747 protein-coding genes, 1 tRNA gene, 3 rRNA genes, 19 pseudogenes and 1 riboswitch (2 of these 771 cut by a window edge) are annotated in these 922,746 nt (G+C 74.0%); of the genes and pseudogenes, 288 read left to right on the top strand and 482 right to left on the bottom strand.

Going from position 1 to position 922,746, the window contains the following annotated elements; genetic code table 11:
* Positions 1–1,981, bottom strand: partial view of a LuxR C-terminal-related transcriptional regulator gene (locus O7618_RS09905; protein WP_278105731.1) — the 5' portion only. Its footprint begins 779 nt before the window's first position; only the first 1,981 of its 2,760 coding nucleotides appear in the window; the start codon lies at positions 1,979–1,981; the stop codon falls past the left edge of the window.
* A gap of 466 nt (positions 1,982–2,447) precedes the next feature.
* Here O7618_RS09905 and O7618_RS09910 point away from each other — a divergent pair, with 466 nt between their 5' ends.
* Positions 2,448–3,170 (top strand): hypothetical protein, encoded by a 723-nt coding sequence (locus O7618_RS09910; protein ID WP_278105732.1) that lies wholly within the window; start codon positions 2,448–2,450, stop codon positions 3,168–3,170.
* A 16-nt stretch (positions 3,171–3,186) separates the two neighbouring features.
* Here O7618_RS09910 and O7618_RS09915 read toward each other — a convergent pair whose 3' ends face one another.
* Positions 3,187–4,005, bottom strand: coding sequence for a TIGR04222 domain-containing membrane protein (locus O7618_RS09915; RefSeq protein WP_278105733.1), 819 nt, complete (start codon positions 4,003–4,005; stop codon positions 3,187–3,189).
* A 167-nt stretch (positions 4,006–4,172) separates the two neighbouring features.
* On the opposite strand from O7618_RS09915, the pseudogene O7618_RS09920 reads away from it, so the two are divergent.
* The 5 genes and pseudogenes from O7618_RS09920 to O7618_RS09940 form a co-directional block, all read left to right on the top strand.
* Positions 4,173–4,658 (top strand): annotated as a pseudogene (locus O7618_RS09920) (GNAT family N-acetyltransferase); the annotation flags it as partial.
* 30 nt (positions 4,659–4,688) lie between these two features.
* Entirely contained in the window at positions 4,689–5,084 is a 396-nt protein-coding gene (locus O7618_RS09925; RefSeq protein ID WP_278109957.1) for a cupin domain-containing protein, read from the top strand.
* 68 nt (positions 5,085–5,152) lie between these two features.
* The gene (locus O7618_RS09930) at positions 5,153–5,719 is read left to right on the top strand and encodes an isochorismatase family protein (RefSeq protein WP_278105734.1); all 567 of its coding nucleotides are present in this window, start codon (positions 5,153–5,155) and stop codon (positions 5,717–5,719) included.
* A 119-nt stretch (positions 5,720–5,838) separates the two neighbouring features.
* Entirely contained in the window at positions 5,839–6,357 is a 519-nt protein-coding gene (locus tag O7618_RS09935; RefSeq protein WP_278105735.1) for a DUF2087 domain-containing protein, read from the top strand.
* Positions 6,354–6,863 carry a GNAT family N-acetyltransferase gene (locus O7618_RS09940; protein ID WP_278105736.1) on the top strand — a complete coding sequence of 170 codons (510 nt, stop codon included), beginning with the start codon at positions 6,354–6,356 and terminating at the stop codon, positions 6,861–6,863. The genes O7618_RS09935 and O7618_RS09940 overlap by 4 nt, the downstream gene beginning before the upstream one ends.
* 178 nt (positions 6,864–7,041) lie before the next feature.
* Here the strand turns inward: O7618_RS09940 and O7618_RS09945 are convergent, their stop codons facing one another.
* Positions 7,042–8,058: a YafY family protein gene (locus tag O7618_RS09945; protein ID WP_278105737.1), complete on the bottom strand. Its 1,017-nt coding sequence runs from the start codon at positions 8,056–8,058 to the stop codon at positions 7,042–7,044.
* An 82-nt stretch (positions 8,059–8,140) separates the two neighbouring features.
* On the opposite strand from O7618_RS09945, the gene O7618_RS09950 reads away from it, so the two are divergent.
* Together O7618_RS09950 and O7618_RS09955 are read left to right on the top strand one after the other, a co-directional pair.
* Entirely contained in the window at positions 8,141–9,127 is a 987-nt protein-coding gene (locus O7618_RS09950; protein ID WP_278105738.1) for a tyrosine-type recombinase/integrase, read from the top strand.
* 29 nt (positions 9,128–9,156) lie between these two features.
* Positions 9,157–9,996: an LLM class flavin-dependent oxidoreductase gene (locus tag O7618_RS09955; RefSeq protein WP_278105739.1), complete on the top strand. Its 840-nt coding sequence runs from the start codon at positions 9,157–9,159 to the stop codon at positions 9,994–9,996.
* 1 nt (position 9,997) lies between these two features.
* Here the strand turns inward: O7618_RS09955 and O7618_RS09960 are convergent, their stop codons facing one another.
* Positions 9,998–10,366 (bottom strand): VOC family protein, encoded by a 369-nt coding sequence (locus tag O7618_RS09960; RefSeq protein ID WP_278105740.1) that lies wholly within the window; start codon positions 10,364–10,366, stop codon positions 9,998–10,000.
* A 36-nt stretch (positions 10,367–10,402) separates the two neighbouring features.
* Positions 10,403–11,530, bottom strand: a complete 1,128-nt coding sequence (locus tag O7618_RS09965) for a PQQ-binding-like beta-propeller repeat protein (protein WP_278105741.1) — start codon at positions 11,528–11,530, stop codon at positions 10,403–10,405.
* Between the two features lie 108 nt (positions 11,531–11,638).
* Here O7618_RS09965 and O7618_RS09970 point away from each other — a divergent pair, with 108 nt between their 5' ends.
* Positions 11,639–12,097: a hypothetical protein gene (locus tag O7618_RS09970; RefSeq protein ID WP_278105742.1), complete on the top strand. Its 459-nt coding sequence runs from the start codon at positions 11,639–11,641 to the stop codon at positions 12,095–12,097.
* Positions 12,098–12,100: 3 nt separating this feature from the next.
* Here O7618_RS09970 and O7618_RS09975 read toward each other — a convergent pair whose 3' ends face one another.
* From O7618_RS09975 to O7618_RS09985, 3 genes are all read right to left on the bottom strand, one after another.
* On the bottom strand, positions 12,101–12,775 hold the full coding sequence (locus O7618_RS09975; RefSeq protein WP_246412247.1) for a thymidine kinase: 675 nt from the start codon (positions 12,773–12,775) through the stop codon (positions 12,101–12,103).
* Positions 12,776–12,882: 107 nt separating this feature from the next.
* Positions 12,883–14,277, bottom strand: coding sequence for an MFS transporter (locus tag O7618_RS09980; RefSeq protein ID WP_278105743.1), 1,395 nt, complete (start codon positions 14,275–14,277; stop codon positions 12,883–12,885).
* Between the two features lie 19 nt (positions 14,278–14,296).
* A complete protein-coding gene (locus O7618_RS09985; protein ID WP_278105745.1) occupies positions 14,297–15,064 on the bottom strand; it encodes a glycerophosphodiester phosphodiesterase in 768 nt (255 codons plus the stop codon).
* Between the two features lie 22 nt (positions 15,065–15,086).
* On the opposite strand from O7618_RS09985, the gene O7618_RS09990 reads away from it, so the two are divergent.
* Both O7618_RS09990 and O7618_RS09995 read left to right on the top strand, forming a co-directional pair.
* The gene (locus tag O7618_RS09990) at positions 15,087–15,335 is read left to right on the top strand and encodes a hypothetical protein (protein WP_278105746.1); all 249 of its coding nucleotides are present in this window, start codon (positions 15,087–15,089) and stop codon (positions 15,333–15,335) included.
* Complete coding sequence (locus tag O7618_RS09995) at positions 15,328–15,696, top strand: DUF4180 domain-containing protein (protein WP_278105747.1); 369 nt, start codon at positions 15,328–15,330, stop codon at positions 15,694–15,696. Before O7618_RS09990 ends, O7618_RS09995 begins: the two co-directional genes overlap by 8 nt.
* 93 nt (positions 15,697–15,789) lie before the next feature.
* On the opposite strand, the gene O7618_RS10000 is transcribed toward O7618_RS09995, so the two are convergent.
* Positions 15,790–16,632, bottom strand: a complete 843-nt coding sequence (locus O7618_RS10000) for an SDR family NAD(P)-dependent oxidoreductase (protein WP_278105748.1) — start codon at positions 16,630–16,632, stop codon at positions 15,790–15,792.
* A gap of 41 nt (positions 16,633–16,673) precedes the next feature.
* The gene (locus O7618_RS10005) at positions 16,674–17,444 is read right to left on the bottom strand and encodes a lysophospholipid acyltransferase family protein (RefSeq protein ID WP_278105749.1); all 771 of its coding nucleotides are present in this window, start codon (positions 17,442–17,444) and stop codon (positions 16,674–16,676) included.
* A 174-nt stretch (positions 17,445–17,618) separates the two neighbouring features.
* Between O7618_RS10005 and O7618_RS10010 the strand changes: the two genes are divergently transcribed.
* Complete coding sequence (locus tag O7618_RS10010; RefSeq protein WP_278105750.1) at positions 17,619–19,031, top strand: cytochrome ubiquinol oxidase subunit I; 1,413 nt, start codon at positions 17,619–17,621, stop codon at positions 19,029–19,031.
* Positions 19,032–19,044: 13 nt separating this feature from the next.
* Positions 19,045–20,043: a cytochrome d ubiquinol oxidase subunit II gene (cydB, locus tag O7618_RS10015; RefSeq protein WP_278105751.1), complete on the top strand. Its 999-nt coding sequence runs from the start codon at positions 19,045–19,047 to the stop codon at positions 20,041–20,043.
* A gap of 75 nt (positions 20,044–20,118) precedes the next feature.
* Here cydB and O7618_RS10020 read toward each other — a convergent pair whose 3' ends face one another.
* From O7618_RS10020 to O7618_RS10030, 3 genes are all read right to left on the bottom strand, one after another.
* Complete coding sequence (locus tag O7618_RS10020) at positions 20,119–20,805, bottom strand: hypothetical protein (protein WP_278105752.1); 687 nt, start codon at positions 20,803–20,805, stop codon at positions 20,119–20,121.
* Between the two features lie 70 nt (positions 20,806–20,875).
* Positions 20,876–21,340 carry a peroxiredoxin gene (locus O7618_RS10025; protein WP_278105753.1) on the bottom strand — a complete coding sequence of 155 codons (465 nt, stop codon included), beginning with the start codon at positions 21,338–21,340 and terminating at the stop codon, positions 20,876–20,878.
* A gap of 75 nt (positions 21,341–21,415) precedes the next feature.
* A complete protein-coding gene (locus tag O7618_RS10030; protein ID WP_278105754.1) occupies positions 21,416–22,249 on the bottom strand; it encodes a patatin-like phospholipase family protein in 834 nt (277 codons plus the stop codon).
* Between the two features lie 75 nt (positions 22,250–22,324).
* On the opposite strand from O7618_RS10030, the gene O7618_RS10035 reads away from it, so the two are divergent.
* A complete protein-coding gene (locus O7618_RS10035; protein WP_278105755.1) occupies positions 22,325–23,053 on the top strand; it encodes an SDR family oxidoreductase in 729 nt (242 codons plus the stop codon).
* 50 nt (positions 23,054–23,103) lie between these two features.
* Here O7618_RS10035 and O7618_RS10040 read toward each other — a convergent pair whose 3' ends face one another.
* Together O7618_RS10040 and O7618_RS10045 are read right to left on the bottom strand one after the other, a co-directional pair.
* A complete protein-coding gene (locus O7618_RS10040; RefSeq protein WP_278105756.1) occupies positions 23,104–23,229 on the bottom strand; it encodes a hypothetical protein in 126 nt (41 codons plus the stop codon).
* Positions 23,226–23,837: an MFS transporter gene (locus O7618_RS10045; RefSeq protein WP_278105757.1), complete on the bottom strand. Its 612-nt coding sequence runs from the start codon at positions 23,835–23,837 to the stop codon at positions 23,226–23,228. Before O7618_RS10045 ends, O7618_RS10040 begins: the two co-directional genes overlap by 4 nt.
* Positions 23,838–23,965: 128 nt before the next feature.
* On the opposite strand from O7618_RS10045, the gene pdxY reads away from it, so the two are divergent.
* The 4 genes from pdxY (at position 23,966) to O7618_RS10065 (ending at position 28,236) form a co-directional block, all read left to right on the top strand.
* Positions 23,966–24,817 carry a pyridoxal kinase PdxY gene (gene pdxY, locus O7618_RS10050; RefSeq protein WP_278105758.1) on the top strand — a complete coding sequence of 284 codons (852 nt, stop codon included), beginning with the start codon at positions 23,966–23,968 and terminating at the stop codon, positions 24,815–24,817.
* A gap of 109 nt (positions 24,818–24,926) precedes the next feature.
* Complete coding sequence (locus O7618_RS10055) at positions 24,927–25,379, top strand: helix-turn-helix transcriptional regulator (RefSeq protein WP_278105759.1); 453 nt, start codon at positions 24,927–24,929, stop codon at positions 25,377–25,379.
* 5 nt (positions 25,380–25,384) lie between these two features.
* Entirely contained in the window at positions 25,385–25,798 is a 414-nt protein-coding gene (locus tag O7618_RS10060; RefSeq protein WP_278105760.1) for a VOC family protein, read from the top strand.
* Positions 25,799–25,875: 77 nt separating this feature from the next.
* Positions 25,876–28,236 carry an excinuclease ABC subunit UvrA gene (locus O7618_RS10065; protein ID WP_278105762.1) on the top strand — a complete coding sequence of 787 codons (2,361 nt, stop codon included), beginning with the start codon at positions 25,876–25,878 and terminating at the stop codon, positions 28,234–28,236.
* A 69-nt stretch (positions 28,237–28,305) separates the two neighbouring features.
* Here O7618_RS10065 and O7618_RS10070 read toward each other — a convergent pair whose 3' ends face one another.
* The gene (locus tag O7618_RS10070; protein WP_278105763.1) at positions 28,306–29,169 is read right to left on the bottom strand and encodes an aminoglycoside phosphotransferase family protein; all 864 of its coding nucleotides are present in this window, start codon (positions 29,167–29,169) and stop codon (positions 28,306–28,308) included.
* Between the two features lie 93 nt (positions 29,170–29,262).
* On the opposite strand from O7618_RS10070, the gene O7618_RS10075 reads away from it, so the two are divergent.
* From O7618_RS10075 to O7618_RS10085, 3 genes are all read left to right on the top strand, one after another.
* A complete protein-coding gene (locus O7618_RS10075; RefSeq protein WP_278105764.1) occupies positions 29,263–30,258 on the top strand; it encodes a tyrosine-type recombinase/integrase in 996 nt (331 codons plus the stop codon).
* A 68-nt stretch (positions 30,259–30,326) separates the two neighbouring features.
* Complete coding sequence (locus tag O7618_RS10080) at positions 30,327–30,635, top strand: hypothetical protein (RefSeq protein WP_278105765.1); 309 nt, start codon at positions 30,327–30,329, stop codon at positions 30,633–30,635.
* 68 nt (positions 30,636–30,703) lie between these two features.
* Positions 30,704–31,162: an HNH endonuclease gene (locus tag O7618_RS10085; RefSeq protein ID WP_278105766.1), complete on the top strand. Its 459-nt coding sequence runs from the start codon at positions 30,704–30,706 to the stop codon at positions 31,160–31,162.
* Between the two features lie 14 nt (positions 31,163–31,176).
* On the opposite strand, the gene O7618_RS10090 is transcribed toward O7618_RS10085, so the two are convergent.
* Both O7618_RS10090 and O7618_RS10095 read right to left on the bottom strand, forming a co-directional pair.
* On the bottom strand, positions 31,177–31,575 hold the full coding sequence (locus O7618_RS10090; RefSeq protein ID WP_278105767.1) for an NUDIX domain-containing protein: 399 nt from the start codon (positions 31,573–31,575) through the stop codon (positions 31,177–31,179).
* 203 nt (positions 31,576–31,778) lie between these two features.
* Positions 31,779–32,756 (bottom strand): aldo/keto reductase, encoded by a 978-nt coding sequence (locus O7618_RS10095; protein ID WP_278105768.1) that lies wholly within the window; start codon positions 32,754–32,756, stop codon positions 31,779–31,781.
* Between the two features lie 92 nt (positions 32,757–32,848).
* On the opposite strand from O7618_RS10095, the gene O7618_RS10100 reads away from it, so the two are divergent.
* Together O7618_RS10100 and O7618_RS10105 are read left to right on the top strand one after the other, a co-directional pair.
* Positions 32,849–33,451, top strand: coding sequence for a TetR/AcrR family transcriptional regulator (locus O7618_RS10100; protein ID WP_278105769.1), 603 nt, complete (start codon positions 32,849–32,851; stop codon positions 33,449–33,451).
* 226 nt (positions 33,452–33,677) lie between these two features.
* Positions 33,678–34,217 (top strand): DUF1062 domain-containing protein, encoded by a 540-nt coding sequence (locus O7618_RS10105; RefSeq protein ID WP_278105770.1) that lies wholly within the window; start codon positions 33,678–33,680, stop codon positions 34,215–34,217.
* 157 nt (positions 34,218–34,374) lie between these two features.
* Here O7618_RS10105 and O7618_RS10110 read toward each other — a convergent pair whose 3' ends face one another.
* A complete protein-coding gene (locus tag O7618_RS10110) occupies positions 34,375–35,100 on the bottom strand; it encodes a dienelactone hydrolase family protein (RefSeq protein ID WP_278105771.1) in 726 nt (241 codons plus the stop codon).
* A 119-nt stretch (positions 35,101–35,219) separates the two neighbouring features.
* Here O7618_RS10110 and O7618_RS10115 point away from each other — a divergent pair.
* From O7618_RS10115 to O7618_RS10125, 3 genes and pseudogenes are all read left to right on the top strand, one after another.
* Positions 35,220–35,648: pseudogene (locus O7618_RS10115) on the top strand (nuclear transport factor 2 family protein); the annotation flags it as partial.
* Complete coding sequence (locus tag O7618_RS10120) at positions 35,649–36,428, top strand: class I SAM-dependent methyltransferase (RefSeq protein ID WP_278105772.1); 780 nt, start codon at positions 35,649–35,651, stop codon at positions 36,426–36,428.
* Complete coding sequence (locus tag O7618_RS10125; RefSeq protein ID WP_278105773.1) at positions 36,425–36,976, top strand: hypothetical protein; 552 nt, start codon at positions 36,425–36,427, stop codon at positions 36,974–36,976. The genes O7618_RS10120 and O7618_RS10125 overlap by 4 nt, the downstream gene beginning before the upstream one ends.
* A gap of 43 nt (positions 36,977–37,019) precedes the next feature.
* On the opposite strand, the gene O7618_RS10130 is transcribed toward O7618_RS10125, so the two are convergent.
* The 3 genes from O7618_RS10130 to O7618_RS10140 form a co-directional block, all read right to left on the bottom strand.
* On the bottom strand, positions 37,020–37,637 hold the full coding sequence (locus O7618_RS10130; RefSeq protein ID WP_278105774.1) for a hypothetical protein: 618 nt from the start codon (positions 37,635–37,637) through the stop codon (positions 37,020–37,022).
* 49 nt (positions 37,638–37,686) lie between these two features.
* Positions 37,687–38,127, bottom strand: a complete 441-nt coding sequence (locus tag O7618_RS10135) for a VOC family protein (protein WP_278105775.1) — start codon at positions 38,125–38,127, stop codon at positions 37,687–37,689.
* 69 nt (positions 38,128–38,196) lie between these two features.
* Complete coding sequence (locus O7618_RS10140) at positions 38,197–38,412, bottom strand: hypothetical protein (protein WP_278105776.1); 216 nt, start codon at positions 38,410–38,412, stop codon at positions 38,197–38,199.
* On the opposite strand from O7618_RS10140, the gene O7618_RS10145 reads away from it, so the two are divergent.
* Entirely contained in the window at positions 38,405–38,692 is a 288-nt protein-coding gene (locus O7618_RS10145; protein WP_278105777.1) for a hypothetical protein, read from the top strand. The two genes, O7618_RS10140 and O7618_RS10145, sit on opposite strands and share 8 nt — an antisense overlap.
* A 48-nt stretch (positions 38,693–38,740) precedes the next feature.
* Here the strand turns inward: O7618_RS10145 and O7618_RS10150 are convergent, their stop codons facing one another.
* Positions 38,741–39,097, bottom strand: a complete 357-nt coding sequence (locus O7618_RS10150; protein WP_278105778.1) for a hypothetical protein — start codon at positions 39,095–39,097, stop codon at positions 38,741–38,743.
* 36 nt (positions 39,098–39,133) lie between these two features.
* Complete coding sequence (locus O7618_RS10155) at positions 39,134–39,613, bottom strand: DUF1992 domain-containing protein (RefSeq protein ID WP_278105779.1); 480 nt, start codon at positions 39,611–39,613, stop codon at positions 39,134–39,136.
* 98 nt (positions 39,614–39,711) lie between these two features.
* Here O7618_RS10155 and O7618_RS10160 point away from each other — a divergent pair, with 98 nt between their 5' ends.
* On the top strand, positions 39,712–40,116 hold the full coding sequence (locus tag O7618_RS10160) for a DUF1232 domain-containing protein (RefSeq protein WP_278105780.1): 405 nt from the start codon (positions 39,712–39,714) through the stop codon (positions 40,114–40,116).
* 3 nt (positions 40,117–40,119) lie between these two features.
* Here O7618_RS10160 and O7618_RS10165 read toward each other — a convergent pair whose 3' ends face one another.
* Entirely contained in the window at positions 40,120–40,668 is a 549-nt protein-coding gene (locus tag O7618_RS10165; RefSeq protein WP_278105781.1) for a GNAT family N-acetyltransferase, read from the bottom strand.
* A gap of 100 nt (positions 40,669–40,768) precedes the next feature.
* On the opposite strand from O7618_RS10165, the gene O7618_RS10170 reads away from it, so the two are divergent.
* Positions 40,769–41,419 carry a LysE family translocator gene (locus tag O7618_RS10170; protein WP_278105782.1) on the top strand — a complete coding sequence of 217 codons (651 nt, stop codon included), beginning with the start codon at positions 40,769–40,771 and terminating at the stop codon, positions 41,417–41,419.
* A 13-nt stretch (positions 41,420–41,432) separates the two neighbouring features.
* Here O7618_RS10170 and O7618_RS10175 read toward each other — a convergent pair whose 3' ends face one another.
* On the bottom strand, positions 41,433–43,424 hold the full coding sequence (locus O7618_RS10175) for a beta-galactosidase (RefSeq protein WP_278105783.1): 1,992 nt from the start codon (positions 43,422–43,424) through the stop codon (positions 41,433–41,435).
* 114 nt (positions 43,425–43,538) lie between these two features.
* Between O7618_RS10175 and O7618_RS10180 the strand changes: the two genes are divergently transcribed.
* From O7618_RS10180 to O7618_RS10195, 4 genes are all read left to right on the top strand, one after another.
* On the top strand, positions 43,539–45,872 hold the full coding sequence (locus O7618_RS10180; RefSeq protein ID WP_278105784.1) for a TIM-barrel domain-containing protein: 2,334 nt from the start codon (positions 43,539–43,541) through the stop codon (positions 45,870–45,872).
* Between the two features lie 83 nt (positions 45,873–45,955).
* Positions 45,956–47,173, top strand: a complete 1,218-nt coding sequence (locus O7618_RS10185) for an ROK family transcriptional regulator (RefSeq protein ID WP_278105785.1) — start codon at positions 45,956–45,958, stop codon at positions 47,171–47,173.
* A gap of 238 nt (positions 47,174–47,411) precedes the next feature.
* A complete protein-coding gene (locus O7618_RS10190; RefSeq protein WP_278105786.1) occupies positions 47,412–49,820 on the top strand; it encodes a glycoside hydrolase family 3 C-terminal domain-containing protein in 2,409 nt (802 codons plus the stop codon).
* The gene (locus O7618_RS10195; protein ID WP_278105787.1) at positions 49,817–50,827 is read left to right on the top strand and encodes a LacI family DNA-binding transcriptional regulator; all 1,011 of its coding nucleotides are present in this window, start codon (positions 49,817–49,819) and stop codon (positions 50,825–50,827) included. Before O7618_RS10190 ends, O7618_RS10195 begins: the two co-directional genes overlap by 4 nt.
* Before the next feature lies 1 nt (position 50,828).
* Here the strand turns inward: O7618_RS10195 and O7618_RS10200 are convergent, their stop codons facing one another.
* Positions 50,829–51,272, bottom strand: coding sequence for a hypothetical protein (locus O7618_RS10200; protein WP_278105788.1), 444 nt, complete (start codon positions 51,270–51,272; stop codon positions 50,829–50,831).
* A gap of 228 nt (positions 51,273–51,500) precedes the next feature.
* Here O7618_RS10200 and O7618_RS10205 point away from each other — a divergent pair, with 228 nt between their 5' ends.
* The gene (locus tag O7618_RS10205) at positions 51,501–51,809 is read left to right on the top strand and encodes a recombinase family protein (protein WP_278105789.1); all 309 of its coding nucleotides are present in this window, start codon (positions 51,501–51,503) and stop codon (positions 51,807–51,809) included.
* Here the strand turns inward: O7618_RS10205 and O7618_RS10210 are convergent.
* The 5 genes from O7618_RS10210 to O7618_RS10230 all read right to left on the bottom strand — a co-directional run bounded on the left by O7618_RS10210 (position 51,803) and on the right by O7618_RS10230 (position 56,225).
* A complete protein-coding gene (locus O7618_RS10210) occupies positions 51,803–52,444 on the bottom strand; it encodes a hypothetical protein (RefSeq protein WP_278105790.1) in 642 nt (213 codons plus the stop codon). The genes O7618_RS10205 and O7618_RS10210 overlap by 7 nt on opposite strands.
* Positions 52,445–52,530: 86 nt before the next feature.
* Positions 52,531–52,986 (bottom strand): hypothetical protein, encoded by a 456-nt coding sequence (locus tag O7618_RS10215; protein WP_278105791.1) that lies wholly within the window; start codon positions 52,984–52,986, stop codon positions 52,531–52,533.
* 416 nt (positions 52,987–53,402) lie between these two features.
* The gene (locus O7618_RS10220) at positions 53,403–54,227 is read right to left on the bottom strand and encodes an SDR family NAD(P)-dependent oxidoreductase (protein ID WP_278105792.1); all 825 of its coding nucleotides are present in this window, start codon (positions 54,225–54,227) and stop codon (positions 53,403–53,405) included.
* Positions 54,224–55,534, bottom strand: coding sequence for an NAD(P)-binding domain-containing protein (locus tag O7618_RS10225; RefSeq protein WP_278105793.1), 1,311 nt, complete (start codon positions 55,532–55,534; stop codon positions 54,224–54,226). The genes O7618_RS10220 and O7618_RS10225 overlap by 4 nt, the downstream gene beginning before the upstream one ends.
* Before the next feature lie 55 nt (positions 55,535–55,589).
* Positions 55,590–56,225, bottom strand: a complete 636-nt coding sequence (locus tag O7618_RS10230; protein ID WP_278109958.1) for a TetR/AcrR family transcriptional regulator — start codon at positions 56,223–56,225, stop codon at positions 55,590–55,592.
* A 56-nt stretch (positions 56,226–56,281) separates the two neighbouring features.
* Between O7618_RS10230 and O7618_RS10235 the strand changes: the two genes are divergently transcribed.
* From O7618_RS10235 to O7618_RS10245, 3 genes are read left to right on the top strand one after another with little or no spacing between them, the layout of a single operon-like run.
* The gene (locus tag O7618_RS10235) at positions 56,282–57,625 is read left to right on the top strand and encodes an MFS transporter (RefSeq protein WP_278105794.1); all 1,344 of its coding nucleotides are present in this window, start codon (positions 56,282–56,284) and stop codon (positions 57,623–57,625) included.
* A gap of 12 nt (positions 57,626–57,637) precedes the next feature.
* On the top strand, positions 57,638–58,801 hold the full coding sequence (locus tag O7618_RS10240) for a hypothetical protein (protein ID WP_278105795.1): 1,164 nt from the start codon (positions 57,638–57,640) through the stop codon (positions 58,799–58,801).
* A 59-nt stretch (positions 58,802–58,860) separates the two neighbouring features.
* Positions 58,861–59,451 (top strand): pyridoxamine 5'-phosphate oxidase family protein, encoded by a 591-nt coding sequence (locus O7618_RS10245; protein WP_278105796.1) that lies wholly within the window; start codon positions 58,861–58,863, stop codon positions 59,449–59,451.
* A gap of 7 nt (positions 59,452–59,458) precedes the next feature.
* On the opposite strand, the gene O7618_RS10250 is transcribed toward O7618_RS10245, so the two are convergent.
* Positions 59,459–60,940: a peptide MFS transporter gene (locus O7618_RS10250; protein WP_278105797.1), complete on the bottom strand. Its 1,482-nt coding sequence runs from the start codon at positions 60,938–60,940 to the stop codon at positions 59,459–59,461.
* A 197-nt stretch (positions 60,941–61,137) separates the two neighbouring features.
* On the opposite strand from O7618_RS10250, the gene O7618_RS10255 reads away from it, so the two are divergent.
* Positions 61,138–61,479 (top strand): RNA polymerase-binding protein RbpA, encoded by a 342-nt coding sequence (locus tag O7618_RS10255; RefSeq protein ID WP_046564157.1) that lies wholly within the window; start codon positions 61,138–61,140, stop codon positions 61,477–61,479.
* A gap of 71 nt (positions 61,480–61,550) precedes the next feature.
* Here O7618_RS10255 and O7618_RS10260 read toward each other — a convergent pair whose 3' ends face one another.
* From O7618_RS10260 to O7618_RS10300, 9 genes are all read right to left on the bottom strand, one after another.
* Positions 61,551–62,069 (bottom strand): FxsA family protein, encoded by a 519-nt coding sequence (locus tag O7618_RS10260; RefSeq protein WP_278105798.1) that lies wholly within the window; start codon positions 62,067–62,069, stop codon positions 61,551–61,553.
* Between the two features lie 55 nt (positions 62,070–62,124).
* Positions 62,125–62,901, bottom strand: a complete 777-nt coding sequence (locus tag O7618_RS10265) for a polyprenol monophosphomannose synthase (protein WP_278105799.1) — start codon at positions 62,899–62,901, stop codon at positions 62,125–62,127.
* Between the two features lie 24 nt (positions 62,902–62,925).
* Positions 62,926–64,464, bottom strand: a complete 1,539-nt coding sequence (gene lnt, locus O7618_RS10270) for an apolipoprotein N-acyltransferase (protein WP_347405413.1) — start codon at positions 64,462–64,464, stop codon at positions 62,926–62,928.
* A gap of 542 nt (positions 64,465–65,006) precedes the next feature.
* A complete protein-coding gene (locus O7618_RS10275; RefSeq protein WP_278105801.1) occupies positions 65,007–66,341 on the bottom strand; it encodes a glutamate mutase L in 1,335 nt (444 codons plus the stop codon).
* A 22-nt stretch (positions 66,342–66,363) separates the two neighbouring features.
* The gene (locus tag O7618_RS10280; protein WP_278105802.1) at positions 66,364–66,762 is read right to left on the bottom strand and encodes a hotdog domain-containing protein; all 399 of its coding nucleotides are present in this window, start codon (positions 66,760–66,762) and stop codon (positions 66,364–66,366) included.
* Complete coding sequence (locus tag O7618_RS10285; protein WP_278109959.1) at positions 66,759–67,511, bottom strand: OAM dimerization domain-containing protein; 753 nt, start codon at positions 67,509–67,511, stop codon at positions 66,759–66,761. Before O7618_RS10285 ends, O7618_RS10280 begins: the two co-directional genes overlap by 4 nt.
* Before the next feature lie 53 nt (positions 67,512–67,564).
* Positions 67,565–69,124 carry a lysine 5,6-aminomutase subunit alpha gene (locus O7618_RS10290; RefSeq protein ID WP_278105804.1) on the bottom strand — a complete coding sequence of 520 codons (1,560 nt, stop codon included), beginning with the start codon at positions 69,122–69,124 and terminating at the stop codon, positions 67,565–67,567.
* Positions 69,121–70,692 (bottom strand): amidohydrolase family protein, encoded by a 1,572-nt coding sequence (locus O7618_RS10295; RefSeq protein ID WP_278105805.1) that lies wholly within the window; start codon positions 70,690–70,692, stop codon positions 69,121–69,123. The genes O7618_RS10290 and O7618_RS10295 overlap by 4 nt, the downstream gene beginning before the upstream one ends.
* A gap of 4 nt (positions 70,693–70,696) precedes the next feature.
* Positions 70,697–71,746 (bottom strand): zinc-binding alcohol dehydrogenase, encoded by a 1,050-nt coding sequence (locus O7618_RS10300; RefSeq protein WP_278109960.1) that lies wholly within the window; start codon positions 71,744–71,746, stop codon positions 70,697–70,699.
* A 173-nt stretch (positions 71,747–71,919) separates the two neighbouring features.
* Here O7618_RS10300 and O7618_RS10305 point away from each other — a divergent pair, with 173 nt between their 5' ends.
* Positions 71,920–73,308: a lysine 2,3-aminomutase gene (locus O7618_RS10305; protein WP_278109961.1), complete on the top strand. Its 1,389-nt coding sequence runs from the start codon at positions 71,920–71,922 to the stop codon at positions 73,306–73,308.
* Positions 73,309–73,425: 117 nt separating this feature from the next.
* Here the strand turns inward: O7618_RS10305 and O7618_RS10310 are convergent, their stop codons facing one another.
* Positions 73,426–73,620, bottom strand: coding sequence for a CsbD family protein (locus tag O7618_RS10310; protein WP_278105807.1), 195 nt, complete (start codon positions 73,618–73,620; stop codon positions 73,426–73,428).
* 207 nt (positions 73,621–73,827) lie between these two features.
* Here O7618_RS10310 and O7618_RS10315 point away from each other — a divergent pair, with 207 nt between their 5' ends.
* Positions 73,828–74,439 (top strand): histidine phosphatase family protein, encoded by a 612-nt coding sequence (locus tag O7618_RS10315; RefSeq protein WP_278105808.1) that lies wholly within the window; start codon positions 73,828–73,830, stop codon positions 74,437–74,439.
* Here the strand turns inward: O7618_RS10315 and O7618_RS10320 are convergent.
* Genes O7618_RS10320 through O7618_RS10330 form a run of 3 tightly spaced genes read right to left on the bottom strand, consistent with a single transcriptional unit; the run spans position 74,369 to position 76,302 of the window.
* Positions 74,369–74,875 carry an Lrp/AsnC family transcriptional regulator gene (locus O7618_RS10320; protein WP_278105809.1) on the bottom strand — a complete coding sequence of 169 codons (507 nt, stop codon included), beginning with the start codon at positions 74,873–74,875 and terminating at the stop codon, positions 74,369–74,371. The two genes, O7618_RS10315 and O7618_RS10320, sit on opposite strands and share 71 nt — an antisense overlap.
* A gap of 59 nt (positions 74,876–74,934) precedes the next feature.
* Positions 74,935–75,150 carry a DUF433 domain-containing protein gene (locus O7618_RS10325; RefSeq protein WP_278105810.1) on the bottom strand — a complete coding sequence of 72 codons (216 nt, stop codon included), beginning with the start codon at positions 75,148–75,150 and terminating at the stop codon, positions 74,935–74,937.
* 9 nt (positions 75,151–75,159) lie between these two features.
* On the bottom strand, positions 75,160–76,302 hold the full coding sequence (locus O7618_RS10330; protein WP_278105811.1) for an acyl-CoA dehydrogenase family protein: 1,143 nt from the start codon (positions 76,300–76,302) through the stop codon (positions 75,160–75,162).
* Between the two features lie 247 nt (positions 76,303–76,549).
* Between O7618_RS10330 and O7618_RS10335 the strand changes: the two genes are divergently transcribed.
* The 15 genes from O7618_RS10335 to O7618_RS10405 all read left to right on the top strand — a co-directional run bounded on the left by O7618_RS10335 (position 76,550) and on the right by O7618_RS10405 (position 95,966).
* On the top strand, positions 76,550–77,026 hold the full coding sequence (locus O7618_RS10335) for a hypothetical protein (RefSeq protein ID WP_278109962.1): 477 nt from the start codon (positions 76,550–76,552) through the stop codon (positions 77,024–77,026).
* Positions 77,026–78,477 carry a hypothetical protein gene (locus O7618_RS10340; RefSeq protein ID WP_278105812.1) on the top strand — a complete coding sequence of 484 codons (1,452 nt, stop codon included), beginning with the start codon at positions 77,026–77,028 and terminating at the stop codon, positions 78,475–78,477. Before O7618_RS10335 ends, O7618_RS10340 begins: the two co-directional genes overlap by 1 nt.
* A complete protein-coding gene (locus tag O7618_RS10345) occupies positions 78,474–79,802 on the top strand; it encodes a VWA domain-containing protein (protein WP_278105813.1) in 1,329 nt (442 codons plus the stop codon). Before O7618_RS10340 ends, O7618_RS10345 begins: the two co-directional genes overlap by 4 nt.
* 13 nt (positions 79,803–79,815) lie before the next feature.
* Positions 79,816–80,928: an AAA family ATPase gene (locus O7618_RS10350; protein WP_278105814.1), complete on the top strand. Its 1,113-nt coding sequence runs from the start codon at positions 79,816–79,818 to the stop codon at positions 80,926–80,928.
* The gene (locus O7618_RS10355) at positions 80,925–83,747 is read left to right on the top strand and encodes a DUF5682 family protein (protein ID WP_278105816.1); all 2,823 of its coding nucleotides are present in this window, start codon (positions 80,925–80,927) and stop codon (positions 83,745–83,747) included. Before O7618_RS10350 ends, O7618_RS10355 begins: the two co-directional genes overlap by 4 nt.
* A 201-nt stretch (positions 83,748–83,948) precedes the next feature.
* The gene (locus O7618_RS10360) at positions 83,949–84,329 is read left to right on the top strand and encodes a YccF domain-containing protein (RefSeq protein WP_278105818.1); all 381 of its coding nucleotides are present in this window, start codon (positions 83,949–83,951) and stop codon (positions 84,327–84,329) included.
* A gap of 193 nt (positions 84,330–84,522) precedes the next feature.
* On the top strand, positions 84,523–85,245 hold the full coding sequence (locus O7618_RS10365; RefSeq protein WP_278109963.1) for an FkbM family methyltransferase: 723 nt from the start codon (positions 84,523–84,525) through the stop codon (positions 85,243–85,245).
* Positions 85,246–85,470: 225 nt separating this feature from the next.
* Entirely contained in the window at positions 85,471–86,472 is a 1,002-nt protein-coding gene (locus O7618_RS10370; protein WP_278105819.1) for a LacI family DNA-binding transcriptional regulator, read from the top strand.
* A 122-nt stretch (positions 86,473–86,594) separates the two neighbouring features.
* Positions 86,595–88,274 carry an ABC transporter substrate-binding protein gene (locus tag O7618_RS10375; RefSeq protein WP_278105820.1) on the top strand — a complete coding sequence of 560 codons (1,680 nt, stop codon included), beginning with the start codon at positions 86,595–86,597 and terminating at the stop codon, positions 88,272–88,274.
* A gap of 86 nt (positions 88,275–88,360) precedes the next feature.
* Positions 88,361–89,494 carry an ABC transporter ATP-binding protein gene (locus O7618_RS10380; RefSeq protein WP_278105821.1) on the top strand — a complete coding sequence of 378 codons (1,134 nt, stop codon included), beginning with the start codon at positions 88,361–88,363 and terminating at the stop codon, positions 89,492–89,494.
* Positions 89,491–90,468 carry an ABC transporter permease gene (locus O7618_RS10385; RefSeq protein ID WP_278105823.1) on the top strand — a complete coding sequence of 326 codons (978 nt, stop codon included), beginning with the start codon at positions 89,491–89,493 and terminating at the stop codon, positions 90,466–90,468. Before O7618_RS10380 ends, O7618_RS10385 begins: the two co-directional genes overlap by 4 nt.
* 3 nt (positions 90,469–90,471) lie before the next feature.
* The gene (locus tag O7618_RS10390) at positions 90,472–91,506 is read left to right on the top strand and encodes an ABC transporter permease (RefSeq protein ID WP_278105824.1); all 1,035 of its coding nucleotides are present in this window, start codon (positions 90,472–90,474) and stop codon (positions 91,504–91,506) included.
* Positions 91,503–92,510, top strand: coding sequence for an ABC transporter ATP-binding protein (locus O7618_RS10395; protein ID WP_278105825.1), 1,008 nt, complete (start codon positions 91,503–91,505; stop codon positions 92,508–92,510). The genes O7618_RS10390 and O7618_RS10395 overlap by 4 nt, the downstream gene beginning before the upstream one ends.
* A 34-nt stretch (positions 92,511–92,544) precedes the next feature.
* Positions 92,545–93,954, top strand: a complete 1,410-nt coding sequence (locus O7618_RS10400; protein ID WP_278105826.1) for a GH1 family beta-glucosidase — start codon at positions 92,545–92,547, stop codon at positions 93,952–93,954.
* 128 nt (positions 93,955–94,082) lie between these two features.
* Complete coding sequence (locus O7618_RS10405) at positions 94,083–95,966, top strand: lectin (protein WP_278105827.1); 1,884 nt, start codon at positions 94,083–94,085, stop codon at positions 95,964–95,966.
* A 21-nt stretch (positions 95,967–95,987) separates the two neighbouring features.
* On the opposite strand, the gene O7618_RS10410 is transcribed toward O7618_RS10405, so the two are convergent.
* Entirely contained in the window at positions 95,988–97,229 is a 1,242-nt protein-coding gene (locus O7618_RS10410) for an ROK family transcriptional regulator (RefSeq protein WP_278105828.1), read from the bottom strand.
* A 118-nt stretch (positions 97,230–97,347) separates the two neighbouring features.
* Between O7618_RS10410 and O7618_RS10415 the strand changes: the two genes are divergently transcribed.
* Both O7618_RS10415 and sthA read left to right on the top strand, forming a co-directional pair.
* The gene (locus O7618_RS10415; RefSeq protein ID WP_278105829.1) at positions 97,348–98,694 is read left to right on the top strand and encodes a glycosyl hydrolase family 18 protein; all 1,347 of its coding nucleotides are present in this window, start codon (positions 97,348–97,350) and stop codon (positions 98,692–98,694) included.
* A 167-nt stretch (positions 98,695–98,861) separates the two neighbouring features.
* Positions 98,862–100,265: a Si-specific NAD(P)(+) transhydrogenase gene (gene sthA, locus O7618_RS10420; protein WP_278105830.1), complete on the top strand. Its 1,404-nt coding sequence runs from the start codon at positions 98,862–98,864 to the stop codon at positions 100,263–100,265.
* A 4-nt stretch (positions 100,266–100,269) separates the two neighbouring features.
* Here the strand turns inward: sthA and O7618_RS10425 are convergent, their stop codons facing one another.
* The 7 genes from O7618_RS10425 to O7618_RS10455 form a co-directional block, all read right to left on the bottom strand.
* Positions 100,270–101,244 carry a DUF4034 domain-containing protein gene (locus O7618_RS10425; RefSeq protein WP_278105831.1) on the bottom strand — a complete coding sequence of 325 codons (975 nt, stop codon included), beginning with the start codon at positions 101,242–101,244 and terminating at the stop codon, positions 100,270–100,272.
* A 140-nt stretch (positions 101,245–101,384) separates the two neighbouring features.
* Entirely contained in the window at positions 101,385–103,172 is a 1,788-nt protein-coding gene (locus O7618_RS10430; RefSeq protein ID WP_278105832.1) for a gamma-glutamyltransferase family protein, read from the bottom strand.
* A gap of 11 nt (positions 103,173–103,183) precedes the next feature.
* A complete protein-coding gene (locus tag O7618_RS10435) occupies positions 103,184–104,170 on the bottom strand; it encodes an ABC transporter ATP-binding protein (RefSeq protein WP_278105833.1) in 987 nt (328 codons plus the stop codon).
* A complete protein-coding gene (locus tag O7618_RS10440; RefSeq protein ID WP_278105834.1) occupies positions 104,167–105,177 on the bottom strand; it encodes an ABC transporter ATP-binding protein in 1,011 nt (336 codons plus the stop codon). The genes O7618_RS10435 and O7618_RS10440 overlap by 4 nt, the downstream gene beginning before the upstream one ends.
* Positions 105,174–106,055, bottom strand: a complete 882-nt coding sequence (locus tag O7618_RS10445; protein WP_278105835.1) for an ABC transporter permease — start codon at positions 106,053–106,055, stop codon at positions 105,174–105,176. The genes O7618_RS10440 and O7618_RS10445 overlap by 4 nt, the downstream gene beginning before the upstream one ends.
* Positions 106,052–106,996, bottom strand: a complete 945-nt coding sequence (locus tag O7618_RS10450) for an ABC transporter permease (RefSeq protein ID WP_181568308.1) — start codon at positions 106,994–106,996, stop codon at positions 106,052–106,054. Before O7618_RS10450 ends, O7618_RS10445 begins: the two co-directional genes overlap by 4 nt.
* Complete coding sequence (locus O7618_RS10455; RefSeq protein ID WP_278105836.1) at positions 106,993–108,531, bottom strand: ABC transporter substrate-binding protein; 1,539 nt, start codon at positions 108,529–108,531, stop codon at positions 106,993–106,995. Before O7618_RS10455 ends, O7618_RS10450 begins: the two co-directional genes overlap by 4 nt.
* A gap of 167 nt (positions 108,532–108,698) precedes the next feature.
* On the opposite strand from O7618_RS10455, the gene O7618_RS10460 reads away from it, so the two are divergent.
* Both O7618_RS10460 and O7618_RS10465 read left to right on the top strand, forming a co-directional pair.
* Positions 108,699–110,327, top strand: a complete 1,629-nt coding sequence (locus tag O7618_RS10460) for an acyl-CoA dehydrogenase family protein (RefSeq protein WP_278105837.1) — start codon at positions 108,699–108,701, stop codon at positions 110,325–110,327.
* 2 nt (positions 110,328–110,329) lie between these two features.
* The gene (locus tag O7618_RS10465; protein ID WP_278105838.1) at positions 110,330–111,151 is read left to right on the top strand and encodes an MOSC N-terminal beta barrel domain-containing protein; all 822 of its coding nucleotides are present in this window, start codon (positions 110,330–110,332) and stop codon (positions 111,149–111,151) included.
* Between the two features lie 238 nt (positions 111,152–111,389).
* Here O7618_RS10465 and O7618_RS10470 read toward each other — a convergent pair whose 3' ends face one another.
* Both O7618_RS10470 and O7618_RS10475 read right to left on the bottom strand, forming a co-directional pair.
* Positions 111,390–113,402 (bottom strand): tetratricopeptide repeat protein, encoded by a 2,013-nt coding sequence (locus tag O7618_RS10470; protein ID WP_278105839.1) that lies wholly within the window; start codon positions 113,400–113,402, stop codon positions 111,390–111,392.
* Positions 113,403–114,187: 785 nt separating this feature from the next.
* Positions 114,188–114,784 (bottom strand): GNAT family protein, encoded by a 597-nt coding sequence (locus tag O7618_RS10475; protein WP_278105840.1) that lies wholly within the window; start codon positions 114,782–114,784, stop codon positions 114,188–114,190.
* A 33-nt stretch (positions 114,785–114,817) separates the two neighbouring features.
* Here O7618_RS10475 and O7618_RS10480 point away from each other — a divergent pair, with 33 nt between their 5' ends.
* Positions 114,818–116,038: an aminotransferase class I/II-fold pyridoxal phosphate-dependent enzyme gene (locus O7618_RS10480; protein ID WP_278105841.1), complete on the top strand. Its 1,221-nt coding sequence runs from the start codon at positions 114,818–114,820 to the stop codon at positions 116,036–116,038.
* Positions 116,039–116,056: 18 nt separating this feature from the next.
* Here O7618_RS10480 and O7618_RS10485 read toward each other — a convergent pair whose 3' ends face one another.
* Positions 116,057–116,623, bottom strand: coding sequence for a DUF664 domain-containing protein (locus O7618_RS10485; protein ID WP_278105842.1), 567 nt, complete (start codon positions 116,621–116,623; stop codon positions 116,057–116,059).
* Positions 116,624–116,718: 95 nt separating this feature from the next.
* On the opposite strand from O7618_RS10485, the gene O7618_RS10490 reads away from it, so the two are divergent.
* Positions 116,719–117,708, top strand: coding sequence for a WYL domain-containing protein (locus tag O7618_RS10490; RefSeq protein WP_347405365.1), 990 nt, complete (start codon positions 116,719–116,721; stop codon positions 117,706–117,708).
* Positions 117,709–117,821: 113 nt separating this feature from the next.
* Here the strand turns inward: O7618_RS10490 and O7618_RS10495 are convergent, their stop codons facing one another.
* Genes O7618_RS10495 through O7618_RS10520 form a run of 6 tightly spaced genes read right to left on the bottom strand, consistent with a single transcriptional unit; the run spans position 117,822 to position 122,541 of the window.
* Positions 117,822–118,634 carry a hypothetical protein gene (locus O7618_RS10495; RefSeq protein ID WP_278105844.1) on the bottom strand — a complete coding sequence of 271 codons (813 nt, stop codon included), beginning with the start codon at positions 118,632–118,634 and terminating at the stop codon, positions 117,822–117,824.
* Positions 118,635–118,682: 48 nt separating this feature from the next.
* Entirely contained in the window at positions 118,683–118,994 is a 312-nt protein-coding gene (locus tag O7618_RS10500) for an NIPSNAP family protein (RefSeq protein WP_278105845.1), read from the bottom strand.
* A gap of 20 nt (positions 118,995–119,014) precedes the next feature.
* Positions 119,015–119,785, bottom strand: coding sequence for a TetR/AcrR family transcriptional regulator (locus tag O7618_RS10505; RefSeq protein ID WP_278105846.1), 771 nt, complete (start codon positions 119,783–119,785; stop codon positions 119,015–119,017).
* Positions 119,786–119,820: 35 nt separating this feature from the next.
* A complete protein-coding gene (locus tag O7618_RS10510) occupies positions 119,821–120,636 on the bottom strand; it encodes an ABC transporter permease (protein ID WP_278105847.1) in 816 nt (271 codons plus the stop codon).
* A complete protein-coding gene (locus tag O7618_RS10515) occupies positions 120,633–121,604 on the bottom strand; it encodes an ATP-binding cassette domain-containing protein (protein ID WP_278105848.1) in 972 nt (323 codons plus the stop codon). The genes O7618_RS10510 and O7618_RS10515 overlap by 4 nt, the downstream gene beginning before the upstream one ends.
* A 58-nt stretch (positions 121,605–121,662) precedes the next feature.
* Positions 121,663–122,541, bottom strand: a complete 879-nt coding sequence (locus O7618_RS10520; protein WP_278105849.1) for an alpha/beta hydrolase — start codon at positions 122,539–122,541, stop codon at positions 121,663–121,665.
* 97 nt (positions 122,542–122,638) lie between these two features.
* On the opposite strand from O7618_RS10520, the gene O7618_RS10525 reads away from it, so the two are divergent.
* Positions 122,639–124,594 (top strand): BTAD domain-containing putative transcriptional regulator, encoded by a 1,956-nt coding sequence (locus tag O7618_RS10525; RefSeq protein ID WP_278105850.1) that lies wholly within the window; start codon positions 122,639–122,641, stop codon positions 124,592–124,594.
* On the opposite strand, the gene O7618_RS10530 is transcribed toward O7618_RS10525, so the two are convergent.
* Complete coding sequence (locus O7618_RS10530; protein ID WP_278105851.1) at positions 124,563–125,354, bottom strand: hypothetical protein; 792 nt, start codon at positions 125,352–125,354, stop codon at positions 124,563–124,565. The genes O7618_RS10525 and O7618_RS10530 overlap by 32 nt on opposite strands.
* 118 nt (positions 125,355–125,472) lie before the next feature.
* Here O7618_RS10530 and O7618_RS10535 point away from each other — a divergent pair, with 118 nt between their 5' ends.
* From O7618_RS10535 to O7618_RS10560, 6 genes are all read left to right on the top strand, one after another.
* Positions 125,473–126,861 carry a pyridoxal-dependent decarboxylase gene (locus O7618_RS10535; RefSeq protein ID WP_278105852.1) on the top strand — a complete coding sequence of 463 codons (1,389 nt, stop codon included), beginning with the start codon at positions 125,473–125,475 and terminating at the stop codon, positions 126,859–126,861.
* A 26-nt stretch (positions 126,862–126,887) separates the two neighbouring features.
* The gene (locus O7618_RS10540; RefSeq protein WP_278105853.1) at positions 126,888–127,493 is read left to right on the top strand and encodes a hypothetical protein; all 606 of its coding nucleotides are present in this window, start codon (positions 126,888–126,890) and stop codon (positions 127,491–127,493) included.
* Positions 127,494–127,597: 104 nt separating this feature from the next.
* Positions 127,598–127,999, top strand: a complete 402-nt coding sequence (locus tag O7618_RS10545) for a YbaB/EbfC family nucleoid-associated protein (RefSeq protein ID WP_278105854.1) — start codon at positions 127,598–127,600, stop codon at positions 127,997–127,999.
* Positions 127,986–128,306 (top strand): type VII secretion target, encoded by a 321-nt coding sequence (locus O7618_RS10550; protein ID WP_278105855.1) that lies wholly within the window; start codon positions 127,986–127,988, stop codon positions 128,304–128,306. Before O7618_RS10545 ends, O7618_RS10550 begins: the two co-directional genes overlap by 14 nt.
* The gene (locus tag O7618_RS10555; RefSeq protein ID WP_278105856.1) at positions 128,303–129,448 is read left to right on the top strand and encodes a WXG100 family type VII secretion target; all 1,146 of its coding nucleotides are present in this window, start codon (positions 128,303–128,305) and stop codon (positions 129,446–129,448) included. The genes O7618_RS10550 and O7618_RS10555 overlap by 4 nt, the downstream gene beginning before the upstream one ends.
* Positions 129,448–129,732 (top strand): hypothetical protein, encoded by a 285-nt coding sequence (locus tag O7618_RS10560; RefSeq protein WP_278105857.1) that lies wholly within the window; start codon positions 129,448–129,450, stop codon positions 129,730–129,732. The genes O7618_RS10555 and O7618_RS10560 overlap by 1 nt, the downstream gene beginning before the upstream one ends.
* Before the next feature lie 73 nt (positions 129,733–129,805).
* On the opposite strand, the gene O7618_RS10565 is transcribed toward O7618_RS10560, so the two are convergent.
* The 6 genes from O7618_RS10565 to O7618_RS10590 form a co-directional block, all read right to left on the bottom strand.
* The gene (locus O7618_RS10565) at positions 129,806–130,411 is read right to left on the bottom strand and encodes a hypothetical protein (RefSeq protein WP_278105858.1); all 606 of its coding nucleotides are present in this window, start codon (positions 130,409–130,411) and stop codon (positions 129,806–129,808) included.
* Positions 130,408–131,076: a hypothetical protein gene (locus tag O7618_RS10570; RefSeq protein ID WP_278105859.1), complete on the bottom strand. Its 669-nt coding sequence runs from the start codon at positions 131,074–131,076 to the stop codon at positions 130,408–130,410. The genes O7618_RS10565 and O7618_RS10570 overlap by 4 nt, the downstream gene beginning before the upstream one ends.
* A complete protein-coding gene (locus tag O7618_RS10575; RefSeq protein WP_278105860.1) occupies positions 131,015–133,861 on the bottom strand; it encodes a protein kinase in 2,847 nt (948 codons plus the stop codon). The genes O7618_RS10570 and O7618_RS10575 overlap by 62 nt, the downstream gene beginning before the upstream one ends.
* 9 nt (positions 133,862–133,870) lie before the next feature.
* On the bottom strand, positions 133,871–134,461 hold the full coding sequence (locus O7618_RS10580) for an SAVMC3_10250 family protein (protein ID WP_278105861.1): 591 nt from the start codon (positions 134,459–134,461) through the stop codon (positions 133,871–133,873).
* A gap of 99 nt (positions 134,462–134,560) precedes the next feature.
* Positions 134,561–134,830: a hypothetical protein gene (locus O7618_RS10585; RefSeq protein ID WP_278105862.1), complete on the bottom strand. Its 270-nt coding sequence runs from the start codon at positions 134,828–134,830 to the stop codon at positions 134,561–134,563.
* Positions 134,827–135,027 carry a hypothetical protein gene (locus O7618_RS10590; protein WP_278105863.1) on the bottom strand — a complete coding sequence of 67 codons (201 nt, stop codon included), beginning with the start codon at positions 135,025–135,027 and terminating at the stop codon, positions 134,827–134,829. The genes O7618_RS10585 and O7618_RS10590 overlap by 4 nt, the downstream gene beginning before the upstream one ends.
* A gap of 244 nt (positions 135,028–135,271) precedes the next feature.
* On the opposite strand from O7618_RS10590, the gene O7618_RS10595 reads away from it, so the two are divergent.
* Together O7618_RS10595 and O7618_RS10600 are read left to right on the top strand one after the other, a co-directional pair.
* A complete protein-coding gene (locus O7618_RS10595) occupies positions 135,272–136,162 on the top strand; it encodes a helix-turn-helix transcriptional regulator (RefSeq protein WP_278105864.1) in 891 nt (296 codons plus the stop codon).
* Positions 136,155–136,355, top strand: a complete 201-nt coding sequence (locus O7618_RS10600) for a DUF397 domain-containing protein (protein WP_278105865.1) — start codon at positions 136,155–136,157, stop codon at positions 136,353–136,355. The genes O7618_RS10595 and O7618_RS10600 overlap by 8 nt, the downstream gene beginning before the upstream one ends.
* Here the strand turns inward: O7618_RS10600 and O7618_RS10605 are convergent, their stop codons facing one another.
* The 3 genes from O7618_RS10605 to O7618_RS10615 all read right to left on the bottom strand — a co-directional run bounded on the left by O7618_RS10605 (position 136,356) and on the right by O7618_RS10615 (position 137,998).
* A complete protein-coding gene (locus O7618_RS10605; RefSeq protein ID WP_278105866.1) occupies positions 136,356–136,802 on the bottom strand; it encodes an NUDIX domain-containing protein in 447 nt (148 codons plus the stop codon).
* 17 nt (positions 136,803–136,819) lie between these two features.
* Positions 136,820–137,173, bottom strand: a complete 354-nt coding sequence (locus O7618_RS10610) for a hypothetical protein (protein ID WP_278105867.1) — start codon at positions 137,171–137,173, stop codon at positions 136,820–136,822.
* A gap of 96 nt (positions 137,174–137,269) precedes the next feature.
* Positions 137,270–137,998, bottom strand: coding sequence for a TauD/TfdA family dioxygenase (locus O7618_RS10615; protein ID WP_278105868.1), 729 nt, complete (start codon positions 137,996–137,998; stop codon positions 137,270–137,272).
* Between the two features lie 182 nt (positions 137,999–138,180).
* Between O7618_RS10615 and O7618_RS10620 the strand changes: the two genes are divergently transcribed.
* On the top strand, positions 138,181–138,516 hold the full coding sequence (locus O7618_RS10620; RefSeq protein ID WP_278105869.1) for a nucleotide pyrophosphohydrolase: 336 nt from the start codon (positions 138,181–138,183) through the stop codon (positions 138,514–138,516).
* A 127-nt stretch (positions 138,517–138,643) separates the two neighbouring features.
* Positions 138,644–140,551, top strand: coding sequence for a DUF2075 domain-containing protein (locus O7618_RS10625; RefSeq protein ID WP_278105870.1), 1,908 nt, complete (start codon positions 138,644–138,646; stop codon positions 140,549–140,551).
* An 11-nt stretch (positions 140,552–140,562) separates the two neighbouring features.
* Here O7618_RS10625 and O7618_RS10630 read toward each other — a convergent pair whose 3' ends face one another.
* Positions 140,563–141,096 (bottom strand): DUF6817 domain-containing protein, encoded by a 534-nt coding sequence (locus O7618_RS10630; RefSeq protein ID WP_278105871.1) that lies wholly within the window; start codon positions 141,094–141,096, stop codon positions 140,563–140,565.
* Positions 141,097–141,188: 92 nt separating this feature from the next.
* Here O7618_RS10630 and O7618_RS10635 point away from each other — a divergent pair, with 92 nt between their 5' ends.
* Together O7618_RS10635 and O7618_RS10640 are read left to right on the top strand one after the other, a co-directional pair.
* A complete protein-coding gene (locus tag O7618_RS10635) occupies positions 141,189–141,920 on the top strand; it encodes a class I SAM-dependent methyltransferase (RefSeq protein ID WP_278105872.1) in 732 nt (243 codons plus the stop codon).
* Positions 141,921–142,045: 125 nt separating this feature from the next.
* Positions 142,046–142,381, top strand: a complete 336-nt coding sequence (locus O7618_RS10640; RefSeq protein WP_278105873.1) for an arginase family protein — start codon at positions 142,046–142,048, stop codon at positions 142,379–142,381.
* On the opposite strand, the gene O7618_RS10645 is transcribed toward O7618_RS10640, so the two are convergent.
* Positions 142,315–142,788 carry an NUDIX domain-containing protein gene (locus tag O7618_RS10645; protein WP_278105874.1) on the bottom strand — a complete coding sequence of 158 codons (474 nt, stop codon included), beginning with the start codon at positions 142,786–142,788 and terminating at the stop codon, positions 142,315–142,317. The genes O7618_RS10640 and O7618_RS10645 overlap by 67 nt on opposite strands.
* Before the next feature lie 130 nt (positions 142,789–142,918).
* Between O7618_RS10645 and O7618_RS10650 the strand changes: the two genes are divergently transcribed.
* Together O7618_RS10650 and O7618_RS10655 are read left to right on the top strand one after the other, a co-directional pair.
* Positions 142,919–143,863: a sugar phosphate isomerase/epimerase gene (locus tag O7618_RS10650; RefSeq protein ID WP_278105875.1), complete on the top strand. Its 945-nt coding sequence runs from the start codon at positions 142,919–142,921 to the stop codon at positions 143,861–143,863.
* 69 nt (positions 143,864–143,932) lie between these two features.
* On the top strand, positions 143,933–144,562 hold the full coding sequence (locus O7618_RS10655) for a class I SAM-dependent methyltransferase (RefSeq protein WP_278105876.1): 630 nt from the start codon (positions 143,933–143,935) through the stop codon (positions 144,560–144,562).
* 138 nt (positions 144,563–144,700) lie between these two features.
* On the opposite strand, the gene O7618_RS10660 is transcribed toward O7618_RS10655, so the two are convergent.
* Together O7618_RS10660 and O7618_RS10665 are read right to left on the bottom strand one after the other, a co-directional pair.
* The gene (locus tag O7618_RS10660) at positions 144,701–145,210 is read right to left on the bottom strand and encodes a pyridoxamine 5'-phosphate oxidase family protein (protein ID WP_278105877.1); all 510 of its coding nucleotides are present in this window, start codon (positions 145,208–145,210) and stop codon (positions 144,701–144,703) included.
* A gap of 443 nt (positions 145,211–145,653) precedes the next feature.
* Entirely contained in the window at positions 145,654–146,652 is a 999-nt protein-coding gene (locus tag O7618_RS10665) for a LacI family DNA-binding transcriptional regulator (RefSeq protein WP_278105878.1), read from the bottom strand.
* Between the two features lie 379 nt (positions 146,653–147,031).
* On the opposite strand from O7618_RS10665, the gene O7618_RS10670 reads away from it, so the two are divergent.
* The 5 genes from O7618_RS10670 to O7618_RS10690 all read left to right on the top strand — a co-directional run bounded on the left by O7618_RS10670 (position 147,032) and on the right by O7618_RS10690 (position 151,769).
* Positions 147,032–148,183, top strand: a complete 1,152-nt coding sequence (locus tag O7618_RS10670; RefSeq protein ID WP_278105879.1) for a Gfo/Idh/MocA family oxidoreductase — start codon at positions 147,032–147,034, stop codon at positions 148,181–148,183.
* Positions 148,180–149,343, top strand: coding sequence for a dihydrodipicolinate synthase family protein (locus tag O7618_RS10675; RefSeq protein ID WP_278105880.1), 1,164 nt, complete (start codon positions 148,180–148,182; stop codon positions 149,341–149,343). Before O7618_RS10670 ends, O7618_RS10675 begins: the two co-directional genes overlap by 4 nt.
* Positions 149,340–150,179 (top strand): sugar phosphate isomerase/epimerase family protein, encoded by an 840-nt coding sequence (locus O7618_RS10680; RefSeq protein ID WP_278105881.1) that lies wholly within the window; start codon positions 149,340–149,342, stop codon positions 150,177–150,179. The genes O7618_RS10675 and O7618_RS10680 overlap by 4 nt, the downstream gene beginning before the upstream one ends.
* Before the next feature lie 182 nt (positions 150,180–150,361).
* Positions 150,362–151,528: an SGNH/GDSL hydrolase family protein gene (locus O7618_RS10685; protein ID WP_278105882.1), complete on the top strand. Its 1,167-nt coding sequence runs from the start codon at positions 150,362–150,364 to the stop codon at positions 151,526–151,528.
* 37 nt (positions 151,529–151,565) lie between these two features.
* Entirely contained in the window at positions 151,566–151,769 is a 204-nt protein-coding gene (locus O7618_RS10690; protein ID WP_278105883.1) for a GNAT family protein, read from the top strand.
* Positions 151,770–151,808: 39 nt separating this feature from the next.
* On the opposite strand, the gene O7618_RS10695 is transcribed toward O7618_RS10690, so the two are convergent.
* From O7618_RS10695 to O7618_RS10705, 3 genes are all read right to left on the bottom strand, one after another.
* Positions 151,809–152,078 (bottom strand): GlsB/YeaQ/YmgE family stress response membrane protein, encoded by a 270-nt coding sequence (locus O7618_RS10695; RefSeq protein WP_278105884.1) that lies wholly within the window; start codon positions 152,076–152,078, stop codon positions 151,809–151,811.
* Positions 152,036–152,599 (bottom strand): hypothetical protein, encoded by a 564-nt coding sequence (locus O7618_RS10700; RefSeq protein ID WP_278105885.1) that lies wholly within the window; start codon positions 152,597–152,599, stop codon positions 152,036–152,038. Before O7618_RS10700 ends, O7618_RS10695 begins: the two co-directional genes overlap by 43 nt.
* A 79-nt stretch (positions 152,600–152,678) precedes the next feature.
* Entirely contained in the window at positions 152,679–153,011 is a 333-nt protein-coding gene (locus O7618_RS10705) for a YciI family protein (RefSeq protein ID WP_278105886.1), read from the bottom strand.
* 367 nt (positions 153,012–153,378) lie between these two features.
* Between O7618_RS10705 and O7618_RS10710 the strand changes: the two genes are divergently transcribed.
* A complete protein-coding gene (locus O7618_RS10710; RefSeq protein WP_278109964.1) occupies positions 153,379–154,419 on the top strand; it encodes a cellulose binding domain-containing protein in 1,041 nt (346 codons plus the stop codon).
* A 390-nt stretch (positions 154,420–154,809) separates the two neighbouring features.
* Here O7618_RS10710 and O7618_RS10715 read toward each other — a convergent pair whose 3' ends face one another.
* The 3 genes from O7618_RS10715 to O7618_RS10725 all read right to left on the bottom strand — a co-directional run bounded on the left by O7618_RS10715 (position 154,810) and on the right by O7618_RS10725 (position 158,224).
* Positions 154,810–156,663, bottom strand: coding sequence for a beta-propeller domain-containing protein (locus tag O7618_RS10715; RefSeq protein WP_278105887.1), 1,854 nt, complete (start codon positions 156,661–156,663; stop codon positions 154,810–154,812).
* Between the two features lie 152 nt (positions 156,664–156,815).
* On the bottom strand, positions 156,816–157,112 hold the full coding sequence (locus O7618_RS10720) for a MoaD/ThiS family protein (protein ID WP_278105888.1): 297 nt from the start codon (positions 157,110–157,112) through the stop codon (positions 156,816–156,818).
* The gene (locus tag O7618_RS10725) at positions 157,109–158,224 is read right to left on the bottom strand and encodes an exo-alpha-sialidase (RefSeq protein WP_278105889.1); all 1,116 of its coding nucleotides are present in this window, start codon (positions 158,222–158,224) and stop codon (positions 157,109–157,111) included. Before O7618_RS10725 ends, O7618_RS10720 begins: the two co-directional genes overlap by 4 nt.
* A gap of 164 nt (positions 158,225–158,388) precedes the next feature.
* On the opposite strand from O7618_RS10725, the gene O7618_RS10730 reads away from it, so the two are divergent.
* Complete coding sequence (locus O7618_RS10730; protein ID WP_269692026.1) at positions 158,389–158,808, top strand: MmcQ/YjbR family DNA-binding protein; 420 nt, start codon at positions 158,389–158,391, stop codon at positions 158,806–158,808.
* 143 nt (positions 158,809–158,951) lie between these two features.
* Positions 158,952–160,640, top strand: coding sequence for a serine/threonine protein kinase (locus O7618_RS10735; RefSeq protein ID WP_278105890.1), 1,689 nt, complete (start codon positions 158,952–158,954; stop codon positions 160,638–160,640).
* A 1-nt stretch (position 160,641) separates the two neighbouring features.
* Here the strand turns inward: O7618_RS10735 and O7618_RS10740 are convergent, their stop codons facing one another.
* Both O7618_RS10740 and O7618_RS10745 read right to left on the bottom strand, forming a co-directional pair.
* Entirely contained in the window at positions 160,642–161,280 is a 639-nt protein-coding gene (locus tag O7618_RS10740) for a GNAT family N-acetyltransferase (RefSeq protein ID WP_278105891.1), read from the bottom strand.
* 29 nt (positions 161,281–161,309) lie between these two features.
* The gene (locus O7618_RS10745) at positions 161,310–161,885 is read right to left on the bottom strand and encodes a TetR/AcrR family transcriptional regulator (protein ID WP_278105892.1); all 576 of its coding nucleotides are present in this window, start codon (positions 161,883–161,885) and stop codon (positions 161,310–161,312) included.
* A 148-nt stretch (positions 161,886–162,033) separates the two neighbouring features.
* Here O7618_RS10745 and O7618_RS10750 point away from each other — a divergent pair, with 148 nt between their 5' ends.
* Both O7618_RS10750 and O7618_RS10755 read left to right on the top strand, forming a co-directional pair.
* Positions 162,034–163,053, top strand: a complete 1,020-nt coding sequence (locus O7618_RS10750) for an aldo/keto reductase (RefSeq protein WP_278105893.1) — start codon at positions 162,034–162,036, stop codon at positions 163,051–163,053.
* 26 nt (positions 163,054–163,079) lie between these two features.
* Positions 163,080–163,499 (top strand): ASCH domain-containing protein, encoded by a 420-nt coding sequence (locus O7618_RS10755; protein ID WP_278105894.1) that lies wholly within the window; start codon positions 163,080–163,082, stop codon positions 163,497–163,499.
* Between the two features lie 30 nt (positions 163,500–163,529).
* On the opposite strand, the gene O7618_RS10760 is transcribed toward O7618_RS10755, so the two are convergent.
* The 4 genes from O7618_RS10760 to O7618_RS10775 all read right to left on the bottom strand — a co-directional run bounded on the left by O7618_RS10760 (position 163,530) and on the right by O7618_RS10775 (position 166,497).
* Positions 163,530–164,471, bottom strand: a complete 942-nt coding sequence (locus O7618_RS10760; RefSeq protein WP_278105895.1) for an inositol-3-phosphate synthase — start codon at positions 164,469–164,471, stop codon at positions 163,530–163,532.
* A 111-nt stretch (positions 164,472–164,582) separates the two neighbouring features.
* Positions 164,583–165,710, bottom strand: coding sequence for a CoA transferase (locus O7618_RS10765; protein WP_278105896.1), 1,128 nt, complete (start codon positions 165,708–165,710; stop codon positions 164,583–164,585).
* Between the two features lie 94 nt (positions 165,711–165,804).
* Positions 165,805–166,176 (bottom strand): VOC family protein, encoded by a 372-nt coding sequence (locus O7618_RS10770; RefSeq protein WP_278105897.1) that lies wholly within the window; start codon positions 166,174–166,176, stop codon positions 165,805–165,807.
* Positions 166,177–166,194: 18 nt separating this feature from the next.
* Positions 166,195–166,497 (bottom strand): DUF5988 family protein, encoded by a 303-nt coding sequence (locus O7618_RS10775; RefSeq protein ID WP_278105898.1) that lies wholly within the window; start codon positions 166,495–166,497, stop codon positions 166,195–166,197.
* A 349-nt stretch (positions 166,498–166,846) separates the two neighbouring features.
* Between O7618_RS10775 and O7618_RS10780 the strand changes: the two genes are divergently transcribed.
* Positions 166,847–168,247, top strand: coding sequence for an acyl-CoA synthetase (locus tag O7618_RS10780; protein ID WP_278105899.1), 1,401 nt, complete (start codon positions 166,847–166,849; stop codon positions 168,245–168,247).
* A 7-nt stretch (positions 168,248–168,254) separates the two neighbouring features.
* Here the strand turns inward: O7618_RS10780 and O7618_RS10785 are convergent, their stop codons facing one another.
* The 6 genes from O7618_RS10785 to O7618_RS10810 all read right to left on the bottom strand — a co-directional run bounded on the left by O7618_RS10785 (position 168,255) and on the right by O7618_RS10810 (position 172,097).
* Positions 168,255–168,887, bottom strand: a complete 633-nt coding sequence (locus O7618_RS10785) for a dihydrofolate reductase family protein (protein WP_278105900.1) — start codon at positions 168,885–168,887, stop codon at positions 168,255–168,257.
* 124 nt (positions 168,888–169,011) lie between these two features.
* Positions 169,012–169,488, bottom strand: coding sequence for a hypothetical protein (locus O7618_RS10790; protein WP_278105901.1), 477 nt, complete (start codon positions 169,486–169,488; stop codon positions 169,012–169,014).
* Positions 169,489–169,506: 18 nt separating this feature from the next.
* Positions 169,507–170,535: an FUSC family protein gene (locus tag O7618_RS10795; protein ID WP_278105902.1), complete on the bottom strand. Its 1,029-nt coding sequence runs from the start codon at positions 170,533–170,535 to the stop codon at positions 169,507–169,509.
* Between the two features lie 100 nt (positions 170,536–170,635).
* Positions 170,636–171,013: a sensory rhodopsin transducer gene (locus tag O7618_RS10800; protein WP_278105903.1), complete on the bottom strand. Its 378-nt coding sequence runs from the start codon at positions 171,011–171,013 to the stop codon at positions 170,636–170,638.
* Positions 171,010–171,801: a D-arabinono-1,4-lactone oxidase gene (locus tag O7618_RS10805; protein ID WP_278105904.1), complete on the bottom strand. Its 792-nt coding sequence runs from the start codon at positions 171,799–171,801 to the stop codon at positions 171,010–171,012. Before O7618_RS10805 ends, O7618_RS10800 begins: the two co-directional genes overlap by 4 nt.
* A complete protein-coding gene (locus O7618_RS10810) occupies positions 171,711–172,097 on the bottom strand; it encodes an FAD-binding protein (protein WP_278105905.1) in 387 nt (128 codons plus the stop codon). The genes O7618_RS10805 and O7618_RS10810 overlap by 91 nt, the downstream gene beginning before the upstream one ends.
* A gap of 119 nt (positions 172,098–172,216) precedes the next feature.
* Between O7618_RS10810 and O7618_RS10815 the strand changes: the two genes are divergently transcribed.
* The gene (locus O7618_RS10815) at positions 172,217–172,954 is read left to right on the top strand and encodes a zf-HC2 domain-containing protein (RefSeq protein WP_278105906.1); all 738 of its coding nucleotides are present in this window, start codon (positions 172,217–172,219) and stop codon (positions 172,952–172,954) included.
* 88 nt (positions 172,955–173,042) lie between these two features.
* Here O7618_RS10815 and O7618_RS10820 read toward each other — a convergent pair whose 3' ends face one another.
* Together O7618_RS10820 and O7618_RS10825 are read right to left on the bottom strand one after the other, a co-directional pair.
* Positions 173,043–173,609, bottom strand: a complete 567-nt coding sequence (locus tag O7618_RS10820) for a sigma-70 family RNA polymerase sigma factor (RefSeq protein ID WP_278105907.1) — start codon at positions 173,607–173,609, stop codon at positions 173,043–173,045.
* A gap of 158 nt (positions 173,610–173,767) precedes the next feature.
* Entirely contained in the window at positions 173,768–174,241 is a 474-nt protein-coding gene (locus tag O7618_RS10825) for a molybdenum cofactor biosysynthesis protein (RefSeq protein WP_278109965.1), read from the bottom strand.
* Positions 174,242–174,380: 139 nt separating this feature from the next.
* Between O7618_RS10825 and O7618_RS10830 the strand changes: the two genes are divergently transcribed.
* On the top strand, positions 174,381–175,631 hold the full coding sequence (locus tag O7618_RS10830; RefSeq protein ID WP_278105908.1) for a hypothetical protein: 1,251 nt from the start codon (positions 174,381–174,383) through the stop codon (positions 175,629–175,631).
* Here the strand turns inward: O7618_RS10830 and O7618_RS10835 are convergent.
* The 5 genes from O7618_RS10835 to O7618_RS10855 form a co-directional block, all read right to left on the bottom strand.
* Positions 175,612–176,694: a PIN domain-containing protein gene (locus O7618_RS10835; protein WP_278105910.1), complete on the bottom strand. Its 1,083-nt coding sequence runs from the start codon at positions 176,692–176,694 to the stop codon at positions 175,612–175,614. The genes O7618_RS10830 and O7618_RS10835 overlap by 20 nt on opposite strands.
* A gap of 36 nt (positions 176,695–176,730) precedes the next feature.
* Positions 176,731–176,958: a hypothetical protein gene (locus O7618_RS10840; RefSeq protein ID WP_278105911.1), complete on the bottom strand. Its 228-nt coding sequence runs from the start codon at positions 176,956–176,958 to the stop codon at positions 176,731–176,733.
* A 189-nt stretch (positions 176,959–177,147) separates the two neighbouring features.
* Complete coding sequence (locus O7618_RS10845) at positions 177,148–178,737, bottom strand: DHA2 family efflux MFS transporter permease subunit (RefSeq protein ID WP_278105912.1); 1,590 nt, start codon at positions 178,735–178,737, stop codon at positions 177,148–177,150.
* A 361-nt stretch (positions 178,738–179,098) separates the two neighbouring features.
* Positions 179,099–179,677, bottom strand: a complete 579-nt coding sequence (locus O7618_RS10850) for a DUF305 domain-containing protein (RefSeq protein WP_278105914.1) — start codon at positions 179,675–179,677, stop codon at positions 179,099–179,101.
* A gap of 275 nt (positions 179,678–179,952) precedes the next feature.
* Positions 179,953–180,711, bottom strand: coding sequence for a lytic polysaccharide monooxygenase (locus O7618_RS10855; protein WP_278105915.1), 759 nt, complete (start codon positions 180,709–180,711; stop codon positions 179,953–179,955).
* Between the two features lie 226 nt (positions 180,712–180,937).
* On the opposite strand from O7618_RS10855, the gene O7618_RS10860 reads away from it, so the two are divergent.
* Complete coding sequence (locus O7618_RS10860; protein WP_278105916.1) at positions 180,938–183,016, top strand: cellulose binding domain-containing protein; 2,079 nt, start codon at positions 180,938–180,940, stop codon at positions 183,014–183,016.
* 8 nt (positions 183,017–183,024) lie between these two features.
* Here the strand turns inward: O7618_RS10860 and O7618_RS10865 are convergent, their stop codons facing one another.
* The gene (locus tag O7618_RS10865; protein ID WP_278105917.1) at positions 183,025–183,876 is read right to left on the bottom strand and encodes a phosphatase PAP2 family protein; all 852 of its coding nucleotides are present in this window, start codon (positions 183,874–183,876) and stop codon (positions 183,025–183,027) included.
* Between the two features lie 74 nt (positions 183,877–183,950).
* Positions 183,951–185,588, bottom strand: a complete 1,638-nt coding sequence (locus O7618_RS10870) for an MDR family MFS transporter (RefSeq protein ID WP_278105919.1) — start codon at positions 185,586–185,588, stop codon at positions 183,951–183,953.
* A gap of 120 nt (positions 185,589–185,708) precedes the next feature.
* Here O7618_RS10870 and O7618_RS10875 point away from each other — a divergent pair, with 120 nt between their 5' ends.
* Positions 185,709–186,311, top strand: coding sequence for a TetR family transcriptional regulator (locus tag O7618_RS10875; RefSeq protein ID WP_278105920.1), 603 nt, complete (start codon positions 185,709–185,711; stop codon positions 186,309–186,311).
* 6 nt (positions 186,312–186,317) lie between these two features.
* Here the strand turns inward: O7618_RS10875 and O7618_RS10880 are convergent, their stop codons facing one another.
* The 3 genes from O7618_RS10880 to O7618_RS10890 all read right to left on the bottom strand — a co-directional run bounded on the left by O7618_RS10880 (position 186,318) and on the right by O7618_RS10890 (position 189,937).
* Positions 186,318–187,004, bottom strand: a complete 687-nt coding sequence (locus O7618_RS10880) for a class F sortase (protein WP_278105921.1) — start codon at positions 187,002–187,004, stop codon at positions 186,318–186,320.
* Between the two features lie 7 nt (positions 187,005–187,011).
* Positions 187,012–187,797, bottom strand: coding sequence for a hypothetical protein (locus tag O7618_RS10885; protein ID WP_278105922.1), 786 nt, complete (start codon positions 187,795–187,797; stop codon positions 187,012–187,014).
* An 85-nt stretch (positions 187,798–187,882) separates the two neighbouring features.
* On the bottom strand, positions 187,883–189,937 hold the full coding sequence (locus O7618_RS10890) for a protein kinase (protein ID WP_278105923.1): 2,055 nt from the start codon (positions 189,935–189,937) through the stop codon (positions 187,883–187,885).
* Between the two features lie 91 nt (positions 189,938–190,028).
* Here O7618_RS10890 and O7618_RS10895 point away from each other — a divergent pair, with 91 nt between their 5' ends.
* The 3 genes from O7618_RS10895 to O7618_RS10905 all read left to right on the top strand — a co-directional run bounded on the left by O7618_RS10895 (position 190,029) and on the right by O7618_RS10905 (position 194,370).
* The gene (locus O7618_RS10895) at positions 190,029–191,345 is read left to right on the top strand and encodes a low temperature requirement protein A (protein WP_278105924.1); all 1,317 of its coding nucleotides are present in this window, start codon (positions 190,029–190,031) and stop codon (positions 191,343–191,345) included.
* A gap of 47 nt (positions 191,346–191,392) precedes the next feature.
* On the top strand, positions 191,393–192,457 hold the full coding sequence (locus O7618_RS10900) for an SRPBCC domain-containing protein (RefSeq protein WP_278105925.1): 1,065 nt from the start codon (positions 191,393–191,395) through the stop codon (positions 192,455–192,457).
* A 182-nt stretch (positions 192,458–192,639) separates the two neighbouring features.
* On the top strand, positions 192,640–194,370 hold the full coding sequence (locus O7618_RS10905; protein WP_278105926.1) for a cellulose binding domain-containing protein: 1,731 nt from the start codon (positions 192,640–192,642) through the stop codon (positions 194,368–194,370).
* A 57-nt stretch (positions 194,371–194,427) separates the two neighbouring features.
* Here the strand turns inward: O7618_RS10905 and O7618_RS10910 are convergent, their stop codons facing one another.
* Positions 194,428–195,978 carry a pectate lyase gene (locus tag O7618_RS10910; RefSeq protein ID WP_278105927.1) on the bottom strand — a complete coding sequence of 517 codons (1,551 nt, stop codon included), beginning with the start codon at positions 195,976–195,978 and terminating at the stop codon, positions 194,428–194,430.
* Between the two features lie 407 nt (positions 195,979–196,385).
* Between O7618_RS10910 and O7618_RS10915 the strand changes: the two genes are divergently transcribed.
* Genes O7618_RS10915 through O7618_RS10930 form a run of 4 tightly spaced genes read left to right on the top strand, consistent with a single transcriptional unit; the run spans position 196,386 to position 201,254 of the window.
* Positions 196,386–197,129 (top strand): TnsA-like heteromeric transposase endonuclease subunit, encoded by a 744-nt coding sequence (locus O7618_RS10915; protein ID WP_278105928.1) that lies wholly within the window; start codon positions 196,386–196,388, stop codon positions 197,127–197,129.
* A 59-nt stretch (positions 197,130–197,188) separates the two neighbouring features.
* Positions 197,189–199,171 carry a Mu transposase C-terminal domain-containing protein gene (locus O7618_RS10920; RefSeq protein ID WP_278105929.1) on the top strand — a complete coding sequence of 661 codons (1,983 nt, stop codon included), beginning with the start codon at positions 197,189–197,191 and terminating at the stop codon, positions 199,169–199,171.
* Positions 199,168–200,223, top strand: coding sequence for an ATP-binding protein (locus tag O7618_RS10925; RefSeq protein WP_278105930.1), 1,056 nt, complete (start codon positions 199,168–199,170; stop codon positions 200,221–200,223). The genes O7618_RS10920 and O7618_RS10925 overlap by 4 nt, the downstream gene beginning before the upstream one ends.
* Complete coding sequence (locus O7618_RS10930; RefSeq protein WP_278105932.1) at positions 200,220–201,254, top strand: hypothetical protein; 1,035 nt, start codon at positions 200,220–200,222, stop codon at positions 201,252–201,254. The genes O7618_RS10925 and O7618_RS10930 overlap by 4 nt, the downstream gene beginning before the upstream one ends.
* Here O7618_RS10930 and O7618_RS10935 read toward each other — a convergent pair.
* Genes O7618_RS10935 through O7618_RS10950 form a run of 4 tightly spaced genes read right to left on the bottom strand, consistent with a single transcriptional unit; the run spans position 201,251 to position 204,511 of the window.
* Positions 201,251–202,639 carry a hypothetical protein gene (locus tag O7618_RS10935; protein WP_278105934.1) on the bottom strand — a complete coding sequence of 463 codons (1,389 nt, stop codon included), beginning with the start codon at positions 202,637–202,639 and terminating at the stop codon, positions 201,251–201,253. The two genes, O7618_RS10930 and O7618_RS10935, sit on opposite strands and share 4 nt — an antisense overlap.
* Entirely contained in the window at positions 202,636–203,145 is a 510-nt protein-coding gene (locus tag O7618_RS10940; RefSeq protein WP_347405414.1) for a SigE family RNA polymerase sigma factor, read from the bottom strand. Before O7618_RS10940 ends, O7618_RS10935 begins: the two co-directional genes overlap by 4 nt.
* 17 nt (positions 203,146–203,162) lie before the next feature.
* Entirely contained in the window at positions 203,163–203,522 is a 360-nt protein-coding gene (locus O7618_RS10945) for a hypothetical protein (protein ID WP_278105935.1), read from the bottom strand.
* A gap of 35 nt (positions 203,523–203,557) precedes the next feature.
* Positions 203,558–204,511 (bottom strand): DMT family transporter, encoded by a 954-nt coding sequence (locus tag O7618_RS10950; protein WP_278105936.1) that lies wholly within the window; start codon positions 204,509–204,511, stop codon positions 203,558–203,560.
* Here O7618_RS10950 and O7618_RS10955 point away from each other — a divergent pair.
* From O7618_RS10955 to O7618_RS10965, 3 genes are all read left to right on the top strand, one after another.
* Positions 204,510–205,901, top strand: coding sequence for a PLP-dependent aminotransferase family protein (locus O7618_RS10955; protein ID WP_278105937.1), 1,392 nt, complete (start codon positions 204,510–204,512; stop codon positions 205,899–205,901). The genes O7618_RS10950 and O7618_RS10955 overlap by 2 nt on opposite strands.
* A 171-nt stretch (positions 205,902–206,072) precedes the next feature.
* Complete coding sequence (locus O7618_RS10960; protein WP_278105938.1) at positions 206,073–207,116, top strand: RNA polymerase subunit sigma-70; 1,044 nt, start codon at positions 206,073–206,075, stop codon at positions 207,114–207,116.
* Positions 207,117–207,149: 33 nt separating this feature from the next.
* A complete protein-coding gene (locus tag O7618_RS10965) occupies positions 207,150–207,596 on the top strand; it encodes a DUF6069 family protein (protein WP_278105939.1) in 447 nt (148 codons plus the stop codon).
* A gap of 443 nt (positions 207,597–208,039) precedes the next feature.
* On the opposite strand, the gene O7618_RS10970 is transcribed toward O7618_RS10965, so the two are convergent.
* The 7 genes from O7618_RS10970 to O7618_RS11000 all read right to left on the bottom strand — a co-directional run bounded on the left by O7618_RS10970 (position 208,040) and on the right by O7618_RS11000 (position 221,653).
* Positions 208,040–212,326 (bottom strand): discoidin domain-containing protein, encoded by a 4,287-nt coding sequence (locus tag O7618_RS10970; RefSeq protein WP_278105940.1) that lies wholly within the window; start codon positions 212,324–212,326, stop codon positions 208,040–208,042.
* Between the two features lie 97 nt (positions 212,327–212,423).
* On the bottom strand, positions 212,424–215,294 hold the full coding sequence (locus O7618_RS10975) for a discoidin domain-containing protein (protein ID WP_278105941.1): 2,871 nt from the start codon (positions 215,292–215,294) through the stop codon (positions 212,424–212,426).
* Positions 215,295–215,457: 163 nt separating this feature from the next.
* Entirely contained in the window at positions 215,458–217,083 is a 1,626-nt protein-coding gene (locus O7618_RS10980; protein WP_278109967.1) for a glycoside hydrolase family 13 protein, read from the bottom strand.
* 58 nt (positions 217,084–217,141) lie between these two features.
* Positions 217,142–218,029: a carbohydrate ABC transporter permease gene (locus tag O7618_RS10985; protein ID WP_278105942.1), complete on the bottom strand. Its 888-nt coding sequence runs from the start codon at positions 218,027–218,029 to the stop codon at positions 217,142–217,144.
* Between the two features lie 3 nt (positions 218,030–218,032).
* Complete coding sequence (locus O7618_RS10990) at positions 218,033–218,992, bottom strand: sugar ABC transporter permease (protein ID WP_278105943.1); 960 nt, start codon at positions 218,990–218,992, stop codon at positions 218,033–218,035.
* Positions 218,993–219,049: 57 nt separating this feature from the next.
* On the bottom strand, positions 219,050–220,426 hold the full coding sequence (locus tag O7618_RS10995) for a sugar ABC transporter substrate-binding protein (RefSeq protein WP_278105945.1): 1,377 nt from the start codon (positions 220,424–220,426) through the stop codon (positions 219,050–219,052).
* 222 nt (positions 220,427–220,648) lie between these two features.
* Positions 220,649–221,653, bottom strand: coding sequence for a LacI family DNA-binding transcriptional regulator (locus O7618_RS11000; RefSeq protein ID WP_278105946.1), 1,005 nt, complete (start codon positions 221,651–221,653; stop codon positions 220,649–220,651).
* Positions 221,654–221,827: 174 nt separating this feature from the next.
* Here O7618_RS11000 and O7618_RS11005 point away from each other — a divergent pair, with 174 nt between their 5' ends.
* Complete coding sequence (locus tag O7618_RS11005; RefSeq protein WP_278105947.1) at positions 221,828–223,855, top strand: glycosyl hydrolase family 28-related protein; 2,028 nt, start codon at positions 221,828–221,830, stop codon at positions 223,853–223,855.
* A gap of 293 nt (positions 223,856–224,148) precedes the next feature.
* On the top strand, positions 224,149–224,634 hold the full coding sequence (locus O7618_RS11010; RefSeq protein WP_278105948.1) for a hypothetical protein: 486 nt from the start codon (positions 224,149–224,151) through the stop codon (positions 224,632–224,634).
* A 317-nt stretch (positions 224,635–224,951) separates the two neighbouring features.
* Here O7618_RS11010 and O7618_RS11015 read toward each other — a convergent pair whose 3' ends face one another.
* The 4 genes from O7618_RS11015 to O7618_RS11030 form a co-directional block, all read right to left on the bottom strand.
* A complete protein-coding gene (locus O7618_RS11015) occupies positions 224,952–225,761 on the bottom strand; it encodes a SigB/SigF/SigG family RNA polymerase sigma factor (RefSeq protein WP_278105949.1) in 810 nt (269 codons plus the stop codon).
* Positions 225,762–225,912: 151 nt separating this feature from the next.
* A complete protein-coding gene (locus tag O7618_RS11020; protein WP_278105950.1) occupies positions 225,913–226,473 on the bottom strand; it encodes a GerMN domain-containing protein in 561 nt (186 codons plus the stop codon).
* Positions 226,470–227,819 (bottom strand): HAMP domain-containing sensor histidine kinase, encoded by a 1,350-nt coding sequence (locus O7618_RS11025; RefSeq protein WP_278105951.1) that lies wholly within the window; start codon positions 227,817–227,819, stop codon positions 226,470–226,472. The genes O7618_RS11020 and O7618_RS11025 overlap by 4 nt, the downstream gene beginning before the upstream one ends.
* Positions 227,816–228,490, bottom strand: a complete 675-nt coding sequence (locus tag O7618_RS11030; protein ID WP_278105952.1) for a response regulator transcription factor — start codon at positions 228,488–228,490, stop codon at positions 227,816–227,818. Before O7618_RS11030 ends, O7618_RS11025 begins: the two co-directional genes overlap by 4 nt.
* Before the next feature lie 150 nt (positions 228,491–228,640).
* On the opposite strand from O7618_RS11030, the gene O7618_RS11035 reads away from it, so the two are divergent.
* From O7618_RS11035 to O7618_RS11055, 5 genes are all read left to right on the top strand, one after another.
* A complete protein-coding gene (locus tag O7618_RS11035; RefSeq protein WP_278105953.1) occupies positions 228,641–229,012 on the top strand; it encodes an STAS domain-containing protein in 372 nt (123 codons plus the stop codon).
* Between the two features lie 9 nt (positions 229,013–229,021).
* Positions 229,022–229,336: a hypothetical protein gene (locus O7618_RS11040; RefSeq protein WP_278105954.1), complete on the top strand. Its 315-nt coding sequence runs from the start codon at positions 229,022–229,024 to the stop codon at positions 229,334–229,336.
* On the top strand, positions 229,333–229,869 hold the full coding sequence (locus O7618_RS11045) for an STAS domain-containing protein (protein ID WP_278105955.1): 537 nt from the start codon (positions 229,333–229,335) through the stop codon (positions 229,867–229,869). Before O7618_RS11040 ends, O7618_RS11045 begins: the two co-directional genes overlap by 4 nt.
* Positions 229,870–229,892: 23 nt before the next feature.
* The gene (locus tag O7618_RS11050; RefSeq protein ID WP_278105956.1) at positions 229,893–230,180 is read left to right on the top strand and encodes a BON domain-containing protein; all 288 of its coding nucleotides are present in this window, start codon (positions 229,893–229,895) and stop codon (positions 230,178–230,180) included.
* Between the two features lie 142 nt (positions 230,181–230,322).
* Entirely contained in the window at positions 230,323–231,753 is a 1,431-nt protein-coding gene (locus tag O7618_RS11055) for a cellulase family glycosylhydrolase (protein ID WP_278109968.1), read from the top strand.
* 57 nt (positions 231,754–231,810) lie between these two features.
* Here the strand turns inward: O7618_RS11055 and O7618_RS11060 are convergent, their stop codons facing one another.
* Entirely contained in the window at positions 231,811–232,713 is a 903-nt protein-coding gene (locus O7618_RS11060) for a diiron oxygenase (protein ID WP_278105957.1), read from the bottom strand.
* A 47-nt stretch (positions 232,714–232,760) separates the two neighbouring features.
* Between O7618_RS11060 and O7618_RS11065 the strand changes: the two genes are divergently transcribed.
* The 4 genes from O7618_RS11065 (at position 232,761) to O7618_RS11080 (ending at position 235,321) form a co-directional block, all read left to right on the top strand.
* Positions 232,761–233,468 (top strand): TetR/AcrR family transcriptional regulator, encoded by a 708-nt coding sequence (locus O7618_RS11065; protein WP_278105958.1) that lies wholly within the window; start codon positions 232,761–232,763, stop codon positions 233,466–233,468.
* Positions 233,465–233,722 carry a DUF4873 domain-containing protein gene (locus O7618_RS11070; protein WP_278105959.1) on the top strand — a complete coding sequence of 86 codons (258 nt, stop codon included), beginning with the start codon at positions 233,465–233,467 and terminating at the stop codon, positions 233,720–233,722. Before O7618_RS11065 ends, O7618_RS11070 begins: the two co-directional genes overlap by 4 nt.
* A gap of 65 nt (positions 233,723–233,787) precedes the next feature.
* Positions 233,788–234,420 (top strand): YdcF family protein, encoded by a 633-nt coding sequence (locus O7618_RS11075; RefSeq protein WP_278105960.1) that lies wholly within the window; start codon positions 233,788–233,790, stop codon positions 234,418–234,420.
* A gap of 97 nt (positions 234,421–234,517) precedes the next feature.
* Complete coding sequence (locus tag O7618_RS11080; RefSeq protein WP_278105961.1) at positions 234,518–235,321, top strand: glycosyltransferase family 2 protein; 804 nt, start codon at positions 234,518–234,520, stop codon at positions 235,319–235,321.
* Here the strand turns inward: O7618_RS11080 and O7618_RS11085 are convergent.
* The 4 genes from O7618_RS11085 to O7618_RS11100 all read right to left on the bottom strand — a co-directional run bounded on the left by O7618_RS11085 (position 235,220) and on the right by O7618_RS11100 (position 240,789).
* Positions 235,220–237,787, bottom strand: a complete 2,568-nt coding sequence (locus tag O7618_RS11085) for a discoidin domain-containing protein (RefSeq protein ID WP_278105962.1) — start codon at positions 237,785–237,787, stop codon at positions 235,220–235,222. The two genes, O7618_RS11080 and O7618_RS11085, sit on opposite strands and share 102 nt — an antisense overlap.
* A 230-nt stretch (positions 237,788–238,017) precedes the next feature.
* Complete coding sequence (locus O7618_RS11090) at positions 238,018–238,425, bottom strand: GNAT family N-acetyltransferase (protein WP_278105963.1); 408 nt, start codon at positions 238,423–238,425, stop codon at positions 238,018–238,020.
* Between the two features lie 225 nt (positions 238,426–238,650).
* The gene (locus O7618_RS11095) at positions 238,651–239,598 is read right to left on the bottom strand and encodes a hypothetical protein (RefSeq protein WP_278105965.1); all 948 of its coding nucleotides are present in this window, start codon (positions 239,596–239,598) and stop codon (positions 238,651–238,653) included.
* A gap of 117 nt (positions 239,599–239,715) precedes the next feature.
* Positions 239,716–240,789, bottom strand: a complete 1,074-nt coding sequence (locus O7618_RS11100; RefSeq protein ID WP_278105966.1) for a DUF4037 domain-containing protein — start codon at positions 240,787–240,789, stop codon at positions 239,716–239,718.
* 62 nt (positions 240,790–240,851) lie between these two features.
* On the opposite strand from O7618_RS11100, the gene O7618_RS11105 reads away from it, so the two are divergent.
* Positions 240,852–241,775, top strand: a complete 924-nt coding sequence (locus tag O7618_RS11105) for a 5'-3' exonuclease (protein WP_278105967.1) — start codon at positions 240,852–240,854, stop codon at positions 241,773–241,775.
* 220 nt (positions 241,776–241,995) lie between these two features.
* Here O7618_RS11105 and O7618_RS11110 read toward each other — a convergent pair whose 3' ends face one another.
* Together O7618_RS11110 and O7618_RS11115 are read right to left on the bottom strand one after the other, a co-directional pair.
* Positions 241,996–242,928, bottom strand: a complete 933-nt coding sequence (locus O7618_RS11110) for an MHYT domain-containing protein (RefSeq protein ID WP_278105968.1) — start codon at positions 242,926–242,928, stop codon at positions 241,996–241,998.
* A 165-nt stretch (positions 242,929–243,093) separates the two neighbouring features.
* Positions 243,094–245,874: a DEAD/DEAH box helicase gene (locus O7618_RS11115; RefSeq protein WP_278105969.1), complete on the bottom strand. Its 2,781-nt coding sequence runs from the start codon at positions 245,872–245,874 to the stop codon at positions 243,094–243,096.
* An 86-nt stretch (positions 245,875–245,960) separates the two neighbouring features.
* Here O7618_RS11115 and O7618_RS11120 point away from each other — a divergent pair, with 86 nt between their 5' ends.
* Positions 245,961–246,725, top strand: coding sequence for an HAD-IA family hydrolase (locus O7618_RS11120; protein WP_278105970.1), 765 nt, complete (start codon positions 245,961–245,963; stop codon positions 246,723–246,725).
* Positions 246,726–246,752: 27 nt separating this feature from the next.
* Positions 246,753–247,679, top strand: coding sequence for an EamA family transporter (locus O7618_RS11125; RefSeq protein WP_278105972.1), 927 nt, complete (start codon positions 246,753–246,755; stop codon positions 247,677–247,679).
* Here the strand turns inward: O7618_RS11125 and O7618_RS11130 are convergent.
* From O7618_RS11130 to O7618_RS11140, 3 genes are all read right to left on the bottom strand, one after another.
* The gene (locus O7618_RS11130; RefSeq protein ID WP_278105974.1) at positions 247,642–248,568 is read right to left on the bottom strand and encodes a diacylglycerol kinase; all 927 of its coding nucleotides are present in this window, start codon (positions 248,566–248,568) and stop codon (positions 247,642–247,644) included. The genes O7618_RS11125 and O7618_RS11130 overlap by 38 nt on opposite strands.
* A 92-nt stretch (positions 248,569–248,660) precedes the next feature.
* Positions 248,661–249,311, bottom strand: a complete 651-nt coding sequence (locus O7618_RS11135; RefSeq protein ID WP_278105975.1) for a fasciclin domain-containing protein — start codon at positions 249,309–249,311, stop codon at positions 248,661–248,663.
* Positions 249,312–249,412: 101 nt separating this feature from the next.
* Positions 249,413–250,111 (bottom strand): hypothetical protein, encoded by a 699-nt coding sequence (locus O7618_RS11140; RefSeq protein WP_278105976.1) that lies wholly within the window; start codon positions 250,109–250,111, stop codon positions 249,413–249,415.
* Positions 250,112–250,255: 144 nt separating this feature from the next.
* On the opposite strand from O7618_RS11140, the gene O7618_RS11145 reads away from it, so the two are divergent.
* Positions 250,256–251,140 carry an ABC transporter substrate-binding protein gene (locus O7618_RS11145; protein WP_278105977.1) on the top strand — a complete coding sequence of 295 codons (885 nt, stop codon included), beginning with the start codon at positions 250,256–250,258 and terminating at the stop codon, positions 251,138–251,140.
* A 255-nt stretch (positions 251,141–251,395) separates the two neighbouring features.
* On the opposite strand, the gene tatC is transcribed toward O7618_RS11145, so the two are convergent.
* The 5 genes from tatC to O7618_RS11170 all read right to left on the bottom strand — a co-directional run bounded on the left by tatC (position 251,396) and on the right by O7618_RS11170 (position 255,162).
* On the bottom strand, positions 251,396–252,349 hold the full coding sequence (tatC, locus tag O7618_RS11150; protein WP_278105978.1) for a twin-arginine translocase subunit TatC: 954 nt from the start codon (positions 252,347–252,349) through the stop codon (positions 251,396–251,398).
* Positions 252,350–252,370: 21 nt separating this feature from the next.
* Complete coding sequence (gene tatA / locus O7618_RS11155; RefSeq protein WP_278105979.1) at positions 252,371–252,715, bottom strand: Sec-independent protein translocase subunit TatA; 345 nt, start codon at positions 252,713–252,715, stop codon at positions 252,371–252,373.
* 185 nt (positions 252,716–252,900) lie between these two features.
* Entirely contained in the window at positions 252,901–253,149 is a 249-nt protein-coding gene (locus O7618_RS11160; RefSeq protein ID WP_278105980.1) for a hypothetical protein, read from the bottom strand.
* Between the two features lie 10 nt (positions 253,150–253,159).
* Positions 253,160–254,167 (bottom strand): YafY family protein, encoded by a 1,008-nt coding sequence (locus O7618_RS11165; RefSeq protein ID WP_278105981.1) that lies wholly within the window; start codon positions 254,165–254,167, stop codon positions 253,160–253,162.
* Entirely contained in the window at positions 254,164–255,162 is a 999-nt protein-coding gene (locus O7618_RS11170; RefSeq protein ID WP_278105982.1) for a WYL domain-containing protein, read from the bottom strand. Before O7618_RS11170 ends, O7618_RS11165 begins: the two co-directional genes overlap by 4 nt.
* Positions 255,163–255,267: 105 nt before the next feature.
* Here O7618_RS11170 and O7618_RS11175 point away from each other — a divergent pair, with 105 nt between their 5' ends.
* Both O7618_RS11175 and O7618_RS11180 read left to right on the top strand, forming a co-directional pair.
* Complete coding sequence (locus tag O7618_RS11175) at positions 255,268–256,257, top strand: cation diffusion facilitator family transporter (protein ID WP_278105984.1); 990 nt, start codon at positions 255,268–255,270, stop codon at positions 256,255–256,257.
* Positions 256,258–256,300: 43 nt separating this feature from the next.
* On the top strand, positions 256,301–257,386 hold the full coding sequence (locus O7618_RS11180; RefSeq protein WP_278105985.1) for a DUF3866 family protein: 1,086 nt from the start codon (positions 256,301–256,303) through the stop codon (positions 257,384–257,386).
* A gap of 13 nt (positions 257,387–257,399) precedes the next feature.
* Here the strand turns inward: O7618_RS11180 and O7618_RS11185 are convergent, their stop codons facing one another.
* The 8 genes from O7618_RS11185 to arc all read right to left on the bottom strand — a co-directional run bounded on the left by O7618_RS11185 (position 257,400) and on the right by arc (position 265,634).
* A complete protein-coding gene (locus O7618_RS11185) occupies positions 257,400–257,624 on the bottom strand; it encodes a hypothetical protein (RefSeq protein WP_278105986.1) in 225 nt (74 codons plus the stop codon).
* A 60-nt stretch (positions 257,625–257,684) separates the two neighbouring features.
* A complete protein-coding gene (gene pafA / locus O7618_RS11190) occupies positions 257,685–259,043 on the bottom strand; it encodes a Pup--protein ligase (protein WP_278105987.1) in 1,359 nt (452 codons plus the stop codon).
* A gap of 131 nt (positions 259,044–259,174) precedes the next feature.
* Positions 259,175–260,008 carry a proteasome subunit alpha gene (prcA, locus tag O7618_RS11195; RefSeq protein WP_278105988.1) on the bottom strand — a complete coding sequence of 278 codons (834 nt, stop codon included), beginning with the start codon at positions 260,006–260,008 and terminating at the stop codon, positions 259,175–259,177.
* A 64-nt stretch (positions 260,009–260,072) separates the two neighbouring features.
* A complete protein-coding gene (gene prcB, locus O7618_RS11200; protein WP_278105989.1) occupies positions 260,073–260,912 on the bottom strand; it encodes a proteasome subunit beta in 840 nt (279 codons plus the stop codon).
* A gap of 173 nt (positions 260,913–261,085) precedes the next feature.
* Entirely contained in the window at positions 261,086–261,292 is a 207-nt protein-coding gene (locus tag O7618_RS11205; RefSeq protein ID WP_181568146.1) for a ubiquitin-like protein Pup, read from the bottom strand.
* A 107-nt stretch (positions 261,293–261,399) separates the two neighbouring features.
* The gene (gene dop / locus O7618_RS11210) at positions 261,400–262,917 is read right to left on the bottom strand and encodes a depupylase/deamidase Dop (RefSeq protein ID WP_347405366.1); all 1,518 of its coding nucleotides are present in this window, start codon (positions 262,915–262,917) and stop codon (positions 261,400–261,402) included.
* A gap of 158 nt (positions 262,918–263,075) precedes the next feature.
* Positions 263,076–263,651, bottom strand: a complete 576-nt coding sequence (locus O7618_RS11215; protein ID WP_278105990.1) for a hypothetical protein — start codon at positions 263,649–263,651, stop codon at positions 263,076–263,078.
* Between the two features lie 201 nt (positions 263,652–263,852).
* Positions 263,853–265,634: a proteasome ATPase gene (arc, locus tag O7618_RS11220; RefSeq protein WP_278105991.1), complete on the bottom strand. Its 1,782-nt coding sequence runs from the start codon at positions 265,632–265,634 to the stop codon at positions 263,853–263,855.
* A 177-nt stretch (positions 265,635–265,811) separates the two neighbouring features.
* Between arc and O7618_RS11225 the strand changes: the two genes are divergently transcribed.
* On the top strand, positions 265,812–266,105 hold the full coding sequence (locus O7618_RS11225) for a ferredoxin (RefSeq protein ID WP_091058143.1): 294 nt from the start codon (positions 265,812–265,814) through the stop codon (positions 266,103–266,105).
* Between the two features lie 55 nt (positions 266,106–266,160).
* Here O7618_RS11225 and O7618_RS11230 read toward each other — a convergent pair whose 3' ends face one another.
* The 3 genes from O7618_RS11230 to O7618_RS11240 all read right to left on the bottom strand — a co-directional run bounded on the left by O7618_RS11230 (position 266,161) and on the right by O7618_RS11240 (position 268,882).
* Positions 266,161–266,733 carry a hypothetical protein gene (locus tag O7618_RS11230; protein ID WP_278105992.1) on the bottom strand — a complete coding sequence of 191 codons (573 nt, stop codon included), beginning with the start codon at positions 266,731–266,733 and terminating at the stop codon, positions 266,161–266,163.
* A gap of 149 nt (positions 266,734–266,882) precedes the next feature.
* Positions 266,883–267,827 (bottom strand): tRNA (adenine-N1)-methyltransferase, encoded by a 945-nt coding sequence (locus O7618_RS11235; protein WP_278105993.1) that lies wholly within the window; start codon positions 267,825–267,827, stop codon positions 266,883–266,885.
* Positions 267,824–268,882 carry a M50 family metallopeptidase gene (locus O7618_RS11240; protein WP_278109970.1) on the bottom strand — a complete coding sequence of 353 codons (1,059 nt, stop codon included), beginning with the start codon at positions 268,880–268,882 and terminating at the stop codon, positions 267,824–267,826. Before O7618_RS11240 ends, O7618_RS11235 begins: the two co-directional genes overlap by 4 nt.
* Positions 268,883–269,047: 165 nt before the next feature.
* On the opposite strand from O7618_RS11240, the gene O7618_RS11245 reads away from it, so the two are divergent.
* From O7618_RS11245 to O7618_RS11265, 5 genes are all read left to right on the top strand, one after another.
* On the top strand, positions 269,048–269,965 hold the full coding sequence (locus O7618_RS11245; RefSeq protein ID WP_278105994.1) for a PD-(D/E)XK nuclease family protein: 918 nt from the start codon (positions 269,048–269,050) through the stop codon (positions 269,963–269,965).
* Between the two features lie 78 nt (positions 269,966–270,043).
* Entirely contained in the window at positions 270,044–270,832 is a 789-nt protein-coding gene (locus tag O7618_RS11250; RefSeq protein WP_278105995.1) for a sensor histidine kinase, read from the top strand.
* Positions 270,833–270,857: 25 nt separating this feature from the next.
* The gene (locus tag O7618_RS11255) at positions 270,858–271,541 is read left to right on the top strand and encodes a response regulator transcription factor (protein WP_278105996.1); all 684 of its coding nucleotides are present in this window, start codon (positions 270,858–270,860) and stop codon (positions 271,539–271,541) included.
* 257 nt (positions 271,542–271,798) lie between these two features.
* Complete coding sequence (locus tag O7618_RS11260; RefSeq protein ID WP_278105997.1) at positions 271,799–272,566, top strand: ABC transporter ATP-binding protein; 768 nt, start codon at positions 271,799–271,801, stop codon at positions 272,564–272,566.
* Complete coding sequence (locus O7618_RS11265; protein WP_278105998.1) at positions 272,566–275,115, top strand: ABC transporter permease; 2,550 nt, start codon at positions 272,566–272,568, stop codon at positions 275,113–275,115. Before O7618_RS11260 ends, O7618_RS11265 begins: the two co-directional genes overlap by 1 nt.
* A gap of 52 nt (positions 275,116–275,167) precedes the next feature.
* On the opposite strand, the gene O7618_RS11270 is transcribed toward O7618_RS11265, so the two are convergent.
* The 3 genes from O7618_RS11270 to O7618_RS11280 form a co-directional block, all read right to left on the bottom strand.
* On the bottom strand, positions 275,168–275,806 hold the full coding sequence (locus O7618_RS11270) for an HAD family phosphatase (protein WP_278105999.1): 639 nt from the start codon (positions 275,804–275,806) through the stop codon (positions 275,168–275,170).
* Between the two features lie 115 nt (positions 275,807–275,921).
* Positions 275,922–276,671, bottom strand: coding sequence for a neutral zinc metallopeptidase (locus O7618_RS11275; RefSeq protein ID WP_278106000.1), 750 nt, complete (start codon positions 276,669–276,671; stop codon positions 275,922–275,924).
* Positions 276,672–276,755: 84 nt separating this feature from the next.
* Positions 276,756–277,253, bottom strand: a complete 498-nt coding sequence (locus O7618_RS11280) for a hypothetical protein (RefSeq protein WP_278106001.1) — start codon at positions 277,251–277,253, stop codon at positions 276,756–276,758.
* Between the two features lie 73 nt (positions 277,254–277,326).
* Here O7618_RS11280 and O7618_RS11285 point away from each other — a divergent pair, with 73 nt between their 5' ends.
* The gene (locus tag O7618_RS11285; protein ID WP_278106002.1) at positions 277,327–278,142 is read left to right on the top strand and encodes a class I SAM-dependent methyltransferase; all 816 of its coding nucleotides are present in this window, start codon (positions 277,327–277,329) and stop codon (positions 278,140–278,142) included.
* Between the two features lie 13 nt (positions 278,143–278,155).
* On the opposite strand, the gene O7618_RS11290 is transcribed toward O7618_RS11285, so the two are convergent.
* On the bottom strand, positions 278,156–278,335 hold the full coding sequence (locus O7618_RS11290; protein WP_269692131.1) for a hypothetical protein: 180 nt from the start codon (positions 278,333–278,335) through the stop codon (positions 278,156–278,158).
* A gap of 274 nt (positions 278,336–278,609) precedes the next feature.
* On the opposite strand from O7618_RS11290, the gene O7618_RS11295 reads away from it, so the two are divergent.
* Positions 278,610–279,269, top strand: a complete 660-nt coding sequence (locus O7618_RS11295; protein WP_278106003.1) for an HNH endonuclease family protein — start codon at positions 278,610–278,612, stop codon at positions 279,267–279,269.
* A gap of 28 nt (positions 279,270–279,297) precedes the next feature.
* On the opposite strand, the gene O7618_RS11300 is transcribed toward O7618_RS11295, so the two are convergent.
* Positions 279,298–279,714: a MarR family winged helix-turn-helix transcriptional regulator gene (locus O7618_RS11300; RefSeq protein WP_278106004.1), complete on the bottom strand. Its 417-nt coding sequence runs from the start codon at positions 279,712–279,714 to the stop codon at positions 279,298–279,300.
* Positions 279,715–279,776: 62 nt separating this feature from the next.
* On the opposite strand from O7618_RS11300, the gene O7618_RS11305 reads away from it, so the two are divergent.
* The 4 genes from O7618_RS11305 (at position 279,777) to O7618_RS11320 (ending at position 282,626) form a co-directional block, all read left to right on the top strand.
* A complete protein-coding gene (locus O7618_RS11305; RefSeq protein ID WP_278106005.1) occupies positions 279,777–280,559 on the top strand; it encodes an alpha/beta hydrolase in 783 nt (260 codons plus the stop codon).
* A gap of 141 nt (positions 280,560–280,700) precedes the next feature.
* Entirely contained in the window at positions 280,701–281,339 is a 639-nt protein-coding gene (locus O7618_RS11310) for a MerR family transcriptional regulator (RefSeq protein WP_278106007.1), read from the top strand.
* 16 nt (positions 281,340–281,355) lie between these two features.
* Positions 281,356–281,691, top strand: coding sequence for a YnfA family protein (locus tag O7618_RS11315; RefSeq protein ID WP_278106008.1), 336 nt, complete (start codon positions 281,356–281,358; stop codon positions 281,689–281,691).
* 5 nt (positions 281,692–281,696) lie between these two features.
* Positions 281,697–282,626 (top strand): alpha/beta hydrolase, encoded by a 930-nt coding sequence (locus tag O7618_RS11320; protein ID WP_278106009.1) that lies wholly within the window; start codon positions 281,697–281,699, stop codon positions 282,624–282,626.
* Positions 282,627–282,692: 66 nt separating this feature from the next.
* On the opposite strand, the gene O7618_RS11325 is transcribed toward O7618_RS11320, so the two are convergent.
* A complete protein-coding gene (locus tag O7618_RS11325) occupies positions 282,693–283,514 on the bottom strand; it encodes an alpha/beta fold hydrolase (protein WP_278106010.1) in 822 nt (273 codons plus the stop codon).
* Positions 283,515–283,548: 34 nt separating this feature from the next.
* Positions 283,549–284,277 carry a DUF4097 family beta strand repeat-containing protein gene (locus tag O7618_RS11330; protein WP_347405367.1) on the bottom strand — a complete coding sequence of 243 codons (729 nt, stop codon included), beginning with the start codon at positions 284,275–284,277 and terminating at the stop codon, positions 283,549–283,551.
* Positions 284,278–284,434: 157 nt separating this feature from the next.
* On the opposite strand from O7618_RS11330, the gene O7618_RS11335 reads away from it, so the two are divergent.
* From O7618_RS11335 to O7618_RS11345, 3 genes are all read left to right on the top strand, one after another.
* Positions 284,435–285,196, top strand: coding sequence for a helix-turn-helix domain-containing protein (locus O7618_RS11335; protein ID WP_278106011.1), 762 nt, complete (start codon positions 284,435–284,437; stop codon positions 285,194–285,196).
* Between the two features lie 155 nt (positions 285,197–285,351).
* Complete coding sequence (locus O7618_RS11340; RefSeq protein WP_278106012.1) at positions 285,352–286,026, top strand: HAD family hydrolase; 675 nt, start codon at positions 285,352–285,354, stop codon at positions 286,024–286,026.
* A gap of 333 nt (positions 286,027–286,359) precedes the next feature.
* Positions 286,360–286,590, top strand: a complete 231-nt coding sequence (locus O7618_RS11345; protein ID WP_278106013.1) for a hypothetical protein — start codon at positions 286,360–286,362, stop codon at positions 286,588–286,590.
* A gap of 121 nt (positions 286,591–286,711) precedes the next feature.
* On the opposite strand, the gene metH is transcribed toward O7618_RS11345, so the two are convergent.
* Positions 286,712–290,227, bottom strand: a complete 3,516-nt coding sequence (gene metH, locus O7618_RS11350; protein ID WP_278106014.1) for a methionine synthase — start codon at positions 290,225–290,227, stop codon at positions 286,712–286,714.
* Positions 290,228–290,467: 240 nt separating this feature from the next.
* On the opposite strand from metH, the gene O7618_RS11355 reads away from it, so the two are divergent.
* Together O7618_RS11355 and O7618_RS11360 are read left to right on the top strand one after the other, a co-directional pair.
* A complete protein-coding gene (locus O7618_RS11355) occupies positions 290,468–291,337 on the top strand; it encodes a PAC2 family protein (protein WP_089157832.1) in 870 nt (289 codons plus the stop codon).
* A 119-nt stretch (positions 291,338–291,456) separates the two neighbouring features.
* A complete protein-coding gene (locus O7618_RS11360; RefSeq protein WP_278106015.1) occupies positions 291,457–292,248 on the top strand; it encodes a GntR family transcriptional regulator in 792 nt (263 codons plus the stop codon).
* Between the two features lie 162 nt (positions 292,249–292,410).
* Here O7618_RS11360 and mshC read toward each other — a convergent pair whose 3' ends face one another.
* The 4 genes from mshC to O7618_RS11380 form a co-directional block, all read right to left on the bottom strand.
* Complete coding sequence (mshC, locus tag O7618_RS11365; protein WP_278106016.1) at positions 292,411–293,649, bottom strand: cysteine--1-D-myo-inosityl 2-amino-2-deoxy-alpha-D-glucopyranoside ligase; 1,239 nt, start codon at positions 293,647–293,649, stop codon at positions 292,411–292,413.
* 67 nt (positions 293,650–293,716) lie between these two features.
* Positions 293,717–294,535, bottom strand: coding sequence for an SCO1664 family protein (locus O7618_RS11370; protein ID WP_278106018.1), 819 nt, complete (start codon positions 294,533–294,535; stop codon positions 293,717–293,719).
* Entirely contained in the window at positions 294,532–295,119 is a 588-nt protein-coding gene (locus O7618_RS11375) for a DUF3090 domain-containing protein (protein WP_278106019.1), read from the bottom strand. The genes O7618_RS11370 and O7618_RS11375 overlap by 4 nt, the downstream gene beginning before the upstream one ends.
* 97 nt (positions 295,120–295,216) lie before the next feature.
* Positions 295,217–295,933 (bottom strand): MSMEG_4193 family putative phosphomutase, encoded by a 717-nt coding sequence (locus tag O7618_RS11380; protein ID WP_278109972.1) that lies wholly within the window; start codon positions 295,931–295,933, stop codon positions 295,217–295,219.
* Positions 295,934–296,565: 632 nt separating this feature from the next.
* Here O7618_RS11380 and O7618_RS11385 point away from each other — a divergent pair.
* Positions 296,566–297,141 carry a hypothetical protein gene (locus tag O7618_RS11385; RefSeq protein ID WP_278106020.1) on the top strand — a complete coding sequence of 192 codons (576 nt, stop codon included), beginning with the start codon at positions 296,566–296,568 and terminating at the stop codon, positions 297,139–297,141.
* A 59-nt stretch (positions 297,142–297,200) separates the two neighbouring features.
* Here the strand turns inward: O7618_RS11385 and O7618_RS11390 are convergent, their stop codons facing one another.
* Positions 297,201–298,037: an undecaprenyl-diphosphate phosphatase gene (locus O7618_RS11390; protein WP_091058234.1), complete on the bottom strand. Its 837-nt coding sequence runs from the start codon at positions 298,035–298,037 to the stop codon at positions 297,201–297,203.
* Positions 298,034–299,086 carry an LLM class F420-dependent oxidoreductase gene (locus tag O7618_RS11395; protein ID WP_278109973.1) on the bottom strand — a complete coding sequence of 351 codons (1,053 nt, stop codon included), beginning with the start codon at positions 299,084–299,086 and terminating at the stop codon, positions 298,034–298,036. Before O7618_RS11395 ends, O7618_RS11390 begins: the two co-directional genes overlap by 4 nt.
* Before the next feature lie 164 nt (positions 299,087–299,250).
* Between O7618_RS11395 and O7618_RS11400 the strand changes: the two genes are divergently transcribed.
* Together O7618_RS11400 and O7618_RS11405 are read left to right on the top strand one after the other, a co-directional pair.
* Positions 299,251–300,222: an aldo/keto reductase gene (locus O7618_RS11400; protein ID WP_278106021.1), complete on the top strand. Its 972-nt coding sequence runs from the start codon at positions 299,251–299,253 to the stop codon at positions 300,220–300,222.
* A gap of 100 nt (positions 300,223–300,322) precedes the next feature.
* On the top strand, positions 300,323–300,514 hold the full coding sequence (locus tag O7618_RS11405) for a DUF5703 family protein (RefSeq protein WP_091058244.1): 192 nt from the start codon (positions 300,323–300,325) through the stop codon (positions 300,512–300,514).
* Positions 300,515–300,569: 55 nt separating this feature from the next.
* Here O7618_RS11405 and O7618_RS11410 read toward each other — a convergent pair whose 3' ends face one another.
* Both O7618_RS11410 and O7618_RS11415 read right to left on the bottom strand, forming a co-directional pair.
* Positions 300,570–301,223, bottom strand: a complete 654-nt coding sequence (locus O7618_RS11410; RefSeq protein WP_278106022.1) for a hypothetical protein — start codon at positions 301,221–301,223, stop codon at positions 300,570–300,572.
* 60 nt (positions 301,224–301,283) lie between these two features.
* Positions 301,284–302,603: a M20/M25/M40 family metallo-hydrolase gene (locus tag O7618_RS11415; protein ID WP_278106023.1), complete on the bottom strand. Its 1,320-nt coding sequence runs from the start codon at positions 302,601–302,603 to the stop codon at positions 301,284–301,286.
* 130 nt (positions 302,604–302,733) lie between these two features.
* Here O7618_RS11415 and O7618_RS11420 point away from each other — a divergent pair, with 130 nt between their 5' ends.
* Genes O7618_RS11420 through O7618_RS11430 form a run of 3 tightly spaced genes read left to right on the top strand, consistent with a single transcriptional unit; the run spans position 302,734 to position 304,643 of the window.
* Positions 302,734–303,351: a hemerythrin domain-containing protein gene (locus O7618_RS11420; RefSeq protein WP_278106024.1), complete on the top strand. Its 618-nt coding sequence runs from the start codon at positions 302,734–302,736 to the stop codon at positions 303,349–303,351.
* Positions 303,352–303,400: 49 nt separating this feature from the next.
* A complete protein-coding gene (locus O7618_RS11425; protein WP_278106025.1) occupies positions 303,401–304,387 on the top strand; it encodes a LysR family transcriptional regulator in 987 nt (328 codons plus the stop codon).
* 19 nt (positions 304,388–304,406) lie between these two features.
* Positions 304,407–304,643, top strand: a complete 237-nt coding sequence (locus tag O7618_RS11430; RefSeq protein ID WP_278106027.1) for a hypothetical protein — start codon at positions 304,407–304,409, stop codon at positions 304,641–304,643.
* Between the two features lie 254 nt (positions 304,644–304,897).
* Here the strand turns inward: O7618_RS11430 and O7618_RS11435 are convergent, their stop codons facing one another.
* The 3 genes from O7618_RS11435 to O7618_RS11445 form a co-directional block, all read right to left on the bottom strand.
* Positions 304,898–305,248 carry a DUF3140 domain-containing protein gene (locus O7618_RS11435; RefSeq protein ID WP_278106028.1) on the bottom strand — a complete coding sequence of 117 codons (351 nt, stop codon included), beginning with the start codon at positions 305,246–305,248 and terminating at the stop codon, positions 304,898–304,900.
* Positions 305,248–305,421 carry a hypothetical protein gene (locus tag O7618_RS11440; RefSeq protein ID WP_278106029.1) on the bottom strand — a complete coding sequence of 58 codons (174 nt, stop codon included), beginning with the start codon at positions 305,419–305,421 and terminating at the stop codon, positions 305,248–305,250. Before O7618_RS11440 ends, O7618_RS11435 begins: the two co-directional genes overlap by 1 nt.
* Positions 305,422–305,482: 61 nt before the next feature.
* Positions 305,483–308,035 carry an ATP-dependent Clp protease ATP-binding subunit gene (locus O7618_RS11445; RefSeq protein WP_278106031.1) on the bottom strand — a complete coding sequence of 851 codons (2,553 nt, stop codon included), beginning with the start codon at positions 308,033–308,035 and terminating at the stop codon, positions 305,483–305,485.
* A gap of 114 nt (positions 308,036–308,149) precedes the next feature.
* On the opposite strand from O7618_RS11445, the gene O7618_RS11450 reads away from it, so the two are divergent.
* From O7618_RS11450 to O7618_RS11470, 5 genes are all read left to right on the top strand, one after another.
* Positions 308,150–308,527: a hypothetical protein gene (locus O7618_RS11450; protein ID WP_278106032.1), complete on the top strand. Its 378-nt coding sequence runs from the start codon at positions 308,150–308,152 to the stop codon at positions 308,525–308,527.
* Between the two features lie 182 nt (positions 308,528–308,709).
* Positions 308,710–308,970 carry a hypothetical protein gene (locus O7618_RS11455; protein WP_030504016.1) on the top strand — a complete coding sequence of 87 codons (261 nt, stop codon included), beginning with the start codon at positions 308,710–308,712 and terminating at the stop codon, positions 308,968–308,970.
* Positions 308,971–308,980: 10 nt separating this feature from the next.
* Complete coding sequence (locus O7618_RS11460) at positions 308,981–309,859, top strand: hypothetical protein (protein ID WP_278106033.1); 879 nt, start codon at positions 308,981–308,983, stop codon at positions 309,857–309,859.
* A complete protein-coding gene (locus O7618_RS11465; RefSeq protein WP_278106034.1) occupies positions 309,852–312,524 on the top strand; it encodes an FtsK/SpoIIIE domain-containing protein in 2,673 nt (890 codons plus the stop codon). Before O7618_RS11460 ends, O7618_RS11465 begins: the two co-directional genes overlap by 8 nt.
* Positions 312,521–313,192 (top strand): hypothetical protein, encoded by a 672-nt coding sequence (locus O7618_RS11470; protein WP_278106035.1) that lies wholly within the window; start codon positions 312,521–312,523, stop codon positions 313,190–313,192. Before O7618_RS11465 ends, O7618_RS11470 begins: the two co-directional genes overlap by 4 nt.
* Positions 313,193–313,245: 53 nt before the next feature.
* Here the strand turns inward: O7618_RS11470 and O7618_RS11475 are convergent, their stop codons facing one another.
* On the bottom strand, positions 313,246–314,520 hold the full coding sequence (locus O7618_RS11475; protein ID WP_278106036.1) for a cupin domain-containing protein: 1,275 nt from the start codon (positions 314,518–314,520) through the stop codon (positions 313,246–313,248).
* A gap of 3 nt (positions 314,521–314,523) precedes the next feature.
* Positions 314,524–314,826, bottom strand: coding sequence for a hypothetical protein (locus tag O7618_RS11480; RefSeq protein ID WP_181568094.1), 303 nt, complete (start codon positions 314,824–314,826; stop codon positions 314,524–314,526).
* A 191-nt stretch (positions 314,827–315,017) separates the two neighbouring features.
* Here O7618_RS11480 and O7618_RS11485 point away from each other — a divergent pair, with 191 nt between their 5' ends.
* Positions 315,018–315,761: a PIG-L deacetylase family protein gene (locus O7618_RS11485; RefSeq protein WP_278106037.1), complete on the top strand. Its 744-nt coding sequence runs from the start codon at positions 315,018–315,020 to the stop codon at positions 315,759–315,761.
* 49 nt (positions 315,762–315,810) lie between these two features.
* Here O7618_RS11485 and O7618_RS11490 read toward each other — a convergent pair whose 3' ends face one another.
* From O7618_RS11490 to O7618_RS11535, 10 genes are all read right to left on the bottom strand, one after another.
* Positions 315,811–316,239, bottom strand: a complete 429-nt coding sequence (locus O7618_RS11490) for a DUF2267 domain-containing protein (RefSeq protein ID WP_278106038.1) — start codon at positions 316,237–316,239, stop codon at positions 315,811–315,813.
* Positions 316,240–316,244: 5 nt separating this feature from the next.
* The gene (locus O7618_RS11495) at positions 316,245–316,430 is read right to left on the bottom strand and encodes a hypothetical protein (RefSeq protein WP_278106039.1); all 186 of its coding nucleotides are present in this window, start codon (positions 316,428–316,430) and stop codon (positions 316,245–316,247) included.
* A gap of 105 nt (positions 316,431–316,535) precedes the next feature.
* The gene (locus tag O7618_RS11500; protein ID WP_278106040.1) at positions 316,536–317,405 is read right to left on the bottom strand and encodes a DUF72 domain-containing protein; all 870 of its coding nucleotides are present in this window, start codon (positions 317,403–317,405) and stop codon (positions 316,536–316,538) included.
* 29 nt (positions 317,406–317,434) lie between these two features.
* Positions 317,435–317,833, bottom strand: a complete 399-nt coding sequence (locus O7618_RS11505) for a TraR/DksA C4-type zinc finger protein (protein WP_278106042.1) — start codon at positions 317,831–317,833, stop codon at positions 317,435–317,437.
* A gap of 187 nt (positions 317,834–318,020) precedes the next feature.
* Positions 318,021–318,650: a uridine kinase gene (locus O7618_RS11510; RefSeq protein ID WP_278106043.1), complete on the bottom strand. Its 630-nt coding sequence runs from the start codon at positions 318,648–318,650 to the stop codon at positions 318,021–318,023.
* A 101-nt stretch (positions 318,651–318,751) separates the two neighbouring features.
* A complete protein-coding gene (locus tag O7618_RS11515) occupies positions 318,752–319,357 on the bottom strand; it encodes a winged helix-turn-helix domain-containing protein (RefSeq protein ID WP_278106044.1) in 606 nt (201 codons plus the stop codon).
* A gap of 293 nt (positions 319,358–319,650) precedes the next feature.
* Entirely contained in the window at positions 319,651–320,238 is a 588-nt protein-coding gene (locus tag O7618_RS11520; protein ID WP_278106045.1) for a winged helix-turn-helix domain-containing protein, read from the bottom strand.
* Positions 320,239–320,290: 52 nt separating this feature from the next.
* Positions 320,291–320,782, bottom strand: a complete 492-nt coding sequence (locus tag O7618_RS11525) for a rhodanese-like domain-containing protein (RefSeq protein ID WP_278106047.1) — start codon at positions 320,780–320,782, stop codon at positions 320,291–320,293.
* Between the two features lie 50 nt (positions 320,783–320,832).
* Positions 320,833–321,285 carry a cysteine dioxygenase family protein gene (locus O7618_RS11530; RefSeq protein WP_278106049.1) on the bottom strand — a complete coding sequence of 151 codons (453 nt, stop codon included), beginning with the start codon at positions 321,283–321,285 and terminating at the stop codon, positions 320,833–320,835.
* Positions 321,286–321,384: 99 nt separating this feature from the next.
* Positions 321,385–321,762, bottom strand: coding sequence for a signal peptidase I (locus O7618_RS11535; RefSeq protein WP_278106050.1), 378 nt, complete (start codon positions 321,760–321,762; stop codon positions 321,385–321,387).
* Positions 321,763–321,831: 69 nt separating this feature from the next.
* Between O7618_RS11535 and O7618_RS11540 the strand changes: the two genes are divergently transcribed.
* Both O7618_RS11540 and O7618_RS11545 read left to right on the top strand, forming a co-directional pair.
* A complete protein-coding gene (locus O7618_RS11540) occupies positions 321,832–322,224 on the top strand; it encodes an ankyrin repeat domain-containing protein (protein WP_278106051.1) in 393 nt (130 codons plus the stop codon).
* 49 nt (positions 322,225–322,273) lie between these two features.
* The gene (locus O7618_RS11545) at positions 322,274–323,221 is read left to right on the top strand and encodes a DUF3500 domain-containing protein (RefSeq protein WP_278106052.1); all 948 of its coding nucleotides are present in this window, start codon (positions 322,274–322,276) and stop codon (positions 323,219–323,221) included.
* Here O7618_RS11545 and O7618_RS11550 read toward each other — a convergent pair.
* From O7618_RS11550 to O7618_RS11580, 7 genes are all read right to left on the bottom strand, one after another.
* Positions 323,199–323,957, bottom strand: a complete 759-nt coding sequence (locus O7618_RS11550) for a class I SAM-dependent methyltransferase (protein ID WP_278106053.1) — start codon at positions 323,955–323,957, stop codon at positions 323,199–323,201. The two genes, O7618_RS11545 and O7618_RS11550, sit on opposite strands and share 23 nt — an antisense overlap.
* Before the next feature lie 347 nt (positions 323,958–324,304).
* Positions 324,305–324,802: a DUF2231 domain-containing protein gene (locus O7618_RS11555; protein ID WP_278106054.1), complete on the bottom strand. Its 498-nt coding sequence runs from the start codon at positions 324,800–324,802 to the stop codon at positions 324,305–324,307.
* A gap of 76 nt (positions 324,803–324,878) precedes the next feature.
* The gene (locus O7618_RS11560; RefSeq protein ID WP_278109974.1) at positions 324,879–325,619 is read right to left on the bottom strand and encodes a GAF and ANTAR domain-containing protein; all 741 of its coding nucleotides are present in this window, start codon (positions 325,617–325,619) and stop codon (positions 324,879–324,881) included.
* Positions 325,620–325,804: 185 nt separating this feature from the next.
* Positions 325,805–328,099 (bottom strand): accessory Sec system translocase SecA2, encoded by a 2,295-nt coding sequence (secA2, locus tag O7618_RS11565; protein WP_278106055.1) that lies wholly within the window; start codon positions 328,097–328,099, stop codon positions 325,805–325,807.
* Positions 328,100–328,152: 53 nt separating this feature from the next.
* The gene (locus O7618_RS11570; protein WP_278106056.1) at positions 328,153–329,898 is read right to left on the bottom strand and encodes an ABC transporter ATP-binding protein; all 1,746 of its coding nucleotides are present in this window, start codon (positions 329,896–329,898) and stop codon (positions 328,153–328,155) included.
* A 52-nt stretch (positions 329,899–329,950) separates the two neighbouring features.
* Entirely contained in the window at positions 329,951–331,039 is a 1,089-nt protein-coding gene (locus tag O7618_RS11575) for a zinc-binding dehydrogenase (RefSeq protein ID WP_278106057.1), read from the bottom strand.
* Entirely contained in the window at positions 331,032–332,051 is a 1,020-nt protein-coding gene (locus tag O7618_RS11580) for a Gfo/Idh/MocA family oxidoreductase (protein ID WP_278106058.1), read from the bottom strand. The genes O7618_RS11575 and O7618_RS11580 overlap by 8 nt, the downstream gene beginning before the upstream one ends.
* A 244-nt stretch (positions 332,052–332,295) precedes the next feature.
* Between O7618_RS11580 and O7618_RS11585 the strand changes: the two genes are divergently transcribed.
* The 5 genes from O7618_RS11585 to ctaD (O7618_RS11605) all read left to right on the top strand — a co-directional run bounded on the left by O7618_RS11585 (position 332,296) and on the right by ctaD (O7618_RS11605) (position 337,950).
* A complete protein-coding gene (locus tag O7618_RS11585) occupies positions 332,296–333,276 on the top strand; it encodes a glucosyl-3-phosphoglycerate synthase (protein WP_278109975.1) in 981 nt (326 codons plus the stop codon).
* A gap of 28 nt (positions 333,277–333,304) precedes the next feature.
* Positions 333,305–334,459, top strand: coding sequence for a glycosyltransferase (locus tag O7618_RS11590; RefSeq protein ID WP_278106059.1), 1,155 nt, complete (start codon positions 333,305–333,307; stop codon positions 334,457–334,459).
* Positions 334,460–334,559: 100 nt separating this feature from the next.
* Positions 334,560–335,012, top strand: coding sequence for a DUF4383 domain-containing protein (locus O7618_RS11595; protein ID WP_278109977.1), 453 nt, complete (start codon positions 334,560–334,562; stop codon positions 335,010–335,012).
* Between the two features lie 114 nt (positions 335,013–335,126).
* Positions 335,127–335,858: an ATP-binding protein gene (locus O7618_RS11600; RefSeq protein WP_278106060.1), complete on the top strand. Its 732-nt coding sequence runs from the start codon at positions 335,127–335,129 to the stop codon at positions 335,856–335,858.
* An 88-nt stretch (positions 335,859–335,946) separates the two neighbouring features.
* Complete coding sequence (gene ctaD, locus O7618_RS11605) at positions 335,947–337,950, top strand: cytochrome c oxidase subunit I (protein WP_278106061.1); 2,004 nt, start codon at positions 335,947–335,949, stop codon at positions 337,948–337,950.
* Positions 337,951–338,076: 126 nt separating this feature from the next.
* On the opposite strand, the gene O7618_RS11610 is transcribed toward ctaD (O7618_RS11605), so the two are convergent.
* Together O7618_RS11610 and O7618_RS11615 are read right to left on the bottom strand one after the other, a co-directional pair.
* Positions 338,077–339,216: a SigB/SigF/SigG family RNA polymerase sigma factor gene (locus O7618_RS11610; protein ID WP_278106062.1), complete on the bottom strand. Its 1,140-nt coding sequence runs from the start codon at positions 339,214–339,216 to the stop codon at positions 338,077–338,079.
* Between the two features lie 226 nt (positions 339,217–339,442).
* A complete protein-coding gene (locus tag O7618_RS11615) occupies positions 339,443–340,855 on the bottom strand; it encodes a hypothetical protein (protein WP_278109978.1) in 1,413 nt (470 codons plus the stop codon).
* A 163-nt stretch (positions 340,856–341,018) separates the two neighbouring features.
* On the opposite strand from O7618_RS11615, the gene O7618_RS32190 reads away from it, so the two are divergent.
* Positions 341,019–341,414 (top strand): CDGSH iron-sulfur domain-containing protein, encoded by a 396-nt coding sequence (locus O7618_RS32190; protein ID WP_347405368.1) that lies wholly within the window; start codon positions 341,019–341,021, stop codon positions 341,412–341,414.
* Here O7618_RS32190 and O7618_RS11625 read toward each other — a convergent pair.
* Together O7618_RS11625 and O7618_RS11630 are read right to left on the bottom strand one after the other, a co-directional pair.
* On the bottom strand, positions 341,411–343,168 hold the full coding sequence (locus tag O7618_RS11625) for a thiamine pyrophosphate-binding protein (RefSeq protein WP_278106063.1): 1,758 nt from the start codon (positions 343,166–343,168) through the stop codon (positions 341,411–341,413). The genes O7618_RS32190 and O7618_RS11625 overlap by 4 nt on opposite strands.
* Positions 343,161–344,285: a Vms1/Ankzf1 family peptidyl-tRNA hydrolase gene (locus O7618_RS11630; protein ID WP_278106064.1), complete on the bottom strand. Its 1,125-nt coding sequence runs from the start codon at positions 344,283–344,285 to the stop codon at positions 343,161–343,163. Before O7618_RS11630 ends, O7618_RS11625 begins: the two co-directional genes overlap by 8 nt.
* Positions 344,286–344,429: 144 nt before the next feature.
* On the opposite strand from O7618_RS11630, the gene O7618_RS11635 reads away from it, so the two are divergent.
* The gene (locus tag O7618_RS11635; RefSeq protein ID WP_278109979.1) at positions 344,430–344,978 is read left to right on the top strand and encodes a hypothetical protein; all 549 of its coding nucleotides are present in this window, start codon (positions 344,430–344,432) and stop codon (positions 344,976–344,978) included.
* 47 nt (positions 344,979–345,025) lie between these two features.
* Here O7618_RS11635 and O7618_RS11640 read toward each other — a convergent pair whose 3' ends face one another.
* Positions 345,026–345,373 carry a DUF3817 domain-containing protein gene (locus tag O7618_RS11640; protein ID WP_278106065.1) on the bottom strand — a complete coding sequence of 116 codons (348 nt, stop codon included), beginning with the start codon at positions 345,371–345,373 and terminating at the stop codon, positions 345,026–345,028.
* Between the two features lie 224 nt (positions 345,374–345,597).
* Here O7618_RS11640 and O7618_RS11645 point away from each other — a divergent pair, with 224 nt between their 5' ends.
* Entirely contained in the window at positions 345,598–347,076 is a 1,479-nt protein-coding gene (locus tag O7618_RS11645) for a glutamate--cysteine ligase (protein ID WP_278106066.1), read from the top strand.
* A 57-nt stretch (positions 347,077–347,133) separates the two neighbouring features.
* Here the strand turns inward: O7618_RS11645 and O7618_RS11650 are convergent, their stop codons facing one another.
* From O7618_RS11650 to O7618_RS11670, 5 genes are all read right to left on the bottom strand, one after another.
* Positions 347,134–347,772, bottom strand: a complete 639-nt coding sequence (locus O7618_RS11650) for a hypothetical protein (protein ID WP_278106067.1) — start codon at positions 347,770–347,772, stop codon at positions 347,134–347,136.
* Between the two features lie 167 nt (positions 347,773–347,939).
* Positions 347,940–348,548 (bottom strand): DUF6518 family protein, encoded by a 609-nt coding sequence (locus tag O7618_RS11655; protein WP_278106068.1) that lies wholly within the window; start codon positions 348,546–348,548, stop codon positions 347,940–347,942.
* Positions 348,549–348,585: 37 nt separating this feature from the next.
* Positions 348,586–349,233, bottom strand: coding sequence for a maleylpyruvate isomerase family mycothiol-dependent enzyme (locus O7618_RS11660; RefSeq protein ID WP_278106069.1), 648 nt, complete (start codon positions 349,231–349,233; stop codon positions 348,586–348,588).
* Positions 349,234–349,304: 71 nt separating this feature from the next.
* Positions 349,305–350,423: a helix-turn-helix transcriptional regulator gene (locus tag O7618_RS11665; RefSeq protein WP_278106070.1), complete on the bottom strand. Its 1,119-nt coding sequence runs from the start codon at positions 350,421–350,423 to the stop codon at positions 349,305–349,307.
* The gene (locus O7618_RS11670; protein WP_278106071.1) at positions 350,413–350,577 is read right to left on the bottom strand and encodes a hypothetical protein; all 165 of its coding nucleotides are present in this window, start codon (positions 350,575–350,577) and stop codon (positions 350,413–350,415) included. Before O7618_RS11670 ends, O7618_RS11665 begins: the two co-directional genes overlap by 11 nt.
* Positions 350,578–350,800: 223 nt before the next feature.
* On the opposite strand from O7618_RS11670, the gene O7618_RS11675 reads away from it, so the two are divergent.
* Both O7618_RS11675 and O7618_RS11680 read left to right on the top strand, forming a co-directional pair.
* Entirely contained in the window at positions 350,801–352,156 is a 1,356-nt protein-coding gene (locus O7618_RS11675) for a hypothetical protein (RefSeq protein ID WP_278106072.1), read from the top strand.
* A gap of 40 nt (positions 352,157–352,196) precedes the next feature.
* Positions 352,197–352,679, top strand: a complete 483-nt coding sequence (locus O7618_RS11680; protein ID WP_278106073.1) for an NUDIX hydrolase — start codon at positions 352,197–352,199, stop codon at positions 352,677–352,679.
* A gap of 152 nt (positions 352,680–352,831) precedes the next feature.
* On the opposite strand, the gene treZ is transcribed toward O7618_RS11680, so the two are convergent.
* From treZ to glgX, 3 genes are read right to left on the bottom strand one after another with little or no spacing between them, the layout of a single operon-like run.
* A complete protein-coding gene (gene treZ, locus O7618_RS11685) occupies positions 352,832–354,565 on the bottom strand; it encodes a malto-oligosyltrehalose trehalohydrolase (protein ID WP_278106074.1) in 1,734 nt (577 codons plus the stop codon).
* Positions 354,562–356,862 (bottom strand): malto-oligosyltrehalose synthase, encoded by a 2,301-nt coding sequence (gene treY / locus O7618_RS11690; protein ID WP_278106076.1) that lies wholly within the window; start codon positions 356,860–356,862, stop codon positions 354,562–354,564. Before treY ends, treZ begins: the two co-directional genes overlap by 4 nt.
* Before the next feature lie 2 nt (positions 356,863–356,864).
* Positions 356,865–358,985: a glycogen debranching protein GlgX gene (gene glgX / locus O7618_RS11695; RefSeq protein ID WP_278106077.1), complete on the bottom strand. Its 2,121-nt coding sequence runs from the start codon at positions 358,983–358,985 to the stop codon at positions 356,865–356,867.
* A gap of 290 nt (positions 358,986–359,275) precedes the next feature.
* Between glgX and O7618_RS11700 the strand changes: the two genes are divergently transcribed.
* Positions 359,276–360,673 carry a glycosyltransferase family 4 protein gene (locus tag O7618_RS11700; RefSeq protein WP_278106079.1) on the top strand — a complete coding sequence of 466 codons (1,398 nt, stop codon included), beginning with the start codon at positions 359,276–359,278 and terminating at the stop codon, positions 360,671–360,673.
* Between the two features lie 181 nt (positions 360,674–360,854).
* On the opposite strand, the gene O7618_RS11705 is transcribed toward O7618_RS11700, so the two are convergent.
* From O7618_RS11705 to O7618_RS11720, 4 genes are all read right to left on the bottom strand, one after another.
* Positions 360,855–362,138, bottom strand: a complete 1,284-nt coding sequence (locus O7618_RS11705; RefSeq protein WP_278106080.1) for a citrate synthase — start codon at positions 362,136–362,138, stop codon at positions 360,855–360,857.
* A 153-nt stretch (positions 362,139–362,291) separates the two neighbouring features.
* On the bottom strand, positions 362,292–364,334 hold the full coding sequence (locus tag O7618_RS11710) for a sulfatase-like hydrolase/transferase (protein WP_278106081.1): 2,043 nt from the start codon (positions 364,332–364,334) through the stop codon (positions 362,292–362,294).
* Positions 364,327–365,742: a methyltransferase domain-containing protein gene (locus O7618_RS11715; protein ID WP_278106082.1), complete on the bottom strand. Its 1,416-nt coding sequence runs from the start codon at positions 365,740–365,742 to the stop codon at positions 364,327–364,329. Before O7618_RS11715 ends, O7618_RS11710 begins: the two co-directional genes overlap by 8 nt.
* Positions 365,743–365,746: 4 nt before the next feature.
* Positions 365,747–365,923: a hypothetical protein gene (locus O7618_RS11720; RefSeq protein ID WP_278110243.1), complete on the bottom strand. Its 177-nt coding sequence runs from the start codon at positions 365,921–365,923 to the stop codon at positions 365,747–365,749.
* A gap of 152 nt (positions 365,924–366,075) precedes the next feature.
* Here O7618_RS11720 and O7618_RS11725 point away from each other — a divergent pair, with 152 nt between their 5' ends.
* On the top strand, positions 366,076–366,474 hold the full coding sequence (locus O7618_RS11725) for a VOC family protein (protein WP_278106083.1): 399 nt from the start codon (positions 366,076–366,078) through the stop codon (positions 366,472–366,474).
* 91 nt (positions 366,475–366,565) lie between these two features.
* On the opposite strand, the gene O7618_RS11730 is transcribed toward O7618_RS11725, so the two are convergent.
* From O7618_RS11730 to O7618_RS11750, 5 genes are all read right to left on the bottom strand, one after another.
* Positions 366,566–367,282, bottom strand: coding sequence for a helix-turn-helix domain-containing protein (locus O7618_RS11730; protein ID WP_278106084.1), 717 nt, complete (start codon positions 367,280–367,282; stop codon positions 366,566–366,568).
* Between the two features lie 88 nt (positions 367,283–367,370).
* Positions 367,371–368,594, bottom strand: coding sequence for a dolichyl-phosphate beta-glucosyltransferase (locus O7618_RS11735; protein ID WP_278106085.1), 1,224 nt, complete (start codon positions 368,592–368,594; stop codon positions 367,371–367,373).
* A 3-nt stretch (positions 368,595–368,597) separates the two neighbouring features.
* The gene (locus O7618_RS11740) at positions 368,598–370,856 is read right to left on the bottom strand and encodes a glycosyltransferase family 39 protein (protein WP_278106086.1); all 2,259 of its coding nucleotides are present in this window, start codon (positions 370,854–370,856) and stop codon (positions 368,598–368,600) included.
* A 45-nt stretch (positions 370,857–370,901) separates the two neighbouring features.
* Positions 370,902–372,431 carry a HAMP domain-containing sensor histidine kinase gene (locus tag O7618_RS11745; RefSeq protein WP_278106087.1) on the bottom strand — a complete coding sequence of 510 codons (1,530 nt, stop codon included), beginning with the start codon at positions 372,429–372,431 and terminating at the stop codon, positions 370,902–370,904.
* Positions 372,409–373,164 (bottom strand): response regulator transcription factor, encoded by a 756-nt coding sequence (locus O7618_RS11750; protein ID WP_278106088.1) that lies wholly within the window; start codon positions 373,162–373,164, stop codon positions 372,409–372,411. Before O7618_RS11750 ends, O7618_RS11745 begins: the two co-directional genes overlap by 23 nt.
* A gap of 112 nt (positions 373,165–373,276) precedes the next feature.
* On the opposite strand from O7618_RS11750, the gene O7618_RS11755 reads away from it, so the two are divergent.
* Together O7618_RS11755 and O7618_RS11760 are read left to right on the top strand one after the other, a co-directional pair.
* Positions 373,277–374,170: an SDR family oxidoreductase gene (locus tag O7618_RS11755; RefSeq protein ID WP_278106089.1), complete on the top strand. Its 894-nt coding sequence runs from the start codon at positions 373,277–373,279 to the stop codon at positions 374,168–374,170.
* On the top strand, positions 374,167–374,964 hold the full coding sequence (locus O7618_RS11760) for an alpha/beta fold hydrolase (protein WP_278106090.1): 798 nt from the start codon (positions 374,167–374,169) through the stop codon (positions 374,962–374,964). The genes O7618_RS11755 and O7618_RS11760 overlap by 4 nt, the downstream gene beginning before the upstream one ends.
* 6 nt (positions 374,965–374,970) lie before the next feature.
* On the opposite strand, the gene O7618_RS11765 is transcribed toward O7618_RS11760, so the two are convergent.
* Positions 374,971–375,195, bottom strand: a complete 225-nt coding sequence (locus O7618_RS11765; protein ID WP_278106091.1) for a hypothetical protein — start codon at positions 375,193–375,195, stop codon at positions 374,971–374,973.
* A gap of 136 nt (positions 375,196–375,331) precedes the next feature.
* Here O7618_RS11765 and O7618_RS11770 point away from each other — a divergent pair, with 136 nt between their 5' ends.
* Positions 375,332–376,279, top strand: coding sequence for a serine/threonine-protein kinase (locus tag O7618_RS11770; protein ID WP_278106092.1), 948 nt, complete (start codon positions 375,332–375,334; stop codon positions 376,277–376,279).
* Between the two features lie 76 nt (positions 376,280–376,355).
* Positions 376,356–376,784, top strand: coding sequence for an OsmC family protein (locus O7618_RS11775; RefSeq protein ID WP_278106093.1), 429 nt, complete (start codon positions 376,356–376,358; stop codon positions 376,782–376,784).
* A 9-nt stretch (positions 376,785–376,793) separates the two neighbouring features.
* Here the strand turns inward: O7618_RS11775 and O7618_RS11780 are convergent, their stop codons facing one another.
* Complete coding sequence (locus tag O7618_RS11780; protein WP_278106094.1) at positions 376,794–377,744, bottom strand: endonuclease/exonuclease/phosphatase family protein; 951 nt, start codon at positions 377,742–377,744, stop codon at positions 376,794–376,796.
* A gap of 330 nt (positions 377,745–378,074) precedes the next feature.
* Here O7618_RS11780 and O7618_RS11785 point away from each other — a divergent pair, with 330 nt between their 5' ends.
* Entirely contained in the window at positions 378,075–378,914 is an 840-nt protein-coding gene (locus tag O7618_RS11785; protein ID WP_278106095.1) for a hypothetical protein, read from the top strand.
* Positions 378,915–378,953: 39 nt separating this feature from the next.
* Here O7618_RS11785 and O7618_RS11790 read toward each other — a convergent pair whose 3' ends face one another.
* The 5 genes from O7618_RS11790 to O7618_RS11810 all read right to left on the bottom strand — a co-directional run bounded on the left by O7618_RS11790 (position 378,954) and on the right by O7618_RS11810 (position 383,239).
* The gene (locus O7618_RS11790; RefSeq protein WP_278109980.1) at positions 378,954–379,367 is read right to left on the bottom strand and encodes an ATPase; all 414 of its coding nucleotides are present in this window, start codon (positions 379,365–379,367) and stop codon (positions 378,954–378,956) included.
* Positions 379,368–379,485: 118 nt separating this feature from the next.
* Positions 379,486–379,932, bottom strand: coding sequence for a response regulator (locus O7618_RS11795; RefSeq protein ID WP_278106096.1), 447 nt, complete (start codon positions 379,930–379,932; stop codon positions 379,486–379,488).
* Between the two features lie 70 nt (positions 379,933–380,002).
* Entirely contained in the window at positions 380,003–380,350 is a 348-nt protein-coding gene (locus O7618_RS11800; RefSeq protein WP_278106097.1) for an STAS domain-containing protein, read from the bottom strand.
* A 76-nt stretch (positions 380,351–380,426) separates the two neighbouring features.
* Complete coding sequence (locus O7618_RS11805) at positions 380,427–381,479, bottom strand: cobalamin B12-binding domain-containing protein (RefSeq protein ID WP_278106098.1); 1,053 nt, start codon at positions 381,477–381,479, stop codon at positions 380,427–380,429.
* The gene (locus O7618_RS11810; RefSeq protein ID WP_278106099.1) at positions 381,476–383,239 is read right to left on the bottom strand and encodes a PP2C family protein-serine/threonine phosphatase; all 1,764 of its coding nucleotides are present in this window, start codon (positions 383,237–383,239) and stop codon (positions 381,476–381,478) included. Before O7618_RS11810 ends, O7618_RS11805 begins: the two co-directional genes overlap by 4 nt.
* Before the next feature lie 251 nt (positions 383,240–383,490).
* On the opposite strand from O7618_RS11810, the gene O7618_RS11815 reads away from it, so the two are divergent.
* A complete protein-coding gene (locus O7618_RS11815) occupies positions 383,491–383,826 on the top strand; it encodes an STAS domain-containing protein (RefSeq protein WP_278106100.1) in 336 nt (111 codons plus the stop codon).
* 43 nt (positions 383,827–383,869) lie between these two features.
* The gene (locus O7618_RS11820) at positions 383,870–384,217 is read left to right on the top strand and encodes an STAS domain-containing protein (RefSeq protein WP_278106101.1); all 348 of its coding nucleotides are present in this window, start codon (positions 383,870–383,872) and stop codon (positions 384,215–384,217) included.
* 76 nt (positions 384,218–384,293) lie between these two features.
* On the opposite strand, the gene O7618_RS11825 is transcribed toward O7618_RS11820, so the two are convergent.
* Positions 384,294–384,605: a hypothetical protein gene (locus O7618_RS11825; RefSeq protein WP_278106102.1), complete on the bottom strand. Its 312-nt coding sequence runs from the start codon at positions 384,603–384,605 to the stop codon at positions 384,294–384,296.
* A gap of 185 nt (positions 384,606–384,790) precedes the next feature.
* Between O7618_RS11825 and O7618_RS11830 the strand changes: the two genes are divergently transcribed.
* From O7618_RS11830 to O7618_RS11840, 4 genes and pseudogenes are all read left to right on the top strand, one after another.
* Positions 384,791–385,762, top strand: a complete 972-nt coding sequence (locus O7618_RS11830) for a DUF2267 domain-containing protein (RefSeq protein ID WP_278106103.1) — start codon at positions 384,791–384,793, stop codon at positions 385,760–385,762.
* Positions 385,763–385,848: 86 nt separating this feature from the next.
* Positions 385,849–386,301: pseudogene (locus O7618_RS32195) on the top strand (fused MFS/spermidine synthase); the annotation flags it as partial.
* A 94-nt stretch (positions 386,302–386,395) separates the two neighbouring features.
* Complete coding sequence (locus tag O7618_RS32200) at positions 386,396–386,635, top strand: hypothetical protein (RefSeq protein ID WP_347405369.1); 240 nt, start codon at positions 386,396–386,398, stop codon at positions 386,633–386,635.
* Between the two features lie 144 nt (positions 386,636–386,779).
* Positions 386,780–387,874 carry an AI-2E family transporter gene (locus O7618_RS11840; RefSeq protein WP_278106104.1) on the top strand — a complete coding sequence of 365 codons (1,095 nt, stop codon included), beginning with the start codon at positions 386,780–386,782 and terminating at the stop codon, positions 387,872–387,874.
* An 8-nt stretch (positions 387,875–387,882) separates the two neighbouring features.
* Here the strand turns inward: O7618_RS11840 and O7618_RS11845 are convergent, their stop codons facing one another.
* Positions 387,883–389,184 (bottom strand): NAD(P)/FAD-dependent oxidoreductase, encoded by a 1,302-nt coding sequence (locus O7618_RS11845; RefSeq protein WP_278106105.1) that lies wholly within the window; start codon positions 389,182–389,184, stop codon positions 387,883–387,885.
* Between the two features lie 668 nt (positions 389,185–389,852).
* Here O7618_RS11845 and O7618_RS11850 point away from each other — a divergent pair.
* Positions 389,853–390,020, top strand: coding sequence for a hypothetical protein (locus O7618_RS11850; RefSeq protein WP_278106106.1), 168 nt, complete (start codon positions 389,853–389,855; stop codon positions 390,018–390,020).
* Positions 390,021–390,033: 13 nt separating this feature from the next.
* Here O7618_RS11850 and O7618_RS11855 read toward each other — a convergent pair whose 3' ends face one another.
* The gene (locus tag O7618_RS11855) at positions 390,034–390,561 is read right to left on the bottom strand and encodes a GNAT family protein (RefSeq protein WP_278106107.1); all 528 of its coding nucleotides are present in this window, start codon (positions 390,559–390,561) and stop codon (positions 390,034–390,036) included.
* A gap of 458 nt (positions 390,562–391,019) precedes the next feature.
* On the opposite strand from O7618_RS11855, the gene O7618_RS11860 reads away from it, so the two are divergent.
* Together O7618_RS11860 and O7618_RS11865 are read left to right on the top strand one after the other, a co-directional pair.
* Positions 391,020–391,670 carry a C39 family peptidase gene (locus O7618_RS11860; protein WP_278106108.1) on the top strand — a complete coding sequence of 217 codons (651 nt, stop codon included), beginning with the start codon at positions 391,020–391,022 and terminating at the stop codon, positions 391,668–391,670.
* Positions 391,671–391,846: 176 nt separating this feature from the next.
* Positions 391,847–393,538, top strand: a complete 1,692-nt coding sequence (locus O7618_RS11865) for a glycosyltransferase family 2 protein (protein WP_278106109.1) — start codon at positions 391,847–391,849, stop codon at positions 393,536–393,538.
* A 10-nt stretch (positions 393,539–393,548) separates the two neighbouring features.
* On the opposite strand, the gene O7618_RS11870 is transcribed toward O7618_RS11865, so the two are convergent.
* The 4 genes from O7618_RS11870 to O7618_RS11885 all read right to left on the bottom strand — a co-directional run bounded on the left by O7618_RS11870 (position 393,549) and on the right by O7618_RS11885 (position 396,313).
* Positions 393,549–393,842: a DUF6510 family protein gene (locus O7618_RS11870; protein WP_181568030.1), complete on the bottom strand. Its 294-nt coding sequence runs from the start codon at positions 393,840–393,842 to the stop codon at positions 393,549–393,551.
* Between the two features lie 16 nt (positions 393,843–393,858).
* Positions 393,859–394,614: a ferredoxin reductase gene (locus O7618_RS11875; RefSeq protein WP_278106110.1), complete on the bottom strand. Its 756-nt coding sequence runs from the start codon at positions 394,612–394,614 to the stop codon at positions 393,859–393,861.
* Position 394,615: 1 nt separating this feature from the next.
* Positions 394,616–395,215: a sulfite oxidase-like oxidoreductase gene (locus tag O7618_RS11880; protein WP_278106111.1), complete on the bottom strand. Its 600-nt coding sequence runs from the start codon at positions 395,213–395,215 to the stop codon at positions 394,616–394,618.
* A gap of 63 nt (positions 395,216–395,278) precedes the next feature.
* Positions 395,279–396,313 (bottom strand): TerC/Alx family metal homeostasis membrane protein, encoded by a 1,035-nt coding sequence (locus O7618_RS11885; protein ID WP_278106112.1) that lies wholly within the window; start codon positions 396,311–396,313, stop codon positions 395,279–395,281.
* A 245-nt stretch (positions 396,314–396,558) separates the two neighbouring features.
* Between O7618_RS11885 and O7618_RS11890 the strand changes: the two genes are divergently transcribed.
* Positions 396,559–397,716: a CaiB/BaiF CoA-transferase family protein gene (locus O7618_RS11890; protein ID WP_278106113.1), complete on the top strand. Its 1,158-nt coding sequence runs from the start codon at positions 396,559–396,561 to the stop codon at positions 397,714–397,716.
* A gap of 350 nt (positions 397,717–398,066) precedes the next feature.
* On the opposite strand, the gene O7618_RS11895 is transcribed toward O7618_RS11890, so the two are convergent.
* The gene (locus O7618_RS11895) at positions 398,067–398,474 is read right to left on the bottom strand and encodes a DUF2267 domain-containing protein (protein WP_278106114.1); all 408 of its coding nucleotides are present in this window, start codon (positions 398,472–398,474) and stop codon (positions 398,067–398,069) included.
* 143 nt (positions 398,475–398,617) lie between these two features.
* Here O7618_RS11895 and O7618_RS11900 point away from each other — a divergent pair, with 143 nt between their 5' ends.
* On the top strand, positions 398,618–398,887 hold the full coding sequence (locus tag O7618_RS11900; protein WP_278106115.1) for a DUF2795 domain-containing protein: 270 nt from the start codon (positions 398,618–398,620) through the stop codon (positions 398,885–398,887).
* Positions 398,888–399,174: 287 nt separating this feature from the next.
* Here O7618_RS11900 and O7618_RS11905 read toward each other — a convergent pair whose 3' ends face one another.
* From O7618_RS11905 to O7618_RS11915, 3 genes are read right to left on the bottom strand one after another with little or no spacing between them, the layout of a single operon-like run.
* Positions 399,175–400,146, bottom strand: a complete 972-nt coding sequence (locus O7618_RS11905; RefSeq protein WP_278106116.1) for a pirin family protein — start codon at positions 400,144–400,146, stop codon at positions 399,175–399,177.
* 16 nt (positions 400,147–400,162) lie between these two features.
* A complete protein-coding gene (locus tag O7618_RS11910) occupies positions 400,163–400,996 on the bottom strand; it encodes a hypothetical protein (protein WP_278106117.1) in 834 nt (277 codons plus the stop codon).
* Positions 400,997–401,026: 30 nt separating this feature from the next.
* Positions 401,027–401,371 carry a MazG-like family protein gene (locus O7618_RS11915; RefSeq protein WP_278106118.1) on the bottom strand — a complete coding sequence of 115 codons (345 nt, stop codon included), beginning with the start codon at positions 401,369–401,371 and terminating at the stop codon, positions 401,027–401,029.
* Positions 401,372–401,463: 92 nt separating this feature from the next.
* Here O7618_RS11915 and gdhA point away from each other — a divergent pair, with 92 nt between their 5' ends.
* Together gdhA and O7618_RS11925 are read left to right on the top strand one after the other, a co-directional pair.
* A complete protein-coding gene (gdhA, locus tag O7618_RS11920) occupies positions 401,464–402,795 on the top strand; it encodes an NADP-specific glutamate dehydrogenase (protein ID WP_278109981.1) in 1,332 nt (443 codons plus the stop codon).
* 118 nt (positions 402,796–402,913) lie between these two features.
* Complete coding sequence (locus O7618_RS11925; protein WP_278106119.1) at positions 402,914–404,302, top strand: hypothetical protein; 1,389 nt, start codon at positions 402,914–402,916, stop codon at positions 404,300–404,302.
* On the opposite strand, the gene O7618_RS11930 is transcribed toward O7618_RS11925, so the two are convergent.
* On the bottom strand, positions 404,266–405,012 hold the full coding sequence (locus tag O7618_RS11930; protein ID WP_278106120.1) for a DedA family protein: 747 nt from the start codon (positions 405,010–405,012) through the stop codon (positions 404,266–404,268). The genes O7618_RS11925 and O7618_RS11930 overlap by 37 nt on opposite strands.
* Positions 405,013–405,077: 65 nt before the next feature.
* Here O7618_RS11930 and O7618_RS11935 point away from each other — a divergent pair.
* Positions 405,078–405,740, top strand: a pseudogene (locus O7618_RS11935) (phosphotransferase); the annotation flags it as partial.
* 215 nt (positions 405,741–405,955) lie between these two features.
* Here the strand turns inward: O7618_RS11935 and O7618_RS32205 are convergent.
* The 5 genes and pseudogenes from O7618_RS32205 to O7618_RS11955 form a co-directional block, all read right to left on the bottom strand.
* A complete protein-coding gene (locus O7618_RS32205) occupies positions 405,956–406,570 on the bottom strand; it encodes a hypothetical protein (protein ID WP_347405436.1) in 615 nt (204 codons plus the stop codon).
* 85 nt (positions 406,571–406,655) lie between these two features.
* Positions 406,656–407,207: pseudogene (locus O7618_RS32210) on the bottom strand (serine/threonine-protein kinase); the annotation flags it as partial.
* Positions 407,208–407,281: 74 nt separating this feature from the next.
* Entirely contained in the window at positions 407,282–408,130 is an 849-nt protein-coding gene (locus tag O7618_RS11945; protein WP_278106122.1) for an SAM-dependent methyltransferase, read from the bottom strand.
* Between the two features lie 91 nt (positions 408,131–408,221).
* Positions 408,222–409,109: a helix-turn-helix transcriptional regulator gene (locus tag O7618_RS11950; protein WP_278106123.1), complete on the bottom strand. Its 888-nt coding sequence runs from the start codon at positions 409,107–409,109 to the stop codon at positions 408,222–408,224.
* Between the two features lie 101 nt (positions 409,110–409,210).
* On the bottom strand, positions 409,211–409,468 hold the full coding sequence (locus tag O7618_RS11955; RefSeq protein ID WP_181568014.1) for a DUF397 domain-containing protein: 258 nt from the start codon (positions 409,466–409,468) through the stop codon (positions 409,211–409,213).
* A 224-nt stretch (positions 409,469–409,692) separates the two neighbouring features.
* Here O7618_RS11955 and O7618_RS11960 point away from each other — a divergent pair, with 224 nt between their 5' ends.
* On the top strand, positions 409,693–410,328 hold the full coding sequence (locus O7618_RS11960; RefSeq protein WP_278106124.1) for a GGDEF domain-containing protein: 636 nt from the start codon (positions 409,693–409,695) through the stop codon (positions 410,326–410,328).
* Between the two features lie 130 nt (positions 410,329–410,458).
* Here O7618_RS11960 and O7618_RS11965 read toward each other — a convergent pair whose 3' ends face one another.
* The gene (locus O7618_RS11965; protein WP_269692240.1) at positions 410,459–410,953 is read right to left on the bottom strand and encodes a type II toxin-antitoxin system PemK/MazF family toxin; all 495 of its coding nucleotides are present in this window, start codon (positions 410,951–410,953) and stop codon (positions 410,459–410,461) included.
* A 76-nt stretch (positions 410,954–411,029) separates the two neighbouring features.
* Here O7618_RS11965 and O7618_RS11970 point away from each other — a divergent pair, with 76 nt between their 5' ends.
* Positions 411,030–411,626 (top strand): DUF4291 domain-containing protein, encoded by a 597-nt coding sequence (locus O7618_RS11970; RefSeq protein ID WP_278106125.1) that lies wholly within the window; start codon positions 411,030–411,032, stop codon positions 411,624–411,626.
* Positions 411,627–411,765: 139 nt separating this feature from the next.
* Here the strand turns inward: O7618_RS11970 and O7618_RS11975 are convergent, their stop codons facing one another.
* The gene (locus tag O7618_RS11975; protein WP_278106126.1) at positions 411,766–412,503 is read right to left on the bottom strand and encodes a class I SAM-dependent methyltransferase; all 738 of its coding nucleotides are present in this window, start codon (positions 412,501–412,503) and stop codon (positions 411,766–411,768) included.
* A 112-nt stretch (positions 412,504–412,615) separates the two neighbouring features.
* On the opposite strand from O7618_RS11975, the gene O7618_RS11980 reads away from it, so the two are divergent.
* Both O7618_RS11980 and O7618_RS11985 read left to right on the top strand, forming a co-directional pair.
* Positions 412,616–413,236: a hypothetical protein gene (locus O7618_RS11980; RefSeq protein WP_278106127.1), complete on the top strand. Its 621-nt coding sequence runs from the start codon at positions 412,616–412,618 to the stop codon at positions 413,234–413,236.
* An 88-nt stretch (positions 413,237–413,324) separates the two neighbouring features.
* On the top strand, positions 413,325–414,542 hold the full coding sequence (locus tag O7618_RS11985) for a serpin family protein (protein ID WP_278106128.1): 1,218 nt from the start codon (positions 413,325–413,327) through the stop codon (positions 414,540–414,542).
* Here the strand turns inward: O7618_RS11985 and O7618_RS11990 are convergent.
* The 4 genes from O7618_RS11990 to O7618_RS12005 form a co-directional block, all read right to left on the bottom strand.
* The gene (locus O7618_RS11990; protein WP_278106129.1) at positions 414,488–415,045 is read right to left on the bottom strand and encodes a DinB family protein; all 558 of its coding nucleotides are present in this window, start codon (positions 415,043–415,045) and stop codon (positions 414,488–414,490) included. The two genes, O7618_RS11985 and O7618_RS11990, sit on opposite strands and share 55 nt — an antisense overlap.
* A gap of 36 nt (positions 415,046–415,081) precedes the next feature.
* Complete coding sequence (locus O7618_RS11995) at positions 415,082–415,237, bottom strand: hypothetical protein (RefSeq protein WP_278106130.1); 156 nt, start codon at positions 415,235–415,237, stop codon at positions 415,082–415,084.
* Positions 415,238–415,388: 151 nt separating this feature from the next.
* Complete coding sequence (locus O7618_RS12000; RefSeq protein WP_278106131.1) at positions 415,389–415,520, bottom strand: hypothetical protein; 132 nt, start codon at positions 415,518–415,520, stop codon at positions 415,389–415,391.
* A gap of 5 nt (positions 415,521–415,525) precedes the next feature.
* Positions 415,526–415,984: a TetR/AcrR family transcriptional regulator C-terminal domain-containing protein gene (locus tag O7618_RS12005; protein WP_278106132.1), complete on the bottom strand. Its 459-nt coding sequence runs from the start codon at positions 415,982–415,984 to the stop codon at positions 415,526–415,528.
* Between O7618_RS12005 and O7618_RS12010 the strand changes: the two genes are divergently transcribed.
* On the top strand, positions 415,944–416,087 hold the full coding sequence (locus tag O7618_RS12010) for a hypothetical protein (protein WP_278109982.1): 144 nt from the start codon (positions 415,944–415,946) through the stop codon (positions 416,085–416,087). The two genes, O7618_RS12005 and O7618_RS12010, sit on opposite strands and share 41 nt — an antisense overlap.
* A gap of 144 nt (positions 416,088–416,231) precedes the next feature.
* Here O7618_RS12010 and O7618_RS12015 read toward each other — a convergent pair whose 3' ends face one another.
* The 11 genes from O7618_RS12015 to O7618_RS12065 all read right to left on the bottom strand — a co-directional run bounded on the left by O7618_RS12015 (position 416,232) and on the right by O7618_RS12065 (position 445,449).
* Positions 416,232–421,721: a non-ribosomal peptide synthetase/MFS transporter gene (locus O7618_RS12015; RefSeq protein WP_278106133.1), complete on the bottom strand. Its 5,490-nt coding sequence runs from the start codon at positions 421,719–421,721 to the stop codon at positions 416,232–416,234.
* Entirely contained in the window at positions 421,721–424,837 is a 3,117-nt protein-coding gene (locus O7618_RS12020) for an amino acid adenylation domain-containing protein (protein ID WP_278106134.1), read from the bottom strand. The genes O7618_RS12015 and O7618_RS12020 overlap by 1 nt, the downstream gene beginning before the upstream one ends.
* Positions 424,834–425,022, bottom strand: a complete 189-nt coding sequence (locus tag O7618_RS12025) for an MbtH family NRPS accessory protein (RefSeq protein ID WP_278106135.1) — start codon at positions 425,020–425,022, stop codon at positions 424,834–424,836. The genes O7618_RS12020 and O7618_RS12025 overlap by 4 nt, the downstream gene beginning before the upstream one ends.
* 1 nt (position 425,023) lies before the next feature.
* Positions 425,024–425,977, bottom strand: coding sequence for a TauD/TfdA family dioxygenase (locus O7618_RS12030; RefSeq protein ID WP_278106136.1), 954 nt, complete (start codon positions 425,975–425,977; stop codon positions 425,024–425,026).
* A gap of 32 nt (positions 425,978–426,009) precedes the next feature.
* Positions 426,010–431,466, bottom strand: a complete 5,457-nt coding sequence (locus tag O7618_RS12035; RefSeq protein WP_278106137.1) for a type I polyketide synthase — start codon at positions 431,464–431,466, stop codon at positions 426,010–426,012.
* A gap of 36 nt (positions 431,467–431,502) precedes the next feature.
* Positions 431,503–435,003, bottom strand: coding sequence for an amino acid adenylation domain-containing protein (locus O7618_RS12040; RefSeq protein WP_278106139.1), 3,501 nt, complete (start codon positions 435,001–435,003; stop codon positions 431,503–431,505).
* Positions 435,000–437,306: a lantibiotic dehydratase gene (locus O7618_RS12045; RefSeq protein ID WP_278106140.1), complete on the bottom strand. Its 2,307-nt coding sequence runs from the start codon at positions 437,304–437,306 to the stop codon at positions 435,000–435,002. Before O7618_RS12045 ends, O7618_RS12040 begins: the two co-directional genes overlap by 4 nt.
* Complete coding sequence (locus O7618_RS12050) at positions 437,303–440,449, bottom strand: thioesterase domain-containing protein (RefSeq protein WP_278106141.1); 3,147 nt, start codon at positions 440,447–440,449, stop codon at positions 437,303–437,305. Before O7618_RS12050 ends, O7618_RS12045 begins: the two co-directional genes overlap by 4 nt.
* The gene (locus O7618_RS12055; RefSeq protein ID WP_278106142.1) at positions 440,446–443,913 is read right to left on the bottom strand and encodes an AMP-binding protein; all 3,468 of its coding nucleotides are present in this window, start codon (positions 443,911–443,913) and stop codon (positions 440,446–440,448) included. The genes O7618_RS12050 and O7618_RS12055 overlap by 4 nt, the downstream gene beginning before the upstream one ends.
* Before the next feature lie 327 nt (positions 443,914–444,240).
* Positions 444,241–444,636 (bottom strand): DUF2267 domain-containing protein, encoded by a 396-nt coding sequence (locus O7618_RS12060; RefSeq protein ID WP_278106143.1) that lies wholly within the window; start codon positions 444,634–444,636, stop codon positions 444,241–444,243.
* Positions 444,637–444,855: 219 nt separating this feature from the next.
* A complete protein-coding gene (locus tag O7618_RS12065; RefSeq protein WP_278106144.1) occupies positions 444,856–445,449 on the bottom strand; it encodes a hypothetical protein in 594 nt (197 codons plus the stop codon).
* A gap of 97 nt (positions 445,450–445,546) precedes the next feature.
* Between O7618_RS12065 and O7618_RS12070 the strand changes: the two genes are divergently transcribed.
* Complete coding sequence (locus O7618_RS12070; RefSeq protein WP_278106145.1) at positions 445,547–447,715, top strand: molybdopterin-dependent oxidoreductase; 2,169 nt, start codon at positions 445,547–445,549, stop codon at positions 447,713–447,715.
* A 175-nt stretch (positions 447,716–447,890) separates the two neighbouring features.
* Entirely contained in the window at positions 447,891–448,595 is a 705-nt protein-coding gene (locus O7618_RS12075) for a CBS domain-containing protein (protein WP_278106146.1), read from the top strand.
* Between the two features lie 105 nt (positions 448,596–448,700).
* Here O7618_RS12075 and O7618_RS12080 read toward each other — a convergent pair whose 3' ends face one another.
* Genes O7618_RS12080 through O7618_RS12095 form a run of 4 tightly spaced genes read right to left on the bottom strand, consistent with a single transcriptional unit; the run spans position 448,701 to position 451,082 of the window.
* On the bottom strand, positions 448,701–449,618 hold the full coding sequence (locus O7618_RS12080) for a hypothetical protein (protein WP_278106147.1): 918 nt from the start codon (positions 449,616–449,618) through the stop codon (positions 448,701–448,703).
* Positions 449,551–450,045, bottom strand: coding sequence for a hypothetical protein (locus tag O7618_RS12085; RefSeq protein ID WP_278106148.1), 495 nt, complete (start codon positions 450,043–450,045; stop codon positions 449,551–449,553). The genes O7618_RS12080 and O7618_RS12085 overlap by 68 nt, the downstream gene beginning before the upstream one ends.
* Positions 450,042–450,863, bottom strand: a complete 822-nt coding sequence (locus tag O7618_RS12090) for a sugar phosphate isomerase/epimerase family protein (RefSeq protein ID WP_278106149.1) — start codon at positions 450,861–450,863, stop codon at positions 450,042–450,044. The genes O7618_RS12085 and O7618_RS12090 overlap by 4 nt, the downstream gene beginning before the upstream one ends.
* Entirely contained in the window at positions 450,864–451,082 is a 219-nt protein-coding gene (locus tag O7618_RS12095; protein WP_278106150.1) for a hypothetical protein, read from the bottom strand.
* A 130-nt stretch (positions 451,083–451,212) separates the two neighbouring features.
* Here O7618_RS12095 and O7618_RS12100 point away from each other — a divergent pair, with 130 nt between their 5' ends.
* The 5 genes from O7618_RS12100 (at position 451,213) to O7618_RS12120 (ending at position 455,969) form a co-directional block, all read left to right on the top strand.
* Positions 451,213–451,962 (top strand): hypothetical protein, encoded by a 750-nt coding sequence (locus tag O7618_RS12100; RefSeq protein ID WP_278106152.1) that lies wholly within the window; start codon positions 451,213–451,215, stop codon positions 451,960–451,962.
* Positions 451,963–452,024: 62 nt separating this feature from the next.
* Positions 452,025–453,416 (top strand): extracellular solute-binding protein, encoded by a 1,392-nt coding sequence (locus tag O7618_RS12105; protein ID WP_278106153.1) that lies wholly within the window; start codon positions 452,025–452,027, stop codon positions 453,414–453,416.
* Positions 453,413–454,372 carry a sugar ABC transporter permease gene (locus O7618_RS12110; RefSeq protein ID WP_278106154.1) on the top strand — a complete coding sequence of 320 codons (960 nt, stop codon included), beginning with the start codon at positions 453,413–453,415 and terminating at the stop codon, positions 454,370–454,372. The genes O7618_RS12105 and O7618_RS12110 overlap by 4 nt, the downstream gene beginning before the upstream one ends.
* Complete coding sequence (locus O7618_RS12115; protein ID WP_278106155.1) at positions 454,372–455,238, top strand: carbohydrate ABC transporter permease; 867 nt, start codon at positions 454,372–454,374, stop codon at positions 455,236–455,238. The genes O7618_RS12110 and O7618_RS12115 overlap by 1 nt, the downstream gene beginning before the upstream one ends.
* 128 nt (positions 455,239–455,366) lie before the next feature.
* On the top strand, positions 455,367–455,969 hold the full coding sequence (locus tag O7618_RS12120) for a class I SAM-dependent methyltransferase (protein ID WP_278106156.1): 603 nt from the start codon (positions 455,367–455,369) through the stop codon (positions 455,967–455,969).
* 33 nt (positions 455,970–456,002) lie between these two features.
* Here O7618_RS12120 and eccB read toward each other — a convergent pair whose 3' ends face one another.
* Positions 456,003–457,385, bottom strand: coding sequence for a type VII secretion protein EccB (gene eccB / locus O7618_RS12125; RefSeq protein ID WP_278106158.1), 1,383 nt, complete (start codon positions 457,383–457,385; stop codon positions 456,003–456,005).
* Positions 457,386–457,523: 138 nt separating this feature from the next.
* Here eccB and O7618_RS12130 point away from each other — a divergent pair, with 138 nt between their 5' ends.
* From O7618_RS12130 to O7618_RS12165, 8 genes are all read left to right on the top strand, one after another.
* Positions 457,524–457,793, top strand: a complete 270-nt coding sequence (locus O7618_RS12130; RefSeq protein ID WP_278106159.1) for a metal-sensitive transcriptional regulator — start codon at positions 457,524–457,526, stop codon at positions 457,791–457,793.
* A 128-nt stretch (positions 457,794–457,921) separates the two neighbouring features.
* The gene (locus tag O7618_RS12135; protein ID WP_278106160.1) at positions 457,922–459,322 is read left to right on the top strand and encodes an MBL fold metallo-hydrolase; all 1,401 of its coding nucleotides are present in this window, start codon (positions 457,922–457,924) and stop codon (positions 459,320–459,322) included.
* A 74-nt stretch (positions 459,323–459,396) separates the two neighbouring features.
* Positions 459,397–459,984: a rhodanese-like domain-containing protein gene (locus O7618_RS12140; protein WP_278106162.1), complete on the top strand. Its 588-nt coding sequence runs from the start codon at positions 459,397–459,399 to the stop codon at positions 459,982–459,984.
* Positions 459,981–460,877, top strand: coding sequence for a sulfite exporter TauE/SafE family protein (locus tag O7618_RS12145; protein ID WP_278106163.1), 897 nt, complete (start codon positions 459,981–459,983; stop codon positions 460,875–460,877). Before O7618_RS12140 ends, O7618_RS12145 begins: the two co-directional genes overlap by 4 nt.
* On the top strand, positions 460,816–461,424 hold the full coding sequence (locus O7618_RS12150) for a class I SAM-dependent methyltransferase (RefSeq protein ID WP_278106164.1): 609 nt from the start codon (positions 460,816–460,818) through the stop codon (positions 461,422–461,424). Before O7618_RS12145 ends, O7618_RS12150 begins: the two co-directional genes overlap by 62 nt.
* A gap of 82 nt (positions 461,425–461,506) precedes the next feature.
* Entirely contained in the window at positions 461,507–462,217 is a 711-nt protein-coding gene (locus O7618_RS12155; RefSeq protein WP_278106165.1) for a spermidine synthase, read from the top strand.
* A gap of 72 nt (positions 462,218–462,289) precedes the next feature.
* Positions 462,290–462,469 carry a hypothetical protein gene (locus O7618_RS12160; protein ID WP_278106166.1) on the top strand — a complete coding sequence of 60 codons (180 nt, stop codon included), beginning with the start codon at positions 462,290–462,292 and terminating at the stop codon, positions 462,467–462,469.
* A gap of 54 nt (positions 462,470–462,523) precedes the next feature.
* On the top strand, positions 462,524–464,233 hold the full coding sequence (locus tag O7618_RS12165; protein WP_278109983.1) for a long-chain-fatty-acid--CoA ligase: 1,710 nt from the start codon (positions 462,524–462,526) through the stop codon (positions 464,231–464,233).
* 8 nt (positions 464,234–464,241) lie between these two features.
* Here the strand turns inward: O7618_RS12165 and O7618_RS12170 are convergent.
* From O7618_RS12170 to O7618_RS12185, 4 genes and pseudogenes are all read right to left on the bottom strand, one after another.
* Positions 464,242–464,706 (bottom strand): annotated as a pseudogene (locus O7618_RS12170) (response regulator transcription factor); the annotation flags it as partial.
* Positions 464,707–465,065: 359 nt separating this feature from the next.
* Positions 465,066–465,806: pseudogene (locus tag O7618_RS32215) on the bottom strand (histidine kinase dimerization/phosphoacceptor domain-containing protein); the annotation flags it as partial.
* Between the two features lie 19 nt (positions 465,807–465,825).
* Complete coding sequence (locus O7618_RS12180; RefSeq protein ID WP_278106167.1) at positions 465,826–466,554, bottom strand: ABC transporter permease; 729 nt, start codon at positions 466,552–466,554, stop codon at positions 465,826–465,828.
* Between the two features lies 1 nt (position 466,555).
* On the bottom strand, positions 466,556–467,449 hold the full coding sequence (locus O7618_RS12185) for an ABC transporter ATP-binding protein (protein WP_278106168.1): 894 nt from the start codon (positions 467,447–467,449) through the stop codon (positions 466,556–466,558).
* A gap of 209 nt (positions 467,450–467,658) precedes the next feature.
* On the opposite strand from O7618_RS12185, the gene O7618_RS12190 reads away from it, so the two are divergent.
* Positions 467,659–467,895, top strand: coding sequence for a hypothetical protein (locus tag O7618_RS12190; RefSeq protein ID WP_278106170.1), 237 nt, complete (start codon positions 467,659–467,661; stop codon positions 467,893–467,895).
* A gap of 62 nt (positions 467,896–467,957) precedes the next feature.
* Positions 467,958–469,049 carry a winged helix DNA-binding domain-containing protein gene (locus O7618_RS12195; RefSeq protein ID WP_278106172.1) on the top strand — a complete coding sequence of 364 codons (1,092 nt, stop codon included), beginning with the start codon at positions 467,958–467,960 and terminating at the stop codon, positions 469,047–469,049.
* Positions 469,050–469,150: 101 nt separating this feature from the next.
* On the opposite strand, the gene O7618_RS12200 is transcribed toward O7618_RS12195, so the two are convergent.
* The 4 genes and pseudogenes from O7618_RS12200 to O7618_RS12215 all read right to left on the bottom strand — a co-directional run bounded on the left by O7618_RS12200 (position 469,151) and on the right by O7618_RS12215 (position 471,815).
* Positions 469,151–469,507 carry a hypothetical protein gene (locus O7618_RS12200; protein ID WP_278106173.1) on the bottom strand — a complete coding sequence of 119 codons (357 nt, stop codon included), beginning with the start codon at positions 469,505–469,507 and terminating at the stop codon, positions 469,151–469,153.
* A gap of 28 nt (positions 469,508–469,535) precedes the next feature.
* Positions 469,536–470,192, bottom strand: coding sequence for a hypothetical protein (locus O7618_RS12205; protein WP_278106174.1), 657 nt, complete (start codon positions 470,190–470,192; stop codon positions 469,536–469,538).
* 18 nt (positions 470,193–470,210) lie between these two features.
* Positions 470,211–470,860, bottom strand: a pseudogene (locus tag O7618_RS12210) (class I SAM-dependent methyltransferase).
* A gap of 1 nt (position 470,861) precedes the next feature.
* Positions 470,862–471,815 carry a LysR family transcriptional regulator gene (locus tag O7618_RS12215; protein ID WP_278106175.1) on the bottom strand — a complete coding sequence of 318 codons (954 nt, stop codon included), beginning with the start codon at positions 471,813–471,815 and terminating at the stop codon, positions 470,862–470,864.
* Positions 471,816–471,906: 91 nt separating this feature from the next.
* Here O7618_RS12215 and O7618_RS12220 point away from each other — a divergent pair, with 91 nt between their 5' ends.
* Entirely contained in the window at positions 471,907–473,145 is a 1,239-nt protein-coding gene (locus O7618_RS12220; RefSeq protein WP_278106176.1) for an MFS transporter, read from the top strand.
* Entirely contained in the window at positions 473,142–473,519 is a 378-nt protein-coding gene (locus tag O7618_RS12225) for a HEAT repeat domain-containing protein (protein ID WP_278106177.1), read from the top strand. The genes O7618_RS12220 and O7618_RS12225 overlap by 4 nt, the downstream gene beginning before the upstream one ends.
* A gap of 75 nt (positions 473,520–473,594) precedes the next feature.
* Here the strand turns inward: O7618_RS12225 and O7618_RS12230 are convergent, their stop codons facing one another.
* Genes O7618_RS12230 through O7618_RS12250 form a run of 5 tightly spaced genes read right to left on the bottom strand, consistent with a single transcriptional unit; the run spans position 473,595 to position 476,789 of the window.
* Entirely contained in the window at positions 473,595–474,200 is a 606-nt protein-coding gene (locus tag O7618_RS12230) for a GNAT family N-acetyltransferase (RefSeq protein ID WP_278106178.1), read from the bottom strand.
* A 54-nt stretch (positions 474,201–474,254) separates the two neighbouring features.
* Complete coding sequence (locus O7618_RS12235) at positions 474,255–474,863, bottom strand: class I SAM-dependent methyltransferase (protein WP_278106179.1); 609 nt, start codon at positions 474,861–474,863, stop codon at positions 474,255–474,257.
* Positions 474,864–474,872: 9 nt separating this feature from the next.
* The gene (locus O7618_RS12240) at positions 474,873–475,178 is read right to left on the bottom strand and encodes an OsmC family protein (RefSeq protein ID WP_278106180.1); all 306 of its coding nucleotides are present in this window, start codon (positions 475,176–475,178) and stop codon (positions 474,873–474,875) included.
* Positions 475,179–475,214: 36 nt separating this feature from the next.
* Positions 475,215–475,859, bottom strand: coding sequence for an alpha/beta hydrolase (locus O7618_RS12245; protein ID WP_278106181.1), 645 nt, complete (start codon positions 475,857–475,859; stop codon positions 475,215–475,217).
* Positions 475,860–475,892: 33 nt separating this feature from the next.
* Positions 475,893–476,789: an aminoglycoside phosphotransferase family protein gene (locus O7618_RS12250; protein ID WP_278106182.1), complete on the bottom strand. Its 897-nt coding sequence runs from the start codon at positions 476,787–476,789 to the stop codon at positions 475,893–475,895.
* Positions 476,790–476,811: 22 nt separating this feature from the next.
* Here O7618_RS12250 and O7618_RS12255 point away from each other — a divergent pair, with 22 nt between their 5' ends.
* From O7618_RS12255 to O7618_RS12265, 3 genes are all read left to right on the top strand, one after another.
* Positions 476,812–477,417, top strand: coding sequence for a YdeI/OmpD-associated family protein (locus tag O7618_RS12255; protein WP_278106183.1), 606 nt, complete (start codon positions 476,812–476,814; stop codon positions 477,415–477,417).
* 77 nt (positions 477,418–477,494) lie between these two features.
* Positions 477,495–477,689 carry a DUF4240 domain-containing protein gene (locus O7618_RS12260; protein WP_278106184.1) on the top strand — a complete coding sequence of 65 codons (195 nt, stop codon included), beginning with the start codon at positions 477,495–477,497 and terminating at the stop codon, positions 477,687–477,689.
* A 351-nt stretch (positions 477,690–478,040) separates the two neighbouring features.
* The gene (locus tag O7618_RS12265) at positions 478,041–478,376 is read left to right on the top strand and encodes a hypothetical protein (protein ID WP_278106185.1); all 336 of its coding nucleotides are present in this window, start codon (positions 478,041–478,043) and stop codon (positions 478,374–478,376) included.
* A gap of 4 nt (positions 478,377–478,380) precedes the next feature.
* Here O7618_RS12265 and O7618_RS12270 read toward each other — a convergent pair whose 3' ends face one another.
* Positions 478,381–478,917 (bottom strand): ATP-binding protein, encoded by a 537-nt coding sequence (locus O7618_RS12270; RefSeq protein WP_278106186.1) that lies wholly within the window; start codon positions 478,915–478,917, stop codon positions 478,381–478,383.
* A 73-nt stretch (positions 478,918–478,990) separates the two neighbouring features.
* Here O7618_RS12270 and O7618_RS12275 point away from each other — a divergent pair, with 73 nt between their 5' ends.
* Positions 478,991–479,398, top strand: coding sequence for a nitroreductase family deazaflavin-dependent oxidoreductase (locus O7618_RS12275; protein WP_278106187.1), 408 nt, complete (start codon positions 478,991–478,993; stop codon positions 479,396–479,398).
* Positions 479,399–479,423: 25 nt separating this feature from the next.
* Here O7618_RS12275 and O7618_RS12280 read toward each other — a convergent pair whose 3' ends face one another.
* The 12 genes and pseudogenes from O7618_RS12280 to O7618_RS12340 form a co-directional block, all read right to left on the bottom strand.
* Positions 479,424–480,104 carry an AAA family ATPase gene (locus O7618_RS12280; RefSeq protein ID WP_278106188.1) on the bottom strand — a complete coding sequence of 227 codons (681 nt, stop codon included), beginning with the start codon at positions 480,102–480,104 and terminating at the stop codon, positions 479,424–479,426.
* 4 nt (positions 480,105–480,108) lie between these two features.
* Positions 480,109–480,828 carry a GNAT family N-acetyltransferase gene (locus O7618_RS12285; protein ID WP_278106189.1) on the bottom strand — a complete coding sequence of 240 codons (720 nt, stop codon included), beginning with the start codon at positions 480,826–480,828 and terminating at the stop codon, positions 480,109–480,111.
* A 42-nt stretch (positions 480,829–480,870) separates the two neighbouring features.
* The gene (locus O7618_RS12290; protein ID WP_181567959.1) at positions 480,871–481,089 is read right to left on the bottom strand and encodes a hypothetical protein; all 219 of its coding nucleotides are present in this window, start codon (positions 481,087–481,089) and stop codon (positions 480,871–480,873) included.
* 497 nt (positions 481,090–481,586) lie between these two features.
* Positions 481,587–482,777: a helix-turn-helix transcriptional regulator gene (locus O7618_RS12295; RefSeq protein WP_278106191.1), complete on the bottom strand. Its 1,191-nt coding sequence runs from the start codon at positions 482,775–482,777 to the stop codon at positions 481,587–481,589.
* Between the two features lie 136 nt (positions 482,778–482,913).
* Positions 482,914–483,561, bottom strand: a complete 648-nt coding sequence (locus O7618_RS12300) for an AIPR family protein (protein WP_278106192.1) — start codon at positions 483,559–483,561, stop codon at positions 482,914–482,916.
* A gap of 10 nt (positions 483,562–483,571) precedes the next feature.
* Entirely contained in the window at positions 483,572–484,573 is a 1,002-nt protein-coding gene (locus tag O7618_RS12305) for an AIPR family protein (RefSeq protein ID WP_278106193.1), read from the bottom strand.
* A 147-nt stretch (positions 484,574–484,720) separates the two neighbouring features.
* A pseudogene (locus O7618_RS32220) lies at positions 484,721–485,921 on the bottom strand (acyl-CoA dehydrogenase).
* A gap of 16 nt (positions 485,922–485,937) precedes the next feature.
* Positions 485,938–487,407: an ATP-binding protein gene (locus tag O7618_RS12320; RefSeq protein ID WP_278106196.1), complete on the bottom strand. Its 1,470-nt coding sequence runs from the start codon at positions 487,405–487,407 to the stop codon at positions 485,938–485,940.
* A gap of 66 nt (positions 487,408–487,473) precedes the next feature.
* Entirely contained in the window at positions 487,474–488,646 is a 1,173-nt protein-coding gene (locus tag O7618_RS12325) for an alanine--tRNA ligase-related protein (RefSeq protein ID WP_278106197.1), read from the bottom strand.
* A 242-nt stretch (positions 488,647–488,888) separates the two neighbouring features.
* Positions 488,889–490,322 carry a glycosyltransferase gene (locus O7618_RS12330; RefSeq protein WP_278109984.1) on the bottom strand — a complete coding sequence of 478 codons (1,434 nt, stop codon included), beginning with the start codon at positions 490,320–490,322 and terminating at the stop codon, positions 488,889–488,891.
* Between the two features lie 174 nt (positions 490,323–490,496).
* Complete coding sequence (locus tag O7618_RS12335) at positions 490,497–491,636, bottom strand: acyl-CoA desaturase (RefSeq protein ID WP_278106198.1); 1,140 nt, start codon at positions 491,634–491,636, stop codon at positions 490,497–490,499.
* A gap of 12 nt (positions 491,637–491,648) precedes the next feature.
* Positions 491,649–492,740 (bottom strand): ferredoxin reductase, encoded by a 1,092-nt coding sequence (locus O7618_RS12340; RefSeq protein WP_278106200.1) that lies wholly within the window; start codon positions 492,738–492,740, stop codon positions 491,649–491,651.
* Positions 492,741–492,825: 85 nt separating this feature from the next.
* On the opposite strand from O7618_RS12340, the gene O7618_RS12345 reads away from it, so the two are divergent.
* The 11 genes from O7618_RS12345 (at position 492,826) to O7618_RS12395 (ending at position 504,775) form a co-directional block, all read left to right on the top strand.
* Entirely contained in the window at positions 492,826–494,055 is a 1,230-nt protein-coding gene (locus O7618_RS12345; RefSeq protein WP_278106202.1) for a helix-turn-helix domain-containing protein, read from the top strand.
* A gap of 133 nt (positions 494,056–494,188) precedes the next feature.
* Positions 494,189–495,193 carry a nitroreductase gene (locus O7618_RS12350; RefSeq protein ID WP_278106204.1) on the top strand — a complete coding sequence of 335 codons (1,005 nt, stop codon included), beginning with the start codon at positions 494,189–494,191 and terminating at the stop codon, positions 495,191–495,193.
* Positions 495,194–495,230: 37 nt separating this feature from the next.
* Positions 495,231–495,971, top strand: a complete 741-nt coding sequence (locus O7618_RS12355) for a serine/threonine protein kinase (RefSeq protein WP_278106206.1) — start codon at positions 495,231–495,233, stop codon at positions 495,969–495,971.
* 768 nt (positions 495,972–496,739) lie between these two features.
* A complete protein-coding gene (locus O7618_RS12360; protein ID WP_278106208.1) occupies positions 496,740–498,053 on the top strand; it encodes an aminotransferase class I/II-fold pyridoxal phosphate-dependent enzyme in 1,314 nt (437 codons plus the stop codon).
* Complete coding sequence (locus tag O7618_RS12365; protein ID WP_278106209.1) at positions 498,050–499,228, top strand: MFS transporter; 1,179 nt, start codon at positions 498,050–498,052, stop codon at positions 499,226–499,228. The genes O7618_RS12360 and O7618_RS12365 overlap by 4 nt, the downstream gene beginning before the upstream one ends.
* Positions 499,225–500,193 (top strand): sulfotransferase, encoded by a 969-nt coding sequence (locus O7618_RS12370; RefSeq protein ID WP_278106210.1) that lies wholly within the window; start codon positions 499,225–499,227, stop codon positions 500,191–500,193. Before O7618_RS12365 ends, O7618_RS12370 begins: the two co-directional genes overlap by 4 nt.
* Positions 500,190–501,029 (top strand): SDR family oxidoreductase, encoded by an 840-nt coding sequence (locus O7618_RS12375; protein WP_278106211.1) that lies wholly within the window; start codon positions 500,190–500,192, stop codon positions 501,027–501,029. Before O7618_RS12370 ends, O7618_RS12375 begins: the two co-directional genes overlap by 4 nt.
* 31 nt (positions 501,030–501,060) lie before the next feature.
* Positions 501,061–501,900 (top strand): class I SAM-dependent methyltransferase, encoded by an 840-nt coding sequence (locus O7618_RS12380; RefSeq protein ID WP_278106212.1) that lies wholly within the window; start codon positions 501,061–501,063, stop codon positions 501,898–501,900.
* Positions 501,901–501,914: 14 nt separating this feature from the next.
* Complete coding sequence (locus O7618_RS12385; RefSeq protein WP_278106213.1) at positions 501,915–502,793, top strand: family 3 encapsulin nanocompartment shell protein; 879 nt, start codon at positions 501,915–501,917, stop codon at positions 502,791–502,793.
* 12 nt (positions 502,794–502,805) lie between these two features.
* The gene (locus tag O7618_RS12390; RefSeq protein ID WP_278106214.1) at positions 502,806–504,086 is read left to right on the top strand and encodes an FAD-dependent oxidoreductase; all 1,281 of its coding nucleotides are present in this window, start codon (positions 502,806–502,808) and stop codon (positions 504,084–504,086) included.
* Positions 504,083–504,775: an aspartate/glutamate racemase family protein gene (locus O7618_RS12395; protein WP_278106215.1), complete on the top strand. Its 693-nt coding sequence runs from the start codon at positions 504,083–504,085 to the stop codon at positions 504,773–504,775. Before O7618_RS12390 ends, O7618_RS12395 begins: the two co-directional genes overlap by 4 nt.
* Here the strand turns inward: O7618_RS12395 and O7618_RS12400 are convergent.
* On the bottom strand, positions 504,772–505,641 hold the full coding sequence (locus O7618_RS12400) for an alpha/beta hydrolase (protein WP_278106217.1): 870 nt from the start codon (positions 505,639–505,641) through the stop codon (positions 504,772–504,774). The two genes, O7618_RS12395 and O7618_RS12400, sit on opposite strands and share 4 nt — an antisense overlap.
* 145 nt (positions 505,642–505,786) lie before the next feature.
* Between O7618_RS12400 and O7618_RS12405 the strand changes: the two genes are divergently transcribed.
* Positions 505,787–505,957 (top strand): hypothetical protein, encoded by a 171-nt coding sequence (locus tag O7618_RS12405; RefSeq protein WP_278106218.1) that lies wholly within the window; start codon positions 505,787–505,789, stop codon positions 505,955–505,957.
* A gap of 16 nt (positions 505,958–505,973) precedes the next feature.
* On the opposite strand, the gene O7618_RS12410 is transcribed toward O7618_RS12405, so the two are convergent.
* Together O7618_RS12410 and O7618_RS12415 are read right to left on the bottom strand one after the other, a co-directional pair.
* On the bottom strand, positions 505,974–506,237 hold the full coding sequence (locus O7618_RS12410; protein WP_278106219.1) for a hypothetical protein: 264 nt from the start codon (positions 506,235–506,237) through the stop codon (positions 505,974–505,976).
* 20 nt (positions 506,238–506,257) lie between these two features.
* A complete protein-coding gene (locus O7618_RS12415; RefSeq protein ID WP_278106220.1) occupies positions 506,258–508,039 on the bottom strand; it encodes an N-acetylglutaminylglutamine amidotransferase in 1,782 nt (593 codons plus the stop codon).
* A gap of 157 nt (positions 508,040–508,196) precedes the next feature.
* On the opposite strand from O7618_RS12415, the gene glnA reads away from it, so the two are divergent.
* Positions 508,197–509,621, top strand: a complete 1,425-nt coding sequence (gene glnA, locus O7618_RS12420; protein WP_278106221.1) for a type I glutamate--ammonia ligase — start codon at positions 508,197–508,199, stop codon at positions 509,619–509,621.
* 101 nt (positions 509,622–509,722) lie between these two features.
* Positions 509,723–510,835, top strand: a complete 1,113-nt coding sequence (locus O7618_RS12425) for a glutamate--cysteine ligase (protein WP_278106222.1) — start codon at positions 509,723–509,725, stop codon at positions 510,833–510,835.
* A gap of 18 nt (positions 510,836–510,853) precedes the next feature.
* Here the strand turns inward: O7618_RS12425 and O7618_RS12430 are convergent, their stop codons facing one another.
* Complete coding sequence (locus O7618_RS12430) at positions 510,854–511,681, bottom strand: PIG-L family deacetylase (protein ID WP_278106224.1); 828 nt, start codon at positions 511,679–511,681, stop codon at positions 510,854–510,856.
* Positions 511,682–511,754: 73 nt separating this feature from the next.
* Here O7618_RS12430 and O7618_RS12435 point away from each other — a divergent pair, with 73 nt between their 5' ends.
* The gene (locus O7618_RS12435) at positions 511,755–512,471 is read left to right on the top strand and encodes a hypothetical protein (protein WP_278106225.1); all 717 of its coding nucleotides are present in this window, start codon (positions 511,755–511,757) and stop codon (positions 512,469–512,471) included.
* Between the two features lie 148 nt (positions 512,472–512,619).
* Here the strand turns inward: O7618_RS12435 and O7618_RS12440 are convergent, their stop codons facing one another.
* The 14 genes and pseudogenes from O7618_RS12440 to O7618_RS12495 form a co-directional block, all read right to left on the bottom strand.
* Positions 512,620–513,999, bottom strand: coding sequence for a cellulose-binding domain-containing protein (locus tag O7618_RS12440; RefSeq protein ID WP_347405370.1), 1,380 nt, complete (start codon positions 513,997–513,999; stop codon positions 512,620–512,622).
* 60 nt (positions 514,000–514,059) lie between these two features.
* Entirely contained in the window at positions 514,060–514,230 is a 171-nt protein-coding gene (locus O7618_RS32225; RefSeq protein WP_347405415.1) for a glycoside hydrolase N-terminal domain-containing protein, read from the bottom strand.
* A gap of 40 nt (positions 514,231–514,270) precedes the next feature.
* Positions 514,271–514,459: pseudogene (locus tag O7618_RS32230) on the bottom strand (twin-arginine translocation signal domain-containing protein); the annotation flags it as partial.
* Positions 514,460–514,638: 179 nt separating this feature from the next.
* Complete coding sequence (locus O7618_RS12445) at positions 514,639–515,622, bottom strand: nitroreductase (protein WP_278106226.1); 984 nt, start codon at positions 515,620–515,622, stop codon at positions 514,639–514,641.
* 1 nt (position 515,623) lies between these two features.
* Entirely contained in the window at positions 515,624–516,706 is a 1,083-nt protein-coding gene (locus tag O7618_RS12450; protein ID WP_278106227.1) for a GNAT family N-acetyltransferase, read from the bottom strand.
* Positions 516,703–517,143, bottom strand: a complete 441-nt coding sequence (locus tag O7618_RS12455) for a DUF4188 domain-containing protein (protein ID WP_278106228.1) — start codon at positions 517,141–517,143, stop codon at positions 516,703–516,705. The genes O7618_RS12450 and O7618_RS12455 overlap by 4 nt, the downstream gene beginning before the upstream one ends.
* A gap of 2 nt (positions 517,144–517,145) precedes the next feature.
* On the bottom strand, positions 517,146–518,699 hold the full coding sequence (locus O7618_RS12460; RefSeq protein ID WP_278106229.1) for a phenylacetate--CoA ligase family protein: 1,554 nt from the start codon (positions 518,697–518,699) through the stop codon (positions 517,146–517,148).
* A gap of 113 nt (positions 518,700–518,812) precedes the next feature.
* Positions 518,813–518,920 (bottom strand): annotated as a pseudogene (locus tag O7618_RS12465) (IS982 family transposase); the annotation flags it as partial.
* A 184-nt stretch (positions 518,921–519,104) separates the two neighbouring features.
* Positions 519,105–519,854, bottom strand: coding sequence for a DinB family protein (locus O7618_RS12470; protein ID WP_278106230.1), 750 nt, complete (start codon positions 519,852–519,854; stop codon positions 519,105–519,107).
* A gap of 120 nt (positions 519,855–519,974) precedes the next feature.
* Complete coding sequence (locus tag O7618_RS12475) at positions 519,975–520,184, bottom strand: DNA-binding protein (protein WP_278106231.1); 210 nt, start codon at positions 520,182–520,184, stop codon at positions 519,975–519,977.
* Positions 520,185–520,481: 297 nt separating this feature from the next.
* The gene (locus O7618_RS12480) at positions 520,482–520,868 is read right to left on the bottom strand and encodes a hypothetical protein (RefSeq protein ID WP_278106233.1); all 387 of its coding nucleotides are present in this window, start codon (positions 520,866–520,868) and stop codon (positions 520,482–520,484) included.
* A 10-nt stretch (positions 520,869–520,878) separates the two neighbouring features.
* Positions 520,879–521,856, bottom strand: a complete 978-nt coding sequence (locus O7618_RS12485) for a DUF3800 domain-containing protein (RefSeq protein ID WP_278106234.1) — start codon at positions 521,854–521,856, stop codon at positions 520,879–520,881.
* An 86-nt stretch (positions 521,857–521,942) separates the two neighbouring features.
* Complete coding sequence (locus tag O7618_RS12490; RefSeq protein WP_278106235.1) at positions 521,943–522,311, bottom strand: barstar family protein; 369 nt, start codon at positions 522,309–522,311, stop codon at positions 521,943–521,945.
* 95 nt (positions 522,312–522,406) lie between these two features.
* Positions 522,407–522,697, bottom strand: a complete 291-nt coding sequence (locus O7618_RS12495) for a hypothetical protein (protein WP_278106236.1) — start codon at positions 522,695–522,697, stop codon at positions 522,407–522,409.
* 212 nt (positions 522,698–522,909) lie between these two features.
* Between O7618_RS12495 and O7618_RS12500 the strand changes: the two genes are divergently transcribed.
* The 4 genes and pseudogenes from O7618_RS12500 (at position 522,910) to O7618_RS12520 (ending at position 526,552) form a co-directional block, all read left to right on the top strand.
* On the top strand, positions 522,910–523,326 hold the full coding sequence (locus tag O7618_RS12500; RefSeq protein ID WP_278106238.1) for a hypothetical protein: 417 nt from the start codon (positions 522,910–522,912) through the stop codon (positions 523,324–523,326).
* Positions 523,327–523,375: 49 nt separating this feature from the next.
* Positions 523,376–523,567 (top strand): annotated as a pseudogene (locus O7618_RS12505) (polyprenyl synthetase family protein); the annotation flags it as partial.
* A gap of 115 nt (positions 523,568–523,682) precedes the next feature.
* Positions 523,683–524,387, top strand: a pseudogene (locus O7618_RS32235) (polyprenyl synthetase family protein).
* Between the two features lie 197 nt (positions 524,388–524,584).
* The gene (locus O7618_RS12520; protein ID WP_278106239.1) at positions 524,585–526,552 is read left to right on the top strand and encodes an acyl-CoA dehydrogenase; all 1,968 of its coding nucleotides are present in this window, start codon (positions 524,585–524,587) and stop codon (positions 526,550–526,552) included.
* Between the two features lie 6 nt (positions 526,553–526,558).
* On the opposite strand, the gene O7618_RS12525 is transcribed toward O7618_RS12520, so the two are convergent.
* Positions 526,559–527,407, bottom strand: coding sequence for a hypothetical protein (locus tag O7618_RS12525; RefSeq protein ID WP_278106240.1), 849 nt, complete (start codon positions 527,405–527,407; stop codon positions 526,559–526,561).
* Between the two features lie 174 nt (positions 527,408–527,581).
* On the opposite strand from O7618_RS12525, the gene O7618_RS12530 reads away from it, so the two are divergent.
* Positions 527,582–528,025, top strand: a complete 444-nt coding sequence (locus O7618_RS12530; protein WP_278106242.1) for an OsmC family protein — start codon at positions 527,582–527,584, stop codon at positions 528,023–528,025.
* 286 nt (positions 528,026–528,311) lie between these two features.
* On the opposite strand, the gene O7618_RS12535 is transcribed toward O7618_RS12530, so the two are convergent.
* From O7618_RS12535 to O7618_RS12550, 4 genes are all read right to left on the bottom strand, one after another.
* The gene (locus O7618_RS12535) at positions 528,312–528,698 is read right to left on the bottom strand and encodes a hypothetical protein (protein ID WP_278106243.1); all 387 of its coding nucleotides are present in this window, start codon (positions 528,696–528,698) and stop codon (positions 528,312–528,314) included.
* A gap of 98 nt (positions 528,699–528,796) precedes the next feature.
* Positions 528,797–530,743 carry a TetM/TetW/TetO/TetS family tetracycline resistance ribosomal protection protein gene (locus O7618_RS12540; protein ID WP_278106244.1) on the bottom strand — a complete coding sequence of 649 codons (1,947 nt, stop codon included), beginning with the start codon at positions 530,741–530,743 and terminating at the stop codon, positions 528,797–528,799.
* Positions 530,744–530,938: 195 nt separating this feature from the next.
* Complete coding sequence (locus O7618_RS12545; RefSeq protein WP_278109985.1) at positions 530,939–531,994, bottom strand: glycosyl hydrolase 53 family protein; 1,056 nt, start codon at positions 531,992–531,994, stop codon at positions 530,939–530,941.
* Positions 531,995–532,091: 97 nt separating this feature from the next.
* Positions 532,092–533,060 carry a cellulose binding domain-containing protein gene (locus O7618_RS12550; RefSeq protein WP_278106245.1) on the bottom strand — a complete coding sequence of 323 codons (969 nt, stop codon included), beginning with the start codon at positions 533,058–533,060 and terminating at the stop codon, positions 532,092–532,094.
* A gap of 243 nt (positions 533,061–533,303) precedes the next feature.
* Here O7618_RS12550 and O7618_RS12555 point away from each other — a divergent pair, with 243 nt between their 5' ends.
* The 3 genes from O7618_RS12555 to O7618_RS12565 all read left to right on the top strand — a co-directional run bounded on the left by O7618_RS12555 (position 533,304) and on the right by O7618_RS12565 (position 534,992).
* Complete coding sequence (locus tag O7618_RS12555; protein ID WP_278106246.1) at positions 533,304–533,483, top strand: hypothetical protein; 180 nt, start codon at positions 533,304–533,306, stop codon at positions 533,481–533,483.
* Positions 533,480–534,091, top strand: coding sequence for a DedA family protein (locus tag O7618_RS12560; RefSeq protein ID WP_278106248.1), 612 nt, complete (start codon positions 533,480–533,482; stop codon positions 534,089–534,091). The genes O7618_RS12555 and O7618_RS12560 overlap by 4 nt, the downstream gene beginning before the upstream one ends.
* 187 nt (positions 534,092–534,278) lie before the next feature.
* Positions 534,279–534,992, top strand: a complete 714-nt coding sequence (locus tag O7618_RS12565; protein WP_278106249.1) for a 4'-phosphopantetheinyl transferase superfamily protein — start codon at positions 534,279–534,281, stop codon at positions 534,990–534,992.
* A 71-nt stretch (positions 534,993–535,063) separates the two neighbouring features.
* On the opposite strand, the gene O7618_RS12570 is transcribed toward O7618_RS12565, so the two are convergent.
* The 3 genes from O7618_RS12570 to O7618_RS12580 form a co-directional block, all read right to left on the bottom strand.
* Positions 535,064–537,847, bottom strand: coding sequence for a LuxR family transcriptional regulator (locus O7618_RS12570; protein ID WP_278106250.1), 2,784 nt, complete (start codon positions 537,845–537,847; stop codon positions 535,064–535,066).
* A gap of 221 nt (positions 537,848–538,068) precedes the next feature.
* Positions 538,069–539,796 (bottom strand): 2-isopropylmalate synthase, encoded by a 1,728-nt coding sequence (locus tag O7618_RS12575; protein WP_347405371.1) that lies wholly within the window; start codon positions 539,794–539,796, stop codon positions 538,069–538,071.
* Between the two features lie 27 nt (positions 539,797–539,823).
* Positions 539,824–540,216 (bottom strand): hydroxyisourate hydrolase, encoded by a 393-nt coding sequence (locus tag O7618_RS12580; RefSeq protein WP_347405372.1) that lies wholly within the window; start codon positions 540,214–540,216, stop codon positions 539,824–539,826.
* Positions 540,217–540,386: 170 nt separating this feature from the next.
* On the opposite strand from O7618_RS12580, the gene O7618_RS12585 reads away from it, so the two are divergent.
* Positions 540,387–540,551, top strand: coding sequence for a hypothetical protein (locus tag O7618_RS12585; protein WP_175441373.1), 165 nt, complete (start codon positions 540,387–540,389; stop codon positions 540,549–540,551).
* Between the two features lie 86 nt (positions 540,552–540,637).
* Here O7618_RS12585 and O7618_RS12590 read toward each other — a convergent pair whose 3' ends face one another.
* The 5 genes from O7618_RS12590 to O7618_RS12610 form a co-directional block, all read right to left on the bottom strand.
* Positions 540,638–543,751: a BTAD domain-containing putative transcriptional regulator gene (locus O7618_RS12590; protein ID WP_278106253.1), complete on the bottom strand. Its 3,114-nt coding sequence runs from the start codon at positions 543,749–543,751 to the stop codon at positions 540,638–540,640.
* A gap of 382 nt (positions 543,752–544,133) precedes the next feature.
* Positions 544,134–545,906 (bottom strand): biotin carboxylase N-terminal domain-containing protein, encoded by a 1,773-nt coding sequence (locus O7618_RS12595; protein ID WP_278106254.1) that lies wholly within the window; start codon positions 545,904–545,906, stop codon positions 544,134–544,136.
* A 25-nt stretch (positions 545,907–545,931) separates the two neighbouring features.
* Positions 545,932–546,903 (bottom strand): beta-ketoacyl-ACP synthase III, encoded by a 972-nt coding sequence (locus tag O7618_RS12600; protein ID WP_278106255.1) that lies wholly within the window; start codon positions 546,901–546,903, stop codon positions 545,932–545,934.
* On the bottom strand, positions 546,900–548,639 hold the full coding sequence (locus O7618_RS12605; protein WP_278106257.1) for a fatty acyl-AMP ligase: 1,740 nt from the start codon (positions 548,637–548,639) through the stop codon (positions 546,900–546,902). The genes O7618_RS12600 and O7618_RS12605 overlap by 4 nt, the downstream gene beginning before the upstream one ends.
* A gap of 34 nt (positions 548,640–548,673) precedes the next feature.
* Entirely contained in the window at positions 548,674–549,444 is a 771-nt protein-coding gene (locus O7618_RS12610; protein WP_278106258.1) for an alpha/beta fold hydrolase, read from the bottom strand.
* 217 nt (positions 549,445–549,661) lie between these two features.
* Between O7618_RS12610 and O7618_RS12615 the strand changes: the two genes are divergently transcribed.
* Positions 549,662–550,615: an ATP-binding cassette domain-containing protein gene (locus O7618_RS12615; protein WP_278106259.1), complete on the top strand. Its 954-nt coding sequence runs from the start codon at positions 549,662–549,664 to the stop codon at positions 550,613–550,615.
* Positions 550,616–550,631: 16 nt separating this feature from the next.
* Positions 550,632–551,387 (top strand): ABC transporter permease, encoded by a 756-nt coding sequence (locus O7618_RS12620; protein WP_278106260.1) that lies wholly within the window; start codon positions 550,632–550,634, stop codon positions 551,385–551,387.
* Positions 551,388–551,450: 63 nt separating this feature from the next.
* Here O7618_RS12620 and O7618_RS12625 read toward each other — a convergent pair whose 3' ends face one another.
* The 4 genes from O7618_RS12625 to O7618_RS12640 are packed head-to-tail and all read right to left on the bottom strand — an operon-like array spanning position 551,451 to position 584,558.
* On the bottom strand, positions 551,451–553,037 hold the full coding sequence (locus tag O7618_RS12625; protein ID WP_278106261.1) for an acyl-CoA carboxylase subunit beta: 1,587 nt from the start codon (positions 553,035–553,037) through the stop codon (positions 551,451–551,453).
* Positions 553,038–553,050: 13 nt separating this feature from the next.
* On the bottom strand, positions 553,051–563,670 hold the full coding sequence (locus O7618_RS12630; protein ID WP_278106262.1) for a type I polyketide synthase: 10,620 nt from the start codon (positions 563,668–563,670) through the stop codon (positions 553,051–553,053).
* A gap of 35 nt (positions 563,671–563,705) precedes the next feature.
* On the bottom strand, positions 563,706–568,445 hold the full coding sequence (locus O7618_RS12635; protein WP_278106264.1) for a type I polyketide synthase: 4,740 nt from the start codon (positions 568,443–568,445) through the stop codon (positions 563,706–563,708).
* Positions 568,446–568,463: 18 nt separating this feature from the next.
* Positions 568,464–584,558 carry a type I polyketide synthase gene (locus tag O7618_RS12640; protein ID WP_278106265.1) on the bottom strand — a complete coding sequence of 5,365 codons (16,095 nt, stop codon included), beginning with the start codon at positions 584,556–584,558 and terminating at the stop codon, positions 568,464–568,466.
* Between the two features lie 217 nt (positions 584,559–584,775).
* On the opposite strand from O7618_RS12640, the gene O7618_RS12645 reads away from it, so the two are divergent.
* On the top strand, positions 584,776–585,996 hold the full coding sequence (locus tag O7618_RS12645; protein ID WP_278106266.1) for a cytochrome P450: 1,221 nt from the start codon (positions 584,776–584,778) through the stop codon (positions 585,994–585,996).
* A 51-nt stretch (positions 585,997–586,047) separates the two neighbouring features.
* Here O7618_RS12645 and O7618_RS12650 read toward each other — a convergent pair whose 3' ends face one another.
* The 9 genes from O7618_RS12650 to O7618_RS12690 all read right to left on the bottom strand — a co-directional run bounded on the left by O7618_RS12650 (position 586,048) and on the right by O7618_RS12690 (position 708,067).
* Positions 586,048–595,896 carry a type I polyketide synthase gene (locus O7618_RS12650; protein ID WP_278106267.1) on the bottom strand — a complete coding sequence of 3,283 codons (9,849 nt, stop codon included), beginning with the start codon at positions 595,894–595,896 and terminating at the stop codon, positions 586,048–586,050.
* A gap of 25 nt (positions 595,897–595,921) precedes the next feature.
* On the bottom strand, positions 595,922–604,378 hold the full coding sequence (locus O7618_RS12655; RefSeq protein ID WP_278106268.1) for a type I polyketide synthase: 8,457 nt from the start codon (positions 604,376–604,378) through the stop codon (positions 595,922–595,924).
* Positions 604,379–604,395: 17 nt separating this feature from the next.
* Complete coding sequence (locus tag O7618_RS12660; RefSeq protein WP_278106269.1) at positions 604,396–638,067, bottom strand: type I polyketide synthase; 33,672 nt, start codon at positions 638,065–638,067, stop codon at positions 604,396–604,398.
* Positions 638,068–638,259: 192 nt separating this feature from the next.
* Positions 638,260–661,854 carry a type I polyketide synthase gene (locus O7618_RS12665; protein ID WP_278106270.1) on the bottom strand — a complete coding sequence of 7,865 codons (23,595 nt, stop codon included), beginning with the start codon at positions 661,852–661,854 and terminating at the stop codon, positions 638,260–638,262.
* Between the two features lie 37 nt (positions 661,855–661,891).
* Positions 661,892–687,088, bottom strand: coding sequence for a type I polyketide synthase (locus tag O7618_RS12670; RefSeq protein ID WP_278106271.1), 25,197 nt, complete (start codon positions 687,086–687,088; stop codon positions 661,892–661,894).
* Positions 687,089–687,127: 39 nt separating this feature from the next.
* Complete coding sequence (locus O7618_RS12675) at positions 687,128–703,882, bottom strand: type I polyketide synthase (RefSeq protein ID WP_278106272.1); 16,755 nt, start codon at positions 703,880–703,882, stop codon at positions 687,128–687,130.
* Positions 703,883–704,068: 186 nt separating this feature from the next.
* The gene (locus tag O7618_RS12680) at positions 704,069–705,937 is read right to left on the bottom strand and encodes a hypothetical protein (protein WP_278106273.1); all 1,869 of its coding nucleotides are present in this window, start codon (positions 705,935–705,937) and stop codon (positions 704,069–704,071) included.
* The gene (locus tag O7618_RS12685) at positions 705,922–706,686 is read right to left on the bottom strand and encodes an ABC transporter ATP-binding protein (RefSeq protein WP_278106274.1); all 765 of its coding nucleotides are present in this window, start codon (positions 706,684–706,686) and stop codon (positions 705,922–705,924) included. Before O7618_RS12685 ends, O7618_RS12680 begins: the two co-directional genes overlap by 16 nt.
* 136 nt (positions 706,687–706,822) lie before the next feature.
* Positions 706,823–708,067, bottom strand: a complete 1,245-nt coding sequence (locus O7618_RS12690) for a cytochrome P450 (protein WP_278106275.1) — start codon at positions 708,065–708,067, stop codon at positions 706,823–706,825.
* A gap of 141 nt (positions 708,068–708,208) precedes the next feature.
* On the opposite strand from O7618_RS12690, the gene O7618_RS12695 reads away from it, so the two are divergent.
* Positions 708,209–709,147 (top strand): phosphotransferase, encoded by a 939-nt coding sequence (locus O7618_RS12695; protein WP_278106276.1) that lies wholly within the window; start codon positions 708,209–708,211, stop codon positions 709,145–709,147.
* A gap of 128 nt (positions 709,148–709,275) precedes the next feature.
* Here O7618_RS12695 and O7618_RS12700 read toward each other — a convergent pair whose 3' ends face one another.
* Together O7618_RS12700 and O7618_RS12705 are read right to left on the bottom strand one after the other, a co-directional pair.
* Positions 709,276–710,034, bottom strand: a complete 759-nt coding sequence (locus tag O7618_RS12700) for an alpha/beta hydrolase (protein ID WP_278106278.1) — start codon at positions 710,032–710,034, stop codon at positions 709,276–709,278.
* 244 nt (positions 710,035–710,278) lie between these two features.
* The gene (locus O7618_RS12705) at positions 710,279–711,292 is read right to left on the bottom strand and encodes an SDR family oxidoreductase (RefSeq protein WP_278106279.1); all 1,014 of its coding nucleotides are present in this window, start codon (positions 711,290–711,292) and stop codon (positions 710,279–710,281) included.
* A gap of 150 nt (positions 711,293–711,442) precedes the next feature.
* On the opposite strand from O7618_RS12705, the gene O7618_RS12710 reads away from it, so the two are divergent.
* Complete coding sequence (locus tag O7618_RS12710; protein WP_278106280.1) at positions 711,443–713,215, top strand: glycoside hydrolase family 15 protein; 1,773 nt, start codon at positions 711,443–711,445, stop codon at positions 713,213–713,215.
* 5 nt (positions 713,216–713,220) lie between these two features.
* Here O7618_RS12710 and O7618_RS12715 read toward each other — a convergent pair whose 3' ends face one another.
* From O7618_RS12715 to O7618_RS12800, 18 genes are all read right to left on the bottom strand, one after another.
* A complete protein-coding gene (locus tag O7618_RS12715; RefSeq protein WP_278106281.1) occupies positions 713,221–713,661 on the bottom strand; it encodes a PPC domain-containing DNA-binding protein in 441 nt (146 codons plus the stop codon).
* Positions 713,658–714,017 (bottom strand): hypothetical protein, encoded by a 360-nt coding sequence (locus O7618_RS12720; protein ID WP_278106282.1) that lies wholly within the window; start codon positions 714,015–714,017, stop codon positions 713,658–713,660. The genes O7618_RS12715 and O7618_RS12720 overlap by 4 nt, the downstream gene beginning before the upstream one ends.
* Position 714,018: 1 nt before the next feature.
* Positions 714,019–715,107 (bottom strand): enolase C-terminal domain-like protein, encoded by a 1,089-nt coding sequence (locus O7618_RS12725; protein WP_278106284.1) that lies wholly within the window; start codon positions 715,105–715,107, stop codon positions 714,019–714,021.
* Complete coding sequence (locus O7618_RS12730; RefSeq protein WP_278106286.1) at positions 715,104–718,181, bottom strand: FAD-binding and (Fe-S)-binding domain-containing protein; 3,078 nt, start codon at positions 718,179–718,181, stop codon at positions 715,104–715,106. Before O7618_RS12730 ends, O7618_RS12725 begins: the two co-directional genes overlap by 4 nt.
* Positions 718,178–719,944 (bottom strand): thiamine pyrophosphate-binding protein, encoded by a 1,767-nt coding sequence (locus O7618_RS12735; RefSeq protein WP_278106288.1) that lies wholly within the window; start codon positions 719,942–719,944, stop codon positions 718,178–718,180. Before O7618_RS12735 ends, O7618_RS12730 begins: the two co-directional genes overlap by 4 nt.
* A gap of 143 nt (positions 719,945–720,087) precedes the next feature.
* Positions 720,088–720,579, bottom strand: coding sequence for a YetF domain-containing protein (locus O7618_RS12740; protein ID WP_278106289.1), 492 nt, complete (start codon positions 720,577–720,579; stop codon positions 720,088–720,090).
* 16 nt (positions 720,580–720,595) lie between these two features.
* Entirely contained in the window at positions 720,596–720,778 is a 183-nt protein-coding gene (locus O7618_RS12745) for a hypothetical protein (protein WP_278106290.1), read from the bottom strand.
* Between the two features lie 56 nt (positions 720,779–720,834).
* Positions 720,835–722,289 (bottom strand): cation:proton antiporter, encoded by a 1,455-nt coding sequence (locus O7618_RS12750; protein WP_278106291.1) that lies wholly within the window; start codon positions 722,287–722,289, stop codon positions 720,835–720,837.
* 122 nt (positions 722,290–722,411) lie between these two features.
* Complete coding sequence (locus tag O7618_RS12755; RefSeq protein WP_278106292.1) at positions 722,412–723,824, bottom strand: proton-conducting transporter membrane subunit; 1,413 nt, start codon at positions 723,822–723,824, stop codon at positions 722,412–722,414.
* The gene (locus tag O7618_RS12760) at positions 723,821–725,302 is read right to left on the bottom strand and encodes an NADH-quinone oxidoreductase subunit M (RefSeq protein ID WP_278106293.1); all 1,482 of its coding nucleotides are present in this window, start codon (positions 725,300–725,302) and stop codon (positions 723,821–723,823) included. The genes O7618_RS12755 and O7618_RS12760 overlap by 4 nt, the downstream gene beginning before the upstream one ends.
* 3 nt (positions 725,303–725,305) lie before the next feature.
* Positions 725,306–727,225, bottom strand: a complete 1,920-nt coding sequence (locus O7618_RS12765) for a proton-conducting transporter membrane subunit (protein ID WP_278106294.1) — start codon at positions 727,223–727,225, stop codon at positions 725,306–725,308.
* Positions 727,222–727,527 carry an NADH-quinone oxidoreductase subunit NuoK gene (gene nuoK / locus O7618_RS12770; RefSeq protein WP_278106295.1) on the bottom strand — a complete coding sequence of 102 codons (306 nt, stop codon included), beginning with the start codon at positions 727,525–727,527 and terminating at the stop codon, positions 727,222–727,224. The genes O7618_RS12765 and nuoK overlap by 4 nt, the downstream gene beginning before the upstream one ends.
* On the bottom strand, positions 727,524–728,045 hold the full coding sequence (locus O7618_RS12775; RefSeq protein ID WP_278106296.1) for an NADH-quinone oxidoreductase subunit J: 522 nt from the start codon (positions 728,043–728,045) through the stop codon (positions 727,524–727,526). Before O7618_RS12775 ends, nuoK begins: the two co-directional genes overlap by 4 nt.
* A gap of 1 nt (position 728,046) precedes the next feature.
* On the bottom strand, positions 728,047–728,970 hold the full coding sequence (locus tag O7618_RS12780) for a complex I subunit 1 family protein (protein WP_278106298.1): 924 nt from the start codon (positions 728,968–728,970) through the stop codon (positions 728,047–728,049).
* Entirely contained in the window at positions 728,967–730,079 is a 1,113-nt protein-coding gene (locus tag O7618_RS12785; RefSeq protein WP_278106300.1) for a hypothetical protein, read from the bottom strand. The genes O7618_RS12780 and O7618_RS12785 overlap by 4 nt, the downstream gene beginning before the upstream one ends.
* The gene (locus tag O7618_RS12790; protein WP_278109986.1) at positions 730,070–730,393 is read right to left on the bottom strand and encodes an NADH-quinone oxidoreductase subunit A; all 324 of its coding nucleotides are present in this window, start codon (positions 730,391–730,393) and stop codon (positions 730,070–730,072) included. Before O7618_RS12790 ends, O7618_RS12785 begins: the two co-directional genes overlap by 10 nt.
* Positions 730,394–730,488: 95 nt before the next feature.
* Positions 730,489–732,168: a cytochrome c oxidase subunit I gene (gene ctaD / locus O7618_RS12795; protein ID WP_347405373.1), complete on the bottom strand. Its 1,680-nt coding sequence runs from the start codon at positions 732,166–732,168 to the stop codon at positions 730,489–730,491.
* A 115-nt stretch (positions 732,169–732,283) separates the two neighbouring features.
* Positions 732,284–733,858 carry an ANTAR domain-containing protein gene (locus O7618_RS12800; RefSeq protein WP_278106301.1) on the bottom strand — a complete coding sequence of 525 codons (1,575 nt, stop codon included), beginning with the start codon at positions 733,856–733,858 and terminating at the stop codon, positions 732,284–732,286.
* Positions 733,859–734,147: 289 nt separating this feature from the next.
* On the opposite strand from O7618_RS12800, the gene O7618_RS12805 reads away from it, so the two are divergent.
* Entirely contained in the window at positions 734,148–735,335 is a 1,188-nt protein-coding gene (locus O7618_RS12805; protein ID WP_278106303.1) for a hypothetical protein, read from the top strand.
* Between the two features lie 18 nt (positions 735,336–735,353).
* On the opposite strand, the gene O7618_RS12810 is transcribed toward O7618_RS12805, so the two are convergent.
* The 3 genes and pseudogenes from O7618_RS12810 to O7618_RS12820 form a co-directional block, all read right to left on the bottom strand.
* Positions 735,354–736,565: a cation:proton antiporter gene (locus tag O7618_RS12810; protein ID WP_278106304.1), complete on the bottom strand. Its 1,212-nt coding sequence runs from the start codon at positions 736,563–736,565 to the stop codon at positions 735,354–735,356.
* Positions 736,566–736,620: 55 nt separating this feature from the next.
* Positions 736,621–737,024, bottom strand: a pseudogene (locus O7618_RS12815) (ChaB family protein).
* 46 nt (positions 737,025–737,070) lie between these two features.
* Positions 737,071–737,370 carry a hypothetical protein gene (locus O7618_RS12820; protein ID WP_278106305.1) on the bottom strand — a complete coding sequence of 100 codons (300 nt, stop codon included), beginning with the start codon at positions 737,368–737,370 and terminating at the stop codon, positions 737,071–737,073.
* 404 nt (positions 737,371–737,774) lie between these two features.
* Here O7618_RS12820 and O7618_RS12825 point away from each other — a divergent pair, with 404 nt between their 5' ends.
* Both O7618_RS12825 and O7618_RS12830 read left to right on the top strand, forming a co-directional pair.
* Entirely contained in the window at positions 737,775–738,926 is a 1,152-nt protein-coding gene (locus O7618_RS12825) for a low temperature requirement protein A (protein ID WP_278106306.1), read from the top strand.
* 66 nt (positions 738,927–738,992) lie between these two features.
* Positions 738,993–739,673, top strand: a complete 681-nt coding sequence (locus O7618_RS12830) for a hypothetical protein (protein WP_278106307.1) — start codon at positions 738,993–738,995, stop codon at positions 739,671–739,673.
* 284 nt (positions 739,674–739,957) lie between these two features.
* Here the strand turns inward: O7618_RS12830 and O7618_RS12835 are convergent, their stop codons facing one another.
* The 3 genes from O7618_RS12835 to O7618_RS12845 form a co-directional block, all read right to left on the bottom strand.
* On the bottom strand, positions 739,958–741,991 hold the full coding sequence (locus tag O7618_RS12835; protein ID WP_278106308.1) for a glycogen debranching N-terminal domain-containing protein: 2,034 nt from the start codon (positions 741,989–741,991) through the stop codon (positions 739,958–739,960).
* The gene (locus tag O7618_RS12840) at positions 741,988–742,368 is read right to left on the bottom strand and encodes an SCP2 sterol-binding domain-containing protein (RefSeq protein ID WP_278106309.1); all 381 of its coding nucleotides are present in this window, start codon (positions 742,366–742,368) and stop codon (positions 741,988–741,990) included. The genes O7618_RS12835 and O7618_RS12840 overlap by 4 nt, the downstream gene beginning before the upstream one ends.
* 72 nt (positions 742,369–742,440) lie before the next feature.
* Positions 742,441–743,235 (bottom strand): GNAT family N-acetyltransferase, encoded by a 795-nt coding sequence (locus O7618_RS12845; RefSeq protein ID WP_278106310.1) that lies wholly within the window; start codon positions 743,233–743,235, stop codon positions 742,441–742,443.
* 164 nt (positions 743,236–743,399) lie between these two features.
* Between O7618_RS12845 and O7618_RS12850 the strand changes: the two genes are divergently transcribed.
* On the top strand, positions 743,400–744,863 hold the full coding sequence (locus tag O7618_RS12850) for an MFS transporter (protein WP_278106311.1): 1,464 nt from the start codon (positions 743,400–743,402) through the stop codon (positions 744,861–744,863).
* A gap of 4 nt (positions 744,864–744,867) precedes the next feature.
* On the opposite strand, the gene O7618_RS12855 is transcribed toward O7618_RS12850, so the two are convergent.
* Positions 744,868–745,743, bottom strand: coding sequence for a L,D-transpeptidase family protein (locus O7618_RS12855; protein WP_278106312.1), 876 nt, complete (start codon positions 745,741–745,743; stop codon positions 744,868–744,870).
* Positions 745,744–745,857: 114 nt separating this feature from the next.
* Here O7618_RS12855 and O7618_RS12860 point away from each other — a divergent pair, with 114 nt between their 5' ends.
* Both O7618_RS12860 and O7618_RS12865 read left to right on the top strand, forming a co-directional pair.
* Positions 745,858–747,066, top strand: a complete 1,209-nt coding sequence (locus O7618_RS12860) for a DUF2254 domain-containing protein (protein ID WP_278106313.1) — start codon at positions 745,858–745,860, stop codon at positions 747,064–747,066.
* Between the two features lie 66 nt (positions 747,067–747,132).
* Positions 747,133–747,513, top strand: a complete 381-nt coding sequence (locus O7618_RS12865) for a hypothetical protein (RefSeq protein WP_278106314.1) — start codon at positions 747,133–747,135, stop codon at positions 747,511–747,513.
* 3 nt (positions 747,514–747,516) lie between these two features.
* On the opposite strand, the gene O7618_RS12870 is transcribed toward O7618_RS12865, so the two are convergent.
* The 3 genes from O7618_RS12870 to O7618_RS12880 are packed head-to-tail and all read right to left on the bottom strand — an operon-like array spanning position 747,517 to position 748,643.
* Positions 747,517–747,942, bottom strand: coding sequence for a hypothetical protein (locus O7618_RS12870; RefSeq protein WP_278106315.1), 426 nt, complete (start codon positions 747,940–747,942; stop codon positions 747,517–747,519).
* Positions 747,943–747,956: 14 nt separating this feature from the next.
* Positions 747,957–748,340, bottom strand: coding sequence for a DUF1330 domain-containing protein (locus O7618_RS12875; protein ID WP_278106316.1), 384 nt, complete (start codon positions 748,338–748,340; stop codon positions 747,957–747,959).
* Between the two features lie 33 nt (positions 748,341–748,373).
* Positions 748,374–748,643, bottom strand: a complete 270-nt coding sequence (locus tag O7618_RS12880; protein ID WP_278106318.1) for a BON domain-containing protein — start codon at positions 748,641–748,643, stop codon at positions 748,374–748,376.
* A gap of 212 nt (positions 748,644–748,855) precedes the next feature.
* Between O7618_RS12880 and O7618_RS12885 the strand changes: the two genes are divergently transcribed.
* From O7618_RS12885 to O7618_RS12910, 6 genes and pseudogenes are all read left to right on the top strand, one after another.
* Positions 748,856–749,878, top strand: coding sequence for a trypsin-like peptidase domain-containing protein (locus O7618_RS12885; RefSeq protein WP_278106319.1), 1,023 nt, complete (start codon positions 748,856–748,858; stop codon positions 749,876–749,878).
* Positions 749,879–749,964: 86 nt separating this feature from the next.
* Positions 749,965–751,260 (top strand): low temperature requirement protein A, encoded by a 1,296-nt coding sequence (locus tag O7618_RS12890; RefSeq protein WP_278106320.1) that lies wholly within the window; start codon positions 749,965–749,967, stop codon positions 751,258–751,260.
* A pseudogene (locus tag O7618_RS12895) lies at positions 751,239–752,281 on the top strand (Rieske 2Fe-2S domain-containing protein). The gene O7618_RS12890 and the pseudogene O7618_RS12895 overlap by 22 nt, the downstream one beginning before the upstream one ends.
* Before the next feature lie 46 nt (positions 752,282–752,327).
* The gene (locus O7618_RS12900; protein ID WP_278106321.1) at positions 752,328–752,816 is read left to right on the top strand and encodes a hypothetical protein; all 489 of its coding nucleotides are present in this window, start codon (positions 752,328–752,330) and stop codon (positions 752,814–752,816) included.
* A gap of 31 nt (positions 752,817–752,847) precedes the next feature.
* Positions 752,848–752,973 (top strand): hypothetical protein, encoded by a 126-nt coding sequence (locus O7618_RS12905; protein ID WP_278106323.1) that lies wholly within the window; start codon positions 752,848–752,850, stop codon positions 752,971–752,973.
* A gap of 115 nt (positions 752,974–753,088) precedes the next feature.
* Positions 753,089–754,795: a protein kinase gene (locus tag O7618_RS12910; RefSeq protein WP_278106324.1), complete on the top strand. Its 1,707-nt coding sequence runs from the start codon at positions 753,089–753,091 to the stop codon at positions 754,793–754,795.
* Positions 754,796–754,815: 20 nt separating this feature from the next.
* Here the strand turns inward: O7618_RS12910 and O7618_RS12915 are convergent, their stop codons facing one another.
* Both O7618_RS12915 and O7618_RS12920 read right to left on the bottom strand, forming a co-directional pair.
* Positions 754,816–755,916, bottom strand: a complete 1,101-nt coding sequence (locus O7618_RS12915; RefSeq protein ID WP_278106325.1) for a PP2C family protein-serine/threonine phosphatase — start codon at positions 755,914–755,916, stop codon at positions 754,816–754,818.
* A complete protein-coding gene (locus O7618_RS12920; protein ID WP_278109987.1) occupies positions 755,909–756,697 on the bottom strand; it encodes a potassium channel family protein in 789 nt (262 codons plus the stop codon). Before O7618_RS12920 ends, O7618_RS12915 begins: the two co-directional genes overlap by 8 nt.
* Positions 756,698–756,738: 41 nt before the next feature.
* Between O7618_RS12920 and O7618_RS12925 the strand changes: the two genes are divergently transcribed.
* Positions 756,739–757,302: a MarR family transcriptional regulator gene (locus tag O7618_RS12925; protein ID WP_278106326.1), complete on the top strand. Its 564-nt coding sequence runs from the start codon at positions 756,739–756,741 to the stop codon at positions 757,300–757,302.
* Here the strand turns inward: O7618_RS12925 and O7618_RS12930 are convergent.
* Entirely contained in the window at positions 757,274–758,596 is a 1,323-nt protein-coding gene (locus tag O7618_RS12930; RefSeq protein ID WP_278106327.1) for a cation:proton antiporter, read from the bottom strand. The genes O7618_RS12925 and O7618_RS12930 overlap by 29 nt on opposite strands.
* A 220-nt stretch (positions 758,597–758,816) precedes the next feature.
* Here O7618_RS12930 and O7618_RS12935 point away from each other — a divergent pair, with 220 nt between their 5' ends.
* Positions 758,817–759,704, top strand: a complete 888-nt coding sequence (locus O7618_RS12935) for an ABC transporter ATP-binding protein (protein WP_278106329.1) — start codon at positions 758,817–758,819, stop codon at positions 759,702–759,704.
* Complete coding sequence (locus O7618_RS12940; protein ID WP_278106330.1) at positions 759,701–761,329, top strand: hypothetical protein; 1,629 nt, start codon at positions 759,701–759,703, stop codon at positions 761,327–761,329. Before O7618_RS12935 ends, O7618_RS12940 begins: the two co-directional genes overlap by 4 nt.
* Positions 761,330–761,386: 57 nt before the next feature.
* Here O7618_RS12940 and urtE read toward each other — a convergent pair whose 3' ends face one another.
* The gene (gene urtE / locus O7618_RS12945) at positions 761,387–762,079 is read right to left on the bottom strand and encodes an urea ABC transporter ATP-binding subunit UrtE (RefSeq protein WP_278106331.1); all 693 of its coding nucleotides are present in this window, start codon (positions 762,077–762,079) and stop codon (positions 761,387–761,389) included.
* On the bottom strand, positions 762,079–762,258 hold the full coding sequence (locus O7618_RS12950) for a hypothetical protein (protein ID WP_278110245.1): 180 nt from the start codon (positions 762,256–762,258) through the stop codon (positions 762,079–762,081). Before O7618_RS12950 ends, urtE begins: the two co-directional genes overlap by 1 nt.
* Between O7618_RS12950 and O7618_RS12955 the strand changes: the two are divergent.
* Positions 762,241–763,707: pseudogene (locus O7618_RS12955) on the top strand (RelA/SpoT family protein); the annotation flags it as partial. The gene O7618_RS12950 and the pseudogene O7618_RS12955 sit on opposite strands and share 18 nt — an antisense overlap.
* A gap of 140 nt (positions 763,708–763,847) precedes the next feature.
* On the opposite strand, the gene O7618_RS12960 reads toward O7618_RS12955, so the two are convergent.
* Both O7618_RS12960 and O7618_RS12965 read right to left on the bottom strand, forming a co-directional pair.
* Positions 763,848–764,282: a hypothetical protein gene (locus O7618_RS12960; protein WP_278106332.1), complete on the bottom strand. Its 435-nt coding sequence runs from the start codon at positions 764,280–764,282 to the stop codon at positions 763,848–763,850.
* A gap of 67 nt (positions 764,283–764,349) precedes the next feature.
* A complete protein-coding gene (locus tag O7618_RS12965; protein ID WP_278106333.1) occupies positions 764,350–764,493 on the bottom strand; it encodes a hypothetical protein in 144 nt (47 codons plus the stop codon).
* A gap of 35 nt (positions 764,494–764,528) precedes the next feature.
* On the opposite strand from O7618_RS12965, the pseudogene O7618_RS32240 reads away from it, so the two are divergent.
* From O7618_RS32240 to O7618_RS12980, 3 genes and pseudogenes are all read left to right on the top strand, one after another.
* Positions 764,529–765,085: pseudogene (locus O7618_RS32240) on the top strand (site-specific integrase); the annotation flags it as partial.
* Positions 765,086–765,598: 513 nt separating this feature from the next.
* On the top strand, positions 765,599–765,955 hold the full coding sequence (locus O7618_RS12975; protein ID WP_278106335.1) for a hypothetical protein: 357 nt from the start codon (positions 765,599–765,601) through the stop codon (positions 765,953–765,955).
* A 20-nt stretch (positions 765,956–765,975) separates the two neighbouring features.
* Entirely contained in the window at positions 765,976–766,620 is a 645-nt protein-coding gene (locus O7618_RS12980; protein ID WP_347405416.1) for a nucleotidyl transferase AbiEii/AbiGii toxin family protein, read from the top strand.
* 47 nt (positions 766,621–766,667) lie between these two features.
* Here the strand turns inward: O7618_RS12980 and O7618_RS12985 are convergent, their stop codons facing one another.
* Both O7618_RS12985 and O7618_RS12990 read right to left on the bottom strand, forming a co-directional pair.
* Positions 766,668–767,138: a UPF0158 family protein gene (locus tag O7618_RS12985; RefSeq protein ID WP_278109988.1), complete on the bottom strand. Its 471-nt coding sequence runs from the start codon at positions 767,136–767,138 to the stop codon at positions 766,668–766,670.
* Positions 767,139–767,292: 154 nt separating this feature from the next.
* Entirely contained in the window at positions 767,293–768,522 is a 1,230-nt protein-coding gene (locus tag O7618_RS12990) for a DUF6880 family protein (RefSeq protein ID WP_278106337.1), read from the bottom strand.
* Positions 768,523–768,582: 60 nt separating this feature from the next.
* Between O7618_RS12990 and O7618_RS12995 the strand changes: the two genes are divergently transcribed.
* On the top strand, positions 768,583–768,825 hold the full coding sequence (locus O7618_RS12995) for a hypothetical protein (RefSeq protein ID WP_278106339.1): 243 nt from the start codon (positions 768,583–768,585) through the stop codon (positions 768,823–768,825).
* Positions 768,826–768,945: 120 nt separating this feature from the next.
* Here the strand turns inward: O7618_RS12995 and O7618_RS13000 are convergent, their stop codons facing one another.
* The 10 genes from O7618_RS13000 to ald form a co-directional block, all read right to left on the bottom strand.
* Complete coding sequence (locus O7618_RS13000; protein ID WP_278106340.1) at positions 768,946–770,088, bottom strand: hypothetical protein; 1,143 nt, start codon at positions 770,086–770,088, stop codon at positions 768,946–768,948.
* Between the two features lie 340 nt (positions 770,089–770,428).
* Positions 770,429–770,502 (bottom strand) — tRNA-Pro (locus tag O7618_RS13005).
* 168 nt (positions 770,503–770,670) lie between these two features.
* Complete coding sequence (gene der / locus O7618_RS13010) at positions 770,671–772,053, bottom strand: ribosome biogenesis GTPase Der (protein ID WP_278109989.1); 1,383 nt, start codon at positions 772,051–772,053, stop codon at positions 770,671–770,673.
* 23 nt (positions 772,054–772,076) lie between these two features.
* Positions 772,077–772,757, bottom strand: a complete 681-nt coding sequence (gene cmk / locus O7618_RS13015) for a (d)CMP kinase (protein ID WP_278106341.1) — start codon at positions 772,755–772,757, stop codon at positions 772,077–772,079.
* A gap of 172 nt (positions 772,758–772,929) precedes the next feature.
* Positions 772,930–773,700 (bottom strand): pseudouridine synthase, encoded by a 771-nt coding sequence (locus O7618_RS13020; RefSeq protein WP_278106342.1) that lies wholly within the window; start codon positions 773,698–773,700, stop codon positions 772,930–772,932.
* A complete protein-coding gene (gene scpB, locus O7618_RS13025; protein WP_347405417.1) occupies positions 773,687–774,514 on the bottom strand; it encodes an SMC-Scp complex subunit ScpB in 828 nt (275 codons plus the stop codon). Before scpB ends, O7618_RS13020 begins: the two co-directional genes overlap by 14 nt.
* A 265-nt stretch (positions 774,515–774,779) precedes the next feature.
* Entirely contained in the window at positions 774,780–775,829 is a 1,050-nt protein-coding gene (locus O7618_RS13030; protein WP_278109990.1) for a segregation/condensation protein A, read from the bottom strand.
* Between the two features lie 92 nt (positions 775,830–775,921).
* On the bottom strand, positions 775,922–776,845 hold the full coding sequence (locus O7618_RS13035) for an AAA family ATPase (protein ID WP_091070788.1): 924 nt from the start codon (positions 776,843–776,845) through the stop codon (positions 775,922–775,924).
* 169 nt (positions 776,846–777,014) lie between these two features.
* Positions 777,015–778,001: a site-specific tyrosine recombinase XerD gene (locus tag O7618_RS13040; RefSeq protein ID WP_278109991.1), complete on the bottom strand. Its 987-nt coding sequence runs from the start codon at positions 777,999–778,001 to the stop codon at positions 777,015–777,017.
* Positions 777,998–779,113 carry an alanine dehydrogenase gene (ald, locus tag O7618_RS13045; RefSeq protein WP_278106345.1) on the bottom strand — a complete coding sequence of 372 codons (1,116 nt, stop codon included), beginning with the start codon at positions 779,111–779,113 and terminating at the stop codon, positions 777,998–778,000. Before ald ends, O7618_RS13040 begins: the two co-directional genes overlap by 4 nt.
* Before the next feature lie 291 nt (positions 779,114–779,404).
* Here ald and O7618_RS13050 point away from each other — a divergent pair, with 291 nt between their 5' ends.
* Entirely contained in the window at positions 779,405–779,656 is a 252-nt protein-coding gene (locus O7618_RS13050) for a TM2 domain-containing protein (RefSeq protein WP_278106346.1), read from the top strand.
* Between the two features lie 65 nt (positions 779,657–779,721).
* Here the strand turns inward: O7618_RS13050 and O7618_RS13055 are convergent, their stop codons facing one another.
* The 13 genes from O7618_RS13055 to O7618_RS13115 form a co-directional block, all read right to left on the bottom strand.
* The gene (locus O7618_RS13055) at positions 779,722–780,327 is read right to left on the bottom strand and encodes an NUDIX hydrolase (RefSeq protein WP_278106347.1); all 606 of its coding nucleotides are present in this window, start codon (positions 780,325–780,327) and stop codon (positions 779,722–779,724) included.
* Positions 780,324–782,054, bottom strand: a complete 1,731-nt coding sequence (locus tag O7618_RS13060) for a CTP synthase (protein WP_278106348.1) — start codon at positions 782,052–782,054, stop codon at positions 780,324–780,326. The genes O7618_RS13055 and O7618_RS13060 overlap by 4 nt, the downstream gene beginning before the upstream one ends.
* A gap of 213 nt (positions 782,055–782,267) precedes the next feature.
* Complete coding sequence (locus O7618_RS13065) at positions 782,268–784,685, bottom strand: hypothetical protein (RefSeq protein ID WP_278106350.1); 2,418 nt, start codon at positions 784,683–784,685, stop codon at positions 782,268–782,270.
* Entirely contained in the window at positions 784,685–785,818 is a 1,134-nt protein-coding gene (locus O7618_RS13070; protein WP_278106351.1) for a glycosyltransferase family 4 protein, read from the bottom strand. Before O7618_RS13070 ends, O7618_RS13065 begins: the two co-directional genes overlap by 1 nt.
* Positions 785,815–787,512: a lipid II flippase MurJ gene (locus O7618_RS13075; RefSeq protein WP_278106352.1), complete on the bottom strand. Its 1,698-nt coding sequence runs from the start codon at positions 787,510–787,512 to the stop codon at positions 785,815–785,817. The genes O7618_RS13070 and O7618_RS13075 overlap by 4 nt, the downstream gene beginning before the upstream one ends.
* 1 nt (position 787,513) lies before the next feature.
* Entirely contained in the window at positions 787,514–788,377 is an 864-nt protein-coding gene (locus O7618_RS13080) for a hypothetical protein (RefSeq protein WP_278106353.1), read from the bottom strand.
* Between the two features lie 62 nt (positions 788,378–788,439).
* Positions 788,440–789,381, bottom strand: coding sequence for a copper transporter (locus O7618_RS13085; protein ID WP_278106354.1), 942 nt, complete (start codon positions 789,379–789,381; stop codon positions 788,440–788,442).
* Between the two features lie 27 nt (positions 789,382–789,408).
* Positions 789,409–790,587, bottom strand: a complete 1,179-nt coding sequence (steA, locus tag O7618_RS13090) for a putative cytokinetic ring protein SteA (RefSeq protein WP_278106356.1) — start codon at positions 790,585–790,587, stop codon at positions 789,409–789,411.
* 118 nt (positions 790,588–790,705) lie between these two features.
* Positions 790,706–792,463 carry a DNA repair protein RecN gene (recN, locus tag O7618_RS13095; RefSeq protein WP_278106357.1) on the bottom strand — a complete coding sequence of 586 codons (1,758 nt, stop codon included), beginning with the start codon at positions 792,461–792,463 and terminating at the stop codon, positions 790,706–790,708.
* 563 nt (positions 792,464–793,026) lie between these two features.
* Entirely contained in the window at positions 793,027–793,911 is an 885-nt protein-coding gene (locus tag O7618_RS13100; protein WP_278106358.1) for an NAD kinase, read from the bottom strand.
* Complete coding sequence (locus tag O7618_RS13105; RefSeq protein WP_278106360.1) at positions 793,908–794,756, bottom strand: TlyA family RNA methyltransferase; 849 nt, start codon at positions 794,754–794,756, stop codon at positions 793,908–793,910. The genes O7618_RS13100 and O7618_RS13105 overlap by 4 nt, the downstream gene beginning before the upstream one ends.
* Before the next feature lie 23 nt (positions 794,757–794,779).
* On the bottom strand, positions 794,780–795,028 hold the full coding sequence (locus O7618_RS13110) for a hypothetical protein (RefSeq protein WP_278106361.1): 249 nt from the start codon (positions 795,026–795,028) through the stop codon (positions 794,780–794,782).
* Positions 795,025–795,498: a hypothetical protein gene (locus tag O7618_RS13115; RefSeq protein ID WP_278106362.1), complete on the bottom strand. Its 474-nt coding sequence runs from the start codon at positions 795,496–795,498 to the stop codon at positions 795,025–795,027. The genes O7618_RS13110 and O7618_RS13115 overlap by 4 nt, the downstream gene beginning before the upstream one ends.
* Before the next feature lie 112 nt (positions 795,499–795,610).
* Here O7618_RS13115 and O7618_RS13120 point away from each other — a divergent pair, with 112 nt between their 5' ends.
* The gene (locus O7618_RS13120; protein ID WP_278106363.1) at positions 795,611–795,946 is read left to right on the top strand and encodes an SCP2 sterol-binding domain-containing protein; all 336 of its coding nucleotides are present in this window, start codon (positions 795,611–795,613) and stop codon (positions 795,944–795,946) included.
* 12 nt (positions 795,947–795,958) lie between these two features.
* Here O7618_RS13120 and O7618_RS13125 read toward each other — a convergent pair whose 3' ends face one another.
* The 7 genes from O7618_RS13125 to tyrS all read right to left on the bottom strand — a co-directional run bounded on the left by O7618_RS13125 (position 795,959) and on the right by tyrS (position 806,857).
* Positions 795,959–797,014 carry an HAD-IIA family hydrolase gene (locus tag O7618_RS13125; RefSeq protein WP_278106364.1) on the bottom strand — a complete coding sequence of 352 codons (1,056 nt, stop codon included), beginning with the start codon at positions 797,012–797,014 and terminating at the stop codon, positions 795,959–795,961.
* The gene (locus tag O7618_RS13130; protein ID WP_278109992.1) at positions 797,011–798,009 is read right to left on the bottom strand and encodes a Replicase polyprotein 1ab; all 999 of its coding nucleotides are present in this window, start codon (positions 798,007–798,009) and stop codon (positions 797,011–797,013) included. The genes O7618_RS13125 and O7618_RS13130 overlap by 4 nt, the downstream gene beginning before the upstream one ends.
* A 35-nt stretch (positions 798,010–798,044) precedes the next feature.
* The gene (locus O7618_RS13135; RefSeq protein ID WP_278106365.1) at positions 798,045–799,568 is read right to left on the bottom strand and encodes a hypothetical protein; all 1,524 of its coding nucleotides are present in this window, start codon (positions 799,566–799,568) and stop codon (positions 798,045–798,047) included.
* 202 nt (positions 799,569–799,770) lie between these two features.
* A 5S ribosomal RNA gene (rrf, locus tag O7618_RS13140) occupies positions 799,771–799,887 on the bottom strand.
* A 75-nt stretch (positions 799,888–799,962) separates the two neighbouring features.
* Positions 799,963–803,071 (bottom strand): 23S ribosomal RNA (locus tag O7618_RS13145).
* A gap of 378 nt (positions 803,072–803,449) precedes the next feature.
* Positions 803,450–804,964: ribosomal RNA gene (locus tag O7618_RS13150) — 16S ribosomal RNA — on the bottom strand.
* Together the 16S, 23S and 5S rRNA genes form the textbook arrangement of a ribosomal RNA operon.
* 609 nt (positions 804,965–805,573) lie before the next feature.
* Positions 805,574–806,857 (bottom strand): tyrosine--tRNA ligase, encoded by a 1,284-nt coding sequence (tyrS, locus tag O7618_RS13155; protein ID WP_278109994.1) that lies wholly within the window; start codon positions 806,855–806,857, stop codon positions 805,574–805,576.
* A 102-nt stretch (positions 806,858–806,959) separates the two neighbouring features.
* Here tyrS and O7618_RS13160 point away from each other — a divergent pair, with 102 nt between their 5' ends.
* The 4 genes from O7618_RS13160 (at position 806,960) to O7618_RS13175 (ending at position 809,319) form a co-directional block, all read left to right on the top strand.
* The gene (locus O7618_RS13160; protein ID WP_278106366.1) at positions 806,960–807,349 is read left to right on the top strand and encodes a PaaI family thioesterase; all 390 of its coding nucleotides are present in this window, start codon (positions 806,960–806,962) and stop codon (positions 807,347–807,349) included.
* Positions 807,350–807,420: 71 nt separating this feature from the next.
* Positions 807,421–808,647 carry a divalent metal cation transporter gene (locus O7618_RS13165; RefSeq protein WP_278106367.1) on the top strand — a complete coding sequence of 409 codons (1,227 nt, stop codon included), beginning with the start codon at positions 807,421–807,423 and terminating at the stop codon, positions 808,645–808,647.
* A complete protein-coding gene (locus tag O7618_RS13170; protein WP_278106369.1) occupies positions 808,644–809,015 on the top strand; it encodes a hypothetical protein in 372 nt (123 codons plus the stop codon). Before O7618_RS13165 ends, O7618_RS13170 begins: the two co-directional genes overlap by 4 nt.
* Positions 809,002–809,319, top strand: coding sequence for a PRC-barrel domain containing protein (locus O7618_RS13175; protein WP_278106370.1), 318 nt, complete (start codon positions 809,002–809,004; stop codon positions 809,317–809,319). Before O7618_RS13170 ends, O7618_RS13175 begins: the two co-directional genes overlap by 14 nt.
* Positions 809,320–809,406: 87 nt before the next feature.
* Here O7618_RS13175 and O7618_RS13180 read toward each other — a convergent pair whose 3' ends face one another.
* On the bottom strand, positions 809,407–810,777 hold the full coding sequence (locus O7618_RS13180; protein WP_278106371.1) for a hemolysin family protein: 1,371 nt from the start codon (positions 810,775–810,777) through the stop codon (positions 809,407–809,409).
* A gap of 186 nt (positions 810,778–810,963) precedes the next feature.
* On the opposite strand from O7618_RS13180, the gene O7618_RS13185 reads away from it, so the two are divergent.
* Positions 810,964–811,578 carry a TetR/AcrR family transcriptional regulator gene (locus O7618_RS13185; protein ID WP_278106372.1) on the top strand — a complete coding sequence of 205 codons (615 nt, stop codon included), beginning with the start codon at positions 810,964–810,966 and terminating at the stop codon, positions 811,576–811,578.
* 84 nt (positions 811,579–811,662) lie between these two features.
* The gene (locus tag O7618_RS13190) at positions 811,663–813,183 is read left to right on the top strand and encodes an FAD-dependent monooxygenase (protein WP_278106373.1); all 1,521 of its coding nucleotides are present in this window, start codon (positions 811,663–811,665) and stop codon (positions 813,181–813,183) included.
* Between the two features lie 6 nt (positions 813,184–813,189).
* On the opposite strand, the gene O7618_RS13195 is transcribed toward O7618_RS13190, so the two are convergent.
* Both O7618_RS13195 and O7618_RS13200 read right to left on the bottom strand, forming a co-directional pair.
* Complete coding sequence (locus tag O7618_RS13195; protein WP_278106374.1) at positions 813,190–813,816, bottom strand: hypothetical protein; 627 nt, start codon at positions 813,814–813,816, stop codon at positions 813,190–813,192.
* A 10-nt stretch (positions 813,817–813,826) separates the two neighbouring features.
* Complete coding sequence (locus tag O7618_RS13200; protein ID WP_278106375.1) at positions 813,827–814,330, bottom strand: GNAT family N-acetyltransferase; 504 nt, start codon at positions 814,328–814,330, stop codon at positions 813,827–813,829.
* 132 nt (positions 814,331–814,462) lie between these two features.
* Here O7618_RS13200 and O7618_RS13205 point away from each other — a divergent pair.
* The 4 genes and pseudogenes from O7618_RS13205 to O7618_RS13220 all read left to right on the top strand — a co-directional run.
* Positions 814,463–815,758, top strand: a pseudogene (locus tag O7618_RS13205) (PEP/pyruvate-binding domain-containing protein); the annotation flags it as partial.
* A 38-nt stretch (positions 815,759–815,796) separates the two neighbouring features.
* On the top strand, positions 815,797–816,042 hold the full coding sequence (locus O7618_RS13210; RefSeq protein WP_278109995.1) for a glycine radical domain-containing protein: 246 nt from the start codon (positions 815,797–815,799) through the stop codon (positions 816,040–816,042).
* Positions 816,039–816,800 (top strand): pyruvate formate-lyase-activating protein, encoded by a 762-nt coding sequence (gene pflA / locus O7618_RS13215; protein ID WP_278106376.1) that lies wholly within the window; start codon positions 816,039–816,041, stop codon positions 816,798–816,800. The genes O7618_RS13210 and pflA overlap by 4 nt, the downstream gene beginning before the upstream one ends.
* A gap of 29 nt (positions 816,801–816,829) precedes the next feature.
* Positions 816,830–817,027 carry a hypothetical protein gene (locus O7618_RS13220; RefSeq protein WP_278106377.1) on the top strand — a complete coding sequence of 66 codons (198 nt, stop codon included), beginning with the start codon at positions 816,830–816,832 and terminating at the stop codon, positions 817,025–817,027.
* Here the strand turns inward: O7618_RS13220 and O7618_RS13225 are convergent.
* The gene (locus O7618_RS13225; protein ID WP_278106378.1) at positions 817,003–817,473 is read right to left on the bottom strand and encodes a cyclic nucleotide-binding domain-containing protein; all 471 of its coding nucleotides are present in this window, start codon (positions 817,471–817,473) and stop codon (positions 817,003–817,005) included. The genes O7618_RS13220 and O7618_RS13225 overlap by 25 nt on opposite strands.
* A 212-nt stretch (positions 817,474–817,685) precedes the next feature.
* Here O7618_RS13225 and O7618_RS13230 point away from each other — a divergent pair, with 212 nt between their 5' ends.
* The gene (locus O7618_RS13230; protein WP_278106379.1) at positions 817,686–818,564 is read left to right on the top strand and encodes a universal stress protein; all 879 of its coding nucleotides are present in this window, start codon (positions 817,686–817,688) and stop codon (positions 818,562–818,564) included.
* A gap of 297 nt (positions 818,565–818,861) precedes the next feature.
* Here the strand turns inward: O7618_RS13230 and O7618_RS13235 are convergent, their stop codons facing one another.
* Positions 818,862–819,965, bottom strand: a complete 1,104-nt coding sequence (locus O7618_RS13235) for an LLM class flavin-dependent oxidoreductase (protein ID WP_278106380.1) — start codon at positions 819,963–819,965, stop codon at positions 818,862–818,864.
* A gap of 173 nt (positions 819,966–820,138) precedes the next feature.
* Between O7618_RS13235 and O7618_RS13240 the strand changes: the two genes are divergently transcribed.
* The 5 genes from O7618_RS13240 (at position 820,139) to O7618_RS13260 (ending at position 822,225) form a co-directional block, all read left to right on the top strand.
* Positions 820,139–820,348: a type II toxin-antitoxin system HicB family antitoxin gene (locus O7618_RS13240; RefSeq protein ID WP_278106381.1), complete on the top strand. Its 210-nt coding sequence runs from the start codon at positions 820,139–820,141 to the stop codon at positions 820,346–820,348.
* A complete protein-coding gene (locus tag O7618_RS13245) occupies positions 820,345–820,569 on the top strand; it encodes a type II toxin-antitoxin system HicA family toxin (protein WP_278106382.1) in 225 nt (74 codons plus the stop codon). Before O7618_RS13240 ends, O7618_RS13245 begins: the two co-directional genes overlap by 4 nt.
* 56 nt (positions 820,570–820,625) lie before the next feature.
* A complete protein-coding gene (locus O7618_RS13250) occupies positions 820,626–821,240 on the top strand; it encodes a DNA-3-methyladenine glycosylase (RefSeq protein WP_278109996.1) in 615 nt (204 codons plus the stop codon).
* 119 nt (positions 821,241–821,359) lie between these two features.
* On the top strand, positions 821,360–821,785 hold the full coding sequence (locus O7618_RS13255; protein WP_278106383.1) for a DNA-binding protein: 426 nt from the start codon (positions 821,360–821,362) through the stop codon (positions 821,783–821,785).
* Between the two features lie 86 nt (positions 821,786–821,871).
* Entirely contained in the window at positions 821,872–822,225 is a 354-nt protein-coding gene (locus tag O7618_RS13260; RefSeq protein WP_278106384.1) for an MmcQ/YjbR family DNA-binding protein, read from the top strand.
* 40 nt (positions 822,226–822,265) lie between these two features.
* Here the strand turns inward: O7618_RS13260 and argH are convergent, their stop codons facing one another.
* The 8 genes from argH to argC are packed head-to-tail and all read right to left on the bottom strand — an operon-like array spanning position 822,266 to position 830,769.
* Entirely contained in the window at positions 822,266–823,729 is a 1,464-nt protein-coding gene (gene argH, locus O7618_RS13265) for an argininosuccinate lyase (protein WP_278109997.1), read from the bottom strand.
* An 8-nt stretch (positions 823,730–823,737) separates the two neighbouring features.
* Positions 823,738–824,949 carry an argininosuccinate synthase gene (locus O7618_RS13270; protein ID WP_278106385.1) on the bottom strand — a complete coding sequence of 404 codons (1,212 nt, stop codon included), beginning with the start codon at positions 824,947–824,949 and terminating at the stop codon, positions 823,738–823,740.
* Positions 824,946–825,461, bottom strand: a complete 516-nt coding sequence (locus tag O7618_RS13275; protein ID WP_278106386.1) for an arginine repressor — start codon at positions 825,459–825,461, stop codon at positions 824,946–824,948. The genes O7618_RS13270 and O7618_RS13275 overlap by 4 nt, the downstream gene beginning before the upstream one ends.
* The gene (gene argF, locus O7618_RS13280; RefSeq protein WP_278106387.1) at positions 825,458–826,384 is read right to left on the bottom strand and encodes an ornithine carbamoyltransferase; all 927 of its coding nucleotides are present in this window, start codon (positions 826,382–826,384) and stop codon (positions 825,458–825,460) included. Before argF ends, O7618_RS13275 begins: the two co-directional genes overlap by 4 nt.
* Positions 826,381–827,664, bottom strand: a complete 1,284-nt coding sequence (locus tag O7618_RS13285) for an acetylornithine transaminase (protein WP_278106388.1) — start codon at positions 827,662–827,664, stop codon at positions 826,381–826,383. The genes argF and O7618_RS13285 overlap by 4 nt, the downstream gene beginning before the upstream one ends.
* Positions 827,661–828,602 (bottom strand): acetylglutamate kinase, encoded by a 942-nt coding sequence (gene argB, locus O7618_RS13290; protein WP_278106389.1) that lies wholly within the window; start codon positions 828,600–828,602, stop codon positions 827,661–827,663. Before argB ends, O7618_RS13285 begins: the two co-directional genes overlap by 4 nt.
* Complete coding sequence (gene argJ / locus O7618_RS13295; protein WP_278106390.1) at positions 828,599–829,771, bottom strand: bifunctional glutamate N-acetyltransferase/amino-acid acetyltransferase ArgJ; 1,173 nt, start codon at positions 829,769–829,771, stop codon at positions 828,599–828,601. Before argJ ends, argB begins: the two co-directional genes overlap by 4 nt.
* Complete coding sequence (argC, locus tag O7618_RS13300) at positions 829,768–830,769, bottom strand: N-acetyl-gamma-glutamyl-phosphate reductase (protein ID WP_278106391.1); 1,002 nt, start codon at positions 830,767–830,769, stop codon at positions 829,768–829,770. Before argC ends, argJ begins: the two co-directional genes overlap by 4 nt.
* Positions 830,770–830,942: 173 nt before the next feature.
* Here argC and O7618_RS13305 point away from each other — a divergent pair, with 173 nt between their 5' ends.
* Positions 830,943–832,715 carry a beta-1,3-glucanase family protein gene (locus tag O7618_RS13305; protein ID WP_278106392.1) on the top strand — a complete coding sequence of 591 codons (1,773 nt, stop codon included), beginning with the start codon at positions 830,943–830,945 and terminating at the stop codon, positions 832,713–832,715.
* Between the two features lie 109 nt (positions 832,716–832,824).
* Here the strand turns inward: O7618_RS13305 and pheT are convergent, their stop codons facing one another.
* The 17 genes from pheT to rpe form a co-directional block, all read right to left on the bottom strand.
* The gene (gene pheT / locus O7618_RS13310) at positions 832,825–835,407 is read right to left on the bottom strand and encodes a phenylalanine--tRNA ligase subunit beta (RefSeq protein ID WP_278106393.1); all 2,583 of its coding nucleotides are present in this window, start codon (positions 835,405–835,407) and stop codon (positions 832,825–832,827) included.
* Positions 835,408–835,433: 26 nt separating this feature from the next.
* On the bottom strand, positions 835,434–836,495 hold the full coding sequence (pheS, locus tag O7618_RS13315) for a phenylalanine--tRNA ligase subunit alpha (RefSeq protein ID WP_278106395.1): 1,062 nt from the start codon (positions 836,493–836,495) through the stop codon (positions 835,434–835,436).
* Positions 836,496–836,669: 174 nt separating this feature from the next.
* Positions 836,670–837,551, bottom strand: a complete 882-nt coding sequence (locus O7618_RS13320) for an RNA methyltransferase (RefSeq protein ID WP_278106396.1) — start codon at positions 837,549–837,551, stop codon at positions 836,670–836,672.
* A 32-nt stretch (positions 837,552–837,583) separates the two neighbouring features.
* Entirely contained in the window at positions 837,584–837,976 is a 393-nt protein-coding gene (rplT, locus tag O7618_RS13325; RefSeq protein WP_030335718.1) for a 50S ribosomal protein L20, read from the bottom strand.
* A 32-nt stretch (positions 837,977–838,008) separates the two neighbouring features.
* Positions 838,009–838,203, bottom strand: coding sequence for a 50S ribosomal protein L35 (gene rpmI, locus O7618_RS13330; protein ID WP_007075851.1), 195 nt, complete (start codon positions 838,201–838,203; stop codon positions 838,009–838,011).
* Positions 838,204–838,221: 18 nt separating this feature from the next.
* Positions 838,222–838,890, bottom strand: a complete 669-nt coding sequence (gene infC, locus O7618_RS13335) for a translation initiation factor IF-3 (RefSeq protein WP_278106397.1) — start codon at positions 838,888–838,890, stop codon at positions 838,222–838,224.
* Positions 838,891–839,215: 325 nt separating this feature from the next.
* Positions 839,216–839,689: a PH domain-containing protein gene (locus tag O7618_RS13340; protein WP_278106398.1), complete on the bottom strand. Its 474-nt coding sequence runs from the start codon at positions 839,687–839,689 to the stop codon at positions 839,216–839,218.
* Complete coding sequence (locus O7618_RS13345; RefSeq protein WP_278106399.1) at positions 839,686–840,648, bottom strand: DMT family transporter; 963 nt, start codon at positions 840,646–840,648, stop codon at positions 839,686–839,688. The genes O7618_RS13340 and O7618_RS13345 overlap by 4 nt, the downstream gene beginning before the upstream one ends.
* Positions 840,645–841,490: an ATP phosphoribosyltransferase gene (gene hisG / locus O7618_RS13350; protein WP_278106400.1), complete on the bottom strand. Its 846-nt coding sequence runs from the start codon at positions 841,488–841,490 to the stop codon at positions 840,645–840,647. Before hisG ends, O7618_RS13345 begins: the two co-directional genes overlap by 4 nt.
* 43 nt (positions 841,491–841,533) lie before the next feature.
* Positions 841,534–841,806, bottom strand: coding sequence for a phosphoribosyl-ATP diphosphatase (locus O7618_RS13355; RefSeq protein WP_347405374.1), 273 nt, complete (start codon positions 841,804–841,806; stop codon positions 841,534–841,536).
* A 646-nt stretch (positions 841,807–842,452) separates the two neighbouring features.
* Complete coding sequence (gene ribH, locus O7618_RS13360) at positions 842,453–842,950, bottom strand: 6,7-dimethyl-8-ribityllumazine synthase (RefSeq protein WP_278106402.1); 498 nt, start codon at positions 842,948–842,950, stop codon at positions 842,453–842,455.
* Positions 842,951–842,954: 4 nt separating this feature from the next.
* Positions 842,955–844,238 carry a bifunctional 3,4-dihydroxy-2-butanone-4-phosphate synthase/GTP cyclohydrolase II gene (locus tag O7618_RS13365; protein WP_278106403.1) on the bottom strand — a complete coding sequence of 428 codons (1,284 nt, stop codon included), beginning with the start codon at positions 844,236–844,238 and terminating at the stop codon, positions 842,955–842,957.
* The gene (gene pnuC / locus O7618_RS13370) at positions 844,235–844,933 is read right to left on the bottom strand and encodes a nicotinamide riboside transporter PnuC (protein ID WP_278106404.1); all 699 of its coding nucleotides are present in this window, start codon (positions 844,931–844,933) and stop codon (positions 844,235–844,237) included. Before pnuC ends, O7618_RS13365 begins: the two co-directional genes overlap by 4 nt.
* The gene (locus O7618_RS13375; RefSeq protein ID WP_278106405.1) at positions 844,930–845,526 is read right to left on the bottom strand and encodes a riboflavin synthase; all 597 of its coding nucleotides are present in this window, start codon (positions 845,524–845,526) and stop codon (positions 844,930–844,932) included. The genes pnuC and O7618_RS13375 overlap by 4 nt, the downstream gene beginning before the upstream one ends.
* A 2-nt stretch (positions 845,527–845,528) precedes the next feature.
* On the bottom strand, positions 845,529–846,590 hold the full coding sequence (gene ribD, locus O7618_RS13380; protein ID WP_278106406.1) for a bifunctional diaminohydroxyphosphoribosylaminopyrimidine deaminase/5-amino-6-(5-phosphoribosylamino)uracil reductase RibD: 1,062 nt from the start codon (positions 846,588–846,590) through the stop codon (positions 845,529–845,531).
* Positions 846,591–846,760: 170 nt separating this feature from the next.
* Positions 846,761–846,933: riboswitch (FMN riboswitch) on the bottom strand.
* An 81-nt stretch (positions 846,934–847,014) separates the two neighbouring features.
* Positions 847,015–847,971 (bottom strand): response regulator, encoded by a 957-nt coding sequence (locus O7618_RS13385; RefSeq protein WP_278106407.1) that lies wholly within the window; start codon positions 847,969–847,971, stop codon positions 847,015–847,017.
* Position 847,972: 1 nt separating this feature from the next.
* Positions 847,973–848,653, bottom strand: coding sequence for a ribulose-phosphate 3-epimerase (rpe, locus tag O7618_RS13390; protein WP_278106409.1), 681 nt, complete (start codon positions 848,651–848,653; stop codon positions 847,973–847,975).
* A gap of 262 nt (positions 848,654–848,915) precedes the next feature.
* Between rpe and O7618_RS13395 the strand changes: the two genes are divergently transcribed.
* Positions 848,916–849,803: a septum formation family protein gene (locus tag O7618_RS13395; protein ID WP_278106410.1), complete on the top strand. Its 888-nt coding sequence runs from the start codon at positions 848,916–848,918 to the stop codon at positions 849,801–849,803.
* A 76-nt stretch (positions 849,804–849,879) separates the two neighbouring features.
* Positions 849,880–850,770 carry a septum formation family protein gene (locus O7618_RS13400; RefSeq protein ID WP_278106411.1) on the top strand — a complete coding sequence of 297 codons (891 nt, stop codon included), beginning with the start codon at positions 849,880–849,882 and terminating at the stop codon, positions 850,768–850,770.
* Between the two features lie 42 nt (positions 850,771–850,812).
* Here the strand turns inward: O7618_RS13400 and O7618_RS13405 are convergent, their stop codons facing one another.
* From O7618_RS13405 to pyrR, 19 genes and pseudogenes are all read right to left on the bottom strand, one after another.
* Positions 850,813–852,561 (bottom strand): M28 family peptidase, encoded by a 1,749-nt coding sequence (locus O7618_RS13405; protein WP_278106412.1) that lies wholly within the window; start codon positions 852,559–852,561, stop codon positions 850,813–850,815.
* 139 nt (positions 852,562–852,700) lie between these two features.
* Positions 852,701–854,119, bottom strand: a pseudogene (locus O7618_RS13410) (transcription antitermination factor NusB); the annotation flags it as partial.
* 136 nt (positions 854,120–854,255) lie between these two features.
* Positions 854,256–855,182 carry a methionyl-tRNA formyltransferase gene (gene fmt / locus O7618_RS13415; protein ID WP_278109998.1) on the bottom strand — a complete coding sequence of 309 codons (927 nt, stop codon included), beginning with the start codon at positions 855,180–855,182 and terminating at the stop codon, positions 854,256–854,258.
* Positions 855,183–855,187: 5 nt separating this feature from the next.
* Positions 855,188–855,748 carry a peptide deformylase gene (def, locus tag O7618_RS13420; protein WP_278106414.1) on the bottom strand — a complete coding sequence of 187 codons (561 nt, stop codon included), beginning with the start codon at positions 855,746–855,748 and terminating at the stop codon, positions 855,188–855,190.
* Positions 855,749–855,959: 211 nt separating this feature from the next.
* The gene (locus O7618_RS13425; RefSeq protein ID WP_278106415.1) at positions 855,960–856,925 is read right to left on the bottom strand and encodes an AAA family ATPase; all 966 of its coding nucleotides are present in this window, start codon (positions 856,923–856,925) and stop codon (positions 855,960–855,962) included.
* 229 nt (positions 856,926–857,154) lie between these two features.
* On the bottom strand, positions 857,155–859,170 hold the full coding sequence (locus O7618_RS13430; protein ID WP_278106416.1) for a primosomal protein N': 2,016 nt from the start codon (positions 859,168–859,170) through the stop codon (positions 857,155–857,157).
* A 65-nt stretch (positions 859,171–859,235) separates the two neighbouring features.
* Positions 859,236–860,426 carry a methionine adenosyltransferase gene (gene metK, locus O7618_RS13435; protein ID WP_278106417.1) on the bottom strand — a complete coding sequence of 397 codons (1,191 nt, stop codon included), beginning with the start codon at positions 860,424–860,426 and terminating at the stop codon, positions 859,236–859,238.
* Positions 860,427–860,523: 97 nt separating this feature from the next.
* Complete coding sequence (gene coaBC, locus O7618_RS13440; RefSeq protein ID WP_278106418.1) at positions 860,524–861,732, bottom strand: bifunctional phosphopantothenoylcysteine decarboxylase/phosphopantothenate--cysteine ligase CoaBC; 1,209 nt, start codon at positions 861,730–861,732, stop codon at positions 860,524–860,526.
* Positions 861,733–861,746: 14 nt separating this feature from the next.
* Positions 861,747–862,013: a DNA-directed RNA polymerase subunit omega gene (gene rpoZ, locus O7618_RS13445; protein WP_025617742.1), complete on the bottom strand. Its 267-nt coding sequence runs from the start codon at positions 862,011–862,013 to the stop codon at positions 861,747–861,749.
* A 52-nt stretch (positions 862,014–862,065) separates the two neighbouring features.
* The gene (locus tag O7618_RS13450) at positions 862,066–862,599 is read right to left on the bottom strand and encodes a guanylate kinase (RefSeq protein WP_278106420.1); all 534 of its coding nucleotides are present in this window, start codon (positions 862,597–862,599) and stop codon (positions 862,066–862,068) included.
* Between the two features lie 25 nt (positions 862,600–862,624).
* Positions 862,625–862,942, bottom strand: a complete 318-nt coding sequence (gene mihF, locus O7618_RS13455) for an integration host factor, actinobacterial type (RefSeq protein WP_013285515.1) — start codon at positions 862,940–862,942, stop codon at positions 862,625–862,627.
* Positions 862,943–863,119: 177 nt separating this feature from the next.
* Complete coding sequence (gene pyrF, locus O7618_RS13460) at positions 863,120–863,956, bottom strand: orotidine-5'-phosphate decarboxylase (protein WP_278106421.1); 837 nt, start codon at positions 863,954–863,956, stop codon at positions 863,120–863,122.
* Between the two features lie 73 nt (positions 863,957–864,029).
* Positions 864,030–865,304 carry an adenosylmethionine--8-amino-7-oxononanoate transaminase gene (locus tag O7618_RS13465; RefSeq protein ID WP_278106422.1) on the bottom strand — a complete coding sequence of 425 codons (1,275 nt, stop codon included), beginning with the start codon at positions 865,302–865,304 and terminating at the stop codon, positions 864,030–864,032.
* 114 nt (positions 865,305–865,418) lie between these two features.
* On the bottom strand, positions 865,419–866,438 hold the full coding sequence (locus O7618_RS13470; RefSeq protein WP_278106423.1) for a quinone-dependent dihydroorotate dehydrogenase: 1,020 nt from the start codon (positions 866,436–866,438) through the stop codon (positions 865,419–865,421).
* A gap of 70 nt (positions 866,439–866,508) precedes the next feature.
* Positions 866,509–869,856, bottom strand: a complete 3,348-nt coding sequence (gene carB / locus O7618_RS13475; protein WP_278106424.1) for a carbamoyl-phosphate synthase large subunit — start codon at positions 869,854–869,856, stop codon at positions 866,509–866,511.
* Positions 869,849–870,991, bottom strand: coding sequence for a glutamine-hydrolyzing carbamoyl-phosphate synthase small subunit (gene carA / locus O7618_RS13480; RefSeq protein ID WP_278106425.1), 1,143 nt, complete (start codon positions 870,989–870,991; stop codon positions 869,849–869,851). Before carA ends, carB begins: the two co-directional genes overlap by 8 nt.
* A complete protein-coding gene (locus tag O7618_RS13485; protein ID WP_278106426.1) occupies positions 870,988–872,265 on the bottom strand; it encodes a dihydroorotase in 1,278 nt (425 codons plus the stop codon). Before O7618_RS13485 ends, carA begins: the two co-directional genes overlap by 4 nt.
* The gene (locus O7618_RS13490; RefSeq protein WP_278106428.1) at positions 872,262–873,188 is read right to left on the bottom strand and encodes an aspartate carbamoyltransferase catalytic subunit; all 927 of its coding nucleotides are present in this window, start codon (positions 873,186–873,188) and stop codon (positions 872,262–872,264) included. Before O7618_RS13490 ends, O7618_RS13485 begins: the two co-directional genes overlap by 4 nt.
* Positions 873,185–873,769, bottom strand: coding sequence for a bifunctional pyr operon transcriptional regulator/uracil phosphoribosyltransferase PyrR (gene pyrR / locus O7618_RS13495; RefSeq protein WP_278106429.1), 585 nt, complete (start codon positions 873,767–873,769; stop codon positions 873,185–873,187). The genes O7618_RS13490 and pyrR overlap by 4 nt, the downstream gene beginning before the upstream one ends.
* 286 nt (positions 873,770–874,055) lie before the next feature.
* On the opposite strand from pyrR, the gene O7618_RS13500 reads away from it, so the two are divergent.
* A complete protein-coding gene (locus O7618_RS13500; RefSeq protein WP_013285505.1) occupies positions 874,056–874,544 on the top strand; it encodes a helix-turn-helix domain-containing protein in 489 nt (162 codons plus the stop codon).
* A gap of 61 nt (positions 874,545–874,605) precedes the next feature.
* On the opposite strand, the gene nusB is transcribed toward O7618_RS13500, so the two are convergent.
* Genes nusB through aroB form a run of 4 tightly spaced genes read right to left on the bottom strand, consistent with a single transcriptional unit; the run spans position 874,606 to position 877,161 of the window.
* Positions 874,606–875,016, bottom strand: a complete 411-nt coding sequence (nusB, locus tag O7618_RS13505; protein WP_174534511.1) for a transcription antitermination factor NusB — start codon at positions 875,014–875,016, stop codon at positions 874,606–874,608.
* A gap of 23 nt (positions 875,017–875,039) precedes the next feature.
* Complete coding sequence (gene efp, locus O7618_RS13510) at positions 875,040–875,597, bottom strand: elongation factor P (protein WP_091067144.1); 558 nt, start codon at positions 875,595–875,597, stop codon at positions 875,040–875,042.
* A gap of 41 nt (positions 875,598–875,638) precedes the next feature.
* A complete protein-coding gene (aroQ, locus tag O7618_RS13515; RefSeq protein ID WP_278106430.1) occupies positions 875,639–876,088 on the bottom strand; it encodes a type II 3-dehydroquinate dehydratase in 450 nt (149 codons plus the stop codon).
* On the bottom strand, positions 876,085–877,161 hold the full coding sequence (aroB, locus tag O7618_RS13520; protein WP_278106431.1) for a 3-dehydroquinate synthase: 1,077 nt from the start codon (positions 877,159–877,161) through the stop codon (positions 876,085–876,087). Before aroB ends, aroQ begins: the two co-directional genes overlap by 4 nt.
* 63 nt (positions 877,162–877,224) lie before the next feature.
* Here aroB and O7618_RS13525 point away from each other — a divergent pair, with 63 nt between their 5' ends.
* Together O7618_RS13525 and O7618_RS13530 are read left to right on the top strand one after the other, a co-directional pair.
* Complete coding sequence (locus O7618_RS13525; RefSeq protein WP_278106432.1) at positions 877,225–877,725, top strand: DUF2243 domain-containing protein; 501 nt, start codon at positions 877,225–877,227, stop codon at positions 877,723–877,725.
* Positions 877,722–878,501: a cytochrome c oxidase assembly protein gene (locus tag O7618_RS13530; protein WP_278106433.1), complete on the top strand. Its 780-nt coding sequence runs from the start codon at positions 877,722–877,724 to the stop codon at positions 878,499–878,501. Before O7618_RS13525 ends, O7618_RS13530 begins: the two co-directional genes overlap by 4 nt.
* Here O7618_RS13530 and O7618_RS13535 read toward each other — a convergent pair.
* From O7618_RS13535 to O7618_RS13590, 12 genes are all read right to left on the bottom strand, one after another.
* Complete coding sequence (locus O7618_RS13535) at positions 878,491–879,000, bottom strand: shikimate kinase (protein WP_278106434.1); 510 nt, start codon at positions 878,998–879,000, stop codon at positions 878,491–878,493. The two genes, O7618_RS13530 and O7618_RS13535, sit on opposite strands and share 11 nt — an antisense overlap.
* A gap of 55 nt (positions 879,001–879,055) precedes the next feature.
* Entirely contained in the window at positions 879,056–880,234 is a 1,179-nt protein-coding gene (aroC, locus tag O7618_RS13540) for a chorismate synthase (RefSeq protein ID WP_278106435.1), read from the bottom strand.
* Positions 880,235–880,399: 165 nt separating this feature from the next.
* Positions 880,400–881,200 carry a shikimate dehydrogenase gene (locus O7618_RS13545; protein ID WP_278106437.1) on the bottom strand — a complete coding sequence of 267 codons (801 nt, stop codon included), beginning with the start codon at positions 881,198–881,200 and terminating at the stop codon, positions 880,400–880,402.
* Positions 881,200–882,423 carry an endolytic transglycosylase MltG gene (gene mltG, locus O7618_RS13550; RefSeq protein ID WP_278106438.1) on the bottom strand — a complete coding sequence of 408 codons (1,224 nt, stop codon included), beginning with the start codon at positions 882,421–882,423 and terminating at the stop codon, positions 881,200–881,202. Before mltG ends, O7618_RS13545 begins: the two co-directional genes overlap by 1 nt.
* Positions 882,407–882,880: a Holliday junction resolvase RuvX gene (gene ruvX / locus O7618_RS13555; protein ID WP_278106439.1), complete on the bottom strand. Its 474-nt coding sequence runs from the start codon at positions 882,878–882,880 to the stop codon at positions 882,407–882,409. The genes mltG and ruvX overlap by 17 nt, the downstream gene beginning before the upstream one ends.
* A gap of 67 nt (positions 882,881–882,947) precedes the next feature.
* On the bottom strand, positions 882,948–885,629 hold the full coding sequence (alaS, locus tag O7618_RS13560; RefSeq protein WP_278106440.1) for an alanine--tRNA ligase: 2,682 nt from the start codon (positions 885,627–885,629) through the stop codon (positions 882,948–882,950).
* The gene (locus O7618_RS13565; RefSeq protein ID WP_278106441.1) at positions 885,626–885,931 is read right to left on the bottom strand and encodes a DUF6167 family protein; all 306 of its coding nucleotides are present in this window, start codon (positions 885,929–885,931) and stop codon (positions 885,626–885,628) included. Before O7618_RS13565 ends, alaS begins: the two co-directional genes overlap by 4 nt.
* 31 nt (positions 885,932–885,962) lie before the next feature.
* Complete coding sequence (locus O7618_RS13570) at positions 885,963–886,424, bottom strand: DUF948 domain-containing protein (protein WP_278106442.1); 462 nt, start codon at positions 886,422–886,424, stop codon at positions 885,963–885,965.
* Between the two features lie 143 nt (positions 886,425–886,567).
* Entirely contained in the window at positions 886,568–887,197 is a 630-nt protein-coding gene (locus O7618_RS32245) for a hypothetical protein (protein WP_347405418.1), read from the bottom strand.
* A gap of 2,540 nt (positions 887,198–889,737) precedes the next feature.
* Complete coding sequence (locus O7618_RS13580; RefSeq protein ID WP_278106444.1) at positions 889,738–891,228, bottom strand: replication-associated recombination protein A; 1,491 nt, start codon at positions 891,226–891,228, stop codon at positions 889,738–889,740.
* Between the two features lie 74 nt (positions 891,229–891,302).
* Complete coding sequence (locus O7618_RS13585; RefSeq protein ID WP_018785054.1) at positions 891,303–891,515, bottom strand: hypothetical protein; 213 nt, start codon at positions 891,513–891,515, stop codon at positions 891,303–891,305.
* Positions 891,516–891,577: 62 nt separating this feature from the next.
* Positions 891,578–892,147: a GNAT family protein gene (locus O7618_RS13590; RefSeq protein ID WP_278106446.1), complete on the bottom strand. Its 570-nt coding sequence runs from the start codon at positions 892,145–892,147 to the stop codon at positions 891,578–891,580.
* 26 nt (positions 892,148–892,173) lie between these two features.
* Here O7618_RS13590 and O7618_RS13595 point away from each other — a divergent pair, with 26 nt between their 5' ends.
* Together O7618_RS13595 and O7618_RS13600 are read left to right on the top strand one after the other, a co-directional pair.
* Positions 892,174–892,413 carry a hypothetical protein gene (locus O7618_RS13595; protein ID WP_278110246.1) on the top strand — a complete coding sequence of 80 codons (240 nt, stop codon included), beginning with the start codon at positions 892,174–892,176 and terminating at the stop codon, positions 892,411–892,413.
* Positions 892,329–892,595 (top strand): GNAT family N-acetyltransferase, encoded by a 267-nt coding sequence (locus O7618_RS13600; RefSeq protein ID WP_278106447.1) that lies wholly within the window; start codon positions 892,329–892,331, stop codon positions 892,593–892,595. The genes O7618_RS13595 and O7618_RS13600 overlap by 85 nt, the downstream gene beginning before the upstream one ends.
* Positions 892,596–892,878: 283 nt before the next feature.
* Here the strand turns inward: O7618_RS13600 and O7618_RS13605 are convergent, their stop codons facing one another.
* The 6 genes from O7618_RS13605 to O7618_RS13630 form a co-directional block, all read right to left on the bottom strand.
* Complete coding sequence (locus tag O7618_RS13605; RefSeq protein ID WP_278106448.1) at positions 892,879–894,255, bottom strand: MFS transporter; 1,377 nt, start codon at positions 894,253–894,255, stop codon at positions 892,879–892,881.
* On the bottom strand, positions 894,252–894,863 hold the full coding sequence (locus O7618_RS13610; RefSeq protein ID WP_278106449.1) for a helix-turn-helix domain-containing protein: 612 nt from the start codon (positions 894,861–894,863) through the stop codon (positions 894,252–894,254). Before O7618_RS13610 ends, O7618_RS13605 begins: the two co-directional genes overlap by 4 nt.
* A 71-nt stretch (positions 894,864–894,934) precedes the next feature.
* Positions 894,935–895,744, bottom strand: coding sequence for a sugar nucleotide-binding protein (locus O7618_RS13615; protein ID WP_278106450.1), 810 nt, complete (start codon positions 895,742–895,744; stop codon positions 894,935–894,937).
* Between the two features lie 66 nt (positions 895,745–895,810).
* Positions 895,811–897,616, bottom strand: a complete 1,806-nt coding sequence (aspS, locus tag O7618_RS13620; protein WP_278106451.1) for an aspartate--tRNA ligase — start codon at positions 897,614–897,616, stop codon at positions 895,811–895,813.
* Between the two features lie 156 nt (positions 897,617–897,772).
* On the bottom strand, positions 897,773–898,819 hold the full coding sequence (locus O7618_RS13625; protein ID WP_278106452.1) for a S1 family peptidase: 1,047 nt from the start codon (positions 898,817–898,819) through the stop codon (positions 897,773–897,775).
* A 213-nt stretch (positions 898,820–899,032) separates the two neighbouring features.
* Positions 899,033–899,506 carry a helix-turn-helix domain-containing protein gene (locus O7618_RS13630; protein ID WP_278106453.1) on the bottom strand — a complete coding sequence of 158 codons (474 nt, stop codon included), beginning with the start codon at positions 899,504–899,506 and terminating at the stop codon, positions 899,033–899,035.
* Positions 899,507–899,562: 56 nt separating this feature from the next.
* Here O7618_RS13630 and O7618_RS13635 point away from each other — a divergent pair, with 56 nt between their 5' ends.
* Positions 899,563–900,072, top strand: coding sequence for a PaaI family thioesterase (locus tag O7618_RS13635; protein ID WP_278106455.1), 510 nt, complete (start codon positions 899,563–899,565; stop codon positions 900,070–900,072).
* A gap of 114 nt (positions 900,073–900,186) precedes the next feature.
* On the opposite strand, the gene O7618_RS13640 is transcribed toward O7618_RS13635, so the two are convergent.
* The 3 genes from O7618_RS13640 to O7618_RS13650 are packed head-to-tail and all read right to left on the bottom strand — an operon-like array spanning position 900,187 to position 903,275.
* Positions 900,187–901,122, bottom strand: coding sequence for an acyl-ACP desaturase (locus O7618_RS13640; RefSeq protein WP_278106456.1), 936 nt, complete (start codon positions 901,120–901,122; stop codon positions 900,187–900,189).
* 51 nt (positions 901,123–901,173) lie between these two features.
* Positions 901,174–902,508, bottom strand: coding sequence for a histidine--tRNA ligase (gene hisS / locus O7618_RS13645; protein WP_278106457.1), 1,335 nt, complete (start codon positions 902,506–902,508; stop codon positions 901,174–901,176).
* A 47-nt stretch (positions 902,509–902,555) separates the two neighbouring features.
* On the bottom strand, positions 902,556–903,275 hold the full coding sequence (locus tag O7618_RS13650; protein ID WP_278106458.1) for an MBL fold metallo-hydrolase: 720 nt from the start codon (positions 903,273–903,275) through the stop codon (positions 902,556–902,558).
* Positions 903,276–903,531: 256 nt separating this feature from the next.
* Here O7618_RS13650 and O7618_RS13655 point away from each other — a divergent pair, with 256 nt between their 5' ends.
* Both O7618_RS13655 and O7618_RS13660 read left to right on the top strand, forming a co-directional pair.
* Positions 903,532–904,383: a peptidylprolyl isomerase gene (locus O7618_RS13655; RefSeq protein ID WP_278106459.1), complete on the top strand. Its 852-nt coding sequence runs from the start codon at positions 903,532–903,534 to the stop codon at positions 904,381–904,383.
* A 63-nt stretch (positions 904,384–904,446) separates the two neighbouring features.
* Entirely contained in the window at positions 904,447–905,283 is an 837-nt protein-coding gene (locus O7618_RS13660; protein ID WP_278106460.1) for a peptidylprolyl isomerase, read from the top strand.
* Between the two features lie 62 nt (positions 905,284–905,345).
* Here O7618_RS13660 and O7618_RS13665 read toward each other — a convergent pair whose 3' ends face one another.
* The 8 genes from O7618_RS13665 to ruvC form a co-directional block, all read right to left on the bottom strand.
* The gene (locus O7618_RS13665; RefSeq protein WP_278109999.1) at positions 905,346–907,787 is read right to left on the bottom strand and encodes a bifunctional (p)ppGpp synthetase/guanosine-3',5'-bis(diphosphate) 3'-pyrophosphohydrolase; all 2,442 of its coding nucleotides are present in this window, start codon (positions 907,785–907,787) and stop codon (positions 905,346–905,348) included.
* A 256-nt stretch (positions 907,788–908,043) separates the two neighbouring features.
* The gene (locus O7618_RS13670; RefSeq protein WP_278106461.1) at positions 908,044–908,610 is read right to left on the bottom strand and encodes an adenine phosphoribosyltransferase; all 567 of its coding nucleotides are present in this window, start codon (positions 908,608–908,610) and stop codon (positions 908,044–908,046) included.
* Positions 908,611–908,700: 90 nt separating this feature from the next.
* On the bottom strand, positions 908,701–909,888 hold the full coding sequence (gene secF / locus O7618_RS13675; protein WP_278106462.1) for a protein translocase subunit SecF: 1,188 nt from the start codon (positions 909,886–909,888) through the stop codon (positions 908,701–908,703).
* Position 909,889: 1 nt separating this feature from the next.
* A complete protein-coding gene (secD, locus tag O7618_RS13680) occupies positions 909,890–911,821 on the bottom strand; it encodes a protein translocase subunit SecD (protein WP_278106463.1) in 1,932 nt (643 codons plus the stop codon).
* A gap of 224 nt (positions 911,822–912,045) precedes the next feature.
* On the bottom strand, positions 912,046–912,390 hold the full coding sequence (yajC, locus tag O7618_RS13685) for a preprotein translocase subunit YajC (protein WP_278106464.1): 345 nt from the start codon (positions 912,388–912,390) through the stop codon (positions 912,046–912,048).
* A 137-nt stretch (positions 912,391–912,527) separates the two neighbouring features.
* Entirely contained in the window at positions 912,528–913,592 is a 1,065-nt protein-coding gene (gene ruvB, locus O7618_RS13690; RefSeq protein ID WP_278106465.1) for a Holliday junction branch migration DNA helicase RuvB, read from the bottom strand.
* Positions 913,589–914,191 (bottom strand): Holliday junction branch migration protein RuvA, encoded by a 603-nt coding sequence (gene ruvA, locus O7618_RS13695; RefSeq protein WP_278106466.1) that lies wholly within the window; start codon positions 914,189–914,191, stop codon positions 913,589–913,591. The genes ruvB and ruvA overlap by 4 nt, the downstream gene beginning before the upstream one ends.
* Positions 914,188–914,718 carry a crossover junction endodeoxyribonuclease RuvC gene (ruvC, locus tag O7618_RS13700; protein ID WP_278106468.1) on the bottom strand — a complete coding sequence of 177 codons (531 nt, stop codon included), beginning with the start codon at positions 914,716–914,718 and terminating at the stop codon, positions 914,188–914,190. Before ruvC ends, ruvA begins: the two co-directional genes overlap by 4 nt.
* Positions 914,719–914,900: 182 nt before the next feature.
* On the opposite strand from ruvC, the gene O7618_RS13705 reads away from it, so the two are divergent.
* Together O7618_RS13705 and O7618_RS13710 are read left to right on the top strand one after the other, a co-directional pair.
* A complete protein-coding gene (locus O7618_RS13705; RefSeq protein WP_278106469.1) occupies positions 914,901–915,683 on the top strand; it encodes a 3-hydroxybutyrate dehydrogenase in 783 nt (260 codons plus the stop codon).
* 14 nt (positions 915,684–915,697) lie between these two features.
* Positions 915,698–917,617, top strand: a complete 1,920-nt coding sequence (locus O7618_RS13710; protein WP_278106470.1) for a helix-turn-helix domain-containing protein — start codon at positions 915,698–915,700, stop codon at positions 917,615–917,617.
* 6 nt (positions 917,618–917,623) lie between these two features.
* Here the strand turns inward: O7618_RS13710 and O7618_RS13715 are convergent, their stop codons facing one another.
* The 6 genes from O7618_RS13715 to O7618_RS13740 all read right to left on the bottom strand — a co-directional run.
* On the bottom strand, positions 917,624–918,232 hold the full coding sequence (locus O7618_RS13715; protein WP_278106471.1) for a TetR/AcrR family transcriptional regulator: 609 nt from the start codon (positions 918,230–918,232) through the stop codon (positions 917,624–917,626).
* 11 nt (positions 918,233–918,243) lie between these two features.
* Complete coding sequence (locus O7618_RS13720) at positions 918,244–919,809, bottom strand: MFS transporter (RefSeq protein WP_278106472.1); 1,566 nt, start codon at positions 919,807–919,809, stop codon at positions 918,244–918,246.
* Between the two features lie 201 nt (positions 919,810–920,010).
* Complete coding sequence (locus O7618_RS13725) at positions 920,011–920,652, bottom strand: transcriptional regulator (RefSeq protein ID WP_278106473.1); 642 nt, start codon at positions 920,650–920,652, stop codon at positions 920,011–920,013.
* Positions 920,653–920,727: 75 nt separating this feature from the next.
* Positions 920,728–921,732, bottom strand: a complete 1,005-nt coding sequence (locus O7618_RS13730) for a branched-chain amino acid ABC transporter permease (RefSeq protein WP_278110001.1) — start codon at positions 921,730–921,732, stop codon at positions 920,728–920,730.
* Between the two features lie 53 nt (positions 921,733–921,785).
* Positions 921,786–922,667, bottom strand: coding sequence for a branched-chain amino acid ABC transporter permease (locus O7618_RS13735; protein ID WP_278106474.1), 882 nt, complete (start codon positions 922,665–922,667; stop codon positions 921,786–921,788).
* A gap of 1 nt (position 922,668) precedes the next feature.
* Positions 922,669–922,746, bottom strand: partial view of an ABC transporter substrate-binding protein gene (locus tag O7618_RS13740; protein WP_278106475.1) — the 3' portion only. The gene runs 1,179 nt beyond the window's last position; only the last 78 of its 1,257 coding nucleotides appear in the window; the start codon falls outside the window, past its right edge — the gene reads right to left on this strand; it ends in the stop codon at positions 922,669–922,671.

Here is a 922,746-nt window from a genome sequence, read left to right on the forward strand (position 1 = left end):
GTCGGGTGGCGGCGTCCAGGACGGCGGTCTCGGCGAGCTGGCGGGCCGCGGCGGGGCCCCGACGCCAGGCCACCGCGATGGCGCGGTGCGCCCGGGCCATCCCCACGAGCGGTTCCACCCCCATCGCCACGGCCACCTCCTCGGCGTCCTCGCCCTCGCTCAACGCGCGGTCGAGGCTGCCCAGCCGACACGTCACCGCGCAGCGGCCGACCAGCAGCCACGGGGTCAGCGCGACCAGGCCGGCGCGGCAGCAGATCTCCAACGCCCGGTCGAGGTGGTGCAAGGCGGACCGGTCCCGCTCCAGCAGGTGCTCGGCCCAGGCGAGCAACGCCAGCAGGTCGGGGTGCCGGGCGAGTTCGTCGTCGGCGAGCGCGTCCACCTCGGACGACGCTCGGCCCAGCGCCTCCTCGGCCGGGAAGCCGCAATCGACGTGCGCCGCGACGAAGCAGCGGACCACCGCGGCCGTCGTCCGGCACCCGGGCTCGTCGAGTTGGTCGGCGAGCCGGCCCAGGTCGCACGCGTGCTGGCCGGCGCCGGCCGCGCCGCACAACGCGCCCGCCACCGCGGCCTCCACGGTCAGGTCGAACCGCGCGCGCGTCCCGGCCGGCGCGTCGAGGCGCGGCAGCAGCAGGGCGTACGCGTCGAACGGCCGCCCCAGCAGGCGTTCGACGCGGGCTCGCGCGACGAGCGCCCGCACCTGCTGGTCCTCCTCCGGTAACTCCCGGCGGCTCAGATCCTGCAACAGCGTGCGGGCCTGCCGCAGCCGACCCGCGCCGACCAGCGCGTCCGCGGTGGCGAAGTCCAGGCGGATCCGGCGCCTGTCGCTCGGCCCGGCGTCGGGCAGCAGCCGGCGTACGCCGGTCAGCCACCGGATCGCGTCCAGCCGTGGCGTCCGCGCGCTCTCCGCCGCCTCGATCAGCGCGTCGGCGGCCGCCGGATCGGCGCACTGCCCGCCGGCGCACAGGTGCTCGGCGTAGCGCGTCACCGGGTGGCCGAGGTCGCGCAGGATGCCGGCGGCGACGGCGTGCAGGGCGCGCCGCCGGCCGGGGGACAGCGAGCGGTAGACCACCGCCCGGTCGACCTCGTGCCGGAACCGCAGGGTCGGTTCGAGCGCCGGGTCGGTGCGCAGCAGATCGGCGGCGACCAACCCGTCCAAGAGGTCACTGGTGGCGGCGGGGTCCCGACGGGCGAGCGCGCCCGCGAGCGTCGGCTCGAACCCCTCCGCGCACACCGAGACCGCCTCCAGCATGTGCCGCTGGTCGGCCTCGAGCGCGTCCACGTCGAGCTGGACCGCGGCGGTGACCTCGAACGGCAACTCGTCGGGCAGGCCCCGCTGCGCGGCCACCGCGCCGTCCAACGCCTCGGGTCGGTAGGCCAGCACATAGCGGGGTACCCCGCCGGAGAGGCGGTGCACGCGTTGCCCGGCACGACCGTCCGGCAGCCCGAGCAGCGCGGCGACGCCGGCCGGGTCCAGCGGCGACAGGGGGAACGTGCGGCGGTTGAGTTGCACGACGCCGCCGAGCGCGGCCGTCGCCCAGCCGGCCATCTGTCGCGGCCGGTACGTGACGACCAGCAGCAGCCCGGCCGGCGGGGCCTGCGCGAGCCGGGCGAGCAGCGCCGCGACCGCCGGCGGTGCCAGGTGCAGGTCGTCCAGGAGCACCACCACCGCGCCGGCGACCGGACCCGGCAGGTGCCCGGCCGGCGCGGCGGTCGGCTCCACCAGCGCGGTGAGCAGTGCGCCTGCCCGCTCGCTGTCGCGGCCGGCCGCGGCGAACGCCGGCACGGCGGCCTGCCCGGCCCGGACGGCCAGTTCCCGCAGCAGGCGGGTCTTCCCGCAGCCCGGGTCGGCGACGAACTCCAGCATCGACGGCTGCCCGGCACGCGCCGCGCACAGCGCCCGGTCGAACAGGTCGAGCGCGCAGTTACGACCGATCAGCGGCTCCAGAGGTCCGCCGGACGACGCCGGCTCGACGCCGGTCACCGGCGCACCGCTGGCCGACGCGCTTCGACGCGACGAGGTCGGGCGACGCCAGGTGACATGGTCCGGTCGAGCATCAGCCGCCCCCAGTCTCGCCCCTTGTGGATCGCCCGCCCGGCTGCGCGGTGCCGTCGTCGGGTCGAGCGCCCGCTGTCACTCTACGAGCGTGAAACAACTGTGACGATCGCGAGAGTGGCTCGATCTGGCCGTCTTGGAAGAGGAATCGCCGGTGGTCAGCCGACCACGTCAGGTTTCCGGTCGGGGCCACTCAGCGCGCCGCCGCGCTCGCGTTTAGTTCACCCCACTGTCGGGTTTTCCCTACTGTCGCATCGGTGGGCTTCGCTTACCGTCGACTGCGGCGGGTGCGACGCCTACGTTGGGGGAACGGTTCATGACGATGCATGGTCCATCCTGTCTGGACAGTCCACCGGAGATCGAGGTCGAGAGGGGAACGCCTGATCGGTGGCTTGTGTTCCGATGCCTGCTGCCCCCGCGCGCCGCGGTGGCCGACGCGTTCGTGACGCGGGGGATCGGCCCGCTGCTGCGCGAGTTGCAGGCCGTCGGAGAGTTGTCCGGCTGGTCGTTCACCCGCCAGTCGCCGCGGGTCGTCGACGTCCACCTGCTCGGTGGCACGCCCGGGCTGCTGGCGGCGCGGTTGGCCGGCCTCTGCGCGGCGGTCGGCGCGCAAGGGCCGATGCGTCTTCCCCAGCTCGCCGGGCCGCCGACGCCCGATCTCCGGCTGGTCGACGTGGCGGTGGAGCTGATCGGGATGACACCGGACCGGCCGGCCCGGCTCGGCGCCGCCGTCGACCTGACCATGGTGGCGGCGGTGCGCACCTGTCCCGCGCTGCGGGTCGCCGACGCGCCCGTCGTGACCGGCGCGCGGGACGTCACGGTGGTGTCCCCGGCCCGGTGGCGGCGGATCACCGCCGCGCTGGCCACCGAGCGGCACCCGCTCACCTGCTGGTCACGACTGCTGGACACGCACCGGCACGCGCCCGGCTACGACGGCGCCGCGGCGTTCGGCATGGTGCACCTGCTGCACAACCAGCTCGGCCTGACCGAACGCGACGAGCAGCGGGTGCACGCCGGGCTGATCCGGTCGATGTCCCGGCGTTCCGGCGGCCCGCGTCGCTCGCCGCGCTGGCACCAGGGCGTCGTACCACCGGGGGCGGTCGGCCGGCGCGGCTGAGGGGACCCGGGGGCCGTCAGCGGCGCGCGGGCCGGCGCTCGGGGCGCGGGCGGTCGCGCTCCGGGTCGACGCCGACCTGCACGGCGAAGGCCGGGTCGACGGCGAGCAGCGGCCGGGGGCCGAACAACGCCATGGCGGTCAGCAACGCGTCGGTGTCGCGCCCCTGCCAGACGGGGCGGCGCTCCGGATCGAGGTCGGCGTGCTCGCGGCGCAGCCGGCGCAGCAGCCGGCGGGCGGCGGCGCCGGTCTCGGGCACCTCGGTCAGCCACCAGCCGCCCAGCGCGGTGGCCAGGCAGCACAGGAGCAACCCGACGACGGACGCCGGGCCACCGGCGGTGCGCCCCTCGACCGCGCTCTCCACGAGCCGGGTCACGCCGACGGCGGCGACCGCGAACAGGGGCAGGGTGCCCAGGGCCACCCGCCGCCGTTGCCCGGGGGTGAGCAGCCAGCCGTCGCGGGCCAGCCGGGCGACGCTGCGGCGCAGCGCCCGGCCGACGTCCGGGTCGGCGAGGACCGCGGCCCAGGTCTGCGGGCGGCGCAGCGCGGTGTGCAGGGCGCGGACCAGCCCGGGCGCGCGGGGCGGCGGCGGGCCCTCGGCCCGCAGGGTGGCGAGTTCACCGACGGTCACCCCACCGGCGCGGCGCAGCGCGGCCACGCCGACCTGACAGGCCAGCAGCGCCCGATCGGTGAGGTACGCCAGTTCGACCCGGTCGGGCGTCGCGCCGCGGGCCCGGCGTCCGGTCAGCTCCCGCACCGCCACGGCGACCGCGACGGCCACGACCACCGCACCCAGGTAGTCGAGGAGGAAGAGCGACCCGCTGACACCCCAGAGCATGGCGACAAGTATGGCCCGACGGGCCGGGCTGGTGATCAGGAGGCGGCACGGGATCCGCCGCCGTCGGCGGGGATTCGGCCATCTACCGACGACGGCCCGGGTGAGGAGGCTGCGCTGCCCCGCAATGCGGTGGCGGGACGGTTCCGGCCGACGCTACCGTGCCGGCGATGCGCATCCGTGACTGCACCGACGCCGACTGGCGGTCCGTCTGGCCGATCGTCCGGGACGTCGTCACCGCCGCCGACACGTTCGTCTACGACCCGGCCTGGCCGGCCGAGGTGGCGCGCGAGGTGTGGCTGGAACGGCCGCCGGGGCGTACCTCGGTGGCGGTGGACCACGACGGCGCGGTGCTCGGCACCGCGAAGATGGGTGCCAACAAGCCCGGGCCGGGCTCGCACGTGGCGACGGCGAGCTTCATGGTCGCCGCCGCCGCCCGCGGCCGGGGCGTCGGACGCGCGCTGTGCGAGGACGCGCTGGCGTGGGCGCGTCGGCAGGACTTCGCCGCCATGCAGTTCAACGCCGTGGTGGAGACGAACGTCGCGGCGGTGGCGCTCTACCGGCGGCTGGGCTTCACGGTGGTCGGCACCGTGCCGCAGGCTTTCGCCCATCCGCGCGCGGGGCTGGTCGGCCTGCACGTCATGCACCGGTTCCTGGGACCGTCCACGGTGCGCGAGGATGGCCTGATGAGCGCTGAACCGATCGAGCTGGCCGCCGCCCTGGCGCGTTTCGACCAGCTGTGGAGTCCCCGGATCGTCACCACGGTCAACGACTACGACGTGCGGATCGCCAAGGTGGCCGGCGAGCACGTCTGGCACAGCCACGACCACACCGACGAGTTCTTCCTGGTGCTCGACGGGGAGCTGCGCATCGCGCTGCGCGACGGCACCGACGGCGGGCAGCGCGAGGTGACGCTGCCGCGCGGCGCGGTGTTCGTGGTGCCGCGCGGGGTGCCGCACCGGCCCTACGCGCCCGACGGCGCGTCGATCCTGATGTTCGAGCCGTCCGGCACGTCCAGCGTCGGCGACCGGCACGACGCGGTGCCCGGGCACGTGGACGCCACCACCGGGCACCGCCTCTGAGCCGGCCCGGAAGTGTCGGGGGGCGCGGTTAGGTTCCGGGCGACGACAGCCGCCGAAGGAGTCCCGCCATGACCACGATCGCCGACCGCCCGCACACCGCCCTGCTCGTCATCGACGTGCAGAACGGCGTGGTGGGCGACGCCCACGACCGCGACCGGGTGATCGCCAACATCGCCGCCCTGGTCGAGCGCGCCCGCGCCGCCGGCGTCCCGGTCGTGTGGGTGCAGCACCACGCCGACGACCTGCCCGCCGGCAGCGAGCCCTGGCAGATCGTGCCGGAGTTGACGCGCCGCGACGACGAGCCGCTGGTGCACAAGGCATACGGCGACTCGTTCGAGGACACCGACCTGGAACGGGTGCTCGCCGGAGCCCGGGTGGGGCGGCTGATCGTGACCGGCGCGCAGACCGACGCCTGCGTCCGCTCGACGTTGCACGGCGGGTTCACCCGCGGCTACGACGCCGTCCTGGTCGCCGACGCGCACACCACCGAGGACCTGTCCGGCTACGGCGCGCCTCCGCCGGCGCAGGTCATCACGCACACCAACCTCTACTGGGGCTTTCAGAGCGCCCCGGGCCGCACCGCCGGCACGGTCGACACCGCCGACGTCGACTTCGCCGGCGCCGTCGCGGCCTGACCGCCGCGCCCCGTCGTCGGCGTGCGGCGGCCGGAAACCACGTCCCGTCCGCAGCCTGCCGGCGACGCGGCCGGGAAAACGCCTCGCTGTCCGGCCGTGCCGCTGGCAGGCTGCCGGCCATGACCGCACAAGCTCTGGCGGGGGCGCTCGCCGACGAGCGTCGCCGTGTCGTGTTCGCCGCGATCGTGCTCGGCGCCCGGGACGTGCCCGCCGTGGTGGCCCGCACCGGCCTGCCCGCCCGGGACGCCGCCACCGCGGTGCGCCGGCTCACCGACGCGGGTGTGCTGGCCGACGACGACGCCGGGCTGCGGGTCGACTCCGAGCGGCTGCGCGAGTTCGCCCGGGCCGCCGCGCCGTCCCCGGCGGCCGACCCGCGCCAGACCATCCTGCGCACCTTCCTGCGCGACGGCGCGTTGACCCGGCTGCCGGCGCAGCGCGGTCGGCGGCGGGTGCTGCTGGAGCACATCACCGAGCGCACCTTCGAGCCGGGGCTGCGCTACCCGGAGCGGGCGGTGGACGACGCCCTGCGCCCGTGGTGCGCCGGCGGCGAGGCCGACCACGTCACGCTGCGCCGCTATCTGATCGACGACCTGCTGCTCACCCGCGAGCACGGCGTCTACTGGCGGACCGGCCCGTGACCGGCTGGACGACCGGCCTCGCCCGGCCGGACGACCTCGACGCGGGCGTGCTGCTGCGCGAGTACCTGGCGGAGATGGTCCGCCGCTGGTACGGCCGGCCCGAGCGCCCCGGCGAGGTGGACGCCGCGCTGGCCGAGATGCCCAGCGACGACCTGGCCCCGCCGACCGGGCTGCTGGTGCTGGCCTGCCGTGACGGCCGGCCGGCCGGCTGCGCCGGGTTGCGGTGGCAGCCGGGGTGGGCGGAGCTGACCCGGGTCTACGTGCGTCCGGCGCGCCGGGGCGCCGGTGGCGGGGCCGCCCTGCTCGCCGCCGTCGAGGCGTACGCGGGCGACGCCGGGGCGGACCGGATCCGGCTGGACACCCGCGCCGACCTGGTCGAGGCGCGCGCCCTCTACGCCCGGCACGGCTACCGGGAGATCCCGGCGTTCACCGCCGGCCCGTACGCGCAGCACTGGTTCGAGAAGTCACTGCCGGCGCGAGTTGACGACACGTCGGGGGCGCGCTAAAACAGAAGCCGGAAGTTGAGTCACCCCGACTCAAGAAGAGACCTTGGACCAGGAGAACCGAGGAGGCAGGGGCCATGCTGATGCGTACCGACCCGTTCCGCGAGATCGACCGGATCGCCGAGCAGTTCTTCGGCACCACCGCCCGGCCACCGGCAGCTCACCACCGCCTGAGCGCGCCTCACGCCGACGCGGGGGAGGCCGGCTCGCCGCCGTCCCCCGCTTCGGCGGGATAGAGCCGGGTCAGCGCCTGCGCGGTCGCGGTGAACCGGTCGCGCAGCTCGGCCGGTGCCAGCACCTCCACCTCGGCGCCGAGCTTGAGCAGCTCACCGTGGGCGTGCCGCACCGACTCGATCGGCACGGTGGTCTCCAGCCAGCCGTCCGGCCCGGGCTCCCCGGCCGCCGCCCGGGCGCCCCGGCTCATCTCCGGCGGGAAGACGTACGGCATGAACTCCAGCGCGGCCACGGTGAGCCGGATCCGGGCCTCGTCGCGGTAGACGTCCCGTTCGTAGCGGGCGGTCCATTCGCGCCAGTAGCCGGCCAGGTCGAACCCGTCGGGCCGGTCGAAGCCCTCGTCGGTGACGCTCGCGTCGAGCACCGCGCCGACCCGGTAGGTGCGCACCTCGTCGTCGCAGCCGGCGACGAGATACCACCGGCCGGCCTTGAGCACCACGCCCAGCGGCGCGACCAGCCGGGTGACCTCGCGCGGGGCGCGCCAGCGCCGGTAGCGCAGCTCCACCAGCCGGCCGGCCCACACCGCGCCGGCCAGCGTCTCCAGGTGCGGCACCGGCTCGGGGCGCCGGAACCAGCCGGGCGCGTCCAGGTGGAACCGTTGCCGGATGCGGCCGCTGCGGTCGGCCAGCTCGTCGGGCAGCGCTGCGCGCACCTTCAGCTCGGCGGCGGTCATCGCGGAGGCCAGGCCCAGCTCGGCGGCGGGCCCGGGTAGGCCGGCGAGGAACAACGCGTCGGCCTCCGGCCCGGTCAGCCCGGTGAGCCGGGTACGCCAACCCGCCACCAGCCGGTAGCCGCCGGCCGGGCCCCGGTCGGCGTACACCGGGACACCGGCGGCGCCGAGCGACTCGACGTCGCGGTAGACGGTGCGCACCGACACCTCCAGGGCCTCGGCGAGTTCCCCGGCGGTCATCCGCCCCCGGGTCTGCAGGAGCAGCAGCAGGGAGACCAGCCGGCTGGCGCGCACCCGCTGACGGTAACCCGCGCCGGAAAACCTTCTCGGGCGCGCCTCGTCGCGAAACGCCCCAGCGACTGAGAGCCTTTCTCACATGCTGCGTCCCGAGGTGCTGCCCCGCGCGCGTCCCGCCCTGCCCGGCGGCCCGACCGACTTCACCGAGGCGTGGCTGCGCAACCGGCGCCTGTCCGAGCACACCCGCGACGCCTACCGGCGCGACGTCACCGGCTGGCTGCGGTGGTGCGCGGAGCGCGGCGTGGAGCCGCTGCGGGTCACCTTCCTCGACGTCAACGCGTACGGCCGGGATCTGGAGTCCACCCCGCGCGGGCGCGACGGGCGTCCGCTCACCCCGGCCACCGTGGCCCGCCGGCTCTCCGCGCTGTCCAGTTGGTACGACTTCCTGGTCAAGCTGGGCGCGGTGCCGGCCAACCCGGTCGTCGCGGCGGACCGGCCCCGCATCGACCGGGACCACTCGGCCACCGTCGGTCTGAGTCCGGAGGAGGTCGACGCGCTGCTGGCCGCCGCCGAGGCCGACACCGGCCCGACCGCGGCCCGCAACCGGGCCGCGCTGGCGCTCCTGGCCGACCTGGGGCTGCGCGTCGGCGAGCTGGTCTCGCTGAACCTGGCCGACCTGGGCGCGGAGCGCGGGCACCGCAGCGTCCGCTTCGTCGGCAAGGGCGGCAAGGTACGCCGCCGCGCGCTCACCCCCGGCACCGCGTACGCGCTGGACGCCTACCTGGCCGAGCGGGCCGCCGCGCAGGGCGTGACGGTGCCGGAGCTGACCGGTCCGCTGCTGGTCACCGCCACCGGCGGGCGGCTGGACCGGCACGCGGTGTTCCGGCTGGTGCGCCGCCTCGCGCAGAGCGCCGGGATCGCCGCCTGGGCGCGGCTGTCGCCGCACTCGTTGCGGCACGCGTTCGCCACCACGGCCCGCTCGGAGGGGGTGCCGCTGGAGGACGTGCAGGACGCGATGGGGCACGCCGATCCGCGCACCACCCGCCGCTACGACCGGGATCGGCACAACCTGGACCGCGACCCGGCGTACGCGATCTGGGCCGCCCGCGCCCGCCGCCGCGGCTGAGCGTCGCACCCCGGCCGTAGGGTGCCGGCATGCGACACGGCTTGGAGATCCCCTGCGGCGGCGCCTCGGTGGCGGACCTGGTGGCGCTCGGCGAGCTGGCCGAGCGTGCCGGCTGGGACGGGGTCTTCCTGGAGGACTACCTCGTCCATCACGCCGGTGACGACCCGCCGACCTGGGACCCGTGGCTGGTGCTGGCGGCGGTGGCCGGGCGCACCGCGCACGTCCGGTTGGGCACCACGGTGACCGCGTTGCCGCGGCGTCGGCCGGCGAAGCTGGCCCGGGAGGTGCTCACCCTCGACCACCTCTCCGGCGGCCGGGCGGGCGTCGCGGTCGGGGTCGGCGATCCGGCCGACCGGGGGCTGGCCGCGTTCGGCGAGCCGACCGACGTGAGGACCCGCGCGGCGATGCTCGACGAGGGCCTCGACCTGCTGGTCGCCCTGCTCGGCGGCGAACGGGTCACCCACCGGGGCGTGCACTACCGCGCCGAGGACGTGGCGCTGCGACCGCCGCCGGTGCAGTCGCCCCGGGTGCCGGTCTGGGTCGGCGGCAGCACCCAGGCCAAGGCGGTGCTGCGGCGGGCGGCCCGGGCCGACGGGATCGTGCCCTACAAGCTCACCGACACCGACGGCTGGTCCGACTTCACCGCCGACGAGGTGGCCGCCCTGGTCGCCGCGCTGCCGGCCACCCGCGCCGACGGCGAGCCGTTCGACGTGGCCGTCGGTGGCCGGCGGCGGCGCGCGGACGAGCGCGCCGAGCGGGCCTACCTGGCCGAGTTGGCGGCGGCGGGCACCACCTGGTGGCTGGAGTACGTGCCGGCCGGTGACCCGGCCACGATGCGGGCCGCGATCGCCCGCGGCCCGCTGCGCTGAGTCAGTCCTTGCGGCGCGGGCACAGGCAGAACGGCTGCCCGATCGGGTCGAGCAGCACGGTCCAGCCTTCGCCGGGCTGGTGCTCGGGGCGGGTCGCGCCGGCGGCCAGCAGGTCCTTCTCCGCCAGCGCCACGTCGTCGACGACCAGGTCGAGGTGGTAGCGCTTGGCGCCGCTCTCGTCCGGCCAGGCCGGCGGGGCGTACCCGGGCACCAGGCCGAAGCCGATCGAGGTGCCACCGGAGACGATCATGGTGTATTCGGCCTGGCTGTGGGTGATCTCCCAGCCGAGGGCGTGGGCGTAGAAGGCCGCGTGGGCGGCCGGGTCGGAGCTGTCCAGGTTGACCATCGCGAGGTCGGCGTGCGTCGTCATGTCGGGGAGTCTGCCGGGGGTACCTGCCATCTGCTGTCAGGTACCTGCGGCGGATCGCAGGGTCAGCCGGCCGTCGGGGCCCCGACACGCCAGCGCGTCGGCGACCAGGTGACAGTCGCGGGTTCCGGCGGGCAGCGTGCCACCCGGGCGGGGACCGTCGGACCCGACGTCGACGGCCGAGACGCGGCCGTCCCCGCCCGGGCGCAGCAGCACCTGCCGTGTCGCGTCGCGGTCGCCGGGCACCGGCCGCCAACCGGCCCCACCGGGCCACCGCCACACCTGCGCGCCGGTTCCCGGGTCGAGCGCCCGCCGGTCCGCGAGCCCGACCAGGCAGAGCACCCGGGGACAGCCCGGCGCGGGCGTCTCACCGACCGGCAGCAGCCGCTGCCAGCGCGGGGTGAGTGACGGCAGGTCGTATCCGCTGAGCGTGGTGCCGCCGGGCCCGGGGTGCCGCAGCACCAGGTGGTCGCCGACGACGACCGGGTTGTCCGGCGCGTATCCGGCCGGCGGCAGGCGGGTCTCGGCGATCGCCGCCCCGTGGCGGACGTCGTGCACCCGGGCCAGTCCGCTGTCGTGCACCACGACGATGCGCCCCGGTGACGTCGCGAGCACGGCGGTCGACGGCACCGGTGTCGACCAGCGGTCCGCGCCGGTGGCGAGGTCGACGCCGCGTACCGTGCCCTGGATCCGTTGCCCGGGGTCGGCGACGCTGCGCACCTCGGTGACCGCCACCGCGGCCGCGCCGGCCACGTCGACCCGGTCGGGGCGGCGCCAGCGCAGCTGCCCGGTGTCGGCCGTGTAGGCCGAGGTGCCGGTCACCTGGCGGGCGGTGTCGCGGGTGGTGACCAGCACCAGGTCGCCGACGGACGCGGCGGACCACGCGCCGGCGGGCGCCGGGACGCGCCAGGTCGTCCGGCCGGTGGGGGTGTAGCCGGTCAGCGTCGTCGGGTCCACGACCAGCAGCAGCCGGCCGGCGGCCAACAGCGTGGCCCGGGCCGGCAGCGGTGGCCCGCTGGTCGCCTGCGGTGCCGGCGCGGCGGCGGCGCCCAGCAGCAGGCACCCGGCGAGCGCCGGTGCCAGCCGCCACCATCGGGTCGGTCGTGGCGTCGGCGCGGGTGCCGGCCGGTCCAGCTCGATCACCGGTCCGGGACGGTCGGGTGTCATCCGGGCTCCTCGCGACGGGTCGCCCGACGGTAGACGATGCGCGGTCGCGGGGGCGACTGCGGCACAACCGGCTGCGGGCCGGCCGCGGTTTGCCTACCGTCGGTGGTGATGGGCAGGGAGCAGGTGTGGCACCGGCCGGCCCGGCGTCGCCGGCCGATGCGCGCGGGTGTGCTGGCCGCCGGGCTGGGGCTGGGCACCTGCCTGATCGGGGTGGCCGGGTTGGCGGTGTGGAACGCTCAGGTGGTGCTGCAGGCCGGCGGGCCGGTGCGGAAGGCCACCGACGGGTTCTTCCGCGACGTGGCCGCCGGTGACACCGACCGGGCGTACGGGCGGCTGTGCGCCGAGGCGCGCAGCCGGTGGAGTCAGGCCGGGTTCGGCAGTTGGGTGCGCACGCCGCCGTTGGTCAGCGGCTACGAGATCGTCGACGTCTCGGTGACCACCCGGGCCGGGCGTCCGCGCGCCACGGTGGTGGTGCGCCTGAACCGCGACGGCGGCGGCAGCGAGGAACGCGAGCTGCCGGTGGTGTCGGAGGACGGGAGTTGGCGGGTGTGCGGGGATCCGTTCTGACGCTCAGGCGCGCGGGCCGAGGTCGCCGGAGCGGTAGTGCCGCCGGCACAGCACCTGGTAGCGCACGTCGGCGGTGTCGACGGTGTCGCCGATGACGACCTGCGCGCCCTCGCGGACCACCCGGCCCTGCACCACCCGGGCGTTGAGCAGACCCTCGCGCCCGCACCAGCAGAGCACCTCGACCTGGATGCGGGCCACCTCGTCGGCCAGTTCGAACAGCCGCTGCGCGGCCGGGAACAGGCAGGAGCGGAAGTCGGTGGCCAGGCCGAAGGCGTAGACGTCGACGTCGAAGCGGTCGACCAGCTCGGCCATCTGCTCGACGTGCTCCAGGTCGTAGAAGGACGCCTCGTCGCAGATCAGGTAGTCCACGCGTACCCCCTCGGCCCACGCGGAGCGGACCAGGTCGCGCAGGTCGAGGCCGTCGGTGACCTCGATGGCCTCGTGGGCCAGGCCGATGCGGGTGGTGACCTGCGGGCCCAGCGAGCGGTCGATGCGGGTGGTGACCAGGCCGCGGCGGCCCTGCCGGGCGTGGTTGTAGTTCATCTGCAACGCCATGGTGGACTTGCCGCAGTCCATCGGCCCCCAGAAGAACTTCAGCGCGGCGGCGTGCAGGGGGCGGCCGTCGACGCCGCGGGCGGCGGCGCAGCCACCGGCGCGGTCGTCGCCGGGCCCCGGCAGGGGGCGGGCCAGGCAGGTCGGAGCGGCAGCGGCGTCGTCGGTCACGTCGGGGCAGCCTAGCCGATCGACGCCGCCGCATACCGGCCGCGATGATCGGCCGGGCCGGGTCAGAGCACCCGGGGCGGGGTGTTGCCGGCGGCGAGGATGGCCTTGCGCATCGGCACGGCGGCCAGCAGCGCGAAGCCGACCACGAAGAAGATCAGCAGGGAGACCAGGCCGACCCGGTAGGACGAGGTGAGCTGGAAGACCAGTCCGAAGGCGAGCGGGCCGAGCCAGCTGGTGCCCTTGTCGCTGATCTCGTAGAAGCCGTAGTACTCGCCCTCCTTACCGGCGGGGATGAGTTGGCTGAACAGCGACCGGCTCAGCGCCTGGCTGCCGCCGAGGACCAGGCCGATGCAGCCGCCGAGGACCATGAACGGCACGGGCGCCTCGGCGGGTAGCCGGAACGCCGCGATGATCACGCCGGTCCAGAGCACCAGCGACAGCAGCACGGTCTTCCAGGCGCCGATGCGCCGGGCCAGGGCGCCCAGGGTGAGCGCGCCGCCGAACGCGAGGAACTGCACCAGCAGGATGGTCACGATCAGCGTGCTCTGCTCCAGGCGCAGCTCCTCGGTGCCGTACTGGCTGGCGAGGGTGATGACGGTCTGGATGCCGTCGTTGAAGACCAGGAAGGCGAGCAGGAAGAACAGCGTCAGCGGGTACGCCTTGATCTCCCGCAGGGTGCGCCCGAGCTGCCGGAAACCGTCGGTGAGCACGTTCGCCCCGGCGCCGGTCACGGCGGCGACGCCGGGGTGCTCGCGCAGCCACCGCAGCGGCAGCAGGGTGAACGCCGCCCACCACACGCCGGCCGAGACGATCGACCAGCGGGCCAGGTCGAGGGTGCGCTGGGCGTTGCCCTCCTCGCTGAGCACGGTGACCGCGACCAGGTTGAGCGCGAGCAGCAGCCCGCCGCCGAGGTAGCCGATGGCCCAGCCGCGGCTGGAGATGCCGTCGCGGTCGTCGGGGCCGCCGAGCTGCGGCAGGAACGAGTTGTAGACCACCACGGCGGCGCCGAAGGCGATGTTCGCAATCAGGAACAGCGCGCCGCCGAGCAGGTAGCGCTCGCCGGTGACGAACGCGAAGGCGATGGTCGCGCCGGCGCCGGTGAACGCGGCGGCGGCGAGCAGCCGCTTCTTGTGCGCCGACCGGTCGGCGATCGCGCCGACCACCGGCAGCACGAACACGGTGAGGAAGACCGACAGCGAGATCAGGTACGGGTAGTAGGAGCCGGCGGCGACGCGGATGCCCAGCGGGTGCACCACGCCGTCGCACGTGTCGGCGCCCAGTTCGCAGCCGGCGGCCAGTTCGGTGACGGTGGTCAGGAACGGCCCGAGGAAGACCGTGATGACGGTGGTCTGGAACGCGGAGTTCGCCCAGTCGTAGAAGTACCAGCCGGTGCGTTCGCGGCGGGTGCTACCCGGTCGCGCGGGCTCGGCGACGGCGGGGGTGACTGGATCGGCCATCGGGCGGTCCTCGAGTGGCTCAGGCGGCCCAGTGGCCGCGGCTGCGGTAGACGTCGCGGAGCACGCCGACGTGATCGGTCATGATGCCATCCACTCCAAGATCAAGTAAGTGGTGCATCTGGGTGGGTTCGTCGATCGTCCAGACGTGCACCTGCAACCCGATCCGGTGGCAGTAGGCGATCAACCGCCGGTCGACCACCGGGATCGGCCCGTACGAGACCGGGACCTGGGCGGCGACCACGGACGGCGGCAGCCGCAGCGCGCGCCCGTGCAGCGAGGCCATCCGCAGCCGGGCCACGCCGCGCATGCCGAGGCTGGTGGCGACCGTCGGGCCGGCCAGGGCGCGCAGCCGGGTCAGCCGGGCGTCCGAGAACGAGGCCAGCAGCACCCGGTCGGCGGCGCCGGCCCGGCCGACCGCGGCGACGGTGGGTTCCGCCCCGCCGTCGGCCTTGACGTCGATGTTGAACCGGACCGCCGGCCAGGCGGCGAGCACCTCGTCGAGGCGGGGCACCACGGCGGCGCCGCCGACGCGTACCGAGGCGAGGTCGGCCCAGCGCAGGTCGGCGATGCGCCCCGGCTCGCCGGTGACGCGGCGCAGCGTCGGGTCGTGGAAGACAACGGGCACACCGTCGGCGGTGGCGTGCACGTCGGTCTCCACATACCGGTAGCCGAGCGCGACGGCGCGGGCGAACGCGGCGACGGTGTTCTCGTCGCCGTCGGCCGCGCCGCCGCGGTGGGCGAAGGCCAGTGGCGCGGGCGCGTCGAGGTAGCCGTGACGGGGCTGCACGCCGGCAGTATGCCGGGCGCGGATGGTGGGCGGGTGTCCGGCCGGCGCAATTCCCTATCCTTCCCTGAAGCGGCTCGCCACGCTGGTGCTCGCCGGCGTCAACACCCACCACGACCCGGACCGCCCGCTGCGGGTGCGCACGGTCCACGACGAGGAGCGACACCGCATGACGATCGTGATCCTGGGCGACCTGGCCGCCACCGCCGACCTGCTGCGGCTGCTCGACACGGTGCTCGACGGCGACAACGAACTGCGGGCCGACCATGGCTGACGAGGTTCGGCAACTGGGCGGGGTCACCGTGCTGCTGTGCGACCCGGCCGGCCCGCCGATCGCCACCGAGGCCGACGCGCTGGACCTGATCGGCGCGGCGTTCCTCGGCGCCACCGTGGTGGCGGTGCCCGCCGAGCGGCTCGACCGGAGCTTCTTCGCGCTGGGCACCCGCTTCGCCGGCGAGGTCATGCAGAAGTTCGTCAACTACCGGCTGCGCCTGGTCGTGGTCGGCGACATCTCCGCACACCTGGCCGCGAGCGGCGCGCTGCGTGCACTGGTCGCCGAGTCCAACCGCCACGACCAGGTGTGGTTCGTGCCCGACCTGTCCACCCTCGACGCCCGCCTGGCCGCCACCCCGTAGCCTCCCCGCGATCTTGCGCTTCCGGCCCTCGTTCGAGGCGGGTTTGTCCGATGCGTCCGGGCAGCAAGTGCAAGATCGCGGAGTCTGGGGCGCTCAGCGCAGCCAGCCGGCGGTCAGGGCGGTCACGCCGAGGCCGTCGGTGTCGGCCAGCTTGACCGCGACGAACTGGCGGGCTGCGGCCGAGGTCTGCACCCGGGGCGCGGGTTCCGGGTCGGTGAGCGTCGCCACCACCGCCGCGGCGGCCTCGGTGGGGGACTGGGCGGCGGCGAACGCGGCGGTGCTGCGATCGAGGTACGCCCGCAGCGCCGGTCCGTACGGCCCGGCGGCGGCGACGGCGGCGTCCGGGTCGAGCCCGACGTTGGCGACGAACTCGCTGGCCACCGCGCCCGGCTCGACCACGCACACGCTCACGCCCACGGTCGCGGCCAGCGGGGCGAGGGACTCCATGAACCCCTCGACCGCGAACTTCGCCGCGCAGTACGCCTCGTTGAACGGCTGCCCGACGACCCCGCCGACACTGGTGACGGTGATCAGCCGCCCGTTCGCGGCGCGCAGGTGCGGCAGTGCGGCGCGGGTGACGTGCAGGACGCCGAAGAAGTTGACCTCCAGCACCGCCCGGACGTCGTCGACGGTCTCCTGCTCCAGCGTGCCGACGTGGCCGGCGCCGGCGTTGTTGACCACCGCGTCGAGCCGGCCGTGGCGGGCCACCACGTCGGCGACGCAGGCGGCGACCGAGTCCTCGTCGACGACGTCGAGCCGGCGTACCTCCAGCAGGTCGCCCACCCCGGCGGCGTCGGCGGCCTCGCGCAGCGCGCCGGCACGCCCCGGGTCGCGCAGCGTGGCCACGGTACGCCAGCCGGCGCGGGCCGCGCCCACGGCGGTGGCCAGGCCAATGCCGGTGGAGGTGCCGGTGATCAACACGACGGGTGCGTCCACGCCCGTCACTGTCTCACCCCGGTGGCGTGGGCGCGCCGGGTTCAGCCGGTTCGGTGCCGTCGGTGCGCGCGACTCGGGTCGACCGGGCGGCCCGGGTCGACGTGGCGCGGCCGGTCCGGCTCGTGCGGGCGCAGCGGGGCCAGCGTGTCGGTGATCGCGTCGATGATCCGGTCGGTGGCGTGCCGGGCCGCGCCGGGCACGCCGGGGAGCAGGTCGCGCAGAAGCACCGGGGCGCCGAAGTGCACCCTGATCACCGGGCGGCGGCGCAGCGCCCGGGCCAGGCCGCGCAGCATCCCCTTCGGGGCGCGGTAGGGCAGCACCTCGTGCGAGCCCCACTGGGCGACCGGGACGACGGCGGCGCCGCTGGCGAAGGCGAGCCGGGCGGTGCCGGTCTTGCCCCGCTCGGGCCACATGCCGGGGTCGAGGCCGATGCGCCCCTCGGGGTAGACCAGCACCACCGAGCCGCCGGCGACGGCCGCGGCGGCGATCTCCAGCGAGCGGTGCACTCCGGTGGTGCCGCGGTCGACGCGGATGTGCCCGGCGCGGCGCATCAGCGCCCCGATGACCGGGGCGCGGAACAGCCCGCCGGTGGCCATGATGCGGGGGGCGACCCGCCGGAGGTGGCAGGCGGCGGCGAGCACCACCGGGTCGAACGGGCTGATGTGGTTGGCCGCCAGGATCAGCGGCCCGCGACGCAGGTCCGTCGGCACGTCGCCGGTGACCTCGAGGCGGCCGATCAGCGCCACGACGGCGCGGGCGAGCGTCTGCGCGCCGCGCCACAGCAGTGGCGCGTGCCAGGGGGAGGTGTCCATCAGTGGTGGATGGTCGCACGTCCCGGAGTGATCCCGGAGCCCGGGACGGGCCCTCCGGCAAGGTGATCAGGGTCATTGGTCCCGGGTCGGTTCGGGCCGTGTGGCCCTCACGTTTCCTCTACGACGACGAGTAGTATTTACTACGTCTCGTAGTATGAAGGCTGGGGGTTACAGGTGGACGCGTTGGACGTCGCCCGCTGGCAGTTCGGTGTCACCACCGTCTACCACTTCTTGTTCGTGCCGCTGACCATCGGCCTGTCCGTGCTGGTCGCCATCCTGCAGACGATGTGGCACCGCACCGGCAACGAGCGCTACCTCAAACTCACCAGGTTCTACGGCAAGCTCTTCCTCATCAACTTCGCGATGGGGGTGGTCACCGGCATCGTGCAGGAGTTCCAGTTCGGCATGAACTGGAGCGACTACTCCCGCTTCGTCGGCGACATCTTCGGCGCGCCGCTGGCCATCGAGGCGCTCGTCGCGTTCTTCCTGGAGTCCACGTTCATCGGGCTGTGGATCTTCGGCTGGGACCGGCTGCCCAAGCGGCTGCACCTCGCCGCGATCTGGGCCGCCGCGATCGGCACCAACCTGTCGGCCTACTTCATCCTCGCCGCGAACTCGTTCATGCAGAACCCGGTCGGCTTCCGGATCAACCCGGACAGCGGCCGCGCCGAGCTGACCGACTTCGTCGCCGTGCTCACCAACAAGGTCGCCCTGGTCACCTTCCCGCACACCCTCGCCGGGTCGTTCCTGGTCGCCGGATCCCTGGTGGTCACCGTCGGGCTGTGGCACGTGATGCGCAACCGCGGCAGCGCCGACACCGGCGCCTACCGCTTCGCCACGAAATTCGGCTCCTGGGTGGTGCTGGTCTCCTCGGCGCTGGTGATCCTCACCGGCGACATCCAAGGCAAGATCATGACCGAGGTGCAGCCGATGAAGATGGCCGCCGCCGAGGGCCTCTACACCACCGAGAGTCCCGCCTCGTTCTCCGTGCTCACCGTCGGCAGCCTCGACGGCAGCCGCGAGGTCTTCGCCCTCAAGATCCCGTACCTGCTGTCGTTCCTCGGCACCGGCGACCCGAACGGCACCGTGCAGGGCATCAACGACCTACAGGCCCAGTACGCCAGCCAGTACGGCCCCGGCAACTACGCCCCGATCATCCCGGTCACCTACTGGAGCTTCCGCTTCATGATCGGCTTCGGGCTGGCCGCCGCCGCGATCGCCCTGCTGGTGCTCTGGAGCCAGCGCAAGGGCCGCACCCCCACCAGCCGCTGGCTGCTGCGCGCCGGCCTGGTCATGCCGGTGCTGCCGCTGCTCGCCAACTCCTTCGGCTGGATCTTCACCGAGATGGGCCGCCAGCCGTGGATCGTCTTCGGCGAGATGCTCACCCGCAACGGCGTGTCCCGCAGCGTCTCGCTGACCGAGGTGCTCACCTCGTTCACCGCCTTCACCCTCATCTACGCCACCCTCGCGGTGATCGAGTTCAAGTTGCTCGTCCGCTACGCCCGCGCCGGCGTACCCGACGTCAGCGACCAACCCGCCGACGACGACACCGACGACGCCGAGCGCCCGCTCGCGTTCGCCTACTGACCCGGAGCGCACCGTGGAACTGACCACCGTCTGGTTTCTCCTCGTGGCCGTGCTCTTCACCGGCTACTTCATCCTCGAAGGCTTCGACTTCGGCGTCGGGATGCTGCTGCCCGTGCTCGGCCGCGACGACCGCCAACGCCGCGTCCTGATCAACACCATCGGCCCGGTCTGGGACGGCAACGAGGTCTGGCTGATCACCGCCGGCGGCGCCATGTTCGCCGCCTTCCCCGAGTGGTACGCCACCCTCTTCTCCGGCTTCTACCTGCCGCTGCTGCTCATCCTGCTCGCCCTGATCGCCCGCGGCGTGGCCTTCGAATACCGGCACAAGCGCACCGAGGCGTCCTGGAAACGCCGCTGGGACCAGGCGATCTTCTGGGGTTCGGCGGTGCCGGCGGTGCTGTGGGGCGTGGCGTTCGCCAACATCTTCCGCGGCGTGCCGCTGGACGCCGACCACGAGTACGTCGGCGGCCTGCTCGACCTGCTGCACCCGTACGCGCTGCTCGGCGGCCTGACCACGCTCGGGCTGTTCCTCACCCACGGCGCGGTGTTCCTCGCGCTCAAGACCACCGGCGACATCCGCGACCGGGCCGGCGCCCTCGCCGTCAAGCTCGGCGCCGGCACCGCCGTGGCCGCGGTGGCGTTCCTCGGCTGGTCGCTGACCATCCGCTCCAGCGCCGCCGCCGTCGTGCTCGCCGCCGGCGCCGCCCTCGCCCTGCTCGGCGGCCTCGCCGCGGCCCGGGTACGCCGCGAGGGCTGGGCGTTCACCGGCACCGCCGTGGCCATCGCGCTGGCCGTGGCCACCCTCTTCGCCGCGCTGTTCCCGAACGTGCTGCCGTCCACCGGTGACCCGGCCGGCACGCTCACCGCCGTCAACGCCGCGTCCACCCCGTACACCCTGAAGATCATGACCTGGGTGGCGATGGTGTTCACCCCGATCGTGCTCGCCTACCAAGGTTGGACCTACTGGGTGTTCCGCCGCCGAATCGGGGTACAGAACATTCCGCAACACTGATGGACCTGTGGGCGCAGGGGTACGCGGGGCCGGTGCGAGGGGGTCGCACCGGCCCCGCGGGGTGTCCGGAGCAGCTCAACGCGCCTCGCGCAGCTCCGCCAGCCGCGCCTCGATCTCGGCCAGCTCGGCGCGCAACTTCTCCGCCTGCTGCTCCGCCTCGGCCCGCTCGGCGGCCAGGATCTGCTCCACCGCCTCCTGCACCCCCGGCACGTCCACCAGCGCCACCATCCGCAGCGCCTCCGCCGGCTTCACCACGTACGGCCGGGCCAGCGCCTTCGTGCCCTGCTGCGCGGCGACCGTCCACTCACCCTCGGCGTAGGCCAGCGTCACCGTCAGCCCGGCCGGGCTCTTCGGCTTCGCCGCCTTCACCGCCCGCTTCGCCGGCTTCGGCTCCGCCGCCTGCTGCTCCTCCCGGCGCGGGGCCGGCACCCGCGGCGTGTCCAGCACGAACTCCGGCTCCGCGACCGCCGGCACGCTCGCCGGCGCCGGCGCCGGCTCCGGCTTCGCCTCGGCGGCGGGCCGGCGCCCGGCGCCCTTCGGGCCGATCGCCACGTCGGCGGGGGAGAAGGGCAACTCGTCGCGGCCGAAACGCACCACCACGAACTCCTCCGACGCCGCCGGGTCGGTCAACTCCACCACCTGCCCGAGCTGCCCGGCCATCTGCCCGGCCGCCTCGGTGAACACCACCCGCGGCTTCCGGCCCGCCGCCAACGACTCACGGATCTGCTGGACCTCGTCAGTGGACAAACCCTGGACCGCCATCACGCCACGCCCTCTTCCGTACACCTGTTTGATGCAGCCTTGATACCAGTCGGGGGCGACAGCGCGACGATCAGCCCCCGAGCGCGCGCAACGCCGCGTCGGCGTGCTCGTTCATGCTCAGCTCGCTGTGCACCACGGCCAGCACCCGCCGGTCCGCGCCGATCACGAACGTCATCCGCCGGGTGCTCAACGCGCCCAGCGGCAGCCGCCGCCGCACCCCGAACGCGCCGGCCACCTCGCCGTCGACGTCCGACAGCAACGGATAGTCGAAGTCGTGCCGGCGGGCGAACTCCGCCTGCCGGTCCACCGGATCCCGGCTGATCCCCACCCGCGTCGCGCCCAGCGCCGTGAACTCCGCCGCCAGGTCCCGGAAGTGGCAGCTCTCCGCCGTGCACCCGCGGGTCATCGCCGCCGGATAGAAGAACAGCACCACCGGACCGGCGGCCAGGAACTCCGACAGCCGCCGCGGCGTGCCCGTCTGGTCCGGCAGCGTGAAATCCCCGACCAGGTCACCGACGCTCAACCCTTTACTCATGGCACGAGGATAGGTAGACATCGCCGAGGCTGCGGTGCGGCGCTCGGCGACCCGCGCGCCGCCGCCGGCCACCCGTCACGCCCAGACGGCCGCCACCTCATCGGCCACCGCCGCGGCCTGCGCGAACCCGGCCCGCGCCGACGCCGCCCGCCGCGCCGGGTCCAGCACGTTGCGGCCGATCGCCGTGCGGGCCGCGCGGTCCGGTGACACCACAGCCACCCGCGCCCCCACCTCCCGCAGCGCCGCGACCTGCGCCGGCAGCCGCGGTGTCGGGCCCACCGCCGCGACCGTCGGCGCCAGCACCACCACCCGCGGGTACCCGGCGGCCAGGTCGGCGTTCACCGGTGAGCGGACCCCGCCGTCGACGTAGCGGCGCTCACCGATCGTCACCGGCGGCCAGACACCGGGCACCGCGCAACTGGCGCCGACCGCGTCCACCAGCGGCACCCCGGCGTCGGCGTCGAACACCACGAACTCGCCGGAGGCGGCGTCCACGGCGGTCACCAACAGCCGCGCCGCGGGCCACTGCGGCGACGGCAACCGCGCCGCGATCACCGCGCGCCGTGACTGCTCCGACGGGGTACGCGCCGACAACGCCATCGCACCGACACGCGCCCGGGCCCGCGCCGCGTCCCGACCCCGCGCGCCGGCCCACGCCCACCGCGCCAGCACCCCCAGGCCGAGCCGCGCCGGCACCTCGTCGCGCGGCGGCCGCAGCTGCGCCTCGTACAACTCGGCCAGCGGCGTGCCCGAACGCACCTGCGCCCCGACCACCGACCCGGCCGACGTGCCCACCACCAGGTCCGCCTCGTCCAGCGGCAGCCCGCGTGCGGCCAGCCCGGCCAGCAGGCCCAGCTCCCAGGCCACCCCGGTGACCCCGCCGCCGCCCAGCACCAATGCCCGCCCCATGTGACAGTCCTCTCCATCCCCGGTGGTCCCGCCCACGGTAACGTCGCCCCCACCACCGGGGCAGGAGAGAACACATTGACCTGGGTCACCATCGTCACCGGCGGCGGGCGCGGCATCGGCGCGGCCACCGCCCGCCGGCTCGCCGCCGACGGACACGACCTCGTCATCGGCTACCGCACCGACCACGCCGCCGCCGAAGCCGTCGCCGCCGACGTGCGCGCCGCCGGCCGCCGCGCCGTCACCGTCGCCGCCGACACAGGCGACCCCGAGCAGGTCCACCGGCTCTTCACCGCCGCCGAACCGCTCGGCCCGCTCACCGGCCTGGTCAACAACGCCGGCGTCACCAGCCCCATCGGCCCCTTCACCGACCTGCGCGCCGAGGACCTGCGCGAGGTCGTCGACGTAAACCTCGTCGGCTACGTCCTCTGCGCCCAACAGGCCGCCCGCCGGATCAGCGCCGGCGGCGCCATCGTCAACGTCTCCTCAGCCGCCGCGACCCTCGGCAGCCCCGGCGAATACATCCACTACGCCGCCGTCAAGGCCGCCACCGACACCCTCACCGTCGGCCTGGCCAAGGAACTCGCGCCGCACGGCATCCGGGTCAACGCGGTCGCCCCCGGCATCATCCGCACCGACATCCACGCCCGCTCCGGCGTGCCGGACCGCCCCGACACCGCCGCCGGCCGCATCCCGCTGGGCCGCGCCGGCGAACCCGACGAGGTCGCCGGCGCCATCGCGCACCTGCTCGGCCCCGACGCCACCTACACCACCGGCGCGGTCCTGCGCGTCGCCGGCGGCCTGTAGAGAACGGCGGCGGCCCGGGGGAGCCCCCCGGACCGCCACCACCACCGTCGTCAGTTCGTGAACAGCTTCGCCGCCGTGATCAACGTCTGCACCACGCCGTACCCCAGCAGCACGGCCACCACCAGCCACGACACCACCAGGCGGACCTGCTGCCCGCCACCGCCACGCTCGTTCACGATCCGCTCCGCTCCGCCGTCACCGGCTGCCCGTCCGCCACCTCGTCCCGGCCCGACGCCGGCTCGTGGAACCGCTGCGGCACCGGCCGGATCAGCAGGTTCGCCACCAGCCCCACCGCCAGCACCCCGACCATCGTGAACAACGCCGGCCGGTACGCCGACGCGGTCAACGACCCCGGCTCGCCCTGCGCGTCGAGGAACGCGTTGACGATCAGCGGCCCGGCCACCCCCGCCGCCGACCACGCCGTCAACAGCCGACCGTGGATCGCGCCCACCTCGAACATGCCGAACAGGTCCCGCAGGTACGCCGGCGCGGTCGCGAACCCGCCGCCGTAGAACGACAGGATCACGCACGCCAGCAGCACGAACAGCGCGGTCGCGCTCTGCCCCACCAACGCCAGCAGCAGGTACAGCACCAACCCGACACCCAGGTACACCACGTAGATCTGCTTACGACCGATCACGTCCGACGTCGAGGACCACACGAACCGGCCGGCCATGTTGAACAGCGACAGCAACCCGACGAAACCACCGGCCGCCGCCACCGACACCGCCGACGTGCCGTTGTTCCGGAAGAAGTCCTGGATCATCGGGCTGGCCTGCTCCACCGCACGCTGCGCCCAAACCCACCCCGCGCCCGACGGTCGAAACCCTGAGCCGAACGGTCACCCCCAACCCCGCACGTCACCCGACAACCACCCCCCGTGACCAGCACCGCAGATGCGACGATGAGCCCGTGAAGATCCTGTCCATCCAGTCCTCGGTCGCCTACGGCCACGTCGGCAACTCCGCCGCCGTGTTCCCCCTGCAACGCCTCCGGCACGAGGTGTGGCCGGTGCTGACCGTGCACTTCTCCAACCACACCGGCTACGGCGCCTGGCGCGGCCCCCTGCTCGCCCCCACCGACGTCGCCGACGTCATCGCCGGCATCGCCGACCGCGGCGTCCTCGGCACCGCCGACGCCGTGCTCTCCGGCTACCAGGGCGACCCCGCCGTCGGCGCCGTCATCCTCGACACCGTCGCCCAGGTCAAGGCCGCCAACCCCACCGCGCTCTACTGCTGCGACCCGGTCATGGGCGACGTCGGGCGCGGCATGTTCGTCCGCCCCGGCATCCCCGAATACCTGCGCGACACCGTCGTCCCGCGCGCCGACATCGTCACGCCCAACCAGTTCGAGCTGGAGTTCCTCGCCGGCCGCCGCACCGACACCCTCGACGACCTGCTCGCCGCCGTCGACGCCGTGCGCGCCACCGGCCCCGAACACGTCCTGGTCACCAGCGTCCTGCACGGCGACCTGCCCGCCGGCCCCCTCGAGGTCGTCGCCGTCTCCTCCCACGGCGCCTGGGCCGTCACCACCCCGCTGCTGCCGATCAGCCCCAACGGCGGCGGCGACGTCACCGCCGCCCTCTACCTCGCCCACCTCGCCACCACCGGCTCACCCGAGACCGCCCTGGAACACACCACCAACTCCATCTACGCCGTCCTCGAGGCCACCCTCGCCGCCGGCACCCGCGAACTGCAGATCGTCGCCGCCCAGGACGCCATCGCCGACCCACCCACCCGCTTCACCGCCCGCCGCCTGCGCTGACGCCGCCGGGGCGGGTGCGGGGTCCGCCCCGCCCCGAACCCGCCGCCCCCTGCCGAAACGCCGCCCCGGAAGGTGGCCGACCACCCCACCCACCAGCAAAGATGCACCCGTGCACCCCGACGACCCCGCATTCGCCCAACGACTACGCGACCTCACCCGACTGCGCCGCGTCCGCGACCGCATCGACCGCGAATACGCCCGACCCCTCGACGTCGAAGCCCTCGCCCGCGGCGAACACATGTCCGCCGGCCACCTCAGCCGCCAGTTCCGCCAGACCTACGGCGAATCCCCCTACGCGTACCTCATGACCCGCCGCATCGAACGCGCCATGGCCCTGCTGCGCCGCGGCGACCTCACCGTCACCGACGTCTGCTTCGCCGTCGGCTGCCAGTCCCTGGGCACCTTCAGCACCCGCTTCACCGAACTCGTCGGCGAACCACCCAGCGCCTACCGCGCCCGCCACGCACCCCCCACCCCCGAACCACCCACCTGCCTCACCAAACACGCCACCCGACCGATCAGGAATCGAGAAGCCCGACCCGCGCCACCCCCACTAGCGTGACCACCATGACGATCACCATCCACTACACGTTCCTGCCCCACACCGACGCCGACGCCGCCCTCGCCTTCTACCGCGACACCCTCGGCTTCGACCTCCGCAACGACGTCGGCCACGGCGACACCATGCGTTGGCTCACCGTCGGCCCACCCGAGCAGCCCGAGACCGGCATCGTCCTGCACCCCCCGGCCGTCGACCCCGGCATCACCGACGACGAACGCCGCACCATCCACGAACTCATCGCCAAGGGCAGCTACGGCGCGCTCACCCTCGCCACCGACGACCTCGACGCCCTGTTCGACCGCCTCCAGGCCAGCGGCGCCGACGTCGTCCAGGAACCCACCGACCAGCCCTACGGTGTCCGCGACTGCGCCTTCCGCGACCCCACCGGCAACCTCATCCGCATCAACCAGCGGCCCTGAGACCCGCCCACGATGACCGACACCCCCGCGCCCACGGCCGCTGGCTGGACTGAACCCCACGACCGGACGGAGACCCCATGACCACGGCCCACGCCGACAGCCACGACGTCATCCGCGTCCACGGCGCCCGCGAGAACAACCTGCGCGACGTCGACGTCGAACTGCCCAAACGCCGCCTCACCGTGTTCACCGGCGTCTCCGGCTCCGGCAAGAGCTCACTGGTCTTCGGCACCATCGCCGCCGAGTCGCAACGCCTCATCAACGAGACCTACAGCGCTTTCGTCCAGGGCTTCATGCCCACCCTGTCCCGACCCGAGGTCGACATCCTCGAAGGCCTCACCACAGCCATCATCGTCGACCAGGAACGCATGGGCGCAGACCCCCGCTCCACCGTCGGCACCGCCACCGACGCCAATGCCATGCTGCGCATCCTCTTCAGCCGCCTCGGCCGACCCCACATCGGTCCACCCAACGCCTACTCGTTCAACGTCCCCTCCGTACGCGCCGCCGGCGCCATCACCGTCGACCGCGGCCCCGGCAAGACCCAGACCAGGAAAGGCACCTTCAACCGCCTCGGCGGCATGTGCCCCCGCTGCGAGGGCCGCGGCAACGTCAACGACATCGACCTCACCGTCCTCTACGACGCCGACCGCAGCCTCAACGAGAGCGCCATCACCATTCCCGGCTACAGCATGGACGGCTGGTACGGCCGCATCTTCCGCGCCAGCGGCATGTTCGACCCCGACAAACCCATCCGCGACTACACCGAACGGGAACTGCACGACCTCCTGCACAAGGAACCCACCAAGATCAAGGTCGAGGGCATCAACGTCACCTACACCGGCCTCATCCCCGCCCTCCAGAAATCCATGCTGGCCAAGGACGTCGACGCCATGCAACCGCACATCCGCGCCTTCGTCGAACGCGCCGTCACCTTCACCACCTGCCCCGACTGCGACGGCACCCGGCTGGCCCCCGAAGCCCGCTCCTCCAAGATCAACGGCATCTCCCTCGCCGACGCCTGCGCCATGCAGATCAGCGACCTCGCCACCTGGCTCCGAGACCTCGACGAACCCTCCGTCGCCCCCCTGCTCACCGCGCTGGGGGACACCCTCGACTCCTTCGTCGAGATCGGCCTCGGCTACCTCAGTCTCGACCGACCCGCCGGCACCCTCTCCGGCGGCGAGGCCCAACGCACCAAGATGGTCCGCCACCTCGGCTCATCGCTCACCGACGTCACCTACGTCTTCGACGAACCCACCATCGGCCTGCATCCGCACGACATCACCCGGATGAACAACCTCCTGCTGCGCCTGCGCGACAAGGGCAACACCGTCCTGGTCGTCGAACACAAACCGGAGACCATCGCCATCGCCGACCACGTCGTCGACCTCGGCCCCGGCGCCGGCGCCAACGGCGGCGCCATCTGCTACCAGGGCACCGTCGCCGGCCTACGCGCCAGCGACACCACCACCGGCCGTCACCTCGACGACCGCGCCACCCTCAAGGACACCCCGCGCACACCCACCGGCACCCTGCCCGTGCGCGGCGCCCGAACCCACAACCTGCGCGACGTCGACGTCGACATCCCCCTCGGCGTCCTGGTCGTCGTCACCGGCGTCGCCGGCTCCGGCAAGAGCTCCCTCATCCACGGCTCCCTGGCCAAGCGCGACGACGTCGTCAGCGTCGACCAGAGTCCCATCCGCGGCTCCCGCCGCAGCAACCCGGCCACCTACACCGGCCTGCTCGACCCCGTCCGCAAGGCCTTCGCCAAGGCGAACGGCGTCAAACCCGCCCTGTTCAGCGCCAACTCCGAGGGCGCCTGCCCCACCTGCAACGGGGCCGGCGTCATCTACACCGACCTGGGCATCATGGCCGGCGTCGCCAGCACCTGCGAGGACTGCGAGGGCAAACGGTTCCAGGCCGCCGTGCTCGACTACCACCTCGGTGGCCGTGACATCAGCGAGGTCCTCGCCATGCCGGTCAACCAGGCCGAGAAGTTCTTCGGCGCGGGCGAGGCCCGCACCCCGGCCGCCCACACCATCCTGGACCGCCTCGCCGACGTCGGACTCGGCTACCTCACGCTCGGTCAGCCACTGACCACGCTGTCCGGAGGGGAGCGGCAACGACTCAAGCTCGCCACCCGGATGGGGGACAAGGGCGGCATCCACGTCCTCGACGAGCCGACCACCGGTCTGCACCTGGCCGACGTCGCCCAACTGCTCGGCCTGCTCGACCGGCTCGTCGACACCGGCAAGTCCGTGATCGTCATCGAACACCACCAGGCCGTCATGGCGCACGCCGACTGGATCATCGACCTCGGCCCGGGCGCCGGACACGACGGCGGCCGGATCGTCTTCGAGGGCACCCCGGCCGACCTGGTGGCCGCCCGGTCCACGCTCACCGGCGAGCACCTCGCCGACTACGTCGGGGCGTGACTTCGTCGCCCCTCACCCCAGTTCGATAATCTACATTATGTCAAGTAAACCGGATCCGGGCTCCCCGCCTCACCGCGCCACCGGATCGTCGAGCACCGCCGCCAGCACCCGCGCCGGCTCCTCGTGCGGTTCCCGCGCCAGCGTCACCAACGCCTTCCACAACGCCCACCCGCGCGCCCGCCGCCACGCGTCCGCCGGCAGGTCGACCGCGTCGCGGAACACCGCGCGCTCGGCGCCGACGCACCACGTCCACGCCGGCACCAGGTCACACGCCGGGTCGCCGACACCGCACTGCCCGAAGTCGATCACCGAGGCGAGCCGCCCGGCCACGACCAGCAGGTTGCCGGCGGCGACGTCGCCGTGGAACCACACCGGCGCCTGCGGCCAGGCCGACGTGAGCGCCTCCGCCCACACGGCCCGGCAGGCGTCGGCGTCCACCCGGTCATCCAGGACCTCCAGGGCCCACTCGACGTCGTCGCCGTAGACGCTCGGGTGGCAGCCCCGGAAGGCCGAGTGCCGGCCCGCTGCCGGCCCGCCCGCCGTCGGGACCCGGCGCAGCGCGGCCAGCAGGCCGCCGAGGTCGCGGGCCACGGCGGCGCGGTCGAGGTTGCCGACGGACGCCAGGGTGTCGCCGGGCAGCCACCGGCGCACCGACCAGGGGTACGGGTAGCCGGCGTCGGGCGCGCCGGTGGCGACCGGTTCGGGTACGGGCAGCGGCAGGTGGCGGGCGAGGATCTGCAGGCACCGGTCCTCCTTGGCGACGGCTGCGGCGTAGCCCTCGGCGCTGGGTAGTCGGACCACCAGGTCGTCGCCCAGGCGGAAGGTCCGGTTGTCCCACCCCTGCCGGGCCACGGCGCTGACCGGCAGGGGTGCCCAGTGCGGGAACCGTCGGGCGACGAGGGTGCGGACGAGCGCGGCGTCGATCTCCACCATGGGCCCAGTCTGCGCGACCCGGCAGGCGTCTTGTCGATCGCGCTCCCCCGGAGCGGCGGCCTGGCGGGAACGCGAATCATGCATAATATCTCTATGCATGACAAACCGGACGAAGTGGTAGGAACGCTGATCGAGGAGTTCCTGACCGCCCGGGCCACCCGCAAGCCCTCTCCCCACACCCTCGCCGCGTACCGGCGGGACCTCAACGCGGTGGTGGCGCTGGTCGCGGCGGACGACGACGCCACTCCCCTCCCTCCGCACCGACTGCCGGTCGACGCCCTCTCCCCCCGGGTGATGCGCGCCGCGTTCGCCCGTTTCGCCGCCCCCCGCGCCGCCGCCTCCGTGCACCGGGCCTGGTCCACCTGGAACAGCTTCTTCATGTTCCTGGTGGCCGAGGGCGTCGTGGCCGGGAATCCGATGCCGGCGGTGGGACGCCCGCGCACGCCTCTCCCCCGACCCAAGCCGCTGCGTGGCGAGGACACGCCGGAGGAGTTGCTGGCGGCGGTGGCGCGGGCCGAGGGCCGCCAGCGTGACCCGTGGCCGGAGCGGGACCTGGCGGTCCTGGCACTGGCGCTGTGCGCGGGCCTGCGGTTGTCGGAGCTGCTGGCGTTGCGGGTGTCGTCGGTGGCCGGTCGGGACGGTGAGCGGCGCGTCGATGTGGCGGGCAAGGGTGGGCGGCCGCGCACGGTGCCGATCGAAACGGGTGTGGACCGGGTGCTGGTCGGCTATCTGGCGAGCCGGCGGGTGCGGTTCGGGGGGCGCAGCGTGCGGCCGGACGGGCCGTTGCTGGTGGACCGGGCGGGTGAGCCGTTGCGCCGGGGCGGGTTGCAGTATCTGGTGGAGTCGTGCTTTCGGCGGGCGGGCATCGGTGACCGGGTGCCTCGGGGCGCGCGGTTGCACGCGTTGCGGCACACGTTCGCGACGCGGCTGGCGGAGGACGGTGCGGGCGCGGCGGAGATCATGCGGTTGCTGGGGCATGCGTCGTTGGCGTCGTCGCAGACGTACATCGAGGTGACGGCGGGTCAGCAGCGGGCGGCGGTGGCGGCGAACCGCACGAACCGGGCGTTGTCGGGGTTGCGGGGTTTCTAGGCGGTCAGGGTGTGCGTCGTGGTGGTGCTTGCGGGTTTCCTTGTCTTGGGCGCCGGGAAGGCTCCGGTATGGCTGAGACATTCGTGAGCGAAGACCTGAGGACGCTGCGGTCGATGGCGCGCGGGGCCGGGATTCCGGATGCCGAGCGTCTGTCGCACGACGACCTGGTGGAGGTGTTGCGCCGGGCGGGTCTGGCCGACGGCACCCAGGACGACTGGCCGGATCAGCCGATCGAGGATCCGGCGCACCTGGCTGGGCTGCCCCGCAGTTCGCTGCGGCAGGGTGACGAGAGCACCGGTGGTCGTGCCGCCGAGGAGGCGATCGGCGCCCGGCCCGGCGAGGACGGCTCCGAGATCGACGACCGCACCGAACGCTGAGCCGGCGCGTGGGCCGCCCTCCGGTACGGGGCGGTCCGCGCGCCGCGTCGTTCTCGTATTCTCCCGGCATGCTGTCGCAGGTGACCGGACTGTCCCGACACTTCAGCGAGGAGTCCCTGCGGGCCTACCTCCTCGGCCGGGCCGAGCGCTCGCCCACCGGCTGTCTCGTGGTGCGCGGCTACGGCAGTCGGCGCGGGGTGCACCAGAAGCTCGCCGGTCGTGCCTGGGCGCACATCGCCGCGTTCGTGGTCTTCGTCGGGGGCTACCGACCGGATCTCGACGTCCATCACACCTGCGGCGTCCCCGACTGCATCGAGCCGACCCACCTGCGGCAGCTCAGCCACGCGGACGCCTGCCGGGAGCGCCGGCAGCAGCCGACGTGCCGCAACGGCCACGATCGGGAGACCGATCCCCTGACCGGCCGGTTTCGCGGGGTGTGCCGGCGCTGCAACGGCGACGCGCAGCGGCGGTGGCGCGAGCGGCGCGCCGTCGAGGTGGCCGCAGCCCGTTCCGGATGCCGGCGTTGACGGTCGATGCGCGGTCAGCGGAGCCCGGCGTCGCGACGCAGGTGCTCGAAGATGATCCGGTCCACAGGTGAGACGCGGTGGCGGTCGGCGTAGGTGAGCCAGACCAGCTCGGCGATCTCGGCCGCCGGTCGTAGGGTTCCCCGGTAGTCGGCGGTGTAGCAGCGCATCCGCACCACGGCTCCGTCCGGATGGCCGTGTGCCTGGGCCTCGAAGGCGCCGGCGAACGCGGCACTGCCGGTGTCCACGTCGACGCTGAGTTCCTCCCGGACCTCACGGACGAGCGTGTCGAGGTCGCTCTCCCCGGCTTCCCGCTTGCCGCCGGGGAGGTAGAAGACGTCTTTGCCGTGGGAGCGGGTGCTGAGGATCGCGCCGTTCTCCGTCCGGAGCCAGGCGATCTTGTCGATGACGTTCACGGCCGAAGGTTAGCGGGCCCGGTACACCAGCCTGATTCCTTACGCACAAGAACTGTCATTATGATGCAAGCCCCACTTGTCCATAATGTCCGTCCAAGTTGGTGGAATATCGTAATCGGTAATCCAGTAATTCGGGTGCACGCCGTCGCCGAGCCGGGTGGTCCCGGGTCAGGATGCGTGGTGTTGGCCGTTCACCGGTGGTGTCACGGTGCTGCGGCTGGCGGCATCAGCCGGGTGACGGTGTGTTCGGGCAGGCTGGCCGCCAAGCCCGCGAGGTTGGTCTCCAACTGCTCGACCGAGCGGGGCCCCAGGACGACCGAGGTGATCTCGGATCGGCCGCCGAGCCACGCGAGCGCGACGGTCGGCGTAGGGGTCCCCAGTTCGGCGGCGACGGCGGCAACGTCCTCGGCGATGTCGAAATGCCGTTCGGCGAGCAGACCGCTCACGAAGGTCCGAGCCATCGGGCTGGGCATGGCTGCCCACTCGGCGAGTCTCGAACCCTCGGCCGGCGCAACGCCTCGGTGGTATCGCCCGGCGAGCAGTCCGCTGCCGAGTGGACTGTAGGCGAGGATGCCGAGGCCGTGCCGTCGGCAGGTGGGGACGATCTCGCCCTCGATGGCGCGTGCGATCAGGGAGTAGTTGGCCTGCAGGCTGATGAAGGGCGTTGCGCCCACGCGCTGCGCCGCCCATTGGGCCCCGACGATCCCCGCTGCCGTGAAATTGGAGCAGCCCAGGTAGCGAACCTTGCCCGAGCGGACGAAATCATCGAGGACGGCAATGGTTTCCTCGGCCGGGGTGTCCGGGTCGGGGACGCGGCACTGGTACAGGTCGACGTAGTCGGTGCCCAGGCGGCGCAGGCTCGCCTCCAGGGCGCGGGTCAAGTGCGCCCGGGACAGGCCGCGGTCGTTGGGACCGCCGCCCTGCGGCACCCCCGCCTTGGTGGCCAGGACGACCTCGGCGCGGTGGTGCGCGATTGCCCGTCCCACGATTTCCTCGCTGGTGCCGCCCCGGTAGGTGTCCGCGGTGTCGATGAAGTTGTGGCCGGCGTCGAGGAATGCGTCGACGACTCGCCGCGCCTCGGCTTCCGGAGTCGGGGCCTGCGGATCGCTGCCGAAGTTCATCGTGCCCAGGCATGCCCCGGAGACGCGGAGGCCCGACCGGCCCAGTGTCGTGTGCCGCATGGCCGCCCTCGTAGAATCGGAACTGTGATTCCGTTTGAATATATGGAACCTGGATTCCGCTTGTCAACGCCGCCGGACGTTGCGGGGCGGGCATGATGCGTGCCGACGCGGCGCGCAACCGCGCACGAGTCCTGGCCGCGGCCGAGGTCGTGCTGGGTGAGCAGGGGCCGGCGGCCCGCATGGACGAGATCGCCCGGCGCGCCGGAGTCGGCGTCGGCACCGTCTACCGCCATTTCGCCACCAAGGAGGCCTTGTACGCGGCCATCATCTCGGCTCGGGTGGAACTGCTTCTGCAGGCGGCCGCCCGGTTGCGGACGGCCGCCACGCCGAAGACCGCCTTCTTCGACTTCTTCACGCAGATCGTGGCGGACGCGGCGGGCAGGAAGTCGCTGACCGACGCGTTACGAGGCGCCGGCGTCGATCCCAAGGCGGAGCAGTCGGAGCAGCGAACGCGCATGCGCGCGGCGTTGACGGAACTCCTGCACGACGCCCAGCGCGTCGGTGCGGTGCGCCCCGACATCGATGTGCCCGAGGTGCTCGCCCTGCTGCGGGGAGCCAGCCTCGCCGCCGAGACCGGCGACTACCCAGGCCCGGTTCTCGACCGCGCTCTCGCAGTCCTGTTCGACGGCGTGCGGCCGCCCACAGCCCGACCCTCCGGCGGAAACCGGTTGAGCCGTGCGGCCGAACTCCCGTAGGTTCCGCTCGACCTATCGCGTCGAGGACAGAGGACACACCGCATGACCCCGCCTGCTCTCCAGATCTGACACGTTCCACCGCTCACCGGTAGCCGACGCCCCGCGTCGGTTCCGCCGGGCTGCCCCGCGCACCCGGTCATGCGGCGTTCGAGGTCGCGCGTAATCGGCCTCGTGTCAGGTCTAGAGAGATCAGGTCTTGAAACTCATGTCCTCACAACCTCATATCGTGCTGCCCTGGGTCGTTCACCGAACCCGGCTGCCGCTGCTGTCGTGGCGGTGCGTGGACTGCCCCTCGGAGTCCGCCACCACCGGCGCCGGACGGTTCCGGGTCAACGCCAACGGCAAACTGCTCGACGTGTGGCTGCTGGTCCGCTGCATGCGCTGCGACCGGACGAGCAAACTCACCATGTACGAGCGCACGCCGGTCGGCTCGTTCGATCCGGTCGAACTGCACGGCTACCACGTCAACGACAGTCGGCTGGTGGCGTCCACACTGCTGGATCCGGCGCTGGCCCGGCGCAACCGCTTCACCCTCCACTGGACGGACGCCTGGCGGTTGGACGCCGCGCCGACGCCGCTCGACGAGGCGTGGCCGGTCCGGGTGGAGGTGGCCTTCCGCGATCCGGTACCGGTACGCCCGGACCGGCTCGTCGCGCGCGGGCTCGGCCTCAGCAGGCCCGAGGTCCAGCGGCGGGTCAAGTGCGACGTGCCGATGCGGCGGTCCAGGATCGCCGGCTTCACCTTCACGCTGATGTCGGTGCGGTAGCGGGCATCCGGTCGCGGCGGGCACCCGGCCCGCCGCGACCGGTCAACCCTGACCGTCGTTTGCGGCGCACGGTAGCCGTTCGACTCGGGATTCGGCTGGTCCCGCTTCTCCGGTCGGCCTGCATGAAACGAGAACACGAGCAACCAGCAGGGCCGTGTCACTGCGTCACGGGCAGGCACTCGTCGAGCAGAGCGACGACGTCGCGCCAGGCCCGCCGCGCGTGCTGTGGGTGGTAGCCGACGCCGGGGACCACCGGGTGGTCGACGGGCGGGTGGTGGAAGGCGTGCAGGGCGCCGCCGTAGACGACGAGGCGCCAGTCGACGCCCGCGGCCTGCATCTCGTCGACGAACGCGTCCCGTTGCGCGGGTGGCATGATCGGGTCCTCCGATCCGACCCCGACCCACACCGGGCAGCGGATGCGCGCCGCCTCGCCCGGTCGGCCCGTGGTCAGTGCGTTGACTGTCCCGATCACCCGCAGGTCGACGCCGTCGCGCCCGAGTTCCAGCCCGATCGCGCCCCCGGTGCCGTAGCCGACGGCGGCGATCCGCTCGGAATCGGTCCGCGCTTCGGCGCGCAACACGGCGAGCGCGGCGTGGCCGATCTCCCGCATCCGCTCGGGGTCGGCGAGCAGCGGCAGGCACCGGGCCAGCATCTCCTCGGGATCACCCAGATGGCGCCCGCCGTGCAGGTCGAAGGCGATCGCCACGTATCCCCGCTCGGCGAGCGCATCGGCCCGGCCGCGCTCGACGTCGCTGAGTCCCGTGCCCTCGGGCCCGAGCAACACCGCTGGTCGCCGGTCGACACCGGCCGGGAGCGCGAGATGCCCGATCATCGTCAGGCCGTCGGCCGAGTACTCGACCGCACGTGTGGTGACCGCCGTCATCGCACTGAGCGTAGTGACCGTCGAGCCCGGTCAGAACGGGTTTCGCCGCTGGCAGAACAGCGCACAGGCGCACCGGACAACCGGGACCTCCACTACGGTGGCAGCAACAACGCCGATCCACTCAGGAGGCAGCGGTGCCGGTGTCGTCGCGTGAGGTCGTCGAGCGGGTGCTGCGCGCCGGCCGGGAGCAGGACGTCGAGGCGTTCGTGGCCCTGATGGCCCCCGAGGGGTACATCGAGTGGCCGTTCCGGCCGGCGGGTGTGCCCGGCCGGGTGCAGGGGCATGCGGAGCTGCGGCGGCACCTGACCGAGGCGGCCAACGCCCTGGTCACGATCGACGAGCACCGCGACCTGGTGCTGCACGAGAGCACCGACCCCGAGGTGGTCGTCGTGGAATACGAAGCCCGTGGCACCGTGGTCGCGACCGGTGCGCCGTTCGAGCAGACCGTGATCGCGGTGTTCCGGGTCCGCGACGGCCTGGTCGTGTCCTACCGCGACTACATCAATCCGCTGCGCCTGCTCGCCGCGCTCGACGAGGGGAACGTCTGAATGGACCAGGACGAGCACGACCGGCACTCCTCGTCGTTCGGTGCGGCGGCCACCGCGTACGCCGAGCACCGCCCGGACTACGCGCGCGACGCGGTTCGGTGGGCGCTGGAGGCGGCGCCCGGTCGGCGGGTGCTCGACCTCGGCGCCGGCACCGGCAAGCTGACGGCCACGGTCGGCGCGGTCGGCGCCGACGTCACCGCCGTCGAGCCGGACCCGGCCATGCTGGGCGAGTTGCGCCGCGCCCTGCCCGACACGCGGGCGCTGCCGGGCAGCGCCGAGGCGATTCCGCTGCCGGACGCCGCCGTCGACGCCGTGCTGGCCGGCAACGCCATGCACTGGTTCGACATGGCGGTGGCGGGCCCGGAGATCGCCCGGGTCCTCGCCCCCGGCGGCGTGCTGGCCGGGCTGTGGAACGTGCTGGACGACCGGGTCGACTGGGTCGCCGGGCTGGCCGAGGTCAGCGGGAGCGCGGCCGTCGGCCCCCGGGACACGCCCGCCGGTTGGCGGGTCGGGACGGCGCGAATGCACCTGCCGGGAAACGGCGCGCCGGCCCGGTTCGGCGCCCCGGAGCGGGCCGAGTTCCCGCACGGGCAGCGCCGCAGCGCCGACTCCCTGGTGGCGACGCTGGCCACCAGGGCGGGGATGCTGGTCATGCCGGAGCCGCAGCGGGCGGCCGCGCTCGACCGGATCCGCGCGTTCCTGGCGAGCCGCCCGGAGACCGCGCACGGCGAGTTCACCCTGCCCATGCTGACCTGCGTGCTGCGCGTGCGACGGCGGTGAACGGCGCGGACGTCCGTTCGGCCGCCACGGCGATGGCCGGCGCGCTGTTGCCGGCCACCGGCCGGGACTGGACGGTACGCGCGGGTGACCTGGACTGGTCCTGCTGGACCACCGCCGCGCACGTCGCGCACGACCTGGTCGGATACGCCGGCCAGGTGGCCGGCCGTCGCACCGACGGCTACCTTCCGTTCGACCTGCGGGTCCGTCCGGACGCGCCGCCCGCCGAGGTGCTGGCGGTGGCGGTGGCCGCCGCCGGGATGCTCGCCGCCGACCCGGCCGACCGGGGCTGGCACTGGGGTCCGTGCGACCCGGGCGGGTTCGCCGCGATGGGCGTGGCGGAGATCCTGCTGCACACCCACGACGTGACCCGCGGCCTCGACCTGGCCTGGTCGCCGCCGGGCGGGCTGTGCGCGGCGGTGGTGCGGCGGCTGTTCCCCGACGCGCCCGCCGGTGACCCGGTGCCGGTGCTGCTCTGGCTGACCGGCCGCGCCCCGCTGGGCGGCCGACCGCGCCGGAGGGGCTGGACCTGGCGCGCGGCGCGCGGCTGAGCGCGACCCGCCAGCCCGTGCTCCTGGCCTGTGGCTACGGTGCTCACACGTCGGCGGTCGGCCTTCGCCCAGGCATTGCTGTCCGCCGCATGCCGACGGCGAGGATCCGCGCGTAGCCCACCACGCCGGCCAGCAACAGCACGAGCCCACTGACGACGTCGGCGACCCGGTTCGGCCAGGGCAGGAACGCGGGGGTGGTGAACCGACCGACGACGAACGGTTCGAGCACCGCGCCGAGCGGGACGACGAGGCGGGCGGCCACCCCCCACGGATCCGCCCGGTGGGCGATCGCGCCCACCGGGCCGAGCGGTCCGCCCACGACCACGGCCCCCGCCAGCCAGAAGAGGTTGCCCGCCCAGACGCCCCGATCGAACATCCCGAACGCCGTCCACACGCCGTAGTGGACGACACAGGCGGTGAGCAGGGCGACGACTCCGGCGGCGACGGCCGGCGCGGGGCGGCGGACGAGCCACCCGGAGACCACTGCCAGCCCGGCCCAGACCGTTCCGGCGTTGACCAGCTGGCTCAGGGTCAACCGGCTGGCCAACAAGGTGTCCGCCCGGCCTTCGAGTTGGCCAGCGTTCGTCACGTTCGAGGCCGGCGACACCAACGCCAGCACACTCGCGGCGACGACGACCAGGCACCACCCCCGTCGAGTCATGGCCAGAGGGTACGCAGGCGCAGCCCGCCGCTGCCGGTGGGCGTACGTCTCAGGTCAGCTGCTCGGCCAGGGCGAGGATGATGCCGCTCGGCCCGCGCAGGTAGCAGAGCAGGAAGCTGTCCTCGAAGCGGGTCACCTCACCGACGAGTTCGCCACCGAGGGGCCGGAGCCGGGCGAGCGTGGCCTCGATGTCGTCGACGGCGAACATGACGCGGTGCAGGCCCAGCGTGTTGGCCGGGGTGACCGCCGGCTCGGGGGTGATCGACGTCGGGGCGTGGTAGGTCGCGAGTTCGAGCCGGCCCGGCGCGTCCGGGATCCGCATCATCGCGATCTCGCTGCGCATGTCGGACAGCCCGACGACCCGGCCCGCCCAGTCACCCTCGATCGGCATCCGGCCTTCCAGCTCCATGCCGAGCGCGGTGAAGAAGGCGACCGCGGCGTCGAGGTCGTCGACGACGATGCCGACGTTGTCCATCCGGTGAATCGTCACGCCCTGAGGATAGGACCGAGGTACGACATCACCGGCACGCCGAGCCGCGCGGGTGCGCCAAGACCGTCGTCACGTTCGCGGCCAGTCCGCGAAGGCCTTGCGCAGCCGGTCGATCTCCGAGGGCGCGAGGCGGTAGAGCGTGAAGACGGCGTCGGGAAGACGGTCGAGCCGTCGGAGGGCGTCGTGGGCCTCGTCTTCGGTGAGATCGGGGTCGGCGCGCTGGCCGAGCGCGATCAGGTCGGATCGGTCGTAGCGGTCGAGGACTGCCGCGACGTCGATGTTCACGAGGCTGAGCCCGAGTGATCATGGCAGCCACCTTGGTGCCGATGAGATCGCCGAGGTGCAGGACAGGTCCGATGTCGAGCACGACGGGAGTGTTGGTCCGGGCGAAGCGGACGAGCTGCACCCGGACGGCCTCGGCGTCGTGGCGAACCTCGAACTCGACCATGTCCTGGTCGAACCCGTGGAAAACCTCATCCAACTCGGTGGGATCTGCGACGCTCTCGACCTGGTAGCCAGCGTCGCAGAGCGGCGAGGGCGAAGCCGTGGTCGGCGGCCGCGGTGAGTGCGATCCGGGCGACATCGTGCTGAAACGGGTCGGGGATCAGCGGCATCAGGCCGCGATGTCCCGGACGCGGAGCATCGGGTGGCGCTGCTCCCAGGCGCGGCGGACGCCGCGAGGCAGATACAGCGTCGACCAGAGTCGGATCAACGTCGGCCCGTGCAGCCACGTACGCAGCTCATCGGTGCGGACGGCTTCGGTCAGCACCGTCTCGTACATCCAGGGCAGCAGCCCCGGGCGGTCGAGGTCGACATGCCGGTCGGACTGCCAGAACAGCCGGTGGGGCAGCTCGACGACGCCGGCGGTGGGACCGCGCAGCTCGCGGAGGTCGTCCGCCACGACCACACGGCGCCTCGGACGGGCCATGTGTGGTGTGCTCGCACCTCGGACGGAACCGGTCGGGTCCATGGAATCAAGAATAACCCGGTCGACCTGCCGTCGGGCTCAGCGACGCCACCAGCGCCACCGGCGACGAGCTCGCGCGGGCCGCACGGCCGGCACCGGCACCGGCACCGGCACCGGCGGGATCGTCGCGGCCCGGCGGCGGTCGGCGCGCCACCGCAGCACCGCCTCGTCGACGTCGACCGGCCGGACCACCACGCGGGGTCCGGTCGGGGTGCGCAGCCAGGCCACCACCTCGGCGTTGAGCACCGCCACGTACGACCGGACGGCGTCCTCGGTGGGCAGGTCACGCAGTTCGGCCGGGAGTTGCTCGATGCGGCGGCGCAACCGCAGCGGGGTGGGCAGCATCAGGTCGGACGGGATCTGCTCCCGTTCCATGAGGCCGCGGATCCACCAGCCCTCGTCGTAGGGCTCGTCGCGGCCCGGGATCGGTCTGCCGGCGCCCGGCAGGTTGTCGAACTCGCCGCGTTCCTGGGCGGAGCGGATCTGCGCCTCGACCGCGGCCTCCCAGCCGTACGTCATCGCCGTCACCTCCGGTGTCCACCGTATCCGCCGGTTGTCGTCTATGGTCAGCGCCGGACGGTGCCGGGGTGTTCCCCGGCGCCCACGGAGGGGGCGGCGTGCGGGACTGGCTGGTCGGCCTCGGGGTGGGGGTGCTCTGCCTGGTGGGAAGTTGGGCGCTGCTGGTGTTGCTGGCCCGGCGGCTGCCGCCGGGGATCATGCGCGATCTGGCCGCTTTCCTGCCTGACTGTCTGACCGTGGTGCGGCGGTTGCGCCGGGATCCGCGGGTGCCGCGCCGGGCGCGGGTCGCGATCGTGGTCGCGGGCGTCTGGCTGGCCAGCCCGATCGACCTGATCCCGGAGTTCCTGCCGGTGATCGGCCCGCTCGACGACATCGTGGTGGTCGCGCTGGCGTTGCGCTACGCCGGGCGGCAGGTGCCCCGGCAGGTGCTGCTGGACGCGTGGCCGGGCGAACCGCGGCTGCTGCTGCGCCTGCTCGGCGACGCCGGGGGGCGTGCCGGGTGAGGGTCAGGGCCGCAGGCGTTCGTGCCGGTGGCCGTCGCGGGGGAACGGCGGTCGGGCCGGCATCACCTCGGCGAACGCGTACCCGCTCTTCTCCGCGACCCGGCAGGAGGCCGGGTTGTCGATCTGGTGGAACAGTTCCATCCGGGCCAGGCCGGCGGCGGCGAAGCGGGCGAACGCCCAGCCGGTGACCGCGTCGACGGCCCGGGGTGCGACGCCGCGCCCGCGCGCCGGCGCGGCGGTCCAGTAGCCGACCTCGGCGGACGGTCGCCCCGGGCGGACGTCCTTGAGCACCACGCAGGCCACCAACCGCTCCCCCGTCGTGGTCTCCTCCAGCACGGCGAAGCTGAACCGGCGGTCCGCCGCCCAGCCCTGCCGGCTGCGGCGCAGGAACGCCCGCGCCTCGCCGCGGTCGGTCACCGGGTAGCGGGTCGAGGCGCGCAGCACCGGGTCGCGGTAGGCCGCCAGGAGCGCGTCGGCGTCACCGTCGCGGAACGGGCGCAGCAGCAGGCCGGGTGCGGACCCGGTGGCGGCGGCGGACAGCACGACGGACACCCCGCCAGTGTCGCGCGTCACGTGCTCCGGGCGCGACCCCGCACCCGTCAGCGCGCCCGGCGGCGTAGGGTCCGGGCAGGGTCGACGGCGGGGAGGCGGCATGGTGACGCTCGGCGCGGTGGTGGGGATCGCCCTGGTGGCGCTCGGTCTGGTGCTCACGCCCGGGCCGAACATGGTCTATCTGGTGTCGCGTTCGGTCACCCAGGGCCGTCGCGCCGGTCTGGTGTCGCTGCTCGGGGTGGCGGTCGGTTTCCTGGTCTACCTGGGTGCCGCGGTGGCCGGCATCGCCACCGTCTTCGTGCTGGTGCCGCCGCTCTACACGGCGGTGAAGCTGGCGGGCGCGGCCTACCTGCTCTGGTTGGCCTGGCGCACGCTGCGTCCGGGCGGCCGGTCGGCGTTCACTCCGGCGCCGCTGCCACCGGACCGCCCCCGGCGGCTGTTCACCATGGGCCTGGTGACGAACCTGCTCAACCCGAAGATCGCCATCCTCTACGTGTCGTTGCTGCCGCAGTTCGTCGACCCGGCGCGCGGGCACGTGGCGGTGCAGAGCCTGCTGCTGGGGTTGACCCAGATCGGCATCGCGCTCACCGTGAACGCGCTGATCGTGCTCAGCGCCGGCGCGGTCTCGGCGTTCCTGACCCGCCGGCCGGGCTGGGCCCGCGTGCAGCGCTACGTGATGGGTACGGTGCTGGCCGGGCTCGCGGTGCGCATCGCCGCGGACCGCTCCCGCGCCGCCGTCGCCACGCCCTGACCCGGTACGCGCGTCAGCGCGGTGTCTCGCGCAGCACCGCCACGCCGCCGGGCGGCACGGTGACCTCGTCGTCGACCGGCTTGCCGGTGAGCAGCTCGTGCCCGGCGGCCGGCACCCGCTGCGGCCGGTCGGTGTGGTTGAGCAGGAACAGCAAGCTCCGTTCGCCGCCGCGGCGGCGGACCGCCTCCACGCCGGGCGGCGCCGCCGGGCAGGTGGCGGCGACGCCGGCGAGTCGGGCCGCGTCGGTGAGCAGTCGGCGGTAGGTGTCGTCGTCGGGGCGGGTGGAGACGTACCAGGCGCGGGCGTCGCCGATCCGGTGCCGGGTGACCGCGGGTCGGCCGTCGAGCACCCCGCCGATGTACGCGGTGACCTGTTCGGCCCCGGCCAGGTGCACCGTCTCCGACCAGATCCGGCCGAATCCGCCGCTGGTCAAAGGCGTCCGTTCGTCGTCGGCGAGCGGGTGGAACTCCTCCACCCGCACCCCGAGCAGGTCCCGGTAGGCGCCCGGGTGACCGCCGAGGCGGATGCGGGCGTGCTCGTCGGCGACCCCGCTGAGCCAGGTGACCAACAGGTGCCCGCCGGCGTGGACGTGCCGGCGCACCCAGTCGGCGGTGGCGTCGGAGACCAGGTAGAGCGCGGGCAGCACGAGCAGCCGGTACCGGTCTAGCGGGTCGCCGGGCGTCACCAGGTCGGTGGTGATGCCGGCGTGCCACAGGGCCCGGTGCGCGGCGGCCACCTCGCCGGGGTGGTCGAGGCCGGCGCGGGGCATCCCGGGGTGGCGCAGCGCCCAGCCGCTGGCCGCGTCGTGGGCGACGGCCACCCGGGCGTCGATCTCGCCCGCCTCGGTCCCGTCGAGGCGGGCGAGGGCCGCGCCGAGGGCGGTGGCCTCGCGGAACACCCGGGTGTCCGCGCCGGCGTGCGACACCACCGCGGAGTGGAAGCGTTCCGCGCCGCCGGCCGGGGCGCGCCACTGGAAGAACATCACCCCGGCGGAGCCGCGGGCGACGTGTGCGAGGCTGTGTCGGGTCATCCGGCCCGGTTCCTTGGTGTGCATCCGCCCGGTGGTGTGGATCTGGTCGGGGGCGCTCTCCATCAGCAGCCAGGGCGCGGGCCGGCCGGCGCCGTGGCGGGCCCAGCCGCGGGCGCGGTCGGCGGCGAGCGCGGTCTGTTCCTCGGCGCCGCCGTCGACGCGGTCCGGGTAGTGGTCGACGGCGACCAGGTCGACCTCGCGCGCCCACCGGGCGTGGTCGACGGGCACCCAGTCGCCGAGCACGTAGTTGGTGGTGACCGGCACCGCCGGGTTGGCCGCGCGCAGCACGTCGCGCTGCTCGGTGTACGCCGACAGCAGTTCGTCGGACCAGAAGCGGCGAAAGTCGAGCAGGTGGCCGGGGTTGCCCAGGTACTGGGTGGCGCGGGGCGCGCCGACGTGTGCCCAGTCGCTGTAGTGCTGGCCCCAGAAGCTGGTCGCCCAGGCGTCGTTGAGCGCGGGGAGGTCGCCGTGCCGGTCGGTCAGCCAGCGGCGGAACGCCGTGTCGGCGTGCGCGCAGTGGCAGATGGTGCCGTACTCGTTGTGCACGTGCCACAGCGCCAGCGCCGGGTGGTGGGCGTAGCGGGCGGCGAGCGTCGCGGCGATGCGGCGGGCGGCGGCGCGGTAGGCGGGGGCGGCGGCGCAGTAGGTGTCCCGGCTGCCGTGGTGCAGCCGGGTGCCGTCGGCGGTGACCGGCATCGCGTCCGGGTGGGCGTGGGTGAACCAGGGCGGCGGCGACGCGGTCGGGGTGGCGAGCGCGGCGCGGATGCCGCCGGCGTGCAGCAGGCCCAGCACCTCGTCGAGCCAGCCGAAGGTGTAGCGGCCGGGTGCGGGTTCCAGCCGGGACCAGGCGAACACGCCGACGGTGACCAGGTTGACGCCGGCCGCGCGCATCAGGGCGACGTCCTCGCGCCAGACCTCGGGGGGCCACTGCTCAGGGTTCCAGTCTCCGCCGTACCACAGCGCTTTAGTTGGCATCCCGGCCAAAGTAGGAACAGGTGAGAGGGAAAGTCAATGGGCCCGATCATTGACAGTTAGTTGTGGTTCCAAAGAAACTGGCGGTGCCGCCCGGGTCGCCGCGAGGAGACGCCCATGCCGTACCGCCCGCCGCTGGTCCCCTACGAGACGTTCGTGGCCGACCCGCCCGACCTGCCGGTCCGCGCCCCCGGCGAGCAGGGCGCCGACGACGTGCTGCGGGCCGAGGTGGCCGCGACCGACCCGCACGGGGTCACCCTCACCGCCACCTGCGCCTCCGGCCGCACACTCGTCGCGCGGGTCGAGGCCGCCGGGGACGGGATCCTGCGGGTACGCCTCACCGACGACCTGTCGGTGCGCAGCCGCTCCGCGCTCGCCATCGCCCTGACCCGGCCCGCGCCGCACCTGGCCGAGGTCACCGTCGACGACGTGTACGCCTGGGTGGACGCCGGCGCGGTGGTCGCCGAGATCCGCCTCGACCCGTGGGGGTTGCGGTTCCTCGGCCCCGACGGCCGGCTGCTGGTGGCCACCGACGCCGGCACCCGGGACATCAGCGGCCGGCGGCGCACGCTGCCGCTGGGCCGCTCCACCTCAGACGGCGAGCCGGCCGCCTGGCACGAGAGCTTCGTCGCGCCCGGCGACGAGCGCTTCGTCGGCTTCGGCGAGAAGTTCACCCCGCTGGACAAGCGCGGCCAGCGCCCGCTGATGTGGAACTTCGACGCGTTCGGCGGCGAGTCCGACCGCTCGCACAAGAACGTGCCGTTCTACCTGTCCGACCGCGGCTACGGCGTGCTCGTCGACAGCGGCCTGCCGGTGCAGTTCGACGTCTGCGCCAGCACCCACAGCAGCGTGCAGCTGCTGGTCCCCGACGATCTGCTCGACTACTACGTGCTGGGCGGTCCGACCCCGGCCGAGATCCTCGACCGGCTCGACGCGCTGACCGGCCGGCCCTACCTGCCGCCGCGTTGGGCGTTCGGCGCCTGGATCTCCTCCGGGTTCTTCCCGGACAGCGAGCAGCGGGTCCGGGAGCGGGCCCGGCTGATCCGCGAGCGGGACGTCCCCTGCGACGTGCTGCACCTGGACTGCTACTGGCAGGTCGCCGGCCGCTGGTCGGAGATGCGCTGGGACGAGCGGGCGTTCCCCGACCCGGCCGGGATGCTCAAGGACCTCACCGAGCAGGGCTTCCGGGTCTGCCTGTGGATGAACCCCTACCTGATGACCGGCAGCCCGCTCTACGCCGAGGCGGACGCCGCCGGCTACTTCCTGCGCCGCCCGGACGGCGGCACGTACGTCGCGGACACCTGGCACGGCAGCTATCCGGTCTGCGCCATCGTGGACCTGACCAACCCGGCGGCGGTGCGCTGGTTCCAGGGCCTGCTGCGGCCGTTGCTCGCCCAGGGCGTCGCGGTGTTCAAGACCGACTTCGCCGAGGCGGTGCCCGCCGACGCGGTGGCGCACAACGGGATGACCGGCGTCGAACTGCACAACGTCTACGCGTTGCTGTTCAACGACGTGGTCGCCGACGTCACCGAGGAGGTGGCCGGGCACCGCACGGTGTGGGCGCGCTCGTCCTACCTCGGCGGGCAGCGGCACAGCGCCCAGTGGAGCGGCGACGTCAACGCCACCTGGCCGGGCATGGCCAGCACGCTGCGCGGCGGGTTGTCGCACGGGCTGTCCGGGGTGCCGTTCTGGAGCCACGACACCGGCGGCTTCCACGGCACGCCGGAGCCCGACCTGTATGTGCGCTGGACCCAGTTCGGCGCGCTGTCGCCGCTGGTCCGGCTGCACGGCACCACCAGCCGGCTGCCGTGGGACTTCCCGCCGGAGACGGAACGCCACGCGGTGGCCGCGTTGCGGCTGCGCTACCGGCTGTTGCCCTACCTCTGGTCGGCAGCCGTGGACGCCGCCCGCACCGGCAGCCCGATGATGCGGGCGCTGCTGCTCGACACACCCGACGACCCGACCGCCTGGGTCACCGACCTGCAGTACCGCCTCGGCGCCGACCTGCTGGTCGCGCCGGTGCTCGACGCGTCCGGGCGACGCGCCGTCTATCTGCCCGAGGGCGACGACTGGCTGGACGCGGCCACCGGGCGGCGCCACACGGGTGGCCGCCACCTGCGGGTGTCCGCGCCGATCGACCGGCTGCCGCTGTACGTGCGACGCGGGGCGCTGGTGCCGGTGGTGGCGCCCGCGCCGAGAGTGGCCGACGGCCCGTTCCGGGACGTCACGCTCGTCGCGTGGGGCGGCACCGACGGGGTGACGGTGGTGCGTGACCCCGACGGCGACACCACGGTCACCGCCATCTGCGACGGCGACACGCTGCGGGTGCGGGTGGACGGGCCACTGGACGTCCGCCGGGTCAGCGTGGTCGGCGACGACCCGCCGCGACGGCTGGTGCTCGACGGCCAGCCGGTGCCGGTGACCCCGTTCGAGCCCTGGTTCGGCGGCTGAGCCGCGCCCGGACGGGGGGCATGGCCCATTTAGTTTAAGCTGTAGCCGAACCCGACGGCCGCGGCGCAGGAGGCGGGCACCACGTGATCAGCATCGACCGGTCGTTGCGGACGGCCGACCTGGGTGACGTGCGGGTGGCCAACCGCGCCGTCGTGCTCCGGCACGTCCGGTTGCACGCCCCCTGCTCGCGCGCCGACGTCGCCGCGCAGACCGGGCTCAACAAGGCCACCGTCTCCAGCCTGGTCGGCGAGCTGATCGAACACGGTCTGCTGCGCGAGACCGGGCTGACCGAGAACCGGGTCGGCCGCCCGGCGACCATGCTGGTGCTCGACGGCTCCCGGCATGTCGGGCTCGGCCTGCAGATCGGCGCCGACGAACTGGTCGTGGTCGCCGCCGACCTGGCCGGCGCGCCGCTGCTCACCTGGCGGCGCGCCTTCGCCGCCGGGACGGCCGGCCCCGAGGAGACGGTACGCGCGCTCGCCGCGCTCACCCGCCGGGCGGTCACCCGGGTCACCGGCGCGGGCCGCACCGTGCTCGGCCTCACCGTGGGCGTGCCCGGGCCGGTCGACGCCGACGGCGTCGTGCCGGCCGCGCCCGCGCTGGGCTGGCGCGGCGTGCCGCTCGCCGCCGACCTGCGCCGCGCGCTGCGCGACCCGGGCTTCCCCGTCGGCGTCGACACCGACGCCAACCTCGCCGTCTCGGCCGAGCTGCGCCACGGCCCGTACGCCGGCACGGCCGACCTGGTGCACCTGACCGGCGGGCTGGCCGTCGGCGCCGGCCTGGTCAGCGGCGGCCGGCTGCTGCGCGGCGGCCGCGGCTTCGCCGGCGAGATCGGCCACCTGCCGGTGCGCGCCGACGGACCCGCGTGCCACTGCGGCCGGCGCGGCTGCCTGCCGGCGGTGGCCGGCGTGGACGCTGTGGTACGCCGCCTGCTGCCCGACGCCGCGGCGGACGGCCCGGTCACCGACTACCTGCCGGAGATCGAACGGATCCAGGCCCTCGCCCGCGCCGGGGACGCCGCGGTACGCGACGGGCTCACCGGGATCGGCCGCCACCTCGGGCACGCCGTGTCCGTCCTGGTCGATTTGCTCGACCCGGAGGTGGTGGTGGTCGGCGGTCACCTGGCGACGCTCGCGCCGTGGCTGCTGCCGGCCGCCCGCGCCGAGGTGGCCGCCGGGGCGTCCAGGCCGCCGGCCGCGGTCCGGCTGGAGGCCAGCACGCTGGGTTCGGCCGCCAGCGCGCTCGGCGGCGCCACCGCCGCACTGGCCACCGTGGAGGCCGGGCAACTGCCCGCCGTCTGACCCTTGACCCGCACCGCCCTCGGGTGCCAACCTCGGTAGCGCCGCCGGCGGGCCGGGCACCCGTGGGGCGGCGTATCTTCCGGCGGTTGTCGAAGCGCTTCACCAGCGCTCCGGGCCGACCTCCGCCGGCCGACCACCACCCCCTTCTCTCCCGCGTGCGCGCCGCCGACCAGCAGCCGGCCCGTCGAAGCGCTTCGACGGACGGCGGGCGACCGCACGCCCACCGGAGGCGCCCGCCATGACCGACCGCACCCACCACCGCCCCGACGACCTGCTGACCCGCCTCACCCTGGCGGAGAAGCTCGGCCTGCTGCACCAGTGGCAGGCGCCGGTGCCCCGGCTCGGCCTGCCGGCGTTCCGCACCGGCACCGAGGCGCTGCACGGCGTCGCCTGGCTCGGCGAGGCCACCGTCTTCCCGCAGGCCGTCGGCCTTGCCGCCAGCTGGAACCCGCAGCTCGTCCGGGCGGTCGGCGCCGCCGTCGGCGACGAGGTGCGGGCCAAGCACCGGGCCGACCCGCGGCGCGTCGGCCTCAACGTGTGGGCGCCGGTGGTCAACCCGCTGCGCGACCCCCGGTGGGGTCGCAACGAGGAGGGCTGGTCCGAGGACCCCTGGCTCACCGGCCGGCTCGCCACCGACTACGCGTTCGGGCTGCGCGGGGAACACCCCACCCGGCTGCGGACCGCACCCACGCTCAAGCACTTCCTCGGCTACAACAACGAGACCGACCGGGCCGTCACCTCCAGCAACCTGCCGCCGCGGGTGCTGCACGAGTACGAGCTGCCGGCCTTCCGCGCGCCGCTGGCCGCCGGCGCGTCGGTCGCCGTGATGGCGTCGTACAACCTGGTCGACGGCGTGCCGGCGCACCTGAGCCCGCTCATCGACGGCAAGCTGCGCGGCTGGGCCGACGACGAGGTCATGGTGGTCGGCGACGCCGGCGCGGTCGGCAACATCGCCGGCGTGCAGGCGCACCTGCCCGACCACGTCGCCGGGTTCGCCGCCGCGCTGCGCGCCGGGGTGGACAGCTTCACCGAGGACGACGAGGACCCGGGCCCCACCGTGGAGCGGCTCACCGAGGCGCTGGCGCGCGGGCTGATCGACGAGTCCGACGTGGACCGGGCGGTCCGGCGGATCCTGTCGGTGCGGCTGCGCCTGGGCGACCTGGACCCGCCCGGGCACGACCCGTACGCCGACGTGGTGAACTGCCCCGCCCACCGGGAACTCGCCCGGGAGGCCGCCCGCCAGTCGATCGTACTGCTCGGCAACGACGGGCTGCTGCCGCTCGCCCCCGAGACCCGCGTCGCCGTGCTCGGCCCGCTCGCCGACACCGTGCTCACCGACTGGTACAGCGGCACCCTGCCGTACGCGGTCAGCGCCTACGACGGGCTGCTCGGGCGGCTGCGCGAGGTGACCAGCCACCCCGGCACGGACCGGATCACGCTGCACGTCGCGCACCGCGCGGTGCGCTGCGCCGAGGGCGGGCCGCTGACCCTCGACGGCGCGACGCCCGCCGAGTTCGATGTGGTCGACTGGGGCGACGGCGTGCTGGCGCTGCGCGCGGTCCACAACGGCCGGTACGTCGGCGCGGACGACTCCGGCGCGCTCGTCGTCGACCGGCCCGGCCCGGGCGGCTGGGTGGTCCGCGAGACATTCCGCCTGCGCCACCGGCCCGACGGCACGGCTCTGCTGCACCACCTCGCCAGCGGCCGGTACGTCGGCGTCGACCCGGACGGCCGGCTCAGCGTCGCCACCGGTGATCCCGCCGCGTTCACCGTGCGGCTGCGCGTCGACGGCGCGGCCGAGGCCGCCGCGCTGGCCGCCGCCGCCGACGTGGCCGTGGTGGTGCTGGGTAACCACCCGATGGTCAACGGCCGGGAGACCGAGGACCGGGTGGACCTGGCGCTGCCCGCCGGCCAGCTCGACCTGCTGCGCGCCGTGCACGCCGCGAACCCGCGCACCGTGCTGGCGCTGACCAGCAGCTACCCGTACGCGGTGGGGTGGGCCCGCGAGCACCTGCCGGCGGTGCTGTGGAGTGCGCACGGCGGGCAGGAACACGGCAACGCGCTCGCCGACGTGCTGCTGGGCGCGGAGGATCCGGGCGGCCGACTCACCCAGACCTGGTACGCCGACACCGCGGAGCTGCCCGACCTGCTCGACTACGACGTGATCGGCGCCGACACCACCTACCTCTACCACCGGGGCGAGCCGCTGTACCCGTTCGGCCACGGCCTCAGCTACGCCGAGTTCGACTACGCTGACCTCCGGTTGAGCACTGCCACGGCGCACGTCGGCGAGGAGGTGGCGGTGAGCGTCGAGGTCACCAACACGGGCCGCCGCCCGGGCACCGAGGTGGTGCAGCTCTACACCCGGCAGCGGCGTTCCCGGGTCAAGCAGCCGTTACGCCAGCTGCGCGACTTCGCCCGGGTCACCCTCCATCCGGGCTGCGCGGCCCGGGTGACGCTGCGGCTGCGTACCGCTGATCTGGCCTGGTGGGACGAGACCCGCGCGGCCATGGTGGTGGAGGACGCGACCCACTCGGTGCTGGTCGGTCGTTCCGCCCGCGACGTCCGGCTGGTCGGCGCGGTCACCGTGACCGGCGGCGGCGAGCGGAGCACCCCCGCGGCGCGGCGTTCCGGGGCGGCACGGTGAGCGGCCGGGGCGGCGAGCAGGTCACCATCGCGGACGTGGCCCGGCACGCCGGGGTGGCGGCGAGCACCGTGTCCTACGTGCTCAGCGGCAAGCGCGCCATCTCGGCCACCACCCGCACCCGGGTGCTGGCCAGCGTGCGGACCCTGGGCTACCACCCGAACGCCGGCGCGCGCGCCCTGGCCAGCCGCAAGGCCAACGTGATCGCGTTGGTGCTGCCGCTGCGCACCGGAATGCAGGTGCCGGTGGTGATGCGCTTCGCCACCGCGGTGGTCACCACCGCCCGCGGCTACGACCATGACGTGCTGCTGGTCACCGCCGACGAGGGCCCGGCCGGGCTGCACCGCATCGCCGGGAGCGCGCTCGTCGACGGGGTGCTGCTGATGGACGTGGAACTCGAGGACTCCCGGGTGCCACTGCTGCGGGAGCTGGCGCTGCCCGGGGTGCTGATCGGGCACCCGGCCGACAGCACCGGCCTGGCCTGCGTGGACCTGGACTTCCGCCGTGCCGGTGAGCTGTGCGTGGAGCACCTGGCCGCCGCCGGGCGCCGGCGGATCGTGCTGCTCGGCGCCCCGGCCGCCGTCTACGACCGGGGCACCGGCTTCGCCCACCGAACCCGCTCCGGGGTGCTGGCCGCGGCCGACCGCCTCGGCGTCGACGCGCTGACCCGGCCCTGCGAGGAGAACCCGGCGGCGGTGCGCCGTGACCTGGCCGCGCTGCTCGACGCGCACCCCGACGTCACCGGCCTGGTGGTGCAGAACGAGTCGGCGGTCGGGCCGGTGCTGTCCGAGCTGCCGCTGCTGGGCCGCCGGGTGCCGCAGGACGTCTCGGTGGTCGCGGTCTGCCCCGACGAGCTGGCCGAACCGTCCGCGCTGACCTGCGTGCCGGTGCCCGCCGAGGAGATCGGCCGGCAGGCGGTGACGCTGCTGATGCGCCGGCTGCGCGACGAGCCGGTGCCGGAGGTGACCCTGCTGGAACCCCGGCTGACCGTACGCGACACCAGTCGGTGAGTCACCCGCCCTGCAGGAGGAGCAGGAACGGCGGGCCGAGGTTCGCCACGGTGCTCAGGTTGGCCGCCAGGACCACCAGCGCGGCCACCGCCGGCACGGCGGGGAGCAGGCCGAGCCACCTGCGCCGGCGCCAGGTCACCACCGACCGGCCGGCCAGGACGGCGGCCAGCAGGCCGACGAGCGCGGCCTTCACCACGTGCCACCGCACGTACTCGTCGAGCATCACGTTCAGGGCGGGTGACGTCGGGCCGTGCTCGGCCTGGTCGCCCGCCTGGGCCAGCACGGCGGCCAGGTGGTCGTCGGCGGGACCGGACGCCAGGGCCGGCAGCAGCGTGCCGAACGGCGACACCGCGCCCTGCACGTTGGCGATCAGCAGCACCGCCACGGCGAGCGCGAGGGCGCCGAGCGGCAGCCGGAGGCGCGGCAGCCGGTGGGCGGCCGCCACCAGCGCCGCGAGCAGCGGCAGGGCCCGGCCGTAGCTTCCAGCGAAAAACCAACGCTAAGGAGTTGATCTAGGCGAGTGGGGGAGGCGTGGCCCCTCTGGGATCGCCGATCCAACGCAGCATGTGGCCGGCACCCACCGCCCGGGTGCCGGCCGTGCTGCGCGTCGTTGACGGTGGTGCGGCAGAGGTAGTCGCTGCACGAGAAGCTGGACACCACCACCGCCGGGGGCATGTTCGTCTTCCACGTCTTCGCCGCCCTGGCCGAGTTCATCCGCACGATCATCGTGGCCAACACCAACGAGGGCCTGGCCGCCGCCCGCGCCCGCGGCCAGCGCCTCGGCCGGCCGCCGGCGATGACCCCAGAGAAGGTCGCCTACGCGATGCAGCTCCTGACGGAGCCGGACCGGTCGATCTCGTCAATCGCAAAGCTGCTTGGGATCTCCCGCAGCACGCTGTACAAGGCGCTGCCCGAGCTCGTCCCGCCGCAGATGGCCCGGGAGCGCCTGGCCACGCAGATCGCCGCCCTGCCGGCTCAGTGAGTGGTGGTGAGTCGTTCGGATTCAGGCAGCATGCGTAGCTGTGCGGCCAGAACGGCGTCTCGCGGTCCCGTGACGATGACTAGCGAGTCCTCAATGTGGCCCCCGCATGCGGCCAGTGGGGCTTCGCTGGACATGTCGGGGCACGCGAGGTAGAGCCATGCAGGTTCGCGCTTGCCGTCTATAATCAGAGTCTGGGTGCCGGTGGGCTCGGGCGGATTGTTGGCGTCGAGCCGATCGATGAATTGCGATGGCGGTGGGCCGCTGCCCCACGGTGGCGCACCTCGGCGCCCGGCGAGGGCCAGTTGATAATTGATCAGCGTCGCCCAGAGGTGATGCACGATCGAGGCGCCTCCGGTGGCGTCGCGGACGGTTGTGACGTCGACACTCGTCTTATCGTGGAGTTCGTGCCCGACGCGGACTTCGACTGGTCGGGCGCGTCCCAGATCGCGGGCGACACCGTGCGTGTCGATGAGGGTCGTCTCGCTGTGCCGACCGACGAGGTGAGCGCGGTAGCGCGGCGCCTCCAGCATGGCGAATCTCGTCCCGAGCCAGCCGTAGATCTCCTGGGGCGTCGGCGTGGTGGTCCATGCCGCACCGGTCTGGCTGTGATCTGACGGTTCGGGGACATGCGCCATGCTGGAGGCCTTCCTCACGTCGTTCGTACACGCGTCATGGGTTCCCGCTCATGCGTGGCGGCCCCTGCCGCTGCACTCGGGTGGGACTACAAGTATGCGCTGGCGGAGGGACCGTGGGAGTAGCAGATGGTGCCGTTGGCCAGGGTGGCGATGCTGCCAAGCAGCACGTCGGCGTAGGCGTAGCCCGCGCCGCTGGAGGTGAAGCCCTTGGTCTTCGCCCAGAAGTGCGTGGGCGTGGACGGGTCGTTCCAGCTCTTGGTGCTGGACCCGTAGTTGTCGATCACGCCGACTTTCCAGTTCGTGTAGACCGCGCCCGGCCAGCCAGACCGGATGGAGTAGCCGGTATAGATGGACGTGTAGTGCTTCTTGGTGTCCACCGCCGTGAAGTAGACGAACGAACTGCCGCACTCGCCGGGCAGCTCGTTGAGAGTGGTGAACTCACCCTTCTTCACGGCGTACTCGACACCCTTGCTGTCGACCCGCACTTCGTAGCCGTTGGCCTCGGCGATCTTGTGGTCGACGCCGACACGCTTCAGCGGCATGACGACGTAGGTGGAGGTCGGGTCGGGCTGTGCAGCCGGCGCGGCCGCCTGGGCAACCGCAGGTGACAGCCCGGCGGCCAAGGCCATACCGGCCACTACCACGGCAGCACGTAGACTTGCTCGGAACCGCATAGGTCCTCCTTCTGACGGGGGCTGGACATTGCGGCGGATGCGGTGGCTGCGGTGCCCAATCACCGCAGCCACCCGCGCATCCGGGCCTGACCTTCGTATCAGACCATCGACAAGTCCCGCTGCCCCCCGGTGATCCGCGTCGTAGAGCCGCGTAGTTCCAAGACGCGAGGACCTCGCGCAGAGTGGTCAGCTACGCCGAAGGGAACGTGCAATTTGCGATCAGTGCACGGCACCGGGACGCGCAGAGGCTGTCCGGGCGGCGCAGCGCGTCGGGGGCGTGCAGGCTACCGCCGGGCGTCGCGGTGTCGCCGGAGCATCCCGGCGGCCAGCGCCGCGCGGTCCAGGTCACCGGCGGCGACGCGCTTGGCGACGGTACGCCGCACCAGCCGGTCGGCCAGCGCCGGCGCGTGCCGGGCCAGCGCCAGCTCGACGCGCCCCCGCCGGGTGGTGGCGACGTCGCGGGGCGCGCGTCGGGCGGCGGCGGCGCACAGGATCGCCGCGACCACCCCGTCGACCGGTTCCGGCCGGGACACGCCGTTCAGCGACAGCCCGGCCGCCACGGTGCTGTCGTGGATCGGTGAGGCGACCATGCTGGGGTAGACGACGCTGACCCCGACGTGCGTGCCGACCTCGTGGCGCAGCGCGTCGGCGTACGCGACCAGGGCCCGCTTGCTCACCCCGTAGGCGGCGGCCAGGGGCAGCGGCAGCACGGCCATCCGGCTGGCCACGAAGATCACCCGTCCGCGGGCGGACTCCAGGGCGGGCAGCGCCGCGGCCGTGGTCCGCCAGGCGGCGAGCAGGTTCACCTCCAGTTGCCGGCGGACCACCTCGTCGGGGGCCAGCTCGGCGGGGGCGGGTCCGCCGACGCCGGCGTTGTTGACCAGCAGGTCCAGCCCGCCGAGCCGGTCGACGGCGGCGGCCACGGCCGTCGGCGTGGCCGCCGGGTCGGTCAGGTCCACCCCGAGCACCGGCGGGGTGGCGTCGGCGTCGGCGTGCAGGTCCAGCCCGACCACGTGCGCGCCGGCGGCGGTCAGCGCGTCGCCGAGGCGGCGGCCGAAGGTGCCCCGCGCGCCGGTGACCAGCACCCGCCGGCCGGCCAGCGCGCTCACCGCGTCGTTGCGGCGCGCCGCCGCCCGCCGGCCAGCTCCCGGCGCAGCTCGGCCAGGTATGCGTCGAAGTCGACCCGCATGTGCGGACGGCGCTGCCCCCACCGGGCGGTGGCGGCGCGCAGCTCGGCGGCGCAGGCGGCGGCCTGCCGGGCCGGCTCCGGTGGCGCCCAGGTGCCGGCCAGGCGCGCGGCGACCAGTCGGGCCTGCGCCTCCAGCAGCGGGAACGCCGCCCCGGTGGACTGCATCAGCCCGACGAACGCCAGGCCGGGGGCGTCCAGGTGGAACACGTGGCGGTACAGCGGCAGCCGGTCGGCGCCGTTGCCGAGCAGGTCCGGGTCGAGGAACGGCACCCGCACCCGGTAGCCGGTGCACCAGATCACCAGGTCGATCTCGTCGGTGCGGCCGTCGGTGAACTCGACCCGACGCCCGTCGAGGCGGGCGATGCCGGGGCGCGGCTCGATGTCGCCGTGGGTGAGCCGGGACAGCAGCGCGTCGGAGAGCGTCGGGTGGTCCTGGAGGAAGCCGTGCGCCGGCGCGGGCAGGCCGTAGCGGGTGGGCGGGCCGACGGTGGCGGTGAGCATGCGCTGGCTGATGCGTTGCCGCAGCCGCCACGGCAGCCGGCGGGCGAGGGCTCCGTTGAGCGTGTCCGAGGGGCGCCCGAGCAGGTACTTGGGCACCACCCAGATGCCGCGGCGCAGCGACAGCAGCGTCCGGTCGGCGGCGTGCGAGGCGTCGACGGCGATGTCCATGGCCGAGTTGCCACCGCCCACGACCAGCACCCGCCGGCCGGCGAGCTGCTCCGGGCCCCGGTAGTCGTGGCTGTGCATCTGCGCGGCCACGCACTCGCCCGGGTAGGGCTCGGGCAGGTGGGGCACCCGGTTGTGCCCGTTGGCGACCACCACGGCCTCGACGTCGACCTGCACCGGCCCGCCGGGGCCGGTGGCGTGCACCCGCCAGCCGTCGCCGGCGCGGGTGACCCGCTCGACGGTGTGCCGCAGCCGCACCGCCGCGCCCAGGTCGAACCGGTCCGCGTAGGCGGCGAGGTAGCCGGCGACGCGGGTGTGGTCGGGGTAGTCGGGCCAGTCGGCCGGCATCGGATGGTCGGCGAACTCGGTGCGCCCCCTGCTGGTGTTCAGGTGCAGCGTGCGGTAGGCGGGCGAGCCGGGCGCGCCGTAGACCCACAGGCCGCCGACCGTGCCCGCGGTCTCGAACGCCACCGCCGGCACCCCGGCGTCGGCGAGCGCCTTGAGCGTGGCCAGTCCCGCCGCGCCCGCGCCGACGACCGCGACCCTCGGTGATGCCACCATTCCCGCCCCCCTAATCCAACGACCGCTGGATAATCCCCGGCGGGCGGGGCCACGGTCAAGGGGCGGCCGGCGGGTAGAGCCCGTCGAGCAGCCGGTGCACGAACGCGCGGAACTCCCGCCGCTCGCGGGCCGCCGAGCCGGTGCGCGCGGCCAGCGCCACCACGTGCCCGTGCACCGCCCAGACCAGGCTGCGCACGGTGACGTGCGGGGTCGGCTCGACGAGCGCCCCGGCCTCGGCGGCGGCGGCGAGCAGCCGCTCGACCTGCCCGTACAGCGGGGCGGCGTAGCGCTGGTCCAGCTCGGCGTGGCGCTGCGGCTCCAACCAGCGGCGCAGCCACAACGCGGTCGTCTCCGGCCGGTCCTCGAGGAAGTCGACGAACACGTCGACCAGGTCGTGCAGCGCGTCGGTCGGTCCGGCCGCCAGGGCGGCGCGCGCGCGTTCCCCGGCGGCCTCCAGGGCTCGCCGTTCGGCGCTGAACACCCGGGCGAAACAGGCGTCGTAGAGCTGCGCCTTGGCGCCGGTGTGATGGGCGACGGTCGCCACGTCGACGCCGGCCGCGGCGGCGACGTCCCGGACGCTCACCGCGTCGAAGCCCCGCTCGGCGAAGAGCGTGGTGGCGGCGGCGAGCACCAGGTCGCGGGTGGGTCGCTGGTCGTCGCGGCGGGGCCGGCCCGGCCGGCGGCGGGGCATGGTCATCCGGCCATTGTTCCCCCTACAATCCAGCGACCGTTGGATTGGGGGTGGCGATGACCGCTGTGGCGCCGCGACGCGAGGCCGTCGCCCTACCGCGGGGCCCGCTGGTCGGGTTCGCCGCCGGTTCGCTGGGCATGGGCGTGTGGGTCACCGTGCCCGGCCTGCTGCTGCTCTACTTCCTCACCGATGTCCTCGCGGTCGCGCCGTGGCTGGCCGGGCTGACCCTGCTGCTGCCGAAGGTCGCCGACGTGCTGCTGCACCCGTGGATCGGGCACCGCTGCGACGTCGAGCAGGCCCGCCGCGGCCACCGGCGGCGGCTGCTGCTGGCCGGCTGCGCGTTGCCGGTGGCGTTCGCCGCGCTGTTCGCGGTGCCCGGCGGCCTGAGCGGCGCGGGCGCGGCGGCCTGGGTGGCGGTGTTCTTCGTGGCCGGCAACCTGCTGTTCGCCGCCTACCAGGTGCCCTACCTGGCGACCCCGGCCGACCTGCGGATCGGCTACCACGAACGGACCCGGCTGATGGCCTTCCGGATGGTGGTGCTGACGCTCGGCATCCTGGTCTCCGGGCTGCTGGCGCCGCTGCTGACCGGCGGCGACGACGCCACCCGGGCCGGCTACCTGCGGATGGCCGTGCTGCTGGCCGCCGGCATGCTCGCCGCGATGGCGGTCGGGGTCGCCGGAATCGGCCGGCTGCGCCGCACGGCGCCCGCCCCGGCGGCCGGGCACGGCGCGGGCGGGTGGCGAGCGCTCGCGGCGAGCCTGCGCGACCGGCAGTTCCGCCGTCTCGCCGGGGCGTACCTGGCCATGTCGACCACCACCCACCTGGTCCTGGCCGGGGTGCCCTACTACGCCGAGTACGAGCTGGGTCGCGCCGGGCTGACCACGGTGCTGGTCGCCGCGTTCGTCGCGCCGGCGCTGCTGGTCACCCCGGTGTGGCTGGCGCTGGCCCGGCGCGTCGGCAAGCAGCGGGCCCTGCTCGGCGCGCAGGTCGCGTTCGCCGCCGGGTCGCTGGTGCTGGCGGTCGGTCGGCCGGCCGGGTCGCCGGTGCTGGTCGCCGCCGTGGCGGTGCTCGGGGTGGCGTTCGCCGGCATGCAACTGCTGCCGTTCTCGATGCTGCCCGACGTGATCCGTGCCGCCGGCGCGGCACGCGCCGGCACCTACACCGGGGTGTGGACCGCCACCGAGGCCACCGGCGCCGCGCTGGGCCCCTACGCGTACGCGTTGTGCCTGGCCGCCGGCGGTTTCGTGGCGTCCGGCGCCGGGCAGACAGTGGTCCAGCCGGCGGGTGCCCTCGCCGCGCTGCGTTACGGCTTCGGCCTGTTGCCGGCCGCGGTGATGGTGCTCGCGGTGCTGGTGCAGCGCCGATACACCCTGGACGGCGCCGCGCGCGACGAGCACTAGACTTCGCCCCCGATGGACGCCGAGCCCGCCACCGAGACCCGCCCCTGCGCCCACTGTGGCCGCGAGGTGCCGCAGCGCGCCGGCGCCGGCCGCCCGTTCCGCTACTGCCGGGACAACGACGGCGCCTGTCAGCGGGCCGCCCGCAACTCGCGGATGCGTCACCGAAACTCCCCCGGCCTGCCCGGGCAGGTGGCGCGGACCTGGGAGGCGGTGGACCGGCTCGACCAGGTGGTGGAGACGCTCACCGAGGCGCTGCACGCCGAGCTGTCCCCGGCCGGGGTGGAGCGGCAGCTCGCCGAACTGCGTGCCGAGACGGCCGCGCAGGTCGCCGCCGCGCACGCCGAGCGCGACGAGGCCCGCCGCGACGCCGAGGACGCCGCCGCCTCGGCCGCCCGGGACCGGCAGGACACCCGCGCCGCGTTGGCCGAACGCGACACCGCCGCGCAGCGGGCCGAGCGGGCGGACGCGTCGGCCGCCGCGGCCGCCGAGCGGGCCGCCGCCGCCGAGACCGCCCGGGACGCCGCCCGCGCCGAGGCGGGCGCCGCGCAGGCGTTGCGGGTGCAGGCCGAACGTGACCGCGACGCCGCGCGCGTCGAGCTGCGGACCGTGCGCGCCGAACGCGACGCCGAGCGGCAGCGGGTCGCCGAGCTGACCGCCGAACGCGACGCCGCCCGCGTCGACGCCGAACGCGCCACCCGCTCCGCCACCGAGGCCCTGGACCGGGCGCACCGCCTGCGCGCCGAGGCCGACGAGGCCCGCGCCGACGCGCAGGCCGCCCGGGCGCAGGCCGGCGAGGACCGCCGCGCGGCGCGGGCCGCCGTCGAGCGGGCCGCCGCCGAGGCCGCGGCCGCGCGGCGGGCCGTCGCGGAGCGGGACCGCGCCGAGGCCGCCCGCGTCGACGCGGTGGCGGCGGCCGACGCGGCCCGCGCCGAGGCGACCGAGGCGCTGCGCGCCGAGGTGGCGGCCCGGTCCGCCGAGCGGGAGGCGCTGCGCGCCGAGCTGGCCGAGGCTCGGCGGGCCACCACCACCGCGCAGGCCCGCGCGGACGACCTGGCGGCGCGCCTGGCCGCCGCCGAGACCGACCGGGACACCGCGGCGCGCCGCGCCGGGCAGCTCGCCGACCAGGTCAGCGACCTGGCCGGCGCGTTGGCGTCGCTCGGGTCGCGCGCCGGCTGAGCGGCCACGGACCGGGACGGGGCAGCGCGGAGCCGCCGGGCCGGGCGAGGATCGACGGCATGGGAAAGACGTACGAGCGCATCGACGGCCGGTTGCGGGAGTTCATCGAGGCGCAGCCGATGTTCTTCGTGGCCACCGCCCCGCTGGCCGGCGACGGCACGGTCAACCTGTCCCCGAAGGGCCTGCGGGGCACCCTGGCGGTGCTCGACGAGCACACCGTGGCCTACCTCGACTTCGCCGGCAGCAACGCCGAGACCATCGCCCACCTGCGGGAGAACGGCCGGGTCACGCTGATGTGGTGCGCGTTCGCCGGCCCGCCGAACATCGTGCGGGTGCACGGGCACGGCGAGCCGGTGTTCCGCGACGACCCGCGCTGGCCCGACCTGCTGCGGTACTTCCCCGACGTCGACCCGGGCCCGCACGGGCTGCGGGCGATCATCGTGGTGCGCGCCGGCCTGATCCGCGACACCTGCGGCTACGCGGTGCCGCTGATGAGCTACGACACCGACCGCGACCTGCACGGGCGGCGGTTCGCCCGGGAGGACGACGCGTCGCTGTCGGCCTATTTCGCCGGCAAGGAGCACGTGGCGCACAGCATCGACGGGCTGCCCGGCCTGCCGTTGCCGTTGCCGCCCACGCCGGCGCGGTGACCCGCCGTCAGTGGATGCCGGCCATCAGGCCGCGGATCTGCCGGGTGAACATCACCGCGGCCAGGCCCAGCAGCACCGACGCCAGCCCGAAGGTGAGGAAGTAGGTCGACTGCGACCAGCTCTGCGCCAGCCGGGCCACCTGGCCGCCGACGGCGTCGCCGACGGCGGTGGCGAGGAACCACAGGCCGAGCATCTGGCTGGCATATTTCACCGGGGCCAGTTTCGTGGTGGCCGACAGGCCCACCGGGCTCAACGACAGCTCACCGGCGACCTGGATCGCGTAGACCGCGACGAGCCACCACGGTGAGACCAGGTCGCCGCCGACGGCGGCGCGCGCGGCGGCGGCCATCAGCACGAACGACAGGCCGTTGAGCACCAGGCCGACGGCGAACTTCGTCGGCGTGGACACCCGGTGGCCCAGCTTCAGCCACAGCCACGCCGCCAGCGGCGCGCCGATGATGATCAGGATCGGGTTGACCGACTGCAACCAGGACGCCGGGAAGGTGAACCCGCCCACGTTCCGGTCGGTGCGGTCCGCGGCGAAGATGTTCAGCACCGACCCGGCCTGGTCGTAGATCAGCCAGAACGCGGCGGCGAAGACGAACAGCCACACGTAGGCCTTCATCCGGAGACGTTCGGTGTCGCTGATCTCCCGGTCGGTGAGGATCCGCGCGAAGTAGCCGACGGTCACCAGCACGGTGAGCACGGCGAGCAGGTTGACCACCGTGTCGACGGTGAACCAGCCGGCCACCAGCAGCACGAGCAGCGCCAGCGCCAGCACGCCGACGGCGATGCCGGCGCGGGTCAGGGCGCGACGCCGGTCGGCGCCCAGCAGCGGGTCGGCCGGCCGGGCCCCGGCGTCGCCGAGGTTGCGCCGCCCGGCCACGTACTGCAGCACGCCGAAGGTCATGCCGACGGCGGCCGCGCCGAACCCGAGATGCCAGTTGATCTTCTCGCCGAGGAAGCCGGTGATCAGCGGGGCGATGAACGCGCCCAGGTTGATGCCCATGTAGAAGATGGAGAACCCGGCGTCGCGGCGCGGCGAGTCCCGCTCGTACAGGTCGCCGACCATGGTGGAGATGTTGGGCTTGAGCAGCCCGGTGCCGAGCACGATCAGCGTCATGCCGGCGAACACGCTCCACCCGGTGGGGATCGCCATCACGTAGTGCCCGGCGGCGATCACCACGCCGCCCCACAGCACGCTGCGCCGTGCCCCGATCAGCCGGTCGGCGATCCAGCCGCCGGGCAGCGCCATCAGGTAGACCATGGCGTTGTAGGTGCCGTAGACGGCGTTGGCGGTGGACTCCCCGATGCCGAGGCCGCCGTCGGCGACCGCCGCGGTCAGGTACAGCACCAGGATGGCCCGCATGCCGTAGAAGCTGAACCGCTCCCACATCTCGGTGAGGAAGAGGGTGGACAGCGCCCGCGGGTGACCGAAGAACGTCTTCCCGGCAGGCGGTCGGGCTCCGACCGGCGCGTCACTGCTCATCGTCACCTCCGGCACGCGTGGTGGGTAACATCCCCGGTGACGGGCGAAACACTCCACCGATCCGGCCGGCTGTCGTGGCCGGTTACCCTTGAGCGTCCCGACCCGCGTACGGCCCGGCCGGCGTGGGTGGGGAATGGCCGGGCGGTGACCGGCCGTTACACCTGAGGACCAGCACCACGAACGAGGGGAAGTCGATCATGGGCGAGCGTATGCTGCGCGGTAGCCGGCTGGGCGCGGTCAGCTACGAATCCGACCGCAACACGGAGCTCGCGCCGCGTCAGACCCGCGAGTACCTGTGCGCCAAGGGCCACCAGTTCGAGGTGCCGTTCGCCGTCGACGCCGAGGTCCCCACGACCTGGGAGTGCAAGTTCGACGGCAGCGTCGCCCGGCTGGTCGACGGCAGCGAGCCGGAGCAGAAGAAGGCCAAGCCGCCGCGTACCCACTGGGACATGCTGCTGGAGCGGCGTTCGATCGCCGAGCTGGAGGACATCCTCGCCGAGCGGTTGCAGGAGGTCCGCACCCGCCGCGGTCGCGCCTGAGCCACCTGACACGTCGAAGCGCCCCCGGGATCACCCGGGGGCGCTTCGTCACGTTCGGGCGGGTTTCGGCCTCAGCGGTCCACGATCTCGCCCTCGATGGCCGGGCCGGGCTGCGGCGACCCCGCCGGCGGCTGCGCGGTGGGAGTCGGCGTCGGCTGCGGCGCGCCCGGATAGACCCGAACCCGCCGCGGGCCGAACAGGTCACCGGCGACCATCGACGACACCCGCCGCTCGGTGGTACGGCGCACCCCGCCGGCGGCGAGGCGGCGCAGCGGCGGCACCAGCAACAGCAGGCCCACCACGCCGCTGACCAGGCCGGGCAGCGCCAGCAGCAACGCACCGGCCAGCCCGACCAGACCGTCGGTGACCTGCGCGCCGGGCGGCTGGCCGGCCTGCGCGGCGGCCCGGAACCGCCGCCACGCCCGCATGCCCTCGCGGCGCAACAGCACCAGACCCAGCAGCGACGCGGCGAACACCAGCAGCAGCGCCGCCCCGAACCCGACGGCCCGCCCGACCAGCACGAAAACGGCCAGCTCCAGCAGCGTCAGCAGCAGCAGAGCCGGTGGTACGAATCTGAGTCCTCGGCGCATCTCACCCCATCCGCCCGGTGTGTCGTCACGCCCCTCCAGCATGACACGTCCGCGCTCACGGCCACCGGGCCAGCGCCCGTGGGCGGCCCCGCACCGCCGCCCGGCGGTCCCGCACCCCCCACCGGGTGACCCGCCACAACGCCTCCGCCACGATCAGCGGACTCATCTTGCTGTCGCCGTGCTCCCGCTCGGCGAACGTGATCGGCACCTCGACGATGCGCACCCCGGCCCGGTGCGCCAGCCGCGACAGCTCCACCTGGAACGCGTAACCCTGCGAGCGCACCGAGGCCAGGTCGATCGCGTCCAACGCCGCCGACCGGTACACCCGGTAGCCGCCGGTGGCGTCGCTGACCGGCATGCCCAACGCCACCCGCGCGTACAGGTTGCCCACCCGCGACAGCAGCAGCCGCCGCCACGGCCAGTTCAGCACCCGCGCGCCGCGCGCCCACCGCGAGCCGATCACCACGTCGGCGTCGCGGGCGGCGTGCAGCAACGCCGGCAGGTCCTCCGGGGCGTGCGAACCGTCGGCGTCCATCTCCACCACCGCGTCGTAGCCGCGCTCGCGCGCCCACGCGAAACCGGCCAGGTAGGCCGCGCCGAGGCCGCCCTTGCCGGGCCGGTGCAGCACCTGCACCTGCGCGTCGGCGCCGGCCAGCGTGTCGGCGATGCCGCCGGTGCCGTCGGGGCTGTTGTCGTCGGCGACGAGCACGTCCACCGCGGGCGCCGCGGCGCGGACCCGGGCGACGACGCGGCGCACATTGTCCGCCTCGTTGTAGGTGGGGATGACCACGAGGACCCGCCCCACCCCGGGATGGCCGTCTGCCGCACCCACCGTCGCACCGCCCCTCTCGTCGGGTCAGCCGGGTGTGACCTCCCGGCGGCGGCGGCGGGCCACGGCCGCGCCGGCCAGGGCCACGACCGCGAGGGCCGCGAGCGCCACCTCCGGCCACACCCCGACCGTGGTGGCCGGGGTACGCCCGTCCCCGAGTCGCATCTGCCGCACCACCACCTCGGCGGTGTTGAACCCGGTGGCACCGTCTACCCGCCCGTCGGGGGTAACGAACCCGGACACCCCGACCGTCGAGGACATCAACGCGGCGCGGCCGTGCTCGACGGCGCGCAGCCGCACCATGGCCAACTGCTGGCGGGCCTCGGCCACGTCGAACGTGGCGTTGTTGGTCTGCACCACCAGCAGCTGCGCCCCGCCGGTGACGGTGTCGCGGACGATGCCGTCGTAGGCGACCTCGAAGCAGATCACGTCGCCGAGGGTGGCCGGGCCGGCGTCCAGCACGCCGGGACGTTCGCCGGGGACGAAGTCGGAGCGCACCCGGTCGACCTCGGCGCTGACCTTGCGGGCGATGGACCGCAGCGGCACGTACTCGGCGAACGGCACCGGATGACGCTTGGTGTAGACCTGGCTCAGGTCGGCGCCGCTGCCGGGACGCCACAGCAGGCCGGCGTTGCGGACCTCCCCCTCGCCCGGGCCGAGCAGCACCGCGCCGACCAGGATCGGCGCGTCGATCGCGTCGGCGGCCTGGGAGATGCGGTACCCGGCGCCGGGGTTGCGCAGCGGGTCGATGTCGCTGGAGTTCTCCGGCCACACCACCAGGTCGGGGCGCACCTGGCCGCCCCGGTCGACCCGGTCGGCGAGTTCCAGGGTCGCGTCGACGTGGTTGTCGAGCACCTTCTGGCGCTGGGCGTTGAAGTCCAGGCCGAGCCGCGGCACGTTGCCCTGCACGATCGCCACGGTGACGGTGTCACCCGCGCCGCGTACCCCCGCCGGGACGGCCGGCCCGGCGGCGAGCAGCGCCGCCGCCGCGGCGGCCAGCCCCGCGATGGGCCGCCACTGCCCGGCCGGCCGGCGCCAGTCACGCCAGGCCGCGGCGAGCAGGATCCCCCCGGCGAGCGCGACGGCGAACGTGACCAGCGGGGCGCCGCCGAGCGCCGCCAGGCGCAGCAACGGCGAGGTGTCCTGGCTGAACGCCAACCGCCCCCACGGGAACCCGCCGAACGGGGTGCGGTCGCGCAGCGCCTCCTGCCCGACCCACAGCACGCCGGTCAGCAGCGGCCACGCCGCCCGCCACCGGTCGACAAGCGGCGACACCCAGGCGCTGGCGGCGCCGAGCAGCGCCAGGTAGCCGGCCTGCAGCAGCGACAGCAGCGCCCATGGCAGCGAGCCGGTGTGCAGGTTCGTCCACTCCAGCAGCGGCGCGAACAGCGCCACCCCGGCCAGGAACCCCAGCCCGGCGCCGGCGCGCAACCGCCGCCGGTGCGCCGCGGCGGCCAGCAACGCCACCCCGACCGGCGCGAGCGGCCACACACCGTACGGGGGGAACGCCGCCAGCAACGCCAGCCCGGCCGCCACGGCCACCGGCACGGCCACCGGCAACGGCAGCGGACGCCCACCGGTGTGCGGGCGTGCCCCGTCGGTGGCACGCGGCTGGTCCTGCTCGAGCGTCGTCACCGGCACCTCACCACGATCACGGGCCGAAGGCTACCCGGCGGGGGCGCCTGCCGACCCGCGGGCGGCCCGGAGACGGAAATCGGGGCGCGGCCCAAGCCGCGCCCCGATGCTCCCAGGCCCTTCCCGGCCGGTGGGGCGAGAGTGATCGGCGCCGACCTTCGGACCGACCGGACGTGGACTGGCTGCCCCCGCCTGGCCGTTGTCTACTGGCCGTTCCTCACACCCTGCCCGTACACCGGTAACCGCGACCGGTTCGCGCCGCCCCGCCGACCCCCGCCCGCTGGACCTGGCCGCCGCAACCTTTCGGTCGCTCGGCCAGCGGACGAGAGGACGAAACGAACAACAGCCGCTTCCCGTGGTAGGACTCAAAGACGGTACGGCGTGCACCCCCGCCGCTGTCAACCCGCCCCGGCCTGTCGTGTGTTGCGCCACGGCGTGTCGCGTCGGCGCGTCTCGATGGGTGGACGGCCGGGTCAGGTGCCCAGATGCCGGCGCAGCACCCCGCCGGCCGCGTCCGGGTGCTCGGCGGCGAGCAGCCCGGCGGCGGCCAACACGTAGTCGACGTCCACCACCGGGCGGGCCGCGCGCGGCAACGGCCACCCGCCGGCGTGGTCGGTGAGCACCGCGTCGAGCACCACACCCGCGTCGGCCGCGTCGGCGTGGCGCAGCACCCCGCCGGAGCCGACCAGCAGCCGCACCTCCCGCAGGTCCCGCCCGGCGCGTTCCCCGGTGGCCGCGCCCCGGGCGTGCCGGCGCACCGCCACGGTCGCGGCCAGCGCCGCGATCCGCCGGTCCGCGGCCCGGTCGGCGTCCCCGCCGGGCAGGAAACCCGGGTCGGCGGCCCGGACCGCCGCCGCCGCCGTCAACACCTCCTGCTCCCCCGCCGCCAGCAACCGCTCCTCGGCGGCGGCGCGCACCACCCCCGGCGCGGACCACCGCGTCCCCAGGTCCCCCTCCACGGTGCGGGCCCGCCACAGCGTGCCGGTGACCTCCCGACCCGGACCCTCGGCCCGCTCGTCGGGGGTGAGCACCGAGTACACGTCGGTGGTGGCCCCACCGACGTCCACCACCGCCAGGTCACCGCCGACGGTGTCGGCGAGGACCTCCACGCCGGTGAGCACCGCGTCCGGGGTGGCGGCGCGGACCAGCCGCGCGAACCGGGACCCCCGCGACAGCCTCTTGCCGCCGATGACGTGCCGCAGGAAGACCTCCCGGATCGCCGCGCGCGCCGACGCCGGCGCCAGCACCCCGATGCGCGGCAGCACGTTGTCCGCCACCGTCACCGGCACCCTCGCCTCGGCGAGCAGCGCGTGCAGCCCGGCACGGGCGGCGACGTTGCCCGCCAGGACCACCGGCACCCGCCAGCGGGCCCGCGCCAACCGCGTCGCGTTGTGCGTCAACGTGTCCGCGTCACCACCGTCGGTGCCGCCGACGAGCAGCACCACGTCCGGGCGGGCCGCCCGCAACGCCGCCAGCTCCGCCGCGCCGAGACGCCCGGCCGCCACGTGCACCACGTTCGCCCCCGCCGACAGGCCCACCCGCCGGCCCGCCTGCGCGGTGACCAGGGGCTCGTAGCCGATCACGGCCAGGCGCAGCCCGCCACCGGCCGACGAGCACACGTACCAGGGCACCTCACCCACGCCGGCCGACGCGGTGGCCGCGCCGACCGCGGCGTCCAGGCCGTGCAACACGTCCGTGCCCACCGTCGTCGGCGCCGACGCCGCGCCGACCAGCCGGCCGCCGTCGAGGTCGACCACCGCCGCCTTCGTGTACGTCGACCCGACGTCGGCGCACACCGCGGCCCTCACCACGCGGCGCCGTCCTTCGCGCTCACGCGGTCGGCGGCACGACCACGGTGCCGGTCGCGGTGACCGCCACGATCGGCGGGTCCAGCACCTCCGCCGCCGAGTCACCCTGGTCCGGGCGACCCCGGCACACCACCGCGCAACTCAACTCCAGCGTCCGGCTGCGCGACCCCACCCGCACGACCCGCGCGGTCACCTCCACCACGTCACCGGCGCGCACCGGCGCGGTGAACCGCACGTCCGCGTAGCCGGCGAACAGGCCCTCGTCGCCGTCGGTGCGGATGCACACCTCGGTGGCCACGTCGCCGAACAACCCCAACGCGTACGCCCCGTCGACCAGGTTCCCCGCGTAGTGCGCGTGCGCGTACGGCACGTACCGGCGGTGCACCACGGTCAACCCCAGCCGGGGATCCTGCTCGCTCAACTGCCCGTCCTCCTGGAAGTGATCAACGCGTGCACGAGGTAGCTGGCCACCTCACCCGGAGTGGTGCCACGACCGAAGATCCGGTCCACGCCCAACTCACCGGTCATCGTCTCGTCGAAGCGCGGCCCACCCACGATCAGCAGCGGCCGCTTCCCGGCCGGCATGGCCTCCCGGAACGCCGCCGACATCTCCCGCGTGTTGTGCAGATGCGCGTCGCGCTGCGTCACCACCTGCGACACCAGCACCGCGTCGGCCTTCTCCTGCCGGGCCGCCTCGACCAGCTCCGGCACGCTCACCTGCGCGCCCAGGTTGCTGACCTTCAACTCCCGGTAGTACTCCAGGCCCTTCTCCCCGGCGATGCCCTTGACATTCAGGATCGCGTCGATGCCCACCGTGTGCGCGTCGGTGCCGATGCACGCGCCCACCACCGACAACTTGCGGCGCATCTTCTGCTTCACCACCGCGTTGACCTCCTTGGCCGACAGCAGCGGGAAGTCCCGCTCCACCACCTGCACCTTGTCGAGGTCCACCAGGTGGTTCACCCGCCCGTACACCACGAAGAAGGTGAACCCGTCACCGATCGGCTTCGCGTGCACCAGCATCGCCGGGTCCATGCCCATCTTGTTGGCCAACTGCACCGCCGCGCCCTCGGCCCGCTTGTCGTGCGGCACCGGCAACGTGAACGACACCTGCACCATGCCGTCACCGGTGGTGTCCCCGTACGGCCGCACGACCGTCTTCTCGCTCATGCCGCGCTGGCCGGGCATGCTCTCACCGCCCTCGCTTCGCTCGGTGCGCTCGCTCATGCCGGCTGCTCCAGGATCTCGGTGGCCGGGTTGAAGTAGTCGTCGGCGTGCCGGGCCACCCCGTCGAGGCCCTTGCCCCGGTCCGCCGGCCGCTTCATGATCCCGAACGTGCCCTCGGCGATCGCCGTCAACAACGACTGCTCCCCGATGCGCTCCAGCAGCTCCACCGCCTCGCCGAGCACCCGGTGCGCCCGCTGCTGGACGAACCCGCCCGGCGCCGGCACGAAGTCCTCGTACAGGCCGCCCGCCGCGCCCAACACGTACCGGACGTTCTGCAACGCGATGTCCCGGTCCGACAACCACGGCGTCACCACCGCCTCGGTCATCATCCCCACCAACAGGATGCCCTGCCCGGTCATGGCCCCCACCAGGTTGAAGAACCCGTCGAGCAGGTTGCCCCGGAACACGTCACCGGTCATGTGCTTCGTCGGCGGCATCCACTTCAACGGCGCATCCGGGAACAACTCCCGCGCCAACAACGCGTGCGCCAACTCCAACCGCAACGACTCCGGCACATCCGGATTGATCTCGAACGCGTGACCCAACCCCAACAGCCGGTCCGCCAACCCCGCCTCGTGCGCGAAGAACTCGTTCAACAACTGCGACACCGTCACCGTGTGCGCCTCGTCCACCGCGTCCGCGGTGGTCAGATAGTTGTCCTCACCGGTGTTGATGATGATCCCGGCCCGCGCGTGCACCTGCCGGGAGAACCGCTGGTCCACGAACGTGCGGATCGGGTTGATGTCCCGGAACAGGATCCCGTACATCGAGTCGTTGAGCATCATGTCCAGCCGCTCCAGGCCGGCCAACGTCGCCATCTCCGGCATGCACAGCCCCGACGCGTAGTTCGTCAACCGCACGTACCGGCCCAACTCCTTCGACGAGGAGTCCAACGCTGCCCGCATCAACCGGAAGTTCTCCTGCGTGGCGTACGTGCCGGCGAACCCCTCCCGGGTCGCCCCCTCCGGCACGTAGTCCAGCAACGACTGCCCCGTCGACCGGATCACCGCGATCACGTCCGCGCCGGCGCGCGCCGCCGCCTGCGCCTGCGGAATGTCCTCGTAGATGTCGCCGGTCGCCACGATCAGATAGATCCACGGCCGCTGCTTCGGATCCCCGAACCGCCTCACCAGACGATCCCGCTCCGCGCGCCGCCTGTCGATCTGCCGAACCCCCGCCGCCACCGCCCGACGCGACGACCGCCGCGCCGCCGTCGCGGCCTTCGCCGTCGGCACCTCGAACCGCACCGACCCGGCCGCCGCCTTCTGCGCCAGCAACGTCACATCCGCGATGCCCTCGCGCGCCAACGCGTCGAACACCGGCAACGCCACCCCGTGCCCCAGCCCCACGTCGGCCACCACGGCGTCCACCAGCCGGTTCACCCACGGAATGCCGTCCGGGTCGGCGCCGGACGCCCCGGCCAACCGCAACACCGCCCGCTCCACCGACACCGTCGTGTGGCTGCGCGCCAGATCCACCACCGGCTGCCCCGCCCGACGCGCCAACTCCCGCGCCCGCGCCACCAGCGCCGGATCCAACCCAAGCTTGCCCGTCACGAAGAACCTTCCTGATAGATCACGTCACCCCGCAACACCGTCGCCCGGCACACCGGCAGCGGAGTCGGATCATCCGCACCCCGCAGCTCCGGATCCTCGGCCTGCAACACCGGCAGACCCCGCTCCACCCCCGCCGGGGAGTCCCACACCGCGAACGTCGCCGGCGCACCCAACGCCAGGACCCCCTCGTTGTCCAGGTGCACCGCCCGCCACCCGCCACGGGTGTGCGCCGCGAACGCCGCCCGCACACTCATCCGCTGCGACGGGTTGTGATGCGCCGCCGCCGCCCGCACCGACCCCCACGGGTCCAACGGCGTCACCGGCGAATCCGACCCGAACGCCAACGCCACACCCACCCCGTGCATCGCGCCCATCGGATTCGACTCCAACGACCGGGACAGGCCCAACCGCGACTCGTACATCCGCCCCGAACCGCCCCACAGGCGGTCGAACGCCGGCTGCACCGACGCCACGATCCCGTACTCCACGAACCCGGCGATCAACCGCTTGCTCATGATCTCCGCGTGCTCCACCCGGTGCCGCGCCGCCCGCAACCGCTCCGTGCCCAGCTTCCGCGCCGCCTCCGCGAACCCCGCCAGCACCGTCCCGATCGCCGCGTCCCCGATCGCGTGGAAACCGCCCTGCATCCCGTGCGCCGCACAGTCCAACAAATGATCACGAACCTGCTCCGCCGACACGTACCCGTGCCCACACGCCCCCGGCTCACCGTCCAGGTACGCCGCCGACACGTGCGCCGTCCGCGACCCCAACGCCCCGTCCGCGAACAGGTCACCACCCGCGCCCACCGCACCCAGGTCCCGGGCCCGCGCCGCACCCAGCAGCTCACCCCAGTACCCGTACACCTCCGGCACCCCGTCGCCGGACACCGCCAACAACCCGGTGAAGTCCTCCTCATCGGAAATGTCCGGACCACCGCACTCGTGCACCGCCGCGATGCCCAACGACGCCGCGTGCGCCAACGCCCGACGCTGCGCCGCCACCCGCTGCGCCCGCGTCACCGACGTGAACGCCGCCGCCCGCACCACGTGGTGCGCGTCCCGACGCAGCCACCCCGACCCGTCGAACCCGGCCGCGCCCGCCGCGTCCGGGCACGCCGCCAGCAACGCCGACGACACCAACGCCGAATGGATCGACGCCTGCGACAGGTAGACCCGCCGTCCCCCCGCCGCCCGGTCCAACGCCGCCGCGTCCGGCAACGCCGCATCCGCCCAGCACGACTCGTCCCACCCGTGCCCCAGCACCACCGCGTCGCCCGGCAACCCGCCCGCGAACGCCGACACCGCCGCCACCAGCTCACCGGCCGACCGCACCGCCGACAGGTCGAGCCCCGACAACGCCAACCCGGTGTCCGTCGCGTGCACGTGCGCGTCCACGAACGCCGGCGTCACCAGCGCGCCGCCCAACTCCACCACCCGGTCGGCCACCGGCGCGTCCGCGTCCGCGCCCAACCAGGCGATCCGCCCGTCCCGCACCAACAGTGCCGTCGCGCTCGGCTCGGCCGGACAGTGCAGCACTCCACCGCGATACAGCGTCGAGGGGTTCGTCATGGCCTCAGTCTGCCGTCAGCCGCGCCTCGAACAGACCACGCACCCCCGGCTCGGACCGCAACAACTCCAACGCCAGCTCCGCGTGCCCCGGCACGAACCCGTTCCCCACCAGCATCGTCACGTCCGCCGCCAGCCCCTCCGCGCCCAACGCAGCCGCCGCGAAACTGGTCGCCATCGAGAAGAAGATCACCGTACCGCCGTCCGCCGTGGCCAGCACCGCGCCGTGCTCACACCCCGGCACGTCCACGCACACCACCGTCACGTCCGCCGGCGCGCCCAACGCCGTGGTCACCGCCGTGGACAACCCCACCGGGTCCCGCGCGTCCGCCAACGCCACCGCGTCGGCCAACCCGGCCGCCACCAGCGCGTCACGCTCCGCCGCCACCGGCACCACCCCGACCGTACGAGCCGCGCCCGCCCGCCGCGCCGCGGCCAGCGACAGCGAGCCGCTCTTGCCGGCCCCGCCGATCACCGCCACCGACACCGGACGCCGATCACCCGCGCGGTCCCGCCGCGCCGCCTGCTCGGCCACCACCCGCGCGGTCAGCGCCGGCGCCCCGCACACGTCCAGCACCGCCAGCGACAACTCCGGGTGCAGATCCGCCGGCAGCACCGCGGCGATCGAGCGGGCGAACAGGATCGCGTACCCGTCGCACGGCACCTGCTCGCTGCGCCCGTCCCAGCGGGCCAGCCCGTCGGTGACGGTCAGCGGCGTCAGCGTCAGCGACACCAGCGTCGCCACCCGGTCCCCCGGGCGCAGCCCCAGCGGGGAGCGCCGGCCCGCCTCCTCGACCGTGCCGATCAGCATGCCGCCGGAGCCGGTCACCGGGTTCTGCATCTTCCCGCGTGTCGAGATGATCTCCAGCACCTCGGCGCGGACCTTCTCGCCGTCGCCGCCGTGCTTCTCCGCCAACTGCCGGAAACTCGCCGCGTCCAGGTTCAGCCGTTCCACCCGGATCCGCACCTCGTTCGCCGCGATCCGCGGGTCGGCGTCCAGCCGCCAGGCCGCCTGCGGCAGCACTCCCACCGGTTCCACGACTCGGTGCAGACCCACCGGTGACGTCACGCCGACCCCCTATGTCCAGCCGCCCGAACCCCCGGCCAGGGTCCGCGTCGCGGGAAAACTTACGGCAGACTAATTTTTTCACCGCAGATTTTCCAGTAGCCTTCGCAACGTTGATCAAGCAGTACCGCTGACGAGGAGGGGCCGTGACCCAGACCCAACCGGTGGAGACCATCCCGACGCCCCGCTCCACGCCGGTCGCCGTCCCCGCCGCCGGACAGCCCTACGAATACCGGCGCACCCCGCTGGTCGAGCCCGACTGGACCCGCTTCCCCGGCTGGCGTCACGTCACCCGGGAGCAGTGGGAGAGCGCCCAGTGGCAGCGGGTCAACTGCGTCAAGAACATCAAGCAGCTCCGCACCGTGCTCGGCGACCTCGTCGACGAAACCTTCTACGCCGACCTGGAGGCCGACCAGAAAGCCCTGGCCACCATGTCCATGCTGGTGCCGCCCCAGATGATCAACACGATGGTGCCGTTCGCGCCGATGACCACCGAGGCGCTGCTCGCCGACCCGGTCCGCCGCTACATGATCCCCGTCGCCTCCGACCGGCGCACCGACTGGCCGTCACACCCCTACGCCAGCCGCGACAGCCTCCACGAGCACGACATGTGGGTCGCCGAAGGGCTCACCCACCGCTACCCCACCAAGGTCCTCGCCGAACTGCTCTCCACCTGCCCGCAGTACTGCGGGCACTGCACCCGCATGGACCTGGTCGGCAACTCCACCCCCGCCGTCGACAAGCTCAAGCTCACCCTCAAGCCGGTCGACCGCTACGACGCCCACATCACCTACCTCAAGGCCCACCCGGGCGTCCGCGACGTGGTCGTCTCCGGCGGCGACGTCGCCAACGTGCCCTGGCGCAACCTCGAGTCCTACCTCATGCGCCTGCTCGAGATCGAGACCATCCGCGACATCCGGCTCGCCACCAAGGCCCTCATGGGCCTGCCCCAGCACTGGCTGCAGCCCGACGTCGTCGAGGGCCTGGAACGCGTCGCCCGCACCGCCGCCCGCCGCGGCGTCAACCTGGCCATCCACACCCACGTCAACCACGCCCAGTCGCTGACCCCGCTGGTCGCCAGGGCCGCCCAGACCGCCCTCGACGTCGGCGTCCGCGACGTCCGCAACCAGGGCGTGCTCATGCGGGGCGTCAACGCCACCAGCGCCGACCTGCTCGACCTCTGCTTCGCACTCCAGGGCGAGACCGGCATCCTGCCGTACTACTTCTACATGTGCGACATGATCCCCAACGCCGAGCACTGGCGCGTCCCGGTCTGGCACGCCCAACAGCTCCAGCACGACATCATGGGCTACCTGCCCGGCTACGCCACCCCGCGCATCGTCTGCGACGTCCCGTTCGTCGGCAAGCGCTGGGTGCACATGCTCACCGACTACGACCGTGAGCGCGGCATCTCCTACTGGACCAAGAACTACCGCACCTCGATCGAGTCGGCCGACCTGGAGGCGCTGAACAAGCGCTACGCCTACTACGACCCGATCGACACCCTGCCCGAGGCCGGTCAGTCCTGGTGGCGCGCCCACCGCGACGACTGACAGCCGCGCCACCCGTCGCCCCCGCCGCCGACCCGGCCGCGGGGGCGACCGCGTTCCCACCCTCCTGACGCACGCCGGCGGGCCACCGGGGTTTCCGGTGGCCCGCCGATCGTGCGATCACTTCTCGAACGCGTCCTTGACGTCGCGGCCGGCCTGCTTCATGTTCTCCCCGGCCTGCTTGGCCCGCGCGGTGCTCTGCTCGCTGGCGCCCTCGGCCCGCAACCGCTCGTTGTCGGTCACGTCGCCGATGCGCTCCTTGGCCATGCCGCTCATCTCCTGGGCCTTGTTCTTCGCCTTGTCGGTGAAGCTCATGTCGCCCTCCTCGTCCGGCTGAGCGTTGCTCTCGCCGCGTCCCCGGTGTGTCTGCGGTGAAACGTCATGTGGTCGGGCACAACCGCTAAAGCGTCCTAGGACGATAGGTCGACGGCGTGTTCTCGCCGGAAGCGGCCGGCACGCCCTGAGGTGCCGTCACGGTGAGTGACACCGGCAGCCTCGTCGGCGGCATGGTTGACTGGGCTGGTGAACGAGATTCTGCTGGTCCGGCACGGCGAGACCACCTGGAGCGCCAGCCATCGGCACACCTCGTACACCGATCTGGAGCTGACCGCCGACGGCGAGCGACAGGCCCGGGCGCTCGTTCCCCTGCTGGCCGGCAGGCGTTTCGTGCGGGTGCTGTCCAGCCCCCGGCAGCGCGCCACCCGCACCGCGCACCTGGCCGGGCTCACCGTGGACGCCACCGATCCCGACCTGGCCGAGTGGAACTACGGCGACTACGAGGGACGCACCACCGCCGCCATCACCGAGGAACGCCCGGGCTGGACGATCTGGACCGACGGTGGCCCCGGTGGCGAGTCACCGGAGCAGGTGGCCGCCCGCCTCGACCGGGTCCTCGACCGGGTCGCCCCGCTGCTGGAGCGCGGCAGCGTCGCGCTGGTCGGGCACGGGCACAGCCTGCGGGTGCTCGGGGCGCGCTGGATCGGGCTGCCGCCGTCGGCCGGCGGGTCGCTGCGGCTCGACACCGCGACCCTCAGCGTGCTCGGGCACGAGCACGGTCGGCGGGTCATCCAGCGGTGGAACCTGCCGGCTCCGACGCCGAGCGGGAACGCGCCCGACCGGGCAGCTCGGCACTGATCTTCGGCGGCCGGTTCTCATAGGGCGTGGAGAGCACCACAGTGGTGCGGGTGGTGACGTTCGCGGACGTGCGGATCTCCTGCAGCAGCCGCTCCAGGTCGGCCGGGCCGGCGACCCGCACCAGCAGGAGGTAGAAGTCCTCCCCCGCCACCGAGTAGCAGGAGTCGATCTCGGGCAGGTGGGCCAGCCGCTCCGGGGCGTCGTCGGGCTGCGACGGGTCGAACGGCCGGATCGCCACGAACGCGGTCAGCGGCAGTTCCAGCGCCTCGAACGAGACGCGCGCCGAATAGCCCTTGATCACACCGCGCTGCTCCAGCCGACGGACCCGCTGGTGCACGGCGGACACCGACAGGCCCACCCGTTCGGCGAGGTCCGTGTACGACAGCCGGCCGTCGCCGGTCAGCGCGGCGACGATGGCGCGGTCGATGTCCTCCACGCGGTGCAACCTACCGGAGATAGCGCTCCCAGGGCGTACCCGCCCCGCCGTGGTGACGCTCAGCGGGCCGTGCGGTCGCGGACCGCGTCCGCGGCGTAGTTCAGCACCTCCGCCAGGTCGTCCTCGTCGAGGAACGGCAGGTCGGTGAGGATGTCCGTGACGGACATGCCGTCGGCCATCATGGCCAGCAGCGTGGCCACGGGGATGCGCGACTGCCGCACGCAGGGCGCACCGCCCATGACGTCGGGGTCGACGGTGATCCGGGGGAAGGTCACCGCGACAGGTTAGCCCTTGGCCAGCGCGCGGGAGATGACCAGTCGCTGGATCTGGTTGGTGCCCTCGACGATCTGCAGCACCTTCGCCTCGCGCATGTAGCGCTCGAGCGGGTGGTCGGCGACGTAACCGGCGCCGCCGAGCACCTGCACCGCGTCGGTGGTCACCCGCATCGCCAGGTCGGTGGCGAACAGCTTCGCCTTCGCCGCCTCGATCGAGTACGGTCGGCCGGCGTCGCGCAACCGGGCGGCGGCGAGCAGGAGCGCCCGGGCCGCGGAGATCCCGGTGGCGTGGTCGGCCAGGTTGAACCCGAGGCCCTGGAAGTCGATGATCGCGCGGCCGAACTGCCGGCGCTCCCGGGCGTAGCCGACCGCGTAGTCCAGCGCCGCCTGCGCCAGCCCCACCGCGCATGTCGCGATGCCGAGGCGTCCGGAGTCCAGCGCGGACATGGCGATGGTGAAGCCGGCGCCCTCACCGCCGATCAGCCGCTCGGCCGGCACCCGGGCGTCGTCGAAGGCGATCTGCGCCACCGGCGAGGCGTGCAGGCCCATGGTGCGCTCGGCGGCCTGCGGGTGGATGCCGGCCGTGTCCCGGTCGGCCAGCAGGCAGGAGATGCCCTTCGGGCCGGGCCCGCCGGTGCGGCAGAAGATGTTGTAGAAGTCGGCGACCCGGGCGTGGGTGATCCACGCCTTGGTGCCGGTGACCACGTAGTCGTCGCCGTCGCGGACCGCCCGGGTGGTCAGCGAGGCCGCGTCCGAGCCGCCCTGCGGCTCGGAGAGGCAGTATGCCCCGAGCAGTTCCCCGCCGATCATGTCGGGCAGCAGCTTGCGCTGCTCGTCGGTGCCGAACTGGGCCAGGGGGTAGCAGGAGAGCGTGTGCACGCTGACCGCCTCGGCCACGGCCAGCCAGCGGCTGGCGAGGATCTCCAGCACCTGGAGGTAGACCTCGTACGGCTGGGCGGCGCCGCCGTGCTCCTCGGCGTACGGCAGGCCGAGCAGGCCGGCCCGGCCCAGGGTGCGCAGCACCTCGCGGGGGAACTCGGCGCGCTCCTCGAAGCCGGCGGCCTTCGGGGCCAGCTCCCGGTCGGCGAGCTCGGTGGCGAGGCCCAGCAGGTCGTGGGCCTCGTCGGTGGGGAGGATCCGGTCGACGTCCATAGCGCGATGAGCTCCGTGGGGTGGGTGAGCCGGTGCGGCGTCCGGGTGCGGACCCCTGAAGCTTAACGGTCGTTTGGTTGCCGGTGGGAGCCCGCGCTCCTGTCGTACCCGTGGTCCATGATCCTTGTCGTCACAGCGGCACGGATCACGGGCCGGCGACGGCGTTCCGGCGTGCCCGGAGGCGGCCGCCGGCGGGGAGGTCGAAACGATGACGGAGCCCACCGACGCCTCCCGGCGACGGCGGAGTGTGCTGCGGGTCGCGCCCGCCGCGCGGGCCCGCAAGCTGGCCAAGGTGCCCTTCGTGGAGCTGGCCGACGGGCGGCTGCAGGGGGTGGTGTCCAGCGGGTCCGACGTGGAGCGGGTCTACGTCTCCTCGGTCACCGCCGGCAGCCACGCGGTCAACTGCAGCACCAACAACAACCGGCCCTGCGGCGGCCTGCGGGGCACCGCGCTCTGCACGCACCTCTACCAACTGGCTCACGAGGCGCTGCGGCAGTACGGCGTGGAGCAGGTCGCCCGCTACCTGCAGGTGGACGTCGGTGACGGCGAGGGCATCAGCGTCGGCAGCCAGCTGCTGGACCGCACCGACGCGCGGCACGAGCCCGGCCCGGCGGCAGTGGTGTTCAGCCGCTTCCTGCGCCACCTGGCCTACCTGGAGGTCCCGCCGAGCGCCGCGCCGGTGCCCGAGCTGCACTGGTTCCCGGCCACGGCGGGGGTGCGCTGATGCTCGCCGCGCAGCTCGCCCAGCTCCACGACGACGCGCCGGCCGGGCTGGCCGAGGCGCTCGCCGTCGTCGACGGCGTCGACGACACGCTCACCCACGGCCTGGCCCGCGTCGGCGAACCGGACGCCGCCGCCTGGGCGGCGCTGGCCGACGCGGTCGGCGGCACCCCGCTGGCCGACCGCGCCGGCGAGGCGGTGCGCGCCGCGACCATCGGCGCGCTCACCGAGGAGCACCTGGCAGTGCTCGCCGGCGCCCGGGCCGCGCTGCTCGGGTCCGTCCACGACGCGCTGCTGGAGCGAATCGACACGGCGCTGCACCGGTCCCGCTCCCCGTGGACCACCGCGAGCACCGGGACCGACGCGCCGTCGGGTGTCACGCCGGCGCCGCACCCGACGACGGGCTCGTCGAGCGGGGCCGCGCCCGCCCGGGCCGGGGCCCGGGCCTGGCTGCACGAGCTGGCGCTCGCCGGCTGGCGCGGCGCCGACCACGAGCTGCTCTCCGGTGCCGCCGCGCCGGTGGAGGCCGCGCTCGCCGAACCGGCGCTGCGCCGCCTCGCGGTACTGCTCGACGGCCTCGCCGCCGAGCTGCGCGCCGGCCTGCCGGTGACCGACCCGGCGCGTCTGCCCGCCCGCCGGTGGGCCGACCTGTGGACCCGGGCCGTGCTGCTCGCCGCCGGCGCCTCCGCCGCCGAGGCCACGCCGCCCGAGCCGGTGTCCGGCCGGCTGCTGCCGCTCGGCGTCGACGTGCACGACCACGACACCGCGTTCCAGGCTCAGCTGCACGCGGTGCTCGAACCGGCCGGTGGCGGCGCGCCCCGGCTGGTCCGGGTCACCGTCGGCGCGGCGAAGGTGGCCACCATCGTCGGCCCGGCCGGCTGGCGGCTGCTGGAGGCATACCCGGTGCTGCTCAAGGCGCTCGCCGAGCGGCGGGGCTTGACCGTCACCGACGTTCCGGCGCACGGCGGCGACCTGCACTGGGTCGACGCCCGCGCGGAGCTGGCCGAGCCGGCCGACCCGTTCGCCACCGCCCGGGTGCTGCTCGCCGGCGCGACCGCCGCCGCCACCCCACCGCTGCAGCGGCACCCCGCCGCGATCGCCGAGCCGGTCCTGGTCGAAGGCCGGGTGGTCCGCGACGACGGCGGCGGCCTGACCGTCGACCTCGACGGCGCGGTGATCCCGCTGGCCGTCGACCGGCTGCCCGCGGCCGGTCCGCTCACCCCGGCGCTGCTCGCCGCCGCCACCGCCTGCCTCGGCCTGCTCCGCTGGGACGACGGCCGCTGGCAGCTGCAACCACTGGCGGTGCGGGCCACCGTCAAGCGGCAGGCCGTCGAGGCGCACAACGGCGACTGGGCCGGCGGCGTCACCGACCCGAAGGTCGCCAAGGCCGAGGCCAGGTCGGGCGACGCCGTGGCCGTGCTGCGCGAGCGCGCCGGACGGTTGCTGCGCCGATGACCGACGACGACCGCGCCCACGCCAACCGCCGCCAGGTGCTCTACTGGCGCCTGCTCGCCCGCCTGTTCAGCCCCGACGAGCAGCCCGCACTCGAGTCCGCGAGCGTCGCCGTGGTCGACGACCTCGGCCTGCCCGCCGCGCTGCTCGACCCGGCCGTCTCCGTCGACACCGTCGTCCAGCGCTTCCCGGCGCTCGCCGACGAACTGCGCGACCTGCTCGTCGCCGCCCCGGAGACCCCGGCCGGCGCCGGTCCGTTCCGCCCGGCCGACGCCGAGGTACGCCGCGCCGCGCTGGCGTCCAAACTCCTGCTCAACGTGTTCGCCACCGGCGCCGGCGAGGTCAGCGCCGGGCAACTCGCCCGCTGGCAGTCCGACGCCGGCTGGTTCGAGCAGGCGTGCGGCGTCCCCCCCGGTGAGCTGCGCCGCGACGGCGCCGGCCTGGGCGCCACCCTCGCCGGGCTGGAGGGCGATCTGGTGCGCCGGATGCGGCTGCGGGAGGTGCTCGCCGACCCGACACTGGCCGCCCGGCTCACCCCGAGCATGTCCCTGATCGAGCAGCTCCTGCGCGACAAGGCGAACCTGTCCGGGGTGGCGCTGGCCAACGCCAAATCGCTGATCCGTCGCTACGTCGACCAGGTCGCCGAGGTGCTGCGCACCCAGGTGGCCCAGGCCACCGTCGGCACGGTCGACCGGTCGGTGCCGCCCAAGCGGGTCTTCCGCAACCTCGACCTGGACCGCACGATCTGGCAGAACCTGACCAACTGGAGCCCGGACGACGAGCGCCTCTACGTCGACCGGCTCTACTACCGGCAGACCGCGCGGCGCACCACCCCGGCCCGCCTGATCGTGGTGGTCGACCAGTCCGGCTCGATGGTCGACTCGATGGTCAACTGCACCATCCTCGCCTCGATCTTCGCCGGGCTGCCCAAGGTCGACGTGCACCTGATCGCGTACGACACCCGGGCGCTGGACCTCACGCCCTGGGTGCACGACCCGTTCGAGGTGCTGCTGCGCACCAACCTCGGCGGCGGCAACGACGGCCCGGTCGCGATGGCGCTGGCCCGTCCCAAGATCGTCGAACCGCGCAACACCGTGCTGGTCTGGATCTCCGACTTCTACGAGTTCCACCGCTCGCAGCCGCTGTTCGACGGCATCGAGGCCGTGCACCGCTCCGGGGTGAGGTTCATCCCCGTCGGCTCGGTCAACAGCTCCGGGCACCAGAGCGTCAACCCGTGGTTCCGGCAGCGCTTCAAGGACCTGGGCACGCCCGTCATCTCCGGCCACATCCGCAAGCTCGTCGTCGAGCTGAAGAACTTCCTCACCTAGGAGAGCACCCCTGATGTCCGACATGCTCCGCGCCCCCGCCGAGGTCAAGTACGCCGACGAGCTGGCCTACCTGGAATCCGTCGACACCGGGCCGAAGCCGTTCTCCTGGCGGCTGAGCCCGCGCATGGTCCGGTTGTTCGTGCTCGGCTCCGAACGCGCCGACGGCCTCGACCGGGAGATCCCGCAGAAGTGGTTCGGCGACCGCAGCTTCGTCGAACGCAGCATCGTCACCCTCGCCTCCGACCGGGGCCTGCTGCTCATCGGCGACCCCGGCACCGGCAAGAGCTGGCTCGCCGAGCTGCTCTCCGCCGCGATCTGCCGCAACTCCACCCTCGTCGTGCAGGGCACCGCCGGCACCACCGAGGACCACATCAAATACTCCTGGAACGTCTCCATGGTCATCGCCCGCGGCCAGTCCCGCGAGTCGATGATCCCCTCGCCGATCATGACCGCCATGGAGCAGGGCGTCATCGGCCGCTTCGAGGAGCTGACCCGCTCCACCAGCGACGTGCAGGACGCGCTCATCTCGATCCTGTCCGAGAAGTACGTCTCCATCCCGGAGCTGGCCCACGACAACATCGTCTTCGCCCAGCCCGGCTTCTCGATCATCGCCACCGCCAACAGCCGCGACCGCGGCGTCAACGACCTGTCCTCCGCGCTCAAGCGCCGGTTCAACTTCGTCCGCATCCCGGTCGTGACCAACAAGCGCAGCGAGGCCGAGATCGTCCGCTTCCGCACCGAGGAGCTGCTGCGCCGGCACCGCATCGAGCTGGAGGTGCCCCCCACCCTGCTCGACATCCTGCTGCAGAGCTTCGCCGACCTGCGTGCCGCCGCGTCCGCCGCCACCAGCGACGACGAGAAGCTGGAGTCGGCGCTGTCCACCGCCGAGCAGATCGGCGTGCTGGAGGACGCCGTGCTGCACAGCCAGTTCTTCGGCGACCGCACCCTGCGCGCGGCGACCCTCGCCGGTTCCCTGGTCGGGTCGCTGGCCCGCCGCAGCCCCGAGGACCTGGCCATCCTCAACAAATACCTGCACGGCGTCGTCGAGCCCCGCGCCAAGGCCGACGGCGGCGACTGGGACGGCTTCCTCGACGGCGGCCGCCAGGCGATCGCGTCCCTGGCATGACCGCGCCCGCCCCGACCAACCTGTTCGGCGCGCTGCGCGAGCGGCTCACCGACGCCGCCGCCGCGTTCGCCGGCTCGCCCGACGCGCTCGCCGGGATCCTCGCCGGCATGGTCGACGACGTCGACCGGGCGCTCGGCGAACGGCTGGAGATCTTCCCGGTCTGCCACCACTCCCCCGCGTCCGCGCTGGCCATGGTCCGACGGCTACGTGCCCGCCCACCCAAGGTCATCTATCTGGAACTCTGCGAGGACCTGCGTCCCCTCCTCGACGAGCTGCGCAACTGCCGCCTGCCGGTGGCCGTGCAGGCGTTCGCCACCGAACTCGACGGCTTCCCCGCCGAGTGGAGCCCGCTGAGCGTCATCGCGCCCGTCACCGAGGCCTCCGCGGAATACCAGGCCATCGCGTACGCGCTGGACACCCCCGGCGTCGAGTTGGTGCTGGTGGACCGCTCCACCGACCACGTCTACCAGTGGACCCCGCGCGACGGCGTGCCGGTCGGCAGCGACCCGGCCCCGAGCGCCGACGAGGAGGCCGCGCTGCACGGCGACGCGGTCGGCGTGGAGATCGGCGACCTGCGTCCCCGCTTCGCCGAGCTGGAGTCCTACCTGCTGCACCACGGCAAGGTGCGGCACTGGTCGGAGTGGTGGGACCAGTACGTCGAACGCCCCCTCGCCGACGCCGACCACGACACCTACCGCCAGGTCATGGTGCTCATCGGCAGCCTGTTCCGCCGGCTGCGTCCGGCCCGGTCCGCCCGCGACGACCGGGACGAGGACCGGGAACGCCACATGTGGACCCGGATGCGCCAGCACCTCGCCGCCACCGGCGTCGACCCGGCCGACTGCCTCCACGTCTGCGGCGCCTTTCACGCCGCCAGCGGAGTCGAACAGTTCGGCCTCGACTCCACCGCGCCGGACTTCCCGATCAGCCCCCGGACCGGCACCCGCTGGCGCTACGGCCTCATCCCGTCCAGCCACTCCGCCATCGAGGCGCAGTTCGGGCTCGCCCCCGGCACCGTCTCCATCGCCGCGGCCAACTGGACGGCGGCGATCGGCCGGGCCCGGGTCACGCCGTTCCGGCTGGCCGGGCAGCAGACCGGGAAGAAGGGGCAGCGCCGCCGCGCCGGCGCCGCGACCACTCCGCCCGACGCGACCACCGACCGGCTCACCGGCTTCCTCGCCGCGCCACCCGCGCTCGACACGCTCGACGAGGCGGAGCTGCGCGGCTGGTGCGTCGACATCGTCCGGCTCGCCCGCCGCAACGGATACCTGGCCAGCACCGCCGACGCGATCGCCGTGTTCGAGACCTCGATCCTGCTGGCCAACCTGCGCAACCGGGCCCGGCCCACGCCGTACGACTTCGCCGACGCCGCGGTCACCTGCATCGAGAAGGACGTGGTGCCCGGCCGGCGCGACGTCCGCCGCCTCTGCGAGATCCTGCTCGGGGGCGACCGGATCGGCCAGGTCGGCTACGACTCGCTGCCGCCGCTGGCCCGCGACGTCCTCGACCGGCTCCGCCCGCTCGGCCTCGACCTCGAACGGCGCACCGTGCAACGCGCGCTGCTCGACCTGCGTGGCGACCCGGCGCTGGCAGCCTGCTCCGACCTGCTCTGGATGCTGCGGCACCTGCTGCCCGCCGACGCGGTGCGTCCGATCATGGGCGAGCGCCGCCTCGGCCACCGCTCCACCCAGGAGAGCTGGGATCTCGCCCTCGGCCGCAACCAGCGCGCCCTCATCGAGCTGGGCTACGAGGGCGTCACCGTCGAGCAGGTGCTGGAGCAGCGGCTGCGACGCGTGGTGCGCGGCCCGGACGCGACCGCCGCCGGCGCGCTCGCCGCCGTCGAGGACGCCATCCGCCTGCTCGACAGCCCCCGCCTGGTCGACGAACTCGGGGCCTGGGCGGTGGAGCTGCTCGCCGCCGAACGCACCGTCGACGACGCGCCCGAGGTACTGCGCCGCATCCGCCGGCTGCTCGCGCACCACCGCCCCACCGCACCGACGCTGCCCGCCTGGTGCCGGGCGTTCGTCACCACCGGCTACGCCCACTACTGCACGCTGCTGCCCAGCGCGTTCGTCGACGAGGCGACCGGCGTCCGCCAGGTCGGCGCGATGCTCGGCTTCCTGTTCAGCATGGAGAGCCTCGCGCTGTCGCTGGGCTGCGACCGGTCGCAACTCGAACTGGCCGTCGCCCAGGCCCATCCCGAGGCGCCGGCCAAGCTGGCGCTGCTCTGGGCGGCCCACCACCACCTCGGCCTGCTGCCGCTGGCGCGGCTGCGGGAGCGCTGCGCCGACCTGCTGGCCAACCCGCTCGTGGTGCCGGCGTTCCCGCACTATCTCTCCGGGTTCGTGCACGCCCTCGACCCGGTGCCGGGGCTGACCCCGTTCGTGGTCGAGACCATGTCCGCGGCGTTCGCCGGGCTGCCCGACCCGGCGCTGCTGCCCTGGCTGCCCACGCTGATCACCACGCTGCGCGAACACGGCCCGGAGCTGGTGCCGCTGCTGGTCCGCGAGGCCGAACGCACCTTCCCTGCCGCGTTGCCCGCGCTGGACGGCTGGACGCCCCCGTGGGCCGCCGGGCCCACCGAGTCGACGCCGGCACCGGATCCGGGCGCGCCGGGCGGCCCGCTGGCCGGCATGCTGCTGGCACACCCGGAGACGGTGGACGCGCTCGCGGCGTTGCTCGGCTGCGACGCGCCGTGGCGCTCCCCCGCCGCGCCGGTTCCGCCGGTGAGCGACGGGGGCTCACGGCTTCTCGCCGGGTATCCGGGCACCGCCCACGCCGTGGCGGACCTGCTGTCGCCGGGTCTCAGCGCGGGGTGACCAGGGGCTGGCTGTCGTCCACGAAATAGGAGGAGAGCATCCGGGTCTCGTCGTCGCCGACGTTCCGGGCGTTGTGCACGACGCCCGGCGGAATCAGGAAGGGTTGGCCGGCTCCGACGGGGAGAGCGGGCCGCGACCCCGACGCTAGACGGGAACGTCGGGGCCTTCGGGGCACTTGCCGGCGACAGGCACCATGGAGTGGTGATCCGCTTCCTGCTGAACCTGTTGTGGCTCGTCTTCGGCGGCGGTTTCGTCCTGGCCCTGGGCTACGGCGTGGCCGCCCTGATCTGCTTCGCCCTCGTCGTCACCATCCCGTTCGGCGTCGCCTCGCTGCGCCTCGCCTCGTACGCGCTGTGGCCGTTCGGCCGTACGCTGGTCGCCAAGCCGGGCGCCGGCGTGCCGTCCGGGTTGGCGAACGTGCTGTGGGTGGTGCTGGCCGGCTGGTGGCTGGCCCTGTCGCACATCCTCGCCGGAGTCGCGCTCTGCGTGACGATCATCGGCATCCCGTTCGGGGTGGCCAACTTCAAGCTGGTCCCGGCCGCGCTGTGGCCGCTCGGCCAGGAGGTCGTCGCGACCTCCTGACATCCCTCCCGGAGACGCACCGCCCTGCTGTCGCTGCGCCGCTCCGGTTCGGTCACCTCCCCTAATGCATCCTAGGAGGATAGCGTGATGGTCGGGAAGCGCGAATGCGGCTCGCGCCCACCGAGGGGTGACTAGCGTCGGTGGGGTGGCGAGTCCGGACGGGGTGATCGCGGCGCTCAAGGCGGATCCGGCGATGTCGGGCCTGCGCCGGTCGCTGGACTTCTACCACGGCGACCCGGCGCGTGCGGCGGCGCTCGACGCGTTCTACGCGCCCTTGGTCCGCACCGGCGACCTGGTCGTGGACGTGGGGGCGCACGTGGGTGACCGGCTGGCCAGCTTCCGCCGGCTCGGGGCCCGGGTGGTGGCGGTCGAGCCGCAGCCGCTCTGCGCCCGGGCGCTGCGCGCGCTGCACGCCGGCGACGACGCGGTGACCGTGGTGGAGGCGGCGTGCGGACGGTCCGCCGCGCCGGTGCGGCTGCACGTGAACTCCGCGAACCCGACCGTCTCCACCGCCTCCCCCGGGTTCGTCCGGGCCGCCGGGCACGCCGCCGGCTGGGCGGGCGAGACCTGGGACGGCGAGATAGAGGTGGCCGGCACCACGCTGGACGCACTGATCGACGCGCACGGCGTGCCGGCGTTCGTCAAGATCGACGTGGAGGGCTTCGAGGACGTCGTGCTGGCCGGGCTGAGCCGTCCGGTCCCGGCGCTGTCGTTCGAGTTCACCACCATCGCGCGGGACCTGGCCGGGTGCTGCCTGGACCGGCTCACCGCGCTCGGCTTCACCGCGTTCACCGTGGCGCTCGGCGACGAGATGACGTTCGCGCTGCCGGGCTGGCGGCCGGCCGCCGAGGTCGCGGCCTACCTGGACGCGCTGCCGCACGAGGCGAACGCCGGCGACGTGTACGCGCGGAGCTGACGCTCATCCACCTCGGACGGCCGGCGCCGGACCGCATCGATGCTGCTCACCGGCTTGATCGACATCTCCGCTGCCCGGCCAATTTTTTCAAGAGTCGAACTTAGCCATGTTTTGTTATCGCCCCGTTATTGACGTGACCGGCGCCACTTCGGTTGACTGCCACGGAACCGCTACCGCAACCGGTTCCGAAACACCCCCCACATCCCTGCGACCCGGGAGCGTCACGTGCCGATCACCATCGCCGACGTCGCGACCCGGGCCGGGGTGAGCAAGACGACCGTGTCCCGCGTACTCAACGGCAAGGGCGAGGTGCACATCCGCACCGCCGATCGGGTCCGCGCGGTGATCAGCGACCTGGGCTACGTGCCGAGCGCCCGCGCGGTCGGGCTGGCCCGCGGGCGTACCCGGGTGGTCGGCATGCTGGTGCCGGCGCTGACCTGGCCGTGGATGGGCGAGGTGCTGCAGGGCGCGGCCGACGCGGTCGAGGCCGAGGGCTACGGCATGCTGCTGTTCACCTGCACCCACGGCGACGAGTCGATGCGACGGTTCGCCTCCCAGGTCTCCGCCAAATCCTTCGACGGCCTGCTCGTCGTCGAGCCGGAGGGCACCCTCGACTACATCACCGGGCTACACCGGCGCGGCCTGCCGGTGATCCTCATCGACGACCGCGGCCACCAGCCCGGGTTCCCGTCGGTCCGCACCACCAACGAGGACGGCGCCCGGGCCGCCGCCGCGCACCTGCTCTCCCTCGGCCGCCGCCGGCCGCTGGTCATCACCGGCCTGCGTCGCTTCGGCTGCACCCGGGAACGGCTCGCCGGTTTCGCCGGTGGATTCGCCGACGCCGGCGTACCCATCGCGCCGGAACGGGTGGTGGAGGGCGACTTCACGTTCGAGTGCGGGCGCGCGGCGGTGCGCCGGCTGCTCACCGACGGGGTGCCGTTCGACGCGGTCTTCGCGCACAACGACCTCTCCGCCGCCGGCGCGCTCCAGGCGCTGCGCGACGCCGGCCGGCGCGTCCCGCAGGACGTGGCGGTGGTCGGCTTCGACGACCTGCCGCTCGCCGGGCACACCCATCCCCCGCTCAGCTCGGTGCGCCAGCCGCTGCGGGAGATGGGCACGGCCGCCGCCCGGCTCCTCATCGCCCACCTCACCGGCACACCGCTGCCCGACACCCCGACCGTCATCCCGACCGGCTTCGCCGCCCGCGCCTCCACCCGCGTCACCTGAGCAGTCACCCCGCCGCACCCGGCGACCACGCCGGCGGGCAGCCAGCCCGCCGGTGCACCACCGCACACCCTCCATCCACCACATCCCGCCCGAGGACCGCGGGACCACCGAGGGAGACCTCCATGAGAAGACGGCAACTCCTCGCCGTCGCGCTGGCCGGCGCGATGGTCACCACCACCGTCGCCGCCTGCGGTGACAGCCCGAACGCGAACAAGAAGAGCGGCCAGGCCGCGACCGTGCTGAACGTCGGCATGCCCAACGGCCCGCAGGCGGAGAACAACAATCCGTTCCTCACCACCTCGGCCGCCGCCTCGCTGGGCTACCGGTGGCAGATCTACGAGCCCCTGATGATGTGGAACCCGGTCAAGCCGGCCGAGCCGTTCAAGCCGTGGCTGGCCACCAAGGCCGAGTGGTCGGCGGACTACAAGTCGGTCACGGTGACCATCCGCGACAACGCCACCTGGTCCGACGGGCAGAAGGTCACCGCCGAGGACGTCGCGTTCACCTACAACCTGGTCAAGAAGTTCCCGGCGCTCAACGACCAGGGTGTGCCGTACACCGACGCGACCGCGAACGGCAACGACGTCACCATCACCATGTCCAGCCCGCAGTTCGTCAACCAGCAGAAGGTGCTGTGGCGGGTGCCGATCGTGCCGAAGCACCTGTGGGAGAAGATCGCCGACCCGACCACCGACCCGGTGAAGCAGCCGATCGGCAGTGGGCCCTACACGCTCAAGTCGTTCACCCCGGCCACCACCACGCTGACCGTGCGCGACAAGGGCTACTGGCAGGACGCGCCGAAGGTGAAGGAGTTGCGCTTCACCTCGTACACCGACAACAGCGCGCAGACCACGGCGCTGGCCAACGGCGAGTCGGAGTGGAGCTTCGTCTTCATCCCCAACTACCAGACCGTGTTCGTGGCCAAGGACCAGAAGAACCACAAGGTGTGGGCGCCGCCGGTGCTGGGCATCCACGGCCTCTACCTGAACACCACGAAGAAGCCGTTCGACGACCCGACGCTGCGCAAGGCGATGAACATGGTCGTCGACCGGTCGGACATCTTCACCACCGCCGAGGCGGCCTACTTCCACCCGGAGGTCAAGAGCGTGACCGGCCTGCCCAGCCCGGCCGGTGACTCGTTCATCGCGCCGGAGTACCAGGGTCAGGAGCACAAGGTCGACGTCGAGGGCGCCAAGGCGTTGCTCACCGGCGCGGGCTACAAGCTCGACGGCACCACGCTCAAGGACAGGACCGGCAAGCCGGTCACGATCAAGCTGACCGACCCCGCCGGCTGGTCCGACTACCAGACCAGCCTGGAGATCGTGAAGGACAACCTGTCGAAGATCGGCATCGCGGCGACCATCGACAAGGCCAACCAGGACGCCTGGTTCCGCAACGTGGAGCAGGGCAACTTCGAGGCCACCTTCCGCTGGACCGAGAGCGGCGCCACGCCGTACGACATCTACCGCACGATCATGGACGGTCGGGTGCTGAAGCCGATCGGCACCCCGTCGCCGGCCGGCAACTTCGGTCGCTTCAACAACCAGGCGGCGACGGACGCGTTGGTCTCGTACGCCAACGCCACCGACGACGCCACCCGCACCACCGCCATGGCCACCCTGCAGAAGATCTTCGTCGAGCAGACGCCGATGATCCCGGTCGGCGCGGACAACATCGGCGGCGCGTACAGCGCGAAGAACTGGACCGGCTGGCCGGACGACTCGAACCCGTACGGCGCCCTGCAGCCCACCCAGCCGAACGCGCTGGACGTGGTGCTGCACCTCAAGCCGACCGCCGGCTGACCCGGCGACACCGCCCCGGCCGGCACACCCGCCGGCCGGGGCGGCGGGCCCGCCCTCATCCCGGCAACCTTAGACAGGAATTCGGCATGACGACGACCGAGAGCGCCCCGGCGCCGGCCGACGAGGTGGTGCTGGAGGCCGTCGGCCTGACCAAGCACTTCCCGGTCCGCCGGCGGCTGCGCGACCTCCTCTCCCGGACCCCGACGGTGGTGCACGCCGTCGACGACGTCTCGATCGCGCTGCGCCGCGGCCGGGTGACCGCGCTCGTCGGCGAGTCCGGCTCCGGCAAGTCCACGGTCGCCCGGCTGCTGGCCCAGCTCTATCCGCGCACCGGCGGTGACATCCGGCTGCACGGCACCTCGACCCGGGTGCGCGGCGGTCGCCGCTTCCGGGCGTACGTGCGGCGGGTGCAGTTGATCCTCCAGGACCCGTTCGCCTCGCTGAACCCGGTGCACACGGTCCGCTACCACCTGACCCGGTCGCTGCGCATCCACGGCAACGCCGGCTCCGGACCGGACGGGCTGGAGAAGGCGCTGGCCGAGCTGCTCACCCGGGTCAGCCTCACCCCGCCGGAGCGCTACCTCGACGCGTTTCCGCACGAGCTGTCCGGCGGCCAGCGCCAGCGCGTCGCGATCGCGCGGGCACTCGGCGCCGACCCCGAGGTGCTGCTCGCCGACGAGCCGGTCTCGATGCTCGACGTCTCGATCCGCCTCGGCGTGCTCAACCTGCTCCAAGACCTCAAGGACCGGCTCGACCTGGCCGTCCTCTACATCACCCACGACATCGCGTCGGCCCGCTACTTCGCCGACGAGACGATCGTGATGTACGCCGGTCGGATGGTCGAGGGCGGCGACAGCGAGACGGTCACCCAGCGGCCGGCCCACCCGTACACCCGGTTGTTGACCGACTCGGCGCCGGACCCGGAACGGATCACCGGCGCGGTCGCCGACGCCGCCGCGGCGGCGGCGGCCGAGCGGGGCCATGGGGAACCGCCGAGCCTGATCCACCCGCCCACCGGCTGCCGGTTCCATCCACGCTGCCCGCACGCCATGCCCCGGTGCACCAGCGAGCTGCCGCCGCCGATCCCGGTCGACGACCGGCCGGGGCACTGGGCGGCGTGCTGGCTGTTCGACCCGCCCACCGTCGCGGCCAAGAAGACCGCAACCGCCGCGGCGACCCCGCCGGCCGGCGCCACCGCCGGGCAGGAGGCGGCCAGATGAGGTTCCTGCTGCAACGGGTGGCGTTCTACCTGTTCACCGCGTGGGCGGCGATCACGCTCAACTTCTTCATCCCGCGGATCGTGCCGGGCGACCCGGTGCAGTCGCTGATCTCCCGCAACCAGGGCCGGATCAGCGCCGACGCGATCGCGTCGCTGCGGGTGCTGTTCGGGCTGGACTCCGACCGCAACCTGTGGGAGCAGTACGTCGCCTACTGGGGCCAGCTCCTGCACGGCGACCTGGGGTTGTCGTTCACGTTCTTCCCCGCGCCGGTGTCCGAGGTGATCGGGAACAGCCTGCCGTGGACCGTCGGCCTGGTCGGCGTCACCACGATCGTCAGCTTCCTGCTCGGTACCGCGCTCGGTGTGGGCGCCGGCTGGCGGCGCGGCTCGTGGATCGACGGGCTGCTGCCGGCCACCACGTTCCTCTCCTCGATCCCCTACTTCTGGCTGGGCCTGGTGGCGATCGCGTTGTTCGCCGGCCCGGGCAGCTTCTTCCCCTCCTCCGGCGGCTACGAGCCGGGGCTGGTGCCGGCGTTCGACGCGTACTTCCTCCCGAGCGCGTTGCAGCACAGCATCCTGCCGGCGGCGACCATCCTGGTCTCGTCGATGAGCGGCTGGATCCTCAGCATGCGCAACATGATGGTCACCGTCGCCAGCGAGGACTACATCACCGTCGCGCACGCCAAGGGGCTCTCCGAGCGGCGGGTGGCGCTCAGCTACGCCGCCCGCAACGCGCTGCTGCCCAACGTCTCCGGCTTCGCGTTGTCGCTGGGCTTCATCGTCGGCGGCACGTTGCTCGTGGAGATCGTCTTCTCCTACCCGGGCCTGGGATTCCAGCTCTTCCAGGCCGTCGGCAGCAAGGACTACCCGCTCATGCAGGGCATCTTCCTGATCATCACGATCTCGGTGCTGGTGGCGAACCTGCTCGCCGACGTGGCGTACCTGCTTCTCGACCCGCGGACCCGAAAGAGCTGAGCGATGACACTTTCCCCGTCCAGCATCGACCAGGTCACCCCCGGCCAGGGGGCGGTGGCCCAACCGTCGGCCCGGGCCCGACGCCGCCGGTTCCGCTTCGTCGCCAACGCCAAGGCCGCCACCGGCCTGACCATCCTCGGGGGGTACGCGCTGCTGGCGGTGATCGGGCCGTGGATCGCGCCGTACGACCCGGACGCGCGCAGCGCCGACGTGCTCCTAGCCCCGTCGTCCCGACACTGGTTCGGCACCACCCACCTCGGGCAGGACATCTTCAGCCAGATCCTGGTCGGCGCGCGCAGCGTGATGGTGGTGGGACTGATCGCCGGCGTGCTGGCCACCATCCTGTCCATCCTGATCGGCGTGTCCGCCGGCTACCTGGGCGGCGCGGCCGACGAGAGCCTGTCCGCGCTGTCCAACGTCTTCCTGGTGATCCCCGCGCTGCCGCTGATCATCATCGTGGCGTCGCTGGTCGACCAGGCCGGTGACCTGCTGGTCGCGTTGATCATCGGGCTCACCTCGTGGGCGTGGGGCGCCCGGGTGCTGCGCGCCCAGACGCTGTCGCTGCGTCGCCGCGACTACGTGGAGGCGGCCCGGGCCACCGGCGAGCGCACCTGGCGGATCATCGGGTTCGAAATCCTGCCGAACCTGACCGCGATCATCGCCTCCGGCTTCGTCGGCACGGTGATCTTCGCGGTCATGTCGGAGATCACTTTGGCGTTCATCGGGATCTCCTCGGTCAGCTCCTGGAACTGGGGCACCATCCTGTTCTGGGCGCAGGGCCAGCAGGCGCTCGCACAGGGCGCGTGGTGGTGGTTCGTGCCGGCCGGGCTGGCCATCGCGCTGCTCGGCACCGCGCTCGCGCTGATCAACTTCGGGATCGACGAGTTCGTCAGCCCCCGGTTGCGCACCGGCGGGCGGGCCCGGATCCGCACCGCCGACGGCCGCACCGTGCGGATGCGGGTCGGCTTCACCCCGGTGCTGGCCCCGAAGGCAGCCCCCGTGCCGATGCAGGACACCCGGAAGGACGTCCCGTCATGAGTGACCAGGTGCTGGAGATTCGTGGACTGTGCGTCGACTACGGCGTCGGCGCGGACGCGGTGCACGCGGTCCGCGACGTCGACCTGACGCTGTACCGCGGCGAGGTGCTCGGCCTGGCCGGGGAGAGCGGTAGCGGCAAGTCCACCCTGGCGTACGGGCTGACCCGGCTGCTGCCCCCGCCCGGCGTGGTGAGCGGCGGCCAGGTGATCTACCACCCGGCGGACGGCCCGCCGGTGGACGTGCTGACGCTCAGCCCGGCCAGGCTGCGCGAGTTCCGCTGGGCGGAGACGTCGATCGTCTTCCAGGGCGCGATGAACTCGCTCAACCCGGTGCACAAGGTCTCCACCCAGCTCCTCGACGTGATCAAGGCACACGAGCCGAGGAGCACCGCGGCGGGCCGGCGGGCCCGCGCGAAGGACCTGCTGCGCCTGGTCGGCATCGCCACCGACCGGCTGGACAGCTATCCGCACCAGCTCTCCGGCGGCATGCGACAACGCGTCATGATCGCCATGGCGCTGGCGCTGGAGCCGCAACTGGTCATCATGGACGAGCCGACCACCGCGCTGGACGTGGTGATGCAGCGGCAGATCCTCGGCCAGCTCGCCGAGCTGCGCGAACGCCTCGGCTTCGCGGTGCTCTTCATCACCCACGACCTGTCGCTGCTGGTGGAGTTCTCCGACCGGATCGCCATCATGTACGGCGGCCGGATCGTCGAGGAGGCCCCCGCCGCCCGGCTCTACCGCGAGCCGCTGCACCCGTACACCGAGGGGTTGCTGCACTCGTTCCCGGCGTTGCGCGGGCCGCGCCGGGAGCTGGCCGGCATCCCCGGCTCCCCGCCCGACCTGCGCGCCATGCCGGCCGGTTGCGCGTTCCACCCACGCTGCCCCAGGGCGTTCGACCCCTGCGACGAACGGCTTCCGGTGCTGGGTCCGCCCGGCGTCGACGATCCGACGCGGGCCGTCGCGTGCTGGCTGCACCCGGCCGTCGCACCTCTGCCCCGCTGAGAAGTCCGAGCCCACCGCTACCGCGAGGAGAACCATGGACACCGACCTCAACCGCCCGGGCGTCGACCAGGCCGACCCGATCGACACGCTGCCGCCGACCTTCCGGTGGGGGGTGGCGACGTCGTCCTACCAGATCGAGGGCGCGGTGGCCTCCGACGGCCGCACCCCGTCGATCTGGGACACCTTCTGCCGGGTCCCGGGGGCGGTGGCGAACGGCGACCACGGCGACGTGGCCTGCGACCACTACCACCGGATGCCGCAGGACGTGGCGCTCATCGCCGACCTGGGGCTGGACACCTACCGGTTCTCGGTGGCGTGGCCGCGGGTGCAGCCGGGCGGGCGCGGGCCCGCCAACGCCGCCGGGCTGGCCTTCTACGACCGGCTGGTGGACGAGCTGCTCGGCCGGGGCGTCGACCCGTGGGTGACGCTCTACCACTGGGACCTGCCGCAGGAGCTGGAGGACGCGGGCGGCTGGCCGAACCGGGACACCGCGTACCGCTTCGCCGACTACGCGGAGCTGGTCTTCGGCGCGCTCGGCGACCGGGTCCGCACCTGGACCACGCTGAACGAGCCGTGGTGCTCGGCGATGCTCGGCTACGCGTACGGCGACCACGCCCCGGGCCGGCGGAACCTGGGCGACGGCATCGCCGCCGCGCACCACCTGCTGCTCGGGCACGGGCTGGCCACCCAGCGGCTGCGGGCGGCGGCGCGGTCGCCGATCGAGCTGGGCCTGACGGTGAACCTGTCCACCGCCGACCCGGCCACCGACAGCGCGGCGGACCGGGACGCGGCGCGGGCCGCGGACGGGCTGGGCAACCGGCTCTACCTGGACCCGGTGCTGCGCGGGTCGTACCCGCAGGACGTGATCGACGACCTGGCGGCCGAGGGGGTGCGCATCCCGGTCGAGGACGGGGATCTGGACGTCATCGCCACGCCTGTCGACGTGCTGGGCGTGAACTACTACTTCGGGCAGGTGCACTCCGGGGTGGACGAGCAGGGCCGCGAGCGCGACGACGACGGCCGGCCGGTGCGCCGGGTGGTCCGCCGGGACCTGCCGCGCACCGCGATGGACTGGGAGATCGTGCCGGAGTCCTTCACCGACCTGCTGGTCCGGCTGCACCGGGACTACCCGGGCGTGCCGATGGTGATCACCGAGAACGGCGCGGCGTTCGACGACAAGCCCGACGCCGACGGGTTCGTGGCCGACGACGACCGGGTGTCCTACCTGACCGAGCACCTGCGGGCGGTGGCCCGGGCCCGGCAGGCGGGCGCGGACATCCGTGGCTACTTCGCCTGGTCGCTGCTGGACAACTTCGAGTGGGCGTACGGCTACGACAAGCGCTTCGGCATCGTGCGGGTGGACTACGACTCGCAGCGCCGCACCCCGAAGCGCAGCGCGTTGTGGTACCGCGACACCGTGCGACGGGTGCGCGGGCAGGGCTGAGGCGACCGTTCGGGGCGGCCGCGCGGGAGTCCCTCCCAGGCGGCCGCCCCTTTTTTTCATGTCTTGACACAAGGCCGGAACAACGGTTCGCTCATTCGCGGATGTCAATCCATCAGGAAGGAGCATCCGTGTCCCCCACCACCGCTGCCCGCCACGCCGGCCGCGTCGCCCTGACGCTCTGCCTCACCGCCGGCGCCCTCGTCCCCACCACCGCGGCCCACGCCGCCGGCGAGACCGTCGACGTCTGGCTCACCACCACCTCCGACGCCGGCGGCCGGACCGTCACCCGCGGGCTGCAACAGCAGAGCCCGCTGAGCTTCGCCGCGACCAGCCCCGGCGCCACCCGCACCATCACCGTCGACGAGAACACCCGCTACCAGCCGTTCGAGGGCGCCGGCGCGTCCATCACCGACACCACCGCGTACCTGCTGCGCGGCGGTCCGGTCAGCGCGGCCACCCGGGACGCGGTGATGCGCAAGCTGTTCAGCCCCACCGACGGGATCGGGCTGTCGTTCGTGCGCAATCCGATCGGCGCGTCCGACCTGTCCCGCCCCGGCAACGTCTCCCTCGACGACACCTGCTGCGACCTCGGCGACTTCGGCGCGAACGGCTACGACACGAACGTCGAGCTGCTCACCGCCCAGGCCCGGCAGCTCAACCCGGCGCTGCGGGTGATGGTGGTGCCGTGGAGCGCGCCCGGCTGGATGAAGGACAACGGCCGGATGGACCACATGGGCTGGCTGAAGTGGGAGCACTACGCCACCTACGCGCAGTATCTGGTGAGGACGATCCAGGCGTACGCGGCGCGTGGCGTCACTGTCGACTACCTGTCGGTGCAGAACGAGCCGAACTGCTGCCAGTCCGGCAACCCCACCGCGATGGACTACCCGGGCATGAGCTGGAACGCCTCCGGCCTCACCGAGCTGACCAAGAACTTCGTCTACCCGGCGTTGCGGGCCGCCGGCCTCACCACCAAGGTGCTGGTGCACGACTGGAACTACGGCGACTACGGCACGATCGGCTCCGGCCTGCTGGCCGACAGCGCGGTACGCACCGACCCGCTGTTCGGCGGCATCGCCTGGCACGGCTACTTCGGCGACCCGGCCGTCGGCAGCCAGGTGCGGGCCCAGTATCCGGCGGTGCCGCAGTACAGCACCGAGCACTCCGGCGGCACCTGGATCACCAACCAGCACAACGAGGACATGGCCGACATCGTCAGCTACGCCCGGAACTGGAGCCGCAGCGTGGTGAAGTGGAGCCTCGCGGTCAACCAGAACATGGGCCCGCACAACGGCGGCTGTGGCACCTGCACCGGCCTGATCACCGTGCAGGAGGGCGGCGCCCGGGCCGGCCAGGTCGACTACACCGTCGAGTACTACACCACCGGGCACCTCACCAAGTTCGTCCGGCCGGGCGCCACCCGGATCGACTCCACCGCCGACGCGACCGTGCCGAACGTCGCCTACCGCAACCCGGACGGCTCCAAGGCGCTGCTCGCGCACAACGGCGGCACGTCGGCGCAGTCGGTGAAGGTGGTGTGGGGGGGCCAGTCCTTCACCTACTCGCTGCCGGCCCGCACCACCGCCACGTTCACCTGGTCCGGCACCCCGTCCGGCGGCGGCACCGCGCCCACCGGCCCGGTCACCGGCATCGGCGGCAAGTGCCTCGACGTCACCGACAACGCCACCGCCGACGGCACGCCGGCGCAGATCTGGACCTGCACCGGCGGGGCCAACCAGCGCTGGACCCGGGCCGCCGACGGCACGCTGCGCGCGCTCGGCAAGTGCCTGGACGTGGCCGGCGGGGGCACCGCCGACGGCACCCGGGTACAGCTGTGGACCTGCAACGGCAGCGCCGCCCAGCAGTGGACCTGGACCGCCGGGCGGGACCTGGTGAACCCGCAGGCGAACAAGTGTCTCGACGTCACCGGCAACACCGCCGCCGACGGGACGAAGACCCAGGTGTGGAGCTGCACCGGCGGCGCCAACCAGAAGTGGACCCTGCCGTCCTGAGCCGACCGGCCGGGCCGCCGCTCAGCGGCGGCCCGGCCGTCGCGCGGGCGCGGGTCGGACCGCCGGTTCGCGGGGCACGCCGCCGTCGCGCAGCAGCCGGGTCATCGGCAGGGTGGCCGCGCCCATCGCGACCGCGTCCGGGCCGAGCCGGCACAGCTCGATCGAGGTCTGGGCGTACGGCTGGCGCAGCGCGTGCCGCGCGGTGGCCTCGCGGATCGCCGGCAGGTGCCGTTCGCCCAGGGCCAGCCCGGCCCAGCCGCCGAGCACCACCCGCTCCGGGTTGAACAGGTTGACCAGGTTCGCCACCCCGGCGCCCAGGTAACCGACCGTCTCGTCGATCACCTTCGCGGCGGTGCGGTCGGTCGCGCGCAGCAGCTCGCCGAAGGCGGTCTCCTCGTCCCCGCCGGCCGCCGGGCGACCCCGGTTCGCCTGCCGGAACCGGTCGAGCACCCCCTCCGCCCCGACGTACGCCTCCAGGCAGCCGAGGTTGCCGCAGCGGCAGCGCCGGCCGCCGTACACGATGGTGGTGTGGCCCCACTCGCCGGCGCTGCTGTGCGCGCCGCGGTAGCCGACGCCGTCGGCGACCACGGACGCGCCGACACCGGAGCCGACCAGGGCGACCACCGCGTGCCGGACGCCGCGACCGGCGCCGAACCACATCTCGGCCTGCCCGAGCGTCTTGGCGCCGTTGTCGACGTGCACCGGCACGTCGGTGCCGGCGCGCAACATCGCGCCGAGCGGTACGCCGTCCCAGCCCAGGGTCTGGGCGTGCACCACGGCGTCGGCGGTGCGTTCGACGGTGCCGGAGACGGCGACGCCGAAACCGAGCACCGCGCCCGGGTCGACGCCGGCCTGCTCGGTCACCGCGGCGAGGCCGTGCCGCAGGTGTTCGGCCACCCGTGCCGGGTCGGGCTCGGCGGTGGCGATCGGATACTCCGCCTTGGCCAGCGCGGTCATGCTCAGGTCGAACAGCTCGACCTGCACCCGCGTCTCGCCCACGTCGGCGCCGACGAGGTAGCCGTAGCCGGGCGCGACGCGCAGCAGCACCCGGGGGCGACCACCGTCGGACTCGACCGAGCCGGCCTCCTCGACCAGCCCCTCGGCGATCATCTCGCCGACCAGGTTGCTCACGCTGGCCAGGCTCAGCGCGGTGGACTGGCCCAGCTCGTGCCGGCTGAGCGGCCCGTCCAGCCAGATCCGGGTGAGCAGGACCGACCGGTTGGCCCGGCGCATGTCGCGCACCGTGGTGCGTCTGGCGTCCACGTCCGCCGCCGTCCTTCCCGCATTTTCACGCCCTGAACGAAGTGCTGACAGACTACTGCGCATTTACATTTAACAAAGTTAACTGCTAGCCTCCGGCGCATCGACGAGGAGGTATGAGATGCGACTCGGACGTTCGATGACCGCCCTGCTCGGTGGCGTCGCGCTGCTCGCCGCCACCGTGGCCCTGCCCGCGACCGGCGGCGCCACGCTCGCCGGCAGCACGGCCGCCCTGGTCGCCTGCGACGCGCCGGCCTGGGCCGAGGGCGTCACCTGGAGTGCCGGCAGCCGGGCCACCTTCGGCGGCCGGCTCTACCAGGCGCTGGTGACGCACACCCCGCCGGTCGGCGCGGGCTGGACGCCGGCCGCCGTGCCGGCGCTCTGGACCGACCTCGGCGCCTGCTCCGGCGGCACGCCGTCGCCGAGCCCGACCACCCGACCGCCCTCCCCCACACCCAGCCCCACCCGGACCTCGACGCCGACCGCCACGCCCAGCCCGACCGCACCGGGCGGCGAGACCTGCGCGTTGCGGTCCCGGCCGACGGGCAAGGTGCTCCAGGGCTACTGGGAGAACTGGGACGGCGCGGCCAACGGCGTGCACCCCGGCCTCGGCTGGATCCCGATCACCGACTCCCGGATCACCGGTCACGGCTACAACGTCGTCACCGCCGCGTTCCCGGTCATCCGCGCCGACGGCACCGTGCTCTGGGAGGACGGCATGGACGCCGGCGTCAAGGTGCCCACCCCGGCACAGGTGTGCCAGGCCAAGGCGGGTGGGCTGACCGTGCTGCTCTCCATCGGCGGCGCCGCCGCCGGCATCGACCTCAGCTCCGCCGCCGTCGCCGACCGGTTCGTCGCCACCGTGGTGCCGATCCTCAGGCGGCACAACTTCGACGGCATCGACATCGACATCGAGACCGGGCTGACCGGCAACGGGAACATCAACCAGCTCTCCCCGTCGCAGGCCAACCTGATCCGGATCATCGACGGCGTGCTGGCCCAGATGCCGGCCGGCTTCGGGCTCACCATGGCGCCGGAGACCGCGTACGTCACCGGCGGCAGCGTCACCTACGGCTCGATCTGGGGCGCCTACCTGCCGATCGTCAAGAAGTACGCGGACAACGGCCGGCTCTGGTGGCTGAACATGCAGTACTACAACGGCTCGATGTACGGCTGCGCCGGCGACTCGTACCCGGCCGGCACGGTGCAGGGCTTCACGGTGCAGACGCAGTGCCTGAACAACGGGCTCACCGTCCAGGGCGTCACCATCCGCGTCCCCTACGACAAGCAGGTACCCGGCCTGCCGGCGCAGCCCGGCGCGGGTGGCGGGTACCTGGCCCCGTCGCTGGTGGGCCAGGCCTGGCGATCCGTGCCGGGGCTCAAGGGGCTGATGACCTGGTCGATCAACTGGGACGGGTCGAAGGGCTGGACGTTCGGCGACACCGTCCGGGGGCTCCAGGGCCGCTGAGCACACGGATCCGCGTCACCGGCCCGGCACCTCGGCGGGCCGGTGACCGGAGTTCACCGGGCCGCCTGCTCCGATCGCACCAGCTCCATCAGCCGTCCCACCGAGTTGGCGCCGGCCGAACTCTCCCCGACTGGCGCCCGGGCGCACACCCTGCCAGGCTGGCCCTCGTGTACGACTACGACCTGCTGGTGCTGGGATCCGGGCCGAGTGGACAGAAGGCGGCCGTCGCCGCCGCCAAGCTGGGGCGGCGGGTGGCCATCGTGGACCGTCGCGACATGCTCGGCGGGGTGTGCATCAACACCGGCACCGTGCCGTCCAAGACCCTGCGCGAGGCCGTCCTCTACCTGACCGGGCTCAGCCAGCGTGACCTCTACGGCAGCAGCTACCGGGTCAAGGAGGACATCACGGTCGCCGACCTGGCGGCCCGTACCCAGCACGTGATCAACCGGCAGACCGACGTCATCCGCAACCAGCTCGCCCGCAACCGGATCGCGATGATCACCGGCACCGGCCGGTTCGCCGACCCGCACGCGGTCTGGGTCGACGCCGGCTCCGGCCGGGACGAGCGGATCACCTTCGACAAGGCGGTCATCGCCGCCGGCACCCGCCCGGCCCGCCCGGACAGCGTCGACTTCGACGACCGGACCATCGTCGACTCCGACGGCGTCATCAACCTGCAGGCAGTGCCGCGCAGCATGGTGGTGGTCGGCGCGGGCGTGATCGGCATGGAGTACGCGTCGATGTTCGCCGCGCTCGGCACCAAGGTGACCGTGGTCGAGCGTCGCGAGCGGATGCTCGACTTCTGCGACGAGGAGATCGTCGAGTCGCTCAAATACCACCTGCGGGACCTGTCGGTCACCTTCCGCTTCGGCGAGGAGGTGGCCTCGGTGGAGCAGCACCGCACCGCCGCGCTCTGCGTCCTGCGCAGCGGCAAGAAGATCGTCGCGGACACGGTGATGTACTCCGCCGGCCGGCAGGGCCAGACCGACGACCTCGCGCTGGAGGCGGCCGGCCTCACCGCCGACCACCGGGGCCGGATCCAGGTCGACGCCGACTACCGCACCACGGTCGAGAACATCTACGCCGTCGGCGACGTGATCGGCTTCCCGGCGCTGGCCTCCACCTCGATGGAACAGGGCCGCCTCGCCGCCCAGCACGCCTGCGGCGAACCGGCGCGTGCCATGCCGGACCTGCAACCGATCGGCATCTACACCATCCCGGAGATCAGCTTCGTCGGGAAGACCGAGGACGAACTGACCGACAGCTCCACCCCGTTCGAGGTGGGCATCGCCCGCTACCGCGAACTGGCCCGGGGGCAGATCGTCGGCGACTCGTACGGCATGCTGAAGCTGCTCGTCTCGCCGGAGGACGGACGCCTGCTCGGGGTGCACGTCTTCGGCACCGGAGCCACCGAGATCGTCCACATCGGGCAGGCCGTGATGGGCTGCGGCGGCACTGTCGACTACCTGCTCGACGCGGTGTTCAACTACCCGACGCTGGCCGAGGCGTACAAGGTGGCGGCGCTGGACGCCGCCAACAAGATCCGCAACATCACCCGGATCGACGGCTGACCGCTCAGGGCAGGTTCTCGCGCACCCAGTCCCGGGAGCGGACGAACGCCGCCACCGGCTCACCCACGTACCCCCAGGGCCACTCGCTGACCTGGTCACCGAGCAGGTCGAAGACGCGGGCGGCGGTGTCGAACTCGTGCGCCAACTCCAGGGCGAGCGCGAACAGGCCGGCCCGGGGCGCCAGGCCGGCGCCGGGCCGGAACGTCGGGTGCAGGATCGACCTCTCGGCGGCGGCCACCAGCTCGGCGCCGACCTCGTCGGACCGCATGTAGGCGTCGTCCTCCTCGGCCGGCAGCTCCAGCCACTTCTCGATGTGCGCGGCGGCGATCAGCGCCGGCAGCATGCTGCCCTCCGGCGCGCTCGCGGTCGCCTCCCGCGCCAGGGAGAACATCGCCTCCTCGGTGCCGAACCACTTCGGGCAGAGGTACTGCAACCGGTGCTCGTGCGCCACCTGGTGGCCGGGGTGCCGGGTGACCACCGCGTCGAAGCGGGCCGCCGCCTCGTCCCTGTCGACCTGGCGGGCCCGGGAGGTGGCGACCAGCCACGCCCGGGCGGTCACGTCGTCCGGGTCCCGGTCCGCCACCTCGTCGAGCAGGTTCTCCGCCACCAGCAGCCGCTTGCGGAACTCCCGGAACTGGTCCTGGCCGGTGTGCTGGGCGCGCTTGTTGCCGCGCGCCTCCCATGCCCAGTAGAACGCGTGGCAACCGCGCACCAACACCGGCAGCGTCGAGTCCGGCTCCGCCGCGACCCACTCGCCGATCCAGTCCTGCACGCCGTCGACCCGACCGGCGGCCTCCATCAGGTACGCGCGACCGTCCGGGTCGGCGACCGGGGTCAGCACGTCACGCGCGGCCCGCCAGTCTCGTGCCTCCAGCGCGTCGACGAGCGCCCGCGCCACCGGATCCCCGAACGCCGGATCCACGACCGGCCCGCCCACCCGCTCCCGCGCTCGCCCCCGAATCCGCTGGAACAACCCCACGACCTTCTCCTCCCCCGTGACGCGACCGCGAAAGCGTAACCGCCCCGGCCCGATCCGTCGATCATGGAGTTGCGGCCCCTCGACGGCCCGAGCTGCCCGCTTCGCCGGGGCGGCAACCGCACGATCGACGAGTACGGGGATCAGCGGCCCGCGGCGTAGCCCTGGGCGCCTCGGGGGTTTGCGGCGGCCGACAGGACGCCGGTGCGCGGGTCGCGGGTCACCGCGCAGAGGCGGCCCAGGCTCCACGGGTCGGACCGGCGGACGAGGTGGCCCCTCGCGCGCAGGCCGATCAGCACCTCGGGGTCGAGGCGGTCCTCCACCACCAGGACGCCCGGCTCGACCTCGCGCGGATAGAACGACGCCGGCAGGCTGGTGGTGTGCCACGCCGGCGCGTCGATCGCCGCCTGCAACTCCTGCCCGCCGGCCAGGTGGCGCAGCAGGAACAGCAACTGCCACTGGTCCTGCTGGTCGCCGCCGGGCGTGCCGCAGGCCAGCACCGGCTCGCCGTCGCGCAGCACCAGCGTCGGGCTCAACGTGGTACGCGGACGCCGGCCCGGCCGCAGCGACGACGCGAGCCCCTCCTCCAGCCAGCACATCTGCAACCGGCTGCCCAGCGGGAAGCCCAACTCCGGGATGGTGGGCGAACTCTGCAACCAGCCGCCGCTCGGGGTGGCGGAGATGATGTTGCCCCACCGGTCGACCACGTCGACGTGGCAGGTGTCGCCGCGGGCCACCCCGTCGGCCCGCACCGTGGGCTCGCCCGTGGTCGGGTCCTGCGGGCCGGCCCGGCGGGCGGCGTGCGTGTGCAGGTGCGCCGGGAGCCGGGGTGGCGTGCCCGCCGGGCTGCCCGGGCGCAGCTCGGTCGACGCGCGCCCGCCGATCAACCCGGCCCGGGTGCGCGCGTACTCCGGCGACAGCAGCGCCTCGCCCGGCACGTCGGTGTCGCCGTACCACGCCTCCCGGTCGGCGAACGCCAGTTTGAGCGCCTCGGCCTGGGCGTGGATGCCGTCCGCCGTGGACGGGTCGAGCACCCGAGGGTCGTCGAGCGCGTCGAGCGTCGCGAGCGTCTGCAGCAGCACCGGGCCCTGGCCCCAGAAACCGGCCTTCGCCACCGTGTGCCCGCGCCAGTCGAGCGTCACCGGTTCCTCCCAGCCGGCGGACCAGCCGGCCAGGTCGTCGCCGGTGAGCACGCCGGGATGCGGGCAGCCGCTGGAGTCCCGGAACGGCAGCCGGCTGAACCGATCGATCGCTTCCGCGACGAACCCCTCACGCCAGGCGTGCCGGGCCGCCTCGATCTGCGCCACCCGGTCCGCGCCGGCCGCCCGACCGGCGTCGACGAGGCGGCGCAGCGTCCGCGCGTACGCCGGGTTGGTGACCATCTCCCCCGGCGCGGGCGGGCGGCCGGCGCGCAGCCAGAGTCGCGCGGAGGTCGGCCAGTGCTCGGTGAACAGCGACCGGACCCGGTCGATGGTCTCCCCGGCGGCGCCGACCAGCGGATGGCCGGCGGCGGCGTAGCCGATCGCCGGCGCCAGCACCTCGTCGAGGGAGCGGGTGCCGTGATCGCGCAGCAGGAGCAGCCAGGCGTCCACCGCGCCGGGCACCACCGCGGCCAGCGGGCCGGAGCCGGGCACCAGATCCAGCCCGAGCGACCGGAAGTGCGCGATCGTGGCGCCGGCCGGGGCCGGGCCCTGGCCGCAGAGCACCCGAGGGGTGGGCTCGGCGGCCGTGGCCACGATCGCGGGCACCTCACCGGCCGGACCGTTGAGGTGCGGCTCGACCACGTGCAGCACGAACCCGGCGGCCACCGCGGCGTCGAAGGCGTTGCCGCCGCGCTCCAGCACGCCCATCGCGGACTGACTGGCCAGCCAGTGCGTCGAGGAGACCATGCCGAACGTGCCGCGCAGCGTGGGCCGGGTGGTGAACGTCATCGCCGTCGATCCTACGCCGGGTCGGCGGCCTCGCCGTGCAGCGGAAACAGGCAGGCGGCGTGCTGGTCGGGACCAACCTCGGTCAGGGCCGGATCGGTCTCGGCACACTCGGCGCGGGCACGCGGGCACCGGGTCCGGAACCGGCAGCCGCTGGGCGGGTCCACCGGGCTGGGAATGTCGCCGGAGAGCACGGTGCGGCGGCGTTCCCGCTCGACCCGCGGATCGGCCACCGGCACCGCCGACAGCAGCGCCGCCGTGTAGGGGTGCGCGGGCCGCCGGTAGATCCGCTCCGGCGGACCGGTCTCCACGATGCGGCCCAGGTACATCACCGCGATCCGGTCGCTCATGTGCTCGACCGCGGCCAGGTCGTGCGCGATGAACAGGTAGGTCAGGCCGAGGTCGCGTTGCAGGTGCCGGAGCAGGTTCATGATCTGTGCCTGCACGCTCAGGTCCAGCGAGGCGATCGGCTCGTCCAGGACGATCAGATCCGGCTCGCCGGCCAGCGCGCGGGCCACCCCCACCCGCTGGCGCTGCCCGCCGGACAGCTCGTGCGGATGCCGGCCGGCGGTGTCCGCGCGCAGGCCGACCAGGTCCAACAGCTCGGCCACCCGGTCCCGGCGGGCCGAGGCGGACCCGGCCAGCCGGTGCACGTGCAGCGGCTCGGCGATGCTGTCGCCGACCGTGCGGCGCGGATCGAGCGACGCCTGCGGGTCCTGGAAGACCATCGCCACGTGCCGGCGCATTCCGCGCAGGCGACGCCGGGACAGGCCGGTCACGTCGGCGCCGGCCACCCGGACGCGTCCGGCGGTCGGGTCGACCAGCCGCAACAGCGCCAGGCCGGCGGTCGACTTGCCGCTGCCCGACTCGCCGACCAGGCCGAGCGTCTCGCCCCGGCGCACCGCGAGGCTGACGCCGTCGACCGCGCGGACCACACCGGCCGGGGTCGGGAAGTGCACCATCAGCTCGTCCAGCTCGGCGACCACGTCCGCCGCTGTCATGACGTCTCTCCCGGATAGAAGGTACGGACCGTGTGCCCGGGGCCGACCGGCGTCAACGGAGGCAGCTCGTGCCCGCACCGGGGGTCGGCGCGCACCGGGCAGCGTGGCCAGAACACGCAGCCCGGCGGCAGGTCAAGCGGGCTCGGTGGCGCACCCGGGATGGCCACCAGGTCCTCGCCCCGGCGCGCCGGGTCCGGTCGGGCCGCGAGCAGAGCCCGGGTGTACGGGTGCGACGGCGAGTCGAACACCGCGTCGACCGGGCCCTGCTCGACGATCCGGCCGCCGTACATCACCGCGACGGTGTCCGCGATGCCGGCGACCACGCCCAGGTCGTGGGTGACCCAGACGACCGCCGTGCCGAGCCGCTGCTGCAGGTCGGCGACCAGCTCGACGATCTGCGCCTGGGTGGTGACGTCGAGCGCGGTGGTCGGCTCGTCGGCGATCAGCAGGTCCGGCTCGCACGCCAGCGCCATGGCGATCACCACGCGCTGGCGCATGCCGCCGGAGAACTGGTGCGGGAACGCGTCCACCCGCTGCGCGGCGGACGGGATGCCGACCAGGTCGAGCAACTCCACCGCCCGCTCGCGGGCGGCGCGGCGGGTCAGCCCGAGATGCGCCTCGGCCGCCTCGGTGACCTGCCGGCCCACCGGCAGCACCGGGTTGAGCGACGTCATCGGGTCCTGGAACACGAAACCGACGTGCCGGCCGCGCAGCCGGCGGCGGCGGTCCTCCGGCAGCGCGGTCAGCTCGGAGTCGAGCAGCCGCACCCGGCCGGTCACCGTCGCCGCCCGCGGCGCCAGCCCGGTCGCCGCGAGCAGGGTCATGCTCTTGCCGCTGCCGGACTCGCCGACCAGCGCGAACGTCTCCCCGGCCCGGACCTGCCAGGACACCCCGGCCACCGCGCGCGCCGGGCCACGCCGGGTGCCCACGGTGACGGTGAGGTCCTCGACGGAGAACACGGTCTTCCCGCTCGTGCCGGCATCGAGCCTGCTGATCTGCTCGCTCATGGGGTGCTCCTGCGGGCCTCGCTGACGGTGAGCTGACGCGGGTCGAGCACGTCGCGCAGCGCGTCGCCGACCAGGTTGAAGGCGAGCACGGTCAGGAAGATGGCCGCGCCCGGGAACACGCCCAGCCACCAGGCGTCGGTGACGAAGCCGCGCCCGTCGAACAGCATCCGCCCCCAGGCCGGCGCCGGCGGTTGGATGCCCAGGCCGAGGAAGGACAGCGCCGCCTCGGACAGGATGGCGAACGCCAGCGACAGCGACGTCTGCACGATCAGCGGCGCGGCGATGTTGGGCAGCACGTGCCGGCGCATGATGCGCAGGTCGGACGCGCCGATGGAGACGGCGGCCCGGACGAAGACCTGCTCGCGTACGGACAGCACGCCGGCGCGGGTGATCCGGGCGAAGATGGGTGTGTAGACCACGCCGATGGCGACCATGGCGGTGAGCAGGCCGGGGCCGAGCACCGCCACGATGGCCACCGCCAGCAGCAGCACCGGGAACGCGAACAGCACGTCCATGCAGCGCATCAGCACGCTGTCCAGCCAGCCCCGGTAGTAGCCGGCGAACAGCCCGAGCGTCACGCCGGCGACCAGCGCGATGCCGACACTGACCACGCCGACCTCCAGCGACACGCGGGCCGCGACCAGCACCCGGCTGAGCACGTCACGGCCCAGCTCGTCGGTGCCGAACAGGTGCGCCCCGCTCGGCGGTCGCAGCATCGCGTCCACGTCGACGTCGTTGACCCCGGCCGGGGCGAGCCACGGACCGGCGACGCCCACCACGACCAGCAGCAGCAGCACGAGCGCCCCGCCGACCGCGAGCGGGTCGCGCCGCAGCGCGTCCAGGACTCGGCGGCCGGTGCTCTCCGCTCCGCCGCTCACTTGACCGTGATCCTCGGGTCGAGGCGGGCGTAGAGAATGTCCACCAGCAGGTTGACCAGCAGGAACAGCGCCGCGACGAGCAGCACCGCGCCCTGCAGGACGGGATAGTCGCGGGCCTGCACGGCGTCGAAGGTGAGCCGCCCGATCCCCGGCCAGGCGAACAGCACCTCGATCACGATCACGCCGCCGAGCAGGCTGGCCAACTGCACCGCGACCACGGTGACCACCGGGATCAGCGCGTTGCGCAGCACGTGCCGCAGGATCACCACCCGGTTGCGCAGCCCCTTCGCCTCGGCGGTGCGCACGTAGTCGGCGGAGAGGACCTCCAGCACCGAGGAGCGGATGAACCGGGTGAGGATCGACGCGGTGACCAGGCCGACGGTCACCGCCGGCAGGGCCACGTGGCTGGCCCACCGGCCGGGGTCCTCGGTCAGCGCCACGTAGCCCGACGGTGGCAGCCAGCCCAGCACGCCGGCGAAGAGGATGATCCCCATGATGCCCATCCAGAAGTCGGGCACCGAGACGCCGAACTGGCTGAACACGCGCGCCGCGTGGTCGACCGCCGAGCCGCTGCGCACCGCCGCGACGATGCCCAGCGGGAACGCCACCAGCAGGGCGAACAGCACCGCGGTGACGGCCAGCGACAGCGTCGCGGGCAGCCGTTCCAGCACGATCCGGCTGACCGGCTGGCCGGTGCGGAAGCTGACCCCGAGATCACCGGTGAGGGCGTGGCCGAGATAGCTGGCGTACTGCACCGGCAGCGGCTGGTCGAGGCCGGCGCGGGAGCGCAGCGCCTCGTACGTCTGCGGGTCGAACCGGGTGCCGAGGGCCACCCGGACCGGGTCGCCCGGGACCAGTTGCAGCAGCAGGAAGACCACCAGGGTCACCCCGAGCAGCACGACCGCCGACTGGAGGACCCGCCGCAGGACGAAGCGGGTCACTTGCCGAGGGCGACCGAGCGGAACCGGATCGCCCGGTCGCTGCGGACGTCGTAGCCGGAGACCTTCTTCGACCAGCCCTGCACCACGTCGGGGTTGTAGAGGTAGAGGTAGCTGGCGTCGTCGACGATCAGCTTCGCCGCCTGCTCGTACGCCTGCTTGCGGGCGTTCTGGTCGGTCTCGGTGCGGGCGGCGTCGAGCAGCTTGTCCACCGCCGGGTTGGCGTACTTGTGGAAGTTGAACGTGCCGCCGCTGTGGTGCTGGGCGTAGTAGAACTCGTCCGGGTCGACGTTGCCCAGCCAGCCGAGCATGAACCCGTCGAAGTTGCCCTTCGCCTGCTCGTCGAGCCACTGGGCGAAGTCCAGCGTACGGATCTTCACGGTGATCCCGACGTCCTTGAGCTGCGCGGCGATCACCTGGGCGGCGGTGACCGTCTCCGGGTATTCACTGGTGACCATCAGGTCCATGGTGAGGTTGCCGACGCCGGCCTGGCCGAGCATCTGCTTGGCCTTGGCCGGGTCGTGCGAGTAGGGCGCGTAGTCGTAGTAGAACGCGCTGTTCTTCGGGATGGCGGTCTGGTTGACCGTGGCGAGACCGAACTTGGCCGCCTTGGTGATCGCCTCCCGGTCCAGGGCGTAGCCGATCGCGCGCCGGACCTCGGGGTTGTCGAACGGCTTGCGGGCCTCGTTGAGCGCCACGTACCAGTAGTCGGTCGACGGCGCCGACTTCACCACCGGGTCGTCGCCGTCCTGCAACGACTTCACCTGCTGCGGCGGCAGGTTGTCGGTCCACTGGACCTGGCCGCTGCGCAGGTTCTGCAGCGCCACGGTGGGGTCCTTGACGAAGGTGAAGGTGACGCCGTCGAGCTTCGGCTTGTCGCCCCAGTAGGAGTCGTTGCGGACCAGCTTGATGCTGTCGCCGGAGGTGTAGCCGGCCACCTTGAACGGGCCGCTGCCCACCGGCGCGGTCTTGACCTTGCCGGACTCCACGTTGGACTTCTCGACGATCGCCACGCCCTTGAAGCCGCCGAGGTTGGCCAGCAGGTTGGGCGTGGGCGCGCTGAGCGTCACCACGACGGTGGTCGGGTCGGGGCCGGTCACCGACTTGACGGTGGCGAACTTGTAGGCGGTGTTCAGCTTCTGCTTGATGATCCGCTCGTAGGAGTAGACGACGTCCTCCGAGGTCAGCGGCGACCCGTCGGAGAACGTCACCCCGTCGCGCAGGGTGAACGTCCAGGTGAGCTGGTCGTCGCTGGTGGTCCACTTGGTGGCCAGGGACGGCACCATCTTCAGGTCGGCGTCCGGCTCGACCAGGGTGTCGTAGACGTTCTCCAACACCTGGAAGCTGTAGTAGGCCGAGGTCTTGTGCGGGTCGAGCTGGTCCGGTTCGCCGCCGATCGCGGCGTTGAGGACGCCCCCCGCGCCTCCGGCACTGCCGCCGTCGCCGACGTCGACGCTCTCGCCGCCGGTGCATCCGGACAGGACACCGACCGCGAGGGTGAGTGCCGCGCCGATCACGCCGAGCTTGTTCCTGGACATTGGCCCCCCTGCCGCTTTCCGAACAAAAGAAAGTTTCGGCCACTCTTCTCGCCGAGCGGGATGATGTCAAACGAATCGAGCCGAATCGACTGGTCGAGCGCGGTTGCCGGCCGCCGCTGAACGGTGGTTCAATCCACCTTCCGCCACCGCGTGCTGGGAGTGCCGCCGTGACCACACACGAGGTCGTCAACCAGGTCCCACCGCTGGTCGGCCACGACACCGCCGACGACCCGGCGCTGCTCGACGGCCTGGCCCGCGAGGGCGCCGGCTGGGCCGCCGCCGGGCTGCACGACCTGGGCCGGCTGGCCGGCGGCGAGGCGGCCGCCGAGCACGGCCGGCTCGCCAACGAGCACCCGCCGGTGCTGCGCACCCACGACCGGTACGGCCACCGCGTCGACGAGGTGGAGTTCCATCCGTCCTGGCACGAGCTGATGCGCACCGCGGTCGGGCACGGCCTGCACGCCGCGCCGTGGGCCGACGACCGGGCCGGCACGCACGTGGCCCGCGCCGCCGGCTTCTACGTCTGGCGGCCCGACGCCGGCCACGGCTGCCCGATCTCGATGACCTACGCGGCGGTGCCGGCGCTGCGGCACAGCCCCGAGCTGGCCGCGCGCTACGAGCCGCTGCTCACCAGCACCGAGTACGACTTCGGGCTGCGCCCGCCGACCGGCAAGCGCGGCCTGCTGGCCGGCATGTCGATGACCGAGAAGCAGGGCGGCTCGGACGTGCGCGCCAACACCACCACCGCCCGGCCCGAGCCCGACGGCAGCTACCGGCTGCTCGGGCACAAGTGGTTCACCTCCGCGCCGATGTGCGACCTGTTCCTCACGCTCGCCCAGGCGCCGGGCGGGCTCACCTGCTTCCTGGTCCCCCGGGTGCTGCCCGACGGCGCCCGTAACCCGATGCGGCTGATGCGGCTGAAGGACAAGCTCGGCAACCGCTCCAACGCCTCCGCCGAGGTCGAGTACGAGCACGCGGTGGCGTGGCGCGTCGGCGACGAGGGTCGGGGCGTACGCACCATCATCGACATGGTCAACCTGACCCGGCTGGACTGCGTGATCGGCGCGGCGGCCGGCATGCGTCAGGGCGTCACCACTGCCGTGCACCACACCACCCACCGGCGGGCGTTCGGCCGCTACCTGGCCGACCAGCCGTTGATGCGCAACGTGCTGGCCGACCTGGCGGTGGAGTCCGAGGCGGCCACCGTGCTGATGATGCGGCTGGCCGGCGCGACCGACCGGTCGGCGCGGGGCGACGCCGGCGAGACCGCGTTCAAGCGGCTCGCCCTGGCCGTCGGCAAGTACTGGGTGTGCAAGCGCTGGCCGGGGCACGCCGCCGAGGCCCTGGAGTGCCTGGGCGGCAACGGCTACGTCGAGGAGTCCGGCATGCCGCGGCTGTTCCGCGAGTCGCCGCTGAACTCGATCTGGGAGGGCTCCGGCAACGTCGCCGCGCTGGACGTGCTGCGCGCGCTCACCCGCGAGCCGCAGGTGCTGGCCGCGTACGAGGCGGAGGTGGCCGCCGCCGCCGGCGCGGATCCGCGCCTCGACGCCGCGGTCCGGCGGGTGCGCGACGAACTGGCCGACCCGGGTGACCTGGAGTTGCGGGCCCGGCGGGTGGTGGAACGCCTCGCGCTGGTGCTGCAGGGCGCGCTGCTGGTCCGCCACGGCCACCCCGCCGTCGCCGACGCGTTCTGCGCGGCGCGCCTCGACGGCGACCACGGCCAGGCGTACGGGACGCTCCCCGCCGGGGTCGACCTCGCCGCGATCATCGACCGGGCCACCCCGAAGGTCGGCTGAGCGTGCGACTCGTCTCGACGCACGTCCACCCGGTGAAGTCCCTCGCCGGGGTGGACGTCGACCACGCCACGGTCGAGCCGTGGGGGCTGCGCCACGACCGGCGCTGGGTGCTCCTGCAACCCGACGGCGCGGTGCTGACCGCCCGCACCGCGCCCCGGATGCTCGGCCTGACCGCCACGCCCGGGACCGGGTCGATCACGCTCACCGACCGGCACGGCGCGTCGCTGACCGTGACCAAGCCGGTGGCCGGGCCACCGGCCGGCACCACGCTGTCCCGGCTGGACACGCTGCGGCTGGCCGCCGGTGAGGCGCACGACTGGCTCTCCGACCGGCTGGGCCAGCGGGTGCGGCTGGGCTGGCTGGACGACCCGCGACGCCGGCCGGTCTCCGCCGCGCACGGCGGCCGACCGGGTGACCCGCTGAACCTCTCCGACGCCGGCCCGCTGCTGCTCGCCACGCTGCCGTCGCTACGCCGCCTGCGTGACTGGATCGTCGAGGGCGCGCTGGAGCGGGGCGAGCCGGCGCCGGACCCGCTGCCGATGGCGCGGTTCCGCCCCACCGTCGTCCTCGACGGGCCGGTCGAGCCGTTCGCCGAGGACGGCTGGACCCGGGTCCGGATCGGCGCGGCCGACTTCCGGGTCGCCGAACGCTGCGACCGCTGCCAGCTCACCCTGATCGACCCGGAGACCCTCACCCGAGGCAAGGAGCCGATCCGCACGTTGGCGCGGCACCGGCGGCAGGACGGGAAGACCTGGTTCGGGATCCGGCTGATCCCGGTGACCACCGGGGAGATCGCCGTCGGCGACCCGGTGGTCGCCGGCTGACGGCGGTGGCCGGCCGGCGCGGTCGCCACGGTCAGCGCGGCGGTGGCGACCGGCACCAGCGTCAGCGTCGTCAGGTCGCGCATCGGCAGGCTCCTCCCCGCGCGCCGGGCGCCGGTGCCGCTCCCTCGCTGACCAGGATCGAGATCCTCCACGACACCGCACGCCGGCACCGGACGGCGATCGCTCGCCGGGTCACCCCCGTTCGACCCGGACGCTACCGACGGTCGCTAAGAATCCGCTAAGTGCCGGCGGGCACGGAGGCGTCGTCGATCCCGGCACGCGCCCGGGCCTGCTCCTCGGCCTCCCCGATCCGGGTGGCGATGTCGAGCGCCTCGCGGTGGCAGCGCAGCGCGGCGGCGTGGTCGCCGGCGGACCGGTGCGCCTCTCCCAGGGTGTTCCACGTTTTCGCCCGCAGGTCCGGGCCGAGGTCACGGGCGATCTCCACCGCCTCGGCGGCGGCCCGCACCGCCTCGGTGGGCCGACCCGTGCGGGCATAGCTGAACGCCAGGTTCGCCAACGCGTTGGCCTGACCGGGCCGGCTCCCGGTCCGGCGTTGCCAGGCCAACGCCCGCAGCGCGTACGGCACCGCCTCGGCGTGCCGGCCCAGCCGGGCGTGCAGCAGACCGACGTTGTTCTCCACGCGCGCCAGGCCGGGCCCGCCGACGACGCGTTGCAGCGACAGCGCCCGCAACGCCTGCGCCAACGCCTCCTCGTCCCGGCCGGCGAGGTGCAGGTCGACGCTGAGGCCGCTCAACGCCGACGCCTCCCACTGGCCGTCGCCGGCGGCGCGGAACAGCACCACGGCCCGCCGGTACTCGGCGATCGCGTCCCGGTGCCGGCCGAGCCGGCGGAAGACCATGGCGAGGTGGTGGCGGGTGGTCGCCTCACCGACGGCCTGGCCGAGGCGGACGTGGCGCTCCAGCGCGTCGCGGAGCAACTCCAGCGACCGGTCCGTGCGGCCGGCGGTGTCGTGGGCCTGGCCCAGCGCGGTGAGCGTGTACGCCTCGGCGACCGGGTCGTCGAGGCCGCGGGCCGCCTCGGCGGCGGCCCGCAACGTCGCCAGCGCGTCGTCGACCTGGCCACGGCGGACCAGGTAGGGCTGGAGGAGGTGCACCAACACCACCGCGTTGCGCCACGCCGGCAGGTCCGCGGCGCCGTGGATCGCCGCCCGCAGGTTCGCGAACTCGGCGTCGAGCCAGCGCAGCGCCGCCTCCTCGTCCCCGAAACCGGGCACCGGCGCCACCGGCTCCGGCACTCGCCCGACCGGCGGCAGCGGGAAGCGGCGGATCAGCCGGGTGGCCCCGTCGGCGGTCGCCACGTACCAGTCGACGAGCCGCCGCCGCGCCGCGGCGGCCTCGTCCGGCGTCGCCGCCACCTGCCGGGCGGCGTAGCGGCGCAGCAGGTCGTGCAGCTCGTGGCGGCCGGGCCGCACCTGCTGCACCAGGTGCTCGTCGAGCAGCGCCTCCAGGTCCCGCTCGGCGTCCGCCGGGTCGTCACCGACCAGCGCCGCCGCCAACGCCGCGGTCACGTCGTCGCCGAGGTGCACGCCGAGCAGCCGGAACAGCCGCTGCCGGGCGGCCGGCAGCGCCCGGTACGACAGGGCGAAGACGTCCTCGACGCCGCGTGCGCCGACGGTGAACTCGGCCAGCCCGCGGTCCGGATCGCTGAGCCGGGCCAGCAGGTGCGCGACCCGCCACGCCGGTCGCCCGCGCAACCGCCGCCCGGCGACCGCGACGGCCAGCGGCAGGTGCCCGCATCGGCCGGCGAGCTCCTCGACCGAGGCCGGCTCGGCGGCGACCCGGTCCGGGCCGAGCAGGCCGGTCAGCAGCTCCCGCGCCTCCGCCGGGCTGAACACGTCGAGCACGATCACGCACGCGCCGTCCATGGCCAGCGCGCGCCGGCTGGTCACGATCACCAGGCACCCCGAGGCGGCCGGCAGCAGCGGCGACACCTGGGCCTCGTCCGCGGCGTTGTCCAGCACGAGCAGCACCCGCCGGTCGGCCAGCCGATCGCGCAGCAACGTCGATCGGTCGTCGACGGACTCGGGGATCGCCGACGCCGGCACCCCGAGCCGGCGCAGCATCGTTTCCAGCACCGCGCCGGGGGCGGCCGGCGTCGACCCGGCACTGAACCCGTGCAGGTCTAGATAGAACTGTCCGTCCGGGTAGTCGGCGGCGAGGCGGTGCGCGGCGTGCACCGCGAACCGGGTCTTGCCCACGCCGGCCATGCCCTCGACGGCGACGATCGACACCGCGCCTGGTGAGGCGCCGCCCGCGGCCCGACTCACCGGCCAGGATGCGCCGATGCAGGTCCTGGGTCGGCCCGGCCGGCTCGATGCCCAGCTCCCGGACCAGCCGCCCGCACAGCTCCCGGTAGGCGTCCAGCGCGTCGGCCGGCCGGCCGAGCCGATCGTGCACGGTCATGAGCTGACGGTGGAAACGTTCGTCCAGCGGTCGCTCGCCGATCAGCGCGGTCAGCTCGGCTACCAGCCCGCTCAGCCGGCCGTCGGCGAGGCGCGCGTCGACCAGCTCGGCGGCGGCGTCCAGGCGCGCCTCGTGCAGCGTCGCGGCGGTCGACTCGACCGACCGGCCGGTCAGGCCGCTGAACGCCGGCCCGCGCCAACGCGCCAGCGCCGCCTCCAGCAGGCGCAGCGCGGCCGCGTTGTCACCGGTCGCCCGCGCCGCCGCCGCCGCGGCCACCTCGTCGGAGAACTGCCGCACGTCCAGCCCGCCGGGCGCGGTGTTGAGCTGGTAGGCCGACGGGCGGGTGACGATCGGGGCGGCGGCCCGGCCACCGGGCGCCAGCCGGCGGCGCAGCTCGGAGATGATCCCCTGCACCTGCACCCGGTAGGAGCGCGGCGGCCGGTCCCGCCACAGCTCCGCCACGAAGCCGTCGACCGGGACCGGCTGGTCGACGTGGCACAGCAGCAGCGCCAACGCCACCGCGTGCTGCGGCCCGCCCAGCGCGACCGGCTCGCCGCGACGCTCGACGGTGAGCGGCCCGAGCACGCGGAAGTAGGGCTCGCCGCCGGCCGGATCATCTGCGGGGGCTGGCACGTCGGAAACCTACCAACGCGTCCCGGCCCGCCCGCCACTCCTCGGCCAGCACGGCGAAGACGAACTGGTCGGCCCACTCGCCACGGAACCGGTAGCTGCGCACGTGCCAGGCCTCCCGCCGGAAGCCGAGCCGGGTCGCCAGCCGGGCGGACGGCTCGTTGCCGGCGTGGCAGCGGGCCGTCACCCGGTGCAGCCCGAACTCCCCGAAGCCCCAGTCCAGCACCGCCGCGGCCGCCTCGGTGGCGAGGCCACGGCCGCCGTGGTCGGGGTGGAAGACGTAACCGAGTTCGGCGGTGCGGTCGGCCCGGCTCCGCCACACCAGCTCCACGGCGCCGACCACCAGGGCCCCGGAGACGGCGGCCAGCGTCAGGCAGTCGCCCTCCGCGCGCAGCGCGTCCTCGCCCGCCATCGCGGCCACCGACGCCCGGGACTCCTCCCGGGTACGCGGCTCCGCGCCGAGCATCCAGCGGACCACGTCGGGACGGCGCTGCCAGGCGTGCACGTCGTCGAGGTCGTCGAGGCTGACGGGGCGCAGCAGCAGTCGTGGCGTACGCAGCGGGTAGCTCGGGTGGGCCATCGGGCGATGGTAGGGCCCCCTACGGTGTACCCCATGGGCGTTTCCGTCGGCGACCGCAATCCGCTCACCCAGCTCACGCTCGACCAGCTCCGTCGGCGCACCAGCGTGAAGTGGCGGCTGCACCCGCCGGACGTGCTGCCGCTGTGGGTCGCCGAGCAGGACGTGCCGTTGGCGCCGCCGGTGGCCGAGGCGCTGCGCCGCGCGGTCGACCTGGGCGACACCGGCTACGCGTACGGGACGGCGTACGCGGAGGCGCTCGGCGGGTTCGCCGCCCGCCGCTGGGACTGGGCCGACTTCCCGGTCGCGCGCAGCACGCTCGTGCCCGACGTGATGATGGGCGTGGTCGAGGTGCTGCGGCTGGTCACCGACCCGGGCGACGCGGTGGTGGTCTGTCCCCCCGTCTACCCGCCGTTCTACGCGTTCGTCACACACGCCGACCGCCGGCTGGTCGAGGCCCCGCTCGGGCCGGACCTGCGGCTGGACCTCGCCGCGCTGGACGAGGCGTTCCGCGCGGCGCGCGCGGTCGGCGACCGGCCCGCGCTTCTGCTCTGCAATCCGCACAACCCGACCGGGGTGGTGCATCGCGGCGACGAGTTGGCGGCCGTCGCCGGGTTGGCCGCGCGGCACGGCGTGCGGGTGGTCTCCGACGAGATCCACGCCCCGCTGGTGCTCGCCGGGGCGCGGTTCACCCCCTACCTGACGGTCCCCGGCGCCGACGACGCGTTCGCCCTGGTCTCGGCGTCGAAGGCGTGGAACCTCGCCGGCCTGAAGGCGGCGTTGGCGGTGGCCGGGCCGGCCGCCGCGGCCGACCTGGCCCGGATGCCGGAGGAGGTCAGCCACGGCCCCAGCCACCTCGGGGTGCTCGCGCACACCGCCGCGTTCCGCGACGGCGGGCCCTGGCTGGACCTGCTGCTCGACGGCCTCGACGCCAACCGCGCGTTGCTCGGGTCGCTGCTGGCCGAGCACCTGCCCGAGGTGTCGTGGCGCCCGCCCGAGGGGACCTACCTCGCCTGGCTGGACTGCACCCGCCTCGACGTGCCCACCGAGGCGCCGGGCGACGGGCCGGGAGTGGCCAGTGACCTGGCCGGCCCGGCGCGGATGTTCCTCGACGACGCCCGGGTGGCGCTCAGCTCCGGGCACGTCTTCGGCGCCGGCGGCGTCGGCTTCGTGCGTCTCAACTTCGCCACCTCGCCGGCCATGCTGACCGAGGCGGTGACCCGGATGGGCCGGGCGACGCGGTCACCCGCCGCCTGAGGAGACGCCGGCACCGGTTCAGGTGGTGGCCCGCCGGTCGAGCGTCTCGCGCAGGATCTCCGCGTGGCCGGTGTGCTGGCGGGTCTCGGCGATGACGTGCGTCAGCACCGCCCGCACGCTCATGACCGTGCCGGGCTCGTGCCACGGCGCCTCCGGCACCGGCTGTGCGGCCGACAGGTCGTCGATGCCGGCCACGATCTCCTCGGTGCGGGCGGCCACCCGGGCGTATCGGTCGAGGATGGTGGGCAGCGTGTCCTCGGGCAGCATCTGGAACGTCCGCTCCCGGTCGACCAACCACTGTGGCAGCTCACGCGCCGTGCCGCCCATGATGTCGGGCCAGGTGACCCCGTCGGGCAGGGTGAACGTCATCGTCGCCGGGCCCTCGACCACGAAGCGCAGCCAGGCTTCCTCGCCGGAGGCCACATGCTTGAGCACGCCGCCCAGGCAGAGCGCGCTGACGGTGGGACGCGCGCCGGCCTGGGCGTCGGTGAGGTCGCGCACCGTCGCGGTCAGCGCGGCCCGGGCGGTGGCGAGCGCCGCGAGCAGGTCGGCACGCTCGTCGCGGGTCAGGGTGGGGACGGTCATGGTCGTCGGTTCCTTCCGGTCCGTTTCGGGTACGGGCACACGCTCGCGGCAGCAGCGGTCAGGATGTGTCCGCTACTGCTGGCAGAATGCGTGCCATGCCGACCACCTCCGCACGACTGCTCTCCCTGCTGTCCCTGTTGCAGGCGCGTCGGGACTGGCCGGGCGCGGTGCTGGCCGAACGGCTCGGCGTCAGTCCGCGCACCGTGCGCCGTGACGTCGACCGACTGCGCGAGCTGGGCTATCCGATCGTGAGCGCCAAGGGACCGGACGGTGGCTACCGGCTCGGCGCCGGCTCGGCGCTGCCACCGCTGCTCTTCGACGACGAGCAGGCCGTCGCGCTCACCGTGGCGTTGCAGACCGCCGTCACCACCGTCACCGGCATCGAGGAGGCCGCCGCGCGGGCGCTGACCACGGTGCGGCAGGTGATGCCGGCGCGGCTGCGGCACCGCGTCGACGCGCTGCGAATCGTCGCCGTGCAACGGGCCGGAGCCGCCACGAAGCCCCGGGTCGAGCCGGCGTTGCTGATGACGCTCAGCGCCGCCGTGCACGCCCGCGAGGAACTGCGCTTCGACTATCCACCCGCGCCGACGGTCGTCCCGACCGACGGGGCGCCGCCGCCGCGCCGGACGCAACCGCACCACCTGGTCACCTGGGGCGGGCGCTGGTACCTGGTCGCCTGGGACCTGGACCGGGCCGACTGGCGCACGTTCCGCGTCGACCGGATCCGCCCGCGTACGCCCACCGGGCCGCGGTTCGCGCCCCGCGAGCTGCCCGGCGGGGACGTGGCCGCATTCGTCGCCGGCCGGTTCACCGGGGCGACCGGCCCCGGCGACTGGCCGTGCCGGGGCGAGGTGATCCTCGACCTGCCCGCCCGCACGGTCTCCGCGTGGACCCGCGACGGCGTCGTCGAGGAACTCGGCCCGGACCGGTGCCGGCTGGTGCTGGGCGCCTGGTCCTGGCCGGGCCTGGCCGCCGTGCTCGGCCGCTACGACGCCGACATCGAAGTCGTCGGCCCACCCGAGCTGCGCACCGCCTTCGCCCACCTGTCCCGCCGCTACGCCCGGGCCGCCCATCCCCCACCCTGACCCCACCCCGCGCCCGGCCCGGCCCGGCCCGGCCCTCTTGCACGTGCCGCCCCGGCACAAGGACTTTCCCGGCAGACCGCGGGCCGAAAGTGCAAGATCTGCGAGGAGGGGGGTCAGCGGTGCGGGGGCGGTCGGTTCGTCGCGCGCCAGGACGGCCAGCCGTGCGGCCACGTGTCGGGCCAGTCGTCGCCGCTCCGGCCCGGGCCGGCCGGAGCGCCGGGCTCGCGCCCGACCACCTCGCGGGCGAGGCGCTCGGCGACGTCGGCGACATCCGCTGCGGACAGGTACGCCCAGCGGTTCAACCACGGCGCCAACGCCTCGTCGACCAGCGCCACGCTCCGCGCTACGGGCAGCCCGGCGGCGGTGAGCAGCCAGGTGAGCAGCCTGCTCGACGGCCCGAGCCAGCAGTCCGGGTCCTCGGCCCAGGCCGAACCGGCGGTCAACAGCTCGCCGAACGCCGTCTCCCACGCCGCGAGGGCCTCGTCCGGCCCGGCGAGCGCCGCCTCCCGCAGCGTCGGCAGCAGCCGGTCGAACCGTTCGGCCACCTCCTCCAGCCACTGTCGCCGGTCCACGATGGCCGCGGCTACCCGGGCCAGCGTCTCCGGTCCGGAGGTGATGATCTGCGAGAAGTAGTGCCAGAGCGACCGCGGACCCCAGTGCCAGCCGTAGGCCCAGGGGCCGTAGTGGTCCATCAGGGCGTCGGTCATCGCCGCGTTCCAGGCGGCGGCCAGCCGGTCCGCCTCGCGGGACGCGGCCCAGGCGGCGTCGTCGAGACGTCGGCGGGGGCGCGGCGCGGGAGCGGCGGGCGGCACCGGCGGCACCGGCGGCGCCAGCCGTCGCACGACATCGGCCGCCTCGGCGGCGTCGAACGGGTGCCGGGCGGGGTCGACCTCCGCCCGTTCGTCCAAGCGAGGCCAACTCGTCATCGCCGCCAGTCTAGGGCGGCCCACGCGCTCGCGAGGCCCCGAACGGTCTCAGACCGTGGGGAGGAGCGGTCGCATGAACGTGCGCTCGTAGCGCAGGACGCAGCCCGACTCGTCGCGGATCCGGTCGGCGGCGACGAACTCCGGGTCCGTGCCGAACCGCGCCCGGTAGCGCTCGTACGCCGCCAGGCTCTCGAAGCTGAACAGCGCCTCCGCCCGGTCGCTGGCCCCCTCGGCCGGCAGGAAGTAGCCGTGGTGCACGCCGCCGTGCCGTCGCACCAGCTCCATCCAGGCGCGGGCGAACCGTTCGAACGCCCCGATCTGCCCGGGATCGATGGTGTAGTGCACCACGCAGGTGATCATGCGAGCACCATAGCGGCCCGTCAGCCGCCGGCCGCGCGTTCGGCGACCACCACCGAGATGCCGTCGAGCACCCGCTGGAGGCCGAACTCGAACGCGTGGTCCGGCCCGTACGCGGCGCCGTGCGCCAGGCCGGCGGCGGTGCCGACCCGGGCGGCGAGCGGATAGCTGCCGGTGGCCATGAACTTCTCCAGCCAGGGCGCGTGCGTCTGCCACCACGCCTCGTCGGTCATCCCGGTTTCCCGCTCCAGCTCGACCACGTCGAGCGCGGCGCGGGCCGCGCTCTTCGCGTGCCCGAGCACGAGCGTGAGCACGGCGTCCATCTCCACGTCGTCGAGGCCGATGTCCGCGACCGCGTGCAGCTCGTGGTCGTACTTGGCGAGCACGTTGGGGCCGAGCACCGGCCGGGTGGTCTCGGCGCGCAGCAGCCACGGATGGGCGCGGTAGAGCGCCAGGTTGTCCCGGGCGATGCGCTCCAGCCGCCCGCGCCAGCCGCCCGGCATGTCGGCCGGGCGGGGCAGGTCGCCGAGGACGGTGTCGACCATGACGTCGAGCAGTTCGGCCTTGCCCGGCACGTAGGTGTAGACGGACATGGTGCCGACGCCGAGCGCCTCACTGACCCGGCGCATGGTGAGCGCGTCGATGCCCTCGGCGTCGGCGATCTCGACGGCCGTCCGCACGATCCGGTCGACGCTGAGACCGGGCCCGGCGCCGCGGCTCGCCGGCTCCCGGGTGCGCCAGAGGATGGCCAGGCTGCGGGCGGGGTCGGCCTTGCGCCTGCGGTCGGTCGACATGGTGTCGTCATGCTACCGCCCCCCACCGGTGAGGCTCAGCCGCCCAGCGCGCGGTAGCGGCGCAGGGACAGCGGCACGAACACGGCGACCAGCGCCAGCGGCCAGAGCACGGCCAGCAGCGGGTGGTGCGCGGCCACCCAGCCCTCGCCACCCCAACCGGGGTTTCCGAACAGTTCCCGGGTGGCGCCGACGGTCGCCGACAGCGGGTTCCACTCGGCGACCGCGCCGAGCCAGGCGGGCATGGTCGACGGCGCGACGAACGCGCTGGACAGGAAGCCGAGCGGGAACTCCAGCGTCTGCACGGCGGTCACCGCGCCCGCGCCTTTCGTGACCAGGCCGAGGTAGATGCCCACCCAGGTCAGCGCGAAGCGCAGCAGCAGGATCAGCCCGAGCGCGGCGAGCGTGTCGCCGGGGCCGCCGTGCGCGCGCCAGCCCACGGCCAGGCCGGCGAGCAGCATGACCGCGAGCGTCACCACCGCGAACAGCATGTCGGCCAGCGCCCGGCCGAGCAGCGGGGCCAGCCGGGACACCGGCATCGACCGGAGCCGGTCGGTGATGCCGCGTTCGGCGTCGGCGGAGACCGCCATGGTGGTCTGGCTGATGCCGAAGAGCATGGTCATGGCGAACATGCCGGGCATCAGGAACTCCCGGTAGCTGCCGCCGCCGGGCACCTGGAGCGCGCCGCCGAACAGGTAGGCGAACATCAGCAGGATCAGGATGTTGAAGGCGAGCGCGCCGGCCAGCGGGCCGGGGTCGCGACGCCAGTGCGCGAGCGCCCGACAGGTGAGGGTGCGGCTGTCGCCGGCCAGGGACGGGCGGCCCGGCGGCGAGGCGACGGTGGCGGCGCTCACGCGGGCACCTCCACGATGGCGTCGACCCGCTCGGCGGGCCGGCCGGTGAGCCGGAGGAACACCTCGTCGAGGGTCGGCCGGCGCAGCGCCACGTCCGTCACGGTCACCCCGTCGGCGTCGAGCGCGCGCAGCACCCCGGTCAACGCGCCGGCCCGGTCGTCGACCTGGGCGCTGACCGCGCGGCGGTCCGGGTCGACGACCGGCTCGGCGGTGGCCACCCGGCGCAGCCGGTCCGCTGCCGTGGCGAGGTCGCGGGCGTCGCGGACGACCAGATCGATCCGGTCACCGCCGAGCCGGGACTTGAGCGCGTCCGGGGTGCCCTCGGCGATGACCCGACCGGCGTCGAGCACGCAGATGCGGTCGGCGAGCTGGTCGGCCTCGTCGAGGTACTGCGTGGTGAGCAGCACGGTGGTGCCGGCCCGGACCAGGTCCCGGACCGACTCCCACACCTCGTTGCGCCCGCGCGGGTCCAGAGCCGTGGTGGGCTCGTCGAGGAAGAGCACCGACGGTGTGCGGATCATCCCGGCGGCCAGGTCGAGCCGCCGGCGCATCCCGCCCGAGTACGTCCGCACCGGCGCGCCACCGTCGTCGGCGAGCCCGAACCGCTCCAGCAGCTCTCCGGCGCGCCGGCGGGCCTGCGCCCGGCCGAGGTGGAACAGTCGACCGAGGATCACCAGGTTCTCCCGACCGCTCAGCGCCTCGTCGAGAGCCGGACGCTGCCCGACCAGGCCGATGCGGTAGCGCACTTGGTCGGCCTGGCGGGCCACGTCGAAACCGGCCACCTCGGCCCGGCCGGCGTCGAACCGCAGCAGCGTGGCCAGGATCCGTACCGCCGTGGTCTTGCCGGCGCCGTTCGGGCCGAGCAGCCCGCAGACCGTGCCGGGTGGCACCCGCAGGTCGAATCCGTCCAGCGCGGCCGTGTCGCCGTACCGCTTGCACAACCCTTCCGCGATGATCGCGTGTTCCACCGGGTCGCCTCCTCCGTGGTGTCCTCGCCCTATCGTACAACGTACGATAGGGCGTACGCTACCGCTTCAGGAGCGCCCGCAGCGCCTCGGTGACCTCGGCCGGGGCCGCCTCGGCCAGGAAGTGCCCGGCGGTGGTGGTGCGGTGCTCCAGGTCCGGGGCCCAGGCCCGCCACACCGCCTGCGCGTCGTAGCCGAGCGCCGCGCCCCAGTCCTGCTGGATCACGGTCACCGGCATGTCCAGCCGTCGCCCCGCGTCCCGGTCCGCCCGGTCGTGCGCCACGTCGATGCCGGCCGAGGCCCGGTAGTCGGCGACGATCGAGTCGACCGCCTCCCGGGAGGCCCGCAGGTACTCGGCACGCACCTCAACCGGCACGGCCGCCGGGCCGGTGCCCCAGGCGTCGAGGAAGTAGCCGAAGAACGCGTCAGCGCTTGCCGAGATCATCCGCTCGGGCAGGCCGGGCGGCTGCGCCATCAGGTAGAGGTGGAAGGCCACCGCCGCCGACGCCCCGTGCAGCACGTCCCACATGTCGAGGGTGGGCAGCACGTCCAACGACGCCAGGTGGGTGACGACGTCCGGATGGTCCAGGCCGGCGCGCACCGCGACCAGCGCGCCCCGGTCGTGCCCGGCCAGCGCGAACCGCTCGTGACCGAGCGCCCGGGCCAGCGCCACCACGTCGGCGGCCATGGTCCGCTTCGCGTACGTGTCCTCGTCGTGCGCGGGCGGCTTGTCGCTGGCGCCGTACCCGCGCAGGTCCGGGCAGATCACGGTGTGGTCGGCGGCCAGGTCGGCGGCGACGTGCCGCCACATCAGGTGGGTCTGCGGGAAGCCGTGCAGCAGCACGACCGGGCGGCCGCGGCCGCCCACCGCCACGTTCAGCGCCACACCGTCGGCGACGGTGACGCGCCGATAGTCGAATTCTGGAATGCCGATGCTCATCTCGGTGCCTCTCTGCGTCGTCGTACCGGTGAAGCGTCGCGCCGCCGGATGAGCAACCGATGAGCGCGGTACGGTGGCCCGGGTCGAGGAGGGGTCGGTGCAGGTCAGCTTCGGGGTGCTCGGGCCGGTAACGGCCTGGGACGGTGACGGCGCGCCGGTCGACCTGAGGGGGCCCCGGCACCGCGCGGTGCTGGCCCGGCTGATCGTGGCCCGCAGCCGGGTGGTGCCGGTCGACCACCTTGTCGACGACCTGTGGGCCGACCCGCCGGCGGGCGCGGTCGGCGCGGTCCGCACGTTCGTCGCGGCGCTGCGCCGCCGGCTGGAACCGCGGCGGGCGCCGCGCGAGCCGGCCCGGCTGCTGGTCACCGACGGACCGGGGTACGCGCTGCGCGCCGCCGGCGACACCGTCGACGCCTGGCGGTTCGCCGACACCGTCGCCGCCACCACCGACGCGCTGCCCCGACCGACGCTCGACCGGCTCGACGCCGCGCTGGGCTGGTGGCGCGGCCCCGGGTACGCCGGTCTCGACCAGCCGTGGGCGCGTGCCGAACGGGCCCGCCTCGACGAGCTGCGACTGACCGCGGTGGAACGGCGCGCCGAGGCGCTGCTCGCGCTGGGCCGGGCCACCGACGCCGTCCCCGACCTGGACGCGCACGTGGCGGACCACCCGTGGCGGGAGGACGGCTGGCGGCTGCTGGCGCTGGCCCTCTACCGCGCCGGGCGGCAGGCCGACGCGCTCGCGGTGCTGCGCCGGGCCCGGGAGCGGCTACGCGACCAGCTCGGCCTGGACCCCGGCCCGCGCCTGCGCCGGCTGGAGACCGACCTCCTGCGCCAGACCGACCCGGAGCCCACCGGACCGGGGCGGGTGTGGGCGGAGGCCGCCGCGGCGTACGAACGCAGCGTGGTGCCCGGGGCGCGGGCCCGGCTGGAGTCCACCGTCGGGCTCCTGCGCAGCCTCGCGGTGACCGGGCCGGGTGGCCTGGAGGCGGCCCGCGACCAGCGGGTCGCCGCCATCGACGCGGCCGAGCAGCTCGGCGACCCGGACCTCACCGCGCGGGTGATCGGCGGCTACGACGTGCCGGCGATCTGGACCCGCGCCGACGACCCGGAGCAGGCGGCCCGCGTGGTGGCGGCGGCGGAACGGGCGCTGGCCGGCCTCGGCCCGGACGCGCCGGAGACGACCCGCGCCCGGCTGCTCGCCACCGTCGCCGTCGAGTCCCGCGGCCTGCCGTCGACGCGCGGGCCCGACGCGGCCCGCCAGGCCGAGGCGATCGCCCGACGGCTGGCCGACCCGGCCCTGCTGGCCCAGGCGCTCAACGGCGTGTTCATGCAGACGTTCCACCGTGCCGGGCTGGCCGCCGAGCGGGATGCGACCGGCGCCGAACTGGTCGAGCTGGGCACCCGGCACGGCCTGGCCCCGGTCGAGATCCTCGGGCGGCTGATCCGCATGCAGGCGCGCGGCGCGCTGGCCGACCTCACCGCCGCCGACGCGCACGCCGACGCGGCGGACCGGCTCGCCGCCCGGCACGAGTCGCCGCTGACCGGCGTGTTCACCGCCTGGTACCGGGCCATGCGCGTCGCCGCGGCCGGCGCGCCGTACCCGGAGGCGGAGGCCGCCTACCGGACGGCCGCCGGTCGCCTGGCCGGCTGCGGCATGCCCGGCGTCGAGCGGGGCCTGCTCCCGCTGGCGCTGCTCTGCCTGCGGGTGTGGCACGACCTCCCGGCCGACTTCCCCGACGACACCGACTGGGGCCCGTACGCGCCGTGGGCCCGGCCGCTCGTGCTGCTCGCCGCCGACCGGCGCGCCGACGCCGCCGCCGCGCTGCGCCGGACCCCGCCACCGCCGCGCGACCTGCTGCTGGAGGCGCTGTGGGCGCTCACCGGCCGGGCCGCGGTCGCGCTCGACCACCGGGCCGCGATGCGCCGCGTCCGCGACGCGTTGGCGCCGGCGGCGCCCGAGGTGGCCGGCGCCGGCAGCGGGATGCTCACCGCCGGCCCGGTCGCCGTGCACCTCGACCGGCTCACCGCCGCCCTCGGGGAAGCGTCCGACTGACGTCCTCGCCCGGTGCCCGCCGCGCCGGCGTACCCGCGAGTCGTCGGGGCGTTTCCTCCGGCCACCGCCACCAGATGCCGTAGGCGCACTCGGGGTCCGGCCGCCGCAGGGTCAACGCGTAGACGACCTTTCCCGCCGCCTGGTCGGCGCTGGGCCGGCATCGGGTGCGGGCGACCTCCTGACGACTCGACCCCGACCGCGTTCTCCGCCACACCACGTGCCACGCCTCGGCCGGCGCGTCCGCGTGGTCGAACTGCACCCGTACCGACAGCTTCCCGACCGGGCGTTCCTCGCAGCTCTCCCGGTAGTACGGCTTCATCGGCGCGTAGGCATCCTCGAACACCTGCCTGATGCCGACGCTCACCCGCCGGCCGCGGGCCAGCGGGCCGAGCAGATACAACCACCGGTAGACCCGCCCGTCCTCCTCGGCGACCGCGCCGTCGAGCAGCCGGTGTTCCGGGAACAGCGACGTCGCCTCCTCGACCGTGCGGTTCTGGCCGCTCCAGTGCGAGCGGATGCCGACCAGGCGGATCTGCCGCGTCGCCCGGACTCGTTGCTGTCGCGTGTAGGCGTAGCGGTGGTGGGAACGACCGTCGGCCCCCTTGACGCGCGTGACGACCAGCGACCCGTCGAGTTCCTCGATCAGGAAGTCCGGCGAGACGCGCGGGTGTGCTGTCCAGCAGTCTCCGCAGACCCATCGGCCCTCCCCCGGTGTGCCATCTCGTCGGCGGGAAAGCCACCGACGGTCCGATCCATCCACAGAAACCCAGGAGTTCGTGGGTGAGCCAGCGGTCACGGGGGTCACTCAGCACTCACTCCGAGCACACCCGGCTACCGCCGACGCGCCCGGCCCCGCGACCTCCGGTTAGGGTGCGGCGATGGACGAGCTGCGGGAGCTGTTCCGGCGGGCCGCCGAGCACGCCGCCGACTACCGGCGGACACTTGCCGAACGGCCGGTCGGGGTGCCGGTCGACCAGGCCACCCTGAACCGGGCGTTCGCCATCGAGCTGCCGGCCACGCCCACGCCGCCTGAGCAGGTGCTGACGGAACTGGTCGCCGCCGCCGAGCCGGGGCTGGTCGCCACCGCCGGCCCGCGCTACTTCGGCTTCGTGGTCGGCGGCGCGTCCCCGGCCGCCACCGCCGCCGACATGCTCGCCGCCGGCTGGGACCAGATCGCGTTCAACGCGGTCACCTCGCCCGCCGCGGTGGCCGCCGGCACCTGGCTCAAGGACCTGCTCGGCATCCCGGCGACCGCGTCGGTCGGCTTCGTCACCGGCGGCCAGGCCGCCAACACCGCCGGACTCGCCGCCGCCCGGCACCAGGTGCTCGCCGACGCCGGCTGGGACGTGGAACGGCGCGGGCTGCTCGGCGCGCCGCCGGTGCGGGTGCTCGCCGGCGCCGAACGGCACGCCACCGTGGACCGGTCCCTGCGCCTGCTCGGCCTCGGCACGGACGCGGTGACGGAGGTGCCCGCCGGCCCGCAGGGCGCGATCGACCCGGAGGCGCTGGCCGCGGCGCTACGCGGCTCCCCCACCGGGCCGACCGTCGTCTGCCTCCAGGCGGGCAACGTGAACACCGGCGCGTTCGACGAGCTGCGCACGGCGTGCGACCTGGTGCACCGGCACGGTGGCTGGGTGCACGTGGACGGCGCGTTCGGTCTGTGGGCCGCCGCCAACCCGTCCACCCGGCACCTGGTGGACGGCATCGAGGCGGCCGACTCGTGGGCCTGCGACGGACACAAGTGGCTGAACCTGCCGTACGACATCGCGTTCGCGTTCTGCGCCCGGCCGGACGTGCACGCGGCGGCCCTGTCGTACGCGGCCGCGTACCTCGTGGGTTCCGGTGGGGTGCCGGCGGGCGCGGACCTGACCGCGGAGTCCTCGCGGCGCGCCCGTGGCTTCGCGGCCTGGGCGGGCCTGCGGGAGCTGGGCCGCGACGGCGTGGCCGCGCTCGTCGAGCGCTGCTGCGCGCTGGCCCGCCGGGTCGCCGACGGGCTGACCGCGGCCGGGTTCGAGGTGGTCAACGACGTGGTCCTCAACCAGGTGCTGGTCGGCTTCGGCGACGACGCGGCCACCGACCGGGTGGTCGCCGCGACGCAGGCCGACGGGACGTGCTGGGTGGGCGGCACGACGTGGCGGGGGCGGCGGCTGATGCGGATCTCGGTGTCCAACGCGACCACCACGGAAGCGGACGTGGACCGGTCGGTGGCCGCGATCAGCCGGCTGGCCCGCCGGACGGGCGAGGGCATGCTTCACTCACGGCCGTGACGTGGCGACGGGCAGCCTCCGCGGCGGTGGCGTTTGTGGTGATCGTGGCGGCGGCCGGCGGATGGAACTGGTGGCACCAGCGACCGCCCTACGGGCCGGAGGCACTCCACCTCCGCTCGTCGTTGGAATTCGTCACCTACGACGAGGCGCAGGCCGCGCTCGGTTCGGCGTACCAGGCGCCGGTGGCGTCCGGCGGTGACCAACTGGTGCTGGGCCGGGTGTCCTGGCAGCCGCCGCCGGCACCGCTGGACGGCGGATACTTCGCGCTCTTCCTCATCGACAAGCGCAGCGACCTCAAACCGCCGGTGTTCGCGGTGTCCGCGCCGCAGGAGAGCGTCGGCATGGGCAGCGCCGGGGTGGAGAACAAAATCCCGGACCGCTACCCCTGGTTACGCGGCGCGGGCGATGTGCAGGTCGGCGAGCACGATTGGCGGAACGGCGGAAGCCGGCTGGCGATCGGAGACGCCCGGGCTTCACCGGTGACGTTCGTGGCGCTCTTTCCGCGCCTGTACAGATCGCAGCGCGAGTTCCCGATCGCCACCGCGCCGGTGACGCTGCCCGACCTGCTGCTGGCGCTCGTCTACCTGGGAGCCGACGACCAAGTCTACTGGGCACAGCGGCTGCAGGGCTGACCGCGGTCCCTCCCGCCGTCCGAGATTGCCGCAGGACGGGACATACACTCAGCGCCACCGGTTGGTAGCGTAGCGGTCACCGATGTCCCCTGGGGAGGGTGGCGATGTGGGCGGACGAGGCCGCACTGGACGCGGCGGGTCGCCGCCTCGACGAGTGGGAGTCGGGCCTCGCCATGCAGGCCGCGCGGGCGAAAGCCCTTTCCGCGCGCACGCAGGCGCTGACCGGCTCCGCCCGCAGTGACGACGGCCTGGTCGAGGTGACAGTGGACGCCGCCGGGCTGCTGGCCGACCTGCGGCTCGACGAACGCACCCGGAAGCACTCCGCCGCACACACCGCCCGGCAGGTTGTGGCCACCACCCGGGCCGCGTGCGCCGACCTGCTGCGCCGGCTCACCGAGGCGACCGCCGAGACGCTCGGTGCGGACGACCCGGCCGCACGGGCCATCGTCGAGTCCCACCGGCGGCGGCTCGACCCCGACCAGGGCCCGCCGGATGCCCGGCGGTGAGGTCCTCCAGGTCGACCCGGACGACCTGACCGTCCACGCCGCCCACCTGGATCGCTGCGCCGACAGCATCGACACCGCCCGCCAGGCCGGCCAGGACGTCCGGCTCGGCCACGACGCGTACGGGCAGCTCCGCCAGATCGTGCCGCTGCTCCTCGACGGCCTCCAGCGCACCCTGGTCGACGGCGTGGCCACGGCGGCCACGGCGGTCCGGGACACCGCCGGCAAGGTCCGCACCAGCGCCGAGCGCTACCACGCCTCCGACACCCACGCCGCGCACCTGCTCGACCAGGTGCGGAACCGCCGGTGACCACCAACCCGCTGGTCGCCGGCGCGGCGGACACCGGGCCCAGCGCCTGGGCGGGCATCTGGATCTGCGAGGACATCGAACTCATCGCCCACGGCGTCCGCACCGGCAGCTGGATCGACGGCAGCCTCGGCGTGGTCAGCGCCGGCCTGGACGCCCTCGCGATCGGGTCCGACCCGGTCAGCGCGCTGCTGCAGTACGGCATCGCCTGGCTCATCGAGCACGTCAAGCCGCTCAGCGAGGCCCTCGACTGGCTCGCCGGCGACCCCGCCGAGATCACCGCGCACGCCCAGACCTGGCGCAACGTGGCGGCTTCGCTGCGCGAGGACGCCGCCGACCTGGCCCACGCGGTCCGCACCGAGGTCGCCGGCTGGACCGGCACCGCCGGCATGGGATACCGGCTCTGGGCCCACGAGCAGCAGCAGGCCATCACCGGGCTGGCGCAGGGCGCCGAGGCGCTGGCCGCGATCACCGAGGGCGCCGCCGGCCTGGTCGCCGCCGTCCGGCTGCTGGTCCGCGACGCCGTCGCCGCCTGCGTCGCCCGCCTGATCGTGTACGCCACGGAACTGGTTGCCAGCGCCGGGCTGGCCACGCCGCTGGTGGTGGAACAGGTCACCACGACGGTGGCGTCGTGGGGGGCGCGGATCGCGCGGTTGTTGCGGGGGTTGTTGACGAGTCTGCGGCGGCTGATGCCGGAGGTGCGGCGGCTCGGCGAGCTGATCGAGAAGCTGAAGCAGGCATTGAGCCGGTTGCGCCGAGCCGAACCTGATCCTGGCGATCTCAACCGGGTGCGGGGAAGAGGACGTGGACCTCGAATGCCGATGAACATGGAATCGGTGCAACGGATCGCGGCCAAGTACGGTATCGAGGTGTCCGGCATCCAGTTCAATGTCAACAACCGGATGTCCGGGGTGTGCGGGGTGACCAGGCCAGATCAGTCGGTCATGCTGTGCCGAGAAGCCTTCCGCAGCGAGGAGGATCTCGCAAGAACATTGGAACACGAACGGTTTCACGTGTCAGAACTCCGGGAGGGACACCCGTATCCCAGAGATCACGAAGAAGCCGCCGCATTCGAGGATCGCGCCTACGCCCATGAGGAACAGTGGTGGCGAAATCAGTCGGTCAGACCCGAGGAAGTGGATTGATGGCGACATTCGAAGAGTGGCTGGACGCGTACGAAATCTTCTACCGCACGTTGCCGACGAGGCCGGAGCTACCGTGCCCGAACTGCGGCCACCAGACGCTAAGCATGGTGTTCACCGGTCCACCAGGTGCCGGATACGGTTACGTCTCGTTCTGGTGTGACACCTGCCTCGAGGGCATCCACCTGTCGCGGGCCCCGATTCCAGCCGGCGTGACAGCGCGCTCCATCGATGCGCCCGCAGCGGATCGCCGCAGCGGCATCCCCAACTACCGCCTGGTGACGTAGCGACGAGTCACGTTCACCGTCAACGGGTGACCGGCGACGACGACCTGACCGGCCTGCTCACCGGCTGAGCAGGTCACGGCGCGGGCGGGATGGAGACCCCGTTGTCGTCGAGTAGTGACCCGTCCAGCGCGCGATCCGTCTCGACGGCGGTCAGCGACACCGTCACGTCGCCGTCGCCGGTCGGGAAGCGGGTGAAGTTCAGCAGGATGAACCCCAACCGCTTGTTGCCCCGCACGGCGTCGTCGAGGGGCCTGGTGTTCACGCCCTCGACGAGCCACTGGTAGAGCGGCTGCGCATCCTCCTGCCGCCACCCCTTCAACCCGCCGTGGTGAACCGCCAGGGTCAGCTTCTCGGCCAGGTATCCGGGATCGCAGACGCTGGTGATCGAAAGTTCGAGCTTCTCGAACCGGTGTTCCGCCCCGAAGCGCCACAGGGCCTGCACCTTGCGGACACCCGGGGTCAGCGGCCGGCCGAGGAACATCCAGTGGTACGCGTCCAGGAAGGGTGCGTCGTCCTTGAGCCAACTCTTCCCATCCCGCTCCAGCACGACCCAGGGCGCCGGGATCTCGTTGAACTCGTCGGTCCACACGATCTCCGGGATCTCCCAGGTCTCCAGCCAGGACCGGACCTGCTCCCGGTTGGCCACGAACTTCGCCCGCAGGTCGGATTTGGACGTCATCGATCACTCCCGTGGTCCCAGTCGAGGCCCCAGACCCGGACGTTGCCCTGGTGGTCCCCGGTGACGATGGTGCGGAAGGAGGCGTCGGCGCGGATCGCGTTCACCCGGACGGGGTGACCGTGCAGCGATCGGATCCGGCGCCGGGCGCGGAGGTCCCAGACGTCGACGGTCTCGTCCCCGCCGTCTCCCGCCACGGCGAATCGGCCGTCGGAGGAGACCGCCACCTCCTCGGTCCCGTAGCGGAGATCGGGCTCCGCGAGGGCCCGCCCGTCGAACACCACCTCTCCGGTCGCGGTGTGCCAGACCACGAAGCCCGCCATCCCGGCGAGGACGGCGAGGCGACGGGAGTCGGCGAAGGCCAGGTCCGCCGACGAGCTGTGCCTGACCCCGTCGAGGCGGTACAGCGGGCGCCGGCGCTCCGGCCGCCACGCGGTGAGGCGGGTCATCTCGGCCAGCAGCAGCACGCCGGAGGCGAAGCGGATCTCGGTGTGCGAGTGGACGTCCGGGAAGGTACGCACCACCTTCCCGGTGTCGATCGACCGGACCTGCACGCTTGTCGTGTCGCCCGTCTCCAGGTGCACCGCGACGGAGCGGGACTTCTCGTCAGCCGTGACGCCGTGGATCGTCCCGGCACCGGTGCGGATCTTCGCGACGCAGGGCCGCATCCGCCAACGACCACACCGTCGCCAGCCCGTATCCGAACCCGACCGTCAGCAGATCACCGGAGATGTCGAGCGTCGTCTCCCCCTCGTCGCGGGGCAGGGCGCCGGCGACCTTGAGACGCGGCTCGAACGTCGCGGTGTCGTGGCACGCGACGGACCCGTCCGCGTAGCCGATGACCAGGTCGCGCCCGGCCCGGGCGAAGTGCAGGCTGCGGGCGGGGTTCCGCTTCTCGACCACCGAGCCCGCCTTCTCCAGCGTCTCCAGGTCGAAGATCTCCACCTCGTCGATGTTCGCGGGAAAGGCGAACAGTCGCCCGTTGTCGCTGACGTCGAAGGCCCCGTGGGCGAGCATCACGTCGGACAACTCCTGCTCCACCCAGATGCCGGCCAGTCCGGTGCGTCGCCGGTCGCGGCCCGCCTCCCGGGCGGCCCGCCGCAGCCGCGGATGGCGCGCGAAGCCGGGAATGGTCCTGGCCTCGCGGACGGCGTCGGTGGCGCGCTGCCCCTCCCCGGCCGAGATCATCCCTTCGATGCGCGCCATGACCTGGTCGAACGCTCGCTCCTCGGAGGCGAGGGCGCCGACCGGGCGAGGCGGCGCGTACGCCCAGGGGGCGAGATGCCCGGGCAGCGGCATCGGCAGGCGCGACAGCGAGGTCCGGCCGCGGTAGCCGTCGCGTTCGGCGATGACGGCGTATCCGCAGTCGCCGCTGAACGCGGTCGCGTCGCGATGCGACCCGCGCTTCCAGTCCTTCGGGAAGGTACGGACGCAGCGGCGGATGGCCAACTCCAGGACCTGGAGGTCGCCGGTCCCGGGGTCGAGCAGGGCCCAGCCGGCCCGGCCCGAGACGCCGAGTACGTCGTATCCGAGGAGCCAGGGAACCTCCCACCGGCGCGGCTCGTCCCAGACCCGCATGTCCACCGTCATCATGGACCGGACGCCGAGCCGCAGGACCATCGACCCGTCCGTCGCCAGGGCGATCCTCCGGTCGTCATCGCCCATCCCGTCGGACGGCATCTGCAGGCCGCGCATCCGCGTACGCCGCAGGGGCCACCACTGCTCCACCCGGCGATCGGCGTCGGTGCCGCCCAGTGAGGCGGAGACGCACACCTCGGCGTCCCGGGCGAGGATCACCCGGGTGACCCGACCTTCGTGGGGTTGGATGTCGGCGACCGGCTCCCACGTCTCGGTGCGGAAGACGAGGACGCGACCGTCGGCCGTGCCCACGGCCGCGAAGCCGCCCTCCGGACTGAGCGCCACGGCTGTTCCGCCGCCCAGCCGGCCGTCGATCTCGGCGGTGCCGTCGGTGAGGCGCCACCGCTCGACCACGGTGTCCTGGTAGCAGACGAGGACCCGCGAACCGGCGTGGTCGATCGCGACGTCGACGGGTGTCCGACCGGAATCGGCGAGTTCGCCGACCACCCGGCCGGCGAGGGCATCCCAGATCCGCACCCGGCCCGACGCCTCGGCCACCACCACATGCGTCGCGTCGTCATCGCAGGCCATCGCCACGACCTCGCCGGGGAACTGCCCGAACGTCTCGAGCGTGCCTCTCGGCGTCAGTTGGGCGCAGCGCTCGCGGGCAGCGGTGATCTCGGGTGAGCCGGGATGCTTCCGGTCCGCCTCGGCCAGGTGCCTCGCGGCGAGGACGCCGTCGCCGCGTTCCAGGTGGACCATCGCGGCGAGATGGTCGGCCTCCCACGAGTCGCCGGTGGCACGCAACTCCGACAGCAGGGTCTCGTCGGTGACGAGCCCGTCGGCCCACCGGGTGAGCCCGTGGTTGTAGACCGCGCGGACGTTGTGCGGATCGATCGCCTTCGCCTGATCGAACAACTCGATCGCCCGGCGCTGCTCGCCGAGGTCCCACAGCGACAGCGCCTTGTTGGACAGTCCGTCGGCCTTCAGCGACGGCGGGACCTGGCGGGAGCGCGGGTAGGGGCTGCCCGTGCGGTCCGCGTACACGGCGGTGAGGACGGCCTCCACCTCGGCGGTGTCGTCGATCCGCGACCGGGGGTCGCGCGCGAGGCAGCCCGTCAGCAGGTCACGCAGCGCCGCCGGAAGATCGGCACGCAGCGCCGCCAGCGCGTCCGCGCCGTCGTGGCCCCACTCCCAGAGCCGACGCCCGTGCAGCAGTTCGATCACGGTCAGCGCCCAGGACCACAGGTCGCTGGCCCGACCGATCCGGCCGTCCGGATCGACCTGCTCCGGGGAGCAGTACTGCGGCGTGAACCCGCCGAGCGTCGCGTACGCGGTCTGGGCGGATCCCTGCGGATCCTGCGGAACGTGCGCCTTCGCCTTGGCCGTGCCGAAGTCGGTCACCCGGGCGGTCTCGCCGTCGTACATGATGTTCGAGGGTTTGATGTCCTGATGCACCAGGCCCGCGGCGTGGGCGTGCCCGATTCCGCGCAGCGTCTGGATCGCGACGTCGAGCGCCGCCGGGAGGTCGCGACAGCGACCCGCCCGCACCGCCGCGGTCAGGTCGCCGCCGGCGACCCATTCGGAGAAGATCACCGGGTACGCGCCGACGCGCCGCACGTAGGCGCAGCCGACTACGTTCGGATGGGGATCGAGATCGGTCCAGGCCTGCGCCTCCTGGGCCAGCAGGTCAAGGATGCCGGACGCGGTGGCCAGGTCGGGTCGCGGCGTCTTCACGGCGAGGTCGACGTTCCACCCGAGGTGACGGGCGCGGTAGACGAAGCCCATGCCACCGGTCTCGACCACCTCGTCGATGCGGAACGTGTCGAGGACGGTCTCCCCCGGCCGCCACCGGATCACGTCCCCCGCGTCCACCCCGAGGCCCTAGTCGGCGAGCGCCACGTAGATCGGGCTGCCCAGCAACGCGCCGTTCGGTCCCGACTTCTCGGCCAGCCGCTTGGCGACGAACTCGACCGGTTGCGTCGGCCCGGGGAGCCCGTCCCCGATCTGTGCCAGCGCCTCGTGAAGGCGCTCGTCGTCGAACTCGCCCGGCTCCGGGTGCAGTTCCTGAAGCTTGCGGAACAGGTATGGCGGCACCGAGCCGCGCGGTTCGGCGTCGCCGCCGCCGATCACGTGCGACGCCGACCCGCCCAGCACGATGACCTGGTCGTCGAGCGTCCCCGCGAAGACCACGATGCCGGCGGTGGGGAACACCTGCCAGCGCATCGGCAGGCAGGCCTGGAAGTAGGGGCCCGGCTCGAACGCGGTGCCGATCTGGTCGGCGTCCTGGAGGTGCCGGATCACCTTCTCCAGCTTGTCGAGGTCGTGGCGCTCCGGCCGGACCGCCTTGCGGCTGTAGCGGAGGACCTTCAGATCCACGGCCAGCTCGGTCTCGTGCTGCGCGGCGGGGGTGACCTGCGCCGCGAGGAGCCCGAGCTTGAGGTGCGACAGGTAGAGGTAGTACTTGAGGGTCAAGGCATGCTCCGGTGGGAGGGAGATGGCCTCCTCCAGCCTACGTGGCGGGTGCTCGCGCCGCCGCCCGCCGCGGTGCCGTCCGGACTCCGGCCCCGGCCGTCACCGCTCCGACCTTCGGGCACCGAGGAGGCGTCGGGAGCAGGGTCCGTCGTGGTCGGTGCCGAGCAGGCAGCGCCGACCGTTCGCCATCGGCGCGTCGCAGAAGACCCAGTGGCGTACGTTCTGGTCGTCCTCGACCGACACGGTGGTGCCGCCCGGTTCGGCGCGCGGCAGCACGAGCATCCAGCGGCCGACCACCCGGGCCAGGCGCTGTGCGGCGGGCAGGTCGGCGGCGACGATCGGCAGGTGAATGACGTACCGCTGGGTCACCGGTCGTCTCCCCGCGGCTGGTCCGCCTCGCGCCGCGACAACGCGTAGCGGGCGACCGCGGCCTCCCGGCGGCTGGCCGCCAACGCGTCGTGGACGACGGCCAGCTCACCGGAGACCCGTTCGAGGTAGGCGTACACCTCGCGCGGGTCGAGGCGCCGGCGTCCGAACCCGGCCGGCGTGAAGCGGCGCTCACGCACCTGCCACGGCAGAAGCCTGGGGTACGCGGCGGTGCTCCCCCGTGTCGTACGCCGAATGCCGACGATCATGTGCTGGCCTTCTCCGAGCCCGACTCCTGGTGGCCAGGATGGGACGCTCATCCCCTCTTGCGCAACATTCCATCCCGCATTTCTCCCGAGAGGCATTGACCTTCTTTACTGCAACCTATAGACGTTTCAAAGCATCATCACTCAGCGTTGCACAGTGGAACCGGGGAGTGCTCGAATGGCGGAAGACATCGGATCGACCGTGCCGCGCCGGCAGCTCGGCCGGCTGCTGCGCCAATACCGCACCGAGGCCGGCGTCACGCTCGACGCCGCCGCCGAGGCGCTCGAATACAGCCGGCAGAAGATCTGGCGCATCGAGTGCGGCATGGGCGCCGTCCGGGTGCTCGACGTCAAGGCGATGTGCGAGCTGTACGGGGTGTCCGACGAACTGGCCGACGCGATGAAGGGGCTGGCCGCCGAGACGAAGTCGAAGGGTTGGTGGCACGCGTACGGGGACGCGGTGCCGAGCTGGTTCGAGCTGTACGTCGGCCTGGAATCCGCCGCCGCCAGCCTGCGTCAATATCAGGAGACGGTCATTCCCGGGCTCCTGCAAACCCACGAATACATCCGCGCGCTGGCCCGCATCGACCAACCGGCGGCGACCGACGAGGAGCGCGAGCATGCCGTCCAGGTGCGCCTGCAACGGCAGAACCTGCTGAGCCGCCGTCTACCACAACCGCCCACCCTGGACGTGATCCTCTCCGAAGCCGTGCTCCGGCGGCGGGTCGGCGGGCTGGGCGTCATGACCGGACAACTCGCCGGCCTTCTCGAAGCGTCCGAGAAGTCGAACGTCTCCGTCCGCGTGGTGCCGCTGTCGGCCGGGCCGCACCTCGGCGCGGTCGCCGGGTCCTTCGTCATCCTCGACTTCCCCGCCGCCAAAGGCGGCCGAGCCGCGCCGGAACCGTCGGTCGTCTACTGCGAGTCGCTGACCGGTGCGCTCTACCTCGACAAGCCGACAGGGCTAAGGGCTTACGAGGAGGCGTTCGCGAACGTGGCTCAACTCGCGCAGAGTCAGGCAGAATCAAGGGACACGATCAAGCGGATCATCGGGGAGCTGCGCCATGACTGACCTGACCGGCGCCGCTTGGCGCAAGAGCACCCGCAGCGGCGGCAACGGTGGCGAGTGTGTCGAGGTCGCCACCAACCTGCCCGGCCTCGTCGCCGTCCGCGATTCGAAGGATCCCGAGGGACCCGCCCTCACCTTCACCCCGCAGACCTGGACCGCCTTCCTCAGCGGCCCGGTGCGCGGCGAGCGTCGCTGATCACGACGCCGAGGCCACGCGTTCACGCCACCGGGCGATGGTCCGCTTGTACGGCTGAGGCATGTGCAGGCCGGGCACCTCGTCATACTCGAACACGCCCAACTCCTTGTGCTCCGCGGAGTAGACGAGTTCTTCGTCGCCCGCGTACACGGCCCCGAAGCTCACGATGAAGACGTGCCGCTGTGGTGTGATCTCGTAGACCCACGCGTCGATGATGTCGACGCCGGTGACGGTGAGGCCGAGTTCCTCGGCGACCTCACGGCACACCCCGTCCTCGGGCGTCTCGCCGACCTCCAGCTTGCCGCCGGGCAGCTCCCACTCGTCGCGCTCGTTCTTCAGCAGGGGCACCCGGCCGTGGTGGTCGACGACCAGCTTCACGGAGACGGGAAGCTGGTATTCGACGTACCCGGGGTTGCGTTCGACGAGGTACGGCGGACGATCGGTCATGCGGGCAGCCCTCCAGGTCAGTCTCGGGCGATCAGTATTGCGGCGACGTCGTCGGCACGCTTGAACCGACCGCTCACCGCGCCGGCGTCGGCTTCCACGTCGCGGATCAGCTTCTCCAGGTACGGCAGCCCGCGGTCGCACGCGTCGGCGACGACCTCCGGCCAGCCCGGGTAGAGCTGGTAGTCGGTGACCAGCCGGGCGAAGCCGTCGGTGCACAACAGGATGTGGTCGGTTTCCGCCCAGGTACCCACCACGCCGTGTGGACGAAGCACCCGGCGAGGATGCCCGGAGAAGATCGACTCGATGTCACCGGAGGTCATGGTGTAGAGCCGGCGCTCGTGCATCGCCGCCGTGACCCGCCGAGCGTCCACCTCGCCGGCTCCGACGGCTGCCGCCTCCCGCCGGTCGAGGACAACGCACTGCTCAGGCGGGACCGGTCGGCAGCCGGCATCGCTCCCGACCTGGATCTAGGAACTCGCAATCGAGAACCCCCTGTTCAGCCAGGCGTACGGATGGTCGGGTGTGAACCGGGCGAGGAACCGCACCAGGCGACGGCCACCGGTGAAGGCCGTCCGGCCATGCAGGAAACGGTGGTTGTGGACGAGGTAACCCTCGCCGGCGGCAAGCTCCAGAGTGAGCGTCTCTTCGATGATCAGGCGACGCAACCGCTTCAGCACGTCCGGTCTTCCGCGCGGGGCCGCTACCTGGTCGTCGCGGTATCGGAGGCGGGTGAGGCTCGCTGCCACCTCGATGACCGGACGCTCGACCGAACCGTCAGCCGGCCTCAGTCGCAGCTCCACCAGCGTGCTGTCGTCGAAGTGGTGGCGTAACCGTGTCAGCACGCGGGCGCCGTCGACCAGGGTCGTCACCCCGCCTGATCGGGACGGTGAGGTCATCAGCGCGGCGAGCACGCTCGGGGGCTCCGCTTGCACGCTGCGGTCGGTGTGCGGGTGCAGAGCCGACCGGGTGAACCCGGCCTCGGACTCCGCACGCTCGATGCGGTGATGCGGCGTGATGACCGTCAGACCTCCGACCGACTGGTGCGGGTGGTCGACCGGTTCCGTCCACCCGCGCAGAAAAGCAGCGACTTCGTCGGCAGTCGAGTTGCGGATCAGGATAACGCCGTCACGGCCGATAGCGCTCGGCACCTGGTCAGGGCCCACCTTCGCAAGGGACTCCACTCTCAGCAGCCGCACGACGTTCCCCTGCCAGCCATATGAATCGACAATCATACGAGTCTTGAGCCGCCGGCTGGTCGCTGCGAATCGATCGCCTGGTGCCATACCCGGGCGGTCTGGAGCTGAAGTGCTGTTGTGTGAGATCGCGACGCGTCATTGCAAATCGGGTCGTACGCCCCCGGCCGTGCCAGACTGCCGAGGTGGACGACCTGACGGCCCGCGTACGGGCGATCGCCGAGGAACGTGACTGGCAGCAGTTCCACACTCCGAAGAACCTCGCCATGGCTCTCGCCGGCGAGGTCGGTGAGCTGGTCGCCGAGTTCCAGTGGCTGACGCCTGAGCAGGCTGGCGTGGTGATGGACGACGCCGAGGCGGGCGCGCGGGTCCGGACGGAGATCGGCGACGTCATGATCTACCTGACCCGCCTGGCGGATGTCCTCGGCATCGACCTGAGGGAGGCCGCCCTCGCCAAGTTGGCCGAGGTCGCGGTCCGCTATCCCGCCGAAGAAGTCAAGGGCTCCGCGAGCAAGCGATAGCGGAGCGTGCGAGGAGATGATCTCTTCGCTACAGTCCACCCGTACAGGCGCGTAACGACGGGCTTCCGGCCGCGGCCGGACATGCCCCCCATGCGCACGATCATTTCGTGCTGCCCGGGGGCAAGTGTTGTCAGCGTTCCGCACCTCCGCCGACGGTCTGCTCCGCTATCGGAACCGTGGCGACCTCGCCGATCGGATCGCGGAGCGCATCGGGCACAACGTGGGAGCCGCCGAACGACGATCCTGGGACCGCAGCCTGGCCGTGCTCGGGCAGGACCTCGTCGATGCCGGTCTCGGGCAGGTCGAAGTGCTGGTGGAGTACCAACTCCCGTTGACCAGCAAGCGGATCGACGTGGTTCTCGCCGGTACCCATCCGAGGGTCGGCGGCGACTCCTACGTGGTGGTCGAGCTGAAGCAGTGGTCCCGAGTCGAGTCCTACGAGGGATCCGCGCGGCTCGTCCTGGTCGAGCACGCGTCCGGTCCCCGGTTACACCCCGGCGTGCAGGTCGAGGACTACTGCGAATACCTGACCGACTTCCTCGGTGTCCTCTCGCACGGCCGCAGCCCGATCGCCGGTGTCGCCTACCTGCACAACGCGGTCGATCGCGACGTGGCCGACCTGTACGAGCGCGAGCCGACCGAGCTGAGCCGGATCTTCACCGGCCAACGTCGCGGCCAGTTCCTCGACCACCTCCGCAGCCACCTCGCGCCCGCATCGGGAGCGGCCGCCGCCGACCGCTTCCTCACCAGCTCCGTGCGCCCGAGCAGGCACCTCCTCTCGTACGCGGCGGCGGAGTTGAAGGAGCGGACTCACTTCACGCTGCTCGACGAGCAACGTCTGGCGTACGAACTGGTGTTGCACGCCGTGGAGCGGGCGCGCAGCGCGGACCGCAAGTCGGTCGTCGTGGTGTCCGGCGGGCCCGGCAGCGGCAAGAGTGTCATCGCGTTGTCCGTGCTGGGTGAGCTTGCCCGGCAACAGCGCGCGGTCATGCACACCACCGGCTCGCGGTCGTTCACGCAGACGCTTCGCCGTTACGCGGGTAAGGGCTCGACCCGGTTGAGGAATCTCTTCGGATACTTCAACAGCTTCATGGCGGCGGAGCGGAACGGCCTCGATGTGCTCATCTGCGACGAGGCGCACCGGATCCGGGAGACCTCCGTCAACCGGTTCACCCCCAGGGCCACCCGGGACCGGGCCCGCCCGCAGATCGACGAGCTGATCGCCGCGGCGCGCGTGCCGGTGTTCCTGCTCGACGAGCACCAGGTGGTCAAGCCCGGAGAACTGGGCAACGTCGAGGTCATCTCGGCGCATGCGAAGAAGCTCGACCTCGACGTCGAACTGGTGTCGCTGCATGACCAGTTCCGCTGCGGCGGCAGCGACGCGTACGAGGGGTGGGTCCTCGATCTGCTCGGCCTCGACGGCGGTGAGCCGTCGGTGTGGGCTGGCGACGGACGCTTCGACCTTCGGGTGGTGGGGTCTCCTCAGGAGATGGAGGCATTCCTGAGGGAAAAGCAGTCGGCCGGGGAGACGGCTCGCATGTCGGCCGGATACTGCTGGCCGTGGAGTGATCCGCGCCGGGATGAGTCACTGGTCCCGGATGTTCAGGTCGGCGACTGGGCGCGTCCGTGGAACGTCAAGAGTGACCGCAGTGTCGGAGAGGCGCCGGGCAGCGCGTTCTGGGCCACCGATCCCCACGGCTTCGGGCAGGTGGGGTGCGTCTACACCGCCCAGGGATTCGAGTACGAGTGGTCCGGCGTCATCATCGGACCGGATCTCGTCGCGCGAGATGGGAGGCTGGTCACCCAGCGGGCGGAGTCCAGGGACCCGGCGTTCCGGAGCCGTAAGGCACTCGGTGACGCCGAGGCGGACCGCCTGATCCGGAACACCTACAAGGTGCTGATGACCCGAGGCATGCGCGGCACCCTGCTCTACTCGACGGACGCCGAGACGCGGGACTGGCTGAGATCACTGGTCCGGGTGGAACGCGGCCTGGAAACGATCTACGAACGAGCAGCGCGCCCGCCGACTGTCTGACTAGCGGGCGTCTATCCGGCGAGCACCCGCCGTACCTCGCCGCGCACGGCCGCGGACGCCGCCGGCGACCAGACCGCGAACAGCTTCCGCAGGTACGCCACGTGCGCGTCCGACACCGACGCCAGGTGCTCGACCACGTCCAGCTCGTTGACGATGCTCAGATCCACCAGCGGAGTCAGCCGGTCGGCGCCCACGCTCACGACCCGCCCGGTGAAACGGTCGTACACCGTCCCGGTGGTGGCGAGCTGCTGCCACGACCGCTTCCGGTCGCACGAGCCGTACAGGTAGACCAGGTCTTCGGCATCGACTCCGATCAGGTCCCGCAGCGGACCGCGGTCGGTGTGGTCGAGCAGCGCGACGTCGAAGCCGTCGGTGCCGTAGGCGGCGTGCGCCAGCCCGGCCAGCTGCACGTCCGGTGCCTGGCCCAGTTCGGCGAGGCGGTGCCGCACCCGGCACAGGTGGGGGTAGAGGGTACCGCCGGGATGGTCGATGCTCTCGGCTCCCCGGTCGCGGAGCCACGCGCGCACCTCGACGTCGGCGCTCATGGTCCGACCCTAGGTGCGCGGGGCATCCCACGGCGTGAGCGGTTCGTCACAACGCTTGCCCCACGCTCCGGCTGGAGCGTTGGCTCGACGACATGGCTCGCATCGCGTACGACGACACCGACGCGGAGGCCTTCGCGGCGACGCGTCACCTGACCGACGACGGGCTCGCCGCCTGGCGGCACGCCGTCACGCGACACCTCGCCCCGGAACCGGGCATGCGCCTGCTCGACCTGGGCTCGGGCACCGGGAGCTGGGCCCGGGCGTTCACCGCCTGGTTCCCGAGCCTCGACGTCGTCGCGGTGGAGCCGTCGGCGGCGATGCGCGCCCGTAGCCTGGTCCGGCCCGTCCTGGCCGGTGACGCCGCGCGCATCCCGCTCGACGACGGCAGCGTCGACGGCGCGTGGCTCTCCACCGTCCTCCATCACGTGCCCGACCTGGCCGCCGCGGCACGGGAGCTGCGTCGGGTGGTGCGGCCGGACGCCCCGGTGCTGGTCCGGTCGGCGTTCGCCGGGCGACACGAAGCGATCACACTGTTCCGCTTCTTCCCGGAGGCGATCCGGGTACTCGACACCTACCCCGCGATCGCCGACGTCGAGTCGGCGTTCGCCGACGCCGGTTTCGCTACCGCCGCGGTCGAGCCGGTTCCACAGGTGACCGCGCCGTCGCTGCGGGAGGCGGCGGTCACGCTGCGCCGGGAGGCGCACACTCCGCTGCAACTGATCACCGACGACGAGTACGCGACGGGCGTCGCGCGCCTCCGCGCGGCGGCTCGGGTCGACACCGGGCCCGTTGTCGACGCGCTCGACCTGCTCGTCCTGCGGTGACCAGCAGAATGCCGGTTAGGGTGGGTCGTGGACCCTCGCACGTGGACAGTCATCGGTGCGCCGTCGAGCGCGGGCGCCCACACCCCCGGTGTCGAGCGCGCGCCGGCCGCCCTGCGCGGGAGTTGGTGGCGGAGCTGGGGCTCGCCTACGTGCCGGCGGACGAGGTGCACGCCGACCCGGTCGCGGCGGCGCGCCGGGCCCGGGCGGTGGCGGAGGCCGCCGCCGAGACGTTCGTGGTGCACTTCGACGTGGACGTGTTGCGCTTCGTGGACGCGCCGTTGGCGGACGTGCCGGAGCCGTTCGGACTGGATCTCGCCGAGGCGGCCGCGACGCTGGCGGAGCTGGTGACGAGCCCGCGGTTCGCCGGGCTGTCGGTCACCGAGATCAACCCGGATCACCTGCCGGACGGCGAGGCGCTCCCGGCGTTCGTGCGGGCGCTGGCCGGGGCGTTGGCGGGCTGAGCTCCGGCCAGGTGCATCGGCAGCACCTTCGCGGCGCTGACCGCCAGCTCCCGATCGAGCACCTTGTCGCGGGGCACGAAGACCATCGCCTGGCCCTCGCCGAGCACCACGTCCTCCTGCCGGGCGTCGGTGTCGCCGCGGAAGACGTACACGGTGACGGTGTGCGGGAAGCCCTCCTCGTGGGGGCGCGGGCCGCTCCAGAACAGGTGCAGCTCGCCGGCGGTCAGGCCGGTCTCCTCCAGCAGTTCGCGGCGGGCGGCCTCTTCGGGCGTCTCGCCGGGCTCGATGCTGCCGCCCGGCAGGCTCCACTGGTGCGGTGAGACGGGCGCGTTGCCGTCCCGGTGCTGCAGGAGGACCGCGCCGGTCCGGTCGACGAGCAGGACGAGGGCGACGTCATAGAAGGCCACGGTCCGAGCATGCCACGCCATGCCTTTCTTCTAAGCGCGACAGAAGTTTAGACAAGAACAACGAAAGATATGGACACATCGACATGTCTTTTGTAGCGTCGGGCGCAGACCGGCCGAGAGGAGAACCGTCATGTGTTACGGATTCGACGGGGAGGGCGCGCTCCGGCAGTCCCTCGACCGGCGCAACCTGCTGCGCGGCTCGCTGGCGGCGCTGGCCGGCGTCGGGCTGGCCGGCGGGCTCGGCGCGACCGCGGCCCAGGCCGGCGGCGGGCACCACCACGGCCGCCGGCACGTGCCGAAGGAGCTGATCAGCCTCCAGCTCTGGACCGTCCGCGACGCGCTCAACGGCTCACCCGGCTACGACGCGACGCTGACCCACCTGGCCCGGATCGGCTACCCCCGGGTGGAGCTGGCGCTGGGCTACTTCGGCCGCACCGCCGCGCAGCTCCGCCGCTTCCTCGACGGCATCGGCATCAGGGCCAGCTCCAGCCACGACGGGATCGCCGCCGACACCGCCGGCCTGGCGCGAAAGATCGCCGACGCCCGTACGCTGGGCCAGCGGTTCATGGTGGTGCCCTACCTCAATTCCGACCGCGAGGACGACTGGAAGCGCTGGGCGGAGCAGATGAACGTCGAGGCCGCCGCCGTGCGCCGGGCCGGCCTGCGCTACGGATACCACAACCACGCGCACGAGTTCACCATCGACTTCGGCAACGGCCGGCGCCCGTGGGACGTGCTCACCGAGGAGCTGGACCCCCGGCTCGTGCACCTGGAGATCGACATCTACTGGGCGGTCACCGGCGGCATCAACTCCGGCGACGGTGTGCGGGACCCGGAGGGCTTCACACTCGACGTCATCCGCTCCGCGCCGCAACGGGTGCTGCAATACCACGTCAAGGACCGCGACCCGGCCACCGGCGACATGGCCGACCTGGGCACCGGCATGATCGACTTCGCCCGGATCTTCCGGAGGCACCCGGTGCTGGAGTACATCGTGGAGAACGACACCCCGGACGTGACGCCGCAGCAGACCGCCGCCGTCGGCTACCGCTACCTGCGCCGCCTGACCTACTGACGTCCCCACGGCCGCCGTCGGACGTGGCAGGCTCGGGTGGTGGTCGCGCACCGACCGAGGGGGTACGCGATGACCGACGAGCCGGATGTCGTCCACTACGACCGCCTCTACCGCGACACCAGCGACACCGGGCGTCCGCCGTGGGAGATCGGCGGCCCGCAGCCGGCGCTCGCCGCGGTGCTCGACACGGGGGTACGCGGCCCGCGCGTGCTCGACGTCGGCTGCGGCACCGGTGAGCTGGCCCTGGCGCTGGCCCGCCTCGGCCACGACGTCACCGGCGTCGACCTGTCGCCGGTGGCGATCGCGCTGGCCAAGGCCAAGGCCGCCGCGGCAGGGTTGCCGGTGCGCTTCGAGGTGCAGGACGCCACCCGCCTGCCGGTTCCGGAGATGCCCTACGACTCGGTGTTCGACTCCGGACTGCTGCACACGCTGGACCGGCGCGGGGCCGCGGTCGGCGACTACCTGGCGCTGCTGCCGCGCCTGACCGCGCCCGGCGGGACCGTGTTCGTGCTGGTGGTGTCACCGGAGGCGGGCGGCGGCTGGGGCCTGGACGCCGACGCGCTGCGGTCGGCGTTCCCCGAGCAGACCTGGACGCACACCACTGTCGAGCCGATCAGGGTGCTGGCCACGGTCGAGGGCGCAGAGCTGCGTCTGCCCGGCAATCTGCTCCGCACGACGCACTCCCCCACCCGCCCCTAGCGGGCGAAGTCCGAAGATCGACTCCATCTCGGCGAGGATGCTGCGTCGGGCCGGCGCCGAACCCGCCACTCCGGCGAGAGGGAGTGGATCTTCGCCCATGATCGGGCACGGGTGGCCAGGTCGTGAATGCGGGCGGCGTCAGCGACGCCAGATCTGGCGCGGCGCGTAGCCGTCGCGGCGCAGCCAGTGTTCGGTGTAGACGACGCGCTCCGCCTCGACGAGCACGAGCGTCTCCTGGGGCGGCTCGGTCAGCGGCCGGCCCCGCTCGGCGTGCTCGTTCTGCCAGCGGAACGCCGACCAGTGGTGCGCGTGGTCCGGGTGGTCGGGGGCGAGCACCCGCGCGGCGCCGAACACCTGGGCGCCGCGGCTGCTGGCCAACCCGACCAGCGGCGCGAACACGCCGACGGACACCCGCGGGTCGGTGGCGATGTTGCGCATCTTCGGTGAGCGCGGCGCGGCCGTGAACATCAGCGTGAAGTCCAGCGGGTAGTAGCGCACCGGGGTGGCCAGTGGCCCGTCCGGCCCGGCGGTCGCGAGGACACACATGTTCTGCGAGGACAGCAGGTTGAGGATGCGTTCCTCGAGGCGTTCCCGGTCCAGCTTCCTCGTCGGCGTCGGCTCGGCCAGCCACGGATTCGTCAGCGGCACGCCGCGTCCTCGATCATGGCGGCACCCTACCGGGCCGGGTCAGGCTCGGGCGAGCACGTCCACGGCCGGCTCACGCACCACCGACTCGTCCACGTCCACGCCGACACCGGGGCCGGTGGGCACGGTCGCGAGCCCGTCGTGGATCCGCACCGTCTCGCCGGTGGCGTGGGACGAGGTGAGGAACTGCCGGCCGGGAGGTCGACCGGGGTGTCGATGCCGTGGGCGGCGAACAGGTGCAGCGAGGCGGCCGACCCGAGGTCGGAGTCGGTGAGCCCGGAGCCCATAAGCCGCACCCCGGCGTGCGGCCGGCGCAGCCCGGCGACGTCGTTGGCCGGCAGCGGCTGCTCGAACGCGGTGACGTCGAGGCCGGCCAGGCGGGGGGCCATCCGCAGCGCGACAGCGGACGTCTCGACGCGGTCGACGGTGAGGCCGGCGAGCGTGCTTCACGAGCCCACCTTGGCGGTGCTGGCGCGGACGACGACCTCGCCGGTCAGGCGCACGATCCGCCGTCGGCTGCCGGTGTTCTCGGTGAGCGCCAACTCCATCACCTTCTCGCCGATCTCGCGCAGCGGCAGCGCCACGGTGGTCAGCGGCGGGGTGAGGTCGCGGACGATCGGGATGTCGTCGAAGCCGGCGACCGAGACGTCGCCGGGCACGCAGAGCCCGCGGTCGCGCAGCGCCGCGTACGCGCCGATGGCCATCACGTCGGTCAGCGCGAACACGCAGGTGGCGTCGAGGCCCCGGTCGAGCAGCTCGGTCATCGCCTGGTAGCCGCCGTCGCGGGTGAACGGCCCCTCGACGACGGCTGCCGGGTCGAGCGGGACACCGGCGGCGGTCAGTTCGTCGCGGAAGCCGGCGAGGCGGTCGGCGACGGTGGTGAGCGCGCGGGGGCCGGCGAGCACCGCGAAGCGGCGGTGGCCGAGTTCCAGCAGCGCGCGGGCCATTGCGGCGGCGCCGGCGCGGTTCTCCGGGAGCACGCTGTCGACCTTGAGGCTGCGGTGCCGGCTGACCACGGCGACCCGACCGCCGCCGTCGAGGTAGGGCTTCAGCTCGGCCTCCATGGCCCGCTCCCAGCGGGCGTCCTCGAAGCCGGAGCCGACCAGCAGGATGGCCGGGGCGCGTTCGGCGCGCAGCATCGACACGTACGCGATCTCGCGTTCCGGGTCGCGGAACGTGCTGGCGAGCATGACCAGCAGGTCGTTGGCGCCGGCGACGCGCATGACGCCGTCGGCGATGGCCGCGAAGTAGGGGTCGGTGACGTCGTGGCAGATGACGCCGACGGTGCGGTGCGAGGCGCCGGCCAGCGCGCGGGCGTGCGCGTTCGGGGTGTAGGCGAGTTGGGCGGCGGCGGCGAGGACACGGTCGCGCAGGTGCGGGGTGACCCGCATGCCGTTGAGCGCGCGGGAGGCCGTGGCCAGCGAGACGTCGGCGGCTCTGGCCACGTCTTCCAGGGTCACGTGCGTCCGTGGCTGCATCGGTTTCCCCCTGCGGGACGTCTTGACCGGCTTGTTTCTGCGTGGTTACCGTAGCATCCTGAAAGCGCTTACTGAAAGCGCATTCAGGGCCGAGTCCCCGACCCCACCGGGGTCGGGGGCCTGCGGATGACGGAGGGTCATGGCCGCGCAGAGCGCCATCGAGCAGCCCGGACGGACCAGCCCGCCCGGACTGGCGGCCCGCCGCGGTCCTCGCGGCCATCCTCGTGCTCTGGTGGGCGAAGGTGCTCACCGACCAGACCCCCGTCTTCGCCCGCGCCACGGGACGCATCCGCGACCTGCTGGGCGCGACGACGTCCGCCGACTGAGCACTGGGAAGGACACACACGTGGACCGCACGTCTATCGGGATCATCCTCAACGGCGTGACCGGACGGATGGGCTACCGGCAACATCTCGTCCGGTCCCTGCTCGCGATCCGCGAGCAGGGCGGACTGCCCGCCCGCGACGGCAGCCGCATCTGGCCGGAGCTGACCCTGGTGGGCCGCAACGAGGCCCGACTCGCCGAGATCGCCGCCCGGCACGGGCTGACCTCGTACACCACCGACCTGGAGGCGGCGCTCGCCGACGACGCCCACCAGATCTACTTCGACGCGCAGGTGACCGCCGCGCGGGAGAAGGCGATCCGGTCGGCGATCGAGGCCGGCCGGCACGTCTACACCGAGAAGCCGCTCGCCGCGAGCCTGGCCGGGTCGCTGGAGCTGGCCCGGCTCGCCGCCGCCCGGGGCGTCAAGAACGGCGTGGTGCAGGACAAGCTGTTCCTGCCCGGCCTGCGAAAGCTCAAGCGGCTGGTCGACGGCGGCTTCTTCGGCCGGATCCTGTCGGTGCGCGGCGAGTTCGGCTACTGGGTGTTCGAGGGCGACTGGCAGGACGCGCAGCGGCCGAGCTGGAACTACCGCGCCGAGGACGGCGGCGGCATCACCGTCGACATGTTCCCGCACTGGCACTACGTGCTGGAGCAGATCTTCGGCCGGGTCACCGCCGTCACCGCGGTCACCGCCACGCACATCCCCGAGCGCGTCGACGAGAACGGCGTCGCCTACCAGGCGACCGCCGACGACGCCGTGTACGGCATCTTCGAGCTGACCGGCGGCGTCATCGCCCAGATCAACTCCTCCTGGGCGGTCCGCGTCCACCGGGACGAGCTGGTCGAGTTCCAGGTCGACGGCGTTCACGGCAGCGCGGTCGCCGGGTTGCGCGACTGCCGCATCCAGCACCGCGGCACCACCCCGCTGCCGGTGTGGAACCCCGACCTGCCGGTCACCGAGCCGTTCCGGGCGCAGTGGCAGAGCGTGCCGGACAACGCCGACTACGACAACGGGTTCAAGGCGCAGTGGGAGGCGTTCCTGCGGCACGTCGTCGACGACGAGCCGTTCCCGTGGGACTTCCTGGCCGGCGTGCGCGGCGTGCAGCTCGCCGAGGCCGGCCTGCGGTCCGCCCGCGAGGGCCGGCGGGTCGAGATCGAGGAGATCGACAGGTGAGCGTACGGATCATCCTGCCCACCGCCGGCGGCGGTGCGGAGACGCTGAGCCTGCGCGAGCCGGCCGGCTGGCAGCGGCCGGACGCGCCGCCGACCAGCCGGATCGCGTACGCGGCGGCGCACGTGGTCGCCGACCCGTACGCCGACAACGCGCCGGACGCCCCGGCGCGGCTGGACTGGGACGCCACGCTCGCGGTGCGGCGTGACCTCTGGTCCTGGGGGCTCGGGGTGGCCGAGGCGATGGACACCGCGCAGCGCGGCATGGGGCTGGACTGGGCGGCCACCCGGGAGCTGATCCGGCGCAGCGCCGCCGAGGCGGTCACCTGCGGCGGGCGCATCGTCGCCGGGGCGGCAACCGACCAGCTCACCGGCGTGCCCGACTCACTCGACGACGTCGTGGCCGCGTACGCCGAGCAGGTCGCGTTCGTGCAGGAGTGCGGCGCGGTCGCGGTGGTGATGGCCAGCCGGCACCTGGCCGCGCTCGCCACCGGCCCCGACGACTACCTGCGCGTCTACCGGCGGGTGCTGGGCTCGACCGGCGCGCCGGTGGTGCTGCACTGGCTCGGCGACATGTTCGACCCGGCGCTGACCGGTTACTGGGGCTCCACCGACCTGGACGACGCCACCACGACGTTCGTCGCGCTGGTGCACGCGCACGCCGACGTGATCGACGGGGTGAAGGTGTCGCTGCTCGACGCCGGCCGGGAGGTGCGGCTGCGCGAGTTGCTGCCGCCCACCGTGAAGGTCTACACCGGCGACGACTACCACTACCCCGAGCTGATCGCCGGCGACGGCGAACGGTCCAGCCACGCCCTGCTCGGCGCGTTCGCGGCGATCGCCCCGGCCGCGTCGGCGGCGCTGCAACGGCTCGACGCCGGCGACCCGGCCGGCTTCCGGGCCATCCTCGACCCGACCGTGCCGCTGTCCCGGCACGTCTTCGCCCCACCCACCCGCTACTACAAGACCGGCATCGCGTTCCTGGCCTGGCTCAACGGCCGGCAACCCGGCTTCACCATGGTCGGTGGCCTGCACGGCGGGCGCGGCGTCCCGCACCTGGTCGAGGCGTTCCGGCTGGCCGACGCAGCCGGGCTGCTGCTCGACCCGGAGCTGGCCGCCGCCCGGATGCGCGGATACCTGGCCGTGGCGGGGGTGACCGGATGACCGCCGACCCGCGGCTGGCGAAACTGTCGCTCAACCAGCGCACCACCGAGCGCTGGTCGGTCCGGGAGGCGGTCGACGGCTGCGTACGCGCCGGCATCGGCGCGATCGGGCTGTGGCGCGAACCGGTCGCCGAGATCGGCGTACCGGTCGCCGCGAAACTCGTCGCCGACGCCGGGCTGCGGGTGTCGTCGCTGTGCCGGGGCGGGTTCCTCACCGCCGACGGCGAGCGCGCACGCACCGAGGCGCTGGCCGACAACCGCCGCGCCATCGACGAGGCCGCCGGGCTGGGCACCGACTGCCTCGTGCTGGTCGTCGGCGGGCTGCCACCCGGCTCTCGCGACCTGCGCGGCGCGCGGCAGCGCGTCGCCGACGTGCTCGCCGAGCTGGCCCCGTACGCGGGCGAACGCGGGGTGCGCCTGGCGCTGGAGCCGCTGCACCCGATGTACTGCGCCGACCGGGCGGTGCTGTCCACACTCGGGCAGGCCCTCGACCTGGCCGAGGCGTTCCCGACCGAGCAGGTCGGCGTCGTGGTGGACACGTTCCACGTGTGGTGGGACCCGGACGTGTGGCGGCAGATCGCCCGGGCCGGGCCACGGATCGCCAGCTTCCAGGTCTGCGACTTCCTCACCCCGCTCCCGGCCGACGTGCTGCTCGGGCGCGGCATGATGGGCGACGGGCACATCGACTTCCCGCCGCTGCGCCGCGCCGTGCAGGCGGCCGGCTACACCGGGGACACCGAGGTGGAGATCTTCAACGCCGAGGTGTGGGCGACCGACCCGGACCAGGTTCTCGCCACCATGGCCGAGCGCTACGTCGAGCTGGTGCTGGCGGACTGATGCGGGCTCGCCGGGGCAGATCTGGCGCTCACCGGCGAGGGCCGCTTCGACGACACCTCGCTGGGCGGCAAGGTGGTGGGCGTGCCGAACCGGACCGCTGGCTGCGCGAGGCCGGCCGCACGAGTCCGGCCTGTCGGACGAAACGGGTGGCCCTCCTGATCACCGTTGGGCAGGATCGGATCATGACATCCGCGCACCCCTCGATCACCACGCCGATCACCGCCGCCCTGCTGCGCGGCGCGCTCGACCTGGAACGCACCGCCCAGGGTGTGCTGCCGCACCGGCTACCCGCCCGGGCGCGGGCCCAGAACACCGACCCGCAGGTGACGATGGCCGAGACGATGCCGTCCGGCGTGCGCCTGGTGTTCCGCACCCGCGCCACCGTCGTCGAGCTGGACGTGCTGCCCACCAAGATGGTCTACCAGGGCGCCCCGCCGCGCCCGGACGGCCGCTACGACCTGCTCGTCGACGGGCGGCTGGGCGGCCAGGCCACCGCCGACGGCGGCAGGGTGCTCACCATCGACCTCACCACCGGCACCACCACCGTCGACGCCGGTCCGGTCGCCGTGGTGCGCTTCGTCGATCTGCCCGCCGCCGACAAGGAGGTGGAGATCTGGCTGCCGCAGCGGGAGATCACCGAGCTGGTGGCGTTGCGCACCGACGCGCCGGTCGAGCCGGTCGGCGACCGGGGCCGGCGGGTGTGGCTGCACCACGGCAGCTCGATCAGTCACGGCTCCGACGCGGAGAGCCCCACCGGCACCTGGCCGGCGATCGCCGCCGGACTCGCCGGCGTGGAGCTGGTCAACCTCGGCTTCAGCGGCAGCGCGCTGCTCGACCCGTTCACCGCCCGGGCCATGCGGGACACCCCGGCGGACCTGATCAGCGTGAAGATCGGCATCAACCTGGTCAACAGCGACGCGATGCGGCTGCGCGCGTTCACCCCGGCCGTGCACGGCTTCCTCGACACGCTGCGCGACGGCCACCCGGACACCCCGCTGCTCGTCGTCTCCTCGATCCTGTGCCCCATCCAGGAGGACACGCCCGGACCGGGCGCGGCCGACTTCAGCACCGGCGCGCTGCGGTTCGTCGCCACCGGCGACCCGGCCGAACAGGCCGCCGGCAAGCTCACCCTGCGGGTCATCCGCGCCGAGCTGGCCCGGATCGTGTCGCAGCGGGCCGCCGAGGACCCGAACCTGCACTACCTGGACGGGCTGCGACTCTACGGCGAGGCGGACTTCGCCGAGCTGCCGCTGCCCGACCAACTGCACCCCGACCCGGTCGCGGACCGCCGGATCGGCGAGCGCTTCGCGGCGCTGGCGTTCGGCCCCGGCGGCCCGTTCGCCGTCTGACTCCGGCGGGCGGGGCATCGGCTGGCGGGTCCGGGCGTTGCTCTGCGACTACCTGTTCAGCCACTCTCCGGCGCAGCACATCCAGGGCGGCGCCCACGCCGAGAGCGCCGCGGAGCAGCGCTCGCTGGAGAAGGCCGGCTTCCAGCTCGAGGGAGTCGTGCGGGCCGGCGAGTCCCGGGCCGGCGCCGGGCGCGACGGCTGGCTCTACAGCCGGCTGCGCGACGACCCGTCACCGCTGTGACGGGTCGTCGCGCACGGTCGGGGTGGCGTCAGTTCGGGGTCAGATGCGTCGGCGGCCGTAGGTGCCGGCGACGATGGCCACCCCGATGGCGGCGAAGACGACCTGGATCAGCAACTCGATCCAGTCGATGCCGCTGGTGTCGGCCACGTCCAGCGCGCCGGCGACGGCCGTGCCCAGCAGGGCCGCCACCACGCCGATGACCAGGGTGAGCCAGATCGGGATGTTCTGCTTGCCCGGCACGACCAGGCGGCCCAGGGCGCCGATGATCAGACCGATGATGATGCCGGAGATGATGCCGCCGACGTGCATGATGGTCGCCCTTCCACGGGGTGGTTGTCGTCGACTGGCTGATTGCCCAGGGCAACGGAAGACGAAACCGGGTCGGCCGGACGGTCGCCGGCGGGCGGTGCCGGATCGTCGGGCAGGGCGGCGAGGACGCGCCGCCGCAATAGTTCGTACTGCTGCCGGCCCCGCCGGGGAGCACCCGGGGGGCGTCGCCGCACCTCGGCGCCGACCACGACCTCCCCGGGGTGGAACTGGTCCGCCGTGAGGTCCACCTCGTCGCCGTCGGGCAGCCGGTTCCAGTAGTGGTAGCCGACCTTCGTGTCGCCGACGAAGACCTCGCCGAGGACGAGGTCGCCGCCGAGGAGGTCCTGGACGACGAGTGCGGTGACTCCGCACTGTCCACGGGCCGGGTTGCCGGGGTGCCAGTGCGGCAGGTCGTGCGGATCGCAGGTGTCCGCTGTCCAACTCGCCCGCACCACCGGCCGCAGCCGCGCCAGGTCGGTCGTCGGACGATCTTCTCGGGTGCCACTCTCTCCGGACGTCATCCGTGCAGGGTGAGCCCTGCACCGGGTCGAGGGTCAAGCCGGCACCGCCCGTCACGTCGATCGTGCGGGCACGGTCGGCTCAGGGTGTCTCGCGCAGCGGCCACACCTCGACCACGCCGTGCGCGACAGCGCACGGCGTGCCCGCCACCAGGGCGATCGCCTCCTCCATCGACGCCGCCTCGATGACGGCGAACCCGCCGATCGGAAGCCCCGAGGTCAGGAACGCGCCCTCCCGCACCTCGACGCCCGCGCCGTCGGGGTTGCGCACCTGCGCCGGTGACCCGGCCACGCCCATTTGCACGCCGGCCGCCCGCAGCCGTTCGTCGTGCGCGTGGGCGGAGTCGCGCACCGCGGGATCGGTGCGGTCGTAGCCCTCCTGGTCGCCGTACCCGATGGTGATGAACGTCGGCATGGGCCGGTCCTCTCGTCGCGTGCGCGGTCCTCGACCTGCTTACCACGCGCGCGGCCGGCGCGGCGCGCGTCAGCCGCCGCGGTCGCGTACGCGCCTGGCGATCCTGCGCAACGCGGACCGCCGACGCCATCGACCTCCTCGTCGGCGTCATCCGATCATTGATTGACAACGATATCGAAGCGTCCGTAGCGTGGAGTGAGCGAGTGCCGAGGGCAGGCTCTCGCCACCGCCGGTGTCCGGGTCCCGGCCGATCACCCCCTCACCCACCGTGTCGTGCGCCGAGGTGGTCGTGGCGACGCGGGGGGTCCACCACCCGGAGGCACCGATGATCCGAAGATTTCGACTGTTGAGCGCCGCGACGGCCGCCATGGCGGTCCTCGTCGCCGCGGCGACCCTCGCCACCGGCCCGGCCAGCGCCGAGTCCAACGGCGGCGTGCGGGTGATGCCGCTCGGCGACTCCATCACCGACGGTTTCAACGTCCCCGGCGGCTACCGGATCGAGCTGTGGCGGAGGCTGGCCGCGGACAACTACCGGATCGACTTCGTCGGCTCGCAGTTCAACGGCCCGAGCAGCCTGGGCGATCACGACCACGAGGGTCACTCCGGGTGGACCATCGCCCAGGTCGACGCCAACGTGGTCACCTGGCTGCGGGCGACGAACCCTCGCACCGTCCTGTTGCACATCGGCACCAACGACATGTACGGCGACACCAGCGGCGCGCCGTCCCGGCTGGCCACGCTGATCGACCGCATCACCACGACGTCGCCCACCACCGAGGTCTTCGTCTCGACGATCGTCCCCAAGTCCGGCGCGGACAGCCAGGTCCGCGCGTACAACGCCGCGATCCCCGGCATCGTGAAGAGCCGGGCCGACGCCGGGCGGCGGGTGCACCTGGTGGACATGTACGCGGCACTCACCCTCAGCGACCTGGCCGACGGGGTGCATCCCAACGCCGGCGGCTACAACAAGATGGCCGCGGCCTGGTACAACGCGCTGCGCTCGGTGCCCGGCAGTATCAGCGACGGCACCCCGCCGCCCACCACCACGCCACCGACGACTCCGCCGCCGACCACGCCGCCACCCACGGGCGGCGGATGCCGGGTCGCCTACACGGTCAACGCGTGGAACATCGGTCTCACCACCGCGGTCACGATCACCAACACCGGCGGCTCGGCCGTCAACGGCTGGGCCCTGGCGTTCACCCTGCCCGGCGGACAGACCATCACCGGCGGCTGGAACGCCACGTACGCGCCGACGAGCGGCGCGGTGACCGCGCGCAACGTCTCCTACAACGCGACCATCGGCGCGGGCGGCTCGATCGACATCGGCTTCCGGGCGACGCACACCGGCAACACCGGCAAGCCGGCGTCGTTCAGTCTCAACGGCGCCCCCTGCTCGATCGGCTGAGCGCGACCGGGGCGGTGGCCGTCCGGCCACCGCCCCGGCCCGGCGTGTCCCTCGGGCCGGCTCGCCGGTCACCGTGAAGGTCCGGGTACGCCCGACGTTGTCGACCGAGCCGAAGCCCACCCGACCCGAGATGAACGTGGTGTCCTTCGCGGTCATCAACGGATCCTGGTGACCGTCGACGTGGACGGCGATCTCGCCGGTGGCGGGCAGGTGCACCACCCGCACGTGGTGCCACTTCGCGTCGGTGACCGCCGGGTTGGCGCCGCGGGAACACCCGTTCGACTGGTGGTCGACGCGCTCGGGGAAGTCGTTGGGTCCACTCCGCCGGGATACCGCCACATCGCCGAACCGGCGACCCGACCCGCCCCGGCGGGTCGGTGACCGGGCGGGTCAGGTCGTCGGCACCCAGGCCAGCGTGGTCAGGCCGGTCAGAGCGGTGGCCTTCAGACCGGCGTCGGAGACCGTCCAGAGCACGTCGCCCACCACCAGCGACCGGCGGATCCGCATGCTCCACTCCGCGCCGTCGGCCAAAGACGGCGGATGCGCGATCCGGCCGGCCACGGAGAACCCGCCCGCGCCCACGCGCAACGCCAGCACCTCGGCGCCGGGCGCGCCCCGGGCGCCCTCGCCGCCGGCCCGGTCGGTGACCACCCCCGGCCGCATCACCGGGAGCACCACCAGCTGCGCCGGTGACCACCAGAGGAACGCGTGCGGGTCGAACTCCGCATCGGACCAGCCCTGCGCGACGTGGTGCTGGGCGACCCGGGTCGGTCGGGCCGGGTCGGCGACGTCGAACAAGGACACCTGCAGGCCCTGGATCCGCCCCCGGTCGGTCGCCTCCTGCCCCACCCCGAGCAGCCGACCGTCGCCGGCCGGATGCAGGTACGACGAGTAGCCGTTGACCTTCAACTCGCCGGTCAGCCGGGGCGCGGCCGGATCCCGCAGGTCCAGCGTGTAGAGCGGGTCGGTCTGCCGGAACGTCACCACGAAGCCGGTGGGGCCGAGGAACCGCACCGCGTAGATCCGCTCCCCCTTGCCCAGACCGGTGACCTTGCCGACCTCGGTGAGCCGCGCGCCGTCGGTCCGCAGCACGTGCACGCCCGAGACGGAGTCGTCGCCGCTGCCCCACCGGTCGCCGCCCGTGGTGGTGGCCACCCGCAGGTGACCGTCCCACTCCGACAGCGCGTACTGGTTGATCAGCCGGCCCGGCACCCTACCGGCGGCGACGTAGCGCGGCGTGCCCGCACCGACGTCGAACTGGTAGATCTCGGTGGAGTCGTCCGCCCGGGTCGCCGGCCGGAGCGGAAGCCGCCAGCGGTTGTCGTTGGTGAGGTAGAGCCGCGGGCCGCTGCTGTAGACGGTGTCCCCGTCGGCTGCCACGGTCACCGGGTCACCCGTGCCGAGAGCAGCCGCGCCGAGGTCGAAGCTGAGCACGGTGACCAGCGACGCGCCGGAGAACCCGGCCGGCCGGCTGAGCCGGTCGCAACCGACCCGCCCGGAGGCGATACGGCCACCCTCGCGGACCTGGTAGCGGGGCAGCCAGTCGTCGAGCGTCGCCTTGTCGATCACCGCCCGGTTGGCGGCGGTCCGCTGCGCGTCCGTGCCCTTCGCCGGCTGCGGGAACACCATCCGCGGCGCGGAACGGACCACCACCCGGGTGGTCGCGCCGACCTGCCGGGCGTCGACGAGGCGCCCGTCGACCTGGTAGTCGCCGACGATCCTCGGCGCGCCGGCCAGGTCGACCAGCACCAGCCGGGCCCGCGGGGAGCCCGGCGCCGGGCGGCGCTTCGCCGCGACCGGCGCGGTGACCCACCGGTCGGGCAGCAACACCAGCGCCCGGTCGCCGTGCAGCAGCAGGTTGGCCTCGCCACCGGCGTACCGCTGCTGTTCGGTAGTCGGGTCGAGCGCCAGCCGGCCGGTCAGCCGACGGCTCGCCGGGTCCACCACGGACAGCGTGCCGCGGGAGACCGTGACGATCCGCCGGCCGTCGGTCTTCACCAGGTCCGGCTCGTCCACCCCGGCCTCGTGCACCGTGGTGCCGGAGAAGCCCGCCGACGGCGCGCCCGCCGCGTCCTTCACCGCCCCGCCGACCGCACCGGCCCGCTCGGCCGCCGCGTACGGCAGGATCCCGGCGTCCGCGCCGAGGCCCCACGGACCCACGGCCGCCTTCGCGGCGGACCTGAGCTGCCGCAGCGCCTCGTCGCAGGAGTCGAACGCGACCAGCCGCAGACCGCCGGCCGGCACGCCCCGATCGTGGGGCGGCGGCGCGGCGGGTGCGTGCGTGGTGCAGCCGGCCAGGGTCAACACGGCGACCGCTGCCCATCCGACGGTCCGGGCTCTGCCACCAGTCATGAAGCGTCAGACGTGGCCGACGCCGCCCCGGTTCCCCCCGGCGGTCAGCCGCCGGCCATCGCGCCGAGCACGATGAGCGGCTCCTTGCCGGTGACCACCTCCTCGGGCAGCGGCGAATCCGGCGACTCGTTCGACAGGTCCAGCTCGCAGGCGTAGAAGCGGACGAACGGGCGGCGCTCGCCGCTGTGCCGGTCGCGGATCGTGCCCAGCAGCATCGGGTACGCGGTCTCCAGCGCGTCGAGCACCTCACGCTGGGTGGGCGGCCCGGCGACCTCGACGCGGACCTCGCCGCTGACGTGCGCCAGGTTCTTCAGGTGCGCTGGCAGCACGACCCGGATCACGGCAGCACCTGGACCTCGACCGACAGCACCGCCGGCAGGTCGCGCACGATCGGCGCCCAGCTGTCGCCGCCGTCCGCCGAGTGGTAGACCTGCCCGCCGGTGGTGCCGAAGTAGATCCCGCACTCCTCGTGCGTGTCGACGGCCATCGCGTCACGCAGCACGTTGACGTAGCAGTGTTCCTGCGGCAGCCCGTTGGTCAGCGGCTCCCACTGCTCGCCGCCGGTGCGGCTGCGGTAGACGCGGAGCTTGCCGTCCGGCGGATAGTGCAGCGAGTCGCTGGTGATCGGCACCACGTAGATCGTCTCCGGCTCGTGCGCGTGCACCGCGATCGGGAAACCGAAGTCGGTGGGCAGGTTGCCGCTGACCTCACGCCAGTTCGCGCCCGCGTCGTCGGTGCGCATCACGTCCCAGTGCTTCTGCATGAACAGCGTGTCGGGCCGGGACGGGTGCTGGGCCAGGCGGTGCACGCAGTGCCCGACCTCGGAATCCTGGTCGGGGATCTCCCCCGAGCGCAGCCCTTTGTTAATCGGCAGCCAGCTCGCGCCGCCGTCGTCGCTGCGGAACGCGCCCGCCGCCGAGATCGCCACGTAGATCCGGTCACGGTCCGCCGGGTCCAGGATGATCGTGTGCAGGCACATCCCGCCGGCGCCGGGCTGCCAGCTCGGGCCGGTCGGGTGCTGGCGCAACGCGGTCAGCTCGGACCACTTCTGGCCGCCGTCGGTGGAGAGGTAGAGGGCGGCGTCCTCCCCGCCGGCGTAGACCGTGTCCACGTCGTGCCGGGACGGCTCCAGGTGCCAGATCCGCTTGAACTCCCACGGCCGGGGGGTGCCGTCGTACCAGAGGTGCTCGCCGACCTCGCCGGTGTAGGCGAAGTCGTTGCCCACCGTCGTCCAGTTCTTGCCGCCGTCGTCCGAGCGCTGGATGAGCTGCCCGAACCAGCCACCGGACTGCGACGCGTAGAGCCGGTCCGGCTCGACCGGGGAGCCGGTCAGGTGGTAGACCTCCCAGCCGCCGAAGTGCGGCCCGTCGACCGTCCAGTCGGCGCGCCGGCCGTCCGACGTCAGGATGAACGCGCCCTTGCGCGTGCCGACAAGTACTCGTGTTGATGTCACGTCTCGTCCTTCCGTTCGACCGTTCACCAGGTCCGACCGTGCGCCGCGCCGAAACTCATCGCTGTCGTACTCCCCGGGTACGACAATCGACGTCCGCGCCGGTGGCGGCAAGGCCGCCGCGCCGGCCGGCGGAGGTTGTCGGTGGGGGCGGTTAACCTGCGCGCATGACCGGGCCCGGAGACGTCCCACAGCCCTACCTCGACCGGCTGCGACCGGTCTGCCTCGGCCTGCCCGAGACCTACGAGGAGCCGGCCTGGGTGGGCACCCGCTGGCGGATCCGAAAGCGCACGTTCGCCCACGTGTGCACCGTCGACCCCGACCACCAGGCGGCCTACGCGCGCGCCGCGGGGACCGACGAGCCGATCTGCGTGCTGACGTTCCGCTCCCCCGGCGACGAGATCGCCGGGCTGGTCGCCGCCGGCCCGCCGTTCTTCAAGCCGGACTGGGGCCCCGACGTGGTCGGCCTGGCGCTCGACGACGAGACCGACTGGGCCGAGGTCGCCGAGCTGCTGACCGAGAGCTACTGCGTGCTCGCCCCCAAGAAGCTGGTCACGCTGGTCGCGCGCCCGCATCCCCCGGGCTGACCCACCCGCCGGGGGGATGCGGCGCGCCTCCGTTTCCCGCTACCGTGTGCGGGGTAGCACTGCCCGCAACCCGGGCCGGTCGCCGCGGTGGTCCCGGGGGCAGGGACCGATGCGGCCACGAGACCGTCCGGGGGGGGGTGAGCGTGCGGGTTCTGGCGGGGCGTTACCGGCTGGTCGATCAGATCGGTCGGGGCGGAACGGCGACCGTGTGGCGCGCCGTCGACGAACTGCTCGGCCGGACCGTCGCGGTGAAGCTGCTCGACTCCGACGCCGCCGACGACCGCTGGTGGCGGGCCGCGGTGCGGGAAGAGGCACGGGCGGCCGCTCGGCTGAACCATCCGAACGTGGCCATGGTCTACGACTACGGCGAGGCCCGAGTCGCCGGGTTGCGCCGGCTGCCGTACCTGGTGCTGGAGTACGTCGAGGGCGAGACGCTCGCCGACGCGCTGCGCCGCGACGGGGCGCTGGACTGGTCGCAGGCGGTCCGAATCTGCGCGGAGATCGCGGCCGGGGTCGCCGCCGTGCACGCCGCCGGGCTGGTGCACCGCGACCTCAAGCCGGGCAACGTGCTACTCCCGCCCGCCGGGCCGAAGCTGGTGGATCTCGGTATCGCGCTCGCGGTCGGCGCCGACACCGTCAACGGCCGGGGCGAGATCCGCGGGACGCCCCGCTACATGGCGCCGGAGCAACTGCTCGGCGGGGTCGCGGTGCCGGCCAGCGACGTCTACGCCCTCGGCCTACTGCTCACCGAGTGCCTGACCGGACGCCCGCCGGTGCGCCCCGACCAGCCCGAGCGCCAGGACCACCTGGCCGTGCTCCCGGTCGACGGCGTGCCGGAGGCGGTCGACGAGTTGCGTCGCGCCTGCCTGGCGCCCGAGGTCGAGGACCGGCCGACGGCCGAGGAGGTGGCCCACCGGCTCGGCGGGACCGTCGCGATCCCGCCGGCGCGGATGCGGCCCGCCGTCGCCGGCCCCCCGGCTTTCCCGCCGACGGTGGTCACCGGGTCCGCGCGCGCACGACGTCGCCGGGCGCTGCTGGTGGGCGGCCTGCCGGTCGTGCTGGCGGGCGCGGTGCTCGCCGCCCAACTGCCCGGGCTCTCCTCGACCGGCGACGCCGCCGAGGGAGCGACGGAGCCGCCGTCCGCCGCGCCGTTCGGTTGCGCCGTCGCCTGGTCCGCCGACCGGGCGACGGACGGCACGTTCGGCGCCGACGTCAGCGTCGAAGTCACCGGGCCGCGACCGGCCGGCGAGCCGGTGTTGTCCTTCCGACTCCCGCCCGGTCAACAGCTCACCGCGCCGCTCGACCGTTGGCAGTCGGGCCGCCAGGTGCGTCTGCCGGTGGCGGTGGACCCGGCCGGCACGACGCGGCTTCCGCTGCGGGGCACCTGGAGCGATCGCGGCGGGACCGTCGCCGACTCGTTCGCGATCGGCGGCGTGCCGTGCCGGCGATCCACCGTCGTCACCATCGGAGACTCCCGCTCCGCGACCGGCCCGGACCGACCCTGGGCGCCCCCGCCCACCGAGCCGGTACGGGACGAGGGACCGCCGGCCGGCGGCGCGCCGGGACGCGACTCCGACCCACCCACGGCCGGTCCCCGGCCGTCCGGCTCGCCGAGCGGCGCCGACCCGTCGCGGTCGGCCACGCCGTCGCCGTCCAGCAGCCCGTCGAAGTCCGCCGAACCGTCGGAGTCGGCGACACCGCCCCGGCCGACCGCGGACCCGACCGAAACGACCGACCCCGATCCGCCGACGACGTCACCGACCGCGCCCGACGGTGAGGCGGCGGAGTCGACAGCCGCGACGCCGGACGGCGGCGCGGGCGTCCGGGCCTGAGTCAGCCCAGCTTTTTGCGCAGCGTCTCGAACGCCAGGTCCGGGCGGCGTGGCACGCCGAAACGCTCGTCGCCGTACGGGAACGGGCTCAGCTCGCCGGTACGCACGTAGCCGCGCCGCTCGTACCAGGCGATCAGGTCGTCGCGCTGGACGATCACGGTCATCCGCAGCTCGCCGGCGTGCCAGCTCTCGCGGGCGTACCGCTCGGCCTCGGCCAGCAACTCCCGGCCCAGCCCGCCGCCCTGGTGCCGCGGGTCGACCGCGAACATGCCGAAGTAGGCGTGGTCGTCGCGCCGCTCCACCTGGCAGCAGGCGATGAGCCCACCGTCGCGCTCGGCCACCAGCACCACGCCCCCCGGGCCGGTCACCGCCGCGGCCACCATCTCCGGGTCGGTGCGCTGCCCGTCGAGCAGGTCCGCCTCGTGGGTCCAGCCGGCCCGGGCGCGGTCCCCCCGGTAGGCCGACTGGATCAGGTCGACCAGGGCGGGCACGTCGGCGGGTCGAGCGGTGCGGGTGTGCATCGTGTTCTCCACGGTCGAGGCGGCGTACCGGGCCAGCGTACGCAGGCCGCCGCCCCGGCATGGCGCGGACCCGACGGTGGCGGGACGGCCGGGACCGGCGCGGGCGGCGGTTGCCGACACCGGGCTGAGGCGCCCGCCGACCGGGATGGTCAGCCGCGCGCCCGCAGGCCGGCGAGGAGCAGGCCGACGAGCCGGCGCGCGTCGTAGCGGGGGTCGGTGTCCGCGCCGATGCAGAGGTTGCCCACGGCGCGCAGCAGTTGGTAGGCGTCCACGTCCACCCGGATCTCACCGGCGGCCCGAGCGGCGTCGAGCAGTTCGGCGCAGACCGGCACGAGGCGATCGACGAAGTAGGCGTGCAGCGCGTCGAACTGGGCGCTGTCCGCGCGGAGCGCGGCGGCCAACCCGTGCTTGGTGGCCAGCAGCTCGACGAACTGGTCGATCCACCCGGTCAACGCGGCGTACGCGGTGGTCGACGCGGCCAGGCAGCCGGCGCCGGCCTCGGCGCACGCCTCGACCTGGTGCCGATAGACGGCCACCACCAGGTCCGCCCGGTTCGGGAAGTGGCGGTAGACCGTGCCCACGCCGACGCCGGCCGCGGCGGCGATGTCGCGTACCGGGGCCTCGACGCCGGACGCGACGAACACCGCCGCGGCGGCATCGAGCAGCGCCTTCTCGTTGCGTCGGGCGTCGGCCCGCCGGCGGGCCTGCCCGGTGGTGTCGCTCACACCGTCCGTCCTCTCCCTGAGTACGTGTGGGCAAACGGAACCGTGTTCCGTATAGTTACCGGAGCAACGTTCCGTCTAGCCATGGTGCCAGCCGGGACGACCCGTCACCCACTCAGGGCCGCCCACTGCGGCCGCCGAAAGGAACACCATGCGGTACCGCACTCTCGGCCACACCGGCGTGCAGGTCAGCACGCTGGCGCTCGGCGCCATGAACTTCGGCCCGATCGGGCACATCACCCAGGACGAGGCGACCGCGCTCGTCGACACCGCCCTCGACGCCGGGATCAATCTGATCGACACCGCCGACGTGTACGGCAACGGCGTCTCCGAGGAGATGGTCGGCAAGGCCCTCGCCGGCCGCCGGGACGACGTGGTGCTGGCGACCAAGGCCGCCCTGCCCATGGGCGAGGACCGCAACCAGCGGGGCGGCTCACGGCGCTGGCTGGTCACCGCGCTGGAGCAGAGCCTGCGCCGGCTCGGGGTGGACCACGTCGACCTCTACCAGATCCACCGCTGGGACCCGGCCACCAGCGACGAGGAGACCCTGTCGGCGCTGACCGACCTGCGCCGCGCCGGCAAGATCCGCTACTTCGGCACCTCCACCTATCCCGCCCACCGGCTGGTCGAGGCGCAGTGGACGGCCCGCGAACACCATCTCGGTCGGTACGTCACCGAGCAGCCCAGCTACTCGATCCTGCAACGTGGCGTCGAGTCGCACGTGCTGCCGGTGACCGAGCGCCACGGGCTCGGCGTGCTGGCCTGGAGCCCGCTGGCGTCCGGCTGGCTCTCCGGCGCGATCCGGGCCGGCCGCGAGATCGCCACCCACCGGTCGGCGTTCATGCCGCAGCGCTTCGACACCACCGTCCCGGCCAACCGGGCCCGGATGGACGCCGTGGAGCAGCTGGCTGCGGTCGCCGACTCCGCCGGGCTCACACTGATCCAGCTCGCGCTCGGCTTCGTCACCGCGCACCCGGCGGTGACCGGCGCGATCATCGGCCCTCGGACACCGGAGCACCTGTGCGCGCAGCTCGCCGCCGCGGACACCGTGCTCACCGGGGACGTGCTCGACGCGATCGACGCGATCGTCGCCCCCGGCGTCGACCTGGCGCCGGACGAGAAGAACGACACCCCGCCCGCCCTGCTCGACCCGAAACTACGTCGCCGCTGACCCGCGGCGCGGCTACGCTGCCTGCCGTGACCGTCCCCGAGCTGCCGACCTACGAGTTCGCCTTCCCCGGGCCGCTGCGCGACCAACTGGTCGCCGCCGTGCTCGACGGGACGAAGACCAGCACCACCGGCCTGCTCCAAGATCTTGAGATCGAGGGCGAGGCCATGCCGGAGGTCGGCACCCGCTTCGCGGTGATCGACTCCGCCGGCCGGCCGGTGGCCGTGATCGAGCTGGTCGAGGTCCGCGTCGCCCGGATCGGCGACGTGGACCTCGACCACGCCCGCGACGAGGGCGAGGGCTACGCGTCGATGGCCGACTGGCGTGCCGGCCACGAGAACTACTGGCACGGCGCGGACTACCGTGGCTGGCTCGGCGACCCGGCGTTCACGATCGACGACGACACGCCGGCCGTGCTGGAGCGGTTCCGGCTCGTCGAGACGCTCTGACCGAGGCGTTCGGAGCGGGCGCGATCACGTTCAGACCGCCGGACCCGGAGGCGACTTCAGCAGGGACTCCGCCTCGGGAAGGTGCCCACCTCGGCCCGCGCGCAGGGCCACCGCGGCCATCCGGACGAGGTCGATGTTCACCCCGGCCGCGCCGCTCGGGTCGTGCACCGTCAACCGCAGGTCCAGGCTGACCGCCGTCCCGCCCCCACCCTGCGCCTCGATGTTGACGTGCGCGACCTTCCGCGATCCCAGGTGCGGCAGGTAGCCCAGTGGTGCCAGGTGCACCCGGTCGGATCCCAGCGCGTTCAACTTGGACCGGTGTTTCGTGTCCGGGTGCTCGGCCAGGTTGCGGAAGTCCTCCGTGCCGCCGAGGTTGACCTGGTAGGAACTGGTCAGGGTGAGGCCGCGCTCCGCCAGCAGGCGCAGCAGCGCGTGGTGGACGACGGACGTGCCGAACTGACTGGCCAGATCGTCCCCGATCAGGGGCAGGCCGGCCTCGGTGAACCGGCCGAGCAGTGCCGGGTCCCGGGCGATCGGGTCGGACGTGGTGTTGACGAAACCCACCCCGGCCAGGAGCGCCGCCTCGGCGTAGGCGCGTGCGGTGTCCGGCCGGCCGCTCGGCGCGGAGTAGAGCAGGACCTCGGCGCCGGTCAGCGCGTCGGCCACCCGGTGGACCTCCGTCGAGTCGACGAGGCCACGCTGGACGAGCACACCGGACGGTGCCAGGTCCGCGCCCAGGCGGGGGAAGTTGTTGGGTGGCAGGAAGATCGCCTCGTGCAGGTCCCGGCCCACGCGGACCGGCGAGGTGGCGAACGCCGCGACGACCTCGACCGCGTCCACGCCCAGCCCGGCGACCTCGGAATGGCGGACGCCGGTCAGGCTCCCCGTCCGCCGGTGCAGGTCGATGCCCTGCACCAGCGCCGAGGTATTGTTCCCGACGCCCACGACGGCGACCTTCACGCTCTCGATCATGCCGGGCAGGCTACCCGCGGGCCGCCGCAGATTCCGCCCCTGCGCCCGCCGCGGCCGGGTGGGCACGACATCGAGTGGACTTGAGGCGAGCCCGGTGGACCGCGTCGTGTCTCACTCCCCCGCGAGCCAGGCGCGCAACTCGGTGCCGTGCTCGTCCAGGTCCGGCGGGGGCAGGTCGTAGCGGGGCGGGCTGGCCGACAGGCCGATCGGATGTCGGACGCCCGGCACCCCGCCGACCGTCACCACCGGGTCGAGCCCGAGCCGCTGCGCCAGCGCCACCCCCTCGGCGACCGAGTTGATCGGGCTGCACGGCACGCCCGCCGCGCGCAGCTCGCGGAACCAGTCGGCGCTGCCGCGCCGGGCCAGCGCCGCGACCAGCAGCGGCCGTAGGGCGTCGCGGTGCGCGGTGCGGTCGGCGTTGTGCCGGAAGCGGAGGTCGTCCGCCAGCTCCGGCACACCCAGGACCAGGCAGAGGGTACGGAACTGGGCGTCGTTGCCGGCGATCACCACCAGCTCGCCGTCGGCGGTGGGCAGCGGCTCGTACGGCGTGATGCTCGGGTGGGCGTTGCCGCTGCGGTGCGGCGCCACTCCCCCGGCGACGTACGCGGCGGCGTGGTTGACCAGCCCGGACAGGGCCGACGAGAGCAGGTCCACGGTGACGTGCTGCCCCCGGCCGGTCCGGCCCCGGTCGTGCAGCGCGGCCAGGACGCCGATCGCGGTGTGCAGCCCGGCGATGACGTCGAAGACGGCCACACCGGCCTTGTACGGCGGGCCGTCGGCGTCCCCGGTGAGGCTCATCAGGCCGGCGGCGGCCTGCACCATCAGGTCGTAGCCGGGCAGGTCGGCGCCGGCGGCGGCGCCGAAGCCGCTGATCGACGCGTACACCAGGGCCGGATTGCGGGCGGTGAGCGTGTCGTGGTCGAGCGCGTAGCGGCGCAGCGCACCGGGGCGGAAGTTCTGAATCAGCACGTCGGCCCGGTCGGCGAGCCGGTGGGCCAGCACCAGGTCGTCGGCGTCGGCGAGGTCCAGCACCACCGACCACTTGTTGCGGTTGACCGCGAGATAGTAGGTGGACACGCCGTCGCGGACGGGCGGCCGCCAGTCGCGGGTGTCGTCGCCGCCGGGCGCCTCCACCTTGACGACGTCCGCGCCGAGGTCGGCCAGGAGCATGGTGGCGTAGGGCCCCGCGAGGATCCTGGAGAAGTCGGCGATGAGCATCCCGCGCAGCGGTCCCGACATGTGTTCGTGTTCCTCTCGCCGGTCGCGTCGCCGCACCGGCCAGGACGGCCCCGCCGCCGTCGCCGGCGGCGGGGCGTCCGTCGATGACGGCGGACTAGGTCGTGTTAGCCCCGGGCACCGCCCAGCGCAGGCCGGCCGGGTCCCGCAGCACCACGCCCACCGGTGGGCCGCCGTTCGTCGCCTCCAGCGTCGCGCCGGCGGCCAGCGCGCGCTGCACGAGCAGGTGCGGGTCGGGCGGCGTGAGCGACCTCGGGACGTCCCCGCCCTTCTCGGCCGGGCGGTCGGACCACTCGCTCACCGTCAGCCGGTGCCCGCCGACGAGCAGTTCGGCGTGCACGACCCGCCCGTCCAGCAGGCATTCCCGCTGCACCGGCTCGGCCTCGAAGACCTCCGCGTAGAACGCGGTCACCGTGGCCACGTCGGTCACCGCCAGGTGCGCATCGTCGCGCAGTTCCCCGACCCCCATCGCGCTACCGCCTCTCCCTCACTCCGCGATCCGGGTACGACCGGTCCAGCGGAACACCGCCGGCACGCCGTCGAGGGCGACCGCCGGGTCCCGCTCGAAGTGCTCATAACCCCCGTAGTACCGAACCTTGATCTTCGATTCGACCGTGGACACCCGCTGGTTGCGCAGCTCGGCCGGCAGCATTGCCGGCCCGCCCTCCAGCACCGCCTCGACGACGCCCGCGGCGTCGGCACCCACCTGGGCCGTCCAGTCGCTCCGGTCGTCGCCGTCGACGAGGGAGCCGGCCCGGACGGCCGGAGCGGGATTGATAGAAGCTGTCATGACACGACCTCCGTCGCTCGTCGTTCAGCCTCGCCATGCGCGCGCAATTGCCGAACGCATTTGTCGAGCGGATCACCGCCGCATTCCGCCGAAACGGAAGGAATGGCCCTGCACCGGTGGCCGGCGGCGATCTCCTGTGCAATTCGAACGTAATCGGGGTCACAATTCCGAAGAACCCTTAGACACCCCCTAACGCGAACTGTCAGCCGAGGCCGCGCCGGACGCGCCGGCGGGAACACGTCGCCGGGCGGTAGGGGCCGGACACGCCGTAGGGGTGGCCGCCCGCTCGCCGACGCCGCTACGGTCGGGACGTCCGAGGTCGGCGCCGGTCGACCCGAGAGAGGGCGCCGTGCCGCTGCTGACCTGGCTGGACGAGTCCACGGACGAGCGTCCCGACGCGGTCCGCGTCGACGACCGGTCGCTGTCCTGGGTCGAGCTGCGCCGGGCGGCCGCCGCGGTCGCCGACGACCTGGGTGGCGTACGCCGGGTCGCGGTGTCCGCCACCGCGAGCCTGGAGACCGTGGTCGGTGTGGTCGGCGGGCTGCTGGCCGGCGCGGCGGTGGTGCCGGTGCCGCCGGACGCCGGGCCGGTGGAACGCGACCACATCCTGCGCGACTCCGGGGCCGAGCTGCTGCTCGGGCGGCACGACCCCGACGGCGCCGCCACCCCGACCACCCTGCCCGTCGACCTGGCCCGACGCTCGGACACCCGCCACCGGGAGCCGGAGCCGGCGGCCCCCGCGCTGATCCTCTACACCAGCGGCACCACGGGCGCGCCGAAGGGCGCGGTGCTGTCCCGCCGCGCGATCGCCGCCTGTTTGGACGGGCTCGCCGACGCCTGGGCCTGGACTCCCGACGACCTGCTCGCGCACGGGCTGCCGCTGTTCCACGTGCACGGGCTCGTCCTCGGGGTGCTCGGCCCGCTGCGCCTCGGCAGCCGGCTGCACCACGTCGGGCGGCCCCGCCCCGACCGGTACGCGGCCGCGGGCGGCACGCTCTACTTCGGCGTACCCACGATCTGGTCGCGGATCGCCGCGGAGCCGGCGGCGGCGCGGGAGCTGCGCGGCGCCCGGCTGCTGGTGTCCGGCAGCGCCGCGCTGCCGGAGCCGGTCTTCGCCGCGCTCGCGGACCTGACCGGCCATCGGCCGGTCGAGCGGTACGGGATGACCGAAACCCTGATCACGGTGAGCGCCCGGGCCGACGGGCCGCGGCGGCCGGGCACGGTCGGCGTGCCGCTGCCCGGCGTGCGCACCCGGGTGGTCGACGAACGTGGGAGCGCGCTGCCCGCCGACGGCGCGGCCATGGGCGAGCTCCAGGTGCGCGGCGACACGCTCTTCGACGGCTACCTCGACCGGCCGGACGCCGACGCGGCCACCCGCACGGCGGACGGCTGGTTCCGCACCGGCGACGTGGCCACCGTCGGGCCGGACGGCTGGCACCGGATCGTCGGCCGGGCCGCCACCGACCTGATCAAGAGCGGCGGCTACCGGATCGGCGCCGGCGAGGTGGAGGACGCGCTGCTGGCCCACCCGGGCGTGCGGGAGGCCGCCGTCGTCGGCACCCCGCACCCCGACCTGGGCCAGCAGATCACCGCGTACGTGGTGGGCGACGGCCTGGGCGAGGCCGAGCTGATCGACTTCGTGGCTCGGCAGTTGTCCGTGCACAAGCGACCCCGCCAGGTGCGGCTGGTCGACGCGCTGCCCCGCAACGCCATGGGCAAGGTGCAGAAGAGCCGGCTGACCGAGGCGTGACGCGGCGTCAGACGCCGCGGTCCGGCGCGCCCATGTCGCCCGTCGCGGGCGTGCCGTCGGCGAGCCCGTAACGCAGGTAGACGGTGCCCTTCGAGTTGGCCACCGGCGGTTCGAGGAGGGTGACGTTGGCGGGCACCGCGCCGCCGTCGAACACCTTCTTGCCCACGCCGAGCACGATCGGGTGCACCCAGAGGTCGATGCGGTCGAAGAGCCTCTCCCGTAGCAGCGTCTGCACCAGGTTCAAGCTCCCGACGACCTTCACGTTCTCGTGCCGGTCCCGCACCTCGCGTACCGCCCTCGCCAGGTCCGGGCCGAGCTGCGTGGAACCCTGCCACGACAGGTCGGGGCGGCCACGGGAGGCCACGTACTTCGGGATGCGGTTGAAGAGCGCGGCGATCTCGTTGTCCTCGCCGCCCTCCTGGTGCGGCCAGTAGGCGGCGAAGATGCCGTAGGTCCGCCGGCCGAGCAGGAGCGCGTCGGTGCCCTGGTACGCCGTCATGACCTGCGCCCCGGAGACCTCGTCCAGCAGCGGCGCCTGCCAGCCGCCGAACGGGAACCCCAGCGGGTCCTCGTCCGGGCTGCCGGGCGACTGCGCCACGAAGTCCAGGGTGGTGAACAGCTCGATCTGGATGACGCCCATGCGGTGCTCCCGTTGAGTTCGGTTGTCTCAGTCGCAGGGCAGACCGCCGCCCCGCGCCGAACTCATCGCCCCGGGTTTCCGCCCCGCGCCGGCTCGACCGCTCCCGCCGGGCGTCGCCGTCGCCCTAACCGGATGCCAGTTGCTCCCGCCGGCGGTCCAGGCCGCGCCGGATCAGCGTGCCGTAGCCGTCGTCGCCGAGCGCGCCGATCCTCGCCTCCGCGTGCCGCAGGTGCTCGCGGGCCCGGTCGAGGTCGCCGAGCTTACGGTGACACTCCGCCAGGTTGAGGTGCAGGGACGGATAGAGCGCGGCCACCGACAGCGGCACCCCCGACTCGGCCACCCGGGCGTCGGTGAGCCGGCCGGCCGCCACGAGCGCCCGTTCGTCCCAGCGCAGTTCCTCTCGGACGTCGTCCTGCACGTCGGCCATGGCGTGCGCCAGGACGCAGACGTGCAGCGGATCGCCCCGCTCACCGCCGATCTCACCCCAGACCCGGGTGAACAGGTCGCGCGCGGCCTCCCGCTCACCCCGCTGGTGGTGCAACTGCACGCCCTCGTTGATGCGGGCGAGCGTGGCGTCGTCGATCGTCGGCTGCTCGGGCACGGCCCATGTTAGGCAGAGTCAGCGGGCCGCGGCGGCCCGGCGGACCAGGCGGCGCGCCTCGTCCGCCGGGACGCCGGTGGCCCGCAGCACGTCGTTGGCGGCGGTGCGCAACTGCGAGACCACGATGGTGCCGGAGAAGCCGATCTCCTGGCGGCACGCCGCGCCCGCCTCGCGGACCGCCCGCAACACCCGGTCCCGGGCCTCCACCGGCTCCCGCGCCGCGAGGAACTCCCGGTGCAGCAGCCGGATCGCGGCACCGAAGTGCTCCAGCGCGGCCGGCAGGTCGGATGGCACCGGCTCGTCGTCGCGCAGCGCGGCGCCGACCGGGCGGACCAGCGCGCGACTGTTGCGGAACGCCCGGTCCAGGTGCTCGGCGCCGCGCCGGTACGCGTCCAGCGCGCGCCGGCGCCGCCAGCGCACCGGGGAGAAGCGGACCACCTCGTCGGCGGCGCTCACCAACTCGTCGATCCGGTCGAGGTCCGGCTCGGCGGCGCGCATCCGGTGCAACACCTCGCCGGCGGCGCGCACGTCCCCGCGGGCCAACGCCTCGGCCGAGGCGGTCATCTCCCGGGCGAAGGTGTCCAGTGCCGGGTCGGCGACCCGACGCCCGGTGCGCAGCGGGTTGAGCGGCGCGATGACCAGCACCACCAGCAGGCCGACCGCGCCGCCGACCAGCGCGTTGATCGTCCGGGGCAGTTCCAGGTCCGGCGAGACCGGGGTGAGCGTGGCGACCAGCACCGCCGTACCGCCGGCCTGGGTGACCAGCGCGCCGGTGCCGCGCACCAGCACCGCCGCGGTGACCGCCAGGAAGACCACCACGCCGGTCTGCCACGGGCCGGTGCCCAGCAGGCGGATCAGCGCGTCCCCGATGACGATGCCGAGGACCACGCCGACGATCAGCTCGACGGTGCGCCGGGTGCGGTTGCCGAGTGACGCGGCGATGACACCGACGGCCGCGGCGGGCGCGAACGTCGGGTCGGGGTTGCCGAGCACCTCACGGGCGACGAGCCAGGCCAGCGCCGCGGCCAGGCCCGCCTGGACCGCCACGATGAAGTACGTGCGCGGCCGCTCCCGGCCGCCCCGCCCCGCGTATCCGGTCGCCGGCTCCTCGCATGCGCCGGGGTACCCGACGGCACGCGGTCGAACCTCACCCCGGGTACGCCATCGTGCCGGTCAGCGCCACCAGACCCGGCAGTCGGGTGTCCTGGCGCAGGAACTGCACGACCACCGGCACCGGGGAACGCAGCACGCATCCGTACGGGCGGTCCAGCCGCACCGCCTCCGGGTCGATCAGATCGTTGACGCGCACGTGCCGGATCCGGCGGGCGGGGACCAGGATCCGGTACGGACCGACCGGCTCGGCGTCCTCGTAGTAGAGGTCGAGCGTCAGCTCGGCGTCGTCCTCGCCGGCGTTGAGGACGCAGAGCTGGTCGAAGCCCGTGAACTCGGGCTCCGTCCCGTGGGCCGGGAACGGCACGTGCCCGCCGGGCACCACCCAGACCCGGGCGCCGATCGGCGCGGTCACGACTCCGCCAACAGGCGGGCCAGGTCGGGTGCGAGGAACACCCCGTCCGGGTCGAGCCGGCGGCGGACCGCCTGGAAGTCGTCCCAGCGGGGATAGCGGGGACGCAGCTCCCGCGCGCCGAGCCAGTGCTTCTTGCCCCAGTGCGGCCGGCCGCCGTGGTGCCGGAAGACGGCCGCCATGTCGTGGAAGTACTCCTCGTGGGGCAGGGAGGTGTTCTGCAGGCAGGCGATCGTGGTGGTGGGCCGGCCGTAGGCGGTGCTGAGCCAGATGTCGTCCGGCGCGATGGTGCGCACCAGCACCCGCCAGCCGGCCACCCGCCGGTGCCGCTCCCGCACCCGGCGGCGTACCTCCGCGAAGCAGGCTGGGAACGCCTCCGCGGGCAGCATGTACTCGATCTCCTCGAACCGCAGTTCCCGGTGCCGGGGGATGGTGCGGTGGGTCGGCCCGACCTGATCACGCCGGGGCGTGCCCGCCGGCGCCCGCTCGGCGAGGTGGTCGAGCGTCCAGTCCAGGCGCGCGCACCAGGACCGCCGGTGCAGGTCGTAGCGCGGCTGCACGTCGAGGGTGACCTGGGTGACGACGCCGAGCGCGCCGAGCGAGAGCCGGGCGGCCGGCAGCAGGTCCGGGTTGCGCTCCGCGTCGATCTCCAGCACCTCGCCGGTGCCGGTGACCAGGCGTACGCCGGTGAGCTGGGTGCTCAGGTTGCCGAAGCCCAGCCCGGTCCCGTGGGTGCCGGTGGCGGTGGCCCCGGCGATCGACTGGTAGTCGACGTCGCCCAGGTTGTCCATGGCCAGGCCGGCGTCGTAGAGGCCTCGCCGAGCGCCTTCAGCTTGGTGCCGGCCCAGGCGGTGGCGAGCCGGCCGTCGTCGGAGATCACCCCGGCGAGCCGGTCCAGCCCGAGCAGGATCCCGTCGGTACGCACCAGCGGGCTGGACGAGTGGCCCGAGCCGACCGGCCGGATCGTGACCCCGGTGTCCCGGGCACGGCGCACCAGCGCGCACACCTCGTCCTCGTCGGCGGGCTCGGCCCACTCCGCGGGCGTGAAGGAGAGGCTGCCGGACCAGTTCACGAACGCGCGTGTCACCCGGTCCCCCTCCCCGGCGCGGCGGCCCGGGCCGGGTACCCGCGCCCGGCGACCGTAGTCACCGGCGTGCCGGGCACCCCGCCGGGAACCAGGCGGGAAGTCCGGACGACTATCCCTACATGGCGTGTGAGCAGTGGCGGGAGATCCTGTCGGCCCAGCTGGACGGTGAGGCGTCCCGAGCCGAGACCGAGGCGGCCGAGGCGCACCTGAGCGGTTGCGCCGGGTGCCGGGGCTGGTTCGACTCGGCCGCGGCGGTCACCAGGCGCGCCCGTACCCAGCTCGCCCCGCGGGTGCCCGACCTGGTGGCGTCCGTGCTGGCCGCCGCCCCGCCGCCCCGACCGAGCCGCCGCCAGCGGGTGGTGTGGGGGCTGCGCACGGCGCTCGGCCTGCTCGGCGCGGTGCAGCTGGTGCTCGGCCTGGCGCAGATCGGGCGGGAGGCGGTGGTGACGCACGCGCACACCTCCGGCCAGCACCTCTGGCACGAGTCGGCGGCCTGGAACGTGGCGGTCGGCGCCGGTTTCCTCTACGTCGCGCTGCGCCGGTCGACCCCGTCCGGGTTGCTGCCGATGCTCAGCGCGTTCGTGGCCACGCTGGTGCTGCTGTCGGTGAACGACCTGATCACCGGGCAGGTGGCGGTGACCCGGCTGGTCAGCCACGGTTTCCTGCTGGTCGGCTGGGCGGTGATGCTGGTGCTGTCCCGGCCCGGCCTGCGGCCCGGCGACACGCCGCCCGGCCAGCGCCGGTCGTCCGGCTCGCGCTGGGCGCTGCGCACCGAGGAGCCGGCCCCGCCGGCGCCGCTGCGGCTGGTGCCGCCCGGCCCGTACACCGCGCAGGCCCGCGACCGACGCGCCGCCTGACGCCCGCCGTACCCCCGGTGCCGTGACCGCCGCGCGGCCCGCCTGGGCGGACGCCGCGGTCCGGTCGGCGCGCCGCCGTCGCGGCGGCTCAGCGGGCCCGGCGGCTCCGGGTCTCGCCGGCCCAGGCCGCGACCAGGTCCTCGCGGGCACGGGCGACGCGCGACCGGATGGTGCCGACCGGGCAGCCGCACACCTCGGCGGCCTCGGCGTAGGAAAGGCCCAGGACCTGGGTGGCGACGAACGCCTCGCGCCGGTCCGGGGCGAGCCCGGCGATGAGCGCGCGTAGCGCGACGGCGTCGTCGCCGCCGGCGGTGACCGCACCGGCGGCCTCGGCGGCGCTCTGCCAGTCGGGCAGCGCGGCGACCCGGGGGCGGACGGTCGCGGCGCGGACGTGATCCACGGCCACCCGGCGGGCGATGGTGAAGATCCAGGTGCGGGCCGAGGACCGGCCGGCGAACCCGGGCAGGCTGCGCAGCGCGCGCAGGAACGTCTCCTGGGCCAGGTCGTCGGCCTCGGCAGGGCCGGCCAGGTGGGCGAGGAACCGCCACACCGGGCCCTGGAGCGCGCGGACGAACGCGGCGGCGGCGAGCTGGTCACCCCGACCGGCCCGGTGTGCCCACCGGGTCACCTGTTCGTCGTCGGCGTCCGGGCTCATCCGCGGCCGGCCCGCCGGTTCGGCACGGTCATGCCGGACGGTACGGATGCGGGCGTCGCTCGGTTCATCCTGGCGTCCTCTCCGTCACCTCGTCGCCGACCGGCGATCGGTGACCCCGAGGTTGGTCGGCCGGCGGCCGGGGAAAGTTCCCGGACGCGTCAGTCGCCGACGGTGACCGAGACCGGACCGACCCGCAGGACGCCGTCGGTGAGCGGCTCGCCGCGTACGCCGGCGCGGCGGCGCAACGCCTTCCAGGTGCCGGGCGCGACCACCACGTCCAGCCAGGCGCAGGGCGGCGCGGCCCGGTGCACGCGCAGGCTGACCGGACCGTCGCCGGAGTCGAGGGTGAGCACCCGGCCGACCAGCTCGTCGACCGGTACGCCGCTGGTCAGCACGTTGCGGCGGAGCTGGGTGAGGTCGACGCCGGCGGGCAGCGACTCCTGTGCCACCAGCGTGACGCTCGCCGTGCGGTGCGCGGGCCGGCCGAAGTAGCGGTCACCGACGACGCCCAGACCGGCCCGGAGCCGCACCTGTTCGACCAGCTCGCCGAACGGCGCCGGGGCGGGTCCGTCGGCCGGGCGGCCGACGTAGCGGTGCACCGGCGAGGCCAGCAACTGGACGATCCGCGGCAGGGACCGAGTGTAGGCGTGCGCATAACGCCACCAAAGCGGATGATAGCCACACTCACGTGTCCGCGTGCCGGTGGCCGGCGTTGTACCGGGCGTGACGGCGAGACGACCCGACCCGCTCGGGTCCCATCCGACGCGACGATTGGCCTGGGCGCGACGCGAGAACGAGCTCCGGCGCCGGGCGTACGAGACGGCGGCACGCGACTGGCGGCGCCGCGCGGACCACCTCGACCGGCTGCGCATCGAGGCGGACGGCTTCCACGGCTGCGACCTGCCCGGCGGCGCGCTGCCGGCGCCGCTCGACGACGGCGAGGTCGTCTACCGGATCCTCCCCGTGGCCGAGCTGGTGGAGGCCGCCGCCCGGCACCTGGCCGGGCTGCCCGCGCCCGGCCGGACACTGGCCGGGCACCTCGAGCCCGGAGACGGCACGCTGCCGGCCGGGCTACGGGTGGTCGACACCGGCGCCGCCGTGGTGACCGACCGGCGGGTGACCTTCGCCGGTCGGGACGGTCGCCGCGACTGGGCCCTGGGTGACCTGCTGGCTCCCGGGCACCATCCCGACCGGCCGGTGACGCTGCTGCACCGGGCCGACGGCACGCCGCCGTCCGGGCTGCGGATGCCGGCGGCCGGCGCGGCCAACGCCCGCTTCTACCTGACGCTCGCCCACGCCGACGCGACCGGGTCGAGGGACGCGGTAGCCGCCGACGTCGAGGCGCTGCGCGCCGCTCACCGGGCCGCCCGGCCACGACCGCCCCGTCCGCTCGGCCCGGGCGACGCCCCGCCGGACCGGGTGCCGTCGGGGCGGCTGGTGGCGGCCGGTGTCGCGATGGCGGCCGTGCTGCTGGGGGTGACCTCGGCCGGCACCTGGCCGGCCACCGCCGGGCCGAACCAGCCGGCGGCCCTTGCCGCCGTACCCACGCCGGCCGGGACCGACGGCGGGATCGCGCCGACTCCCTCCGGGAGCCCGATCGGTCGCCGGGCGTCCGACGATCCCCGGCCTCCCCGCGCCCTGCCCCGGCCGAACCGCGCGCCCGCCCGCACCGCACCGGCCGGCGGAGCGGGTCGGAACGGTCCACCGGCCGCCGGACCGGACGGCAGCGGACTCCCGACCGCCCGACCGGGGCGGACGGCTCCGCCGGCCGGCCACGACCGGTCGTCGGCGCCGACGCCGCCACCGGCCGCGCCCACCGCGCCGGCACCGAGTCAGGTGCCGCCGTCACCCGCCGCGCCCAGCCCGACCGTCGACCCGAGCGCGACGGCCGGGCTGAGCCCGCCGCCCGTGTCGGGCCCGACCGCCGGAACCGGCCCGGCCGGGCCGGGCCGCCTGGCAGAGTCCGGAGCCGGTCGCGGGCTGTCCGCCGGAGCGGCTCCGGTCAGGACGGCTGCGGGCTGAGCAGGTAGTCGCCGTCGTCGGCGCTCCACCGCAGCCCCACCGCCCCGTCGGTGGCGGCCGCCTTGCAGAACTGCAGGAAGCTGCGGTAGCCGAGCTTCTTCTCGCTGAAGTCCGGCCGGGCGCGCCGGAGCTGGTCCTTCAGGCCGGACAGCGCCACCGCGCCGCCCTCGCCGGCGAGATCCAGCACCACGGAACGGAGCAACCCGAACGCGACCTCCCGGTCGCCCCGTTCGGGCAGCGACACCTCCGGGTCACCCTTCGCCGGGCCGGCGGCCAACTCCACCACGTTCGACGCGGCGAGGTGCCGCAGCAGTTCACCGAAGGTACGGAAGCCGTAGTCGGATTCGCTGAACGTCGGGTCCTTGCGCAGCAGCGCGCGCTTCAGGCCGGACGCGGTCACCTCGCCGCTGGAGCTGCCCTGCATGCCGGCCACGGTCTGCACGAGCAGGACGGCCAGCGTGTCGACGTCGCGCGACGGCTCCTCCTCGACCGGGGCGGTCTCCGCGACCGGCTCGGGCGCCGGTTCCACCGGCGACGGCCCGCTCGACCGGGCCGGACGCGTCCGGCGGGCCGCGGGCGGCGGCACGTCCACCCCTTCGAGGCGGTCGTAGTAGAGGAACTCGTCGCAGGCCGGGGGCAGCAGGGCCGAGGTCGACTTCTCCACCCCGACACCGATCACCCGCTTGTTCAGCTCGCGCAGCTTGTGCACGAGCGGGGTGAAGTCGCTGTCACCGGTGCAGATCACGAACGTCGAGATGTAGCCCCGCTCGAACGCCAACTCGACCGCGTCCACTGCCATCTTGATGTCGGCCGCGTTCTTGCGCGAGAAGCCCATCCGCTGCGGGATCTCGATGAGTTCCACGTGCGAGCGGGTGAGCATCCGCCGGTCCTCGTCGAAGTACGACCAGTCCGCGTAGGCCCGGCGTACCACCACCCGGCCGCGTTCGGCGAGGGCGTCGGCGATCGGACGGAAGTCGAACGGCCGACCGCCGTGATGGTCGCGTACACCAAGCGCCAGGTTCTCGTAGTCGAGGAACAGCGCGATCCGGTCTTCCTGATCCACGCCGGCCAGCCTAGCCGGGCCGGACCGTCACGCCGGTCACCGCCGCCCGGGGTCGCGGTAGACGGTCTCCCGGCGGGCCACCCGTTGGATCGCGTAGCTGGCCACCAGCAGCAGCAGGGCGAGCACCAACTCGATGCCCGCGACCGTACCCCTGGCGACGGTGAGGCCGAGCAGCAGCAGGATCAGCCCGACCACGGCCAGCAGCCCGGCGAGCAGCAGCCGCCCGCGCCGTCGCGCCGACCGGTCCGCGCCGCCTGCGCCCACCCTGCCCGCCTCTCGCCACTGTCCTCCACCGAGCCTACGGCGCGGCCCGGTGCGAGGGTGGCGGATGCCGAACGTCGCCCGGCCCCGGCAGCACGGGCGCGCGCCGACCGGCTCGGACGGGACAGCGCCGCTCGACACGCCGTGGGGCCGACCGCCGGTGGCGGTCGGCCCCACGGGAACGGGCGAGGATCAGTGGATCGGCACCGGCACCGGCCGCTGCTCCTCGCCCGGCTCGCCGTCGAGCAGGTGCGACGGCTCACGCCGGCGAGGCAGGAAGGCGGCCGGGATGAACGTGAGCAGCACCAGGCCGAACGCCACCCAGAACGTGGTGGCGAACGAGCCGGCCGCGAAGTCGAGCCCGCGCTCGATCAGCGACGGCGGCACCGGGAGCTGCTGGGCCAGCTCGGGCTGCTGCTGCACGCCGATGGCGAGCTGGGCCTCGGTGACCGGGGCGCCGGTGCCCGGGTCGGTCACGCCGGGGATCACCCGCGAGCCGTTCAGCTCGCTGGTGAGGATCACCGACATCACCGCCGCGCCGACCGACCCGCCGATCTGCTGAAGAATGTTGACAAGCGTCGATCCTCGGGCCACCTCCGCCGCCTGGAGCGTCTTCAGCGCCGAGGTCATGATCGGCATCATGGTGCCACCCATGCCGAGCCCCATCACGAACAGCGAGCCGCAGAGCAGCAGGTAGGACGTGTCGGTGCCGAGCTGGGTGAAGGTGAAGAAGCCGGCCGCGATGAGCACCAGCGCGAACGGCACGGTGCGGCCGACCGGCACCCGGTCGGCCAGCATGCCGGCGATCGGCATGGTGAGCATCGCGCCGATGCCCTGCGGCGCCATCAGCAGGCCCGCGGTCAGCGTCGTCTCACCCCGGACCTGCAGGAAGTAGCTCGGGAAGAGCAGGCCCGCGCCCATGAACGCGATGATGAAGACGAACAGGGTCAGCGCGGCGAGGGTGAGGTTGCGGTTGCGGAACAGCCGCAGGTCGAGCAGCGGGTGCCGGGGCCGGAACGAGTAGAGCACGAAGGCGACCACGAGCGCGGCGCCGACCAGCATGGGCAGCCAGACCTCGGTGTCGGCGACCGTGCCGGCCTCCGGCAGCGACGAGACGCCGTAGAGGAACAGGGCGAGGCCGGGCGACAGCATCAGCATGCCGAGGAAGTCGAAGGACTCGGACGGCTCGGGGGCGTCCTTCGGCAGCGCCAACTGGGCGTAGATCAGCGCGACCAGGCCGATGGGCAGGTTGATCAGGAAGATCCAGTGCCAGCTCGCGGTGTCGATCAGCCAGCCGCCGAGGATCGGGCCGCCGATCGGGCCGAGCAGCATCGGGATACCGAGGACGGCCATCAGGCGGCCGATCCGGTGCGGGCCGGCGGCCCGGGTCATGATGGTCATGCCGAGCGGCATGAGCATGCCGCCGCCGAGGCCCTGGACCACCCGCCAGGCGATCAGCTCGCCGATGGAGTCGGCCGTGGCGCACAGCCCGGAGCCGATGGTGAACAGCGCCAGCGCCACCATGTAGAGCCGTTTGGTGCCGAACCGGTCGGCGGCCCAGCCACTGAGCGGGATCACCGTCGCCAGCGCGAGGGTGTAGCCGGTCATGGTCCAGGCGACCCGCGCGTAGGACGCGTCGAACTCGCTCTGGAACGTCGGGATGGCCACGCTGACGACGGTCACGTCGAGGATCGACATGATCGCACCGAGCACGACGACACCGGCCACCTTGAGCACCGCGGCGTCGAGTTTGTTCGATGTCGCGACGGGTTGCTGGGTCACAGACAGTCTCCTGGTTCCGGTCCGGTCCGAGGGGTGGCGGCGCCGCGCGCACGCGGGGCGCACGGGGGGACGTGCGGCGGGACGACGTCCGGCGAAAGCCTAGTCACAGCCTGCGACATCGCGCGGCCGGTTTTCCTCGGAGGCGAACACCCCCGCCCCCCGCCGCGCCCGGCACCGGCCCCCACCGAGCCGCCTCCCCGAGCGGAAGACCCCGATCCGCCCTGTTTCGCCACTCCCCCGCCCGTGCCCCTGCCCACCGGCCGCGTGACGAACGTCATGCCCCCGCTCTCCCCGCCCGGTCCCGCCCACCTCGTCGTGCGTGGACTCGTGGTCGTGCGACGCAGGTCCGAGGTCGACCAGGTCAGCTCCGGGGCGCCGCGCGCAACGTCGCCATGAGGGCCACCTCGGCGGTGCGGGAGCGGTCGATGCGGGCGGCGAGGTCGCGTACCCGATCGCTGGTGCCGGCGGCGACCTGGGCGCGGGCCAGGGCGGCGGCGGTGCGCTGGTGCGCGGCGAGCACGTCGAGCAGCACCCGGTCCGCCTCGGCGGCCGGTGCGGCCCGCAGCCGGGCCAGGCCGGCGACGGCGTCGCTGTGTCCGGAGTGGTCGTGGCGCGCGGCGGCGGCCGCCGCGGACGGGCCGGCCTCCCGCAGCCAGCCGCGCATGGTGGCCAGCTCGTCGGTCTCGGTGGCCCGGACGGCGGAGATCAGGGTGCGGACCTCGGGATCGGTGATCCGGTCGAGCCCGAGGTCGACGATCTCCAGCGTCTGTGCGGTGTGCGCCACCATCATCGCGAGGAAGAGCGCGTCGATGCCGCTGGTCGTGTCGGCGACGGCCGGCGCGGGCCGGGGCGTGGCGGGTGCCGGCGACGAGCCTCCGCAGCCGGCCACGCCGGCGGCGAGCAGGGCGGCCAGCAGAGCGGCGGCGAACGGGCGGCGCATGTCGGTCCTCCGGTCGGGTCGGGTGTGATTCGCGGAACCCCGCGATCACAGGGACGCCACGGCGGCCGCGTGGCACGCCGCGAACAGCGTGTCCGCCGGGCGCGTCGGACGGCCGGGCGGGACCGGCCGACCGTCCGACGCGGGTCTCGCACCCGACGCCGGCCGCGAGCCGGACCGCGCCTGCCGAGAGGCGGCCGTCCGCTCCGGCGCGCCGGAGCGGACCGGCGCGGCGACACGGCGGCCCGATCCGGCGCGGCGGTCGCCGGCGGCGACGGTCAGATATGCTGCCAGAGCGCCGGCACGTTCGGCGGCTCCCAACCGGCGATCGCGGTGTGCGCCTGGCGGCAGCGGTAGCCGAGGCCGGCGTAGGTGACCGGGTCGCCGACCTGGTAGGCCCGACCGGCGGTCCAGGTGCCGCCCGGCGCCGGCGTGCCGGTCGGGGCGGGCGAGCCGGTGGGCGTGGGTGACGGCGCGGCGGTGCGGGTGGGCGACGGGGTGGGGGTGGGGCTCGGGTTGCCGCCTCCACCGCCGATCTGCAGGTCGACGCAGGAGTAGAACGCGTTGGCGGTGTCGGAGATGTTCCAGACCGCGAGCAGCTTCTGCCGCCCCGAGAAGCCGCCCAGGTTGACGGTGTGGGACACGGTGGCGTCGGGCTGGCGGCCACCGCCGTCGACGACCGCGACCCGGGTGCCGCCGATCCAGTACTCCCAGTTGGCGGTGGCGTGCCGGGCGGTGTTGACCCAGGTGAACGTCACGGTGCTGCCGACCGAGGTGGCCGGCCAGTTGCGGCTGTCGTCGTTGAGCACCGCGAACTGGGGGATGTTGGCGTGACAGGTCTTCAGGCCCTTGGGTCCCTCGACGCTCTGCGGCTCGTACCTGATCTGGCCGCAGTCGGGCACCCGGCCCTGGGCGCAGAGCGCCTGGCGGCTGGGGGGCGAGGAGACGTAGCCGTGGGCCTGCGCGGGCGCGGCGAGCGCCAGCGTGGCGGTGACCGCGCCGGTGGTGAGCAGGGGCAGGGTGACTCTTCGACGCATGGTGGCAACTCCTTCGGGGGGAACGGAAGGTGTCACGAACATAAATTAAACCTTGTTAACAGTAAAGACTCCTATCTATAAATTAGGCCTTGAGCCGGCCGCGTCACGCGTGGAATTCTGATCGGCACGCGGAGCCGATCGTCGTCCCAGGGCACCCGGACGCCGGCCGGCATCCGGGAGGGGCGGCGGCACAGACCCGGGCACCCCGCCTCTCGAAGGAACCCCCATGAGGAGATCCCTGCCCCGCGCGCGCCGCTGGACCACGTACGCGGCAAGCCTGCTGCTCGTCACCACCGCGCTCGCCACCGTCGAACCGCCCGCCGCCGGCGCCGCCGTCGACCCGGTCACGGTGACCGTGAACGCCCGCGCCGGGCTGGCCACCGTGCCGGACACCGCGCTCGGCGTCAACCACGCCATCTGGGACGCAAAACTCGGCAGCCCCGAGACGTCCGACCTGCTCAAGGCCGCCGGCGTGCGGATGCTGCGCTACCCCGGCGGCTCGTACGCCGACATCTACCACTGGAAGACGCACACCGCGCCCGGCGGCTACGTCGCGCCGGACACCGACTTCGACACGTTCATGGCCGCGGCCCGGCGGGTCGGCGCGCAACCGATGATCATCGCCAACTACGGCACCGGGACCCCCGCCGAGGCGGCCGACTGGGTGCGGTACGCCAACGTCACCAAGGGCTACGGCGCGAAGTTCTGGACCGTCGGCAACGAGAACTACGGCAACGGCCACTACGGGTCGGCGTGGGAGGCCGACGACCACGCCGACAAGAGCGCCACCCAGTACGCCAAGCTGGTGATCGAGTACGCCGACGCGATGAAGGCGGTCGACCCGAGCGTCAAGATCGGCGCGGTGCTGACCATGCCCGGCAACTGGCCCGACGGGATCACCGCCGGCGCCGACCCGGGCCCGTGGAACCGGACCGTGCTCTCCCTCGCCGGCGAAAAGATCGATTTCGTGGACGTGCACTGGTACCCGGGCGGCACCGCCGCCGAGTCGCTGACCCGCACCAACCAGCTGCCCGACGCCGCCTGGCTGCTGCGTGAGCAGATCTCGCGCTACGCCGGCCCGGGCGCCGACCGGATCGGGATCAGCCTCACCGAGCTGAACGTCGACGCCGGCCGGACCACCCAGCCCGGCGCGCTGTTCCTCGCCGACGCCTACAGCGGCCTGCTGGAACAGGGCGTCTTCACGGTGCAGTGGTGGAACGTGCACAACGGCATCGGCACCGTCTCCGAGGTGGCCGGGCAGACCGACTACGGCGACTTCGGGCTGCTCTCCAGCGGCGGCTGCAGCAGCGACGGCGACGTGTGCGAGCCGGCGTTCAACACGCCGTTCGCGCCCTACCACGCGCTGTCCATGATGAACCTGTTCGCCCGCCCCGGCGACCAGTTCGTCCGGGCCGGCACCGACCAGCCGCTGGTCAGCGCGCACGCGGTGCGCCGGCCGGACGGCGGCCTCGCGGTGCAGCTGCTCAACAAGGACCCGGACACCGCCCACCCGGTGACCGTCGACTACGCCGGCTTCACCCCGGCGGACGAGGCGCCCACCGTGCACACGCTGACCAACGGCGCGAGCGCGGTGAGCACCGGCCGCTCCGGCAGCGCCACCACCCGCACGCTGCCGCCGTACTCGTTGACCACGCTGGTGCTGCGACCGGCCGGCAGCACCGCCGGGCGGCCCGGCGCCCCGGGACAGCCGACGGCGAGCGCGGTGACCGACCGCGCGGCGACCATCGCCTGGCCAGCGGCGACCGCGGGCGCCGCGCCGATCGCCAAGTACGAGGTGTACCGGCAGTTCGGCGCGGTCAGCGAGCAGCTCGGCGAGACCGCCGGCACCTCGTTCACCGCGCGCAACCTCGAACCGGGGGCCCGCTACACGGTCAACGTGCTGGCCCGGGACACCGCCGGCCGGGTCTCCTGGTCGTCCCCGCCGCTGACGTTCGCCACCGGCAGCCCGGCCACGAGCGGCTGCGCGGTGCGCTTCCACGAGGACACCGACTGGGGCAACGGCTACGTGGCGACCGTCGAGGTGGTGAACACCGGCCCGGACGTGGTGGACGGCTGGACGCTCACCTGGACCTGGCCGACCGGCTGGCAGCAGGTGAGCAGCGGCTGGAACGCCACCTGGACGCAGACCGGCACGGAGGTCCGGGTCACCCCGACCGCCGACAACCGCCGACTCGCGGCCGACGGCGGGAGCACCAGCGTCGGATTCGTCGGCGCGTACGGCGGGCCGAACGTGCCGCCGGGCGTGTTCCGGCTCAACGGCACGGTCTGCACCGTCCGTTCCTGAGCCGTAGCTCAGCCCCGGCCGGGCGGCCGAAGTCGGGCGTCGGCCGCCGTCGGGACCTTCCCGGTCCGGCGGCGGCCGGCGCGGCGCGGCGGCGGCACCACGTGCGGGCGCGGCGGCCCGGCCACCGGCGGGGGTGGCGACGCCTCCGGCGCGACGGGTCGGGGCAGCACGGCCAGGATCACCGCGAGCAGGGCCACCGCGACCACCCCGTCGAGCCAGTAGTGGTTGCCGGTGGCGACCACTACCACGGCGGTGACCAGCGGGTGGGCCAGCCAGAGCCAGCGCCACCGCCCGGCGGTCACCGCCACCAGGGCCAGCGCCACCGCGAGCGCCCAGCCCACGTGCAGCGACGGCATGGCCGCGTACTGGTTGCTGAGCTGGTCGGCCTCCGGCGGTCCGTAGACGCTGGGGCCGAAGCGGCGGCCGGTGTCCACCAGGCCGGTGACGGCGGTCAACCGCGGTGGCGCGAGCGGGACGCAGACGTGCAGCACCAGCGCCGCCGCGGTCAGCACCGCGAGGGCCCGCCGCAGCCGCAGGTAGTGCGCCGGCCGGCGCAGATGGAGCCAGACCAGGCAGAGCACGGTGGCCGGGAAGTGCACGTAGGCGTAGTAGCTGTTGGCCAGCCGCACCGGCAGCTCGTGCGCCAGCAGCGGCGCCTGCAGCAGCGCCTCGTCGGGCAGGCGCAGCAGGCGTTCCACCCACCAGATCCGCTCACCGTTGGCCAGCGCGGTGCCGGCCCTCCCGGCGATCAGTTGCCGGCCCGCCTTGTAGGCGAGGAAGAGCACGGCGACCAGCGCCAGTTCGCGGGCCGCGCGGCGTACCGCGCCGGCCCGCGTGGACGTGGTCTCGGTGACCTGCACGGGCTCCTCCTTCGGTGCCTCCCGACACGGACCAGGGCCGCCGCCGAGGTCGGCGGCGGCCCTGGGGTACGGCCTCAGCGGCGGGCGTGTTCCGCCCGGCCGGCCGGGTCGGCGCTGACCCCGTCGAACGCGGGCGCCCCGTCGACCGCGTCGGCGCCCACCGCCACCGAGCGACCGGTGTCCGGAAGATCAAGGCTGGAGCGAAGGGTAACGGGGCGCAGCAACAGCGCCGCCACGACGCCGACCACCGCGATGGCGGCCGAGATGAGGAAGATGTGCCCGGTCGCGTCCCCGTACGCGGCCCGGACGATCTGCCGCACCGGCTCGGGCAACGCGTCGAGGTTGAGCGTGCTGCCGCCGCCGCCGGTGGTGGGGATGCCGGCCGCGGCGAGGTCGTGGGTGATCCGGTCGGTGACCCGGCGGGCGAGGACCGCGCCGAGCACCGACACGCCGATGGTGCCACCGAGCGAGCGGAAGAAGGCCACGCTGGCGCTGGCGGCGCCGATGTCCTTGAGCGCCACCGTGTTCTGCACCGCGAGCACCAGGTTCTGCATGGTCATGCCGACACCGACGCCGACGATGAACATGGCCACCCCGACGATGACCAGCGAGGTCTCGTGGTCGACGGTGCCGAGCAGGGCGAAACCGGCGACCAGCACGATCGAGCCGGACACGATGTAGGGCTTGATCTTTCCGCTGGCGGTGATCATCCGGCCGGCGACGATCGAGGAGATCAGCACGCCGGCCATCATCGGGATGGTGAGCAGGCCGGCCTCGGTCGGGCTGTAGCCGCGGCCGATCTGGAAGTACTGGCCGAGGAAGACCGCGCCGCCGAACATCGCCATGCCGACCGCGAGGCTGCCCAGGATCGCCAGCGCGGTCGTGCGCTCGCGGACGATCTGCAACGGCACCACCGGCTCGGCGGCCCGCGACTCGACCCAGACGGCCGCCGCGAGCAGCAGCACCGCGCCGCCGACCATGGCGGCGGTCTGCCAGGAGAGCCAGGCGAACGAGTCGTCGACGAAGGAGATCCAGATCAGCAGCACACTGACCCCGGCGGGGATGAGCGCGGCACCGAGATAGTCGATCTTGACGTTCCGCCGGCGTACGGTGGGCAGGTCGAGCGTGATCTGGAGCAGGAACAGCGCGATGATCGCGACCGGCACACCGACGAAGAAGCACCAGCGCCAGCCGAGCCAGGAGGTGTCCACGATCAGGCCGCCGAGCAGCGGACCACCGACCGTGGCGAGCGCCATCACGCCACCCAGGTAGCCGTTGTAACGGCCGCGCTCCCGCGGCGGGATCATGGCCGCGATGGCGACCTGGACGAGCGCCTGGAGGCCGCCGACGCCGATGCCCTGGAAGGCCCGGGCGGCGATGAGCTGGCCGGCGCTCTGCGAGAAACCGGCCGCGACGGAGCCGGCCAGGAAGACCACGATGGCGACCTGGATCAACAGCTTCTTGTTGAACAGGTCGGCGAGCTTGCCCCAGATCGGGGTGGTCGCGGTGGCGGTCAGCAGGGTGGCGGTGACCACCCAGGTGTACTGCGTCTGCGAGCCGTCGAGCGCGCCGATGATCTTCGGCAGGGCCGTGGAGACGACGGTGCTGCTCAGCATGGCCACGAAGAGCACGAGCAGCAGCCCGCTGAGTGCCTCCAGCGTCTGCCGCCGGCTCATGGGCGCGACCTCGGCCGTCGCGGTGGGTGCGCTCATCGCGCGTCCTCCAGGTGTGTCGAATAGGGTGACCCCTTGGTTGCCTCAAGCAATCATCGGCAAATCTTGCTCAACAGGCAAGTTTGCCCATTGGGAAAAGGATCACCTACGCTGGTCGCCATGGACGAGTGCACCGGCCTGCGGGAGCGGAAGAAGGCGGCCACCCGCCTGGCGCTGCACGAGGCCGCCCTGCGCCTGGCCGCCGAGCACGGCCCCGACCGGATCACCGTCGAGGCCATCGCCGACGCCGCGAACGTCTCCCGGCGCACCTTCTCCAACTACTTCTCCGGCAAGGAGGAGGCGCTCTTCCACGGCGACACGGTGCGGCTGCGCCGGCTGCTCGAGCTGGTCGCGGAGCAGCCCGCCGAGCTGCCGCCGTGGACCGCGCTGACCCGGGCCGCCATGCTCCAGGCCGACGAGAGCTACGACGACCCGGCCGAGCCCTGGCTGAACCGACGCCGGCAGTTGCACGGCCACCCGAGCCTGGCCGCCCACCAGGTCGGCGCCTACGCCGCCATCGAACGGGACCTGGCCGCCGAGATCGCCCGCCGGCTCACCGGCCCCGACGCGCCGGTGCGGTCGCGGGTGCTGGCGGCCACGTTCCTGGCCACCCTCCGCGTCGGGGCCCAACAGTGGATCGAGCACGCGGACGCACCGCTGCGCGACGTGTTGCGCGACGTCCTCGCGCACGCCACCCCGGCCGCATCCGACCACGCCCCCTGACGCCGCCTACCGGGCCGGCTCCGCCCGGGTAAGCCGCGCGTACACGATGACGTTGTCCCGGTAGCTGTCCCGCTTCCGGTCGAACTCACCGCCACAGGTGATCAGGCGCAGCGCCGCGTGGTCGGTCGGGCCGTAGACGTCGTCGCTGGGGAACCGGTCCTTCGGGTACTGCTCGACCCGGGTGACCACGAACGTGGCGGTGCTGCCGTCGCGCCGCTGCACGCTCAGCGGCGTGTCCGGACGCAGCCGGGCCAGGTCGAAGAAGGAACCCTCGCGGCCCTTCCAGTTCACGTGCCCGGCGAGGACCGCCGGCCCGAGCGAGCCCGGTGTCGGCGCCCGGGTGAACCAACCGACGTCGGTCGCGCTGTCCGGCACCTGCATCGCGCCGTCCGGACGCAGTCCGAGCGGGACGATTCGCGCCTCCACCCGCAGGCTCGCGATGTGGATTCGCACCGGCGGGGACGAGGCCATCAACGGCCCACTGGTCAGCTCCCCGGCCCGCCCGACGGGGCGCGGCGCCGGCGCCTGGCCGGACGCCGCCGGGCGCGGCGCCTCGGGCGGGGCGTCGTCCGCGCGGGACGCCGCCAGGCCGACGACGACCGCGGCGGCGAGGGCGAGCAGGCCGGCCCCCACCGCGAGCGCGGCGCGCTGACGGCGGGGGTCGGTGGCCGTACGGTCCTGCGGGTCACCCACGACCGACTCAGCCCTGCCGGCCGAGGCGACGCCGCGCCGCGACCAGGCCGAACGCGCCGAGCAACGCCAGCCCACCCGCGACGTATCCGGCGACGGGGGTGGCCTCGGTGCTGCCGTCCCCGGTGGCCACCCCGCCGGCCGGCACGGAACCCGCGGCGGCGCCGCTGACCATGCCGCAGGTGGCCGGGTCGGTGGCCTCCTCCGGGATGCCGTTCACACCGACCGACCTGGCGAACGTGGACTCGCCGAGCGCCGCCATGTCGTACGTGCCGTTGCGGTTGGCGTCGATGCCGTGCTGCACCAGGTGCAGGTCCTTGAGGTGGGCGACGGTGCCGGCCGGCAGGTCGGCGGCCGGGATGACCCGGTCGTAGGTCAGCTTGCCCTGGGCGTCCGCCTTCGGCATCCGGTCCACCGCCAGTCCACTGGCCCGGGTGGTGTCCCCGGTCGTGGTGAGCGAGATGAAGATGTCGCCGTACATCTTCAGGCCCTCCTCGGTGCTGACGTAGCCGTCGCCGTCGGCGTCGGCGGACTTGTCCGGGCAGTGGAAGTCCATGCCGTCGACCGCGCCGTGGATGTGCTGCGCGTGCGGGGAGTTCGGGGTCATCCCGGTGGAGGTGATCCGCACCCGCAGGTCACCGCCCTCGGTCGCGGTCAGCGTGGCGGTGCCTTCGGCCCCGGTCTCGTTCAGGTCCAGCAGGGCCACCCGGACGCTCTCGTCGGCGTGCGCGACGCCGGGGAAGCTGAGTACGAGCGCCGCCGCCGGCAGCGCCAGCAGGGTTCGGGACAGTCTCACGGCTTTCTCCTCGTCGCCGGTCCCGGCACCGGCGCCGGGACGTGTCAGGCATTCGGAGCGGCCGGGCGACCGGATGGGTGGCCTCTCACGCGGGGCGGCGGAAGCTGCCCTGCACCACCCGGTACACCTCCTGCTCCGCCGCCCACCGGTCGTCGGCGGTCACCCACACCAGCCGCTGCCGGCTGCCCGCCCCGGCGCCGTTGGCGACCAGGCGGCGGGCGTGCAGGCGGCCCTCGGGACCGTCCCAGGTGTACTCCCACTCGGCCGCGCCACCCGGCCGGATCACCGGGCCGATGCTGATCCGCTCGTATCCGGGCAGCCCGCCGGCCGCGCGCAGCCGCTCGGCCTCGCGCCGCCACAGCCCGCTCGGGTCCGCCACCCGGCCACCGCCGACCTGCACCGCCAGCACTCGCGTCCCGACCGGGCCGCGCAGGCAGACGACCCCGCCGGCGGTGTCGCGGGTCCAGCCGGCCGGCAGGGCGACCGCGAACCCGGTCCGGTCCCGGTGCCACACCCACCCGGCCGGCAACCGACCGCTGCCGCTGGGCGCGCGGCCGGCGGTCACCGGCGCCGACACGGACGGCCGACCGAGGCAGGGCGCGCCCGCCGCGAGGCTGTTCGGTGTCGGGTGCGCCCCGGCCGGCGGCGGACTCACCGCGCCGGGCGTCGGGCCCGGTGGTGCGGAATCGGCCGCCGTCGGGGTCGGGCCGGTCGCGGCGGCCCCGGCCGCCGTCGAGGCCGAGCCACCCCTGGTGCCGTCGGACCACTGCCCGAGCGCGGTCCGCACGCCGGCGACCGCCACCCCGCCGGCCGCCGCCAGCGCCACCACCACGGTGGCCAGGGCGGCCGCGGACCGCCACCCGGCACGCCGGTCCGGCCCGCCGGCCGACACGCGGAACGGGAGGACATCACGCCCCGGTACGGGCGGCCGGCGGACGTCGTGGCCCCCGCCCGGCAGCACCTGCGTCACGTCGCCGCCCGCCGGAGCCGGCGCCGTGTCACCGCCCCACAGAACCTGGGTGACCTCCGACTCCGGCGGCAGCGATCGCATGACGTCCGCCGCCGCCAGAGCCTGCGTGACGTCCGCCGCCAGTAGCGCCTGGGTGACCTCCGCGCTCGACGGCATCGGCCGATCGGCCTCCGCCATCGGCAACGCCTGCGTCACCTCTCCGAGCGGCGTCGACCGGGTGACATCCTCCGCCGTCGCCGGCTGCGGCTCGCCCGCGTCGATCTCGGGCGACCGCGACGGCTCGGCCCTCGGCGTCCGGTCCGCTCCCGCGACGGGACGGGGCGGCGGGCGCAGCCGGCCGAGGCCACGACGAGCATCCAGGCCGGCGACCCGGCGCAGCATCCGGACCGCCTCCCCCGCGGTCAGCCGCTGCCGCTCGTCCCGGGCGAGCAGGCCCGCGACGACCGGCGCGAGCGGCCCGGCGCGGCGCATCCGGTCCGGCGGCTCGGTCGCCATCGCCGACAGCGTCGCCATCGTGCCGGCACGTCGGTAGGGCGGCCGCCCCTCGACCGCCGTGTAGAGCGTGGCGCCCAGCGCCCACAGGTCGGCGCCGGGCGAGGAGACCCCCCGGCGGACCCGCTCCGGCGCCACGTACTGCGGGGTGGCCGTGATGCCCCATGACCGGCTCAGCGCCGCCGCGCCCTCGACCGCCGCCACGCCGAAGTCACCGAGCAGCGCGTGACCGGCGGCGGTCACCAGCACGTTGCGCGGGGTCACGTCGCGGTGCAGCACCCCGACCCGGTGGGCCGCGCGCAGCGCCTCCACCAGTTCGACGCCGATGCCGGCCACCACCCGGGGCGGCAGCGGGCCGTCGTCGGTGACGATCCGGTGCAGCGACCGGGACGGGACGTACTGCATGACGATCCAGGGCCGCCCGTCGGCGGTGATGACGTCGTGCACGCGTACCACATTGGGGTGGTCCAGGCGGGCCGCGGCCCGCGCCTCGCGCAGGGTGCTGTCGTGCAGCTCGGCGGTCTCCCGCGGCGACGCGCCGGCCCGGGGCAGCACCTCCTTGACCGCGACGTCGCGGTCCAGGAGTTCGTCGCGGGCCAGCCACACCCGCCCCATGCCCCCCTGGCCGACGCAGCGCACCAGGCGGTAGCGCCCCACACGCTCGAGATGGTCCGTCACACAGGTGATTCGGCGCCGACCCGGCTGCGGATGGGGTGACCCGCCCACCGATTTCGATCCGGCCCCTGAGCTGGGCTGACACACTCTCTCGGTGGGCGGCGACCGGTGGCGCAAGGGGCTCGGGCCCGCGGCGCGGGTCGCCCCCGCCACCCGGGTGGACAAGTTCGAGATCTTCTTCGACCTCGTCTTCGTGGTCTCCTTCTTCATCATCACCCGGGCGACCGCCGCCAACGTGACCGTGCGGGAGCTGCTGCACGCGCTGCTGGTGCTCGCGGTGCTGTGGTGGTGCTGGGTGGTGCACAGCGCGGTGGCGGCCCGACTGCGGCTGGGCGAGGGCTTCGTGCCGGTCCTCATGGTGGTCGGCATGATCGCGCTGTTCACGTTCGCGCTGGCCCTGCCGCAGACGTTCGGCGACCAGGACAAGGGCGCGGCCGGCCCGATCCTCGTCACGGTCAGCTACGTGGTGATCCGGATCGTGCACACCTCGCTCTACTGGTACGCCACTCGCGACGACCCGCCGGCCCGCCGCAAGGTGTGGCTGTTCCTGCCCGAGGTGCTGCTCTCCACCTGCCTGCTGCTGGTCGCCGCGCTGCTGCCGTCGCACGTCGACCCGGACACCGGGCCGTGGCTGGGCGACGGCCTGTGGATCGCCGTGGTGGCGGTCCAGTACAGCAGCGGCCTGCTGGCCGGCACCGACGGCTGGAAGATCACCTCCGCCGAGCACTGGACCGAGCGGTACGACCTGATCCTGATCATCGCGCTGGGTGAGTCGGTCATCTCGGTGGGCGTCGGCGGCAACCTGCTCGGCAAGCCGGTGACCTGGCCGGCGATCCCGGCGGCGATCTGCGGGATCCTCTTCACCGCCGCGCTCTGGTGGGCACACTTCGACATGATCGGCCCGGCGGCCCGGATCGCACTGCACGCCGCCCAGGGCCATCCGAGGGTGGCCATGGCCCGCGACGCGTACGCCTATCTCTACCTGCCGATGATCGCCGGGGTGATCCTGTTCGCGATCGGGGCCGAGGAACTGATCCGCACCGTCACCGACCCGGCCGGGGGCGTGGCGGAGCGGGGTCACGGGCCGGCGGTACCGCTGCTCTTCGTCGGCGTGATGCTCTATCTCGCCGCCAACATGGCGTTCCAGTGGCGCACGTTGCGGACGGTGTCGTGGACCCGCGTCGGCACCCTGGTGGTGCTGGCGGCGGCGCTGCCGGTCGGCCGGCACCTGCCGGCGCTCGGCGCGCTCGCCCTGGTCACCGTGATCTGCGTGGCGCTCGTCGCGGCCGAGCTGGTGATCTTCGCGGACGCGCGGGCCGCGCTGCGCCGGGTGGTGCACCACGAGCGGTTGAGCGCGGAGGAGAGCGAGGCGGCCTGGCGGGCGCGGTGGCACGACAGCGAGTCGGACTGACCCGACCACGACGGCCGGCCGGGCGAGGAGGGCCGTAGAGTCTCCGGGTGATCGAGATCACCACCGAGGTCGACCTGTTCCACCCGCCCGCCCGCATCTGGCAGGCGCTGACCGAGCGGGCGCTGCTGGCCAAGTGGTTCGTCGAGAGCACGCCCCGGGACGACCGCTGGGTGCTGGCGACCGCGGAGCTGCCCGGCTACGACGCCGACACCGAGGTGGAGGTGGTCGAACTGCGGGCCCCGCGGCGGCTGGTGGTGCGGTGCCGGGAGTCGGGCCGGGCCACCCGGCTGGCCTGCGACCTGACCTCCACGGCGCACGGCGCACGGCTTTCGGTGCGCGAGGTGCTGGAGGAGGGTGACTGGGACGCGGACGCCCGGGCCGAGCAGCACGAGCGGGCGCTGACCGGACGGCTGCCGGCGATCCTCGACTGGCTGGCCTTCCAGGAGGTGGACCTGCGCCGCGCCGAGGGCGGACTGACCGCGGAACTGCCCGTGGTCGCGCTGCCCGGGCCGGGCGGCGCCCGGTCTCGCCGCCGGGTGCTGCTGGCGGCCGGTGCGGTGACGGTGCTCGCCGCCGTCGGCGGCGCCGCGCTGTGGACGACCCCGGGCACGCCGCCCGCGCCGGCCGGGCCGCCGCCGTCCACCCCGCCGCTGGTCATGCCCGCGACGACGGTCGCGTCGCCGCGGCCGGCGACGACCGCCCGGCCCACGCCGAGCCCCAGCCGGCGCAGCGCCTCCCGCTCGCCGTCGGCGTCTCGCTCCCCCAGTCGTACGCCGAGCCCGCCGCCACCGCCGGCCGCCGTGCCGCTGACCGCGACCTACGAGACGGTCACCGACCGGGTCTTCGGCTATCGGGGCGAGGTGGTGCTACGCAACCCCGGCCCGGCACCCCGCGCGGGGTGGACGGTGACCGTGACGATCGGCGACGGCGCCACCGTGGGCGCGGTGGCCGGGGCCGAGTCGATGCAGGAGGGGTCGGTGGTCACGTTCACCGGCGACGCGCTGCCGCCGGACGGGTCGACCACCATCCGGTTCGACGTCCGCGACCCGGACCCGCTGCACGACGCTCCCGAATCGTGCGCCGTCGACGGCGGCCCCTGCACCACCCGCTGACGCCCCGCACCGGACACGCGCGACCCGCCGGAACCGCGAGACATCGGCGCCCGTCATCACGAAAATTCTCCCGTTGAGCACATGGGAGCGCTCCCGTAACATGCCTGATGCGGCTGTTAACGTTCACATTACAATCACGTCCGCGAATGTTCGAGGCCGCCACCACCACAGGAGGAAGCGTTATGTCTATATCCAGAGCCGTCAATGTCGGCCTGGTGTCGGCCGGCGTCGCGTTGCTCGCCTCGGCGGGCGTCGTCGCGGCACTGCCGGCCGGCGCCGCGGCGGCGGGCTGTTCCGTCAAGTACACCGTGTCGTCCCAGTGGGGCGGCGGCTTCGGCGCCGAGGTGACCATCACCAACCTCGGCGACCCACTGTCGAGCTGGACGCTGACCTGGTCCTACGGCGCGGGCCAGACCGTCACCCAGGCATGGAACGCCACCGTCACCCAGAGCGGTGCGGCCGTCACCGCCCGCAACGTCAGCTACAACGGGTCCATCCCCACCAACGGCACCACCTCGTTCGGCTTCAACGGCGCCTGGACCAGCAGCAACCCCGCCCCCACCAGCTTCGCGCTCAACGGGGTCACCTGCACCGGCGGCACCACCACCCCGACCAGCTCACCGACCGGCTCCCCCACGCCCACCCCCACCCCGACGTCGTCACCGTCCACCCCGCCCCCGGGCGGTCCGGCGGACATCACGGTGAACACCGCCACGAAGTACCAGACCGTGGACGGTTTCGGCGCGGCGGTGTCGATCTGGGGTGGCGCGTGGTCGACGGCCGAGACGCAGACGCTGGTCGGGCTCGGTCCCAACCAACTCGGCCTGTCCATCGTGCGCACCGGCCTCTCGCCGGTGTCGAGCGAGTGGTCGACGCAGGTGAGCGCGTTGAAGACGGCGAAGTCGTACGGGTCGAACGTGAAGATCATGGCGTCGCCGTGGACGGCGCCGGCGGCCTGGAAGACGAACAACAGCCGGACCAACGGCGGGAAGCTGAAGACCGACTACTACGACGACTACGCCAACCATCTCAACAGCTACGTCCAGTACATGCGCAACCAGGGCGTGACGATCGACGTCACGTCGGTGCAGAACGAGCCCGACTGGCACCCGGACTACGACTCGATGGACTGGAGCGGCACCGAGCTGCAGACCTTCGTCCGGGAGCAGGGCGCGAAGGTGCAGAACACCAAGTTGATGGTCGCCGAGGCGGTCAACCTGAACTACGGCTACACCGATCCGACGCTCAACGACGCGGCCGCCCGCAACAACATCGGCTACATCGGCGGGCACCTCTACGGCACCGAGGCGTCCGGCCGGCTGAAGCCGTACCCGCTCCCGCAGCAGTACAACAAGCCGGTGTGGATGACCGAGTGGAACCTGCACGAGGCCGACGGCAGCGGCTCGAACATCTGGGGCAACCCCAGCAACGCGGCGGCCTGGAACGAGACACTGGACGACATCATGCGCACCGTGCACAAGTCGATGGAGTCCAACTGGAGCGCCTACGTCTGGTGGTACGGCAAGCGCTACTACTCGTTCATCGGTGACGGCGAGGCCGCGTACGGCACGACAGCCGGCGCGCCACTCAAGCGCGGGTACGCGTTCTCGCAGTTCGCGAAGTACGTCCGCCCCGGCTACCAGCGGATCGGGCTGACGAAGAGCGCGAAGGCGTCGCCGCTGGAGGTGACCGCCTACTCCGGCGACGGCAAGGTCACGCTGGTGATCCTCAACCGCTCGACCAACGCGGTGAACAACGCGGTCATCCAGGCGCCGCAGAACGTCAGCAGGGCCGAGTACATCGCCACCTCGCAGAACGCGAGTGCGGCGAGTCAACCGGTCGGCGTGAACGGGAACCAGGTCTCCGTGAGCGTCGGCGCACGCAGCATCTCCACCGTGGTGCTCACCCTCTGAGGGAGGGCACACCGGGCGGGGGCGGCTGGCACGGCCGCCCCCGCCTCGCTCTGCGGATCAGCCGGCGTACGTCTCGAACTCGCCGACCTTCGGCGTACCGTTCGAGCTGTTGATCTTGAAGTTGATCTTCTTCAGCGAGGTCGCGGCGAAGCTGGTGGACCCCGCCCCGCTCCCGGAGGCCAGCACGGCCCCGGTGTCGTTGTTGACGAGCTGCCACGACCCGATCGAGCCCTGGGTGCCGGAGGGCTCGCGGATGACCACCCGCGACACCGTGGTGGCCGACCCCCACTTGATCGAGATGGTGCCGGTGGACCCGGACGGTGACCAGTACGTGCTCAGGCTGCCGTCGCGCACGTTTCCGTAGCTGGTGCCGCCGGCCTTGCTGGAGCCGTCGGCGCCGGCGCCGGAGGCGAGGCTCAGGTTGGTCCCGCCGGGCGGCGGCGGGCTGGTGGTCGTCGGCGGCGGCGTGGTCGGCGCGGGCGTGGTGGGCGGCGGCGACTGCGGCGCGCAGGCGCCGTTCGACACCTTCAGGCCGGTGTTGGCGCCGGCCGTCTGCCGGACGATGTCCGGCACGCAGCTCGCCCCGTCCAGCCGGTACGAGTACGGAATGCCCACCGTGGTGGTGGACGTCGGGTTCGGCCCGGCCGGGTAGTTCTCGTTGCCCGGCGCCGACCAGGTGACGTTGTCGAAGATGTTGCCGCCGACCTGCCAGGTGCCGCGCTCGTTGGTGTAGAACGTGCCGAGCACGTCCTTGGAGTTGCGGAAGTAGTTGTTCTCCACCTTGGCCCGGGCGCCGGCGCGCGAGTTGATGCCGGACTCGTGCAGGGCCGAGTAGTGGTTGTTGAACATGTGCGCGACGCCGCCGCGCAGCAACGGCGTGCGCGAGTCGATGTTCTCGTAGAGGTTGTGGTCGAACGTGATGAAGCCGTTCGACCGGTCGCTCTCGCTGGAGCCGATGAGCCCGCCCCGGCCGGAGTTGCGCAGGATGCTGTAGGACAACGTCACGTACTGGGTGTCGTCCTTCATGTCGAAGAGGCCGTCGAAGCCCTCCGCCTCCCCGCCCGACGCCTCCAGCGTGACGTGGTCCACCCAGATGTTGCGGACCGTGCTCTCCATGCCGATGGCGTCGCCGCCGTTCGAGGTGGGCGAACCCGACTTCTTCACGTTCCGCACGGTGACGTTCTGGACGATGATGTTGCGGGAGTCGCGGATGTGGATGCCGATCTGGTCGAAGACCGCGCCGCCGCCCACCCCGATGATGGTGACGTTGCTGATCTGCTTCAGCTCGATCACGCCGGCCGCGGTGTTGCAGCTCGGTCCGGAGACCTTGGCGGTGTTGCCGTGGTTGATGGTCCCGGAGACCTCGATGGTGATGGGGGTGCTGCTGCTGGCCCGGTTGCACAGCGCGGTGTGGATCGCGGTGCCGGTGGTGGCGCGTACCGTCTGCCCGCCCGCGCCGCCGGTGGTCCCGCCGTTCTGGCTCGCGAAGCCGGTGGCGGTCCCGGCCGCCGCCGAGGCCTGCGGGGTCGGCACGGCCACGGCGACCGCGACCCCCACCACCGCGGTGGCCACCGTGGCCTGAAGTCGTAGTGCGACTGGTCGTCTCATTGACGCCTCGATTCGTTTTCGCGCACGCCGGATAGACCGGCTGTCGCCGAACGGGAAATGTGGATTGCCGCGACGCGGTCCGACGCGTCGCCGGCGGCGTGTCATCCATTCGCGGTGCCCGGCCCGCAAACGAAACATCGATGTGACGCAATCGTAAGAAAGCGCTTTCGCTCGGGGCAAGGGCTGGCGTTTGCAGGTTTTTTGCACTGGCCGGGTGGCCGGGGACGGCGCGGAGCCGCCCCCGGACCGGTCACCGACAGGCCCAGCGCACCGGCCGGACCTGGCTGTCCGTTGCCAGCGAAGTTGAACTCCTTGCCATCGAATCTGGTTCGGATGGATTTTCTGCCACTACAGTTGGCCCACCCCGGTGATCGAGTCTGGAGTGGATGGTGGGATTGGCTCGGTCTGTGGCGGTGGAGCCCGGCCAGCAGGAGGTGGTGCTGGAGTTCGTCGGTGCCGCCGGGCGGCAGCGTGAGCCGTTGCTGGCGTGCCGGGCGATGGCGTTCGAGGACGTTGAGCCGGTGCGGCGTTTCCGCTGGTCGAGGGGTCGGCGGGATTTCGCCGGGTGGTGGTGGTCGGCCACGACGGGCCGGCACGTGGGCTACGAGTCCTGGCTCGAACGTGACCATGTGATGTTGCTGGACTTCGACCAGGAGGTGGTGGGTGTCGCGTCGCAGCCGTTCTGGTTGCACTGGTCGGACGGGACGCGGTCGCGTCGGCACGCGCCCGACTACTTCGCGCGGAGCGTGGACGGGACCGGCGTGGTGATCGATGTGCGGCCGGACGAGCGAGTCGCACCTGCTGACGAAGAGGCGTTCGCCGTGACGGCGTGGGCTTGCGCGCAGGTGGGGTGGGAGTTCCGCCGGGTTGGGGTGCTACCTGGTGTGTTGCTGAGTAACGTGCGGTGGTTGTCGCGGTATCGGCATCCCCGGTGCGGCCAGGACATCGATCTGGCGGACCGGTTGGGTGAGGTGTGTCAGCGGCCGAGGCCGTTGTTCGAGGCCGCCGCGGAGGTCGGTGACCGGCTCGCGGTGCTGCCGGTGCTGTTCCACCTGCTGTGGTGGCGGGTGCTTCGGGTTGATCTGGAGATCGAGTTGTTGCATCCGGGCAGCCTGGTGAGCGTCGCCGCCCAGGGCGGGGCCCTGCGGTGACCGGGCGGGGAAGGTTGGGGCCTGGTGATCGGGTCCGGGTCGACGGGGCGGTGTTGACGGTGGTCGGTGTCGCGGGGCCGGCGGTCCGGCTGGCCGATGCGATGGGCGTGGTCAGCACGGTGCCGTTGGCGGTGTTGCAGGCGTCACCGGGTTTCGCCGTGGTCGGCGCGGGAGCGCCGGCGGTGGTGCCGGCGGCTGGCCAGTTGGAGGATGTCCCGGCTGCCGTGCTCGAGCAGGCGCTCTGGTGGGAGCAGCACATTCTGGAAGTGCTGCATGGCCGCCGTCGTGACGGTGACGTCGGCGAGGGGCCGCGTCCGGAGTATGACCCGGTGGTGCAGTCGCTGGCCCGCAGGGAGCGGGCGAAGGTGGCCGAGCTGAACGCCGCTGGTTGCCCGGCGGCGATTAGTACGGTGCGTCGGTATCGGCTGCGTTATCAGGCGCAGGGGTTGTTCGGGCTGGTTGATCAGCGGGCGGCGCGGCGCACGCCGGTGTTCGGGCGGGTGGACGAGGCGGTGGTGGAAGCGATGCGCGCGGCGATCGCCGAGACCACGGACGCGTCCTCACGCACGGCCGGTTTCGTGCTCTGGCGCACCGAGCAGCTGCTCGCCGCCCGCGGTGATGCGGTGGTGGTGCCGTCGCAGCGCACGCTCTACCGGCTGTTCGACAAGCTCGCCGCGGGCAAGCACGTGACCGGGGCTGCGCGCACCCGCCGGTCGTTGGCCAACCGCCCGGACGGGCCGTTCGGGCAGGTGACGGTTTCCGCACCGGGTGAGCTGATGCAGATCGACTCGACCCCACTGGACGTGCTGGTCCTGCTCGATGACGGGGTGGTCGGCCGGGTGGAGCTGACCGGCATGATCGATGTCGCGACCCGCACGGTCACCGCCGCGGTGTTGCGTCCGACGACGAAGGCGGTGGACGCGTCGGTGCTGCTGGCGCGCACGGTGACGCCCGAGCCGATGCGTCCGGGGTGGGTCGACGCGCTGCGGATGTCCCGTTCGGTGCTGCCGCACCAGCGGCTGCTGAGCATCGATGAGCGGCTGGAACACGCCGCTGCCCGTCCGGTGATCGTTCCGGAGACGATCGTGTGTGATCACGGCAAGGTGTTCGTGTCGCACAACTTCCGGGCGTCCTGCCGGTTCCTGGGGATCAACTTCCAGCCGGCGCATAAGGCAACGCCGACCGACAAACCCCACATCGAGCGGATGCTGGCGTCGGTCGCGACCGGGTTCACGCAGTTCGTCGCCGGTTACACGGGCGCGAACGCCGAACGTCGCGGACGCAAGGTCGAGGACGGACCGTTGTGGTCGCTGCTTGAGCTGCAGGAACTACTCGACGAGTGGATCGTCGCGGCATGGCAGAACCGGCCGCATGACGGCCTGCGGGATCCGGTCAGCCCGGGGCGGGCGTTCACCCCGAACGAGAAGTACGCGGCGCTGATCGAAGCGGCCGGCTACGTCCCGGTGGCGCTGTCCGGCGCCGACTACATCGAGCTGCTACCGGCCCGCTGGCAGGCGATCAACGCCTACGGCATCCGAATCAACTACCGCACCTACGACGCCGAGGCGCTCAACCCGCTGCGCGGGCAGCCCTCCGGGGTGACGGCCAAGAACGACCGGTGGGAGATTCACTACGACCCTTACGACGTGTCCCGGGTCTGGGTGCGTGACCCGGCCGGCGGCTGGATCCGGGCGGGCTGGAAACACCTGGACAGGGTCATCAGTCCGTTCGGGGAACTCGCCTGGGACCACGTCCGCAAGGGCCTGCCGGAGGCCACCGAGGCCGAGCTCGCCGACGCGGTCAACGCCCTGCTGCAACGCGCGCATCGCGGACCGCCTGAGTCTTCCGCTGCTGCCGCGCCCTCGCGGCGAGACAGGCGGGTCGTCGCCCGCACCCGCGCCGCGACCCCTGCCGTCCCTCTGCCGTCGCCGCCCTTCGACGGCGCTCAGGACGAGGCGGACGGCGAGGACACCGGCCCGATCGCCCCGGTGATCCCGCTGGGAGTGTTCGACGCTCACGAGGAAGCGAAGAAACGCTGGTGACCGCCCGGCCCCAAAACTCCGACGACGGCACGCACCGGCAGCTGACCACCCTGGCCGGCTGGCGGGCGTTCGTGCAGGAGGCCCCGGTCGCGTCGAAGTTGCTCCCTGAGCGGGACTGGAACCAGCTGTCCGACCACGATCGCCTGACTTACGACGAGCGGCGCCTGAACTATCACGCCTACCTGCTGGTGGTGGCCACACCCACGATCCGGCAGGTCATCACCGAGGGACGCCGCCTTACCTACCTCAACCGCAACGCCCACTCCGGCCGCAGCGGACTGATCCTGTCCGGGGCCGCCCGCACCGGCAAGACCACCGCCCTGACGCAACTGGGCAAAACCCTCGACGTCATCCACCGGGGACGCCGCCCTGAATCCGCCGGTGACATTCCGACCGTCTACATCACCGTCCCACCGGCCGCGACGGCGAAGATGATCGCGATCGAGTTCGCCCGGTTCCTCGGCCTGCCCACGGCCCCACGAGCGAACATCACCGACATCATCGAGGCCGTCTGCGGGGTCTGCATCGACGCGCGCACCGCTCTGATGGCCGTCGACGAGATACACAACCTCGCCCTGGCCACCCGCACCGGCGCCGAGGCCTCCGACATGCTCAAGTACTTCTCCGAACGCATCCCCGCCACATTCGTCTACGCCGGCATCGACGTCGAACGCGCCGGTCTGCTGGCCGGCACCCGCGGCGAGCAGATCGCCGGACGCTTCAGCATGATCCGCACCGAGGCGTTCGCACCCGGCGAGCACTGGACCGGGCTCATCGCCGTCCTGGAAGACAGCCTCCGCCTGCACCGCCACCACCCCGACACCCTCACCGGCCTGGGCGACTACCTGCACCAACGCACAAGCGGCATGATCGGCAGCCTGCTGAGGCTCATCCGCGGCGCCGCGGTCCAAGCCGTCCTCGACGGCACCGAACGCATCACCCGCCGCAGCCTGGACTCCATCCAGATCGACATCGCCGCGCAGACCGCCGCCAGCAGGGCCACCCGCAGACCCCGCCAGCCCGCGAGCAGGCAAACCGCCCCGATCCCATGAGCCGCGACACCACGCCCGACCGTCCGCAGCGGCTACCCCGGCACGTTGCGCTGAGCCCAGGGGAAAGCCCAGAGTCGTTCCTGCGGCGTCTAGCCACCGCCAACCACCTGCGCCCCAGCTACCTGCGCACCTATCTCAGTTCCACGCCGGGAACCGTTGGTGGTCTCCAGGTCTCACGCCTGGCGGCCGTGACAGGCCGCACGACCGACGAGCTCACCCGGGTGATGCCCGCCCTCCGACCGGCAGCGCCCGGCCCCCCACTGCGCACACCGCGGCCAACCGACGCGACGCCCGTCACGCGGGAACCCCACGATCCGGCGGGCCTGCCCTCGGCCCTGCGCCGCGCAGCCGGCGCAGACGAAACCGTCAACCGACTGAGCAGGCAATTCGCGGTCCCGCGACGCACGATCATCCGAGCGCTAACGAACCAGACCGGGCCCCGCCACCACAACCGCAGCCCATGGAACAACCCCGTGCTGAACCACGTCGCCGGCCACCTCGACCACCTCATCGCCCAGAACCCGACGGCGACGATCTGGTCGATCTGGCAGCAGCTGCAAGCCGAGCAGGCCCTGACGGTCTCCTACTGGACCGTCCGCAACTACGTCAACCGCGCCCGCGCTGACCCCGCCGACACCGCATCCGCCCAATTCCTACTCAGCAGAGCCGAACTGTTCACCGCGATTCGCGCACACGCAGCCGGCCACGACCTCATCACCGCACTGGCCAGCCAGTTCCTCACCGACCCCGCAGTCGTCGAGCAAGCCCTCACCGGCCGGGCACCGGAACCAGCCACACCAAAAGCGCAGAGCACCTACAGCAACCCCATCCTGGATCGGCTCCGCCCCCACATCGACCAGATGATCACCACCGAACCAGACATCACGATCGTGTCCATCTGGCAGCGCCTCGTCGACGACCACCACGCCGAGACCTCGTATCACACCGTCCGTGACTACGTCTCCCGCGAACACCGCCAGCACTCCATCGGCAGCCGAACCCGTCAACGACCGAACCCGAACGCTCCCTAACCCGGTCGCAGCGCGACGGCCAACACCACGATCAGGTTCAGATTCGGTGGCACAGATCTCAAGCCCGACGGCCACATCTGAGCACGCGAACCAACTTCTTTGCCATCGAAGATGAACCGTCCCTGGTCACGACGACCAACACGGTTCAACTTCGCTGTCAACGGACACTGGCCGTCGGACTCGAGCCTCCCGCCGAGCACCCGCCCGTCGTCGCTGAAGGCGGTCACCGCGCCCTGCCGCTGCCCGCGCCACCCGTCCGGCACCGGCAGCCTCACCGACCCCGCGTCGGTGAGCACACCGGGGACGTCGTCGTCGACCCAACCCGCCATCCAGCCGCGACCGTTGCCGGTTCCCGCCCAGAATCGGCCCTCCAGCACGTCCGCCCGGCCGGTCCGCAGGTCGATGCGCACCGGGTACTCGCGTACGCCGCTGCGCGGGACCACCTCGGTGAAGCGCTCGGCCAGGCCGGTCACCCAGCCACCGGACAACGACAGGGACAGGAACTGGGTGGCCGTACCGCCCGGCACCGTCGGCAACGGCAGCACCTCCGGCCGGGCCGCACCCGGTCGCCACACCACCGCGCGCGTGCTCTGGTCCCGCTTCCCCTCGGACAGCACGCCCAGGATGGTGCCGTCGTCGTCGATGCCGACGGCCGAGCCCTCCCACCGCGGGCCGGGCAGCGGCAGGTCGACCGGCCGACTCCGGTACGAGTCCCACACCACCGGCACCTGCCTGGCCGCCGGGTCCAACCTGTCTCCCGGGCTGCGGTAACCGACGATCCGACCGGCGTCGTTGACGGCCAGCGCCGCCCGGGACGTGTCACCGGGCAGCGCGACGACCTCGCCGTCGCGCACCGCCCACGCCCGCGACGTCGGGCCGGCCACCACCGACGAGCCCACCGCCAGTTCGGCCCGGTTGACGGCCGCGAGCCTCTGCAACGAGCCCGGCAGCTCGACCTCCCGGACCCGATCCCCCGTCCAGATCAGCAGGCCGAAATCCGTCACCTTCGACCCCTGCTCGGCCCGCCGGCCGACCAGCCACCGGCCGTCCGGGTCGCCACCGGTGACCGCGCCCTGTCCGTCGCCCGGCACGGGCAACAGCGTCGCCGCGCACACCCCCTGCCACGGACCGGTCGGCGCCGTCGTCGACCGGCCGGCGCTCGCGGCCGGCGCGGGCGCCTTTCGCCCGTCCGCGCCCAGCACCGCCGGCAGCGCGGCCACCGCCAGCACCCCCAGCGCGGCCGCACCGGCCGCCGCCACCCGCCGGTTGCGCCGCCGCCGGCGAGCCTCCCGGATCGCCCCCGGCAGGTCGATCCGGTACGGGCCGGCCGGCTCGTCGTCCAGCCACCGCAGCCGATCGGCGACCTGGTCATCATCGATCCTCATGCTCCCCGCCCCTTTCCCGTCCAGCCGGCCATCTCGCGATCCCCGAGCAGCCGTCGCATCGCCGCCAGCCCGTGCGAGGTCTGGCTCTTCACCGTGCCGGGCGAGCAGCCCAACGTCCGAGCCACCTCCTCCACCGGCAGGTCGTGCAGGAAACGCAGCACTAACACCGCCCGCTGGCGGGGCGGCACCCGGGTCAGGGCGTCACGCAGCACGGTCTGCTCCTCCACGCCCCGGTCATGGGTGGCCCGCACGTCGGGCGGCCCGCCGAACAGGTGCACCCGCCACCAGCCGCGCCGCCGGGTGTCCACGAAGTGCCGGACCAGCACCGTGCGGACGTACGCGTCGAGCTGCTCGACCTCACCGATCCGTTTCCAGCGCAGGTAGAGCCGGGTTGCGGTTTCCTGCACCAGGTCATCGGCCAGATCGCGGTCGCCGCAGAGGCCGTACGCGAGCCGCCGCAGTGCCCGGTAGGCGTGCCGTGACGTACTCGATGTATTCCTGATCAGACGCGTCCGGCATCCGGTTACCTCCCTGGGGTCCACCGTTCCAGACGCCACCGGCCCGGGATCGGTTGTATCGCGCCGCCGCTCTCGCCGATCGCGGACTTGTGGTGCCAGTTCTCGCGGTATGGGGCCTCTGCGAGCAGCCGGTGCGACCACGCGCCATGCAGCCGCAGCCGCAGGCCCGCGGCGGCGAACCCCTCCCGGGTCACCCACCGCCGCACCACCACCGCGCCGAGCGCGGGCATCATCGCCACCGGCAGCTGGACCAGCGGATTCACCAACGACCAGCCCATCACCCACCGGGCGAGGAAGAGGCACGGCCACGTCCCGCCGAACGCGACGACCAGAAAGACGACGATTCCGCGCACCCGAAGTGACATGCACTGAGCTGATCATCGCGAGGGCGGCGGAGGCACTACCGCTGGGTGGCCCGTTCGGGGTGGGCCTGGGCGTACCCCGGTGGTCGTGCGGTACCGCCGCGGGTGCGCTGGATGAGCACGACGCAGGCCAGCACCGCCGCCGCCACCGCGACGGCGGCCGGGGTGACCGCCTCACCGAGCAGCAGCGCCGACCAGAGCAGCGTGAGCACCGGCTGGGCGAGCTGGATCTGGCCCACCCTGGCGATGCCGCCCCGGGCCAGGCCGGCGTACCAGGCGAAGAAGCCGAGGAACATCGAGACGACGGTCAGGTAGCCGAACGCGGACCAGGCGGCGGCGCCGCCGGCGCGCGGCGGGTCCGCGACGGCGGCCACCGCCGTGATCGGCACCGTGACCGGCAGCGAGAGCAGCAACGCCCAGCAGATCGTCCGGGCGCCGCCCAGCTCGCGGGCCAGCACACCGCCCTCGGCGTAGCCCAGGCCGCACAGCGCCACGGCGGCCAGCAGGAACACGTCGGCCGGCGACAGCGCGCCACGCATCGCGCCACCGGCCGCGAGGAACGCGAGCACCAACGCCAGACCGGCGGCGCTGGCGATCCAGAACAACGGCGGCGGCCGTTCGCCGGCGCGCAGCACGGCGAACACGGCGGTCATGGCCGGCAGCACGGTGACCACCACCGTGCCGTGCGCGGCGGTCTGCGTGGTGAGCGCGAGCGAGGTGAACAGCGGGAAACCGACGACCACGCCGAGCGCCACGATCGACAGTCGCCGCCACTGCGCCCGGGTCGGGCGCGGCGCACCGGTCAGCCGCAGGTACGCCGCCGCGAGCAGGGCCGCGCCGACGGCCCGTCCGAACGCGACGAACCACGGGTCGAGGTCGTGCACCGCGAGGCGGGTGGCCGGCAGCGACATGCTGAACGCGACCACCCCCACCGCGCCGAGCGCGACGGCCGTTATCGTCCTGGGCGAAGTAGCGCTACTCTGTTCCGTCATGAATGATGGTAGCGCCGTCGACCGCGTTGTCCAGCACCTGCGCGCGTTCGTGACGGCCGGCGCACCGGGCGCGCGACTGCCGTCGGTACGCGAGCTGACCGCCCGCCACCGCGTCTCGCCGGTGACCGTCGCCGAGGCGACGCGTCAGCTCGTAGCCCAGGGCCTGGTCGAGACGCGGTCCGGTCGCGGCTCGTTCGTGGCGGCCCGCCGGCCGGAGCGGGCGGCCCGCGACCTGTCCTGGCAGACGGTCGCGCTCGGACCGCGACGGGCGGGTGAGGACGACATGCAGGCGTTACTGGCGTTACCGCCTTCCGGCGCGATCCCGTTGACCGGCGGCTACCTCGACCCGGATCTCCAGCCGGCCGCCGCGCTCGGCGCGGCGCTCGCCCGCGCGGCGCGGCACCCGGCGGCGTGGCAGCGCGGCCCGGTGGAGGGGCGCGCCGACCTGCGGTCCTGGTTCGCCCGCGCGGCCGGCGGCGGCCTGCGCGCCGAGGACATGGTGATCTGCCCGGGTGGGCAGGCCGCGCTCGCCTCCACGCTGCGGGCGCTCACCACGCCGGGGGACGCGTTGCTCGTCGAGTCACCCACCTATCTGGGCGCGCTGGCCGCCGCGCGCGCGGCCGGGTTGCGGGTGGTGCCGGTGCCCGCCGACACCGAGGGCGTACGCCCCGATCAGCTCGCCGCCGCGTTCACCCGCACCGGCGCCCGGCTGTTCTACTGCCAGCCCTTGCACGCCAACCCGCACGGCGCCACCCTCTCCCCCGCACGGCGCGCGGATGTCGCCGCGGCGGTTCGTGACGCCGGAGCGTTCCTGATCGAGGACGACTACGCCCGCGACCTCACCGTCGACGGCGAGGCGCCGCCACCGCTGGCCGCCGACGACCCGGACGGACACGTCGTCTACCTGCGCTCGCTGACCAAACCGGCCGCACCCGGCCTGCGCATCGCCGCGCTCGGCGCCCGGGGGCCGGCCGGGGCGCGACTGCGCGCCGCCCGGCTGCTCGACGACTTCTTCGTCGCCGGGCCGCTGCAACAGGCCGCGCTGGAGTTCCTCACCGCACCGGCCTGGGACCGGCACCGCCGTACCCTCCGCCGGGAGCTGCGGTCCCGCCGCGACGCGCTGCTCGCGGCGTTGGACCGGCACCTGCCGGCGCTCACCCCGCGCGACGTGCCCCGGGGTGGCCTGCACCTCTGGGTGCGGCTGCCGGCCGGTGCGGACGACGTCGCGGTGACCGCCGCGGCCGCCGCGGCGGGCGTCACCGTCTTCCCCGGCCGCCCCTGGTACGCCGCCGAGCCACCGGCGCCGCACCTGCGCCTCACCTACGCCGCCGCCGCGGCGGATCAGATGGACGAGGCGGTCCGCCGGCTCGCCACCGCTGTCGAGCGCTGACGCCCCCGGTCACCCGGCGCCACCACCGCCGCGCCACCCACATGCCGGGGCCACCCGGCCGTCCGGTCGGGCGGGTCACCGGTGCGTTCCGTCGGGCACAGTGGTCGCCGCCGGCGACCACGTCGAGCGGGTGCGCCGCCTGCCCGGGGCCGGATGAGCGGTTGACCAGTTGTGCCCGCTCGCCGACCCGGTGATGAGTTCTCCGGCCCACGGCAGTCATACCTTCGACGGGACACCACGAGGCGGAAGGACGACCGGATGGGTGAGATCGACGAGTCGGCGTTCTCGGGGCTGGCCGAGCGCCACCGGCGGGAGCTGCACGTGCACTGCTACCGGATGCTCGGCTCGTTCGAGGACGCCGAGGACACCGTGCAGGAGACGTACCTGCGGGCCTGGCGGCGACGGGAGACCTACCAGGGGCGGTCCACGTTCCGGGCCTGGCTCTACCGGATCGCCACCAACGCCTGCCTGGACCTGCTCGCCCGGTGCCGGCCGGAACCCGCGACCGGTGGCGAGGTGCGCTGGCTCCAGCCCTATCCGGACCGGCTGCTCGACGAGCTGCCCGCGGCCGGCGCCGACGAGCCGGAGACGCTCACCGTGGCGCGGGAGACCATCGAACTGGCGTACCTGGTGGCGGTGCAGCACCTCGCGCCGCGCCCCCGGGCCGTGCTGATCCTGCGCGACGTCCTCGGCTGGCCGGCGAAGGACGTCGCGGAGCTGCTCGGCGACTCGGTCAACTCGGTGAACAGCGCGCTGCAACGGGCTCGCGCCGGCATGCGCGAGCACCTGCCCGCCGGGCGGCAGGACTGGACCGGCGGCGACGGCGACGCCGGGACCCGTGAGCTGGTCCGCCGCTTCACCGACGCCAGCGTGGCCACCGACATCGCCGGGCTCACCGCGATGCTGCGCGACGACGTCCGGTGCGCGATGCCGCCCACCCCGGGCCTGCACGTCGGCCGAGACGCGGTGGTGAAGGACTGGGTCGACGACGGCTTCGAGGGCATGACCGGCCTGCGCGGCGTCCCCACCGCCGTGAACCGGCAGCCGGCCGTCGCCTTCTACCACTGGCGGGAGCGCGAGGGCGCGTACCTGCCGCTGACGCTCGACGTCCTGCGCGTCACCGGCGGCGCGATCACCGAGATCTTCACCTTCCACGCCGACCGGTTCGCCGGGCTCGGCCTGCCGGAGCGGCTGCCGGCGGACGGCTCCGAGTAGCGCTCCCCCGGCACCGACCACGGAGGTCCTGACATGACCGGCACCACCCACACCACCGACCCGGCACCGGACCAGGTCCGCCGTGCCCACCGGTTCCGCCGGCTCGCCGGCGCCGCGCTGCTCGCCACGCCGGTCGCGGTGGCGGCCACCACGACCGCCGCCGCGCTCGCCCGGGCCGCCGGCGTCGACTTCGCGATCCCCGACGGCGGCGAGTACATCCCGTTGCCCGGTTTCGGCGTGCTGACCGGTGTCTTCTCGCTCCTGGGCGTGGTGATCGCCGCCGCCCTGCTGCGGTGGAGCGCCCACCCCGCCCGGCGGTTCCTCTGGACGGCGGTGACGCTGACCGCGATCTCGCTCGTCCCGCCGTTCCTGGTCGGTGCCGCCCCGACCACCGTGCTGACCCTGCTCGTCCTGCACCTGATCCCCGCCGCCGTGATGATCCCGACCCTGACCCGAGCCCTTCCCACCCGTCCGGACTGACCCGTTCACCTCGGCATCTGGCCGCTCGGCCGGCGCGAGCCCGTTCACCTCGGCATCTGGCCGCTCGGCCGGCGCGAGCCCGTTCACCTCGGCATCTGGCCGCTCGGCCGGCGCGAGCCCGTTCACCTCGGCATCTGGCCACTCGGCCGGCGCGAGGCGTTTCGCCCGGACCAGGGCCTCCGCCGCGCGCTCGGCGTCACCCACCAGGAGGGACGCGCTCACCGGTCACGACGCCACCGCCGATCCGGCACGGCACGCGTCGTGTCCCCCACCGCGCGGCGCGGATGGGCAGGACCGACGGTCATTCGGCGTCGATGAGAGACCAGTCTCGGGCGAGTTCGATGCGCCGCAGGTCGGCGATGCTGGCCGGTGGAAAGTCCGGCCAGGGTGTGAGAAGGGGCCCCTTCTCTACCGGAGGCGTTAAGAAGGGGCCCCGCCTTACCTCAGTTGCGGGTGATGGTGAATGTGCTCGTGGTGTTGCGGATGTCCTGGGCGTTGTCGCTCAGGCGCAGGTTGGTGAACGTGGCCGAGCCGACCGCCGGCCCCTGCCCCGCCTCGGGCATCTCGTTGACCCAGATGCCGATGCCGGACTTCGCGTCGAACGCGTCGCCGCTGCGCCGCGCCCCCGAGATGGAGACGTTGGTGAGCACCGTGTCGGTGATCGGGTTCTCCGGCTGGCTGCCGGTGTACTTGGTCTGGAACATGATCCCGGAGTAGGTCGGGTCGACGATGTCCACGTCGTTGACCCGGATGCCGCGGAACTCCTTGGACGCGGAGAACAGCCACATCGCCGGGAACGTCTGCGCGCCCCAGAAGTGCCCGCCGGAACGGATCAGCGAGATGTTCTCGAACCGGGTGGGCGGGCTCGCGCCGAACCCGACGAACGGGTAGCCGAAGTCCAGCGAGCTGATGGTGATGCCCGAGTACGTCAACTGGTCGGCGATGTAGAGGTTGCGGAAGATGTTGTCGTAGCCGCCGTACACGGCCAGGCCGGCGGCCCGCCAGGTCAGCGTGGCGGTCAGGTTCTCGAACACGTTGCCGTGGTTGCCGCCGGAGCCACCCTGGTCGGTGGCGGAGAACAACGCGAACGCGTCGTCGCCGTTGGACCGGCCCTCCGTGTTGGTGACCAGCGCGTTGGTGCTGCCGTTGGTCATGTTCACCCCGTCGGCGAAGGTGTTGCGGAACCGGCTGTCCCGAATGGTCAGCCCGTCCACGCTCACCCCCCAGTAGGCGCAGACGGTGTGCTCCACCCAGACGCTGTCCAGCGTCAGGTCGTCCACGTCCTTCAGCTCACCCCACACCTTGCCCGGGCCGTCGATCCGGTTGGTGTAGTTGCCGAAGAACGCCAGGTGGGCGAAGGTCGACCCGCTGGCCGATGACTCCACCCGGAAACCGGCGTCGGTGTTCTGCTGGTTCGTCGGCGTCTGGAAGCGGGTGTACCACATGCCGGCGCCGACCACCTTCACCGCCTTGCCGTACACCTGGAGCTTCTGCGCGGTCTCGTAGGTGCCGGCGGGCAGGTAGACGCCGACCAGGGTGTTGGTGGTGTCCATCCGCACGGCGTCCAGCGCGTTCTGCACATCCTGGTGGCTGAACCCGGTCGGCACCTTGTAGCGGGCCGGATCCGGGTTGGCTCGCGGCGACACCAGTTCGGTGTTGACGAAGTCGATCGCATAGGTGGTGCTGTTCGCCGGGTCCTTCTGGAGCCGGATCCGGCTGCCCGCCGGGACGGTGGCGTTGAGCAGCACGTTCGCCTCGTCGTAGAGGTGCCGGGGCGCGCCCGCGCTGGGCGAGTCGCTGGGGGCGGCCTCGGCGCCGTAGAGCCAGATGTGCTTCGAGGTGAGGCTGATCGGCTTGTGCAGCACCCCGTTGACGTAGACGTTGAGCGTCGAGTCGATCCCGCCGCCGCCCGGCGCGTCCGGGATGGAGAAGCGGGTGACCAGGGCGTTCGCGGCCGACTTGGTGGTCCACTCGACGTACGCGCCGGTGGTGTTGAGGGTGACCGCCCGCCGCCCGGACGCCTCGCCGGCCAGGTCGCCGATGGTGCGGTTCGGGCCGATGACCTGCGCGCCGCCGCCGACCGAGCCGTCCTCCGCCTCGTACGCGTCGTAACCCAGGTTGGCCCCGCGACCGACGAACAGCGGCCGGTCGCTGGTGTTGTTCTGCCGCTTCACCGGCAGCTCGTTGGCGTCGTCGGCGAGCACCACCCGCACGGTGTAGCGGCCGTTGGCGGCGGTCCAGGTGCCGAGCGACACCGGGCCGGCGGTGGCCCCGGCGGCGATCGTGCCGGAGTACGCCCCGGTCAGCGTGCGGACGACGGAACCGGAGTCGTTGAGCACGGTGAGCGTGATGCCGTGCGCGCCGCTCGCCGAGGCGATAGTGCCCTGGTTGCGCAGCGTGACCGCGAAGCTGACCGTGGCGCCGGCGGCCGGAGTGCCGGGCGACCAGGTCACCGCGGAGGCCACCAGGTCGGAGCTGGCCACCGGGCTGACCGTCAACGCGGTCGGGTTGGTGTAGGAGTTGTTCGCCTCGTTCTGCTCGGTCACCGTGTTCGACTCGTCGACCTTCGCGGTGAGCTGGTAGCTGCCGGCGTTCCGCGCACCGATGCTCGCCGAGACGGTGCTCGACGCGCCGGCCGCGAGCGCGCCGACGGCGGCGGTGCCGACCTTGGTCGTACCCAGGTAGAGGTTGACGTCGGTGGCGGCGGACGCGGCGGTGCCGGCGTTGCGCACGGTGGCGGACAGCGTGATCGCGTCGGTCTCGACCGGCGCGGTGGGCGAGGCGGTCAGGGCGGTGACGGTGAGGTCCGGGTTGGGCGCCGGGACGCCGATCACCTGGAGTTCGGCGACCTGGCCGTTGGACGAGCCGGAGTTCGCGGTGAACTGCAACCGGACGTCCGCGGCGGTCGCCGAGACCGGGACGGTCACCGTGTTGCCGGTGTTCGGGTTGAAGGAGTACGTCGCGGAGCCGACCAGGCTGGTGAACCCGGACGCGGACTGCTCCCGTCCGAGCACCTGGAACGTCTGGGTGCGCGCGCCCCAGGACGGGTCCGGGTTGAGCTTGACCACGACCGCGCTGATGCTGGCGTTGGCGCCCAGCGCGACGGTGAGCGTGCTCGGGTACGCGCCGGGCGCGCCCTCCCAGTAGGTGGCGACGTCGTTGTCGACCGCGTTGGCCGCGTTGAACACGTGCACCACGGACGAGGCGGTGGCCGGCTTGCCGACCGCCAGGTTGGTGCCGCCGGTGGTGGTGCCGGTGCGGGTCACGGTGTTGCTGTTGGCCGACACGTTGCCGGCCGCGTCGCGGGCCCGCACCTGGTAGGAGACGGTGGCGCTGTCCGGCTGGCTGTCGGTGTACGTCAGCGTGGAGCCGCCGACCGTGGTGCGCAGCGACCCGTTGGCCCAGACCTCGTAGCCGGTGACGCCGACGTTGTCGGTGGCCGCCGTCCAGGTCAGCTTGATCTGCCCACTCGCCGGCTGGGTGTAGGCGAGGTTACCGGGCGCGGTGGGGGCGGTGGTGTCGCCGGTGTTGCCGGTGCGGGTGACGGTGTTGCTGTTCGCCGACACGTTCCCGGCGGCGTCGCGGGCCCGGACGTAGTAGGACACGGTGCTCCCGGCCGGCTGGGTGTCGGTCCAGGTGAGCGTGGTGCCGCCGACGCTGGTGCGCAGCACGCCGTTGGCGTACACGTCGTAGCCGGTGACGCCGACGTTGTCGCTCGACGCGGTCCAGGTGAGCCGGACCTGGTCGGTGGCCGGCTCGGTGAACGCCAGGTTGCCCGGCGCGCTCGGCGCCTGGGTGTCCCCGGTCGCCGCGCCGTAGATCTCCAGCTCGGAGAGCTGGCCGGCGGGCCAGGCGCTGTTCGCGGTGAACAGCAGCCGCAGGTAGCGGGTGGAGGCGGTGGGCACGGTGACCGTGACCGTGTTGCCGCCGGCCGGGTCGAACGCGTACGACGCGGACGCGACGAGCGTGCTGAACGTGGAGCCGTTGGTGCTGCCCTGCACGGTCAGCGTCTGGGTGCGCGCGCCCCAGCCGGTGGGCAGCCGCAGCACCAGTCGGTTGACGCTGGCGGCGGCGCCCAGGTCGGCCTGGATCCACTGCGGGAACGCGTTGTTCGGGCTCTCCCAGTAGGTGGCGGCGTTGCCGTCGTTGGCGTTGCCGGCGGCGTACACGTCGGAGTGGCCGCTCTCGGTCATGGTCTTGCCGGTTGCCAGGTTCGTCGACGAGCTGGCGGTGCCGTAGACCTCCAGCTCGGCGAGCTGGGCGGCGGCCCAGCCGGTGTTCGCGGTGATCACGACGCGCAGGTAACGGGCGGTGGCGGCGGCAAAGCCGAGCGTCACCGTGTTGCCGGCGGCCGGGCTGAACGAGCGGGCGGCGGAGGCGACGACCGTGGTGAAACCGCTGCCGTCGGCGCTGGCCTGCACGGACAGCGTCTGGTTGCGGGCCTCCCAGGGGGCGGGCAGCTTGAGCACCACCTGGTCGACGGCGCGGCTGGTGCCGAGGTCCACCTGGGCCCACTGGGGCAACGCGCCGCTGCTCTCCCAGTAGCTGCTCTGGCTGCCGTCGGTCAGGTTGGCGGCGGCGTAGGGGCCGTTGACGCTGCTGGCGGTGGCGGTGCGGCCGGCGGCGAGGTTCGGGCCGCCGGCGGCCAGGGCCGGTGGGGCGGGCGCCGCGGTGACGGCCAGGCCGACCGCGGCGAGCACCGCGACCATTCTGGTACGGAATCTGGACATGGTGGACGGACACCTTCTTCCGGGGGAGGTGGAGAGGCGTTGACGGGGGTGGGGGATGTGGTGCGGCGGGGACCCGGGCGGGTCCCCGCCGCGCGGGTCAGGAGGCGTAGACCTCGAACTCGGAGAGCTGGCCGGCCGGCCAGCCGGTGTTGCCGGTGAAGGTCAGCCGCACGTAGCGGCGGTCGCCGGCGGGTAGCGCCACCGACACGCTGTTGCCGGACGCCGGGTCGAACGCGTAGCCGGCCGCCGACTTGAGCGTGGTGAACGATGAGCCGTCGGTGGAGCCGAGCACGGTCACCGTCTGAGTGCGGGTCTGCCAGGCCGCCGACGGTGGCAGCTTGAGCACCACCCGCGCGACCCGGCGGGCGCTGCCCAGGTCGACGGTGACCGACTGCGGGAACGCATTGTTGGCGCTCTCCCAGTAGGTGGTCGCGTTGCCGTCGACGGTGTTGCCGGCGCCGTAGACGTCGGCGTGACTGGTCTCCGCGACCGGGCGGCCGGCGGCGAGGTTGCCGGTCGGCGGCGCGGTGGTCGGCGGCGGGGTGGTGGTGGGCGGTGGGGTGGTGGTGCCGTCGCCGTACACTTCCAGCTCACTGAGCTGGGCCGCCGGCCAGCCGGTGTTGCCGGTGACGGTGACCCGGACGTATCGGCGGGCGCCCGACGGCAGCGCGATCGACACGCTGTTGCCGGACCCGGGGTCGAACACCCGGCCCGCCGAGGCGGCGAGCGTCGAGAACGACGAGCCGTCGGTGGAGCCGAGTACGGAGAGCGTCTCGGTCCGGCGTTCCCAGCCGGCCGGAAGCTTCAGCACCACCCGGTCGACGGTGCGGGACGCGCCGAGGTCGACGGTCAGCGACTGCGGGAACGCGTTGTTGGCGCTCTCCCAGTAGCTGGCCGCGTTGCCGTCGACCGCGTTGCCGGCCGCGTACACCTGGTTGACGCTGGTGGCGGTCGCCGGCCGACCCAGGGCCAGGTTCCCGCCGGCCGGCGGCGGGGTGGTCGGGGGCGGCGTGGTCGGCGGCGTGGTGGTCGGCGGGGTCGAGGTCGGCGGCGTGCTGGTGGGCGGCGGGCTGGACGGGCCGTTGCCCCACTGCGGCTGCGGCCACGGACCGCAGTACGGGGTGGCCGTGTACCAGCCGGAGTTGCCGGCGCCCTGGGTGATCTGGAAGCCGCTGCCCACGCAGTTGTGCATCGGGTTGGCCTGGGCGATGTTGGTGGCCCGCACGTTCGTGAAGCTGACCTGGCTGGGCGCCTGCACCTGGAGCGCGTAGGTGCCGGCGCCGTCGATGCGGACGTTGCTGAACGAGATGCCGCTGGTCTGCCCCTCGATCCAGTGCAGCGCCGCGTAGGAGCTGTCCAGGATGTCGGTGTCGGTGACCCTGATGCTCGCGCCCTGGATCGGCTCGTTGAGCGCGGAGAACCAGATCGCCCCCACCCCGAAGTTCCAGTTGTAGTCGGAGTTGCCGTTACGGATCAACGTGTTGCGGGCGACCGTGATCGTGCCGGCCACCGCGGTCGGCCCGTTGACGCCGGGATAGCGGTTCGCCACATGGATGCCGCCGCCGTTGGTCACCGAGTCGGCGGTCACGTTGTCGGCGATGGTGATGTCGCGCCCGCCGTACGTGACCAGGTGGTTCGCCAGGATCGTCACGCCGATGGTGTTGTGGGTGAACGAGTTGCCGACGTTCGGCACGCTCTGCGCCCACATGGCCAGCGCGTCGTCGCCGGTGTTGCGGACGAACGTGTTGGTCACCGTGGAGTTGGTGACCCCCCAGTGGAAGTTCACCCCGTCGGCGGTCTGGTCCAGGATGCGGCTGTTGCGGATGGTGAAGTTGTCCATCGGGCCGTCCATCCAGGCGCCGACCTTGGTGTGCTGCAACCACAGGTTGTCCACCACCGAGGCGGTCATCGCGCCGCCGAGCGCGTTCACCTGGTCCTCGTCCACCCGCTCGCGGATGTCGCCGATGATGGCGAAGTCCCGCAGCGTCACGTTGCGGCTGGGCCCGCCGGCCTCGTGCGAGCGGATCCCGCCGGAGTAGCCGCCGCCCGGCACGTACTTGCCGTAGATGCCGGCGGCCCGCTTGCGGTCGGTGGGGTGCCGGCCGCCGAGCACCGAATACCACGGCCCGGCGCCGCGCAGCGTCACCCCGTCGACCACCACGTGGTCCCAGAGCGTGAACGTGCCGGACGGGATCCACACGGTCTTCCCCTGCGCCTTGCCGGCGTCCACCGCGGCCTGGAACCTCGCGGTGGAGTCGGTGGCGCCGGTCGGGTCCGCGCCGAAGTCGGTGACCACGTCCAGGACTCCGGACGGCTTGGCGATCGGCGCGCCGACCAGTTCGAAGTCGGCCAGGTCGATGGTGAACGTGGGCGACTGCGCGGTCGAGGAGACCTGGAGGCGGATCTTCGTGCCGGCCGGGTAGGTGGTGCCGAACATGGCCCGGGTCTCGTCGTAGAAGTGGTGCGGGTTGGTGTCGCCCGGGTTGTTGTTGAACGGGTAACCGCCGTAGTACCAGCCGTACCGGGAGGTGACCGGAACGGCCTTGACCAGCGTGCCGTTCGCGCGCAGGTCGATGCTGGCGTCCCGGCCCGTGCCGGCGGCGCTGTCCGGCAGGCTGTAGCGGAACGTGACGGCGTTCGCCGGGGCGGCGAGCGTGAACTCGACGTACTCCCCGACCGCGTCGAGGGTGACCGCCTCCCGGCCGGACGCCTCGGACGGCAGCGTGCCGTAGCGCCGGTCGGGGCCGATCTTCGTGCCGGTGTGCGCGACCTGCTCCGCCTCCTGCTCACGGAACGGCACGGTGGCGCCGCGGCCGGCGATGTCGAACGGGGACAGGCCGGCGGCGTGCGCCGGGGTGGCGGTGGAGGTCAACGCCACGACGGTCAGTGTCGAGGCGGCGAGCGCGGCGGCGGCCAGGGCCGCCAGCCCGGTACTGCGGTGGCGATGCGCGGTGCGGTGCTCGGCCATGCGGGGTGTGCTCCCTTTCGTCGGTGGCCAGGTCCCCCGTTGCGGCGGTGCTCCTTGCTCCTTCCTCTCCTCCCCAGGTGCGGCGCGGTGGCGGCCGGGACGGGCCGCCGGTGTCGGTGCGGCGACGCCGGCGGCGGGACGGGGCCGCCGGCGTCGCCGCGGTTCAGACCGATCGGGTACGCAGCCAGACCGCGGTGTCCGGTGGCAGTCGGTCGTCGTCGAGCGGCCCGCTGGTCAGCAGCAGTCCCTCGTGCGCGGGCAGCGGCACGGCCTCGTCGCCGAGGTTGACCAGGCAGGTGAAACCGGGCTCGCGGGCGAACGCGAGCACCCGTTGCGGCGCGGGCAGCCAGGTCAGCGCGCCGTCACCGAGCGCGGGCTCGGCCCGGCGCAGCGCCAGCGCCGCCCGGTACAGCTCCAGCATCGAGTGCGGATCGCCGGTCTGGGCGCCGGCCGTGCGGTCCTTCCAGTCCGCCGGCTGCGGCAGCCACGGCGCGGCGGACGCGCCCTCGGGGCTGAACCCGAACGGCGGGTCGTCGCCCTGCCAGGGCAGCGGCACCCGGCACCCGTCGCGACCCGGGTCGACCCGCCCGGAGCGTTCCCACATGGGGTCCTGCCGCAGCTCGTACGGGATGTCCTCGACCTCCCAGAGCCCCAGTTCCTCGCCCTGGTAGACGTAGGCGGCGCCGGGCAGTGCCAGGGAGAGCAGCGCGGCGGCCCGGGCCCGGCGGGTGCCCAGCTCCAGGTCGGTGGGGATGCCCTCGCGCTTGGCGGCGAAGCTGAACGTGGTGTCCGCCCGGCCGTAGCGGGTGACGTGCCGGGTGACGTCGTGGTTGGACAGCACCCAGGTGGCCGGCGCGCCGACCGGGGCGTGCGCGGCCAGCGTGCCGTCGATGCTCTCCCGCAGCGCGGTGGCGTCCCAGGCGCAGCCGAGGAAGTCGAAGTTGAACGCGGCGTGCAACTCGTCCGGGCGCAGGTAGTGGGCGAACCGCTGCCGGTCCGGCAGCCACACCTCGCCGACCAGCGCCCGCTCGCCGGGGTAGCTGTCGGCGATCCGCCGCCAGGCGCGGTAGAGGTCGTGCACGCCGTCCTGGTCGCGGAACGGGTGCGGCCGGTCCGGGTGGACCTCGGGCAGCGTGCCGTCCTTGACCAGCAGGCCGGCCGAGTCGATGCGGATGCCGTCCACGCCCCGGTCGAACCAGAACCGCAGGATGTCCTCGAACTCGGCGCGGACCCGGGGGTGGTCCCAGTTGAAGTCGGGCTGCTGCGGGGCGAACAGGTGCAGGTACCAGTCGCCCGGGGTGCCGTCCGGGTCGGTGGTGCGGGTCCAGGTGGGCCCGCCGAACTCGCCGGTCCAGTCGGTGGGCGGGAGGTCGCCGCCGGGGCCGCGCCCGGCGCGGAACCAGAACAGCTCCCGTTCGGGCGCGTCCGGCCCGCCGGCCAGCGCCGCTTGGAACCACGGGTGCGCGTCCGAGCAGTGGTTGGGCACCACGTCGACGATGGTCCGGATGCCCAGCGCGTGCGCCTCGGTGATCAGCGCCTCCACCTCGGCGAGTGTGCCGAAGACCGGGTCGATGTCGCGGTAGTCGGACACGTCGTAGCCGGCGTCGGCCATCGGCGACGGGTACCAGGGGCTGTACCAGATCGCGCCGACGCCGAGCGCGGCGAGGTGGTCCAGGCGGGACCGGATGCCGGCGACGTCGCCGATCCCGTCGCCGTTGCCGTCGGCGAAGCTGCGCGGGTAGACCTGGTAGATCACCGCTGAGCGCCACCACGGGCTGCTGTCGACGATGGACACGGGCACCTGCTTTCTGCGGGTCGGTTCTGATGCGGCGGGCGGCGGCGCCCGGTCAACCCTTGAGGCCGCCGGTGGTCAGGCCGGACATGATGTTCCGTTGGAAGATCAGGAACAGCACGACGGTGGGGATCGCGGCGATGACCGAGGCGGCGATCACCACGTTCATCGGGGTGCCGCCGGCGAAGGCGTAGATGCCGACGCTGACCGTCCGCGTCTCCGGTGACGGCATGACCAGCTTCGGCCAGAGGAAGTCCTTCCAGACCGCGGTCACCGCGAAGATGGCGACCACGCCCAGGATCGGGCGGGACATCGGCAGCACGATCGACCAGAGCGTGCGCAGCGGCGAGGCGCCGTCCATCACCGCCGCCGACATCAGGTCCTCCGGGATCGAGTCGAAGAACCGCTTGAGCAGGAAGATGTTGAACGCGTTGGCGACCAGCGGCAGCCAGATCGCGAACGGCGAGTCGAGCAGGTTGACGTGCACGATCGGCAGGTCGATAACGGTCACGTACTGCGGGACGATCAGCACCATGGCCGGGATCATCAGCGTCGCCAGCATCATGCCGAGGATCAGCCCGCCCAGCACCGGGCGCAGCTTCGACAGCGCGTACGCGGCGGCGGTGTCGAACACCAACTGGAACAGCACCGCGCCGGTGGCGTAGTAGAACGTGTTGAACAGCAGCTTGGCCAGGGCGAGGTTGTTCCAGGCGTCGACGTAGTTCTGCGGCTGCGGGTCGCGCGGGAACAACGACGGCGGAGTCTGCGCGATCTCCTGGCCGCTCTTGAGCGCGCCGGTGACCATCCAGTAGAGCGGGCCGAGGAAGACCAGCGTGAACGCCACCACGACGACGGCGAGCACGGTCCAGTAGAGGATCCGGCCGCGACCGCGCCGCAGTTGCGCCGGTGAGATGAGGGTACGGGTGGTGGAGTCGGCGGCCATGTCCTAGTCCTGCCTCGCGGTCAGTCGCACGTAGACGGCGGAGAACCCGGCCAGCACCACCAGCATGATCACGCCGAGCGCGGCGGCGCCGTTGAGGTCGTTCTGGAAGAAGCCGTGCTGGTAGATCAGGTAGGCCACCGAGGTCGCCGAGTCCTGCGTGCCGGCGCCGTTGGCGAGGATCAGCGGCTCGATGAAAAGCTGCATGGTGGCCACGATCTGGAGCATCGCCAGCAGCGCCAGGATCAGCCGGGTCTGCGGGATCGTCACGTTGACGATCCGCCGCCACACGCCCGCGCCGTCGATCTCGGCGGCCTCGTACAGCTCGCCGGGGATGTTCTGCAACGCGGCGAGATAGATCAGCACGGCGCCGCCCATGTTCATCCAGGTCGACGCCAGCACCATGGCCGGCATCGTCATGGTCGGTGACTGCATCCACTCCGACGTGGGCAGTCCGAGCGCGGTGAGCACCGCGTTGAACAGTCCCGCCTCGCTCGGGTCGTACGCGTAGAACTTGAACAGGAACAGCGCGGACGCCGGCGGCAGCATCACCGGCAGGTAGACCAGCACCCGCAGGTAACCCTTGGCGTGGCGCAGCTCGTTGAGCAGGATCGCCACGAAGAACGGCACGGCGTAGCCGAGCACGAGCGCCAGCCCGGTGAAGACGAACGTGTTCTTCCAGGCGGTCCAGAAGCTCGGATCGGCCATGATCCGGAGGTAGTTGTCCCAGCCGACCCAGGTGGTCTCGCCGCGCCGGGTGCGCTGGAAGCTCATCACCACGCCGCGGACCATCGGATACCAGGAGAAGACGGCGAAGCATGCGACCGCGCCGATCAGGAACGTGTGCCCGGTGAGGTTGTCCCGTACCTTCCGGCCGAGCCCGGCCCGACGCGCGGCGACCTGCCGCGTCGGCGGTGCGGGACGGCCGGGCCGGCGGGTGGCACCCGGGGCGGTGGTGAGCGCCAAGGCGACTCCTGCGGTAGGGGGTGGGGGCCGGTCGGGGCCGGCCCCCACCCGGTCGGGTCAGCTTCCGGCGGCCAGGAGCTGGTTGACCTTGTCCTCGGCGGTCTTGAGCAGGCTGTCGATGTTCGCGTTCGGGTTGGTCAACACCCCGGACATCGCGGCGTCGAGCACCGCGTAGATGGCCTGGGCGTTGCGCGGCTCACCCTTGATCGGCACCGGGTTTGCCTCGAAGACCGCGAAGTTCGTGGTGTCCACGTTGGCGTTGGCCTTGCGCAGGTCCAGTTCCTGCTTCTGCGCGTCGCTGCCGTTGGTGAACAGCAGCGGCTGGGGCAGGCCCACCGGGTAGTTCTGCGGCTTGGCCCGGGCGTAGTCGAACTGGCCCTTGCCCGGGGTGAGCTTCTGGTAGGCGATCCACTTCAGACCGGCCTTCACCTGCTCGGGCGACAGGCCCTTCTTGAAGAAGTAGCCCTCGCCGCCGCCGAGCGTCGCCTTCGCCGGCCCGTCCTGGCCGGGCAGCGGGCCCATCGCCCAGTCCTGGTACTTGCCCTGGAACTGCGTGACGATCGCCTGGGTGGCGTCGGGTGCGCCGATGAACATGCCGACCTTGCCGGCGCCGGCGTTGGTCAGCAGGTCCCCCCACTGCAGGAGCTGGCGGCTGCCCATGCTGTTGTCGCCGTAGCGCATGTCCTTGAGGTTCTGCAGGACCTGCTTGCCCGTCGGGTTGTTGAAGTCGGCCTTCTTGCCGTCGGCGCTGAGCACCTGGCCGCCCTGCGAGTAGAGCAGCGAGGTGAAGTGCCAGCCGCCGGTGTTGCCGGCGCTGTACTCGGAGTAGCCGGCGACACCGCCGCCGAGCGCGGAGATCTTCTTGGCCGCCGCGCGCACCTCGGCCCACGTCTTCGGCGGGTTCGCCGCGTCGAGCCCGGCGCGCTGGAACAGCGCCTTGTTGTAGACCAGGCCCATCGAGTAGTTCTTCACCGGCACGCCGTAGAGCTTGCCGCCGTCGGTGAAGACCTCCTTGAGCGCGGGGTCGACGCTGTCCCAGGTGGGGATGGTGTCCTTGCCGACGTGGTCGGTGATGTCCATCGCCTGACCGGAGTCCAGCACCTGCTGAAGGTCGGTCATGTAGCCGTAGAAGACGTCGGTGACGGTGCCGCCGGCGAGGCGGGCGGTGAAGTCCGGCGGGTTGTTGCACTGCTCGCCGACGCTGACGCTCTTGACCACGATGGTCGGGTTCTGCCGCTGGAACTCGGCGACATCGTCGTTCCAGTTCTTCAGCAGCTCCTTCTGCGCGCCGACCGGCTGGCAGTCGACCGTGATGGTGACCTTGCCGCCGGCGTCGGCGGAGTCGTCGCTCTTGGTGGAACACGCCGCGAGGCTGAGCCCGAGGCCGGCCGCGAGCGCCGCCGCCGCGACCTTCCGGTACTGCGGTACGGACATCTGTCCATCCCTTCGGGAACGGGTTATCGAGGACCTTCACTGATCTGCGGAGACCGCTGGTGAGTGGAGTCAATGTAGCGATGCCGACTCTTTACGGCAAGGTTTCAACCTGATGACGAAAGAACACGACTTTGCAACGGCTGATCGCGACGGCGGCCTCCCCCGGGCACAAAGAAGGGCCGCCGACGCGGAAGCGGTCGGCGGCCCGGTGGGGCGGGAGGGTCAGGCGGCGCGGGGAGCGGGGGCGGTGGAGCCGCGTACCACCAGCTCGGGCTCGAAGAGCAGCTCGTCGTGGAGCACGCCGGCCCCCTCGATCTGGGTGACCAGCAGGTCGACCGCGGCCTGGCCCATCGTCTCGATCGGCTGCCGCACGGTGGTCAGCGGCGGGTCGGTGCAGGTCATGAACGCGGAGTCGTCGAAGCCCACCACCGACACGTCGGCCGGCACCGCGCGGCCGAGCCGGCGGGCGGCCCGGATGGTGCCCAGCGCCAGCACGTCACTGGCGCAGACGATGCCCGTCACGCCGCGCTCGATCAGTTTGGTGGCGGCGACCCGGGCGCCCTCCATCGAGAAGCTGGAGCGCTCGACGTAGCTGCGGTCCTCGCCCCAACCGGCGGCCCGGACCATGGCGTGCAGCTTGCGCCGCGACGGCACGTGGTCCTCCGGGCCGAGCACCATGCCGATCGTCTCGTGCCCGAGCGAGCGCAGGTGCCCGTACGCCTGCTCGACGGCGACCGCGTCGTCGGTGGACACCCGGGGGAAGCCCAACTCCTCGACGCCGGCGTTGACCAGCACGACCGGCAGGCCCCGGTCGATCAGGCGGCGGTAGTGCTCGTGCGACGCGTCGGCCAGCGCGTACGAGCCGCCGGCGAAGATGACGCCGCTGACCTGGTGGTCGAGCAGCATCTCCACGTAGCCGGACTCGGGCACGCCGCCGATGGTGCGGGCGCAGAGCGCCGGGGTGAAACCCCGTTGGGCGAGGGAGCCGGTGACCACCTCGGCCAGCGCCGGGAAGATCGGGTTCTGCAGCTCCGGCAGGACCAGGCCGACCAGCCGGGCGCGCTCCCCGCGCAGCTTCGTCGGGCGCTCGTAGCCGAGCACGTCGAGCGCCGTCAGCACCGCCGTGCGGGTCGCCTCGGACACCCCGCCCCGGCCGTTGAGCACCCGGCTCACTGTCGCTTCGCTGACGCCCGCCTTGCGGGCCACCTCGGTCAAGCGTTTCGTCACGGCGGCAATCGTACGTCAGATTCTTGCAAGAAATGAACAGCGGATCGGTCCGGATCTGGTCAGCCCGGCGCGCCGGATACTCGAAAGATCTGGGCATATTGATGCTTGAATGACGACAGAGTTCAGGAATAACATGGCCGCCACCGTCCAATCCCCGAGAAAGTGGGTGCTCCGATGCAGCGGAGCGTTCCCGGCCCGGCGGGCCGTCCGTCCGTACCGAAACTCCTCGCCGCCGTGGCCACGGCCGCCGCCCTGATCGTCCCGCCGGGTGCCGCCACGGCGTCGCCCGCACCGGCCGGCCCGGCCGTGGTGACGACGCGGGCCGCGCTCGACCCGGCGCTGGTCGCCGGTCGCGGCGCCCGGGTCGACTACCTGGAGCAGGAGGCCGAGCACGCCCGGACCACCGGCACGGTCATCGGCCCCGACCGCTCCGCCTACACCTTGGCCGGCGAGGCGTCCGGCCGTCGTGCCGTGCGCCTGCTCCCCGGGCAGTACGTCGAGTTCACGCTGCCCCGCGCCACCAACGCGCTGACCGTGCGCTACAGCATTCCGGACGCGCCGGGCGGCGGCGGCATCACCGCGCCGCTGCGGGTGGCGGTCGGCCGGGCGCCCGCGCGCACCATGACGCTCACCTCGCAGTACGCCTGGCTCTACAACCAGTACCCGTTCACCAACGACCCCGACGCCGACCTCCTGCACCCGGACTGGTGGATCACCGAGTGCTCCTGCGTGCCGGCGGCCACCACGCCGACGCCGGCGATCGGCAAGCCGTTCCGGCCGCACCACTTCTACGACGAACAGCGGATGCTGCTCGGCCGGACCCACCGGGCCGGCGAGGTCGTCCGGCTGACCGCGCCCACCGGCACGGCCGCCGCCTGGACGGTGATCGACCTGCTGGACACGCATCTGGTCGCGCCACCTGAGACGGTTCCCCGCGCGGTCAACGTGCTGGCCTTCGGCGCCGACCCGACCGGTCGGAAGGAGTCCGCCGACGCGTTCGACCGGGCCGTGGCCCACGCCCGGCGGGCACACCGCCCGCTCTACCTGCCGCCGGGCACCTACCAGGTCAACCGGCACATCGTCGTGGACGACGTGACCATCGCCGGCGCCGGCAGTTGGTACACCGTGGTGAAGGGACGCGAGGTCGCCCTGGACACCCCCGCCCCCGACGGCTCCCGGCACACCGGGGTCGGCTTCTACGGCCGCGACGTCGCCGACGGCGGCAGCCGCGACGTGCACCTCTCCGGCTTCGCGATCGAGGGCGACGTCCGTGAGCGGATCGACACCGACCAGGTCAACGGCGTCGGCGGCGCGCTCAGCCACAGCACGATCGACGGTCTCTACCTGCACCACACGAAGGTCGGCATGTGGTTCGACGGCCCGATGACTGGGCTGCGCGTCACCAACACCGTGATCGCCGACCAGATCGCCGACGGGCTCAACTTCCACACCGGCGTCACGCACTCCTCGGTCACCGACACGGTGGTCCGCAACAGCGGCGACGACGCGCTGGCCATGTGGTCGGAGGGCACCGCGAACGCGTCCAACACGTTCGCGTACAACACGGTGCAGTCACCGGTGCTGGCCAACGGCATCGCGCTCTACGGCGGCGCCGACCTGACCGTCGCGCACAACCTGATCGCCGATCCGGTCCGCGAGGGCAGCGCCATCCACCTGGGCGCCCGCTTCGGCGCGGAACCGTTCGACGGCCGGATCCGGGTCACCGGCAACACCACGGTCCGGGCCGGCACCTACGACCTGAACTGGAACATCGGCCTCGGCGCGATCTGGTTCTATGCCCTGGACCGCAGCATCGACGCCGACGTCCAGGTGGTCGGTGACGCCTACCTGGACAGCACCTACAACGCGATCATGCTGGTCAGCGACTGGCCGGTGAAGGACAGCGTCCGCATCGACGGCGTCGCCTTCCGCGACGTCCGGGTGGACGGGACCGGCACGTCCGTGGTCAGCGCGCGGGCCGCCGGCGGCGCGAGCTTCGCCGACGTCGACGCGCGCAACGTGGGCGCGGTCGGGGTGAACAACTGCGGCTCGTTCCACTTCACCCCGGCCGGTTCGGAGTTCCGGCTGACCGACCTCGGTGGCAACGACGGCGGCTGGCTGGCCCCGTGGCTGCTGCCCAACACCATCACCTGCGACGACCGGCCGCCGGTGGTGCCGCCTCCCCCGCCGTCCGCCTGGTGACCTGGGGCGCGACCGGGCGTCCGGTCGCGCCTCCGGACTCGCGCGACTCCCCCTCGGGGAGGTGGCCGATCGGCATCGATCCCCCACCTCCCCGGGGCCGCGGCCCCCGTCAGGCCGATGATCCGTCTCCGGGTGGGTCCGTCCCCGCACCGTCTCCGCCGCCGACCGCCCGTTCGGCGCTGGTCCCTGTCGACGCGGTGTGCGTGTCGACGTCGAGGCAGGCGTCGAAGACGGGCTCCGGGTCGGCCCGGACGGCCGTGGTCAGCCCGATGCGCGGCAGACTACCACCGTAGATGTCCGCTGTCACCGACCTGTCCACCCTGGCCCTGCTGGGGCATCCTCATCGCATGGCCGCACCTCACCGCCGCTACGAGCCGATCATGTCGCCGCTTCCCGATCCGGCGAGATGGCGCATGTGGATGAGCGCGCTGGTCGGCGCACTCTTGCTGCTCTTCGCGCTGCTCACCGTCGGGCAGGCGCTGTATCTCAAGACCAACGGGGTGACCGCCCAGGCGACGGTCATCGACGCGGGCGGCGGTCGAGCTGCCTTCGTGCGCGTACGGCTCTCGTCGGGCCGCGAGGCGGATCTGTGGGCTTGGGCCGGGTCACCGAGGATCGGTCAGACGATGAGCGTCGTGTACCTGAAGGACCGGAACTGGGCCAAGGACGCAGGCGTGTTCGCGCCGACTTGGCGCCTGTGGCTGGGCTTTGGGATGGCCCCCTGGTTCCTCGGAAAGGCCCTGTTCGACCGTACCCGGTCCCGAGCCGGGCGGGCATGACCCGGTGCCGGAACTCGCCGCCCCCGGCATCACCGGCCAGTAGCAACGCGCCGTTGCCGCGGCATGGGCTGCCTGACCCAGCCGTCGCCGGTTACCCGCGCCCACGTCGTCGGCGGTTGGTCGCCGACGTTTCCGCTGTCCGTGCCTCGTGACGCCCGCGGGCCGAGGAGCGGTATCTCCCGGCAGAGGAGCCGGCCCATGGGTGGAACACCGCGACCGCCACCGGCGGTGCCGGTGGCGGTCGCGGTGCGAGCAGCGGTGTTAAAAGGGGGCCCCGCCTATACCGCAGGCGTTAAGTAGGGGCCCTTCCTTACCTCTCAGGCCTCGGTGAGCTGGCCGCGCAGCTTGGTGAGCGCGCGGGCGAGCAGCCGCGACACGTGCATCTGGGAGACACCGACCCGGGTCGCGATCTCGCTCTGGGTCAGGTTGCCGTAGAAGCGGAGCGTGAGGATCTTCTGCTCGCGCTCGTCGAGCGTCGCCAGCGCCGGGCCCAGCGAGGCGCGCAGGTCGGCCAGCTCGTACTCGTTGTCCTCGGTGCCGAGGGTGTCGCCCAGCTCGGTGGCGCTGTCGCCGTCGCCGATCGGGGTCGAGAGCGAGACCGCGTTGTAGGCGCGGGCACCCTCCAGGCCCTCCAGCACCTCTTCCTCGGTGACGCCGAGGTGGGCGGCGATGTCGGCGACGGTCGGGGCCCGGTTGAGCGTCTGGGTCAGCGAGCTGTTCGCCTCGGAGATGCGCAGCCGCAGCTCCTGGAGGCGGCGCGGAACCCGGATGTTCCAGGTGCGGTCGCGGAAGTGGCGCTTGATCTCACCGAGGATGGTCGGGATCGCGAAGCCGGCGAAGTCGACGCCGCGCGAGGCGTCGAACCGGTCCACCGCCTTGATCAGGCCCAGCGCCGCCGTCTGCGCGAGGTCACCGGCCGGCTCGCCACGGCCGCTGTAGCGGGCGGCCAGGTGGTTGGCCAGGGGCAGCCACGCCTCGATGACCTGGTTGCGCAGGGCGGCCCGTCGGGGGTGGTCCGCCGGCAGTTCGGCGAGCGCCGCGATCAGCTCGCTGGCGCGGTTCTCCTCACCGGTCTGCGGCGCGCGGTGCACCTCGGTGACGGACGGTGCCGTGGTCATCGTGGTCATGCTGCCCTTCCTGTCCTCGGAGAACGGGGTGGACTCCCACACCGGTCGTGGGAGCAACACTAGACCAAAGGCCACCGGCAAATCAACCGAACGGCCGATGGATGTTTAACCACAAAACCGGACATCTGCCTGCGCGGATCGGAAGTCGCGGTCAACGTGGCATCAGCGGCCGGTAGTCGGCGGCGGTGAGCGGCAGCGCCGAGACGCTCCCGTCCGCGCGCGGCACCTCCAACGGCTGCCCGTCACGCCGGAACGCGACGCTGTCGACGTCCGGGCGCTGGGTGAGGCTGCACACGATCTGGCCGAAGGCGAGCACCTCGTCGTTGCGGCGGGCGTCCTGCCCGGCCTGCCGCACGTCGACGGTGGCGAGGTTGCCGGCCAGCGTCGCGCCGGCCACCACGACGGTGCCCGGCAGCGCGGTGGCCAGTCCGCTGCGACGCTCCGCGCTGTCCGGACCGGCCAGCAGGTGCTGGAGGTGGGCGTCGACCTCGGGCAGGCCGTCGACCCGGCGGTTGACCACCGCCAGCCCCTCGTCCCGCACGAAGCAGAACGGCTCACCCACCCGCCCGTCGGGATCGGCGGTCGAGGTACCCGCCGGCGTCGGGAAGCGGCCGGGTGGCTCCCGCACCAGGCGGGGCTCGTCGTCGACCGGGACGCCGCAGCCGGCCAGCAGGACGATTCCGAGCAGCGCCGGCACCAGACGTCGCCTCATCGGACCGCTCCCGGCAGCTCGACCCGGAACCGTGCGCCCGGATTCCGGTCCCGCACCGCGGCCGTCCCGCCGTGCGCGGCGGCGTGCTGGGCCACCAGGGCGAGCCCCAGGCCGGTCCCGTCGGTGCCGGCCCGGGCGTGCGCCGCCCGACCCCGGACGAAGCGGTCGAAGATGACCTCCCGGTCCGCCGCCGGCACGCCCGGACCGTCGTCGTCGACCTCCAGCACGCCCACTCCGTCCACCGCGTCGAGGCGGACCGCCACCGGCCCGCCGCCGTAGCGCTCGGCGTTCTCCAGCAGGTTCAACAGGACCTGGGCGAGCCGGCGCCGGTCGACCCACCACCGGTGCGGGACCCCGTCGGCGACGGTGACCAGTCCCTCCGGCAGCGACCGCTCGCGGCAGGCCGCCCGCGCCAACTCGGCCACGTCGACCGTCTCGCGGTGCGCGGGCTGCTCGGTGCGGGCGAGCTGGATCAGGTCGTCGACCAGACGCTGGAAGCGGGCCACCTCGTCGGCGACCAGGCCCGCCGCGGTCGCGGTGCGCTCGTCCTGGTGCTCCTTGCGACGGTTCAGCACGCTCGCCGCCGCGGCCAGCGTCTGCAGGGGGGAACGCAGCTCGTGGCTGACGTCGGCGGCGAAGCGCCGGTCCCGGTCGATCCGCCGCACCAGCTTGTCCACCATCTCGTTGAACGAGCTGGACAGCCGGGTGAGGTCCGGGTCGGTGGTCGGATCGAGCCGGGTCGCGAAGTCGCCGGCCGCGATCCGCTCGGCGGCGTCGGCGACGGCGGTGAGCGGCCGCAGGCTGTTGCGGGTGGCGTACCAGCCCAGAGCGGCGCCGGCACCGGCGATCATGATGGCCACCGCGGTCAGCGCCAGCCCGACCACCTGAAACGTGTCCTCCACCTCGCGCAGCGAGGTCAGCTCGTAGTAACCCAGCTCACCGGGGAGCGGCACGCCGACCAGCAGCGTCGACTGCCCGTCGAGACGGATCCGCTGCACGGCGGGCTGCCCCTCGGCGACCACGCGTTGCAACTCCACCGGCACCGAGCCGGCGCCGACGTCGGCGGTGCGGGCGTACCAGCCGGTGCGCCGGTGCAGCAGCGGGAGCCGGGCGCTGCCGGTGTCCAGCGAGCGCAGCACCGCCACCACGTCCGGGGTGCCGGTGTCCAGGCCGGAACGGACCACCGCGGCGTCGTAGTACGCGGCCCGGACCGCGGCCCGCTCCCGCTCGTCGAGCAGCGAGCGGCGGGTCAGGTCGTACGAGAAGAGGGCCATCAGCGCGGCGAGCAGCAGGGCCCCCACGGCGAACGCGGCGGTGACCCTGGCCCGCAGTCCCGGTCGGCTCATCGTTGCAGCTTGTAACCGAGGCCGCGGAGGGTGACCAGGTGGCGGGGATTGGCCGGATCCGGCTCGATCTTCTGCCGCAGCCGCCCCACGTGCACGTCGACCAGCCGCTCGTCGCCGGTCTCGTAGCCCCACACCCGGCTCAGCAACTGCTGGCGCGACAGCACCCGGCCGGCGTGCTCGGCCAGCTCGCAGAGCAGCCGGAACTCGGTGCGGGTCACCGGCACCGGCTGGCCCGCGCGACGTACCTCGCCGGCCTCGGCGCTGATCTCCAGGTCGCCGAAGAACTGGGCGGGCGCGGGGCCGGCGACGGTGCGTGCCCGCCGGCGCAGGGCTCGCAACCGGGCCGACAGCTCCTTGATCGCGACCGGCTTGACCACGTAGTCGTCCGCGCCGGCCTCCAGCGCGGCGACGATGTCGTGGGTGTCGTCGCGGGCGCTGATCACCACGACCGGCACGTCGTCGTCGCGGCGGAGCTGGCGGATACAGTCGAAGCCGTTCATGCCGGGCAGCATCAGGTCGACCAACACGTAGTCGGCCGGGTTCTCCCGCTGCCGGCGCAGCCCCTCCTCGGCGGTCGCCGCCCCGGCGGCGTCGTAGCCCTCCTCCTCCAGGGCGAGCTGCAACGCGAGCCGGATGCGGTCGTCGTCCTCGATCACCAGTACGGCCGTCATATGGGCATCATGACCGGCCGACCACGGGTCGCCCAATCGCGTCGGCCGTTCCCGGTTTTTGTCATCGAACCGTCATCCAACCGTCCGGTGACCTCCACGGTCGCCGCACAGAGTGGGAACGCCCCCGGAACCCGTCACGGAAGCGACCCGATGACCAGCGACCTGCCGCCCTCCCCGCCGAACTCCACGGTCCCGCACGTGCGGGTGGAGATCACCGAGGAGTTGGGCCTGGACGGGCTGCCGGAGGTCGCGCACGTGCTCGACCAGGTCCTCGCGCTACGTCCCCGCGCGGTGACGATCGACCTCGCCGGGTGCCGCCAGCTGGACGCCGCCGCGATCGGGCTGCTGCTGGACGTGCACCGCCGCCTGGGTCGACGTGGCGGGACCCTCACCCTGAGCAACCCGCACCCCCGGATTCGGCGGGTCCTGGCCACCGCCGGGATCGGCACGACAGTGCCCGTCGTCGACTCGCCCCGTCCGGCCGCCCGCGGCCGGGCCCGGGTCACGTCCGCCGGGCGCTGAGGAGGCGTGGTGACCGTCAGCACGCTCGTCGGAGCGCTCGTCGTCGGGCTCGCGATCGGGGCCGTGGGCCGCCTGGTGATCCCGGGCCGCAAGGCCGCCCCGGTGTGGCTGACCCTGGCGCTCGGCGTGGCCGCCGCGCTGCTCGGCGCGATCGTGACCGGGTTGGTCGACCGTCGCCCGGCGGGTTCACCGCTCCTGCCCCTGCTGGTGCAGTCCGGCTTCGCCACGGTGGCGGTCGTCCTGGCGGTGCTCGCCGCCGGGCGCTCGGCGGCCGACCGGCAGGCGCCCCACGACCCGGGCGCGCGGCGGAAGGAGGAGGTGTGACGGTCGTACCGGCGGAACACCTGATGATGCTCATCTGCGACGGTTGCGGTGACAGCGTCACCGGCACCGGCACCACCCTCCCCGACGCCGAGGTGGTGTGGACGCTCGTCTTCGAACACGACTGGGTCGGCTCACCGTTCGCCTCCGGGCCGCACCACTGCCCCCGGTGCAGCGTCCGCGCGGCGGTCGACGACGACGGCCTGGGCATGGACGACCTGGAGCAGGTCGGCGGCCCCCGGACGGCCACGGAGGAGACCTCCGCCGAGGGGGTACGCCGGGCGCTGGCCGACCGGTTGGTCCGGGGCGACCGCGTCCTCGTCGACCTCGCCGGGCTCGAGGTGATCGACTCCGCCGGCCTCGGCCTCCTCGTCCGCGCCCACCAGGAGGCCCGGCGCGACGGCCGGCAGCTCTGCCTGGTGGCGCCGTCGCGGTTCGTGCTCACCGTGCTGCACACCATGCGGCTCGACGGCGTCTTCGGCGTCGTCGAGGACCGCGTCCGCGCGTCGGGTGCCGCGACCTGCGGGCGGTCATGACCGAAGAAGAAGGAGCCTCCGGAGTGATGATGCCCTGGCCGTACCCCGAGTTCCCGTTCACCGGCGGGGCGGAGCCCGACGACGCGGACGTGCGGCTCTCCTCGCTCGTCGCCCAGCGGCTCAGCGCCGACTGGACCACCCGGCGGCAGCAGATCACGGTGACCGTGCAGAACCGGGTGGTGATCCTCGCCGGTCTGGTGGCCGATCCGGAGACCCGCCGGGTCGCCGCCGAACTGGCCTGGGACGTGCCGGGCGTGTTCGACGTGTGCAACGCGGTACGCCTCTACGGCGGTCGCCGAAGCCGGCGCTGAGCTCGCCGACGGCGGTTGCACGTATCGGCATCCGCCTCTACCCTCGGCGTGGGAGCGCTCCACCGAGCGCCACGTCGGACTTTCCGGGCAGGTTGACGACGGGCACCGTCCGATCATCACCCACCAGATGGGACCTTCCCGTATGTTCTCGATCCCCCGGCCGTCCCGGCGGCACCTACTCGTCGGCAGCGCCGTCGGCGCGCTCGCCCTGGCGGCGACGGCCGTCCTGCCGACGACGAACGCGATGGCGGCGACCGGCTGCGCCGTCACCTACACCACCAACTCCTGGCAGGGTGGCTTCACCGCCAACCTGACGATCAAGAACCTCGGCGACCCGGTGAGCAACTGGACGCTCGGCTTCACCTTCCCCGACGGCGGCCAGCGGCTCGTGCAGGGCTGGTCGGCCACCTGGCAGCAGAGCGGCTCCGCGGTCACCGGACGCAGCCTGGACTACAACGGGACGCTCGGCACCGGAGCCAGCACCACCGTCGGCTTCAACGGGTCGTGGACCGGGTCGAACCCGAGCCCGACCTCGTTCACGCTCAACGGCACGGCCTGCACCGGCGGCACCACCACGCCGCCGACGACGCCGGCGCCCACCACTCCCCCGCCCACCACGCCGCCGCCGACCGGCACCACGCCGGTGGCGATCAACGGGCAGCTGCGGGTCTGCGGGGTCAACCTCTGCAACCAGTACGGCCGGCCGATCCAACTGCGGGGCATGAGCACCCACGGGTTGCAGTGGTTCGCCAACTGCTACACCGACACCTCGCTCACCGCGCTGGCCGACGACTGGCGGGCCGACCTGCTGCGCATCTCGATGTACGTGCAGGAGAAGGGCTACGAGACCAACCCGTCCGCCTTCACCGCCCAGGTGAACACGCTCGTCGACAAGGCCGAGGCCCGGGGCATGTACGCGCTGATCGACTTCCACACGCTGACGCCCGGCGACCCGATGTACAACCTGGAGCGGGCCAAGACGTTCTTCGCCACCGTGGCCGCGCGCAACGCCGCCAAGAAGAACGTGATCTACGAGATCACCAACGAGCCCAACGGGGTGAGCTGGTCGACCATCCGCAGCTATGCCGAACAGGTCATCCCGGTGATCCGGGCGGCCGACCCGGACGCCGTGGTCATCGTCGGCACCCGCGGTTGGTCCTCGCTCGGCGTGTCCGAGGGGGGCAACTCCGACGAGATCGTCAACAACCCGGTCCGGGCGGAGAACATCATGTACACGTTCCACTTCTACGCCGCGTCGCACAAGGACAACTACCGCAACGAGGTGCAGCGGGCCGCCTCCCGGCTGCCGCTGTTCGTCACCGAGTTCGGCACGGTGACCTACACCGGTGACGGCGCGGTCGACACCGCCAGCAGCAACGCCTGGCTCGACCTGCTCGACCGGTTGAAGATCAGCTACGCGAACTGGACGTTCTCCGACGCGGCCGAGGGCAGCGCCGCGCTGCGGCCGGGCACCTGCGCGGCGGGCACGTTCACCGGCCCGTCGGTCCTCACCGAGTCCGGCGCGTACATGCGCGACCGGATCCGCACCCCGGACGCCTTCCCCACCTCCTGACCGGGCGGGCCGGCGGCGACCCTCCCCCCTTCGGGTCGCCGCCGGCCCGCCCCCGCCTCAGGGCGCGATCAGGCCGGAGCGCCGCCACAGCGCGCGACCCGGGCCGGCGATCAGCCCGAGGTCGCCCAGGTGCTCGGCGATCCGCTGGGCCGACCAGCGCAGCGTGGCCTGCCAGTGCGGGTTGCTCCGGGCCGCGGCCAGGCCGACCGCCGGCGCGATGCCGACCGCCGCGTACGCCCGCGGGTTCACCAGCCGCCGGCTGATCGAGTGCGCGGCCCGGCCGATCACCAACCGGGCGTAGGCCAGCGCGACCGGGCCGGCCGACTCGACCTGGCGGGCCAGTTCGTCGCGGGCGAAGCGGACGTGCCGGGCCTCCTCCACCACGTGGATGCGCGACACCATGCGGATCAGCGGCTGGACCGACTCGTCGGCCATCGCCTCGCGCTGGAACGAGTCGAGGATCTCCTCGGCGATCAGGATGGACGCGTACATCTGCGGGCCGGTCGCGGTGGCCTTGAGCCAGCGGCCGAGCAGGTGGTCGACCGGGTCGGCCCGGTAGACCGGACACCCCATCGCCTCGATCAGCCGACCGAACATGATGGAGTGCCGGCACTCGTCGGCGACCTCGGTGAGCGCGTACTGGGCGTGCCGGCTGGTCGGGTCGGCGTCGTAGTAGTGCCGGATCAGCATCTGCATCAGGATCGTCTCGAACCACAGCCCGGCGCTGGCCGCGCCGGCCACCTCGTGCTTGGTCAGCTCGATGCGCTGGTCCTCGGTCATCGCCGCCCACAGCGACGTGCCGTAGAGGCTGCTGCGCCGAGGCGGCATCCAGTAGGCGCCCGGAACCGGGGGCGCCGACCAGTCGAGGTCCACGAGCGGGTCGTAGCTGGTCCGCACCGAGGCGGTGAGGAGGCGGTCGGCGACCGCCTCGCGGGGGAATCCGGCCGGCGTCCGCTCCATGACCCCTCCAGTTGACGTAACTTCCGGTAACTGTTACGAGTGGTAGCATGCGACGCACCTCCACCGATGTCAATGGCCCCGAGGACCCGCCCGAGCCGCCGCGCACCGGTCGGCGCGACCGCTGGGCCGGTCACCGCGAGCAACGCCGGCAGGAACTGATCGGCGCCGCCGTGCAGGCGCTGCTGCGGCACGGCCCGGCTGTCGACATGGACCAGGTGGCGGCCACCGCCGGGGTCAGCAAACCGGTGCTCTACCGCTACTTCGCCGACCGGGCGCAGCTCTGGCTGGCGGTCAGCGAAGTGGTCGCGGCGCGCGTGGTGGACGCCATCGCCCCGGCCGTCGCCGAGGTCCGCGAGGAGCGCGCGCTCGTCGAGGCCACCATCGACGCCTACCTGAGCGTGATCGAGTCCGAGCCGTCGCTCTACCGCTTCCTGGTGCACGAGGCCGGTCACCCCGGCATCCAGCAGGTGGTCACCGGCACGAGCCGGCAGGTCGCCACCGGGCTGGCCCGGGTGATCGGCGACCGGCTGCGCGCGCTCGGCCTCGACGCCGGGCCCGCCGAGCCGTGGGCGTACGGGCTGGTCGGGTTCGTGCAGGCGGTCGGCGACTGGTGGACCACGCACGGGCAGCCGATCCGCCGGGAGGCGCTCACCGACTACCTGACCACGCTGCTGTGGAGCGGCATCGAAGGGGTCCGGCGCGGCGCCGACCTGCCGCCGGAGCTGACCCGCGCGCACGAGCGGATCGAGCGGTGAGCTGGCAGGGCCCCGCCGAGGTGGCCGGCACGCCGGTGCGGCTGCACGCGTCCGGCCGATGGGAGCCGGTCGACGGCCGCTACCACTGGGCCGGGCGGATCGAGCCGGAACCCCGGGTGGCGCGGCTGCTGCGCGCCGGCCGGCGCGACGTCGAGGTCCGGATCGGCGACCGGGTCGCCCGCGCCCGGCTCACCGAGGTCGACCCGTGGGGCGGCGTGCGGATCACCGGCACCGGCCCTCCGCCCTGGGTGTGAGGCGGGGGCCCCTTTTAACAGACGTCTGTTAAAAGGGGCCCCCGCCTCACACCTAACCTGGGAGCATGATCGCCACCGTGCTGCTCGTCTTCGGTCGCGGGGTGGTGGCCGACGGCGGTGGTTACCGGCTCACCACCGAGAGCGTCGCCCGCACCCATGCCGCGATCGCCTACGTCCGGACGCACGCGGCCGAGTTCCGGGCCGCGGCCGACGCGCGGGTGGTGTTCACCGGCGGCTGGCCGCACGGCCCGGCCGGTCTGCCCGACCCACCGGCACGGCACCGTGAGGGCGAGCTGATGCGCGCCCTCGCCCGCGACGCCGGCCTCGACGGGTACGCCCGGCTGGACGCCGAGACCCGCTCCCGCACCACGTTGCAGAACCTCGCGCTCACCGTGCAGGACGGGCTGCTCGGCACCGCCCGGTTCACCCCGGCGCATCCGCTCGGCCTGGTCTCCCACCCCTGGCACCTGCCCCGGATCCGGCTGCTCGCCGGCCGCGCCTTGGGCCTGCGCGGCGCGGATCTGCTGGACGTGCCGGTGACCGGTCCGGACCCGGTGCCGGCCCGGCGGGAGCGGGCGGCCCGGGTCGCCTGCCGGCTCGGCTACCTCGGCCTGCGTACCCCGGAGGCGCTGTTGCGGCGCGAACGCGGGCTGACCCGTGCGGCGCACCGGGTCGGACGGCTCCTCGGCGGTCGCTGACCACGATGGATTCGCGGACCGGCCCGGGGGGTACGAGTGCGCGATCGACCCGGCGGGCGTGCCGACGGGCGACACCACCCCGGGAGGTTCCGTGATCGTGCTGGTGCCGGTGTACCGACCGGGTGACCGGCTGCCGCCGCTCGTCACCGACCTGACCGCCGCGGTGCCCGGGGCGTCCGTGGTGATCGTCGACGACGGCAGCGGCCGGTCCGCGACCGCGGTGCTCGACGCGGCCCGCGCCCGTGGGGCCACCGTGCTGCGCCGCCGGGTCAACCGGGGCAAGGGCGTGGTGCTGCGCACCGGTTTCCGGTACGCCACGACGCACCGCCCTGGTCCGGGGGTGGTGTGTGTGGACGCGGACGGCCAGCACGAGGTGTCCGACGTGGTCCGGGTGGCCGAGCGGATGCGGGACACCGGCGCGCAGACGCTCGGCGTGCGCCGGTTCGACGGCGAGGTGCCGGCGCGCAGCCGGTTCGGCAACGCGGCGACCCGGGCGGCGTTCCGGCTGGCCGCCGGCCGCGACGTACGGGACACCCAGACCGGCCTGCGCGCCTACCCGGCCGGGCTGCTGGGCTGGCTCGCCACGATTCCCGGCGACCGGTTCGAGTACGAGATGAACGTGCTGCTGGAGTCGGCCCGGGCCGGTCTACCGATCGAGCAGGTCGACATCGCCACCCGCTACCACGCCGACAACTCGGGGTCGCACTTCTCGGCGCTGGCCGACTCGGTGCGGATCTACCGGTCGCTGGTCGGCCACGCCGCCGCCCGGGTGTTCAGCCCCGGGCGGCGGCGGGCCGGGTCAGGGATAACTGACCACGTTGACCGGGACGGTGGCGGTGCCCTGGGCGGCGGCGCCGGTGTCGTTGATGACGTGGGTGATCGACCCGTTGCCGCCGAGTGAGACGGTGAGCAGGTCGTGGAACCGCACGCCGGCCCGGGTGGGCGCCTCGAAGGCGTGGTAGGCGGCGATGGTCGGGTCGACGTTGAAGTAGCAGTAGCTGCCCATCCCCCAGCCCTCGAACGAGGTGACGCTGTCGGCGACCTTGAACGCCGCGTAGCCGACCCGTGCGCCGTTGGTCCAGGCCGCCGCGTTCGGCGGGTCGTACGGCAGCTCGTTCTGGAAGAAGATGGTCCGCCCGTTCTCGCCGTTCCAGATCACCTCGTGCTTCTGGTAGTGCTCGACGAAGAGGCCGAGCGCGGTGACGTTGTCGCCGTTGACGATCAGGCCGGTGTCGGCGGTGTTCACGGTCCAGCCGATGCCGGCGCCGTGGTCGCCGCGCCAGGCCCAGATGTGGTCGATCAACGCGTCGTCCTGGTTGACCACCAGGCTGGTGGTGGCCTTTCCGGCGTGCGCGCCGCCGATGCGGAAGAACACGTCCTGGATCGACGTGGGGTCGGCGGTGTGCCGCGCCGCCGACCCGGCCGGGCCGACCTGGAGCAGCACCGGCGAGTTGACCGCGCCGGCGTCGAACAGCAGCCCGGCCAGGCGCACGCCGTCGACGTCGGCGACGGTCATCGGCACCACGCCGTTCTGCGGCACCAGCGTCGGGTAGCCGATGCCGAGCACCACCGTGCCGGGCCGGTTGACCGCGACGGTCTGGTCGACCGCGTAGACGCCCGGGGTGAACAACAGGTTCAGCCCCTGGGCCAGGGCGGCGTTGATGGTCGCGGCCGAGTCGCCGGGTTTGGCGACGTAGAACTGGCTCAGCGGGATCGACGTGCCCGCGGTGGCACCGCCCGACCAGGACGCCCCGACGGCGTTGGTCCGGGTCGACGGGACGAACACCTGGTAGGCGCCGGCGGCGTCGAGGTAGAGGTAGGGCACGTCGCGGCTGACCGGCGTCTGCGCCAGCGTGGTGTACGGCGGGTTCGGGAAGCTGGTGGCGGGCGCGCCGACCACACCGGAGTTGGTCACGTTCCAGACCGCGTTGAGGTAGCCGCCCACGTTGCTGTCCCGGGTGTACCACTGCTGCTGCGAGTAGGGCTGGACCACGCCGGTCACCCGGCTGTCGGCGATGTAGCCGCCGCTGGCCCAGCCGTAGCCGTTCGGGGCCAGGTTGAGGTCGCCCTGGATGTCCATCCGGCGGAACGGCGCGGCCTGCGACACCGCCCAGCGGGTGAACCCGGCCGACGGGAAGACCTGCATGTTCGACGCCGAGCGCCAGAAGTTCTGGGTGGCGTTGCCGTTGAACCAGCCGGCGTCCACCGTGACGTCGCCGTGGATGCGCACGTCACCGGGGTTTCGGCCGAGCCCCATGATCGAGGTGTAGAAGCCGATCTGCGCGTTGATGCCGGAGTAGTCGCCCGGCTTGAACATCAGCGCGTACCGCTGGGTGCCGAACTGGTTCGACTCCTGGGTGCGGAAGACGGCGTCCAACTGGCTCTGGATGCTGGCGGCGGACATCGACGGGTCGAACGTGATGACGTTGGGTCCGAGCGACCCGCCGCCCGGCACGGTGCCGCCGCCGGTGGTGTTCACGGCGACCTCCCACAGTGAGTAGCCGTAGCCGGTGGCCCGCGTGGTGCCGTACACCCGCAGGTAGCGGCCAGAGCCGCTGACCGTCACCGCGTCGGTGCCACCGTCGCCGGTGGTGGTGCCGAACACGGTGGTCCAGGTGGCGCCGTCGGTCGAGGTCTGGATCTGGTACGCCCGCGCGTACGCGGCCTCCCAGGTCAGCACCACCCGGCAGACGCTGCGGACGCTGCCCAGGTCGATCCGGAGCCACTGCGGGTCGGCGGCGGCGCTGGCCCAGCGGGTGCCCGGGTCGCCGTCGACCGCGGCGGAGGCGGGGGTGCCGGCGTTCTCGGTCGACGAGGCGGTGGCCGGCCGGCCCCGCGCCGCGTTGGTCGTGGTGTCGCAGCCACTGCCGCCGCCGGTGCTGCCGTAGACCTGGAACTCCCAGAGCGAGTAGCCGTAGGCGGTGGCCCGCGCGGTGCCGTACACGCGCACGTAGCGGCCGGTGCCGCTGACCGTCAGGTCGTCGGTGCCACCGTCGCCGCTGGTGGTGGCGAAGACGGTGGTCCAGGTGGCGCCGTCGGTCGAGGTCTGCACCTGGTACGCCCGCGCGTACGCGCCCTCCCAGGTCAGGCTGACCCGGGAGACGGTGGCGGTGGCGCCGAGGTCGACCTGGATCCACTGGGGATCGGCGAACGCGCTGGACCAGCGGGTGCCGGTGTTGCCGTCGGTGGCGTTGGACGCCGGGGTGCCGGCGTTCTCGGTGGAGGAGGCGGTGGTGGGCCGGCCCTGCGACAGCAGCGGGTCGGCGGCCCGGGCCGGGCCGGGTGGCGCGACGAGCGCCACGGCGGCGAGCAGGGCGGTCAGCGCGGCGAGCAGCGGCCGGCGGCGTCTGGACGGTACGGGTGACATGGGCATCTCCGGGACGGGTGGAGTGCGGGTCGGGGGTTCCGGGCGTGTCGTGGTGCCTGCCCGTGCGCAGGACCCTCCCGGTACGCAGCGGCGTGTGTCAATTCCCGCGGCACCGCTCCACCGCTTTTTTCGCGCCTTGTGAAAAGTCCGGAACTAAGACCGCCCGGCAGTAGGTGCCGGTTGGCTGACGCGGGCCCACAGCGAGGGGCATGCCGACGGCCGGTGGCAGGTCAGCGGCTGAGCGTGATCCAGTAGCGGCGGACCCGGACGTGCCCGGTGTCGAGGATTCCCTGGAGCACGCCGCCCTGGCTCTCGATGGTGCGCGCGGAGGGACGCTCGCCGTAGCCGATCTGGCCCAGGTCGTCGTCCTGCCAGTGCCGCATCGCGATGCCCCCGAGCACCTGCCCGTCCTCGACGATCCACCGGCACGAGGCGTGCCGCTCGTCGGGGCACGGCGCCCCGGCCCCGTGGTCGAGCCAGAGACGCCGCCGCACCCAGTCGGCGAAGCCGTCGGGCGAGTCCAGGTCGTCCTCGGGGCCGATGCCGAAGCCATTCTCGTGCAGACCGGGTCCCCAGTCGTCGCGGCAGTCCTGGAAGGCGACATACAGGCTGGTGGTGGGCGATATCAGAGTAGGCATGCGAGCCACCGTAGCCACGATCCGGGCCGCCGGCGATCCGCTCGAATCCACCGTGGATCATGCCCACGGGCCGCCTCTGCCTTCGGCGAGGTCATTCGCTTGGGGGGAGCACGTACGCACTCGCCCGGGCGACCCCCGGGGGTCTCAGGTCGGGTGAGTGACCACTTGCGAGGCAGTGCACCCCGGCGCGCCAGGGCTGAGCATGAGCGAGATGAGTGATCTGCATCACCAACACCGACCACGTGCCGGATGTACCCGGCGGTGCCGCACCGCCCGCGACGCAAAGGGGGTGACGTGTCGTCGGTTTACGGTCAGCAGGACCACGGTCCCGGCGACTGGCAGGATTCCGGCGAACTCGCTGTCCAGGAGCCAGAAGACCTGTACCACCAGCAGTTCCATCATCAGAGCAACCTCGAACAGGTTGGTTGCTGACCGGCCACGGGTCGAGCGCCACAGCCCGAGGACCGCGAGCACGAACGCGGTGGACGCGAACGTCGCATAGATGACGTTGGGCAGGTTCGGATCCCGGGACAACAGCACGAGCGGGCGACCCAGCGAGAAGAGGGTGAACACCGCGATCGCCGGTGCGGTCCAGCGGCGAAGCAACGGCCGTTGGCAGAAGTCGGCAAGCGCCGTCCGCCATTGCTCGCGGATGCGCGTCGGCCATTCACCGCCCGTCGGCGAGCCGGCGTGGCCATCTGCCGTCCGCTGCGCCGCGTTGACGAGTCGCTCCCGTTCGCTCAGGGGCCGGCGGTTGACACCGAGCCGTACCACGGCGTAGGTCGCGACGAGGACGGCGTAGATGATGGCGGCGACGGGTTCGTAGAAGTAGTTGTTGTCGGCGGTGAGAAATTTGCCGACCTCGTCGATGAACAAGCCGAAGCCGGCTCCGGCCACGACAGCGGCGGCATTTCTCACCGCGACGCCGAGGAACAGCATGGACATCAGGTGGGCGGCGAGCATCCCGAGGCCGCCCCACAGCACGTGCGCGACGTGCAGTCCTCCGCCGCCGACCTGCGGATAGCCGGTCATGTGCAGGAACGCCCGGGTCACCAGGATGGTGAGCACCGCCGCGACGAGAAACAGCGTGAACCGGTCCGCGCCGCCCTCGTCCCGGACCGGTCGACCGGTCCAAAGTGGGTTGTCGGAGGCTGTGGACGCGGGCGTGGTCACCCCCTCATCCTGGCCCGGGGCCCGGTCCCGGGCATCCGGAAAGCACCCCGACCGTCCCCCATGGCACCCACTAGGGGCACCCGACCGCGGTAGCCAGCAGGCCGCCGTTCCGCGCGGTCAGTCCGGCAGCACCGCCGCCGCCACCCGGCGCGCCCGGCCCGGCTCGGTGAGCACGTCGACGTTGTCGACGTACTGGTCGACCGCGCCCACCGGAGGCCGGCCACGCAGCTCCGGATCGCTGATCGCGGCGCGCAACGCCTCGACGAACCGTCCCGCGTGCAGCACCAGGAACGGCCGGTCGTGGAACGGCCGCGCGGCCGGCTCCACGGGCCCGGCCAGCCCGGTGTCGTTGGTCCAGCCGGCCAGCGTCTCCAGCGCCCGCACCAGGCCGGCCTGCCGGGCCGCCCAGTCGCCGCCGCCGAGCGCGACGCCCAGCGCGTCCACCACCGGCCCCGCCGCGGGCAGTCCGGCGAAGACCGTGCCCAGCCACTTCGGGTACGGGGGCCAGCGGCGGTGCAGCAGCAGGCCGAGGCGCATCAGGTCGCCGGCCAGCCCGGCCGCGACCACCCGGCTGCCCACCTCGTCGCCGACCTCGGCACAGCGACCGGCCAGGTGCTCGGCCTGCGCCACCCGCTGCCAACCCGCCGCCAGCACGTGACGCCAGACGTCGTCCGGATACCACGCCAGCCGGGCCCGGACGGCCGTGAGCGCACCGCCCAGCCCGTCGTGGAACACCGCTCCTGCGGTCAGCTCCGCCAGCCGTTGCGTCGGCGTGGCCAGCCAGTCCGCCGTGGACAGGCCGGCGCGCGGGTCGACGCCCAACCGTTGCCGCAGCCACGACCCCAACTCGTCGACGCTCACCCCGTGCCGGTCGCCGTCCGCGCGGACCACGCCGAGGCGGACCGTCGGGCCACCGGCGAACCGGGCCGGCCAGCCGAGGAACTCCGCCGGCAGCGCCGCGTCGAGCGCCGCCCGCACCGCCGCGATCCGCGTCTCGTCCGCCACGAAGAGCTGGGTCCGGGGCCCCCAGTCGTGGTCGGTGGAGCGGGGCGTGTCGAGACCGAACAGCTCGGAGCCGCCGTCGAGCAGACCGGCGGAGTACGGCAGGCCGGGCGACCGCCGGGCCAGCAGCGGGGCCACCACCTCGTCGTGGAACCGGCGGGCCAGGACCAGACCGGGTACGAACGTCACCCGACCAGTCTGCGCAACCGCCGTCCCCCACCTCGTCCCAGGGGTGTGCCACCCTGTTGCGCGTGGCACACCGACCCCCGATCCTGCTGATCGACTCCCCCAGCCTCTACTTCCGCGCCTACTTCGGCATTCCGGAGTCGGCCGCGAGGACCGACGACGGCCAGCCGGTCAACGCGGTGCGCGGCTTCCTCGACATGCTCGCGCAGCTGGTACGTACCCGCCGGCCGGACCGGATGATCTGCGCGCTGGACCACGACTGGCGGCCGGCGTGGCGGGTGGAGCTGCTGCCGTCGTACAAGGCGCACCGGGTCGCGCCCGAGGGCGGCGAGGTCGTGCCGGACACGCTCTCGCCGCAGGTGCCGATGATCCTGGAGGTCCTCGATGCGCTGGGCGTCCCGGCGGTCGGCGCCACCGGCTACGAGGCCGATGACGTGCTGGGCACGCTCTCGGTGACCCAGCCCGGCCCGGTCGAGGTGGTCTCCGGCGACCGCGACCTGTTCCAGCTCGTCGACGACGCGCACCCGACCCGCCTGCTCTACGTCGGTCGGGGCGTGGCCAAGCTGGACGACTGCGACGACGCCGCGGTCCGCGCCCGCTACGGCGTGCCCGCCGCCCGCTACGCCGACTTCGCCGCGCTGCGCGGCGACCCCAGCGACGGCCTGCCCGGCGTGCCCGGCGTGGGTGAGAAGACCGCCGCCCGGCTGATCGACCGCTACGGCGGGCTCGACGGCATCCTGGCGGCGCTCGACGACCCCGGGTCCGGCTTCGCCCCCGGACTGCGCGGCAAGCTCGACGGCGCCCGCGACTACCTGGCCGTGGCGCCCAAGGTGGTTCGGGTCGCCACCGACGTGCCGCTGCCCGGGCTGGATCCGGCGCTGCCGACGTCCCCCGCCGACCCCGACCGGCTGCTGGAGCTGGCCCAGCGGTGGAACCTGGCCGGCTCCTGCCGCCGCCTGGTCGACGCGCTCGCCGCCCCCCGCGCCTGAGGGGCGGAGCCGGCCGGCGGCGGCGCGGCTCATCCCCGCCGAGACCCGCCCCAGCTGAGAACCGCCCGAGCCGAGGCTTGTCCCAGCCGCGCCCAGGCTGTCGCGGTTCCCGATACCGCCACCTCGCCGCACCGGCGACCTGATTCCGGACGGGACGACGTCGACGGGCAGGTGCGTCGAGCGCGGAAGGCCGGACTGCGGCAGCGGTCTCGCCGCCGGCTCAGTTGGGGGGGTCGGACTTGCGGCGCGACGGGAACTGGGCACCGGGCTGTGCCAGCGTCGAGCGGGCGCGCAGGCCCACCGGGTCCGGCGCGGGCTGCTCCGGCGCCACACCGGGGGCGCGCAGGCCCACCGGGTCCGGCGCGGCCTCGGGCACCGGCGTGGCACCGTCGAGCCGGGCAGCCACGTAGGCGGCTCCGGCGCGGTCGTCGTCGGACGGCGCGGCGAGCAGCGCGTAGACCAGCACCACCACGCTGAAGATCACGGCGAGCACGATCGGCACCAGCAGACCGCTGACCTCGGTGCCGGTGGTGGCGCCGCGGCCCTCGTGCAGGTGCACCGACAGCGCGCTCGTGCCGGTGAAGTGCATGCCGTTCACGGCGACGCCCATGACCAGCGCGGAGGCGATGATGGCGACGCCGCGCCGGACGGTCATCGCCAGCCAGAGCGCCACCGTGGCGGCCACCAGCGCGATGACCACGGACAGCGCCACCCGCAGCGGGTCGTAGCCGAGCGAGCCGTCCAGCCGCGTGGCCGCCATTCCGGTGTAGTGCATGGCGGCCACCCCGGCGCCGGTGAAGAAGCCGCCGGCGAGCAGCCGGATCGCGGTGAGTCGGCCGGTGCCCACGATCGCCAGGCCGATGCCGACCGCGCCCACCGCGATCACCGTGCTGGCCGCGGTCAGCGGCACGTCGTAGCGGATCCGGGTGCCGCCGACGGCGAAGCCGAGCATGGCCATGAAGTGCATCGCCCAGATGGCGGTGCCGCCCAACGCCCAGGCCGCGAGCAGACCCCACCAGGCGCGCTGGCCGGCGCCGGTGGCGGTCCGGATACGGCCGGCGCAGACCAGGCCGAGCGCCGAGCCGAGCACGGACAGCGCGTAGCTGAGCGCGGGTGTGATCCACCCGTACTCAAAGTGATTGATCTCGCCCACGGTGACCTTCCCCCGATCCGCTACCGGCGCGTAACCGTCGCGCCCGGGCAATGATCCGGCAGGGCCCGACCAGGCACGACACCACCCCCTGACAGTTCCGGGGGGTGGTGTCGTGATGACGCGGCGATGCGTCGGTTCTCCCGTGGCGGTGACCGAAAGTGATCGTCAGGCGGAGGCGTGGTAGGCCAGGACGCCCCGGTTGACGGCCGAGATCGCCTGCCGGGCGGTGGACCGGAGCTCGGTCGAGGCGCCGCCCGAGTCCGCGATCTGGCCCAGCAGGTCGACCACCTGCCGTGCCCACCTGACGAAGTCGCCGGCCGGCATCTCGCCGTCGATCTGGTGCCCGCTGGCGAGCACCTTGGCGAGCGCCTCGCCGCGCGCCCAGCGGTAGATCGGCCAGGCGAAGCCGAAATCCGGCTCGCGGGTGACCGTCAGCCCGCGCGACGCCTCGTCCGCCTCGATGTCGCCCCACAGCTTGAGCGTCTCGTCGACCGCGTCGCCGACCGCGCCGCGGGGCAGCGACGCCCGCTCGTCCAGATCACGCCGCGCCTCGAAGACCACCACCGACACGGCGGCGGCCAGTTCGGCCGGGGAGAGCCCGTCCCACACGCGCCGGCGCAGGCACTCGGCGACCAGCAGGTCGGCCTCGGTCCAGATGCGGGCCAGCATCCGGCCCGCGTCGGTGACCCCGCCGTCGGCGGCCAGGTAGCCGCGCGCGGTCAGCAGCGCGACGATCCGGTCGAACGTGCGCGCCAGCGAACCGGTGCGCCCGCTCACCCGCTGGCGCAACTCCTCGGTGTCGCGCTCCAGCCGACGGCGGCGCTCCGCCCACCGGGCGTGCTCCTCCCGCTCCGGGCAGGCGTGGCAGGGATGCCCGCGCAGCTCGACACGGAGCTGGCTGAGCCGGTGATCCTCCCCCACCGCCTGACGGGAGCGCCCGCCGCGTCGGCCGCCGTGCCGGTCCAGCCCGGTGCCGCTGACCGCGGCGGCCAGGTCACGCCGGGCCGCCGGCGACCGGTGGTTGAAGTGCTTCGGCACCCGGATCCGGGTGAGCACCTCCGCCGGGCTGGTGAAGTCGCCGGGGGTGACCCGGCCGGCCCACCGGTCCTGGGTGAGCACCAACGGGCGGGGTTCGCCGAAGCCGCCGGTGGCCGGGTCGAGCACCACGGCCAGGCCGGCCCGCCGCCCGGACGGCACCCGGATCACGTCGCCGACCCGCAGCCGCTCCAGCGAGGCGACGGCCGCCGCCTTGCGCTGGGTCTGCCCCTGCCGGGCGATGGCCCGCTCCTGGTCGGCGATGGCCACCCGCAACGCGAAGTACTCGTCGAAGTCGCCCTGGTGGCAGGCGGCCTCCGCGCCGTACGCCTCGATCGTCTCGGTGTTGCGCTGCACCTGCCGGGCCAGGCCGACCACCGACCGGTCGGCCTGGAACTGCGCGAAGGAGGACTCCAGCAGCGCCCGGGCCGGCTCCGCTCCGACGCTGCCGACCAGGTTGACGGCCATGTTGTAGGACGGCCGGAAGCTGGAGCGCAGCGGATAGGTGCGGGTGGAGGCGAGGCCGGCCACGTGGCGGGGGTCGGTCTCCGGTGACCAGACCACCACCGCGTGGCCCTCGACGTCGATGCCCCGCCGACCGGCCCGGCCGGTGAGCTGGGTGTATTCACCGGGCGTCAGGTCGACGTGGGCCTCGCCGTTGAACTTGACCAGCCGCTCCAGCACCACGCAGCGGGCCGGCATGTTGATGCCCAGCGCCAGCGTCTCGGTGGCGAAGACCGCCTTGACCAGGCCGCGGACGAACAGCTCCTCGACGACCTCCTTGAACGCGGGGAGCATGCCGGCGTGGTGGGAGGCCAGGCCGCGCTCCAGGCCGTCGAGCCACTCCCAGTAGCCGAGCACGGTCAGGTCCTCGCCGGGGATCGCGGTGATCCTCGACTCGACCACCTGACGGATCTCCGCGCGCTCCTCCGCGGAAGTCAGCCGCAGCCCGGCGGCGAGGCACTGCTGGACGGCGGCCTGGCAGCCGGCCCGGCTGAAGATGAACAGGATCGCCGGGAGCAGCCCCTCCCGGTCCAGCCGGTCGACGATGTCGGGACGCATCGGACCGCGCCACCGGGGGCCGCGCCGCCCGCCTCCGGGGCCCGCGGAGCGTCCCTCGCCCAACTCCAGCCGGCGCACCGTGTCCCGGGTGTAGCGCAGCAGCTCGGGATGCACGTCGTGCTTACGAGCCGCGTCGGCGTCGTGGAACAGGTCGAACATCCGCTTGCCGACCAGCATGTGCTGCCAGAGCGGCACCGGCCGGTGCTCGGAGACCACCACCGTGGTCTCCCCCCGCACCGTGACCAGCCAGTCGGCGAACTCCTCGGCGTTGGACACGGTGGCCGACAGCGACACCAGCGTCACCGACTCCGGCAGGTGGATGATCACCTCTTCCCACACCCCGCCGCGGAACCGGTCGGCCAGGTAGTGGACCTCGTCCATCACCACGTAGGCCAGGCCCTCCAGGGTGGCCGAGCCGGCGTAGAGCATGTTGCGCAGCACCTCGGTGGTCATCACCACCACCGGCGCGTCGCCGTTGATCGCGTTGTCGCCGGTGAGCAGGCCGACCTGCTCGGCGCCGTAGCGGTCGACGAGGTCGTGGTACTTCTGGTTGGACAGCGCCTTGATCGGGGTCGTGTAGAAGCACTTGCGCCGCGGCGCCGGTGGGTCGCCGGCCGGCGACCCACGCAGCGCCAGGTGCACCGCGAACTCGCCCACCACGGTCTTGCCGGCGCCGGTCGGCGCGCAGACCAGCACCCCGCTGCCCCGTTCCAGGGCCTCGCACGCCTCGCGCTGGAAGTCGTCGAGGTCGAACCCGAGATCGCGGGAGAATTCGTCCAGGGCCGGGAAGGCGGAGGCCTGCGCGGCCCGGCGGCGCGCCGCGGCGTACCGCTCGGCGGGGCTCGACATGCATCCAAGATTAATCGGTACCGCCGACGACCACCGGTCAAGGCCATCCGGCAGGGCGGTCGGAGCGGGTCGGTAGGGTGCACGACGTGCCGGACCGTACCGAACTGCCCCACGCCTCGCGCGGCGCCGACGACGCCGTCCGCCCGAGCCCGTCCCGCCGGCCGGTGGAGGCGGTGCTCTTCGACTTCCACGGCACCCTCGCCCAGGTGGAGGAGCCGCTGGCATGGGTGCTCGCCGCCGCGGCCGCCTGCGGGGTCGAGCTGGACCGGATCCGGGCGACCTCGCTGGCCGACCGCCTGCTCACCGCCGGCCGCGCGGGCGGCCCGCTGCCGGCCCGGGTTCCGCCCCGGCTGGCCGAGCTGTGGGCCGACCGCGACCTCTACCCGCACGCCCACCGGGGCGCCTACACCGGGCTGGCGGAGACCGTCGACACCGGCATCGACGGGTTCGCCGACGCGCTCTACGAGCGGGTGCTCGTCCCCGAGGGCTGGCTGCCCTACCCGGACGCCGCCCCGGTGCTCGACGCGCTGCGCACCGGCGGGGTGAAGGTGGCGGTGGTCAGCAACATCGGCTTCGACCTGCGCCCACTCTTCGCCGCCTGGGGACTCGACGGGCTGGTCGACGCGTACGCGCTGTCGTACGAGGTGGGTCGCTGCAAGCCGGACCCGGGCATCTTCCTGCGCGCCTGCGGGATGCTCGGCGTCGACCCGGAACACACCCTGATGGTGGGCGACACCCCGGCCGACGCCGGCGCGGTGTCGGCCGGCTGCGGGGTGCTGGTGCTGCCCGCCGCCGACGCCGGCCGCCCGAACGGGCTGGGCGCGGTGCTCGACCTGGCCGGGGTCGGGTGACCGGCGGTCCCGACTAGGGTCAGGGGCGTGACCGCAGCCCACCCCTTTCCGCTCCCCGCGTCGGGCCGGCTCGGCGGGGTCGCGCTGGTGCTCGGCGGGGCGCTGTCGGTGCAGTTCGGTTCCGCGCTGGCCGCGCTGCTGTTCCCGCGCACCGGGGTGGCCGGCGCGGTCACGCTGCGCCTGACCCTCGGCGCGCTGCTGATGCTCGTGGTGTGCCGACCCCGGTTGCGCGGACACGGGCGGGCCGGATGGGCGGCGGTGGTCGCGTTCGGGCTGGCCCTGGCCGGCATGAACTCGATCTTCTACCAGGCGATCGAGCGGATCCCGCTCGGCCCGGCCGTCACGCTGGAGGTGCTCGGCCCGCTGGCGCTGTCGGTGGTCGGCGCCCGCCGGGCGGCGGCCTGGTGCTGGGCCGCTCTGGCGCTGGCCGGGGTGGCCCTGCTCGGGCAGGGCGGGTTCGACCGCCTCGACCCGCTCGGCGCCGCCCTCGCGCTGCTCGCGGGCGCTTTGTGGGCGGCGTACATCGTCTGCTCGGCCCGGGTCGGCGCGCGGTTCCCCGGTGCCGACGGGCTGGCCCTGGCCCTCGCGGTGGCCGCGCTGGTCACCCTGCCGATCGGGCTGGTCGACGCCGGCGGCCGGCTGGCCGACCCGGCGGTGCTGGGGCTCGGCGCCGCGCTGGCGCTGCTCGCCTCGGTGCTGCCCTACAGCCTGGAGCTGGCGGCCCTGCGCCGGCTGCCCACCGCGACGTTCGCGGTGCTGACGAGCCTCGGCCCGGCGGTCGCCGCGCTGGCCGGCTGGCTGGTGCTCGGCCAGGCGCTGCACCCGGTCGAGGTGCTCGCCATCGCGCTGGTGGTCGCGGCGAGCGTCGGCGCGGTCCGAGCCGCCACGCCCCCACCGCCGGTCGGGCCGCCGACGCTCAGCGAAGCAGCCGCAGCGCCGCCGGCACGGCGGTGACGGTCACCGGCAGGTCGAAGACGCGCTCGCCGTCGGCGTACGTGGTGATGCCCTCGGCGGCCAGCTCCACCGTCCGGGCCCGGTAGGCGCGCACCAGCGGGTGCGTCACGTGGGTGCCCCGGTAGATGCGCGGCTTCACCCGCATCAGCGTGCGCCTGTCGAACCGGCCGCCCACCACCACGTCCAGCAGCCCGTCGGTCGGGTCGGCGTCCGGGCAGATCCGCATGCCCCCGCCGTAGCTGGCCGCGTTGCCGACCGCGACCAGCACCGCGTCCACCTCCTGCGGGACCCCGTCGAGGGTCAGCCGGTAGCGACGCGGCCGCAGCCGGGCCAGCTCCACCAGGATCGCCAGGTCGTACCGGCGGGGGCCGCGCGGCCAGCGCATCCGGTTGGCCCGCTCGTTGACGATCGCGTCGAACCCGGCCGCGAGTACCGCGCCGTACCAGCGGTCGTCGCCGCCGGGCCCGGACAGCCGGGCCAGGTCGACCGGGCGGCTGCGACCGGCGGCCAGCGCGTCGGTGATCACCTCGACGGCCGCGCGGGGGTCGGCCGGGAACCCGGTCTCGACCGCGAAGTCGTTGCCGGTGCCCGCCGGCACCGGCCCGAACGGCACGACCGTGCCGGCCACCGCCTGCATCGCGCGATGCACCGTGCCGTCGCCGCCGACCGCGACCAACGCCCCGGCGCCGCCGGCCACCGCGGCGTGGCAGGCCGCCTCCGCCTCCTGCGGGGTACGGGCCCGCAGCAGCTCGACCGGGCGGCCGGCCCGGCCGAGACGGGTCAGGATCTCCGGCAGCAGGCCCCGGTGCCGTCCCCGGCCGGCGGTCGGGTTCGCGAGCACGGCGACGGGGCCGGGCGGGACATGATCGTGCGCGGTCACGGCGAGCACCGTACGGCACGAGCCACTCGACCCACCAGGGGAGACGCCCCGCACGCCGACGGCGCCCGGCACGGGTGCCGGGCGCCGTCGGTGGCAGCGCGTCAGGGCAGGTCGATCGGGCGCAGCACCCGGTCCACCGCGTGCGCGATCTGCTTGTTGCCCTTGTTGATGTCGTAGCGGACCACCCGCGCGTCGCGGTCGTCGGTGTCCGCGTCGACCAGGCGCACCTGCTTGCCGTACCAGCACCTGCGCACGTCGACCTCGACGGTGGCGCCGAGCGCGGTCGACAGCTCCGCACCGTCGGCCTTGAGCGCCGCCCTGCGGTCGATCGTGGCGCCGGGCACCACGTGGTAGAGCAGCACGTCCTCCACGGTGTCCACGCCCAGGCCGGCGACCGCGTCGAACGCGGCCTTCTCGCCGGGCAGCTTCCGGGCATGGGTGATGTCGCGGACCAGCTCGCGGAACGCGTAGTCGTTCGGCACGAACGCGGTGAGCGCGACACTGCCGTCGGTGAGCACCTTCACCGGCGAGTCCGGCTTGGCCTGGAGCACCGTCAGGACCGCCTTGGTGAGCACGTCGAAGTCCCGCGCGTTGCGGTCGAAGCCGCTCTTGTCGGCGGTCAGCACGGCGGCCAGCGACCGGGTGCCGGGCTGCTTCGCGCCGGCCTGGGCGGGAGCGGCGACGGCGGTGGTGGCCACCGCCGCGGCGGTGGCGCCCACGGCCAGCCGGGCGGCGAGACGAGCGATGTTCATCGGGGAGCCTTTCGTCGAAGCGAACGGGTCCGTGACTGTCGTCACGACCCTTGCTTCGCCCGGACCGTCCCCGATGGATGCACCCGCCCGCGATCCGTCGGTCAGCGCACCACCAGCCGCCGGCTCACCGCGGCGACCCCGTCGCCCTTGACCTTGAGCGTCCAGTTGCCGGCGGCGCCCAGCGCCACCACCGTCTCCGCGGTGCCGTTCGGCTCCGCCTTCAGCTCGGCGATCCGCTTTCCGTCCGGATTGAGCACGTACAGCGTCCGGGCCCCGGCGGTCTTGTTGGTCACCTTGAGCGAAAGCTTCTCGCCGGGCTCGGCGATCAACCCGTCGGCGCCGGTGAGCGTGTTCCCGGTCAGCTCGATCGCGACCGCCCGGTCGTACGCGGTCTCGGCCGCGGCGCTGGCCACGTTGCCGTCGTCGGAGACGGTGATCCGGGTCCGCACCCCGTCGCCCTGCCGGCCGGGCTTGCAGGCCACCTCGTAGGAGCCGGTGGCCAGCGTGGCGCGCAGGTCGCCGGTGCGCCCCGGCGGCACGTCGGCCACCTCGGCGACCACCTTGGTGAAGTGGTCGCCCTCCCGGCCGTAGACGTAGACGCCGGTAGCCTGCTGCCCACGGTTGGTGACGGTGAAGGTGACCGTGCCCGGGGTGAAGAGCGTGGTGGTGACCTCGCAACTGGTGTCGGTGGCGGTCACCGGCACCTGCTCGCCCTTCGGCGCGGGCTCGTCGTCACCGCAGGCGGTGAGCGTGGTGGCGACGCAGAGGACGGTCAGGACGGCGGCGGTACGGCTTTTCATCGGGCGCTCCGGAGCGGAGGTCAGCGCGCTGACCGGTACGGGGGTGGGGACTTCGCGAAGTCAGCAGAGTCTAAGCGGGCGTGGCGTCCCGGCAAGGCCGAGGGCGGCTCGAATGTCCGGCTCCGGTGCGGCGATGATGGCGGCATGCGACTGGTCTCCCTCCTCCCCTCCGCCACCGAGATCGTCTACGCCCTTGGCCTCGGTGACGAACTGGTCGGCGTGACGTTCGAGTGCGAGGTGCCGGCGGCCCACCGGGCCGACGTCACGGTGGTGGTCGGCGGGCGGGACACCCGCGGCATGAGCCCCGGCGAGATCGACGCCTACGTCCGGGAGCGGCTCGCGGCCGGGGCGGACCTCTACACCCTGCACGCCGGCGCGCTGGCCGAGTTGGACCCGGACCTGATCCTCACCCAGGACCTGTGCCGCGTCTGCGCGCTGCCGTCCGGCCGGGTGGCCGACGCCGTCGACCATCTGGGCGCACCGGCGGACGTGCTGTCGCTCGACCCGTACACCCTCGACGACGTGCTGGGCACGATCCGCGCGGTGGGCGCGGCGGCCCGGGTGCCGGAGCGCGCCGAGGCGCTGGTGGACGGCCTGCGGGCCCGGCTGGCGGCGATCGGCGCGGCGGTGGTCGGCCGACCCCGGCGGCGGGTCGCCGTCGTCGAGTGGGTGGACCCGCCGTTCGGCGCCGGACACTGGATCCCGGATCTCGTCGACGTGGCCGGCGGCACGCCGGTGGCCACCCACCCCGGGGCCCGGTCCACGCCGACGACCTGGGCGGACCTGCGCGCGGCCGACCCCGAGGTGGTGCTCGTCGCGCCGTGCGGCTTCCACCTGGACGGCGCCGCCGACCAGGCGGCCGAGGTGGCGGGGCAGTTCCCCGGGGCGGAGGTGTGGGCGCTGGACGCGGACGCGCTGATCGTGCGCGCGGGCCCGCGTCTGGTCGACGGCGCCGAGGCGATCGCCGCCATCCTCCACCCCGACGCCGTCCCGCCCCTCTCCCCCACCGCCGCCCGCCGCGTGTCCTGACCCCGCCGCAGGGGGCAGGTGGATGTCAGGACTCCCGGGTGTGTCGCGCCAGCAAAAGAAGTAGCCCCGAGAGCGCGATATACCTCAGAGTCATAGATATGACCGTGAGGTATGTCGCGTGGAAGTGAACATCATCCGGGAGCCGTCACGCACCGTGGCCGCCACTGGTGCATCGGCCACGGGGATCTGGGGTGAGACGCGGCCGCCGTCCCCGTGGGCGGGGACGGCGGCCGGGTGGATCGGGAACGGGGCGGGTCAAGTCATGTCGTCGTAGCGGCGTTCGATCGGGGCGGGGGCGGTGATCGGGGCGGGGGCCTCGACCGGGGCGGACGCCTCGATCCGGGCGCCGGTCGGCACCGGCTCGTTCGACAGGTCCAGCGGCGACACCTCGTCGTCGGCGATGCCGGCGTAGACCTCCCGGTTACGCCCGCGCCGCCGGTCGTTGAGGAACGCCAGCCCCACCGCGCCGAAGTAGAGCGCGGAGAGGCAGAATGCCAGCGCGGTCATGCCGAACGGGTCCGGCGTCGGCGTGACCACCGCGGAGAACGCGAAGAACACGAAGATCGCCACCCGCCACCAGCTCAGCAGCCGCTTGGCGCTGGCCAGGCCGACGAAGTTGAGCATCAGCACGATCAGCGGGAACTCGAACGCCACCCCGAACAGCAGGATCAGGTTGGTGACGAACCCGATGTAGCGGGTGATGTCGAGCGTGGTGGTCACGTCGCCGCCGCCGGAGACGTCGAGCAGGAACTCCAGGCCCTTGGACGTCACGAAGAACGCCAGCACCGCGCCGGCCGCGAACAGCGGCGCCGCCAGGGCGGTGAAGAGGTAGGCGTAGCGCCGCTCGTGCCGGTGCAGGCCCGGCGCGATGAACGCCCAGAGCTGGTAGAGCCAGATCGGCGCGGCGATGATCAGGCCGACCCAGAGGGAGACCTTCATCTGCAGCAGGAACAGGTCGGCGGGGCCGAGCTGGACGAAGTTGCAGTCGCCGTTGATCAACCGCGCCTTGGGCAGGTCGCAGTAGGGCTTCTGCAGCAGGTGCATCACCGGCCCGGAGAGCCAGACGCCGAAACCGAAGCCGAACAGGATCGCCAGCGAGGCCCGGAACAGGCGGTTACGCAGCTCGCGGATGTGCTCGATGAGCGTCATCGAGCCGTCTGACGCGCGCGCGAACGAACTCGGCCCGCGCTTCTTCAACCCGAAGGCCACGGTGGTGGGGGCCCTTTCGGCTCAGTTCTCGCGGACGCGGTGCACCGGGTCGACCGGCGGGGCGACCGGCTGCTGCGGCTGCGGGGCGTACTGCTGCTGGTGGGGCTGCGCGAACTGCTGCTGACCCTGCGCGTACTGCGGGTGGCCCTGGACCGGCTGCTGGGGCGGGAGCGGCTGGTAGCCGGCCTGCGCGTCGGCCTTCTCGGCCAGGTCGCGGTCGTCGTCCTGCAGGCTCTTGGTCTCGGCCTTGATGATCCGCAGCGAGCGGCCCAGCGAGCGGGCCGCGTCGGGGAGCCGCTTCGCGCCGAACAGCAGGATCAGCACGACCACGAGTACGGCGATGTGCCACGGCTTGAGGGCACCCATGGGAAGCTCCAGTCGCTCTGTGTCGGTGTGGGTGGTGGGTCGCCGCCCATCGTACGTGCGTCGCAGCGGCTTGCCACCCCCGCCGGGCCTGCTGGTGCCGCCCGGTCGGTGAAGTCTCGACCAACCCGAAGTGTCCCGTCAACCACCCGTCCCGGAGCATTCGGGCGGAAAACGACCCACGTCGATCACTCCCCGCGCTTGGCCTTGATCAACGTGACCCGCCGCTGCGCGACGGCCGCCCGCTCCTGGAGCGCCTCGGCGCGCGCCTGCAGCTCCTCGGCGGCCGAGCGCAGCGACTCGGCCTCGACCGCCCGGCGCTGCAACGCCACCGCCGAGCGGCGCAGCCGGGGCAGCCGCGCCACCACCGGGCGGACCGCCAGGGCCAGCATGACCAGCGCGAACAGCACGACCCCGAGCACGATCCAGATCACCACGGCGGTCAGCCTAGCCGGTGACGCCGGTCGCCGCCGGGTCGGCGGTGCCGGTCGGGACCGCGTACGCGTCGAGCGCGGCGACCGCCTGCGCGCGGACCTGCTCGGCCAGCTCGGCCGGGGCCACCACGGTCGCCTCCGGGCCCAGCCCCAGCACGAACCGGCGGGCCCAGCCCAGGTCGGTGACCCGCAGCGACACCAGCCACTGCTCGCCGTCGGCCTCGACCCGCTCGCACGGATAGTATTCGGTGATCCACCGCTCACCCCGGCCGATCCGCAGCGTGATCAACGGCAGGTCGGCCGAGGGCCGGAACACGCCGTCGCTCAGGTCGTGCGGGCGGGCCTGCGGCGGCACCACGGCCCGCTCCGGCAACTCGGTGACCGCGTCGATCCGGTCGGCGCGGAACAGCCGGACCGCCTCGGCGCGGCGGCACCACGCCTCCACGTACGCCCGGCCGCCGACCATCAGCATCCGCAGCGGGTCGATGGTGCGTTCGGTGGTCTCGTCGCGGGCCGGCGTGTAGTAGGTGATCCGCAGCGCCCGACCCCGCTCGACCGCGGCCCGCAGCTCCCGCACCCGGGCGTTGTCGCCGGGCAGCCGCACCTCGACCGGCGCCCCGGCCAGGTCGCCGGCCGCGCTCTCGATCTTCGCGAGGGCCCGCTCGACCGCCTCCCGGTTGGCCACCCCGGGCGTCTCGGCGAGCATCCGCAGCGCCACCACCAGGGCCAACGCCTCGTCGGGGGTGAGCCGCAACGGCCGGTCGATGCCCGCGTCGTAGGTGATGGTCACCCGGTCGCCGTCGAACGCCATGTCGATCAGGTCACCCGGGCCGTAGCCGGGCAGCCCGCACACCCAGAGCAGCTCCAGATCCTCGCGGAGCTGCCGCTCCGTCACCCCGAGGTCGTGCGCCGCCTCGGCGATCTCGATGCCGGGGCGGGCCAGCAGGTAGGGCACCAGGTTGAGCAGCCGGGCCAGCCGGTCGGCCGAGGTGCGGCCGGCGCGGGCCGCCGGCCGGGTCACCGGGCACCCCCGGCGACCGCCAGCTCGTCGTGCCGGGCGGCGACCTCCTTCAACCGCTGGATGACCGCCTCGCGCACCTCCGGCGGCTCCAGCACCCGCACGTCCGGGCCGTACCCGACGATCTGGCCGGCCAGGAAGTCGGCGTCGGCGTACGGCAGCACCAGCCGGTCGGCGTCCGGGCCGGCGTCGCTCTCCACCGCCCAGCGCCGCAACCCGGCGGCGCGCCCCGGCGTCACCAGCACGGTCGCCCGGCCGGTGCGCTCCACCGGCCCCGACCAGCGGGCCACGTGGCTGATCAGGTCCACCCCGGCGGGCGGCTCGTAGGCGCCCGGCTCGCCGGTCGAGCGGACCGCGCCCACCACCCGGGAGAGCCGGAAGCAGCGCGTCGCCGCCCGGTCCAGGTCGTGGCCGACCACATACCACCGGCCGCGCCAGCAGACCACACCCCACGGCTGCACCCGGCGGCGCGTCGGCGCGTCCCGGTCCGGCACCCGGTAGTCGAAGCTGACCTCGCGCCGGTCCCGCGCGGCGGCGGTCAGCGGCGCGAACGCCGGGTCGACCGTGACCATCGGCTCCAGGCCCAGGGTGGCCTGCGGATCCACGTCGATGCCGGCCGCGCGCAGCTTCGCCAGCCCGGACGACGCGGCGGCGGCCAGGCCGGCGTGCTGCCACAGCCGCGCCGCGATGCCCACCGCGGCCGCCTCGTCCGGCTCCAGCGGGATGTCGGGCAGCGCGTACTCCCGGTGGGCGATCCGGTAGCCCGGCTCGGCGTCGAAGACGCTCGCCGTCCCGGTCTCCAGCGGCACGCCCAACTCCCGCAGCTCGGCCTTGTCCCGCTCGAACTTGCGCTGGAACGCCTCGTGGTCCTTGGCGTCGTCCGGGTCGTGCTCGTAGCCGGGCACGGTCGCGGCGATCTGGGCGGCGGTCAGGAAACGCCGCGTGGACAGCAGGCAGATCACCAGGTTGACCAGGCGTTCGGTACGGGTCCGGGACACGTACCGAACGCTAGCAGCCCGCACGTCCGACGCGGGCACCCGCGCGGGCGCGGCGCGGCGCCGGCTCGACGCGCGGCCCACCGGGGCCGGTCATAGGGTGAGCGCATGGCGGAAGCGGAAGTCAAGACCGAGAGCGTCGGCACCGTCGTGGTGGCCGGCGCGGCGAACCTCGCCATCGCGATCGCCAAGCTCGTCGCGGGCCTGATCTCCGGCTCCGCGGCGATGCTCTCCGAGGCCGCCCACTCGGTCGCCGACACCACCACCGAGCTGCTGCTCTACCTGGCGCTGCGCCGCGGCGCACGGCCCGCCGACCCCCGGCACCCCTTCGGGTACGGCAAGGAGAGCTACGTCTGGGCGTTCCTCGCCGCGCTGTTCACGTTCGTGGCCGGTGCGGGCTTCGCCATCACCCACGGCGTCACCACCATCCTGGTGCACGAGCACACCGGGAACTACCTGACCGCGTACGTCGTGCTGGCGATCTCGTTCGCCATCGAGTCGGTGTCGCTGGCCCGGGCGGTGCGGCAGGTGCGCGGCGAGTCACGGCGCTGGCGCACCACCCCCCGCCGCTACCTGCGGCTCACCGCCGACACCACGGTCAAGGCGGTCTTCCTGGAGGACAGCGCCGCGCTGGTCGGCCTGCTCATCGCCGCCGCCGGGCTCACCCTGTCCCACCTCACCGGCGACGAACTCTACGACGGCGTCGCCTCGATCCTCATCGGCGTGCTGCTGCTCGTGGTCGCCGCCATCCTGGCCCACAGCAACATCTCGTTGCTGGTCGGCCGGGCCGTCTCCGAGCGGACCCACCAGCAGATCGAGCAGGAGCTGGCGCGGCTGCCCACCGTCGACCGCATCGACACGCTGATGACCATGTTCCTCGGCCCGGAGGACATCCTCGTCGCCGCCAAGGTCGACTTCCGCGACGACGCCACCGGCGCCGAGATCGAGGCCGCCTCCGACGAGGCCGAACGGCGCCTCAACGCCCGGTTCCCGGAGATCGCGTACGTCTTCCTCGACCCGACCCGCTCCCGCGGCGCCGGCAGTCGCGCCCGGACCACCCAGGACGAGCCCGGCCGACCGGTCGACCAGGACGCCTGACCCGGCCGCCGGCGGACCGGACGCCGGCCGATAGCGTGCCGGCATGGTGCGATGGCGGTCCGGCACGGTCACGGCGGTACGGCGACGGTGGTCCGGCGCCGTCGAACTCGACGTGGAGCTGCCCGACGGCGCCCCGATGCGGGCCCTGGCCTACCCGGCGCTGGTCGGCGACCCCGAGGCCGGCGACCGCGTGCTGCTCAACGCCAACGCCCTGCTGATGGGTCTCGGCACCGGCGGGTACGCGCTCGTCGTCGCGCTGCCCGACCGGCTTCCCGCCGACCCGCCGCGGGCCGTCGACACCCGGGACGCCGGGCACCTGGTCAAGGCCCGCTACACCCCGCTGCAACCGATCCTGCTCGGCGTGGACGAGGAAGCCTCCCCGCACCACGCCCGGCTGGCCGCCGCCGAGTCGATCGACGGGATGCCGGTGGTCACCGCCGACCTGCACTCCGCCCTGCCGGCGATCCTGGCCGGCGCGCACGCCGACGCCCCCGGCGCCCGGGTGGCCTACCTGCTCACCGACGGCGGAGCGCTGCCCGCCTGGTTCTCCCGCACCCTTGCCGGGCTCGCCGGCCACCTCGCCGGCACCGTCACCGTCGGGCAGGCGTTCGGCGGCGACCTGGAGGCCAGCACCCTGCACAGCGGCCTGCTCGCCGCCCGGCACGTGCTCGACGCCGACCTGGCGATCGTCGCCCAGGGTCCGGGCAACCTCGGCACCGGCACCCGCTGGGGCTTCTCCGGCGTCGCCGTCGGCGAGGCCGTCAACGCCGTCGCAACGCTCGGCGGGCGCCCGGTCGGCTCGCTGCGCGTCTCCGCCGCCGACCCCCGACCCCGACACCGCGGCGTCTCCCACCACAGCCTCACCGCGTACGGCCGGGTCGCGCTGGCCCCCGCGGAGCTGGTCGTGCCGGACGGCCTCGACACGGAGCTGGCGGCGGCCGTCGCGGCGGCGCTGGCGCCCCTGGCCGACCGGCACCGGATCGTCACCGTGCCCGCCGACGGCCTCGACGCGGCGCTGCGGGCCAGCCCGGTCAGCCTGTCGACGATGGGTCGCGGCCTCGACGCCGACCACGCCTACTTCCTGGCCGCCGCCGCCGCCGGCCGGCACGCCGCCGGCCTGCTCGCCTGAGCCGGGCGTCGGATCAGCCGAACCAGAGGATCAAGCCGATCCAGGCGACCACGATCACGACCAGCGCGACCACCATCGCCCAGGTGGGGATCCGGTGGTCGCCGCGGCGGTTGCGCTCGAGCTCGGCGCGGATCTTCTCCCGCCGCCTGTCGATCCAGTTGAGCTTCTCGGTGCCGCCGTCCCGCTCGCGGCCGGAGGTCTGGCCGCGCTCGCGGCCCTGCGGTTCGGAAGTGTCCATGGCGACGCCAGCGTACCGGTGCCCGGGCGGCCGGTGCCGGGCACCGGCCGCCCGCCGGCGTCACATGCTCGCGATCAGCCGTTCCACCCGCTCGTCGTAGGCCCGGAACGGGTCCTTGCAGAGCACCGTGCGCTGCGCCTGGTCGTTCAGCTTCAGGTGCACCCAGTCGACGGTGAAGTCACGCCGCTTCTCCTGCGCGTGCCGGATGAACTCGCCGCGCAGCCGCGCCCGGGTGGTCTGCGGGGGCGTCTCCTTCGCCTCGAAGATCTCCGGGTCGGTCGCCACCCGGTCCACCTCGCCCCGGCGCTCCAGCAGCCCGTACAGGCCCCGGCCGCGCCGCAGGTCGTGATAGGCCAGATCCATCTGCGCCACCCGCGGGTGCGACAGCGGCAGGTCGTGCTTGCGCTGGTAACGCTCGATCAGCTTCAGCTTGCTGACCCAGTCGATCTCCCGCGCCACCGGATCCAGGTCACCGGTCTCCACCGCGCGCAGCACCCGCGCCCACAGGTCCACCACCCGCTTGGCGGTCTGGTCGCCGCCCCGGCGCTCCACGAACTCCGTCGCCTTGGCCAGGTATTCCTGCTGGATCTCCAGCGCCGAGACCTCCTTGCCGGACGCCAGGCGGACCTTGCGCCGGCCGGTGATGTCGTGCGACACCTCGCGGATCGCCCGGATCGGGTTCTCCAGCGTCAGGTCCCGCATGACCACGCCCGCCTCGATCATCCGCAGCACGATGTCGGCCGTGCCGACCTTCAGCAGCGTGGTGACCTCGTTCATGTTCGAGTCGCCGACGATGACGTGCAGCCGGCGGTAGCGCTCCGCGTCCGCGTGCGGCTCGTCGCGGGTGTTGATGATCGGACGGCTGCGGGTGGTCGCCGAGGAGACGCCCTCCCAGATGTGCTCCGCCCGCTGCGACAGGCAGTAGACCGCGCCGCGCGGAGTCTGCAACACCTTGCCCGCGCCACAGATCAACTGCCGGGTGACCAGGAACGGGATCAGCACGTCGGCCAGCCGGCCGAACTCACCGTGCCGGGACACCAGGTAGTTCTCGTGGCAGCCGTACGAGTTGCCGGCCGAGTCGGTGTTGTTCTTGAACAGATAGATCTCGCCCGCGATGCCCTCGTCGTGCAGCCGCTTCTCCGCGTCGACGAGCAGGCCCTCCAGGATCCGCTCGCCGGCCCGGTCGTGGGCCACCAGGTCGGTCACCGAGTCGCACTCCGGTGTCGCGTACTCCGGGTGGGAGCCGACGTCCAGGTAGAGGCGGGCGCCGTTGCGGAGGAACACGTTGCTCGACCGACCCCACGACACCACCCGCCGGAACAGGTACCGCGCGACCTCGTCGGGGGACAGCCGGCGCTGCCCGCGATAGGTGCAGGTGACGCCGTACTCGGTCTCGATGCCGAAGATTCGCCGTTCCATGATGAGACATTAGCCGCCCGGAGGCCCCGATGGGCAGCGCGCGGCGTCACCGTCGTGCGGTGGTGTGGTCCCACCCCGGACAGCGTCGGGCCCCGTCACGTCGCGACGTGACGGGGCCCGACGGCACGGCCTCACTCGCCGGTCTTGCCCTCCGGGTTGCCCTCCAGGTCGGCGGACCCGGCCGAGGTGGTCGGCTTCTTCGCCTCCTCGGTCGGCACCGTCGGCGTCTTCGCCCGCCCCGGCGCCGGAGCCACGTCGCCCTCCGCGTCGCCGTCCAGCAACGCCGACAGCGCCGCCCCGGTGATCCGTCGGAACGTCCGGCCCACCCGGGCCCGGTCCAGGACCGCCACCTCGAGCTGGTTGGCGGCGATCGTGCGGGCCGCCCCGCCGTCACCGCCGACGCTGCTCAGCGCCTTCATCGCGGCGCGAACCGCCTCGGACAGCGACATCTCCGGGCGGTGCTCGTTCTTCAGCACCCCGGCGATCGCCTCGGACTGGCCGCCCATCGCCATCCGGCCCGGTTCGTCGTTGACCGAACCGTCGTAGGTCACCCGGTAGAGCGAGTCGTCCTCGGCCGTGGCGCCCACCTCGGCCACGCAGATCTCCACCTCGAACGGCTTCGACTGCTCGGTGAAGATGGCACCCAGCGTCTGCGCGTACGCGTTCGCCAGCGCCAGGCCGTTCACGTCCCGGCGGTCGTAGCTGAGGCCGTTGAGGTCGGCCATCCGCACGCCCGCGCGGCGCAGGTTCTCGAACTCGTTGTAGCGCCCGACGGCGGCGAAGCCGATCCGGTCGTAGATCTCGCTGACCTTGTGCAGGGTGCTGGACAGGTTCTCGGCGACGAAGAGCACGCCGCCGGCATAGCTCAGGACCACCGCGCTGCGGCCCCGGGCGATGCCCTTGCGGGCCAGCTCGGAGCGGTCGCGCATGATCTGCTCGGGCGAGGCGTAGAACTGCATGGCCACGGCGGCGGTTCTCCTTCGTGCCGGTGGTGCGGGACTGCTGACTCGGTGGGCGTCGGAAGCGGGGTCAGCCGCCCGGGTTCTCCATCCGGCCGGACACCACGCCCTCCGCGATCGCCGCCGTCTCGGCGTCGGTCAGGCGGTGCGTGCCGTCGGCCGTCGCGGTCATCACGACCGGGTAGATCCGCCGGGTCAGGTCGGGGCCGCCGGTGGCGGTGTCGTCGTCCGCCGCGTCGTAGAGCGCCTCGACGGCCAGCCGCGTGGCGTCGTCGATCGACAGGCCCGCCCGGAAGCGCTTCTTCAGCGCGGACTTGGCGAACAGCGAGCCGGAGCCGATCGCGTCGTAGCCGGTCTCCTCGTAGGGGCCACCGGTCACGTCGAAGCTGAAGATCCGGCCGGCCCGCGCCGGGTCGCTCGCGGCCAGGTCGAAGCCGGCGAACAGCGGGACCACCGCCAGGCCCTGCATGGCGGCGCCCAGGTTGCCGCGGATCATCGAGGCCAGCCGGTTGGCCTTGCCGTCGAGCGAGAGCATCGCGCCCTCGATCTTCTCGTAGTGCTCCAGCTCCACCTGGAACAGTCGCATCAGCTCGATGCCGATGCCGGCCGTGCCGGCGATGCCGACCAGCGAGTAGGCGTCGGCCGGGTGCACCTTCTCGATGTCGCGCTGGGCGATCAGGTTGCCCATGGTGGCGCGGCGGTCGCCGGCCAGGACCACGCCGCCGGCGGCCGAGATGGCCACGATCGTGGTCGCGTGCGGCGCCAGGTCGGCCGCCATGCCCGGCGGCAGCGGCCGACGGCCGGGCAGCATCTCGGGAGCCGCCTTGCTCAGGAATGTGGTGAAGGAGGACGTCCCCGCGTTGGTGAACACATCTGGAAGACGCCCGGATGGATCAAAACCCGCTGCCACGTGGTTCCTCTCAAGTACGTGGTCGCCCCGGCCGGCGACGCGGGACTGTCCCGGACTGGCCAAGGCCACCATTGAAGTTGACGCAGATTATCCCGTGCACCCATCCGGCGCGATGATCGCGGTCCAGTTATGCCTCGGGTCAGGGAGATGCCCCAGCAAATCGGGCATAAGCCTCACTGGCCCCCTTTTTGCACATAGCCCCTGACGAACTCCTCGGCGTTCTCCTCCAGGACGGAGTCGATCTCGTCGAGCAGGTCGTCGACGTCCTCGGTGATCTCGGCGTGCCGCTCGGCCACCTCGGGGTTGGCCTGAGCGGTGACCTCCTCGACCTCCTCGTGGGACTTGCCGGACTGGGTCTGCCCACCCTCTTGTGCCGCCATGGTGGTGCCTCCTCCACGATCGCCTGCGATCAACTTACCTCGCGCGGGCGACGAAAGGCCCGCCGCGCGCCGGGTTCCGGCACTCGACGGGCCTTCCGGCATCCAGGTCACCCGCCGGTGAGCAACTCCAGCAGATCCTTGGCACTCTCGCACCGGTCGAAGAGCTGCCCGACGTGCGCCCGGGTGCCCCGCTCCGGCTCCATCATCGGCACCCGCACCAGCGACTCCCGACCCACGTCGAAGATGACCGAGTCCCAGCTCGCGGCGACCACCTCGGAGGCGTACTGCGCCAGGCAGCGGCCGCGGAAGTAGGCCCGGGTGTCCTCCGGCGGCTCGGTCATCGCGGTCCGGGTCTGCTCGTCGGTGAGCAGCGTCTTCATCGACCCGCGCTGGACCAGCCGGTGGTAGAGGCCCTTCTCCGGCCGCACGTCGGAATACTGCAGGTCGACCAGTTGCAGCTTGTGCGAGCCCCACCCGAGCTTCTCCCGCTCCCGGTAGCCCTCCAAGAGCCGCAGCTTGGCCACCCAGTCCAACTCGTCGGCGCACTCGAACGCGTCGCGGCCGAGCCGGTCCAGCACGCTCTCCCAGCGGTCGAGGACGTCGGCGGTCTGCGCGTCCACGTCGGCGCCGTAACGGTCGTCCACGAAGGAACGGACCCGGTCCAGGTAGGCCCACTGCACGTCCAGCGCGGTCAGCCGGCGGCCGTCGCGCATCCGCATGAGGTGCTTCAACGACGGGTCGTGGCTGACCGCGCGCAGCTCGCCGACCGGGTCGGCGATGCCCAGGTCCGCGCCGAGCGCCTTCTCCTCGATCATGGCGAGGATCAGCGAGGTGGTGCCGACCTTCAGGAAGGTGGAGATCTCGGAGAGGTTGGCGTCGCCGATGATGACGTGCAGGCGTCGGTATTTGTCGGCGTCCGCGTGCGGCTCGTCGCGGGTGTTGATGATGGGCCGCTTGAGCGTGGTCTCCAACCCGACCTCGACCTCGAAGAAGTCGGCGCGCTGGGAGATCTGGAAGCCGCTCTGGCCGCCGTCCTGGCCGATGCCGACGCGGCCCGCGCCGCAGACGATCTGCCGGGTGACGAAGAACGGCGTCAGGTACGCCACGATGTCGGCGAACGGCGTCTGCCGGCGCATCAGGTAGTTCTCGTGGGAGCCGTAGCTGGCGCCCTTGTTGTCGGTGTTGTTCTTGTAGAGGTGGATGGGGTGGGTGCCCGGAATGGTGGCGGCCCGCCGGGACGCCTCGGCCATCACCCGCTCCCCCGCCTTGTCCCAGCGCACCACGTCGAGCGGCGTGGTCACCTCGGGGGTGGAGTATTCGGGGTGGGCGTGGTCGACGTAGAGCCGGGCGCCGTTGGTGAGTATCACGTTGGCCAGCCCGAGATCCTCGTCGGCGAGCGCCTCGGCCGGGTCGTACGCCGCCCCGGAGTAGGTGAACCCGCGGGCGTCGCGCAGCGGCGACTCCTCCTCGTAGTCCCAGCGTGCCCGGCCGCCCCGGTTGAGTTCCGGTCGTGCTCCGTAGGCGTTGACCACCTGGGACGAGGTGACCATCGGGTTGGCTCCGGCCTGGCCGGGCACGGAGATGCCGTACTCGACCTCGGTGCCCATGATCCGTCTGACGCTCATCGACCTGCCCGCTCCGCTCGCCGTCGGATTCCCCGTCAGGTCGAGCGTAGTCGGCGCGTCGCCGATAGGTGACGCGCCGGGCCCCGGGTGGGCGGGGCGGCGTGGCAGGCGGGGCGCCCGGAGCAGCGCCTCGCGCTCCGGCGCCCCCGCGTGACCGGTCAGAAGAAGCGGTACATCTCGGCCGATGCCGCCTCGGTGTCCGACGCTTTCGGCGGGTCGATGCGGACCGGCTCGCCGAAGCCGTGCATCTTCATCTCGTTCTCGATGGTCCCGGCGGCCGTGTCGAACGTGTAGGTGAGCAGGGTGAGCCGACCCTCGGGGTCCAGGGTGGCCTGGAACGGCACGGACTTGTTCTTCAGCACCTTGAACGCGTTCCGCAGGGTCTTGCGCTCGCCTTCGGTGGAGGCGGCAGCGACGGCCTTCTCGGCGTCGGCAACGCCGGTGTAGCGGCCGTCGCCGGCCGACTGGGCGGACTCCACGCCGCCGAGGATGCCGGCCTGCGACCGGACGTCGAGGCCCTGGGCCAACGGCCCGTCCGGCCGGAGGCGCTTGCGGTCCAGCTTCACCCAGGGCTTACGGTCCGGCTCGTCCTGCTTGACGTAGAGGGCGTCGGCGGTGACGACCATGCTCACCGGGTCGGGGGTCTTCATGTCCAGCGTCATCGCACCGGTGGCGGGTTCGATGGCGGAGCGCATGGTGATGGTCTGTTCCCCCGCCTTGATGGTGACGTCCATCTTGGCCGTCTTCTCCAGGCTGCGGCCGAGGCCCTGCCGGATCGCGGCGACCGGGTCGGCGGCGGCCGACGCCGACGCCGAGCCGGAGTCGGCCGGCGTGGAGCCGTTGTCGGTGGTGGTGCCGAGGTTGCCTCGTTTTCGTGGCCCTGGCGACGATCGACCGGGACGACGCCTGCGCGGCGCCGCCCCGGTGGGCCGATCTCAGAGGTACTGGCCGGTGTTGCTGGCGGTCTCGATGGACCGACCGGCCTCGGCGCCCTTGCCGCCGGAGACGAGCGTGCGGATGTAGACGATCCGCTCGCCCTTCTTGCCGGAGATGCGCGCCCAGTCGTCGGGGTTGGTGGTGTTGGGCAGGTCCTCGTTCTCCCGGAACTCGTCGACGCACGCGTCGAGCAGGTGCTGCAGCCGCAGCCCCTTGCGCCCGGAGGTGAGGAACTCCTTGATGGCCATCTTCTTGCCCCGGTCGACGATGTTCTGGATCATCGCGCCGGAGTTGAAGTCCTTGAAGTAGAGGACTTCCTTGTCGCCGTTGGCGTAGGTGACCTCGAGGAATCGGTTCTCCTCGGTCTCCGAGTACATCCGCAGGACCACGGCGTCGATCATCGCGGCCACGGTGGCCTGCGGGTCGCTGCCGTGTTCGGCCAGGTCGTCGGCGTGCAGCGGCAGTTCGGAGAGGACGTACTTGGAGAAGATGTCCTTGGCCGCCTCGGCGTCCGGCCGCTCGATCTTGATCTTCACGTCGAGCCGGCCCGGCCGCAGGATCGCCGGGTCGATCATGTCTTCCCGGTTGGAGGCGCCGATGACGATGACGTTCTCCAGGCCCTCCACGCCGTCGATCTCGCTGAGCAACTGCGGGACGATGGTGTTCTCCACGTCGGAGGAGACGCCGGAGCCACGGGTGCGGAAGATCGAGTCCATCTCGTCGAAGAACACGATCACCGGGGTGCCCTCGCCGGCCTTCTCCCGGGCTCGCTGGAAGATCAGCCGGATGTGCCGCTCGGTCTCGCCGACGTACTTGTTGAGCAGCTCGGGGCCCTTGATGTTGAGGAAGAAGCTGGTGTGCCGCTCCTTCCCCTCGCGCTCGGCGATCTTCTTGGCGAGCGAGTTGGCCACCGCCTTGGCGATCAGCGTCTTGCCGCAGCCGGGCGGGCCGTAGAGCAGGATGCCCTTCGGCGGCCGGAGCTGGTGCTCGCGGAACAGGTCGGCGTGCAGGAAGGGCAGCTCCACCGCGTCGCGGATCTGCTCGATCTGCGACTGGAGGCCACCGATGTCCTCGTAGTCGACGTCGGGCACCTCCTCCAGGACCAGCTCCTCGACCTCGCTCTTCGGGATCCGCTCGTACGCGTACGCCGAGCGGGGCTCGATCATGAGCGAGTCGCCGGCCCGGATCGCGCTGCCGATCAGGGTCTCGGCGAGGTGCACGATCCGTTCCTCGTCGGAGTGGGACACCACGAGCGCCCGGTCACCCGGAGCGCCGTCGGGACCCGCGAGGATCTCCTTGAGCATCACCACCTCGCCGACCCGTTCGAAACCGAACGCGTCGACGATGTTGAGCGCGTCGTTGAGCAGCACCTCCTGGCCACGGCTCAGCTCGTCGACCTCCAGCGAGGGCGATACGGCGACGCGGAGCTTGCGCCCGCCGGTGAACACGTCCACCGTGCCGTCGTCGTGCTTCGCCAGGAAGACGCCGTAGCCGCTCGGCGGCTGGGCGAGTCGGTCGATCTCCTCCTTGAGCGTCACGATCTGCGCGCGAGCCTCCTTGAGGGTGCTCACGAGCCGCTCGTTGTTCTCGTTCAGCCGTGCCAACTGCGCCTGGGTGGCGGCCAGCCGCTCTTCGAGCTGCCGGACGTGTCGGGGGCTTTCGGTCAACTTGCGTCGCACCAGAGCGAGTTCCTCTTGCAGGAACGCGACCTGCGTGGAGAGATCGTGGGCTTCCTTCTCCCACCGTGCGGCGCGCGAGTCCGCGTCGTCGCTGCGTGCCACGTCCCACCTCCCCGGGGGGCTTGAACGTTCTGAGCTAACACTAGCCGCTATGAGCCCGATTCGGTCCTCCGCAACGCGCTCGTCACCGAAGCTTGATCGCCAAGGGCTGGTCGACGGGCGGGTACGGGCGTTCGGGTACCGTCGGAGTCCGGGACGGGAGAACATGGGGGGTGCTTCGTGACCGACGTCGCGACCGACCAGTTGCAGGTCTGGGTGGACCAGGAACTCTGCACGGGTGACGGCCTGTGCGTGCAGTACGCGCCGGAGGTCTTCGAGTTCGACGTCGACGGCCTGGCGTACGTCAAGGGCGCCGACGGCGAGCTGCGGCAGGCCCCGGGCGCCCGGGTGGACGTGCCGGAGCACCTGCGCCTCGAGGTGATCGACTCGGCGAAGGAGTGCCCGGGCGAGTGCATCCACGTGGTGCGCGGCAGCGACGGCGTCGAGGTGGCCGGCCCGGAGGCCGACGACTGAGACGTGCCACCGACGCGACGGGCCGGGGACGGCGTCCCCGGCCCGCGTCGTCGGCTTAGAGCATGGGACGCCCGACGACCGAGGCGACCAGCCGGGCGAACTCCTCCAGCCGGGCGATCTGCCCGGCGCCGCCGTCGTCGAGCGTCTTGCCGAAGCGCAACGCGTCGTGTCGCGGCGTGCCCGGCGCCTCGTCGCTCGGCGGCGCCTCGTCCAGCGAGCTGAGCAGCAGGTAGACGTCGATGCTGTCGACCCGGACCGTGCCGTCGTCGGCGCGGGTGAGCCGGCGCCGGCAGCCGACCTCGGTGACGGTGGACACCGGCACCACGCGCAGTGACGAGGTCATCGCGCCGGGCGGCCCCTCCCCCGGCGGGACGTCCTCGCCGTGCCAGAGCACCAGCCGGCTGCCGTCGCAGACGACGACCTCCTGCCAGACCCCGTTGACCTCGTTGACGAAGCGTTCCAGCGTGAACCCGAGCACCGAGGCGCCGCGCAGCACCCCGCCGAGCGCCTCCAGGGCGATGTCGGGGTCCCGCAGGTAGGCCCGGGCGGCCGACTCCAGGTCGGCGTAGGGCGACCAGTCGGGAAAGACGGCGGGCATCTCGCCGTTGCCGTAGCCGGGACTGCTCACGCCACCTCCCGTCGGCCCGCACCGCCGCCGCCCCGGGTGCCCCACCCGTCCGGCGCCCCGGCCCGCTCCCTCATGTTTACCGTCTCCGGTGTCGTCGTCCCCACGGGCACACATGATTCCCCCGCCCGCGCCGGTCCGTGCGCCGGGGGTCAGGACCGCTCGGGTTCCTCCGCCGACCGGGCCGCCGCGGCGGCGCGTAACGCGTCGCGGCGCTGCGCGTACGCCTCGGCGCCCTTGCTGGGCTTGCGCCGGCGCGGCGGCGCGGTGACCCCGGGGGCGAGCTTGCGCGCGGACACCAGGAACGCGGTGTGCGCGATCATGCGGTGGTCCGGGCGGACCGCCAGCCCCTCCGCGTGCCAGTCGCGGACCATCGACTCCCAGGCGCGCGGCTCGGTCCAGCCGCCGCGCTCCCGCAGCGCCTCGACCAGCTCGGAGAGCTGCGGCGTGGTGGCCACGTAGCCGATCAGCACGCCGCCGGGGACCAGCGCCCGCTCGACCATGTCGAGCATCTCCCACGGGGTGAGCATGTCCAGGATGATCCGGTCGAACCCGGTCTCGGCGCACTCGGCGACGTCACCGACGTGCAGCCGCCAGGCGGGGTGCGGGCCGGTGAAGAACGCCTCGACGTTGCGCCGGGCGATCTGGGCGAAGTCGTCGCGCAGCTCGAACGAGTGCAGCTCACCCTCGGTGCCGACGGCGCGCAGCAGCGAGCAGGACAGCGCGCCCGAGCCGGCGCCGGCCTCCAGCACCTTGGCGCCGGGGAAGATGTCGCCCATGGCGACGATCTGCGCCGAGTCCTTCGGGTAGATCACCTGGGCGCCGCGTGGCATGGACAGCACGTAGTCCGACAGCAGCGGCCGCAGCGCGAGGAAGGCGGTGCCGCCGCCGGCGGTGGTGACCACGCTGCCGTCGGGCAGGCCGATCAGGGTGTCGTGCGCGAGGATGCCCCGGTGGGTGTGGAACTCCTTGCCGGGCTCCAGCGTCACGGTGTGCATCCGGCCCTTCGGGTCGGTCAGCTGGACCCGGTCGCCGGGCCGGAACGGCCCGCGGTGCACCGGAGGCAGCGCCGGGACGGTGGAGAGCTCTGCGGTCACGTGTTCGTCTTCCGTTTCGGTTCGAGGAGCTGGGCGAGGTCCGCTACGTGCAGCACGCCGACCACATCTTCGCCTGCCGTCACCAGGTAGTGCGCGCCCGGGTGGGTGCGGATGGTCTCCAGCACCCGCTCGCCGTCCGCGCCGAGCGGCAGGGCGGGCAGGTCGGCCAGGCCGCGGGCCACCTCGTCGACCGCGGTCCACGGACGCCGGTCCGGGGGTACGACGGCGGCGCGGGCCGGGTCGACCACCGCCACGGTGCGGCCGGCGGAGTCGACGACGGCCAGCGCGGCGTCCGGTGTGCCGGCGCTGTCGCGGCGGCGGTGCGCCTCGGCGAGCGGGGTGCCGGTGGGCACCGGCAGCAGCGGGCGGACCAGCCGGGCCAGGTCGACCAGGTGCAGCCGGCGGCCGATGCGGGCCAGCCGGATGGACTGCCCGGCGCCGCGCCAGAGCGTCAGCGCGACCAGCAGGAGCAGCGGCAGGGCCAACGGGGCGAGCGCCCGGCGCAGGGTGAGCACCACCACCAGGGCGAGCGTGCCCAGCGCGACGGCCCGACCGATCCAGCCGGCCACCTCGGTGCCCCGGTGCCGGTCGCGGGTGAGCGCCCAGACCACCGCGCGCAGCACCCGGCCGCCGTCGAGCGGCAGGCCGGGCAGGCCGTTGAAGATCGCCACCACCACGTTGCTCACCGCGAGCTGGAAGGCGAGCTGGTGGCCCAGCGTGCCGGCGGGCAGCGCGAGGGTGGCGGCGACCGCGGCGGCGCCGAGCACCGCGGAGACCGCCGGCCCGGCCAGCGAGATCAGCAGCTCGGTCCGGGGCGTCGGGGCGTCGCGGTCCATCTCGGTGTAGCCGCCGAGCAGTTCCAGCGTGATCCCGCGCACACCGATGCCGAAGCGGCGGGCGGTGAGCGCGTGACCCAGCTCGTGCAGCAGCACCGAGCCGAGCAGCGAGACGACGAAGCCGAAGCCGACCAGGTAGCCGCCGACGTGCCCGAGGCCGAGCTGGCGGCGCGCGAGGGCCGCGTAGAGCACGGTGACCACGACGGTGAGCAGCAGCATCGAGGCGTCGGCGCGCAGTGGCACCCCGAAGACCCGGCCGAGGCTGAGCCCGGGCCGGCGCCGAGTTCGGGTCCGTTGCCGCACCCCGGCGATGCTACGCGGGGCGGATCATGGTCCGGTGCGCCGACGGCGGCCGTGTCACACCGGTGGCCTAACCTTCCGGACATGACGGCGGAATCGGTGATCGACACGCAGGGCGACCAGACGACGGCACAGCCGCCGGTCACGGTGCGGGCGTCGCTGTCGCCGTCGCGGGCGGCCGACTTCAAGACCTGCCCGTTGCTCTACCGGTTCCGCAGCATCGACCGGCTGCCCGAGCGCCCCACCGTCGAGCAGGCCCGGGGCACGCTGGTGCACGCCGTGCTGGAGCGGCTGTTCGACCTGCCGGCCCCGGCGCGCACCCCGGAGTCGGCGGGCGACCTGGTCGCCCCGCAGTGGGACCGGCTGGTCACCGAGGAGCCGGAGCTGGCGGAGCTGTTCGCCGACGGCGACGCGGACGGCCGGGAGGAGTTCCTCCGCTCGGCGTCGGCGCTGCTGCACGGCTACTTCAGCGTGGAGGACCCGCGCCGGCTGGAGCCCGCCAAACGCGAGGCGTTGATCTCCGCGGTGGTCGACGACGAGCTGCTGATCCGGGGCTACCTCGACCGTCTCGACGTGGCGCCGGACGGCGCGCTGCGGGTGGTCGACTACAAGACCGGCGGCGCGCCGCGCGAGGCGTTCGAGGCGCGGGCGCTGTTCCAGCTCAAGTTCTACGCCCTGGTGCTGTGGCGCACCCGGGGCGTGGTGCCGCGGGTGCTGCGCCTGCTCTACCTCAAGGACGCCGAGGTCTGCGACTACGCCCCCGACGCCGAGGAGCTGGTCCGCTTCGAGCGCACGGTGGTGGCGTTGTGGCGGGCGATCGAGCAGGCCACCGCCCGGCAGGATTTCCGGCCCCGGCCGAGCCGGCTCTGCGACTGGTGCAGCCACCAGGCACGGTGCCCGAGCTTCGGCGGCACGCCGCCACCGTTCCCGGTGGCCGCCGCGGCGCCCGACCCGCTGGTGGACGCCCGTGCCCGCCCGGCGACCCCGGGGGCCGACGAGTGAGCCTCCTCCTCCGGGAGGAGACCCGGTTCGGCTGCGGCGACGACGAGATCGATCCGGCGGCCTCCTAACGTCGCAGGCATGACCGATCGGCTGCCGGCCCGCCGGGTGCGCGACACGGTGCTCACCGCCGCGCTGGCCTACGCGCTGGGTCGCGCCACCCAGGCCCGCCGGGCCGCCCGGGCACGGACCCGCGGCGCCGGGCCGGGGCCGTACGCCGCCGGGCCGACGGCGCTCGCCGAGGAGCGGCGCCGTATCGCCGGGGAGCTGCACGACCTGGTCGCCCACCAGGTCGCCGCGATGGAGGTGCTGGCCACCGGCGCCCGCCGGGTTCTGCGCCGCGATCCCGGCGCGGCCGACGGGGCGATGGCCGCGGTCGAGCACACCGGGCGGGCGGCCCTGCGAGAGCTGCACCGCCTGCTGCGGGTGCTGCGCGCCGACACCGGTCCGCCGGCGCATCTGGCGCCACAGCCCGGCCTGGCCGGCGTCGTGACGCTGGCGCGGGAGGCCCGCGACGCCGGGCTGCCGGTCGCCGTGCACACGGCGGGCCCGCTCGGCCCGGTGCCGGACGGGGTGGCGCTGGCGGCCTACCGGGTGGTGCAGGAGGCGCTGCGCAACGTGCTGCGGCACGCCGGCCCGGCCAGCGCCCTGGTCCGGCTCGCCGTCGTCGACGACTCGCTGACCGTGGAGGTCACCGACACCGGACGCGGTGGCTCGACGCCGCCCGACCGGATCGGGCACGGGCTGGTCGGTATGCGGGAACGTGTCGCCCTCTACGGTGGGATCCTGCGGACCGGACCGGTGCCGGGCGGCGGCTTCCGGGTGTACGCCCGGATCCCGCTGGACCCGGCCGGCGCGATCCGCGACTGACCGTCGGCACGACGAGGGGACACCCATGACCGAGGCCGCCGCGCCCCGACCGGTGCGGGTGCTGCTCGCCGACGACCAGCCGCTGCTGCGCACCGGGTTCCGGATGGTCCTCGGCGTGGAGGACGACCTGGACATCGTGGGCGAGGCCGGCGACGGCGTGGAGGCGGTGGAGCTGTCCCGTCGGCTGCTGCCGGACGTGGTGCTGATGGACATCCGGATGCCGCGGATGGACGGGGTGGCCGCCACCCGGGCGATCGTGGACGCCCGGCTGCCGGTGCGGGTGCTGGTGTTGACCACGTTCGAGCTGGACGAGTACGTGGTCGGGGCGTTGCGCGCCGGGGCGAGCGGGTTCCTGGCCAAGGACGTGCCGGCGGAGGACCTGGTCACCGCGATCCGCACGGTGGCGGCCGGGGAGGCGGTGGTGGCGCCGCGGATCCTGCGCCGGCTGCTGGACCGTTTCGCCGAGGTGCTGCCGGATCCGGCGGCCGCCGCGCCGCCGGTGCTGGACCCGCTGACCGAGCGGGAGCGGGAGGTGCTGGTGCAGGTGGCGCGCGGGTTGTCCAACGCCGAGATCGCCCGCGAGCTGTCGGTCAGCGAGACCACCGTCAAGACCCACGTCGGGCACCTGCTGACCAAGCTGCGGCTGCGCGACCGGGTGCAGGCGGTCGTGCTGGCGTACGAGACGGGGCTGGTGCGACCCGGCGGATAGGTGGCGGCGCTCACGTACCGTGACCAACGGCGGCGGTCGGTGGTTGACCATGACGCGACGTGAGGTCCTACCGTCGGGGCCGCCGGCCGGTCAGGGATCACCCTGACCCGGTCTGGGGGGCGACCCCCACCAGAAGTTCGGCACGGATTCCGCCCGGGGTCGGACGGATCCGTGCCCGGCGGCACCGAGGATGGAACCGCCGCACCGACCAGCGGGGGCGGTGCGGATCTCGAAGGCAGACGGAAGAGGTAGATGACGTGACCGCGACGGTAGGCCGGCAGGGGCAGGCCGCGGCCCGGGCGAACGACGTGTGGAAGGTGTACGGCAGCGGCGAGGCGCAGGTCATCGCGCTGCGGGGGGTGAGCGCCGAGTTCGAACGCGGCCGGTTCACCGCGATCATGGGACCGTCCGGCTCGGGCAAGTCGACGCTGATGCACTGCCTCGCCGGCCTGGACTCGGTGACCCGGGGCACCGTGATGATCGGCGAGACCACGGTGACCGGGCTGAACGACTCCGGCCTGACGAAGCTGCGCCGGGACAAGGTGGGCTTCATCTTCCAGCAGTTCAACCTGTTGCCCACGCTCACCGCGCAGGAGAACATCCTGCTGCCGCTCTCCATCGCCGGGCGCAAGCCCGACCCGGCCTGGTACGACACGGTGATCGACACGGTCGGGCTACGGGACCGGCTCGGGCACCGCCCGGCCCAGCTCTCCGGCGGGCAGCAGCAGCGGGTGGCGTGCGCGCGGGCGTTGGTCGCCCGACCCGAGGTGATCTTCGCGGACGAGCCGACCGGCAACCTGGACTCCCGGTCCGGCGCCGAGGTGCTCGCCTTCCTGCGCGACTCGGTACGCGAGCACGGCCAGACCATCGTCATGGTCACCCACGACCCGACCGCCGCCGCGTACGCCGACCGGGTGGTCTTCCTCGCCGACGGCCAGATCGTCTCCGAGCTGGTCGAGCCGACCGCCGAGACGGTGCTCGACACCATGAAGAAGCTGGACGCCCCGGTCGAGGTGGGCAACTGATGCTGCGGGCAACGCTGAAGAGCCTGCTGGCGCGCAAGCTGCGCCTGCTCCTGTCCGGCCTGGCGGTGGTGCTCGGCGTCATGTTCGTCTCCGGCTCGTTCGTGCTCACCGACACGCTCGGGCGCTCGTTCGACGCGGTCTTCGCCGACGCCTACGCCGACATCGACGTGAACGTGGCGGCGAAGCCGAAGGTCGAGGTCTCCGAGACCGAGGGCGAGCAGGTGGCCGCTCCGGTGCCGGCGTCGCTCGTCGACCGGGTGAAGGCGGTGCCGGGCGCGGCGGACGTGCGCGGCGTGGTCGCCGCCGACGGCGCGCGGCTGATCGGCAGCAACGGCAAGGTGGTCACCTCGTTCGGGCCGCCGCAGTTGGGCGAGAACTGGCTCGGCGAGGGCGGCCTGGTGAAGCTGCGTGAGGGGCGCGGCCCGCGGGCCGACGACGAGATCGTGGTCAACGCCGCGCTGGCGAAGGCGGCGAACGTGAAGGTCGGCGACCGGGTCGGCGTGCTGACGCTGGCGCCGAAGAAGGAGTTCACCCTGGTCGGCGTGTTCGGCTACAGCGGTGGGCGGGACTCCGTCGGCGGCGCGAACGAGGTCGCCTTCACCACGCCGGTCGCGCAGCAGCTCATGCTCGGCAAGCCGGACGTGTTCTCCAACGTCAGCGCCCGGGCCGCCGACGGCACCACACCGGAGGCGCTGCGCGACGAGGTGTCCCGCGCGCTCGGCGGCGCCTACGACGTCAAGACCGGCGAGCAGCTCGCCGACAGCGCCTCGGCGGGGTTGAAGGAGGGGTTGTCCTTCTTCAACAAGATCCTGCTCGGCTTCGCCGCGGTGGCGTTGCTGGTGGGCACGTTCCTGATCCTGAACACCTTCTCCATCATCGTGGCCCAGCGCACCCGTGAGCTGGCCCTGATGCGGGCCATCGGTGCCAGTGGCCGGCAGGTGATCGGCTCGGTGGTGCTGGAGGCGGTGGCGGTCGGCCTGATCGCCTCGGTGCTCGGGCTCGCCGCGGGCATCGGGGTGGGCGCGCTGCTGGCGTACCTGTTCGGGAAGCTGGCCGGCGGTCTCACCCTGGCCGGGCTCGGCGTGCCGGCCGCGGCGGTGATCGGCGCCTTCGGCGTCGGTCTGGTCATCACGGTGGTGGCGGCGCTGTTGCCGGCGCTGCGGGCCGCCCGGATCCCGCCGATCGCGGCGATGCAGGACGTGGCCACGCCGGACCGGCCGCTGACGAAGGTGACGATCGGCGGGGCCGTGGTCACCGGGATCGGCGCGGTGCTGCTCTTCCTGGGCCTCAGCGGCAACGCCGGCGGCAACACCCTCGCCACCATCCTCGGCGGCGTGCTGTTCGCGTTCATCGGGGTGGCGCTGCTGACGCCGGTGATCAGCCGGCCGGTGGTGTCGCTGCTCGGCGCGATCTTCGCCTGGTCGGTGCCGGGGAAGCTGGGCCGGCTCAACTCCGGTCGCAACCCCCGCCGGACCGCGATCACCGCGGCCGCGCTGATGGTCGGCATCGCGCTGGTGACCGGCGTGACGGTGATCCTGGACTCGGCGAAGGGCAGCATCAGCGCGCTCGCCGAGGACACCATCAAGGCCGAGCTGGTGATCTCCGGTGCCTCGTCCGGGCCGCGCCCGGCGAGCTTCGACGCGGCGGTGCTGGAGAAGACCGCGGCGATCCCGGGGGTGCGACTGGTCGACGGCGAGTACGGCGACATGGCCACCGTCGGCGGCAAGCGCACCTGGGTGGCGGCGTCGAGCAACGTGGCCGCGCTCCAGCAGATCTTCGGGGCGAAGGCCACCGCCGGCGACATCGGCCGGCTCGCCCCGGACCAGATGCTCCTCAGTTCCGACACCGCGAAGTCCCGCAACCTGAGCGTCGGCTCGACGGTGCCGGTGCAGCTGTCGCGCGGCGACGCCCGCACCTACACGGTCAGCGGCATCTACGAGAGCTCCCAGCTCACCAATCCGGTGGTACTGCCGCCGCAGGCGGCGGCCGACTTCGCCATCCCGCAGCCCATCCAGGGCTTCGTGCAGCTCGATCCGGGCACCTCGGTCGGCGCGGTGCAGCCGCAGGTGGAGCGGCTGCTGGCGGACAGTCCGGAGGTGTCGGTGGCGGACCGGGCGGCGTTCATCAAGCAGCAGACCAGCCAGTTGGACACCCCGCTGCGGATGATCCAGATCCTGCTGGCGCTGGCCATCGTGATCGCGGTGCTGGGCATCATCAACACGCTCGCGCTGTCGGTGCTGGAGCGGACCCGCGAGCTGGGTCTGTTGCGGGCGATCGGGCTGCGCCGGGCACAGACCATGCGCATGATCACGGTCGAGGCGGTGGTGATCTCGATCTTCGGCGCGCTGCTCGGGGTGGTGGTCGGCACCGGTCTCGGCGCGGCCGTGGTCCGGGCGCTCAAGGACGAGGGCATCACCGACCTGGTCCTGCCCTGGGGGCAGATGGTGACGTTCCTGGTGCTGGCCGCGATCATCGGCGTGGTGGCGGCGGTGCTGCCGGCCATCCGCGCCGCGCGGATCAACGTGCTCGGCGCCATCGCCCACGACTGAGATGAAAGGAGGGGCCCCTTCTTATCGCCTGGGCGATAGGAAGGGCCCCTTCCTAACGGCGCAGCAGGGCGGCGAGCAACTCCAGGTCCGCCGCCGTGAGACTCTCCAGTTGGTGCACGCCGTCGGTCGGCGGCAGCGGCACCTCGGCCGGCACGGCCAGCACCGCCGCCCCGGCGGCCAGCGCGCTCGCCACTCCGGTCGGTGAGTCCTCGATCGCCACGCACCGCTCGACCGGCACGCCGAGCAGCTTCGCGGCGGTCAGGTAGGGCTCCGGGTGCGGCTTGGCCTCGCCCACCTCGTCGCCGCAGACCACCGCGTCGAAGCTGTCGCGTCCCAGCGTGTCCAGGGCGACCTCGACCAGCGGCCGGCCGCTGGAGGTGACCAGCGCGGTGGGAATGCCGGCGGCGCGTACCGCGCGCAGCAGCGCCAGCGCGCCCGGCCGCCACCGCAGCCCGGTGCGGAACAGGTCCAGGATCCGCGCGCTGATCCAGTCGGCGCTGGCCTGCGGGTCCCGCTCCGGCTGACCCAGGTCGTCGTGCACGATCCGCATGGCGTCGGCCATCGAGGTACCGATGATCGCCTGCCGGGCCGCCTCGGACAGGGTGCCGCCGTAGACGGCGGCCAACTCCTGCAACGCGACGTCCCACAGCTTCTCGCTGTCGACCAGGGTGCCGTCCATGTCGAAGAGCACGGCGGCGGGGTGTGGGCTGCTCAGCGGGGGCCTCCTTCGCGACACGTACCCGGCCGATCCTGCCAGCCGCCCACCGCCGGGCCGGCACCGTCCCCGATCGGGGTGACCTGCGGCATCACCTGAGGCCGCAGGCGTCCAGCGAGTTCTCGTAGCCGGCGAAGAACTTCTCCGAGCGCTGCTCGGCGGTGCCGTGCGCGCCCTCGGCGAACCAGGGCTGGTCCGGGTCGTCGCCGACCGCCAGCAGCCCCTCGCGGAACTCGTCCAGGTCCCCGTCCTCCAGCGTGAGCGTCCCGGCGCGCACGCTGTCGCCGAGGTACGCCCCGGCCATGCAGTCGGCCTGCAACTCCTGCTGGATGGTGAAGTTGTAGCGGATGCCCAGCCGGGTCTGCACGCCGTGGGCGTACTCGTGGCCGAGCAGGTAGAACAGGAACGCGTCGCCGATCTGCCGGAACGCCGACACCGACCAGTTCACGTCGTAGGCGATGAAGTCGCCCGCCGAGCAGTAGACCGCGTTGTTGCGCGGCAGCCCCTGCCCGCCACAGGACACCTCGCCCGAGCGGGTGTAGGGCACCACCCGCCGGATCGGCCGAAACTGCTCCCCGGAGGCGCGGAACTTCGCGGTCCAGTACTGCTCGGCGCCCGCGACGGCGTCGGAGAAGTCCTGCTTGAACTCGGCGACGCTGGTGGTCCCGTCCGCCCGGGTGGTCTCCGCGCCCGGAGACGCCGGTTGCCCGCTGGGTCGCGGGGCGGGCTGCTGCGGCTCGCCCTGGTCGAGCCCGCCGCCCATGCACCCGGCCGCCACCACCACGGCCGCCAGCAGCCCGGCGAGCGGCCCGAGCCGCCGCCGTCGCACCCTGTCCCCCACGACCACCTCCGGTTGTCGAACCCGTGTCACGCGCAGTACCCCGACGCCCACCGGCTCTCACGCACCGGCGGCGGCAATCGTTCATCAGATGTCGACGGCGGTGAACAACAGCAGCGCCCGGCCGGGGTCGAGGAACACCTCGACGACGCCCACGCCGTGACCGGAGCCGCGTTCCCAGCGCACCCCGTCCGGCACGTAACCGGCCAGCGCCGGCCAGACCTCGGGCGCCGCGCCGGCCACCGGCGTCCAGGTGTACGTGGCGGCCAGCGCGCGGGCGTCGGCCGGCGCGAGCCGCACCACCCCCTGGTAGCGCAGGTCGGTCGGGCCGGGCGCGCGGGAGCAGGCGGAGCTCGGGTAGTCGACCTGCCAGTGGATCTCGCGGTACGCGCCGATGCCCGACACGTCCTGCTCGGTCCAGCGCCGGTCGGTGCGGACCTTCGCCTCCTCCGCGGCGACCCGCGCCGCGCAGTCGTTCGCCTCGGTGTCGCCGGCTCGGACCAGCCAGAACACGCTGCCGCAGGCGGCCAGCAGGACGACTGCGAGCACGGCGGCCAGGGGCAGGAGCAGCGATCGACGAGTCACGCCGGCAGGGTAGCCACCGCCGGCCACCCTGGACGGACCCCGGCTGCCGCGTGCGGGCCGTACGCTGCCGCTCATGATCGAGGTGGACTTCGACGCCCACGAGCGGTCCCGCTGGGCCGGGCGGGCGCAGGCGTACCGGCGCAGCTTCGGCCGGCTCTGCGCGTACCCCGCCGGGGCGCTGCTGGACGCGGCGACGGTGCGGGCCGGGCGGCGGGTGATGGACGTCGGCACCGGGCCGGGGACCGTCGCGGCCGCGGCGCTCGCCCGCGGCGCGGAGGTGGTGGCGGTCGACGCCGAGCCGGGCATGCTCGTGGCGGCGCGGGAGAACGCGGCGGGTGCCGGGCTGGTCGGCGCGGCGCTGCCGCGGCTGCCGTTCCCGGACGCCCTGTTCGACGCGGCGGTTGCCAACTTCGTGCTCAACCACGTGGGCGACCCGGCCGCCGCGCTGGCGGAGCTGCGCCGCCTGGTACGCCCTGGCGGCCGGGTGGCGGTGACGCTCTGGCCGTCCCCGCATCCGCCGTTGCAGCGACTGTGGGGTGAGGCGGTCGCCGCCGCCGGGGTGGGGCCGCCGGTGGACCTGCCACGGCTGGCGCCCGGACGGGACTTCCCGCGCACCGAGGAGGGCGTGACCGGGCTGCTGAGCGCCGCCGGCCTGGTCGGCGCCGCCTGCACGACGCTGAGCTGGACCCACCGCGCGGACCCGGAGGAGTGGTGGGCCGGGCCGGCGGCGGGCATCAGCGCGGTCGGGCTGGTCGTGCAACGGCAGGAACCGGCGGTGCGGGCTCGCATCCGCCGGGAATACGACCGGCTCGCCGCCGGCTACCGGAACGCCGACGGGACGTTGGCGCTGCCCACCGCCGCGCTACTCGGTTCTGCGACGGTGGAGTGACCCGTCTCGGGCGCTAGTCCAGCCCGCGCATGATGTGCGGCTCGCCGTCGTCGTCGCCGAAGCAGCGGTGCAGCACCTGGGCGCGGGCCCACAGGTCCAGGCTGCTCGGCGGCCCGACCTGCGCCGGTCGGGGCGGCGCGGTCAGCACGGGCGTCCGCTCCGGCGGCACCTTCGTCGTCACCTGGTCGGCCATTTCCGCCCCTTTCGTCGTACCCATGCTCGCCCTGGGGCGTCTCCGCCGCGTCAACGGGACGGCGCGGGTGGGGACGCGGCGCTCGGTGTGCCGGCGTCGGCCGTACTCCGGACGGTAGCCCGCCAGGCCGGCCGACACACCCCTTATTCCGGACCCCGTAGCAGGTGGTGGGGGGATGGTCAGCAGATGTTCACGCAAGTCGAACTGGATCATTACCTCCAAGTCTGTCTATATGTAGGGCAGGTAAGCGCCAATCCCGTTCGGATGGAGTCCCATGTCCCGCACCCTGCGCGCCACGGCCATCAGCCTCGCCGCGATCGTGGCCACCACCCTCGGCCTCACCCAGCCCGCCCCCGCCGCCGGCTACTCCGCCCCGCTCACCACCGCGGTCGCCGGCCTGTCCGTCGCCACCGAGGTCCGCACCGGCTACAGCCGGGACCTGTTCCCGCACTGGATCGACGCGGACGGCGACGGCTGCAACACCCGAAACGAGGTGCTCTACGCCGAGGCCACCACGAAGCCGACGATCACCGGCACCTGCACCCTCTCCGGCGGCCGCTGGTACTCCTACTACGACAACGCCACCTGGACCGCCACCGGCGACGTGGACATCGACCACATGGTCCCGCTCGCCGAGGCCTGGGACTCCGGCGCGCGGAACTGGTCCACCAGCCGCCGCCAGGCATACGCCAACGACCTGGGCGATACCCGCGCGCTGGCCGCGGTGACCGACAACGTCAACCAGTCCAAGGGCGACCAGGACCCTGCGACCTGGCTACCGCCGTACGCCTCGGCCCGCTGCCGCTACGTCCGCGAGTGGGTGGCGGTGAAGATCCGCTGGCGGCTGACCGTGGACAGCGCGGAGAAGAGCGCGCTGACCAGTTGGGCGAACAACTGCCCGGCGACCACCGTCTCGGTGACCTACGCGTACTGAGGGCCGCGCCTGGGCCCCGGTCCGGGGCTCAGGCGTCCTCCTCGGGGAGCGCGCGACGCAGCAGGGCGAGCAGGTCGGCGCGGTCGGCGGCGGGCAGCCCGGCCCAACAGCGCTCCAGCGCCTCGTCGGCCACCCGGTGACCGGCCTGCAGCACCCGCCGCCCGGCGGGTGTCAGGTGGTGCGGGATGCGCCGGCCGCGCCCGGCGCGCCGTTCCACCAACCCCTGGGTGACGAGCCGTGCCGCGAGCGCGCCGAAGGCCTGCTCGGTCTGGAACGTCGCGGCGGCGAGTTCGCGCGCCGACGCGCCGGGCGAACGGTCGACCGCCCGTAGAGCGTCCCACTGGGCGAGCGTCGTGCCGACCGCGCTCAGGCCGGCCTCCAGGGCCCGGTGCTGCCGGTACTGGACCTGCTTGACGGTGCGGGCGAGCTGCTGCAGTTCGTGCACCGGTCCATCCTAGCCCAGTAACTAAGCTAGCTTAACTAAGCTTCTTTAGTTAAAGTGTCGGCATGACCTCCCTCGCGGGCTACCCCGACCTCACCCTGACCGTCTCCGAGGCCGGCCACGGCCGTCCCGTCCTGCTCCTGCACGGCGGCGGCGGACCGGCCACAGTCAGCGCCCTCGGTGACCACCTGGCCCGACGCGCGCACACCGTCACCCCGGTGCATCCCGGCTGGGACGGCACCGACCGGCCAGCCTGGCTCACCGGCATCGACGACCTCGCCCTGGCCTACCTGCACCTGCTGCACGACCGCGGGCTGCGCGACGTGCTGGTGATCGGCTCCTCACTCGGTGGCTGGATCGCCGCCGAGATGGCCGTCCGGGACACCGCCGGCCTCGTCACCGGCCTGACCCTCGTCGACGCGGTCGGCATCGACGTGCCCGGCGAACCCATCCAGGACTTCTTCGCCCTCGACCCGCGGAGCCTGGCCGAGCACACCTGGCACGACCCCGACCGTCTCCGTGGCGCCGCGGCGGCCGTCACACCGGAGCAGCAGGCACGGCAGGCAGCCAACCGCGAGACCATGCGCGTCCTGGTCGGCGACCCCTACATGCACGACCCGAAGCTGCGCCGCCGGCTGGGCCGGGTACGCGTACCGGCCCTGCTGCTCTGGGGTGCGAGCGACCGCATCGTCACCCCCGCCTACGGCGCGGCGTACGCGGCGGCGCTCGGCGACGGCCGGCTGGTGGTCGTGCCCGCTGCCGGACACCTGCCGCACGTGGAGAACCCGACCGCGACGCTGTCCCACCTGGACGCGTGGCTCGACGGACACCAGAGTGCCGGGGCATGAGCGGCCACCAGGAGCTACCACCGCGCGGCTGACCCTGCGCCGCGCCGCCCGCCTGGACACACCGGGTGAAGACGGCCCCGACTGGATCCTCGCCGCCGACGACTTGCATCCGGTACCCCGGTACGGCCTTACCGTCGAGGCGTGACCGACACCTCCTGGGCACCGCAGGCGTGCACCCTGCCGACCGCCGAACGGCCGCTGCGGCCGGCCGAGTTCGACCGGCTGTTCCACGACGCCGTCCACGCGACGGACCGGGTGTCGGCGCGACATCTGCGGCTGCGCCTCGCCGCCGCCGCCGTGACGGGCCTGCGCTCCGGCCAGCTCGCCGACGCGGCCGGGGTGAACGTGCAGACGCTGCGCTACTACGAGCGCCGTGGGCTGCTCGACCCGCCGCGGCGGTCCCCGGGCGGCCACCGGCTCTACCCGGCCGAGACCGTCACGCTGCTGCGGGTGGTCAAGACCGCGCAGCGCCTCGGGTTCACCCTCGCCGAGGTCGCCGACCTGCTCGACGCCGGCCGGCACCGGCACGGTCGCGGGCGCGACACCGGGTTGCAGGCTCCCGCCAGGCAGAAGCTCGCCGAGGTGGAGCGGCGGCTGGCGGACCTCACCGTCATCCGCGACACGCTGCGGGCCGCGATCTCGGCCGGCTGCGACGACCTGATCGCCTGCGCCGGCACGTCCTGCTGCCCGCTGCCCTTCGCCGGGCTCGCCGCCCTCGACGACCGCGCCGAACCCGGCGACCGGCCGGCCGCGTCCGACGACCCGGCGGCAAGATCGTGACGGTACGGTCGGACGCATGACGGTCGCCCGGTCCATCCTGCTGTTCCTGGTCGCCGCGCTGGCCGAGATCGGCGGCGCCTGGCTGGTCTGGCAGGGCTGGCGGGAGGACCGCGGGCTGCTCTGGGTCGCCGGCGGGATCGCCGCGCTGGGCGTCTACGGCTTCGTGGCCACGTTCCAGCCCGACCCGAACTTCGGGCGGATCCTCGCCGCCTACGGCGGCATCTTCGTCGCCGGGTCGCTGGCCTGGGCCATGGTCGTCGACAGGTTCCGGCCCGACCGCTACGACCTCGTCGGCGCGGCCGTCTGCCTGGTCGGCGTCGCGGTCATCATGTACGCGCCGCGCGCGAGCTGACCACGGTGCTGTTCCGTCCGAAGAGCGCGGAGCTGTCGTTCCGCCACGGCGACGACGTGCTGGTCGGCGACCTGGTCCGGCCGCCCTGGCCGGGGCCGTACCCGGCGGTGGTCTTCGTCGAGGGCTCCGGCCCCGGCGGGCGTGACCAGCGGGACTGGCAGACCCGGCTCGCCGCCGCCGGCTTCGCCAGCCTCGCCTACGACAAGCCCGGCTCCGGCGCGTCCACCGGCGACTGGACCCGGCAGAGCCTGACCGATCGGGCGGGAGAAACCCTGGCCGGGGTGGACGCGTTGCGATCACGGTCGGACGTCCGCGCGAACGCCGTCGCGTTGGTCGGCGGCAGCCAGGGTGGCTGGGTGGCGCCGCTCGCCGCGTCCCGTTCCCCCGCCGCCGTCGCCGCGGTGGTGAGCGTCTCCGGCCCCGGCGTGCCGGTGGTGGCGCAGGAGGAGTACCGGTTGCGTCGTCAACTCGTCGCGACGGGCTTCACCGCCGACGACGCCCGGCAGGCGCTGGCGCTGCTGCACGAGCAGATCGACCGGGTGCGGGCCGGCGACGCCCCGGCCGCGGTGCACGCCGCGCAGGCTCGATGGCACCAGGCGCCCTGGTACCCGCTGCTCGCCGGCACCTCACCCGCGACGATCGCCTTCCTCGCCGGCATCGCCGACCACAACCCGGAGCCGGCGCTCGCCGCCCTGCGCTGCCCGTTGCTGGCGATCTTCGGCGCCGACGACGTGCAGGTCCCAGTCGAGCCAAGCGTGCGCGCCCTGGCCCGGATCCTCGGCGACGCCGGGCACCCCGACCACACGGTCGTGGTGTTCCCGGACGCCGACCACGGCATCCGGGTGGGGGGCGTGCGGGCGCCCGGCTTCGACGAGCTGGTGGTGACCTGGCTCCAGCGCCGACTGTCCGCGCCGCCCCGGCCCGAGGATCCGTGAGATGGGCGCGGCCGATCCGGCACCCGGCGGGGCTCGGCGCCGAGGCTGGACGGCGGCGCACCGGCCTCACCCCGCCGCGGCGCCGCCGTCGAGGCCGGCGACCTCGCGGACCGCCGCGACGATGGCGGGCGCGTCCTTCTTGAGCAGCGCGCCGTGGTTGCTGGCGACCTTCGCGCTGACCCGGATGTGCGGGTTGCGGGCGGTCACCGCGTCGAGCCCGGCGCGGATCCGCTCCTGCTCGTCGCCCCGGCTGCCCAGCGACGTGCCCGACGCGACCACGTAGCGCACCGGGACGGTGATCCGGTCGAGCACCGGGCCCAGTTCGCGCTCCCGGGAGAGCCGGCCGAGCTCGATGTTGCTCTCGGCCTGCTGGGCGGCGCTCATCCGCGGGGTCAGTCCGGTCGGGCGCAGCAGGGGCGTCACCCAGCCCAGCCGCCTGAACAGCTTCCGGATCCGCTGCTCCATGGCGTCGTCGAGCCAGTCGTAGGGGAACGCGCCGTCGACCAGGACCGCGCCGACCGTACGGTGGGGGTTGCGCTCGGCCCAGTGCGCGCCGACGACGGCACCGTAGGACCAGCCCACCAGCAGCGCCCGGTCCACGCCCCGGGCGGCGAGGACGGCGTCGACGTCACGGACGGCTGCCTCGAAGGAGTAGTCCGCCGACCGCTTCGACCGGCCACGGGCCCGCTCGTCATAGGTGATGTGCCGCCACCCGTCGCCCAGGCCGGCGATGACCCGCCGCCAGTAGCCCTGGGTGGCGAACTGGCCGTTCAGGTAGAGCACGGGCACGCCGGCGCCGCCGGTGTCGGTGACCGCCAGGGCGGTGTCTTCGACGGGCACCATACCGCTCCACGTCGAGCCGGTCGCGGGGGTGATGTTCTTCGTCATGTCTTCTCCTGCGCGGGGTGGGTGTCGGTCGGATTCAGAGGCTGCGGGCGGTGATGTCGCCGTGCGAGGTGGTGGCGCGGATGTCGAGCACGGCGGAGCCGTCGTCGCGCAGGGCGTTGCTGACGCGGCCGTGGTCGGTGCCGGCGTCCAGGGTGGCGGGGACACCGCTGGCGGCGGCGACCGTGATGTCGCCGGAGCGGGTGCGCAGCACGAGCGTGCCCCGTACCGCCTCGGCGATCCGGATGTCGCCTCGGGCGGTGCTGATCTCCGCGGCGCCGGTGAGCCGGCCGATCTCGACGTCGCCGTCGGTCGCGGTCAGGCGCACGCTCGCGGCCTCGTCGATCTTGACCTGCCGGTACGCGCCGTCGACGGTGACGTCGCCGAGGCGACCGACGCCGCGTACCTCGACGGCACCGGAGCTGGCCTGCACGCGGGAGTCGGCGGGCAGCCGCACGGTGACCTCGACGGAGCCGGCGGCACCGACGATCCGGTTGGTGGGCTCGGGGACGTGGATCCGCAGGACGCCCTCGGCGTAGGTGACGACCGTCTGCTCCGCGGTCCTGGCGTCCCGCCCCTTGGCGGCGTCGGCGGGTCGGACCTCGACGGTGGTGTCGGCCCGGTCCGCGGCGATGACCTGGATGCGACCGGCGGGCACGTCCAGGACGGCGGCGATCGGGGCGGGGGTGGCGAACGTCTGCATCGTGCTCTCCCAGGGGTTTCCGTTGCTCGTTTCCAACACCGGAAACGCTACGTTGCGTTCCATTATCTAGCAACGTTCCTGTTGCACCTAACTCGCATTTAAGCAGTTCGAAGGCACTTTATCGTTGCAACTGATCTGAAATTAACGCAACGTTGTCGAGGCATCGTTGCAACAGACTGGCGGTGAACGCTATGCTCGCGCCGGATGAGAGGAGATCGCGATGCCGGGGGGCAGACTCACCCAGCAGGAACGCCAACGGATCGCGGCGGGGCTGGCCGAGAGCCTCGCCTACGCGGAGATCGCCCGACGCCTCGACCGTCCGACCTCCACGATCACCCGCGAGGTGATGCGCAACGGCGGCCCCACCGCCTACCGCGCCGAGCTGGCCCACCGCGCCACCGAACGCCGAGCCCGGCGACGCACCACAGCCACCTCCCGCGGGTCGCAGCCGCAGCCCCAGCGGCAAGGGCGCGACGCCGTGGCCCTGACCGAGTACGAGGAGACGCTGACCACCGTGCTCATGGCCTCGGGCCTGCCGACTATGGCAGCCCGGGTGCTGACCTGCCTGTTCACCACCGACGCGGGCAGCCTCACCGCGGCCGACCTCACCCGGCACCTCCAGGTCAGTCCCGCCTCCATCTCCAAGGCGATCACCTTCCTGGCGGGGCAGAGCCTGGTCCGCCGGGAACGCGACGACCGCCGCCGGGAGCGCTACGTCGTCGACGACGACCTCTTCTACCAGGCGACGATCGCCAGCGCCCGCGCCAACGACCACCTCGTCGCCGTCGCCCGCCAGGGCGTCACCCTGCTCGGACCCGACACCCCGGCCGCCGCCCGCCTGGAGAACATCGCCCGCTTCCTCGACTTCATCAGCGAGAACATCACCCGCGCCGCCGAGCAGGCCCGCGAGATCCTGCGTACCGCTCCGCGGGCGCCCGGGAAGGACCAGCCGGTCGACCAGCACTCCCCCGGCGGGCGGTAGGTCAGGTCGATCGACGTGGTCGAAGGGTCTGCCGCTCGCGCTCCTGCACATCGAGTACGGCGAACCGCATGATCACGATCCATCACCGAGGCGGGTGCTCGAAACAGCTCACTGCGCGGCCCACACAACCCGTCGCGTCGATCTAGGGTGACGCGATGACCGCCGAGCCCGTGACGACAGTACTGTTCGACTTCGCCTGGACTCTGTTCGCCAGAGACTCGGAACGCTGGGTGGGCAACGCGGCGGCATCGCTCGACCGGACATTGGCTGCCGGCGAGGCGCACCGTATCGCTGGCGACTTCGCGGACCTGCTGCGAAAGACGGCCACGGATCCGGCCCACATCGCCCGAGATCTGGATCCGGGAGTCTGGGATCGGGCGATCCTCGCCGTGCTGCAACAGCTTCCCGGGGTGGACCAGGCGCTGGCAGCGGTCTTGCACGAAACACACGCCGAAGCGATCGAGCCGTACGCGGACACCGTCGCCACCCTGTCCGCACTGCGTGACAGCGGTGTTCGCATCGGCGTCGTCAGCAACGTCGGCTGGGACATCCGCACCTGCTTCGCGCGGCACGGGCTCGACGGCCATGTCGATGCGTTCGTACTGTCCTACGAGGTCGGCTTCGTCAAACCGGACCCTCGGATCTGGGTCGCCGCCCTCGAAGCCCTCCGTGCCGCACCGCGTCAGACCCTGATGGTCGGTGATCATCCCGCCGGCGACGGCGGATCGGTTTCCGCCGGCATACCAGCGCTGATCCTGCCGATGGTGGATTCGCCCGCGGAGAAACGCGGCTTCGAACACGTGCTCAGGCTTGCCCGAGTTCCGTCCTGACAGGTCCGTCGCCGGCACTCACGTGAAGCTCCCGTGACGTTGATCCATTCGAGCCGACCTCGGTGCGTCCTCACGGAGGCATCCTGTCGTCGGACATACATGACCTCGTCCTCGACGACCGGACCGCGCCGGCGCGGAGGAGGACCGGAACCGCCGATGTCAGGGCGAGAAGACAGCCGTCGCAGCTGCCGGGCAGCAGCACATCCAGGTCCTCCACCATCCCCTTCCGGTCCACGGTGACGGCGAGCGCCACTTGATCCACACCATCTCGGGGAGGTGGCCGCACCGGGCGGAAGCCGATTGGACGACAGGGACAACGGGTAGAACCGTCGCATGCGGCGAGAACTCGGCGACCCGATGATCAAGAGCCGCCGGAGCGTCGTCGTCATCGTCGGGATCAACTGCCTGCTCCTGACCTTCTTGGTGGTCCAAGCCCTTCGAGACGACTCCTGGGTGTGGCGGCTGTTGGTCCTGGTCGGGGCCGCCGGCGTGGCTTTCCTGACCGGCCTGCTGGTCTGGACCCGCCTCGTTCGCGGCGACGACCACACGCAGCGCCATCACTAGCTTCCCTCAACGGCTGCACGCCCATCTCAGGGTCGGACCTCGCCCCTCGCCTGTCAGTTCCGGGCCTCCGGCGGTTCCGCCCCGATCAGCGAGCACAACTCGCGAAGGGTGACGGCGTCACTTACTTGGCGTTGAAGTAGTTCGCCTCCGGGTGGTGCACCACGATCGCGTCGGTGGCCTGCTCCGGCACCAACTGGAACTCCTCCGACAACTGCACCCCGATCCGCTCCGCCCCGAGCAGCCCGACGATCTTCGCCCGGTCCTCCAGGTCGGGGCAGGCCGGATAGCCGAACGCGTACCGGCAACCCCGGTAGTCGGTGCGGAGCAGGCCGGCCAGGTCGGCCGGGTCGTCGTCGGCGACCGTCCCCCCGCCCGGCAGCACCAGCTCGGAGCGGATCCGTCGGTGCCAGTACTCCGCCAGCGCCTCGGTGAGCTGCACGGACAGGCCGTGCACCTCCAGGTAGTCGCGGTACTCGTTGGCCGCGAACATCTTCGCCGTGTATTCGCTGATCGGCTGCCCGACGGTGACCAGCTGCAACGCCACCACGTCGAGCTGCTCGCCCCCGGGCCGGAAGAAGTCGGCCAGGCACAACCGGCGCTCCTGCCGCTGCCGAGGGAAGGAGAACCGGGCCCGCTCGCTGTGCCCGTTCTCGTCCAGCACCACCAGGTCGTTGCCCTCGGAGTAGGCCGGGAAGTAGCCGTACACCACGGCCGCCTCCAGCACCTGGTCGGAGATCAGCCGGTCCAGCCAGTAGCGCAGCCGGGGCCGGCCCTCGGTCTCCACCAACTCCTCGTACGACGGGCCCTTGCCGCCGCGGGCGCCGCGCAGCCCCCACTGGCCCAGGAACGTGGCCCGCTCGTCGAGCAGCGCCGAATAGTCGGCCAGCGGCACGCCCTTGACCACCCGGGTGCCGAAGAACGGCGGCGTGGGCACGCCCACCTCCACCGCCACGTCGGAGCGGACCGAGGCGTCGTCCAGCTCCGGCAGCGCCTCGCGGACCTGCGCCCGCTGCCGCTCCCGACGCTCCCGGCGGGTGGCCAGCGCGGCCTCCCGCTCCGGGTCGACCACCGGCGCGCCGCCGCGCTTCGCGGCCATCACCCGGTCCATCAGGGACAGCCCCTCGAACGCGTCCCGGGCATAGTGCACCTGACCCGGGTAGATCGACCGCAGGTCGTCCTCCACGTACGCCCGGGTCAGCGCCGCACCGCCGAGCAGCACCGGCCAGCGCTCGGCCACACCGCGCGAGGCCATCTCGGCCAGGTTCTCCTTCATGACGACCGTGCTCTTGACCAGCAGCCCGGACATGCCGATGGCGTCGGCCCGATGCTCCTCCGCCGCGTCGAGGATCGCGTTGATCGGCTGCTTGATGCCGATGTTGACCACGTCGTAGCCGTTGTTGGACAGGATGATGTCGACCAGGTTCTTGCCGATGTCGTGCACGTCGCCCTTGACCGTGGCGAGGACGATTCGGCCCTTCCCGTCGTCGTCCGCCTTCTCCATGTGCGGCTCCAGGTAGGCCACCGCGGTCTTCATCACCTCGGCCGACTGGAGCACGAACGGCAGCTGCATCTGGCCCGAGCCGAACAGCTCGCCGACCACCTTCATGCCGTCGAGCAGCAGGTCGTTGATGATGGACAGCGGCGTGCGCCCCTCGGCCATCGCGGTGTCCAGGTCGGCCTCCAGGCCGTTGCGCTCCCCGTCGATGATCCGCCGCTTGAGCCGCTCCTCCAACGGCAGCGCGGCCAACTCCTCGGCCCGGGTGGCCCGCGCCGAAGCCGCGTCGACGCCCTCGAAGACCTCGATGAACCGCTGCACCGGGTCGTAGCCCTCGCGGCGGCGGTCGTAGACCAGGTCGAGCGCCACCTCGCGCTGCTCGTCCGGGATCTTCGACATCGGCAGGATCTTGCTGGCGTGCACGATGGCCGAGCTCAGGCCGGCCTGCACGCACTCGTGCAGGAACACCGAGTTGAGCACCTGCCGGGCCGCCGGGTTCAGGCCGAACGAGACGTTCGAGATGCCGGCGGTGAAGTTGACACCCGGGTAGCGGGCGGTGATCTCCCGGATCGCCTCGATGGTCTCGATGCCGTCGCGGCGCGTCTCCTCCTGCCCGGTGGCGATGGGGAACGTCAACGCGTCGATGAGGATGTCCTCCCGGCGCAGCCCCCACCGGCCGGTCAGGTCGTCGATCAGCCGGGCGGCCACCCGTACCTTCCACTCCCGGGTGCGGGCCTGGCCCTCCTCGTCGATGAGCAGCGCCACGACGGCGGCGCCGTGTTCCCTGACCACCGGCATGATCCGTGCGTAGCGGGAGTCGGGGCCGTCGCCGTCCTCGAAGTTCACCGAGTTGACCACGCACCGGCCGCCGAGCATCTCCAGCCCGGCCTCGATCACCGCCGGCTCGGTGGAGTCCAGCACGATCGGCAGGGTGGACGCGGTGGCGAACCGGCCGGCCAGCTCCCGCATGTCCTGCGTGCCGTCGCGGCCGACGTAGTCGACGCAGAGGTCGAGCAGGTGTGACCCGTCCCGGGCCTGGTTGCGGGCGATCTCCACGCAGGACTGCCAGTCGGCGGCCAGCATCGCCTCGCGGAACGCCTTCGAGCCGTTGGCGTTGGTGCGCTCCCCCACCATCAGGACGCTGGCGTCCTGGGCGAACGGCACGTGGTGGTAGATCGAGGAGACGCCGGCCTCCGGCTCGGGCTCCCGGGCCACCGGACGCCGCCCGCCGAGCCGCTCCACCAGCACCCGGATGTGCTCCGGCGTGGTGCCGCAGCAGCCGCCGATCAGCCCGACGCCGTAGTCGTCGACGAACTGCTCCAGCGCGGCGGCCATGTCCTCCGGGCCGAGCGGGAAGTAGGCTCCGTCGGCGGTCAGCACCGGCAGGCCGGCGTTCGGCATCACCGACACCGGCAGGCGCGAGTGCCGGGACAGGTAGCGCAGGTGCTCGCCCATCTCGGCCGGGCCGGTGGAGCAGTTGAGCCCGATCAGGTCGACCCCGAGCGGCTCGATCGCGGTCAGCGCCGCGCCGATCTCGCTGCCCAGCAGCATGGTGCCGGTGGTCTCCATGGCCACCTGACAGATGATCACCACGTCCCGGTCGGCCTCGTCACGGGCCCGCTTCGCGCCGACCACCGCCGCCTTGACCTGGAGCAGGTCCTGACAGGTCTCGATGATCAGCCCGTCCGCGCCGCCGGCGATCAGGCCGGCGGCGTTCTCCTGGTACGCGTCGCGCAGCGAGGCGTAGCTCGCGTGGCCCAGGGTCGGCAGCTTGGTGCCCGGCCCCATCGAGCCCAGCACGAACCGTGGCCGCTCCGACGTCGCGTACGCGTCGGCGGCTTCCCGGGCGATGCGCGCGCCCGCCTCGGACAGCTCCCGGATGCGCTCGGCGATGCCGTACTCGGCGAGGTTGGGCAGGTTGGCGCCGAACGTGTTGGTCTCCACGCAGTCGGCGCCGGCGGCCAGGTAAGCCTCGTGCACGCCGCGGACCACGTCCGGCCGGGTGACGTTGAGGATCTCGTTGCAGCCCTCGAGGCCGTCGAAGTCGTCCAGGGTGAGGTCGGCCGAGTGGAGCATCGTCCCCATCGCGCCGTCGGCGATGAGGATCCGGTCCGCCAGCAGGTCGCGCAACGAAGTAGCCACGAGGCCAGGCTAGTGCGCCGAGGCACGGGGCGGTCACACCAAACGCGCCATCCCACATAGTGTCGGCCGGATCACCGCGTACCTTTCATCCGGTTCGACCGGGTGGTCGGGCCGGGCGACCGGCGCGGCCGGCGGGCCGGCTCCGGCGGCGGCACGTAGGCTGGCGGACGTGAAGGACAACAGGGACGCGACCGTGCGACGGGGCGGCGCCGCTCCCGACGAGCAGGGTGAGGTGACGGCGTGACCGAGTTCGACGGGCTGCCGGTACTGCGCTCACCGGTCGCCATCGCGGCCTTCGAGGGCTGGAACGACGCCGCGGACGCCTCCACCGCCGCCGTGGAGCATCTGGAGCAGGTCTGGCAGTCCCGGCAGGTGACCGAGCTGGACCCGGAAGACTTCTACGACTTCCAGGTGAGCCGGCCGACCATCACCATGGCCGACGGGGAGACCCGGCGGGTCGAGTGGCCCACCACCCGCTTCATGGTGGCCAGCCCGGAGGGCACCGAGCGGGACGTGGTGCTGATCCGGGGCATCGAGCCGAGCATGCGCTGGCGCACCTTCTGCGAGCAGGTGCTGGAGATCTGCCACAGCCTCGAGGTCGAGCGGGTGGTGCTGCTCGGCGCGTTGCTGGCCGACGTGCCCTACACCCGGCCGCTGCCGATCAGCGGCAGCGCGTCGGACGCCGACGCGGCCAAGCGTTACCAGCTCACCCCCACCCGCTACGACGGTCCGACCGGCATCGTCGGCGTGCTGCACGACGCGTGCACCCGGGCCGAGGTGGACGCCGTGTCGTTCTGGGTGCACGTGCCGCACTACGCCAACAACCCGCCCTGCCCGAAGGCCACCCTCGCGCTGCTGCACCGCGTCGAGGAGGTGCTCGACCTGCCGGTGCCGATGGCCGACCTGGCCGAGGAGGCCGCCGAGTGGGAGCAGCGGGTGCGCAGCGCCGCCGAGCAGGACGCCGAACTCGGCGAGTACGTGCGTGAGCTGGAGGAACGCGTCGGCGACGCCGGCATCACCCCGTTGACCGGGGACGAGATCGCCCAGGAGTTCGAGAAGTACCTGCGCCGTCGGGGCGGTTCGGCCGGCCCGACCGCCGGCTCCTGGTAGGCCACTTGCGCGAAGACAGGCCGGGTCCCCTGATGGGCCCGGCCTGTCTTCGTGTCCGGGGTGGCGCGGTCACATGCAGTAGGGCATCCTAGGAACCTAGCTGTCATGAGGAGGCGGATGTGCAGATCAACCCGGGGGCGGCCGAGTTCCCCCACCGGCAGATCGCCGCGCAGCTCAAGGCTCAGGTGCGCCGCGGCGACTGGGGCCCGGGCGAGCGGCTGCCGTCCATCCCGGCCATCGCCGAGATGTTCGGCGTCGCCAAGCAGACCGTGCAACGCGCCGTCGACCAGCTGCGGGTCGAGGGCATCCTGATCACCAAACCCGGCTCCGGTACGTACGTCCGGGGCACCCGACGCCGGCTGAGCCGCCTCTCCCGGGGCCGGTACGGCGGCTTCCGCGGCTACCACACCGACCTGGCCGCCCGGTACCGCCAGCAGCTCGTCTCGGTCGGCCGCGTCGCCGCCCCGGCCGAGGTGGCCGACGCGTTCGGCGTGCCCGACGGCACCGAGCTGCTCTGCCGGCGGCACCTGGTCCGCACCGACGACTCCCCGGTCGAGGTCGGCGGCTCCTGGTTCCTGCCCGCCGACACCGCCGGCACCTCGCTGGAGCGGGCCGAGGCGTTCGGCCGGCCGCTCTACCAGGAGGCCGAGGAGGCGATCGGCAGGCGGTACACCACCGCCACCGACACGATCAGTGCCCGGCAGCCCAGCCGGGAGGAGGCGGAGATCCTGCAGATCCGCCCGGACACCCCGGTGCTGCACCTGCTGCACGTCGCGTACGACGAACGGCACAAGCCGATCGAGGTCGCCCAGGCCACCTGGCCGGGCCCGATGACCACCCTCACCGAGGAGTACAAGATCCCCGCGCCGTCCCCCGAGCCGGACCCGGATCCCGGCCTGGTGCTCGGCTGACCCCGAACCGCGGCCGCTCCGCGGCACCTGGCCGCCGCCCGCGACTTCGGCACCTGTCCGCGGCCCGGACGGCGCTTGCCGGGACTGACGTCGGGCCGAGCCCACCGCCACCGTTAGAAGGGGGCCCTTCCTCTACGCCAGGCGTTAAGAGGGGGCCCCTCCTTACACCCGGATGCCGAGGAGGGCGTCGAGGGTGTCGGCGAACAGCGCGGGAGCACCGGGGTCGGAGCCGTCGCCGGCGAGGACGCGCTCGGCCCAGGCGTCGGCCGTCGCCAGGGCACCCGGCGTGTCGAGGTCGTCGGCGAGGCGCTCGCGTACCCCGGCCAACAACGCCTCGCCGGACGGGCCGACGGGCGCGGCGGCGGCCCGCCGCCAGCGGGCCAGCCGCTCCAGCGCCTCGGCGAGCAACTCGTCGGTCCAGGAGCGGTCGCTGCGGTAGTGGCCGGCGAGCAGCGCGAGCCGCACCGCCATCGGGTCGACCCGGTCGGCGCGCAGCCGGGAGACGAAGACCAGGTTGCCCTTGGACTTGGACATCTTCTCGCCGTCCAGGCCGATCATGCCGGCGTGCACGTAGTGGTCGGCGAACGGCGTCTCGCCGGTCAGCCGCTCGGCGTGCGCAGCGGAGCACTCGTGGTGCGGGAAGATCAGGTCGTTGCCGCCGCCCTGCACCGAGATCTGGTCGCCGAGCAGGTTCAACGCGATGACCGTGCACTCGATGTGCCAGCCGGGGCGGCCCGGGCCCAGCTCGCCGCCGGGCCAGGACGGCTCACCCTCGCGGGCGCCGCGCCACAGTAGCGGGTCGAGCGGATCCCGCTTGCCGGCACGGTCGGGATCGCCGCCGCGCTCCGGGAAGATCTCCAGCATCTCGGCGCGGGACAGGTTGGACTCGTAGCCGAACGCGGGCGCGGCGGAGATGTCGAAGTAGACGTCGCCGGTGCCGTCGTCGAGCCGGTAGGCCGCGCCGTCCTTGAGCAGCACGAGCACCTTGTCGGCGATGTCCGGGATCGACTCGACCGCGCCCACGTAGTGCGCCGGCGGGATCATCCGCAGCGCCTCCATGTCCTCGCGGAACAGCGCGGTCTCCCGCATGGCGAGGACCTTCCAGTCCTCGCCGTCGCGCTCGGCGCGCTCCAGCAGCGGGTCGTCGATGTCGGTGACGTTCTGCACGTAGCGCACGGTCAGGCCGGCGTCGCGCCACATCCGCTGCACCAGGTCGAAGGTGATCATGGTGGCGGCGTGCCCGAGGTGGGTGGCGTCGTAGGGGGTGATGCCGCAGACGTACATCGAGGCGACGCCGTCGGGGCGGGAGGGGTGCGGGCCCTGCCGCGCCGAGTCGTACAACCTCAGTGGCGCGCCCTCGCCCGGCAGCCGTGGCACCTCGTGTCCCGCCCAAGACTCCATGACCGCCAGCCTAACGAGCCGTCAGGCGCGCGGGTGCCGCCCCACGGGTGATCAACGCGACAGCGCCTCACATGGGTGGCCAGGGCATGGCCGGCCACTCCTCGGGCGGCAGCGGGAACCGGCCGGTGTCGCGCAGCCGGTCCACCCGGGCCGCCACCGCCCTGACCTCACCGAGGGTGAGGTGCTCGGCAAGCTCCTCGCCGAGCGCGCCGCCGAGCCGGGCGGCCAGCCCGTCGAGCATCTCGACCGCGTCCGGCGGGAGCAGGCGGCCGGCCCAGCCCCAGAGCACCGTCCGCAGCTTCTCCTCCACGTGGAAGCTGACGCCGTGGTCCACCCCGTAGATGCGGTCGTCCGCGCCGACGAGCACGTGCCCGCCCTTGCGGTCGGCGTTGTTGATCACCGCGTCGAGGACGGCCAGCCGGGCCAGTCGCGGGTCGTCGGCGTGCGCCAGGGCGTAGGCCGCGCCGTCGTCGTCGCGTGCCGCGGCGATCGGGAACCAACGCGGCGGCACCGACTCGGCGGGCACGAAGCCGACGAGCGGCTCGGCGTCGGCCGGCTCGTCGATCCAGAGCTGGCAGGAGCCCGGGCCGAACGGGCCCTCGCGCAGCACGGTCGGCGGCACCAGGTCCCACCCGGTGGCCCGGGAGACCAGGTAGGCGGCCACCTCCCGGCCGGCGAGCGTGCCGTCCGGGAAGTCCCACAGCGGGCGCTCGCCACGCACCGGCTTGTAGACGCAGTGCGCGCGCGCGTCGCCCAGGACGATCTCGGCGCGCAGCGTCGCGTTGGAGGCGTCGACCAGCCGCCCCTCCAGGGTCAGCTCGCCGTCGGCGAGCAACCGCAGCGCCTCGGCGCCGCCCTGTCGGGGCTGCAGTTCCGACGAGGTCACCGGTGATAGCCGTTGTGCCGGGGGCAGAGGTGGCCGGCCGGGTCGAGCGGCTGGCCACAGAGCGGGCAGGGTGGCCGGCCGGCGTTGACCACCCGCTTGGCGCGCTCGATGAACTCGCGGGTCGCCTCGGGGGTCAGCCGCACCCGGAGCCGGTCGAGGTCGTCGTCGGGCTCGTCCGGCTCCTCGTCGATCTCGACCTCGTCGTCCGCGTCGCCCAGCTCGACCTCGACCTCCGCCTCGCCCACGGCGATCGCCTCGATCACCACGGTCGCGGTGTCCACGTCGAAGGCCAGGCCGAGCGTGCCGACCCGGAACTCCTCGTCGACCGGGGTGTCGAGCGGCTCGTTGTCGCCCAGCGCGATCGGCGCCGACTCCGGCAGCTTCACCCCGAACCGGCGTTGCGCCTCGGAGAGCAGCTCCTCCAGCTTCTCGGCGAGCAGCGACACCTGGACCTTCTCCAGCGCGACGCTGACCAGCCGGCCGCCGCCGCGCGCCTGGAGGAAGAACGTGCGCTCCCCCGGCGGGCCGACCGTCCCGGCGACGAACCGCTCCGGCGGCTCGAACGCGTGCACCTGGTGCGTCATACCCACGACCCTATCCGGCGCGCGGAAGCACCGCGCAGCCCACCGACGCCGAATCCGCCCAGAGCGCAACGCGCGGCACCACGCGGGCCCGCGGCGGTCACGACCGCCCCGCCCCCGCCCCACCGCCGACCGCGGCGTCCGACCCGGTGGCGCCGGCCGCCCGCCGGCGCCGCTTGCCCGGCGGCGGGACCAGCGCCGACAAGTCGCCGCCGGTGTCGTTGAGCCGGACCAGGAACGGCCGCAGCGGTGTGTAGCGGATCGCCGTCACCGACGCCGGGTCGGCCACGATCCGCTGGAACAGATCCAGGTGTACGCCGAGCGCGTCGGCAACGATGGCCTTGATCACGTCGCCGTGGCTGCACGCCAGCCAGACCGCCTCCGGCCCGTGCTCGGCGGTGACCCGCGCGTCCCACGCCCGCACGGCGGCGACCGCACGCGCGGACATCGCCGCCATCGACTCCCCCTCCGGGAAGGCGGCGGCGCTCGGGTGCTGCTGGACCACCGGCCAGAGCGGCTCCTTCGCCAGCTTCTTCAGCGCCTGTCCCTCCCAGGCGCCGTAGCCGCACTCGATCAGCCCGTCCTCGACCGTCGGCTCGGCCTGCGGCAACGCCAGCTCCAGGGTCTGCCGGCAGCGGATCAGCGGGCTGGTCACCACCGCCGCGAGCGGCAGCCCGGCGAGCCGGCCGCCGACCGCCGTGGCCTGCGCCCGCCCGGTGTCGTCCAGCTCGACCGGTTGCCGGCCGGCCAGCCCACCGTCGGCGTTCGCGGTGGTCCGGCCGTGTCGCAGAAGCAGAAGGGTCGCCACGCCCACCACCCTAGGCCGTGCCGCCTCGTCGACCGCCCCCACCACACAGTGCCGCCCCACCGGCCCACCGGCTCGACCGCCTCGGTCGCCCGGAGTGGTCGACCATGACGTTGACCGCCGCACATCAGACATCGTGCACCGCTTCCTGATCGACCGAGTCGGGCGTCCGGTGCGGGGAGCGCATCCCCCACCAGACGCCCACGAAAGCCGACAGGTCCGCCCACCCTGCGCGAGCGGCAAGGACCACGGCCACCCGCCCGCCGAGGGCGAGGGGTGGTGGGGTGGGTGCGACTCCCTCCACCGCCACCGCTGGCCCCAGCCGACCCGGACCGCACACACCCCATTCGCCACGTACCGGCCGCCCGGGCGGGCGGTGTGTCCGGTGCGGAGGTGGTCGGGGACACCTGTCGGGTGGAATGGGTCCGGGGGCGGGGGCGTTGTACCCGGTGCACGGCTGAGCAGCGGAAACACCCGCCACCGGATCCTGGATCCGCGGAATGACGGTGGGGCGCCGGTCGTTGCACATGGTTCCGCCGGCACGACGAGGCCCCCGCCCCGTGAGCCGACGGAGTCCCCGCGCGAGAGCGCCTGACGGTGCTCGCACACCCCCCGGTGTGTCGAACCCCCGAATGGAGCCCCCCATGAACACCATGCTGCGCAAGAGCATCCTCGGTATCGCCGGTCTGACCGTCGCCGGTGGCCTGGCCGCCGGTCCGCTCAACCACCACGACAGCTCCCCGACCGCCCGCGAGGTCGCCGTCACCGCCCAGGCCGACCCCGCCGCGCTCGTCCCGCACGGCGTGCAGGGCGCGCAGTCCCGCATCGACCTGACCGACGAGCAGGCCGCCAACGTCAAGGCGATCGTCGCCGCCACCAAGAAGGCCGGCATGGACGAGCGCGCCGCCGTCGTCTCGATCGCCACCAGCCTCCAGGAGTCGAAGCTGGAGAACCTCGGCCACCTCGGCGACCGCAACGACCACGACTCGCTGGGCCTGTTCCAGCAGCGCCCGTCCAGTGGTTGGGGCACGCCGGAGCAGATCACCGACCCCGAGTACTCCACCCTCGCCTTCCTCAAGGGCCTCAAGCAGGTCGACGGCTGGCAGGACATGCCGCTGACCCAGGCCGCGCAGACGGTGCAGGTCAGCGCCTACCCTGACGCGTACGCGCAGTGGGAGCAGCAGGCCGCGGACCTCGTCGCCCAGCACTGGAACGGCTGACACAGGCGGAAGGCCGGCACCCCGGAGGCGGGGTGCCGGCCCCCGTCGTGTCGCCCGGATCAGGTGGCGCTGATCGTGCCGGTGAGCAGCAGGCAGAGCACCAGCGTGCCGAGCGCCACCCGGTAGAGCACGAACAGGTAGAGCGTGTGGTGTGCGACGTAGCGCAGCAGCCAGGCGATGGCCGCGTAGCCGATGGCGAACGCGATGAGCGTGGCCACCACCATCTGCGCCACGCTCGGCGCGGCGGTGCCGGGCGCGGACGGCTCGAAGACGTCCGGCAGGCTGAACACGCCGGAGATGACAACGGCCGGGATGGCCAGCAGGAACGAGTAGCGCGCCGCCGTCTCCCGGGTGAGGTTGAGGAACAGGCCGACGGTCAGCGTGCCGCCCGAGCGGGAGACGCCGGGGATCAGCGCCATCGCCTGCCCCAGGCCCATCGCCACGCCGTCGCGCATCCGGAAGTTCTCCAGCGTGCGGGTCTGTCGGCCCCAGTACTCGGCGAACGCGAGCACCAGGGCGAAGAAGATCAGCGTGAAGGAGATCAGGTAGAGGTTCCGGCCGGCGGTGCGGATCTGGTCCTTGAACAGCAGCCCCAGGATGCCGATCGGGATGGTGCCGACGATGACGTACCAGCCCATCCGGTAGTCGAGGCTGGAGCGCACCGAGCGGTCGACCAGGCCCAGGCACCAGGTGCGGACGATCCGCCAGATGTCCTTGAAGAAGTAGATCAGGACGGCGGCCTCGGTGCCGAGCTGGGTGACCGCGGTGAACGACGCCCCCGCGTCGCGGCCGAAGAAGATCGCCGAGGTGATCCGCAGGTGCCCGGACGACGACACCGGCAGGAACTCGGTGAGCCCCTGGACGACGCCCAGGACGATGGCCTCGACCCAGGTCACTCGCCGACCCCGGACAGCTCCAGCGCCTCGGCCACGGTGCGCAGCGTCGCGACGCCGCTGTCCCGGTCGGCCACGAACAGCGTCACCGACAGGGTGGTCACGCCGGCGGCGGCGTACTCCCGCATCCGCTCGGCGATGCGCCCCTTCGGGCCGAGCAACGAGGTGCGGTCGATGAACTCCATCGGCACCGCGGCGGCGGCGTCGCGCTGCCGCTTGGCCAGGTAGAGCTCCTGGACCTCGCGGGCCGCGTCGCCGTAGCCCATCCGGGTCGCGAGCTGGTTGTAGAAGTTCTGCTTCCGGCTGCCCATCCCGCCGACGTAGAGCGCGGCGTACCAGCGGACCAGCTCGGCGCAGGTGGCCACGTCGTCACCGACCACCACCGGCACCGAGGGGACCACGTCGAAGCCGGCCAGCTCCTTGCCGGCGGCGGCCCGCCCGGCCCGGATCGCGGCGAGCTGCTCCTCGGCGAACTCGGGGGCGTAGAAGACGGCCAGCCAGCCGTCGGCGATCTCGCCGGCCAGCTCCAGGTTCTTCGGGCCGACGGCGGCCAGGTAGATCGGGATGTGCTCGCGCGGCGGGTGGAAGCTCAGCCGCAGCGCCTTGCCCGGCCCGTCCGGCAGCGGCAGCGTGTGGTGCTCGCCGTCGTACGCGACCTCCTTGCGGGCCACCGCGAGCTTGACGATGTCGACGTACTCCCGGGTGCGCGACAGCGGCTTGGCGAAGCGGACGCCGTGCCAGCCCTCGGAGACCTGCGGGCCGGAGACGCCGAGTCCGAGCCGGAACCGGCCGCCGGAGAGCGTGTCGATGGTCGCGGCGGTCATCGCGGTCATCGCCGGGGTGCGGGCGGGGATCTGCATGACGGCGGAGCCGAGGTCGATCCGCTGCGTCTGCCCGGCCATCCAGGCGAGCATGGTCGGTGAGTCGGAGCCGTACGCCTCCGCGGCCCACACCACCGAGTAGCCGAGCCGGTCCGCCTCCTGGGCGAACGCCAGGTGGTCGGCCGGCGTGCTCCAGGCCGTCTGGTATCCGAGGTTGAGCCCGAGTCGCACTGGTCCTCCCACCGTCCGCACCACAGGTCGCATCAGGTTACGCAATGCCGGTGCCACCACCGACGACCGGCTCGCCCCGAACACGTCACACCGCGCTGCGCTCGCGCGGGAAGTTGACTGCGGCGAGGATGTCCGTGACGCCGCGATCGAAATAAGGTTCACCCATGCAACAGCGACCGCTCGGCCGAAGCGGGCTGGCGGTTTCGCGGCTCGCCCTCGGCACCATGACCTGGGGACGGGACACCGACGCCGACGACGCGGCCGCCCAGCTGAAGAGCTACCTCGACGCGGGCGGAAACCTCGTCGACACCGCCGACGTGTACGCCGACGGCGACGCCGAGTCGGTGATCGGGTCGCTGCTGGGTAGCCTGGTCGACCGCGACGAGCTGCTCATCGCCACGAAGGCGGGGCTGCGGCCGGGCAGCGGCCGCCGACGCGACGGTTCGCGCGGGCACCTGCTGCGCACGCTCGACGCGTCGCTGCGCCGGCTCGGCACCGACCACGTCGACCTGTGGCAGGTGCACGGCTACGACCCGGACACGCCGCTGGAGGAGACGCTCTCCGCGCTGGACCACGCCGTCTCCGCCGGCAAGGCGCGCTATGTGGGCGTGTCGAACTTCTCCGGCTGGCAGACCGCCCGGGCCGCCGCCTGGCAGGCCGCCTGGCCGGGGCGGGCGCCGGTGGTCGCCGCCCAGGTGGAGTACTCGTTGTTGGAGCGCGGCATCGAGCGTGAGGTGCTCCCGGCGTGCGCCGGGATGGGGCTGGGCCTGCTGCCCTGGTCGCCGCTGGGCCGGGGGGTGCTCACCGGGAAATACCGCAACGGCCGGCCGGCCGACTCGCGGGCGGTGTCGCCGCACTTCGAGCGCTTCGTCGGCACCTACCTGGAGCCCCGCTGCTCCAGCATCGTCGAGGCGGTGGCCATCGCCGCCGGTGGGCTCGGCGTGTCGCCCACCGAGGTGGCGTTGGCCTGGGTGCGGGACCGGCCCGGGGTGACCGCGCCGATCCTCGGCGCCCGCACGGTCGGGCAGCTGCTCGGCGCGCTCCAGGTGGAGCGGATGACCCTGCCGGACGAGATCGTCACCGCGCTCGACGACGTCTCCGCGGTGCCCGTCGGCTATCCGGAACGCGACGGCTGACCGGCATCGGGCGTCCGCCGTGGGGCGGCCGTCCCGCGCCGCGATCCGGGTCACGGCCAGGGGGTGGCGGAGGGCCCGCGAGCTGGGCAGCATAGAGGTCATGGACTACGAATACGCGCCGCTGCGGTTGCCTTCGAACGTCGATCGGCTGACCGCCGCGGCGCAGCTGGCGATCCAGGCGGAGTTCTCCGGCTGGGAGTTGGCCCGGGTGCGGCTCTACCGGGACGGCACGCGGCAGGTGATGCTGCGCCGTCGCGTGGTGAGCAAGCCGCAGCCGGGCCTGTCGTACTGAGGGGCTCCTCGCCCCGGGGCCGCGCCGCGCGGTGCGGCCCCGGGGCGAGCACTGCCTAGTGGGCGTGGTCGTGCTCGTCGTCGAGCTCCAGGAACGGGTGCTCGTCGAGGCGACCGACCAGCCGGTCGTCGACGGCCGGCTGGAACGGGCCGACCGGATCGTCGTCGTCGAACGACTCCAGGTCGACGGGGGTACCGACCTCGCTGACCATGACCACGCCGTCGAGCGGCTCCAGCTCGGGCACGTCGAGCGCGGAGAGCGAACCGTCGCCGCTCTGCAGCAGCTCCAGCACCGCCTCGCCGACGCCCTCCACCGGCGCCGGCTCGTCCTCCTCCGGGGTGCCCTCCCGGCGGGCCGCCTCGGCCACCCGCAGCAGCGCGGCGACGCTGGGCACCCGGTAGTCGCGCCGCTGCCGCACGGAGATCACCCTCGGGTGCGGGTCGGTCGGCTCGCCGCCCTCCACCGCGCCGAAGCGCTCGTCCGCCTCGTCCGGGTCGATCGACTCGACGTCCCAGGGCGTCACCTCGCCGAACGCGTCGAGCAACCGCTCGTCGTAGGCGAACGAGGCGTTGTTCAACGCGACGTACGCCTGCCAGACGGCGTCGTCGTCGATCCGGCCCTGGGCGGCCCGGACGGCGGCCAGGTGGGCACGGGCGGCGTCGATCACCTGCTCGAGGGCGGCGTCCAGCTCAGCGTGCTGGTCGGTCATGTGAGGCAGTCCCTTCGCGATGGGGGCAGGTCCGCGCCGGCGGCGCCGCGGCGGGCGCGGTCAGCAGTTGCGGAGGAAGCGGTCGAGAACCCGCACGCCGAACTGTAGTCCGTCGAGCGGGACGCGCTCGTCGATGCCGTGGAACAGGCCGGAGAAATTGAGGTCGGCGGGCAGCCGCAGCGGCGCGAAGCCGAAGCAGCGGATGCCGAGCTGCGAGAACGCCTTGGCGTCGGTGCCGCCGGAGAGCATGTACGGCACCGGGTGGGCGCCCGGGTCCTCGGCCCGCAGCGCGGCCGACATGTGGTCCACCAGGTCGCCGTCGAACGTGGTCTCCAGGGCCGGCTGGCGCTGGACGTACTCGATGGCGATGTCCGGGCCGACCAGCTCGCGCAGCTGCCGCTCCAGCTCCTCGCTCTGCCCGGGCAGGCTGCGGCAGTCGATGGTGGCGGTGGCCCGGCCCGGGATGACGTTGTCCTTGTAGCCGGCGGCCAGCCGGGTGGGGTTGGCGGTGTTGCGGATCGTGGCGCCGATGATGTTGGCGATCGGGCCGAGCTTGGCGATCGCGGTCTCCGGGTCGGCCGGGTCGATCTCGATGCCGAGCACGTCGCCGACCTCGGCCAGGAACGCCCGTACGGTGTCGGTCATGACCACCGGGAACCGGTGTCGGCCGATCCGGGCGACCGCCTCGGCGAGCGCGGTCACCGCGTTGTCGTCGTGCACCATCGAGCCGTGCCCGGGCCGCCCCTTGGCGTGCAGGCGCAGCCAGTCGATGCCCTTCTCGGCGGTCTCGATCAGGTAGAGCCGGCGGGACTCGTCGACGGAGTAGGAGAAGCCACCCACCTCGCCGATCGCCTCGGTGCAGCCGTCGAAGAGCCCCCGGTGCTCGCGGGCCAGGAAGTGCGCGCCGTAGTCGCTGCCGGCCTCCTCGTCGGCGGTGAAGGCGAGCACCACGTCGCGCCGGGGCCGGACGCCGGCGCGCTGCCAGTCGCGGACCACGGCCAGCACCATGGCGTCGAAGTCCTTCATGTCGATCGCGCCGCGCCCCCACAGGTAGCCGTCACGGATGTCGCCGGAGAACGGGTGCACCGACCACTCGTCCGGGTCGGCGGGCACCACGTCGAGGTGCCCGTGCACGAGCAGCGCGTCGCGACCCGGCTCGGTGCCGGGGATCCGGGCCACCAGGTTGGCCCGCCCGGGTGCCGACTCGTGGATCTCGGCGTCGACGCCGACCTCGGCGAGCTTCTCCGCGACGTACTCGGCGGCGCGCCGCTCCCCCGCGCTGGTGTCGTTGTCCCCGGTGTTGGTGGTGTCGATGCGCAGCAGGTCCCGGCAGAGGTCCACGACCTCGTCGGTGGGCTGGGGTGAGGCGGAGGTCGTCATCGCTTCCTTATACCAGCCGGGCGGGCCGCGACGCCCGGTGCGGTGTGGACCGGTTTCGCGCGACGCCCGGGCGGGTAACGCCGAACATCGATTCCGGCCACCCCGTCCGGGCCACCACGAGGAGGGCACCATGACCGTCCCCCTGCCGCCGCTGCCGCCCGCCGCCGACGACGCGTACCGGCCGGGTGGGCGGAGCCTGGCCGACCTCGTGGACGCCGAGCACCGCACCCTGCTGGAGCTGGCCGACCGGGCGACCGAGCCGGGGCTGGAGCCGGCCGGCCGACGCCGGGTGCTCGACGTGCTGACCGCGGCGGTGTCGCGGCACCTCTCCGCCGAGGAGCAGTATCTTTTCCCGGCCGCCCGCGCCGCGGTGCCGGAGAGCGCCGAGCTGGTCGCCCGGGAGATCGAGGCGGACGCCGCCCTGCTGACCGCGTTGAAGCAGCTGTCCGGCCCGGACGACGCGGTGGTCGCCGATGTGGCCGAGCGGGTCCGCCGGCACGTGAGCCGGGTCGCCGCGCTGGTCACACCGCTGCGCGAGGTGGCCAGCGACGCCGAGCTGATCCGGCTGGGCAACCGGTGGCAGATCGCGGAGGAGGCGGCGCCGACCCGGCCGCACCCGGGCACCCCCGCCACCCCGCCCTGGAACAAGATCGTCGAGCCGGCGGTGGGGGTGCTGGACAAGGTCCGCGACGCGGTCACCGGGCGGCGCACCCGCCTCGCCGACCTGGAGCACCGCCGCGACGCCTGAGCCGAACCGCCCCTTCCCGGACACCCGTTCGTGGTCCTACCGTCACGTTATGAATCTGGAGCTGCGACACCTGCGGGTGGTCTGCGCGATCGCCGAGACGGGGAGCGTCACCAAGGCGGCCTCCCTGCTCGGTCTGGCCCAGCCGGCGCTGACCGCCCAGCTCCAGCGGATCGAGCGGGTGCTCGGCGGGCCGTTGTTCGAACGCGACCGGCGCGGCGCCCGGCCCACCGCGCTGGGTGAGCTGGTGCTGGACCGGGCCCGGGTGCTGCTGCCGGCCATGAAGGGGCTGCAGGACGAGGCCGCCCGGCTGGCCGGCGCGGGCGACCCGCTGCGCCGCTACCGGTTCGGCGGGGTGAACAGTCCGATCCTGGGCCGGCTGGTGCACCGGCTCGCCGCCGAGCGCGCCGACGCGCAGATCTCCACGTACGCGTCCTGGTCGGTGGACGAGTTGGCGCAGATGGTGGCCGGCGGCCGGCTCGACTTCGCGCTCACCGGCGTGTGCGGCGACGCCGCGCCGTCGCCGGTGTTCGGGTTGAGCTGGCGGGAGGTGGCCGTCGACCCGGTCTTCGTGCTGCTGCCGCAGACCCATCCGCTGGCCGGGCGGGACGAGGTCGACCTGGTCGACCTGCGCCGGGAGCAGTGGGTGGCGGCGCCCGGCGACGGCTGCTTCGGCGACTGCTTCGCCGCCGCCTGCGCGCGCGCCGGCTTCACCCCCCGCAAGGTGTACGAGGCGGACGTGCGCGCCGCCCTGGACCTGGTCGACGCGGGCACCGCGGTGGCGCTGTGCCAGGCCACCTTCCGCCCGGTGGCCGGGCTGGTCACCCGCCGGCTGGCCGGCGCGCCGCTGCGTTGGCGGCTGCTGTTCGGCTGGCACCCGGAGGCGCCCGCCGCGGCGGTGGCGGAGCCGGTGCTGGAGACGGCGGTGGCGGCCTACACCGACGCGCTGGCCAACCACCCCGACTATCTGGCCTGGCTGCTGGCCCACCCGGACTTCGGCGTGCAGCCGCACCGCGTGGGCGGGGTGCGAACCGCCTGAACGCGGGTATCTCGCCGGCATGACTGATCTGTATCCGGCCGCCGACGAGCGGGAGCTGCTGCGTCAGGCGGCCACCGCGCACACCGCTGCCGCCGCCGACGTCGAGGCGTTCCTGCGCCGCCTGCCCGAGGTGCCGGACCCGGCGGACGTCACCGAGTATGCCAACCTGCTCAGCCGGGAGGAGCGGGCCCGCGCGGACCGGCAGGCCGCGGCCGACGCCGCCGGCCTGCGACTGCCCAGCATGGAGTCCGAATAGGCCGGGGCGCCCGGCACGGGCGAACCCACCACCGTCGGCGACCCGGGCGTGTCGCGTCCGGACGGAGAGTCCGGTCGCGAGCGGCATACCGCAGAGGCATAACTATGACTGCGAGGTATACCGCTCTCGACCGCATCCACTTTTTGCCGTCGTCACCCGCCGTGACGAGAGCCGGCGGCTGCCGACGCCGGGCCGGTGCGACGACGCCGCCCCTCCGCCCGGGCGGGTGTCCGCCCGGGCGGCGCAACCCCGGCTCAGCGTTCCACAAGCACGTCGTGACCGAGGTCGAGCAGTGCGTGCCGCCACTCGTCGTCGGCGTTGCCCCGGCCGGGCTTCTCGGCGGTCAGCTCCCGGATCCGGGTGATCGCCTCCCGCATCACCTCGACGTCCTCCGGGGTGAGGTCGACCTTGCGCTTGCGCAGCACGGCGAGGATCTGCCGGCCGGGCTCGGGGAGGTCCAGGTCGGGGTCGGGGCCGAACGCCTCCTCACCCGACCCACGGGTCAGCAGCCACTGCCGTAGCTGCTCGGAGGGTACGTTCACCTCGGCGTGGAAGTCGTCCCAGATCAGTTCGACCTCGGGGTCGAGTCGCGCGTCGCGTGCCATCACGCCTCCTCTCCCGGCGGCGGCCCGGACTCCTCCGGGTCGACCTCGCCGTGCGGTGCCTGCTGGGTCAGACCTTCCGGCGGCACCCGGACCCGGGACGGGTTGGCCGTCGGCGCCGCCTCGATCGGTTCACCGGCCGCGGTGTCCTCCCGGGTTTCCTCGGGTTCGGTCATGTCCGCCCTCCGATCCGTGCGCGACGGGCCGGGCCGGCCCGCCGAGGGTGGGCCGGCCCGCTCACCGGGGATGGGACGTGGTGGCGGCCGTGTATCCGCGCTCACCGGCGGACACGTCGAAGACGAGCTGGTCGTCGCGGGCGTCCACGCTGACCTTCTGCCCCGGTGAGATCTCGTTCTCCAGCAGCATCCGGGACAGCCGGTTGTCGACCTCGCGCTGGATCACCCGGCGCAACGGGCGGGCGCCGAACTCCGGCTGGTAGCCGTGCTCGGCGAGCCAGTCGACGCCGGCGGTGCTGATCTCCACCTGGATGTCCTGGGTGTGCAGCCGGCGGCGGGTCTCCTCCAGCAGCAGGCCGGTGATCTCGCGCAGCTGCTCGGCCTCCAGACGCTGGAAGATGATGATCTCGTCGACCCGGTTGAGGAACTCGGGGCGGAAGTTCTCCTGCAACCGGCGCATCAGCCGTTCCCGCAGCTCGGCGGACTCCTGCTGGCCCGGGTCGCCGGTGGCGAAGCCGACCGTGCGCTGGGCACCGGTGATCAGCTCCGAGCCGAGGTTGCTCGTCATGATCAGGACGGTGTTCTTGAAGTTCACGGTCCGGCCCTGGCTGTCGGTGAGCCGGCCGTCGTCGAGCACCTGGAGCAGGATGTTGAACACATCAGGGTGCGCCTTCTCGATCTCGTCCAGCAGCACCACCGCGTACGGGCGGCGGCGGACCGCCTCGGTGAGCTGGCCGGCCTCCTCGTAGCCGACGTAGCCGGGCGGGGCGCCGACCAACCGGCTGACCGTGTGCCGCTCCTGGAACTCGCTCATGTCCACCCGGACCATCCGGTCCGCCTCGCCGAACAGCGCCTCGGCCAGCGCCCGGGCCAGTTCGGTCTTGCCGACGCCGGTGGGGCCGAGGAACAGGAAGCTGCCCATCGGCCGGTTCGGGTCGGCCAACCCGGTACGCGAGCGGCGCACCGCCTCGGACACCGCGCCGACCGCGTCGTCCTGCCCGATCACCTTCTCGTGCAGGTGGCCCTCCAGGCGCAGCAGGCGGTCGCGTTCCTCCTCGGTGAGCTGGGTGACCGGGATACCGGTGGCCCGCGACACCACCTCGGCGATCTCCTTCGGCCCGACCTCGGGCACGTGGTTGGGTCCCTCGTCACCGCGGGCGCGGCGGATCTGGTCCTCCAGCTCGGCGAGCCTGTCGCGCAGCGCGGAGGCCCGCTCGTACTGCTCGTCGGAGACCGCCTGTTCCTTGTCCCGGCGCACCTCGTCGAGCTGCTGCTCCAGTTCGCGCACGTCGGAGGCGGGGGTGCGGGTGCGCAGCCGCACCCGGGCGCCGGCCTGGTCGATCAGGTCGATCGCCTTGTCCGGCAGGAACCGGTCGGTCACGTACCGGTCGGACAGCTCGCCGGCGGCGACGAGCGCCTCGTCGGTGAACCGGACCTGGTGGTGCGCCTCGTAGCGGTCGCGCAGGCCGCGCAGGATGGCGACGGTGTCCTCGACGGTCGGCTCGGGCACCAGCACCGGCTGGAACCGGCGGGCCAGCGCGGCGTCCTTCTCGATGCTGCGCCGGTACTCGTCGAGCGTGGTCGCGCCGATCACCCGCAGCTCACCACGGGCGAGCGCGGGCTTGAGCATGTTGGACGCGTCCATCCCGCCCTCGCTGCCGGCGCCACCGGCCCCGACCAGGGTGTGGATCTCGTCCAGGAAGATGATCAGCTCGTCGCGGTGGGCGCGGATCTCGTCGATCACCTTCTTCAGGCGTTCCTCGAAGTCGCCCCGGTAGCGGGTGCCGGCGACCAGCCCGGACAGGTCGAGCTGGACGACCCGCTTGCCGATCAGCGTCTGCGGCACGTCGCCGTCGCAGATCCGCTCGGCCAACCCCTCCACGATGGCGGTCTTGCCGACGCCGGCCTCACCGATCAGCACCGGGTTGTTCTTGGTCCGTCGGGACAGGATCTCCACCGCCTGCTCGATCTCGTCGGCCCGGCCGATCACCGGGTCGATCTGGTCCATCCGGGCCAGTTCGGTGAGGTCCTGCCCGTACTGGTCGAGGGTGGGCGTGCCCCGGTCCGGGCGCGGCCCGTTGTTCGCCGCGCCGCGCTCGGCGCTGGCCGCCTGCAACGACTCCGGTTGGATCCGCCCGGCGGCGAGCATCCGCCCGGCCGGCGACTCGGGGTTCAGCGGCAACGCCATCAGGATGTGCTCGGGTCCGATGTAGTTGGCACCCATGGCCCGGGAGAGCTGGTGCGCGTCCAGCAGCGCCCGCTTCGCCGCCGGGGTGAGCGACAGGTTCGGCGGCACCTCGCCACCGGGTGCGCCTTCGGCGCGCCCACCGAGCGCGTTGACCAGCGCGTCCGGGTCGGCGCCGGCACGGCGGACCAGGTCGCGCAGCGGCTCGCGCTGCAGCGCCGCCCAGAGCAGGTGGTCGGTGTCCAGGTCGTTGCTGTGCTTCTGGGCGGCCCGTCGGGCCGCGTCGGCGAGCATCTCCCGGGCGTCGGCGGTCATCAGGCGGGTGATGTCGACCCGGTGGGCCGGCCGGCGTCCTCCCTCGCCCCGGCCGAAGTAGCGGGCCAGGAACTCGTCCCACGGGTCGTTGCCGAAGTCACCGGGTCCCATCATCTTCGTCCTCCGCAGTCGGTCGGCACGACCGGGACGCGACACGGCGCGGCGCGGTCGGCGGTGGCTACCCGGCGGGGTGCGCGACAAACGCGACACCGGTGGCAGGCTGGGGGCATGGAGAGCAGAGCGCTGCTGGTGGTCGACGGCGCGAACGTGGTGGGGTCACGGCCGGACGGCTGGTGGCGGGACCGGGCCGGCGCCGCGGTCCGGCTGCGCGACGCGCTGGCCGCGCTGGCCGGCGCCGGCGTGCCACCGGAGCTGCCACCGCCGGTGCAGGTGGTGCTGGTGGTGGAGGGGGCGGCCCGGCAGGTGGCGCCGGTGCCCGACGTCGACGTGGTGTCCGCGGCCGGGTCCGGCGACGACACGGTGGTCGAGCTGGTCGCCGCCGCGCCGGACCGGCGGCGGGTGGTGGTCACCGCCGACCGGGAGCTGCGGGCCCGGGTGACGGCGCTGGGCGCGGAGGTACGCGGGCCTCGCTGGTTGGGCCGCTGACCGGCGTCCCGTCGGCGGGACCGGCTCGCTCGCCGGTGGGATCGCCGCACCCGCCCGGTCGGGTCTTCGCGCACGTCAGCGGCGTAACCGGACACTCGGGCAGGAACGACGCGAGGGTGGATGTTCGCCCACCCGTCGGGATGGGATGTAATGGAGATCTCCCCTGCCCCCCGGAGGTCCCCGTGGCGAGCGTCGCCGAGCTGAAGGCCGCCATCGATGTCGCTCTCCAGCAGATCGGCGACGGCCAGACAGCGGTGCAGGCGGCCGGCGAGAAGCTGGCCGAGGCGCAGCAGACGCTCGCCGGCGCGCTGGAGGGCAGCGGCCACGAGACGGTCGAGGCCGCGCAGGCCTCGCTGACCCAGGCCAGCCAGGAGCTGGAGGAGTGCCTCGCCGCGACACTGGTGGCGGTGGAGCAGGCACAGCTCTACGTCGCGACGCTCTGAGGGGCCGGCCGTGTCCATCGTCGAGGACATCGGCGCGCAGGTCCGCGCCGCCGCCGAGGAGCTGCCGCTGGCGCAGCTCGCCGCCGCGCTGGAGAAGCTCGGCCAGGCCGAGGAACGACTGCGCTGGGTGCGCCAGGAGTCGGCCGATCCGATGGGCGTGCCGGAGCTGACCTCGGCGACCGAGCACGCCGAGACCGCCGGCTACGCGCTGCGGGTGGCGCAGGAGCAGCTCACCGCGTACCTGGCCGCGATCGGGCTGGCCGCCGACGGCGCGCCCACCGCCCCACCGGGCGAGCGCCGGCCGCGGCACGACGCGCCGCGTGGCGCCGAGCCGCCCGCGCCGGGCCCGGCCGCCGAGCCGGACGAGCCGCCCGCGGTGCGGCGCTGGTGGGCGGTCCGGGTAGCGGAGCTGACCGGCGGGCGGGAGGGCGCGCCGGACCAGCCGGACGAGCGGGTCACGGACTCCCGCGAGCTGCTGCGCCGGGTGGTGGTCGGGATCCGCTCCGGCGACCGGGACCGGCTGCACGCCGAGCTGCGCCGGGCCCACGCCGACGTCGGGCTGGGGATGGCCGCGATCGCCCCGCCGATGCTGCGCGACCTGGCCGGTGAGCTGCTCGGCCATCCACCCCGCGCGGACGACCTGACCCGACTGCGCCGCGAGCTGGACGGACGGGTCCGCGACCTGCTGCCCGGGTTGCCGGCGCCGGTGCTGGACACGCTGCTCACCCGGGTCTGCCGGATGCCCCCGCCGCGCCGCGACGACGGGCCGGAGCAGCCGCACGCCGCCGACCCGGCGGTCACCGCCGGGGTGCTCGCCGGCGTGCTGCTCGACCGGCTCGGCCGGGACCTGCCGAAGGACACCGAGGAACGGGAGCCGTCGCGTGGCTGACGTCCGCGCCCAACTGGTCACGCGTGTGCGGGGGATGCTCTCCGAGGCGCTGGGGGCCACCCGTACCCGACTGGCCGCCGCCGACGCCGAGCTGGTCGCCGGCCGGGAGCGGCTGGACCGCACCCGCCGCGCCGCCGCGGCGGTGCCGGCCCGGGTCGGCGCGGCGCGCGACCGGCGGCTCGCCGAGATCGACGCCCGACACACCGCCCGCCTCGCCGAGCTGGCGCGGCGGGCCGCGGACGCGGCGCGGCGGGAGGCGCCGGGCGCGGCGTCCGAGCCCTGGGACCGCTGGCAGGCGACGCCCGCCGGTCGGGCCGAGCCACCGGGCGCGGTCCGGATCGGCACGGTACGCATCGCCGGCGCCGAACCGGTGCCGGCGCTGGTGCCGCTCCTCGACGCCGGGCACGCGCACCTGGCCGGCGGCGACCGGGACGGCCTGGCCTCGGTGGTGCCCGCGCTGCTGCTGCGCTCGGTCGGGCGGGCCGACCCGGGCGCGGTGCGGGTGTACGGCTACGACCCGGAGCACCTGGGCGGCGGGCTGGCCGGATTCGCGCCGCTCGGCACCGCCGGCCTGCTCACCTTCGTCGGCCCGGGCGGCCTGGGCCGGCTGCTCGACGACCTGGTGGAGCAGATCCGCCGGATCAACGCCACGGTGCTGGCCGGCGAGTACGCGTCGCTGCGCGAGCTGGCCGCCGCGACCGGGCGCCGGCCCGAGCCGTGGCGGGTCGCGGTGCTGCTCGGCGGCGACGAGCTGTCCCGGCACGAACGCGGCCAGCTCGACCGGGTGGTCCGCACCGGTGCGGCCTGCGGCGTGCACCTGGTGGTCCGCGGCATCGACCTGCCCGACGACCGGACCGTCACCCGGATCGTGGTCGAGGAGGACGACGCCCGGATCGCCGGGCTGCCGGTGGTGCTCGACGACCCGCCGCCGGCGGCCCTGGTCACCGAGACCTGCCGCGCGGTCGCCTCCCGGGTGGCCGCCGGGCCGCCGCCGACGCCCTTCACCGACCTGCTCCCCCCGCCCGACGAGTACTGGCGGGAGGACTCGGCGCACGGCCTCAGCGCCCCGATCGGCGAGGGCCCACACGGGCGGCCGGTGCTGCTCACGCTCGGCGACTACCCGCCGCACGCGTTGATCGGCGGCCCGTCCGGCACCGGCAAGACCAACCTCATCTTCGCCTGGATCGGCGCGCTCGCCGCCCGCTACTCCCCCGCCGAGCTGGAGTTCTATCTGCTCGACTTCAAGGAGGGGGTGTCCTTCGCCCGGTTCGCCAAGGGTCGGCGCGACCCGAGCTGGCTGCCGCACATGCGCCTGGTCGGGATCAACGTCAACACCGACCGCGAGTTCGGCCTGGCCCTGCTGAGGTTCCTCGCCGAGGAGCTGCGCCGGCGGGCCGACGCGGCGAAGAAGCACGAGGTCACCAAGCTGGCCGAGCTGCGCGCGGTGGACCCGGCCGGGCACTGGCCGCGCATCGTCGCGGTGGTCGACGAGTTCCAGGCGCTGCTCGCCGGCCGGGACGTGGTCGCCCGGGAGGCCGCCGACCTGCTGGAGGACCTGGCCCGCCGGGGCCGTTCGCAGGGCATCCACCTGGTGCTCGCCTCCCAGGACGTGCGCGGCATCGAGGCCCTGTGGGGCCGGCCCGCCCTGGTCGCCCAGTTCACCCTGCGGATCGCGCTGCCCAAGGCGCTGCGCATCCTGGCCGAACGCAACGACGCCGCGCAGTCGCTGCCGCGCCACCACGCCGTGGTCAACGCCGAGTCCGGTCTGGCCGAGGGGAACGAGGTGGCTCGCATCCCGTCGGCCAGCGACTGGGAGACCTGGAGCGAGTTGCAGCACCGGCTGTGGCGGATGCGGCCGCAGGACGCCGCGCCGGCCCGGCTCTTCGACGGCGACGCGATCCCCCGGCTGGCCGACGCGCCGGACTTCCGCGCCCTGACCGCCCCCGAGCAGGGTGTGCCGCGCAACCCGGTGGCCCTGCTCGGCGAGATCATCGACGTGCAGTCCCGCTCCGCGTCGATGCGGCTGCCCCGGGCGCCCGGGCGGAATCTGGCGGTGCTGGGCACCCGGGTGGACGAGGCGTGCGCGGTGCTCGACGCCGCCGCCCGCTCGCTGGCCCGCCAGTACGCCCCGGGCGCCGCCCGGTTCTCCATCGCCTGTCTCGACCCGGACGCCGACCCCGCGGCCCGCGCGCTCTACGAGGACCTGCCCGGTGACGCCTCCTGGTACGACGAGGAGACGGTGCCCGAGCTGATGGCCGAGGTGGGCGACGGGCTGGCCGCGCCGGGCACCCCGCGTACGCCGCACTTCCTGCTGCTCTACGCGGTGGACGCGGCGGCCGGCGCGCTGACCGGCAAGGCGGGCACCCGCACCGGGTTGGAGCAGTTGCGCCGGATCCTGCACGACGGGCCGGAGCGGCGCACACACGTGCTGGCCTGGTGGCGGGGGGTGGCCCGGATGCGGGCCGACCTCGGTGGGGCCGGCGCCCGCACGGATCAGATCGGGGCCTGGGTGGCGCTCGACGTGCAGGGCGGTGAGCTGAGCGCGTCGCTCTACCCGGGCAGCGGCGGGCCGGACTGGTATCCCCGGCCGTGGCGCGGTCTCTACTTCGACCGCGCGGTGCACCGCACCGGCCAGGTGATCATCCCTTATGGTCCGTCCCGATGAACGAACCGGTCTCCAGTGAGACGTACCACGTCCAGATCCGCCGCCTCGCCGAGCTGACCGCCCGGGTGTCCGCGCAGCGGTCCGAGGCGCACACCTGGCACGCCCAGCAGGTGGCCGCCGCCGAGCGGGCCGTGGCCGAGGCGGCCGAGCAGGTACGACGCGCCGAGGCGGAGGTGGGCGAGGCGCAGCGGATGGTGGAGCGGGTGGACGGCGAGGTCACCCACCTGTGGGCGCAGCTGCGGGCCCGGCTCGGCGGCGGCCCCCGACGCCTCGGCGACCCGCCGGGCCCGGTGCGCGGCGCCGCGGGCGACCCGGTGCCGTTGCTGCACGGGGTACGCGAGCTGCTGGAGCGCACCGGGCAGCCGGGCGAGCTCCCCGGCTCGGTGAACCCGCTGCTGGTCGCGTGCGGGGTGGGCGGCGCACTGGTGGCGTATCTGCTGGGGATCGGCGCGCGGGCGTTGGGGACCGGCTCGGGCGGCGACCTGGCGGTCGGCCTGCCGGTGCTGGCGCTGGTGATCACGCTGCTCGGGCCGCTGGTCGGGTTGGCGCCGGCCCGGCTGCTGGCCGATCGTCGGCACGCGGTGCTGACCCCGCGCCCGATGATCCTGGTGGCGGCCAGCGGCCTGGCGACGACCCTGCTCCTGCTGGCGGTCACCTACACCCGCTGACCCGCGCGTCCCGCGCGCCGGCCCCGACCTGTTGGGGCCGGGGCGCGGACGGGTCAGGCAGGGACCAACACCGCTTCCTTGAGCAGGCGGCGGGCGAGGACCAGGCGGTCGGCGTCGTCGAGGCCGGGCAGGTCGCCGACCCGGGTCGGCTCGCCGGTGAGCAGCGCGCGCAGCGCCGGCTCGCAGGTGCCGGGCAGGGTGAGCGTGCGGTCGACCAGGCGCAGCGCGACGCGGCCGTCGCCGGTCGGGGCGAGCTGCCGGCGCAGGCCGGCGCGCAGCACCACCCGGCTGTCCGGGTCGAGCCGGGCCAGCGCCTCGGCCTGGGCGAGCGGGCGGATCGGCGCCGGTCGGGCGGCCGGCCACACCCGGCCCCGCAGCCGCGCGGCGACCGCCGCCGGGTCGGCCCGCAGCAGCCAGTCGCGCAGCGCCTCGACGGTCTCGGTCAGCTCCGGCTCGATCGCCTCCGGGTCGGCCAGGTCCAGGCCGAACGGCAGGCCGGCGCGCAGCCGGGCGTCCTCGGCGGCGAGCGCCGCCAACTCCTCCACCAGGGCGTAGCGGGTGAGCGCCCGGATGCCCACGGTCAGGTGCAGCGAGCTGGACTCCTGCGCTTGGGCGCTGTGCAGCCAGCCGCGCGGCAGGTAGAGCGCGTCGCCCGGTTCGAGCACCACGTCCAGCGCGGGCCGGCCCTCGGCGGTCGCGGAGACCTCGTCGGCCCGGCCGCCCCACGGCTGGCGCTCCAGCGGGTCGGCGAGCACCGGCGGGTGGATCCGCCAGCGCTTGCGGCCGTCGACCTGGAGCACGAACACGTCGTGGGTGTCGTAGTGGGTGGCGAAGCCCTGACTGCCGGCCGGCGTCAGGTAGGCGTTGACCTGCAACGGCTGGGCCAGCGCCGCGCCCAGGTCGCGGGCCAGGTCGACGAGCGCCGGCCAGGTGCGGTGCAGGCCCTGCAACACCAGGGTGGCGCCGTCGGCGTAGAGCGCCAGGACCTTCTCGTCGAGCACCTGGTCGCCGATCTCGGCGCCGGCGCCACCGCCGCCGGTGTAGCGCGCCGCCGGCACGAGCTGGCCGTCCTTGGCCACCCGCAGGAACGGGGTACGCAGGCCGCGTCGGCTGAGCAGCTCGTCGGCGTCGGCGGGGCTGAGCAGGTCGGTGAAGCCGTGCGGGTTGGGCAGTTCGGCGGCCCGGGACAGCAGCGGGCTGCGCCCCCAGTGGTCGGCGGCGAACTTGGCCGGCTCGACGGCCACGCACCGGGCCAGCGCCGCGGCGGCGGGGGACGACACCGCCGGGTGGCCGTGGCCACCCGGCGGGTCGACGTGCGTCGTGCTCATGTGTCAGGCGCTGCCGTCGGCGCCGCCGTCGTGCTGGCCCGGGGTCGCGCCACCGTCGGCCGGGCCCTCCGCGCCACCGTCCGCGCCACCGTCGTGCTGACCCGGGGTCGCGCCACCGTCGGCCGGACCCTCCGCGCCACCGTCCGCGCCACCGTCGTGCTGACCCGGGGTCGCGCCACCGTCGGCCGGACCCTCCGCGCCACCGTCCGCGCCACCGTCGTGCTGACCGGGGGTGGCACCGCCGTCGGCCGGGCCCTCCAGGCCGCCGCCACCGTTGGTCTGGATGTCGTCGTCGTTCAATGCCATGGGTGCTCCCTCGGTGTGCCGCCCCGCGTGTTCCCGGGGTCCGTCTTCAGCGGGGGGTACCCCACGCCCGATCTTCTCTAACCACACGGTAGACGCCCGGACCGGCGCGCACCGAGGGTTCGCGCCCGGACGGCGGCCGGGCCCGGTCGGTGCCAGGATGGGCCGGAGGAGACGCGCGAGGAGGTAGCCACGTGGCGCAGCCGGAACCGCTCACGCCGCTGACCGAGGACTGGCACCGGGCGCTGGCCGTGGTGGCCCACCCGGACGACCTGGAGTTCGGCGCCGCCGCCGCGGTGGCCCGCTGGACCCGGCAGGGCAAGGAGGTCGTCTACTGCCTGCTGACCAGTGGTGAGGCGGGGATCGACGGAATGCCGCCGGAGCGCAGCCGGGTGCTGCGCGAGGAGGAACAGCGCGCGTCCGCCGCCGTGGTCGGGGTGTCCGCCGTCGAATTCCTCGGCCTGCCCGACGGGCTGCTGGAGTACGGCGTGCCGCTGCGCCGGGCCATCGCCGGGGTGGTCCGCCGGCACCGGCCGGACGTGGTGCTCACGAACAACTTCCGGGAGACCTGGGACGGCGAGTACGCGCTGAACCAGGCCGACCACATCGCCTGCGGCCGGGCCACGCTGGACGCGGTCCGCGACGCCGGCAACCGGTGGATCTTCCCGGAGCAGCTCACCGGCGGCACGCAGCCGTGGTCCCGGGTGCGCGAGGTGTGGGCGGCCGGCTCACCGGCGGCCCGGCACGGGGTGGACGTGACGGACACCTTCGACGCCGGGGTGGCGTCGTTGCGGGCGCACGGCGCCTACCTGAGCGGGCTCGGCGACGGCGGCTTCGACGCCGAGGAGTTCCTGGAGGGGATGGCCCGGCCCGCCGGCACCCGGCTCGCCGTCCGCTACGGCGCCGCGTTCGAGGTGTTCCGCATCGACCTGGCCTGACCCGCGGCCCACCCCGCCGAGGGGGCGGGACGGGCCGGGGCGGGGCCGGTCAGGGAATGAGCTGAGCCAGGTCCCGCGGCATGTTCGACTTCACGTCCTGCCACTCGCCCTGCGTGACGTGCCGGCGCAACGTGTCCAGCACGACCTGCGTCACCCGCTGCGGGCCACCCTCCACGTCGTACGGGAAGCCCTGCCGGACCTCGTAGAGGAAGTCGTCGCGGTTCAGCTTGATCGGCACGTTCTCCGGCTGCCAGCCGTCGAAGTAGATACCCCGCAGCAGCACCGGCAGTTGCTGGGCGAACTCGGCGCTCTCCAACACCGGCATCCGGTCGCGCAGCAGGTGCAGCACCGTGCGCAGCGCCGCGTACGACTGGTTGCGCCGCTCGGGCGGCCAGCCGTAGGCCGACTCGATCTCCTTGAGGATCACGTTCGTCTTGTCCAGCGAGGACTCGAACGCGGACATCAGCTGCTCAGCCATCCCGCTCACCCCCGGGCGTCGGTCTCCCAGCGTCGGTCGTCGGCGCGTCGCGGCGGGCCGCTGGGGCCCCGCCACAGCCGGGTCGGGCTGAACCGGCCGGGCCGGCCGCCCCGCTCCCGCGGCACCTCGGAGTTGCCGACCACGTGCAGCACGCCGCCGCGGCGTCGTTCCGCCACCACCCGTACCGTCATGACCCACCTCCTCGTCGCCGCGCGCGGGCCGGTGCGTCCGCGCGCTGGTTCCATGCTGCGCGGCGACGGGGTGAGCCGGCCTCACCCGGTGCGGGTGAGGCGCGCTCACCGCTCCAGCAGGCCGAGGAGCGTGCTGGCGTTGCGCTGTGCGTTGTCCCTGAAACAGTTGTTCATCAGCACGTGCGTCCGCTCCGCCCGCCCGGCCAGCTCGCGGAGCTTCGGCGCCCAGTCGCGCAGCTCCCGGTCCGAGTAGTCGTAGCCGAACTTCTCGTGGATGTCCCTGCTGGTCCACCTGTCGCTGTGCCCGTGGAACCGGACCACCGCGAGGTCCGCGGTGGCGGCCAGCACCGGGGGTACGGACGACGTGTGGCCCTGCGGCATGTCCACGCAGACGAACGGCAGCTCGTGCCCGCGCAGGAAGTCGAGCGTCTCGTCGGCGTTGTCGCCGTCGAACCAGGAGGCGTGCCGGAGTTCGAAGACCGGCCGCAGCGGGGCGCACCGCCGGGCCACCTCCAGCAGGTACTGCTTGTTGTCCCGCTTGATGGTGAACCAGGGCGGGAACTGGAACAGCAGCGCGCCGAGCTTGCCGGCGTCCACGAGCGGGTCGAGGGCGGACAGGAAGCGGGTCCAGACCTCCTCGTACGCCTGCGCCGGCAGGTCGTCCGGGTAGACGGTACGCTTCTCCGTCTCCGGGCGCAGGTCCTTGTAGAGCGCGGAGACCCGGGTCGGGTGACCGGTCAGCAGGCTGAACGCCTTGACGTTGAAGGTGAACCCGGGCGGCGTGCGCTCCGCCCACAGCCGCGCGGTGCGCTCGGCGGGCGGTGCGTAGTAGGTGGCGTCCACCTCGACCAGCGGGAACCGCCGGGCGTAGTAGGACAGCCGGCGTTCCGGGGTGTCGGCGTCCGCCGCATACCAGCCGGAGTCGAGCAGGGTCCGGTCGGTCCACGACGCGGTGCCCACCTTGATCTCACCCATGGGACCGACCGGTGGGGCGGGCGGACGGCTCAGGCCGCCCGCCGCTCCCGGGTCTGCTTGCAGGCCACGCAGGACGTGGCGGACGGGAAGATCTCCAGCCGCTCCACCGGGATCGGCGCGGTGCAGCCCTCGCAGAAGCCGTACGTGCCCTCGTCGAGGCGGGCCAACGCGCGCTCGAACTGGGCGCGCCGGTCCAGGATGGTGCGCAGCAGAGACTGCGCGGTGTCCCGCTCGGCGGTCTTGGTGCCGCTGTCGGCCTGGTCGTCGCCGGCGGTGTCGCCGACCTCGACCAGTCGCAGCACCTGGCTCTGCGTCACGGCGTGGTCGTACTCGGCGGTCAGCTCGTCGTACCGGGACCGCAGGGACTGCCGGATCTGGTCGACCTCCGCCTGGGAGCGGCCCGTGGCTGTCGTGTCGTGGACGAGCATCGCTGCCTGCCTTTCCTGCGGCCTCGTGCCGGTCCTTCCCCGGCGACGAGCGCGGAGGAGGACCGGTCCGGGACATCGGGTGCCCGGGTGAGATCACCCGTGCTCTGTGAGCCGGGCGAATACCCCTGCCTCCGGCGAGCCAAACCGGAGTTTTCCTGGCACTTTCCGGTGAGTTCGTCCGGCCTGGTCAGGGCCCTTCCACGAAGGCCGGGTGGCGGGGGTCGTCGGCGCGCACCACCACGTCGGCGAAGGAGGCCGGGTCGACCTCGTCGGCGTAGCGGGCGAAGGCCGGCAGGGTCCAGCGCCACGCCGGGTCGGTGCGCCGCTCCAACGCCGCCGGGGAGAGCACCAGGTGGACGGTGAGGTCGAAGTCGAGCGTGCCGCCGAGCAGCAGAGCGCCACTGACCAGGACCACCCCGCCGGGTGGCAGGTCCCGGTAGCCGGCCCGGCTGGCCCGGTCGGCGTCGGCGTCCCAGAGCGACGGCAGCAGTCGGCCACTGCCGCGCGGGCCGGCCGGGTCGAGCACCTCGCGGCGCAAGCCGGGTTCGTCGAGCCAGCCTTCGTAGTAGGCGTCCGGGTTGGTGCGGCCCTGCTCCAGGCGGACCGAGGCGGGACGCAGGAAGTCGGCGGCCCGCACGTGCAGCGCCGGCCGGCCGGCGGCGCGCAGCGGGTCGACGAGGGCGGCGGCGAGGGTGTCCGGCGCGGCGGCCGGCGGGCCGTCGACGGCCACCCGCAGCCGGCCGGGCGCCTCGGCGTGGACGAGGTGCTCGGCCAGCTCGGCGACGAGCCGGTCGGGGCTGATCGGGCGCACGCGCATCCGACCATCCTGCCCGCCCGGCGGCGGTGGCTCACCTCGTGCGCGCGTCCGGGCGGTCGGGGCTCCGTCCGGCGGGCGGGTCGAGGGCGGTGGGCGGCCGGTCAGCCGGTGCGGTCGATGGTCACCCGGGCGTCGTCGGCGAGCCGGTAGCCGACGCCGTAGACGGTGGTGACCAGCGGGACGTCCACGCCGACCTTGCCGCGCAGCCGGCGGACGTGCACGTCGACGGTACGGACGCCGGCGTGCTCGTAGCCCCAGACCGCGTTGAGCAGTTGCAGCCGGGTGAACACCCGACGCGGGTGGGCGACCAGGTGCAGCAGCAGGTCGAACTCCAGGCGGGTCAGCGGCAGCGGCTCTCCGTCGCGCAGCACCGACCGGGACGAGGCGAGGATGTGCAGGGCCGGGATGATCGAGGTGAGCGGGCGCGCGGGGGTGCGACCGGCCGGCACCTCGGGGCGGCGCTCCGGCGCCAGGGTGCCCGTGCTGATCACCGCGTCGCCGCGTTCCAGCAGCTCACGGGCGGCGTCGAGGAGCCGGCGGGCGGCCGGGGTGAGCGACTCCTCGGAGGCCAGCGGAATGTTCAGGGTGACCGTGAGCACCGGGGTGGCTGTGTTCGCCGGGCGCCGTTGGCCGCCGGGTGGCCGGCCCGGGACCGCGGGTTGGGACGTATGCCATCCGGCGCGCGACGAGGCGGGGCTGACCGACATGGTCCTCCTTGGCTGGTCCGGGTATCTCCCCACGGCCCGGGACGCCGCTTCATCGATGCTTCCCGGCGCTCGCGTGAGGGTCAAGGGGCCACTGCGTTGCATGAATGTGACAATTGACGAACGCATCGGAGCCGAGTGCTCGCTCTGCGTACGAGGCCTGTTGATTACAGCAGAGCGGGTGGACGAGGCGTTACGGGGGGTCCCCGGGCCGGTTCACAATGGCGGGTTGCGGCGCGAACGTGAACGCGGCGTGCCCGACCGCCGGGGCACGCCGCGTGTCGGCCGGGGCCGGTTCAGGCGTCGCGGTCCACTTCGATCGGGGCGTCGTCGGCGAGCCGGTAGCCGACGCCGTACACGGTGGTCACCAGCGGCGTGTCCGGGCCGAACTTGGCGCGCAGCCGCCGGACGTGGACGTCCACGGTCCGGGCCACCGCGTGCTCGTAGCCCCAGACGTTGGCGAGCAGTTGCAACCGGGTGAACACCCGGCGGGGGTGCTCGGCGAGAAAGAGCAGCAGGTCGTACTCGATGCAGGTCAGGCCGACCTCGACGTCGCCGCGCCGCACGCGGCGGGTGCCGGCGAGGACGCGCACGCCGCCGGGCTCCGCCGGCGCGGCCGGCCGGACCCCGGCCGGCGGCGCGGCGAGACGGCGCAGGTCACGCACCGCCCCGGTGGACCGGCGCTCGTCCGGGCGGACGAGACCCTCGCCGGACGCGGCCAACTCGTCGAGCAGGTCGACCAGCCGGGCCAGGCCGGGCGTCAGCGGTCCGGCCCCCAGGTCGAGCGTGATGGTCAGGGCCGGCGCGGTACGCGGCGGGGGCGGCACGGCCCGGTCGGCACGGCCCGGTCGGGCCGGACGGGTGGTGAGGGCGACGAGGGACATGAGGGGTCTCCTGGGCGGGCGTCGCTCCGCCCCACCGGGTGCGGCGGGACGGTCAGCGGAGCGCCCGGCCGGCGGTGACCGGGGGCGCGATGGACGAGGGTCGGTGCGGCGGGGTGGGGCCGAGGGCGGGCAGGCCGGCGATGCGCCAGGCGGCGAAGCCGCCGACCACGTCGGTGGCGCGGCCCAGGCCGATGTCCTGCAACGCGGCGGCGGCCAGCGACGAGGTGTAGCCCTCCTGACACAGGACGACCACCGGCACGTCGTAGTCGACCGCCTGCGGCAGCCGGGCCGCGCAGCGCGGGTCGAAGCGCCATTCCAGGACGTTGCGCTCGACGGTGAGCGCGCCCGGCACGGTGCCGTGCGCGGCCCGTTGGCCGGCCGGGCGGATGTCGACCAGCAGCGCGCCGCGCCGGTGGGCCAGGTGCGCCCACTCGGGTTCGAGACGACGCAGCCGGGCGCGGGCGGCGGCGAGGGTCTCGTCGATCCCCCGCGAGCCGGGTGGGGGGACCGGACAGCTCTCGACGGGGGCGGGGCTCTGCGCCATGACGGCGTCCTTCCGTTCGACGGGGATCGGGGGCGGTGCGGCCGACCGGGTCACCACGCGACGCCGGCCTCGGCCACCTGGGCGACCCGCAGTCCGCCGGAGTCGAGCCGGTAGCGGGTCATCCGGCGCAGCGCGGGCCGGTAGACGTGCACGCTTACCGCGGGCTGGTCGCCGTGGTTGGTGACCTGGTGCACGTGCCGGGCGCCGAAGCGCCGGCCGGCGCCCGCGGCGAGGCGGTGCGGGCGCAGAAGGCCCCCGCTGACCGTCTCCTCGGTGAGCACGCCGGCGACGACCAGGAAGGCGCCGGACGAGCCGCCGTGGTCGTGCAGGTCGGTGCCCTGCCCGGGCAGCCAGCTCAGCGCCCACACCTCGCGCGCGCCGTCGGCGTCCAGCCGCGCGTACCAGCGTTCGGACCGGTCGAAGCTCAGCGGCACCGGCCAGCCGGTCGGGTCGGCGAAGCGGGCGGCGACGGTGAGCAGATCGGTCGGCTCGGTCCTGGTCATCGGCGGGACGTCCTCACGGTGCGGGAGCGGCGCGTGCCCCCACACGCTAGACGGTAAAACCTATAGGCTTAGTAGGTTATACCAGATGCTGGGACGCGGTCAGCGGAACAACGGCGGGTCGACCCGGTACCCGGGCACCGACGGCCAGCGGACGGTGAGCACGGTGGACTCGCGCTCCGCGTACCAGGAGTGGTCCACGCCCCGGCCCCACACCACGTAGTCACCAGGCGCGCGCAACACCACCGTGCGGTCCGGCAGCTCGACCCGGAACGCGCCGCTGACCAGCACCAGCAACGCGGTGCGCCGCTCGCCGGTGGCCCACCGCGAACGCGTCTCCCCCGCCGGGTGCACACCCCACTTCACCTCGACCTCGGTGCTGTGCCGCACGTCGCCCTCCGGCTTGAAGTGACCCAACAGCCAACCGGCGTCGGTCGCCCCGTCCACCGCCGCGTTCCCCGCATACACCCGACCGTCCATGACCGCCCTCCCGTATCCGGCTGCGCAAGCTACCAGGCGCGGCCGGCCGCGACGCCCTAACCTGGGCGGATGCCCGACGAACTGGACGCCGCGACGATCGACTTCGCCCACCGGATGTTCGACCTGGCCCGGGCCGGCGCGACCGAGGAACTGGCGGCCAACGTGGACGCCGGACTGCCGGTCAACCTCACCAACGGCAAGGGCGACACGCTGCTGATCCTGGCCGCCTACCACGCCCACCCGGAGACCGTCTCCGCGTTGCTGGCCCGCGGCGCCGACCCGGCCCGGGTCAACGACCGGGGGCAGACCGCGCTGGCGGCGGCCGTGTTCCGGCAGAACACGGCGGCGGTACGGGCACTGCTCGACGCCGGCGCCGACCCCGACCACGGCAGCCCCTCGGCGGTCGAGACCGCCCGGTTCTTCACGCTGCCCGAGATGCTGGCGCTGCTCGGCCGCGGTTGACGCCCGCGGGCGGGTATACAGGGTCGGTGGAGGATCCCTACCCGAGCAGATGCGCGCCGCCACGGCGTTGCTGGCGACGCTCGACGACCCGGCCCGGCGGCGCGCCCGGCACGACTTCGACGACGAGCCGGCCCGGCGGTGGCTGGAGTACCGTCCCCGGCCCCGCCCCGGAATCGCGGTAGCCGACCTCGACGTCACCGCCCGCAAGGCCGCGCACCGGCTGCTCGCCACCGCGTTGAGCCCGGCCGCCTACGCGCAGGCGATGGCCGTGGTGGCGCTGGAGGAGGTGCTCGACCGGGCGGAGGGCTGGCGGCGCGGCCGGCACAGCGGTGACTACTGGGTGGCGGTCTTCGGCGACCCGGCGCGCGACGACCGCTGGGCGTGGCGCTTCGAAGGACACCACCTGTCGGTGAGCATGACCGTCGCCGACGACCAGGTCTCCCCCGCCCCGGTCTTTCTCGGCGCGAACCCGGCCACGGTGCGGCACGCCGGTCGACCGGTCTCCCGGCCGCTGGGCCCGGAGGAGGACCTGGCCCGCGAGCTGCTGGACGCGCTCGGCCCGGGCGGGCGCGCCGCCGCGCTGATCGCCGAGCAGGCGCCGGCCGACATCATCAGCGCCACCCGGGTCACCGCGCCCGGCCGGCTGGAACCGCTCGGCGTGGCGCGGAGCCGGCTCGGGGCGAGCGGCCGCGCGCTGCTCGACCGCCTGGTCGCGCTCTACCTCGACCGCCTCCCCGCCGAGCTGGCCGCCCAGGAGGCCGCCCGGCTCGACGGCGGCGAGCTGCACTTCGCCTGGGCCGGCCCGGTCGAGCCGGGGCGGCGGCACTACTACCGGGTGCAGGGCGACGACCTGCTGATCGAGTACGACAACACCACCGACGACGGTAACCACGCGCACACCGTGCTGCGCCGCCCGGCCGGCGACTTCGGCGCCGACGTGCTGGCCGCGCACCACGCCGCCGCGCACCGCCAGGTCACCGGCGACGCGCCTCGATGAGGAACCGCCGGGCGTGGGCCACGAACCGGCCCTCGGCCCGGATCCGCTCGTCCAGCCGGCGCAGCGCGGCGCGGTGCCCGTCGACCGTGAAGCCGGGCACGGTCCAGACCACCTTGCGCAGGAACCACACCACCGCACCGATGTCGTGGAAGACCGTCCGCAGGGTGGCGCTGCGCAGGTCGACCACGGTCAGCCCGGCGGCCTCGGCGGCGGCCACCGCGTGCTCCGGGTGGCGGTGCTCCGGCGGCGGCAGCGGCCCGAGGACCGCCTCGCTGAGCTCCCGCACCGTGCCGGGGCCGATCTGCTGGGAGAGGTAGCTGCCGCCGGGCCGCAGCACCCGGGCCACCTCGTCCCACCAGGTGTGCACCGGGTGCCGGCTGACCACCAGGTCGAACGCGGCATCACGGAACGGCAGCGGCGGGCGCTCGCCGACCCGGACCACGTGACCGCCGACCCGGCGCAGGGTGCGCCGGGCCACCGGCACGTTCGGGGGCCACGCCTCGGTGGCGACCAGCAGCGGCGGCGGCGCGGGCGCCTCGGCCAGCACCTCGCCGCCGCCGGTGTCGATGTCCAGGGCGGCGTCGACGGCCGCGAGCCGGGCGCCGACGAGACGCGCGTAGCCCCACGGCGGGCGTTCCTCGGTGGCCCGACCGGCCAGCCAGGAGAAGCCCCACCCGTCGACCGGCGCGGCCTCCGCCTCGGCGACCAACTCGTCGAACCCGCGATCGATGACCATGCGCCGAGCCTGCCGCCGGACGGCGCCGGCCGGCAACGCGATTTCCGTGTCCGGCTCGGCTGCGCGTTGCCCGCGGACGCCGGTGTGTGCGCCGGCCGGCGCGAGTCTGCGGGCCCGTTGGCCCGGGTATGCGGGCCGGGCAGGCGGGCGTGCCCGGGCGGACCCGACCTCGGCGCCGTCTGGTCACCCAACGTAATGGCCCGGGGACAAGCGTCACCTCGACAGTGACATACCTCCTGGTCAAAAATATGACCAGGAGGTATGTCGCGTCGACCTCACATGTCCTGACCGCCGCGACGCGCCCGGCGCCCCCACCGGGACGCGGCGACCAGGTTGCTCAGCGGTGGTCAGAAGGGGCGCGGACGGGCGATCTCGACGGTGGCGCCGGGGATCGCCTCCAGCCCGGCCGGCTCCGCGGCACGACCCGAATCGGACTGCTGCATCAGCCGCGCGCCCAGGCCCACGCCGACCGCGCCCACCACCAGCGCGACCAGCTCGACGGCGAGCTGGCCCCCGGTCGCGCCGCGCTGCGGCGCGTGCGCCCGGATCAGGCAGGTGAGCAGGAACATCGCCGCCATCACCGCGTTGACCAGGTTGAACGTGACAGCGGTCCGGTTGGCCCGGCCGATCCGCACGTCCCACAGGTCGACCAGCCCGGCGACCGTCGCGAGCCCGGCCGCGACCAGCGCGGCGACCGCCGTCCAGTAGCCCACCTCGCCCAGGAAACCCGGGCCGCCGACGACGTCGGCCAGGTCGAACACGGCGGCGCTGACGAAGAGCCCGAACGGGAACGTCACCAGCATCGGTTGGATGGGGTGCCCCTGCACCCGAAGTCGGCTGTCCATCGCGTTCTCCCCACGTCGGCGCAGATCACCAGTCCAGGGTGCTACCCGACGCCCCGCGACGCGAAACGACTGTCGGTCAGTTGTCCCGAGGTCGGGAGACGGTGAGCACGAGCCGCTCGGCCACCTCGCGCAGCGGGATGTCCAACGAGGAGGCGGCACTGCGGAGCACGTCGAGGGCCTCCGGCGCGGGACAGCCCCGCTGAGTCATGATCACCCCGACCGCCTGGCCGACCACGCCCTCGGCCAGCAGCGTGCCGTCGAGCTGGTCGGCGCGGGCGGCGGCCCGCTCCCGGTCCCGGACCGCGGCGAGCAGCAGGCCGGCGTGCTCGGCCAGCAGCATCGCGGTGAGCTGGTGGCTCGGCGTGAGCGCCTCCGGGGACGGCGCGTACAGGTTGATCGCGCCGATCACCTGCTCGTCCACGTCCACCGGGGCGGAGATCACCCCGTGCACGCCCAACGCGCGGGCACGCGCGCTCCAGGTCGGCCAGCGGGTCTCGTCCGCCAGCCCACCCGCAGTGATCATCTCGCGGCGACGGATGGCGGTCAGGGCCGGCGTGTCCGGGCCGTGCCGCAGGTCGTCCAGCTCGGCCCGGTGCGGGTCGGACGCGGCCACCCCGGCCGGCTCACCGGCGCGCAGCGCGGTGAAACCGCAGCACTCGACGCCGGGCACCGCGTCGCGGGCGATCCGGACCAGCCGGTCCAACGCCTCGTGGAAGTCGGCCACGGCGATCAGACCGGCGGTCAGCTCCCGCAGCAGCGCGGCGGTCTCCAGCACGCCCAGGTCGTCGGTCATCGGCTGGCAGGCGTCGAGGTTCACCGCGACGAGGCCCCCACCGCCCCCGCGTCCGTCCACGCGGTCTCCCCGTCCGGCGCCGTCGCCTGTCCCATGTCCGTCCTCTCTCTGGCCGAGCCCCGGCCTACTACCCTGCCGGGTCGGCGTCGAAACCGCGCAAAAGGGCCCCATCCGACCGTGCCCGGCCGGATGGGGCCCCGCGAAACGGGTCAGCGGGACCCGGAGATGAGCCGCCGGCCCACCGACGCGATCAGCCGGTCCAGCTCGGAGCCGAACGGGTTGTCGTGCACCAGGTAGGTCCAGGTGGCGCTCGGCCGCACCAGCTTCGACGCGTCCGGCTCCCAGCCCTCGTCGAACTCGGTCTCCTCGAACGTGGCGACGGTCCGCGTCTCGATCTCGGGCATCAGCGCGTTGAACGCCGGCACCGCGCTGCGGTGGAACTCGTCGAGCGGGTCGAGGCGGCCGAGCGCGCGCAGGTGCACGCCCTCGCGCACCTCGGACAGCTCGGCCAGGTGCTCCGCCCAGAGCCGGTCCAGGTGGTAGAGGGCAATCTTGCGGGCCACGTCGGCGAGCAGGTCCTCGTCCATCTCGCTGGCCTTCTCCGGCACGCGCTCCAGCAGCATGAGCGCCGCGATGTCGGTGGTCAGCAGCCGCTCCCGCCGCTCCGCGAGGGCCTTGCGCTGCTGCTCGATCACGTGGCTGTAGCGCCAGGTGTTGCGGTGGATCTCGTGGTTGACGCCCTCCGCGACCCGCTGGGCGTGCTCCACCGCGTAGTCGACCTGCGCGTCGGTGACCAGGCCGTCGGCGTTCATCCGGGGCGAGGCCGGCACCGTGTCGCCGGCGTGCCGGGCGACCAGGTCGTCCTCCAGGCTGACGAAGAAGACCGACCCGCCCGGGTCGCCCTGGCGACCGGCCCGGCCCCGCAACTGGTCGTCGACCCGGCGGCTGTCGTGCCGGCCGCTGCCGATCACGTAGAGGCCACCCAGCTCGGCCACCCGCTCCCGATCGGACTGGTCGCTGCCGCCGAGCCGGATGTCCACGCCCCGGCCGGCCATCTGGGTGGAGACCGTCACCGCGCCGTACGCGCCGGCCTCGGCGATGATCCCCGCCTCCTCGTCGTCGTTCTTGGCGTTGAGCACCACGCACGGCACGCCGGCGGCCCGCAACGCGGTGGCCAGCCCCTCGGACTCCTTCACGTCGAGCGTGCCCACCAGCACCGGACGCCCCGCCTCGTGGCACCGGGTGATCTCGTCGACCAGCGCCTCCTCCTTCTCGGCGCGGGTGGCGTAGATCCGGTCCGACTCGTCCTCGCGGACGCACGGGGTGTTCGGCGGGATCACCGCCACCTCGAGGCCGAAGAACTCGCGCAACTGGTCGCCGACGAGCACCGCGGTCGCGGTCATCCCGCAGACCGTCGGGTAGAGCGCGATGAACGCCTGCACGGTGACCGTGCCCAGCACCTCGCCCTCGGCGGTGGCGTCCAGCCCCTCCTTCGCCTCGACTGCCGCCTGCAGCCCGTCCGGCCAGCGGCGGCGCTGGGCGACCCGGCCACGCATCTCGTCGATCAGCTCGACCGAGTCGTCCCGGACGATGTAGTCGACGTCGCGGTGCAGCAGGGCGTGCGCGTGCAGCGCCACGTTCACCGCGGAGAGCTGCCCGACGTGCTCGGCGTCGTAGAGGTCGATGCCGCCCAGCTTGGCCTCGACGGTGGCCAGGCCCAGCGAGGTGAAGGCGACGCTGCGGCCGTCCTCGGCGACGGTGTAGTGCTTGCCCTTGCGCAGGCCGCGCACCAGGGCGGCGGCGGCGTGCACCGGATCCTGCTCGCCCGGCACCGCGCCGGCGAGCACCATCGGCACCCGGGCCTCGTCGATGAGGATCGAGTCGGCCTCGTCCACGATCGCGGTCTTCAGCGGCGGCTGCACCCGGTCGGCCAGGTCGGTGGCGAGTTGGTCGCGCAGGTAGTCGAAGCCGGCCTCGCTGACCGCGACGTAGGTGACGTCGCAGCCGTACGCGGCGCGCCGCTCCTGCGGCGTGGATGCCTCGTTGACCCACCCGACGGTGAGCCCGAGCAGGGTGTAGACCGGCTCCATCCACTCCGCGTCGCGGCGGGCCAGGTAGTCGTTGACGGTGAGCACGTGCACCGGCCCGTTGCCCAGCCGCACGTGCCCGTACGCGGCGACGGTCGCGGTGAGCGTCTTGCCCTCACCGGTGGCCATCTCGGCGACCTTGCCGGACAGCAGCGCCATGGCGCCGAGCAGCTGCACGTCGTAGGGGCGCTGGTCGAGCCCGCGACGCGCCGCCTCCCGCCCGACGGCGCAGATCTCCTCGTACTTCTCCGCCCGACCGGCGGCCTCGGTCAGCTCGGCGTCGGAGAGCTGCTCCAGCTCGGCCTCCCGGGCCTCGATCGCCGGCAGCAGCTTCTCCAGCGGAGCCAGGTCGACGGTCGTCCCCGGGCGCTGGAGGAAACGGCGGAACCTGGTCTTCATCCGTTGCGACACACCCATGAGCCGCAACGGTACGCGAACCGGAGCCGATTGTGACCCCCGACCCGGACGGATCAGGCCACGAGCAGTTGGTGGGTGGCCAGCTCCCGGTAGAGCGGGCTGGTGGTGGTCAACTCGTCGTGCGTGCCGACCGCGACCACCCGGCCGCCGTCGAGCACCACGATCTGGTCGGCGTCCACCACGGTGGAGAGGCGGTGCGCCACGATCACCAGGGTACGGCGCACCGCGACCGCGTCGATGGCCCGGCGCAACGCCGCCTCGTTGCGCGCGTCGAGGTTGCTCGTCGGCTCGTCGAGCAACAGCACCGGCGGTCCGGCCAGCAGCGCCCGGGCGATGGCCAGCCGCTGCCGTTCCCCGCCGGAGAGCAGCACCCCACCCTCCCCCACCTGCACGTCCAGCCCGTCGACGGTCCGGTCGGCCAGGTGGCCCAGGTTCACCTCGTCGAGCACCGCACACAGCCGGTCGTCGGTGGCGTCGGGCGCGGTGATCAGCAGGTTGTCGCGCAGCGTGCCGGCGAGGACCGGCGCCTCCTGCTCGACGTAGCCGAGCCGGGCCCGCAGCGCGTCGCGGGGCAGCTCCCGCACGTCCACGCCGTCCAGGCGCACCGCGCCCTCGTCCACCTCGTAGAAGCGCTCGACCAGGGCCAGCAGCGTGGACTTGCCGGCGCCGGACGGACCGACGAGCGCCGTCCGGGTGCCGGCCGGCACGGTGAAGCTCACCTCGCGCAGCACTGGCGGCCCGCCGGGATAGCCGAAGCCGACCCGGTCGAACTCGACCCGCGCCGGCACGCCGGCGGACGGTGCGACCGCCGCGCCCGGACGGTCGTCGACGGCCTCGTCCGGCACCGCGAGGATCTCCTCGATCCGGGCCAACGCGCCCAGACCGCTCTGCAACTGGGTGTACGCGTGCACCGCCTGGCCCAGCGGCAGCACCAGGAAGAACAGGAACATCACGAACGCGACCAGGTCGCCGACGCTGATCGCGCCCGCCGCCACCCGGGCCCCGCCCACGGCCAGCACCAGCAGGAACGCGCCCTGCACGGTGACCGTGCTGGCCGGGCCGACCACCGCCTCGGCGCGGGCCACCCCCAGCCCCGCCCGGTACGCCGCCGTCGCGCTCGCCACCACCGTCCCGGTCTCCCGCCCCTCGGCACGGCTGGCCCGGATGGTCCGCGCCGCGGAGATCGCCCGCTCGACCGCCGAGGTCATCTCGCCGACGCGTTCCTGGGCCCGGCGCGCCAGCCCGCGCACCCGGCGGGCGACGGTGACCGCGAAGACCACGCCGAGCGCGACCGCGCCCAGCGTCACCCCGAACAGCAGCGGGTCGAGCAGCAGCATCGCGGTGCCGGCGCCGAGCACCATCACCGCCCCGGTGACGGTCTCGAAGAGGCCCGAGGTGACGACCGCCCGCAGCAACGTCGTGTCGGCGCCCACCCGGGACAGCAGGTCGCCGGTACGACGCCTGTCGTACTCCACGATCGGCAGCCGCAGCAGGTGCCCGGCCAGCCGGCGGCGCACGCCCAGGACGAGCCCCTCGGCGGTGCGTTGCAGCAGAAAGTCGCGGAGCCCGCCGAGCAGCGCGCCGGCCACCACCAGGGCGACCAGCGCGACCACCAGCGTGGCGGCCGGGCGGTCGGCGGTGATCCGGTTCAGCAACTTGCGGGTGAGCAGCGGCTGGGCGAGCGCGGCGGCGGACCCGGTGAGCGACAGCGCGCCCACCGCGACCAGGGTGCCGCGGTGGGCGCGCAGGTAGGGCAGCAGAGCGGCGAGTCCCGGCGTCGGGCCGGCTTCGGCGGTCATGACCGAACGGTAGCCGGGAGCCGCACCGGGCCGACCGGTCGCCGCGTCACCGTCAGCCGGTCAGCACCACCTGAAGCTCCGAGCGGCGGCGTTCCGCCAGCTCGGTGAGCAGGCTCGGCGCCTCGTCCAGCGGCGCCACCGCGGAGACGAGGTGCTTGCGGATCTGGTCGCCGTGCTGGCGCAGCAGCTCCACCGTCTCGGCGGAGAGCCGCTCCCGGTCCCAGGTCGGGGCGAGCCCGCGCGGCACCCGCCCGATCTGCGCGCAGCGCAGCGACAGGCCGTTGTGGTGGAACTCCTCGCCGAGCCGGACCGCGTCCGCGCCGCCCTGGTAGAAGGCCAGGTCGATCACCGTGCCCTGCGGGCGGAGCAGGCGCAGCGCGAGCTGCAACGCCCAGTCCTGGCCCCGGCACTGGAAGACCACGTCCGCACCGCGGTCGCCGGCGGCGTGGTTCCACCGGGTCTTGAGCACCACGGCCGGGTCGTCCGCCGCCGGGTCGAGCGTCTCCAGGCCGAGCGCCTCGGCCACCTGCCGCCGCGCCGGGGTCGGATCCACCACCACCACCGAGGCGGCGCCGTGGCGGCGGGCGAACAGCGCGGTGAGCAGCGCGACCACGCCACCGCCGACGACCGCCACCCGCCGTCCCCGGACGCCGTCGCCGAGGGTACGCACGTCGGTGCCGCACAGGTCCGCCGCGGCGTGCAGCAGCCCGTTGGCGCAGATCGGTCCCATGTGCGCGACGTAGACGCCGAGCAGCGGGTCGAGGTCGTCGGGCAGCGGCACGAACCGCTCGGCGACCGGGTCGGCGACCCAGCCGCTGCGGTGGCCGTACGTCATCGCGCCGACCGTGCCCACCGCGACCGCCGGGGTGCGGCTCTCCACCACCCGGCCGACCTGCATGTAGCCGAGGCGCTCGACCGGGTACGGGGTGCTCGCCCCGCCCGGCCGGAACAGCCCGAGGCCGGCGTCCCAGGTGACGTGCAGATAGGGGTTGGTGCCCTTGACGAAGCTCAGCTCGGTGCCGGCGGACACGCCGCTGTAGAGCGTCTGCACCCGGAACGTGCCGTCGCGCAGCTCGGCCGCGTCCCGCTCGACCAGCTCGACCCGGCCCGGTCCGCTGACCACCACCACCCGGTCACGCATCGACGGCCACCCCCGCGTCGGTGTCCGCCACGGCGGCGGTGAGCCGGGCCGCCGGGCCGGTCGGCAACGCCACCGGCCGGCCGGTGCGCGCCGACTCCGCCACCGCCAGCGCGAGCCGCTGGGTGCGCAGCGCCTCGGCGTACGGGACCCGCACGTCGTCGCCGACGCCGCGCACCGCGTCGACGAAGGCCCGGTCGACGGCGACCCGGGCGGCGTCCGGGTCGGCGGGCAGGTGCCGCTCGCCGTCGGCGTCGCGCACGGTCAGGCCGTCCTCGGCCAGCGACAGCGCCAGCCCGTCGGCGAGGATCTCCAGGCCGGCCCGGTGCTTCCAGGTGAGCACGCAGGCGGCGGCGAGCGTGCCCACCGCCCCGGAGGCGAACCGCAGCGTCGCGGCGGTCACCGAGTCGATGTCGGCGCCGTCGACCGGTGGCGGCGTGCCGTCGCCGTACGCGGTCACCTCGGTGACCTCGCCGACCAGCAGCCGGACCAGGTCGAGCACGTGCGCGGCCTGCTCCACCACCGGGCCGCCGGAGCGGTCCCGCCGCGCCCACCAGGCAACCGGGGGCACCTTGTCCAGCCAGGCGCCGTTGACCATCCGCACCGGACGGTCGGCGAGCAGCCGCCGCGCCTCCTCCACCACGTGCAGGTAACGCCAGTGGTGGCCGACGCCGGTGCGCAGCCCGGCGCGCTCCACCAGGGCGGCGATCCGCTCGGCCGTCTCCAGGTCGACGGCCACCGGCTTCTCCACGAACATCGGCACGCCGGCGGCGACCACCGCCTCCTCGGCCGGGCCGTGCGCGAACGGCGGCACGCACACGTACACCGCGTCCGGGCCGGCGGCGAGCAGCTCGGCCACGTCGGCGAAGACCTGGCCGCCGTACGTGCCGGCGAGCGCCCGCGCCGCCTCCGGCGCGACGTCCGTCACGCCGAGCAGTTCCACATCCTCGAAGCCGGTGAGCACGCGGGCGTGGCGTTGCGCCACCCCGCCGGCCCCGACCAGTCCCACCCGCATCCGACCGCCCTCTCACCGTCACCGACAAGCTGCGCCTGAGCACTCCCCCCGCCGGCTTCGCGGCAAACCGGCGGGCCCGCAACGTGACGTTCATCTGCCGGGAACCGACCGGTACGCACCTAGTGATCAAGTAGTTGAGCATTATCCGGTTAGCGCGGGCTCGCCACTGGGAAACAAGAGTCCGCGATTCCGCCACTAATGGGGGGTGCCCGTGCGGGAATCAGATTCGACCGTCTCACCGGTGGTGGAGGCGTGGGCAACGTACCGCACCAGCACGGCCGACGACTGGCCGGCGGAACGGCTGCTGGGGGTCAAGGGCGCCAGCCGGGTCAGCGTGGTGCTGCCGGCGCGTAACGAGGAGGCCACGGTCGGCGCGATCGTGTCGACCATCCGCGAGCACCTGATGGACCGGGTGCCGCTGGTCGACGAGCTGATCGTGGTGGACTCGCGGTCCACCGACCGGACCGCGCGGGTGGCGCGCGCGGCCGGCGCCGAGGTGGTGGGGCAGGACGCGATGACACGCGGGCTGCCGCGGCTGACCGGCAAGGGCGACGCGCTCTGGGCCGGGCTCGCCGCCGCCGAGAGCGACGTGGTGGCGTTCATCGACGCCGACCTGCGCGAGTTCCGGCCACACTTCGTCACCGGCCTGCTCGGGCCGCTGCTCACCGACCCGGGCGTGGAGTTCGTCAAGGGCTTCTACCACCGCCCGCTGGTCGGTGCGACGAGCGTGGAGCCCGACGGCGGCGGCCGGGTGACGGAGTTGATGGCCCGGCCGCTGCTCAACCTGTTCTGGCCGGAGCTGGCCGGCTTCGTGCAGCCACTGGCCGGCGAGTACGCGGGCCGCCGCGAGGTGCTGGACCGGATTCCGTTCGTCACCGGGTACGGCGTCGAGACGGCGATGCTCATCGACCTGCTGGAGCTGGTCGGGCTGGACGCGCTGGCCCAGGTCGACCTGGGCGAGCGCAAGCACCGGCACCAGGACACCGCCGCGCTGGGCCGGATGTCGGCGCAGATCATGCTGACCGCCTGGTCACGGCTGCAACGGCGCGGCTGGGCCGCGCCCGGCACGATGCCGACGCCGCTGCTGACCCAGTTCCGCCGGGGCGGCTCGGAGACGTTGCCCAACCTGGACCGGGAGATCGTGGTCAACGACGTCTCGGTCGAGGAACGGCCACCGCTGGCCGAGCTGCGCCACCGGGTTCCCCGCCGGCGCGTGCCCGCGTGACGACCACATCCGAGAAGGAGACCGGCGTATGACGCTCACCGTGCTGATGAACGCCGGTCCGTGGCTGTCCGTGCCGCCCCCGGGCTACGGCGGGATCGAGAACGTGATCGCCACGCTGGTGCCGGAGCTGCGCCGACTCGGCGTACGGGTGGTGCTGGCCTCGGTGGGAAGCAGCACGCTGCCGGTCGACGAGCGGATCGCGGTCTTTCCGGACGGCCAGTTCCACGCGCTGCAGCGGCCGTACAACCAGGTCTGCGGCGTGTCGCAGGCGCACCTGGCCGGCGTGGCGCGGGCCCTGCACGCCCGCGACGACATCGACCTGGTGCACGACCACGTGGAGGCGGTCGGTCTGGCCACCCTGGCCGCGATGGGTCCGGACGCGCCGCCGGTGCTGCACACGCTGCACTGGGATCTGGCCAAGCACCCGGAGCTGTACGGCAACCTGGACGGCGGCGACCGGGTCCGGGTCAACGGCGTGTCCGCCGCGCAGCTGGCCCGGGCGCCGCGCGCGCTGCGCGAGCACTCGGTCGGCCACGTGCACCTGTCCACCCCGCTCGCGGTCGACGCGGACCGCCGCCCGGCGGCGGCCAGGGGCGAGCACGTGGTGATCCTGGGCCGGATCAACCCGGGCAAGGGGCAGGACCTGGGCGCCCGGCTGGCCCGTGCGGTCGGCTTCCCGCTGGTGCTGGCCGGACCGGTCGGCCCGTACCACCGTCCGGAGGACCTGGCCGCGGCCGGCGACGAGGCGCGACAGAACCCGGACGTGCGGTTCTTCCACGAGCACGTCGCCCCGTACGTCGACGGCGACCTGGTGCGCTGGGTGGGCACGGTGGTCGGGCGGGAGCGCGACGACCTGGTGGCCTCGGCGCGGGCGTCGCTGTTCCCGCTGCGCTGGGAGGAGCCGGGCGGCACCGCGGTGGTGGAGTCGCTGGCGCTGGGCACACCGGTGGTGGCCACCGCCCGTGGCTGCCTACCGGAGCTGATCGAGCACGGCCGCACCGGCCTGCTCGCCACCGACGAGGAGGAACTGGGCGACCTGGTGCTCGCCGCCGGCATGCTGGCCGAGGACGAGTGCCGGCGGGTGGCGGCCGAACGGTTCACCCCGGCCCGGATGGCACAGCGGTACGTGGCGCTGTACGACCGGGTCCGCCAGGGCGCCACCACGCCGTTGCAGCCCGCCTGATCTCGGCGCCGCCCCGCCGCTCGGGTTCACCCGGCCGGCGGTTTGCCGGGGGCGGGCCGGGGAACCCGGCGGCGGCGAGGAGGTCGCCGTGACGAACTCGATGGCGCACTCCCGGGCGCGACGCAACCCGGCCGCCGGCCGCCCGCCGGTGCGCCGGGTCGCCTCCGGGTTCGCCGTGCTCCTGCTGCTGCTCGGCGTGCTGGGCTTCGTGCCCGGCGTCACCAGCGCCTACGCGGAGCTGCGGTTCGCCGGGCCCGGCTCCGGCGCCCGGCTGCTCGGCGTGTTCCAGGTCTCCGTGCTGCAGAACCTCGTCCATCTGGTGCTCGGTGCGGCCGGCCTGGCACTGGCCCGCACCGTCGCCGGCGCCCGCGCGTTCCTGCTCGGCGGCGGCGCGGTCTATCTGGTGCTCTGGCTCCACGGCCTGGCCGTCGACAGGCGCAGCGCGGCGAACGTGCTGGCGGTCAACCGCGCCGACACCTGGCTGCTCCTGCTGCTGGGCGCCACCATGCTGGCGCTGGGGCTGTTCGCCGGCCGGCGCGGGCACCGCCGCTGACCTGCGCCCATGCCACGCGAGCGGCGGGGATGTGACACGCCGGGCGCCCGGTTTCGGGCCTCCGGGGCCCGGGTACGTCGGTAGTCCTCCCGACGAGTTGGAAACGAGGGCCCGATGTCGACCCGGATCAGGTGCGAGGTCCGCGACGAGTCTCCGGTCACCGTCGTACGGCTGGCCGGCGCGCTCGACCTGGGAACCACGCGCGCGGTGCACGAGGTGCTGGACCGGTGCCTGTCCGCGCAGCCGGACGCGCTCGTGGTCGACCTGGAGGAGGTCCACGTCGTCGAGCCGCTGGCGCTCTCCGTCTTCGCCGCGGCCTGCCGCAGGGGCGGCGACTGGCCGGCCGTCCCGCTGGTGCTCTCCGCGCCGCCCCGGGAGGCGGCGGCCTGGCTGAACGAGACCACCGCCTGCCGGGTGGTGCCGGTCCGGCAGGACTGCGCGGAGGCCACCGCGCTGGCCGGCGCCGAGGCCGCGCCGCGGCTGCGGGCCCGGCTGGAGCCGGTGGCCGGGGCGTGCCGCCGGGCCCGGGAGCTGGTCACCGAGGCGTGCGGCAGGTGGAACGTGCCGGAGCTGGTCGGCCCGGCCTCGCTGGTGCTCAGCGAGCTGGTCGGCAACGTGGTCCGGCACGCCGGCACGCCCATGCACGTCACGCTGACGCTGCGCCGGCCGTACCTGCGGGTGGCGGTGATGGACGGCAGCCCGGCCGACGCCCGCGCCGCGACCGGCCGCGACCTGCGGTCCGAGGGGGGCCGCGGACTGATGCTGGTGCGCGAGCTGACCCAGCGGTGGGGCAGCACGCCGGTCGGCGCCGGCAAGGTCGTCTGGGCCATGCTCCCGGCGAACTGACCGAATTCTCCGCTCTCGCCTGGTTTTATGGGCAGCGGGGACGGGTACGCGCGCCCGTCCTGTCTGTCGTCACACGGGGTGAGATGCCATGCCCAAGCGGGTAGTCACGGATCCGGCACACGACCGGGGGCCCGCGATCCTCGCGCCGGCCCGGTTCGGCGGTTTTCCCGGCCCGGTCCGGGAGCAGGTGCACGGCAACTCGCTGTGGCGCCTGCTGCGGACCACCGACGCCAAAACGATCGGCCTTCTCTATCTGGGCACGTCGTTCCTCTTCTTCCTGGTCGGCGGAGTGCTCGCGCTCGTGCTGCGGGCCGAACTGGCACGGCCCGGCATGCAGTTCCTCTCTCCCGAGCAGTACAACCAGATGTTCACCATGCACGGCACGATCATGCTGTTGCTGTTCGCCACCCCGCTGGTGTTCGCGTTCGGCAACTACATCGTGCCGCTGCAGATCGGCGCGCCCGACGTGGCGTTCCCCCGCCTCAACGCGTTCGCGTACTGGCTGTACCTGTTCGGCGGCACGATGGTGGTGGCCGCGTTCGTCACGCCGCAGGGCGCGGCGGACTTCGGCTGGACGGCCTACACGCCGTTGAGCACCGCCCAGCACAGCCCGGGCGTCGGCGCGAACATGTGGGTGGTCGGGCTGGCTCTCTCCGGCCTGGGGACCATCCTCGGGGCGGTCAACCTGATCACCACCATCCTGACCCTGCGCGCGCCCGGCATGACGCTGTTCCGAATGCCGATCTTCACCTGGAACCTGCTGCTCACCAGCCTCCTGGTGATCTTCGTGTTCCCGCTGCTGGCCGCCGCGCTGTTCGCGCTCGCCGCGGACCGGATCCTGCACTCGCACGTCTACGACCCGACCACCGGCGGCCCGATGCTGTGGCAGCACCTGTTCTGGTTCTTCGGCCATCCCGAGGTCTACATCGTGGCGCTGCCGTTCTTCGGCATCATCACCGAGATCATCCCGGTCTTCTCCCGCAAGCCGGTCTTCGGCTACACCGGACTGGTGCTGGCCACGCTGACCATCACCGTGCTGTCGATGGCGGTCTGGGCGCACCACATGTTCGCCACCGGCCAGGTGCTGCTGCCGTTCTTCAGCATCCTCAGTTATCTGATCGCGGTGCCCACCGGGGTGAAGTTCTTCAATTGGATCGGCACCATGTGGAAGGGACAGCTCACGTTCGAGACGCCGATGCTGTTCGCCGTCGGCTTCCTGGTCACGTTCCTGCTCGGCGGCCTGACCGGGGTGCTGCTGGCCAGCCCGCCGGTGGACTTCCAGGTCACCGACTCGTACTTCGTGGTGGCGCACTTCCACTACGTGCTCTTCGGCACCATCGTGTTCGCCGCGTTCGGCGGCGTCTACTTCTGGTTCCCCAAGATGACCGGCCGGCTGCTCGACGAGCGACTGGGCAAGATGCACTTCTGGACCATGTTCATCGGCTTCCACGCCACGTTCCTGGTGCAACACTGGCTCGGCGCCGAGGGCATGCCCCGCCGGTACGCGGACTACCTGCCCAGCGACGGATTCACGGTGCTGAACGAGATCTCCACGGTGGGATCGTTCATCCTCGGCGCCTCCACGCTGTTCTTCATCTACAACGTCTGGAAGTCCTGGCGGTACGGCGCGATGGTCACCGTGGACGACCCGTGGGGCTTCGGCAACTCGCTGGAGTGGGCGACCACCTGCCCGCCGCCGCTGCGCAACTTCGACCGGATGCCCCGGATCCGCTCCGAGCGCCCCGCGTTCGACGCCAAGTACGGTCCACTCGTCTCCGACCTCGGCCGCGACCTGCCGCAGCGCAGCACGAGGCCACCGCAGCACTTCGCCGAGGAGCTGCGCCACGAGAGGCGGACGCCGGAGTCGCCGGCCGCCGAGGGCGCGCACGGCGCCCGCGAGGCGGTGGAGTACCAGCCCGCGCCGCAGTCCGGCGCGCGCCCGGTCGACGTGCCGGAGCCGGAGGGAGTGATCCGGGCCAGCTTCGAGGAGACCGACGAGCCGGAGGAGAACATCCTCGGCGCGGAGCGGAGCGATCCCCCGAACGATCGGTGGCGCCACCCGCGCGGACACGGCGACTCCCGGGACAACTAGCAAGGCGGGCCCCCGGTTGCCGCATCCGGCAGCGGAGGGGCCCCGGCCCCGCTTGGCACCCGCGCACCCGCGCACCCGCGCACCGGCTCGCCGAGAAGGCGGGCCGGTGCGCGGGTTTGCGGCTGTTCAGTCCCCGGCGGGCAGGCCGGCGGCGGTGAGCGAGCGGCGCACCGCCGGCTGCACGCGGGTCAGGCGCAGCGGCACCCCGGTCCGGGCGGCGGCATCGCGACCGGCCATCAACGCCGCGATCCCGCCGGCGTCGAAGCCACCCGCGCCGACCAGGTCGACCACCACCTCGCGGGGCTGCCCGGTGACCGCCTCCAGCACGGCCCGGCGCAACTGGTCGGCGCCGGCCCGGTCGACCTCGCCGCCGACCTCCACGACCACCCGGTCCCCGTTCTGCCGGACCGAGATGCGGGCCTTGGCCGGTTCGGCCTCGGCCTCGGCGGCGCCGTTCTGCCACGGCGGCGGCGCCTCGGCGAGCATCGCCTGGCGCAGCCAGGTCAACGCCCGGGACAGCAGCCGGGACACGTGCATCTGCGAGATGCCGAACCGGGCGGCGATCTCCGCCTGGGTCTGGTTGCCGTAGAAGCGCATGGCCAGGATCCGCCGCTCGCGCCAGGGCAGCCGGTGCAGCAGGCCGCTGACCGTGACCCGGTCGTCGACCGACTCCAGCGCGTTGTCGGACTCGCCCACCAGGTCGCCGAACTCGGCCGAGCTCTCCCCGCCGACGGGCGCATTGAGCGACGCCGGACTGTAGCCGGCGGCCGACTCCAGCGCGGCGAGGATCTCCTCCTCCGGCGTCTCCAGCCGTTCGGCCAGCTCGGCCACCGAGGGCGCCCGGGACAGCTCGCTCGTCAGCGTCGCCGTCGCCTGGCCCACCTCGAGGATCAGGTCACGCAGCCGGCGCGGCACGTGCACGCCCCAGGTGCGGTCGCGGAAGTGCCGTTTGATCTCGCCGACGATGGTGATCGCGGCGTACGCGGTGAACGAGCCGCGTTCCGGGTCGTACCTGTCGACGGCGTTGACCAGACCGAGCCGGGCCACCTGCTCCAGGTCCTCCAGCGGTTCCCCGCGGCCCCGGTAGCGGCGGGCCAGCCGGCCGGCGAACGGCAACGCGAACCGGACCAGATCGTCGCGCGCCTCCTGCCGCCGCTCGGGTGGCAGCCCCTCGATCCGGGCCGCGTACGCGAGCGCCGCCGCGTCGAGGTCCTCCAGGCCCCGATCGGTGGTCGGTGGTGTGGGTGTGGCGGTCTGTCCGAACATCCGCGCCTCCCTCGCCGAAGGGTCCCCCGCCCGGTCGGAAACCGGTCGTGCGCGTGGTCGGGCCACGCACCGGGTGAGGAAGTTGGGTTACGTGACGGATTACGTCGAAAGCGGTGGCTGCGCGCCGCACGGCGTCGTGGGCCGTTCCGCGGCGAGCGGTCTTCCCGCTCCGTAGGTACTCAATCACGGACCGCAGGATCGCGAGGATGTTTCGCCAGGTTGCCGGTCAGCAGACCAGCAGGCCCTGGTGGGCGCCGGCGTCCCGGAGCGCGGCGAGGGCCTCGGCCATCGCGAGCGGCGGCGGCGCGGGCAGGTCACACGGCTGGTTGCGCAACACCTCCCTGGCCCGTCGGGTCGGTACCGAGGCGACCGGGTAGCCACGGGCCGCGCCCCGGTCCAGGGCTCGCCGCCGGCGTCCGAACCCGGCCACGGCCAGCCACTGGGGCAGGCCGGCGAGCGCGGGCGACCGCAGCCCGGGCGGCTCCGGCAGCACGTCCACCGAGCTGAACGGCTCGCTGCCGGCGAGCCACCACTCGACGCCCTCGACCCGGCGACGGGTGGCGTTCTCGCACCAGTAGGGCACCAGCCCGGCGCGCAGCACCTGCCCCGGGTCGAGCAGCCGGCCGCACTCCACCACCAGCCGGTCCCCGGTCTTGCCCGCCCGGCGCAACCAGCGTCGGTACAGGTCGGCGGTGGCCGCGCTCAACGCGTCCGGCTGCGGCACGAGCACCCGGTGCAGCGGGTGCCCGTGCCGGTCGCCCCACTCCCGCGCGCCGTGCTCGAAACCGGAGTCGACGCCGTGTTCGGCGAACGCCGCCGACGCGGTCACCTCCGGGGCGCTCCAGCGGGTCTCGTCGCCGCCGGCCGCGCGCAGCACGTGCCGCAACGTACGGGCGTCCGGGTGGAAGTCGACCGGGTCGAGGCCGCTGCCCGGGCAACCGGCCTGGAAGCTGTGGCCGGCGCCGGTGTCGCGGACCGGCCATGTGCGCACGTCGTGCAACAGCAGCACCGGCGCCGCCGGCTCCAGCCGGTCGGCCAGGAACCGCGCGTACGCCCCGGGCAGCGTCCGCCAGCGGGCGGTGAGCGTCACGGTGGCCCCGGCGGTCACGCCGCGGCTCGCCGGACAGTGCACCTGCCGCACGTGCACCCGGGGGTTGCCGGCCAGCAGCCGCCCGGCCAGCGCCGCGCCGTGGTCGAGCGCGGCGTCGGGCCGGTCCACCGCGCCCCGGCCCCACTGCGCGGTCAGCTCGAAGCCGGCGGGCAGCCAGGGCACGCCGAGGGCCACCGCCAGGTGCGCCGCCGCGCCGTGCGGGGAGCCGAGCACCGCCCCCGGCCAGCGCCGGTCCGGGTACTGATCGACGAACCAGCCGGCCACCCGCTCGGCGTCGACGCGGGCGACCTGGGCGGTGGTGAGCGCGGCCCGGCCGGCAGCCCGGCTCGCGGCGGCGCGGCGTACCGGATCGGGCGTGCCGGCCAGCCGGGCCCGCGGACCCGGATGGCCCAGGTCGCCGCAGTCGTCGCCGCGCAGCGCCCGAGCCGTCGCGGCGACCAGGGTACGGGCGGCGCTGCCCACCGCCACCACCCGCTCGCCGGACAGCCCGGCGTCCCCCGCCGACCTCCGCCTGCCTCGTTCGCTCACCACGCGGCCCGGCTTCCCGTCCCTCTGGGGTCTAAACGGGGCATCTCCCCACGGCGCGGACCAACGCCCGGTCGGGTGTCGTCGCGCCGCCGAACCGCCGTCTCGTGCGCCAACGGCACGGCGGTGCGGGTTGGGCCCGGGTGGGACGGGCACTGCACGGCGCATGCCCGACGACGAGAGCACGCCGGCCGCGACCGTCACCCCATACCGGGACGGACCGCTGCTGGTACCCGGCGACTTCGCGCTCGCGACACCGGAGGGCGAGCCGATCGAGCGACGCCCGGGCACGGTGGCGCTGTGCCGCTGCGGCAAGAACGCGCGGACCAGGCGGACAGCACATGGCCGGCGAGGACGCGGTCCAGCGCCAGCCCGGCGGCCGCCCCGGACAGCACGTCCCCGGCGAGCGCCGGCTCCCGCCCGGACCAGCCCGCCGCACATGTCGTGCACGGCGATCTGCTCGTGTACCGCGTCGGCCTCGACGTGCTCGTCGTTGGTGGACAAGCGGGACCTCTCGGGCCGTCGAACGCCTGTTCGCAGTGCCCCGGTCGGGTCCGGCTAAACGAGGTCCTCGGCCGCGATGGCCTCGGTCTTGATCACCCGCTCGCGCACCCGCCGGGCCGCGTCGCCGTCGGCCACCAGGCCACGCAGGTCCGCCAGCGCCGGTTCGGGCACGTCCAGCGGCACGGCCGGGTCCACCACCGCCTCCAGCACGCTGGGCCGGTCCGCCGCGAGCACCTCGTCCCACGCCGCGCCGACCAGGTCCGGCCGGTCCACCCGGACGCCGTGCAGGCCGAGCAGCCGCGCCCAACCGGCGTACGGCACGTCGGGCCGCCGATCCACCGACGCGCCCGGGGGACGCCCCCCGCCCACGCCCGACTGGTCCCGGTTGTTCAGCACCAACACGACCAGCCGGGGATCCGGCCACTCGGTCCAGTGGTGCGCCACGGTGATCAGCTCGGCCAGTCCGTTGAGCTGCATCGCCCCGTCGCCGAGCAGCGCCAGCACCGGCTGGTCGGGCCGGTCCAGCTTGGCGGCCACCGCGTACGGCAGGGCGCAGCCCATCGAGCCGAGCGTGCCGCAGAGCCGGGCCTGTACGCCCGGCGGCAGTTCCAGGTGCCGGGCGTACCAGTAGACGACCGAGCCGACGTCGACGGCGACCGACGCCTCGCGCGGCAGCCGTGCGGACAGTTCGCGGAGCACCAGTTGCGGATTGACCGGCTCGGCCGGCACGGCGGCCCGGTCGGCGGCATCGGTGCGCCAGCGGTCCACCGCGCTCTCCACCACGCCGCGCCACTGCGTATGGGTCCGCTCCGGCACCCGGGCCAGCAGGGCGCGCAGCGTGTCGGCGGCGTCGCCGACCAGCGGCACGTCGACCGGGTAGCGGGTGCCGCTGCGCCGCCCGTCGATGTCGATCTGGATGGTGCGGACCTGTCCCGGCAGTGGGAACCAGTCGGTCCACGGGTCGTTCGTGCCGATCATCACCAGCGTGTCGCAGCCGCCCATGAGCTGCGCCGCCGCCGTGGTGCCGACCTCGCCGAGCACGCCGGTGTGGAACGGCAGCCGCTCGTCCAGCACCGGCTTGCCGAGCAGCGACGTGGCCACGCCCGCGCCGAGCCGGTCGGCGAGCGCGACGATCTCCTCGGCCGCGCCGTGCGCCCCCTGGCCGACCAGCAGCGCCACCCGCTGCCCGGCGCCGAGCAGCGAGGCGGCGGCGTCCAGGTCGGCGTCGTGCGGCAACACCCGGGCCAGCGGCTCGCCGGGCGTCGCGGTGACCACGCCGGCGGCCTGTGGCAGCAGGTCCGGCACGGGGGTCACCTGCAACGCCCGGGGCAGCACCACGCAGGTCGGGCTGCGGGTCGCCGCCGCGGTCCGGAACGCCTGGTCCAGCAACGCCGGCACCTGTTGCGGGCTGCGGCCGTAGCGGACGAACTGGTTGCACACGTCGCCGAAGAGCCGGCTCAGCCCGATCTCCTCGTGCGCGCCGCCGAGCGGGCCGCTGACGTCCTCGCCGATGATCGCCACCACCGGCTTGCTGTCCAGCTTGGCGTCGTAGAGGCCGTTGAGCAGGTGCACCGCGCTGGGGCCCTGGGTGGCCAGGCACACCCCGATGCCGCCGGTGAACTTGGCGTGCCCGGTGGCCATGTAGGCGGCGGTCTCCTCGTGCCGGGCCGGCACGAACGCCGGGTCGCCGCCGGCGTCGTCGAGCGCGGCCAGCAGCGGGGCGAGCGCCGCGCCGGGATAGCCGAAGGCCCGCGGTACCCGCCAGGCCCGCAGGCGCTCGACCACCAGATCGGCGACGGTACGGTCAGCCATCGCCCCGCCCCGGGGTGCCGGCGTCGACGTAGCGCAGCACCGCGCCGACCCCGTCGGTCAGCTCCGGCGCCTCCTCCGGCGCGAGCACGGTCAGGTCCGCGTCGGTGCCGATCAGCGCGCGCAGCAGCGCCGCGTCGGCGCGTACCTTCTGCGGGTCGGCCACCGACATGTCCGCGAGCTGCGCCGGGTCGGTGGCGATCTCGGTCGGCTCGGGGCCGACCCACAGCTCACCGTCGGCGGACGCGTCGTCGACGAGCAGCATGGTGTCCACCTGGTTGCGTTGCAGCGCGGCGACCACCGCGTCGAGCCCGGCGCCGACGTCCTCCTGCACGCCGAAGCGGTCCAGCGCGGCGGCGATCCGCCGGTCGGCGACCTCGGCGACGGTCTGCACGGTGAGGTCGTCCATCAGCGTGTCGTCGGAGCCGCTGGTCCGCGCCCCGGCGTCCGTGCGGACCAGCACGTCCTGCCAGCGCTCCGGTAGCTGGGCCGCGATCATGCCGGTGGCCCGGATGTCGCCGGCCACCACGACCACGTCGGCGCCGACGCGCTCGGCCAGGTCGGCGGTGGCGGCCGCGGCGTCGCCGGCGTTGTGGTGCCACGCCTCCATGGCGGCACGCTGGTAGCGCGACTGCGACCAGCCGCCCGGCCGCACCCGGCGCAGCTGCCGGCTCTCCCGGCCGGTCACCTGGGCCCGCCGGGGCACCCCGCCGGCGCTGACCGCCATCGCGTCCGCGCCGGTGCGGTCGGCCAGCACGCGTACCCAGGCGACCTGCTCGCCGCGTTGGGCGACCAACGGCATGGTGTGCGGCAGCGTGGCCCAGGTGGCCAGGTCGCGCAACGGCGGCGCGGAGAGGTACTCGGTGAGCACCACCCGACCCCGGCTGGCGAAGACCGCGATGCCGTAGTCGCCGGGCATCGGCTCGTGCCGGCGCACCACCTCCTCCACCGCCTCCACGGTCACCTGGTCGGCGCCCTGGGCCAGCAGGTCACCCTTGAGTGCCCGCCAGCGCAGGTCGACCTGCGGGCGGGAGTCGTGGGTGTCCCGGGAGGCGTCCAGGTAGACCGAGCACCACGGCCCGGGACGGTCGTAGAGCGGGCGCAGGAAGGACAGCTGCATGCTCGACCCCTTTCCAGCTCGGCCGCACGCATACCCGCACCCCGGCCGAGTTCACCTGCACCCCTCACCGGGGCGTGACCGCCGTTCATTCACGTCGTTCAACCCGAAGGATCGATACCATCTGTGCACGCAACGGAACTCTCGGTGGTGAACATGGACACGGACCTGCACGCCCGACGCCCGGCGCATCCGACCGAGCGCGTCGTCACCGGACGCCTGGTCCGGCTGATGGAGGGCTACGCCCGGGAGGTACGCGTGGGCCAGCCGGTGCTGGTCGCGGTGCTGACCGCCGCCGGCGTGGTGGGGTTGCTGCTACGGGTGGTCCGCGCGTTGCTGAGCAGCGGCGGCGGCGGTGCGAAGCGCAGCTTCAAGGACCTGAAGAAGGGTCCGGAGTTCCTGGTCACCCCGGTGCGGGTGCGCGACGCCGCGGACCGCCTGGTCGAGGTGGAGCTGCACGGGCACCTGCCGCAGAGCGCGCTGCACCCCGGCGACCACGTCCAGCTCACGCTGCGCGCGCAGCGTGACGCGGACCTGCCGCCCCGGATCGAGCGGATCGTCAACCTGACCACCGGGCAGTTGCTGACCCCGCGCACCGCGACGCTCTGGTCACACCTGGGCCCGGCGCTGCTGCTGCAGGCGCTGCTCGGCGCGTTCCTCGTGCTCGCCGTCGCCGCCTGCTCCGCGCTCACGTGAAAGGAGGGGCCCCCTGTTAACGCCTCCGGTATAGGCGGGGCCCCCTGTTAACCGCCGACGCCGGTGAGCGTGCGGTCGGCGGGAGCCGGGGCGGGAGCGTCGAGCAGGCCGCGGCGGCGCGCCCAGCGCTCGAACAGCACGGTGGCGAACGGCGGCACGGCACTGGCCAGCGCCAGCCCGGTCTGCACCAGCGACCAGCGGCGGCGCCGGGCCACCACGAGGACCAGCAGCCCGTACGCCACGAAGAGCGCGCCGTGGATCGGGCCGAACACCTGCACGCCGATCTCGTCGCGCGGCGGCCCGTACTTGACCGCCATGCCGGCCAGCAGCGCCGCCCACGAGCACGCCTCGGCGATCGCCGCCACCACGAACGCCCGGACCCAGCCGTCACGCATCCCGCACTCCCCCTGTCGCAGCCGGCGGCCATGGTAGCCGCCTCGGCTGTGGCCAGGTGTTAAAAGGGGGCCCCGCCTATGCAGGAGGCGTTAAGCGGGGGCCCCTCCTTGACCCTCGAAGGGTGAGGGAAGGCGGTTCTGGGTACAGGAAAGGTCCTTCGGGCCTTTCCTGACCGGTGGCTTCGTGCCGGGTTGGGAGAACCAACGGTGACAAGGCGGTGACCATGGGCGAGGATGTCGGCGCGCGCACCTTCAGCCGGGAGGATCGGGCCCGCTATCGCGAGAAGGTCCGGCGGTGCCTGGACGTCTTCGCCGAGATGCTGCGCGAGTCCCGGTTCGACGTGGAGCGGCCGATGACCGGGCTGGAGATCGAGCTCAACCTGGTCGACGACAACTTCGACCCGGCCATGCGCAACGCGGACGCGCTGGAGGCGATCGCCGACGAGGCGTTCCAGACCGAGCTGGGCCGGTTCAACGTGGAGATCAACGTGGCGCCGCGCCGGCTCGCCGGCACCGGCACCGCCCAGTTCGAGGAGCACGTCCGGGCCAGCCTCAACGCCGCCGAGCAGAAGGCCCGTACGGTCGGCGCGCACATGGTCATGATCGGCATCCTGCCGACGCTGCGCCCGGAGCACCTGACCGCCGAGACCCTCTCCACCAACCCCCGCTACGCGCTGCTCAACGAGCAGATCCTCGCCGCCCGCGGTGAGGACCTGCCGATCTCGATCAGCGGAGTGGAGCGGTTGGCCACCACCGCCGACAGCATCACGCCGGAGGCGGCGTGCACCAGCACCCAGTTCCACCTCCAGGTCAGCCCGCCGCAGTTCGCCGACTACTGGAACGCCGCCCAGGCGGTCGCCGGCATCCAGGTGGCGCTCGGCGCGAACTCGCCGCTGTTCTTCGGCCGGGAGTTGTGGCGGGAAACCCGCGTCCCGCTGTTCCAGCAGGCCACCGACACCCGGGCGGAGGAGATAAAAGCCCAGGGGGTACGCCCGCGGGTGTGGTTCGGTGAGCGCTGGATCACCTCGGTGTTCGACCTGTTCGAGGAGAACGTGCGCTACTTCCCGGCGCTGCTGCCGGTATGCGACCCGGAGGACCCGGCGGCCACGCTGGCCAGTGGCGGCGTGCCGAAGCTCGCCGAGCTGCGCCTGCACAACGGCACGATCTACCGCTGGAACCGCCCGGTCTACGACGTGCTGCGCGGCCGGCCGCACCTGCGGGTGGAGAACCGGGTGCTGCCGGCCGGCCCGACCGTGCTGGACACGGTGGCCAACGGCGCGTTCTACTTCGGCCTGGTCCGGGCGCTGGCCGAGTCGGACCGTCCGCTCTGGTCGCAGATGTCGTTCAGCGCCGCCGAGGAGAACTTCACCGCCTGCTCCCGGCACGGCATCGAGGCCCAGGTGTTCTGGCCGGCGTTGGGCTACCTGCCGGTGACCGAGCTGGTGCTGCGCCGGCTGCTGCCGCTGGCCCACCACGGGTTGGACCGGTGGGGCCTGGACCTGGCCGAGCGGGACCGGCTGCTCGGCATCATCGAGCAGCGCTGCCTGACCGGCCGCAACGGCGCGACCTGGCAGGTGGAGACGCTGCACCGGTTGGAGTCCGCCGACCACCTGGACCGGCCGGCGGCGCTGCGCGAGGTGGTCCGCCACTACGTCGACCTGATGCACAGCAACCGACCGGTGCACGAGTGGCCGATCCCCTGAGCGGCATGCACGACGTGGGCCGTACCCGGGGGTGACGGCCCACATCGGCGATCGAGATTACGGGGTCGCGCAGACGGCGTAGGACGTCAGGCTCCAGTTGCCGGCGAACGCGTCCTCCTCGTACGTGCCGGAGGTGACCGAGGTCGGCGCGGTGGCCGGCCCGCCGTTCGGCCGGAAGTCGTCTACCACCGCCTCACCGGTGGCGCCGTTCACCTCGTAGCCGGCGCCGGTGAGCACCTTGCCCGCCGGGCAGGGCGCGGCGACGCTGCGGAAGTCGTTCGAGTTGCTGGCGCCGGCCACCGAGGCCCGCACCAGCCCGGCGAGCGGGTTGGCGCAGATCGCGTACGCGGTGACGCTCCAGTTCCCGGCGAACGCGTCCGCCTCGTACGCCCCCACGGTGACCGAGGTGGGCGCGGTGGCCGGTCCACCGTTGGGCCGCAGGTCGTCCACGACCGCCTCGCCGGTGGCGCCGTTGAGTTCGTAGCCGGTGCCGGTGAGCACCTTGCCGGCCGGGCAGGTCGCGGTGACGGTGCGGTAGTCGTTGGAGTTGGTGGCGCTGACCGCGGAGATCCGCACCAGGCCGGGGACGGCGGCGGAGGCCGGGGTGGCGGGGGGGGCGACCACCACGACCGCGGCGGCGCCGCAGAGCGCGAGGGCGACCGCGGCGTGACGCCAGGATCCGGTGTGCTGGGACATGGTTTGCTCCTGTTCCTACCCGGCTGACGCCGGGCTGCCGATGTGACAGCCCTACGCTAAGTAACTCGCCGAACAGGGATTACCGCCGATCTGACCACGCTCGGTAGTCGATATGCCCTCCCTTACTGGGAATATCCGGCATACCATCCCCCGCGCGCGGCACCCCGTCAGCCGGAGACGGCGGTGAAGACGAGCGCGCCGGCGACGGCCAGCGGGAGCGCCACGGCCGCGGCGAGCAGCCGGGCGCGGACCGAACGGCCGACCAGTTCCAGCAGCAGCGCGGCGAGGACGAGGTCGATGGCGACGTTCCACCACGCCCCGGGATAGCCGGTGCGGGCCTTGCCGGCGAAGCGCAGCGCCTCCTCGAGGAAGACCGCCACCGGCAGCGCGGTAGCCACCACCTCACGCCACCCGGAGGTACGCGCCCAGACACCGGCGACGCCGAACACCACGCCCGCGAGCACGCCGGACGCCATCCAGAGCAGCGAGGTGGGTGCCGCGATCACGGCCAGGTCGTCGCCCTGGAGCAGCGTCGCCGCCAGGTAGTAGCTGGGCACGGCAACGACAAGCAGCACCGTGGCGGCCACCGTCGCCCGCAGCGCGCCCGTCCGGGCCCACCAGCCGAGCGCGAACGCGGCGACCGCCCAGGTGGCGGTGGAGTTGCCGAGTTCGGCGAAGGGGTACGGCACCCACTTGATCCAGACGAAGTCGAGCACACCGAGCAGGAGACCGGCGACGGGGGCGACGAGCGCCAGGGTGCGAGGTGCGGGTGGCATGACGGGAGCATACTCAGTATGCGATCGCGTACTGCGGTCAGGCGGACGGGCAGCGCTCCCGCAGCGTGGACACGCCGGGCCCGCCGAGGTCGTCGCAGTAGTCGGCCCGTCCGGCCATTGCCATGGTCAGCGCCAGCGTGGTGCCACTGACCAGCGGGCCGGCCCCGGCGGCGAAGGGCCCGTCGGTCGCCTCCACCCGGAGCCCCGCGATCGCGGTGCGCCCCGACACGGTGAAGTCCCGCCCGGCGAAGAAGCGGGCGACCGGCGTGACGGCCCCGACCGGCGGCGTACGGCCGAGGCCGAGCGGGCGGCGGATGTCCTGGGCATGCACGATCACCTCGCCGAGCCACGCCTCGGTCGGGCCGAACGTCGACGTGGTGCTGCCGATGACGCGCCGGAACCGGTCGAGGGTGTCCGCCGGGTCGGCGCCCCGGTGCTCGGCCAGGCGACGGTCGTTGTGCCGGTCGAAGTCGAACCGGGCGCTCAGAACGCTCGCCACCCACCGGACCCGGCCGACGCTGGCCGCCGCGGTCAGGTGGGCGACCACCTCCCGCACCGTCCACCGGCCACACAGCGACTGTCGCGCCCACTGTGCCGCGTCGAGCCCGGCCAGGTCGTCGGCGAGCGCGGCCCGTTCGGCGTGCGCGAGCGCCCACAGCTCGTCGCGGGACAAGGTGTCGGGCATGGAAGCCTCCAGCAATTCGATCCGTCCCCGGATAGGACCGCGCCCCGACCCCGGACTCATCGGCGCACCGGTCAACGGGTGAGGCCGACCAGCGTCGCCAGGCGGGCCACGCCGGGTGGCGCCGGGTGACCCCGGGCGATCTCCGCCACGACGGTACGCGCCACCGGGCGCAACCTGACCTCGGCCGGCGCGACGCCATCCGCCTCCACCACCGCCCGGCCGGCTCCGCGCAGGTCACCCAGTTGGAGGTACGCCCGCGCGGCATCCAGCAGGTAGGCGCCCCGAAACTCGACCGGCAGCCGCCGCCACGCCTCCCGCCGGAGCATGCGCTCGTGCCGGTACACGGCCTCGCCGCCGTCGCCCGACTTCGCCGCCGCCACCACGCGTGCCAGCTCGACGGCGGCCGGCCCGAAGCCGGCTGGGTGGGGCTCGTCACCAGCCTTGCGCCGCGCGGCCAACTCGGCGGCCCGATCCAACAACTCGCCAGCGCGGCGGGACTCGCCGCAGCCGGCAGCGGCGAGCGCGGCTTGAATCAGCAACGGCCCGTGCGCCGCACTCACCGGCGCGACGGCGGCCGTCACGGCCAGTGCCAACCGATCCTGGCCCAGCGCTCGCAGCGCCTCGCCCACCGACGCCACGGCCAACGCCGTCAGCATTGGATCGCCACCCGCCCCGGCCACCGCCCGGTCGGCGGCCAGCCACCCCAGGTCCGCCTCCCCCAGCTTGACCAGCACCGACGAGGCGGCCCGGAACACCTGAACCGGCAGTTCCGGCGCGGCACCGCGCATCCCTCGGGCCGAGTCGAGCAGCCCGGGCAGCAGGCGCACCGTCTGCGCATAGTGGGCATGCTGGTAGGTCAGCCACGCGTGTGCCACCCGCCGACGTAACTCCTCGTGCGACAGCGCGTTGCGACCGCTGTCGTAACTGGCGAGAGCCGCCCGAACCTCGTCGACCCCGTCCAACGTGCCCACCGACGGCGGGAACCGCTCGCCGAGCAGGACCGACGGCTCGACCCGCAGCACGTCGGCGATGTCCTGGATCACCGAGTAACGGTCCAGTCCACGCACCCCCCGCTCGACCTTGTCCACCCAGCTCTTCGACTTGCCGAGCCGGTCGGCGAGCATCTGCTGGGTCAGCCGGCGGCGCACCCGCCACCGGGCGACCCGCCGGCCGATCGGCTCACCGGTCACGCCGCCACCGCCGGTCCGGCACGGCCCGGGTGGTGTCCTCGATAGGTACGCGCTCCGCCTCGGCCTGCTCCAGCAGCCGCCGCTTCGCGGCCTCCCGTTCGGCCGCCTGGATCTGCTCACCCCGGCTCGGCTGTTCCTCACCTCGACCTCGCATTGCCACCTCCGTCGACAGGCGACGGAGACCTCACGAAAGTCGGCGGCCGTCGCATCCAACGCCAGCGAAGTCGACTACCAGAACGCGGACCAGATGGTGTGCGATGGGCGGCGTTGCGCTACCCGGGCACAAGGTTGCGCACGGTTGCGCGGGACCGACAGCGACGGTATCAACCCATAGGTTGGTCACCTGTGGTAGTTGCTTGATTCCTGGAGGTACACCTATGGTGCGGCCGGTCACCAATGCGGCACTCGAAGCGCTGCTGCATGCCGCCGGTTACCGCAATGCCCACGGAGCCTTGGCCCGCCAGCTCAACCATGCCGGTCGCCGGTACGGCACTTGGCGCTACGACGCCGCCAGCGTCTACTGGTGGCTGCGCGGGCGTCGCCCGAGCGACCTTGTCCAAGAGGTGATGGCCGGCACGATCGCCCGGAAACTCGGCCGGCCCGTCGCCGTCAGGGAGCTTGGATTCGCCGACGCCACGCCAGCCCTGAACAGCGCCTACCCGACGTCTGCCCGGTCCGCGATCGATGCGGCGCAGCGACTCTGGGCAATTCTCGCCACGCGGCCCAATTCCCGACCCGGCGAGGAGGTCGAGGGCGGTACCGCCCTCCAGGCCGCGATCGCCTGGCGGTACGACTTGCCCGACAAGACGGTCGCCAGCACGGGCCGCCAGCCCGTCACGACCGCCGACGTTGAGACGCTGCACGTACTCGCCGACCACTTCCTTGATCTTGATCGTCGTCATGGCGGCGGTTCCCACCAGGCCCGGGCACTCATGGCCGATCTCCTCGTGCGCCAGGTCACCCCCATGTTGGGAGGCACCTATACCGACGCGGTCGGGCACGACTTCATGCGGGCGGTCGCGACGCTCTCCGGCCAGCTCGCGTTCATGTGCTACGACGCCGGCGATCACGCCATCGCTCAGCATCACCTGATCATCGCGCTACGGCTTGCCAAGGCCACCGACGACCGGCTGCTCGGTGCCCACCTGCTTGCCAACCTCGCCACTCAGGCCATGTATCTCGGCCATGCACAGGACGCCGCCAGACTGGCCGAGGCAGCGATCGATGGTGCCGGTCGAGCACCTGCCACCGTGCGCGCCCGCCTCTATACGACGGCGGCCAGCGCGTACGGTCGATCGGGAGAAAAGCGTGCCTGCCAAAATGCGCTCGGTCGAGCCGAACGCGCAGTTGATCGCTCGCACTCAGCCGGCGAACCCCGATGGGTGGGATACTTCACCCCGGCCCACTTCGCTGGCGCCGCGCTCGGGTGCCTGGGCGACCTTCAGCTCTACCGGCAGGCGCTGCGGCATGCACCGGACGCGATCGCCCTCGCCCCGCAGAACACCCGGACTCGCGCACTGCACACCGCGCTCATCGCCACCACCCATGTCCGCGCGGGAGACCTCGACGCCGCTTGCAGCTGGGGCCGCGAGCTTGCGCACCATGCGCGAGACATCCATTCCGTTCGCGTGACACGCCGGGTTCGAGAACTCGCCCGCTCCTTGGGCCGGCATCGGACAGTCCCCGAGGTCGAGGAAGTGCTTCTGACCATCAACGCCTCCCCGCCGCAATAGCGCCCCGCCACATCGATGCCCTTCGGCTACGGTCATCGGTGTGACCTGGACGGACCCCGCCATCTGGTACGCCGCTCTGCCCGCGTTTCACGCCGCCGCAGCCGCCCTCATCACCGATCCGGCCGGCAGGGTTCTCCTCGTCAAGCCCACCTACCGCGACCACTGGGCCTTCCCGGGCGGTTACGTCGAGGAAAGCGAATATCCGCACCAGGCATGCGCCCGAGAAATGCGCGAGGAACTGGGCTTTACCCTGCCGGTCGGTGACCTGCTCGTCGTGGACTGGGCGCCTCCCAGCGGCAGCCGACCGCGCGCGATCATCAGTTTCACGTTCGACTGCGGCCGTCGGGCGAGCACGGATGGCATTTCCCTGCCAAGCCAGGAACTTGAAGATGTTGCCTTCTTCTCCCCCGACGAGGCCGAGGGCTACCTTCCCGACAACGTCGCTCCACGCGTCCAGGCGGCGTTGACCGCTCGCGCTCGGCACACCCCGGCATACCTCTCCCACGGCATACCACCGCAGTAGCCGAGTGGCGCCACCGGCGAGTGATCGACCCCAGGAACTCGTCGCGGCGCGGCCGTCCGCCAGCAACACCTGCGCCTCCGGGCCGTCGGGCCGGTCCTCCGGGTGCAGCGGCCGCGCAGCCATGGTTGTTCCAACCGCGCCGCTGCGAGCGCTCAGAGCGCGACGATCGCCGCGCTCTCCGCCGGAAGCTCGATCCCGTCGCGCATCACCGTGGCCCCCTCGGCGGTCGCCAGCAGCACCCGGCGCACCACCCCGGGCAGGTTGACCCGCTGCGGTCGCTCGGCCAGGTTGGCCACCACCAGCGTGTCGCCACGCCGTACCACCAGGAACTGGTCGCCGTGGCGCACCTCGACCCGGTGCAGCCGGGGGTCCGACAGGTCGGGGCGCGACTTGCGCAGCGCGATCAGCCGGCGGTGGAACTCGTACATCTCGCGGTGTTCGGGTTTGTCCAGCTCCGCCCAGTCGAGCCGGGACCGCAGGAAGGTCTGCGGGTCCTGCGGGTCGGGCACGTCGTCGGTGGCCCAGCCGTGCGCGGCGAACTCCCGCCGGCGGCCGGTCGCGACCGCGACGGCCAGTTCCGGCTCCGGGTGGCTGGTGAAGAACTGCCACGGCGTGGTGGCGGCCCACTCCTCCCCCATGAACAGCATCGGGGTGAACGGCGCGGTCAGCAGCAGCGTGGCGCCGACCCGCAGCATCCCGGCCGAGAGCGTGGCGGAGATCCGGTCGCCGGTGGCCCGGTTGCCGATCTGGTCGTGGTTCTGGAGGTAGGCCACGAACCGGTGGCCGGGGGTGCGCCGGCGGTCCACCGGCCGGCCGTGGCCGCGGTTACGGAAGCTGGACCAGGTGCCCGCGTGGAAGAACGCGCCGGTCAGCACGTCGGTGAGGCACTCCAGCGAGCCGAAGTCGCCGTAGTAGCCCTGCCGCTCGCCGGTGAGCAGCGTGTGCAGCGCGTGGTGGGCGTCGTCGTTCCACTGGGCGTGCAGGCCGTAGCCGCCGGCCTCCCGGGAGGTGATCAACGTCGGGTCGTTCAGGTCGGACTCGGCGATCAGCGACAGCGGCCGGCCCAGGGCGGTCGACAGCGACTCGACCTCGACCGCCACCTCCTCCAGCCAGTGGGTGGCGCGGCCGTCCGGCATGGCGTGCACGGCGTCCAGGCGCAGCCCGTCGACGTGGTAGTCGCGCAGCCAGCCGAGCACGCTGTCGACGATGTAGCGACGGACCCCGTCGGAGTGCGGGCCGTCCAGGTTTACCGTGCGGCCCCAGGTGTTGCTCTGCTCGGCCAGGTAGGGCGCGAACCGCGGCGCGTAGGCCCCGGAGGGCCCGAAATGGTTGTAGACGACGTCGAGGATCACCCCCAGCCCCTTGCCGTGGGCGGCGTCCACGAACCGTTTCAGCCCGTCCGGCCCGCCGTAGGGTTCGTGCGGCGCATACCAGCAGACCCCGTCGTAGCCCCAGTTGTGCTCGCCGTTGAACGCGTTGACCGGCAGCAGCTCGACCAGGTCGACGCCGAGCTCCACCAGGTGGTCGAGCTTGGCGATCGCCGCGTCGAACGTGCCCTGCGGGGTGAACGTGCCGACGTGCAGCTCGTAGAGGACGCTGCCGGGCAGTTGCCGGCCGGTCCAGGTGGTGTCGGTCCAGGCGAACGCCGCGTGGTCGTAGACCCGGCTGGGGCCGTGCACCCCGGCAGGCTGCCAGGCCGAGCGGGGGTCGGGCAGCGCCTGCTCGTCGTCGTCGATAACGAACGCGTAGTCGGTGCCCGGCCCGGCGTCGGGCGCCTCGACCCGCCACCAGCCGTCCCGACCGGAACGCATGTCGTGGTCGGCGACGCCGGGCAGGCGCAGCCGCATCCGGGTGGCCGCGGGCGCCCACACGGTGAACTCGGTCATGCGGCGGCCTCCACAGGGTCGGTGGGTGCGAGGAGGGCGACGGGATAGGTGCTCAGCAGATCATCCAGGAGCAGCTCGGCACCACTGTAGGCCCGACCGGTGAACAGGTCGGTCATCCGATGAACGGGAAGTGACAGGGTCGTGTCCCGCCAGCCGCCGTCGCGGGCGAGACGCAGCGGCAACCGGGTCGCCACCGCGACCGCCCCACCCCGGTCGAACGCCACCGCGTGCGCGCCGGCCGGGCCGTGCGCCGGCACCGGCCGGTAACCACCGAACAGCTCCGGGCGGTCGCGGCGCAACCGCAGCGTCCGGGAGACCACCAGCAGCTTGGCCGCGCCGTCCGCGGCCACCGTCGGCTGCCAGCCGGCGTCGAGCCGGGCCAGCAGATCCCGGCGTACGGCGAAGTCGACCGGGCGGCGGTTGTCCGGGTCGACGAGCGAGTTCTCCCACAGCTCGGTGCCCTGGTAGGTGTCCGGCACCCCGGGCATGGCGAGCTGGACCAGCTTCTGCCCGAGCGCGTTGGACCAGCCGGCCGGCGTGATCTCGGCGGCGAACGCGGTGAGCTGGGCGCGCAGCTCCGGGTCGTCGTACATCCGGTCGACTAGGGCGTGCAGCTCGTGCTCGAAGGCCGGGTCGGGGTCGGCCCAGCTGGTGCTCACCGAGGCCTCCCGGGCGGCCTTCTCGGCGTACCCGTGCAAGCGGTCGCGGTCGAGCGGCCAGGCCCCGACGGCGGTCTGCCAGAGCAGGTGGGCCAGCGCGGGGTCGGCCAGCGGCGCCCGCGACATCCAGTCGCCGACCCGCTCGGCCCAGCGCCCGGGAATCTCGCTGAGCACGGCGAGGCGGGCCCGGACGTCCTCGCCGCGCTTGGTGTCGTGGGTGGAGAGCGTGGTCATGCTCGCCGGCCAGCGCACGTGCCGGGCGGTGGCGAAGCGGTGCAGCTCGGCCGGCGGCACGCCGAAGTGGGCCGGGCTGCCGCCCACCTCGTTGAGCGCGACGAACCGGCTCCACCGGTAGTAGGCGGTGTCCTCCACGCCCTTGGCCATCACCGCGCCGGTCAGTTGCGGGAACCGGGCGGCCAACTCGTGGCCGGGGTCGCGCAGCCGGGCGGTGACCCGGTCGAGCACGCCGGTCAGGTCGGGGCGGCGCCGGCCGGCCTCGCTGCGCGCGGCGGCCAGGTGCCTGGCCCCCTCGGGCGGGTAGCCGCGGTAGACCGGGAAGCAGGCGGCCAGCTCGGCCAGCGCGGCGCGGACCTGCTCGCCGGGCAGCTCCGGCACGAGCGCGGCGAGGCGGGTCAGCTCGGCGGCGAGCAGCCGGGTGGCGGCCTCCAGCTTGGTGGCGTGGGTCAGGTCCTCCCAGGAGGTGTGCCGGCCGGTGACCCGGCCGTCGAGCGCGGTGAGGTCCGGCTCGGCGTCCGGATCCACGAACAGGCCGCTGACCGCCGCCAGCGCGTCGTAGCCGGTGGTGCCGTCGACCGGCCAGTCCGGCAGGTCCTCGCCGTACTCCAGGATCTTCTCCACCACCAGCCAGCGTCCCGGCGCGGCGGCGCGCAACCGGGCCAGGTAGCCGGCCGGGTCGCGCAGCCCGTCCGGGTGGTCCACCCGGATGCCGTCGACGTCGCCGGCGTCGACCCAGCGCAGGATCTCCGCGTGGGTGGCGTCGAAGACCGCCGGGTCCTCCACCCGCAGCCCGGCCAGGTCGGAGACGGCGAAGAAGCGACGGTACGTCAGCTCGGTGTCGCCGCGCCGCCAGTTCACCAGCTCGTAGTGCTGCCGGTCGTGCACCTGCCGCGGGCTCCCGTCGCCGGTGCCGTCGGCGACCGGGAAGCGGTGCTCGTGGTAGCGCAGCTCGCCGTCGACCAGCTTGAGGTCGTCGAGCGCCTCGGGGGCGTCGGCGAGCACCGGCAGCAGCAGCCGGCCGCGGTCCCAGTCGATGTCGAACCAGCCCGCGTACGCCGAGTCGCGGCCCCGCCGCAGCACGTCCCACCAGGCCGGGTTGGCCGCCGGCCGGGCCACCCCGGCGTGGTTCGGCACGATGTCGACGACCAGGCCCAGCCCGGCCGCGCGCAGCGCCCGGACCAGCCGCTGCCGGGCCGCCTCGCCGCCCAGCTCCGGGTTGACCGCCCGGTGGTCGACCACGTCGTAACCGTGCGACGAGCCGGGGGTGGCGGTGAGCAGCGGCGCGGTGTAGAGGTGGGTGACGCCGAGCGCGGCCAGGTAGTCGGTCAGCTCGGCGGTGGCGTCCAGGTCGAAGCCGGGTCGCACCTGCACCCGGTAGGTCGAACGGGGGGTGTCCGGCATGGTCAGGGCGTCCTCTCCAGGACCAGCAGCGAGCGATCCGGTACGCAGACCGTGCCACCCGCCTCCACCAGTGTCGTCTTCTCCGGATCCGGTTCCGCGGTGCTGATCACCAGCTCCCACCGGGGGCCGAACTCCTCGCCGGGCAGCGTGAAGTCCAACGCCGCGTCGTGCGCGTTGAACAGCAGCAGGAAGGAGCTGTCCCGGTGGCGCTGGCCGTACTGGCCGCGCTCACCGATGCCGTCGCCGTTGACGAACAGGGCCACCGAGCGGCCGAAGTCGTTGCCCCAGTCCTCGCCGGTCATCTCCCGGCCGTCGGGGGTGTACCAGGCCAGGTCGGGCAGGCCGGAGCCGGCGGCCCGGCCACCGACCGGCAGCCCGGTGAAGAACCGCCGGCGGCGGAACACCTGGTGCCGGTTGCGGAAGTCGGTGAGCCGGCGTACGAACCCGAGCAGCTCGTCGTCGGCGCGTCCCCAGTCCACCCAGGCCAGCTCGCTGTCCTGGCAGTAGGCGTTGTTGTTGCCGCGCTGGGTGCGGCCCAGCTCGTCGCCGTGCCCGAGCATCGGCACGCCCTGGGACAGGATCAGCGTGGCCAGGAAGTTGCGCCGCTGCCGGGCGCGCAGCGCCAACACCCCGGCGTCCTCGGTGTCGCCCTCGACGCCGCAGTTCCAGGACCGGTTGTGGCTCTCGCCGTCCCGGTTCTCCTCGCCGTTGGCCTCGTTGTGCTTGTCGTTGTAGGAGACCAGGTCGGTGAGCGTGAAGCCGTCGTGGCAGGTGACGAAGTTGATGCTGTGGAACGGGCGGCGGCCGTCGTCCTGGTAGAGGTCGGCGGAGCCGGAGATGCGGGACGCGAACTCGGCGAGCGTGGCCGGCTCGCCGCGCCAGAAGTCGCGCACGGTGTCGCGGTATTTTCCGTTCCACTCGGTCCACTGCGGCGGGAAGTTGCCCACCTGGTAGCCGCCGGGGCCGACGTCCCACGGCTCGGCGATCAGCTTGACCCGGCCCACCACCGGGTCCTGCTGCACCACCTCGAAGAACGTGGAGAGGCGGTCCACCTCGTAGAACTCGCGGGCCAGCGTGGCGGCCAGGTCGAAGCGAAAGCCGTCGACGTGCATCTCGGTGACCCAGTAGCGCAGCGAATCCATGATCAGTTGCAGCGAGTGCGGGCTGCGCACGTTGAGGCTGTTGCCGGTGCCGGTGTAGTCGACGAAGTAGCGCCGGTCCTCCTCCGACAACCGGTAGTAGCTCGGCGTGTCGATGCCCTTGAAGCTCAGCGACGGGCCGAGGTGGTTGCCCTCGGCGGTGTGGTTGTAGACCACGTCGAGGATGACCTCGATGCCGGCGGCGTGCAGCGCCTTGACCATGCCCCGGAACTCCTGCACCTGCTGGCCGAGCCGGCCCAGCGCCGAGTAGCTGTGGTGCGGGGCGAAGAAGCCGATCGTGTTGTAGCCCCAGTAGTTGCGCAGCGCCAGGTCGGCCAGGCGGTGGTCGTGCACGAACTCGTGCACCGGCATCAACTCGACGGCGGTCACCCCGAGCCGCCGGAAGTGCTCGATCATCACCGGTGAGGCGATCCCCGCGTACGTGCCGCGCAGCTCCTCCGGGATGTCCGGGTGCCGCATGGTCAGCCCCCGCACGTGCGCCTCGTAGATCACCGAGTGGTGGTAGGGCGTGCGCGGCGGCTTGTCGTTGCCCCAGTCGAAGTACGGGTTCACCACCACCGACTTCGGCATGAACGACGCCGAGTCGGCGGTGTTCATCCGGTCCGGGTCGCCGCCCACCTCGTAGTCGTAGACCGCCGGGTCCCAGGAGACCTCGCCGTCGACCGCCTTCGCGTACGGGTCGAGCAGCAACTTGTGCGGGTTGCAGCGCACCCCGTTGGCCGGGTCCCACGGCCCGTGCACCCGGAAGCCGTAGCGCTGGCCGGGCTCCACGCCGGGGATGTAGGCGTGCCAGACGTACGCGTCGACCTCACGCAGCTCCACCCGGCGCTCGGTGCCGATGTCCCACTCGTCGAAGAGGCAGAGCTCGACCCGTTCCGCCACCTCGGAGAAGATCGCGAAGTTGGTGCCCATCCCGTCGTAGGTGGCGCCGAGGGGGTAGCTGTCGCCCGGCCAGACCTGCATGTCGCTCCTTCGGGCCCATGATCGTGAGCGCGCCGGACGGGCGGCCGGCGCGCACGCCGTTGATGCCCCGGCGCCACCGCCGCCAATCCATCCGTTCGGACGGTAACCCGAAAGCGCGGGTGTCGTCCGTCACGATCGTCCTTTTCGAGATGCGCCCCCGCGCCCGATGCACTTTCCTGGAGCGCGGACGCGCGCCCGCGTGGGTCCGCCCCGGCCGTTCGGCCACCCTCACCGCTGCTCCCGCCGCCACCGATGCCGGCGTGTCCCCCCATGCATGGACGGAGATCGACGTGACCTCTCTGCGGGTCGGCGCGCAGACCGCCACCGCGACGGACCGGCTCCACCGGCCCACCCTCACCTCCCGCCCGACCCCGCCGGGGCCGGCCGGCGCGGCGTCCCGCAGCCGGCGCATCCTGATGCTGTCGTGGGAGTACCCGCCGGTGCTCGTCGGTGGCCTCGGCCGCCACGTGCACGCGCTCTCCGTCGCGCTGGCCGCCGCCGGGCACGAGGTCACCGTGGTCACCCGGCACGCCGAGGGCGCGCCGCTGGAGGAGTACGCCGACGGCGTGCGGATCGTCCGCGCCGCCGAGGACCCGGTCACCTTCCCGCTCGCCACCGGCTCGCTGCTGGCCTGGACCATGGCGTTCAACCACACGCTCACCCGGGCCGCGCTGCGCGCCGCCCAGACCGGCGGCTACGACGTCATCCACGCCCACGACTGGCTGGTCGCGCACACCGCGATGACGCTGCGCGAACACCTGGACGTGCCGCTGGTGACCACCGTCCACGCCACCGAGGCCGGCCGGCACCAGGGCTGGCTGCCGGAGGAGATGAACCGCACCATCCACGGCGTCGAACACTGGCTGGCCGGCGAGTCGGGCCGGGTCATCGTCTGCTCCGGCTACATGCGCGACGAGGTGGGCGCGCTGTTCGGCGTGGACGCCTCCCGGGTCGACGTGGTCCCCAACGGCGTGGAGCCGCACCGCTGGCGGGTGCCCGCCTCGGCGGTCGCCACCGCCCGGGCCCGCTTCGCGGCCGACGGTCCGCTGGTCACGTTCGCCGGCCGACTGGTCTACGAGAAGGGCGTGCAGCACCTGCTGGCCGGGCTGCCCCGGCTGCGCGAGCGGCACCCCGGGCTGCGCGCGGTGATCGTCGGCGACGGGCCGTACCGGGCCGAGTTGGAGGCCGAGGCGCACCGGCTCGGGCTGGGCGGCACGGTCAGCATGCCCGGCTTCCTCGGCGGCACCGACCTGCCCGCCGTGATGGCCGCCTCGGACTGCTTCGCGGTGCCCAGCATCTACGAGCCGTTCGGCATGGTCGCGCTGGAGGGTGCCGCCGCGGGCGCGCCGCTGGCGGTGTCGCGTACCGGCGGGCTGGCCGAGATCGTCGAGCCGGGCGTGACCGGGATGACGTTCGCGCCGCACGACCCGGACGGGCTCGCCGAGGCGGTGCACGCGGTGCTCGCCGACACCGACCGGGCCCGCGCCATGGCCCGCCGCGCCCGCGCCCTGGTGCACGAGAAGTACGGCTGGTCGGCGATCGCTTCCCGCACGGCCGCCGCGTACGCCGCCGCCATCGCGGGCGACCCGGCGTTCACCGCGGCCCGCGCCGAGCAGCGGATGGCAAGCGGCCACACCCTGCCCACCCTCCCCACCGGCAACCTCCTCACCGCCGCCGGCCTCAGGTGAAAGGAGGGGCCCCCTGTTAACGCCTGCGGCATAGCAGGGGCCCCCGCTTAACACCCCCGCCCCCGGCGCATCGCGAAAGGCCGCCGACCCGAACTCGGGTCGGCGGCCTTTCGCGTACGTCGTTGTTAAGAAGGGGCCCCGCCTATACCGCAGGCGTTAACAGGGGGCCCCTCCTTGCACCTCAGCGCTGGGTGGCGGGGAGGTAGTCGCGCTCGGGGGCGCCGGTGTAGATCTGCCGCGGGCGGCCGATCTTGGTCTCCGGGTCGTTGATCATCTCGCGCCACTGGGCGATCCAGCCGGGCAGCCGGCCCAGCGCGAACAGCACCGTGAACATCTTGGTCGGGAAGCCCATGGCCTTGTAGATCAGGCCGGTGTAGAAGTCCACGTTCGGGTAGAGCCGGCGGGAGACGAAGAAGTCGTCGGCGAGCGCGATCTCCTCGAGCTGCATCGCGAGGTCGAGCAGCGGGTCCGGCTTGGCCATCCGGCCGAGCACGTCCTGGGCGGCCTTCTTCACGATCGCGGCACGCGGGTCGTAGTTCTTGTAGACCCGGTGGCCGAAGCCCATCAGCTTCACGCCGTCCTGCTTGTCCTTCACCTTCCGCACGAAGGTGCGGACGTCGCCGCCGTCGGCCTGGATCTTCTGGAGCATCTCCAGGACGGCCTGGTTGGCGCCGCCGTGCAGCGGGCCGAACAGCGCGTTCACGCCGGCCGAGACCGAGGCGAACAGGTTGGCGTTGCTGGAGCCGACCAGCCGCACGGTCGAGGTGGAGCAGTTCTGCTCGTGGTCGGCGTGCAGGATGAACAGCATGTCCAGCACCCGGGCGACGACCGGGTCGACCTCGTACTGCTCGGCGGGGACGCCGAAGGTCATCCGCAGGAAGTTCTCGACGTAGCCGAGCGAGTTGTCCGGGTAGAGCAGCGGCTGGCCGATCGACTTCTTGTAGGCGTACGAGGCGATGGTGGGGACCTTCGCCATCAGCCGCACCGTGGACATCTCCACGTGGTCGGAGTCGAACGGGTCCAGGCTGTCCTGGTAGAAGGTGGAGATGGCGCTGACGGCCGAGGAGAGCACGGCCATCGGGTGCGCCTCGCGCGGGAAGCCGTCGAAGAAGCGGCGCATCTCCTCGTGCAGCAGCGAGTGCCGCCGGATCCGCTCGCTGAACTCGGTGAGCTCAGTCTGGGTCGGCAGCTCACCGTAGATCAGCAGGTAGGAGACCTCCAGGAAGGAGGACTTCTCGGCCAGCTGGTCGATGGGGTAGCCGCGGTACCGCAGGATGCCCGCGTCACCGTCGATGTAGGTGATCGCGGACGAGCAGGACGCGGTGTTGACGAAACCGGGGTCGTACGTGGTCATCCCGGTTTCCTTGAGCAGCTTGCTCACGCCGATCCCGGCGGGGCCCTCGACCGCGGACTGCACCGGCATCGACAGCTGTCCACCGGGGTGGTCGAGCTTGACTTCCGTCATCTGTTCCTCGCTTCGCCGGCAAGATCTTCGTTGAATTGCCTTCGCTTCTACCGTAATCACGGTGCGGTGGACAACGCTCGCCATGGTTTGGGGGTGAGGTATGCGTCACCTCATTCCCGACTTGCTGGGTCGGAAACCGGGTGGGAGCGCGGATCAGGACAGGTGGAGCCGCCGCAGCGCCCCGCCGGCCTCGATCCGGTAGACGTCGAGGCGGTTGGCCCCGGCGGCGAAGAGCCGGTCGTCGGGGAGGAACGCGGCGAACCGCCGCCCGCCGGCGTCCGGTGGCACCACCGGCACCACCGCGCCGACCGTGCCGTTGACCGCGACCGCGAGCCGGGTGCCGTCCGGCACCGAGGCGGGCACGGTCCCCCAGACCAGCGCCGGCAGCCCGCGCCTCGGGTCGACCGCGTCGAACGCCGCCCGGTTCGCCACGGTGGCGGCGCCGCCGGCGGGCACCGCGCCGACCCGGGTGCCGACCAGCCGGTCGGCGGGGGGCAGCGGCACCGGCGCGGGCGGCCCGCCGGTGATCGTCACCGGCTGCCCGGGCCGGTCGTAGAAGCGCTTGTCGGCGCGCTGGCGCGGGGCGGCCTTCGCCGAGACGCCGTCGAGCCGCCACGGCACCCGCACGTGGGTCTCGTCGGCGATGGTGGGCAGCAGGTCGACGTGCTCCCAGTTGCGGTCGTCGACCCGGCCGGCGTGCTGGCCGGGCTCCTTGACGAACATCGGCACCCAGGCCACCTGGTCGGCGGCGTGCTCGATGGCGCCCATCCCCCGCCCCTGCCAGTCCTGCCGGAAGCTCACCCCGTGGTCGGCGGTGACCAGCACCAACGCCTTGTCGTAGAGGCCGGTGGCGCGCAGCGTGCGCAGCGTCTCGCCGATCAACCGGTCGGTGTAGCCGAGCTGGGCCAGGTGCCGGGCGCGGGCCAGGTCCACCCGGCCGGCGCCGTCGTTGGGCAGGTCCTCCGGCGCGTCGTAGTGCGCCCCGGACGGCAGGTACGCCCACGGCGAGTGCGGCATCAGCAGGTGCAGGAAGTGCAGCGTGGGCCGGGCGGCGGGGCGCAGCCCGGCGAGGAACGAGGTGAACCGGGCGAGCTGGTTGTCGTCGAGGGTGTCCCAGCGGAACTTGGGATCGTCGGGCACCGGCTCGGCGGCGTCCAGCCCGGCCTCGGCCGCGGTCTGTTCGCGGTAGGAGTCCTCCGGGTCGACCCGGCTGTCCACCGGCGCGACGAGCTGGCGCAGCAGCTTGCCGCTCTCCCGGGTCAGCACCCCGATCCCCTGCTGCGGGCTGGTCGCCTGCTCGCAACGGCTGGGTGGGCAGAGCCGGGTGATGCTCTCCTCGGCCTTGATCTGGTAGAGGCCGCCGAGCGCGGTGAACAGGTTGTCCGGGTACTGCGAGTAGTGCGGAGCCACGGCCCGTTCCGGGTAGCGGCCACTGAGCATCGCGGGCAACGCGTAGGGCGTCCAGCCGCTGACCCCGGTGGCGTTGCGGTACCAGGTCGAGCCGCCGGCCAGCGCGGCGAAGTTCGGGTAGCGGGTGGCGTCGATCCGCCCGTCCGGGCCGAGCAGGGATACCAGCGGCAACTCGTCGAGCACGATCATGACCACCGGCGGGTGCGCGCCCGCCCCGGCCACGCCGGCCGCGCCGCCGTCGCCGCGGGGCAGCACCACCGCCGAGGCCGGCGACGTGAACAGGAACAGCCCGACGAACACCACCGGGCCGACCGCCGCGACCCGCAGCACCCGCCGCAGCGCCCGCCACCGCCGGTGCGCGGCCGCCGCGGCGGCACCCGCCACGCCGGCCGCCAGCAGCAGCGGTACGCCCCGAAGCGGCGTGAGGTGCCGGCCCACCTGCACCGCGAGCGCGGCGAGCAGCAGCCCGACCAGCACGGTGTGCACCGCGAGCCGGGTGATCCGGCCGCCGAGCAGGGCGAGCGCGCCGAGCGCCGCGAACGGCAGCGTGGGCGCCAACGCGATCAGGGCGACCAGGAGCAGCACGTCGCCCCGGGAGGCCCGGTGGAACAGGAAGAAGTCGGGGCTGCGGCCGAGCACGTCCAGCAGCGGCTGGGTGACCACCAGGCCGACCAGCGCCACCACCTCGGCCAGCCGCGCCGCCTCGGCTCGCCAGGTGCCGCGCCGCCGGGGTGCGTCGGCGTGGGCCGGCTGTTCCCGGGGCGGCGCGAGGGTGCCCTCAGCCACCCACCACCACCTGGTAGAGCGTGCGGGTGCCGGACGGCAGCTCGGCGCGGTCCACCACCCGGCCGCGTCGGGCCAGCAGCGCCTCGAACGCGTCCCGCTGGTAGTCGGGGAAGAGCCCGTCGGGCTTGTTGGCGAGCAGCCGGCGGGCCATCGGATCGTCCGGGTGGACGAACTCCACCACCAGGCTGCCGCCGGGCTCGGTGAGACCGACGAGCTGGTCGAGCACCTCGGGCAACGGCACGTTCCGGCCGATGGCCAGGTGGTGCACGACGGCCAGGGCGAGCACCGCGTCGCCGCGCGCCCGGTCGGCGAACGCGGCCCGCTCGACACCCCGCCAGCCGCCGCCGGGCGACGGGTCGGCCAGGTCCATCACCAGCGGCAGGATCCGCCGCTCCCCCTCGTCGCGCAGCGCGCGGTAGAACGCGTCGACCACGGCCGGGTCCTGCTCGACGGCGACCACGTGCGCGGCGTGCCGGGCCGCGATGCGGGCGTACCGGCCGTCGTTGGCGCCCAGGTCCAGCGCCGAGCCGGGGCCGGCGGCGGCCATCGCCCGGTCGACGAAGTCCTCCTTGGCCTGCCGGTCGGGCACCGAGTAGGCGCAGGTGCGCTGGTAGTCCGACCAGTGGCTGTCGCCGGGCCGGTGGTCGAGGCGGCGCACCAGCCGGGTCAGTCCCCGCACCGTGGCCAGCGCCAGCTCGCGGGAGAACCCGGCGGCGCGCAGCTGGGCGCGGACGTCGCTGGTGCTGGCGCCGGAGTTGCGCGCCTGCATGGCGCCGTGCAGGTGCACGTGGGTGGGCACGCCGGCGCGCCAGCGGCGGGCGCCGGCGAACAGCCGCCGCATCTGGTCCGCCTCCACGCCGTCGACGCGGGCCCGCAGGAACGGCTGGAAGTCCAGCCCGAGGTGGGCCTGGATCAGGAGCGGATAGAGGAACGTCTGGCAGAACTGCCGGTAGCCGGCCCACGGTTCGCCCTCGCGCAGCGCCTCGAACGAGCCGACGTCGATGAACACCGGGTGGGCGCCGCGCCACTGCACGTTGTAGGCGGAGCCGTCCTTGGTGGTGAAGCCGGCCTCCAGCGCGGCGCGCAGCACGTCCAGGTGCAGCAGCGCGGCGTCGCGCAGCATCGCGTACGACCACTCGTAGGGGTGCGAGACGAACGGGATGCGATCGTGTCGCAGCACCGCGGCCCAGGGGGCGTCGACCGGGGTGGGGGTCAGCTCCTCGGTGCCGACCAGGTGCCCGGCGGCGGTGAGGTCACGGAAGAGGTCGCTGGCGGCCAGCGCCCGCCAGTCGCGGGCGGACCGCTCGTCGAGCCCGCGCAGCACCTCCTGACCGCGGTGGAAGACCCGGTTGCCGGGGTCCCGGAAGGAACCGGGTTCGACGCGGACGCCGGTGTCGGGGATCGTCACGCCGTCAGCCCTGGTCGGTGGGCTGGCGACGGAACCGGCTCACCAGTCGGCGCCAGTAGAGCTTGGCGGCCACGGCCACTCCGGCCACCCCGCCGACCACCGCCTGCACGATGAGACTGCCGGATCCCGCATCCAGGTAGGCCAGGTGCATCACGGCTGCTTCCCTTTCTTCGCCGGTCATCGGTACAGCCCGGTATGCGAGCTTTATTGCTCAAAGCCGGACTCGTCCCCTACCGTACGCTGTCGACCGGATACCGCGCGGGCACACCGGTGACTCTCGCGCGTCCGATCCGTTCAAGACGCGCGGGCCGGGGCGCGCCTAGCCTGGCGGGCATGACACCGCAGTTCGATCTCGTCGGGACGGTCGTCACCGACATGGCCCGGACCCTCGACTTCTACCGCCGCCTGGGGCTGCCTGTCCCACCCGGCGCCGAGACGGAACCCCACGTGGAGGTCGCCCTGCCCAACGGGGTGCGGCTGGCCTTCGACACCGTCGACACGGTCCGTGGCTTCCATCCGCGCTTCACCCCGCCCGCCGGCAGCCCGCGGATGAACCTGGCCTTCCGCTGCGCCGACCCGGCCGAGGTGGACCGCTGGTACGCGGAGCTGACCGCCGCCGGGCACCACGGGGAGTTGCCCCCGTGGGACGCCTTCTGGGGCCAGCGCTACGCGGTCCTGCACGACCCGGCCGGCAACGGCGTGGACCTGTTCGCGCCGCTGCCGGCCGGCTGACCGCCACCCGGCCGTCCGGCCGGCTACGCCACCACCGCCGGGCACGGGTCAGGCGGCCGGCGCGGGGCGGGCCGGGCTGCGCCGCTCGCGGTCAACCGGTGGACGGGGTGAGCAGCCGGGTCGGCGGCACCCCGGCCAGCTCACGCACGTCGCGGGTGAGGTGGGCCTGGTCGGCGTACCCGGTGCGCGCCGCGACCTCGGCGAGCGGCACGCCACCGCGGGCCAGATCGAGCGCGCGGCCCATGCGCAGGATGCGGGCGAGCGTCTTCGGGCCGTACCCGAAGAGGAGCCGGCTGCGCCGGTGCAGGGCCCGCGCGCCGAGGCCGACCTCGGCGGCGGTCGCGGCCACCGTCGCCCCGGCGGCCAGCCGGGCGGCCACGCGCGCGCCGAGCGGGTCGGGCCCACCGGCGGCCCGCAGCCGCGCCCGCGCGGCCTCCTCCAGGACGGCCGCGCCGGCGGCCGGCCGGTGGGTCAGCGGACCGGCCTCGATCCGCTCGGCCAGGTTCTCGGCGGCGCGGCCCCACAGGTCGGCGAGCGGCACCCGCCGGTCCCGCAACTCCTCGGCCGGCACCCCGAACACGGCCGGCCCGACGCCCGGTGGCAGGCGCAGCCCGATCCACCGCTCCCCCGGCACCGACCGACCCACCTGCGCGACGCGGTCCGGGCCGGCCACCAGCAACCCGGCCCGGCTGGACCAGAGCAGATCCAGGCACCCGTCCGGCAGCACCCGCACCACCCCGTCGCCGGCCGAGACGCTCTCCCACCGCACGGCCGACCGGATGCCCACCGCGGCCCGCTCCCGATACATCCCCCCACCCTGCCACCTCGCCGTCGGTCATGAGGTCGGCGGCAGCCGCGGTGGCGTGTCGCCGACCTCGTGATCGACCTGAGCGGCGTCAGGGGCGGTGGTGCATGGCCAGGCGGAGCAGCAGGAAGCGCAGCGCGGTGGCGGCCAGGTTGGCCGCCACCAGGACGGTCAGCTCGACCGCGCGCGGCGGGACGGTGAGCGCGTGCAGGACCGCCAGCGAGCCGCTGGTCAGCGCCAGGCCGAGGGCGAACGCGAGCAGCCCCTGCAGGTGGTGCCGCCCGGCATGCCGCCGGCCGGTCACCCCGAAGGTGAGCCGCCGGTTCGCCGCCGTGTTGGCCACCGCGGTCAGCAGCAGCGCCAGCAGGTTCGCCGGTTGCGCGCCGAGCGGGCCGCGGGCCGCCAGGAAGAGCAACAGGTACGCGAGCGTGCTGGCCACCCCCACCGCTCCGAAGCGGACGAGCTGGCGGGGCAGCCCGACCGGCACCTGCGCCGGCGGCACCGGCAGCGGCCCCCGCCCGAGCTGGGCGCGCAGGCGGGCCAGCGGCAGCGCGCCGGTGACCAGCGCCCGGCCCAGTCGCCCGATGCCGCGCAGGTCGGCCAGGGCGGTGGCCACCACGTCGACCCGGCTGTCCGGGTCGTCCACCCAGTCCACCGGCACCTCGTGGATCCGCAGCCCGGCCCGCTGGGCCAGCACCAGCAACTCGGTGTCGAAGAACCAGCCGGTGTCCCGCACCAGCGGCAGCAGTTCGGCCGCCACGTCGGCGCGGATCGCCTTGAACCCGCACTGCGCGTCGGAGAAGCGCACCGCGAGCGTGCCGCGCAGCAGCAGGTTGTAGCCCCGGGAGATCACCTCCCGCTTGGCGCCCCGGACCACTCGGCTGGTGCGGGCCAGCCGGGTGCCGATGGCCAGGTCGGAGTGCCCGGACAGCAGCGGCGCGACGAGCGGCGGCAGCGCCGCCAGGTCGGTCGAGAGGTCCACGTCCAGGTAGGCGAGCACCGGCGCCGGCGAGGCGGACCAGGCGGCGTGCAGCGCCCGTCCGCGTCCCTTCTCCGCGAGGTGCAGCACCGCCACCTCGGGCAGCTCGGCGGCGAGCGCCTCGGCCACCGCCAGGGTGCCGTCGGCGCTGGCGTTGTCGGCCACCGTGATCCGGAACGGGTACGGGAACTGCGCGCTCAGGTACGCGTGCAGCCGCCGGACGCCGGGACCGAGGTCGACCTCCTCGTTGTAGACGGGGACCACCACGTCCAGCACGGCGCCCTCGGCGGCGGGTCGAGCCAGCACGGCGGCCCGGGGCTCCGGCGTCAGAGTCACCGCTCAGCCCTGCTTTCCGCTGCTCAGGTCGTACATGGTCACCCCGTCGACGGTGGTCGCGGTGAAGGTCTCGGCGACCCAGGCGTTGATCTCGGCCGAGGCGCTGCTGCCGCCGTCGGCCCGGAACCCGCCTCCGCCGAGGAACCAGTGGATCCGCCCGTCCGCCACGTACCGCCGGAACTGCGCGAGCGTCGGCGACGGGTCGCTGCCGTTGAAGCCGCCGATCGGCATCACCGGCTCGCCGGTGGCGAGCTGGTAACCGGAGGCGTTGTTCGAGCCGATCGTGGCCGCGACCCAGGTGTAGTCGTCCGCGTCGGTCCTGAGCAGCGCGGTCGTCTCGGCGCTCGGTTCGCGGGCGGCGAGCAGCCCGCCCATGCCACCGCCGCGCTGCCCGCGCCCACCGCCGCCGTCCCGCCCGGTGCCGGCGCCGCCGTCCGGGCCGCCGGGGAGGCTCGGTGGCCGGCCGTCCGGGAAGCCCGGGAACGCGGCGTTCGGGCCGGTGCTCGTGCCGCCCGGAACCCGGCCGGCGCTGCCCGGGGGGCCGGGGAACCCGCCCCCGGGGAACTCCGCGCCCCCCGGCATCCGTCCACCCGGGAAGCCGCCCCGACCGAAGCCGCCCGCGACGTACGGGCCGGCGCTCGGGATCGAGCCGGTGTGCGGGGTGGCCGCGGTCTCCAGCGCGTACGCCGCCGGCCCACCCAGCCCCGCGACGACGCCCAGCGCCACCACCCCCGCCGACGCCCACCAGGCCCACCTCGGTCCCCGCGGCGGGTCGATCACGGAGGTCGGATCACCGCCGGCCGCCCGGCGCGACGCGCGCCCCTTGGTCACCGGGGCGTCGAGCAGGGCCAGGAGGCCGGCGGCGGTGAGGCCGCCGGCCAGCACGACCGCGCGCAGCCAGGGGTGCCAGTCGGGGCTGCGACCGAGCAGCCGCCACGACCACCAGGCGGTGACCGCCAGCACGCCGGCCAGGACCAGCGTGGCGACGTACCCGCGCCACCGGCCGGGCGCGGTGCGGGCCCGCCGGAGCTGGGTGACCCCGATGCCGACGAGCGCGCCGACGGCCGGAGCCAGGGCGACCGTGTAGTAGGCGTGGAAGATGCCGGACATGAAGCTGAAGATCAGGCCGGTGACCAGCAGCCAGCCGCCCCAGAGCAGCAGGCCGGCCCGGCGCCGGTCGGTACGCGCCGACCGCCCGGCGAGCCACAGGCCGGCCACCAGCAGGATCAACGCGGCCGGCAGCAGCCAGGAGATCTGTCCGCCGACCTCGGTGTCGAACATCCGCAGCAGGCCGGCCTGCCCGGAGAACGGGCCACCACCCCCGCCGACGCTGCCCACCTCGTCGCCGGTGATCCGGCCCAGGCCGTTGTAGCCGAGCGTCAGCTCCAGGATGCTGTTGCCCTGGGAGCCGCCGATGTACGGGCGGGCACTCGCCGGCACCAGTTCCACGATCGCCACCCACCAGCCGGCGGAGACCAGCACGGCCAGCCCGGCCAGCAGCAGCTGGCGGATCCGCCGCCCGAGAGGGGTCGGCGCGGCCAGCAGGTAGACCCCGGCGAAGACCGGGACCACCAGGAACGCCTGGAGCATCTTGGTGAGGAAGCCGAAGCCGACCAGCATGCCGGCCAGCGCGATCCACCGGGTGCTCGCGGTCTCCACCGCCCGCACCGTGGCGTACGCGGCGGCCAGCAGCAGGAGCACCAGCAGCGCGTCCGGGTTGTTGAACCGGAACATCAGCGTGGCCACCGGGGTCAGCGCGAGGACCGCGCCGGCGAGCAGGCCGGCCACCGGTCCGTGCCAGCGGCGCACCGTCGCGTGCAGCACGCCCACCGACGCGACGCCGAGCAGCGCCTGCGGCACCAGGACCGACCAGCTGCTCAGCCCGAACAGGCGCACCGAGAGCGCCATCAGCCAGAGCGAGGCCGGCGTCTTGTCCACGGTGATCGAGTTGGCCGCGTCCGAGGAGCCGTAGAAGAACGCCGTCCAACTCTCCGACCCGGCCTGGGCGGCCGCCGAGTAGAACGCGTTACCCCACCCGGAGGCGCCCAGGCCCCACAGGTAGAGCACCCCGGTGGCCGCCAGCAGGCCCAGCAGGCCCAGCAGGGCCGGGCGGGCACAGCGCGGGTCGTCCGCCGGCGGGCCCACCGGGGTCGGCGTCGACTCGGGTACGGGCCTCGCGGCGGACCCGGTGTCGGGCGGGCCGGCGGCGGGCGCGGGCGGGCCGGCCGGCGGAACGGCCAGCGGGCTCTCGGTTCTGTCCATGCCGGCAAGCCTCGCCAGGCCCGCTGGCGCGCCCCCGTGAGCGCCCTATGCGTCCGCTGTGGATCGCGGCAGCCACACCGTGAACGCGGTACGGCCGGGTCGGCTGGCCACCTCGACCCGGCCGTGGTGCGCCTCCACCACGGCGGCGACGATGGCCAGGCCCAGGCCGGTGCTGCCGTGCGCCCGGGAGCGGGAGCTGTCGCCCCGGGCGAACCGCTCGAACACCTCCGGTTGCAGGTCCGCCGGGACGCCCGGGCCGTCGTCGGTCACGCTCAGCTCCACCCCGTCCGGCGCCGCCGCCAGCCGGGTGGTCACCGTCGTGCCGGGCGGGGTGTGCACCCGCGCGTTGGCGAGCAGGTTGGCCAGCACCTGGTGCAGCCGGTGCGCGTCGCCGGTGACGCCGAGCGGCTCGTCCGGCAGGTCGAGCTGCCAGCGGTGCTCCGGGCCGGCCGCGTGCGCGTCGCTGACCGCGTTCACCGCCATCGCGGTGAGGTCGACCGGCTCGGCGGTGAGCGGGCGGCCGGAGTCCAGCCGGGCCAGCAGCAGCAGGTCGTCGACGAGGCTGGTCATCCGGGTACTCTCCGACTCGACCCGGCGCAGCGCGTGCGCCACGTCCGGCGGCACCTCCTGCCGGCCGCGCCGGGCCACCTCGGCGTACCCCCGGATCGCCGCCAGCGGCGTCCGCAGCTCGTGGCTGGCGTCGGCGACGAACTGGCGTACCCGGACCTCGCTGGCCTGCCGTGCGGCGAGCGCGGCGGCGACGTGACCGAGCATCCGGTTGAGCGCCCCGCCGACCTGCCCGACCTCGGTGCGGGGGTCGGTGTCGGCGGCCGGCACGCGGACCGACAGGGCGACCTCGCCCCGGTCCAGCGGCAGTTCGGTGACCCGGGCGGCGGTGGCGGCGACCCGGTTCAGCGGGCGCAGCGTGCCCCGCACGATCAGCGCGCCGAGGCCACCGGCGACGACCAGGCCGGCCCCGATCACCCCGGCCTGCGCGACCACCATCCACATGACGGTCTCCTCGACCTGGGCCAGCGGGATGGCCAGCACCAGCACGTCGCCGTCACCTCGTGGCGAGTTGACGGCGATCGCCCGGTAGTCCCCCCGGTCACCGACGTCGATCGTGCGGGGGCGGTCGGCGGGACGCAACGCGGCCAGCGTGGCGAGATCGGCGGCGGGCACCGTCTCGGCGCTGCCGCTCTCGGTCCGGATCTGCCCGGCGGCAGCACCGGACGGCGGTACCCGGATCGCGATCGAGCCCGGCGGGAAACCTCCCGGTGGCGGCGGCGCACCCTCCGGCACCGACGGGACGGCCCCTCCGGACCGATCCGGCCGGCGCCGGTCGGGACCCGCCCACTGGGCGAAATCGCCGGGCCGGCGGTCGCCGAAGGTGAGCTGGTTGTCGACCTGTCTGATCAGGAAGTGGCGCAGGGCGACCGTGGTCAACCCGCCGATGACCACGCTGACCAGCGCCAGCAGCGCCACCACGGAGAGCACCAACCGGCGACGCAGCGACCAGCCGGCCAGCCGGCGGCGCAGCCGCCCGCCGAGGTCACGGGGCGGGCTTGAGGACATAGCCCGCCCCACGCAGCGTGTGGATCATGGGCGCCCGGCCGGCGTCGATCTTCTTGCGCAGGTAGGAGATGTACAGCTCGACCACGTTGGCCTGGCCACCGAAGTCGTAGTTCCAGACCCGGTCCAGGATCTGCGTCTTGCTGAGCACCCGGCGCGGGTTGCGCATCAGATAGCGCAGCAGCTCGAACTCGGTGGCGGTGAGCGTGATCAGGTCGTCGCCCCGGCGGACCTCGTGGCTGTCCTCGTCGAGGCTCAGGTCGCCGACGGTGAGGATCGCCTCCTCCCGGGCGGCCACCGCGAACCCGGAGCGGCGCAGCAGGGCGCGCAGCCGGGCGATCACCTCCTCCAGGCTGAACGGCTTGGTGACGTAGTCGTCGCCGCCGACGGTGAGCCCGGCGATCCGCTCCTCCACGGCGTCGCGGGCGGTCAGGAAGAGCACCGGCACCTCGGGCGACTGCTCGCGCAGGCGGCGCAGCACCTGGAAGCCGTCCAGGTCGGGCAGCATCACGTCGAGCACCACCGCGTCCGGCCGGAACTGCCGGGCCGCGCTGATCGCCGCCATCCCGTTGCCGGCGGTGGTCACCTGCCAGCCCTCGTACCGCAGGGCCATCGAGAGCAGGTCGGTGAGGGTCGGCTCGTCGTCGACCACCAGCACCCGTACCGGTTCGCCGTCCGGTCGGCGCAGCTCGACGCGGCCCTGCGCGGCCTGCCCGTTCATGACCATGCTCCCCATCGTGGGCGCGTCCGCTGTACCGGCGCTGTCCCGATCCTGTGTACCAGCTGTGGCCGATCACGGCGCGCGTACGGGCCTTTCCCCGGCGGCTACCCGGTGGTAACTTGCCGCCATGCCCATCGACCGTCGTCCCGCCGGCCGGTTGGCCGGCTCGGTGGTGCTGGTGACCGGCGCGGCCCGGGGCATCGGCGCGCACACCGCCCGACTCGCCGCGGCCCGGGGCGCCCGGCTCGCCCTGGTCGGGCTGGAACCCGACCGGCTCGCCGCGCTCGCCGCCGAACTGGGTCCGGGGCACGTCTGGTTCACCGCCGACGTCACCGACCAGGCCGCGCTCGGCGCGGCGGTCGACGGCACCCTCGCCGCGCTCGGCGGGATCGACACGGTGGTGGCCAACGCCGGGGTCGCCAACCGGGGCACCATCGCCGTCGGTGACGTGGAAGCGCTGGTGCGCACCGTCGAGGTCAACCTGATCGGCGTGATGCGCACGGCGGCGGCCACCGTGCCGGCGCTCGTCGACCGGCGTGGCTACCTGCTGATCGTCTCCTCCGCCGCGGCGTTCGCCGCGCTGCCCGGGATGGCCGCCTACTGCGCCTCGAAGGCCGGGGTCGAGCACTTCGGCACCGCGATCCGGCTGGAGTTGGCGCACCGCGGCGTCGCGGTGGGCACCGCGCATCCGTCCTGGGTGGACACCGACCTGGTCCGGGAGGCCCGGGCGGACCTGCCGGCGTTCGAGTCGGCGCTGGCGAAGCTGCCCTGGCCGATGCGGCGCACCACCACGGTCACCGAGTGTGCCGAGGCGTTCGTGCGGGCGATCGAACGTCGCAGCCGCCGGGTCTACGTGCCACGGGCGGTGGGCGCGGTGCAGGCGATCCGCTCGGTGCTGGTCAGCCCGCTGGCCGACCGGCTGGTCGGGCGGACCGCCCGGGTCACCGTGCCGCTGATCGAGGAACAGACCCGGGCGCTGGGCCGCGGCTTCGGGACGAGCACACCGGGATCCCGGCGGTGAGCGCGCCGGTGGAGGTGGTCTTCGAGCGCCGCGGCGCCGGGCCGACGCTGGTGCTGCTGCACGGCATCGGTCACCACTGGGGCGCCTGGCTGCCGGTGCTCGACCGGCTCGCCGAGAGCCACGACGTGATCGCCGTCGACCTGCCCGGCTTCGGCCGGTCCCCGGTGCCCGCCGCCGGCCTCCCCGCCGACATGCCCGCGCTGGTGACCGGCATGGTCGAGCTGTTCGCCGCGCTCGGGCTGGGCCGGCCGCACGTGGCCGGCAACAGCCTCGGCGGGGCCATCGCGCTGGAGCTGGCCGCGACCGCCGCGGTCTCGTCCGCCACCGCGCTGTCGCCGGCCGGCTTCTGCACCCCGCGCGAGCTGCGCTGGGCGCTCACCGTGCTCGCCCTGCACCGGAACGCGGCCCGGCTGCCCGAGCCGGTGCTGCGGCACCTGTTCGCCGCGCCGGCCCTGCGGGCCCTGGCCATGGGCATGCTGCTGGCCCGACCCAACCGGATGGCGCTCGACGTGGCGCTCGCCGACGCCCGTGCGCTGCGCGAGGCGCGCGCGTTCCGCGCCGTCGCCCGGGCCGGGCGGGGTTACGCGTTCGCCGGCGCGCCCACCGTCCCGGTGACCGTCGCCTGGGGCACCCGGGACCGGATCCTGCCCCACCGGCAGGCGGCGCTGGCCCGCACCCGGCTGCCCACCGCCCGGCACCTGGACCTGCCCGGCTGCGGGCACGTGCCGATGCACGACGACCCGGAGCTGGTCGCCTCGGTCATCCTCGACACCACCGGACGCCGCCCGGCCTGAGCCGGCTCACTCGGTCGCGCCGAACGGGTCGGTGCGCACGAAGCTCATGATCCAGCCGTCGGAACCGGCCCGCACGCCGCGTTCGTAGAGGTGGTCCGCCACGTCGTCGACCGGCTGGTCCGGGTGGCGCAGGATCCAGCGGGCCGGCGGCGCGCCGTCCGGCCCGGCCGGCAGGTCCCGGACCACGCCGTCGGCCGGCCCGCCGACGAACCGCACGCGCACCGACGCCACCGCTCACCCTCCGTTCCGGTGTCGACACTCCCGCTCGCGAAGCTACCCCGGTCACCGGCGCGGGCCCGGCGGTTTGCACAGCTCGGGGCCCGGGTAGCGGAACCCGGGGGACGGGACGACGGCGAGGAGTGGATCGATGAGGACGCTGGGCGGGCGGTACGAGCTCGAACAGCGAGCCGGCCTTGGTGGCATGTCGGAGGTCTGGCGGGCACACGACCGCGTGCTGGACCGGACCGTCGCGATCAAGCTGATCTCGCCCGGGCTCGACGGCGACGCCGGCTCGGTGGAACGCATCCGGGCCGAGGCCCGCTCGGCGGCCCGACTGGTGCACCCGAACGTCGCCAGCGTGCACGACTTCGGCACCGCCACGCTTCCGGACGGGCGGCCGGTGCCGTACATCGTCATGGAACTGGCCGAGGGCGAGACGCTCGCCGCGCACCTGCGCGCCGGCCCGCTGGACTGGCGCATCGCGGTGCGGGTCTGCGCCGAGGTGTGCGCCGCGCTGGCCGCCGCGCACGGGCACGGCATCGTGCACCGGGACGTGAAGCCGGCGAACGTGATCCTCACCCCGTCCGGCGTGAAGGTGCTCGACTTCGGCATCGCCGCCCCGACCGGCGCGCCGGACCGCACGCCGGAGGGGATCGTGGTGGGCACCCCCGCCTACCTGGCCCCGGAGCAGCTCGACCGGCACCCGGCCACCCCGGCCGCCGACATGTACGCGCTCGGCGTGCTGCTCTACTACTGCCTCACCGGCCGGCTGCCGTACGAGGCGGACAGCACCACCCAACTGCTCGGCGCGCGCCGCCGCCGGCCGCCGCAGCCGTTGCCGGAGGTGCCCGGCCTGCCGGCGGAGGTGGCGGAGCTGTGCGAGCGCTGCCTGGACGCCGATCCGGCCGCCCGACCGACCAGTCCGATGGCCGCGCTGCTGCTGGCCGAGGCGGTGGACGCGCGGATCTACGTGCCGATGACCGTGCTGCTGCCCCGGCAGCGGCTCCCGGAGGTGTCGCCGTGGACCAGCCGGGCCGCCGCCGAGGCGACCGAGGCGATCGCCGTGGACGCCGCCACGAGCGGGGGGATCCGCTGACCGCACTCCCGGCCCGGTCACGGTTTCGCCGGTCGGGGGCCGGGAACGCCTCCCGGTGAGTGACGGGAGGAACACGATGCCGGATCCGAGTTCCTGGCTGGCCGAGTCGGCCACGGCGACCGCGGCGGGTGGTCACGTACGCACCGACGACGGCGGTCTCTCCTCCGCCCTGGCGTCGCCGCTGGCGCCGCACTGCACCGGCCTGACACCGGAGCAGCTCTTGGCCGCCGCGTTCGCCTCCTGCCTGCACCACGCGGCGGTGGAGGCGGCCGGGGAGATCACCGACGAGGCGCACACCGTGCAGGTGACCGCGGAGGCGAAACTGGGCCGCGACGACGACGGCCGTTACCGGGCCGACGTGCACGCCGAGATCTCCTCGGCCGGGCTGACCCGGGAGCAACTGTCCGACCTGGTCGCCTACGCCGACCAGCTCTGGCCGTTCTCCAGCGGCGACCCGAGCCGGCACCGGCTCACGGTCACCCCGGCCGAGAACGGCCGGCACTGAGCGCTCGGCTCACCAGCGGAAGCCCGCGGTCACCGCCCGGTGGTCGGTCCGCGGGGTGTGCACCACGCCGGCGGCGGTCGGGGTGAGCCCGCGGTAGAGGACGTGGTCCGGTCGGGTCAGCGGGACGTCGGCCGGCCAGGTGAAGCCGAAACCCCGCCCCGCCTCGGCCTGGGCGTCGCCGAGGAGCCGGGTCAGCGGGGTGAGGGCCCGGTCGGTGGTGGCGGTGTTCAGGTCGCCGAGCACCACCAGTCGGTGGGCCGGATCGGCGCGGACCGTGCGGGCCAGCGCCGACACGGTCTCGTCCCGGGTGGCGGTGTGACCGGCCCGGGCGGAGCCCAGGTGCACGACGTACACCGTCAGGTCGCCCTGCGGGGCGGCCACCTCGGCGCGCAGGGCCCGGTCCCAGCCCAGCCCGGTGTCCACGCCGTGGGCCTCGCGGATCGGCCAGCGGCTCCAGAGCGCGACGGTGGAGACCGCCGTGCGGTGCGGGTAGCGATCGGCCAGGGCGGGCGCCACCCGCACGTCGTCGTCGACCTCCTGAAGGCCGATCAGGTCGGGGGCCCCGCCGGTCAGCGCGCCGACGGTGGCGGCCGGGTCGGGGTTGCCGGCCCGGAGGTTCTGGCTGGCCACCCGCACCGAGGTGCCGTCAGCGCCGACGGCCGGGGGCAGCCAGGCGCGGCCGTAGAGCACGGCCCAGGCCAGGGCCGGCAGCAGCACCGCGAGCAACGCCCGGCGGGAGCGGCGCAGCAGCGCCGCCAGCCCGAGCAGGGGTACGCCGACGCCGAGCAGCGGCGCGACGCTGTCCACCAGGCTGCCCAGGCCCTGCACGTTGGGCACCGCCCGGTGCCCAACGAGGAGCAGGGTGAGCAGCACGGCGCAGGCGATGACGACCATCCCCCGCCGGCCCCGGCGGCCGGCGGGCTCCCCGGCGGCCCGCGCGTCGACCATCTGCTCCGTCACCGTCCGCATCGTATCGAGCGGTTGGGCGGCGCGGAGGGTCGATCCGGGTACGCGGGCCCGCCGGCGGTATCGGTGGGCCGGTGGGCGGCGGCGGACCAGGCGAGGGAGGTCGCCCTCGACCGAATGGACGAGGCCCACCGGGACGGCGTCGCGGCCCGCCACCCGCGCACTATCAACCGACAAAGTCGATATGACAGTCTTTTCGGATACGAGAGGTTGGCGCGTTACATTATCTACCGACGGTAATGTGGGGACGGATTCCGGCAAAGTGTGGCGCATGCCACCAAGTAGCCCGATGGCAACCGTCGGGAAGATCTCTAGCCTCGGCGGGTGCACCCCGACCACTCCGAGCCCCAGCCCCTGTCCGCGCAGCTCCCGGTTCGCCGAACGATCGACCCGGCATCGGCCGAACGGCGGGTGGGCCGGCATCGCGCCCCGGAACCGCCCCGGCGCGGCCCGGGACGCTCCGTCCCCGGGCGCATCGCGGTCGCCACCGGCGTGACCTGCTGCCTCGGTCTGGTCGGCGTGGTCGGCGTCGGTGAGGCCGCGCCGCCGGACCTGACGGTCAGCGAGGCGCTCGCCGACCGCGTCGCCGTCGAGCAGCGCGCCTCCCGCGACTTCACCCGCGTCGCGCCGCCGGTGGCCGCGCCGGCGCCGCCGGCCCCGTCCGTCGCCGCACCGAGCCCCGCGCCGGCCCGCAAGAAGGCGCCGCGCAAGCCCGCCCGCCCCGCGCACCCGCGCCCCGTCGCCGGCCTCGACCAGCGGCAGATGGACAACGCGAAGACCATCGTCGAGATCGGGCGGGACATGCGCCTGCCGCGCCGGGCGCTCGTGGTAGCGGTGGCCACCGCCCTGCAGGAGAGCGACCTCTACAACCTGGCCAGCGACGTGCTGCCGGAGTCGTTCGACCAACCGCACCAGGGCAGCGGCTCCGACCACGACTCGGTCGGGCTGTTCCAGCAGCGCCCGAGCAGCGGCTGGGGCACCGTCGCCCAACTGATGCGCCCCGCGTACGCGGCCCGCGCGTTCTACACCGCGCTCGCCGAGGTGCCCGGCTGGGAGGACATGAGCGTCACCGGCGCGGCCCAGGCGGTGCAGGTCTCCGCGTTCCCCGACGCGTACGCCAAGCACGAGAACCGGGCCGCCACCGTGGTGGCCGCGCTGATCTGACCGCGCCCGCGCCCGGGCGCCGACCAGGGGGCCTTCCGTTCACCGCACGCCGGAGAGGATGTCGTCCACGCGGGCCTCGTGGCGGCGGCGGGCCGCCAGCGTGGCCTCGAACTCGCGACGGGCCCGCACCGCCTCGGCGTACGCCTCCTCGCGCACCCGGCGGGCCTCGTCCCGGGCCGCCTCCAGCTCGGCGCGGGCGCGGGCCAGCAGCGCGGCGGCCGCCCGCTCGGCGGCGGATGCGTCGGCGCCGGACGGGTCCTCGGCCGGCGCGGCACGGCGCCGGAGGAAGTCACCGAGGTGCCGGGCGTCCAGGCGGATCTGGTCCCAGTCGCGGCCGGTGCCCGCGGCGCCCTCCACGCGCGCCGCCAGCCGGCCGAGTTGGAGATCCAGCTCGTCCAGGCAGGCATCGACCTGACGCCGCTCGTAGCCGGACTCCACCACCGAGAACCTCATGTCGCCCCCCAGGCAGCCGCGTACGTCCCCCACCGACGATCCTGCTCCGGCGAGCGGGGCCGGGGGCGGCCGTTCGCGCAAAATGTTCAGCATCCGCCAGGCCGGGGACTCCGGGCGGTCAGGCGTGCTTCGGAAGCACGACCACCCGGCCGAAGAACTCGTCGATGCGGCGCACCACGTCGTTGAAGTCGTCCAGGTCGATCGGCTTGGTCACGTACGCGTTGGCCTGGAGCGTGTAGCTGCTGACCACGTCGGTGTCGGCGTTGGAGGTGGTCAGCACCACGATCGGGATGGTCCGCAGGTTCTCGTCCCGCTTCACCTCGCCGAGCACCTGCCGCCCGTCCATCCGGGGCATGTTCAGGTCGAGCAGGATGACGTCCGGACGCTGCGCGTCGGCGTGCCGGCCCTCGCGGCGGAGGAACTCCATCGCCTCCTCGCCGTCGGCGACCACCTCGATGACCTTCTCGACGTCCGATTCCTCGAGCGCCTCCTCGATCATCAGGACGTCACCCGGGTCGTCGTCCACCACCAGGATGCGAACGGGGTTGTGGCTGGGCTGACCCATGGGGCTACCTGCTTCGTGTCGAGGAGGGCGCCGGCCCCGCGGCCGGCCGCTGGCGGGGAAATCTATCCGATCAGGAGCTGGCCGACGCCGTCGGGTCGACCGTGTCGCGGCCGTCCGTGAGCACCTCGGCCAGGCCGGTCACCTGGAGCACCCGGGCCACCCGGCCGCTCGCCCCGGTCAGCCGCAGCCAACCGCCGTCGGCGGCCACGAGGTTGTCCCCGCGGACGAAGGCGGCGATGCCTGTCGAGTCGCAGAACGTCAGCTCGGTGAGGTCCAGCAGGAGTTCGCGGTGGCCCGCGGCGACCAGCCGGTCGATCGCCGCGTTCAACTCGCCGGCCGTGCTCATGTCGAGTTCACCGGCGAGTCGGAGACCGGCGCCGGCCTCGTCCCGCTGGGCGTACGTGACGGTGAACGTCACCGTGGCCCCTCTCGCTCCCACCGCAGGCGAACCCTTGCAGTGCAGCAAGTATAGGGGGCGTCGGGGCGTCCGCGAGTCAGCGGCCCGCAGCCGCCGTCGACAGTCCGCCGACCACGGCACGCCCGCGTTCGAGGAAGCCGGCCGCGCGGGGAAAGTCGCGCAGCTCGTGTCCGTAGTGGTCGAGCGTCAGACCGACCGCCGCCGCCGGGACGCCCCGGCTGACCAGGATCTCCACCAGCCATTCGACGAACTCGACGAACAGCGTGCGGTCGTCGACGTAGAGCGCGGCGGCCAGGAAGTCGACGATGTAGCCCAGGTCGCCGACCGTGGAGTCGAGCTGCGCCGGGGTGTAGTCGGCCACCGCCGGCACCCGCTCCCGCAGGTCGGCCAGCGCGCTGTCGATCAGCTCACCGCGCCGCTTGACCAGGCTGGCGTACTCGTCGTCGGCCAGGTGGTCCAGCCGGGCGGGCGGCGCCGCGCGCAACGCCCGGTCGTCGGCGACCAGGTCGGCCGCGGCCGGCGCGTCCGGTGCCCAGGACACGCCGAGCGTCCGCGCCCAGCGGCCGTCCGCGCCGAAGCCGCGCCCGCCCACCACCACCGGCACGTCGGAGCGGCGGCAGGCCTCGATCATCCGGTGGGCGTGCGGCAACCGCATCGGCAGCGCGCAGGCCAGCGCCACCGCGTCGGCGTCGTAACGGTGCAGATAGGACACCAGGTGCGCGGCCGGCACGCTGGCGCCGAGGAAGACGACCTGCCAACCGCGCAGCCGCAGCACCTCGGCGACCAGCCGGGCCGGCAGGGCGTGCCACTCACCGTCCATACAGGCCATCACGATCCGCCCACGGGTCGGACGGGGATCGGCGTACGCGGCCACCGCGGCCACCACCCGCTCGCTGATGTGGGTGGCGGCGTGCTCCTGGGCCACGCTCCACTCGTTACGCGCCCACCGCTCCCCCACCTCGGCCTGGGCCGGGGCGACCAGGTCGAGCAACACCCGCTCGGCCGGCACACCCGCATCCAGCAGCCCCCGGGCCACCGCCACGGCGGCCTGCTCGTCGGCCTCGGCGAGGCACTCCAGGTAGCCCGGGAAGGCGTGGGCCGGGTCCGCCCCGGTGGTCGTCGCGTTCACGCGGGCAGCTCCCTCGGTCGGTCGGCGCTCGTCGGCTCCGGCACCGCATGCAGGTGACGGGACGCCCGGCCGGCCGGGCCGGCGGCCCGCAGCGCGAGCACCGCGATGTCGTCGTGGTCGCCGTGGGCGAGCCAGTCGCAGGTCACCTGCTCGACCCGCTCGGCCAGCGCCGGCGCGGGCATCCGGTGGCACCCGGTCACCGCGTTGAGCAGCCGGTCGGCGCCGAACTGCTCGTCGCCGCGCCACCCGCCGCGCGCCTCGGTCACCCCGTCGCTGTAGAGCAGGCAGGTCTCTCCGGGCGCCAGGTGCACGGTGGTCTCACCGATCCGCGGATCCGGCACCACGCCGATCAGCATGCCGCTCAACGGCACCACCTCGACCTCGCCGGACTCGCGCAGCACCAGCGGTGGCAGGTGGCCGCCGCCGGCCAGGGTCAGCGTCAGCCCGCCGTCGCGGTGCGGGCGGGCCACGCCGAGCACCATGGTGGCGAAGCGGCCCTGCCCGTGCGCCTGGGTGGTCTCCAGCAACGCGTCGTTGAGCAGCTTCAGCAGCCGCCCCGGCTGCGTCTCCACCCGGTGCAGCGCGTGCAGGCACTGGCGGAGCTGGCCGGTGAAGACCGCCGCCTCCACGCCCTTGCCGGAGACGTCGCCCAGGAAGAACACCGAACCGCCGTCGGTGAGGCGGTGCGAACCGTAGAAGTCGCCGCCGATGCGCAGCCCGGCCTGCGCCGGCCGGTAGGCCGTGCCCCACTGCACGCCCGAGGCGGCCGCCGGCTCGACCGGCAGCAGGCTGGCCTGCAGGGTGTCGGCGACCTCGGCCTGGTCGCGGTAGAGCATCGCGGTGGTCAGCGCCGCCCCGGCCCGAGCCGCGAACGCGCGGACCAGGTCGACGTCCGCCTCGTCGTACCAGCGGCCGGCCCGGCGGGCCACCAGCAGCACGCCGGCCGGAGCCTCCCCGCCGGGCAGCGGCACCACCCGGGCGGTCGCGCCGCGCACGTCGAGACCGGGCAGCCAGCCCGCCTCGGCGGCCTGCTCGACCAGCCAGTCCAGCGCGTGCGGCTCGGTGCCGGCGAGGCCGGTCTCGATCGCCGCGGGCAACGAGGTGGCCGGCAACACGCCGCCGTCCACGGCCGGGGTCTCGTCGTCCGCGCGCACCGCGCGCCACCAGCGGGCCCGGCCCGAGCGGGGCGCCAGGACCAGCACCGCCACGTCGGCGACCGTGGGCACGGCGAGCCGGGCCACGGCCGCCGCGGCGCGGTCGGGGTGCAGCGGATTGCCGAGCTTCTCGCCGACCACCGCGAGGAAGAGCGAGCGGGCCCGCTCGGCGAGCAGCGCGTCCGCCCGGCTGACGCTCTCGGTGACGTCCTCCACGTACCAGCAGCGCCGGGCCGCGGAGAGCGGCACCGCGCGCAGTCGCAGCCGGCGCCCGTGGTGGGTGAACTCGGCCGGAGCGTGGCCGGCGAGCGCAGTCACACCGGTGGCGGCGAGCACCTCGCCGACCACCACCTCGGGAACGAGCCGCTCCGCGACCGGGCTCACATGACGCACCACACCCTCGGCGTCGCAGACGATGAGGCCCTCGCGGAAGTGCTCCACCACCTCCGACCAGTCCGGAACGGCGGCGACGTCGTGGTCGGGGGCCAGCGGCGGGAGGGCGGACGTCATCGGGGCGGCGGGCGGCCACGCCGAAGCCCGTGCGGCACTCGGCGTGGAGATCCGCCCGTCGCCCGGGTCGGAACCCCTGACGTCGGCAGCAGTCACCAGCTGAGCCCCACTCTCCTCGTCGACATCCGCGAGGCGCCCGCAGCGGCGCGTCGGGTCACTTCTCGTCACCCCACCCTACGCCGGTACGCCCCGACCGCCACTCGACGACGCCCGCCGAACACGCGCCGAGCGGCCCCGGCCGGGCATTGTTACGATCCGATCGTCCCTGCCCGACCGGCAGCCTGCGGAAAGGCGTGATGGTGGTTCCCCAACGGAGAAAGCCCGAAGCCACACCGCTGAGCATCTCCGTGGACCGTTCCGACCCGGCCGCCCCCGTGGTCAGCGTCGGCGGCGACCTGGCCTACGCCACCTCGACGCCGCTACGCGCGGAGGTCGACCGCCTGCTCGCCGAGCGGCCCGCGGCACTGGTGCTCGACTTCGACGGCCTGAACTTCCTCGACAGCACCGGCCTGTCCGTGATCGTGCACGCCTGGCGCGAGGGGCAGCAGGTCGGCACCGCGATCGAGTTGCGGTCGGTCCCGCGCTTCCTGGAGACCATCCTCGACATGACCGGGGTCACCGGCCTGCTCGACCGTCCACCCGTCGACGGGCGGCCCGCGTCCGGGTCGGCCGCGTCCGCGTGACCCCGGGGGTTTCCGGGCCGTCCCCGACTGGGAACATGGACCCATGCTCTCCCCGCTGTTGACCATCGAGGTGGATCGGCTCGACGCCGGGTCCGCCCGGCTCCGGCTGGCCGGTGAGCTCGACTTCGACACCGCCCCGGAGCTCGTCGAGGCCGCCGCCGAGCTGCGCCGCGACGGTCACCAGGAGCTGTGGCTCGACTTCACCGGGGTGACGCTGTGCGACTCCTCCGGCCTGAGCGCGCTGGTGGTGATCCACCGGTCCGGCACCGGCGCGGTCCACGTGACCGACTTGAACCCGCAGGTCCGGCAACTGCTGGACCGCACCGGCCTGGCCGAACTGCTGCCCGCCCCGCCCCGGGTGGCACCCGGCGACGCCCGCGAGGTGGGCTGAGCGACAGGCACCGGTTTCCGGGCCGGGGGCGGCCCCCGACCCTGGGACCAGGGGCCGGGGGCCTGAGGAGGATGGCTCAGGCGGCGGGCACGGCCGCGCGGCTCGGCCCGCCGTGGCGCTCCCGCCCCGCCGGTGGCGGTTCGGCGTCCTCCGGCACACCGGAATCGGGCGTCTGGAACAGGTATCGGACGAAGTCCGCGTCCGTGTCGTCGTCCGCGCCGGGCCACTGTCCGACGCAGTCGACGCCGACCACCTCGCGCCCGCCGCCGTCGTTCGCCTCCAGCAGCGCCCACAGCGTCACCGGGTAGCACCGGGTCGTGTCCGGGCCGAGACGCCAGCGGGCGTACCAACCGGGACGGGCGGGGACGATCTCCACGATCCGTTTCATGACGACCTGCCCTTCCGCGTGCGTCGGAAGTTGTCCGGTCCCTGCGATCCTGCGGCAACGGCGGGTGAGCGCCCCTCACCCGCAGCGAATGAAGCCTGCCGCGCCGCCGGCGCCCGTTAACTTCCCGGCAGCGGCGGGAAGGCGTCCGACGCAAGCGCCACCGACCAGGAACGAGGTGCGAGGACATGCGCAAGCAGATGGAGGGCGACAACCAGCGGCGCCGGGCCCTCGCCCGACAGGCCCGGGAGCAGGGGCGGCGACCCAGCCAGATCGGCGCCAGCCTGAGCGCGTCCAAGCAGGTCACCTCGCTGGACCAGCACGACCGGTCCGGCCCGCCGCCGGCCGGCCGGCACAAGCCGGACAGCACGCGCGGCGGCCCCGCGCCGCCCGCGGTGGAGGTGGCGGAACGACCGCGTCCGCTTCCGGATCCGCCGCCGGACGTGGCGGTCGGGGTGGGATACCGGGAGCTGGTGGACGCGGTGAGTCGACGGGCCGGAGTCGACTTCGCCGAGGCGAAGGTCGCGGCGGAGGCCACCGTACTCGCCCTGGCCTGGGCGCTGGACGAGACCGAGCGGGAACGGTTGCTCGACGCGGTGCCGGTGAAGCTGCACGACGTGGTGCCGGTGGACGGCATCGAGCGGCGGCAGGACCTGCCGGGCTTCCTGGCCGAGGTCGGCCGACGCAGCCGGCTCACCCCGGAACAGGCGCGCTGCCAGGCCGAGGCGACCCTGGCCGCGCTGGCCGACGCGGACGCCGAACTGGTCGGTTCGCTGCGCGTACCCGACGGGTTGCGGGACCTGCTGGCGCCGGCCCACTACGGCGGTGGTCTGGTGGGCGCGTCCTCGGCCACCGCGCCGCTGACCGAGCCGGAGCTGCGGGACGCGTTGGCCGCGCTCCCCTACTGGTCCAGCGACCGCCGGTCGCTGGTGCGCACGATCGAGTTGCCCGGCGGCAACCTGGACCGGGTGCTCGACCGGCTGGACCGGCTCAAGGACGCCGGTGGACGCGGCCCGCAGATCGGCCGGCCGGATCCGGACAACGCCGTGCTCACGGTCCGGACCCAGCAGGTCGACGGCGTGACGGGGCCGGACGTGGACCTGGCGCACCGGGTCGACGCCGCGATCGACGAAGCCGGCGCCGGCATGGCCGCCGGCTGACGGCGGCAAGGAGGGGCCCCGCTTGACGCCTCCGGTATGGGCGGGGCCCCCGCTCACCATCTTCGCGGCCCGGTAGCGTTCCGGTGGTGGAGAGCGACACCGAGGTCCTGGAGATCGTCGCGGACCCGGCCCGCCCCACCGGGCGCACGCTGCTCGCCGACGGCGTCGAACAGTCCTACGTGGACGTCGCCGACGCCCGGCACCTGCACTTCGAGTACGTGCGGCGGATCGCCGCCGTGATCGACCTGGCCGCGCCGCCGGACCGTCCGCTGGCCGCCCTGCACCTGGGCGGCGGCGCGCTCACCCTGCCCCGCTGGCTGGCCGCCACCCGCCCCGGGTCGGCGCAGCGGGTCGTCGAGCGCGACCCCGACGTGGTCGACCTGGTCCGCCGGCGGCTGCCGCCGGTGCCGCCGGAGGTGGCGGTGACACTCGGCGACGCCCGCGCCGCGGTGACCGGGGAACCGGCCGGGGTGTACGACGTGGTGGTGGGCGACGTCTACCGGGCGGCCCGGATGCCCCCGCACGTGGCCGCCGTGGAGTTCGCCGCGCAGGTGGCCCGGGTGCTCCGCCCGGACGGCGTCTACCTGGTCAATCTCACCCGACCTGCCACCGCTGGCGCACACCCGCGCGCAGGTGGCCACGCTGCGGGCGGTCTTCGCGGACGTCTGCCTGGTCAGCGACCGGCGGATGCTGCGCGGCCGGCGCTACGGCAACGTGGTGCTCGCCGGCGCGCTCCGGCCCGGCCGACTGCCGGTGCGCCGCCTCGCCGCCCGGGTCGCCGCCGATCCGGTGCCCGGGACCGTGCTGCACGGCGCGGCGCTCGACACGTTCGCCGCCGACGCCTGGCCGGTCACCGACGCCGACCTGACCTGACCTGGGTGCCGGCCCGCGCCGGGCCTGCCGGCCCCGCCCCGGGCCCGCCGTCGCGCCGGGGCCCCGAGCGCGCCGCCCGACGGCCACGCGGCGGTCCCGTCCGAGCGCGGGTTTTCCGCCCCGCAGGGCGGGTAGCCGCGCCGGATGAGCGTCGCCGACGACCGGTCCACCGCCCGCCGGACGCTGATCGTGATCGGCCTGGTGCTGGCCAGTGTGGTCGGGTTGGCGCTGGTCTGGGCGACCCGGCGGGTGCTCGTCTGGGGTCTGGTCGCGGCGTTCCTCGCGGTGGCCCTCAAACCGCTCGTCGACCGGCTGGAGCGTCGGGTACGCCGCCGGGCGCTGGCCACCCTGCTGGTCTTCCTGGCCACGTTCGCGCTGCTCGCGGCGCTGGGTGCGCTGATCGTCCTACCGCTGGTGGACGAGCTGGGCCGGCTCGCCGACCGGGCCCCGCACGTGGTGCACGAGGCCCAGGCCGGGCGGGGGCCGATCGGTGAGCTGCTGGACCGCCTGCACCTGCTCCGGTACGCCGAGCCCGGCCAACTGCGCCGGTACGGCTCCCGGCTCGGCGAGCCGACCGTCGGGCTGGTCCGGGGCGTGGCGCAGGCCGTCGCCGCGCTGGTCACGGTGGTGGTGCTGGCGTATCTGATGGTCCTGGAGGCACCCCGGATCGTGGCGACCACGCTGCGGCTCGTCGGTGACGGCCCGGCGGAGCGGTTGCGGCGCATCGGCCGCGACTCGTCCCGGATCGTCACCGGTTACCTGAGCGGCAACCTGGTGATCAGCCTGATCTGCGGCGGCCTGACCTTCGCCGTGCTGCTCCTGCCCGGGGTGCCGTTCGCCGCGGTGATCGCGCTGGTGGTCGCCGTGGTCGACCTGATTCCACTGGTCGGCGCGACCCTGGGGGCGATCGTCGCGGCGGGCGCGGGGTTCGCCCGCTCGCCCACCGCCGGCATCGTCGTGCTCGTCTTCTTCGTCGTCTACCAGCAGGTGGAGAATCATCTGCTCCAGCCGGTCATCATGGCTCGCGCGGTGCGGCTGAACCCGCTGACGGTGCTGTTCAGCGTGCTGCTGGCGGCCGAGCTGGCGGGCCTGGTGGGTGCCTTGCTGGCGATTCCGGCGGCCGGCATCGTGCAGGTGCTGCTACGCGAGTTCGTTCCCGCCGGCCGGTCGGCGCTGGCCGCACCGGCCGACGGGGAACGAGACGATGGTTCCGTGGACCGTCCGCCGGCCGGTGGATGACCACGTGCTCAGGTGCCGCGGCGGACCAGCTCGGGCGACTCGCTCTCCAGCGGCACCGCGTTGGCCGGGACGAGGCCGAGCTGCACCGCCGGGCGGGGCAGGGCCGCGTCGAGCGCCCAGTCGGCGGCGACGCGCGGCCGGTTGCCGGGCATGGCCAGCAGGTGGTAGCCCCGGGTGACCGCCTTGGCCGGCAGGCCGGACAGCGGCACGTGCAGCGGGTTGGCCGCCGCGTCCTTGCCGCCGAGGTCCACCACCCAGCCCAGGTCGTGGTGCTTGTAGGACTTGCGGGCGCCCTGCCCGTACGAGGCGGCGATGTTGTGCGCGGCCAGCTTGCCCTGTCGCTGGGCGTGCTGCGCGGTCATCGCGCACACCTGCCCGGGCCGGGTCGGGTCCGGGACCGCGGCGGCGTCGCCGCACGCGAACACCTCGGGGTAGCCGGGGACGTTGAGGTACTCGTCGACCACCAGCCGGCCCTTCTCGGTGCGCAGCCCCAGCTCGGCCACGAACGGGTCGGGGCGCACCCCGACGCACCAGATCAGGCTGCACGTGGGGACGTACTCGCCGTCGGTGAGCATCACCCCGTCCGGGGTGGCCTCGCCGACCGAGGTGCCCATCCGCACGTCGACGCCGCGGCGGCGCAGCACCCGGTCGGCGGTGACGGACATCCGCCGGTCCAGCTCGGGCAGCACCCGGGGCGCGACGTCCAGCAGCATCCAGCGGGGCCGGACCCTCAGGTGCGGACGCTGGGCCACCAGCCGGTCGGTGAAGAGCTGCCCGTGCGCCGCGACCTCGGTGCCGGTGTAGCCGGCGCCGACCACCACGAACGTGGTGCGGGCCCGCTGCTCGGCCGGGTCGTCGGTCAGCTCGGCCAGCTCCACCTGGCGGACCACGTGGTCGTGCAGGTAGAGCGCCTCGGGCAGGCCGCGGAAGCCGTGTGCGTACTCGGTCACGCCGGGGATGGGCAGCAGCTTGTTGACGCTGCCGACGGAGAGGATCAACCGGTCGTAAGCGAGCTGGCCGTGGTCACCCTCGGCGGAGCGGTAACCGACCCAGCGGTTCTGCAGGTCCACCCGGTCCGCCTCACCGACGACGACGCGGACGCCGTCGAGGGTGCCGGCGAGCGGCACCGAGATCCGGGTCGGCTCGACCACGCCGGCCGCCACCTCGGGCAGCAGCGGCAGATAGAGGAAGTAGTCCGTCGTGTTCAGCAGGACGATCTCGGCCCGGTCGCGGGCCAGTCGGCGCAACGTCTTGGCCGCGTGGTACCCGGCGAACCCGGCCCCCACGATCACCACACGTGGTTTCGTCATGTCTGCTGCCGTTCCCGGGCAGACCACCGACAAACGTCCCGACCATCCATCCACCTCGGCCGATATGGACATTCCTCGTGATCGGCGCGAGGATGCCGGGATGGGAACCCACGAGACCGCCGAGGGCCGACCCACGAGGTCGACCCGGCGTACCTTCCTCACCGCCTCCGCCGCGGCCACCGCCGCCGCCGTCGCCACCCCGCTCGCCGCGGACCCCGCGTCCGCCGCCGCCCCGCCCGGCCCCGGCCGGCCGGCCCGGCCGCAGCCGCCGGACCGCGAGTCTGACCGCGCTGCTGCGCGAGATGACCGCAGGCGGATCGAGGCCACCGTCCGGCGGCTCGCCGCGTTCGGCACCCGGCACACCCTCTCCAGCCAGGACGATCCGGTACGCGGCATCGGCGCCGCCCGCGACTGGATCCACGCGCAACTCTCCGGGTACGCCGCCGCCTCCGGCGGCCGGATGACCGTCGAACTCCAGTCCTACGTGCAGGAGCCCGCCTCGCGGATCCCGACCGCCACCACCATCACCAACGTGGTGGCCACGCTGCGCGGCGACGTCACGCCCGAGCGGGTGTACGTGGTCACCGGCCACTACGACTCCCGCGCCACCGACGTGATGGACGCTGCGCTGGCAGCGCGGCGCCGAGGAGGACCTGGCCGGTTACGAGGTGGTGTGGCGGGAGACCACCGCCGACCGGTGGCAGAAGGTGCTGCCCGTCGGCGACGTCACCGAGGTGACGATCGACCTGTCCAAGGACAACGTGTTCTTCGGCGTGCGGGCGGTCGACCGGGACGGGCACCGCAGCCCGGTCGCGTTCCCGAGGCCCGGCAGCTGAGGCGACCGCCCGGTCAGGGTGTCGGCGGGGCCGTGATCGCCCAGCGCTCGTGGTCCCGCCACGCGCCGTCGACGAACAGGTAGTCCGGGGAGAAGCCCTCCAGCCGGAACCCGAGACGACGGGCCAGCGTTCTCGACGGCTCGTTGCCCGGCTGGATGTTCGCCTCCAGCCGGTGCAGTCCGAGCGCGTCGAACGCGTACCCGACCACCAGTCGCACGCCGGCCGAGGCGTGACCGGTCCCCGCGTACGGGCGGAACGCGGCGTAGCCGAGGTAACCGCCGCGCAGCGCGCCGAGCACGATGCCGCCGATGTTCGCGTACCCGGCGATCTCCCCGCTGGCCCGGTCGCAGAGCAGGAACCCCTCGCAGTCGCGCCGCCGCACCCTCCGCAGGTACGCCGCGTACCGCTCGGCGTCGTCCGGCGCGGCCAGCCACGGGTGGTGCAGGTCCCGGCTGCGCCGGGCGGCGGCCACCAACTCCGCCTCGTCGGCCGCGCGGGGACGGCGGATCGCGACTCTTCCGTCGCTGCGCAGGTATCTCACGACGCACCACTCTCCCATCCCCGCCGCCCACCCACACCCGCCCCCTCAACCTCCGCCCTTGCTCTGTCGGTGAGGCCACCGGGCCGCGGATCTGGTGCGGAGATGGCGAAGAGGCCCGGGAAGACGGGCGTCCGTCGCCCCGATGTCCGGTTTCGGCGGTTACGCGGTGGTCGGGGTCACGCGCTCGGCGGAATCGGCGCCGGGGCGGGGCGTTATACCTGGCAGACCGCGTGGCGCCCGGCCCCTTGGCCGCCGCCACGTCCGGCGGGAATGACCGGCCACCGGCCGCCGTTACACCCCCGAGCCGCGGAGCAGACCGCACCCGCCCGCGCCGAACCGCCGGGCCCCGAGCACGCCACCCCCGTGGCCGCCGGGCCCAACCCCAGAGACTTCCCCCTCCACGCGCCCGCGCCCCCGCGCGCCCGCGTGACCCCCAACCCCCCTTGGGAGGCACCACCATGGCTACCACCCTGCTGCGTAAGACCGTGCTGACCGCTGCCGGCATCGCCGCCACCACCGGCGGCATCGCCGGACCCGCCATCGCCGCGCACGCCGCCCCCAGCGGCAAGACCACCACCGTGGTCGCCGACCGCAAGGGCCACGGCGAACGGGAACTCGACGTCCGCTACGAAGCCCAGCCCAACTTCTACTACTGCGGCCCCGCCGCCGCCCGCAACGCCATCAGCGTCCTCGGCAAGAACATCGACGTCGACGCCATGGCCAAGGAGATGGGCACCACCGAGGACGGCACCAACAGCATCAACGACATCACCCCCGTACTGAACAAGGAAACCGGCAAGCCCTACCACTCCGTCGAGATCAAGACCCCCAAGGCCGACGACAAGCAGACCGACACCCTGCGCGCCGACATCGTCCGCACCGTCGACGACGGCCGCGCCGTGGTCGCCAACATCGCCGGCACCACCACCGACACGGACGGCGCCACCCACTCCTTCGAAGGCGGCCACTACATCAGCGTCACCGGCTACCGCGACGACGGCCACACCGTCACCATCGCCGACAGCGCCAACCCGAACACCGCCTCCTACCGCATCACCGTCGACAACCTCGCCGACTGGATCGCCACCCGCGGTTACAGCACCAGCTGACACCCACACCCACACCCGCACCGGGCCCGACCCCACCATCCGGGGTCGGGCCCTTCGGCGTATCCAACGGCCGCCTTCCGGTCACCTCGGCGTCACGTCGGCGTCGTCACCCGGCCCTGTCGCTCCACCACGCTGGGTCACGCCGGACGAGCCGGACGACCGACGGAGGACCAGCAGTGACAGCCGAGGAGGCGACGGACCGCCCACCGGCGACCCGCCCCGACGTGAGCGTGATCGTGCCGGTCTACAACACGCTGCGATACCTGCGGCCCTGCCTCGACTCCCTGCTGCGGCAGACCATCGGCGCAGACCGGATGGAGATCGTGGCGGTGGACGACGGGTCCACCGACGGCAGCGGACGGCTGCTGGACCGCCTCGCCGCCCGGCACCCCGGCACCCTGCGGGTGGTCCACCAGCCCAACTCCGGCGGCCCCGCCGCCCCCTGCAACCGTGGGCTGGAACTGGCGACGGGCCGGTACGTCTTCTTCCTCGGCTCCGACGACCGGCTCGGCCCCGAGGCGTTGGAACGGCTGGTGGCCGCCGCCGACCGGTACCGCTCGGACGTGGTGCTCGGCAAGGTCGTCGGCGTCAACGGCCGGCACGTCTTCTCCGACGTGTTCGCCGCCGGCAACGCGGTCGACGTGAGCCTGTTCGACTCGGCGCTGCCGTGGTCGCTGGCGAACACCAAGCTGTTCCGCCGGGACCTCGTCGACCGGCTCGGGTTGCGGTTCCCGGAGGACATGCCGGTGCTCAGCGACCAGCCGTTCACGCTTGCCGCCTGCTACCACGCCCGTCGGATCACGGCGCTCGCCGACTACGACTACTACCATGCGGTGCGCCGGCTGGACGCCCGCAACATCACCTACCACAGCCGCGTCGAGCAGCGCCTGGTCAGCGTGGAACGACTGTTCGCGTTCGTCGACGAGTTGATCCCGGCCGGCGCGCGGCGCGACGCGGTGCTGTGCCGCCACGTCGGGCTGGAGCTGGCCAACCTGGTCGGCGACGACTTCCGCCGGCTGGACCGGCCCACCCAGGAACGGGTGCACGCGACCGTCCGACGCCTGGTCGAGCGATACGTCACCGACGGCCTGCGGGACCGCCTCGACATCGAGGCCCGGCTGCGGCTGGGCGCGGTGACCGGCGGCGTCGACGAGTTGCTGGCCGTCATCGACCAGGACACCCGGACCGGTGTACCGGCCACCGTGGTCGAGGCGGGCCGCTGGCACGCCGGCTACCCGAGCGCCCCGGCGGCCTGGACCGACGTCACCGACGTACGCGCCGACTGGTTGGCGCGGCTGGACGCCGTCGAGGTGAGCTGGGTCGACGGGCAGACCGTCACGGTGACCGCGCGTAGCCCGTACCCCCGGTTCGCCGCGGAGGCCGGGCCGGTGCGGCTGGTGGCCGGCCCGGTCGTCGGCGCCACCCGGCTCGACGCCACCGACCCGACCGGACGGACCGTGCGCACCGACTTCCCGGTCGACCGGCTCCTCGCCGCCAGCGCGGCCAGCGGTCAACGCCACCCGGTTCGCGCCGAGGTGGACGGCGACCAGGGTCGGGGCGGCGCGCCGGTACGCGCGCCCCGACTCGCCGCCGGCCGGCCCCGACTGCTGCGGCACGGCGCCCGGCTGTACGGGGTGGCCGCGACCGTCGACCCGCGCAACGGCCAGCTCGTGCTGTCGGTAGTGCCGGTGACCGTGGCCCAGCTCGTCGGCCGGCTGCGCCGCCGGTTCTCCGGCGCGTCCCGTCCGGCTGTGGCGGGCGTGCCGTCGCGCCTGGGCCCGGCTCCGGCGGCGAGCGCCCCGGAGCGCGCGGGCCAGCACGCCGAGCCGGGTCCGGCGCAGCTCGGCCACCTGACCGCGACGTCCTGACCGCCGCCGGTCAGCGCGGCGCGCGGACGCCCTGCTCCATCGTCATGGGGACCTGGAGGTAGGTGGTGCCGCGCAGGTCCAGCCAGGCCCGTTCGGGGGCGCGGACCAGGCGCACCATCACCCCGGTGCAGGCCGGGCACCGCCCGACCAGGCCCGGTGCGTGCGAGTAGACGTGCAGGCCGGCCATCGGGCCGACCATGCCGCAGTTGTCGCAGCGTCCGGTGGTGGCGCTGAGGTCGACCGCAAGAAGTTCCCGCAGCGGCCCGTCGAGCATGTTGCCGTCCAGGTAGGTCATGTCGGTCATGCGCCCTCCTCGGGGGTCAGCCGGTCGGCCCGAACCGTTCGGTCCGCACCCGCCGGGTCGGGTGGCCCAACCCCACGAGCAGGTCGGCCACGGTCTCCACGAACCCGGTGGGGCCGCAGACGTAGCAGAGCGGTTCCAGGTCCGGCGGCCAGCCGTGGCTGTTCACGTCCGCCAGGCCGATCCGGTGCGGCTCGCCCCGCCAGCCGTCGGGCGCCTGCCGGGTGTAGACGTAGGCGACGTCGAGGCCCTGGTCGTCGCGGGCCCGGCGGCGCAGCTCGTCGGCGTAGATCACGTCGTCGGGGGTGCGCACCGAGTAGATCAGCCGGAACGGGGTCCGACTGCCCGCGGCCCGGCGGGCCCGGGCCATGGCCATCAGCGGCACAACCCCGGAGCCGCCGGCCACCAGCAGCACCGGCGCGGTCTCGTCGGTCCGCCAGACGAACCAGCCGCCGACCGGTCCGCGGACCTCCACCGGGTCGCCCTCGGTCCAGGTGTCGACGAGGTACGGCGACACCTCGCCGTCGGGCACCCGCTGCACGGTCACCTCGATGCGCTCGCCGTCGGCGGGGCCGGCCAGCGAGTACGACCGGGCGGCCTGGTAGCCGTCCGGGGCGGTCAGGCGCACGTCGACGTGCTGCCCGGGCAGGTGGCCGGGCCAGCCGGGCACGTCCAGCAGCAGCGTCTGCGCGGTCGGCGTCTCGATCCGTCGCTCGACCAGCCGGGCCACCCGCCAGGTCAGCGGCGCCACCCGGGCGGCGGTCGGGGCCGCCACCTCAGTCGCCCTGGTAGCGCTGCTCGCGCCACGGGTCGCCGTAGTCGTGGTAACCGGCCGTCTCCCAGAAACCCGGCCGGTCGTCGACGAGCAGCCGGATGCCACGCACCCACTTGGCGGACTTCCACAGGTAGAGGTGCGGCACGAGCAGCCGGGCCGGGCCGCCGTGCTCGGCCGGCAGCGGGCTCCCGTCGTACGTGTGCACCACCCAGGCCCGTCCGCCGCGCAGGTCGTCCAGGGGCAGGTTGGTGGTGTAGCCGCCGTAGGAGTGCGCCAGCGCGTAGCGGGCGTCGGTGTCCACGCCGTCGAGCAGAGTGTCCAGCGAGACGCCCTGCCAGGTGGTGCCGAGTTTGGACCAGCGGGTGACGCAGTGCAGGTCGACCGTGGGCGTGTCCTGCGGCAGGTTCGTCAGCTCGGCCCAGGACCAGCGGTGTTCCACGCCGGTCTCGCTGGTCAGCACGAACTCCCAGGTGTCCGTCGGCACGCGTGGCGTCGGGCCGGCGGAGAGCACCGGGAAGTCCTCGGTGAGGTACTGCCCGGGCGGCAGGTCCGGTGCGGACGAACGGGGCCGGCCCTGGAAGCCCGGCGAGACGATTCCCACCCGTCAGTCCTACCACCCCCAGGGGCGCCCGCACACCGCTTCCCGGGTGCAAGGCGGAGAGCGTTAGGCGGGGCCCCCGCCTTGCGTCTCGTGCACGACGGTGCGGTCGCCGTCGCCGCTGTCGCGGGTCGCGCGCAGGCTGGTGAGGGTGACGATCACCAGGACGCCGACGATCACGCCGAGCGAGGCGAGCGTCGGGATCTCCGGCACGCCCGTCCAGATGCCGTGCGCCCAGTGCAGGCCGAGCTTGAGCCCGATGAACGCCAGGATGACGGCCAGGCCGTAGCTGAGGTGCACCAGCCGGCTCAGCGCCGCGTGCAGCACGAAGTAGAGCGCCCGCAGACCGAGCAGCGCGAACGCGTTGGTCGCGAAGACCAGGTACGGGTCCTCGGTGATGCCGTAGACGGCGGGCACCGAGTCGACCGCGAAGACGATGTCGGTGGCCAGCACCGCGACCACGACCAGCGCGAACGGGGTCAGCGCCCGGCGGCCGTGCTGGCGGGTGGTCATCCGGGTGCCGTGGTATTCCTCGACCACCGGCATGACCCTGCGCAGCAGCTTCACCGACCGCATCTTGTTGATGTCGACCTCCTGCTGGTGCCCGGAGAGGGCGTCGCGCAGCAGCTTCACCGCAGTGGCGATGAGGATGATCGCGAAGAGCAGGAAGGCGAAGTCGAGCGTCTGCAGGGCGGCAGCGCCCAGCGCGATGAAGATCGCCCGCAGCACCAGCGCACCGGCGATGCCGTAGAGCAGCACCCGCTGGGCGAACGCGGCGGGCACCGCGAACGCGGCCAGCAGCAGCATGAAGACGAAGAGGTTGTCGACCGAGAGCGACTTCTCGACCAGGTAGCCGGTGAGGTACTCGATGCCCTGCTGCCCGCCCCAGCGGGACCAGATCCAGGCGCCGAAGGCCAGCGGCAGGGCGATGTAGAAGGCCGACCAGGCGAGTGCCTCGCGGATGGAGACCTCGTGCGGCTTGCGGGTGACCAGGAAGTCCAACACCAGCAGGGCGAGTACGCCGGCGATCGTCACCGCCCAGAGCGTGGGTGTGCCGATCGACGCCAGCTCACCCGCGGACAGGTAGGACACTTCGGTCATGGGGCCTCCTCGAACACCGTGTCATGTTCGAGGTCTCCTTCACCCACGGTTTCGTGGGCAACCACCCGAGGCTCGCCTCCGGGGGCTCGCCGTACTGACCGGAATGGTTCGTGGGAAGTACTCCCCTCGTCAGTCAAGGCTAGGCCAAAAGCGGGCTCGACGCCAAGTCGCGGCGTGGGTGATTGCCCTGGTCAACCGCTGTGCGGCGGGGCGGGGCGTGGCGCCGCCGGGCCCCGGACCCTAGGGTGACGCGGGTGACCAACCACGGACCGTTGACCGGCGTACGGGTGATCGAGCTGGCCGGCATCGGCCCGGGGCCCTTCGCCGCCATGATGCTGGCGGACCTCGGCGCGGACGTGGTGCGCGTCGACCGGGTCGGCGCCGGCGGCTTCGGCGCCTTTCCCGGCGACCTGCTGAACCGCAACCGCCGCTCGGTCGCGTTGGACCTCAAGCACCCGGACGGTCAGGATGTGGTGCGCTCACTGGTGGCCGGCGCGGACGCGCTCGTCGAGGGCTTCCGACCGGGCGTGGCCGAGCGCCTCAACCTCGGCCCGCAGGAGTGCCTCGCCGTGAACCCCCGCCTGGTGTACGGGCGGATGACCGGCTGGGGGCAGGACGGCCCACTCGCCCACACCGCCGGCCACGACATCGACTATCTGGCGCTGACCGGCGCGCTGCACGGGGTGGGTCGGGCCGGTGAGCGTCCGGTGCCGCCGATGAACCTGCTCGGCGACTTCGGCGGCGGCGGCATGATGCTGGCCCTGGGCGTGGTCTCGGCGCTGCACGCGGTGCGCGGCGGGGCGCCCGGCCAGGTGGTCGACGCGGCCATCGTGGACGGCGTGTCGGTGCTGGCCACCCAGGTCCACGCGCTGCGCGGCCTCGGCCTGTGGCAGGACCCGCGCGGGGTGAACCTGCTCGACGGCGGCGCGCCGTTCTACGACACCTACGAGTGCGCCGACGGCCGGTACGTGGCGGTCGGCGCGTTGGAGCCGCAGTTCTACGCCGAGCTGGTCCGGCTGACCGGTTTCCCGCTCGACGGCGACGAGGCCCCGGACCGGGACGACCCGGTGAACTGGCCCGCGTTGCGGGCCGCCTGGGCCCGGCTGTTCCGCACCCGCACCCGCGACGAGTGGACGGAGCTGCTGTCCGGCACCGACGCCTGCGTGGCGCCGGTGCTCGACTGGGCCGAGGCGCCGCGGCATCCGCACCTGGCCGCCCGGGATGTCTTCGTCGCACCGGAGGGAGTCACCCAGCCGGCCCCGGCGCCCCGCTTCTCGGCCACCCCGACCGCGGTGCGCCGCCCGCCGCCGCGGCCCGGTGAGCACACCGACGAGGTGCTGTCCGAGGCCGGCGTGGACCCGGCACGGATCGCCGCGCTGCGCGCCGCCGGCACGATCGGCTGAGCGAGCGCCGCGGATCCCCCGGTCACCATCGCCGCCCTCCTCGCCGCCGATCACTTACCGTAGCCGCCGCTCTTGTCACTCAACGTGGCCATTCGACGCGGACGGCGAACGCCACCCTGGACGCCTTTGCTCTGCAGCCACCGACGCATCGGCCGCTTGAACTGGGCCTTGCGCGCGCGAGGTCCGGTGGCGATCGAGCCAACGTTGTCACGCTACGTGCGTGCTGCGCCGATGGCTGCAGAGCAAAGGCGCTCGCGGGGACATTCGCCGACCGCGAGGTTGGTGACGGAGGGTCTTCGCCTCTGCGCCGGCGCGGCAGCGGACGGTTCCGGCTCCGGCTCCGACAGGTGTCAGCGCCGGCGGGCGGTGGCCGGCGCGAGCGCCGGCTCCACCATGTCCCGGTAGTCGCGGGGCAGCTGCATCACCACGTCGGAGAACTCGCCACCGCTGATCGCCTCGCGCAGCGTGGCGAACACCGCCCGCGCCCCGGCCCGGGCGGTGTTCTCGTCGCAGTCGGCCCGCCGGGCGACCCGGGCGACGAACTCGGCCGCCCCGAACCGTTCGGCCGCCTCGGTGTGCGGGTGCGGGCTGAGCACCCCCCACAGCGGCTTCGGCAGCTGCGCGGCGAGGTCCAGCACCTCACCGCCGGTCAGCCGCTCGGCCAGCGTCTCCAGCGTGGCGGCGGTGAGCGTCGCAGCCCGGTCCTCGGCGGTCCCGGTGTGCCGGGCGACCCGGGAGACGAACGTGTGGTGGTCCATCGGTGGTACCCCCCTTCGGTGCGCGCGGAGCGGCTACCCGCCCTCGCCCGGCGGAAACAGCGGAGATGACGGGCGTGAGCCGCCGCGCGACGGGTAACCGCCGCGCGGTCACGATCCGACGACTGGCGCGAGGAGCCCGACCCATGGCGAGCTATTCGGACGTCCTTGAGTACCTGTCCGCGCTGGACTACCCGGCGGGGAAGGACGACGTCATCCGGGAGGCCGAGCGGGAGGGCGCGCCCCCGGACGTGTTGCGGGCGTTGCGCGCGCTGCCGCCGGTGGACTACGCCAACGGCGTCGAGGTGGCCCGGTCGGCCGGAATCGACGCGGCGCCCGAGGTGGACCGGTCGCAGCGGGCGGCGCAGGCCCGGGACGACCACACGCGCGTCTCGCAGCACCTGCGCGGCATCTGAGCCGCGCGGCGGTGCCCGGTCGCCGACGCGGCCGGGCTCGACGCTGGGCGATGGGCGATGGCGACGGCCGTCGACACGCGGGCGCCCCGGGTCACGAACCGCGACCTGGGGCGCCACGCGACACCTGTTCCTGACGGTCCGCGCCCGAACCGGGTCGCGATCACCAGGTGGTGGATGTTCGCCCGAACCGGGCGGGCATCACTGCCACGATCATCATACGACGCGGCATCGTCCGAACGGATGAACTCCGGAAAAGTGTGTCCGGCGGCACCCCGCGCCCGCGGTGGTCAGCCGCGCACGCCGCCGCTGCGGTCGCGGGCCTTGAGCCGGGTGGTGGGCAGCGCGGGCGCGGGCAGCGGGGGCGCCGCGTCGTCGGCGACCGTGCCGAAGCGGCGATCGGCCGCCCAGTCCTCGCGGGCCGCGGCGATCTCCTCGTGCGAACGGCCGACGAAGTTCCACCACATCACCAGCGGCTCCTCGAACGGTGCGCCGCCGAGCAGCAGCAGCCGGCTGCCGGACGTCGCGCGCACCGTCAGCGCCGTGCGGCCGGTGCCCAGGTAGAGCAACGCGCCGGGGGCGAGCGCCACACCGTCCACGTCGGCCGAGCCGGACATCGCCAGCAGCCCGTACTCGAAGTCGGGGCGCAGCGCCGTCGTGGCCGGCGCCGGCCCCCGCGTCTCGAGCTGCGCGCCGAGCAGCGGGGTGTGCGCGACGGCGGGTGAGCGTTCCCCGCCCAGCTCCCCGACGAGCAGCGTCAGGTCCCAGTCCCCGTCGCGCCACCGGGGCAGCTCGGCGTGGTGGGCGAAGTCGGGGTCACCGGCCCGGGCCGGGTCGGGCAGCGCCACCCAGAGCTGCACGCCGTGCATCAGCGGCGGGTGGACCAGCGGTGAGCGCTCCGAGTGGGCGATGCCCCGCCCGGAGGTCATCACGTTGAGTTGGCCGGGGCGGATCGGCTGCACGTTGCCGAGGCTGTCCCGGTGCAGGATCTCGCCGTCGAGCAGCCAGGTGACCGTCTGAAGCCCGGTGTGCGGGTGCGGCGGCACCTCCATGCCCGGCCGCTCGGCCACGTCGTCCGGGCCGAAGTGGTCGACGAAGCACCACGCGCCGACCATCCGCCGCTGCCGCTGCGGCAGCAGCCGACGCACCGTGGTGTAGCGGCCGAGAGGGACGTCGTGCCCGGGCAGCAGCACGCTGCCCGGGTCGGGAGCGCCGACGCCGGGTGGGAGCGTCTGCGCGGGCAACGATTCGGTACGGTCCACCGCCCGAACTGTACGCTCAGCCGGCGGTGACGCTCACCGCGTTCGCACCGGCCACCAGGTCGAGGTAGAGCCGGTCGGCGGCCCGGTCCCACCCCGGCGAGCTGACCACGTCGCCGGCGGCGATCCCGGCGCGACGCTCGTCGTACAGGGCCAGCGAACCGGCGCCGGAGGCGACCCGCACCCGGGCCGGGGGCCCGCCGGGCACGGTCACGCTCAGCTCGCTGACGCCGCCGGTCATCCGCACGGTGAGGGCGCCGTCGAGCGGGGGCAACCGCAGGTCGGTACGCGAGGCGCCGCCGACCAGCTCGACGCCGGCGAGCCGCGCCGCGCCCAGGTCGAGTTGCTGCTCCCGGACGCCGCCGACCAGGCGCAGCCGCCACGTCAGTCGGGAGTTGAGCACCACCTCGACGGCGGACGGGCCGGGGCGGCCGTTCTCCTGGATCCGCAACCGGACCCGGTCGCCGGCCACCTGCGGACGCGGCGTCACGCCGGCGTCGTCCGGCGTGCCGATCCGGTAGAGGTCGTCACCCAGGTCGGCGGCGCGCAGGGTGAAGCTGGTCAGGCCGTCGGCCAGTTCGAAGTCCGCCCGACGCCGGTCGCCCCGGGGGGCGGTGAGCGTCTCGGTGGCGGCGACCTCGGCCCCGCCGACGCCACCCGAACCGCCGGCGGTGGCGGGCGAGGTGGAGGGCCCGCCGGAGAAGACCACGCCCAGGCGGGCCGGGTTGGACAGGGTGACCGCTACCGCTACCGCGCCGAGCACCACCACCAGCACGGCGGCGGCGACCAGCAGCCGGGCGGTGGCGGACCAGCGTGTGTCGGTCAGGTCAGCGTCGTCCCCGGATGTCGTCATGGTCGTCCCCTCTCGCCGGTCCCCACCCGGTCATACGGCCGGGTCTCCGTCGCGGTTCATTCCACCTCCGGACAGTCGGGCCTGCACCTTGGCGACGCAGGCGGCGAGCGTGGCGTGCGCGTCGAAGCCGAGGCTCTCGATCGCGACCAGCGCGGTGAACGCCACGTCGGCCAACTCGGCGGCCACCTCGTCCCGGGTGTGCGTGACGCCCTTGCGGGGGTTCTGTCCGAGCGCGCCGATCCACGCCGCGGCCACCTCGCCGGTCTCCTCGCCGAGCTTGAGGAGGCGGCAGGTCAACTCCGTGTCGCCGGTGCCGTTGGTGGCGTCCAGCCAGGCGCGGGCGTCGCGGGCCGCGCCCCAGATCATGTCGTCCACCGGTCAAGTGAACCGGACGACGGTCACTATCCGTATCCGGGGGCGGCGCGGGCAACGGTGCCCGGGCCGGGAGGCGGAGGGACGTGTCCGTGATGCCGGAGACCGTCGAGACGGTGTTCGCCCAGGTGGTCGCGCGGAACCCGGGTGAGCCCGAGTTCCACCAGGCGGTCCGGGAGGTGCTGGAGAGCATCGGCCCGGCGCTGCACCGCCACCCGGAGTACGCCGGGGTGGTCGAGCGGGTCTGCGAGCCGGAGCGGCAGGTCATCTTCCGGGTGCCGTGGAAGGACGACAGCGGCCGGGTCCGGGTGAACCGGGGCTTCCGGGTGGAGTTCAACAGCGCGCTCGGCCCGTTCAAGGGCGGACTGAGGTTCCACCCGTCGGTCTACCTGGGCATCGTGAAGTTCCTCGGGTTCGAGCAGATCTTCAAGAACGCGCTGACCGGGCTGCCGATCGGCGGCGGCAAGGGCGGCGCCGACTTCGACCCGAAGGGCCGCTCCGACCGGGAGGTGATGCGGTTCTGCCAGAGCTTCATGACCGAGCTGTACCGGCACATCGGCGCGCAGACCGACGTGCCGGCCGGGGACGTCGGGGTGGGCGGCCGGGAGATCGGCTACCTGTTCGGGCAGTACAAGCGGATCACCAACCGGTACGAGGCCGGGGTGCTCACCGGCAAGGGACTCGCGTACGGGGGCGCGCAGGTGCGCCGGGAGGCGACCGGGTACGGCGCGGTCTTCTTCGCCGAGGAGATGCTCAAGCAGACCGGGGACAGCCTGGACGGCAGGCGGGTGGTGGTGTCCGGCTCCGGCAACGTGGCGATCTACGCCGTGGAGAAGGTGCACCAGCTCGGCGGCACGGTGGTGGCGTGCTCCGACTCGGACGGGTACGTGCTGGACGAGAAGGGCATCGACCTGGCGCTGCTGCGCGAGCTGAAGGAGGAACGCCGGGCCCGCCTCGCCGACTACGCGACGCACGTGCCGCACGCGGTCGCGGTCTCCGGTCGTACCGTCTGGGAGGTGCCCTGCGACGTGGCGCTGCCGTGCGCGACGCAGAACGAGATCGGCGGCGCGGAGGCCGCCGCGCTGGTGGCCGGCGGCTGCGTCGCGGTGGTGGAGGGGGCGAACATGCCCACCACGCCCGAGGCGGTGCGGATCCTCGGGCGGGCCGGGGTGCGGTTCGCGCCGGGCAAGGCGGCCAACGCCGGCGGGGTGGCGGTGAGCGCGCTGGAGATGCAGCAGAACGCCAGCCGCGACTCGTGGACCTTCGCCCGCTCGGAGCAGCGGCTGCGCGAGATCATGCGGGACGTGCACGACCGGTGCTGGGCGACCGCCGAGGAGTACGGCCGGCCCGGCGACTACGTGGCGGGCGCGAACATCAGCGGGCTCCGGCGGGTGGCCGAGGCGATGCTGGCGCACGGTCTGGTGTGACCGGCCACTGTGGCGGGACCGGCTGGCCGACTGGTCGGTCAGTGATTGACAGGTCTCGACCTCGGGCCTACGGTCAGGTCCCTACCGGCCGGTAGGGACCTGTCCCCGGGGAGCAGCGATGCGGACCTCACCCACCCTCCGGCTGCTCGCCGCCGGCGCCGCCCTCGCGCTCGCCCTCGGCCTGGCCGGCGCGGCGCCCGCCGCCGCCGCCGGCCGCGACGACGGCGGCCGGCCGCTGCCCGGCTACACCATCGTCAACCCGCCGCTGCCGCCGCTGGTGGTGGGCGGCGCCGCCACCACCGTCCGACAGGGCGTGCACGCGCACGCCGGTTACGTCGTCGAGGTCCCGGCCCGGTGGAACGGCGACCTGGTGATGTGGGCGCACGGTTACCGCGGCCAGGGCACCGACCTCTCCCCCGAACCGCCCGCCTTCGACCTGCGGCAGCGCCTGCTGGCCCAGGGGTACGCCTGGGCGTCCTCCTCCTACGACCGCAACGGCTACGACATCCGCTCCGGCGTCCTCGGCACCCGGGCGCTCGCGGACCTGTTCGCCCGCACCGTGCGGCGGCCGCACCGGGTGCTGATCGCCGGTGTCTCGATGGGCGGGCACGTGATCGGCCGCTCGCTGGAGCAGTACCCCGGCTTCTACGCCGGCGCGCTGCCGATGTGCGGGGTGCTCGGCGACCAGGAGTTGTTCGACTACTTCCTCGACTACAACCTGGTCGCGCAGGCGCTCACCGGGATACGCGCCTACCCGCCACCGGCCGACTACCTGACGAATGCGGTGCCCCGGATCCAGGTGGCGACCGGGCTGGCCGGCCTCACCCCCACCGGCCCGGACACCACCAACGCGCTCGGCAAGCAACTGCGGGCGGTCACCGTGGCCCGCTCCGGCGGTCCCCGCCCGGGCGCGGACGCCGCGTTCGCGGTGTGGAAGGACTTCCTGTTCGGCATCGCCACCACCGACGGCGGCGACTCGCCCGCGCAACGCCCCGGCCAGCTCGCCACCAACCTGTTCACCCGCTACACCCCGAACCAGCCGGTGAACCTGAACGCCACCGTGCAACGGGTCGCCCCGGAGAACCTGCGCCAGCGGCTGTCGCCGGCCCTGACCGAGGTGCCCCGGATCGCCGGCCGGCCCGGCGTGCCGGTGCTCAGCCTGCACGACCTGGGTGACCTGTTCGTCCCGTTCAGCATGGAGCAGGCGTACGCCCGGGACGCGGCCCGGCACGGGAAGTCCCGGCTGCTGGTACAGCGGGCGGTGCGGGCCGCGCAGCACTGCGAGTTCAGCCCGGCCGAGGCCGGCGCCGCCTGGGACGACCTGACCCGCTGGGTCCGCACCGGCAAGCGCCCGGCCGGCGATCCGGTCACCGACGCGCGGGCGGTGGCGGCGGCCGACTTCGGCTGCCGGTTCAGCGACCCGGCCGCGTGGACCGCCGGCACCGGCACCCGCCGGCTCTACCCGGCGTGTCAGTCCTCGTCCGCGCCGTACCAGCCGCCGCGGTAGACGGTGCCCGGTCGGGGTGGGGCGTCCGGCGTCGCGGCGGTCCGGCGGGACCGGCGCACCCGGCTCACCACGAACCACCCCACCCCGGCCACCACCGCCAGGATCACCACGTTCTGCAACGTGCCCGCGTACGCCTCGACCACGTGCCACTTCTCACCCAGCAGATAGCCGGCGAGCACGAACGCGGTGTTCCAGATCAGGCTGCCCAGCGCGGTGAAGAGCAGGAACACCGGCACCGGCATCCGTTCCACGCCGGCCGGGATCGAGATCAGACTGCGGAAGATCGGAATCATCCGGCCGAAGAACACCGCCTTGACGCCGTGGCGCAGGAACCACGCCTCGGTGCGGTCCACGTCGTCCAGCTTGATCAGCGGCAGCCGCGCGGCCAGGGCCCGCATCCGGTCCCGTCCGAGCGCCGCGCCGACGTAGTAGAGCGCCAGCGCGCCCACCACCGACCCGAGCGTGGTCCACACGATCGCGCCGACCAGGCTCATCCGGCCCTGGCTGGCGGTGAACCCGGCCAGCGGCAGGATGACCTCGCTGGGGATGGGCGGGAACAGGTTCTCCAGGGCCACCGCGAGCCCGGCGCCCGGGCCACCGAGCCGTTCCACCAGGCCGGTGACCCAGCCGACAGGTCCCTCGCCGGCCGGCTCCGTGGCCCGCGCGGCACTCACCCGGGGGCCGGCGAGCAGCTGTGCGTTTCCGATCATCCGACCACGTTACGGGGGCGACCGGTCGACGACCACGGAAAGCGGCGCCGGTTACGCTGCCGCCCATGCGTCCATCCCTGCGGATCGCGGTCGCCCAACCGCTGACCCGCACCGACGACGTGGCGGGCAACGCCGAGCGGCACGCCGCCGCGGTGCGGGCCGCCCGGGCCCGGGTGGTGGTCTTCCCCGAGCTGTCGCTGACCGGGTACGAACTGGCCGCCGCACCGCTGGACCCGAGCGACGACCGCCTCGCCCCGCTGCGGGCGGCCTGCGCCGCGACCGGGACGCTGGCGCTGGCCGGCGCGCCGGTGGCCGGGCCGCACATCGCGGTGCTCGCGGTCGACGGCGACGGCGTGCGGGTGGCGTACCGCGCCGGTGGCGACGTGCTCGCGGAGGCCGAGGTGATGCGGCACCTGCACCGAGCCGGCTTCCCGGTACCCCGTGTGCACCGGGCCGACGGCGCCGATCTGGTGCTCGAGCAGGTCATCGGGCCGACCTTGGTCGAAGCCTGGGTGGCCGGCGACGTCGACGCACCTGCGGGTGCCCGGCTCCTGGTCGACCTACACGCCCGGCTGCACGCGCTGCCGGCACGTCGGTCTGCCGACCGAGCGGTCCGCATTCTGCACCTCGACCTGCACCCGAACAACGTGCTGATGGCCTCCACCGGCCCGGTGGTCATCGACTGGACCGACAGCACCGAGGGCGCGCCCGCGTTGGATCGGGTGATGACCGCTCTCATCCTCGCGGAGGTCGCCGTCGACCGCTCCGGGCCGCTGTCCGGCGCAGCGGGCGAACTGCTCACGGCCTACGTGGCGGCGGCCGGCCCGATGGACCTGCTCACCGAGGCGACTCGGCACCGCGCCGACGGCCGGGCCCCCGATCCCGGCCGGCTGCCCGACGCAGCGGCCTTGGTGGCGGAGACGATCAGCCGGCGGTGACCGGGTCAGCCCTGGTCGCCGCCGCGCAGGCGGTCGTAGGCGTCGAGCAGTTCGCGCAGCGCGGCGGCGGTGGTCCCGTCGAGCTTGTCGTCGTCGACCGCGTCCTCGATCCGCTCGTGCAGGTCCTCGATCCGCTTGGCCCGCTCCTTCGGCCGACCCCGGTCCAGTTCGGTGGCCTTCTTGCGCAGGTCATCGGCGGTCTTGCGGTCGACCAGCCGGACCGCCTGGGCCCGATCCAGCAGGTCGGCGAACCGGTCCCGGAGCTGACGCGCGGTGACCGGCGCGGGCGTCCCGGCCCGGGTCGGCGTCGGTCGGGCGGCGGCCGGCGGGGCGACGGTGCTCGGGCGGCCAGTCGGCGTGGCCACTGGTGCGGCGGTGGGCGACGGGCCGGAGCGGCCGTCGAGCACCAGCGCGCCGACCAGCGCGAGCAGCAGCACGACCGCGCCGACGACCAGCGCCCCGGTCAGCCGGTTCGGCGGCACCTCCGCGCGGACGGCCGGTGACGCGACGCGCGCCAGGGGTCGCTCGACCAGCGTCGGCGGATGGGTCGCCGGGGTCACTGTGGGCAGGATCGCGGTCGGCGGGTCCACCGGGCGTCCCGCGCCGAGCCGGTCGGCCACCTCGGCCGCGGTGGGCCGCCGGGCCCGCGTACACGTCGCCGGCCGGGTGCGTCGGGCCGGGATCGAGCCGTTCCGGGGCGAAGTACGCCGGGGTGCCGGCCAGCGGCTCACCGGCCGGCCCGGCCGACGGGTGCGGCGGGCCGGCCGGTGCGGCGATGCCGAAGTCGAGCACCTTCGCGCCGGTCTCGGTGAGCATCACGTTGGCCGGCTTGACGTCGCGGTGCACCACGTCGATCCGGTGCGCGGCGGCCAGCGCGGCGGCGACCTGCCCGGCCGTGCGGACCGCGTCCGGCCAGGCCAGCGGCCCGCCGGCGAGGCGGTCGGCCAGCGTCCGCCCCGGCACAAGCTCCATCACCAGGTACGGCGTCACCACGCCGCCGGGCAGCGTCGCCTCACCGTAGTCGTACACCTGGGTCACGTGCGGGTGGGTGAGCCGCGCCGCCGCGCGGGCCTCGCGCTGGATGGTGGCGCGCAGGTGCGGGTCGGCGGCGAGCCGGCCGGCGAGCGCCTTGACCGCGACCGGGCGGTGCAGCACCTCGTCGTCGGCGCGCCACACCTCGGACATGCCGCCGAGCCCGATGCGTTCGCGCAGGACGTAGCGGTCGTGCAGCCGGAGGTCGGGCGTGAACGGCGACATGATGCCTCCAGTCTGCCCGGCCGGCCCGCGTCCGCACCAACCGGTGGCCGCTTCGTCCCGGTCCGCCCCGGAGGTCAGCGCTTGCGGGCGACCCCGCCGTACATGCTGACGTCGACCACCGAGGGGCGCGGCTCGGGCTCGCCGTCGGCACGCCACTCGGCCACCGAGCAGACACCCGGCTCGACCAGCTCGAGGCCGTCGAAGAAGCGGACGATCTCGTCCCGAGCGCGCAGGTTGATCACCCCGTGCGGGCCGCCGCCGCGCGCCGCCGCCTTCGCCTCGGCGGCGAGGTGGGCCGGCAGATGGTCGTGGGTGGCGTGCGAGGCGACGAGGTAGCTGCCGGCGGGCAGCGCGTCCAGCAAGCGGGCCACCGTGGCGTAGAGGTCGTCCGTGTCCGGCACGAAGTGCAGCACCGCCACCAGCATCAACGCCACCGGCTGGGTGAGGTCGAGGGTGCGGCCCAGGTCGGGGTGGGCGAGGATCCGCTCCGGGTCGCGCAGGTCGGCGTCGAGGTAGGCGGTGGCGCCCTCGGCAGAGCTGGTGAGCAGCGCCCGGGCATGGGCCAGCACGATCGGGTCGTTGTCGACGTAGACCACCCGGGCGCGCGGGTCGACCGACTGCGCCACCTCGTGGGTGTTGTCCGCGGTCGGGATGCCGGTGCCGATGTCGAGGAACTGGCGGATCCCCACGTCGGCGGCCAGGTGTCGGACCGCACGCCGCAGGAAACGCCGGTTCTCCAGCGCGCTGGTCCGGATGGTCGGGAACGCGGCGGCCATGGCGTCGCCGGACTCGCGGTCGGCCTGGAAGTTGTCCTTGCCGCCGAGCCAGTAGTTGTAACGCCGCGCCGGGTGCACCACCGACGTGTCGATCCGGTCGGCCCGGTGGCCCGACTCGGTCGCCGTGCCGCTCGCTTCGCTGGTCAACGCCGCCTCCACTAGAACGCCACCGTTGTGGGGACGGCGTCCGTCCACTGTCACCGGAACGCGGTCATCGTATCGCCCGACGGCGCTCCGGTCAGGCCGGGTAGAGCTCGTCGCGGATGCGGGCCAGCAGCTCGCGCGTGCGCTCCGGCGGCGCGGCCTCGACGCACAGCCGCTCCATCGCCTCCGCGTAGTAGTCGAGGTCGTCGCGCTTGTCGAGGTAGATGGCGCTGGTCAGCTGCTCGATGTAGACGATGTCGGGCAGGTCCTCGTCGCCGAAGCGCAGGATGCTGAAGGCGCCACTGGCGGCGGCGTGCCCGCCGGCGGTGAACGGGACGATCTGGAGCCGCACGTGCGGCGCGGCGGTCGCCTCGATGAGCGCGTCCAACTGCTCGCGCATCACCGCGGCGCCGCCGATGGGCCGGCGCAGCACGGCCTCGTCCAGCACCGCCCAGAGCTGCGGCGGATCGGCGCGGCGCAACAGCCCCTGGCGCTCCATCCGCAGGTCGACCCGCCGGTCCAGCTCCGCCGGGGCGGCGGCGCGATGCCCGAGCAGGATCACCTCCCGGGCGTACGCCGCGGTCTGCAGCAGGCCGGGCACGAACTGGACCTCGTACGTGCGGATCAGCGCGGCGGCGGCCTCCAGCCCGAGATAGGACTGGAACCAGCTGGGCAGCACGTCGCCGTAGCGGTGCCACCAGCCCGGGCTGTTCGCGTCGCGGGCCAGCTTGAGCAGCGCGGCACGGTCCTCCGGTGCGGCGACTCCGTAGAGCGTGAGCAGATCGGCGACGTCGCGTTCCTTGAAGCCGACCCGGCCCAGCTCCATTCGACTGATCTTGGACTCGGAGGAGCGGATCTCCCAGCCGGCGCTCTCCCGGCTGACCGCGGCGCTCTCCCGCAGGCGACGGAGCTGCGCCCCGAGCAGCATGCGCAACACCGTCGGACCGCTTGTCGGTCCGCCCTCGACGGGCACCGTCGCCACCTGACCGCCCTCGCATCCCGGCTCCCGACCGGGCGCCCTCCCGGCCGACGAGTAAGCATGCCATGAACCGACAGTGAGGTGAACTCCTCCGGTCGGACCAATTAGTCCCGTGTACGGGACGGCGGGATCAGGTGGTCGAAGTCTCCGTCCCGGGCGCCGAGCACGAACGCCGCGATCTCGTCCACCGTGTAGATCAGCGCCGGCCCCTCCGGGTGCCGGGAGTTGCGCACCGCGATCCCGCCGCCGCCGGGCAGCTCGGCCAGCTCGACGCAGTTGCCGCTGGGATTGCTGCGACGGCTCTTCAACCACCGCATCGGGGGCAGGTGAGGCACGGGTACGCCGTTGGGGGGCGATTGCATGGGCGTCCTTCTTCGAAGGCCAGCCGAGGCCGCGGGGAGGAGCGGTGGGTGGCGACGTGTGTCGACTGAGGAGTGAGATGCACGTGCATCTGCTATTGCATCTGCAATGGACTGCGAGCATGATAGCCGAACGTACGGTGTGCCGGGTCGCTCACGTTCGGTGACCCGAACCCGGCCCCCGGATAACGCGCCCGCGCGGCCGGGGACTGTGGTGAGGAGGGCGAGTGCCGGACCCGATGACCGTCGCCTCCGGCATCTCCGCCGCCGGCGCCCTGGTCTCCGCCTGGCAACTGCGTCGGCGGGCCCTACGCGCCGAGGCCGAACTCGAACTGCTCCAGGCCGAGCTGGCCGCCGAGCGGCACGCCGCCAGCCACGATCCGCTGACCGGGCTGCCCAACCGCCGCGCGTTCTTCCGGCTGGCCGCCGCCCTGCTGACCGACCCCGCCGGCCAGCCGCTCGTCGCGGTGGTGCTCGACCTCGACGACTTCAAGCAGGTCAACGACCGCTTCGGGCACGCCGCCGGCGACCAGGTGCTGGTCAGCGTCGCCCAGCGGCTCGCCGCGTTCGCCGGCAACAACCTGGTTGCCCGTCTCGGCGGCGACGAATTCGCCGGCCTGCTGGCCAGCCCCACCGCCGACCGGCGCTGGATCGAGCACGCCACCCGCCGGCTCTACGAGGCGCTCGCCGCGCCGATCCCGTTGGGAAAGCGCAGCATCCGGGTCACCGCCTCGGTCGGGCTCGCCCCGGTCCACAGCCCCACCCAGCTCGCCGACGCGCTGTGCCGCGCCGACGCCGCGATGTACGAGGCGAAGACGCTGGGCGCCGCCCGCGCGCCCCGCCAGCTCGTCGCCGAGCACTGACCGCACCGGTCGGCCGAGCGCGTGGACGCCTCCGGTGTCACCGCTTCACCCCGGCGCCGGTCGACCTGGCCGGCCCGATCGGTCGGGGCGACGACCAGCCGGGCGGTCCGGCCGGTCGACGCGGCCCGGGTCAGCGCCAGCCGTAGCCGGCGCGCAGCGCCTGCCCGACCCGGTCGAACCGGGGCCGGTCGAGCACCGCGCCCTCGCGGCGGATGCTGTCCTCGCGCATGGTGAGCACCCGGTCCAGGCGGACCCAGCTGGGCCGCTTCTCCCGGTCCCACTCCCCCGGGCCGAGCGACAGCCAGTGTCGCTGGCCGTCCCGCTCACCCTGGCTGGAGAGCATCAGCCCGAACAGGGTGCGGCTGTGCCGGCCCACCACCAGCACCGGCCGGTCCTTGCCCTGCCGGGGGTCGTCCTCGTAGGGCACCCAGGTCCAGACGATCTCGCCCGGGTCCGCCTGCCCGTCCGGCTCCGGCGCGTACGACAACTCGCGACGCTGCAACGCGCTGACCTGACGCCGACGCGCGACCTGGGCGGGAATCGGCCCGCCAGGGCGGGCGGGCGCGGCGGCGCCCCCGGTGATCCGACCGAGCCGGGACGCCACGTTCCTCAACAGACCTGCCACGGCGGGCAGCCTATCCCGCCCCGCGCCCGGGGGAATCCGGTGGCGGTCGTGCCGTCGGGTTCGCCACCATGCCCCGGTGACCGTTCCTCGCCACCAGATTCGCGCCGCCTTCACCGACGACACCGTCACCGTCTACCAGGCGTACCCGCCGGAGATCGCCGGAGCGGCGCTGGCCGCCGGCCGGTTCGTGCCGCCGTTCAAGCGGGAGCGGATGACCTGGATCAAGCCCTCGTTCCGGTGGATGATGTACCGCTGCGGTTGGGCGCTCAAGCCCGGGCAGGAGCGGGTGCTCGCGGTCGAGATCAGCCGGGCCGGCTTCGAGTGGGCGCTCGGGCACGCCTGCCTCAGCAGCCACGACCTCCGCCGGCTCCTGGACCGGGACGCCTGGCGCCGTTTGTTGCGGACCAGCCCGGTGCGGGTGCAGTGGGACCCGGAACGATCGCTGCGGCTGGCCCCGCTGCCCCACCGGTCGGTGCAGGTGGGCCTCTCCGGCGAGGCGGTCCGGCGGTACGTCGACGAGTGGCTGGTCGGGCTCACCGACGTCACCGTGCTGGCCCGTACGGTGCACGACCGGCTCACCACCGGTGACGAGGCGGGCGCGGCGGCGCTGCTTCCGGTCGAGCGGCCGTACCCTCTCCCGCCCGAGGTGGCTCGGGCGGTCGACGCCGACTGACCGCCGGGACCGGCACCACGGGCCGGGTCCCGCCCCGCGGCGGGCCGACAGCTCGGTCGGCCGGCGCGCCGGCGGTCGCCGCGTCGGCCACGCCGGGCGGCCATGCCGGGCGGCCACGCCGGGCGGCCACGCCGGGCGGTCAGGCCGGGCGGCGGGCCAGGGCGAGCGTGGTGCGCAGGTCCAGCACGACGGTGCCGCCGAAGCCGTCGACCGCCGCGCCGACCGCGGCGCGCACCCGCTCGCGCAGCTCGGGCGGGCGGCGAAGCTGCGGCGAGAACGTGTCGACCAGTCGCAGGTAGGCCGCGGTGTCCAGCGGCACCGCCCGGCGGAACCGGAACAACCGCAGGTCGGTGAAGCAGCCACTGTCGGCGATGTCGTCGTGGAACCAACCGTCGGGACGGTCTCCCCGGCCGGCGGGATCGGCGGAGGTGAACGCAGCCCGAATCGCCTCCGCCTGCTCCGCCTCGACGTAGGCGTAGCGGTGGCCGAGAACGGCGAGCGTGCCGCCGGGGCGCAGCGCGTCCCGGGCGTGCTGGTTGCGGGTGGCCGGGTCGAGCCAGTGCCACGCCATCGCGCAGGCCAACGCCGCCACGCCGCCGGCCGGCGGGCTCCACTGCTCGAAGCTCGCCGTCACCACCTCCACGTCCGGAAATCGCTGGGCGAGCACCCGGGCCATCCGGACGTCCGGCTCGACGCAGGTCGTGGCCGCGCCGAGGGCGAGCAGCACGGCGGTGGCCAGACCGGTGCCGGCGCCGACCTCGACCAGGGTGTCGGGTGACCCGCCGTGGTAGGCGCGGATGGCGTCGGCGATCTCGACCGGATAGCCCGGTCGCGCCTCGTGATAGATGTCGGCGGTCTCCCCGAAAAGCTGCGACATGCCGCCATCCTCCCCGATCCCCGCGATGTCGGATGCCCGTCACGCGCCGCGCGCCCGTCGGCCGCCCCCGGACCGCGACGATGGACCGGCGACGGCGGGCGGAGGGGCGACCATGGGCGGGTTCCTGCAGGCACTGGTCACGAAGCTGGCCGAGGAGTTGCTGAAGCTGCTCGTCGAGTGGCTCGCCCCGAGGGTGCTGCGGTCGGTGCCGCACCTCGCGCCGCCGGGCTGCCCACGCTGCGGCGGGTACGGGGTGGCCCGGTGGGCGCCGCGTCAGGCGACGGCGGTGTTCGTGCTCGCCCTGCTGGCGTTCGCCTGGGGATTCGCCGCGACGCTGCTCGGCGTACCGGTGGTAGTGCTCCTGGTCGCGCTCGGGGTGCGTACCGCGTGGGCGGGTGACCTGGCGGCGGCGCTGCCCGGCCTGGCCGCGCCGCTGGGTCTGGTGGCGTCCGGCGCGGTGACGATCGCGGGCGCCGCCGGGATGGCCTGGTACCACAGCTTTCCGCCGCGGCTCTGCCGGCGCTGCCACGGCCGGTGGCCGCGCCGGGACCGGGCGGAGTACCTGCGCGTGGTGCGGTCAGTGGTCTTCGCCTGCCGGTGCGGCCAGCGGTTACGCGCTCCGGGCACGCCGGCCGGCGTGCGGGTGCGCTGCCCCCGCTGCGGCGCCGAACGGGCCGCGCCGATCGTGCGGCCCGGCGCCAAGCGGGTCCCGTTCCTCTACCACAGGCGTTAAGCGGGGGCCCCTCCTTACGCTGTGGGCCGGCTGCCGGAGCTGTTGCCGGCGACGTGCCGGCGCGCCCGCCAGCGGGCAGAGTGGGGTGGTGACTCCACTCCACGCACCCCTGGCCCACTACGCCGAGCGGCTGCACCGCGCCGCCGGTGACACCCACCACGTCGCGTCACCGCTGGGCGCCTGGCTGCTGCTGGCGCTGACCGGCCCGGCCGCCACCGGCGAGGCCCGGGCGGCGCTGGCCGAGGCGCTCGGCGTCGACCCGGACGACGCCGCCGCGGCGGCCCGGGCGTTGCTCGCCACGCCGCACCCGATGGTCGCCGCGGCCACCGCGCTGTGGGAGCGGACCCCGTTCGAGGAGCTGGCCGAGTGGCGAGCCGGCCTGCCCGAGCAGACCGAGCGGGGGTCGCTGCCCGACCAGGCGACGCTCGACGCGTGGGCCCGGGAGCGCACCGGCGGCCTGATCGAGCGGTTCCCGGTCGACGTCGCCCCGGAGACGCTGCTGATCCTGGCCAACGCCCTGGCCACCCGGGTCTCCTGGGCCGATCCGTTCGAGGTGGCGCCGGCCGCGGAGCTGGGCGCGGGGAGCGCCTGGGCCGGCCGGCTGCGGCAGGTGCTCCGCACGCCCCCGGTGGGCCACCGCTGCTGGGTCTCGACCACCGAACGGGCCGGCGACATGGCGGTGCACGTGGCACCGGCGCGGGCGGGTGACGACGGCGCCGGCATGCTGGTGGTCTCGGTGGCCGCCGCGCCGGAGGTGCCGCCGGTGGAGGTGCTGGCCGCCGCGCGCGAACTGGCCGTCGCCGCCGCCACCGTCGGGGACGGGCCGGCGCCGGGACGTCGGTCGCTGTTCGACCTGCCGCTCGGTGAGACACCGCTGTGGACGCTGCGGGAGGAGCCGACCCGGACGTTCGCCCGGGACGGCCGCGAGGAGCGCGCCACCGCCGTGCTGCCGTGCTGGGCGGCACGCAGCCGGCACGAGCTCACGGCGGCGGGGTTCGGCTTCGACGCGGCCGCCCGGGCGCTGGGCGAGTTGCTGGGGCTGACCGAGCCACCGTTCGCCGCGGCGCAGTCGGCGGTGGCGCGGTTCGGCCGCTACGGCTTCGAGGCCGCCGCGGTGACCGCGTTCGGGATGGTGGCCGGGCTGCCGCCGGAGGGCGTCGCCCGCGTCGCCGACCTGCGCTTCGCCCACCCGTACGCGGTGGTCGCGGTGGCCACGGACACGGCGGGCGGCCCGTGGCACGCCCTCCCGGTCTACTCCGCCTGGGTCAGGGACCCGGAGGACGTGCCGGCCGACGAGGCCGGCTGACCCGGGCCGGCGTCGAGGATCTGTTCGCGGAGGATGTCCGCGTGCCCACAGTGCTGGGCGAGTTCGCGCAGCACGTGCAGGTAGACCCACCGCAGCGGCAGCGGCCCGAGCCGGTGCCCGCGCAGGACGTCGTCCGGGCCGAGGGACGCCGTGGCCCGCCGTGACGCCGCGCAGGCGTCACGGTGGGCCTGCCGGACGGTGGCGATCGTGTCGCCGTCGTCGAGGACGAAGGAATCCTCCGACCGGTCGGGGATGCCGATCTGGGCGCGGGAGCGGCCCGTGACGGCCTCGTCGAACCAGACCTTCTCCACGAAGGTCGCGTGCTTCACCAGGCCCAGCAGCGTGGTGCGGGAGGTCACCAGCGACCGGCGCGCCTGCTCCTCGGTCAGCCCCTCCAGGCAGCCGTCGAGCGCCGCGCGGTGCTCGTCGAGGAACGCCTCGAACTGGCCGCCGACCGGCAGCGCGACGACCCGGTCGGCGAAGGTGGGCGGAAACGACGGCATGGACGAAGCATTCCAGACCGGACCGGCGGCCGCGGGTCACCCCGCGCTGAGGTCGGTGCGGCGCACGATCCACCCGGCGGCGAGCAGGGCGAACGCGGTCAGGCCCAGATAGCCGCCGGCGACGATCAGGTGGAACTCGGGGATCCGACTGCCCGGCTGGTACTGCAGGTGCTGCTGGAGGTTGTTCTCCATGAAGCAGGCGAGCGTCCGGCCGCTGCCGCTGTCGGGCGGGCAGAGACGTTGCAGCTCGACGCCGGTGAGCTCCCGCCCGGGAGCGTCGAACGCGCTGGACGGCCCGTCGACGCCATAGCCTTCGGGGACGCCGAACCGCGACCCCGTTAGGTCACGGCCGGCGACGGCCGGCGATGCCGTCCAGGACGGTGGTCAGGTTGTGGTGGAAGGTCTCCGCGGCGTCGAGATGAGCGCCGTCGACGACGAGCCGGGCGACGGTGGGATAGCGACCCGTGTCGAGCATGCGGGTCAGGTAGGGCCCGAGCGCGGACTGCCAGGCGGAGACGTCGACGCCGGTCGCCCGCGCGGTGCGCCGCTCGGTGACCTCCCGGCGGAGCGCCCCGACAAGGTACGCGTGAAGGCGCCCAACGCCCGCTGGAGATCGTCGATGTCGCGTACGCCCGGGGCCTGGGCGAGCGCCGCCGCGGTCGCCTCACCTACGGCGAGCGCGTGCGGCCCCAGGTGCGGCCGCGCGCCGAGCAGGTCGGCGAACCACTCGTGGTCGAGGGCGGCCTCGCGGGTCGCCCGGGCGAGGGCGCGCGCCGTGGCGCGCCACCCGTCCTTCGGGGCGGTCCCGGCGATCCGGGCGTACACCCCGTCGACCATCAGATCGAGCAGCTCGGATCGGTTGAGCACGTAGTCGTGCCGCCGAGGGCTGGCCGCCGCGATCACCGCCGAGACGACCCGGCGACTCTTCGCCGCCGGCACGGAGGTGGCCTGGCTGGAGGCCGGCGGCGCGGACTCGTGGCGGGTGTACCAGCGGATCGGCTACCGACCCACAGGCGAACGGCTGTACGTCTCCGCCGACTGATGTCCGACGTGGGTCCCGGGCCCCTCCGGCCCGGGTCCCACCGGTCAACCGGTCGACCGCACCGCCCGACGACCAAACAGTTCGCGCCGGCCCCGGAGCGGGAACCGACGCGAACTGCCTGGTCGAGCGGGTGCGGGGTGAGCGTCAGACCGGAACGGCCTCCCGGGTGTCCGCCTTCTTGGCGGCCAGGCGCTTCTCCCGCTCCTGGGCGCCGATCAGGTCGTCCGGCAGGGAGTCCTCGACCTCCAGGTCGAAGCGGCGCAGCAGCCGGATCGCGAAACCGCCCAGGGTGATCAGGATCAGGACCACCCCGAAGCAGACGTACGCGAAGCCGATGCCGCGGCCCGGACCGGTGCCGATCACCTCGCCCACCGAGCCGGCCAGCGACCCGCCCGGGGCGAGCATCGGCTCGAACACGGCGGTGGCGCCCGGCGCGAGCAGCGCGAACCCGATCGGCAGCGTGGACCAGGCAATGGTCTGGTTCAGGCTGAACACCCGGCCGTGGAAACGCTGCGGCACCTTCACCTGGACGATCGTCGCGTAGATCGACTGCGCGGTGGTCATCGCCATGGCCAGCCAGCAGAAGCCGACGCAGATCATCACGATCGACGCGTCCAGCCCGATCAGCACGCAGCCGATCGCGGTGCCCAGGTTGCCGATCAGCACGCCGATCATCCGCCGCTTGCGCGGGCCGCCCCACAGCGACATCAGCACGCCGCCGAGCACCGCGCCCACCGCCTCGGCCAGCGCCACCTGGGCCACCTGGGTCGGGCTGCCGAACGACAGCACCAGCGGGGTGGTGAGCACCAGCGCCGGCGCCAGGAAGATGTTGCCCAGCGCGAAGTAGCCGAGCATCAGCCGGAAGCCGCGGTGCCGCCAGGAATAGCGCATGCCGTTCGCGATGGCCACCAGCATCCGCTCCCGGGGCCGCCAGCCGAGCAGGTCCGGGAAGCGCACCACGGCCAGGGTCAGGATCGCGACGACGTAGCTGGCCACGTCGACGATCAGGATGCCCTTCAGCTCGATCGCGGCCAGCAGGCCGGCGGCGAACGCCGGCATCAGCAGCGTCGCCACGCCGGTGGATAGCTGGGTGATGCCCATCGCGTGCCCGAGGTAGCGCTTCGGCACCAGCTGTGGCACCGCCGACTGGAACGCGATCCGCTGGAACGACCCGGCCACCGAACTGAACGCCACCAACAGGTAGATGTGCCAGAGCACCAGGTTGTCGGTCCACAGCAGGGCGGCCAGCACCAGCTGGATCGACCCGGCGACCGAACTCGCCAACATCATGATCCGCCGACGGCTGACCCGGTCCACCAGGGCGCCGGCCACCGGCAGCATGAGCACGCCGCAGATCAGCGCCAGCGCCCACAGCAGGCCGAGATCGGCCACCGAGCCGGTGCGGTTGAACAGCCAGATCGGCAACGCGAACGCGGTCAGCGCCGAACCGGTGCTGGAGACGAGCTGCCCGACCGTGACCGCCAGGAACCGGCCCATGCTCGGCTTGACCGTGGTGTCCGGCTTGCGCTCCTCGCCGACCCGCAGCATGTCGTGCACCGCCCAGCCGGCGTCCTCGCCCCGGGCCTCCGGGTCGAGCCCGGTCAGGTCGCCGGCCACCACCGCCGGGTGCGTCCGGGTGACGATCTCCGCCAACTCCTCGGCGCGGTACTTCAGGAAGAAGTGCCCGGCCTGGTCGAGCACGACCAGCCCCAGCGTGTCGCTGAGGAACTGCCACTCGGCGTACCGCTCGCGGTAGTAGTCGGTGACCGGGTCCTCGGAGCCGACCACCGAGACGATCGGGGCGCGCAGCTTCGTGGCCCGCCGGTCGAGCAGGCCGGTGAAGTACTCCTCCGAGGCGCGCGAGTCGGCGCGCATGTTGCTGATGATCCGGTCGGCCTGCTCCGGGTCCAGCTCGTCGGTGTCCACACCCATCGACTTGAGCCAGCTCGCGTAGTGCTTGTTGCTGCGCAGCTGCTCCAGCCGGTTGCGGGCCGCCGCGAAGGGGCCCTTCGGGCGGGCGAACGGGAACATCGCGCCGATGTAGACGGCGGTCAGGTCCCGACCGGCCGCCTCCACCTTGCGGGCCACCTCGGCGACGATCGCGCTGCCCACGCCGCAGTGGCCGTAGAGCGCGATCGGGCCCTCCACCCGCTCCACGATCTCGTCCGCGACCCGGGTGGTCAACTCGTCGAACGGCAGCGCGTCCTCGCTGAGCCCCACGTCGTGACCGGGGATGGCGAGCGACCACAGGCCGTACCCGGCCGGCAGCGCGTCCGCGAGCGGCTGGTAGACGATCGCGCTGCCACCGCCGTACGGGACGCAGACGTAGGTCAGCACCCGCTTGCCGACCGGGATCGGCTTGGTCAGCTCGTAGAGCAGCCGGCGTGGCCCCTCCTGCGCGGCGTCACCGGAGATGAACGCGGCCAGCTCGCGGATGGTGCGCTGCTGGAAGAGGTCCATCACGCCGACCGCCCGGCCGCCCAGCTCCGCCTTGCGGATCTTCGCGACCACCTGGGTGGCGAGCATCGAGTGCCCGCCCAGGTCGAAGAAGTCGTCGTCGATGCCGAGCGTCGCCACGCCGAGCACCTCGGACCAGATCGCCGCGAGCGCCCGCTCGGTGTCGTCGCGCGGCTCGACCAGCGCCACCGACGCCTCGCGGGTGACCACCGGGGCAGGCAGCGCCTTGCGGTCGAGCTTGCCGTTGGGCGTCAGCGGCAACGCGTCGAGCGTGACGAACGCGGCCGGCACCATGTACTCCGGCAGCGTGTCCTTCAGCGCCGCCTTCAGCGCGGCGTGCTCGGCCGGCCCGACCAGGTAGGCGGTGAGCCGCTTGTCGCCGGGGCTGTCCTCGCGCACGATCACCGTGGCCTCGGTGACCTCCGGCTGCTCGCGCAGCGCGCTCTCGATCTCGCCCAGCTCGATCCGCAGGCCGCGCAGCTTCACCTGGTGGTCGATCCGGCCGAGGAACTCGATCACCCCGGCGCCGTCCGGACCGACCACCCAGCGGGCCAGGTCACCGGTGCGGTAGAGGCGCGCCCCCGGCTCGGCCGAGAACGGGTCGGGGACGAACTTCTCGGCGGTCAGCGCCGGCCGGCGGTGGTAGCCGCGGGCCAGCCCGACGCCGCCGATGTGCAGCTCACCGGCCACCCCGACCGGGCACACCGCCCCGGCACCGTCGAGCACGTACAGCCGCAGGTTGGCGATCGGCGCGCCGATCGGCACCGCGTCCACCTCGGCCAGCCGCGCCGGCTCGCACGGCCAGGCGGTGACGTCGATCGCCGCCTCGGTCGGGCCGTAGAGGTTGTGCAGGCCGCACCAGGGCAGCCGGGCGGTGAAGTCGACCGCCGCGGTCAGCGGCAGCTCCTCGCCGGAGCAGATCACCCGGCGCAGCGCGGTGGCCGCCTCCACACCCTCCTCGGCGAGGAAGACGGTGAGCATCGACGGCACGAAGTGGGTGGTGGTGATCCGCTCGGACACCAGCAGGTCCCGCAGGTAACCGGCGTCCTTGTGCCCGCCCGGCTTCGCCAGCACCAGCCGGGCGCCGGTGCGCAGCGGCCAGAAGAACTCCCAGACCGACACGTCGAAGCTGGCCGGCGTCTTCTGCAGCACCGCGTCGTCGGCGCCGAGACCGTACGTCTTCTGCATCCAGTCGAGCCGGTTGACGATGCCCCGGTGGGTGTTCGGCACGCCCTTGGGCCGGCCGGTGGAGCCGGAGGTGTAGATGACGTACGCCAGGTGCTCCGGGCCGGCCAGCGGCGTCGGGTCGGTGGCGGGCCGGTCGGCCCAGACCGCCGCGTCGTCCAGGTCGAGCACGGTGGCCGAGGTGGCCGGCAACACGTCGCGCAGGTGCGACTGGACCAGCACCACCGGCGCGTCCGCGTCGGTGACCATGAAGGCGAGGCGGTCCGCCGGGTACTCCGGGTCCAGCGGCAGGTAGGCGCCGCCGGCCTTGAGCACGCCGAGCAGGCCGGCGACCAGCTCCACCGAGCGCTCCGCGCACACCCCGACCAGCGTCTCCGGGCCGACGCCGGCCGCGCGCAGCCGGTGCGCGATCCGGTTGGCGTCCGCGTTGAGCTGCGCGTACGTGCGGCTGTGCCCGTCGATGGTGACGGCGATCGCGTCCGGGGTGGCGGCGGCGCGCTCCTCGATCGGACCGTGCAGCGTCTGGTCGCGGGGGAAGTCCGCCGCCGTGTCGTTCCAGCCGGCCAACAGCTCCCGCTCGCCCTCGGACAGCAGGGGCAGCCGGGAGACCGGCGTGTCCGGCGCGGCGACGACCGCGTCCAGCAGGGCGGTCCACCGCCGGGCCATCCGCTCGACGGTGGCGCGATCGAACAGGTCGGTGTTGAAGACCAGCTTGCCCCAGAGCCCGTCGACCGTCTCCACCGCGTGCAGCTCGAAGTCGAACCGGGTCGCCTTCAGCTCCATCGGGGTCCACTCGAAGGTGACCTCGTCGCTGCGGGACACGCCGCGGAACCGGCCCATCTCGTAGTTCTGCAGCACGAACATGGTCTGGAAGACCGGGGAGCGGCTGACGTCGCGGGCCAGCCCCAGCTCGTGCACCACCTTGGCGAACGGCACGTCGGCGTGCTCGAAGCCGTCGAGGACGCTGCGGCGGGTACGGGCCAGCAGCTCGGTGAAGGTCGGGTCGCCGGCCAGTTCGGCCCGCAGCGGCAGCATGTTGATGAACATGCCGACGACGTTCTCCAGCTCCGGCGCGGACCGGCCGGCCACCGAAGCGCCGACGGCGAAGTCGTCCTGGCCGGCGTGCCGTGCCAGCAGCACCTGGTACGCCGACAGCAGCGTCATGAACAGCGTGCCGCCGCTGTCGCGCGTCAACGCGTTGAGCGCCTCGGTGGCGGCCGGGTCGAGCTGGAACTCGACGAAGTCGCCCCGGTAGGTCTGGGTGGCCGGGCGGGGCCGGTCCAGCGGCAGCTCCAGCGGGGTGATGCCGGCGAGGCGCTGCTTCCAGTAGTCCACGTGCGCCCGGGCCTGCGGGCCGTCCAGCTCCCGCGCCTCCCAGGCGGCGAAGTCGCCGTACTGGATCGGCAGGGCCGGTGGCTCGCCACCCCGGTAGAGCGTGATCAGGTCGCGCAGCAGCACGTCCACCGACCAGCCGTCGCCGACGATGTGGTGCTGGCCGAGGAAGAGCACATGGTCCTCGACGCTCATCCGGATCAGCAGGGCCCGCAGCAGCGGCCCGCCGGCCAGGTCGAACGGCTCGGCCGCGGCGGCGTCGACCAGGGCCTGCGCGGCGGCCTCGTCGGCCGCCTCCACCACGGTCAGCGGGATGTCGGGCGTCTCGGCGATGACCACTGTCGGCCGGCCGTCGGCGTCCGCCGGGAAGCGGGTGCGCTGCGACTCGTGCCGGGCGCCGAGCGCGGCCAGGGCCGCGCGCAGCGTCTCGACGTCGAGCGGTCCGCGCACCCGTAGCGGCACCGCGATGTGGTACGCGGCCTCGCCGGGGGCGAGCTGGTCCATGAACCAGACCCGCTCCTGGGCGTAGGACAGCGGCACCTCGGCGCCCTCTGGCCGGGGGGTGATCCGGGCCGCCGGGGCGGACTGGCGGGCGCGCAACCGCTTGGCGATCAGCGCCTGCCGGGCCGCCTCGCGGGCCGGATCCTTCAGGTCGGTCATCAGTTGGTTCCCTCTTCCGCCGCGAGCAGCGCGGCGACCTCGGTGTCGGAGAGCCCGTCGAGTTCGGCGGCGATCCGCTGTTCGATCTGGGCGGCCAGGTCCGCCACCACGGGGCTGGCGAACAGCGCCCGCATGGGCAGGTCGACGTCCACCTCGGCCCGGATCCGGGCCATCGCCCGCATGCCGCGCAACGAGTTGCCGCCAAGGGTGAAGAAGTCGTCCAGCGCGCCGACCTTCTCCACCTGGAGGATGTCGGCGTAGACCTCGGCGACCAGCGCCTCGGCCTCGGTGCGCGGGGCGACGTAGCTGTCCTCGGTGGGTTCGGTGGCCGCCGGGGCGGGCAGCGCGGCCCGGTCCAGCTTGCCGTTCGGGGTCAACGGCAACGCGTCCAGCCGCACCAGGGCGGCCGGCACCAGGTGCGACGGGAGTTCCCGGGCCAGCTCGGCCCGGACCGAGTCCTCGTGCGCCGGGCCGACCAGGTAGCCGACGAGCGTCGGTTCCCCACCGCCGTCGGTGCGGACCGCCGCGGCGGCGGCCCGCACGTCCGGGTGGGCCAGCAGCGCCGCCTCGACCTCGCCCAGCTCGATCCGCATGCCGCGCACCTTCACCTGGTCGTCGCGACGGCCCAGGTAGTCGAGCGTGCCGTCGCCACGCCGGCGGGCCAGGTCTCCGGTGGCGTACATCCGCGCGCCGGGCGGGCCGAACGGGCAGGGCAGGAACCGCTCGGCGGTCAGGCCGGGGCGGTCGTGGTAGCCGCGGGCGAGCTGGACGCCGGTGACGTACAGCTCGCCGACCACGCCCGGCGGCACCGGCTGGAGCGCGCCGTCGAGCAGCAGCGCGCGGGTGTTCCAGGTGGGGGTGCCGATCGGCACCGGGCCGGGGGCGACCGGCGCGCCCGGGGCGATCCGGGCCGCCACGCAGCCGACGGTCGCCTCGGTCGGGCCGTACTCGTTGACCACCGCGACCTCGGCGTGCGCGGCCCGCCAGCCGGCGAGCTGCTCCCCGCTCAGCGCCTCGCCGCCGATCACCAGGTCGGTGGTGGGCGACAGCTCGCCGTCGAGCAACGGCAGGTGGCTCGGGGTGACCTTGAGGAAGGACGGCCGTCCGCCGGCGCGCGCGGCCGGCGCGTCGATCGCGGCCAGTCGGACCGTGCCGCCGGCGGTGAGCGTGCCGAGCAGGCCGGTGACGGTGAGGTCGAACGAGACCGGCGAGTGCAGCAGCGCGACGCCGGCCAGCCCCGGATAGGTCGCCCGGGCCCAGGCCAGGTAGGCGGTCACCGCCCGGTGCTCGACCACCACGCCCTTGGGCCGGCCGGTGGAACCGGAGGTGTGCAGCACGTACGCCGGGTGTCCGGGACGCAGCGGCGCGACCCGGTCGGCGTCGGTGAGGTCGTGGCCGGGCTGGTCCGCGCCGACCTCCCCGTCGAGCACCAGCGTGTCGCCGGCGGCCGAAGCCGCGGTGTCGGGCGTGGTCACCACGAGCGCCGGCGTGGCGTCGGACAGCAGGTAGGCGATCCGACCGGCCGGATAGGCGGGGTCCACCGGCACGTACGCGGCGCCGGACTTCAGCACCGCGAGCATCGCCACCACCAGCTCGCAGGAGCGCGGCAGGACCAGCGCCACCCGGGTCTCCGGACCGGCGCCGCGGGCCACCAGCAGTCGGGCCAGCCGGTTCGCCGCGGTGTTCAGCTCGGCGTAGCTGAGCGTCTCCCCGTCGCAGACCAGCGCTGCGGCGTCCGGGGTGGCCGCGGCCTGCCGCTGCACCTCGTCGACAACGGTGGTCACCGGCACGTCGTGGGCGGTGTCGTCGCCGAGCACGACCGCCCGCTCGTCGTCGGTGAGCAGCGGCAGCGCGCCCACCGTGCGCTCCGGCTCGGCCACGGCGGCAGCGAGCAGCCGCACGTAGCGCCGCGCCACGGTCGCCGCGGCAGCCCGGTCGAACAGGGCGGTCCGGTAGACCAGCCGGGACTCGCCGGTGGTGATGTCGAAGGCCAGGTCGTCCTTGGTGGTGCCCAGCTCCACCGGATCGAGCCCGGAGTCCGGGATCCAGTTCAGGGCGGTCTGGAAGACCGGCTGCACGGACGGGTCGCGCTGCGGGTCGACCGCCTCGACGATCTTCTGGAACGGCGTCTGCCCGTGCTCCATGGCGTCGATGAGGCCGTTGCGCACCCGGCCGAGCAGGTCGGCGAAGGTCGGATCGCCGGAGACGTCGCAGCGCAGGGCCACCGGGTTGACGAACATGCCGATCAGCGGGGCCAGCTCGGGGTTGTCGCGGCCCGCGGTGGAGACGCCGACCACCACGTCGGTGTCGCCGGAGATCCGCGACAGCAGCGCCGCGAAGCCGGCCAGCAGCACCATGTACGGGGTGGCCTGCGCGCCGACCGCCAGCGCGCCGATCCGGTCGAGCAGCCCGTCGGGCAGCGTGAAGCGCACCTCGTCGCCGGCGAAGCCGAGCTGGGCCGGGCGGGGCCGGTCCAGCGGCAGGCCGGTGACCGCCGGCGCGCCGGACAGGTGCCCGGTCCAGAACGCGAGCTGCCGCGCCAGTTCGTCGCCGGTGAGCTGCTGGCGCTGCCAGACCGCGAAGTCGGCGTACTGGATCGGCAGCTCGGGCACGGTGGGCTCGGCGCCGGTGCGGGCGGCCTCGCAGACCGCGGCGAGTTCGGCGTGGAACAGCACCGCCGAGTGGCTGTCGAAGACGGCGTGGTGCGCCACGAACGCCAGGGCCCACGCGTCCTCGAGGCGGATCAGCCGGGCGCGCCACAGCGGCCCCGCGTCCAGCGGGATCGGGGTGCGGGCCAGCTCGCCGCGCAGCCGCTCGAACTCGGCCAGCCGTTCACCGGCCGGCAGGTGGCTCAGGTCGACCGTCGGCAGCGGCGTCGCCTCGTGGGCGCGCACCACCTGCACCAGCGCGCCGTCGTCCACCCGCAGGTGGGTACGGAGCGCCTCGTGCCGGGCCACGATCCGGTTGACCACGTCGCTCGCGGTCGCCGCGTCCACGCCGGCCGGGAAGGCCCACGGGACGGAGACGTTGAACACCGGCGAGCCCGCGTCGAGCTGATTGGCCATCCACACCCGTTCCTGGGCGTACGAGGCCGGGAAGGTCCACTCCCGCGTCATGAGATTCCCTCGCGCACCGAGCGGGGACGCATGTCGGTCCAGACCTCGTCCACGTGGGCCAGGCACTCCTCGCGGCTGCCGGCGAAGCCGGCGTCGTGCCAGCCGGCGGGCAGCTCCCGGTCGGCCGACCAGATCGAGTACTGCTCCTCGTCGTTGCGGACGACCAGGAATCGGGGTTCGGCCATGTCAGTTCGCTCCAGCGGTGTCGGGGGTGTACGCCTCGGCCATCGCCACGGCGATCTTGCGGGGACCGGTGAACGGCTCCCGGCCGTGCGCGGCCGTCATGTTGTCGACCACCAGCACGTCGTCGCGCTGGTAGTCGAAACGGACCGTGGCCGCCCGGTAGGCGGCGCGCAGGTGGTCCATGACGTCGGCGGGGATCTCGCCGCCGTCGCCGTAGTAGGTGTTCGACGGCAGCCCGTCGGCGCCGAACATGGCCAGCAGCCCCTCCTGGTAGTCCTTCGGCAGGGTGCTGAGGTGGAAGAACGTGGCGTGGTTGAACCAGCGCGGCGTGTCCGAGCCCGGCCGGTGGTGCACCGCGTCGCGCACCGCGCGGGTCCGCAGGCCGTCCTTGCCGACCCACTCCACGGTGATCCCGTTGGCCGCCGCGTACGACTCGACCTCGGCGCGGCTCTCGGTGTTGAACACCTCCTGCCAGCGGGTGCCGAAGTCGCCGTGGAAGTTGCGCACCAGCATCCAGCGCCGCCGGACGAACTCCTCGCGCACCGTCGGGTCGATCAGCTCGTACACCCGACGCACGTCGGCCAGCGGCGTCGCGCCGAGCGTCTCCGGCGCGGTGACGCAGTAGAAGAACAGCGTCAGCGGCCACCGCGCCTGGTACGAGTTCTCGTTGTGCAGGAAGATCTCCTCGTCCGGCGGGTAGTCGGTCGAGGTGTAGACCCGGCCCTTGATGGAGTGCCGGGGCGAGGAACGCTCGGTGTAGGTCAGCGGCTCGCCGGCCAGGGCGCGCACGGCGGCGTCGAAGCCGTCCACGCCACCGACGTCGAAGCCGCGGAACAGCAGCCCGCCGCTGGTGACCAGGGTGTCCCGCAGCTCGGTGCGCCGGGCCGCGATGAGGTCGGTCAGCGCCCGGCCGTCGTTCTCGACGACCACCGGGAGCGTGGCGGTTGTCTCGCTCATGATGCGGTGTCTCCTTGTTCCGTCGGGGGGTGTCAGCCGCGGGGCAGCCGCGGAATGGCCGGGATCGCCGCCGGGGCGGCCGGTTGGTCGGCGGGCGCCTCGGCACGCAGCTCCTCGATCCGGGCCGCCAGTCCGGCCACGGTGGGGGTCTCGAAGAGGCTGCGCATCGGCAGCCGCACTCCGGTCGCCTTGCGCATCGCCGCGATCAGCTGCACGGCGACCAGCGAGTTGCCGCCGAGGGCGAAGAAGTCGTCGTCGACGCCGACGTCGGTGACGCCGAGCCCGTCCCGCCACACCTGGGCGATGGTCTTCTCCAGCTCGGTGCCCGGGGCCGCCGAACCGCCGCCGGCGGCCGGCGCGCCGGTCGAGGCATCGGTCTCCTCGGCCAGGCTGTCCGTGGTGACCCGGGCGGCCCGGCGCCGGATGTCGGCGACCGTGCGGGTGGCGACGACCACCTGCGCGCCCAGGCCGGCGCCGAGGCTGCGGCGGAACGCCTCCGCACCGTCGACCGGCCGGATGTCCTCGGTGGCCGCGGCCGGCCCGTCGGTCTCCGCGGTGGGCTCCGCGAGGTTGCCGGTGACCGCGTCCTGATCCACCCGGCGCAGCACGAAGTCGCTGATCGCGACCAGCTCCCGACCGTCCGGGTCACGCAGCGACAGGTCGGCGGCGACCACCTCGTCGGTGGCGGCCGGCCGGTGCCGCAGGTGGCTGTGGAACTGCTCCGGCAGCGCCCCGCGCACCACGATCCGCCCGTACGACAGCGGCAGGTAGGTGCCGCTGCCCTGGCCCCGACCGAACGCGGTGGCCACGTCCAGCAGCGCCGGGTGCAGCCCCCAGGCGGGCAGGTCACCCCGCGCCGCCGCCGGCGCCTGCACCCGGGCCAGCTCCTCGCCCTCGGCGAGGTGGTGCTCGGCCAGCGCCGCCCAGCGCGGGCCGAACGTGAGCATGCTGGTGCGCCCGCGCCCGAACGAGGCGTCGTCGTCGACCCGCCGACCGGCCATGGTGGCCGGGGCGGCCGGCGGCGCGGCCTCGGTGGTCCACCCCGCCGCGCCGCGCACGTGCGTGCGCAGCCGACCGGCGGTGAGGCTGGCCACCGTGAAGTCCACCCCGTCCTCGCTCGGGGCCAACTCCACCCGGTACTGGGCGACGGCGCCGTCGGGCACCGAGAACGGCTCCAGGAAGACCACGTCGCGCAGCTCCACCGCGGCGTCCGGCGCCGGCGCGGGCAGCGCGGCGACCACCGCGGCCCGCACCGACTCCAGGTGGGCGGTGCCGGGCACCACCGGCACCCCGCCGATCCGGTGCTCGTCGAGCAGCCAGTGGGTGTCCGCCGCGACAAGGCCGTGCAGCACGGTGCCGTCCGGCCCGGCGACCATGGTGGTCAGCACCGGGTGGGTGACCGGGCTGGTCACGGTGTCCCGCCCAACGGCCCGGAACGCGGCCGGCGCGGCGGTCTCCACCGCCATGCCGACCTCGGCCCAGCCACCCCAGTTCTGCGACACCACCGGCGCCCGGAACCCGACACCGGAGCGGGCCAGCGCGTCCAGCACGTTGTTCGCGGCGCAGTAGTCGACCTGACCGAAGCCGCCGATCACCGCGGTGATCGAGGAGCAGAGCGCCACGAAGTCCAACGGCAGGTCACCGAAGACCTGGGCCAGCGCGAGCGTGCCGGCGAGCTTCGGCGCGAGCACCCGCTCCGCCTCGGCCCGTTCCTTCACCTCGGCCATGCCGCCGCCGGGCAGGCCGGCGGCGTGCACGATGCCGTCCAGCCCGCCGAAGCGGCGCTCCGCCTCGGCGCGCACCCGGTGCAGCTCCGCCGCGTCCGTGACGTCGGCGGCGAGCACCAGCACCTCGGCGCCGGCGGCCTCCATCCGGCGGATCGCCGCGATCGCCCGGCCGGCCCGGTCCGCGCCGCCGTGCACCGCCAGGTGCGCGTCCCAGCCCTCCCGCTCGGGCAGGCCGGAGCGGGCCAGCAGCACCAGCTTGGCGCGGGCCCGACGGGCGAAGTCCTCGGCCAGGGTGACGCCGATGCCGCCGAGTCCCCCGGTGATCAGGTAGCGGCCCTCCTCGCGCAACACGCCAGGTTCGTCCTCGGCGGCCACGGTGACCTGCTCGTAGCCGCCCACCCAGCGCCGGTCCCGGCGCAGCGCCACCTCCGGGTGCTCCGGGTCGACCGGGCTGCGCAGCTCCACCGCCAGGGCGGCCACCCCGCGCGCGGCGGGGTCGGCGTCGAGCAGCCGGACGGTCAGGCCGGGCAGCTCGACCGGGAGCACCCGGGCCAGGCCGGCCAGGGTGGCGTGCTCGGGCCGCACCAGGTCGTCGCCGCGCACGTCGCCGATGCCCGCGGTGACCAGGTCGAGGCGGACGCCCGTCTCGTCGGCGGTCAGGCCGGCGCCGGCGAGCGCCTGCACCAGGTGCAGCGCGCCGAAGAAGCCGCGCTCCTGGGCGGCCCAGGCGGCGGCCACGTCGGTGCCGGCCGGCTCGCCGTCGAGCGCGAACGCGTGCACGATCCGTCGGGGCAGGTCCGCGCCGAACGCGGCGACCAGCGCCTCGGCGTCCTCCCGGGAGCCGGGGCGCAGCCGGAAGCCGGTCGCGGTGGCGGTGAACGCGGCACCGGCGCGTACCTCGACCGGGTCGTCGCCGGCGGCGCGCAACGCGGCGACGAGCGCCTCGCCGCGCGGGCCGTCGGCCAGCACCAGGCAGCGGCCGAGCGGCTCGGCCGTGCGGGCCGGCGCGGCCTGCCGCCACACCGGCACGGCGAACCACTCCGGCAGCGGGCGGGGCCCGGTCTCGGCAGGGGCCACTGCCTCCTCCCGCACCGGGTCCGGGTCGACCCAGTAGCGGCGCCGCTCGAACGGGTAGGTGGGAAGCGGCACCCGCCGCGCCTCCGGGTCGACGGCCAGGTCCACCGGCACACCGGCGCACCACAGCGCACCCGCGGCGCCGAGCAGCGTGGCCAGGTCACCGGTGGACTCCCCCGGGCCGGGCAGGCTGCCCAGCGGGGTCAGCGCGCGCTGCGCCTCGCCGGCCTTGGCGACCTGCATCCGGGCCAGGTTGGCCAACTGCCGGCCGGGCCCGCACTCGACGAGCGCCCAGGTGCCCTCGGCGAGCAGGGTCGCCACGCACGCGCCGAAGCGGACCGGCCGGCGCAGGTGCGCCGCCCAGTACGCCGGGTCGGTGGCCTGCGCGTCGGTGATCCAGGTGCCGGTCACGTTGGACACGAACGGCACCGCCGGCGCGCGCAACGGCACGCTCGCCATCAGCGCGGTGAACTCGTCGAGGATCGGGTCCATCATCGGCGAGTGGAAGGCGTGCGAGGTGCGCAGCAGCTTCGACTTGTTCTTGCTGCCCAGACCCTCCGCGAACGCCTCGACCAGGGCGGTCTCGCCGGCCACCACGCAGGTGCCCGGGCCGTTCACGGTCGCCACCGACAGGCCGTCGGGCAGCGTGTCGGCCACCGCCGACTCGTCCAGCGTGACGGCCAGCATGGCCCCGGCCGGCAGCGCGTGCATGAGCCGGCCCCGGGCGGCGACCACCCGCAGCGCGTCGGGGAGGCTGAGCACCCCGGCGACGGTGGCGGCCACGTACTCGCCGATGGAGTGGCCGATCATCGCGGCCGGGGTGACCCCGGCGTCGCGCCACGCGGCGGCGAGCGCGTACTCGACGGTGAACAGGGCGGGCTGGGTCCAGCGGGTCTCGGTGAGCTTCGCCGCCGCCGCCGGGTCCCGGCCGAGGACCAGGTCGCGGATGTCCAGGCCCAGCTCGGGGTGGAGCAGCTCGGCGCACTCGTCCACGGCGGCGGCGAACGTCGGGTCCTCGGCGTACAGCTCGGCGCCCATGCCGGCGTACTGCGAGCCCTGCCCGCTGAACAGGAAGGCCACCCGGGGCGCCGGCCCGTCGGCCACCCCCCGCAGACGCTTGCGCTTGTCGCGCAGCGCCGCGACGGCGGCCTGCGGGTCGCCGGCGACCACGGCGGCCCGGTGGGCGTAGCGCTGCCGGCCGATCCGCAGCGTGTGCGCGACGTCGGCGAGCAGGTCCGGGCCGCCGGCGGTGGCGCGCTCCAGGTGGCCGGCGAGGTCGCCGACCGCGGCGTCCAGCGCGGTCGGGGTCTTCGCGGACACCTGGAGCAGGTGCGCCGGGCGGACCCGCCGCTCCGACCGGTACGCCGCCGGCGCCTCCTGGAGCACCACGTGCGCGTTGGTGCCGCCGATGCCGAACGAGCTGACCCCGGCCCGGCGCGGCCCGCCGTCGGCGTCCCACTTGGTCAGCGTGTTCGCCACGTAGAACGGGGTGTCGGCGAAGTCGATGGCCGGGTTCGGCGTCTCGTAGTTGATGGTCGGCGGGATCAGCCCGTGTTCCATGGCCAGCACGGTCTTGATCACGCTGACGATGCCGGACGGCTGGCTCAGGTGGCCGATGTTGGACTTCACCGAGCCGATGCCGCACCAGCCCCGGTCGTCGGTGTCGCGGGTGTAGACGGCGGAGAGCGCGGCGATCTCGATCGGGTCACCGAGCGCGGTGCCGGTGCCGTGCGCCTCGACGTAGCTGATGCTGCGCGGGTCGATCCCGGCCAGCCCGACGGCCTGCGCCACGGCCTCGACCTGGCCGTCGATGCTGGGTGCGGTGAAGCCGACCTTGCCGGCGCCGTCGTTGTTGATCGCGTTGCCGAGCACCACCGCGCGGATGGTGTCACCGTCGGCGATCGCGTCGGAGAGGCGCTTGAGCAGGGTGACCCCCACGCCGCTGCCCCAGACCGTGCCGTTCGCGTCGGCGTCGAACGGCCGGCACCGACCGTCCGGCGAGGTGAAGCCGTCCATGCCGAGGTAGCCGGCGTGCGGCAGCTCGATGTTCACGCCGCCCGCGAGCGCCATGTCGCACTCGCCGTTGCGCAGCGCCTCGCAGGCGAGGTGGAACGCCACCAGCGAGGTGGAGCAGGCGGTGTGCACGGTCAGGCTCGGGCCGCGCAGGTCCAGCCGGTAGGACACGTTGGTGGCCACGTAGTTGGGCGAATTGCCGGTGGCGATGGAGACCGCGCCGTGCGGGCTGCCGCCGACCCGCTTGTTGCGCAGCACGTAGCGGTTCAGGTAGGTGGTGCCGCCGGTGCCGGCGTACACCCCGACCGCGCCGTCGTAGCGGCCCGGGTCGTAGCCGGCGTCCTGGAGCGCGGTGTAGCAGCTCTCCAGGAACAGCCGGTGCTGCGGGTCGGTGATCTCGGCCTCGCGGGCGGTCATCCCGAACAGGCCGGCGTCGAACTCGTCGTAGCCGTCGACCAGCGGGGCCCGGTTCACCCAGCTCGGATCGTCGACCTCGTCGGCGCTGACGCCGCGGGCGAGCTGCTCCTCGCGGGTCAGTTCGGTGGTCGACTCCACGCCGTCGACCAGGTTGCGCCAGAACTCGTCGACGTCGGCCGCGCCGGGCAGGCGGGCGGCCAGTCCGACGATGGCGATGGGTTCGATGCCGTCGTCGGCGGCGGGAATGTCGTCAGTCATGGGAGGTCGTCCTTCAGTTCGCACGGGGTTGCGGCATCACTGCTGGTGAGGTCGGCGGGGTGGTGGGGTCCGGCGGGGGCGGCCCCGCCGGGCGGCGGCGCGCATCGCGGCACGGGCCAGTTCCGGCCGTTCGGCGGCGCCGTCGAGGCTGGCGGCGAGCGCGCGCACGGTCGGGTGGCGGAACAGGTCGAGCATGGTGATCGAGCGGCCGGTGGCCTCGGTGAGCCGGGCGTGCACCGCGGCGAGCGCCATCGAGTGACCGCCGATGTCGAAGAAGTTGTCGACGACGCCGACGGTGTCCCGGCCGAGCACCTCGCGCCAGATGCCGGCGATCAGCTCCTCGGTCGCGGTGAGCGCGTCCGGGCCGGCGGGCAGCGGCGCCCGGGCGGCCTCGGTGGCGGCCACGGTCATCGCGCCGAGCGCGGCCACCCGCACCGCCGGGCGGGGCAGTTCGGCGGCCACCTCGCCGGCCGGCGCGTCCGGGTCGGCGGCGAGCGCGCCGACCAGGGCGGCCAGGTCGGCGAGGAGCGCGGTGATCCGGTCGGCCTCGAACAGGTCCGGGTTGTGCACCACCTCGACGCCGGCGCGGCCGTCGCGCTCCACCACGTAGACGGTGAGGTCGAACGGCGAGCCGGGTTTCGGCACCGGCACCGGTTCGACGGTGAGGTCGGCCAGGGCGAGCCGGGGCGGGACGAAGTTGAGCACGTTGAACAGCACCTGCACCAGCGGGGCGCGGGAGGTGTCCCGGCCGACGCCGAGCGCCTCGACGATGCGCTCCAGCGGCGCGCCCGGGTGGACGGTCACCTCGTGCAGCTCGACCGCGCACCTGTCGACCTGGTCGGCGAAGCTGCCACCCGCGCGCACCCGCACCGGCACGGTGTCGATGAAGAACCCGATCACCTCGTCGAACGCGGCCAACCGCCGGTCGGCGACGATCGCGCCGAGCACGTGGTCGTCACCGCCGGTGAGCCGGCGCAGCAGCTCGCCGAAACCGGCCAGCAGCACGGCCGCGACCGTGGTGCCGCGCCGGGCGGCCAGATCGCGGACCGCCCGGTCGGCGGCCTCGTCGAGCGTGACCGCGGCCTCCGCGCCGGCATACGTCTGCACGGCCGGGCGGGGACGGTCCCGGGGCAGCTCCAGCACGGCCGGCGCGCCGGCCAGGTGCCCGGTCCACCAGGCCAGGTCGGCCTCGCCCCGGCGCCGGTCGCGTTGCTCCCGCCACACCGCGTAGTCGGCGTACGTGGCGGGCAGCGGCGCGCGGCCCGGCGCCGGCCGGCTTAGCGCCCGGTCGTACGCGGCGGTCAGCTCGTCGTAGAGCAGCGCCTCGGACCAGCCGTCGAAGACCGCGTGGTGCACGGTCACCGCGAGCACGTGCTCCTCGGCGGCGAGCCGGTAGACGGTCACCTGCCAGGGCGGGCCGGTGGCCAGGTCGAACGCGTGCCCGGCGCCGGCGGCGAGCATGGCCGCCAACTCCGCGTCCGCGGCGGCGGAGGCGGTCAGGTCGACCACCGGCACCGCCACGTCGGTCGGTTCCTCGCGCACCGCATAGGGCACGCCGCCCTGCTGCGCGATGCGCCAGCGCAGCACGTCGTGCCGTTCCGCGACCAGGCGCAGCGCGGCGCCCAGGGCGCCGACGTCGAGCGGCCCGCGCAGCCGGTGCGCGACCGCGATGTTGTAGGGCGCGCTGGACGGGGCGAGCTGGTCCATGAACCACAGCCGCCGCTGCGGCGGGGAGAGCGTGGGCGGGTTGCCGGTGGTCAGGTCGTCGCCGCCGGCCGGGTCGGCGGCGCGGACCCGGTCGACGAGCGCGGCGAACGTGCGGTCGGTGAACAGCACCCGGGTGTCCACCTGCCGGCCCGTCTCCGCGCGCAGCGCGGCCACCAGCCGCATCGCGGCGATCGAGTTGCCGCCGGCGGCGAGGAAGTCGCCGTCGGGCGTGGGGGCGGCGCCGAGCAGCCGGGTCCACAGCCGCCGGACCGCCGCCTCGACCGGGTCACCGGCGTCCGGTGTGTCGTCGGCCGGCGCGGCGGCGGTGGCCAGCTCGCGCAACGCCGGCCGGTCCAGCTTGCCGGTGGTCGCGCTGACCGGCAACGCGGCCAACCGCACCGTCCGGGCCGGCAGCATCGCGGCGGTCAACCGCTCCCCGGCGTACGCCCGCAGCACGTCGTCGTCGGGCGCGCCGGCCGGGGTCAGGAACGCGACCAGCTCGGTGCCGGACGGGCCGGGCACCGCCTCCACCGCGGCCCGCTCCACGCCCGGGTGGGCGGCCAGCACCGCCTCGACCTCGCCGAGTTCGATCCGCTGGCCGCGCACCTTGACCTGCCGGTCGGCCCGGCCCAGGTAGACGATCCGGCCGTCCGGCGCCTGCCGGACCAGGTCGCCGGTGCGGTAGAGCCGCCCGCCCGGGACGTCACCGAACTCGTCGGGCACGAACCGCTCGGCGGTCAGCGCGGGCCGGTTGAGATAGCCGTCGGCCAGGCCCGGCCCGCCGATCAGCAGCTCGCCGGTCTCTCCCGGCGGCACCGGCCGCAGCTCCGGGTCGACCACGTAGGCACGGTGGTTGGGCAGCGGTCGGCCGATCGGCACCGGGTCGGCGTCGGCCGGGGTGAGGTCGCCGCCGACCGCCAGCACCGTGGTCTCGGTCGGTCCGTAGCCGTTGAGGAACCGACGGCCGGGCGCCCAGCGGGCGACCAGGTCGGCCGGGACCGCCTCGCCGCCACAGAGCAGCACCCGCCACGACGGCACGTCCGCCGGATCGAGCAGGGCGAGCACGGTCGGCGTGACGAAGCCCCAGGTCACCTCGTGTGCGGCGACGAACCGGGCCAGCCGCGCCGGGTCGGCCCGGTCGTCCGTGCCGAGCAGTTGCACCGCGCCGCCGAGGGTCAGCGGCACGAACAGGTCCATGGTGGCCGCGTCGAACCCGAGCGAGGCGATGCCGAGGCTGCGCACCGACGCCTCGGCGCCGGTCAGCGCGGTGACCCCGGTGACGAACTCGACCGCGTTGCGGTGGGTGGTTAGCACCCCCTTGGGGCGGCCGGTGGAGCCGGAGGTGAACAGCACGTACGCCGGGTCGCCGGGACGGGCCGGGCAGGGCGCGAGCGGAGCCGGGCCGGGCAGGCCGATCGCCTCGACGCCCGGCTCGTCGCCGAACTCGGCCGCCGCCGCGTCGCCGACCACCACCCGCACGCCCGCGTCCCGGGCTATCTCACGCAGCCGGGCACGCGGGCCGCCCGGCTCCAGCGGCACGTAGGCGGCGCCGGCCAGCAGCACGCCGACGACGGTCACCACCAGGTCCGGGGTGCGGGCTCCGCACACGCCGACCCGGTCGCCCCGGCCGACGCCGCGTTCGCGCAGCGCGGCGGCCACTCCGGCGGCCCGCTCGACGAGCTGCCGGTAGGTGAGCCGGGTGTCCCACTGGCGCACCGCGACCGAGTCCGGCACCCGGGCGGCCCGCTCGACGATCAGGTCGGCGAGGGTGGCGTCCGGCCAGGGCAGGTCCGTCCCGGAGGCGGCGCTGACGGTCAGGGTGTCGGTCACCGGTGTGCTCCCAGGTGCTCGGCCGGATCGGTGATCTGGAGACGGAGTTCGCTGACGTAGCCGCGGCCCCGGGCGTCGGGCACCCAGGCATCGGCGGGGGCGGGCAACAGCTCGGAGACCACCACCGGCACGTCCGCGCCGGTACGCAGCGCGGCGTCCACCATGGCGCACAGCGACTGCGCGTACAGCGGGCCGGTCAGGTCCACGTAACAGGGCTTGATCTCGGTGCCCACCTTGACGAACACCCGCTCGGGCAGGCCGGTGGCGGCCCGCCAGCGGCGGACCGCGAGGTAGCGGGCGTTCTCGTCGGGGTGGCCGCCCAGCCCGCACTCGCCGGCCGTGGTGCGCCAGGTGCGCCGGGCCACCACCAGCCGGTCGATGGTGATCCGGGGCGTGTGCGCCGCGGCGCCGAACAGCTTGAACGCGTCCAGCAGCAGCGAGCCGAGCAGCGTGGCGAAGACCTCCATCAGCGGCCAGCGGGCGCCGTCCGGGAAGACCGCGGTGAGCCGGTCGCCGTCGCGTTCCACCACCACGGCGGTGGCCGGGACCAGCCGCTCGGTGTCGGCGCCGCGGGCGGTGTCGATGCCGAGTTGGAGGTCCGCCGGGCCGGTCAGCGCATAGGTGGTGCGGGTGGTCCGCCGGGGGAAGCTGTCCGGCCAGAGCACCCGCAGCCGCACCGGGCCGAGGTCGGCGTCGAGGTCGGCGCGCAGCGCGGCCGGGTCCGGGTGGAACGGGCTGAGCACCGCGCTGTCGAACGCGACCGACGCGGGGTGCAGCTCGCCGAGCACCAGCAGGAACTGGCCCCGCTCGACCGCCTCCGGTGAGGCGGCGCTGAGCTGGACGTCCGGGTTGTGCAGCCGGGCCGACGGCCAGCCGGGGCGCTCGGCCGGGAACAGCTCCCGCACCCGCTGCGCGAGATCGGCCGCGCGCACCCGCAGCTCGGCCTGCCCGGCCGGCAGGTCACGCAGGCCGAACAGCTCGGCCCAGCGCTCGGTGAGCGCCGTCCCGGCCCGGCCGATCGGGCCGTCCGGGGCGATCAGGGTGCCCTGGGCCAGCAGCCACAGGTCGGCCAGGCGCACCGGCTCGCCGCCGCCGGCCAGCTCCTCGTGCAGCTCGGTGAAGAGCGCACCGCAGCGCTCGGCGACCTGCGTGGTGAACCACCGGGCGGTGCGCAGCACCACCGCGAGCGGTTCGGCGAGCGCGTCGGTGACCGCCGATCCGATCCGGAACTCCAGGTCGCGGGCGGTCTCCTCGTAGCAGACGGTGCGTGCCGCGTACATCTGTCCGCTGTTGCGGGTGGCCGGGCGGCCGGTGACCGCGGTGAACTCGGTGTTGAGCGCGGCGAGCGCGGCGCCGAGCCGGCCCGGGTCGCCGGCGGCGGCCGCCACCTCGTCGCGGGCGGCGCGGAGCCGGCCGAACTCCGCCGCGGTCGCCGCGCGCACCGGCTCGTCGCCGACGGCGGCGATCCGCGCGGCGAGCACCTCCTCGGCGTCCGGGGCGATCGGCAGGTTCGCGCCCCAGGTGAGCTGGCCGCGCTCGACCCACCGGTCGAGCAGCAGGTAGACATCGTCGACGCCGTGCACCGCGCCCTCGGCGCACAGCCGCTCGGCCAGTTCCCGCGCCGGGGTGCGCCCGTCGCAGTCGGCCAGCAGGCGGGCCTCGACCGGGGTCAGCGCGATCGGCGGGTGCAGCGGCCAGCGCAGTTCCCGGCCGGCGACGGTCAGGTGCGGTTGCAGCGCCGGCGCCCACCAGCGGCGCACCGCGAGGTCGTCGGCGAGCCGGTCGGCGTACGCGATCAGCGCCCACGCCTCGAAGAACACCCGGCGGCGGTGCACCAGCGTCGCGCCGGGCGCGGTGCGCACGCCGCGCACCGTCGGGTCGACCGTGCCCCAGCAGACCGGGCCGAAGAAGCCGATCGTCTCGGCCTTGCCGCAGTAGCGCTGCCAGTAGCGCAGCAGGCTCAGCTCCCGCTTGCGGCGGCGCACGTTGCGCACCTGCGGATCGGTGCGCAGCAGGCCGTCCAGCGCGATCAGCATGTCCGGGTTCTGCCAGGTGACCGCCTCGCGCAGCAGCGGGTCGGCGGCCAGCTCACCGGCCACCGCCGAGGAATCGGCGAACGCGTCGCGCAGCGTCTTGTCGAAGACCTCGGCGGTGTCGGCGCCGGCCAGCACCGCGTCGGCGGCGGCCGCGCACTCCGGCGCGGCGAAGCGGTCCAGCCCGGCGGCCGGGAACCCGGCGGTACGCAGGACCACGTCCCGCCACACCGACCAGCCGGTCTCGCCCAGGGGCACCAGGTGGCTCACTTCGCGTCCTCCCGTCCGGCGTCGGTGATGTGCAGGCGCAGCTCGCTGAGGTAGCGGCGGCCGGCGCCGTCGGGCACCCAGGCCTGCTCCGGTGCGGGCAGCATCTCGCTGACCGTCAGCGGGACGGCGTCGCCGCCGTCGACGCGCGCGGCGCGCACCAGCGCGCAGAGCATGCCGGCGAACCCGGGCGCGGCCAGGTCCACGAAGCACGGCTTGGTCTCGGTGCCCAGCTTGACGTAGACCTGCTCGGGTAGGCCGAGCCGGCGACGCCAGGCCCGCACGGCCAGGAACCGCTGTCGCTCGCCGGTGACGGTGGCCAGGCCGCTCTCGCCGACCGTGGTGCGCCAGGTCTGCCGGGCCACCACCAGCCGGTCCACCGTGATCCGGGGCGTGTACGGCGCGGCGGCGACCAGCTTGAAGCCGTCCACCGCGTGCGCGCTGAACGCCTCGGCGAAGACCTCGGCGAGCGGCCAGCGCTGCCCGTCCGAGGCGGTGGCGACCAGCTCGCCGCCGACCTCGTCGACGGTGAGGTCCACCGTGGGCAGCACCCGGTCCGGGTCGGCGCCCGGCGCGTCGAGGAAGGCGAGCTGCCGATCGGTCGGGCCGGTCAGCGACTCGGCGGTGCGACTGGTCCGGCGCGGCCAGTCGGCCGGGAAGAGCAGCCGCACCCGCCGCTGCCCCAGGTCGGCGGCGAGCGCGTCGCGCAGTCGTTCCACCTCCGGGTGCGACGGCGTGAAGACCGCGCAGTCGAACGACGACCAGGCGGCGTGCAGCTCGCCGAGCACCACGGTGTAGTCCCCGCGCCGCAACGCCGCGTCGTCGGTGGCGCAGATCTGCAGGTCGGGGCTGTGCATGACGGCGTTGGACCAGGTCGGCCGGCTGCCAGGGAAGGCCGCGTCGATCCGCTCGGCCAGGTCGGCCGCGCGCAGCTCGACACCGGTCGCGCCGGCGGGCAGCGTGTCCAGGCCGAACAGCCCGGCCCAGCGGGCCGCGAAATCGGCGGCGACCGCGTCGACCGGCCGCTCGCCGTCGCCCCAGAACAGGCCCTGGGCCAGGAACCACAGGTCGGCCAGCGCCACCGGAGCGCCGGACTCGGCGCGCAGCTCCTGGTGGAGGCCGCGCAGCACGTCCAGGTAGGCGTCGGCGAGCGCGTTGGCCAGCCAGCGGGCGGCGCGCAGCAGCATGTCCAGCGGTGCGGCCAGCTCGGCCAGCAGCGGGGCGCCGAAGACCACGTCCAGGTCGCGGGCGGTGTCCTCGTAGCAGATCGTGCGGCCGGCGTACATCTGGCCGGCGCGGCGCACCGCGGGCACGCCGGTCAGCTCGGTGAACGTGGCGTCGAGGGTGTCCAGCGCGGCGCGCAGCGACACCGGGTCGCCGGCCGCCCGGGCCACCTGGTCGCGGGCGGCGCACAGCCGGTCGAGGCCGGCCCGGGCGGCGGCGCGGGCCGGCTCGTCGCCGATCGCGGCGATCCGCTCGGCCAGCACCCGCTCGGCGTCCGGGCTCACCGGCAGCGCCGCGTCCCAGGTCACCAGTTCCCGTTCCACCAGCCGGTCGAGCAGCGCGTAGCCGTCCGCCGGCCGACGCAGCCCGATCGCCGGGTCGGCGACCAGATCGGCGGCGGCGCGTCGCCCGTCGGCGGCGTGCAGCAGCGCGGCCTCGACCGGGGTCAGCGTCAGCGGCGGCCGGCCGGGCCGCAGCACGGCCCGGTCCCGGATCGCCAGGTGGGGCCGGAGCCTCGGCGGCCACCAGCGGCGGACCGCCAGGTCCGCGCCGATCCGGTCGGCGTACGCGGTCAGCGCCCAGGACTCGAACCACACCCAGCGCCGCCGGGTCAGTTGGTCGCCAGGGTTGACCCGGGCAACCTCCGGCACCTCGGGGTCGACGGCGACCCAGCAGCTCGGGCCGAAGAAGCCGACCGTCTCGTTCTTGCCGCAGTAGCGCTGCCAGTACTTGAGCAGCGCCCGCTCCCGGTCCCGCCGGCGCACGTTGCGGGGCGCGTCGGCGCCGCCGCGCGCCAGCCCGTCCAGCGCGGCCAGGGCGCCCCGGTTCTGCCAGGTGACCGCCTCGCGCAGCAGCGGGTCGCCGGCCAGTGCGCCGAGCCGCTCGGCACCGGCGCGGACCGCCTCGTCGAACTCCTTGTCGAAGCGGTCCTCCCCGGCGCCGGTGTCGATCAGCTCGTCGGCGGCGGCGGCCGCGCGCGGGGCGGTCAGCAGCGCCAGCCCGTCGGCGGGGAAGCCGGTGGTCCGCAGCATCGCGTCGCGCCACACCGACCAGCCGGTGTCGCCGAGCGGCACCCGGTGCGCACCGCCGGCGGTCCCGCGGCCGGAGGCGCGCACCGGGGCCGGACCCGCGCCCGGTGTCGCGGCGCGGGTGGTCGGGGTGCCGGGCGCGACGCCCGGCGGCAGACCGGTGCCCGGCGCGGCGGCCAGGTCGGTCTGGATCAGGGCGGCCAGCTCGGGAAGCCGGTCGTGCAGGAAGAAGTGCCCGCCGGGCAGCTCGTGCAGGGTGAACCCGGCGGCGGTGTGCGCCGCCCAGGCCGCGTTCTGCTCGCGGGTGACCGCCCGGTCGTGGTCGCCGGCGAACGCGACGATCGGCACCGGCAGCGGCTCGCCGGGGACGTAGCGGTAGTCGTCCACCCGGCCGAAGTCGGCCCGCAGCAGCGGCAGCAGCAGCTCCACCAGCTCCGGGTGCTCCAGCAGCTCGGCGGGGAGGCCGCCGCCGTCGCCGAGGCGGCGCAGCAGCTCCGCGTCGTCGGCCCGGGACAACCCGTCGAAGAGCCCCGGCGCGGCGACGTGCGGGGCGCGGGCGCCACCGACGTAGAGCCGCGCCGGCAGCGGCCGGCCGGTGCGGCGCAGCTCCCGCACCACCTCGAAGCCGAGGCGGCCGCCCATCGAGTGGCCGTAGATCGCATACCGGCGGTCGGCCCGGGAGGCGATGGCGTCGGCCACCTCGGCGACGGAGAAGCGGGGGTCCTCGGTGATCCGGTTCTCCCGGCCCGGCAACTGCACCGGCAACACCTCGACGCCCGAATCGAACGCGGGCGGCCAGCGCCGGAACGCGCTCGCGCCGGCGCCGGCGTACGGCAGGCAGAACAAGCGCACCGGCGCCTCGGGGCGGCTTCCGGTGGAGACGAACCAGTTCACCTCGGGCCTCTCTGCACGGGGTCGATCCAGTGCCGGCGGCGCTGGAACGGGTAGGTGGGCAGCCCGGTGCGCCGCACGGTGCCCTCGGGGTGCAGGGCGTCCCAGTCGACGTCGCGGCCGGCCACCCAGTCCGCGGCCAGCTCGCGCAACGGCCCGGCGTCGTCGGCCGTGCGGGCGTCGGTGTCGAGCAGCACATCCAGCGCGGACAGCGCGCCGGGCAGGTCGACGGCGACCACGGCCGCCCGGTGGGCGAACTGCCGGCGGCCGAGCGCCAGCGTGGCGGCCACCTCGGGCAGCGCCGGCGCGGCGCCGGCCAGGTGGGCCCGCAGCCGGGCCACCGCGGCCCGCAACGCCACCGGGGTACGCGCGGAGACCGGCAGCAGCCACGGCCCGGCGCCGGGCGGGTCGACCGGTTCCACCGGGGGCGGTTGCTCCACCACCACGTGGGCGTTGGTGCCGCCGAGGCCGAACGCGCTCACTCCGGCCACCCGGCGCCCGCCGTCCGGCCAGTCCCGGGCCTTGGTCGGCACGTGGAACGGGCCGGCGGCCAGGTCGATCTCCGGGTGCGGGCGGGTGAAGTGCAGGTTCGGCGGGATGACGCCGTGGCGGACGGCGAGCACCGTCTTGATCAGCCCGGCGATGCCGGCGGCGGCGTCGAGGTGGCCGATGTTCGTCTTCACCGAACCGAGCGCGCAGGCGCCGGCCGGGGCGGCGCCGGCGTACACCTCGTGCAGCGCGGCCACCTCGATGGCGTCGCCGAGCGGGGTGCCGCTGCCGTGGCCCTCGACGAGGCGTACCTCGCCGGGGGCGACCTCGGCGGTGGCGAGCGCGTTGGCCACGGCGGCGGCCTGCCCGGCCGGCCCGGGCACGGCGAACCCGGCCCGCTCCGGGCCGTCGTTGGTGACCGCCCAGCCGGGCAGGATCGCGTAGATCCGGTCGCCGTCGGCCTGGGCGTCGGCGAGCCGGCGCAGCGCGACGACGCCCGCGCCGGAACCGAAGCCGGAACCGTCGGCGGCCTCGTCGAAGGCGCGGCACCGGCCGTCGGGCGAGGCGAGCCCGCCGGGGGTGGCCCGGTGCCGGGGCCACATCACGGTGGCGCCGCCGGCCAGCGCGAGGTCGCACTGGTAGTCGGCGAGGCTCTGCGCGGCCAGGCAGACCGCTACCAGCGAGCTGGAGCAGGCGCTCTGCACGGCCAGCGCGGGCCCGGTCAGGCCGAGGCGGTAGGCCACCTGGCCGGGCAGGTGGTCGGTGAGCTGCCGGCCGACGAGGCGCGCCTCCCAGTCGTCCGGGTCGACGTCGCCGACCACGGCCGGGTTGTCCATCAGGTGGAACAGGAAGTAACGGTTGGCGGAGGTGGCGGAGTAGACGCCGACCAGCCCCGGGAAGCGCCGCGGGTCGTGCCCGGCGTCCTCCAGCGCCTCCCACGCGGTCTCCAGGAAGATCCGGTGCTGCGGGTCGGTGCGGGCGGCCTCCTCGGCGCCGAACGAGAAGAACTCGGCGTCGAAGTCGGTCACCCCGTCGAGCCGCCCGGCGGCGCGGACGTGCCGGGGGTCGGCGCGCAGGCGCGGCCCGACACCGAGCGCGGCCAGCTCCTCGTCGGTGTGGTCGTGGATCGAGTCCACCCCGGTGCACAGGTTCCACCAGAACGTCGCCACGTCGGGCGCGCCGGGGAAGCGGCCGGCGACGCCGACCACGGCGATCTCGTCGCCGGTGTAGTCGCGGGCGGCGCTGACCGGGGCGGCGGGCACGGGCAGCAGCGGGGCGCGGACCGCCTCCGGTGGGGCGTCGAGCAGGGCCGCCTGGGCGGCCACGGTGGGGTGGTCGAACAGGCGCAGCATCGGCAGCCGCACCCCGAACCGCTCGGCGATCCGCTGCTGCACCCGACCCAACAGCAACGACTGCCCGCCCACGTCGAAGAAGTTGTCCGTGCGGCCGACCGCCGGGCGGCCGAGCACCGCGCACCAGATGTCGTGCACGGCGCGTTCGGTCTCGGTGGCCGGCGCCGCCTCGGCGGGGACCTCGGTGGCCGGGTCGGGCAGCGCCCGCTCGTCGACCTTGCCGCTGACGGTGAGCGGGAACTCGTCGACCACCACGACCGCGCGGGGCACCGCGTAGTCGGGCAGGGCGGCGGTCAGGGCCGCCCGCAGCGCGGCCGGGTCGGGGCGGGGGTCGGCCGGGCGGACGTACGCCAGCAGCTCACCGTCGCGGGCGATGGCGCGGACGCCGGCCACGCCGGGCCGGTCGGCGAGCACGGCCTCGATCTCGGTCAGCTCCACCCGGTGCCCGCGTACCTTGACCTGCCGGTCGAGCCGGCCCAGGCAGACCAGCTCGCCACCGGGCAGGCGCCGGCCGAGATCGCCGGTGCGGTACGACCGCACGCCGCCGTCGTCGGTGGCGAAGCGGTCGCTGTCCTGGTTGAGGTAGCCGGGCGCGAGGTGCCGGCTGCGCACCACGATCTCGCCGGTGTCCGGGTCGAGGTCGAGCCGGTAACCGGGGAACGCGGTGCCGACCGGCAGCGGCCCGACGGCGGTCGGGTCCACCTGGGACAGCGGCACCAGGTGCCGGGCCGCGAACGTCATCTCGGTCGCGCCGTAGCCGTTGACCAGCAGGCAGTCGGCGGCGAACCGGTCCCGGCCGCGCGCGGCGTCGGCCCAGGTGGCCTGTTCGCCGCCGAGCAGCACCGCGCGCACCGACGCCAGCCGGCGCTCGCCGAGCGTGTCGAGCAGGAACCGGTAGACGGTGGGCGTGCAGTGCAGGATTGTGGTCCGGTGCCGGTCGAGCTGCTCGACCGCGTACGCGAGGCCCTGCCGGCGCAGGTCGACCGGGACGACCGCGGCGCCGGTGAGCAGCGCCGGGTAGAGGTCACAGATGGCGGCGTCGAAGCTGAACGAGGCGAGCAGGCTGAGCCGGTCGGCCGGGCCGACACCGAGCGCGTCGATCTGGTTGTCGACCACGTGCGCCAGGTTGCGGTGGGTCTGCCCGACCGCCTTGGGCACACCCGTGGAGCCGGAGGTGAACAGCACGTACGCCAGCGCGTCCGGGTCCACCGGGACCGGGCGCAGCGGGGCCGGGGGCGCGTCGTCCAACGGCACCGTGGCGCGCCCGGCGGCCAGCTCACGGGCCAGCTCACGGTGCTCGGCGGCGTACGCCACGGCGGTGACGCCGGCGGCGGTGACCATGTGCCGCAGGCGGGCGACCGGGAACCCCGGGTCCAGCGGCACGTAGGCGCACCCGGCGGCCAGCGTGCCGAGCAGCGCGGCGACGGTCGGCGCGCCGTGCGTGGTGAGCAGCGCGATGCGGTCGCCCGGCCGGAGACCGGCGGCGACGAGCACGGCCGCGTACCCGCCGGCCGCACCGGCCAACTCGGCGTAACCGACCTCGTGGGTCTCACCGAGAAGTGCCGGACGGCCACCGTGGACCGCTGCGACCGCGCCGAAACGATTGATGATCATCGTCTCTGCCATGTCAGGATGCGGGTTGCGCTCCACTGACGACAGGCACGCAGCAATCGACGAATGTGACCATTGATCCCCCCCAGGACTTCACATTGGAAGCAGAATAAAGCTCAATCCCTTGATCGGAAGAGCATCGATGCGGGTTGAGCCGAAGGTGGGAGGGCACGTGGTACCCGGGACGGAGGAATCCGTCCGATCATCCCTCTAGCGCGTAGACGATTTTCGGCGTAGGTGGCTACTGGCGAGTTATTTTACGGTGAAAATACTTCCGGGCCGTCAAATTTTCGCCCTGACGGCCCCTGCCCGGCAGCTCGACCCGGGTCGCGGGGAGCCTGCTCAGACATCGTACGGCGGGCGCGGAACGGGGTCCACCATCGCGTCGAAACCTCGCGGCAACTGCGCCACCAGGTCCTCGAACTCGCCGACGGTCACCGTCTCACGCAACGTCGCGAGCACCGCCCGCGCGCCCACCTCGGCGACCGCCGGATCCACCGCGGCGCGCTCGGCCACCCGGTAGAGGAAGTCCACCGCGCCCCCGGTCGCACCCGCCCGCCCGGGCGTCGACAGATAGCCCCCCACGTCGTCCGGCAACTGGGCGGCCAGGTCGGCCGACTCGTCGGCGGTGACCCGCTCGGCGAGGGTCTGCAGCACCGCCCGGGAGATCGTCGCGGCGTCGTCCGTGGGCAGCTCGGCGCGACGTGCCACCGCGTCGACGAACAGGGGAAACCGCATCCCGTCCCTCCCCTCGCCGCCGCCCCGGCAACCTCGTGCCGCCGGCCGCCCCCCGCGTCTACCCACCCCCACCCCCACCAAACGACCACCCCACCCGCCCGCCACCTGCCGATCTTGCACTTTCCGCCCCGACGAAAGGTGCATATGTGATGTCTCGGGGGCCCAGACTGCAAGATCGACGCCGAGTGGGCGGGGTGGCACGGACAGGGCGGGAGGGGGTCAGCCGCCGAGGGGGGCGCCGCGCCACTGCCAGGTGTGGCGGTGGGGGCGGGCTGGCAGGTCGGCGCGGCCGACGCACCAGCGCAGGGCGATCCACGGGTCCACGTCGGCCAGACCCGGCGCCACGTCGGGGAAGAGTCGCGCCACCACCCGTTCGCACACCGGTCGGGACGGGTCCACCGCCGTGCCGAGGCCGACGGCGATGTCCTCGCCGTGCAGCAGCACCTCGGCCACCCCCATAGCGGCGAACCCGGCCGGGTCGGCCTGGCCGGACGGGTGGAACGCCCGCACCCCGGCCGGCGTGCCCCGCACCGCCAGGGCGAGCAGCTTGGCCGCGCAGGTCACGCACTCGACCGTCTCGGCCGGCGAGGCGTCCGGCTCCAGCACGACGGCGAGGCGGACGAAGCGGTCGGCCGGCCGGGACACCACCTGCGCCGCGTACGACAGCAGCGTGTCGGCCAGGTGCTCGGCGGTCCGCCGGCAGTCCCACTCCAGCCCGCCGGCGCGGCGCGACCAGTCCGCCCCGGTCACCGGCCCGAGTGCCGTCGCCACGCAGGCGGCCGCCCGGTCCAGGTCGTCGGCGGTGACCGTCATCGTGCCCTCCCCCGGGTCGACTCCCGCCCCATCCTGCCCGAGCCGCAGGCGTCCCGCCGCCCCCGACGAGTCGGACCGGGTGGGTAGCATCCGCGCCATGGCTCCCGTCACGCATCCCGGCGCCTGCCCCCTCGACTGCCCCGACACCTGCGTCTGGCAGCTCACCGTCGACGACGGCCGGGCCGTCGCGCTGCGCGGCGACCGCGACCACCCGTTCACCCGGGGCGCGCTCTGCGGCAAGGTGAACCGCTACCTCGACGCGGTCAACGGCCCGGACCGGCTCACCACGCCCTGGATCCGCACCGGCCCGAAGGGCGCCGGGCGGGTGGCGTACCGGCCGGCGAGCTGGGCGGAGGCGCTGGACCGGGTGGCCGCCGGGCTGCGGGCGAGCATCGACCGGGACGGGCCGGAGTCGGTGCTGCCCTACTACTTCGCCGGCACCATGGGCCTCGTCCAGGGCTGGACCATGGGGCCGCGGCTCTTCGCCCACCTGGGCGCGTCCCGGTTGGACACCACGATCTGCACGGCGGCGGCGAACGCGGCGACGCGGTCGATCTACGGCCGGTCGGTGGGCTTCGAGCCGGAGTCGATCGTCGATGCCCGGCTGATCGTGCTCTGGGGCTCCAACCCGCTCGTCACCAACCTGCACCAGTGGCCGTTCGTGCAACAGGCCCGCGAACGCGGGGCGTATGTGGTGACGATCGATCCGCTGCGCACCGACACCGCGACCCGCAGCGACGAGCACGTCGCGCCGCTGCCGGGCACCGACGCGGCGCTCGCGCTCGGGCTGATGCGGCACGTCCGCGACGCCGGGGCCGCCGACGAGCCGTGGTTGGCCGCGCACACCGTCGGCTGGGCCGAGTTGGCCGCCCGGCTCGACGAGTGGCCGGTGGCGCGGGCCGCCGCCGAGTGCGGCCTGCCGGCCGAGGTGGTGCGCCGGCTCGGCGACCGGATCGCCACCACCCGGCCGACCGCGATCCGCGTCGGGCTCGGCCTGCAACGGCACGCCGGGGCCGGGCAGGCGATCCGGGCGATCTGCGCGCTGCCGCTGGTCACCGGCGACTTCCGGTATCCCGGCGGCGGCGCGCTGGTGACCACCAGCGGGCACCACCCGGTCGACAACGGGCCGGTGATCCGGCCGGCCGGCATGCCGGCGCCACCGGCCCGGTCGGTGAACATGAGCCGGCTCGCCGCCGTGCTCACCGGGGAGGCCGACCCGCCGGTGACCTCGCTCGTGGTGTTCAACGCCAATCCCGCCGCCACCGCGCCCGACCAGACCCGGCTGCTCGCCGGCCTGCGGCGCCCCGACCTGTGCACCGTGGTGCTGGAACAGCGCTGGACCGACACCTGCGACCACGCCGACGTGGTGCTGCCGGCCACCATGCAGCCCGAGCACCTCGACCTGCAGACCTCCTACGGGCACCACTACACGACACTGAACCTGCCGGTCACCCGCGCGCCCGGCGAGGCGCTGCCGAACACCGAGATCTTCCGCCGGATCGCCGCCGCGCTCGGCGTCGACCACCCGGCGTTCCAGGACAGCGACGAGGACCTGGCCCGCCAGTTGCTGGCCGGCACGCCGGTCACCTTCGACGAGCTGCGCGAGCGCACGTACGCCCGGCTCACCGGCGTGCCGGTCGGCTCGGCGCCGTTCGCCGACGGCGGCTTCCCCACCCCCGACGGGCGGGCCCGGCTGCACGACCCGGCGCTGGCCCGTCTCGGGGTGGACCCGCTGCCCGGCTACACGCCGCCGGTGGAGGCGGTCGACGCCGACCTGACCCGCCGATTCCCGCTGCAACTGCTCGTCCCGGCCGGCCGCTACCTGATGAACTCCACGTTCGCGTCGCTGCCCTGGCACGCCCGCCGGGCCGGGCCGCCCCGGGTGCACCTGCACCCGACCGACGCGGCGGCGCGCGGGCTGGCCGACGGCGACGCGGTGCGGGTGCGCAACGACCGGGGCGCGTTCCTCGCCGCGGTCGCGGTGGACGAGGCGACCCGGCCGGGGCTGGTGTTCACCTACAAGGCGTACTGGGCCCGGTTGAGCCCGGGCCGGTCCACGGTGAACGCGGTGACCGCGGTCCGCGACGCCGACCTGGGCGGGGCACCGACGTTCCACGACTGCCGGGTCGAGGTCGAGCCGGTGCCGGCCGAGTTGCTGACCACCGATCCCCCCGCCGACCCGCCGGCGACGCGGTACCCGGCCGGTCCGGCCACCGGACACTCCGCCGCGACGGCCGCGGACGCGCACGCCGCCGCGTCGCACTGAGCCGGGCCGGTCCCGGACGCGCACACCGCCGCGCCGGCCGGATCCGGGACCAACGACCCGGGCGGCCGGTGCGTGCCCCCCTGCTCTCCGCGGTCTCCGCCGCCTAGCGTCGGAGACGGTAGCTCCCGGTCGCGGCGCGCGCCGAGCCGGAGGCGTCGGAAACGAGGAGGACGCCATGCGTACGTGGCAGGTGCGGGACGTGATGACCACCGACGTGACGTCGGTGCGGGAGGGTACGGCGTACCGGGAGATCGTCGACGTGCTGACCGGCCGGCACGTCACGGCGGCGCCGGTGGTGGACGACGCCCGGCGGGTCCTCGGGGTGGTCTCCGAGGCGGACCTGATGTACAAGGTGGAGCTGGCCGGGCAGCCGCGTGAGTGGCGGATCCGGCCCGACCGGCACGGCCGGGAGGCGCGGGCGAAGGCCGGCGCGACGCTCGCCGCCGACCTGATGACCGCGCCCCCGGTCACCGTCGCGCCGGACGCCACGCTCGTCGAGGCGGCCCGGCTGATGGACGCCCGCCGCGTGAAGCGGCTGCCGGTGGTCGACGACCTGGGCCGGCTGGTCGGCATCGTCACCCGGGGGGACCTGCTCAAGGTGCACCTGCGCCCGGACGCGGACATCCGCCGGGACGTGGTCGACGAGGTGCTGCGACGCACGCTCGGCGTGCGCGACGGGGTGGTGGACGTGACCGTGCACGGCGGGGTGGTGACGCTCACCGGCCAACTGGAGCGCTGGTCCACGGTGCACCTGGCGCTGCGGATGACCCGGCAGGTCAGCGGCGTGGTCGAGGTGGTCGACGCGCTCGGCTACGCGGTCGACGACGCGCCGATGTCGGCGTTGCGGCTCGGCGGCGGCATGCCCGCCGGCGTCGGCTGAGCGGACCGCGCCGACGGCGTCGCCTGAGCGGACCGCGCCGACGGCGTCGGCCTGAGCGGACCGCGCCGACGGCGTCGGCCTGGGGGGTGACGCCGCCGGCCGGCCTCAGCCCTCGGCCAGCGCGTCCAGCACCAGCGCGGCGGTCCAACTGAACGCCGGCGAGCCGAGGCCGGCCCCGGTGTCCGGGTGGAAGTACTCGTGACAGCCGGCGCCGTCGACCAGGTCGAGCAGGGATTCGCGCAACCCGGCGGCGAGGTCGACCCGGCGGTGGGTGCGCAGCCCCTGCCACAGCAGCCAGCCGGTGTTCACCCAGCTCGGTCCGCGCCAGTAGCGCAGCGGCTCGAAGTCCGGCGCGGTGCGGTCGTGGGTGGGCAGCGGCCGGTCCATCCGGGCGGCCAGGCCGAACCGCGGCGAGCACGCCTCGGCCAGCACGGCCCGCACCTGCGGCTCGGGCAGGTCGGGCAGGGCCAGCGGCAGTAACCCGAGCACGGTCCGGGGTCCGACGAGCCGGTCGGTGCGCACGTCGCGCGGGCGGAACGTGCCGGCGACCGGATCCCAGAGCCGGGTCACCAGGGCCTCGGTGATCCGGGCGGCCCGGTCGCGGTGCGGGCACGGGTCCGCGCCGACGACCGTCGCGATCCGGGCCAGCGCGTACTCGGCGACGCCCAGCGCGGCGTTGACCAGCGGGCACTCCACCAGGAACGGGTGCCGGCCGAGCAGCCCGTCGTCCCGGTAGCGGCCGGCGCGGTAGCTGTCCACCAGGGCGACGTAGCGCGCGTAGTCCAGGTCGGTGGGCCGGTGCGCGGCGTCGGCGTGCGCGGTGTCGTGCCGACGGTACGCGCGCATCACCGACTCGTCGGCCGGCACCGCGGCCAGCGGGGTGTCCCAGGCGGGGCTGTTGTCCAGGCCGGACTCCCACGGGTGCACGATGGCGGCCAGCCCACCCCCGCCGATGTCACGCCGCCCGGTCAGGTAGCGCTGCTGGGCGACCAGCCGGGGGTAGAGCCGGCGCAGCGCGGCCACCGACGCCTCCGACGGCGCGCGGCGGTGCACCAGCCACGCGGCCGGCGCGTGCACGGGCGGCTGCACGATGCCGGAGGTGGGCGCCGCCGGGGCCCCCCTCGGCGCGGCCGGAGTCCCAGAACTCGGGGCCGGGGAAGTACGAGCCGACGCGCAGCACCGGGTTGAACACGATGTGCGGCACCCGCCCGTCGACCCACTGCGCGGCGAACAACGTGCGCAGCTCGCGCCAGGCCCGGTCCGGGCGGACGTGCGCCAGCCCGACCACGATGAACGCCGAGTCCCAGCTCCACTGGTGCGGGTAGAGCGTGCGCGACGGCACGGTGTGGTCGTGTTCCCAGTTGGCGTCCAGGGTGGCCAGCGCGAGCCGGCGCAGCCGGGCGTCCCGTTCGGCGCCGGCCCGGACGCCGGCGGCCAGGCTGCCGGTCACGCGGCGGCCCGCCGGGGCTGGCCCGAGCGGCGCAGCGCGGTGGCGGCCTGGCGCAGCGCGGCGACCGGTTCGCCGCGCAGCCGGCACTCCAGCGCCAGCCAGCCGGGATAGCCGAGGTCGTCGAGCGTGCCCAGCAGCGCGGCCCAGTCCAGGTGCCCGGCGCCGGGCTGGAGCCGGTTGGAGTCGCTGACCTGCACGTGCCCGAGGTACGGCGCGGCGGCGCGCAGCGCCGCGCACGGGTCGTCCTCCTCGATGTTCATGTGGTAGGTGTCGGCGGCCACCCGCACCGCCGGTGACCCGACCGCCCGGCACAGCTCGACGGCCTGGTCGAGGCGGTTGACCATGTGGTCCTCGTAGCGGTTGAGCGGTTCCAGGAAGAGCGTGACCCCCTCGGCGCGGGCGTGCTCGCCCAGCTCGCCGAGCGCGTCGACGAGCACCCGGCGGTCGTCGGCGGGCGAGCGCGGCGGCTCGAACGGTGGCAGCCGGCGGGAGAACATGCCCCAGGCGGCCGGTGTCATGGCGCCGACGCCGCCCAGTTCGGCGATCACCGAGAGTTGGGAGCGCAGGTTGCGGACCGCGTCCCGGGAGCGGTCCGGGTCGAAGTCGCCGATGAAGTGGTCCATCTCGACGCAGACGGTCGGCGTCACCACCCCGGCGGCGTGCGCCCGGCGCAGCTCCGGCAGCCGCCGGGCGAGCGCCAGGTCCCCCCGCCCGCGCAGCTCGATGCCCTGGTAGCCGAGGGAGACGGCGAGGGCGTACTTGTCGATCAGGTCGGCGCCCGGGAGCAACTGCTCCTGGCAGGCCAGTGGGATGTCCATTCAGAACCTCAGCACCACTTGGAGGACGTCACCGTCACCGCGGTCGAGCAACGCCAGGGCGTCGGCCACCGCACCCGCGTCGACGACGTGGCTCACCAGCGGCAGCGGGTCGACGCTGCCCTCCGCCACCAGGTCCATGAAGGTGTGTGCGATCCGTGTCGGGGTCCACCGGCCGGCCGTGCCGGGTGCCGGGTCCGCCCCGGAGACCTGCCCGGCCACCAGGTGGATCCGGTTGTGGTGGAACTCCTCGCCGAGTTCCAGCCCGTGTGCGTACCCCTGGTAGAAGCCGGCGGCGACGACGCGGCCGGCGTGTGCGGTGGCCTTGATCGCCTGGTGCAGCGCCGGGTAGGTGCCGGACAGCTCCAGGCAGACGTCGGCGCCGCGGCCGTCGGTGGCCGTGTGGAGCGCGGCGGCGGCCCGCGTCGCCGACGGCGTCGACGACCAGGCGGGCGCCGTAGCGGCTCGCGTACGCCAGCCGCCTGGGCACCCGGTCGACGGCCACCACCCGGGCCCCGGACAACACCGCGAGCCGGGTGCCGAGCAACCCGATCACGCCCTGGCCGAAGACGCCGACCCAGTCGCCGAGGTGCAGGTCGCCGGCGAGCACCGCGGTCAGCGCGATGGCGCCGGGCCGGGCGAAGACGGCGGCGAGCGGGTCGATGCCGGGGGCGAGCGGGTGGACCGCGGCGGCGGGCAGCACCGCTTCGGCGCGGTGGCCCCAGATGCCCCAGACGAGCTGCCCGGCGCGGCGGTCGGCGACGTCGGGGGCGACCTCGACGATCTCGCCGACCTCCTCGTAGCCGAAGCCGACCACGGGGTAGGCGGGCCCGGTCTGGCGGGGCACGAACATCCGGGCGCCCGCGTCCCAGTCCTTGCGGAGCCGGGGGTTGCTGCCCCGGTAGAGGGTCAGCTCGGTGCCGGCGGAGATGCCCGAGTAACAGGTGCGGACGCGGACCTGGCCCGGACCGAGCGGGTCCGGAGGGCAGGGCTCCAGGCGAACGCGCCGGGGCCCGGCCAGAGAGACAACCCAGTTGCTCATGGCGTCGCTCCGAAGAAAGTGCCGACCTCCATGCTAAACCCAAAAAATGGGCATATGTGATTGGATTGATGAATCCATGGGTATTGATGCAGCGCCGTGCTCCTTGGAGAAAGGTGCCACCGATGCCATCACCCGCACCACGGCTGCTCGCGTCGAGCCTGATCCTGGCACTTGCCGGGGCCGGCGCGACCGCCTGCAGCGACAACGGGCAGAAATCCGACAGTACGCAGATCACCGTGTGGAGCCTGGAGGACGTGGCCGACCGGGTCGCCGCCACCAAGGCGATCATCGCCGACTACACCACGCGGACCGGCGTCAAGGTCAACCTGGTCACCGTCAACGAGGACCGGTTCCCGTCCCTGATCGCGTCCAGCGCCGCCGCCGGCGACCTGCCCGACGTGGTCGGCTCGGTGTCGCTCGCCGGCGTCCGCACCCTCGCCGCCAACGAGCTGCTGGAGCCGGACGCCAACAAGGCGGTGGTCGACAAGCTCGGACGGGACACGTTCTCCCCCCGCGCGCTGGAGCTGACCAGCGACGGCGGCACCCAGCTCGCGGTGCCCAGCGACGGCTGGGGCCAGCTCCTGATCTACCGCAAGGACCTGTTCGACGCCGCCGGCCTGCCCGCCCCCGACACGTACGAGAAGATCGCCGCCGCGGCCGCGAAGCTGAACACCGGCGGCGTCGCCGGCATCACCGCCGCGACCGCCCCCGGCGACGTGTTCACCCAGCAGACGTTCGAGCACCTGGCGCTGGCGAACGGCTGCCAGCTCACCGACGACTCCGGCAACGTCACCCTGGACTCGCCGCAGTGCGTGGCGGCGTTCCGGTTCTACGGCGACCTGATGCGGAACAGCTCGGTCAAGGGCGCGCAGGACGTCGACACCACCCGGGCCACCTACTTCGCCGGCAAGGCGGCCATGCTGATCTGGTCGCCGTTCGTCCTGGACGAGCTGGCCGGCCTGCGCAACGACGCCCGGCCCACCTGCCCGCAGTGCCAGTCCGACCCGGCCTGGCTGGCGAAGAACAGCGGCTTCGTCACCGCGATCAAGGGCCCGAACGGCGCCGAGCCGGCCCAGTACGGCGAGGTCAGCTCCTGGGCGGTGCTGCACGGCGCCGCCGACCCGGCCAAGTCCTTCGTGGAGTACATGCTCTCCGACGGCTACCCGCGCTGGTTCGGCATGTCCCCCGAGGGGCGCTTCCCGGTGCGCACCGGCACACCCGAGGACAGGCAGAAGTTCCGCACCGCCTGGAACACCAGCCCGGCCGGCGTGGACACGAAGAAGCCGCTCTCCGACGTCTACGGCGACGACGTGCTCACCACGCTGCGGGAGAGCCCGGAGGAGTTCCAGCGCTGGGGGCTGACCCAGGGCCAGGGCAAGCTGGTCGGCGCGATCCTCGGTGAACTGCCGGTGCCGAAGGCGCTCGCCGACGTGGTCGGCGGCAAGACCGACGCCCAGGCCGCGGCCGAGCGGGCCAAGAAGGACGTCGAGGCCATCGCCAGGGGCGTCAATTGACCACCACCGCGCCGGAGGCCGGCCGCTCCCCCACCCCGGAGCGGCCCCGCCGGCCCGGCCGCCGCCCACTGACCCTGCGCCGCCGCGAGTCCCGCGCCGGGCTCGCGCTGGTCGCGCCCACCCTGCTCGTCGTGCTCGCGGTGATCGGCATCCCCATCGTGTGGACGGTGGTGCTGGCGTTCCAACGGGTACGCCTGGCGACGCTGCGCAAGACCGGCCTGTTCGGCGAGCTGACGCTGGACAACATCGACCGGGTGCTGCACACCCCCGGGTTCGCCGACACGCTCTGGACCACGGTGCTCTACAGCGTGGGCGGCACGGTCGGCTCGATCGTGGTCGGACTGGCCGCCGCGCTGGCCGTCCGCGGGCCGTTCCGGGGCCGCACGCTGGTGCGCGCGTCGATGCTGCTGCCGTACGTGGCGCCGGTGGTCGCCATGACGTTCGTCTGGCAGGTGATGCTGGACCCGCAGCTCGGCATCGTCAACGACTGGGGGCGACGCTTCCTCGGCTGGGACGCCCCGGTGGCGTTCCTGTCCCAGGAGTCCACCGCGCTGTGGACCGTGATCGCGTTCGAGGCGTGGCGCTACTTCCCGTTCGCGTTCCTGTTCCTGCTGGCCCGGCTCCAGGCCGTCCCGGCGGAGCTGGAGGAGGCCGCCCGGGTCGACGGCGCGACGCCGACACAACGGTTCCGGCACATCCTGCTGCCGCAGCTGATGCCGGTGATCGCGCTGCTCGGCGTGCTCCGGTTCATCATGACGTTCAACAAGTTCGACGACGTCTACCTGCTCACCGGCGGCTCGGCCGGCACCGAGGTGGTGAGCGTCCGGGTCTACCAGTTCCTCACCGCCCGCACCGACATCGGCGCGGCCGCCGCCCAGGCCGTCGTGCTGGCCGTGGTGCTGCTCGTGTTCGTGGCCATCTACCTGCGCTTCTTCGGCGCGAAACGGGAGGCGTGATGGATCGGGACCGGATCGAGACGGTCAGCCTGCGCTGGCTGCGCCGGCTGGTGATCGCCGGCTTCCTGGTGGTCACGCTGCTGCCGTTCTGGTACATGCTGGTGCTCTCGGTGCGCCCGATCGAGCGGCTGCTGCTCGACCCCGGCTCGCTCTGGGTGCCGTTCGGCGAGCTGACCGTCGCCACGTACGCCGAGGTCCTGCGGTCGGTCGAGAACGGCGGGCAGGGGTTCCTCACGTTCATCCGCAACAGCGGGCTGGTGGCGCTGGCCGCCACCGTGCTCACCCTGATCGTGGCCATCCCCGGCGCGTACGCGGTCTCCCGGCTGCGGTTCTTCGGCCGCCGGCAGGTCAGCGCGCTGTTCCTGGCGGTCTACCTGCTCCCGTCGATCGTCATCGCGATCCCGCTGTTCGTGGTCTTCAGTCGGGCCGGGCTGCGCGGGTCACTGTTCGGGCTGGTGCTGGTCTACGTCTCACAGACGCTGCCGGTCTCGGTCTACATGCTCAAGAACTACTTCGAGACGATCCCGGTGAGCCTGGAGGAGTCCGCCGCGATCGACGGGGCCGGCCGGCTCGGCATCATCCGCCGGGTCAGCCTGCCGCTGGCCGCCCCGTCGGTGATGGCGGTCGCGCTCTACGACTTCATGATCGCCTGGAACGAGTTCCTGTTCGCGCTGCTGTTCCTGGTCGACCGGCCGAACCGGTGGACCGTCTCGCTCGGGCTGTCGCTGCTCGCCGACGGCGTCGAAGTGCCCAAGACGGTGCTGATGGCCGGCTCGGTCATCCTCACCCTGCCGATCGTGGTGCTCTTCTTCGCCGGCGAACGCCTGCTCACCGAGGGCCTCACCAGCGGGGCCGAGAAGGGATGACCGGGTGCGATCACCACGGGAGCGCCCGGCCACACGCGGCTGGCCCGGCTGCTCACCGAGGTCATCGCCCCGGGCGCCGCCGCGGTGTTCCGCGCGCCCGCCTGAGCAAGATCAGCTACGGTGGGGTCATGGGCAAGCCGACCCGCTGGGTGACCGACACCAAGCCCGGCCACTCGCAGTGGTACGTCGACCGGTTCCGGCGCCTCGCCGCCGAGGGGGCCGACCTGGCCGGTGAGGCCCGGCTGGTGGACGCGCTCGTGCCACCCGGCGCGCGGATCCTCGACGCCGGCTGCGGCACCGGCCGGGTGGCCGCCGCGCTGGCCGCACGCGGGCACACGCTCGTCGGCGTGGACGCCGACCCGACGCTCGTCGAGGCGGCCCGCGCCGATCACCCCGGCCCCCGCTTCCTGGTCGCCGACCTGGCCGAGCTGGACCTGCCCGCCCACGGCGAGCCGGAGCCGTTCGACGCGGCGGTGGTGGCCGGCAACGTGATGACCTTCGTCGCCCCGGGCACCGAACGCGCCGTGCTGGCCCGCGTCGCCGCGCACGTGCGCCCGGACGGGCCGGTGGTGGTCGGCTTCGGCACCGACCGGGGCTATCCGCTCGCCGAACTGGACGCCGACGCGGTGGCCGCCGGGCTGCGCCCGGAACACCGCTTCGCCACCTGGGACCTGCGGCCCTGGCACGACGACGCGGAGTTCGCGGTGACCGTGCTGCGCCGGCCCGCCTGAGCCGTGCCCGACCCCCGTCGGTGTCCCGCCCGGTCACGCCGGGGCGGCCACCGCCCGAGCGGCCACCGGGTCGAGCGGACTGCCGGCCGGCAACAGGTCCACCAGGCTCGCCGGCAGCCGCACCGGGCGCACCCCGGCGTAGCCGAGCATGCCCGGCACGTCCGCGTCGGCGAGCGCGTACCGCCGGCCCAGGTCGGTCACGACGCAGACCGCGCCGCCGGTCGCGCCCGGCGCGGCCACCGCCTCCACCAGCGCGCCGCGCCCCGGTTCGACCACGACCAGGTCGGCCGTCCCGGCCCGCCCCCCAGGGGTACGCGTGGCGGCGGCCAGGTCCGGCGCGCCGACGCCGAGCCGGATCTCCCGTACCCCGGTGTCGTCGCCGGCCCGGGCGCAGAGCGCGCCGGGCTCACCGGTGGCCAGCCGGGGCGGCTCGGCGGGCGGCGCGGTCGGCCCGGACGGCACGAGGTCGGGCAGCTTCGGCAGCGCGGCGAACCGGCCGAGCGTGATCGGCTCCGGCTCACCCTGCCCGGTGCGCGCGAGCAGCAGCGCGGCCTGCAGTTCGGTGATTCCGGCCAGCCCGCCGCGGGCGGCCACCGCGTACTGCCGGCCGCCGCCGGAGTTGCGCACCAGGTAGACATCGCCGACGGCGGCCCCGGCCACCCGCTCGGACGGCGCGCCGAGGTCGCCCACCGGCGGCGGGACGAGGTCGGCGCCGGCCGGCACGGTGTTGAGCAGCGCCGCCGCCACCGGCACCGCGCGTTCCCGGGTGGCGGCCAGCGCGGCGAGCACCCGGTCGGTGTCGCGCAGCAGGTAGCGCCGGTCGCGCCAGAGCAGGTGCAGCCCACCGTCCGGGTGGCGGACCAGCAGCCCCTGGTCACCGAGGGCGCGGCCGCCCGGCGCGCTCCGGCCGATGAGCAACGCGGACCGGGCCTCGGCCTGCCCCGCCTCGCCGGTCACCGACGAGCAGAGCGTCCAGCCGTCGCGAACCAGCCGGTTCGCGGCGGGTAGCGAGTCCGGGGCGTCGGCGATGCCGAGCGGCAGGCCGCGCCGCACACCCTCGATGGCCCGGCGGGTGACCAGCACGGTCTTCGGCCGGTCCGCACCGATGATCAACAGGGCCGAGGCGTAGTTGAGCACCGGGTGCAGCCGCTCGTCACGGTAGACGAACCGGGCGCCGGACTCCTTCTCCACGATCACCGCTCGGGTGTCCCGCCAGGAGTTGCCGCCGCCGGTGAAGAGGCCGTAGAGCGCCACCGCTCCGAGCGCGATCGCCGCCACCAGCACGCTGGCGAGACCGGCGCCGGCCAGCCGGCGGAACGGCGACTGCGCCGGATCGGTCTCGCGCATGACCAGCGCCGCGACCGCCCGCTGGACGGTGAACTGGTACGAGTGCAGCTGGTCCTGCCGCGACGCCATCGAGTCCCCTCCACCGGATCACCGGCGGACAGGATAAGCGCTCCGTCGACCCTGCGGCGACCCTGCGTGTCCGACCACTCCTCCCCGGGGTGGCGGGACGGGTACCCCCTGGGGTATGGTGGGCGCAGGAGGTGGGACGTGAGGCTACGACCCGAGATGACCGGCGACGCGCTGACCCGACTCAAGCGGGCCCGGGGGCAGCTCAACGCCGTGATCGAGATGATCGAGAACGGTGAGGACTGCCGCGCCGCGTTGACCCAGCTCGCCGCCGTGTCCAAGGCCATCGACCGGGCCGGCTTCAAGATCATCGCTTCCGGCATGCGGCACTGCGGCACCCCCCGGGAGGCGGGCGAGGAGCCGGAGATGACCGAGGAGGAGCTGGAGAAGCTCTTCCTCTCCCTGGCCTAGCACGAACAACCCGACCCGGGTCGTGTGAACGCGACCCGGGCGGGTAGTCCCCTGCCCGGAGACCCGGGCCGAAGTCTGTCTCTCGCATACCCCCGGGGGTATATGCGACGATGAGAGGAGAACGACACGTGACCGTCGAGGTGTCCGTCATCGCCACGTCCTCGCTCGGCGACCGCAGCTACCTGGCCAGCGACGGCCGGGTGGCGATCGTGGTCGACCCGCAACGCGACATCGACCGTGTCCTGCACCTGGCCGGAGCGAAGGGGGTGCGGATCACCCACGTGGTCGAGACCCACATCCACAACGACTACGTCTCCGGCGGCCGGGAACTGGCCCGCATCACCGGCGCGCACTATCTGGTGGCCGCCGCCGACCAGGTCGGCTTCGACCGGATGCCGGTCTCCGACGGCGACGTGACTCCGGTCTCCGACGACCTGCGGCTGCGGATCGTCGGCACCCCGGGCCACACGTTCCACCACCTGTCGTACGTGCTGGACGAGGCGAGCGACGGCGGCTGGTCCCCGGTCGGTGTGTTCACCGGCGGCTCGCTGCTGTTCGGCACCACCGGCCGCACCGACCTGCTGGGCCAGCAGCACGCCCACGAACTGGCCCACCACCAGTACGCCTCCGCGCGCAAGCTGGTCGACCTGCTGCCCGACGGCGCGCAGGTGTGGCCCACGCACGGCTTCGGCAGCTTCTGCTCGGCCAGCCAGGCCGACGCCCCCGAGTCGACCATCGGCCGGGAGAAGGAAGCCAACCCGGTGCTGCGGCTGGCCGCCGACCGGTTCGTCACCGAGACGCTCGCCGGCCTCGACGCCTACCCGGCCTACTACGCCCACATGGGTGTCGCCAACGCCGCCGGTCCCGCCCCGGTCGACCTCACCCCGGTGGCCCGCGCCGACGCCGGTGAGCTGCGCCGCCGGATCGCCGCCGGCGAGTCGGTGGTCGACCTGCGCCACCGCAAGGCGTACGCGGCCTCCCACCTGGCCGGCACCGTCAGCCTCGGCCTGGACGGGCCGATGTCGACCTGGCTCGGCTGGCTGATCGAGTGGGGCGTGCCGATCACGCTGCTGGCCGAGACCCCGGACCAGGTCGCCGACGCCCAGCGGGAACTGGTTCGGATCGGCATCGACCGGCCGGCCGCGCAGGCCACCGGCGCACCCGAGCGGTGGGCCGCCGAGCGGTCGGAGCTGCGCGAGCTGACCGTCGCCGACTTCCCGGCGCTGGCCGCGGCGCAGGCCGGGCACACCCCGTCCGGGCTGCCGGCACCGCAGGTCGTGCTCGACGTCCGGATGACCAACGAGTGGACGGCCGGGCACGTCGACGGTGCGGTGCACGTGCCGCTGCCCGACCTGCCCACGCGGCTCGCGGACGTGCCGGCCGGCACGGTCTGGGTGCACTGCGGCTCCGGCTACCGGGCCGCCGCCGCCGCGTCGCTGCTGACCAACGCCGGCCGTGAGGTCGTACTGATCGACGACATGTTCGGCCAGGCCGAGGCCGCCGGCGTCCGGATGGCCTCGACCGCCTGATCGTCCCCGTTCCCGCCCGGCCGGCGCGCCCCACCGCGCCGGCCGGCGACGCCCCCTGCCCAGAAGGAGAGAGCATGACCACCACCACCCCGTCGACCGTCGACGCGGCCACCCTGCGGGAGCTGATCGCCGCCGGCCGCGCCCCCCGCATGCTGGACGTCCGCACGCCGGGCGAGTTCGATGCCGCACACATCGCCGGCGCCTACAACGTGCCGCTGGACCTGCTCCGGGAGCACCGCGCGGAACTGCGCAACCACCTCGACGAGGACGTCGTGCTGATCTGTCGCTCCGGCGCCCGTGCCACCCAGGCGGAGCAGGCGCTCGCCACCGTCGGCCTGCCCAATCTCAAGGTCCTCGACGGCGGCATGCTGGCGTGGCAGGCCACGAACGCCCCGGTCAACCAGGGCCGGTCGCGGTGGGATCTGGAGCGCCAGGTCCGGCTGGTCGCCGGCTCGATCGTGCTGGCCTCCGTCGTCGGCTCGGTGTGGGCGCCGGCCCTGAAGTGGGTCGCCGGCTTCATCGGCGCCGGCCTCACCTTCGCGGCGGTCTCGAACACCTGCGCGATGGGCATGCTGCTGAGCCGGCTGCCCTACAACCGGGGCGCGAGCTGCGACCTGGACACCGTCGTCGGCCAGCTGCGCGACGCCGGGCGGCGGTCGTGACCGCCCTGGCGCTCACCGTGGCCGGCGCGGTGCTCATCGGCGTGAGCCTCGGCCTGCTCGGCGGCGGCGGGTCCATCCTGGCCGTGCCGCTGCTGGTCTACGTCGCCGGCCTGCCCGCCAAGGAGGCCATCGCCACCTCGCTGCTCGTCGTCGGCGCCACCAGCGCCGTCGGCGTGCTGCCGCACGCCCGCGCCCATCGGGTGCGTTGGCGCACCGGGCTGATCTTCGGTCTGGCCGGCATGACCGGCGCGTACGCCGGGGGCAGGCTGGCCGAGTTCGTCCCGGCGAGCGTCCTGCTCACCGCGTTCGCCCTGATGATGCTCGCCACCGCGGTCGCGATGATCCGCGGCCGGCGCCCGGTCGAGGGCCGTCCGACGCCGCACGAGCTGCCGGTGCCCCGGGTGATCCTGGACGGCGTGGTCGTCGGCCTGGTCACCGGGCTGGTCGGCGCCGGGGGCGGCTTCCTGGTCGTGCCCGCCCTGGCGCTGCTCGGCGGGCTGCCGATGCCGGTCGCGGTCGGCACCTCGCTGGTCGTCATCGCGATGAAGTCGCTCGCCGGCCTGGCCGGCTACCTGTCCAGCGTGCAGATCGACTGGCGGCTCGCGGGCGCCGTCACCGCCGCCGCGATCGTCGGCAGCCTGATCGGGGGGCGACTCGCCAGCCGCGTCCCGGAGGACGTGCTGCGCCGGGCGTTCGGCTGGTTCGTCGTGGTGATGGGCGTGTTCGTCCTGGCCCGGCAACTGCCGCCGATCGCGGGACTCGCGCTGGCCATTCTTGCCGCAGCCGGTACGGTCACGGTGGCGGTGTGGGGCCGCCGAAGGAGGGGACACAGTGGACAGCAGCGCCTGGGACGACCGGTACGCCAACGCATCCGGACTGGTGTGGAGCGCTGAGCCCAACCGGTTCGTGGTCGAGTCGGTCGCCGGGCTGAGTCCCGGCTCGGCGTTGGACATCGCCGCCGGCGAGGGGCGCAACGCGGTCTGGCTGGCCGGTCAGGGCTGGCGGGTCAACGCGGTGGACTTCTCGACCGTCGCCATCGAACGGGGACGGGAGCTGGCCGCCGCGCGGGGTGTCTCGGTCGACTGGCGGGTCGCCGACGTGACCGCGTACCGGCCGGTGCCGGGCAGCTACGACCTCGTGCTGATCAGCTACCTGCACCTGCCGGCCGGCGACTTCGCCGGGGTGCTCGCCGCGGCGAAGTCGGCACTGCGCCCCGGCGCCACGCTCGTGGTGGTCGGTCACGACCTGGCGAACCTCTCCGGTGGCACCGGCGGCCCGCAGGACGCCGCCGTACTGCTCACCCCGGAGGCGGTGGTCGACGGGCTGGCCGGGCTGCGCGTCCGGCGCGCCGAGACGGCCCGCCGCCCGGTGCCGACCAGCGACGGCGGCACGGTCGACGCGCTGGACACCGTGGTGGTGGCCACCCGCCCCGCCGACTGAGCGCGCCGGCCGGGGCGTTCGCCGGGCCGGGAGCCGAGCCGGCCGGTAGCATCCGGTGACGGATCGGCGGAGAGGACACCTGGTGGGCGTGCGTTTCGAGGAGTTGGCCTGGCGCGAGACCCCGATCGGGGAGATCAGCCTGCGCCGGCGCCACGACCCGGCGTTGGCCGCCGACGTCTACGAGGTGAAGCTCGACGACGAGTACCTCATGTCCAGCGCCTTCCCGGTCGCGGAGATCGAGCTGGCCCGGCTCGGGCTGGCCCCGCTCACCGGGGAGACGCTGGACGTGGTGGTGGGCGGCCTCGGGCTCGGCTACACCGCGCGCACCGCGCTGGAGGACGCCCGGGTGCGGTCGCTGCTGGTGGTCGAGGCGATCGAGGACGTCATCGACTGGCACCGCCGGGACCTGCTGCCGTTCGCCGCCGGCCTGGCCGCCGACCCGCGCACCCGGTTCGTCCGGGCGGACTTCTTCGCCGCGGTCGCCGACGGCGGGTTCGACCCGGACGAGCCCGGGCGGCGGTTCCACGGGGTGCTGCTCGACGTGGACCACTCCCCCCGCCACGTGCTGCACCCGAGCCACGCCCCGTTCTACACGGTCGACGGGCTGCGCCGGCTGGCCGCCCTGCTGCACCCGGACGGGGTGTTCGCGCTCTGGTCGAACGACCCGCCCGACCCGGCGTTCCAGCGCACGCTGACCGAGGTGTTCCCGACCTCGGTGGCGCACGTCGTCCGGTTCCCCAACCCGTTGCAGGGCCGGGAGGCGGCGAACACCGTCTACGTGGCCCGGCGCTGACGTCCCACCGGCGGCATGGTCGCCGGCGGCGCGGGAAAGCGCGCGACCACCGCAGGAGACGGGAGGCACGACATGCGCGCGTTGCTCTGGGTGGTCGGCGTCGTCGCCGGCGTGCTCATCCTGCTCGGGCTGCTGCTGGAGGCGGTCCGCTGGCTCATCATCATCGGCGTGATAGCGCTGGCCGCGGTCGTCGTCTTCGCGATCGTGAAGACCCGACGGGTGGCGCACCGCCATTCGGCGACACACCGCTGATGTGACCAACCCGGTAACCTACGCAAGCGTAGGTTACCGGCGGGTCACGTTAGGCTGGGGCCGTCATCCGCGCAGCGAGGAGAGACGGCGATGGACGTGACCCACCCCTGGACCCGCAGCTACGCACCCGGGGTGCCGGCCGAGATCGCCGAGCCGGACGGGTCGCTCGTCGACCTGCTCACCGACGCGGCGGCCCGGTTCGGCCCCCGGGTGGCGCTCGACTTCTACGGCGCCACCACCACCTTCACCGAGCTGGCCGGCCAGGTGACGCGCGCCGCCGAGGCGCTGCGCCGGCTCGGCGTCTCGCCCGGCGACCGGGTGGCGCTGGTGCTGCCGAACTGTCCCCAGCACGTGGTCGCCTTCTACGCCGTGCTGCGCCTCGGTGCGGTGGTGGTCGAGCACAACCCGCTCTACACCGCCGACGAACTGGACCGGCAGCTCATCGACCACGGCGCCGAGGTGGCGGTCGTGTGGGACCGGATCGCGCCGCTGGTCGCGGGGCGCGGCGCCGTGCGTACCGTGGTCGCGGTCGACCTGAGCGCGGCGCTGCCCCGGCTCAAGCGGTGGGCCCTGCGGTTGCCGCTGCCGAAGGTCCGCGCCGCCCGCGCGGCCATGACCGGCCCCGCGCCCGGCGCCCTGAGCTGGTCGGACCTGGTCGCCGCCGCCGGCGGACTGCCGGCCGCGCACCCCGGCCCGGGCGTCGACGACATCGCGCTGCTGCAGTACACCGGCGGCACCACCGGGGTGCCGAAGGGCGCCGTGCTGACCCACCGCAACCTGCGGGCCAACGCCGCGCAGGGCCGGGCCTGGGTGCCCGGTCTACGCGACGGCGCGGAGACCGTGTACGCGGTGCTGCCGCTGTTCCACGCCTACGGGCTGACGCTCTGCCTCACCTTCGCCGTGGGCATCGGCGCGACGCTGGTGCTGTTCCCGCGCTTCGACGCCGACCAGGTGCTCGACGCGGCCCGTCGCCGGCCGCCGACGTTCCTACCGGCGGTGCCGCCGGTCTACGCGCGGCTGGCCACCGCCGCCCGCGAGCGCGGCGCCGACCTCACCTCGATCCGGTACGCCATCTCCGGCGCGATGGCCCTGCCCCCGGCCACCGTGGACCTGTGGGAAGAGGTGACCGGCGGGCTGCTCGTCGAGGGGTACGGGATGACCGAGACGTCCCCGATCACGCTCGGCAACCCGGTCGCGCCGACCCGCCGACCTGGCACGGTCGGGGTGCCGTTCCCGTCCACCGAGGTCCGTATCGTCGACCCGGAGGACCCGACCCGCGACCGTCCCGCCGGCGAGCCGGGCGAGCTGCTGGTGCGCGGCCCGCAGGTGTTCTCCGGCTACTGGAACCGGCCGGACGAGACCGCGCGGGTGCTGCTGCCCGACGGCTGGCTGCGCACCGGCGACATCGTCACCATGGATGCCGACGGCTTCGTGACCGTGGTCGACCGGATCAAGGAACTCATCATCACCGGCGGCTTCAACGTCTACCCGTCCGAGGTGGAGGAGGCGCTGCGCCGCATCCCCGGCGTGGTCGAGGCCGCCGCCGTGGGTGTGCCCACCGCCGACGGCGAGGAGGTCGTCGCGGCAGTAGTGCTCGACGTCGCGGTGGCCGGCACCCCGGAGGCGATCCGCACCGCGTGCCGGACCCACCTGGCCGGCTACAAGGTGCCGCGCCGGGTGGTGGTGGTCGACGATCTGCCCCGCTCCCAGATCGGCAAGATCCTCCGCCGCGAGGTCCGCGACCGGCTGCTCGCCGACGGCTGAACCGCCGGTCAGAGCCAGCCGTTGGCCCGGGCGGCGCGGGCCGCCTCGATCCGGTTGCGGGTGCCGGTCTTGCCGATCGCCGCCGACAGGTAGTTGCGGACCGTGCTCTCCGACAGGTGCAGGGCGGCCGCCACGTCGGCGACCGTCGCGCCGTCCATGGCGGCGGCGAGCACCTCGCGTTCCCGGTCGGTCAGCGGGTCCGGCCCGGCCGAGAGCGCGGCCACCGCCAGCGCCGGGTCGATCACCCGTTCGCCGGCCAGGACCCGGCGCACCGCCGCCGCCAACTCCTCCACCGGGCCGTCCTTGACCAGGAAGCCCCGGGCGCCGGCCGCCAGCGCCCGGTGCAGGTAACCGGGCCGGCCGAACGTGGTGAGGATGAGCACCCGGCAGGTCGGCACCTCGGTCCGCAGGGTGACGGCGGCGTCCAGCCCGGTGCCGTCGGGCATCTCGATGTCGAGCAGCGCCACGTCCGGGCGGTGAGCCGCAGGCCGCCGTCGGGAGCCGGGGCGACGTCCAGCGTGCCCCGCTCCCGGCCCAGGCGCTCGGCGAGACCGCGCAGCCCGTTGCCGTGGCCGGGTCGACCGCCGACGCCGTCGTCGCGCACGGTCAACACCGCGCCGTCGGCGTCGGCACGCACGTCGATCTCGCACCGGATCGCCCGGCTGTGCCGCAACACGTTCGTGACCGCCTCCCGCAGCACCCAGCCGAACGTGTCGTCGGCCGCCGCGTCGAGCGGGTCGCCGTCGCGCCGTACCGTCACCGCGATCCCGGCGTCGGCCAGCGCGGCGCGGGCGTTGGCCAGTTCCCGGCCGAAGCTGTGGTCCCGGTAGCCGGTGACCGCCTCGCGCACCTCGGCCAGCGCGGTCCGGCCGATCCGCTCGATGTCCGCCGCCTCGGCCGCCGCCCGGTCCGGGTCCGCCGGCACGAGCCGGCGCACCACCTCCGCCTTCACCACCACCAACGACAGCGTGTGCCCGAGCAGATCGTGCAGGTCGCGGGCGAACCGCAGCCGTTCCTGCCGCACCGCCGCGCGGGCCAGCTCCCGCTGGGTGCGGCGCAACTCGGCGACGAGCTGCGCCATCCGGCCGAACGCCAGCGTCATGGCCCCGGCCAGCATGGTGATCAGCGCCGTCTGCGCGGTCTCGGCGGCGGGCGCGCCCCGGGTCGCGCCGATCACCGCGACGGCGGCGACCGCGCCACCGACCCATCCGAAGCCCCACACCGGCCGGTCCACCGTCACCGCGCCCGCCGCCACGTACACCAACAGGATCAGCCAGCCGCCGGGGCCACCGGCGTACGCGGCGGCGAGAGCCACACCCAGCAACGCGAACGCCACCAGCGCGAGGCGTCGCGGCAGCGGCGGGACCGGTAGCGACAGCACCGGCACGGCCACCATCGCCAGGTAGAGCACCGCGAACCCGATCAGCCCGACGGCCGCCGCCGCGGCGGGGCGCACCTCGCCGCCGGCGATCGTGGCGGCCGGTGGGACGAGCAGCCAGAACCACAGGGTGTGCGCCGCGACCAGCGCGATGCCCCGCCGCCGGGCGGCGGCGTCGACGTCGGTGCGGGCCATGTCCGTCACGGTACGGCGGTCAGCGGCGGGCGGTCGAGCGACGGTACGCGCCGGCCGCCGACACCGCGAACACGCCGGTCCAGGCGAGCAGCAGAACCAGTCCGGCCGGCGTCGGCGCCCGCCCGTCGACCGCGCGCCACCCCAGTTCGGCGAACCGGTAGGTGGGCAGCGCGTGGGCGAGGTGGCGCAGCGCGTCCGGGAAGTACGTCACCGGTACCAGCAGGCCGCCGAGCACCGACAGGGCGAGGAAGACGAGGAACACCGCCGGCTGGGCGAGGTGCGGCGCCAGCGCGTACCCGATGGCGAGCCCGAGCAGCGCGAACGGCGCCGTACCGAGCCACAGCGCGACCACCAGCGCGGCCCACCGCCCGGCGGAGAGTCCGACGTGGTGCTGGAGCACGCCGGTGACGCCGACCGCGACGACCGCCGGCACGCCGCTGAGCATGCCGGTCAGGGCCTTCGCCACCACCACCTGCCGAGGTGGCAACGGGGTGACCCGGAGCTGGCGCAGCCAGCCGGACGCGCGTTCCTGCGCGACCGAACCGGTCACCGTGAGCGCGCCGGCCACCGCGCCGTAGCCGGCCAGGCCGACCATGAGCGCGGTGGCCGCGTCGAGGCCCTCCAGCCGGTCACCGCCGGCCAGCGGGGAGAAGATCAAATAGGTCACCACCGGGCCCAGGACCGTGAACAGGGTCAGCCGCAGGTCCCGGACCAGCCGCCGCAACTCGAAGCGCAGGTAGGCACGCACGTCAGTGTCCCGTCGTCGTCGAGGTGAGCGCGCGGAAGGCGGCCTCCAGGCCCGGACCGGCGACCTCCAGGCCACGGAAGCCCTGGCCGGACGCCAGCGCGAGCACCGTCGCGTCGGCGTCCTCGGTGGTGAGCAGCACGCGGTCGCCGTGTACCCGCACCGACCGCACGGCGGGCAGCCGGTTGAGGCCGTCGACCGACCCGCCGGCCAGGTCGAAGGCGACCGTGCGAGCCCCGGCCAACGCGCGGACCTGCGCCGGTGTCCCGTCGGCCACCACCCGACCGGCGGCGAGCACCACGACCCGGTCGGCGTACTCGTCGGCCTCGGGCAGGTGGTGGGTGCTGAACAGCACGGTGCGGCCGTGGTCGGCGTAGCGCCGGATCGCCGTCCAGAACGCCCGCCGGCCCTCGACGTCCAGGGCGGCGGTCGGCTCGTCGAGGACCAGCAGGTCCGGCTGACCGGCCAGGGCGAACGCGAACCGGGCGCGTTGCGCCTCCCCGCCGGAGAGCCGGTCGACCCGGCGCGTGGCCAGATCGGTGAGCCCGGCCAGGCGCAGGATCCGGTCGGTGTCCAGCGGGTGGGGGTAGAGCGCGCGGGCCAGCTCGACCAGGTCGGTGACGGTGGCGCCGGGGACGAAGCCGGCACCCTGGAGCATCGCGCCGACCCGGCCGGCCCGGATCGCCCCGGCGGGCGTCCCGCCGAACAGCGACACCGTCCCGGCGTCGGCCGGCGCGAGCCCCAGCAGGATCGAGATGGTGGTGGTTTTGCCGGCGCCGTTCGGTCCGAGCAGGGCAACCGTGCTCCCCCGCGCGATGCTCAGGTCGATCCCGTCGACCGCCCGGACCGGGCCGTAGTGCCGGGTCAGCCCGGCCAGTCGTACCGCGTCGTCGTCCATGTCCCGAGGCTAGGGAGGCCGCGGCGGCGCGGGCAGGGCCGGCGATACCCGGTCGGCCGGTACAAATGTCACCCGGCGAGGTGGGAGTCCACGGTCGTGGCAGGTCGAACAGGGCGAACACCGCCGGGTCGACCACCCGTCCCGCACCGCCGCACCGCGCCGCCCGGTGAGCGGTTTGCCGGCATGGGACCACGGGTAGACGGGCGTCCATGATGGATTCACGGGGAAAGGCGGTCGGGCGTTACCTTCTGCGGCTCGTCGGCGGGGTGTCGGTGATCTGTGGGCTGCTCATGGCGTTCGGCAGTCTCGCCGACGGTAACCTCGTCGGGATCGTCCTCAGCGTGGTGCTGATCGGCGGTGGGGTGTTCGCGCTCAAGCGTTCCGGTGGCCCACGGCGGGCGGAGGCTTCGACCTCCGCGCCGGTCCCGGGGCAGCCGGCGAACTGATCCGGCGCCGACACCGGCCGCGTCTCGCGGCCGGTGTCGGCGCCTACGCCTAGGCTGGGGCGGTGATCGACCGACGGCAGGTGATGAGCTTCCGCATGCGGGCCCAGCAGCTCGACCGCGCCGAGGGCACGTTCGCCGACACCGCCGTGTTCGACCTCGGCGCGCAGGACACCGGTCCCGACGGCGCCCGCTGGGCGCTGGCCCTGCGCGGCGTCGACGCGTCGGCGTCCACCGGCGACGACCTGGTCCTGCTCTGGACCGTGCGTGGCGCTCCGCACCTCTACCGTCGTGCCGACGTCGGCCGGGTGGCCGCCGCGGTCGAGCCGTTCTCCGACGCCGACGCCGCCAAGCGCATCTACGACGCGGCCAAACCGTTGAAGGCGGCCGGCATCGGCATCGTCGCCGCGCTCGACGAGGTGGCCGCGCGGATGCGCACGATCGTCGCCGAGCCGACGGTCAAGGGCGACGTCTCCGGCCGCCTCGCCGAGGTGCTGCCCGAGCCCTACCTGCGCTTCTGCCGGCCGTGCGGGGTCACCCACCTCTACGAGATGCCGTTCCGCCTGGCCGCCGTGCGGGCCGGCCTGGAGCTGACGCCCGGCACCTCACCGCCGGTGCTGCGCCGCATCCCGTCCTTCCGCCCGGCGGCGACCCCCGGCGACCGGCTCGACCTCGTCCGCGCCCACCTGCGGCTGCTCGGCCCGGCCACACCGAAGCACGTGGCCGACTACCTCGACGCCCCGGTCAAAGACGTCAAAGCCCGCTGGCCGCAGGACGCGGTGGAGGTGACCGTGGACGGCGAGACCCGCTGGCTGCTGGCCGCCGACGAGGCGGCGCTGTCGTCGGCCGAGAGCACCGCGACCCGCCTGCTCGGCCCGTTCGACCTCTTCCTTCAGGCGAAGGACCGGGCGACCCTGGCGCCCGACCCGACCCGCGCCAAGGAGTTGTGGCCGGTGCTGGGTCGACCGGGTGCGGTGCTGGCCGACGCCGACCTGGTCGGCACCTGGCGGCCCCGCAAGTCCGGCGCGAAGCTGACCGTCGCCGTGCAGCCGTGGGGAAAGCTGACCGCCGCCCAGCGTCACGACGTGGGCGAGCAGGCCGAACGCCTCGCCGCGCACCGCTCGGCCACTCTCGCCGGGGTCGAGTTCGCTGACTGAGGGGAGCCGCAGCAATGGGCGACGAACCGCCGGTACGGGTAGCGCTGCGGATCGCCGACGGCCTACGGGCCGTGCGTGAGCAGTGGTTCCCGCGCGGATGATCACTCTTGGAGCCAGGACAGCGAGGGTGTCGCCTCCTCCCGGATCCGCCCGCCGCGCACCTCCCACCCGGTGGCGCCACCGCGTTCGTCGGACACGAGGAACAGGCCGACCGGTCGGTCGCCGTCCTCGTCCACCGGCGACATCGCCGCCAACTCGTCGAGCTGCGCGCGCAGCCAGGGCAGTCGCGCCTCGCGGATGTCCCCGCCGTAGAAGAGATAGAGCGTCCAGTTGAACGGTGCCGTCGGGAAGGCCCAGCCACCGGAGTAGAGATCGTCATGATGCCGCCGGATGATCTCCTCCGCCGCACTCCGCTGCTTGAAGTCGATCTCCAACCAACCGCGAACCGACGCGTACATGCTTATGCGTCCACCGTAGGGACAAGCATCAGCCGAGGCACTCGACGGTCGCGGGCACCAGGCCGTGGCCGCGCACGACGCCGGTGAGCCGGCGCAGCAGCGGTCGCAGCGCGTCCCGGTCGAGCGGCTCGGCCGTCACGTCCAGGCACCACGCCACCCCGCCGGCGTGCCGCAGCTCCCAGCGCAACGCCGTCCCGTCGACGCGCAGCCGACCGGCGCCGTGCTCCGTCGTCCCGTCGAGGCGCAGGGCCGCCCGCAACTGGCCCAGCCGGGCGGTGTCGAGCCCGCCGGCGAACAGCACCCGGTGCACGGGTGGACCGACGTCGAGCCGCAGCGGCGCCGCGCCCGCCAACGACACGTCGTCGCCGAAGCGGTCCCGCAGCGCGTCGTCGTCGGGCAGCGCCCCGCCGCCCAGCCGGCGGTAGGTCTCCGCCGCCTCGGTGCGGCTGACCGCGCGGACCCGGGCCCGCACGTCCGGGTCCGTGCGGACCGCGCGGGCGAAGGCGGCGGAACTCCACCAGCCGCCGTGCGCCGGCGTCCACCCGGCGGTACGCAGGCGCGTCGCCGACAGGTCGTCGGCCAGCTCGAACTCCTCGACCAGCAGCCCGCGCGGGCAGTCCGGGTCGAGCAGGTAGTAGTCGAGCGTGGACGTGACGGCGACCCGTGTCGCCGAAGCCTCGGTCACCCGGGCACGGTAGCGTGCTCAGCGGTGGGCGAAGAGGAACCCGCCCTCGACACCCGGGGCGGGGTGGTGGGCCATCGCGGCCTCCACGGTGAACCCGGCCGCCGCCAGCCAGCCCGCGACCCGCTCCGGCGCTCGACGGTGCACGCGCACGCGCATCGGGGGTGACCGCCGTACCCCTCGGTCTTGAGCCGGCTGCCGTTCCCGGCGTGGAACCCGAGCAGCACGACGCCGCCCGGCCGCAACACCCGGTGGAACTCGGCGAGGACCGTGGGCACCTCGGCGTCCGGGACGTGGATGAGCGAGAACCAGGCGAGCAGCCCGGTGAGGCTCCCGTCGGCCAGGTCGAGGCGGGTCATCGAGCCCACCTCGAACCGCAGGCCGGGATGGTCGCGGCGGGCCACCTCGATCATCGCCGGGGACAGGTCGACGCCGAACGCGTCCAGGCCGAGGCCGTGCAGGTGCCCGGTGATCCGCCCCGGCCCGCAGCCGACGTCGGCGACCGGTCCGCTCCCCCGCGCCCGCACCAGCTCGGCGAAGAGCGCGAGGATCCCCCGCTGGAACGGCTCCCCGGCGAGCGCGTCGCGCAGCAGGTCGGCGTAGCTGACCGCCACCGTGTCGTAGGAGGCTCGGGTGTCGTCGAGCCAGTCGGATTCGTCCACCGCCGGCACCCTAGCCGTCAGTCCCCCACGCCGCCGGACCGAGCCGCGGCCAGGCCGGGCGCCAGACCGGCTCCGGAAGCGGCGGCAGGGCCGCGAAATGGTCGACGATCAGGCGGAGCGCCGGGTGCGGGTCCGCCGGCAGCAGCAGCGAGACGGGGTACGCGAGCGTCGGGTTCACGATCGGGACGCGCCGCAGGTCGTGCCCGGCCGGCCAGAGGTAGCGGTCCCGGGCGCCGACGAGGGTGGCCAGGTCGGCGGAGTCCGCCAGCGCGTCGAGCAGCACCTCGGTGCCGAAGTTCGGGCCGGTGGCGTCGACGCGGAGGTCGAACGCGGTGGTGAGGTCGTCGTAGAACTCCGACCACTCGCTGCCGGCCACGATGCCCGGCACCCAGATCCGGTGCCCGCGCAGCTCGGCCGGGGTCAGCGCGGCGGCGGCGGCGAGCGGGTGCCGGGGGCCGACCAGCAGTTCCAGCGGGGAGTCGAACGCGTGCACCATCCGCACGTCGGGCGGCAGGGTGGCCGGGTCGGTGACGGTGCGGAAGGCGGCGTCCAGGTCGCCCGCCGCGACGGCGGCGGCGACCCGGCGCGGATCGTCCACCCGCATCGTCACCACGTCGAGGTCGACCCCGGGACGCGACCGCCAGTAGTCGTGCAACAGGACGGCCTGCGCGCTGCGCAGGCCGAGCACGTCGACGCGCGGCGCCCGCGAGCCGGGCCGGACCGCCGCCGCGGCGCGGTCGGCGTGCGCGACGACGCCGCGGGCGTGCGGGAGGAACGCCTGGCCGTCGAGCGTCAGGTCGACCCCCCGGGCGGTACGGGTGAACAGGCGGACGGCCAGCTCACGCTCCAGGGCGGCGACCCGCTTCGAGACGGCCTGCTGGGTGACGCCCAGCTCGTCGGCGGCGTGTCGGAGCTGACCCAGCTCGGCCGCCCGGACGAACGATCGCACTGCCTCGGTGTCCACCGGCCCACCCTAGGGCCGCCCCACCGATGGTTGTGGCTCGCCTACCGGCGGTTGTTTGCGCCCACACACCGGAGGCCGGTCTGATGCCCGGGTGCGGGAGAAACTGGGGGCCGGCTTCGGCTGGCTGTGGTCGGCCTACGCGGTCAGCACCTACGGCACGTGGCTCGCCTTCGGCGCGTTCCCGCTGCTCGCGGTACGGGTGTTGGACTCCTCGGCGGTCGCGGTGTCGCTGCTGGAGGCGGCGGGGCTGGCGGTGGCGGCGCTGGTCGCGGTCCCGCTCGGGCCGTGGGTCGAGCACCGGCCGAAGCGCCCGGTGATGATCGCGACGGATCTGGTCCGGTTCGTCGCCCTGGCGAGCGTGCCCGTCGCGTACGGCCTGAGTGTGCTCTCCTACGGCCAGCTCCTGCTGGTCGCGGTGGTCTCCGGGAGCGCGGGCGTCGCGTTCGGCGCGGCGTCCGGCGCGTACCTGAGGCATCTGGTCCCCGGCGACCGGCTGCTGGTGGCGAACGGGCGGTTCGAGGGCACCGCCTGGGTGGCGACGGCGGCCGGCCCGCCGCTCGGCGGCGCGCTGGTCGGGCTGCTCGGCCCGGTCGTCACCGTCACCGCCGACGCGGTGAGCTACCTGCTCTCCGCGCTGGCGGTACGCCGCATCCGGGGCGGCGACGTGGCCACGCCCCGGGCCGGCCGGGTACGCGGCGCCGACCTGCTCGCCGGCTGGCGGTTCATCCGCCACGACCCGGTGCTGCGGCGCCTGTTCCTCAACTCGGTGCTGGTCGGCGCGCTGATCACGGCCACCGTGCCGCTGCTGGCGGTGCTGTTGCTGGGCGAGTACGGCCTCCCGGCCTGGCAGTACGGTCTGGCGTTCGGCCTGCCGGCGCTGGGCGGGTTCGTCGGGGCCCGCCTCTCCCCGCGCCTGGTGCGGCGGTTCGGCGGGTATCGGGTCCTGACCGCGTCCGGCTGGCTGCGGTCGGTGTTCCCGCTCGGGCTGGCGTTCCTGCGGCCCGGCGTCGGCGGACTGGTCACCGTGATCGTGGTGGAGGCCCTGCTGATCATGTGCATGGGCGTGTTCAACCCGCTCCTGGCCACCGAACGGCTGCGCCGCACCCCTCCGGACCGGACCGCCCGCGTGCTCGCCGCGTGGAGCGTCAGCAGCCGGCTCACCCAGGCCACGCTGACCGTGGGGTGGGGCGTGCTGGCCGCCGTGGTCGGCCCGCTGGCCGCGATCACCGTCTCCGGCGTGCTGCTGCTCGCCACCCCGCTCCTGCTGCCCGGAACGGACGCCTCGCGCCGGAGCGCCCGTCCCGTGCCGGTCGGTTCCCACGAGCCATGACGGCCGGCGATACGCTGACCCGGCCACGCGGCGGGGCCGATCGCGCCGCCGTCCGGGCGGTCGTCCTGCCGCTGCTGCACGACGCCGACCGGTCGACGCGCCGGGCCGCGCTGTGGGCGTTGGACGACGTCCACGAGCCGTCCGACCTGGCGACGCTGCGCGAGGCGCTCACCGATCCCGACCCGGTGATCCGGCGGACCGCGCTGAGCTCGCTGCCGGCCGTGGACACCGACCCGCAGGCGTACGCGCTGGTCCTCACGGCCCTGCGCGACCCGGACGAGTGGGTCCGGCACCACGCCGTGCTGCGGCTCGCCTGGTCCGCGCCACCGGGCTGCGACGCTGGCCGGCGGGACGTCCGCTGCTGCGCGTGCTGAGCGAGGACACCGACGCGACCGTGCGGGCGACCGCGTCGGCGGCGTTGCGCGACACCGACGACACGCGGTGACGCGTCAGCGGGCCTGCCACATCTCCCGGGTCATCTCGTACTCGACCTCGCCGTGCTCCGCGCCCGGCAGCGGCTCGTCCCACTCGGGGAAGTAGGTGCGGACGTAGCGCATGCCGACCGCCTCCATCACGCCACGCGAGCCGGCGTTGACGGCCATCGTCTGCGCGATCACGAGGCGCTGCCCGACCGTGTCGAAGGCGTGCCGCAGCAGGCAGCGGGACGCCTCACTGGCGAGGCCCTTGCGCCAGTGCCGACGGACGAGGCGGTAGCCCAGTTCCGCGACGGTGGGATCGTCGGGCTGGTCGGGGCCGTGCGCCGGCGGGAGCATCATGAGCCCGACGAACTCGCCCTCGTCCTCGCTCGCGGGCGCGATCGACTCGCGCCCGCAGTCGCCGGACCCGAACGCCATCCAGAAGCCCAGACCGCCGACCTTGGCGGCCTGGGCCATCCGCCGGGCGTGGTAGTCCGCCACCACGTCCCTCGGGTGCGGCCGGCTGAACAGGTAGCGGAGCACCTCGGCGTCGGAGTCGAGCCGTACCTCCAGGTCGAGGTGCCGGTCGGCCAGCGGAACCATCAGCAGGCGCGCGGTGCGCAAGATCGGTTGGGGCATCCGGCCACGATGACACGGCCCCGCCCGCGCGGCGATCGTTTTCCGCCCCCGGCCTCAGCCGGCCGTCCTGACCGCCGCCACCGCGGCATGCGGCCGGCGGGTGTCGTCGCCGGGCCGGTGCAGGCGCTCGACCTCGGCGAACCCGGCCCGCGCCAGCCGGGCGGAGAACGCGTCGACCGGCCAGCGGTAGGCGGTGGTGACCTTGTGGTCGAACGCGCTGACCTCGTCGCCGACGAAGATGCCGCAGACCACTGTCGCGCCCGGCGCGGTCACCCGGCGGAACTCGGCGAGCACCCCGTCCAGGTCGGGCGGCGGCAGGTGGATGACCGAGCCCCAGGCCAGGATGCCGGCGGCGCTGCGGCCGGCGACCGGAAGCCGCTCCATCGCCCCGAACACGTACCGGCCGTCCGGGTGGGTGGACCGGGCGTGGGCGACGAACTCGGGCACGATGTCGAAACCCGTGGCGTCGCCGCCGAGGCGGCGGAGGAAGTCGGTGAGGTGCCCCGGCCCGCAGCCCAGGTCGAGCACCGGACCGGGCCGGCCGGCCAGGTGCCGCCGGATGAACGCGAGGTCGTCGGCGTGGACCTGCTCGCTCGTCCCGAACAGGTCGATGTAGAGATCCGCCACGGACGCGTACGCCCGCCGGACCTGGTCCGTCGTCACCCGAACACCCTAGGGGAGGTCAGCGCGCCGAACCGGGGCGCCGGCGCGCAGGGTGCGCGGGATCTCGGCCACCTCGTCGACCCGCTCCAGCAGCCGGTCCAGCTCATCGGCGGGCGTGGGCGAGCGAAGCTCGACGTGGTAGGTGATGCCGGTGGAGGCCCAGGTCCGCGTGTCGAAGTCGCCGGACGCGGTCACCCGCACCCCGTCGACGCGGATGCCCAGCGCGCCGGCCTCCCGGTAGACGTCGTTGAGCACGCAACCCGCCACGGCGACGTGCAGCAGGTGGGCGCCGGTGAAGTCGGCGGTGACCGTCACGCGAGGTGAGGAGTCGCGACCGGTGAACCCGCGGCCTCAGGACCGCAGGTAGCCGGAGAGCCGATCGGCGAGTTGCCTCGGGTGGCTGAGCGCCACCGAGTGTCCACCGTCCACCTCGTCGGGCGTGACGCCGAGCCGTTCGGCGGTCAGCCGGCGCAGGAAGTCGACCGGGAAGAACCGGTCCGCGCGGGCGATGAGCACAGTGGTCGGCACGTCCGGCCAGGCGTCGAGGGGCCAGGGCTCGTCGCCCTCGGCGCTGACCTGCTCCCGGGCGTGGGCGGCGGCCTCGGCGACGACCTCGGCGGGCACGCCGTTGTAGAACTGCTGCTCCTCGCTGAGCCCTTCGGCACCCCGGTAGCCGGTGTGGTCCCACCAGTCGCCGGGCCGCTCCCCCGGCCGGGGGATCATCGGGGTGAGCAGGACCAGCAGCCGGACCGGCAGCCTGTCGGCGATCAGCGGGGCGGTGAACGCGCCGTAGGAATGGCCGACCACCACGAGATCGCGCCGGTCGCCGACCGCGTCGACGACCACCTGGCGGAACTCGGTGAAGCCGGCCGACCGGTCCTCGATCGGCAGCTCCGGCACCACCACGTCGTGGCCGAGGGCGACCAGCTCCGGAACCAGGAGGTGCCAGTCCCAGGCGCTGCCCCCGCCGCCGTGGATCAGAACGAACGTCGCCATGTCGGGAAGCGTCACATCCGGGTACGACACCCGTCAGCGGACCGTGGCGACCAGGCGTCGCAGCGCCGCCGCGGCGGGTGGGCCCCAGGTGGCCTTGCCGCCGGGCCGACCGTGGACGCCGTTGTCGCCGATGAGGAGGGCGCGCGCCGCCGCCCAGCCACGGGCACGCCGCGCGGTGGCGGCGTCCGGCGTCGGCCGGTAGGCCGAATGGAATTCGTCGACGGCGCCGTCCGGCAGCAGCAGCCAGCCGGCGGCCAGGTCGTAGGCCGGGTCGCCGACGCAGAGATCACCGAAGTCGATGACTCCGCAGAACGTGCCGTCCTCGACGAGCACGTTGGCCGGGTGCAGGTCGGCGTGCAACCACAGCGGTGGCCCGGTCCACCCCGGCGCGGCCACCGCGTCGTGCCAGAGCGCGCGCACGGCGTCCGGGTCGTCGACCAGCCCTCGGCCGGTGGCGTCGTCGAGCGCCGCGGCGACGCCGTCCGCCCGCTCGGACAGGGGGCCGCCACGGGTCGCGCTGGTCGGCGCGTGGTCGGGGGCGGGCCGGTGCAGGGCGGACAGGAACGCGGCCAGGGAGGTGGCCGCGGCCCCGGGTCGGGTCACCGGGGCGCGGTCGGCGGGCTTACCCGGGATCCAGGTCGTGGCGAGCCACGGATGCGGGAACCTCTCGGACGGCTCGCCGAGCCGCTGCGGGACGGGAACCGGCAGCGGTAGTCGCCCGGCGAGCCCAGGCACCCAGTGGTGTTCCTTGTACAGCAGCGGGCCCGCCGTCCGCGTGGCCCAGGGAAGCCGGACCGCCAGGTCGTCGCCGAGCCGCCACATCTGGTTGTCCCACCCCCGCGCGGCCGGCCGGACCGGGTGGTCGGCGAGGTCGGGGTGCTGGTCGCGGAGCAGATCCCGGATCAACTCCGCGGTGATCTCCGGTGTCATACCGAGCGGTTAACCTTCCGTCATGCCGAGCGCCGAGCTGGACGAGTTGGTCGTCGGGGACGCCGAGGAACTGCGTGCCTGGCTGTCGGCCCACCATGCCACCTCACCCGGCGTCTGGCTGGCCCTGACCCGGAAGGGCGGCACCGTCACGACGCTGACCTGGCAACAGGCGGTCGACGAGGCGCTCTGCTTCGGCTGGATCGACGGGCAGGCCCGCAAGCGCGACGCGGAGACCTCCTGGATCCGGTTCACCCCGCGCCGATCCCGCAGCTCCTGGTCGCAGCGCAACGTCGCCCACGTGGCCCGGCTGGAGGAGCAGGGGCGGATGCGGCCGGCGGGCCGCGCCGCGGTGGAGGCCGCGAAGGCGGACGGGCGCTGGGCGGCCGCCTACGCCCCGCCGTCGGAGGCCGAGGCGCCGGCCGACCTGCTCGCCGCGATCGCCGCCGAGCCCGCCGCCCAGGCCATGTTCGACGTGCTCACCAAGGCCAACCGGTTCGCGCTCGTCTACCGGCTCAACGCCGTCAAGCGGGCGGAGACCCGGACGCGGAAGATCGACGAGTTCGTCGCCATGCTGGCCCGCCGCGAGACCATCCACCCGCAGCAGGCCAGGCCGCCGAACGCGCCGTGACGGCGCGGACGGGCATCGCGTCGCGACGGCATCGCCGCCGATCGACCAGGGCGGGTGCCGCGCGTACGATCCCGATCATGAATCGTGAGGTGTTCTGGGAGATCGTGGAGCGGTCCCGGGCCGAGGTGGGCGACACCCGTGACGCCGAGTCGGCCGCGACCGTCGCCCGCCACCTGGTGGCGCGGCTGACCGCGTTGGGCCCCTCGACGGCGGTCGAGTTCCAGCACTTCTACGACGTTCGGCGGTGCGCGCCGGCGTCACGCGGCCGATGATCTTCGTGGACATCGACGGTGGGACGGGCGCTGTCTGGCCCCGGCTGGTCGCGCACGCCTACGACGAGCCGGTGCCGGCCGAGGGTTTTGGCGACGGCGACCGGCCGGCGGGACCGTTCGGGACGCCCGCCCGCCGACGGGTCGTACCCCGGTTCTTCGACGACCGGGGTGACCTGCTGGGCGTCCTGCGGGGCCTGGTGGACACGCTGTTCGGCGGCGCGGCCGCCGACGCGGGCAAGCCGACCTGGTGCGAGAAGACACCGTTCAACCTGCTGTGCATGGACTTCCTCTGGGAGCTGGTGCCCGACGCGACGATCGTGCACGTCACGCGTCACGCGTCACCCGGTCGCGGTGCTGGCCTCGCACCTGGCGCAGCCGTGGGCGCCGTCCACGGTCGACGGGGCGCTCGCCTACCTCGTACCGATCTATCGCCGCTGGCTCACCTGGCGGGACACGGCGGATCTGGCGGGCCGGCGCTACGTCGAGGTGCGGGCGGAGGATCTCGCGGCCGACTGGCCCGGGCAGCGGCGGGCCCTGTTCGCGCGGCTCGGAGTGGACGACGTCGCCACCCGGTCGACGTTCCAGGCGCACCGGCTGGCGCACCGCGACCACCAGTTCGACACCGGAACCCGCGAGCGGATCGAGGCGGCGTTCCACCGGATCGTCCCGGCGATGGGCTACGCGTGACGCCTCAGCAGACCGACGGGGGCCAGCGGTGGTCACGCCACTGCTGCCACGTCGCGAATCCGGCCGGCGGGTCGCCGACGGGTTCGCTGCCGTCGAGTTCGCCCGGGGTCGGGATCTCGATGGTGGCCGCCCACCCGGCGAGTTCCTCGTCGGACATCGGCCAGGTCGTGTGCGGCGCCTCGGCCTGACGCCGGTCGACCCGGATGCGCTGCTCGGCGGCGGTGACGACGAAGTAGTGCAGCTCCACCGCCGCGCCGACGTCGGCCGCCGCCTGCCGGAGGGCGGACCGCTCGTCCCGGCTCCACAGGCCGAAGTCGATCACGACGTTGGCGCCGAGTTCGAGGGCGCGCAGCCCGATCCGGATCAGCCGCCCCTCGATCACGTCCTGCGCGGAGGGCGGGTTCTCCGGCCCGTAGAGCGCCTTCACCCACTCGTCCTTGGTGAGGCGGAGCGCCTGCTGCTCGACCTCGATGCGCCGAGCGGCGGTGGTCTTCCCGCTGCAGGGAAGTCCCACGGTCAGGAAGAGTGTGGGTCGCCTCATCGTCGCCGCCGAACTGTTGGGTAACGATCAGGGTAGTGTTCGCCACAGCCGACCGGTCGGACGAGGGGCAGACGTGAGCGACTGGAATGACAAGATCATCGCCGAGTTCCGGGCCAACGGCGGCCGGGTGGGCGGCCAGTTCGCCGGCGCCCCGCTGCTGCTGTTGCACACCGTCGGCGCCCGGAGCGGCAAGCCCCGGGTCAACCCGATGATGTACCAGGAGCTGGACGGCGGCTACGCGGTGTTCGCGTCCAAGGCCGGCGCGCCCACCAATCCCGACTGGTACCACAACCTGCTCGCCGAGCCGAATGTCACGGCGGAGATCGGCACCGACACGGTCGACCTGGTCGCCAGGGTCGCCGACGGCGACGAGCGGGAACGGATCTGGGACGCGCAGAAGGCGGCGTACCCGGGCTTCGCCGACTACGAGCGGAAGACCAGCCGGCAGATCCCGGTCGTCGTGCTGGAGCCCGCACCCTAATTCGGCTACCCACTCCGGACCCGCGCTACCGCGTACCGCGCTGACCGGGGTGTCCGCGCGCCCGGGTCTCCCAGGCCGGCCGCCGCGGCTCGTCGTTGCGCACGACGATGTCGGCGCGGTCGACCGGGCGGGCCGTGGCGGCGTAGAGCTGCTGGGCGGGGAGGTACCGCTCCCGCCAGCGCCGCTCGACCTCGGCCCGCGACGACACCCGGCCCTCCCGGACCACGGCACGGGCCACGAGCCGCTCGTGCGTGACCGACACGAGGACGCGCAGCTCCCACCGGTCGACCAGTTCCGGGCGCAGGAGGAAGACGCCGTCGAAGACCAGCACCGCGTCGACCGGGGCCGTCCAGGTCGGGGCGTCGTCGTGGACCGCGTGCCGGAAGCGTCGGTCCCCGCCCGGGCCGAGCGGATCGAGCAGCATCCGGTTCAGCGCCGGATGGTCGTGGGCGTCGAGGTAGCAGCCCTCCGCCGAGAACTCCCCCCGCCGGTAGCGCCGCTTGAGGGGGACGAGAAAGTCGTCGACCGTCGCCCGGATGACGTGCCGGCCCCGCGCGCGCAGGACACCGGCCAGCTCGTCGGCGAGCGTGGTCTTGCCGGCGGCGGGCGGCCCGTCGACGGCCACCCGCGTGGGATGCCCGGCGGTCACGCGTCCCACCGCGTCGGCCAGGTCGCGGAGCAGATCGTCGCGGGTGCCGTAGGCCATGCCGTCACTCCTCCGCCAGCGCGAGGCTCAGTTGCGCGCCGAGCTGCCGGAAGCCCAGCGCCCGCGCCACCCGGCGGGACGGTTCCCGCCGGGCCCGCCACTGCGGCAGCAGTCCGTTCGCCACCGCGTCCGCGACCGCCGCCGAGGCCACGGCACGCGCCAGCCCGCGCCCACGCCGGTCCGCCCGGGTGAGCACGCCCAGGTGGGCCACCCGCCCCGGCCAACGCCGGTAGCCGGCCGCCGCGAGCACGTCGGTCCCCCGGCGCACGACGAACACCGGCGAGGTGACGTCGGCCAACCCGCACTCGTCGGCGTCGTCCGCCGGCACGGCCGCCGGCAGCGCGGCGACATCGGCTGGCTCCCCCGGGACCACCGGCACGTCACCGGACGCCGGCCGGAACCGGCCCTCGTCGAGGTAGGCCAGGCTCGCCGGCCCGAGCACCCCGGCCACCGGCAGGAGAGCGCGCAGCGGCCCGGCGTCGGTCAGCTCCGCGACGGGCAGCCGCCGCAGCACCTCGCGCACCGTCCCCACCAGACCATCCGACGGTACGCTGACGACGGCGGCGTCGCCCAGCACGACGATCCCGACCCAGCCCGGTGGACAGAGCAGCGACCTGGCCGAGGCGGCCACCTCGACGCCGCCGCCGGCGGGAAAGGCCATCGGCACTCCAGCCAGGTCGAGCCAGGCCGCACGCACGCGATCGAGCAACGGATCAGCGGCCATGAACGCATCCTCGCGCCCGGCCCGGCGCTCCCGCCAGTCCTTTCACCGCAGCCACCCCAGGAAGCGGCGGTGCAACGCTCCGGCCGGCGCCCAGCTCAGATCTGCCGTCGCCCGGGCCAACTGCGCCCCCAGGTACAACGCCAACGAGATCGGCGCGCCCTCGTACTCCACCAGCAGCTCCCGCCGCCGGGTCGCGCACGGCCACGGGCCGCCGCACGCGTCGCACGTCCAGACCGGCAGCACCGGCCCGTGCCCGCTCACCCCCGACCCCGACCAGGGTACGGAGGGCAGCCCGCTGGATCCCCCATGTTCACCGGGGCTCGCCCGGCAGCCAGTGCGCCCGGCCGATGGGCACCCGGTGGCGCACCCGGCAGGGCAGGTCCGCGCCGCACCGACACACCCACCGCCATTTCCGCCACGACCAGGCCGGCCGGTGGCGGCGAACGAGCGTGAGGACCACGGCGAGCAAGTAGCCCTCATACGACAAGATGCGGACGCGCCGCGGGGCGCTGCCACTCACGCAAGCCTTGTCCACCGACGCCAACGGGACGCTCTGCGGCTGGTCCGACCGGGCCAGGGCGAGGAGCCGTTGCTTGGCTGCCTCCCATTCGGCCGCCTGGATCTGCTGGCCGTTACAACGTCGAGCCCTACCGAGCCGACCACCCATTCCCGCCTCCGTCTGCCAGGGCCGGGGCGAACCGTCCGCCTCAACCGACGCAGACATTAGGAGCCGACAGCGAGGAGGTGATTACCCCTGGTTATGGGTGTATGACGATGCCGAGCCGTCCGGCTAGGAGGCGGAGTTCCTTGGGCAGAGCACGCCGCTTGGCCCGGTGTGCCATCGCGACGACGGCATCCTGCGCGAGGGGGTTGAGCGAGAACGGCACCGGCGCAGCCTGCTCCGCGCGGACGAACGCCGTAATCGCCTCACCGTCACGCCGTCCGGAGTCGGCCAGCGCGCGCCCGAGATCGAGCCAGTACGACATCTGCCGGATCGAGGCGGCGAGAACCTGCGGCCGTACCGTTCGGGACAGCTCGATCACCCGGCCGGGCTCGCCCGACTCACCGGCGATGGACATCTGCCACAGCGCCACATTGGTCGGTCCAAATCCGCAGCCATTGAATCCCATACCGTCCTGGGGATCGCCGAGCGTCGCGGCCTCCCGGGCCGCCTCGGTCAGGTGGTCGCGAGCGACATCCGGCCGTCCACTCACCGTCGACGCCAGCGCCGCCGAGAGATGCAACTGGCCCAGCATCTGGCGGACCCGCTCGTCGGCGGCGGCGGACTGGAGTTCCGCCAGCGAGCGATCGGCCGCCCGCGCCGCCAGGGACGCCGACTCGATGGGCAGGCTCTGCGCGTACGCGAAGCGGGACGCGCCCAGCCACGCCGGTTCCGCCACGTCCTCGGCCGCCGCCACCGCGACGCGGGCCGCGTTCAACGCCAGGTGCCGGTACCCGAGGTGCCGCAGGCAGGCCGACGCCTGATACGCCACCTGCGCGAGCACGGCCCCGCCCGCGGCGGCGGACTCCACCAGCAGGCCCGGCAGCATCTGGGCCATGGCCGGGAAGTTCGAGCGGTGGCGGAGCTGCTCGCTGCGCGCGACAGCAGCGGCCAGGTCCCGGGGCGTGCGCGTGGGCTGCCGACGTTCGCCGTCCTCGATCTCGATCAGCGCGGACCAGATCGCCGGAACGCACTCCGCAGCGTGCTCCCTGGCGGGATCACCGGTCTCGGTGCCCTGACCAAGCAGATCCGCGACAGTGACCTGCAACGCGGCGGCCACAGCAACCAGGGTGGACCGCCGGTCGATCACCTTACGGCCGGACTCGACCTGCGAGATGTAGGACTGGCTGACCCCGGCGAGGCCGGCGAGGGCGGATTGGCTCATCCCGCCACGGCGCATCCGCCAGTACCGGATCCGGGCACCGATGGTGTCGGCCTTCCTGGTCATCCTTGCCGCCTCCAAAAGGTGACGTTGTCGACGATGATCGGATAATTCGGTGCCCTTAAGAACGATTCGCCCACTCGTTTTCAATAATCATTCATCTGGCGGGGCGCCGCGAAGGCCAGCACCCCAACTCCGCAGCTCAAAGCACCCCTGATGTTCTAATTAGATAGTTCACTCTGCTTTGATTTTTGAACACATTTCCCGGATATGAATTCTCCGGAAACACCTTGACAAATGCAACTAGGCAATTCAACACCTCGTCATCCAAATTCGATAGAGCTGCTTCGAAATCACTCTTAGGCTCTCTCAGAAACTTGTCGCCCAACTTCCGCATGAGAACATGCGCAATTACTCGTCGGCCATGCACAGCAATTCCGGCTTGGATCCCATCCGTTTGCCGCTCGACAGCGTCCAAACAATAGTCCACCGCAGCAGTAATCTCAACGGCACGACTAAGCCTCAGCGGATCAGTCTGTTCGTTGAAGAGAGTTTTGTAGAAGGAGGCGTTAGAAAATAGAAGCGAAACCTCTCGCTTTGCCACAACAGCGAGGTTTACGCTTGACGATGCACAAGCCAAAGCTACGGCTGCTTCGCGCAGTTCAATGATCTTTTTTGGATCCTTGGACTTGGGAACCTCGGCCGAGCGAAGGATGTACTCAAAATCTAGAACGCTCAGCTCACGCACCAAGCGGTGTTGCTCCTTGTCAAGGAAGGCGAAGTCCTGACTTGAGACTTCGTTCTGAGTATTAGCATAACGGGTAATGAAGCGACCAAGCTTCTCTTCCACCTTGGGCACCTCAATACATCGGACCAGAACGAACGCCTTTCCGAGTCCAGCTTCGAACTCTTCCCATCGCAGATCCAAGGGTGGAAACTGTCTGAGCACCATTAACAATACTGGCACGCTTTAATTCGAAGTAACCCACATCTCGATTGAGTGCTCCACCTGGACCGATTTCGATCGATTCGGCTAGAACAGTTACTCCATTATTGTAAAATACGAAGTTCTCAGGCTCTTCCTTGATGGTTTGGAGGATACCTTCGTTAATGTCCGATCGCGGTATCACGACCCTAATGTTATCAGCGAATAGCTCTGCATGATGCACCGTATACCAGCTAGCCAACTCTGCGGCACTCACGCGGCCATAATACATTTTTTGCGGCTCGACGGCACGACCCCAGTCGATCATCTGAAGCTTTAGATTCACCGCTGGCCGCGCCTGATCCGAGATAGAACTAAATAGGGCCGCCTGAGCGATATGTGAATGCGATGCCAAAGGTTCAATACCTTCAAGATCATTCAGTTGACTCAACAGCTCATTAATTGGTGCCAAAACCTCCTCAGATAATAGATCTGACGCGGTCGTGACAGTCACTAAGCGAATCTTTGCGCCGGGAGTCTTCAGTAAATCACTGACAGCCAAACGCGTACTTTCAGTCGCGTGGGCCGGCTCCGCTTCAGATTTCATGCCAAGAAGCGACCTTACGCCTTGGAGAAATTTGAGAACGTCTCCCAACCCCATTGACCCTGTGCCGTCTTGGCGCCATTTCGATTGAACGAAAACGACGAGCTTAGCTCCGGAATCCACTCCAACGGAGTCGATGCCGCGATCTTGCTCGCCATCGGTTATTTCTATTAAACGATTGTTCTCATCCGCCGAGGCAAAGGAGAGCTGAACCGCGTGAAGAGCGAGGAGTCTTGAAAGGTTAGCAACCTCGTCCAGCTTCTTGCTCCAATGCGCGTGCTCGTAAAGCGCACGCACACGGGTCTCGATCTGGCTGACATGGAACTTACTCACGACAACCTCTTTCAGAGCCTCGTGGGGCCATTAAGCGAGCAGGGAGATGATATAGCGTTGGCCCTAGACGGCGCAGGCCCGCTTCATCGCCGTGATCCCAACTCTGGCCGGGCCGTCCCACTACATGCTCTATAGAAACATGTAACCTCAGAACCAGTTCTCCCGCATGTCCAGCGTGGTTCGGTCCAGGCTCTCCAGCAGGTCGAACTGCGGCCCGACCCTCGGCAGCTCCCACCGGTAGAAGTAGCGCGCCGCCGCCCGCTCCCCGGCGGCGAAGCCGTCCTCCAGGGACCCGGACGCCTCCACCGCCAGCACCTGCTCCAACCAGAGCCAGGCGACCACCACGTGCCCGACCGCCTCCAGGTAGACCGAGGCGTTCGCCAACGCCAGCTCCGGATCGCCCGGCGCCCACAACCGCCGCGTCACCACCGCGATCCGATCCACCGCCGCCGCGAGCGGCCCGGCCAGCTCGGCGGCGAACCCGTCCGCCTTCCAGGCCCGGTCGACGGTGGCGCGCATCGTGTCCAGCAGCAGCTCCAACGCCGCGCCGTCGCGCATGGTGACCTTACGGCCGAGCAGGTCGAGCGCCTGGATGCCGTGGGTGCCCTCGTGGATGGGGTTGAGCCGGTTGTCCCGCCAGTGCTGCTCGACGTCGTAGTCGCGGGTGTAGCCGTAGCCGCCGTGCACCTGGATGGCCAGGTCGTTGGCGGCCAGGCACCACTGCGACGGCCAGCTCGTGATCGCCGGCCGAGATCCACATCTTGGTGCCGGTGAGCCGGTAGGTGCCGTCGTCCTGCGGCTCGGCGCGGGTGGTCAGGTCGGCCAGGGAGCTGCCGGCCTGCGGCTCGGACAGGCACATGGTGCCGAAGAACCGGCCCTCGACCATCGGGCGGACCCAGGTGTCGACCTGGTCGGCGCTGCCGTGGGCGAGCAGCAGGTTGGCGTTGCCGAGGGTGAGGAACGGGTACGCCGAGGTGCCCACGTTGGCGGCCTGGAACCAGGCGAACGCGGCGGCGGCCACCGCGTGCGGAAGTTGCATGCCGCCGACCGACTCGTCCAGGGTGGCGGCGAACAACCCGGTGCCGGCGAACGCGTCGAGCGCGGCCTTGACCTGCGGAATGGCGCGTACCCGCCCGCCGTCCACGGTGGGCTCGCTGGTGTCGGCGGCCCGGTTGTGCGGGGCGAACTTCTCGGCGGCGACCCGGGCGGCGAGGTCGAGCACCGCGTCGAACGTCTCGCGGGAGTGCTCGGCGTAGCGGGGTCGCTCGGTCAGCCGGGCGACGTCCAACCAGTCGTGCAGCAGGAACGCCAGGTCACGGCGGGACAGCAACAGCTCGGACGACGACAATGCGGGCCCCTTCCCCTCAGCCGCGGCGCAACCCGGCGACGGCCTCCCGCAGATCATCCTGGCCGATCGGGGCCGGTGGCGCACCCTCCGTGGCCTCCCGCAGCGCCTTGGCGAGTTGCACCCGGCGCAGCGCCTCGCGCAGGTCGGCGCCGGTGAGCCCGGCGGTGTCGGCGGCCAGGGCGACCGGGTCCACGTCGTCGGCGAACATCCGGAAGCCGGTACGCTCGTGCCGCTCGATCAGCTCCCGGATCATCTTGCCGAGGATCTCCGCGCGGCCGGTCTCGTCCGGCGCCGGGATGGCGATCTTCAGGTCGAAGCGGCCGGAGCGGGTCAGCGAGGCGTCGACGCGGTGCGGGAAGTTGGTGGTGGCCACCACGATGACGTCGGGATTCTCCTCGAACAGCGTGTTCATCTCCTGCTTGAAGATGCCGGCGACGGCGTTCACCGCCTGGCTGGCCGCGTCGCCACCGGCGCCGGCGTAGCTGATGATCGAGTCGAACTCGTCGAAGAGCATCACGGTGGGCCGGCGGTAGCGGCGGGCGTCGCGGAAGATGCGTTTGATGTTGCGCTCGGAGCCGCCGAGGTACTTGTCCAGGATCTCCGGCGTGCGAATCTCCACGAAGTCCGCGCCGACCTCGTTGGCGAGCGCCCGGGCCAGCATGGTCTTGCCGGTGCCCGGCGGGCCGTACATCAGGATGCCCTGCGGCCGGCGCGCGCCCCAGCGGGCCATCGCCTGCGGGTGCCGGAACGACACCGCCACCTCGCGGAACCGGGCCACCACCTCGGCCAGGCCGCCGACCTGGTCGAGGGTCACCGTCTCGCTGCGCGGCGCGGCCACCGCGACCGGTCGCCGACCCACCAGGTACGTGCGCCCGCGCAGCACGGTCGGCTCCACGTTGTCGCCGGCCAGTTCGCGTACCGCCTGGAGCAGCAGACCGAGCACGGCCCGCAGGTGTTCCGGTCCCACCTCGGCGCTGGGCACGTCGGCGCGGATGCGTACCGTGCCGTTGTCCTGCTCGACGCGGGGTCGCACGCCGGCGGCCTCGGCGGCGGCCAGCACCGCCCGGCCGGCCGGGTCACGCGGCGGCGCGACCAGGGCGGTGCCGGTGGGTCGCAACCCGAGCCGGCGGGACGCCTCGGCGGCCGCCCGGCCCACCACGGCGGCCGGTCCGTCGCCGCCGCGCGCGGCGAGCCGCTCGGCGAGCAGCAGGCCGACCGGCCCGGCCAGCCCGAGCGCGAGCAGGCCGGCCGGCGCGGCCTCCACCCGCAGGTACGCCTCGAAGCGGTGCACCGGCCGCCCGTCGTCGGTGTCGGTGCGCACGGTGCAGCGGACCTCCCGCACCGGAGCGGGGAAGCCCGCGCCGGCCAGCAGCTCCACCGGAGCGTCTCCGGCGGCGGCGAGCAGCCCGGCCGGATCGGTGATGCGCACCTCGGCGCCGAGCAGCGGCACCGACTCCTCGTCCGGCCGCACCTCGTACCCGGTCATGGGTCCTCTCCCCTCCCGGCGACGTCTGCACCGAGTCTCGCACCGCCCGGTCCGGGCGGCCACCGCTCAGCCCGCGTCGGCGAGCAGGCCGTCGACCAGCTCACGGGGCAGCCCGTGGGTGTCGTGCAGCCAGTGGTAGTCGTGCTCGGTCAGCGGGCCCCGCGCGCGGAGTCGGTCGACGAGCGGCCGGCCGCGTCGCAGCAGCTCGGCGAACCGGCGTTCCTCGTCGCACAGCGCCGCCCGCAGCGGGCCGGGGTCGACCGGCCGGCGGAACCGGCGCAGCGTGTCCACGTACGCGGACGGCGGCAGGTCACCCAGGCTCCGTGTCTCGTCGTCGCGCCACAGCACGGTCAGCGCGCGGCGCAGCAGCCGGCGCAGCACGTAGCCACGGCCGGTGTTGCCGGGGCGTACCCCGTCGGAGAGCACGACCACCGCGGAGCGCAGGTGGTCCGCGACCACGCGCAGGTCCGTCTCGGGCAGCTCCCACCGGTCGCGGACCGCGCCCACCCACGGGCGCAGCCCGTCGCCGGTGAACACTGACGTCTCGCCGCGCAGCACCATCTCCAGCCGCTCCAGCCCCATGCCGGTGTCGATGCTGGAGCGCGGCAGCGGCGTGAGCCGGCCGTCGGGGTGCCGGTGGTAGCGCATCTGCACGTGGTTCCACACCTCCACCCAGCGCTCGTCGCCGCTCGGGGTGCCGGTCGGCGGCCCGTCGCCGGTCCACACGAAGATCTCCGAGTCCGGCCCGCACGGGCCGGTCGGACCGTTGGACCACCAGTTGTCCGCGCCGAGCGCCTCCACCGGCACGCCGAGCGCGGTCCACGTCTCCCGCGCGGTCTCGTCCGGGCCGAGCTGGTCGTCGCCGCCGAAGACGGTCGCGTGCAGCTTCTCCGGGGGGATGCGGTAGCCGCCGGTGAGCAGCTCGAAGCCCCAGCGCAGGCTGGTCGCGATGTCGTAGTCACCCAGCGACCAGGAGCCGAGCATCTGGAACACGGTCAGGTGGGTGCGGTCGCCGACCTCGTCCAGGTCGGTGGTGCGCAGGCACCGCTGCACGTTGACCAGGCGGCGTCCGCCCGGGTGCGGGCGCCCCAGCAGATACGGCGTGAGCGGATGCATGCCGGAGGTGGTGAACAGCACCGGGTCTCCGGGCGACGGCACCAGGGAACTCTCCGGCGCGTCGGAGTGGCCCAGGCGGTGGTAGTGCTCGTCGAAGACGCGGACGATCTCGTCGGGTGTCATGGCGGGTGCCTTCCGGGTACGGGCGTCCGGACGGTCCGCGCAACGGTGGCGTGACACGACGACGCCGGCGGACCGTTTCCGGTCGCCGGCGTGGGGTTGGGGCAGGTCAGGCGGCGGCAACCGGCGAGCGGAAAGCTCGCGCGGCCGCGGCGGTCATCTGTCGCCTGCTCTGCATGCCCCCACGCTAACCCACCCGTTCTCCAGCCGCCCACCCCTTTCCCGGGCGTCGGGGCGGTGACGGCTCAGGGGAGGGGGGTGAGCAGGTCGCGGTAGAGGGCGTCCAGGCGGTCGGCCTGGGACTCCCAGGTCCAGCTGGGCAGCGGCGAGTTCGGGCCGTCGTAGGCGGCGCGGTAGCGGGCCGGGTCGGCGAGCACCGCCCGGACCGCGCGGGCCAGGTCGGCGGTGTCCCGGGCGCGGAAGACCTCACCCTGGCCGGTGGCCCGGACCGTGTCGGCCATGGTGCGGACGTCGCTGACCACGATCGGCAGCCGCGCGTGCGCGTACTCGAAGAACTTGGTGATCAACGCGATCTCGTGGTTGGGCCAGTGGTGCAGCGGGATGAGCCCGACGTCGGCGGTGGCGAGGAACGCGACGAGCTGCCGGTGCGGCACGTACGGCAGCACGTGCACCCGCTCGACGACGCCGTGGCGGGCGGCGCGGGCGACGACCTGCCGGACGTAGGCGGCGTCCGGGTCGGCGACGACCAGGGCAAGGTGTACGCCGGGCAGCCGGGGCAACGCCTCGACCACGGTGTCCACGCCACGCTGTTCGGCCATCGCCCCGCTGTAGACCAGCAAGGGGGTGTCGGCGGCCACACCGCAGCGGGCCCGCAGGTCGGGTGCGGGCCCGCCGGCCGGCCGTTCCTCGGCGGCTACCAATGCGGTTCGAGCGGCGGGACCGGCAGTGGCCACGCGTGCCGGCGCGGCGATCGGGGCGTTGAGCACGACGGTGGGGCGCGCCGGCAGGTCGTGGTCGCGGACCAGCAGGTCGGCGAGCGTGTCGGAGACGGTGACGACCGCGTCGGCGTGGCCGACGTACTCGCGGACGTAGCCCAGGTGCGCGGGCAGCCAGCGGGCGTTGTCGCGACGGGGCCGGGCGCCCGGCAGCCACTCGTGCGCGTCCCAGACCAGCCGCACGACGTGTCCCCGCGCACGGGCGCGGTCGACCGCGCGGGCGGCCACGCCGAGCATCCGGAAGTCGTGTGCGTGGACCAGGTCGGGACGCAGCTCGTCGACGACCGGGCCGGCGACGCGTTCGTAGTTCCAGAGCCCGGGCTCCAGCCGGCGCCAGGCCCGGTCGCCGAGGCGAGCCCGCCAGTAGCGGACCTGGGCGTGCTCCAGCGGTCGGCGGGCCAGCCGGGCCACCCGCAACGGCAGGCCGCCCCGCGCCACCAGCCGGCCCCGCAGGCCGGAGCCGCGCGGGCCGCGTACACCGGCGGGGGGACCCGACGCGCCGGCCTCCCCGGTGCCCTCGCCGCGTGGATCGCTCGCGTCGGCGGGGAGGAGGCGGGGCGCGTCCAGCGGCAGCACGCGTACCTCGGCGTCGCCGAGCTGCCAGCGGCGCTCGGTCTCGGTGCGGGCGCAGCCGAGGAGGGTGACGTGCCAGCCGGCGTCGGCGGCGGACCGGGCGGCCTTCTGCACCCGCGAGTCACCCTCGACCGCGTTGTCGACGAGCATCACCACCCGCCGGCCGGCGGCCGGCGGCGGCGCGGCGTCCCGCGGCATCGGCATGGGCGCGAGTGTACGGGGACACGGGACCGGCTCGACAACCACGAAAAGCGGTCTGAGCTGCGAGGACACCGAGTGTGCGGGCGCCGGTGGGGGGAAGTTCACCGGCCGTGCACGTGCCGGTCAGGCGGCGCCGGAGGGGACCAGCGGGCCCGGCGCGACCGGCTGCCGGCGGTCCCGGCGGTTGGGCAGCGACAGGCGGATGACCTTCCACCAGGCGGAGGCGACCTGCTTGGGCAGCGGGCCGGTGGTGTAGCGCAGCCCGTACCTGTCGAACAGCGCCCGGACCTGCGGGGCGATCTCCTGGTAGCGGTTGCTCGGCAGGTCGGGGAAGAGGTGGTGCTCGATCTGGAAGGACAGGTTCCCGGTCATGATGTGCAGCAGGCGGGGGCCGCTGATGTTGGCCGAGCCGAGCATCTGCCGCAGGTACCACTCGCCGCGCGTCTCGCCCTCGATGGAGGTCTTCTCGAACGTCTCCACGCCGTTCGGGAAGTGCCCGCACATGATCACCGAGTGGCTCCACACGTTGCGGATCAGGTTGGCGGTGAACGTGGCGGCGAGCGTGGACAGGAACGACGGGCCGGAGAGCAGCGGGTGGACCACATAGTCCTTGAGCACCTGGCGGCGGATCTTGCGGCCGACCGCCTTCGCCTTGGCCCGGAACGTCGGGTCCTTGAGCCGCTTCTGCTTGAGGTGGTCGCCCAGCTCCATGTCGTAGGCGGCGATGCCGTACTCGAAGAAGGCGGCGTTGAGCAGGTTCCACACCGGCTGGCCCAGGTGCATCGGGTGCCACGGCTGGTCCTCGTCGACGCGCATGATCCCGTACCCGAGGTCGTTGTCCTTGCCGACCACGTTGGTGTAGCGGTGGTGCAGCTCGTTGTGCGACTGCTTCCACTGGTCCGCCGGGGAGACGTGGTCCCAGTCCCAGGTGGTGGAGTGGATCTTCGGGTCACGCATCCAGTCCCACTGACCGTGCAGGACGTTGTGCCCGATCTCCATGTTGTCGAGGATCTTGGCGATCGACAGGCCGGCCGTGCCGACGATCCAGGCCGGCGGGAACAGCGAGAACAGCAGCACCGCGCGACTGCTGATCTCCAGCGTCCGCTGGGTCTTGATCACCTTGCGGATGTAGCGGGCGTCCCGCTCCCCCCGGTCGGCGATCACCCGGTCCCGGATCGCGTCCAGCTCCTTGCCGATGATCTCGATGTCCTCGGCGCTCAGGTGGGCGATCGGGTTGTCGGCCTTCTTCTGGATCACGGTCACGTCGGTGGCTCCTCAGAGTTCGATGTCGCAGGTACCGGCGGCCGCCGAGACGCAGGTCTGGATCCGTACGCCGTCACCCGGCACGGCCGTGGTCACGTCGCCGTTGCGCAGGTCGCGTACCGCGCCCTGGCGCAGCGGCACGACGCAGCCGTAACAGATCCCCATCCGGCAGCCCGAGGGCATGAGCACCCCCGCGCTCTCCCCCGCGTCGAGCAGGGTGGTGGCGCCGTCGGCCTCGACGGTCACCCCCGCCCCGGTGAAGGTCACCGTGCCGCCGTCGCCCGGCGTAATCACCGTAGGACGGAACCGCTCGGTGTGCAGCAGATCGTCCGCGCCCCGGGCCGCCCAGTGCGCCTCGGCGGCGTCGAGCAGTCCGAGCGGCCCGCACGCCCAGGTGTGCCGCTGCGCGTGGTCGGGTACGAGGTCGTCCAGCTCGGTCACGTCGAGCAGGCCGGAGGTGTCGGTGTGCCGCTCGACCAGGCGTACCGCGCCGCGCTCGGCCAGCGCCCGCAGCTCCGCGCCGAAGATGACGTCGTCGCGGGTGGGCGCCGAGTGCACGAGCACCACGTCGGCGCGTTCGGTGAGCCCGGCGCGCAGCATCCCCATGACCGGGGTGATGCCGCTGCCGGCGGTCAGGAAGAGGACCCGCTCAGGGGTGGCCGTGGGCAGCACGAATTCGCCCTGGGCCTGGTCGAGCTGGACGATCGTGCCGGGTCGGATCCGGCGGACCAGGTGGTTGCTGACCTTGCCGTCCGGGATCGCCTTCACGGTCACCGCGATCCGGCCGTCCGCCGCGCCCGGCGGCGAGGTGAGCGAGTACGCGCGCCACTGGCGTACCCCGTCGACGTCCACCCCCAGGCGCACGTACTGCCCCGGCAGGTGGCCCAACCAGCTGCGCCCCGGTTGGATCACCAGCGTCGCCGCGTCCCGGGTCTCCGGGCGGACGGCGACGATCCGCCCGCGCAGCGGGGCACCCGCGCGCAGCGGCGCGACCATGTCGAGATAGTCGTCCGGCAGCAGCGGGGTGGTGACCGTGCCGGCCAGCCGCAGCAGCCTGTCCCGGAAGGAGACCTTCTGGGAGCGGCGGGGCGCAGTTGTGGTCATATGACCAGCGTGGCCGCGTAATCGCATAACATCTTGACCGACAAAGGTGAAACGGTCACGGGTTTTTGTTCGGAGGGAACAACAGATGTCGCAGCAGGCCGGGACCGGGCAGCGCGCCGCCCATCTCGATCTCGACGCCGAGATGGCGGCGATGCTGCGCGACCAGCTATCGGTCGTCGCGGCGCGCACGGTCACCGCGATCACCGCCGAGGTGCCGGACTACTCCGGCGCGCTCACCGGCGCCATGCGCGAGAAGATCGAAAACGCGGTACGCATCGCGCTGGGCACGTTCCTCCAGCTCATCGAGGGTACCCAGGCATTCGACCCGAGCACTCCCCTGGCCCCCGCGCTGGAGGCCGCGTACGCGCTGGGCAGCGGCGAGGCCCGCTCCGGGCGGAGCATGGACGCGCTGCTGGCCGCGTACCGGGTGGGTGCCCGGGTGGCCTGGCGGGAGGTCTCCACCACCACGGTACGCAGCGGGCTGGCCGCCGAGACGGTGGCCGAGTTCGCCGAGCTGATGTTCGCGTACATCGACGAGTTGTCCGCGGCCAGCGTGGCCGGGCACGCCGACGAACTGGCCAGCGCCGGCCGGGTGCGCCGCCGGGACCTGGAGCGGCTCACCCGGCAGTTGCTCGCCGGCGAGCCGGAGGAGTCGTTGCGCCGCAGCGCGGAGCGGGCCGACTGGCCGCCGCCGCAGACGCTGACCGTGGTGCTGCTGCCCCGCCGGCACCTGCGGGCGGTGCTCGCCCTGCTCGGTCGGCAGACGCTGGAGAGCGGCGAGGACCTGCCCGGCATGCGTCCGGCCGAGGAGATGGCGGTCCTGCTGGTCCCGGACGCGCACGGCGGCCGGCGCCGGCAACTCGTCCGCCTGCTGCACGGGCACCGGGCGGTGCTCGGCCCGGCCCGCCCCTGGCACCGGGTCGCCGCCTCCTACCAGCGGGCCGCCCGGGCCCTCGCGCTCGGCCTCGGCGAACCCGACGCCGGGCCGGTCGACACCGAACGACACCTGGCCACCCTGCTGCTGAGCATGGACCCGGAGGCACTGGCCGACCTGCGCACCCAGGCCCTCGCGCCGCTCGCCGCGCTGCCCCCGGCCACCGCGCACCGGCTCGCCGAGACGCTGCGGTCGTGGCTGCTGCACCAGGGGCGCCGCGACGACGTGGCGACCGACCTGTTCGTGCACCCGCAGACCGTGCGCTACCGGATGGGCAAGCTGCGGGAGCTGTTCGGCGAGCGCCTGCACGACCCCGCCACCGTCCTGGACCTCACCATCGCCCTCGCCGTCCCACCCGAGCAAGGAGGGGCCCCCGCTTAACGCCTCCGGTAGAGGTGGGGCCCTGGCTTGAGAGCTGGGCCGCAGGGCTCGGGTGCCCGGGACCTCCGGCCCTGCCCCTTTACCCCGGCGGCGGGCAGCCTCGGAAGGGGACGAGCAACGAGGAGGCGCCGCCATGGACCGGTCAGCGATCCGCACGGAGCAGACCCCGGCGGTCCGGGTGCTGGAGGCGGCGGCCCGGCAGTCCCTGCACGCCCCCTCGGTGTTCAACACCCAGCCCTGGCGCTGGCGGGTCGACGCGGACACGCTTGAGCTGCGTGCCGACCCGGGCCGGCAGCTCGCGCACACCGACCCCGACGGCCGGCTGCTGACCCTGAGCTGCGGCGCTGCCCTGCACCACGCCCGCGTGTCACTCGCCGCCGCGGGCTGGGCGGTCACCGTCGAGCGGCTGCCCGACCCGGCCGACCCGACGCTGCTGGCCCGGCTGCGCGCGACCGGCCCGACCGCGCTGGACGTGCCGGCGCTGCGGCTCGTCGAGGCGATCCCGCGCCGCCGGACCGACCGACGCGCCTACGGCGACCGGCCCGTCCCCGAGTGGCTGCTGACCCGGCTCACCGAGGCCGTCGAGGCGCAGGGCGCGCACCTGCACGTGGTCCGGCCGGACCAGATGCCGATGCTGGCCGTGTCCACCGGTCGCGCCGCCGACGCCGAGCTGGCCGACCCGGCGTACCGGGAGGAGTTGCGCCGCTGGACGAACCGCCCGGCGGGCAGCGGCGACGGCGTGCCCACGACCGCCGCGGTCCGGCCCGCGCCACGGCGCGTCCCGCTGCGCGACCACGCGCCCGGCGGGGCGGCCGGGCTGGCCGCCGGCGCGGACTTCGACCGCGGCGCGGCGTACCTGATCCTGTTCGGTGACGGCGACGAACCGGCGGCGTGGCTGCGCGGCGGGGAGGCGCTGTCGGCGCTGCTGCTCACCGCGACCGCCGAGGGGTTGGCCGGCGCGCCGCTCAGCGACGCGATCGAGCTGGCCTGGCCGCGGCGGATGATGCGCGACCTGCTCGCCGGCCTCGGCGACCCCTATTTGGTGGTGCGCGTCGGCTGGGGCCCGGACGAGGACCTGCCGCCGGCTCCGCGCCGCGCGCCCGCCGAGGTCATCGAGGTGGTGGCCCCGCCGGAGTGACCCGTCGTGGCCGAGCACCCGGCGCTACCCTCGGCGGGTGTTCGAACTGGATCCGGCCGACGCGTTCGTGGTCTTCGGCGACCAGGACTCCGGTTGTCTCTCCTACGGCGTGCGGACGGCGGGCCGGCGCTGGTTCGTCAAGCGGGCCCGGACACCGGAGGCGCGGGCCTCGCTGACCCGGGCCCTCGGCCTGCACGCCGCCGTCCGGCACCCGGCTGTCGTCCGGCCGGAGCTGGTGCGCGACGGCGCCGACGGGCCCACGCTGGTCTACCCGTGGTGCGAGGGGACCGTGCTCAACCACGCCACCGTGCACGGATCGGACCGCGCCGGCCTGGCCCGCTTCCAGCGCCTGCCGGTCCCCGAGGTGCGCGCGGCTCTCGCGGTGGTCCTCGACGCCCACCTGGCCGTCGACGCCGCCGGTTACGTCGCGGTCGACCTGTACGACGGCTGCTTCCTCTACGACTTCGAGGCGCGCCGAATGTGGCTGATCGACCTGGACGAGTACCGGCCGGGCCCGTTCGTGCTGGACTCCGAGCGGTTGCCCGGTTCCCGCCGCTACCTCTCCCCGGAGGAGCTGACCCGGGGCGCGGTGATCGACGGGCGCACGACGGTGCACGCGTTGGGCCGTACGCTGCACCACCTGCTCGACGCGCCGTCGGGCTGGCGGGGCGACGGACGAGCCGCGGCGGTCGTGGAGCGAGCCACCCGAGCCGACCCGGGCGCGCGGTACGCGTCCGTGCCCGACCTGGTCGGGGCCTGGCGGTACGCCTGGCGCTGACCGCCCTGACCGCCCCGACCGCCCCGACGCTCGCCCCGCGCGCCGGTCTCCGCCGGCGGGCCGACGACCCCCGGATCAGTCACGCTCAGTCAGGACGGGTGCGTTGTCGGGGCAGTCACGCCGAGTAGCGGCCATCCGTTCTCCTGGCGTGACCAACGTTCGGTGCCACATCGGTCTGAGCAGGCACTATCCGAGAACATGTCGTCCGCCGGGATGAGCCCCTCGCTGCCTTTGCTCTGCAGCCACCCACGCAGCAGCTGGCCGTCCGTCACCGATGCGTCCGTGGCTGCAGAGCAAAGGCAGCGGGGCGAGGTTGCCGATACTCACCCATTGCTCACATGGAGTGACCGACCGACGCGGGCCGACGCGAGCGCGCGCCAGGTGTGGCGAGGAGACCGACGGCACACTCGGGGCCGGCGGGGCGATCCGGCCGGCGGACCGTCCATGACGACCCCGGCCGCCACGGGCGGTTCGGCGGCGCGGGTCCGCGACGGCGGGTACGGCACGCACCACGAGGGACAGTTCCTTATTGTCCACTGTCACTGTCAGCAACCATTCTTCGAGATGTTGACGGGTGGCGATCCGGGGGACAATCATGATGGTCACTGGATCCACCGCACGCCAATGTCGGATCTGGTGGCATTTCCCACCCCTCGACGGGATCGCGCCGGGACCGCGAGATTCCGCCGGGCAATCGTGCCCGGCGCGCGCTCGGTTAATCCTATCGACTGGATAGGAGTTGCCGCCGCTCGCCCGAGGAGTCCGCCGGTGAACGGGAACAACGACGCTCCCGCCCGGAGCCGGCCGAGGCCGGCTCCGCACGGCGCTGAGCTGGAAAGACAGCTCGCCCTGCACGGCGGTCGACCGGTCCGGCGCACGCCGTGGCCCACCTACGACAAAGGCGCGGTATTCGTACACGCCGAAGACGAGGACGCCGCAATTCGGGCCATTCGCAGTCATCTCTACTTCCGATACGACCACCGGCCGCAGAACGAAACCGAATGTGGCCGTTTCGAGGACGAACTGTGCCACTATTTCGGCACCCGGCACGCTCTCGCCGTTTCCAGCGGCACCGCCGCGCTCGCCCTCGCCCTGATGGGCGCCGGAGTGCCGCCCGGCTCATTGGTCGCCTGCCCCGGATTCACTTTCGTCGCCACTCCGAGCGCCATTGTGCTGGCCGGCTGCCGGCCATTTCTGGTGGAGGTCGACGACGACCTGCGGATGGACCTCGACGACCTGCGCCGACGGTGGCGGCCGGACATCCGCGCCGTGATGGTGGTGCACATGCGCGGCTTCGCCGCCGACGTGGAGGCGCTCGCCGCCTTCGCCGCCGAGATGGGCGTGCCGCTGATCGAGGATGCCGTACCGGCGCTCGGCGCCGAACTCAACGGCCGCAAGCTCGGCACGTTCGGCGCCGCGGGGGCGTTCAGCACCCAGTCGGACAAGGCGCTCAACTGCGGTGAGGGCGGCTTCCTGGTCACCGACGACAGCACGCTGTTCGCCCGGGCGGTCGCGCTGTCCGGCGCCTACGAGGGACGGTTGCGGCGGCACTTCCCGCACGGCGAACCGTCGCTCACGGGCCTGGACCTGCCCCTGCTCAGCCTTCGCATGGACGAGATCCGGGCGGCGCTGCTGCGGGCCGAGCTGACCCGGCTGCCGCAGCGGCTGGCGCTGTTCCACCGCAACTACGCGCACGTCTCCCGGGCCCTCGCCGACCTGCCCGGCATCGCCGTGCGGCGGCCGGTCGCGCCCGGGGCGTACCTCGGGGAGGCGTTCCTGTTCCGCGTGCCCGGCGGCGACGCGAGCTGGTTCGCCCGGGCGCTGTGCGCGGAGGGGATCGACGCGCGCAACATCGGTGCGGACGACGACCTGAACGTCCGGGCGTTCTGGAACTGGCGCTTCCTCTACGACAGCGCCGACCCCGGGGAGATCCGCGCGACGCTGCCGCGCACCGCGCGGCTGCTCACCGAGACCGTCGACGTGCCGCTGTCGTCCAACCTCACCCCGGACGACTGCGACGACCTGGTCCAGGCGGTCCGCAAGGTGGCCGCCGCCCGCGACACCGCGCTGGCGCGGCCGTGACCGGCACGGACACCGAGGAGAAGCGCCTGCCCCGACGCGCGCTGGTGGGGCTGCTCGGCGGACTGTTCGCCGGCTACCTCGGGCTGACCGCGGTCATCCCGGTCCTGCCCGGCTTCCTGCGCGAGCGGCACGACGCCGGTGACCTGACCGTCGGTGTCGTGGTCACCGTGACCGCGGTGACCGCGCTGCTGGTCCGCCCGGTCGCGGGCGCGCTCGCCGACCGGTACGGCCACCGCACCGTGATGCTGACCGGGGCGCTCGTGGTGGCCGCCGGTGGCCTGCTGTACCTGGCGCCGCTGGGCGTGCCGGCACTGGTGGCGGTGCGGCTGCTGCTCGGCGCCGGCGAGGCGGCGCTGTTCACCGCCGGCGCGGTGTGGATCGTCCAGCTCGCCCCGCACCACCGGCGCGGCCAGCTCATCGGCCTGTACGGGGTGAGCATGTGGGGCGGCATCTCCGCCGGCACGTTCCTCGGCGCCACCGTGCAGCAGGCCGGATACCCGGCGGTGTGGGCGCTCAGCGCCGCCGCCCCGGCCCTCGGCGCCGCGCTCGTCGCGCTGGCGCCGACGCCGCCGCGTGCCGCGCCGGCGGCCCGGGGCGGCGGCCTGTTGCTGCGTCCCGCGTTGCTGCCCGGCGTGGCGCTGACGTTCGGCGCGGCCGGATACGCCGGACTGGCCGCGTTCGTGGTGCTGCACCTGGACGCGCGTGGCATCGGCCCCGGCGTGGTGGTGCTGAGCTGCTTCAGCGCGGTCTACGCCGGCACCCGACTGGTCATCGGTCACCTGCCCGACCGGCTCGGCCCCCGCCGGGTGGCCGCCTGGTGCGGAGTGGGCGAGGCGGTCGGCCTGCTGGTCATCGCGGTCGCCCCGAACCTCCCGGTCGCGGTCGCCGGCAGCGTGGTGATGGGGGTCGGATTCTCGCTGCTGCACCCGTCGCTGGCGCTGATGGTGATGAACCGCGCCGACCCGGCGCGGCAGGGCGCGGCGATCGGGGCGTACACCTCGTTCTGGGATCTCGGGCTGGCGGTGTGGGGGCCTGCGACCGGTCTGGTCGCCGCCGGGTTCGGCTACCCGGCGGTGTTCGTGGCCGGCGCGGCCGGCGCGGCGGTGGCCGCCGCGATGGCGCTGCGCATCGGCCGGCCCGTCGCCGCCGCACAACCCCTGGAGGTACGCGCGTGAGTGCGCCCGTGGCCGTGCTCAGCGTCACCGGCTGGTGTCGCAACGGCAGCACCATCATCGGCAACGTCCTCGGCGAGACCCCCGGCGTGGTCCACGTCGGCGAGCTGCACTTCCTGTGGAAGAACTCCACCGGTCGAGGCGTCAACGACAGGTGCGGCTGCGGCGAGTCGCTGACCACCTGCCCGCTGTGGTCGGCGGTGCTGCCGGTCGGCCGCCCGGCCGGGATGTCCGCCGACGCGCACGCCGCCGAGGTGATCCGGCGACAACGCGCCCGGCTGCGGACCCGGCACACCTGGCGGGTGCTGCGCCGGGGCGCGGACCACCCGGACGCCCGCGCGCACGCCGAGCTGCTCGGCGCGGTCTACCGGGAGGTCGCCGCGCGCACCGGCACCCGGGTGATCGTGGACAGCACCAAGATCCCGGGTGAGTCGGCGTTGCTGCCGCACGTGCCCGGCGTCGAGCCGTACTGGCTGCACCTGGTCCGCGACCCGCGCGCGGTGGCGCACTCCTGGCGGGAACCGAAGGACTACGTGTACGCCATGTCGGCGGCGCGCAGCACCGCCTACTGGCACGGCTTCAACCGGGCCTCGGCGGCGATCAACCGTCGGCACCCCGGACGGTCGACGTTCCTGCGCTACGAGGACTTCACCGCCGACCCGGCCGGCACGGTCGACGCCCTGCTGCGGCTGGTCGGAGTCGACCCGGCCGGCAACCCGGTCCGGGGCCGCGGCGTCGAGCTGCGCGGCAACCACACGGTGACCGGCAACCCGGACCGGTTCCGCACCGGCGCCACGATCATCCGGGGCACCGACGACGGGTGGCGGCAGACGCTGACCGGCCGGCAGCGCCTCGCCGTGGCGGCGCTGGCCTGGCCGCTGTCCGCCCGCTACGGCTACCGGCCCGGCGGCGGACCGGCCGGTACGCACCCCGGCGCGGCGGCCCGCGTCGGTGAGACGAAGGGGTGACGGACGTGGATCTGGGGCTCAAGGGTCGGGTGGCGCTGGTGGCCGGCGGCACCAGCGGGATCGGGCTGGCCTGCGCGAAGGAGTTCGCCGCCGAGGGCGCACACGTGGCCGTCTGCGGGCGCGACCCGGATCGCCTCGCCGCGGCCGAACGGGAGGTGGCCGCGGTGGCGACCGGTCGGGTCAGCGCCGACCGGGTGGACGTCACCGACACCCGCGCCGCCGCCCGCTGGGTGGACCGCGTCGCCGCCGGACTCGGCGGGGCGGACGTGCTGCTGGTCAGCGGCGGCAGCCCGCCGATCGGCACCGCCACCGCCTTCGACGTCGACGACTACCGGGCCGCCGTCGACCGGGTGCTGCTGCCGGCGGTCGCGCTGTCGCTGGCCGCGGTGCCGCACATGCGCGCCGCCGGCCGGGGCCGGCTGCTGCTGGTCGCCTCCGAGACCGCCTGCGTGCCGATCGGCCCGCTGGTGCTGTCCGGGGTGACCCGGGCCGCGCTGGTCCGCTTCGCCCAGGGACTCGCCGTGGACGTGGGCCGCGACGGCATCACCGTGAACGTGCTCGCGCCCGGCGGGGTGCGTACCCCGCCGATGGAACGCGCGGCGGCCCGGCTGGCCGGCGACGACGGCGACGTGGCGGCCCGGCTCGCCGCGATGGGCCATCACAGCGCCGTCGGCCGGTTGGCCCGCCCGGAAGAGGTGGCCGCGGTGGCCGCGTTCCTGGCCGGCGAGCGGGCGTCGTACGTGACCGCCGGCGTGCACCTGATCGACGGCGGCGCCGCCGCGACCGGCCCCGACCTGCCGCACCTGACCGGGGTCCGCAAGGACACCTACGCCTGAGTCCACCCGACCGCCGCACAAGGGAGTGCCCATGTCCACGACCAGCCAGTTCACCGAGCGGGACGTCTCCGAGTTCTTCGACCAGACCACGCAGACGTACCTCAGCTTCTGGGACAGCGAGGGCGTGCTGCACACCGGCTACTTCGCCGGCGACGACGACGCCGACTACCACGCGGCGGCGGACCGGACCTCGGACATCCTCGCCGACGACGCCGGCATCGACGCCTCGTCTAACGTGCTCGACGTCGGCTGCGGCTGCGGCAACTTCCTGCTGCGACTGGCCGCGCGCACCGGATGCCGGGGCGAGGGCCTGGACCTGAGCATCGAGCGGATCCGGTTCGCCGAGCAGCGGCGCGCCGAGCGCGGCGCCGGGCTGGACGTGACGTTCCGGCACGGCTCGGCCACCGCCCTGCCGTACGCCGACGGCACGTTCACGCACGTGGTCAGCCAGGACGCGTTGTTCCTGGTGCCGGAGAAGCCGCGCAGCCACGCCGAGATGTTCCGGGTGCTCGCCCCCGGCGGCGTGCTGGCCGTCTCCGACTTCCTCCAGCCCACCGAGCGGATCGGCGAGGCGGCCCGCCGGCACGTCTACGACCGGGTGCGGTGGAACGGCGGCTACTCGCTGGACGGCTACCGCGAGGCGTTGACCGACGCGGGGTTCGTGGACGTGGTGGCCCGCAGCCTGGACACGCACATCCGGCAGACGTACCTGGTGCTGGGGCGCACCGCCCGTGAGCGCGCCGCGACCACGACCGACGAGGCGGCGCGGACCTGGATCGGGAACTTCGCCGACTCCTGCGACGAGATCCAGGCGGCCATCGACCGGGGCGAGTTCGGCTGGGGCATGTTCGTCGCCCGCAAGCCGGCCTGAGGAAGGGACACCAGATGCCGCAACCCACCGACACCGTGAAGCGGACGATCGCCGAGGTGGTCGCCGCGCGCAGGACGCAGATGTCGCCCGGCGGGCTGTTCGTCGAGGCGTTCGCCAAGGACGGCTTCGACACCGGCGTCGACTACGACGTCACCATCACCGACTCGCTGACCAGTTCCCGGCGCAAGCCCCGCTACCCGTCGCGGAACGTACTGAAGGTGGTCGACCTGTCGAAGGACCCGCAGGAGTTCTACTGGCACGAGAGCCCGCCCCGCCCGGGCGACCCGGCGGTCGACGGCGCGGACCTGCGCCGGGAGGCGGCCAACCACTTCCACCGCTCCCCCATCCCGCCGCTGCTCACCACCACCGCGTGGGTACAGGTGCCGGACACGCTGTGGGAGGACCCGGTCAGCTTCGCCCAGTTCATCGACTACCGGCTGGTGGTGCGGCTGGCCACCGCCGAGAACCACACCATCCTGCGCGGCGAGGGCGGGCTGCTGGGCATGCCGGACCTGGGCCGGCTCACCGACCCGGGCCCGTTCGGCTCCACCATCCTGTCCGCCTGCAACGAGGTGGAGCAGATGGGCAGCACCGCCGACGGGCTGATCATCAACCCGGCCGACTACTACCGGCTGCTCGGCAGCGGCTCGCTGATGCGCGACGTGGAGGAGAACGGCGTCTTCATCGTGCGTACCCGCCTGGTCGACCCGGGCACCGCGATCGTCGGCGACTTCGGCCACGGCGCGCTGCTGTTCGACGCCGGCCGGTCCCGGATCGGCTTCGCCGAGCCGCCGCCGGGCACGTTCGCCGAGCCGGGGGTGGCGTTGCGCGCCGAGATCTGGGAGCGGGTCGTGGTGAACCTGCCCACCTGCTTCTTCGTCGTCACGCTCTGACCGGCGACGACGATGACGACACCCGCCCGCAGCGACCCCGACGTGCTGGTCATCGGCGCCGGCGTGGTCGGGCTGTGCTGCGCCTGGTTCCTGCGTCGCGCCGGGCACACCGTCTCGGTGGTGGACCGGGGCGAGGTCGGCGACCCGGCGGCGTGCTCGGCGGGGAACACCGGCTTCGTCGGCACCCAGGGCTCGGCGCCGCTGGCCGAACCCGGGGTGCCGGCGAAGGGTGTCCGCTGGCTGTTCAGCCCGGAGAGCCCGTTCTCGGTCAAGCCCCGCCTCGACGGCGCGTTGCTGGCCTGGCTGTGGCACTTCCGCCGGCACTGCACCGAACGGCACGCCCGCGCCGGCTTCGAGACGCTGCTCGCGCTGAAGCAACGCAGCCTGACGCTGCTGCGCCAGATCTGCGCCGCCGACGGCCTGGCCGGCACGCTCACCGAACGCGGCATGATCCTGGCCTGCCACACCGACCAGGGCTACGCGCGGGCCCGCCGGAGCATCCCGGCGGCGACCGCCCGCGGGGTGCCGCTGCGCGAGCTGGACGCCGCGGAGCTGGCCCGGTTGGAGCCGGGCGTCGACTTCGCGGTGGCCGGCGCGCTGCTCAACGAGGAGGGGGCCGCGCTGCGCATCCCGGCGTTCCTGGTCGGCCTCGCCGAGGCGTTGCGGGCGCGCGGCGTGGAGATCGTCACCGGCGCCGAGGTACGTGACTTCGAGGTGACCGGCCGGCGGGTGCGCGCGGTACGGACGGCCCGGGGCGACCTGCGCCCGGCCGAGGTGGTGATCGCCGCCGGGGTGTGGTCGGCGGCGTGCGCCCGGATGCTCGGCGTGGGCCTGACGCTGCAACCGGCGAAGGGCTACACGGTCACCGTCCCGGCCGGCCCGGGCACGCCCACCCGGCCGGTGCTGCTCAGCGAGGGCAAGGTCGCGGTGATGCCGCTCGGTGACCGGGTCCGGATCGGTGGCACGCTGGAGCTGTCCGGGCTGGACACGTCGGTGTCGCCGCGCCGGGTGGACGGGATCCTGCACACCGCCCGGCGTTACCTGCCGGCGCTGGAGACCGACCGGCGGCTCGACGTGTGGAGCGGGCTGCGCCCGTGCACGCCGGACAGCCTGCCGCTGATCGGCCGGGCCGCCGGTTACGACAACGTCAGCGTGGCCACCGGGCACGGGCACATCGGGATGGGGTTGGCCCCGGCCGGCGGCGAACTGCTCGCCCAGCTCGTCACCGGCGTCGACGCGGACCTCTCGTCGGCGACGTTCGCCCTGGACCGCTTCCGGAGGGGAATCCGATGAGCGACCGGCCGGAGATCGGGGTGCTCTGCCTCGACACCAGCTTCGACAAGATCCCCGGGCACATCCGCAACCCGGCGACGTTCGACTTCCCGGTGCGCTACCGGGTGGTCGAGGGCGCCACCCCGCAGCGGCTGGTACGCGAGGCCGACCCGACGCTGCTGGAGCCGTTCGTCGCGGCGGCCCGCGACCTGCAGGAAGCCGGGGTCGCCGGCATCACCGGGGCGTGCGGCTTCCTGGTGCTGTTCCAGGCCGAACTCGCCGCCGCCGTGGACGTGCCGCTCTGGTCGTCCAGCCTGGTGCAGCTGCCGATGGTGCACCGGATGGTCGGGCGCACCGTCGGGCTGCTGGTCGCCGACGAGGCGGCGCTGACCGCGCGGCACCTGGCGGCGGTCGGCGCGGCGGACGTGCCGGTCGCGGTCACCGGCATGGCCGGGCAGCCCGAGTTCCGTGCGGTGATGCTGCAGGGGCGGCGCGACGCGCTCGACGTGGACCGGCTGGCCGCCGAGGTCGACGGCCGGGTGGACGCGCTCGCGCGTGCTCACCCCGACCTGGGCGCGCTGGTGATCGAGTGCACCGACCTGGTGCCGTTCGCGCACCGGATCCAGGCGCGGCTCGGCGTGCCGGTGTTCGACATCGTCACGCTGACCACGATGGCCCACGCGACGCTCACCCGCCGCCCGTACCGCTAGGCGAGGACCTCGCGGAGGCGGGCGGCGAACTCGGCCGGCTTGCCGGCATAGCCGGAGCGCTCGCCGAGGAAGCCGCCGTGGTGGCTGGGGAAGACCGCCGCCTCCTGCCCGAGCAGCGCCGCCGTGCCCAGCGCGGTCCGCGCCGTGTAGGTGCCGGCGGACTCCTCGCCGACCGCGACCACGATGCGGGTCGGCCCGGCGGTGAGTCGGGCCGCGTCGGGCCGGTAATCGGTGATCGCCCACGAACTCTGCGACAGCAGCGGGTCGTCGCGCGTGCCGTCGTCGTCGGCGGGCATGCCGAACGCGGCCGGGTCGACGGCGGGCCGGTCGAAGTAGTCGTCGGTGAACTCGCCCTGCCAGGACGTCATGGCGATGAAGTCGGCCATGCCCGCGCCGGTGCCCCTCGCCTGGTATGCCTCGTGGAACCGGGCCCGCGCCCGTTCGGCGCCCGCCGCGTCGGGAAGCACCGCGTTGATCGGCGGCTCGTGCGCGACGAGCGTGACCACGTCGCCCGGGTGGGCGGCGACCAGTTCCAGCCCGGTCACCGCGCCGCCGCTGCTGCCGAAGACCTCGACCGGACCGGCGCCGAGCGCCTCGATCAGCAGGTGCAGGTCGGCGGCCTGCCGCTGGGGGGTGTGGTCGGACCGGCCGTCGTTGCGCCGGCTGCGGCCCAGGCCGCGCGGGTCGTAGGTGACCACGGTGCGGTCGGTGACGTGCTCGGCGAGCGCCGAGAAGCCCTCCGCCGTCATCGGCTGACCGATCATGAGGAGCACCGGGCGGCCGTCCGTCGGCGAGAGCGGCCCGCGCACGTCGTAGACCAGGTCGGCGCCGGGCACGGCGAGCGTGTGGGTCCGTGTCGTCGTCATGGCGGTGACCCTACGACCCCGGTGCGACAGCGGCCGTCGGTCCCGGGCCGGACGGCGGGAAACGCCCGCCCGGCGTCCCGGTGGCACATAGCGTGTGGGCAGAGGCGGCCTGTCAGGGAGGCGGCCGGGGCCGGAGGGGACGGACGTGACGGAACCGGAAGAGGACCAGGAGAAGACCCGCAAGACCGACCAGGTGCTCTACTCCCCCGACGGCGACCCGCACCACACGCTGGCGGAGGCGCCCCAGCCGGACGAGCACCTCGACGTCACGGCCACCGTCGACGACCGCACCGAGGTCGTCGACGACGAGCGGTGACCGCCGGGCGGGGCGGTCAGACCGGGGGAATGCCGGACCGGCCGATGGCGGACATGTCGCCGCCGCCGATCTCGCTGGTGGCAATCGGCGGCGGCGCGGCCGTGGCCTCGGTGTGATCCTCGATGCACGCGTCACCCAGGCCGTGCATGAGTTCCCCGATGGCGGCCAGTGCCGAGCCCTTGTCCGGGCAGGGGCGACCGGTGGCGAGCACCTGCCCGTCGCCGCCCAGCACGGTGAAGCCCACCCGGCCGTCGGTCTCGCTCTCGATGACGAACTTCACCGCGCTCCCTCCCTCGATCATCACACGCCGTGGGACTGCAACCACAGCTCCAGCAGGCCCAGTTGCCACAACTTGTTGCTGCCGGCGGTCGCCTGCGCCCGGTCCGGCTCGGCGAGCAACTCGTCGACGTACGCACGGCGGAACAGGCCGCGCCGGCGTGCCTCGGGGGCGCCCAGGGCCTCCACCACCAACTCTCGCACGGGACCGTCGACGTTGCGCAGCGCCGGCACCGGGAAGTAGCCCTTGGGCCGGTCGATCACCTCGGCCGGCAGCACCTCGCGGGCCACGTCCTTGAGCACGCCCTTGCCGCCCTGGGCCAGCTTGTGCTCGGGCGGGCAGGCCGCGGCCAGCATCACCAGGTCCTGGTCGAGGAACGGCGTGCGGACCTCCAGCCCCCAGGCCATGCTCATGCTGTCCACCCGCTTCACCGGGTCGTCGGGGAGCATCAGGTGCGTGTCCAGGCGCAGCACGGCGTCCACCGCGGTCTGCGCGCCCGGCGCGGCCAGCTCGGACGCGACCAGCTCGCCGCTGACATCGGCGTCGCAGGCGTACGCCGGGTCGACCACCCGGTTCAGCCCGGCGTGGTCCCGGTCGAAGAACGCGGCGGTGAACTCGGCGGCGGCGTCCGGCCGGGCCGCCTCGGCGAGCCGGTGGTGGTAGCCGTAGCCGGCGAAGACCTCGTCCGCGCCCTGCCCGGACTGGGCCACCTTCACGTGCCGGGCGACCTGCTCGCTGAGCAGGTGGAACGCCACCACGTCGTGGCTGCCCATCGGCTCGGTCATGGCCGCCACGGTGGCGCGTACCGCCGGGCCGAGGTCGCCGTCGGCGAGCCGGATGCGGTGATGGTCGGTGTCGAAGGCGCGGGCGACCAGGTCGGAGTAGTGGAACTCGTCGCCGGCCTCGTCGCCCCGGCTGTCGAAGCCGATGCTGAACGTTTGCAGGTGGTGCTGCCCGGCCCCGTCGAGCAGCGCGACGATCATGCTGGAGTCGAGGCCGCCGGAGAGCAGCACCCCGACCGGCACGTCGGCGACCAGCCGCCGGCGGACGGCGGTGCGCAGCGCGTCGCCGACCGCGGCCCGCCAGTCGTGGGCGTCCATGCCGTCGCGGGCCGGGTCGCGCCGGTACTCCGGGCGCCAGTAGACGTGCTCCCGGGACCGCCCGTCGGCCTCCACCACCCGGACCGTGGCCGGCGGCAGCTTGCGTATTCCGCGCAGGATGGTGCGCGGCGCGGGCACGATCGAGTGCCAGGAGAGGTAGTGGTGCAGCGCCACGGGGTCGATGCCGGTGTCCACGTCGCCGGCGGCGAGCAGCGCCGGGAGCGTGGAGGCGAAACGCAGCCGGCCGGGTGACTCGGCGAGGTAGAGCGGCTTGATGCCCAGCCGGTCGCGGGCCAGCACGAGCCGCCGCCGGGGCCGGTCCACCAGGGCGACGGCGAACATGCCGACCAGGTGGTCGACGAACCGTTCACCCCACTGGGCGTACGCGACCAGGACGACCTCGGTGTCACTCGTCGATCGGAAGGTGTGTCCGACGGCCCGCAGCTCGTCGCGCAGCTCGGGATAGTTGTAGACGCAACCGTTGAAGACCAGGGCGAGACCGAGGTCGTCGCGGACCATCGGTTGACCGCCGGCCTCGGACAGGTCGATGACGGTCAGCCGGCGGTGCCCGAGCGTCACCCGACCGTCACTCCACCGGCCGTGGCCGTCCGGGCCGCGGGAGCGCATGGCCTCGGTCATCCGGTCGACCGCTTCGGCGTCCGGAACCGCCCCGTCGAAGCGGGCCTCACCGCTGATCCCGCACATGTCGGCGACTACCCGGCGTGTGACGGAGGAAACCCCGGATGGGCGGTTGGCGAGCCGACGGCGGCGAGCCGTCGTACGGTGGCCGTACGGGCCACGTCCCCGGGCGGTCCGGCCACGGGACGTGGCCGGAGATCAACAACGCCTGCCAGGAGGACGTGTGTTCGCCAATCCCGAGGAACTCCTGCGTTACCTCAAGAACGAGGACGTGAAGTTCGTCGACGTACGTTTCTGTGACCTGCCCGGCGTGATGCAGCACTTCAACCTGCCGGTCGAGTCCTTCGACGACAGCGTCTTCACCGACGGCCTCGCGTTCGACGGCTCGTCGATCCGCGGCTTCCAGGCCATCCACGAGTCGGACATGCTGCTGCTGCCCGACGTCGCCACCGCGTTCGTCGACCCGTTCCGCAAGCAGAAGACGGTCGCGATCAACTTCTTCATCCACGACCCGTTCACCCGCGAGGCCTACTCCCGCGACCCGCGCAACGTGGCCAAGAAGGCCGAGGCATACCTCGCCGCCAGCGGCATCGCCGACACCGCCTACTTCGGCGCCGAGGCGGAGTTCTACATCTTCGACTCGATCCGCCACGAGACCTCGGCGCACCAGTCGTTCTACTACATCGACTCGATCGAGGGCGCCTGGAACACCGGCCGGGTCGAGGAGGGCGGCAACCGCGGCTACAAGACCGCCTACAAGGGCGGCTACTTCCCGGTGCCCCCGGTCGACCACTACGCCGACCTGCGCGACTCGATCGTGCGGCGGCTGGTCGATACCGGCTTCACCGTGGAGCGCTCGCACCACGAGGTGGGCACCGCCGGCCAGTCGGAGATCAACTACAAGTTCTCCACCCTGCTGCACGCCGGTGACCAGCTCCAACTCTTCAAGTACATCGTGAAGAACGAGGCCTGGGCCAACGGCAAGACCGCCACGTTCATGCCCAAGCCGCTGTTCGGTGACAACGGTTCCGGCATGCACACCCACCAGAGCCTCTGGCTGAACGGCGAGCCGCTGTTCTACGACGAGACCGGCTACGCCGGGCTGTCCGACACCGCCCGCTGGTACATCGGCGGCCTGCTGCACCACGCGCCCTCGCTGCTCGCCTTCACCAACCCGACCGTCAACTCCTACCGCCGCCTGGTGCCCGGCTTCGAGGCCCCGGTCAACCTGGTCTACTCGCAGCGCAACCGCTCCGCGTGCACCCGCATCCCGGTCACCGGCAGCAACCCCAAGGCCAAGCGCGTCGAGTTCCGGGTGCCCGACCCGTCGGCCAACGTCTACCTCGCCTTCTCCGCGATGATGATGGCCGGCCTGGACGGCATCAAGAGCAAGATCGAGCCGCCGGCCCCGATCGACAAGGACCTCTACGACCTGCCCCCGGAGGAGTGGGGCGACGTCAAGCAGGTCCCCGGCTCGCTGCCGGCCGTGCTCGACTCGCTCGAGGCCGACCACGACTACCTGCTCGACGGCGGCGTCTTCACCGACGACCTGATCTCCACCTGGATCGACTGGAAGAACGCCAACGAGGTCGACCCGGTGCGCCTGCGGCCCACCCCGCACGAGTTCGCCATGTACTACGACTGCTGACGCCAGGGTCGTCGCCGACCACCGCCTCCGCGTGTCGCCCGCGGGGGCGGTGGTCGGCCGAAACGGCAGCCCGGAGGTCGCCGGCCTCGTACCGTCGGGGCATGACCCGGGCGACTCCCACCACCCTCACGCTCGGGGTGGAGGAGGAGTTCCTGCTGCTGGACCCGGCGACCGGGGAGAGCATGCCGGTCGCCGACCGGGTGCGCGACGCGCTCTCCGGTAGCGCCCGCGAGCAGAGCCGGCAGGAGTTCCGGCACAGCATGGTGGAGATGGTCACCCCGGTCAGCCCCGACCTCGCGGCGCTACGGGACCATCTCGTCGCGTTGCGCCGCGCCGCCGCCCGCGCGGCCGACGCCGTCGGGGCACGGCTCGTCGCGGTCGGCGCCACACCGGTCTGCGAGGCCCACCGCACCGTCCCCGACGAGCAGCGCTACCACGACATGTCCCGCCGGTTCGGGCCGGTGGCGCACGACCCGGCGGTGTGCGGCTGTCACGTCCACGTCGGGGTACCCGACCGGGAACTCGCCGTGCAGGTCTGCAACCACCTGCGCCCGTGGCTGCCGGTGGTGCAGGCGCTCACCACGAACTCGCCGTTGCACGACGGCCGCGACACCGGGCACGCGAGTTGGCGCTCGATGCAGTTGGAGCGCTGGCCCAGCATCGGCCCGACGCCGCACTTCGACTCCGCCGCCGACTACGACGCCACCGTGCGTGACCTGATCACCGCCGGGATCATGCTCGACGCCGCGATGGTCTACTGGTATGCCCGGCCGTCGGCGGCCTATCCGACCGTGGAGGTCCGCGTCGGCGACGTCTGCCCCACCGTCGACGACACCGTGCTGGTCGCCGCGCTGGTCCGGGCCCTGGTCGCCACCGCGATCGACGAGATCGGCGCCGGTGTCACCGCCCCGCGCATTCGCGACTGCCTGGTCGCCGCCGCGCACTGGCGGGCCGCCCACGACGGGGTCGACGGCGAGCTGGTCGACCTGCGCACCGGGCGGCCCCGGCCGGCCTGGGACCTCGTCGACGACCTGATCGACACCGTCGCGCCCGCGCTGCGCCGGCACGGCGACCTGGACCTGGCGGTGCACGAGGTGGACCGGCTGCGCCGCATCGGCACCGGGGCCACCCGGCAACGCCGGATCATGGCCGACACCGACGGCGACGTGCGTGCCGTGCTGGAGCACCTGGCCGCGCAGACCGTCGCGGCCTGACCGGGCCGGCCGGTGGCCTCAGCGTAGACCCGCGAAGAGGTCGTCCTCCGGCGTCGGCGCGCCGGTGCTGTCGCGCACCCGCACGAACGTCTCCATCCCCATCAGCTCGGTGAACCGCTCCTCGCCCAGGCGCAGGAAGAAGATGTTCTCCGCCTGGCTGGCGTGCGCGGCGAGAGAGGCGAACTTCTGCCCGCCCTGGGCGCGGGTGTCCACCCAGGTGGTGATCTCGTCGTCCGGCAGGCCCAGCGCCGGCATCTCGTCGGCGGCGTCCGGCTCCGGGAACTCCACCCCGATCTCCTGCATGACCTTGCCGAACTCCTGGAACGCGCTCTGCGGCACCGTGGTCCAGTAGACCTTCGCCGGGATGCCGGTGCGCTCGACCGCGGCCATCGTGATGCGGTGCGCCTGGATGTGGTCCGGGTGGCCGTAGAAGCCGTTCTCGTCGTAGGTGACCACCACGTCGGGGCGATAACGCCGGATCAGCTCGGCCAGCCGGTCGGCCGCCTCGGCGACCGGCGTGTTCCAGAACGCGCCGGGCGCGTCGTTGGTCGCCCAGCCCATCATCCCGGAGTCGGCGTAGTCGAGCGTCTCCAGGTGCGTCACCTTCAACGCCTCGCAACTGGCCGCCAGCTCCGCCCGGCGCATCGCCACCACGGCCTGGGGGTCGTGCCCGTCGTCGCCCGGCTTGACGCCGCCGGGCCCGTCGCCGCACCGGCCGTCGGTGCAGGTCACGAGCACCGTCGTGACGCCCTCAGCCGCATAGCGGGCGAGGATGCCGCCGGTGCTGGTCGCCTCGTCGTCGGGGTGCGCGTGCACCGCCATCAGGGTCAGGGATCGCTCAGCCACCCCGTCACCATACGAGCATCCACCGACGCACTAGCATTGCCCGGTCCGCAGACGGCGACGGAAGCGAGGCACGATGGGTTGGCTCCGGCGGTTGCTGGGCGGCGGCGGTGGGGTCGAACTGGACCCGGTACGCCAGCAGACGCTGCTGCGCGACGTCCGGCACTCCTACGGCGCGCACGCCCGACTCCGGTTCCCCGAGCAGGTCGACGCGATCAGCCGGCTGCTGTCCGACGACGACGGTCTGGTGGTCGCCGCCGGAATCGTGTGCGAGGCCGCCGAGGAGGCGCACGCCGATCTCCAGTTCCAGGCCCAGGAGGTGTTCCGGCGCACCGGCCGGCGGCTGCTCGTGCACCGCCGCAACTACCGGCCCCTGTGGAAGGAGGCCGGCCCGTCGCTGCGCTGGCCACTCGGCGCGCTGCCCAGCGGGCTGCACCCGTACGCCCAGGTGACCGCCGCCGCCGCGGTGGTCGGCGGCCGGGCCAAGCGCCTCGACCGGGTGACCGACCCGCAGCCGTTCGTGGTCCGGCTGTTCGAGGTGCTCGACCTGACCACCGCGGGCTGGGAGTTCGGCCGGGTGCGGGTGGACACCGACGGCACCACCCTGGTCGAGCGGCTGACCCACGCCGGCGCCCAGGTCCTCGCCGCGATGGACGACCCGCCCCGGCTGCCGCCGCCGGTGCGGGAGATGATGCGCCGCAACCACAGCATCGACGTGTACGACCCGGCCGGGCCCCGGGTGGTCGGCCGGATCAACCTGGGCGCGCGGCTGCGCGAGACGCTCCTGGCCTGAGTGTCCGACGAGCAGACCGGCCGACTCGATGTTCCCGTCAGGAGACAGCGCGGTTGACGCCGTTGAGGGTGAAGGACCCGGGCTCGGCGGAATTGCCGGTGTGGGCGGCGCGGGCGGGACGCGCCCGGCCGGGCGCGTCCCGGCCCGGTCAGGACGTCGTGCAGGTGAGATTCGTCGGCGGGTTGTTGGCCCCGGTCACCGTGCCGATGAAGCCGAACGTGGTGGAGGCGCCGGCGGCCAGCGTCCCGTTGTAGTCGACGTTGCGCACCGTCACGTTCGCCCCGCTCTGGGTGTGCGAGCCGCCCCAGATCTGGTTGATGACCTGCCCGTTCGGGAACGTCCAGGAGACCGTCCAGCCCCGGATCGCGGTCGCCCCCGCGGTGACGGTCACCTCGCCCTGGAAGCCACCCGACCACGAGCCGGTCACCGCGTACGTCGCCCGCGCGCCGGACGGCGCCGGCGAGCTGGTGGTCGGCGTCGGCGACGTGCTCGTGGTGGGCGTGGCGGTCGGCGTCGGTGACGGCGTCCCGCCGGGCCGCGCGGCCCGGTAGGTGTGCCCGGCGCGCACGGTGAGCTGGACGACGTCCGATTCCGGGCGGGTGGTGGCCGGCGTGCTGCCGTCGGCGGCGTCGACGAAGGTGAAGCCGCCGGTGAACAGCCGGGAGCGCATGCGCAACGTGCCGTCACGGTCGGCGCGGACGGTGATCTCGTCGACCTGCCCGTTGCTCCAGGACATGCCGACGGTGTGGCCGCCCCGACCACGCAGGCCCGCGACCCGCCCGGTCGGCCACGCGCTCGGCAGCGCGGGCAGCACGTTCAGCTCTCCGGCGTGGCTGTGCAGCAGCATCTCGGCGATGCCGGAGGTGGCGCCGAAGTTGCCGTCGATCTGGAACGACGGGTGCAGGTCGAACATGTTGGGCGCGAGCCGGTCGGTGCGGACCAGGTCACGCAGGAGCTTGTGGGCGCGGGCGCCGTCCTCCAGCCGCGCCCAGAAGTTGATTTTCCACGCGAGGGACCAGCCGGTGCCGTCGTCGCCGCGCAGCTCCAGCGTCCTGCGGGCGGCCTCGTGAAGCGCCGGGGTGCCCCGCTTGGTGATCTGGTTGCTGGGGTGCAGGCCGTAGAGGTGCGAGACGTGCCGGTGGGTCCGTTCGGTCTCGACCCAGTCGGCGAGCCACTCCTGCACGTTGCCCCGGGAGCCGATCCGGCTCGGGGGCAGCCGGTCCCGCGCGGTGCGCACCTGGGACCGGAACGTGGCGTCGACGCCGAGGACCTCGCCGGCGCGGACCGCCGCGTCGAACAGGTCACGCAGAATCTGGTTGTCCATAGTCGGGCCGGCGCAGACGCTGGCGTTCGCGTGGTGCGGCAGCTCCGGCGAGTTCGACGGGTTGGTCACCAGGTAGTTGAGCGTCGGGTGGACGACCAGGGTGTCCAGGAAGAACTGGGCGGCGCCCCGGAGCGCCGGATAGTTGGCCTGGAGGAAGGCGAGGTCGCCGGTGAACTGGTAGTGGTCCCAGATGAGCGTGCTCAACCAGGCCCCGCCGGTCTGCCACATGCCCCACAGCGCCCCGTCGACGACCGAGGCGCCCCGTCAGGCGTCGGTGTTGTGGTGGGTGACCCAGCCGCCGGCGCCGTACTGGGCCTGGGCGAAGACCCGCCGCCGGATCTCGGCCAGGTTGGCCGCGCCCCGGGTGTTCGCCGAGTCGTACGGGCCGCCGGCCCAGACGGTGTCCTCGTTGAGTTGCAGCCGTTCGGTGTCGATTTATGCCGAACACCATCGCGCCGAGCCGCCCGTTGCCGATCGGCAGCGCGCGCAGCCAGTCGGTGCCCGCCTGCTCGTCGTACCAGAGCGCGAGGTCGTTCGCGGCCAGCACCTGCGGCGGCGGCGTCGAGCCGGCACGGGCGGTCGCGGTCCAGGCGGCCGGCACCAGGGCGGCGCCGGTCCCCGCCGCGCCGGCCTTGAGGATGTTCCTTCGGGTCACTTCGGACATGATCTCTCCCAGCACGGATCGGCGACGGCGAATCTCGTGTGAGCGTTAACAGAATTGGCCCGAATATTCCGCACGCTCATCATCGCGATGCCAACGCCCGAGCTCCCATCCGAGCGACGCATCAGCCCATATGGACTTTCATAGATGAGAAGCCACCCGTCAAGGAGTTGCTGGCGGGATTACGCGAGCGTGCTCACGATCGATGTCCCGCGCTCGACCCGGCGGGCCGAACGCGGCGCCGGTGCCACCGGGCGGCCCACCCGGGTCACGTGCACGATCCGCCCCGGCGCCACGTCCAGCGACGAGCCGAGCGCCTCCCGTGTGACGCCGACGTCGACAAGCTGGCTCAGCGGGTGCGCGGCCAGGCCGGCCGCGTGCAGGGTCAGCCACATCCGCATCAACACCCGGCCGAACTCGACCTGCCCGGCCGCGTCCAGGTCGGGCGGCGCGACGAGCGCCAGCACCGCGCCACCGCGCGCGAGCGGGTCGTCGCCGGCGGCGAGCAGGCGCGGCAGCCCCAGCGGGCGCAGCACCGGATAGGCGGCCAACGCCGCCCGCAGCCCCGCGGCGGCCGGCCGGGACAACCCCAGGCACCGGTCGCTGAGCCCGTCCGCCCGGTACTCCGGCCGGGCCGAGTCCAGGCGCAGCCAACGGCGCAGCTCGGCGGTGACCGCCGGGTCCGCGTACACCTGGCGGTCGGCCGCGCGCAGCAGCGCGCCGAGCCGGCCCGGCACGACGTGGACCGCGCCGCCGCCGCGCCGGGCCACGTCGTCGAGGGCGGCGAGCACGCCGGCGTCCGGGCCGTCGGTGAACCGGCCCCGGTGGGTACGCCGGTCCCGCACGTCGCCGGCGCGGAACGGCGTCCGGTACGGCTGCCGCGCCGGCCGCAGCCGGCCCACCCGGTGGTCGGACTCGTCGTGGTCGGCGACCCAGTCCAGTCGCAGCCCGGCGTCGGCGGCGACGATCAGACAGGTCTCCACGAACGCGCCCAGGGACAGCCGCAGGTCCCGGCCGGTCGGGTCGCCGGCCGGCAGCGCGTCGGCCGGGTCCCAGCCGACCGTGACCGCCCAGCGCTCGTAGCGCAGCCGCCACGGCTGGGTGTTGTGCGCGCTCGGGGTCCGCCAGCACAGCGGCTCCAGCTCGCGGAACGCGGCGAGGTCCATGTCAGCGCTCCCTGGCGTAGAACGTGTATCCGTGCAGCGGCCGGCCGCCGAGCCGCCGGTACGGCGCGGCCGACGCCGGGTTGTCCCGCCCGACGTACGAGCTGCGCAGCGTCGTGTAGCCGCCGGCGTGCAGGTGGTGGTGCAGGTGCGCGGAGAGCAGCCGCTGGTAGCCACGTCCCTGGAACTCCGGCCGCACGCCCTTGACGATCAGCACCGCCTCGCGGCGGTATTGGCGTCGGGTGGCCAGCAGACGTAGCTGGTTGACCGGGTTCAGGTCGCCGCGCACCCGGACCAGGAACTCGCTGATGTCCGGCACGCAGAGCACGAACCCGACCGGCCGGCCGTCCCGGGTCAGGTAGAGCAGCAGCGACTCGTCCAACAGGTACGCCAGGCCGTCGGTCTGCCGCCGCAACTGCGCCGTCGAGATCGGGGTGTAGTAGCCGAGCTGCGCGAACGAGTCGTTCAGCATGCCGCGCAGCAGGTCGAGCTGCTCGTCGAGGCGCCGCACGTCGCCCCGGTGCAGGTCCAGCCGCGCGCCGTCGGGCTGGACGCCGAGCGCGGGCGGCGGTCCGTCCGGTGCCGGCACCGGGCAGATCCAGGTGTCCGAGACGAACCGGCGGGTGAAACCGGACGCCTCGTAGGCGGCCGGGTAGCGCGGCGGGTTCCACGCGCTGTCGACGAAGCCCCGGTCGTCGTAGCCGTCGGTGATCACGCCGCCGGCCTGGTTGGGCAGCAGCGCCACCGGCCCGAACAGCAGTTCCCGGTCCGCGGCGGCGTGCGCGTCGATCGCGTCGAACAGTTCCCGGGCGGCCGGCGCGGTGAACTCGGTGAGCCCGAACAGTTGGCACCGGCGGCCCAGCTTCGCGTCCAGGTCGGCGTCGGAGTGCAGGGTGGTTCGCCCGACCACCGTGCCGGCGGCGTCCCGCAGCACGTACAGCGGCACGCCGTCGCGCCACCAGCGGCGGATCTGCTGCCGGGGCGTCGGCACGTGGCGTGGCTCGTGCGCGTGGAGCCGGTCGGCGAACGCGAGGAACTCCGCCAGGGCACGCCGGCCGGTGACCCGCTCGAACCGGTGGCCGCTCACCGGCGCACCGCCGGTCCGGTCGTCTCCACGCCCAGCGGGGTGAACTGCTCGATGTGGCCCATCGCGCCGTCCTCGGCCCGCCACGCGCCGTTGGAGTAGCCGTCCGGGTCGGCGGTGTAGAGCCGGATGAACCCGGCCGTCGCGTTGCGGTTGCCGTCGGTCAGCCACGCCATCAGCCGACGGTGGTGCCGGGTGCGCGCGAAGCGCAGCATCGCGTCCCGGTCGGCGAAGAACGCGATCGTGCCCAACGTCAGCGGAAACTGCCAGTAGACGGTGTGCCAGCGGTAGCCGGACATCCGGCGCATGTCCCGCACCATCCGGAACCAGTCCGGCGCCAGCCGCAGCAGCACCAGCGGGCTCGCGTACCGGGTGCCGCCGATGAACATCGCGCCGGCGCGGGCCTGGGCCGGGGCACGGGAGAAATCTCGGGTACGCATGGTCACCTCACCAGATAGGCGTTCTTGATCTTCTGCGGGCCGGTGAACGGGCCGGTGCCCGAATCGTGCAGCTTCACCCGCAGGTCGCCGGCGGTCGGGTCCTCGACCAGGGACTGCGCGAAGTCCCGCGAGACCGAGGCGAGGTGCCGGCGTACCCCGTCGCGGCACGCGGTCGCGAGCGCCGCGCGGTCGGCGGCGGCCAGCGGGCCGCGCAGCTCCACGTGGATCACCGGCCGGGTCTCCAGCGCCTCGTCCTCGACGAGCGCCAGGCAGAACCGGCTGATCGCGGCGGCGTGCGGGTTGCCGGTGTAGAGGCCGTACTCGACATCCTGCGGATAGAGGTTCGCGCCCAGGTAGGACACCGTGGAGTCGCGCCGGCCGAACAGCAGCAGCACCGGCAGCGTCATCCGCTCGTCGGCCGTCGCGGTGCGGAGTTCGGCCGCGCGCACCGGGTCGGCCGCGGCCAGCTCGGCGATCCGCCGGTACGACACCAGCAGCGCCTCGTCGCCGACGTTGTAGCGCAGCCGGGGCTGGAGCACGTCCGGACTGCCCACGGTGCAGACCAGCTCCCGGCGCTCGTTGGTCTCCAGCCAGGTGGCGAACGGGTTGTACTGGAACACCATCGGCAGCCGCTGCTCACCGGCGCCGAGCAGCTCCGCCCGCAGCGCCGCGTCGGTGCGCAGCCGGCGCCGCAGCCACACCGTGAACCGGGTCTCCGCTCCGATGCCGATGGTCAGGTCCGACGCCCCGTACGCCGAGCGCACCCGGACGAACCGCTGCTCCAGGTAGTCGCGCAGCGCCTCGGTCATGCCCTCCCCGCCGCAACTGCCGAAGATCCGGTAACGCGCCCAGGGGAAGCCCTCGGCGTCCAGCCGGTCCCGCAGGTGCTTGAGGAACGGCGGGTACGCGGTCACCAGGTAGTCGAATTCCGGCCCGAACTCCCGCAGCGTGTCGACGATCTTGCCGAGATCCGGGCCGGTGTTCTTCACCACCGCGATCCGGGCCATCGCCGCGCCGGTCGTGGTCCCGGTCGCCCAGGCGCCCATCGAGTACGCGTTGATCACGAACGGCCGGCGCATCGGGAACGCCAGCCCGGTGTAGCCGACGATGTCCCGGTGCACCGCCCGCAGCTCCCGCTCGCCGCGCGGCCAGTTGAACGGTCGCCCCGACGACCCGGCCGACTCGTCGACCACCACCCCCCGCCGCGGCAGCCGCCCGTGCCAGCACCGCGCGGCGGCGTCGTGGCCCACCACGTACCCGAGCTTGTCGGTCTCCGGGAAGTCCCGCAGCCGGCGGCGGACGCCCGCCGGGCGGGACCGCAGGAACGCCCGGTAGGCCGGTACCCGCCGGGCCGCCCGCACGCAGACCGACCGCGCGTTCGCCTCGGCCAGCCGATCCAGGACCGGGTGGTGCCGCCGGGCCAGCCACCGCCACCCGGCGGGGTGCCGGCCGACCAGCCGGACCAGCGCCGCCACCGCGCGACCGGCGCTCTGCGCCCCCGGCAACGGCGTCTCGACGGTACGCAGGGCGGCGGGTCGGTGCAGCGTCTCGGCCATGCCAAGGATCCTGCCGACGCCGGTCCGCCGACACCTGAGCCACGAGACGGTTTTCGTGCTGAGTACGCATACCCAGCGGCGCTAGGTCGTTGACCGGTGATTTGGGCAGGTCATCAGTGGTCGTAGGCGACCAAGGAGCGTTTGACGGGTGCGTCGATGGTCCAGTTGTGCCAGATCGCGGCGTTGAGGGCGAGCAGGCGTTGCCGGACACGGGCGTCCAGGTCGGCGTTCAGGTAGGCCTCACGGTCGACGTGTGTGGAGACGTCGATCCTGGACACCCTTCCTCCGTCTGTCACCGCAACCACCGCGACGTGTCACACACCTACCACATCAACACCACCGGCCAATTCTGCGTTTGGCCTATCAAACGAGTACGCGGACGGTGTAGCAGTGACCCCCGGAGCATCACGCATACTCCTGTTCCAGGATGGCCAGGTCGCGGTTGGCGAACTGCACGTGCGCCCACTGGTCGCTGAAGATGACTTGCAGGCACTTGACCGCCGTACGTTCGGCGGGCGGCGGGCAGCCGATCGCGGTGTTCGGCCCCCGCACGCGGTCCAGCTCCTCCTGCGTGACCTGCGCCAGATATGCGCGCAGGTCGGCGATCCGCTCGGCGCGCACGGCGAGAATCTCACCGAGGGTGGGCGCGGCCGACTCGTCGATGCCGAACTCGGTGCCGTTGGTGGTGAACGATGCGGGTACGCCGATCGGATGGAACGGGTTCGGGCGAGGGGCCGCCGCGTGGCCATACCAGGCGTCCACGACGAAGATCGTGTGGCGCAGGGTTTGGGCGAACGACCATTCGTCGTTCACCGATCTGTGGACGGCTTCCTCCGGCAGCACGCTTGCGCGTCGCAGCGTCGCTTGCCACAGCTCCTCGATGACATCCACCGCATCGCGCATCGTCTCGGGTGTGGTCGGCTGCAGTCGAAGCCGTTCGGGATGCAGGCGATCCAGCTCGGCCTCGATCAATGGCATGACCTCCACGCCGTTGACGCGCAGGCCGTCGATCGCCCCGTCGATGTCGGCGTCCGACAGCAGCACGCCACGCATCCGCGCGCCGCTGAGATCCACCTCGCGGAAGGTTGCGCCGGCCATTGACAGATCGATGAACGCCGCGCCCTCGCAGTCGGGCTGCTGCCCGAATCGCGTCATCGGCACATCGTAGGGGCCCGGTACGACAGGACCACCAGATCAAGATCCCAGCATTGGGCTGCCCGGAGGTTTCCGGACACGAGCGAAGAGGAGAAATACCGGTCAACGATCTAGGACGGGTCAGCGCTCGTCCGGATCGGTTCCCTGCGCCTGCCACGGTCGGTGCTCGGAGATCCACGCCTCCACGTCGGTCACCAGCCATACCGCTCCCCCGGCGAGCCGGTCGAACGGCGCCGGAAAGTCGGGCCGAGTCGTGATCTGCACGATTCGCGCCCGGGAGACGCCGAGGCGCTCCTGAAGCTCGGCGCTGCCGTACAGATTGCGGACCATGCCCCAAAACTATGCAACGCGAGACTGTTGATCTTAACAGCTGTCATACTTGACACTGTTGGATTCGACAGGGCGGGGTGTGGTGGAAGGCGCTCCGGCTGCGTGACATCGCCTCCGTGGCCGGGGCTGCCACCTCAGAGAGGAGACCACTCTTGATCGAACGGGACGCACCACGCTCGGAGTGGGTACCGGAGCTGGCAAAACGGATCATCAGAAGACATTAAGTTCTCGGCCACTGCCACCGTTGCGAAGGCCGGTCCGACGAGTGCGGGTCCCTGCGGTGGGCCAGGGAACGACTCAAGATCCGTCGACTCGCCCCGAGGAACGGTCCGGGGCCGCCGGCAGCGTTCCCTGCCGCTCGTCGCCGGTGTCGAAGAACCTCGTCAGGTACGCGTCGGCCGGAAGGTCGCTGTCTCTCATCAGCGAGTAGACCTCGACGCCATGCCCCAACTCGTCGAACATGTGGTAGACCTGCGCGAGGCCGAGGTACGCACGGTCGATGTCCGCCACGTACTCAGCAGCCTCGGTCTCGGCCAGCGCGACAGCCTCGTCGAAGCCGGCGGCCCGCCAGACCGTGATGCGCTCCTCGTACACGTACGGCGCCTCGGCGCCGTACTGGAAGACGCACCGCACTCCGTACCAGCCCTGCCGCACGCCCTCGCCGACGTCTCCGGGACCTGTCATCGGCCGAGCCTCAGCATCGAGGCTCCGTCGTGACTCCACCGTCCGCGAGCAGCGGGCCGTCGTCGACGGCGCCCGGCGTCCGTCGAGCTATCCCGGCGAGCAGGTCGGCGACCTGGACCCGCGGGTCGTCGCGGGAGTCGGTCATCACCAGCCCGGCCAGCGGCGACTCAGCGGCCGGAAGTCCGCCGTGCTCGGCCAGCGCCCGCTGGAGGCGGCGCAGCCGGTCAGCGGTCAGCGCGCTCTGCTCGTCGTGCGTCACCAGCACCCGCCGCCGTCCGGCGCTCCAGAACAGGACGGTCTCCGCCAGCGCCGGCAGCAGCGGCTCAAGCGGCGGCGGGATCGACCGGTCCTCGGCGTAGAGCCGGGCCTGCACGTGCGCCACCCGGCTCCGGTCGAGCGCAACCAGGACGGCCTCGGCCGGGATGTGCCGCAGCAGCGCGTCCCGGGCCGCGAGGAACCGGTCCACGCTGCCGTCGCCGGACCGGTCCCGCCGTTTGGTCCGCAGCATCTCGACGAAGGCCGCCAGGAAGGCGTCCCAGTCGGGGCCGGCGGCGCGTCCGGCCCGGTGCAGCGCGACGGCGGCGGCCCGGCGCTCCCCGGCCAGGCGGGCGCCGGCCACGTAGGACGGCTCGCCCAACAGCAGGTCGATGACGCGGGTGACCAGGAAGAACTGCTTGTCGACCAAGTGGACGTGGGCCCGCCCGCGCAGCGCCGACAGGAGCCACTCCAGCGCCTCGGCCGCCTCGGGCCGGCGCAGGAACTGTCGAGACTTGAACTCGTGCGGCGCCAACCGGAAGCCGGAGCGCAGCGTCGCGACCAGACCGGCGGCCTCGTCGGTGCTCAGGTCGACGCTGGCGTGGGCGATCACCGGGGTGGCGGGGTCGAGCAGGTTGGTGCCGGAGCATCCCGACTCGTCGCAGGCGATCTCCACGACCTCGCCGGTCGGCGCCTCTGCCGGCGGCAGCCCACCCTGCAGCGGCAGTCTCATCCCCGCCCCCTCGCCATGCCGACCATGGTTGCCCACCCGACGCGAACGGACCACCGGTTTGGTCGACGCACGTCGTGCGGCCGCCGTCACCGCCTCGACGCGGCCTCGACCTCCCGCCTCAGCACCTCGACCTCGCCCTCCTCGCACCAGAGGACGGCGAGGAAGAACGGCCCCCGGCCGCGGTAGCGCGCGTCGTACGAGTCGGCCCAGTGTCGGCCGGCCTCGGCGAGGATGCCGAAGAGGACTTCTCTCCTGCTCTCGCTCTCGCGCAGGATGAGGGAGGCGTTCTCGACGAGGACGAGATATCGGTGTGCCGGCAACCACTGGAGATCCGTGAGGCAGTCCGCCAGGGCAGGCCAGTTCCACCCAAAGTAGCCCGGGAACCGCAGGGCGTCGGAGAACTGCGCGAACACGCCGTCGACGTCCGTCATCGCCGCGCCGTCCAGACGGGCCACCGCAATTTCACCGGAGGGAGGGACGACGTCCGTGGCGGGAAGCAGCGTGGTGCGGGCGAGCACCTGGACCGCAGGTGCGGAACTCGTCCACAAGGTCACTGGAGGTAGCTGCTCGATGCGAGGAAGCGCGTCATCGAATCGGCGTCCGCCACCATCAGCACCTCGTGAATGAGGAAGTCCGCCCCCGGTCCGTCGATACGCAGGTTGAACGTGTCGCTTCGCCCCGCGATGAAGTGGGCGAGCTGCGCGCCGATCCGTTCGCAGTCGGCCCAGCCCCGCACCGACACGACCGAACTGCCGTCCGCAGCGGCACGTTCGGCACCGGACAGCCACTCCCGGAAGGAGCTGTTGATCTCGGCGTCGCCACCGACGAACTTGATCGTCACGTCCACCACCGTCGCCGCCGTTCCCTGAGTCACCGCCGCGTCGCACCGACCGTTCCTGGCCCGGCTGTTCGCGGGCGGGGAGGGCTCGTACTCGCCGGGACGGCTGAAGATATCAGCCCGAACCGTCCGCTCGTCGACCCCGGTCGGACACGCTGAGTCACCATAACGACACTCCACTGGTATGTCGTCCCTGGTCCGCTGACACTTCGGCCATGACACACAGCGAGCGTGAGCGCACCAACGAGCGCTTCGAGAAGGTGGCCGAGGAAACCTCGGAGACGGTGACCCACGCGGCCACCGTGCTGGAGGAGGAGATCGCGGCGGGGCTGGCCGGCGCCCGCCGGATCGAGGAGAAACTGAGCGAGAGCCGCCGGGTGGACCCGGAGGCGTTCGACGAGTTGGTCACGCGGGTCCGCACCGACGGGCACGCCCTGATCGACACCGTGGTCGGGCAGTTGACGATGGCCGACGACCGGCGCGGCGAGGTGATCCGCCGGTACACCTCCGACGCGCACGACGCGCTGGACACCGTACTCAATCTCGCCCGGTTGGCGCCCGACGTGGCCAACGGGCTCGCGGACCGGCTGACGTCGCCGACCCCGGACGGCCCGACCCGGACGAACCGGTAGCCGCGCCATGGCGCCGACCACCGGGGTGGCCGGCGGGTACGTGGAGGCCATGCTGGAGCGCTACCGCGGGCTCGCCCTCGACGCGCTGCTCGACGATGTGCCCGATGGCGGCCCGCGATACCTCTACGACCTGGTCGCGGAGTATCCGCGCCGGTGGGGCAAGGGGTTGCGCGCCGCGCTCTGCCTCGCCACCTGCCGGGCGTTCGGCGGCGGGGAGGCGGTGGGCCTCAACGCCGCGGTGACCGTGGAGCTGTTCCACAACGCCTTTCTCATCCACGACGACATCCAGGACGAGAGCGAGCAGCGGCGCGGTGCGGTGCGGTGCGGCGACCCTGCACGCCGAGTACGGGGTCGGCGTGGCGCTCAACGTCGGCAACATGACGAACCTGATGGCGTTGCGGCGGCTCGCCGCGAACCGGGCGGTGCTCGGCTCCGGGATCGCCCGGCGGCTGTTCACCGAGACCGAGCTGATGATGCGCCACTCGCTGGAGGGGCAGGCCATCGAGATCGGCTGGATCCGCGACAACGTGTGTGACCTGGCCGCCGACGACTACTACCGGATGTGCCTGAAGAAGACGTCCTGGTACACCTGCATCTACCCGTGCCGCACCGGCGTCCTCGTCGCCACCGGCCGGGAGAACGCGGTCGACGTGCTGGATCGCTACGGCTGGTATCTCGGCGCCGCGTTCCAGATTTAGGACGACGCGCTGAACCTGACCGGCGACTACGCCCGCTACGGCAAGGAGATCGCCGGCGACCTCTGGGAGGGCAAGCGGACGCTGATCCTGATCGACTTCATGCGCCGGTGCACGTCCGACGAGCGTGACCGGCTCATGGTCTTCCTGCGCCGGACCCGCGCGCAGCGCACCCCGGCCGAGGTGCGCTGGCTGCACGGGCGTCTCCTGGCGTACGACTGCGTGGAGTCCGCGCGTCGCAGCGCACGGGAGTTCGCGCGGGCCGCCCGGCACGAGGCGGAGCGGGCGCTGGGCGACGCGGCCGACACCGACGACGGCCGCTTCCTGCTCGACCTGACCGACTACGTGGTGGAACGCAACCGCTAGCTAGTCGAACGACGGCGGACGGTGCCCGAGGCGTGAACTCCGGGCTTCGCCGGGGCGACCGGTTCAGCGACGGGGCCTGCCCGCGCCCGGAACCCACTGCCCGGCCGCGCCGTGACGGTTCTCACCGCGTCACCGGGGCAGGTGCGGCCGTTGACCGGGTACGAGCGATACCCATGACGTCGTCTTCCGAGGTAGCCATGAGCAGCGAGATCGGCCCCGTCGACCCGGCACACCTGCGGGCCGTCCTCGACGGGCCGTGGGCCCGGGTCCGCGACGCGCACCGCGAGCACCTCGACGAACGGTTCCTGCCGGTCTACGGCGAGACCGGCGCGCAGGCACGCGAGCGGATCAGCCGCCTGCTCGGCGAACTCCCGGTCGAGCTGGGCATCGGCGGCGGCTTCCCGAAGGAGTACGGCGGCGACGCCGACGTCGGCGCGTCGATCGTCGCCATCGAGATGCTGGCCCAGGTGGACCTGTCGCTGATGGTGAAGGCGGGCGTGCAGTGGGGCCTGTTCGGCGGTGCGGTGGCGGCCCTCGGCACCCGCCGGCACCACGACGCCTATCTGCGCGACATCATCTCGGGTGAGCTCTTCGGGTGCTTCGCGATGACCGAGACCGGCCACGGCTCGGACGTCCAGCAACTGCGCACCACCTGCGTGTACGACCCGCGGACGCAGACCTTCGACCTGCACACCCCGCACGAGTCGGCGCGCAAGGACTACATCGGCAACGCGGCCCGGGACGGGCGGATGGCGGTGGTCTTCGCCCAGTTGGTCGTCGACGGACGGCGGCACGGCGTGCACGCCTGGCTGGTGCCGATCCGCGACGAGCACGGCGACGCGCTGCCCGGGGTGACCATCGGCGACGCCGGGCCCAAGGCCGGACTGCTCGGCGTGGACAACGGCCGGCTCAGCTTCGACCACGTGACGGTGCCGCGCGACATGCTGCTGGACCGCTACGCCCAGGTGGCGGCGGACGGCACCTACTCCAGCCCGATCGAGAACGACTCGCGGCGCTTCTTCACCATGCTCGGCACCCTGGTCCGCGGCCGGGTGAGCGTCGGCGGCGCCGCCTCGGCGGCCACCAAGGCGGCGCTGACCATCGCGGTGCGCTACGGCGACATCCGCCGCCAGTTCGGCACGCCCGACGCCGACCGGGAGGTGCTGCTCAACGACTACCTGGCCCACCAGCGCAAACTGCTGCCCGCGCTGGCCACCACGTACGCGCTGACCTTCGCCCAGACCGAACTGGTGACGGCGCTCAGCGAGGTGCAGGGCGGCGACGGGCCGGTCGACGAGCACCGGCAGCGGGAGCTGGAGTCCCGGGCCGCCGGCCTGAAGGCCGCGCAGACCTGGCACGCGACCCGCACCATCCAGATGTGCCGGGAGGCGTGCGGCGGCGCCGGCTACCTGGCCGAGAACCGGCTGCCCGGCCTCAAGGCCGACACCGACGTCTTCACCACGTTCGAGGGCGACAACACGGTGCTGCTGCAGTTGGTGGCCAAGGGGCTGCTGACCGGCCACCGCGACGAGTTCGGCTCGTTGGACGGTTGGGGCCGCGCCTCCTTCGTCGCCGACCAGATCCGCGACATGGTGCTCGAACGTACCGCCGCGCGTGCGCTGATCGAGCGGCTGGTCAGCGCCGCGCCGGGCCGGGACGAGGAGGTCGCGGTCACCGACCGCGGCTGGCAGCTCACGGTCTTCGAGGACCGCGAGCGGCACCGCCTCGACGGCGCGGTACGCCGGCTGCGCAACGGCGCCGCCACGAAGAAGGACCGCCCGTTCGACATCTTCAACGACGTCCAGGACCACGTCCTCGCCGTCGCCGCCGCGCACGTCGACCGGGTGACCCTGGAGGCTTTCGTCGCCGGCATCGACGCCACCACGGAACCGGCCGTGCGGGCACTGCTCTCCCGGGTCTGCGACCTCTACGCGCTCAGCGTCATCGAGGCCGACAAGGGCTGGCTGCTGGAGCACGGCCGGCTCACCCCGACGCGCGCCAAGGCGGTCACCGCGGTGGTGAACGGCCTGCTGAAGGAGCTGCGCCCGCGGATGCGCGGGCTGGTCGACGGATTCGCCATCCCGGACGCCTGGCTGCACTGCGCGATCCTGCGCGAGGAACCCGACCGGCAGGAGACCATGGCCGCGCACGACGCCGCGAGCTGACCCTCGTCACCGGCTCACGGCGAGGCTGACCGCCCAGACCACGGCGAGGCAGGCGACGCCGGCCACCGCGGCCCAGAGCGCACACCCCGTGCCGTATGTGCGGTCGGCGGCGAGTTTACGCTCGGTCTCCGCGGGTTCCCGGCTCATCGCGAGGTAGCGGCCGGTCCTGGGCAGCGTGAGCGCGGCGAGCCCGTTGTCGAGGACCACGGGCTGGCCGATCACGTGCAGTTCGACGCCGGCCGGCACGATCTGTTCGACCACCCACACCGCGTCCACGCGCCTCGCCGCGTCCGCCGGGACCACTCCCCGGTCGACGAGGTGCTGGAGCCACCGGCCGTTGCGGCGATGGCTGGTGGTCTCCTCGCTGACGACGGTCCGTACCGGCGTGGGACCGGCGTGCGCCACCGGCAGCCGGGTGGCCGCCCACAGCGACAGGTGGGGGTCGGTGACGGACGCCTGGAGCATCTTCGCCGTCACGGCGGCCGTGCCGGTGCCGTCGGCCACCCCGAACGGGTCGCCCGCGGATCGTTGCCAGAGGATCTCCGTCTGGGTGAGGCCGGGGTCGCCGACGCTGACGGTGGAGTAGACGGTGGTGCGGAACCACACCGCCTCGGTGCCGGACAACGGCGCGACGACCGTCCCGTCGGGGCCGGGCACCGTCTTTCCGTACACGGCGAACCGGCGGGGCAGGCCGGTACCGGGCCGCAGCGCGGCACACGGCGAGACCGCGTGCCGGCGGACCCACCGGCGCTGGCGGCCCTCCGAAACGGCCAGGGCGAGCAGGACCGGCGCCAGCACCAGCACCGCGTACCCGAGGAAGCCGGCGACCGCGACGACGACCGTCAGGAAGGTCACGGGGTCAGGGTAGACATCGACCGCCAGCGCGACGCCGGAGGTTTCCCCCGGCCGTGGGACGGGCCCTTCCGCCGCCTCCCGGACCTCGTCCTCGTCCCCTGCCGCCCGAGCGGATCCACACCGGCGCCGACATCCCGTGCGTGGCGGGCGGCGGGCGTCGGTAGGTTCGCTGTCATGAGTGACGACACCTTCCGTTCGGTGGAGATCGAGCGCACCGGCCTGGCCAGCTACACCGTCCGCAACGCGCGCGGCGGGTCGATCTCGATGGGTTCGGGCCAGGGCGACGACTTCACGCCCGTGGAACTGCTGCTGGCCGCCATCGGCGGGTGCACCGCCGTCGACGTCGACCACATCACCAGCCGCCGCGCCGAGCCGGACGGCTTCTCCGTGGTGGTCAGCGGCGACAAGATCAAGGATGAGTCCGGCGGCAACCGGATGCGGAACCTCCGCGTGGAGTTCACCGTGACCTTCCCGGCGGGGCCGGACGGCGACCGGGCGCGTGAGGCGCTGCCCCGGTCACTGCGGCAGTCGCACGACCGGCTCTGCACCGTCTCCCGGACGGTCCAGCTCGGCACCCCCGTCACGGTCGTCGACGTCGCCGGCTCCATCGAGGACTGACGCCGGCGCGTAGCTGACCACGGCCCTCGCCTGGAGCCCGGTGGCCGCGGCGACGCGGTTCACGACGCGCCGGCCGCCGGTCGAGGTGATCGGCGGCCGGGAGTGAGGCGCCCCGGAGCCAGGTGAGGAACCGGGTGCGGGCCGTGGCGGCCCGAACCCGTCACCTGGTCCGCTCGATCACCCCGGTCATGCCGACGCCGTTGCTCGACACCGTGCCGCTGGCCAAGAACGAGGAGGTGCCCGGGATGTTGGCCAGGGCCGGCGACGGCGTACGTCCACGCGGAGGTCACCGGTCCGGCCACCCGCCGCCGAGCTTGCCGAGCCCCGCCGTCCAGACGTCGCCGGCGCCCGCCGCGGCCACCTTGGACAGCACGTGGGACCGGTATGGCAGGCGCCGTTCCGTCCACGTCCTCCCGTCCCACCGCAGCAGCGCGTACGGCTCGCCGATCGAGTAGCCGGTGTCGGTCGACGCCTGGTAGCCGACGGCCCAGGCGTCGCCCGTTCCGATCGCGACCACGTCGGTCAACCGGCTGTCGTGGATCAGCGACGGGACCGTCGCCGTCCACGGTGACGTGGTCGCCGCCGTGCCGGAGGCCGCCGGCAGGAGCAACGCGCCCGCCGCGACCGTGACGGGCGCCGCCGCCGACAGGCCACGCCGTGTCGATGCTTCCATGATGGTTTCCCCGCGTCGATGAACGGTCTGCAGCAGCACGTCCCACCGGCCGACCGCGCGCGCTCCGCACGACGTCCGTAACGGAGCCGTAAGGGGTCCTAACGGGGCACGGCCCGGAACCACGCCTCCCGGTCGCCCGGGTCGGGCCCGCGCCGGGGCACCGACGGCGGCTCCTCCCCCACCACCGGCGCGTAGTGGTCGAACGTGGTGGTCAGGACCGCCTCGCCGCCGGTGAGGTCGGGAAGCGCGGCGACGACCCCCGGGATCCGCGCCGACGGCAGGGTGCCGCTCACCTCGAGGTAGCCGCCGGCGACGGCGGTCTCGTGGACGATCGCCCCCCGCCGGCCCAGCAACGCCATCACCGGCTCCACCGCCTGCTGCGGCAGGTTGACGTCGAACCGCTCGATCGGCTGGCACACCCTCGTGCCGGTCACGCGGAGCGCCACGGCCACCACGACCGGGGCGAGGTTGCGGAAGTCGGCCGCCACGGTCGAGATGGACCTGTCGAACTTCTGGTGCGGCCTGCTCTGTCGCGGCCAGTACGTCGACGCCGTCATGGTGACCGTGCAGTCGGTGACCGGCCACCCGTGCGGGCCCTGGCGGCACGCCGCCCGGACACCCTCCTCGGTGGCCGCCACGAAGGCCGGCGGGAGCCGACCGGGTTCGACCCCGGCGCGGAACTCGATGCCGTGCCCGACCGGGGCGGCCTCGATGCGCAACCCCAGCCCCGCCAGGTACGGGTTGCCGCGCTCGCGCACCCGCTCCTCGGCGCCGCCGGCGCCGGCGACCCGCTCGATGCAGGCCGTGAGCGTGCCGGAGAACCGCACCCGGACGCCGTACCGGTCCGCCATCAGGGCGGCCAGCACCTCCTTCTGGACCTCGCCGTGCAGGCGGATCACCGCCTCCGACCGCTGCTCGTCGAGCCGCAGGTCCACCAGCGGGTCCTCGTCGGCCAGCTCGGCCAGGCCGGCGAACATCGCCAGGCGCTGCTCCGGTTCGACCGGCTCGACGACCGCCTGCCGGGTCGGCGGCGGGAACCGGTAGGCGTGCCGCCGCGGCGGATCCCCGATGTGCTGGCCGATCCGGGCCGGCACGCCGCGCACCGCGGCGATCTGCCCGGCGGACACCGAGGGGCGCACCTGGACCCCGTCGGGCTCGATGACCGCGATCTGGGTCACCGTCCGCGGGCGGCTTCCGGCGAGACGCACCCGGTCCCGCACGTGCAACCGCCCGGACCACAACCGCAGCCAGGCGCGTCGACCCTGGCCGTCCCGGTCGACGGCGAAGACCGTGCCGGCCGGCGGGCCGTCCCGCTCCTCGCCGCGCGGCAGCAGGTCGGCCAGGAGGCGGCACAGGTGTCGTACCCCGGCGCCGGTGATCGCCGAGCCGCACGCCACCGGGCTGATCTCGCCGTGGCGCACCGCGTCCCGGACCGCGCGCCGGACGTGCCGCACGCGCACCGGCTCGTCGGTCAGCCACCGCGTCGCCACCGCGTCGTCGACCTCCGCCACGGCCGCCACCACCGGCTCCGCGTCGAGGCTGACGGCGCGTACCCGGGCCTCCCGCCCACCCTGGCCGACGACGGTGGCGAGCACGACCGGGCGCGCCCCGAGCCGCTGGCGCACCTGGGCGGTCACCCGGTCGACGTCGGCGCCGCGGCGGTCCACCTTGTTGAGGAAGAACACCGTCGGTACGCCGATGCGGCGCAACGCCCGCCAGATGGCGACGGTCTGCGGCTGGACGCCCTCCACGCTCGACACCACGAGCACGGCGGCGTCCAGCACGGCCAGCGACCGCTCGACCTCCGCGATGAAGTCGGGGTGGCCGGGGGTGTCCAGCAGGTTGACGCGCAGGTCACCGATCGTCATCGAGGTGACAGCGGCCCGGATGGTGATGCCGCGCCGGCGCTCCAACTCCATCGAGTCGGTCCGCGTGGTGCCGGCGTCGACGCTGCCCAGGTGGGTGACGGCGCCGGCCTCGTAGAGCAGCCGCTCGGTCAGGCTGGTCTTTCCGGCGTCAACATGGGCGACGATTCCGAGGTTCAACAAGGCCAAGGCAGAACTCCACGGTAGGACGGTCCAGGGTCCGGGGCGTGGAATCTGCTCGCATCGTCGCTCCTCGTCGTGATGGTGGTGTCGGCTCCAGGTTCACACGCCCACGGCGCCCGTCGCCACCGATTTCGGCAGGCCGCCGGGAGCCGGAACGCCGGCCGGGGGCAGCATGGCATGCGCGACCACGGATCAGGGTGTCCAGCGCACGCCCGGGTTCACCCGCCCGGACCAGTCGAAGACCGCCATGTTGTCCCACTGGTTGCCGGTGCCGTCGATGTTCGCCGGGTCCCAGCCGTTGCCGCGGACCGCGTACCAGGTCGGCTCCCAGTAGAAGACGCCGACGGCGCCCGCGTTGCGGGCCGTGTTCTGCACCCAGTCGAACTCCTCGGCCTGCCCGGACCAGGTCGCGGCGATGCCGTCGCAGGTCGCGTCGCCGACGGCGTTCGGCTCGCCGTCCGCGTCGGCGCGGGTGAAGGGGTACGCGGTCTCCGCGATCACCACCGGCCGGCCGTAGCGGCCCCGCAGGTCGACGACGTTCTGGTAGAGGTTCGCCAGGCTGCCGTGCCACACGCAGTAGTAGGACAGCGCGGTGACGTCCCACTGCACGCCCTGGGCGCGGATGCCGTCGTAGAACCACCTGGCGTTGGCGTTGCTGTCGGCGTCCGCGGTGTGGATCATCACCTGGATGCCGCTGCCGCACGCCTTGGTCGCGCGGTAGCCCTCCTTCAGCAGCCCGGCCAGCGGGGCGAAGTCGTTGTCGACGACCTTGCCCTCGTTCCACAGCATCCCGACGTTGATCTCGTTGCCGATCTGCACACTGTCCGGTGGCGTGCCCTGCCCCCGCAGGCTCGTGCAGACGTCGTAGGTGAAGGCGTACACGTCGCTGCGTAGTTGGCTCAGGCTGTGCCCGGCCCAGGCGGCCGGCTTGTCCTGCTTTCCGGGGTCGGCCCAGGTGTCGGAGTAGTGGAAGTCGACGAGCACCTTCAGGCCCTTCGCCCTGGCCACCCGCGCCTGGGCCAACAGCCGGAGCTTGTTGTTGTATCCGCTGGCCGGGTTGTTCCAGACGCGCAGCCGGACGTAGTTGACGCCGACGGATGGCAGGATGTCCAGCGGGTCGCGGGCGACGCCGCCGGCGTCGTAGTAGTGGGCACCCAGGTCCAGGCTGCGCTGCAACGAGGAGACGTCGGCACCGCGCATGGTGAGGGTGTTCGCGGCCGTGGCGGGCGCGGGCACGCCACCGAGCATCGCGGTGACGGCGAGGACGGCGGCCGTGACCGCCCCGATCAGGGCCCTGAGGTGGCGGCGCGGACAGGTGCTCACGGGACTCCTTCGCTGCCGTCGTTCAGTCCACGGCACAGACGGCGCCGTTCAGCGAGAAGCCGGTCGGCGGCGCGTCGTCGGCGTTCCACCGTCCCTGGACGCCGAAGGTCGCCGAGCCGTCGGGCGCGAGGACGCGGTTCCAGTCGACGTCACGGGCGGTGACGCCGGCGCCGGTCTGGGCGAGGACGGCGTTCCAGCCCGACGTGACCTGCTGGTCGCCGGGGAAGGCGAAGGTGACGGTCCAGCCGTCGATCGGCGCCGTGCCGGTGTTCCGGACCGTCACGGTGGCCACGAACCCGCCCTGCCACTCGGACTGGTTGCGGTAGGTCACCCGGCAGGTCGACGGCGGCGGGGGCGTCGGCGTGGAGGTCGTGGGCAGGGTGACCGTGTCGGACGCGATCGACACGTTGCCCGCCGCGTCCCGGGCCCGGACGTAGTACAGGTTGCGCAGCGGCGTCGGCGGGGGCAGCGCCACCGTGTACGTCGTGCCCGGCACGGTGGCGACGAGCGTCGAAGTGAACCAGCCGTCGAAGCGGTAGACCTGGTAGCCGAGCACGCCGACGTCGTCTGTCGACGGCGACCAGGACAGCGTGGCGGTCGAGGCGGTCACCCCGCCGACCGTCAGGTTCCGCGGCGCGCTCGGCGGGGTGGTGTCCGGGCCGGTGTCCGTCACCGGGGTGACGACGGTGAGCGTGTCCGTCGAGGCCGAGCGGTGTCCGAGGCTGTCCCGGGCGGTCACCCGGAAGGAGTACTGCCGGCCCGGCTGCAGGTAGTTGGTGATCGTGGTGCCGGTGACGTTCCCGACGGCGGCGCTGTAGATGACGTCGTCGAACGCCTGGTAGTAGGTGATGTCGTAGCCGACGACGGCGCAGCAGCCGGGCCTGGCGGCCGTCCAGCCGAGCGTGACCGATCCGGTCCGGACCTCGACGGCGGTCAGGTCGGTGGGCGCGCTCGGCGGGAACGGCGAGGTGTTCGGCGTGCTGAGCGACACGGTCGGCACCGGCGGCGGGGTTCCGGTCGGCTCCGCGGCGACCGTCGCGACCCCGTCGGGCGCCGGGGCGACGGCGGGGTACGCGGCCCGGCGGGGCCCGCGCCGGCGGCCGGGGTGATGCCCAGCGCGGCGCCGAACACCGCCGTCGACAGCGCGACGGCGGCGAGCGGGCCGGGGCGCGGGCGGCGCGACGGCGAGGACGGGGAGACGCCTGTCATCCCTCGACGATGACGCGAGATATCGATGATCGACAATGTGTCTCACGCCTCGGTCGACGCGCCGGAAGCACCGTCACCTTTTCGGGAGCTGTCCGGCATGGTGCGCGGCGTGGTGGGAATTGAGCTGATCGTGTCGCTGTCGTACGTGGCTCCCACCCACGCCGTGCGGTCGCGGGCCGGCCAGGTTGGCGGAGCGGACCGGTGAGCCCGTTCCGCGTGCTCACCGACCTGGTCGGCCAGTACGGCTACCCGGGACTCGCACTGCTCGTCGGCGTGGAGGGCTTCGGTGTGCCGGCCCCCGGGCAGACCGCGATCGTCCTCGCCGCCGGCTACGCCGCCCACGGCCGGCTGACCGTGGTCGGGGTGGCGACCACCGCGTTCCTGGCCGCCGTGATCGGCGACAGCATCGGCTACCTGATCGGCCGCTACGGTGGCCGCCGGCTCGTCCTGCGCCACGGCCGCCGCCTGCGTCTCGACCCCGACCGGTTCGCCCGCCTGGAGTCGGTGATGAACCGGCACGGCCCGAAGCTCGTGGCCGCCGCCCGCTTCGTCGACGGGCTCCGACAGTTCAACGGCGTGGTCGCCGGCACGACGGGCATGCCCTGGCGGCGCTTCGTGACCTGGAACGCCCTCGGCGCCGCCGCCTGGGTCGGGCTGTGGGCCACCGTCGGTTACCTGGCCGGTGACCACCAGCGGGCCCTCGTCGTGGACCTGCACCGGTTCCAGTGGTATCTGATCGCCGCCGCGGTCGTCCTCACGCTGACCGGTGTCGGATGGCGGCTGACGCGGCGATCGGGCCGCCCCGGCCCCTAGCCGGCGGCGGCACGCCCTTAGCCCGGTAGCGGCGGCCCGTGAATGACCCGCGCCACGTTCCCCGGTGCCACCAGCGTCGATAGTGTCGAGTCGTGACACCTGTCAGCATGCTCCCGCAGCCGCCGCACCCTCGTGCCGGCCGGCGGGACGCTGACCCCGGAACCGTTTCTCCGGCGCGGAGGAAGCCATGATCGAGTCCATTCTTCCGGCCGCGGTGACGGCCGTCGACACGTTCGTGGACCCCCCGGACGCCACCCTGTTCCGCGACGAGGAGGCCATCGTCCGCGCGGCGGTCGACAAGCGCCGTCGCGAGTTCACCACCGCCCGTTGGTGCGCCCGTCAGGCCATGGTCCGGCTCGGCCGCCCACCCGCGCCGATCCTGCCCGGCGCCCGCGGTGAGCCGCAGTGGCCGGCGGGCCTGGTCGGCAGCATCACCCACTGCGCCGGCTATCGCGGCGCCGTGCTCGCCGAGCGCGAGAAGGTCACCACGATCGGCATCGACGCCGAGCCGGACGAGCCACTCGCCAACGGCATCCTGGCCGCCGTCTCGCTGCCCGAGGAACGCGACCGCATCGCCGTCCTCCAGCACGACCACCCCGCGGTGTCGTGGGACCGGATGCTGTTCAGCGCGAAGGAGTCGGTCTACAAGGCCTGGTTCCCGCTGACCGGGCGGTGGCTGGACTTCGAGGACGCCAGGGTCGTGCTGGACCCGCTCGCCGGGACGTTCACCGCCGACCTGCTGGTGACCGCGCCGTTGGTGCGGGGACAGAAGCTGACCGGCTTCTCCGGCCGCTGGCTGGTGCGCAACGGCCTCATCGTCACCGCCATCACCGTGCTGGCGCACCCGGTCCCGCGGGTGCACCCCGCGGCCCGGCGGGTCACCGCCCGACGGCCCACCTGAGCCGCGCCCGGACCATCACGACGACGGCCGCGCCCCTTCGGGAGCGCGGCCGTCGTCGTGGTGCGTGTGGCTCAGCCGGCGGTGGAGAAGTCGAGGTTGAGGTTGGCCGGCAGGTCGGTGCGGCGGGTCACGTTCAGCTTGCGGTAGGTGCGGGTGAGGTGTTGCTCGACCGTGCTGATGGTGATGTAGAGCTTCATCGAGATCTCGCGGTTGGTGTAACCCTCCGCCGCGAGCGCCGCCACCCGGTGCTCGGCGTCGCTGAGCATGGCGGCGCCGGCGGCCGGGTTGAGCGGCTGTGCGGCCGACTCGGTCTCGTCCCAACCCGCGCCCCGGGTGAGGATCTTGAGCAGCGGCTGGGCTTCGGCCTTGTCGGCCAACGCGCGGGCCCGGCGCGCGATCATGCCGGCCCGGCGGGACTCCCCGAGCACGTGGTAGGCCTCGGTGAGGTCGGCCAGGGCGCGGGCCAGCTCGTACTCGTCGCCGCCGGCGGCCTGCAGGTCCACGGCCTGGCGCAGGAACATCGGGCGGTGCCGCAGTTCGCTCGTCGCGGCGAGCAGGCGCATCGCCATGCCGTGCACCCGGGGCGCGTCCTTGCCGCAGCGGGCGAGCTGCTCGTCGATGAGCTTGCGGGCCGGACCGGGGCGGCCCATCCGCAGCAGAGCCTCGGCGGCGTCGGTGCGCCACGGGACCAGACCGGGGACGTCGAGCTTCCAGCGGGCGGCCAGCTCTCCGCACTGCTCGAAGTCACGCAGCGCGAACGGCAACTGGCCGATCGCCAGGCTGTAGCGACCGCGGGCGTGCAGATAGTGCATGCCGTAGCGGGTCTGGAACATCTCCTCGGCGACCGGCTGGTCGAGCTGCTCGCGCACCAGGTCGTAGTCGCCCATCGCGGTGGCCGCGGTGATCAGCGCCGCGAGCGGGCCACCGACCGCGACGCCCCAACTGCTCGGCGGCATGCTCTCCAGCGCCAGGCGGGCGTGCCGGACCGCGGCGGGCAGCTCGCCCAGGCGCAGCGAGATCTCGGCCCGGATCGCGGCCAGGCGGGCGAGCCGGCTCGGCGCCTGCCGGGCGCCGGCCTCCTCGACGAACGTGTCGCACCAGGGCACGGCCCGGTCGGCGTGGCCGCTGTAGGTGAGCGCGAACAGCGCGCTCTCCACGGTGTCCAGGCTCATCTCGTCGAGCCGGGAGTTGTGCAGGATGCGCTCGACGCCGGCGGCGAGCGGCTCGGACGGGCCGCGGGTGAGCACGGTGGCCAACGCGCTGGCCGCCTCGAGGCGATGCCCGGCGGACACGGTCGGGATCGGGGTGGGCGCCAGCGGCGCCTGCGGACGCAGCATCGGGAAGAACGACGGATAGGTGGACCGCAGCAGCGGCCGGGCGATCGCCAGCTCCGTGAGGGTTTCCTGGTCGTGCTCGTCGGCCGACGCGTTGAGCTGCTCGAAGACCGCCCGGGCGTCGGCGAACTGGCCGTTCCAGAGCAGCGCCTTGGTGAGCACCAACGCGTCGCCGCTGCGCAGGAAGCCGTTCTGCATCGCCGCCGTCAGCTCCGGCAGGTACCCGGTGGACATGCTCGGGTTGATCCGCCAGCCGGCCCGCATCATGGTCGTCATGATCTTGGCGCGGTGCCTGTCGTCCGCGCACGTCTGCCAGGCGAGCCGGAGATAGTCGACGGCGGCGTCCACCCGGCCGGCGCGCAGCGCCTGCCGGGCCGCGTCCTCGAGCACCGGCACCACCCAGGGGTCGTCGGCCCGGCCGGCGCGCAGCAGGTGCTCGGCGACCACCTGGCTGACCGCGCCCTCGTGGTAGGCGATCTCCGCCGCCCGCCGGTGCAACGCGACCCGTTCGCCGTCGTCGATCTGGGCCAGCACCGCCTCGCGCGCCACCGGGTGCCGGTAGTCGCTTCGGTGCAGCAGGCCGGCCGCGGCCAGCGCGCGGACCGCCTGGGCGACCTGCGCCGGTTCCAGACCGGTCAGCTTGTCCAGCGAAGCGGCGTCCGGCAGGATGGCCAGCGCCTGGGCGACCCGCTGCATGCGCTCCTCGGTGCGGCGCAGGCAGGAGACCACCGCCTCGGCATACTGGCCGCCCGCCGCCGGCTCGCCGCTCGACGCGACACCGTCGGCGAGCGCCTGCCGGTGGTCCTCGACCAGGCCGCCGACCAGCAACGGATTGCCGCCGCTGACCTGGTGCCAGCGGGGGGCGAGCCGCGCCGCGTCGTCCGCGCCGAGCGCCGTGGTCGCCATCTCCCGGACGCCGTCCACGGTGAGGGTGGTCAGCGCGACGTGGGCGCCGTGCGGCGGCCGAGCCAGGCCGTCGACGTCGAGCACCGGCGCGCCCGAGCGCCGCGTTCCGGAGTGGCTGAACAGCGCCAGCATCGGCGCGAAACGCACCCGGCGGGCCAGGTACGACAGGCAGACCAGCGACGCGTGGTCGGCCCGGTCCAGGTCGTCGACCACGACGACGAGCGGATAGCGCCGGGACAGCTCGAGCAGCACCGTGCAGAGCGAGTGCACGATCTGCGGGTCGAGGCGGTGCGTGCCGCCGTCGCCGTGGGTGAGGGTCTGCGCGCCCTCGTAGAGGAGGTTCATCGCCCGCCGCCGCTCCTCGTCGACCAGCGGGGCGTCCAGCAGCAACTGGCTCATCACGCCGAGCGGCAGGTCCTGCTCGGACCGCGACCCGGTGGCGGTGATGGCCAGTCCGTTGAGGTCCACGACGCGGTCGGCGAACGTGTTCAGCAGTTCGGTCCTGCCGGTCGCCACCGGTCCGGTGACCACGGCGACCCGACCCTTCCCGGCGACGGAGGCGGCCAGCAGGCCGTCCAGTGTCTCGATCGCTTCGCTACGCTCCACCAAAGTCATCTTCTTCACTTCCTCAAGTGCGAGGGGCGCCGTGGGCGGCGCGCTCCAGCGGCATCTCAGGAACCCCCGTGTGGCGTCCAACCCGGCCGCTCTGCCTGCTCGAGACGCTACGGTCGGCCATTGTCGTTCGGTTATCCACCGGCTATCGGTAGGGGCCGGGCCCCGATACGGCGTCCGGGCCGCCGTCCCAGCGGACGGCGACCCGGGAGAGGTGGCGGTGCTCAGACCGCGTGGGCGAGGCGGGGTTGCCCGAGCGGGAAGGACTCCGGCGCGGGCGGGGCCGCGGTGCGGTTCAGCCGGGCGGCCGCACAGCGGACGGCGGCCGAGACGGCGGTGTCCAGGTCGGCGTCGACGCCGACGCCCCACAGCACCTGGTCACCGGCGCGCAGCTCGGCGTAGACGGCGAGCCCTCCGCAGCCGGTGAGCGCCGTGCCCGTGCGGTGCACGGCGTGCACGTCGACGCCCCACGGCACCAGGCGCTCCCGTACCCGCTCGACCTGGTCCGCGCGGGCCGCGCCCACCTCGAAGGCCACGCCGTCGACGTGCAGGTAGGCGGGGACCGCGGCGGGCAGGGGCAGCGGCACGGAGACCAGCGGACGCGAGAGGTACTCGCCCCGGAACAGGTCGGCGATCCGTTCCGGGGCGACCTCGCCGCCCTCCGCGTCGGCGCGCGCCTGCACCAGCGCGGCGAACTCGACCTGAAGGTCGCGGGGCAGGTTGAGGCCGAGCAGCGAGCTGACCACGTAGGCGACGCCGCCCTTGCCCGACTGGCTGTTGATCCGCACGACGGTCTCGTAGGTGCGGCCCACGTCCGCCGGGTCGACCGGCAGGTACGGGATCTCCCAGCGCGTCTCGGCGACCGGCACCCCGCTCGCGGCGGCGACGAGCTTCTGCTCGTCGAAGCCCTTCTTGATGGCGTCCTGGTGCGACCCCGAGAAGGCGGTGTAGACGAGGTCGCCACCGTACGGGTGGCGCGGGTGCACCGGCAGCTCGGTGCAGTGCTCCACGGTGCGCCGTACCCGGTTGAGGTCGGAGAAGTCGATGCCCGGGTCGACGCCCTGGCTGAACATGTTGAGCCCGAGGGTGACCAGGTCGACGTTGCCGGCCCGCTCGCCGTTGCCGAACAGGCAGCCCTCGACCCGCTCGGCGCCGGCCAGCATCGCCATCTCGGCGGTGGCGACGCCGGTGCCCCGGTCGTTGTGCGGGTGCACCGACAGGCAGAGGTGGTCGCGCCGGCTCAGCCGGCGGCCCATCCACTCGATCTGGTCGGCGAAGACGTTCGGCGTGGTCCGCTCGACGGTGGTCGGGAAGTTCAGGATGATCGGTCGACCCGCCTCGGGCTGCCAGACGTCCATCACCGCCTCGCAGACCTCCAGCGAGAAGTCCAGCTCGGTGTCGTTGAACAACTCCTGGGAGTATTGGAAGCCGAGGTCGCAGCCGGTCAGGGTGCGGTCGGCGTACTTCATGAACAGCCGGGTGCCCTGCACCGCCAGTTCCTTGCACTTGGCCCGGTCCATGCCGAACACCACCCGCCGGAACTGCGGGGACGTGGCATTGTAGAGGTGCACGGTGGCGCGGCGGGCGCCGGCGAGACTCTCCACCGTCCGGCGGATCAGGTCGTCGCGGGCCTGCACGAGCACGGAGATGGTGACGTCGTCCGGCACCAGGTCCCGCTCGATGAGCGTCCGCAGGAAGTCGTGGTCGTCCTGGCTGGCCACCGGGAAGCCGACCTCGATCTCCCGGTAGCCCATCTCGGTGAGCAGCCGGAACATGATCAGCTTACGCTCGGGGTTCATCGGGTTGACCAGTGACTGGTTGCCGTCACGCAGGTCGGTGGAGAGCCACCTGGGGGCCGAGGTGATGCTGCGGCCGGGCCACGAACGCTCCGTCAGCGGTACCACGGCCGGTGACCGGTACCGCCGCACCGCACGTCGAAAGGGGTTCACCACGTTCCTCCTCCCTCCGGAGCGCCGGGTTCAGACCCGGCTGCCGAAGAACATCGAATAGGAATAGGGCGCGAGCAGGACCTGGATCCGGCAGGTGTCGGTCTCGTCCTGCACCCGGAACACCACCGCGACCTCCGGGTAGGCGGCGCTGATCCCGAGGCTGGCGAAGTAGGAGTCGCTGTCGAAGACGATGCGGTACGCGCCCTGCTCGAGTTCGTCGTCCAGCCAGTCCAGGATCTGGCCGTCGCTGTCGGTCTCCGCCTGCGACACGGTTCGCCAACTGTCCCCGCTGGGCCTTTCCAGACGGGCCCGGACACCGGCCGCCGAGCGGCCGTAGACGACATCCAACGCTTGCGCAGAGACACTCATTGACAACTCACCTAATGTTCGGACCCGCGACACGGGCGCCTGTGGCGTCATCATCGATACTGCCGTTATCGACCGGCATTCGAGACGTTATCGGCCACCGCCGGCGCTGCTCGAGCGCTTCTTAAACACATCGATAAGGAGTCGATGGCGCGGTTCCATAGCGTGGTTCTCATCGAAGCCGCGACCGGCGCAAGTCGGAAGCAAGCCTGAGGAGACAGGATTCCATGCGATTTTTCAACATCCGCACCATCGCCCGCATCTTCGTCGCCGCCGTAGCCGGTGCCGGCTTCGCCCTCGGCGCGGTCAATCCGGCCAGCGCCGACGAGACAGTCCCGAATCCGCCGGCCTCCGCCCCGATCGTGACGACCGGGAACTGGCCCTGGGGCTGACCTGCCAGACGCTCACCGCGCCGTCACCACTCCCCGGGTGACGGCGCTGCTGTCCGCGCAGCGCGGCGGGCGCTCCGCCGGCGGGCCTACGAGGCTTTCGAGTCGATGACCACCTGATCGGTTCCGGACGCGGCGGCGTATGCCTCGGTGAGCATCGCCAGCACCCGCGACTCGAAGACCGGCGCCTGGATGCTGCGGAACAGGCCGAGCGCCCGGTGCAGGTGCACCACCGCCTGCGGCGGTTTGCCGCAGGCCAACGCCAGCTCGCCGAGGCTGAACGCGATCCGCGCCTCGACCAGCCGTTCACCGTTGCTGCTGGCCAGCGACTGGGCGCTGGCCAGCGCCGTGCCCGCCTCGGTGAAGTCACCACCGCGCAGGTGCGCCAGGCCCAGACCGTGCAGGGCGTACGCCTCACCGATGGGGTCACCGAGGTCGTGCACCGCGGCCAGCGCCTCGCCGAACGCCGCCACCGCCTCGGCCGGCTCCCCGGCCTGCAGGTGCGCGTCGCCGAGCCGGTGCAGCACCTGCGCCTCGATGCGCCGGCTGCCGGCCCGGCGGCTCAGTTCCAGCGCCTGCGGCAGCATGCCCTTGGCGCTGTCCGCGTCACCGCGCTCCAACTCGACCTGCGCGAGGCTGTGCAGCACGTACGCCGCCGCCGCCAGGTCACCGCCGGTGCGCAGCACCGCCAGCGCCCGCTCGTAACGCCGGGCCGCCTCGGCCAGGTTGCCGTCCATCCGTTCCAGAAACGCGATGTTGCGGCTGACCAGTGCCGCGCCCTGGGCATCGTGCACGCTCTGGAACAGCTCGGCGGCCTCGTCGAGGCTCTGCCGGGCGTCGGCGAACCGCTTCTCGACGATCGCCAGCGAGCCGATCGAGTAGAGGATCACCGCCTGCCCACGCCTGTCGTCGACCTGGCGGACCGCGTCGAGCGCCACCTCGTGGGTGTCCCGCCAGTCGTTGAGATAGACCCGCGACTCGAAGAGCGTGACCGCGGTGACGGCCAGGTCCCAGCACAGCTCGACGGCGCCGATCTTGGCGGCCTGCCGCACCGCGGCCACCAGCGACTGGCGCTCGCGCTCGAACCAGTTCAACGGCTCCCGAACCAGCCGGGCGGCGGTGCGCCCCGGCAGTTCCCAGCGCTTCGCCTTGCCGTGCACCTGAAGGTTGTCGTTGCCGTGCAGGTGCCGGTGCGCCACCTCGGCGAGGAACAGCAGCGCGCCGAGGACCCGCTCGAGCGCCGCGTTGCGTTCGGTGACCGCCTCCTCGGCGGCCAACCGCTCCCGGGCGAAGACTCTTATCAAGTCGTGGAAGCGGTATTGACTGTGCAGGCCCGACTCGGTGCCGGTGATCTCGACGAGTTGGGCGTCGGCGAGGTCGTCGAGCAGGTCCTGGGCGTCGTCGAGCGAGCGGTCGAGCAGCGCCGCGCCCATCCAGCCGGAGAAGACCGGGCAGTCCAGCACGGCGAGCAGCCGGAACAGCCGGCGCGCGTCCTCGCTGATGTTGTCGTAGGTCATCGAGATGCTGGCCCGGATGCCCATCGCGCCGTGCTTGAGCTCGTCGAGCCGGCGTGACTCGTTCTCCAGGCGACCGGCGAGCTGCTCCAGCGTCCAGTGCGGGCGTGCCGACAGCCGGGCGCCCGCGATCCGCAGGGCGAGCGGAAGCTGGCCGCACAGCTCGGCCAGTTCGGCGGCGGCGTCGGCCTCGGCGTGCACCCGCCCGTCGCCGGCGATCCGCGACAGCAGCTCGATGGAGTGCCGGAAACCGAAGACGTCGATGTCGACGTGGGTGGCGCCGGGCAGCCCGCCGAGCCGGCTGCGGCTGGTGACGATGACCGCGGTCCGTGGGTTGCCGGGCAGCAACGGCAGCACCTGGCTCTCGCTGCCGACATTGTCGAGCACGACCAGGACCCGTCGGTCGGAGAGCAGGCCGCGGTACATCTCGGCGCGCTCCTCGAGCCCGTCGGGCAGGACGCCGCCGGGCACGCCCAGGGTGCGCAGGAACCGCTCCAGGATCTGCATCGGGCTGACCAGGCGCGACGCCCGGCCGTGCAGGTCGGCGAAGAGCTGCCCGTCCGGATACTGCGCGGCGAGCCGGTGCGAGACGTGCACGCCGAGCGTGGTCTTCCCGATGCCCGGCTTGCCGGCGATGACGATGACCGGCACCGCCAGCTGTCGCGGATTCTCCGTCGACAGGGCGAGGCGCGCCTCGATGTCGTTGATCTGCTGCGCCCGGCCGGTGAAGTCGGCGATGTCGGTCGGCAGCATGCAGGGAACCGCCGTGGTCAGTGCGGGCGTCAGCGGCACGTCGTCGTCGACCGCGAGGATCGGCAGGGCGGGCTCGTCGACGCCCGGCGCCGGACCGGCGACCTCGATCGACGCGACGGCCGGCAGCGCGCCGTCGGCGAGCGGCTCCGTGACGACGAGCAGCGCCGGGCCGTCCGCGACCGGACGGACGACCAGGCCGGCCTCCGAGGTGTGGATGGACCGCTCCAGGCGCTGCAACCACTCGCTCGGCTCCAGGCCCAGTTCGTCGATCAGGGTCTGGCGGGCCAGCCGGTAGGAGTCGAGCGCCTCCGCCTGCCGTCCGGACCGGTAGAGCGCCAGCATGAGCTGACCCCGCAGCCGCTCCCGCAGCGGATGCGCCAGCACCAGACCGGTCAGCTCGGCGATCACGTCCCGGTGCCGGCCCAGGTCCAGCTCCAGCTCGATGCAGTCCTCGATGACGGTCAGCCGGCGCTCGGCGAACCGGTCGGCGGCCGAGCGCAGTACCTGACTGTCGATGCCCTCCAGCGCCGCGCCGCGCCACAGCCGCAACGCCTCGCGGTAGCGCCCGACCGCGTCGTCGCGTCGGCCCGCGCCGGTCGCCTCCCGGGCCTCGGCCAGGAGTCCTTCGTAGTCGCAGAGGTCGATCCGACTGCCGGTCGGGTCGAGCACGTAACCCTGGTTGCGGGTGATGATGGTGTCGGCCCGGCCGGAGGACGCGAGCAGGCGGCGCAGCGCGGAGACGCAGATCTGCACCTGGACGCGGGCGCTGCTGGGCAGGTGCTCGCCGTAGATCGCGGTCATCAGGCGGCCCACCGGGACCACGCGTCCCGCCTCCAGCACCAGGCTGGCCAGGACGATCTGCTGGCGGTGCCCGCCGAGGTCGAGGGGACGGCCGTCCACCAGAACCTCGAGCGGGCCGAGCACGCGGAAATCCACGTGCGCCCCCTACGCCCCTACGATTGCGGGGCAGGTCACGGCCCCGACGCCCGTTACCTTTCGTTCACCCCGCGATCGCCCGCCGGTTGGGTCGTAGAACAATAAACAGTTCTGCCACTTCGTCCACATTGCTCTGCCCCCAGGTGTCTCCACCGAGACTACGAAAGCGTTCCCGCTGGTGCCAGCCGGCTTGACGATCGGCACCCTTCGGGTCGGGACAAATGGCCGTTCTCCCGATAGTCGCACCGATCGATGCCTTTGCTGCGTCGATTCGGCAAGACACTTTCGTCCACTCCCTCCGGTTTGATACGGCGGAAGGAATTTTGCCGACGGGCCCCGAGCGCGGATCCGAGCAATGTTCGGGTATTTACCCGGCGTGGTGTCAGACGAGCAGGCAGACCGCCGTGCCGGCGGAGAGCGTCTGGCCGATCGCGACCGTCAGGCCGGTCACCACGCCCGTCTTGTGGGCGTGCAGCGGCTGCTCCATCTTCATCGCCTCGATGACCGCGACCAGATCCCCCGCCGCCACCGTGTCACCCTCCGTGACCGCCAGCTTCACGACCGTGCCCTGCATCGGGCTGGTCAACGCGTCCCCGTCGACCACCGCCGGCGGGGTGCGGCCGCCGCCGGCCCGCCGACGCGGCCGGACCGTCGGAGCCGCCGCCCCGGCCGCCGCCGACCCCGGCGCCGCGACGAGGCCGGCGAACCCGGCAGGGAACGTGACCTCGTGCCGCCGGCCGTCGATCTCGACCACCAGGCTCGGGCGCTCGGGCGGCGGCGACGCCACCGCGCCGCCCTCGAACGGGGGTACGTCCTGGTGCCACTCCGTCTCGATCCAGCGGGTGTGCACGCGGAACGGCTCGTCGGTGAACGCCGGGTCACGGACCACCGCGCGGTGGAACGGCAGCACGGTGGCCAACCCGTCCACGGCCAACTCGTCGAGCACCCGCCGGGAGCGCGCCAGCGCCTCGGCCCGGGTCTCGCCGGTGACGATCACCTTGGCCAGCAGCGAGTCGAAGTTCCCGCCGACGACGCTACCCGCACCGATGCCGGCGTCGACCCGCACGCCCGGCCCGTCCGGCCACGTCACCGCCGAGACCACACCCGGCGCCGGCAGGAAGCCGCGGCCCGGGTCCTCGCCGTTGATCCGGAACTCGATGGCGTGACCGCGCGCCGGTGGGTCGGCGTCGAACCGCAGCCGCTCGCCGTCGGCGATCCGGAACTGTTCGCGGACCAGGTCGATGCCGCTGGTCTCCTCGCTGACCGGGTGCTCCACCTGGAGCCGGGTGTTCACCTCCAGGAACGAGATCGTGCCGTCGGTCCCGACCAGGTACTCCACGGTGCCCGCGCCGTGGTAGCCGGCCGCCCGGCAGATCTCCTTGGCCGAGGAGTGGATCCGGTGGCGCTGGGCGTCGGTCAGGAAGGGCGCCGGCGCCTCCTCGACCAGCTTCTGGTGCCGCCGTTGCAACGAGCAGTCACGGGTGCCGACGACCACGACGGCGCCGTGCTGATCGGCCAGCACCTGCGCCTCCACGTGACGCGGACGGTCGAGGTAGCGCTCGGCGAAGCACTCGCCCCGGCCGAACGCCGCGACCGCCTCCCGGGTCGCCGACTCGAACAGCTCGGGGATCTCGGCCACGGTCCGGGCCACCTTCAGCCCCCGGCCCCCGCCACCGAAGGCCGCCTTGATGGCGACCGGCAGGCCGAAACGTTCGGCGAACGCCACGATCTCGGTCGCGTCCCGGGCCGGCTCCGGGGTGCCCGGGACCAGCGGGGCGCCGACCTGCTCGGCGATGCGCCGCGCCGACACCTTGTCGCCGAGGACCCGGATCGCCGCCGGCGACGGCCCGATCCAGGTCAGGCCGGCGCCGACGACCGCCTGGGCGAAGTCCGCGTTCTCCGAGAGGAAGCCGTACCCGGGGTGCACCGCGTCGGCGCCGGCGGTCGCCGCGACGGCGAGCAGCTTGTCGATCCGCAGGTAGGAGTCGGGGGCGGTGTCGCCGTCGAGCGCGTACGCCTCGTCGGCCAGCCGGACGTGCCGGGCGTCGCGGTCGCTGTCGGCGTAGACGGCGACGCTGCGCAGGCCCGCGTCGCGGCAGGCGCGGACGATGCGGACCGCTATCTCGCCACGGTTGGCGATGAGGACCGTGTGCACGTGTGTCAGCTCCTTTCGGCGGCCCTCAGGGCAGCCGGGCCACCAGCGAGGCGTGGGTCAGGCCGGCGCCGAACCCGGACAGCAGCGCCAGGCCGCCGGACGGCACCCGGCCGGCGCTGACCAGCGTCTCCATGGCCAGCGGGATCGACGCGGCGGAGGTGTTGCCGGAGTGCTCCACGTCACGCGAGACCACGACGCTCGCCGGCAGACCCAGTGAGCCGGCGATCCGGTCGATGATGCGCACGTTGGCCTGGTGCGGCACGAACGCGGCCAGGTCGTCGACGGTCAGGCCGGCGGCCCGTACCGCCTCGCCGGCGACCGGCGCCACCTCGGAGATCGCCCAGCGGAAGACCTCCGGTCCGGCCATCCGCATCACCGGCCAGAAGCCCGGGTCGTCGCGCGTGCGGGCCCAGGAGCCCTCGTGACCGATGACGCCGCTGCGCCCCCCGTCGGCGCCCCAGACCACCTGGTGGATGCCGGTGCTGCCGGACGACTCGACCACCACTGCGCCGGCGCCGTCGGCGAACAGGAAGGCGGTGGACCGGTCCTTGGGGTCGATGATGTCGGTCATCCGCTCCGACCCGACGACCAGTACCCGGTCCGCCGAGCCGCTGCGCACCAGCCCGTCGGCCACGGCCAGCGCCGCGCAGAACCCGGCGCAGGCCGCGCCGAGGTCGAAGGCGGCCGCCCGGCGCGCGCCGAGCAGGTCCGCCACCTGCGGACCGGCCGCCGGTGACTGGTACAGGTAGGACATCGTCGCCACGATCACCACGTCGATGCTCTCCGCGGTGACCCCGGCGTGACGCAGGGCGCCGTCGGCGGCCCGCGTCGCCATGCTGACCACGGTGTCGTCCGGGCCGGCGAAGCGGCGGCTGACGATGCCGGATCGCTGCCGGATCCACTCGTCGGTCGAGTCGATCGGGCCGCAGATCTCGTCGTTGTGCACGACCCGGGCCGGGCGGTAGGCGCCGACGCCGCGGATCCGGCTGCCGGTCACGAGCCGGTCCCGATCCGGGCCAGCGTGCCGTCGAGGTAGGCGGCCCGGCAGGCCCGCCGCTGCACCTTGCCGCTGGTGGTGCGGGGCAGCGTGCCGCGGCGGATGAGCACGACCTCGGCGACCGGGATGCCGTGCCGCGCCTCCACCGTCGTCCGGATGGTCCCGGTGAGCTGCTCGGCCGGGGTGTCCCGCAGGATCCGGCCGTTCACCTCCACCACCACGACCAGGTTCTCGGTGGCGCCGCCGTCCACCGCGAAGGCGGCCGAGCACGACGGTTGCAGACCGGGGGCGCAGGTCTCGGTGGTCTGCTCGAGGTCCTGCGGATAGTAGTTGCGGCCGAACCGGATGATGACGTCCTTGAGGCGGCCGGCGACGAACAGCTCGCCGTCGGAGACGAAGCCGAGGTCGCCGGTGCGCAGGTAGCGCAACGCCGGATCGCCGTCGGCGATCGTCGCCTCGAACGTCTCGGCGGTCTCGACCGGGCGTTGCCAGTAGCCCTGCGCCACGCAGGGGCCGGACACCCAGATCTCGCCGATCGTCTCGTCCGGGCAGCGCGTGCGGCTGCCCGGGTCGACGATCGTCACCTCGGTCAGCCCGTCGGCCGGGCCGCAGCTGACCACAGGCGTCGCGTCCGGGTCGCCCGGTGCCACCCCGACGACCTTCCGGTCGGCGAGCGCCGAGGCGGAGAGCCACCGCGCCCGGGGCGGGTCGGTCGACCGGCTGCCCGAGACCTTCAACGTGTTCTCGGCCAAACCGTAGCCGGGGCTGATCGACCGCCACTCGAGCCCGTACGGCGCGAACGCCGTGGCGAACCGCTGCACCGTGTCCCACCGCACCGGCTCCGACCCGCTGATCGTCGCCCGCAGGCAGGACAGGTCCAGGTCGGGCCGGGCGTCGGCGGCCGCCCGCGCGCACAGCTCGTAGGCCAGGTTCGGCGCGGCGGTGTGCGTGCCGCGCAGCTCCGCGATCGCCTCCAGCCAACCCAGCGGGCGGCGGACGAAGTCGTCCGGCGCCATCAGGTGCGCCGGCGCCCCCGACCACAACGGCATCACGATGCCGAACAGCAGCCCCATGTCGTGGAAGAGCGGCAGCCAGGAGACCACCCGGCCGCCGTCGGTGACCGGCCAGCGCCGGGCCAGGTCCTCGGCGTTCGCGCAGAAGTTGCGGTGGCTCACCACCACGCCCTTGGGCATGCCGGTCGAGCCCGAGGTGTACTGCAGCATCGCGACGTCGTCCGGCACGATGATCCGCGGCGACCAGGCCGAGGCGACCTCGTCCGCGATGTCGTCGGTGCACAGCCAGGACAGGCCGGACAACTCCGGCGCGTCCCCGAACTGCGCGAGAAGCTGCTCCCGGACCGCCACCGTGGTGAGGATCGTGGTCGCCCCCGCGTCGTCCGCGACCGCCCGCACCCGCCGCAGGCCGCTGCGCCGGTTGGGCACCTTCACCGGAGCGGCGCGTACCCGGGCCAGTTGGGCGCCCAGCAACGCCCGGGGGAACTCGAGACCGGACGGGTAGAGCATCACCGCCGTCCGTCCGCCGAGGTCGAGGTCGGCCATGGCGGCCGCCCGGGCCCGGGCGGCGATCTCCAGGTCGCCGTACGTCAGCTCGTCGTCCCGCGGGCGGCCGGTGGGCCGGACCATCGAGTACGCCACCGTGTCCGGCGTCTCCGCCGCCCGCCGGGCCAGCATCGTGGCCAGGTCGGGCGACGTGGTCGTCGTGATCGTGTCGGTCATGTCGATCCCTCTTCCGCTCCGCGGTGGTGCCGGGTCAGGCGGTGCGCGAACCGGCCCGCACGGCGGCGAGCTGGGTCCGGATGATGGTGAGCACCGCGGCCTGGTGCCGGTTGAGGAAGAAATGGCCGCCGGAATAGGTGTGCAGGTCGAACGGCCCGGTGGTGTGGTCCTGCCAGGACCGCACCTCGTCGACCGTGGCCTTGCTGTCGCTCTCGCCGGTGAACGCGGTGATCGGCGCCGACAGCGGCGGGCCGGGCACGTAGCGGTAGGTCTCCGCGGCGGTGTAGTCGGCGCGGATGGCCGGCAGGATCATCCGCAGCACCTCGTCGTCGCCGAGCAGCCCGCCCTCGGTGCCGCTGAGCCGGCGCACGTCGGCGATGAGGCCGCGGTCGTCGAGCTGGTGCACCCGCTCGTCCCGGACCCGCGACGGCGCCCGCCGGCCGGAGGCGAACACCACCGCCGGGGTCACCCCGTCCTCGTGCTCCAGCAGACGCGCCACCTCGAAGGCGAGGCTCGCGCCCATGCTGTGCCCGAACAGCGCCAGCGGCCGGTCGGTCCGTGGGCGCAGCACCGCGTGCACCCGTCGGGCCAGCTCGGGCAGGTCCCGCACCAGCGGCTCGTGCCGGCGGTCCTGCCGGCCGGGATACTGGATCGCCAGCACCTCGACCTCGGGCGCGAGGGCCCGCGACACCGGGAAGTAGTAGCTCGCCGAGCCACCGGCGTGCGGCAGGCACACGAGCTGGACACTGCCGGGCGTGGCCGGGTGGTACTCCCGGATCCACAGGCCCGCGTCGTCGTCGGTCATGCTGGTCGCCCCTCACGTCGGCCGGGCCCCGTCGGGCGGGACCCTCGATGTGAGGACGAGGATCCTCACGCGCCGACAGCGGGCGCAAGAGATCCGGAACTGCCCCGGCGCAGTCTCGGGTCAGTAGGGGGCGGCCTACGGGTTACCGGGCCGCACGCCCGCCCCGAGCATGGACAGGTGTGGCGCATCCGTGCCTTGCCACCGCTTGGGAGTAGACATGATCGAGGTCAACGAACTGCGCAAGTCGTACCGGATCCGCTTCGGGCGGAAGACCATCGACGTCGACGCCGTGCGTGGTGTCAGCTTCGACGTCCAGAAAGGACAGGTGCTCGGCCTGCTCGGCTCGAACGGCGCGGGCAAGACCACCACCATCCGGATGCTCACCACGCTCATCCGGCCGGACAGCGGCACCGCCGTCATCGCCGACGCCGACCTCGCCACCGAGGCGGCCGAGGTGCGGCGGCGCATCGGGTACGTCTCGCAGGGCGGGTGCACCGCGGACAACTCGACCGCCCGGGAGGAGCTCGTCCTCCAGGCCCGCATGTTCGGCATCGGCAAGGCCGAGGCCCGCGAGCGGGCCGCGCGGGCGCTGGACACGTTCAAGCTCACCGACTACGCCGACCGGCGGTGCAAGACCTACTCGGGCGGCCAGCGGCGGCGGGTGGACATCGCCATGGGCCTCATCAACGAGCCCCGGGTGCTGTTCCTGGACGAGCCGACCGCCGGTCTCGACCCGGCCGGCCGGGCCGACATCCGCGGCGAGATCGAGCGCCTGCGCGCCGACGGCATGACCGTGCTCGTCACCACCCACTACCTCGAGGAGGCCGACGCCCTCTGCGACCGGGTGGCCATCGTCGAGAAGGGGCAGGTCGTCGCGGCGGGCACGCCGGAGGAGCTGAAGCGTCAGGTCGCCGGCGACGTGGTCACGCTCGGGCTGAACGGCAGCACGCCGGCCGCCGAGAAGATCATGACCGGGGCCGCCTACGTGACCCGGCTCGAATCCACCGACGAGGGCCTGCGCCTGTTCGTCGACTCCGGCAACCGCGTGCTGCCGAAGATCCTGCACGACCTCGACGACGCCGGCATCGTGCCGGACACGATCGAGGTGCACCGGCCGTCGCTCGACGACGTGTTCCTGGCCAAAGCCGGCCGCTCGCTCACCGCAGCCTGAAAGGGGGCCCGCCGCCATGACCGTCGCCCGCGGCACCTGGCTGGTGTTCCACCGCCAGATCAGCCAGATCATCCGCAGTCCGATCTGGATCTTCCTGAGCATCCTGGATCCGCTGGTCTATCTGTTCCTGTTCGCGCCGCTGCTCCAGCGGGCGCTGAACGCGCCGACGTCCGGGGCGGCGTACACCACGTTCGTGCCCGGCCTACTGGTGCTGCTGGCCATCTTCGGCGGCATGTTCGCCGGCTTCAACATGCTCGTGGAGCTGCGGGCCGGCATGATCGAGCGGGCCCGGGTGACGCCGATGAGCACGGTGGCGCTGCTGCTCGGCCGATCTCTCAAGGACGTCGCGAACCTGCTGTTCCAGGCCGCCATCGTGACGCTGACCGCGATGCTGTTCGGCCTGACCGTACGCCTGCCGGAGCTGCTGCTCGGTTTCCTGCTGGTCGGCATGATCGCGCTCGGCATGTCGGCGCTGTCCAACGGGGCGGCGCTGAAGCTGAAGACCGAGGGCATCCTGAGCCCGCTGATCAACACGGTGGGGCACCCGCTGCTGATGCTCTCCGGCATCCTGCTGCCGCTGGCGCTGGCGCCGGTGTGGCTGCAGAACGTGGCCAACCTCAACGTGTTCTCCTGGGTGGTCCGCGGGATGCGTGAGCTGTTCGCCGGGCACCCGGAGGCACCGGTGGTCTGGCAGAGCTTCGCCGTCCTGACGGTCCTGACCACCCTGTCGGTCTACTGGGCGTCCCGCCAGTTCGCCCGCAGCATCCGGTAACCCCCCGCACCGCGAGGAGGCCGCCGCGCCCACGGGCGTGGCGGCCTCCTCGTGCGTCGGCGGTCAGAGCGGGATGTTGCCGTGCCGCTTCGCCGGCAGCTCGGCCCGCTTGTGCCGCAGCGCCCGCAGCGCGCGGGCCACCTCCAGGCGGGTCTGCGACGGACGGATCACCCGGTCGACGTAGCCCCGCTCGGCCGCGATGTACGGCGAGTCGAACAGTTGCCGGTACTCCTCGGTGTACTTGGCCAGCAGGCGCTCGCGGTCGGCGCCCTCGGCGGTGGCCAGCGCCTTGCGGTAGAGCATCAGCACCGCCCCGCCGGCGCCCATCACCGCGATCTTGGCGGTCGGCCAGGCGAGGTTGATGTCGGCGCCCAGGTGCTTGGAGCCCATCACCGCGTAACCCCCGCCGTAGGCCTTCCCGACGACCACGGTCACCAGCGGGACGGTGGCCTCGGAGTACGCGTACAGCAGCTTGGCGCCGTGCCTGATGATGCCCATCCGCTCCTGCTGCGCGCCGGGCAGGTAGCCCGGCACGTCGACCAGGGTGAGGATCGGGATCCGGAACGCGTCGCACATCCGCACGAAGCGCGCCGCCTTGACCGACGCGTCCAGGTCGATCGCGCCGGCCAGGTGCCCGGGCTGGTTGGCCACCACGCCGACCGAGCGCCCCTCGACCGAGGCCAGCGCGCAGATGATGTTCGGCGCGAACGCCTCCTGGAACGGCAGCAGCGAGTCCTCGTCGACGACCCGCTCGATCAGCTCGACCATGTCGTACGTGCGGTTCGCCGAGTCCGGCATGATGCCGTCGAGGTGCCGGTCGCGCTCGGTGACCTCCGGCGCGCCGGTGTGCGCGAACACCGGCGGCTCCTCGCGGTTGTTGCCGGGCAGGTAGCCCAGCAGGTCGCGGACCCAGGCGATCGCGGCCGGCTCGTCGTCGGCCACGTGGTGCACGTTGCCGGCGACCTCGCTGTTGGTCTCCGCGCCGCCCAGCTCGTCGCGGGTGGTGCGCTCCCCCATCACCGCGGCGACCACCTCGGGGCCGGTCACGAACATGTACGACGTGTCGCGCACCATCACCGTCACGTCGGTCATCGCCGGCGAGTACACCGCGCCGCCCGCACACGGTCCCATGATCAGTGAGATCTGCGGGATCACGCCCGAGGCGAGCACGTTGCGCCGCCCGATCTCGGCGTAGTGCGCCAGCGAGAGCACGCCCTCCTGGATCCGGGCGCCACCGGAGTCGTTGATGCCGACGACCGGGCAGCCGATCTTCATGGCCAGGTCCATGAGCTTCATGACCTTGCCGCCGCACGCCTCGCCCATGCTGCCGCCCAGGATCGTGAAGTCCTGGGAGAACGCGCACACCTGCCGGCCGTCGACGGTGCCGTAGCCGGTGATCACCCCGTCGCCGTCCGGCCGGTCGCCGTCCATGCCGTAGTCGGTGCACCGGTGCCGCACGAACTCGTCGAGCTCCACGAAGGATCCGGGGTCGAAGAGCAGGTCGAGCCGCTCGCGCGCGGTCAGCTTGCCCTTCTGGTGCTGCTTCTGCCGGGCCCGGTCCTCGGCCGTCTCCACCACCTGCCGGTGCCGCGCGTCCAGCGCGGCGATGCGCCCGGCGGTGGTGGGCTCCGTGACTGTCTGCTCAGGCATGTGGAGGGTCCTCTCAGGACGTTCCGAGTTCGCTGTCGATGAGGGCGAAGATGTCGTCCGCGGTGGCCGACGCCAGGTCGTCGTCGCCGCCGGCCGTCCCGGCGGTGGCCTCGTCGCCGGCGTCGCGCACCCGCTCCAGCAGCACCTCCAGGCGCATCCGCAGCCGGGAGCGCTCGTTGGAGTCGAGCGCGGCGACCTCGCCCAGCGCCGTCTCCACCTCGTCCAGGCCGCGCCGCAACGCCACCTCCGGGCTGCTCCGGTCCGGCAGCAGCAGCGTCCGGACCCGGGTGGCCAGGGCCAGCGGGGTCGGATGGTCGAAGATCAGGGTCGCCGGCAGCCGGACGCCGGTCTCGGCGGTGAGCCGGTTGCGCAGCTCGACCGCGGTCAGCGAGTCGAAGCCGAGGTCCTTGAACGCCCGTTCCGCGCCCACCGCGTCGGTGGTCGGGTGCCCCAGCACGGCGGCGGCGTGCGCGACCACCAGGTCCAGCAGGATCGCGTCCTGCTCGGCCGGGGGGCGCGGGGCCAGCCGCTCGGCCAGCGGCACCGCCCCGGCGGTCGCCGCCGGGGCGACCCGGCGCACGGCCGGACGCACCAGCCGGCGCAGCAGCGGGGGCACCGCGTCGCCGAAGCCGGAACGGTCCAGCGCGGACAGCACCAGGTGCGCGCCGGGCAGGGTGAGCGCCGCGTCGAACAACGCCAGGCCGGTCGCGGAGTCCAGCGCGGCGCCGGCCCGGGTCGCCCGGTCCAGGTTCGCGCCGTCGAGGTGCGCGGTCATCCCGCTGGGCTGGGCCCACAGTCCCCAGGCCAGCGACACCGCCGGCAGGCCGAGCCCGCGGCGGTGGGCGGCCAACGCGTCGAGGTAGCTGTTGGCCGCCGCGTAGTTCGCCTGCCCGGGCGAGCCGAACGTGGCCGCGACCGACGAGTAGAGCACGAACATCGCCAGGTCGTGGTCGACGGTCAGCTCGTGCAGGTGCCGCGCGGCGTCGACCTTGGACCGGAACACGGTGTCGATCCGGTCCGGCGTCAGCGCGGCGAACGTCCCGTCGTCGAGCACACCGGCGCAGTGCACCACACCGGTCAACCGGCGTCCGTCGAGCAGCGCGGCGAGCGCGGCGCGGTCGGCCACGTCGCAGGCGACCACGTCGACCGTGGCGCCGGACTCCCGCAGCCGCGCGGTCAGCTCCGCGGCGCCCGACGCCTCCGGGCCGTGGCGGCTCGTCAGCAGCAGGTTCCGCACCCCGTACGCGGTCACCAGGTGCTCCGCCAGCAGGCCGCCGAGCTGGCCGGTGCCGCCGGTGACCAGCACCGTGCCGGCCGGGTCCAGCGGCGCGGGCACGGTGAAGACGTTCTTGCCGACGTGCCGGGCCCGGCTGATGTGCCGGAACGCGGCCGGCGCGTCCCGGACGTCCCAGGCGGTGATCGGCAGCATCCGCAGCCGGCCCTGGTCGAACAGGCGCAGCACCTCGCGCAGCAGCTCTCCGATGCGCACGGCACCGGCCTCGAACAGGTCGAACGCGTCGTACCGGATGCCGGGGTGGCGGTCGGCCACCTCCAGCGGGTCACGCTTGTCGGTCTTGCCCATGTCCATCAGCCGGCCGCCCGGCGTCAGCAGGCGCAGCGACGCGTCGGTGTACTCGCCGGTCAGCGAGTGCAGGACCATGTCCACGCCGCGGCCGCCGGTCACGGCCCGGAAGGAGCCCTCGAAGTCGAGTGTGCGCGAGGAGGCCAGGTGGTCGTCGGCCACGCCCAGCTCGCGGACCGTGTCCCACTTGGCCGGGCTCGCGGTGGCGAAGACCTCGACACCCCAGAGTTGGGCCAGCTCGACCGCGGCCATCCCGACCCCACCCGCCGCGGCGTGCACCAGCAGCGTCTCCCCCGCGCGCAGGCCGCCCCGGTCGCGCAGGCCGTACCAGGCGGTCAGGTAGACGGTGGTGACCGAGGCCGCCTCGGCGAAGCTCCAGCCGTCCGGGATCCGGGCCACGAGCGCGCGCTCGGCCACCACGACCGGCCCGAACGCGCCGCCGATCGCGCCGAACACCCGGTCGCCCGGAGCCAGGTCGGTGACGTCCGGGCCGACCTCGGTGACCACGCCGGCCGCCTCGGTGCCCATGCCCTGCTGGTCGGTCAGGCCGAGCGAGATGGCGACGTCCCGGAAGTTGACGCCGGCGGCCCGCACCGCGATCCGCACCTGACCGTCGGCCAGCGGCGCCGAGGCCGCCGGGGACGGGCGCAGTTCGAGACCGTCGAGGGTGCCGGCGGTGCCGGCCTCCAACCGCCACGGTCCGTCGGCCGGGGGCACGAGAGCGGCGGGCAGGGCCCGGCTCAGCCGCGGCACGAGCACGACTCCGGCGCGTACCGCGAGCTGCGGCTCCTCGTCGACCGGCAGCGGGCCGGCCACCACCGCCCACGACTCCGGCAGCCCGTCGGTGTCCACCAGGACGATCCGGCCCGGGTGCTCGTTCTGGGCCGACCGGAGCAGGCCGAGCACGGCCGCGGCGGACGGATCGCCGACCGGCCCGCCGGCCGGGGTGGCGGCCCGGGTGAGCACCACGAGCCGGGCGGCGTCGTCCCCGGCGAGCCACCGCTGCACCACGTCGAGCGTGCGACGGGTGAGGTCGGCGGGCGCACCGGGCTCGATCGCGGCCAGCAGCGGCAGGTCGGGCGCGGTGACGTCGCCGACGGCCAGGTAGGTCCGGCCGGCGGAGCTACCCTCGGCACGGGCCTCGTCCCACTCGACGCGGAACAGCGCGTCGTCCGGTCGCGGGGCGCGGGTCAGGCTGTCGCCGGCGACCGGGCGGAACACCAGCCGGTCGACGGTGGCCACCGGGGTGCCTGTCGCGTCGGCCAGGTGCACCGCGAGGCCGTCGTCGCCGACCGCGCGCAGCCGCACCCGCAGCGTCCGCGCGCCGGCCGCGTACACGGTCACGCCGGTCCACGCGAACGGCAACCGCGCGCCCTCGCCGCCCCCGACGAGCGCCGCCGCGTGCAGGGCGGCGTCGAAGAGGGCCGGGTGCACCGCGTAGGAGTCGACGTCCACGCCCTCGGGCAGCTCGACCTCGGCCAGCACGTCGTCGCCGTGCCGCCACGCCGCCCGCAGGCCCCGGAAGTCCGGCCCGTAGTCCAGGCCGGCGTGGGCGGCGAGGTGGTAGGTGTCGTCCACGCCTGCCGGTTCCGCGCCGGCCGGCGGCCAGTCCCGCAGGTCGAAGCCGGGCTCGGCGGTGTCGTCGGCGAGCAGGCCGTCGGCGTGCCGCACCCACGGGCCGTCGGCGCCGGCGCGGGCGGCGATACGTACCGTCCGGACGCCGTCGCTCTCCGGGCCGCCGACCCGCGCCTGGAGCAACACGTCCCCGGCCGGCGGCAGCACCAACGGCGCGGCGATGGTCAGCTCCCGCAGCGCGCCGGCGCCGACCAGCCGCCCGGCCTGACCGGCCAGCTCGACGAACGCGGTACCGGGGAAGACGATCCGGCCCAGCACCCGGTGGTCGCCGAGCCACGGGTGGGTGGTCACGGAGATCCGGGCGGTGAGCACGAGCCCGTCGCCGTCGGCGAGCGTCACCGCCGCGCCGACCAACGGGTGGTCGCCGGCGGCGAGCCCGGCCGCGGAAACGTCGCCGGCGCTCGCGCGCACCCGCGGCCAGAACCGCTCGTGCTGGAACCGGTAGGTGGGCAGGTCGGCCACCGGGCCGGGCGGGGTGAGCACGGACCAGTCCACGGTGGCGCCGCGTACCCACAGCTCGGCCGCCGCCCGGTGCAGCCGGGACCAGCCGTCGTGGTCGCGGCGCAGCGTCCCGGTCACCAGGCCGCCGGCGGCGTCGACCCGGTCCTGGAGCGCGGCGGCCAGCACCGGGTGCGGGCTCACCTCGACGAACGTGGTGTGCCCGGCCTCGACGAGCCCCTGCACGACCTCGTCGAAGCGGACCGGGTTGCGGAGGTTGTCGTACCAGTAGTCGGCGTCGAGCGCGGTGGTGTCGAGCAGGCCACCGGTGACCGTCGAGTAGAACGGGACCCGGCCGGCCGTCGGCCGGACCGTGCCGAACGCCGCGCGCAGGTCGTCGCGGACCGCCTCCACCTGCCCCGAGTGGGAGGCGTAGTCGATGGCCACCCGTCGCGACCAGAGGCCCTGCGCGGCGCAGCGCTGTTCGATGATCGCCAGGCCGGCCGAGTCGGCCGACAGCACCACCAGGTGGGGGCCGTTCACCGCGCCGATCACCGCGCCGTCGACGCCGTCCCGCAGCGCCTCGGCGCGCTCGACGTCGGTCCCCACGGCCAGCAGGCCGCCCTGGCCGGCCAGCCGGAGCAGGATGCGGGCCCGCTCGACCGAGATCCGGGCACCGTCGGTGAGGCTCAGCGCCCCGGCGGCCACGGCGGCGGCCAACTCGCCCTGCGAGTGCCCGACCACGCCGGCGACGTCGACGCCGAGCCACTCCCACACCGCGGCCAGCGACACCATCACCGCCCACAGCGCCGGTTGCAGCAGGTCGGAGCGTTCCGTCCAGGACTCGTCGCGGCTCCGCAACGCGGCGCCGACCGCCCAGTCCAGGTGCTCGGCCAGGGCCGCCTCGCACTCGGCGAACCGGTCGGCGAAGACCGGGCAGGTGTCCAGCAGGTCGGCCGCCATGCCGGCCCACTGGCCGCCCTGGCCGGGGAAGACGAGGATGACGCCGCCCTCGGCGGCGGTCGCCGACCGTACCCCGGTGACCAGGCTGGTCGCGGTGGCGCCGGTCGCGACGGCGGCGAGCCCGGCGGCGTCCGCGCCCACGACCACGGCCCGGTGCTCCAGCGCCGCCCGCCCGGCCACCAACGCCCGGGCGACCGCGGCCGGCTCGGCCTCGACGTCGCGCAGGGCGGCGGCCTGGGCGCGCAACGCCACCGCGGTACGCGCCGAGATCGGCCAGGACGGGGTGACCGGAGTCGGGGTGCCCGGCACGGCCGCCGCCTCCGGCGCCTCCTCGATGATCACGTGGGCGTTGGTGCCGCTCATGCCGAACGACGAGACGCCGGCCCGCCGGGCGTGCCCGGCACGGGTCCACGGCACCGGCTCGGTGAGCAGCCGCACCGCCCCGGACGCCCAGTCGACCTGCGGCGTCGGCTGGTCCACGTGCAGCGTGCGGGGCAGCCGGTCGTGCCGCATCGCCTGCACCATCTTGATCACTCCAGCGACGCCGGCGGCGGCCTGGGTGTGCCCGATGTTCGACTTGACCGAGCCCAGCCAGAGCGGCCGCGCGCGGTCCTGGCCGTAGGTGGCCAGCAGCGCCTGCGCCTCGATCGGGTCGCCGAGCCGGGTGCCGGTGCCGTGCCCCTCCACCACGTCCACGTCGGACGGTCGCAGCCCGGCGGCGGCCAGCGCCTGCCGGATCACGCGCTGCTGCGCCGGGCCGTTCGGCGCGGTCAGGCCGTTGCTGGCGCCGTCGGAGTTCACCGCCGTACCCCGGACCAGCGCCAGCACCCGGTGCCCGTGACGCCGCGCGTCGGAGAGCCGTTCGAGCAGCAGCACCCCGGCGCCCTCGCCCCACCCGGTGCCGTCGGCGGCCGCCGCGTACGGCTTGCACCGCCCGTCGGCGGCCAGGCCGAGCTGGCGGCGGAACTCGACGAACGCGGTGGGCGTGGCCATCACTGTCACGCCGCCGGCCAGCGCGGTCGCGCACTCGCCGTTGCGCAGCGCCTGCACGGCCAGGTGCAGCGCCACCAGCGACGAGGAGCAGGCGGTGTCCACGGTCAGCGTGGGACCCTCCAGCCCGTACGTGTAGGCGACCCGGCCGGACAGCACCGCGGCCGCGTTGCCGGTGCCCTGGTGCCCGTCGGTCTCCTCGCCGGCGACGGCGAGCAGGCCGAGGTAGTCCTGGCCGCTGGTGCCCATGAACACGCCGGTGCGGGTGCCGGCGGTGGAGCGGGGGTCCATCCCGGCCCGTTCGAAGGTCTCCCAGACCACCTCCAGCAGCATCCGCTGCTGCGGGTCCATGGCGAGCGCCTCGCGCGGCGAGACGGCGAACAGGTCGGCGTCGAACCCGGTGACGTCACGCAGGAAGCCGCCCCGGGCGTCCGGGTCGTCGAGCGACGCCGGGTCCCAGCCGCGATCGGCCGGGAACGGGGTGAGGCCGTCGCCGTCGCCGTCGACCAGCCGCCACAGCGCCTCGGGGCTGTCCGCGTCGCCCGGATAGCGGCAGGCCATGCCCACGATGGCGATCGGCTCGTCCGGCCCGCTCCGGGTGACCGGCTCCACGCTCGGAGCGGGGACGGACTCCCCGGCCAGCAGCTCGCGCAGCCGACCGGCCAGCGCCACCGGGGTGGGGTGGTCGAAGACGAGCGTGGCCGGCAACGTCAGGCCGGTCTCGGCGCCGAGCCGGTTGCGCAGCTCGACCGCGGTCAGCGAGTCGAAGCCGAGCTTCTTGAACGGCATCCGCACGTCCACGCCGCCCACGTCGCGGTGCCCGAGGACCACCGCCACCTGTTCGCGGACCAGGGTGCGCAGCGCGCGCTCCCGGTCGGCGACGGGCAGCCCGCGCAGGGTGACCGCGAACGCCGGCGGGTCGCCGCCGGGGCGCACGTCGGCGGCCGGGCCGACCGCCTCCGGCAGCAGCGCGAGCAGCGGCTGCGGGCGGGACGCGGTGAAAGCGGGGGCGAAGGTCGGCCAGTCGACGTCGGCGACGGCCAGGCATCCGCCGTCGCCGTCGAGCGCGGCGGCCAGGACGGCCACGGCCCGCGCCGGCTCCATCGCCCGCAGCCCTCGCCGGCGCAGGTAGTCCTGGGTGCTCGCGTCACCGGCCATGCCCGCGCCGGCCCACGGGCCCCAGGCGAGCGCCAGGCCCGGCCGGCCGGCGGCCCGACGCCGCTGGACGAGGGCGTCGAGGAACGCGTTGGCGGCCGCGTACGCGCCCTGCTGTCCGCTGCCCCAGACCCCGGCCACGGAGCTGAACACGACGAAGAAGTCGAGGTCGGCGGTGAGCTCGTCGAGGTGCCCGGCGCCGGCCACCTTGGCCCGCAGGGTCGCGGCGAACGCGTCGAGGTCGGTGTCGGCCAGCGTGCCGAACTCCCCGGCCCCGGCCGCGTGCACCACCCCCTTCAGGTCCGGGATGTCGGCGAGCAGCGCGGCGACGGCGTCCCGGTCGCCGACGTCGCAGGCGGTGACCGTGACGGTGGTGCCGCGACCGGCCAGTTCCTCGACGAGGCCGGCCATGCCGGGGGCGTCGGCCCCGCGCCGGCCGGTCAGCACGACGTGCCGGGTACCACGGTCGGCCAGCATCCGCGCGACGTGCGCGCCCAACGCTCCGGTGCCGCCGGTGACGAGCACGGTGGCGTCGCCGCTCCCGCGCACGGTGGCGTCGCCGCCGACCGGCGAGGCCACGACGGGCGCGGCGGCGACCGGCGGGGCGGCGCGGACGAGGCGGCGGGCGCTCACCCCGGTCGGCCGGATCGCCACCTGGTCCTCGCCGCCGTCGGCCAGCACGTCGGCCAGGTGGCGCAGCGCCGTCGCGTCGACGTCGGCGGGCAGGGCGATCAGGCCGCCCCACCGGTCCGGGTGTTCGAGCGCGGCCACCCGGCCGATCCCCCACACCTGGGCCGCGAACGGGTGCTCGGACACGTCCCGGGTGATCGTCCACAGCGGTGCGCCGACGTCGGCGTCGCCGAGCGCCTGGAGCACGGTGAGCGTCAGCGCCGCGCCGCGTGCCACCACGCCGTCGGGCATCGGCTCGTCGGCCAGCCCGGCCAGCGAGACGACCGTAGCGAAGTCCCGGCCGGTCGCGGCCAGGCGCGCGGTCAGGGCCGCCCGGTCGAGGTCGGCGGCCGTCAGGGTCAGGACCGTGACGTCGTCGCCGAGCGCGGCCACCACGTCCTCGGCCGCGACGCCCTCGGGCACCAAGACCAGCCGGGCACCCGGGCGGGGCACCGGCGTGGGGGTGACGGGCGTCCACACCACCCGGTAGCGCCAGTCGTCGGCGGCCGGGGCGCGGTGCGCCGGCCAGTAGCGGTCCCGCTGGAACGCGTAGGTGGGCAGTTCCGCGGGCGAGCCGACGTCGCGGCCGACGACCGCCGCCCAGTCCACCCCGACGCCGACGGTGAACAGCGCCCCGACCGCCTCCAACAGCGTCTCGGGCTCGGGCCGCTCGCGGCGCAGGGCGGCCACCCGCACCGGCGGGGCCAGGTCCCCGGGTTGGGCGGTCCCGTCCGGGCCGAGCTGGGCCATGCCGGTGAGCACGCCGTCCGGGCCGAGTTCCAGATAGCGGCGGACGCCCAGCTCGGCGAGCGCCTGCACGCCGTCGTGGAAGCGGACCGTGCGCCGCACGTGCCGCACCCAGGTGTCGGCGTCGTACCCGTCGACCACCGCTCCGGTCAGGTTGGACACGATCGGGATGCGGGGCGGGGCATAGCTGAGCCCGGCCGCCACCGCCCGGAACGCGTCCAGCATCGGCGTCATCCGGGCCGAGTGGAACGCGTGCGAGACACGCAGCCGCTGGGTCTTGATCCCGTCCCGGGCACAGCTCGCCGCGAACGCGGCGACCGCCTCGGCGTCGCCGGAGACCACCACCGACTCCGGGCCGTTCACCGCGGCGATGTCGAGACCGTCCGGCAGCGCCGCGGCGACCTCCGCCTCGCCGAGACGCACCGACAGCATGGCGCCGCCGGCGGGAAGCTCCTGCATCAGCCGGCCCCGGGCCGCGACGAGCGTGACCGCGTCGTCGAGCGGGAGCACCCCGGCCACGTACGCCGCGGTCAGCTCGCCGATCGAGTGACCGAGCAGCACGTCCGGCACGACGCCCCACGACTCGACCAGCCGGAACAGCGCGACCTCGACCGCGAACAGCCCGGCCTGGGTGTAACCGGTCCGGTCGAGCAGCTCCGCGTCGTGCCACACCACGTCGCGCAGCGGGCGGTCCAGGTGGGCGTCGAAGCGGGCGCAGACGTCGTCGAACGCCTCGGCGAAGACCGGGTAGGTCGCGTGCAGTTCCCGGCCCATCCCCATCCGCTGGCCGCCCTGACCGGTGAACAGGAACGCGAGCTTGCCCGCGCTGACCGTGCCCCGGACCACCCCAGGCGCGGCGTGCCCGTCCCGGACCGCGGCCAGCCCGGCGGCCCCCTCCGGACCCGCCAGCACGACGGCCCGGTGCTCCATGGCCGATCGGGTGCCGGTCAGCGCCCGGGCGACCGCGTGCCGGTCGTGGTCCTCGGCGGCGAACACCCGCAGCCGTTCGGCCTGCGCGCGCAGGCCGGCCGCGGTGCGCCCGGAGACGATCCACGGGACCGGGCCGGTGGCCGCCCCGACCGGCTCGACGGCCGCCGGCGCCGGCGCCTGCTCCAGGATCACGTGGGCGTTGGTGCCGCTCACCCCGAACGACGAGACGCCGGCCCGGCGCGGGCGCTCCCGCCGGGGCCAGTCGACCGGGTCGGTGAGGACGGCGACGCCGCCGGCGCTCCAGTCGACGTACGGCGTCGGCTCGTCCACGTGCAGGGTTCGCGGCAGCCGGCCGTGCCGGATCGCCATCACCATCTTGATGACGCCAGCGACGCCGGCCGCCGCCTGGGTGTGCCCGATGTTCGACTTCACCGAGCCGATCCACAGCGGATCGTCCGCCGGCCGACCGTGGCCGTAGGTCGCCAGCAGCGCCTCGGCCTCGATCGGGTCGCCGAGCCGGGTGCCGGTGCCGTGCGCCTCGACCGCGTCCACGTCGGCGGGCGTCAGGTCCGCCCCGGCCAGCGCCTGCCGGATCACCCGGCGCTGGGCCGGACCGCTGGGCGCGGTCAGGCCGTTGCTGGCCCCGTCGGAGTTCACCGCGCTGCCGCGCAGCACGGCGAGGACCCGCCGGCCGAGCCGCTGCGCCTCGGAGAGCCGTTCCAGCACCAGGACGCCGACGCCCTCGGCCCAGCCGGTGCCGTCGGCGGCCGCCGCGAACGGCTTGCACCGCCCGTCCGAGGCCAGACCGTCCTGTCGGGCGAACTCCCCGAACACCTCGGGCGACACGAGCACGGTGACGCCGGCCGCGAGCGCGGTCACACAGTCCCCCCGACGCAGCGCCTGCGCCGCGAGGTGACAGGCGACCAGCGCCGACGAGCAGGCGGTGTCGACGGTGACCGCCGGGCCCTCCAGCCCGAGGGTGTAGGCGACCCGGCCGGAGAGCACGCTGGTGGCGCTGCCGGTCAGCGCGTGCCCCTCCGCCGCCGGCTCGTCCGCCAGCAGGTAGTTGTAGCCGGAGGTGGCCGCGCCCACGAACACCCCGGTGCGGGTGCCCCGCAGGCCGTCGGCGTCGATCCCGGCCCGCTCGATCGCCTCCCACGACGTCTCCAGCAGCAGCCGCTGCTGCGGGTCCATGGCCAGCGCCTCGCGCGGGGAGATGTCGAAGAACTCGGCGTCGAAGTCGGCGCCGCCGGCGAGGAAGCCGCCCCGCGCCGCGTACCCCGGCCCGTCCGGGTCCACCGTCCAGCCCCGGTCGTCCGGGAAGCCGGTGATCGCGTCGCCGCCGCCGTCGACCAGCCGCCACAGCGCCTCCGGCGAGTCGGCGCCGGGGAACCGGCAGGCCATCCCGACGATCGCGATCGGCTCGGTGGCGGCCTCGGCCAGCGCCCGGTTCACCGTGCGCAGCCGCTCGGTCTCCTTCAACGACGACCGCAGCGCGGCCACGTAGTCTTCGGTCGAAGCCATCTTGAACTCCAGCGGGGTCGTCGCGTCGGGGTGGTTCAGGAGGCCCGTCCGCCGAGCGCCAGCCGCAGCAGGTCCTCGCCGTCCAGGTCGTCGATCTCGTCGGTGGTCGGCGCGAGCGGGTCGGCGCCCGGTTCCGGCTCGGCCAGGCTCAGCAGCGTGTCGAGCAGGCCGGCGCCGCGCAGTCGCGACAGTGGGATCAGTTGCAGCGCCCGCCGGATACGGGTGTCGTCGTCGTCCTCGGCCCGGCCGCCGAACAGCAGCGTCTCCAGGTGCTCGGCGAGCGCGCGGACGCTCGGGTGGTCGAACGCGACGGTGGCGGCCAGCCGCTCGCCCACCGCCCGGCCGAGCCGGTCCCGCAGCTCGACCGCGGTCACCGAGTCCATGCCGAGGTCGCGCAGCGCGCGGTCGACCCGCAGGGTGGCCGGTTGGGCATAGCCGAGCACGGCCGCGGCGTGCCGCTGCACCAGGTCCAGGACGGCCGCCGGGCGCTCGGTGGCGGGCAGTGCGGTGAGCCGGTCCCGTTCGCCGTCCCTGCCGTCGGGCTCGGCCGCCGCACCGGGGCCGGCGTCGGCCAGCTCGGTGAGCAACGGCTGGGGCCGCAGCGCGGTGAACGCCGGGGCGAAGCGGCCCCAGTCGACGTCGGCCACGACCACGCACCCGTCGTCGCCGCCGACCGCCGCGGCCAGCGCCGCCACCGCGAGGCCACTGTCCATCGGGGGCAGGCCGCGCCGCTGGAGGTACGCGTCGGCCCCGTCCCCGGCCGCCATCCCGGCGCCGGCCCACGGACCCCAGCTCACCGAGGTGCCCGGCCGGCCGCGGCCGCGCCGCCGCCGGACCAGCCCGTCGAGGTGGGCGTTGGCCGCGGAGTATGCGCCCTGCCCGCCCGCACCCCACACCCCGGCGATCGAACCGAACACGACGAACGCGTCGAGCGGCGTGTCGGCGAGCACCTCGTCGAGCACCTCCGCGCCGACGACCTTGGCGCGCATCGCGTCGGCCAGGACGTCCGGGGTGAGTTCGGTGATCGGGCACACCGTGCCGCTGCCGGCCGCGTGCACCACCGCGGAGAGCGGATGCTCCGCCGGCACGGCGTCGAGCAGCGCGGTCACCGCGTCCCGGTCGGTCACGTCGCAGGCCGCGACCGTGACCCGCGCGCCACGGTCCGTCAGGTCGCGAACCAGCTCCGGCACGCCCGGGGTGTCCGCGCCCCGGCGTCCCGCGAGCAGCAGGTGCGGCGCGCCCCGGTCGGCCAGCCAGCGGGCCACGTGTCCGCCGAGCGCGCCGGCGCCGCCGGTCAGCAGCACGGTGCCGGTCGGCGTCCAGCCGGTCCCGGTGCGCGGCCGGGCCGGCGCCCGGACCAGCCGGCGCGCGGTCACCCCGGACGCACGGACCGCGACCTGGTCCTCCCGGCCGCCGGCGAGCACGCTCACCAGGTGCCGGGCGGCGAGCACGTCGAGTTCGGCGGGCAGGTCGGCGAGGCCGCCCCACCACCGCGGGAACTCCAGGGCGGCGACCCGGCCGAGCCCCCAGACCAGGTCGCGGTGCGGGTCGTCACCGGTCGCCGCGTCCTGGGTCAGGCACCACAGCGGCACGTTCCAGTCCAGGTCGTGCAGGGCCTGGGTGACGCTCAGCAGCCACGCCGCGCCCGCGCCCGCGGGCAGGCAGGCGACGCCGGCCAGCCCGGCCGACCGGTAGGGCCGCAGGCCCTCCGCCACCGCCACCCGGTCACCGGTGAGCATGACCACCCGGGACTCGGCGCCGCCGGCCTTCAGCGCGCCGGCCACGTCGCTGACCACCTCGTCGTCGTCGCCCGGCGTCACCACCAGCCAGGTGCCGGTCAGCCGGGCCGGCGTCGGATGCGCCGGCCGCCACTCGATCCGGTAGCGCCAGGAGTCGGTGGCCGCCTGCTCGGCGGCCTGCCCGCGCCAGGCGGACAGGGCCGGGAGCAGTTCGGTCACCCGGGTGTCCGGCGTGACGCCGAGCAGCCCGGTGAACCGTGGAACGTCGTCGTCGTCGACCGCCGCCCAGAACGCGCCGGCGCCGGTGACCTCGGCGCGCTGCGGCGCGGGGACCGGCCAGTAGCGGTCCCGCGCGAACGGATAGGTGGGCAGCACGACGCGGGTGCCGCCCCACACCCGGTAGACCGCGGCCCAGTCGACGGGCTGACCCGCCACGTGCAGCTCGGCGAGCGCGGCCAGCAGGGTGGCGGTCTCGCCGTGGCCCTGCCGCAGCGCCGGCGCGATCACCGCCGGGGCGTCGGCGGTCTCGGTGAGCGAGTGCCGGGTCAGCGCGGTCAGCACCGGGTGCGGCCCGAGTTCGAGGAAGCGAGTCACGCCCGCCGCCTCCAGGCCGGCCACCCCGTCGGCGAACCGGACGGCCCGGCGGGCGTGCCGGACCCAGTGCTCGGCGTCCAGCCGCTCGGCGACCGCACCCGTCACGTTGGACACGACCGGGATCCGCGGCGCGGCGTACGTCAGGCTCTCCGCCACCGCCCGGAACTCGTCGAGCATCGGATCCATCCGGACCGAGTGGAACGCGTGCGAGACGCGCAGCAGGTTGTTGCGCCGGCCCTGCGCGGTCCAGCGGGCGGCCAGCTCGAACACCGCGTCCTCGTCGCCGGACACCACCACCTGGGCCCGCCCGTTCACCGCCGCCACGTCCAGCCGGCCGGCGAAGTCGGCCAGCTCGGCGGTCGCCTCGTCCTCGGTGGCGTCGACCGCGAGCATCGCGCCGCCGGGCGGCAACTGCTGCATCAACCGGCCGCGCGCGGCCACCAGGGCGCAGGCGTCGTCGAGCGACAGCACCCCGGCCACGTGGGCGGCCGCCAGCTCGCCGATCGAATGGCCGAGCAACGCGTCCGGGACGACGCCCCAGCTCTCCACGAGCCGGTACAGCGCCACCTCGAGGGCGAACAGGCCGGCCTGGGTGTACGCGGTCTGCTGGAGGGCGTCGGCGTCGGCGTCGATCACCTCCCGCAGCGGCCGGTCCAGCACCGCGTCGAAGCGGTCGCAGATCTCGTCGAACGCCGCCGCGAACACCGGGAACCCGGCGCGCAGCTCGGCACCCATGCCGAGGCGCTGGGCGCCCTGGCCGGTGAAGAGCACGGCCAGCCGGCCCGGTCGGGCCGTCCCGGTGATCACCGCGGGGTCGACAGTGCCCTGGGCGACGGCGGTCAGGCTCGCGGTCGCCCGGCAGTGGTCACCGGCCAGCACGACCGCGCGTTCGTCCAGCAGGGTGCGGCCGCTGGCGAGCGAGTAGCCGACGTCGAGCAGCGGCACGTTGGGATCGGCGGCGAGCCGCGCGCGCAGGCGTTCCGCCTGCTCGCGCAGCGCGGTCGCGGAGCCGGCCGATAGCAGCAACGGCACGGTGGCCGGCGCGGCGGCCGGTTCGCGGGTCGCGGGCGGCGCGGCGGGTGCCTCCTCGACGATGACGTGCGCGTTGGTGCCGCTCACTCCGAACGACGAGACGCCGGCGCGCCGGGCACTGCCGAAGCGCGACCAGGGCACCGGCTCGGTCAGCAGGCGCATCTCGCCGGCCGACCAGTCGACGTGCGGTGTCGGCTCGTCCACGTGCAGGGTGCGCGGCAGCAGCCCGTGCCGCAACGCCATGACCATCTTGATGATCCCGGCCACCCCGGCGGCGGCCTGGGTGTGACCCAGGTTCGACTTCACCGACCCGAGCCACAGCGGGCGGTCCGGCGGCCGGTTCCGCCCGTAGGCGGCCAGCAGCGCCTGCGCCTCGATCGGGTCGCCGAGCGTGGTGCCGGTGCCGTGCGCCTCGACCACGTCCACGTCACCCGGCCCGAGGTCGGCGCCGGCCAGCGCCTGCGCGATCACCCGCTGCTGGGACGGGCCGTTGGGAGCGGTCAACCCGCTCGACGCGCCGTCCTGGTTGACCGCGCTGCCGCGCACCAGGGCCAGCACCGGGTGCCCGTTGCGCCGCGCGTCGCTCAGCCGCTCCAGCACGAGCAGCCCCGCGCCCTCCGACCAGGCGGTGCCGTCGGCCGACGCGGCGAACGACTTGCAGCGCCCGTCGGCGGCGAGGCCGCTGTCGACGGTGAAGCCGGTCAGCACCGACGGCGTGGCCATCACGGTGACGCCGCCGGCCAGCGCGAGCGTGCACTCCCCCTGGCGCAGCGACTGCGCGGCCAGGTGGACCGCGACGAGCGACGACGAGCACGCGGTGTCGACAGTGACGGCGGGCCCCTCGAAGCCGAAGGTGTAGGAGACCCGGCCGGAGATGGCACTGCCGGCGTTGCCGGTCGCCAGGTAGCTCTCGGCGTGGTCACCGGCGGTGCCGACGAGCGCCCCGTAGTCGTGGTACATGGCGCCGACGAAGACCCCGGTACGGCTCCCGCGCAGCAGCGTGTGGTCGATGCCGGCGTGCTCCAGCGCCTCCCAGGCGACCTGGAGCATGAGCCGCTGCTGCGGGTCCATCACCAGCGCCTCGCGTGGTGAGACGCCGAAGAGCTGGGCGTCGAAGTCACCGGCGCCGCTGAGGAAACCGCCCTTGCGCGGCCCGCCCGCGGCGGCGGTGAGGGCGTCGACGTCCCAACCCCGGTCGGACGGCAGCACGCCGATCGCGTCGCCGTCGGCCGCCACCAGGTGCCACAGGTCCTCGGCGCTGGCCACCTCGCCGGGGTAGCGGCAGCCCATCGCCACGATCGCGATCGGCTCCCGGGCCCGGTCCTCGACGGCCCGCAGTTGCTCGCGCGTGTCCCGAAGGTCGACAGTGGCCCGCTTCAAATATTCCAGGAGCTTGTTCTGGTCTGTCATGGCGCCTCTCTCCGTCGCTCACACCGCGCGGTCGAGGAACTCGAAGAGCTCCTCCGCCGTCGCCGACTCGAGGTCCTGCTCGCCGTCCGTGTCCTCGGTCCCGCCGTTCAGGCGGGCGACGAGCGAGCGCAACCTCCGCTTGACCCGTGCATGCGCGTCGTCACCGGGCTCGACCGCGTCCAGCACGGCCTCCAACCGGTCCAGCTCCTCCAGGGCGACCTCGGCGGCCGGCTTGACGGGCGGCACGAGCGCCAGCCGCAGGTGCTGGGCCAGCGCCATCGGGGTGGGGTGGTCGAAGACCAACGTGGCGGGCAGCCGCAGGCCGGTGACGCCGGCGATCCGGTTGCGCAGCTCGATGCCGGTCAGGGAGTCCATGCCGAGGTCGAGGAAGCCCCGTTCGGAGCGCACCTCGCCGCCGGACGGATAGCCGAGCACGACCGCAACGTGGGTCCGGACGAAGTCGAGCACGACACGCTGCCGCTCCTCGTCGGGCAGCTCGATCAGCCGCTCACGCAACGGCGGGCCGTCACTCCCGGCCGGGCGGCCGGCCGCGGAGCGCACCGGGGTGCGCACCAGCGAGCGCAGCAGGTGCAGCAGCGGCCCGGTGGCCGCGCTCAACGCGCCCTGGGCGAACAGCAGCGGCACCACCACCGGTGCGGGGTGCCGCACCGCCGCGTCGAACAGCGTCATGCCGTACGCCGTCTCCATCGGCCGCAGGCCGGTCCGCTCGACCCGGCGCACGTCGAGTTCGGTCAGCGCGCCAGTCATCCCGGTCGGCTGCGCCCAGGGGCCCCACGGCAGCGACTTGGCCACCAGTCCGTCCGCCCGCCGGCGCTGCGCCAGCGCGTCGAGGAACGCGTTGGCGGCGGCGTAGTTGCCCTGCCCGGCCCCGCCGAACGTGCCGGCGGCCGAGGAGAACAGCACGAACGCGGTGAGGTCGAGGTCACGGGTGAGGTCGTGCAGGTTCGTCGCGCCCCGGGCCTTGCCGCGCATCACCAGGTCGACCCGGCCGGGATCGAGCGCCGCGATCACCCCGTCGTCCAGGACGCCCACCGCGTGCACCACGCCGGTGAGCGGCCGGTCGGCCGGGACCGCGGCCAGCACCTCGGCCAGCCGGTCCCGGTCGGCCGCGTCGCAGGCCACCACCGTCGCCTCCGCCCCCAGGGCGGCGACGTCGGCGACCAGGTCCGCGGCGCCCGGAGCGTCGGCCCCGCTGCGGCTGGTGACCAGGAAGTGGCGTACGCCGTGCACGCCCGCCAGGTGTCGCACCAGCGCGCTGCCCAGCGTGCCGGTGCCGCCGGTGACCAGGACGGTGCCGTGCGGCCCGAAGGCCGGGGCGCTGTCGCCGTCGGCCGGCGCGACGCGCACCAGGCGGGCCGCGCGGACCCGGCCGGCCGCGGCGGCCAACTGCGGCTCGCCCGAGCACACCGCGGCGGGCAGCGGCGCGAGGTCGGCATCCGCGCCCAGGTCGAGCAGGACAAAACGGTTCGGGTGCTCGGACTGGGCCGAGCGCAGCAGCCCCCGGGCCGCCGCCGGGGCGAGCGCGGGCTTCGCGGCGACCGCGCCCCGGGAGACCACGAGCAGGCGCGCCGGTTCGAACCGGTCGTCGCCGATCCACCGCTGGGCCAGCGCCAGGGCCTCGTGCACGCAGCCTGCCGCCCGGTCGACGACGTCGCCGTCGTCGTCGGTCGCGGACAGCGCGACCACCACCACGGCCGGATCGTCGGCGCCGTCGAAGTGGCCGGGGACGTCGTCGAACGTGGCGCAGGTGGTGACCCGCCCGCCGGCCGCGCGCACCTGGTCGGCCAGCGGGGCGTCGCCGACGACCAACCAGTGGCCCGGATCGGTCGGGGTGACCGCGAGGTCGCTCCAGTCCAGCTCGTAGAGGGTGGTCGGCCGGGCCGGGCCGGAGGCGCCGAACGAGGCCGGCAGCGGCCGGGCCGCGAGCGCGTCGACCGCGACGACCGGGGCGCCCGCCGCGTCGGCGATCCGCACCACGATGCCGTTCTGCTCGGAGAGGCCGAGCCGGACCCGGACGGTGTCCGCGCCGGTGGCCCAGAGGCGTACGCCACTGAAGGAGAACGGCAGCTCGGCGCCCTGCGGTCCGGCGCCGCCGGCGGCCGGGTGCAGCGAGCGCAGCAGGCCGATGCCGTGCAGGGCGGCGTCCAGCAGCGCCGGGTGCACGCCGTAGGCGCCCGCGTCGTCCCCGTCGTCCTCGGGCAGCGCGACCTCGGCGAAGACCTCGCCGTCGCGCTTCCACATGGCGCGCAGGCCCTGGAACGCGGGGCCGTAGCCGTAGCCGCGCTCGGTCAGGTCGTCGTAGAACCCGGTCGTGTCCACCGCCTGCGCCCCGGCCGGCGGCCACTGCCGCAGGTCGAAGTCGGGCTCGTCGGCGGTCGGCGCCAGCGTCGCGCTGGCGTACCGGGTCCACCCCACGCCGTCGCCGGTGTCGGTGTCCGGTCGGGCGTAGACCGCGACGGTGCGGCGGCCGGCCTCCCCGGGCGGGCTGACCACGACCTGGATCCGGACCGCCTGCCGCTCGGTGAGCACCAGCGGCGCCTCCAGCGTCAACTCGTCCAGCGCCGCGGCGCCGACCCGCAGGCCGGCCTGCAACGCCAGCTCGACGAACGCGGTGCCGGGCAGCAGCACGGTGCCGAGCACCGCGTGGTCGCCCAGCCAGCGCTGGTCGCCGGCGCTGAGCCGGCCGGTCAGCACCAGCCCGTCGCCGTCGGCCAGCGCGACGGCGGCGCCGAGGAGCGGGTGGCCGGCGTCGGTCAGCCCGGCACCGCTCAGGTCACCGGCCGCGGCGGTACGCGCCGGGGTGAGCCAGTAGCGGCTGCGCTGGAACGCGTACGTGGGCAGCGGCACGACCGGCGCGGCGTGCCCGGCCAGCGCGGCCGACCAGTCGACAGTGCCGCCGTGGGCGTGCAGCTCGGCGGCCGAGCGCAGCACCCGGGCCAGGTCGCCCTCGTCGCGGCGCAACGTGCCGACGACCGCCGTGCGGCTGCCCGGGTCGGCCTCGTCGAGGGTCGCACGGACCGCCATGGCGAGCACCGGGTGGGCGCTGACCTCGACGAAGAAGTGGTAACCGTCGGCGGCCAGGGCGCGCACGGCGGCATCGAAGAGCACCGGCCGGCGCAGGTTGCGGAACCAGTAGTCGGCGTCCATCGTGGCGGTGTCGACCCAGCCGCCGTCCACCGTGGACCACATCGGGATGCGGCCGGGGCCGGGGCGCACCGGGGCGAGCGCGGCGGTCAGCTCGTCGCGCAACCCGTCCATCTGCGGGCTGTGCGAGGCGTAGTCGACCGCGATCCGCTTGACCCGTACACCGTCCGCGGCGCAGGCGTCGGCGAAGCGGTCCAGGCTGTCGGCCGGACCGGCCACCACAGTGGTCTCCGGACCGTTGACCGCGGCGATCGACAGGTCGGGGTGGACGGCGAGCCGCTCCTCGACCGGGCCGGCGCCCAGCCACACCGAGACCATGCCGCCGGTGCCGGCGACCGCGCCGACGAGCTTGCTGCGCACCGCGACGATCCGGGCGGCGTCGTCGAGGCTGAGCCCGCCGGCCACGTGGGCGGCGACGATCTCGCCCTGCGAGTGGCCGACCACGGCGTCCGGCACCACGCCCCACGACTCCCAGAGCCGGGTGAGCGCCACCATCACGGCGAACAGCACCGGCTGGACGACGTCGACCCGCTCCAGCGGGGCGGCGTCGGGCCGGTCGCGCAGGACGTCCTGCAGCGACCAGTCGAGGTGCGGCGCGAGCGCCAGGGCGCACTCGTCGATCGCGTCGGCGAACACCGGCGCGGTGTCCATCAGCGTGGCGGCCATGCCGATCCACTGGCTGCCCTGCCCCGGATAGACGAACACGGTCTCGCCGGTGGTCACCGTGCCGGTGACCACGTCGGCGCAGGGGCGGGCGGCGATCACGTCGTCCAGCCGGGCCAGCAGGTCGTCCCGGCCGGCGCCGAACAGCACCGCCCGGTGCTCGAAGGCGGCCCGGGTGGTGGCCAGCGACCAGGCGACCGGGCCGGGCCCGGCGTCGGGCCGGTCGGCGAGGTGCCGGCGCAGCCGGTCGGCCTGCTCCCGCAGGGCCTCCTCGGTGCGACCGGAGAGCAGCCAGGCCGGCGGCGTCGCCGACTCCGGCGCGCCGGAGTCGGTGGCGGCGGGTTCCGGGGCCTGCTCGACGATGGCGTGCGCGTTGGTGCCGGTGCCGCCGAACGACGAGATGCCGGCCCGGCGCGGGCCGCCGGTGGACGGCCACGGCCGTCCCTCGGTCAGCAGCCGGACCGCGCCGCGTGCCCAGTCGACGTGCGGGGTGGGCTCGTCGACGTGCAGGCTCGGCGGCAGCACGCCGTTCCGGACGGCCATCACCGCCTTGATCACACCGGCCACGCCGGCCGCGGACTGGGTGTGCCCGATGTTGGACTTGACCGAGCCGAGCCAGAGCGGCCGGTCGTCCGGCCGGTTCTGCCCGTACGTCGCGATGATCGCCTGGGCCTCGATCGGGTCGCCGAGCGTGGTGCCGGTGCCGTGCGCCTCGACGAGGTCGACATCGGCCGGCTCCAGGCCGGCGTTGGCCAGCGTCTGCGCGATGACCCGCTGCTGGGAGGGGCCGTTGGGGGCGGTGAGGCCGTTGGAGGCGCCGTCCTGGTTGGTGGCGGTGGCGGCGACCACGGCGAGCACCGGATGCCCGTTACGGATCGCGTCGGAGAGACGCTCCAGCAGGACCACGCCCGCGCCCTCACCCCAGCCGGTGCCGTCGGCCGCCGCCGCGAACGGCTTGCAGCGGCCGTCCGGGGCCAGGCCGCGCTGGCGGCTGAACTCGGTGAACGAGGTCGGGGTGGGCAGCACGGCGACGCCCCCGGCAAGCGCCAGGTCGCACTCGCCCTGCCGCAGCGCCTGGGCGCCCAGGTGCAGCGCCACCAGCGACGAGGAGCAGGCGGTGTCCACGGTGACGGCCGGGCCTTCCAGCCCGAGGCCGTAGGCCACCCGGCCGGAGACGGCGGCGGTGCCGGTGCCGGCCAGGAAGAAGCCCTCGGTGGCACCGAGGCCCAGGTGGGCGCCCATGCCGTAGCCCTGGAACGAGGTGCCGACGAAGACCCCGGTCCGGCTGCGGGCCAGCGTCTGCGGGTTGATCCCGCCGCGCTCGATCGCCTCCCAGGACGTCTCCAGCAGAATCCGCTGCTGCGGGTCCATGGCGAGCGCCTCGCGCGGGCTGATGCTGAAGAACCCGGCGTCGAAGTCACCGGCGTCGTAGATGAACGCGCCCTCCCGGACGTAGGAGGCGCCGAGCGCGTCCGGGTCCGGGTCGTAGAGCGCGTCGAGGTCCCAGCCGCGGTCGTCGGGGAACCCGTCGACCGCGTCGACGCCGTTGACCACCAGCTCCCACAGCTCTTCGGGAGTGCGTACGCCACCGGCGTACCGGCAGCTCATGCCCACGATGGCGATCGGCTCGTCGGCGCCGTCGGCGGCCGTCACCACGGTCTCGGCCGGCGCCTCGCCGAGCAGCTCGGCGCGCAGGTGCTCGGCGAGCAGCGCCGGGGTCGGGTAGTCGAAGATGAGCGTGGTGGGCAGCTGGAGACCGGTGGCGGCGCGCAGCTTGTTGCGGACGTCGACAGCGGTCACCGAGTCGAAGCCCAGTTCCCGGAAGGCGCGGTTGGGCGCGATCTCCTCGACGCCGGTGTGCCCGAGCGTGTCGGCGGCCAGGTTGCGCACCAGGTCCTGGAGGAACCGCCTGCGCTCGCCGGCCGGCAGCGCGGTCAGCCGGGCGGCGAACTCGCCCGTCTCGCCGTCGGCGCCGCCCGGCCGGTCCGCCTCGGGCGCGGGGCGGGCCTCCGGGATCTCGTCGACGAGCGGTCGCGGGCGGGCGGCGGTGTAGCTCGGCGCGAACCGCTCCCAGTCGATGTCGGCGACGGTGAGGTGGGGTTCCGGCTCGACCATCGCCGCATCGAGCGCGGCCAGGGCGAGCTGCGGAGGCATCGGGCGCAGGCCGCGCCGGGCGAGCTGGGCGACCGCGTCGGCGGTGGCCATGCCGCTGCCCTCCCAGCCGCCCCAGGAGACGGCCAGCGCGGCCTGCCCGCGCTCGTGCCGCTGCCGGCACAGCGCGTCCAGGTAGGCGTTGCCGGCGGCGTAGGCGGCCTGGCCGCCGCCGCCCCAGACGCTCGCGCCGGAGGAGAAGACGACGAACGCCTCCAGGTCGTCGCCGGCCAGCTCGTCGAGGTTGCGGGCGCCGGTCGCCTTCCCGCGTACGGTGGCGGCCAGCTCGGCCGGGTCGATGTCGGTGATCGGTGTGGACTGGGCGACCCCGGCGGCGTGGAAGACGGCGGTCAGCGGGGCGGTGTCGTCGACGCCGGCGAGCAGCGCGGCCAGCGCGTCGCGGTCGGCCACGTCGCAGGCGACGATCCGCACCCGCGCGCCGAGTTCGGTGAGCTCGGCGGCCAGCTCCGCCGCGCCGGGCGCGTCGGGTCCACGACGGCTGGTCAGGAGTAGCCGCCGGGCGCCGGCGGTGACCAGCCGGCGGGCGACGTGGGCGCCGATGGTGCCGGTGCCGCCGGTGACCAGCACGGTGCCGCCCAGGCTCGGCGCGGGCCGGCGGTTCGGGTTCGGCTCGGCGCGCACCATCCGGCGGGCGAGGACTCCGGAGGCGCGGACCGCCAGTTGGTCCTCGTCGCCGATCCCGGCCAACGCGGCCGCGATCCGGCCGGCCGCGCGGGCGTCGATATCCGGCGGCAGGTCGAGCAGTCCGCCGATGCGGTCGGGCTGTTCCAGGCTGGCCACCAGGCCCAGTCCCCAGCTCTGGGCCTGGGTCGCGCCGGTGATCCGGTCGGCCGGGGACACGCTGACCGCGCCCCGGGTGACGATCCACAGCGGTGCGTCGCGGTCGGTCCGGGTGTGTTCCTGGACCAGGGCCAGGTTGCCGACCGTGCCGCGGGTGACGTCCGGCCAGTCCGGGTGCGGGGTCTCGTCCAGCGCCAGCAGCGACACGATGCCGGCGAGGTCCGTCGCGTCGGTGTCGGTGACCACCTCGGCGCCGTGCGCGGTGAGCAGCCGGCCGACCTCGGCGGCCGTCGGCTCCCCGTCCGGGGCGACGAGCAGCCACCGGCCGGACGGCGTCGCCCGGCCACCGGTGGGCGCGGGTCGCCACTCGACGCGGTAGCGCCACGCGTCGACGGTGCGGCGGCGCTGCTCCCGCGACCGCCAGGAGGCCAGCACCGGCAGCACCGGGGCGATCCGGTCGGCGTCGTCGGCGCCGAACGCCTCGATCAGCGGGGCCAGGTCGGAGCGTTCCACCGCGTCCCAGAACCCGGCCTCGGCGGCGTCGGAGGTGGTGCCGGTGGAGGCCGCGGCGGGATTCGGTTCGAGCCAGAACCGCTGGTGCTGGAACGCATACGTGGGCAGCGGCATCGGCGGCGCGGCACCGTCGGCCCGCGCCGGCAGCGCGGCCCAGTCGAACCGGGCGCCCCGGGCGTACGCCTCGGCGACCGAGGCCCGGAAGCGGTCCAGGCCGCCCTCCTCGCGTCGCAGCGACCCGACGGCGACCGCCTCGACGTTCGCGTCCTCGGCGGCGTCCTGCACCGCGTGCACCAGCACCGGGTGGGTGCTCGCCTCGACGAAGACGGTGTGCCCGTCGTGCAGGAGCTGCCGCACCGCGTCGGCGAAGCGCACCGTCTGCCGGATGTTGCGGTACCAGTACGCCGCGTCGAGGCCAGCGGTGTCCACCGGCCCACCGGTGACGGTCGAGTAGAACACCGGGCCGTCGCCGGCGCGGGGCGCGATGCCGGCCAGCTCGGCCAGCACCGGATCGCGCAGCACGTCCATGTGCCAGGAGTGGGCCGCGCCGGGGATACGGATCTTGCGGACCCGGACGCCCTCGGCGGACAGGTCGGCGAACAGCCGGTCGGCGGTCTCCGGGTCGCCGGCCACCGAGACGGTCCGGGGGCCGTTGACGGCGACGACGTCCAGGCCGGGGTAGTCGGCGAGCCGGGCCTCGACGTCGGCGGCGGGCAGCGAGACCGCCACCATCGCGCCGGCGATCTGGGCGCCGCGCTCGGCCAGCAGGCGGCTGCGCACGGCGATCACCGTGGCGGCGTCGGTCAGGGTCAGGCCGCCGGCCAGGTAGGCGGCGGCCACCTCGCCCTGCGAGTGGCCGACCACGGCGGCCGGCTCGACGCCTTCGGCGCGCCACAGCTCGGCCAGCGACACCATGGTGGCGAACAGAGCGGGCTGGACCACCGCGACGTCGTCGAGGGACCGCTCGGGGTCGGCGCCGCGCAGCACGTCGGTCACCGACCAGCCCAGCCGGGGCCGCAGCGCGGCGTCGCAGGCCTCGACCGAGGCGCGGAAGACCGGCGAGGACGCCAGCAGCTCCTCGGCCATGCCGAGCCACTGCGGGCCCTGGCCGGGGAAGACGAAGGCGACCTTGCCGCCGGCGCCGGCGACGCCACGGACCAGGCCGGGCGCGCCGTGGTCGGCGGCGAGCGCGTCGAGCAACCCGGCGTAGCCGTCCCGGTCGTCGGCGAGGAGCACCGCACGGTGCGGCAGCCGACCGCGGGTGGTGCTCAGCGCGTACGCCACCTCGTCGGGGCGCCAGTCCGGCTCGGCGTCGAGGTGGGCACGCAGCCGCTCGGCCTGGGCACGCAGGGCCTTGGCGGTGCGGGCCGACAGCAGCCACGGGCCGCCGGTCCGGTCGACGGTGGTCCCGGCGCCCGGCGGGGCCTGCTCGATGATCACGTGGGCGTTGGTGCCGCTCATGCCGAACGAGGACACGCCGGCCCGGCGGACCCGCTCGCCGGCGGGCCACGGCGTCGGCTCGGTGAGCAGCCGGACGCCGCCCGCCGACCAGTCGACGTGTGCGGAGGGGCGGTCGACGTGCAGGGTGGCGGGCAGCAGCCCGTGCCGCAGCGCCAGCACCATCTTGATGATCCCGGCCACGCCGGCAGCCGACTGGGTGTGCCCGATGTTCGACTTGATCGAGCCCAGCCGGAGCGGGGCGTCGTCGGCGCGGTCCCGGCCGTACGTGGCGAGCAGCGCCTGTGCCTCGATCGGGTCGCCGAGGGCGGTGCCGGTGCCGTGCGCCTCCACCGCGTCCACGTCGGCGGGGGCGAGGCCGGCGTGCCGCAGCGCGGCGGCGATGACCCGCTGCTGCGACGGCCCGTTCGGGGCGGTGAGCCCGTTGCTGGCCCCGTCGTGGTTGACCGCCGACCCGGCGACCAGGGCCAGGACCGGGTGCCCGTGACGGCGGGCGTCGCTGAGCCGCTCGATCAGCACCACGCCGGCGCCCTCGCCCCAGCCGGTGCCGTCGGCGCCGTCGGCGAACGCCTTGCACCGCCCGTCCGGGGCGAGCGCGCCGCCGCGGCTGCTGTCGACGAACATCCCGGGGGTGGTCATCACGGTGGCGCCGCCGGCGATCGCCAGGTCGCACTCGCCGTGCCGCAGCGCCTCGGCCGCCAGGTGCAGCGCCACCAGCGAGGATGAGCAGGCGGTGTCGACGGTGACCGCCGGGCCCTCCAGGCCGAACGTGTAGGAGATCCGGCCGGCGACCACGCTCGTCGCGGTGCCGGTGAGCAGGTGCGGTTCGGAGCCCTCGGGCAGCCGCAGGTCGCCGACGCCGTAGCCGGTGGTCGCGGCGCCGACGTAGACGCCGGTGCGGCTGCCGCGCAGCGTCTCCGGGTCGATGCCGGCCCGCTCGAACGCCTCCCAGGAGGTCTCCAGCAGCAGCCGCTGCTGCGGGTCCATGGTGACCGCCTCGCGCGGGCTGATCGCGAAGAAGCCGGCGTCGAAGTCGGCCACGCCGTCGACGAAGCCGCCCTCGAAGGTGTACGAGGTGCCGGGCTCGAAGAGGTGCTCGACCTGCCAGCCGCGGTCGGCCGGGAACGCGTCGACCGCGTCGACGCCGCCGGCGACGATGCGCCACAGCGCGTCGGGAGTGTCGGCGCCGCCCGGGAACCGGCAGCCCATCCCCACGATGGCGATCGGGTCGTCGGCCGGCCGGTCGACCGGCACCGGGGTGGCGGTGGGCGTCTCGGCGACGGTCCCGCCCAGCTCGGCGTCGAGGAAGGCGGCCACGGCTGTCGGCGTCGGGTGGTCGAAGACGAGCGTGGCGGGCAGCCGGCTGCCGAGCGCCGCGCGCAGCCGGTTGCGCAGCTCGATCGAGGTCAGCGAGTCGAAGCCGATCTCCTTGAACGGCCGGTCCGGCTCGACCGCCTGCGGACCGGGCAGGCCGAGCACCGTTGCGGCATCCGCGCGTACCTGCTCCAGCAGGGCGGCCCGGTCGAGCCGGGGCCGGCCGGCGGCGCGGCCGGTGCCCGCCGCACGGCGCTGCGGGGCGCGGGCCAGCTCGGTCAGCACGGCGGGCAGGTCGGCGGCGCGGGCGGAGAGCGCGGCCGGGTCGAACCCGGTCGGTACCAGCACCGGCGCGGCGGCGGCGAGCGCGGCGTCCAGCAGCGCGAGCCCGTCGGCCTCGGTGAGCGGTGGGAAGCCGGCGGCGGCCAGGCGCGCCCGGTCGCCGTCGGTGAGCTGCCCGACCATGCCGCCGCCGGACCACGGGCCCCAGGCCAGCGACTGGGCGGGCAGGCCGGCGGCGCGGCGGCGGAGCACGAGCGCGTCGAGCAAATGGTTGGCGGCGGCGTAGCCGGCCTGCCCGGCACTGCCGACGGTGCCGGCCAGCGCGGAGAAGACGACGAACGCGGCGAGGTCGAGGCCGCGGGTCAGCTCGTCCAGGTGCAGGGCAGCGTCGGCCTTGGGCCGCAGCACGGTCTCCAGCCGCTGCGGGGTCAGCGCGGTGACGACCCCGTCGTCGAGCACGCCAGCGACGTGGAAGACCCCGGTCAGCGGCCGGTCGGCGGGGATGCCGTCGATCAGGGCGGCGAGGGCGGACCGGTCGGCGACGTCGCAGGCGACCACCTCGGCGCCGGCCGGCACGCCGTCGGCCGGGTCGACCGCCTCGGGTCCGCGCCGGCTGGCCAGGATCAGGTGCCGGACGCCGTGCTCGGCGGCCAGGTGCCGGGCGACAAGCGTGCCGAGCCGGCCGGTGCCGCCGGTGATCAGGACCGTGCCGGCCGGGTCGAGCGGCCGGGGGACGGTGAGCACCACCTTGCCGACGTGCCGCGCCTGGCTGACGTGCCGGAACGCCTCGGGCGCCCGGCGGACGTCCCAGGCGTGGACCGGCGACAGGCGCAGGCTGCCGTCGGCGAACAACTCCACCAGCCGGCCGAGGATCTCCTGGATGCGGTCCGGCCCGGCGTCGATGAGGTCGAAGGCGCGGTAGGTGACGCCCGGGTGGGCGGCGGCCACCACGGCCGGGTTCCGCACGTCACTCTTGCCCATCTCGACGAACGTGCCGCCGCCGGCCAGCAGCCGCAGCGAGGCGTCCACGAACTCGCCGGCCAGGCTGTTCAGCACCACGTCGACGCCCTCGAACGCGGCCTCGAAGCCGAGGTCCCGCGACGACGCGATGTGCGCGTCGTCCAGGCCCAGCCCGCGCAGCACGTCCCACTTCGCCGGGCTCGCGGTGGCGAAGACCTCGGCACCGAGGTGCTGGGCGAGTTGCACCGCGGCCAGGCCGACGCCGCCGGTCGCGGCGTGGATCAGCACCGACCGGCCGGCGGCGAGCGCGCCCAGGTCGCGCAGGCCGTACAGGGCGGTGCCGTAGACGATCGGCACGGACGCCGCCTCGGCGAACGTCCACCGCTCGGGCATCGGCGCGAGCACCCGATGGTCGGCCACCGCGACCGGGCCGAACGACGCGGGGCAGAGGCCGAAGACGCGGTCGCCGGGACGCAACGTGGCGACGTCCGGCGCGACCTCCAGGACCACGCCGGCGACCTCGGCGCCGAGATCGACCCGGCCCGGGTACATGCCGAGCGCGGCCAACACGTCGCGGAAGTTCAGGCCGGCGGCCCGCACCGAGAGGCGGACCTGGCCGGGGGCCAGCGGGGCGTCCGCGCCGGACGGCACGAGCGCGAGCTGGTCGAGCGTGCCGTTCTCCGGCAGCGCGAGCCGCCAGTGGTCGGTGTCCGCGGGCGGGACGAGGTCGGCGGCCGGCTCCACCCGGCGCAGCCGGGCCCGGTGCAGGCCGGTGGCCCGGATCGCCAGTTGCGGCTCGCCGGTGCCCAGCCCGGCCGCGAGGGCGGGCAGCGGGTCGGGCGCGACGAGCGGACCGCCCGGCAGGTCGACGAGCACGATGCGGCCCGGGTCCTCGGCCTGCGCCGACCGGACCAGTCCCCACACGGCCGCGCCGGCCAGGTCGGTGACCCGGTCGCCCGGCTCGGCCGCGACGGCTCCCCGGGTCACCACGACCAGGCGGCCCGCGCTCTCCCGCAGGCGGGCGAGCAGGTCGAGCGTCCGCGTGGTGGCGGCGCGGACCCCCTCGGCGGTCGGCGTGTACCCGAACACCGGGAGCAGCAGGACGTCGGCGTCGCCGCCGACCGCGACGCCCGCGCCGATCGGCTCGCCGTCGAGCTGCGCCCAGCGGGGTGCCGGGGTGTCCTCGACGGCCAGCGGGAACCAGGCCAACCGCAGCAGCGCCGCCGCGCCGGTGGCCCGGCCGGCGAACTGCGCCCCGGCGATCGGGCGCAGCAGCACCCGGTCGACGGTGAGCACGGGCGCGCCGGTGTCGTCGTACGCGTCCAGCCGGACCGCGTCGACGCCGTCCGGGACGAGCCGGACCCGCAACGTGGTCGCGCCGGTGGCCCGCAGGGTGACCCCGGTGAAGGAGAACGGGAGACCGGTGAAGCCGTCCGCGGCCGTCGCCCGGGCGGCGAGCGCCTGCAGGCCCGCGTCGAACAGGGCCGGGTGCAGGCCGTAGCGGCGGGCGTCGGAGTCCTCGCCCGCCGGCAGGCGCAGCTCGGCGAGGATCTCGTCGCCGGACCGCCAGGCCGACCGGAGGCCCCGGAAGACCGGCCCGTAGGCCAGGCCGGCGGCGTCGAAGCCCGCGTAGAGCGCGGTCACGTCGATCGGCTCGGCGTCGGCCGGTGGCCAGGCCGGCGCGGGCGGCGCCGGGGTGGCCGCCGTGGCCGGGGCGAGCACACCCGTCGCGTGCCGGGTCCACGGCTCCTCGGGCCAGCCGTCGACCGCCGCGACCGCCACCCGGGAGTGGAAGGTGATGTCCCGGCGGCCCTCCGCGTCCGCCGCGCCCACCAGCACCTGCACCTGGACGGCGGCGTCGGCCGGCACGACCAGCGGCGTGTGGAGCACCAGCTCCTGCACGACGCCGCAGCCGACCTGGTCGCCGGCCCGCACGGCGGCCTCGGCCAGCGCGGTGCCGGGCAGCACCACCCGGCCGAGCACGACGTGGTCGGCGAGCGCCGGATGGGTGGCCACCGACAGCCGACCGGTGAACAGCGCCTCGTCGCCGCCGGCCAGCATGACGCCGGCGCCGAGCAGCGGATGTCCGGTCACGCCGAGACCGGCGGCCGCGACGTCGCCCCAGCCCGGCGCCGGCTTCGGCCAGAAGCGCTGCCGCGCGAACGGGTAGGTGGGCAGCGCGATGGTCCGGCCGGCCGCGCCGGCGACGGCGGTCCAGTCGACGGGCACCCCGCCGGCGTACGCGGTGGCGAGCGCGGCCCACAGCGTCGCGGCCTCGCCGCGGTCGCGGCGCTGGGTGGCGACGGTGGTGACGTCGTCGAGCTGCTCGGCGGCGAGCGCGGTGAGCGGGCCGTCCGGGCCGATCTCCAGGTACGCGGTGGTCTCCCGCCCGCGCAGCCAGGCCAGCCCGTCGGCGAAGCGGACCGTGCCGCGCACGTGCCGGACCCAGTGGTCGGCGTCCATCCGGTCGACCGGTTCACCGGTCAGGTTGGACACCACCGGCACACGCGGCGCGTGGTACGTCAGGCCCTCGGCCACCGCCCGGAACTCGTCGAGCATGGCGTCCATGCGCGGCGAGTGGAAGGCGTGCGAGACGCGCAGCCGCTTGGTCTGCCAGCCCCGCTCCCGCCACCGGGCGTCCAGCGCGTCGATCGCGTCGGCGTCGCCGGAGACCACCACGGCGGCCGGGCCGTTGACGGCGGCGACGTCGACGCCGTCGACCAGCTCGGCGCGGACCGCCGCCTCCGGGGCCGCCACGGCGAGCATCGCGCCGCCGGCCGGGAGCGCCTGCATGAGCCGGCCGCGGGCGGCGACGAGCGTGCAGGCGTCGTCCAGGTCGAGCACACCGGCCAGGTGGGCGGCGGCGATCTCGCCCACCGAGTGGCCGAGCATCCGGTCGGGTACGACGCCCCAGTGCTCCAGCTGGCGGGCCAGCGCGACCTCGAAGGCGAAGAGCGCGGCCTGCGTGTGGACGGTCTGGTGGATCTCCGTGGACCCGAGCGCCTCGGCGAGCCCGTCGAAGCGGGCGCGGATCGCGTGGAAGTGCTCCGCGAAGACCGGGAACTCGGCGGCCAGGTCCGCGCCCATGCCGGTCCGCTGGGCGCCCTGCCCGGTGAAGAGGAAGGCCAGCTTGCCGTCGCGGGTCGAGCCGCGGACGACGCGGTCGTGCTCCGCGCCGGACTCGACCGCGGCCAGCGCGGTCAGCAGCTCGTCGCGGTCGGCGGCCCGGACCACGGCCCGGTGCGCCATCGCGGCCCGGGCGGTGGCCAGCGTGTGGGCGACGTCGGCGGGCCGGATCGCCGGGTCGGCCTCCACCGCGGCGCGCAGCCGGGCGGCCTGGCGGCGCAGCGCCTCGTCGGTACGCGCCGAGACGGGCACCGCCACCGGGCCGTCGACGTCCTCGACCGCCTGCGGGGCGGCCGGCGCCGGGGACTGTTCGAGGATGATGTGCGCGTTGGTGCCGCTCACCCCGAACGACGAGATGCCGGCCCGGCGGGGGTGGTCGGTCTCCGGCCAGTCCCGGTTGGCGGCCAGCAGGGCGACCCGGCCGGCCGCCCAGTCGACGTGGGAGGTGGGCTCGTCGAGGTGCAGGGTGCCGGGCAGCACGCCGTGCCGCAGCGCCATGACCATCTTGATGATGCCGGCGACGCCGGCGGCGGCCTGCGGGTGCCCGATGTTCGACTTGACCGACCCCAGGTAGAGCGGCTCGCCGGGGCGGTCCTGGCCGTACGTGGCGAGCAGCGCCTGCGCCTCGATCGGGTCGCCGAGGGTGGTGCCGGTGCCGTGGCCCTCGACCGCGTCGACGTCGGCGGGGGTGAGCCCGGCGTTGGTCAGCGCCTCCAGGATCACCCGCTGCTGGGCCGGGCCGTTCGGGGCGGTCAGCCCGTTGGACGCCCCGTCGGAGTTGACCGCGCTGCCCCGCACCACCGCGAGGATCGGGTGGCCGAGGCGTTGCGCGTCGGAGAGCCGCTCGACGAGCAGCACGCCGACGCCCTCGGACCAGCCGGTGCCGTCGGCGGCCTCGGCGAACGACTTGCAGCGGCCGTCGCCGGCCAGCCCGCGCTGGCGGCTGAACTCGGTGAACACGCCGGGGGTGGCCATCACCGTGACACCGCCGGCGATGGCGAGGGAACACTCGTTCTGGCGCAGCGACTGGCAGGCCAGGTGCAACGCGACGATTGACGACGAGCACGCGGTGTCCACGGTGAGCGCCGGACCCTCCAGGCCCAGCACGTAGGAGATCCGGCCGGACACGACGGCGGTGGCGCCGCCGGTGAGCAGGTAGCCCTCGCTGTCCGAGCCGGCGTTGCCGAACAGCGCGAGGTAGTTCTGGTCGTTGGTGCCGGCGAAGACCCCGGTGCGGCTGCCGCGCAGCGACGTCGGGTCGATGCCGGCCCGCTCGATCGCCTCCCACGTGGACTGGAGCAGGATCCGCTGCTGCGGGTCCATGGCGACCGCCTCGCGCGGCGAGATGCCGAAGAACGCCGGGTCGAAGTCCGCGGCGCCGTCGATGAAGCCGCCCTCGCGCACGTAGCTGCTGGCCGGGCGCTCCGGGTCGGCGTCGAAGAGCCGGTCGAGGTCCCAGCCACGGTCGGTCGGGAACGGACCGATCCCGTCCCGGCCCTGCGCCACCAGGTCCCACAGGTCGTCGGGCGAACCGGCACCACCGGGGTAGCGGCAACTCATCCCGATGATGGCGATGGGTTCCCGGCCGCCGTCCTCGACCTCCCGCAGGCGCTGGCGCGCCCGGTGCAGGTCAGTGGTGACCAGCTTCAGATAGTCGCGAAGCGTGTCGTTGTCAGCCATCAGTGAGGACCTCATTTTGCGACGGAGTGCGCCTGGCGGGGCCATGACCAGGCCGGATCGGCCATGGCTGACGCTAACGGCGGCCCGGGACGCCGGACACCCCTAGCCGGGCCGGGCGGCACCCTTCAACCAGCGGTGACGTCGGTGAGGTCAGGGGTTGCGCGGCGCGCACGGCGCTGGCGACAGTGACCGCACATCCGACAGATCGGCGACCACCATGACGACTGCTGGGACGAGGTTGCTATTCGACCTGCGGGACCCCGCGCTGCAGGACGATCGCTACGGCTACTACAAGCGGGTCCGCGACCGCGAGCCGGTGCACCGCTCGCCCCTGGGCTACTGGGTGGTCACCGGCTACGACGAGTGCGACGCGGTGCTCCGCTCACCGGGGGTCAGCACCGACTTCACCGACGATCCACAGTGGGCGCGGGTGCGCGGCGGGCCGGACAGCCCGGTGGTCGCCAGCGCGCGCCGGTGGATGCTCACCCGTGGCGGCGGCGACCACCGGCGGCTGCGCCGGATGGTGTCCCGGGCGCTGTCGCCGGCCGCCATGGCCCGGCTCCGCCCGCGGATCCGCGCGCTGGTCAACGAGATGATCGACGAGATGGGCGAGGGCGAGGCGGACCTGATCGCCGGTCTCGCGCTGCCGCTGCCGGTCGTCGTCGTGTGCGAGCTGGTGGGCATCCCCCTGGCGGACGCCGACCGGTGCCGGCAGTGGACGAACACCATCGCCGACGTGGTCGACCCGATGGTCACGCCCCGGATGCGCCGGCGGATGAACGAGGCGGTCCCGGAGTTCAGCGCGTACATCGCCGAGCGGCTCGCGGAGCGGCGCGCCGCGCCGCGCGACGACCTGCTGTCGATCCTGCTGGAGCCGGACGCGAAGGGTGACCGGCTCAGCGACGAGGACATCGCCGCCCAGATCCTGGTGCTGTTCAACGCCGGGCACGAGACGTCGGTGAACGTGATCGGCAACGGCATGGTGTCGCTGTTGCAGAACCCGGACCAGCTCCGGCTGCTCCGGGAGCGGCCGGAGCTGATCGAGCGCGCCTTCGACGAGCTGTCCCGGCACAACTCCGCGGTGCAGATCATGGCCCGGCAGACGATCGCGCCGGTCGAGGTCGGTGACGTCACCATCCCGGCCGGGGCGTCGGTCTTCATCGTGCTCGGCGCCGCGCACCACGACCCGCGCAGATATCCGGACCCGGAGCGGTTCGACGTCACCCGGACCGGCCCGTCCCCGCTCATCTTCGGCTCCGGCCCGCACTACTGCATCGCCGCGACGCTCGGCAAGATGGAGGTGGTGATCGCGTTCGAGGAGCTGCTGCGGCGCTACTCCTCGATCGAGCTGGCCACCACCGAGCTGCAGTGGTACTCGCACTTCACGTTCCTGCTCGGCCTGCGCAGCCTGCCGCTGCGCCTCGAGTACGCCGGCTGACCAGCGGCGCGACGGGGCCCCGGCATCCGCCCGGGCCCCGTCGTCGTGCGCTCAGCGCAGGCCGGCGAGCCACCCGCTGACCGCGGCGGCCGTCTCACCGGCGTGCTCGGCCATGATCGAGAAGTGGTTGCCGGTCACGTCGACGGCGGTGTGCGGCAGCTCCCAGCCGGCCCGCCAGTCGTCGTCGCGGTCCCACGGGCCCAGCGGCTCGGTGGCCCGCACCACGAGCGTCGGCGTCTCGATCTCGCGGGCCTCGAAGCCGCCGCTCATCACGCCGTAGTGACCCTGCGCGGTGAGCCGGATGTCGTCCATCGGCACGTACTGGTGCTGCCGCTCGAGGACGCCCGTGGACAGCTCGTTCTGCCAGACCTCGTGCATCGGCCGGGACAGCGGGTAGGTGTCGACGAGCACCAGGCCGGCCGGCACCACGTCCTCCTCCTCCAGGTAGCGGGTCAGCGCGTGCGCCAGGATCCCGCCTCCGGAGTGCCCGACCAGGACGAACGGGTCGTCCCCCACCAGCTCGCGCAGGCACCGGGCCTGCCAGGCGAGCATCACGTACGCGTCGGCCGGCAGCAGCTCACCGCGACCGAAGCCCGGCACCGGCAGCACCGACACGTCACGCTCGCCCCGGAACGCCGCGGCGAAGCGGGCGAACTCGTGCGGTCCGCCGGCCGCCGTGGTGCCGGTGTGGCACACCAGCCGGGGCGTGCGGTCGCCGCGCACCAGGGTGACCGGGTGCGGCCCGTCGGCCATCTGGGCCGGGTCGGTGAAGACCGGCCGGAACTGCGAGGCCTCGTACGCCATCTTCATGAAGTCGACGACCCGGTTCGTCCGGATCGCCTCGCGGTAGAGCGAGTTGAGCAGGCCGACCGGGTTCTCGTCGTCGGGCGCGATGCCCAGCAGTGGCGCCGCCGGGTCGCCGGTCACCCCGGCCGACGAGAGCAGCGCCTGCTCCACGTGTGCGGCCAGCAGCACCGCCGACGGGTGGTCGAACGCCGCCGTGGGGCTCAGCGTCAGGCCGGTGGCCGCCTGGAGCCGGGTGCGCAGCTCGATCGAGGTGAGCGAGTCGAAGCCCAGTTCGAGGAACTTGTCGTCGGCGCCCACCGCCTCGGCGGTCGGGTGTCCGAGGACCCGGGCGGCGTGGTCGCGGACCAGGTCGAGCAGGATCGGCCGCCGCTCGTGCGGGGGCGCCGCGAGCAGCGTCTCGCGCAGCTCCCGCGCGCCGGGGGCCGGCGACTGCGGCCGGGCGGCCAGGCCGCGTACCTCGGGAACGTCGTCGAAGAACGGCCGTGGTCCGCTCGCGGTCATCGTCTCGACGAAGGGCTGCCAGCGGACGTCGGCGACGACGAGCGTGGTGTCGTCGTGCTCGATCGCCTGGCCGAGCGCGGCCAGCGCCGCGCCCGGCGCCATCGCCGGCAGCCCGAGCCGCTCCAGCCGGTCGCGGATCTCCGGGGCGCCGGAGACGCCCTCGGGGTCGTCCCACGGTCCCCAGGCGACGGACGTCGCGGGCCGGCCGTCCGCCCGCCGCCGCTCGGCGAGCGCGTCGAGGTAGGCGCCGGCGGCGGCCGTGGTGGCCTGCCGGCTGCCGCCCCAGACGCCGGCGGCGGAGGAGAACAGCACGAAGGCCGTCAGCGGCAGGTCCCGGGTCAGCTCGTCCAGGTGCCGGGCGCCGGTCAGCTTGGCGGCCGTCGCGGCGGCGACGGTCTCCGGTGTCAGCGCCGCGAGCGGGGTGTCGTCCCGGACCCCGGCGGCGTGGAAGACCGCGGTGAGCGGCTCGTCGGCGCCGATCCGGTCGAGCAGCCCGGCGAGCGCGGCACGGTCGGCGACGTCGCAGGCCACCACCGTGACCCGGGTGCCCGACGCGGCCAGCTCGTCCAACTCCGGAACGCTCGTGGCGGCGCGGCCGGCCAGCACGACGTGCGGGGCGCCCCGGTCGGCCAGCCAGCGGGCCAGGCGCCGGCCGAGCGCGCCGGTGCCGCCGGTGACCAGCACGGTGCCCTCCGGCTTCCAGGGCGCGGGCGCGGCGGTCAGCGGCGCCCGGACGAGTCGCCGCCCGAACGTGCCGGCCGGCCGCAACGCCACCTGGTCGTCGGCGCCGGAGGCGAGCACCCGGACGAGTTCCGCCGCCACCCGGTCGTCGACGACGGCCGGCAGGTCGACCAGGCCGCCCCAGCGCTCCGGGTGCTCCAACGCGATCACCCGGGCCAGGCCCCAGACGGCGGCCTGGTCGGGGTCCACCGGCGCGTCCGAGCGCCCCTGGGCCACGGCGCCCCGGGTGACCGTCCACAGCGGCGCGTCGATCCGGTTCACCAGGTCGAGCGTGGAGTCGACGGTCGGTGCGAGCGTCACCACGCCGGCCGGGGACGCGCCGGGCCCGACCTGCGCCGCGGTGAGCACGGTGGGCACGGCGCCCCGGTTCCGCAGCGCCACGGCGACCAGGTCGGCCAACGTCCGGACCCGGGGATCCTCGGGCGCGACGACCAGCCAGTCGCCGGCCAGCGAACCGGGGCTGCCGTCCGGCAGCGCGGCCCAGGCGACCCGGTAGCGCCACGGCGTCGCCTCGACGACGTCCGTCGCCGGTTCCGGCGTCAACCAGTAGCGCTGGTGCTGGAACGGGTACGTCGGCGCCGGCACGCGCCGGCCGCCGGAGCCGGCGTAGACCGCCGTCCAGTCCGGGGAGACGCCGGCGACGTGCAGGCGGGCCAGCGCCTCGAACACGGAACCGGTCTCGTCCCGGCCCTCGCGCAGCGTCGGCACCACCAGCGGCGCGTCGGCGTCGGCGAGCGACAGCCGGGCCATGCCGGTCAGCACGCCGGCCGGGCCGACCTCGACGAACCGGGTGACGCCGGTCGCGGCGAGGTGGCCGACGCCGTCGGCGAAGCGCACCGGCTCGCGCACCTGACGCAGCCAGTACGCGGCGGAGAACTCCTCGACCGGCTCGCCGGTGAGGTTGGAGACGACCGGGATCCGGGGCCGCCGGTAGGTCAGCCCGGCGAGCACGCCGGCGAACTCGGCGAGCATCGGCTCCATCCGCGCCGAGTGGAACGCGTGCGAGACGCGCAGCCGGCTGGTGCGGCGGCCGAGCCCGGCGAAGTGCGCGGCGACCGCGTCGACGGCGTCAGCGTCGCCGGAGACGACGACGGCGCGCGGCGCGTTGACCGCGGCGATCTCGACGCCGGTACGCAGGGCGGCGCGGACCTCGTCCTCGTCGGCCTGGACCGCGAGCATCGCCCCGCCGGCCGGCAGCGCGTCCATCAGGCGGCCCCGGGCGGCGACGAGCGTGCAGGCGTCGTCCAGCGACAGCACGCCGGCGACGTGCGCGGCGGCGATCTCGCCGATCGAGTGGCCGAGCACCGCGTGCGGGCGGATCCCCCACGACTCCAGCAGCCGGTACAGGGCGACCTCGACGGCGAACAACGCGGCCTGCGCGTAGCCGGTGCGGTCGAGCGCCTCGGCGTCGGCGTTCAGCACGTCGCGCAGCGGCCGGTCCAGCAGGGCGTCGAAGCGGGCGCAGGCGGCGTCGAAGGCGTCCGCGTAGGCGGGGAAGCGGTCGTGCAGGTCGCGGCCCATCCCGAGGCGCTGGGCCCCCTGGCCGGTGAACATCATCGCCAGCCGGCCCTCGGCCGCGCGGCCGTGCGGCACTCCCCCGGCCTCCGGGTCGCCGGCCGCCAGCGCGTCCAGCCCGGCGAGCAGCCCGGCGCGGTCGGCGGCGAGCACCACCGCGCGGTGGTCGAGCGCGGCCCGACCGGTCGCCAGCGTGCGGCCGATGTCCGCGGGCGTGTCGGCGCCCTCGGCCACGAAGGCGCGCAGCCGCGCCGCCTGGGCCCGCAGCCCGTCGGCGGTCCGGGCCGCCAGCGGTACGGGCACCGGGCCCGACCCCGCGGCCGGCTCGTCCCGTGCCGGCGTCGGGGGCGCCTCCTCCACGATGACGTGGGCGTTGGTGCCGCTGATGCCGAACGCGGAGATACCCGCCCGGCGCGGTCGCTCCCCCGGCGTCCACGGCACCGGCTCGGTGAGCAGCTCGACCGAGCCGGCCGCCCAGTCGACGTGCGGGGTGGGCGTGTCGACGTGCAGCGATCGGGGCAGCTCGTGGTGGCGCAACGCGAGCACCATCTTGATCAGGCCGGCCGCGCCGGCCGCGAACTGGGTGTGCCCGAGGTTCGACTTGACCGAGCCCAGCCGCAGCGGACGGTCCGCCGGGCGGTCCCGCCCGTACGTGGCGATCAACGCCTGGGCCTCGATCGGGTCGCCGAGCGTGGTGCCGGTGCCGTGCGCCTCGACCGCGTCCACGTCCGACGCGTCGATCCCGGCGTCGGCCAGGGCCTGCCGGATCACCCGCTGCTGGGACGGGCCGTTCGGCGCGGTGAGCCCGTTGGACGCCCCGTCCTGGTTGACCGCGGTCCCGCGCACCACGGCGAGCACCTCGTGCCCGTGCAGTCGGGCGTCGGAGAGCCGTTCCAGCAGCACCAGTCCGGCGCCCTCGGACCAGCCGGTGCCGTCCGCCGCCGCCGCGAACGGCTTGCACCGGCCGTCGGCGGCGAGCCCGCCCTGCTTGCCGAACTCGGCGAACACCGCCGGGGTCGGCATCACGGTCACGCCGCCGACCAGCGCCATGGCGCACTCGCCGCGGCGCAGCGCCTGCGCCGCCAGGTGCAGCGCGACGAGCGCCGAGGAACACGCCGTGTCGATGGTGACGGCCGGCCCCTCCAGGCCGAACGTGTAGGAGATCCGGCCGGACATCACGCTGCCGGCGTTGCCGGTCATGTAGTGGCCCTCGGCGTCCGGCGGCAGCGCGACGCCCGCGCCGTAGCCGGTCGAGGCGCCACCGACGAACACGCCGGTGGCGCTGCCGCGCAGCGAACGGGGGTCCAGTCCGGCCCGCTCGAACGTCTCCCAGGCGGTCTCCAACAGTTGCCGCTGCTGCGGGTCCATGGCGACCGCCTCGCGCGGCGAGATCCCGAACAGGCCGGGATCGAACAGCGCCGCGTCGTACAGGAAGCCGCCCTCGGGCGCGAAGCCCGCGTCCCGGATCTCGGGCCAGCCCCGGTCGGTGGGGAAACCGGAGACGCCGTCGCCGCCGTCGGCCAGCAGCCGCCACAGCTCCTCCGGCGACCGGACGCCCCCGGGGAACCGGCAGGCCATCCCGACGATCGCCAGGGGCTCGGCGCCGGGTACGGCGAGCGGCTCCGGCGCGGCGGTCAGGTCCCCGCCGGCCACCAGCTCGCCGAGCAGGTGACCGGCGAGGTCGTGCGGGGTCGGGTAGTCGAAGACGAGCGTGGCCGGCAATCGCAGCCCGGTGACGCCGGCCAGCAGGTTGCGCAGGTCGAGCGCGGTGAGCGAGTCGAAGCCGAGGTCGCGGAACGCCTTCGCCGGCTCGATCGCGTCACCCGACGGATGGCCGAGCACCAGCGCGGCGTGCCCACGAACGAGGTCCAGCAGGATGGCCGGCCGTTCGGCGGCGTCGGCCGCGGCGAGGCGCGCGGCGAGCGAGCCGGCCGGGCTCTCGTCGGCGACGCCGGGTTCGGGGGTGACCGCCCGCACCTCGGCCAGGTCGGCGATGAGCGGGCTGGGTCGGGTGGCGGTGAACGCGGGGGCGAACCGGGGCCAGTCGATGTCCACCACGGCGAGGTCGGTCTCGTCCCGGTCGACGGCGGCGGCCAGGGCCGACATCGCGGTCGCCGGTTCCATCGCCGGTACCCCGGCGGTCCGCAGCCGGCGCTGGACCACCTCGTCGGCGGCCAGGCCGGCGCCGGCCCACGCGCCCCACGCGATCGACGTCGCCACCTGTCCCCGGTCGCGGCGGCGTCGGGCCAGCGCGTCCAGGGCGGCGTTGGCGGCGGCGTAGTTGGCCTGGCCGGCGGCGCCGATCGTGCCGGCGATCGAGCTGAACAGGACGAACATCGACAGCGGCCGGTCGGCGGTGAGGTCGTCCAGCACCTCGGCGGCGGCCGCCTTGGCCCGCAGCACGGCGTCGAGTCGAGCCGGGTCGAGCGTGTCGATCACCCCGTCGTCGACGACCGCGGCGGCGTGCACGACCCCGGTCAGCGGGTGGCCGGCGGGAATCGCGGCCAGCACCCCGGCCAGCGCGTCCCGGTCGGCGACGTCGCAGGCCGCGACCGTCACCGCGGTGCCGCGCCCGGTCAGCTCGGCCACCAGGTCGTCCGCGCCGGGCGCGTCCGGTCCGCGCCGGCTGACCAGCAGCACGTGCGGGACGCCGCGGTCGGCCAGCCAGCGGGCGATCGTGGCGCCGAGGGCGCCGGTGCCGCCGGTGACGAGGACGGTGCCGTCCGTGCCCCAGCGGGCCGGCCCGGCGGGGGCCGGCGCCGCGCGGACGAGGCGACAGGCGAGGACGCCGGAGCCGCGGACGGCGAGCTGGTCCTCACCGTGGCCGCCGCCCAGCACGGCCGCCAGCCGTCGGCCGTCCCGCTCGGACAGCTCCTCGGGCAGGTCGACCAGGCCGCCCCAACGGTCCGGCAGCTCCAGCGCGGCGACCCGGCCGAAGCCCCACGCCTGCGCCTGCGCGACGCCGCGCTGCCGGTCGGACCGGCCGGTCGAGACCGCGCCGCGGGTCAGGCACCAGAGCGGCGCCGGCGTGCCCGCGTCGCCGAGCGCCTGCACCAGCGCCACGGTGGCGGCGAGCCCGGCCGGTACGGCGTCCGACCCGGCGGCCGGCGTCTCCACGGTGGCCAGCAGCGAGACGACGCCCGCCGGGTCGGCCTCGGCGAGCACGTCGAGCAGCAGCTCGGTCAGTTCGGCCCGGTCGGTGGCCGCCGCGTCGACGGCGACGGCGCGCACCTCGGCGCCCGCGACGCGCAGCGCGGCGGTCACCTCGGCCGCCCCGGCCGCGTCGTCCGTGTCGTGCGCCAGCAGCCAGGTGCCGTCGAGTGTCCCGGCCGACAGGTCGGCCAGCGGCTTCCAGGTGGTGCGGTAGCGCCAGGAGTCCACCGTGCACTCGGTGCGGCGGCGGCTGCGCCACGCGGAGAGGGCGGGCAGCACGTCGTGGAGCCCGTCGGCGGGGTCGAGCCCGAGCGTGCCGGCGACGCCGTCGAGGTCGCGGCGCTCGACCGCCTCCCAGAACCGCGTCTCCGCCGGGTCGGCCGGCGCGGCCGGGCCGGCGGGCGGGGCGGCCGCACCGGCCGGCGCGTCGATCCAGTAGCGCTGTCGCAGGAACGCGGTGGTCGGCAGCGGGTGGAGCCGGGGTCGCGTGGCGGCGAAGAACGCGGTCCAGTCGACCTCGACCCCGTGCGCGTGGAGCTGAGCCAGCGCGCGTACCGCGGCCTCGGGCTCCGGACGGTCCGCGCGCAGCGCGGTCGCCAACGCGGGCGTCTCGCCGTCCGGCGCGCCGGCGTCCGGGGCCTCGTCGAGGGCGAGCCGGACCAGGCCGGTGAGCGTGCCGTCCGGGCCGAGTTCGAGGAAACGGGTGACGCCCTCGCGGCGCAGCCACTCGACGCCGTCGGCGAAGCGGACGGCCGACCGGGCGTGCCGGGCCCAGTAGTCGCCGGAGCGCATCTCCGGCCCGGCCGGCGCGCCGGTCAGGTCCGAGACGATCGGAATGGTGGGCTCGGCGTGGGTCAGGCGCGCGCCCACCGCGCCGAGTTCGGTCAGGATCGGATCCATCCGGGCCGAGTGGAACGCGTACGCGCCGCGCAGCAGCGTGGTCTTGCGGCCGGCGTCCCGCCAGTGGACGGCCAGCTCCTCGACCGCGTCCCGGTCGCCGGAGACCACCACCGAGGACGGGCCGTTGACCGCGGCCAGGTCGGCCCGGCCGGCGTACCCGGTCAGTGCCTCGCGGGCCTCGTCGGCGCTCGCCCGGACCGCCATCATCACGCCGCCGGGCGGCAGCTCGTCCATCAGCCGGCCGCGCGCGGCGACCAGCTCGCAGGCGTCGGCGAGCGTGAGCACGCCGCCGACGTGCGCGGCCACCACCTCGCCGAACGAGTGCCCGAGCAGGTAGTCGGGCCGGACCCGCCAGGACTCGAAGAGCCGGAACAGCGCGACCTCGACGGCGAACGTCGCCGGCTGGGTCCAGGTGGTGCGGTCGAGCAGCGCGGCGTCGTCGGAGGCGAACACCACGTCGCGCAGCGGCCGGTCGAGCAGCGGGCCGAAGGCCGCGCACACGTCGTCGAACGCCGCCGCGAACGCCGGGTACGCCGCGTACAGCTCCCGGCCCATGCCGGCGCGCTGCACGCCCTGGCCGGGGAAGAGGAACGCGAGCTTGCCGGAGCCGGCCGCCCCGGTCAGCGCGTACGGCGAGGGCTCGCCCGCCTCGATCGCGGCCAGCCCGGCGGCAACGGTGCCGGTGTCCCCGGCCACCACCACCGCCCGGTGCTCGTGCCGGCCCCGCGAGGCGACCAGCGACCACGCCACGTCGGCCCGGTCCAGGTCGCCGGCGCCGTCGACGAACTCCCGCAGCCGCCCGGCCTGGGCCCGCAGCCCCTCGGGGGTGCGGCCGGTGACCACCCAGGGCAGCGGCCCGGTCTCCGGTCGCGGGTCCCGTTCCGGCGCGGGCTCGACCGGCGGCGCCTGCTCGACGATGGTGTGCACGTTGGTGCCGCTGATCCCGAACGAGGAGACCGCCGCCCGCCTCGGCGCGCCGGTCTCCGGCCAGGGCCGGGCCTCGGTCAGCAGGCTGACGTCGCCCGCGCTCCAGTCGACGTGCGGCGTCGCGGTGTCGGCGTGCAGGGTGCGGGGCAGCAGGCCGTGCCGCATGGCCAGCACCATCTTGATCACGCCGGCGACGCCGGCGCCCTGCTGGATGTGGCCGATGTTCGACTTCAGCGAGCCGAGGTGCAGGGGGCGGCCCGGCGGGCGCTGCCGGCCGTACGTGGCGATCAGCGACCGGGCCTCGATCGGGTCGCCGAGCGGGGTGCCGGTGCCGTGCGCCTCGACGGTGTCGATCTGCTCGGGCGAGAGCCGGGCGTCGGCCAGCGCCGCCCGGATGACGCGTTGCTGGGCCGGGCCGCTCGGCGCGGTCAGGCCGTTGGAGGCGCCGTCGGAGTTGACCGCCGAGCCGCGGATCACCGCGAGCACCTCGTGGCCGTTGCGGCGCGCGTCGCCGAGCCGTTCCAGCAGCAGCACCGCGGCGCCCTCGGCGAAGCCCATGCCGTCGGCGCCGGCCCCGAACGCCTTGCACCGGCCGTCGGCGGCGAGCACCCGCTGTCGGCTCAGCTCCAGCACGCTGATCGGGTTGGGGATGACCGTCACGCCGCCGGCGATGGCCAGCGTGCACTCCTGCCGGCGCAGCGCCTGGGTGGCCAGGTGCAGGCTGACGCTCGACGACGAGCAGGCGGTGTCCACGGTGAGCGTCGGGCCCTCGGTGCCGAGGACGTACGCGACGCGCCCGGACACCACGGACAGCGAGCTGCCGGTGACCAGGTAGCCCTCGGACCCGGTGGCCGCGCCGACCGCCCCGGCGCTGTAGCCGAGCGAGCTGGCGCCGAGGAAGACGCCGGTGGGCGTGCCGCGCAGCGCGGTCGGCGCGATGCCGGCCCGCTCGACGGTCTCCCAGCACACCTCCAGGATCATCCGCTGCTGCGGGTCCATCGCGATGGCCTCGCGCGGGCTGATGCCGAAGAAGCCCGGATCGAACATGGTCGCGTCGGCCACGTAACCGCCGGCGGCGGAGTACGTCGTGCCCGCGTGCTCCGGGTCCGGGTCGTAGTAGTCGGCCAGGTCGAAGCCGCGGTCGGCGGGGATCGGGCCGACCGCGTCGACCGCGCCGGCGACCAGCCGCCACAGGTCGTCGGGCCCGGTGACGCCGCCGGGCAGCCGGCAGCCCATCGCGACGATCGCGATCGGGTCCTGGTCGCCAGACTCGGCGGTACGCAGCCGCTGCCGGGTGTCGTGCAACTCGGCGATGACCCGCGCCAGATAGCCGCGCAGTTTCTCCTCGTTGTCCATGCGAACATCGATCCTTCCGGGAGGGTCAGGCGAGGCCGAGGTCCTGGTCCACGAGGGCGAAGAGCTCTTCACTGGAGGCCGAACCGAGCTTGTCGATGAGGTCGGGGTCGGTGGCCGGCGCGGCCGGGGCGGCACCCCGGGCGTGCCGGTCGAGCAGGGCTTCGAGCCGGAGCACGATGCGGATCCGGTCGATGTCGTCGGCCGGCAGGCCGCCCAGCGCGGTGTCGAGCCGGTCCAGCTCGGCCTCCGACGGCAGGGCGTCCGCCGCCCCCGCCGGGCCGAGTTCGGCGGCGATCCAGGCGGCCAGCGCCGCCGGGGTCGGGTGGTCGAACACCAGCGTCGCCGGCAGGGTCAGGCCGGTGGCCTCGGCCAACCGGTCCCGCAACTCGACCGAGGTGAGCGAGTCCAGGCCGAGTTCGCGGAACGCGCGGCCGGGTTCGATCGCGCCGCTGGAGACGTGCCCGAGCACCGCCGCGACGTGCGACCGGACCAGGTCGAGCAGCGCCCGTTCCCGATCGGCCGGGGCGAGCGCCGCCAGCTCCCGGCGGCTGGTGTCCCGGTCCGGGTCGCCGCCGGGCTCCGGGGCCGTGTCGCGCCGGCCGGCGACGTCCGGCAGGTCGGCGATCAGCGGGCTGGGCCGGGGCGCGGTGAACGCCCGGGCGAACCGTGCCCAGTCCACGTCGGCCACGGTGACGGTGGTGTCGCCGTGCTCCAGCGCCTGTTCGAGGGCGGCGACGGCGTCGTCCGGGTCGAGCAACGGCAGGCCGATGCGGCGCATCCCGCTCTCCGCGTCCGGGTGCACCATGCCCCCGCCGCGCCACGGCCCCCAGGCGACCGAGAGCACCCGGGCGGCCGGGGCCCGCCGGCTGCGGGCGAGCGCGTCGAGGTAGGCGTTGGCGGCGGCGTACGCGCCGTGCCGGCCGCCGCCCCAGGTCGCCGCGATCGACGAGAAGTAGACGACGGTGTCGAGCTGCGCCGGGTCGAGCAGCTCCGCCAGGTGCCGGGCGCCGGCGACCTTGCCGGAGGCGATCGCGGCCAGCTCGTCCGGCCCGGTGTCGGCCACGTCGACGAGCGTGTTGACGCCGGCGACGTGGAACACGGTCCGGACCGGGTCACCTGCTGCCGCAAGGCCGTCGAGCAGGTCGCGTACCTGGTCGCGGTCGGTGAGGTCGCAGGCCGCGACCGTCACCCGGCTGCCGGTGGCGGCCAGGTCGTCGGCCAGCTCCGGCTCGGCGCGGCCACCGCGGCTCACCAGGACCAGGTGCTCGGCGCCCCGGCCGGCCAGCCAGCGGGCGACCCGCACGCCGAGCGCGCCGGTGCCGCCGGTCACCAGCACGGTGCCGCGCGGCGCCCACGGCCGGGCGGGCTTCGGCCCGACCGGCGCCCGCTCGATGCGGCGCAGGAACGCGCCGGCGGTCCGCAGCGCGATCTGGTCCTCGCCGTCGCCGCCGGCCAGCGCGGCGACGAGGCGGTCCGCGGCGCGGCCGTCCGGGGAGGTCGGCAGGTCGATCAGGCCGCCCCAGCGGGAGGGGCTCTCCAGCGCGGCGACCCGGCCGAGACCCCAGATCCCGGCCTGCTCCGGGCGGTCCACCGGCTCGGCGCCGACGGCGACCGCGCCGCGCGTCACGCACCACAGCCGGCCCTGCGTCACGGCCCGCAGCAGGGCCACGGTCGCGGCGAGCCCGGCGGTGACGACCGGGTGCTCCGGGTGCGGGGTCTCGTCGAGGGCGAGGAACGACAGCACGCCGGCCGCGCCGTCGAGCTGCTCCGCCGGGGCGGCGTCACCGGCCACCACGGTGGTCTCGGCGCCCGCCGCGGTGAGGGCGGCGAGGGTGGCGAGGACGTCCGGGTCGGCGGCGTACGCGGGCGGTACCACGACCACCCACCGTCCGGTCAGCGGCGCGAACGGCAGGTCGGCGGCCGCCGTCCAGCCGGCGACGTACCGCAGGCCGTCGAGCCGGCCGGACCGCACGCCACGGCGGTGCCACGCGGACAGGGCGGGCAGCAGCTCGCGCACCGCGTCCGGCCGGTCCACGGCCAGCGTGCCGGCCAGCGACTCGGCGTCGGACCGGTCGACGGCGTCCCAGAAGGACGCCTCGAAGCCGGCGGCGGCGCCGGGCGCCGGGGCCGGGGTGGCGGACGGCAGCGGCCAGAACCGCCGGCGTTGGAACGCGTACGTGGGCAGGTCGGCGACCGCGCCGGCCGGGGGCAGCACGGTGGACCAGTCCACCGGGACGCCCCGCACGTACGCCTCGGCGAGGCTGGTCAGCAGCCGCCGCGGGCCGCCGTCGTCGCGGCGCAGCGTGCCGACCACGTCGGAGCGGCGCCCCGCGTCGGTCAGCAGTTCGGCGAGCGGCACGGCGAGCACCGGGTGCGGGCTGACCTCCAGGAACACGGCGCCGTCGGGCAGGGCGAGGACCGCCCGGTCGAAGCGGACCGTCTCGCGCAGGTTGCGGAACCAGTAGTCGCCGTCCATGGTCGTGGTGTCCAGGCGCTCGCCGGTGACCGACGAGTAGAGCGGCACCGTCGACGGGCGGCCGGTCACGCCGGCCAGCAGCCGCCGCAGCGGCTCCCGCAGCGGCTCGACGTGCGCGGTGTGCGACGCGTAGACGACCGGAACCCGCTTGACCCGTACGCCCCCGGTCTCGCCGGCCGCCAGCAGCTCGGTCAGCGCCTCCTCGTCGCCACCGATTACGACGGCGGTCGGGCCGTTGACCACGGCGACCTCCAGCCGGTCGGCCCACGGCGCGATCCAGTCGGCGGCCTCGTCGGGCGGCAGCGCGACCGACACCAGGCCACCGCGGCCGGCGATCAGGCGCAGCTCACGGGAGCGCAGCGCGACCACGGTGGCGGCGTCGGTCAGGCTGAGCGCGCCGGCCACGCAGGCCGCCGCGATCTCGCCCTGGCTGTGCCCGACCACCGCGGCCGGTCGGACGCCGTGCGAGCGCCACACCTCGGCCAGCGCCACCATCACGGCGAACAGCATCGGCTGGACGACGTCGTCGCGGTCCAGCGCCGGGGCGCCCCCGACGCCGAGCAGCACGTCGTGGGGGGACCAGTCGAGGTGCGGGGTGAGGGCGTGCGCGCAGGCGTCGAAGCGTGCGGCGAAGGCGGGGTGGCGCTGGTAGAGCTCGCGGGCCATGCCGGCCCACTGCGAGCCCTGGCCGGGGAAGACGAAGACCACCTCGGCCGTACTCCGGGCGACGCCGGGCACGACGCCGGGCGCCGGCTCACCGGTGGCCAGCGCGGCCAGGCCGCCGGTGAGTTCGGCCGGGTCGTGGCCGACCACGACGGCCCGGTGCTCGAACCGGGACCGCCGGGCGAGGGCCGCGGCGACGTCGGCCACCGGCCGGTCGGCGTGCTCCGCCAGGTACGCACGCAGGCGTTGGGCCTGGGCCCGGACCGCCTCGGCGGAGCGCCCGGAGAGCACCCACGGCACCGGCCCGCCGTCGGCCGGCTGTTCGGCGGCGGCGTCCGGGGCCGACTCGGCCGGGGCCTGCTCGATGATCAGGTGGGCGTTGGTGCCGCTCGCGCCGAAGGACGACACGGCGGCCCGGCGGGGGCGGCCGGTCTCCGGCCAGGGCCGCGCCTCGGTGACCAACTCGACGGCGCCGGCGCTCCAGTCGACGTGCGGGGTGGGCGCGTCGACGTGCAGGGTGCGGGGCAGCACGCCGTGCCGCATGGCGAGCAGGATCTTGATGATCCCGGCGATGCCGGCGGCGGCCTGGGTGTGGCCGATGTTGGACTTCACCGAGCCGAGCCGGAGCGGCTGGTCGGCCGGGCGTTCCTGCCCGTAGGTGGCGAGCAGCGCCTGGGCCTCGATCGGGTCGCCGAGCGTCGTGGCGGTGCCGTGCGCCTCGACCAGGTCCACCTCCGAGGAGTGCAGGCCGGCGTCGGCGAGGGCCGCCCGGATGACGCGCTGCTGGGCCGGGCCGTTGGGGGCGGTGAAGCCGTTACTGGCCCCGTCCTGGTTGAGCGCCCCGCCGCGGACCAGGCCGAGGACGGGGTGGCCGTGGCGACGCGCGTCGCTGAGCCGCTCGATGAGCACCACGCCGGCCCCCTCGCTCCAGCCGGTGCCGTCGGCGGCGGCGGCGAACGGCCGGCACCGGCCGTCGGAGGCGAGGCCGCCGAGGCGGCCGAACTCGGAGAACGGCCCCGGCGTGGCCATCACGGTCACGCCGCCGGCGAGCGCCATCGTGCACTCGCCGCGGCGCACCGCCGCGGCGGCGAGCTGGAGCGCCACCAGCGACGAGGAGCACGCGGTGTCGACCGAGAGGGCCGGGCCCTGCAACCCGAACGTGTAGGCCAGGCGACCGGAGATGACGGCGGCGCTGACGCCGGTGATCAGGTGGCCGCCGGCGCCGGTGTCGGTGTTGGTGAGCACCACGCCGTAGTCCTGGGTGTTGGTGCCGACGAACACGCCGGTGTCACTGCCGCGCAGGCGGTGCGGGTCGATCCCGGCCCGCTCGACGGTCTCCCAGACGGTCTCCAGCAGGACGCGCTGCTGCGGGTCCATGGCCAGCGCCTCACGGGGGCTGATGTCGAAGAACGCCGCGTCGAAGTCGCCGGCGTCGTAGAGGAAGCCGCCGGCGCGCGGGTAGTCGACCGGGTCGGCGTCCGGGTCCCAGCCCCGGTCGGCCGGGAACTCGCCGATGGCGTCGCCGCCGGACTCCAGCAGCCGCCAGAACTCCTCCGGCGACCGGACGCCGCCCGGGTAGCGGCACCCGACGGCGACGATGGCGATCGGGTCGTCGTCCGTCTCCGGCCGGGCCACCGGCGGCGTCGGCTCCGGCTCGTCGGCCGGCACGGCGTCGAGCTGCCGCTCGATGTGCGCCCCGAGCACGGCCGGGGTCGGGTAGTCGAAGATCAGCGTGGCCGGCAGCCGGATCCCGGTGCGGGCCTTCAGCCGGCCGCTCAGCTCGACCGCGGTCACCGAGTCGAAGCCGAGGTCGTCGAAGGCGCGGTCGACCTCGACGGCGTCCGCGCCGGCGTGGCCGAGCACCTCCGCGGCCTCGGCCAGCACGGTCGCCAGGACGAGACGTGCCCGCTCCCCCGGTTCGGCGGCGGCGAGTTCGGCGAGCAGCGTCGGCCGGGCCGGTGCGGCATCGGGTTCGGCGGTCACGGCGGCCTCGGGTAGGTCGGCGAGCAGCGCGCTGCGCCGCGCCGACCGGAAGCCCGGCGCGAAGCGCGGCCAGTCGACGTCGGCCACGACCAGGTCGGCGTCGCCCGCGTCGACGGCGGCCGCGAGCGCCTCGATCGCCGCCGCCGGCGCCATCGGCACCAGGCCGCGCCGGATCAGGTACGCGGCGGAGTCGTCCCCGGCCGCCATCCCGCCGCTGGCCCAGGCACCCCAGGCGATCGCGGTGGCGGTCAGCCCCGCGGACCGGCGGCGCTCGGCGAGGGCGTCGAGGTAGGCGTTGCCGGCGCTGTACGCGCCCTGCCCGCCGCCGCCCCACACCCCGGCGACCGAGGAGATCAGGACGAACCGCTCCAGCGGTCGGTCGGCGGTGAGCGCGTGCAGGTGGGCCGCGCCGGCGACCTTGGCCCGGACGGTGGCGGCGAACCCGGCCGGGTCCACGTCGGCGAGCGCGGCCGAGTCGGCGGCCCCGGCGGCGTGCACGACCGCGGTGAGCGGCCGGTCGGCGGGAATGCCGGCGAGCACACCGGCCAGCGCGTCCCGGTCGGCCACGTCGCAGGCGACGACGGTGACCGTGGTGGTGTCCGACGACAGTTCGGCGACGAGGTCCCGGGCGCCCGGCGCGTCCGGGCCGCCACGGCTGAGCAGCAGGACGTGCGGGGCGCCGCGTCCGGCCAGCCAGCGGGCGACGTGCCCGCCGACCGCCCCGGTGCCGCCGGTGACCAGCACCGTCCCGCGGGGACGCCAGGACTCGGCGGGGTCGGGGGCACCGGCGCGCACCAGTCGCCGACCGAACACACCGGAGGCGCGCACGGCCACCTGGTCCTCGACCGGTTCCCCGTCGGCGGCCGGGTTCGTGCCGGCGACGGCCAGCAGCGCGGCGAAGCGGCGGCCGTCGCGGGCGGTCATCGCCGGCGGCAGGTCGACCAGGCCGCCCCAGCGCCGGGGGATCTCCAGCGCGGCGGCCCGGCCGAGCCCCCACACCTGGGCCTGGTCCGGCTCGCGCAGCGGGTCCGACCGGCCGGCGGAGACCGCGCCGCGGGTCACGCACCACAGTGGCGCGTCCAGCCCCACCGCGCCCAGCGCCTTGATCAGCGCCAGCGCCACCGACGCGCCGGCGGAGACTCCGACCGGCGCGGCGGGCCCGTCGGTCAGGGCCACCACGCCGGCGATGTCGTCGGCTTCGAGGATCGCGTCGAACAGCTCGTCGGTCAGGGTCTCGGCGTCGGCCGCCGCCGGGCAGCGCACGGTGCGGGCGCCGGCCGCGTGCAGCGCCTCGACCACGTCGTCGCCGTCGCCGACGACCAGCCAGGTGCCGGTGAGCCGGCCGGCGGTCGGCTCGGGCAGCGGACGCCAGGTCACCCGGTAGCGCCAGGAGTCGATGACGGTCTCGGTCCGGCGGCGTTCGTGCCAGGAGGCGAGCGCGGGCAGCAGCGCGGTCAGCGACGCCTGCTCGGCCGCCGAGTCCAGGCGCAGCGCCCGGGCCAGGCCGTCGTGGTCGCGGCGGGTCACCGACTCCCAGAAGGCGCCGTCGGTGGTGCCGGACGGCGGCCGGGCCGCCGGGGCGGAGAGCCAGTAGCGCTCCCGCTGGAACGCGTACGTGGGCAGGGGATGCGGTTCCCCCGGCCGCTCGCCGGCGAGCACGTCGACCCGCTCCCCGGCGGCCCAGCGCGCGGCCAGCGCGACCGTCTCCGCCGGCGCGCCGTCCGCGACGACGACGGGTCCGTCCTCGGCACCCGTCGCCAGCGCGGTGAGCGCCCGGGCGAAGTCGCCCGGCTCACGGCCGAACACCACGGCGCGGTACTCGAACGCCGTGCGGGTGCCGGCCAGCGCGTACGCCACCGCGGCCGGGTCGGTGACGGTGCCGGCGAAGTCGGCGAGCGCGGCGGCCTGGGCGCGCAGCGCCGGGGCGGACCGGGCCGACACCAGCCACGGGACGACGTCCGGGGCCTCGACGGGTGGCGTGGGCGGAGTCTCGTACGCCGGCGCCTCCTCGACGATGACGTGGGCGTTGGTGCCGCTGATCCCGAACGAGGAGACCGCGGCGCGTCGCACCCGGTCCCCGGCCGGCCAGTCGCGCGCTTCGGTGAGCAGGCGGACCGCGCCCGCGGACCAGTCGACCTCCCGGGTGGGCTCGGCGGCGTGCAGGGTGCGGGGCAGCACGCCGGCCCGCAGGGCCAGCACCATCTTGATGACTCCGGCCACGCCGGCGGCGGCCTGGGTGTGGCCCACGTTGGACTTCACCGTGCCCAGCCAGAGCGGGTCGGCGCCGGCCGCCCGGCCCTGCCCGTACGTGGACAGCAGGGCCTGGGCCTCGATCGGGTCGCCGAGCCGGGTGCCGGTGCCGTGCGCCTCGACCGCGTCCACGTCGGCCGCCTCGATCCCGGCGTCGCGCAGCGCGTCGTCGATCACCCGCTGCTGCGACGGGCCGTTGGGGGTGGTGAGCCCGCTGGACGCGCCGTCCTGGTTCACCGCGGTGCCGCGCACCACGGCCAGCACCGGGTGCCCGTGGCGGCGCGCGTCGCTCAGCCGCTCCAGCAGCAGCACGCCGGCGCCCTCGGACCAGCCGGTGCCGTCGGCGCCGTCGGCGAAGGACTTGCACCGGCCGTCGCCGGCCAGGCCGCCCTGCCGGGCGAAGTCGAGGAAGGTGTCCGGGTTGACCATCACGGTGACGCCGCCGGCGAGCGCCAGGCTGGTCTCCCGCGCGCGCAGCGACCGGGCCGCGAGGTGCAGGGCGACCAGCGACGACGAGCACGCGGTGTCGACAGTCAGCGCCGGCCCCTCCAGACCGAGCGTGAACGCGACCCGCCCGGAGAACACACTGCCGGTGTTGCCGGTGCCGAGGAACGTCTCGACGCCGTCGGGGATGTCGAGGATCCGCTTGGCGTAGTCCTGGTACATCAGTCCGGCGAAGACGCCGGTCCGGCTGCCGCGCAGCGTGGACGGGTCGATGCCGGCCCGCTCGATCGCCTCCCAGGTGACCTCCAGCAGCAGCCGCTGCTGCGGGTCCATGGCCAGCGCCTCGCGCGGCGAGATGCCGAAGAAGCCGGCGTCGAACCGGGCGGCGTCGGGCAGGAAGCCGCCGACCGGTTCGAGCCCGGCCGGGATCGCCCCGAGGTCCCAGCCCCGGTCGGACGGGAAGGCGGACATCGCGTCCACACCGTCGTGGACCAGGTCCCAGAACCGTTCCGGGGTGTCGGCGTCGCCCGGGAAGCGGCAGCTCATCCCGATGACGGCGATCGGCTCGGCGTCCGCCTCCTCGACCGCGCGCAGCCGCTGCCGGACCTGGGCCAGGTCGGCGGTGACGCGCTTGAGGTATTCGCGGAGCTTCTCTTCGTTGGTCATCGCAGTCCTCCGCAGTCTCAGGAAGCGCCGAGCTCGTTGTCGATGAAGGCGAAAATCTCGTCGTCGGTGGCCGCGTCGAGGCCGCCGGTGGCCGCCGGTTCGGTGGTGCCGTCGGTGCCGCCGAACTTGGCCGCGAGGGCCAGCAGCCGGGCGACCGCCCGCCGGCGCACCGACTCGTCCAGCCCGTCGAGGGCGAGACCGCCGGCGACCCGGTCGAGGTCGTCGAGCAGGCCCGGGTCGGCAGGACCCGCCGCCGCCAGCCGCCGGTCGAGTTCCGCGGCCAGCCGTACCGCGGTGGGATGGTCGAAGACCAGCGTGGAGGGCAGCCGGAGTCCGGTCGCGGCGGCCAGCCGGTTGCGCAGCTCCACCGCGGTCAGCGAGTCGAGGCCCTGGTCGGTGAGACCGCGCTCCGGCTCGATCGCGGCGGGGTCGGGGTAGCCGAGGGCGGCGGCGGCCTGGCCGCGAACGAGGTCGAGCATCGCCTCCGCCCGCCGGGCCGGGTCGAGCCCGCCCAGCCGCCGGGCCAGCTCGCGCCCGTCCGGCGCGGACTCCCCCGCCCGTCGGGGCGCCGCCGGCACCAGCGTGCGCAGCAGCGGTGGCAGTTCCGCCCCGGCCAACGCGCCCAGGTCCAGCGGGTTCAGCACCGTGTGCGGCAGGCCGGCGGCCAGCGCCCGGTCGAACAGGGCAAGCCCGTCGGCGGTGGTCATGCCGCCGCCGATGCGGGCGACGTCACGGTCGTCGAGCTGCCCGGTCATCCCGGAGGAGACCGCCCAGAGGCCCCAGGCCATCGACTGGGCGGGCAGGCCGAGCCCGCGTCGGTGCGACGCGAGACCGTCGAGGAACCCGTTTGCCGCCGCGTAGTTGGCCTGCCCGGGGGCGCCGAACGTGGCCGCGACGGAGGAGAACAGCAGGAACCAGCGCAGGTCGAGATGCGCGGTCAGCTCGTGCAGGTGCCGGGCGGCGTCCGCCTTGGGGCGCAGCACCCGATCGACCCGTTCGGCGGTGAGGCCGCCGAGCACGCCGTCGTCGAGCACGCCGGCGCAGTGGATCACGCCGGTGAGCGGCGACGCGGCCGGGACCGCGGCGATGGCGCGGCGCAGGTCGTCCCGGTCGCCGGCGTCGCCGCGGGCGAGCGTCGCCCGGGCGCCGAGCGCTTCGAGCGACGCCACCAGGTCGGCGGCGCCGGGCGCGTCCGCGCCCTGCCGACTGATCAGCACGAGGTCGCGTACGCCGTGGGTCCGCACCACGTGTTCGGCGACGAGCGCGCCGAGCGCCCCGGTGCCGCCGGTGATGAGGACCGTGCCGGGGAACCGCTCCGGCTCGCTCGCCGCGGGCGCCTCCGCCCGGACCAGCCGGGGCACGAGGACCGTGCCGGCGCGTACCGCGATCTGCGGCTCGTCGCCGGCCGCCGCCGCGACGACGGCGGCGGCCGAGGCGGGGTCGTCGTCGGTGTCGGCGAGCACGATGCGGCCGGGGTTCTCGCTCTGGGCGCTGCGGATCAGGCCCCAGACCGCCGCGCCGTCCGGGTCGGCCACCGGGCCGCCGGCCGGGACCGCCGATCGGGTGAGCAGCACCAGGCGGGACGGCCCGTCCGGCTCGTCGGCCAGCCAGCGCTGGGCGAGACCGAGGACCTCGGTGACCGACGTCGCCGGGACCACGACGAGGTCCGCCACGGTGGCCGGCTCGTCGACCAGCGGCAGGCCGAGCCGCTCGGCGGCGGCCGGGTCGCCGGCGACGACAGCGGTCGGCGTCGGGCCGTCCGGCGTCGCCGGGGCGGGGACCCAGTCGACGGTGAAGAACGCGTTCGCCGGTCCGGCGGCGTCGGCCGGGAGGGCGGCCGGGCGCAGGGCCAGGGCGTCGACGGTGGCGACCGGCTGACCGGTGCCGTCGGCCACCGACAGCGCGACGGTGTCGGTGCCGGCCGGGGAGAGCCGGATCCGGGCGGCGGTGGCGCCGATCGCGTGCAGCGTGACCCCGGAGAAGGTGAACGGCAGCCACGGCCGGTCGGCGTCGCCGACGAAGGCGCCGAGGCCGATGCCGTGCAGCGCGGCGTCGAGCAGCGGCGGGAAGAGCGCGTAGAGGCCGGCTTCCGGGTCGGTGGTCTCGACCTCGGCGTAGACGTCGGCGCCGAGCCGCCAGGCCCGCCGCAGGCCCTGGAAGACCGGGCCGTAGTCGAGTCCGTTGGCGGCGGTCGCGGCGTAGAGGCCGTCGACGTCGACCGGCTCCGCGCCGGCCGGCGGCCAGGCGGCGAGGTCGAACGCCGGTGGAGCACCCTCGCCGGGGCTGACGACGCCGGTCGCGTGCGTGGTCCAGTCCGTCGCGCCGTCGGCCTTCGCCGCGATCGCGATGCGGCGGTCCCCCGCCTCGTCCGGCTCGGCGGCCCGGACCTGGAGGTCCACCGCGCCCCCGGCCGGCACCACGAGCGGCGCGGCGAGGGTCAGCTCGCGGATCGCGCCGCGGCCGGCGTGCGCCGCCAGCTCGACGAACGCGGTGCCCGGGACGACGATCCGGCCGAGCACGACGTGGTCGGCCAGCCACGGGTGGCTGTCGAGCGAGAGGCGGCCGGTGTAGACGTCGCCGTCGCCCCCGGCCAGCCGGACGGAGGCGGCGAGCATCCGGTGGCCACCCCCGGTCAGGCCGGCGGAGGTGACGTCGCCCGCACCGACGGACGCCGGCCAGAACCGCTCGCGCTGGAAGGCGTACGTCGGCAGCGGCACCGTGCGCCCGCCCCGCCCGTCGAGCACCGCGGACCAGTCGACGGCGGCGCCGGAGACGAACAGCCGGCCGACGGCGTCCAGCGCGGTCGCGGCCTCGTCGCGGTTGCGCCGCATCCCGGGCGCGTAGAGCAGGTCGGCGGCGGTCTGCGGGGCCATCGTGGTGAGCACGCCGTGCGGGCCGACCTCCAGGCACCGCACCACGCCGTGCGCGGCGAGCCAGGCGACGCCGTCGGCGAAGCGGACCGCCTCGCGGACGTGCCGCACCCAGTAGCCGGCGGTGTACTCCCCGACCGGCTCGCCGGTCAGGTTCGACACCACCGGGATCCGCGGCGCCCGGTAGGTGAGGTTCTCGATCGCGGCGCCGAACTCGGCGAGCATCGGCTCCATCAGCGACGAGTGGAACGCGTGCGACACGGTCAGTCGGGTCGCGCGGGGGAACCGTGGCTCCAGCGCGTCGATGGCGTCGGCGGGCCCGGAGAGGACCACCGCGTTCGGGCCGTTGACCGCGGCGACGTCCACCCCGGCGGGCAGCGCGGCCCGGACGTCGGCCTCCGACGCGCGGACCGCCAGCATCGCCCCGCCGGCCGGGAGCGCCTGCATGAGCCGGCCCCGGGCGGCCACCAGGGTCACCGCGTCGTCCAGGTCGAGCACGCCGGCGACGTGCGCGGCGGCGATCTCGCCGATCGAGTGGCCGAGCAGGTAGTCGGGGGTGACGCCCCACGACTCGAACAGCCGGTAGAGCGCGACCTCGACGGCGAACAGCCCGGCCTGGGTGTGCACGGTCTGGTGGATCGCGTCGGACTCCAACGCCTCGCGCAGCCCGTCGAAGCGCCCCACGATCGCGTCGAACGCCTCGGCGAAGACCGGGAACCGGGTCGCCAGGCCGGCGCCCATCCCCGGCCACTGCGCGCCCTGCCCGGTGAACAGGACGGCGGTCCGGCCGGTGCCGGCCGGCGTGCCGGTGTCGTCACCGGCGGCGACGCGGGCCAGGTTCTCCACGGCGGCGGGCACCACGGCGCGGTGCTCCAGGACCGCGCGGGCGCTCGCCAGGGTGTGCCCCACGTCGACCGGGCGCAGGTCGGGGTGGGCGAGCAGGTGCTGGTGCAGTCGGCCGGCCTGGGCCCGCAACGCCTCCGCGGTGCGGGCCGAGAGCACCCACGGCACGACGCTCGGGTCCGGTTCGGCCGGCGCCGGGGCGGGCGCCCGGGTGGGCGCCTCCTCCAGCACGACGTGGGCGTTGGTGCCGCTGATGCCGAAGGACGAGACGGCGGCCCGGCGCGGACGCCCGGTGGCTGCGCTCCACGACACCGGCTCGGTCAGCAGGCGCAGCGCGCCGCCGGTCCAGTCGATGTGCGGCGAGGGCTGGTCGGCGTGCAGCGTCCGGGGCAGGATTCCGTGCCGCATCGCGAGCACCATCTTGATGATGCCGGCGACGCCCGCGGCGCACTGGGTGTGGCCGATGTTCGACTTGATCGAGCCGAGCCACAGCGGCTGCCCGTCCCGGTCGCCGCCGTACGCGGCCAGCAGCGCCTGCGCCTCGATCGGGTCACCGAGGACGGTGCCGGTGCCGTGCGCCTCCACCACGTCCACGTCGGCCGGGGTGAGCCGGGCGTCGGCGAGCGCCTGCCCGATGACCCGCTGCTGCGACGGACCGTTGGGTGCGGTGAGCCCGTTGCTGGCCCCGTCGGAGTTGACCGCGGTGCCCCGGACGACGGCGAGCACCTGGTGGCCGTGGCGCCGGGCGTCGGAGAGCTTCTCGACGAGCAGCACGCCGACCCCCTCGGACCAGCCGGTGCCGTCGGCGTCGGCCGAGAACGGCTTGCACCGCCCGTCCCCGGCCAGGCCGCCCTGGCTGTCGAAGCTCGGGAAGATACCGGCGCTGGCCATCACCGTGACGCCACCGGCGAGCGCCATCGTGCACTCGCCCCGGCGCAGCGCCTGCGCCGCCAGGTGCAGCGTGACCGAGGACGACGAGCACGCCGTGTCCACGGTCAACGCCGGCCCCTCCAGCCCGAACGTGTACGCCACCCGTCCCGAGATGATGCTGGGGGCGGTGCCGGTGAGCAGGTGACCCTCGCTGCCCGGGGGCATCCCGCCGTTCATGCCGTAGCCGAACGTGGAGGCGCCGATGAAGACGCCGACCGGTTCGCCGCGCAGCGACCCGGGATCCATGCCGGAGCGTTCGAACACCTCCCAGCAGGCTTCGAGCAGCACCCGCTGCTGCGGGTCCATGGCGACCGCCTCGCGCGGCGAGATGCCGAAGAGCCGGGCGTCGAAGTCGGTGGCCGCGTCGAGGAAGCCACCCTGTCGGGCGTACCCGGCCGGGTCGGCGGGCCAGCCGCGGTCGGTGGGGAACGGGCCGATCGCGTCGGCGCCATCGCTGAGCAGCTGCCAGAGCTCCTCGGGACTGTTGACCCCGCCGGGGAACCGGCAGCTCATGCCGACGATGGCGATCGGGTCGTCGTCGGTGGCGGCCCGGGCGCGCCGCGCCTGGGCGGGGGCCGGGGCGCCGAGCAGTTCGGTGCGCAGCCAGCCGGCGAGCGCGTCCGGGGTGGGGTAGTCGAACACCAGCGTGGCGGGCAGCCGCAGCCCGGTCGCCGCGTTGAGCCGGTTGCGCAGCTCGACCGAGGTGAGCGAGTCGAACCCGAGGTCCTTGAACGCCCGGCCGGGCAGCACCGCGTCGCCCGACTCGTGGCCGAGCACCCCGGCGGCGGCCGTGCACACCACGTCGGTCAGCAGCCGGTCCTGGTCCGCGTCCGCCAGCCCGACGAGGCGTCGCGCCAGGTCGGGGCCCGGGGCGCCGCCGTCGTCGGCCCGGCGGACCGCCGTGGTGACCAGCCGGCGCAGCAGCGGCGGCACCGTGCCGGAGGCGCGTACCGCGTCGAGGTCGAGCCGCGCCGGGACCACGTGCGCGTCGGGCAACCGGCGGGCCGCGTCGAACAACGCCAGGCCCAGCTCGTCGGACATGCCGCCGCCCAGTCGCGCGGCCAGCTCACCGCCCATGCCCGCGGCGTTGGCCCACAGACCCCAGCCCAGGGACTGACCGACCAGACCGAGACCACGACGGTACGACATGAAGCCGTCCAGGAACGCGTTCGCCGCCGCGTACGCCGCCTGACCCGCCGACCCGAACACCGCCGACACCGAGGAGAACACGGTGAACATCGCCAGGTCGAGGTCGCGCGTCAACTCGTGCAGGTGCACCACCGCGTCGGCCTTGGGCGCCATCACCCCGGCGACCCGCTCGGCGGTCAGGCTGGTGAACACGCCGTCGTCGAGGACACCCGCGCAGTGCACCACACCGGCGAGCCCGTCGATGCCGTCGATCACCGCGGCCAGGGCGGCCCGGTCGGTGACGTCGGCAGCGACGACCCGCACCCGCGCGTCCACCTCCGGCGCGGGACCGCCGGAACGGCTCACCAGCACCAGGTCCCGCACGCCGTATGCCGCGACCAGATGCGCCGCGACCAGCGCGCCCAACCCGCCGGTGCCGCCGGTGACGAGGACCGGGCCGTCGATCGGGGCCGGCGCCCCGGTCCCGAGGGTGGCGCGGACCAGGCGCGGGACGAGGAACTCGCCGGCGCGTACCGCCACCTCGGGTTCGCCGAGCCCGACCGCCACGGTGACGGCCGGCGCGGCGGGGTCGTCGTGGTCCACGTCGACGAGCACGATCCGGTCCGGGTTCTCGGTCTGCGCGGACCGCAGCAGGCCCCACACCGCGGCGCCGGGCAGGTCGGAGACCGGGCCGCCGGCCGGGACCGCGCCCCGGGTGACGACGGCCAGCGTGCCGGCAGGGTCGTCGGCGGTGAGCCAGTTCTGTACGGCGTCGAGCGCCTCGTCGACGTCGCGGACCGGCAGCACCACGACGCCCTCGACCGGGTCCCCGGCCGGGGTGGGCAGCGGCGTCCACTCGACGGTGAACAGCGCGTCCCGGACGGCGGCCGGAGCGCCGGTGGGGAGCTGGTCCGCGGAGGCCCCGCGCAGCATCAGCCGTCGCACGGTGGCGACCGGCTCACCGATGCCGTCGGCGACCCGTACGGTCACCGCGTCCGGCCCGGCCAGGCTCAACTCGACGCGCAGCCGGGTGGCGCCGGTGGCGTGCAGGCTGACGCCGGACCAGGCGAACGGCAGGCGTGCGGTGCCGTCGGCCGGGAACAGCAGGGCGCAGCCGTGCAGTGCGGCGTCCAGCAGGGCCGGGTGCAGGTCGAAGCGGGTCGCGTCGGCGTGCGCCTCGGCCGGCACCGCCACCTCGGCGTAGACCGTGTCGTCGGTGCGCCAGGCGGATGCCAGGCCGCGGAACACCGGCCCGTAGTCGAGGCCGGCGTCGGTGGCGAGGCGGTCGTAGAAGCCGTCCAGCTCCACCGGCTGCGCGTCGGCCGGCGGCCACTGCGCCAGGGTGAACGCGTCGTCCGTGCCGGCGTCGGTGAGCGCGCCGGAGGCGTGCAGCGTCCACGGGCCGTCGGTGGCGTGCGCCGGGCGGGCGTGGATCCGCACGTCGCGCACGCCGTACCCGTCCGGTGTGGTGACCCGCACCTGCACCTCGGCGCCACCGGCCGCCAGGATCAGCGGCGCCTCGACGGTCAGTTCGTCGATCCGGCCGCCGCCGACCTGCCGCGCGGCCCGCAGCGCCAGGTCCACGAAGGCGGTGCCGGGGACGACCACGCGGCCCCACACGGTGTGGTCGGCGAGCCACGGTTGGGCGGACGCGGCCAGCCGGCCGGTCAGCAGCACCTCGTCGGCGCCGGCCACCGGCACCGCGAGGCCGACCAGCGGGTGGTCGGTGACGGTCAGGCCGGGCACGGCCACGGCGGCGCCGGGGGCGGCCTCGGGCCAGAAGCGGCGGCCCTGGAAGGCGTACGTGGGCAGTTCCAGTCGAGCGCGTGCGGGCAGGATCGCGGTCCAGTCCACGGGCTCGCCGGCGGTCCACAGGGTGGCGACCGCGTGCAGCAGGCTGTCGGTCTCGTCGCGGTCCTTGCGCAGCGCCGGAACGTAGGTCAGCTCTGGGACGGCCATCGCGGACAGCACACCCGCCGGCCCGACCTCCAGACAACGGGTCACCCCGTTGGCGGCCAGCCAGGACATGCCGTCGTCGAAACGCACCGCCTCCCGCACGTGCCGCACCCAGTAGCCGACGGTGAACTCCTCCACCGGCTCACCGGTCAGATTCGACACCACCGGAATCCGCGGCGCCCCGAAATCGAGGTGCCCGATCGCGGCCGCGAACTCGGCGAGCATCGGCTCCATCAACGACGAGTGAAACGCATGCGACACCGTCAACCGCGACGCCTTGGCAAACCCGGGCGCCACCTCGTCGATCACGCCGGCCGGACCGGAGATCACGACCGACGTCGGACCGTTCACCGCCGCCACATCCACACCCGTGCCGGCGATGACCTCCCACACCCACTCCTCCGACGCCCGCACCGCCAGCATCGCCCCACCGGCCGGCAACGCCTGCATCAACCGACCCCGAGCCGCCACCAACGTCACCGCATCATCCAGCGACAACACCCCCGCCACATGCGCCGCCGCGATCTCACCGATCGAATGACCCAACAGGAAATCCGGAGCCACCCCCCACGACTCCAGCAACCGGAACAGGGCCACCTCGACCGCGAACAGACCAGCCTGCGTGTACACCGTCCGGTGCACCGCGTCGGAATCGATCGCCTCCCGCAACGGCACATCCAACACCAGGTCGAAACGGGCACAGATCCCGTCGAACGCCTCCGCGAACACCGGGAACCGCGCCGCCAACCCCAGACCCATACCGACCCGCTGCGCACCCTGACCCGTGAACAGGAACGCCAGATCACCCTCCGACACCACACCCGACACCACGGCCGCCTGCGCACCGCCAACGTCGGACACCACGGGCGCCCGCAGACCGGCGACGAAGTCCTCACGCACCGCGCCCAACAGCACCGCGCGATGCTCCAGCGCGGCCCGCCCGCTCGCCAGCGACCACGCCACCGCCGCCGCATCCAACTCCGGCTCGCCGGCCACGAAGTCACGCAACCGCTCCACTTGGGCGGCCAGCGCCTGCGGCGAGCGCGCCGAGACCAGCCACGGCTGGCGGCCCTCGACCGGCGGGACGCCGAGCTGCGGGTCGGTGACCGCTGCCGGCTCCTCGATGATCACGTGGGCGTTGGTGCCGCTGATCCCGAACGACGACACCGCGCCCCGGCGGGGATGCCCGTTCGGCTTCCACGGCCGGGCCTCGGTCAGCAGCTCCACCGCGCCGGCGCTCCAGTCGACGTGCGGGGTGCGCTCCTCGGCGTAGAGGGTGGGCGGCATCGTGTCGTTCCGCATCGCCATGATCAGCTTGATGATCCCGGCGACGCCGGCGGCGGCCTGGGTGTGCCCGAGGTTCGACTTGATCGAGCCCAGCCACAGCGGCCGTTCCGCGCTCCGCTCCTGGCCGTAGGTCGCCAGCAGCGCCTGGGCCTCGATCGGGTCGCCGAGCTTGGTGCCGGTGCCGTGCGCCTCCACCAGGTCGACGTCGCCGGTGGTGAGGCCGGAGTTCGCCAGTGCCTGCCGGATGACCCGCTGCTGCGCGCCGCCGTTCGGCGCGGTGAGCCCGTTCGAGGCGCCGTCCTGGTTGACCGCAGAGCCGCGCACCACCGCGAGGACCCGGTGGCCGTTGCGACGGGCGTCGCTGAGCCGCTCGACCACCAGCATGCCCACGCCCTCGGACCAGCCGGTGCCGTCCGCGCCGGCGCCGAAGGACTTGCACCGGCCGTCGAACGACAGGCCCTGCTGGCGGCTGAACTCCACGAACGTGTACGGGGTGGTCATCACGGTCACGCCGCCGACCAGCGCCAGATCGCACTCGCCCTGCCGCAGCGCCTGGCCGGCGAGGTGCAGCGCGACGAGCGACGACGAGCAGGCCGTGTCGACGGTGACGGCCGGGCCTTCGAGGCCGAACGCGTACGACAGCCGCCCGGACATCACGCTGGCGATCGTGCCGGTCGCCACGTAGCCCTCGGACTCGGCCGCGGACGCCGACAGGGTGGTGTAGTCCTGGCCGTTGGTGCCGACGAACACGCCGGTGGGCGTGCCGGAGAGCGACGTCGGGTCGACGCCCGCCCGCTCCAGCGCCTCCCACGTCGTCTCCAGCAGCAGCCGCTGCTGCGGGTCCATCGCCAGCGCCTCGCGCGGCGAGATGCCGAACATGTCGGCGTCGAACGTGGAGGCGTCGCGCAGGAAGCCACCCTCCCGCACGTACGAGCTGCCGGCCCGGCTGCCGTCCGGGTCGAACAGCGCGTCCAGGTCCCAGCCCCGGTCGGTCGGGAACGGCCCGACGGCGTCGGCGCCGTCGGCGACCAGCCGCCACAGGTCCTCGGGACCGGTCACGCCGCCGGGGTACCGGCACGCCATGCTCACGATGACGATCGGGTCGGTGGTGACGGCGGTGGCGGTCAGCACCGGCGCGGCCGTGTCGGCGCCCGTGACCTGCGACTGGAGGAGGTCGGTGACCGCGGTGGCGGTGGGGTGGTCGAAGGCGAGGCTGGCCGGCAGCGCGAGCCCGGTCAGCGCCTGCAACCGGTCGCGCAGCTCGACCGCGGTGAGCGAGTCGATGCCGAGGTCCTTGAACGCCCGGCCCGGCGGCACCCGGTCCACGTCGGCGTACCCGAGCACCTCGGCCACCGTGCGGCGCACCTGCGCGAGCACCGTGCGGGATCGTTCCGCCGGCCCGAGCGCGGCCAGCCGCCCGGCCCACCGGTCGGTGTCGGGCGTGGTCACGGCCGGGGCCGCGTCGGCGGGGAGCAGGTCGTGCAGCAGCGGGCTGGGCCGGGAGGCGGTGAACGCCGGCCCGAAGCGCGCCCAGTCGACGTCGGCGACGGTCAGGCAACCGGCGTCGGCGTCGACCGCCTCGGCCAGCGCCTGGACGGCCAGCGCCGGCGGCATCGGGCGCAACCCGCGACGGCGCAGGTAGTCCTCGGCGCCCTCCTCGGTGACGAGCATGCCGGCCTCGGCCCACGGACCCCAGGCGATCGCCGTGCCGGCCCTGCCGCTCGCGCGACGGGACTGCACCAGCGCGTCCAGGAACGCGTTCCCGGCCGAGTAGGCCGGCTGGCCCCCGCTGCCCCACACCCCGGAGATCGACGAGAACACCACGAACAGGTCCAGCTCGCCGGTCAGCGCGTCCAGGTTCACCGCGCCGGCGACCTTGCCGCGCACGATCTCGGCGAACTCCTCGGCGGTGGTCTGGGAGAGCAGGCCCATGCCGGCGACGCCGGCGGCGTGCACCACGCCGCGCAGGTCCGGGATCCCGGCCAGCAGCTCCGCCACCTGCGGACGATCCGCGACGTCGCACGCCACCACGTCCACCCGCGCCGGCGACAGCTCCGCCACCAACTCGGCAGCACCCGGCGCGTCCATCCCCCGCCGCGACGTCAACACCAACCGCGACACCCCACGACCCACCAGCCAACGGGCCACCTGAGCGCCGAGCGCCCCGGTACCGCCGGTGACCAGGACCGTACCGTCCCAGGTGCGCGGGGCCGGCGGCCGGGCCGGCGACGGCGCGGGTCGCAGCCGCCGGACGAAGACCCCGGAGGCCCGTACCGCGACCTGGTCCTCGCCGCCGCCGAGGACGCCGGCCAGCCGGTCGCCCTCGCGCCCGCCGAGACCGGCCGGGACGTCGACGAGGCCGCCCCACAGTTCCGGCGACTCCAGCGCGGCGACCCGGCCCGCGCCCCACACGAGGGCCGCGGTCGCGTCGTGCAGCGGGTCGGAGCGGCCGACCGAGACGGCGCCCTGGGTGACGCACCACAGCCGCGCGTCGATGCCGCTGTCGCCGAGGGCCTGCACGACGGTCAGGAAGTTGTGCGGCACCACCGCATCGACGGGCTCGGCCAGCGACAGCAGGGACACGACGCCGGCGAGGCCCGCCAGGCCCGCGCCCATGGCGGCGAGTTCCTCGGCGAGGACCGCACGGTCCAGGTCCTCGGGCATGACGGGGAGTTCGACGATGTCCAGTCCGGCGCCGCTCAGCGCGGACACCAGCGGGTCGGCGACGCCGTGGTGGGGGGTCAGCACGATCCAGGAGCCCGTGGCCGGCCGAGCCGGGTCGGCGACCGGCTGCCAGGTGACGTCGTAGCGCCAGGAGGCCACCTCCGTGGCGGCGAGCCGGTCGCGGCGCCACTCGGCGAGCGCGGTGCCCAGCGAGGCCGGTACGTCGGTGTGCAGCAGGTCGTGCAGGCTCTCGCCCTCGACGGCCTGCCAGAACGCCGAGTCCACCGGGTCCGTGGCGGTGGTCGCCGGCAGGTCGAGCGGGGTGAGCCAGTAGTGGTCCCGCTGGAACGCGTAGGTGGGCAGGTCGACGCGGGGCGCGGCGGGCAGGACCGCGGTCCAGTCGACCGGGACGCCGACCGTCCACGCCTGGGCGACCGCGTACAGCAGGCTTTCGGCCTCGTCGCGGTCCTTGCGCAGCGCGGGCGCGTACGTGAGGTCCGGCGCGGTCAGGCGCGCCATCGCGGACAGCACACCCGACGGGCCGACCTCGACCGCCCGCGTCACGCCCTGCGCCCGTAGCCACGCCACGCCGTCGGCGAAGCGGACCGCCTCGCGGACGTGCCGCACCCAGTAGTCGGCGGTGAACTCGTCGACCGGCTCGCCCGTCAGGTTCGACACCACCGGAATGCGCGGCGCCCCGAAGTCGATGTGCGCGATCGCGGTGGCGAAGTCGGCGAGCATCGGCTCCATCAGCGACGAGTGGAACGCGTGCGACACCGTCAGCCGGGTGGCCTTGGCGAAGCGCGGTGCCAACTCGTCGATCGCGTGCGCCGGACCGGAGATGACAACCGAGGTGGGGCCGTTGACCGCGGCGACGTCCACGCCGCCGGCGAGCATCGACCGGACCTCGGCCTCGGATGCCTGCACCGCGAGCATCGCGCCGCCGGCCGGCAACGCCTGCATCAGCCGGCCCCGTGCCGCCACCAGCGTCACCGCATCATCGAGCGACATGACCCCGGCGACGTGCGCGGCGGCGATCTCACCGATCGAGTGACCGAGCAGGTAGTCCGGGGTCACGCCCCAGGACTCGACGAGGCGGAACAGCGCGACCTCGACGGCGAACAGGCCGGCCTGGGTGTAGCCGGTCCGGTGGATGGCGTCGGAGTCGATGGCGTCGCGCAGCGGCATGTCGAGGAGCTGGTCGAAGCGGGCGCAGATCGCGTCGAACGCCGCCGCGAACACCGGGAACCGATCCGCCAGCCGCAGGCCCATCCCGACCCGCTGCGCGCCCTGACCGGTGAACAGCACCGCCAGGCCGCCCTCGGCGGCCACGCCGGACACCGTGGGCGCCCGCAGGCCGGTGAGGAGGTCGTCGCGGGTGCCGGCGAGCACCACCGCGCGGTGCTCCAGCGCGGCCCGCCCGGTCGCCAGCGACCAGGCCACCGCCGCCGGGTCCAGCTCCGCCGCGGTCTGTCGAAGCCGGACCAGTTGCCCGGCCAGCGCCTCCGCCGACCTGGCGGAGACGAGCCACGGCAGCGGGCCGTCGGCCTCGGGCGCCTCGACGGTCGTCTGCTGCTCGGCCGGCTCCTGGAGGATCAGGTGCGCGTTGGTGCCGCTGATCCCGAACGCGGACACCGCCGCGCGTCGGGGACTGCCGTTCGGCTCCCACGCCCGGGCCGCGGTCAACAACTCCACCGCCCCGGCGCTCCAGTCCACGTGCGGCGACGGCTCGTCCACGTGCAACGTCGCCGGCAACACACCGTGCCGCATCGCCAGGACCATCTTGATGATCCCGGCAACCCCGGCCGCGGCCTGCGTGTGCCCGATGTTCGACTTGACCGACCCCAACCACAACGGCTCGTCGCGGTCCTGCCCGTAGGTCGCCAGCAACGCCTGCGCCTCGATCGGGTCGCCGAGCTTCGTACCCGTGCCGTGGGCTTCCACCACGTCCACGTCGGCGGTCGTCAGGCCGGCACTGGCCAAGGCCTGCCGGATCACCCGCTGCTGCGCGGGCCCGTTCGGCGCGGTCAAACCGTTCGACGCGCCGTCCTGATTCACCGCGCTGCCGGAGATCACCGCGAGGATCCGGTGTCCGAGGCGCTCGGCGTCACCGCGACGCTCCACCAGCAGCATGCCGGCGCCCTCGGCCCAGCCCGTGCCGTCCGCGCTCCCGGCGAACGACTTGCACCGCCCGTCCGAGGACAGGCCGTCCTGACGGGCGAACTCCGCGAACACCTCCGGACCCGTGATCACCGTCACCCCACCCGCCAACGCCAGATCACACTCACCAGAACGCAACGCCTGCGCCGCCAGGTGCAACGCCACCAGCGAGGAGGAACACGCCGTGTCGACGGTCATCGCGGGGCCTTCGAACCCGAACGAGTACGACACCCGACCCGAGATCACACTGTTCGCCGTGCCGGTCAGGACATGACCGTCACCGGTCTCGGCGAACAGTCCCCCGGTCCCGTAACCGGAATTCGACGCCCCCACGAACACACCCACCGGACGGCCCCGCAACGACCGCGGATCCACCCCCGAGCGCTCCAACGTCTCCCACGACACCTCCAACAACAGCCGCTGCTGCGGATCCATCGCCACCGCCTCACGCGGCGAAATCCCGAACAGACCCGCGTCGAAGCCAGTCGCGCTGTCAACGAACCCGCCCACCGCGGAGTACGACGCGTCGGCCGGAACGGCCCAGCCCCGGTCGACGGGGAACGCCGACATGCCGTCGGCACCCCCGGCGACCAGCCGCCACAGATCCTCCGGCGACTCCACCCCACCCGGATACCGGCACGCCATCCCCACAATCACGATGTCGTCGCCGTCGACCCGCGCCGGCAGCGCCACCGCCGGCGCGTCGTCCGTCCCGGCGAGGCCCAGCGCCTGCAGCAGGTGGTCGGCCAACGCCTGGGGCGTCGGATAGTCGAACACCAGCGACGACCCCAGGTGCAGACCGGTCGCCGCGTTGATGCGGCTCTTCACCTCCACCGCCGTCACCGAGTCGATACCCAGATCACGGAACGCCGTCTGCGGCTCCACCTGCCCCGCCCCGGCGTAACCCAGCGCCTTCGCCGTCTGCGCCCGCACCAACGCCAACAACTCCCGCCGCCGCTCCGTTTCCGACAGGCCAGCCAGGCGTGCCGCCAGCGCATCGTCGGCCGACGTCTCGGAAGCGACCACCGCCAGCTCACCGAACAACGGCGCCGACCGCTGCACGGCGAACGTCGGCACGAACCGCGACCAATCCACATCGGCAACCGTCGTCGTCACGTCACCCGCGTCGACCGCCAACGCCAGAGCCTGCACCGCCAAGTCCGGATCCATCGCCGCCAAACCACGACGCGCCAAGTAATCGACGGCACCCACCTCACCGGCCATCCCACCCTCGGCCCACGGACCCCACGCGACAGCGGTGCCCACCTTCCCCGCCGCCCGACGCGACTCCACCAACGCATCCAACGCGGCGTTCGCGGCGGCATAGGCGGCCTGACCACCACTACCCCACACCCCGGCGATCGACGAGAACACCAGGAACAGATCGAGATCCACCTCGGCGGTCGCCTCGTCCAGATGCAACGCACCCGACACCTTGCCCGACACCACCGCCCCGAACGACTCGGCCGTCGCGTCCAGCAGGCTCTCCACACCGGACACGCCCGCCGCATGCACCACACCGGTCAAACCCTCAATACCCGCCACCACACGCCGCACCGCATCACGGTCGGCGACGTCACACGCCACCACCGACACCTCGGCACCCAACACGGTCAACTCCGCGACCAGACCACCGACGCCCGGCGCCCGCTCACCACGACGCGACAGCAACACCACCCGCGACGCCCCACGACCCACCACCCACCGGGCGACCCGCGAACCCAACGCACCCGTCCCACCCGTGACCAGAACCGTGCCCGACAGCGCGGTCGGGCTCGTCGAACCGGCGGGAGCGGCACGTCGCAACCTGCGCGCGAACGCCCCGGACGACCGAACGGCAACCTGGTCCTCACCGTTCCCGGCCAGCACCGCCGCGAACCGGCGACCCTCCCGCTCACCCAGGACCGCCGGCACGTCGACCAAACCACCCCACGACTGCGGCAGCTCCAGGCCGGCGACCCGGCCCACACCCCACACCATCGCGGCGGAGACGTCGGTCACCGACTCCGACCGACCCACCGCGACCGCGCCACGCGTCACCGCCCACACCGGCGCGGTGATCCCGACGGCGGCGACCTCCTTCAGCGCGGCCACCAACGGCCAACCCTCGCCGCCGGCCCAGACCACACCCCGCAGGCCGTCGACGACGGTGACGGAACTCGACCGCACCACCTCGGCACCCGCCGACGCCAGCGCCGCGACGATGTCGTCGGCGTCCGTCTCCGACAGCACCAGCCAGGTACCCGACAGCACCGCCGGCGCCGGCTCCGGCATCGGCGCCCAGCCGACCCGGTACCGCCACCCCTCCACCACGCCCTGCGAACGACGCCGGTGACGCCACGCGTACAGGGCCGGCAGCATGCGCTCCAGCGCTCCCGCGTCCACGCCGTCGAGTTCACCGGCGAGGCCCTCGTGGTCGCCGCGTTCCACCGCCGACCAGAACGCGCCGTCCTCGGCGCCGGTGATCCCGGTCGTCTCGGCGGGCATCAGCCAGTAGCGGTCGCGCTGGAACGGGTACGTCGGCAGGTCGACCCGCGGCGCGGCCGGCAGGATCGCCGCCCAGTCGACGGGTACGCCCGCGGTCCACAGTCGTCCGGCCGCCTCCAGGACGGTCGTGGCCTCGTCGCGGTCCCGGCGCAGCGCGGCGACGTAGGTGAGGTCCGGAGCGGCCGTCGCCGACAGCACGGCCACCGGGCCGACCTCCAGGCACCGGGTGACGCCGTGGTCGGCGAGCCAGGTCATGCCGTCGGCGAAGCGCACCGCCTCCCGCACGTGGCGCACCCAGTAGTCGGCGGTGAACTCCTCGACCGGCTCACCGGTCAGGTTCGACACCACCGGAATGCGCGGCGACGCGAAGTCGATGTGCGCGATCGCGGCCGCGAAGTCGGCCAGCATCGGCTCCATCAGCGACGAGTGGAACGCGTGCGACACGGTGAGCCGGGTGGTCTTCGGGAAGCGCGCCGCGAACTTGTCGACGGCGGCGGCCCGGCCGGAGACGACCACGGAGTGCGGCCCGTTGACCGCGGCCACGTCGATCTTCCGGCGGCCGATCGCCTTGCGCACGTCGGCCTCGGACGCCTGCACCGCGAGCATCGCCCCGCCGGCCGGCAACGCCTGCATCAACCGGCCGCGCGCCGCCACCAGCGTGACCGCGTCGTCGAGCGACAGCACGCCCGCCACGTGCGCGGCGGCGATCTCACCGATCGAGTGCCCCAGCAGATAGTCCGGGGTGACCCCCCAGGACTCGAACAACCGGTAGAGCGCGACCTCGACCGCGAACAGCCCGGCCTGGGTGTGCACGGTCCGGTGGATCGCGTCGGACGCCAGGGCCTCGCGCAGCCCGTCGAAGCGGGCGACGATGCCGTCGAACGTCTCGGCGAAGAGCGGGAACCGCTCAGCCAGGCCGGCGCCCATCCCGATCCGCTGGGCGCCCTGGCCGGTGAAGAGGAACGCGGTGCGGCCCGTACCGGTGCCGCCGGCTCCGGTCTCGAGGTCCGCCAGCGCCGCCGCGAACGACGCCGGGTCCGATGCCACGACCACCGCACGGTGATCGAGGACGGCCCGGGTCGACACCAGCGCCGCGCCGACGTCCGCCGGCCGTGACTCCGGCCGCGTCAGCACGTACTCGCGGAGCCGTTCGGCCTGGGCCCGCAGCGCCGCCGGCGTCCGGGCGGACAGCACCCACGGCACCGGTCCGGCGACCGGCTCGGCCGGGGCCGGCGTGGAGACCGGGGTGGGCGCCTCCTCGAGCACCACGTGGGCGTTGGTGCCGCTGATGCCGAAGGACGACACCGCGGCCCGGCGCGGCCGGTCGCCCGCCGGCCAGGCGACCGGTTCGGTCAGCAGGTGCAGGGCGCCGGAGGTCCAGTCGATGTGCTCGGACGGGGTCCGGGCGTGCAGCGTGCGCGGCAGTTCGCCGTGCCGCATGGCCAGCACCATCTTGATGATGCCGGCGACGCCGGCCGCGGACTGGGTGTGGCCGATGTTGGACTTGATCGAGCCGAGTCGCAGCGGCTGGTCGGCGGGCCGCTGCCGGCCGTACGTGGCCAGCAGCGCCTGCGCCTCGATCGGGTCACCGAGCGCGGTGCCGGTGCCGTGCGCCTCCACCACGTCGATGTCGGCCGGGGTGAGCCGGGCGTTCGCGAGGGCCTGCCCGATGACCCGCTGCTGCGACGGGCCGTTGGGTGCGGTGAGCCCGTTGCTGGCCCCGTCGGAGTTGACCGCGGTGCCCCGGACGACGGCGAGCACCTGGTGGCCGTGGCGCCGGGCGTCGGAGAGCCTCTCGACGAGCAGCACGCCGACCCCCTCGGACCAGCCGGTGCCGTCGGCGTCGGCCGAGAACGGCTTGCACCGCCCGTCCCCGGCCAGGCCGCCCTGGCTGTCGAAGCTCGGGAAGATGTCGGCGCCGGCCAGGACGGTGACACCGCCGGTGAGGGCCATCGTGCACTCCCCCGACCGCAGCGCCTGGGCGGCGAGGTGCAGGGCGACCAGCGACGAGGAGCAGGCCGTGTCGACGGTGACCGCGGGACCTTCGATGCCGAAGGTGTACGCGACCCGTCCGCTGATCACGCTCGGCGCGGTGCCGGTGAGCGCGTGGGTCTCGGCGCCGTCCGGCAGCGGGCCGGCGGTGCCGTAGCCGGACGAGGACGAGCCGATGAAGACGCCGACCGGCTCACCGCGCAGCGACTCGGGGTCGAACCCGGCCCGCTCGAAGACCTCCCAGCAGGCTTCGAGGAGCACCCGCTGTTGCGGGTCCATGGTCAGGGCCTCGCGCGGCGAGATGCCGAAGAGGCGGGAGTCGAACGCGGTCGCGTCGTCGATGAAGCCGCCCTGGCGTACGTAGTCGGCGGCGTCGGCGGCCCAGCCACGGTCGGTCGGGAACGGGCCGATCGCGTCCGTGCCGTCGGTGACGAGCCGCCAGAGGTCGTCGGGGCTGTTGGCGCCGCCCGGGTAGCGGCAGGCCATGCCGACGATCGCGATCGCGTCGTCGTCGGTGGCGGTCCGGACGGTCCGTGCCTGTTGCGGGGCCGGCGCGCCGAGCAGTTCGGTGCGCAGCCAGCCGGCCAGGACGACCGGGGTGGGGTAGTCGAACACCAGCGTGGCGGGCAGCCGCAGCCCGGTCGCGGTGTTCAGCCGGTTGCGCAGCTCGACGGAGGTGAGCGAGTCGAACCCGAGGTCCTTGAACGCCCGGGTCGGCTGGACCGCGTCGGCGGAGCCGTGGCCGAGCACCCCGGCGGCGGCCGTGCACACCACGTCGGTCAGCAGCCGGTCCTGGTCCGCGTCCGCCAACCCGACGAGGCGTCGCGCCAGGTCGGGGCCCGTGACACCGCCGTCGTCGGCCCGGCGGACCGCGGTGGTGACCAGCCGGCGCAGCAGCGGCGGCACCGTCCCCGAGGCCCGGACCGCGTCGAGGTCGAGCCGCGCCGGGACCACGTGCGCGTCGGGCAGCCGGTGAGCGGCGTCGAACAACGCCAGGCCCAGCTCGTCGGACATGCCGCCGCCGACCCGCGCGGCCACCGCGCCGCCCATGCCGGCGGCGTTGGCCCACAGACCCCAGCCCAGCGACTGACCGACCAGACCAAGACCGCGACGGTACGAGACGAAGCCGTCGAGGAACGCGTTGGCGGCCGAGTATCCGGCTTGGCCGGCGGTGCCGAACACGGCGGAGATCGAGGAGAAGACGGTGAACAGCGCGAGGTCCCGGTCGCGGGTCAGCTCGTGCAGGTGCAGCACGGCGTCGACCTTGGGCGCCATGACCCCGGCCACCCGCTCGGCGGTCAGGCTGGTGAAGACGCCGTCGTCGAGGACACCGGCGCAGTGCACGATGCCGGCGAGGCCGTCGATGCCGTCGACCACCGCGGCCAGGGCGTCGCGATCGGTGACGTCGGCAGCGATCACCCGCACCCGCGCGTCCAGCTCCGGTGCCGGACCGCCGGAACGACTGACCAGGACCAGATCCCGCACCCCGTGCGCCTCGACCAGATGCGCCGCCAGCAGCGCGCCCAACCCGCCGGTGCCACCGGTGATCAGCACCGGCCCGTCCACCGGCCGGGGCACCAGGACCACGTTCTTCCCGACGTGCGCCCCACGACTCATCGTCCCGAGCACCGCCGGCAGTTCCCGCACGTCCGCCACCGTCGGCGGCAACAGCCGCAGCTCCCCCGACTCGAACAACGCCACCAGGTCGGCCAGCATCGCCGCCGTGCGGTCCGCGCCCGCCTCCGACAGGTCGAACGCCTTGTACCAGACCCCAAGTTGACGCTCGACCTGCGCGGCGTCGCGGATGTCCGCCTTGCCCATCTCCACGAACCGGCCACCCGGGCGCAGCATGCCCAACGAGGCGTCCACGAACTCACCGGCCAGCGAGTCCAACACCACATCCACACCGCCGAACACGTCGGCGAACCCGAGATCCCGCGACGACGCGATGCGCTCCCTGTCGACGCCGAGCGCTTCGACCGCCGCCCACTTGGCAGGCGACGCGGTGGCGAACACCTCCGCACCCCACAACCGGGCCAGCTGCACGGCCGCCGAACCGACACCACCGGCAGCGGCGTGCACCAGCACCCGCTCGCCGGCCTGAAGCCGCCCGAGGTCCGCCAACCCGTACCAGGCCGTCAGGAACGCCATCGGCACCGCCGCGCCCTGCGCGAACGACCACCCCGCCGGCATCCGCGCGACCACCCGGTGATCCGCCACCACCCGCGGCGCGAACCCACCGTGGAACAGGCCGAACACCCGGTCACCCACGGCCAGACCCGACACGTCCGGGCCGACCTCGACCACCACACCCGCACCCTCGGAACCCATCACCGCCGACGGATCCGGATAGACACCCAGACCCAACAGCACGTCACGGAAGTTCACCCCGACCGCGCGGACCGCGATCCGCACCTCACCGGCGGCCAGCCCCACGCTCGGAACCTCGACGACGCCGAGGCTCGACAACGCGCCGTCACCACCCGGGGCCACCCGCCACGACCCGGCAGCCGGCGGCAGGTCGAGCCGGGTCGGCGCGGTGATCAGCCGCGGCGCGAGGATCGTCCCGGCCCGCAGGGCGAGTTCCGGCTCGTCCCCTCGCACGGCCGCGCCGAGCAGCGACCACGAACGGTCGTCGCCGTCGATGTCGACGAGCACGATGCGGCCCGGGTTCTCGCTCTGCGCCGAACGCAGCAGACCCCAGACCGCGGTGGCCGCCGGGTCGGTGACCGGGCCGGCCGCGGGCACGGCGCCGCTGGTCAGGATCGCCAGCCGGGTGTCGGTGAAGCGGTCGTCGGCCAGCCAACCCCGGGCGGCGTCGAGCGCCTCGGTGGTCAGCGTGTGGGCGGCGGCCGCGAGGCCGTCGCGGTCCGGGCCGGCGATCTGCCACAGGACCAGGTCCGGGAGTTGCGCGGCGTCGCGCAGCTCGGCGAAACCGGGGTACGTGGTGGCGGCGCCGGCCCGCTCGTCCACGCCGATCGCGGCGAAGGGAGCCGAGCCGCCCGCCGGGGCGGGCAACGGGGTCCAGTCCACGGTGTAGAGGGAGCCGTCGGTGACCGGCGCCGGGCGCTCCAGCGCGTCCGCGGTGACGGCGCGCATCGCCAGGCGGCCGATGCGGGCCACGGGCGCGCCCGTGCCGTCGGCCACGTCGATGGCGATGCCGGACGTTCCGGTGGCGGACAGCCTCACCCGCAGCACTCCGGCGCCGGTGGCGAGCAGACGCACGTCCGACCAGGCGAACGGCAGCCGGGTGGCGCCCTCCCCGGCCAGGTCGCTGAGCCCGATGGCGTGCAGCGCGGCGTCCAGCAGGGCCGGGTGCAGGCCGTACGCGGCCGCCTCGGGTCGGGCGTCCTCGGGCAGCGCCACCTCGGCGTGGACCGCGTCCGCGGAGCGCCAGGCGGCCCGCAGGCCCCGGAACGCCGGGCCGTAGGCCAGGCCGACCCGGTCGGCGAGCTGGTCGTAGAAGCCGTCGAGGTCGATGGCGGTGGCGTCGGCCGGGGGCCACGTCGACAGGTCGGCGGCGGACCGGTCCGGCGTGTCCGCGGCGAGGCTGCCGGTGGCGTGCCGCTGCCAGGGCGCGTCCGGCCCGGTCCGCGACCAGATGCTCACCGGCACGTGCCCGGCCCCGTCGTCGGCGCCGACGCTGACCTGGAGTTGGACCCCGTCGGCGGGCAGCACCAGCGGAGCTTCGATGGTGAGTTCCTCCAGCACCGGCCGCCCGGTCTGGCGTCCGGCCGAGGTGGCGAGTTCGACGAAGGCGGTGCCGGGCAGCACGGTACGGCCGAGCACCACGTGGTCGGCCAGCCACGGCTGCCGCTGGGCGGACAGCCGGCCGGTCAGCAGCAGCCCGTCGCCGCCGGCGATGGACACCGTCGCCCCGAGCAGCGGGTGTTCGGCGCGACCCAGGCCGGCCGCCTCCATGTCTCCGGTGAGGGCCCGGTCCAGGCGCGGCCAGAACCGACGGCCCTGGAAGGCGTACGTCGGCAGGTCGACGCGGGGCGCGGCGGGCAGGACCGCGGTCCAGTCGACAGGCACGCCGATCGTCCACAGCTTCGCGGCCGCCGCCAGCACCGTCGACGCCTCGTCGCGGTCCTTGCGCAGCGCCGCGACGCAGGTGAGGTCCGATACGGCCAGCGCGGACAGTACGCCCGCCGGCCCGACCTCCAGGCAGCGGGTCACCCCGTTGGCGGCGAGCCAGGACATGCCGTCGGCGAAGCGCACCGCCTCCCGGACGTGGCGCACCCAGTAGTCGGCGGTGAACTCCCGCACCGGCTCGCCGGTCAGGTTGGACACCACCGGAACACGCGGCGGGGCGTACGTGATGCTTTCGATCGCCGACGCGAACTCCGCGAGCATCGGCTCCATCAGCGACGAGTGGAACGCGTGCGACACCGTCAGCCGGGTCGCCTTGGCGAACCGCGACGCCAGCGCGTCGATCGCCTCCACCGGGCCCGAGACCACGATCGACGTCGGACCGTTGACCGCCGCGACATCCACACCCGTGCTGGCGATGACCTCCCGCACCGACTCCTCGGTCCCCTGCACCGCGAGCATCGCCCCACCGGCCGGCAACGCCTGCATCAACCGGCCGCGCGCCGCCACCAACGTGACCGCGTCGTCGAGCGACAACACGTCCGCCACGTGCGCGGCGGCGATCTCACCGATCGAGTGCCCCAGCAGGAAGTCCGGGGCGACGCCCCAGGATTCGACGAGCCGGAACAACGCCACCTCGACGGCGAACAGGCCGGCCTGCGTGTACCCGGTCCGATGGATCGCCTCGGAGTCGATCGCCTCCCGCAACGGCACGTCGAGAAGCTGGTCGAAGCGGGCGCAGATCGCGTCGAACGCCGCCGCGAACACCGGGAACCGCGCCGCCAACCCGGCACCCATCCCGATTCGCTGCGCACCCTGACCGGTGAACAGGAACGCCAGACCACCCTCGGACACCGCACCCGACACCGCAGGCGTCCCGAGGCCGGCCAGGAAGTCCTCGCGCGTGCCGCCCAGCACCACCGCACGGTGCTCCAACGCCGCCCGACCGGTCGCCAGCGACCACGCCACCCCGGCAGCGTCCAGACCCGGATCGGCCGCCACGACGTCGCGCAACCGCTCCACCTGTCCGGCGAGCGCCTCGGCCGACCGCGCCGACACCAACCACGGCAACGGCCCCTCGACCACGGGCTGCTCGGCCGGCGGACCGTCGGCCTCGGGCACCTCGACCGTCGCCGGCTGCTCGGCCGGTGACCGGTCGGGCGCCTCCTCGATGATCACGTGGGCGTTGGTGCCGCTGACGCCGAACGACGAGACACCGACGCGGCGCGGACGGTCGCCCGGCTGCCAGTCGCGCGCCTCGGTGAGCAGCTCGACGGCGCCGCCGGACCAGTCGACGTGGTGGGTCGGCTCGTCGACGTGCAACGTCGGCGGCAGCACGCCCGCCTGCAACGCCATCACCATCTTGACGATGCCGGCCACCCCGGCCGCCGCCTGGGTGTGGCCGATGTTCGACTTGACCGAGCCCAACCAGAGCGGCCGGTCCCGGTCCTGCCCGTAGGTGGCCAGCAGCGCCTGCGCCTCGATCGGGTCGCCGAGGCGGGTGCCGGTGCCGTGCGCCTCGACGGCGTCCACGTCCGCGGGGTCCAGTCGGGCGCTGGCCAGCGCCTGCTGGATGACCCGTTGCTGCGCGGGCCCGTTCGGCGCGGTCAGGCCGTTCGACGCGCCGTCCTGGTTGACCGCGGAGCCCCGGACCACGGCGAGCACGCGGTGCTGGTGACGCCGCGCGTCGGCCAGCCGCTCGACGAGGAGGATGCCCACACCCTCACCCCAGCCGGTGCCGTCGGCCGCCTGCGCGAACGGCTTGCAGCGCCCGTCGGCGGCCAGGCCGTCCTGCCGGCCGAACTCGGCGAACGCGCCGGGTGTCGCCATGACGGTGACGCCGCCGGCCAGGGCCAGGTCGCACTCGCCGTTGCGGAGCGCCTGCATCGCCAGGTGCAGGGCCACCAGCGACGAGGAGCAGGCGGTGTCGACGGTGACCGCGGGGCCTTCCAGCCCGAACGCGTACGAGGTGCGGCCGGAGAGCACCGCGGCGGCGTTGCCGGTGCTGACGTAGCTGTCGACCGCGCTGTGCAGCAGCAGGGCCGCGTAGTCCTGGCCGTTGGTGCCGGCGAAGACACCGGTGCGGCTGCCGGCCAGCCCGAGCGGGTCGAGGCCGGCGCGCTCGAACGCCTCCCAACTCGCCTGGAGGAAGAGTCGCTGCTGCGGGTCCATCGCCAGCGCCTCACGCGGGGCGATGCCGAACAGCTCGGCGTCGAAGTCGCCGGCGTCGTGGACGAAGGCGCCGAGCGGTGCGTACAGACCGGTGGTGTCGGTGGTCCAGCCCCGATCGGTGGGGAAGTCGGCCACGGCGTCCCCGCCGTCGAGCACGAACTCCCAGAGTTCCTCGGGGGTGCGGACGCCGCCGGGGAAGCGGCAGCTCATCGCGATGATGGCGATCGGCTCGTCGTCCGCGACGGTGGTCGGGGGCGCGGCCACGGCGGGAGCGGCAGCGCCGCCCAGGAGCGCGTCGAGGTGCTGGGCGAGCTGCGCCGCGCTGGGATAGTCGAACACCAGGCCGGCCGGCAGCGTCAGTCCGGTGAGCGTCTGCAGCCGGTCACGGAGCTCGACCGCGGTGAGCGAGTCGATGCCGAGGTCCTTGAACGCCCTGCCGGGCGCGATCCGCTCGACCGTGTCGTAGCCGAGCACCCCGGCGACGGCGGACCGTACCTCGCCGAGCAGGACGGTGCGTCGCTCGGCCGCGGTCAGGGCCGCGAACCGGGATTCGGAGCGGCTGGGCGGGGCGGCGGGTGCCTCGACCGGGACGACGTCGGCGAGGAACGGGCTGGGCCGGCCGGCGGTGAAGAGCGCGGTGAACTGTGGCCAGTCGACGTCGGCGACGGTCAGGCAGCCGGTGTCGGCGTCGACCGCCTCGGCCAGCGCCTGGACGGCCAGCGCCGGCGGCATCGGGCGCAACCCGCGACGGCGCAGGTAGTCCTCGGCGCCCTCCTCGGTGACGAGCATGCCGGCCTCGGCCCACGGCCCCCAGGCCACCGCCGTGCCCGCCTTGCCCTCGGCCCGGCGCGACTGCACCAAACCGTCGAGGAACGCGTTGCCGGCCGAGTAGGCGGCCTGGCCGCCGCTGCCCCAGACACCGGAGATCGAGGAGAAGACCACGAACAGGTCGAGGTCGCGGGTCAGGGCGTCCAGGTGTACGGCGCCGGCGACCTTGCCCCGGACGACCTCGGCGAAGTCGTCCGCGTCGGTCTCGGTGAGCAGGCCCACCCCGGAGACGCCGGCCGCGTGGACCACGCCGGACAGGTCCCGGATTCCGGCCAGCAGGTCGGCCACCTGGGCCCGGTCGGACACGTCGCAGGCCAGCACCGACACCTGCGCGGGCGAGAGTTCGGCCACCAGGTCGGCGGCGCCGGGGGCGTCCGGTCCCCGGCGGGAGGTCAACACCAGGCGGCGTACGCCGCGGCCGACAAGCCAGCGGGCCACGTGCCCGCCGAGCGCGCCGGTGCCGCCGGTGACCAGGACCGTGCCGTCCCACGTCCGGGGGGCCGGTGGCCGGGACGGGGTCGCCGCGGGCCGCAGCCGGCGGACGTAGACGCCCGAGGAGCGCACGGCGACCTGGTCCTCGACGCCGCCGAGGAGGTCGGCCAGCCGCCGGCGGGTCCGTTCGTCGGTCTCGGCCGGCACGTCGACGAGGCCGCCCCACCGCTCCGGTAGCTCCAGCGCCGCGACCCGGCCGGCGCCCCAGACCACGGAACCCGCGACGTCGGTCAGTGGGTCGGAGCGGCCGATCGACACCGCGCCGCGGGTGACCCACCACAGGCGGGCCGGCACGCCGCTGTCGGCCAGGGCCTGCACCGTGGTCAGGAGGCCGTAGTGGGCGTCGGCCGGTGTGCCGGTCGGGAGCAGCGACACCACTCCGGCCAGGTCGTCGACGGTGCGGGTGAGCGCGGTGAGCGCGCGGGCCAACGCGCGCCGTTCCAGGTCGTCGGCCGTGACGACCAACTCGACGAGGTCAAGGTCGGTGCCGCCCAGGAGCGCGTCGGCCGTTCCGGCCACCGGGGTCAGGACCAGCCAGGTGCCGGAGGCCGGCCGCGGGGAGTCCGCGACCGGGCGCCAGGTGACGTCGTAGCGCCAGGAAGCCACCTCGGTGGCGGCGAGCCGGTCGCGGCGCCACTCGGCGAGCGCGGCGCCCAGCGAGGCCGGTACGTCGGTGTGCAGCAGGTCGTGCAGGCTCTCGCCCTCGACGGCCTGCCAGAACGCCGCGTCGACCGGGTCCGTGTGCGTCGTCGGCAGCTCGATCGGGGTCAGCCAGTAGTGGTCGCGCTGGAACGCGTACGTCGGCAGGTCGACGCGGGGCGCGGCGGGCAGGATCGCGGTCCAGTCGACGGGCACGCCGACGGTCCAGAGCCGCCCGACGGCGGCCAGCAGCGTCGACGCCTCGTCGCGGTCCTTGCGCAACGCCGGGACGGCGGCGAGTTCCGGGGCGGCCATCGCGGACAGCACACCGGCCGGTCCGACCTCCAGGCAGCGGGTCACCCCGTGCGACGCCAGCCACCGCATGCCGTCGTCGAAGCGGACCGCCTCCCGTACGTGCCGCACCCAGTAGTCGGCGCTGAACTCCGCCACCGGCTCGCCGGTCAGGTTCGACACCACCGGGATGCGGGGCTGGGCGTGGTCGATGTGCGCGATCGCGGTCGCGAACTCGGCGAGAATCGGTTCCATCAGCGCGGAGTGGAACGCGTGCGACACCGTCAACCGCGTCGCCTTGGCGAAGCGCGGCGCCAGCTCGTCGATCGCGTGCGCCGGGCCGGAGATGACTACCGACGTCGGGCCGTTGACCGCGGCGACGTCCACGCCGCCGGCCAGCATCGACCGGACCTCGGCCTCGGACGCCTGCACCGCGAGCATCGCCCCGCCGGCCGGCAGCGCCTGCATCAACCGGCCGCGTGCCGCCACCAGCGTGACCGCGTCGTCGAGCGACATGACACCCGCGACGTGGGCGGCGGCGATCTCGCCGATCGAGTGGCCCAGCAGGTGGTCGGGGGTGACGCCCCAGGATTCGAGGAGCCGGTACAGCGCCACCTCGACGGCGAACAGGCCGGCCTGCGTGTACGCCGTCTGATGGATCGCGTCGGAGTCGATCGCGTCGCGCAGCGGCATGTCGAGGAGCTGGTCGAAGCGGGCGCAGATCCCGTCGAATGCCGCCGCGAACACCGGATACCTGGTGTACAGGCCGGCGCCCATGCCGACGCGTTGCGCGCCCTGACCGGTGAACAGCAGCGCCAGACCACCTTCGCCGGTCACGCCCGACACCGTCGGCGCCCGCAGGCCGGCCAGGAAGTCCGCACGGCTTCCGGCCAGCACCACCGTGCGGTGCTCCAGAGTGGCCCGGCCGGTCGCCAGCGACCACGCCACCGCCGCCGGGTCCAGCTCCGGATCGGCAGCCACGACGTCGTGCAGGCGGACGGTCTGCTCGGCCAGCGCCTGCGGCGACCTGGCGGAGACGAGCCACGGCAGCGGGCCGTCGACCTCGGGCGCCTCGACCTCCGTCGGTCGCGCGGCCGGCTCTTCCAGGATCACGTGTGCGTTGGTGCCGCTGATCCCGAACGCCGACACCGCCGCCCGCCTGGCGTGGTCGTTCGGCTCCCACGACCGCGCGTCCGTGAGCAGCTCGACCGCTCCGGCGGACCAGTCCACGTGCGGGGACGGCTCGTCGACGTGCAACGTCGCCGGCAACACACCGTGCCGCATCGCCATGATCATCTTGATGATCCCGGCCACCCCGGCCGCGGCCTGGGTGTGCCCGATGTTCGACTTGACCGACCCCAACCACAACGGCTGCTCACGATCCTGCCCGTACGTCGCCAGCAACGCCTGCGCCTCGATCGGGTCGCCGAGCTTCGTACCCGTGCCGTGGGCTTCCACCACGTCCACGTCGGCGGTCGTCAGGCCGGCGCTGGCCAAGGCCTGCCGGATCACCCGCTGCTGCGCGGGCCCGTTCGGCGCGGTCAAGCCGTTGCTCGCACCGTCCTGGTTGACGGCGCTGCCGCTGATGACGGCCAGGATGCGGTGCCCGAGCCGTTCCGCGTCACCACGGCGCTCCACCAGCAGCATGCCGGCGCCCTCGGCCCAGCCCGTGCCGTCCGCGCTCCCGGCGAACGACTTGCACCGCCCGTCGGAGGACAGGCCGTCCTGGCGGGCGAACTCCGCGAACACCTCCGGACCCGTGATCACCGTCACCCCACCGGCAAGCGCCAGATCACACTCACCACTGCGCAGGGCTTGGGCCGCCAGGTGCAACGCCACCAGCGAGGAAGAGCAGGCCGTGTCGACGGTCATCGCGGGGCCTTCGAACCCGAACGAGTACGACACCCGACCCGAGATCACACTGTTCGCCGTGCCGGTCAGGACATGACCGTCACCGGTCTCGGCGAACAGTCCCCCGGTCCCGTAACCGGAATTCGACGCGCCCACGAACACACCCACCGGACGACCCCGCAACGACCGCGGATCCACCCCCGAGCGCTCCAACGTCTCCCACGACACCTCCAACAACAGCCGCTGCTGCGGATCCATCGCCACCGCCTCACGCGGCGAAATCCCGAACAGACCCGCGTCGAACTGCGTGGCGGTCGGTACGAAACCGCCGACCGCCGAGTACGACGCGTCGGCGGGAACGGCCCAACCACGGTCGACGGGGAACGTCGACATGCCGTCGGCGCCACCGGCGACCAGCCGCCACAGGTCTTCGGGTGACTGCACGCCACCGGGATACCTGCAGGCCATCCCGACGATGACGACGTCGTCGCCGGTGAGCGGCTGCGTCACGGTGGCAACGGGAGCGTCGCCCGAGCCGGCCAGTCCCAACGCGTCGAGGAGGTGGTCGGCGAGGACCTGCGGCGTCGGATGGTCGAACACCAGCGACGACCCGAGGTGCAGCCCGGTGGCCGCGTTGATGCGGCTCTTCACCTCGACCGCGGTCACCGAGTCGATACCCAGGTCCCGGAACGCCGTCCCGGCCCCCACCTGCGCCGCCCCGGAATAGCCGAGCGCCTTCGCGGTCTGCGCCCGCACCAACGCCAAAAGTTCCCGACGCCGTTCGGCGTCGGACAGGCCCGCGAGGCGGGCGGCCAGTCCGCCGTCCGCGACCGTCTCCTCGGCCACCACAAGCTCGCCGAACAGCGGCGCCGGCCGCTGGGCGGCGAACGTCGGGACGAACCGTGACCAGTCCACGTCGGCGACCGTCGTCGTCGCGTCGCCGGCGTCGACCGCCAACGCCAGGGCCCGCATCGCCAGGTCCGGGTCCATCGCGCTCAGGCCACGGCGCGCCAGATAGTCCGCCGCACCCGCCTCGCCCGCCATCCCGCCCTCGGCCCACGGACCCCAGGCGATCGCAGTGCCCGCCTTCCCGGCCGCGCGCCGGGACTCCACGAGCGCGTCCAACGCCGCGTTGGCGGCGGCATAGGCGGCCTGACCGCCGCTGCCCCACACACCCGCGATCGACGAGAACACCAGGAACAGGTCGAGATCCAGGCCGGCGGTCACCTCGTCCAGGTGCAGCGCACCCGACACCTTGCCCGACACCACCGCCCCGAACGACTCCGCCGTCACCTCGGACAGGTTCTCCATGCCGGACACCCCGGCCGCGTGCACCACACCGGTCAGCCCGGCGACACCGGCCACCACACGCTGGACCGCGTCCCGGTCGGCTACGTCGCACGCCACCACGGAGGTCTCGGCGCCCAGGCCGGTCAGCTCGGCGACGAGATCGCCGACACCTGGCGCCTGCTCGCCCCGGCGCGACAGCAGCACCACCCGCGACGCGCCGCGACGCACCACCCACCGCGCCGCACGCGCACCCAGCGCACCCGTCCCACCCGTGATCAACACCGTGCCGGACAGCGCCACCGGAGCCACCGAACCCACCGGAGACGCCTGCCACAACCTGCGGACGAACACCCCCGACGGACGAACGGCGACCTGGTCCTCGCCGCCACCGGCGAGCACCGCCGCGAAGCGGCGACCCTCCCGCTCACCCAGCACCGCCGGAACGTCGACCAGACCGCCCCACGACTGCGGCAGCTCCAACGCCGCGACCCGGCCCACACCCCACACCGTCGCGGCGGAGACGTCGGTCACCGACTCCGACCGGCCCACCGCGACCGCACCACGGGTCACCGCCCACACCGGCGCCGTGATGCCCGCGGCGGCGACCTCCTGCAACGCGGCAACCAGCGGCCAACCCTCACCGCCGACCCACACCACACCGCGCGGGCCGTCCACGGGCGAGTCCGAACCCGCCCGCGCATCGACGAACGCCGCCACCGAACCCGCCCGCACCACCTCGGCACCCGCCGACGCCAGGGCGGACACCACGTCATCCGCCGGCGTGTCCGACACCACCAGCCACGTGCCCGACAGCACCGCCGGCGCCGGCTCCCCCGCCGGCGCCCAGCCGACCCGATACCGCCAACCCTCCACCACGGCCTGCGAACGACGGCGGCGACGCCACGCGGACAGGGACGGCAGGAGGCCGTCCAACGCCGCCGCGTCGTCGGCGGTCAGGCCCAGCTCGGCGACGAGCCCGTCCCGGTCGGCGCTCTCCACCGCAGACCAGAAGCCGCTGTCGTCGCCGCCCCGAGCCGGCGCCGGCTCGGACGGGGTGAGCCAGTAGCGGTCCCGCTGGAAGGCGTAGGTCGGCAGGTCGACCGGCACGCCACCCCACTCGGCGAACATGACCGGCCAGTCCACTGTCACTCCGGCGGTGTGCAGGCGGCCCAGCGCGTCCAGGAGCGCTTCGGTCTCGTCCCGGTCCTTCCGGAGCGCCGCGACGCAGAGCCCGTCGGCGATCGCGTTCTGGGCGGGGCCGCTGAGCACGGCGGCGGGCCCGACCTCCACGCAGCGGGTCACCCCGTGCGATGCCAGCCAGGTCATGCCGTCGGCGAAGCGCACCGCCTCGCGTACGTGCCGCACCCAGTAGTCGGCGTCGAACTCCTCGACCGGCTCCCCGGTCAGGTTCGACACCACCGGAATACGCGGCGTCCCGAACTCGATGTGCGCGATCGCGGCCGCGAAGTCCGCGAGCATCGGCGCCATCAGCGACGAGTGGAACGCGTGCGACACCGTCAACCGGCTCGCCTTGGCGAACCGCGGCGCCAGCGCGTCGATCGCCTCCGCCGGGCCGGAGACGACAACCGACGTCGGGCCGTTCACGGCGGCGACGTCGACACCCCCGCCGGCGATGATCTCCCGCACCGACTCCTCGGACGCCTGCACCGCGAGCATCGCGCCGCCGGCCGGCAACGCCTGCATCAACCTGCCCCGCGCCGCCACCAACGTGACCGCGTCGTCGAGCGACATCACCCCCGCGACGTGCGCGGCGGCGACCTCACCGATCGAGTGACCCAGCAGATAGTCGGGAGTGACCCCCCACGACTCGAACAACCGGTAGAGCGCCACCTCGACCGCGAACAACCCGGCCTGCGTGTGCACGGTCCGATGGATCGCCTCGGAATCGAGGGCCTCCCGCAGCCCGTCGAACCGGCCCACGATGCCGTCGAACACCTCCGCGAACACCGGGAACCGCGCCGCCAGACCGGCACCCATCCCGACGCGCTGCGCACCCTGACCGGTGAACAGGAACGCGGTGCGGCCCGCGACCAGGCCGCCCTCGACCTCGGCGAGCGCCGCCGCGAAGGACGCGAGATCCGACCCGACGACGACCGCGCGGTGCTCCAACGACGCCCGCGCCGACACCAGCGCCGCGCCCACGTCCACCGGTCGCAGCTCCGGCCGCGCCAGCGCGTACGCCCGCAGCCGTTCGGCCTGGGCCCGCAACGCCTCCGGCGTCCGCGCGGACAACACCCACGGAAGCACCGACGGGGCCTCGACCACCGGACGCGCCTCGGCCACCGACGGGGCGGACTCGCCGTCCTCGTCGCCGAACTCGTCCTCGACCGGGGCGGTGGCGGACGGCGCCTCCTCCAGGATGACGTGCGCGTTGGTGCCGCTGACGCCGAAGGACGAGATGCCGGCCCGGCGCGGGGACTCGCCGGGGGCCCACGGGCGGGCCTCGGTGAGCAGCTCAACCGCGCCCGCGGTCCAGTCCACGTGACTGCTCGGCGCGTCAACGTGCAGGGTGCGCGGCATGGTGTCGTGCCGCATCGCCATGACCATCTTGATCAGGCCGGCGGCGCCCGCCGCGGCCTGGGTGTGCCCGATGTTCGACTTGATCGAACCGAGCCGGAACGGGCGGCCGTCGGGGCGGTCCTGCCCGTACGTCGCCAGCAGCGCCTGCGCCTCGATCGGGTCACCGAGCCGGGTACCGGTGCCGTGCGCCTCGACCACGTCGACGTCGGCCGGGCCGAGTCGCGCGTTGGCGAGGGCCTGCAGGATGACGCGTTCCTGGGAGGGGCCGTTCGGTGCGGTCAGCCCGTTGCTGGCCCCGTCGGAGTTGACCGCGCTCCCGCGGACCACGGCGAGGATCGGGTGGCCCTTGCGGCGGGCGTCCGACAACCGCTCGACGAGCAGTACGCCGACGCCCTCGGACCAGCCGGTGCCGTCGGCGGCGTCGGCGAACGGCTTGCAGCGGCCGTCGCCGGCGAGGCCGCCCTGGTTGTCGAACTCGGCGAAGATGCCCGGGCTGGTGAGCACTGTGACGCCGCCGGCGAGCGCCATCGAGCACTCGCCCTGTCGCAGCGCCTGGGCGGCCAGGTGCAGTGCGACGAGCGACGACGAACAGGCGGTGTCGATGGTGACGGCGGGGCCTTCGAGGCCGAGCGCGTACGCCACCCGGCCGGACACGACGCTGCCGGCGGTGCCGGTCAGCAGGTGTCCGTCGGCTCCGGCCGGCAGGTCGGCGGCGCCGAGGCCGTAGCCGGACACCGGCGCGCCCATGAACACGCCGACCTGGTCGCCGTGCAGGCTCTGCGGGTTGATGCCGGCCCGCTCGACCGCCTCCCAGCAGGCCTCCAGCGTCAGGCGCTGCTGGGGATCCATGGTGAGGGCCTCGCGCGGCGAGATGCCGAAGAGCCGGGCGTCGAAGTCGCCGGCGTCCAGGACGAAGCCGCCCTCGCGCCGGTAGTCGCCTTCGCCGGTGGCCCAACCACGGTCGGTCGGGAAGCCGCCGATGCCGTCCCGGCCGTCGGCGACGAGCTGCCACAGCTCCTCCGGCGAGGTGACGCCGCCGGGGTACCGGCAGCTCATCCCGACGATCGCGATCGGTTCGCGCTCGCGGGACTCGGCGACACGCAGCCGGCGACGCGCGTGCCGCAGATCCGTCGTGACCCGCTTGAGATAGCCGAGATACTTCTCTTCGTCCGCCACTCGTTTCACCCGTCCAGGCAAGCGTTTTCCGGGCAGCATGAGCCGTTCCGGCGACCGCGGAATTGACGATGGAGAACCGGGTGAAGACTGGCCGCCCGGCACGACACTGCTGTTTGACCGGAGCCTATGAGCGGGTTCGGAGGGGCAACAACCCCTACCGGAGGCCGGGAGCCCGAGGGCCACCGGCCTCCGTCACGCCTGGTCGAGCTGCTGCTTGATGAAGTCGATCAGCTCGTCGTCGCTGGCCGCCATCAGCTCGTCGGGGATCGTCTCGGCGGTCTCCGCCGGGCGTCCGGTGTTCCACCGCGCGAGGAACGCGTTGAGCCGCATGGCGATCCGGGCCCGGGCGACACCGTCGAGGTCGGTCCCGGCCGCCTCCAGGTGGTCGAGCTGGGCGAGGAACGGCTCCACGGCCGATTCCGGCGCCCCGATCACCAGGTCGTGCAGCAGGGTGGCCACCGCGACCGGGCTGGGGTGGTCGAACACCAGGCTGGCCGGCAACTCGGCGCCGGTGGCGACCTTGAGCCGGTTGCGCAGCTCGACGGCGGTCAGCGAGTCGAAGCCGAGCTCCTTGAACGCGCGCCCGCCCGGCACGGTCGCGATCGTCGCGTGCCCGAGGACGGCAGCCACCTCCCGGCGTACCAGCGTGAGCAGTTCCTCCGCCTGCTCGCCGCGCGGCAGGGGCAGCAACCGGTCGCGGAGGCCGGCGTCCGCCCGCGGCGCGTCGGCCGGCGGCGCCTCGGCCAGCAGGTCGGCGAAGAGCGCGGACGGCCGCCCGGCCGTGAAGGTTTCGGCGAACCGTTCCCAGCTGACGTCGGCGACGGTGACCTCGATGTCGCCGCCGTCGACCGCCCGTTCCAGCGCGGCGACGGCGGCGGCCGGATCGAGCGCGGCCAGGCCGCGGCCGCGCAGGTACTCCTCGGCCTCCGGGTCGGCCGCCATGCCGGAGCCGGCCCACGGCCCCCACGCGATCGAGGTGCCCGTCCGCCCACGGTCACGCCGGGACCGGACGAGCCCGTCGAGGAAGGCGTTGCCGGCCGCGTACGCGCCCTGGCCGCCACTGCCCCACACCCCGGAGATCGACGAGAACACCACGAACAGGTCCAGGTCGCGGGTCTGCGCGTCGAGGTTGACCGCGCCGGCCACCTTGCCGTGCAGCACCTCGGCGAACTCGGCGGGCGTGACGTCGGCGAGCCGGGTGAGCCCGTTGACCCCGGCGGCGTGCACGACGCCGGTCAGGTCCGGCACGGTCGCGAGCAGGTCGGCCAGCGCGGCCGGGTCGGCCACGTCGCACGCCGCGACGGTCGCCCGGGTGCCGAGCCCGGCCAGCTCGGTGACCAGGTCGGCGGCGCCCGGCGCGGCCGGTCCGCGGCGGGACACCAGGAGCAGGTGCTCGGCGCCGCGGGCGGCCAGCCAGCGGGCGGTGTGCGCGCCGAGCGCGCCGGTGCCGCCGGTGACCAGGATCGTGCCGCGCGGCTGGTAGGGGGTGGCCGCGACCGGCGCCGGGGCGGGGCGCAGGCGGCGGACGAGGAGCCCGGCGGAACGTACCGCGATCTGGTCCTCGCCGGCGACGGTGAGCGCCGCGGCCAGCCGGTCACCGTCCCGGGCGGTCAGCACGGCGGGCACGTCGACCAGGCCGCCCCAGCGGCGCGGGAACTCCAGCGCCGCCACCCGGCCCAGCCCCCAGAGCTGGGCCTGGGCGGGGTCGCCGAGCGGCTCGACCGCGGCGACCGACACCGCGCCGCGGGTCAGGCACCACAGCGGGGTGAGCACGTCGGCGTCGTCGAGCGCCTGCAACAGCGTGGTGAGCCGGGCGGCGGCCCGCGGGCCGTCGAACGCGCACAGCATCCCGGCCGGTTCCGGCCGGTCGGCGAGCTGGTCGGCCAGGTCCCGGCGGTCGGCATCGGCGGACAGGACCAGCTCGGTCGGGTCGGCGCCGGCCGCGCGCAGCGCCGCGACGACGTCGTCGGCTCCCCCGCCCGCGGTGACGACCAGCCAGTTCCCGGTGAGCCGTGGCGTGGCCGGCGGATCGATCCGCCGCCAGGCCGGGGCATAGCGCCAGGCGTCGGTCGGCGACGCCGGGGCCGGCCGGGCCGCGGCGGTGACCTCCGGCCAGAACCGCTGCCGCTGGAACGGGTACGTGGGCAGGTCGGCCAGCCGGCCGCGGTGCCCGCCGAAGACCGTGGCCCAGTCGACGTCGACGCCGGCGACGTGCAGCGCGGCGGTCGCCTGGAGCACCGCGGTCGCCTCGTCCCGGTCCCCGCGCAGCATCGGGGCGAGCGTGAACGCGCCGTCCCGGTCGGCCAGGCACGACTGCACCATGCCGGCGAGCACGCCGGACGGGCCCACCTCGGCGAACCGGGTGACGCCGGCGGCGGCCAGGCGACCGACGCCGTCGGCGAAGCGGACCGCCTCCCGGACGTGACGCACCCAGTAGTCGGCCGAGAAGCCTTCGACCGGTTCGTTCGTCAGGTTGGACAGCACCGGGATGCGCGGCGGCTGGTAGGCGATGCCCGCGATCGCCGACGCGAACGCGTCCAGCATCGGCTCCATCAGTGGGGAGTGGAACGCGTGCGAGACGGTGAGCCGGGTGGTCTTCGCGAACCGGGGCGCCAGCTCGTCGACCGCCTCGGCCGAGCCGGAGACGACGACGGCGGTGGGGCCGTTGATCGCGGCGATCCCCACCCGGTCCGCGTAGGGGGTCAGCGCGTCGCGTACCTCGGCCTCGGTGGCCTGCACCGCCAGCATCGCCCCGCCGGCCGGCAGCGCCTGCATCAGCCGGCCTCGTGCGGCGACCAGGGTCACGGCGTCGTCGAGGGAGAGCGCGCCGGCCACGTGCGCGGCCACGACCTCGCCGATCGAGTGGCCCAGCAGGTGGTCCGGGGTGACGCCCCACGACTCCAGCAGGCGGAACAGCGCCACCTCGACCGCGAAGAGTCCGGCCTGGGTGTGGTCGGTGCGATGGATCAGTTCCGATCCGCCGAGGACCACCTCGCGCAGCGGGGTGTCGAGCAGTCCGTCGAACCGGGCGCAGACGGCGTCGAACGCCGCGGCGTAGACCGGGTGCCGCTCGTACAGCCCGCGTCCCATGTGCGGGCGTTGCGAGCCCTGCCCGGAGAAGAGGAACGCGAGCCCGCCCCGGGTCGCCGTGCCGCGGACCAGGTTGCCGGCCGGCTCGTCCCGTCCGAGCGCGCCGAGGCCGGCCCGGAAGTCGTCCGGGTGCGTACCGACCACCACGGCCCGGTGCTCCAACGCCCGGCGAGCGAGCGCCAGGTCGTGCCCGACCCGGAAGGCGTCCTGGTCGGGCCGGGCGCCGAGGCGTGCGGCCTGGTCCCGGACGCCGGCCGGGGTCTTCGCCGACAGCAGCCAGGCCACCGGGCCGGCCGGGGCGTCGACGGTGGACGGCTCCTGCTCGTACGCCTCCAGGATGGTGTGCGCGTTGGTGCCGCTGAGGCCGAACGACGAGACGCCCGCGCGGCGCGGCCGGTCCCCCGCCGGCCAGTCCCGCGCCTCGGTGAGCAACTCGACCGCGCCGGCCGACCAGTCCACGTGTGGGGTCGGCGCGTCCACGTGCAGCGTCGGCGGCAGCACGCCGTGCCGCAGTGCCATGACCATCTTGATGATCCCGGCGACCCCGGCGGCAGCCTGGGTGTGGCCGATGTTCGACTTGATCGAGCCGAGCCACAGCGGGTGGTCCCGGTCCTGCCCGTACGTGGCGAGCAGCGCCTGGGCCTCGATCGGGTCGCCGAGCTTCGTGCCGGTGCCGTGCGCCTCCACCGCGTCCACGTCGGTCGGGGCGAGACCGGCGGAGGCGAGCGCCTGCCGGATGACCCGCTGCTGCGACGGCCCGTTCGGGGCGGTCAGGCCGTTGCTGGCGCCGTCGGAGTTGATCGCGGAGCCACGCACGACGGCGAGGACCTGGTGGCCCTGCCGCCGGGCGTCGGAGAGCCGCTCGACGACGAGGACGCCGGCGCCCTCCGCCCAGCCGGTGCCGTCGGCGGCCGCGGCGAAGGCCTTGCACCGGCCCTCGGCGGCGAGCCCGTCCTGCCGGGCGAACTCCACGAACGCGCCGGGCGTGGACATCACCGTCACGCCGCCGACGACGGCCAGCGAGCACTCCCCGGCCCGCAGGGCCTGCGTCGCCAGGTGCAGCGCGACGAGCGACGAGGAGCACGCGGTGTCCACGGTCATCGCCGGGCCCTCGAGCCCGAACGTGTAGGCGATCCGGCCGGAGAGCACCGCGGCGGCGTTGCCGGTGCTCACGAAGCCGTCGACCAGCGGGTCGCCGGAGCCGAGCACGACGCCGGTGTAGTCCTGGCCGTTGGTGCCGGCGAAGACGCCGGTGCGGCTGCCGCGCAGCGACCCGGGATCGATGCCGGCCCGCTCGAACGCCTCCCACACCGATTCCAGCAGCACCCGCTGCTGCGGGTCCATGGCGAGCGCCTCGCGGGGCGACACCCCGAACAGTTCCGCGTCGAATCCGGTGGCGTCCTCGATGAAGCCGCCGACGCCGACCGGCAGGCCCGCGCCCCAACCCCGGTCGGTCGGGAAGCCGGACAGGCCGTCGCGGCCGGCGAGCAGCAGCTCCCACAGCTCGTCGGGGTTGGTGACCCCGCCGGGGAACCGGCAGGACATCCCGACGATGACGATCGGGTCGTCGGCGTCGCGCTCCGGCCCGCCCACCGGCTCCTGCGGCGCCCCGGCCGCGCCGGCGAGCTGCCCGCGCAGGTGCTCGGCGAGCGCGGCCGGGGTGGGGTGGTCGAACACCAGCGTCGCGGGCAGCGGCATCGTGGTGGCCCGGGTGAGCAGGTTGCGCAGCTCGACCCCGGTCAGCGAGTCCAGGCCCAGGTCGCGGAACGCGCGGTCCGGGTCGACGTCGGCGGCGGAACCGTGGCCCAGCACCAGTGCGGTGCTCTCGCAGACCACCCGCAGCAGCTCCGCCGACGAGGCCCCGGCGATCACCTTGGCGTCGGCAGCGGTTTGCCGCGCGACGGGCGCGAGCACGTCGAGCAGCCGGTCGGCGCGACCGGTGGCCAGCGCCGGCCAGTCGGCGTCGGCGACCAGGACGGCCGGCGCGCCCCCGGCGACGGCCGAGGCGAACGCGGCCATCGCGCGCGCCGGATCCATCGGCGCGAGGCCGCCCCGGCTCAACCGCCGCCCGACCGCGTCGCCGTCGGCCATGCCGCCGTCGGCCCAGGGTCCCCAGGCGATCGACGTGGCCGGGAGGCCACGGGCCTGCCGATCCCGGGCGAGCGCGTCCAGACCGGCGTTCGCCGCCGCGTAGTTGGCCTGCCCGGGGCTACCGATCGTGCCGGCCACCGAGGAGAACAGCACGAACATCGAGAGGTCGTCGGTCAGCTCGTCCAGGAGGCGGGCGGTGCCCACCTTGACCCGGGCGACCTCGGTGATCCGCTCCGGGGTGAGGGATTCCAGCACGCCGTCGTCGATGATGCCGGCCGCGTGCACGACGCCCCGCCAGCCGTGGGCGGCGACGAGGTCCCGCAGCGCCGCCTCGTCGGTGACGTCGCAGGCCACCGCGATGGCCTCGGCGCCGAGGGCGGTCAACTCCGCGAGCAGGTCGGCGGCGCCGGGCGCGTCGGGGCCGCGGCGGCTGGTCAGGACCAGCCGGCCGACTCCGGCCCCGGCCAGCCAGCGGGCCACGTGCGCACCGAGCGCGCCGGTCCCGCCGGTGATCAGCACCGGGCCGTCCGGGGGTACGAAGTCGGCGCCGGAACCGGACACCCGGTCGAGCCGGCGGGCGAACGCGCCGGCGGCGCGGAGCGCGACCTGGCTCTCGTCGCGCCGGACCAGCGTCGCGACCAGCCGGGCGGCGGCCCGCTCGTCGAGCGTCGGCGGCAGGTCGACGAGGCCGCCCCAGCGGTGCGGCAGTTCCAGCGCGGCCACCTGGCCGAGCCCCCAGACCTGCGCGCCGGCGGCGTCGGCCAGTGGCTCGGACGGCGCGACGCTCACCGCGCCCCGGGTCAGGCACCACAGCGGGGCGTCGGATTCCACGTCGCCGAGCGCCTGGAGCAGGGCGGTGGTGACGAGGACGCCGTCGTCGCCGGGACCGGGGAGTACGACGGCACCGTCGAACGCCTCGTCGAGCAGCCGGTCGGCGATCGAGTAGCGGTCGTCGTGGGGCGTGAGGGGCAGCCGTACCGGTTCGGCGCCGGCGCGGGTGAGCGCGGCGGTGACGTCCTCCGGGTCGGTGCCGTCGGCGGTGGCCACCAGCCAGCGTCCGGTCAGCGCCGTCGGGGCGAGGTCGATCGGCTGCCAGGTGACGTGGTGCTGCCAGGTGTCGGTCTCGGCCGGCTGGTTCCCGTGGTGGCGGCAGGCGGTGACCGGTTCGGCCCAGTAGTGCCTGTGGTGGAAGGCGTAGGTGGGCAGGTCGACGCGGGGCGCGGCGGGCAGGATCGCGGTCCAGTCCACGGGCTCGCCGGCGGTCCACAGGGTGGCGACCGCGTGCAGCAGGCTGTCGGTCTCGTCGCGGTCCTTGCGCAGCGCCGGAACGTAGGTCAGGTCCGGGGCGGCCAGCGCGGACAGCACACCCGCCGGCCCGACCTCCAGACAACGGGTCACCCCGTGGGCGGCCAGCCAGGACATGCCGTCGTCGAAACGCACCGCCTCCCGCACGTGCCGCACCCAGTAGTCGACGGTGAACTCCTCCACCGGCTCACCGGTCAGATTCGACACCACCGGAATCCGCGGCGCCCCGAAATCGAGGTGCCCGATCGCGGCCGCGAACTCGGCGAGCATCGGCTCCATCAACGACGAGTGGAACGCGTGCGACACCGTCAACCGCGTCGCCTTGCCGAACCGTGGCGCCAACTCGTCGATCACGTCCGCCGGACCGGAGATCACGACCGACGTCGGACCGTTCACCGCCGCGACGTCCACACCCGTGTCGGCGATGATCTCCCACACCGACTCCTCGGACGCCTGCACCGCCAGCATCGCGCCACCGGCCGGCAACGCCTGCATCAACCGACCCCGAGCCGCCACCAGCGTCACCGCGTCGTCGAGCGACAACACACCCGCCACGTGCGCCGCCGCGATCTCCCCGATCGAGTGACCCAGCAGGAAGTCCGGCGTGACACCCCACGACTCCAGCAGCCGGAACAACGCCACCTCGACCGCGAACAACCCGGCCTGCGTGTAGACGGTCCGGTGGATCGCGTCGCAGTCGACCGCCTCCCGCAGCGGCACGTCGAGGAGCTGGTCGAAGCGGGCGCAGATCCCGTCGAACGCCGCCGCGAACACCGGGAACCGATCCGCCAGCCGCAGGCCCATGCCGATCCGCTGCGCACCCTGACCGGTGAACAGGAACGCGAGAGCGCCCTCGGACACCATGCCCGACACCACTGCCGTGTGCGCGCCGACGGCGTCGGGCCCGGCGGTCGCCCGCAGGCCGGCGAGGACCTCGTCGCGCGTGCCGGCCAACAGGACCGCGCGGTGCTCCAACGCGGCTCGCCCGGTGGCCAGCGACCACGCCACGGCGGTCCGGTCCAGCTCCGGTTCGGCGGCCACGACGTCGCGCAACCGCCGTACCTGCCCGGCCAGCGCCTCCGCCGACCGCGCCGACACCGGCCACGGCAGCGGGCCCTCGACCTCGGGCACCTCGGCCGTGGCGGGCTGCTCGGCGGGTTCCTCCAGGATCAGGTGCGCGTTGGTGCCGCTGATCCCGAACGCCGACACGGCACCCCGCCGCGGGTTGCCGTCCGGCTCCCACGGCCGGGCCTCGGTCAGCAACTCGACCGCCCCGGCCGACCAGTCGACGTGGGTGGTCGGCTCGTCGACGTGCAGCGTCGCCGGCAGCACACCGTGGCGCATCGCCATGACCAGCTTGATGATCCCGGCGACCCCGGCGGCGGCCTGGGTGTGCCCGATGTTCGACTTGATCGAGCCCAACCACAGCGGCTCGTCGCGGTCCTGCCCGTACGTGGCCAGCAACGCCTGCGCCTCGATCGGATCACCGAGCTTCGTGCCGGTGCCGTGCGCCTCCACCACATCCACATCGGCGGCGGTCAGCCCGGCACTCGCCAGAGCCTGCCGGATCACCCGCTGCTGCGCCGGCCCGTTCGGCGCGGTCAAACCGTTCGACGCGCCGTCGGAGTTGACCGCGGAACCCGCGACCACCGCGAGGATCCGATGCCCGAGGCGCTCGGCGTCACCGCGACGCTCGACGAGCAGCATCCCGGCGCCCTCGCCCCAACCCGTGCCGTCCGCGCTCCCGGCGAACGACCTGCACCGGCCGTCCGACGACAACCCGTCCTGACGGGCGAACTCCGCGAACACCTCCGGACCCGTGATCACCGTGACCCCACCCGCCAACGCCAGATCACACTCACCAGAACGCAACGCCTGCGCCGCCAGATGCAACGCCACCAACGACGACGAACACGCCGTGTCCACCGTCATCGCCGGACCCTCGAACCCGAACGAGTACGACACCCGACCCGAGATCACACTGTTCGCCGTACCCGTCAACACATGACCGTCGGCGCCGTCGGCGGTGTAACCCGAGTGCGACGCGCCCACGAACACGCCCACCGGACGCCCGCGCAACGAACGCGGATCCAGTCCCGAGCGTTCGAGGGTCTCCCACGACACCTCCAACAACAGGCGCTGCTGCGGATCCATCGCCACCGCCTCACGCGGCGAAATCCCGAACAGACCCGCGTCGAACTGCGCGGCGGTGTGCACGAATCCGCCGGTCCGGGCATACGGCGTGCGGGCCGGCACCTGCCAGCCCCGGTCGACCGGGAACCCGGAGGTGCCGTCCGCGCCGTCCGCGACCAGCCGCCACAGGTCCTCCGGCGACTCCACCCCACCGGGATAGCGGCAGGCCATCCCCACGATGACGATGTCGTCGCCGGCCACCGGCGCGTGCGCGGAGGCGGTCACCTCCGCCGGGGCGCCGCCGCCGAGCAGGTCGTGCAGGTGGCGGGCCAGGGCCTCCGGGGACGGGTGGTCGAACACCAGTGACGACGGCAGGGCCAACGACAGCTCGCGTTGCAGGGCGTTACGCAGGTCGACCGCGGTCAGCGAGTCGAAGCCGAGGTCGTGGAACGCCGTGGCCGGGGTGATCTCGGTGGCGTCGGCGAAGCCCAGCACCGCGGCGGCGCGTACCCGCACCAGGTCGAGCAGCGTGGGCAGCTCGCGACGCCGCGCGCCCGGCTCGGCGGCCGCCGGCGCCTCGGCGGCCGCCGTGACCAGGCCGTCGAAGAGCCGGCTCGGGCGGCCGGCGGTGAACGCGTCGGTGAACCGCGGCCAGTCGACGTCGGCGACGACGAGTTCGGTGTCGCCGTGGTCGACGGCCCGCGCGAACGCGGTCATGGCCAGCGCCGGTGGCATCGCCCGGAGGCCCCGGCGGAGCAGGTGGTCGGCGGCCACGTCGTCGGCGGCGAGGCCGATCTCGGCCCACGGGCCCCAGGCCACGGCCGTGGCCTGGAGGCCCCGGGCGGTACGGGCGGCGGCGAGCGCGTCGAGGTGGGCGTTGGCGGCGGCGTACGCGGCCTGGCCACCGCTCCCCCAGATGCCGGCGATCGACGAGAAGACGACGAACCTGTCCAGGTCGGCGTCGGCGAGCAGGGCGTCGAGGTGGACCGCGCCGAGAACCTTGCCGGTGACCACGTCGGCGTACGCGGCGATGTCGGTGTGCGCCAGGTCGAGCGAGGGCGCGACGCCCGCGGCGTGCACCACGGCGTGCACCGGCAGGTCGGGGGCGACGGTGTCGAGGACCGCGGCGAGCGCGGCACGGTCGGCGACGTCGACCGCCGCGACGGTGACCCGGCTGCCGAGGGCGACCAGTTCGGCCTCCAGCGCCCGCGCCCCGGGGGCGTCGATGCCGCGGCGGCTGGTGAGCAGCAGGTGCGGCGCGCCCCGGCGGGCGAGCAGGCGGGCCACCTCGGCGCCGAGCGCCCCGGTGCCGCCGGTGACGACAGTGGTGCCGCGCGGCTGCCAGGGTGTCGCCGTCCGGTTCACCGGCGCGGTGGTGACGCGGCGTCCGAAGACGCCCGACGCGCGTACCGCGATCTGGTCCTCGGCCCGCTGGGCGAGCGCCGCCGCGAGCCGCTCGCCGGCCTTGGCGTCGAGGGTGTCGGGCAGGTCGATCAGGCCGCCCCAGCGTTGCGGCAGTTCCAGCGCGGCGACCCGGCCGAGGCCCCAGAGCTGGGCTTGGGCGGGCCGTCGCAGCGGGTCGGAGCGGCCGACGGAGACCGCGCCGCGGGTGACGCACCACAGCGGCGCGTCGATGTCCGCGGCGGTCAGGGCGTGGATCAGGTCGAGGGTGGCGCCGATGCCGGCCGGGACCGCCGGGTGGCGGGGGTCGGGCTCGTCGGCGGGTCCGGTGAGGGCGAGGACGCCGGTCAGGTCGGCGTGGTCGCCGAGCCGGTCGGGGCCGGTCGCCTGCCGGACGGTCGCGCCGGCCGCTTCGAGGGCGTGCCGCACGCCGGAGGGGTCGACGTTCTCGGGGGTGACGAGCAGCCAGGTGCCGGTCAGGTGGGCGGCGGGCAGCGCGTCGAGGGGCTGCCAGCCGGCCCGCATCCGCCAGGCGTCGGCGGTGCCGGCGGCCCGGTTGCGGCGCCGCCAGGACGACAGCACCGGGACCACCGGGCGCAGCAGGTCGTCGGCGGCGTCGAGCACGCCGGCGAGGCCGGTGAGGTCCTCGCGCTCGACGGCGTCCCAGAAGCCGGCGTCGCCGGTCCCGGCGTCGGGCGCGGGCACCTGTCCGGGGTCGAGCCAGAACCGTTCGTGCTGGAAGGCGTACGTGGGCAGGTCGACCACGGTGCCGCCGAGGTCGGTCGTCACCGCCGCCCAGTCCACGTCGTGCCCGGCGACGTGCAGGTCGGCGAGGGCCTGGAACGCCGTACGGTCCTCCGCGGCGTCCTTGCGCTGGGTCGGGATGCTGGTGAGGTCGGGGGCCACGTCGCGTGCCATCGTGGTGAGGACGGCGGCCGGTCCGATCTCGACGCAGCGGGTCGTCCCGTGCTCGGCGAGCCACCGCACCCCGTCGGCGAAGCGCACCGCCTCGCGCACGTGCCGCACCCAGTAGTCGGTGGTGAACTCCTCGACCGGCTCCCCGGTCAGGTTGGACACGATCGGGATCCGTGGCGTCCCGAAGTCGAGGTGGGCGATCGCGGCCGCGAAGTCGGCGAGCATCGGCTCCATCAGCGACGAGTGGAACGCGTGCGACACCGTCAGCCGGGTGGTCTTGGCGAACCGGGGTGCCAGTTCCTCGATCGCGGCGACCGGCCCGGAGAGCACGACGGACGTGGGGCCGTTCACGGCCGCGACGTCGACGTCCGTGCCGGCGATGATCTCCCGCGCCGACTCCTCGGACGCCTGCACGGCCAGCATCGCGCCGCCGGCCGGCAGCGCCTGCATCAACCGACCCCGCGCCGCCACCAGCGTGACCGCGTCGTCGAGCGACAGCACACCCGCCACGTGCGCGGCGGCGATCTCCCCGATCGAGTGACCCAGCAGGTGACTCGCGGTCACCTTCCACGACTCGAGCAGCCGGTACAGCGCCACCTCGACGGCGAACAGGCCGGCCTGCGCGTGCACGGTCCGGTGGATCGCGTCGGAGCCCAGCGCCTCGCGCAGCCCGTCGAACCGGGCCACGACTTCGTCGAACGCCTCGGCGAACACCGGGAACCGGGCGGCCAGGCCGGCGCCCATCCCGACGCGTTGTGCGCCCTGACCGGTGAAGAGGAACGCGGTCCGCCCGGCCGTGGCGGTGCCGCCGGCCGTGCCGGACTCGATCTCGGTGAGACCGGCGAGGAAGCCCGGCGCGTCGGACGCGACGACCACCGCGCGGTGGGTGAGTCGGGCCCGCGTCGTGGCGAGGGAGACCGCGACGTCGGCGAGCGCCGGGCCCTCGGCGAGCAGCTCCCGCAGGTTGGCCGCCTGAGCGCGCAGGGCCGATTCGGTACGGCCGTGCACCGCCCAGACGACGGGGCGGTCGACCGGCTCCGGCGCGACGGGCGCGACGGGCGCGACGGGCGCGACGGGCGCGACGGGCGCGACGGGCGCGACGGGCGCGACGGGCGCGACGGGCGCGACGGGCGCGACGGGCGCGACGGGCGCGACGGGCGCGACGGGCGCGACGGGCGCGACGGGCGCGACGGGCGCGACGGGCGCGACGGGCGCGACGGGCGCGACGGGCGCGACGGGCGCGACGGGCGCGACGGGCGCGGCGGGCGCGGCGGGCGCGGCGGGCGCGGCGGGCGGCGCTTCCAGGATGGCGTGGGCGTTGGTGCCGCTGATGCCGAACGAGGAGACCGCGAAGCGGCGCGGCCGGTCGTCGGCGGTGTCCCACGGGCGGGCCTCGGTGAGCAGCCGGACGGCTCCGGTGGACCAGTCGACCTCGGGGGTCGGCTCGTCGACGTGCAGCGACGCGGGCAGTTCCTGGTGCCGCAACGCCATGACCATCTTGATGATCCCGGCGACGCCGGCGGCGGCCTGGGTGTGCCCGATGTTCGACTTCACCGAGCCCAGCCAGAGCGGCCGGTCCCGGTCCTGCCCGTAGGTCGCCAGCAACGCCTGCGCCTCGATCGGGTCGCCCAGCGCGGTGCCGGTGCCGTGCGCCTCGACCACGTCGACGTCGGTCGGGGCGAGGTCGGCGTTCGCCAGCGCCTGGGTGATGACGCGCTGCTGGGCCGGCCCGTTGGGGGCGGTGAGACCGTTGGACGCGCCGTCGGAGTTGACGGCGCTGCCGCGGAGCACGGCGAGCACGTGGTGGCCGTGGCGGCGGGCGTCGGAGAGCCGTTCGACGACGAGCACGCCGGCGCCCTCGGCCATGCTGGTGCCGTCGGCGGCGGCCGCGAACGGCTTGCACCGGGCGTCCGAGGCGAGCCCGCGCTGGCGGGCGAAGAGCGTGAAGATGCCGGGGTTGGTGAGGACCGTGACACCGCCGGCCAGGGCGAGGTCGCACTCGCCGGCGCGCAGGGCCTGCGCGGCCAGGTGCAGCGCGACCAGCGACGAGGAGCAGGCGGTGTCGATGGTGACGGCCGGGCCTTCGAGGCCGAACTGGTAGGCGACCCGGCCGGACATGATGCTCGTCGCCGCGCCGGTGAGCAGGTGACCTTCCACCTCGTCGGGCAGGTGGACACCGACGCCGTAGCTGGAGGAGGCCGCGCCGACGAACACGCCGGTGGGCGAGCCGCGCAGCGAGTCCGGGGAGATCCCGGCGCGTTCGAGGGCCTCCCACGACACCTCCAGCAGCATGCGTTGCTGGGGGTCCATGGCGAGGGCCTCGCGCGGTGAGATGCCGAACAGCCGGGCGTCGAAGTCGGCGGCGGCGTCGACGAAGCCGCCCTCGCGCACGTAGGTGGTGCCGGGCCGGTCCGGATCCGGGTCGAAAAGGTTCGCCAGGTCCCAACCCCGGTCGGTGGGGAACCCGGTGATCGCGTCGCGGCCGCCGGCCACCACGTCCCAGAGCTGCTCCGGCGACGACACACCGCCCGGCAGGCGGCAGCCCATGCCCACCACCACGACCGGGTCGTTGCCGGCGTCGGGGACGGGCGCGGTGATCCGTGCGTCCGGACCGCGGTGGCTCTCGCCGGTCAGCCGGTCCCGCAGGAACCCGGCGAGCGCGGCCGGGGTGGGGTAGTCGAAGACGAGCGTGGCGGGCAGCAGCACACCGGTGGCGGCGCGCAGCCGGTTGCGCAGCTCGACCGAGGTCAGCGAGTCGAAGCCGAGCGCCTTGAACGGTTGGTCGGCGTCCATGGTGTCGGCCGTGCCGTAGCCGAGCACCGCGGCGGCGTTCGTGGTCACCAGGTCGAGCAGGAGGCTGTGCTGTGCGGCGGGCGTCATCCCGGCGAGCGTGGTGGGCAGCGAGCCGGTCTCGGCGCGGGCCGAGTTCGCCTGGCGCAGGGCCGGTCGGACCAGCGACCGCAGCAGCGCCGGCACCTCCACCTCCCCGCCGCGATAACCCGACAGGTCCAAACTGATCGGCATCACATGCGACAACGGCAGACGCACCGCCTCGTCGAACAACGCCACACCCAACGCCGACGACAACACCCCACCGATACGCGCCACCGCACGCTCATCCAAATGCGACGTCATCTCCGACAACGCCGCCCACAACCCCCACCCCACCGACAACCCCGGCAAACCCCGCGCCCGCCGAGCCGCCACCAGACCATCCAGAAACGCGTTCGCCGACGCATACCCCGCCTGACCCGCCGTACCGAACGTCGCCGACGCCGACGAGAACACCACGAACCACGCCAGATCCCGGCCCCGCGTCAACTCATCCAGATGAGCCGCCGCCACCGCCTTACCCGCCCACACCGACGCCACCCGCTCGCCGGACAAACCCTCGAACGCCCCGTCATCCAACACACCCGCCAGATGCACCACACCCGACAGATCCTCGATGTCCTCAAGCACCCCGGCCAGCGCCCCACGATCCGCCACATCCGCCGCGACCACCCGCACCTCAGCGCCCGCAGCCCGCAACCGCTCCACCAGGTCGTCCGCACCCGGCGCGGCCGGACCACGCCGGGACACCAGGACAAGGTCCCTGACACCGTGCACAGAAGCCAGGTGCTCCGCGAACAGGCCACCCAGCACACCGGTGCCACCGGTCAACAGGACCGTCCCCGACGGCGTGGACGGAATCGTCAACACGATCTTGCCCACGTGCCGGCCCTGCGACATGAACCGGAACGCCTCCGCCGCGTCCCGCACGTCCCAGGCCCGGAACGGCAACAGGGCGACGTCGTCGCGCTCGACCAGGTCCACCACCTCGGCCTGGATCGCGGCGATCCGGTCGACGCCGATCCGGGTCAGGTCGAAGACGGAGTACGCGACGCCCCGCGCGGCCGGCCCGTCGGCGTCGCGGACGTCGGCCTTGCCCATCTCCACGAACCGGCCGCCGTCGTCGAGCATCCGCAGCGACGCGTCGACGAACTCACCCGCCAGCGAGTTCAACACCACATCCACCCGGCCGAACGCCGCCTCGAAACCGGTGTCCCGCGACGACGCGATGTGCGCGTCGTCCAGACCCAGACCCCGCAACACGTCCCACTTGCCCGGCGACGCGGTCGCGAACACCTCCACACCCCACGCCAGCGCCAACTGGACCGCGGCCATACCCACGCCACCCGCGCCGGCGTGCACCAGCAGCCGCTCCCCCGCCCGCAGGCCCGCCACGTCCCGCAGGCCGAAGAACGCGGTCACGAACGCCGTCGACACGGACGCCGCCTGCGCGAACGACCAGCCGGCCGGCATCGGCGACAGCAGACGGTGGTCGGTCACCGCCACCGGGCCGAACGCGCCCACGAACGAGCCGAAGACGCGGTCGCCGGGTTCGATGCCGGTGACGTCGGAGGCGACCTCCAGCACGACGCCGGCGCCTTCGGAGCCCATCCGGGCCGGCTCCGGGTAGAGGCCCAGGGCCATCAGCACGTCGCGGAAGTTGACGCCGGCGGCACGCATCGACACCCGCACCTGACCAGCCGCCAGCGGCGCCAGCGCGTCGTCGGCCGGCACCAGCGCCAGGCAGTCCAACGACGACCCGCCCACCACGTCGAGGCGCCACGCCGGAACCTCCGGCACGGCGAGCGACGACGACGGCAACGCCCGCACCAACCGCGGCACGAACACCACCGACCCGCGCACCGCCACCTGCGGCTCACCCAGACCGGCCAACCCACGCAGGAACCCGTCCTCACCGTCACCGTCGACGAGCACGATCCGGCCCGGATTCTCCGACTGCGCGGAGCGGAGCAGACCCCACACCCCCGCCGCGTACGGGTCGACGACAACGCCGCCGACCGGCACCGCACCGGGCAGCACGACGACGAGCACACCGTCGACGGTCGACGCCAACCAGCCCTGCACCCGCTCCAGCGCCACCGCCGGGTCCGGCGCGTCCACCCGCCACACCTCGGCCGGCACGTCCACGGCGACCGCGTCGCGCAACGGCGACCAGTCGACCCGCAGCAACGCCTCCCGCACCCCGGCGTCGGCCGCCGGGGTCCCGTCCCAGGCGCGGAGCACCAGGCGGTCGATCGACGCGACCGGCGCGCCCGACGCGTCGGCCAACCGCACCGCCACCCCGCCGTCGTCGGCGCGCGTCAACCGCACCCGCAGCATCGACGCGCCCCGGGCGAACAGGCGCACCCCCGACCACGAGAACGGCAGCATCGGTCCGGATCCGGCGCCGGCCGGCGCGTCCAGCCCGAGACCGTGCAGCGCCGCGTCGAGAAGCGCCGGGTGCACGCCGTACGCCCCGGGCGCCACCGACTCGGGCAGCTCGACCTCGGCGTACACGTCGTCGCCGACACGCCAGGCCCGCCGCAGACCGCGGAAGGTCTCGCCGTAGCCGTACCCCGCCTCGGCGCCGGCCCGGTAGAAGCCGGTCACGTCGACGGCGACGGCCCCCGGCGGCGGCCAGGTGGCCGGCTCCTCGGCGGTGGCCGCGCCGGTCGCGCCGATCACGCCCGACGCGTGGCAGACCCAGTCGTCGCCGGCGTCCAGCGGGTCGTCGCCGGAGCGGGAGAACACCCGGACCGTCCGGTCGCCGTCCGCCTCGGGCGCGCCGACGCGGACCTGCACCGACACGCCACCGTCGGCGGTCAGCACCAGCGGCGCGTGCAGGGAGAGGTCCCGCACCGCCGCCGCGCCGACCGCGAGGCACGCCTGCCAGGCCAGCTCCACGAACGCGGTGCCGGGCACCACGATCCGGCCGGCCACCGCGTGGTCGGCGAACCACGGCAGCGTCGCGAGCGTCCACCGGCCGGAGAGCACCACGCCGTCGCCGTCGGCCAGCACGACGCCGGCGCCGAGCAGCGGGTGACGGACCTCGGTGAGGCCGATCGCGGTCGCGTCGCCGCCGCGCACGGTCACCGCGGGCCAGAACCGCTGCCTGTCGAACGCGTACGTCGGCAGCTCGGCGGCCGGACCGTCACCGGTCAGCGTCGGCCAGTCGACGTGGCCGCCGCGCCGCCACAGGTCACCCGCCGACCTCGTCAGCTGGGCCAGGTCGCCGGCGTCCCGGCGCAGCGAGCCGACCGCCGCGCCGCCGCGCTCGTCGATTCCCGCGGTGAGCACCGGGTGCGGGCTGGCCTCGACGAAGAGCCGGTGCCCGGCCGCGATCAGCCCGGCGACGACGTCGTCGAAGCGCACCGGCCGGCGCAGGTTCTCGAACCAGTACCCGGCGTCCAGCTCCACCGGGTCGATCCGCCCACCGGTCACCGTCGAGTGGAACGGCACCGTGCCCGCACGGGGGGTCAACCCCTCGAACGCCGCCAGCAGCTCGGCCCGCAGGCTGTCCACGTGCGCGCTGTGCGAGGCGTAGTCGACCGGCACCCGACGGCACCAGACGCCCCGGTCGGCGCACCGCGCGGCGACCTCCTCAAGGCCGACCACGTCGCCGGAGAGCACCACCGACGCCGGGCCGTTCGCCGCCGCCACGGACACGCCGGCGACGCCCCCGACCAGGGTGGCCGCCGTCTCCGGGTCGGCGGCGACCGCGAGCATCCCGCCGGTGCCGGCGATCGCCCGCAGGGCCCGCGAGCGCACCGCCACCACCCGCGCGCCGTCCGGCAGGCTGAGGATCCCGGCGACCACCGCCGCCGCGATCTCGCCCTGCGAGTGGCCGACCACGGCGGCGACCACCACACCCAGGGACTGCCAGAGCGCGGCCAGCGACACCATCACGGCCCAGAGCACCGGCTGCACGACGTCGACCCGCGACATCCAGCCGTCGTCCTCCGACCGCAGCACGTCCAGCAGGTTCCAGTCCACGAACGGGTGCAGCGCCGCCGCGCACTCGGCGATCCGCGCGGCGAACACCGGTGACTCGTCCAGCAGGGCCGCGGCCATCCCCAGCCACTGGCTGCCCTGGCCCGGGAAGACCAGCACCACGGCGCCGTCGCCGTCGACGGCCGGGGGGCCGGCCGGCACGGTCGCCAGCTCGGCGATCAGCTCGGCGCGCGTACCGCCGACGACGACCGCCCGGTGCGGAAGGCTCGCCCGGGTGGTGGCGAGCGCCCGGGCGACGGCCGCCACGTCCAGGTCCGGCCGGTCGGCGGCGAACCCGGCCAGCCGGTCGGCCTGCCCGGCGAGCGCCGCCGCGGAGCGGGCGGACAGGAGCCACGGCACGGTCGGCGGGACCGCGGTCGGGGCCGCGACCGCCGCGGGCGCGGGGGCTTCCTCGATGATGACGTGGGCGTTGGTCCCGCTCATCCCGAACGAGGACACGCCGGCCCGCCGGACCCGGCCGGGCTCGACGGGCCACTCGCGGGGCGCGGTCAGCAGCCGCACCGCGCCGGCGGACCAGTCCACCTTCGACGACGGGGCGTCGACGTGCAGCGTGGCCGGCAGGCTGCGGTGCCGCAGAGCCATCACCATCTTGATGATGCCGGCGACGCCGGACGCGGCCTGGGTGTGCCCGATGTTCGACTTGATCGAGCCCAGCCAGAGCGGCTCGGCGCGGTCCTGGCCGTAGGTGGCGAGCAACGCCTGCGCCTCGATCGGGTCGCCGAGGCGGGTGCCGGTGCCGTGCGCCTCGACCGCGTCCACGTCGGCGGGCGCGAGCCGGGCGTTGGCCAGCGCCTGCCGGATCACCCGCTGCTGGGACGGGCCGTTCGGTGCGGTCAGCCCGTTCGAGGCGCCGTCGGAGTTGATCGCGCTGCCGCGCAGCACCGCCAGCACCTCGTGGCCGGCGCGCTCGGCGTCGGAGAGCCGCTCCAGCAGGAGCAGGCCGGCGCCCTCGCCCCAGCCGGTGCCGTCCGCCGCGTCCGCGAACGCCTTGCACCTGCCGTCCGCCGACAGGCCGCGCTGGCGGGAGAACTCGGTGAAGATCGTCGGCGTGGACATCAGGGCGACGCCACCGGTGAGCGCCAGCGTGCACTCCCCGCTCCGCAGCGCCTGCGCGGCCAGGTGGATCGCGACGAGCGACGACGAGCAGGCGGTGTCCACGGTGACCGCGGGACCTTCCAGGCCGAACGCGTAGGCGACCCGCCCGGAGACGACGCTCGCCGCGCTGCCGGTGGCGACGTACCCCTCGGCGTCGCCGTCCCCGGCGACGAGCAGCGCCAGGTAGTCCTGGCTGTTCGAGCCGATGAACACGCCGGTCCGGCTGCCGTGCAGCGAGGTCGGGTCGATCCGGGCCCGCTCGAACGCCTCCCAACTGGTCTCCAGCAGCAGCCGCTGCTGCGGGTCCATGGCCAGCGCCTCGCGCGGCGAGATGCCGAACATGCCGGCGTCGAAGTCGGCGATGTCGTCGATGAACCCGCCGTGCCGGGTGTAGGAGGTGCCGCTGTGGTCCGGGTCCGGGTGGTAGAGCCCGGCGAGGTCCCAGCCCCGGTCGGCCGGGAACTCGGACACCCCGTCGCCACCCGCGGCCACCAGCCGCCAGAGGTCCTCCGGGGTGCGGATGTCGCCGGCGTACCGGCAGCTGATGCCCACGATGGCGATCGGGTCGTCGGCGCCGGCCGTCCGCTCGACGACCGTGACGGCGGCGCCACCGGCGGCGCCGAGGATCTCCGCGGCGAGGTGGGTGGCCAGCGTGGCCGGGCTCGGGTAGTCGTAGACGAGGCTGGCCGGCAGCGTCAGCCCGGTCGCGGTGTTCAGCCGGTCGCGCAGCTCGACAGCGGTCAGCGAGTCGAAGCCGAGCGCCTTGAACGGGCGGTTCGGCTCGACCGCCGCCGGGTCGGCGTACCCGAGCACGGCGGCCACCTCGGTGCGCACGAGCGCCAGGACCAGCCGGGGCCGCTCGGCCTCGTCGGCCGCGAGCAGCCGGCGTCGCAGCGCGTCGTCGGCGGACGCCCGGGGTGCGGTTTCGATCGCGGCCGGGCGGTCCGGGAGCAGCGCGGACGGGCGGCCGGCGACGAACGCCGGCTGGAACCGGTCCCAGTCGACGTCGGCCACCACGACCTGGCCCTCGTCGTGGTCGACCGCGTGGGCCAGCGCCGCGATCGCCCGGCGCGGCGCCAGCGGCCGGAGGCCCCGGCGGCGCAGGTAGGTCTCGGCGTCGTCGGCGGTGATCATGCCGTCGCCGGCCCACGGGCCCCAGGCCACCGCCGTCGCGGCCCGGCCCTGGTGGCGGCGGCGGGCGGCGAGCGCGTCCAGGTAGGCGTTGGCGGCGCTGTAGGCGGCCTGCCCGCCGCTGCCCCAGATCCCGGAGATGCTGGAGAACAGCACGAAGACGTCGAGGTCGGTGTCGGCGAGCAGCCGGTCCAGGTGGGCCGCGCCGTCCACCTTGGCGCGCAGCACGGCCGCGTACCCGGCCGGGGTGACCTCGTCCAGCGCGGTGGCGTCGATCGCCCCGGCGGTGTGGATGACGCCGGTGACCGGGAGGTCCGCGGGCACCTCGGCGAGCGCGGCGGCGAGGGCGTCGCCGTCGGCGACGTCGCAGGCCACGACCGAGACCCGACTGCCGTACGCGGTCAGCTCGGCGACCCGCTCGGCGACGCCGGGCGCGTCGGCGCCGCGCCGGGACAGCAGCATGATGTGCGGGGTGCCGCGCTCGGCGAGCCAGCGGGCGACGTGCCCACCGAGGCCGCCGGTGCCGCCGGTGACCAGCACCGTGCCGCGGGGCTGCCAGGCGGCGCCCGGGCCGGGCTCGCCGGCCGGGACGAGGCGCCGGCCGAGCGGCCCGCCGGCGCGCAACGCGACCTGGTCCTCGCGGCGCTGGGCCAGCACGCCGGCGAGCTGGTCGACGGCGTCGCCGTCCAGGTCGACGAGGCCGCCCCACCGGTCGGGGGCCTCCAGGGCGGCGACCCGGCCGAGGCCCCAGAGTCGCGCCGCGTCGGGGTCGGCGGCGTCGTGCGGTCCGGTCGCGACGGCGCCGCGGGTCACGCACCAGAGCCGGCCGGCGACGTCGGCGTCGCGGGCGGCGGCGAGCAGCGCGATCACCGAGGTGTCCGGCGCCCCGGCGACGACGATGCCGGCGACGTCGCCGAGCGCGCGCAGGCGGGCGGCGAGGTCGGTACGGTCGGGCCGGTCGCCGACGGCGAAGGGGGTCACCGTGGCCCCGGCGGACCGCAGCGCGGCGGCGAGGTCGTCGTCCGCGCCGGCCAGCAGCCAGGTGCCGTCGATCGTGCCCGGGCCGAGGTCGACCGGTTCCCAGGTGACGCGGTGGCGGAGGTCCGCCACACCCGTCGGGACGGCGCCGAGCCAGTAGTGCTCCCGCTGGAACGGATAGGTGGGCAGCGCGATCGGGGTGCCGCCCCAGTCGGCGAACACGGCCCGCCAGTCCACTGCCGCGCCGTGCGCGTGCAGGCGGCCGGCGGCGCCGAGCACGGTGTGCACCTCGTCGTGGTCGCGGCGGGCGGTGGGGGCGACCAGCGCCGGGGCGCCGTCGAGGCAGAGCCGGGTCATCGCGGTGAGCACCGCGTCCGGGCCGGCCTCCAGGAACCGGGTGGTGCCCTGGGCGCGCAGCCAGCCGATGCCGTCGGCGAAGCGCACGGCCTCGCGTACGTGCCGCACCCAGTGGTCGGTGGTGAACGCCGCCACCGGTTCGCCGGTCAGGTTCGACACCACCGGGATCCGCGGCGCCGCGAAGTCGAGGTGCGCGATCGCGGCCGCGAACTCGGCCAGCATCGGCTCCATCAGGGCCGAGTGGAAGGCGTGCGACACCATCAGCCGGGTCGCCTTGGCGAACCGGGGCATCAAGTCGTCGATCGCCTCGACCGGGCCGGAGAGCACCACCGACGCCGGGCCGTTGACCGCCGCGACGTCCACTCCGGTGCCGGCGATCACCTCCCGGACCTCGTCCTCGGACGCGCGCACCGCCAGCATCGCTCCGCCGGCCGGTAGCGCCTGCATGAGCCGGCCGCGGGCGGCGACCAGGGTCACCGCGTCGTCGAGGTCCAGCACGCCGGCGACGTGGGCCGCGACGATCTCCCCGATCGAGTGGCCGAGCAGGAAGTCGGGGGTGATCCCCCAGCTCTCCAGGAGCCGGTGCAGCGCGACCTCGAAGGCGAACAGGCCGGCCTGGGAGTGGACGGTGCGGTGGATCTCGTCGGACTCCAGCGCCGCCCGCAGCCCGTCGAAGCGCGCGACGATCGTGTCGAACGCGTCCGCGAACACCGGGAACGCCTCGGCGAGGGCGCGGCCCATCCCGGCCCGCTGGGCGCCCTGCCCGGTGAACAGGATCGCGGTGCGCCCGGTGTGCACGGTGTCCCGGATCAGGTCGGCGTCCGGACGCCCCTCGGCCAGGGCGTCCAGGGCGTCCAGCGCCGCGGCGTGGTCGCCGGCCAGCACGACCGCCCGGTGCTCCAGCGCGGCCCGGGTGGTGGCGGCGGCCAGACCCGTCGACACCAGGTCGGGGGCCGGCTCGGCGGCGAGCAGCTCGCGCAGCCGGCCGGCCTGGGCGCGCAGCGCCGCGTCGGAGCCGGCGGCGAGCGGGATCGGCACGATCCGGGGCGTGGTGACGGCCTCGGTGACCGGACGCTCGACCGGTGGCGCCTCCTCGACGATGGCGTGCGCGTTGGTGCCGCTGATCCCGAACGAGGAGACCGCGGCGCGGCGCGGCTGCCCGGTGACCGGCCACGGCCGGGCCTCGGTGAGCAGTTCGACGCCGCCGGGCGCCCAGCCGATGTTCGGGTCGGGGACGTCCGCGTGCAGCGTGCGGGGCAGCTCGCCGTGCCGGATCGCCAGCACCATCTTGATGACGCCGGCGAGGCCGGAGGCGGCCTGGGTGTGCCCGATGTTCGACTTCAGCGAGCCGAGCCACAGCGAGCGTCCGGTGGTCCGCTCCCGGCCGTAGGTCTGGTGCAGCGCGTGCGCCTCGATCGGGTCGCCGAGCGTGGTGCCGGTGCCGTGCCCCTCGACCACGTCGATGTCGTCTGCGACCAGGCGGGCGGCGGCGAGCGCCTGCCGGATCACCCGTTCCTGGGCGGGCCCGTTGGGTGCGGTGAGGCCGTTCGACGCGCCGTCGGAGTTGACCGCGCTGCCCCGCACGACGGCGAGCACGTCGTGCCCGAGCCGGCGGGCGTCGCTGAGCCGCTCGACCACCAGCACGGCGGCGCCCTCGGACCAGCCGGTCCCGTCGGCGCCGGCGGCGAACGACTTGCACCGGCCGTCGCCGGCCAGGCCGCCCTGCCGGGCGAACTCGGCGAACACGGCCGGACCCGGGATGACGGTGACACCGCCGACGAGGGCGAGCGTGCACTCGCCCTGCCGCAGCGCCTGCGCGGCCAGGTGCAGCGCGACGAGCGACGACGAGCAGGCCGTGTCGATGGTGACGGCCGGGCCCTCCAGCCCGAGCGTGTAGGCGATCCGGCCGGAGATGACGCTGTTGGCGGTGCCGGTGAGGAGGTGACCCTCGCTTTCCTTGGCGGCGGAGCCGGCCCCGTACCACGAGGCGGAGGCGCCCACGAAGACGCCGGTGCGGCTGCCGCGCAGCGACAACGGGTCGATGCCGGCGCGTTCCACCGTCTCCCAGGCGGACTCGAGGATCAGCCGCTGCTGCGGGTCCATCGCGACGGCCTCGCGGGGGCTGATGCCGAACAGGCCGGCGTCGAACGCGTCGGCGTCGTGGACGAAGCCACCCTGCCGGGCGTACGCGGGCGCGTCCGGGGCGTCCGGGATCTCGTCCCAGCCGCGGTTGACCGGGAAGCCCCCGATCGCGTCCCGGCCCTCGGCGACGAGCTGCCAGAGCCCGGCCGGGTCGGTCACGCCGCCGGGCAGCCGGCAGCCCATGCCGACGATCGCGATCGGTTCCCGTGCCGTGCTCACCAGGTCCCGGTTCTGCTGACGCAGACGCTCGATCTCCTTCAGCGAAGCGCGCAGCGCTTCGACCGTCTTCTCGACGCGGTCGCTCATCGGGATCTCCCACCGTTACCCAGGGTCAGCAGCAGCATCAGTCGTTGTCGTTCTCGAGCGCGATCTGGATCAGTGCGTCGACGTCCAGGTCGTCGATCTCCTCGGCCGCCGGACCGGAGCCCGCCGGCTCGCCGTGGGCGGCCAGCCCGGCGACGCGCAGCAACACGTCGAGGACGCCGGCGTCGCGGAGGCGGGCGATCGGCACGGTGGCCAGCGCCGCCCGCAGCGCGATCTCCTGGTCGTCCGGGTCGTGGTCCGGCCCGGCGCACAACTCGCGCTCCAGGTAGGTCGCGGCGGCGGCCGGGGTCGGGTGGTCGAACACCAGGGAGATCGGCAGGGTGAGTGCCGTCGCCGCGTTCAGTTGGTTGCGGAACTCGACGGCGGTCAGCGAGTCGAAGCCCAACTCCTTGAAGCTGCGGTTCTCCTCGACGCCGGCCCCGCCGGTGTAGCCGAGCGTGTCGGCGGCGGTGCGGCAGACCAGGTCGGCCAGCACCCGGTAGCGGTCGGCGGCGGGTAGTCCGGCGAGCCGGGCGCGCAGTTCCCCGGTGACCTCGGCCGCCGGCTCCGGCGCGTCCGCGTCGCCGGGCGCGGGTGCCACCGCCCGCATCAGCGGGCTGGGCCGCATGGCGGTGAAGGCGGCCAGGAACGGCGTCCAGTCCACGTCGGCGACCGTCACGCAGGTCTCGTCGTGGTCGACGGCGTGGCCCAGCGCGGCCAGCGCCGACCGTACCGGCATCGGCCGCAACCCGCGGCGGCGCAGGAACGCGGAAGCCTCCTCGGTGGCCGCCATGCCGGTGCCGGCCCACGGCCCCCAGGCGACGGCGGTCGCGGTGCGGCCCCGCAGGCGGCGCCGCTCGGCGAGCGCGTCGAGGGCGGCGTTGGCCGCGCTGTACGCCGCCTGGTGCCCGCTGCCCCAGATCCCGGCGATCGACGAGAACAGCACGAACGCGTCGAGCGGTGCGTCGGCGAGCAGCTCGTCGAGGTGGCGGGCACCGTCCACCTTGGCCCGCAGCACGCTCACCACGTGGTCCTCGGTGGCGGTGTCCAGCGTCTGGCCGGTGTCGACGCCGGCGGTGTGCACGACGCCGGTGACCGGCCGGTCCGCCGGGACGGCGTCGAGCACCGCCGCGAGCGCGGCCCGGTCGGCGACGTCGCAGGCGGCGACCGTCACCTGGGTTCCACCGGCGCGCAGGCCGGCGGTCAGCTCGGCGGCGCCGGGCGCGTCCGGCCCGCGCCGGCTGAGCAGGAGCAGGTGCTCGGCGCCCCGCCCGGCGAGCCACGTGGCGACCTCGGCGCCGAGCGCGCCGGTGCCGCCGGTGACGACCACGGTGCCGGCCGGGCGCCAGGGCGACCGGGCGGCGGGCAGCATGGCGGCCCGGGTGATCCGGCGGCCGAGCGCGCCGCCGTCGCGCAGGGCGACCTGGTCCTCGTCGCCGCCGAGTACCCGGGCCAGGTCGGCCCGGGTGCGGGCGGTCCAGCGGGCCGGGCCGTCGACCAGCCCGCCCCAGGTCTGCGGCCAGTCCAGCGCGGCGGCCCGGCCGAAGCCCCAGATCTGCGCGTGCGCGACGTCCACGTCCGGGTCGGCGCCGGTCTGCACGGCGGCGCGGGTCAGGCACCACAGCGGTACGCCGATGTCGGAGTCGTCCAGGGCCTGGACGACGGTGAGGGTCCGGGCGGCCGCGTCGGCCAGTCCGGCGGACGGCGCCCACAGCACCCCGGCCGGCGTGCGGCCGTCGGCCGCGGCGCGCAGGGCGACGGCCAGGTCGGTACGGGTCTCCGCGTCGCGCACCGGCACCACGTCGTCCAGCGGCGGCTCGTCGCCCGGCGCGGCGATCACCAGCCACGGCCCGTTCGCCGGCGGTGCGGCGGGGCGGTCCAGCGGCTCCCACCGCACGGCGTGCCGCAGGTCGAGTACGGCCGCCTGCTCCCGCTGCCGGCGGTGCCAGTTGGACAGCGCGGGCAGCACGCTGCCGAGCGCCTCCCGGGACGGGGCACCGGCGTCGAGATCCAGGTCGGCGGCGATCGTGTCGAGGTCGCCACCGGCCACCGCGTCCCAGAAGTGCCGCTCGGCGGCGCCGTCCTCGGCCGGGCGGGCGGCCCGGTCGGCGAGCCAGAACCGTTCGCGCTGGAACGGGTACGTCGGCAGGTCGACCCGGCGGGCGGCGCCCGGGTACCAGGCGTCCCAGCGCACCGGGGCGCCCTCGGCGAACAGCCGGCCGACGGCTTGGGTCAGGGTCTCGGCCTCGTCGCGGTCGCGCCGCTGGGTGGGGACGACGGCCGGCGCGAGTTCGCCGCCGGCCGGTTCCCGCAGGCACGCCGGCAGCATCGCGGCGAGCACACCGTCCGGCCCGACCTCGACGTACGCGGAGACACCGTGGTCCTGGAGCCACCGGATGCCGTCGGCGAAGCGGACCGTCTCCCGGGCGTGCCGCACCCAGTAGCCGGCCGAGTAGTCGTCGACCGGCTCCCCGGTCAGGCCGGACACGATCGGGATCATCGGACGCCGGTACGTCAGGCCGCCGGCCACCTCGGCGAAGTCGGCGAGCATCGGGGTCATCAGCGACGAGTGGAACGCGTGCGACACGGTCAACCGGGTGGTCTTGGCGAACCGGGGCGCCAGCTCGTCGATCGCCTCGGCGGGCCCGGCGACGACGACCGAGGTCGGGCCGTTGACGGCGGCGACGTCCACGCCCGTGCCGGCGATGGCCTCCCGCACCGACTCCTCGGACGCCTGCACCGCGAGCATCGCGCCACCGGCCGGCAGCGCCTGCATGAGCCGGCCCCGGGCGGCGACCAGGGTCACCGCGTCGTCCAGGTCGAACACGCCCGCGACGTGGGCGGCGGCGATCTCCCCGATGGAGTGCCCGAGCAGGAAGTCGGGGCTGATCCCCTGGCTCTCCAGGAGCCGGTGCAGCGCCACCTCGACCGCGAACAGCGCGGCCTGGGCGTGCACGGTCCGGTGGATCTCCTCCGCGGCGAGCGCCTCCCGCAGTCCGTCGAAGCGGGCGACGATGTCGTCGAACGTCTCGGCGAACACCGGGAACCGGGCGGCCAGCCCGGCGCCCATGCCGATCCGCTGGGCGCCCTGCCCGGTGAACAGGAACGCGGTCCGGCGGTCCTGGGCGACGCCGGTGACGACCGCCGGCGTCGGTGCGCCGGTCGCGAGCGCGTCGAGCGCGGCGGCGTACCCGACGCGGTCGGCGGCGGTCAGGACGGCACGGTGGCCGAGGGTGGCCCGGGTGGCGGCGAGCGCGGCCCCGACGTCGGCCGGGTCGAGCCGCGTCTCCCGGTCGAGCAGCTCGCGCAACCGGCCGGCCTGGGCCCGCAGCGCCTCGGGACTCTGCGCCGACATCGGCCACGGGAGTGGTCCGTCGACCGTCGGCGTGACCGCCTGGGCGTCGTCCGTGGGCGGCGCCTCGAAGATGGCGTGGGCGTTGGTGCCGCTGATGCCGAACGAGGAGACCGCGAAGCGGCGCGGCCGGTCGTCGGCGGTGTCCCACGGGCGGGCCTCGGTGAGCAGCCGGACGGCTCCGGTGGACCAGTCGACCTCGGGGGTCGGCTCGTCGACGTGCAGCGACGCGGGCAGTTCCTGGTGCCGCAACGCCATGACCATCTTGATGATCCCGGCGACGCCGGCGGCGGCCTGGGTGTGCCCGATGTTCGACTTCACCGAGCCCAGCCAGAGCGGCCGGTCCCGGTCCTGCCCGTAGGTCGCCAGCAACGCCTGCGCCTCGATCGGGTCACCGAGCTTCGTGCCGGTGCCGTGCGCCTCGACCACGTCGACGTCGGCGGCGTTCAGCCCGGCGCCGGCCAGGGCCTGCCGGATCACCTTCTGCTGGGCCGGCCCGTTGGGTGCGGTGAGACCGTTGGAGGCGCCGTCCTGGTTGACCGCGCTGCCCCGCACCACGGCGAGCACGCGGTGACCGTGGCGGCGGGCGTCGGAGAGCCGTTCGACGACGAGCACGCCGGCGCCCTCGGCCATGCTGGTGCCGTCGGCGGCGGCCGCGAACGGCTTGCACCGGGCGTCGGCGGCCAGGCCGCGCTGGCGGGCGAACGAGGTGAAGATGCCGGGGTTGGTCAGCACCGTGACACCGCCGGCCAGCGCCAGGTCGCACTCGCCGGCCCGCAGCGCCTGCGCGGCCAGGTGCAGCGCGACCAGCGACGACGAGCAGGCGGTGTCGATGGTGACGGCCGGGCCTTCCAGGCCGAACTGGTACGCCACCCGGCCGGACATGACGCTGGTGACCGAGCCGGTGAGCAGGTGTCCCTCCACGCCGTCGGGCAGGTCCACGCCGATCCCGTACGTCGAGGAGGCGCCGCCGACGAACACGCCGGTAGACGAGCCGCGCAGCGAGTCCGGGGAGATCCCGGCGCGTTCGAGGGCCTCCCACGACACCTCCAGCAGCATGCGTTGCTGGGGGTCCATGGCGAGGGCCTCGCGCGGTGAGATGCCGAACAGTCGGGCGTCGAACCCGGCGGCGGCGTCGACGAAGCCGCCCTCGCGCACGTAGGTGGTGCCGGCGCGGTCCGGGTCCGGGTCGTACAGGTTCGCCAGGTCCCAGCCGCGGTCGGTGGGGAACCCGGTGATCGCGTCGCGGCCGCCGGCCACCACGTCCCAGAGCTGCTCCGGCGAGGACACACCGCCCGGCAGGCGGCAGCCCATGCCCACCACCACGACCGGGTCGTCGTCCCCGACCTGGACTGCCGGTCGGGCGACCGGCGCGGCCGGGACGCTGTCGCCGGTCAGCCGTTCCAGGAGGAACCCGGCGAGCGCCGTGGGTGACGGGTAGTCGAAGACGAGCGTGGCGGGCAGCAGCACACCGGTGGCGGCGCGCAGCCGGTTGCGCAGCTCGACCGAGGTCAGCGAGTCGAAGCCGAGCGCCTTGAACGGTTGGTTCGGGCTCATCGCCTCGGCGGGTTCGTGGCCGAGCACGGCGGCGGCGTGGCCGACGACGGTGTCGAGCACGAACCGGTGCCGGGCGGCCTCGGGCAGCGCGGCGAGGCGGCTGGCGAAGGTGTCGGTGTCCGGTGCGGCGACGCCGGCCCGGCGCAGGGCCGGTCGGACCAGCGACCGCAGCAGCGCCGGCACCTCCACCTCCCCGCCGCGATAACCCGACAGGTCCAAACTGATCGGCACCACATGCGACAACGGCAGACGCACCGCCTCGTCGAACAACGCCACACCCAACGCCGACGACAACACCCCACCGATACGCGCCACCGCACGCTCATCCAAATGCGACGTCATCTCCGACAACGCCGCCCACAACCCCCACCCCACCGACAACCCCGGCAAACCCCGCGCCCGCCGAGCCGCCACCAGACCATCCAGAAACGCGTTCGCCGACGCATACCCCGCCTGACCCGCCGTACCGAACGTCGCCGACGCCGACGAGAACACCACGAACCACGCCAGATCCCGGCCCCGCGTCAACTCATCCAGATGAGCCGCCGCCACCGCCTTACCCGCCCACACCGACGCCACCCGCTCGCCGGACAAACCCTCGAACGCCCCGTCATCCAACACACCCGCCAGATGCACCACACCCGACAGATCCTCGATGTCCTCAAGCACCCCGGCCAGCGCCCCACGATCCGCCACATCCGCCGCGACCACCCGCACCCGCGCGCCGGCCTCCTCCAGCCGACCCACCAGGTCCCCCGCACCCGGCGCGGCCGGACCACGACGCGACACCAACACCAGATCCCGCACCCCGTGTGCGGCCACCAGATGCTCCGCGAACAACCCACCCAACACACCGGTGCCACCGGTCAACAACACCGTCCCCGACGGCACCGACGGAATCGTCAACACGATCTTGCCCACATGCCGGCCCTGCGACATGAACCGGAACGCCTCCGCCGCATCCCGCACGTCCCACACCCGGAACGGCAACAGCGACACCTCGCCGCGGTCGACCATCGCGAGGACTTCGCCCTGGATGCCGGCGGTGCGTTCCCAGCCCTCGGTGGCGAGGTCGAACGTCGGGTAGCGCACGCCGCGCTCGGCGAGTTCGGCGGGGTCGCGGTAGTCGGCCTTGCCCATCTCCACGAACCGGCCGCCGTCGTCGAGCATCCGCAGCGACGCGTCGATGAACTCACCCGCCAGCGAGTTCAAGACCACATCCACCCGGCCGAACGCCGCCTCGAAACCGGTGTCCCGCGACGACGCGATGTGCGCGTCGTCCAGACCCAGACCCCGCAACACGTCCCACTTGCCCGGCGACGCGGTCGCGAACACCTCGACACCCCAGGCCAGGGCCAGCTGGACGGCGGCCATGCCGACACCACTGGCGCCGGCGTGCACCAGCAGCCGCTCGCCGGCGCGCAGACCCGCCACGTCCCGCAACCCGTAGAACGCGGTCACGTAGGCGGTCGACACGGACGCGGCCTGCGCGAACGACCACCGCGCCGGCATCGGCGAGACGAGCCGCCGGTCGGTCACCGCCACCGAGCCGAAGGCGCCCACGTACGAACCGAAGACGCGGTCGCCGGGCTTCAGGTCGGTGACGTCCGGGGCCACCTCGAGGACGACGCCGGCGCCCTCGGAGCCCATGATGCTCGTCGCGGTGTGCACGCCGAGCGCGACCAGGACGTCGCGGAAGTTGACGCCGGCGGCGCGCATCGACACCCGCACCTGACCAGCCGCCAACGGCGCCAGCGCGTCGTCGGCCGGCACCAGCGCCAGGCAGTCCAACGACGACCCGCCCACCACGTCGAGGCGCCACGCCGGAACCTCCGGCACGGCGAGCGACGACGACGGCAACGCCCGCACCAACCGCGGCACGAACACCACCGAATCCCGCACCGCCACCTGCGGCTCACCCAACCCGGCCAGCCCACGCAGGAACCCGTCCCCGTCGCCCCCGTCGCTGTCGACGAGCACGATCCGACCCGGATTCTCCGACTGCGCCGACCGCAACAATCCCCACACCCCAGCCGCGTACGGGTCGACTGCCGCGCCGCCGACCGGCACCGCAGCGTTGACCACCACAACCAGGACGCCATCGATCGTCGCCGCGAGCCACCCCTGAACCCGTTCCAACACCACTGCGACGTCCGGCGCGTCCACCCGCCACACCTCGGCCGGCACGTCCACGGCGACCGCGTCGCGCAGCGGCGACCAGTCGACCCGCAGCAGCGCCTCCCGGGTGCCGGCGGCGGTCGGCAACCCGCCCGCGCCCAGCGCCCGGAAGTCCAGGCGCTCGACCGTCGCGACCGGTGCGCCGGCCGGGTCGGTCACGGTGACGCTGACGGCGTCCGGGCCGGCGGCGCTGATCCGTACCCGCAGCGCGGTCGCGCCCACCGCGGACAGCTGGACGCCGGTCCAGGCGAAGGGCAGCGCGAGGCCGTCCGCCGTGACGAAGTCGCCCAGCCCGACGGCCTGCAACGCGGCGTCGAGCAGCGCCGGGTGCAGGCCGTAGCCGGCGCCCTCGGTGGCGATGTCGGCGGGCAGCTCGACCTCGGCGTACACGTCGTCGCCGACCCGCCAGGCCCGGTGGAGGCCACGGAAGGCGGCGCCGTAGCCGTAACCGGCGGCGGCCGCGGCCTGGTAGAACGCCGGCACGTCCAGGACCGTCCCGTCGGCCGGCGGCCAGGCGCCGAGACCGGCCGGGGCGGCCGGGCCGGTCGGCTCCAGCATGCCCGAGGCGTGCCGCGTCCAGGACCCGTCGGCGTCGTGCTCGGGCCGGGCGTAGATGTGCAGGGCCCGTCGTCCGTGCTCGTCGGCCTCGGCCACCCGGACCTGGAGCTGCGCCGCGCCGTCGTCGAGCACGAGCGGCGCCGCCACGGTCAGCTCACCGATCCGGCGGTCGCCGGTGCGCTGGGCGGCCTGCAGGGCGAGTTCCAGGAAGGCGGTGCCGGGCAGGACCACCCGGCCGGCCACCCGGTGGTCGGCTAGCCAGCCCGGCGAGGCGGGCGCGACCCGGCCGGACAGCAGCACGCCGTCGGTGTCGGCGAGCACCGTGGTGGCGCCGAGCAGCGGGTGGGTCAGCCCGGACAGGCCGATCGCCGCCGCGTCCGCGGCGCCGGCCGCCGGCGCCGGCCAGTAGCGGCGCCGGTGGAACGCGTACGTCGGCAGGCCACGCACCGCGCCGGCGCCGGTCGCCGCCGACCAGTCGACGTGACCGCCCAGGGCCCAGAGGTCGCCGGCCGAGCGCAGCATCCGCGCCAGCCCGCCCTCGTCGCGGCGCAGCGAGCCGGTCACCAGGCCGCCGCGCTCCCCCACGCCGGCGACCAGCACCGGGTGCGGACTGGCTTCGACGAACAGCCGGTGCCCGGCGGCGATCAGGCCGGTGACCACCTGGTCGAAACGCACCGGGCGGCGCAGGTTCTCGAACCAGTACGCCGCGTCCAGCTCCGCCGCGTCGACGAGGCCGCCGGTCACCGTCGAGTGGAACGGCACCGCGCCCGCCCGCGGGGTCAACCCGTCGAAGGCGGCCAGCAGCTCCGCGCGCAGGCCGTCGACCTGGGAGCTGTGTGAGGCGTAGTCGACCGGAACCTGCCGGCACCACACGCCCCGCTCCGCGCACCGCGCCAGCACCGCCTCGATGCCGGCGACGTCGCCGGAGAGCACCACCGACGCCGGGCCGTTGACGGCCGCCAGCGACATGCCGGGCAGCTCGTCCAGCAACTCGGCGGCGGCGTCGGCGCCCATCGCGACCGCGATCATCCCGCCGGTGCCGGCGATCGCCCGCAGCGCGCGCGATCGGACGGCCACCACCATCGCCGCGTCGGCGAGCGACAGGATCCCGGCGACCGCCGCCGCCGCGATCTCGCCCTGCGAGTGGCCGACCACGCCGGCGATCTCCACGCCGAGCGACTGCCAGACGGCGGCCAGCGAGACCATCACCGCCCACAGCACCGGCTGTACGACGTCGACCCGCGACATCCAGCCGTCGTCCGTCGACCGCAGCACGTCGAGCAGCGACCAGTCGACGTACCCGTCGAGCGCCGCCGCGCACTCGGCGATCCGGGCGGCGAACACCGGCGACTCGTCCAGCAGCGCCGCGGCCATCCCGAGCCACTGGGCGCCCTGCCCGGGGAAGACCAGCACGACACGGCCGTCGGCGTCCGTCACCGGCTCGCCGGGTCGGATCGCGGTCAGAGCGGCGAGCAGGTCCTCCCGGGTGGACCCGACGGCGACGGCCCGGTGCTCCAGCACGGCCCGGCTGGAGCGCAACGCGCCGGCCACGGCGGTCACGTCGAGGTCGGGCCGGGCGGCCACGAAGTCGGCGAGCCGGCGTGCCTGCCCGGTCAGCGCCTCGGCGGAACGCGCCGACAGCAGCCACGGCACCGCCGTTACCGCCGGCCCTTCCGGCTGCGGCGCCGGCTCGACGGCCAGGGGCGGCGGGGGCTCCGCCAGGATCACGTGCGCGTTCGTGCCGCTCATCCCGAACGACGACACTCCGGCCCGCCGGGTCCGGTCCCCGGCGGTCCAGTCCCGGGCCTCGGTCAGCAGCCGCACCGCGCCGGACGCCCAGTCCACCTTCGTCGACGGGGCGTCGACGTGCAGCGTCGCCGGCAGCACACCGTGCCGCATCGCCAGCACCATCTTGATCACCCCGGCGACGCCCGAGGCGGCCTGGGTGTGGCCGATGTTCGACTTGATCGACCCGAGCCAGAGCGGCTCGTCGCGGTCCTGGCCGTAGGTGGCCAGCACCGCCTGCGCCTCGATCGGGTCGCCCAGCTTGGTACCGGTGCCGTGCGCCTCGACGACGCTCACCTCGGCGGGGCTCAATCCGGCGTTCGCGAGGGCCTGGCGGATCACCCGTTGCTGCGCGGGTCCGTTCGGCGCGGTCAGGCCGTTCGACGCACCGTCGGAGTTGGTCGCGGAACCGGCGACCACGGCCAGGATCTCGTGCCCGTTACGGCGGGCGTCGGACAGCCGCTCCAGCAGCAGGACGCCGACGCCCTCACCCCAACCGGTGCCGTCCGCGCCCTCGGCGAACGCCTTGCAGCGGCCGTCGGGCGCCATCCCGCCCTGCCGGGAGAACTCGGTGAAGATGCCGGGCGTGGAGACGACCGCCACCCCGCCGGTCACGGCGAGGTCGCACTCGCCGGCCCGCAGGGCCTGCGCGGCCAGGTGCAACGCGACGAGCGACGACGAACAGGCGGTGTCGACGGTGACGGCCGGGCCTTCCAGCCCGAAGACGTACGACAGCCGCCCGGAGACGACGCTCGCCGAGGTGCCGGTGGCCAGGTAGCCGTCGTGACCGGTGCCGGCGGCGAGCACGCCCGAGTAGTCCTGGGTGTTCGAGCCCACGAAGACCCCGGTTGACGTGCCTGCCAGCGAGGTCGGCGAGATGCCCGCCTTCTCGAACAGCTCCCAGGTGGTCTCCAGCAGCAGCCGTTGCTGCGGGTCCATCGCCAGCGCCTCCCGGGCTGACACCCCGAACAGCCCGGCGTCGAACTCGGCCGCCCCGTCCAGGAAGCCACCCATGGTGGTGTCCGAGCCGCCCGCCGCGAGCCCGTCCAGGTCCCAGCCCCGGTCCCCGGGGAACGGCGTCAGCACGTCCTCGGCGCCCTCGACCACCGCCCACAGCGACTCGGCCGAGTCCACCCCGCCCGGGTAGCGGCAGGCCATGCTGACGATCACCACCGGGTCGCCGCTCACCGCGGCGACCGTGGTCGTCGCGACCGTGGTCGGCGCTTCGACGAGGCGCTCCAGCATCCGGACGATCGCGGTCGGGCTGGGGTGGTCGAAGGCGAGGCTGGCCGGCAGCGTGAGCCCGGTCAGCGCCTGCAACCGGTCGCGCAGCTCGACCGCGGTGAGCGAGTCGATGCCGAGGTCCTTGAACGCGCGGCCCGGCGGCACCCGGTCCACGTCGGCGTACCCGAGCACCTCGGCCACCGTGCGGCGCACCTGCCCGAGCACCGACCGACCGCGTTCGGCCGCCGGCATCGCGGCGACCTCCGTCGCCCAGCGGCTCGCGGTCGGGACCGCTTCCGGTTCGGTGGCGTACACGTGCCGGAGCAGCGGGCTGGGCCTAGAGGCGGTGAACGCCGGCCCGAAGCGCGCCCAGTCGACGTCGGCGACGGTCAGGCAACCGGTGTCGGCGTCGACCGCCTCGGCCAGCACCCGGACCGCCAGGGTCGGCGGCATCGGGCGCAATCCGCGACGGCGCAGGTAGTCCTCGGCGCCCTCGTCCGCGACCAGCATGCCGGCCTCGGCCCACGGACCCCAGGCGATCGCGGTGCCCGCCTTCCCGGCGGCCCGGCGCGACTGCACCAGCGCGTCCAGGAACGCGTTCGCGGCCGAATACGCGGCCTGGCTTCCGCTGCCCCACACGCCGGAGATCGACGAGAACACCACGAACAGGTCCAGCTCGCCGGTCAGCGCGTCCAGGTTGACCGCGCCGGCGACCTTGCCGCGCACGATCTGCGTGAACTCCTCCGGGGTGGACTCGGTCAGCAGGCCCACTCCGGAGATCCCGGCGGCGTGCACCACGCCGCGCAGGTCCGGGATCCCGGCCAGCAGCTCCGCCACCTGCGGACGATCCGCGACGTCGCACGCCACCACGTCCACCCGCGCCGGCGACAGCTCCGCCACCAACTCGGCAGCACCCGGCGCGTCCATCCCCCGCCGCGACGTCAACACCAACCGCGACACCCCACGACCCACCAGCCAACGGGCCACCTGAGCGCCGAGCGCCCCGGTACCGCCGGTGACCAGAACCGTACCGTCCCACGTCCGAGCCTCGGCCGGCGCGCTCGCGGCGGCCGGACGCAGCCGGCGGACGTACACCCCGTCGCCGCGCACCGCGACCTGGTCCTCGTGTCCGCCGAGCACGGCGGCCAGGCGACGGCGCGCCTGCTCGTCCGGTTCGGCAGGGGCGTCGATCAGGCCGCCCCACAGCTCCGGCAGTTCCAGGGCGGCCACCCGGCCCGCCCCCCACACCATCGACGCGGCGACGTCGGTCAGCGGGTCGGACCGGCCCACCGACACCGCCCCGGCCGTGACCCACCACAGGCGGGTCCCGTCGAGGGCGCGCACCGTCGTCAGAAGCTCATGCGCGGTGGCGGGCAGCAGCGACACCACCCCGGCGACGTCCGGGTCGAGGCCGACGAGACCCTCCTCGCCGACCAGCATCTCGGTGAAGTCCAGGCCGGTGCCGCCGAACATCGCCTCGGCCATGCCCGGCCGTGGCACGAGGACGACCCACCGTCCGGCGGCCGGCGCGGGCGGCTCGGCGGTCGGTTCCCAGGTGACCTCGTAGCGCCAGGAGGCGGTGGCGCCGGCCGCCACCCGGCCACGTCGCCACTCGGCGAGCGCGGCGCCCAGCGGGGCCGGTACGTCGGTGTGCAGCAGGTCGGTCAGGCTCTCGTCCTCGACCGCCCGCCAGAACGCCGCCTCGACCGGGTCCGCGGTGCGCGGGGACCGCCAGTACCGGTCCCGCTGGAAGGCGTACGTGGGCAGGTCGACGCGGGGCGCGACGGGCAGGACCGCGGTCCAGTCCACGGGCACGCCGACGGTCCACAGCCTCGCGACGGCGTGCAGGAGGCTGTCGGTCTCGTCGCGGTCCTTGCGCAGTGCGGGAACGGAGGTGAGGTCCGGCGTGGCGGTCGCGGACAGCACGCCGGCCGGGCCGACCTCCAGGCAGCGGGTCACGCCGTTCGCGGCGAGCCAGGTCGTGCCGTCGTGGAAGCGCACCGCCTCGCGCACGTGGCGCACCCAATAGTCGGCGGTGAACTCCTCGACCGGCTCCCCGGTCAGGTTCGACACCACGGCGATGCGCGGCTTCTGGAAGTCGAGGTGCGCGATCGCGGCCGCGAACTCGTCGAGCATCGGCTCCATCAACGCCGAGTGGAACGCGTGCGAGACAGTGAGCCGGGTGGCCTTGGTGAACCGCGGCGCCAGCTCCTCGACGGCGTCGGCCGGGCCGGAGAGGACCACCGACGTCGGCCCGTTGACGGCGGCGATGTCGACGCCCGTGCCGGCGATGATCTCCCGCACCGACTTCTCGGTCGCCTGCACGGCGAGCATCCCCCCGCCTGCGGGCAGCGCCTGCATCAGCCGACCCCGCGCCGCGACAAGCGTGACCGCGTCGTCCAGGTCGAGCACGCCCGCGACGTGCGCGGCGGCGATCTCCCCGATCGAGTGCCCGAGCAGGAAGTCCGGGGTCACACCCCACGACTCGAACAGGCGGAACAGCGCCACCTCGACCGCGAACAGACCGGCCTGCGTGTAGACCGTCCGGTGGATCGCGTCGGAGTCGATGGCCTGCCGCAGCGGCATGTCGAGGAGTTGGTCGAAGCGGGCGCAGATGGCGTCGAACGCCGCCGCGAACACCGGATACCGGGCGTACGAGCCGGCGCCCATCCCGACGCGCTGCGCGCCCTGACCGGTGAACAGGAACGCCAGACCGCCTTCGGACACCACGCCCGAGATCGCCGGTGCCTGGAGACCGGTGAGGAAGTCGTCACGCGCACCGGCCAGCACCACCGCACGGTGCTCCAACGCCGCCCGCCCGGTCGCCAGGGACCACGCCACCGCCGCCGGGTCCAGCTCCGGGTCGGCGGCCACGGCGTCGTGCAGTAGCCGCACCTGACCCGCCAACGCCTCCGCCGACCGCGCGGAAACCAGCCACGGCACCGGCCCGTCGACCCGCGGCGCCTCGACCGCCGCCGGCTGCTCGGCCGGCTCTTCCAGAATCACGTGGGCGTTGGTGCCGCTGATCCCGAACGCCGACACGGCGGCACGCCGCGAACCACCGTTCGCCTGCCACGGCCGGGCCGCGGTGAGCAGCTCGACCGCGCCGGCGGCCCAGTCCACGTGCGGGGACGGCTCGTCGACGTGCAACGTGGCCGGCAGTACACCGTGACGCATCGCCAGGATCATCTTGATGATCCCCGCGACACCCGCGGCGGCCTGCGTGTGGCCGATGTTCGACTTGATCGAACCCAACCACAACGGCTGCTCACGATCCTGCCCGTACGTGGCCAGCAACGCCTGGGCCTCGATCGGATCACCCAGCCGGGTGCCGGTGCCGTGCGCCTCCACCACGTCCACGTCGCCGGTGCTCAGACCGGCGCTCGCCAGGGCCTGGCGGATCACCCGCTGCTGCGCCGGCCCGTTCGGCGCGGTCAGGCCGTTGGACGTGCCGTCGGAGTTGACCGCGGAACCGGCGACCCTTGCCAGAATCCGGTGTCCGTTGTGCACCGCGTCCGACAGCCGCTCGACCAGCAGCATCCCGACGCCTTCGGCCCATCCGGTGCCGTCGGCGGCACCGGCGAACGACTTGCACCTGCCGTCCGACGCGAGGCCGTCCTGGCGGGCGAACTCCGCGAACACGTCCGGACCCGTGATCACGGTGACCCCACCGGCCAGGGCCAGATCGCATTCGCCACCACGCAGCGCCTGCGCCGCCAGGTGCAACGCCACCAGGGAGGACGAGCAGGCCGTGTCCACGGTCATCGCAGGGCCCTCGAACCCGAACGAGTACGACACCCGACCCGAGATCACACTGTTCGCCGTACCGGTCAGCACGTGACCGTCGGCGCCGTCAGCGGTGTAGCCCGAGTGCGACGCGCCCACGAACACACCCACGGGCCGACCCCGCAGCGACCGCGGGTCCACCCCGGAACGTTCCAGCGTCTCCCACGACACCTCCAGCAACATGCGTTGCTGCGGGTCCATCGCGACGGCCTCGCGCGGGGAGATCCCGAACAGGCCGGCGTCGAAGCCCGTCGCGGTGTCGACGAAACCACCCACCGCCGCGTACCCGACGCCGTCGGGCACCGTCCACCCCCGGTCGGACGGGAACACCGACATGCCGTCGCTTCCACCGGCGACCAACCGCCACAGATCCTCCGGCGATTCCACCCCGCCCGGATACCGGCACGCCATCCCCACTATCACGATGTCGTCGCCGGTCAGCGGCTGCGCCACGGCGGCAGTCGGCGCACCGGTCCGGCCACCCAGTCCCAACGCGTCGAGGAGGTGGTCGGCGAGGAGCTGCGGCGTCGGGTGGTCGAACACCAGAGATGACCCCAGGTGCAGACCGGTGGCCGCGTTGATGCGGGTCTTCACCTCCACCGCGGTCACCGAGTCGATGCCCAGGTCCCGGAACGCGGTCTGCGGCTCCACCTGCCCCGCCCCGGCATACCCGAGCGCCTTCGCGGTCTGGGTACGCACCAGCGTCAGCAGTTGCCGGCGCCGCTCCGCCTCGGGCAGACCCGCCAGGCGCGCGGTCAACGCGCCACCATCGGTGACCGCCTCCGACGCGACGACAAGCTCACCGAACAGCGGCGCCGGCCGCTGGGCGGCGAACGTCGCCACGAACCGCGACCAGTCCACGTCGGCGACCGTCGTGGTCACGTCACCGGCGTCGACCGCGAGCGCCAGGGCCTGCATCGCCAGATCAGGATCCATCGCGGCCAGGCCGCGCCGGGCCAGGTAGTCCTCCGCACCGGCCGCGCCCGCCATCCCACCCTCGGCCCACGGACCCCACGCGACAGCGGTGCCGGTCTTCCCCACCGCACGGCGAGACTCCACCAGCGCGTCCAACGCCGCGTTACCGGCGGCGTACGCAGCCTGACCACCGCTGCCCCACACACCCGCGATCGACGAGAAGACGAGGAACAGGTCCAGATCGTGGTCTGCGGTCGCCTCGTGCAGATGCAGCGCACCAGACACCTTGCCCGACACCACCGACCCGAACGACTCCGCCGACGCCTCCAACAGACCTTCCATGCTGGACACACCCGCGGCGTGCACCACACCGGTCAGATCCCCGATACCGGCCACCACCGCACGCACCGCGTCCCGGTCGGCGACGTCACACGCCACCACCGACACCTCGGCACCCGCAGCGCTCAACTCCGCCACCAGATCGGCGGCACCCGGCGCCCGGTCACCACGACGCGACACCAGCACCACCCGGTCGGCCCCACGCCCGACCACCCAGCGCGCCACCCGCGAACCCAACGCGCCCGTCCCACCCGTGACCAACACGGTCCCGGACAACGACAACGGAGTCGCCGGTCCGGCCGGGGCGGCGCGTCGCAGGCGGCGCGCGAAGACCCCGGAGGCGCGTACCGCGAGCTGGTCCTCGCCGTCCCCGGCGAGGAGCGCGGTGAACCGGCGACCCTCCCGCTCACCCAGGACCGCCGGCACGTCGACCAGACCGCCCCACGTCTGCGGCAGCTCCAGCGCGGCGACGCGACCCACACCCCAGACCGTCGCGGCGGAGACGTCGGTCACCGACTCCGACCGACCCACCGCGACCGCGCCACGCGTCACCGCCCACACCCGGGCTTCGGTCCCGGCGTCCGCGACCGCCTGGAGCAGCACGGTCAACGACTGACCAGCGCTGCCGGCCCAGACGACGCCCCGGACGTCGGTGGCGACGGTCAACACGCCGGTCAGCACGCCACGGTCGGCCGGCCCCTGCACCCGTACCACCTCGGCGCCCGCCGCGGTCAGCGCGGCGGCCACGTCGGTGGCGTCGGTCGGGTCGTCCGAGACCACGAGCCATGCCCCGGACAGCGCCGCCGGGCCGGGTTCCGCGATCGGCGTCCAGCCGATCCGGTACCGCCAGCCCTCCACCACGCCCTGCGCGCGCCGCCGGCGACGCCAGGCGGACAGCGACGGCAGCAGCCCGTCCAGGGCGGCCGCGTCGTCGGCGGCCAGGCCCAGCTCCGCGGCCAACCCGTCCCGGTCGGCGCGCTCCACCGCCGACCAGAAGCCGCCGTCCTCGCCACCGGCCACCGGCGCCGGCTCCGACGGGGTCAGCCAGTAGCGGTCTCGCTGGAACGCGTACGTCGGCAGGTCCACCCGGCTGGGTGACCGCCAGCCGGTGACCGCCGGCCAGTCGATCGCGACCCCGGCCGTGAACAGGTCGGCCAGCGCCCGCAGGGCGGCTCGTTCCTCGTCCTGGTCCTTGCGGAGCACCGCCACGCCGACGCCGTCGCGCACCAGCCCGGTCAGCACGGCCGCCGGGCCGACCTCGACGAAGCGGCTGACGCCCTGCGCGGTCAGCCACCGCAGCCCGTCGTCGAAACGCACCGCCTCGCGCACGTGCCGCACCCAGTGGTCGGCGGTGAACTCCTCGACCGGCGCACCGGTCAGGTTCGACACCACCGGGATGCGCGGCGGCAGGTAGGCGAGCCCGGCCGCCACCGACCCGAACGAGGCCAGCATCGGCTCCATCAGCGACGAGTGGAACGCGTGCGACACGGAGAGCCGGGTCGTCTTCGCGAACCGGGGCGCCAGCTCGTCGATCGCCTCCACCGGACCGGAGACCACCACCGACGTGGGGCCGTTGACCGCCGCGACGTCCACGCCCGTGCCGGCGATGACCTCCCGCACCGACTCCTCGGACGCCTGCACCGCGAGCATCGCGCCACCGGCCGGCAACGCCTGCATCAACCTGCCCCGCGCCGCCACCAACGTGACCGCGTCGTCGAGCGACATCACCCCCGCGACGTGCGCGGCGGCGATCTCCCCGATCGAATGGCCCAACAGGTAGTCCGGAGTCACCCCCCAGGATTCGAGGAGCCGGAACAACGCCACCTCGACCGCGAACAACCCGGCCTGGGTGTGCACGGTCCGGTGGATCGCCTCCGAACCCAAGGCCTCCCGCAACCCGTCGAACCGATCCACGATCCCCTCGAACGCCTCCCCGAACACCGGGAACCGCGCCACCAGACCCGCGCCCATCCCGACGCGCTGCGCACCCTGACCGGTGAACAGGAACGCGGTCCGGCCGAGCTGTTCGGTGCCGGGAACCAGGCTGCCGTCGCGTACGGCTGCCAGGCCGTCGAGAAGCTCGCCGCGGTCGGCGCCGACCACCACGGCCCGGTGCTTCAGGGCCTTGCGGCCGGTCGCGAGGGTGTGGCCGACGGCGGCCAGGTCGAGCGGCGGCGTCGCCGTGGCGGCGGCGTCGAGCAGCCGGCCGGCCTGGGCCCGCACCGCGTCGGCGGTGTGGCCGGTGACCACCCACGGCACCAGGCCCGGCGTCGGCTCCGGTGCGGCCGCGGGCGCCGGGGGCGCCTGTTCGAGCACCACGTGGGCGTTCGTGCCGCTGATGCCGAACGAGGAGACCGCCGCCCGCCGGGCCCGGTCGGTCTCCGGCCACGCGGCGGGCTCGTCGAGCAGGCGCAGCGCCCCGCTGCTCCAGTCGACGTGCGACGAGGGGTGCGTGGCGTGCAGCGTGCGGGGAAGCCGGCCGTGCCGCATCGCGAGCACCATCTTGATGACCCCGGCGACGCCGGCCGCCGCCTGGGTGTGGCCGATGTTCGACTTCACCGACCCGAGAAGCAGTGGACGGTCCGGATCCCGGTCCCGCCCGTACGTGGCGAGCAGCGCCTGCGCCTCGATGGGGTCGCCGAGGGCGGTGCCGGTGCCGTGCGCCTCGACCGCGTCCACGTCCGCGCCACGGAGTCCGGCTCCGGCCAACGCCCTGTCGATCACCCGTTGCTGGGAGGGCCCGTTGGGGGCGGTGAGGCCGTTGGAGGCGCCGTCCTGGTTGATCGCGGACCCGCGTACCAGGGCTAGGATCTGGTGGTTGTTCCGCTGCGCGTCGGAGAGCCGTTCGACGACCAGGACGCCGGCGCCCTCGCCCCACCCGGTGCCGTCGGCCTCGGCGGAGAACGCCTTGCACCGCCCGTCGGCGGCCAGTCCGCGCTGCCTGTCGAACTCGACGAAGATGTCCGGCCCCGCCATCACCGTGACGCCACCGGCCAACGCCATGTCGCACTCGCCCTGCCGCAGCGCCTGCACGGCCAGGTGCAGCGCCACGAGCGACGACGAGCAGGCGGTGTCGATGGTGACCGCGGGGCCTTCGAGGCCGAACGAGTAGGCGACCCGGCCGGAGATCACGCTCGTCGCGATGCCGGTCAGGACGTGCCCCTCGGCCTCGGGCGGCAGGTCCGCGCCCTGGCCGTACCGGGAGGCCGCGGCGCCGACGAAGACGCCGGTCTGGCTGCCGTGCAGCGTCGCCGGGTCGATGCCGGCCGACTCGAAGGCCTCCCAGGAGGTTTCCAGCAGCACCCGCTGCTGCGGGTCCATGGCGAGCGCCTCGCGCGGTGAGATGCCGAACAGTCGCGCGTCGAAGTCGGCGGCGTGGTCGATGAAGCCACCGACGCGGGTGTAGCCGTCGTGGTCGGCCACCCAGCCGCGGTCGTCCGGGAACGTCGAGATCGCGTCGGTGCCGGCGATCAGCAGGTCCCACAGGTCGGCCGGGCTCCCGACCCCGCCCGGGAAGCGGCAGCCCATGCCGACCACGGCGATCGGCTCGTCGGCGTCGAAGGTGGCGACGGCGGCCGGCTTCGCCGCGTCGCTCGTGCCGGCGAGTTGCCGGCCGAGGTAGGTGGCGAGCACTGTCGGGTTCGGGTAGTCGAAGACGACGGTGGCGGGCAGCCGGATCCCGGCCGCCGCGTTGAGCCGGTTACGCAGCTCGACCGAGGTCAGCGAGTCGAAGCCGAGGTCCTTGAAGGCGTGCCGGGCGTCGACGGCGTCGGCGCCGCTGTGGCCCAGGACCGCCGCGACCTGGTCGCAGACGAGGGCGACGAGGGTACGCTCGCGCTCGGCCTCGGGCAGCGCCAGCAGGCGGCGGGCCAGGCCGGAGCCGCCGCCGCTGTGCTGGGCTGCGCGTCGGCCCGTGCCGCGCACCAGGCCGCGCAGTAGCGCGGGCACGGCGCCGGCGCGCCGGAACGCGGCGAGGTCGAGGGTGGCCGGGACGAGGTGCGCGGCGGGCAGGTGCCGGGCCGCGTCGAACAGGGCGAGGCCCAGCTCGTCGGGGAGGCCGTCGCCGGCCCGGGTGACCCGGTCGGCGTCGGTGCCGGTCAGCCGGCCGCCCATGCCCGCGGCGTTGGCCCACAGACCCCAGCCCAACGACTGCCCGACCAGACCGAGACCACGACGGTACGACACGAAGCCGTCCAGGAACGCGTTCGCCGCCGCGTACGCCGCCTGACCCGCCGACCCGAACACCGCCGACACCGAGGAGAACACGGTGAACATCGCCAGGTCGAGGTCGCGCGTCAACTCGTGCAGGTGCACCACCGCGTCGACCTTGGGCGCCAGCACCCCGGCCACCCGATCCGGCGTCAGGGCGGTGAACACGCCGTCGTCGAGCACCCCCGCGCAGTGCACCACACCGGCCAGCCCGTCGATGCCGTCGAGCACCGCGGCGAGCGCGTCGCGGTCGGTGACGTCCGCGGCGACGACACGCACCCGCGCGTCCAGCTCCGGCGCCGGTCCACCGGAACGGCTCACCAGTACCAGGTCCCGCACCCCGTGGGCCTCGACCAGATGCGCGGCGAGCAGCGCGCCCAGACCACCGGTGCCACCGGTGATCAGCACCGGCCCGTCCACCTCGCGGGGAACCAGCACCACGTTCTTCCCGATGTGCGCGCCACGACTCATCGCACCCAGCACCGCCGGCAGTTCCCGCACATCCGCCACCGTCGGCGGGAGCAACCGCAGCGACCCGGACTCGAACAGGGCGACCAGTTCGGCCAGCATCACCGCCGTGCGCTCCGCACCCGCCTCCGACAGGTCGAACGCCTTGTACCAAACACCAAGATCCCGCTCTACCTCAGCGGCGTCACGGATGTCCGCCTTGCCCATCTCCACGAAGCGGCCACCCGGCGACACCATGCCGAGCGACGCGTCCACGAACTCACCGGCAAGCGAGTCCAACACCACATCCACACTGCCGAACGCACCCGCAAAACCCAGATCCCGCGACGACGCGATGTGATCCGACGCGACGCCGAGACTTTCGACCGCCGGCCACTTCGCCGGCGACGCGGTCGCGAACACCTCCGCACCCCACAACCGCGCGAGCTGCACCGCCGCCATACCCACACCACCGGCAGCGGCGTGCACCAACACCCGCTGACCGGCCCGCAGACGTCCGAGGTCGTCCAGCCCGTACCAGGCCGTCAGGAACGCCATCGGCACCGCAGCCGCCTGCGCGAACGACCAACCCTCGGGCATCCGCGCGACCACCCGATGATCCGCCACGATCTTCGGGGCGAACCCACCGTGGAACAGGCCGAACACCCGATCGCCCACGACCAGGTCCGGCACGTCCGGGCCGACCTCGACCACCACACCCGCACCCTCGGAACCCATCACCGCGTCCGGATCCGGATACACCCCCAGACCCAGCAGCACGTCCCGGAAGTTCACCCCCACCGCGCGAACCGCGACCCGCACCTCACCCGCACCCAGCTCCACGGCGGGAGCGGCGACGACATCGAGGCTCGACAACGCGCCGTCACCACCCGGAGCCACCCGCCACGACCCGGTGGCCGTCGGCAGGGTGAGCGTGGTCGCGGGGAGGGCGCGGGTCAGCCGGGGGGCGTACACGTCGGCGCCGCGCACCGCCAACTCCGGCTCGTCCCGGTGGAGCAGGTCGGCCAGCAGCGTCTCGGACGGCTCCGCGTGGTCCAGGTCGGCGAGCACGATCCGGCCCGGGTTCTCGGTCTGCGCCGAGCGCAGCAGACCCCGCACCGCCGCACCGGCCAGGTCGGTCACCGGGCCGGCGACAGGCACCGCGCCCCGGGTCACGACCACCAGCCGACCATCGGCGAAACGGTCGTCGGCCAGCCACTCCTGAACGCCGGTGAGGGCCTCGGCGACGGCCGTGCGCACGTCGTCGGCGCGGACCGGCAGCACGACGACGTCCGTGACGGGCGCCTCGGCGCGCGACGGCGGAAGCGCGGTCCACGTCACGGCGTACATCGCGTCCCGGGTCGCGCCGCCCGCGACGGAGTCGAGCTGGTCACGGCGGGCCGGACGCAGGACCAGGCGACCCACGGTGGCGACCGGCGCGCCGTCCACGTCGGCGACCTGGAGCGTGACGGCCTCGGGGCCGTCGGCGCGCAGGCGGACCCGCAGCGTCGGGGCGCCGGAGGCGTGCAGCCGCACCTCGGACCAGGCGAACGGCAGGCGGGCGGCGCCGTCGTCCGGCAGCAGGCCGCCGAGCGCGGCGGCGTGCAGCGCGCCGTCGAACAACGCCGGGTGCAGCGCGAACCGGGCGGCGTCGGCGTGCGCCTCGGTGGGCAGCGCGACCTCCGCGTAGACGTCGCCGTCGAGCAACCACGCCTCGCGCAGTCCGCGGAACACCGGGCCGTAGCGCAGGCCGGTACGCGCGGCGGCGTCGCCGTAGAAGTCGCCGAGATCGACCGGTGCGGCGCCGGCCGGCGGCCAGGCCGCGAGGTCGAACCGGTCGGCGGTGGCGGTGGTGGCGAGCGCGCCGGACGCGTGGCGGGTCCACTCCGACTCCACGCCGGCGTCCGGTTCGGGCCGCGCGTACACCTGGACCGAGCGTTCGCCGCCGTCGTCGGTGACCCGCACCTGGAGCTGGACACCGCCGGTGGCGGGCAGCACCAGCGGGGTCTCGATGGTGAGGTCCGCGATGTCGAGCCCGCCGGCCTGCTGGGCGGCGCGCAGCACCAGCTCGACGAAGGCGGTGCCGGGCACCACGACGCGGTCCAGCACGACGTGGTCGGCGAGCCACGGGTGGGTGTGCGCGGAGAGGCGGCCGGTGAGGAGGATCCCGTCGTCGTCGGCGAGCGTCACGGCGGCGGTGAGCAGGGGATGCTCGGCGGCGGAGAGACCGGCGGCGGCGATGTTGCCGTGGCCGGCGCGGGCCGGCGGCCAGTAGGACTGCCGCTGGAACGGGTAGGTGGGCAGGTCGACGTGCCCGGCCGGCGGCAGGATCGCGCTCCAGTCGACGGGCACGCCGAGGGTCCACAGCCGGCCGACGGCGGCCAGCACCGTGGCGACCTCGTCGCGTTCCTTGCGCAACGCCGCGACGCAGGTCAGCTCCGGCGCGGTGAGCGCGCTCAGCACGCCGGCCGGGCCGACCTCCAGGCAGCGGGTGACGCCATGGTCGGCGAGCCAGGCCATGCCTTCGGCGAACCGGACCGCCTCCCGGACGTGGCGCACCCAGTAGTCGGCGGTGAACTCCTCCACCGGGACACCGGTCAGGTTCGACACCACCGGGACACGCGGCGACGCATACGAGATGTGCGCGATCGCCGCCGCGAAGTCGGCCAGCATCGGCTCCATCAGCGACGAGTGGAACGCGTGCGACACCGTCAACCGGGTGGCCTTGGTGAACCTCGGCGCCACCTCGTCGACGGCGTCGGCCGGACCGGAGATCACGATCGACGTCGGGCCGTTCACGGCGGCGACGTCGACATCTGTGCCGGCGATGATCTCCCGCACCTCGGCCTCGGACGCCTGCACCGCCAGCATCGCGCCGCCGGCCGGCAACGCCTGCATCAACCGACCCCGAGCAGCGACGAGCGTGACCGCGTCGTCGAGCGACATCACCCCCGCGACGTGCGCGGCGGCGATCTCCCCGATCGAATGGCCCAACAGGTAGTCCGGAGTCACCCCCCAGGATTCGAGGAGCCGGAACAACGCCACCTCGACCGCGAACAACCCGGCCTGGGTGTGCACGGTCCGGTGGATCGCCTCCGAACCCAGGGCCTCCCGCAACCCGTCGAACCGGCCCACGATCCCCTCGAACGCCTCCGCGAACACCGGGAACCGCGCCACCAGACCCGCGCCCATCCCGACGCGCTGCGCACCCTGACCGGTGAACAGGAACGCCAGGGCACCCGGCTCGACGACCGCGCCGCCGACCGGCCCGGCGAGCGCCGCCGCCAGGTCGTCCAGACCGTCGGCGACGAGCACGGCTCGGCTGTCGAGGGCCGCCCGCGTGGTGGCGAGGGCCGATCCGAGGGCGGCCGGGGTCGGCGTCGCGCCCGACGACAGCAGGGCGGCGAGCCGCGTCGCCTGCTCCCGCAGGCCCGGCCCGGTCCGGGCGGACAACACGAACGGCGTCGGCCCGGGCCGCTCGGCGGCCGGCTCGTCCTCGACCGGCGCGGCCGATTCCAGCACCACGTGGGCGTTCGTCCCGCTGATCCCGAACGAGGAGACGCCGGCCCGTCGCGGCCGGCCGGTCTCCGGCCACGGGCGCGCCTCGCGCAGCAGCGCGACCGCGCCCGCCGACCAGTCCACGTGCGGCGTCGGCTCGTCGACGTGCAGCGTCGCCGGCAGCAGACCGGCGCGCATCGCCATGACCATCTTGATGATCCCGGCGACACCCGCCGCCGCCTGGGTGTGCCCGATGTTCGACTTGACCGAGCCCAGCCACAACGGCCGGTCCTCCGGCCGGTCCTGCCCGTACGTGGCCAGCAGCGCCTGCGCCTCGATCGGGTCGCCCAGCTTCGTGCCGGTGCCGTGCGCCTCGACCGCGTCCACCTCGGCCGGGGACAGGCCGGCGCCGGCCAGCGCCTCCCGGATCACCCGCTGCTGCGAGGGCCCGTTCGGGGCGGTCAGCCCGTTGGAGGCGCCGTCCTGGTTGACGGCCGTGCCACGCACCACCGCCAGCACCCGGCGCCCGTGACGCTGGGCGTCGGAGAGCCGCTCCAGCAGCAGCAGCCCGGCGCCCTCGCCCCACCCGGTGCCGTCGGCGGCGGCCGCGAACGGCTTGCAGCGCCCGTCGGCGGCGAGCCCGCGCTGGCGGCTGAACTCGACGAACGCGGTGGGCGTGCTCATCACCGTGACGCCGCCGGCCAGCGCGAGGGTGCACTCGCCGCGGCGCAGCGACTCCGCCGCCAGGTGCAGGGCCACCAGCGCGGACGAGCAGGCGGTGTCGACGGTGACGGCCGGGCCCTCCAGGCCGAACGCGTAGGCCAGGCGGCCGGAGATGACACTCGCCGCCGTGCCGGTCGCCAGGTAGCCCTCGGTGGTCTCGTCGTCGCCGGCGAGCAGCGAGCCGTAGTCCTGGCCGTTGGTGCCGGCGAACACGCCGATCCGCTGCTGCCGGAGCGAACGCGGGTCGAGGCCGGCCCGCTCGAACGCCTCCCACGCGGTCTCCAGCAGGATGCGCTGCTGGGGGTCCATGGCGGTGGCCTCGCGGGGGGCGATGCCGAACAGGCTCGCGTCGAAGCGGTCGACGCCGGCCAGGAAGCCGCCCTCCCGGACGTACGAGGTGCCGTGTCGCCCGGTGTCCGGGTCGTAGAGCGCGTCGACGTCCCAGCCCCGGTCGCCGGGGAACGGCGCGACCGCGTCGTGCCCGCCCGCGACCAACTGCCACAGCCCTTCCGGGCTCTCCACCCCGCCGGGGAACCGGCAGCTCATGGCAACGATGGCGATCGGCTCGCGGGCACCCTCCTCGACCTCGCGGAGGCGCCTGTTGGCCTGGCGCAGCTCGCCGGTCATCCACTTCAGATGGTCGAGAAGCTTCTGTTCATTCGCCATGGCTGTCCCCTAGTACGCGGTGTCGGTTCCGGTGGATGGTCATGTGGGGCTGCCGAACTCGCGCTGGATCAGCTCGAGCATCTCGTCGGCGGTCGCCAGGTCCAGCCCGGCGTCGAGGTCGTCGCCCGGTTCGGGTGCGGCGTTCGTACGACTCCACTTGTCGAGCAGGGCGCGCAGTCGCGCGGTGATGCCGGCCCGCTCGTCCTCGTCCGGGGCGACACCGAACAGGACGGCTTCCAGGCGGTCGATCTCGCCGGCGACGGTGGGACGCTCGGATTCACCGGCCACCCGCGGCGTCAGGTGCGCGGCGAGCGCGCCCGGGGTGGGGTGGTCGAAGACCAGGGTCGCCGGAAGCGGGAGTCCGGCGGCGGCACCGAGTCGGTTACGCAGTTCGACCGCGAGCAGCGAGTCGAAGCCGAGGTCCCGGAAGGACGATGCCGGGTCGATCCGGTCTCGGTCGCGGTGCCGCAGGACCGCGGCCGTCTCGGCGCGGACCAGGTCGAGGACGACCCGGTCGCGGTCGGTGGCGGCGGCGAGGCGGGCGCGCAGCCGCTCGGCCGGGGAGTCCTGGCCGGCGTCGCCCGACGGCGGCAGGTCGGTGAGTTCGGCGAGCAGCCGGTTGGGCCGGGCCGGGCCGGTGGCCGCCGCGAACGTCGTCCAGTCGACGTCACCGACCACGATCGCCGGCCGGTCGTCGGTGACGGCGGCGGCGAAGGCCGCCATGGCCGGGCCGACGGCCAGTGGCCGCAGGCCGAGGCCGGCGTGCCGGCCGGTGAGCGCGGCGCCGGCGGCGAGCCCACCGGCCGCCCAGGGCCCCCAGGCGAGCGCCGTGGCGGGCAGGCCGCGGGCGTGCCGGTCGCCGGCCAGCGCGTCCAGGTAGCTGTTCGCCGCCGCGTAGTTCGCCTGGCCCGGGTTGCCGACCGCGCCGGCCATCGAGGAGTAGAGCACGAACATCCGCAGCGGGTGACCGGCGGTGAGGGCGTCGAGGTGGGCCGCCGGAAGCGTCTTGGCGTGCAGCACCGCGGCGAGCTGGTCGAGGGTGAGCGTCTCCAACGGGCCGTCGGCGGTCACCCCGGCGGTGTGCACGACACCGTCGAGGGGGTGCGCGGCGGGGATGGCGTCGATGGCGGCGGCCAGGTCGGTGCGGGAGGCCACGTCGCAGGCCCGCACGGTGACGGTGGCGCCGGCCGCGGTCAGCTCGCGGACCAGGTCGGCGGCCCCGGGCGCGTCCGGGCCGCGCCGGGAGAGCAGGAGCAGATGGGGTACGCCCCGGCCGGCGAGCCAGCGGGCGGCGTGGGCGCCGAGCGCGCCGGTGCCTCCGGTGATCAGCACGGTACCGGTCGGGAGTGCCGGCTCGGTCGTCCCGACCGGCGGTGCGACCCGGCGCAGCCGGCGGGCGAGCAGGCCGCCCGGCCGGAGCGCCACCTGGTCCTCGTCTCCACCGGCGAGCGCGGCGGCCAGCCGACGCCGGTCGGCGTCGTCGAGGTGCGGCGGCACGTCGACGAGGCCGCCCCAGTGCTGGGGCAGCTCCATCGCGGCGACCCGGCCCAGTCCCCAGAGGTGGGCCTGGACGGCGTTCACCGGGCCGTCGGCGGCGCAGGTGGCCACCGCGCCGCGGGTGAGGCACCAGAGTTTCGCCGCCCTCGGCAGGTCGGTGACGGCGTGGGCGAGCGCCACGGTCGAGGCGAGACCGGCCGGCACGTCCGGCTGTCCCGGGTGTGGCGTGGTGTCCAACCCCAGCAGCGACAGCACGCGCAGCGGCCCTTGACCGGCTTCGGCGGCCAGCAGCGCCGCGAAGTCGGCGCGGCCGGCGGTGTCGTCGACGGTGACGGTCCGCGCGGTGGGGAACGCGCCGACCACGTCGGCGCAGTCGACGCCGTCGGGCAGCACCAGTAGCCAGGCGCCGTCCGGCGCGGCGGTGGGCTCGGCCACCGGGACCCAGGTCTCGGCGTGGAGGCGCGGGGTGTCGTCGTCGTGCGGTGGTGTCTCCGGCCAGAACCGGGCGCGGTCGAACGCGTACGTGGGCAGGTCAAGCGTCCGCTCCGGGCGGCCGACGACGGCGGTCCAGTCGACGGCCACGCCGGTGGTCCAGAGCCGGCCGACGGCCTCCAGCAGCGTGGTGACCTCGTCGCGGTCCTTGCGCAACGCCGCCACACCGGTCAGCTCCGGCGCGGCCAGCGCGGACAGCACACCCGCCGGCCCGACCTCCAGACAACGGGTCACCCCGTTGCCGGCCAGCCAGGACATGCCGTCGTCGAAACGCACCGCCTCCCGCACGTGCCGCACCCAGTAGTCGACGGTGAACTCCTCCACCGGCTCACCGGTCAGATTCGACACCACCGGAATCCGCGGCGCCCCGAAATCGAGGTGCCCGATCGCGGCCGCGAACTCGGCGAGCATCGGCTCCATCAACGACGAGTGGAACGCGTGCGACACCGTCAACCGCGTCGCCTTGCCGAACCGTGGCGCCAACTCGTCGATCACGTCCGCCGGACCGGAGATCACGACCGACGTCGGACCGTTCACCGCCGCCACATCCACACCCGTGCCGGCGATGACCTCCCACACCGACTCCTCGGACGCCTGCACCGCCAGCATCGCGCCACCGGCCGGCAACGCCTGCATCAACCGACCCCGAGCCGCCACCAACGTCACCGCATCATCCAGCGACAACACCCCCGCCACATGCGCCGCCGCGATCTCACCGATCGAATGACCCAACAGGAAATCCGGAGCCACCCCCCACGACTCCAGCAACCGGAACAGGGCCACCTCGACCGCGAACAGACCAGCCTGCGTGTACACCGTCCGGTGCACCGCGTCGGAATCGATCGCCTCCCGCAACGGCACGTCCAACACCAGGTCGAAACGGGCACAGATCCCGTCGAACGCCTCCGCGAACACCGGGAACCGCGCCGCCAACCCCAGACCCATACCGACCCGCTGCGCACCCTGACCCGTGAACAGGAACGCCAGGGCGCCGGGTGACGCGACACCGGAGACCAGCGTCGACGGCGCGGCGAGGTCGGCGGCGAATCGCTCCGCCGTGTCCGCCACGACGACCGCGCGATGCTCCAGCGTCGCCCGGGCGCCGGCGAGTGCCCGCGCGACGTCCGCCGGGTCGGCCGACGTCGCGTACCCGGCCAGTCGCCGCGCCTGACCGCGCAGGCCACCGTCGGTCCGCGCGGAGAACGCCCAGGCGAACGGCCCCGTCGGCGCGGACGTCGCCGCGACCGGCGCCGGCGCCGCCTGCTCCAGGATCACGTGGGCGTTGGTGCCGCTGAGCCCGAACGAGGACACGCCGGCCCGCCGCGCCCCGGGGCTGTCCCACTCCCGGGCCTCGGTCAGCACCCGCACCGCGCCGGCCGACCAGTCGACCCGTCCCGACGGCGCGTCCACGTGCAGCGTGGCCGGCAGGACGCCGTGCCGCAGCGCCAGCACCATCTTGATCGCGCCGGCGACACCGGCCGCGGCCTGGGTGTGCCCGATGTTCGACTTCACCGACCCCAGCCACAGCGGGCGGTCTGCCGGGCGGTCCTGCCCGTAGGTCGCCAGCAACGCCTGCGCCTCGATCGGGTCGCCCAGCTTCGTGCCGGTGCCGTGCGCCTCGACCGCGTCCACGTCGGCGGGCGTCAGGCCGGCGTTCGCCAGGGCCTGCCGGATGACCCGCTGCTGCGAGGGGCCGTTCGGGGCGGTGAGCCCGTTCGACGCGCCGTCGGAGTTGACCGCGCTGCCCTTCAGCACGGCGAGTGGCTCCCGGCCGTGCTCCCGCGCCGCCGAGAGACGCTCCAGCAGCAGGACCCCGACGCCCTCGCCCCAGCCGGTGCCGTCCGCCGCGTCGGCGAACGCCTTGCACCGTCCGTCCGGGGCCAGGCCGCCCTGCCTGTCGAACTCGTCGAACGCGCCCGGGGTGGACATCACGGTGACCCCGGCGGCCAGGGCCGCGTGGCACTCCCCGGCCCGGATCGCCTGCGCCGCGAGGTGCATCGCCACCAGCGACGACGAGCACGCGGTGTCCACGGTGACCGCCGGGCCTTCCAGGCCGAACGCGTAGGAGACCCGGCCGGAGAGGATGGCGGCGGCGTTCCCGGTGGCGGTGTGCGACTCGACATCGGCACCACCCGCGGCGGCCAGTACGGCCGGATAGTCCTGGCCGTTGGTGCCGGCGAACATGCCGATCCGGGCGCCGTGCACCGAGCGCGGGTCGATGCCGGCCCGCTCGAAGGTCTCCCAGACCGATTCGAGCAGCAGCCGCTGCTGCGGGTCCATGGCGAGGGCCTCGCGCGGGGAGACGCCGAACAGGGCGGCGTCGAAGTCGGCGGCGTCGGCCAGGAATCCACCCACGAAGCCGGTCCCGGAGCGCCAGCCCCGGTCGGTGGGCGGCTCGGTGAGGCCGTCGACGCCGTCGGAGACCAGCGCCCACAGGTCCTCGGGCGTGCGCACGCCGCCGGGGAAGCGGCAGGCCATCGCCGTGACCACGACCGGGTCGTCGTCGGCCGCGACCGGCCGGGCGACCTCGGCCGGCTCGTCCGCGCCGCCGCCGAGCCGCGCCACCAGGTGGTCGGCCAGGGCGGCCGGGGTGGGGTGGTCGAAGACGAGGGTGAGCGGCAGCCGCAGGCCGGTGTCGGCGGCGAGCGTGTTGCGCAGCTCGATCGCGGTCAGCGAGTCGAATCCCATGTCGTGGAAGGCGCGGCCGCTGTCGATCGCGTCGGGCATCGGGTGCCGCAGCACGGCGGCCGTGCGGGCGCGGACCAGGTCGAGCAGGGCGCGTCGCCGGTCGGCGACCGTCAGACCGGTGAGGTCGGCCGGCGCGGCGGCCGCGGCGGGCGGCGCGGCCAGCAGGCTCGTCGACGCGCTCGGGCGGGTCGGGGCGAACCGGGTCCAGTCGACGTCCGCGACAACGATCGCGGTGTCCTCGCACCGAAGCGCCGTGTCGAGCGCGTCCAGGACGGCCGGCACCGGCACCGGTGACAGGCCGACGTGGCGCAGCCGCTCCCCGACCTCGCCGGCCGCCATGCCCGCGCCGCCGCCGGTCGGGTCGCCGGTGGCCCACGGGCCCCAGGCGACGGCCGTGGCGGGCCGCCCGCTGGCGCGCCGCCGGGCGGCGATCGCGTCGAGCCAGGCGTTCGCCGCCGCGTACCCGGCCTGGCCGGCGTTGCCGACGCTGCCGGCGAACGAGGAGAAGAGCACGAAATCGTCGAGCGACAGGTCACGGGTCAGCTCGTCGAGGTGCTCCGCCGCCCCGACCTTCGCCCGCAGGGTGGCGTCGAGCTGCGCCACGGTGAGCGACAGGAAGGTGGCATCGTCGACCACCCCGGCGGCGTGCACGACGCCGGTCAGGGGCCGCTCGGCCGGGATCGCGGCCAGCACGGCGGCCAGCGCGTCGCGGTCACCGGCGTCGCAGGCGACGACGCTCGCGTCGCTGCCCAGGTCCGCCAGCTCCGCGACCAGCTCGGCCGCGCCGGGCGCGTCCGGTCCGCGCCGGGAGAGCAACAGCAGGCGGGGTACGCCCCGACCGGCGAGCCGGCGGGCGACGTGCGCGCCGAGCGCCCCGGTGCCACCGGTGACCAGGACGGTGCCGGCCGGCGCGGGACGGGGCGGCGTGCCGGGCGGGGCGGGGGCGCGCACCAGCCGGCGGCCGAAGGCGCCCGAGCCGCGCACGGCGGCCTGGTCCTCGCGGCCCGCGGCGAGAAGCGCGGCGAGGCGTTGCCCGGCCCGCTCGTCCACCACGTCCGGCAGGTCGACGACACCGCCGAAGGTGACGGGTTGTTCGATGGCCGCGACCCGCGCCAGTCCCCACACCGCGGCCTGCACGTCGGCGCGCAGCGGGTCGGAGCGCCCGACCGAGACCGCGCCGCGGGTCAGGCACCACACCGGCGCGTCGATCCCGGCGGCCGCGAGGGCCTGGATGCTCGTCACGGTCAGCGCCAGCCCGGACGGTACAGCGGCGCGGTCCGGCATCCGGTCCTCGGCGAGCCCGGTGAGCAGGACGACGCCATCGAGGTCGCCCGGGTCGAGGGCGTCGAGGCGCGCGGTCAGGTCGTCCGGGGTGGAGACGAGGACGTCCAGGACGTCGGCGCCCTGGTCACGCAGCGCGTCGAGGATCTCTCCGACGGCCGTATGCGCGGCGACGACCGCGAGCCAGCGGCCGGTGAGCCGGGCCGGCGGCGGGTTGAGCGGCATCCAGCTCTCCCGGTAGCGCAGGCCGTCGACGACGGTGCTGGACCGCTGGTTCCGACGCCAGGCGGCGAGCGCGGGCAGGACCGCGTCGAGCGTGTCCGAGGTGACGTTCAGGTCACCGGCGAGCTGGGTGAGGTCGCCGCGGTCGACCGCGTCCCAGAACCGCGTCTCTCCGCCGGCGTCGCGCGTCGCCGGCGTGGCCGTCGCGGGCGTGGGCCAGTAGGACTGCCGCTGGAACGGGTAGGTGGGCAGGTCGACGTGCCCGGCCGGCGGCAGGATCGCGCTCCAGTCGACGGCCACGCCGGTGGTCCAGAGCCGGCCGACGGCCTCCAGCAGCGTGGTGACCTCGTCGCGGTCCTTGCGCAACGCCGCCACACCGGTCAGCTCCGGCGCGGCCAGCGCGGACAGCACACCCGCCGGGCCGACCTCCAGACAACGGGTCACCCCGTTGCCGGCGAGCCAGGACATGCCGTCGTCGAAACGCACCGCCTCCCGCACGTGCCGCACCCAGTAGTCGACGGTGAACTCCTCCACCGGCTCACCGGTCAGATTCGACACCACCGGAATCCGCGGCGCCCCGAAATCGAGGTGCCCGATCGCGGCCGCGAACTCGGCGAGCATCGGCTCCATCAACGACGAGTGGAACGCGTGCGACACCGTCAACCGCGTCGCCTTGCCGAACCGTGGCGCCAACTCGTCGATCACGTCCGCCGGACCGGAGATCACGACCGACGTCGGACCGTTCACCGCCGCGACGTCCACACCCGTGTCGGCGATGATCTCCCACACCGACTCCTCGGACGCCTGCACCGCCAGCATCGCGCCACCGGCCGGCAACGCCTGCATCAACCGACCCCGAGCCGCCACCAGCGTCACCGCGTCGTCGAGCGACAACACACCCGCCACGTGCGCCGCCGCGATCTCCCCGATCGAGTGACCCAGCAGGAAGTCCGGCGTGACACCCCACGACTCCAGCAGCCGGAACAACGCCACCTCGACCGCGAACAGACCAGCCTGCGCGTGCACCGTCCGATGGATCGCCTCGGTGCCGAGGGCCTCCCGCAACCCGTCGAACCGGGCCACGACCGCGTCGAACACCTCCCCGAACACCGGGAACCGCGCCACCAGACCCGCGCCCATCCCGACCCGCTGCGCCCCCTGACCGGTGAACAGGAACGCCAGCGCACCCGGCTCAACCACCCCGGTCTCGACCACGTCGTCGATCAGCACAGCCCGGTGATCGAAGACCATCCGGGATCCGACCAGCGCCGCGCCGACCCGGGCGAGGTCCGGCTCCGGCCGCTGGGCCAGGAAGCCCCGGAGCCGGTCGACCTGGGCCGGCAACGCGGCGGCGGCGGGCGCCGAGAGCACCAGCGGCACCGGCCCGGCCGCAACCACCGGTTCCGCCGCGACAGCGGTCGGCGGCGCCTCCAGCACGACGTGCGCGTTGGTCCCGCTGATCCCGAACGAGGACACCCCGGCCCGCCGCGCCCGGCCGGTCTCCGGCCACGCACACGCCTCCCGCAGCAGCTCGACCGCGCCGCCGGCCCAGTCGACGTGCGGGGTCGGCTCGTCGACGTGCAGCGTCCGGGGCAGGATCCCGTGCCGCATGGCCAGCACCATCTTGATGATCCCGCCGACGCCCGCGGCCGCCTGGCTGTGGCCGATGTTGGACTTCAGCGAGCCGAGCCGCAGCGGACGGCCGGCGGGACGGTTCCGCCCGTACGCCGCGATGATCGCCTCGGCCTCGATCGGGTCGCCCAGCGTCGTGCCGGTGCCGTGCGCCTCGACGGCGTCCACGTCGCCCGGCTCCAGCCCGGCCGCCTCCAGCGCGGCGGCGATGAGGCGTTGCTGGGAGAGGCCGTTCGGGGCGGTCAGCCCGTTCGAGGCGCCGTCCTGGTTGACCGCGCTGCCGCGGACCACCGCCAGCACCGGGTGCCCGTTGCGCCGGGCGTCGGAGAGCCGTTCGAGCACCAGCAGCCCGGCCCCCTCCGACCAGCCGGTGCCGTCGGCGGCGGCGGCGAACGACTTGCACCGGCCGTCCGGGGCCAGGCCACGCTGCCGGCTGAAGTCGACGAACGTGCCGGGCGTGGCCATCACCGTGACGCCGCCCGCCAGCGCCATCGTGCACTCGCCCCGGCGCAGCGCCTCCGCCGCCAGGTGCACGGCGACCAGCGACGACGAGCAGGCGGTGTCCACGGTGACCGCCGGGCCCTCCAGGCCGAACGTGTAGGCGACCCGCCCCGAGACCACCCCGCCGGCGACCCCGATCGCGGCGTACCCGTCGAGGTCCGGGGTGTCCGCACCGGCGAGCAACGTCTGGTAGTCGTGGTACATGACGCCGGTGAACACCCCGGCCCGGGTGCCCCGGACCGTGCGCGCGTCGATCCCGGCCGACTCGAACGCCTCCCAGGCGGTTTCGAGCAGGATCCGCTGCTGCGGGTCCATCGCCAGGGCCTCGCGCGGCGAGATGCCGAAGAACTCCGCGTCGAACGCGTCGGCGTCGTGCAGGAAGCCGCCCTCGGTGGCGTACGTGGTGCCCGGCCGGTCGGGGTCGGGGTCGTAGAGCGCGTCGGTGTCCCAGCCTCGATTGGCCGGGAACGGCGTGACCGCGTCCCCGCCCTCGGCGACCAGTCGCCACAGCTCGTCCGGGCCGGTCACACCGCCCGGGTAGCGGCAGCTCATTCCGATGATCGCGATCGGCTCGCCGGCGGCCGCCACGGGCGGGGCGACGGTCCGGGCCGGTGCGGCGGCCGGCGTGCCCAGACGCTCGGCCAGGTGGTCGGCGACGGCGTTCGGGGTGGGATAGGTGAAGACGAGCGTCGCGGGCAGGCTGAGGCCGGTCGCCCGGGCGAGCCGGTTGCGCAGCTCGACCGCGGTGAGCGACTCGAAGCCGAGGTCGACGTGCACCCGGTCCGGGTCGACGGCGGACGGCGACGCGTGTCCGAGGACCGCCGCCGCCTCGGCGCGTACCAGATCGAGCAGCCGGCGACGGCGCTCGGCGGGGTCGTCGGCGGCGAGCGCCGGGGACGTCCCGGTCGCGGCGGCCCGCCGGAACGGCTGCCGGACCAGGCCGCGCAGCAGGGCGGGGACGGAGTCGCCGCGCGTGGCGATCCGGGCCGCCACCGCGTGCGCCGGACCGGACCGCAGGACGGTGTCGAAGAGCGCCATGCCGTCCTCGGTGGACAACTGGCCGCCGAGCCGGGTCACGTCGCGTCCGGTGAGCTGGCCGGTCATCGCGGACGTCTCGGCCCACAACCCCCAGCCGACCGAGGTGCCGGGCAGCCCCTGGCCGCGGCGCAGCGAGGCCAGGCCGTCGAGGAAGCCGTTCGCGGCCGCGTAGTTCGCCTGGCCCGCGGTGCCCAGGGTCGCGGCGACGGACGAGAACATCACGAAGAAGTCCAGGTCCGCGCCGGCCGTCAGCTCGTGCAGGTGCAGCGCGGCGTCGGCCTTGGGGCCGAGCACCCGGTCCAGCCGGTCGGCGGTCATCGCGGTCAGCACGCCGTCGTCGAGCGTCCCGGCGCAGTGCACCACGCCGGTGAGGTCCGTGCCGGCGAGCACGGCGGCCAGCGCGGCCCGGTCGGCGGCGTCGCAGGCGACCACGGTGACCTCGGCCCCGAGGGCGGTCAGCCGGTCGACCAGCCCGGCCGCGTCCGGCGCGGCCGGGCCCCGGCGGCTGGTCAGCACCAGCCGGCGTACGCCGTGGGCGGTGACCAGCCGTTCGGCGACGAGCGCCCCCAGCACGCCGGTGCCGCCGGTGACGAGCACCGTGCCGCCGGTCACGGGCGGGTCCTCGACGGCGGTGACGGTCGTCCGGGTCAGCCGCGGCACATGGGCGACGCCGTCGCGCAGGGCGATCTGTGGCTCGTCCGCGGGCAGCGCGCGACCGTCGAGGTCGCCGTCGCTGTCGACGAGCAGCAGGCGCCCCGGGTGTTCGGTCTGCGCCGAACGGACCAGGCCCCAGACCGCCGCGCCGGCGGGATCGGTGACCGGGCCACCGACCGGCACCGCGCCGTGCGTGACGATCACCAGCGGGTCGTCGTGGTCGCCGTCGACGTGGTCCTGGATCGCCGTGAGGACCTCGGCGAGCCGGTCACGCAGCGGGCCGGCGGCGCGCAGCAGCGTCGCGGGCGCCACCGTGGCCGGCGCGTCCGTCGGTGTCCAACGGATCTCGAACAGCGCGTCCCGCACCGCGGCGGAGGCGGTGCTGAGCGCCGCCGACGACACCGGGCGGAACGTGAGCCCGTCGATCTCGGCCACCGGCGCGCCGCCGGCGTCGGCGAGCGACACCGTCACGGTGTCCGCGTCCACCGGGCTGATCCGGACCCGCAGCCGGGTGGCGCCGGTCGTGTGCAGCCGCACGCCGGAGAAGGCGAAGGGCAGGACGGCGCCGTCGAAGGCGAGCAGCGCGCCGTGCAGGGCGGCGTCGAGCAACGCCGGGTGCAGCCCGAACCGGTCCCGCCCCGCCGCGGCCTCGGCCGGCAGTTCGACCTCGGCGTACGTGTCGTCGCCCGCCCGCCAGGCCCGGCGCAGGCCGCGGAACGCGGGGCCGTAGCCGTAACCGGCGGCGGCCCGGTCGTCGTAGAAGTGACCGAGGTCCAGTTCGTCCGCGTCGGCCGGCGGCCATTCGGTCGGGCCGGTGTCGGCCGGGGCGGCCGGGGCGGCCACGGTCCCGGTGGCGTGCACGGTCCAGCTCGCGCCGTCCGGGGCCCGCGAGGCGATCCGGATCGCGCCGTCCTCGACGATCACCTGGATCGCGACGTCACCGCCGGCCGGCAGGACCAGCGGGGCCCGCAGGGTCAGCTCGCCGAGGCCGGGCACGGCCTGCAACGCGATCTCGGCGAAGGCCGCGCCGGGCAGCAGCGTCTGCCCGAGCACCGCGTGGTCGGCCAGCCAGGGCAGGGCCGCCGTCGACAGGGCGCCGTTCCACAGCGCGCCGGAGCCGGCCAGGCTGATCGGCTCGCCCAGCAGCGGGCCGTGTGGTTCGAGCCAGAAGCGCTGCCGCTGGAACGCGTACGTGGGCAGCTCGGCGACCGGGCCGTCACCGGTCGCCACCCGCCAGTCGACGTGCCCGCCCAGGGTCCACAGGTCGCCGGCGGAGCGCAGCATCCGGGCCCACCCGCCCTCGCCCCGGCGCAACGAGCCGACCGCCGCGCCGCCCCGCTCGCCGATGCCCGCGGTGAGCACCGGGTGCGGGCTGGCCTCGACGAAGGTACGGTGCCCGGCGGCGATCAGCGTGGTCACGACCTCGTCGAAGCGCACCGGCCGGCGCAGGTTCTCGAACCAGTACGCGGCGTCCAGCTCCACCGGGTCGACCAGCTCACCGGTCACCGTGGAGTACCACGGCAGCGCGCCGGCCAGCGGCGTCAACCCCTCGAACGCCGCCAGCAGCTCGGCCCGCAGGCTGTCCACGTGCGCGCTGTGCGAGGCGTAGTCGACGGGTACCCGCCGGCACCACACCTCCTGCTCCGCGCACCGGGCCTCGACCGCGTCCACGCCGGCCACGTCGCCGGAGAGCACCACCGAGGCCGGGCCGTTCGTCGCCGCGACCGACACCCCCGCGACGCCCTCGATCAGCGCCTGCGCCCCGGCCGGATCCGCGGCCACGGCGAGCATCCCGCCGGTGCCGGCGATCGCCCGCAACGCCGCCGAACGCACCGCCACCACCCGCGCGCCGTCGGCGAGCGACAGGATCCCGGCCACCACGGCCGCCGCGATCTCGCCCTGCGAGTGGCCGACCACGGCGGCGATCTCGACACCGAACGTCCGCCAGAGCTCGGCCAACGACACCATCACCGCCCACAGGGCCGGCTGCACCACGTCGACGCGCCGCAACCAGCTCTCGTCGGCCGACGCCAGGACGTCGAGCAGGGACCAGTCCACGTGGGGCGCGAGGGCCGCCGCGCACTCGGCCATCCGAGCGGCGAAGACCGGCGACTCGGCCAGCAGGTCGGCGGCCATGCCGAGCCACTGGGCGCCCTGCCCCGGGAAGACCAGGACGACACCGCCGTCGGCGGCGCCGGCCGCGCCGGCCGGCTCCACCCCGGCCAGGCCCGCCAGGAGTTCCTCCCGGTCGGCGCCGACGACCACGGCCCGGTGGTCCAGCGCCGCCCGCGTCGACACCAGCGCCCGGGCCACCTCGGCCGCGTCGAGTTCCGGCCGCCCGGCGACGAAACCGGCCAGCGCGCGAGCCTGTGCGGTCAGCGCCTCCGCCGACCGGCCCGACAGCACCCACGGCAGCGCCGCCCCGGTGGCCGGGGACGGCGCGGTCCCGGCGACGGCCGGCGCCTCCTCCACGATCACGTGCGCGTTCGTGCCGCTGATGCCGAACGAGGACACCCCGGCCCGGCGGACCCGGCCGTCCTCGGCGGCCCAGTCCCGGGTCTCGGTGAGCAGCCGCACCGCGCCGGACGACCAGTCGACGTGCGCGGACGGCGCGTCCACGTGCAGCGTCGCCGGCAGCACGCCGTTCCGCAGCGCCAGCACCATCTTGATGACGCCGGCGACGCCGGCGGCGGCCTGGGTGTGCCCGATGTTCGACTTCACCGAGCCGAGCAGCAGCGGCCGGTCCGCCGGCCGGTCCTGCCCGTACGTCGCCAGCAACGCCTGCGCCTCGATCGGGTCACCGAGCCGGGTGCCGGTGCCGTGCGCCTCCACCGCGTCCACGTCGATCGGTCGCAATCCCGCGTTGGCCAGCGCCTGGCGGATCACCCGCTGCTGCGACGGCCCGTTGGGGGCGGTCAGACCGTTGGAGGCGCCGTCGGAGTTGACCGCCGTGCCGCGCAGCACCGCGAGGACCTCGTGGCCGTTACGGCGAGCGTCGGCGAGGCGTTCCAGGACCAGCACGCCGGCGCCCTCGCCCCAGCCGGTGCCGTCCGCGGCGTCCGCGAACGCCTTGCACCGCCCGTCCGGGGCCAGTCCACCCTGGCGGGAGAACTCGGTGAAGATGCCCGGGGTCGACATCACCGTCACGCCGCCGGCCAGGGCCAGGTCGCACTCGCCGGAGCGCAGCGCCTGCCCGGCCAGGTGCAGCGCGACCAGCGACGACGAGCACGCCGTGTCGACGGTCATCGCCGGGCCCTCCAGCCCGAGCGTGTAGGCGATCCGGCCGGAGGCGACGCTGATCGTGGTGCCGGTCAGCACCTGCCCCTCGACCGCGCCGGAGGCCTCGTGCAGCCGCGGCCCGTACTCCTGGGCCATCGCGCCGACGAACACGCCGGTCGCGGTGCCGCGCAGCGACCCGGGGTCCAGCCGGGCGTGTTCCAGGGCCTCCCACGCGGTCTCCAGCAGCACCCGCTGCTGCGGGTCCATCGCCAGCGCCTCCCGCGGCGAGATACCGAAGAACGCCGCGTCGAAGTCGGCGGCGTCGGCCAGGAACCCGCCGGCCGCGCCGGACGCCAGGTCGACCGTCCAGCCGCGATCGGTGGGCAGGCCGGTGACCGCGTCGACGCCGCCGGCCACCAGTCGCCAGAACTCGGCCGGGCCGTGCACGTCGCCGGCGTACCGGCAGCCGATGCCGACGACGGCGACCGGCTCGCTTCCGGCGGCCACCGCGGCGCTGACCGGGCGGGTGGCGTCGCCCGCGCCGGCGGCCCGGCCGGCCAGGTGCGCGGCCAGCCGGCGCGGCGTCGGATGGTCGAACAGGGCCGTGGTGTCCAGCTCGACGCCGGTGGCGCCGACCAGTTGGTTGCGCAGCTCGACAGCGGTCAGCGAGTCGAAGCCGAGGCCGCGGAACGTCCGGTCGGCGTCGACCGCGTCCGGCCCGGGATGGCCGAGAACGGCCGCCGCGTGCGCGCGCACCAGCACCAGCGGGTCGGCCGACAGCGGCGTCACCGTGGCCGGGCGGGTCTGCCGGGCGGGCAGGGTGGCCGGGTCGTCGGTGATCCAGAACCGGCTGCGCTGGAACGCGTAGGTGGGCAGCACGACCCGTGGCCCGGCCGGCGCGCCCAGCACGCTGTCCCAGTCCGGCTCGGCGCCCGCCGCCGCGAGGGTGGCGACCGACGTGACGAAGCGGTCCAGGCCGCCGTCGTCGCGGCGCAGCGTCGGCACCGCGACCAGGTCGAGGCCGGCGTCGGCGGCGGTGTCCCGGACGCTGTGCACCAGCGTCGGGTGCGGGCTCACCTCGACGAAGAACCGGAAGCCGTCGGCGGCCAGGCCGCGCACCGCGGCCTCCAGCTCGACCGTACGGCGGACGTTGTCGTACCAGTAGTCCGCGCCGAGTTCCGCGGTGTCCACCCAGCGGTCGAGCGCGGTGGACCAGAACGGCACCGTGCCGGTCCGCGGGCGCAGCGCGGCCAGCGCGTCGAGCAACTCGTCGCGGCACTCGTCGACCTGCGCGGTGTGCGAGGCGAAGCCGGCCCGCACCCGGGTGGCTTGGACGTCGTGCGCGACGCAGTGCGCGACCAGCTCGTCCAGCGCGTCGTTCGGGCCGCCCACGACCACCGCCCGTGACCCGTTGACGGCGGCGATCTCGATCCGGCCGTCCCAGGCGGCGATCAGTTCGCGCACCTCGTCGCGGGTCAGCGTCAGCGCCACCATGGCGCCACGGCCGACGAGCCGGGTGTAGATCAGGCTGCGCAGCGCGATGACCCGGCAGGCGTCGTCCAGGCTGAGCCCGCCGGCCACGTACGCCGCGGTCACCTCGCCCTGGGAGCTGCCGACGGTCGCCGCGGGCTCGACGCCGTGCGCCCGCCACATCGCGGCCAGCGCGGCGCGGACCGCGAACAGGTACGGCTGGAGCACGTCCAGGCGGTCGGGCGGCGGCGCGCCCTCGACGCCGAGCGCCACGTCCCGCAGGGACCAGTCGACGTACCGGCGCAGCGCCCGGTCGCACGCCTCGAACTCCCGGGCGAACACCGGCGACTGGTCGAGCAGCGCGCGGGCCATCCCGACCCACTGCGAGCCCTCACCGGAGAACACGAACACGATCCGGCCGGGCCGGGCGGCGCCGGTGACCACGCCGGCGGCGGGCAGCCCGGAGGCCAGCGCGGTGAGCCCGTCGAGCAGTTCGGCGCGGTCCCGCCCGAGGACCGCCGCGCGGTGCTCGAAGCCGGTGCGGGTGCGCACCAGCGCGCGGGCGACCGCCACGTCGGAGTCGGCCGGGTCGACGCCGGCGGCCAGCCGGGCAGCCTGCTCGCGTAGCGCCTCGGGTGTGCGGGCCGACACCATCCAGGGCACCAGCGCGGGCGCCGCGCCGTCGGCGATCGGGGCCGGCGCGTCGGCCGCCGTGGCGTCGACGCCGACCCGCGCGGCAGCGGCGTCGCCGGTCGGGACGGCGGCGGCGGTCGGGACGGCGGCGGCGGTCGGGACGGCGGCGGCGGCGGCGTCGGCGGCGGCGGCGGCGGCGGTCGGGCCTTCGGCGAGGACGACGTGGCAGTTGGCGCCGCCCATGCCGAACGAGCTGACGCCGGCGACGAGCGGTCCGGCGCCGGGCCACTCCCCGTGCTCCGTCTGGACCCGCAGCCCGAGTCGCTCCAGCGGGATGCCCGCCGCAGGCGTGGTGAAGTGCAGGCTGGGCGGCAACTCGCGGTGGCTGATGGCGAGGACGGTCTTCAGCAGGCCGGCGATACCGGCGGCGGCCTCGAGGTGGCCGATGTTGGTCTTGACCGAGCCGACCCGCAGCGGTTCGCCGGCGCGACCGGCGCCGAGCACCGTGCCGAGCGCGGCCGCCTCGATCGGGTCGCCCAGGGCGGTGCCGGTGCCGTGCAGCTCGACGTAGCGCACCTGCTCGGGGGTGAGGCCGCTGCGCCGGTACGCCGCGCGCAGCACCCGCGCCTGCGCCTCCTCGACCGGCGTGACCAGGGTGTCCCCGCCGCCGTCGTGGTTCACCGCGCTGCCGCGGATCACGCAGTGCACGGTGTCGCCGTCGGCCAGCGCCGCGGCCAGCGGCTTGAGCACGAGGACCACGGCGCCCTCGCCCCGCACGATGCCGTTGGCGGACGCGTCGAACACCGCGCACCGCTCATCGGGCGAGAGCGCGCCGAACGCGGACAGCGCGAGCGTGCTCTCCGGGGCGAGGTTGAGCTGGACGCCCGCCGCCAGCGCGACGCGGGCCTCGCCGGAGCGCAGGCTCTGCGCGGCGAGGTGGACGGCGACCAGCGAGGACGCCTGCCCGGCGTCGACCGTCACGCTCGGGCCGGTAAGGCGCAACGCGTAGGACACCCGGTTGGCGATCAGGCCCCGGTTCAGGCCGGTCGCGGTGTGCTGGCCGATCGGGGTGCCGCCGCCGCGCTGGGCGATCGTCGCGTAGTCGCCGCTCGTCGCGCCGGCGAACACCGCGGTGGCGCTGCCGCGCAGCTCCGCCGCCGGGATCCCGGCGCGTTCCAGCGCCTCCCAGCTCAGTTCCAGCACCAGGCGCTGCTGCGGGTCCATGGCGGCGGCCTCGCGTGGGGCGATGTCGAAGAACCCGGCGTCGAACCGGTCGACCTCGTCGAGCCAGCCGCCCCGGGGGCGGTCCGGGCCGGCCGGCCAGCGGTCCGGCGGCGCCTCGCGGACGGCGTCGACGCCGTCGCGGAGCAGGCGCCAGAACGCGTCGGGGGAGGCGGCGCCGGGCAATCGGCACGCCAGCCCGACAACGGCGACGGGATCGTTGTCGGGGCTGCGGTTCTCGGACATCGGCGCCTCGAATTCGGTCCGGCGGACGGCAACCGTCACGGCGACGGGCGATATCCCGAACACTATGAATGCCCTGCTCACGGACCAACCCCTAGGCGGGGCGGCAGCCCCTCACCGCAACCGGGAAAGGGGCGGGGCAGGCATCGTGGTGATGCCTGCCCCGCCCCTCGCGCGGGTGGTCGTCGGTCAGACCGATTCGAGTTCCCGACCCTGGGCCGGGGACGGCGCGGCGGCGCGTCCGGCCCGGTTGTTGACCTTGGTCATGATGGCCCGGGCGTACAGGGCGACGCCGGCCAGGATGCTGACCACGGCGATCGGCACGCCGTAGAGGGGCCGCACGTACATCGCGAGGAACCAGGACTTGACGTCGATGTCGGACAGGATGAAGACCAGCGGGATGATCCCCTGCGGGATCAGCAGGATCGAGCCGAGGCCCCAGCTCAGCCCCTCCATCGTGCCGCCCTTCTTGACCGCCTCGGGGTCGCCGGCCCGGCGGACCACGGTGGACCGGCCGGTGCGCATGGTGTGCAGCAGGTCGGAGCCGTCCGCGCTGAGCTTGCGGACCGCCGCGCCGCCCAGCACCCAGGCGACGGCGACCCCGGTGAGCACCCCGACCGGCACCCCGGCCCAGGTCAGCAACGGCTGGTCGAACCGGGTGCCGAGGTAGACCAGGGCCAGCGCGGGCGCCGGCGGCAGCAGCCCGACCCAGAACAGCACGTTGGACTGGCCGGTGGTGTCGGCGCGCTCCAGCGGGTTGCTCGGCCGCTTGTGGGCGTCCGGTCCGGGAACCATGCCGAACACCGACGAATAGATGATCAGGCCGGCGCCGCCGCCGAGCAGGGCGGGCACGGCCGCTGCCACCCACGGCCAGGTCCAGGTCAGACCGCTCCACCAGACGAAGGCGACGCTCAGGACCACGGCCGGCGGTGTGAAGACGATCAGGTACGCCCACTGGCGGCCCCGCACGTCGGCGCGCTGGGTGCCGGTCGTCATCGTCTGCCAGAGGGCGGTGCCGTCCTGGCTGTAGAGGTTGCAGGCCGAGGTGATCGCGAAGAGCGCGAGCGCGGGGCCGGCCCAGGGCAGCAGGAGCCGGGCGTCGAAGGTCAGCGGCAGCAGCACGGTGCCCAGCGCCCAGACGATCGGCACCACCGCGGTGGTGGTCCGCAGCGGGTCACGCCACCAGGTGCGCAGCTCCTTGCGGACGACCGCGCCGGTCGTGCCGGCGAGCGGGCCGCCGCTGACCGGGGCGCGGCCGGCGCTGCCCCGGATGGTGACCCGAGCCCGGCGCGGGTTGCCCAGCTCGACCGACCAGACGAGCAGCAGCAGCACGCAGAGCACGGCCAGCCCGGCCGGCGCGGCGAGCGCGAGCGGCCAGTCCCCGCGACCCGCGGCGTCCACCGCCACCACGCCCCAGCTCGACGGGATCGCCCGCAGCGTGACGGTGGTGGTGTGCGAGAAGCCGGTCTCCAGGATGTCGGAGTACATCACCGCCACGACGATCATCCAGCCGGACTGGGTGAGCACGAGCATCGCCGCGAACAGCACGCCGGTGATCGCCGCGCCGACCCGGGACGCGGCGACGACGCCGAACAACGCGTAGACCACCCGGGACAACAGCACCACGAAGATCAGTTGCAGGGCCGCGACCGGCACCGCCAGCAACGCCGGCCCGAGCCCCTGTCGGGCGGCGTACGTGATCAGGGCGAGGAAGCCCAGCGCGGTGACCGCGGTGGTGATCCCGACGAACGCCGCACCCAGCAGCCCGACCGCGAGCCGGGGCCGGGGCACCGGCAGCAGTGTGAAGTGGTCGGCCCGCAGCACCGCCGAGCCGCCCCAGAGCGGGCCGATCAGCCAGCCGAGCGTCCACATCAGGAAGACGCCGGCGACCAGGTCGCCCAGCACGTCGGGGTTGGGCAGGTCGACCAGGGAGAGCCAGATGGTGGCGGCGGCGAACAGCAGGCCGAAGACCGCGCCGACGAGCATCCACGCGGCCCGGCCGCCGGTCATCGAGTTCTTGATGATCGACAGCTTCATCCGGATCAGGACGCCAGCCACGACAGCCCCTTCCGGGTGTGCTCGTCGCCGCCGACCAGCCGCACGAACGTCTGCTCCAGGGTGGTGTCGCCGCGCACCTCGGCGAGTGGGCCGGCCGCCACGACCTTGCCCCCGGCCATGATGGCCACGGTGTCGCAGAGCTGCTCGACGAGCGGCATCACGTGGCTGGAGAGCACCACCGAGCCACCGGCGGAGACGAACCCGACGAGGATCGCCTTGAGGGCGGCCGCGGACACCGGGTCGACCGCTTCGAACGGCTCGTCCAGCACCAGCAACCGGGGCCCGTGCAGCAGCGCGGTCGCCAGCCCGATCTTCTTCCGCATACCCGTGGAGTAGTCGACCACGAGGGTGCGCTCGGCACCGCCCAGTTCCATCACGTCGAGCAGTTCCTGGACCCGGCCGACCAGCACGTCGTTCTCGATGCCGCGCAGCTGCCCGACGTACGTGAGCAGCTCGCGGCCGGTCAGTCGCTCCGGCATGGACAGCCCGTCCGGCAGCACACCCATCAGCGTCTTCGCCCGGACCGGGTCGGACCAGACGTCCACTCCGAACACCTCGGACGCGCCCTCGTCCGGACGGAGCAGCCCGACCGCCATGGACAACGACGTCGTCTTGCCCGCTCCGTTCGGGCCGACCAGTCCGAAGAAGGAGCCCTGCGGCACCTCGAGGTCGACGTGGTCGACCGCGGTGTTCGAGCCGAACTCCTTGTGCAGGCCGGACAGACGCAACGCCGCCGGTCGGCCATCCACATCAGGACTTTCCGCTGCGGCGTACTGAGTGGTCGATGACTCCATGATTCCCCTCGAAGTCGCTAGGTGGCGGGCCCATTTTGCCCGACTTGCGCCATGTACGGAAGCGCTTACGAACAGGTTTGCTCCACTGCGCTCACCCGGCGGAGAGGGGGAAGTGCAGCATGCCGTGGATGATGAAGGAGTCGCGTCGCCGGGGCTCGCCCGCCACGCGCAGGTCGGGCAGGCGTGTCGCGATCGCCCGGAACGCCGCCTCGGCCTCGACCCGGGCCAGCGGCGCGCCGAGGCAGTAGTGGATACCGGCCGAGAAGGACAGCGTGTCGGCGGCGCTGCGGCGGGTAATGTCGTAGCGGTGCGGGTCGTCGAAGACGGCCGGGTCCCGATTCGCGGCGGCGGCCAGGATCGCCAGCTCGCCGTCGACCGGCAGGACCTCCCCGGCGAGTTCGATCTCCTGGTGCGCGACGCGCCGGTACTGCTGCACCGGCGGGTCGAACCGCAGCGTCTCCTCGACCACGCCCGCCGCCAGTCCCTTGGGGTCGGCGCGGAGCATGTCCCACTGGTCGGGGTTGGCCAGTAGCGCCCGTACCCCGTTGCCGATCAGGTTGACGGTGGTCTCCGAGCCGGCCAGCGGCAGGAACATGCACAGCGGCTCGAGTTCGGCCATGGTCAGCCTGCCGTCGTCGATCGCCGGCAGCATCTGGCTGATCAGGTCGTCGCCCGGATCCTCCTGCCGCAGCTCGATGATGCCGCGGAACATGTCGGTCAGCTCGCCGATCGCCAGGTCCACACCGCGTACCTTGTGGAACGAGACCACGCCGTCGAGCAGGGGTGCGATCCGCCGGCTCAGCCGCGTGAAACGCGGCCGCAGGTCGTCCGGAATGCCGACGAGATCGGCGATCACGGTGACCGGCAGCTTCTGCGCGAACTCGGTCATCAGGTCGAACGGGGTGCCATCGGTGGGCAGCTCGTCGATGAAGCGGGCACAGAGTTCGTCCGCCCGGTCCCGCCACTTGTCGGCCATCCGCGGATTCAGCGCCGGGATGGTCAGCTTGCGCAGGCGGGCGTGGTTCGGCGGGTCCAGCCCGAGCATCGAGTTGTCGAAGTTCATGAACTCCGGCACCTTCTGCCCGTCGGCCAGCCGCACGCCGAAGCGGCGGTCCCGCAGCACCTTGTTGGCGATCCGGTGATCGGTGGTCACCCACGTGCCGAGCGCGCTGCGCGGCAGCGGCCCGAGCGCCCGGATCTGCTCGTAGACCGGATAGGGATCGGCCGGCCCCCGCAGCAGCCGGGCATAGAGATCGCCCTCGCCCGCGGCCTTCTCCAGGATGTCGTAGTAACCCGCCATCCGCGCGCGCAGCCCGGCGTCCGGAAGTGTCGTCATCACCAACCTCCAGGGGGCGACTCGGTCCGAAAGCCACCATAAGGAACGGCTCCCCCCTACCAGGAACCCCAGAGATCCCGGCCGCCCCCCGACCCCGGCACGGGCGCCGGGATGAGCTGCGCCGCCCTAGAGTGGCACGGCGTGGAGCTGTCCCGTCTCGGCACGCCGACCGGAGCGATGACCCGCGTCCACGGCGGGTTCGCCAACCGGACCTACCGCCTCGACACCGACCAGGGGTCGTTCGCGGTGAAGGAGATGAACCTCGCCGACCGCCGCTCGACGTACCCCGCCGCGGACGTGTTCCGGTTCGAACGGGCCACCTTCGCCGCCGGCATCCCGATGCCGGAGCCGATCTCGGCCGACCACCGCACGCTCGTTCACCGCTGGGTCGACGGCGAGCGCGTGCCCGAGGCGCCGGTGTCCGAGGCGTACGCGTTCGAGATCGGTGAGATCCTCGCCCGCCTCCACACGCTCGACGTCGACTGGCCCCGGCCGCCGGGCGAGGAACCGACGCCACGGGACTGGCCCGACCTCGCGGCGCGGGCGGCGGCGACCGGACAACCGTGGGCCGAGGAGCTCGCCGCCCAGGTCGGGACGTTGCTCGCGATCGCCGACCTCGTCGACACCTGCGAACGACCGGGGCCGGTGGTGCTGACCCACCGGGACGTGCAGCCGTGGAACCTGCTCGCCCGCCACGGCCGTCCGGTGGTGCTCGACTGGGAGCTGTCCGGGCTGCTCGACCTGTCCGGCGAGCTCGGCTCGACGGCGCTGAGCCTCGCGAAGGGCCCCGGCTTCGACGACGTCAGGCCGGCCGTCTTCCGCTCGGTCCTCGACGGCTACGTCTCCGCCGGCGCGGCACTGCCACCGCCGGGCCCGAGCTGGTTCGTCTTCATGATCGGCGGTTGGCTCGGGCACACGAGGTGGAACGTCAGGCGCTGCCTCGCCGGCGTCGAGCCGGGCGGCGGCCCCGATCTCGCGCTGTCGCACCGCTCGGTACGCGACGGCCTGCGTGGCCTGCCCGACATGTTCGGCCGGCTCCCCGACCTCCAGGAGTTGCTCAGCCGCCGGGGGCGGCCGTGAAGACCCGACACACCGTCGGCACGCAGGTGATCACCGTCTCCGCCGGACCGGCCGGACGCCGCCGGCCGGGGACGATCCCGGAAGAACCGCGGATGCCCCGCCGGCGGCGCCTCACGCCCGCGCCGCCGTCAGCGGTGGCGGTCGTCGCCCGGCGGACGTAGGTGCCGGGCGAAGAATCCGGCCGCGTCCTCCCCGGCGAACGGCGGCACACCCGTGTGTCCACCCATGTTGGCGTGCAGCGTCTTCTCCCTGGAGCCGAAGGCGTCGAACAGCTCCAGGGCCGCCTGCCGGTCGTTCCCCTCGTCGTCCCACTGCAGCAGGACGTGCAGCGGAATGGTGACCTGCCGGGCCTCCTCGAACACGACGCGCGGCACGAAACTCCCGGCGAAGAGGCCGGCGGCCACGATGCGGGGCTCGGCCACCGCGAGCCGGACGCCGATGGAGATCACACCCCCCGCGTAGCCGACCGGGCCACCGATCTCGGGCAGTGACAGCAGGGCGTCCAGGGCGGCCCGCCATTCCCGGACCGCCCGGTCCGCCAGCGGGAGGATGAGCGCGTCGACGATCTCGGCGCCGACCGGCCCGCCCGCCGCCACGGCCCGGCGCATGTCGGCGCGAGCCTGATCGAGGGCGGCCCACCGGGGCCGGTCCCCGCTGCCGGGCAGCTCGATGGTGGCCGAGGCGAAGCCGTCCACGGCGGCCCGGTGGGCCCGGGCCACCAGCCGGGGGTACATCGCGCGCAGCCCCAGTGGAGGGTGACCGAGCAGGATCAGCGGGACCGGCGCGGACGCGGACGCCGGCGTCCACAGGACGCCCGGGACCTCGCCGAGGGTGATCTCGCGTTCGAGGACGTCGCCGTCGAGACGCCGCTCTGTGGTGAATCGCATGGTCGTGCCTTTCGGGAGTGCTCGTGGAACGGCGCTCCCGGACGACCTATCGCCCGACCGTGACCCCGCGGGGGAGCACCCATGTCGAAACGTTCACGGGTACCACCTCCTCGGTCTCTCGCACGGCCTCCGGCAACCTAGCAACCGCCGCCGCGGTCCGCCACCCGCTTTCCGGGATCCGCCGCCCCGCCGACGACGTCCCGGGTCAGCCGCCCGCGCCCCGCGGGTCGGTCCGTCGGCGGAATCAGGCGCGACGCCAGGCGAGGACGCCGGCCGCCGCGCCGAGCACGCCGGCGGCCACGCCCACCCGGTGCCGGGAGAGCCAGGCCTGCGGGCTGTGGCCGTACGCCCGGGAGGAGAAGTCGCCCCGCGCGCCGTAGTCGCGCCCGCCGGGTCCGTCGAGGGGATGCCAGAGGTTGTTCGGCCGGTCGTGGTCGGCGGGGCGGCCGGTCTGCTGGGACTTGTAGCCGGTACGGGCCAGGTAGCGGTCCAGCAGCCCGGGTACGACACGGTTGCCGAGGATGGTCAGCGCGGTGGAGGCGCCGACCCAGTACTCACGCCGGCCGGGCCGGTCCGCGGCGCCGACGATCGCGCGGGCGGCCACCTCCGGCGCGTAGATCGGCGGCACCGGCTCGGCGTGCCGGGGCAGCCGGGACAGCAGCCAGTCGAACTGCGGGGTGTTCACCGCCGGCAGGTGCACCATCGTCACCGTGACGTTGCTGCGCTCGTGCATCAACTCGCAGCGCAGCGACTCGGTGAACCCGACGATGGCGTGCTTCGCCCCGCAGTAGGCCGCCTGCAGGGGAATGCCCCGATAGGCCAGCGCGGAGCCGACCTGCACGATGGTGCCCCGGTCGCGGGGGGTCATGTGGGACAACGCGACCCGGGTGCCGTGCACGTAACCGAGGTAGGTGACCTCCATGGCCCGGCGGAACTCCTCGGGCCGGGTCTGCTGGAACGGCGCGAAGACGGAGCTGAACGCGTCGTTGATCCACAGGTCGATGGGGCCCAACTCCGCCTCGACGCGCCGGCCGGCGTCGACGACCTGGTCGTGGTCGGCCATGTCGACCTCGATCGGCAGGGCCCGGCTGCCGGCGGCCCGCACCTCCTCGGCGGCGGCGTCGAGTCCCACGCGCCCGCGGGCGAGCAGCGCGATCGCGATGCCGCGCCGGGCCAGCAGCCGTACCGTGGCGCGGCCGACGCCCGCGCTGGCTCCGGTCACCACCGCCACCTGGTTGTCCTGCCGCCGCCTGCCCATCTCGTCTCCCGTCGTCGAGTCCTGCTGCCCGCACTACCCGTCGGTGCCCGGCCCAGTCATCCCGGCGGGGTTGATTCCGGCCGCCCGCGCGTGTCAGGGCGGGCCGGCTGGGTACCGCACGCCACGGACACCGACGAGAGGAGCGACACCATGGCCGCAGCGGGCGCCGACCAGCCGGCCGCCGGCACCACGCCGGCGGTGCTGCGGGACTACGCGCTGCTCGGCGACGGGCACCGGGGCGCGCTCGTCGGCCCCGGCGGGGACGTCGCGTGGCTGTGCGCGCCCGGCTGGTCCGATCCGGCGGTGTTCAGCGCGCTGCTCGGCGGGGCGGGCCGATACCTGGTCGCGCCGGCGGCCGACCGGTTCGTCTGGGGTGGGCACTACGAGCCTGGTTCGCTGATCTGGCGCAGCCGGTGGGTCACCGGCGACGGGATCGTCGAGTCCCGGGAGGCGCTGGTCTTCCCGGGGGAGGCGGGTCGCCTGGTGCTGCTGCGCCAGGTCCACGCGCTCGACCGGCCGGCGCGGGTGCGGGTGGTGCTGGACCCGCGGGCCGGCTTCGGCCGGGAGCCGGTGCGGGACGTGACCCGCGACGGCGAGCGCTGGCTCGCCCGCACCGGCGGGCTGCACCTGCGGTTGCAGGGCGGCGGCGGGCTGCACCCGGACCGGCACGGCTTCCTGGCCGGTGAGCTGACGGTCCCGGCGGGCGGCCGGCACGACCTGGTGCTGGAGTTGGCCGCCGGCCCGCTCGACCGACCGTGCGAGCCCCCCGGGGAGTTGTGGCGCACCACCGAGCAGAACTGGGCGTCGGCGGTCCCGTCGCTGGACGGGCCGGCGGCCCGGGACGCCACGCTGGCCTACGCGGTGCTGCGCGGCATGACCCGCCCGGACGGCGGCATGGTCGCCGCCACCACCACCGCGCTGCCGGAGCGGGCGATGGCGGGCCGCAACTACGACTACCGGTACGCCTGGATCCGCGACCAGTCCTTCGCCGGCCAGGCCGCCGCGCTGGTCGGCCGCTACGACCTGCTCGACGACGCGGTCGCGTTCCTGACCGATCGGGTGCTGGCCGACGGCGACGACCTCGCGCCGGCGTACACGGTCGGCGGTGGGCCGGTGCCGCCGGAGCAGGAGCTGGACGGCCTGCCCGGCTATCCGGGGGCGGGGGCCCGCACCGGCAACTGGGTGCGCGGCCAGTTCCAGCTCGACGCGTTCGGCGAGGTGCTGATGGTGCTGGCCGCCGCCCAGCGCCACGACCGGCTCGACAGCGACGGCCGGCGGGCGATGCGGGTCACCGCCGAGGTGATCGAGCGGCGCTGGTCGCAGCCGGACTCCGGCATCTGGGAACTGCCGCCCCGGCAGTGGACGCACTCGAAGCTGACCTGCGTGGCGGGGCTGCGGGCGGCGGCGCGTACCGCGACGGCGGGCTCGGCCGGGCACTGGTCGGCGCTGGCCGACCGGATCCTGGCCGACGCCGCCGCGCACGGGTTGTCGGCGGACGGGCACTGGCGGCGCGCCTACGACGACGACCGGGTGGACGCCGCGTTGCTGCTGCCCGGGATCCGGGGGGCGCTTCCGCCGCAGGACCCGCGCACCGACCGGACCCGCCGCGCGGTCGTCGCCGACCTGGCCCGGGACGGGTATCTCTACCGGTTCCGGCCGGACCGGCGTCCGCTCGGTGACGCCGAGGGCGCGTTCCTGCTGTGCGGGTTCGCCGCCGCGCTGGCCGCCTGGCAGGCCGGCGACGCGGTGGGCGCCAACCGGTGGTTCGAACGCAACCGGGCCGCCTGCGGCCCGCCGGGTCTCTACACCGAGGAGTACGACGTGCGGCAGCGCCAGTTGCGCGGCAACCTGCCCCAGGCTTTCGTGCACGCGCTGATGGTGGAGACCGCGGTGACGCTCGGCCAGGTCGATCCCTGCCGCTGACCGGCCTACCGGCCCGGGCCGGAGATGAGCGCCAGCCCGGTCTCCGGGTCGACCCGTTTGGCCAGTTCGGGGGCGACCTCGGTGACGATCACCTCCAGCGTCGGCCACACCCGGGCCGAGAGCAAATGCCCGCCCACGGTGCTGCCGTCGGAGCGGCCCAGCACGGCGTGCACGTGCAGGGCGGGCTCGCCGTCGCGGGCGGCCACGTCACCGACCAGCGACAGCACCTCCACCTGCTCGCGGACCGGGATGTGCCGGTAGTCGCCCTTCTCCCGGTCGAACCAGCCGACCTCGGCCTCCTGGAAGCCGCCCACGGCGGTGACCCGGCCGGCGCGCAGGTCGTGGCGGCGCAGCGCGTCGGCGATGGCGGTGACCGGTTCGTCGCCCTTGTCGCAGACGACAACCAGCACCCGGCCGGTCGGCTGGTGCAGTTCCTCGGTCCTCATGGCTCCTCCTCGTGGCGTGCGGTGGCCGCGCCCAGCGCCGCCCAGGCGGCGGCGACGGCGGCGTCGGCTAGCGCGGCGTGTCGCTGCCGCCGGTCGGCGGCGGCGAGGGCGAGGGCGGTGAGCGCGTGGGCGCCGTCGAACGCCGCGCCGGCGGCGAGCACGCCCGGTGCCGGCCACCGGAGGGTGACCGTGGCCTGGGCGAGGTGACGGACGCCGAGCACCCGCAGCGTCGCCGTCGCGGCGGCGGTGGTCGGGCCGACCGGCCGCAGCAGCGCCCCGGGGGCGAGCAGCAGCAGCGTTCCCCAGGCCACACGGCCGGTCAACACCGCGCGTCGCAGCGCTCGTCGACGACCCATGTCACGCCACCCGGAACCGCTGGGCCTGCTCGGCCCGGAACTCCAACCCGTTGCCCGGCCGGTCGAGCTGCACCGGCACCGCGCCGCCGGTGGCCGGCTGCGCGCCGTCGAAGAGCATCGCCTCGATCCGGACGTGGTCGTGGAACCACTCCAGGTGCCGCAGGTTGGGGGTGGCGGCGGCGACCGCGAGGTGCTGGTGCGGCGCGCAGTGCCCGGACACCTGGAGCCCGGCGGCATCCGCCACCGCCGCCGCGCGGAGGAACTCGCTGATCCCGCCGCACCGGGTGACGTCGATCTGCAGGCAGTCCACATACGGGGCCATCCGGTGGAAGTAGATCAGGTCGTAGCCGTACTCCCCCGCCGTGACGTCGGGCGCGACCCGGTCGCGGACCAGGCCGAGGCCGGGCAGGTCGTCGGAGCTGACCGGCTCCTCGTACCAGCGCACGTCGAGGTCGGCGGCGGCGTGCGCGACCCGGATCGCCTGCTTGCGCTGGTACGCGCCGTTGGCGTCGACGAACAACTCGACGTCGTCGCCGATGGTGCGGCGCGCGGCGGCCATCCGCTCCAGGTCGCGCCGCACCTCGGTGCCGCACGACTCACCGATCTTGATCTTCACCCGGGGGATGCCCTGCTCGTGCGCCCAGCCGGCGAGCTGCCGGTGCTGCCGCTGGGCGTCGTAGGTGGTGAAGCCGCCGCTGCCGTAGACCGGCACCTCCCGGCGGGCGGCGCCGAGCAGCCGGGCCAGCGGCAGGTCGTGCCGGCGCGCCTTCAGGTCCCACAGCGCGCAGTCGGCGGCGGACAGGGCGAGCCCGGCGACGCCGGGCCGTCCGGCGTTGCGCAGCCGGCGCCGCATCCGGTCCCAGGCCGCCGGCACGTCGTCCGGGTCGAGGTCGGCGAGCACCGGCGCGAGCAGGTCCGCCACCACCGCGACGACGGCGGTCGGGCCGTAGGTCCAGCCGATCCCGGTGTGCCCGTCGGCGCGCGCCCGGACCAGCACCAGGGTGGTGGCGGTCCAGGCGAGGGTGCCGTCGCCCTCCGGGGCGTCGGTCGGAATCCGGTACGCCTCGGCGGTGAGGCCGACGCCGGTCACCGCGTCCACCGGCGGGCCAGCGCCGTCGCGGCGGTCAGCCCGGCCGCCACCACCAGCCCGGCCGCCGCCCAGCGCGCGGGCGCGCCGGGTGGCCGGGGCCGGTCACCCCAGCCCTGTTCCGGCCGCCGGGGGACGGTGTCGTTGTGCAGCGCGGCGCGCAGCAGCTCGGCCAGGTGGAGCGCGGAACGGCCGTCGGAGGCGCTCTGCTCGACCTGGGTACGGCAACTGAACCCGTCGGCGAGGATCACGTCGGTCTCGGCGGCGTCCCGGACGGCGGGCAGCAGCACCCGTTCCGCGCACGCCTCGGACACCTCGTGGTGGCCCTGCTCGAAGCCGAAGTTGCCGGCCAGGCCGCAGCAGCCGGAGTCCAGGAACTCGGCGTCGACGCCGGCCGCGTGCAGCACGGCCTGGTCGGCGGCGGTGCCGAGGATCGCGTGGTGGTGACAGTGGGTCTGGATCAGCGCGTGCGCGTCCAGCCGGGGCGGCCGCCAGCCGGGGCTGTGGTCGTGCAGCAGCTCGGCGAGCGTGACGGTCTGTTCCCGCAGCCGGGTGACGTCGTCGTCGGCCGGGAACAGCTCGTGGGCGTCGCTGCGGAACACCGCCGTGCAGCTCGGCTCCAGCCCCACCACCCGGGTGCCGGCACGCAGGTGGGGCCGCAGCGCGTCCACGCTGCGTCGCAGCACCCGTTTGGCGATGTCGAGCTGGCCGGTGGAGATCCAGGTCAGGCCACAGCACACCGGGCCGTCCGGTACGCGTACCCGCCAGCCGGCGGCCTCCAGCACCTCGACCGCCGCGCGGGCCACCGCCGGGTGGAAGTGGTTGGTGAAGGTGTCCGGCCAGAGCACGACCTCGCCCCGGGCACCGTCGCCGGTCGGGGTGCGGCGGGCGAACCAGCGCTGGAACGACTCGGCCGCGAACAGCGGGATGTCCCGGCGCCGGTCGATCCCACCGACGATCTTGGCGAGGCGGCCTAGCCCGGGGGCGTGCGCGAGGGCGTTGACCGTGCGGGGCAGCCGGGCAGCCACGGTGGCCACCAGCGGCAGCCAGCCCATCGAGTAGTGCGCACGGGGGCGCAGCCGGCCGGCGTAGTGGTGGGACAGGAACTCGGCCTTGTAGGTGGCCATGTCCACGTTGACCGGGCAGTCGGCCTTGCAGCCCTTGCAGGCCAGGCAGAGGTCGAGCGCGTCGCGGACCGCGTCGGAGCGCCAGCCGTCGCCGATGGTCCCGCTGCGGGCCGCGCCGTCGAGCATCTCGAACAGCAGCCGGGAGCGCCCCCGGGTCGAGTGCTCCTCCTCCCGGGTGACCATGTACGACGGACACATCACCCCGCCGGAGTGCCGCCGGCACTTGCCGACGCCCACACAGCGCAACACCGCGTCGCCGAAACTGCCGCCGTCGTCGGGGAAGGCGAACGTGGTCCGTACGCCGCCGTGGTCGTAGTCGACGCCGAGGCGCAGGTGGCTGTCGAGCGGATAGGGCGGCATCACCTTGCCCGGGTTCATCCGGTCGTCCGGGTCGAAGATCGCCTTGAACTGGCCGAACGCCCGGATCAGCCGCTCGCCGTACATCTTCGGCAGCAGCTCGCCGCGGGCCTGGCCGTCGCCGTGCTCGCCGGAGAACGACCCGCCGTAGGAGACCACGAGGTCGGCGGCGCGTTCGACGAAGGAGCGGAAGTCGCGGACGCCGTCGGCGGTGCGCAGCCGGAACGGGATCCGGGTGTGCACGCAGCCCTGCCCGAAGTGCCCGTACAGGGACGCCTGCTGGTAGCCGTACTCGCGGTAGAGCGCCTGGAGGTCGCGCAGGTAGTCGCCGAGCCGGTCCGGGGCGACCGCCGAGTCCTCCCAGCCGGGCCAGGTGTTCTCCGAGTCGGGCACGTGGGCGGTGGCGCCCAGCGCGGAGTCGCGGACCGCCCACATGCGCTTCTCGTCGGCCGGGTCGGCGAACTCGTGCACGCGCGGCCCGCCGTCGCGGCGGACGGCCGCGATCAGCCGGTCGGCGGCGGCCCGTGCCTGCTCCGGCGTGTCGCCGCCGAGTTGCACCATCAGCCACGCGCCGCCCTCGGGCAACTCGTGCAACGCGTGCGGGTGCAGGCTCTTGCGTCGCTCGAAGCTGATGAGCTTGTCGTCGATGCCCTCCAGCGCGATCGGCTGGTGTTCCAGCACCCGCGGCACGTCGTCGCCGGCCGACGCGACGTCCGGGTAGCTGAGGAACACCATCGCGTCGGCCTTGACCCGGGGGATCAGCTTCAGCCGCGCCCGCAGCACCGTGACCAAAGTGCCCTCGGAGCCCACCAGGGCCTGCGCGACGTGGAAGTTCTTCTCCGGCAGCAGGCTGTCCAGGTTGTAGCCGGAGACCCGGCGGGGGATGTGCGGGTAGCGGGTGCGGATGTCGGCCAGGTACTCGTCGCGCAACGCCCGCAGCCGGCGGTAGATCTCGGCCCGGCGTCCGCCGTCGCGTTGGATGCGCTCGTACTCCTCGTCGCTGGTCTCCCCCACCCACATCCGGGTGCCGTCGTGCAGCAGCACCTCCAGCTCGACGACGTTGTCGACCACCTTGCCGGCGCGCTGGGCGGTGGCGCCGCAGGAGTTGTTGCCGATCATGCCGCCGAGCGTGCAGTGGTTGTGGGTGGCCGGGCGGGGCCCGTACTCCAGGCCGGTCGGTTCGAGTTGGGCGTTCAGCTCGTCGAGCACGATGCCGGGTTCGACCAGGCAGGTGCCGGCCCGCTCGTCGACCTCCAGCAGCCGGTGGCAGTACTTCGACCAGTCGAGGATCACGGCGGTGTTGGTGCACTCGCCGGCCAGGCTGGTGCCGCCGCCGCGCGAGGTCAGCGGCGCGCCGTGGCGGCGGCAGACCGCCACCGCGGCCACCGCCGCCTCCACCGTGCGGGGCACCACCACCCCGAGCGGCACCTGGCGGTAGTTGGAGGCGTCGGTGGAGTACGCGGCGCGGGAGCCGGCGTCGAAACGGACCTCGCCGTCGACCTCCGCCCGCAGGTCGGCGGCGAGCGCGGTCAGGTCGACGTCGTCGGTCGGCTCGGGTGGCCGCCGAACCGGGTCGGGCAGCACCTCGGTCATGACCGCAGCTCGTTGATCTTGTCGCGGGCGACGGACGCCACGGTGGCGACCTTGTGCGGCTGGCCGCGCAGGAACGCCTCGGTGAAGTGCTTCGCCTGGTCATATTTGATCTTGCCGGGCATCGGCGGCTCGTTCGGGTTCACGTCGCAGTCGACGAGCGCCGGGCCGGGGTGCGCGAGCGCCTCCCGGATCGCGCCCGGCAGCGCCTTCGCGTCGGTCACCTTCACCCCGAACGCGTCGCAGCCACGCGCCCAGGTGGAGAAGTCCGCCTCCGGCTGCCGGTGCCGCACCGCGTACTCGGGGTAGCCGAGGATGATCTGCTCCCACAGGATCTGCCCGTACGAGTTGTTGTTGTTGATCACCACCTTGACCGGCAGGTCGTGCCGGACCGCGGTGAGGAACTCGGCCATCAGCATGGCGAACCCGCCGTCACCGACGAACGCGATCACCTGCCGGCCCGGGTAGGCGTGCTGCATGGCGATGGCGTACGGCAGGCCCGGCGCCATCGTGGCCAGGTTGCCCGACAGGTAGAACTCGCGATCCCCGCGGATCGTCCAGTGCCGCGCCGACCAGGTGGCGATGGTCCCCGAGTCGCAGGTCAGGATCGCGTCGTCGGCGGCGGCCTCGTCGACGCAGCCCATCAGATACTGCGGCGCGATCGGCGACCGCTCCGGATCCACCAGGCTGGTCATCTCCGACCGCCAGTCGTTCATCTTGCCCTGGTACTTCTTCAGGAACGACCGGTCCGGGCCGTGGTCGAGCATCGGCAGCAGGTCCCGCAGCGCCAGCCGGGCGTCCGCGCAGACCGGCGCCTCGACGGGCAGCCGCATCCCGATCAGGCTGGGGTCGACGTCGATCTGCACCACCTTCGCCTGCCCCGGGCCGGGCAGGTACTTCCCGTACGGGAACGAGGTGCCCACCATCAGCAGGGTGTCGCACTCCTCCATCAGCTCCTCGCTCGGCGCGGTGCCGAGCAGGCCGAGCCCGCCGGTGGTCAGCGGGTGGTCGTCCGGCACCACCAGTTTGCCGGGCAGCGTCTTGACGATCGGGCTGGCCAGGGCCTCGGCCACCGCCAGCACCTGCTCGCGGGCACCGCGCGCGCCCACGCCGACCAGCATGGCCACCTTCCGCCCGGCCCGGAGCACCTCGGCCGCCTTCGCCAGCTCCCGTGGGTCCGCCGGCAGTTGCGGGTACGACACCGTGGTCGCGCTCATCGGCGGCTTGCCCGGGCTCACGTGCCGGTACGGGTCGTCGGAGGCCGGCGCCACCTGCACGTCGTTGGGGAAGGTCAGGTGCGCCACGGTCCGCTTGCTCATCGCGTCACGGATCGCCAGGTCCACCACCGCCGGCATCTGCTGCGGGTTGGTGACCATCAGGTTGTAGGAGGCGACGTCCTGGTAGAGCTGGGTGGTGTGCACCTCCTGCTGGTAGTGCGCGCCCAGCACCGAGGTCTCCTGCATGCCGGTGATGGCCAGCACCGGCACGTGGTCGAGCTTGGCGTCGTAGAGCCCGTTGAGCAGGTGGATCGCCCCCGGGCCGGAGGTGGCGCAGCAGACCCCGAGCCGGCCGGTGGCCTTGGCGTAGCCGGTGGCCATGAACGCCGCCGCCTCCTCGTGGTGCACCAGCACGAAGCGCAGCTTCTCCCGCTGCCGGCGGAAGCCCTCCATCAGGCCGTTGATGCCGTCGCCGGGCAGGCCGAACACGGTGTCGACCCCCCACTCCACCAGGCGTCGGGCCAGGCTCTCGCCCACGATCTCCTGCACGTCGTCCTCCTCTTCCGGGGTTCACCCCGTCCTCGTGCACCACACCGGCCGTACCGGACACGGCGCACCAGGGCGGGACAGGGCGGCGGCTACCCGGCCTCCGCCACCGCAAACCAATCCGGAGCCGTGCTTCGTCACGGCAGTCAGCCGCCTGGTCCGGACCGGGGCAGTACCGACAGTCGTCCGCGCCCTTCCAGCACCGCCAGGTGCACGACGTCCACCTCGGCGATGCCGTGCTCGCGCAGCAGGGCCAGCAGGTCGGCCCGGGTCAACCCGGCGCGGTGCAGGTTGCCGGTGAGCACCCGACCCCGGGCGACCACCACCACCGGGCCCTTCTCGATCAGCCGTCGCCCACCCGGCCGCAGGCGAACCCAGGTGATCAACGCGTGGGCGGCGAGGATGGCCAGCAGGGTCGCCACCCCGGACAGGTAGCTGCCGTCCGGGGCGCTGGGCAACCGTCCGACGATCGCGCCCACCGCGACGGCGGCCACGAAGTCGTACGCCGACAACTCGGCCAGCGTCCGCCGACCACCGAGGCGCATCGCCAGCACGGCGGTCAGGTAGAGCAGGAACGCCTTCACCGCCACCCAGACCAGCCAGCCCGGGTGCCCGACGAGAGCGGAGACGGCGTCCATCACCGGCCGCCGGAACTCAGCGCTGGCGCACCGACCTGGCCGCGAGATAGCCGAGGAGCGCACCGACGGTCAGCGTCGTCACCCCGCGAGACGTGACCGCGGAACGGAGCCTGCCCAGGCCCGCCCTCGGGTCCACCACGCTGCCGGCCACGTCACCCGCGGCCCCCACCACCACGTCACCGAGCTTGCCGCGGTCCACGGCCCACCCCCTTCCCCGAGATCCGCCGGCTACCCGGCGCGACGACGACGAAACCCTCACTCGTCCCCAGCGGTGAAGACCCGCTCCGCGGCGGGTTGTTCGCCGCCGGCCACCAGCACCTCGTCGCCGGCCCGCAGCACCGTCGCCCGTCCGAGCCGGACCTGCGCGCCGTCGCGGCTGACCAGGCTCACCCACACCCCCTCGTCGCGACTCAGCTCGAACAGCGGCCGGCCGTCGGCCGGGGCGCCGGACGCGACCGTGTAGCGGCGCAGCCCGACCGGCTCACCCCGCACCCGGATGCCGACGGCCCACGGTTGCAGCGGGATGCTGCGCATCGGCACCCGGCACCAGCGGGCCACGAGCGGGACCAGCCCGCCCTGCACCACGATCGAGAACGCGACCACGGCGAAGACGATGTCGAACAGCCGCAGGTCCTGCGCCAGGTCGGCGGTGAGGATGAACGTGCCCAGCAGGATCGGCACCGCGCCCTTGAGCCCGGACCAGACCACGAAGATCCGCTCACCCCAGCGCAGCCGGACCGTGCTGAGCAAGCCACCGACCACGATCGGCCGGATCACGAAGGTGAGCAGCACGGCCAGCGCCAGGCCGGTGAGCCAGGCCCGCTCGCTCACCATGCTGCGCAACGACACGATCAGGCCGAGCAGGCCGAAGGCCAGAATCTCGCCGAGGCTGGCCAGCGCGCCATGGAAGCGCTGGATCTCCCGTTTGAACGGCGCGTGGGCGTCGCCGACGACGATGCCGGCGAGGAACACCGCGAGGAAGCCGGAGCCCCGGGCCAGCGTCGCCACGCCGTAGATCGACACCGCGGCGAACAGCACCTGGAGCGGGTAGAGACTCTCGTCCGGCAGCGACACCCGACGCATCAACTGCAGGATGAGCCACCCACCGGCCAACCCGATCACCGAACCGACCACCAGTTGCAGCGCGAACTCCCCCGCCCCGGAGGCGACGGCCGACCACCCGCCGGCGGTCCCGGCGGCGAGCAGGCTCACCATCAGCGCGATCCCGACGGGATCGTTGGCGCCCGACTCGCCCTCCAGGATGGTGCCGCTGCGCCCCACCACGGTCCGCCGTCCCAGCACCGAGAACACCGCGGCCGGGTCGGTCGGCGACAGCGCGGTGCCGACCAGCAGCGCGGCGAGCCAGTCGAAGCCGAACACCCAGTGCAGCACCAGGGCCAGCGCACCGGCGGTCAGCAGCGTGCCGGCCACGCCCACCAGCGCCACCGGGCCGAGCGACGGCCGCAGCCGCCGCCAGCCCATGCTCATCCCGCCGCTGAACAGCACCAGCACCAGCGCGATCTCGACCAGGTGCCGGACCGTGTACAGGGACAGCTCGTTCAGCTTCGGGAACAGGTCGGAGACGATCGCGGCGGCGAACAGGAACAGCGCCGGCGCGGGCAGCCGCAGCCGGTCGGCGAGCCGGTTGGACAGCACGGCGAGGACCGCCACCGCGCCCAGCGCGGCGACGTAGATCGCGAACTCCGTCACCGCCACCCCGTTCCGGTCCGATTCGCCCCGGCGAGCACCCGTCGGCTAGCGCTACCCGCTCCGGTCTCGGTTAACCGGGACCGGAGGTCCACCGACAAGGTGACGGATCCGTCGACGAAACGTCACCGTTGCAGCGTCTGCTCGACCAGACCGGCCAGCGGAAGGGCCCCGGCCGCGCCGAGAAGCGCCGCCACCCCGGTCGCCACCGCCACCACCCGCGGTCCGGCCGCCGACCGGGACGGCAGCGGAGCCGGACCGGACGGCAGGGACAGCGCCGGGGCCAGCCAGCGCAGGTAGTAGAAGAGACTCGCGACGGTGTTGACCGCGGCGACCACCACCAGCCAGGCCAGCCCGCCGTCCCAGGCGGCGGTGAACACCGTGAGCTTGCCGGCGAAGACCGCCGTCGGCGGCGTGCCGACGAGACCCAGCAGGCAGATCGCCAGCGCCCCGGCGAGCCAGGGCCGGCGGCGGGCCAGCCCGCGGTAGCCGTCGAGGGTGTCGTGCGGTTCGGCGGCCAGCACCGCGAACGCGCCCAGGTTCGTCACCGCGTACCCGGCGAGGTAGACCAGCAGGGCGGGCAGCGCGCGCTCGGCGCGGCCGGCGACCGCGACGGCCATCAGCAGGTAGCCCACCTGCGCCACGGTGGAGTAGGCGAGCAGCCGGCGCGGGTCCGCCTGGCCGAACGCGGCGAAGTTGCCCAGCGTCATGGTGACCGCGGCGAGCACCGCCACCAGCAGCGGCCAGTCCACCAGGTCGGCGGGCACCGCCACGGCGAACAGCCGGTACGCCGCGAGCAGGCCGCCGAGCTTCGGAACGGTGGTCAGCAGCGCGCCGGCCGGGACCGAGGCGCCCTGCACCGCGTCGGGCACCCAGAAGTGCCCCGGCACCGCGCCGATCTTGAACAGCAGACCGGCGAGCACCCCGACCACCCCGACCGCGACGGCGGCGGACGGCGCCCCGGCCAGGCCGGTCGCCAGCCCGTCGTAGTCGCTCGTCCCGCCGCCGAGCGCGGTCAGCAGCGCCGCGCCGGCCAGCAGGCCGACGCCGGCCAGCGCGCCCATCAGATAGACCTTGAGCGCCGCCTCGGCGCCCCGCCGGTCCCGGCCCCAACCGGCCAGCCCGGCCAGCGGCACCGACGACAGCAGGTACGCCACGGCGAGCAGCAGCAGGTCCGACGCGCCGGCGAGCAGCACCGCGCCGAGCACGGCGAGCAGCGTCAGCACGTAGAACTCGGTCTCCCGCCGGTTGCCGGCGACCCGGCCGGCGGCGATCCCGACCACCAGCAGCCCGGCCAGCGGGATCAGCAGCCGGGCGGCGGTGGTGCCCGCGTCGAGGGCGTAGCTGTGCGCGTACACGGTGGTGCGCTCGCCCACGGCGGGCAGGGTGGCGACCATGGCCGCGAGCATCGCCCCGGCGGCGACCAGCCGGGCCACCCACTGCCGGCGCCGGGGCAGGAACGCGCCGGTGAGCAGCGTGGTGACCGCACCGGCCAGCAGGAGCAGCTCCGGCAGCAGGGCGAGCGGACGCTCGTTCACCGGGCCACCAGCTCGGTGACCGCCCGCGCGGCGGGTTCCACCACGTCCAGCAGCAGCCGGGGGAACACGCCGATCAGCAGGGAGAGCGCCAGCAGCGGCAGCACCGCGGCGGTCTCGGCGGCGGTCACGTCGGCGGTCGCGGACAGGCGGTGCCGGGCCGGGCCGAGGAAGACCCGGTGCAGCGCCCACAGGAACAGCGCGGCGGTGACCAGGATGCCGGGCAGCGCGAACGCCACCGCCACCGGCGCGGAGCCCAGGCTGCCGGCGAAGATCTGGAACTCGGCGATGAACCCGGAGAAGCCGGGCAGGCCGAGGCTGGCGAACGCGGCCACCGCGGTCAGCGCGGCGAACCGGGGGGTGTCGCCGGCCAGCCCGCCGTAGGCGTCCATCCGGTAGGTGCCGCCCCGGTCATAGAGGACGCCGGCGAGCAGGAACAACGCCGACGTGATGAGCCCGTGGCTGACCATCTGGGTGACCGCGCCGGTCACCGCGACCGCGCGGGCCTGCGCGTCCGAGCCGGCGACGAGGCCGGCCGCGCCGACAGCCAGCACCACGTACCCCATGTGGTTGACCGAGGTGTACGCGATCATCCGCTTGAAGTTGGTCTGGGCGAGCGCCACCAGCGCCCCGTAGAGCACGCTCACCACGCCGACCACGACGATCACCCAGGCGTAGCGCCGCCAGGCGTCGGGCAGCATCGGCATGGCGATCCGGACGAACCCGTAGGTGCCCATCTTGAGCAGGATCCCGGCCAGCACCGCCGAACCGGCGGCCGGGGCGTCGGTGTGCGCCGGCGGCAACCAGGTGTGGAACGGGAACGTCGGCGTCTTGATCGCCAGCCCCAACAGCACCGCCAGCAGCACCAGCGCGCCGGCCACGCCCTGTGTCGGCGGATCACGGGTCAACGCCACCATGTCGAAGGTGTGCGGCGCGGCGGCGACGTAGAGGCCGATGAAGCCCAGCAGCAGCGCCAGCGAGCCGAGGAACGTGTAGAGGAAGAACGTCAGCGCCGAGCGGCGGGCCTGCGGGCCGTGCCCCCAGCCGGCGATCACCGCGTACATGCCCACGATGGACAGGTCGAAGAAGACGAAGAACAGGATCAGGTCGAGCGAGACGAACAGCCCGAGGCAGGTGGTCTGGAGGGCGAGGAAGAGCGCGGCGAACTGCCGCGGCCGGGGCTGGCGACGCAGCGAGTAGACCGCGCAGGCGGCGAAGACGACTGTGGTGAGCGCGAGCAGCGGCAGCGACAACCCGTCCACCCCGACGTGGTAGCCCGCCCCGGCGCCCGGAATCCACTGCCGGTCCACCTCGTACGCGAAACCCTGCCCCGGGTACGCCCACCACAGGGCCGACACCGCGGCCACCTCGACGCCGGTGACCGCGATCCAGAGCCACGACACCGCCCGCGCCGGCAGGCCACGCCAGCACAGCAGGAGCACGGCCACGGCCAGCGGCGTGAAGACGATCAGGGACAGCACGGGTCACCTCGCCAGCAGCAGGATCAGCACGGCGGCGCCCAGCACGAGCACCACCTGGACGTAGTACTGGTGGACCAGGCCGGTCTGCGGCCGGCGGGCCAGCACGCCGAGCCGGCGGGCCGCCCGGGCGAGCCGGCGCACCACCGCGTGCACCCCGTGGTCGTCCACCCGGGCCAGGGCCTCCGCCGCCCGCCGGGTCAGGACCGGCACCGTGGTGACCCCCCGGCCAAGGACGGCGTCGTCGAACCGGGCCAGCCCCCGGGCCGCACCGAGGGCCGCGTTCGGCACGGCGTGCACGGCCCGGTCGAGCACCCGGTCGTCGAACCGGGCCAGCCCGCGGGCCAGCGCGAGCGTCGGCCGGACCACCAGCAGCCGGGCCGCCGAATCGAGCCCCAGCCAGGCCCGGGCCCAGGCCGGGGCCGGCAGCCGGGTCGGCGCGGCGACCGCCAGCGTCACCCCGGCAACCGCGAGCAGGCCGGACAGGGCCAGGTCGGCGCCCCGGACCGGGGGCGCCGCACCGGCTCCGACGGCACCGGCCACCGCACCCGACAGCGGCGGGAGCGCCAGCGCGCCGAGCACGGCCGCGCCCACCGCCAGCGGCACCAGCGGCACCCGCTGCCCGGCGGTCACCTCGCGGGTGCCGGCGCGTTCGGTGTCGTACCCGGCCTCGGCGCCGGGCGGCACCGGGCGCAGCACCACCGCGAGCGCCCGGCCGGCGTAGAGGGCCGCGAGCAGCGCGCCGGCCAGGCCGACCAGGTAGAGCACCGGGGACCGCTCGCGGGCGCCGGCGAGCACCTCGTCCTTGGTGGCCCACAGCGCCAGCGGCGGCACCCCGGCCAGCGCCAGGGCGCCCACCGCGAAGACGGCCCCCACCAGCGGGCGGCGGCGGCCCGCGCCGCGCAGCGCGGAGAGCCGGCGGGTGCCGAGCGCGGTCAGCCACGCCCCGGCGGCGAGGAAGAGCAGCGCCTTGGTGGCCGCGTGGCCGATCAGGTGCGCGACCGCGCCGGCCGGGGCGACGGCGGCGCCCAGCACCACGTACCCGAGCTGGGCGCTGGTGGACGCGGCCAGCAGTTGCTTCAGGTCGGTCTGGGCGAGCGCGACCGCGCCGAGTGCCAGGGCGGTCAGCGCGCCGCCCCAGGCGGCCACGTCCACCGCCCAGCCGGTCGCCACGAGCAACGGGTGCACGCGGACGAGCAGGTAGCCGCCCATCGCCACCATGGCGGCCGAGTGCAGCAGCGCGCTGACCGGGCTCGGGCCGAGCATGGCCCGGGACAGCCAGAACGAGAACGGCAGTTGGGCCGCCTTGCCGAATCCGGCGGCCAGCACGCCGGCGGCGGCCAGGTCCCGCCAGCCGGTCGGCAGCGCGGCGAGCCCGGTCAGGTTGAGGGTGCCGCCGGCCAGTCCGGCCCCGGCGGCCAGGTAGAGCCCGAGGTCGCCGACGCGGGTGGTGAGGAACGCGGTGCCGCCCGCCGCGACCGCGTCGTCGCGTCGCCAGTGGAACGCGATCAGCGCGTACGACATCGCGCCCATGATCTCCCAGCCCAGCAGCAGCACGGGCAGCGTCGTCGCGGTGGCGGTGAGCAGCACCGCGGCGAGGAAGACCAGCATCAGCCCGTGGAACCGGGACCGGTCGGAGCGGATCTCGGCGGCGGCGTACGCCAGCACCAGCAGCGCCACGGCGGCCACCGCCGGGACGACGAGCGCGGCGAGCCCGTCGACGGACAGCCCCCACCGCGCGCCGGCCAGAAACGGCGCGTCGACGGACGGCCGGGTCAGCGCCACCGTCGCGGCCAGGGCGGTGACAAGCGCGGCCACAGCAAGCGCCAGCGCCGGCGCGACCCGGTCGGCCCGCCGCCCGCCGAGCAGCAGCGTCCCTCCGGCGGCGGCCGGGAGGACGACCAGGGCCCACAACGCGGCGCTCATCCCCGCAGCTCCCCCGCCATGTCGGTCATGTCGGCGTCGCCCGACCGGAACAGCAGGGTCACCACGGCGAAGCCCATCGCCATCTCCACGGTCATCGCGGCGATCACCACCAGCACCAGCACCTGCCCGTCGGGCTGCTGCGGGGCGAGGAACCACCAGAGGGCCGCGGCGGCCACGATCACCCCGTTGATCATGAGTTCGAGGCCCATCATCACCATCACGACCGCCTGCTGGCTCAACGCGCCGTACAGGCCGACGCTGAACAGCGCGGAGGCGAGCAGCAGGAACATCGGCAGCGTCACGGCCGCTCCGGGGATTCCGCGCGGTCGTAGCGGCCACGGGCGGTGGCGAGCACCAGCGCGGCGACCATGGTGGCGAACAGCACCGCCGAGACCGCCATCATGACCAGCATCTTCGAACCCATGACCGCCTCGCCCAGGGCCCGGGTCGGGTCGGCGGGCGGCTCGCCACGGCGGCTGGGCCACGGCACCAGCACCGATCCGGCGGCCAGCACGACGAAGACCCCGACCGAGACCGCCAGCGCGCCGCGCCGGTTGTGCAGCATCGACATCGGCATCAGACCGGCCGGGTTCATCATGAACATGACCATGAAGACCGCCATGATCGCCATCTCCATGACCATCATCAGGACCGTCACCACGCCCAGGTAGCCCAGGTCGAGCAGGAGCAGCTCGCCACCGACCGCGACGAACGACAGCGCCAGCGCGAACGTCGCCCGGGCCATCGAGTCCACCGTGAACACCGCGACACCGGACGCCACGGCGACGACGGCCAGCACGACGAAGACGACGACGGCCACCTCATCCCCTCCCCACCACGAGCACGGCCACCACGAGCACCTGCGCCAGCGTGGCGGGCAGCACCACCAGCCAGGCCACGCGCATCAGCCGGTCCGCCCGCAGCACCGGCACCCGACCGCGCAGCGCCACCAGGACGGCCAGCACGGCCAGCGTCTTCGCCACGCTCCACAGCCACGCCGGCAGCAGCGGCCCCGACCCGCCGCCGAGGAAGAGCGCCACCGCCGTGGCCGCGCCCGCCACCAGCACCGCGTAGCGGCCGGCGAGCAGGACCAGCCGGTCCACGCCGGACGGCTCGGCCAGCACGCCACCGGCCACGTCCCGCCCGTTCGGATAGGCGAACGGCCCGGACATGCTGAACGCGAGCGCCGCGCCGAGCAGGACCAGGAACGCCACCGGCATCCACCCCACGAACCACAGCTCCCGCTGCGCCGCCACCACGTCGGCGATCCGGAGGCTGCCGGCCGCCACCGCCGGGGCGGTCAGCGCGAACATCAGCGGCAGTTCGTAGCCGAGCGCCTGCGCCAGGAACCGGTAGCCGCCGACCAGGCCGTACCCACTGTTGCTCCCCCACCCGGCGAGCCACGCCGCCGCCCAGAGCAACACGTCCATCGCGTTGAACCAGACCACCCCGACCGGCAGGTCGGCCACCACCCGGTCGCCCAACGGCACCACCACGACCATCAGCAGCGCCACCACCAGCGGCCCGGCCAGCCCGAGCCGCCACAGCAGCAGGTCCGCCGCCGTCACCGTTCGCCGCCGCTGCCGCAGCAACCGGGCGGTCTCCCACAGCGGCCGTCCGGCCCGGTACGCGACCGTCGGGCCGCCGGCCGGGTCCAGCAGCCCCGCCAGCACCGCGGCGGCCAGCGCGAGGCCGAGCAGCACCCCGGCGGCCGGTAGCACACCCCACCACGGACCGGCGGTCACGACCGCACCCCCGCGGCCACCACCGCGTCCGGGTCGGGGTCGAACGAGGCCAGCACCACCCGGGCCGCGGCCAGGTCGAGCCCGATCGTCAGCCGGGCGGCCACCGCCAGCACCGCCGCCGCGTCCGGCTCCGGCGCGGCCGGGTCACCGCCGGCCAGCAGCCGGTCCGTCTCGGCCAGCCGGCGCCGCCACCGGTCGGTCGCATCGCCGCACACCGCCGCCGGACCGGCCAGCCCCGCACGCCCCGCCGCCACCTCGGGCAGCACGCCCAGGCCGTCCGTGGCGCGACGCAACGCCCGCGAGCGCCGGGCCCGCCGGGCCAGCGCCCGGAAACCGGCGTACGCCACCGTGAGCGGGACGTGGTCGACGAGCGCGTCGCGCAGCCGACGCGCGGCGACCGCGCCGGCCGGCCAGCCCGCCACCGCCCAGAGCCGGCCCAGGGCGTCGAGATGGGCCACCGCCTGCCGGCGTCGGCGCAGCTCGGGATGGTCCAGGTCCGGGTACGGTCGCACCGCCGCGGGATCGGCCGGGGGCAGCACCCGGGCGTCCGCCGACCGCACCACGTCGCCCTGCACGGCCAGCTCCACGACCAGGCCGGCCGGCCAGTCCGCGAGCACCGGGCCGAGCGCCAGGTGCAGCACGTCCAGTTTCAGCCCATCGCGGTCCTCGGCCCGCTCGGCCATCATCAGGCCGCCCGGCATGGACATCCCGTCGTGGTCACCGTGGCCGGACGATCCCGACCCGCCGTCGTGCTGCCCGCCGCCCGCCTCCGGCCCGGGGTCCGCCGGCTCGCTGTCGGTCCCGGTCAGCCGGGCGACGGCCGCGTGCAGCGCGGACGCCACGCCGGCCGGGTCGGTGACCCGAGCCCGCGCCCGGGGACCGGGGAACTGGGCCCACGCCCGCTCGACCGCCGCCACCAGTTCGGACCCCGGTTCGCCGACCACCACCAGCAGGTCGGCGTCCGCCGGGGACAGCGCGAGCGGCCATCCGGCCCGGTCGGCGTGCGCCTCCACGGCCAGGCGGGCGACGGTGGCGCCGGGCGCGGCCACGACCAGCGGATGCGGCCGGCGGGCCGCCCAGCGGGCCAGGAGGTCACCGGTCAGGCCCACCGCAGCGCGCCCTCCCGCCAGGCGTAGACGACGCCGGCCATCAGCAGGGCGAGGAAGACGAACATCTCCGCCACGGCGGGCGTGCCGACGTCGGCGACCACCACCGCCCACGGGTACATGAACAGCATCTCCACGTCGAAGGCGAGAAAGAGCAGGCTGACCGCGTACCAGCGGACGTGGAACCGGGAGACGGCGTGCTCCGCGGGCGGCAGCCCGGACCGGAACGCCGCGACGGTCGACGGCGTGGCGGCCACCGCCGTGCGCAGGTGCGCCAGGTACAGGGTGCCCACTCCGGCGACGGCCAGCCCGAGCATGGCCAGCACCGGCGCGTACCGTTCCATCCGTCCTGCTCCTTCCCGAATCGGTGCCTCCACCCTGCCAGCCCGCCGGCGTTCCCGCCCGGTATCGGTCAGTCCGCCGCGGGGCGCGGTCCGGGCAGCGCCCCCGCGGCCCGTTCCTGCCGCAGGTCGTACGCGGGTCGCTCGGAGCGGATGCGGGGCATCCGGTCGAAGTTGCGCAGCGGCGGCGGCGAGGACGTCACCCACTCCAGTGAGAGACCATGGCCCCACGGGTCCGGCTCGTGCACGACGGGACCGAACCGGTAGGAGCGCCAGACGTTCCACAGGAACGGCAGCGTGGAGACGCCGAGCACGAACGATCCGATCGTGGAGACCGTGTTCAGCGCGGTGAAGCCGTCCTGGGCCAGGTAGTCGGCGTACCGGCGGGGCATGCCTTCGGCGCCGAGCCAGTGCTGCACCAGGAACGTGGTGTGGAAGCCGATCATGGTCAGCCAGAAGTGGATCTTACCGAGCCGCTCGTCGAGCATCCGGCCGAACATCTTCGGGAACCAGAAGTAGATGCCGCCGAAGACGGCGAACACGATGGTGCCGAAGAGCACGTAGTGGAAGTGCGCCACCACGAAGTACGAGTCGTGCACGTGGAAGTCGACAGGCGGACTGGCCAGCAGCACCCCGGTCAGGCCCCCGAGCAGGAACGTGACCAGGAAGCCGAGCGCGAACAGCATCGGCGTCTCGAAGGTGAGCTGGCCCCGCCACATGGTGCCGATCCAGTTGAAGAACTTGATCCCGGTGGGCACCGCGATCAGGTAGCTCAGGAAGCTGAAGAACGGCAGCAGCACCTGGCCGGTGGCGAACATGTGGTGCGCCCACACGCTCATCGACAGCGCCGCGATGCCCAGGGTCGCGCCGACCAGGCCGCGGTAGCCGAAGACCGGCTTCCGGGAGAACACGGGAATGATCTCGGTGATGATGCCGAAGAACGGCAGCGCGACGATGTAGACCTCGGGATGCCCGAAGAACCAGAACAGGTGCTGCCACAGCATCGGCCCACCGGTGGCCGGGTCGTACACGTGCGCGCCGAGCTGCCGGTCGGCCAGCGCCGCGAGCAACGCGGCGGCCAGCAGCGGAAACACCAGGATCACCAGCACGGCGGTGACCAGGATGTTCCAGGTGAGGATCGGCATCCGGAACATGGTCATGCCGGGGGCGCGCAACGTGATCACGGTGGTGATCAGGTTGACCGCGCCGAGGATGGTGCCCAGTCCGGAGATCACCAGGCCGACCGCCCACAGGTTGGCGCCGACGCCCGGCGAGTGCGCCGGGCCGGCGAGCGGCTGGTAGGCGGTCCAACCGAAGTCGGCCGCGCCGCCGGGGGTGGCGAACCCGCCCAGCACCAGCAGCCCGCCGAACAGGTAGAGCCAGTAGGCGAATGCGTTGAGCCGGGGAAACGCCACGTCCGGCGCGCCGATCTGCAACGGCACCAGGTAGTTCGCGAAGGCGAACACGATCGGGGTGGCGAACAGCAGCAGCATGATCGTGCCGTGCATGGTGAACATCTGGTTGTACTGCTCCGGGGAGAGTAGCTGCATCCCGGGGCGGGCCAGCTCGGCCCGCATGACCAACGCCAGCAGCCCGCCCACCAGGAAGAAGCCGAACGCCGTGGTCAGATAGAGAATGCCGATCTGCTTGGCGTCGGTGGTACGCAGTAGCCGCGCCAGCGCCGAGCCGCGCACCGGCCGGCGGACCGGCCCCACCACCTCGACCGGCCCGGGCGCCGTCCACAGGTCCATCCGCTCCCCCTCCCCTGCGCGGAGGCGATGTCCGGCCGGGCCGGGCCGTAAACCTCGACCGGCGGCGTACCCGTCCTAGGTGGCGGGGTGAGTTCGGCGGCACGTCGCGCGAAGGTCAGCGGCGGGCCACCGCGCCGTGCACCTCGACCACCCGGCCGTCCGGGTCCACGACGGGCTCGGCGACGAGCCGCACCGGCCACGCCGCACCGCGCCGACGCACGGTGAACTCCAGTTCGGCCGGCTCGGCCCGCTCGACCAGGGCGCGCAGCGCCGCCCGCACCCGGGGTGCGTCCGGCGGCGTCGCCCAGCGGTGCAGCGCGCCCAGCGGCAGCGGGCCGTCGGCCGGATCGCGGCCGAGCACCCGGTACGCGCCCGACGACCAGGCGACCCCACCTCCGGCGAGGTCCCACTCGACCCAGCCGACGTCACCGGCCCGCTCCAGCCGGGCCGTGCGGTCCGCGGCCCGTCGCTGCTCGTCGTGGTAGTGCCAGCTGGCGAGCAGCCCGTCGCCGAACGGAACGGCGCGCAGGCTGAACAGCACCCGGTTCGGCCTGGCGCCGCCGGCCCGCCACACCTGACCCGGGCCCCAGTGGAAGGGACGCCCGTCGCGCAGGGCGCGGGCGCACCCGGCGACGATGCCGTCGTCGGCCGCCGACGGGTGGAGTTCGAGCAGCCGGAGGCCGGTGAGCGCCGCCCGGCCGCGCTCCGCGCCGTCGGTCGCGTCCGGGCCGCACCGGTCGAGGCGGAAGTCGACGACCGCCGCGTCGTCGTCGCGCACCGGGGACCACCACGCCACCGATCCGGGCAGCACGTCGAGCACCGCCTCCAGCCAGTGGGCGGCCGGCACGTCCCCGACTCCCCCGGACAGCGCCGACAACCGGCGGCCGGCGACCTCGGCGAGCGCGCTCAGGTACGCCCGTTGCCCGTCGTCGAGGTTCCGGTGGCTGTCCCAGCTGATCGCGGCCACCCCCATCGTGCGGCCCGCCCGGCGCAGCGGAAGGCAGACCCGCACCGCTGCGCCGCCGATGAAGTCGTAGCCCCGGCGGCGGGCCTCGTCCCGGGTCAGCCAGAGCGGGTTGCCGTCCACCGCGGCGCGCAGCAGCGCCATGTTGACCGTGCCGGGGGCGCGCTGCCACAGGCTCGCCACGGACGGCGGCAGGCCGTACGAGCCGACCAGCCGGACCGCGCCGTCCGGTTCGAGCAGACCGAGCAGGGTCGAGTCGGCGCCCAGGTGGCGTACCGCCCCCGCCAGCGTCTCGGCCAGCGCGTTCGCGTCGCTGGCGGTCGCCATGGCGGCCCGGGCCAGGTGATAGCGGGCGGCGGCCTCCCCGGTCAGCGGCGCCGAAGCGCCGGTGTCCGGCTCCGGCCAGGGCACAGGCGGGTGCAGGTAGCGCTCCGGCCGGAACGGCTCGGGCGGGGGCGGCGGGGCCGAGGGCGGCGGAGCGGCGGCGCCGAGCAACCCGGCGGCCACGTCCACCAGCCGGATGTTGCTGTGCTGGGAGATTCGCCGCAGCTGCGCGAACGCCTCCTCCGGCGAGCAGCCCTGCCGGGCGATCAGCAGACCGGTGGCCTGCTCCACCACCGCGTGGGCGCGCCGCTCCCGGCGCAGCGCGTCCAGCTCGCGTTGCAGGCGCTGCACGGTCGCCACCAGGGGTGGGGGCGGGACAGCCGCGGCCCGCCGTCGCGTCACCTGTTCTCCTCGCCGTCGGTGCGTCGTCGACGTGACCGGAGCCCTCGACGACAGGGTGGACCCCAGCCGACCTTATCGCCGCGGGTGCCGGCCGGCACGGTGGCGACGGCCGGTCCGCCTCGACGTCACCCGGCGCGACGCCCGGCCCGGCCGGGGAGACACCGGTGGCCCGGTCCCGGACCGGCAGGCAGGGAACCAGTCGGGTCAGGCCCGCCCGCCGCAGCAGGCGCAACCCCTTCGGCGGCAGGTTGACCAGCGTGAGCCGGGCCCGCACGTGCGCGCAGGCCCGGTGCAGGTCCAGGACGGCCCGGGCCAGCCGGGGCGACTCGACCGACGCCCTCCGCAGGTCCACCACCACGCCGCGGGGCCGTTCGGTCACCGCCATCCGGGTGAGCCGGTCCCGGAGCACGTCCACGCCGTCGTCGTCGAGGACCCCGCTCACGCCGGCCAGGGTGGTGCCGCCGGCACGGCGGAAAGTCACCCGGACCCGGGCGCCGCCGGGGTCGGCCGGCTCCTCGGCGGTCATCTCCCGCCGGAGCAACCCGATCGCCCGGCGCAGCAGGCGGGACACGTGCATCTGGGAGACGCCGAGCAGATCGCCGATCTGCTCCTGGGTCTGGTTGCCGTGGAAGTAGCGGATCACCACGCCGCGCTCCCGCTCCGGCAGCCGGCGCAGCGCCGCCAGCAGGTCCAGCCGGTCGCAGAGCCCGTCCATCCGGAGGTCCCGCTCGGCCAGCAGGTCCTCCCGCTCCGCCGGCTCGTCGTCCCCGCCGGCCGGCCGGTGCAGGGAAACGTTCCGGTACGCCCGTCCGGCGGCCAGCGCCTCCACCACCACGTCGACCGGCACGCCCAGGTGCCCGGCCACCTCGTCGGCCCGGGGCGCACGCTGCGAGCGGCGGGTCAGTTCGGCCTCGGCGGCGTGCACCAGCAGGTAGCGCTCCTGCAGGCTCCGGGGCACCCGGACGTCCCAACCGTGGTCCCGGAAGTGGCGCTTCAGCTCGCCGAGGATGGTCGGGGTGGCGTAGCCGACGAACGGCACCCCGCGCCGCGGGTCGTACCCGTCGACCGCCTTGACCAGGCCGTAGCAGGCCACCTGCACGAGGTCGTCGAGTGGTTCGCCGCGGTGGGTGAAGCGGCGGGCCAGGCCCACAGCCAACGGTCGATGGACCTCGACCAGACGGTCCCGGGCGCGCCGGGCGGTCGGGCCGTCGGCATCGCGCAGGGCGGCGAACATCTCGTCGATGTCTGCGTCGGACCGCGAGACGGACATGGTCATGGTCGTCCTCCACGAAGGCAGCGGGTCGGTCGGCGCGGTGGCGACCGCCGCGTCGCGTGGCTGGCACGCGAGCGGGCAGGGTCGGCCCCGGACCGGCGCGCCGAGCCGTCAGGTGGACGTGGTGGTCCTGGTGCCGTTGGTCGACACCGCGGCTGCCAGGCGCGAGCTACCGTGATCGCTTTCCGGGCGCGACGCCGGTAAACCCGGGCCCGCGTACCGTTACCGCTTCGAGATCTCGCGCTGCCCGGCGTACCAACGGCGGCCCGGCATCGCGGTGACGCCATGCACCACGACGCTGAGCGCGACGACGAGGCTGCCGGCGGTCCACAGCGTCTCGTCCCGCGCGCCCTCGTCGGCGCTGAAGGCCAGGTAGAACAGCGCGGACACGCCGATCGGGCCGAACCAGCCGAGGAAGACCAGCTCCCGCCAGGGCAGCCCGAGCGGCTTCTTCAGCGCCAGCACCACCGGCAGCCGCCGCAGGAGCAGCACCGCGACGGCGAACAGCGGCAACCGCCAGCCGGCGTCGAGCCAGTCGCGCCACGGCAGTTCGACGCCGAGCAGGAAGAACAGCGGCAGCAGCAGATAGCGGGTGAGCGAGTCGTCGAGCTTCTGCTCGGCGAGGCGCGGCTGGTTGCCGATGACCCGGTTGTAGGCCAGCCCGGTGACGAACGCGGCGAGGATGCCGTCGGTGTCGAGCACCCGCGCGACGCCGAGCGCGGCGATGCCGAGCAGCACCGCGAAGACCAGCAGCGAACCCTGGTCGAGAGTCTCCCGACGACTCGCCGCGCGCACCGCGTGCCCGGCCAACCAGCCGAGCAGGACGCCGACGCCCACCGCGCCGAGCACACCCCACACCGCCGCCGTCACCTGATCGGTCCAGGGCTGCGCGCCCACCGCGGCCAGGGCGAGGACGACGAGCGGGAACGCGAGCCCGTCGTTGCCACCGGATTCGCCGCTGACCACCCGCCGAAGCCGGGCCGGCAGTTGCCGCTCGGCCGGGCCGCCGGAGACGATGCTGGAGGCCAGCACCGGGTCGGTGGGGGTCAGGCAGCTCCCCAGCAGCGCGGCCAGCCCCAGCGGCACGCCGAGCACCAGCCAGGACAGGCCGGTGCTGAGCACGGCCATGCCGATCATGCCGGCGGAGAGCAGCACGAGCACCGGCCGCAGCACGGCCCGGTAGCCGGCGAGGGAGAAGCGCAGCGCCACGGCCATCAGGGACACCGCCAGCAGGGCGCGGCTCACCTCACGGATCAGGTCGGCGCCCAGCTGGTCGGCGAGGTCGACCAGGCCGAGCACCGGGCCCGCCAACACCCCCAGGCCCAGGGCGAGCAGCGGTTCGGACAGCACGGTTCGCCGGATGGCGCTGGACCAGAAGGCGAGCAGGACACCGAGCCCTCCCACGAGGGCGTACGCGAGCAGCAGCGGACTCATGGCCGCCCGCTACCCGCCGCGGCCTCGACCACACCCACCTCCCGAGGTCGGCGCCTCACCGGCGCCGGGCGCGGGCGGTGGCCCGGGCGTTGGCCTTCTCGATCGCCTCGACCAGCTCACCCTTGTTCATGTTCTCCGGGTCGTCGATGCCGACCCTGCGCGCCACGTCGTCCAGGTGGCCCTTGCTGGCGTTGGCGTCCACCCCCTGGGCGGTGGGCCGGTCACGCTCCCGCGACGCCGGGGTGCCCTGGGCCGCCTGCGGGTCCGAGGGGCCCTTGTGCTTCTTGGGTTCCCAATGGTCGCCGACCTTCTCGTGGGTGTGCTTCAACGACGCGTAGGCGGCCCGGTGCGCGCGCTCGCCGTCGCCGTAGCTCTCCTCGGCCGACTCCAGCGTCTTCTTGTAGGTGCGCCCGGCCTTTCGTCGGAGCGCGCGATGGTCGACGGGACGTCGTCGCGCATCTCCTCGGCCTGCTCGTGTTTGTCCGGCATGTCGTCCTCCCGTTCGTCACCTGTCCAGTTCGTCGCGGGCGGCCTCGGCGCCGGCGGGCAGCACCCGCCCGGCGGTCCCGGCGACCATATCCCGCACGTCGTCGGCGAGCCGGGCGGACGGGCCGCCGGCCGCGCGCAGCCGGGCCAGACCCACCCGTCCCAGCAGCACGGCCGTCACCAGATAGCCGGCGGTGAGGCCGGCGGCGGCCAGCCGGCGCGGGAGCATCGTCTCCAGCACCCGCAGCACCGTGGTCGACGCCGCTCCCGCGCCGAGCACCAGGCAGCCGCCGGCGGCGGCCAGCAGCGCGATCCCCACGCCCGCCGGGCGGGGCCGCCTCGCCCACCTGCGCGCGCACCGCCCGGACCTCCGCGCGGACCACCTCGGCCACGTCCTCGGCCAGCCGCTCGGTGGGGCTTCGCCGCCCGTCCCCGGCCACGGTCCCGTCGCTCATCACACCTCCCGCTGCGTCACCACGTGCTCCCGGCGTACCCGGGCGGGCCGGCCGCGCACCCCCGGCCTTCCGCCGGGGGTGCGCGGCGGCAAAGCCGGGGTCGGCTCCCGCCGGATGCAGAAGACTGGCCGGGTGAGCAGCCCACCGCACCTGCGCCGGTCCCGGTGGCTGATTCCGGTCGCGCCGGGCAGCCGGGTAACCCGGCTGGAGCTGTTCTACGACCTGATCTTCGTCTTCGCCTTCCTCAACGTCACCGGGCTGGTCGCCCGTGACCTGGCGGTGTCGCGGCTGGCGACCGGCCTGGTGGTGGTGGCGCTGCTCTGGTGGCTGCTGGACCGGTTTCGTCGCGCTCGGCAACGTGGTCCGCGCCGACCACGGCGTGCTCCCGGTGCTCGGCCTCGGCATCGTGGCCGTGGTGTTCGTGCTCGCGATCACGATCCCGCAGGCGTTCGTCGACCAGCCCGACGACCTGCCGGGCCCGCTGGTGTTCGCCGGCGCCTATCTGGTCGTGCGCGCGCTGACCTCGGTCGGGTTCCTGTTCGTGCTCACCCGCGCCGGACACACCCGCGTCCAGCTCGGCGCCGTCACCGTCCCGCCGCTGCTGGCCGCCGTGTTCATCGGGGTCTCGCTCACCGCACCGTGGTGGGTGCCGGCCGGCGCGGTCCTGGAAACCCGCCTGGTGCTGTGGACCGCGGCCCTGCTCGTCGAGTACGCGGTCGGGCTGGTCCTGCCCTACGCGCACTGGTCGCTGCCGTCGGCCGGGCACTGGGCCGAGCGACACGGCCTGATCGTGCTGGTCGCCCTCGGTGAGGTGGTGATCTCGCTGGGCGTCGGCCCGGGCCGGTTCGACCGGCTCGCCCTGACCACCCGGGTCATCACCGCGTCCGTGCTGGGCATCGCGCTGGTCGCCGCGCTGTGGTGGCTGCACTTCGACAGCCTGGCGGCCGGGGTGGAGCAGGTTCTGCACGGCACGCGCGGCCCGGTCCGAGTGCCGCTGGCCCGCGACGCCTACACCTACCTGCACCTGGTGACCATCACCGGCGTGGTGACCGTCGCGCTGGGCCTCAAGCTGCTGCTGGAAGCGGTCGCCGTGCGGCACTCCGCGCTGTCCGGTCCGGTCAGCGCGGTCCTGCACGGCGGCGTGGTGATCTACCTGGCGAGTCAGGCGGCGGTGGCCCGCCGCGCCTTCCGGCGGACGAGCCGCTCCACCCTCGTCGGGATGGTGCTGATCGCCGCGCTGGCGGTGCCCGGCGCCCACGTCGCGCCGCTGGTCGCCCTGGCGGTGCTCGTCGCGGTCTGCGGCGCGCTCGCGGTGTTGCAGCGGATGGCCGGCGAGCGCGGACGGATCAAGGCAGCGCTGCGGCGTGAGGAACACGCCGTCGAGGAGGCGGTCAGCGCGTGGCGGAAGCAGTATCTGTGAGCTGGTCGCGCGCCGGGTGCCGTGAGCGGCGGTTCCCGGTCCCGGCCGGCGGGTACGCTGCCGCAGGTGAGCGACGATCCGGGCCGACGACACCGCGAGGACGACGCCCGCCTCAACGGCCTGGCCCACCGGCTGGACAAGCCGATGGGCATCCTGGGGCTGTTCTTCCTGCTGCTCGTGCTCGCCCAGGCGATCGTCCACGACGAGCCGCTGAGCACCGTGCTCACCGTCACCAGCTGGATCCTGTGGGCGGTCTTCGTCGCCGAGTTCACGCTCCGCGCCTGGCTCGCCCGGCACCGCGCCGGCGAGTTCTGGAAGCACAACTGGTGGCAGTTGATCTTCCTGGCGGTGCCGTTCCTGCGCTTCCTGCGCGCGGCGAGCGCACTGCGGGCGGCCCGGGGCGGCGGCGTGGTCGCCGCCGCCATCCGCGGATCGCGGTCCGCCGGCCAGCTGCTCACCGACCGGCTGGCCTGGCTCGCCGTGGTGACCGTCGCCGTCATCCTCGCGGCCGGGCAACTGCTCGTCGTCACCGGTTCCTACCGCAGCCTCCCCCGCGCGCTGCACGACGCGGCCTTCACCACCATCACCGGTGAGCCGCTGCGCGTGACCGACACCTTCGCGCAGGTTCTGGAGCTGGTGCTGGCCGCGTACTCGGTGGCGGTGTTCGGCACGCTGGCCGGCGCGCTCGGCGCGTTCTTCCTCAGCCGGGAACGGGCCGAGGACGAACGCCGCCGACCGCAGGAGTGAGCGCCGCCGTCAGGCCACGGCCGGACCGGGAAGGCGACGGACGGCGCGCGGAAGGTCCGCGCCAGGGCAACCCGGGGAGGCTGACATAGGCGACCGCGAACGGCTGCACGACCTCCGCCAGCAGGCTCACGACGCCGGCATCGAGGGCAATTCCAAGATGACCGAGCAGCAGTTGCGCGACGCGCTGCGCCGGGTGGGCAAGGGCGAGCAGCCTGAGCTGGCCAAGCACGACGCCAGGCGGTGACACCGCCGGCAGACGGCACCGGCCGCTCGTGCCGGTGCCGTCAGTCCGGCCGGCTGCGTCCCAGCGCGTCGACGGTGCCCCAACGGCCGGGGAGGTCGAGGATCTCGACGCGACCGAGCCCCGGGGGGATGTCGGGATCGATGACCAGGTGGTCGTCGTGCGGTTGCAGGCCGAGCATGACCCGGAGCAGGAGCAGCGGCGTTCCGGCCGACCATGCCTGCGGGCTGCACGCCGTGGGGTACTGCACCGGGTAGTTGGTGAGGCCGCGCTGGTAGCCGGCGAAAACCTCCGGCAGGCGACCCTGGAAGTGCCGGGCCGCCTCGAGTATGCCGGCACAGATGCGTCCGGCCTCCTCCCGCATGCCGTACCGCCAGAGCCCCCAGGCGATGATGGAGTTGTCGAACGGCCACACCGTGCCCACGTGGTAGCCGAGGGGGTTGTAGCGGGCCTGGCCGGCCGCGAGGGTGCGGACCCCCCAGCCGGTGAACATGTCCGGGCCGAGCAGGTGGTCGGTGACGCTCCTGGCCCGGTCGACGTCGACGATGCCGCTCCACAGCAGGTGCCCCATGTTGGACGCCAGGGCGTCCACCTGGTTGCCGTCGGCGTCCAGCGCGAGGGCGTAGTACTCGCCGTCGGCGACCCAGAAGTCGCGGTTGAACCGCCGCTTGAGGTCGGCGGCCTCGCGCTCCAGCCGTCCGGCGTACTCGTGGTCGTGCCACACGTCGCGGGCCAGCCGGGCGGCGCGGATTTTCGCGTCGTAGGCGTAACCCTGTAGTTCACAGGTCGCGCGGGGAAAGCCGGGAAGCCGGCCGTCGCGGTAGCAGATGGCGTCCGGCGAATCCTTCCAGCACTGGTTGGGCAGGCCGGTGCGCGGGTTGCGGGTCTGGTAGTAGAGATAGCCGGTGCCGCGGCTGTTGCCGTAGGTGTCGATCCATTCCAGCGCGGCGCGCACTTCCGGTTCCAGGCGCCGGACGAGGTCCTGGTCGCCGGTCCAGCGTTCGTACTCGTCGAGCAGGATCACGAACAGCGGCGTGGAGTCGGCGGAGCCGTAGTACGACGAGTGGGGTTGCTCCTCGAAACCGGCCAGTTCCCCGTAGCGCAGCTCGTGCAGGATCTTCCCCGGCTCCTCGTCCCGGAAGTCGTCGAGCCGGCTGCCCTGCATACCGGCCAGGACCGCGATGGTCGGCGGCAGGAGGCGGGGCAGGAACGGCAACGCCTGCAGGCCGGTGATGATGCTGTCCCGGCCGAACAGCGTCATAAACCAGGGAAGACCGGCGGCGATCAACTGTTTACCGAAAGTGATGGACTGGTAGCGTAGAGCCCCCAAATCGCGGATCCCGGTCCGGTACGCGGCGGCCAGCGGCTCGTAGTCGCAGACCAACCGCGGCACGGACGCGACGAAGCTGGTGCGCTCGGCGCGGATCTGCTCGACGTTGCGATCGAGGCCGATCGGCAACGCCTCGCGGAAGTCCAGCCCGTCGGCCCCGATGATCAGAGCTTTCGCCAGCAATTTCGTCCGCCACTCGCCGTGCTGCTCCACCCGGACGTGGAACGTCATGCCCTGCTCGTCCACCTCACCCGGGGCGCTGCTGGTCACGTGCACCTCGCGGTGGAACCGCTCACGTCGGTAGCTCAGCACCAGCTCGTCGCCCGCGACCCGAACGGTGGCCCCGCCCGGTTTGCGCTGCGCATTCTTGATCTCGAACAGGTCGGCGAAGTCCGAGCCCACCTCGATGCGCAGGGTCAGGTCGACGGCCGAGGTGGTGTGGTTGAGCACCGTCAGCGTCTCCTCGAAGCTGCCGTTGATCGCCCGGTAGCGCAGCACGGAGAAATTCGCGTCGACGTAGTGGCTGGGTGCGCCGGGCACGAGGAAGTACGTCGTCTCGTACGAGGTTTCCTCGTCCACCGACAGCGGGTTCAGCCGCTCCCCGTCGAGGGTCAGCACCCAGGTGGACAGGAAGCGGGTGTCGAAGGAGAACAACCCGGTGGGGTAGTCCAGCGAGGGCTCGATGTCGCCCCGCCGGTCGGACACCACGAACGTGTTGCCGTCCAGGATGCTGATCAGCTCCTTCACGCCGGTGTCTCCGGTTCCACCGCGCCCACCGTCCGCGGGTCGCGCGCCCGCGGCGACGGTGGGAAGAACCGCCGGAACGCCAGGAACAGCTCAACGTCGCCACTGAGCGTCGCGTCGTTGCGCAGCAGCGCCGCCACCGGCTGGGACTCGCCCGTGACCAGCCTCTCGAACAGGTCGGCGTCGCTGCGCCACACCGTGTCCGCCTCGGCGTATCCGGGGGCGGCCACCGGCCGGCCCGATCGCAACGTCACCACCCAGTGATCGGTGTGCTCCCCGGTGTAGAGGTCGACCCGCAACACCCCGTCCACCGGGCTGCGCAACCCCCGCGGCGTTCTCGCCTGCAGCGTGCTGAAGAACTGCTCCACGAGCGCATCCATATAACAACAATAGGTGCAGACCGGGCAAGAAACGGGGTCGGGTCGAGGTCCGACCCGGGAGGAGGACGAGGCTCACCCGTCGCCCGTCCCCGGCAGATCACAGTGGTACGTGCACACGACGTCCCCGTCCGGCGTGGGCCGCGCCTCGCCGGCCATCCAGCCCAACCGTTCGTAGAAGCTCGTCGCGCCGAGCGAACCGGTCGAGGTCTGCGCCTCGGCCCGGCTGGCGCCCGCGCTCCGCGCCGCCGCGAGGAAATGCGACACCAGCGCCATGCCGATGCCGCTCCTGCGCCACGTCGGGTGCACGGCCAGGGCGGTCAGGACAGCCACCTGCGGGTCCGACCGCACCCGGTCCGGGTCCGGCGTGCTCGCCGACGCCCGCCGACCGCGCGCGCCGCGACCGGCCGGCCCGCGTCGGCGCCGCAGCAGACGGCAGGTCCACGGCCGCACCCGGGAGCGCAGCAGGCGCGCCGCCGCTCGGGGTCGGGCGCCCAGCGCCACGAGACCGGCGAGGGCCAGGAAGGCGAGCGCCCGCCGGTCGCCGGCCAACGCCGCGGCGTAGGCCGCCTGGTCGCTGGCGCCGAGGACGAACCCGACCACCGCGCCGTTCGAGACCGCGTCGACGGCGACCAGGCCCAGACCGTGCGGCGAGTCGAGATAGGTGCGATGCCACCGCCGGACGAACGCGGCGCCCAGCGACGGAAAGAGCCCGATCGGGAGAAACGCCACGTGCGCCCGGGACATCCCGATAAGATCCTCGTGTTCCGCCGCGCGCACGACGAGCCGACCCGCCGCCACCGCGTCGAGCGGCGGCGGCGCCACCAGGTCCGTCCGCAGGTCATCGACAATTCCGCCCGGAATCCTCACGGCTCCACACCCCCGTTCGACGCTGGCGCATACCCTCGCCGCCGGCCGGTACGCGGGGGTCCGCCGCACATCACCGCCGGTCCACCGTCGACGACCGGACCGCGGGGGCGAATCCGGCCGGCCGCGACGGACCTGCCCGCCGGGCGTCACGGGAGGCACCGGTCATGCCCACGGACAACAGCGGCGCGACGGCGTACCCCGGTCGTCGGCACCCGTTCGCGGCCCTGCGCCGGCGGGCGGCCGACCTGCTCGGCGGCCCGCACCGGGTGCGGGTCGTCGCCCTGCTGGCGGCCGTGCTCGCGTTGAACAGCGCCGACACCGGCACGGTCGGGGCGGCGGCCGCCCAGATCGAGGCGGACCTCGGCATCAACCACGCCCAGTTGGGCCTGCTGGCCACCGCGTCCTCGGGCGTGGGCGCGCTGGCGACCGTGCCGCTCGGGGTGCTGGCCGACCGGGTCGACCGGACCCGGCTGCTGGCGCTCACGATCACGCTCTGGGCGGCGGCCATGACCGCCGGTGGCCTCGCCCCCGGCTACGGGTGGCTGCTGGCCTCCCGGCTGCTGCTCGGCGCCGCCGTGGCGGCCTCCGGCCCGGTGGTGGTCTCCCTCACCGGCGACCTCTTCCCACCGGCGGACCGGGCCGCCGTGCTGGGCTGGATCCTGACCGGCGAGATCGTCGGCGCCGGCGTCGGGCTGCTGGTCGGCGGCGAGGTCGCCGCCCTGGTGTCCTGGCGGGCCGCGTTCCTCGTGCTCGCGGCGGCCAGCGTGGGGCTGGCCCTGGCGGTGTGGCGGTTACTGCCGGAACCACCGCGCGGACCGGCCCGGCCCGACGCCGCCGCGGCCGCCGGGTCGGGCGCGGCGGACCGCCTGCGGGAGGCGCTGGCCACCCGGGGGACCCCACCGGCCCGTGACCGGGTGGTCACCGACGACCCGAACGGCTGGTCGCTGCGCCGCGCGCTGGCGTACCTGCTGACCATCCCCACCAACCGGCTGCTCATCGTGGCGTCCGCGGTCGGCTACTTCTTCTTCGCCGGGCTGCGAACCTTCGTCGTCGTCTTCGCGGTCCGGCACTTCGGCGTCTCCCAGACCGCGCTGGGCGCGCTCGTGCCGGTGATCGGGGTGGCGGCGCTGGCCGGCGCGGTGCTCGCCGGGCGGTTGACCGACCGCGCCCTCGCTGGTGGCCGGCTCGACGTGCGCATCGTCGTGCCCGCGGCCGGCTACACCCTCGCCGCGGTGCTGTTCCTGCCCGGCGTGTGGGTCACCTCGGTCGCGACGGCCCTGCCGTTGATCGCGCTCGGCGCGGCCGGGCTCGCCGCGGCGAACCCGCCCCTGGACGCGGCCCGGCTGGACATCGTTCCCGGTCGGTTGTGGGGCCGGGCGGAGAGCCTGCGGACGATGCTGCGACTGGTCGCCGAGGCGGCCGCGCCGGCGACCTTCGGCTGGGTCGCCGACCAGCTCGGCGGCCCGGCCGGCCGGTCCAGCGGCACCGGGCTGCGCAACGCCTTCCTGGTCATGCTCGTTCCGCTGCTGGCCAACGGGATGCTGCTGCTGGCCGCCCGGCGCACCTATCCGACGGATGTCGCCACCGCCACCGCGTCCGACCGGGCCGGCGACGGCGGCCCGGGGTGAGCGCTCAGTACACCCAGACCCGGGTCTTCTTCGGCAGGACGTCCTGCGCCCACAGCCAGTCCATGGCCGGCAGCGTCACCCGCACGCACCCGTGCGACGCCGGGTACGGCGGCACGCTGGTGTAGCCGTGGATCGCGATCCCCTGCTCCTGGAAGTACTTCGGCCGGTACAGCCGACCGAGCGGGCCGTCGCGCCAGCCGTCGACCTGCCAGTCGATCGTCCACCTGCCGCGCGGGGTGTCCGCCAGGTATGTCTCGCCCTGGTAGGTGTAGTGCTCGAACGTGCCGGTCGAGGCGTTGAAGACCCGGCTCACCTCGCCGTCGTCGACGATCATGAGCAGCTGCCGGTCCAGGTCCACCTCGGCGAGGTGGCCGTCGGTGCTGCGGGCGTCCGGGCGCTTCCCGGCGGCGAGCGCGACCCGGGTCTTCGGGCCGACCACTCCGTCGCGGCGCAGACCGGCCGCCTTCTGCAGGGCGTAGACCGCCTGCTCGGTGAGCAGGCCGAACCTGCCGTCGGACTCGCCAACCCAGTAGCCGAGCCGGTCCAGTCGCTGCTGGAGCGCCCGGACCGCGTCGCCGGTGTCGCCCCGACGCAGGGCGTCCTCGGCGCCGGCGTCGGCCGGCCCCGACGGCGACGGGCTTGCCGGCGACGGGCTTGCCGGCGACGGGCTCGACGAGCGCGAGGCAGCGGGCGACTCCGTGGTGGGCGAGGGCGCGGCGCCGGTCGGGGTGGCCGTCGGCGGTCCCGGCGGTGGCGACGCCGTCACCGGGCGACTCGGGGCGGCCGTGGTCGGCCCGTCGTCCCGGGCGTCGCCGCAGCCGGCCCCGAGGATCAGCAGGACGGCGGACGTGACGCCGGCCGTGAGGTGTCGACTCTTCATGATCAGCGTGCCGGGGTCCCGGCCCACCCCCTTCGTCGTCGGAGTCTCCCTCTGCCCAGAAAAGCAGACCTTTCGGCAGGTATGCAAACGGCGCCCAGCGGGGACTAGTGCGGGATGGACCACGCCCCGCGTACTCTCCGTGCCCGCCTCACCGCGGCCTGGTCGGGCTTCTGGCTGGTGCCGGCGGCGTTCGCGGCCGGAGCCGTGCTGCTGGCGCTCGCGCTGTCCGTGGCCGAGCTGCGCCTGGGCCTGCCCACCGGCGGGTTCCTGCCCAGCAGCGTCGCCGGCGCCCGGTCGCTGCTGTCGTCGATCATCACCGCGATGATCTCGTTCACCGCGCTCGTCTTCTCCATCACCGTTGTCGCCGTGCAACTGGCCAGCAGCCAATATTCCCCCCGGGTGCTGCGGACCTTCCTGCAGGACCGGATCACGCAGGCCGCGCTGGGCACCTTCCTGGCGACCGCGCTGTTCGCCATGGTGGTGCTGGCTGCCCTGCCGGCCGGCGCCGACCCCCGGCTGCCGGAGCTGTCGCTGGGCGTGGCGATGACCTTCGTGCTCGCCAGCAGCGGGCTCTTCGTCTACTACCTGCACCACGTCACCACCGTGATGCGGGTCTCGCACATCATCTCGGCCGTCGGCGCCCAGACCCGTCGGGTGATCGAGGAGCAGTATCCGGTCGGCCTCAGGTCCGAGCCGGTCCCGCCACTGGCGCCGCCGGTGCAGGTGATCGTCGCGGTGCATCCCGGCATGATCCAGCACGTCGGCCTCGACCGGCTCGCCGCGCTGGCCCGCAAGCACGACTGCACGCTGTCGGTCCTGCCCGCGCCGGGCGACTTCGTGGTGGCCGGGCAACCGCTGATCGCGGTCCACCCCCTGCCCGGTGCCCCCTCCCCCACCACCGTGCCGGACGCACAGGCCTGCGTCGCGGTGAATCTCGGCGTGGAACGGACCCTCGGCCAGGACGTCGGGTTCGGGTTCCGACAACTGACCGACATCGCCGAACGGGCCCTCTCCCCGGGCATCAACGACACCACCACCGCGGTCCGCGGCGTGCAGGAGATGCACGACCTGCTGCGCCGCCTCGCCGGCCGGCCCCGGCACCGCCTGCTCGTCGACGACCCCGACGGCACGCCCCGGGTGCGGGCCCGGGGGCAGGACTTCGACGGCTTCCTCGCGGTCGCGGTCGACGACGTCCGACGGTCGGGACGCGACCAGCCGCGAATCACCCGGCTCCTGGACGACGTGCTCGCCGACCTGCGCTCCGTGGCCCTGCCGGACCATCTGCCCGACATCGTCCGCAGGATCGCCGAGCGGCAGGCATGACCTGGCGGTGACGGGGGAAGCGGCCGGCACAAGCCTGCGCCATCTCGGCGCAGCGGAGGGAGTGCCATGACCGCGTCCAGCGAGCCGGCCCGCGGAGCCGGTGCCCCGACCCGCGCCGGTGCGGGAGCCAAGACCAGCACCGCCGCCGCGCTCGCGCTCGTGTTCGGTGTGTCCGGCCTGTTCAGCGTGCTCACCGCCATCCTCGCCTGGATCGGCGTGGTGCTCGCCATCGTCGGCATCGTCCTGGGCATCGTGGGCCTGCGGATGGCCGCCCGACCGGGCGTGACCGGCCGGGGGGTGGCGATCGGCGGACTCGTGCTCAGTGTGGTCGCCCTGCTGCTCGGGCTGGCGCTCGGCGCGGGCATCACGACCTTCCTCAACAACGAGGGCGCGGTCGACCGGCTCCAGCAGCAGGTCGACGACCTGCGCGACCGGCTCGACAGCTGACGGTCAGTGCACGGTCACCCTCTCGGCGACGATCGCCCGGCCGCCCTCGAAGCTCCGGTAGGGACCGGAGGGCCCCAGATCGTAGCGGTCGGCCAACTCGCGGTACGAGAAGTCGACGACGGTGCCGCTGACCGTCACCAACTGCGGCGGCTCGGCCGTGATCGGCTCGGCCGACAGCACGAGCATCGTGCCGTCGGTGAAGTCCACGTCGCGTACGACGAACGCGCCGCCGGTGACCACGCGGTCGACGGTCGCGGTCACGGTCAGGCGGGCACCCACCTCAGCCCGGGCGACGGTGCCCAGGCGGACCGTGGGGGTCGGCTCCGGTGTCGGCTCCGGATCCGGCCGGCCGGCGCAGCCGGCGACGAGCAGGACGATCGCCGACAGTGCCACGGCCGCCCGGCGCGCCCCGGGTCGCCACCTGTCCATCCGCGGTTGCTCCCTCACTGGTCGCGGCCGGGTCCGGCCCAGGCGGCGGTGGGTTGCAGGACGGCCTCCCGCAGCGCCCGGGTCCGCCACCGGGTCACCTCCTGGTATTCCGGGTCGGCGACCATCCGGCTGAACGCCGTCCGACTCGGATAGCGCACCAGCAGCACCGCGTCCCACGCCTGGCCCTCCTCGGCCACCAGCGCCGGTCCACCGTCACCGGCGTAGAGCACCTCGCCGCCGTAGCGGGGCAGGAACGTCTCCCGCAACGCGGCGGCGTAACGCGCGTAGGACTCCCGCCCGCCCTCGACGAAGCGCAGGAGGTTGAGCATGACCACCGAGGCGTCGGGGTCGGTGGCGAGGAACCCCTTGAGGTCCCGGCCGGTGGGATCGACTGCCATGATGCGCGGCTCCTGTCGGATCGGGTGACGACATCAGACCACGTGCAGCCGGATATTGACGTCGTGCACCCCGGGCACCGCCCAGGCGAGCGCGCGGGCGTGGGCCAGCACGTCGGCGGAGCGGACCCGCCCCTCCAGGATGACCACCCGGTTCTGCGCCTCCACGCAGATGCGCTCGCGGCACAGCAGCGGGTCGCGGTACATCTGGTCGACCACCCGGCAGGCCAACCGGGTGTCGTTGGCGGCGGGCCCGTCGTCGAACAGCGACGGCAGCCCCTCGGGGAAGAACCACGGGTAGGTCACGACTGCCTCCTGACGTCTCACATCGGCGTTCCTCACGCCCTACCCCAAGGGTTCCGCCGGCAATACGACAGGTTCGTGACGATCCGCATTCGCCATCGTGACAACCGGCCGGGTCTGCGTCGGACGGCGTTTGCCGGCGAGGGCGCCGGGTAGCGGCTCGTCGGAGGGCCGGCAGGCCGCTCGGGTCACCGGCACTGCGGGAGGGTGGAGACGTGGGACGTGGATCGCGTCGGGCGGCGCTGATCGGCAGCGTGGCGCTGCTGGCCGTGACGGTCGGCTGCACGGCGGACGGCGGCGTCGACGAGAAGGCCGCCGCGGCGCCGACCGTCTCGGCCGCGCCGGCCGCCGGTCTGCCGCAGGTGGTGGCCCGGCTGCAACCGTCGGTGGTCACGGTCCGCACCGACGAGGGGCTCGGCTCCGGCGTGGTCTTCCGCGACGGCGGGCTGGTGCTGACCAACGAACACGTGGTGGGCGACCAGAAGGACGTGGAACTCGCCCTCGCCGACGGCACCCGGGTGCCCGCCCGGGTGGTCGCCGCCGACGCCGTCACCGACCTCGCGGTCCTGCGGGCGCAGCGCACCGACCTGCCGCCCGCCCCGCTGCGCACCGAACTCCCGCAACCCGGCGAGCCGGTCGTCGCGCTCGGCAGCCCGCTGGGCTTCCTCAACAGCGTGACCGCCGGCATCGTCTCCGGCGTCGGCCGGGAGATCCCCGGCTCGGCGACCCAGGGCAACGCCCTGGTCGACCTGATCCAGACCGACGCCGCCATCTCCCCCGGCAACTCCGGCGGCGCGCTGGCCGACTACTCCGGCCGGGTGGTCGGGATCAACGACGCCTACCTGCCGCCGCAGACCGGGGCGGTGTCCATCGGGTTCGCCATCCCCGCCGCCACCGCCGTCGACATCGCCGACGACCTGCTCGACGACGGCAAGGTCACCCAGCCGTACCTCGGGCTGGCGGTGGCCCGGCTGACCCCGCAGATCGCGCGGTCGCTCGGCGCCGCCACCGACCGGGGCGTGCTCGTGCGGGACGTCGCCGGGGACGGCCCGTCGGCGAAGGCCGGCCTGCGACCCGGGGACATCGTCACCGAGCTGGCCGGTGAGCGCACCGAGACGCTGGAGGCGTTCCTCGGCGCCCTGCGCGCGGTCGAACCCGGCCAGCGCGTGTCGGTCACCTACCTGCGCGGGGGCGACACCCGTCGCGCGACGGTCACGCCGACAGCCGCCACCCGCTGACCCGTGCTGCCGGGCCGGGTCACGCGGTCGGCGGCGCTACGGCGAAACCGGGGGCGACCCGGCCGGCGCCCGACGAGACTGGTGTGGTGAGTGCTCCCATCGCCGTGCGCCAGTCACCCTGGTTGACGCCGATCGTGCCGGGAACGAGGGTCACCCGCCTGGAGCTGTTCTTCGACCTCATCTTCGTCTTCGCGTTCCTCAACGTCACCGGCCTGGTCTCCACCCACCCGACCCCCAGGTCGGTGCTGGCCGGGTTGCTCGTGCTGGCGCTGCTCTGGTGGTGCTGGACGGTGCTGGCGACCCTGGGCAACCTGGCTCGCCTCGACAAGGGCATCCTGCCGGTGTTCGGCCTCGGCATCACCGTCGCCACGTTCGTGCTGGCGATCACCATCCCGCAGGCCTTCCGGAACCAGCTCGACGACCTGGCGGGCCCGATCGTGTTCGCGCTGGCCTATCTGGTCGTGCGCGGTCTCACGCTGGGCGCGTTCCTGTTCGTGCTGACCGGCGTCGGTCGAGCCCGCTGGCAACTGGCGCTCGTCTCCGCGCCGCCGGTGGTGGCCGCCGTCCTCGTCGTCCTCGCCGCCACGGCGGCGTGGTGGGCCCCGCCGGACGTGCGGTTCGACGCCCGTCTCGGCCTGTGGACGGCCGCGCTCCTGGCCGAGTATTCGGTCGGTCTGATCCTGCCCTACGCCAGGTGGACGGTCGCCTCGGCCGGGCACTGGGCCGAACGCCACTCCCTGATCATCCTGATCGCGCTCGGCGAGGCGGTCATCTCGCTGGGGCTCGGGCCGGGACGGTTCGAGCGTCTCGCGCTGTCCGCACCGGTGATCGCCGGGTCGGCCCTCGGCATCCTGCTGCTCGCGGCCCTGTGGTGGCTGCACTTCGACACCCTCGCGCCCAGCGTGGAGCAAGCCATGCACGGCACCCGGGACGTGCGGCGGATCTCGCTGGCCCGAGATGTCTTCACCTACCTCCACCTGCTGATGATCCTGAGTGTCATCGCCGTCGCGCTCGGGCTGAAGTTCGTCCTCGAAGCGGTCGCCCAGGTCCTCGTCGAGCCGCTGAGATGGGCCGGGGTGGTCGCCCTCTACGGCGGGGTCGCACTGTTTCTGCTGACCGAGGTCGCGGTGGTCGCGCGCACGTTCCGCCGCACGCGGCCCACCAGGATCGTCACCGCCACCGCCGTGTGCCTGCTGAGCTGGCCGGCGACGCTGGTCCCACCCCTCGCCGCGCTGGACTGGCTGGTGGCGGTCCTGATCGCCCTCATCGTGGTCGACCGGTTCACCGGCGCCGCCGCCCGCCGCCGGATCAAGGCTTCGCTGCGGCACGAGGAAGAGGCGGTCGAGCGGGCGGTCAGCCAGTGGCGGCGGGAGAACCTCTGACAGACGTGGTCCGCGAGGGCGCACGCCGCGACGACATCGAGATCGTCCACTACGAGCCGCAGGTGGCCGCCGGCTCCAAGGCCGAACGACGGGTCGGTCGTACAGTCGCCGCGCTGTTCCTGGCGGCGGGCCTGTCGGCCATGCTGTTCCTGGCCGTCTACATCTGGTGGCCGTGGCGCTACCGCCTCGTCGGCGGCATCGAGGAGCACTACACGCCCCTCCTGGGACTGACCCTCGGCGTCGCGCTGCTCGCGGTGGGCTTCGGGATCCTCGTGTGGGGCAAGAAGCTGCTGCCCAAGGAGGTGCCGGTTCAGGACCGCCACGACGCGCCCTCCTCCGCCGAGGATCGGCGCATCACGGGGCAGACCATGCTCTACCTGGCCGACGAACTCGGGATCAAGAGGCGCCCCCTGCTCGGGGCGTCCCTGCTCGCCGGGCTGCTCCCGGTCGGGGCGGTCGTCGCCGCTCCCCTGGTCGGCGGGCTCATCCGTAACCCCGACGACGACCGGGAACTGTTCCGCACCGGATTCGCCCCCGCCGACGACAACGGCGCCGTCACCAGGATCCGCCTCCTGCGGGAGGACGGACGCCCGATCCGGCCCTCGGACATCCTGCCCGGAGGGCAGGTCACCGCCTTCCCCGGCATCCCGCACAGCGTCGGCAACGAATACGCCGACTCGGTCACAGTGCTCATCCACCTGCCCGCCCAGGACGCCCTGGTCGGCCGGCAGAACAACCGGGAGGCCGGCAAGCAGGACTGGATGTGGGGCGACTTCATCGCCTACTCCAAGATCTGCACCCACGCCGGCTGTCCCGCCAGCCGCTACGAGCAACAGACGAACCGCCTGCTCGCCCGTGCCACCAGTCCCAGTTCCTCATCACCGACAACGCCCAACCCGTCTTCGGCCCCGCCGACCGGCCATCACCACAACTACCCATCGAGGTCGACGACGAGGGCTTCTTCGTCGCCTCCTCCGACTACCAGGCCCCCATCGGACCCGACTTCTGGGAGCGACCCTGATGAGCGCCCCACCCCCACCCACCGATGGCACGGCGGTCGTGCGCGCATGGCGCTGCTGGCCGCACTCGCCACGGCACACCTGCTCCTCGCCGCCTGCGGCGCCGGACAGATCGCGGAGACCGCCGAGAAGAACCCCTCCATCCAGGGGGCCAACCTCGCCAGCGACAACGGCGAGTACGCGGTACGCGTCCTGCTCCTGCCGTTCCCCGGCGTCGACGGCTACCCCGCCGGCGCCGACGCGCCGCTGCACGCGGTGATCTACAACGACTCGCAACGTCCCGTCACGGTCACCGTCACCACCGGGGACGCACGCGAGGTCGTCCTCGTCAGCGCGGAGCAGCCCCCACCACCCTCGCCGGAGACACCCCCGGCGACCCGGCCCGCCTCGCCCCCCTACTCCCCGGCCCCGTCACCGACGGCCAGCGGCCCGCCGTCGGGGTCGACGACCCAGCCCGCTCGCTTCGACCTGCCCCCGCCCAGTTTCGTGCGGTTCAACGACCAGGCCGGCCGCCACTTCCCGGCTTCTCCGTCTTAACGAGTCACTGCGCTCGGGCCAGAACGCGACGGTGACCTTCGACTTCGGCAACGGCCAGCGGGTCACCGGACCGGCGCCGGTCGCCGCGCCGTTGATTTCCGTCGCGCCGCCCCCGCTGATCGGGCCCGCGGAGGCCGGGACCCGCGCAGCCGGCTGACCCCCCGCGCCGGCCCGCCAGGGCCCGACTGTTTTCCCTGCTGGCGCCTCGGGTAGGAGGAAGATGCTCGCACAGCCGATCGAGCGGTCGGATCGACCGTGAAAGGGGGTGCGCGATGCGGGTGTTGGCGGGACGCTACCGCCTGGTGCGGCAGGTCGGCCGGGGTGGGTCGGCCGTCGTCTGGCAGGCGGTGGACGAACTTCTCGACCGCACCGTCGCGGTCAAGTTGCTCGCCCCCGGTCCGGCGGAGGACCCCCGGTGGCGTGGGGCCGTGCGCGGCGAGGCGCGGGCCGCGGCGCGGCTGGACCACCCGAACGTCGCGGCGGTCTACGACTACGGTGAGGCCCGGCTGTCGGGGCTGCGGCGGGTGCCCTTCCTGGTGCTGCAGTACGTCGAGGGCGAGACGCTCGCCGACCGGTTGCACCGGGTCGGCGCGCTGGGCTGGCCCGACGGTGGACGGATCTGCGCGCAGGTCGCGGCCGGGCTCGCCGCGGTCCACGAGGCGGGGCTGGTCCATCGCGACGTCAAGCCGGGCAACGTGCTGCTCGCGCCGGACGGGGCGAAACTGGTCGACCTCGGCGTGGCGCTCGCCGTCGGCGCCGCCACTGTCGACGGCCGGGGCGAGATCCGCGGCACGCCCTCGCACATGTCGCCCGAGCAGTTGCGCGGCGAACCCGCCGTGCCCGCGTGCGACGTCTACGCGCTCGGCCTCCTGCTCACCGAATGCCTCACCGGGCGGCCCCCCGCCCAACCCGGCCGGCACGGCCGCGACGACCACGAGGCGACGCTGCGGGTCGAGGGGGTGATCGAGGCCGTCGACGAGCTGCGTCGCCGCTGCCTCGCACCCGACCCCGCCGAGCGGCCGAGCGCGGGAACCGTGGCGCGGATCCTCGCCGGCGCCGGCGCTGCCGCATCGGCGCCGGCGCCGATGCGGCCGGCCGTCGGCGCGCGCCAGGACCTCCGGCCCACGACCCCCGCGTCACCGGGCAGCGGCCGGCGGACGACGCTGCGACGCGCCGCGCTGGCGGGTGGTCTGCCGGTCGTCCTGGCGGGCGCGCTGCTCGTCGCCCAACTGTCCGGGTCCGGTTCGACGCCGGACGCCTACGGCGCGTCCGAGGCGACACCGAGCCCGACCTTCGGTTGCACCGTCACCTACTCCGCCGAGCGTGCGCAGGGCACGTTCGGCGCGGAAGTCACCGTCGAGGTGACCGGCCGGCAGCCGACGGGGCGGCAGGTGCTGCACTTCCGACTCTCCCCCGGCCAGCACCTGGACGCGCCGATGGACCGGTGGCAGTCGGGGCGGCAGGTGCGGCTGCCCCTGCCGTCGGACACCTCGGCGCCGATCCGGGTGCCGCTGCGGGGGACCTACACCGAGCCGGCCCGGTCCGGTCCGGACGGCTTCGCGCTCGCCGGCGTGCCCTGCCGCAGATCCGCGGCGCTGGTCACCATCGCCGGCGGCGACGAGCCGGAGTCGAGCGCGCCGGCGACGCGCGCACCGCGCGCCCGGGTCGACGAACCGGCGCCGCCGCGCACCACCGGGCCGGCGACGACGCCACCGCAGCCCACCGCGGAGCAGACTCCGGCGAGCCCGCCGCCGGCGACCGGGAAGCCCACCGAGAGCGTCAAGCCGTCACCGTCACCGTCGACGTCCACCACCCCCGCGCCGTCGGCCAGCCCGACCGGCTCCGCCGAACCGACCACCAGCCCGTCCGCATCCGCGTCGGCGCCGCCCGGCACGGATGCGCCGGCCACCCCCGCCGATCCGACCTCGGCCGCGCCGACCGGCGACCCCGCGCCGACCGGGACCGACGTCCCGGTCTGACCGCCCGCCCCGGGGGAACGTCACCGCCCGCCGCGAGCGGCGTCGGTGACGGCGTCCGGCAGTCGTTCGATCAGCAGCAACGCGAGGTCGTCGCGGGGTTCACCGTCGACGTGCGCCCGCACCACGCGCCAGATGGCGTCGAGCGCCCGGGGCAGCGAGGGAGCGGACAGCGGACGGTCGAGCAGCCGGAGCGGTAAGAACCGGCCACCGTCGTCGCGCGCCTCGATCAGGCCGTCGGTGTAGAGCAGCAGGCGGTCCCCGATCGACCAGGGGTGGCGCGTCGGCGGGTCACGCCGGCCGCCCAGCCCCAGCGGCCGGCCCGGCTCGGTCTCGCCGAGCGGCACCGGCGAGCGCCCGGGACGGTGTCGCAGCGGCATGGGATGCCCGCAACTCGTCACCCACAGGTCCGGCCCGCGGACCTCCAGCAGGACGGCCGTGACGAAGGTTACCCCGTAGGTGGGCCTCGGTTCCCGAGCGACCAGGGCGTCGAGGTCGGTGGCCACCTGCTCCAACCGGTCGCGCACGATCGCGGACTGCCGGAACGCGCCGATCACCGCCGAGGCGAGCTGCACCGCCGGCAGTCCCTTGCCGCACACGTCGCCGATGATGACGCGCAGCCGGTCCGGCCCCGGCACCACCTCGTAGAGGTCCCCGCCCACCCCCGCGCCCCGCTGCGCGGAGACGTACCGGGCACCCAGCGCGACGGACCCGATCGTGGGTGGGATCTCCCGCAGGATGGCCTTCTGGGTGACCCGCACGATCTCGCTCATCCGGCGGATCCGCTCCTCGCGCACCGTGCGGGCCCGGGACACGTACAGTGCCGCGATGCTGACCGCGATGACCACGGCCACCCGCAGGACGTGGTCGAGGCTGCCCAGCGTCTGACTCGGCAGGCCGGCCAGGACCGCCGCGACCGTCGCCGCGGCGGACGCGACAGCGGTACGTCTCGGCGTGTCCACCGCGGCGGCCAGCAACGGGGCCAGGCCCAGGAATCCGATGAGCACCGCGTGCGCGGCCGCCGCCACGTCGACCAGCAACACGACGCCGATGAGAGCCAGCGCGGCGGGCAGCCCGAGCCACGATCGGTGGCCGGCCTCCGCGGAGCCCTCCGGGTCAGTCATCGACGGTGCCCCCGTCCGCCGCCATCGGATCGGACCGGCCGGCGAGGGACCGCGACTCCAGCCTCGCCCGCAGCGCGGCGATCTCCTCCCGGAGGGCCGCGACGTCGGCGGCGGTGGCCGGCTCGGGACGGTCCCGGTCGGCGACCCGCTCGACGATCCAGGTCGCGAGCGACCCGGTCACGAAACCGATCAGGCCGATCCCGCCGACCATCAGGCCGAGCGCGACCAGGCGACCCGCCGTGGTCACCGGGAAGAGGTCGCCGTACCCGACGGTCGTGATCGTCACCGCGGCCCACCAGAGAGCGTCGGTGAACGACGTGATCGAGGCGTCCGGCGCGTCCCGCTCCGCGTCGAGCACCGCCAGGGCCGACACGACCACCAGCAGCACGGTCGTGGCACTGACATACAGGGCGAGGCGGCCACGGGCCCAGCCGGTCGTGCGCCGGGTCAGGTTCAGCACGACCGTGACCAGCCGGAGAGCGCGCAGCGGACGCAGGAACGGCAGCACGAGCACCGTCAGGTCGAACAGGTGGGTGCGCAGGAACCGCAAGCGGTCACCGGCAAGAGCGAACCGCACCAACAGGTCGACCCAGAAGAGCAGCCAGATCGCCACGCTGGTGGCCTCGCAGGCGAGCACCCACCGGTCGGGAAGCCGCGGCACGAGGATGGGCCACGCGTAGGCGCCGAGGAAGACGACGGACAGCAGGGTCAACGGGGCGGCACTGAGCTGCTCCCAGCGCCCGACCGCCCGCTGTCGGAACCCGTCGCGCTCGCCGGACACCACCCCCACCGCCTTCCCTGCACCCGTGCAACCATTGTGTGGTGGAACTCTACGTCCCGCCCGACGAGCCGGTGCCGGACCCCGAGTCGGCGCTCGTCGACGGCCTGGCCGCGCTGAGCCGGGTGCTGGTGGGCTTCACCGCGCGAACGCTGGCCGGCCTCGACGCGGAGCTGACCCTTCCCCAGTACCGCACGCTGGTGCTGCTCGCCGCACGCGGACCGCTGCGGACGGTCGACCTCGCCACCGCCCTCGAGGTCCACCCGTCGACCGCGACCCGCACCTGCGACCGACTGGTCCGACGCGGCCTGGTGGCCCGCCGGCAGGGCACCACCGACCGACGGGTCGCCTGGCTGACCCCCACCGAGGCCGGACGTGACCTGGTCGCCCAGGTGGTCCATGGGCGGACCGACCGAATCCGCGATCTTGTCCGCCGCGCGGACGGGGTCCGTCGGGCGACCGCGGCCGATCTCGTCAACGCGCTGGTCGAAGCGGCCGGCGAGCCGACGGAGAGCCGGTGGTGGCGCGACTGGGCGGCCCAACGCGAGGACAGGACCGGACCCCCCGGGCAGCCGCGCGCTACTCCGCCCTCGACTGCGGGTCGGTAGTCGCGCCGTCGCGAAGGTCGGCGCCCCGACCGGCTCCGTCGCGGTCCGCCGCGCTCGGGCCGGCCGTCGCCCGCCGCCCGGTTCCGTCGCCGCGGGCCCGCCGGATCCGGCGCAGCACGCCGTGCCAGTTGGGGACCTCCGAGCTGTCGTCGAACGCCCGGGCGACCACCACATCGGTCGAGGAGTGCGCCAGAATCGAGATGACGATTGTCAACGCGACGAGGTGGAACACCTCGTCCGCGGCGCCGATGCCGGCCTCGAGGACGAGCAGCCCGTAGACCACCGAGGCGAAGCCCTTGGGGCCGAACCACATCGCCGCGGCCTGCTCGCGCAGGCTCAGCCCGGACCGCAGGAAGGACACCCACAGCGCGACCGGCCGGGCCACCACGATCGCCAGCAGGGCGAACACCCACCCGGTCCACGGAATCTCGCCGAGGAACTCCACCGAGATCAGCGCACCGAACACCAGCAACGCGGCCAGCTTCAGCAGTTCGGCGACGTTCTCCCCGAAGTGCTCGAACGCGGCGCGCTCCCGCGGTCCGAAGGTCGCCACCGTGATGCCGGCGGCGAACGCGGCCAGGAACAGGTTGCCGTGGGTGACCTTGCCCAGCGCCAGCACCAGCAGCCCGATCGCCACGCCGTTCAACGGCGCGTAGGCCGCGGACGCGGCGAACCACCGGGTGCGCTCCAGCGCGATGGCGGCCAGCGGCACCAGCACGCCGATCAGCAGTCCGACCGCCAGTTCGGTGCCCAGCTCTCCCAGGTGCAGGTCCTCCGAGCCGGCCGCGACCGCCAGCAGCACCACCACGAAGGGCAGGGCGAGACCGTCGTTCACGCCGGACTCGACGTTGAGCAGGTGCCGGAGCCGGGCGGGCACCTTGTCGTTGCCGACCAGCGCGGCCGCGAAGACCGGGTCGGTCGGGGCGAGGATCGCCCCGATCAGCAGCGCCTCGGGCCAATCGAGACCGGCGACGTAGTGGGCGAGCACCGCGGTGACGAGCAGGGTGAGCGGCAGGCCCCAGCCCAGCGCGCGGCCGGGCAGCCGCCACGCCGAGCGTAGGTCGGCCCAGCCGACGCGCATGCCGTCGGTGAACAGCACCGCGAACAGCGCCAGCTCGGCCAGTTGCGCCACGATCGGAGAGTCGGCGCGCAGGTGCAGCACGCCGGTGGTGTCCTCGCCGAGCAGGAAACCGGCCACCAGGAACAGCGCCGCGGTGGACAGGATGGTGCGGTGGGCCAATGCGGAGACGAGCACTGCGGCCAGCAGGACGGCAGCGAAGCACAACAACAGCACGGGAAACCTCCGGGGCGCGGACCAGCACGGTGCCGACCAGACTTCCCGGCGCTCCACGGATCCTGGCGATCATAACGGCCGCCGACGAGCGGCGCGACGGCGGTGAGCGGCAGACCCCCGTGCCGCGCTGTCCGAGGCGTGGCGCACCGGAGTACGGTGAGATCCGGTGCGCCGGGAAGCCTGGTCGGCAGTCGTGACACGTCGTCGACCGGAGGCACCCGTGGCCGCAACCGCCATCCGCACGCAGCACCTGACCAAACGCTACGGCGGACTGCTGGCCCTCGACGGGCTGGACCTCACGGTGCCGGCCGGCGAGGTGTTCGGGTTCCTCGGTCCCAACGGGGCCGGGAAGTCCACCACGATCCGGCTGCTGCTCGGCCTGGCCCGGCCCACCGCCGGCCGGGCCTGGATCTTCGACGCCGACGCCGAGGATGTCGCCGCGGCGCACCGGTTGTTGGCGTACGTGCCGGCCGACGTGGCGTTGTGGCCCCAGCTCACCGGGGCGGAGATCCTGGAGCTGCTCGCCGCCATCGGGCCGGGTGTCGATCGCGCCTACCGCGACGAGCTGGTGGAACGCTTCGCGCTCGACCTGTCCGTCCCGGCCCGCGCCTACTCCACGGGTAACCGGCAGAAGGTGGCCCTGGTCGCGGCGTTCGCCACCCGTGCGCCGCTGCTGGTCCTCGACGAGCCGACCAGTGGTCTGGATCCCCTGATGGAACTCCAGTTCCGCCGCGCCGTCGCGGTCGCCCGCGACAACGGGCGGACGGTCTTCCTCTGCTCGCACCAACTGGCGGAGGTCGAGGCGGTCTGCGACCGGGTGGGGATCGTGCGTGCCGGTCGGCTCGTCGACGTCGCCACCGTCGACGAACTGCGCCGCCTGCACCGTACCGAGGTGACCACCCGTTTCACCGGCCCCGCACCCGACCTGCGCGACGTGGCCGGCGTCGAGATCGTCGCGCAGGACGGCGGAATGCTCCGCTTCGCCATGACCGGGTCGCCCGCACCGGCGCTGCGCGCGCTCGCCGCCGCTGAGGTCAGCGCGCTCACGGTGCGGGAACCCAGTCTGGAGGAGATCTTCCTCGACTACTACGGCGAGTCGGCCCGATGACCGCCACCGCCCCGGCGGGGGCCGGCCACCGGGACCGTTCGACCGCCGGCCGGGCCGTCACCCGGCTCGCCGTCCGGCAGGTACGCCGGGGGGCGTTCGTCGTGCTGACCGTGACGGTCGGCATGTCGGTGCTGGTCGCCGCCACCTACACCAGCACGATCGCCGAGGGTGGCGGCGCGCGGGCCCTCGCCGCCCTGGCCGGGAACCCCGCGGTCCGCACGCTGTTCGGCGAACCGGTCGCCCTCGACACGGTCGGCGGTTTCACGGTCTGGCGCACCGGCGTCGTCCTCGCCGTGCTGCTCTCGGTCTGGGGGACGCTGGTCACCACCCGCGTGACCCGGGGCGAGGAGGAGGCCGGCCGGTGGGACCTGCTGCTCGCCGGCCGGCTGAGCCCGCCGGTGCTGCTCGGCCGGCATCTCACGGTGCTGACGGCCGCGATGATCCTGACCGGGACCGCGCTCGCCGTGGCGCTCACCGCGGCTGGCACCCCGGCCGGCGGGGCGCTCCTGCACGCCGCCGGCCTGGCGCTCGCCGGCACGGTGGCGGTCACGGCGGCGGCCCTCGCCGCGCAGGTCTTCCCGACGCGATCGGGGGCGACCGGGGCCGCGCTGGCGTTCCTCGGCGTGGGACTGTTGGCCCGGATGGTCGGTGACGGCGTCACCGTCCTCGGCTGGCTGCGCTGGCTGCCGCCCTACGGCCCGCCGGCGCTGATCCGACCCTATCGGGACGACCGGTGGACACCCCTGGTCGTCCTCGCGCTCACCGCCGTCGCGCTCGCCGCCGGCGCGCTCGCCCTGGCCGGGCGGCGGGACGCCCGGGACGGGCTGCTCGCCCCCGCCACCGGCCGGCCGCCACGGCTGCGGCTCCTCGGCTCGGTGAGCGCCTTCGCCATCCGGCGGCTGCTGCGGCCGTTGGCCGGTTGGTCGGCCGCCGTCGGCGCCTACTTCCTGCTGATCGGCATGCTCGCCGACTCACTGACCGGCTTCCTCGCCGACAACCCCCGCTTCGCCGACCTGGCGGCACAGGCGGGCTTCGCCGGCCTCGGCACGGTCCGTGGGTACGCCGCGACGCTGTTCGCGCTCCTCGCCGTCCCGGTCGGCGCGTTCACCGCCGTCCGCCTCGCCGCGCTCGCCGCCGCCGAGACCAGCGGACGCCTGACCCTGCTGCACGCCGGGCCGGTCAGCCGCGCCCGACTGCTCGGCGTCGAGATCCGCACCACCGCGGCCGGCGCGGCGGTCCTCGGCACCGTCGCCGGGGCGGCGGCGTGGCTCGGCGCGGCCCTGGTCGGCGCGAACCTGCCGCTGTCGGCGGCGCTCGCCGGCGCCTGGAACGCGCTGCCGGTCGCGTTGCTCAGCCTCGCCGCCGCGACCGTCGCCCTCGGCCGCGCACCGCAGGGCGTGGTGGCGTGGGGGATGGTGCCGACCGCCGGCGGGTTCCTGCTCACCGTCGTCGCCGACAGCGTCCACCTGCCGGGTTGGGTGAGCGCGCTGTCGCCGTACGGCAATCTCGCGGCCGTGCCGCAGACGGCGCCCGACTGGCCCGCCCTGGCCGTCGTGGGCGCCGTGACGATCGCGGTGGTCGTGGCCGGCCAGCACGCCTATAAGCGACGCGACCTGCGGCAGTAGACCGTGGTCGGCGTCGCGGTGGCGTCGACCGCCCGGTGCCGCCGCACAACGCCGGGGTCAGACCGCGAGGGCCGCGCGCACCTCCCGCTCCGCCGTGGCTCCCCCGTCGCCGTGCGAGGTGACCCGGCCGGATTCGAGGACGTGGTAGCGGTTCGCCACCCGCAGCGCGAACCCGAGGTGCTGCTCGACGAGCAGCACGCTGAAGCCGGACCGCCGGGTCAGCGCGACGATCCGCTCCTGGATCTCGGCGACCACCGACGGCTGGATGCCCTCGGTCGGCTCGTCGAGCATGAGCAGCCGCGGCCGGGTGATCAACGCGCGGGCGACGGCGAGTTGCTGACGCTGACCACCGGAGAGCAGCCCGGCCCGCCGCCGCAGCAGCGGACGCAGCGCCGGGAACAGGTCCAGCGCCTCCGCCGTCGCCACCGCGCCGTCGCGCCGGCCGTCGGCGACGAGACGCAGGTTCTCCGCCGCCGTCAGGTGCGGGAAGCACTGCTGGCCCTGCGGGACGTACGCCATGCCGCGCGCCACCCGCTCGTGCGGGGCGAGCCGGGTGACGTCCTCGCCGTCCAGCTCGACGGCGCCGGCGGTCGGGCGCAGCAGGCCCGCCGCGACCCGCAGCAGGGTGCTCTTGCCGGCGCCGTTGTGCCCGAGCACCGCGGCCACCCCGTCGGGCGGGACGGCGAGGTCCACGCCGTGCAGCACCCGGGAACGCCCGTATCCGGCGTGCACCCCACGCAGGGTCAGCATCATGCCTCCAGACCGCTGGGGACCGACCCGGCGTCGACCGGGTGGCCGAGGTAGACCTCCTGCACGCGCGGGTCCGCCTGGACCTGCGCCACCGTGCCCTCGCTGAGCACCCTCCCCGCGTGCAGCACGGTGACGCTGCGCGCGAAGCGACGCAGGAAGTCCTCTACTCGATCTACCAAAAGATGATCGTGCGGGGTCGCGACTTCAACGACATCTACGACTTGGTGGGCGTGCGGATCCTGGTCGACACGGTGCGCGACTGCTACGCGGCGTTGGGCGTCATCCACGCCAACTGGCAGCCGGTGCCGGGCCGGTTCAAGGACTACATCGCGATGCCCAAGTTCAACATGTACCAGTCGTTGCACACGACCGTCATCGGGCCCACCGGCAAGCCGGTGGAGATGCAGATCCGCACGTACGCGATGCACCGCACCGCCGAGTTCGGCATCGCCGCGCACTGGAAGTACAAGGAGCACAAGGGCACCCAGGTGGTGGGCCCGCCGGCGCACATCGACGAGATGACCTGGCTGCGGCAGTTGCTGGACTGGCAGCGCGAGGCGGCCGACCCGAGTGAGTTCCTGGACGCGCTGCGCTTCGACCTGTCCAGCCAGGAGGTGTACGTCTTCACCCCCAAGGGTGACGTCATCCCGCTGCCGACCGGGTCGACGCCCGTCGACTTCGCCTACGCGGTGCACACCGAGGTCGGGCACAAGTGCATCGGCGCACGGGTCAACGGCAAGCTGGTGCCGTTGGAGTCGACGCTGTCCAACGGCGACGTGATCGAGATCTTCACCTCGAAGTCCGACACGGCCGGTCCCACGCAGGACTGGTTGGGCTTCGTCAAGAGCCCACGCGCCCGCACCAAGATCCGCCAGTACTTCAACAAGGAGCGGCGCGAGGAGGCGATCGAGGCCGGCAAGGACGCGATCGTCAAGGCGATGCGCAAGCAGGGCATGCCGTTGCAGCGGATGCTCACCTCGGACGCGCTGATGGCGATCGCCCGGGACCTGCACCTCGCGGACGTGGCCTCGCTCTACGCGGCGGTCGGCGACAGCCAGGTCTCCGCGCAGTCGGTGGTGCAGAAGCTGATGGCGTCCTACGGCGGCGAGGAGGGCGCGGCGGAGGACATCGCCGAGACCGCCGTGGCCACCCGGCCGCCGCGTAGCCGGCAGAGCAGCGCCGACCCGGGCGTGGTGGTGCGCGGCGTCAGCGACGTCTGGATCAAGCTGGCCCGCTGCTGCACCCCGGTGCCGCCGGACTCGGTGTTCGGCTTCGTGACCCGCTCCGGCGGGGTCAGCGTGCACCGCGACGACTGCGCCAACGCCGAGAAGCTCAAGGCCCAGCCCGAGCGGCTTCGCAACGTCACCTGGAAACTCACCTCCTCGTCAAGCTTCCTGGTCGCCATCCAGGTGGAGGCCCTCGATCGGCGCGGGCTGCTTGTCGACACCGCGCGGGCCCTCTTCGACGAGCAGGTCAACGTCCTCTCCGCTACCGTCACCACCACCCCCGACCGAGTGGCGGTGAGCCGATTCAGCTTTGCGATCGCCGATCCGAAGCATCTGGGGCACCTGCTGGCTGCAGTCCGCAGGATCGACGGTGTCTTCGACGCCTACCGGACAACCGGATAGTTGAGCTGACTGGTGCCGGACTAAAGTGTCCGAGGGGCGACGACATCCGAGCATCCGTGTTCGCAATCAGAGATGATCTAACTGGCACCAGGCAGCGAGCGGCAACCAGGCTGATGATGTCGTTGGATTCGGTTCGGGTGTCAGGGGCGACGGCGCAGTGAGCGCAGTGCGGGAACCGCGTCGGTGGCGGCGAGCGCCCAGAGTACGAGCAGCGGTTGGAAGAGCAGGCGGACCGCCCGTGCCGCATCGGTGTCCAGGCCGAATCCGTCGCGCCCTTCCATGAACTGAGCGATGTTGCCTGGGAAGACCGCGACGAAGAAGGCGGCTACGACCGCTCCGGTGATGCCGCGGACGGGCTGTCGCCAGGCGGCGAGCAGGGCCAGCCCCAGAAGGATCTCGACCACTCCGGAGGCGACGACGACGAGGTCGGCTTCGAGCGGGACCCAGGAGGGCACCTGCGCCAGGAACTCCTGGCGCGCGACGGTGAGGTGGGCGGTGCCGGCGATGAGGAGCATGACGCCCAACGCGACCTGGCCGACCGCGCCCGTCATCCGTCGGGCGGACGTGGATGTCATGGTGTCTCTTTCGTAGCGTGAACGAGGGTCGGACGGCGGTCCCGCCGCGGGGGCGGCTCCTACCACCCTACGGACAGAGGAGACGGCCCAGCTCCAGGTCCCGTACTGCCTCGACCTGTCGACCGAGCTTCGGGGAGCCGCCGCCGAGGTAACCGACGCTGCCGCCGGCCACGGTCGACGAGACGATCGGCGCGATCATCGGTAGAGACATGCGTCGGCGCGGTAGCCAATCGCGTATCGGCGCGGGCCGACGTCGTCGACCTCATGCTCGCCACCGGCGCCCGTATCGGCGAGATCCTCGCCCTCCGCTGGGAGGACCTGGACCTCGCCGCCGAACGGCCTACCCTGACGATCTGCGGAACGCTGGTCTTCATCAAGAGCCAGGGCTTCTTCCGGCAGCCCTGGACCAAGAGCGACGCCGGCTACCGGAGGGTCGTCCTCCCCGGTTCGCGGTCGGCATGCTCATGGCCCGCAAACTCACCGCCGCGGACAACCCGCACGACGCGATCTTCGCCTCCCGACGAGGCACCTGGCTCTCACCCAACAACGTTCGCCGTCAGTGGCGCCAGGCCCGCGCAGAAGCCGACCTCGACTGGGTCACCCCGCACACCTTCCGAAAGACCGTCGCCACCCTGATCAAGGAGGAGATCGATACCAAGAGCGCGGCGGCGCAACTCGGGCACTCCAGCGAGGAGGTCACCGACACCTACTACATCGCCAAGCCGGTACAAGCCCCGGACGTGTCCGGCATCCTCGAACGGCTCGGCAGCCACCCGAGCAGCCAAGGATCATCATCAGGATAGAACGATGCACATCGATGACGAACTTGGTTGCCGCACCATGTAAACGGGGGGGTTCGGGGGGCGGTTCAAATCTCCATAGAAGAAAGTTAAAGCCCTGACCAGCATTTCCGCTGGCCAGGGCTCTGACTTTGGTCGGGACGGCCGGATTCGAACCGACGACCCCTTGACCCCCAGTTTGACAACAATTCTGTCACGGCATGTCAGAACAGACTGAAACATCCACGGAACCGGACAAGAACGACGCCCCGAAATGCCGTCTCGTGTCGAGCCTTGCCACCTCATCCGCCCGGTGCGATCCCCTCCGTTACCGGGCTCGTTACCGCGGATCGTCAAGTACTTCCTATGCCAGGCAGTCCGGCCGGGCTCCAGCACGTGCAACCGTCAGTGGGCCGACCACCGATGGGCAGGCTGGATAGCTCCGACACACTGCCGCGAACCCTTCCCTCAGCCCAACGTCGACTACCGTGGGTCAAGCGATGTCGTCAGAGAGCGGCCTGAGGAGGCTGGTCGATCATGAGTGATGCCCACACCGGCGGAGCCCCCGCCGGTTCCCGCTACGCCGACCAGCGGCCGTACGTGGTCGCCGACCGGCTCGACGATTTGCGGGGACCAACGAGCGGCGTCGTGAGCCTGGATCGCCGGCTCGACTGGTCCGGGCGGGCCCGCTACGACCTGAGCAGCCCTCGGCGCCTGGCCAGGATGTATGAGATCGTGCTGCGCGAGGCGACCGCGCCCGATGACCTCACCCAATGGCTGGACGGTGCGACGTTGCTACGTCTGTGGCCGAGCTTGGTGTTGCCTCCGCAGGTTCGCCATCTGTGGGAAGCGCGGTTTCCCGAGCTGGCCAACGCGCGCCGGCACGCCGCATAGTGACCGAGCAGACCCCGCCGATCCATCGCCGGCTGGCGCAGATCGCCCTGAAGGTCGGCGGCCAGTACGGGTTCGCGTTGGCCGGCGGGCATGCGATCGCCGCCCATGGCATCCTCGACCGCCCCAGTGAAGACGTCGATCTGTTCGCCGACTGGCAACGCCGCGCCGACTTCCCCACCGCCGTCGACGAGGTGATCGCCGCCTATCGTGCCGAGGGCTTCCGCGTCGACATCGACCTGCGACTCGACACGTTCGCTCGGCTACACGTCACCGAACCGGCCCACCCAGACCAGCAGCACCGCGTGGAACTGGTCGCGAACTGGCGCGCCCAGCCGCCAGTCCAGATGGACATCGGTCCGGTCCTGCACCCCGATGACGTGATGGCCGGCAAGATGGACGCCCTCTACAACCGAGCAGCCGCCCGCGACTTCCTCGACATCGATGCCGCCATCAGCAGCGGCCGGTACACCCTCGACCAGCTCTGCGACCTCGCGCACGCCGCCGACGACGGATTCGACCGGAGCATGTTCGCCGCGATGCTTCGCCACGTCGACCGCTTCGACGACGAAGACTTCACCGACTACGGTCTGGCACCGCATGAGGTCGCCGACATGCGGGCTCGCGTCTCTACATGGCGGACCGCCCTACTCCGAGAAGTCGGGTAGGTTCGATCACCCTGCTCTGCGGCCTCCGTCTCCTCGGCCTGCTCGACTCACGGCACGTCCGGGTCAGGGTGCTCAATCCGCCAGCGGCTCGCGGCAGCGTCATCGATCAGGCAGCTGTCGAGCAGCCAGTCAATGGCCCGGCGGATCGCCCGAGCCTGGTGGAATGCGTGCCAGACCGTCAGCAGGTGCGGATACTCGTCGTGCAGTTCGTCCCTGAACCGTCGGAAGGCACCCCTGCCTTGGACGGCCCGTAAGAGCCTGCGGCCCACCTGCTCGTCGCTGACCCGCTCGGCGAAGTCGACCATGTCGCGGTGCCAGACGGAGGGCGGTAACGCCTCAATCGGAACCAGGTCGAGTTCATCCAGGTCCACCGGCGTCTTCCCGTCGATGCCGCCGTCAGCCGTCCACATCATGATCTCCCCGCTGGCTGGATCGATGAGCCAGCGGTACTCGTACGCGCTCTGGTCCTGCAGCGCCGTGGCGATCTCTTCGAGATCGAGGTGGCGTACGTCGAGCATGATGTCCACTCCCGTTGCCGTGGTCGTCGGCAACCACGGTAGGTCCGCTTCCCCCCTCAGCCGCGAGACTGCCAACCCAGTCGATTATCAGCACGGGGACCGAGGCCATCAGGTGACCATTGCTCCAGCAACCCGCAATCGGGAGACCGGTCAGCTACAGCCCGGCGGCGTCGAGGGTCTTGAGGAACGTCGGCCGGCGCTTGTGCGCGATGCGCAGCTCCGCGAGGTACCGCCCGAACGCCGCGGTCTCTCCTGCCGCCTGGTACGCCGCCCGCAGGGCCGCAAGCAACGCGACGGCCCGTCGGTAGCGCCGTTTGTCAGCCGAATTGAGGATCGCCTGCTCGACGAGGTCCCGGTACGGCTGGATCACCTCCTCCGGATGCGTCACGGCCCGCCCCTGCAGCAGGGTCTGCCACTGCGGCCCGCCGAGCCACCGCCGGTGGTGCAGGGCCTCTCGCCAGGCCTGGTCGTCACGGCCCACCGCTAGGAGCACGTCGACCAGCTCGGAGGCGTACGCCGGCTGCTGGGTGGTCCGGTCGCGCAGCACCCCCAGAGCCCACGTCGTCGGATCGTCGCCACCAGCGGTTTCCACGGTGTCGATCAAGGATCGGTACCCGGCAGCGGTGGGGTGTCGGGCGAACTCCTCCCGCCGGACCCGCACGGCACCCGGCGTGTCGCCGGCGGCGACGAGCATGTCGACCAAGAGGTCACGGAGCCGGTCGGTGTAGGCCGAGCCGGAGTTGGCGGCCACGCCCCGCCCAGCCCAAGCGATCGCCTCGTCCCGGCGTCCGGCGGCATGTAGCGCCTCGGCGATCCCCTGGTACTGCACGGCGTTGGTCAGGTGCTCGGCCAACACCGCGACGTACCGGTCGACATCTCCCGACACCTCAGCGAGCTGCTCCCGCAGGTCACGCACCGCGAACGCGCCGGTCCACGACTCCGGGTAGGCGGCGCGTGCCCGCTCGGCGACCAGCCGCTCCACCTCCGCGATCCCCCGCTTCCCCAGCGCCGAAGCGAAGTCGGCCAGTCGGACGCGGGGCCAGCCGGGGCCGTCGCACTCCAGCTTCACCAGCCAGCCGGCCAGGCTGATCGGGTTCGGCAGTGCTGCAACGCATACCTTCGCGTACAGGTCCATGAGCTCCTGCAGGTCGTCTCCGATGATTCCGGAGGAGTCATCCAGGTACATCAGGGCCCGCGTGATGCGGTCGACGGCCTTGCGCAGCACTGGCACCGCGAGATCCGCCCGGCCCTCGGCAACCCACCGATCACACTCCTCGGCCACCCGGCGGGCGGTCGGCGAGTACTCGCGTCGACCCCGGTAAGGATCCCGCCGGCGGTCCCAGCGCAGCCGGTCCACCAACACCGTCAGATCGTCACCGGTCATCTGCCCATCTCAGCAGACCGCGACCCGGCGTCGGGAACGCGCCGCCCTATCGTGTGGGGCGTGCCGAATGACCAGGATCTGGACAACGCGATCGAGGCGATCGTCGTCGACGCCTACGGCGCCGACGAGCAACACAGCGCGTTCCTCGCCGTGATCGAGGACGAAACACCCCTGCCCACCGCGGCCACCCTGCTGGGCACCCCGGTCCCGTCACCTCGATCGACTACACGATTGAGGCACGCGGCATCGTCGCCACCTGCCAAGGCCCGGATGGCGCGGGCGAAGTCACCCTCGCCGACCTGACGTTCCCGCCGCACACGGTCACCGCCTGGATCCACGCCGCCTACCGGCGTTACCTCGGCCTCACGCCGTTCCCGGCCCGGCCGAGGCCCGAGTGGACCTGGCCCGGCACCTGACGGCGCGTCAGCGACGGCGTGCATACGCGGCCAGCCGCTCGCTGACCGGGCTGACCCGCGGTCGCGGCGCCCGTCGGAAGTGCTCTGGCTTGTATGCGCGGAGAAGCTCCTCGCCGTCGCGGGTCCAGTCGAAACGCGGCTTCTTCAACAGCCGCCGGAACACCACACTGGCCCGCTCGGGATCACGCGCGGCCAGCCGACGCAGCACCAGCGGGCCGACGCTGTCATCCTGCAGGTACGCCAGCGTGTGCTCCCGGTAGCGGCGGCGGCGCAGCAGGTCCGGATCCGCGAACGCCGCCTCCACCAGCCCGAACTCGGCGTAGAAACCCAACCCGTCGACCTCGTCGTAGATCATCGCCACCGTCTCCGCGTCCGCGACATCCGGCGGCAACTCGAACAGCGTCTCGTCAGCAGCCACGATGGAGGACGACGTGCCAGACACTTCCGCACGGCAGAACGCGTAGAAGTCGGTCATCCGATCGGCCACATGATCGCCGGCCACCACCACCAGGGCGCTGCCGAAGAACCGCACAAACCGGTCCCGATCCTGACGTTGCAGCTCCCACGCCTGAGCCAGCTTCTCCGGGTTCCGGTACACCGCCTCCGGCGCGCGCAGCGACATCTCCAACGCCATCTGGTACGCGACGTCCCGCTCCTTTGCCCGCCACACGTTCATCGGGCCGCTGATCATCCACTCCTCGCCCACTGCCACCAGCCGAGCGAGCAGAAACGACCGAGGCGGCGTACGCCGGAACACCGACGGACCCATGTTGGAACGCACCCGGTAGGTCAGGTCATCCACGAGGTTCACCACGACCAGCGCCGCCCCGTCGCGCCTCTGCACCTCGAAGGGCCCCTGCACCACGTCCCGCCACCCGAGCAGCATCTGACGCTCCGGATCGGACAACTGCGGGTGCGCGGCGACGAACTGCTCCACCACCGTCCGGCCATCACGCAGCCGATGCTCCAGGACGAAGTAGTCCCACAAAATCATCAAGGTGTGCTCGTCGAGCGGAACCCGACCGTCATCCTGATCCGCCAGCACATCGTCGAACGCCCGGTCATAACGCCGGTGCTGCGAGAACGCCACCAGCTGCTGCTTCAGCTCACCCGCACGGTCGAAAAGATCATCATCAACGGCGATCGGCACGGCCTGTTCCTACCACGACGCGGCATCCGCGGGATCTGGCCCCCTGTCCACCAGCTCACCAAGACCACGATGCGGCACCAGCCGACGGCCCTGCCGTGACAAGGAGGATTGCCGAGCCGCCCGACGAAGCGACATCTGGCAGCAGCTGCAGCACTTGACGCGGAGTCAAGGGACCACAATGCCGCTCCGTCCAGAACACAGACGAAGCGGCAGGTCAGAGCGTTCCGAGTTCAGCGGGCCGGCGGCCAGCAACTATCGCCGTTACGGCCAACAAAGATCATCCGTTACCGGATGTTACCGCCGTTACCGGAGAAGATCTTCATCTCCCCAGGTCAACCGGTCGGGACGGCCGGATTCGAACCGACGACCCCTTGACCCCCAGTCAAGTGCGCTACCAAACTGCGCCACGTCCCGATGCCCCCGCGCGGTTTCCCCCGCAGCAGCCGGTACAGCTTAGCGCAAGATCTTCGCAACGTACGCACAGGCCCCCGCCGCGCCGCGGGCGACCGACGCCACTCCCCCTAGAGCGTCCTAGGAAATAAGCCGCCGGGGCGGTGCCCCGGCGGCTTACAGGTGGAACGGTCAGCCGTGGGCCTTGCCGCGGCCGCCCGGGCCCAGCTTCTTGCGCGGCCGGACCGAGATGTCGATCGGGCTGCCCTCGAAGCCGAACTCCTCGCGCAGCTTGCGCTCCACGAACCGCTGGTAACCGGCGTCCAGCGGGCCGGTGGTGAACAGCACGAAGCGCGGCGGCGCCACCCCGGCCTGGGTCGCGAACAGGATGCGCGGCGCGCGCCCGCCGCGCACCGGGTGCGGGGTGGCCTGGACCAGCGCGGTGAGCCACTGGTTGAGCTGCGCGGTGGGGATGCGGGTCTCCCAGCTCGCCAACGCCCTGCGCAGCGCGGGAGCGAGCTTGTCGACGGCGCGGCCGGTCTGCGCGGACAGGTTCAGCCGGATCGCCCACGGGATCCGCCGCAGCTCCCGGTCGATCTCCTTGTCCAGGTAGTAGCGGCGGTCGGCGTCCACCAGGTCCCACTTGTTGAACGCGATGACCAGGGCCCGGCCGGCCTCCACCACCATGGTGAGGATTCGCTGGTCCTGCTCGCTGATCACCTCGCTGGAGTCGAGCAGCACCACCGCCACCTCGGCCGCCTCGATCGCCGCGGCGGTGCGCAGGCTGGCGTAGTATTCCGTGCCGCTGGCCTTGCCGACCCGCTTGCGCAGCCCGGCGGTGTCCACCAGCTGCCAGGTCTCGCCGCCGATCTCGACCAGGCTGTCCACCGGGTCGACGGTGGTGCCGGCGACCGAGTCAACCACCGCGCGCTCCTCGCCGGAGAACCGGTTGAGCAGGCTGGACTTGCCGACGTTGGGACGCCCGACCAGGGCCACCCGGCGCGGGCCACGCGGGCGGTTCTCCACGATCTTCGGCGCCTCGGGCAGCGCGGCCATGATGGCGTCGAGCAGGTCGCCGGAACCGCGACCGTGCAGCGCCGACACCGGGAACGGCTCACCGAGGCCGAGCGACCACAGCGAGGTAGCCTCCATCTCGATGGTGGTGTTGTCGGCCTTGTTGGCGACCAGGATCACCGGCTTGGCGCTGCGGCGCAGCATCTTCACCGCGGCCTCGTCCACGTCCGTCGAGCCGACCATGGCGTCCACCACGAACAGCACCACGTCGGCGGTGACCACGGCCGTCTCCGCCTGGGCGGCGATGGCCGCGGCCCGGTCCTTGGCGTCGGGCTCCCAGCCGCCGGTGTCCACCACGGTGAACTCCCGGCCGTTCCACTGCGCGTCGTAGGGCACCCGGTCCCGGGTCACGCCGGGGATGTCCTCGACGACCGCCTGGCGGCGGCCGATGATGCGGTTCACGAGCGTGGACTTGCCCACGTTCGGGCGGCCCACCACGGCCACCACGGGCTGCGGTCCGGTCGGCTCGTCGGCCTGGACCTCCGGCTCACGCAGCTCCACCCAGCCACCGACGTCGTCGCCGCTCACGCGACACCCCGCTCGGTGAGCAGCTCACGCAGCCGGGCGACGACCTCGTCGATGCCCAACTCGGTGGTGTCCAGCACCACGGCGTCGGGCGCCTGCTGCAACGGGTTGACCTTGCGGGTCGAGTCGAGCCGGTCCCGCCGGGCCAGGTCGGCGGCGGTCGCCGTGACGTCGGCCGCGTCCTCGGCACTGCGGCGCTGGGCGCGGGCGGTCTCGGAGGCGGTCAGGTAGACCTTCAGGTCGGCGTCGGGCGCCACCACGGAACCGATGTCGCGACCCTCGACCACGATCCGGCCCGCCTCGGCGATCAGCCGCCGCTGCCGGTCGACCAGCAGCTCACGGACCGCACCGACGGCGGCGACCGCGGAGACCGCGCCGGTCACCTCGGCGCCGCGGATGTCGGTGGACACGTCGGAGCCGTCGACGGTCACCGCGTACCCCTGGGGATCGGTGCCGATGCGCAGGTCGGCCTCGCCGGCGACCTTGGCCACCGACTCGGCGTCGGTCAGCTCGACGCCGGAGCGCAGCACGGCCCAGGTCAGCGCCCGGTACATGGCGCCGGTGTCGAGGTAGCGGGCGCCGAGGCTCACCGCCAGTCGCCGCGACACGGTGGACTTCCCCGAACCGGACGGCCCGTCCACAGCGACCACGCATCGCCCGGCCGGTACGTTTTCCTCCACCGTTGTCCTCCTCAGCCCGTACCTCGCGGGTCGCCGGTTCTCCGGCGCCGTTGAGCGGATGTGTCTCGTCGTCAATCATGCCCGCGCCGCGCGGGCGTCCCGCCGGGGGCGCGTGCGCGCCGGCCCGCGGACCGCGTCGAAGCCTACCGGGAGCCGTACCCGATCGAACGGGTCAGTCACCCACGGCCTTGAACAGGGCGGCGACCTCCGCGTTGGTCAGCCGCCGCAGTCGCCCGGTGCGCAGGTCGCCGAGCTTGATCGGGCCGATCGAGGTACGGATCAGCCGGGACACCGGGTGTCCCACCTCGGCCATCAGCCGCCGGACGATGTGTTTGCGCCCCTCGTGCAGGGTCAGTTCCACCTGGGCGGTCTTGCCCAGTGTGTCGACCACCTTGAACCCGTCGACCTTCACCGGCCCGTCCTCGAGCTCGACGCCGGCGGTCAACCGCTTGCCCAGGTTGCGCGGGATCGGCCCGGCCACCTCGGCGAGGTAGGTCTTGAGCACCTCGTACGACGGGTGCATGAGCTTGTGGGCGAGCGTGCCGTCGTTGGTGAGCAGGAGCAGGCCCTCGCTGTCGGCGTCCAGTCGCCCGACGTGGTAGACCCGCTGCTCCAGCCGCGCGCCGATGAAGTCGGCCAGCTCGGTGCGGCCCTTCTCGTCGGCCATGGTGGTGACCACCCCGCGCGGCTTGTTCATCGCCACGTAGACCAGGCGGACGTCGGCCTGGAGCCGTTCGCCGTCGACGTGGATCACGTCGCGCGCCGGGTCGGCCTTGTCGCCGAGCTGCGCGACCCGGCCGTTGACCGTGACCCGCCGCCGGAAGATGAGGTCCTCGCAGGCGCGCCGCGATCCCACCCCCGCGGCGGCGAGCACCTTCTGCAGGCGTTCGGCGCCCTCGTAGACGGGGGCGTCGGTCTTCGGGGCACGGTCATCGCGTGGCATCGGCAAGCTCTTCTACGTCGTCGGGCAGGAACGGGGCCAGGGGCGGCAGGTCGTCCACCGAGTTGAGCCCCAGCTTCTCCAGGAACATGGTGGTGGTCCGGTAGAGGAACGCACCGCTGTCCGCTTCGGTGCCGCACTCCTCGACCAGGCCGCGACCCACCAGGGTACGGAGCACCCCGTCGCAGTTGACACCCCGGATGGCCGAGATGCGGGACCGGGTCACCGGCTGGCGGTAGGCGACCACCGCCAGGGTCTCCAGCGCGGCCTGGGTCAGCCGGACCGACTGCCCGTCCAGCACGAACCGCTCGACGTAGGTGGCGTATTCCGGCCGGGTGTAGAGACGCCAGCCACCCGCGGCCCGGCGCAGCTCGAAACCGTGCCCGGCCGAGATGTAGCCGGCGGCGATCTCGTCGAGCATCGCACCCACCCGCTCCGGGGCCTGCTCCAGCACCTCGGCCAGGACCAGCTCGCTGACCGGCTGGTCCACCACCAGCAGGATCGCCTCCAGGGCGCCGCGCAGCTCCGCGTCGTCCAGCACCGGGGCGGGCGCCGGTTCCGGCGCCGCCCGCCGCCGCCCCCGCTTCCGGGGTACGCCGGAAGCGTCCGCCGAGCCGTCAGCTTCGGACTCCCCCACGATCTTGGTACGGTCCCGTCCCTCCGGGGGCACCCCTGTACCAAGATCGGCTGCGTCCCCGTCCATGGACGAGATCTTGGAAGGATTCGGCCCCTCCGGGGGCCGTTCGTTACCAGGATCTGCTCCCGTCTGAGGATCTTGCGCAGTTTCCGGTCGGTCCGAACGGTAGGTGTCCAAGATCTCGGTGCCCGGCTCCGCCGACGTGTCCGCCACCCCGGCATCGGTGGCGGAGGCGACATCGGCGTCGGCGCTGGACGACGCCCCGGCGTCGTGGGCGACATCGGCGTCAGCGCTGGAGAACGCCTCGGCATCGGAGGCCGCGTCGACGCCGGGGTCGGCGTCGGGAGCGGGGGCGGGCTTCGGCGGGGTGGGGCGCTGCCACGGGGGGATCCAGGCGGCGGCCTGGTCGGCCAGCGAGTCCGGGCGCTCCTCGTCGCTCATCAGATCACTCCTGCGTCGGTGTGGGTTCGCCCGCCGGCGCGGCGGGCACGTCGGCGTCCGCCCCGGCCCGCCCGGCGACATCGGCACCCGGCCCGCCGGCGTCTGTGTCGGCGTCGGTGTCGGCGGGCACGTCGGCGCCGGTGGCCGCCGCGCCGGCCGCATCGCCACGCGCCGCGGAGGCGGGGGCCGGGGCGGCTGCGGGGGCGGCGTCGGTGGGTTCCGGGGTGCCGGCGTATTCGTCGACGGTCAGCTCGGCCTCGCCGTCGGCGGGTCCGGTCCAGCGGACCGTCAGCTCCTCCAGGGCCTGCTCCTGCACGAACGCGACCAGGCCCTGCCGGTACAGCTCCAGCAGCGCCAGGAACCGGGCCACCACCTCCAGCGTCATCTCGCAGTCGGCGCAGAGCAGCGAGAACGTGGCGACCCCGGCGCGGCGCAGCCGGTCGGCGATGACGCCGGCGTGTTCCCGGACGCTGACCCGGACCATGTGCACGTGCGCGATGGACACCTCGGGCACCGGTTTCGGGCTCATCGCCCTCACCGCCAGCGTGAGCAGCCGCTGCGGGCCGATGCCGAGCACCAGGTCGGGCAGCGCCTCGGCGTACCGGGGTTCCAGGGTGACCGCGCGCGGGTAGCGCCGACCGCCGACCGCTTCCAGCTCGGCGATGTGCGCCGCCGCCTCCTTGTACGCCTTGTACTGCAACAGCCGGGCGAAGAGCAGGTCGCGCGCCTCCAGCAGCGCCAGGTCCTCCTCGTCCTCCACCTCGGCCGAGGGCAGCAGCCGGGCCGCCTTGAGGTCGAGCAGGGTGGCGGCGACCAGCAGGAACTCGCTGGTCTCGTCCAGGTCCCACTGGTCGCCCATGGCCCGCAGGTAGGCGATGAACTCGTCGGTGACCTTGTGCAGCGCGACCTCGGTGACGTCCAGCTTGTGCTTGCTGATGAGCTGGAGCAGCAGGTCGAACGGGCCGGTGAAGTTGTCCAGCCGGACGGTGAAGCCGCTGCTCTCCTCGACGACGGCGGCGTCGGCGGGTACGACGCCGTCGACCTCGGCGGCCAGTCCGGCGGCGTCCGCCGGGTCGGCGTGCGGGTCGAGGGGCGGTGCGGTCACCGGGAAACCGTAGTCGACGCGGCGGGCGGGCGGCGTGCGCCCTACCGGTCCGCCTCGGCGGCGATCACCTCTCGGGCGAGCTGGCGGTAGTTGCGCGCGCCGGAGGACGCCGGGTCGAGGGTGGTGATGGGCGCACCGGCCACCGTCGATTCGGGGAACTTCACGGTCTTGGTGATGACGGTCTGGTAGACCTTGTCGCCGAACGCCTCGACCACCCGTTGCAACACCTGCCGGCAGTGGGTGGTGCGGCTGTCGTACATGGTGGCGAGGATGCCCTCGAGCTCCAGGTCGAAGTTGAGCCGCTCGCGCACCTTGTCGATGGTGTCCAGCAGCAGCGCCACGCCGCGCAGGCTGAAGAACTCGCACTCCAGCGGGATGAGCACGCCGTGCGCGACGGTCAACGCGTTGATCGCCAGCAGGCCCAGCGAGGGCTGGCAGTCGATCAGGATGAAGTCGTACTCCTTGCGGATGGTGCGCAGCACCCGGGCCAGGGCCATCTCCCGGGCGACCTCGTTGACGAGCTGGATCTCGGCGGCGGAGAGGTCGATGTTGGCCGGCAGCAGGTGCAGCCCGGCCACGTCGGTCTTGATCAGGACGTCCTCGGCGGTGACGTCGTCCTGCATGAGCAGGTTGTAGACCGACAGGTCGAGGTTGTGCGGGTTGACGCCCAGGCCGACGGAGAGGGCGCCCTGCGGGTCGAAGTCGACCAGGAGCACCTTGCGGCCGTATTCCGCGAGCGCGGCGCCCAGGTTGATGGTGGTCGTGGTCTTGCCGACGCCACCCTTCTGGTTGGCCATCGCGATGATCCGCGCCGGGCCGTGCCGGTCGGTCGGCATCGGCTCGGGGATCGGCTTGCGCATGGTGTAGGCCGCCGGGTCGGCGGGGCCGAGGTCGGCGCCGAGCGTCGCCTGCTGCTCACGGAGCTCCGACGTCCAGGTCTCGGCACGGTCACCGTTTCCTGCCATGTCCTCGTTGCCCCCTCCCGACGACCACCCCGGCGTCGGAGCCGTCCGACGTCCCTCGCGGCGCCGCTGCGCACCCCCGGTCCGTCGCACCTGGAGGCCCGCGCCGATGCCGACTGTACGCCACGGGCCAGCAGCAGCTTCGGCACCGGGTCGGCGTGTCGGCGGCCGGTCAGGAGAGCGCGCGCGGGTGTGCCGTGGCGTACACCTCACGCAGCCGGTCCACGGTGACCAACGTGTACACCTGCGTGGTGGTCACCGACGCGTGGCCGAGCAGTTCCTGGACCACGCGCACGTCCGCGCCGCCGTCGAGCAGGTGGGTGGCGTACGAGTGGCGCAGCGTGTGCGGGGAGACCGCGTCCGGCCCGTCGACCGGCAGGCCGGCGCGGTCGGCGGCGGCGCGCAGCACGCCCCAGGCGCCCTGCCGGGTGAGCGGCCCGCCGCGGGCGTTGACGAACAGCGCCGGGGTGCCCCGCCCGGCGGCGAGCAGGGCCGGGCGGCCGCGCACCAGCCAGGCGCGCACCGCGTCGGCGGCGTACCCGCCGACCGGCACCAGGCGGGTCCGGCCGCCCTTGCCGCGCAGCAGCACGGTCCCGGTGTCCAGGTCGAGGTCGTCGACGGCCGCGCCGACCGTCTCGGAGATCCGCGCGCCGGTGCCGTACAGGAACTCCAGCAGCGCCCGGTCGCGCAGCGCGCGGGGCGCGGCGTCGCCGGTGGCCGCGGTCGCGCCGGCGGACGCCAGCAGCCGCAGGACGGCGTCGACAGGCAGGGCCCGGGGCAGCCGGCGTGACGGGGTGGGCGGGCGCACGTCGCGGCCCGGATCGGCGCCGGTGAGGCCCTCGCGCAGCGCGAAGCGGTGCAGGCCGCGGACCGCGCTGGCGGCCCGGGCGGTGGACGAGACCGCGAGCGGCGGGTGGTCGTCGTCGCCGGCGCGCAGTCGGGCCAGGTGGGCCTCGACCTCGCCCGGGCCGGCGGCGGCCAGGTCGGTCACCCCGGCGTCGGCCAGGGTGGTGAGGTAGCGGTCCAGGTCCCGGCGGTACGAGGCGAGCGTGTTGCCGGACAACCCGCGCTCGACGGTGAGGTGATCCAGGTAGCTCCGGACCGCCCGACGCAGGGCCGGCGCGGGTTGCGCGCCGGCCCGTGGCGCCGTCTCGGTCAGCTCAGCACCTCGGCCAGCGGCAGCACGTCCATGCCGTGCGCCTCGGCGACCGGGCCGTAGACCACCTTGCCGTCGTGGGTGTTCAGGCCCAGCGCCAGCGCCGGGTCGCTGCGCAGCGCCGCCCGCCAGCCCTGGTTGGCCAGTTCGAGGGCGTACGGCAGGGTGACGTTGGTCAGCGCGTAGGTGCTGGTGTTCGGCACCGCGCCGGGCATGTTCGCCACGCAGTAGAAGATCGAGTCGTGCACCTTGTAGACCGGGTCGGCGTGCGTGGTCGGGCGCGAGTCCTCGAAGCAGCCACCCTGGTCGATGGCGATGTCGACGAGCACGCTGCCCGGCTTCATCCGGGAGACCAGCTCGTTGGAGATCAGCTTCGGGGCCTTCGCGCCGGGCACCAGCACCGCGCCGATGACCAGGTCCGCGTCGAGCACGGCCCGCTCGATCTCGTACGCGTTGGAGGCGACGGTCTGCAGGTGGCCCCGGTAGATGGCGTCGGCGGAGCGCAGCCGGGCCACGTTCTTGTCCAGCAGCAGCACCTCGGACTGCAGGCCGAGCGCGATGGCGGCGGCGTTCAGGCCGGACACGCCGGCGCCGATGACCACGGTCTTGGCCGCGTAGACGCCGGAGACGCCGCCGGGCAGCACGCCCCGGCCACCGCCGGTGCGCATCATGTAGAACGCGCCGACCTGCGGGGCGAGCCGGCCGGCCACCTCGGACATCGGGGCGAGCAGCGGCAGCGACCGGTCGGGCAGCTCGACGGTCTCGTAGGCGATGCCGGTGACCTTCCGGTCGACGAGCGCGTCGGTGCACTCGCGGGAGGCGGCCAGGTGCAGGTAGGTGAAGAGCACCTGCCCCTCGCGCATCCGGTGGTACTCCTCGGCGATCGGCTCCTTGACCTTGAGTACCAGCTCGGCGGTCTCCCAGACCTCGTCGGCGGTGGCCAGGATCTTCGCGCCGGCGGCGGCGAACTCGTCGTCGGTGATGCTGGACCCGACACCGGCGCCCGCCTCGACGAAGACCTCGTGGCCGTGGCGGGTGAACTCGTTGACGCCCGCCGGCGTGATCGCCACCCGGTACTCGTGGTTCTTGACCTCGCGGGGGATTCCGACCTTCACGATGCAGACACCTTCCTCCGGGGCGGCTCACCCCCGACAGCACGGCGCCCCGCCGGCTCCGTTGCCGACGCGGTCCACCGGTCCCGCCGGCGGCAGTCTAGGCGCGCGCGCGGCCCGGGGACGCCAACACAGTGACATCCGGTGCCCGGTGGTGCTGACGGAGTGTCAGGCATGGGTCGTGCCGGCCGGTGGAGACGCCGTCAGCCGACAGGACAGACTTCGGTAAATATCCTCGCACCGCCGGGGTGCCGATGCGGACAGGACCGGAGTGGATCACTATGGTGTCCGCTCATGACCACTCCTTACCAGCAGTACCCGCAGGGCGTCTCGGACAAGAGCAAGGTCGTCGCGGGCATTCTCCAGATCCTCCTCGGTGGGTTCGGTGCCGGCCGGTTCTACATCGGCGACACCAAGACCGCCGTCATCCAACTCGTCGTCAGCCTCGTCACCTGTGGCTTCGGCGCGATCTGGGGTCTCGTCGACGGCATCCTGCTCCTGGTCAACGGCGGCGTCGACGGCCAGGGGCGCCCGCTGCGCGACTGAGCGGGCGCACCGAAAAGGGGCCGCGCGGCACACGCCGCACGGCCCCTTTCGTCGTCGGTTCCCGATCAGCGGGGCAGCGGCGCCTCCGGGCGGCGCAGCTCGGCGAAGCCGGTCTCCCGGGCCCGGGCGGTGGCGAGCAGCCCGGCCACGCAGGGCGCATTGGTGATCTCACCGGCCAGCACCATCCGGACCGCCTCGGCGAGGTCGACGCGGACCACCTGGAGGTCGGCCTCCTCCTCGCTGCGGTCGTGCCGCCGGTCGGCGGGCACGTCGGCGAGGTCACGGGCCAGGAAGACCCGGATCACCTCGTCCGAGAAACCGGGCGAGCTGTGCAGGTCGACGAGCACGTCGACACGGCCCGCGGTCAGATCGGCCTCCTCGGCCAACTCCCGCGCCGCCGCGGCGGCCAGGTCCTCACCGCTGACGTCCATCAGCCCGGCGGGCAGCTCCCACAGGTGCCGGCGGACCGGGTGCCGGTACTGCCGGATCAGCACCACCTGACCGGCGTCGTCGAGCGCCACCACGGCCACCGCACCCACGTGTCGGACGTAGTCGCGGGCCGCGGTGCCGCCGCCGGGCATCGTCACGTCGTCGCTGACCACCGAGAAGATCCGGCCGGACCAGATGTCGCGGCGCGCGGTCACCTCGTACCGGTGCTCCACACCGCTCACTGGGCGGTCGCCTTCGCGGCGCCGCCGCGGCCGGTCTTCTTCGTCGCGCCGTCCAGGTTTACCGGCAGCTGGTCGGCCTCGGAGTACGTCACCGCGGCGCCCACGAACGCCGCGAACAGCGGGTGCGGCCGGGTGGGACGGCTCTTCAGCTCCGGGTGCGCCTGGGTGGCCACGAAGAACGGGTGCAGGGTGCGGTCCAGCTCGACGAACTCGACGAGCCGGCCGTCCGGCGAGGTGCCGGAGATGGTCAGGCCGGCCTTGGTGAGCTGGTCCCGGTAGGCGTTGTTCACCTCGTAGCGGTGCCGGTGCCGCTCGCTGACCTCGGTGCTGCCGTACGCCTCGGCGACGATCGAGCCCTCGGCCAGCGTCGCCGGGTAGGCCCCGAGCCGCATGGTGCCGCCCAGGTCGCCCCGGCCGGCCACGATGTCCTCCTGGTCGGCCATGGTGGCGATGACCGGGTGCACCGCCTCCTCGTCGAACTCCAGCGAGTTCGCCCCGTCGAGGTTGGCCAGGTGCCGGGCCACCTCGATGGTCATGCACTGCAGGCCGAGGCAGAGGCCGAGCAGCGGGATGCCGTTCTCCCGGGCGTAGCGGGCGGTGCCGACCTTGCCCTCGATGCCGCGCACCCCGAAGCCGCCGGGGATCACGATGCCGTCGACGCCGGCCAGGGCGGCGGCCGCGCCGGCCGGGGTGACGCACTCGTCGCTGGGCACCCACGTGAGCTGCACCCGGGCCCGGTGGCCGAAGCCGGCCGCCCGGATCGCCTCGCTCACCGACAGGTACGCGTCGGGCAGGTCGACGTACTTGCCGACCAGCGCGACGGTGATGGTGTGGCGCGGCTGGTGCACCCGCTCCAGCAGATCGTCCCAGCTGGTCCAGTCGACGTCGCGGAAGGAGAGGCCGAGCCGGCGCACCACGTACGCGTCCAGGCCCTCGCGGTGCAGCACCTTCGGGATGTCGTAGATGCTCGGCGCGTCCGGGGCGGCGGTGACCGCCTCCCGGTCCACGTCGCAGTAGAGCGACAGCTTCTCCTTGACCTTGTCCGGGATCTCCCGGTCGCAGCGCAGCACCAGCGCGTCGGGCTGGATGCCGATGCTGCGCAGCTGCGCCACCGAGTGCTGCGTCGGCTTGGTCTTCAGCTCGCCCGACGGCGCCAGGTAGGGCACCAGCGACACGTGCAGGTAGAAGCAGTTGTCCCGGCCCAGGTCGTGCCGGATCTGGCGGATCGACTCCAGGAACGGCAACGACTCGATGTCGCCGACGGTGCCACCTACCTCGGTGATCACCACGTCGGGCACCTGGCCCTCGGCGTCCGGGTCGGCCATGCCGAGGATCCGGGCCTTGATCTCGTTGGTGATGTGCGGGATGACCTGGACCGTGTCGCCCAGGTATTCCCCGCGCCGCTCCTTGGCGATCACCGCCGAGTAGATCTGCCCGGTGGTGACGTTCGCCTTGCCGGAGAGGTCCCGGTCGAGGAACCGCTCGTAGTGGCCGACGTCGAGGTCGGTCTCGGCCCCGTCCTCGGTGATGAACACCTCGCCGTGCTGGAACGGGTTCATCGTGCCGGGATCGACGTTCAGGTACGGGTCGAGCTTCTGCATCACCACGCGCAGGCCGCGCGCGGTCAGCAGGTTGCCGAGGCTGGAGGCGGTGAGGCCCTTACCCAGCGAGGAGGCGACTCCCCCGGTGACGAAAATGTGCCTGGTCGTCCGTGCTGAAGGGGCCAAGGCCTGCTCCCGTGTCGTCCGTAGCGGTCGTGCGAACCGCCGTGCCGATCAGCCAAGTGATCACGCGATCCACGGGATTCCACGGTAACACCTTCCGGACCGTGAGCTGCCGTCGCACCCGCTGTCGGCGCACGTGAGGCCCGTCCGCGGCGCTCGTGGCCGCCCCCGGCGCCCGCGACCGTGCCGCCCGCGGCCCCCCGGCGAACGGTCCGCTCACCCGGCAGCCGGCGCCCCGGCCGACCCCGCGGTGACCTGGCCCGGTATCCGCGGGCGGGTGGCCACGCCACCGGCCGGCCCCGTCTGCCGGCCCGGAGCGGCGCCGTCGCCGGGCGCGGAGCCCTCGGTCGGCGCGCTGCGGGGGACGTCCGGGACCACGCCGCCCGCCGGCCCGCCCGACGTCTGCGCGCCACCGGGACCCGGCCCACCCGACGGGTGCGCGCCGCGCGGCCCCGGGCCGCCCGACGGATCGGCGTCACCCGGACCGGACCCACCCGGCGGCACCGTGCCGCCCTCTCCCCCGCCGCGCCCCCCGTCGGGCACGGTGCGGTCGGTGGAGTGGTCGAGCACCCGCAACGCGGCCAGCGCCGCCATCGGCACCACCAGGGCGGCCGCCGCGCCGGCCACGTCCAGCGCCGAGCCGCCGAGCACGCCGCCCAGCCCGGCGGCCACCCCGGTGCCGGCCATCGCCGCCCGCACCGCCGGGTAGATGCCGAACAGCCGCAGCAACCCGCCCCACGGCTGGAGGAGCGCGAACCAGACCAGCGCGGCCCCGGCCAGCGCCAACACGGTCAGCGGGCTGTTCACGAGCGTCTGGAAGTTCGAGGCGCTGGAGCGGTGCACGGTGAGCCCGCCGGTGCCGTCGCCCAGCGCGGCCAGGAACCGGCCCAGGCTGCCCCGCTCGGTCGCCGGCCGGCCCAGGTCGACGAGCGCGAAGCCGATGGTCACCGCCAGCCCGGCCATGGTGGCCCAGGCCAGCCTGCTGACCGTCAGCCAGCCGCCGGTGCAGATCGCCGCTGCCACGGAGACCCCGGCGGTCAACGCGATCGCGCCGATCGAGTCGGCGCCCAGGTAGGGGCTGCCCACGATCACCACCGCCGCGCCGCCCACCGTCACCAGGACGGCCGGCCGCCAGCCGCGGCGGACCCGCTGGGCGAGCCAACCGCCGCAGAGCAGCGACCCGGCGATGAACACGCCGAGCCCCACGGTGCCCAGCCCGGCGTAGCGGCCGCCCTCCAGCGCGGAGTACCCGACCACGCCGTTGAGTTGCAGCCGGGAGCCGGTGAGCACGTCCACGCCGACCACCAGGGTGGCCAGCCCGGCGACCGCGCCGAGCGGCCCGAGCGTGCGGTCGTGCCCGGGGGTGAACCGGACCGCGGCGGTGCCGCCGACGATCAACAGCGCGGTCACGGACGCGAACCACCAGCCGGCGTGGTGCCCGCGCCACCAGGGCACCGCGTCGGCCAGCAGCGCCGCCGGCACCGCCAGCGCGGCGGCGACCAGCAGGAGCTCCACCACCGACACCACCCGCCGGGACACCGGCGCCGGCGAGTGCGGGCCGGCGAGCCGGCGAGCCCGACGCAGCAGCGGCAGCACCGCCACCGCGAGCGCCATCTGGGCGGCGGCGAGCAGCGTGAAGAACCAGCCGGCGACCCGGCGTTGCGCGGCGGCCTCCCGATCGGCGTCGGCCGGCGCCGTGATCGCGGCCCGCAGGTCGTCCGGCCGGTCGTCGACGGTCACCGCCGGCCGGCCGAGGAAGAGCCGCTCCGGCATCGGCCGGCCCAGCGCGGCGAGCGCGGTCGGCGCCAGGTCGACCAGTTGCAGGTAGCCGGATCGTCCGGTGCTGGGCGAGGTCAGCCAGCCGCCGTCCCAGCCGGGGCCGTCGGCCACCGCGACGTGCAGCCGGGCCGGGGTCTCGGTGTCCGAGACACCGGCGACCAGCACCAGCGAGCGCGGCGGTCGGGCGGCGAGCACCCGGGCGAGCCGTTCGTCGGCCTGCCGGGCCTGCGCGGCCCGGACCACCGGGTCGTCGTCGTCGACCGTGCCCACGTCCACGATGCTGAGCACGCAGGACCCGAGGAGTTCCGCCGGGTCGGCGGGCAGCGCCGACTCGTACCTGTCGACCCGGCCGAACGGGCGGGCCGCGGCCACCGCGGCGCCCGGGCCGACGGCCACCGAGCAGCGCACCGACTCGGCCAGCGCGCCGGGCGTGGCACCCCAGGCCAGCTTGTCCTGGTTGTAGGCGACCACACCGGGCTGGTCGGGCAGGTTGGCGCCGATGCCGTCGGGTTCCTCGACGGTCACCCCGCTGGCCGGGCAGCCACCGGCCGGGCGGTTGCCGTTCCAGGCGGCGAAGTTGCCCGCGCCGAGCGTCAGCCAGCCGTCCACCGGGCAGGTGGGGCGGTGCGCGGAGCGCACCGACAGGGAGCCGATGGCACCATGTTCGGCCATCTTCCACAGCGTCGGGGTGTCCTGCGGGTCCACGTCGTCCCAGCGCAGACCGGCCGCGCCGACCAGCACCACGAAGTCGGCGCTGCGCCGGGGGGCGCCGTCGTCGGGGCGGGCGGCCAGCGCCGTGATGCCCAGCGCCACCACCATCAGGGTCAGCAGCACCGGGGTCAGTCTGCGCAGCATCAGCGGGTTCCTGGCGCGCGTTGCGGCGTCAGCTCGGCGTACAGGTCGGCGAGCGCGGCCACGGTGTCCGCCTCGGTGGGCCAGCTCGCGGCCCGGGCCGCACCCCGGCGGCCCAGCTCGGCGCGGCGCGGGCCGTCGTCGAGCAGCTCCCGCACCGCCGCGTCCACCGCGTCCACGTCACCGGGCGGGACCAGCACCGCGCCCTCGCCGACCAGCTCGGGCAGGCCGCCGACGGCGGTGGCCACGAGCGGGACGCCGGCGCGCAGCGCCTCCTGCGCGAAGAGCTGGCGGGCCTCCCAGTCGCTGGTGACCACCGCCAGGTCGGCGCCGGCCAGCAGATCCGCCACGTCGGTGCGGTGCCCGAGCAGGGTCACCGGGGCGCGGGCGGTGGAGATCCGTGCCGCCAGCGGCAGGTAGGCCGGACCGCTGCCGGCGATCACCACCACCGGCGCGGGGGTTCGGATCCGCCACCGCGCGGCGGCGTCGATCAGCACGTCGTACCGCTTCTGCGGGTGCAGCCGACCCACCGACAGGATCAACGGACGGTCGCCTGTCACGCCGAACTCGGCGCGTACCGCCGCCCGGCGACGACGCGGCGCCGGCAGCGTCGGCGCGGCCACCGGGGCCAGCCGGGCGTCGCCGGCGCCCAGCGCGGCGGCCCGCTCGACCAGGTCGGCGGAGGCGCCCAGCGCGACCCGGACGGACCGGGCGACGACCCGCTCGACCAGCCGGGACGCGGCACCCCGCAGCCCGCCGGCGAGGACGGCGTTGTGCCAGGTCACCACCAGCGGAACGGAGGGCCGGGCGAGCGTCGCGACCAAGCCGGCGCGCAGCCCGTGCGCGTGCACCACGTCGACGGGTGTCTCCGCCAGCGCCCGGCGCAGCGCGGTGACCGCGCGCGCGTCGGCGGGCGTGGGGTTGGCCGGGATCTCCACCGGCGTGAACCGGGCGCCGGCCCCGGTGAAGTCGAACTGCTCCTGGGCGGCGGCCGGGCCGCAGACCAGCACCGACGCGCCGGCCTCGGTCAACCCGTCGGCGACGGAGCGGATGTGCTGCCCCACGCCGCCGGTGCTGGAGGCGAGCACCAGGGCGACCGAGCCGGGCCAGCGTGGTGCCGGCGAGGCGTCCGTCATGAGGAAACGATCTCCTTTCCGTCGCCCCGATCGCCGGGGTGCTGGTCCGCCGGTGGGCCGTCGACCGCGCCCGCAGGTCGCCGGCGGCGCAGCCGGCGGGCCACGGCCGCGAGCAGCGGCCGCACGTCGCGGGCGTCGGTCAGCCAGGCGACGGCGAGGAACAGGACGCCGACCACGACCCCGGACAGCATGCCCTGCACGAGGGCTCCGGCCGTCGTCGGGGTGCCGCCCGCCCAGGCGGCGACGCCCCGGGCGGTGGCCGCGCCGCCCGCCGCGGCCGCCGCGGCCGCCAGCAGCCCGGCCGCGCCGGCCCGGCCGACCCCGGCGAGCGCCGCCGGCCCGGCGGCCCGGCGCACGGCGGCGATCAGCAGCGCGCCGAGCAGCAGCATGCCGGCGGACGTGGCGAGCGTCACCGCGAGCACCCGGTCGGCCAGCGGCATCAGCCGGGCGAGCAGCACCGCGAGCGCGGGCACGCTCAGCCAGCCGAGCGCGGTGGCGACACTCGCCGACCGGGTCTCGCCGCGGGCGTAGAGCGCCCGGGAGAGGATCGCGAACAGGCCGTAGCCGAGCAGGCCGGGCGCGAACCCGGCGATCCCGGCCGCGGCGGTGCGGGCGTCGAGCGGGTCGGGGAAGAAGAAGTGCCCGAGCGGGATCGCGGCGCCGCCCAGCGCGGCGGCCCCGAGCAGGCTGAACAGCACGACCCCACGCACCGCCGGGGCGAGGGTGTCGCGATAGGCGCGCTCGTCGCCGCTCGCCCGGGCCGCCACGAGCGTCGGGTACGCGGCCACCGCGAGCGGCACCGCCAGCACCGACCAGGGCAGGAAGTAGACGGTCTGGGCCAGGTTGAACACGCCCACGTCGGCGGTTCGGCCGTAGGTGACCTGGTTGAGCGTGACGGCCAGGGCGATCTGCTGGGCGGCCACGGTGACCGCGCCGACGGCCACCAGCCCGCCGACCCGCGCCCGGGCGTCGGCCGGGAGGCGGAAGCCCGGCCGGAGCGGCAGTCGCAGCCGGCGCATCGGGATCAGCAGCGACAGCGACAGCACCACCACGCCGAGCGTGGTGCCACCGGCGAGCAGCAGCTCGCCGCCGCGACCGGTCTCGCCGATGGTGGCCAACCGGCCCTCGACCGCGGTGAACCCGAGGTAGACCGCGATGACGGTGACGCTGGACAGCAGCGGCGCGATGACCGGCCAGGCGAAGCGCCGGTGCGCCTGCAGCACGCCGGTGAGCACGATCCCCACGCCGTAGAGCGGCAGTTGGGGCGCGAAGAGCCGCAGCATCCGCGCCCCGGACGCCTGCTGGGCCTCGCTGAGGCCGTGCCCGAGCAGGCCCGGCAGCGGGTCGGCGAACACCGCCACCAGCACCGCCAGCGGGACCAGCAGGCTCAGCGTCCAGGTCAGCAGCGCACCGGTGGTGGCGGCCACCGTCCGCCGGTCGCCCGCCTCCACGGCGCCGGCCAGCAGCGGTACGACCAGACTGGCCAGCGCCCCACCGGCGACGATCTCGAAGATGAAGTTCGGGACGTAGTTGGCCACCAGATAGGCGCCGCCGAGGTCGCTGGTGGACAGCGTCCAGGTGAACGTCGCGGTGCGGCCGAAGCCGGCGAGGCGGCTGACCACGGTCAGCACGGCGATGAGGGCGGCCGCCCCGGCGACGCGGCCGGCGGCGGCGAGAGGTGCCGGTTTCGTCACGTCAGTCGGCGAGCCGACCCAGCTCGTCGAGGTGCCGCAACCCCGGGGTCCGCGCGATGACCTGGGTGAAGCTGACCTTCTCGCTGGCCGCGGTGAGCGCGGCGAGCACGGCCAGCGCGCCGGCGCGACCCAGCGGCCCGGTACGCGCCGCCAGACTCACCCCGAGCAGCGCGCCGAGCGCGTTCGCGCCGCTGTCGCCCACCATCACCCGCTCGTGCAGGTCGTCGCCGACCAGCCCGGCCGCGGCGCCGACCGCGCCCGCCGCGATACCCCCGTACGGGCCGGCGGTCAGCGGCGCGCCGAGCAGCATGCCGGACTTCAACGCCCGGCCGGGACGCAGGTCGAGCAGGTTGACCAGGTTGGCGGTGCCGGCCACCACGCCGGCGCCGAGCAGCAGGTCGAGCGCGCGGCCGACCGGGCCGGCGCCCTGCCGGCGGGGGTGCGCGGCGACCCGGGCGTCGGCGGCGAGCAGCGCCGCCGCGCCCAGCCCGGCCGCGCCCACCCCGACGACCTTGACCAGCCCGGCGGTGACCCTCCCCTCGCGCAGCGCGGCGAGGTGCCCGGCGAAGCCCTTGGCGGCCTTCTGCTCCGGGCGCGCGCCGACCACGTCGTCGTAGAGCCCGACCGCGCCCGCGCCGATGCCGGCCAGCAACGCGGCGGCACCGGCCGGGGCGCTGCCGGCGGCCAGCGCGCCCGCGCCGGCCGCGCCCACGGCCAGGGCCGGACCGGCGGCCAGGGTCACCGTGCGACCCCGGAAGTTGGTGCGCTCCAGCGCCGGCGCGCCGGGCGACGTGCGCACCTCCCGCAACGCGTAGCGGGCGGCCAGCGCCCCCGCGCCCACGGCCAGCAGCCGACCCAGTCTCACGCGACCCCTCCCTAATCCGGACTCTCGACGCGACACGGCACGGACCCGACGGCCCGGCGCGGTCACTGGGGCAGTTTAGGCAGCCGCGACGCGGCGTTGTCGCCCACGCCGTACTGGCCGGCCTTCTTGCCGCTCAACTGCTCGGCGAGGGCGAGGCTGGTGACCAGTTGGCCCTGCACGGTGTTGGCGTTGTCGACGGTGGAGATGGTCTGCGACAGCGTCGGGTCGCCGCGGACCACTGCCACCACGTTGCCGCCGGCCGAGCCCATGCCGGCGATCACGAGCGCGCCCGCGCGGTCGAACATGTCGGCGATCTTCACCACCGACTCGTCCTTCTTCGCCGAGTCCTTGTCCACGTACGGCTGGCCGGTCACCAGCACCACCGCCTCGGCCGGGGCGGAGATCTTGTCCTCCGGGGTGAGATAGCCGGCGGTGGCGTACTGCTGCAGGACGGTGCGCCGGTCGGTCTCGCTGACCGCGGGGCTGCCCGCCGGTCGGTCCAGCAGGACGTTCGCCAGCAGCGCGCTGGAGGTCTCCACGCCGTGCCCGTTGCCGGGCAGGTTCGTCGTCGGCGCGCTGTTCGGGCGGGCCGCGGTGACCGCCAGCTCCAGCAGGTTGTTGTTGCTGTCCGGGTTGATGAACTTGTCCTGCACGTCGATGCGGCCGGTGACGTCGGCACCGGCGGTGCGCAGCATCTTCACCACGCCCTCGGTCTGGTCCCGACCGCTGGGCAGGCTGACCACCACCACCCGGCGGTCGGTCAGCTTGCCGGGCAGGACGACCTCCGCCATCTCGGCGGCGAAGTCCTCCTCGGTCTCCAACTGCTTCTGCATGCTGTTGACCGACTGGCGCATCAGCGAGTTGTCCTTGCGCAGCCCGTTGACGTTTTCCCGGAGCGAGTCGGCGACCGGGCCGTTGAGGGCGGCGGTGCCGACCACCAGGCCGATCGCCAGCGCCAGGAAGACCGCGGTCAGGGACACCACGTGGTAGCGGAAGTTGATCACGCTTACAGCCTCTTGATCGTCGGGGGGCTAGAAGAGCTGGCCGAGCTGGAACACGAAATTGTCCCACCATTCGGAGACCACGCCCAGGTACGCCTTCCCGACGGTGGAGACCGCCACCGCGGAGGCCATCGCGGCGACCGCCGAGAGGACCAGCAGCAGCAGCGAGGACCCGGAGATGCTCTGCCGGTAGAGGCGACTGACGCCCTTGGCGTCAACGAGCTTGCCGCCCACCTTGAGCCGGGTGAGGAACGTCGAGGCCATGCCGCCGCGGCCCTTGTCGAGGAACTCCACCAGGGTGGCGTGGGTGCCGACGGCCACCAGCAGCGAGGCGCCCTTCTCGTCGGCCAGCAGCATGGCCAGGTCCTCGCTGGTGGCCGCAGCCGGGAACGTGATCGCGGGCACACCCAGGCCGTTGACCCGGGCCAGGCCCGGCGCGCGCCCGTCCGGGTAGGCGTGCACGATCACCTCGGCGCCGCAGCGCAGCACGTCGTCGGTGACCGAGTCCATGTCGCCGATGATCATGTCGGGCGTGTAGCCGGCCTCGACCAACGCGTCGGCCCCGCCGTCGACGCCGATCAGCACCGGCTTGAACTCGCGGATGTAGGGACGCAGCACGTCCAGGTCGGCCTTGTAGTCGTAGCCCCGGACCACGATCAGGCAGTGCCGGCCCCGCACCTCGGTCTGGATCTCCGGCACGCCGACGCCGTCGAGCAGCAGGTCGCGTTCCTGCCGCAGGTAGTCCATCGTGTTGGCGGCGAACGCCTCCAACTGCACCGACAGGCCTTCCCGGGCGTCGGCCATCGACTTGGCCACCGTCTCGGCGTCCTGCAACGCGCCGTGCGCCACCGGGTCGGCGCCGAGGAAGACGGTGTTGCCCTCGATGCGGACCAGGTCTCCCTCACGCACCTGCTCGAAGATGCTCTCGCCGAGGTCGTCCAGGAGCGGGATGCCGGCCGCGACCAGCACCTCGGGGCCGAGGTTGGGATAACGGCCGGACACCGACGGCTTGGCGTTGAGCACCGCGGCGACACCCACCGCGACGAGCGAGTCGGCCGCCACCCGATCCAGGTCGACGTGGTCGATGACCGCGATGTCACCGGGGCGCAGGCGGCCCACCAGCCGTTTCGTCCGGCGGTCGAGGCGCGCGGTGCCGAGGATCGAGCCCGGTTCCGCGTTCCGGGTCCGGCGCAGTGTGGGTAGACGCATCGTGACCATCCTGGCATGTGGGGCAGGTTCTGCTGTCGCGACATGCCTGAGCAGGGCCGCCTACCCAGGGAAGCACACCGGAACGCGCCCCGGTGTGCTTGCGCTCACAATCGGGGCATCACGGACGCCTTTCCTTGGCCGCAACGGCCAGGAGTTCCTCGGCATGGGCGATACCCAGATCGGAGTCCGGCAAACCGGCGAGCATGCGGGCCAGCTCGCGGGCGCGCTCGGTGTCCTCCACCACCCGCACACCGCTGGTCGTCACCGCGCCACCGGTGTCCTTCGCCACCACCAGGTGCCGGTCGGCGAACGCGGCGACCTGCGGCAGGTGGGTGACCACGAGCACCTGGTGGCTGCGGGCCAACCGGGCCAGCCGCCGGCCGATCTCCACTGCGGCCTGGCCGCCGACACCGGCGTCGACCTCGTCGAAGACGAGCGTGGGCGGCCCGCCCGAACCGGCGAACACCACCTCGATGGCGAGCATCACCCGGGACAGCTCGCCACCCGAGGCGCCCCGCTGCAACGGCAGCGCCGGCGCGCCCGGGTGGGCCAGCAGCCGCAGCTCGACCTCGTCGGCGCCGTCCGGGCCGACGCCCGCCTCGACGCCGTTGACCGGCAAGCTCGGCTCGGCCCGCCCGGCCGTGCGGGGCAGCACCGCCACCTCGATCCGGGCGTGCGGCATGGCCAACCCGGCCAGCTCGACGGTGACCTGCTCGGCGAAGCGCACGGCCGCCTCCTGCCGGGAGGCGGAGACCCGGCCGGCGAGATCGGCCACCTCACCGGCGAGCCGCGACGCCTCCCGGTCCAGCTCGTCGAGCAGTTCGTCGGAGGTGTCCAGATCGGACAGCCGCAGCCGGGCGCGCTCGGCCCAGGCCACCACGCCATCGACGTCGTCGGCGTACTTGCGGGTGAGCGCGCGCAGCGCGGCTCGGCGTTCGTAGACCGTCTGCAGACGGGCCGGGTCGGCGTCCAGCGCGGTCAGGTAGGTGGACAGCTCGGCGGCCACGTCGGTGACCAGCGTGGCGGCCTCCTCCAACCGGGCCGCCAGTTCGCCGAGCGCCGGGTCGGTGCCGGCCTGCGCCTCCAGGGTGCGGCGGGCGGTGCCGAGCAGCACCGCCGCGTCGGGGGTGTCGTCGGTCGCCTCCACCCCGCCGGCCACGCACTGCTGCGCCACCTGCGCCGCGGTGCGCAACCCCTCGGCGTGCTCCAGCCGCTGCGCCTCCGCCTTCAGCTCGTCGTCCTCCCCCGGCTGCGGGTCGACCCGGGTGATCTCGTCGAGGCCCAGCCGCAGCAGGTCGGCCTCCTGGCTGCGCTCGCGGGCGTTGCGCCGGCGGTCGGCCAGGTCGTCGACCACCGCCCGCCATCGCCCGTACGTCTCACGCAGCGCGTCGAGCAGCTTCTCGTGCTCACCGCCGGCGAAGCGGTCGAGCGCGGCACGCTGCTCCGCCGGGCGCAGCAGGCGCAACTGGTCGGACTGGCCGTGCACCGCCAGCACCTGCTCACCGACCTCACCCAGCGTCGACACCGGCATGCTGCGCCCGCCCAGGTGGGCCCGGGAGCGGCCCTCGATGCTGACACTGCGGCTGAGCAGCAGCGAACCGTCCTCGTCGGGCTCACCGCCGGCGTCGACGATCCGGGCGTGCACCGCCTCGGCCACCCGGCCGCGCAGCCGCAACCGCCCCTCCACCAGCGCGCGACCCGGCTGGGCCCGCACCCGGCCGGCGTCGGCCCGGCCGCCGAAGAGCAGGCCGAGGCCGGTCACCACCATGGTCTTGCCGGCGCCGGTCTCGCCGGTGATGACGTTCATCCCCCCGGCCAGCGGCAGGGTGGTGTCCTCGATGACGCCCAGTCCGGTGATGCGCAGCTCTTCCAGCACAGCACCCGACAGTAGCCCCGCCGGGTGACAGTTGACCAGCCGGCACGGCGGCCCGCGGACGCCGTGCGGCTCCCCAGGCGCGGGAGGAGATCGGCGCGGAGGAGCGCTGCCTGGTGCGGGGAACCCGGTCCGGGTCGCGGAACCCACCGGGCACGGCCCGGCCGCGTCGTGGCGATCGCCCGCGGTCCGGTCCCGCGTGGACCGTGACGGCGACACGCCGCCAGGTGGGCGTCGCCGGACGGGTGGCCGGGGCGCCGCACGCCGCGTCGTCGCCCAGCTCGCGCGCCGCCGCTTCCTCCGACGGCGGCTCGTCGACCTGTCGGCCCGACCGGGGTCGACACCCGACCGGGCACGGCGCGCCGGTCCGCCTGCCGCGTCCGGCCGCGACGCTCCGGCGCCCCGACCCGTCGCGACCCGACCACCCCTGGTCGGCCCGCGACCCACGGGCCGCGCGTCACCCGGCCGTGGCGGGCCTCACCGCCACGCTCGGACTCACCTCGACGCGGTCCGCGCGCCCACCGTAACCCGTGCGGCGGCCGAAACGGGCCCGGCGCACGCGCCGATCAGCGCCGGTTGCCGCGCCACCCCTGCACGGGCAGGTCGAACTTGGCCACCAGCCGGTCGGTGAACGGGCGTGCCCGCAGCCGGACGATGCGCACCGGCAACGCGCCCCGACGCACCGTGACCCGGGCGCCGGGCGGCAGGTCGTAGACCCGCCGGCCGTCGCAGCAGAGCACCGCGAGCGTGGTGAACGGATCGACGGTGATGACGAACGTGGAGGTCGGCGCCGTCACCAGCGGGCGGCTGAACAACGCGTGCGCGCTGATCGGCACCAGCAGCAACGCCTCCACCTCGGGCCAGACCACCGGCCCGCCGCCGGAGAACGCGTACGCGGTGGAGCCGGTCGGGGTCGCGCAGACCACGCCGTCGCAGCCGTAGCGCGACAGCGGCCGACCGTCCACGTCGACGAGCAGCTCCAGCATCTGGGCGCGCTCGCCCTTCTCCACGCTGATCTCGTTGAGCGCCCACGACTCGATGGTCGGCCCGCCGTCGAACTCGGCGGTCACGTCGAGGGTGAGGCGTTCGTCCACGGTGTAGTTGCGCCCGACCACGTCCCGCACCGCGGTGTCCAGGTCGTTGATCTCCGCCTCGGCCAGGAAGCCGACCTTGCCCAGGTTGATGCCGAGCAACGGCGCCTTGGCCGGGCGGGCCAGCTCGGCGGCGCGCAGGAACGTGCCGTCCCCGCCGAGCGCGAAGACGATCTCGGCGCCCTCGGCCGCCTCCGGGCCGGTCACCGGCACCACACCGGGCAGGTCGAGGTCGTCGGCCTCCTCGGCGACCACCCGCACCTCGAAACCGTTCGAGATCAGGTCGGCGGCCACCGCGCGGGCATGCTCGGTGCTGCGTCGACGGCCGGTGTGTGTCACCAGCAGCGCGGTCCGACTCACCCGGACACCTCCTCGCTCGTGGCCGCCGTCGCGGCGGCACCCTGCGGACCAGCGGCGACCACCGCGCGGACCCGGTCGGGGTCGGCGGCCGGCGCGCCCCGGCGCAACCATACGAAGAACTCGACGTTGCCGCTCGGCCCGGGCAGCGGGCTGGCCGCCACGTCGGCCAGGCCGAGTCCGAGCTGCGCGGCGGCCGCGGCCACGTCGAGCACCGCCTCGGCACGCAGCGCCGGGTCGCGCACCACGCCACCGGCACCGACCCGCTCCTTGCCCACCTCGAACTGCGGCTTGACCATCAGGGCCAGGTCGCCCTCGGGGGCCGTGCAGGAGGTCAGCGCGGGCAGCACCAGCCGCAGGGAGATGAACGACAGGTCGGCCACCGTCAGGTCGACCGGGCCGCCGATCGCCTCCGGCGTGAGGGTACGCACATTGGTGCGCTCGAACACCCGGACCCGCTCGTCGGTGCGCAGCGGCCAGGCGAGCTGCCCGTAACCGACGTCGACGGCCACCACCTCGGCCGCGCCGGCACGCAGCAGCACGTCGGTGAACCCGCCGGTGGAGGCGCCCGCGTCGAGGCACCGCCGGCCGGCCAGGGCCAACCCGCCCGGGGTGAACGCGGCGAGCGCCCCGGCCAGCTTGTGACCGCCCCGCGAGACGTATTCCTCCGCCGGATCCTCGCGGGTGACCAGCAACGGGTCGGCCGGGTCGACCATCGCCGCGGCCTTGCGGGCGGGCACCCCACGCAACTGGACCCGACCGGCCTCCACCAGCGCGGCGGCCTGCTCGCGGGAGCGGGCCAGACCACGCCTGACGAGTTCGGCGTCCAGCCGGGTACGACGAGCCATCGGTGTCCGTTCTCCGCCTCTGTTCAGGCCTGGTCGATGCTGGCGAGGGTCTCGCGCAACGTCTCGTACGCCGCCTCGTACTGGGCGATCTGGTCCGCCGGGGGGAGCGCCTCGGCGTTGGTCATGCCCCGCACCGCGGCGTCCACGGCCGGATGCGACGCCTCGCCCACCTCGTCGGCCGGCGCCGGGCGGATGCCCGGCGGCGGTCCGGGACGCGCGCCCGGAAACGGTCCGGGGCGCGGCGGCGGTCCGGGGCGGTGGGGCGCGCTCACGGGGCGGCCGTTCGACGGCCGGTGGCCTTCTTGGCCGGCCCGGCCGGTGACTCGTCGGCAGGCGTACGCGCCACCGTCGCGGCGGGCTTGCGCGCGATCGCCTTCTTGGCCACCGCCTTCTTGGCCACCGCCGCGCCCGCCCCGACCGGCACGGACGACCCGGGGTCGGTGCGGGCCTCGCGCAGCTGCCGCTCCAGGTCGTGCACCCGGCGGGTCAACTCGGCGACCTCGTCGGCGGTGGCCAGCCCGACCGCGCCCAACGCCCGGTCCACCTCGAACCGGACCAGCTTGGTCAGCGCCTCCCGGTTGGCCAGGCCGGTGGCGACCAGTTCCTCGGCGAGCGCCTGGAGCTGACCGGCCGTGGCGCCGCCCTGACCGACGGCCCGCTTCACCGCGTCCTGCGCCTTCTTCCGGGGCGCCTCCGTCAGGCCCATGGCCAGCTCGAGGTAGGCGCGCCACGCGTCCTGCATGCCTGATTCCTTCCGCGGGGCGGGGGTGTGCAGGTGCCACGCTACCGGGCACCCGGGACACATCGTTGCGGTACGGTGCCCGCAACGGAGTGGCTCGTGGTGAGGAGACGATGTGGCCAGCGTGGACGACTGCCGGCAGGCGTTGCAGGACCTGGCCGATCGGCTCGACCGGCACGTCGAGGCGCAGGGGCGCATCGACCTCGACCGCACGCTGGCCTGCCGGATCACCGACCTGGACACGGCCTTCCACGGTCGCATCGAGGGCGGCCGGCTGGTCGGCCTGGCCGACGGCGACGACCCGAAGGCCAAGATCGCGCTGAGCACCGGCAGCGACGACCTGATCGCCCTGGTGCACGGCAAGCTCGACATCATGTCGGCGGTGGCATCCCGGCGGGTCTCCGTCAAGGCGAACCCGTTCGACCTGATGAAGCTCCGCAAGCTGCTCTGAGCGGGCCGCCGCTCAGCCGTCGAGGCCGAACGCGGCGAGTGCCTCCGCCGCCGCCGGCGAGGCGGCACGCACCCGCGCTCCGGCCGACGTCGTCCAGGCCACCGCGCAGAGCGCCGCGAGCGCGTCCAACGGCCGACCCCCGCCGTCGAGCGTGAGCTCCCCGCCGGTCCCGGTCACCGACCAGCCGCCGGCCCGCGGCCGGCCGGGCACCGCCACCACGGCCTCCGGGTCGAACAGTCCGGTCAGGTCGAAGGCGACGTACGCGGGCCGGCGCGACTCGGGCGCGGCCAGCAGCTCGGCCGCGTCGCTGACCCCGGTCAGCACCAGCAGGCTGTCCAGACCGGCCCGGCGGGCACCCTCGATGTCGGTGTCCAGCCGGTCGCCCACCACCAGGGTGCGGCCGCTCCCGGCCCGGCGCGCCGCGGTCGCGAACAGCGCCGGCTCCGGCTTGCCCACCACCACGTCGGGATCCCGGTCGAGCGCGGTGCGCAGCACCGCCACCAGCGAACCGTTGCCGGGCAGCGGCCCGCGCGGGCTGGGCAGCGTGCGGTCGGTGTTGGTGGCGTACCAGGGCGCGCCGGCCCGCACCGCGAGGGACGCCTCCGCCAGGTCGGACCAGCCCACCTGCGGCCCGTACCCCTGGGCCACGGCGGCGGGCTGCTCCTCGGCCGTCGACACCGGACGCAGGCCCACCGCACGCAACTCGGCGCGCAACGCCTCCGCGCCCACGACCAGCACCGGCGCGCCGGCCGGCAACCGGTCGGCGAGAAGCTCGGCGGTGGCGGCCGCGGAGGTGAGCACCTCCGCCGGCTCGGCCGGCACACCCATGCCGGTGAGCAGGTCGGCCACCTCGCTGGAGCGGCGGGAGGCGTTGTTCGTCGCGTACGCGACCGCCCGCCCCTCGGCACGCAGCCGGCCGACCGCCTCGACCGCGCCGGGGATCGGCCGATCGATCAGGTAGATGACCCCGTCGAGGTCGAAGGCGACGAGCGCGTACCCGTCGACCAGCCGTCCATGGGTTCCGGCGCGGTCCGCGCCGGAACCGGCCTCCCCGGCGTGCCCGGTCACCGGCGCTCCGCCGCCTCGTCCCCGCCGCCGTGGACGTCGCCGTCCCGGACGTCGCCGTCCCGGACGTCGCCGCCCTTGGGAGCGCGGCCCGGCGCGGCGTCGACCTGGCTGTCGTCGCCCGGGTTCCCGCTCGCGCGGGCGGTCCGGCTGTCGCCGGCCGGCGCGTCCTCGGCCGACCGCCGGTCCGGGTCGGTGACCGTGTCACCGCCGGCGAGCGAGTCGGCCTCGGCGTCGGTCAGCTCGTCGTCGGCCGGGTCGCCGGCGTCGCGGTCCCGGTATCCGGCGCCCGCCGTCCCGGCCCGGTCGAGGCGCTCGCCGTCGTGCTCGCCGAGGTCGTCCGCATCGTCACGGTCGTCGCCGAGGTCGCGGTCCTCGTCGAGGTCCTCGTCCTCGTCGAGGTCCCGGTCGTCATCGGCCGGGCCGTCGGTGTCGGTGGCGGCCGACGGCGCGTCCCCGTCACTCTCCGGCTCGTCGTCCTCGTCGTCGCCCTCGATGAGCACACCGTCGAGCTCCAGCAGCCGCTCGGCGGCGTCGGTCTCACCCTCGGAGTCGATGTCGGCGGCCCGGGAGAACCACTCCCGTGCCTCCTCGCGCCGACCTCCGGCGAGCAGCGCGTCGGCATACGCGTAGCGCAGCCGCGCCGCCCACGGCTCGGTCGACTCGGCGGTCAGCTCGCGGACCTGCAACATCGCCACGGCCGCGTCCTTCTGCCCCAGGTCGCCCCGCGCGCCAGCCGCCACGATCAGCAGCTCGATGGCGACGGCCTGGTCGAGCTTCTCGCGGTCCGCGCCACGGAACAGGTCGATCGCCCGCTCCGGGCGGCCCAGCGCCCGCTCACAGTCCGCCAGCACCGCCAGGTGACTCTGGAGGCCGGTCATGCGGTGGTACGTCCGCAGCTCGGCGATCGCGGTTTGCCACTCCCCCGCGTGGTAGGCGGCCAGCCCGACCGCCTCCCGCACGGCGGCGATGCGCGAGGCGAGCCGTCGGGCCGCCATCGCGTGCGCGAGCGCCAGCGTCGGGTCGTCGTCGATCACCAGGCCGGTCGCGACGAGGTGCCGGGCGACGGTCTCCGCCACCGGCTTGGCGAGCGAGAGCAGCTCCGCCCGAACGGTCGAGTCGAGGTCACCGGCGACCACCTCGTCCGGCAGCTCCGGCGCCTCACCGGTACGCCCCTCGCCACGCTCGTCCTGCCGCTCGCGCTGCGGGCCGTAGCTACCCTGCCGGCGGTCGTCCCGTTCCGGCCGGTCGCCGAAGCCACGGCGCTCCCCGTCCCGCTCGGTACGCCCACCCCGGTAACCACCCTCGCGACGCTCGCCACCGGCGTTGCCCTCGCGACGGTCACCGCCCCGGTAGCCGCTCTCACGGTCGTCACGACGGAACCCTCCCTCGCGACGGTCGCCACCGCGGAAGCCGCCGTCCCGGCGCTCACCACCGGCGTAGCCCTCACGACGGTCACCGCCCCGGAAGCCGCCCTCACGACGGTCGCCACCCGGGCGGCTGTCCCGGCTGAACCCGCCCTCGCGGCGCTCGCCACCGCGGAAGCCGCCCTCCCGGCGCTCACCACCCGCGTAGCCCTCACGACGGTCACCGCCCCGGAAACCACCCTCGCGGCGGTCACCGCCCCGGAAACCACCCTCGCGGTCGCCGCCACGGAAGCCACCGTCGCGGTCGCCGCCCCGGAATCCGCCCTCACGACGGTCACCACCCGGCGCGCCGCCCGAGCGGTTGTCCCGGCCGAAGCCACCCTCACGACGCTCGCCACCACGGAAACCACCCTCGCGGCGGTCACCGCCCCGGAAACCACCCTCGCGGTCGCCGCCCCGGAAACCACCCTCACGACGGTCACCACCCGGCGCGCCGCCCGAGCGGTTGTCCCGGCCGAAGCCACCCTCACGGCGGTCACCGCCCCGGAAACCACCCTCACGGCGGTCACCGCCCCGGAAACCACCCTCACGGTCACCTCCCCGGAAACCGCCCTCACGACGGTCGCCACCACGGAAGCCACCGTCGCGGCGCTCACCGCCACGGAAACCACCCTCACGGTCACCGCCCCGGAAACCGCCCTCACGACGGTCGCCACCACGGAAACCACCGTCGCGGCGCTCACCGCCACGGAAGCCACCGTCGCGGCGCTCACCGCCACGGAAACCACCGTCACGGTCACCACCACGGAAGCCGCCCTCGCGACGCTCGCCGCCCGAGCGCTCGCCACCACGGAAACCACCGTCGCGGCGCTCACCGCCACGGAAACCACCGTCACGGTCACCACCACGGAAGCCGCCCTCGCGACGCTCGCCGCCCGAGCGCTCGCCACCACGGAAACCACCGTCGCGGCGTTCACCGCCACGGAAGCCACCGTCACGGTCACCGCCACGGAAGCCGCCCTCGCGACGGTCACCACCACGGAAACCACCGTCACGGTCACCACCACGGAAGCCCTCGCGGTCACCACCACGGAAACCGCCCTCACGACGGTCGCCCCCGGTGCGGTGGTCGCGGCCGTAGCCGCCCTCGCGGCGGTCACCGCCACGGTTGCCGCCGGCGCGGTCGTCACGGCCGCCCCAGTACGAGGGGCGGTCATCGCGGCGGGCGTCGCCGCGCCCCTGGCCACGGTCGGCGCGATCCTCGTAGCGGCGGGGGCCGTCCCCGCCCTGCGGTCCAGAGCTCACAGGTGCATCCTTCCTGATGGCGTTTCCGCCAGAACGCTAACGCAGTCGAGGGCCGACCCTACTGGGGCGGCCCTCGACAGAAAGATTGTCCGGCGGTGTCCTACTCTCCCACACCCTCCCGAGTGCAGTACCATCGGCGCTGGAGGGCTTAGCTTCCGGGTTCGGAATGTTGCCGGGCGTTTCCCCTCCGCCATGACCGCCGTAACTCTATGAACATGTCAAACACACACGTGGGGTGTTCGAGTGTTCAGAGTTGCACAGTGGACGCGTAGCAGCTTGGTAGTCAAGTCCTCGGCCTATTAGTACCGGTCAACTGAACCCGTTACCGGGCTTACATTTCCGGCCTATCAACCCAGTCGTCTAGCTGGGGGCCTTACCCCACAAAGTGGGTGGGATACCTCATCTTGAAGCGAGCTTCCCGCTTAGATGCTTTCAGCGGTTATCCCTTCCGAACGTAGCTAACCAGCCGTGCCCCTGGCGGGACAACTGGCACACCAGAGGTTCGTCCGTCCCGGTCCTCTCGTACTAGGGACAGCCCTTCTCAAGTATCCTACGCGCACGGCGGATAGGGACCGAACTGTCTCACGACGTTCTAAACCCAGCTCGCGTACCGCTTTAATGGGCGAACAGCCCAACCCTTGGGACCTGCTACAGCCCCAGGATGCGACGAGCCGACATCGAGGTGCCAAACCATCCCGTCGATATGGACTCTTGGGGAAGATCAGCCTGTTATCCCCGGGGTACCTTTTATCCGTTGAGCGACACCGCTTCCACATGCCAGTGCCGGATCACTAGTCCCGACTTTCGTCCCTGCTCGACCTGTCAGTCTCACAGTCAAGCTCCCTTGTGCACTTGCACTCAACACCTGATTGCCAACCAGGCTGAGGGAACCTTTGGGCGCCTCCGTTACCCTTTAGGAGGCAACCGCCCCAGTTAAACTACCCACCAGACACTGTCCCTGAACCGGATAACGGTCCGAAGTTAGATACCCAAATCAACCAGAGTGGTATTTCAAGATTGCCTCCACCCATACTGGCGTATGGACTTCACCGGCTCCCACCTATCCTACACAAGCTAATTCAGATACCAATGTCAAGCTATAGTAAAGGTCCCGGGGTCTTTCCGTCCTGCCGCGCGTAACGAGCATCTTTACTCGTAATGCAATTTCGCCGGGCCTGTGGTTGAGACAGTGGGGAAGTCGTTACGCCATTCGTGCAGGTCGGAACTTACCCGACAAGGAATTTCGCTACCTTAGGATGGTTATAGTTACCACCGCCGTTTACTGGCGCTTAAGTTCTCCGCTTCGCCCCGAAGAGCTAACAGGTCCCCTTAACGTTCCAGCACCGGGCAGGCGTCAGTCCATATACATCGAATTACTTCTTCGCATGGACCTGTGTTTTTAGTAAACAGTCGCTTCCCCCTGCTCTCTGCGGCCATACAACGCTCCACCCGCGCGGGGCTTCACGTCTCCGGCCCCCCTTCTCCCTAAGTTACGGGGGCAATTTGCCGAGTTCCTTAACCACAGTTCGCCCGATCGCCTCGGTATTCTCTACCTGACCACCTGTGTCGGTTTGGGGTACGGGCCGCTCAGAACTCGCTAGAGGCTTTTCTCGGCAGCATAGGATCACTGACTTCACCTGAATCGGCTCGGCATCACGTCTCAGCCTACATGCGCCGCGGATTTGCCTACGGCACGGCCTACACGCTTACCCCGGCACAACCACCGGCCGGGATCAGCTACCTTCCTGCGTCACCCCATCGCTTGACTACTACCCGCCAGGTTCCCACGCTCCCCCCGTTCGGTCCGAAGACCTCCCGGAGCTCGGGTGGTTAGCACAACGAGGTTCGTCAGGGTCGCTCTTTCGCGGGTACGGGAATATCAACCCGTTGTCCATCGACTACGCCTCTCGGCCTCGCCTTAGGTCCCGACTCACCCAGGGCGGATTAGCCTGGCCCTGGAACCCTTGGTCATCCGGCGGAAGGGTTTCTCACCCTTCTTTCGCTACTCATGCCTGCATTCTCACTCGTGCCGTGTCCACAACTAGGTCACCCCGTCGCTTCACCCCCGGCACGACGCTCCCCTACCCATCCACACACCTGCACGGCACATCACGGCGCCGCGAAGTTGAAATGTGAATGCCACAGCTTCGGCGGTGTGCTTGAGCCCCGCTACATTGTCGGCGCGGAACCACTTGACCAGTGAGCTATTACGCACTCTTTAAAGGGTGGCTGCTTCTAAGCCAACCTCCTGGTTGTCTATGCGACCCCACATCCTTTTCCACTTAGCACACGCTTAGGGGCCTTAGCTGGTGATCTGGGCTGTTTCCCTCTCGACTACGAAGCTTATCCCCCGCAGTCTCACTGCCGCGCTCTCACTTACCGGCATTCGGAGTTTGGCTGATTTCGGTAAGCTTGTGGGCCCCCTAGACCATCCAGTGCTCTACCTCCGGCAAGAAACACGCGACGCTGCACCTAAATGCATTTCGGGGAGAACCAGCTATCACGGAGTTTGATTGGCCTTTCACCCCTAACCACAGGTCATCCCCCAACTTTTCAACGTTGGTGGGTTCGGCCCTCCACGCGGTCTTACCCGCGCTTCAGCCTGCCCATGGCTAGATCACTCCGCTTCGGGTCTAGAGCATGCGACTAAAAACGCCCTATTCAGACTCGCTTTCGCTACGGCTCCCCCACCCGGGTTAACCTCGCCACATGCCACTAACTCGCAGGCTCATTCTTCAAAAGGCACGCCGTCACCCCGTAAGGCTCCGACGGATTGTAGGCGAACGGTTTCAGGCACTATTTCACTCCCCTCCCGGGGTACTTTTCACCATTCCCTCACGGTACTCGTCCGCTATCGGTCACCAGGAAGTATTTAGGCTTACCAGGTGGTCCTGGCAGATTCACGGCAGATTTCAGGAGTCCGCCGCTACTCGGGAACACCCACAGAAGACCAGCAGCTTTCACCTACCGGACTATCACCGTCTACGGTCAGCCATTCCAGACTGTTCGACTAACCACTGGCTTTGTAACTCCTCGACCGTGTGTCAGCACAATCAGCAGGGTCCCACAACCCCGACCACGCAACCCCTGACAGGTATCACACGCCGCCGGTTTAGCCTCAATCCGCTTTCGCTCGCCACTACTCACGGAATCACTATTTGTTTTCTCTTCCTACGGGTACTGAGATGTTTCACTTCCCCGCGTTCCCCCCACACACCCTATGTGTTCAGGTGCGGGTGACATCACATGACTGATGCCGGGTTCCCCCATTCGGACACCCTGGGATCACAGCTTGGTTGACAGCTCCCCCAGGCCTATCGCGGCCTCCCACGTCCTTCATCGGCTCCTGGTGCCAAGGCATCCACCGTTCGCCCTTGACAACTTGACCACAAAGATGCTCGCGTCCACTGTGCAATTCTCAACAAACGACCAACCCACAACCCGAACAGTTCCCCACCAGACCCAGCTCACCGCCGGCGGTATGAAGAACCAGGCCATGCCTGGCGCCCCGACAGGCTCCCGCCCGTCTCCAAGGCTCCGAAGACAACAACCAGCGGTTGTTCCTTCAGGACCCAACAGGGTGCTTACGCTCCTCCCCAGCCGCACCAGGACTCCGCTCCACACCCACCCGAAAGTGAGCAGTACTAGAAGGATCCAGGCCGTTGCCGAGGACGAACTTGCCAGTGTCTCCGCCATCTGAGCACCCCGACCCGACATTCGCAGGTCGCGGGCTCCATACCAGCTTTCGCCGGATGGTGCTCCTTAGAAAGGAGGTGATCCAGCCGCACCTTCCGGTACGGCTACCTTGTTACGACTTCGTCCCAATCGCCAGCCCCACCTTCGACGGCTCCCTCCACAAGGGTTGGGCCACCGGCTTCGGGTGTTGCCGACTTTCGTGACGTGACGGGCGGTGTGTACAAGGCCCGGGAACGTATTCACCGCAGCGTTGCTGATCTGCGATTACTAGCGACTCCGACTTCACGGGGTCGAGTTGCAGACCCCGATCCGAACTGAGACCGGCTTTTTGGGATTCGCTCCACCTCACGGTATCGCAGCCCATTGTACCGGCCATTGTAGCATGCGTGAAGCCCTGGACATAAGGGGCATGATGACTTGACGTCATCCCCACCTTCCTCCGAGTTGACCCCGGCAGTCTTCGATGAGTCCCCGCCATAACGCGCTGGCAACATCGAACGAGGGTTGCGCTCGTTGCGGGACTTAACCCAACATCTCACGACACGAGCTGACGACAGCCATGCACCACCTGTGACCGCCCCCGAAGGACCCCCCATCTCTGGAGGTTTTGCGGCCATGTCAAACCCAGGTAAGGTTCTTCGCGTTGCATCGAATTAATCCGCATGCTCCGCCGCTTGTGCGGGCCCCCGTCAATTCCTTTGAGTTTTAGCCTTGCGGCCGTACTCCCCAGGCGGGGCGCTTAATGCGTTAGCTGCGGCACAGGGAACCGGAGAGGCCCCCCACACCTAGCGCCCAACGTTTACAGCGTGGACTACCAGGGTATCTAATCCTGTTCGCTCCCCACGCTTTCGCTCCTCAGCGTCAGTATCGGCCCAGAGACCCGCCTTCGCCACCGGTGTTCCTCCTGATATCTGCGCATTTCACCGCTACACCAGGAATTCCAGTCTCCCCTACCGAACTCTAGCCTGCCCGTATCGACCGCAGGCCTGGGGTTGAGCCCCAGGTTTTCACGGTCGACGCGACAAGCCGCCTACGAGCTCTTTACGCCCAATAAATCCGGACAACGCTCGCGCCCTACGTCTTACCGCGGCTGCTGGCACGTAGTTGGCCGGCGCTTCTTCTGCAGGTACCGTCACTTACGCTTCGTCCCTGCTGAAAGAGGTTTACAACCCGAAGGCCGTCATCCCTCACGCGGCGTCGCTGCATCAGGCTTCCGCCCATTGTGCAATATTCCCCACTGCTGCCTCCCGTAGGAGTCTGGGCCGTGTCTCAGTCCCAGTGTGGCCGGTCGCCCTCTCAGGCCGGCTACCCGTCGTCGCCTTGGTAGGCCATCACCCCACCAACAAGCTGATAGGCCGCGAGCCCATCCCAGGCCGAAAAACTTTCCACCACACACCATGCGATGCGAGGTCATATTCGGTATTAGCCCCGGTTTCCCGGGGTTATCCCAAAGCCTAGGGCAGGTTGCTCACGTGTTACTCACCCGTTCGCCGCTCGAGTACCCCGAAGGGCCTTTCCGCTCGACTTGCATGTGTTAAGCACGCCGCCAGCGTTCGTCCTGAGCCAGGATCAAACTCTCCAACAAAAACCTATTTGTCGGACACAATGTCCTGGCAACAAAAGTGTTGCCAAAGGAATCCCAACCAGCCAGACAACAGCCCGACCAGTCCGGGGTATAAAACAATTGGCACTGGCTTTACAAGCACCCTGTTGAGTTCTCAAAGAACAACCACACACCGCCCGGAAGCCCTCCAAGAGGACCCCCGACCCGGGGCATTTCGTCCACATCCCCGCCACTCTCGCGCCGGGCACTTTTACTACATTACCCGCTGGTTTCTGCCGTGTCAAACCGGTGTTTCCCGGTTTGTCGTGCATCACCCTTTTGCCGGGCACGCCGCGAGCCGTCCGACTCGCGCCGGTCGCTTCGAGGATTTCGGCAGGACGGCCGATCGCGGTCTCCCGCTGGCCCGTCCGTTTCCCTGCCGGCCGATAACCTTACCCGGTCGGTTCCGCCTCACCAAATCGGCCTCACGGCCGATCCGGGGCACCACCCGGGTTCCAGGTCCTGCGCTCCGGCCTCCCAGGTCTTTCGCCCTGTTCGTCCGTTCCGCGCTGGCAGAGAGAAAGTTACGCGCCCGGTGGATTGATCGTCAAATCCACCGGGCGCGTCCCGCGTCACATCGTCGGCCGTCGCCTATTCGCCCAGTTCAACGCCCGCGAAGGACCGCTTTCCCCGGCGCAGCACGAGGTAGCGCCCGTGCAACAGGTCGGCCGCGGTGACCGTCGCGTCCGTCTCGGTGATGCGGGTGTTGTTGACGTAGGCGCCGCCCTCGGCGATCACCCGCCGGGCCTCCTTCATGCTCGGCACCAGGCCCGACTCCTTGAGCAGGCCGGCGACGTCCGGCAGCTCGCCGACGCGGACCAGCCCGGCCTCGGTGAGCGCGGCCCGCAGCGTCTCCGGCGAGAGCTCGTCGAGCGCGCCCCGGCCGAACAGCGCCTGACTGGCCGTCACCGCCTGCGTCTTCTCGCGCTCGCCGTGCACCAGTGCGGTGAGCTCCTCGGCCAGGGCCCGCTGGGCCGTCCGCGCCTGCGGGCGTTCGGCGGTGGCCTTCTCCAGCTCCTCCAACTCCTCCCGGGAGCGGAAGCTGAAGTAGCGCAGGTAGCGGGTGACGTCGCGGTCGTCCGCGTTGAGCCAGAACTGGTAGAAGGCGTACGGGCTGGTCATCTCCGGGTCGAGCCAGACCGCGCCGGTCTCGCTCTTGCCGAACTTGGTGCCGTCCGACTTGGTGACCAGCGGGGTGGTGAACGCCTGGACCGGGCCGGCGCCGCGCCGGCGCACGTAGTCCACCCCGGCGGTGATGTTGCCCCACTGGTCGGAGCCGCCGTACTGGAGCTGGCAACCGTGCCGGCGGTGCAGCTCGTAGAAGTCGTTGGCCTGGAGCAGTTGGTAGCTGAACTCGGTGTAGCTGATGCCGCTCTCCAACCGCGCCTTGACCACCTCGCGGGCCAGCATCTTGTTCACCGGGAAGTGCTTGCCCACGTCCCGGAGGAATTCCACCACCGACATCCGGCCGGTCCAGTCCAGGTTGTTGACCATCTCGGCCGCGTTGTCGCCGGTGTAGGTGACGAACGGTGAGAGCTGGTCCCGGATGCGCTGAACCCAGCCGGCGATGACCTCCGGCGGGTTGAGCGTCCGTTCGGAGCTCTCCTTCGGGTCGCCGATCTGGCCGGTGGCGCCGCCGACGAGCAGCAGCGGCCGGTGTCCGGCGCGCTGGAGCCGGCGGGCCATGACGACCTGCATGAGGTTGCCGACGTGCAGGCTGGGGGCGGTCGGGTCGAAGCCCACATAGAACGTGGCGCTCGGGCCGTCGAGCAGCGCGCGCAGCTCGTCCGGGCCGGTGGAGTCCTGGATCAGGCCCCGCCACAGCAGGTCTTCGGTCAGGGAGTCCCGCCCCGGCGGGAGGTTGCTGTCGGTCACGGTCACCGATTCTCCCCCATCCCCGGCCCGGGGCCGTACCGGGTTTGCCGTCCCGGTCGCGGACTAGGCTGGCGGCGCCGCCGAGCGCGAGGAGGAACCACGGTGGAGATGCCGGACCTGACCGGGGGCTTCGCGGCCCTGCTGGGGCTGACGTTCGACGAGGTCAGCGGTGACCGGGTGGTGATCCGCTGGCAGGTCCGCCCGGAGCTGCACCAGCCGTACGGGATCCAGCACGGCGGGGTCTACTGCTCGGTGGTCGAGACGGCGGCCAGCATCGGCGGGGCGATCTGGCTGGGCGACAAGGGCACCGTGGTCGGGGTGTCGAACCAGACCGACTTCCTGCGCGCGGTGCGCGACGGCGAGCTGACCGCGGTCGGCACGCCCGTGCACCGGGGCCGCAGCCAGCAGCTCTGGCTGGTGGAGATCACCGACGGCGACGCCCGGCTGGTGGCCCGCGGGCAGGTGCGGTTGCAGAACCTCACCGCCGGCTGACGCATTCGCCCGAAACCGGGCGCTGACGCCGATATGGTCGCGTCGATGAGGCCACCCGCTCCCGACCCGACGTGAGGAAGCTCCTCGCCGCCACGCTGGGCGTGCTGTCGGCCATCGGCGGGTTCGTCGACATCGGTGACCTGGTGGCGGCCAGCCAGGCCGGCGCGCTCTTCGGCATGGCCCACGCCTGGGTGCTGCTGGTCGGTGTGGTGGGCATCTGCGCGTACGCCGACATGGCCGGGCGGATCGCGGCGGTGAGCGGCCGGGCGGTGTTCGACCTGGTCCGGGAGCGGCTCGGGCCCCGGGTGGCGTTGCTCAACCTGGTCGCGTCGTGGCTGGTCACGGTGGTCACGCTCGCCGCCGAGCTGGGCGGGGTGGCGCTGGCGCTGCACCTGGCCACCGGGGTGAGCCACCTGCTCTGGGTGCCGGTGGCCGCGCTGGCGGTCTGGCTGGTGCTGTGGCGGATGCGCTTCGAGCTGATGGAGCGGATCTTCGGCCTGGCCGGGCTGGCGCTGCTGGTGTTCGCTGTCGCGTTGGTGGCGTTGCCGACCGACTGGGCACAGCTCGGGCGGGGTGCCTGGCAGATCAGCTCCGCCGGGCACGGCTGGCCGCTGTACTGGTTCGTGGCGGTGGCGTTGTTCGCCTCCACGGTCAGCCCGTACGAGGTGTTCTTCTTCTCCTCCGGCGGGGTGGAGGAACGGTGGGGCGCGGCGGACCTGGCGCGGGCCCGGTCGAACGTGCTGATCGGCTTCCCGGTCGGCGGTTTCCTGGCGCTGTCGCTGATCGCCGTGGCGACGGTGGCCTACCACCCGTCGGACGCGTCCCTGACCTCGCTCGGCGAGGTGGCCCGGCCGGTGGCGACCGCACTGGGCGGCGCCGGGCTGGCCGCCGCGGTGCTGGCGTTCTTCGCGGTGACGTTCGGCGCGGCGCTGGAGACCGGGCTGTCGGCGGCGTACGCGGCGGCGCAGTACTTCGGCTGGCAGTGGGGCAAGCGGGTCAGCCCCGGCGAGGCGGCCCGGTTCCACAGCGTCCTGCTGGTCGGCCTGCTGCTCGGGGTGGTGATGCTGATGACGACCGTGGACCCGGTGCGGTTGACCGAGTACATGCTGGTGCTGAGCGCGGTGGTGCTGCCGCTGACCTACCTGCCGATCCTGGTGGTCGCCAACGACCGCACCTACCTCGGAGACCGGGTCAACGGGTGGTGGAACAACCTGCTCGGCGCGGTGTTCCTGCTGCTCATCGTCGCCGCCTCGGTGGCGGCGATCCCACTGGCGATCGTGACGGGGATGGGACGATGAGGGTCCAGCTCGCCGGGCAGTTGCTCGACCGGCAGATCGTCGACGTCGAGGGTCGACTCGTCGGACGGGTCGACGATGTCGCGTTCGCCGTGGACGACGAGGGCTACCCGTACGTGGACGGGCTGCTCACCGGTCAGGGCGCGCTCGGGCAGCGGATCGGTGGGCGGATCGGGCGGCTGCTGGTGGCGGTCGCCGACCGGTTCGGCGACGATCCCCCGCTGCGCGTGCCGCTGGCGGCCGTGGCCGGGGTGGACAGCGCGGTGCGGTTGCGGTGCCGGGCGGCGGACCTGCCGTCCTCGCCGATGGAGTCGTGGTTGCGACGGCACCTGATCGAGCGGATCCCGGGGTCCCACCGTGCGAGCGGGTGAGCTGCTCGGGCGCACCGCGTACGACCTGCACGGGCGGCGGTTGGGCCGGGTGGTGGACGTGGTGGTGCGCGGGGGGTGGCCGCCGGAGCGGCTGCGGATCACCGACGTGATCGTGGCCGGTCACTGGTGGACGAGGGTGACCAGCCGGCTGATCGGGCCGGAGCTGCATCCGGCCGGGCCCTGGCTGCTGCGGACGGCCGCCCGCCTGGTCGGGCGCAGCACCCACCAGTTTCCCGCCGACTCGGTGCAGCTCCGCCCGCCGGTGCCCGGCTTCCCGTTCGGGCCGCCGGCCGACCGACGTTGAGTCCCTTCGGCTCCGCTCTCACGGCGCGTCCGCGCCGGGCGTCGCCGAGCGGTCGGACGGCGACGCCCGGCGCCCGGCGCGCTGTCGTCAGCGACGCGCCTCGTCGAGCGCCGGGGTGTCCGCCGGGCCGGCGTCGTCGGCCCGGTCGTCGCCGACCGCGTCGTCGTCGCCGTCGGCCCGCTCGCGGCGGGGCCGCCGCCGGATGTGTACCTCGGTGATGGCCCGCTGGTCGACGCCGGCGACCGCCAGCTCCCAGCCGTCGACGGTGACCTGCTCCCCCGCCACGGTGGGGATGTGCCCGAGGCAGATCAGCACCAGCCCGGCGACCGTGGTGTAGTCGCCGGCCGGCCGGTTCGGCAGCTCCACGCCGAGGTCGGTGAGGTCGTGGGCCGGGAAGGTGCCGGGCAGCACCAGCGTGCCGTCCGCCTCGGTGCGCACCGCCTGCAGGTCCCGGTCGGTCTCGTCGTAGATCTCGCCGACGATCTCCTCGAGGATGTCCTCGAGCGTCACGATCCCGTCGACCGCGCCCCGCTCGTCCACCACCAGGGCGATGTGCTGCCGCTCCGCCTTGAACTGGCGCAACGCGTCGACCACCGGCAGCGAGTCGGGCAGCAGCATCGGCGGGCGGGCGATCTCGTCGACCGGCCGGTCGTCGGGGACGCCCACCAGGTCGCGCAGGTGGATCACCCCGACCGCGTCGTCGAGGCCGCCGTGGCGGACCACCGGCGCCCGCGAGTGGCCGGTCGCCGCGAGGACGAGCCGGGCGGCGTCCGCGGTGGTGCCGCTGTCAAGCGTGAAGACCTGCAACCGGGGTACGAGGACCGCGCGCAGCTGCCGGTCGGCGATCTCCACGGCGCCGGCGATGATCGTACGCTGCTCCTTGGTGAAGCCGTGGTTGCCGGCGACGATGTCGCGCAGCTCGTCCGGGCCGATCTCGTCCGGCTCGTGCTTCGGGTCGAGGCCGACGAGGCGGACCACCATGTCGCTGGTGGCGCCCAGCAGCCAGACGGCCGGACGGGTGATGCTGGCCAGCACGTCGAGCGGTCGGGCCACGAGCAGCGCCCACCGCTCGGCGGACTGCATGGCGATGCGCTTGGGCGCCAGTTCGCCGAAGACCAGGGTGACGAACGTGAGCACCAGGGTGACCGCGACGATGGCGACGGTCTCGGCGGCGTTGCCGAAGGCGCCGAGCAGGGGCACGAGCGGCCGGGCCAGCGACACGGCCGCCGCGGCGGAGGCCAGGAAGCCGGCGAGGGTGATGCCGATCTGGATGGTGGCCAGGAAGCGGTTCGGGTCCTTGGCCAGCCGGGCCAGCGTCCGGCCGCCGCGGCTGCTGCGCTCCAGCCGTTGCAGCTGGCTGTCCCGCAGCGAGACCAGGGCCATCTCGCTGCCGGCGAACGCCGCGTTGACGATCACCAGCACACCGACCAGGGCCAACTGGCTCCAGTAGCTCTGCACGAGCGGTTCTCTCCCTCGGCCCGATCCGGGTCGGCGACCGCCGACTCGCCGGCCGGCAGATCCGGTCGGCGTGGCCCCTCTGTGCCCCGCCGGCACGCGCCTGAATCCTGGGTAACCACTGACGTCGGACCAGAACTGCGCGCCACGCATCTTTGCGCGCCACGCATCTTTTGCTAGCGTGCAGACGTGAGCGGACTACGGGAGCGCAAGAAGGCCGCGACCCGGGCGGCGCTGAGCTGGGCGGCCATCCGGTTGACCGTGGCCCGCGGCTACGACGCCGTGCTGGTGGAGGACATCGCGCACGCCGCCGGGGTGTCCCCCCGCACGTTCAACAACTACTTCGCCAGCAAGGCCGAGGCGATCGCGGCCCGGCACCTGGACCGCAGTCGCCGGGTGGCCGATGCGCTGCGGGCCCGCCCGGCGGGCGAGCCGCTCTGGACCGCGGTCGAGGCGGCGGTCCTGTCGGCGTGGGCGCCGGGCCCGGAGGTCGCGCAGTCACCCCCGGACGCCCACGACGAGTGGGTCGCCGGGCTGCGGGTGATGCTCGCCGAGCCGGCCCTGCAGGGCGAGATGCTGCGGGCCGGCGCGCTCGCCGAGGCCGAGCTGGCCGAGGCGGTCGCGGCGCGCACCGGCACCGACACCGCCCACGACCTCTACCCGCACCTGGTGGCCGCGGCGGTCGGCGCGGCCACCGGCGCGGCCACCCGGCACTTCCTCCGCACCGAGCGCGCCGAGCCGGTCGACCGTCTGCTCTCCGACGCACTGACCCAGGTGGGCGCCGGCCTGCCGCCGCCGCGCTGATCCGTCCCGACCCGGCGTGAGAAGGGGCCCCTTCTCGACCGGAGGCGTTAACAGGGGGCCCCGCCTTCAACCTCGGAGGATCTTGTGGTTATCGATGTGCTTGTGGTCGGGGCCGGGCCGAACGGGCTGATGCTCGCCGCCGAGCTGGCGCTGGCCGGGATCCGGCCGGTGGTCTGCGACCGGCTGGCCGAGCCGACCACCGAGAACCGGGCCAACGGGCTGGTCGGCCAGGTGGTCCGGATGCTCGACCGGCGCGGCCTGCACCAGCGCCTCACCGGCGACGCCGCGCCGCCGCGGCCCGCCCCCGCATTCGTCTTCGGCGCGCTGCCGCTGGACCTGCGCGGCGTCGCGGACAACCCGCTGCACAGTCTGCCGGTTCCCCAGCGGCAGATCGAGCGGGTGCTCGCCGAACGCGCCGCCGAGCTGGGGGTGCCGATCCGCCGGGCACGCGAGGTGACCGGTCTGCGGCAGCGCGACGACGCGGTGGAGGTCGGGTTCGCCGACGGAACCACTGTCACCTGCCGGTACCTGGTCGGCGCGGACGGTGGGCGCAGCACGGTCCGCAAGCTCGCCGGAATCGGCTTCCCCGGCGTGACCACCGACCGGTCCGTCTCGCGTACGGCCCAGGTGGCGGTGCCGGTGGAGGCGATCGACCCGGTGTCCGGCGGCCTCGCCGTGCCCGGCCACGGTGTCGTCGATCCGTTCCGGCACACCCGCACCGAACGCGGGCTGATCGTCTGGGCGCCGTTCCCCGACCGGCCGCCTCTGGTCAGCACCACCGAGTGGCCGGACGCGCCGGAGGCGGACACCGCGATGACGTTCGCCGAGATGCGGGCCAGCGTCGCCCGGGTGCTCGGCGCCGAGGTGCCGCTCGACCCGCCGGGCGGCGCCGGGCCGCACGTGCTGCGCCGCCTGGTGGGCGGCAACACCCGGCTTGCCGAGCGCTACCGCGACGGCCGGGTGCTGCTGCTCGGCGACGCCGCCCACGTGCACTCCGCGATCGGCGGTCCGGGGCTGAACCTCGGCCTGCAGGACGCGGTGAACCTCGGCTGGAAGCTGGCCGCCGCGGTGCGCGGGTGGGCACCGGACGGGCTGCTCGACACCTACCAGACGGAGCGACGCCCGGCGGCCACGCGGGTCACCATGTCGACCCAGGCCCAGTCCGCCCTGATCGCCCCGGGAAGCGAGGTCACCGCGCTGCGGGAACTCGTCGGCGAGCTGCTCGCCGAACCGGCCAACGCGGCGCACGTGGCCGCGCTGATGGCCGGCGCGGACATCCGCTACGACCCGGGACCGGACGGCCCACCGGTCGGCGGCTGGGCGCCGGACCTGGTGGTGCACGGCGACGCCGGGCCGGTGCGGCTGGCCGAGCTGACCCGCGACGCGCGCCCGCTGCTGCTCGACGGAACCGGCACGCTCGGTGCGACGTGCGCGCCGTGGCGGGACCGGGTCGACGTGATCGACGGGCGGCTGACCGGAACCTCGTCGACGGCACTGCTGCTGCGGCCGGACTGCTATCTGGCCTGGGCCTCCGCCGAGAGCGCGCCGGACCGGGACGGGTTGCGCGCCGCGCTCACCCGCTGGTTCGGCAGGCCCCGGGACTGACCGGGCTCAGGCCGGCTCGGGCAGGTCCAACACGTACGCCCCGCCCTCCGGGCGGAAGCCGAGCCGGTGGTAGTAGGGGGCGACCATGCCCGGCGGGCTGACCACCCGGCGGAAGCCCCGGTCGGTGAAGAGCCGGCTGCGCCGGTAGACGAACTCGCCGGGGGTGAAGTCACGGAACGGCGGGGTGACGTAGTCCAGGTCGATCTGCGCCACCCCGCCGGCCTCGGCGTGCGACACCATCACACCGACCACCTCGTCGGAGCGCACCACCAGGAACGCCGACCGGTCGGCGGCGGCCGCGTCCCAGCGGAACGCCGGGTTGAACCGGGCGATGTCGGCCGCGTGCACCCGCAGGGTGTGCGCCAGGAACGCGTCGCCGGTGCCCACCTCCACCACCTGGTAGGTCTCCTCGTCGTGCCGGGTGGCCAGCAGCTTGCGCAGGTACCACACGTTGATCACGGCGAGCACCACGTTCAGCCCGACCATCGGCCAGACGTGCACGGCGGCGTTGTAGCCGATCAGGATCAGGCAGCCGACCAGGTTGAGCGCGCGCAGCCGCAGGATGCGCGTCTGCAGCAGGGACCAGACCAGCAGCGCGGAGCCGGCCCAGCCGACGAGTTCCAGCCAGTTCACCCCCGGGAGACTAGTGGGCGCGCTGGTCAGGCGCCTCGGCGGGCAGCTCCAGCACCCACTCCTCGACCTCGACACCGCGGCCCGGGGCATAGCCCGAGTCCTCGCCGACGACGACGAAGCCGCACTTGCGCAGCACCGCCAGCGAGGCGGCGTTGTCCTTCGCGGCGCGGGCGCGCACCGGCCGCTGCGGCAGCTCGCGCAGCAGCGCGGTGAGCCCGGCCGTCGCGTGGCCCCGCCCCCAGCGCTCCGGGTTGATCCAATAGCTGACCTCGGTCTCGTCGTCGACCGGGAACGCCGCCACGTGGCCCACCACCTCGCCGCCGGCGACGATCGTGCGGTTGACGATGCGCCCGTCGGCGCGGATGCGCGCCCAGTGCGCGTCGAACGCGGCCCGGTCCGCCGGGTCCTTCGGGCCGAACGCGGCCATCCAGTTGGCCTGGGCGTCCTGCTCGTGGGCGAAGAACGCGGGCAGGTCGTCGTCGCGCACCGGACGGATTTCCACCTCAGAGGTCACGGCCGCGACGGTACCCGCGCCCACCGACACCGGTCGGGACCTCGGCCCGCCACGCGTCCCGTCCGGCCCTGCCGGCGCGACCTGCCACGCCGGTACCAAGAAGGAGGAAAGACGCGGGCGAGGAGGCCGACCATGTCGACGTACGTCTACGACTTCATCGAGGGTGACCGGAGCCGGGCGGACCTGCTCGGCGGCAAGGGCGCCAACCTGGCCGAGATGACCCGGCTCGGGTTGCCGGTGCCGCCCGGGTTCACCGTGACCACCGACGCGTGCCGCGCCTACCTGGCCACCGGCACCCCACCGGACGGGCTGTTCGACGAGGTCAACGCGCACCTGCGCGAGGTCGAGGCGCGGCTGGGCCGGCGGCTCGGCGACCCCGGTGACCCGCTGCTGCTGGCGGTGCGCTCCGGCGGCCGGTACTCGATGCCGGGGATGATGGAGACGATCCTCGACATCGGGCTCAACGACGTCACGGTGGCCGGGCTGGCCGCCCACGCCGGCGACGAGCGGTTCGCCTGGGACTCGTACCGGCGGTTGATCCAGATGTTCGGGCGGACCGTGCACGGCATCCCGGCCGAGGAGTTCGAGCACGAGCTGGCCGCGGTGCGGGCCACCGCCGGGCCGGCCGGGCCGAGCGCCGAGCAGCTGCGCGACCTGGTCGACACGTACAAGAAGATCTTCGCCCGGCACGTCGGGCACGACTTCCCGCAGGCCCCGCACGAGCAGCTCTTCCTCGCCGTCCGGGCGGTCCTCTCCTCCTGGAACTCGGAGCGGGCGCGGATCTACCGGCGGCAGGAGCGGATCCCCGACGACCTGGGCACCGCGGTCACCGTGATGGCGATGGTGTTCGGCAACCTCGGCCCGCACTCCGGCACCGGAGTGGCCTTCACCCGCGACCCGGCCACCGGCGTGCCCGGCGTCTACGGCGACTACCTGACCGACGCGCAGGGTGAGGACGTGGTGGCCGGCGTCCGCAACACGGTGCCGCTCACCGAGCTGGAACGGCTGGACCCGGCGAGCTACCACCGGCTGCGGCAGATCATGGCGACGCTGGAGCGGCACTACCGCGACCTGTGCGACGTCGAGTTCACCATCGAACGCGGCCGGCTGTGGATGCTGCAGACCCGGGTCGGCAAGCGCACCGCCGCCGCCGCGTTCGTGATCGCCGCCCAACTCGCCGAGGAGGGGGTGATCACCGCCGCCGAGGCGTTGACCCGGGTCACCGGGGCGCAGCTCGCCCAGCTCATGTTCCCCGCGTTCGACGCCGCCGGCGCGCCCGCGGCGCTCGCCGTCGGGGTGGGCGCCTCGCCGGGCGCCGCGGTGGGCCGGGTGGTCTTCGACTCCGCCGCCGCGACGGCCGCCGACGGGCCGGTGATCCTGGTCCGCCCGGAGACCAACCCCGACGACCTGCCCGGCATGATCGCCGCGACGGCATCTCGCTGACCGGCACGGTCACCCCGGACGGCCTGGGCCACACCCGCGCGGAGCGGATCGCCAACCTGGCCGGGGTGCTCGACGGCTACACCGACGCCGGCGGGTTCCACCTCAACGTCAACGTGCTGGACCGGGCGACGCTGCTCGACGCCATGGCCCACCCGGAGCGCTACCCGCAGCTCACCGTCCGGGTCTCCGGGTACGCGGTGAACTTCGTCCGGCTCACGCCCGAGCAGCAGCGGGACGTGGTGTCCCGGACGTTCCACGGGTCGCTGTGACCGGCCGGCCCCCGCCGGCGCCGCCGCACCTGGACGGGTCGGTGCACTCCTGGGACACGTCGATCGGGGTGGACGGGCCGGGCACCCGCCTGGTGGTGTTCCTCGCCGGTTGCCCGCTGCGCTGCCGCTACTGCCACAGCCCGGACACCTGGTACGGCCGCAGCGGCCGGCGCCGCACGGTCGACGAGATGGTCGCCACCGTCGCGCGGTACCGCCGGTTCCTCGGGGTGGCCGGCGGCGGCGTCACGGTCAGCGGCGGGGAGCCGCTGCTCCAGCCGGCGTTCACCGGGGAGCTGCTGCGCCGCTGCCACGCGCTCGGCCTGCACACCGCGCTGGACACCTCCGGGTTCCTCGGCGACCGCGCGGACGACGCCCTGCTCGACGCCACCGACCTGGTGCTGCTCGACGTGAAGGCGGGCAGCCCCGCGACGTACCGGCGGGTCACCGGCACCGGCCGGCTCGGGCCGACGCTGCGCTTCGCCCGCCGGCTGGCCGCGCGGGGCACGCCGATGTGGATCCGGTACGTGCTGGTGCCGGGCCTGACCGACGACGCCGACGAGGTGGCCCGGGTGGCCGACCTGGCCGCCGGACTGGCCGGCGTGCGGCGCGTCGAGGTGCTGCCGTTCCACCGCCTCGGCGCGCACAAGTACGCCGAGCTGGGCCTGGCCTTCCCGCTGGCGGACACCGCGCCGCCGGACGCGGAGCTGCTGGCCCGGGTACGCGGGCAGTTCGCCGCCCGGGGTCTGACGGTCACCTGAGGCGGCGCGTGCCGCACTGGCAGGGGGTCATGTCGACACCACGGCTACGCCGCCGGCAGGCTTCGCCCGTCCGGGCCCGGCTCGCGAGCGCCACCGGGGCACCGGCCACCGGCGCCCGGGCGCTCGGCGCGACGGCCGTGGGGGCGCTGGCCCTGGGCGCGTTCGCGTTCGCGCTCGGCGCGGCACGGCGACCGGGGATGAGTCAGCTCGCCGCGCTCGTCGGATAGCCGTAGAGGTCGAGCAGGCGCACCCGGGACGCCTGGAGGCGGTCCACCACCACGCTCATGAACCGGGCGGTGAGCTGCCGGCCCAGCGTGTCGTCGGACTCCATCAGCCGCCGCACCCCGTCGGCGTCGAACTCGACCGCGGTGCTGCGCAGCGTGGCCACCGCGCCGAACTGCCAGCGGTAGGGCGGGAAGAGCCAGGACCAGCCGAGCACGCCGCCGGCGCCGATCGTCTCGATGCCCACGTCGCCACGGCCGGGGACCGGGAAGTCCAACGCCACCTGACCGCCCCGGACCAGCCAGAACCGCTCGGCCGGCTGGCCGGCGCGGAACAGCCGGTGCCCCGGGTGCCAGGCCACCGGGCGGGCGTAGCCGGTGAGTCGGGGCAGCCACCCGTCTGGCAGTCCGGCCAGGAACGGGTGCACACGCAGCATCTCCAGCGGGGTCATCACGCCTCCACGGATCGGCGGCAGGAAGCCGTGGTTCCATCCCACCCGGTTTCGCGCCCGCGCGGCAGGGCCGATGGTCCCGGCCCGGGGCTGATCGGCGGGGCCCCCTCCTATCGCGTGGGCGATAGGAGGGGCCCCGCCTAACCGCGTGGCGGCGGCGGGCGGGGGCCTCAGCGGCCACAATGGGGCGAGCCGACCGGAAGGGACAGCCGATGAACCGACCCGTCGTGGCGGGGGTGGACGGATCGCCGTCCAGCCTGACCGCCGCCGACCAGGCCGCCACGGCCGCCGTGGCCCGCTCCCGGCCACTGCTGCTGGTGCACGGCTACCTGCACCCGCTCGGCTACGGCGTGCCGCTCAACCCGTACGACCTCGGGGTGCCGGCGCCCACCGCGGAGGCGGAGAAGATGCTCGAACGGGTCGCCGCCGAGCTGGTCGAGCGGCATCCCGGGCTGCGGGTGGAGGTCCGGCAGGTCGCCGGCGGTCCGGGCGCGGCGCTGGTGGAGGAGTCGCGTCGGGCCGAGTTGGTGGTGGTGGGCAGCCGGGGCGTGGGCGGCTTCACCGGCCTGCTGCTCGGCTCGGTGGGCGGGCAACTCGCGCAGCACGGGCACTGCCCGGTGTTGGTCGTCCGCCCCGCCGAGCAGCCGATCCCGGTCGGCGGGCCGGTGGTGGTCGGGGTCGACGGCTCCGAAGCCGCGGCGTACGCCGTCGAACTCGCCGCCGACGAGGCCGCCCGACGCGACGTCGAGCTGGTGCTGACGCACGTGCGCGCGCCGGAGCGCGGCGCGCCGGAGGTCGCGGCCGAGGCGACCACCGCCGAGCGGGCCGAGGCGGCCGAGCTGCTGGGCGTCGCCGCCGAACGGGTCCGGGCGGAGCACCCCGGGCTGCGGGTGACCGAGCGGGCGGTGGTCGCCGCCTCCCCGGAGACCGCGCTGCGGGAGGCGAGCGGTGAGGCGTCGCTGGTCGTGGTCGGCTCCCGCGGCCGGGGTGGTTTCGCGGGATTGCTGCTCGGCTCGGTCAGTCAGGCGCTGGTGCAGCACGCCCACTGCCCGGTGCTGATCGCCCACCGGCCGGAGCCGGCCGACGACTGACGCCGATCCCCCGATCCCCCGCCGGGCGGGCGCGGGACGCACCGACCGGCCGGCGATCAGGCCGGGTCGCGGCCGGCGAGCAGGTCGGCGAAGTCGGTGGTGAGGGCGAACGGGTCGGCCGGGCCGGTCGGCGGCAGCCGGCGGTCCACCTGCTCCGCCAGCTCGGCGGCGGCCCGGCGGATCCGGGCCCGCAGCGGGCTGTCGCCGTCGTCGCCGGCCCAGTCCTCCGGCGCGGCGAAGACCGCCGTCGGCAGGGCTGGCCGAGACCGGCCGAGACGACCGCGAGGGTACGCCGGGTCACCGCTTCTCCTCCTCCATGGTCGTGGCGGCGTCGCGGGCGGCCAGCAGGCTGGCGTGGGTGGGCGCCTCGGGCACGTGCGCCGGACGCATCGAGTCGAACTCCTTGCGCAGTACCGGGACCACCTCCTCGCCGAGCAGGTCGAGCTGCTCCAGCACCGTCTTCAGCGGCAGGCCGGCGTGGTCCAGCAGGAAGAGCTGCCGCTGGTAGTCGCCGACGTAGTCGCGGAAGCCCAGCGTGCGGTCGATGACCTGCTGCGGGCTGCCGACGGTCAGCGGCGTCTCGCGGGTGAACTCCTCCAGTGACGGACCGTGCCCGTAGACCGGCGCGTTGTCGAAGTACGGCCGGAACTCGCGCACCGCGTCCTGCGAGTTGCGGCGCATGAAGACCTGCCCGCCCAGGCCGACGATCGCCTGCTCGGGCGTGCCGTGGCCGTAGTGCGCCCAGCGCTGGCGGTAGAGGCCGACCATCCGCTGGGTGTGCTCCCTGGGCCAGAAGATGTGGTTGGCGAAGAAGCCGTCGCCGTAGTAGGCGGCCTGCTCGGCGATCTCCGGGCTGCGGATCGAGCCGTGCCAGACGAACGGCGGCACGCCGTCGAGCGGGCGCGGCGTCGAGGTGAACGACTGCAGCGGCGTGCGGAACTTGCCCTTCCAGTCGACCACGTCCTCGCGCCACAGCCGGTGCAGCAGGTCGTAGTTCTCGATGGCGAGCGGGATGCCGTTGCGGATGTCCTGCCCGAACCACGGGTAGACCGGGCCGGTGTTGCCGCGACCCATCATCAGGTCCACCCGGCCGTCGGCCAGGTGCTGGAGCATCGCGTAGTCCTCGGCGATCTTCACCGGGTCGTTGGTGGTGATCAGCGTGGTCGAGGTGGAGAGCAGCAGGCGCTCGGTGCGCGCCGCGATCCAGCCGAGCATGGTGGTCGGCGACGACGGCACGAACGGCGGGTTGTGGTGCTCGCCGGTGGCGAAGACGTCCAGGCCGACCTCTTCGGCCTTGAGCGCGATGGTGGTCATGGCCTTGATCCGGTCACGCTCGGACGGCAGCCGCCCGGTGGTCGGGTCGACGGTGACGTCACCGACGGTGAAGATTCCGAACTGCATGACCAGCTCCTCGGGTGAGATGCGGACCGGTCGGCCCGGCATCGCACCGCACAACCTATTTGACGAGTCAACTATTCCGTCGCCCGGCGCCCCCGACGTGGCCCGGCTCACCCGGAAAGGCGGTCGCCGCACGTCGGATCGTCCTGCTGCCGGGACGCCCCTGGAGGAGATCGATGGCCCGCACCTTCACCGCCGCCGTGCACCAGGAGGACGACTGGCACGTCGCCCGGTGTCTGGAGATCGAGGTCGCCAGCCAGGGTGAGACCGTCGACGAGGCTCTGACCAATCTTCGCGAGGCCGTCGAGGCCTACCTGGAGGAGGCCGAGAACCCCGAGATCGAAACCACGCCGCTGGTGACGTCCTTCCCCGGGCGAGCGGCGTGAGCGCAGCCCTGGCCGACCTGCCGTTGCGCATGGTGCTCGCCGGGTTGAGCAAAGCCGGCTTCGAGCATGTCCGCACCAAGGGCAGCCATGCGGTCTGTCGCGATCCGAGCGGCCGGGTCGTGGTCGTGCCCCAGCACGCGACGATCAAGCGCGGCACCCTTGCCTCGATTCCTCGCCAGGCGGACCTGACCCCGTCGGAGTTTCTCGAACTTCTGCGCTGAGCCGGCGCAGCTCGACCAGGCCAAACCCCGTTCGGCGACTACCCTTGCCGGCCATGATGACGTACCCCTGGCTCGACGCGCCGGCCGCGAACGTCGCGGCGACCGCGCGGGCCCTGCTCGGCTGGACCGTCTCGGCTCACGGCGTGCGGATCCGGCTGACCGAGGTCGAGGCGTACGCGGGCACCGGGGAGGATCCGGCCTCGCACGCCCACCGGGGGCCGACCCCGCGCAACCGGGTGATGTTCGGGCCGGCCGGGCACGTCTACGTGTACTTCGTGTTCGGCATGCACTGGTGCGCGAACATCGTCTGCGGTCGGGACGGCGAGGCGGCGGCCGTACTGCTGCGCGCCGGCGAGGTGGTCGACGGGGTGGAGACCGCCCGGGAGCGTCGCCCCCACGCCTCGGACCGGGACCTGGCCCGGGGGCCGGCCCGGCTGGTCACCGCGCTCGGGCTCGGTCGCGACGCCAACGGCACCTCGGCGGTCGACGGCACCGGGCCGCTGCTGCTGACCCCGCCGGCGGACCCGGTCGACCCGGCGCGGCTCGCCGCCGGCCCCCGGGTCGGCGTCGCCGCGGCGCACGACCTGCCGTGGCGCTTCTGGCTGGCCGACGAGCCGAGCGTGAGCGTCTACCGCCGGCACAGCCCGCGTCGCCGGCCCGCGACGCGTTGATCGCGCGCAACCCGAGGACCTCGCGGCGCGTCTCAACCGGGAGAGCCCAAGCTTCAGCGTACGAATGGCTTTCAACGGGGTGTTGACAACATGCCATTCTTGGGTGTGGGATGGACGGCATGGTCACCGTGGACAACGACCCGTTCACCGCTCCGGATGCTGCCCAGGCCCGGGCCCACCGCAACTACGCGGCGCTGCTGCGGATCGCCGAGCGGCACGCCGGCACCAACTCCCGTCGCCGGCGCTACGCGCACCCCGACGTGCCCGACGCCTACGAGGCGGCCACGCTGGTGATGGCGCTCGCCGGCGGTGCCGGGCTGGACGCGGGCGAGGAGCCGGTCGACCAGGCCGACCTGATGGCCGCGCTGACCCTGATCCCGCACGTGCGGGCCGAGGTGGACGTGCTGGAGGCCGGGCTGCTCCAGGTGGCCCGCGGCCGGGGCATGACCTGGCAGGCGATCGCCTTCGGGCTGGGCCTGGGCAGCGCCCAGGCCGCCCGGCAGCGCTTCGAGCGCCTCACCGTGCGCACCGGCACCGGCGACTGAGCGGTCGCAACCGTGTCCGCCAGCACCGGCGGCTGTCACAGCCGCGGGCGAGACTGTGCCCGACGACGACGGCACGGGAGGACGCGATGACGCGCGACGAGATGCTGGCCTACTGCCTCGCCAAGCCGGGCGCCTGGCTGGACCGGCCGTGGGAGGGCGACGAGGTGGTGAAGGTGGGCAGCCGGATCTTCGCGTTCCTCGGCTCCCCCGACGGCGAGGCCCGGCTCGGCGTCAAGTGCGGGCCGTCGCGCGAGGTGGCCGACGAGTGGCTGCACCGGTTCCCCGACGACGCCCGACCGTCGCCCTACATCGGCCGGTCGGGCTGGAACACGCTGCGCCTGACCGGCGGCATCCCCGACGAGGAGTTGGTCGACGCCGCCGACGGGTCGTACGACGCGGTGGTGGCCAAGCTGCCGAAGCGCGAGCGACCGGCGACCTGAACCCCGCGCGGCGGCCGGGCCACCGCGCGGGGTCGGCGGGTCAGCGGGGCACGACCTGCTCGGCGGCCCAGTCCCGCCAGCCGGCCAGCCGGTCCGCGGCGGCGGCGAGCTGGTCGGCGACCGGCCCGGGGCCGGTGGAGCCGGGAGTGGTGCGGGCGGCGAGCGCCGAGCGCACCGAGAGCACGTCGCGCACCGACGGGTCCAGGTGCTCGCTCACCGCGGCCAGGTCGGCGTCGGACACCTCGTCCAGCGCGCAGTCGCGGGCCGCGCAGAGCGCCACCAGTCGGCCGGTGATCTCGTGCGCGTCGCGGAACGGCACGTGCCGCCGGACCAGCCAGTCGGCGACCTCGGTGGCCAGCGAGAAGCCCGACGGCGCGGTGGCCGCGAGCCGGTCCACCCGGACCGTCATCGTGGAGATCATCCCGGCCAGCGCGGGCAGCAGCAGCTCCAGCGTGTCGACCGCGTCGAACGCCGGCTCCTTGTCCTCCTGCATGTCCCGGTCGTAGGTCATCGGCAGGCCCTTGAGCATGGTGAGCACGCTCATCAGGCCGCCGACCAGCCGGCCGGACTTGCCCCGGGCCAGCTCGGCGATGTCCGCGTTCTTCTTCTGCGGCATGATCGACGAGCCGGTGGCGAACGAGTCGTCCAGCTCGACCCAGCCGAACTCCTGCGACGTCCAGAGCACCACCTCCTCGCCGAGGCGGGACAGGTGCACGCCGGTCAGAGCGGTGACGAAGAGGAACTCGGCCACGAAGTCCCGGTCGGCCACCGCGTCCATCGAGTTGGCGAACGAGGTGCGGAAACCCAACTCCTTGGCGACCGCCACCGGGTCCAGCGGCAGCCCCGAGCCGGCCAGCGCGCCGGCGCCGAGCGGGCTGATCGCGGTCCGCTCGTCCCAGTCGCGCAGCCGCTCCAGGTCACGCAGCAGCGGCTGCACGTGCGCCAGCAGCCAGTGCCCGAACGTCACCGGCTGCGCGTGCTGCAGGTGCGTCATACCGGGCGCGGCGGTGTCCACGTGCCGTTCCGCCTGCTCGACCAGCGCCTCGGCCAGCTCGACCAGCCGGGCGGCCACGCCCCGGGCGTGGTCGCGCAGATAGAGCCGCAGGTCGGTGGCGACCTGGTCGTTGCGGGACCGGCCGGCGCGCAGCTTGCCGCCGAGGCTGCCCAGCCGCTCCAGCAGGCCGCGCTCCAGGGCGGTGTGCACGTCCTCGTCGTCGACGGTCGGACGGAACGCCCCGGAGGCGCAGGCGGCCTCCAGGTCGTCCAGCGCGGCCAGCATCCGCCCCAGCTCGTCCGGGTCGAGCAGGCCGGCGCCGGCGAGGACCCGGGCGTGCGCGCGGGACCCGGCGATGTCGTACGGGGCGAGGCGCCAGTCGAACTGGACGCTCACCGACAGCCGCGCGAGCGCCTCGGCGGGACCGCCGGCGAACCGGCCTCCCCAGAGACTCGTCCGGTTGGTGGCGGCGCTGTTCTCGGTCAGGCTCTTGTCGTCCACCCCACCCATTGTGCTGGTCACGACCGCACCCCTCCCCACCGGGCGTCCCGCGCCGCGGCCATCGTGCTGGGCAGCCCCCAGAGCTGCACGAAACCCTTCGCCAGCGTCTGGTCGAACGTGTCACCGGTGTCGTAGGTGGCCAGCCCGAAGTCGTAGAGGCTCGCCTCCGAGCGCCGGCCCGTCACCACCGCCCGACCGCCGTGCAGGGTCAGCCGCACCTCGCCGCTGACATGCCGCTGGGCATCGTCGATGAACGCGTCCAGCGAGCGCTTCAGCGGGCTGAACCAGAGCCCGTCGTAGACCAGTTCGCCCCAGCGCTGCTCGACGCCGCGCTTGAACCGGGCCAGGTCCCGCTCCACGGTCACCGCCTCCAACTCCCGGTGCGCGGTGATCAGGGCGAGCGCGCCGGGCGCCTCGTACACCTCGCGGCTCTTGATGCCGACCAGCCGGTCCTCGACCATGTCGAGCCGGCCCACGCCCTGCGCGCCGGCACGCCGGTTCAGCTCCCGGATCGCCTCGTAGGGGGTGACCGTCTCGCCGTCGATCGCGACCGGGACGCCGGCGTCGAACGTGAGGACCAACTCGTCGGCGTCGCGCGGCTCCGCCGGGTCCTCGGTGTACGCGTAGAGGGCCTCGACCGGGGCGGTCCAGATGTCCTCCAGGAAGCCGGTCTCCACGGCCCGGCCCCACAGGTTCTGGTCGATCGAGTACGGCGACCGGGCCGTCACGTCGATCGGCAGGCCCTTCTCCTCGGCGAACGCGATCGCCTTGTCCCGGGTCCAGGCGAAGTCGCGGGCCGGCGCGACGACCGTCAGGTCGGGCGCGAGCGCGTTCAGGCCGACCTCGAAGCGGACCTGGTCGTTGCCCTTGCCGGTGCAGCCGTGCGACACGATCGTGCCGCCGTGCCGGCGCGCGGCGGCCACCAGGTGGGTGACGATCAGCGGCCGGGACAACGCGGAGACCAACGGATAGCGGTCCATGTAGAGCGCGTTGGCCCGGACCGCCGGCAGGCAGTAGTCGGCGGCGAACTCGTCGCGCGCGTCGACCACCTCGGACTCGACGGCGCCGCAGTCCAACGCGCGCTGCCGGATCACGCCCATGTCCTCGCCGCCCTGGCCGACGTCGACCGCTACCGCGATCACCTCGGCGCCGGTCCGTTCGGCCAGGTAGGGAATGGCGACGGAGGTGTCCAGACCCCCGGAGTACGCCAGGACGACCCGTTCGCTCATGGTGCGGCGCTCCCTTCGACGTGCTCGCCCCGGCGGGCCCACCCGGCGAGCCGGTCCCCCAACGCGGCGCCGCCGTCGGCCTCGCGGGCGACGACGAGGATGGTGTCGTCGCCGGCGATGGTGCCGACGATCTCGGACAGGCCGGCCCGGTCCAACGCGCTGGCCAGGTAGTGCGCCGCGCCCGGCGGGGTGCGCAGCACGGCGATGTTGCCGCTGGAGTCGACGCCGTTGAGCAGCTCGTGCAGCAGCCGGACCAGCCGGGCGGGCGCTCCCTCGGCGTCGCGCAGCGGCCGATGGCCGTCCTCGGGGATCAGGTAGACGCCGCGGCCGTCGCCGCCGCGCGCGGTCACCGCCCCGAGTTCCTTCAGGTCCCGCGAGAGCGTGGCCTGGGTGACCTGGATGCCGTCGCCGGCGAGCAGGTCGGCCAGCTCGGTCTGCGAGTGGATGGCGGTGTCGCGGATCAGCTCGACGATGCGGGCGTGCCGCGCGGCGCGGGTCAGCGGGGCGGTCATGAGGAGGCCTCCAGGAGAAAGGTCAGCAGCGCCTTCTGGGCGTGCAGGCGATTCTCCGCCTGGTCGAACACCGCGCTGCGCGGGCCGTCCAGGACCTCGCCGGTGATCTCCTCGCCGCGGTGCGCGGGCAGGCAGTGCAGCACGATCGCGTCGGCCGCGGCGTGCGCCAGCAGGGCGTCGTCGACCCGGTAGGGCAGGAACGGGGTGATCCGGTCCAGCCCGTCCTTCTCCTGGCCCATCGACGTCCAGGTGTCGGTGGCGACCACGTGCGCCCCGCGTACCGCCTCGACCGGGTCGGTGAGCGCGTCGACCGAGCCGCCGGTGCCGGCGGCGATCTTCGCCGCCCGGGCCACGATCGCCAGGTCCGGACCGAACCCGGCCGGGCCGGCGACCCGCACGTGCATCCCGGCCGTCGCGCCGGCCAGCAGGTACGAGTGGGCCATGTTGTTCGCCGCGTCACCGACGTACGCGAGGATCCGCCCGGTGGTGGCGCCGCACCGTTCCCGCACGGTGAGCAGGTCGGCCAGCAACTGGCAGGGGTGGTAGGTGTCGGTGAGCGCGTTCACCACCGGCACCGTCGCGTGCTCGGCCACCTCGGCGATCCGGTCGTCGCCGTGGGTGCGCAGCACGATCGCGGCCACGTAGCGCGACAGCACCCGGCCGGCGTCGCCGAGGGACTCGCCCCGACCGAAGTGGGTCACCTGGGTGTCCACCACGAGCGGGTGGCCGCCCAACTCGGCGATGCCGGCGTCGAACGAGATCCGGGTGCGCAGGCTCTGCTTGTCGAACAGCACCGCCACCGACCGGGGCCCGGCGAGCGGCCGGTGCGCATACCGGTCGGCCTTCATCCGGGCCGCCAGGTCGAGCACCTCGGCCTGCTCGGCGGGGGTGAGGTCGTCGTCGCGCAGGAAGTGGCGGATCATGCGGGGGTCTCCGAGCGGGTCGCGGGGGTGGGCGCCGACGCGGCGGGCGTGGCGCTTTCGGTCGGTACGGGGGCCTCGGCGGGCGCGGTGGACTCGGCGGGCGCGGTGGACTCGGCGGGCGCGCGGTCGAGGGCGGCGGGCAGCGCGGCGAGGAACGCGTCGACCTGCGCCGGGGTCAGGATCAGCGGCGGGGCCAGCCGGACCACGTCCGGCTGCACCGGGTTGACCAGGAAGCCCGCCTCCCGCAGCGCGGTCGTCACGGCACCGGCGACCGGCCGGTCGAGCGCGATCCCGAGCAGCAGGCCGGCGCCGCGTACCTCGCGCACCAGCGGGTGCCCGAGCGCCTCCACGCCGCGCCGCAGCCGCTCGCCGACCCGCTTGACGTGGTCGAGCAGCCCCTCGTTGGCGATCGTGGCGATCACCGCGAGGGCGGCGGCGCAGCTGACCGGGTTGCCGCCGAACGTGGTGCCGTGCGAGCCGGGGCCGAGCAGGTCGGCGGCGCGGCCGAAGGCCAGGCAGGCGCCGAGCGGCAGGCCGCCGCCGAGGCCCTTGGCGAGGGTGACCACGTCCGGCTCGACGCCCTCGGCCTGGTGGGCGAACCAGTGCCCGGTGCGCCCGACGCCGGTCTGCACCTCGTCGAGCACCAGCAGCGCGCCGCGCGCGGCGGTGATCCGCCGGGCCGCCGTGAGGTAGCCGGGCGGCGGGACGACCACGCCGTTCTCGCCCTGGATCGGCTCGACGATCACCATGGCGGTGTCGTCGGTGACCGCCTCGGCCAGCGCGTCCGCGTCACCGAAGGGCACGTGGGTGACGTCGCCGGGCAGCGGGCGGAACGGGTCGGCCTTGGCCGGCTGGCCGGTGAGCGCCAGCGCGCCCATGGTCCGGCCGTGGAAGCCGCCCCGGGTGGCCACCACGTGACGCCGCCCGGTGAGCCGGGAGAGCTTGAACGCGGCCTCGTTGGCCTCCGCGCCGGAGTTGGCGAGGAAGACCCGGCCGGGCCGGCCGGCCAGGGCCAGCAGCAGCTCGGCGAGGGCGACCGGTGGCTCGGCGACGAACAGGTTGGACACGTGCCCGAGCGTGGCGACCTGCTTCGACACGGCCGCCACCACGGCCGGGTGGGCGTGCCCGAGCGCGTTGACGGCGATGCCGCCGAGCAGGTCGACGTACTCCCGGCCGGTCTCGTCGACCACGACGGCGCCGGCACCGGCGACGAGCGCCAGCGGCGGCGTGCCGTAGTTGTCCATCATGGCGGCGCTCCAGCGCCGCAGCAGCGTGCTCATGAACCGACCGTGCCTTCCCTGTTCGCGACTGCGGGGCTCGCAAGCTCGCTCCTCGCGCTCACGACCATCGTGCCGAACCCTTCCGACGTGAACACCTCGAGCAGCGTGGAGTGGGCCACCCGGCCGTCGACGACGTGCGCGGCCGGCACTCCGCCGCGCACCGCCCGCAGGCAGGCCTCCATCTTCGGGACCATGCCCGACTCCAGCGACGGCAGCAGCTTGGCCAGGTCGTCCGCGCTGATCTCGCTGACCAGGGTGGACGTGTCGGGCCAGTCGGCGTAGAGACCCGGCACGTCGGTGAGCACGACCAGCTTGCGGGCGCCCAGGGCGATCGCGAGCGCGGCGGCGGCGGTGTCCGCGTTGAGGTTGTGCAGCACCCCGTCGGCGTCCGGCGCGACGGTGGAGACGACCGGGATCCGGCCGGCCGCGATCAGGTCGGTGACCGCCGAGGCGTTCACCGACTCCACGTCGCCGACCTGCCCGACGTCGACCGCCTCCCCGTCCACGTACGCCGGGCGGCGCACCGCGGTGAACAGCCCGGCGTCCTCGCCGGAGAGGCCCACCGCGAACGGGCCGTACGCGTTGACCAGGCCGACCAGTTCCCGGCCGACCTGACCGACGAGGACCATCCGGACCACGTCCATGGCCTCCGGGGTGGTGACCCGCAGGCCGCCGCGGAACTCGCTGGCGATGCCGAGCCGGCCGAGCATGGCGGAGATCTGCGGGCCGCCGCCGTGCACCACGACCGGCTTGAGGCCGGCGTACCGGAGGAAGACCATGTCCGCGGCGAAGGCCCGTCGCAGTTCGGGGTCGACCATCGCGTTGCCGCCGTACTTGACGACCACTGTGGCGCCGGCGAACCGGGCGAGCCAGGGCAGCGCCTCGATCAGGGTGGCGGCCTTGGCCTGGGCCCGGGTGAGGTCAGCGTTCAAGGTCATGAGGAGTAGGCCGAGTTCTCGTGGACGTACGCGTGCGACAGGTCGTTGGTCCAGATCGTGGCGGCGTCGTCACCGGCGTGCAGGTCGATCCGGATGGCGACGGCCCGGTCGGTGAGGTCCACCGTGGCGCGGTCCGCGGCGGCGGCGCCGCGCCGGCAGACCCAGACGCCGTTGACCGCGACGTCGATGCCGTCCGGTTCGAACACGGCGGCGGTGGTGCCGACGGCGGCGAGGATCCGGCCCCAGTTGGGGTCGTTGCCGAACAGCGCGGTCTTGACCAGATTGTTGCGGGCCACCGCACGTCCCACCTCGACGGCGTCGTCCTCGCCCGCCGCGCCGACCACCTCGATCGCGATCTGCTTCGTCGCGCCCTCCGCGTCGGCGAGGAGCTGCTGGGCCAGGTCGTCGCAGGCGGCGGTGACCGCGGCGGTCAGCTCCGCGTCGGTCGGCTCGATGCCGGAGGCGCCGCTGGCCAGCAGCAGCACCGTGTCGTTGGTGGACATGCAGCCGTCCGAGTCGACCCGGTCGAAGGTGACCCGGGTGGCGGCCCGCAGCGCGCCGTCCAACGCGTCCGGGCCGGCGACCGCGTCGGTGGTCAACACGCAGAGCATGGTGGCCATGGCCGGCGCCAGCATGCCGGCGCCCTTGGCCATCCCGCCGACCGTCCAGCCGCTGCCCCGGGCGACGGTGGTCTTCGGCCGGGTGTCGGTGGTCATGATCGCCTCGGCGGCCGGCCGGCCGCCGTCGCGGGAGAGCCGGCGCACCGCGTCGCGGACGCCCGGCAACAGCTTCGGCATCGGCAGCCGCTCACCGATCAGCCCGGTCGAGCAGACCGCGACCTCGCCGGCGCCGACGATCAGCCGGGCGCTGCTGGCGGTGAGCGCGGCGGCGGTGTGCTCGGCGGTGGCGTGGGTGTCCTGGAAGCCGGCCGGACCGGTGCAGGCGTTGGCGCCGCCGGAGTTGAGCACCACGGCCCGGACCACGCCGCCGTGCACGACCTGCTGGGTCCAGAGCACCGGGGCGGCCTTCACCCGGTTGGCGGTGAAGACCCCGGCGACGCCGGCGTCCGGACCGTCGTTGACCACGAGCGCCACGTCGGCGGCGCCGGAGGTCTTCAGGCCGGCGGCGACACCGGCGGCCCGGAAGCCCCGGGGGGTGGTGACGCTCATGGTGCGACTCCATGCACGGACAGGCCGGTGCTCTCGGGGAGACCGACCATCAGGTTGGCGTTCTGCACGGCCTGCCCGGCCGCGCCCTTGCCCAGGTTGTCGATGGCGCCGACCACGATCACCCGACCGGAGTCGACGTCCACGGTCGCCTGGAGGTGGCAGGAGTTCGAGCCGGCGGTCGCGGCGGTGTGCGGCCACACCCCCGCGGGCAGCAGGTGCACGAAGGGCTCGTCGGCGTAGGCCGCGGCCAACACCGCCCGCGGGTCGGTGTCGCCGGCCGGCACCGCCGTGACGGTGGCGAGGATCCCGCGCGGCATCGGGGCGAGCACCGGCGTGAACGACAGGCCGGTCGCGCCGGTCGCCTGCTTGATCTCCGGTACGTGTTGGTGCGCGCCCACCTTGTAGGGGGTGAGGTCGCCCATCACCTCGCTGCCGAGCAGGTGGGCCTTGGCGGCCCGGCCCGCGCCGGAGGTGCCGGAGGCGGCGACCACCACCACGTCGTCGGGGCGTACCGCGCCGGCGGCGACCAGCGGGGCCAGCGCCAGCGTGGTGGCGACCGCGTAGCAGCCGGTGTTCGCGACCCGGCGGGCGGACGCGATCGCACCGCGCGCGCCGGGCAGCTCGGGCAGCCCGTAGGTCCAGGCGCCGGCGTGCGGGCCGCTGTAGTAGCGGGTCCAGGCGTCCGCGTCGCGCAGCCGGTGGTCGGCGCCGAGGTCGACCACGAGGGCACTGTCGGGCAGGGCGGCGGCGAGGGCGGCCGACTGGCCGTGCGGCAGGGCCAGGAAGATCAGGTCCGCGTCGGCCAGGGCCGCCGGTTCGGTCGACCCGAAAACCAGGTCCAGGCCGGTGAGCTGCGGGTGTACGGCGGCGACGGGCTGGCCGGCCTGGCTGTGCGCGGTGGCGGCCACGAGATCGAACTCGGGGTGGCCGGCGAGCAGGCGCAGCAGTTCGCCGCCCGCGTACCCACTCGCTCCGGCCACCGCTACTCGAATGCCCATACCTACCTCCGCATGACTATGCAGAGAAGGCTAGCAGTCGCACGGGGCCACTGCAAGGTCATGCAGTGCGGCGCATGAAACTGCAGCGACCTCCGACGCATTGACAGCCGACCATCCCGCGCCGATGCTGAGAGAGCGCTCTCACGCTTGCCTCACCACCCCCGGAGTCGCCCGTGCCCACCCGTCCGAAGCTCCTGCGCGCCCTGCTCGCGCTCCTGGTCACCACCGCCGCCTCGGTCGTGGCCGCGGCCTCGCTGGCCCACGCCACCGGCCCGAACCTCCTTCCCTTCACCATCACCAACCACACCGGCCGCGCCGACGCCACCTGGCTCTACGTGCTCGGCACCGACCTGACCTCCGGCCGGCTCGGCCACGTCGACGCCGCCGGCGCGTTCACCCCCTGGCCGGCCGGCGGCCTGCCACCCACGCCCGCCCCCGACGTGGCCATCCCCGGCCCGGTGAACGGCGACGCCGCCGTGCTGAAGGTGCCCCGCAACATCTCCGGCCGGGTCTACGTCGCCTTCGGTGAGAAACTGCGGTTCCTGCTCACCCCCGACGGCCTGGTCCAGCCCGCGCCCTGGGCGCCCGGCGACCCCAACCGCGACGTCCTGTTCGACTGGTCCGAGTTCACCTACAACGACGCGGGGCTCTGGCTGAACAGCTCACAGGTCGACATGTTCGCCGTCCCGCACGTGGTCAGCGTGACCGGCGCGGACGGGACCACCCGGCACACCGGCCGACTGGTCGACGACGGGCGGAACCGGGTCGTCGACGCGGTCCGCGCCCAGCCCGGCTGGGGCGCGACGGTGCAGACCCGCGCCGACGGCACCGTGCTGCGCGTCCTCTCCCCCGGCAAAGCCGCCGACGCCGGCCTGTTCAGCGCCACCTACCTCGACCCGTACATCGCCTCGGCCTGGCAGTCGTACGCGACCAGGCCGCTCACCGTGGCACCCTTCACCGCTCAGCCCGACGTGAGGTACCTCGGCCGGACCAGCGGCGACGTCATGACGTTCACCGACGGCTCCGGCCGACACGTGGCGTCGTTCGCCAGGCCGTCCAGCTCCGACGTGTGGGACTGCGACGGGGCGCTCGCCGCCCCCAACGACCTCGTGGTCGGGCCGATCGCCCGCACCCTCTGCGCCGCGCTGCACCGCTCCACCCTGACCGACCGCGACATCCAGCCGTCCGGCGGGCCGAGCGACTTCTACCGGGGCACGCTCACCAACCACTACTCCCGCATCGTGCACGCCAACATGGTCGACGGGAAGGCGTACGGGTTCGCCTTCGACGACGTGCTCAACCAGGAGTCGCTGGTGCACGACGGCGACCCGCGCGCCGCCGGGATCGAGCTGAGCCCGTTCGGGCCGGGCGGCGGTCCGACCGGCCCGCCGCCGAACCTCACCCCCACGCCGCCCTCGCCCGACCCCAGCCCATCGGTGTCCGACAGCCCGTCCCCGGACCCGACCATGAGCCCCTTCACGCCGCGGCTCTACCTCGGGGAACCCGACCAGCTCCGGCAACGCCCGGCCGGCGCCGCCCCGGCGACGATCGCGGCGGCCGACGGCGCCTGGGTCGACACCCCACACACGCCACGGGTCTACCGGGCGGATCACCTGACCGCGCGGTGGACCGGCGGCGCCACCTCGTTCCGCCTGCTCGTCGACGCCGGCACCGCGGTCGGCAACGGCACCCAGCTCCGGGTCTCCTACGACCTCACCGGGGACGGCACCTTCGACCGGGTGGAGACCTACCACTACTACGCCACGGACCCGCTCGCCGGCTGGGAGGACTACACCCGGGACCGGGGGTTGGCGTCGGCCACCGGCGACCTCGGCGACCTGCGCGACGGCAGCGTACGGGTGGAGGTGTGGAACGCCATCGGCACGGCCCCGAGCAGCCTCGCCGTCGGCGACGGGTCACAGCTCACCCTGCCCTACAGCGCCTGAGCGGGTGACGGCCCGGCGGAGTCCCCGCCGGGCCGTCACCGTCGGTTCGGGTGTCAAGAAGGGGCCCCGCCTCTACCGAAGGCGTTAAGCGGGGGCCCCTCCTTACACCTCAGGCGCCGCGGAGGGTGGCGCCGAAGCGCTGGGCGGCGAGCGCCACCGCGGCGTCCCGCGCGGCCACCGCCTCCTCGCCGGCCAGCGTCCGGTCCGGGGCGCGGAACGTCAGCTTGTAGGCCAGCGACTTCCGCCCGGCGCCGAGCTGCTCGGACGCGTAGACGTCGAAGAGCCGCACGTTCTCCAGCAGCGCGCCGGCACCCTCGACCAGGGCCCGCTGCACGTCCGCCGCCGGCACCGCCGCGTCGACCACCAGCGCCACGTCGATGAGCGCCGGCGGGAACGTGGAGATGGCCGGGCCGCTCACCAGCGGCGCGACGGGCAACGCGTCCAGGTCCAGTTCCATGACGCTGGTGCGGCGGGGCAGCTCCAGCGCCGCCACCACCGCCGGGTGCAGCTCGCCGGCGTGCCCGACGACGGCGTCGTCGACGAGCAGCTCGGCGCAGCGACCCGGATGCCAGGGCGCGCGCTCGCCGGCCCGCACGGTGACCCGGCCGGCGGGGATGCCGGCGGCGTCGAGCACCGCCCGGCCCGCCTCGACCGCGTCCGCCCAGCCGGCCGCGCGACCCGCGCCCCACCAGCCGGCCGGTTCGATCTCGCCGCACACCGCCACCGCGACGTGTCGTGGCTGCGCCGGCACCACCGCGTCGGCGGCGGCGAACTCCTCGTCGGTGGGACGCCGGTCCACGCCCATGGCCGGCGGGGCGCCCACGCCCGGACGCGGGTGGAAGACCGTGCCGATCTCGTAGATCGCCACGTCCCGCTGGCCCCGGCCGACATTGCGCCTGACGATGCCGAGCAGCGGGCCGAGCAGCGTGGTACGCAGCAGCGGCTCCTCCTCGGACAGCGGGTTGGCCACCCGGACCGCCGGACGGCGCGGGTCGTCGGCCGGCAGGCCGAGCTGGTCGGCCAGCTCGGGCGCGACGAACGGCTGCGCCAGCACCTCGATCCAGCCGCGCTCGGCCAGCGAGCGGGCCACCGCGCGGCGGCGCTGCTGCTGCGGGGTGAGGCCCCGGCCGGGGCGGGCGGTGGGCAGCACCGACGGCACCCGGTCGTACCCGTCGAGGCGGACCACCTCCTCCACCAGGTCGGCCGGGTCGGTCAGGTCGGGCCGCCAGCTCGGCGGCGTCACGGTCAGCACCTCGCCGGCCCCGCCGTCGGCCACCCCGACCGTGCCCGGGTCCTCACCGAGCCGGTCGCCGCCACGGGTGACCGCGCAGCCGACCTGCTCCAGCAGCTCCACCACCCGGTCGGCCGGATAGGACACACCGATCCGGCGCGACGGCAGGTCCACCGGCAGCGTGACCGGCGGGAGCGGGCGGACGTGGTCGAGGTCGAGCACCTCGGCGCCGGCCGTGCCGCCGGCCAGGTCGGTGAGCAACCGGACCGCCTTCTCCAGCGCGACCAGCGGCAGCGCCGGGTCGACGCCCCGCTCCCACCGCTTCGCGGCCTCGCTGAACAGCTTGTGCCGCCGCGCGGTGCGCCCGACCATCGCCGGGTCCCAGTGCGCGGCCTCGAACAGCACGTTCGTGGTGGAGGCGAGCACCTCACTGGTCTCGCCGCCCATCACCGCGGCCAGCGAGATCGGGACGCCGGCGTCCTCGCCCGCGAGGGCGTTGGGCAGCCCGGCATCGCAGATGACCATGTCCTCCGGCGCGAGAGCGCGGCTCACCCCGTCGAGCGTGGTCAGCTTCTCCCCCGGCTCGGCGCGGCGCACCACGAGCGGCCCGGCGATCCGGTCGGCGTCGAAGGCGTGCATCGGCTGGCCGAGTTCGAGCATCAGGTAGTTGGTGATGTCGACCGGCAGCGAGATGCTGCGCACGCCGGCCGCGGTCAGCCGCTGCCGCATCCAGCCGGGCGTGGAGACCGTCGGGTCGACGCCGCCCACCATCCGGGCGGCGAACCGGTCGCAGCCGACCGTGTCGCGCACCTCGACCGGGTACGCCGGCTCGGTCGTCCCGCCGGTGGCCGGCGCGTCGGCCGGGTCGCGGAACGGCACGCCGAGCGCGTGCGACAGCTCCCGGGCGATGCCCCGGACGCTGAGCGCGTAGCCCCGGTCGGGGGTGATCTCCATCTCGACCACCACGTCGTCCAGGCCGACGATCGGGCGGGCGTCGTCGCCGGGCTGGGCCTTGACGTCCTCGGGCAGCACGATGATGCCCGAGTGGTCGTCGCCCAGGCCCAGCTCCTGCGCCGAGCAGATCATCCCGTGGGAGTTGCGCCCGTACGTCTTGCGCGCGCCGATGGCGAAGTTGCCCGGCAGCACGCCGCCCGGCAGGATCACCACCACCTTGTCGCCGGGGGCGAAGTTGCGCGCGCCGCAGACGATCTCCTGCGGCTCGCCGGTGCCGTTCGCGGCGCCCACGTCCACCCGGCAGAAGCGGATCGGCTTCTTGAAGCCGGTCAGCTCCTCGATCTGGAGGACCTCGCCCACGACCAGCGGGCCGGTGACGGTCGCCCGCAGGTCCACGATCGACTCGACCTCGATGCCGAGGTCGACGAGCGCCTGCTCCAGATCGCCGACGGGCAGGTCGGCGGGGAGGTCCACGTACTCCCGCAGCCAACTGACAGAAACTCGCATGACTGTTAGACCACCGTTTCCCTTGCTCAGGCGCCGAACGCGCGGGTGAACCGCACGTCGCCCTCGGCCATGTCCCGCATGTCGCTGACCCCGTGCCGGACCATCACGGTCCGGTCGATGCCCATCCCGAACGCGAATCCGGAGTAGACCTCCGGGTCGATCCCGCAGGCGCGCAGCACCCTCGGGTTGACCATGCCGCAGCCGCCCCACTCGACCCACTGCGGCCCGTCCCGGTGCTCCGGGAACCAGACGTCGAACTCGGCCGACGGCTCGGTGAACGGGAAGTAGTGCGGCCGCCAGCGGGTCTTCGCGCCCTCGCCGAACATGGCCCGGGCGAAGTGGTCGAGCGTGCCGCGCAGGTGCGCCATGGTGATGCCCTTGTCCACCACCAGGCCCTCGACCTGGTGGAAGACCGGCGCGTGGGTGGCGTCCAGCTCGTCGGTGCGGTAGACCCGGCCGGGCACCACCACGTAGATCGGGGGCTTGCGGCTGAGCATGGTGCGCGCCTGCACCGGCGACGTGTGGGTACGCAGCACCAGGCCACTGCCCTCGGGTGCGATGTGGAAGGTGTCCATCAGCCCGCGCGCCGGGTGGTCGGCCGGGATGTTGAGCGCGTCGAAGTTGGTCCACTCCAGCTCGACCTCGGGCCCCTCGGCCACCTCGTAGCCCATGCCGACGAACAGGTCGCTGATCTGCTCCATCAGCACGGTCAGCGGGTGGCGGGCGCCGCGCGGCCGGCGGTCGTGGGGCAGGGTCACGTCGACCCGCTCCTCGATCAGCACCCGCTCGGCCTGCTCGCGGTCCAGGATCTCCTGCCGGGCGGCGTACGCGGACTCGACGGCGCGGCGGGCCTCGTTGACCCGCTTGCCGGCGTCGGACTTCGCGGCCGGCGGCAGCGCGCCGATCTCCCGGCGCGCGAGGGACACCGGGGACCGGTCCCCCAGGTGCGCCGGGCGCAGCGCGGTGAGCGCGTCGGGGTCGGCGGCGGCGGCGAACGCCTTCTCGGCGTCGGCCACGGCCCCGGCCAGGGCGTCCGGGTCGAGCAGGGCGACCTGCTTCGGGTCGTACGGATCGTTGCGGTAGCTCATGGTGAACGGGCACTCCCTCAGGGCGGCGCCGGCCCTTCCACAGGGCGGCCAGGCGAGTCTACGGACGCGCGGCTTCGCCGCAGCCCGCCGGTGGGAGTCGTGCAGGGAGGAAGGGTCAGGCCTGCCGCCCGCCGACACCGGCGGGCTGGCTAAACGAACGCCGTGGCGCGTTCATCACGAGGCGGACTCCCCTGCTGTGTGCTGCGTGACCGTCGGTCGACGCAGTGCTCTGGCGGAAGAATACAGGCAGACGGCCGCCGCCGCAGCCAGGTTCAGGCTCTCGGCGCGCCCGTGCAGCGGCACCCGGACCCGGGCGTCGGCGGCCGTGGTCAGCTCGTCCGGCAGGCCGTGCGCCTCCGAGCCGAACAGCCAGGCGGTGGGCGCGGCGAGCCGGCCGGCGTCGGCGAGGTCGTCCAGGTCGCTGTCGCCGTACCCGGTGGTGGCCAACACCGACAGCCCGGCGGCCCGCAGCGTCTCGACGACCCGGACCGGGTCGTCGGCGCGGACCACGTCGACGTGGAACAGGCTGCCGGCGGAGGCCCGCACGCACTTGCCGTTGTAGGGGTCGACGGCCTCACCGGCGAAGACCACCGCGCCGGCGCCGGCGGCGTCGGCGGTGCGCAGCACGGTCCCGGCGTTGCCCGGGTCACGGATCCCGGCGAGCACCGCGACCAGTCGCGGCCCGCGCGCCAGGGCGTCGGCCAGGGGCACGTCGAGGTGCCGGCAGACCGCCACCAGGCCCTGCGGGGCCACGGTCTCGGCGAGCGCCGCCAGGGCGTCGTCGGTGACCTCGGAGACCGGCACGTCGGCCCGGGCGGCGGTGGCGGCGAGGTCGGCGTACCGGTCCAGCGCGGCCGGGGTGCCGAACAACTCGACCACCGCGCGGTCGCGGGCGAGCGCCTCACGGACCGCCTGCGGCCCCTCGGCCAGGAACCGGCCGGCCTGCTCGCGGTCGCGCCGGCGGTGCAGCCGGCGGGCCGCCGCGACCCTCGGGGTACGCGGGGTGAACGGGCCGGGAACAGCGTCGAGGCGCCTCCCCTGCGACGGTGACTGCATGGGAGACGCCTCGATCTGTGCCGTACGGGTGGTCAGGCGGCCTGGGCCGCGGCGCCACCGGTGCCCTCGGCCGCCACGGCGGCGCGGGCCAGCTCGACGATCGCCGCGAACGCGGCGGCGTCGTTGACGGCCAGGTCGGCCAGGATCTTGCGGTCGACCTCGATGCCGGCCAGGCGCAGGCCCTGGATCAGCCGGTTGTAGGTCATGCCGTTGGCCCGGGCCCCGGCGTTGATCCGCTGGATCCAGAGCTGCCGGAAGTCGCCCTTGCGGTCGCGGCGGTCCCGGTAGGCGTACTGCATCGAGTGCAGCACCTGCTCCTTGGCCTTGCGGTAGAGCCGGGAGCGCTGACCGCGGTAGCCGCTCGCGGTCTCCAGCAGGGTACGACGCTTCTTCTGGGCGTTCACAGCCCGCTTGACGCGTGCCATCTCAACTCCTTCTTCGGTTCAGGTGGCTCGCGTCAGCGGCCGAGCAGCTTCTTGATGCGCTTGGTGTCGGCCTTGGCCAGCTCGACCGTGCCGGTCAGCCGCCGGGTCTGGGTGGAGGGCTTCTTCTCCAGGTTGTGGCGGAGGCCGGCCTGCTGGGCAACGATCTTGCCCTTGCCGGTCACCTTGACCCGCTTGCCCATACCCGTGTGGCTCTTCATCTTCGGCATGTGGAACGTCTCTCCCTGTTACTGGCCGCTGGTGTCAGCGGTCGGGCCGGTCTCGCCGGCTGCTGCGGTCTCGCCGGCTGCTGCGGTCTCGCCGGCCGCCGGGGCCTCGCCGCCTGCCGGGGCTGCCGGCTCCTCCGCGGCGCGGTCCCGAGGACCACCGCGGGACGCCGTGGCGGCGACCGCGGAGGCCTTGACGGCCCGGTGCGGAGCGAGAACCATGATCATGTTTCGGCCGTCCTGCTTCGGCGCGGCCTCGACGTATCCCAGGTCCGTGATCTCGGATTCGAGCCGGCGCAGGAGCCGGTAACCCAGCTCCGGGCGGCTCTGCTCGCGACCGCGGAACATGATCGTCACCTTGACCTTGTCGCCCGCCTTGAGGAACCGCACCACGTGACCCTTCTTGGTCTCGTAGTCGTGCGGGTCGATCTTCGGCCGGAGCTTCATCTCCTTGATGACGGTCTGCTGCTGGTTACGCCGCGCTTCGCGCGCCTTGAGTGCGCTCTCGTACTTGAACTTGCCGAAGTCCATGAGCTTGCACACCGGCGGGCGCGCCATCGGCGCAACCTCGACCAGGTCCAGGTCGACGTCCGCGGCCAGCTGCAGGGCGCGCTCCAGCGGGACGATGCCCACCTGCTCACCCTCAGGGCCGACCAGTCGGACCTCACGTGCCCGGATCTGCTCGTTCACGCGTGGTTCGACGCTGATGTGGCCTCCTCGAGTCGAGTGTCCTACGGTGCCGACTCCGTGGGCTCCCGGGCGGGAGCCGACCCGGAAAGCAGAAGGCCCCGGCGAATGCCAGGGCCCACTCGACCGGTCGGCACGATCACAGGATCGCGCATCCGGGATCGGGATGTGCCCGAAACCGGGGACCGGACCCGGACGCTTGGACGGCGACTCGGGTGGGAGCGGGCGCTCCGCTTCTCGACCGCCCGCTCGTCAGGGACGGGGGCAGTCTGGTCGACTCCGCAACACTACACCCTCGGCCCAGGCCGGCCCAAACCGGGCCCGCAGGTCAGCGGGACGTCGGCTGGCCGGCGGCGAGCGCGGCCAGGTGCGCCTGGTGCAGGCGACGCAGTGCGCGGACCGCCTCGACCGCGCTCTCCTTGTCGGCCGCCTGCAACGCCACCATCGGCAGCAGGTCGTCGTCGTGCAGCTCCAGGCTGGCCCACGGCGCGCCGCGGTCGAACCGGACGCCGCGGATCACCTCCCAGGGCAGTTCGTAGGAGCCGATCACGTTGCGCACCCGCACGCCCCGAGCGTCGGCGACCACCCGGGGGCGGGTGAACAGCAGGAACCCGAGCGCGCCGAACACGCCCAGCCCGACCATGGCGAACTGGTCGCCGCGCTGGAACGAGCCGTATCCGTCGCCGGTGGCACCGGTCAGCGACGTCGCGACGAGACTGAAGACCACCACCAGCGCGATCGCCGACGCCCAGCAGACCACCCGGATGCGGCGGGGCCGCACGGTCACCACGGAATCGCTCACCCGACCAGTCTGCCATCCGGCTCGCGCTCGCGTTCCACCGCCACACGGGCCGGCGCCCGCCGCCGCACCCCGGCCACCAGCACCGCCAGCAGCGTCAGCACGGCGCCGGCCAGCACCGGCAGCCGGACGCCGGGCCCGCCGGGCAGTGCCAGGTCCAGCAGCAGCGCGCCACCGAGTTGCCCGGCCACCAGCGCCAGGCCGGTCCGCAGCACCCCGGCCGCACGTACGCCGACCAGCAGCGCGAGCACGATGCCGACGCCGAACACGCCCCCGACATAGAGCCACCACTGCGTCGGCCAGCGCGGCTGGTCGGCCAGCGAGCCGGCCGCCACCGCCACCGCGCCGATCACCGTCGTGCTGACCACGAAGTTCACCGCGAGGCCGGCGGCCGGCCCGATCCCGGCCGCGACCCGGCCGTTGAGCGCGGACTGCAACGCCACCGCCAGCCCGCCCACGACCGAGAGCAGCACCAGCCCGACCGCCAGGTCGCCGACCGGCCGGCCGAGTTGCGCCAGGGCCACCGCGCCGACGCCGAGGCACGCCCCGGCGACCCGGGGCACGGTGAGTGGCAGCCGCCCCCCGGCGGCCAGCCCGACCCGGTCGACGGCCAGGCCGCCGAGGCCGCCGCCGGCCACCTGGGCGATCGTGAACACCGCCACCCCGAGCGCCGGCACCACCACCGGGGCGGTCAGCACGATCACCGCGCCGCCGAGCCCGCCCAGGTAGGACCACCAGGGCAGGCCGGCGCGGCGCAACCCGGCCAACCCGGCCCGCATCGCCGGGACCACGGCCAGCCCGGCCAGCACGATCAGGCAGCCGCCCAGGTTGTTGACCACCGCACCGAGCACCGGATCACCGGTCCGCTCCCCCAACTCGGCGTTGATCACGCCCTGGGCGGCCGAGGCCACGCCGCCCAGGACGACCACCGCCAGCGCGGCCGGGAGCGGCAGCGGCCTCACAGCCGGCAGGCGTGGATGTTGGTGACCAGGATCGCCCGCGCGCCCAGCTCGTAGAGTTCGTCCATGATCCGGTGCACGTCGTCGCGGAGCACCATGGCCTGCACCGCGACCCAGCCCTCGCGGTGCAGCGGCGAGACGGTCGGCGACTCGATGCCCGGGGTGAGCGAGCTGGCCCGGTCGAGCAGCCCGGCCGGCACGTCGTAGGCGAGCATCACGTAACGGCGGGCGACCAGCACCCCGTGCAGCCGGCGCTCCAGCTGCCCCTGCTGGGGGCAGCCGGGCGCGCCGGCCCGGCTGACCAGCACCGCCGAGGAGCGCAGCAGCGGTTCGCCGAAGACCACCAGGCCGGCCTGGCGCAGCGTGGCGCCGGTCTCCACCACGTCGGCGACCACGTCGGCCACGCCGAGCCGGATCGCGTTCTCCACCGCGCCGTCGAGCCGGATCACCTCGGCCTTGACGTCCAGCTCGGCCAGGTGCCGCTCCACCAGACCCGGGTACGAGGTGGCGATCCGGTGCCCGCCGAGCTGCTGGACCGAGGCGACGTCGTCCGGGCGGGCGGCGAACCGGAAGGTGGCCCGCGCGAAGTTGAGGTCCACCACCTCCTCGGCCGGCGCGCCGGAGTCGATCAGCAGGTCCCGCCCGGTGATGCCGACGTCCAGGTCACCGGAGCCGACGTAGGTGGCGATGTCCTTGGGGCGCAGGTAGAAGAACTCGATGTCGTTGGGCTCGTCCCGGCAGACCAGGTCCTTCGGGTCGGTGCGCTGGCGGTAGCCCGCCTCGCGCAGCATCTGGGCCGCCTTCTCGGCCAGGGCGCCCTTGTTGGGCACGGCGACACGCAGCATGGGAGTGCTCCTTCGGTCGATCGGATGATCAGCGGACGGGCACTCACAGATGTCGGTAGACGTCCTTCAACTCGAGACCGGTGGCCAGCATCAGCACCTGCGCCTGGTAGAGCAGTTGGGAGATCTCCTCCGCGGCCCGCTCCGGGCCCTCGTGCTCGGCCGCCATCCACGACTCGGCCGCCTCCTCGACGACCTTCTTGCCGATGAAGTGCACCCCCTTGGCGAGCGCGTCGACCGTGCCCGAGCCCGGGGTGCCGGCGGCGGCCTTGGCCTGCAGCTCGGCGAACAACTCCTCGAACGTCTTCACGGACGGCAATTCTTCCAGCCGCCCCGGGTGAGCCCGTCGACCGGGTCCACCCCCGTCGCCCACCTCACCACCCGCCCTCCCCGAACGCCCCCCACCGACGGCGTCACGCCCACCCCGCCTCCAACCACCTCGTCCCCGACCGCACCCTTGCCTCCCCCCGCCCGACCACCGACGCCGCCCCGGACCCCCACCTCCGGACGATCAGCCGCAGCCAGCGGCCCTGCCCGTGCCGCCTTTGGAGCTGACATCACCAACGACTCACCCGACCCACCCCGTCGACCATGAACTTGGCGGCACGCCGCGTCCGATCTGTCACCGCCAACTTCATGATCAACGCCGTCTCCCACCAAGTCCGTTGCGTGATCAAGGGGTTCGCGTCGCGGGGGAGATCGACTCCGACGCGAACTCCTTGATCACCCGCTTGGGCCCGCCGACGGCTGCTGGTCGGGGCGGACGGGTGGGCGGCGAGTCGTCAGGAGCTGACGAGGTGACCGGGGTGCGGGGCTGAGTCGTCTGTGCTGTCAGCTCCAAAGGCGGCGGGGACGGGAGGGCCGCCGGTGCTGGGGACAGGCGGTCGCCTACCGCTGACCTGTCCGGCGCGAGCAGGCACAGGCAAGGGCGCGAGCAGGCACGGGGCAGGCGCGGGCGGGCGGGGTCAGGCGAAGCCGACGCGGTGGGCGTTGGCCGCGTCCAGGCCGCGGATCGCCAGCGCGGCCTCCAGCGCCGCCACGGTGGCCGCCCAACCCTTGTCCTCGGCCGAGCCGGGCAGCCCGGCCCGGTCCCGGGCCTGCTCGATGGTGTCCACCGTGAGCACACCGTGCGCCACCGGCTTGCCCTCGTCCAGCGCCACCCGGGTCAGGCCCTCGGTCACCGACTGGCACACGTAGTCGAAGTGCGCGGTCGCGCCGCGCACCACCACGCCGAGCGCGACCACCACGTCGAAGCGCCGGGCCATCGCCTGGGCCACCACCGGCAGCTCCACCGAGCCGGCCACCCGGGCCACCACGGCCCGTGCCCCGCACGCCTCGGCCGCCGCCTGCGCGCGCTCGGCCATGTGGTCGGTCAGCTCGCCGTGCCAGCGCGCCGCCACCACGCCGACGGTCAGCCCGGCGGCGTCCACCGCGGGCGCGCCCGGCTCCCCGAAACCCGCCATCGCCCTACGCTCCGATCTCGTCGTCGGCGACCGGACGCCCCATCGGCGCCTCGGTCACCTCGCCTGCCCCGGCCGCCTCGTCCAGCCCGTCCAGGAGGTGACCCATCCGGTCCCGCTTGGTGCGCAGGTAGCGCATGTTCTCCGGGTTGGACCGCACGGGCAGCCCCTCCCGGCCGGTCACGGTGAGGCCGTACCCCTCCAGGCCGGCCCGCTTGGCCGGGTTGTTGGTCAGCAGCCGCATCGAGCGGACGCCGAGGTCGTACAGGATCTGCGCGCCGGTGCCGTAGTCGCGCGCGTCGGCCGGCAGCCCCAGGTCGAGGTTCGCGTCGACGGTGTCGCGCCCCTGGTCCTGCAACTGGTACGCCTGCAGCTTGTGCAGCAGGCCGATGCCGCGGCCCTCGTGCCCGCGCACGTAGAGAACCACCCCGCGCCCCTCCTCGGCGACCCGGGCCAGCGACGCCTGCAACTGCGGGCCGCAGTCGCAGCGCAGCGAGCCGAACACGTCCCCGGTGAGGCACTCGGAGTGCACCCGGACCAGCACGTCGCGCCCGTCGCCGAGGTCACCGAAGACCAGCGCGACGTGCTCGGCCGAGTCGTGCTCGGCCCGGTAGCCGTACGCCCGGAACACGCCGTACGGGGTGGGCATCCGCGCCTCGGCGGCCAGCCCGACCTGCTTCTCGGTGCGGCGGCGGTGCGCGATCAGGTCGGCGATGGTGATCAGCGTGAGGCCGTGCTCGGCGCAGAACTTCTCCAGGTCCGGCAGGCGCATCATGGTGCCGTCGTCGTTGACCAGCTCACAGAGCACGCCCGCCGGGCGCAGGCCGGCCAGCCGGGTCAGGTCCACCGCCGCCTCGGTGTGCCCGGGGCGGCGCAGCACCCCGCCCGCGCGGGCGCGCAGCGGCACCACGTGACCCGGGCGGGCCAGGTCGGTCGGGTCGGTGCCGGCGTCGGCCAGCAGCCGGATGGTGTGCGACCGGTCGGCGGCCGAGATGCCGGTGCTCACCCCCTCGCGGGCGTCCACGGTCACCGTGTACGCGGTGCCCCGCCGGTCCTGGTTGGTGTGGTGCATCGGCGGCAGGTCGAGCCGGTCGCACTCGGCCTCGGTCAGCGGCACGCAGATGTAGCCGGAGGTGTAGCGGACCATGAACGCCACCAGCTCCGGGGTGGCCAGCTCGGCCGCGAAGATCAGATCGCCCTCGTTCTCCCGGTCCTCGTCGTCGACCACGACCACGGGCCGCCCGGCGGCGATGTCCGCCACCGCCTGTTCGATCGAACCGAAGCTGCTCATGCCACGACCTCCGAGTACGTCGCCGGGATCGGCGTGCGCGCGGCGGTGGCCGCCCGCGAGGTGCGCCACCAGGTGAGGAAGCCGGCCGCGCAGAACGCGCCGTAGACCAGGTACATGGCGGCCGACGGGTAGAAGCCGCCGCGCAGCAGCAGCGGGACGCCCACCGCGTCGACGGCGATCCAGACCAGCCAGAACTCCACCCAGCCCCGGGCCATGCCGTAGGTGGCGAGCAGGCTGCCGACCAGGATCCAGGCGTCCGGCAGCGGACCCCACGAGCCCAGCGCGGCCAGCACCGGGTACGCGGCGGCCGTGCCGGCGACCGCGACGACGAGCAGGGTCAGCCGCTCCCGCCAGGTGGCCCAGCGCGGCACCACGGCGGGCTCCGCGCCGCCACCGGAACGGCGGTTACGCGACCAGCGCCACCAGCCGTAGACGCTCACCGCGAAGAAGAAGACCTGGCGGCCGGCCTGACCGTAGAGGTCGTGCGCCTGCGGGGTGACGAACACGCCGCCGAGGAACACGGTGAACAGCAGCCCGTTACCGATCATGCCGACCGGCCAGGCCCAGACCACCCGGCGCAACCCGAGCAGCGCCGACGCCAGCCCGAAGACGTTGCCGACGATCTCCCGGGCCAGCACCGGCGAGCCGGCGACGTGCACCTGGGCGTCGAGCAGCCAGCCCAGCGGCCCGGTCACCGGGCGCCGCCCAGCAGCCGTTCCACGTACTTGGCCAGCACGTCCACCTCCAGGTTCACCGGGTCGCCGACCCGTTTGCCCCCGAGCACGGTGAGCTTCTGGGTGGTCGGGATCAGCCCGACCGAGAACCAGTCGTCGCCCACCTCGGCCACGGTCAGCGACACGCCGTCCACGGTGATCGAGCCCTTCTCCACCACATAGCGGGACAACCCGGCCGGCAGCCGGAACCGGACCGTCTCCCACCGCGCGGCCGACTCCCGGCCGACAACCTCGCCCACGCCGTCGACGTGCCCCTGCACCAGGTGCCCACCGAGCCGACTGTTCAGCGCGGCGGCCCGCTCCAGGTTGACCGGATCACCGGGGCGCAGCGCGCCGAGCGCGGTGCGGCGCAGCGTCTCGCCCATCACGTCGGCGGTGAAGACGACCCCGTCGACGTCCACCACGGTCAGGCAGACCCCGTTGACCGCGATGGAGTCGCCGTGCCGGGCGTCCGAGGTCACGAGCGGGCCGCGGACGGCGATCAGCGCCGAGTCGTCAGCGGTCTCGGTGCTCCGGACGATCTCGCCCAGCTCCTCGACGATGCCGGTGAACATGGTCAGGCCTCCCTCTTCCGGGGCAGCGCGGTGATCCGCAGGTCGGGGCCGACGGGCGTAACGTCGGTGATCTCCAGGTCGATGGCGTCGGCGATGGTCGTCACGCCGGCGTCGAGCAGCGCGGTGGGGCCGGCGCCGAGCAGCTTCGGCGCCACGTAGCCGACGATCCGGTCGACCAGTCCGGCGGCGAGGAACGCGCCGGCCAGCGTGGGGCCGCCCTCCAGCAGCGCGGCCCGCACGCCGCGGTGGTGCAGCTCGGCCAGCAGGGCCGCCAGGTCGACCCGGCCGTCCGGGCCGGCGCCGACCTCCGCGGCGGTGGCCACCCAGGTGCGCGCGGCGCCGTCGCGGACCCGGGCGTCGAGGGGGGTACGCCCCGAGCTGTCCACCACCACCCGCAGCGGCTGCCGGATGGCGAGCGTGCCGTCGCGCAGGTTGCGGGCGGTGAGCCGGGGATCGTCGGCGAGCACGGTGCCCACCCCGGCGAGGACCGCGTCGACGGTGCCACGCAGCGCGTGCACGTCGGTGCGGGCCGCCTCCGAGGTGATCCACATGCTGGTGCCGTCGGCGGCGGCGGAGCGCCCGTCGAGCGTGGCCGCGTACTTCCAGATCAGGTAGGGCCAGCCCCGGCGCATCGAGGTGAGCCAGGCGACGTTACCGGCCTCGGCCTCCGCGCCGCGTACCCCGAGGGTCACCTGGACCCCGGCGGCGCGCAGGGTGGCCGCGCCGCCGGACGCCACCGGGTTCGGGTCGGGCACGGCGACCACGACGTGGGCCACCCCGGCGCCGATGAGCGCGTGGCTGCACGGGCCGGTGCGGCCGGTGTGGTCGCAGGGTTCCAGCGTGACCACGGCGGTGCCGCCCCGGGCCCGCGTGCCGGCCTGCGCCAGCGCGACGATCTCGGCGTGCGGCCCGCCGGCGTAGGCGTGGAAGCCCTCGCCGACGACCTCGCCGTCGGCGTCCAGCAGCAGGCAGCCGACGACCGGGTTGGGGCTGGTGGCGCCGAGGCCGCGGGCGGCCAGCTCGACGGCGCGACGCATCGCCTCGTCGACGGAGACGCTCGCCATGACCTGCCCTGCCCTCCCGCTCGCCGGTCACGCGCGGGCGGGTCGGGAAGCAGCGGCACGGCGGCCGCCGACACGCGGCGGCGGAGAACCCCGGGAACGGCACGGCCGCCCCGAGGAGCCCACGCGGCGGCTGAGGGTGCTCAGCGGCCGACAGGGGCCTCCCCCGTTCCGCGCGCTGTCTCCCATCCGGACTTTCTGGGGGCGGACGAGCCGCACCCCAACCGTCGGCCCCGGATTCTCACCAGGTCCACCGCACGGCCGAAGCCGTCCGGGTCGCGGGCTTACCACGGTCGGACCGTGGATCACCGCCGGTTCGGAATTTCACCGAGCCCCGCCAGCGCGTGGTGGGTACCCCGGAAGTCTTACACGTTCCGCCGCGACGCGCGCCACAGAGGCGAGCTACCTCACAGCCACGGGCGGTGGATCAGGTGACGCCGCGGCGGCGGTCGACCGCCACGTAGGACCCGGGTTGGCTCTTGGCCACCGTCTTCATCTCGGAGGCCACGGCGATCGCCTCCAGCGGGTCGGTGAACCGCTTGCCGCTGTCGGACAGCGACACGCCGATGGAGAGGGTGACCAGCGCGGCCCGGCGGATGTTACCGCGGCGGTCCTTCAGCTCCACGAAGCCGCGCTCCCGGTCGGTGGGGTCGTAGAGCGTGTCGGCGGCGTTCTCGAAGTCGACCACCGCGCGGCTGGTCAGCGGTCGGACCTGGGTCGGCGCGCAGACGATGACGAAGTCGTCGCCGCCGACGTGGCCGAGGAAGGCCGGCGGCAGCCCGATCGACACCACCGCCCGGTGCAGGCTGCGGGCCAGCGCGGAGATGAACTCGTCGCCGCGGACGAAGCCGTAGCGGTCGTTGACGCTCTTGAACCGGTCGATGTCGACGTAGCCGACGGCGTAGTCGACGCCGCTGCGCACCCGGTCGCTGATCTCCCGCCGGATGCGGCTGTTGCCGGGCAGGCCGGTCAGCGGGGAGACCTCCCGGAACTCCTTGTTGCGGCGCAGCGTGGAGCTGACCCGGGCGACCAGCTCGGCGGTGTCGAACGGCTTGACCAGGTAGTCGTCGGCGCCCGCGCTGAGGCCGTTGACCTTGTCGGAGGTCATCCCCTTGGCGGTCAACATGATCACCGGCAGCGCCGAGGTCATCGGGTCGGCGCGCAGCCGGCGGGTCAGCTCCAGGCCGTCGACCCGGGGCATCATCAGGTCGACCACGGCCAGGTCCGGCCGTTGCCGTTCGATCACCTCCAGCGCCTCCTGGCCGTCGGCGGCGTGCAGCACCTCGAAGCCGTGCAGGCGCAGGTTGAACTCGACGAAGCGGGCGATGTCCTCGTCGTCGTCGACGACCAGGATGACGTCGGGTCGGTCGCCGGCCGGGTCCATCTCAGGCCCCGGTCATCGCACGTTCCGCCAGGCCCCGCAGGCGGCGTACCGCCTCGGCCGGGTCGTCGGCGCCGTAGACCGCGGTGCCGGCGACGAACGCGTCGGCGCCGGCGGCGGCGGCCTGCTCGATGGTGTCGGCGGCGATGCCGCCGTCGACCTCGATGCGCAGCTCCAGGTGACCGCCGTCCACGTGCCGGCGGGCGGCGCGCACCTTGTCCAGCAGCGACGGCAGGAACCGCTGGCCCCCGAAGCCGGCCTTGATCGTCATGATCAGCAGCGTGTCGAAGCTGGGCAGCAGATCCAGGTAGGGCTCGATCGGGGTGTCCCGGTCGATCGCCAGCCCTGCCTTCGCCCCGGCGGAGCGCAGGTCCTTCGCCAGCGCCACCGGGTCGTCGCACGCCTCGGCGTGGAAGGTGACGTTGTACGCCCCCGCGTCGGCGTAGCCCGGGGCCCACCGGCGCGGGTCGGTGATCATCAGGTGCACGTCGAACGGCAGCTCGGTGGCCGCCAGCAGGCTCTGCACCACCGGCAGGCCGATGGTCAGGTTGGGGACGAAGTGGTTGTCCATCACGTCCACGTGCAGCCAGTCGGCGGCGGACTCCACGGCGCGGACCTCGTCGGCGAGGCGGGCGAAATCGGCGGCCAGGATGCTGGGCGCGACGACGAGCGGCGGTACGGTCACCGGGTCAGTGTACGAATGCGTCGCCCCCCCGCTGGCGGCGCGGCACCACGGGGCACGGAAGGTGATCCCGCGGTCACCTCGGGTGCACCGCAGGCTCGTCCGGGCGGGAAATCGACACGAATAGTCGTCCGCCACTGGCCGATCGACTGAAAGATGACGAAACTCCTACCGGGACGGTCACGTATGCTGCACGCCCGGGCGCGGGGGACGCCGCCGGGCCCGCGGCGACCGGCTGCCATCTCTCCGGGCGAAGGAGCGGACGATGCGACGGTGGCTCCACGCGTTCGCGCTGGCCGGCGCGGTGACGGCGGCGCTGACCGGCTGCGTCCAGGCGCACCGGGCCGACGGTGACCTCGTCGACGACTGGGCGGCGCTGCCGGCGCCCCGGCTCTTCGTCCCGGCCACCGACGCCTGCCTGCCCCGGCTGACCGCGGTGGTGCAGGCCGCCACGTACGAGACGGTCGACTGCGCGCGCAGCCACCTGGCCGAGGCGGTGCACGTCGGCGCCTTCACCGGGCCGGCGGCGCTCGGCGCCCGCCCCGAGCCGGGCTCACCGGAGTTGCGCACCGCCCGGGCCGAGTGCGACCAGCGGGCCCGGGAGATGATCGGCGGGGACTGGCACGCCGCTCGGCTCACCCTGAACATCGCGCTGCCCCCGGCCACCGCCTGGCTCTCCGGCGCCCGCTGGTTCCGCTGCGACCTGGCCGAGACCGACAGCATCGACAACACCCGGCCGGTCAACCGGGTGGGCAGCCTGCGCGGCGCGCTGGTCGGCGACAACCCGCTGGTGCACCGCTGCTTCGACCCGAAGCTGATCGGCGCGAACCTCAACTACATGGCTCCCGTGCTGTGCACCGAACCGCACCGCGCCGAGTTCGTCGGCGTCTACGTCGAACGGGACATGAGCTGGGCGGAGTTCACCCGGGCCGCGCCGGCGGCGCACCGGCGGTGCATGAGGCTGATCGCCGCGTTCGCCAACGTGCCGGACAATGCCGAGCTGCCCTACCGCGCCGGGTCCATCTTCTACCCGCCGTCGCAGCGGGAGTGGGAGGAGGGCGACCGGGGCGTGCGCTGTTTCCTGTGGAGCGACGACCGCAAACTGACCCGCTCGATGCGCGGCGCCGGCCCCGAGGGACTCCCCGTCATCTAGGTCGGGTGCCGTATGCTGCCTCGCCGAGGCGTACCGGTCGGCCGGGCGGCTCCGGACGGCGGGGAGGTCGGTCGCGATGCGGCGATGGTGGGCGGCGGTCGCCGCGGGCGCGGTGACGGTGCTGGCACTCGGCGCCTGCAACGCGCCGGCCGGGGTCGACCGCGACCTGACCGACGAGTGGCCGGTCTTCGCCGCCCCGGTGGGCTTCGTGCCGAAGGCCGACGTCTGCCATCCCACCGTCGCGGACGTGGGTTATCTCAGCGGCTACCAGCCGGTCGACTGCGCCACCGCGCACCGGGTCGAGACGCTGCACGTCGGCACGCTGACCGGCCCGGACGCCGGGCGCTCCGCGCCGCCGCGGGCCGGCTCGGCCGGCATCCGCACCGCACACGCCGAGTGTGCCCGGCAGGTGACCCGGGCGGTCGGCGCGGACTGGCGCTCCGGGCGGTTGCAGCTCTCGGTGGTCTTCCCCTCCGCCCTGGCCTGGTCCGGCGGCGCGCGCTGGTACCGCTGCGACGTCGCCGAGGTGAACGGCCTGGACGAGGGGAACGTGACCGCCCGCACCGGCACCCTGCGCGGTGCCCTCAAGCCGGGCTCGCCGCTGGCGCTGGCCTGCTTCAACCCGAAGCTGAGCAAGGACGAGGTGCGGGCCATGCGGCCGGTCGCCTGCACCGCGAAGCACCATGCCGAGTTCGTCGGGATCTACCAGGCGCCCGACATCAGCTACGCCGAGTTCCAGCGCACCTCACTGCGGGCGCACAAGGCGTGCCGGGGCCTGATCGCGACGTACGCCAAGGTGCCGAACGACGGAAACATGCAGTACCGGGCCGGCACCATCATCTACCATCCGTTCGAGCAGCAGTGGCGCGACGGCGACCGGGGCGTGCAGTGCTTCCTGTGGGTCTCCGAGCGGACGCTGAGCCGCTCGGTCCGCGGCGCGGGCGGCAAGGCACTGCCGATCAGCTGAGCCCGGGCGGGGCGGGCGTCGGCCCACCCCGCCGGGATGCGCTCAGCCGACCTGGAGCGTCACGTCGTCGACCACGAAGCTGGTCTGCAACGAGGCGTCCTCGACGCCGGTCCACTTGAACGTGACCGTCTGGCCCGCGTAGCCGGCCAGGTTGAAGGTGCGCTGGGTGTAGCCGGTGGCCTTGTTCAGGTTCGAGTACGTCGCCAGCGTGGTCGACCCGACCTGCACGGTCAGCTTGTCGTACGCGGTCGAGGTGGTGGTCTCGGCCGAGTCGATGTGCAGCCAGAACGCCAGCGTGTAGCTGGTGCAGCCGGCCGGCAGGGTCACCGACTGGGACAGCGTGTCGGTGTGCGACGAGCCGTAGCCGTCCAGCCAGGCCTTGTAGGAGCCGGTGCGGGCCGCCTGGCCGGAATCGTTGGTGATCACGCCCGAGCTGGCCGTCCACGGCGTGCTGCCCGACTCGAAGCCGCCGTTGCCGATGAGCTGCCCGCCGGTGCAGCCGCCGCTGCCGCCGGTCACGGTGAGCGTGTAGCTGGCGGTGCGGGTGGCCGAGCCGGTCCCGGTGACGGTGACGGTGAACGTGCCGGTGGTCGCGGTGGACGAGGCGCTGACCGTCATGGTGGCGGAGCCGCCCGAGGTGACCGACGACGGGCTGAAGCCAACAGTGACCCCGCTCGGCGCGCCGCTGGCCGACAGCGCGACGGTCTGGGCGCTGCCGGAGGTGGTGGCGGTGCTGACCGTGGCGGTGGTGGAGCCGCCCCGCGCGACGCTGCCGGCGGTGGGGCTCACCGCGACGGAGAAGTCGTTGGTCGGCGTGCCGCCGCCGACCGCGAGCGCCCAGATCGCGTACGCCACACCGTCGGCGCTGCGGTTGAGCACCGTCGTGTTGATGTTGCTGGCAGTGTCGCAGGAGCGGTGGTAGCAGCCGTCGTACGCCGCGCCGGAGGTGCCGCCCCACTTCGCGGCCTGCGCCGCGGTCTTGGTGTAGCTGGCGCCGGCGGCGTAGCCGGAGGTCTGGATGCCGGCGTTGGCGAACGAGTAGTCGTCGGAGCGGCCCTGGCCCTCGGTGTTCTCCTCCGGCTGGATGCCGAACGAGTCCCAGTACGCCTTCAGCGGCGCGGCGGTGGCGGAGGTGATCCGGTTGATGAAGTAGCCGCCGTTGGGCGAGCCGACCATGTCGAAGTTGTAGTAGCCCTTGATGTAGCCCCGCTGGGTGGTGCTGAGCTGGTTGACGTATTGCTTGGAGCCCTGCAGCCCCTGCTCCTCGCCGTTCCACCAGGCGAACCGCACCCGCTTGGTCATGGTCGGGTTCTGCGCGGCGAGCACCAGCGCGTTCTCCAGCAGCGTGGCCGAGCCGGAGCCGTTGTCGTTGATGCCGGGGCCGGCGGAGACGCTGTCCAGGTGGGCGCCGAACATCACCACCTGGTCGGCCGGGCCCTGCGGCCACTCGGCGATCAGGTTGCTGCCCGGGTAGGTGCAGGAGGTGCAGGTCTGCTCGGTGACCGTGTAGCCGGCGGCCTGGAGCTTGCCCTTGACGTAGCTGACCGACGCGGCGTAGCCGGCCGAGCCGGCCCGTCGGTTGCCGCCGTTGCTGGTGGCGATGGAGTTGAGCTGGCTGAGATGGGCCTGCACGTTGGTCAGGGAGACGTCCGGTGCGGCGAGCGCGGCGACGGCCGGGGCGGGAGCGGGGGCGGCTGCGGGCGCGGCGGCGGCGGTGCCGGCCAGGCTCGCCGTCGTCAGGGTGGCGACGAGGGCGAGCACGAGGCTCGTGGTCGGCGTGCTGCGTCTCATGGAGACTCCTCGGGGAACGCGGGGGTGACGTACCGTTGACCGGTGATCGGAACAGTTACATGTATCGATCGGACAGTCAACGGGGTGTCACATCCCGCGAACCCCCTCCCCCGCGCGCGGGATGCACCCGGGGGCGGAGTCACCCCTTGCGCAGCACCGCCAGGAACATCGCGTCGGTGCCGTGCCGGTGCGGCCAGAGCTGCACCGTCGGGCCGTCGCCCAGGCCCGGCATGCCGGCCGGCAGCAGCGGCCGGGCGTCGACGAAGTCGACCGGGAAGCCGCACCGCCGGGACGCCTCGGTCACCGTCACGTGCGTCTCCACCACGTGCGGCGAGCAGGTCACGTACGCGACCACGCCACCCGGACGCACCGCCCGCAACGCGGCGGTGAGCAGCTCCCGCTGCAACCGGGTCAGCGGCGGCAGGTCCGACGGCTGGCGCCGCCAGCGCGACTCCGGCCGGCGGCGCAGCGACCCCAGACCGGTGCACGGCGCGTCGACGAGCACCCGGTCGAAGTGCCCCTCCGGCAGCTTCGGCTCGTCGCCCACGCCGCGCCCGTCGGCGTGCACCACGGTGACCGGCAGGCCGCGGGTGGCCCGCTCGACCAGCCGGGCCCGGTGCTCGGCCACCTCGACCGCGGTCAGCCGCGCCCCACGGGTCGCGGCCAACGCGCCGAGCAGCCCGGCCTTGCCGCCCGGCCCGGCGCACAGGTCGAGCCACCGGCCGTCCGGACCGTCCAGCGGCGCGCTCGCCAGCGCGTCCGCCACCAACTGGGAGCCCTCGTCCTGCACGTGCGCCCGACCGTCGGCCACCGCCGCCAACTCACCCGGCGCGCCGCCGGGCAGGTAGACCGCGTACGGCGAGAACGCGCCGGGCGCGCCACCCACCTCGTCGGCCAGCGCCACCGCGTCGGCCCGGCCGGGGCGGGCGCACAGGTGCACCGGCGGACGCTCGTTGTCCTCGATCAGCAGCCGGGTGGTCTCCCCCAGGTCACCGCCGAGCGCCTCGGCGAACGCCCGGACGATCCACTGCGGATGGCTGAACGTCAACGCGAGACGGCCGATCGGGTCGGTCTCCTCGGCCGGGGCCAGCTTCGCCACCCAGGCGTCGGCGTCCCGGCCGGCGATCTCCCGCAGCACCGCGTTGGCGAACCCGGTGGCGCCCGGCCCGACGGTGCGGACCAGGTCCACCGTGGACGACACCGCGGCGTGCGCCGGCACCCGGGTGTGCAGCAGCTGGTAGGCGCCGAGCCGCAGCGCGTCGCGCACCGGCGGGTCGATCCGCTGCACGTCCCGACCCGCCGCGTCGGTGACGATCGCGTCCAGCGTGCCGGTGTGCCGCAGCGTGCCGTAGGTCAGCTCGGTGGCGAACGCGGCGTCCCGACCGCTCAGCCCCGCCTCGCGCAGCATCGCCGGCAGCACCAGATTGGCGTACGCGTCGTCGCGGTGCACCGCCGCGAGCGCCTCGTACGCGACGTGCCGGGGCAGGTCCACGGCCGGGCGCGCGGGACGCTGCCCGCCCCGCCGGTCGCCACCGAACCGGTCGCCACCGCGCCGGTCGGAGCGCTGGCGGGCGCCCTGCTCGCGCGCGTACCCCCGGGACCGCTCACCCTCGACGGGCCGCTCCGGGCCCGTCATGCGGAGCCACCTGTCGCTCGCGGCTGCGGGGCTCGCAACACCGGCTCACTCCTCGCGCTCACGCGAGAACCTCGCCGGCGACGACCCGGGCGCCGCGCGCCCAGTCGCCGGCCGACATGGCCCTCTTGCCGGCCGCGCGCACCTCGCCGAGCCGCACCGGCCCGGTGGCCGTGCCGACCAGCACCTGCGACTTCTCGACCAGCAGCTCGCCCGGCTTCAGCTCCGGGCCGTTCGCCAGCGGGACGACCGGGCCGAGCTTGACCCGGTCGTCGCGGAACGTGGTCCACGGGCCGGGCGCCGGCGTGCACGCCCGGATCCGCCGGTCCACCGCGAACGCCGGGTCGGTCCACCGCACCCGCGCGTCCTCCACCGTCAGCTTCGGCGCCAGGGAGACCCCGTCGGCCGGCTGCGGCTCGGCCCGGGCGGTGCCGGCGCCGATCGCGTCGAGCACCGCGACCAGCAGCCCGGCCCCGGAGTGCGCGAGCCGCTCCAGCAGGTCGCCGGAGGTGTCGGCGGGGCGGATCTCGTCGGTCACCGTGCCGAAGACCGGACCGGTGTCCAACCCCTCCTCCAGTTGGAAGACGCTGGCCCCGGCGAGCTCGTCGCCGTGCAGCACGGCGTGCTGCACCGGTGCCGCGCCCCGCCAGGCGGGCAGCAGCGAGAAGTGCAGGTTGATCCAGCCGTGCCGGGGGATCTCCAGCGCCACCGGCGGCACCAGCGCGCCGTAGGCGACCACGGGCACGCAGTCCGGCGCGAGCGCGCGCAGCCGGTCGAGGAATTCGGGCTCCCGCGGTCGGGCCGGGGTGAGCACCTCCACCCCGTGCGCGTCGGCCCACGCGCCGACGGGTGAGCGGACCAGCCCCCGGCCCCGGCCGGCCGGGGCGTCCGGACGGGTGACCACGGCGAGCAGCTCGTGGCCGGAGGCGGCGATCGCGTCCAGGGCCGGTACGGCGACCGCCGGGGTGCCGGCGAAGACCAGTCGCATCCGGGTCACCGCCCCAGGCCGAACGGGTTGCTGACCGGGTGCGGGCTGAGCTTGACCGTGGGCGGGGCGCCCTGGTCGTACCAGTCGGCCTGGCGGATCGCCTTCATGGCCTCCTTGCGGCCGGCCGCATCGAGGCGGTCGACGAAGAGAACCCCGTCGAGGTGGTCGGTCTCGTGCTGCACGCACCGGGCCATCAGGCCGGTGCCGACGATCTGCATCGGGTCGCCGTGGGCGGAGAAGCCCTTGGCGATCACGTTCTGCCGGCGCCTCGTGTCGAAGTAGAGCCCGGGGATGGACAGGCAGCCCTCCGGGCCGTCCTGCTCCTCGGCGTCGGGGAACTCCAGCACCGGGTTGACCAGGTGGCCGAGCATGTCGTCGACGTCGAAGGTGAACACCCGAAGGCCCACCCCGAGCTGCGGCGCGGCCAGGCCGGCGCCGTTCTGCTCACGCATCGTGTCGGTCAGGTCGGCGACCAGCTTGCGCAGCTCGGCGTCGAAGTCGACCACCGGGTCGGCCGGCGTGCGCAGCACCGGATCGCCGAACAGACGGATGGGCTGAACGGTCACGCGGCGTGGCTCCTTGTCTGGGACGGGCGGTGCGACCCCAGTCTACGGATTCGGCCCGACCGCCTCCGGCGGCGTACCGGCAACGGTGACCGGCGCCGGGGGTCGAGGCGGCCGGGTCCGGATAGCGGCGGGGATCCCGGTCGGCCGCGCCGAGCAGCGCGCAGATCACCCCGAACCGGATCGGGCGATCCCACCAGCGCGCGGCGCCCGCTCAGGCGCCGGCGCCCGGCTCACCGGCCAGCACCGGACCACCACCGAGCAGCGCGTGCTCGGGCAGCGGCAGCGCGATGCCGTGCGCGTCCTGCCAGTCGTGGATCAGGCCCGGCCGGGCCTGGGCGGCGAAGAAGTCCACCGCGCTCATCCCGCCGACCACCGGCTCGTCGACCTCGGCGACCAGCCGGGCGGCGACCATCGGCACGCCGCCGCGCACCGCGGCGCTGAGCCGGCGATGCCCGTCGACGACGAAGAAGTACTCACCGGTGTAGCCGATGCTCAGCGGCTCCACCGTCTCGTCGCGGGCGGGCTCCGCGGACCAGGAGCCGCGCAGCGTGGCGACGTCCTCGGTCGGGTAGACCCGGGTCGGGTCGAGCAGCAGCAGCGGCTGGCCGGCGCGCAGCACGTCGGCGCCGAGGCGGCCCTCGTAGACGTCGACCACGTGCTCGATCACCTGCTGCGGGGTGGCCCGGGTGGTGTCGCAGACCAGGTCGTAGTTGCGCAGCCGGGCCTTGTCGACGCCGTAGCGGACGATGAAGCGGTTGCGCTCGCTCTCGCTGCGCTCGCGCAGCTTGGCCCGCGCCTCGTCGAGCGTGGTGTAGCTCTCGGCCGGGCCGGACGGCCGGGCGAGCACCCGCCGGGCCGCCTCGGTCGGCTCGGTGATCATGTGCACCTTGAGCGCGTCGGTGAAGAAGTGCCAGGCCAGGCGGGAGTCCATCACCAGCGACTCGCCGGAGGCGGCGATGTCGCGCTGGAGCTGGTCGACGTAGCCGTCGACGGCCTGGTCCAGCTCGGCGTGCAGGTTGAGCTGGAGCGCGGTCATCTGCCGCTCCTGCGCCATCTGGCGGTAGAGGTCGCCGACGCTGACCCGGCGCAGCCCCAGCCGCTTGGCGATCTCGACGGAAACGGTGCTCTTGCCGCTGCCGAGGTCACCGTTGAAGACGATCGACTGACGAACGGTCACGACTGGTCCACCCCTGCTCACCGGCTGACTGACGACATCGAATCCGTGTGGCCCGACGTGCCCTGAGCACCCGTCGCGCCGCGTCCCGCGCGGAAATTCCGCACGCCTGGGCATGACGGGCGATGCTACCACCGCGCGCTACCCAATTGCCGGACCAGGTGTCCGCCAAACCCCAGGTCACGACCGCGCGCGAGGCGCCGGGTGCGCTGGGTCACGCCCCGGAGGCGGATCAGAACAGGCTGAGCGGGTCCACCTGGAGCCGGACCGGATCGGCGGCCTTGCGGGCGCTGCGCTGCCCGGCCGCCGCGTGCAGCGCGTCCGCGAGGGCGGCGGCCCGGGCCCGGGGCACCCGGACCAACATCCGTTCCCGGCCCTCGTCGGCCGGCACCGGGCCGAGGATCTCGGCGTCGTCGGGCAACCGGGCGCCGGCCAGCAGGTCCGCCACCGCGTCGGCCGGGCCGGTGACGCTCGCCATCCGCACCGCGGGCGGAAAGCCCAGCTCGCGGCGCTCGGCCAGCTCCCGGGCGGCGAACCAGGCCGCGTCCCAGCGCAGCAACGCCTGCACCGGGGCGAGCGCGCCGTCGGCGACGACCACCACCCGGCCGCCGGCCGCGCCCGGCCGGGCCAGCGCGGCGCCGGCCAGCCAGCGCCGCAGCGCCTCCTCGCCGGCCCGCAGGTCGGCGCGGGTGAGCAGCGCCCACGAGTCGAGCAGCAGCACCGCGCCGTAGCCGCCCTCCGCGACCGGCTCGGCGCCCGGGGTGGCGATCGCCAGACCGGCGCCGCCGGGCACGGTGGTCAGCACCTCCTCACGCCCGGAGGTCCGCACCGGCACCCCCGGGAAGGCCCGGCCCAACTCCTCGGCGGTGCGCCGGGCACCGGTGACCGAGGCGCGCAGCCGCCGCCCGCCGCACTCCGGGCAGGCGTACGCGGCGGCGACCCGACCGCACCAACGGCAGGCGGGCGTGCCCTGTGCCGACGGCAGGCCGAGCGGGCCGGCGCAGTGCGGGCAACGGGCCGGGGCACGGCAGTCGGCGCAGGCGATCGACGGCAGGTAGCCGCGACGGGGCACCTGCACCAGCACCGGCAGGTCGGCACGGAGCGCGTCGCGGGCGGTGGTCCAGGCCAGGCTGGGCAGCCGGGCGGAGGCCGCACCCGGGTCGCGGGCCAACTGCGGATCGTCGCCGGTGGGCGCCATCGCCGGCATCCGCGCCCGCACCGTGGCCCGGTCCGCGACCACCTCCCGGGCCCAGCCGGTCTCCACCAGCAACTGCGCCTCGGCGGTGCGGGCGTACCCGCCGACCAGGGCGGCGGCGCCGATGAGCTGCGCCCGGGTGAGCAGCACGTCGCGGGCGTGCGGGTAGGGCGCCCGGGGCTCGGCGTGCAGGTCGTCGCCGTCGTCCCAGACCGCCACCAGGCCGAGCCGCTCGACCGGGGCGAACATGGCCGCCCGGGTGCCGATCACCACCGGCACCTCGCCCCGCCGGGCGGCCAGGAAGGCCCGATAGCGCCGGGCCGGACCGGCGGCGGCGGCCAGGCAGGCGTGCCGGTCCGGTCCGAGCAGGGCGGTCAGGGCGGCGTCGAGGCGGTCCAGGTCCCGGCCGTCGGCCACCACCACCACGGCACCCCGGCCGCCGGCCACGGTCGCGGCCACCGCGTCGGCGTACCGGTCGGCCCAGTCCTCCCCCGGTAGCGCGGACCACACGGCGCGCGGCGCGCGGCCGTCGGTGAGCGCGCGCAGCAGCGCCGGCCCGGCCGGGTAGTCCCGCCAGCCGCGCGGGTCGAGCGGGACGCCGGTCGCGGACGGCGCCTCGGCACCGTCGGTCCGGGCCGCCTCGGCACCGTCGGTCCGGGCCGCGTCATCGGTCCGGGCCGGGGCGGTCGGGTCGGCGTCGGGGACCGGACCGGCGGCCCCGGCCGGCGCGCCGGCGGCGGTCACGGACTTCTCGGCGCGGGCGTGCCGCGGCGGCACGGCCAGCCGGAGCACGTCGGCCAGGCTGCCGGCGTACCGGTCGGCGACCGCCCGGGCCAGCCGGGCCACCTCCGGCGAGAGCACCGACACCGGGGAGACGACCTTCTCCAGGTACGCCAGCTTGGGGTGGTCGGACTCGGCGACGCGCTCCAGCAGCCAGCCGTCGACGAGCTGCCCGGCGAAGCGGACCTTCACCCGCACCCCGGGCCGGGCATCGACGTCGAGCGCCTCGGGGACCAGGTAGTCGAACGGGCGGTCGAGGTGCGGCAGCGGCACGTCGACGCAGACGCGCGCGACCGGCGACCCCTCGGCGGGTCGCCGGTCGCGGCGCGTGGCGGTGGTCAGGCTCCCGCGGCCGACTTGAGGTCGGCGGCCCGGTCGGTGCTCTCCCAGGTCAGGTCCGGCAGCTCCCGGCCGAAGTGGCCGTAGGCGGCGGTCTGCCGGTAGATCGGGCGCAGCAGGTGCAGGTCCCGGATGATGGCGGCCGGGCGCAGGTCGAACACCTCGGCCACGGCCTTCTCGATCGAGGCCACCGGCACCGTCTCGGTGCCGAACGTCTCGATGAACAGGCTCACCGGGTGCGCCTTGCCGATCGCGTACGCGACCTGCGCCTCGCACCGCTCGGCCAGCCCGGCCGCGACCACGTTCTTGGCCACCCAGCGCATCGCGTACGCCGCCGAGCGGTCGACCTTCGACGGGTCCTTGCCGGAGAACGCGCCGCCGCCGTGCCGGGCGTAGCCGCCGTAGGTGTCCACGATGATCTTCCGGCCGGTCAGCCCGGCGTCACCCATCGGGCCGCCGATCTCGAACCGGCCGGTCGGGTTGACCAGCAGCCGGTAGCCGTCGGTCTCCAGCCCGAGACCCTCCAGCTCCGGAGTGATCACGTGCTCCCGCACGTCCGGCGTGAGCAGCGACTCCAGCGAGATGTCCGCGGCGTGCTGGCTGGACACCACCACCGTGTTCAGGCGCACCGGGCGCAGCCCGTCGTACTCGATGGTCACCTGGGTCTTGCCGTCCGGCCGCAGGTAGGGGATGGTGCCGTCCTTGCGCACCTGCGACAGCCGGCGGGCCAGCCGGTGCGCCAGCGCGATCGGCAGCGGCATCAGCTCGGGCGTCTCGGAGCACGCGAAGCCGAACATCATGCCCTGGTCGCCCGCGCCCTGCGCGTCCAGCGCGCTCTCCGAGCCACCGGTGCGCAGCTCGAACGCGTTGTCCACGCCCTGCGCGATGTCCGGCGACTGGGCGCCGATGGACACGCTCACCCCGCAGGAGGCGCCGTCGAAGCCCTTCTTCGACGAGTCGTAGCCGATGCCGAGGATGGTCTCCCGCACGATGGTCGGGATGTCGGCGTACGCCTTCGTGGTGACCTCGCCGGCGACGTGCACCTGCCCGGTGGTGATCATCGTCTCCACCGCGACCCGGCTGTGCGGGTCCTGGTCGAGCAGCGCGTCGAGAATGCCGTCGCTGATCTGGTCGGCGATCTTGTCCGGGTGGCCCTCCGTGACCGATTCGGACGTGAAGAGACGTGTCACGGCACTCCTAAGCATGGGAAGACTCTTAAAGGTCGTTCGGCGGCAGTTTAGTCGTCCGCGCTGGCGCGTGGCTCAAGGAATGCTTGTCGACCAACCGTCAGGACGGCGGGTCCAGTCGGGCGACCACGAGGTCCCAGACGGCGTCGGCGAGGGCCTCCTTGGGTTGTTCGGGGAACCGGCGCACGGCGCCGTCGGCGCCGATCACGGTGGCCGCGTTGGTCTCCGCGCCGAACACCTTGTCGACGCCGACCTCGTTGACCACGATCAGGTCGGCGCGCTTGCGGGCCAGCTTGGCCCGGCCGTTGCGCTCCGCGTCGTCGGTCTCGGCGGCGAACACCACGAGCACCTGCCCCCGCCGACGGTGCCGGCCCAGCTCGGCGGCGATGTCCGGGTTGGTGACCAGCTCGATGGTCGGCGCGACGCCGTCGTCCGACTTCTTGATCTTACCGGTCGCGTAGTGGGCCGGGCGGAAGTCGGCGGGGGCGGCGGCCATCACCACCGCGTCCGCGTCGGCGGCCGCCGCCAGCGTGGCCGTACGCAACTCCTCCGTGGTGCCCACCCGCACCAGGTCCACCCCGGCCGGGTCGGCGAGCGCCACGTTCGCCGAGACGAGCGTCACCCGCGCGCCCCGCGCCACGGCGGCGCGGGCGAACGCGTATCCCTGCTTGCCGGAGGACCGGTTGCCCAGGAAGCGGACCGGGTCGAGCGGCTCGCGGGTGCCGCCGGCGGTGACCACCACGTGCCGGCCGGCCAGGTCGGCCGGGGCGGCGACGCCACGGGCCAGCGCCCGGCGGGCGACCGCGAAGATCTCCGCCGGGTCCGGCAGCCGGCCCTTGCCGGAGTCCTGCCCGGTGAGCCGGCCGACCGCCGGCTCGATCACCCGGACGCCCCGGGACCGCAGCGTGGCCACGTTGGCCACGGTGGCCGGGTGCTCCCACATCTCGGTGTGCATGGCGGGCGCCAGCACCACCGGGCAGCGTGCGGTCAGCAACGTGTTGGTGAGCAGGTCGTCGGCGAGGCCGTGGGCGGCCTTGGCGAGCAGGTCGGCGGTGGCCGGCGCGACCACGACCAGGTCGGCGTGCTGCCCGAGCCGCACGTGCGGCACCTCGTGCACGTCGGACCAGACGTCGTCGGCGACCGGCCGGCCGGAGAGCGCCGCCCAGGTCGGCGCGCCGACGAAGCGGAGCGCCGAGGCGGTCGGCACGACCCGGACCCGGTGACCCGACTCGGTGAGGAGCCGGAGCAGCTCACACGCCTTGTAGGCGGCGATGCCGCCGCCGACCCCGAGGACGATCTCGGCGGGCATCGGCGTGGGCGCGGTTACGGCTGGTCGGTCGGCTCGGCGGTGAGCAGGCCCGAGTTGATCTCGCGCATGGCGATGGAGAGCGGCTTCTCCTGCGGAGTGGTCTCCACCAGCGGGCCGACGTACTCCAGGAGGCCCTCACCGAGCTGGCTGTAGTAGGCGTTGACCTGACGGGCGCGCTTGGCGGCGAAGATCACCAGCGCGTACTTCGAGGTGGTCTTCTCGAGCAGCTCGTCGATCGGCGGGTTGGTGATGCCCTCGGGGTTGGTGGCGATGGATCCCACGAAATTTGACCTCTGCGTCTCGTGCGCCGCCGCGCGGGCGGTCGGTGGCCGCTCAACCGCTCGCGGGCGGTCGGGCCGGAGCCAGGACTGACGAACCGATCAATCCTACCAGTTCCGCCACGGCACGCTCGGTCCGGTCGTGCGTCACGGCGTGTGCGAACGCGCCCGCGACCGCCGCAGCCACCCGGTACGCGGGCGGCGCGAGCAGCACCAGCCGGGCCCGCGGCACGACGGCCCGGACGGCGAGCGCGCCGGCCAGGTCCAGCGGCAGCAGCACCGGTCGCCCCTCGGCGAGGCGGGACCAGACGTCCGCGCGGGGCACCCCCCGGCGGTAGGGCCCGATCCGGCACCACTCCAGCAGCCCGCCCGAGGCGACCAGCCGGTCGAAGCCGGCCGGGTCGAGGAAGAGCCGGTCCACGCCGTGGCGCTCACCGGGGCGCGGCGGCCGGGTGGTGGCGACGACCGGCACCCACACCGACGCGAGACGCGCCCGGACCAGCTCGACGACACTGCCCCGGCCGGCCCCGGAGGGGCCGGACAGGACAGTGAGCCGAGCCGCCGAGCGCGCCTCGTCATCCGTGCTCACCGCTTGTTTCTACACGGTGGGCCGTTCAGTTGGCGGCGAACTCACCGAGCAGCGCCTTGCGCTGCTGCTCGCCGAGGCCCCGCAGGCGACGGCTGTCGGCGATCTTGAGCTTCTCCATGATCTGGGTGGCCCGGATCTTGCCGATGCCCGGCATCGCCTGGAGCACCGCCGAAACCTTCAGCTTGCCGACGACGTCGTCGGACTCGGCCCGCTCAAGGACGGTGGCGAGGGTGGTCTTGCCCTGCTTGAGCTGCTCCTTCAGCTCAGCGCGGGCCTTGCGGATCTCCGCAGCCTTCTCCAGCGCGGCAGCGCGCTGCTCGGGGGTCAGTGACGGGAGCGGCACCAGTTCTCCTCAGGTCCCTAGTACGGCGGGCGGAGCCCCACCGCAGCTGTGAAACGTGGTGTCGCTGGCAACCAAAGGGGTCCGTGGTTCCCAGCGCGGGGAAAACTAGCGGTCAACGGAGCTTTCGGCAACGTGGACGCGCGATGATCAACGTAAAGTGACCGAGCCGTCAGTCAGTCAGGCGGCGGCCAGAGCGGCCCGGCACTCCGCCAGCACCCGCTCCGTGGCGGCCCGCAGGGCGGCCGGATCCGGCCCGGCGCCCAGCACCTCCCGGGAGTACGACGGCAGCACCGACGGCAGCGCCACGCCGAACACCGTACGGAGCCCGGCCGGCGTGCCGCCCTGCGCGCCCAGCCCCGGCGCGAGCAGCGGGCCGTTGACCGAGCCGAGGTCGTGACCCGTCTCCCCGATCGTCGCGCCGACCACCAGACCGAAGCTGCCGAGCGGCTCCGCACCCCTGTTGAGCTGGGAAATCTCGTCGATCACGGTCTGCGCGACGGTGCGCCCGTCGGCACCCACGGCACGCTGCACCGCGGCGCCCTCGGGGTTGGAGGTGAGCGCCAGGACGAAGACCCCGCCGCCGTACGCGGCGGCCGTTTCGATCATCGGTGCGAGCGAACCTACTCCCAGGTAGGGGCTCGCGGTGACCGCGTCGACATACAGCGGGCTGGATGGATCGAGGTACGCCGAGGCGTACGCGCGGACCGTCGATCCGATGTCGCCACGCTTGACGTCGAGGAGAACGAGCGCGCCCGCGTTTCGCAACTGTCGGATAGTTGACTCAAGCACACCGACCCCCCGCGCGCCGAAGCGCTCGAAGAACGCCGACTGCGGCTTCACCACGGCGACCCGGTCGCCGATCGCCTCCACCACGGTGCGGCAGAACCGCTCGAGCCCGCCGACGTCGTCCGGCAGCCCCCAGTCGGCCAGCAACCCCGGATGCGGGTCGATCCCCACACAGAGCGGCCCCCGCTCCGCCACCGCCCGGTGCAGGCGTACGCCGAACGTCTCCATCGGTCCCTTCCTCTCCCGGCGGCTCCGGCCGCCTTCCGTCTCCCGCGACGGGCCTTCCGTCGCCACGTCCCGCTCAGCCGGCCCGGACCGCCGCCGCCACGCCGGCCGCGATCCGGGCCACGTCCCCGGCGTCGCACACGTACGGCGGCATGGTGTAGACGAGATCCCGGAACGGGCGCAGCCACACCCCCTCGGCCACTGCGGCGGCGGTGGCGGCCGGCAGATCCACCTCGTGGTCCAGCTGCACCACGCCGATCGCGCCGAGCACCCGCACGTCGGCCACCCCGGGCGTGCCGCGCAGCGGCGCCAGGCCGGCCCGCAGCCCCTCGGCGATGCCCGCGACGCGCCCGGCCCAGTCCCCGGCGGCCAGCAGGCCCAGCGAGGCGTTCGCGACCGCGCACGCCAACGGATTGCCCATGAACGTCGGCCCGTGCGCCAGCACCCCGCCGGCCGAGATCGCGCCGGCCACCTGCGGGGTGCAGAGCGCCGCGGCCAGCGTGAGGTAGCCCCCGGTGAGCGCCTTGCCGACGCAGAGCACGTCCGGCGTGACGCCGGCGTGCTCGGCGGCGAACATCCGCCCGGTCCGGCCGAAACCGGTGGCGATCTCGTCGAAGACCAGCAGGATGCCGTGCCCCCGGGTCACCTCGCGCAGCACCCGCAGGTAGTGCGGGTGGTGGAACCGCATGCCGCCGGCGCCCTGCACCACCGGTTCGACGATCACCGCGGCCAGCTCACCGGCGTGCCGCTCGACCGCGTCCACGAGCGCCGCCTCGTACGCCGGGTCCGGCGGGGCGTCGAATCCGGCCGGCGGCAGCGGCGCGAACACCTGCCGGGGCAGCACGTCGCCCCAGAGGTGGTGCATGCCGCCCTCCGGGTCGCAGACGCTCATCGGGTGGAACGTGTCGCCGTGGTAGCCGCCCCGCCAGGTGCCCAGGCGGCGGCGCTCCGGGCGCCCCACGGCGCGCTGGTACTGCAGGCACATCTTCACCGCGACCTCGACGCTCACCGAGCCGGAGTCGGCCAGGAAGACGTGCTCCAGGCCGTCCGGGGCCAACTCGACCAGGGTGGCGGCCAGGCGCGCGGCCGGTTCGTGGGTGAGCCCGCCGAACATCACGTGGCTCATCCGGCCGAGCTGGTCGGTCACCGCGGCGTCCAGCACCGGGTGCCGGTAGCCGTGGATCGCCGCCCACCACGACGACATCCCGTCGACCAGTTCCCGCCCGTCCGCCAACCGCAGCCGCACCCCCGAGGCGCTCCGCACCACGAGCGGCGCGCTGCCCGACGGCATCGCCGCATAGGGATGCCAGACGTGCCGCCGATCCACGGCGAGAATCTCCTCGGGCGTCACAGGTCCTCCTTCCCCCTCCCCCGCGATCTTGCAGTTTCGGCCCGCCATCTGCCCGGTTCGGGCGGTATGCCGGGGCAGCAACTGCAAGATCGCGCGGCGGTGGGGTGGGGTGGGTTAGCGGGGTGGGTGGGGGTGGGTGGTGATGGCTCGGGTCAGGGTGGGGCCGCGGTAGATGAAGCCGGTGTAGAGCTGGACCAGGGCGGCGCCGGCGTCGAACATCCGGGTCGCGTCGTCGGGGTCGAGGATGCCGCCGACGCCGATCACCGGCAGCCGCCCCCCGGTCTCCCGGTGCACGAACGCGACCAGTTCCCGGGACCGGGCGGTCAGCGGGCGGCCGGAGAGGCCGCCGGCCTCGGCGCCGCGCGCCCGGTCGGCCGGGGCGAGCCCTTCCCGGCCGAGCGTGGTGTTGGTGGCGATGACACCCGCCGCGCCCCGGTCCAGGCAGACCGCCAGCAGCTCGGCCACGGCCGCGTCGGTGAGGTCCGGGGCGATCTTCACCAGCACCGGCTTCTCCCCCACCAGCGCGGCGAGCAGCGCGTCCAGGTGGGACCGGTCCTGAAGCGACCGCAGGCCCGGGGTGTTCGGTGAGGACACGTTGACCGCGAAGTAGTCCCCGTGGTCCTTGAGCGCCCGGTAGGAGGCGAGGTAGTCCTCGACGGCCTCGTCCAGCGGGGTCACCTTGGACTTGCCCAGCGAGATGCCCAGCGGCACGTCGAGCGGTCGGGGCAGCGCCGACAGCCGGGTCGCGAGCGCCTCGGCGCCGGCGTTGTTGAAGCCCATCCGGTTGACCACGGCCTCGCTGTCGCGCAGCCGGAACAGCCGGGGCCGGGGGTTGCCCGGCTGGGCCTGCGCGGTGACGGTGCCGACCTCGACGAAGCCGAAGCCCAGCGCCGGCCAGGCCGGCAACGCGACCCCGTTCTTGTCCATCCCGGCCGCCAACCCGACCGGGTTCGGGAACCGCACCCCGAACACCTCGCGCGGCGCGGCCCGGAAGTACGCGCGCCGCAGCGCCGCCAGCACCGCCGGCCGACGTGACAACGCGGCGAGCCGCGCCAGCGTCCACTCGTGCGCCGCCTCCGCGTCCCCGCCCCCCAGCGCGAACAGCCGGGGCCGCACCACCCTCTCGAAGATCACCGCTGGCCCCCCGACTCGGTGATCGGGAGGATGGCGGTGCGGTCCGCCACCCTCACGATCGACGGGGTGGTCACTCGCCGGCCCGCAGGGCGGCGTGCAGGTCCTGGAGGGGGCGGACGCGCAGGTCGCCGTTGATGCGTGCCTCGATGCCCATGACCGCCGCGGCGGCGCCGGGGACGGTGGTGACGCAGGGGATGTCGGCCGTGACGGCGGCGCTGCGGATCTCGTAGCCGTCCGAGCGGGCGCTCGCGCCGGAGCCCTGCGGCGTGTTCACCACCAGCGCCACGTCGCCGCCGAGGATCAGCGACACCGCGTCCGCGCCCTCGCCCGACTCGTAGTGCTTGCGGATCTGCTCGCAGGCGATGCCGTGCCGGCGCAGCACCTCGGCCGTGCCGGTGGTGGCGACGATCTGGAAGCCCAGGTCGGCCAGGCGCTTGATCGGGAAGATCATGCCGCGCTTGTCCCGGTTCGCCACCGAGACGAAGATCTTCCCGGAGGTGGGCAGCGACCCGTACGCGGCGGCCTGCGACTTCGCGAACGCCTGACCGAAGCCGGTGTCGATGCCCATCACCTCGCCGGTGGAGCGCATCTCCGGGCCGAGCAGCACGTCGATGCCCTTGCCCGACGGGGTGCGGAACCGCTTGAACGGCAGCACCGCCTCCTTGACCGCGATCGGCGCGTCCGGCGGCATGGTGCCGCCGTCGCCGGTCGGCGGCAGCATCCCCTCGGCGCGCAGCTCGGCGATGGTGGCGCCCAGCGCGATCCGGGCCGCCGCCTTGGCCAGCGGCACCGCGGTCGCCTTCGAGACGAACGGCACGGTCCGGGAGGCGCGCGGGTTGGCCTCCAGCACGTAGAGCGTGTCGCCCTGCAAGGCGTACTGGACGTTGAGCAGGCCGCGCACCCCGACGCCGCGGGCGATCTCCTCGGTGTAGCGGCGCACCTGGGTGAGGTGCGAGCCGGCCAGCGTGATCGGCGGCAGCGCGCAGGACGAGTCGCCGGAGTGGATGCCGGCCTCCTCGATGTGCTCCATCACGCCGCCCAGGTAGACGTCGCCGTCGGCGTCCACCAGCGCGTCCACGTCGATCTCGATGGCGTCGTCGAGGAACCGGTCCACCAGCACCGGGTGGTCGGGCGAGATCTCGGTGGCCCGGCCGATGTAGTCGCGCAGCGTGGCGTCGTCGTAGACGATCTCCATGCCCCGGCCGCCGAGCACGTACGAGGGCCGGACCAGCACCGGGTAGCCGATCTCGTCGGCGATCGCCTTCGCCTCGTCGTACGAGGTGGCCATGCCGTGCGCGGGCGCGCGCAGCCCGGCCCGGGCCAGCACCGCGCCGAACGCGCCCCGCTCCTCGGCCAGGTGGATCGACTCCGGTGAGGTGCCGACCACCGGCACGCCGGCGTTCTTGAGCCGCTGGGCCAGGCCGAGCGGGGTCTGACCGCCGAGCTGCACCACCACCCCGACCACGCCGGGGCCGCCGGCCGCCTTGCCGGACGAGTCCTCGGCGTGCCACGCCTCCAGCACGTCCTCGAAGGTCAGCGGCTCGAAGTAGAGTCGGTCGGCGGTGTCGTAGTCGGTGGAGACGGTCTCCGGGTTGCAGTTGACCATCACCGTCTCGTAGCCGACGTCCCGGAGCGCTTGGACGGCGTGCACGCACGAGTAGTCGAACTCGATGCCCTGACCGATCCGGTTCGGCCCGGAGCCGAGGATGATCACCTTCGGTCGGGCCGAGGGCGCCACCTCCGTCTCGGAGTCGTACGTCGAGTAGTGGTAGGGCGTGGTGGCCTCGAACTCGGCCGCGCAGGTGTCCACCGTCTTGTAGACCGGCCGGATCCCGAGCCGGTGGCGCAGCGTCCGGACGCCGTCCTCGGCGGCCAGTTCGGGGCGCAGCGCGGCGAGCTGCCGGTCGGACAGGCCGGCCCGCTTGGCCCGGCGCAGCAGGTCGGCGTCGAGCACCGGCGCGTCGACGATCTCGGTGCGCAGCTCGATCAGCCCGGCGATCTGGTCCAGGAACCACGGGTCCATGCCGCCGGACGCCTCGGCCACCTCGGCGATCGACGCGCCCAGGCGCAGCGCCCGCTCGACGGTGTAGAGCCGGCCGTCGTGCGGCACGCGCAGCGCGGCGAGGGTGTTCTCCCTGGTGGCGCCGGCCGGGTCGGGCACGGTCCAGAAGCCCGACGCTTTGGTTTCCATCGAGCGCATCGCCTTGTTCAGCGCCTCGGTGAAGTTGCGGCCCAGGCTCATCGCCTCGCCCACCGACTTCATCGTGGTGGTCAGCTCCGGATCGGCGCCGGGGAACTTCTCGAACGCGAACCGGGGGATCTTCACCACCACGTAGTCCAGCGAGGGCTCGAACGCGGCCGGCGTCTTGAGCGTGATGTCGTTGGGGATCTCGTCGAGCGTGTAGCCGACCGCGAGCTTCGCGGCGATCTTGGCGATCGGGAAGCCGGTGGCCTTCGAGGCCAGCGCCGAGGAGCGCGACACCCGCGGGTTCATCTCGATCACCACGATCCGGCCGTCGGCCGGGTTGACCGCGAACTGGATGTTGCAGCCGCCGGTGTCCACCCCGACCTCGCGCAGCACCGCGATGCCGAGGTCACGCAGCCGCTGGTACTCCCGGTCGGTGAGCGTCATGGCCGGCGCGACGGTCACGCTGTCGCCGGTGTGCACGCCCATCGGGTCGACGTTCTCGATCGAGCAGACCACCACGACGTTGTCGTTCCGGTCGCGCATCAGCTCGAGCTCGTACTCCTTCCAGCCGAGCACGCTCTCCTCGATCAGCACCTCGTGCACCGGGCTGGCGGCCAGGCCGGCGCCGGCGATGCGATCGAGGTCGGCGTCGGTGTGCGCCATCCCGGAGCCGAGGCCGCCCATGGTGAACGACGGCCGGATGACCACCGGCAGGCCCAGCTCGGCGACGGTGTCGCGGACCTCGTCCATGGAGTGGCAGACGCGCGATCGCGGGGTCAGCGTGGCCGGGTCCTCGACGCCCAGGCGGACGCCGGCCTTGGCCACGATGTCCTTGAACAGCTGCCGGTCCTCGCCCCGGTTGATCGCCTCGACGTTGGCGCCGATCAGCTCGACGCCGTACTTCTCCAGCACGCCCGCGGAGTGCAGGGCGACCGCGGTGTTCAGCGCGGTCTGCCCACCCAGGGTCGGCAGCAGCGCGTCCGGGCGCTCCTTGGCGATGACCAGCTCGACGAACTCGGGCGTGATCGGCTCGACGTAGGTGGCGTCGGCGAACTCCGGGTCCGTCATGATCGTGGCCGGGTTGGAGTTGACCAGGCTGACCCGGATCCCCTCGCTGCGCAGCACCCGGCAGGCCTGGGTGCCGGAGTAGTCGAACTCGCAGGCCTGTCCGATCACGATCGGACCGGAGCCGATCACCAGGACGTGCTTCAGGTCGGTGCGCTTAGGCATTCTTGCCGCCTTCGATGAGCTCCGCGAAGCGGTCGAACAGGTAGTCCGCGTCGTGCGGGCCGGCCGCCGCCTCCGGGTGGTACTGGACGGTGAAGGCGGGCACGTCCACGGCCCGCAGCCCCTCGACCACGTTGTCATTGAGGCACACATGGGAGACCCGGACCCCGCCGAAGTCGGTGTCGACCACCTGGTCGGGCACCACCGCGCCGGAGGTGACGCCCGGCACCTCGACGGCGAAGCCGTGGTTGTGGCTGGTCACCTCGACCTTGCCGGTGGCCCGGTCGAGCACCGGCTGGTTGATGCCGCGGTGGCCGTACCCCAGCTTGTAGGTGCCGAAGCCGAGCGCCCGGCCGAGGATCTGGCTGCCGAAGCAGATGCCGAACAGCGGGATCCGCCGGGTCAGCACCTCCCGCGCGAGAGCCACCGGGCCGTCGGCGGTCGCCGGATCGCCCGGGCCGGGCGAGAGGAACACCGCGTCCGCGCCGGTGGCGAGCAGGTCGCCGATCGTCGAGTCGGCGGGCAGCACGTGGGTGGTGACGCCGCGGGCGGCGAGCCGGCGCGGCACGTTGCGCTTGATGCCCAGGTCCAGCGCGGCCACCGTGAACCGGTGCGCGCCCTGCGCCTCGACGACGTACGGCTTCGCGGTGGTCACCTCGGTGGACAGGTCCGCGCCGACCATGGCCGGCGAGGTGCGGACCCGCTCCAGCAGCGCGGCCGGGTCGTCGTCGACGCTGGAGACGCCGACCCGCATCGCGCCACGCTCGCGCAGGTGCCGGGTCAGCGCCCGGGTGTCGATCCCGCTGATGCCGACCACGCCCTCGGCGGCGAGCCGGTCCTCCAGGCCGCCGGTGGCGCGCCAGTTCGAGCCGATCCGGGCCGGGTCGCGCACCACGTAGCCGGCGACCCAGATCCGGCCGGACTCGTCGTCCTCGCCGTTCACGCCGGTGTTGCCGATGTGCGGCGCGGTCTGCACCACCACCTGGCGGTGGTAGGAGGGGTCGGTGAGCGTCTCCTGGTAGCCGGTCATGCCGGTGTTGAAGACCGCCTCGCCGAAGGTCTCCCCGACGCTGCCGTACGCCTCGCCGTGGAACGTGCGCCCGTCCTCCAGGACGAGGATCGCGCTTCTGCGCCTCACTTGGTTGCCTTTCCGTCCAGGACCGTCGGCTCGCCGCGCAGGAAGGTCGCCACGATGCGACCCGGCAGCGTCATCCGGGCGTACGGGGTGTTGCGACTACGACTGGCCAGCTCGGCCGGCTCGATCACCCGGCGGGCGGCCGGGTCGACAAGGGTCAGGTTGGCCGGCACGCCGGGCGCCGGGTCGAGGCCGTGCCCGTCCAGCCCGGCGATCCGGGCCGGGACCCGCGACATCCGCTCGGCGATCAGGTCCCACCGCGGGCCGAGCACGTCCAGCGCGATGGAGAGCGCGGTCTCCAGGCCGAGCATGCCCGGCCGGGCGTACGCCCACTCGCACTCCTTGTCCTCCACCGCGTGCGGCGCGTGGTCGGTGGCGATGACGTCGATCACGCCCTCGGCCAGCGCGGCCCGCAGCGCGTCGACGTCGGCGGCGGTCCGCAGCGGCGGATTGACCTTGAAGACCGGGTCGTAGCTCTCGGCCTTCTCGTCGGTGAGGAGAAGATGGTGCGGCGTCACCTCGGCGGTCACCCGCACGCCGCGCGCCTTGGCCTGGCGCAGCACCTCGACGCTGCCGGCGGTGGAGACGTGGCAGACGTGCAGCCGGCTGCCCACGTGCTCGGCCAGCAGCACGTCCCGGGCGATGATCGCCTCCTCGGCGACCGCCGGCCAGCCGGTCAGGCCGAGCCTCGTGGAGACCTCGCCCTCGTGCATCTGCGCGCCCTCGGTGAGCCGGGGCTCCTCCGCGTGCTGGGCGACCACCCCGTCGAACGCCTTCACGTACTCCAGCGCCCGGCGCATCAGCCGCGGGTCGGCCACGCAGTGCCCGTCGTCGGAGAAGATCCGCACCCGGGCCGCGGAGTCGGCCATCGCGCCCAGCTCGGCCAGGCGCTCGCCGGCCAGCCCGACGGTGACCGCGCCGATCGGCTGCACGTCGACCAGGCCGGCCTCCCGGCCGAGCCGCCACACCTGCTCGACCACGCCCGCGGTGTCCGCGACCGGCGAGGTGTTGGCCATCGCGCAGACCGCCGTGTAGCCGCCGAGCGCCGCCGCCCGGGACCCGGACTCGACCGTCTCGGCGTCCTCCCGACCGGGCTCGCGCAGGTGGGTGTGCAGGTCGACCAGGCCGGGCAGCGCGACCAGGCCGGTCGCGTCGATCACCGTGGCGCCGTCCGCGGCCAGGCCGGCGCCGACCTCGGCCACCACGCCGTCGCGGATGAGCAGGTCGGTCGGCTCGCCGCCGACCGGGCTGACGTTCTTGATCAGGTACGCGGTCACCGGTTGCTCCCTCCGAGCAGCAGGTAGAGGACGGCCATCCGCACGGAGACCCCGTTGGCGACCTGTTCGACGATGGTGGAGCGGGACGAGTCGGCGACCTCGGGCGTGATCTCCATCCCCCGGTTCATCGGGCCCGGGTGCATGACGATCGCGTGCTCGGGCAACCGGCCCATGCGCGGCCCGTCGAGCCCGAAGCGGCGGGCGTACTCCCGGGCCGACGGGAAGTAGGAGTCGCTCATCCGCTCCCGCTGCACCCGCAGCATCATCACCACGTCCACGTCGGGAAGAACGGTGTCGAGGTCGTAGGAGACGTCGGTACCGGGGGCGAGCGCCGGCGAGATGTCGCGCGGGATGAGCGTCGGCGGGCCGACCAGGGTGACCTTGGCGCCCAGCGTGCTCAGCAGCAGCACGTTCGAGCGGGCCACCCGGGAGTGCAGCACGTCGCCGACGATCGCCACGTGCAGGCCGGCGAGCCGGCCCAGCCGGGACCGCATGGTGTACGCGTCGAGCAGCGCCTGGGTGGGGTGCTCGTGGGTGCCGTCGCCGGCGTTGACCACCGACCCGTCCACCCAGTCGGCCAGCCGGTGCGGGGCGCCGGAGGCGGGATGCCGCACGACCACCGCGTCGGCGCCCATCGCCTGGAGGGTGAGCGCGGTGTCCTTCAGGCTCTCACCCTTGGTCACGCTGGAGCCCTTGGCGGAAAAGTTGATCACGTCGGCGCTGAGCCGCTTGGCGGCCGCCTCGAACGAGATCCGGGTCCGGGTGGAGTCCTCGTAGAAGAGGTTGACCACCGTCCGCCCGCGCAACGCGGGCAGCTTCTTGACCTCCCGGCCGGCCACGGTGGCCATCTCGGCCGCGGTGTCCAGGACCAGGGTGGCGGTGTCGGCGTCCAGGTCGGCGCCGGAGAGCAGGTGCCGGATCATGAGAGGACGCCTCCGTGCAGCCGTACCTCGTCCTCGCCGTCGGTCTCGGCGAGGGTGACCTTGACGTTCTCGGCCAGCGCGGTGGGGATGTTCTTGCCGACGTAGTCGGCGCGGATCGGCAGTTGGCGGTGACCGCGGTCGACCAGCACCGCGAGTTGCACCGAGGCCGGGCGGCCGACGTCGCTGAGCGCGTCCAGCGCGGCCCGCACGGTGCGGCCGGAGAAGAGCACGTCGTCGACGAGCACGACCCGCCGGCCGTCGATGCCGCCCGGCGGCAGGTCGGTCGGGCCGACCGCGCGGGTCGCGTGCCGGCGCAGGTCGTCGCGGTAGAGCGTGATGTCGAGCACGCCGACCGGGACGGTCACGTCCTCGAACGTGCTGATCCGGGCCGCGAGGCGGCGGGCCAGGGGAACGCCCCGGGTGGGGATGCCGAGCAGCACCGTGTCGGCGGCGCCCTGGGTCTTCTCCAGGATCTGGTGGGCGATGCGGTCGACCACCCGCGAGACGTCGGCGGCGGCGAGGATCACCTTCACCGAGGGTTGTCGCGGCGGCGACGAATGGGCAGCCGGTGGGTAGGCCACGGCGGACCTCCTTCCCCGCCTCACGGGACGGGTCGTTAAAGGACGTCTATCGACTCCGGCGGGCCCTCGACGGGCCCGGACCGGGGCTTCACGCCACGTTACCAGCGGTCACCGGGCCCACCGCCGCCGGTCCTGACCTGCTGGTCAGCCCGGAGAAATGCGGACAAGCCACACCGGCCTCCCGGACCTCGTGGACCGCAACACTTGACCACGTGTCGCAATCCCCGTACCGTCACGCTCCGTAGCGATAGCTGGGAGAACCCCGAGCAGCACTGGGAGTGTCCGAATGCCCTCTGAATACGCCAAGTCGCTGGGCGCCCGCCTGCGCTCCATCCGCCAGCAGCAGGGCCTGTCCCTGCAGGGGGTGGAGGAGAAGTCGAACGGGCGGTGGAAGGCCGTGGTGGTCGGCTCGTACGAGCGCGGCGACCGCGCCGTCACCGTGTCCCGCCTGGCGGAGCTGGCCGACTTCTACCGCGTTCCCGTCTCGGAGCTGCTGCCCGACGGCAGTGGGGTGCGTCACGAGCCCACCAGCAAGATCGTGCTCGACCTGGAGCGGCTCTACGACGAGGCCTCCGAGGACCTCGCGTACGTCGCCCGGTACGCGCGCGCCATCCAGCAGCAGCGCGGCGACTACAACGGCCGGGTGCTCTCCATCCGCGCCGACGACCTGCGCGCCCTCGCGATCGTCTACGACGCCTCGCCGTCGGGCCTGATCGAGCGGCTCACCGAGCACGGTGTGCTGGTCGCCGACCCGCGCGCGTTCTTCGCCTCCTGACGCCCGCACGAAGGGCCCGCGCCGTCCGGCGCGGGCCCTTCGTCGTTCCTGCCTGCGGGTCTCAGCGGCTGGCGTACTCGGCGATCCGGCCGAGAATGCCGTTGAGGAAGCGGGGCGAGTCGTCGGTCGACATCTGCCGAGCCAGCTCGACGGCCTCGCTGATCGCCACCGCGTCGTCGATCTCGTCGACGTAGAGCAGCTCGTACACGGCGATCCGGGCCAGGTTGCGGTCGACCACCGGCATCCGGTCGAGCGTCCACCCCTCGGCGTAGCTGGCGATCGTCTCGTCGATCCGGTCCAGGTGCGCCGCGACGCCCTCGACCAGCCCGACGGCGTAGCCGAGGTGGTCGGGTCGGGGCTGCTCGATCCGCTCCAGGTAGCCGGCGAGCACCTCGACCGGCGGGCGGTCCCGCAGGTCGGCCTCGAAGAGCACGTCCAGCGCCCGCTTGCGCGCCTTGCGGCGCGCCGGCATCTGCTGCTTCGGACCCTCGGCCATCAGGCTCGGCCGAGGTAACGGCCGTCGCGGGTGTCGACCTTGATCTTCTCACCGGTGGTGATGAACAGCGGCACCTGCACGGTGGCGCCGGTCTCGACGGTGGCCGGCTTGTTGCCACCGGTCGACCGGTCGCCCTGCAGGCCCGGCTCGGTGTAGGTGACCTCCAGCACGACCGAGGTCGGCAGCTCGATGTAGAGCGGCACGCCCTCGTGGGTGGCGACGGTCGCCTCGGCCTCCGGCAGGAGGTAGTTGGCGGCCTCGCCGACGGTGCCGCCGAGCACGGTGATCTGGTCGAACGTCTCCAGATCCATGAAGACGTAGTCCTCGCCGTCGGCGTACAGGTATTGCATGGTGCGCTTGTCCACGGTCGCGGTCTCGACCTTGGTGCCCGCGTTGAAGGTCTTGTCGACCACCTTGCCGGACAGCACGTTCTTCAGCGTGGTACGCACGAACGCACCACCCTTACCGGGCTTGACGTGCTGGAACTCGACGACGGCCCACAGCTCGCCGTCCAGGTTGAGTACCAGGCCGTTCTTCAGGTCGTTGGTGGAGGCCATTTCCTGCCTTGATCATCAATTGGCGGACAGACCTGTCGAGTCTACTCGCCGTGTCGAATCGGACTCCCGGGCTGCGCCAGGTGGTGCAGCGCCAGCCGGTAGCCGTCCACGCCCAGCCCGCAGATCACCCCGGTGGCCACCGCGGAGACCACCGAACGGTGCCGGAACTCCTCCCGGGCGTGGATGTTGGAGATGTGCACCTCGATCAGCGGGGCGCGGAGCATGGCGCAGGCGTCCCGCACCGCGATCGAGTAGTGCGACCAGGCGGCCGGGTTGAGCACCACCGCCGCCGCCTCGTCCGCCGCCTGGTGCAGCCAGCCCAGCATCTCGTGCTCGGCGTCGGTCTGCCGGACCACCACGTCCAGCCCCAGCTCGCGCCCGGTCCGCTCGCAGTCCGTCACCAGCTCGGCGTAGCTGGTGACGCCGTAGACGTCGACCTGCCGGGTGCCGAGCCGGCCCAGGTTCGGCCCGTTGAGCACGTACACCCTCACGCGCCGACCTCCCGGTACGCCTCGGCCAGCAGCTCGTCCGGCGGCCCCTCCAGCATCGCCGGGCGGGCGAGGTCGTCCAGCACCACGAACCGCAGCCGGCTCCCCCGGACCTTCTTGTCCACCCGCATCGCGGCGAGCAGCTCCGGCCAGGCGTCCGCCCGGTAACCGGTGGGCAGGTCGAGCGCGGCCAGCACGTCGCGGTGCCGCCGCGCGGTGGCGTCGTCGAGCCGGCCGGCGAGCCGGGCCAGCGCGGCGGCGTAGACCAGCCCGACCGCCACCGCGTGGCCGTGCCGCCAGCGGTAGCCCTCCACCTTCTCGATCGCGTGCGCGAGCGTGTGGCCGTAGTTGAGCACCTCGCGCACCCCGGACTCGCGCAGGTCACCGCCGACCACGTCCGCCTTCACCCGGACCGCCCGCTCGACCAGCTCCCGGATCACCGGCCCGGTCGGGTCCAGCGCGGCCGCCGGATCCCGCTCGACCAGGTCGAGGATCACCGGGTCGGCGATGAAGCCGCACTTGACCACCTCGGCCAGGCCGGCAGCCAGATCGGCCGACGACAGGCCGTCCAGCGTCGCCAGGTCGCAGTAGACGCCCACCGGCGGGTGGAACGCGCCGACCAGGTTCTTGCCGGCGGCCGTGTTGATCCCGGTCTTGCCGCCGACGGCGGCGTCGACCATGCCGAGCAGCGAGGTCGCCACCGGCACCCAGCGCACCCCGCGCAGCCAGGTCGCGGCGACGAAACCGGCCAGGTCGGTGACCGCGCCACCACCCACGCCGACCACCACGTCGGTACGGGTGAAGCCGGCGTCGCCCAGCCGGTCCCAGCACGCGGCGGCCACGTCGACGTGCTTGCCCGCCTCCGCGTCCGGCACCTCCACCAGCAGCGGCGTCACGCCCCCGGCGCGCACCCGCTCGGCGAGCCGCTCGGCCAGGGCCTTCAGCGGCGCGGCGTACAGGTAGGCCACCCGCTCGGCCTCGGGCAGCAGCCCGGGCGGCGGGTCGAGCAGGTCACGTCCCACGAGCACGTCGTACGGCCGTTCGCCGCCGACCGGGATCCGGGTCACCTCGTCCATCGCCGGCAGCCTAGTCCACTGCGTGGGGTGTTTGTCCGGCCGCGCCCCGGGTAGGGCGGCGGGATGAGCATCCGCCTTCCCGCCACGATCCTCGGCGTCGGCCTCGGTGGCTTCGTCGACGGCATCTTCCTGCACCAGGTCTTCCAGTGGCACCACATGCTCAGCAGCACCGCCACCGACCACGTGGGGATCCGGGACTACCCGGTCGACACCGTGCCCGGCCTGCAGATGAACACGCTGTGGGACGGCCTCTTCCACGTGGTCACCTGGGTGGCGGTGCTGACCGGGCTGGCCCTGCTCTACTCCCGGGTGACCCGCTCCCGGGGCCGGCTCTGGCGCTCGCCGATGCTCTGGGGCTGGGTGCTGGTCGGCTGGGGCCTGTTCAACCTGGTGGAGGGCATCGTCGACCACCACCTGCTCGGCATCCACCACGTCCGCTCCGGTCCGCACCAGACCTGGTGGGACCTCGGCTTCCTCGCCCTCGGCGTGGCCCTGGTCGTCGCCGGCTGGGCGATCCAACGGCGGGCCGCCGAACTCGACCTCTGCGCGCCGGAGCCGCGGTGAGTCACGCCGGGCACGCGGGCGGCTTCCCGGCGACCGCGCTGCTGCCGGCGGTCGTGTTCTGGGCCTACCTGGCCGCCGCGCTGCGGCTGCGCGACCCCGGCGGGCCGGGCTGGACGCACCGCCGGACCGCGAGCTTCGGCCTCGGCGCGCTCCTGGTGACCGTGGGCCTGCTCCGGCCGGCCGGCGACTTCGTCGGGCACATGTGGCAGCACCTGCTGATCGGCATGCTGGCGCCGCTGGCGCTGGTCCTCGGTGCGCCGGTCACGCTGCTGTTGCGCACGCTGGATCGCCGTACCGGACGCCGGCTGGTCCACCTGTTACGGCACCCGGTCCCGCGGGTCCTCGGGCACCCGGCGACCGGTCTGCTGCTCACCGCGGGCGGCCTGTGGCTGCTGTACCTGACCCCGCTCTACCGGGCGACGCTCGACAGTCCGGCGCTGCACACCGTGGTGCAGGCCCACTTCCTGCTCGGCGGCTGCCTGTTCGCCTGGTCGATCGCCGGGCCCGACCCCGGCCCGCACCGCCCGCGGGTGCCGGTGCGGCTGGTGGTGCTCGGCGCCGGGGTGGCCGCGCACGCCACCATCGCCCAACTGCTCTACGCCGGCGCGCTGGTCGACGTGCCGGCCACCGGTGCCGAGCTGCGGGCCGGCGCCACTCTGATGTACTACCTCGGCGACGTGGCCGAGATCGCCCTCGCGCTCGCGCTGCTCGCCACCTGGCGACCGGAGCGCCCGGCCCGCCGCCCGGCCGCCGGACGCACGCCGGTCAGGGCTTGAGCAGGGCGGCGATCTCGGTGGCCAGTTCCTGCGGGTCGCGGCCGTCGGTCACCACGGTCGCGGTGGCCACCTCGGCGTAGAGCGGGCGGCGCTGGTCCAGCAGGTGTTTCAGGGTGGCCCGGGGGTTCAGCGCCAGCAGCGGCCGGCCGGCGCCCAGCCCGACCCGCCGGATCGCGTCCGGCAGCTCCACCGACAGGTGCACCACGGTGTGGCCGATCAACGCGGCCCGGTTCTCCTCGGCGAGCACCGCGCCGCCGCCGAGCGCGAGCACCCCGGCGTGCGAGGCCAGCGCCGCCGCCACCGCGGCCCGCTCCAGCGTACGGAAGTGGTCCTCGCCCTCGTCGACGAAGATCTCCGGGATCGGATTGCCGGCGAGACGCTCGATATCGGCGTCGGTGTCCCGGAAGTCGACGCCGAGCGCACCGGCGAGCGCGGTCCCCACCGTGGTCTTGCCGGAGCCGGGCGCCCCGACCAGCACGCAGACCGGCCGGGTGCTCACCGTGCCGACCTTCCGTTCGCGGCTGCGGGACTCCGCTGCGCTGCGTTCCTCGCGCTCACGAGATCACCAGGTTGTCGAGGTAGCCGGCGAGGTTGCGGCGCATCTCGGCGACCGAGTCGCCGCCGAGCTTCTCCACCGCCGCCTCGGCCAGCACCAGCGCCACCATGGCCTCGGCCACCACGGCCGCGGCCGGCACCGCGCAGACGTCGGAGCGCTGGTTGATCGCGGTGGCCGGCTCGCCGGTGGTGACGTCGATCGTCGCGAGCGCCCGGTTCAGCGACGAGATCGGCTTCATCGCCGCCCGCACCCGCAGCGGCTCGCCGGTGGTGATGCCGCCCTCCAGGCCACCGGCGCGGTCGGTCACCCGGCGCACGCCGGTGGCGGTGGGGATGATCTCGTCGTGCGCCTCGGAGCCACGCGAGCGCGCCTGCTGCCAGCCGGCGCCGATCTCCACGCCCTTGATCGCCTGGATCGACATCAGCGCGGTCGCGAGGCGGGCGTCGAGCTTGCGGTCCCACTGCACGTGGCTGCCCAGGCCCGGCGGCACCCCGTACGCCAGCACCTCGACCACGCCGCCGAGCGTGTCGGCGGCCTTCTTCGCGGCGTCGACCTCGGCGACCATCCGGGCGCTGGCCTCCGGGTCGAGGCAGCGCAGCGGGTCGGCGTCGATGCGCGGCGCGTCCTCGGGGGTGGGCCGCAGCCCCGGCTTGGCGGCGACCGGACCCAGCTCCACCACGTGCGAGACGATCTCGATGTCGAGCGCCTGTCGGACCAGGGCCTTGGCGACCGTGCCCACGGCCACCCGGGCGGCGGTCTCCCGGGCGCTGGCCCGCTCCAGGATCGGCCGGGCGTCGGTGTGCCCGTACTTCTGCATGCCGGCCAGGTCGGCGTGACCCGGCCGGGGGCGGGTGAGCGGCGCGTTGCGGGCCTGCCCGGCCAGTTCTTCGGCGTCGACCGGGTCGGCGGCCATCACGGTGCGCCACTTCGGCCACTCGGAGTTGCCGACCCGGATCGCCACCGGGCTACCCAGCGTCACGCCGTGCCGGAGCCCGCCGATGATCTCGATCTCGTCCTGCTCGAACGCCATCCGGGCGCCCCGGCCGTAGCCGAGCCGGCGGCGGGCCAGCTCGCCACCGATCTCGGCGGTGGTCACCTCGATCCCGGCGGGCACCCCCTCCAGCATCGCGACGAGGGCGGGTCCGTGCGATTCACCTGCAGTCAGCCAGCGCAACACAGCGGACAGTCTGTCACGCCCACCGACCAGCGCGACGCGGTGGCGACGGCGTCCCGCCCTGCGGACGGAAGCGTCCGCCCTCCGGCAGCCGTCCCGCCCCACTCGCCCGCGAGGTGTTAGGCGGGGCCCCCTCCTCTACCGGAGGCGTTAAGAAGGGGCCCTTCCTTACCGGTCCAGCGCGGCGCGCATCGCGGCGCGCGGGGCGCGGACGCCGGTGAACTGCTCGAACTGGCCGGCCGCCTGGGCCAGCAACAGGTCCAGGCCGGAGATCACCCGGCAGCCGGCGGCCAGCGCCCCGGCGGCGAGCGGCGTCGGCCACGGGTCGTAGAGCGCGTCGAAGAACACCGTCTCCGGCCGCCAGTCGAAGTTCTCCGCGAGCGGGTCGGCGACACCCTTCGGCACCGTCGAGATCACCAGGTCGGCGCGGGCGTGCGCGGGCGCGCCGTCCCACTCGGCGGCGGCCAGCGGCACGCCGACCGCGGCCGCCACCGGACGCAGCTCGTCGACCGCCTCGGGCCGGCGGGCCACCACCGTCACCTCGGCCGCACCGACCCGGGCCGCCGCCGCGACCGCCGCCCGGGCGGTGCCGCCGGCGCCGAGCACGGTCACCACCGCCCCGGATACGCAGCCGGCGCCGGCGAGCACCTCGACCATGCCGACGACGTCGGTGTTGTCCGCGTACCAGGTGCCGTCGGGTCGGCGTACCAGCGTGTTGGCGGCGCCGACCGCGGCGGCGACCGGCGAGACCTCGTCGGCCAGCGCGAGCGCCGCCTCCTTGCCGGGCATGGTCACCGACAGCCCGGCCCACTCCGGGCCGAGGCCGGCGACCACGCCGGGCAGCTCGTCCGCGCCGGCCTCGATCCGGGTGTACGACCAGCCGGCCAGCCCGGCCGCCGCGTAACCGGCGGAGTGGATCGCCGGGGAGAGCGAGTGGGCGATCGGCCGGCCGACCACGGCGGCCCGCATCAGGTGCAGTTCTCCCCGGTGAGCACCTTGTTGTCGCACATCTGCCGCTGCAGCTTGCGGAAGTCGGCGTCGTTGGAGCCGTAGCCCATGGTCCCCTTCTGGTCCACCGTCATGAAGAAGATCCAGTCACCGGGCGGCGGCTCCAGCGCGCCCTTGAGGGCGGCCTCGCCGGGGTTGCTGATCGGGGTGGGCGGCAGGCCCGCCACGTTGTGCGTGTTGTACGGGTTCTTCAGGTCGTTGATCTCGCTCTGCAGCAGATCGTCCGAGTCCTTCGGGTCCTTGCCCTGCAACCGCAGGTAGTAGTTGATGCCGCTGTCGATGCCGAGGCAGTTGCAGCCGATCTTGCCGCCGTAGACCCGGTTGTAGATCACCCGGGAGACCTTCGGCAGGTCGACCGCGTTGACCGACTCCGCCTCGGCGATCGAGGCGGTGATCAACGCCTCGTACGGGGAGATCTTGCGGTCGTTCTTCGCCCGGTCGACGAAGTCGAGCTGCTTGGTCACGGTCAGGAACTGATCCACCATCAGCGACAGGATCTGCTCGGCGGTGGCCTTCGGCGGGATCTCGTAGGTCGACGGGTAGAGGAAGCCCTCCAGACTCTTCGGGCCCTTCTTGCCGTCCCCACGCGTGAACCAGAATGCCGGCACACCCAGCTTGACCGGGTCCTTCGCCGCGGCCTGGAACTCCTTGACCGGGATCTTGGTCTGCTTCGAGAGGATCTGGTAGACGTTCAGCGTGATGGTCCCCTCGGGGATCGTCACGCCGTTGACCACCCGGCTCTTCGGGTCGAGCATCAGCGTGATCGCGTCCGCGGCCTTCATCTCCTTGCGGACCTTGTAGCGGCCCACCTGGATGTTCTTGCTGAGCGGGTTCGCGTCCGCCGCCTCGATGAAGGCCTTGGTGCTCTTCACCACGCCGGCGTCGTAGAGCGTGTTGCCGATGTCGGTGAGTGACTCGCCGGTCTTCACCTCGACCAGCGCCTCGCCGGTGCCCGGGCCGTCGTAGTCGGGCGTCACCAGGTAGTTACGAATCCGGTCGAAACCGACGTACGCGCCGCCGCCGATGCCGCCCAGCAGGACGAGCGCCATCAGGAGAGCGAAGACCGTCTTTCCTCGGCCGCCGCCGCCGGACCTGCCCTGCCGGCGCAGCACGGCGCCGCGCCGGTGTCGGCCCTTCTCCCCCCTCTCCTGCTCGTCGAACCCCAGGTCAAGATCGTCGATCATGCGTCCGCCTCCGCTGTGCGTCCAGCCAGCTCTGCAGAATCTCCACCGCGGCGGCCTGGTCGACCACCGCTCGTTGGCGTTTTCCCCGGACGCCCCGTTCGGCCAGCCTACGACTCGCGACGACGGTAGACATCCTCTCGTCCGTCAGCGTCACCGGAATCGGCCCCACTACATCGGCCAAACGGGTGGCATATGCCGATACGTTCGCCGCCGCCGGCCCATGCTTTCCGGCCAGGTTGACCGGCAGCCCGACGACGATCCCGACCGCCTCGTGCTCGGCCGCCAACCGGACCAGCGCGGCCATGTCGGCGGGCACCGCGTCCGGCTCGGCGGTCAGGTCCCGGGCCAGGGTGACCAGCGGAGTGGCCAGGATGCCGTGCGGATCGGAACGGGACACACCCACCCGAACCTGCCCGACGTCCACGCCCAGCCGCACGCCGACGGGCAGCTCAGCCATCTCCCGGACACTCCTTCAGCAGGTATGGGCCAGGGCGGACCGCGCGGTCCGCCCTGGCATCGATCGGTCAGGCCGCGTCCGCGACCGCCCTCTCCACGGTGACCAGCAGGTTCGACGCCTCCGCGGCGGGCAGGCCGCCACCCTGGGCCAGGTCGTCGCTGCCGCCGCCCCGACCGGAGAACGCCGCCTTCACCAGGTCCTTGGCGCTCAGGCCCCGCCCCCGGGCGGCCTGGTTGACGGCCACCACGAGCGACGCCTTGCCGTTGGCCCGGGCGGCCACCGCGACCACCGCCGGGCGGGCCGCGTCGATCCGGCCCCGGATCTCCTGGGCGAGCGTCCGCACGTCGTTGGCCGCCGCGCCCTCCGGCGCCTCGGTGCCGACGTACGCGACCCCGCGCACGTCCCTCGCCTGCGCCGCGAGCGCGCCGGCCCCGCCGAGCACGAGCTGGGCGCGGAGCTTCTCCAGCTCCTTCTCCGCGTCGCGCAACTGGGTGACGGTCTGCTCCACCCGGTCGGCGACCTGCTCGCCCGGCACCCGGAACATCTCGGCCAACCGGGACACCAGCAGGTGCTCACGGGCCAGGAAGCCGAACGCGTCCATGCCGACCAGCGCCTCGATCCGGCGTACCCCGGAACCCACCGACGCCTCGGAGAGGATCTTGACCAGGCCGAGCTGGGCCGAGCGGGCCACGTGCGTGCCGCCGCACAGCTCCCGGGCGTAGTCGCCGACCTCGACCACCCGCACCCGCTCGCCGTACTTCTCGCCGAACAGCGCCATCGCCCCGATCCGGCGGGCCTCCTCCTGGCTGGTGACGAACGCGTGCACCTCCAGGTCGGCCAGGAGCACCTCGTTGACCTGCTGCTCCACGTCGTGCAGCACGCTCGGCGCCACCCCGGTCGGGGTGTTGAAGTCGAACCGCAGCCGGCCCGGCGCGTTCAGCGAACCCGCCTGGGTCGCCGACTCGCCGAGGAAGTTGCGCATCGTCTGGTGCACCAGGTGCGTCGCGGTGTGCGACCGCGAGATCGCCCGGCGGCGGGAGACGTCGATCTCCGCGTACCCGGTCTCCCCGGCGCGGACCTCGCCGCGCACCACCCGGGCCCGGTGCACGATCAGGCCGGGCACCGGCTGCTGCACGTCGAAGACCTCGACCTGGCCGCCGCCGACCGTGATGAGCCCCTGGTCGGGCTGCTGGCCGCCGCCCTCGGCGTAGAACGGGGTGGTGTCGAGCACCAGCTCGATGGTGTCGCCCTCGGCCGCCGCGCCGACCTGCGCGCCGCCGGCCAGCAGCGCGCGCACCCGGGACTCCCGGTTCAGCTCGGTGTAGCCGGTGAACTCCACCGGCCCGCCGCCGTCGAGCACCGACCGGTACGCCGACACGTCGGTGTGCCCGGTCTTGCGGGCCTGCGCGTCGGCCTTGGCCCGGCCGCGCTGGTCGGCCATCAGCCGGCGGAAGCCCTCCGCGTCGACCTGCAGGCCCTGCTCGGCCGCGATCTCCAGGGTCAGGTCGATCGGGAAGCCGTACGTGTCGTGCAACTGGAACGCCTTGTCACCCGAGAGCGCCGGCTTCCCGACCGACTTCGTCTCCGCGATCGCGGTGTCCAGGATCGTGGTCCCGGCACGCAGCGTGGCGAGGAACGCGTCCTCCTCGGCGTACGCGTACTGCGAGATCCGGCCGAACTCCTCGGCCAGCTCCGGGTACGACGGCGCCATGCAGTCCCGCGCCACCGGCAGCAACTCCGGCAGCGCCCGATCCTGGTAGCCCAGCAGCCGCACCGCCCGGATCGCCCGGCGCATGATCCGCCGCAGCACGTAGCCCCGGCCCTCGTTCGACGGGGTCACCCCGTCACCGATCAGCATCAACGCGGTACGCACGTGGTCGGCGACCACCCGCAGCCGCACGTCGTCCGGGTGCGACTGGTTGGCCGCGTGACCCGAGTGCGCGCCGTACCGCTTCCCGGTCAGCTCGGCCGCCCGGTCCAGGATCGGCTTGACCTCGTCGATCTCGTAGAGGTTGTCCACGCCCTGCAGCAGCGAGGCCATCCGCTCCAGGCCCATGCCGGTGTCGATGTTCTTCGCCGGCAGGTCGCCGAGGATCGGGAAGTCCTCCTTGCCGACGCCCGGGCCGCGCTCGAACTGCATGAAGACGAGGTTCCAGAACTCCAGGTAGCGGTCCTCGTCGACCTCCGGACCGCCCTCGCGGCCGTACTCCGGGCCGCGGTCGTAGTAGAGCTCCGAGCACGGGCCGCACGGGCCGGGGATGCCCATCGACCAGAAGTTGTCGGCCTTGCCCCGGCGCACGATCCGCTCCGCCGGCACCCCGGTGGCGCGCCACATGTCGTACGCCTCGTCGTCGTCGAGGTAGACCGTCGCCCAGATCCGCTCCGGGTCCAGCCCGAAGCCGCCCGCCTCGACCGACTTGGTGGCCAGGTCCCAGGCGAGCGGGATCGCCCCGGACTTGAAGTAGTCACCGAAGGAGAAGTTGCCGTTCATCTGGAAGAACGTGCCGTGCCGGCTGGTCTTGCCGACCTCGTCGATGTCCGGCGTGCGGATGCACTTCTGCACGCTCGTCGCCCGCGCGAACGGCGGGGTCTGCTGGCCCAGGAAGTAGGGCACGAACTGCACCATGCCCGCGTTGATGAACAGCAGGTTCGGGTCGCTGATGGCGGGCAGCGGAGCGGACGGCACCACGACGTGGCCGTTCGCCTCGAAGTGGGCGAGGAACCGCCGCTTGATCTCCGCCGTCTTCATCGCTGGTGCTCCTCCGGGAAAATCTCTCGGTCGCCGATGCGCGGGTCCTCCCGCAGCTCGGCGAACTCGTCCTGGTACGCCTCGCCGCGGGCGAAGGCCTCGTGGATCTCCTGCTCGCGTTCGGCCATGCCGACCCGGACGTCGTCGACGAACGCGCGCACCGACTCGACCAGCCCACCGGCGGACTCGGACAGCCCGCTGGCGATGCCCGCCGGGGTGTACGCCTGCGCGGTCCGGGTGGCCTTGCGGACCACCAGGACGCCCACGGCCAAGCCGATGCCCAGCCAGAACAACCGCCTCATGCTCTCATCCTTCCCGCGTACGCCGGTCGGGTCAGCGGTTGCCGCGCTTGGCGGCCCGACGCTGCTGCTTGATGGTGTCGCGGACCTCGCGCTCGGTCTCGGCGTGCCGGCGGGCGGAGGCGGCCTTGCGCACGCCGTAGCCGAACGCGGCCACCTTCACCAGCGGGTTCGCGGCGGCGGCGGAGACCACGGTGGCCAGGTTCGCCACGTTCGCGGTGACGTTCTGCGCGTGGCTGGTCATGGTGTCCACCTTGGCGAGCTGGAGGTTCACCCCGTCCAGCGACGTCTGCGCCTGCTCCAGCGCGGTGTTGACGTTCTTCACCGTGGTGTTCACGTCACCGAGCAACGGCCCGGTGCGGTCGTTGAGGTCGTTGATCATGCGGGTTGCGGCGTCGACGGTGTGCCGGAGCCGCAGGATCGGCAGCGTCAGGATCAACACGAGCATCGCGAACGCGATCGCCGCGACGAGCGCCGCGACCTCTCCAAAACTCACGCATGTCCTCCTCAACAAGTGTTCCGGGACCGACGCCCCGGGACGCGCGACCGTACCTGCCCGCCGCGCCCCATCTCGACCCGGTCACCGGGTTCGGGCGGGCGCGCCAGCCCCAGACCCTACCGTCCGTGATGGAAGTCGGCTCACGACGGTGAGGTGGTCGGCTCACCGAGCGGGTCGTCGGTCAGGGTCGGGTAGGGATCCTCACCGGTGAGTGACGGATCGGTGGTCGGTGTGGGACCGGTGCGCTCGTCGTCGATCGCGTTGCGCACCTTCACCGACACCAACGAGCCGGCGCACTCCCCCGCTGCGGTCGCCGGCGGCGCGGACGGCGCCGGCTCCCCGTCCACCGGCGGCGGCGTGCAGGTGGGGTCGCGGACCCACAGGTCGAGCGTCAGCTCGTCCCGACGCCAGCAGGTGTAGCTGCCCTCGACCTTCTCCTCCGGGCAGCGGTCCACCTTCCAGCGGCGCCAGCCGTCCTTGGCCAGCGCCTGCTCGTAGACGGTGACGGTCTGCTTCCAGCCCTGCTCCGACTCGACCGCGCGCTCCCGCAGCCGGCAGTCCTGCAGGCACCAGCGGCTGCCGCTGACGTTGTCGACGGTCTTCGTCGCCGCCCAGGACGGCACGTCGAGCGCGTCGAGGGTGTCGAAGACCGGGTCACGGCTGAGCGTCCGCATCCCGAAGTAGAGCGGCACCGCCCCGAGCAGCACGAGGCTGACCAGGGCGAGCACGGCCATCCGCAGCCGGCGCCGCTCGCGCAGCTGCCGTCGCAGGTCGGAGCGGGCGCCACCCGGGCCGCCGCTCTCCGAGCCGGCGTCGCCGGAGTCGGGGCCGGCCGGTCGCGGTGCCGCTCCGTCGCCCGCACCGGGTCGCGCCCCCGCGGGCTCTCCCGCCGGCGGTACGACCGCGGCCGCCCGCGCGCCGGCACCCGTGGCAGCGGGTCGGGCCGGATCCGGAGTGGTCGTGACGCCCCGTCCGCTCGTCTGCTCCTTTGGGACTGCCGGACGCGCCACACCCGCCGCCCGGGCCGCCACCGGCCCGCTGGACGCGCCACGCGGCACCGGCCCGGCGCCGTCACCGTGCGGTACCGGCCCGGCGGACGCACCGCGCGGCACCGGCGCGCTCGCCGGACCAGGCGCGCCGCGCCCGACGCCGGGTGGACGGCCACCGGACGGCGTCGGATCGTCGGCGGGACGGCCGCCACCGACCGGGATGCCACCACTGCGCTCGGGGTCGCCGTGCGGGCCCGACGTGCCCGGACCCGCGGACGGCACACCGCCGCGGGCCGGACCGGCGCCGGTGCGGTCACCGTCCGGCGGTCCGCCGCGGCGGACCGGGCCACCACCGGCGCGGTCCACGCCGGCCGGCGCCCCGCCCGGGCGCACCGCGCCCCGGGGCGGACCCGACTGCGCGCTCCGGGCCGGTGGGACCGCTACTCCGGGCGGCTCGGCACGGTTGCCCGGTTCGGGCTGGTCGGGACGGACCGGGGGCACCGCCGCGCCGGCCCGGCCAGCCGGGCCGTGACCGGCGGGACGGGCGGCCGGCTCGTCCACCGGCGGACCGGCCGGCCGACGGGCGGCCGGCATGGCGGGGTCCGTGTGCGGCGTGCGACCGGCCTGCCGCAGCCAGTCCGCGGGGCGTTCCGGCCGTTGCGGGCGTGGTTCGCCGGCGTCGTCGGCGGCCCGGCGCCGGGTGCGGGCCGGGTCGGCGCCGGGGTCGCCGTCGCCGGACGCGGCGCGGCGGCCACGTCCGGACTCGCGGCGGGAGGGAGGCGGGCCCGCCGCGTCCACCGGGCCGCCGGAGACGGGCGCGGCCGCGCCGGGCAGGCCGGGGGCGTTCCCGCTGCGCGGCACGGCCGCCGGCCGGTCCGGCTCCGGGGCGGCTCGTCGGCCGGTGCCGGGGGCGGTTCGTCCGGCGGCGTCGACACCGCCGGGCGCGGAGCGGTGGCCACCGGCGGTCGGCACGTCGTCGGGGCGGGTCCGCCGCCCGCCGCCGGACACCGGCCGTACGCCGGACATGTCGTCGTCGGGCCGGGCCCGCCGGCCGACACCGGAGTCGTCGGACAGCGCGCGGCGTCCGGCGGTGGTGGGTCGACCCGCCGGACCGGCCCCCCCCGGGTGGACCTCGGGCGTCTCCGCGCCGTGCCGGCCGCGCGGGGTGGGCGGGGTCGCCACCGGGGCGTCGTCGCGGTCACCGGACGGCGCTCGGCCCCCGCCCGGTTCCACCGGCCCACGGTCGGGCCCGCGTCGTCCGGCTCCCGGACCGGCCGGCGACGTGCCCCGGAAACCGCCCGGGCGGCCCGGAAGCGGAGGTTGCTGGCCGGTCGGGCCGTCCGTGGGCGGCAGCCCAGCCGGCCGGGGCGGCTCGGCCAGGCCCGGCCAGGGCCCGTCGACGGGACGGCGCGGGCCGCCGTCCGGACCGGCCGGCCGGGCGAGTGGCACCGCGGACGCAGGCCCGTCCGGAGCCCGCCGGGCACCCGCCGCACGGTGGTCCGGTCGGCCACCGGGCGGCATCTCGGCGCCGGGTGGCCGACCGGGCACCGGCGGAATCTCGGCGCCGGGCCGACCGGGACCCGGGGGCGGCGCCACGCCGGGGCGGGCGCTCACCGGTGGCATCGCCGCGCCGGGGCGACCGGCGGTCCCGGGGTGCGGCCGGCCCGGAGCCTGCGGTGCGGCACCGGCCGGACCGGCGGCCGGCGGCGGACCGGAGCGGCCGGTCGCCGAGTGCGGCGTCCCCGGCCGGTCCGCTCCCGGGGACTGCGGTCCGGGACGCCCGGGGCCCGGGGCCTGCGCGCCCGGTCCCGCCGTCGTCGGAGAGTGTGGTCCGGGTCGCCCGGGGGCCGGCGGCGGGACGCCCGGCCCCGACGTCGTCGGGAGCTGCGGCCCCGGCCGGCCGCCGGCGGGCGGCTGCGCGCCCGGCCGGGCCGCACCCGGCACGGGCCCGCCAGGAGCCGCGGTGCGCGGCCCGGGACGGTCCGGCGGCAGGGTCGGCCCACCAGCGACCGGTGGCGCACCCGGGCCGGGCGGACCCGACGGAGCGGCGCCGGACCGGGCCGGGCCGGGCGGGAAGGCGCCCCCGGGTCGCGGTGCCGGAGCGCCCGGCGCGTCGGCGGCCGGCCCGGGCCCCTCCGGGCCGAGCCCGCCACGCTGTTGCTTGGCCGTACGCAGGTCGTCGATCCAGCCGAACTCCTCGCCGGCCGGCGCCTGCTCCGGCTCGGCCTCGGCCCGGCCGCGTCCCCACCGGCGGCCCCTGGCCTTCGGATCGCGCCGCTCGTCGGGGCCGTCCGCCGGCCGCTCCGGACCACGCGCCATCACTACTGACCCCCCTCGGTGGCGTCGCCGCCGCCCTCGCTCGCCCCGCCGACCTGCTCGGTGCCGCCCACCCGGACCCCGTTCGCGGCTGCCGGCGCGCCGGCCTCCCCCCGCGTCACCGGTGCCGGCAGCCCCCGCACGATCCGGCGCAGCACCGGCAACCGGGTGGCCACCGCCCGCTCCGCGCCGTGCCCGCTGGGCCGGTAGTAGTCCGTCCCGACGAGATCGTCCGGAGCGTACTGCTGGGTGACCACCCCCCGGTGGTCGTCGTGCGGGTAGCGGTAGCCCGCCCCGTGCCCGAGCCCACGTGCCCCGGCGTAGTGGGCGTCGCGCAGCCCGCGCGGCACCGGGCCGCCGCGACCGGCGCGTACGTCGGCGACGGCCGCGCCGATGGCGCTGGTGGCCGAGTTCGACTTCGGGGCGGTGGCGAGATGGATGGCCGCCTGGGCCAGGTTGAGCTGCGCCTCGGGCAGGCCCACGTATTCCACCGCGTGCGCCGCGGCGGTGGCCACGGTCAGCGCGGTCGGATCGGCCATGCCGACGTCCTCGCTGGCGAAGATCACCATCCGGCGGGCGATGAACCGGGCGTCCTCGCCGGCCACCAGCATCCGGGCCAGCCAGTGCAGCGCGGCGTCCACGTCCGAACCACGCATGCTCTTGATGAAGGCGCTGGTGACGTCGTAGTGCGCGTCGCCGTCGCGGTCGTAGCGCACGGCCGCCACGTCGACCGCCTGCTCGGCGACGGCCAGGTCGATGCGGTCGGCGCCCGTGGCGGTCGCGGTGGCCGCCGCCGCCTCCAGCGCGGTGAGCGCCTTACGGACGTCGCCGCCGGCGAGCCGGACCAGATGGTCCTCCGCCTCCTCGGCGAGGAGCAGCGTGCCGCCGAGCCCTCGCTCGTCGGCCACCGCGCGGCGGAGCAGCCCGCGTACGGCGTCGTCGCCGAGTGCCTGGAGGGTCAGCAGCACGCAGCGGGACAGCAGCGGCGAGATGACCGAGAAGTAGGGGTTCTCCGTGGTCGCCGCGAGCAGGGTCACCGTGCGGTCCTCGACGGCGGCGAGCAGGGAGTCCTGCTGGGTCTTGCTGAACCGGTGCACCTCGTCGATGAAGAGCACGGTCGGCGGGCCACCGGAGCGGCGCTGCCGCCGCGCGGTCTCGATGACGGCCCGGACGTCCTTCACCCCGGCGGTCAGCGCGGACATCGCCACGAAGCGCCGGTCGGTGGCGCGTGCCACCAGGTGGGCGATGGTGGTCTTGCCGCTGCCGGGTGGCCCCCAGAGGATGACCGACATCGGCGTCGCGCCCTCGACCAGCTGGCGCAGCGGCGCGCCGGGGGCGAGCAGATGGTCCTGCCCGACCAGCTCGTCGATGCCGGCCGGACGCATCCGGACCGGAAGCGGCGAATCCGCCCGAGCGGCGGTGAACCCGTCGACGCCGCCGGAGGCCGCGGGCGCGCCGGCGGGCTCGCCGAGGGTGAAGAGGGCGTCGGATTCCATCACGAGAACAGTACCGGGCCGGACCGGCGGCGCCGGAATCACGCCGCCGACCCGACCCGGGTGGTCGTTTCCGGTCAGCCGCGGCCCGGACGGCGGCCCCGGTACCAGCGGCCGCCACCGCCGCCGCGCGGGCCGGAGCCGACCCCGGCGAGGTAGAGCGAGAGCAGCAGGAAGCCGATCAGCATGAGGGTCGAGGTGCTGAACAGATCCGGGGCGCCGAGGTCGGTGTTCATGAAGTCGAGCAGCAGCGCGAAGCCGAACACGATGGCCGCGAGAATGGCGAGCATGTCGTTCCTCCGGTGGGGGTTCCCAGTAGGTCGGCGACGGATGTACCCGATCGGTCTGTTCGTCAATCTCCACCGTGGAACCGGTCGGCGGCGAGAATCGCGTACCGGGCCGAGTCCCGCCAGACGCCGCGGACCAGCAGGTGGTCCCGGCTCACCCCCTCCGGTCGCAACCCGGCCTTTTCCAACACCCGGCGGGAGGCGACGTTGTCGGGTCGCGTGGTGGCCTCCACCCGGTGCAGCCCCACCTGCGTGAACGCGAGATCTAGGAGCAGCCGGGTGATCTCCGTGCCGAGGCCGGCACCCCAGCTCGCGGTCCGCACGGCATAGCCGATCTCACCGCGCCGGTGCTCGACCGAGGTCACGGCGAGCCCGCCGAGGCCGACCAGCCGGTCGCCGTCGACCGCGGCCAGCCGGTACTCCGGACGCGGCTCTGCGGCGGCCGCCTCCCGCCACGCCGCCAACGCGGCGCGGACCGCCTCCGGGGTGGGCGTCTCGTCGTCCAGCAAGCCGTCGGCCACGGCGGGCTCGGTCAGGAACGCGTGCAGGACGGGCGCGTCCGCGGCGGTCCATTCGCGCAGTGCGCACCGGGGCCCGGGCAGGTGGACCGGGCGGACGGAGCGGATCGGTGTCATGACTGGTCCTCTCGTAGGCTGGCGGCATGATCACTGCCGACCCGGTGCTGACCGGGCGGGAGGCGTTGCTCGCGGCGGCCGGCCATCACCCGTACGCCCGGCACGCGCTCCGGCGCGACGACGAGGTCGCGCGGGGCTGGCGGCGCGACGGTGCGGTGGGTTGGCTGCTCCCTCCGGGTGAGTGGTCGGCCGGCGGCGCGGTCGGTCCGCCTGCGGCGCCGACCGCAGCCGGGGGGACATCGGCTTCCTGGCCGGGCTGGCCGTAGCGCCGGGGCATCGCGGCAGAGGGCTGGGCGCCGCGCTGACCGCCGGCATGACCCGTGCCCTGTTCGCCCGGTACGACCACGTGGCGCTGGGCGTCTACCCGGTCAACGTCGGCGCGATCCGGCTCTACCGCCGGCTCGGCTTCACCGGCACCGCGCCGCGAGTCACCGTCCGCCTCGGCTGAGCGCCGCCCGGCCACGCGCCGGAGGCCCGGCCGCTCCTGGCTCCGAGGTTGGGGACTCAGCGGCGTGCGACGGGCACTGGTTGGCGGCGTGGCGGGGGCCCGGCGGGTGGCGCAAGCCGGCCGCTCGACGGAGGTCGCCGGGTAGGCGTCCGGGTCACTACGAACTTGATGGCGTGGGTGGATCAGCGGCCCGTGCCCCGGTGTCCGGCGTGACTCGCCCACGTCATCACGTTTGTCGGCACCGGCGACCCTGTCGCCCGGGTGCCGGGTGACGTGCCATCCATCAGGTGGACGGGTCCGCCGCACCGGCACCGGCGGATCGCGCCGCCACCGGGACCGCCACCGGGCCGGGGCCGGTGAGGCTCCCGTCGGGACCGGTCGCGAGGACCGGGTCGGTTTCGGACCGCGCCGCATCGGACCGCGCCGCGGCCCGGTTGGCGCGCCAGGCCGGCAGGTAGAGCGGCGCGGCCACGGCCAGCATCCCGGCGCCGACCAGCATGGCGATGCCGACGCTGGTGGCGTCCGCCAGTGCGGTCAGCACCACCGCGCCGAGCGCCCCGGCCGGCTGGCCCATCATCGAGTTCAGTGACAGCACGCTGGTTCGGTACGGCCCGTCGACCTGCCGGTGCAGCAGCCCCATGTGCAGCGGGTTCGACGCGCCGTGCACGGCGTAGCAGGCCAGGTAGGCGATCAGCACGCCGATCGGGCCGGCGAGCAGGCCCATGCCGACCACTGTCACGCCCTGGAGCACCCGCATCAGCGCGGCGGCCGGCGCGGCGCCCAGCCGGCGCAGCAGGAACGGCGTCAGCGCGGCGCCGGCCGCGTTGGCCAGCCAGGCGGCGGTGCCGGCGGGGCCGAGCAGGGTCGCCGCCCGGTCGGCGTCACCGACGACCTCGGAGAGTCGCACCGGCAGCAGCGACTCGAAGGTGACCATGCCGAAGCCCCAGAACAGCTCGACCGAGACCAGCGCCAGCAGCACCCGGTTGCGGCGGAGCAGGCCGACGGCCTGGCCGACAATCCGGGGCGCCTCCACCACCGAGGCGCGCAGCGCGGCCGGGCCCGAGGCGGGCCGCTGCTCGGTCATGAGCAGCAGCAGCGCCACGATCGAGACTCCCTGGAGCACGGCGGCGACGAGCACCGGCAGGGTCAGCGCGCTGACCGGGCCGACCGGGCCGAGCGCGACCAGGCCGCCGCCGAGCAGCGCGCCGGTGCCGATGGCGACCCCGACGACGGTGCCGGCCCAGCCCAGGCCCCGCTCGTACTCGGCGTCCGGGTCGGCCGCCAGGGTGGCGTCGACGTACCAGGACTCCAGCGGGCCGCTGTCGAGCGCCCGGTAGACGCCCTGCAACGCCCAGACCAGGAAGAACATCCAGAACGAGTCGGCCACCGCCATCAGCGCCAGGGAGACGAGCGCGACCGCCCAGGCCACCAGCAGCACCGGCTTGCGGCCGAGCGCGTCGGCGAGCCCGCCGGTGGGCAGCTCCAGCGCCAGCACCACCAGGCCCTGCGCGGTGGCGACCAGGCCGATCTGCGACAGCGACAGCCCGCGCTCCTGCAGCAGCAGGATCATCACGGTCATCAGCAGGCCGCCGGGCAGCCAGCGCAGGCCGTAGAGCGTGAGGTAACGGAACCGGACCTGGCGTACGGACAGGGCGCTCACGGCTTCTCCTCGGCGGGTGGCAGGACCGGGCTCAGCGGGAAGGCGGCGAGGTAGAGCTGCACCAGCTCGCCGTCGGGGTCGTCGGGGTCGGTCTCGTCGCGGTGGCGTTCGAAGAGCGCGAACACCTCCGCCTTGATCGCCTCCAGGCGGGTGGCCGGGATGCGCATGAAGAAGTCGCCCATGCCGAACGCGTCGCGCCAGGCCGGAGACCACTCGTGCCGCCGGGCCGCCCACCGTTCGGCGTGGTGGCTGAAGAAGCGGATGTAGTCCGCCTCGATCCACTCGATGGCGGCACGGGCGTCCGGGTCGTCGTCGTAGTCGCTGGCCTCCCACTGGGTGACCTCGTGCGCGGCGCGCCAGTAGCGCTGCCGGCCGGTGCCCAGGTCGGGGTCCTCGACCACCATGCCGACCTCGGCGAGCTGGCGCAGGTGGTAGCTGGTCGCGCCGGTGTTGGTGTCGAGCAGCTCGGCCAGCCGGGTGGCGGTGGACGGCCCGTTCACCCGCAGCGCGCCGACCAGGCGCATCCGCAGCGGATGCGCCAGCACCCGCACCTGCTGGTGGTCGAGGCGGACGCGGCGCGGCTCGGGACGGGTCGGTTCACTCTCCATGCAATGCACAATATCTGTGCACAGTTGCTGTGCACAAGACCCGTGCAAAGAAACTGTGCAACCGGTGAGGCTCAGCCGAACAGTTCGGCGACGCCGCGCAGGCGGGTCCGGAGCAGGCTTGCCGCGCGGGCGGAGTCGAGGCGTACCTCGACGGGACGGTGCAGGCCCGCGGCGACCGTGGTGGTGGTGTGCAGCCCGGCCGGGTCGACGCCGAGCCGGCGGGCCAGCAGCCGCCCGACGTCGGCGCGGCTGGCCTCGTCCGGACCGGCCACGTTGAGCGGGCCGGCCAGGTCGGTCGGCAGCAGCTCCAGCACCGCCGCGGCCAGGTCGGTGACGTCGACCGGGCAGCGGATCTCGTCACTGAACAAGGTGGCCCGGCCGACGAGCGCGTCCCGGCAGCGCTGGATCTGCCTGCTGCCCTCCCCCAGGATCAGCGAGGTCCGCACCAGCAGGGCTGCCGGATCGACCGCCCGCACCGCCGTCTCGGCCGCCGCCTTCGCCGCCCCGTACGGATACACCGGCGTGGGCGCCTCGGCGTCGGCGTACGGCTCGGGACGCCCGGCGTGCACCGCGTCGCTGGACAGGTGCACCAGCCGCGCGCCCACCCCGGCGGCGGCGGACGCCACGTGGCCCGCCCCGTCGGCGGTGACCGCCCAGTCGTCGAAGCGGTACGGGGTGCTGACCACGGCGTCGGGGCGTACCCCGGTCAGCAGCGCGCGCACGGCGGCGCGGTCGGTCACGTCGAGCCGGCGCGACGCGACGCCCGGCACCGCGACGGCGACCGAGTGGTAGGTGCCGACCACCCGGTGCCCGGCGGCGACCGCCTGCCGGCACACCTCCGCGCCGAGAAAACCGCTGGCACCCACCACGAGCAGGTTCATTCCGTCCCCCCTGATGATCGAAAAGGCCCGCGTCATCATGACGCGGGCCCTTCGGCGACGCGAGGATCAGGTCGGGTCGGCCACCGGCGCGGCCGGACCGGCGGTGCCGGCGTGCGGCGCGGCCGGCGCCTTCGGCTTGGCGTCGATGCCCGCCTCCGCGCGCTGCTGCCCGGTGATCGGCGTCGGCGCGCCGGTCAGCGGGTCGAAGCCGCCGCGCGTCTTCGGGAACGCGATCACCTCGCGGATCGAGTCCGCGCCGGCCAGCAGCATGCACACCCGGTCCCAGCCGAACGCGATGCCGCCGTGCGGCGGGGCGCCGTACTTGAACGCCTCCAGCAGGAAGCCGAACTTGTCCTGCGCCTCGTCCGGGGTGATGCCGAGCAGGTCGAACACCCGCTGCTGCACGTCGCCCCGGTGGATACGGATCGAGCCGCCGCCGATCTCGTTGCCGTTGCAGACAATGTCGTACGCGTAGGCCAGCGCCCGGTCCGGCGCCTCCTCGAACCGGTCCACCCACTCCGCGTTCGGCGAGGTGAACGGGTGGTGCACGGCGGTCCAGCCGCCCTCGTCGGTCCGCTCGAACATCGGCGCGTCGACCACCCAGCAGAACGCCCAGGCGCTCTCGTCGACCAGCCCGGCCCGCTTGGCGATCTCGATCCGGGCCGCGCCGAGCAACTCCTGCGCCTCCCGGGTGTTCGTGCTCGCGGCGAAGAAGACCGCGTCGCCGGGCTTCGCGCCGACCGCGTCGGCCAGCCCGCCCAGGTGCTCCTCGGACAGGTTCTTCGCCACCGGCCCGCGCGCCTCGCCGGTCTCCGCGTCGAGCACCACGTACGCCAGGCCGCGCGCGCCGCGCGCCTTGGCCCAGTCCTGCCAGCCGTCCAACTCCTTGCGGGTCTGGCTCGCGCCGCCCGGAATGACCACCGCGCCGACGTAGCCGCCCGCGTCGATCGCGCCGGCGAACACCCGGAACGCGGTCCCGCGCAGGTAGTCGGTCAGCTCGGTCAGCTCCACGCCGTAGCGCAGGTCCGGCTTGTCGGAGCCGTAGCGGGCCATCGCGTCGTGCCAGGTGATCCGCGGGATCGGCCGGCTGATCTCGTGCCCGGCCAGGTCCTTCCAGAGCGACGCGACGATCGCCTCGCCGAGGTCGATCACGTCGTCCTCGGTGACGAACGACATCTCGATGTCGAGCTGGGTGAACTCCGGCTGCCGGTCGGCGCGGAAGTCCTCGTCCCGGTAGCAGCGGGCGATCTGGTAGTAGCGCTCCATCCCGCCGACCATGAGAAGCTGCTTGAACAGCTGCGGCGACTGCGGCAGCGCGTACCAACTGCCGGGCTGCAAACGCACCGGGACCAGGAAGTCGCGCGCGCCCTCCGGGGTGGAGCGGGTCAGCGTCGGCGTCTCGATCTCCAGGAAGTCCCGCTCGTGCAGCACGGCGCGGGCGAGCTGGTTGGCCTTCGAGCGCAGCCGCATCGCCTTCGCCGGGCCGCCCCGGCGCAGGTCCAGGTAGCGGTACTTGAGCCGGATGTCGTCGCCGGCCTCGACCTGGTCGTCCACCGGCAGCGGCAGCGGCGCGGCCTCGGAGAGCACCTCCAGCGCGGCGGCGGTCACCTCGACCTCGCCGGTCGGCAGCTCGGGGTTCTCGTTGCCGCCGGGGCGGCGGGTCACCTCGCCGGTGACCTTGACGCAGAACTCGTTGCGCAGCGCGTGCGCGTCCTCCTCGCGGAAGACCACCTGCACGACGCCGGAGGCGTCGCGCAGGTCGACGAAGATGACACCGCCGTGGTCGCGCCGGCGGGCCACCCACCCGGCGAGCGTCACCGTCGAGCCGGCGTCCGCGGCGCGCAGGCTTCCGGCATTGTGGGTACGGATCACGGCTGGCGACTCCTCATCTGGTCCACGACTGCTCCGGAGCATTCTGTCAGGGCGGGCCGGTCGGCTCCCCGGCACCCGTCGAGGCGTACCCGTCGGGCGGCCCGTACACGCGGAACGGGCCGCCGGTCGCCCGGCGGCCCGTTCGTGGGGTGCAGATCAGTAGACGCTCACGCCGTAGACGCTGAGCGGCTCGGTGACGGGCTGGAAGTAGGTGGTGCCCCCGGAGGAGCAGTTGCCGCTGCCGCCGGAGGTGAGGCCGAGCGCGGTGCTGCCGGCGAAGAGCGAGCCGCCGCTGTCGCCACCCTCGGCGCAGACGTTGGTGCGGATCAGGCCGGAGACGCTGCCCTCGGCGTAGTTGACCGTCGCGTTGGTGGCCGAGACGGTGCCGCTGCGCAGGCCGGTGGTGCTGCCGGAACGCCGGACCGACTGGCCGACGTAGGCGTTGCCGGCGGTGGTGATGTCCTGGTAGCTGCCGTTGTAGAGGTAGACGTTGCCGGGGTGGGACACGCTGCTGGTGTAGCGCACGATGCCGTAGTCGTTGCCCGGGAAGCTGGTGCCGGCCCGGCTGCCCAGCACGGAGGTCTGGCCGGAGTTCGAGTACCAGGTCGAGCCGAGGTTGGTGCAGTGCCCGGCGGTGAGGAAGTAGTAGGTCGAGCCGCTGCGCACGTTGAAGCCGAGCGAGCAGCGGTAGCCACCGGTGTAGATGGCCTGGCCACCGGAGATCCGGGTGGTCAGCGTGCCGGCCTCGGCCTCGATGCGGACCGCGCCACCGGTGCGGGCGGCCGCGGCCTTGACGCGCTCCAGCTTGGCGCCGGTGACGGTGCTGTCGACGGAGACGACGACCTGGTTGGTCGTCGCGTCGGTCCACCAGGCGGTGCCCGGAATCTTGGCGGAGCGCTCCAGCTCGCTGGTGGCGGCCCTGAGCTGGTTGGCGCCGCGGGTGACGAGCTTCGGAACGGCGCCGGCGGCGTGCACCTGGCGGGCGGCCGCGGCGTCGGTCACCGTGACGACCATCTTGCCGCTGGCGTCGGCGTACGTGCCGGCCGCGCGGTCGCCGAGCTTGGCGACGAGGCCGGCGGCGGCGTCGGGTGAGGCGGGCGACGGGGCCGCCTGGGCGGGTGCGCCGAGCAGGGAACCGGAGACCAGGGTGCCGGCGACGGCGATGGCGGCGGCGCGACGGAGCGTGGACCTCGTGGGTCGCATGTAACAACCTCCGAATGGGGGTGAACGGGCGCTGTCATGGGGGAACGCCCGAGGACAACCCGGTCGACCTGGGGAAACCGTCCGGGCTGACCAAAGTATTCACATATTTAAGATCGTAAGCAAGACATGTGTTTGCCCGGATTCACACCGCCACCGGATGTAACACCCGAGCAACAAGATCGTCACCGGGTGTCAGAGCCGTCGCGGCCCCGTTCAGGCGCGGCGGCGGGCCCCCGGGCCGGGGCGCGGCACCACGTGGCGCGGTTGTGTCACCTCGTGCCCCTCGGCGCAGCGCAGCACCACCCGTACCTCGCCACCGCAGTCGCGGTGCGCCACGGTCAACGGGGCGCCCTCCGGGTCGGCGAGATGGCGGTCGCCCCAGCCGAGCAGCGCGACGAGCACCGGCCACAGGTCCAGGCCCATCTCGGTCAGCCGGTATTCGTGCCGCTCCCGGCTGCCCGGCTCCCGGTACGGCTCCCGTCGCAACACCCCGCGCTCCACCAGCATCGACAGCCGGTTGGTCAGCACCTGGCGCGGGACGCCGGTGCGTACCCGCATGTCGTCGAAGCGGCGCACGCCGCTGAACACCTCGCGGAGCACGACCACGGTCCACCGCTCGCCGAGGATCTCCATGGCGCGCGCGATGGTGCAGTTCTCCACCGACCAGTCCAGTGCCGCGGGTCTCATGCCGACCAGGCTAGGTCTGATTGACAGACTCAGCAACGCGCTGCGAGGCTGAGTCCATGACAGAGACGCAGGAGCGCAGCCGCACGTTCACCTGGTCCGACCCGGTCGCCGGCGCCGCCCACGTGGGCCGGCGGGGCGGCCTGGAGCTGATGCGCGCGATGATCGCGGGCGAGCTGGCCGCCCCGCCGATCACCAGCCTCATCGACATCGCCCGGATGGAGGCCGACGAGGGCCGCGTCGTCGTCGAACTGCTGCCGCAGGAGTTCCACTACAACCCGCTCGGCACGGTGCACGGCGGCGTGCTCTCCACACTGCTGGACACCGCCGCCGGCTGCGCGGTGCACACCACGCTGCCCGCCGGCGTCGGCTACACCTCGCTCGACCTCAACGTGAAGTTCCTGCGCCCGGTCACCGTCGCCAGTGGCACCCTGCGCTGCGAGGGCACCGTGCTGCAACGCGGCCGCCGCACCGCCCTCGCCGAGGCCCGCCTGACCGACCCCATGAACCGCCTGGTCGCCCACGCCACCTCCTCGTGCCTCCTGTTCCCCCTCACTCCCCCCGCCTGACCCACGCCCAAGCCCACGTCCACGCGCACGATCTTGCACTTTCGGCCCACCGAATGTCTGGATCACGTCTTTTGCCGGGGCAGTAAGTGCAAGATCGCCGGGGCGGGACGGGGGTCAGGGGGTGGGGGTCAGGCGGGCGGCGCGGGCGGCGCGGCGGTCCTCGAAGCGGGACGCCTGGGTCTCCAGGGTGTCCAGGTGGGCGGCGATCTGGTCGCGGGCGGTCTCGCCGTCGGCGGTCAGGCCGGTCACCTCGAACAGGTTCCACTGGCGCAGCACCGGCATCACCACCTCGTCGCGGTGCTGGCGCAGGTCGTAGATGCCGGCCAGGGCGATCGCCACCGACTTGCGGGCGAAGCCGTCGATGCCGACCCCGGGCATCTGGAAGTCGGCCAGCACGTCGGCGACCGCCCGCATGGCCTGGCTCGGCGCCAGCTCGAACGCCGCGGCGAGCAGGTTGCGGTAGAAGACCATGTGCAGGTTCTCGTCCGCCGCCACCCGGGCCAGCAACGCCTCGCAGGCCGGGTCGCCGGTGGCCCGGCCGGTGTTGCGGTGCGAGATGCGGGTGGCCAACTCCTGGAACGACACGTACGCCAGCGAGTGCAGCACCTCGTCGTCGTGGACGTTGCGGTAGCCGGCGGCCATGTGCACCATCCGGGCCCGCTCCAGCGCCACCGGGTCGACCGCCCGGGTGACCGTGAGATAGTCCCGGATCGCGGTGCCGTGTCGGCCCTCCTCGGCGGTCCAGCGGTGCACCCAGGTGCCCCACGCGCCGTCGCGCCCGAACAGGGTGGCGATCTCGTGGTGGTAGGAGGGCAGGTTGTCCTCGGTGAGCAGGTTGACGATCAGCGCCGTGCGCGCCACGTCGGGGATGGTGGAGTCGGTCTCCGACCACGCCTCGCCGCCGAGCGGCCCGTCGAACGTGCGCCCGGCGCTCCACGGCACGTACTCGTGCGGGAACCACTCCTTCGCCAGCGACAGGTGCCGGTCGAGGTTCTTCTCGACCACGGGCTCGAGTTCGACGAGCAGGGCGGTCTGGCTGAGCACGGTCACGACGTTCTCCCTACGGTGGCGTAACTTACGCCACCGTAGGTCGAATCGTCGTCAGACGCCAGTGCCGGCGACCAGCGGCGACAGGTCCGCCCTCGGCGGCATCCACTCGCCCGCCGACGCGGCCACCTGCTCGCCGGAGCGGATGTCCTTCACCTCGTCGCCGTCCGCGCCGGGGAACCAGACGTACGGGATGCCGCGCCGCTCGGCGTAGCGGATCTGCTTGCCGAACTTCGCCGCGGACGGCGACACCTCGGTCGGCACCCCCCGCGAGCGCAGCGCCGCCGCGACCGCGTCGCTGGCCGCGCGCTCCTCCTCGGCGGTGACCGCGACCAGCACGCAGGTCGGCACCGACCGGGACACCGACAGCGCGTCGGCGCCGAAGAGCAGGCCGAGCAACCGGGTCACCCCGATCGAGATGCCCACACCCGGAAAGCGAACGTTGCCGGAGCTGGCCAGGTTGTCGTACCGGCCGCCGGAGCAGATCGAGCCGAACCGCTCGTAGCCGACCATCTGCGTCTCGTAGACGGTGCCGGTGTAGTAGTCCAGACCGCGGGCGATGCGCAGGTCGGCGACGCAGAGGCCGGGCGCGTGCGCGGCGGCGGTCTCCATCACCGCGGTCAGCTCCGCGATGCCCTCGTCGAGCAGCGGGTCGCTCACCCCGAGGGCGCGCACCGCGTCGGCGAACGAGGCGTCCGGCGCGGCGATCTCCGCGAGGGCCAGGCACGCCTTGGCCTGCGCCTCGCTCGCCCCGGCGGTCTCGGCCAGCAGGTCGGCCACGCCCGCCGGGCCGATCCGATCCAGCCGGTCGACGGCGCGCAACGCCGCCATCGGGTCGGTCAGCCCGACGCCCCGGTAGAAGCCCTCGCAGATCTTGCGGTTGTTGACCTGGATCCGCACCGGCGGGATCGGCAGCGACCGCAGCGCGTCGCCGACCACCAGCGGCATCTCCGCCTCGTAGTGGGGCGGCAGCGTGTCCCGGTCGACGATGTCGATGTCGGCCTGGAGGAACTCCCGGTAGCGGCCCTCCTGCGGGCGCTCGCCCCGCCACACCTTCTGGATCTGGTAGCGCCGGAACGGGAACTGGAGCTTGCCGGCGTTCTCCAGCACGTAGCGGGCGAACGGCACGGTCAGGTCGAAGTGCAGGCCGAGCGCGTCGTCGCCGGCCGGGCCGTCGGCGTCGGCCTGCAACCTGCGCAGCAGGTAGACCTCCTTCGAGGTCTCCCCCTTGCGCAGCAACTGGTCCAGCGGCTCGACCGAACGGGTCTCCAGCGGCGCGAAGCCGTACAGCTCGAACGTGGCGCGGATCCGGTCCAGCACGAACTGCTCGATCATCCGCTGCGCCGGCGTCCACTCGGGGAAGCCGGAGATGGGCGTGGGCTTGCTCATGGCGTACTCCTTGATCCCGCGCGGACCGCGCGGGGTGTCACGGGCGGCTACAGGCCGCGGGTGGGTGCGGCCGGGCGCGCGTCGCCGGTGCCCGCCACCTCGAGGAGGTAGGGGTTGGTCGCGCGCTCGCGGCCGACGGTGGTCTGCGGACCGTGGCCGGGCAGGACGACGGTGTCGTCGGCCAGCGGGAGAACCTTCTCCCGGAGGCTGGCCAGCATGCGGGGCATGCTGCCGCCCGGCAGGTCGGTGCGGCCGATCGAGCCGGCGAACAGCACGTCACCGGAGAGGCAGATCTCCTCGGCCTCCCAGGGCGAGCCGCCGCCGGGCATCCGGAACAGCACCGACCCGCCGGTATGGCCGGGGGCGTGGTCGACGGTGATCTCCAGCCCGGCCAGCGACAGCGTCGCGCCGTCGGTCAGCTCGGCCACGTCGTCCGGTTCGGCGTAGGGCAGCCGTCCGCCGAACAGCGCGGTGAGATCCATGGAGAGCGCCTTGGCCGGGTCGGCCAGCAGCTCCCGGTCCTCCGGGTGGACGTAGGCGGCGATGCCCCGCGCGCCGCAGACCGGCGCGACCGAGAAGGTGTGGTCGAGGTGGCCGTGGGTGAGCAGCACGGCGGCCGGGTGCAGGCGGTGCTCGGCGAGCACGGCGTCGAGCCGGTCGAGCACCCCGATGCCGGGGTCGACCACCACGCACTGCTCCCCCGGAGCGGTCGCCACCACATAGCAGTTGGTGCCGAAGGCGTCCGCGGGAAAGCCCGCCACGAGCACGTCCGTCCCCTCTCCGTCCGGTCGTCGTCCTCGCCCAGCAGCCTAGTCGTACCGGCGAGCCGCTTTCGCCCGCACCGACCCACCGGCCCCAGCCGGCCCAGTGACAACGTCCGATAAGCGCAGGCGGGACCTCGTACACCACATTCACAGTCCGTACCCGTACACTCTGGCGGGCGTGTGGCGTGGCGCACCCCGCCCCCGGCGGCGGGCAGCGCCCGGGACGCCGCGACGATCAGGCAGAGGAAGGGGAGCACCGGTGGCTTCCAGCAGGGACCGACAGCGCAAACTGGCGCGTGCCAAGCTCGACCGGCAACTCGCCCGGCGGGCCGCGGCCGCGAAGCGCCGCCGGCAGATCCAGGCCGGTGTGGGCGCGGCCGTGGTGCTGGCGCTGATCGTGGCCGGCTCGGCCTGGGCGCTCGGCGCGTTCGACTCGGAGCCGAAGAAGCAGGCCGCCGAGGACACCTGCCTCTGGACCCCGCAGGACGGCGCCGCGAACAGCAACCTCAAGGACGTCGGCACGCCGGCCACCAAGGACCTGCCCACCTCGGGCATCCGACCGATGACGATCACCACCAACCAGGGTGCGCCGATCACCGTCGACCTGGACCTGGCCGCCGCGCCGTGCGGCGGCGCGAGCCTCGCCCACCTGGCGAGCAGGTCCTTCTACGACGACACCAAGTGCCACGAGATCATCACCGAGGGCGCGCTGCGCTGCGGCGACCCGAGCGGCACCGGGATCGGCGGCCCGACCTACTCGTTCTACGACGAGAACGTCCCCACCGCGCCCGAGCCCAGCCCGTCGGCCTCGCCGGCCCCGGGGCAGCCGCCGGCGTACCCGAAGGGCACGGTCGCCATGATCGGCAACCCGCCCGGCAGCAACGGCAGCCAGTTCCTGATCTTCTTCAAGGACTTCAACCCGGCCAAGCCGGCCTACAGCGTGGTCGGCAAGGTCAGCGGCGGGCTGGACGTGGTGGAGAAGATCGGCGCGCTGCCGACCGTCGACAACGGCGACGGCGCCAAGGTCAAGCCGAAGACGGACGTGGTGATCCAGAGCCTGACCGTCGGCGACCCGACGGCCGCGCCGGCGAGCAGCCCCAGCGCCGGTTGATCCACCGTTGACTCGGCGGCGCGTGGCCGCCGCCTTCCGATACACAGCAGGTGAGGAGTGAGCGTGACGTCCACGAGAGACCGCCAGCGGGCGGCGGCGCGGGCCCGGCTCGAGCGGGAGATGGCCGAGCGGTCCGGCAGGGCCCGTAAGCGCCGGCAGACGCAGGCTATCGTCGGCGCCGCTGCCGTGCTGGTGCTCGTCGTGGCCGGCACGGTCTGGCTCGCCACGTCGCTCGGCGACGACGACGACGAGAAGCAGGCAGGCGCCGCCGCCGGCTTCGTCCAGTGCGTCTACACCGAGGTACCCAAGGAGGGCCGCCCGGCGCAGATCAAGGACGTCGGGCTGCCGCCGGCGCAGCAGGCGAACAAGGGCAGCCAGACGATGACGATCGACACCAACCTGGGTCCGATCACCGCCAAGCTCGACCGGGCCGCAGTGCCCTGCACCGCCGGCAGCTTCACCCACCTGGCGAGCAAGGGCTTCTTCGACAACACCAAGTGCCACCGGCTGGTGACCGAGGGCATCAAGGTGCTGCAGTGCGGCGACCCGAGCGCCACCGGCAAGGGCTGGCGGGACACCGACGGCACCGGCGGGCCGAGCTACAACCTGGCCGAGGAGAACCTGCCCACCAACAAGCGTCCGCCGTACCCGGAGGGCGTCATCGCGATGGCCAACTCCGGCCAGTCGGGCAGCACCGGCAGCCAGTTCTTCATCGTCTACGGCGACTCGCAGCTCGACCCGAACTACACGGTGCTGGGCACCATCACGGGCGGCATGGACGTGGTGAAGCAGGTCGCCGCGGCCGGTGACGACGGCGCCTTCGCCAAGCAGGCCGGTGGCGGTCACCCGAAGAAGGAGATCGTCATGACCAAGGTGACGATGAGCGACATCCAGGGCTGACGTCCCCGATCACACGGGAAAGCGCCCGCCGGATCGATCCGGCGGGCGCTTCCCGTGTGCGCTCAGGCCCCCGAGGTGACCCGGTAGGCGTCGAAGACGCCATCGACCTTGCGCACCGCTGCCAGCAGGTGCCCGAGGTGCTTCGGGTCGGCCATCTCGAAGCTGAACCGACTCACCGCCACCCGGTCGCGGGTGGTGGTGACCGTCGCGGAGAGGATGTTGACCCGCTCCTCGGAGAGCACCCGGGTGACGTCGGCGAGCAGCTTGTGCCGGTCGAGCGCCTCCACCTGGATGGCGACCAGGAACGTGGAGGCCGAGGTCAGCTTCCAGCTCACCTCGACCACCCGCTCGGGCTGCGCCCGCAGGTCCTCGGCGTTGGCGCAGTCGTCGCGGTGCACGCTGACCCCGCCGGAGCGGGTCACGAAGCCGAACACCGAGTCCGGCGGCACCGGGGTGCAGCAGCGGGCCAGCTTGATCCAGACGTCGCTGACGCCCCGGACCACCACGCCCGGGTCGGCGCTGCTCTGCCGGCTGCGCGGCGGCCGGGTGGCGACGGCGGTCTCGGCGATGTCCTCCGCCGCGCCCTCCTCGCCGCCGTAGGAGGCCATCAGCTTCTGCACCACCGACTGCGCGGAGACCTGGCTGTCGCCGACCGCCGCGTAGAGCGAGGCCACGTCCGCGAGATGCAGGTCCCGGGCGATCGCCATCAGCGCGTCCGAGGTGAGCATCCGCTGCAACGGCATGCCCTGCTTGCGCATGGCCTTGACGATCGCGTCCTTGCCTGCCTCGATCGCCTCCTCGCGCCGCTCCTTGTTGAAGTACTGCCGGATCTTCGTCCGCGCCCGGGGGCTCTTGACGAAGCCCAGCCAGTCCTGCGTCGGGCCGGCCGTGTCGGACTTCGACGTGAAGATCTCGATCACGTCGCCGTTGGACAGCGTCGACTCCAGCGGCACCAGCTTGCCGTTGACCCGCGCGCCGATGCACTTGTGCCCGACCTCGGTGTGCACCGCGTACGCGAAGTCGACGGGCGTCGAGCCGGTCGGCAGCGGGATGACGTCACCCTTCGGGGTGAAGACGTACACCTCCTGGCTGGACAGGTCGAAGCGCAGCGCGTCCAGGAACTCGCTCGGGTCGGCCGCCTCGCGCTGCCAGTCCAGCAGCTGCCGCAGCCAGGTCATCTCGTCGATGTGCGCCGGCGGGCCCACCACCTGGGTGCCCTTGTGCTCCTTGTACTTCCAGTGCGCGGCGATGCCGAACTCGGCGGTGCGGTGCATCGCGTAGGTGCGGATCTGCATCTCCACCGGCTTGCCGGTGGGCCCGATGACCGTCGTGTGCAACGACTGGTACATGTTGAACTTGGGCATGGCGATGTAGTCCTTGAACCGGCCCGGCACCGGCTGCCAGTTGGCGTGGATGACGCCCAACGCCGCATAGCAGTCACGCACCGTGTCGACCAGGATCCGCACGCCCACCAGGTCGTAGATGTCGTTGAAGTCGCGACCCCGCACGATCATCTTTTGGTAGATCGAGTAGAGGTGCTTCGGCCGCCCGGTGGTCTCCGCCTTGATCTTGGCGGCCTTCAGGTCCGTCTGCACCTTCTGGGTCACCTGGCGCAGCAGCGCCTCGCGCTGCGGCTGGTGCTCCCCGATCAGCCGGTTGATCTCCTCGAACCGCTTCGGGAACAGCGTGCCGAAGGCCAAATCCTCCAGCTCCCACTTGATCGTGTTCATACCGAGGCGGTGCGCCAGCGGAGCGAGGATCTCCAGCGTCTCCTTGGCCTTCTGCTCCTGCTTGGGGCGGGGCAGGAAGGTCAGCGTCCGCATGTTGTGCAGCCGGTCGGCCAGCTTGATCACCAGGACCCGAGGGTCCTTCGCCATGGCCACGACCATCTTGCGGATGGTTTCCGCCTTCGCCGCGTCGCCGAGCTTCACCTTGTCGAGCTTGGTCACGCCGTCGACGAGCAACGCGACCTCGCCACCGAAGTCGGCGCGCATCGCGTCGAGGGTGTATTCGGTGTCCTCGATCGTGTCGTGCAGCAGCGCCGCCACCAGCGTGGTGGTGTCCATGCCCAGGTTGCCCAGAATCGTCGCCACCGCCAGCGGGTGGGTGATGTAGGGGTCGCCGGACTTGCGATATTGCCCCGAGTGCCAGCGCGCGGCGGTGTCGAAGGCGCGCTGGAGCAGCCGGGCGTCGGCCTTGGGATGGGCGTCGCGGTGGGCGGAGATCAGCGGCTCCAGCACCTCGCTGACCTGCGAGGTCTGCCAGGGGGCGTTGAACCGCGCCAGCCGCGCGCGCACCCGCCGGCCGGTGGGCGCGTTGGAGAGGGCGAAGCCGCCGCTGGACGTGGGGTCACCGTCGGTGGGGAACGGCACCACGACCGCGCCGCCGTCGGCCGTCGCGTCCGGCGTGCCGTCGGTGGCGCCGGTCGACCGGGCCGGCGGGTTGCCGCTGCGCTCGGTCACCGAGCCGTCCGCGTCGCCTGTCGGGTGCACCGTGCCCTCCACCGGAGGGACGACATCGTGGGACACCGGCCTCCTCACCGTTCGCCGGGATGCGTCGGCCGTCCGGCCGACGTCTGGTCCAACCGACCCGGGGGCCGGTGTTGTTCCGCGCCGGTCACCGGGGGCTGCGCCCCGGCGGCCTCCGCCGCCGGCGGACGGGCGCCCGCCGGGTCAGGCAAAGGGCAATGCTACCCGCCAGCAGGGTACGCCACCGCTCCACCGGACGGTCCGTGCCGACCGACCGGACCGGCGGACGGGGTCAAAGGGTCAACAGGGCATGGACCGGGCGCGGGGCGAGACGTTCCCGCCCCCCGAGGAAGCCCAGCTCCAGCAGGACGGTGAACCCGGAGACCGTGCCACCGGCCCGTTCCACCAGGTCGAGCGTGGCCTCGGCGGTGCCGCCGGTGGCCAGCACGTCGTCGAGCACCAGCACCCGGTGGCCGGCGGTGAACGCGTCCTGGTGGACCTCAAGCGTCGCCTCGCCGTACTCCAGCGCGTAGGAGGCCGAGTGGGTCGCCCGGGGCAGCTTGCCGGCCTTGCGCACCGGCACCACGCCGACGCCGGTGGCGTAGGCCACCGCCGCCGCCAACACGAAGCCGCGCGCCTCGATGCCGGCGACCACGTCGAAGGACTCCGGCCCGTGGTAGGCGATGATCCCGTCGATCACCTCCCGGAACGCCACGCCGTCGGCGAAGAGCGGCATCAGATCCTTGAACATGACCCCCGGCTTGGGGAAGTCTGGCACGTCCAGCAGCCGGCTGGCGACCAGCTGGGCGACCTCCGGGCCGCTGTCTCCCCGTACGCCGGTGGTGTGGGTCTCCGTCACGGTGCGTCCTGTGTCCTCTCGAAACGACGACGGCGTCCGTCATGCCGTGACAACAGCATGACGGACGCCGTCCGGTCGGTCGGGTCCGGGTCAGCGGCGCTTCGCGCCGCCCGGCCGGTTGCCTCCGCCACCGCTCGGGCGGCCGCCCCGGGCGCCGCTGGGGCGCTTGCCGGCCGGCCGGGAGCCGACCTTCGGGGCGGCGCCGGCGAGCGCCGCGTCCGGGTCGACCGGCTGGTCGCCGGTCGGCGCCGGGCGCGGGGCGCCCTTCGGGGTGACCTCGCCCCGGGCGACGGCCGCCCGGCGGGCGAGCACCCGCTTGTTGTGCGCGGCGATCCGCGGGTCCTGGTTCTTCAGCAGCACCAGCAGCGGCGTGGCCAGCAGGATCGAGGTCAGGAACGCCACCGCCATGCCGACGAAGAGCACCAGGCCGAGGTCCTTCAGGGTGCCCGCGCCGAGCAGGCCGGCGCCGATGAAGAGCAGGCCACCGACCGGGAGCAGCGCCACCACCGAGGTGTTCAGCGAGCGCATGAGGCTCTGGTTGAGCGCCAGGTTGGCCGCCTCGCCGTAGGTCTGGTTGTTGTTGGCGGTGATGCCGCGCGTGTTCTCCTGCACCTTGTCGAAGACCACCACCACGTCGTAGAGCGCGAAGCCCAGGATGGTGAGGAAGCCGATGACCGTCGACGGGGTGACCTCGAAGCCGACCAGCGAGTAGATGCCGGCGGTGAGGACCAGGTTGGTCAGCAGCGAGGCGATCGCGGCGACCGCCATCCGCCACTCGAAGCGCAACACCAGGTAGACCGACACCACCGCGATGAAGATCACCAGACCGAGCAGCGCGCGGGAGGTGACCTGGCTGCCCCAGGCCTCGGAGACCTGGTTGCCGCTGATCTGGTCGGGCTGGATGCCGAACTCCTGCGCCATCGCGGTCTTGGCCGCGTTGGCCTGCTCCTGGCTGAGCTGCCCGGTGCGCATCTCGTAGGTCTCGCCGCCGGCCCCGCCGACCTTCTGCGCGGTGACCACCTCGACGCCCGGGGCCTCCTTGGCCAGCACGTCGTCGATGGTGCGTTCGGCCCCATCGAGCGTGCCGACGCTGGCCGGCACCTGGAACGAGTTGCCGCCGGCGAACTCGATGCCGAGCTTGAAGCCGCTGAACGCGAAGCTCAGGACCGCGATCAGCACCAGCACGCCGGCCACGCCGAACCAAAGCTTGCGCTTGCCGACGATGTTGAGATCGGCCTCGCCCCGGTAGAGCCGGGCGGCCAGACCATTCTTCGCCATCTCAGGCCTCCTTGACGCGCGGGTTGCGGGCGGTGCCCGACTCGGCCGACCGGGCCGGCAGCGCCCGGCCCAGACCGCTGACCCGCGGGGACAGGAACGCCCGGGTACGGGCGAACATCGTCATGATCGGGTGGCGGAAGAGGAACACGACGACCAGGTCCAGCACGGTCGCCAGGCCGAGCGCGAAGGCGAAGCCCTTCACCGCGCCGACCGAGACGATGTAGAGCACCACCGCCGACATCAGCGTGATGGCGTTCGCCGAGATGATCGTGCGGCGGGCCCGGATCCAGGCCCGCGGCACCGCGCTGCGCGGGCTGCGGCCTTCCCGGATCTCGTCCTTGAGCCGTTCGAAGTAGATGACGAACGAGTCCGCCGCCACACCGAGCGAGACGATCATGCCGGCGATGCCGGCGAGCGTGAGGGTGAAGCCGATCGACCGGCCCAGCACCACCAGCGCGCCGAAGACCAGCAGCGCGGAGAGCACCAGGCTGAGGAAGATGACGGAGCCGAGCAGGCGGTAGTAGAAGAACGAGTAGATGATGACCAGCAGCATGCCGATGCCGGCCGCCAGCAGACCCGCCTTCAGGTGGCTGTCGCCCAGCGTCGCGGTGACGTTCTGGCTCTCCTGCGGCTCGAACGTGACCGGCAGCGCACCGTAGCGGAGCTGGCTGGCCAGCTCGTTGGCACTCTTGTTGTCGAAGCTGCCGCTGATCTCGGAGTCACCGGTGAGGACGGCCTTGATCTCCGGCGAGGAGACGATCTCGTTGTCCAGCACCACGGCCACCCGGCACTTGCCGTCCTGGCCGAGCGCCGTCTGGTCGCACGCCTGGCCCTCGTTGTTGAACGCCTCGCGGGTCAGCGCGGTCCACTTCTCCTGGCCGTCGCCCTTGAAGGTGAGGCTGACCACCCAGGAGCTGGTCCGGTCGAGCTGGGCGGAGGCGTTCTTGACGTCGGTGCCCTCGACCTTGGCCACGTCGAGCAGGTATTTCGCCCCGGACTCGCAGGCGACCGCCTTCTGCTTCGGGTCGTTGATCGAGCCGGCCGGACGCTTGTCGAGCTGGGCGCAGGTGATGGTGGGGACGTTGAACTGCATCTCCACCGGCAGCACCGCGATCTCCTGCGGGGAGAGCGTGCCGAACGGCTTGAGCTTGTCGGCCAGCGACGGGTCGGCGGTGAGGTCGGCCGGGGCCTGCAGGCCGGAGGCGGCGGCCCAGGCGGCGGCGCCCACCTTCTGCTGCACGGCCTGACGCTGCTGCTCGATGCTCTGCGGCACCGGCGCGGCGCTGGCGCTCGGGCTCGGCGCGGCGGCGCTCGGCGAGGCCGACGGGGTCGGCGCGGCGCTGGCGCTCGGGGCCGGGGCCATGCCGCCCTGGCCGCCGGCGCTCGGCGACGCGGTGACCTTCGCGCTCGCGCTCGGCTTCGGCGAGGCGCTGCCGGACGGCTTCGGCGACGCGCTGCCCGACGGCTTCGGGCTGGCGCTGCCGGACGGCGTGGCGCTGGGGCTCGGCGCCGGGGCGGCGGCCGCGCCGCTGCCGTCGGTGGCCTTGAGCACCTTGCGGAAGCGCAGCTCGGCGGCGCTGCCCACGTCGGTCAGGTCACGGTTCTCGCCGGGCAGGGAGATGACGATGTTGCGGTTGCCCTCGGTGACCACCTCGGCCTCGGCCACGCCGTAGGCGTTGACCCGGCTCTCGATGATCTGGCGCGCCTCTTCGAGGTTCTCGGCGGTCGGCGGCTTGCCGTCGACCGTGTTGGTGGCCTCGAGCGTCAGCCGGGTGCCGCCGATGAGGTCCAGGCCGAGCCGGGGCTCCAGCCGGTCCTTCCAGCCACCGCTGGCGCCGCCCGAGAAGAACACCAAAAGATAGAGGACGACGAAGATGAACCCGAGCACGGCGAGCTGCCGTCCGGGGCGCATCTGTCCCTGAGGTGGTGCCACGGCTGTCCTGTCTCCCTGTACGGTCGCGCCGTTTCCACGGCGGCGACAACTGTCGGGCCGGGGGTGTCCGCCCGACTGCTCCGGCGAGCCGGCCCCGCTCGCCGGCACGCCGACCCGGGCACGACGCGGGGGCGTCGCGCGGGTCTGGCCGCGTGCCGGCGTCGGACGCCGACCCAACTATCCACTTGTGGGGGTTGCTCCGCTGCCCCGTCCGGGGCGGACGTTCACTCCTTGACCGACTCGGCTTCCTCGCTGATCGTTTCCGCCTCGGGCGCCTCGGCCCGCTTGACCACCCGGGCCACGGCGGGACGCGCGTACCGGGTCTGCACGCCCGGGGCCACCTCGAGCAGGACCGTCTCGTCCTCGACCACGGTGACCGTGCCGTGCAGGCCGCCGATGGTGACCACCTCGTCGCCGGGGGCGAGGGCGGACTGCATCTGCTCCGCCTCGCGGCGGCGCTTCTGCTGCGGACGGATCATCATGAAGTACATGACGACGAAGAGCAGAGCGATCATGAGGATCGGCGTCAGACCGCCGGCTCCCCCGCCACTCGCTGCTGCGTAAAGCACGGTGTCGACCTTCCGGTTGGCCTCCGTCGGCCCCGGGGGCGCCGCAGCGGAGGCGGATTCTCACGTCCTGTACAGACCGCGGCGAAGTCTAGTCCCTGCTCCTGGAAAGACCGAATGCGGCACAGATCACGAACGGATCACGGCCGATCGGTGGATGTCGAGAACAGATCGGGCTCCGGAGGGGTGTCCGCACCAAATGTACCATTCGGTGGCTTGCGGCCCAGATGGTGCCAGGCGGCCCCGGTGGCCACCCGCCCCCGGGGCGTACGCGCCAGCAGGCCGGCCCGGACCAGGAACGGCTCGCAGACCTCCTCGACCGTGTCCGGCTGCTCCCCCACCGCCACCGCGAGCGTCGAGACGCCGACCGGGCCACCCCGGAACGAGTCGACGAGCGCGGTGAGCACCGCCCGGTCCAGCCGGTCCAGGCCGAGCGCGTCGACGTCGTAGACGGTGAGCGCGGCCCGGGCGGTCTCCAGGTTGACCACCCCGTCGGCACGCACCTCGGCGTAGTCGCGCACCCGGCGCAGCAGCCGGTTGGCGATCCGGGGCGTCCCCCTCGACCGGCCGGCGATCTCCGCCGCGCCCTCCGGCGTGATCGGCACGCCGAGGATCCGGGCGGAACGGTGCAGCAGCGTCTCCAGGTCGGCCGGGGAGTAGAAGTCGAGGTGCGCGACGAAGCCGAAGCGGTCACGCATCGGCCCGGTCAGCAGACCGGAGCGGGTGGTGGCGCCGACCAGCGTGAACGGCTCCACGTCGAGCGGGATGGCGGTCGCGCCCGGGCCCTTGCCCACCACCACGTCGACCCGGAAGTCCTCCATGGCGCTGTAGAGCAGCTCCTCGGCCGGCTTGGCGATCCGGTGGATCTCGTCGATGAAGAGCACGTCGCCCTCGGCCAGGCTGGTCAGGATCGCGGCCAGGTCGCCGGAGCGCTCGATCGCCGGCCCGCTGGTCACCCGGATCCCGGTGCCCAGCTCCGCCGCGACGATGTTGGCCAACGTCGTCTTCCCGAGGCCGGGCGGGCCCGACAGCAGGATGTGGTCCGGCGGGGAGCCGCGCCGCATCGCGCCCTGCAACAGCAGGTCGAGCTGGTCGCGGACCCGGTGCTGGGCGATGAACTCGCCGAGCCGCTTCGGCCGGACGCTGGCCTCCGCGTCCAGCTCGGCGTCGCTGACGTACGCCGAGACCAGGTTCTCACCCGTCATCGGGTCCGGCCCAGGAGGCGGATCGCCTGCTTGAGCAGGACCGGCACCGGCGGCGTGGCGCCGTCGACGGTCTCGGCGACCGCGGCCACCGCCTGCTCCGCCTGGGCGGCCGACCAGCCGAGCCCGACCAGCGCCTGGCGCACCTGCTCCGGCCAGGCGCCGGCGGTCACCCCGGCCGCGCCGTCCGGGCCGATCGCCACCGGGCCGACCCGGTCACGCAGCTCCAGCACGAGCCGCTCGGCGCCCTTCTTGCCGATCCCGGGCACCCGGGTCAGCGCGGCGGTGTCCGCGTTGGCGATGGCCTTGCGGACCGCGTCGGGGGTGTGCACGGCGAGCACCGCCTGGGCCAGCCGGGGCCCCACCCCGCTTGCGGTCTGGAGCAGTTCGAAGAGCTGCTTGGCGTCGTCGTCGGCGAAGCCGTAGAGGGTGAGCGAGTCCTCCCGGACCACCAGGCTGGTAGCGAGCCGGGCCGGCTGGCCGACCCGCAGGTCGGCGATGGTGCCGGGAGCGCACTGCACGGCGAGGCCGATGCCGCCCACCTCCACCACGGCATGGTCCGGACCGGTCGCGGTCACCGTGCCGCGCACACTCGCGATCATCGTCGCACCCCTCCTCGTCGGGCCTGGTCGGCCGCCGCGGCCAGCTTGGACCGGGTGCCGCCGCGCCAGACATGGCAGATGGCCAGCGCCAGCGCGTCGGCGGCGTCGGCCGGCTTCGGCGGCTCGGCCAGGCGCAGCAGCCGGGTGACCATGGCGGTCATCTGCTTCTTGTCCGCCTGACCGGAACCGGTCACCGCCGCCTTCACCTCGCTCGGCGTGTAGGTCGTCACCGGCAGCCCGGCGCGCGCGCCGGCCAGCACCGCCACGCCGCTGGCCTGCGCGGTGCCCATCACGGTACGCACGTTGTGCTGGCTGAACACGCGCTCCACCGCCACCGCGTCCGGCCGGTGCTCGACGACCAGGTCGGTGAGCGAGCGGTCCAGGTGCAGCAGGCGCAGCGGCAGCTCGTCGGCCGGATCGGTGTAGACGACGTAGTAGGCGATCAGGGTGCACGGGCGGCCCGGCACGCCCTCGACCACGCCGACCCCGCACCGGGTCAGCCCCGGGTCGACGCCCAGCACGCGCACGCCGCCTCCTCCCCGAGCCGCCAGCAGTACGTGTGTTCGACACACCCTACTGGTGCCTCCGGGCGGCCGGACGGGCGGACACGCCGGGGACGATCGGCGCGGCACGCACCACACACCGGGGCGGTCGAGTATGTGTCGCCGCCCCATGTGCCCGGGACCACACGCCTCGTAACTTCTGCGCCATGACGGCAGAACCCGTGGCGGTCCCCCACGTCGTACACGTCGACCTCTCCGGTCGCCACGCCCTGGTGACCGGTGGTGGCAGCGGCATCGGCCGGGCCTGCGCCCTGCGCCTGGCGGCGGCCGGCGCCTCGGTCGTGGTGCTGGACCGCAACGTGGAGGCGGCCAAGGCGGTGGCCGCCGAGGCCGGCGGTCGGGCCGAGGGGATCGACCTGGCTGATCCGGCGGCGGTGGACCGGCTCGACGTGGACGCCGACATCGTGGTGAACAACGCCGGGTTGCAGCACGTCGCCCCGGTGCAGGACTTCCCGGTCGAGCGTTTCGAGTACATCCAGCGGGTGATGGTGGAGGCACCGTTCCTGCTCATCCGTCGGGCGCTGCCCCGGATGTACGCCAACGGCTGGGGCCGGATCGTCAACATCTCCTCGGTGCACGGGCTGCGCGCCTCGCCGTTCAAGGCGGCGTACGTCTCGGCGAAACACGCCCTGGAGGGCCTGTCCAAGGTGGTGGCGCTGGAGGGCGCCGCGCACGGGGTGACGGCCAACTGCATCAACCCGGCGTACGTGCGGACCGCGCTGGTGGAGAGCCAGATCGCCGACCAGGCGGCCAGCCACGGCATCGGCGAGGACGAGGTGATCGAGAAGATCATGCTGGCCCGGGCCGCGATCAAACGGCTGATCGAGCCGGAGGAGGTGGCCGAGCTGGTGGCGTACCTGTGCGCGCCGCCGGCCGCGTTCCTCACCGGCGCCTCGATCGCCCTCGACGGGGGCTGGACGGCGAACTAGTGGGGCCGCGCACAATGTCGGTCATGTCGTCGCCGGTGGAGTTCCTGGAACTGCTGGCGCGCGAGGCCGCCGCGGTCGAGTTCGAGGGCCCGCTGGTCGCCGCGCGCGCCGCCGGCCTGCCCGCCGACCGGCTGGCCGAGCTGGAGCAGGCGAAGGTGGTGGCGCTGCGGGTCCGGGCGCTGCTGGAGCGGCGGCGTCGCCGGGAGACCGAGCTGTCCGGTCTCTACGACACCGCCAGCGACCTGGCCGGGCTGCGCGACCTGGACGACGTGCTGCGGGCGATCGTGCACCGAGCGCGGATCCTGCTCGGCACCGACGTGGCCTACATGACGCTCAACGACGACGAGCGCGGCGACACCTACATGCGGGTCACCGACGGGTCGATCTCGGCCCGGTTCCAGCGGCTGCGACTGGAGATGGGTGACGGTCTGGGCGGGCTGGTGGCGCAGACCGGCACCCCGTACGTCACCTCGAACTACCAGGAGGACGACCGGTTCAAGCACACCGGGGAGATCGACGGCGGGGTGGGCGAGGAGGGCCTGGTGGCCATCCTCGGGGTGCCGCTGCGGCTCGGCTCCAGCGTCATCGGTGTGCTCTACGCGGCCAACCGCTCGGCCCGCCCGTTCGCCCGGGAGGAGGTGTCGTTGCTGGTCTCGCTGGGCGCGCACGCGGCGGTGGCGATCGACACCGCCCGGCTGCTGGCGGAGACCCGGGCGGCGCTGGCGGAGCTGTCGGCGGCGAACGGCACGATCCGGGCGCACAGCAGCTCGGTGGAGCGGGCCGCCGCCGCGCACGATCGGATGACCGCGCTGGTGGTGCGCGGCGGCGGGATGGAGGACGTGGCCGCGGCGGTGACCGAGGTGCTCGGCGGGGCGCTGCTGGCGCTGGACGCCGAGGGCCGCCGGCTGGCCCGGGTGGGTGAGATCGAGGAGCCGGACCGGGCGGACATCGTGGAGGCGGTCGCCGCGTCGCGCACCGAAGGGCGCAGCGTGCGACGCGGTCCGCTCTGGTACGCGGCGGTGGTGGCCGGCGCGGAGAACCTGGGCGCGCTGGTGCTGCGCCCGGACGACGAGCTGGTCGACGCCGACCAGCGGATCCTGGAGCGGGCCGCGCTGGTGACCGCGTTGCTGCTGCTGTTCCGCCGCACGGTGGCCGAGGCGGAGGGTCGGGTCCGGGGCGAGCTGCTGGACGACCTGATCGCCCGACCGTTGCGGGACACCGACGCGCTGCGCAGCCGGGCCCGCCGGATCGGGGTCAACCTGGACGCGCCGCACGTGCTGGTGGCGGTCGGCGACGACGCGTTCGCCGAGACCGGTTCGGCCCGGCAACGGGTCCTCTCCTGGGCCACCACGTACGCCTCGACGCGGGGTGGGTTGGCGGCGGCGCGCGACGGGCGGGTGGTGCTGATGTTGCCCGGGCAGGAGGCTGGCGGGGCGGCCCGCGCGGTGGCCCGGGACCTGTCCCGGGTGACCGGCCGGCCGGTGACCGCCGGCGCGAGCGGGCCGTCGACCGGCCCGGCGTCGCTGGCGGTGACGTTCGCCGAGGCCGAGCGGTGCCTGACCGCGATGGGCGCGCTGGGCCGGGCCGGGCAGGGGGCGAGCACCGCGGAGCTGGGCTTCGTCGGGCTGCTGCTGGGCGCGGTCGGCGACGCCGGCGACCGGGACGTGAGCGGGTTCCTCACCGCCACGGTCGGGCCGGTGGTCGACTACGACGCGCGGCGGGGCACCGCGCTGGTGAAGACGCTGGAGGCGTACTTCGGGGTGGGCGGCAGCCTGGCCCGGGCGGCCGAGCTGTTGCACGTGCACGTGAACACCGTGACGCAGCGGCTGGAGCGGGTCGGTCAGCTACTCGGCGCCGACTGGCAGAAGCCGGAGCGGGCGCTCGAGGTGCAGCTCGCGCTGCGTCTGCACCGGCTGCGCACGCCCGCGCCCTGATCCGGGTCAGCGGGCGCGCAGGCCGTCCAGGACCGCGTCCACGATGCGCTCCGGCAGGAGCCGCTCGTCCGGCCCGGGATGCCAGTGCACCATCCGCTGGGTCAGCATCGGCGCGGTGAGCAGCGCCATGGCCACCTCGACGTCGAGGTCGGCGCGTAGCTCGCCGCGCTCGACGGCGCGGCGCAGCACCTCGCGCATCGCCTCCCGCCGGGGCTCGATGATCGCCTCGTAGGCCTGGCGGTGGGCGGAGCTGCGGCTCACCTCGGGCACCAGGCACGGCATGATCATGCGGGCCCGCGGGTCGACGTGCTGGCCGACGGCGCCGACCAGCAGCACCAGGTCGTCGCGGACGGAGCGCCCGGCGGTGCGCGGCGGGTCGCCCTTGAGCCGGCGCAACGCGTCCAGCAGCAGCGCCTCCTTGCCGGACCAGCGCCGGTAGATGGTGGCCTTGCCGACCCCGGCGCGGGCGGCGATCGCCTCGATGGAGAGCGCCTCGATGGTGCTGCCCTCGGCCAGCAGGTCGAGGGTGGCCTCCACGATCGCCTCGTCCGCGCGGGTGCTCCGCGGTCGCCCGGGCGACCGCGGAGCATCCGCCGTGGAAGTCATGTCAGACATTGTCCACGAACCTAGGCGGTCCCGGCCAACTCCGGCTCGGTGGCCGGCGTCGAGTCGGGCGCGACCAGGGGCCGACCCGGCATCCAGCGGAACACGATCACCACGCCGAGCGTGGCCACCAGCGCGGAGATCCCGGCCGCCCAGTGCATCGCCGAGACGAACGAGTCGTTCGCCGCGTCGATCAGCCGGGGCGCGGCCGGGCCGAGCCGGTCGGCGACCGCGTACGCCCCGGAGACCGACTCCCGGGCCGCGTCGCGGACCGGTGCGGGCAGCGCGGACACCGCCGGGGCGACCTGGTCGCGGTAGACCGCGGAGAGCACCGAGCCGAGCACCGCCACGCCGAGCGCGCCGGCCACCTGGCGGATCGTGTTGCTGACCGCCGAGCCCACGCCGGCCTTCTCCCGGGGCAGCGCCGACATGATCGACTCGGTGGCCGGCGGCATGATGTTGGCCATCCCGGCGCCCTGGAGGAAGCCCAGCGCCGAGAAGATCCAGATCGGCGTGTCCGCGTCGATGAGGACGAACGCGGCGAGCGCCACGACGGTGAGCAGCAACCCGACCGCGGCGACGGCCCGGCCGCCGTAGCGGCGGACCATCGCGGCGCTGCGCGGCGCGAAGATCAGCTGCGCGGCCGCGAAGGGCAGGAACAGCAGGCCGCTCTCCAGCGGGCTGTAGCCGCGGACCAGTTGGAGGTAGAACGCGCCGAAGAACATCACGCCCATCGCGGCGAAGAAGACCAGCCCGACCAGGGCCACCGGGGCGGCGAACCGGGGCACCCGGAACAGCCGCACGTCCAGCGACGGGTGGTCGCTGCGCAGCTCGTGCGCGACGAACCAGCCGAGCACCGCGAGGCCGCCGACGATCGAGACCCAGACCTGGGGGCGACCGAAGCCGTGCTCGCCGCCGTCGATGATGCCGTAGGTGAGCGCGACCAGGCCGACCACGGAGAGCAGCACGCCGAGCACGTCCACCCGGCCCGGGGACGGGTCGCGGGACTCGGGGACCAGCAGCGCGACCAGCAGCACGCCCACCGCCACCACCGGCACGTTGATCAGGAAGACCGAGCCCCACCAGAAGTGCTCCAGCAGCGCGCCGCCGAGCACCGGGCCGATGGCCACGGCGAGGCCGACCGCGCCGGCCCAGACCCCGATGGCCCGGCCGCGCTCGCGCGGGTCGAAGACGTTGGAGATGATCGAGAGGGTCACCGGCATGATGGCCGCGCCGCCGACGCCCATCAGGGCCCGGGCGGCGATCAGCTGGCCGGGGTCCTGCGCGTACGCCGACAGCAGTGAGGCCAGCCCGAACAGCGCGAGCCCGAGGATCAGGAGCCGCCGGCGGCCGAGCCGGTCGCCGAGCACGCCGAACGTGAAGAGCAGCCCGGCGAAGACGAGGGTGTAGGAGTTGATCGCCCACTCCAGCTCGCCCTGGCTGGCGCCGAGGCCGCGCACCGGGTCGGCGAGGGTGCGCAACGCGACGTTGAGGATGGTGTTGTCGAGGACGACCACGAGGAGGCTGATCACCAGCACCCCGAGGATCGCCCACCTCCTCGGGTGTCCGGTGTTCTCGTGCGGTTCCATTCGGGTTCTCCCCCCGGTTCCCCCGTGTCCAAATACGATACGGGGCAGACTCGTAACTCCCGCCGAGCGTAGGTGAGGGAGTTTCGATACGGAACCGGTTCGTATCGAATGTGCGCCAGGTCACGTCGCACGCAGCGTCGCCCAGCCCGCCGGCCGGCCGGCCAGTTGGGTTAAAAGGGGCCCCCTCATCTACCGGAGGCGTTAAGAAGGGGCCCCGCCTTGCAGGCAGGCGGCGGTGGCCTCGGGCAGGGTGGTGACGTGCCGGGGCGCGGACGGGCCGGGCGGGAACGGCTCGATCCAGCCCGGCCCGGCGGCGAACACGCGGACGCCCGGGAAGTCCCGCCGGAGACGGACCAGCCGGTACGCCCGGCCGGTCAGCGGGGCCTGCGACCAGACCACCACCACCCGCGGCCGGGCCCGGGACACCGCGCCGGCCAGCGCCGACCACGGCAGCGCCGGACCGAGGTGCAGGCAACCCTGGCCCCGCTCGCGCAGCGCCGCGGCCAGGGCGTGCAGCCCGAGACAGTGCGTCTCGTGCTCGGCGCCGGCGAGCAGCACCCCGCGCGGGGGCAACGGCCGGCCCGGTTCCCGGCGGAAGACGTCCAGCCCGACCCGGACGCCCTCGGACAGGGCGTGCTCCACCGCGATGTCGGCGGGGCTGTCGCCCCGCAACCCGCCCAGCAGCGGCAGGCAGACCTGCTCCCAGACCGGCGCCACCCCGGCCTCGGCGGCCAGGTCCAGCACCAGCCCGGCGACCTGGTTGTCGTCCAGGTCCTCGGCGGCGGCGAGGAGCCGCTTACGGGCCGTCTCGGCGGCCCCGGTCGGCATCTTCTCGGTCAGCAACGGACGTACCCCCGGGTAGCTCTCCTACCTGGGGGTTCGTCCGGGCGGCCGGATCCGGATGCGCCGGGCGGAAAATCATTCGCGCCGGACGGCTCCCCGCCCCCGGAGCAGGTGGGCGACAGTGCCCCACAGGCCCCGCCGGAACAGCAGCACGACCAGCACGAAGATGCCGCCGGTGACCAGCCCGATGGCCTCGAACCCGGAGAACGACAGCCAGTCCTCCAGCCGGACCACGAGCGCCGCGCCGAGCACGCCGCCCCACAATGTGCCGATGCCGCCGAGCACCACCACGATCACCGCCTTGCCGGAGGTGGTCCAGTGCAGCACGTCGAGGGAGACGAACCGGTGGCCGACCGCGAAGAGCCCGCCGCCGAGCCCGGCCAGGAAGCCGGAGAGCACGAACGCGGTCAGCTTGTAGCGGTGCACCGGGTAGCCCAGCGCGCGGGCCCGGGCCGGGTTGTCCCGGATGCCGACCAGCACCCGACCGAACGGCGAGTGCACGATCCGCCAGGCCGCGAACAGGCCGAGCAGCACGATCGGCAGGATCGCGTAGTAGAAGTAGTAGTCGTCGGTGAGGTCGGCGCCGAAGAACGCGCGGGGCACGCCCTGCAGGCCGTTCTCGCCTTGGGTGACCGAGCGCCACTCGTTGGCCACGTAGTAGACCATCTGCGCGAACGCCAGGGTGACCATGGCGAAGTAGATCCCGGTGCGCTTCACCGCCAGGTAGCCGATCGGCAGCGCGAGCAGCGCCGCGCCCAGCGCCCCGGCCAGCACCGCGGCCGGGAAGGGCAGGCCGGCGTGGATCGCGACCAGCCCGGTCAGGTAGGCCGAGGTGCCCCAGAACGCGGCGTGCCCGAACGACATCAGCCCGGTGAAGCCGAGCAGCAGGTCCACCGAGACGGCGAACAGCGCCCAGCACAGGATGTCCACGGCGACCGCCGGGTAGAGGCCGTTGGGCAGCCAGAGCGCGACCAGCAGACCGGCGGCCAGCAGCGCGTACCGGACCCAGCCGGGCGCCCGGGCCACGGCGAGCAGCCCGGACCGGGCCGATGGGGCCTTGGTGTCCATCGTCGCGGTCATGCCGAGCCGACCGGGCATGCTCTCACGGCCCTCGCTCCGCTCGGTGCGTTCGGTCATGCGGGGGCCTCCTCACGGCCGAACAGGCCGGCCGGGCGCCAGAGCAGCACGGCGGCCATCACCACGAACACGACGGTCTGCGACACGAGCGGGTAGTCCGACAGGTACGCCTCGCCCCACGCCTGGACCAGGCCGATGCCGAAGCCTGCGGCGACCGACCCGAAGATCGAGCCGAGCCCGCCGATCACCACCACCGCGAAGACCACGATGATCAGGTCGGCGCCCATCAGCGGGTTCACCGCCCGCATCGGGGCGGCGAGCACCCCGGCCAGCCCCGCGAGGGCGATGCCGAAGCCGAACACCGGGGTGACCCACTTCCCCACGTCGATGCCGAAGGCCCGGGTCAGCTCCGGCCGCTCGGTGGCGGCCCGGACCACCGTGCCGATCCGGGTCCGCCCGAGCACCCACCACACCGCGACGCAGAGCAGCACGGTGAAGCCGAGGATGAAGACCCGGTAGGTCGGGAAGTCGAAGAGCCCGAAGTCGACGGTCCCGCTCAGTTCGGCGGGCGTGGCGTACGGGCTGGACTGCACGCCGTACCGGGACTTGACCAGGTCCTGCAGGATCAGCGTCAGGCCGAAGGTGAGCAGGAAGTTGTAGAGCGGGTCGAGCCGGGTGAGCCGGTGGATCACCGCCCGCTCCAGCACCATCCCGAGCAGGCCCAGCGCCAGCGGCATGATCACCAGCGCGGCCCAGAACGGCACGCCCGCCTCGGCGAGCAGCACGTACGCGCCGAACGCGCCGAGCATGTAGAACGCGCCGTGGGCGAAGTTCACCACCCGGAGCATGCCGAAGATGACCGCGAGCCCGAGGGCGAGCAGGGCGTAGAACGCCCCGCCCACCAACCCGTTGAACGTGTTCTGCAGGAACCCGGACATGTCAGAGCTTGCAGTCCGCCGACGGCGCGCGGAACGCCTCCGCCGCCGGGATGGTCTTGAGGACCTTCACGTAGTCCCA

Source organism: Micromonospora sp. WMMD980 (assembly GCF_029626035.1).
Classification (GTDB): Bacteria; Actinomycetota; Actinomycetes; order Mycobacteriales; family Micromonosporaceae; genus Micromonospora.

Bases quoted from the DNA above. Each gene is read 5' to 3' on its own strand.
- O7618_RS09915 (WP_278105733.1), bottom strand. From the start codon at position 4,005: ATGCTCTGGGGTGTCAGCGGGTCGCTCTTCCTCCTCGACTACCTGGGT.
- O7618_RS09925 (WP_278109957.1), top strand. From the start codon at position 4,689: ATGAGCGCTGAACCGATCGAGCTGGCCGCCGCCCTGGCGCGTTTCGAC.
- O7618_RS09930 (WP_278105734.1), top strand. From the start codon at position 5,153: ATGACCACGATCGCCGACCGCCCGCACACCGCCCTGCTCGTCATCGAC.
- O7618_RS09935 (WP_278105735.1), top strand. From the start codon at position 5,839: ATGACCGCACAAGCTCTGGCGGGGGCGCTCGCCGACGAGCGTCGCCGT.
- O7618_RS09950 (WP_278105738.1), top strand. From the start codon at position 8,141: ATGCTGCGTCCCGAGGTGCTGCCCCGCGCGCGTCCCGCCCTGCCCGGC.
- O7618_RS09955 (WP_278105739.1), top strand. From the start codon at position 9,157: ATGCGACACGGCTTGGAGATCCCCTGCGGCGGCGCCTCGGTGGCGGAC.
- O7618_RS09960 (WP_278105740.1), bottom strand. From the start codon at position 10,366: ATGACGACGCACGCCGACCTCGCGATGGTCAACCTGGACAGCTCCGAC.
- O7618_RS09965 (WP_278105741.1), bottom strand. From the start codon at position 11,530: ATGACACCCGACCGTCCCGGACCGGTGATCGAGCTGGACCGGCCGGCA.
- O7618_RS09970 (WP_278105742.1), top strand. From the start codon at position 11,639: ATGGGCAGGGAGCAGGTGTGGCACCGGCCGGCCCGGCGTCGCCGGCCG.
- O7618_RS09980 (WP_278105743.1), bottom strand. From the start codon at position 14,277: ATGGCCGATCCAGTCACCCCCGCCGTCGCCGAGCCCGCGCGACCGGGT.
- O7618_RS09990 (WP_278105746.1), top strand. From the start codon at position 15,087: ATGGTGGGCGGGTGTCCGGCCGGCGCAATTCCCTATCCTTCCCTGAAG.
- O7618_RS09995 (WP_278105747.1), top strand. From the start codon at position 15,328: ATGGCTGACGAGGTTCGGCAACTGGGCGGGGTCACCGTGCTGCTGTGC.
- O7618_RS10005 (WP_278105749.1), bottom strand. From the start codon at position 17,444: ATGGACACCTCCCCCTGGCACGCGCCACTGCTGTGGCGCGGCGCGCAG.
- O7618_RS10020 (WP_278105752.1), bottom strand. From the start codon at position 20,805: ATGGCGGTCCAGGGTTTGTCCACTGACGAGGTCCAGCAGATCCGTGAG.
- O7618_RS10025 (WP_278105753.1), bottom strand. From the start codon at position 21,340: ATGAGTAAAGGGTTGAGCGTCGGTGACCTGGTCGGGGATTTCACGCTG.
- O7618_RS10030 (WP_278105754.1), bottom strand. From the start codon at position 22,249: ATGGGGCGGGCATTGGTGCTGGGCGGCGGCGGGGTCACCGGGGTGGCC.
- O7618_RS10060 (WP_278105760.1), top strand. From the start codon at position 25,385: ATGACGATCACCATCCACTACACGTTCCTGCCCCACACCGACGCCGAC.
- O7618_RS10065 (WP_278105762.1), top strand. From the start codon at position 25,876: ATGACCACGGCCCACGCCGACAGCCACGACGTCATCCGCGTCCACGGC.
- O7618_RS10070 (WP_278105763.1), bottom strand. From the start codon at position 29,169: ATGGTGGAGATCGACGCCGCGCTCGTCCGCACCCTCGTCGCCCGACGG.
- O7618_RS10075 (WP_278105764.1), top strand. From the start codon at position 29,263: ATGCATGACAAACCGGACGAAGTGGTAGGAACGCTGATCGAGGAGTTC.
- O7618_RS10080 (WP_278105765.1), top strand. From the start codon at position 30,327: ATGGCTGAGACATTCGTGAGCGAAGACCTGAGGACGCTGCGGTCGATG.
- O7618_RS10085 (WP_278105766.1), top strand. From the start codon at position 30,704: ATGCTGTCGCAGGTGACCGGACTGTCCCGACACTTCAGCGAGGAGTCC.
- O7618_RS10095 (WP_278105768.1), bottom strand. From the start codon at position 32,756: ATGCGGCACACGACACTGGGCCGGTCGGGCCTCCGCGTCTCCGGGGCA.
- O7618_RS10100 (WP_278105769.1), top strand. From the start codon at position 32,849: ATGATGCGTGCCGACGCGGCGCGCAACCGCGCACGAGTCCTGGCCGCG.
- O7618_RS10110 (WP_278105771.1), bottom strand. From the start codon at position 35,100: ATGACGGCGGTCACCACACGTGCGGTCGAGTACTCGGCCGACGGCCTG.
- O7618_RS10120 (WP_278105772.1), top strand. From the start codon at position 35,649: ATGGACCAGGACGAGCACGACCGGCACTCCTCGTCGTTCGGTGCGGCG.
- O7618_RS10130 (WP_278105774.1), bottom strand. From the start codon at position 37,637: ATGACTCGACGGGGGTGGTGCCTGGTCGTCGTCGCCGCGAGTGTGCTG.
- O7618_RS10145 (WP_278105777.1), top strand. From the start codon at position 38,405: ATGTTCACGAGGCTGAGCCCGAGTGATCATGGCAGCCACCTTGGTGCC.
- O7618_RS10150 (WP_278105778.1), bottom strand. From the start codon at position 39,097: ATGGACCCGACCGGTTCCGTCCGAGGTGCGAGCACACCACACATGGCC.
- O7618_RS10155 (WP_278105779.1), bottom strand. From the start codon at position 39,613: ATGACGTACGGCTGGGAGGCCGCGGTCGAGGCGCAGATCCGCTCCGCC.
- O7618_RS10170 (WP_278105782.1), top strand. From the start codon at position 40,769: ATGGTGACGCTCGGCGCGGTGGTGGGGATCGCCCTGGTGGCGCTCGGT.
- O7618_RS10175 (WP_278105783.1), bottom strand. From the start codon at position 43,424: ATGCCAACTAAAGCGCTGTGGTACGGCGGAGACTGGAACCCTGAGCAG.
- O7618_RS10180 (WP_278105784.1), top strand. From the start codon at position 43,539: ATGCCGTACCGCCCGCCGCTGGTCCCCTACGAGACGTTCGTGGCCGAC.
- O7618_RS10190 (WP_278105786.1), top strand. From the start codon at position 47,412: ATGACCGACCGCACCCACCACCGCCCCGACGACCTGCTGACCCGCCTC.
- O7618_RS10205 (WP_278105789.1), top strand. From the start codon at position 51,501: ATGTTCGTCTTCCACGTCTTCGCCGCCCTGGCCGAGTTCATCCGCACG.
- O7618_RS10210 (WP_278105790.1), bottom strand. From the start codon at position 52,444: ATGGCGCATGTCCCCGAACCGTCAGATCACAGCCAGACCGGTGCGGCA.
- O7618_RS10215 (WP_278105791.1), bottom strand. From the start codon at position 52,986: ATGCCGCTGAAGCGTGTCGGCGTCGACCACAAGATCGCCGAGGCCAAC.
- O7618_RS10225 (WP_278105793.1), bottom strand. From the start codon at position 55,534: ATGGTGGCATCACCGAGGGTCGCGGTCGTCGGCGCGGGCGCGGCGGGA.
- O7618_RS10230 (WP_278109958.1), bottom strand. From the start codon at position 56,225: ATGCCCCGCCGCCGGCCGGGCCGGCCCCGCCGCGACGACCAGCGACCC.
- O7618_RS10235 (WP_278105794.1), top strand. From the start codon at position 56,282: ATGACCGCTGTGGCGCCGCGACGCGAGGCCGTCGCCCTACCGCGGGGC.
- O7618_RS10240 (WP_278105795.1), top strand. From the start codon at position 57,638: ATGGACGCCGAGCCCGCCACCGAGACCCGCCCCTGCGCCCACTGTGGC.
- O7618_RS10245 (WP_278105796.1), top strand. From the start codon at position 58,861: ATGGGAAAGACGTACGAGCGCATCGACGGCCGGTTGCGGGAGTTCATC.
- O7618_RS10250 (WP_278105797.1), bottom strand. From the start codon at position 60,940: ATGAGCAGTGACGCGCCGGTCGGAGCCCGACCGCCTGCCGGGAAGACG.
- O7618_RS10255 (WP_046564157.1), top strand. From the start codon at position 61,138: ATGGGCGAGCGTATGCTGCGCGGTAGCCGGCTGGGCGCGGTCAGCTAC.
- O7618_RS10260 (WP_278105798.1), bottom strand. From the start codon at position 62,069: ATGCGCCGAGGACTCAGATTCGTACCACCGGCTCTGCTGCTGCTGACG.
- O7618_RS10285 (WP_278109959.1), bottom strand. From the start codon at position 67,511: ATGAGCGAGAAGACGGTCGTGCGGCCGTACGGGGACACCACCGGTGAC.
- O7618_RS10295 (WP_278105805.1), bottom strand. From the start codon at position 70,692: ATGACGAACCCCTCGACGCTGTATCGCGGTGGAGTGCTGCACTGTCCG.
- O7618_RS10310 (WP_278105807.1), bottom strand. From the start codon at position 73,620: ATGAGCTTCACCGACAAGGCGAAGAACAAGGCCCAGGAGATGAGCGGC.
- O7618_RS10330 (WP_278105811.1), bottom strand. From the start codon at position 76,302: ATGGACGTCGACCGGATCCTCCCCACCGACGAGGCCCACGACCTGCTG.
- O7618_RS10340 (WP_278105812.1), top strand. From the start codon at position 77,026: ATGCTCGCCGCGCAGCTCGCCCAGCTCCACGACGACGCGCCGGCCGGG.
- O7618_RS10345 (WP_278105813.1), top strand. From the start codon at position 78,474: ATGACCGACGACGACCGCGCCCACGCCAACCGCCGCCAGGTGCTCTAC.
- O7618_RS10350 (WP_278105814.1), top strand. From the start codon at position 79,816: ATGTCCGACATGCTCCGCGCCCCCGCCGAGGTCAAGTACGCCGACGAG.
- O7618_RS10355 (WP_278105816.1), top strand. From the start codon at position 80,925: ATGACCGCGCCCGCCCCGACCAACCTGTTCGGCGCGCTGCGCGAGCGG.
- O7618_RS10365 (WP_278109963.1), top strand. From the start codon at position 84,523: ATGTCGGGCCTGCGCCGGTCGCTGGACTTCTACCACGGCGACCCGGCG.
- O7618_RS10375 (WP_278105820.1), top strand. From the start codon at position 86,595: ATGAGAAGACGGCAACTCCTCGCCGTCGCGCTGGCCGGCGCGATGGTC.
- O7618_RS10380 (WP_278105821.1), top strand. From the start codon at position 88,361: ATGACGACGACCGAGAGCGCCCCGGCGCCGGCCGACGAGGTGGTGCTG.
- O7618_RS10385 (WP_278105823.1), top strand. From the start codon at position 89,491: ATGAGGTTCCTGCTGCAACGGGTGGCGTTCTACCTGTTCACCGCGTGG.
- O7618_RS10390 (WP_278105824.1), top strand. From the start codon at position 90,472: ATGACACTTTCCCCGTCCAGCATCGACCAGGTCACCCCCGGCCAGGGG.
- O7618_RS10395 (WP_278105825.1), top strand. From the start codon at position 91,503: ATGAGTGACCAGGTGCTGGAGATTCGTGGACTGTGCGTCGACTACGGC.
- O7618_RS10400 (WP_278105826.1), top strand. From the start codon at position 92,545: ATGGACACCGACCTCAACCGCCCGGGCGTCGACCAGGCCGACCCGATC.
- O7618_RS10415 (WP_278105829.1), top strand. From the start codon at position 97,348: ATGCGACTCGGACGTTCGATGACCGCCCTGCTCGGTGGCGTCGCGCTG.
- O7618_RS10430 (WP_278105832.1), bottom strand. From the start codon at position 103,172: ATGACGTTCACCACCCGGCCCACGCTGCGCGGCACGTTCGGCATGGTC.
- O7618_RS10435 (WP_278105833.1), bottom strand. From the start codon at position 104,170: ATGACAGCGGCGGACGTGGTCGCCGAGCTGGACGAGCTGATGGTGCAC.
- O7618_RS10440 (WP_278105834.1), bottom strand. From the start codon at position 105,177: ATGAGCGAGCAGATCAGCAGGCTCGATGCCGGCACGAGCGGGAAGACC.
- O7618_RS10455 (WP_278105836.1), bottom strand. From the start codon at position 108,531: ATGTCCAGGAACAAGCTCGGCGTGATCGGCGCGGCACTCACCCTCGCG.
- O7618_RS10475 (WP_278105840.1), bottom strand. From the start codon at position 114,784: ATGGCCCACCCGAGCTACCCGCTGCGTACGCCACGACTGCTGCTGCGC.
- O7618_RS10480 (WP_278105841.1), top strand. From the start codon at position 114,818: ATGGGCGTTTCCGTCGGCGACCGCAATCCGCTCACCCAGCTCACGCTC.
- O7618_RS10485 (WP_278105842.1), bottom strand. From the start codon at position 116,623: ATGACCGTCCCCACCCTGACCCGCGACGAGCGTGCCGACCTGCTCGCG.
- O7618_RS10490 (WP_347405365.1), top strand. From the start codon at position 116,719: ATGCCGACCACCTCCGCACGACTGCTCTCCCTGCTGTCCCTGTTGCAG.
- O7618_RS10495 (WP_278105844.1), bottom strand. From the start codon at position 118,634: ATGACGAGTTGGCCTCGCTTGGACGAACGGGCGGAGGTCGACCCCGCC.
- O7618_RS10500 (WP_278105845.1), bottom strand. From the start codon at position 118,994: ATGATCACCTGCGTGGTGCACTACACCATCGATCCCGGGCAGATCGGG.
- O7618_RS10505 (WP_278105846.1), bottom strand. From the start codon at position 119,785: ATGTCGACCGACCGCAGGCGCAAGGCCGACCCCGCCCGCAGCCTGGCC.
- O7618_RS10520 (WP_278105849.1), bottom strand. From the start codon at position 122,541: ATGAGCATCGGCATTCCAGAATTCGACTATCGGCGCGTCACCGTCGCC.
- O7618_RS10535 (WP_278105852.1), top strand. From the start codon at position 125,473: ATGGACGAGCTGCGGGAGCTGTTCCGGCGGGCCGCCGAGCACGCCGCC.
- O7618_RS10545 (WP_278105854.1), top strand. From the start codon at position 127,598: ATGTGGGCGGACGAGGCCGCACTGGACGCGGCGGGTCGCCGCCTCGAC.
- O7618_RS10550 (WP_278105855.1), top strand. From the start codon at position 127,986: ATGCCCGGCGGTGAGGTCCTCCAGGTCGACCCGGACGACCTGACCGTC.
- O7618_RS10560 (WP_278105857.1), top strand. From the start codon at position 129,448: ATGGCGACATTCGAAGAGTGGCTGGACGCGTACGAAATCTTCTACCGC.
- O7618_RS10565 (WP_278105858.1), bottom strand. From the start codon at position 130,411: ATGACGTCCAAATCCGACCTGCGGGCGAAGTTCGTGGCCAACCGGGAG.
- O7618_RS10570 (WP_278105859.1), bottom strand. From the start codon at position 131,076: ATGCGGCCCTGCGTCGCGAAGATCCGCACCGGTGCCGGGACGATCCAC.
- O7618_RS10595 (WP_278105864.1), top strand. From the start codon at position 135,272: ATGGCGGAAGACATCGGATCGACCGTGCCGCGCCGGCAGCTCGGCCGG.
- O7618_RS10600 (WP_278105865.1), top strand. From the start codon at position 136,155: ATGACTGACCTGACCGGCGCCGCTTGGCGCAAGAGCACCCGCAGCGGC.
- O7618_RS10605 (WP_278105866.1), bottom strand. From the start codon at position 136,802: ATGACCGATCGTCCGCCGTACCTCGTCGAACGCAACCCCGGGTACGTC.
- O7618_RS10630 (WP_278105871.1), bottom strand. From the start codon at position 141,096: ATGAGCGCCGACGTCGAGGTGCGCGCGTGGCTCCGCGACCGGGGAGCC.
- O7618_RS10635 (WP_278105872.1), top strand. From the start codon at position 141,189: ATGGCTCGCATCGCGTACGACGACACCGACGCGGAGGCCTTCGCGGCG.
- O7618_RS10650 (WP_278105875.1), top strand. From the start codon at position 142,919: ATGTGTTACGGATTCGACGGGGAGGGCGCGCTCCGGCAGTCCCTCGAC.
- O7618_RS10655 (WP_278105876.1), top strand. From the start codon at position 143,933: ATGACCGACGAGCCGGATGTCGTCCACTACGACCGCCTCTACCGCGAC.
- O7618_RS10680 (WP_278105881.1), top strand. From the start codon at position 149,340: ATGACCGCCGACCCGCGGCTGGCGAAACTGTCGCTCAACCAGCGCACC.
- O7618_RS10685 (WP_278105882.1), top strand. From the start codon at position 150,362: ATGACATCCGCGCACCCCTCGATCACCACGCCGATCACCGCCGCCCTG.
- O7618_RS10695 (WP_278105884.1), bottom strand. From the start codon at position 152,078: ATGCACGTCGGCGGCATCATCTCCGGCATCATCATCGGTCTGATCATC.
- O7618_RS10700 (WP_278105885.1), bottom strand. From the start codon at position 152,599: ATGACGTCCGGAGAGAGTGGCACCCGAGAAGATCGTCCGACGACCGAC.
- O7618_RS10705 (WP_278105886.1), bottom strand. From the start codon at position 153,011: ATGCCGACGTTCATCACCATCGGGTACGGCGACCAGGAGGGCTACGAC.
- O7618_RS10710 (WP_278109964.1), top strand. From the start codon at position 153,379: ATGGCGGTCCTCGTCGCCGCGGCGACCCTCGCCACCGGCCCGGCCAGC.
- O7618_RS10730 (WP_269692026.1), top strand. From the start codon at position 158,389: ATGACCGGGCCCGGAGACGTCCCACAGCCCTACCTCGACCGGCTGCGA.
- O7618_RS10750 (WP_278105893.1), top strand. From the start codon at position 162,034: ATGCGGTACCGCACTCTCGGCCACACCGGCGTGCAGGTCAGCACGCTG.
- O7618_RS10760 (WP_278105895.1), bottom strand. From the start codon at position 164,471: ATGATCGAGAGCGTGAAGGTCGCCGTCGTGGGCGTCGGGAACAATACC.
- O7618_RS10765 (WP_278105896.1), bottom strand. From the start codon at position 165,710: ATGTCGGGACCGCTGCGCGGGATGCTCATCGCCGACTTCTCCAGGATC.
- O7618_RS10770 (WP_278105897.1), bottom strand. From the start codon at position 166,176: ATGGGGGTCGGGGAACTGCGCGACGATGCGCACCTGGCGGTGACCGAC.
- O7618_RS10775 (WP_278105898.1), bottom strand. From the start codon at position 166,497: ATGACAGCTTCTATCAATCCCGCTCCGGCCGTCCGGGCCGGCTCCCTC.
- O7618_RS10785 (WP_278105900.1), bottom strand. From the start codon at position 168,887: ATGGGCGTCATCCAGATCGAGCTGTTCACCACCCTGGACTTCGTGGCG.
- O7618_RS10805 (WP_278105904.1), bottom strand. From the start codon at position 171,801: ATGGACAACCTGGGCGACGTCGACTACCAGTCGATCGCCGGGGCCACC.
- O7618_RS10815 (WP_278105906.1), top strand. From the start codon at position 172,217: ATGGCGTGTGAGCAGTGGCGGGAGATCCTGTCGGCCCAGCTGGACGGT.
- O7618_RS10820 (WP_278105907.1), bottom strand. From the start codon at position 173,609: ATGAGCCCGGACGCCGACGACGAACAGGTGACCCGGTGGGCACACCGG.
- O7618_RS10850 (WP_278105914.1), bottom strand. From the start codon at position 179,677: ATGCGCCGCCCGTTCGCCGCCGCTCTGCTGGCCGCCCTGCTCGCCGCC.
- O7618_RS10855 (WP_278105915.1), bottom strand. From the start codon at position 180,711: ATGCGTCGAAGAGTCACCCTGCCCCTGCTCACCACCGGCGCGGTCACC.
- O7618_RS10860 (WP_278105916.1), top strand. From the start codon at position 180,938: ATGAGGAGATCCCTGCCCCGCGCGCGCCGCTGGACCACGTACGCGGCA.
- O7618_RS10870 (WP_278105919.1), bottom strand. From the start codon at position 185,588: ATGAGCGCACCCACCGCGACGGCCGAGGTCGCGCCCATGAGCCGGCGG.
- O7618_RS10875 (WP_278105920.1), top strand. From the start codon at position 185,709: ATGGACGAGTGCACCGGCCTGCGGGAGCGGAAGAAGGCGGCCACCCGC.
- O7618_RS10905 (WP_278105926.1), top strand. From the start codon at position 192,640: ATGTCTATATCCAGAGCCGTCAATGTCGGCCTGGTGTCGGCCGGCGTC.
- O7618_RS10910 (WP_278105927.1), bottom strand. From the start codon at position 195,978: ATGAGACGACCAGTCGCACTACGACTTCAGGCCACGGTGGCCACCGCG.
- O7618_RS10930 (WP_278105932.1), top strand. From the start codon at position 200,220: ATGAGCCGCGACACCACGCCCGACCGTCCGCAGCGGCTACCCCGGCAC.
- O7618_RS10935 (WP_278105934.1), bottom strand. From the start codon at position 202,639: ATGAGGATCGATGATGACCAGGTCGCCGATCGGCTGCGGTGGCTGGAC.
- O7618_RS10945 (WP_278105935.1), bottom strand. From the start codon at position 203,522: ATGTCACTTCGGGTGCGCGGAATCGTCGTCTTTCTGGTCGTCGCGTTC.
- O7618_RS10955 (WP_278105937.1), top strand. From the start codon at position 204,510: ATGAATGATGGTAGCGCCGTCGACCGCGTTGTCCAGCACCTGCGCGCG.
- O7618_RS10950 (WP_278105936.1), bottom strand. From the start codon at position 204,511: ATGACGGAACAGAGTAGCGCTACTTCGCCCAGGACGATAACGGCCGTC.
- O7618_RS10965 (WP_278105939.1), top strand. From the start codon at position 207,150: ATGACCGGCACCACCCACACCACCGACCCGGCACCGGACCAGGTCCGC.
- O7618_RS10970 (WP_278105940.1), bottom strand. From the start codon at position 212,326: ATGTCCAGATTCCGTACCAGAATGGTCGCGGTGCTCGCCGCGGTCGGC.
- O7618_RS10975 (WP_278105941.1), bottom strand. From the start codon at position 215,294: ATGGCCGAGCACCGCACCGCGCATCGCCACCGCAGTACCGGGCTGGCG.
- O7618_RS10985 (WP_278105942.1), bottom strand. From the start codon at position 218,029: ATGGCCGCCGACTCCACCACCCGTACCCTCATCTCACCGGCGCAACTG.
- O7618_RS10995 (WP_278105945.1), bottom strand. From the start codon at position 220,426: ATGTCCGTACCGCAGTACCGGAAGGTCGCGGCGGCGGCGCTCGCGGCC.
- O7618_RS11005 (WP_278105947.1), top strand. From the start codon at position 221,828: ATGCAGCGGAGCGTTCCCGGCCCGGCGGGCCGTCCGTCCGTACCGAAA.
- O7618_RS11010 (WP_278105948.1), top strand. From the start codon at position 224,149: ATGTCCGCTGTCACCGACCTGTCCACCCTGGCCCTGCTGGGGCATCCT.
- O7618_RS11015 (WP_278105949.1), bottom strand. From the start codon at position 225,761: ATGACCACGATGACCACGGCACCGTCCGTCACCGAGGTGCACCGCGCG.
- O7618_RS11020 (WP_278105950.1), bottom strand. From the start codon at position 226,473: ATGAGGCGACGTCTGGTGCCGGCGCTGCTCGGAATCGTCCTGCTGGCC.
- O7618_RS11025 (WP_278105951.1), bottom strand. From the start codon at position 227,819: ATGAGCCGACCGGGACTGCGGGCCAGGGTCACCGCCGCGTTCGCCGTG.
- O7618_RS11030 (WP_278105952.1), bottom strand. From the start codon at position 228,490: ATGACGGCCGTACTGGTGATCGAGGACGACGACCGCATCCGGCTCGCG.
- O7618_RS11035 (WP_278105953.1), top strand. From the start codon at position 228,641: ATGACCAGCGACCTGCCGCCCTCCCCGCCGAACTCCACGGTCCCGCAC.
- O7618_RS11055 (WP_278109968.1), top strand. From the start codon at position 230,323: ATGTTCTCGATCCCCCGGCCGTCCCGGCGGCACCTACTCGTCGGCAGC.
- O7618_RS11060 (WP_278105957.1), bottom strand. From the start codon at position 232,713: ATGGAGCGGACGCCGGCCGGATTCCCCCGCGAGGCGGTCGCCGACCGC.
- O7618_RS11065 (WP_278105958.1), top strand. From the start codon at position 232,761: ATGCGACGCACCTCCACCGATGTCAATGGCCCCGAGGACCCGCCCGAG.
- O7618_RS11075 (WP_278105960.1), top strand. From the start codon at position 233,788: ATGATCGCCACCGTGCTGCTCGTCTTCGGTCGCGGGGTGGTGGCCGAC.
- O7618_RS11085 (WP_278105962.1), bottom strand. From the start codon at position 237,787: ATGTCACCCGTACCGTCCAGACGCCGCCGGCCGCTGCTCGCCGCGCTG.
- O7618_RS11090 (WP_278105963.1), bottom strand. From the start codon at position 238,425: ATGCCTACTCTGATATCGCCCACCACCAGCCTGTATGTCGCCTTCCAG.
- O7618_RS11115 (WP_278105969.1), bottom strand. From the start codon at position 245,874: ATGTCGAGCCCCGCCGAGCGGTACGCCGCGGCGCGCCGCCGGGCCGCG.
- O7618_RS11135 (WP_278105975.1), bottom strand. From the start codon at position 249,311: ATGAACATCGCTCGTCTCGCCGCCCGGCTGGCCGTGGGCGCCACCGCC.
- O7618_RS11140 (WP_278105976.1), bottom strand. From the start codon at position 250,111: ATGAAAAGCCGTACCGCCGCCGTCCTGACCGTCCTCTGCGTCGCCACC.
- O7618_RS11145 (WP_278105977.1), top strand. From the start codon at position 250,256: ATGCGACTGGTCTCCCTCCTCCCCTCCGCCACCGAGATCGTCTACGCC.
- tatA (WP_278105979.1), bottom strand. From the start codon at position 252,715: ATGGGTGCCCTCAAGCCGTGGCACATCGCCGTACTCGTGGTCGTGCTG.
- O7618_RS11175 (WP_278105984.1), top strand. From the start codon at position 255,268: ATGGCGGAAGCGGAAGTCAAGACCGAGAGCGTCGGCACCGTCGTGGTG.
- O7618_RS11180 (WP_278105985.1), top strand. From the start codon at position 256,301: ATGGTGCGATGGCGGTCCGGCACGGTCACGGCGGTACGGCGACGGTGG.
- O7618_RS11185 (WP_278105986.1), bottom strand. From the start codon at position 257,624: ATGGACACTTCCGAACCGCAGGGCCGCGAGCGCGGCCAGACCTCCGGC.
- pafA (WP_278105987.1), bottom strand. From the start codon at position 259,043: ATGGAACGGCGAATCTTCGGCATCGAGACCGAGTACGGCGTCACCTGC.
- O7618_RS11205 (WP_181568146.1), bottom strand. From the start codon at position 261,292: ATGGCGGCACAAGAGGGTGGGCAGACCCAGTCCGGCAAGTCCCACGAG.
- dop (WP_347405366.1), bottom strand. From the start codon at position 262,917: ATGAGCGTCAGACGGATCATGGGCACCGAGGTCGAGTACGGCATCTCC.
- O7618_RS11215 (WP_278105990.1), bottom strand. From the start codon at position 263,651: ATGGACGTCACCATCAAGGCGGGGGAACAGACCATCACCATGCGCTCC.
- O7618_RS11240 (WP_278109970.1), bottom strand. From the start codon at position 268,882: ATGCTGCTGCTCACCGTCGTGGTCACCGTGCTCTACGCGGCCCTCGCG.
- O7618_RS11245 (WP_278105994.1), top strand. From the start codon at position 269,048: ATGACGGCGGAATCGGTGATCGACACGCAGGGCGACCAGACGACGGCA.
- O7618_RS11250 (WP_278105995.1), top strand. From the start codon at position 270,044: ATGACCGATCGGCTGCCGGCCCGCCGGGTGCGCGACACGGTGCTCACC.
- O7618_RS11255 (WP_278105996.1), top strand. From the start codon at position 270,858: ATGACCGAGGCCGCCGCGCCCCGACCGGTGCGGGTGCTGCTCGCCGAC.
- O7618_RS11265 (WP_278105998.1), top strand. From the start codon at position 272,566: ATGCTGCGGGCAACGCTGAAGAGCCTGCTGGCGCGCAAGCTGCGCCTG.
- O7618_RS11285 (WP_278106002.1), top strand. From the start codon at position 277,327: ATGATCGAGGTGGACTTCGACGCCCACGAGCGGTCCCGCTGGGCCGGG.
- O7618_RS11290 (WP_269692131.1), bottom strand. From the start codon at position 278,335: ATGGCCGACCAGGTGACGACGAAGGTGCCGCCGGAGCGGACGCCCGTG.
- O7618_RS11295 (WP_278106003.1), top strand. From the start codon at position 278,610: ATGTCCCGCACCCTGCGCGCCACGGCCATCAGCCTCGCCGCGATCGTG.
- O7618_RS11305 (WP_278106005.1), top strand. From the start codon at position 279,777: ATGACCTCCCTCGCGGGCTACCCCGACCTCACCCTGACCGTCTCCGAG.
- O7618_RS11315 (WP_278106008.1), top strand. From the start codon at position 281,356: ATGACGGTCGCCCGGTCCATCCTGCTGTTCCTGGTCGCCGCGCTGGCC.
- O7618_RS11325 (WP_278106010.1), bottom strand. From the start codon at position 283,514: ATGACGAAGAACATCACCCCCGCGACCGGCTCGACGTGGAGCGGTATG.
- O7618_RS11330 (WP_347405367.1), bottom strand. From the start codon at position 284,277: ATGGAACGCAACGTAGCGTTTCCGGTGTTGGAAACGAGCAACGGAAAC.
- O7618_RS11335 (WP_278106011.1), top strand. From the start codon at position 284,435: ATGCCGGGGGGCAGACTCACCCAGCAGGAACGCCAACGGATCGCGGCG.
- O7618_RS11340 (WP_278106012.1), top strand. From the start codon at position 285,352: ATGACCGCCGAGCCCGTGACGACAGTACTGTTCGACTTCGCCTGGACT.
- O7618_RS11345 (WP_278106013.1), top strand. From the start codon at position 286,360: ATGCGGCGAGAACTCGGCGACCCGATGATCAAGAGCCGCCGGAGCGTC.
- mshC (WP_278106016.1), bottom strand. From the start codon at position 293,649: ATGGAGTCTTGGGCGGGACACGAGGTGCCACGGCTGCCGGGCGAGGGC.
- O7618_RS11375 (WP_278106019.1), bottom strand. From the start codon at position 295,119: ATGACGCACCAGGTGCACGCGTTCGAGCCGCCGGAGCGGTTCGTCGCC.
- O7618_RS11385 (WP_278106020.1), top strand. From the start codon at position 296,566: ATGAACACCATGCTGCGCAAGAGCATCCTCGGTATCGCCGGTCTGACC.
- O7618_RS11400 (WP_278106021.1), top strand. From the start codon at position 299,251: ATGCAACAGCGACCGCTCGGCCGAAGCGGGCTGGCGGTTTCGCGGCTC.
- O7618_RS11405 (WP_091058244.1), top strand. From the start codon at position 300,323: ATGGACTACGAATACGCGCCGCTGCGGTTGCCTTCGAACGTCGATCGG.
- O7618_RS11410 (WP_278106022.1), bottom strand. From the start codon at position 301,223: ATGACCGACCAGCACGCTGAGCTGGACGCCGCCCTCGAGCAGGTGATC.
- O7618_RS11415 (WP_278106023.1), bottom strand. From the start codon at position 302,603: ATGACGACCTCCGCCTCACCCCAGCCCACCGACGAGGTCGTGGACCTC.
- O7618_RS11420 (WP_278106024.1), top strand. From the start codon at position 302,734: ATGACCGTCCCCCTGCCGCCGCTGCCGCCCGCCGCCGACGACGCGTAC.
- O7618_RS11425 (WP_278106025.1), top strand. From the start codon at position 303,401: ATGAATCTGGAGCTGCGACACCTGCGGGTGGTCTGCGCGATCGCCGAG.
- O7618_RS11430 (WP_278106027.1), top strand. From the start codon at position 304,407: ATGACTGATCTGTATCCGGCCGCCGACGAGCGGGAGCTGCTGCGTCAG.
- O7618_RS11435 (WP_278106028.1), bottom strand. From the start codon at position 305,248: ATGGCACGCGACGCGCGACTCGACCCCGAGGTCGAACTGATCTGGGAC.
- O7618_RS11440 (WP_278106029.1), bottom strand. From the start codon at position 305,421: ATGACCGAACCCGAGGAAACCCGGGAGGACACCGCGGCCGGTGAACCG.
- O7618_RS11445 (WP_278106031.1), bottom strand. From the start codon at position 308,035: ATGATGGGACCCGGTGACTTCGGCAACGACCCGTGGGACGAGTTCCTG.
- O7618_RS11450 (WP_278106032.1), top strand. From the start codon at position 308,150: ATGGAGAGCAGAGCGCTGCTGGTGGTCGACGGCGCGAACGTGGTGGGG.
- O7618_RS11470 (WP_278106035.1), top strand. From the start codon at position 312,521: ATGAACGAACCGGTCTCCAGTGAGACGTACCACGTCCAGATCCGCCGC.
- O7618_RS11475 (WP_278106036.1), bottom strand. From the start codon at position 314,520: ATGAGCACGACGCACGTCGACCCGCCGGGTGGCCACGGCCACCCGGCG.
- O7618_RS11480 (WP_181568094.1), bottom strand. From the start codon at position 314,826: ATGGCATTGAACGACGACGACATCCAGACCAACGGTGGCGGCGGCCTG.
- O7618_RS11490 (WP_278106038.1), bottom strand. From the start codon at position 316,239: ATGGCTGAGCAGCTGATGTCCGCGTTCGAGTCCTCGCTGGACAAGACG.
- O7618_RS11495 (WP_278106039.1), bottom strand. From the start codon at position 316,430: ATGACGGTACGGGTGGTGGCGGAACGACGCCGCGGCGGCGTGCTGCAC.
- O7618_RS11500 (WP_278106040.1), bottom strand. From the start codon at position 317,405: ATGGGTGAGATCAAGGTGGGCACCGCGTCGTGGACCGACCGGACCCTG.
- O7618_RS11505 (WP_278106042.1), bottom strand. From the start codon at position 317,833: ATGCTCGTCCACGACACGACAGCCACGGGCCGCTCCCAGGCGGAGGTC.
- O7618_RS11510 (WP_278106043.1), bottom strand. From the start codon at position 318,650: ATGCGCGTGCGCCCGATCAGCCCCGACCGGCTCGTCGCCGAGCTGGCC.
- O7618_RS11515 (WP_278106044.1), bottom strand. From the start codon at position 319,357: ATGTCGGTCAGCCCCGCCTCGTCGCGCGCCGGATGGCATACGTCCCAA.
- O7618_RS11520 (WP_278106045.1), bottom strand. From the start codon at position 320,238: ATGTCCCTCGTCGCCCTCACCACCCGTCCGGCCCGACCGGGCCGTGCC.
- O7618_RS11525 (WP_278106047.1), bottom strand. From the start codon at position 320,782: ATGGCGCAGAGCCCCGCCCCCGTCGAGAGCTGTCCGGTCCCCCCACCC.
- O7618_RS11530 (WP_278106049.1), bottom strand. From the start codon at position 321,285: ATGACCAGGACCGAGCCGACCGATCTGCTCACCGTCGCCGCCCGCTTC.
- O7618_RS11535 (WP_278106050.1), bottom strand. From the start codon at position 321,762: ATGGACGGTCGGGTGTATGCGGGGAACGCGGCGGTGGACGGGGCGACC.
- O7618_RS11540 (WP_278106051.1), top strand. From the start codon at position 321,832: ATGCCCGACGAACTGGACGCCGCGACGATCGACTTCGCCCACCGGATG.
- O7618_RS11545 (WP_278106052.1), top strand. From the start codon at position 322,274: ATGCGCGCCGCCACGGCGTTGCTGGCGACGCTCGACGACCCGGCCCGG.
- O7618_RS11550 (WP_278106053.1), bottom strand. From the start codon at position 323,957: ATGGTCATCGATCGCGGGTTCGACGAGTTGGTCGCCGAGGCGGAGGCC.
- O7618_RS11555 (WP_278106054.1), bottom strand. From the start codon at position 324,802: ATGGACAGCCGACTTCGGGTGCAGGGGCACCCCATCCAACCGATGCTG.
- secA2 (WP_278106055.1), bottom strand. From the start codon at position 328,099: ATGGGTGTGTCGCAACGGATGAAGACCAGGTTCCGCCGTTTCCTCCAG.
- O7618_RS11570 (WP_278106056.1), bottom strand. From the start codon at position 329,898: ATGACCGCCGAAGCCGGCCCGACGCCGGGACTCGCCGCTCTGCTGCCC.
- O7618_RS11575 (WP_278106057.1), bottom strand. From the start codon at position 331,039: ATGCGTGACCGGGTGGTGGTGGTCAGCGGACCGGGCCGGGTCGAGCTG.
- O7618_RS11580 (WP_278106058.1), bottom strand. From the start codon at position 332,051: ATGCGGGTGGGACTGGTCGGGGCCGGCGGGGTGGCGCAACGCCACGCC.
- O7618_RS11590 (WP_278106059.1), top strand. From the start codon at position 333,305: ATGACGCTCACCGTGCTGATGAACGCCGGTCCGTGGCTGTCCGTGCCG.
- O7618_RS11595 (WP_278109977.1), top strand. From the start codon at position 334,560: ATGGCGCACTCCCGGGCGCGACGCAACCCGGCCGCCGGCCGCCCGCCG.
- O7618_RS11600 (WP_278106060.1), top strand. From the start codon at position 335,127: ATGTCGACCCGGATCAGGTGCGAGGTCCGCGACGAGTCTCCGGTCACC.
- ctaD (WP_278106061.1), top strand. From the start codon at position 335,947: ATGCCCAAGCGGGTAGTCACGGATCCGGCACACGACCGGGGGCCCGCG.
- O7618_RS11610 (WP_278106062.1), bottom strand. From the start codon at position 339,216: ATGTTCGGACAGACCGCCACACCCACACCACCGACCACCGATCGGGGC.
- O7618_RS32190 (WP_347405368.1), top strand. From the start codon at position 341,019: ATGCCCGACGACGAGAGCACGCCGGCCGCGACCGTCACCCCATACCGG.
- O7618_RS11625 (WP_278106063.1), bottom strand. From the start codon at position 343,168: ATGGCTGACCGTACCGTCGCCGATCTGGTGGTCGAGCGCCTGCGGGCC.
- O7618_RS11630 (WP_278106064.1), bottom strand. From the start codon at position 344,285: ATGCAGCTGTCCTTCCTGCGCCCGCTCTACGACCGTCCCGGGCCGTGG.
- O7618_RS11640 (WP_278106065.1), bottom strand. From the start codon at position 345,373: ATGCGTGACGGCTGGGTCCGGGCGTTCGTGGTGGCGGCGATCGCCGAG.
- O7618_RS11645 (WP_278106066.1), top strand. From the start codon at position 345,598: ATGGGCGAGGATGTCGGCGCGCGCACCTTCAGCCGGGAGGATCGGGCC.
- O7618_RS11650 (WP_278106067.1), bottom strand. From the start codon at position 347,772: ATGTCCCAGCACACCGGATCCTGGCGTCACGCCGCGGTCGCCCTCGCG.
- O7618_RS11655 (WP_278106068.1), bottom strand. From the start codon at position 348,548: ATGCCACCCGCACCTCGCACCCTGGCGCTCGTCGCCCCCGTCGCCGGT.
- O7618_RS11660 (WP_278106069.1), bottom strand. From the start codon at position 349,233: ATGCCCGACACCTTGTCCCGCGACGAGCTGTGGGCGCTCGCGCACGCC.
- O7618_RS11670 (WP_278106071.1), bottom strand. From the start codon at position 350,577: ATGCGAGGTCGAGGTGAGGAACAGCCGAGCCGGGGTGAGCAGATCCAG.
- O7618_RS11675 (WP_278106072.1), top strand. From the start codon at position 350,801: ATGGTGCGGCCGGTCACCAATGCGGCACTCGAAGCGCTGCTGCATGCC.
- treZ (WP_278106074.1), bottom strand. From the start codon at position 354,565: ATGACCGAGTTCACCGTGTGGGCGCCCGCGGCCACCCGGATGCGGCTG.
- treY (WP_278106076.1), bottom strand. From the start codon at position 356,862: ATGCCGGACACCCCCCGTTCGACCTACCGGGTGCAGGTGCGACCCGGC.
- glgX (WP_278106077.1), bottom strand. From the start codon at position 358,985: ATGCAGGTCTGGCCGGGCGACAGCTACCCCCTCGGCGCCACCTACGAC.
- O7618_RS11705 (WP_278106080.1), bottom strand. From the start codon at position 362,138: ATGACGGAAGTCAAGCTCGACCACCCCGGTGGACAGCTGTCGATGCCG.
- O7618_RS11720 (WP_278110243.1), bottom strand. From the start codon at position 365,923: ATGACCGGCGAAGAAAGGGAAGCAGCCGTGATGCACCTGGCCTACCTG.
- O7618_RS11725 (WP_278106083.1), top strand. From the start codon at position 366,076: ATGACACCGCAGTTCGATCTCGTCGGGACGGTCGTCACCGACATGGCC.
- O7618_RS11730 (WP_278106084.1), bottom strand. From the start codon at position 367,282: ATGTATCGGGAGCGGGCCGCGGTGGGCATCCGGTCGGCCGTGCGGTGG.
- O7618_RS11740 (WP_278106086.1), bottom strand. From the start codon at position 370,856: ATGGACAGAACCGAGAGCCCGCTGGCCGTTCCGCCGGCCGGCCCGCCC.
- O7618_RS11745 (WP_278106087.1), bottom strand. From the start codon at position 372,431: ATGTCCTCAAGCCCGCCCCGTGACCTCGGCGGGCGGCTGCGCCGCCGG.
- O7618_RS11750 (WP_278106088.1), bottom strand. From the start codon at position 373,164: ATGGGGAGCATGGTCATGAACGGGCAGGCCGCGCAGGGCCGCGTCGAG.
- O7618_RS11755 (WP_278106089.1), top strand. From the start codon at position 373,277: ATGCCCATCGACCGTCGTCCCGCCGGCCGGTTGGCCGGCTCGGTGGTG.
- O7618_RS11770 (WP_278106092.1), top strand. From the start codon at position 375,332: ATGAGGACGCTGGGCGGGCGGTACGAGCTCGAACAGCGAGCCGGCCTT.
- O7618_RS11775 (WP_278106093.1), top strand. From the start codon at position 376,356: ATGCCGGATCCGAGTTCCTGGCTGGCCGAGTCGGCCACGGCGACCGCG.
- O7618_RS11790 (WP_278109980.1), bottom strand. From the start codon at position 379,367: ATGAGGTTCTCGGTGGTGGAGTCCGGCTACGAGCGGCGTCAGGTCGAT.
- O7618_RS11795 (WP_278106096.1), bottom strand. From the start codon at position 379,932: ATGGGTCAGCCCAGCCACAACCCCGTTCGCATCCTGGTGGTGGACGAC.
- O7618_RS11820 (WP_278106101.1), top strand. From the start codon at position 383,870: ATGCTCTCCCCGCTGTTGACCATCGAGGTGGATCGGCTCGACGCCGGG.
- O7618_RS11825 (WP_278106102.1), bottom strand. From the start codon at position 384,605: ATGAAACGGATCGTGGAGATCGTCCCCGCCCGTCCCGGTTGGTACGCC.
- O7618_RS11830 (WP_278106103.1), top strand. From the start codon at position 384,791: ATGCGCAAGCAGATGGAGGGCGACAACCAGCGGCGCCGGGCCCTCGCC.
- O7618_RS11840 (WP_278106104.1), top strand. From the start codon at position 386,780: ATGAGCGTCGCCGACGACCGGTCCACCGCCCGCCGGACGCTGATCGTG.
- O7618_RS11845 (WP_278106105.1), bottom strand. From the start codon at position 389,184: ATGACGAAACCACGTGTGGTGATCGTGGGGGCCGGGTTCGCCGGGTAC.
- O7618_RS11860 (WP_278106108.1), top strand. From the start codon at position 391,020: ATGGCTACCACCCTGCTGCGTAAGACCGTGCTGACCGCTGCCGGCATC.
- O7618_RS11870 (WP_181568030.1), bottom strand. From the start codon at position 393,842: ATGACCGACATGACCTACCTGGACGGCAACATGCTCGACGGGCCGCTG.
- O7618_RS11885 (WP_278106112.1), bottom strand. From the start codon at position 396,313: ATGACCGAAGTGTCCTACCTGTCCGCGGGTGAGCTGGCGTCGATCGGC.
- O7618_RS11895 (WP_278106114.1), bottom strand. From the start codon at position 398,474: ATGGACCACCACACGTTCGTCTCCCGGGTCGCCCGGCACACCGGGACC.
- O7618_RS11900 (WP_278106115.1), top strand. From the start codon at position 398,618: ATGGCGAGCTATTCGGACGTCCTTGAGTACCTGTCCGCGCTGGACTAC.
- O7618_RS11910 (WP_278106117.1), bottom strand. From the start codon at position 400,996: ATGACGACATCCGGGGACGACGCTGACCTGACCGACACACGCTGGTCC.
- gdhA (WP_278109981.1), top strand. From the start codon at position 401,464: ATGCCGGAGACCGTCGAGACGGTGTTCGCCCAGGTGGTCGCGCGGAAC.
- O7618_RS11925 (WP_278106119.1), top strand. From the start codon at position 402,914: ATGCGGACCTCACCCACCCTCCGGCTGCTCGCCGCCGGCGCCGCCCTC.
- O7618_RS11930 (WP_278106120.1), bottom strand. From the start codon at position 405,012: ATGATCGGAAACGCACAGCTGCTCGCCGGCCCCCGGGTGAGTGCCGCG.
- O7618_RS11955 (WP_181568014.1), bottom strand. From the start codon at position 409,468: ATGCAATCGCCCCCCAACGGCGTACCCGTGCCTCACCTGCCCCCGATG.
- O7618_RS11975 (WP_278106126.1), bottom strand. From the start codon at position 412,503: ATGTCGCAGCTTTTCGGGGAGACCGCCGACATCTATCACGAGGCGCGA.
- O7618_RS11980 (WP_278106127.1), top strand. From the start codon at position 412,616: ATGGGCGGGTTCCTGCAGGCACTGGTCACGAAGCTGGCCGAGGAGTTG.
- O7618_RS11990 (WP_278106129.1), bottom strand. From the start codon at position 415,045: ATGCCGTCGTTTCCGCCCACCTTCGCCGACCGGGTCGTCGCGCTGCCG.
- O7618_RS11995 (WP_278106130.1), bottom strand. From the start codon at position 415,237: ATGGAGAACAACCTCCAGCAGCACCTGCAGTACCAGCCGGGCAGTCGG.
- O7618_RS12000 (WP_278106131.1), bottom strand. From the start codon at position 415,520: ATGCTCGACACGGGTCGCTATCCCACCGTCGCCCGGCTCGTCGTCGAC.
- O7618_RS12015 (WP_278106133.1), bottom strand. From the start codon at position 421,721: ATGACCGACCTGAAGGATCCGGCCCGCGAGGCGGCCCGGCAGGCGCTG.
- O7618_RS12020 (WP_278106134.1), bottom strand. From the start codon at position 424,837: ATGACGCGGGAGTGGACCTTCCCGGCCTCGTACGCCCAGGAACGGGTG.
- O7618_RS12025 (WP_278106135.1), bottom strand. From the start codon at position 425,022: ATGGCCGAACCCCGATTCCTGGTCGTCCGCAACGACGAGGAGCAGTAC.
- O7618_RS12030 (WP_278106136.1), bottom strand. From the start codon at position 425,977: ATGAGCGAGACAACCGCCACGCTCCCGGTGGTCGTCGAGAACGACGGC.
- O7618_RS12035 (WP_278106137.1), bottom strand. From the start codon at position 431,466: ATGACTGACGACATTCCCGCCGCCGACGACGGCATCGAACCCATCGCC.
- O7618_RS12055 (WP_278106142.1), bottom strand. From the start codon at position 443,913: ATGGCAGAGACGATGATCATCAATCGTTTCGGCGCGGTCGCAGCGGTC.
- O7618_RS12060 (WP_278106143.1), bottom strand. From the start codon at position 444,636: ATGCGGTTTCCCCTGTTCGTCGACGCGGTGGCACGTCGCGCCGAGCTG.
- O7618_RS12065 (WP_278106144.1), bottom strand. From the start codon at position 445,449: ATGACGGTCACCGCCGACGACCTGGACCGGGCGGCCGCCTGCGTGGCG.
- O7618_RS12070 (WP_278106145.1), top strand. From the start codon at position 445,547: ATGGCTCCCGTCACGCATCCCGGCGCCTGCCCCCTCGACTGCCCCGAC.
- O7618_RS12075 (WP_278106146.1), top strand. From the start codon at position 447,891: ATGCGTACGTGGCAGGTGCGGGACGTGATGACCACCGACGTGACGTCG.
- O7618_RS12090 (WP_278106149.1), bottom strand. From the start codon at position 450,863: ATGGACATCCCACTGGCCTGCCAGGAGCAGTTGCTCCCGGGCGCCGAC.
- O7618_RS12105 (WP_278106153.1), top strand. From the start codon at position 452,025: ATGCCATCACCCGCACCACGGCTGCTCGCGTCGAGCCTGATCCTGGCA.
- O7618_RS12115 (WP_278106155.1), top strand. From the start codon at position 454,372: ATGGATCGGGACCGGATCGAGACGGTCAGCCTGCGCTGGCTGCGCCGG.
- O7618_RS12120 (WP_278106156.1), top strand. From the start codon at position 455,367: ATGGGCAAGCCGACCCGCTGGGTGACCGACACCAAGCCCGGCCACTCG.
- eccB (WP_278106158.1), bottom strand. From the start codon at position 457,385: ATGGCGTCGCGGCAGGACCAGCTGCACTCGTACCAGTTCACCGTCCAG.
- O7618_RS12140 (WP_278106162.1), top strand. From the start codon at position 459,397: ATGACCACCACCACCCCGTCGACCGTCGACGCGGCCACCCTGCGGGAG.
- O7618_RS12160 (WP_278106166.1), top strand. From the start codon at position 462,290: ATGCGCGCGTTGCTCTGGGTGGTCGGCGTCGTCGCCGGCGTGCTCATC.
- O7618_RS12185 (WP_278106168.1), bottom strand. From the start codon at position 467,449: ATGGACGACGACGCGGTACGACTGGCCGGGCTGACCCGGCACTACGGC.
- O7618_RS12190 (WP_278106170.1), top strand. From the start codon at position 467,659: ATGATGGATTCACGGGGAAAGGCGGTCGGGCGTTACCTTCTGCGGCTC.
- O7618_RS12200 (WP_278106173.1), bottom strand. From the start codon at position 469,507: ATGTACGCGTCGGTTCGCGGTTGGTTGGAGATCGACTTCAAGCAGCGG.
- O7618_RS12225 (WP_278106177.1), top strand. From the start codon at position 473,142: ATGACGGCCGGCGATACGCTGACCCGGCCACGCGGCGGGGCCGATCGC.
- O7618_RS12230 (WP_278106178.1), bottom strand. From the start codon at position 474,200: ATGCCCCAACCGATCTTGCGCACCGCGCGCCTGCTGATGGTTCCGCTG.
- O7618_RS12245 (WP_278106181.1), bottom strand. From the start codon at position 475,859: ATGGCGACGTTCGTTCTGATCCACGGCGGCGGGGGCAGCGCCTGGGAC.
- O7618_RS12250 (WP_278106182.1), bottom strand. From the start codon at position 476,789: ATGACACCGGAGATCACCGCGGAGTTGATCCGGGATCTGCTCCGCGAC.
- O7618_RS12255 (WP_278106183.1), top strand. From the start codon at position 476,812: ATGCCGAGCGCCGAGCTGGACGAGTTGGTCGTCGGGGACGCCGAGGAA.
- O7618_RS12260 (WP_278106184.1), top strand. From the start codon at position 477,495: ATGAATCGTGAGGTGTTCTGGGAGATCGTGGAGCGGTCCCGGGCCGAG.
- O7618_RS12270 (WP_278106186.1), bottom strand. From the start codon at position 478,917: ATGAGGCGACCCACACTCTTCCTGACCGTGGGACTTCCCTGCAGCGGG.
- O7618_RS12280 (WP_278106188.1), bottom strand. From the start codon at position 480,104: ATGGCCTACGGCACCCGCGACGATCTGCTCCGCGACCTGGCCGACGCG.
- O7618_RS12285 (WP_278106189.1), bottom strand. From the start codon at position 480,828: ATGGCCGCTGATCCGTTGCTCGATCGCGTGCGTGCGGCCTGGCTCGAC.
- O7618_RS12295 (WP_278106191.1), bottom strand. From the start codon at position 482,777: ATGACCAGGAAGGCCGACACCATCGGTGCCCGGATCCGGTACTGGCGG.
- O7618_RS12320 (WP_278106196.1), bottom strand. From the start codon at position 487,407: ATGACCGGGTACGAGGTGCGGCCGGACGAGGAGTCGGTGCCGCTGCTC.
- O7618_RS12325 (WP_278106197.1), bottom strand. From the start codon at position 488,646: ATGACACCCGACGAGATCGTCCGCGTCTTCGACGAGCACTACCACCGC.
- O7618_RS12330 (WP_278109984.1), bottom strand. From the start codon at position 490,322: ATGCTCGTCGACAACGCGGTCGAGGGTGACTCGCGGGTGCAGAAGGCC.
- O7618_RS12340 (WP_278106200.1), bottom strand. From the start codon at position 492,740: ATGACCACAACTGCGCCCCGCCGCTCCCAGAAGGTCTCCTTCCGGGAC.
- O7618_RS12345 (WP_278106202.1), top strand. From the start codon at position 492,826: ATGTCGCAGCAGGCCGGGACCGGGCAGCGCGCCGCCCATCTCGATCTC.
- O7618_RS12350 (WP_278106204.1), top strand. From the start codon at position 494,189: ATGGACCGGTCAGCGATCCGCACGGAGCAGACCCCGGCGGTCCGGGTG.
- O7618_RS12380 (WP_278106212.1), top strand. From the start codon at position 501,061: ATGTCCACGACCAGCCAGTTCACCGAGCGGGACGTCTCCGAGTTCTTC.
- O7618_RS12385 (WP_278106213.1), top strand. From the start codon at position 501,915: ATGCCGCAACCCACCGACACCGTGAAGCGGACGATCGCCGAGGTGGTC.
- O7618_RS12390 (WP_278106214.1), top strand. From the start codon at position 502,806: ATGACGACACCCGCCCGCAGCGACCCCGACGTGCTGGTCATCGGCGCC.
- O7618_RS12395 (WP_278106215.1), top strand. From the start codon at position 504,083: ATGAGCGACCGGCCGGAGATCGGGGTGCTCTGCCTCGACACCAGCTTC.
- O7618_RS12400 (WP_278106217.1), bottom strand. From the start codon at position 505,641: ATGACGACGACACGGACCCACACGCTCGCCGTGCCCGGCGCCGACCTG.
- O7618_RS12415 (WP_278106220.1), bottom strand. From the start codon at position 508,039: ATGTGCGGGATCAGCGGTGAGGCCCGCTTCGACGGGGCGGTTCCGGAC.
- O7618_RS12425 (WP_278106222.1), top strand. From the start codon at position 509,723: ATGACCCGGGCGACTCCCACCACCCTCACGCTCGGGGTGGAGGAGGAG.
- O7618_RS12435 (WP_278106225.1), top strand. From the start codon at position 511,755: ATGGGTTGGCTCCGGCGGTTGCTGGGCGGCGGCGGTGGGGTCGAACTG.
- O7618_RS12445 (WP_278106226.1), bottom strand. From the start codon at position 515,622: ATGGACCTCGCCGCGTTCCGCGAGCTGGAGCCGCTGTGCTGGCGGACC.
- O7618_RS12455 (WP_278106228.1), bottom strand. From the start codon at position 517,143: ATGCGTACCCGAGATTTCTCCCGTGCCCCGGCCCAGGCCCGCGCCGGC.
- O7618_RS12460 (WP_278106229.1), bottom strand. From the start codon at position 518,699: ATGGCCGAGACGCTGCACCGACCCGCCGCCCTGCGTACCGTCGAGACG.
- O7618_RS12470 (WP_278106230.1), bottom strand. From the start codon at position 519,854: ATGACGCGATTCGGGCAGCAGCCCGACTGCGAGGGCGCGGCGTTCATC.
- O7618_RS12475 (WP_278106231.1), bottom strand. From the start codon at position 520,184: ATGGTCCGCAATCTGTACGGCAGCGCCGAGCTTCAGGAGCGCCTCGGC.
- O7618_RS12480 (WP_278106233.1), bottom strand. From the start codon at position 520,868: ATGACAGGTCCCGGAGACGTCGGCGAGGGCGTGCGGCAGGGCTGGTAC.
- O7618_RS12485 (WP_278106234.1), bottom strand. From the start codon at position 521,856: ATGAGACTGCCGCTGCAGGGTGGGCTGCCGCCGGCAGAGGCGCCGACC.
- O7618_RS12500 (WP_278106238.1), top strand. From the start codon at position 522,910: ATGACACACAGCGAGCGTGAGCGCACCAACGAGCGCTTCGAGAAGGTG.
- O7618_RS12520 (WP_278106239.1), top strand. From the start codon at position 524,585: ATGAGCAGCGAGATCGGCCCCGTCGACCCGGCACACCTGCGGGCCGTC.
- O7618_RS12530 (WP_278106242.1), top strand. From the start codon at position 527,582: ATGAGTGACGACACCTTCCGTTCGGTGGAGATCGAGCGCACCGGCCTG.
- O7618_RS12535 (WP_278106243.1), bottom strand. From the start codon at position 528,698: ATGGAAGCATCGACACGGCGTGGCCTGTCGGCGGCGGCGCCCGTCACG.
- O7618_RS12545 (WP_278109985.1), bottom strand. From the start codon at position 531,994: ATGCTCGGTGGCGTGCCCGCGCCCGCCACGGCCGCGAACACCCTCACC.
- O7618_RS12555 (WP_278106246.1), top strand. From the start codon at position 533,304: ATGATCGACAATGTGTCTCACGCCTCGGTCGACGCGCCGGAAGCACCG.
- O7618_RS12565 (WP_278106249.1), top strand. From the start codon at position 534,279: ATGATCGAGTCCATTCTTCCGGCCGCGGTGACGGCCGTCGACACGTTC.
- O7618_RS12570 (WP_278106250.1), bottom strand. From the start codon at position 537,847: ATGACTTTGGTGGAGCGTAGCGAAGCGATCGAGACACTGGACGGCCTG.
- O7618_RS12580 (WP_347405372.1), bottom strand. From the start codon at position 540,216: ATGATGACGCCACAGGCGCCCGTGTCGCGGGTCCGAACATTAGGTGAG.
- O7618_RS12585 (WP_175441373.1), top strand. From the start codon at position 540,387: ATGCGATTTTTCAACATCCGCACCATCGCCCGCATCTTCGTCGCCGCC.
- O7618_RS12605 (WP_278106257.1), bottom strand. From the start codon at position 548,639: ATGACCGACACGATCACGACGACCACGTCGCCCGACCTGGCCACGATG.
- O7618_RS12610 (WP_278106258.1), bottom strand. From the start codon at position 549,444: ATGACCGACGACGACGCGGGCCTGTGGATCCGGGAGTACCACCCGGCC.
- O7618_RS12615 (WP_278106259.1), top strand. From the start codon at position 549,662: ATGATCGAGGTCAACGAACTGCGCAAGTCGTACCGGATCCGCTTCGGG.
- O7618_RS12620 (WP_278106260.1), top strand. From the start codon at position 550,632: ATGACCGTCGCCCGCGGCACCTGGCTGGTGTTCCACCGCCAGATCAGC.
- O7618_RS12625 (WP_278106261.1), bottom strand. From the start codon at position 553,037: ATGCCTGAGCAGACAGTCACGGAGCCCACCACCGCCGGGCGCATCGCC.
- O7618_RS12630 (WP_278106262.1), bottom strand. From the start codon at position 563,670: ATGGCTTCGACCGAAGACTACGTGGCCGCGCTGCGGTCGTCGTTGAAG.
- O7618_RS12635 (WP_278106264.1), bottom strand. From the start codon at position 568,445: ATGACAGACCAGAACAAGCTCCTGGAATATTTGAAGCGGGCCACTGTC.
- O7618_RS12640 (WP_278106265.1), bottom strand. From the start codon at position 584,558: ATGGCTGACAACGACACGCTTCGCGACTATCTGAAGCTGGTCACCACT.
- O7618_RS12645 (WP_278106266.1), top strand. From the start codon at position 584,776: ATGACGACTGCTGGGACGAGGTTGCTATTCGACCTGCGGGACCCCGCG.
- O7618_RS12650 (WP_278106267.1), bottom strand. From the start codon at position 595,896: ATGGACAACGAGGAGAAACTGCGCGGCTATCTGGCGCGGGTCATCGCC.
- O7618_RS12655 (WP_278106268.1), bottom strand. From the start codon at position 604,378: ATGACCAACGAAGAGAAGCTCCGCGAATACCTCAAGCGCGTCACCGCC.
- O7618_RS12665 (WP_278106270.1), bottom strand. From the start codon at position 661,854: ATGAGCGACCGCGTCGAGAAGACGGTCGAAGCGCTGCGCGCTTCGCTG.
- O7618_RS12670 (WP_278106271.1), bottom strand. From the start codon at position 687,088: ATGGCGAATGAACAGAAGCTTCTCGACCATCTGAAGTGGATGACCGGC.
- O7618_RS12675 (WP_278106272.1), bottom strand. From the start codon at position 703,882: ATGTCCGAGAACCGCAGCCCCGACAACGATCCCGTCGCCGTTGTCGGG.
- O7618_RS12690 (WP_278106275.1), bottom strand. From the start codon at position 708,067: ATGACGACACTTCCGGACGCCGGGCTGCGCGCGCGGATGGCGGGTTAC.
- O7618_RS12700 (WP_278106278.1), bottom strand. From the start codon at position 710,034: ATGCGATTCACCACAGAGCGGCGTCTCGACGGCGACGTCCTCGAACGC.
- O7618_RS12705 (WP_278106279.1), bottom strand. From the start codon at position 711,292: ATGGGCAGGCGGCGGCAGGACAACCAGGTGGCGGTGGTGACCGGAGCC.
- O7618_RS12710 (WP_278106280.1), top strand. From the start codon at position 711,443: ATGGCCGCAGCGGGCGCCGACCAGCCGGCCGCCGGCACCACGCCGGCG.
- O7618_RS12715 (WP_278106281.1), bottom strand. From the start codon at position 713,661: ATGAGGACCGAGGAACTGCACCAGCCGACCGGCCGGGTGCTGGTTGTC.
- O7618_RS12720 (WP_278106282.1), bottom strand. From the start codon at position 714,017: ATGGGTCGTCGACGAGCGCTGCGACGCGCGGTGTTGACCGGCCGTGTG.
- O7618_RS12730 (WP_278106286.1), bottom strand. From the start codon at position 718,181: ATGACCGAGGTGCTGCCCGACCCGGTTCGGCGGCCACCCGAGCCGACC.
- O7618_RS12740 (WP_278106289.1), bottom strand. From the start codon at position 720,579: ATGGACGCCGTCTCCGCTCTCGTCGGGCACCCGGGCTGGCTGGTCTGG.
- O7618_RS12765 (WP_278106294.1), bottom strand. From the start codon at position 727,225: ATGAGCGCCGCGTTGTGGGCCCTGGTCGTCCTCCCGGCCGCCGCCGGA.
- O7618_RS12790 (WP_278109986.1), bottom strand. From the start codon at position 730,393: ATGCTCGGGCTGGCCGTCGCCGGAGTGGGCACCCTGTACCTGGCGCAC.
- ctaD (WP_347405373.1), bottom strand. From the start codon at position 732,168: ATGGACCTGTGGACGGCGCCCGGGCCGGTCGAGGTGGTGGGGCCGGTC.
- O7618_RS12810 (WP_278106304.1), bottom strand. From the start codon at position 736,565: ATGAGTCCGCTGCTGCTCGCGTACGCCCTCGTGGGAGGGCTCGGTGTC.
- O7618_RS12840 (WP_278106309.1), bottom strand. From the start codon at position 742,368: ATGGATGCGCTCGTGGAGCAGTTCTTCAGCACGCTGCAGGCGAGAACG.
- O7618_RS12850 (WP_278106311.1), top strand. From the start codon at position 743,400: ATGCCCACGGACAACAGCGGCGCGACGGCGTACCCCGGTCGTCGGCAC.
- O7618_RS12855 (WP_278106312.1), bottom strand. From the start codon at position 745,743: ATGAAGAGTCGACACCTCACGGCCGGCGTCACGTCCGCCGTCCTGCTG.
- O7618_RS12860 (WP_278106313.1), top strand. From the start codon at position 745,858: ATGGACCACGCCCCGCGTACTCTCCGTGCCCGCCTCACCGCGGCCTGG.
- O7618_RS12865 (WP_278106314.1), top strand. From the start codon at position 747,133: ATGACCGCGTCCAGCGAGCCGGCCCGCGGAGCCGGTGCCCCGACCCGC.
- O7618_RS12870 (WP_278106315.1), bottom strand. From the start codon at position 747,942: ATGGACAGGTGGCGACCCGGGGCGCGCCGGGCGGCCGTGGCACTGTCG.
- O7618_RS12875 (WP_278106316.1), bottom strand. From the start codon at position 748,340: ATGGCAGTCGATCCCACCGGCCGGGACCTCAAGGGGTTCCTCGCCACC.
- O7618_RS12900 (WP_278106321.1), top strand. From the start codon at position 752,328: ATGGCGCTGCTGGCCGCACTCGCCACGGCACACCTGCTCCTCGCCGCC.
- O7618_RS12910 (WP_278106324.1), top strand. From the start codon at position 753,089: ATGCGGGTGTTGGCGGGACGCTACCGCCTGGTGCGGCAGGTCGGCCGG.
- O7618_RS12915 (WP_278106325.1), bottom strand. From the start codon at position 755,916: ATGACTGACCCGGAGGGCTCCGCGGAGGCCGGCCACCGATCGTGGCTC.
- O7618_RS12940 (WP_278106330.1), top strand. From the start codon at position 759,701: ATGACCGCCACCGCCCCGGCGGGGGCCGGCCACCGGGACCGTTCGACC.
- urtE (WP_278106331.1), bottom strand. From the start codon at position 762,079: ATGCTGACCCTGCGTGGGGTGCACGCCGGATACGGGCGTTCCCGGGTG.
- O7618_RS12960 (WP_278106332.1), bottom strand. From the start codon at position 764,282: ATGACATCCACGTCCGCCCGACGGATGACGGGCGCGGTCGGCCAGGTC.
- O7618_RS12965 (WP_278106333.1), bottom strand. From the start codon at position 764,493: ATGTCTCTACCGATGATCGCGCCGATCGTCTCGTCGACCGTGGCCGGC.
- O7618_RS12975 (WP_278106335.1), top strand. From the start codon at position 765,599: ATGAGTGATGCCCACACCGGCGGAGCCCCCGCCGGTTCCCGCTACGCC.
- O7618_RS12985 (WP_278109988.1), bottom strand. From the start codon at position 767,138: ATGCTCGACGTACGCCACCTCGATCTCGAAGAGATCGCCACGGCGCTG.
- O7618_RS12990 (WP_278106337.1), bottom strand. From the start codon at position 768,522: ATGACCGGTGACGATCTGACGGTGTTGGTGGACCGGCTGCGCTGGGAC.
- O7618_RS13020 (WP_278106342.1), bottom strand. From the start codon at position 773,700: ATGCCACGCGATGACCGTGCCCCGAAGACCGACGCCCCCGTCTACGAG.
- O7618_RS13035 (WP_091070788.1), bottom strand. From the start codon at position 776,845: ATGGCAGGAAACGGTGACCGTGCCGAGACCTGGACGTCGGAGCTCCGT.
- O7618_RS13050 (WP_278106346.1), top strand. From the start codon at position 779,405: ATGACCACTCCTTACCAGCAGTACCCGCAGGGCGTCTCGGACAAGAGC.
- O7618_RS13065 (WP_278106350.1), bottom strand. From the start codon at position 784,685: ATGCTGCGCAGACTGACCCCGGTGCTGCTGACCCTGATGGTGGTGGCG.
- O7618_RS13070 (WP_278106351.1), bottom strand. From the start codon at position 785,818: ATGACGGACGCCTCGCCGGCACCACGCTGGCCCGGCTCGGTCGCCCTG.
- steA (WP_278106356.1), bottom strand. From the start codon at position 790,587: ATGCGTCTACCCACACTGCGCCGGACCCGGAACGCGGAACCGGGCTCG.
- O7618_RS13105 (WP_278106360.1), bottom strand. From the start codon at position 794,756: ATGGCTCGTCGTACCCGGCTGGACGCCGAACTCGTCAGGCGTGGTCTG.
- O7618_RS13115 (WP_278106362.1), bottom strand. From the start codon at position 795,498: ATGCAGGACGCGTGGCGCGCCTACCTCGAGCTGGCCATGGGCCTGACG.
- O7618_RS13130 (WP_278109992.1), bottom strand. From the start codon at position 798,009: ATGGCGGCCCGACGGCTCGCCTCGCGCATCGCCGCCGTGCGGGAGGCG.
- O7618_RS13170 (WP_278106369.1), top strand. From the start codon at position 808,644: ATGAGGGTCCAGCTCGCCGGGCAGTTGCTCGACCGGCAGATCGTCGAC.
- O7618_RS13220 (WP_278106377.1), top strand. From the start codon at position 816,830: ATGTCGACACCACGGCTACGCCGCCGGCAGGCTTCGCCCGTCCGGGCC.
- O7618_RS13225 (WP_278106378.1), bottom strand. From the start codon at position 817,473: ATGACCCCGCTGGAGATGCTGCGTGTGCACCCGTTCCTGGCCGGACTG.
- O7618_RS13230 (WP_278106379.1), top strand. From the start codon at position 817,686: ATGAACCGACCCGTCGTGGCGGGGGTGGACGGATCGCCGTCCAGCCTG.
- O7618_RS13235 (WP_278106380.1), bottom strand. From the start codon at position 819,965: ATGCAGTTCGGAATCTTCACCGTCGGTGACGTCACCGTCGACCCGACC.
- O7618_RS13240 (WP_278106381.1), top strand. From the start codon at position 820,139: ATGGCCCGCACCTTCACCGCCGCCGTGCACCAGGAGGACGACTGGCAC.
- O7618_RS13250 (WP_278109996.1), top strand. From the start codon at position 820,626: ATGACGTACCCCTGGCTCGACGCGCCGGCCGCGAACGTCGCGGCGACC.
- O7618_RS13255 (WP_278106383.1), top strand. From the start codon at position 821,360: ATGGTCACCGTGGACAACGACCCGTTCACCGCTCCGGATGCTGCCCAG.
- O7618_RS13260 (WP_278106384.1), top strand. From the start codon at position 821,872: ATGACGCGCGACGAGATGCTGGCCTACTGCCTCGCCAAGCCGGGCGCC.
- argH (WP_278109997.1), bottom strand. From the start codon at position 823,729: ATGGGTGGGGTGGACGACAAGAGCCTGACCGAGAACAGCGCCGCCACC.
- O7618_RS13270 (WP_278106385.1), bottom strand. From the start codon at position 824,949: ATGAGCGAACGGGTCGTCCTGGCGTACTCCGGGGGTCTGGACACCTCC.
- O7618_RS13275 (WP_278106386.1), bottom strand. From the start codon at position 825,461: ATGACCGCCCCGCTGACCCGCGCCGCGCGGCACGCCCGCATCGTCGAG.
- argF (WP_278106387.1), bottom strand. From the start codon at position 826,384: ATGATCCGCCACTTCCTGCGCGACGACGACCTCACCCCCGCCGAGCAG.
- O7618_RS13285 (WP_278106388.1), bottom strand. From the start codon at position 827,664: ATGAGCACGCTGCTGCGGCGCTGGAGCGCCGCCATGATGGACAACTAC.
- argB (WP_278106389.1), bottom strand. From the start codon at position 828,602: ATGACCTTGAACGCTGACCTCACCCGGGCCCAGGCCAAGGCCGCCACC.
- argJ (WP_278106390.1), bottom strand. From the start codon at position 829,771: ATGAGCGTCACCACCCCCCGGGGCTTCCGGGCCGCCGGTGTCGCCGCC.
- argC (WP_278106391.1), bottom strand. From the start codon at position 830,769: ATGGGCATTCGAGTAGCGGTGGCCGGAGCGAGTGGGTACGCGGGCGGC.
- pheT (WP_278106393.1), bottom strand. From the start codon at position 835,407: ATGCGAGTTTCTGTCAGTTGGCTGCGGGAGTACGTGGACCTCCCCGCC.
- pheS (WP_278106395.1), bottom strand. From the start codon at position 836,495: ATGAGCTACCGCAACGATCCGTACGACCCGAAGCAGGTCGCCCTGCTC.
- O7618_RS13320 (WP_278106396.1), bottom strand. From the start codon at position 837,551: ATGCAGTCACCGTCGCAGGGGAGGCGCCTCGACGCTGTTCCCGGCCCG.
- rplT (WP_030335718.1), bottom strand. From the start codon at position 837,976: ATGGCACGCGTCAAGCGGGCTGTGAACGCCCAGAAGAAGCGTCGTACC.
- rpmI (WP_007075851.1), bottom strand. From the start codon at position 838,203: ATGCCGAAGATGAAGAGCCACACGGGTATGGGCAAGCGGGTCAAGGTG.
- hisG (WP_278106400.1), bottom strand. From the start codon at position 841,490: ATGCTGCGTGTCGCCGTGCCCAACAAGGGCGCCCTGGCCGAGAAGGCG.
- ribH (WP_278106402.1), bottom strand. From the start codon at position 842,950: ATGGCGGGTTTCGGGGAGCCGGGCGCGCCCGCGGTGGACGCCGCCGGG.
- O7618_RS13365 (WP_278106403.1), bottom strand. From the start codon at position 844,238: ATGAGCAGCTTCGGTTCGATCGAACAGGCGGTGGCGGACATCGCCGCC.
- O7618_RS13375 (WP_278106405.1), bottom strand. From the start codon at position 845,526: ATGTTCACCGGCATCGTCGAGGAGCTGGGCGAGATCGTCCGGAGCACC.
- ribD (WP_278106406.1), bottom strand. From the start codon at position 846,590: ATGGCGAGCGTCTCCGTCGACGAGGCGATGCGTCGCGCCGTCGAGCTG.
- O7618_RS13385 (WP_278106407.1), bottom strand. From the start codon at position 847,971: ATGGACCCGGCCGGCGACCGACCCGACGTCATCCTGGTCGTCGACGAC.
- O7618_RS13395 (WP_278106410.1), top strand. From the start codon at position 848,916: ATGCGACGGTGGCTCCACGCGTTCGCGCTGGCCGGCGCGGTGACGGCG.
- O7618_RS13400 (WP_278106411.1), top strand. From the start codon at position 849,880: ATGCGGCGATGGTGGGCGGCGGTCGCCGCGGGCGCGGTGACGGTGCTG.
- O7618_RS13405 (WP_278106412.1), bottom strand. From the start codon at position 852,561: ATGAGACGCAGCACGCCGACCACGAGCCTCGTGCTCGCCCTCGTCGCC.
- fmt (WP_278109998.1), bottom strand. From the start codon at position 855,182: ATGCGACTGGTCTTCGCCGGCACCCCGGCGGTCGCCGTACCGGCCCTG.
- coaBC (WP_278106418.1), bottom strand. From the start codon at position 861,732: ATGCCCGCCGAGATCGTCCTCGGGGTCGGCGGCGGCATCGCCGCCTAC.
- pyrF (WP_278106421.1), bottom strand. From the start codon at position 863,956: ATGGAGACGTTCGGCGTACGCCTGCACCGGGCGGTGGCGGAGCGGGGG.
- carB (WP_278106424.1), bottom strand. From the start codon at position 869,856: ATGCCTAAGCGCACCGACCTGAAGCACGTCCTGGTGATCGGCTCCGGT.
- O7618_RS13490 (WP_278106428.1), bottom strand. From the start codon at position 873,188: ATGATCCGGCACCTGCTCTCCGGCGCCGACCTGGACGCCGACACCGCC.
- O7618_RS13500 (WP_013285505.1), top strand. From the start codon at position 874,056: ATGCCCTCTGAATACGCCAAGTCGCTGGGCGCCCGCCTGCGCTCCATC.
- nusB (WP_174534511.1), bottom strand. From the start codon at position 875,016: ATGCCGGCGCGCCGCAAGGCGCGCAAGCGGGCGCTGGACGTGCTCTTC.
- efp (WP_091067144.1), bottom strand. From the start codon at position 875,597: ATGGCCTCCACCAACGACCTGAAGAACGGCCTGGTACTCAACCTGGAC.
- aroB (WP_278106431.1), bottom strand. From the start codon at position 877,161: ATGGACGAGGTGACCCGGATCCCGGTCGGCGGCGAACGGCCGTACGAC.
- O7618_RS13525 (WP_278106432.1), top strand. From the start codon at position 877,225: ATGAGCATCCGCCTTCCCGCCACGATCCTCGGCGTCGGCCTCGGTGGC.
- O7618_RS13545 (WP_278106437.1), bottom strand. From the start codon at position 881,200: ATGCGGGCCGCCGTGGTCGGCCGGCCGATCGCCCACTCGCTCTCCCCG.
- mltG (WP_278106438.1), bottom strand. From the start codon at position 882,423: ATGATCGACGATCTTGACCTGGGGTTCGACGAGCAGGAGAGGGGGGAG.
- ruvX (WP_278106439.1), bottom strand. From the start codon at position 882,880: ATGGCTGAGCTGCCCGTCGGCGTGCGGCTGGGCGTGGACGTCGGGCAG.
- alaS (WP_278106440.1), bottom strand. From the start codon at position 885,629: ATGAAGACGGCGGAGATCAAGCGGCGGTTCCTCGCCCACTTCGAGGCG.
- O7618_RS13565 (WP_278106441.1), bottom strand. From the start codon at position 885,931: ATGAGGCGGTTGTTCTGGCTGGGCATCGGCTTGGCCGTGGGCGTCCTG.
- O7618_RS13580 (WP_278106444.1), bottom strand. From the start codon at position 891,228: ATGGAATCCGACGCCCTCTTCACCCTCGGCGAGCCCGCCGGCGCGCCC.
- O7618_RS13585 (WP_018785054.1), bottom strand. From the start codon at position 891,515: ATGCTCGCCATTCTCGCGGCCATCGTGTTCGGCTTCGCGCTGCTGCTC.
- O7618_RS13590 (WP_278106446.1), bottom strand. From the start codon at position 892,147: ATGACACCGATCCGCTCCGTCCGCCCGGTCCACCTGCCCGGGCCCCGG.
- O7618_RS13595 (WP_278110246.1), top strand. From the start codon at position 892,174: ATGATCACTGCCGACCCGGTGCTGACCGGGCGGGAGGCGTTGCTCGCG.
- O7618_RS13610 (WP_278106449.1), bottom strand. From the start codon at position 894,863: ATGGAGAGTGAACCGACCCGTCCCGAGCCGCGCCGCGTCCGCCTCGAC.
- O7618_RS13615 (WP_278106450.1), bottom strand. From the start codon at position 895,744: ATGAACCTGCTCGTGGTGGGTGCCAGCGGTTTTCTCGGCGCGGAGGTG.
- O7618_RS13625 (WP_278106452.1), bottom strand. From the start codon at position 898,819: ATGCGACCCACGAGGTCCACGCTCCGTCGCGCCGCCGCCATCGCCGTC.
- O7618_RS13630 (WP_278106453.1), bottom strand. From the start codon at position 899,506: ATGAGACCCGCGGCACTGGACTGGTCGGTGGAGAACTGCACCATCGCG.
- O7618_RS13635 (WP_278106455.1), top strand. From the start codon at position 899,563: ATGACAGAGACGCAGGAGCGCAGCCGCACGTTCACCTGGTCCGACCCG.
- hisS (WP_278106457.1), bottom strand. From the start codon at position 902,508: ATGAGCAAGCCCACGCCCATCTCCGGCTTCCCCGAGTGGACGCCGGCG.
- secF (WP_278106462.1), bottom strand. From the start codon at position 909,888: ATGGCGAAGAATGGTCTGGCCGCCCGGCTCTACCGGGGCGAGGCCGAT.
- ruvB (WP_278106465.1), bottom strand. From the start codon at position 913,592: ATGACGGGTGAGAACCTGGTCTCGGCGTACGTCAGCGACGCCGAGCTG.
- ruvA (WP_278106466.1), bottom strand. From the start codon at position 914,191: ATGATCGCGAGTGTGCGCGGCACGGTGACCGCGACCGGTCCGGACCAT.
- O7618_RS13705 (WP_278106469.1), top strand. From the start codon at position 914,901: ATGACGGCAGAACCCGTGGCGGTCCCCCACGTCGTACACGTCGACCTC.
- O7618_RS13710 (WP_278106470.1), top strand. From the start codon at position 915,698: ATGTCGGTCATGTCGTCGCCGGTGGAGTTCCTGGAACTGCTGGCGCGC.
- O7618_RS13715 (WP_278106471.1), bottom strand. From the start codon at position 918,232: ATGTCTGACATGACTTCCACGGCGGATGCTCCGCGGTCGCCCGGGCGA.
- O7618_RS13720 (WP_278106472.1), bottom strand. From the start codon at position 919,809: ATGGAACCGCACGAGAACACCGGACACCCGAGGAGGTGGGCGATCCTC.
- O7618_RS13730 (WP_278110001.1), bottom strand. From the start codon at position 921,732: ATGACCGCGACGATGGACACCAAGGCCCCATCGGCCCGGTCCGGGCTG.
- O7618_RS13735 (WP_278106474.1), bottom strand. From the start codon at position 922,667: ATGTCCGGGTTCCTGCAGAACACGTTCAACGGGTTGGTGGGCGGGGCG.